The sequence below is a fragment of the Sorangium sp. So ce124 genome, from assembly GCF_051525235.1.
GTDB lineage: Bacteria > Myxococcota_A > Polyangia > Polyangiales > Polyangiaceae > Sorangium > Sorangium atrum.
The window spans coordinates 7008803-7931548 of the sequence record NZ_CP150312.1 but is presented as its reverse complement, the minus strand read 5'-3'; the positions used below and the strand labels follow the sequence as shown (position 1 = coordinate 7931548).

The following is a 922746-nucleotide window of genomic DNA, read 5'->3' as shown; positions in this document are numbered from 1 at the left end:
CTCGTGCTCCAGGTCGCGGGCGAGGAGCCGCGGTTCCAGATGCTCACGATCCTCCGCGAGTACGGCCTCGATCGGCTCGCGGAGGAGGGCGCCGCCGCGGCGTGCAACCGGCGCTTCGTCGAGCTGTCGCTGGAGCTGGCCGACAGGGCGGCCGAGGCGCTCGGCGGGACCGAGCAGGCCGCGTGGCTCGCGGCGCTCGATCTCGAGCACGACAACCTCCGCCTCGCCCTGGAGCTCGCGCTCGCGGGCGCCGACGCGGGCGCCGCGGTGCGCCTCGCCGCCGCGCTCTCGCGGTTCTGGTACATCCACGGGCACTACCAGGAGGGCCGCGCGTGGCTCGGCCGGGCGCTCGCGGGCGCCGCGGGCGTCGCGCCCGAGCACGTGGCCTCGGCGCTCCGGGGCGCGGGGCGGCTCGCGCTCCTCCAGTGCGACTACCGCGAGGCGCGCGCGCTGCTCGAGCGGGGCGCGACGCTCTACCGCGAGCTCGGGGACGAGGGCGGGCTCGCCTCGGTGATCCAGATCCTCGGGAGCGTCGCCCGGGAGCAGGGCGACTACGAGCGCGCGTTCGCGCTGCACGGCGAGAGCCTCGCGCTGGCCACGCGCCGCGGCGACACGCTCGAGGCGGCGCGCGCGCTCGGCTACTCGGGCTTCGCGGCGTGGCTCTCGGGCGACACCGCGCGCGCAGAGGGCGCGTGCCGCCTCGCCCTGCCGGAGCTCCGCCGCGCGGGCGATCGCGAGGGGACCGCGACGGCGCTGCTCTACCTCGGCTGCGCGGCGCTCTACCGCGGGGATCTCGGCGAGGCGGTCCGCCTCTGCGAGGAGAGCGAGGGCCTGTCGCGGCAGGTCAAATTCAAGGAGGGGATCGCCTGGACGAGCAACATCCTGGGCCTCATCGCCATCGAGCGCGGCGATCTCGCCCTCGCGGAGCGGCGCCTGCGGGCGAGCCTGCGGCTGCACCGGGAGCTCGGCGATCTCTGGCGCTCCGCGAGCGTCCTGGAGGCGCTGGCGCGCGCGGCGGTGCGGGCGGGGAAGGCGGAGCGCGGCGCGCGCCTGCTCGGCGGCGCCGCGGCGCTCCGCGAGGACATCGGCACGCCGGTGCCGCCCATCGAGCGGCCGGCGCTCACCGAGTGCGCCGCGGCCGCGCGGGCGGCGCTGGGGGGAGCGGTCCACGAGGCCTGCCTCCTCGAGGGCCGGGGCGCCGGGCTCGACGCGACGATCGCGGCGGCGCTCTCGGAGTGAGCCCGTTCGCGTCGCGTGAGGGAACAGGTCTTCAACGCGGGTGAACGGGGCGGTTCGAGCAGGATTTCGCGCCCTGGAAACAGTGCGGTTCGCTTCCGTCGTCGAGCGCGCCGTGCTCGATGGTGGACATGAAGAGCGCACGATGGTTGTTCGCAGGGTTGATCGGGATGATGTTGGCCTTGCCCGCATGCTCCGATGACACGCAGGAAGGCTCGGGCGGCGGCACGGGAGAGGGCGGCGGCGGCACGGGAGAGGGCGGCGGCGGCACGGGAGAGGGCGGCGGCGGCACGGGAGAGGGCGGCGGCGGGACAGGCGGATTCACGGTCACCGGGCCGATCTCCGGCGAGACGGCTCCAGAGGACGCCGTGGTGGCCGTCGTCTGGGTGGTGAGCTCGTCCAGCCCCGACTACGGCTTCCGCTTCGGCGAAGGGACCGCCTCCGGCGCGACGTTCACCGTCGGCTTGGGGTCGGCGCCGCCGCGCGAGGCGATCAACAGCAACGGTGTCGGCATGGGCTTCGTCATGCTCCTCGCGCCGGGCACCCAGGTGCCCGAGGGCGAGATCGACTCCGATGTGCTCGATACAGCGCTCCTCGGGGCGAGCTCGCGACACGTCATCGTCTGGCACGAGACCTCCGGCCAGGGATTCGGCTGGTCCAAGAGCTTCCCGGCCGGGTTCGGCTGCGGCAAGTGCGTCGCGGCGCCGCCAGGCGAGGGGTTCGACTCCTACGAGCCGGTCGACTGCTCTGAAGTGGAAGTCCAGGTCACATCGGACCCGGATTCGCTCGAGTTCTGCAACTGGACCTGACGTCGCGACCCGCTCACGGCGCGCCTGAGCCCTCTCCGGCCGCCCCGCTCCGCCCCGCGGCCCGGCCGAGGCGCTCGGCCAGGCGGCGGAGCTGGTCGATGAGCTCCTCGGGCTCGTGCACCTCGAACTCGAACCCCATGAACCCGAGGTGGAACGCGAGCGCGTCGAGGCTCCCGCCGCCGGTGTGGACGACGCAGCGGTCCGGCGCCAGGTCCTCGATGCGCCCCGCCACGCCCGAGAGCCGCTCCGAGACGGCCTGCGCGGGCGCGTGCACGGTCACGCGCGCGCGGATCGGGTAGGCGTCCGTGGAGACCGACTTCGACACGTAGGCGGCCACGTCCTCCTCGGGCAGGGGGCGCGGCTTGAAGCGGCCCGCGGTCTTCGGCCTGCCCTGGATGCGATCGACGCGGAACGTCCGCCATGCGCCCCGATCGAGATCGTACGCGAGCAGATACCAGCGGCGGCTCGTGTGCACGAGCCGGTAAGGCTCGACGGCGCGCGTGCTCGCGGCGCCGCTGTGGCTGCTGTAGTCGAAGCGCAGGATCTCGGCGTCGCGGCACGCGTTCGCCATGACGGCGAGCGCGTCCGCGTCGATGGTGGGGCCGCCGTCGCCCAGCCGCACGCTCACGGCGCCCAGCGCGGTCACCTTGCGCCGGAGCCGCTTGGGGAGCACCTGCTCCAGCTTCCCGAGCGCGCGGACCGACGCCTCCTCCAGCCCCCGCACGGTCCCGGTCGCCGCCGCGCGCAGCCCCACCGCGACGGCGACGGCCTCGTCGTCCTCGAGCGGCAGCGGCGGCAGCTCCTTCCCGGCGCCGAGCTGGTATCCGCCGCCGATGCCGGTGGCCGCGTGGACCGGGTACCCGAGGCTCCGGAGCCTGTCCACGTCGCGCCGGACGCTGCGCTCGGTGATCGCGAGCTCGCGGGCCAGCTCGCCGCCCGTCCAGAAGCGCCGGGATTGCAGCAGCGACAGGAGCTTCAGCAGCCGCGCGGAGGTCTGGACCATGTGCCGCCTCTCTCCTTGCGGACCGAATCTGTCCGCAACCCAGTCTAGCTTCCTCTCATCCCGCGGGCGAGGCGCCCGAAGGCGCCCCGCCCCCAATCCCTGGAGCTACCGCCCATGAGCAACGCCGCTTCCGAGCACACGACGACGACCCCCGGCCTCCGGACCTACAAGGGCAGCTGCGTCTGCCGCGCCGTCCGCTTCGAGGCCGACTTCGACCCGAGCGCCGGGACGACGCAGTGCAACTGCACGATCTGCACGAAGACGAGGTGGTGGGGCATCGTCGTGAAGCCGAGCGCCTTCCGCCTGATCGCCGGCGAGGAGGTCCTCGGCGACTACTCGCGGTACGAGGCCGGACATGCCCGGTTCTGCAAGTCCTGCGGCGTCCGCGTCTTCGGGCACGGGAACATCCCGGAGCTCGGCGGCGAGTTCTGCTCCGTGAACCTGAACTGCCTCGACGACGCGGACCTCACCGGCGTCCCGGTTGTGTACCTCGACGGGCTCCACGATACGTGGGCGCCGATCGGCTCCACGACGTACGTCGATCCGTTCTCCGCCGCAAAGGTGGCTTGAGCCGGAGCGCGCCGCGGCTCGGCCTCGCCGCTGCGATGACGACGGCGCTCTCGGCGTGAGCGGCGCTCAGCGCCCGCGGGCGGTCCGGCGCCAGCGCCTCGATGCGCCCCGATCGAGATCGTACGCGAGCAGGTACCAGCGGTGGCAGCCGCGCGGAGGTCTGGACCCTGTGCCGCCTCTCTCCTTGCGGACCGAATCTGTCCGCAACCCAGTCTAGCTTCCTCTCATCCCACGGGCGAGGCGCCCGAAGGCGCCCCGCCCGCCCAATCCCTGGAGCTACCGCCCATGAGCAACGCCGCTTCCGAGCACACAACGACGACCGCCGGCCTCCGGACCTACAAGGGCAGCTGCGCCTGCCGCGCCGTCCGCTTCGAGGCCGACTTCGACCCGAGCGCCGGGACGGGGCAGTGCAATTGCACGATCTGCGCGAAGACGAGGTGGTGGGGCATCATCGTGAAGCCGAGCGCCTTCCGTCTGCTCGCCGGCGAGGAGGTCCTCGGCGACCACTCGCGATCGGAGGCCGGCCATGCCCGGTTCTGCAAGACCTGCGGCATCCGCGTGTTCGGGCACGGGCACCTCCCGATGCTCGGCGGCGATTACTGCACCGTGAACCTGAACTGCCTCGACGACGCGGACCTCACCGGCGTTCCGGTTGTGTACGTCGACGGGCTCCACGACACGTGGGCGCCGATCGGCTCCACGACGTACGTCGATCCGTTCGCCGCCGCGAAGGTGGCTTGAGGCGGCGCGCGCCGCGGCTCGGCCTCGCCGCTGCGATGGCGACGGCGCTCTCGGCCTGAGCGGCGCTCAGCGCCCGCCGGCGTCGTCGGGGAGCCCGTCGAGCAGCGGAACGAGCACCCTGGCGTCGATCGGCTTGACGAGGTGCAGCCGGAAGCCCGCTGCGTCGCTGCTGCGCTTGTCGCTGTCCTGGCCGTAACCGCTGAGGGCGATCAGGATCGGCGGGGCGTCCTGGAGGCGCGTGTGGAGCTCGCGCCCGAGCGTGTAGCCGTCCATCACGGGCAAGCCGATGTCGAGGATGGCGATCTGGGGCCGGAAAGCGTCCACGAGCGACAGCGCGCGTGACGCGTCGTGAGCGATGCGCACCTCGTGCCCGCTCTTGCTCAGCATCTCCGCGATCAGCTCGGCGCCGTCTCGGTTGTCGTCCACGACGAGGACGCGCCGGCGCCGCGCCTGCGGCGGCCTCGATTGCGGCGGGCGAGCCTCGGGCGCCGCCGAGGGTGGGGCGGCCGCCGCCGCCGGAAGACGCACCGTGAACTCGCTGCCTCGACCGACGCCGGCGCTCTTCGCGCTCACGGCGCCCCCGTGCATCATCGTCAGCGTTCGCACGAGGGACAGCCCGAGGCCGAGCCCGCCCAGGGCCCGATCCGAGCCACGTTCGCCTTGCACGAACATCTCGAACACGTGGGGCAGCAGGCTCGAATCGATGCCCTCGCCGTCGTCCCGGACGCGCAGCACGACGTCGCCGCCCTCGCGGCGGGCGGTCACCTCGATGTGGCCTCCGGGCGGGGTGTAGCGCGCGGCGTTCGTGAGGAGGTTGTTGACCACCTGGGTGAGGCGCACCTCGTCGCCCTCGATCGCGAGGCCCTCGGCGGGCACCGACAAGGTGAGCTGGTGCCTTCGCTGCGAGAGGAGCGGCTCGGTCGCCTCGACAGCCTGCTCCACGACCCTCGCCAGCTCGAGCCACTTCTTCGACAGCGTGACCTTGCCGCGCGCCACCCGCGCGACGTCGAGCAGGTCGTCGACGAGCCGTATCAGGTGCTGCGCCTGGCGCGCGATCACCTCGCGTTCGCGGGGCGTCGCGACGTTGCCGCGCAGCTCCATCAGCTGGACCGCCGTGAGGATGGGGGCGAGCGGATTGCGGAGCTCGTGCGACAGGAGCGCCAGGAACTCGTCCTTCTGGCGCGCCACCTCGTGGAGCCGAGCCTCTGTCTCCTTGAGCCGCGTCACGTCGACGAGCGCGCCGATGGCGCCGCGCGGCTCGCCGCTCGGCTCGCGCAGCGTCACCGCCCCGCCGTACAGGTGGATCGCGCGCCCGCCCGGGAACTCGAGCACGATCTCGTGCGGCCTCACCTCGTCGCCGCGCGCCGCCCGCTGGAGCGGAAGCTCCCCCGGGGGCACGTCCACGCCGTCGACAAGCACCTTGAACCCGCGGTCGTCTCCCGCGCCGAGGGCCGTCCGTGCCAGGTTCTGCCCTGGATCGCTCCCGAGGAGCGCGTGCAAGGCGCGGTTGCCGTGCAGCTCCTGGCAGGCAGGGTCGCGGGCGACGAGCACCGCGGCCGGGACGGCATCCATCAGCACCGCGAGCTCGTCTGCCCGCGCTCGCGCGAGCGCCTCGCTCTCTCGCAGCGCGGCCTCGGCGGCCAGCCGCTCGGTCGCGTCGGTCGACACGGTGACGAGGCACGGCTCGCCGCCGACGTCGATCGGCGCGCTGGACAGCACGAGGGTGAGCACGCGCCCGTCCTTGCGGACGCAGGCGACCTCGACCTCCGCGCCGGCGCGCAGGAGCGCCACGGTCGACGCCCGCTGCGGCGCCGTCCAGATGCCGAGGAGCACGGGGTTCTTGCCGAGGACCTCGTCGCGCGAGAAGCCGGTCATCCTGAGGAAAGCGTCGTTGACGCTCAGGAGCATCCCGTCCGACACGCGCGTGATGACCGTCGGCTGGGGATTGAGGCTGAAGACCGCCTCGAACCTTCGCTCGGACGCGCGGAGCGCTTGCTCCGCCTCCTTTCGATCGTGCATGTCGAACACGGCGGCCACCCACCGCATGACCTTGCCGTCGTCGCCCCGGATTGGCACCACCCGGCCGAGGTGGAAGCGATAGACACCCGCCCGGGTGCGGAGCCGGTACTCCATCTCGCAGGTGCTGGAGGTGGAGAGGGCCGCGGCGAAGCACCGCTGCACGTGCTCCCGATCGTCGGGGTGCACGGCGGCGAGCGCGCCCTTGTCCCGGAGCGACTCCTCGAGGCTGAGGCCGGTGAGCTCCGTCCATCGATCGTTGACCCAATCCAGGCGGCCCTCGGCGTCGCACGTCCAGATGATCTGAGGCAGCGCGTTGGCGAGCTTCCTGTAGTCCCCCTGATCGCCGTCGTCAGAGCTCATATCCCCTCGACGCGTGATACCGGCCTTTCACGCCCAGATCACATCCGACCAGGACAATCTCGTTCGTCTCGGGCGGCTTGATCGGCGCACGGACGGGCATGATAAGGCCACTTATCATGTGTGGCGCCCACAGACAATCATTGCATCTCGGGCGCTCGCCCGGGCGAAGGCACGGGCGCGCGGGGGCTCGAATGCGAGCGCGTTGTGCGCGGCGTTACGGAGAGGTCGCTTTGACGACGCCGTTGATGATCGCGTCCAGGTCCACGGCGTTCGCCATCGCCTGGTACCCGGCGTCGTTCGGGTGCAGCTTGTCAGCGTCGTAGGCCGGGAGCAGGCGGCTCGGATCGGCCGGGTCGCGCAGGGCCTTGTCGAAGTCGATCACCCCGTCGAAGGCGCCGCTCGTGCGGATCCAGGTGTTCAGCTTCTGCCGCTCCTGCTCGCCCTTGGCGGTTCCATAATCGCCCTTGTAGGTGCCGGTCGAGCCGGCGAACGGCACCAGGGTGCCGCCGTAGATCTTGAGCCCGGCGGCGCGGGCAGACTGGATGATCTGCTGGATCGCCGGGATCAGATCCGCGGCCTTGGCCGAGCGATCGCCGATGTCGTTGATGCCTGCCAGCAGGATGATCGCGCGCGCTCCGGGCTGGGTCAGCGCGTCGCGTGCGAGGCGGGCAGGGACGGGGTACCCGAACTGGAGCTGGGGACGGACGGTGAGCAGCTCGTTCCCGATGATCCCGGCGTTCACCACGGCGAGGGTCGGCCCCTTCCGGCTGGCGAGGCGCTGCGCGAGGTAATCGGGGTAGCGATGGTTGTCGTTCTTGGTCGACAGATATCCATCCGTGATCGAATCGCCGAGCGTGATCAGCGTGCCGACGACGTCCGGCGAGGCCTTGACGTCGACGCCCGACACGGCCATCCAGCACGAGATCTTCCGCGTGAACTGCTTGTCGGCGCCGTTCCCTGTCTGGTTGCCCGAAGCGAGGAAGTTGTCCTGTGCCGCAAAGTAATGTTGCGTGATCGGCCCTGTCTTGACCGGAAGGTGGACGTTCACCGCCAGCGTCTGCAGCGGCTGGACCTTCAGCGCCACGGGGTCGCTCACCGCCTCGCCGCCCGCGGCGATGAGGATCGATGTCTGGCCTCCGAAGCGCAGCGGTTGTGAGCTCCCCGCGACCGTGGCCGCGCCGCCCGCCGAGAGCGCGACCGACGCAGAGCCCACCTTGAGCGGCTCGCTGCCGCCCGCGTTGGAGATGCGCACGCGCACGGCGCTCCCGCCGGCGCTCACGCGGACGATGTTCCGGACCGTCTGGTCGGCGAGGCCGACATCCGAGGGACAATCCTGCGAGTTGAACGTGCCGCCGGGCGTCGGGCTGCTGTGCCAGGCGGAGACCCATCGCCCCTCTGGCGCCTTGTCCGCGGCCAGCGCGGGGCGCCCCGGCGCGGCGGTCATCAGCGCGATCGCCGCGGCGATGAGGGGACCTCGCGGCGAGGGGCGGCGCTTCGGTCCGGGCAGATCGAGCGAGGAGCGGCGAGCGTCGCGGCGCGCCGAGGTGACTCCGTGGTGTCTCTGTTGATGTCCCATCGGTTCTATCTCGTTGGTTCGCGTGGAGCGCGGAGAGCTCCCCTGGCTCCTCGGGGGCCGCGCGCTCGCTTCGCCCGACGTGATCCTCGAAACTGCGGGAGATGGGCCGAAGCTCGGGCCGTGGCGCGGCCAGGAGGCAGGGTGCCAGCGCGGGGAGGCGGGGAGAAGGAAATGCAAACACTTCGGGGGCGTCAAGCCCGATCTGCCCGGGGGGACAGCGCGCTTTTCTGCGAGCCGATTCGCCCTGGAAAAATGACGTGGTATCGAAACTCGCCCACGCACAGAAGAGGCCGCCGTCAGCGCTCGCGGGCCTCGGTGCTCGGCAGCGGAGTAGCAAGTCGCGAGCCGCGGGTTCGCCGCTCGATGGTGGGAGCGCCGCCTGCTGGGCGCGCCGAGCGTGCGTTGATGAGAGCGGCCGGGGCGAGCCGCTCAGAGCGCCGCGCTGAGCTCCTGTCGCCGGCGAGCGTGAACAGATCGGCATTCGGGGAGGGCATTCCCCATCGGCCTGTCCACGTTGGCGCTGCAGGCAGCGCGGCTCTCGTGCAACAATCGGCCGATCAGGGTGAGGGTCACGGTGTCGCCAGAAGAGATGGAGATCGAGGCGCCGAGCGGCCGCGACGAAGAGATCGGCTGCGTGGCCTCCCCCTACCAGGGCGGGTGCCGCGAGCCTCACCCTGCGCCGGGCGAGCTCGTGGAGCGCGCTGCGCTCCGCATGGCGCGCGCGGCCGATCTCGACGAGCTCTCGGGGCTCCTGCTCGACCAGGCGATGGAGCTCGGCGCGCGCGCCGCCTACCTGCTCCTGACCTCCGAGGACACCGGCGAGCTGGGGCTCCATTCCGATCGCCACCTGCCCGCCGAGTTCCGTCGATCCCTCGCGCGGGTCGCGCGGGGCGCGCCGCTGCTCGATGCATGGGCGGCGAGCTCGGGTCGGATTCAGGTGATGAGCGATGTGCGCTCGCTCGATCGGGGGCCATCCATGACGCGTGATCTCTGCGCGCGGACCGACGCGCAGAGCGCTGTTTCGATGCCCCTCTGCGTCCGCGATCGCTGCCTCGGCGTCCTCTCCTTTTGCCTGCCCTGCCCTCATCCCCACGCCGGCGTCGAGCTCGGCGCGCGCGCCGCGCTCTTCGCGATCGGCCTGGACAGCGCCCTCGCGCGCGAGGGGCGGGCGCGCGCCGAGGCCCAGAGCGAGGCGGTCCGGCGGTCGATGGCCCAGGAGCTCCGACGCACGAGTCACCTGGAGGGGGCGCTCCGGGAGAGAGAGCAGCGCTTTCGGGCGATCTTCGACGGGGCCCTCCAGTTCATCGGCCTGCTCTCGCCGGAGGGCATCGTCCTCGAGAACAACCGCACCGCTCTCGAGTTCTGCAGGGCCACGGAGGCAGAGACGATGGGCCGTCCGTTCTGGGAGCTGACGGGGTGGAGCCCCGGGCACAGGGAGCGAGTCCGCGCCGCCGTCGCCGAGGCCGCGGCGGGCCGGCTCGTGCGGGACGAGATCGAGGTGCTCGGAGCGAGCGGGCGGCGCTGCATCGACTTCTCCATCAAGCCCATCACCGACGACCGTGGCAGGGTCGTGATGCTCATCCCCGAGGGGCGCGACATCACCGAGCGCAACCAGATGGAGCAGGCGCTCCGCGAGAGCGCGGAGCGCTTCCGGCTCACCTTCGAGAACGCGCCCGTCGGCATGGCCATCGTCGGGCTCGATGGGGGGTTCCTCCTCGTCAACCACGTCTACTGCGAGATCGTGGGCTATGGGGCCGACGAGCTCTCGAAGCTCCGCTTCCAGGACATCACCCACCCCGACGACGTGGACATCGACGTGGGCCTGGTCGAGCGGCTGCGCCGCGGTGAGATCCCGCGCTATCAGCTCGCCAAGCGGTACATCCACAAGAGCGGCACGATCATCCACGTCGTCCTGCACACCTCCGTGGTGCGCGACGAGGAGGGCGAGCCGGTTCACTACATCGCCCAGGTGGAGGACGTGACGGCGCGCAAGCAGGCCGAGGAGGAGCGGGAGCGCCTGCTCGCGCAGCTGGACGCCGAGCGGAGGACGCTGCAAACGGTCTTCGACAGCGCGCCCATCCCGCTCCTGCTCATCGATCGAAGCGGCGTGGAGCGCCTGCTCGCCAACCCGCACGGGCGAGATCTCACCGGGGGCGCGGAGGAGCGGGCGCGGTGCGTCGGTCGCGTGCGGCGCCCGGACGGGGCCGCCCTCGATCTGGACGAGCTGCCGTCGAGCCGGGCGTTGCGCGGCGAGACGATCCCCGGCGAAGAGCTCCTCATTACCAAGACGGACGGCTCTGTCGGGACGTTCCTTATCGCCGCCGCGCCGCTCCGCGACAGCGCGGGGAAGATCACGGGCGCCATCGTCGCTGGCGAGGACATCAGCGCGTTGAAGGAGCTCGCGCGCATGCGCGAGGAGTGGACGAGCATCATCGCTCACGATCTGCGTCAGCCGATCACCACGATCGTCCTCAAGGCCTCTCTGCTCGCGGCGGAGCCGCAGTGCAGCGACAGGGCGCAGCACATCCTGGCCAGCGCGATGCAGCTCAACCGGCTGATCGACGATCTGCTCGACGCCTCCCGCCTCGAGTCGCATCGGCTGGATCTCAGGCGCGTCGAGGTCGATCTGCCAGCGCTCATCCGGGCGACGGTGGAGCGGACGGCCGACGCGACGAGGGGACATCGTGTCGACGTCGAGGTGCTGGACGGGGGGCCGCCGCTTTGGGCCGATCCCGGGCGCCTGGAGCAGGTGCTCACCAACCTGCTGTCCAATGCGGCCAAGTACGGCGCGCCAGGGACGCCGATCAGGATCGCGGTGGAACGGCGGAGCGGCGAGGTGTTCGTGGCGGTCGAGAACGAGGGGAAGGGGATCGCTCCGGACGAGCTGCCGAGGCTCTTCACCCGCTATTACCGGACGCGCGAGGCGAAGGCGGGAGGCGCCGCCGGGCTGGGCATCGGGCTCTACATCGTGCGAGGGCTCGTCGAGGCCCACGGGGGGCGGATCTGGGCCGAGAGCGCGCCCGGGAAGACGAGCTTCCAGTTCACGCTGCCCTGTCCTGACTAGGACGACAAACATGTTGAAGATCGTCTAGAGCGACAAACGGGTTGAAACCACGAGAAGAAGCAGGAATTTCACAGGGAGGCGGGGAGCGAGAGACGGTAAGAGGGAGAAGTTCATTTTTTTTTGTGGACGTTCACCGCCAGCGTCTGAAGCGGCTGGACCTTCAGCGCCACGGGGTCGCTCACCGCCTCGCCGCCCGCGGCGATGAGGATCGATGTCTGGCCTCCGAAGCGCAGCGGTTGTGAGCTCCCCGCGACCGTGGCCGCGCCGCCCGCCGAGCGCGCGACCGACGCCGAGCCCACCTTCAGCGGCTCGCTGCTGCCGGCGTTGGAGATGCGCGCGCGCACCGAGCTCCCGCCGGCGCTCACGCGGACGATGTTCCGGACCGTCTGGTCGGCGAGGCCGACATCCGAGGGACAATCCTGCGAGTTGAACGTGCCGCCGGGCGTCGGGCTGCTGTGCCATGCGGACACCCATCGCCCCTCCGGCGCCTTGTCCGCGGCCAGCGCGGGGCGCCCCGGCGCGGCGGTCATCAGCGCGATCGCCGCGGCGAGGAGGGGAGCTCGTCGCGAGCGACCGTGTTTCGGCTCGGGCCGCGCGGACGAGGAGCGCCGGGCGTCGCGGCGCGTCGAGGTGACTGCATTCTATCTCGGTGAATTATCCATCGGTCCTATCCCGCTTGTTCGCTTGGAGCCGTGGAGCGCGGAGAACGCTCACAAAGTCTCAATCCTCACGACCTCAGGGCGTCCATCGTATGTATTTTCGATCCATGGCTCCAACTGTCAGACACTTTGCAGCACCTCAGCGCCCCCGCCGACCCTCTCGCCGGGCGCAGGGGCACCGTGCGAATCCACCCCCTGCTCGACGATGCTTCGCGCTTCAGATTTCCGGGAGCGCCCCGCTCAGGCCGTGCAGCAGAAGGTGGATGGCGCGCTCGCCCGGAGCTCGCCCACGGGCTCGCCACCGTGCGGAGCGCACGCGCCCGGCTCGACATCCGCGATCACGGCCGACTTGCGGTTCAGAACACCGTTGACGCCGCCCTTCCTTGATGAGGGGATAACGCTCTGTGCGGTATGCCAAGAAAATTGTTTGAAGGGTCATGGTTGCAAGTTTGGGCAGTGCTACAAGTGCGGGTTCTATTGAGTATGGCGAGCGTTGTTGATGTTGGCGGGGGTACCCATGTCGCGTTCGATGGGCTGACCACGGAGCAGCTATTGCAAGTTGGTGCGACCAATGTTGTGTGCGCGTCCGATCGCCTTATCGTCGGTTCGAGTCGTCGGGATGCCTTGGAACATGTCCGGGCGCGTCGTGCGTGGTGGAATTCGACCAAAGAATGGGACAAGGCCTATTCGTCAGATGTCCACTGGGAGCCCCCCATCACCTTGTGGGTGTCGGCGAGCCTGCATGAGCGGGTGAACCTCTGGAGGATTTGTAGCTGGCTGCGTCATCTCGGCTTCGCGCATCACGACATATTTGTTGTCGATTTCGAGCCTGTTCCACCATCGAGAGCGGCGAGCCGCGAGGTGTTGGCTCGTCCGTTCACCTGTTCCGAGTCAGTGTCCGATCATGCTGACGAGGTTCTTCTGGACCACCTTGGTAAGGCACGGCCTTGGTCGCGGGAACGCCACGAAAATGCCATTTTCCTCTGGGAGAGCTACGTCGATGAGAACCCCGTGCAATTCGTCGATAGCTGCGTCCGTGGCGTTGAAGGATTCCCGGAGCTTGCCTCCCTCTGGACGCTTCTCTCTTGCTTCTTCCCAAGAAAGACCGCGGAGGGGTCCCTGCACCTAAGCCGATTCGACGAACACACGCTGGCCCTCCTCTCGATAGAGTGGAAAACTCCGTTGGCCTTGGTCGCCAACGAATCGGAGATGCAAATGAACCTCTGGCATCTCCTTTCCTGCACGGGCGATCTGTTCCTACCGCGCCGGCTCGGGCACTGGGCAGACCACGATTCGAGTGCGGCCGTGGAGCGCGCACCTGGTCCAAAGCCGCCTCATGCTGGCTATCCCATGCTCTCGGAGGTGTATCGCCTCACCGAACGTGGTACGCGACTCCGAGACAAGGGGCTCGATCAGCTCACGGATGCGCCAAGCCTGCCCATTGCCGGGACCGAGGCGTACTCAGCCTCAGCCCCCTGGGTGCTGCTCGAAGATGGCCGGCTCGCTCGGCTGTGAGGGGTAGCAGCGGCTCCGGCCAGCGCGCGGTGATAGCACGTCGCCCTCGGCCCAGTCGTGCCCCCTGGGCGCGAAATCCACGTTCAATGGGGCCGCCGCCTTTCAGCGGCGGAGAGGCCCTGGATCGCGCGCATGCTCTCTTGAGCCTGGATTTCGCGCATCCTGCACCTCCGCGCGACGGAGACGATGCTCACCGGCGTGGCGGGGCTGGTCGGCTTCGGTGTCTTCCTCCGTGAGCTCGACGTCGACGCCGAGCTCCGGCGCACGTTCGGTCGACGCAGGCGCGGCCCCGGCGGGCTCCGCCGCAACGTGCACACATCGCACGGCGACGCCATCTAGGAATGCGGCACGAGCAGCGCTTCGACCCCATCCGCCAGCGCTTCGTGCCGCTCGTTGCGGAGGGCCGCGACGAGCGCGGCGGCGAGCGACGCCGCATCGACCATCGGCCTGGCGAGCTCGTGCAACCAGAGCGCCATGATCTCGCAGGGATCGCGGTCGATCGCGGCACCGCGCAGCAGCTGCGCGATCGTATCCGCGAGCTCACCGTCCCCTCGAGCCCGGAGCCGTGCGAGCAGCTCGGCCGCGATCTGGCCTGGATCGACCATCGGTCCGGCGATCTCACGCGCCCAGAACATCATGATCGACGCCGCCAGGGTGTCGCGTCCCTCGGTGCGAAGCCTCGTGACGGCCGCGTGGGCAAGGACATCCGCGGTGTCGGCGCGGGCCACACAGTCGACGAGCGCCCTCTCGGCGCCGTGCGCAGGGTGGGGCTCGCGCGGGACGGCGGCGACGCGATGCTGGGCTTGCGGCGCTTGCTCGACGCGCTCTTGGCGTTCGACCGCCCTGCTCGCCGCGCTCACGGCGCGCGCGAGCTCCTCCCGCCCGTCGGCCTCGAGGCGCCGGACCAAGAGGCTCCTCAAGTAGGTCCATGTGTTGGCGTCGACGTCATCCGCCGGGCGGAGGAGGCCCTGAGCGCGACCCCGCGCGGCCACCTCGCGGTCCATGCGGATGAGCGCGTGGGCCTCGTTCAGCCAGAGCACCGGGTCGACGTCGGAACGACCGCTCAGCGAGGTGACGACCGCGTCGGCGAGCTCGCCGCGCCCCTCGATGCGCAACCGCCCTATCAAGGCGATCGCGAAGAACACCGCGCGCGCCGACGGCCCGCGGGCCTCCGCTTCAGCGCTTCTCAAGATCAGACGCCCCAGGGTGTGTAATCCGTCGAGGTCGAGCCGCGCCGCGAGCGCCGAGAGCAAGACGTGCGCGTCGTGAGCGCGCGCAAGCTCGCCGCCGCGCAGAATCAAGGCGGCGTGTTGGGTGGAGTCCATGCGCCTCGTCATCGGGCCCCCCGTCCAGGCGCAGGAAGTCGAGATGTCGACGTGCCGAGGGTGCTCAGGCCTGGGCACTGAGCAGCGCAGGATGCCTCCAGGCACGCAGCCGCGGGCGCCGCCAGGCCCTCAACAGGCCCGCTGTGTTCGACCGCCGAACAGCTGGGCGCATCGTTGCCTGCGAACAGGCAGTCCATCCAGCGAGCACACGCTGTATCATCCGCGCACGCGCTGAACTCCTCGCAGCACGAAGCTTTCGCGCAGACAGCGCATTCGTCGTCCTCGCGAGCTGCATCGCAGACCGGACGTACGACCAGATCCGGCTCCATTGACTGCGGATAGCGGGTATAGGTATCCGTGCACTGCACCAGACGATAGCTCCGCACGCCCGGGGTGACCATGACCAGCGAATCCGTCCTGTCGGCGGCCATGCTGTAGCTGGTCGCGCAGGCCCATTCAGTCTGCCGCTGCTCGACGAAGCAATCGCAAGCCTCCGCGGTCACCGCGTACTCGCAGAGCCAGACCGTCTCGCCAGGATTATAACACTCGTCCGGCACGAGTTTCATGCATCCAGCGACGATCACGACGAACGGCAGAGAACAAAGAATCGACGAAACACATTGCACAACGAGCCATCGTGCCATGACGAACCTCGCTTGATTCAATGGGGCCGTCGCCTTTCAGCGGCGGAGAGCCGTCTTGTTGAGGTAATCCAGTAGATAAAGGATAGCGCTTCAATGGGGCCGCTACCTTTCAGCGGCGGAGAGAAGGCGGCTCCCGAGGGGGCCGCCAAGGCGCCGGCCAAGCTTCAATGGGGCCGCCGCCTTTCAGCGGCGGAGAGTTCAAGGGGTGCGAGCGCGGCGGCAAGCCACTGATCCTGCTTCAATGGGGCCGCCGCCTTTCAGCGGCGGAGAGGCCTCGGTGCGCTTCTCGTTGATCTCGTCCTCGGTGCTTCAATGGGGCCGCCGCCTTTCAGCGGCGGAGAGGCCGGACGGTCATTACGGCGGGTACGAGCACACCTTCCCGCTTCAATGGGGCCGCCGCCTTTCAGCGGCGGAGAGGAGGCAATCAAGCGGCTGGTGGAGGTCTTTGACGAGGACGAGGCTTCAATGGGGCCGCCGCCTTTCAGCGGCGGAGAGCTCTCCTCTCCCGCGTTCGCGGTCGAGACCGGACGAACGCTTCAATGAGGCCGCCGCCTTTCAGCGGCGGAGAGCTGGGTGAAGACGACGGACGAGGCGTACCCCAACGAGATGCTTCAATGGGGCCGCCGCCTTTCAGCGGCGGAGAGACGTCCAAGCTTGCCTATCGCGTCCAGCGCGGCCGGCTTCAATGGGGCCGCCGCCTTTCAGCGGCGGAGAGACTGGTTTCTCGTGCGATATCAACGGCATGTGCGTAGAGCTTCAATGGGGCCGCCGCCTTTCAGCGGCGGAGAGCATGCGGTGCCGGCGGGGGCGGAACCGGGAGGAGAGCTTCAATGGGGCCGCCGCCTTTCAGCGGCGGAGAGGGGGTGGTGGTGAGCAAAAGCGATGAGGGCCAGTTGCTTCAATGGGGCCGCCGCCTTTCAGCGGCGGAGAGGCCACGGGCGCGACCAGCGCGCGCGCGGCGAGTTTGCTTCAATGGGGCCGCCGCCTTTCAGCGGCGGAGAGCGTGGCCGGGCGATGCATCGAAGGGTTTTGCGTGACGGCTTCAATGGGGCCGCCGCCTTTCAGCGGCGGAGAGAGGCCTCCCATGCCTATCTGACATTTCGCGTACTTACGACCCGGTTTGCGAGAGGTTCCCGTTCCGGCCCCCCGCGCGGGCCGTCCGAGGCCCGTGGCGTGCCCTCGGCCATTCAAAAATTCTTCCTGATTTCAAACACCTGCCCGCCTTGCGAGCGCCCCTCGGGGTTTTCGCATCACGCCACCGCTCGCAGCCGGTGCTCCCGCCCTCGTCATACCACACCCCGTCCTCTCCTCAGGCAGCCCTTCCGCTCTCGCCGGCGGCTGCGCTCATACCCCCCACCTCCGCCGCTCGCTGCCCTGCCTCCGGCGCCGTCTCCCCCGGCTCGCACGACGCATGCCCCAGCTCCGGCCACGTCGCCCCCCGGCTCGCGGACTCATCCGCCGCCTCGCCCGTCTCATCCCCCACCTCTCCCGCCTCATCCCCTGCGGGGCGCTTGCCCTCGGACCCGGGGGAGACGCCTTCCGCCGCGGGGCGCCCGCGCTATCTGCGGGGACCTCGCCTTCCGAGGCCCCGCGTCCATCGCCCACCCCTGGGGGGCCGCTCTGTCGAGGCAGGTGTCCCTTCACCCTGGCCGGAGCGCAAGCTCGCCCGGCGCGCCCTGGGCGCACGTGACGCCTTCACCGTCACCGCGTCGCTGACAGCTCCGCGTCGTCTCCTGCCCGGCGCTCGGCGCTCGGCGCTCGGCTCTCGCCGTCCCACGTGCGGCATGGCCACCGCCCCGCTCGCCCCTGGCGTCACGAGGTGAGGCTCGGAAATCCGCGGGAGCCGGAGCGCGGACGGCACACCTCCGCTCGGCCTCGCCCATCTCGAACAGCCTGTGCGGGAATTGCAGGCGGGCCACGAGCGAGCGCCCTGTCACGACGCGGCGGCGGCGCACTGCCGCGGCGTGGAAGCCCGATCCTTCGATGACGACGGCAGAGCACCTGAGCTGAATGCGCTCCCCTCCGCGAGGATCGCCGCCATCAACTCGCGCACGGGCCCTGAGGGGGCGCCCCGCTCTCGGCGAGGGGCAGCCTCCTATGCCGGCTGCCGCGCACGCAAGTGCGGCCGGCTCCGTTCGGAGGATGAGTGAGCAACCAGGCGAATGCGACCACGCTCGCTGCCGCCGGCAGGAAGGCTGATTCGGCTCGGCGCAACGCGCGGGGCGAGGCAGGCGCCGCGGCCAGCGCAGGCGGCGCGGGGCGGCATCGCGGAATTCGCTGCGGCGCATTTGCGTTGAATTTGCCGCGCCGCAGTGCGGTAATCGCCCGAGGAGCCCCCCGGGTGCTCGGGGGACGCGGCTCGCGGGATCACCATGGACAGGGACGCGTGACGGGAGGACGAGACAGCGGCGGGGACCTTCCGGCGGGCGAGAGCGTCCCGCCCGCGCCCATCGAGGCGAGCGGCCCCGAGGGCGCGCCCGGGGCCGAGCTGCGGTCCGTCGCGGCGGGCGGCGCCACGCTCTGGCTCACGCAGGCGCCCGGGTTCTCGCTGTGGCGCGGCGAGGTGGCCGCGCCGGATCGGCTGCGGATCGAGGGGCGCGACGGCTACCTCCACGAGCTCCGGCTCGAGCCGGTCGGCGTCCTGCGGCTCGGCCGTGTGGAGCGCGTGGGCGACGAGCGCAACGAGCTCGTCTACCCCGACGTGGCGTCGCGGCTCGCGGCCTCGCTGCGCCACGACGGCGTCCGCTGGTGGCTGCGCCGCCGCGACGAGTGCAGCGTGCCCGTGCAGGTCGGCGCGCGGCACCTCGCGCGCGGGGAGGAGTCGCCGCTCGTGCACGGCACCTTCGTCTGCGTCGGCGGCATGCGCGCGACGTTCTTCGACCGCCGCTACGCCGCGCTGTCGGTCCCCGCCGGGGCGGTGGACCCGGCGACGGGCCTGCTCGCGCGCGCCGGGCTGGAGCAGGAGTGCGCGTCGCTCCTCGCGCGGAAGGGCCAGGGCGCGCTCGTCCTGCTGCGGCCGATCGCGGCGGGCGCGCCCTCGCGCGCGGCGGCCGCGCTGGTCGCGGTGCACCGGCTGTGGCCGGATCGGCCGGTCGGCGACGCGGACGGCACGGCGGTGGTGCTCGTGCGGGGCGGCGCCGCGGAGGCGGCCGCCGCGGCCCGGCAGGCCCTGGAGGCCGCCGAGGCCGCGGGGCTCGGGGCGTTCGCGTGTGGCTACTTCACGGTCGCCGGCGAGGCGGACGTCGCCGGCCGCGAGGTCGAGCTCGGGCTGCACGCCATTGCGTCGCTCGCGGCGGAGCGCGAGCGGGGCGCGTCGCCCGTGGCGGAGCGTGAGCGCGGCGCGGCGGGCACGGACGGCGCGTCCACCCCCGTGGTGGAGCTCCGCGACGGCGCGGCCAGCGCGCGCTTCGCCGCGCCGTTCGAGGTGATCGAGGCGTCGCGGAGCGGGCGCCGGGCGACGGTCCTGTTCGGCATCGAGGAGCAGAGCGCGCTCGGCGGCGTCGGGCCGCACGTCATCGGGGCGCTCGCGCAGGAGCTCGCGGCGGTCGTCGCGACCCACGCGGGCGCCGGTGCGCTGATCGCGCCGCTCGCGCACGGCGTGGTCGCCGCGTGTGTGCCCCGCAAGGCGGATCCAGCGGTGATGGCGAGCGCGGTGCAGTGCGACTGGCACGGCCGGCCGCCCATCCTGGACGGGAGGGTCGAGCACGCGCGGACCCTGTCGTGGGAGCTCCTGCACGACGCCGACGCGGGCGCGCGGGCCGCGGAGATCTCGCGCGAGTGCGGCGATCCGCACGGGGTGCTCTCGGCGCTGAGCGGCGGCCTGCCCTATCCCATCGCGGGGCGGGTGCGGGCGGCGATCGGGGCGTCGAGCGCGATCGAGCGGGTGAAGATGCTGTTCGACGTGCTCGAGGGCACGTGGCGCTTCATCGCGACGGTGCTCGTCTCGGCCTTCTTCAGCGGCGGCAGCGCGCCCCCGACCTCGGCGCGCAGCGGCGTCGCGAGCGGTCCGGGCACGGGCGGTCCGGGCGCGAGCGGGGCGGGCGCGGGCGGGGCGCCTCCCGGGTGGAGCGCGCTCCTCGATTTCCACGGCCGCACGCGCACGCGCGACGGCCTGGCGCTCGGCGCGTGGCGCGAACTCGCGCGCACGGCCGCGCGGGCGTTCGGCGATCGCGACGATCCGATCGGCTCGATGGCGAGGGAGGTGCTCGACGTCAAGCTGTCGCACAACCAGACGTTCGAGACGCTCTCGAACCTGATGCAGGCCGAGCGCAACCAGTTCGCGCACGGCCACTATACCGAGGCGCGGGCGGCCGCGGATCTGCCCGACTTCGAGCAGATGACGCGCGCGCTCCTGCGGGCGCAGCGGCCGCTCTGCGCGTGGACGCTTGTGACGGTCGAGAAGACGGAGCCGGACCTCTACGGCGATCTCCAGACGGTCGAGTTCATCGATCACACAGGCCCGTACGCGTCCGGGACGCGGCGGCGCATCGGGCTGAACTCCCCTGTTCGCCTGTCGAACGTGGTCTATCTGGCCCGCTTCCGCGAGGGGCTGATGCTGCCGCTCGAGCCGATGGTGCGGCGGCTCGCGCCGGACGACCGGTTCGATCTCTACTGGATGGACCACCTGCCGCGGCCGGGAACATGCCATATGAGCGCGGTCGTCGCGGGCCGGGCGGTGAAGGCGCCCTGCGATCCGCGGCGCACGCCGCCGCTCCTGCGGGCGATGCTGGACGCCGCGGGCGGCTGAGGGGCACGGTCGCGCGGCGGGCTCGCTTCGTCCCGTCTCCTGTCTCCCGTCCGCGACGTGGACGGAGCATGCCTTTGCCCCTGGCCTGGAGCGAGAGTCCGAGATCCGCGCAGCTCTGCAAGAGGCAGACCTGGATGTACATGGCGTAGGGCGCAGCAGGCCCGAGCATGCGGTCAACCGGCGCATCGACCGGTTCGGGCTCGGCCTCCGCGACGAGTGAGCCCAGGGGTCACTGGAGGTTCGGCGGCGTCCACGTCATCCACCGGCCGAGGTCGGCCTTCGCCCCGTCGCTCTCGAGCAGGTTGGTGTCGTCGGTGCCGCCCCCGACGAGGAACTTCTTCACGTACGCCTCCAGGATCGCCCTCTGCTGCGCGGGGAACTGGCAGTGCTCATGGCCGCCGAGCTGCGAGTAGGCCATCCGGTCGGGCACGCCGAGCCCCTCCCAGATCGCGTGGGCGATGGCCCCGGCCGTGAAGGTGCTGTCGATGCCGAGCCAATCGATCTTGTTGTCAACGACGAGCAGCGCGCGCGGAGCGACGAGGCCCATGACCATGTGATGATCGAACGGGAGGGTCGTCACCTTGTTGCCGAAGTTCGAGCCGAAGCTCTCGCGGAACCACGGCTGCTCACCCGCCGCGCTGGACAGGGTCTGCACGTTCTCCCCGCCGTCCTTCCCTGCCTGTGAGACGCGCCAGCTCGCCGAGCCGCCGGCGCCCGACTCCTGGGGGATGGTCAGCACGATGCGCTCGTCGAACGCTCCCGCCGTGAGAGCACCCTTTCCATCGCGCGAGCAACCCGTCACGGCGATGCGCTTCGGATCGATGTTGGCCGCCGGCGTCTTCTCCAGTGCGTCGATGATCCGGCTGATACCCCAGGCCCACGCGATCATCGAGCTGGCCGGGTGGTCCTTGCCGTAGAGGTCGTAGAAGATCCCCGTCCCACGCGTGCCGCCGCCGCCCTGGGCGCCCATGTCGTTGTTGTTGAAGATGGCCGTCGCGACGCCGTTCTGGCTGAACACGCTCGCGTCCAGGGTCACGCTGCCAAAGCCGTAGAGGCTGATGAGCAGCGGAATCGGCGCGGAAGGCGCCGCGGCAGGCCTGTTGATGTCGATGGAGAAGGAGACGCTCTTCGAGCCCTCGTTGACGCCGACCGTCAGCTTGTTCCCCGAGAACTCCCCCGTCACGTCATCCTTGGACACCGCGGGCTTCGGTCCGGACTCGTACTCCTCGACCTGCGCCTTGATCTCCGCGCGTCGACATGCCCATTCCGACTTCTTCGTGATGCGCGATCCATCCAGCATCGTGAACGGATCGTGATGAGTTTCGTAGACAGGGAGAGATGCCGCGGCAGGCAACGTCGGCTCGGGGCAGCTCGCGCCGCTGTCTTCGACGCCGCCTGGGCCGCCCGTGCCGGTGGATCCACTCCCACCCCCTCCTGAGACCGATGAGCTGCCGGAGGAGCCCGCTCCGCCGCTGTTGTCCCCGCCGCTCGACGTCGTGGTGCTCGACGTCGTGGTGTCGGAAGGGTCATCACCGCAGCCGGGGATAGACAGGAACAGCAGAGTCAGAAGAATTTTTCTCATGGTCCTCCATGCCCGAAAGCTGGTTTGGTCGGCGACCGCTCGAATCGCTCAGCGGCGCAGCGCCGAGAGCGTGTCCGGCCGCTCCTGCACAGGCTTGGTCCGGTTCTCGCGAAGAGCGCATTGGGTCGCGTGGCGCTGTCCGCTGTACGTCGAATCCATGTGAACGTTCACTAATGCCATGCCACTCTCACGCAATAATTTCTGTATCACAAGAGAAGTCGAAATTCTACTCACGCGCCTCGCCCCGGCGCCTTGCAAACCAGGGGATTTGCCGGGCGAAAGCAAACTTGCGCCAAGACGAAAATACGAGAAAACTCGTGATCTGCGACCCACGACAAGGCATCCTGATGTCTGGGCGATGCTCGATGTGAGAGCTCCTCGGACGAGGTGAGTCCTATGAACACGTGGGCGAGACGGTTCATCGTTCCTGTGCTGCTCACGGCGAGTTACGCAGCCATGGGCGGTTGCACCGCGATGATCGGCGGCGGCGATGACCCGGAGGCGAGCAGCGGGTCTGGCGACGGGCCTGGGAGCGGCTCTGGCAACGGGTCTGGTAACGGCTCTGGCAACGGGTCTGGAACCGGAGACGGCGTCGGAGGGGACGGCTCGGCGGGGGGCGGCCCCGGCGTCGAGCCGACGGTGTGCGTGCCGGGCATCCCGCGGACGTCGGCGCTGCCGCGTCTGACGAGGGCGCAGTACGACAACACGATTCGCGATCTCGTCGGCATCGACAACCAGCCGTCGTCGATGCTCGCACCCGACGGCGTCGGGAGCGTCGATCAGCGCGCGTGGGACGGGTACAAGACCGCTGCAGCGACGGTGGCGGCGGCGGTGATGGCAGACCCGAGGGCGCGCGCCAAGACCATCCCGTGCACGCCGTCGGGCGACGGCGCCGCGTGCGCCCACCAGCTCATCGATACGCTGGGACGGCGCGCCTTCCGGCGACCGCTCACCGAGGAGGAGAGAGGGCTCTTCCAGGCCCTCTACGCTCGCCGCCAGGCGCTCACGCCGACCGGCTCGTTCGACGACGGCGCCCAGCTGATCATCGAGGGGTTCTTGCTCTCGCCCTCCTTCCTGATGCGCGCAGAGATCAGCGAGAAGCCCGAGGGCGAGTACTTCGTCCTGAACAGCCACGAAGTGGCGTCGCGCCTCTCGTACCTGATCTGGGGAACCATGCCGGACGACGCGCTGTTCGCAGCGGCGGACGCCGACGCGCTGCAGACGCCGGAGCAGATCCTCGCGCACGCGCAGCGAATGCTGGCGGATCCCAAGAGCCGCGGGATGGTCAAGGCCTTCCACGAGCTCTACCTCCACATGGGCCCCGGCACGCGCTGGTCGGACATCCAGCGTGATCCGGCCGCCTTCCCGGACTTCAAGGCGTCGATGGGCCCGCTCCTGTCGGAGGAGACCGAGCGCTTCATCGAGCACGTCGTCTTCGACCAGGCCGGGACGTTCCAGGATCTGGTCACCACGCCGGTGGGCTTCGTCAACGCCTCGCTGGCGCCGCTCTATGACCTGGATCCTGCGGAGTTCAACGGCGCGGAGCTCGTGCCGGTCGAGCTCGACCCGACGAAGCGCTCTGGCCTCTTCACCCGCCTGGGCTTCCTGGTGTCGCACTCGGGGTACGACCGGACGTCGCCCATCCTGCGCGGGGCGTTCTTGCAGAAGCAGGTCCTCTGCGCGGACATCCCGCCGCCGCCGCCGATGGTGGAGGGAACGCCGCTGCCCACGGACGAGAGCCTGACGACCAACCGTGCTCGGGTCGACGCGCAGACGGCGGGAGACTCCTGCAAGTTCTGCCATCACACGTACATCAACCCGGCGGGCTTCGCCCTCGAGGCGTACGACGCCGTGGGCGCCTACCAGCAGACAGAATCGTTCTCGGGCGCGCCCATCGACACACGGGTGGACGTCGGCGTGGGCGACGACACCGTGGCGGTCGACGGCCCGGTGGCGCTCTCCGAGGCCATCGCGAGCTCCCCGGCAGCGCACAAGTGCTACGTGCGAAAGTGGGTCTCGTTCGCCTACCAGCGCGAGCTGAACAACGAGGACTCCTGCACCGTGGACGAGCTGACCGCCAAGCTCACCCAGGGCGGCTACACGGTGCTCGACCTCATCGCGGACCTCACACAGAGTCAATCGTTCCGAGTTCGTGCCCTGCAGGCGGAGGTGGAGCCGTGAACCGAAGACTGTTCCTGCGTGGACTTGGCGGCGCGGCCCTCGCCGTCCCCTTCTTGAATACGCTCGACCGCTCCGCGCGAGCGCAGGAGGCGCCGTCGCCGCGCCGCCTGGTGATCTTCTACACCAACAACGGTTGCCTGACGAACCGCTGGTTCCCGACGATCGAGAACGGGGTCGGGAGCGTCACCGCGGCGTCCCTGGAGACGGCGCAGGCGGACGGGAAGCCGCGGACCCTCGCCGCGCTCGCGCCCTTCGCGTCGAAGCTGCTCTTCCCGCGCGGGCTCGCGATGCCGCTGAACGGCTTCAACAACAAGGTGGACGGCACGGCGTATTTCGATCCCCACGATCAGGGCATGGGCAGCAAGCTGACCTGCGCGCCCCTCGATCCCGCCGGAGATCACTGGGCGCTGTCGCACTCGCTCGATCACGAGATCGCGCAGCGCTTCAACCAGGGCACCAACAAGGTCCCGCTCGTGCTCTCCGTCGGCAATGCGTTCACGAACGTCAAGGGCATCGTGTCGTACTCGGCGCCGAAGACGCCGTACGCGCCCGTGACCAACGCGCGCACTGTGTACAGCAGCCTGACCGGGCTCTTCACGAGCGGCACCGCGACCGAAGCGGATTATCGCGTGGCTCGCGGCGAGAGCATCATCGATCTGGTGAGCCATGACCTGAACGCCTACAAGGCCCGCAAGATGAGCGGCGGCGATCGGAAGAAGATCGACGACTGGCTCTCCCTGCTCCGCGAGACCGAGCAGCGGGTCGTCCCCTCGGCTTGCACGGCGGAGTCGGCGACCGCTCTCGGCATCACGGACGCCGCCCTCACGCAGGCGGGCTACCCCGCTCGCGGCGGCGGCTTCCCCAACAACGAGACGGTGTACACGCTCGGCAGCGAGATGATGATCCGGCTCATCGCGCTCACGATGATGTGCGACAACAACCGCTCCATCGTGCTCCAGTGGCCGGGCTTCGTGACGTTCAAGTGGGACGGCATCGCGCACACCCACGATCATCACGGGCTGTCGCACCGGAACGGGAGCGCCGCCGTCGGCGGCCAGTGCGTGAGCGGCGTCATCGAGCAGATCCACGAGATCGACCGCTGGTATGCGGGTCGGTACGCCAAGCTGGTCAAGACCATCGACAGCGTCGAGGAGGGGGGAGGCACCATGCTCGACAACTCCGCGGTCATGTGGCTGCCGGAGCTCGCCGACGGCAACGCGCACAACAACAACAACTTGCCCATCGTGATCGCCGGCAGCGCCGGCGGTTACCTCAAGCAGGGCGTCTCGGTGAACGTCGGGAGCGGGAAGCTCGAGGCAGGCAACAGCGAAGCCTCCTGCTCGAGCGGCGCGGAGGGCGAGAGCAACAGCGGCAACACCGGCTCGTCGGGCGGAACCGTCCCGCTGAACAAGCTCTACACGACGTTGATCAACGCGCTCGGCGCCGGGACGCCCAACTGGGTTCCGGTCGATCGCTTCGGCGTCTCCGATGCGGTCGCGGCCGGCTTCGGCGGCAGCGGGCCGGCGTTCACGACCGACGGTGCAGGCAACGTCACCGACGGGCCTGGCATCAGCAATCCGGGGGAGCTCGACGCCATCAAGGCGTGAGGCGGCCGGACGCACGCCGCAGGCCCGGATCCGCACGTACATAGGAGAGCGCCGTCGGCGCTCTCTGACTTTCACGATCGGTTCGAGCGTGACCGCCCGACCCTCACCTCGCCGGCGGGCGCGCGCGGGCTGGACCAGAGGACAGCGGCGCGCCGATCCCGGTCGACTGCCCGGCGCGGCGGAGCGCATAGGCGATGCCGCTCTGAAGGGTGCCCATGGTGACGATGGACTTCAGCTCGATGTCCAGGCTCACCATCGCCTGGGCGACCTCGGCGCGTGTGCCGGTGAGCACGGCCTCCGTGCCGAGCAGCCGCAGCGCATTGGCGGTCCCCACGAGGGTCTGCGCAATCTGGGTATCGATGTGCTTCATCCCCGTGATGTCCAGGATCACGACGCGCGCCTGGTGGCGCTGGGCGCCGTCGAGCGCGACCTCCAGCACCTGGGCCGCCCGCGCGGCATCCATGGTCCCGATGAGCGGCATCACCATGATCCGATCGGTGATCGGGATGAGCGGCGTCGAGAGCTCCGCCAGCCTCGACTGCTGCGCCTCGAACATCTGCCGCTGCAGCGCGGCCCGCTCCCGCTCCGCCTGCTCGCGCTGCGCGAGCTCGATCTTCAGCCGCTCGTTGCTCGCGCTGAGCTGCGTGTTGGAGCGCTGGAGCTCCTCGGTGCGCTGCGCGACCTCGGCCTCGAGCCGCCGGTTGGCGTGCAGGACTTGCTCCTTCACGACCCGCATGCCCGAGAGGAGCAGCGCGTTCTCGATGGATATCGCGGCCTGGGACGACAGGAGGCCGAGCAGCTCCACGCGGCTCGCGTTGAACGCCCTGCTCGCGGCGTTGTTCTCCAGGTAAAGGACGCCGCTCATGCGGCCCTGGTGGATCAGCGGCAGGCACAGGACGGATCGCGTGCCCTGCCGGAGGATGCACGGGTCGTCGGAGAACCGGGCATCGGCGCTGGCGTCGTCGAGGACCAGCGGCTCGCGGGTGCGGGCGACGAACAGCGCGACCTTGTGCGGAAGGTCGGGGCGCACATCGAGCGGCTCGCTCGGCCCGAGCGCGAGCGTCCCGGGCTCGACCCCGAAGGTCGCCTCGACGAAGAGCCGCCCGTCCCGCTCCAGGACAAGCGCCCCCCGCTGCGCGCCGGAGTTCCCGAGCACGAGCGTCACAAGGCGTTCGATCACCCGCTCGAGCTCCGTCTCGCCGGCGATGTTCTGCACGGCGCGCACGATCAGCGCAGCGTCCCGCAGGTTGCCGACCGTCGTCCGGCCGAGGATGGTCCCCGCGTGCGCCGGGCCCGACGTCGCCGAGGGGATGGACGAGATCGGCTCGCTGCCGATCGAAGAGGGCAGGAGCGCGGCGTGATCGCGCGCGAGCGCGTCCGCCTTGGCCGTCGCTCCCCAGTGCCGGTAGCCGAGGTGCGCGTCGATCATGTAGGCGCGCGCCACCTTCGTCCTGCCCTCGTGGAGGTGCAGCATCGCGCACAGCTCGTTCGCGAGCGCCTCGTCGTGAGGAAACTCGTTCTCCCGGGCCAGGGAGATCGCCCTGTCGTAAAGGCCCATGGCCTCGAGCTGATCGCCGGCGACGCGCGCCTCCTCGGCCTGGATGAGCAGCAGCAGGTGCTGGAAGTTCATGGGAGCGCTCGCGGCGAGGCCCGCGATCCGCTCCTTGTGGCGGGCGATGGTCCGCGCGCGGCGCTCCGCCTCGTCGGGCGAGGCCGCGGCGGGCAGCGCGAGGAGCGCCATGCAGGTATAAAAATGCAGCTTTGTCGGCTGATACATGCCGAACATGGCCGCGCTCCTGGCCTCGGCGTCCTCGCCGCTCGCCGCGGCCCCCTCGCGATCGCCGCAGAGATAACGAAGCTGCAGCTTGAGCATCGCGTGAACGAAGAATGCCGGAAAATGGTCCCTCTCGTTGAGCTTCGCGAGGAACTCGCTCTCATCGAAATGGTCGTCGTTCAGGCTGTCGCGGCCCCGCGTCTTTCCTTGCAGGCTCGTGATCGCCTGTCTCACGAGCGTCAGCACGGCAGTGGTGAGCACGTCGCTCGTTCGCCGCGACACGACGAGGCCTCGCCCCACCTCCTCGCGCAGCTCCTCGAGCGGATAGCCCGCGGTGAACATGTTGCAGACCGAGGACATCCATGCGCTGCCGAGATAGGCCAAGTCACCTGACTCCAGCATTCCTTGGCGCGCCTTCAGGAAATAAGTTATCCCGTCACGCACGGATTCGAACAGGTGGGAGCACGCGGCGAAGACGTTGTTCACCCTGGCGGCCAGGCTGGCGTTTCGGAGCTTGTCGCTCAAGGCGAGGCCGAGCCGGCCGAACGCACGGCCCTCCGCGGGCCGCCCGTGCAGGGCGGCGAGCATGAACCCGTAGGCGGCATACCCGAAGGCGGACACGTCCGAGTTCCCGTACCTCAGGGAGGTGTTGACCTGCTTGAGGACGAACAGCGGGTAGAGCTCCGGGCTCATCGTGAAGATCGACCCGCTCATATCGCTGAGGAGCTGCAGCAACGCCGTTTGCTCCGGGTTGTCCATCCTCGGCGCATCGATGAGGTCTTCGATGCGCCGTCCCGTCAGGTTCGCCTGGAGCTCCGCGAGCTCGGCCTCGAAGCACGCCTGCCGCTCCGCCTCGGTGCGCGGCGGCGTGAAGCCGAGCAGGCTTAGGCCCTCGCCGCCCACGCGCACCGCGTCCACGAAGCTCCCCAGCGTCGTGTAGAGCAGCACGCGGAGGGTGTAGACCTGCGCCAGCTCCACGTTCGACCTCGCTCGGGGCAAGAGGGACGTGAAGAGCGCCTCGGCCCGCTCGGGCGCGCCGCTCAGGTATACGCACTCCGCGTTCTCGCGGCTGAGCGTGAAGCAGAGATCCTCGTGGCGCCCCCAGCCCGCGTCCCCGAGCAGCTCGATCCCCGCGCTGAAGTGGCCTGCGGCCACCTGATAGGCTGTCCTGGTCTTGGCCGCCCTGCCGGCTCGCAGGTTGAGCCGGGCGAGGGCGACCCGCTCGGCCTCGTCGGCGATGCCCCGCGCGCCCAGGTTCAGGTGGCGAACGATGTCGAGCAAGTCCTCGTCCGGCGGCGTCTCGCCGGCCCGCGCCCGGAGCAGCCGGCCGATCGCCAGGTGCAGCGCTTCCTTGTGCGAAGGCTCGACGAGCGAGTAGGCCGCATGGCGCACCCGGTCGTGCAGGAACCGATACGATACCTTGACCTCGGAGGGGGCCGAGGGCTCCGTGCCCGCGCTCTCGTCGAAGAAGCGATAATCGCTGTCGAGCGGCACGATCACGCCTCCGCGCAGCGCGTCCCACAGATCGGCGGCCGTCGCGGCGGGCGATTTCTCGTGGACGGCCGCCAGCGTGGTGAGATCGAACGCGTGGCCCAGGCACGCGGCGAGCTTCAGCGCGCGCTGCGTCGCCGGCGGGAGCCGGTGCAGCTTGTCGAGCATGAGGTCGACCACGTTGTCGGCGGCGACCGCCTCCCGGACGCGCGCCACGTCCCATGCCCAGGCCTCCGAGGGCGCATCGAACCACAGCGCCCCCGCGTCGTGGAGCGCGCCGAGGAGCTGGCCCAGGAAGAACGGGTTGCCCTCGGTCTTCTCGAAGACCAGCGCCGCGAGCGGCGCGCTCGCATGCGGCTGCGCGCTCAGCGTGTCGGCGACGATCTGCGCGACCGTGGGCATGTCGAGGGGCTTGAGCGTGAGCTCGGCGATCGCCGCGCCCGCCTTGCGAAGCTCGCCCAGCGTCGCGTGCAGCGGGTGGGCGGCGTCCACCTCGTTGTCCCGGTAGGCGCCGACGATCAGGAGGTGGTTGCCCTCCGCGTCCGTGAGGAGGCGCTCGAGGATCCTGAGCGACGCCGGATCGGCCCACTGCAGATCATCGAGGAAGAGGGTCAGCGGGTGCGTCGAGGCAGCGAAGACCTGCACGAAGCGCTGCACCAGCAGATCGAAGCGGTTCCTGGCCTCGGTCGGCCCGAGCGCCGGTACGTCCGGCTGAGGCCCGAGGATCAGCTCGAGCTCCGGGATCAGCTCCAGGAGGAGCTGCCCGTTCGCGCCGACCGCAGCGAGCAGCTTGCGTTTCCACCCCTCGACGGCCGCCGCCGACTCCGTCAGGATCTGCCGGATGAGCTCACGGAAGGCCTGCGCCACCGACGCGAGCGGGACATCCCTGTTGATCGGATCGAACTTCCCTTTCGCGAAATACCCACCATGACGGGCGATGGGCTTGTGGATCTCGTTCACCAGCGTGGTCTTGCCGACGCCGGAGTAACCCGAGATGAGCACCAGCCCGGCCGCGCCCCGGCGAGCCCGATGAAAGGCGGACAGGAGCACATTCACTTCGTGATCCCGGCCATAGAGCCGCTGCGGAACGCGCAGATCCAGGGGCCGGTCGTGCTGGCCCAGGGGGAACGGATCGGCGCGGCCCGCTGCCTCCCACCGCCGGAGGCACTCCTCGAGGTCGAGCTTGACCCCGCGGGCGCTCTGGTATCGGTCCTCCGGCATCTTGGCCAGGAGCTTCATGATCACCTCCGAGAGCGCGCGGGGCACCCCCGACGCGCGCTCGTGCGGCGGCGTCGGCATCCGCGCCATGTGGCTGTGAATGAGCGCGGTGGGATCGCCCTCCTGGAACGGGAGGGCCCCTGTCAACATCTCGTAGAGCGTGACGCCGAACGAGTAGAGATCGGCGCGCAGATCGACGCTCCGGTTCATGCGGCCAGTCTGCTCCGGGGCGATGTGCGACAAGGTGCCTTCGAGCGCGTCCGGGGGGGCCGTCTCCGGTGTCTCCCTCGAGATGCGCGCCGCGATGCCGAAGTCGACGAGCCGCGGGCTGTGCGTCTTCTCGTCGATCAGGATATTGAGCGGCTTGATGTCCTTGTGAATGATCCGGAGTCCGTGGAGCGCGTCGAGGGTGCCCGAGAGCGCGATGCCGATACGGAGCGCCGCGCCCACGTCGAGCCTGCGCGCCTTCAGCACGGCGTGCAGCGAGGAGGGGCCGAGGTCCTCCATGATGAGCGCGAGGCCCCTGCCGCACTTCTCGATGGCGTGCGCCTTGACGACGCCGGCCACCTCGCCCGCGTCCCGCAGGATCGCGAACTCGCGCCGCAGCCGCGCGAGATCCCTGGCGGTCGGGAACTCGGACCGAGGCATCTTGACCGCGACCGGCGCGCCGTCCTCGTTCCGGCGGCCGCGGTACAGCACGCTCTCGGAGCCTTCGTATACCCTCTCGAACAGCGTGTGACCTGATAGATCGATCATGGCACCAAGGTCCCGTATTCCGCGTCAGCCACCCAAAGGAGCGTGACGCCCCCCACACATCATCTCGAGCCTCCGCCGTCCCCCGGTCGGACAGAGGCTCGCCCGCCGGCAGAATACGCGGCAAGGCATGGAAGTCCAGCCTGGCGGCGCTCAGCGCTCCTCGCGACCTCGGGCGGCGTCCTCGGGGCGCCTCCCCGGGCATTCCGTGCGGGAATGGAGCGAAGTGGCGAATTTGGCGTCATGACAGTCTTCGTCCTGAACCGGGGCGACTCCCCGCTACAGCGCTGGTGGACCGGTTCGATGCGGTGTCGCTGAAACCACAGATTCAGAGGTTGGTGGCAGCGAGCACGCCCCGGTACACGTCGTCCACGCCGATCTCACACCCCACCGATGACAGCGCAGCCCGAGCGCCGGGGCCATGGACCCGGAGCACCCAGCTCCCGTCGGCCTGGCGCGCGAACACCTCGATGCGAGGCGCCTTCTGTGACGCCAGGACGACCTCTCGGATCGACGCCACGGTCTGGTAATGCGCGAACTTGTCGCCGCGATCGTACGCCTCGCTCGAATCGGAGAGCACCTCGATCACGAGGACTGGGTTCAGGAGGGTGTCGCGCCGCTCGTCCTCGAACTCGGGGCGGCCGCAGACGACCGAGCCGTCCGGGTAGACGTAGCGATCCGCGGCGGGGATCTTGATGCGCATGTTGGAGTTGAGCGCCACGCATCCGCGCTCGCCCAGCGCGTTGCCGAGCAGTCGGCCGATGTTCGCGGCGATGGCGCTGTGCTCGAACGTACCGCCGGACATCGCGAAGAGCTCGCCGCCGGCGTACTCGTGCCTCGCCTCCGATGCGCGCTCAAGATCGAGGTATTCTTCCGGCGAGAGCTTCCGTCGCGGCGCCGCTTCTCCCATGTGCGGCAGTGTCGCGCGCCGGGCTTCCGATGTCCACGCAGCCGGGCGGACCGCCGCGGCGTCGGGGGCTGCGGTGAGCGGGACCGTCCACCTCTCGCTGCGCCGGTGATACCGTCGTCCCGCGATGGACCGCACGCTCGTCGACGAGGGGAGCTCCCGCGATCCGGGCCCGGTGCCCATGCCCGCGGGCGGGCTCGCGCGCGCCCCCGGCGACGTGCTCGATCGCCGCTATCGGCTCCGCGTCCGCCTCGGCCGGGGCGGCTTCGGCGACGTGTGGCGCGCCGAGGAGCTCCTGCCCGACGGCGCGCCGTTCCGCGAGGTCGCCCTCAAGCTCCTCGTCTCGGACTTCGCCGACGCAGCCGACTGGGCCGACGAGGCCAAGCTCCTCGCCTCGTTCCGCCACCCGTCGCTCGTCACCATCTACGCCGCCGGCATCCTCCACGGCGCGCCGAAGACCCCGTTCGTCTCGATGGAGCTGCTCGAGGGCCGGAACCTCGCCGACCTGATCCGCTTCCGCCGCCGCATCCCCTGGCGCCGCGTCGTCGCCTGGGCCCGCGACGTCGCCGGCGCGCTCGACGTCATCCACGCGCGCGGCGTCGTCCACCTCGATCTCAAGCCCGCCAACCTGTTCCTCACGCAGGACGGCGCCCTCAAGGTCCTCGACTTCGGCATCTCGCGGCGCGCAGGCGCCCCCGTCTCCCGCGCCTCCGGCGCGCCCCCCGCCGTCGCCGTCGGCGGCGGCCACGACAGCGGCGGGAGCGACCTCGGCACGGCGGCGTTCCTCGCCGAGCGCGACGTCTACGCCTCCACGCGCCGCGCCTTCGCCGGCGCGGACAGCCCCGCCGCCGCGCGCAACGTCATCGGAACACCGGGCTTCATGGCGCCGGAGGTGCTCGAGATGGCCGAGCCGACCGCCGCCACCGACGCCTACGCGCTCGCCGTCTGCATCGCGCAGCTCGCCACCGGGCGCCTCCCGCACGCCGTGCCCGACGAGCCGGACGACTGCTCCGATCCCGCGAGCGTCTCCGCCTGGTGGACCGAGCTCCGCGCCGCGACGTTGCGCGGCACCATGCGCGACCTCGAGCGCGACCCCGCGCGGCTGCCGCGCGGCCTCGTCGCGCTCCTCCAGCGCCTCCTGTCCGTCGACCCCGCGCACCGGCGCGTCACGCCGGGGAAGCTGACGCAGCTGCTCGACGAGGTCTGGGAGCGGCCCCACGGCGTCCCCGACCGGCCGTACAGGGGCCTCGCGCCGCTCTCGTCCACCGACGAGGGGCTCCTGTTCGGGCGCGACGACGACGCCGCGCGCCTCGGGCGCGAGCTCGAGTTCGAGCCGTGCGTCGTGCTCCAGGGGCCGCGCGGATCGGGCAAGACCTCGCTCGCCTCCGCGGGGCTCGTGCCCCACCTGGCGCGCCGCCACGTCGACCAGAAGGACGACTGGATCGAGGCGCGCCTCACCCCCGGCGACGACCCCGACGGCGCCCTCGCCCGCGCGCTCGCGGCCGTCTCGCCGGAGCTCGAGTCCGCGGACCTCGACGCCCTCACCAGGTTCTGCATGGCGTCCGCCGTCGGCGTCGCGCTGATCGTCGACCCCATCGCGCCCCTCGGCGACGGGCGCCTCGCCGCCCTCGTGGGCGCGCTCGCGACCGGCGAGCCGCGGCGAGGCCTCCGGCTCATCGGCGTGCTCGACGAGGCCGACGACCGCACCGCGGCCCTCCTCGCCACCCCGGCCGGCGAGGGCCTCCGGGCCGCGCTGCGCTACGTGGGGCTGCCCGCCGCCGCCGCCGTGAAGGACCTCGTCGCAGGCCCGGCGAAGCTCGCCGGCGCCGAGGTGCGCGGGCTCGCCCAGGTCGCGGCCGAGGCGCAGCGCGAGCTCCGGAGCGGCGGGGCGGCGCTCTCGTTCATCGCGCTCGCCCTCGCCGAATGGTGGGAGCGCGCGCGCGACCCGCGCGGCGCGCTGAGCGGCGAGACCTGGCAGGAGCTCGGCGGCGTGCGCGGCGCCCTCGCGCGGCACGCCGACGCCGCTGTCAAAGCCCTCGCCCCGGAGGACCGCGCGATCGCCGACGAGGCGCTGCTCCGGCTCGGCGCGATGGACGGGTCGCGCGTCCGCTGGGCCGAGGCAGAGCTCGTCGAGGCCGTCGCCGCCCCGCCCGCCGACGTCGACCGCGTCCTCGGCGCCCTCGAGCGCGCGCGCCTCCTCGTCCGCCGCGACAGGTCCGTGGAGCTCGCCCACGAGTCGCTCGTCTCGAGCTGGCCGCACGCCGCCGCCACCCGCGCGCTGCACATGGAGCGGCTCATCCTGCTCGAGCGGCTCCGCGAGGCCGCCGACGTGTGGGATCGCTCCGGCGAGAGCCGCGATCTCCTCCTGCGCCGCGACCTGCTCGATCAGGTGAGCAAGAGCGCGGCCTTCGTCTCGCGGCTGCCGCGGCGCGAGCAGGCGCTCGTGCGCGAGAGCCTCCGGCACGCCCGCGCCCAGCGCGCCAAGAAGATCGGCGCGGCCGTGGCGCTCGGGCTCACGGTCGCCTCGGCGTTCGTGGCCGAGCGGTGGGTCGCGGCGCGCCAGGCGCAGACGGAGGCCAAGGCGCGCGAGGCCGAGGAGCGCGCCGAGCTCGCCGAGCTCATCGGCAAGGCGCGCCGCACGGAGGACCCGTACCACCGCGCCGCGTGGATCGCCGCGGCCCTCGCGCGGCGCGCGGACGACGCGGCGCTGCCGCTCGATCTCGCGTCCGCCGCGGTGGGCCTGCCGCGCGCGCGCTTCCTGACCGTCGACGGCGTGGTGGGGCCGGCGCTGCCTTGGGACGATCGGTGGGTCATCGCCGGCGGCCCCGGGGGCTCGCTGCTCGTCGCCGACCTGCGCCCGCCCGACCCGGAGGTCATCGACGACGTGGCGCTCGACGCCGATCCGGAGAGCGCCCCGCGCGCCAAATCGCCGCGCGTCCTCGCGCTGCGGCCGCACGACGCCCCGCACGTGGAGCGCGTGCCGTTCGCGTTCGACACGGCGCTCGCGACGCGCTCGGTCACCGGCGAGGTCCGCGTCTTCCGGCTGCGGGAGGGCGGTACGGTCGCGCTGGCCGCGGTCGCGCCGGTGCGCTGCAGCAGCGCCGTCCACGCGGCCGAGGCGGCGCCCGTCCTCGCCTGCTCGACCGACGGCGGGATCGCGCGCTGGGACATGCGGCGCGGCGGCGGCGCCGAGGCGGTCGATCGGCACCCGTTCCGCGGCAACGTGCTCGGCGTCTCGCCCGACGGCGCGCACGTGGCGGCGGTGCTCGGGCGCAGGGCGCTGCTCTGGGGGCCCGGCGCCGGCGCGGGCGACGAGATCACCCTGGGCGCGCCCGCCGTGCTCGGCCGGTTCAGCCCGCGCGATCCCGTGATCGCGCTCGTGCAGCAGAGCAGGACGGCGATCTACGCCCTCGACCGGCCCGAGGCGCCGCTCTTCGAGCTCGACACCGATCCGGCGCCCGCGTCGGCGCGCTGGGACGCCGGCGGGCTCGATCTGGGCGTGTGCGGCAGCGGCGGCAGCGTCTGGCACTACCTCCGGAAGGGCGGTCGGGCCGCGGGCGATCCGCCTCCCGAGGGCTCGCCGTGCGAGGCGTCCCCGGGCAAGGGAGCGCCGCGGCCGCTGCGCACGCGCGGCGAGATCGCCGACATCGCCGAGCGCGACGTCGGCCCGCACGCGCTCGTCGGCGGGTGGCGGCTGCCGGACCGGCGCGTGCTCACGCGCGACCTCGTCCTGTTCAGCCCGGGCGCGCCCGCCGCGGAGCGCCTCCTCGGGTTCGAGGGGCTCGACCCGGAGGGGAGCCCCGAGGCGCGCGACGCGGCCGCCTCGGCCGCCGCCGCGCTGCGGCGCGGGGGCGTCGTGGCCTTCGAGATCGGCGGCGAGGTGCGCCTGTACGACGAGGGCTCGCGGCGCCGCACGGCCGCGCGGAAGGGCCACCTGCTGCGCGCCTGCGACGACGGCCGGCTCATGGGGTACCGCCGGGACGAGGGGGTGTGGACGCTGTTCGACGCGGTGACGGGCGCGACCGTGGAGGTGGTGCCGAGGGCGCCGGCGCTCGTGCTCGGCGTCGACGCGGCCTGCCGGACGCTGTTCACGCAGGAGCTCGACGGAAACCTCGTCGCGACGTCGCTCCGCGACCTGTCGTCCCGCACGATCGCGGTGACCGACGGCTACGTCTACGAGGCGCGCCCGAGCGCCGCGCGCGGCGACGTCGGCCCCGGGCTGTGGCTCGCGTTCAGCTCCGGCGCCCTGGCGCGCATCGACGAGGCGCGGGGCGAGGTGCGGGTCCTCGGGTACGCCACGCCGCGCGCGACCGCGATCGCGGACGGCCCCCTGCCGGGCGACGCGGCCTTCGCGGACGCGACGGGCGTCGTCGTGATCCGCCGCGCCGGCCTCACCGAGCGGGTGCTCGAGGGCGTGAGCGGGGCGGAGTGGGAGGACATCGCCGCCGCGCCCGACGGCAAGACGTTGCTGCTCTCGTCGGCGGACCGGATCGCGGCGCTCGACCTGGAGCGCCACGAGCTCGTCGGCGCCATGCCGTCCGACGGCCGCGAGCGGCTCGCGCCGTGGGACGCCGACGGCTCGGTGCTCTCATGGTCGTTCGGCCGCGTCGGCGGGGCGACCGGCCACGTGGTGCCCCGGGGGCTGCCGCTCGCCCAGCGCGTGGGAGAGGCGGTGTCGAACCTGAGGGCCCAGGGGAAGCGGCTCGTCCCGCGGCTGTGAGGCCGCGCCGACGCGGCCGACGCGGCAGGTCAAAGCCAAAGCCCGCCGTCGCGCTGTATTGTAGGGTCTGCCCTCACCCGCGCGCGATCGCGATCGCGATCGCGCTCGCGCGAGAGCAGAAGGCGTTGGCTCCGCTGCGGGAACGACGTAGGCTGTGGCAATCGTGCCCGCGTCCGAACCGAACCTGAATGCATCGCTGTTCCTGTGCATCACGTTCTTCCCGAGCGACCGCCTGGCGACCGCGGTGCTGAGGCTCGTGTCCAGCTTTTGCGGGATGATCCTGGACGACGCGAATGTGAGCTCGCGGTTCTACATGGCCGCGCACGAGCTCGCCGAGAACATCACCAAGTATTCGACGGGCCCCAAGGTCAGCCTGGAGCTCGCGCTGGAGGAGGCCGAGAGCTCCTGTATCCTGAAGATCCGCGCGCGGAACGAGGCCTCTCCCGACCGCCTACGCGAGGTGGAGAGGCGCCTGCTCGAGCTGAAGACGACGAGCGATCCTGTGAAGCACTACGACGAGCTTATCCATGAGACGGCGATGGTAGAAGGGGTGTCGGGGCTCGGCCTCGCGCGGGTGCGCGCGGAGGGCGGGCTCGACGTGGACTACAAGATCGAGGGGAACGAGCTGACGATCATCGCGCACGCGCCGGTTGGGAGATGGAGGGGAGATGAGCAGCTTAAAGGTTGAGTCCGTCGTCACGGACAGCTTCGGGATCGAGCCGGCCCTGAGGGAGGACACCCTCAGCATCAAGCTCACCGGCACGGGCGACATGGCGGCGGCCGCGCCGCTCGGCTCCTACTGCAAGGCCCTCCAGGCGGAGGTGGCGCGCCTCTCCGTGAGCGCGGTGGAGTTCGACGTAAGGTCTCTTTACTTTCTGAACTCGAGCTGCCTGAAGGCGTTCATCAGCTTCATCTGCGGGCTCGCGGGCCAGGGGCTGAAGTGCAGGGTGCAGTTCGTCACGGACGCGAGGCTGGGGTGGCAGCGGCGGAGCCTGACGGCGCTCGAGCGCATGTCCCCCGAGCTGGTCTCCATCGCGGACGCCTGAAGCGCATCGCGGACGCCTGAAGCGAGGACTGCAGGACACGATGAAGAAGCGCCGGACGATCGCCCTCCTCATGGACTACGTACGAGGCGAGTACCAGTCCGAGGTGCGTTTCGGGGTCGAGCGCGCCGCCGAGGCGCACGACGTCAATCTCGTCATCGCCTTCGGCGAGACGCTCGCCCTCCCCGGGGCGGCCAGCACGGCCCAGAACAGCATCTATCACCTCATCGGCGCGGAGACGGTCGACGGCATCATCGTCGCGTCGACGACGCTCTGCCACCACGTCGGCATCGAGGGGATGAAGCGGTTCTGCCGGTCCTACGCGCCGCTGCCGATCTGCAGCCTCGGGATGGCGATCGACGGCATCCCGAGCCTCGTCGTCGACAACGGCCTCGGGCTCGATCTCTCGGTCGGGCACATCGTCGACGACCACGGGCGCCAGCGCGTCGCGTACATCGGCGGCCCGCCGAGCAACGAGGAGGCGGAGGTCCGCGCCGACGCCTACCGGCGGGCGCTCGCGGACCGCTCGCTCCGCGTTGACGAGCGCCTCGTCGCGTTCGGCGGCTTCACGATCGACACCGGGCGCGCCGCGATGCGGGAGATCATCGGGCGCGGGGCCGCGTTCGACGCCGTGGTCGCCGCCAACGACAACATGGCGCTCGGGGCCATCGAGGAGCTCAAGGCGCACGGCCTGAGCGTCCCGAAGGACCTCCCCGTGTGCGGCTTCGACGATGCCGTCATCGCGCGCTTCGCGAAGCCGTCGCTGACCACCATCCGCCAGCCCATCAAGCGCATCGGCGCGCGCGCCGTGGACATGATCGTGCGCATGATCGAGGGCGAGCCGGTCCCCGAGTACAACCTGTTCCCGGTCGAGCTCACGCTGCGCGAGTCCTGCGGCTGCGGCTACCAGGTGGAGCCCGTGGGCGCGCCCTCGAGCAAGGCGTGGAGCGCGTCGCTCCCTTCCGCTGGCCAGCGGGACGACGTGGAGCGCCTGATCGAGAAGAGCGTCGCGATCCCCGCCGGCTCGCTCGACGGCTGGGCCGGTCTGCTCCTGTCGGCGCTGGAGGAGGAGCTCGAGGGGAGCGAGGGCCGCTTCCTGCGCGCGATCGAGTCGCTCCTCGACGCGGCGGGGCGCGAGGGCGCGATCCTCGAGCACTTCCAGAGCATGATCACGCTGCTCCGGGAGCAGTACCGCCGGGGCCACGGGGCCCTCCGGGACGCGGTCCTCGACGAGGCGCTCGAGCGGATCTGGCACGCCTCGCGCATCGTCATCGGGAGCGCGTCCGTGCGCGCCGAGGGGCAGCAGCGGCTCAACGTGGAGCTCGCGTCGCTCTACCTGAGCTGGAGCGCGCGGAGCTTCTCGACCTGTTTGAGCCTTCCCATCCTGCGGCGCATGATGGCGTCGGAGCTGCCGCGGATGCAGTTCTCGCGGGTCGCGGTGTCGCTCTATGACACCGCGCACGACCCGCAGCGCACCACCATGAAGGCGCTCTTCCTGATGGAGGACGGCCGCGAGCTGGAGCCGCCGGCGGAGAGCTTCCCGGCGCGCCGCCTCGCGCCCGAAGGGTTCCTGGGCGGCGGAGAGCGCAGAAGCGTGATCGCGCTCCCGGTCGCGTTCGGCGACGAGGAGAAGTTCGGTGTCGCGGTGCTCAACAGCGGCGCCAACGAGATGGTCTATGACGCCCTCCGCCTCCAGATCGGCTCGGCGGTCAAGGCCGCGGCGCTGCACTGGGAGGTCGTGCGGCAGGTGGAGCTGCGCGAGCGGCTGGAGCAGGAGAAGGTCCGCCAGGAGAGCGTCGTCGCGGCGCGCATCCAGACGACGCTGGTGCCGGCGCAGCTCTCGGTCGAAGGCCTCGAGCTCTCCGCGGTCATGAAGCCGGCCGCCGAGGTCGGCGGCGATTACTACGACGTGCTCGCGACGGACGAGGGCGGTTGGCTCGGGATCGGCGACGTCGCGGGGCACGGGCTCGCTGCAGGGCTCGTGATGCTGATGATCCAGAGCATGATCTCGGCCCTGACGCGCAACGACCCGCGCTCCAGCCCCGGGGACATCCTCTCTGCGGTGAACGGGGCGGTGTACGAGAACGTCCGCAGTCGGCTGAAGCGGGACGAGCACGCGACGCTTCTCCTGCTCCGGTACGAGCGGAGCGGGCGGGTGACGTTCGCCGGGGCGCACGACGACATCATCGTGTGCCGCGCGAAGACGCGCCGTTGCGTGTGCATCCCGAGCTCTGGCGTCTGGATCGGCGCGCTGCCCGCCATTGACGCGATGACGCGAGACGCCGAGTTCGTCCTGGAGGACGGGGATGTCCTCGTGCTCTACAGCGACGGCGTGACGGAGGCGCGCAACGCGCACCATGAGCAGTTCGGCCTCGAGCGGCTCTGCACCACCATCGAGTCCTCCCAGGGCGCGCCCGCCGAGGCGATCCGGGACCGCATCCTCGGCGAGGTCGAGGGCTGGTGCCCGAGCCCCGATGACGACATCACGGTCGTCGTGGCGAGGTACAGCGCGCCTCGATAACTGTAACTGTGGCAACTGTGGCCCGAGGCCGCCCGCTTTCCTACATGAGCGCTATCGTCGGTGTCAGCAGAAGGGATTGGATCCGGGTTGAGAACCACGTACGCTCCGCCAATCGTGTCAGTGTCCGAACCGAGTCAGAACGGGTCACTGTTTCTTTGCATTTCGTTCCACCCGAGCGAGCGTATGGCCAACAGCGTGCTTCGGCTGGTGTCCAGCTTCTGCAGCATGGTGCTGGACGACGCGAACGTGAGCTCGCGGTTCTACATGGCCGCGCACGAGCTCGCCGAGAACATCATCAAGTACTCCTCGGGCCCCAAGGTCAGCCTGGAGCTCGCGCTGGAGGAGCGCGAGAGTTCCTGCGTCATGAAGATCTGCGCGCGGAACGAGGCGTCGCCGGAGCGGCTGCGCGAGGTGGAGAGACGGCTCTTCGAGCTGAAGGCGGCGAGCGATCCTGTGAAGCACTATGACGAGCTCATCTGTGAGACGGCGATGATAGAAGGGGTGTCGGGGCTCGGCCTCGCGCGGGTGCGCGCGGAGGGCGGGCTCGACGTGGACTACAAGATCGAGGGGAACGAGCTGACGATCATCGCGCACGCGCCGGTGGGGAGGTGGAGGGTCGATGAGCAGCTTAAGGGTTGAGCCCGTCGTCACGGACAGCTTCGGGATCGAGCCTGCCCTGAGGGAGGACACCGTCGTCGTCAAGCTCACCGGCACGGGCGACATGGCGGCGGTCGCGCCGCTCGGTCTGCTCCTCAAGGACCTCCACGCCGAGGCGGCGCGCCTCCGCGTGAGCGCCATCGAGTTCGACGTGAGGGCCCTTTACTTCCTGAACTCGAGCTGCCTGAAGGCGTTCATCAGCTTCATCGCCGGCCTCGCGAGCCAGGGGCAGAAGTGCAAGGTGGAGTTCCTCACCGACGCGAGGCTGGGCTGGCAGCGGCGGAGCCTGACGGCCATCGAGCGCATGTCTCCGGAGCTCGTCTCCATCGCCGACGCCTGACGCGAGAGCCGCGGTAGATGAGCGAGAAGCGCCGGACGATCGCCTTCCTGATGGATTACGTCGGGGGAGACTACCAGTCCGAGGTGCGCTTCGGCATCGAGCGCGCCGCGGAGGCCCACGACGTCAATCTCGTGATCGCCTTCGGAGAGACGCTCGCGCTGCCCGGCGAGGGGGGGGCGGCCCAGAACAGCGTTTATCAGCTCATCGGCCCGGAGACGGTCGACGGCATCATCGTCGCGTCGGCGACCCTCTGCCACCACATCGGGATCGAGGGGATGCGGGCGTTCTTCCGGGCTTACGCGCCGCTGCCCGTCTTCAGCATCGGGATGGCGATCGACGGTATCCCGAGCCTCATCGTGAACAACGGCCTCGGGATCGAGCTGTCGGTCGGGCACATGATCGACGTCCACGGGCGCCGGAACATCGCGTATGTCGGCGGACCGGCCAACAACGAGGAGGCCAGGGCGCGCGCCGACGCCTACTGGGGAGCGCTCGCGGCGCGCGGCCTCCCGCTCGACGAGCGCCTCTTCGCGGTGGGCGCGTTCACGATCGACAGCGGCCGTGTCGCGATACGCGACATCCTGGACCGCGGTGTCGAGGTCGACGCCGTTGTCGCCGCCAACGACAAGATGGCCCTCGGGGTGATCGAGCTGCTCGCGGAGCGGGGGCTCCGCGTCCCGCAGGACATCCTCGTATCCGGCTTCGACGACGCCTTCATCGCGCGATTCTCCAAGCCGTCGCTGACCACCGTTCGCCAGCCCATGAAGCGGCTCGGGGCCCAGGCGATGGACACGATGATGCGCATGCTCGACGGCGAGGTCGTCCAGGACATGGCGCTCCTCGACGTCGAGCTCACGTGCCGTGAGTCGTGCGGCTGCCGGGTTCAGGCGAGCGCCTCGCTCTCGCCGTCGGCCTCGGCGGCGCGCGACGGGGCGTCCCTGGTCGCGGCGCGGCGGGAGTCGCTGGAGACCGCGCTCAGGAGGAGCGTGGCCATCCCGACTGGCTCGCTCGACGGCTGGCCTGGCGAGCTCCTGTCGGCGCTGGAGGACGAGCTCGCGGGGCGGGAGGGCCGCTTCCGGCACGCGCTCGAGGCGCTCCTCGACGCGGCGGGGCGGGGGGGCGCGATCCTCGATCACTTCCAGGGCGTGATCGATGTGCTCCGGGAGCGGCTCGGCCGGCCGCCGTCGGGCGGCGGGGGCGTCGCTCTCTACGATGCCCTCGAGCGGCTCTGGCACGTGTCGCGCATCGTCATTTCGAGCGCGTCGATGCGGATCGAGGGGGAGCGGCGGCTGAGCGTGGAGCTCGCGGCGACCTCCCTCAGCTGGAGCGCGCGGAGCTTCTCGACGTGCCTGAGCCTGCCCAGCCTGAAGCGCGTGCTCGCGTCGGAGCTGCCGGTCCTCGGGATATCGCGGGCCGCGGTGTCTCTGTATGACGACGCTCCCGAGGCGCAGCGAGGTGTCATGAGGCCGCTCTTCCTGATGGAGGACGGCCGCGAGGTGGAGCCGTCGGCGGCGAGCTTCCCGGCGCGGCGCCTCGCGCCCGACGGGTTCCTGAGAGGCCGGGAGCGCACGAACATGATCGCGCTCCCCGTCGCGTTCGGCGACGAGGAGAAGTTCGGTGTCGCGGTGTTCAACAGCGGCGCGCACGAGCTGATCTACGACGCGCTCCGCCTCCAGATCGGCTCCGCGGTCAAGGCCGCGGCGCTGCACCGGGAGATGGTCCGTCAGGTGGAGGCGCGCGAGCGGCTGGAGCAGGAGAGGGTCCGCCAGGAGAGCGTCGTCGCGGCGCGCATCCAGACGACGCTGGTCCCGGAGCGGCTGTCGGTCGCGGGGCTCTCGCTCTGCGCCGTCATGAAGCCGGCTGCCGAGGTCGGCGGCGACTACTACGACGTGCTCGCGACCGCCGACGGCGGTTGGCTCGGGATCGGCGACGTCGCGGGGCACGGGCTCGCTGCGGGGCTCGTGATGCTGATGATCCAGAGCATGGTCTCGGCGCTGACGCGCAGGGATCCGAGGGCGAGCCCCGCCAGGGTGATCTCGGCGATCAACGCGGCGCTGTACGAGAACGTCCGCGGCCGCCTGATGCGGGACGAGCACGCGACGCTGCTCCTGCTGCGGTACGAGCGGAGCGGGCGGGTGACGTTCGCCGGGGCGCACGACGACATCCTCGTGTGCCGCGCGAAGACGCGCCGCTGCGTGTGCATCCCGAGCACGGGGGTCTGGATCGGCACGCTGCCATCCATCCACGAGATGACGCGAGACGCCGAGTTCGTCCTGGAGGACGGCGACGTCCTCGTGCTCTACAGCGATGGAGTGACCGAGGCGCGCGACGCCCACCATGAGCAGTTCGGCCTCGAGCGGCTCTGCACCACCATCGAGGCCGTCCAGACCGAATCCGTCGTGGTCATTCGTGACCGGATCCTGAAGGAGGTCGAGGGGTGGTGCCCGAGCCCTGACGACGACATCACGATCGTCGTGGCGAGGTACCGCGCCCCCCGGCAGCCCTGACGCATCGGTCGAGGCGCGGCCGACGCGCTCGGCGGAGCGGCGAGCGCCGGGGTCATGACGGACGACGTGAACGGCGCGCCGGGCGCTCGCGATCGTTCGCTCGCCTACATGAGCACACGGCCGACCAAGGGGGATTGGATCCGGTGCAAGAATTACGTACGCTGCGTGAACCGTGTTAGCTTCCGGACTGAGCCAGGACGCTTCACCGTTCTTGTGCATCACGTTTTTCCCGAGTGAACGGATGGCTAGCGCGGTGTTGCGGCTGGTGTCCAGCTTCTGTGGGATGGTGCTGGACGATGAGAGTGCGAGCTCGCGGTTCTACATGGCCGCGCACGAGCTCGCCGAGAACCTCATCAAGTACTCGTCCGGCCCGGAGGTCAGCCTCGAGCTCGCGCTGGAGGGGGGCGAGGGCGCGCGGGTCCTCGTGATTCGCGCGCGGAACGAGGCGTCGCCGGAGCGGCTGCGCGAGGTGGAGCGGCGGCTCTCCGCGCTGAGGTCGGCGAGCGATCCTGTGAAGCACTATGACGAACTCATCTGTGAGACGGCGATGGTAGAAGGGGTATCCGGGCTCGGCCTCGCGCGGGTGCGCGCGGAGGGCGGGCTCGACGTGGACTACACGATCGAGGGGAGCAGGCTGACGATCATCGCGCAGGCGCCCGTTGCGGGATGGAGGGGAGATGAGCGGTTTACGGGTTGAGCCTGTCGTCACGGAGAGCTTCGGGATCGAGCCGACGCTGAGGGACGACACCCTCGGCGTCAAGCTCACCGGCACGGGCGACATGGCGGCGGCGCCGCCGCTCGGCCTTTGCCTCAAGGCCCTCCAGGCGGAGGTCATGCGCCTCTCCATCAGCGCGGTGCAGTTCGATATAAGGGCTCTTTACTTTCTCAACTCGAGCTGCCTGAAAGCGTTCATCAGCTTCACCTGCGGGCTCGCGGGCCAGGGGCTGAAGTGCAAGGTGCAGTTCCGCACGGACGCGCGGCTGGGATGGCAAAGACGGAGCCTGGCGGCGCTCGAGCGCATGTCTCCGGAGCTGGTCTCGATCGAGGACACCTGACGGAGAGCCGCGGGACAAGATGAAGAAGCGCCGGACGATCGCCCTCGTGATGGATTATGTGCGCGGCGAGTACCAATCCGCGCTGCGGATCGGGGTCGAGCGCGCCGCGGAGGCGCACGACGTCAACCTCGTGATCGCCGTCGGGGAGACGCTCTCCGCCCATGGTCCCTCCGAGGCCGCCCAGAACAGCATCTACCGCCTCGTCAGCGCGGAGGCGGTCGACGGCATCGTGGTCGCGTCGGCGACGCTGTGCAATTTCGTCGGCGCCGAGGGGGTGCAGCGCTTCTGCGAGGACTACGCGCCGATGCCCCTCTGCAGCATCGGGATCCCGCTGGAGGGCATCCCGAGCATCGTCGTGGACAACGGCCTCGGGATCGAGATGGCGGCCGGCCACCTGCTCGACGAGCACGCGTGCCGGCGCGTCGCGTACATCGGCGGGCCGGCCAACAACGAGGAGGCGAGGATCCGCGCCGGCGCGTTCCGCAAGGCGCTCGCCGCGCGCGCGATCCCGTACGACGAGCGCCTCGTCGCGAGCGGCCAGTTCACGATCGACACGGGCCGCGCCGCGATGGCCGAGATCCTGGACCGCGGGGTCGAGCTCGACGCCGTTGTCGCGGCGAACGACAACATGGCCCTCGGCGCGATCGAGCTCTTGAAGGCGCGTGGCCTCCACGTGCCGAGGGACATCCTGGTGTGCGGCTTCGACGACGTGGGCGTGGCGCGCTACGCGAAGCCGTCCTTGACGACGGTTCGCCAGCCGATCAAGCGGCTCGGGGAGATCGCGCTCGAGACGGTCGTGCGCATGCTCGACGGCGAGGCCGTCCCCGATCGGAACATGCAGCAGATCGAGCTCACGCGGCGCGAGTCCTGCGGCTGCGCGTACCAGGCGGTCGCGATGCGGCCGCTCACGAGCCCGCCGCGCCTCGGGGCGATGTCGCTCGGCGGCCGGCGCGACGAGCTGGAGCGCGCGCTCGAGCAGGCCGTGGGGATCCCGGCCGCGTCGCTCGACGGCTGGGCCGGCGGGCTCCTGTCGGCGCTGGAAGAGGAGCTCGAGGGCCACGAGGGGTGCTTCCTGCACGTGCTGGAGCGCGTCCTCGACACGGCCGGGCGCGAGGGGGTGTTCCTCGATCTGTTCCAGGGCGTGGTGACGCTCCTGCGCGCGCGGCTCCGGCGGCCTGTCGAGGACGGGGGCGACGCCGCCGTGAACGAGGCCCTGGAGCAGCTGTGGCATGCGTGCCGCGTCCTCATCGGGAGCGCGTCCGTGCGCGTCGAGGGGCGGCAGCGCCTCGACGTCGAGGTCGCCTCGATCGACCTGAGCTGGAGCGGGCGGTGGTTCTCGACGTGCCTGAGCTTGCCCCTGTTCCAGCGCATGCTGGCCTCGGAGATGCCGAGGCTGCACTTCACGCGCGCCGCCGTCTCGCTCTACGACGACGCCCAGCGAGCCACGCTGAAGACGCTCTTCCTGATGGAGGACGGCCGCGAGGTGGCGCCGCCGACCGAGAGCTTCCCGTCGCGCTCCCTGGCCCCTCCGGGGTTCCTGAGCTCGAGCGAGCGCAGGAGCGTCGTCGTGATGCCGCTCACCTTCGGTGACACGGAGTATTTCGGGGTGATGGCGCTGAACAGCGGCATGAACGAGATGGTCTACGACGCGCTGCGGCTCCAGATCGGCTCTGCGGTGAAGACCGTGGCGCTGCACCGGGAGATGGTGCGGCAGGTGGAGCTGCGCGAGCGGCTGGAGCAGGAGAGCGAGCGGCAGGAGACGGTGCTCGCGGCGCGCCTCCAGACGACGCTGGTGCCGGAGCACCTGCACATCGAGGGGCTGGAGCTCTCCGCGGCCATGACGCCGGCGGCCGAGGTGGGCGGCGACTACTACGATGTCATCGCGACGCCCGAGGGGGGGTGGCTCGGGATCGGCGACGTCGCGGGGCACGGGCTCGCTGCGGGGCTCGTGATGCTGATGATCCAGAGCATGGTGTCGGCGCTGACGAGCAGGGACCCGGGCGCGAGCCCGAGCGAGCTGCTCGCGGCGCTCAACAAGGCGCTCTACAAGAACGTGCGCGGCCGCCTGAAGCGGGACGAGCACGCGACGCTGCTCCTGCTCCGGTACGAGCGGGGCGGGCGGGTGACGTTCGCGGGGGCGCACGACGACATCATCGTGTGCTCGGCGCGCACGCGGCGGTGCGTGTGCATCCCGAGCTCGGGCGTCTGGATCGGCGTGTTGCCCGTCATCGACGAGGTGACGCGGGACGCCCACTTCGTCCTGGAGGACGGGGACATCCTCGTGCTCTACAGCGACGGCGTGACGGAGTCGCGCAACGCGCACCGCGAGCAGTTCGGGCTGGAGCGGCTCTGCACCGCCATCGAGGCCGTGCAGAGCGCGCCGGTCGAGGCGATCCGAGACAGGATCCTGAGGGAGGTCGAGGGGTGGTGCCCGAGCCCGGACGACGACATCACGGTCGTCGTGGCTCGGTACCGGGCGCCGGCGTAGCGCCGGGGGCTACGCTGCCTTGCCGTCGCGTCGTCCGACGCATGGCAGCGCTCGATGACGCTGCTGTGGAGGAACGGAGACGTTCCGTCCTCGCCCGCGCTCTTCCGGCGTGGGGCGCTGGACTGGTCTTGCGCGCGATGCTGGACTCACTGGCGCGGCGCGCGCCGCGCGTCGCGCCGCAGCGGACGTGAGGGTCCGCGCGCCGGAGCCCGGAGATCGCGCCATGGTTTATCCCGACTTGCAGGTTGTCGAGCGCGCCCTCGCCGCCGTCGAGGCGCTGCGTGCGAGCGCCATCGAGCACGAGCAGCGAAACCGGCACCTGATCGACGCGGTGCACCCGAAGCACCGAGCGGGAGCGACGAACCTGCTGCACTACCTCGCCGTCCGGCAGCAGGACATCCGCGAGCTGCAACGGCAGCTCGCGTCGCTCGGACTGAGCTCGCTGGGGCGCCTGGAGCGCTGTGCGCTGGCCTCCCTCGACGCCGTGCGCGGCGCGCTCGACGCGCTCGCGCGGCGCCCGGAGGTGCGGCCTCCCGGCGAGTCGCCCACCACGTTCGCCTCGGGGGGCGCGCTGCTCGAGGAGCACGCGCGGGTGCTGCTCGGGGAGGGGCGCCAGGGGCGAACGACGCGGGTGATGGTGACGCTGCCCGGGGACGCGCGGAAGGGCGAGCTGAAGCGGCTGCTCGAGGGCGGGATGGACGTCGCGCGGATCAACTGCGCGAAGGAGGACGCGGGCGCGTGGGCTGGGCTCATCGAGCGTCTCCGGGAGGCAGGACGGGAGACCGGGATCCGGTGCAAGGTCCTCTGCGACATCGCCGGGCCCAACCCGCGCGTGAGCAAGATCGACGGGGATCCGGCGCGCGTCACGCTGTCCGAGCCGGGTGAGCGGCCGTGGCTCTGGCTCTGCAAGGACGTGAAGCGGGCGCGCCCCTCGGCGGGCAGCACCGGCGCAGGGGAGGTGCTCGCGCTCGGTTGCACCATCCCGGAGGTCGTCGACGACCTCCGGCCCGGGCACCGGGTGTTCTACGACGACGGGCGGCTCGGGGGCACGGTCAAGCTCGTGACCGAGGGGGCCGCGCTCGTGGAGGTGGATTTCGCGCGCCAGGGCTCCGTGAAGCTGAAGCCAGGAAAGGGCCTGAACTTTCCGGACACCGAGCTCGGGATCCCGTCGCTCACGCCGAAGGATCTGGAGGATCTCGGCTTCATCGCGCGCCACGCGGACATGGTGGGGCTCTCGTTCGTTCGGTCTCCTTCCGATGTGGAGCGTATCCAGGCGGAGCTCGGCGCGCGCGAGGCCGCTCACCTGGGGATCGTCCTCAAGATCGAGACGACGCCTGGGTTCGCGCGGTTTCCGAGGCTCCTGCTCACGGCGATGCGCAGCGAGAACGTGGGGGTGATGCTGGCGCGCGGCGATATGGCCGTCGAGATGGGGTTCATGCGGCTGGCGGAGGTCCAGGAGGAGCTCCTGTGGCTCTGCGAGGCCGCGCTGGTCCCCGCGATCTGGGCGACGCAGGTCCTCGAGAGCCTGAACAAGACCGGCGTGCCGACCCGCGGGGAGGTGACGGACGCGGCGATGAGCTCGCGCGCGGAGTGCGTGATGCTCAACCAGGGTGAGAACATCGTCGCGACGGTCGCCTTCGTGGTCGACGTCCTGCGCCGGATGCACGAGCACCAGGACAAGAAGCGGGCGCTCATGCGGTCGCTCGGGGTCTCACGCCTCGACTGAGGCGTCGAGCCGACCCGGGTTGGGCGACCCGGGTTGGGGCGTCGAGCCGACCCGGTGGACCCGACCCGGGTTGGGGCGTCGAGCCGACCCGGGTTGGGGCGTCGAGCCGTCGAGCCGACTCGGGTTGGGGCGTCGATCCGGGTTGGAGGTCTGGGTCAACCCAACCTGGGTGGGCAGCCCGGGTGGGCAGCCGGGCAGCCCGGGTGGGCAGCCCGGTGGAGTGGGTAGCTCGCGGCAGCCAGCCAGCACGCCCGCCGGAGCCGCTCCGGCTCAGTCAACCGAAGGCACGGTGGCGTCGACCCGGGTTGGGAGCCCGCGCGCGCCCGCCGGCGCGCGGAACGCTGCGCCCGACAGCTCCCGCCGCATGCAGGTGGCCGCCTCGTCGTACCGGGGGTCGGACGCACTCCCGATGATCGTCGGCACCACGATATAGCCCTCGGCGTCGACGTTGAACTCCACCCGGATGGCGTCAGGCGGCAGCAGGCTCCCGCCCGGGCCGCGGCAGCGCTGTACGAGGTCCCAGTAGAGCTGCGCCCGCGCCGCCTTCTCGATCGCCGGGCTCGACATGTTGGCCTGCACCATGGGCGCGCCGATCTCGACGCGCGACCGGGGGACAGGGGCGGGGGCGGGCGCCGGCTCGGGCGGGAGCGCCGAGGGCGCTGGCAGGCCTGTGCTGGTGCCGATCTTCTCGACGCTCACGCCATCGGCCGGCCTGGGGGCGGCCTCCCGCGCTGCGGCGAGGATCTCCTCGAGCGCGTCTGGCTCGACGGAGCCCACCGCCGATGCGCTGTCCGTCCGGAGGCGGGCGCCGCGGTCGTCCAGCGACGCGGCGACGCCGCGCGTCCAGGGGGTGAGCACCCCGGCGTCGGTCCCCGCCGGCGGCGCGGGCGGCGGGCGCTCGCAGGCCGCGAGCAGCGGGAGCAGGACCACGACCGCGGTGCGCACGAGGAGAGGGTCGATCGAATGCGCGTCGCGCGCAACGGCGTCGGCAGTGTACCGTGGCGTCGCACGTCGATGCGCGCGCTCCTCGCGATCCTGCGGATCGGTCTTCGTTCGCTGCGCGAGGGGGGCGCGCCGCCCATGTCGTCGTCATCGGGAGGCGTGCGCGGCGCCTCGGCCAGCGCCGCCGCGCGCCTCGCCCTCGTCGTGGCTTTGTCGTCGCTCGCGGGCGCGCTGTCCGGCCTGCTCCCGGCGATCGCCGGCGTGGCCCTCGGCGCCGTCGCAGGGCGCGAGGCGCCGCCCTCGGGCGGCATCGGCGGCGCGCTCGCCCGGCTGCTCGCCGACGCACCGCCGGCGGCCGCGGTCCTCGCCGCGCTCGGCGCCACGCTCGTGTCCGCCTCCCTGGCGGTGCTCCCGGGCCGGAAGAGCTCGGAGCTCGGCGGCGACCTCACCGCCGCGCTCCGCGTCGCGCTCTTCCGGGCGGCGCTCTCCGCCTCGGCCCGCGACGTGGACGCCGCCGGGCGCGCGCTCGTCGCGGCGCAGGCGGCGGGGCCCGCGCCGCGGCCGCCGAGCGCCGGGCCCGCGCCGCCCGTCCGGGGCGCGGAGGTCGTGCGGCTCGCGATCGCGCGGGATGCCGGCCTCGTCGCCGATTTTGCGATCGCCGTCGCGACCGGCATGCCCCAGGCGCTCGCGACGCTCGCGGTCCTCGCCGGGTCGCTGGTCTCGAGCGGCATGGCGCTCGTCCTCGCGGGCGGCGCCGCGCTGTTCGCGGCCTCGCGCCTCGCGGCGGACCGGGCCTCGGGCCGCGTGGCGCGGGCGATGCGGGAGATGCAGCACGCCGACACGGCCGTCTTCGGCGCGGTGGGCGAGGCGCTGGCGGGAGCGGAGGACCTTCGCCTGCTCGGCGCGCGCGCCCAGGCCGAGGGAGAGCTCGCCGTGGCCGCGCGACGGGTCGCGGACGCTCGCCGCCGCTTCGGTCAGGCGCTCGCCGTCTCCGGCCAGATCAAGGGCTCGCTCGCGGCGCTCTCGCCGCTCGTCATCGTCGCCGCGCTCGCGGCCTCCCGCGGGGGCGCCGGCGCGGGCGAGGTCGGAGAGCTCCTGCTCGTGGTGCCGCTGCTGATGGCGCGCCTCGAGGCGCTCGACGCGCTCCGCGCCGGCTTCATCGAGCGCGCCCCCCTGCTGCGCGCGACGCTCGCGCTGCTGCGCCTCCCCGAGCACCCGCCGCGTCCCTCCGGCGGCCTCGCGGTGCACCTCGACGGCGAGGCGAGGCGCCCCCTGTCGATCGCCTTCGAGGGGGTCACGTTCACGCCGCCGGGCGCGAGCCGCCCCGTCCTCGACGGCGTGTCGCTCTCGATCCCGGCCGGAGCGGTGGTCGGCGTCTGCGGTCGCTCCGGCAGCGGCAAGTCGATGCTCCTGCGCCTGCTCCTGCGCCTCGACGATCCGTCGTCGGGCGCGATCGCCGTGGGCGGCGTGGATCTGCGGCAGATCCCGCCCGAGGAGCTCCCGCGGCTGTTCGGCGTGGTGGGGCAATCGACGCGGCTGTTCGAGCGGAGCATCGCGGACAACCTGGCGCTCGGCCTCGATCCCGCGCCCACGGAGGAGCGCATGCGCGAGGCGCTCCGCCGGGTAGAGCTCGACGAGCTCGCAGGCGCGCCGCCGGCGGAGGGCGAGGCGCGGCCCGCGCGCGGCCTCGCGACGGAGGTGCGCGCCTCACCGCCGAGCCTGTCGGGCGGTGAGGCGCGGCGGCTGCTGCTCGCGCGGGTGCTGCTGCGCGAGCCGCGGGTCTTCGTGCTGGACGAGCCGGAGGCGGGCCTGCCGGGCGCCACCGCCGAGGCGGTCCTCCGCACGGCGTGCGAGGTCGCCGCCGGGCGCACGGCCATCGTCGTGACCCACGCGCCGCACCTCCTCAGGTCGACGTTCAACGTGTTGCTCGACGGCGGTCGGGTCGCGGCGGTGGGCACACACGAATCCCTTCGCGAGAGCTCGCCGCTCTATCGGTCGCTTCTGGCCGAGGCGCTGCAGCGGTCCGCGAGCCCGGCGGCAGGCTGATGAAAGCGCGCGCGGTCACCCCGCTCGCGCGCGGAGGTCACGGATCGCAGGGGCCGCCTGCCCGCGCGGCCTGGCGGGCGAGATGCTCGGCGTCGATGGCAGCGCGGCGCGGCTCCTCGGGCACGTCCGCCGAGATTCCCAGCGGGCGGCCCGCGAGCCCTCGCGCGAGGCAAACGAGGATGGATACGGCCCCCCAGGCGAGCGCGAAGGCGACGCCTGCGTCGACGATCGCGCGGTAGGGCGGGGGCATCTGCCGCACGAGCAGGATGAGCGCCACGATGCCTGCGACGAGCGCCCACGTCGCGATCAGCCGACGGCGCGTCGCGTGGAGGAGCGCCATGCAGTAGAGCGGCGCAAGCGCCACGTGGAGGGGCCGCCCGTGCTCGGCGAGGTGGAGCGCGCGCGCGACGACCCGCGGCGAGAAGCGCTGCTGAAAGCCGCGGTACCCCTCGAAGTAGGCGATCGTGACCGTCCAGGCCGCGAGCAGGACGAGCTGTCCCGTCGTGAGCGCATGCACCGTCAGGATGCGCGCCGCCGTCGCGCCGAGACGACAGAGGGCCTCGATCAGGACGGCCACGACACCGAGGACACCCCACAGGACGACGGCGAGGCGACGCCGCCCCTCGCGGACGGGCGGGCTCATCGCGCCCGCGCCGGATCGAGGGGCCTCGCGCCCGTGGATCGCGCTCGAACGGCCGCGCGCGCGGACGAACGCTTCGGACGGTGCGCCGGACAGCCGAATCGCCGCATGTCGCTGCATGCTAGGAGAGGAGCTGGGTACGTCAACCGGATCTCACGGATGTCATGGCGGTTCGCTCCGGCGCGGTCCGGCGGTAGCATCGGTGTCCCATGCCGCTCGCCGACCGCTCCGCGCCGGGTGTCTCGCCCGCCCCGGCGCGGGCCCTCCCGCCCCACCCGCACGCGCTGCGCTCGCCGCTCGCGCCCTTCACGGCGCGCCTCCGCGACCTGCTCTCGACCGTTGAGTCGGCGGCGCTCCTCGGCGCGGTGGAGGCGCGGGTGCGCGGGCTCGGGGAGCACCTGCGCTTCGCGTGCCTCGCGATGCCGTGCTCGGAGGCGCTCGTCGCGCTCGAGATGGAAACGCTCGGGCGGCTCACGGTCCCTGTCGTCGCCGACGCGGTCGGCTTCCGCGCCCCGGGCGCGGAGCTGCCGCCGAGCGGCACCCCGTTCGCGTACCTGCTCGGTGGCGGCGGCGGGCACGCGGTGGAGCTGTCCGACGGCGATCCGATGATCGCGCCGCTCCGGCCGCTCCTGGCCGCCGCGCCGGCGTCCGCGATCTTCGTGCCGATCCGCGTCGGCGACGCGATCGTCGGCGGCGCCGCGCTGCTCTCGCACGAGGCGCCCCTCGGAGGGCGGGAGCTCGACATGGCCGAGCGTCTCGCCGAGGTCCTCGCGCTCACCGTGGAGTCGTTCCGCACCGAGCGTGTCGTCTTCGAGCTCTTCGCGCGCGCGATGCCCGACCTGCTCGCGCAGGCGCCAGGCCAGCCGGCGGCGGGGCCGGGCCGGCGGGGAGCGTCGGGCGCGGAGCCTCCCATCCCGGAAGGAGCGGCACCGCCGCCGACCTCGCTCCGCGCGGCGCTGGAGCGGCACATCCACGCGCTGCGCCTCACGCCCGAGTACCGCCGCCGCCTGGAGCTCGCTGCGGTGGTGGGGAGGCTCGCCGAGCGCGGCGAGGCGGAGGCCCGCCTGGCCCTCGACCTCCTCGCGCGGATCGACGCCTACGCGAGCGGCGCCGGCGATGCAGGGCAGCCGGCCTCCGCAGGGGAGGGGAGCGCCGCGTGACCACGGCTTCTCCGGCAGGACCGGGCGGCGAACTCCACGGTGCGCCACGCCCGAGCTCGCGAAGCGGCGCCGGCGTACGCGTCGCGCTGATCGACTCCGGCGTCGATGCCTCGCACCCCGCGCTGCGCGCAGCGGCGCTGCGGCACGTCGCCCTGGTCCAGCGCGGCGCTGGCGGCGGCGCGTACGGGGTCGCGCCGTGCGCTCCGGGAGATCTCAGCGGGCACGGGACGGCGTGCGCGGGCATCGTCCACCGCATGGCGCCCGCGGCCGAGATCACGAGCGTCCGCGCGCTCGGCGACGACGGGCGGTGCTCGCGTGACGGGCTCGTCGCCGCGCTGCGCTTCTGCGTCCGCGAGCGATTTTCTGTGGTCAACCTGAGCCTCGGCATCGACATCCCGAAGAACGCGCCGCTCCGCCCGGGCGACTACCGCTCGCTGGTCGAGCTCTACGAGGTCGCGGACGCCGCCTACACCGCGGAGGTCGTGCTCGTGGCCGCCGGCCCGAACGCGGCGGCGTTCCGCACCTATCCAGGGCGCTTCAAGTCGTTGATCGGCGTCGGTAGAGGTGCCTTCCAGGACCCAGAGGCGCTCCGGAGCGAGCTCACGCTCGACCACGAGATCCTCGCGCCCGGCGACGACGTGCTCGCGCCCGCGCCCTGCGGCGGCGAGCGGCGCTGGACCGGTACGTCGTTCGCGGCGCCCCACGTGACCGCGCACGTCGCGCGCATCCGCGCCGCCTGGCCGGAGCTCTCGATCGAGGCGGTGAAGGCGGCGCTGCACGGGCTCGCGCGCGGGGCGCGCGGCGAGGGGGCGGAGGAGCGCGGTGCTCCCGCTTGATCCGATCGACAGCGTGTCGCCGCTTTCGCGGCTGCTGCGGAGCGCGCCGGGCGCAGAGGTCCGCGCCGAGCTCGACCGTGTCGAGGCGCTCCTCGGTGTCGGCCGCGATCCTGCGGCGGCGGCGCTTCATGGCGGCCCGCTCGTCGCGGCGGCGCTCGGCTTTGGGCGCGGCGCGCTCGCGTTGCGTGAGGGGGCGCTGGACGCCGCCGTCCTGCACCTCGACGGCGCTGTCGCCGCGTTCGACCGAGAAGGGGCCACGGAGGCCCGTGACCTCGCGCGGTGCGAGGCGGCGCTTGCGCGCTTGCGCCGCGACGTACGATCGGCCTGTGCGTCCGCCATCGCGGAGCTCGACGCCATCGCGGCCGCAGGCGATCCCGGCCGCCGCGCTGCCGTCGTCGCCGCCCACTACCGCGGTACGGCCGAGCGGCTCCTCGGCGACGCGGCGGCTGCGCAGCGCACGCTGCTGTCGGCGCTGCGCCGCTCGGAGCCGTTCCTCGGCGAGCGCGCGCAGATCCTGAACTCGCTCGGCACGCTCTACGTGACCCTCGGCGCTCACGGCGCGGCCGAGGCGCTGCTCGAGCACGCGGCCGAGCTCCACCGCCGCCGCGGCGATTCCGTGGGCGAGGCGATCGCCTGCGGCCAGCTCGGCGCGGCGGCGCTCGGCCTCGGCGCCCTGGAGCGAGCCCGAGCCCCGCTCCAGCGACAGGAGTGGCTGTGCGCGCGCCTCGGCGACGCGTTCGGCCGCGCGCGCGCCCTCACGTTCCTCTCGGAGCTTGCGCTCGAGCTCGGCCGCGCCGACGACGCCCTCGCGCTGGCGACCTCCGCCCGCGACGTTGCCGAGCGCGCCGCGCCGCCGCTCCGAACCTGGGTCGCTTACGCTTCGAGGGCGATCGGGCGCGCGCGGCGGGATCTCGGCGATCCGGGCGCGGCGGCGGCGCTCGACGAGGCGGGCGCGCTCTTCCGCGCGCTCGGCCTTCCGCTCGGAGAGGCGCTCGCCGCCTGGGATCGCGCGTCGGCCGAGGCGCTCGCGCTCGCGGAGCCGGCGGACTGGTTCTCCGCCGCCTGGTCGCTCGGCTCGCTGGGTCTGTCCTCGCGGGTGGCGCAGCTGCTCCGGGAGCATCTGGAAATCGAGGAAGGGCAGCCGCTCCCGGAGACGGGGGGGCCGGCGCCGGATGGCGAGGCCCGCGAGCGGGCGCTCGCCGCGGCGGCGCAGACGTCGCCTCACGTGGCGATGCAGCGCGAGGTCGAGCTCGTTTACGATCGTCCCGACCACCTTGCCGCGATTGCCGCTCGCCGGACGGCGGCTCAGCGCAACCTCGGTCGGCTCGCAGCATTGACGCTCGCCCGGCCGGGGCTCATCGTCGCGGCGATCGCGGCATCGCCCCTCGGCACCCGTGGCCGCGCGCTCCCCCCCGAGCGCGCGATGGCGGTCTGCGTGGCCGACCTGCCCGGCTTCACGGTTTGGATCTGGCCGGCGGCCGCCACGCCAGCCGCCATCGGCAACGATCTAGCCGTGCTGCGCGCGACGCTGGGCGAGCCGCTGCGCGCAGCGCTGGCGCTCGCGCCGGCAGGGCGCGTACTGTGTCCGCCGTTCGCGGGCGACACCGGCGCGGAGCTCGATGCGGTCGAGCTCGTTGGTCTGATGGCGCTGCCCGCCGTGCTCGCGCCGGGCGAGCTTCGCCTGGATCCGCAGCTCGGCTGGGACGGCGACGCCCGCGCCAGCGTGGAGGCGCTGGGGTTTGTCGTCACGAACAACCCGAGCCACCCAGGTTGACCCGCGAGCCGCGTGCTACCTCAAGCTGCGCGCTACCTCACCCAGGTTGTCGCTACCCTTCCCCCTCGAAGCACCTACACCGTGAGCACGACATCGGCCGTGTTGGCGCCGTGAAACGTGCACATCCACCACGTTCCTGCCGGGAATACCACGCTGCGCACTCCGGCACGCCACCGATCGAGCGCCGCGCGGTACAAGGCGCGAAAACCGCGCACAGCGGCACGAGCCACGCGCCATGCGTCGCCCTGCTTGCGGCCGACAGCAAACGTCGGATTGCCAGAGCGCGGCGCCTCGAAGCTCGTGACGCGCTCATGAGGTGAGACCTTGCCGGCTTGCTCCGCGCCAAGGAAGCGGCGCCCTTGCTGCTTCACCTCCGCTTGCGCCTGCAATTCCTGCCTCTCGAGCTCGGCGGCGATGGCATGGCGAAAGTCTTCCGCGCGGTCATGGTCGATGGTCGGCGGCAGCGCGAGTGACAGTGTAGCTTCCTCCGGCCACTGTGGATTTTTCGGGTCGAAGTATGCGGCGGGACGCGCTGCGCACAACACGCCCAGGCCGATCTCGTCCACCTTCACCTTGGCGCCCGGCCACTCATGCGCATGCGGGACGAGTCCAGCGGCCACAGGGTTTGCGAGGACATAGGCGATCTTCTCCACGACCGCCGCGCGTGTCAGTAGCCGCACCACGCTCGTGGCTTCGTGGTCCCATACCGGCCCTTCCCACGCGCGAAGCACCTTCGTGCCCAGCGCGACGATGCGATGGAAGAACTGCAGGAAGCGCGGCAGAACGCCGTTCGCATCGGTCACGACGAGGTGCAGGTGCGTCGACATCGCGCAAAGCGCGTGGACGCTGATGCCGTAGCGACGGGTCGAGACCGCGAGGGCGTAGACCAAGAGCTGAGTGATGGCTGCATCGGGGCGAAAGAGGAGATGCCGGCGCAGGACGCGACGGGTGATCAGGTAGGTTGCGCCGGGCGCGATCTGGCGAGGCTGGCTCATGGTCGTACAGAACTCCAAGAGCCGTGCCGGCGATTGAGGTGAACGATTTCAAGTACTTACCCGTGCCGTCTGGTGGCGGCGCCATGTCGGACTGTGCTCAACCACCCCTGCGGTCGGGTCAATCTGGGTCGCCCTTCCGGTCAACCCCTGCGGTCGGGTCAATCTGGGTCGCCCTTCCGGTCAACCTGGGTCGGGTCAACCTGGTTGGGTCGGGTCCTCGGGTCAACCTGGTTGGGTCGGGTCCTCGCGCCCGCGCGGATCGCCTTGCTGAGCCAGGAGCGCAGCCAGCGATGGCCTGGATCGTCGTGCACGCGCTCGTGCCAGACAGCCGAAGATCGGTCCACGCCGAGCTCGACCGGAGGCCGGACCGCGCGTAGGCCGAAGGGCGTCGACAATGCCGCGACGGTCGCTGGACACGTCACCACGAGGTCCGAGGCCGCGATCAGGAAAGGCACCGTCACGAAGTGCTGGACCTGCGCGACGATTCGCCGGCGCCGCCCACGAGCTTCCAGCGCGCGATCGACCAGGCTGCCCGGCATGCCGTGCGGAGCGATCAGCACGTGCCCGAGCTCCAGATAGCGCTCCAGGGTCAGCCGCTGTGTCCCCGCAGGATGGTCGCTGCGCATCAGCGTCACGAATCGCTCCTCCGGCAAGCGCAGCTGTCGTGACGACGAGGGCACGAGGAACTCCGGGACGAACGCCAGATCCGCCGTTCCCCGCTCGAGCCGCCTCACGAAGTCCGCTTCGGCGCGGTCGACCTGCACCGTGATGTACGGCGCCTCGCGCGCCAGCATGGGCAAGAGCCGCGGCAGCGCAACCGCCTCCAGCAGGTCGTTGCCGAGCAGCACGAAGCGGCGCTCGGACGTCGCAGGGTCGAACGGCGCGCCGGCCTGGACCGCCGCTCGCAGGCTCGCGAGCGCCTGAGCCAGCGGATCGGCGAGCGCCTCGGCGCGCGGCGTGAGGGCGAGCAGCGGCCGCCCCGGAGCGAGCAGCGCATCGCCGAAGAACTCGCGCAGCCGTCCGAGCCGCTGGCTCGCAGCCGACTGCGTGATGCCGAGCCGCTTCGCAGCGCGCGTCACGTGCCGCTCGCGCAGCAGCACGTCAAGCGCGAGCAGGAGATTCAGGTCGTCGGGGAGCGCCTCGATCATTAGATTTGCTAATACATCATAGTAGAGCGATAGCCTGTACTAATCGTTCGAACCGCCTCAATCTCTGGGCAATGGCCGTCGCTCGCGGAGCCCGGCCAGACGTCCTCTGGAGGATGGAGCGCATCATGGAGAGGAAACTCAAGGTCTCGCGGCGGCGCCTGCTGGAAGGCGTCGCGACGCTCGCCGTGGCCGCGGGAGCGGGCTGGTACGCGGCCGGTCGGGGTGTGTTCGACGCTCGGACGGGCGCGCCGTTCGCGCCGTGGACCGCGTTCCGCGGGCAGCGCGGCGGCGAGCTCGCCGAGCTCGTGCGCGCGGCGGTGCTCGCCGCGAGCCCGCACAACACGCAACCCTGGCTGTTCGAGGTCCACCCGGATCGCATCGACGTGTTCTCGGACAGGTCTCGATCGCTCGGCACCATGGATCCGTTCCTGCGCGAGATGCACATAGGGCTTGGTTGCGCGATCGAGAACCTGGCGCTCGCGGCGGGTTCAATGGGATGGGCGCCCCGCGTCGAGCTCGAAGCCGGTCATCTCCGGGGCTCCGACCCGGAGGGGGCGCGCGCTCTCGAGCGCGCGGCGCCGCGGGCGATCCGGGTGGCGAGCGTCCGGATCGAGCCAGGCGCAGCGGAGTCCCCGCTCGCGGAGGTCATCGCACGGCGACACACGAACCGCGGCCCGTACCAGGCGCAGCGTGTGCCGGTATCGGCGCTCCAGGAGCTCTCGCGCCTGAGCGAAGCGGGCTCGGACGGTGAGATCGTCTGGTTGGAGCGCCCCGATCAGCGCGAGAGCTTCGCCGCTCATACGCTGCGCGCCACCGAGACCATCATCCGCGACGCGGCGATGGTGCGGGACAGCGACGCGTGGTTCAGGCTGGCGCCGGAGGCGGTACCGAGCCATCGGGACGGGCTGACCCTCGATGTGATGGGGCTGGGTCCGCTGCTCACCGCGGCGGTCAAGCTGCTGCCGCGTCCGTCGGCGGAGCAGATGCACGACGACTGGCTCCGCGTCACCCGCGAGGTCCATCTCGCCGGCGATCCCGCCATCGGCGTCATCGCGGTCCGCGACCGCTACGACCTGGGCTCGACGCTCCGCGCCGGGCGCCTGTGGCAACGCATGCATCTCTGGGCGACCGCGCGCGGCATCGCGATGCACCCGCTGAACCAGGTGCCGGAGATCATCGACCGGGAGCGTATGCTCGGACGAGCACCGGCAATGGAGCGCTCGTTCACCGAGGCGCTCGGCCTGGGCGACCGGCAGCTCACCTTCGCGTTCCGGCTGGGCTTCCCGGAGCGAGAGGGCGTATGCGGCCCGCGCCGCGCCGCGGAGGAGGTGATCCGCGCCGCGTGAGCGCCGCGCCCCGGTTGGCGTGCTGACCCAGGGCGGCAAACCCTGGACACCGAGGGACGACCGTCACCTCACGGCGATGCCCTGGGCGCCGCCTCCAGGCGTCAATCCACCCGCCTCGCCTCGCGGGATCAGGCCGCCGTCGCGGCTCACCTGGAATGCCGCGATCGTCCCGGCGCCAGCGTTGAGGGTGTACAGAAAGCGGTCGTCGCGCGTCATCGTGAGGTCGATCGGCGCCGTTCCGGTGGGGAACGAGGCGGACACGCCGTCGTCGAGCAGCGTCAGCGCGCCACGCGCGTCGACCTGGAGCCCGGAAAGCGTGTTGCTGCCCGTGTTGGCCGTGAAGACATAGCGGCTCCCAGGGGCGCCGGCGATCCAGCAGGTCGCCTGCTGGAAGGTGTCGACCGTGTCGATTGGACCCCTTGCCCGCCACGACCGGCACCTCGCCGTCGGGAGAGAAGCCGATCTGACCCGGCGTAGCGCCGAGCGACGGCGGTGTCGTGCCGCCGAGGCCGAGATCGCGGCTCGACCCGTCGAGCGGGACGAGGGATCGACGGCGCCTCCGCTGGCGTTGACCGCTCCACCGGCGGTTGGGGCAGCGCGTCGAGCGGGACGAGGGATCGCAGCCCCAACCTGGGGTCGCAGCCCCAACCTCGCAGCCCCAACCTGGGTCGCCGCAGCCCCAACCTGGGTCGCCGCAGCCCCAACCTGGGTCGCAGCCGGGGCAGCGGGTCGCAGCCCCAACCTGGGTCACAGCCCCAACCTGGGTCAGGTCGCCCGCCGGGTCGCCGCGGCGCCGCCTCGTTCTTGCGGAGGAGCGGCACGACCCACGCCGAGCTCGTCCAAGCCTATCGGCGCGCTCGGGTCGCTCGAGCGATCGATTCTCCGGCCGCGGCCGGTCGCATGCCGTCGAAGAGGATGGTCAGCGCGCGCTGCCGGAACGGTTCGCTCCACTCGTCGGTGATCGCCTCCTGGCAGATCGCCGCGAGCAGGGCGACCAGCTCGGCGGGGAGCAAGTCGTCGCGGACGGTGCCCGCCTCCTTGGCGCGTTCGAGCAGCAGATCGACGGCGGGCCGGAGGCGTGTCAGGGCGTCGCCGACACGGACCTGGACCCCGGTCTCGGCGAGTCGGGCGAACACGGCCCTGTTCTGGGCGCCGATCTCCATGACGCGGCCGCAGAACTCGAACAGGGCGGCGACAGCGTCAGGGTCGCCGACCATGGCGTCGGCTTCAGCGATGAGCCGGTCCAGCAGGTTCATCACCACGGCTTTGAGCAGTTCGGGTTTGGTCGGGAAGTGCCTGAACACGGTGCCGATCGCGACGCCGGCGCGCGCGGCCACGGCCTCTGTCGAGGCCGAGGCACCCTGCTCGGCGAACACCGCCTCGGCCGCCTCCAGGATGCGCGCGCGATTGCGGCGGGCGTCGGCGCGAACCGGTCGTTCACCGGCACCGCCGCCGGCGGGCGGCACACCGTCTCGATCCATCGGCACTCCGTTCTTGACAAAGTGAGTCGAACTCACCATGTTGATCATGAGTCAAACTCATCTTACTGTCAAGGAGCCTCCACCATGCCCCAGTCGACGACCGGCGCCGCGGGTCCTCTCACGATCTACCGGCGCATGCAGGAAGCACTCTTCGGGGACAGTCCCACTCTCCTCCCGGCCGAACTGCTGGCCGAGGACATCGTGGTCGAAACCCCGTTCTCCCCTCCTGGCATGCGACGTCACGAAGGCCGCGAGGCGTGGCTGGCGTTCTACGAGGCCAGGAGCGCGGTCCTGCCGGTGTGCTTCGACAGGTTCCGCGAGCTGGCCACCCATCAGACCGACGACCCCGAGGTCATCGTCGTCGAATACGAGCTCGGCGGGACGGTCACCACCACCGGCCTGCGCGCCTCGACGACCCTCATCGGCGTGCTGCGGGTCCGCGACGGCCTGATCAAGAGCTGGCGCGAGTACCAGGACGTCCTGGCGATCACGGAGGCGCTGAAACTGACGCCCGAGGACCTCGGCGGAACCGGCACGCCCGCCCCGTAACGCTCAGGTCTCCTTGGCCGCCTTGCGGCCGGTCTCCTCGGCCTGGTGCCTGCTGCGCCAGTGCGGCGCAGCTGCTTCTCCTCCGCCGGCTGCCTGAAGACGAGGGCGATGCGCACGCCACCGAGACGGCTGTGTCCGATGTCGAGGCTCTCGCCGGTGGTGGCGGACGCGGCGGACGATGTCGAGACCCAGACCGGTCGACCCGGCACCCGACGATCCCCTCGTCAGGGCTGCCCGGGATCCTCGATGCCCGGGCCACCGTCCTCGACGGCCAGGATCCGCCGCCGTTCACCCAACCTGGGTGGGTTGTCCAACCTGGGTCGGGTCGCCAGGTCGCCAGGAACGAGCCTCACCTCACAGCGATCCCCTGGGCGCCGCCTCCAGGCGTCAATCCACCCGCCTCGCCTCGCGGGATCAGGCCGCCGTCGCGGCTCACCTGGAATGCCGCGATCGTCCCGGCGCCGGCGTTGAGGGTGTACAGAAAGCGGCCGTCGCGCGTCATCGTGAGGTCGATCGGCGCCGTTCCGGTGGGGAACGAGGCGGACACGCCGTCGTCGAGCAGCGTCAGCGCGCCACGCGCGTCGACCTGGAGCCCGGAGAGCGTGTTGCTGCCCGTGTTGGCCGTGAAGACATAGCGGCTCCCAGGGGCGCCGGTGATCCAGCAGGTCGCCCGCTGGAAGGTGTCGACCGTATCGCTGATGACAGCGAGGCTCCCGTCGGGCCCGATTTTATACGAGGACACCACGCTCGTGTCGCCGGTCGCGGGCATGCCGTCGCCGCCGACCTCCGCCACGATGAGATGGCCGCGACGATCGAAGGTGAAATCGAACGGGACAAGGCCCCTGGAGATCGTCGTGACCGGCGCGTCGCTGGGCAGCCCGCGGCCGCTCATGGGGAACACCTGGAGCTGATTGGACCCCTTGCCCGCCACGACCAGCACCTCGCCGTCGGGAGAGAAGCCGATCTGACCCGGCGTAGCGCCGAGCGACGGCGGTGTCGTGCCGCCGAGGCCGAGATCGCGGCTCGACCCGTCGAGCGGGACGAGCTCGCCGCACGGGTTCACTTCAAAGCCGGCGATGTTGCCTTCGCCGCCCACGTTGAGGACATAGAGCAGGTCGCCGTGCGAGGCGACGCTCACCGGGAAGTCGCCGCCCGAGTCGACCACGTCGAGCAGCGTCAGGCCGTGCGGGCCGACGCGGAACATCGACACCTCGCTGCTGCCCGCGTTCACGGCGAACAGGAGCTTCCCGTCGTCGCTGAGGACGAGCGAGCCCTGGGATCCGAGCGCGTTGATCGGCCGGGTCGGCGCGCCGAGCCCTCCGGTCGCGTACGTGCCGGCATACGAGAGCGAGCCGTCCGCCGCCCGGTCATATTCCATCACGGAATTGCCGTCTCCGGCGTTGGTCATGACGAAGATCTGGCCGTGCCGGTGGACGCCGCTGCCGTGCGCCATGGCGTCGCCGGGCGCGCCCGCTGCGAAGAGACCGAAGCTCAGGGCCGTGATGCTCATCGTGCTGCGAAACATGAGAAAGCTCCTGGGGAATGGCGCCGCGAACCCAGCGGCGCGGGCTTGTCGGTGCGTCGATCGTCAAGGCGCATCTCCGTCGTGATGACGGGCACGGAGCGCCCGAACTCGCGGGCGCGCGGCTCTGCGCGCTCCGCCGGGCGGGTTCATCGGCTGCTACGCGGCAGCTCCTCCGCGGTTTCGCTGCCGTCGACCGGCCGGCTCCGGCGCGCCTCAGCCGTTCACCTGTGCGTCGAGCCGCCTGCGGCAGCCTGGTCGGCGCGCGTGCGTGACCCTGCCTCGCGTGACGAGGGGTCGACGACGCCTCCGCTGGTGTTGACCGCTCCGCCGGCGGTTGGGGCAGCAGGTCGCCGCCCCGCCCCCTGCCGCCCCAATGAATAGGCGTTTGCGGGACTGCGCCTGAGCAGCAGCGGCGGCGAGGTCCCGGCGCAGTCCCGCAAACGTCGGGTTGGACCGGGCCGGTTCGCGGCCGGGCGAGGCGGTCGCGAGGCCTATGGAGATCCTGCCCGAGAAGGCAGCAGAGGGCGGGCGTGGCGGGGCTCGCACGCGTGGTGCATCCCGCCGCCACGACGTTGGGCGCAGACGTGCCGAGGCAGAGCGCGGCGCCGACGGAGGCCCAGAAGCACGCACGCCGCCGACGTGGACGGCGCAGAAGGCGGATCGATCCCTGACCGCCGCGCAACGGAGGTGGTGTTGTTGCTCCTGCCCAGGCCAGCAATGCTCATGACGTGTCCGGAGGGGCAGCGGAAGAGGCGACGACGCACGACGGCAGCGGGCGGCGAGCCATCGCAGCCTGACCGCAGCGAGGACAGATGGACAGGTCGATCCCCGTGAGCTCGGCGAGCAGCGTGCACCAGTCGACCTTGACGACGTGGCGCGCAGAGGGCTCGTGCTCGTGAGAGCTGGCTTCCCGGTGCTCATCTCCCCCGACAGCGCACTGCCCTGCGTCTCGCGCCGCCAGGATCCTCGTGCGTGCCACCTCGAGCGTGGTGGTGGCGTGACACGCAGCCATCAAGCCGAAGTGTCGGATCTTCACGAAGCGATGAGGCAGCACGTGCAGCAGGAAGCGACGCAGAAACTCCTCTGCGGAGAGCGTCACGGTCTTGTCTCCGCGGGTCCGGAAGCACACGCCGCGCTCATCCATCCACCGCAGCCGGTGATTGGACAGCCCGACACGGTGGGTATAGCGACCGAGGTAAGCAAAGACCTGCTCGGGCCCAGCGAAGGGCGGCTTGGCGTACACCACCCAGGGTTTGCGGTAGAGCGCGCCGAGCAGCGCAGCGAAGGCAGCGGGGTTGGCCAGCGCGGCGGCCTCGCCGGTCAGGTCGAGCTCTCCTTGATCATAGGCCTGCCGGAGCGCGGCGAGCAACTTGCCACGGAAGAGCTTGCCGAGGACCTGCACAGGGAAGAGGTAGCCGCGCCGCCCCTCGATCCAGCGCGAGCCGTCGAGCGAGAGCCCACCGCCCGTGACGATGCAGTGCAGGTGCGGATGGAAGCTGAGATTGCGGCTCCAGGTGTGCAGCACGGCGGTGACACCGATGTCGGCGCCGAGCCGCCTGGGATCGCGGCCGAGCGTGAGCAGGGTCTGCGAGCCGCACTGGAAGAGCAGATCGAAGACCGTCTGCGGGTTGACGAGCGCCAGCGGGCGCAGCTCAGCCGGGAGCGTGAAGACGACGTGGAAGTAGTGCGTCGGCAGGATGCGCTGCTGCCGCTCGGCGATCCACCTGGCCTGGCTGAGGCTCTGGCACTTGGGACAGTGGCGGTTGCGGCAGGAGTTGTACGAGGGCTGCTCGTGGCCGCAGCTCGTGCACACGTCGACATGGCCGCCCAGCACCGCGGTCCTGCACGCGGCGATGTCGCGTAGGACCTTGCGCTGGGCGGCGGAGACGGCGTGGGCGCGCAGGTAGGCCTCGCCGTGGGCGCGGACGATATCCGCGACCTCGAGACGAGGCCTACCCGTCGCCGCGGGCCGCGGCGCCAGGCGATGCGGGTGCACGCGACCTCAGCCGAGCTTCTTCTTGGCCTCCTGGGTGCCGAGCACCTCGACCGGGCTGCGGGTGCGACCGACGTGAGCCTGGCTGACGCGGACGTAGCGGACGGTGGTGCGGATGGAGCGATGGCCGAGCAGGGCCTGGATGACGCGGATGTCGGTGCCGAGCTCGAGCAGGTGGGTGGCGAAGCTGTGCCGCAGCACGTGCGGGGTGACGCGCTTGTGCAGCTTGCAGCGCCTCGCCGCCTCGCGCAGCGCGTTGCGCACCGCCTCGTGCGAGATGACCGAGCCCTGCTTGCGACCCGGGAACAGCTCCGGTCCAGCGGGTCTCTCCGCCCGCCAGTAGATGCGCAGCGCGGTCAGCACGGGGGCGCTGAGCATCACGTACCGATCACGCCCGAGCTTGCCATTGCGGACGTGGATGAGGTTGCGCTTGCTGTCGACGTCCTCGACCCGCAGCGAGCAGACCTCATCGATCCGCAGACCGGCGCCGTACGCCGTCAGGACGATCGTGCGCTGCTTGACCGAGCCGATCGCGTTGAGCAGCGCCTCGACCTCGGTGCCGCTGAGGACCGGCGGCAGCTTCTGGGGTACCTTCGGCCAGGGGATCGCGACGGCGACCTCCGGACGCCCGAGCGTGGTGGCGTAGAGGAACTTGATCGCCGCCACGTACTGGTGCTGGGTCGCCTCCGCGATCTTTCGCTGCTCGGCGAGGTAGAGCAAAAACGCGCGCACCTCGTCGAGACCCATCTGCTGCGGCGGCTTGCGGTGGTAGGCTACGAAGGCCCGTGCGCAGCGGAGGTAATTGTCGCACGTCGACGGCTTGTATCGCCGCAGCTTCAGGTCTTCGGCCATTCGATCGCGGAGCTGTCCCATCGCTGCCCTCCTGGTGGACGCGGCGCCCGGGCAGGGGCGTCGCGAACGGCAGGGTGGGCAGGGAATGAGGCGGCGGGCGGCCAGTCCTGCGCGGCGCCGGGCTCTTTTTTCGCAATAAATACTGGCAAAATCCGCGCTGCGGCAGCAATGCCTGCCGTGACAACCGCAGCGAAGACAAGGATCCGAGCCGCGGCAGGAAACCGCGGCTCGGTATCCGCAATGCTTAACGGAGCAGGGCCCGCAGCAGCTTCTTGAGCCTCACGCCGAGCTCCTGCACCTCGTCCGCATCGCGCTCGCGGTCGCAGCAGTCATCGCGGTCGACCTCAGCAGGCACAGGAGCTGCCGCGAAGCGGCTTGGTCCAACCTGCGCCGGCGCCGCCCCAACCTGGGTCGGGTCGGGTCGGGTCGCCCCACCTGGCCGGGCCGCCCCAACCTGGGTCGCCGCCCCAACCTGGGTCGGGTCGCCGCCCCGCCGCCCCAACCTGGGTCGGCGCCCCGCCAACCTGGGTCGGGTCGCCGCCGGGGTCGCCGCCCCAACCTGGGTCGCCGCCCCAACCTGGGTCGGGTCGCTCCATCCCGGACGGACGTTCCTGGCATTGCCGCTCGCGGGCACCGGCGCTGCTTTTTGCGTACCTGAGCAACCGTTCGCCGGGCGCCACGACACACGGGCGCTCGGCAGCCCGGAGCCGGCGCGAGATGCGGCGGAAACCGTGCTTCTCCGAGGGCGGTGACGCATGGCATCGCCGATGCTTCGGACGCGATCGCGAAAGTCGATCCACTCTCCAACGGGAGTTGAACCATGCCCGTCTCGAACGCCCCTCTCACTGGAACCCCCGAAGCTCGCCGGCCCGCCCGCGCCTGCGAGCCCGACGCGGGCGCCAGTGTTCGGGACGAGTTCCTCACGCTCGCGTCACACGAGCTCCTGACGCCGCTGACCTCGCTCAACCTGCAGGTGCAGCGGATGAAGCGGCTGAGCGAGCAGCGTGCGGACGACGGGTCAACGTGGGTCGCCTCGCTCGAGGTCGTCGGCCGGCAGGTCAACCGGCTCACCCGGCTCTGCGATGACATGCTCCAGGCGATCAGGCTCCGAGCGGGCCCGCTCGATCCCGAGCGCGAGACCGTCGATCTCGGGGCGCTCGTCCGAGAGGTCATCGCGGGGCTCCCGGTGGAGCTCCGCTCCCCGTCCTCCACGATCTCCGTCGACGCGCCGGAGTGCATCGTCGGCCGCTGGGACCGCGAGCTGATGGAACGTCTCGTGTTCCACCTCGTCAAGAACGCCATCCAGTTCGGCGCGGGCCGGCCGATATCCATCGAGGTGAAGGCCTGTCCCGGCGGGGCGGAGCTCCTCGTCCGCGATCAAGGCGCGGGCATCGCGGAGGAGGACCAGGCCCGCATCTTCAGGTGCTTCGAGCGCGTGGGCGGCGTCGTGCACTTCGGCGGCATCGGGCTCGGGCTCTACATCGCGCGCGAGATCGTGCGCGCTCACGGCGGAACCATCGGCGTGGAGAGCTCGCCAGGCTGTGGCTCGACGTTCATGGTCGAGCTCCCCCTCGAGCCCGAGCCCGCCAGTCGGGCCACCCTCGCGCTCGCTCCCTGACATCGTCGCTCCTTCGACGCCCGCCCACGCGCCACGCCGGGAGCCGCCTTCCTCTACGAACAGGGGTTCTGGAGCGCGCTGAGCGACGTCCTCAGCCATGAGGCCGTGCTCGCGGTCCTGGATCACGGCACGTTCTTCCACCTGATTCCGGAGAACCCCAACGCCATGCACTGGATCGTCTCCTGGCTTCGCACGCTGTCCAGCGAGGGAGGGGGACGCGTCGCTCGTCAGCATCGAAGGATCGAAGGCGGCTCCCGGGAAGGAAAGGGCGGAGCGGCCAGCCAGTGCGGCTGGCCGCTCCCCGACCGCGCGCTACGGCTCCCGGGGGGGCGCGTACCCGAGCCGCTTGATGCCGAGCGCCTTGAGCTTGTACACGAGCGTGCGCAGCGGCATGCCGAGCGCGCGCGCCGCCTCCGTCTGGTTCCCGCTCGCCTTGCGGAGCGCCTCGACGATCAGCTCGGCCTCGCAGCGCTGCAGCCGCGTCTTGAGGTAGTCCCCGCCCGCGGGCGCGGCCGTGAGCTCTCCGACCTGGTACGGCGGCTCCCCTTCCGCCGCCGGCTCCGAGGTGGGCGTCGCCCGGGCGCGCTCTGGCAGATCCTGCTCGGCGATCCACTCGCCCTCGGCGATGACCACGGCCCGCTCGATCGCGTTCCGCAGCTCCCGCGCGTTCCCCGGCCAGGAGTACGCCCGGAGCCGCGCGAGCGATCCGGCGTCGAAGCCGCGGACAGACCGGCCGTTCGCCTGGTTCGCCTGGTCGAGGAAGCGCAGCGCGAGCGGCTCGATGTCCTCCGGACGCGCCCGGAGCGGCGGGATCGTCATCGTCATCGTGTTCAGGCGGTAGAGCAGATCGCTGCGGAACGCGCCGGACGCGCACATCGCCTCGACGTCGCGGTGGGTGGCCGCGACGACGCGCGCGTCGACGTCGATCGGCTTGTTCGAGCCGACGCGGGTCACCTGCCGCGTCTCGAGCACGCGCAGGAGCGCGGCCTGCACCACGGCCGGCAGCTCGCCGATCTCGTCGAGGAAGACCGTCCCGCCGTCGGCCGCCTCGAACACCCCTCGCTGCTGCTGCCACGCGCCGGTGAACGCGCCGCGCTCGTGGCCGAAGAGCGTGCTCTCGACGAGCTGCTGCGGGATCGCCCCGCAGTTGACGCACACCATCGGCTTGCCGCTCCGCGGGCCGCTGTCGTGGATCGCCCGCGCCACGACCTCCTTGCCCGTCCCCGTCTCGCCCAGCAGGAGGACCGGGATCGACGAGCGCGCGACCCGCTTGACGATCTCGAAGACGCGGCGCATCGCGGGGCTCACGACGACCGGCTCGGCGTGGCCGGGGCCCGGGCTGCTCTTCCAGGTCCCGCCCGGCGCCGAGCGCACCGGCTGCTCCACCGTCGCGCTGCGCACGGCGCTCCAGCACCGATCGAGCAGCTCCTCCGCCACGGTCCCCGCGTCGGGGAACGTCGCGAAGCCCGCGAGCACGACGGGCGACCCGCCCCCGGGCGGCGCGGCGAGCGCGCGCGCCACGTCGAGCGCCACCTCGGCCCCGGCCTCGAGCAGCAGCGCCGCCACCACGTCCGAGCTGTAGAGCGCGATCCGGTCCACGGGGCGCAGCAGCGCCCGCACGCGCGGGAACAGGTGGCTCACGTGGGCGCCGGGCTGGCGGGCGACCCGGGCCATCACGACGGCGAAGCTCCGCCCGAAGTACCGCGCGCGCTTCACCTCCTCCTCGAGGGCGACGCGGAGCTGCTCGTGGCTCATCAGCCCTGGCAGCTCGTCCTCGGCCGCCGTGATCGAGCGGACGGCGACCACCACCTTCCCGAGGATCACCTCCTCGCCCGGCTTCACCTCGCCTCGCGTGATGCGCTCGCCGCCGAGCCATGTGCCGTTGGTCGAGCGCAGGTCCTCGATGACGACCCTGTCGCCGGACTGGGTGAAGCGGGCGTGCTCGCGCGAGAGGCTGACGTCGCCGATCTGGACCTGCGACGGCGGCGCGCGGCCAATCACGACCGGCACGCCCGGGCTCAGCACGGCGCGCTCGGCGCCGTCGCGGTGGTAGACGAGCAGGGCGACGCGTCGATCGTCCTGCCTGACACCCTGGATCGCATCGATGAAGCTGCTGGACAGCGGCGTTGTCTCCGGGCCGATGTCCGTCTCGCGAATGACTGCCACGCTGCTCACCCCCTTCTCACACGACCTCGCCTCCTGGCTCGCGAGCGGCGCGTCGCGCCCGCCCGCGCGCTGCCGCGGCGCGCGCCGGCGAGCCCGCCCGCCCGCGCTCCGGGCAGGCGCCCGCTGACGCTGAATTGCGCACCAGCACGGGCGTCTCCGGCGGGCGTGACCCACCAGCTTTGTCCATCAGGGTCTGGTGTTCATGAAGCGCATCCCACGCACCCCGCGCCTCCAACGCGTCCAATGCACCCGCAGCACCTTGCAATTCAAGCACCACCTGAACGTCGAGCTCGGTGGTGACAAGGAGACGGTGTTCCTGATCGGCGAGCGTGAGCGCACCATGCTCCGCGGCCGTGTCTATCTCCTCCTGAGGCCGCTCCTCGACGGCCGGCGGACGGCGGGCGAGCTCGTCGCCGCGCTCGACGGCGAGGTCTCCAAGCCCGGCGGGGTCGAGCCGTGGATCGGCCCGGTCTTCCGGCCGGGCGCGCGGCCGTGCTGGGCCGGCGGGGGACGCCCCTGCGTTCGGCGATTTCCACCGGACGAGCGGCGGCAAGGGCCGCCCCCCGCCCAGGCCAGGGCGAGCGCGCTGTGCGAGGCGATCGAGCGCTACAGCGCGACCTACTAGGGCGACGAGCCCCTGCGCCGCGCGCGCCTGGCCGAGCGAAGCCTACCCGTTCCCCGAGCCGCTTGCGCTCGTCGTCGTCGGTTCCGTGGCGCTGGCTTGAGCGATGATAGGCACGGTAAACGAGAAGGTCGACCCATGGCCCACCCTGCTCTCAGCCTCTATGGTGCCATGGTGCGCCTCCACGATCGATTTGGAGATGAAGAGCCCTAGTCCGATTCCCCCGCCGCGCGTGCGCTTCTCGCCGAAGTAACGCTGGAATATTCGGGGCAGCTCGTCGCCGTCGATCCCGACTCCCGTATCCGTCACGCTGAATCGCACGAAGCGCCCCGAGACGCCGGCACGTAGGACCACCTTCCCTCCGGTCGACGTGAACTTCATCGCGTTGATCACGAGGTTGGTGAGCACTTGGTGGATTCGAGCACGGTCACAGAGTATGTGCGGGGTCCCTGCCGGAACATCGTGCTGGAGCTCGATGTTTCTCACCTTTGCGTGGTCGACGTGGGCCTCGACCACTTCGGCGAGCAAAGGCTCCACGGGTTCAGTCGCCATGTCGAGGGAGAACCCTCCAGCGTCGATCCGCGCGACGTCGAGCAGGTTGCGGATGATGCCCTCCATCCGCTGTGCCGTCCGGTGAACGAGCGCCGCGCGCCGCGAGATCTCCGCGTTCCCCTCTGCCGTCGAAGCCCTCGAGATCAGCGCGGCGTTCAGATCGATGACGCCGAGCGGATCGCGCAGGTCATGAGCGACCATCGAGAGCATGTCCTCCCTGGCCTGCGCAGCGGAGCGCTCTGCCTCGGCGACCTTCTCGGCCAGCTCGCGCGAGGTGCGCTCGTAGCGGACTGCTTTGCGTGCGTTCTCGCCGAGAGCGCTGAGCGCCGTCCCGATCAGGAATAACAGGACGAGCGCGACAACGTCGACTGAATGGTGGATCTGGAGCAAGAGCCCGCGCGGCTCGAGCCAGTAACTGGCTCCAACAGTGCAAAACACCGTGGCGACGAGCCCCGGCCAGAATCCGCCAAGCCATGCGCTGGCAATGATGAGCATCGCGTAAAGCTGGATGAGCGGGAGCTTCAGCGGAAGTTCTGAAGGAACACTGATGGCGAGTGTCAATGCGATTGCGCCGGCAATGAGGGGTACGCCATGGCGCACGACGGGTGAGTTTGAGAAGCGCGCTTGCGGGGAGATTGTCACTTTGGACGAATATGGCCCCGCCTGGTGGGCCATGCAAGCAACCGGGCTCGCATTGCGCTGTCACTGCGAGAGGGTGTGGGCGGAATGATCCGCTCGAGAGCGTCGGCGCATTGGACCTCGACCGCGCGCTCGAACCGCCCCGCAGCGGCGCACGGGTCTCCGCAAACGGGGCGGCGAACTCGGGACCGATGAGGGCCGTTGGGTCGAGCCCTTCGCAACCCCCCGTTCCCGGTCTCCTCGGCAGGGCTTTCCAGCATGCCAAACCCCGCGTTGCGACAGGGTATTCCCTCGACGCAGCTCTCCGAGTGATTCGGGTGATTCGTGCAGAATTACCGGCGACGCAGAATCACCGTGCGACGACGCGTCGCTCGCCCATGCGCTGAACGGCCAAGCGCCCGGCGCGGTCTATCAGTCCGTCCGTCCGCAGCGAGCGACACGACGGCTACAGGCGGCGCGTCGGGTCACGCCGGAGACTGGCTCGGCCTTAAACGATATAGAACTATTTGAAATTATTGTAATTTTGTCCGGATTCGCGGCGTCGTCGCAGAAATGCTGACAGGATTTCTGACCGCGGCACCAGGCCAGGTCCAAGGGATTCAGCAGCGGCAGAAGAGGAGATGTCCCGTGCGCGACGGCTATCGCATCCTCGACGCAGATCGTCACGTGATCGAGCCGCTCGATCTGTGGAAGGACCACCTCGATCCGGAGCTCCGCGCTCACGCGCCCTACCTCGCGTACGCAGGCGAGGGCGAGCCCCTGGCCGACCGCGTGGCGCACCTCGGGCCGGAGGGGCTGCTCCGGCTCCCGCCGCAGCCGATGGTGGATGGCCGGCCGGTCCATCACCGGATGAGCGCGCGGACCAGGCGCGTGATCGCCGCTGCCGGCCGCCGGCGGCTCGGGGCGCTCGCGTCGCTCGGGCCGCTCGATCAGCCGCGGGCGCAGCTCGACGACATGGATCGCGAGGGCATCGACGTGGCGTTCCTTTATCCGACGCTCGCGCTGGCGCTGCTCGGCATGACCGGGCTGGAGCCCGCGCTGGGGAGCGCGTTCGCCAGGGCGTACAATACGTGGTTACGGGGCTTCTGCGATCACGACCCCTCGCGCCTCCGGGGCGTGGCCCTGATGAGCCCGCACGATCCGGCGCAGATGGTGCCCGAGCTCTCGCGCGCGGCCGCGCTCGGCTTCCGCGCCGTCGTGCTCCGGCCGAACCCCGTCGCGGGGCGGACGCTGGGCGACCCTGCGTATGAAGCGTTCTGGGCCGAGTGCGAGCGGCGCTCGATCGCTGTCGCCATCCACGAGGGCACGCACTCTTCCTTGCCGGCGGCCGGCGCCGATCGCTTCCGCACACGCTTTGCCCTGCACGCCTGCTCGCATCCCATGGAGCAGATGATGGCCTTGCTCGCGCTGATCGAGGGCGGCGTGCTCGAGCGCCACCCCGGCCTGCGGGTGGCCTTCCTCGAGGCCGGCTGCGGGTGGCTGCCCTACTGGCTCTGGCGCCTCGACGAGATCGAGTACCGGGGCCTCGCCGAGGAGGTCGCGCCGCACGTCCGCCGCGACCCGTCCGCGTATTTCCGCCGCCAGTGCTTCGTCGAGATCGAGCCGGACGAGCCGTGCCTGGAGCAGGCCATCCCGTGGCTCGGCGAGGACAGGGCGATCTTCGGGACGGACTTCCCCCACATCGATCACGACGCAGGCATGGTGGAGCGGGCGCTCGCGCTCCGCCGCAGGCTACCCGGCGAGGGCCTCCGCAAGATCCTCTGGGACAACGCCGCCAGCTTCTATGGCATCGACGGATGACTCAGCAGATGACGCCGACCGACCCGGGGTCGCTCGCGAGCTCGGCCAGCGCGACAGGCTGATCGTCCAGCTCCGGCGACGGTGGGACATAGAGGGTGATGGCGCGCGCCGACGGGTCCCAGCCCTTGCGCTGCTCGCAGAAGCGCAGCGCGTCGCCGCCCGGCGAGCCTGGCTCCCGCGCCTCGCGGATGGTGAGGTCGATCCCCGGCGGCAGCCGATAGCCGCAGCACGCCATCAAGAAGCCCCGTGGGTCGCTCTTCAGCCGATCGAGCTGCGTCGGGTCTTCCCAGCAGATCGCGACGGCGCGCAGCCACGCTCCCTCCAGCTCCAGGAGACCCTCCTCCATCGCGCCTCGCTCGCTCGGGGGGCGCGCCTCCTCGTCGTGATGCGCGGGATCGCCGCCGGTGTTCGGCATCCTGGACGTGTACTTGGATGACTGATGGGAAAACATGGCTCCCTCCACTTGCCGGCGCCGCAGGTCCTGGCGTGGGATATGAGGCTCATGGAACCGGCGCCGCGCGCCGTCGAGCCCTGCGCGCATCCAATGCAGATAAATGCATACGCGATGAGAGCGACCGAGGCGGCGCCGGGGCAGATCAATCGGTCAATTCCTGGAGCAGCGCTCGCGCCTCGGCAAAATCGGGAAGATCGGCGCACTCCGCGGGCCAGTCGGTGATCTCCCCGAGCAGGCGGCGCGCCTCGTCGCGCCGGCCCTGCTGCGCGAGCATCCGGCAGAGCGCCAGCGTCGAGCGCAGCTCGAACGTTCGCGCGCCTTGCTCGCGCGCGACAGCGATCGATCGCCGCAAGCACCGCTCGCGCTCCTGCTCGGCGTCGGCGCCGGAGGCGCGGAGAGACAGCGCCCTCAGGCGGCAGAGCTCCGGGAGGTAGTACACGTCCCCCGACTCCTCGGCGAGCAGAAGGCAGCTCGCCAGCTGCTCGATCGCGGCCTCGTGCTGTCCGCGCTCGGCCTCGAGCTCCGCCACCAGCGAGAGCCAGTACGGCAGGCCTGTCTTCTGGCCGGCGTCCCGGATCACCTCGACGTGCTGCCTCAGCTGCTCGAGATCGCGCTGCGCCCAGCAGCGCAGGGCCCAGCAGTGCACCTTGAACCAGAGCTGATGATGCTCCGTCAGCTGCAGCACGGAGTCGGTCACCGCGGCGACCTGCGCCCGCTCGCGGCCATAGTGGTAGACGCCGGCCAGGTGGAGCAGCGCCATCCCGACGCTGTTCAGGTGATCGAGCTCGCGCGCCCACGCCACCGCGGCCTGCCCGTGGGCGAGCGCCTGGGCTGGAAAGCCCATCAGGTAGAGCACCACAGCGAGCGTGTACTGGCCCCAGACCTTGACATCGACGCCGTAGAAGAATGCGTGCTCCCGATGTGCCCGAGGGTCGTAGAGCGCGATGCCGCCATCGAGCTGCTGGCGGGCCTCTGCGAGCTTTCCTTCGAAGAACGAGCACTGTCCCAGCAGCACCATCGACGAGACCAGCTGCCCGGTGTCCTGCGACCGCCTCGCCAGGTCGAGCCACCGCTCGGCGATCGCCCGCGCCTCGGGGCGATGGTTCCGCATGTGGTGGTACCAGAACATCGCCCACAGCGTCGGCGGGGTCATCGAGCTCTCCCCGAGCTCGTCGCTCAGCTCCTCACAGCGGTGGACCGCCGCCTCCAGCTCCCTCGGCATGTACCCGCGCCGGCCGATGAGCGCGAGGATCAGCAGGCTGTTCAGGCGCAGCTCCGCCAGCGCGCGCTCCCGCGCGTCCGCGATGGCCGACAGCCAGCCGAGCGCCTGCGTCACGTGGACGATCGCCTCGGTGTCGTCGGCGTTCGCGGGCCGCTTCAGCGCGCGCTCGGCCGCGATCTCCGCGTACGCGATCGCCCGCTCCAGCTGCTCGGCGGCCGCGTGGTGGTGCGCGAGCAGGTTGGGCCGCGCCGCGACGATCTCGGGGAAGCGCGCCTCGAGCGTCCGGGCGATGGTGGCGTGCACCTTCCGCCGGCTCCGCTTCGAGAGCGACTCGTAGGCCGCGTCCCGGATGAGCACGTGCTTGAACTGGTACGTCGGGTTGTTCAGCCGCCGCTTCCTGTGGATGAGATCCGCGGCCATCAGCCGCTCGAGGTCCTCCTGGACATGCTCCCCGTCGAGCGTGGACACGGCGCAGAGCACGTCCTGGGAGAACTCCCGGCCGAGCGCCGCGGCGATGCGGGCCGTCTCCTTGGCCCTGCCGAGCCGGTCGAGGCGCGCCACCAGGAGGCCCCGCAGCGTCGTGGGGATCGCGAGCGCCGAGAGCGGCTCGGCGAGGCGGTAGTGGTCCCCCTCCTCCACGAGCGCCCCGGACTCGAGCATCATCCGCGTCAGCTCCTCGACGTAGAGCGGGACGCCGTCGGTCCGGTCGACCACCTGCGCCAGCACCGGCTCAGGCAGGGCGCGGCCGCCGGCGAGGCGCGCCACCAGGTGCTCGACGTCCGACCGATCCAGGCGGCTCAGCTGGATCTGGAGCATGCCCGACATCGACCACGGCGGCGAGAACTCGGGCCGCGCGGTGAAGGCCGCCATCAGCCGCGCCGACGGCACGTCGGCGATCATCACGCCGAGCCACTCGAGGGTCGTCGGATCGGCCCACTGCAGGTCCTCGACCACGAACAGGACGGGCTGCTCCTCGGCCATGTCGAAGAGCATCGTCGCGAGCGCGTTGAGCGTCCGCTCCTTCTGCCGCGGCGGCGGATCCAGCGGGGCGGCGTAGCGCCCCTCCAGGGGGATCGACAGCAGCGCCGCCAGCAGCGGCACCATCTCCGAGAGATCGAAGCCGCGGCGCGAGAGGAGCGCCTCGAGCCGGGCGAGACGGCGCCCCGTCGCGTCGTCCCGGCCTGTGTCGATCAGCCGCTCCAGGAGCTCGATCAACGGGTAGAGGGCGCTGCTCCGCTGATCGGGCACGCAGCGGCACTCGAGGCAGCTGTGCCGCTCGCCGCGGAGCCGCCGGGCGAGCTCCCCGGTGAGGCGCGACTTGCCGATCCCGGGGCCGCCGGTGATGAGGATGCTTTGCCCGATGCCCTGCCGGACCTGGCCCCAGCGCTGGAGCAAGAGATCGAGCTCCTGGCTCCGACCGATGAGCGGCTCAGTGTCGCGGCCGGCGATGTCCTGGTCCTGGGCCGGGGGAGGGATCTCCTGCCCCATGCGGTAGACAGCGAGCGGGCGCGCGACGGACGAGAGATCGGGCGGCGCCATCGGCTCGAGCGCGAACCGGCTCCGGAGGAGCCTGAAGGTCTCGCCGCTGACCACGACCGTGCCCGGCGCCGCGATCGCGCTCAGCCGGGCCGCGATCTGCGGTGTCGTCCCGAGGTGCTGCGTGTGCCGCTGGAGCTGGCCTGCGACCACGAGGCCAGTGTGGAGCCCGATCCGGACCTCGAGCGCCACGCCCCGCGCCGCCGTGAGCCGCGCGCTGCGCGCCTTCACGTCCGCCACGATCTCCAGCGCCCCGCGGGCGGCGCGCCGGGCGTCATCTTCCTGCGCGGAGGGATAGCCGAAGTGCAGCAGGACCTGATCCCCCAGCGCGCCGGCGAAGCGCCCTCGGTGGCGGCGGGCGATCTCGGCGCAGACGTCCTGTTGCTCGTCGAGCAGATCGTCGATCTCCTCGACGTCGGTGGTCTTCAGCCCCGGGCCCGAGGCGGTGAAGGTGCAGCAGACGACCGTGAGGGGCCGCCGTTCGCCGTCGGGTCGCTCCAGCTCCGGTCCCTCGGGCCCCTGCGTGGCCGGCGCCTCCACGCGCCGGGGCGTGGCAGGAGACGGCATCGTCTCGGCCGCCGCGTTGTCGCCGGGCAGCGCCCGGGGCTCCCGCGGGGGCGCGTCGAGCGGCGCCGTCTCGCTGGCGACGCGGCGCCACGGGCTCGCGTCCGCCGCGCCTCGGATCGGGGCTGACGGCGAGCGCGGCGCTCGCGCGGGCTCGGCGAGGTCCTCGCGGCTCAGCGCGTCCACGTCGCAGGCCTCGAGCTCGCGCAGCAGGCCCGAGGCCGTGACGACGCGCGCGGACATGTCCTTGAGGGTCGCGCGCCGGAGGAGGGCGCCGAGCGGGTGCCCGAGGAGCGCCGGGGGGATCGGGATCGGCTCGGGGCTGGCCTGCCGGAAGAGCACCTCTTGCACCGATCTGCCGGTGATCGACGGCCTGCCGGTGAGGCACTCGAGGAAGACGAGCCCCCAGGCGTACAGGTCCGAACGCACGCTCACCGGCTGTCCGAGGAGCTGCTCCGGCGCCGCGTACGCGGGCGTGCAGAGGATCTCGTTGCTCGGGGTGAGCTTGGGATCGACGCCCTCCATGGCCCCGGCGATGACCGCGCCGATGCCGAAGTCGAGCACCAGCGCGTTTCGCCGCGCGCCGGTCGAGACGATCATGATGTTGCTCGGCTTGAGGTCGCGGTGGACGACGTTCTGCGCGTGGGCGCAGCCGAGGGCGTCGAGGACCTGGAGCATCAGGTACCGCGCCTCGCGCGGATCGAGGGCGATCTCTTCGGCCAGCACCTCCGCCAGGTTCTGGCCGGGCACGAACTCGAAGATCGTATAAAGGGTGCCGTCGTCCGCCTGTCCGGCGTCGATGAGCCGGACGATGTTGGGGTGGTGGAGCTGCGCGCAGAACCGCGCCTCCTGGTGGAAGCGGGCGCAGCGCCGCGCGACGTCGGCGGGCTTGCAGCCCCGGATCGGGTGCATGACCTTGATGGCCACCGCCTGTCCGGTGGCGAGCTGACGCCCCTTGTAGACGTCGGCGAAGCCGCTCTCGCGCAGCGCGGAGACGATCTCGTAGCGCTCCTGGAACACGGCGCCCGACGCGATGGCGCTGTGGCTCATCCCATCTCCCTCCATCGGGCGGCCCGGCGCGGCCGGGGGAGCGGGCGTGATCCGGGGAAGGCGGCGCGCTGCGCCGGTCGGCCCGCCTCATCGATGAAGCGTTTGGACAGAGCGGCTGTCGATCTCGTCAGCACAGCTCGTCCGCGGCCGACCTCGCTGCTCACGTTGGTTCATATAGGGTGGTACTCCGTCGACGTCCGTCGATGCCGACCGGGTTCCGGTGCCTCCGGCGAAGAAACCCCGGAAGGCGCTCGCGCCCGGCCGGCTCCGTCGGGCTTGGCTTCGTGGAGGCGGGCCGGCGTGCGCAAGCGCGCCCCTCGCGGGGCGGCGGCCGAGTTCCTCTTGAGTTCGACTCGGCTACAAACTTCTATCGTGGCTGCTGCCGCGGCGACCGGGCAAGTCGCGGCGAACAGCGGCGAATTGACCTCTGGCACGGCCGGTGAGAGGGCAGATCGCGGACTTCGTCGGCGCGCGACGCGCGAGGGGAGCCGCGAGCTTTCCTCGGACGGTGAGCGACGATTCAATGCTTTTCAATCCTTTGCGGAAGGAGCACGAAACATGCTGAGGCAACTGGCGACCCACATCGTTTTGCTCGCGCTGGCGGCGGCTGGTCCGGTCGCGTGCGCGGGCTCGGGTGACAGCCCCGCGGACGCCGGCAGCGTCGCCAGCGGGAGCGGCGGCGCGGCCGCTTCCGGCGGACAGACCTCGGGAGGCGGCGCGACCGGAGGAGACGGCGGAACGGGCGGCAGCGCCGCGGGGAGCGGCGGCGCGGGGGCGGGCGAAGCGGGCACGGGCGGCGCAGGCACCGGCGGTGCGGGCGCAGGCACCGGCGGCACGGGTGGCGCGGGCGAAGCGGGCACCGGCGGCGCGGGCGACGGCGGCGCGGGCGGCGCGGGCACCGGCTGCCCGGGGACGGGGGGAATCACCTACACGCTCGCGAAGGTCGCCTCGCCGACGGCGGAGGAGCAGTCTGCCTACGACAAGATCACGAGCGCGATGGATGAGGCGCTGTCGTACTACAACTGTCACACGAGCATCGAGAAGCGCCTGTCGGTGTCCTACGTGCCGTCGGTCGCGACGGCCGACGGCAACGTCAATGGATCGATCAGGTTCGGCGCGACGAGCTCCATGAACTACATCACCGCCATGCACGAGATCGGTCACACCGTGGGGGTCGGCAGCCGCGAGTTCGGCGCGCTGGTGGTGGACGGCGTCTTCACGGGCGAGGCGGCGACGCGCCAGCTCAGGGCCATCACGGGCAACGAGAGCGACGTCGTGCACGCGGACACGCAGCACTTCTGGCCGTACGGCCTCAATTACACGACCGAGGTCAAGACGACGGACGATCTCGTGAACCACTGCAAGATCGTGGTCGCCATCCGCGAGGACATCGGGTTCTGACGGAGCGATTCACGTCCGAAAATAACGACCGATGGGGCGCTGAAAGGTAACGGATCCGAATAAGATGGGTTCGATGATCCGACAGGTCTTCGGCGCCACCCGCTTCAACGCGCCCGGCAACTTCACTGGTCTCGATTTCTCTCCGGACTCCAAGACGCTCGTCGCGCTCGTGACCGGCGAAAAGCGCACGAAGGTGCATCGCTTCGCCGTCGACGACGGTCGTGCCCTCGACGAGCAGACGGTGACCGGTTGCTTCACTGGCGTCTCCGCGTTGCCTGACGGCGACCTTCTCCTGTGGGCGCGTGGATCCATCGCGCGCCTCGGTCAGGACGGCGAGTTCTCGTGGAAGCTCGGAGAGAAGGCGACGAAGAAGTTCGCCTTCGCCACCGTGAGCACCGACGGCGCGATCGTCGCGACCTACGGCGGAGACTCCGTCGCCAGCGTCTTCGACGCGCGTACCGGCGACCGACTTCACGACCTGAGCGAGCCGGCAGGCGAGATCTTCGCGTTCGCCTTCTCACCCGACGGAGCGACGTTCGCGACCGGCGGACAGAAGGGCATCGTCCGCGTCTTCGATCGCAAGTCGAAGGAGGAGCTCGCCCAGCGAAAGAGCTCCAAGATCCTCGTACTCGCGTTCTCACCCGAGGGTAGCGTGCTCGCCGGCGGCCACGGACAAGGCGACGTCCAGCTCTGGGACGGCGCATCGCTCGAGCCCGTTCGCCTCCTGGGTTCGCATCGCTTCCAGGAAGATTACGGCTCGGGCGAGCAGGACGGGGGGCCGGCCGGTTGTCGCTGGCTCGCGTTCCTGGCCGACGGCAAGACGGTGATCTCGCAAGGCAACGATCGCTACTTTCGCTGGTGGAAGCGCAGCGGCGCGGAGATCCGTCGCGTCCGCACGCCTCGCCACCACGCGTACGGTCAAGGCCCCGCGATGGCGCTCTCGCGCGACGGGAAGTGGCTCGCCGCAGGCTCGACGGCGTCTGGAATCGGCATCTGGACCTCGGACGGTGAGCCGGCTTCGAGCGAGCTCGGGATCGACGCGCCGCACGCGATCGCGCTGAGCCGCGAGCGCATCGTCGTCGCCGGCTCGTCGGGGATCTGGTCCTGGCGAAGGGCCGACGGCACGGTCAGCGAGCGGCGCGCGAGGGGTCCCGCGGCGCTCGCGAACCTCCCGCAGGGAGAGCTGCTCATCGTCGAGCCCGAAAACGCCTTCGTGGTGCGCGAGATCACCGACGAGGCCAAGGCGATCTTCGCGAACGACGCGAGCTCTCCCCAGGGCGTGGTGGCGGTCTCGCGCGACGGAAAGACGGTGATGCTCCCCGTCGCGTCGAACGTCGAGCTCTGGGACCGCGCGCGCGGCGTCCGCGCGGCGGCGCTCTCGCACGACGCCAAGGTGTCGGCGTGCACGTTCGGGTCCGACGACACCTGGGCCGTTTCGGTGTCCGACGCCGTCCGGATCTGGCGGCTCGACGATCCGGAGACACCCGTCCATACGATCGAGCTGGAGAGCGGTGCGCCCGAGTACTGCGGCGGCGTCGCCGTCTCGCGCGTCGGATGGATCGCCGTCAGCATCGATCGTGACATCAGCAATCATTCGTCGGACAGCGCGCTCGTCTTCATCGATCCGCGTTCGGGTGAGGTGACAGCGACCCTCTCCCATCCAGACAAGCGCCTCGGGCAGGTCGCGTTCATCGACGATGCCCGCGCGGTCGTCGTCGACTCCGCGGGCCGTACGAGGACGGCCGACGCCGAGACGGGCAAATGGCTCGACGAGCCCGAGGCTCCGGAAGACGTTGAGTTCCACGGCTTCGAGATCCTCCCGCTCACCGCCTCCGAGGACGGAACCGAGATCGCGCACATCGACGGGCACGGCAACCTCGCCATCCGCGTGATCGAAGGCACGAAGGAGCGTGTCGCTCCCTTCGATCTCGGCTTCACCCCGCTGGCGGAGAAGAAGCCGCAGGGCATGTTCGAGAAGCGCCTCGCCGGGGTATGCATCCTCTACGCAGGCAAATTCCAGAGCTCGGCGATGGATGTGCGCACATCGCGCGAGTTCCGCGAAGACATGCTGATCGAGCTCGGCGGCGCGGTCGCGAAGAAGGCGAAGGAGGCGACGCACTTCGTCGGCGCGCGTATTCCGTACGCGAAGCACGTCCCGTCGAAGGCGGAGACCGAGATCGACGCGCGCATCGCCAAGGGCGACAAGGTCATCACGCTGAGCGAGAAGAAGCTCATCGAGATGCTGCTCCCTACGTTCGAAGAGTCGCGCGCGATGCTGCGAGGTGAGGTCAAAGACGGCATCGAGCGCTGGAACCGCTGGCGGTCGCGCTGGCGCACGTTGAGCGGCGGGTTCGTGCAGCTCTCGGGCATCGACCTCACGGGAGCCGACCTGCGAAAGGCAAACCTCATGGTGATCCCGTTCGAAGAGGCGAAGCTCTCGAACGCGCGCCTCGAGGGGGTCGATCTCTACGACTGCGTCTTCCGCCGCGCCGACCTCCGCGGGGCGGATCTCGAAGGCGCTCGCTGCGGCCGCGTCGTCTTCTCGAACGCCGACCTCCGCGAAGCGAAGCTGGCCGGCGCCGAGTTCACCGGCGCCGAGTTCGACGGCGCCGACCTCCGCGGCGCCGACCTCCGCGACGCGGACCTGCGGTACGCGAAGCTCACTGGCGCCAAGCTCGAAGGCGCCAAGTTCGACGGCGCCAAGCTCCCGCAGTAGAGCTACCCGGGCGTCGAGCTGACGGTCGCCGCCGGCGACAGCGAGGTCAGCCTGTACGATTCGTCAGGTTCCGAGGGGGCCCGCGCCGCGAGGGCGGCGCGGCGTTGGCCGGCGCGCGCCGGCGGGGATCACTCGAGGTACGCAGCCAGGCCGAGCTTCTGATCGCGGACAGCGCCGGCCATGACCTTCGCGATCTGCTCCGCGCCGGAGCGCGAGAAGTGCGTGTGATCATCGCAGAAGAACTCGCCGACGGGGCCGCTGGTCGTCGCGCTCACGTCGCCCCCGGGGACAGGGCAGAAGCCCAGGGTGTTGTAGAGCGCAATGCTGAGCGCGTGCAGGTCGATCACCGGCACGCCGTACTCCTTGCCCGCCTCCTGGGTCGCGGTCACGTAGCCGCCGCGCGTCCCCCGGGCCGTGCTCCCGTTGCAGGAGATCGCGCTCACAGGGGTCACGAACACGGGCTGGGCGCCTCGCTCCTCTGCGGCGCGGGCCATCATCCCGTAGCTCGACTTGAAGGCGTCGAGCCCCACGTGCCGATCGCACGTGCTCGAGCCGTCGTTGATGCCGAACTGGATGAACAGGTAATCGCCCCGCTTCATCCCGTCGAGCATCTGGACCCACCTGCTCTGCAGTACGGGCTCGCCGCTCGAGTCACGCTCGAGCTCGCACTCCCCCGCGCTATCCATGGTGGTCTTCACGTTGTAGAGCCACGTGCGCACGCTGCGGCCCCCGACGGCGCTGTTCACCACGGTGACCCGCTCGTCGAAGAGGGCCGCGAACTGGCCACCCCAGCCGGTCGGGCAGGGGGTCTGCCCGTTGGCGACCGTCGAGTCCCCCGCGATCCAGATCGTGATGTCCTGCAGCGGCCCCGCGCCGCCCGCGCCGCCGTTGCCCGCGCCGCCGCTGCCCGCGCCGCCGCTGCCGCTCGGCCCACCTGAAGATCCCGCCGAGCCTCCCGAGCCGGCGGGCGCGTCGCCCCCGGCCCCCGCGCCGCCCGTGGAGCCGGCCGAGATCGCGGTGCTGCCCGCGCTCGCGCTCGAGCTGCTCGCTTCTGGTTGCGAGCTCCCGCCCGCGCCGCCCGTCCCCCCGCCTCCGCCGGCGCCGCCCGCTGCCGTCTCCGGATCGGCGGAACAGGCGGCGGTGAGCAGCGCGAGACAGGACACCCGGGCAAGCATCCGGCCGCGCGCGCGCGCGGCCGATCGAACGTTCCAGTCCATGAACATGCCTTTCCTCCAGTCACGACACGAGCACCAGCCCCATCCACGCCGGATGGCGCTGGCCCTTCGCCTCCCGGTCCCGCAGGCCGTCACGGCACGTTCTGTCGAGGCGCCAGGCCAGCGGCACGACGAGCGCGCGCCGCTGCGCGCGCAGGGCGCGCCGGGAGCGGCAAGGCAACGCCGACGAGGCGAGCGGCGGGGGCGACGGGGTGCGAGCACGGCTCGCGTCACTGTGTCGGGAACGGCTCCAAACCAATCACGGATAGCCGTTTTTTTTCGGATCTGCTTGCCAGGGCGCGCTCCAGAGCACACCCATCGCAAATCTGAAGCAGTGGCAGAATCGAGGGCCACGCGGGTGCCGGCGCGAGCGGCTGCCGCCTGGAGACGCGGCGCTCGGCGCGCTCCTGGCGGCGTCACCCCGGGACGCGCCGGTGGTCGTGAGTCGGTCGGCACACGGCGCGTCTGCCGGCTGTCGGCCATCGGAGTCTAGGACGCGCCGTCGAGCGCGTCCGCCTGTCCACCCATCGCACCGACGCAACGCTCGTGGAGAGGAGAGCCGCGGCGGTTCGTTCACGACACACGGCGATGTCCAGCGACGAATTGGCCAGTTGTCCGGGCAACCAAGGCAATCACGGTGAGGCAGGGAAATGCAGGTTAAGGCAGCGCAAGGAGCACGAGGGCGGAAGGTGGACGGAAATCCGGTGAACGGAGATGTGCTGTGGAGGGCATTATTATGCCGTTGACTGACACAAACTTTGTCACGTATGTTTATCAAGGGTGACGCTGGTTGAGGGGTGGCGTCGCACCAGACGTGCAGACGTGCAGACGTGAAGACGTGACCGATGGCACGGATCAGCCAGGCGTGCTCTCGTGCGTCCGCGACGCAGCGGCGCGAGGCTCGGGCGCGCGATGGCCCCAGGGAGACGGCGTTTGTGTCAGTGTCTTTAAGAACTCATCCCGAGCTCTCACACGGTCGAGGCGACGGCGGCGTTGGCGCGATGGTGCAGAGAAGGGTTCGAGTGCTCCTCGTCGGCGGCGACACGCGAGCCGCGCCGCTCGCGAGGGCCGAGGAGCGAGGAACGGCATGAACAGCTGGGATCCCCTGGGTGCAGCGGAGCAGGCTGCGGTCGCGGACGAGATCCTGTCCGTGCTGCGTCACGACCTGCGCAACCGCTTTGCGATCGTCCGGAATGCGTCGTTCTATATCAAGCGGAAGGTCGCGCGCGATGCGGCCTACTCGTCGGATCCGAGGATCGAGGAGTTCTTCGGGATCATCGACGAGGAGGTGGTCGCGGCGAGCGCGCGGCTCGAGGAGTCGGTCGACGCCGCGAGGGTCTTCACCCGCAGGAGCGTGCGCGTGAGCGCGGCGGGCTGCGTGCGCCGCGCGGCGGCGTGCGCGCGCATCGGCACGTCCGGGGCCCGCATCGTCCTCTCGGCTCAGGACGGCGACGTCGAGGCGGATCCGATCGAGCTCGCCGTCGCGGTGCGGTGCCTGATCGAGAGCGCCGTGGCGTCGACGCCGGGGGACGGCGTGGTCACGGTTCGGGGCACCGCGAGCGGCGCGCGGTACTGCATCGAGGTCACGGACACGGCGGGTGCCCCGTGCGAGGCGGACAGCGAGGCGATCCTGCGGCCGTTCTACACGACCAAGCCGGGTCACTCCGGCCTCGGGCTGAACATCGCGAGGCGGGTCGCCCGCCGCTACGGCGGGACGCTCGCCGTCGAGCAGCGGGCGCCCGGCACGTCGGTCGTCATCGCGCTGCCGCTCGCCGCCACGCCGGTGCTCGGCGACGTCGGATCGGAGCCGGCCCCGTGAGCGTGGGCGGTCAGCCCGCAGGGCGCGCGCGGCGCCCGCCGGCGGCCCGGGAGCCAGCGGCCAGGACCTCCGCGCGGCGCGCGCGCCCCCGGGCCTCGCTGGTCTCGCTCCTGGTCGCGTCGACGGCGGCCGCGCCCGTGGAGCCGGAGCGGACGGAGCCAGAGGACGAGCCGGTGCGGCCGCCGATCGAGGAGCTGTTCCTCGGCGAGACGGCCTTTCCGCAGGAGGCGCATGAGCTGCAGATCACGAGCGCGCCGAGGTGGGAACGCGACGGGCGCCAGGTCGGCTTCCGCATCCCGCTGCTGTTGGAGCTCGGTATCACCGATCGCTTGCAGCTCGGGGGAGAGCTTCCCCTGGAGCTCGCGCGCGAGGACGGCGGCGTCGTGGCCGGGCTCGGCTCCGTCGAGCTGGAGGCCCTGTACAACCTCGTCAACGAGCGGGGGCTCGGGCTCGCGCTGTCCGCGGGGCTCGGGGCCGGGCTCCCCGCCGGCGCGCGCGGGCTCGGCGCGCCGGGGTACGCGCTGGAGCCGTTCGTGAGCCTCGACAAGGCGATCGGGGGCGTCCACGTGGGCATCTCCGCGTCGGCCGAGATCCGGCTCCCGGCCGCGGGGCGCGACGCCACGGAGCTCAGCCCCGGCGCCTCGCTGGGCGTGATCGTGCCGCTCGGCGGCGTGGTGCCGACCCTGGAGCTCGCCGCCGAGCTCGAGGACACCACGTCGCTGCTCGTCGCGCCCGGCGTGCTCTGGCACCCCGCGCCCGGCCTGGAGCTCGGCGCCGCGCTCGAGCTCGGCCTCGCGGGGGAGACGCCCGACGCCGGGCTCATGCTCCTCTTCACGAGGGAGATCGAGCTCGCGGGCGACGGCGACGACCACGTGAAGCACGCAAGCAGGAGCCGCTCCCCATGAGCATTCGAGCCACACTGGCCGCCATCTTCGGCGTCGCGCTGGCGGCGGTCCTCGTCGCGGGCGGCGCCTTCTACTTCGCCATCGCGGAGATGCTCATCTTCCAGCGGCGCGCCGAGGCGTCTTACGACGACCTGAGGCTGCACGTCACCCTCGCCAGCAACGCCAGCCGCTACATGAACGAGGCGGTCAAGTCGGTGCTCCACGGCAGCCTCAGCGCCGAGCTCACGAGCGCGGGCGAGGCCACGGCGCGGGATCTCGACGCCATCGAGGCGCGCAAGAGGGCGATGAGCGCCGACGAGGAGATCAGGGAGAGCGACGAGGAATCGTCGGAGGAGATCGAGCACATCCACTTCATGCGGGAGAGCTTCGAGCGCATCGCCGAAGGCGTGGCGGCCACGATCCATGTCGAGCGCGAGCGAACGAACGAGCGACACGAGATGTTCGTGAAGCTCTCCGACCGCGAGTACAAGGCGGCGTTCCTCCCGCACATCACCGCGGCCGTGCACGACGCGGAGCGCGACGTGGCCAGGATCCTCGACGACGAGCGTCACCTCCGGGCGCGAATCGCGTTGCTCGGCGCGGCGGCGACCGGCGGCGCGCTGATCGTCCTCGTCGTGCTGCTCGGGCGGCTCCTCCGCTCGGTGGACCGCGGCTTCAACACGCTGATCGACGGCTCCCGGCGGATCGCCCGGGGGGATCTCGAGCTGCGCCTCCCCGAGCTCGATGAGCACGAGTTCGGCCGGATGAGCGCGGCGTTCAACCACATGGCGTCCAGCCTCCGCGCCGCCCAGGAGGCGAGGATGCGCATGGAGAAGCTCGCGGCGGTCGGGCAGCTCGCGGCGAGCGTCGGGCACGACCTGAGGAACCCGCTCGGCGCCGTCCGGAACGCGAACCATTACCTCAAGAAGCGCCTCGCCGGGACCGAGCTCGGCGCGGAGCCCCGCGTGACGCAGTTCCTCTCGATCATCGAGAAAGAGCTCGCGGCGTGCACCAAGATCATCGGCAACCTGCTCGACTTCGCGCGCGAGCGGCGGCCGCGCTTCGCGGCGTGCGCGCTGAGGCCCCTCGTGGACGACGCCATCTCGGTCGTCGAGATCCCGCCGCGCGTGCGCGTCGACAACGACGTGCCGGACACGCTCCCCGTCGTGGAGATCGACAAGGACCAGTTCCGGCAGGTGCTCGTGAACCTGATCCAGAACGCGGCCGAGGCGATCCCGGCCGAGCGCGAGGGGCGCGTGCGCATCGCCGCGGAGCGGACGGGCGACGGGGTGACGCTCTCGGTCGTCGACGATGGGACGGGCATCTCGGAGGAGACGCTCGCGCGGATCTTCGAGCCGCTGTTCAGCACCAAGCTGAAGGGGACGGGCCTCGGCCTGGCGATCAGCGCCGGGATCGTGGAGCGGCACGGCGGCACGATCGCGGCGACGAGCGCGCTCGGCAACGGCACGACCTTCGTCGTGCGGCTGCCGGTGCGCGAGGAGCCGGAGGCCGCGGAGCCATCCCTTTCGCCGACCGGAACTCAGGGCGCATGACGGGGGGGCAAGCCATGCAGGTGCAGGAGGCCGCGCAGCGGGGCAAGCGGGTGCTCGTGATCGACGACGAGGAGGGCATGCGCGTCACGCTCGCCGCCAGCCTCGAGCTCGAGGGCTACGAGGTGGTGGAGGCGAGGGACGGCATCCACGCGCTCGAGCTCGTCCGGCAGCAGGCGTTCACGCTGGTCATCAGCGACATCCGCATGCCCGGGCTCAACGGCGTCGAGACGTTCCGGGAGCTCAAGAGGATCCAGCCGGAGCTCACCGTCGTGCTGATGACGGCGTTCGCGCTCGAGAAGCTCATCGAGGAGGCGATCGCCGAGGGGGTGTACACGGTGATCCACAAGCCGTTCTCGATGGACCACCTCGCGCGCATCGTCGCTCGCGCGGTGGACTCGCCGGCCGTCCTCGTGGTGGACGACATCCCGAAGGTCGCCGACTCGATCGTGGCGGTGCTCCGGGCCGCGGGGCTGTCGGCCCTCGCCGTTCATGATGGGCGGGCCGCCGTCCAGTACGTCAGCGAGCGGGGCATCGATGTCTGCGTGCTCGATCTCGTCATGCCCGATCAGGACGGCGTCACGACGTGCGCGCAGATGCGGGGGCTGAAGAAGCGCGTCACGGTGATCGCCATGACCGGCCACGCGGTCCCGGAGATGGTCAACGCGATCATGAGCAAGGGCGGGTACGCGTGCCTGCACAAGCCGTTCGACGCGCACGAGCTCATCCACACGATCGCCCGCGCGCGCGGGGACGCGGCGCAGGGATGAGCGCGCGCGCCCACCTCATGCGGGCGCGCGCGTGGCCGGCGAGGGGACCTCGCCGAGCCACGCGCGGGCGAGCGCGAGCGTGCGGGCGTTGGCGGAGACGTTCTCCAGGAAGCCTTTCCTGAACGCGGGGTCGCCGATCCGGTCGGCGCGCGCGAGCAGATCGTCGCGCGCCGCGCGGAGGATCTCGCGGGCCTCCTCGACGTCGCCCTTCGCGCGGAGCGCCTGGGCGTAGAGCGCCGGGAGCGCCTCCTGACGAGGCGTGAAGACCGCGCCCGCGCGCCGCTCCGCCGCGAGCGCCTCGCGGGCGAGCGCGGCCGCTTCCTCCGCGCGCCCCTGCCGGAGCCGGATCTCGGCCATCAAGGACAGGTGCGTCGCCTGGAGCGGGGGCATCAGCGCGGACGGGTCCCCCACCGCGCGGAGCTCTTCCTCCGCCTCGACCAGCTCGCCAAGGAGGCAGCGCGCCTCGACGCGGAGCAGGCGCGTCGCCGCGCTGCGCCGCCTGGCGATGGGCGTCGTGGCTTCCCGCTGGAGCGCGGCGCCGGTTTGCTCGAGCGCCTCCGTGAGATTTCGCCGCTCGAGGAGCGTGACGATCCGCAACGTCAGCGCGCGGCTCGAGACGAAGCCGGGCGCGCCCTCGGCGGTGAGCACGCGATCGAGGTGCTGCTCGGCGGCGTCGAAGGCGCCGAGCCACACGCAGTCCATGGCCGCGAGCACCGACGCCACGAGCCCGTAGAGCTGATGGCCGAGCGACTCGAAGTGCCGCACCACGGCGAGGTGCGCGTCGAGCGCCCCCCACGGGTCGCGCGCCGCCTGGCACAGCCAGGCGCCCCGCGCGACCTGGGCGCAGACCTCGGCGCGCGGATCGCTCGCGAGCTCCTTGGCGACGTCGCTCTCGAGTCGGCTCAGGTACCGCTCGGCCAGCGCGGGCATCCCTTCCCACAGCAGGCAGAGGACGATCCGGCAAGCGAGCTCCGCCCCCTGGAGATCGGCGGGGAGATCCGCTGGATCGAGCCGCGGGAGCAGCGCGTCGAGCGCCCCTCGGTCGTCGAAGCTCACGATGTAGCTCAGGGCGCCGATCAGGGCGCGCCGGTAGGTGTGGCTGCCGGGAGCGGAGGCCTCGAGCGCCCGGAGCGCGGCCCTGTAGGCCTCGTCGTGGGCGTCGCTCCAGAGGAGGCCGTCCATCTGGCGGACGTGGAGGGCGGCCAGCGTCTCCCCCGTGGCCCCGCAGTCGAGCCCCTTCTGGACGCGCGTGAGCATCGCGGGCACGTCGGCGCCGCGCAGGGCCAGCTCGGCCGCGCGCAGGTACTGCTCCGCGGCGCGCGCCGGGTCGTCGCCCCGCGCGAAGTGCTCGGCCAGCACCATCGGATCCTGCTCGCCGGCCTCGAGCAGCCACTCGCCGGCGAGCCGGTGGCCGAGCGCCCGGTCGCGATCCGTCAGCATCGCGTAGGCCCCCTCCCGCAAGAGCGGGTGGCAGAAGGCGATCTCCTCCTCGCCCGCGAACCGGGAGCTCGGCCGGCGCTCGATGATCTCGCGCTCGACCAGCTCGGCCCACGCGTCGCGCTCGCTCGTCCCCGACGTCCCGGCGCCGAGCAGCGCGCGCACGCCGCCCACCCAGGCGACCTCCCCGAAGACGCTCGCCGCCCGCAGCTGCCGCCGCGCCTCGGGCCCGAGCGCCGCGAGGCGCGCCTCCGCCATGCCCAGCACCGTCTCCGGCAGCGCGCCGCCGCGCCCTTCCGCCAGGGCCCGGATGAGCTCCTCGAGATAGAAGGCGTTGCCCCCGGCCCGCTGGACGAGCGCGGAGATCTCCCCGGGCGCGAGCTGCCCGCCCGCGCCGCCGAGCGCGCTCCGCACGAGCTGCTCGGCCGCGCGGGCGGGCAGCTCGCGCAACCGGAGCTCCGAGAGGCCCCGCTCGGCCCAGAGCCTCGGGAACACCGCGTGAACCTCGGGCCGGGCGAAGGCGAGCACCGCGTACGGCCGGTCGCCGAGCTCCCGCAGCGCCCGGTCGAAGATTCCCATCGAGGGCGCGTCTCCCCAGTGGAGATCCTCGAGCACGACGAGCACGGGGCGCGCGCCCGTCACGGCCCGCGCGTAGTCGAGGTACGCTCGCTGGATCCCCTCGGCCATCAGCGCCGGGTTGTGCCGAGCGGCCCGCAGCGCCGGCAGATCCTCGTCGGGGAGGGGGGCGACGCCGAGCAGCTCGCCAAGGAACCCGGCCACCCGTAGCCCTTCCTCGCCCGAGAACAGCGGCGCGAGGGCCTGCGCGAGCTTCCGTCGCCGCACGTCCACGGCCTCGCCCGCGGCGATCCCGAGCGCGCCCCGCAGCGATCCGGCGAGCATCGCGAACGCGGCGCCCGTGCCGATGGAGTCGCCGCGGACGACGCTCAGGCTCACGTCGGGGTGGCGCTGGCGCAGCACCTCGACGGCCTCGTGGCGCAGGCGCGATTTGCCCATGCCCGCCGCGGCGGTCACCAGCGCCACCGCGGCGCGCCGCTCGGCGAAGCTCTCGTCGACGAGGTCGAGCAGGTGGCGCAGCTCCCGCTCGCGTCCGACGTGGGGGCTCGGCTTGCCCAGGAGCTTGCGCGGCCCCTCGCCGATCTCGCGCTCCGCCCTGAGCCAGGAGATCCCGCCGCGCTCCACGACCTCGAAGCGCACGTCGAGCAGGGCGCGCGTCACAGCGTCGATCTGGACGCCCTCGCGCCGGCTCTCCGCGCGGCCGGGCGCGGCGGCCTCGTCGAGCAGGGCGGCCGCCCTGTCCAGCACCTCGCTGAGCGGCGATCGACCCGCCGGCTCGCCCCACCCCGTCACCAGCACGACCGCCGCGCTGGGGAGCTGCGCGCAGATCTGCAGCGCGCAGCGCGCCACGAGCGCCGCCTGGTCGGTCGCGCTGCCCGCGCTCACCACGAGCGTCACCACCATCCCGTCGCCGAGCTCCTCCACCTGCGCGCTCAGCGGCGTGGCCGCGCGGCGCACCACGGCGAGCGCGTTCGGCGGCGACGCGTGCAGATCCAGCGACTCTGTCGACTCGAAGAACGAGGCTTGCGCCGGCCGGACCGCAACGATCGAGACAAGGCGCTTCTCGCCCGTGGTGATGACCGCGCTGGGAAGGGGAGCCGAGGACACCTTGCTCGTCTTCCAGGCGCCGAGCGTGTCCAGGGTGCGCGCCACGGCCGCGCCGTCCTCGGGCCGCGCCGAGGGATCCTTGGCCAGCATCTGCGCGACGAGCTCGTCGAGCGCGTGGGGCACCTCGGGCCGCAGCTCCCTCGTCCTCGGCGGCTCCTCCAGGAGCAGCTTCCACACGAGCGCCATCGGGTGTTGCTTGCGGAACGCCGGCTTCCCGGTCAGGCACTCGTACAGCACGCAGCCGAGCGAGAAGATGTCCGCGCGCGCGTCCAGGGTGTCGCGCTCGCCCCGCGCCTGCTCCGGCGCCATGTAGCCCAGCGTGCCCAGCACCGCCTCCGTCCGCGTCAGCCGCTTCGAGGCGTCCGCCAGCTGCGCGATGCCGAAGTCGAGGAGCTTGACCCGATCGAGCGCGCCTTCGACCAAGAAGAGGTTGCTGGGCTTGATGTCGCGGTGCACGATCCCGCGCGCGTGCGCCGCGCCGAGCGCGTCTGCCACCGTCCTCACGAGGGCGATGGACTCGTCGATGCGCAGCTCCTGCCGCGCCAGCCGATCCGAGAGGCTCTCGCCGGAGAGCCACTCCATCGCGAGGTACAGCTCCCCCGTCGGCGCCATGCCGTGCGTCGCGTAGCGCACGATGTGGGGGTGCTCCAGCCGGGAGAGCGTCTCTGCCTCGCGGAGAAAGCGCGCCTGCGCGCGCGCGTCCGCCGCCTTGCGCAGCAGCTTGACGGCGACCACCGTCCCGCTCGAGCGATCGAGGGCCCGGTAAACGGTGCCCATGCCGCCGGATCCGGCGATCTCCGCCAGCTCGAAGCGGCCGTCCAGCAGCCTGCCAGGCAGCATGCGCGTGAAGGATGCACCTTCACTGGAGCGCGAGGCAAGGCGGACGGACGGCGCGACCGTGCCGTGGCGCCCGCGCGATGTGCGAAGGCGAGCTCGGCCGGCGCGGACGCGCATCGTCCGATTCCGAGCTCCGCGAGGACCCTGGCCCGATCACGCTCCCTCGTTCACGCCGCAACCCGCCTGTCGGGAGGCTGAGCCGCCTCGATGCGTCATGATTCCGGGTCGGCGCCCGATCCGCGCCGGAGCTGCTCCAGCAAGAGCGGCATCGCGCCGGTGCCGGCCGCGAGGAGGCGCTCGTCGAGCGTGGCCAGGCCGCAGCGGTACTCATAGACCCTGAGGTGCGCCTCGTTGTGAAAATACCTGAGGTTCAGGCTGGCGCCCGTGGCGGCGTCGATATCCATCGCGACGATGCGGAACCCTGCTTTCAGCTTGGCGATGAGCACCGCGTTGTTGCCGGGGGCGTGCTCGCTGACCACGTAGTCGAAGCCGAGCTCTCGCGTGTACGCGAGGACCCGGCGGACGAACTCCCGGTACACGCCGCGCCGGCGGTAGTCGGGGTGAACGGCCGAGTGCCACATGCGGTAGGTCTCCGCGTCCTTCTGGTGGCCCGAGAACATGGCCACGATCGCCTCGCCGTCGCGCGCCGCCCAGAAGTCTGCGAGGCGGTGGGCTCCCTCCGACGCCGTGAGGCGGGCGCGGGCGCGCTCCCCCTCCTCGCCGGAAAGCGTCCGGAGATTGAAGAAGACCTCGGGCGGGAAATGGCGGAGCAGCTCGGCTTTGTGCAGCGCCCAGTAGGCGTCGCCGTCGGCGAGGCGCTCGAGCGGGTAGAGGCCTGCGAGCGGCTCGCCGAAGTGCTTCTGTCGAATCGGAACGACCCAGTCCCACGCGGTGCTCATGGATCGAGCCCTATCATGGCGGCTCGATCCGCCCCAAGAAGGCTGTCCGCGGACCCGCTCGATCCGTTCAACGGGCCGATCGCGGCGTGGACCGAGTTGGACAGGAATCGTTACGAAGCGCTGTCACCGCGATGGAGGTCGAGCCGCATGGCGCAGCGCTGCGCCGGGTCGAGGCCCAGGCGCGCCTCGTTCCCGAGGATCTCCGTGAGCCGCGGGGGCGTCTCGGCCGGCGACAGCTCGCGGAAGCCCATGGAGGCGTAGAACGGCCCGTTCCAGGGCACGGTCCGGAAGGTGGTCAGGGTCAGCGCCTCCAGCCTCGCGGCCCGCGCCCACGCGATGACGTGGGCGAGCAGGCGTCGCCCCAGCCCTTGCCCCTGGCGGTCGAGGACGACGTCGAGCTCGCGGATGTGGAGCTCCTCGCCGGCCGCCTCGGCGCCCAGGAACGCGACAGGCGTGCCGGTGCCGTCGTCCATCACCCAGAGCGTCCCGGCCCGGAGCGCGCCGCGCCAGCCCTCCGCCGGCGTCGCGTTCGCCAGGGCCTCGACGTCGAGGTCCGTCCCCCGGAATGCGCGGCTCGCCGAGCGCTCGATCTCGGGTAGGTGAGGCAGGTCGGACTCGACGGCAGGTCGAATGAACGTCGATGTCATCGGGGCTGTGCAGGCTAGGCAGCCACGGGCCCACCCGCAACATCGGGGTGCGACGGCGCTCCGGGGGAGGGCGACCCTTGGGGGGGTCGTCGATGCCGCACGCCGCACGCCGCGGCTCCTCGGGGGCCGCCGCGGACGAAAGAGCGGCGTCGATTGAACGTTCCGGGACCGTCCGGGAACTGAGGTCCATCCGATCACGCAGCGGCGCCCCCACGGAGGGAGGCCCGACGCGTGATCGCAAGGAGCCACAGATGACGCTCGTCTCCTCGGCCCGCGCCGCGCGGAGCTCCGCGCCGCGATCCGCCCGGCGCCGGCTCGTGAAGCCGCTCCTCGGCCTCGCGGTCTTCGCGGCGCTCTTCGTCGTGCTCGCGTGGCGACTCGACAGGCCCTCTGTGGCCGCCGGGCCGCTCGACGCGGCGGCCGGCAACCCGCTCGGCCAGCTCTCCCGCGCCGCTGCCGACCGCGCGCCCATCGCCGGCCTCGTCGAGGAGCGGCTCCCGGCCGGCCCGTACACCTATGTCGCCGTGCGCAGCGGCGAGAGCCTCACATGGGCTGTCACCGTCGGCGACGCGCCGCCTCCCGGCACCCCGGTGCAGGTGCGGAGCATGGGTCGCAAGGCGAACTTCCACTCACGCCGCCTCGCGCGGACGTTCCCGGAGCTCGTCTTCGGGATCGTCTCGCGCGCTGACTGAGCCCCGACAACGGACACAGCCTCCGGCAACGGACAGAGCAGAGAGGACCATGACCATGACGACACGTGGATTCGACAAGATGCCGAGCGCGACGATCGATCGCTCCTCGGGCGCGCTCGCCGCCGCCGTCATCGCGGCGCTCGGCGCGATCCTGTCCGGGTGCAGCTCCGATTCCGACGGGAAGACGGCCGACGCTCCCCTCGCCGAGTGCACGGGGGGCGTGCTCGAAGCCGATCTGGAGGCAGACACGCTGAGCGGGCCCGGCGTCGATCCGGAGACGGGGAAGCTCCGGCCGCCTCCGGAGGGGTCGTCGTACACGGTCAGCGCGACGTACGGGGTTCCACGGCGGGGCGAGGCCGTGATGGAGCGATACGGGCAGATCTTCGGGGCGATCCAGGCGGACCTCGCGTCGCAGCCCGGCCTCCTGGCCCTCCAGCTGGGCCTGTCGCCGTCCTGCGGCTCCGGGCGCACGCTGGCCGTGTGGGCCTCGACCGACGCGATGTACGAGTTCGTCATGGGCCAGGCCCACCTCGCGGCGATCGACGCCGCGGACGACCTGCTCGAGCCCACCTATGTGGTCACCCACTGGGAGACGGCCGAGACCGATGGCATCACGATCGCCGACTCGGTCCGTCGCATCCGGGCGCTCGACGCTCGTGCGCCATGAGCCGACGCGGCGGCGGCCGCGCCCTGCGCGCGCCGGCATCGCCTGCGCCGGCGGGGCGAGCCCCCGGGCTCAGCGGGCGGCCGCGCGCTGCCCGCTGAGGCGGCTCATCGCGTAGGCGAGCCCGCTCTGGAGCGTGCCTTGCGTGGTGATCCGGCCGAAGTCGATGCCCAGGCCGACCAGCGTCCTGGCGATCTCCGGGCCGATGCCCACCATCACGCTCCGGCAGCCGAGAAGCTCTGCCGCCTGCACGGCGCGCACCAGGTGGCGCGCCACGGCGGAGTCGATCACCGGCACGCCGGTGATGTCGAGGATCACGAACTCCGCGCGCCGCTGCCCGATGGCCGCGAGCAGGCTCTCCAGCGCCTGGGACGCGCGCCGATCGCTCATCTCGCCGACCAGCGGGATGAGCAGGATCCCCTCCCAGACCTGGATGACCGGCATGGCCACGCGATCGAGCAGCTCCGCCTGCATCTGGATGATCGCGCGCTGCTCCCGGTTCTCGGCCGCGATCCGCTCGGCCTCCATGTGCCGCTGCTTCAGGTCGGTGATGTCCGTGATGAGCCCGCAGAGGCCGACCACCTCCCCTTGCTCGTTCTTCATGGGGAACTTGCGGGTCCAGATCGTGCGCGCCACCCCGTCCGAGCCCGTGGCGCTCTCCTCGTTCTCGCTCGGCTCACCCGAGTTGAAGACGACATCGTCGTAGCTCCAGAAGACCTCGGCCTGCTCCTTCGGCCAGTAGTCCGGGTCGCTGCGACCGATCAGATCCTCGTAGCGCTGCCCGATCAACCTGCAGAAGCCCGGGTTACAGGCGATCCAGCGATGTTGCCGATCTTTGACGAAGATGGGATCCGGGATGGTGTCGATCACGAGCTGGAGCAGCCCGAAGGTCTTCCAGTCCGAGACGTCGATGCAGCGGAGCGTGAACGCCATTCAGCCAAGCCCATCTCCCCCGACCCCGACCAGCCCCTCTTTATCAGCCATCGTGGATGGCCATGCAAGGGCAGAAATGCGGCGGATCACGGCGGAGACCCGCAGACGTGTTGGCGCGCGCCACCGAACGTCCATCGCGCGCGCGTGTGCCTCGCCTTGCTAACTGACGCTACATCACGACGCAGGGGGCAGCTGGACAGCGAGCGGCGGTGAACGCCCCGCCCGGCGCGGCTCCGGCGTGACGGTGCCGCGCCGCAGCGACCTCGGCCGCCCCCCGGAGCCCCCTCTCGCGGCGTCGTCGGCGCGGCGATGGCCTCCGTCCAGATTCGACCGCGAGGTGTGATCACTCTGTCGCGGTCCGGGAATTCATCCGGGCCGTTCGGCAAGTCTACTTCCAAACGAGGCCGCTACGTATATAACTTGCCACATCGCCGATCGGTTCCCTGCGCTCTGCAGACGATCGAGCGATGGCCCGCCGAGGCAGGTGTTCCTGCCCGTCGGGATGCCTCTTGTCGAGGCACGTCGGACCGCTGGGGGCTCCAGGAATCCCGTCCTGCATGAAAATCGTCGATATCCGCGCCACCACCGTCACCGTGCCGCTGGAGGCGCCTCTGCGCCACGCCAACGGCTGTCACTGGGGCCGCTTCGTGCGCACGATCGTCGAGATCGAGGCGGACAACGGGCTGATCGGGCTCGGCGAGATGGGCGGCGGCGGCGAGTCGGCCGAGGCCGTGTTCCGCGCGATGAAGGGCTACCTGGTCGGCCACGACCCCGCCCGCCTCGAGGAGATGCGGTTCAAGATCGCGAACCCGACGGCCTCTCTTTACAACAACCGCACCCAGGTCCTCGCTGCGCTGGAGTTCGCGTGCCTCGACCTGCTCGGACAGGCCTTCGGCGTGCCGGTCCACGATCTCCTCGGCGGCAAGCTGCAGGACGAGGTGCCGTTCGCGTCCTACCTCTTCTTCCGCTACCCGAACGCCGACGGATCAGGCGAGGTGCGGACGCCGGAGCAGCTCGTCGATCAGGCGAAGGAGCTGAAGAAGAACCACGGGTTCACCTCGCACAAGCTCAAGGGCGGCGTGTTCCACCCCGACTACGAGCTCGAGTGTTACCGCGCGGTCGCCGACGCCGTGGGCCGGGATCGCGTCCGCTTCGATCCGAACGCGGTCTGGTCGACGGAGCAGGGCATCCGCTTCGGGCAGGCGATCGAGGACCTCAACAACGACTACCTCGAGGACCCCGTCTTCGGCCTCCACGCGATGCGGCGCACCCGCGAGAAGGTGCGGATGCCGCTCGCGACCAACACCGTGGTCGTGGGCTTCGAGCAGCTCGCCGCGAACGTCCTCGACACGGCGGTGGACGTCATCCTGCTCGACACGACGTTCTGGGGCGGCATCCGGCCGTGCGTGAAGGCGGCGGGGATCTGCGAGACGTTCGGCCTCGGCGTCGCCGTCCACTCCTCGGGCGAGCTCGGCGTGCAGCTCGCGACGATGCTGCACCTCGGCGCCGTCATCCCGAACCTCTCGTTCGCCGCCGACGCGCACTATCACCACCTGCGCGACGACGTGATCCAGGGAGGCCCGCTCCCGTACCGGAATGGCCGCATCCGCGTCCCCGCCGGCCCCGGCCTCGGCGTCCGCCTCGATCGCGAGAAGCTCGCTCACTACGCCGAGGAGTACCGCCGGCTGGGCTCCTATCCCTACGACAAGGACCCGCTGCGGCCGGCCTGGTGCGCGACCGTGCCGAACGACCGCTGGGCCGATCCGAAGGACGACCGAATCCCCGAGGTGCCGAGATGACCCTCGCCGAGCGCGTGGCCACGGCCGTCGACGCCGCGCCCATCATCGATCTTCACACCCACCTCTTCGCGCCCCAGTTCCCCGCGCTGAACCTCTGGGGCGTCGACGAGCTCCTCACGTACCATTACCTCGTCGCCGAGACGCTGCGCGCCGAGCCGAAGGTCACGCCCGAGGCGTTCTTCGCGCTCGACAAGAAGGCGCAGGCCGATCTCGTGTGGGCGTCGCTCTTCGTCCGCCGATCGCCGCTGTCCGAGGCCACCGCGGGCGTCGCGACGGTGCTCGCCGCGTTCGGGCTCGACCCCGCCGCGCCGGATCTGCGCGAGGCCCGCGCCTTCTTCGCCGCGCGCCGGGTCGAGGATCACGTGGAGGACGTGCTGCGGCTCTCGGGCGTGAGCGCGCTCGCGATGACGAACGATCCGACCGACCCGGCGGAGCGCGCGATCTGGGAGTCGGGCGCCACGCCCGATCCGCGGTTTTACACGGCGCTGCGCCTCGATCGGCTCATCCACGCGAGCGATCTCGCGTCCGAGCTCGAGCGGTGGATCGCCCGCATGCGGCCGCGCTACCTGGCGATCTCGGTCAACGAGGTCTCGGCGCCGCCCCGGGCCGTGCTGGACGCGTGCCGCGAGCACGAGCTGCCGTTCGCCATGATGATCGGCGTCCGGCGCGCTGTGAACCCCCGCCTCGGCGTGGCCGGCGACGGCGTGAGCACGGTCGACCTGATCCCGCTCGAGCGGCTCGCCGCGGAGAACCCCGACGTGCGCTTCCTCGTCACGACGCTCGCGCGCGAGAACACGCACCCCCTCTGCGTCGTGGCGCGCAAGTTCGCCAATGTCCTGCCCTTCGGCTGCTGGTGGTTCATGAACAACCCGAGCCTCATCGAGGAGACGACGATGATGCGCCTGGAGATGCTCGGGCCGACCTTCGTGCCGCAGCACTCCGACGCGCGCGTCCTCGATCAGCTCATCTACAAGTGGCGCCACTCGCGGCGGTCGATCGCTTCAGCGCTGACCCGGCGCTACGGGGCGATGCCCGTCCCGCCGACCGACGCGCAGATCGAGCGCGACGCGCGGGCGCTCCTCGGCGGCATCGCGAAGGACTGGCTGGGAGCATGACGAACCGCTTCGACATCTCGGGCCGCACGGCCGTCGTGGTCGGTGGCACCTCCGGCATCGGGCGCGCGATCGCCCTCGGCCTCGCCGAGGCGGGCGCCCACACCGTCGCCACGGGCACCCGCGCGGACCGCGTGCAAACCGTCGCCGCCGAGATCCGCGAGCGGGGCGTCCGCTCGATCGAGGCGGCGTGCGACGTCAGCGATCGCGCGACGCTCGACGCCCTGCGCGACCGCGTGCTCGAGGCGTTCGGCGCCGTCGACATCCTCGTCAACTGCGCCGGTCGGACCTTCCGGAGGCCCACCGCCGATGTTGGAGAGGCCGAGTGGGCCAGCCTGCTCGACACCAACGTCACCGGGATGCTGCGCGCCTGCCAGGCCTTCCATGGCCCTTTGAAGGACAGCGGCCGGGGCCGCATCGTCAACATCGCCTCGCTGTCGAGCTTCGTCGCGTTCCACGAGGTCGCGGCCTATGGAGCGTCGAAGGCGGCGGTGCTGGCGCTCACCCGGAGCCTCGGCGCCGAGTGGGCGAAGCACGGTATCCGGACGAACGCGCTCGTGCCGGGCGTGTTCGTGACGGACCTCAACCGCGCCCTCCTCAACGGCACACCGCGCGGGCAGGAGCTGCTCGCTCGCACGCCCCTCGGCCGCTTCGGCGACACGCAGGAGCTGGTCGGCGCGGCCCTCTTCCTGTGCTCTGACGCGGTGAGCTTCATCACCGGCACGAGCATCACAGTCGACGGTGGATTCCTCGCCTCCGGGGTGAACCAATGACCGCAGCGTCTCCCGTGGCCCCGGCGACCGCCGGCGTCATGACCCGCACGCGCTGGACCATCTGCGCGCTCCTCTTCTTCGCGACGACGATCAACTACCTCGATCGGCAGCTGTTCTCCCTGCTGATCCCGTTCTTCGAGAACGAGCTGCGCCTCGGGCCGACGGACCTCGCGCTCATCAACGTGAGCTTCCTGCTCGCCTACGGCTTCGGCATGGTGTTCGTCGGGCGCTGGATCGACCGTGTCGGCCCGCACAAGGGGCTCAGCGCGACGTTCCTGCTCTGGAACATCGCCTCGGCCGGCCACGCCATCGTCGCCAGCTTCGCCGGCTTCGCCGGGATCCGCTTCCTGCTCGGGGTGGGCGAGGCCGGTAACTTCCCGGCCGCCGTCCGCACCGTGGCCGAGTGGTTCCCCAAGAAGGAGAGGGCGCTCGCGACCGGGCTGTTCAACTGCGGATCGAACGTGGGCGCCATCCTGGCCCCGCTCCTCGCCGTGCGCATCGCCGAGTCGTACGGCTGGCGGACCTGCTTCCTCCTCCTGGGCGGCGTAGGCGTCGTGTGGATCTTCTTCTGGGCGCGCCTCTACCGGCGGCCCGAGGAGCACCCGAAGGTATCGCCCGAGGAGCTCGCGCACATCCGCTCGGACGCGAAGGAGGCGACAGGGTCCCTCGGCGTCGGCGAGGTGTTCGGGATGCGGCCTGTCTATGCGGTCGCGGCGGCGAAGTTCTTCACCGACGCCCCGTGGTGGTTCTACCTCACCTGGCTGCCGAAGTTCCTTGTCAGCGAGTTCAACCTGAAGCCGACCTTCATGGCTTACGCGATCCCCGTCGTGTTCCTCGTGGCCGACGGCGGCGCGATCGGCGGCGGCTGGCTGTCGTCGAGGCTCATCGCGAGCGGCCGATCGGTCGGCACGGCGCGGAAGCTCGCGATGCTCGCGTGTGCGCTCTCCGCGGTGCCGGTGATGTCCGTCGGGCTGCTCGTCGATGTCCCGAGCGTCGCGGGCATCCCCACGATCTACGTCGCGGTCGCGATCCTGTCGCTCGCCGCGGCCGCGCACCAGGGCTGGAGCAGCAACCTCTACACGCTCGTCTCGGACGCCCTCCCGCGCCCCGCGATGGCCACGGTGGTCGGCGTGATGACCGCGTTCGGCGTCGTCGGCGGAGCGCTCTTCCAGATCTTCGTCGGCTGGGCGCTCACGGCCACGGGCTCGTACGTCCTGCCGTTCCTGCTCGCGGGGACGCTGTACCTCGTCGGCCTGCTCGCGCTGCACCTCATCCTGCCGCGCGTCGAGCCGGTCGCGCCGAAGCGGCGCGTGCCGAGCGTGGCAGTCGTCGCCGGCGGCCTGGCGATGCTCGCCAGCATCGCGGGGCTGCAGTTCGCCCTCAACCGCCCTGCGTACACCTCTCTCGACCAGTACCGCGCGGCGCGGCAGGCCCAGCTGAAAGCGACGGGCGCGCCGGTCGAGGGCCCCGCCGCCCACGTGGGCTGGATGGACGCGCGCTGGTACCTCTGGCCGACGGCCGCGGGGACCAAGGCGGAGCTCGTCAAGCTCGACCGGGACGGGCGGCCCATCGTCGAGGGGAAGGGCGCTGCCGCCAAGGGCTACACGGGCCCGTCCGCCGCGGAGGTCGAGTCGTCTCGCGCGCCAGGAGGCGATCGGTGATCACCGCCGTCGGCGCGCCTCATCGCATCTCCGCGATGGCGGCGGCCCCTTGAACCCTGCTTGTCCACCAGCTCTCCGGCCACGCGGCCCGCACCCCTGCAAGTGATCCATGTCCTTCACGCTCCGTGATCCTTCCGCCTGCCGCTGGGATCTCGTCTCCCTCGGCGAGGTCATGCTGCGCCTCGACCCCGGCGACGGGCGGATCTCCACCGCCCGCAGCTTCCACGCCTGGGAGGGAGGCGGCGAGTACAACGTCGCCCGCGGCCTGCGCCGCTGTTTCAAGCTCAGGTCGGCCATCGTGACCGCCCTCGCGGACAACCCCGTAGGCCGCCTGCTCGAGGATCTCATGCTGCAGGGCGGCGTGGATCTCACGCACGTCCGCTGGGCGACGCACGACGGCGTGGGGCGCCTCGTGCGCAACGGCCTGAACTTCACCGAGCGCGGCTTCGGCATCCGCGGGGCGGTCGGCCTCTCGGACCGCGGCCACACGGCCGCGTCTCAGCTGAAGCCCGGCGAGATCGACTGGGATGCGATCTTCGGCGCCCAGGGCGCGCGGTGGTTCCATACCGGCGGTATCTTCGCCGCGCTCTCCGAGACCACGCCTTTCGTGGCGAAGGAGGCGATGGAGGCGGCCAGGCGGCACGGCGTCGTCGTCTCCTACGATCTCAACTACCGTCCTTCGCTCTGGAAGTCGATCGGCGGTCAGGCCCGCGCGCAGGAGGTCAATCGAGCGCTCGCGCCGTACGTCGATGTGATGCTCGGCAACGAGGAGGATTTCACGGCTGCCCTGGGCTTCGAGGTCGAGGGCGTCGACGAGGGGCACGCCACCCTGCGCGTCGGCGCGTTCGAGAGCATGATCGAGCGCGTCATCGGGGTATTTCCGAACATCCAGGCGGTGGCGACGACCCTCCGTGTCGCGACCTCGGCGACGCGCAACGACTGGAGCGCGGTGCTGTACCAGGGCGGCCAGCTCTACAAGGCGCCGGAGCGCAAGGACCTGGAGATCTTCGATCGCGTGGGCGGCGGCGACTCGTTCGCCTCGGGGCTCATCTACGGCTTCCTGATGGGCAAGGGGCCGCAGTGGGCGGTCGATTGCGGCGCGGCGCACGGGGCGCTCGCGATGACGACGCCCGGCGACACGACGATGGCGACCCTCGACGAGGTGCTCAAGGCGATGAAGCTGGGCACGGCCCGGGTGGACCGATGAACAAGCGCTCTGTGCTCGAGTGGATCGCGCGCGGGCGCATCGTCCCTGTGGTGCGCGCCGGCTCGGCCGACGAGGCGCTGCAGGCGGTCGAGGCCCTCCTCGAGGGGGGGATCGACGTGCTCGAGATCACGATGACCGTGCCCGGCGCGGTGGAGGTCGTGCGCGAGGTCGCCGCGCGCCACGGCGAGCGGGCGCTGGTCGGCGCGGGGACGGTCCTCGATGCGCGCACCGCCGAGGCGTGCGTCGAGGCCGGGGCGCGCTTCGTCGTGAGCCCTGCGCTCGACGAGGCGACGGTGAGGGCGTGCGTCGCGATGAACGTCGTCCACGCCCCCGGCGCGCTCACGCCCACCGAGGTCGTGGCGGCGCACCGGGCGGGCGGAGACGTCGTGAAGGTGTTCCCCTGCGACGCCCTCGGCGGCGCCTCGTACCTCAAGGCGCTCAAGGCGCCTTTGCCCCATATCCCGCTCATGCCCACGGGCGGCGTGACGCTGCAGAACGTGGGCACCTTCTTCGCGGCGGGCGCGGTGGCGGTCGGCGTCGGCGGCAACCTCGTGGATCTCAAGCTCCTGCGCGACGGGCGGCGCGACGAGCTCGTCGCCCGCGCCCGTGCGTTCTGCGACGCGGGCCGCGCATCTTGAGGAAGCGCGCAGCAGGCGCGCCCGACGTTCACCCTATCGATTCCAGCGGCTCCCCGGGGGGAGACGGGCGTGGTGCGCGCGCTGCGCGGTGCGACGTAAAACGTAGTTAAAACCAATAGTTACGGCGTTTGTAGGGGATTCCCGGCGCCATGGATAACCCAGGGGCTTCGAACATGGATCAATCGAAGGTTGCGAACCTAGTCGGTGCGTCGATTTTCTTCGTGGCGGCGGTCGCGCACGCCCAGACTCCCCCGCCGGCGCCGGACGCGGCGGCTCCGCAGGCCGCTGCGCCGGCCCAGCCGGCGGACGCGCAGGCGCCGGCCACGCCGCCTGCGGGCGTGGCCGCTCCGGCGGCGCCGCCGGCCGAGGCCGTCAAGCCGGCCTCCAAGGATCCCGTTCCGGTGACCTCCAAGTGGAAGGCCACGATCTACGGGATGGCGGAGTTCGACATCATGCACGACTCCACCCAGAGCTTCGGGGAGTCGGTGGGGGCCACGGTGATCCAGCGCGAGGACACCTACGCCGGCTCGCACGGCCGCACGCACTTCACGGCGCGGAACTCCAGGTTCGGCGTCAAGGTGAGCGCGCCCGAGGTGTCCGGTATCAAGGCCACGGCCATGCTGGAGCTCGACTTCTTCGGCAATCAGCCGCCCACCGTCTCCGAGGCCTCGCTGGTGAGCAGCGGCACCTTCCGTCTGCGTCAGGCCAACATCAAGGTCGAGTCGGACTACGTCGATCTGTTGATTGGACAGGGCTATCACCTGTTCGGGTGGCAGCCGTACTTCTTCCCGGCCACGACGTCCTTCTTCCCGGTGATGAACCAGGTGTTCGGACGGATGCCGCAGCTGCGCGTCGGCCACAACTTCAAGGGGGACGCCGCCAACGTGGAGCTCGCCGCCGCCGTCCTCAAGCCGCCGCAGCGCGACTCCGAGGTGCCGGACATGCAGGCGGGGTTGAAGGTCGGCCTCAACGGCTGGAAGGGAATCCACACGCTCGGCGCCGGCGGGATGCTGCACGACCCGCTGACGCTCGGCGTCTCGGGCATCTTCCGCAAGTTCAGGGTCAACGAGCACGCCGCGGCCCCGGTCGAGTCGAGCTCGGCCAACGGCTACGGGATCTCCGTCGATGCGCTGCTCCCGATCATCCCGGCCAAGTCGCTTGAAGAGTCCGGCAACGCGTTGACGTTGACCGGCTCGTTCTTCACGGGCACGGGCATCTCGGACGTTGTCGGCGTCGCGAGCAACGTGCCGCACCCGGCGCTCCCGGAGGAGGGAGCGACCTATACGCCGAACATCGACAACGGCCTCGCTGTGTACGACGCGAACAACAAGCTGAAGACGATCGGCTGGACGGGGTTCATGGTCGGGCTCCAGTACTATCTGCCACCCTCGGGGCGCTTCTCCGTCTCCGGCAACTACACCCAGGGCTCGAACGACCGGGTGACGGAGGAGAACGGCTACGGCGCGCTCCGCACGGCCTTCCACAAGTCGCGCTACATCGACGGGAACCTGTTCGCCGACATCACGCCGGCGATCCGCGCGGGCCTCTCGTTCCAGTACTCGGAGCAGACGTTCGCGGACGACGTGACCGCGACCAACGAGCGTATCAAGCTGTCCCTCTACAGCTTCTTCTGAGCGACGACGGCGGGCGGGGAGCGTACTATCGCTCCCGACCGACCATGGATGCCGTCACGACCTACGAGGTCTTCTCCGCCGCGCAGTGGGCCGGCCTGCGCGCGGCCACGCCGCTCCCCCTCACCGAGGCCGACCTCGTTGTCCTCCGGAGCCTCAACGATCGGCTCTCGCTCGACGAGGTCGCGACGATCTACTTGCCGCTCTCCCGGCTGCTCAACCTGCACGTCGGCGCGGCGCAGCAGCTCCGCCGCGTGAAGGACACATTCCTCGGCCGCCCCGTCGGGCGGCGGCCTTTCGTGATCGGCATCGCGGGTTCGGTCGCGGTGGGCAAGAGCACGACCGCGCGCGTGCTGCAGGCGCTGCTCGCGCGGTGGCCCGACCACCCGCGGGTGGATCTGGTGACCACCGACGGCTTCCTGTACCCCAACGCGGTGCTCGCCTCGCGCGCCGGCCTGCACCGCAAGGGTTTTCCAGAGAGCTACGATCTGCGGCGGCTCGTGCAGTTCCTCGCCGACCTGGAGGCCGGCGTCGAGGCGATCGACGTGCCGGTGTACTCGCACGCCACCTACGACGTGGTCGTCGGCAAGGCGCAGACCGTGAGGCAGCCCGACATCGTGATCCTCGAGGGGCTGAACGTCCTGCAGGGCCCCGACCGCACCGCGGCGATCGCCGTCAGCGACTTCTTCGACCTCGGGATCTACGTCCACGCGGACGAGGCCGACCTCGAACGATGGTACATCGAACGCTTCCTCGCGCTGCGGGCCACGGCGTTTCGCGACCCGACCTCCTATTTCCACCGCTATGCCGCGATGGACGACGACGAGGCGCGCGCGTTCGCGTTGCAGATCTGGCGCACGATCAACGGCCCCAACCTCACCGAGAACATCCTGCCGACGCGCGCGCGCGCCGACGTCGTGCTCGAGAAGGGGCCTGACCACGCGGTGCGCGCCGTGCAGCTCCGCCGGCTCTGATCCAAGAGGAGGATTGTCGCCATGGATTGGAAAGAGAGTTGTCGCTCCCGCCTCCGCCAGCACCTCGATGCGCACGGTGACATCGCTCCGCCGTGGGAGCGCTTCCCCGACTACGAGCGCTACACGATCGGCTGGCGAATGGGCTCCGGCGAAGACTGGTTGGGGATGTGGGGCGTCTTTCTCGAGCAGCTCGCGCCAAACCGCGAAACACGCATCGCCTACCTGCGGCGCCACCCTCCCGCGCCGATCACCTGGGCAGAGGCCGTTCACAAGGTGTTGCACCCGACGGATGACCGGGCAGCTGACGAGGACGGCGACGAGGAGGACGGCGGCGACGAGGAGGACCCTATCGCGGCGGCCTCGCGTCGCTCGGCGCTCCTGGAGCAGGGGCTCATCGCGAGCGACGTCTCCTTCACCATATGGCTCGGTCAGCAGGACGGCGTGCGTTGGCCCTGGGAATCGTACGAGACGCCCGAGGAGGCGGCCCGTTACAACACCCGCGAACTCTGGTTCTGGTCGCGCCAGGTCGCCGAGCTCCGGAGAGGCGACGGATGGACGCCTCCCGCCGTGCCGGAGGGGTGGCGAGCGTGCGCGACGGCGCTCGCGAGCGGCAACGCAGATCCGATCGAGCCTCGCAACGGGCTCCTTTCGCTGGCTCGGCTGCTCTGCGCCGGATACGTCAAGGCGCCTTGGCAGCTCGGCCTGGAGCCCGCCGACTTCGCCGATTCTTTCGAGGACGACATGGGTTATGTCGACGCGTTCCGCTTGTGGGGAATGTCTGCCATCGATGACGCCCACCAGCTGGGTCGTTACCTCGAGGCCACCCGCGTCCCGCCGGGCTGGGAGGCCTGGATAGCGGAACATTTCTCCGTGGATTGAGCGGCGGCCCCGGTCTGACCCACTCGCCCTGGGTCAGCTGACGCAAGCTGGGTCAGGTCGCCACACCGGCCGACGCAACCGGGGTCAGGTCGCCTCCTGGGCCGGGGGGGCGCCCAACCTGGGTCGGGTCGGCGGACTGCGGCGTGGCCGAGCGGGCCAACAACTTGGCCGTACGGGCAAAGGCCGGCTCCAGCCGCGGCGCGTAGCTTCCCGGCATGCTGCTCGCCGCTCACCGCACCTCGCGCTTCCCTCGGACCCGCGCCCTCGTGGCCGCTGCCCTGCTGGTCGGGCTCGTGGCCGCCGGCAGCTGGCTCGGCTTCCACGCCGCCGCGCATCCTGGGACGCACGCTGACCCGAACGCCGCGGGCGACGCGCCGCCCGGCAGCCCGCTCGGCGATCTATCGAGATCCCTCGGCGACCTCGCGCCCGTTGTCGGCGTCGTCGAGGAGCGGCTCGCAGCGGGGAGTTATACCTACCTCGCCGTGCGGCCGGACGGCGGCAGCCCGATGTGGGCCGTGACCCTCGGCAGCGGACAGCCGGTGGGCGCGCGCGTCTCGGTCAGGCGCTTCGGCCGGCGCACGGAGTTCACGTCTCGCCGCCTGCAGCGGACCTTCCCCGTGCTCGTCTTCGGCGTGGTCTCGCCCGTGCGCGTCGACGAGCGCTGATTTGCACCCGACAACATCACTCACTTACCTGTCATGAGGTCCATCATGTCTCGAATCGATTTTTCCCTCTCTCGCGTCGCGTTTGTCCCGTTCCTCGTCGCGGTCGCAGCCCTCGTCCCGGCGTGCGGCGCGGACGACCAGCAGGGGACAACGGGCAACACGGGCGGCGGCTCGGGCACGCAGACCGCCGCATCCGAGTTCACGTGCACAGATGACGACCTGCAGGGCGCGCCGTTCGGCGGGCCCGGGTTCGCGGACGGCGCGCTCACGGGCGCCGCGCAGGACTCCTATGTCGTCTCGTCGACCCTGCTCTGGATGAAGCCCGACGAGGCGGCCCAGCGGAGGTTCGGCGAGCTGATGGGGCCCATCCTCGCCCAGCTGCCCGCGCAGGAAGGGCTGATCGGCTTCACGCTCGGAACGTCGGCGAAGTGCGGCTATGCGCGGACCATCACGGTGTGGAAGGACGAAGAGGCGATGGGGAAGTTCGTGATGTCGGACGCCCACCTCTCGGCGATGAGCGCGGCGAGCGCGGTCAGCGTCCACGGCGTCGTGACCCAGTGGACCGTCGGCGCGGGTGATCTCCCGCTGTCGTGGGAAGCGGCGAGAGAGAAGGTCGCCGCCGCCGAGATATCGTACTGAGGCCGGGCGCGCTCGACGGCCGCGGCCCGAGGCCCCGCGCCAGGCGGGCCATCGCCCCGGCGGTCAGCCGTCGTCCGCCGCGCGGTCCACGCCCGCTGCGGCGCGGCGCCCCCGGCCGCCGCGCGCGTCCTCACGGAACCGGCCGGGCGTCCTCCCGGACCAGCGCTTGAAGGCCCGCGCGAAGGCCGTCACCTCCGAGAACCCCAGCACAAAGGCGATCTCCGACATCGATGTGTCGCTCTCGCGGAGCAGCTCCTCGGCGGTCTGACGGCGCACCTCGCCGACGAGCTGCCGCAACGTCGTCCCCTCGTCCTCGAGGTGCCGCCGCAGCGTGCGCTCGCTCGTCCCGAGCCGCCGCGCGACGGCGGTCGCCGACGGCTCGCCCGAGGCGAGGAGGTGCGCGATGACGTCACGCACCCGATCGGACATGGGCGACGCGTCTACGACGCGACGGCGGCGGAGCTCCTCCGCGTGCTGGTGGAAGAACGCGCTCAGGGCCGGGTTCGCGTCGCGAGGCACGAGGTCCAGCAACGACGGTGGGAAGGCAAAGCCATCGCGGGGCGCGTCGAACTCGACAGGGCAGCGGAAGAAGTCCCGGTGCGCGGCGAGATCGCGCGGCGCGGCGTGGCGGAAGCAGACCCGGAGCGGCGAGAACTCGACGCCGGCGCACTGGCGGAAGCAACGGATGTACACAGCCAGGCTGCACTCTGTCGCGACGCGCGCGCCCAGCGTGAAGCGGGGCGAGCGGTGCATCTCCGCGAACGGAGCGTCCCGGTCCGTCGTGGTATCGGTCACCCAGCGCGGTGTGTCCTGCAGCAGCACCATGTAGCGGTCGACACGGTCGAGCGCCTCACGGGCGCTCGCGCTCGTCATGACCGCGAAGCCCATGACGTGCATCTCCTCCATGCGCGTCCGCGCGGCGAGGCGGATGGGCGCCCCGGGATCGTCGAGCGCGCGTACCAGGTGCGCCCACAGGGCGTCGAACGACGTCACCGGTATGCGGCTATCCGCGTCGGTCAGCGACTCGGCGGAGACGCCGGCGACCTCCAGAAGATCGCCGTGGCGGAGGCCGCGAGAGGCGGCATACGAGATCACCCGGCCGACGATGGCCATGGACACCGTGGGCCGCGACGGGGAAGACGGCATGGACGAGCGAGTCTATCTCATCGCGTCGCTCAGCCGGGCCGCCTGCGTCGCCAGGTAGTTCTGCTCCGGGACGCTCGTCGTGCGGCTCGCCGCGCGCCTGTAGTGCGCGATCGCCGCCTCGCGATCGCCGGCCCGCTCCAGGAGGTGCGCGCGGGCGGCGTCGAGGCGGTGATGACCCGAGAGGCGCGCGTCGGCGTCGAGCTCCTTCAGCAGATCGAGCCCCGCCTGAGGGCCGTGCACCATCGCGGTCGCGATCGCGTGGCTGAGCGCCACCATGGGATTGTCGGACATCCGCATCAGCACGCCGTACAGCGCCAGGATCTGCGGCCAGTCCGTGTCCTCGGCCCGCGCCGCCTCGTCGTGCACCGCCGCGATCGCGGCTTGCACCTGGTACGCGCCGATCGAGCCCCTGGAAAGCGCCGCCGTGACGAGCGCGACGCCTTCGGCGATCGCGCGCTGATCCCACAGGCCTCGATCCTGCTCCGCGAGCGGGATCAGCTCGCCCAGAGGCCCGGTCCGCGCCGCGCGCCGCGCGTCGGTCAGGAGCATGAGCGCGAGGAGGCCCGCGACCTCGCCGTCGTCCGGGAGGAGCGCGTGCACGGCGCGCGTCAGGCGGATCGCCTCGCCCGACAGATCGTCGCGGTGCAGCGCGGGGCCGGAGCTCGAGGTGTAACCCTCGTTGAAGATCAGGTAGAGCACGTGCAGGACGGCGCCGAGGCGCTCCGCGCGCGCCTCGGGCGTCGGCCGCTCGAACGGCACGCCGGACGCCTTGATCGTCTGCTTGGCCCGGCTGATCCGCTGCGCCATGGTCGCCTCCGGGACGAGGAACGCCCTTGCGATCTCGGCGGTCGTCAGGCCGCCGACGGCGCGCAGGGTCAGCGCGATCGCGGACGGCGTGGACAGCGCCGGGTGGCAGCACATGAACAGCAAGGTGAGGGTGTCGTCCTCGAGCGGCGCCTCGTCGCTGTCGGCGGCGAGGGCGATCTGCAGCTCGGGCGGCACGAGGCTGACCACGATCGCCTCGCGGCGGCGGCGCGCCGCCTCGCTCCGGGCGTGATCGGCGATGCGCCGCGACGCCACGTGGATCAGCCAGGCGCGCGGCTCGTCGGGCACGCCCTCGCGCGGCCACTGCGTGGCCGCCGCGATCAGCGCCTCCTGGACCGCGTCCTCCGCGGCGCCGAAATCTCGGAATCGCCGCATGACGGCGCCGAGCACCTGCGGCGCGAGATCGCGCAGCAGGCGCTCGGCCGTGGGGCCCTGGGACGGAGAGGCCACTAGAGATCGACGGGCGGCGCGCTCATCACCTCTCGCACCTCGATTCCCATGTTGAGCGGCGCGCCGCCGGGGCCGGGCGCGGCGGACGCCTGCGCGGCGATCGCGTACGCGCGCTCGGGGCTCTCGACGTCCACGATCCAGTACCCGGCGAGGAACTCCTTGGTCTCCGGGAACACCCCGTCGGTGATCGGCGCGCCGTCCTTGCCTGCGCGCACGAGCTTGGCCTGGTCGGGCCCCGCCAGGCCCTCGGCCGCCACGAGCTCGCCCGACTCGCTGAGCTTCCTGTGGAAGCTCTTCATGAACGCGATGTGCGCCTGGAAGTCCTTCTGCTGCCAGTTGGCGACCTGGTACGGCCCCCCGCTCGGGGTGTTCATCATCAGGATGTACTTCATGATCGGCTCCTTTTCTTCGCTGCCGCCCCGGGATCGGGCGCGCCTTCGTGGGGATGTCGGAGCCGAGGGCGGTTCCTCGACATCCCGGGCGACGATAGCGAAGAAATCTGGAAGCCGACACAAAGGACGGCCGTGTGTGGATGTGGGTGCGTTGAACGCGCCAGCGGGGGTGTGCAGGTCTGTCGTCGCGAGCGTCTGTCCTCCACGGCGTGATGTGCTCCACGGTCGCAGGTGGTCGGTAGAGGAGGGGTCATGTGCTCTGTCTTCGCAGGGCGCCGACCGCGAGGCGGCCCATCACGGGCGGATTCCGCGGGTGACGTCCGGCGCGCCCCCACGTGACCTCTCCGCTGATGAAGCGCTCGGGCGTGGTGATTCCGCGCGTCACCGGCCGTCGTGATCGGTGAGGCGCGCGCCGGCTGACCGCCCTGCGAGTCGACTCCTTGGCTCGGGCGCGGGACATGCACCTCACGCTCCGATTCTCACGGATGCATCAACCTGGAGGAGCGTCGATGGAGAAGCGTGTTCCGCAAGGGAAACTTGGACGCCGGCGATTCGCCGGCGGCGCGATGGCCACCGCGGGTGCCTCGCTGCTCGCCACACCGAGCCTCGCGCTCCCCGACAAGAGCTACGCGGTCTGCGAGTCGATCGCGCCTCTCGCCCTCCCGGAAGGGGTCGCCTATACGCCCGGCATCTCCGTCGACCGGCGCTCGAGGAAGCCGGTCTTCCTGCCCGCCCCGGGCGCCGGCTATGCAGCGCACGCCGTCTCGGAGGTCCTCTTCTGGACGGACCAGATGATGGAACATGCGTTCTTCATCGCGCTGCTCATGCCCGGCGACCACCTCCGCGGGCCCCGGGACGAGGCGCGGCAGTACCAGAACCTCTTCGCCAGGCACTTCCTCGCGGCGCGCGACCGGGGCTATGGTGATTACGGGATCTCCTCGCTCCTCGCCTCGATGCGGCCGAGCGTCCAGCGGTTCATCGAGTACAAGCGCCGCATGCAGCGCGCGCAGGAGAGCGGCTCGCTCCGGAGCCTCGTCTGGCCGCTCTTCTTCGACCACATCGCGCGGGAGGCCGAGCGCTTCGTCGCCCGGCTCGATCGGCTCGCGTACGGCAACACCGCGCTCGAGAGCGACGAAATCGGGGCGTTCTGGACGACGATCATGGCGGAGCACCTCGAGTTCATCGCGCACCTGCTCGACCCGCAGGAGCGCGCGCTCATCGACCAGGCGACGGCGCGCGCCGGGCAGCTGTACCAGGCGCACGAGTTCCGGGTCGAGAGCGGGCAGCTCGCGACGATGGCCGACGAGGTCATCGACTTCAAGACGGCAGCGGAACAGGGCATCGAGACGGGGCAGATCAAGAGCATCATCGAGCCGACGCTCGCCGATCACGTGCTCCGCGAGGCGGTGAGGTTCTCCGACGAGGTCAGGCGCGCCCAGTGACGCCCGGGGCGCCGCGCGGCGGGGGCGAGCACGGCCCTCGTCCGGGCCGCCGCGCGCTGCCGCCTGTACAGCGGCCGCTCGGTGGGATTACCCTGGTCGCGGGCCGAGCGGAGCTCTCCGCCGAGCCCGCGGCGCAGAGGCGGTGTCGGAGGGGTGCCATGGATCTGGCGGTGGTAAACGAGGGCGGTGTGCAGTTCGTCGAGGGGTCGCCGGACCACGGGCTCATGGCGAGCGTCCGCGACGTCGACCGCGTGATCGAGGCCTGTTTTTCGGGCGGCGTGCGGTGTGCGCTCCTCCACCCGGCGAACCTGACGGCGGCCTTCTTCGACCTCAGCTCAGGGGAGGCAGGGGAGATCCTGCAGAAGCTGAGAAACTACTGGATCCGGCTCGCGGTGGTGTGCCCTCCGGGGGCCGTTGATTTCAGCAGCCGGTTCGGGGAGATGGTGGCCGAGGAGCGCCGCGGCCAGCATTTCGGCGTGTTCGAGGCGCGTCACGCCGCGATCGCGTGGCTCGGCCAGACGTAGCCCTGGCAGTCTGGCAGACAGCGCCTCTTGCGCCATCGCCGCCTCCGGCGCAGCCAGACATCGATCTCGAGCGCTCACCACGCAGGCGGGATCACTGGCCGCGACCGAGGAAGTCCATGAGCCAGGCCATGGCCGGCCGCATCGTGCCGTCCGGGTGCATGAGGCCCGTGCTGTCCCGCCAGGTGGAGCCGACGATGTAACCGTACAAGGTGATGCCTTTGACGGCGCTGTGGTTGTAGAGCATCGTGAATTGCTCCTCCATCACCCTGCGTTGCTCGTCGTCGTCCGCGATGTCCATGTCGAGCTCGGTGATGTACACGGGCAGGCCCATGGCGGCGAACCTGTCGAGGAAGCCCTTCACGGTGCCTGTGTCCTTCTTGTACACGTCGTGGGCCTCCGCGCCGACGGCGTCGATCGGGGCGCCCGCCTCCAGCGCCGCGCTCAGCATCGCGACGAAGCGGTCGTGGTCGCTCTGGTACTCGATGATGTTGTAGTCGTTGAGGATCAGGGTCGCGTCCGGGCAGAACTCGCGAGCCCACTTGAAGGAGTTGACGATCCAGTCGACTCCGCTCTCGCCGTCGCCGCCGATGGCGTTCTTGAAGGAAGGCGTGGTGTGGGGCGGCGGCTCGTTCACGACGACGATGTACTTCGTCTCGGGGTATCGCTGACAGAACGCCTGCATCCAGTCCATCACGGCCTGCCGCTGCTCCTCCGCGGAGAGGCGCCCGAGCCAGCCCTGGCTCGTGGCTCCCCACACGAAGGCTTGCTGCATGAAGGGGATGTCGTTGTCCTGCGCGTACTTGTAGATCGCGTCGAGCCTGCTCCAGTCTCGCTCGCCGCGGGACGGCTCGACGGCGCCCCACTTGCCCTCGACCTCGGGCGTGATCTGGTCCCAGTACCGGACGAAGCCGTCGCGCACGGCGCGGTCCGTCGTGATGTTGCCGACGAACTCGACGGTGCTCGTGCTGCTCGAGCCGCCCGACCCGTCGCTGGAGCCGCCGACCCCGGAGCTGGTGGTTCCAGGACCTCCGGAGCCGCCGTCACCCGAGCCGCCCGCGCTCGACGAGCCGCCCGCACCAGAGCCAGCAGCGCTCGTGCTGCCCGTGCCAGCTCCGCCGACGCCCGTCGTGCCGGCGTTGCCGCCATGGCCGCCCGCGCTCGACGAGCCGCCCGGCGCATCGTCGCCCCGGTCCACCCGGCCAGAGCAGCCGGAGAGGGCCACGATTCCGAGCGCGACGCTGGCTGTGCCGTACAACCATCGAGAAGAACGGTTCTTGTTCATGCCGACCGGAAGATCCCCCCCCGAATTTTCGGGAAAATTCACAGGGAGACGGGGAGAAAAATCCAACCGATCCCCCGTCTCCCTGTTCAATTCCTCTCGCAAGCTGAACGACTGGGGCCGGCGATAGCCATCGAGCCGCCGCCGTTCACCGGCGCTTCCCTCAGCGAGGAGGCGGTGTGCAGGTGAAGCACCCGCCGCACTCGTAGTGCTGCGTCGTGGTGCCCCACGCGATCCGGTTGTTGCAGCAGTCGCGGCCGTACTGGCCGACGACCGTGTCGTGGCTCTCGTCGCTGTAAAAGGTGCAATTCCCCCCGGGCGCCGCCGCGCTCGAGGGGACCAGTAGGGCAGTGGTGCCCAACATCGCTGCGCCTGCCGTCAGGGCAGCGAAGAAGTACCGAATGCGGGCAGCAGGGCTGAGACGACGCATGGACGCTCCTCTTGCAATGGGAGGCCATTTCGGCCTCCGAAGTTATGCGAGAGAGCTTAGACCGATTGTTCGGATCGAGCAAGCGCTCCGCGCCGGAGTGGCCTTTGCGGAGCTCTGTAAATATTCATTCGGCGGCAGGAGGGCCGCGCGTCCGCGCGTGATTTCAGGAGATGGTGATAGCGCGCGCGAGCCTCTGCGAGGGTGCCACGGAGGTGTCCCGCAGGCGGTGGCGTGATTGAGGTGTCAAGGAAATTCAGTCGCCCTGATGGGGCTGGGCCGGCGTATCCACGCGGTACGCATCGCGATGGTCGTCGAGCCGAGCGGGCGACCGTCCCCGGCGTCGCGGCGCCGAGGATGGCTGGACTCGGCTGTGGTAAGAAAGCAGGTGTTCGCCATGGCGAGACGGCGCACCGGCCAGCACGACCGCGTCGAGGAGCGGACCGGCGCGGGGCGCGTCGAGAAAGCGAGCGCCGGGGCTGGGCCGGATCCGGCCGGCGGCGCGCTCGCCGGCGGCGGGGAGACGGGGGCGCTGATACGCTCGATCGACTGGTCGCAGACAGCGCTGGGCCCGGTCGAGGCATGGCCCCAGTCGCTGCGGACAGCGCTGTCCATCCTGCTCTCGTCCGAACACCCCATGTTCCTCTGGTGGGGCCGGGAGCTCATCCAGTTTTACAACGACGGCTACCGCCCGATCCTCGGTTCCAAGAAGCACCCGGCCGCCATGGGTCAGGCGGGCCGCGCGTGCTGGAAGGAGATCTGGGAGATCCTCGAGCCGATGATCGAGAAGGTCTTCGCGGGAGGGGCCACCTACGTCCGCGATGGCCTGCTCGTCCTCGATCGGCACGGCTTCATGGAGGAGTGCTACTTCAGCTACGGTCAGAGCCCCATCCGGGACGAGAGGGGCGCTGTCGCGGGCATCCTCGTCGCGTGCTCCGAGAGCACAGGGTACATCCTCGGACAGCGACGGCTGCAGATCCTCGGGGCGCTGGCGGCGAGGGCGGCGGATGCCAGGAGCATTCAGGACGTCTGTCGGGTGACGATGGAGACCCTGGCAGAGGCCGGGCGCGACGTGGCCTTCGCCCTGCTCTATCTCGTGGACGACGACGGCGCGGCCGCCCGGCTCGCGGGGACCGCCGGGCTCGACCCGGGCCACGCGGCGGCGCCGGCGGAGGTGGAGCTCGGCGCGGCGGCCGGCGCGCCGTGGCCGCTGCACCGCGTGTTGCGCGAGGACGTGGAGGTGGAGCTGTCGGAGCTGCCCGCAGGCGTCGGCTCCCTTCCGGGGGGGCCGTGGCCGGAGGCCGCTCGCCAGGCGGTGGTGCTGCCGCTCCCCCGCGCCGGCAACGGAGGTCGTCCGGCCGGCTTCCTCGTCGCGGGCGCCAGCCCCCGGCTTGTGCTCGACGACGACTACCGCCGCTTCCTGCGGCTCCTGGCCGGCCACGGCGCCGCGGCCCTCCAGAACGCCCGGGCCAGCGAGGAGGAGCGGCGCAGGCTGGACGCGCTCGCCGAGCTCGACCGCGCCAAGACGGTGTTCTTCAGCAACATCAGCCACGAGTTCCGCACGCCGCTCACGCTGATCCTGGGGCCCGTCGAGGACGGCCTCTCGGACGCCGAGCACCCCTTGCCCGCGCCGCAGCGCGACCGCCTCGCGATCGTCTACCGCAACAGCCTCCGGCTCCTCCGGCTCGTCAACACGCTGCTCGATTTCTCGCGCATCGAGGCGGGCCGCATCCAGGCCAGCTACCAGCCTACCGATCTCGGCTCCTTCACCGCGGAGCTGGCGAGCTCGTTCCGCTCGCTCATGGATCGGGCCGGCCTCGCCCTCACGGTGGAGTGCCCGCCCCTCTCCGAGCCGGCCTACGTCGACCGCGAGCTCTGGGAGAAGATCGTGCTCAACCTCATCTCGAACGCCTTCAAATTCACGTTTTCGGGGGGCGTCCGGGTGACGCTGGAGGAGGCCGGGGGGCGGATCGTCCTGTCGGTCGAGGACACGGGCACCGGCATTCCGGAGGAGGAGCTGCCGCGCGTGTTCGATCGGTTCTACCGCGTCGAGGGGGCCAGGGGCCGCAGCTACGAGGGCAGCGGCATCGGCCTCGCGCTGGTGCGAGAGCTCGCGAAGCTCCACGGCGGCAGCGTGGCCGTGGAGAGCCGCCTCGGCGCGGGCAGCCGCTTCTCGGTCGCGATCCCGCTCGGGAAGGCGCACCTGCCCGCGGATCGCATCGACCTCGCCCCCGCGCCGGCCGCGGCGGAGGCGCGCGGCGCGGCGCCCTTCCTCGACGAGGCCGCGCAGTGGGGGCGCGACGAGCGGGCGCTGGGCGCCCTGCCGGCGGAGGAGCGCCCGGCCCCGAAGCGGCCGGGTCACATCCTCGTCGCGGACGACAACGCGGACATGCGCGATTACGTGCAGCGGCTGCTCCTCGCCGAGCGGTGGACGGTGGAGGCCGTGGCCGACGGCCAGGCCGCGCTGGAGAGCGCCCGGGCCCATGTCCCGGACCTCGTGCTCACCGACGTGATGATGCCGCGGCTCGACGGCTTCGGCCTGCTCAAGGCGCTGCGCGCCGACGAGCGCACCCGCGGCGTCGCCTTGATGATGCTCTCCGCGCGCGCGGGCGAGGAGGTGCGCGTCGACAGCCTCGGGGCCGGCGCCGACGACTTCCTCGTGAAGCCGTTCTCCGCGAGGGAGCTGCTTGCGCGCGTGCGCATCCACGTGGAGCTCGCGCGCCGGCGGAGGGAAGCCGAGGGGCAGCGCCAGTACCTGAACGACCTCTTCATGCAGGCCCCGGGGCCCATCGCGATCCTCCGCGGGCCGGAGCACGTCTTCGAGGTGGTCAATCCGCTCTACCAGCAGCTCGTCGGCGGACGAGCGCAGGTGGGCAAGCCCATCCTGGCCGCCCTGCCCGAGCTCGAGGGGCAATCCATCCCGGATCTCCTCCACACCGTGACCCGCACCGGTGAGCCCTTCGTGGGAAGGGAGCTCGCGGTGCGGCTCGATCGCAAGGGCAAGGGCACGACGGAGGAGGGCTTCTTCAACTTCGTCTTCCAGCCGATGCGCGACCGCGACGGGGCGGTCGAGGGCATCTTCGTGTTCGCCTTCGAGGTGACCGACCAGGTGAACGCCCGCCGGCGCGTGGAGGCGCTCGTCGAGGCGCTGAAGCTCGCGGATCAGCGCAAGGACGAGTTCCTCGCGACGCTCGCGCACGAGCTCCGCAACCCGCTGGCCGCCATCAGCCTGTCGCTCACGCTGCTCGGCGATCTGGCGGGCGAGGCGCCCAGGTCGGCGCGCTACCGCGAGATCGCCCGGCGGCAGGTGGGCAACCTCGTGCGCCTGGTGGACGATCTCCTCGACGTGTCGCGCATCACGCGCGGCACGGTGGAGCTGCGCCTGGAGGACGTCGATCTCGCGGCAGCGGTGAGGAGCGCCGCCGCCGCGGTGAGCCCGGCCGTAGAGGCGCGGCGCCACGCGCTCTCGGTCGAGGTCGGGCCGGGGGACTTCGGGATGCGGGCCGACGCCACGCGGCTCGAGCAGGTGGTCACGAACCTCCTGACGAACGCCGCGAAGTACACGCCGCCGGAGGGAGCCATCTCGGTGCGCCTGACCCGTGAGGCGGCGGGCGGCGCGCCCGAGGCCGTGCTGCGGGTGCGCGACACGGGCCGCGGCATCCCGGCGGCGATGCTCGAGCGGGTGTTCGAGCTCTTCACGCAGGTCGATCAGAGCATCGACCGCAGCACGGGCGGGCTCGGCCTCGGGCTCACGCTGGTGCGGCGGCTGGTGGAGATGCACGGCGGCAGCGTCGTCGCGGAGAGCGCCGGACCGGGCCAGGGCAGCGAGTTCATCGTGCGCCTTCCGCTCGGCCGGGGCGCGCCGCTGCCGCCCCCCGTACTGGGCGCCGAGCCGCCCGCCGCCCCGCCGCCGGCGGAGGCCGCCGAGCGGCGCCGGGTGCTCGTCGTGGAGGACGTGGAGGACGTGCGCCGGGTGATGAGCGAGTTCATCGAGGCGCTGGGGCACGAGGTGACGGTCGCGGTGGACGGGCTGGACGGCGTGACGAAGCTCCTGGAGCTGCGCCCGGAGGTGGCCTTCATCGACATCGGCCTGCCGGGCATCGATGGCCACGAGGTCGCCCGCCGCGCGCGGGCCGCGCCCGGGGGCGACGCGCTCTACCTGGTGGCGTTCTCGGGCTACGGTGGACCCGAGGACCAGGCCACGTCGAGGCACGCCGGCTTCGACCTGCACCTCACGAAGCCCGTGGGCGGCGCGACGCTGCGGCAGGTGCTCGCCGAGCGGCGCGGGCGAGCGAGCGCGGGCCGGTAGGGCCGCGCCCGCTCACAGCCGGCCGGTCGGCTCATCGCTGCTGCAGCTGCGCGACCAGATCTTCGAGGCGGTCGTAGCTGATGCCCGCGCCCTTGGGCATCCCGGACGCGAGGACGATGTCGCGCACTTCCGTCGACGGATAACGCACCGTGGCCGTGAGCCGCGTCTTTTCGCCCTCGTCGGTGAAGACCGCCGTCACCACCGTGACGGTGTCCGGAAACTGCTCGAAGATCTCGGTGAACACGAGCCGGCTCGTCGGCGTGATCTCCTGGTTCTCGCCGTGGAAGGCGGCCTCGCCCCCGGGGTGGCGGTTCACGAAGCGCCACTTGCCGCCCGGCCGCAGGTCCATCTCGCAGACGGGCACCGAGTAACCCTCGCCCAGACAGCCCCACCACCGCCTGATGTGCTCGGGCCTCGTCATCGCCTCGAACACGAGGCGCCTCGGCGCGTCGAACAGGCGCGTCATGCGGACCTCGTCCGCCGACGGCGTCGTGACCTGGAAGCTATCGCTGTTCGCTGTTTGGCTCTCGACCATGGCTCTCCTCCTTCTCCTTCGTCGAGGCGCGGCTACGACTGGATCGCCTCGGGGGCCATCCAGACGACCTCCCAGTGGTGACCATCGATGTCGTAGAAGCTCCAGCCGTACATGAAGCCGTGATCCTGCGGATCCATGGCGTGCGATCCGCCCGCCGCGATCGCCTTCTTCACGATCTCGTCGACCTCGGCCCGGCTGCTGCACGAGAGCGCGAACATCCCCTCCGTGTGCGTGCGCGTGTCGCAGATCTCCCGCTTCGTGAAGCCCTTGAAGAACGGCTCCGCGAGGAGCATCACGAAGGCTTCCTGGCTGACGATCATGCAGGCGGCGTTGTTGTCCGTGAACTGCGGGTTGAACTCGAAGCCGAGCTTCGCGAAGAACTCCATCGACCGCTTCAGGTCGCGGACGGCCAGGTTGACGAAGATCTTGCGAGCGCTGTTCGTTGTCATGGTCCTCTTCTCCTGTTCGAGCATGGACGCCGGGTGATGCCGGCCACGATCGCGGCCATGGGGGCCGTCGTGCCGGAGTTCACCCCCACAGACCCCCGCCTGCGCCGGGACTCATCGGTCGACCCGAAAAAAAAGTCGCCGCCCCGATCCGGCCGGGCGCGGGGGCTACGCGGGGAGATCGAGCGGCAGGCCGAACCGCGGGAAGAGCGTCTCGGTGTCGAGGAAGGACGTCATGCTGGCGATGCGGTCCCCCGCGAGCTCGAGCACGATGAGCGCCCAGGCCCGGTGGCCGCCCTCCGGCGCGGGGCGGTACTGGCCGAACGCCGGCGAGCCGCAGGCGGCCGTCGGCACGAGCCGCGAGCCGCGGCAGCCCGCGCCCCGGCCCAGCAGCCACGCGCGGATGGCGTCGGGGCCGCGGAGCCAGAGGGTGAAAGGCGGCATCGACAGGGTCGCGTCCTCGTGCAGCAGCGCCGCGAGCCTGTCCACGTCGTACTGCTCGAAGGCGGTGACGTAGCGGTCGACCAGAGCGGCCTCTGGCTCCGGCAGCGCGGCGCGCACGTCGCCGAGATCGCGGCTCGCGAGCGTCGCCCGCGCGCGCTGGAGCGCGCTGTTGATCGCGGCGACCGAGGTGCTGAGGCTGTCGGCGACCTCGGCGGCGGACCACCCGAGCACCTCCGTGAGCAGCAGCGCGGCCCGCTGCTTCGGCGGCAGGTGCTGGAGCGCCGCGACGAACGCGAGGCGGATGCTCTGGCGGAGCACCACCCGCTCCGCGGCGTCGATGTCCGCCGGGAGGGCGTGCGCGTCGGGGACGGGCTCCAGCCAGTGCGTGCGCGGGCGCGTCTGGAGCTCGTCGTCCACGGTGCCGACAGGGCCTTCCTCGAGCGGGCGCGCCCGGCGCGCGCGATCGGCCCGCGCGTCGAGGCAGACGTTCGTCGCGATGCGGTACAGCCAGGTGCGCAGCGACGATCGCCCGTCGAACTTGTCGAGGCTCCGCCAGGCGCGCACCATGGTCTCCTGCACGGCGTCGTCGGCGTCGACCACGGAACCGAGCATCCGGTAACAGTGCCCTGTGAGCGCCGCGCGGTGTTCCTCGAGCTGATCCACGCTCCCCGACATCGCGGCGACGGTACCATCGGTTTTCGGGCGGATCCACGGTCACGCTCCCTCGTCGCGCGACACGCGTGCCTCGGGCAGGGCGCTGGTCTCGACTCGGGCACTTTGGGTTGGCCTGGTCGGCCTGCGGCTGCGCTCGGTCGTCGACACACCCGGGACGGCACGCCGAGTGTCGCGCGGTCACGACGCCACGGCCAATCGGCTAGGATGGGCGACGGTCAGGGCGGTGCTGGGGCGCCGCGAGGACTCCGTTCGACAAATTAGCAACCCTGAACCCGGATATGGACGACCAGGAACTGCAGCGCAGAGTCGGCACCGTGTTGTGCGGGAAGTGGACGATCGAGCGGTTGTTGGGCTCGGGCGGCATGGCCGCTGTTTACGTCGGCGCGCACAAGATCGGGCGGCGAGATGCCATCAAGATCCTCCACCCCGAGATCGCGCGCATGCCCGAGCTGCGCGCGCGGTTCGATCAGGAAGCGCAAGCCGTCAATCGATTCGTCCATCCCGGCGCGGTGGAAATACGCGATATCGACACGACGGCGGACGGCTGCCCGTTCCTCGTCATGGAGCTGCTCGATGGTGAGTCGCTCGCCGGGTACGCCAGGCGCCTGGGCAGGATGGACATGGCCGAGCTGCTGGCCATGGTGGACGGGCTGCTGGACGTGCTGGCAGCGGCCCATGCGCACGGCATCATCCACCGCGACATCAAGCCAGACAACCTGTTCCGCCTCCGCGACGGGCGCCTGAAAGTGCTCGACTTCGGCGTCGCCCGCGTCAGGCAGGCCGCGGCCGACTACGTCCGGACGCGCACGGGAACGACGCTCGGCACGGTCGCCTACATGCCACCGGAGCAAGTCAGAGGCGACGAGATCGACGCGCGTGCCGATCTGTTCGCGGTCGGAGCGACGATGTTTCGTCTGATCACGAAGCGGCGCCTCCATGACGCGAGCTCTGACACCGATCTGGTCGTCAAGATGGCCACGCTGCCTGCGCCGCCGCTCGCGAGCGTCGCTCCGGAGACCCCGCAGTGGGTGTGCGCCGTCGTCGATCGCGCGCTCGCGTTCGATCGAGGCGAGCGCTACCCGAGCGCGACGGTCATGCAGCAGGACGTGCGCGCGGTCCTCGCCGGTCAACCGCCCGCTTTTGCCCTGCGGTTCGGCGCGGCCGGGGCTCCCGCGGCGGATCCGCTCAGCACCGCCACGACGGTGTGGATGCCGCAGGGGCTCGCCCCCTCCTCGGCCGTCTCGGTGCGCGCCTCGGGCGCCGGTGGCCTGCATCCCGCCTCGCCGCCGGCAGGTGACATGGGGAGCGTCATCCGCGATGTCTCCATCGCCAGCGCCCCGAATAGGTCGAGCGCGCAGGGCGTCCCGGGCGGCGGATCGGCCGTCGCTCCGGCTCGTGCCCCCTCACCGGCGGCGTCGGGGTTCACCCAGGCGACGCCGTGGACCGCGACCACGGTACGTGGACGGAGGCTGCGATGGGCCGTGCTGGCGTTCCCGCTGCTCGCCGCGGGCGTGCTCGCCGCCGTGGTTCTCCGTGCGGTGAACGTCGAGCCCGACGCGAGATCGCCGGGGGCGACCGGCGCGCAGCGACCGGCGGCCTCACCGCCCGCCAAGGTTCCCGGTGGCCCGGCGGCGGATCGCCCCCTGGCAAAGGCTCCGGATCCCGGCCCCGAGAAGAAGGGCGACACGAGAGCTCGCCTCCCTGGCCCATCGAGCCGCGGCCCCGAGGAAGGGCGCGGCGCGTCGCAGCGGACCAGCTGTATGCTGACAAACGACTGCGATCACGTGTGCGATGAACCGTGCCAGATCGCTTGTCAGGACGGGACCGTCTGCGACATCGGGGCGCGCCGAGACGCGCTGGTGAACTGCATGGGAGCGGGGATGCACAAGATCTGGTGCGAAGGTGATTGCTCGGTCAATTGCATGACGAGCGCTCCATGTCTGGTGTACTGCACGCCTGGCTCCGATTGCGTCATCGGCACGTGTCTCGGGCAGATAGAAGCCTGTCCTGGCAACGTCATGGCCTGCGGGGCCCCATGCCCCGACTGATCGTCGCGTCGCGCTCATGCGCTGCTCTCTCGCAGGTCGGATCAAGGGTCCCAGCGTCTACTCTCCGCGCGTGGACCTCGCCCGCGCCGAGGAGCGGCGCAGCTACGTACTCCAGATCGCTCCTGGTGAACGGTATGGTACCATCCGCCCGCTCGATGGACGACGAGGAGCTCGCGGCGCGGCGCATCGGCACCCAGATCGGGACCTGGACGGTGGAGCGCGTGCTCGGTGGCGGCGGGATGGCGAGCGTCTTCCTTGGCCGGCGCGCTGACGGCTGCGTCGCGGCGGTGAAGGTCCTGCACCCGTCGCTGAGCCAGATCGAGGAGCTCCGGAAGCGCTTCCTGCGCGAGGGCCCGATCGGCAGCGCCCTGGCGGCTGTCGGCCCGCTCTGCGAGGGGCTGCCGCTCGTGCTGGAGTCGGGCGTCGCGGACGACGGCGCCGCTTACCTCGCGATGGAGGTGCTCGAGGGCGAGACGGTCTTCGACCGCATGGCCCGGGTGGGGACGCTCGCGGTGGGCGAGGTGCTGGCGCTCGCCGAGCGGGTCCTCGATGTGCTGGTCGTGGCGCACGCGTACGGCGTCGTTCACCGGGACATCAAGCCCGAGAACCTGCATATCGGGAGCGATGGGCGGGTGAAGGTGCTCGATTTCGGGATCGCCCGCGTGCTCGATCCGCTTCCTTTCGGGATGGGGGAGCTGCCGGAGAAGACGGCCACGAAGACGGGCGTGGCGCTCGGCACGTGCGAGTACATGGCGCCAGAGCAGGCGAGGGGGATGGTCCGCGAGATCGACGGCCGGACCGACGTCTTCGGCCTGGGCGCCACGATGTTTCGGCTGCTCTCCGGTCGCGCGATCCACGGCCACGTGGCCGAGGCGCGCCTGCTCATCGCCGCGGCGACGGCGCGGGCGCCGTCGCTCGCGCAGTGCGCGCCGGACGTGCCCTCGGAGGTGTGCGACGTCGTGGACCGTGCCCTCGCGTTCGACAAGGTCGAGCGTTACCCAGACGCGGCGACGATGCGCGCCGACGTCCGCGCGGTGCGGTCGGGCCGCCTGCCGCCCTACGTCGTGGCCGTCGAGGAAGGGCGGATCCCGGCGGGGGCCCCGCTTCCGCGTCGCTGAGGGAGCTCACCTCGCGAAGGGCGCCCTGCGCGGCCGTGGCGCGCGTCAGCGGCGGGGGACCGAGCCGACGGGGCTCATGGAGCTGCCGCCGAGCGACGAGCCTGCTCTCTCGATGTGGCCATTGTGAGTCTCTGTCAGCTGAGCAGGATGGCGATCAAGAGCGCGACGCTGAGCAAGAGCGACACGACGATGGACGCAATGAGCCACGGCCGCATCGCCGGCGAGCTCCACCTGGACGCGAGCGATGTCGCGCTCGTCTGGTGCCCCGGAGCACCGGGCTGCATCGCAACGGTCGGCTCGAGCTGCCTCGGCGCGTTCTCCATCGCCGCAATGGCCCCGTCGATGGCCGCGATCACGTTCGTGGCCGTCGGATAGCGCTGGATTGGGTCTCGCTGGACGAGCCGCATCACGAGCGCCTCCACTTCGGGGCGGATGCCTGATCCCGGAGCACGCTGGCGGAGGGGGGGCGCATCCTCCAGGAGCCGCTTCCGGAAGGAAGATTGGCCGTCGCTCGCGTCGAACGGGCTTCTCCCGGACAGCATTTCGTACAAAATGATTCCAAGTGCATAAAGATCTGCGCGAGCATCGACGGCATCCATGCCGCGCACGGCCTCCGGCGCGAGATAACTGAGCGTGCCGAGGACCTGGTCGGCAGCGGTGAGGTCCTGGCCTTTGCGCGCGGCCTCGCGGCTCTCCGTGGACAGGAGCTCAACGTTCACCTTGGCGAGGCCGAAATCGATGAGCTTCACCTGATCACGGGCGCCGAGAAGGACGTTCTGCGGCTTCACATCGCGGTGCACGATCCCCTTCGCGTGCACCGCCTCCAGAGCAGACGCGATCTGCCGCGCGACGTGGAGCGCGCGCCGCGCGGGGAGCGGTGCCGAGGCGATCACGTCCTGGAGCGGGGTGCCCTCGACATACTCGAGGACGAGAAAATGCGACCGATCCGCGAGCTGACCGAAGTCGCTTGCCGAGACCACGTTCGGATGCTGGATATGCGCCCCCGCGATCGCCTCGCGCTCGAACCGCGCCACGATCTGGGGGAGGTTCCGGGCGCTCGGCTGGAGGACTTTGATCGCGACCTGCTTGCGGAGGTGCACCTGCTCGCCGCGGTACACGGCTCCCATGCCCCCCTCCCCGATGAGCTCGTGGACGCGGTACCGCTCCGAGATCAAGCTCCCGATCAGCGCTGGCGCTCTGTCGTCTGAGCGCACCAACGTGGGTGCGTCGTCCGACCACGGCCGCGCCGCAGTCTCGATTTCTTCCACCAGCGCCGAGCTTGTGAGCTCAACGACGGATGCGTCGCGTTGTCTCCCGAGCATCGGCACCGTGACGTCGTCGGTGCTTGAGGGCCCCTTGGGTGGGATTGTCCCTGGCATGCCGAGGACTGTACACGCACAAAGGCGCTGAGAGCGGAGGAACCGCGCCGCCGTCCGAGTGGACATCCTGCTCAACCCACCCTCCGTACGGAAAATCCGTGCAATTCCGCTATGTTCGCGTATCTGGTTCCGTATGCCGACATCGGCCTACAAGGATGTCCACAGTGCATCGAACTGTAGCTCGCTGGTCGCCGCCCGCATCGCCGGAACCTCCAGCCCCGCCCCGAAGGAGCGATGAAGAGAGCGGGGGCCAGCGATCAAAGAGCTGGGCGGCTGCGTGCTCTTCGGCAAGCCGCCTCGGTGCAAGACGAGGCCGCCGCTCCTCACAAAGCTATTCCCATTGAAGCTCGGAGGGGTGATAGGCTTTGAGGCCTTCAATCGGAATGGGCCCATCGGGGGTGCCGCTGCACACTTTGACGCCCTCGTCATTCGTGCGTACCGGATAGGCGTGTTTCAGTTTCGACGTGACGCAAAATGGATATTTGCCATCTTTGACGAGGAGGCGATACTTGCCATTGGGGGCTGGCCGGCGCGTCGATGGGGGCGCAGCGGTCGAGGATGGCGTGGATGGCGTGCTGGTTGGGGAAGACGTGGCCATCGTGCCAGAGCTGCCGCTCGTCTTGTCCTCTTGCGCTGTCTCGTCGTCCGCGCTCTCACGAGTGCCTTCGGCGGAGTCTCGCGAACGAACAACGAAGAAGACGGCGGCGAGGCAAACGGCGACAGCAAACGAGGTAATCACTGCAATCATCAAGAATGGCGAATTCGAGCTCGCTCGTGGGCTGGTTGCAGCAGAACGAGGCGGCACGGGTACGACCATCGGTGCCTGCATCGCTTGGCCGGGAGCGGGAGCGGCCATCGTCGGGCCATCGACGCTGATGGGAGACGACACGTCGGCTCGGATCGACACTGGGGCTGGCGCGTGAGGGGCAGCATTGGCGCCCAGAACGCGCTCGATGTCTTCGCGCATGGCGCGGGCCGTCGGATAGCGGCGCGATGGATCGAAAGCGAGCGCGCGATCGACGATGGCGCAAACCTCTGGGCTGACAGAGGGGGCAACGGTGCGCAGCGCCGGCGCAGGCTGCGTCGCCATTTTGATGAGGAGCTCGCTTTCCATGGAGCCCTCGTGCACACGGCGTTTTGCTAGGATTCGAAACATCGTCGCGCCAACGGCGAAGACGTCGGCCCGCCCATCGATCTGGCCACCCGTGAGCTGTTCGGGCGACATGTAAGGTATAGTCCCGAGCATCGCGCCGGTGCGTGTATGAACGTTGGAGCCGCCCTGTTGCATTCGAGCGATCCCGAAGTCGAGGACCTTGACGCCGCCTGAAGAGGTCAAAAACAGATTGTCAGGCTTGATGTCTCGATGGACGATGCCGAGCCCGTGCGCGACTTCGAGCACTTCGAGCACGGTCGAGACAACGCGGAGCAGCTCGCGCTCCGTGATGCCGCCGGAGCCGTGGGCGCGCTTGCCGAGCGATTCACCGTCGAGCAACTCCATCACCAGGAACGGCGAGCCATCTTCGCTCGTGTCGATGTCGAGGACATTGACGGCTGCGGGGTGACCGAGCTGGTTTACCGCGAGCGCCTCTTGCTCGAACCTGGCTCGAAGCTCCTTCGAGACCGCGATTTCCGGATGGAGGATTTTGATCGCGCAGCGCCGGCCGATCCTGTGTGTCGCCTCGTAAACCGCAGCCATCCCGCCGACGCCGATAAGCGAATCGATGCGCCATTTGCCCCGGAGGACCGTTCCGATTCGTGCTGTACAGTGTGCCAGCTGGGGATCATCATTCATCGCTGTTCAGGCTCCAATGTATCCCGGATGCGAGGAGCTGAACAACATGCTCGGCGTGGCCACGGGGAGCGCCGGCGCGCGCCCTCGCGGATCCGCGCCGGAGCCGCAAGCGCCCGCGCCGGCGGCTTTCCGCGCCCCGCGGTTCGCGCGAGCATGGGGCCATGAGCATCGACCGCGCCGTGCTGGAGCAGCTCGATCGGGTCGGCGCCCGCCTCTCCGAGGGCAAGGCGCTCCGGCTGCTCGAGGACATCGCCTGGCCTCGCGAGGTCGAGGAGCGCTTCTTCGCCGCCGGCGAGGACCGCCTCCCCGAGATCGAGCACCGCGTGGATCGCGATGGGCTCGCGCGGCGCATCGCCGAGCTGCGCGAGCTGCTCGGATCGATCGACGGCGACGCGCCCGCGCTCGGCTGGCTGCGGGACAACGTCCGCGCGCAGATCCAGGCCGCGGAGCTGCTCGAGGCGGCGGGGACCCGCGAGTTCGCCGAGCGGTCGCGGGCGCTCTACGGCGGCGCGCGCTCGCGGTTCTTCGGCGGCGAGGTCCGCAACATCGACCTCGCCGAGCACCTCACCGCGCGCCTGCGCGTCCACGGCTGGGACGAGGCCAGCGATCCCGAGGAGGAGCCGCTCGACGCGGGCGCGCTCCGGGATCTGCTCGCCGCCCGCGTCGCCGCGCGGACGCCGCCGCTCGACATCGAGATCGTGCTCGACCCGCGGATCACGGCCAAGGTGGTGGCCGGCATGAGCCGCGTCCGCATCCGCCCGGAGGCCACATTCGCGTCCTGGGAGGCCGAGGGGCTGTGGCACCACGAGGTGGAGACGCACGCGCTCACCGCGCACAACGGCGCGGCGCAGCCGCGGTGCGCGTTCCTGCGGTCGGGCGGCCCCCGCACCACGCGCACGCAGGAGGGGCTCGCCATCTTCGCCGAGCTGTACAGCCGCTCGCTCTCCATCGGCCGCCTCACCCGGCTCGCGGAGCGGGTGCGGCTCGTGGACATGGCAGAGCAGGGCGCGAGCTTCCTCGATCTCTACAGGTACCTGCGCGAGCGCGGCGCCGGCCGCCGCGACGCCTATTTCGACGCCCAGCGCGTCTGCCACGGCGGGCTCGTCGAGGGCGGCGCGCCCTTCACGAAGGACGCCTGCTACCTGGCCGGCCTGCTCGAGGTCTATGCCTTCCTGGCCGCGGTCCTGCGCGGCGGCCTGCGCGACGAGGTGGAGCTGCTCGTCTGCGGCCGGATCGCGCTCGACGACATCGCGGTGCTGGCGGAGCTGCGCGCGGCCGGCGTGCTGGAGCGGCCGCGCTACCTGCCGGGCTGGCTGCGCGCCTGGCAGACGCTGCTGCCTTTTTTCGCGTTCACCTCGTTCATGGATGGCATCGATCTCGGCCCGGTGGAGCGGCACTTCCAGGAGCTGCTCCGCGTGGCCGCCGAGGCGCGGCCGGTCGGGGACGGGGAGGGGAGCAAGCGCCGCGGCCGGCCGCGGGAGGGGTGAGCGCGCCGCGATCGCGAGCGTAAGCCGGCGAGCGGGACGCGACGGATGTCGCTGCGCCACCGTTGAGGTATGCCGCTCGCCGATGGGACGAGTCCATTCCCGTTTCGCGCATCCCTCCGCGCCCCCGGCGCGCGTGTCTTCCACTGCCGCGTCGGCGGTGCGCCGCCGCCTCGTCGCGTGGGCGCTCGCCCTTGCCGGCGCGGTGCTCGCGTCGAGCGCGGCCGCGCAGGCGCCGGCGGAGGGCGCGGACCGCACGCCGCCCCCGCAGCTCGCGCCCTCCGCGCCCCCTGCCGCGCCGGCCGTGGAGGGGCTCCCGCCGCAGGCGATGTGGGAGGCGACGGTCGCTGCGTACGAGGCGAGGATCAAGGCGCTCAAGTACGAGGCGGACGCCGTCCACGATTTTGTTGAAGACGAGGACATGCGAGACGCCCACGGGCGCCAGATCGAGCTGGAGATCGAGGCGACGAAGAGAGAGCTCCGCGACTTCGTGGAGCGGACGACCGAGCGGAACAGCACGGTCATGATGGTCTCGGGCATCGTCCTCGCGAGCCTCGGAGCAGCCGCCCTCGTCACCGGCGCGGTGCTGATCACCGCGAACCACGACGAGGCCGCCACGGAGCACCGTGACACGTACACGGTGGCCCTGGCGACGGCGGCCGGGGGCGTGGCTGCGGTTGGCGTCGGCCTGCCGCTCTACGTGATCGGCAAGAAGCGGGTGCTGCGGAAAGGGCTCGATGCGCGCGGGCCGGCCGCCGCGCGCCTCCTCGTCGGTCCGGGCGCCGTCGGCGCGTCGCCTGGAGCGGTCCCCCTCGGCGTGGGGCTGCGCATCGCGTTCTGATCTGCGGCTCGGCGCCCAGGCGCGCCCGCGCGCTCCTGTGGCTCGTGAGGCGGAGAAGAAGCGGAAGCGGAAGTAAAAGAGGACACGAACGCTCCGCGAGCACAGCGCGAGAGCACCACGCGCACAGCTCTTCTCCACAGACGCAGAAAGTGCTGGGCGATCTCTGGCCCTGGTGCTAGCGTTGCTGTCGACGCGTCGCCCGCGTCAATCATGGACACTTTCATCTGATACCATCGCTCCGTCACGCGGCCCCGAAGGGGGAGCGCCTGTTGCCCATGTAGGCACGGCGCCCTTCTGCTGCCGCGCGTGAGCAGCCACGACGGCCGCCCGCAGCCTTCCCGCGCGGGTGTGGGTCGTGTGCTCGTGGGGACGGAGCGTGGCCGAAATGCGAACGAGTCCGATGCGCTGGAGGTCGCTGACCTCGCGGTCGCAGGCCCTCGCTCGCTGGCCGCTCGCGCGAAGCACCGAGCCGGATGGTTCGGGGCGCGGCGGGCCGACTCGCCATCTCCTCTGACGGCGAGGCGCTGAGGCGCCTTGCGAGGGGGCGTGTGGTGATGCGGACCGCCCTGCCCGGGCGATGCGTGGAGGTGCGTCCATCGCGCGAGAGCGCCAGTCGAGCGGCCTTTGGGCGGCGTCCATGGCCAGCGTCCGTCGCGGCATCGGTGTGCCTGCAATCCGGGGTCGTACGATGAATGGAGGGTGTATGAGAGTCAGTTCTTCGAAGGGTTCGTTCAGCCTTGGTGCTCTTTCTGCCGTGGTGATGAGTGATCGAATGGAGGATTCCATGACGGAGCGACCCGCGCATCTCCCCGAGCACACACTGGAGCTCGGCTCGGCCAAGACGCCCGACCGGCGCCCGCCGCAGACGGGGCCTGTCCCCGCGCCGAAGCCCGCACACAGGGAGCCCCGCCCGCCGAGCAAGCTCCCCCACCAGGACCGCTCCCGGCCGGCGCTGAACATCCCGCAGCGCCGGCGCATGGGCGTGCAGCGGTAGATCCGCTGCCGCTCCGGCGCCGGAGCGCCGCCAACGGGCGGTGGCCCGGCCGTGCGCGCCGGCGGCGTGGAGCCGGAAGGCCTAGACTTCCGCGACTCCACGCCGTCCGGCGGCGCCATGACGGCTCCGATCGTGATTGGGCCAGGGCGAGGGCTGCGGTAAGACCTCGCCACCCGCGCGGCCCGGCAGCCTGTGGCCCCGCAGAGGCCCCATCATGATCCAAGCCGAACCGTTCGAAGCCCGCCTCGTCGCCGTCCGGCCTCTCAGCCCCTTCGTGCGAGAGCTCTCGTTCGAGCGCACTGACGGCAGGGCGTTCCTGTTCGAGGCCGGGCAATGGGTCAACCTCGTCCTCCCGCTCCCGGGCGGTGAGGCGAAGCGCGCCTACTCGATCGCCTCTGCGCCCGACGGCTCGCCTCGCTTCGATCTGGCGGTCACCCGGGTGGAGGGCGGGGCCGGCTCGGAGTACCTGCACCGGCTGGAGCCCGGCGCGACGCTCCGCGCCGTCGGCCCGCACGGGCTCTTCACGCGCGATCCCGAGAGCCCAGCGCCCTCGCTGTTCGTCGCCACCGGCACCGGCGTCACGCCGCTCCGGAGCATGCTGCACGCGTCGCTGCGCGCAGGGGCGGCCGCGCACCTGTGGGTCCTGTTCGGCGCGCGCTTCGAGGACGACGTCATCTACCGCGACGAGATCGAGGCGCTCGCGCGCGGCTCGGACCGGATCCGCTACGAGATCACGCTCTCGCGCGGCGGCCCGTCCTGGCCGGGCCGCCGCGGCTACGTGCAAGCGCACGTGCCCGAGCTCTACCGGGAGCTGGCCGGGGTGAGCGGGGATCCGGCCCCGCACGTCTTCATCTGCGGCCTCGATCGGATGGTCTCGCTCGTCCGCGAGCTCGCCCGCGGCGAGCTCGGCGTCCCCCGCAAGCACGTCCACGTCGAGCGCTACGACTGAGCCGCCGCCTCGGCTGGCGCGTCGACGTCGAGCGCTACGACTGAGCCGCCGCTTCGGCGGGCGCGTCCACGCCGAGCGCTACGACGGAGCCGCCGCCTCGGCGGGCGCGTCGAGCGCATCGAGGTCGAGCGCCGCGATGGAGCCGCCGGGCTCTCCAGGATGGAGCCGCCGATCTCGGGCGGACTCGAGCGTGGATCGCCCTCCGGTGACGCGGCGCGCCTTGAGCGTTACCCTGGGTACGACGTAGGATGCGCGCCCCCGCGGGCGGTACCTGCGGGGTCAGTTCTGCAGGTGATCACGTGACGACCAAGAAGACGTTCCGCACCATCGATCCAGCGACGCTCCCGAAGCATTTCGACTCGCCCGTCGCCGAGCAGCGCCTGGCCGACGCGTGGGAGGCCGACGGGACGTACCGTTATGACCCCTCGCGCCCCCGCGAGGAGACCTTCGTGGTCGACACGCCTCCGCCGACCGCCTCGGGCTCGCTGCACATCGGCCACGTCTTCAGCTACACGCACACGGACGTCATCGTCCGGCAGCGCCGGATGCTCGGGTTCAACATCTTCTATCCCATGGGCTGGGACGACAACGGCCTGCCCACCGAGCGGCGCGTGCAGAACTATTTCCACGTCCGCACGGACGTGCGCACGCCGTACGAGCGCGGCCTCTCGCTGCCGCAGGCGGCGCCGGAGGCGCTCAAGAAGGAGCCGCCGCGCATCGTGTCGCGGCCGAACTTCATCGAGCTCTGCCACAAGGTCACGCGCGAGGACGAGCAGGTCTTCAAGGCGCTCTTCCGCCGGGTGGGCCTCTCGGTCGACTGGCAGTACGAGTATGCCACCATCGATGATCACTGCCGCAGGACGGCGCAGCTGTCGTTCCTGGATCTGCACGAGAAGGGCCACCTCTACTCGGTCTTCGCGCCCACGATGTGGGACGTCGATTTCCAGACCGCGGTCGCGCAGGCGGAGGTCGAGGATCGCCCGCAGTCCGGCGCGTTCCACGACATCGCGTTCGCGGTGGAGGGCACGGGCGAGCAGCTCGTCATCGCGACGACGCGCCCGGAGCTGCTCGCGGCCTGCGTCGGCGTGACGGCGCACCCCGAGGATCCGCGGTATCAGCACCTCTTCGGCAAGACGGCGCTCACGCCGATCTTCCGCGCGCCGGTGCCGATCTTCCCGAGCACGCTCGTGGATCGCGAGAAGGGCACGGGCATCCTGATGGTCTGCACCTTCGGGGACGCGACGGACGTGATCTGGTGGCGGGAGCAGAAGCTTCCTCTCCGCCAGATGCTCGGCAAGAACGGCCGTGTCCTCCCGGTGACGTTCGGGGAGGGCGACTGGCAGAGCCGCGATCCGGCCGCCGCGAACGCGGCGTATGCCCCGCTCCAGGGCAAGGGGGTGAAGCAGGCGCGCGCGGCCGTTGTCGAGCTGCTCCGCCGCGACGAGCACGCGGCGGTGGTGGGTACGGGCCCGGCGCTGCGGGGCGAACCGAAGCCGATCGAGCGGGCGGTGAAGTTCTTCGAGAAGGGCGATCAGCCGCTCGAGTTCGTGCCCACGCGGCAGTGGTTCGTGCGGCTCGCGGACAAGAAGGAAAAGCTCCTCGAGTTCGGCGACAAGATCGAGTGGCACCCGGATTTCATGCGCCTCAGGTACCGCAACTGGACCGAGGGGCTCCAGGGCGACTGGTGCATCAGCCGCCAGCGGTATTTCGGCGTGCAGTTCCCGGTCTGGTATCCGCTCGACGCCGAGGGCAACCCGGATCACGGTAGGCCGCTGCTCGCGACGCGCGAGATGCTCCCAGTCGATCCGACGGTCGACGTGCCGCCCGGGTACGACGCGTCCCAGCGGGACAAGCCGGGCGGCTTCACGGCGGAGTCCGACGTGTTCGACACGTGGTTCACGAGCTCGCTCACGCCGCAGATCAGCTCGCACTGGGGCCTCGACGAGGGGCGCCACGCGCGGCTGTTCCCGGCCGATCTGCGCCCGCAGGCGCACGACATCATCCGGACGTGGGCGTTCTACACGATCGCGAAGGCGATGCTGCACGAGGCGTCGGTGCCGTGGCGTCATATCGCGATCTCGGGGTGGATCCTGGACCCCGATCGCAAGAAGATGTCAAAGAGCAAGGGCAATGTCGTGACGCCGATGCACCTGCTCGACAACTACTCGTCGGATGCGGTCCGCTACTGGTCGGCGAGCGCGCGGCTCGGCACGGACACGGCGTTCGACGAGAAGGTGCTGAAGATCGGCAAGCGGCTCGTGACGAAGGTCTGGAATGCGGGCAAGTACGTGCTCAGCCAGTCTGCGGAGGTCCATCCGGTCTCCGAGGAGCTCGACCGGGCGTTCTTGCACAAGCTGTCGGCGGTGGTGGCGGACGCGACGCGCTCGTTCGAGGCGCAGGAGTTCGCGGCGGCGCTCGAGCGGACGGAGGATTTCTTCTGGCGCTGGTTCACCGACGCGTACCTGGAGCTGGCGAAGGCGCGTGCGCGCGGCGAGGGCGGCGCTGGCGACGCGGCGCGGGGCTCGGCGGTGGCTGCGCTGCGGCTCGGGCTCTCGGTGCTGCTGCGGCTGTTCGCGCCGGTGCTTCCGTACATCACCGACGAGGTCTGGGCCTGGGTGTACGCGGAGGAGACGGGGCAGCGGTCGATCCACCGGGCGAAGTGGCCGGCGGCGGGGGATTTCGCGGAGGTCGCGGCGCCTGCGGACGCGGGGCTCCTGGAGCTGGCGGCTGCGGCGATGGCGGCGGTCAACAAGCGGAAGAGCGAGCTGGGCGCGAGCGTGGGGCGCGTGGTGACGCATCTGGCGCTGGGGGCGAACGCGGCGACGCTGGCGCGGCTGAAGCCGGCGCTGGGAGACGTGCTCGCGGCGGTGCGGGCAGGGGCGCACGAGCTCGTGGAGCGGGCGGAGCTGGCGGACGGTGAGGTCCAGGTGGTGCGCTGCGAGCTGGAGGTGGCGGCTGCGGCGGCGGCCGGGGCAGGGGAGGCGGCGGCTACGGAGTAGTACGGTATCGAGATAGGCCCGGCCCTCGCGGAGGGAGCCCGCCGCGGGGCGCGCGCACGGGCTGAACTCGCCTGAGACGTCCTGTGCCCGTCGCGCTGCGCGCGCCGGACACAGGACGTCAAATGGGCTCAGACAACAGCCCGTGCGCGCGCCCCGCGGCGGGCTCCCTCCGCGAGGGCCTACGGCTTTGATGAAGGACGGGAGAGCGTTGCGGCTTGTCGGGGCATGCGGAGCCGGGGCATCGAGGGGAACCCAACGCTCTCAGATGATGGAAGTCACCTTGGTTTTGTGGTGACGTGTGCTGGTCGCGCGCGATACGCAGGCATCCGGGGGATCGCGCGAACTACATAGGAACGGTGATGCGCGCTTCGGACGTGGTCGAGGATCGGTTCGAGATCGAGCGGCTCGCCGGATCGGGTGGGGGGGGCGACGTCTACCGTGCGCGGGACCGGCTGTCGGGGGAGGTGGTCGCGCTGAAGGTGCTGCATAGCACGAACGTACGCGATCTGACCCGGCTCTCGCGGGAGGCTGGGGCGCTCGTCACGCTCCGGCTGCCAGGGGTCGTGCAGTACGTGGCGCACGGAATGACCGCCGCCGGGCGGCCCTACCTTGCCATGGAGTGGCTCGACGGCATCACCCTGGAAGAGAGGCTCGCTCAAGGACCGCTCTCGATTGCCGAGAGCGTGACCCTGGCAGCACGGGTGGCGACGACGCTCGGCGCGGTCCACCAGCTCGGCATCGTTCACCGCGATCTAAAGCCGAGCAACCTGATGCTGGTGGGCGGCGCGGGCGAGCGCGCCACGCTCCTCGACTTCGGCATTGCTCGGGATGTCCGGATCGCACGGAGCCTGACAGCGCCCGGCGCGATCCTCGGCACACCCGGGTACATGGCACCCGAGCAGGCGCGCGGTGAGTCGCCGGTCGACGCCCGCGCCGATGTGTTCGCGCTCGGCTGCATGCTGTTCGAGTGCCTCGCGGGGCGCCCGCCGTTCCTCGGCGACAACGCGCTCTCGCTCCTCGTGAAGGTCGTGCTGGAAGATCCGCCACGGCTCGGGGAGCTCCGCGACGGTCTCCCGGAGCCTCTCGAGCGCCTCGTGGCCCGGATGTTGTCGAAATCGGCGGAGCGCCGGCCGCGCGATGGCGCCGCTGTTGCCGAGGAGCTCGCAACCCTGGCGCGCGCAGCGCTCCCCAGCGGAGAGGGCGAGACGGCGGAGCCGCCCGCGCCGAGCGTGGAGATCACGACGGCGGAGCGCCGGGTTATCTGCGTCATTCTGGCCGCTGATAGCAGCGCGGAGGCGGACGCCACGCTCTCGGAGGCCGAGTGCGCCTCTCGCACAGAGGTGCTGCGTCAGATTGCCGCGCGTCACGGCGGACGCCTCGAGCTGCTTCAGTCGCGGTGGCTGCTCATCGCGCTGTCCGGCGCCGAGGCCCCGACCGATCTCGCCGCGCGTGCGGCCCATTGCGCGTTCGCGCTGCGGGTCGAGCTCGGCGGTGTGCCCATGTCCATCGCCACGGGGATGGCCGAGGTCGCCGGGCGGCTGCCGGTGGGGGCGCTGATCGACCGCGTCGTACAGACCTTCCCGCAGCGCGCTCGGTTGCCAGAGTCGGGCATCCGGCTCGACGGCGCGATGGCAGGCCTGCTCGCCAGGTCCTTCGATATCACGCAGGCGGACGAAGGCGCCTGGCTCCGCGGCTCGAAGGAGGAGCCGGACACCGTCCCTCGACTCCTCGGCAAGCCGACGCCGTGCGTGGGGCGCGAGCGCGAGCTTTTGCAGCTCGCGGCCGAGTGGCGCCATTGCGTGGACGAGCCTGCTGCGAGCGCCGTGGTCGTCGTCGGCGCCCCCGGGCTAGGTAAGTCGCGCCTCGCCTGGGAGTTCCTCCGCGAGCGGAGCGAGGCCGCCGAGGTCTGGATCGGCAGGGCCGATCCGATGGCGGCGGGCTCTGCGTTCGGCCTCCTCGCCCAGGCGCTCCGCCGCGCCATGGGCATCCTCGAGGGCGAGCCGCTGGAGGTGCGGCGGCGCAAGGTGCTCGCCCGGGTGGAGCGGCTCGGCGAGCTCGGGGCCAAGGCCTCACACGTCGCGGCGTTCCTCGGCGAGCTGGTGGGGGCGCCCTTCTCCGACGAGGGCGATGTGCAGCTCCAGGCGGCGCGCCAGAGCCCCGTGCTGATGGGGGATCGCCTCCGCGAGGCGTTCGAGGACTTCATTCAGGCCGAGTGCCAAGAGCAGCCGGTGCTCCTCGTGCTGGAGGATCTGCACTGGGGCGACCTGCCCACTGTGACGATCGTCGACGCCGCGCTCCAGCGCGCCGGCAATCTGCCGTTCTTCGTGCTGGCGCTCGCCCGTCCGGAGGTCCACGAGCTCTTCCCGACGCTCTGGAGCGAGCGTCACGGGCTCCGGATCCGCCTTGCGCCGCTGTCCCGGCGTGAGAGCGAGCGGCTCGTGCGGGAGGTGCTCGGCGATGGCGCAGGGCCAGAGCAGGTGGATGCGCTCGTCGCGCGCGCCGAGGGCAATGCATTCGTGCTGGAGGAGCAGATTCGCGCGGTGGCCGAGGGCAAGGGTGAGGGCATGCCCGAGACGGCGCTCGCGCTGGTGCAGGCGCGGCTCGGGGCGCTAGGCGTCGAGGAGCGCCGCGTGTTGCGCGCGGCGAGCGTCTTTGGCGAGACGTTCTGCAAGGGGGAAACAATTTCCACACGCAGAAACAATACTAAACAGTTTCGAATGGTTGGCGGCTGTGCCCGGCAGGGGCGGCGGCTAGCCGGCAGAGGTCGGGGAGGCCGCGCGCGGGCCATCGGGGCGCGTCTGTGCGGTCCTAGTGGTCGCGGGTCGTCAAGGGCCCGGCTTCGGATCGCTGCGCATGGGGCCCGCGCTCGGGGCTGTGATCGTTCACCATCCAGCAACTCGACGAGGAGGAATTCGGCGCGGCCGCCATCGATCACATGGCGCCGGAGTCGATCGGCGCGGTCCTTCGCCGCGGCGCGGGCGTCGGTCGGGGTGCCGCCCCACGCCTAGCCGGCGTCGAGGTCCTTGGGTACGGACTCGGGGCCGCCGTCGTCCACCTTGCACGACGGGCCGCCTTGGAAAAGCGGAGCCGTCTCGGTACGCTGCTCCAATGACGATGGTCGGGGGTCGCTTCGCTCTGGCAGCGGGGGAGCCACGCGTAGGGGGCATGGCGGAGATCCGCAAAGGCGCCGACGTGCAGGACGGGCTTAAGACCGTCGCGGTGAAGTTCGTGAAGAGCAGCCGCGTCCGCGACGACAGGATCGTGCGGGAGGCCTTCGCCCGCGAGCTCGCTGCCCTCCAAGCGCTGGAGCACCCCAACATCGTCAAGATCATCGACTTCGACCCGCACTACGACCCGCCGTACATGGTCCTCGAGTGGCTCGAAAACGACTTCTCAGGCTGGCTCGCCACCACGCCACCGCGCGACTGGGGCGAGTTCTATGAGCGCATCGGTCGACCCCTGCTTGATGCGCTCCTCTACGCGCTGACCAAAGGCATCGTCCATCGGGACTTCAAGCCGGGGAACATCCTGTTCGACGACCAGGGTACGCCGAAGATCACGGACTTCGGGATCGCGAAGCTCCTGGCGTCGCCTCCGGCTCCAGGCGCGCCAACGCTCGCGCAGTACAAGTCGGAGCCGTACGCGCCGTTCGATGAGGGGAACGCCCACGGCGCGCGCGACGCCTACTCGTTCGCCGTCCTGGCGCTGCGGTGCCTCAGCGGCACCGACTTCACGGCGCATGAGCACGTCGGCAAGGCGCTCGAGGCGTTCGCGGGACCGGCTGAGGTCCGAGACGTCCTGCGCCGCGCCCTCGCCGCCAACCCGGCCGATCGGTTCCGGGACGTCGTCGAGCTGCAGACGGCGCTCGACGCCGTCCGCACTCGAGCGCGCGCGGCAGAAGGCAGCGCGCGCGCCTGCTACGTCTCGGCGCTACCGCAGGCGGTCGCAAAGCTCTGCGAGCGGCTAGATCAGAGCGACGAGCGCCGCGTCAAGGCGCTGCTCGCGCGGGACGTCTGCGAGTCCCTGGTGCTGTTCTTCTGGCGCGAGCGAGAGACTGGGCGGAAAGTCCCGCACCAGTTCCTCGGTCGCACGGCTCAGTTCAAGCTCCACCTTGGTGTCGATAGCCGGTTGGGCGATCACCTCGTCGTCCTGAGCGCTTGGCCGGACGAATCCGTCGAAGGCGAGGCGCACAGCGAGTACGGGTTCCGCCCGCCCTTCCCGTTCGCGTTCGACCGCGTACCAGCGGGCGTCGACGGCGTCGCCATGGTCCGCTGGCTGGTGGACGCGCTCGAGCAGCACGAGATCGACGACGCCGACGCGCGCCGCGACCGCAAGGGCGAGAAACTGCTGAAGGAGTGGTCCAACACGCTCAGGTTTCGTCAGACCGTCGAGGACGGGCGCTACGCGCCCGTCCCCTACAGCTCCTACCGAGTCGAGGGAAATCGTATCTACTTCGCCGTGACCTCGCTGCCGGACGCCGTCGTCATCGAGCAGCCACGAATGGTTCGCCGAGACCAACGGACGCTCGCGTCCGGCGTCGTCGACGAGTTTACCCCATCAATGGTCGCCCTCTGGGTCGAGCGGGGCGTGTCCGAGTCGCTCCCCGATCAGGGGCAAATAGTCTTCGACAACCGGGCGAGCCGCATCGCGCTCGACCGGCAAAAGGGCGCCCTCGACGCGGTTCGCTACGGGCGCTCGGTGCGCCCCGCGCTCCGCGACGTCATCCTCGACCCGTCGCAAGCCCGGCCTCCGAATGTCGGAGGGGACCTAGAGTGGGCTCAGAGCGACTTCGACGACGACAAGAAGACGGCCGTCAAGATGGCCCTGGCGGCGTTCGACGTCCTCGTCGTCCAGGGCCCGCCCGGGACCGGGAAGACGCGCTTCATCACCGAGCTTGTGGTGCAGCTCTTGCGGCAGTCGCCCGAGTGCAAAGTGCTGCTAACCTCGCAAACTCATGTCGCGCTCGACAACGCCCTCGAGCGCCTGCACGTACTCGAGCCGAGCGCGCGGATCCTGCGCGTCGCGCAGCGCGACGATGATCGCGTCTCCCCCAAGGTCCGCGAGCTGACCATCGACCACGTGGCGACGCGATGGCGCGAGGACGTCGCGAAGGCGTCCGAGGCGTTCCTCTCCGCAATCGCCAAGGAGCTCGGCGTCAACCGGCAGGACATTGCGATGGGGATGTCCGCGGGACGCCTACGGGTCGAGTCCGCGGAGCTCGATCGCGTCGAAGCACGGCTCGCCGAGTGCGAGCGGCGCGTCGACGAACTCGAGCGGGGCGTGAAGGTCGCCCAAGCCGGTCACGTGGCCGACGGCTACCACGAGACGACGGAGGCGCTCGAGGAGGTCCGCGACGAGGTACGCAACCTGATCGAGCAGCGGAAGACCGTCGGCGCGCGCCGGCGGGAAGCGGCCCGACGGCTCGCGGCCATCGGGGAGCTAGGCAGCCAGCTCGCGGAGGCGGCGACGGCGGATCTCGCGGAGTGGGAGCAGGGGCTCCTCGCGGGGAGCGACGCGGACCGCAAGGTGCACGCCCTGATCCGCCTCGCTGAAGAGTGGCAGCTGCGGTTCTCGTCTTCTCGCGAGTTCTACGCGGCGATGGTGGCGACTTCGTCGGTGGTCGCGGGCACCTGCCTCGGCTTCGCGCGCGTCCCTGGCATCCTTTCCGCCGAGTTCGACGTGTGCATCGTCGACGAGGCGTCGAAGGCCACCGCCACCGAGTTGCTCGTGCCGCTGTCGCGCGCCAAGCGGTGGATCCTCGTCGGAGACACGCAGCAGCTGCCCCCGTTCGTCGAGGACCTCCTAGAGGATCCGAAGCTGCTCGACGAGTACGGGTTGGACCGCGAGTCGTTCCAGACGACGCTGCTGGACCGGTTCGTGGCGTCCCTCCCGCCCGCCTGCGTCGCGTCGCTCACGACGCAGCACCGGATGGTCCGCCCGATCGGCAACCTGATCAGCACCTGTTTCTATGAGGGGAAGCTCAAGAGCGTGCGCGAGGATGACGGACGCGCGCTCGCGGCCGCGCTCCCAAGCCCGGTCACGTGGTTCACCACCGCGAAGCTGCCGGGCCACCACGAGACGGCGTCGAACGGCTCGATCAAGAACCTGGCCGAGGCCCGCTTCATCGGCCAGTGGCTCCGGCGCCTGAACTTCATCGCGAAAGCGGCGAGCAGGCAGCTGCGCGTCGCCGTCATCACAGGCTACGCCGGCCAGTGCGTCGAGCTGGAACGGGCGCTTGCGCTCCTTCAGAAGGACGTCACTGCCCTCTCACTCGAGTGTAACACCGTCGACGCGTTCCAGGGCCGTGAGGCAGACATCTGCGTCTACTCGGTGACGCGGTCGAACGACCGCGGGCAGATCGGCTTCCTCCGCGATGCGCGGCGAATGAACGTTGCGCTCTCCCGGGGGCGCCAGGGCCTCGTGATCGTCGGCGATCACGTGTTCTGCCGGTCGGCGCGGAGCCCGAACCCCCTCCGTGTCGTGCTCGAGTACATCGACGCCCATCCGGCGGATTGCTCGATCGAGGAGGCTCAGCATGAGGGCCGATGAAATCGCCAAGCGGCTCGACGTCCGGGCCGGATACGAGCTCGTGACCTATCGCGAGGTCGGCCTCCCAATCTTCAGCGTCCACGCCATGGCGCTCGTCCAAGAGCGGCAGGAGCGAAGCTGTATCGAGGAGTTCGTGCTGCGCGCGATGGTCGCGGGCCTGGAGACGGTGGCGCAAATCGAGGGCATCCTCGGCTTGCCCCGTCGAATCGTTGCGACGACACTGGCCGATCTTGTGCGCCAGGAGGCGATTCGGACGAGCGCCGGCGGCGAGCGCCTCTCCGTCACCGACCGCGGGCGCGAGCTCCTGAGCGAGCGAGAACTCGTTTCGCCCGCGGAGCAGACCGTGTGGTTCCCGTACGACGGCCTGCTGCGGCGACCGAAGTGGTTCGGGGACACGCAGCTCCTTCGCCCAAGTGACCTCAGGGAGCAAGGCATCACAGCCATTCGCGCCATCCCTGCGCGCCCACCAGAGGCCGGCGAGCTAGGGGCAGCCGAGGTCTCGGAGGTCGTGCGCTTGGCGGCGAGCGCGGCCCGCTCGGAGCGACAGGTCCTGCGCATCCAGACCGTCGAGAAGCGCTACCGCATGTACCTGCCCGCGCTCGCGCTCTTCTACCGCGCCGTCGAGGGAGACGAGATTCAGGTCGGATTCGCGATCGAGGGCCGCCTCTCGCAGGAGCACGAGCTCGCGTTCGCGCGCGGTGGTGGCCCGGAGCGGCAGGCCATGTTCGACGGGCTTCGAGACAAGTCCAGCATGCCTCGGCTCGACGGTCCCCTCGCGGGGCGCGCGGCCGAGCTGCTCGAGGCCGCGAGCGCGCTGCGCAGGGACGTGGCGCAGATCACGTCGACACGGTCGGCCATCGACAAGGCCGCCGTCGCCCATGCGTTGGCGGGGACGGACGAGGCCAGAGCGGAGGCAGCGAAAAAGGAGGAGGGTGCGCGGAGCACGCTCTCGGCGGTGGAGGCAGGCCTCAACAAGGCCCTCGTTCGGCCGCTCCCGGTCTATGAACACCCAGGAATCCTCGAGGCCGCGGTCAAGGACGCCAAGCAGCGGCTAGTCATCCTCTCGCCCTGGATCCGTCATGCTGTCGTGACCGAAGCGTTCCTTCGGGGGCTTCACAAGGCGTGCGGACGCGGGGTTCGCGTCTCGATCGGCTTTGGGCTCGGGGACGTGGACGAAGGCGAGAAGCCGCGGGACGCCGAAGCGCGCCGGGCGTTGGAGCAGGCCGCCAAGGACCTCCCGAACCTAGTCGTGCGGCGGCTAGGGAACACCCACGCGAAGGTCCTCATCCAAGACAGCGACCTGATGGTGATCACCAGCTTCAACTGGCTCTCGTACCGGGGCGATGCGTCGAGGCCATTCCGTGAGGAGTGGGGCACGCTCGTGCGCGACGCGCGTGTCATCGAGGAGTTCCACTCTGAGGTCATCAAGCGCTTCGCGTAGCGCGGGCCGAAGCGTCGGTGGCCTGCGGCCACCCTTGTGCTCTCCTGCGCGGGTTGCACGGAGGCGGCTACGTCGGGATGCTCGCATCCCGACCTCGCAGCGAGGTCCGAGTCTCGCAAGAATTGCAGACCTCCAGGGGCCGCCATGGCAAGACTCGTTCGGCGGCCAGGTGGATCAACATCGCGCCGCGAACTGGAACACTTGGAAGGCGCCGCTGAAGAACAGCGGCGACGCCCTCGAGCACCGGAGCGGCCTGCGGGATCGTCCGGGCTGCGGGGCCCGCGGAGCCTTGGCGGGTCATCCGTAGCCGGTCTCATGGCTGCCTGCCGATGGGGCCACGACGTGTGACGCTCGCGCCGACACGGACGCGCGAACGACGTCCTGCAGTTCCAGGCGCGTGAGCGCTAGCGCGTCGTCGCCGCCGACCCCGCAGGCCACCGTCAGGCGCCGCGCTCGCGGGCGGCGTGGCAGCGCGAGCGATGTCGTGCCGCGCCACGCACGTAGCCGTCACAGCGCGCGGTCACCGCTGCCTGCGCGCGGCGCCGCGCTGGGGCGGGCTTGCAGCCGACACGCGCATCCCGGGGCGCGTGGCCGGTAGCGCGCTCTCGCGGCGGCATGGGCAGGCAGCTGGCGCCCGTAGGCCGACACGCGCTGGAGCCGCGCAGGTCGCTGCGCGCTGGCGCACGCTCTGGACGGTACGACCCCTGGCCGGTGTAGTGTTCTCGTCTAGATTCCGTTTGACGCCGATCCTGTGATCAGAAGAATGGCCCGCGTCGCCACGCTGCTCGCGTGTTTCGGACGACCGTGAGGGAGACGATGAGGACGACAGACCGGCAGATCTCATCGTCGGCAGTGTTCGCTCTCCTGCTCAGTGTCGTTCCGACGCAGGCAGACGCATCCGAGCTGAGTGCCGGAGTTAGCTTCGGGGGGATCCAGGCTGGCACCGTGACGCACCTGGCGGTGACTCCGCACGCGGGAATATCGTGGCGCATCAACGGCAACATTCTATTAAATGTTCACGATCTTCTGAGCGTCGTGCCTCCAATCCAGATAGGTGGGGTCGGTGTCTACAATAGCACCGTCGCCGCTCTCGGATATGGCTGGAAGAATGGCGATTTTAGCGCTGGCCCATCCGTTGCGCTCTACTTCATGCCGGCTTGCGGAAGTACATTGTGTGGGCACGTTGCCGGGATGGCGGTAGGCGCGCATGCGCAAACCAACGCGTACGTTGCAGGGCCGCTCGGCGTGTCGGTGAGCGCCAATGTGGATTGGGTCGGCGGGAGCAGCCTCGTGCTCCCAGGTTACGTGTCCGTGCTTGTCGTCGTCGGTCCCGTGCTTCGATGGAGTATAAAGTGAACGCAAAAAGAATTCTGTTTCCGATTCTGGCTGTCGCCATCTGCATGCTGGCGGCCTGCAACTGGACGGTAGGAGACTGCTATCCCCGCGAGGAGTGGGTGAAGGGCGAAGGTGCAGGTGGACCAGTCGGGCCGCCCGTTCCTGTCTTCACCTCCGTCTCGTCGGGGGACTTCGGGGCGGAGCCGCCGAGCGGATCGGAGTACGGCAGCGAGCGCAAGATCCAGTGCAACAAAACGGACGACGAAGACGAGGAGGAAAGCCCGAGCGACAGCTCGGAGAGGCCGACAGCTAGCCCGACGAGCCCGCCAGATCCCTGCCAGCAGAGCGGCACTCCGCAGATGGGTTGCAACATCTCGGCGTTCGAGCCGTCGATGTTTCAATTTGTTACGACCTTAGCCTACGACGGGACCGTAGCAGGTGGTTGGCAGGAGGCGACGGCGGGGTTAGTGTTCAGACGAGGCGTCCGAGGCGTCGACGCGTGCACGGTTCACATCGGGATGCCATTGCGAACCCAGACTTGGGGGGCGATCTCGGCGGAGAGGGCGGCGATCATCAGTGCCGATCTGGTGAATCGGATAGCTGCAAAGTTTTACGAAGAAGGGCTTACCGATCTTCCACCTGGTGTATTCTGCGAGAGATTCAAGACCGAGATACGTCAACGGTTTGAGAAAGAGAAAGAGTACGAGGGCCTCGGTGCCAGGCTTATGGGTTGATTCTCCCCGCTTCCCTAGACACCCCCGAAGGCAAAGGGAGGCAGGGATGGGACGGAGAAAGAGGAAGGCGTTTACGCCCGATCTCAAGGCGGAGGCGGTACGGCTATGAAGCACAGTGTTAGAGAGCTGCTGGACGTCGTCTACAGATATTACCCACGTGGGATTGATGTCATCGAGCAGGCCGACATTCAGCGCTACAAGGAAACCGAAGAGTACGGCCGCCTGGTGGTCGCGCGGCGGCGCGCGGCAGCGGACGAACGTTGGCCTGCCTTGCTGCGTCGGATCGAAGAACGATTCCCCTCTAGCATTGTTACGAATAATTCGTTTCACCTGCCTACGGGGGCCCTGGACGCTTCCTACTCCTTTTCGGTTTCTCTGCCAGATACAACCGGCGGCCGAACGCTGTGGTTTCACATTGGCTTCCTGGTTCCTTACTATATCGTCTATGGTTGGCGCCTGATCCAGTTCGTGAGGCAGCCAGAGAGATTTAGAGTTGTCTTTGGTGGTGTGAATTTCTTCATTCCGCGAAGCCCGAATGATTCGGCGCTTGTAGCAAATTCGGATGATGAAACACTAAAGAGTGTCACGTTTGGTGAGTCGTATATCGACTTCGAGCTATCGGACGATGAGCTGCCATACGCAGAGTGGATCGCCCGCGACATCGAAGCGACCTTCGGTTGTGAACGCATGCCGCCGGAGGTCGGTGCCGTGCTCGTGCCGGATGTGGCGGTGAACCCACGGGCTCTCGGAAAAGCTAGACTGTGCGATTGCCTGTTTACGGCCGGTCATGAATGGGTGCCCCCTTCGCCGTCTGAAGTGCGGACGCCAGGGGTAGAGGTCGATGCGAGCAGCCTGACAGGACGATTCGTCGCAGTCCTCAAGGTGCTGGCAGCGCTCTACAACATCTTGTGGAGCCTGATGCCAGAGGCGCGGGGCGTTTTCTTCGGAGGCGTGACAACAGATGGGGTACTGCGCAAAGAAGAAATATTGAGAGTGCTTGCAGAAATTCGGGTGCTCATGGATCCGCCGAAGACTCCCCGCGGCATCGCTTCCAAGCGCGAACTCGAAGTTGCCATCCGCGAAGTCGAAGCGCTGGTCGCTGGGTGGGATGGTGAAGGCGAGCCGCCAGCCTCCATGGTCGCTTGGGCCTCCAGCTTCCTGGCAAGTTGGCTCGTGGACTCGGACCCCAAAGCCTCCTCGTAGCCCTCGCCGAGATCCGCGCCGTCCTCCTGTGACGTGACCGCGGCTATTCGGGAAACCTAAGCGTCTTGTGGGCCTCGCCGCTCTCCCCAACCGTCATGCTGCCATCGTGGTTCCAGCTGGTGCCGCCCTTGCCCGGCTGTCCGGTCTCGATGGTGACGCCCTCGAGCGTGAGCTGGTCCTCGTCGAGGTAGGCGACGCCGATCGAGTCGCCGCCGCGCCCCGGGCCGCCGTATCCGCCGGGCCCTCCTTGGCCGCCTCGGCCGCCGAAGCAGGCGGCGAGTTCATCCCCGAGCGTTCCGCCCGGTGCGCCTCGGCCGCCTATGCCGCCGCGCTGGGGTTCCCCGCCGTCGCCGCCATTGCCGCCAAAGTCCGCCGTGATCTTGGTGTCGCGCACGGTCACCCGGGCGTGAAGCACGAGGATGCCGATGGACGGCGGTGCGTTCGCTCCCCCGCGGCCTCCTCTGCCTCCGCAGCCGCCGGCCCCTCCCGAGCCGCCTGCTGGGCCTCCCTTGGAGGCCACACCGCACACGGCGAGCCCGCCCCAGCGACCGCCGCCGCCGCCGCCGCCCTGGCCCGGCGTGCCCCAGGTCCCCTCGGCCCCCGTGTCGCCCTCCCATCCTGCCTCGGTGAGGCGCCCGATGCCCTTGCCGGGCGCGCCTTGCGTCCCCGGAGCCCCCGGGCCCCCCTCGGATCCGCTGCTGCAACTGACGTTGTCCCGCTCCCCGATACCACCGCGTGCGGGCGGCAAAAGGTCGGCGGGCTCCCCGTCTCCTCCGTCCTCGGCGCTGTCGGGCAGCCCATCGCCTCCCTTGCCACCGATGCTCGTGAGCCCGCTCTCGCACCGGTTCACGACCGCAGGGCCGCCGGCGACGACGACCGCCGAGCAAGCGTCCCCACCGAACATGCCATCCGGTCCAGTGGGTTGCGAGGTCTGCCACTTCTCGCCAGCCTCCCCTCTTAGTCCACCGCGGGCGGAGATCTCGCTCTGCAGGATCTCCATCGCCGTGCTCGACTGAACGAGCACTCCGACCTGGCCCGCCGACCGGACGTAGAGATCGGCGAGCGTCGACACCCCGTCCGCGGCCCCCGTGTCCTCGGGGCCCGCGGGCTCGACGATCACCATGGGGCCGAAGACACTAGCGTGAGAAAACTGGGTCCGCGGGAGCAGGGGGTCGCGCTCCCATTTCCGGCAGTGGAAACCCCCCAGGAGGTCCACGCCGGAGGGCACCCTGATCTGATCCACCACGAATCCCTCGTTGCAGAGGAACACGCGCCCCCGTCCAGCGCGCGCGAGTTCGATCGCGCGCGCGACGGTGTACACCGGCTTCGCCTTCGTGCCGGGGTTCCTGTCGTCGCCGCCACCGACGTTTCCGGCGAGGAAGACGCCGCAGCCGTCGTCGAGGATTCCGGCGGCGACGTGCTCGACGCAGACCGACTCGGGAGGCGGCTCGTTCTCGCACGAGGTGCCTTCACACGGCGTCACGCCAGGGGCGTTCACGCCGGGAGCAGTTCCGCAGCCAGTGGCCCACGGCGACAACAGAAGGACGAAGGTACCAGCGGTGCTCTTCCTCATGGGCGTCTCCTGACGTGCGCCGCCCGCACAGGGCAGTTCATTGAGGCGGCTCCGGGTCTGGCGCATCGAACCGGTACCAGAACTGCGCAGTCCCATCGTTCCCCTTGCCGAGCGGGCGTTCCGGGGTTGAATTGCCGCCAAGCCCCCCGGTGCCGGCTTGTCCGGGCAAGACCGTCGCCTTGTACCCAAGGGTCACGGTGGCGCTCACGGAGCCGATGCCGAGCGAGTGGCCACCGAGGCCGCCGCCGGCATCGCCCCCGCGGCCGCCGTTGCCGCCACCGCCTCCGGCGCAGCCTCGCGACCAGTCGGGCCCAAGACTGTGCCCACCGTGGCCGCCATCGGGGCCTAATCCGCCCCACTGGCCCGTTCCGCCGACCCCACCATTGCCGCCCTTGGCCCCGAGGACCTTGCTGTCCTCGACCGTGAGGTCACTTCCCTGCAAGGCCACAATCCCGATGCTCGCACCGCCGTAGTCGCCACCTTTGCCCCCCTTGCCGCCGCAGCCGCCGCTGCCCCCCGATCCGCCGGCCGCACCGCCCTGGGGCCGACCCGCCGGACACGCGTTCATGGGGTCGCGCCCTTTGCCACCGCCACCCCCGCCGCCGCCCTGACCGACGCCGCCCGGCTTCCCGTCCTTCCCGCGGGCGCCGACCCATCCCTCGACGCCCAGGAGGCCAGCGCTTGCCGCTCCGGCAGCGCGCTCCGCGTCGGAGCCGTCTGCTCCGCGGCCCCCAACCGTGCACGGCATGCTGGACGCGCCGGTGCCAGCCGAGCCGTGATTGTCCGGAATCTCGACCGGCTCCGGCAGTCCTGACGTCCCATCATCGCCCGTCGCGAGGCCTCCATCGCCCCCCTGGCCACCCGTCGACTCGATCCCCTCGCCGCACACGGTCACGACCGGAAGGGCGCCCGGCGCCATGTTCGCCGTACACGCATCCACGCCGTCGTTCCCCAAAGCGCCGGCGTTCGCACGGTAGCTCGGCGCGTCCTCGCCCGGCTCTCCATCCTTACCGTCGCCTGCGAGGATCTCGCTCTCCCGCACGATTGCCCTGGCTCCATAGCTCAGGAGCATCGCGATCGACGACTTGCGGTCGCTCGCGGAGGCGTCGGCCGCCACGGCGCGCACGCCGAAGATCACCGACATCGCGTCGTCCCCTGCGTTGACCGCATCGTCCCCGCCGAGGACCCGCACCGGGATCCCCACGGGCGGAGCGATGACGGTCGACGCATTCGGCCCGATGCCCGACCATTCATACGACCAATCGCCGCCGTCATTACAGAGGCGGCTGCCCCAGAGGTCGACCCCAGAAGGCAGCGAGATCTCCTCCTCGAACGTCCCGCCGCACGCAAGCACGCGCCGGGTCGGCGCCTCGCCGTGGTCTCGTCCGCTCGCGGCGAGCCCGATGGCATGCTGCAGGGACTTCACCGGCGCGCCCTTCGTGCCGGGGTTGCTGTCGTCACCCGACGACGCGCTGACGAACACCCCGCATTCGTCGAGCGCCGGCGCCGTCTTGGGGTCGCCGTCGCAGAGAGACGTCGGCGGCGTGAGGCAGAGGCGTCGGTCGTAGCAGCTATCGTCGTAAGCGCACCCGGAGAGGCCGCCCGCGCCGACCGTGGAGACGGTGCTTACAGCCAACAGCAGCCGCATTCGTCGCGGTTCGAGAAGACGCACGTCCTGGCCCCCTGATCACCACGCGCCGTACGCCACGAGGCCGGCCTGTGTCGGCGCGACCGTCGGCATCAGCGCGACCCGAGCTTTGGTCGGTTCAGCCTGCAGTAAAGAGAAGTCCATGAAGAATGAAGCCAGAGTCGCAGCGCCCACCACACCGCTCGTCACCACCATCGCCGTGCCGAGCCCGGCGAAGAGATCCCGCTCTCGTTGGAGACTCGTCAGCTCGCCGCACGCGGAGGGTTTCGGCGTTCCCCGACATACCCCTTGAGAGACGCCCACGGCGTCGAGCTTCGCGTTCCGCTCGTCCAGGTCTCCGTCGGCGGCACTCGCACGAACCATGAAGACCGCACCGAGCGAGCCTGTTGCCAAGGTCAACCCGATACCGGTGATGCGCAGGGCGCCTGGCCAGGATGTCCAAGCGCTGGACGGCCGGCCCCGCACGGCAGGCGACGAGCTCCTGGTCTTCGGCGTTTCCTTCGGTGAACCCGGCGCGCTCTCCGGAGCTTGGCTCACCGCCATACGCGCCAACGGCATTCTGACGTTGTACGCCGTTGCGGCCACAGCCCCGAACTCATGGAAACCATCCTGGCGGCCCGGTGCGCGGGCCCGCACCATGCGTTGGCCGGGCTCCAAGAACAGCTTGTACGTCCGCGCGACCCGGCCTACCCACTTGCCGTCGACGAGCACCTCGGCATCCGGCGGATCGACCGAGAGCACGAGTGTCGCGACGTGCGATGTTGCCTCGCGCTCTCCTTTCTCGAATCGTAGCTGAAGCGCGAGCGGCAGCGCCGTGCGCTGCTCGAGGCTAAAGGCCAGGTGCTCGGCGGCATCGCGGTACTTGCGCAGCGCGAGCTCGCAGAGACCAAGCTCGCCGGCGAGCTCCGCGCGCTCTCGCTCCGTGCTGGACGCTGGGTCTGCTGCCTCCAAGGCGGCCTTGTAGGCGGCGTATGCCTCAGTCCACTGCCCGGCGTTGCGTGCCCTGCGACCGCGGCGAACATGGTCCTTCACCGTGGCGCCGTCACGTGGTCCTGGCTCCGGATAGGTGTCCTCCGCGCTGGCCGAGCTCGCAGCGCCGGTTGCGGCGAGGAGCGCAGAGAGGAGCAGAACACATGCGGAACATCGCATGGTTGGACGGTACTCGCGCCAGCCGCGCGGCGTCAACGGGAGCGAATCGATGCAAAGTGGCCCTGGCAGTGGCAAATTGCGTTCGGGTGCGGCAATGCGATCGCCTCCTCGCGGCAGCGAGGGCGCGATCGCCTGAACGCATGTATCGGTGCCACCTGGTGCTACCGAAGTTGCCGCTCCTTGCACTTTCCTGCACCGTTTCGAGCGGCTCAGGGATGCTACCTAACCGTGGGCAAGCCAGCGACCCATCTCCTCAGCTTCAACCGCTTCCGGCGCCTGGCCAGGCTCCACGGCGTGCCGGCGCGCGACGCCGAGGACGTCGCGCAGAATGCGCTGCTGCGGGGATTGGAAGTGGCGAGGCGGGTCGAGCTGAGCGGCGATCCGGCGCGGTATTTCGTCACGATCGCCCTCAACGAGGCACGGAAGCACAGACGGAACCAGCGCCGCCGCGGAGAGGTGCTGACGTCGTTCGAGGAGCGCGATCCCCGAGACGAATGCCCCACGCCGGAGGAACTGCTGCGCTTGCGACAGCAGGAGGAGCTGGCCCGGGACTTGCTCGACCGGGTCGGCCCCAAGGACCGGGATCTCTTGGTCAAGCACGAGCTGGAGGGGACACCGCTCTCCACGATCGCCGCCGAGCTGAACGTCCCGTTGGATACGGTGAGGGCGCAGCACCGCCGGGCTTGGGATCGACTCGTTGCGGCTTTCAAGCGGTGGACGGCCCAGCAACCCGCGCACGGTAGGGACGAGAGCGCCTGCGTCCCGCTGGTGCTCGGGCTGGACCGCCGTGCGTCGTGGACGGCCTGGCTGCGCCGGCTGGGCGTGAGGATCGTCGTGCAGGGTGCGTTCGTCGTGTTGACCGGCGCGCTCCTCTCGGCGGTGCCGCCGCTGCCCAGCGCGGAATCGTGGCTGCACCCGGCCGCATTCAGCGCACCGGGGCGCGCGCCCGCACCAGACGACGTCACGGCGCAAGGCTCACGTGACAGCGCGCATTCTGCTGTCGCGCCCGGGAGCGCGTCGCCGGCGGCGACAGGCAGCGCGCGCGCTGAGGCTGTGGCGAGCAGCACGCCCGCGCCCTCCGTGCCGACAGCACCTCGTATCTCGTCCCCGGGGAGCCCCGTGTGGCCAGCGGTCACCGCACGCGAGATGCGCCTGATCAGCCAGGCCCGAAGGGCCATTGAGGACAACGACGGAGAGGGCGATCACGAGGCGCGCCTGCTGCTCGAAGCCCATGCGCGGGAGTTTCCGCGCGGTCGGCTCGCAGCGGAGCGCGAAGCGCTGTTCAGGCACATTCGCTGAATCGTCGGCCGTCGATTGACGGCGAGCTGACGGTGACGCTGATGGTGTCTTCAGACCAGACAGCACAGGGCCGAGATCTGTCTTGCGTAGGAATGCTTACGTCCAGGAGGAGAATCGCTATGGAGGACATGCTGGGTGCGATGTGGCTCGTCTCGCCGCTCGGGCTCGCGATGATAGCCTGTGTCGCGATCGGCTTCGCGGTCACCGCGCGCGAAGCGCTGGGACGCGAGCGCGGCCTTCGCGAGGCGCGCGAGCACGCGCATGACGACGAGGAGGCAGCCCTCATCGATGCGAAGGAGCAGGCAGTGGGGGAGCGGGACCGATGCCGGCGCCTTCTGGACTGTCACGTGGATGCGGCGCTCGCGAAGCTGACAGATGCCCGCGCGCGCCCCGTCCCCTGGCCAGGAAGGGTCCTCGAGTCGTTCTGCGCGACGATGCCTTCGTGGAGGAGGAAGCTGGCCGAGAGCACGGGGTTGGAGCCGAGGGAGGTGGAACGGTTGCTGAGGAGCGACCTCCCGATGACGCCCGGCCTTGCTCGGCAGCTGGAGGCCTTCACCGGCACGCCGGCGCGGTACTGGGAGCGCCTCTGGCAGCTGCACCACGACGACCGGACGGACGCCGAGGAGACCGTGGTGATCCAGGTCGGCGAGCCCGTCACCAAGCGCGAGAGCGCGGCGCGTCCCGCGTCGTCGCCGGCGCAGAGCTCGACGCCGCCGACGCTACCTCCCCGCGCGCTCGACGTTCCTCCGCCTGTGGTGCCGTCGCCCGAGCTCGCGGCCATGAGCCCGCGCGCGAAGCTCCCGCCGCCGCCGCAGCCGCGCCTTAGGTCGCCGCTCCCTGTCCGCGCCGCCACGGGGACTGAGCCCGCCCGGCGCGCTGCCACGCTGACAAGCTTCCCGCTACAGCGTGACGAAGGCGGGCCGGGTTCCGCGAACATTGCCGATTGGGAGGACGTTGAGCGCTCTCCGCTGAACACGACACTTCCGGGAGTAGGGAGCCATGGGTGAGCGCAGCCGTGCCTCGCATTCATCATAGGGTGCGATTTCGCAAGGGGGGTAAAGTCATGGATTGTCCGGATGAAGGAAAGCGCGCTGCGGCGTACGCGCGCTTGTTTTGCCCGATGCTGGTTCGTGCGGTGTTGCTCTGGTTGGAGAGGATGGGGGTCCCTCAGTGCCAGCGTGGCGACGTCGCGGGTCAGGTCTGGCTCAACGCCTGCGAGAGCTGGCCCAGGTTCGATCCGAAACGCGGCAGGCCGGAGCGCTGGTTGAACGCGATCACCGTACACGTTGCCTCCCACTACCACGAGCGTGCGCGAAAGCGCAGGGAGGAATTGGTCAGTTCGATCGAGGTGCTTGATCCAGCGCCAGATGCTGCCGCTGTGATGGAGTCCGACAACGTCAGGGCCAGCACCATGGATGCAGTGAATGAGCTCGATCCGGTGCTGCGACTCGTTCTCGTGGCACACGATTTGGGCGGAGTTTCGATGGCCCAGATCGCCCAAGATGCAGGGCTGCCCCTCTCGACGCTTTACAGGCGACGCGCACGGGCCATCGGTGAGTTGCGTAATATTCTTATGCTTCGGGAAGCCGGCGAGATCTCTTCGCGGGGAGTGGGACTGCAATGAGCGTCAAGGGCCTGGTTGTTCACTTCCGGCGCGACCTGGATGACGACGAGGCGGAGCGAATGATCGACGCTCTGATGATGCTGAAGGGCGTCGCCAAGGTATCATCTGTCAAGGCCGGTTACGAAGACGAACTGAACCGGCAGCGGGTCAAGCGAGAACTGCTAAGCAAGATTGATGGCCTTCTGAGAGATGACGAGGTCCCGATCTAGCTGCCGACGAACCCGCGTCGTCGTGGTGTCGACGCAAAAGGCCCGCGGTGCCGCCATCGGGCCGCGCTCGCGGGCGACGCTGGCGCCCGGACGACGTCGTGCCGCTCCAAGCGTGCGCCTCTGATCACGATGCGCGAGCCGAGCGCGGCGAATCGGCATCGTGTGGGTTCTACGCGCACATGCCAGGGGTCGCGCTGGATTCCATTCCCACAAGAGATGGTGTTTACCGTGCGCAGTTGAAGCCGAGCGGACGCGAGGGAGCTCGGCGAGCCTGCGACGTTGGCCGGCAGCCCCATGGTCTCGTACGCGATCGACGGGTGCAGGGCCCCAACGTGGCGCCCGCGTTCAGCGTCGCCATGCGCGGCCCGGATCGGCGCGCGTGGACGTCCGCGCGCGAGGCGCCCTGGGAGACATTTTCTCGAGAGACAGTCGGAGGCGCCAAGCTGGCCGATCGCGCGCGCCATCGTCCGGTCTGCCCGGTCTGACGTGAAGGGCCGCCGCTGGCGCTTGGCCTCGCGCCCGTCACGGGCGCGGGGAGCGTGGGCGGCGTCACGGAGGCACGCGCCGACCGCCGCGACGCCGGCCCGCTGGCGTGGCGATGACGCCGTCCGTGCGCCACCGTCGTCCGCCTCCCGGCCCGGCGTGGCGCCGTGGGCAGGACGGCGCTCGACGGCGTTGGCGGAGTGTTGGCGACCACGCGGCTGGAGCTACACGACGTCGCCCATGCGTGGCCGTGCCGCGCGCGGGCGGCTCGTCGGAGCGCGCCGTGGGGCAGGTCGCGGTCACCGCACGCTGACGGCCGAACGCCTGGGGCTGCGCACGATGCCGCCCGTGCAGCAGCGTCGCCCGCCAGCGCGGCCCGACGACCGCGCGTCGGGGGCCGCCAGAGCGCGAGGGTAGCTGCTCCTGCCATATACAAACCTCGGTTGTTGTGTGTTTCGGGTTCGGGACGGAGCCTGAACGAGAGCCCGTGAGGAGGCCCGAAATGGTAATTCTGACGATCTGGTATCTCGTCGCGAGTTACCGGGATCTGGTCAGGTGTGGAAACCGCTCTGGTGTCGCGCAGTTAGACCGCTTCGAGGGAGCGCCCGAGGGGCCAATTTGGGGGGGTCGCGAAGGGGTCGTTTTGGTAATTTTGCGCGGGGTCGGCTGAGGGGCTCCGGCGAGCCGCCCACCTCCGTTTTGTTGCGTACGCGTGCCACAGGGCGGCGCGCGACGGGCACGACCGCGGGGCGGCCTGACGCGGGGCGCGAACTCGGCGCACGGGGCCGCGGAGCTCGTCCAGGCGGGAGGCTGGCGCAGGCGCAAGGCGGAGCTCGCCCAGGTGGATGCCAGCGCGGCTCGCGACCGCGGCGCCGGGCGAGCTGGCCCCGCTCGACGGCGACCGCCCGGGGGGGCACCCAGCACACCGAGGTCACGTGATCGGGCCCCAGCGAATGCCAGTCAGGTCACGGTGCCACGTGAGAACCGGCGTCCTCTTGGTCGCACGCTACATCAGACTTTAATGCCGTCGTCCTCCCCAGGAGCCGACTCTGGTACTGTGCTTTAACGCTCTTTAAAGTTGAACGGAAAATGAAGGCTTCGCTCTGGCAGGTTTGTGGTTCGGTGCTTTTGTAGACGCATGAGCTCGCGGCGCTGGTACGAGCTCGCGTGCGGAGTTGTCCGCGCGCCGAGCCACGTCCTGGAAGAGTGTTTCCAGATGAACAAGCAGACCCGGTGCCACCTGCGCGCGATCGCACGGCTGCACCCCGAGATCGGCAACCTGTGTGATCAGCTTGAAGCGCCCTGGAACGCCGTGCGAAGGATCGCGCACGCGCCGGGGGCGGCGGCGCAGTGGGAGCGCGCGGAGCAGGTGCTCGGTGAGCTCGTGGAGAAGCGCCGGGCGACGGCGCCGCGCCGGTCGAGGCTGGAGGCTGTGCGCCTGGAGGCGCTGAAGCGAATGGGACCGCCGATGGAGGGGGGAGGAAAACTTGCAAGCAGCCTGCGAGCCGCGTGGGAGGCGGCGGAGCGCGGGACGCGCGCGGTGCCAAGCCCACGTCCGGGCGATCGGCAGGCTCGCATGCGGTGAAGCGCTGGCCGGCAGGAAGCGCGCCGGTCGAGCACATGAAGCGGCGTCGCGATGGACTTTCGCCGCTTGCATCTCCCGTGCGTGCCTATCGCGGCCGCCTGCCGATCCTATTCAGAGAGCAGGCGACGCTGGCGTTCGGGCGACGTCGTGCAACTCCAGCTGCGTCAAGGAGTGCTGTCACCGCGCCGGTACGGCGCCGCGCTCGGCCCGATGGACGAGGCCGACGGCGCAACGCTCGCCGACGTCCGCCTCGATCTCTGCGACGGCGTCGAGCTCGCCCGGGGTAGGCGATGGTGGCCCCCCGAGCTCGTGCTCGGAAATCTCGATGTTGGCTAGGCGTGGAGCGGCGCCCCGACCGGCGAGCCGCGCCGTCTGCTCCGGCGTCATGAACGACGCCAGCGCGATCGCGGCCTCCCTGGCGTCCATCTCGACGCCGCGGCCGCGTCGCGGTTTGACCAGGCTGCGGCGCCGAGTCCGCGCTCGAGGAGCATGCCGGCGACGTGGTCCCCCTCGACCAGGTGGATGGCGACGGCCCCGAGCTCGCGCGGCGCTTCTACCTCGAGCAGTAGCGAGCGGGCGCAAGGCGTCGCGGAGGCCGCAGAACCCGGGGAATCCAGAGCCGGTCGCGACCGCTCGCGACCGCCGCCACCGTTTCGGCGGCACCTGCCGCCGTCTCGGCAGCCGACGCGGCGGCCCTCTCCGAGGAGATCCGTGGGCTCCTCGCGGCCGGCCAGCTCGTCGCCGCTCGCGGCGTCCACGCCCGCCTCGGCGCCGCCCTGGCGCTGCTCCAGCTCCCGCACCGCTCCGCTACCGCGCCGAGGAGGCCGCCACCATTTCGCGCCCGTCCCCCGTTCCGCGTTCACCTCACCGCCGTGCGCGCCCAGCACGCCGCCGATGTCGCGGCTGGCGCCGGCTGGGTGGCCCTCCCTGACGCCCTGGACCGCAAGTGTCCGAACGCCGGCCGAGATTGGCCGTGGCAATGGGTCCTCCATGCGACGTGCCCCTATCGCGATAGGGAGACAGGTCAGCTCCGGCGGCATCATCTGCACGAGACGGTGCTCCAGCGCGCGGTGCGAGAGGCCGCACCTGCCCCAGGTCTATCGAAGCGCGCGAGCTGCCGCCCCCTGCGTCACTCCTTCGCCACGCACCTGCTGGAAACCGGCTACGACTCCGCACGCTCCAGGAGCTCCTCGGCCACTGCGACGTGAACACGACGATGATCTGCACCCACGTCCTGAACCGCGGCGGCCTGGCCGTCTGCAGCGCGCTCGACGGCCCCATCGGTCCGAGGTCGTGAATGGACCGGTGTGTGTCCGGCAACCTCCCGATGAGGAGGCCGCGCCGTGTCATCCAGGCGCGACGCGGCGCGACGCCTCCGGCTACGCGTCCGCCGCGCCCCCTCCAGGCGCCCCCGGACCCCGAAGAGGCGGCGATTGCCGTTGGTGTTAGATGGATCTACCCGACGGCGCCGGACAGCACCTGGGCCTTGCGGCGCAGAGCCGATCCGGGACATGTTTCGTGGGAGAGGCTACAAAAAGCGAAGATCTAGGCACGCCTGGTCCGGCGGTTTCGGTTGACCAATAGACTGATAGTTGGGCAGGCGGGCGTCTCGCGTGGGGGCCCGCTGGTTGGAGAGGGGTCGCTTTTAGCAAGCAGCGCTTCGGGACGTTCTTTCTGATGTGCAGCTGCCATCCCCGTGGGGCGCGTGATGTGTAGTTGCGCCTGACTTCCCGATAGCGTCCCGCGCAAAAGCATGCTAGGGGCACCTTGATGCCTGGCGACCGACGCGCGTACCAAGTCTCGAAAGCTTCGCCGATTGGCAGGGGTGGATGCGCTACCGTGTACCGTGCGGTTTACAAGCCCGCTGCTCAAATCGTTGCGTTTAAAGAGTCCTTCGCTGACGATTATGCGCGACGTAGGATGGCCCGCGAGATCAAGATCCAGGGTATCCTCAAGCACGCTCACGTCATGCCCGTCCTTGACGCCGACTCCAAGGGAAAGTGGTTCACGATGCCGCTCGCCGACGGCGATCTGAGATTGCTGCCTCCGCGCGGGCACTCGGAGATCGTTGCGATGACGACTGAAGTGAGCCTCGGCCTGCAAGCGGCGCATGAGGCGGGGCACGTGCATCGTGACGTCACCCCCGGAAACATCCTTCGGATTACCGAAGGAAAAGCGTCGCGCCACGTGGTTGCAGACTGGGGACTTGTGCGGCAGCCGCACGGTAAGACTACCGCGCTGCTCACCTCGGAAACCCGATTTATCGGGACGCAGGGATTTGCGGCACCGGAGATGTATGTCGAACCTCACAGCGCTGGAATCACCGCAGACATCTATAGTCTCGGCCGTGTGGTGGCGTGGCTCGTTACCGGTACGCAGCCCGTGACAACCCAGCCACTCCTTCCCGAGGGGCCCTGGCGCCATTTCGTAAGACGAATGACGGAACCGGATCCGAGGGCGCGACCCCAGAGCATGACGGAAGTGCGAGAGTTGTTGGCAACCGTCGTTGAGGAGCAGCCGAACACCGCGGCATCGGCCCCAGATTTGGCTCAGCGTGCCGTGCGTGGCGACACCGCCGCCTCGCGCGCACTCGTTCAACTCGGACTCGACGAGCCGCGCAACTCTGAGCTGTTTCTCGACTACATTACCGCCGTGGACACGGAGTTCCTTGTTCGGGGCTCGGAGGCACACGCGGGGGCGCTCCTCGCGTCCATGGCGTACCATCTCTCTCACGACTGGGGCCACCGATCGTTCGACGACGCGAACCCTAGTATGTCATGGATTCTGCAGCTTGCGCAGGCAGCTGCCTCTGCAAATCGTCAAGGTCTCCTAGAGGACGCTGCCCGCGCATTGTTCGAAGCCGAAGCCCACTGGAAGCGCTTTGATCAGCGAAGGCGGACCCGCGGATGGTTGCTAAGTCTGCGCGGCGTATCCGCACAGACCGTCGCAAGGGCACTTCGCACGCACCCCGCGGCTATGGAGTGGTATGAGGAGGAGAATTGGAGCTCGACCTCGGCCGACATAGCTATCCGTGAGGCATTTAAGGCGGTTCGCTCGCGATGAAATGGCCGCCCAACAAGGGCTTGCTGATCGACGCGTGGGTTCGCCTAGCGCACCCACGGGCGGCACAAGCCCCGGCCGTTAGACATCCGGCGACAATCACATGACCATCTCAGATAAAACGCGAAAGATCCTGTGGGGACACTCGGGCAACCGCTGCGCGTTCTGCCGGACATCTTTGATGGTCGATGCGACACCTGAAGACAATGACTCAGTCGTGGGAGACGAATGCCATATCATCTCCGGGAAGCCCGGTGGCCCGCGCGCCGATCCAGCATTCCATCGAGAACTCTTGGACGAACCTGACAATTTGCTTCTACTGTGTCGTGTGCACCACAAGATGGTTGACGACCAGTCCGAGACCTATACCGCTGACGTGCTGAAGACGATCAGGACGAACCATCAGCGCTGGGTTTCGTCAGTGCTCGCGGAGGACGGTAAGATCCCGCCCGTTCGCATTCGCCGAGTCAAAGACAACATTCCCTCCCACCTTATCCGACTGATGTCGGGTAGCGATGTATTCAAAATCGTGGACCGCGCAAGCGGCTACCTGTTTGACCACGACGACTTGAGGTCCGAAAGCGAAGTGGATCTCGTGGGCGGTTTCCTTCAAGAGGCCAGAGACTGGGGCGAGATCTCTGACGACCTCGAAGCTGCGGATCGGGTCCGCGCGACCTTCGATTTGACGAACTCCCTCCGCATCCTCGACGAAGCCGGCTTCTGGGTTTTCGGTGCCACAGAGACTCGACGTCTGGAGGGAGGCGTGGCGGCACCCAGCTCATTCCCCGTAGCGATCCTCCGTGTTATCCGATCCGATGACCCTTCCATCATAAAGATCGATGTGCATCCTTCGGAGCACTTGGAATCTGCTGAATGTCACCACACCGACACGCCCCGGAGGCAGGATGTCTAACGGTCCCGTGAACCGGACAACTGCCCTCCGGCGTCTCTGGCTCTGTCGGGCGTCCACAGGTGACGGGCGGACCGTCAGGCGGTGCAAGCATTGTCGGAGGATCTTTTCATGATCGTCCTCGCTCACGGCTCCGGCGCCCAGGACTTCTACACTCTGGACCGCGCCTTACCACCGGAATTGTGGCAGCGTGTTCGCATTACCGCTCTCCAGCTATTGCGTAAGCGAGGGCAGACCGAAGCGGCAGATGCGCTGGAATCGATTCCGTTTGAGTTGCTTAATGCCACAAACGGGTTCAACGATGAGTTTGCGGTGCTTCAGGCGACCTTGAACTTGGACGAGTACGTGAACCTCTCCGCGTCCAAGGCAGATTCCTACAGCACATCTACTTACAACCAGGTCAAGGGCGTCTTCTCAGAGTTGGGTTACTATGTCAGATTCATCGCTGCAGAACTGGCGACAAGCACAGCTCCTGTCGTGGCGCCTCCCGTACTCGCGGTCAGCTCTCAAGCGGTCGAGCGATCTCTTCGCGACGCCGACAACCTCACAACTGCATCCGGGGCATCATCCGCCGTCGACCGCGTCCATACGGCCTTCCACGGCTATCTACTCGCTGCCTGCTCTCATTCAAGTATACCAGTACCAGCTAATCCATCCATCACACAGCTGTTTAAGCTACTCCGAACTCAGCATCCTTCCTTTACAACCGGCTCCTCGGTGTCGCCTGAATCGATCCGCATCGTGAACTCCCTGGCCAATATTGTCGACGCGCTCAATCCGATACGAAATAACGCCACTCTCGCGCACCCCAACCCCGCTTTGCTGAGCGAACCCGAAGCCATGCTGGTCATAAACACGGTGCGAACATTGTTTCATTATCTTAATGCCCTCATCGTCTAGTGTCCCGTCCCTGAAGAGCGCGAAATAAATCGCCGCCCATGGGCATTGAAGTCAAACATGCGAACGGGACGGCCGAAGGCAGAGCTGGTCCTCACCGAGAACGCGCACAGCTGGGCACGTTCTCGCGCCGGGGCAAGACGGTGCAACACCTGGCACTGCGCGCGCATCGTGCGGACCTGCGCGGTAATAGAAGGTAGACGTCTGCGCCACCGCGCTCAGCGTCGAGTTCCACGCTCTGCGCTCGCGCTCCGCCATGACAACCGCGCCCACAGCGTGCGCTTCGGGTATGTCCACGCGCTTAGTGATGGCACGACCGCCGTGTTCCAGAATGAGCCGCACTCGCATGCCGCGATGCTACCACGGGCACCGCGCGTCCCGGGAGCGGTCACGCGCCGCCGCGCGAAAACGCACCAAATGGGCTGCAGTTGCAAGTGCTGGCTAGGAGACCGACTGTCCGAGCCTCGCCGCGCTGGACGAGCGGACGGGTCCTTCAGTGTTACCGTAGATCGTGGGGCACCTCGACGGGCCCCGCAGAGGGGGCAGAGGTCAGCGGTGCCCGGACGGCCCCATCGCCATGGGCATGACCGGTCAGCCAGCTCGCCCGGATGCTGAGGACGCCCATCGAAACCGCGTTCTCACGGCTCCGCCTGGGCTGCAAGATACTCGCGTATGTGCTTAAGCTTCGGCGGTAGACTCCGCCTGCTGACGCACCGGTCCATCAAGCAACACCGTGGCAGCATCCGCGTCGAGAGCGATCCCGGCGAGGGCACCACCCTGCGCATGTGCCTGCCTGGGATGCAGGCGGAGCGGGCGGAGTGACAGGGAGGTGTGACAGCTGCGGTCAGCAGGGAGGGGCAGCTCGAGGGATCGTGCGCGCCCCGGGTCGATGAGGCGTCGCCTGTCTTGCGGGCGTGACCTGGAGCGGCGCCGGCTTGCAGGTTCCCGCAAAGGAACGTAGCCTTTGCCCTTACGAGCACCCAGGCCTCGTCTTGGAGCTCATCCGTCCATGGGAACCGTGAATCGACGATATAACTGGAAGCGGTTCTGGTGCCCGCGCGAAGGCCAGAACACGCTGGATTGCGAGGGATATCTCCTCGATCCCGACGGAGAGCACGGCTGGTACGCGAAGCCTTGCGCGGTGGCGTTCGACGACATCGCATCCAGGCCCTGCCTGCTCCTGCTGGGCGAGCCGGGCATCGGGAAGTCGAGCGCCATGGCAAGGCAGCGTGAGATCGCGGCGAGGCAGCTTCCGCCCGGGGAAGAGCTCCTTGACATCGACTTTCGCCTTGACCGCGATCTGAAGAGCGACCTTTTCGAGCACCCGAAGTTCAAAGGATGGCTCGAGGGCAAGCACACGCTCCACCTGTTCCTCGACAGCCTCGACGAGTGTCCCGAGGCCGACGCCGCGTCCCGGATCCTCGGCAAGCTTCGCCGGGGTCCCGTGGAGAAGCTCCGGCTACGCATCGCCTGCCGCACGGCCGAGGTGCCGCTTGTCCTGGAGCAGGGGCTCCAGGAACTCTGGAGCCAGGACGACGGCGGAAAGAGTTTCGTGGGGATCTACGAACTCGCGCCGCTGCGCAAGAAGGACGTCGAGCTCGCGGCGCGCGACGATGGCCTCGACGCCGGCGCGTTCCTCGCGGAGGTCGCGCATCGCGGCGCAGTGGCGCTGGCGACCAAGCCCGTGACCTTGAGCTTCCTGCTGCGCCGCTACCGCGCCCGGGGCGCGCTGCCGAACACCCGCTGGGCGATCTACAAGGAGGGGTGCCAGCTCCTTTGCGAGGAGCGGAGCCTGACCCGGCGCGACCGCGGCGAGACCGGACGGCTGGACGCGCGGCAGCGGATGATGGTCGCCGCTCGCATCGCGGCCGTTTGCCTGCTCGGGAACCGATCCATGATCCATCTCGGTACTGACCCCGGCGATCTCCCGGAAGACGCGCTGCTTGCCGAGGTGCTGAGAGGCCGTAGTGAGCGGGTCGGAGAGCAGGATTTCGAGGTCGACGCCAGGGCGGTGCGGGAGACCCTGACCATGACTGGGCTCTTCACAGATCGTGGGAGAGACCAGTTGCTCGGCTGGGCGCACCAGACGTACGCGGAGTTCCTGGCTGCGTACTTCCTGCGCGAGCGGGGGCTCGAGCTCGAGGCCCTGGAGGGGATCCTGTTCCCTTCCGTGGAGCGCGTGCAGATCGTGCCGGCGTTGCGCGAGGTCGCAGCCTGGATGGCGAGCGCTGATGCGGAGATTTTCACGAAGCTCACGCACGACGATCCACGGACGCTCTTGCGGAGTGACGTGGCCATGGTGGGCGACGTGGAGCGCGAGAGGCTCGTCGGCGCGCTGCTCCAGAGCTTCGCAGACCGAGAGCTGATCGATGTCGACGTGGGAAACAAAGCGGTCTACCGCAAGCTTTCGCACCACCGGCTGCCGGAGCAGCTCGAGCCGTGGATTCGAGGGCGAGATCGGTACTTCATCGCGCGGCGGGGGGCGATCGACATCGCCGAGGCCTGCGAGGAACGGCGACGTCTCCAGGACGCGCTGGCCGATGTCGCGCTCGATCCGGCGGACGACGTGAACCTTCGGACCCGGGCTACGCGGGCCGTCGTGACGATCGCTGACGAGGCCGCGAGGTTGCGCCTCCGGCCGCTTGCTCACGGACAGGCCGGGAAGGATCCATACGACGAGCTCAAGGGGTACGCGCTCACCGCGCTCTGGCCGGGGCACATGCCAGCAAGCGAGCTCTTTAGCTGCCTCACGCGACCCAAGAACAAGGGCCACTTCGGCGCGTACCGCGCCTTCATCGAGCGCGAGCTGGAAAAGGGACTCTCCGATGCGGACCTCGTTGAAGCCCTCGCGTGGGCGGAGCGGCAGCCTCGTACGGACCACCCGATAGACCGGTTCGCAAAGCTCATCGGTCGGCTCACCCGGAGGGCGTGGGACTGCATGGATGACCCAGCCATCCTCGAAGCGCTCGTTCATCTGGCCCATGTCAAGTTCGGTCGGCATGAGCACCTCTTTCCCGAACCTATACGCCACGAGGCGGCAGGGGCCCGCACACCGGACGAGCACCGGAAGCAGCAGCGCTTCATCGAGACGTACCTGCAATTAACGAAGCTGCCTGCTCAGCCCGATCGAGAATACTGGACCTTTGTGTCACAGGGCATGCTCCACCCAGATGACTTGTTCTGGATGCTGTCTCGCCTCGAAGCCGCGGGCGAGCAGGCGTTGAGGCGGCGCTGGGCCAGCCTCGTAAACGCCGCAATCCAGCACCAGGGGTTCACCTACGACTCCGTGAGCGCCGTCATCGACGCGGCGCCTCGGCATCCCGAGCTCCACGAGGCGCTCCGGTGGATGCTGGATCCGGTCCAGCTAGACTCGCCGCTCGCAGAGCAGCAGAAGAGATCATGGCAGGAGGCCCAGCAGCTCGGGGCAGAGCTCCGACTCCAGCGCCGAGAGCGCCTCCTCGCCCCGCCACCCGCGGAGCGCGTCCTTCGGTGCCTCGAGCGCGCCGAGCAAGGAGATCTGGATGCCTTCTGGCAGATGCAGCGCGTGATGTCGCTGCATCCGACGAGCACCCACTATTCAGACCACGGCCAACCGAGCTTGACTAGCTTTCCTGGCTGGAGGGACGCCGACGATCCCACACGTCGCCGCGTCCTGCTGGTGGCGAGGCGATACATCATGGAGCGCGATGCAGCGCCAGGACAGTGGCTGGCACATGGTTCGTTCTATCACCCTGCCATCGCCGGTTACCGGGCGCTGTTGCTGCTGAAGGACCTGGACCCCACAGGGTTCGAGGCGCTTCCGGCGAGCGCATGGCAACGGTGGACCCCGGCCATCATCGGGTACCCCATCTCTTCATCCGACCAGCCGACGGAAGAGGAGTCGCACAGCGAACTCGTGCGCCTTGCCTATCGCCTCGCCCCCGAAGAGACATTGTGGACGCTGGCCATCCTCATCGACAAGGAGATCCGGATCCACGATGATATCTTTATCTACCGCAAGCTGAGCCATTGCTGGGACGATCGGCTGAACGCTCTCCTGTTACTCAAGGCGCAGGACCTCTCGCTCTCGCCGTCCCCCTTCGGCTCCCTGCTGGGCGAGCTACTCGAGCGCGGCGTCGAGGGGGCGCGGGAGTATGCAGCGTCTCTTCTGGCTCTGCCGCTCCCCAGACGGCGAGGCGTCAGGGCACGTGCGCGGGCAGCAGCCCAGGCGCTCTTCGTGCATACGGCTGACGCGGGCTGGCCTGTTCTCAAGCAGGTATTTCGAGCGGCTCGAGGGTTCGGGCGCAAGGTCGTGCTCGGAGCCGTCGCGGACATGCCTCGCCGACAGAGGTCACGCTGGCTGCACCTCTCCGAGGATGAGGTTGCAGAGCTGTTCCTATGGATGGAGGAGCAGTTTCCACGAGCGAAAGATCGCAACCTCTTCACCGGGGAACTCCAAGCGATCGAGCCGCGCGACGAGGCGGCGGAGCTGCGCAATGCGCTGCTCAACAGCCTGTCGGAGCGAGGAACCCGCGCGGCACTCGACGCCATCTTGCGCATCGAGCAGGCGCACCCGGGCAAGGACTGGATCAGCTTCGTGCGCATCCATGCGCAGGAGATTACGCTGCAGGGGACACGCAGGGTCCTCTCACCGATGGAGGTGATCTCGCTCCTTCCCCGCGCAGCGGGCCAGGTCGCGTCCGCAGGCGAGCGCGAAGCGAGGATCACCTACGAACGCCCCGGCGCTGTTCGTCTCCAAGCTAGAGAAGCTGCCACGCAAGGAACTTGGGCCCTGCGGAACCCGCATGAAATGACTGATCTACACCCGAGCCCTATGCAGGAACTTGCCGCCGTGAGAGGGGATCTGGAAATGGAAACAAATGTCATCGCGCCAGCCGACGTGGTCATCGTATGTGCGGTGCCCGACCTCGAACTTGATAAGGTAAAAAGGGTAATCGGCACTTCGTGGGGCGAGCTAGAGCCGGTGCCGCTGGATCCTCAGTCCTATTATCATTCGATATACAAGACGGCGAAGGGAAGGCAAATTCGGGTGGTGGCTGCGGCGCCCAATCATATGGGAATGTCAGCGTCCGCCGTGCTCGCCACTAAGATGATCATTCGCTTTCGGCCAAAGCTTGTAGCCATGGTTGGTATCGCTGCCGGGGTAAAAAAGAAGACCGAGCGTGGGTTCGGCGACATCTTGGCTGCGGAGCACACGTTCGACTATGGCTCCGGAAAGGTCGAGATGACCGGTGATGAGAGCAAGAGAGCGGTAATTTTTCATCCCGACCCAAAGCCGCTCGATGTCGATGGTCGTCTTTTGCAGAGGCTCCGAAATTGGCAGTCGAACAAGGGCCACATCCTCGATGAGATTCGTCGCGCGTGGAATCCGGGGCCGCCGGATTCATCTCTCAAACTGCACGTGGGCCCACTCGCGTCGGGGGCAGCAGTGGTCGACGCCAAGCCACCGATCGACGAAGTCGTCGAGCACTGGCGCAAGCTCATTGGCGTCGAGATGGAGGCATATGCAGTCCACCGCGCATGCAAGGACACCATCGAGCCTCAGCCCAAATTTCTTTGTCTTAAGTCGATTAGTGATTTTGCGCAAGACAAGGAGGATGCGTGGCGAGCATATGCAGCGTTCACCGCAGCGGAGTTCTGCTACCGCTTTCTCGTGGCCGAATGGGAGGGGCTCTTCCCCACGGCGTAGCATTTGGCGACCTGAGGTCGGTGTGACATCTGGCGCCACGACACCTTGTCGACGCGACGTGTCGTTATATATATGGGAGATCCGCTGCGTCGAAAATGCTTCTCATGCTGGGGGATCGCGGCATCCGCTAGGCCCACTCCGCCCTTGTATCCATCGCTTTCTCCTTCGTCGTGATGGGAACAGAAGAGGTCTCCGGCACCGCTCAGACGATCATGGTGCCTTTGGTTGGGTGGTTACCTGGGAACGCTCGTCCGGGGCGACGGCACGTTCCGGCGAGCCGAGGTAATCACGCGCAGACATGGTCGGCGCGGGGAGCACCGCGACGATCGGGGACAGCGAGGCGATGGGCGAGGTGTCGGGAAGCGCAACGACGTTCGGCGCAGGACGGAGCGCTGGCAATTCCTGCGCTCCATGCGCCGCTGATATCTGCGATGGATCGCGCCAGGTGGTCCTGAGCTGCTTATCCTTCGTTGCCTCGATTTTCGACGAGAACGAGCGAATCAGTGCTCGCTGGATGTCTAGCGGCAAAACATCCCACTCGTCGACTACCTGCTGCACATAGGCGTGTGCATGCTTCCGAGTCTCGACGGTATCGTTGCCCGCCGTCTCCTTGAACTCGGCTTCCTTCGCCTCGATCGCTGCAAGCGCGTCGTCGAGGCGATTGAGTTCCATCTTCACATCGTCGACGGTGAAGAGCCCTTTTGCGACAAATTCCACGACTCGCTGTCGCGAGATCTTAATCTCGCGGCGCTGCGCGGCAAAGTCTGGTTTCTCGATTTGACGCGGTGGTCTCGTCAGCGAAGTGAGGAGCGAGCGAGCAAACGTCAAGAATTGCTCGCTTGCGGCGGCGTCCGCATCCGGCTGTCGCAACCATGCGCTGAGCTTGCATCGGACGCCTTTCTCTTTTTGCTCCACATGGCCACGGCAGACGTAGTAGCCCACCTTGTGTCGGCCTCTGCGGTCCACCGGACGGGCAGCGACGCTGCCGCCGCATTCCGCGCAACGGCAGAAGCCGCGCAGCAAGTAGTTCGCTGTCGCAGACGCGTCCTGGGGTTTCCTCCCGCGGCGCCGGCCTCTCAGCGCAAGCTGAGCATTGTTGAATGTCTCATCGTCGATGATCGCCTCATGTGCGGGGATCCATTCGGCCGGAAGTTGCACGACGCCACGCGTGGCGCTCGGCCGCACGCTGGTCTTTGCGACACGGCCCGTGTAGGTTCGGTTGCGCAGCGCGGTAACAACCCAGGCGCGCCCGAACGCCTTGATGCTGCCATACTCCTGACGGAGCCGCTTGGCGGTCTGGAATACGCTATGGCCTTCAAGGCAGAGCGCGAACATGCGACGCACCACCGCGGCGTGCTCCGGAACCACGCGGAGGGGGAGCGGCGTCTTCGTCCCTTTGGGCTTCGGCTGGCGTTCGTAGCCGAACGGAGGATGCCCTTCGACGAAGTGCCCTTGTGCGCGCAGGTGCTTCCGCCCCCCTTCGGTCCGCTCCTTGATCCGACGGCGCTCCTGCTCCGCCCCGACCGCCCAGTTGGCGAGCGTGTCCTCTGCCATCGGCGAGCGCGAATCGAACCCCTTGTCAATGGCGACGAACACGGCGCCCTTGCGCATGATCTGCCGAACGTTCTTGACAATGAAGACCACGTCGCGCCCGAAGCGGTCGATGTCCGTCACGACGACCATGTCGCCCCGGCGGACGTCCGCCAGGAGCGCGGCGACCTTCTTCCGGTTCACCTCGTTCTCCTCGCCGCCGCTCTCTACCTCCGGGAACAGGATCGGCGCCGGCAGCGAATGGAGCCGGCAGTAGTTGCCGATCCTCTCGGCCTGGGCGTCCAGGGAGACGCCTGCGATCTCCTGCTCCCTCGTGCTGACGCGCGGGTAGCCGAGCGTCCGCCGGATCGCGGCGTTGGGGGTTGCGTCTTTCATTTGTTTCACCTGTCCGAAAGGTTGATCATGCTCCAGCCCGCCCGGCTGAGCAAATCGCCGGTTTTGGCCGGAATTTCAGCCTCCTCTGCGTGTACTAAAAGTTTCGCTACTCTGGGAAGGCGGGGTGGTCGCTCTGGTCGGCGGCGCGCCGGTTGCGCGGCAGCTCACCGAGCTCGCCCGCCGAGAGCTCATCCGGCGGCGGCGCGAGGCGCGCGTCGCGGGTGAGGTGGAGTACGAGTTCCGGCACGCGCTGGTGCGGGAGGCCGCTTACAGCATGCTGACCGAGCGCGACCGCCGCGTCGGGCACGGCCTTGCAGGCGACTGGCTGGTGCGGGCCGACGGGGCGGGCGCGATGGTGCTGGCGGAGCACTTCGAGATTGGCGGCGCGCCGGCGCGGGCAGCGGAGGCGTACCTGCGCGCGGCGGAGGAGGCGCTGCGCGGCGGAGATCTCGGCGCGGCGATCGCACGGGCCGACCGGGGTATCGGCTGCGGCGCGGCCGGGGACATCGCCGGCAAGCTCCGCCGGGTCCAGGCGGAGGCTCATATCTGGCGTGGCGACCTGGCGCTCGCCGTGGAGCGGGGGAGCGAGTCGCTGGGCTTGGTGGAACGCGGCTCGGCCACATGGTTCTCGGCGATCACCCCCATAGTGTTCGGCGCTTCCAAGCTCGGTCGACTGGACGATGTCAGCCGCTGGATGACCGAGGCGGTGGACATGGCCGCTTCCGACGGCGCGCAGAGCGCGAAGCTCCGCTGCCTGTCCGTGGGCGGGGGCGCGCTGTCGCTGGGGGGACGGTACGCCGAAGGCGCCGCGCTGCTCGACGCTGCGCAGCGCGCCATCGTGGGCGTGGAAGCGCTCGATCTCGAGGCGGCCGCGCACCTCCATGAGGCGCGCTCGATCCATGCCATCTGCACCGGCGATCTGGGCGCCGGTGCTACCAGCCTGGAGACCGCATTGCTCGCCTTCGAGCAAGCCGGAGATCATCGCAACGCGTGCAGCATCCGGGGGGGCATGGGCTCCGTGTACATCGAGCTCGGCGACTTCGAGACGGCGCAGTCGATGCTGCGGGCAGTCGTGGAGGCGGCCGACCGGATGCACCTGGACGAGGCGAAGCTCCACGCGCAAGTCAACCTTGCGCACGCTCTCGGGTACCGTGGTCAGCTCGCCGAGGGGCGCGTGCTCGCCGAGGCGGCGGTCGCGTCGAGCCAGGGAGCGGGCATGGTGCGCACGGAGCTCCCGGCTCGCTGCTACCTCGCAAAAATCGCCCTCGCCATGGGCGATTTCGAGGCCGCCGAGCGCGAGGCGCGCGCCGCCATCGCGCTCTTCGAGAGCGCGCCGACGGTAGGCGTGCAGGCCTTCTCCGTCCTCGCGCGCACGCTGCTCGGGCTCGGGCGCACCGACGAGGCGATGCGTGCTGCCGCCGAGGCGAGCGCGCGGCTCTCGGAGTTTGGCACGCTGGAAGAGGGCGAGTCGCTCGTCCGCTTGACCTATGCCGAGACGCTCGCCGCGAGCGGGAGGCGCGCCGAGGCCGAGGCCGCGATCGCCTCGGCCAGGACGGCGCTGCTCGCGCGCGCCGAGCAGCTCAGCGACCCGACCTGGCGCGAGCGCTTCCTCCGCGATGTGCCGGACAACGCCCGCACGCTCGACCTCGCGCGGCAGTGGCTCGGCAGCTGAGCGATCGGGTGCTGGCCGAGAGCGATGCACCCTGCACACATGCCATGTCCCGGTGCGCCACGAAGGTCGGTCAGAGTGCCCGCGAGGTACTGCGTTCCAGCGCAGCGGCGGCTCCGTGATCAACGACGCACACCGAGGTGACGGAAGGCGCAGGCAGCCCCTGGCGTGGGATCGCGCATCGCTGAAACGCGGAGAGATCAGGCGCGAATCAGGACGACCTCACGGCCGGCAGGGGTCGACGCGAGCTCGCGGCGCGTGCGCTCGGCGATGGGGGGCTGTCCCGAGCGCTGGTCGAAGAGGATGAGCCATCCGCGCTGGAGCCCCAGCCCGGCGAGGTACTCGTCGATCTGAGCGAGCCCCTCGGCGAGGGGATCCGGCCGGCCGTCGCGCCAGACCTTGAGCTCTATCGCGAGCGTCTCGCCGGCATAACGAACGCAGAGATCCATCCTGCCCCGACCGATGGCGTACTCGCGCTCGATGCTGCCGCCGCCGTTCACGACGCGGTGGAGGAAGGCCATGACGACGAGGTGCGGCGCGATCTCGTGGTAGGGCGCCGCTCTGAGCAGCGGCTCGCCGTGCTGGCGCCAGAAGGAGAGGAAGGCGTCGAGGAGGCGATCGGCGTCGAGGCGGCCGTCGGGCGTGAGCCAGGTGGCCGGGATCTGCGGCAGCGAGTCGCGCACGCCGCTCGCGAGCTCACGGACGATGATCTCGCGGTAGATCGGATTGGCAATGGCGAGACCGCCTTCCGCCGTGCGGCGCACGATGCCCAGGTCGACGGCGAAGCGCCGGTCGTCTTCAGGGACGTCGCCGAGGGTGCTGCCGGCGAGCATGGGCTCGATCACGGCGCGGACGCGTGGCTCGCGCAGGCGCTCTACCAGGCTATCGAGGTGCGTGTCCTGCCGCTCGATCAGGATGTCCCTGGCGCGATCGACGTCCGCGGCCGTGATGGGCTGCGCGCGATCCTTGACCAGGACGTCGACGAGCTGACGGGCGAGCGCGTTGACGAGCCACGGCTGGCCCTGGGTGAGCTCGAAGGCCCGATCCACGGCGCTCGTTTGAAAGCTCTGGCCCGTCTCGGCCGTGTGCTGGGCGTAGAGGGCGGCGATCTCTTCTCGGGTGAAGTTGCGCAGCGTGAGCGACTCGACCTTGATATTGAACGGGCTCGACGTGCCGAGGCGGTCGCTGTTGCCGGATTCGACCTTGTAATCGCGCACATCGCGCAGACCGATGAGGGCGAGCGCGTGCGGGAAGCCATGCGGGCGGCCCGGATATCCGCTCCGGAGCTGACGTAGCACGGAGATCAGCGTCGTATCTCGCAAGGCGTCGATCTCGTCGAGGAAGATGACGAGGGGCCGCGGTGCGGCCTGGGCCCAGGCGCGCAGGGCGGCCCCGATGCGCTGGCCAGGGGGCGCATCCGGGAAAGGCGGCGGCTGCAGATCCTCGGGGAGCTGCGAGCTCGCGTTACCTCGCCACTCGCTCAGCATCGCGAGCTCCGCCGCGCCGGGGTCGTCGGGGAAGGGGGCGCCGACCTCCATCGAGACGAGCACCGCCACATAGCGCCCTTCCCGCGTGAGGGCCTGGGCGAGCGTCAGCAGCGATGTCGTCTTTCCGATCTGCCGCGGCGCGTGCAGGACGAAGTAGGCTTTGCGATCGATGAGGTCGCGCACCCCCGGCAGGCGCTCCTCGGGCGGGAGCATGTAGTGGTCGGCCGGATTGCAGGGGCCTGCAGTGTTGAACCAGCGGTGCATCGCGGCGCGAGTCTAGAGAGCAGCGCGCGGGATGGCCAGCGCGCCGCTGGCGGCGGTGTTCGCTCGCCGGAGCGGCGCCGGTGGGCCAGCGCGGCGACGTCCGCTGCGCTCGCCCGGCGGCCGCGAACCTCGATGAGATAGGATGGGTGGCAATGTCGAACGGGCGATTCGGAGGCGGCGCGGCGGGGCTAGGCGCAATCGCCGTGGTGGTGGCGATCGAGGGCTGCGGAAGCGCGCCGCCGGCGCCGTCGCAGCAAACGCAGCACACGCCGGCCGCCCCTCCGGAGGCCTGGCCGCCGCCGGGGGCGCGGCTGGCGAAGCCCGAGGGGCACCTCGCGAAGGTGAACTGTCTGGCGTTCTCGCCGGACGGTCGGCAGCTCGTGTCCGGGGGCGAGGATCGGGTGCTGCTCGTCTGGGATGTGGCGACCGGCCAGGTCGTCCAGTGGCTGGAGGGGCACGGCGGATGGGTTTGTGGCTGTGCGTTCCTGCCGGACGGGCGCGGGGTGGTGAGCGGCGGCTGGGGCGGCGAGGTCTTCGCCTGGGATCGCAAGAGCGGCGAGCGGCGGCGGCTCGGAGCCCTGAGCCCGACCGATGCTGTCATGTCGCTCAGCGTGCGACCCGATGGAGGCGAGATCCTCGTCGGTACGCTCTCCGGTGTGGCGAGGGCCTGGGAGCTGGGCTCGGGCGCAGCCACCCTCGAACAGGACGCGCTTATCCGCCCTGGTGAGAGCAGCGTCGTGTGGGCGACGGGCTACCTCGACGACGGGCGCGCGTTCGCAGGCGGGAACGCCGGTGTCGTGGTGTGGAATGGGCGACAGGCCGTGACAGCCAGGTACGACGCCGCGAGCGCGGTGGCGTTGCCCGGCGGTCTCCTTGCGCTCGGCGGTGAGGGCGAGGTGACGCTGCTCCAGCCCGGCGGCGCGCTCGAACGCCTCGGCGCGCAGGAGCGCTGGGTGTACGGGCTCGCGCTGAGCCCGCGGCGCGATCTGCTGCTCGCCGGAGACGCCGCCGGCAGCAGCGCCCGCGTCTTCCGCCTCGCCGACAGGTCGCTGCGGTGTGAGCTGAAGCGATCGGCGGGCATCTCCGCCGCTGCGTTCGACCCCACCGGGACCTGGTTCGCGGTGGCCGGCGACGATGGCTCGGTCGCGCTGGCCAGGGTCGCGGACTGCACGGGCGTGGATCGCCAGCTCGCCGTGCGGCAGCTCGGGATCCCGCAGCGGCGGATGCGCAGCGTCGCGGCGGGGCAAGCCGTGCTCGTCGGAGACGGCGCCGGCAACGTCAGCGCGTGGTCGACGGCCACATGGTCGCTCGCGGGCCGGTGGTCCGCCCACGCGGGCGAGGTGACCGCGCTGGCCGCGCTTCCCGATGGCGGCTGGGTCTCTGGGGGTCTCGATCATGCCGTCGTCGCGATGTCCGGCGTCTCCAGCGCTCCCCCTCGTCGGATTGGCCAGCTGCGCAACTTCCCCTGGGCGGTCCGCCCCAGCCCTGACGGCATGTCCGTCCTGTCGGCCGATGCAGCAGGGGATCTGACGCTCCTGCCGCTCGGCGAGGGCGGGGCGCCGGCCACGCTGCTCTCCGAGCGGCGGCCGCTCTATGCCCTCGCCGTGGCTGGCCGATTCACGCCGGCGCCGCCGCAGCGCCGCTCCGCATCGAGGAGCACGCACCGATCCACTCCATCGCCGCCACCCCCGACGGCAAGCACCTCATCGCCGTCCTCGGCGATGGCCGCGCCTCGGTGCGCGCGCTCCCGTCGGGCGACCTCGTCGCCTACCTCGTCCCGCTCGGTGACGGCAGCTGGGCCACGGTGTTCGCCGACGGCCGCTTCGTCTCGTCCGGCAGCGGCGCCGCCCTCGGCCTACGCTTCGAGGACCCCGTCACCCGCAAGGTCACGACGCTCGGCGGCCTCCCCCACGTCGGCGTCAGCCCGCCGTCGGCGACGCGCACGGCCGAGGGGCACCTCCTCGTCCGGGCCACGGTTTTCTCCCCGCGCGGCGTCCCCCGCGTACGCCTCGACGGCCGCTAGGACGTGCGCGGCGTGACCCCGAGCCCGACGGCCGTGTCCGCGTACGAGGTCGAGTTCCTCCTCGGCGATCGGTCCTCGGCGCCCCACCGCCTCGACGTGCTCGGCCCCGGCGGCGAGAGCGCCCGCGCGGACATCCGGCCCGAGCCCGACCTCCGCGCCTGCGCGTTCCGCCCGCGCGCCCTGCTGATCGGCAACGCCGCGTACCGCGCCCCGGGCGTCAAGCGCCTCCCGGGCGCGCTGGTCGCCGTGGACGCGATGCGCGGGGCCCTGCAGCGCAGCGACGGCTGGGCCCTCGACGATGACCGCATCAAGGCCTCCAAGGATCTCGACGCGGCCAACCTGGAGCCGACCGTGACCGGTTTTCTCGCCGGCGCCGCCGAGGGGGAGACGCTTCTCGTCTACTTCTCTGGTCACGGCCTCGACCAGCGCGGCGAGGGCTTCCTCCTGCCCATCGACTACGACCCCGCCGGCCCTGCCGATCCTCGGAACGCGCTGTCCGCCGCGCGCCTCTTCCAGGCCATCGCCGCGTCGAAGGCGGGGCGCGTGCTCGTCCTCCTGGACGCGGGGCGCGCCGGCGGCTTCTCGCTGCCCAAGGATTTCGGCGTGGAGCACGACCACAGCGAGCGCGTCGGCGTCGTCACCGCGGCCAGCTCTGGCAGCGACGCCGCCGAGACGCCGCGCGGGGGCGTGTTCACGCAGGCGCTCGTCGGGGCCTGGACCGACCCGGCGGCCGTGGATCCCGAGCGCGAGGCGGTCACGCTCGGCCTGGCGTTCAACCGGGCGCTGGGCCGCACCCACGCGCAGCGCCCGCGCCTCTTCGGCGGGCTCGATACGCTGCCGCTCGCGTGGCCGCGGCTCCGCGCCGCCGAGGCGCCCGCGGTGATGGCGAGCGACGAGGCCGCCGCTCCAGGCACCACGCTCGCGCGCGTGAAGGGGACGGTCCTCGGGACAAGTCACCTGACGGCGCTCGGGCATCGGATCGACGGGACCCTGGAGGTCGAGATCGCCTTTGGCCACGATACGGAGTCCGTGCGCATCGGCGTGTACGCGATCGACAAGACGCCTCCGGCGGCGCGGCCCGAGGTGTTCGAGCCGGGGCCATGGAAGAGCGGCCAGGTCCAGCGCCTCCGTGTGCCGCTCAAGGACCTCGAGCCCGGCGATTACCGCGTCGAGGTCGAGCCGTGCCGGGCGGCAACGGAGTGCGGCCACGAGCCTGCATCGCCATTCCGGATCCGACTCGGCGGTTGAGATCACGCCGCGCGCTGCCCTGCGCGGCGGGCCAGGACCTCGGTGCCCGGGCACCAGAACGCGCTGGGGTCGCGAATGTCTCCGGACGCCCGGGCACCAGAACGCGTCGTGGTCGCTCTGCGATCCATGTGCCGAGATAGACCACACATCGGGATGATCGTGTTGTAGATCACATGTGGCTCCCGGCGGGGCGCCGTGATCCTGGGGGGAGGGCCGTCGCCAGAGGCCCGTGTGAACGACATCGCAGACGCAATGCGCGATTTGGACGTGGTCGAGGAAAGGTTCGAAATCGAGCGGTTCGCCGGAAGCGGCGGGATGGGGGACGTCTATCGCGCGCGTGACCGGCGGTCGGGGGAGGCGGTCGCGCTGAAGGTGCTGCAAGGCGCGAGCGCGAGCGATCTGCGCCGGTTCGCGCGGGAGGCGGAGGTGCTCGTCGCGCTCCGGCTGCCAGGGGTCGTGCGGTACGTGGCGCACGGGACGACGGCCGCAGGACAGCCGTACCTGGCGATGGAATGGCTCGACGGCGTCACCCTGGAGCAGCGGCTCGCCCAAGGACCGCTCTCGATCGCCGAGGGCGTGACGCTGGCGGCGCAGGTGGCGGCGACGCTCGGCGCGGTCCACCAGCAGGGCATCGTCCACCGCGACCTGAAGCCGAGCAACCTGATGCTGGTGGGCGGCGCGGTGGAGCGAGCCACGCTGCTCGACTTCGGCATCGCGCGCGAGCTCTGGCTCACGCGGAGCCTGACGGCGCCCGGAGCGATCCTCGGAACGCCCGGGTACATGGCCCCCGAGCAGGTGAGCGGCGAGGCGCCGGTGGACGCCCGCGCGGATGTGTTCGCGCTCGGGTGCATCCTGTTCGAGTGCCTCACGGGGCGCCGGCCGTTCCTTGGCGACAACCTGCTGTCGCTCCTCGTGAAGGTCGTGCTGGAAGAGCCACCGCGGCTCGGGGAGCTGCGCGACGGCATCCCCGAGCCGCTCGAGCGCCTCGTGGCCCGGATGCTGGCGAAGTCGGCGGCGCATCGGCCGCGCGACGGCGCCGCCGTCGCGGCGGAGCTCGCCGCCTTCGCCGGCGAAGGGCTCGCCGCAGGAGGGAGCACGATCGCGGCGCCGCGCGCGCCCGGCGAGGAGATCACGACGTCGGAGCGGCGGGTCATGTGCGTCATCCTGGCCGCCCATGGCAGCGAGGAGACCGACGCCACGCTGGCGGAGGCCGATGGGATCGCGCAGGCCCAGGCGCTGCGGGACCTCGCGGCGCGCCACGGTGGGAGCCTCGATTTCCTGCAGTCGAAGTGGCTGCTCATCGCGCTGTCGGGCGCCGAGTCTCCGACGGACCTCGCGGTGCGAGCGGCCCATTGCGCGCTCGCGCTCCGGACGGTGGTCGGCGGCGCACCCGTTGCGGTGGCGACGGGGCTGGCGGAGATCGAGGGGAGGCTGCCTGTCGGCGAGCTCGTCGATCGCGTGGCCCAGCTGATCGTCGGGCGCGATGGCCCGCCGTCCGGGGGAATCCGGCTCGACAGCGCGACGGCGAGCCTGCTCGCGAGCCGCTTCGAGACCGTGCAGGGCCCGGACGGGTGCTGGCTGCGGGGCCGGAAGGAGGAGCCGGACACGGTGCCGAGGCTGCTCGGGAAGCCGACGCCGTGCGTGGGGCGCGAGCGCGAGCTCTCGCAGCTCGCGGCCGAGTGGCGCCATTGCGTGGACGAGCCGACCGCGAGCGCGGTGGTCGTCGTTGGCGCGGCGGGCATGGGCAAGTCGCGCCTCGCCTGGGAGTTCCTGCGCGCCGTCGAGGAGCAGCGCGAGGCCGCCGAGGTCTGGATCGGCAGGGCCGATCCCATGGCGGCCGGCTCGGCGTTCGGCTTGCTCGCCCAGGCGCTCCGCCGCGCCATGGGGCTGCTCGACGGCGAGGCGCTGGAGGTGCGGCGGAGCAAGGTGCTGGCCCGGGTCGAACGGCTCGACGGGCTCGGGAGCAAGGGGCCGCACGTCGCGGCGTTCCTCGGCGAGCTGGTGGGGACGCCCTTTCCTGACGAGGGCGATGTGCAGCTGCAGGCGGCGCGCCAGAGCCCGGTGCTGATGGGCGACCGGATCCGCCAGGCGTTCGAGGACTTCGTCCGGGCCGAGTGCCAGCGGCAGCCGGTGCTGCTGGTGCTGGAGGATCTGCACTGGGGCGACCTGCCGACAGTGCGGCTGATCGAGGCGGCGCTCCAGCACGCGAGGGACCTCCCGCTGCTGGTGCTGGCGCTCGCGCGCCCCGAGGTGGACGAGCTGTTTCCAGAGCTGTGGCGCCAGCGGGTCGGGCTCCGGCTGCGGCTCGCGCCGCTGCCCCGGCGCGCGAGCGAGCGGCTGGTGCGGCAGGTGCTCGGCGACGGCGTGAGCGCTGCGCAGGTGGACGAGCTGCTTGCGCGCGCCGAGGGCAACGCGTTCGTGCTGGAGGAGCACATCCGCGCGGTGGCCGAGGGCCGTGGCGAGGGGATGCCGGAGACGGCGCTGGCGATGGTGCAGGCGCGGCTGGAGGCGCTGGGCGTGGAGGAGCGGCGGGTGCTGCGCGCGGCGAGCGTGTTCGGCGAGACGTCGTGGGAAGGCGCGGTGGCGGCCCTTGTGGGCGGCGCGCCGGTGGCGCAGCCGCTCGCGGAGCTCGGGCGGCGGGAGCTCCTGGTGCGGCGGCGCGAGGCGCGGATCGCGGGCGAGGTGGAGTACGAGTTCCGGCACGCGCTGGTGCGGGAAGCCGCCTACGGCATGCTGACCGAGCGCGACCGCCGCGTCGGGCACGGCCTTGCGGGCGACTGGCTGGCGCGGGCCGGCGGGGCGGACGCCATGGCGCTGGCGGAGCACTTCGAGCTCGGCGGCGCGCCGGCGCGGGCGGCGGAGGCGTACCTGCGCGCGGCGGAGGAGGCGCTCCGGGGCGGCGATCTCGACGCGGCGATCGCGCGGGCCGAGCGGGGTATCGGCTGCGGCGCGGCCGGGGACGCCGCGGGCAGGCTCCGCCAACTCCAGGCGGAAGCCCATGTGTGGCGCGGCGATCTCGCGCTCTCCGCGGAGCGGGGGAGCGAGGCGCTGGCCCTGGTGGAGCGCGGCTCGGCCGCATGGTTCTCGGCCATCATCCCCCTCGTATGGGCCACGTCGAAGCTGGGCCGCCTGGACGTCGTCGGTCGCGTGATGACCGAGGCGGTGGACGTGGCCGCCTCCGGCGACGCGCAGGACGCGAAGCTCCGCTGCCTGTCCGTGGGCGCGAGCGCGCTGGCGCTGGGCGGGCGGTACGCCGAGGGCGCCGCGTTGCTCGATGTGGTCCAGCGCGCCCTCGCGAGCGCGGAGACGAGGGATCTCGAGGTGGTCGCGCACCTCCACGACGCGCGCGCGGCCTATGAGATGTGCAGAGGCGACCTGGGCTCCTGTGCGGGCAGCCAGGAAGCCGCGTTGCTCGCCTTCGAGCAGGCCGGCGATCATCGCAACGCGCTCAGCGCCCGGGCGAGCCTGGGCGCCGTGTGCATGGAGCTCGGCGACTTCGAGACGGCCCAGTCGATGCTGCGGGCCGCCCTGGAGGCCGCCGATCGGATGCACCTGGACGAGCTGAAGGTCTCCGGGCAGGCCAACCTCGCGCAGGTCCTCGGGTACCGTGGTCAGCTCGCCGAAGGGCGGGCGCTCGCCGAGGAGGCGGTCGCGTCGAGCCAGGGGGCGGGCATGGTGCGCACGGAGCTCTTCGCTCGCTGCTACCTGGCGAAGATCGCCCTGGCCATGGGCGATTCCGAGGCCGCCGAGCGCGAGGCGCGCGCCGCCATCGCGCTCTTCGAGAGCGCGCCGACCCTGGGCGTGCAGGCATTTTCCATCCTCGCTCGCGTGCTGCTCGGGCTCGGGCGCACCGACGAGGCGATGCGGGCTGCCGCCGAGGCGAGCGCGCGGCTCTCGGAGTTCGGCACGCTGGAGGAGGGGGAGTCGCTCGTCCGCTTGACCCATGCCGAGGCGCTCGCCGCGAGCGGGCGGCGCGCCGAAGCCGAGGCCGCGATCGCGTCGGCCAGGACGGCGCTGCTCGCGCGCGCCGAGCAGCTCAGCGATCCGACCTGGCGCGAGCGCTTCCTCCGCGACGTGCCGGACAACGCCCGCACGCTCGAGCTCGCGCGGCAGTGGCTCGGCGGCTGAGCCGTCGCGCCGCGCGCGCCGAACGACGCGGGTGAGCCCGTGGCGCACGAAGCGGCACACCGCTGCCGGCGTCACGGGCCCGTCTTTTGCGGGCGCTTACTTCGTGGCGAGCTTCGTCAGATCGAGCATTTCGTCGACGTCCGGCAGCACGATCAGGTCGCACCGGCGGTTCTTCTGCTTGCCGGCCGGCGTGTTGTTGCTCGCGATGGGGTCCGTGTCCGCGAACCCTGCCGCGCTCCAGTGCCTCGTCGGCAGCTGGCCCTCCTTGCCGATCAGGAACAGCAGCACGGCCCGGGCGCGCATCAGCGACAGCCCCCAGTTGTCCTGGAACGGGCCGCTCTTGTACGGCTGGCTGTCGGTGTGCCCGGCGACCTGGTAGTCGCGGTCCACGAGGGACTTGTCGCCCCGGATGACGTCCGAGATCTTCTTCAGGATCTGCTGGCCGTCCTTGCTCAGCGTGTCCTTGCCCGAGTCGAACAGGACGTCTCCGGGCAGCGAGATGACCATCCGGTTCCTGCGGACCTGGACCTCCAGGCCGAGCTTGACGAGCTCCTCGAGCTTCTTCCGGAGCAGGTCGAACCGCGCCTGGATCGCCTCGAGCTGCTTCGCGCGCGCCTTGTACTCGGCCAGCGCCTTCTCGCGGTCCTCCAGCGTCGAGCTCATCTTCGAGATGTCGGCGCCCTGGTCCGCGAGCTTCTTCTCGAGCTCCTCGACGCGCTGCTTCGCGTCGGCGAGCTCCTTCTCGAGCTCGGCCTCCCTCTTCTGGCTCCGGTTCTGGAGCTGGTTGTACTTGTCGAGCTGCGACTTCCACTCCTGCTCGGAGTGGCCGCAGCCCGCGGCGAGCAGCGACGACAGCGCGAGGGGTAGTGCAATGAGTGTCCGGTTCATGAGCGCTTTCTCCATGGCTCCGTCGGCGGGAGCGGGATGCTGCGGGCGAGAGCGTCGCTCAGCTCGGGCGAGAGATCCAGAGGGGAGGACGGCGAGATCCGCCCGTCCGCGTGGCCGTGCGCTGCAGGTGGGGAGGGATCGGGGCTTCGGCGGCGCAGGCGAGAGCGGCGGCGCTGCCGGAGGCGATGGCGCGGTGGCCGCGGGCGTTGCTGGCGTCTGTTGCGGCTCCTTCGGCGAGTGCACGAGGATGAACTCGGCGCGCCGGGTCCTCTGCCGACCCCGACCGAGGTTGCCGACCCCGACCGAGGTTGAGGTTGCCGACCCCGACCGAGGTTGAGGTTGCCGACCCCGACCGAGGTTGAGGTTGCCGACCCCGACCGAGGTTGAGGCTGCCGAGGCGGCCCCGCCGTCCCGACCGAGGTTGAGGCGGCCCCGCCGTCCCGACCGAGGTTGAGGCGGCCCCGCCGGCCGACCGAGGTTGAGGTGGCCCCTGCTTCGATGCGTCCCGGGTGTGTATCCGTGACCCGCTTCCAGGGCTCGGGGCCGAGCGGTGCCTTGACCACACAGGCCGGGCGTGAGACATCGGCCCCCGGCCTCCGGGCCACCGAGAGCTCGGATCTTCAACCTCTTCCTGCGCGCGGGGCGAAAACGCGCGAACGAAACCAAGCAGATGCCCATCTCGTCGCGGTCTCCGGGTACGTCGTGCCGCCCTGGCACCCCTCGCCGTCGCCTCCGGTCGGGCCTCGCGCTCGCGCTCGTGCTGGGCGCGTCTTCCGCGTCCGCCCAGCCGGCACGCCGGCCGGCCCAGCCGCCGGCGGCCCCAGCGCAGCCGCCCGCCGGGCAGGCGGGCGCCCCCGCTGCGCAGCCCGCCGCTCCGGCCCAGCCCGGTGCAGCGCCCGCCGCTCCGGCCCAGCCCGCCGCGCCGGCCCAGCCAGGCGCCGCGCCGGCCGGCGCTGAGACGCTCGAACCCCCGGCGGCGCGCGAGCCGCTCCTGCCGCCGGCCGACACGGCCGCTCCCTCCGCGCCGCAGCCGGCCGCGCCGGCCGCCTCGGAGGGGCCCGCAGCCGCTGCGGCGGCCGAGCAGCCCGAGCGGCAGGCGACCCAGGCCGAGATCGGCGCCCGGCCCAGCGAGGTCTACGCCGAGGACTGGTGGTCCCACGCGCGACCGACGTTCGAGTTCCACGGCTACTACCGGCTCCGCTGGGAGCTCTTCAACAGCTTCGCCCTCGGCCGCATCGACCCGCGCAATCGCGCGCTCTGGCCGCAGCCGGCCGACAACTCCTACAAGGGGAGCGTGCTCTCGCTCTGCAACCCGAGCGAGACCACGAGCGGCGGCACCCGCTCGTTCGACGCGTGCAAGAACGACACCCAGGCCGGCGCGAACATGCGTTTCCGGCTCAACCCCGAGCTGCACATCAGCGACAACCTGCGCATCCTCACGCAGGTCGATCTCCTCGACAACGTGGTGCTCGGCTCGACCCCGGAGGGCTACGCGAACCAGCCGGCGGCGGGCGGCGGCTACCAGGTCGCCCGCCGGGGCGGCTACGCGCCGCTCGGGGCCTTCTCCAGCACCCAGTGGGCGCCCAGCGCCGGCGTCAACTCGACGAAAGACTCGATCTCCGTCAAGCGGATCTGGGGAGAGTACATGACCCCCGTCGGTCTCCTCCGCTTCGGCCGCATGCCGAACCACTGGGGCCTCGGTATGGTGGCGAACAGCGGTGATGGGTACGACTCCGACTACCAGTCGACCGTCGACCGGCTGATGTTCGTCACGGGCATCAAGAAATACGACATCTACTTCGCCGGCGCGTGGGACTGGGCCAACGAGGGCGCGACGAGCGCCTCGCTCCAGGACCTCGAGGGACAGCCGTACGACCTCGCCCAGTCCGATGACGTCGATCAGTACGTGTTCGTCGCCGTCCGCCGCAAGAACCCCGAGCTCCAGAAGCTCGAGCTCGCCCGCGGCAACATGGTCATGAACGGCGGCGTCTACTTCGCTTACCGGCAGCAGACGCTGGCGAACGACGTCACCGCCGGCGACACGAACCCCCAGCTGTCCGCGTCGCTCGGCCAGAGCGCCGACAACGTCGCGGCGGGGTACGTGCACCGGGGTGCGGAGATGGTCATCCCCGACGTGTGGCTCCAGCTCCTTTACAAGAAGTTCCGCTTCGAGCTCGAGGCGGCGATGATCTACGGATCCCTCGACCTGCGCGGGCAGGACGAGAGCGATTATGCGAACGTCCTCTCGCCGAAGGACACCGGCTGGGGCATCCGGCAGTTCGGGCTCGCCACGCAGGCCGAGCTCACCGAGATGGAAGGCCGGCTGCGCGTCCACTTCGGCTTCGGGTACGCGAGCGGCGACGACGACGCGCCCGCCCTCAAGCCGCAGGGGACGCAGCTCGGGGCCATGGATCCCCAGAACTCGACCGATCGTACGTACTCCACTTTCCGCTTCCACCCCGATTACCGGGTCGACCAGATCCTCTTCAGGAACATCCTCTCTCGGGTCCAGGGGGCGTATTATTTCCGCCCTGGCGTCGACTGGGACTTCGCCCGCGACAAGAACGGCCAGCGCGCCGGCCTCGGCGCCGCGGCCATCTGGAGCCGCGCCTCCGAGTTCCTCCAGGCTCCCGGCAACTCCCGGGATCTCGGCATCGAGCTGAACGCGCAGCTGTACTTCCAGTCCAAGGACGGGACGCTCAACGACGACCCCGACAAGATGGGCGGCTTCTACACGGCGGTGCAGTACGGCGTGCTGTTTCCTCTCGGCGGGCTCGGCCAGCTCAAGGGTGAAGACACGGTCCAGAAGATCGATCTCGAGACCGCACAGACGGTGCGCTGGTATCTCGGTATCCTCTTCTGAGCCGAACCCGCCCGGCGCTCAGCCAGCCTCGCGCGTCGCCGCGTGTCTGGAAATGAACGCTCGGGGCGGCGAATCGGTGCGAGACGGCGCGAAACCGTGCGAAACGGCGCGAGACGGCGCGAAACGGCGACGTCGTCGCTCTCGTCATGAGTCCTGCATGAGCCATCCGGGGCCAAACATCCCTTGATCTCGCGACCGTCCTGGCCAAGGATAGGATTGTCTGGACGCCAGCGCGTCGCGATACTTCCGTGGTTCACCGAGGAGAACGGGTGGCGCGAGCCGCCGTTCTCCGGAGGGACGTGATGGTTCGTCGTCTCTTCATTGCGATGTTCTTGGCGGCGTCGATGGTGCTCGGGTCGACCGCCCTGTCCGTCGCCCAGGACGCAGACACGTCCGCTTTCCGCGACATCGCGGTCGGCAAGGACTACCGGCTCCGTGTCGCGGCGGCGCTGTCGCTCAGCAGGTCGAAGAGCCCCGGCGCGCGGCCTGCCCTCGAGAAGGCGCTCAGGGACCCGCACCCGGCGGTGCGCGCGTCGGCAGCGGCGGCGCTCGGCGCCATGGGCAACCCCGCGGCGGTCCCGGCGCTCAAGGCGGCGCTCAACCTCGAGCCTGCCCCGAACCTGAAGCGCCCGATCGAGGCCGCCATCGAGAAGCTGTCGCGCTCGTCGTCCAAGGCGCGCTTCCTTGTCAGCCTCGGCAAGTTCGAGAACCGCTCCGGCGTGAAGGACGCGAAGCTCGGACCGCAGCTGAGGCAGCAGACGCGCAACCGCGTGGCGCAGTTCGCCGACATCGAGATCGTGGCCGACGGCATGGACGTGGCCGCTGAAGGCAAGAGCCGCAAGCTGCCGGCCTTCACGCTGGACGGCTCGGTCACGCACCTAAGCAGGCGCCATGGGGCGGAGGGGGTCGGCTTCGCCGCCAAGGTCGAGTACGTGATCCGCGAGATGCCGAGCCAGACGCTGAAGGGCTCGATGACCGGCTCGGCCCAGGCGCTCGCCGAGGCGAAGCGCGCCCAGGGCCTGAGGGAGCTCGCCCAGCTGCAGAGCGACGCCGTCGCCGGAGCGATCGAGAGCGCGCTCCAGAGGGCGCCGCTCGCCCTCGAGGCTGCCTCGGGCAGCAGCGTCGTCGCCTCCGGCCGCTGACCCGGCGGTCCGGCCTCGCCGGCGTGAGCCAGCGCGCCAGCGTGCCCGGCGCGAGCCGGCTCTCAACCCGGCCCGGCGCACACCGGCCCGGCGCGCGCGTCTTCCGCGGCGGGCGTGGCGGGCGCGCGTCGAGCAGGCGGAAGCCGCTCTCCGGTCGTGCTAGACCGCGCGTCCTCCTATGTCCATCGCAACGCCTGCCAGCTCCGACCTGCTCCGCCGCACATTCCTCGAGTTCTTCGCCCAGCGCGGGCACGAGATCGTCCCGAGCGCGCCGCTCGTGCCCCAGAACGATCCGACGCTGATGTTCGTGAACGCGGGCATGGTGCAGTTCAAGGACGTCTTCACGGGCAAGGACAGGCGCCCGTACCAGCGCGCCACCTCGAGCCAGAAGTGCATCCGGATCAGCGGCAAGCACAACGATCTCGAGAACGTCGGCGTCACCGCGCGCCACCAGACGTTCTTCGAGATGCTCGGCAACTTCAGCTTTGGCGACTACTTCAAGGAAGACGCGATCGCCTTCGCCTGGGAGCTCCTGACGAAGGTCTACGATATCTCGCCGTCGCGGCTCGTGGTCACCATCTACAACGGCGAGGGGGGCTTCCCGGCCGACGATGAGGCCGCGGCGATCTGGCGCAAGGTCACGGGCTTCGGCGACGACCGGATCCTCCGGCTCGGCCTGGCCGACAACTTCTGGACGATGGGCGACGTCGGCCCGTGCGGCCCCTGCTCGGAGATCCACTTCTTCCACGGGAAGGAGCCCGACGTCGCGCGCTTCGGCGAGGAGCCGCGCATCGACGGCACGGGCTGGACCGAGATCTGGAACAACGTGTTCATGCAGTACGAGCGCGTCGAGAAGGACGGCCCGCTCGTGCCGCTGCCGGCGCCGAGCATCGACACCGGCATGGGCCTGGAGCGGCTCGCGAGCGTGCTCCAGGGCGTGACGTCGAACTACGACACGGACCTGCTCCGCGGGCTCGTCGACAAGGCCGCCGAGCTCAGCGGCAAGCCGTACACGGGGGGCAGCGCCGACGACGACGTGTCGATGCGGGTCATCGCGGATCACGCGCGGACGGCCGCGTTCCTGATCGCCGAGGGGGTGATGCCCGAGCGGCAGCGGCGCGAGTACGTGCTCCGCCGGGTGATGCGCCGCGCGATCCGCCACGGGCACCGGCTCGGGATCGATCGGCCGTTCCTGCACGAGGTCGCGCTCGAGGTGGTCCGCCGGATGGGCGAGACGTACCCCGAGCTCCGCGACCGGCGAGAGCTCATCGCCCGCGTCACCGAGGACGAGGAGGTCCGCTTCCGCTCCACGCTGAAGCGCGGGATGAAGATCCTCGACGAGCGCTTCGACGAGATGCGCTCGTCCGGCGAGCGGACGCTCCCGGCCGCCGCCGCGGCCGATCTCTACACCACCTACGGTTTCCCGCTCGATCTGACCCAGGTCATCTGCGCCGAGTCGAACTTCGGCGTCGACGTCCAGGGGGCCGAGGCGATCATCAAGGGCGCCGGCGAGGCGGACGGCCCGATCGATCCGACCGCCGCGGTGGACCCGGCGCACCGCGAGGCCCGCGCCAAGCTCGCGCAGCCGGTGGTGTTCACGGGCTACGAGCACGAGGAGGGCGACAGCGAGATCGTCGCGCTCGTCCGGGTCGACGTCCAGGGCGAAGGCGATCGGGCGCGCAAGGTTCGTGCGCTCGTCGAGCGCGCGGAGGCGGGGGCGACGATCGAGATCGTCGTGCGCGAGACGCCGTTCTACGCCGAATCGGGCGGTCAGGTCGGCGACGTCGGCGAGGTGACGGCGGACGGGGCGCGCGTCGAGGTGAAGGACACGCAGAAGCCGCTCGCCGGGCTGGTCGTGCACGAGGGCGTGGTCCGCGAGGGGGCGATCGCCGTGGGGCAGCGCGTCCACCTGGCGGTGGACCACGCGGCGCGGTCGGCGACGCGGCGCAACCACTCGGCCACGCACGTCCTGCACTGGGCGCTGCGCAAGGTGCTCGGCGAGCACGCGCAGCAGAAGGGCTCGCGGGTCGGCCCGGACGTCCTCCGCTTCGACTTCACGCACAACCGGCCCCTCACCCGCGAGGAGATCTCGCGGATCGAGGATCTGGTGAACGAGAAGGTCCTGACGAACGCGAAGGTGACGACCGAGATCCTGCCGATGGACGAGGCGCGGCGGCGGGGCGCGATGGCGATCTTCGAGGAGAAGTACGGCGACACGGTGCGGATGCTCACGATGACGCCCGAGGTGGTGGAGCTCTGCGGCGGCACGCACGCGTGCGCGCTGGGGGACATCGGGCTGTTCAAGATCACGAGCGAGGGCGGCGTGGCCGCGGGCGTGCGGCGGATCCTCGCGTCGACGGGGCTGAACGCGCTCGCGTACACGCGGGGCGTCGAGGCCGAGCTCGCCCGGGCGCGCCAGGTCGCGAAGGCGCAGGGCGGCGATCTCGCCGAGAAGATCGGGAAGATCGTGGCGCACGAGCGGGAGCTCGAGAAGAAGGTCACCGAGCTCGAGCGGCGGATCCTGGAGGGGGCGGGCCCCGCGCAGGGCGGCGGCGGCGGTGGCATCGACGCGATGCTGGACGGCGCCCGGGAGATCGGCGGGATCAAGGTGCTCGCGCGCCGGGTGCCGGACGGCACCAACCCGGGCGCGCTGCGCGATCTCGCGGAGAAGCTGCGCGACAAGCTCGGTGATCGCTCGGCGGTGCTGCTCGGCGCGGCCGTGGGCGACAAGGCGCAGCTCGCCGTGATGCTCTCGAAGTCGGCCACCGAGCGGCTCAAGGCCGGCGAGCTCATCAAGCCGATCGCCCGCATCGTGGGCGGCTCCGGCGGCGGCCGCCCGGACATGGCGCAGGCCGGCGGGACCGACGTGGCGCAGCTCGACGCGGCGATCGCGGCGCTCTACGCCGAGGTCGAGCGGACTCTCGCCTCGTAGCGCGCGCTGCCCGCGCCCCGCCGGGACGGTCGTTCAGGCGTCACGCCATTTGGTGCGGGCGAGCGGGAGCAGCTTCGGGGCCTTCCCGCCCCGCGCGGGGCGCGCCGGCAGCCGCGCTGGCTCGCCCGGCGCGGCCGCCCGGGGCCGCGCGCCGCGGGCGTGAGCGCCGATGGTCGCGCGCACGATCGGCGGCAAGAACACGGACTCCAGATCGACGCGCGCGAGCGCGCCCGCGACCGTCGCGATGCGATCCGGCAGCGACGCGTTGGCGTCGACCAGGATGATCCGCCGGCCGAGCACCGTGCAGAGCCCGCCCCGCGGATTGCGCGCGTCCGACAGGTGCGGATCGAACGCTTCCATCCTGACGGCGATGCCGACCTTGTCCGCCGCCAGGGTGAGCTCGTCGAGCAGCCGCGAAAGCTCCACCCACCTAGCGTAGCCCTCCTTTCCGGCAGATAGCAAAGCGCAAAAGCGCTGTTGCCCGCGCCGCGCCGCGCCACCGCTGGCCGGGCGAGCCGCGGCCGTGACGACCGCGTGACGACCGTGGCGCGCCGTCCTGGAGCGCCTTTCCACGCCCGGTTACACGCGATTACGCGTGGGGGCGCGCGGTTACACGTGGGTGCGCGCGGTTACGCATGGTCGCGCATGATCATGCATGATTACCCGTGGTGAACTGCGGTGATGCCCGGTCCGTCCGGCGCGCTGCGGCCAATCGCGTCCTCCATCATCGCATAGCGCTCCTCGGTCGCGCGGAGGTGGTGCGGTCGTGCGGCGACGCGGTGAGTTGAGCGAGAGCCTTCGACTCCTGGACTCCCGGACATATCGACGCACTCAGCACCTCGACAGAGCAACGCATCAACTCATCTTCTCCCTCTGTCTTCTCCCGTGCTCCGGACTGGCCGACATCCGCTCACGAGCCATATCGATGCTCATCCAGGAGCCCGCGCGCGCCGTTGACTGCGCGCCGCGCGTTCATCCAGGCTGCCGTCGCCGGCCGCCGCGCGCTCGCCTCGGCGCGGCGCGCGGTCGATCCGGGCCTCGCGCCGCCCGCCCCCCGGTTCCGCGCCCTAGAGGTCGGTCAGCGGCTTCTTCTGAGCCGGATCGTGCGGCCCGTTGACCGCCGTTTCCGAGCATGCTACGAGCACGCCGTTCCGCGCGTCGTGGCCGAGTGGGAGCGAATGTGCGTTTCCCGGCTGCGGTGGGGTATCCCGCGCGCTTCGTCAGCCACTTTGGACGGGGCGGCCGCGATGGGGACGACGAGGGCGCCCGCCGGGCGGCGCGCCCGAAGGGCGAACAAAGATGACGTTCACGGATGCAGCCGCCGAGGTGCTTCGCCTCATCGGTAGACCGCTTCACTATAAAGAGATCACCGATATCGCGATCGAGAAGAACCTCCTTAGCCACGTTGGAAAGAGCCCAGAGGTGACGATGGGCGCCCGCCTGGCGGCGACGTTGAAGAAGGACACGGCGGACAACCCCCTGGTGCGCGTGAAGCCGGGCGTGTTCGCGCTGCGCGAGTGGGACGAGAAGACCATCAAGTCCGGGCTCGACGGCAAGAAGGCGAAGCGCGGCGGCAAGCCCGAGGCGGCCAAGGCGCGCAAGGACGAGGAGCAGCCGACCCTGTTCGATGCGGGCACCGACGACGACGCGGCGGAAGAGAGCGAGCTTGGCGCTCCCGCGGAGCTCGAGGTGGAGAGCGGAGCGGTCGAGGTCGAGGGCGGAGCCGCAAACGAGGCGGCGCAGGCCGCGCCTGCGATCGACGATGAGGACGATGAGGACGAGGACGTCGTGGCCGGCGCGACGAGCGCGGCCGGGCTGAACGGCGTGGACATCGCGGCAGCGCGCGAGCCCGTGCCGCCGCCGACGCCGTCGTCCCCGCGCGCCGCGAGCGCCTACGTCGACGAGGAAGAGGGCGAGCTCGACGACGCGGAGCCGCCGGGCCCGGACGAGGCGATGCGGGCCGAGGCCGTGGCCGGCGCCGCGGAGCTCTTCGACGAAGAGGACGACGACGATCAGCCGATCCTCGGCGGCGAGGACCGCGCGACGCCCGGCTCGTCGGGCGAGCAGGGCGAGGGCCGCCGCCGCCGCCGCCGGCGCCGCCGCGGCCGCGGGACCGCGGAGGCCAACCCGAGCACCGGCGGGCTGCCTTCCTACGTCGCGACGCCTGTGTTCGAGGCGCGGCGCGAGAACGGCCGCGAGCCGCCGCGCTCCGATCGGACCGAGCGCTTCGATCGCCCCGAGCGAGGCGAGCGCACCGATCGGGTCGAGCGCACCGACCGGGCCGAGCGCACCGACCGGGCCGAGCGCATCGACCGAGCGGACCGCCCCGACAGCTTCGGCGCCGAGCCCGTCTACCGCGGCCCGCAGGTCATCGAGCTCACGGGGGGCGAAGGGCACGCGCTCGACGACCTGGCCGGCCGCGATCTCGCCGATGCGGTCGCCGGCATCCTCTCGACCTTCGATCGGAACGCGGGCGCTGTCTCGCTCCGCCAGATCGCGGAGACGGCGCAGCGCCGCGGCCGCCTCGCCGGCGACGTGCAGCTCGTGCAGTCCCAGGTCGCGGCCGCCGTGCGCGCCGACAACGCGCGCCGCACCGCCGCGGGGCAGCGGCCTCGCTTCCGCTTCGCCGGCGGCAGGATCGCGCTGACGGACTGGCTGCTGCCGGGCGACCTCGCGCGGCTGGAGCAGGAGGCGCTCGCCGCGGTGGAGCGCTACCGCGATGCCGCGCGGCGCGCCTTCGTGCGCAAGCTCTCCGAGCTCCCGGGCCATGCCTTCGTCGAGATCTGTGTCCTCGCCCTCGAGCGCATCGGCATCGGCCAGCTGCGCGCGGTGCGCCGCGCCGGGGCGCCGGGCGGCGAGAGCCACTTCTCCGGCGCGCTCCGCACGGCGGGTGACGAGATCAAGCTCGCGCTGGTCATCCGGCGGGACGGCCGCGAGGTCGGCCGCGAGCGGGTCACCGAGCTGCGCGGCTCGCTCCACCACTACGGCCCCGCGACCGCCGGCTGGATCCTGACCGCCGGTCAGATGCTCTCCGGTGCGCGCGAGGAGGCCGCGATCGTGGGGACCGCGCCCATCTCCCTCTTCGACGGGCTCGCGGTGGCTCGCCTCTGCGAGGACAACGACGTCGCCGTGCTCCGCGCCCGCCTCCCGGTCGCGATCCCCGACGTCGATCTGCTCGAGGCGCTCCGGGCGTCCTGATCCTGCTCGCGCGCGTCCGGCCGGGGGCTCGCTCCGGGCCGGACGCGCGGCCCTCCCGCCGCCGTTTCCTGGGCCCCCGGCCCTCCCTCCACACCTCTCCTCCACGGCCACGCCCCTCGCGCCGCTCCGGCGGTGGATGGGCTCGGCGCCGCTTCCGCGGTTGACGGGCTCGGCGATCCTTGCCAGCGTCCGCGCCCATGCGCCATCGCGCGATCGTCTGGGCCGCGCCCCTCGCCGTGCTCGTGACCGGCTGTGCCTCCGTGGCTCCGCCCGCGTCCCGGTTCCCGACCGCCGACGCGGCGCTCGACCGGATGAAGGCCTCCTATGCCTGCGTGAACGGCGTCCAGGGCACCGCCAAGGTCGACCATTTCTCGCGCCAGGGGCGGCTCCGCGGGGACATGTACATCCTCGCGGTCAACCCGGATCGGGTGCGCTTCGACGTGGTGAGCCCGTTCGGCGCGACGCTCTTCACGCTCACGTCGAATGGCACCCAGTTCCAGATGCTCGACGTCCGGGAGAAGCAGTTCCTGCACGGGCCCGCGAGCACGTGCAACCTGGCGCGGCTGACCCAGGTGCCCATCCCCGGGCACGCCCTCGTCTCGCTGCTCCGCGGCGAGGCGCCGGTGCTCGCTCACGAGCCGCACGGCGCCTCGATCGCCTGGGACGGCGACGGGTTCTACCGTGTGCTGATCCAGGGCTCCCGCGACGCGGTGGAGGAGATCCACCTCGAGCCGCACCCCCGCGACTTTCTCGCGCCGTGGAGCCAGCAGCGCCTGCGCGTCCGCGAGGTCCGGGTCGCGCAGCGCGGGACAGACCTCTATCAGGTGGAGCTGAGCCATCACGAGGCCATCCGCACCGCGCCGCCGCGCGTCGATCCGGAGGGGATCGACGATCCGATCCCGCCGAGCGGCGGCGCCTGCCTGGCCGAGATCCCCCGGTCGATCCGCATGCGGGTGCCCAACACCGAGGACGACGTGATCTTTCAGTACAAGGAGGCGAAGTGGAATCCGCCCATCATCTCGGGCGCGTTCACGCAGCCGGTCCCGGGCGGCGTCGTCCGCCGTCATGTCGACTGCCAGGACTAAGGTGCTCTGAGCAGGCGCGCTCAGGCGGCTCCTGAAAGGACAAAGGCCATCTCGGGTGGCGCCGGCTGGCGTATGGCAGCGCTCGCCTGATGGCGTGGACGCCGCTCGCTCGAACGTCTAGACAGACGCCATCTACCTCGCCGTGGCGGGAGGAGTCGGCGATGGACGTCGAGCCGGGAACGATCGTCGGCGATAAATACCGCCTGGAGGGGCCGCTCTCGCGGGGCGGGATGGGCTCGGTGTGGCTGGCCCGGCACCTCCAGCTGGGGGCGCCGGCGGCGATCAAGTTCATGGATCCGGAGCACGCGGCCTCGCCGGAGTTCCGCGCGCGCTTCTACCGCGAGGCGCGGACCGCGGCGAACCTCGACAGCCCGCACGTGGTGAGCGTGCAGGACTACGGCATCTGGGGGACCGTCCCGTACCTCGTCATGGAGCTGCTCCGGGGCGAGGATCTCAGCCGTCGCCTCAGGCGGGTCCGCCGCGTCTCCCTCGCCGAGGCGGCGCGCATCGCGATCCAGACCGGCAAGGCGCTGCGCCGCGCGCACGAGTCCGGGCTCGTCCACCGCGATCTCAAGCCCGGCAACCTGTTCCTCTCGCGCGTCGACGAGGACGAGGAGATCGTCAAGGTCCTCGACTTCGGCATCGCCAAGCAGCTCACCGGCAAGCTCCTCACCGACGAGACGACGAGGACCGGCGAGCTCCTGGGCTCGCCGTTCTACATGAGCCCGGAGCAGGCGCGCGGCGACAGGAACCTCGACGCGCGCAGCGACCTGTGGTCGCTCGGGGTCATCCTCTTCCGCGCGGTCACGGGCAAGCTCCCGTTCGAGGGCGACGTGCTCGGCGCGGTGCTGTCACGGATCCTCGTCGAGCCGATCCCGCTCGCGACACACCTCGCGCCCGACGTGCCGGCCGATCTCGACGGCTTCTTCGTTCGCGCGCTCTCGCGCGACAGGGCCCAGCGGTTCCAGTCGGCGCAGGAGATGGTGCACGCCTTCGTCGCCGCGGCGGGCGACCCGAGCATCCCGCTGCCCGTGCCCTCGGCGCCGCAGCCGGCGCCCGTGACGTCGCGCACGGGGACGCTGCTCGGGCTGTCACCGGGCGGCACCGGCGAGCTGGAGGGCTCAGGGGAGCTCGCCTCCCTCTCCCGGTCCGGGGACCAGGGCCCGCGCCCGCGGCAGGACACGCTCGCCTCGCTGGCCGAGCCGTCCCAGCCCGGCACGCTGACGGCGGCATCGGCCGGTGAGGTGCGCGCGGATCGCAGGCCTCACGCGAGCGCGACGCTCCGCTGGCTCGTGGCGTGCGGCGCGCTGTCCGCGATCAGCGGGACGGTCGCGGTGACGGCGCTGCGGCCCGTCGTCGAGGAGGACGCCGCGCCCTACCACGTGATCGCGCCGATCGAGCCCGAGGGCGTGAGCGCGGCTGCGCCTGCGCCGGCTCTGGAGGTGGTCCGCGCATCGACCGCGGTGGTGGTGCGCCTGCCCGCGGCCGAGGGCGCGCCAGCCGCGGACGCCGCGCTGCCCGCGGCCGAGGGCGCGCCAGCCGCGGACGCCGCGCTGCCCGCGGCCACGGCGGAGCCGGCTGCGTCCGCCGAGCGAAAGGCCCCACGGGCTCCGTCGGCCCCGCGCCGGAGCCCGCGCCGGTCGCGCGAGATCATCGACCCCTGGCAGCGAAGGTAGCGCCCGGCCGCGCCGGACGGCGCTGGCTACTCGAGCGCGTCGCGGATGCGGCGTGGCGCGTCGGTGATGAGCCCGTCGACGCCGAGCGCCGCGAGGTCCTGCGCTTCCCGCGGGTCGTTCACGGTCCACACGTTGATCACGCGGCCCTGCCGCTTCAGGAGCGCGATGCGCTCGGGCGACGCGATCGTCCGCTCGATGTGCGCGGCGAGCGCCCCGAGCGCCGGCGCGAGGCGCACGGCCGCATCGTGGTAGCGGCTCCGGTGCACGAGGAGCGCGCGCGGGACGGCCGGCACCAGGGCGCCGAAGGAGGCGATCATGACCGGATCGAACGACGAGACGAGCAAGGCGTGGCGGGGATCCCAGGCGCGCACGAGCCGCGCGGTCGCGAGCACGACGGCGGTGCGATCGGGCACGTCCCGCTTCATCTCGATGTTCACGGCGAGCCGAAGGCCGCGCGCGAACGCGAGCACCTCGGACAGGAGCGGCACCCGCTCGCCGCGGAGGTCGACCCGCCGGAGCTCGTCCCAGGGGAGCGCCGCCGCGGCGCGCGGGTCCGCGCCCTCGGTCATCCGCGCGAGGTCCGGGTCGTGCAGCGCCACGAGCTCGCCCGAGCCGCACACCCGCACGTCGAGCTCGATCCCGTCCGCCCCCTGCGCCGCGGCTTCCTCGAATGCGGCGAGGGTGTTCTCCGCGGGGGCGCCCTCGCCGCGCACGCCCCGGTGCCCGAAGAGGAGCGGCGCGCGCGTGGCCGCCGCCCCGGCCTGCGCGCGTGATGACGCTGCCCGCCCCGTCTCGCGCGCGCCCCTGCGGAAGCGCTGCTCGGCCCAGGTCACCGCTCGGGCTCCTTGTCGAGCTCCTCGGCGACGGCGCGGGCCGCCTCGCGCGCGCGCTCGAGCGCGGAGAGCGGGAAGGACGCCGCGCCGACCGCCGGGTGCCCGCCCCCGTCGTAGCGGCGGCAGATCGGGGCGATGTCGCGATCGCGGGGGACGCCGCACCAGGGGTTATAGCCGACCGAGAGCTTGTAGTGCTGCTTCTGCCGGGAGAGCGTGACCGAGTACACGCAGTCCGGGTACATCGCGTACGTCATGAACTTGCCGACCGCCTCGAGCGGCGCGTCGGAGAGATCGACGAGCACCACGCGGCCGAGCTTCCGCGCGCCGCGCTCGATGCGCGCGACGAACGTCTGCCGCGAGACGGAGAGGGGACGCCAGAGCTCCTGGATGTCGGCCTCGCGCGCCACCTCGCTCACGGGCCGCTCGACGAGCCGGGGCACCACGGCGGCGAGGAACGGCCCGTCCCCGTGGTGCTCCACCACGGAGGCGAGCTGCATGATCGGCTCCTCCCGGCTGACGGCGGCCTCGGCCGAGGGGAAGCGCGCGGTGTCGATGAGGTCGGCCCACCGGATGAGCTCATCGGCCCCGGACATCTCGACGCCGAAGTGATCGCGGGCGACGTCCGCGATGAGCTTCGTGCACGAGCCGTAGGCGGCGTCGTAGAAGACATGGGGCGCGTCGCCCGCGACCTTCGCGCGCGACGCGCCGGCGAGGGCCGCGTCGCGCTCCTCGTCCGAGCCGAACCCGGTGATGTGGTGGTCGAAGTACCACGTCAGCTTCTTCGTCGGCGTGTAGCGGAAGTCGAGGATCGCGTTCTCGTCGCCGTCGAGCCACGAAGGCGGGATCATCGTCATGCCCGGGCCGTACCCGCAGGAGCGGTACCGCAGCGCGAGCGGCTCGCCAGGGCGGAGCGCCTGCATCAGGCGGGTGAACAGGGCCGCGCTCGCCATGCCGTCGAAGCAGTGACCATGCGTCGCGACGACGATGTCCCTGGGTTTCATCGGGCGAGTGGGTAGCACGACCCACGGCCGGCCGCTCGCAGACCGAGCGCGGCGCGGCGGTTCTGGTAGGCTCCGCGCGGTGCGGCGCGCCCTCGCTCTCATCGAACTGCATCCGTTCGGGCCGGCGCGCCGCCTGCTCGCTGCGTCGCTCGCGCTCGCCGTGTCGGCTTGCGGCGGAGGCGGCGCCGAGGTCCTGCACCCTAGCCCGCCGCCTCCGCCGGCCTCCTCGCCCGCGCCCGACACGCAGCGGAACCCGCCGCCTCCGCGCGATGCGCCCGAGCCGGACCCGGAGGCGTCGCGCCTGTTCCTGAGCCGCGCGGCGCAGCAGCGGCCCGCGGCGAGCGCGCCGGTGCCGCGCGTGACGGCGCTCGCGCTCGCCAACACCGCGCGCGGGGAGGCGAGGGGCATGGCGCCCCTCGGCGACGTCGTGTCGCTCGCGATCGCGGAAGGGGAGAGCGGCGCGATCCCCGCGCGCATCCCGCCGGGGGAGTGCGCGGTGTTCATCGCGCAGGGCGGGCTCGGCGTGATCGAGGTCGATCTCTTCGTCACGAAGGGCGCGCCGCCCGCGCTCGAGATCGTCGCCCAGGACGCGGACCGCGGGCCGGTCGCGGTGATCGGCGGCAGAGGAGCGTGCCTCTCCGCGCCCGCCGCCGCGCCGCTCGCCGTCGAGCTCCACGCGCAGGTGCGGCGCGGCGCGGGCGTCGTGCTCGTCCAGGGCTTCCGGGGCGCGCGTCCAGCCGCGCCGCCCGGCGCCGCGCCGCCCGGCGCGACCCCGCCCAACACGGCGCCGCCGAGCGCGCCGCCTCGCGTGCCGCCCCGGTAGCGCGGCGATCTCGCCCGGAGCGAGCGGCCGCGCGCTCTTCATTTCGCGCAACTCGTCCCGGGCGTCGGTCGACACGCCGCGTATGCCGTCGATCGAGATCCAGCCCGCAGATCCATCCTACCCCGCGCAGCTCTGGGCCCTCGTGACGGAGACCGAGGCCGCGCCGCCGACGCTCTACCTGCGCGGCGCGCTCCCGGCGTGCCCGGGCGTCGCGATCGTCGGGACGCGCGCCGCGAGCGACGAGGCGCTCCGGTTCACCCGCGCGCTCGCCGCGGCGCTCGGCGAGGCGGGCTTCTCGATCTGGTCGGGCGGCGCGCGCGGCGTCGACGCGGCCGCGCACGAGGGCGCGCTCGACGCGGGCGCGCCGACGGTCGTCGTCAGCGGCGGCGGCCACGCGCGCCCGTACCCGCGGGAGCACGCGGCGCTGTTCGAGCGCGTCCTCGACGCGGGCGGCGCGCTGCTCGCGCGCGTCCCCGACGACACGCCGCCGCTGCCGGCGCTGTTCCTCCAACGCAACGCGGTCCTCGCTGCGCTCACGCTCGCGACCGTCGTGGTCGAGGCGGGCGTCGAGAGCGGCGCCCGCTCCGCCGCCGCGGCGGCCCGGCGCCTCGGCCGCCACCTCTGCGTCGTCCCCCACGCCCCGTGGAGCCCGCGCGGCGTGGGCTGCGCGCTGGAGCTCGTCGCCGGCGCGCGCCCCGTCACGCGCGCGGCCGACGTCATCGACGTCCTCGGCGGGCAGGCGCCCCCTCCCCGCCGGCGAGCGCGGCGCTCGGCCCGCAGCAGGTCGCCCGGCGGCGGCACGCTGCCGCTCCCGGAGGCCGCCTTCGGGGCGCCGACGAGCGCTTCGCCCGGGGAAAGCGGGCCATTTCCGTCGATGAGCGCGGCCGAACGCGCGGTCCTCGACGCCCTGGACGCCCGGCCGGCGCACGTGGATGAGGTCTGCGAGAGGACGGGGCTTCCGCCCAGACGCGCCGTGGAGGCACTCTTGACGTTGACGCTCCAGGCCGTAGTAGTAGAGGGGCCCGCCGGGTTGTTTCGGCGGGCTCTTCGTTGAAGGGGCGCGCCGGCTCACCCTGCCCAGTGCGGTTTCGGGTGGCCGCCTCCTCGCGGGGGGGCCTCCCTCGCACCGAAGGGCGCCCCTCAATCCTCACAAGCCCGATCTCGTTGCTCAGAAGGTGGTGATGGCCAAGACGCTCGTCATCGTGGAGTCGCCGGCGAAGGCGAAGACCATCAAGAAATATCTCGGCAACGGGTACGAGGTGTTCGCCTCGAAGGGGCACGTCAAGGACCTGCCCAAGAAGCAGAACGCCGTCGACGTGCAGAACGATTTTGCCGAGACCTACGAGGTCATCGAGGGCAAGGAGAAGGTCCTGGAGGAGCTGAAGTCCGCCGCGAAGAAGGCGGACGAGGTGCTCCTGGCGACCGACCCCGATCGCGAAGGGGAGGCGATCGCGTTCCACATCTCGGAGGAGATCAAGAACCCGAAGCTGAAGGTGGCGCGGGTCGAGTTCCACGAGATCACGAAGAAGGGGGTCGACCACGGCGTCCACAACCCCCGCAAGCTCGACGAGAACCTGTACGACGCGCAGCGGGCGCGGCGCGTGCTCGACCGCATCGTCGGCTACGACGTCTCGGCGCTCGTCTGGTCGAAGCTCGCGTTCGGCCTGTCGGCGGGGCGGGTGCAGTCGGTCGCGCTGCGGCTCATCGTGGACCGCGAGCGCGAGGTCGAGGCGTTCGTCCCGGAGGAGTACTGGAACATCGCGGTCGGCCTGGGCGCGGCGAGCCCGCCGCAGCGCGCCCCGTTCGTCGCGAAGCTCGCCTCCGCCGACGGCAAGAAGCTCGAGGTGACGAACGGCGAGGTCGCCGGGAAGGTGCGCGCCGATCTCGAGACCGCCCGCTACCGGGTGGCGAAGGTCGTGCGGCGCGAGCAGAAGCGCAACCCGCCCGCTCCGTACACCACCTCGAAGCTCCAGCAGGACGCGACGAACTACCTGCACTTCGGCGCTAAGCGGACGATGCAGATCGCGCAGGCGCTCTACGAGGGCATCGACCTCAAGCGCGACGGCGGCCCCGTCGGCCTCATCACGTACATGCGTACCGACTCGACGCGCGTGAGCGACGACGCGATCGCCGAGGTGCGCGGCGTGGTCGCGAAGCGGTACGGCAAGGAGTTCGTCCCCGAGCGCCCGAACGTCTACAAGTCGAAGAAGAACGCGCAGGACGCGCACGAGGCGATCCGGCCGACGAGCGTCGAGATCCACCCGGACTCGATCAAGAAGCACCTCAAGGACGAGCAGTACAAGCTGTACAAGCTCATCTGGAACCGCTTCGTCGCCTCGCAGATGACCCCGGCGGTGTACGACCGCACGACGGTCGAGATCGACGTCGCGCCGACGGTCGCGGTGCCCGCGTACCGGAGCTACCTCGCCCGGGCGACCGGGCGGATCCTGAAGTTCGCCGGCTGGCTGCAGGTGACCGAGGGCCAGCAGGAGTTCGCCGGCGAGGAGGAGAGCGCAGGCGCAGGCGCAGCCGCGGACGGCGGCGCCGCCGCGCCGGCGCCCGAGGCGACCGCCGCCGAGGCGGAGCGCGCGGCGCCGGGGCCCTCGGCCGAGGAGGACTCGGAGGCGCTCCTGCCCGACATGAAGGAGGGCGAGGCGCTCGCCGTGTCGCCCCCTGGGGTCATCACCGACCAGAAGTTCACGCAGCCGCCGCCCCGCTACAACGAGGGCTCGCTCGTGCGCGAGCTGGAGAAGCGCGGCATCGGCCGCCCGTCGACGTACGCGGAGATCATCAGCAAGGTGCAGCAGCGCGCGTACGTCGAGAAGCGGGACGGCGGCGCGTTCCAGCCGACGCTCCTCGGCAAGTTCGTGGTCGACGGCCTCGTCCGGTCGAACCTCGACATCATGGACCCGAACTTCACCGCGCAGATGGAGGAGGAGCTCGACGCGGTCGGCGCCGGCAGCCTGAAGCGCGAGCAGCTGCTCAAGAGCTTCTACAAGAAGTTCAGGGAGCAGCTCGACAAGTCGAAGAAGCTCGCGCCGTGGAAGCCCGAGGCAGAGAAGACCGACATCGTCTGCGACGAGTGCGGGTCGATGATGCTCAAGAAGTGGGGCAAGAACGGCTGGTTCTTGAGCTGCGAGCGCTACCCGAAGTGCAAGGCGACGCGCGACCTGTCCGACGCGCGGGGGACCGCCGCCGTCCGCGAGACCGACATCTCGTGCGACAAGTGCGGGAAGCCGATGATCATCAAGACGGGCCGCTTCGGCGACTTCCTGTCGTGCACCGGGTACCCGGCCTGCAAGAACACGCGCCCGGTGCCGCTCGGCGTCGCGTGCCCGAGCTGCGGCGGCGATCTCATCGAGATCCGGCCGCGCAAGAAGGGCGGGCGCACCTTCTACGGCTGCTCCAACTGGAACGCCGAGCAGAAGTGCGAGTTCAAGCTCTGGCAGAAGCCGGTGCCGGTCCCGTGCCCGCAGTGCGGCGCGAAGTTCGTCACCCGCACCGGCGGCAAGAAGGCGATGCTCGTCTGCGCGACGAAGGACTGCGGCTTCAAGCAGGAGATCGTCGAGGGCGAAGGGGAGGACGGCGCCGCGGATGGCGCCGCCACCCCGGACGCCGCGGCGCTCGTCGCGAGCGCCGCCCCGGCGTCGGCCGCCCGGCCCGCGCCGGCGGAGCCCACGCCGGCCGGCCGGCCCGAGGCGGCGCCGCAGGGCGCTGGCGCGGCCCAGGGAGCCGCCGAAAAGCCCGCGCGGGCCGTGCGCGCCCGCCGCACGGCGAGCTAAGAAGCCCGCGACACCCCCCACCTGGTGAGCTGTATGAACGGAGCGGAGAGCCAGCACGACGTCGTCGTCGTCGGAGGCGGCCTGGCCGGTTGCGAGGCGGCGTACCAGCTCGCGCAGCGCGGGCTGCGCGTGCGCCTCGTCGAGATGAAGCCTCACAAGCGCACGCCTGCGCAGACGAGCGATCGGCTGGCCGAGCTCGTGTGCTCGAACTCGCTGCGCGGCGCCGCGCTGAGCAACGCGGTGGGGCTCCTCAAGGAGGAGCTCCGGCGCGTGGGCTCGCTCGCCCTGCGGTGCGCCGACGAGACCTCGGTGCCGGCCGGCGGCGCGCTGGCGGTCGACCGCGAGCGGTTCGCCGAGGCCATGACGCGTGAGATCGAGGCCCACCCCCGGATCACCGTCGAGCACCGGGAGGTGACCGAGATCCCCGCCGAGCGGCCCGTGATCCTCGCGACGGGGCCGCTCACCTCCGACGCCCTCGCGGCGAGCCTCGCCGCGGCCGTCGGCGCCGAGCACCTCGCCTACTACGACGCGATCGCGCCGATCGTCAGCGCCGACTCGATCGACTGGTCGCGCGTGTGGAAGCAGTCGCGCTACGGCAAGGGGGGCGCGGTCCGCGGCGACCGGGCCGCGCAGCGGGAGCAGACCGCGCAGCCGGAGCGGGCCGCGCAGCTGGAGGACGCGGCCGAGCGCCGCGACGACGCCGAGGCCGGCGACGAGGCATACGTGAACTGCCCCTTCGACGAGGCGCAGTACAAGGCGTTCGTCCAGGCCCTCGTCGCGTCGGACAAGGTGGAGGCCCGCGCCTTCGAGGAGGTGCGCTACTTCGAGGGGTGCCTGCCCTGCGAGGTGATGGCGGCGCGCGGCGAGCAGACGCTCGCGTTCGGGCCGATGAAGCCGGTGGGGCTCACCGATCCGCGCACCGGCCGGCGCCCCTACGCGGTGCTCCAGCTGCGCCCGGAGGACGAGGCGGCGACGGCGTACAACCTGGTCGGCTTCCAGACGCGCATGAAGTACGCCGAGCAGCTGCGGGTGTTCCGGATGGTGCCCGGCCTCGAGGAGGCCGAGTTCCTCCGCATGGGCTCCGTGCACCGGAACACCTTCGTCGACGCTCCCGCGCTCCTCGGCCCCGCGATGGAGCTCCGCGCGATGCCGGGCGTGCACCTGGCCGGCCAGATCTCGGGCGTCGAGGGCTACGTGGAGAGCGCCGCGGCCGGGTTCGTCTGCGCGATCCTCCTCGCGCAGCAGCTGCGGAACGAGCCGCTCCGGCCGCCGCCGCCCACGACGGCGCTCGGCGGCATCCTCACGCACCTCGGCCGGAAGCAGCCCACGTATCAGCCGTCCAACATCACCTGGGCGCACATCGCGCCGCTCGATCCAGCGCACGGCAAGCTGCGCAAGCGCGCCCGCTACGAGGTGATGGCCGAGCGTGCCCTCCGCGATCTCGACGCGTGGTGGGCCGCGGGCTGACCGCGGCTCGCCGGGCGGCAGGCGGCGCGCCGATCGTGCGCGGGCCGACGGCGGCTCGCCGGGCGGCAGGCGGCGCGCCAATCGTGCGCGGGCTGCCCGCCGCGCGCAGGCTTGGATAGCCTGACGGCGGTGCGCCGCGCGCCGCCCGCGCGCTCCGGAGAGCCCGCCCGCGCGGATCCGCGCCCCTGGAGGTAGCCGATGAAACTTCGCTTGTTCGCGCTCCTTGCGCTCGCCGTTCCTTCCGCGACGCTCCTGTCGCCGCGCGAGGCGCTCGCCTGCGGCGGGTGCTTCGCCCCGCCCACCGAGACGACGGTCGTCAACGCGCACCGGATGGTGCTCTCGGTGTCGCCCGTCCAGTCGGTGCTCTGGGATCAGATCCAGTACTCCGGCGATCCGAGCGCGTTCGGGTGGGTGCTCCCGGTGAAGCGCGGAGCGATCCTCGAGGAAGGCTCGGACGCCTGGTTCGAGACGCTCGACGCGGCCACGTCGGTGCGCATCACCGCGCCGAGCTCCACCTGCGCCCGGAGCGGCGGCGGCTGCGGCTCGGCCCTCGGCTCCGCGGAGGCAGCGGGGGACTCGTTCGGCGTCGGCGATCAGGTCACCGTGCTCCACCGCGGCACCGTCGGTCCGTACGACACCGTGACGCTCGCGACGGACACGCCCGGCGCGTTGAACACGTGGCTGGAGAGAAACGACTTCAACGTCGACGAGTCGACGCAGCCGATCATCGATGCCTATGTCGAGGAGGGCTTCGACTTCATCGCCATCAGGCTGCAGCCCGGCAAGGACGTGAAGGAGATGACGCCGGTGCGGGTCGTCACGCCGGGGGCGAACCCCGCGCTCCCGCTCCGGATGGTCGCCGCCGGGACGGGCGCGAACGTCGCGATCACCCTCTTCACCATCAGCGAGGCGCGGCTCGCCCCCGAGGGGTTCGCGGCCGCGGCCGTCCCCATCGACCTCCTCGCGTGGGACTTCGCCTCGCAGGAGTCGAACTACGGCGTGCTCCGCGAGAAGGCGATCGCGGCGGCCGACGGCGGCCGCGCGTTCCTCACCTCCTACGCCCAGCAGGGCTCGCTGTTCTCGCCCGTGTCGAGCCCCGCGGCGCCGTTCGGCGTGCGCTACACAACGAGCGGCTCGACCACCCCGGTCGACACGATCGCCGCCGCGTTCGCCCAGCAGGGGCTCGCCAACGGCGAGACCGGTGAGGTCCAGGACGCCGCGTGCGCCGTGCGCTTCGCCGAGATCGCGACCGAGAGCCGCGCCGTGGCGAACCCGTGCCCGGCCGGCGTCCGGCTGTCCGATCCGAGCTGCGGGGAGGTCGCCTCCGGCCAGATCGACGCGCGCGAGCTCGCGTGCGGGGCGCTCGACGACCTCGCGATCGCGATGGTCGGCCTGCACCCGAAGGACGTCTGGCTGACCCGCCTGGAGGCGAACCTGCCGCGCGCCGCGCTCGACACGGACCTCGTCCTGAGCCCCGCGCCGCAGGAGCGGGTCGACAACTGGCTGCGCGCCCGCGTCAGCGTCCACGCCGACGTGCTCTGCGGCGCGGCGATCCCGGTCCTCGACGGCGACCGCCCCTCGCGGACCCGCGGGCAGGGCACGCTCGTGGGCATGACGCTCGGCGCCCTCGCCCTCGCGGCGGCGATCGCCCGCCGCGGCGCGCGCCGCCTCGCCTCCCGCCCGGCCTGACCGGCGCTCACACGCCTTCGTCCCGCGTCCTGGCCGGGGAGACGGGCAGGCCGTGGCCCTGCTCCGGGACGATGGTGAGAGCGCCGTCCGCCTCCAGGATGGCCCATCGCACCTGGGAGAGGCGCTCCAGCCCGCTCTTGTGCATCTCGGACAGGATCTCCTCCGGCTGGATCCGCTCTCGATTGCACGCCGCCTCCAGGATGCGGCCCTTCGCGACCAGCACCGTGGGCGAGCCGTCGATGACCTCGGACGCCTTCGGGAAGAGGTGCGTCAGGACGGACGTCAGGAACACGAGCACGAGGACGGTGGACACGCCCGCGAGCGCGTTCGCGAGCGACGCCTCGCGGACGAGGGCCTGAGAGACGATCTCGGGGATCAGCATGAGCGTGACGAGCTCGAAGGGCGACATCGAGCTGAGCTCGCGCTTGCCGAGCACGCGGAACGCGGCGGCGAGGAACACATAAACGACGGCGACGCGGGCGACGGTCTCCATGGTGATCTCAGGGGAAGATGAACGTGCGGAGCGGCACGTGGACGCCGCGCTCCCCGCCGCACGACAGGGTCGCGTTGCCCGAGGCGAGCCAGCTGCGCTCGCCGCGGAGCTCGATGTCGATCCGGCGTCGCTCGCCGGGCGCGAGGTCGCCCAGCTCGAAGCGCCCGAACGCCGCCTCTGCCGGCGTGGCGTGGTGCTCCTCGAAGCTGTCCAGGTACGCCTCGTCGAGCGTGAGCGTGGCCGCCCGGCAGGGCTCGCCCGCCGTGTTCTCCACGTCGAACGTGACCCGCTCCATGTCGCGGAAGCGCATCCTCTCGGGATGAGCGACGCGCAGGGTGAGCCCCTGCGCCGTCGCCTCGCGCGTCCCCCGCGCGTGCATGAACAAGGCGCTTGCGGCCACGCAGGCGAGCGCGAACGCGCCGATCGCGTGCAGGGGGTCCAGGGCGAGCCGGCGCCGCAGCGGCGGCGCGGGCGGCGGTTTGGGTTGGGGCTCGGAGGGCGCCCGGCGCGACCTGGCGCGCGTCCGGGCGGGTCGAAGAGCGGAGAGCTCGCGGGCGGCAGGCATCATCGCGCCCACGCCGTTCAAGACTGGTGCCGCGGCCCGCTCGCGCGCGCGCGGCCCGCCTGCGAAGCCCGCGAGGACAGCGATGCGCCGGAGAGACCGGTCGCCTCACCGGCGCCACGCGCGTGGCACTTTGCCACGTGGTGAGCCTTCTCCTGCTGACATCCCTGCGCGCTCGCGCCTTGGCGACGTGGCACACCGGCTGCTTGAGCCACGGTGGTGAGGACGCGCGGGCCGCTGTGGCAATCGAGCTGCAGCCGCCCGGCGTTCGGGACTCGACATGACCTGCTCGGCGCCGACGTTTCCAGGCTCCAGGGCGGACTCCAGCACCGGTCGCGCTGCGGCAGGGGGCGCTCTCCACACGACGCGCCTCCTCCCGGGGATGAAATGGGTGCTCGAGTCGCTCCTCGATGACATTGCGCGTGCCCGGGAGCGGATCTGGATCTCCACGTACATCTACCGCAACGATCTCATGGGCCGTCGCTTCGCCGACGCTTTCGCGAGCGCCGCGCGGCGCGGCGTGGATGTCCGGCTCCTGTACGACGCGCTCGGCAGCCACACGACGCCGGCGGCGTTCTTCGAGGACATGAGGGCCCGCGGCATCCGCGCCCGCGCCTACAGGCCGCTGGGCGCCGTCCTCCGCGGGGGCGCCCTGTTCCCGCGGGAGCACTCGCGCATCGTGGTGATCGACGGCGCCGGGTACGTCGGCGGCGCTGCGTGGGCCGACGAGTGGCTGCCGCGCGACGAGGGCGGCGACGGCTGGCACGAGGTCTGTAGCCGGGTGATGGGGCCCTGCGTGACCGACATGGCGCGGGCGTTCGAGTGCCGCTGGATGCTCGCCGACGAGGCCGCGGGGCGGTCCTTCGATTACTGGACGGGCGGCGTCTACGACGACGTGGAGTTCATCACCGACGCGCCCACGCCGCCCACGGTCATCTACGAGCGCCACCTCGAGCGGGTGCGCGCGGCGCGGCGGCGGGTGTGGATCGAGAACGCGTATTTCTGCCCTCCCCGCGGGCTCGAGCGCGAGCTCATCGACGCCGCGCGCCGCGGGATCGACGTGAAGATCATCGTGCCGCGCGACTCCGACCTCCCGGCCATCCGGCACGCGAGCCTCGCGCGGTACGCGTCATGGCTGGAGAACGGGCTCCAGATCCACGAGTTCCTCCCGTCGATGCTCCACGCGAAGCTCGCGGTGATCGACGACGACTGGGCGACGGTGGGGACCTTCAACGTGAACCCGACGAGCCTGAGGTGGGTGAGCGAGGCGAACCTCATCGTCAAGCAACCCGCCTTCGTGAGGGACGCGGCCCGCCTGTTCGAGCAGGACCTCGGGCGGAGCGAGGCCGTGCGCCTCGACAACCTGCCCAGGCAGGGCCTCTTCGCGCAGGCGCGCAACGCGCTGTGGAGCTTCGGCCTCGACCTGCTGGAGCCTCGCCATGCGGGCGTGCGCCGGGGAGGCGCGCTCCCCGAGGCCGAGTGCGAGGGCGGGTTCCTGCGGGCGCTCGGCGTCTAGCGCTGGCCTCGCCCGCCGGGGCGGCGCCGGGGCGGCGTCGGGCCGCTAAGGCGCCGCTGGAGCGCTCGAAGAGCCCTCCGCTGCGCCGGCATCCGCGGACGGCGGCGCCTCCTCGGTGGGCGCCGCACGGTGGACGGCCGGCTCCTTCTCGGCCGCCCCGGCGTCATCGTAAACCTCCGCGGCGCTCGCCGACGCCTCGGCGGCCGGCGGGCAGGCCGCTTCCCCGCCTTCCCGGCCTCCGCCAGCCGAACAGGCGGCGCTCCCCGGCACGGGCGCCGAGCCGGCGGAGACCGGCTGTGCAGGCGGAGCAGGCGCCTCTGCGCCCGTGGTAGTCCCGGATGACCCGGGCGGCGCGCTCGCCGCCGGCGCCGGCGGCTTCCCTGTCGCGGCCGGCGCGCTCGCCGCCGGCGCGGCGGTCGCAGTCCGCGCTGCCGCGGCCGGCGTCGCAGGCGCGGGTACCGTGGCCTTCAGGGCGCGCGCCGGGCGCGGAACCGTGGGCCCGGCCGGCGGCGCCACGCTCCCGGGCGCCACGCCGGCCGGACGGGAGATCGCCTCTAGCGCTGGCTGCGCCGGAGACGGCGCAGCGGCGATCACCGCCGCGGGCTCGACCAGCGGCGCCAGCGTCGACTCGACCGCGCTACCCGTCGTGCCCAGCGCGACGCTCCACACCCCCGCTCCCGCCAGGGCCACGAGCCCGGCCGCCGCGACGGCGCGGAGCGGAAAGCGCTCCCGCCACGAGGATCGCGGCGACGGAGACGCCGCCCCCGGCAGATTCACCATCGCCGTCGCCTCGGACCACGCGCGCTCTCCGCTCTCCTCGATCCCCTTGCGCTCCGCCGCCCCCGGCGCCCTCTGCGGGGCCGTCAGGGGCAGCTGCAGCTCCAGGGAGTCGTCCGCGCGGCGCGAGTGCAGCGTCGGCGCGGAGCTCACCACCGTCTGTCGCGGCGACGGCGACGGGATCTGGCTGGCCCGCTCCTCCAGCCACTGCGCGCGCAGCGACGCGCCGCTCACGTCCTCCGAGACACCCCTCGATACGAGCCACGCCGCGAGCGCGCCGCCGAGCTCGCGCATGCTCCCCCAGCGCTCCGCCGGATCCTTGCGCAGCCCGCGCTCGATGATCGACCACAGCGCCGGGTCCGAGCCGCACCGCTCGACGAGCGAGCGCACCGGATCCTGGATGATCGCGCGCAGCGTCCCGAACCCGTGCTCCCCCGCATACGGCGTCTCGCCCGCGATCACCTCGTAGAGCATCGTGCAGAGCGCCCAGACGTCCGCGCGATGATCGATGTGGCCCTGCCCCAGCGCCTGCTCCGGCGGCATGTACTGCGGAGTCCCGATCACGGCTGCGCCCGTCGATCCGGACTCGGGCTCGGTCCACGTCACCTTCGCGATCCCGAAATCGACGACCTTGGGCCTTATCCGCCCGTCGCCCTGATTCGCGAGCATGACGTTGTCCGGCTTGAGATCCCGGTGAACGACGCCCCGCTCGTGGGCCGCGTGCATCGCGCTCGCGACCGGCAGCAGGATCGAGACCGCCACCTCGGGAGCGAGCCGGTGCTCGCGGCAGAGCACGTCCCGGAGGGCCTCGCCCTCCAGGAGCTCCATCACGATGTACGGGGTGCCGCCCGCGGTCTTGCCGAGATCGAAGACACGCACGATCCCGGGGTGGCTGAGCTTCGCCGCGGCCCGCGCCTCACGCAGCAGGCGCTCGGCGATCGCGGGAGAGCGCATCTCAGGCCGCAGCACCTTGATGGCCACATTGGCCTCGAGCGCCGTGTTCGTGGCGACCCAGACAGACCCCATCGCGCCCTCTCCCGCTTTGCGGAGGAGCTGATACTTGTCGCCCACCACCGTGCCGACCTCGAAGCATTCCCCTGAGGTGTGATCGAACGCCTGGGTCATGTTGCTCGACATGCGGTCTCCTGCCGTGTGCTCCGGCCATCCGCCGCTCGCCACGCGACGGCACGCGCCGAGTCTGGAGCATCGCCTGTGCCAGGCGATCCGCTCGGGGAGCTCCTGAAACCCTGCACGGGCGCGTCAGCGGCAGCGCGCCTCAGCGAGGCAAGTTGCCACGTGCCTGTCGCTCTCCAGCGAGCGCTCAGATGAAGCTGTCGTAAGGACGCCGCTGCGAGCTCTCGCTCCGGACGTCCTCGGCGCCGGCATACTCGAGGATCAATTCCAGGATCTCTGCATCTCGCTCGGAGGAAGCAATTACGCCCACGAGGATCGCGCCTTGTCGCAGGCCGCTGTCGTAGATGCTCGCCCGGTGCTCCGGGATGCCGGCATCGACGAGCGCGTCGATGAGCCCGCCGGCCGCGCCGCCCGCGCCGGCGCCGGCGAGCGCAGCCTCGATGGGCCCCGCCGCCACGAGCCCCAGGCCAGGGAACGCCGTGCTCGTGCCGAGCACCGCGAGCGCGGCCGAGGCCGACCCCGCCGCCCCGCCGACGTCCGCCGCCGCGCCGGTGCTTCCGCCCACGGCGCGCTGGTCGCGCCCCGCATCGCTCATGACAAGGCTGATGGCGTCACGCGTGTATCCGCAGCTCATCACGCGCTCGACCGACCTCTCGGCGTCCGACCAGGTCCTGACGAGACCGGTCACCAGCTTTGCCGTCACCTACAGCTCCTTTCCCGACGAACGTCCTCTCGCGCGCCTTGCCTGTATTCTGGAATCCCACATCGCTGCATCGCTACAGCAGGCGGCATGCCAAAAGAAAATGCGGAAAATGCTCGGTATTCTGCGCTGTCGACAGCCCGTGTGCCGCGCAAGATCTTGCGCAGGTGCGCCACACTGAGGCGTCGTTGCAGCGCAGACGAAACCGACGGACGTGCTCGGGAGTTGTCTCGGGGCGTTGTGTGGAAGCGGCGGTGACGCGCGGTGAAGCGAGCTCAGCGATGCAGCCAGATGCGGAGCTGCGCCAGCAGCTGCTCCGTGTCGACCGGCTTCGAGGTGTAGTCGGTCGCGCCCGCCTCCAGGCACTTCTCCCGGTCGCCTTTCATCGCCCTCGCCGTGACGGCGATGATCGGTAGCGTCTGGAATGCCGGCTGTTTGCGGATCGCGCGGATCGTGTCGTATCCGTCCATCTCTGGCATCATGATGTCCATGAGCACGACGTCGATCCCGCTCGTGCTCCCCAGGCGCTCGATGGCGGCCTTCCCCGTGTCGGCGGTGAGGGTGGTCATCCCGTAGCTCTCGAGGACGGTCTTCAGCGCATAGATGTTGCGGAAATCGTCGTCGACGATCAGCGCACATTTGCCGGAGAGCGTGGTTGCCGATTCGTGGAGCTGCTCCACGATGAGCCGCGTCTGCTCCGGCAGGTCCGAGAGCCGGCGGTGCAGCGCGAGCGTAAGCTCGTCGAGCAGGCGCTCTCTCGACTGGACAGGCTTCACGGGCAGCGTCTGCGCCAGCCGGGAGAGGCGCGCCTCGTCGTCCCCGGCGACGCCCGCCGGCGCGTACACGATGGCCGTGAGATCGGCGAAGCGCCCCGCGCGATCGAGGCGCTCGATGAGCTCGAGGCCGGGCATGTCCGGCAGGTGCAGATCGATCACGATCGCGTCGAACGCCTCGCGATCGAGCGCGTCGAGCGCCTCCTGGGCCGTCGCCGCGCCGGCGACCGTGACGTCCTCGTACCCGAGCAGCTCGGTCAGCCGGGCGAAGGAAGCCTCGTCCGGGGCCGCGACGAGCAGCCGGCGCCGCGGCGAGTCGATCAGCCCGGCGAGCCGCGCGAACGCCTCGTCGAGCGTCGTCCTGCTGCTGAGCGGCTTGTTGAGCAGGCCCACCGCGCCCATCCGCCGCGCGCGGCTCCGCTCCTCCTCCGTCTCTGTCGTGATCACCTGGACCGGGATGTGCCGCGCCGAGAGGTCGCGCTTCAGGCCGTCGAGCACGCGCCACCCGTCGACGTCGGGCATGTTGATGTCCAGCGTGATCGCCGCGGGCTCGATCTCTCGCACCAGCGAGAGCGCTGTCGCGCTGCGGAGCGCGACGACCGCCTTGAAGCCGTGCTCCCGCGCGACATCCACGAGGAAGCGGGCGAACACCGTGTCGTTCTCCACGATCAGGATCGCGCGGTCGCCAGGGCGGACGCTCTCGCTGTCGTCGATGATCTGGACGTCCGCGCTCGCGGACGTGCGATCCGACGGCCGGCTGCTGTGGACGGCATCATCGACGGACGGCGGCGCGTCGAGGACGTGTGTCGGCTGCCGCCGCGCCGCCCGCACGGGCCGGAAGGCGCGCGGCAGGTAGAGCGTGAACGTGCTGCCGCGCCCCGGCGCGCTGACCAGCGTGAGCTCGCCGCCGAGCATCCCCGCGATCTCCCGGCTGATCGCGAGCCCGAGCCCGGTGCCGCCGTACTTGCGGCTCGTGCTGCCGTCCGCCTGCTGGAACGCCTCGAAGACGATCTGCTGCTTGTCCGGCGCGATCCCGATCCCTGTGTCGTGGACGGAGAGGGCGATCACAGCGTCGGCCCGGTTGAGCACATCGTTCTCACGGCTCCAGCCGCTGCGGGCCACTGTCACCTCCAGGACCACCTTGCCGCGCTCGGTGAACTTGAAGGCGTTGGAGAGCAGGTTCTTGATCACCTGCTGAAGCCGCTTCGCGTCGGTGGACATCGACGTCGGCAGCGTCGACGAGAAGGAGAGCTCGAAATCGAGCTTCTTCGCCTCGGCGACGTGCCGGAACGTGCGGCGCACGTAGTCCGAGAGGTCCGTGAAGCTGATCTCTCCGACGTCGACGACGACGGTGCCCGACTCGATCTTCGTGAGATCCAGGATGTCGTTGATGAGCCCCAGGAGATCGGTGCCTGACGCGTGGATCGTCTTCGCGTACTCGACCTGCCTCGCGGTGAGGTTCTGGTCGTTGTTCCTGGAGAGCTGGTCCGACAGGATGAGCAGGCTGTTCAGCGGGGTCCTGAGCTCATGGGACATGTTGGCCATGAACTCCGACTTGTACTTGGACGTGAGGGCGAGCTGACGCGCCTTCTCCTCGAGGGCCTGGCGGGCCTGCTCCACCTCGTGGTTCTTCCGCTCGACCTCCACGTTCTGCTCCGCCAGGAGCCGCGCCTTCTCGCCGAGCGCGGCGTTCGTCTCCTGGAGCTCCTCCTGCTGGCTCTGGAGCTCGCGGGCCAGCGACTGGGACTGCTTGAGCAGGTCCTCGGTGCGCATGTTGGCCTCGATCGTGTTGAGCACGATGCCGATCGACTCGGTGAGCTGGTCGAGGAACGCCTGGTGGGTGGGGCTGAAGCGCTCGAGCGACGCGAGCTCGATGACGGCCTTCACCTGACCCTCGAAGAGCACGGGCATCACGATGATGTTGACCGGAGGCGCGTCGCCGAGGCCGCTCGTGATCGTGATGTAATCGGGGGGCGCGTTGACGAGGAGGATCTTCTCCTTCTCGAGCGCGCACTGCCCGACGAGCCCCTCGCCCAGCTTGAACTGGTTGTCGACGTGCTTGCGCTCCTTGAACGCGTAGCTCGCGAGCAGCTTCAGGACGGGCTCCTCGCGGGAGGCATCCATGATGTAAAAGACGCCCTGCTGCGCCGTGACGACGGTGGCGAGCTCGGACAGGATCCTCCGGCCGACGGTGAGCAGATCCTTCTGCCCCTGGAGCATGCGCGAGAACTTGGCGAGGTTGCTCTTGAGCCAGTCCGTCTCGCTGTTCTTCAGCGTCGTGTCCTTGAGGTTCCGGATCATCTCATTGATGTTGTCCTTCAGCGCGGCGACCTCGCCCTGCGCCTCGACCTTGATGGACCGGGTGAGATCGCCCTTGGTCACGGCGGTGGCGACCTCGGCGATCGCGCGCACCTGCGTGGTGAGGTTGGCCGCGAGCTGGTTCACGTTGTCGGTGAGGTCCTTCCACGTGCCGGCCGCGCCGGGCACGCTCGCCTGCCCGCCGAGCTTGCCCTCGACGCCGACCTCGCGCGCCACCGTCGTCACCTGATCCGCGAACGTCGCGAGCGTCTCGATCATGCCGTTGATCGTGTCCGCGAGCGCGGCGATCTCCCCCTTGGCGTCGACGACCAGCTTTCGCTTGAGATCGCCGTTGGCGACCGCGGTCACCACCTTGGCGATGCCGCGCACCTGGTTCGTCAGGTTGCCGGCCATCGAGTTCACGTTGTCGGTGAGGTCCTTCCAGGTGCCGGCGACGCCGCGGACGTCGGCCTGCCCGCCGAGCTTTCCCTCGGTGCCGACCTCGCGGGCGACGCGGGTGACCTCGGAGGCGAAGGAGCGGAGCTGATCGACCATCGTGTTGATGGTGTTCTTGAGCTCCAGGATCTCGCCCTTCACGTCGACGGTGATCTTCTCGGAGAGATCGCCGTTGGCGACGGCGGTGGTGACGGCGGCGATGTTGCGCACCTGGGAGGTGAGGTTGCCGGCCATCGAGTTGACGGAGTCGGTGAGGTCCTTCCAGGTGCCGGCGACGCCGCGGACGTCGGCCTGTCCGCCGAGCTTCCCCTCGGTGCCGACCTCGCGGGCGACGCGGGTGACCTCGGAGGCGAAGGAGTTGAGCTGGTCGACCATCGTGTTGATGGTGTTCTTGAGCTCCAGGATCTCGCCCTTCACGTCGACGGTGATCTTCTTCGAGAGATCACCCTTGGCGACGGCGGTGGTGACGGTCGCGATGTTGCGCACCTGGGCCGTGAGGTTCGACGCCATCGAGTTGACGGAGTCGGTGAGGTCCTTCCAGGTGCCGGCGACGCCGCGGACGTCGGCCTGCCCGCCGAGCTTCCCCTCGGTGCCGACCTCGCGGGCGACGCGGGTGACCTCGGAGGCGAAGGAGTTGAGCTGGTCGACCATCGTGTTGATGGTGTTCTTGAGCTCCAGGATCTCGCCCTTCACGTCGACGGTGATCTTCTTCGAGAGATCGCCGTTGGCGACGGCGGTGGTGACGGCGGCGATGTTGCGCACCTGGGAGGTGAGGTTGCCGGCCATCGAGTTGACGGAGTCGGTGAGGTCCTTCCAGGTGCCGGCGACGCCGCGGACGTCGGCCTGCCCGCCGAGCTTCCCCTCGGTGCCTACCTCGCGGGCGACGCGGGTGACCTCGGAGGCGAAGGAGCGGAGCTGATCGACCATCGTGTTGATGGTGTCCTTGAGCTCGAGGATCTCGCCCTTCACGTCGACGGTGATCTTCTTCGAGAGATCGCCCGTGGCGACGGCGGTGGTGACGGCGGCGATGTTGCGCACCTGGGAGGTGAGGTTGCCGGCCATCGAGTTGACGGAGTCGGTGAGGTCCTTCCAGCTGCCGGCGACGCCGCGGACGTCGGCCTGCCCGCCGAGCTTGCCCTCGGTGCCGACCTCGCGGGCGACGCGGATGACCTCGGAGGCGAAGGAGCCGAGCTGCTCGACCATCGTGTTGACCGTCTTGGCGGTCCGGAGGAACTCGCCGTCGAGCGGCCTGCCGTCCACCTCGAGGGCCATCGTCTGCGAGAGATCGCCCTTGGCCACGGCGCCGATGACGCGCGCCGTCTCGGCGGTGGGGTGGACGAGATCGCTGATGAGCGCGTTGATGCACCCGATCTCGTCGGCCCACGCGCCGCTCACCTCGCCGATGAAGGCGCGCTGCGAGAGCTTGCCCTCCTTGCCCACCGCGCGGCTCAGGCGGTCGAGCTCCTTGGCGAGCTTCTCGTTGCGCTCGACGACATCGTTGAACGTGTCGGCGATCTTCCCGTCGAGCCCGAGCCAGTGGACGGGCAGCCGCACCGAGAAATCGCCCTTCTTCAGGCCGGTCAGCGCCATCAGCAGCGTCCGCCGATCGAGCCTGTCGCTCTCGAGCGGCGCGGCGGCGCGGGGGCGCTCGGCCGGGCGGGCCTTCGCCGCGCGCGCGGCGCCGTCCAGCCCGTCCCCGGACGCGGCCTTCTTGCTCTTGCCATTGCCGGCTCTCGCCTTGCGGGCCGCCTTGTCGAGGTCGCTTCGCTGCTCCATGCCGCTGTTCTCCTGGTCCCGCCTGCGGATAGGACCGATCGGTCAAAAAGGGAAATGAGCGCGCGCCCCGGGCGCGGAGGGGCGCCGGAGCGCTCGAGGCCGTCGGACCAGGCGCCCCGGCGTGATCCCACGGCGCCGCGCGAGAGGACGACAGGAGGACAGGCCCTCTCGCCTGGACGGCGGTCTCATCGATGGACGCTGCGCTCGGGCGCCGCGCGACGCTTCCCGCCGCCGAGGAGCGGGGCCCTCGCTGGCCGACCGCGAGGGGGCCGTCGGGGTCCCCTCGGGTTCAGGCTTCATGGCACGTCGGCCATGCGCTTCTGCTCCCACCGCGCAGCAGCATGTGTTCGTATTACACCGCAGGCGCTCAGCCGCGCAAGCTTCGCGCCACGCGCCACGCGCCACGCGCCACGCGCCACGCGCCACGCGCCACGCGCCACGCGCCACGCGCCACGCGCCACGCGCGCGTGTGCAGCGCGCGTGTGCGGCGCGCAAGGCGCGCGTGCTCGCCGCGTTCTATCGGGCCGAGCGCGCGCGTGAAGCCGCGGCGGCACACCGGGGCGGGGGCCCCCGCGCCGGCGCGGCTACCCTCCGAGTCGGCGCCTCAGGCCACGTCGGACTTGGGCGAGCGGCGCTTCGTCGGGAGATCGCTCGGCTTGTTGCGCGGCGTGATGATGCTGTAACGCCCTGCCTCTCCCACCCTCTCATGGACGCCCGATTCCATGGCGTCTCTCCCGGTCCTGAGCGGCGGCAGCCACCGCGACACGTTCGCGAGGCACGAGGTGCGCTCGGGAAAGGGAGAGTGGCGGGGGGGCGGCCTCTCCGTCGCTCCGCGGAGCGGCCGCTCCGATGCCGCGTCGTGCGTCCGCTCCTGGGCGGCCTCATACGGCCGCTCCGGCGACCCGTCATACGGCCGCTCTTGGGCGGCGTCATAAGGCCGCTCCGCGGCGGCGTCGCACGGCCGCTCCGGGGTCGCGTTGTGCGTCCGCTCCAAGGGGGACCCGTGCGGCGGCGTGAACGGGGCGGCGCTCTGCGCAGGGAGCGTGCCGGAGGACGCGCGGCGCTTCGCGGTCGTCGCGGCGATCCGGTGCCGGAGGTCCTCGACGTGCTTCGCGAGCCGCTCCGTCTCCTCGGTGAGCCGCGTGAAATCCTCCTCGGTGAGCCGAGTGAAATCATCGACCTGGCTTCTGCGCTCTGACATAAACGAGTCCTTTTGCCGCGTTTCTTCAGCCGATCTCGACGCCCCGTCGGCTCCGCTGCAGATCCAGGGTGCACACAGCATGCCGCGCCGCTCGGGTCGGTCGCACGCACTGGGCGGGGTCGAGCGGCGCTGGTGCGGATCGCCGCAACGGGGCGCGCGTGCCTCCATCCGTCCTCGCGAGCTCTGCTCGGCGAGCGGCGGAGATCCGGCTGGACACGCGGGGGAGGGTCCGGCGGCACGCCCTGTGCCGTGGGGACGCCGCACACACGATGGATGAGCCCGCCGCGCCTCGCTCGGTCACAGCCCTCTCCGCCGCTCTCCAGAGCGCGGCGGGGAGGGCCGTGTCCCCGGGGCTCCAGATCACGAAGGCGCGCGCGGCGCGGGTGCGCTGGTGAAGGAGTGGATGCATGCAGAACTCGAACTTTGAATCGCTCGGCGCCCGGCTGGGGATCCCGGGTGATGGCGTGTGGCCGTGGGTGATCGTCGCGGCGAGCGTTCCGGTCGGCTTCGGGCTCGCTCGGATCGCCGCGGGCGTCTTCCGGCGCGGCGGTTCGGTCGTCGCGCGACGGACCGCGACGCCGTGGGACGAAAAGACACTCGACGCGGCAATCGGCCCCGTGACCCTTTGTCTCGGGGTCGTCCTGACAGCGGGACTCGCCAAGCTCACGCGGATCGGCCAGGGCCTCGTGACCGATCTGCGGTCGCTCCTCTCGGCGCTGTTCATCGGCGGGGTGGCGTGGCTCCTGATGCGCATCGTGGGGATCCTGACGGAGGTGCTGGATGCGCGCGCCCTGCGTCATCTCAAGGAGGGGAGCGAGTCGTCCCGCGGGCTGCGCACCCAGGCTCGCGTGCTCGAGCGGGTCGCGCGGGTGCTCATCGTGATCGTGGCGGGCGCGCTCGTGCTCATGAACTTCGAGGCGGTGAGGAACGTCGGCGTCTCGCTGCTGGCGTCGGCCGGCATCGCCGGCGTCGTGCTCGGCCTCGCGGCGCAGAAGCCGGTCGGCGCGATCCTGTCGGGCCTCCACATCCTGTTCACCCGCCCCATCGACCTCGGCGACAAGGTCGTGGTGGACGGCGAGTTCGGGACGATCGAGGAGATCCGGCTGACCCACGTGGTCGTGAAGATCTGGGACGAGCGGCGGCTCATCGTCCCGACGGCAAGGCTCCTGGACCAGTCGTTTCAGAACTGGACGAAGCACGGGTCGGAGAAGCTGGGCACCGTCGAGATCTACGTGGATTACCGGACCCCGGTGGACGCCCTGCGGCGGCACTTCGAGTCGATCCTCCCGAGCAGCGAGCTCTGGGACAAGCGCGTGAAGGCGGTTCAAGTCACGAATGTGACAGAGCGCACGATCGAGGTGCGTTTGCTCGTCTCGGCGCGCGATCCTGGGCAGCTGTTCGATCTGCGGTGCTGGCTTCGCGAGGAGATGCTCCGCTGGGTCCAGGAGCTCGAGAGCGGCGCGTACCTGCCGCAGGAGCGTTTGACCCGGACCTCCTCTGTCATGGAAGCGGCGGAGGGTCGTGCTCCGGCCTCGGGCCGCACACGCCGGGCTGGAGCGGGCGACAGGCTGCCCGATGCGGCGCCGTGACGGTATGCGCCCACCATGTCGCGGAACGCCACACCGCGGCGTTCAGGCGAGGTGCGATGAGCCCGGCGCATCCGCTGCGCCCTCGGGTGCGCCGCAGGCCCGTCCAGGCTCTGCCGCACGCGCACCGCCTCGGTTGAGGCGATGTTGACGCGATGATGACCACCAACGCCGCGGAACAGCCCTTCAGGCCAGTCGCGCCCGCTCTGACCGCCAGGAGTGGCTCCGCGTGCCGCTCCCTTGCAAGCGAGGCGCAGGAAACCGGCATGTGATTTGCAGTAAAATCAGAAAGATCTGGGACAAGTGCCCGTCAGCCGAGCCGTCGATCGCGCGACGAGGTGTTCGCCACGCCCCGGGGGAGGAGGCAGTGGCACGTCGGAACTGCGCCTCCCGCCATGTGCAGGTGCCTGCGCGGGAACCCCAGGAGCAAGACACCATGAAGTCGGTCATCAGGATCACGCGGCTCGGCGGTGTTGATGTGTTTGCGCACGCGGCGTTCGGCCTGCTGCTCCCGATCGGGGCGCTCCAGTGGGGGGCGCGGCACGGGTGGAGCGGCGCGCTCTTCGGCTGCGCGCTGGGCGCGGCGCTGCTCGGGTGCGCGGCGCTGCAAGCGCTCGTGCATGGGATCGTGGCGAGGCTGCTCGGGCTGAGGCTGCGGGAGGTCCAGCTCTCGCCGCTCGGCCCGATGGCCCTCCGCTCGCGTCCTGCCGGGGGACGGGCGCAGGGCCGCGCGCTCGGCCTCGCGGCGAACGTGGCCCTCGCGGCGCTCTTCGTGCTGGCCGTCGAGGCCCAGCGCGGGGTGGGCGAGCTCGGGTGGATCTCGGCTCTTCAGGTCGCCGAAGCGCCGTCGCGCGAGGCGGCGATCGTGTGGATCGCCAGCGCGAACCTGGGGATTGCGCTGCTCGGCCTGCTGCCGGCGCTGCCGCTCGAGGGCGGGCGCGCGCTGCGCGAGGCGCTCTCGCCGCTCACCGGCGCCTGGCTCGCGACGTCGATGACGGCGGCGCTCGGGCAAGCGGCAGCGGCGGTGCTGTTCTTCATGGGCCTGTTCGGCGGTCAGCTCGTCGTGGCCGCGGTGTCGGCGCTCCTCTTCGTGGAGGCGCGGCGGGAGTGGAGCGCGGCGCAGGCGGTGATGGCGCCCGTGGCGCCGCCCGAAGAACATCCGAGCGAGGGCAGGGCGGTTCAGCTGTGGCCTGGCGAGCTCGTGGGCGACGCCGCGCGGCGGATCCTCGCGAGCCAGGAGCCGGACTTCCCGGTCGTCTACGAGGACCGCGTGATCGGGATCGTGACGCGCACGGATGTCATGCGCGCGCTGGCCGCCGGCCAGGAAGGGTCGTTCATCGCGTGGATCATGCGCTGCGACCTGCCCCGGGTGGCGGCGGACGTGCCGCTCAACGAGGTGGGGCGGCAGATGATCGAGAAGAACACGCCGGTGGTCGCCGTCTTCGACGGAGAGAGCTACCTCGGGCTCGTCAAGCACTCGGACATCGCGGGCGCGCTCACGCGCGGGCGGGGGGGGCGGCTCGGGAGGATTCACCTGGCTCCTCAGGTTGGATAGTCATAGGCGCTAACCAAGCTTCGCGCCGCGTCCTCCTATATCCGAACGTTTACGTGGTCGTGGTCGCGAACGTTTACGTGGTCGTTCACGGCCTATCGTTGACGACCACGACCACGACCACGTTCACGACCACGTAAACGTTCACGACCACGTAAACGTTCACGTTGGCGACCGATGGTGGGGGGCTCGGCGGGATGCCCGGCCCCCTCCGGGCTCGGGACGTAAGGGGCGAGCGTGTTTCCGGACACAAGGACGCTCAAGCAACGCGCCCCGCCAACCCGGAGAGGGGGGCGGGGCGCTCGTCGGGAATCGAGAGGCGGAGCTCAGGAGCTCAATCGCCTCGAACGAAATTGAGCTTGAAGGAGACAACGAGCACGAGCGCGTCCTGACTGATGCGGCGCTTGCCCCAGGCGACCCCGATGTGCAGCCCCTCGATGGGATCGAGGTTGGAGGGGAGACCCACGGTGTGCGTGAGCGTCTTCGTGAAGTTCCACTCAGGCCGCTTGTTCGCGAGCGCCGCGTTGACCGCCTTCATGACGGTGTGATCGAGGATCGAGGGGATGCCGCGGATGTCGGCCTCCTCGAGCTCTACGTTGAACGCAAGGACGTTCCCCTTGTTCCTCTCGATGATCTCGGGGCAAATCAGCACCTTGAGCTCATCGAGCCGGATGGTGGGGTTGACGCCCGCGATGGACCACTGGAGCTCCGCAGGGCAGGTGACCCGTAAGCCCAGGTCATCGGCCAGGGCAATCTCGGTCGCCTTGCCCAGGTACAGCCAGCGATCGGTCGTCTCATCGTCGTCCAGGTGGATCTTCACAGGGAGGAACTCGCCCAGGAGCTGGGCGAGATCCTCCCGCGTGATGATGGCTTCGAGCCACACGGCAAGCGCCTCAGCTCAGGTGATGGCCGCTCTCGCCGCCGTGGGACAGCCCAGCTCCCTCGATGCCGTAATGCGAGTTCGCAGAGCTCGTCTCGGACGGCGTGACCGCGCCCTTCACCGCGTCGACCGCGTTGCCGACCTTGTCCTGGACCTTGCGCTCGGCCTGCTCGACCCCGCGGGTCGCCTGGCGCTTCAGGCCGTCGAGGCGGGTCAGGAGCTCGCGGCGCAGCGCCTCGCCCGACGTCGGCGAGAGCATCAGGGCCACGCCCGCGCCCACCGCGAGGCCGGCGCCGAAGAGGCCGAGCGCCGTGAGCGGGCTCCGCTTGCGCGCGAGCCCGACCCAGCCGAGCACGTCGTCGAAGCCGAGCGCCCCGACCGTGGCGGCGACGCCGGCGATCGCCTTCGCGACGTCGAACGCCGTCGTCCTGGCCGCCGTCGCGGCGACGCCCGCCCCGGAAGCCGCCGACTCGACCACACCCTTCGCAGTCCCCACCGCGTTGTTCATTCGGTTCGTCATGGCTCTTGTCTCCTCGTGACGGACACGACATCCGCCGGTTCGTGTCAGGAAACCATTGCAGGGCCCGGACCAACCGAGAGCTCGCGTCCAGAGCGCCTATCTCCGAGGCCGCGCACCCTCGGCGTGGCGCGAGCGTGACGAAACGCCACAGCTGTCGTGACGCGCCTCGGGCGCAACGCATGCCATGAGACGAGCGCCCGTGAACCAAGGGCCGTGGCGCGCGGCGCCGTCGCCAACGGAAGAGATGGGATCAGGGGAGGAGAGGGGAGAGCAGGCCCGCGGAGAGCGGGAGATCCAGCGGCTGCGCCGCTGCGGCAGGGGCTCCGAGCCGCGTCCGCCGAGCGGGCGAGCGCGCGCGTCACCGGGGGGCGTGGGCGACGCCGATCAGCGCGACGTCGACCCTGCGATCATAGCCATAGGAGTACATCGGTTGAGCTCCGACGGCCTGGGTGTCGCCCGTCGCGCGCGTCGTGATGCGATCCGCAGGGATGCCCTCCTTCACGAGGATCTCCTTCACCCGCGCGGCGCGGCGGAGCGAGAGATCCTGGTTGTACGCCTGGGTGCCGCGCGGATCGGCGCGGCCGACGAGCTCTATCCTCGCGCCCTGGAGGCCCGATGAGAGCAGGCAGTCGACGAGCGCCCGGAGCTCCACGTGCTCCTGCGGCAGCGGCTCGGCGGAGTCGAAGGCGAAGCTCGTCTTGGGCAGGCGGCAGACGTCGGCGATGTCGGCCCCGAGGGTGAGGCCGATGAACCGATCCTCGCCCTCCCTGAGATCGGGCCATTCGACCTTGTAGACTCCATCCGGGCCGGGGTTGGGCAACCTCGGCTCGGGGTGAGCCTGCTCCGGGGGTGGGGCCGCGGTGCACGCGGTGAACAGCGAGAGCGCAAGCGCGCCAAGGCAGAGCCTGGGCAGGTTGGACGTCGACAGCATGAGAACCCTCCTTTCGAGGTCGGCCGTGATGAGCCGCCTTGTGTTCCGAGGAGGTTGTTCAAGCTCCGTGCCTGTCCAGCGCTCGAGGCGTGTCGCCGCGCGCCACGCCCCGCGCTCGAGGCGGGGTCATCAGGGGGATGAAGGCTCTCTGGCCTCGAGCTTGGGCCAGGTGAACCGGAAGGTGGCGCCGGCGCCGACGGCGGACTCGACCCAGGCGCGCCCGCCCTTGCTCAGGACGATCTTCTGCACGACCGACAGGCCGATGCCGGTGCCCTCGACCTTGTCGCGCGCCTTCAGCGTCTGAAAGATGCCCCAGATGCGGTCGTGGTACTCGGGGGCGATGCCCGCCCCGTTGTCGGAGACCGAGAACTCCCAGAACGGGCCGGCGTCGCGCGCGGTGATCCGGACCTCCGGATCGGTGCCCCCGGCGTGCTTCAGCGCGTTGCTGATCAGGTTCAGGAACGTCTGCTGGAGCGGAGCGCGCTCCGTGACGAGGACGGGCATGTCGGGGACAATCTCGACACGCGTCTCCGGCGGGGGCGCGAGCAGCTCGATGATCTCCCGGAGGAGCTTGCCGACGTCGATCGCCTCGGGCTTCTCGCGGGCGCGGCCCGCCCGTGAGTAGCTCAGGATCCCGTCGATGAGGTTCTCGAGCCGGTGGACGCGCCCGCGGAGCAGATCGAGCTGCTTGCGGCTCTCCGCCGTCATCTTGTCGTTGAGGTCCTCCTCGATCCACTGCGAGAGGTTGGCGATGCCCCTGAGCGGCGCCTTGAGGTCGTGGCTCGTGACGTACGCGAACTGATCGAGCTCCTTGTTGCTGCGCTCCAGCGCCTGGACGAGCCGCTGCCGCTCCTCCTCGGCGCGCTTCTGATCGTCGATGTCCGTGTACGTGCCGAACCAGCGGACGATGCGGCCCGACCCGTCGCGCGCGGCGACCGCCCGGCCGATGAACCAGCGGTACACGCCGTCCGCGCGCCGGAGCCGGCACTGGCTCTCGTACGGCTCGCCCGTGCGGAGCGCCTCCCGGAAGGCCTCGATCGCCCGCTCGTGCTCCTCGGGGTGGATCATCCGGCTCCAGCCCTCGCCGCCGGTGTCCTCCGCGGTGAGCCCCGTGTAGTCGTACCAGCGACGGTTGAAGTACTCGTGGTGGCCGTCCGGGCGGTTCGTCCACACGAGCTGCGGCATGGTCTCGGCGAGCAGCCGGAACTGCGCCTCGCTGTGCTTCAGCTCCTCCGCGAGCGTCTCGACCTCCTTGCGCACGGTGACCTCGCGCTCGAAGAGGAGGGCGTTGTCGACGCTGAGGGCGGCGCGCCGGGCGAGCTCCTCGGCGAACTGCACGTCGGCCTTGGTGTAATTCCGGCCCGACTCGGCGTGCGCGAGCGTGATCGCGCCGAGGACGCGGCCGCGCGCCGCCAGCGGCACCACCAGGTACGACCGGAGGCCGAGCTCGCGCGCCATCCGGAGGTGCTCCTCGTCCCGCGCGTTCTCGACGAGCAGGAAGTCCGGGATCTCGGGGGCCCACTCGGCCTCGCCGGTCCGGAGCACCTTCGGCACACCGCGGCTCGCCGCGGGATCGACAGGATAGATCTGCTCGATCTGGCGGACGAGCTCCACCTTCTGAGGGTCGGTGTGCTGGACGGCGACGCGCTGGATCGCGCCGTCCTGGCCCTGGATGTCCACGGCGCACCAGTCGGCGAGGAGCGGGACGACGAGCCGGGCGAGCTGCCCGAGCGTCTCGCGGAAGTCGAGCGAGGACGAGAGGATCTCGCCCGCGCCGGCGAGGAGGCTGACGTTGGCCTCGGCGCGCTTGCGCTCGCTGATGTCGAGCACGTAGGTGAGGTTGCGCCGCTGCGTCTCGATGCGGGCGGACCCGACGAGGACCGCGACGCGCTTGCCGTCCTTGCGGATGTACTCCTTCTCGAACTGCTTCGTAACGCCGTGGAGGCTCAGCTCGTTGATCGCGTCGTGGTGGACGTGCTCGTACTCCGGAGGGGAGAGCTCCTGCCAGCTGAGCAGCCCCGCCTTGAGGTCCTCGCGGGTGTAGCCGATCATCGACAGGAAGCAGTCGTTCGCCTCGATGACGCGCCCCTCGTAGTCGCTGAAGAGCAGGCCCATCATGCTGGTGTCCATGATGCGCCGGAACACCTCGTCGCTCGCCTGGCGCTCCAGCTGGCGGAGCGCGGCCTCCTGCCGCTTGATCTGCTCGGCCCTCCGGTGCAGCTCGACGAAGACCGCCACCTTGGCGCGGAGGATGTCGGGATTGAACGGCTTGACGACATAATCGACCGCGCCCTCGCGATAGCCGCGATACCGTCGGTCCTCGTCCTCCGGCAGCCCCGAGATGAAGATAATCGGCGTGTGCCTCGCCCGATCGAGCCCCCTCACGCGGGCGGCCGTCTCGAAGCCGTCGATACCGCGCATCTTCACGTCCATGAGGATCAACGCGAACTCCTCGCGGTTGAGGTGCTCGAGCGCCTCCTCGCCGGATTGCGCTGTGACGAGCCGCTGGCGCAGCGGATCGAGCACGGCCTCGAGGGCGAGGAGGTTGGCGCGGTGATCGTCGACGAGCAGAATGCTCGCCACGGGCTCGGAAGGAGCGGACGGGAGGGGAGCGCCCGGCAGGACAGAGGACTTCACCTGAAGCGGGCTCAGCCCTGGCTTTCGGTCGGGCATGACGAAGACGGTTAACGGCGCCCGGACCTTCTGGCAAGCGAAAGCGGCGCTCGGCCGGCGAGGGCCATTCTCCTGCTCGACGCGCTCGAAGCAGTCATCTCCTGCTCGCCGCGGCGTCTCCAGCGCGCGGCGACAAGGCCGCGCGGGATCGGGCCTCCGCGCGCCACGCTGTGGCGATCCGTCACGCGCGGCGAGCGGAGCGGACCGTCCTGGATGGGGCGCCGCGACGGGGGCGGGCGGCCGCGCGTGGCTGGCATGGGGCCTGCTGGATGTGCCGCAGAGGGAGCACGTATGCGATTCGGACTCAAGCTGGCTTCATTCGTGGGGGCGCTCGTGGGCGCGCTGCCGGCTTCGCCGGCGGCGGCGGCCGACGGAGCGGGGCTCTTCGCGCTCCCGCCGGGCCGGCTCGACGCGGCGGACCGCGCGGGGACGCCGACATCCGAGCCGCCTGCGATGTCTGGAGCGACGTTCGTCGAGCTGATGGAGCGCACGATCATGGCCGTGCTGTCGCCGCCTCCGGCGGAGCTCCGCGTGGCGCCCCTCGTGAGCCGAGGTGGCGGCGGAGGGCTCCGCCTCGTCCTGCCCGTGTGCGAGGACGGCTGTTCGCGTTACGCGTCCCGCGCCGTCCTCCTGGTCGCGCAGAGCGCGCCGGACTCGCCGTTCGCGTGGCTCGCCGCGGTGAGCAACCGCGGCGGGCGATCGTCCGAGGGGCCGCCCGGCCTCGCCGCCGTCCGGGAAGAGGCCCGCAGGGCGCGCGCGAAGGTGCCTCAGGAGGAGGCGAGCGCGCTGCCCGAGTAGGCGCGCCGGCGAGCGACGCCGCGAGCGCGCTGCCCGCGTAGGCGCGCCGGCGAGCGACGCCGCGAGCGCGCGCCGGGAGACCGCCTGTCTGTCGGCCATGGCGGCCGCTGAGCTGGCCTGAAGCGGAAGAGCCGAGTCGACGCACGCCGCGCGGGGCGGCGACGGTACGCTGGATCCTGCCTTTCAGGGGATCGACGTCGGCGCGCGTTCGCCGCTCACGGCGAGGCCCCGGTCGACGTGACCGCCTCGTGGAGGGCGCGGAACATCGCCGCGAGCCTGTCCGGCTGATAGCTGGCGTTGAGCCCGCTGGGGTTCGGCAGCACCCAGAGCCGCGTTGCGCCGAGCGTCTCTGTCTGGGGGCCGGGCACGGCGCGAGGCCTGCCGAACGCCCCTCGGTAGGCGCCGATCCCGAGCACGGCCAGGAAGCGAGGGCGGTAGCGTCGCACCGTGGCCTCGAGCCGTCGCCCGCCCGCGGCGAGCTCCTCGGCGGACAGCTCGTCCGCCGACGCGGTCGCGCGCTCGACCACGTTGGTGATCCCGACCCCGAGCTTCAGCAGCTCGCGCTCCTCGAACGGGGAGAGCACGCGATCGGTGAACCCGCCGGCGTGCAGCGCCGGCCAGAACCGGTTGCCGGGGCGGGCGAAGTTGTGCCCGACGGCGGCGGTGTAGAGGCCCGGGTTGATGCCGCAGAAGAGGACATCGAGGTCCGGGGCGATGACGTCCGGCACCGTCTTGCCGGCGGCGGCGAGGAGCTCGTCGCGGGTGGGTCGTCGAGGTCGGGGAGGGGAGTGCACAGGCTTTCCGGGCGGGCGCAGGGCGCCGCGGCTGCAGTTTACGACGGCGCTGCATGAAGGAGCGCGGGAGCCGGGGACGACGGGCGCGGCCGCCGGGGGCGAGGACGTGGATCGACCCTGGACGGGGGCGCGACAACGGATACCGTCGTGCTTTCCCCGGATGCTTGTGCGCTCCCTCGGTCTGATCTCGGCTCTCCTCGCGGCCGCCTGCGCGCGTGCGCCCGAGCCGAGCCCGGCGAGCGGCGCGGGGGCTGCTCGGGCCGCGCGTGCGCCGGGCGCGACCGGCGCCGCCAGCGCTGCCCCGGCGGGGGCGCGCTATTTCCAGGCGCTCTCCGAGGGCGTGTTCCGGGTGACGCACGACGGACCGGCCGCGGCCGTCGCGGCTCGCGTCGTCACGGAGGGCGCGCGGATCGAGCTCGGCGTAGACGGGCGCATCGCCGCGGCGGCGTGGGAGGCCGAGCTGTGGGCGTCCGGCGACCCCGTCGTCGGATCGCTCGCGATCGCGCCCCACCTCGGTGGGGGCTTCCTGCACTGGACCCGGCGCAAGGCGTTCCGCTCGCGCGGCTTCACGGGGCCGCTCGCGGAGGTGGCGCTCGGCGGCGGCGGCGCGGTGCGGGGCGCCCGCAACGGCCTGCGAGGCGTCGTGGTCTTCATGGAGCAGGGGCCGCGGGAGCTCCTGCCGGGCGAGGATCGGGGCCGGGCGCTCGACATGCCGGCCATCCACGATCTGGCCGCGCTGGACGCCTCGCGCGCGGCGCGCCTCGACGTCTTCGGCCGCGCCGCGACGACGGCGGACGGCGGCAGGACGTGGATCGATGCCGGCCAGCGGCTCGGGCTCGCCGTGCGCGCCCTGAGCGTCGCCCCGGACGCGCTCGCGCTCGACACGGCGCTCGGGCGCGTGGCCGTCCTCCCGGACGGCTCGCTCGGTCGGCCCGACGGCGACCTCCGCTCGAGCTGGCCGAGCGGGTCGTTCCAGCTGCTCTTCGCGGGCGCCCAGGCCGCCTCGCGCGACGCCCTCGCCCTCGACGATCTCGCGCCGCTCGCGGCGGCCGTCTCCTCGGGCGCGCTCTTGCCCGACGGGACCGCGCTCGGGGTGTTCGAGGGCGGCGCCGCGCGGATCGACGTGAGCACGGGCGCGGTGCGCGAGCGGTTCTCCGGCTGGCTCCCGGACGGGCTGGGCTGCGCGCCCCTGCCCGCGGAGGACGGGCCGCTCTTCCTCTGCGTGTGGGACGATTACGACGGCTACGGCAGCTACGTCCTGCGCTCCGAGCGCGGCGAGGCGCCGCGGATGGAGCGCTCCTTCAGCGACGAAGGGTTCTTCGTGGCCGACGACGGCGGCGCGCTCGGCTACGTCGGCGGCTGCGCGGCGTCGCCGCGGGTCGCCAGCGACGAGGAGCGGGATCGCCGCTACGGCGAGGTCGTGATCCACCCGAGGATCTGCGTGCGGCGCGGCCCGGGCGACTGGGTCGAGCACGCGGTCGAGCTCGGCGAGTCACAGACGCTGGTCGGCTGGGCGCCGCGCCGGGACGGGAGCGCGATCGCGCTGCTGAGGGGCGAGCGAGACGCGCGGCTGCCAGCGCCGGCCGGGGCGCCGCGGGGCCGCGACGAGGGGGGCGCGCGGGTCGTGGAGCTCCGCGGGCACCTCCCCGGCTGGTACTGGACGCCGCCCCTGCGCGACGGGACACGGGCGCTCGTCGACAGGCGCTTCCGCGCGCGCGAGGACGGCGGGGTCGACGGGTGGCTGTCGTCGGTCGAGTGGCCCGATCCCGTCGGGCAGGCGAGCCTGGGCGTCACGATCGCGGAGGACGGGACGGTCTCGCCGCACGCCCTGCCGCCGGATCCAGCGGGGATGGTGGTGACCGGCGACCGCGGCGTGCTCGTCACGGCCGGCGCGGAGCTCTACGAGACGCTCGATCACGGCCGGACGTGGCGCGCCGCAGGGCGCTCGCCGGTGCCGCCGCCGTCGTTCCAGGGCGGGTGCTCCGCGCTCGGCTGTGCGCTGAGCGGCGTGGTGCGGCTCGGCTGGGGCGCGGGCGAGCTGTCGCCGACCATCGCCGCCGCGCCGGGCCTCGGCTGCGGGGCGGCGGAGGCCAGCCACGCGGGCGCCGCCGGGGCGAACGTGGCGGCTTGCGGGGGCGGCGTCGGCCGGATCGAGGAGCCGCCGGCAGCGCTGCCGTCGCTCTCCTGTGCGCCGATCGAGCTGCCGGCGCTGCGCCCGCGCGCCGCGCCCGAGGCTGGCTCGGAGCGATGGACCGTGCCGACGTCGTATGGCGAGACGCTCGAGCTCGTCGCCGACGCGCCGGCGCCTGGGCGCGCCGCGCGGCCAGCCGAGGAGGCGCCGCCCGCCGAGGAGGCCGCGCCCGAGGAGGCGCCGCCCAACGGCGCGGCGTCGGGCAAGGGCGCCGCGGCGCCGGGAAAGGGAGGCCCGAAGGTCGCGGCGGTCCGGACGCACAGCGTGCTCTACCTCCCGCCGTTCGATCTGCGCGGCGAGGCGCTGCGGCTGAACGCGACCGAGCTCGCGCTGAGCGGCGGTCAACGCGGGAAGCGCAGCGCGTCGATGCCGCTGCTCGCCGCGAGCGGCGAGGTCGGGCTGCTCGTCCTCGCCGAGGCGGGCGAGCTGCTGCTCGGCCCGCAGGGCGCGCGGGCGCTCCCTGCGTTCGAGCCGCGCCGAGGTTATGCGGACACCGCGCCGGGGCGGGCCCCGGGTCTCCTGCTCGGTCCGGGCCGCGCGCTCGTGCTCGGCGAGCTCCGGCGCCGCGTGGCCATCGAGGAGCACACGCCGGAGCCCCGGCGGCCTGCGCGCCTCGTGGCGCTCGACCGCGAGGAGCTCCGGGGCCGGCCGATGACCCTCGCGTGGCGCGACGACGGCGAGGCCGGCGTGCTGGTGCTCGACGGCTCGGCCCTCGAGATCGCGGGCGCGGCGGTGCTGGACCGCATGGGGGGGACCGTGGGCGAGGTGGTCGCGCTCGCGCCCTGGGCGACGCTGACCGCGGCCAGCGACGCGCGCTGCCGCGCCCTGAAAGGCGCGTGGCGCGCGCTCGTTGCGCTCGATCCGGAGCGCGCCCTGCGCCTCGATGGGAGGGCGCTGCCCGCGCTCGCGCTCGGGAACCAGGGCCTCGCGCACGTGCGCTGGGGGCGCGAGCGCGTCTGCCTCGAAGCGCTGCACCTCGCGGCCTCCGACTCGAGGCGGCGCGGTGAGCGCGCGGAGGGCGCGGCGCTTGTCGCGCGGTGGGCGGCCCCGCGCGGGCAGGAGAGGCGCGGCGCCGGCGCCGGCGCAGGACAAGGCGTGCTGCGAGCGCAGGCGACGACCCAGCGCCTCGTGTGCTCCGTGGGCGCGCGGCCCGAGGACGGCTGAGGCGCGGCGCGGATGTGGGTCAGCTCGTGTCAAGACCGCTCCGCGAGCACGATCGGATCGGACGAATGATGCGCCCTGCGGACGGATAGGTTGGTACCATCACCATTGGCAATGCACGGCGACGGGACACAGCGATCAAAGGACATCGATAGTACAGCGACAATGCAAATTCGTGCTCCGTTCTCTCGGCAGGACAGCGCCGGGGCGGGGCTCGTGTTGCTCTACGCCGACAATTACGAGCAATTCCGGCCGGCGTACCCCGTGCTCGAGCAAGGCTCGGTCCTCGGCCGCGATCCGACCGCGGATGTGTCCGTACCGACGCGGAGCGCTTCGCGCCATCATGCCCGGATCGAGCGGCGGGGCGGCGTCTGGGTGCTGACCGACCTCGGCGGCCGCAACGGCACGCTCTGCAACGGCGAGTTCGTCACGGAGGTGCCCATCGCGCACCTCGACCAGGTCCGGGTCGGCGACGCCATCTTCAAGTTCGTCGAGCGCGACGTCGAGAGCTACGCCCGCTACCGCATCGACGGCGCGACCCTCGATGCGCAGGAGGTGCCGGAGGGGCCGCCGCGCTTCTCGATGGGGCGGATCGTGGGCGGGTACCAGACCCGGAGCCTCGCTCGCAGCCTGTACGAGATCGCGCGCAGCGAGCTCTCGGTGCTGATCCGCGGTGAGAGCGGGACTGGAAAGGAGATCTTCGCCCAGCAGCTCCATGACTGGAGCGGCCGGCGCGGCCCGTTCCTGGCCGTCAACTGCGCCGCCATCCCCGCCGCCCTCGTCGAGGGGGAGCTCTTCGGGCACCGGCGCGGCGCGTTCTCGGGCGCCGACCGCGACAGGGCGGGCATCCTCCGCGCGGCCCACGAGGGCACGCTCTTCCTCGACGAGATCGGGGACATGCCGGCGGAGGCCCAGGCGAAGCTCCTCCGGGTGATCCAGTCGAAGGAGTTCACGCCGCTCGGCGGGACGCAGTCCGAGCGGATCGACGTGCGGATCGTCGCCGCCACGCACCGCGATCTCGACAAGCTCCAGCAGACGGGCGCCTTCCGCGCCGATCTGTTCGGTCGTCTGAACGAGCACAGCGTGACCCTGCCCCCCCTCCGCGAGCGCAAGGAAGACATGTTCTTGCTCTGCACCGCGCTCGCGGCGCGCCACGGTCGGTCCGAGATCCGGCCCAGCATGGTGGCCATGACGGCCCTGCTCCACCACGATTTCCCCTACAATGTGCGGGAGCTCGAGGCGCTCCTGAAGCGCTGGGCCGCCGCGGATCGCGGCGCCGAGTTCGGCGTCCAGGATCTCAGCGACAGCATCCGCGATCGGATGAAGACGTACGGGGCCCGGGGCGCTGCCCTCGCGAGCCAGCTCGGGGAGGATTCCCGCGCCACGGTCTACCCGCAGTACGACGAGGAGCCCGCGGAGGACGGGGCGTCCGCGCCGGGCGGGCCGCTGCCGCCGAGGACCACCCCGGAGGAGAGCGTGCTTCGGGATCTCCTCGCGCGGCACCAGGGGAACGTCGCCGCCGTGGCGCGCGTGCTGGGGAGAGATCGAGTGCAGGTGCACCGCTGGATGAGGCGGTACAACCTCAAGGCCGACGCGTTTCGCGGGTAGCATTGCGCTCGGCGCCGCGCAGAGCGGCTGCGCTCGCGTCCGCCGAGGCCGACCTGCACCCGTATGACCGCCGAAAGCCCGCTCACCCGCAAGCTCCAGATCATGCCCGCTCACCGCCTCTTGCAGCGCAGGCGCTGAGCGGTCTGCCCTCGATCGCGCCGAGCACCGCACGGGATGGATCCTGCCCGCCTGAGACTGGACGTCGTGGCCCCTCTCCTCGCCGCGCTCGCGCTCGCGGCGTGCGGTGCGGCCGAGCCGGCGGCCGCGCCGCCCGGCGCACTCGAACCGCCTCCCCGCGCCACCGCGACCGTCGCGCTCGGCCCGGCCCGGTACGTCGCGCAGCCCTACCTCGTCGGCCTGGTCGAACGCGTGGTCATCGGCGGCCGGGAGGTCGACAGGGCGATCGTCAACGGCCAGCGCGTCGAGCTGCACGGCCTCGATCGGCTCGAGCCGCTGGGCGCGGAACGCGTGGTGCTCGCCGGCGGCGCGGCGTTCCCCGCGTGGGCCCGGCCCGGCGCGGCCGCCGTCGACGCCGCGCGCTACCTGTTCTGGAGCGGCGGCGACATCTACGCCGCCGAGAGCTTCGGCGGGGAGCTCCGCAAGCTCGCGACCCTGCCGGGCGACGTCGCCAGCGCGTTCCCATGGCTGGACGGCATCGGGCTGCTCACCGCGGCCGGGAGCTTCGTCGTCCAGGGCGCGAGCGGCGCGCTGCGGCCGCTCGGCTCGCCGTCCCTCGTCGCGGCCGCGGCGGCCAGCGAGCGCCGCGCGCTCGGCCTCACCGTCTTCGGGCGCGCGCTCCTCACGCTGGACGGGGGCGCGTCGTACCGCGACGTCACGGCGGAGCTCGGCGACGCGATCGCGCTCGACGTCCGCGGCGAGGAGATCGTCGCCTCGCTGGCCTTCGGCCTCGAGCGCGCCCTCGAGCCGAGCGGTCGCCTCGGCGAGCCCCGCGCGAGGCGCGCGCCGCCGGCGGCCGGCGTGGATCCCGGGTGGCCCGGCCGCGCGCCCTTCGAGCAGCTCGCGGACGCCGTCGCCTCGGGCCTGCCGCTCGCCGACGGCGGGGCGGCGCTCGCCGTGGGCGGCCTCATCGGCCGCATCGACCTCGCCACCGGCCGCGCCTCGTCCGTCGCGCCGCTCCCGCCCGGCAGCGGCGAGTGCGCGCCGTTCCGCGCGGGCGACGCGCTGCTCGCCGTCTGCGCCGGCCCGGAGCGCGCGAGCGTCGTCGACCTCTCCAGCGACGCGCGCGCGCTCCGCGTCGAGCGCTCGTTCGAGCTCCTGCCCGAGCCGGCGCGGGAGACCGATCGCTTCGTCGGCGTCGACGGCGAGGCGCTCGGTTACGTGGGGCCCTGCGAGGGGCCGCCGAGGCCGCGGATCGATCTCCGCGCGTTCTCTCAAGGGGCGCTCGGCGGCGACTCGACGCAACAGAGCGCGGTGTTCTGCGTGCGGCGCGGGCCGGGAGACTGGGTCGAGCACCGCCTCGACGCGGCGGACGCGACCGACGTCCTCGCCTGGATACCGCGCCGAGGCGGGGGCGCGGTCGCCCTCATCGCGCGCCCCGGCACGTTCCTGCCGGACGGCGAGCGCGTCGAGGTGCGCGGCGCGCTGCGCGTCGTGCGGCTCGCGCGGGGCGAGCCGCCGCTCCTCCTGCCCCCGTACGGCGACGAGCAGGCGGAGCTGCTCTCGCGCGCGCTCGCCGCGCGGGCGGACGGCGCCATCGAGGGCTGGCTCCCCGTGCACGGCTACGCGGCCGACCCCGCGCCGATCACGATCGACCCCGCCGGCCGGCTGCGCCGCCACGCCGTGCCGGCTCGCGCGCGCTCGATCGCGGCGTCGGGCCCCTTCGCGCTCGCCGAGACCGAGGACGGCGGGCTCTTCGAGACGATCGATCGAGGGCAGCGGTGGGTGCCCGTCGCGCCGCCGCCGGGCGGCGGGGCCGCGCGCCTCAACGCCTGCTCGGCGGTGGGCTGCAGCCTCGGCACGCTCCTCCGGCTCGGGTGGGCGTCGGCCCCGCGCTCCGGCGGCGGCGGCGGCGGCGGAGGCCGCGCCGCGTCGCCGCCCGGCGCGGCCCTGGCGGAGCCGCCCCCTGCGCGGCCCCCGCCCGATCGCGACAGGGCGGCGCGGCCTCCGGCGCCGCCGCCCCTCGCGCGGCTCGCCTGCAGCTTCGCGGGGCCGCTCGACGCCGCGCGCGTGCCGGAGTCGTCCGGGTTCGGCGCCGTCGCCGCGCCGCCGTCGCGCATGGCGGGCACGCTGCGGCTCGGCACCCTCGGGATGCTGAGGCTGCCGTCGTTCAACGTTGGCCTGTCGGGCAACGTTGGCCTGTCGGGCAGCGTTGGCCTGTCGGGCAGCGGCGGCCTGCCGGGCCCCTCCTTTGCCGACGCGGAGCTCGCGTGGATCGGGCCGCTCGACCTGCGCGCCGAGATCCACCGCGCCACCGTGCCGCTCGCGAGCGCCGGGCTGCTCCAGCTCGCGTACCGGCCGTACGAGGCGCAGGTCGGGCTCGTCATCGATCGCGACGGTCGCGTGGCCCCGGTCGCGGCCGGCCCCGCGGAGGCGTGCCTCGCCGGCCTTCTGGACGCCGCGCGCGTCACGCGGCCGATCGGCGGCTGCGCCCCCCAGCCCGCGATCGGCGTCGATCTCGGCGAGCGCGCGGTGTTCCTGAGCCCTCGGCACGACGGCCTCGCGGTGAGCTCGGTCGACTTCCGCGGCGCGCGCGGCGGGGCTCCTCTCGCGCGGCCCGGGGGCGGCGGGCCGCCTCCGGCGATCCGGGAGCTCCACGTGCAGCGCACCGCGCGCGCGACGGCGGCGCAGCGGGCGCGCTTCGCCTTCGGCGCAGGCGCGCGCGCGGGCGCGCCCGTCTTCGTGGCGGTGGCGGGAGACGGCGGCGCGGTGCTCTCGCCGGTCGACCCCGTGCTCGGCACCCTGGGCCCCGAGGAAGCCCTCGCCCCGCTCGGCGCGCTCGGCGCGGGCAGCGACCCCGCCTGCGCGCCGCGCCGCGGAGAGGCGCGCGTGGTCCTGTCGTTCGATACGGAGATCGGCCTCGTGCCCGGCGCGCTGCCGGGGATCACCGCGGCCGGGACGGCCGGCGTCGCGGTGATCCGGTGGTCGCGCGAGCGCGCGTGCCTCGACGCCGTGGAGCTCGTCGTGCGCGACGAGCGCTACGAGGGCGGCCTCGGCTTCTACGAGCCGCCCGGCGTCGTGAAGAAGCTCATCGCGCGCTTCGCGGGGCCGACGCCCGCGGCGCCGCTCGGCGCGCACGCGAAGGGAGGGCGTGGCGGGCCGAGCCCCGCGGCGGAGCGGCGGAGCGAGCCGGCGCAGGGCGCCGGCGGCGGCACGCTCGCGCTCGTCCTGTACGGCCAGGAGAGCCGGCAGCCGGTGCAGTGCAAGGCGGTCGTGAGGGGGCGCTGAGGCGCGTGTGCCAGCGGCGAGCGCGCCGAGGTCATCGGCGAAACCTCCGAAGAGCAAGCCGAGGAAGCCGGGGTCCGGCGCTGCGGTATCCGTGAGCATGGAGCGCGCGGCGCACCGCTCGCGCTCGGAAGCGAGCGCCCCGGCCGCGCAGAGCGGTCCGCGCACCAGCCTCGGCACCGGCGTCGCGAGGCCAGTCGGTGCGCGCATCGACTAGGCGAGCCTGCTCCGTAGGGAGTACCTCGAGGACGTGTTGCCCTGCCGGTGTGGCGGGCGGCTGAGGCTCGCGGCCGACATCTCCGAGCGCGAGGTCATCATCGCCATCCTCAAGCATCTCGGACTCCCGAGCGAGGCGCCTCCCATCGCGCGTGCGCGGAGCGCGAACTGCGAAGCGGCGTGAGCGCCGCAGGCGAAGCCCCCTGGCGCCGCAACGCCGGCGTGCGCCCGCGGCGCTGCCCGCCCCACAGGTTCGGGGCAAACGCGCTCGGTCGCGCAGCGCCGACCGGCCCGAGGCGCCCCGACAGCCGGCGACTGGGCGGTAGAAGGGGCATTCGACGTCCTAGCCTCTTTATAGGCATAGGCGGATTAGTGGATCGTACTTTTGGTACGCTATGTGAACTGCCGGTCGTTGGCGGGAATTTCTTGACAGGTCGGAATGGCTTTGCGCGGGCTATCCTCTCACCGCTGTCCGGCATCATGGCGAGGAGCCTGCCGCAGCCTCATGCGCCACCACAGCGGCGTCGATATCGCCTGCCGCCGCCGTGACCTCCCCTTGCACGAGCACGGCCAGAAGGGTCCTGCGTGGGTCGGCTCCGGGGACGCCCATGGCATGGTCGCGTTCTTCTACATGCTTGGTCCGCACGACGTTCCGATCCGGTCGACGACCCTCGCGTCCGGCGCTGCGTTTCGTCGCGTCGCCACGCAGCGCTGCGATAATCGCATGGAGCGCGCGAGTTGCTGCCGCCGAGGCCGGCTGCTCGCCGCGGGGACAGGCTGGCTCGTCTCGACTTTGCGCCCGGCGGTGCCTGCCTCGGGCTCGCCCCGGAGCGACGTGCTGCGACCATGAGTCACTGCGATCCGGACATCGTCCTGGCCGCCCACGCGCACCGCCGCGGTAGGACCCTCCCCCCACCCGCGCTCGCCTACGCCTGCCCGACCGTGAGGGCGAGAATACTCCCGGCGGGGCTAGCGCACTGCGCGCCCGATGCACATACTGATGTGCCCGACTTCCGCCGCGCGGCAGCGTGTCGGTCGCGGCGGGGAAGGATGCGCGCGCTTGGTCGACTTCAAGAAACTCACGAAGAAACGCGTTGAAGAGCAGGTCACAGACCCGATCAAGCTCTACTACGAGAAGCTCGAACCTGCGTCGAACACCGGTCCGCTCCGGCCTGCTCAGGAGGGCATCCTCGTGGAGTGGCGCGACAACCGGCGCAATGTACCTGACCTGGTACTCAAGCTCCACACGGGAGACGGAAAGACGCTCGTCGGATTGCTGATCGGCCAGTCGCAGCTCAACGCCGGTAAGGGACCTGCGCTCTATCTTTGCCCGAACAAGTATCTTGTTGCCCAGACGTGTGATGAGGCGAGCCGCTTCGGCATCAGCATCGTAACCGCCGAGCCGGACCTTCCTCCGGAATTCCTCGAAGGTCAGAAGATCCTCGTCACGACGGTGCAGAAGCTCTTCAGCGGCACCAGATTCGGACGCGGGACGCAGTCGATCAAGGTCGGGACGCTCCTGATGGATGATGCGCACGCGTGCGTCGACGCCATCCGCGACGCGTTCACGATCAACCTAGAAAACGACGCCGCCGCGTATCGATCAATTCGCGACCTGTTCGCGGACGATCTCCGCAAGCAAGGAGCCGGAACTTTCGCGGACATCGAGGCGGGCGACTCAAACGGGGTCCTCATGGTCCCCTACTGGGCCTGGCAGGAGAAGAACGACGAGGTGCTCAAGATCCTCGCGTCTGCGAAAGGGTCGGAAGCGGTCAAGTACGTCTGGCCGCTTCTGAAGGATCGGATTCGCGAGTGCGTCTGCCTCGTCTCGGGCAAGAAGCTCCAGATCACGCCGTACCTGCCACCGCTCGAAGAGTTCGGCACGTACACGAAGGCGTCGTCGCGCATCTTCATGTCAGCCACGACAGCGAACGACGCATTCCTCGTTCGCGGTCTTGGCCTCGCTCCGGACGTCGTCCAGAAGCCGCTCGTTTACGAGAAGCAGAAGTGGCTCGGCGAGAAGATGATCCTGATCCCCTCGCTGATCGACGACTCGCTTGACCGGTCCGAGATCGTCAACCGGTTCGGCAAGCCGCGGCCCGATCGAAAGTACGGTGCCGTGGCACTCGTCCCCGGGTTCGCGCGGACGAAGGACTGGGAGGCGGTCGGCGCCCACGTCGTCGACACAAGCGACATCGAGGAGGTCGTTGCGCGCCTCAGGAAGGGCGAAGGCGAGAAGACGGTCGTCCTGGTGAATCGCTACGACGGCGTCGATCTTCCCGACAAGGCTTGTCGCATTCTGATCATTGACTCCAAGCCCGTCGCCGAGACGCTGCTCGATCGCTACCTGGCCGACTGCGTGGCGGGCAGCGAGACGATCACCGCAGCGATCATGCGGAAGATCGAGCAAGGTCTTGGGCGCAGCGTCCGTGGCGAGAAGGACAGCTCGATCATCCTCCTCATCGGTACCGATCTAGTCGCGCTGGTCCGCACCGCCGAGGGGCGCCGCTTCCTGTCCGCGCAGACGCAACGGCAGATCGAGATCGGCCTGGAGGTAGCCCGTCTCGCGAAGGAAGAGGTTCAAGACGGCAAGGCGACGACGGCGCTGCAGAACGTCATGAAACAGTCGCTCGGCCGCGACGACGGATGGCGTGAATACTACAAGGAGGAGATGAACGCGATGGTGACACCGACGCCGAACCTCGTCGCGCTGTCGACGTTCGAGCTCGAACGTGCCGCAGAGCTGAAGTTCCAGGACGGTGACATCGACGGCGCGATCGCGATCGTCCAGAAGCTCGGGAACGAGGCCGCTGACCCCTCCGTGCAAGGCTGGTACGTGCAGGAGAAGGCCCGCTACGAATACGCGCGTTCGCAGACGGATGCCGACAAGCTGCAAGCTGCTGCGCACAAGAGGAACCGGCGCCTGCTGAAACCGCGCACGGGGATGGATTTCAAGCGCATCACCATCGTGAATCAGAAGCGGCCCGAGCTGATCAAGGCGTGGGTTGTGAAGCATGGCGACGGTGAGCAGCTCCAGGTTCGTGTAGCCGAGCTTCTCGATCGCCTTCAATTCGGAGTGAGCGCCGATCGCTTCGAGGCCGCGTGGAACGAGCTGGGGCACGCGCTCGGCTTCGTCGCGGAGCGGCCCGACAAGGACTGGGGCGAGGGGCCGGATAATCTCTGGGCGCTCCGCGAGAAACAATACCTACTTGCAGAAGCGAAAAGCGAGATCGAGGTGACGCGCGCGGAGATCCACAAGGACGAGTCCCAGCAAATGAACAACTCGTCCGCGTGGTTCACCAAGAACTACGGCGACGTTCCGGTCAAACGGCTCATCATCCACCCCGCGCAGAAGCTCTCGAAGAGCGCCGCATTTCACGACGACGTCGAGATCGTGTCGCAGGCGCGGCTCGATGCGCTGCGGAAGGCCGTCCGTTCCTTCTTCCGCGAGTTCGCCAACGTCGACTTCGCAGCCATCTCGGAGAAGAAGATTGAGGCGGCGCTCGTCGCTCACAAGCTGACGATCGAAGATATTCTCACCCTCTATTCGAAGAAGCCGGTCTCGTTCGGCAAGCCGCGGATCTAGAGCGGGGAGCAGGTCCGACGTGCACGCTGCTTGCATCCCCTTGGCAGGAGGGCAGCAAGGATGCGACCCTGCGGACTCGACCTTCGAGAGCGCATCGTCAAGGCGTACGAGAATGGGGAAGGATCGGTACGCGACCTGGCTGAGCAGTTCGAAGTCGCACCGAAAACTGTGCAGTCCTATCTCACGCTCTACCGGACGACCGGCAGCGTTGCGCCGCGCCCTCGCGCGAACGGGCCGCGGCCGAAGATCAACGGGCAAGCCCTGGATGACCTGAGGTCGCTCGTGGCGACGTCCTCCGACGCGACCCTGGACGATTTGGCTGACCTGCTCGCGCGCCGTGATCACATCGTAGCCAGCCGCCATACCGTCGGCCGGGCGTTGCGACGGCTGAACATCACCCGGAAAAAAAAGCGCTCCACGCAGCCGAGCGCGACACGGAAGATGTGACAGCGGCTCGCCGGGCCTTCGCAAAAGAGCTCGCTCGGCTCGACCCACAAGAGCTGGTTTTTATTGATGAATTTGGGACCAATCTGGGCATGACGCGGAGGCACGCATGGGCGCCACGGGGAGTCCGTGCCCACGGTGCGGTGCCGATCAACACCGACCCCATGATCACGCTCACGATCGGGCTGGCCCTCGATGGTGTCGTCGCTCCCTTCGCGTTCGAGGGCACCATGGACGGCGTAGCCTTCCGCGCGTACGTCGAGGGACAGCTCGTACCGGCGCTGAGGCCAGGCCAAGTCGTCATCGCGGACAACCTCGGGGCGCACCGCACGCTGGGGGTTCGCGAAGCGATCGAAGGCGCTGGCGCGAAGCTGATGTACCTGCCGCCCTACTCCCCGGACTTTTCTCCGGTCGAGAATTGTGGTTCCAAGATCAAAGAGTCGATCCGAGCGGATGCACCTCGATCGCCCTCAGCCGTCTACAAGTCGATGGGGCATGCGATCGGCGCGATCACTCCGGCGGACGCTCGCGGCTGGTTCAACCACTGCGGGTACTGTGTCCCGCGGACCTGCTCCCCGCTCTAGAGCGGCTCAGGGGGGGCTTTGGTACACCGTCGCGCGCGGCGGGCGCGCCGCCAGTCGAGCGTCCCGCAGAGGCAGACGAGACGGCTGGCGTGCGAAGTACCGAGCTCCAGGACATAGCCGAACGCGTGCCGGCCGCTTCGGGACGTAGCCGATGCGGCCAAACCAGCCGCGGGCATCCTGCCGGGTCACCTTCCGCAGCGCATGACCCATGGCCTCGTAGAGCGCCGATACGGTACGAGGCTCTTGCGCTCGAATGAACTGCTTGACCTTCGCGCGGCAGTTCTCCACCGGCGACAGGTCAGGTGAGTAGGGTGGCAGAATCCCGCCGTTCAGCCTGGAGCGCCTCGCTCTGCTGCCCGACGGCCGCATCGCATATCGGCTTCGGAGGCCACGCCGCAACGGCGCCACACACCTTGTGCTCGAGCCCATCGCGTTCATGGCCAGGCTGGCCGCGCTCATCCCTCCACCGCGCTACCCGTTGCTGCGCCTTGTCCGCCGTGCTCGCGCCGCGCTCGTCATGGCGCGCCGCAGTGGTGCCGCGTGTGCCAGCGGCGAGCGCGACGAGGTCATCGGCGAAACCTCCGAAGAGCAAGCCGACGAAGCCGGGTCCGACGCGGCGGTACCCGTGAGCGTGGAGCGCGACGGCGCGCCGCTCGCGCCCCACCTCGGAGGCGAGTGCCCCGGCTGCGCAGAGCGGTCCGCGCACCAGCCTCGGCGCCGGCGTCACGAAGCCAGTCGGTGCGCGCTTCGACTGGGCGAGCCTGCTCCGTAGGGTGTGCCTTGAGGAGGTGTCGGCCTGCCCGTGTGGCGAGGGGCGGAGGCTCGTGGCCGACATCTCCGAGCGCGAGGTCATCGTCGCCATCGTCAAGCATTTCGGGCTCCCGAGCGAGGCGCCTCCCATCGCGTGTGCGCGGGGCGCAAACTGCGACGCGGCGTGAGCGCCGCAAACGAAGTCCCGTGGCGCCCGCAACGCCGGCGTCGGGGCCGCGCGCGAGGCCGAGCTCTTCGGCCACGAGCGCGGCGCGTTCACCGGCGCCCTCGCGAAGCGCGACGGCCGCTTCGTCAAGGCAGCCGGCGGCACGCTGTTCCTCGACGAGATCGGCGAGCTCTCGCCCGCTGTGCAGGTGAAGCTCCTCCGCGGGCTCCAGGAGGGCGAGTACCAGCCCCCCGCCTGGAGGCGCCGCGCTACGTGCTCGCGCGCCTGACCGACTACACGTGGCCGGGCAACGTTCGCGAGCTCGAGAACGTGATCGAGCGCGCCGTGGTCCTCTGCCGCGGCGACCAGCTCTCCGTCGATGACCTGCCCGACTTCATCCACGAGGCCGCCCCCGCCGAGCCGAGCTCGCTCACCTTCTCGGTCGGCACGCCCCTCGACGAGGTCGAGCGAAGGCTCATCCGCGAGACGCTCCGCCACGCCCGCGGGGACAAATCCGTGGCCGCGCAGTTGCTCGGCATCTCGACGCGCACCATCTACCGAAAGCTCGGCGAGCTGGAGTGACGCCGCGCGCTCGGTTTGAATCGGGACGGTTTGCATCGGGACTCCGAGCCCATAGCGAGCACAGGGCGAGATGCCGCGCGTACCGCGCTGCACGCCGAGGTACGGTCTTCGTTGCGGTTGCCCGTGATCGCGTGCTCTCATAGCATGGCCTCTGCGGAGGTACTGATGTCTCCAAATGACGCTTCTATTGCCTGTGCTGCATGGAAGAAATTCTTCCGAGCCAGCGCAGTCGTACTCACGGGCCTCATCGCAAACGTCATGGTGCCCGCCTGTACGATCAAGCTGAACTCGGGAATTGACAACGAAGAGGGCAGCGAACCTGCCGCCGGATACGAACCACCTCCCGATGAAGGACCGAAGACGGATAACGAAGAGGACAGCGAACCTGCCGCCGGATACGAACCTCCTCCCGATGAAGGACCGAAGACGCCGGAGGAACAGGCCGAGGAGACATTTGCTCAGATGGATCCAGAGGAGCTCGCGCTCGCGTCCGCGAAGGCTAGCTTCACCACGTATGCCCTGGCCGGGATGATCGAATCGCTGAACCTGGATCCGGCGACACTCGACGAGGCAGCCATCGCCGAGCTGATGACACAATACATGCCGCTGGCCGTGGCGGAGGCGGACAGATGGCTTTCAACAATTGATACATCGACGCTTCCCCGTGAGAACAACCCGAATTTCGAGTGCAAGAAAAAGTACGGGTGCCCCTACATCACCGGGTGCCAGTACGCCGTTCCAGGCCATTCTCTGCCGACGGTCAGACACGCGTGCATGGTGAACGACTGCGGCGATGCGAGGTGCCGCAATTGCCCGGATTGGGTCGGCGACATCTTATCGCACCTCCTATTTCGCGCATGGTGTTCGTACGTCTGCATCGAGGAAGGCGTGACGAACGCGAAGATCGTCGCAGTCGGAGCGGGGGCGATCTCCTCGTTCGGAGGCTACTTCGTTGGACCCATCTGCAGAGATCCATGAGGAGGTCCCATGCGCGGGCAGAATAAGGATGGCGAATTTCGATCTCGGACACATGCCGAAGAGGAGGAGCTGCGAAGCACCGCCAGGAAAGCACTCGACGAGCTCATCGCCACGGAGCCGGAGAGATACCGAGCCACTCAGGAAGAGCTCGGTAAGGTGATGGGCACGATATGCGGGATGCTCAGCCTCGTAAGCGCTTTCGCAGCGCCACGCTATCTTGCGAAGGGGAATGCGGACAAGCGCCCGACGCCGGAGCAGCTCCTCGGGCTCTTCGATGACTACCTCTTCCTGAGTGAAAACATGAACTGCGCAGACGAGATGGACAACCCGTTTGCGCGAACGAAAGAGCCCACGCGCCGGCTGCGCGCGCTGCTCATGAGATGGGATTTCAGCCTGACAGCGCCCGACGCGATCGTGGAGGTCGCACGGGAGTGGCTTGCGGCCTACGGGATCCCCACGCCCGACGAAGGGTGGGACCGATGGGAAGGGCCAGAAGAGGACGAGGGTCCCGAGTCCCGAGGGTGATCTTCCGACAGCGCCGCTGTCGTGCGAGCTCGCCACCCTCCTGCTCACCGGAATGCCGCTCGGTGAGTTCGAGCGCAGGCTCGCCGGCGAGGCGCTCCAGTACGTCCACCGCGCGGGCGCAGCGCGGGGCCGCGCGTCAGCGCCAAGATCTACTTGTCACTTGACAAGAATGCCGCCCTGTGATCCCGCGGATGGCGGCAACTCCCTGGGCTGGCAGGACACAGTCGTGGGGTGGTCGCGGCAAAGTCGTGAGCCCCTCGTGAGACCGCGATGCGCCGGTCGCGGCGAGGTGGCGGACCTCCGCGAGACCGCCGTGCAGTGGTCCCGGCAAGGTAGTGGACCCTCGCGAGACCGCCGTGCAGTGGTCCCGGCAAGGTGGCGGATCTCCACGAGACCGCCGTGCAGTGGTCCCGGCAAGGTGGTGAATCCTCGCGAGACCGCCGTACAGCAGTCGCCGCCGCGCCGTCCCCCATCGCTCGGCTGCGCCGGGCGATGCCGGTGCGGCGTGCCCACGCGGAAGGCGCGCCCTGGCTGCTCGCACGGAACCTCTTCCCGGCCCCCTCGCCCAGCGCGTACTTTACAGTCGAGGACGCCCACCCAGCGAGGAGATGCAATGCCGAGAGCACCCGCAAAGAAGAAGCCCGCCGGCAAGAACAACGGCAAGATCGAGATCAACCAGAAGACGCCCGCCGCGGCGCCTGACCGCGCCGATGGCGCGCCCGCGCTCCCGGGCTCGGCCGAGGCAGCCGCCGAGTTCATGGAAGAAGCGCGGCGCATCCCCGCGCGCGAGATCCGCCCGCTCCGCGCGGACGTCGCGCTCGTCCATCACAACATCCGCGCGGGGCTCGACGCGGTGGGGCCGCGCGAGGCCGAGCTCGTGAAGCTGCCCGCTCCCTTCGACCTCGGCGCGATGAAGTCGCTCGGCCGGCTCGCCCTCGGCCTGGTCTATGCCGCGGCGCAGGTGGACCGCTCGTCGCCGGGCACCACGAAGAAGCTTCTCCAGCGCGCGCACGAGCTCCGCGACCTCCTGCTCAGCGCGGCGGTGGCCCTCATGAAGGCGGGCGTCCTGCCGGCCCAGCGGGTGAAGAAGATCATGGCGGGCAGCGGCGCGCGCGACATGGTGCAGGACTGCGTGGACCTCGCCCAGCTCTTCCGCGACCACGCCGCGGAGGTCAGAGGCAAGACAGCGATCACCAGGGCCCAGATCGACGAGACCGCGGCGATCGGCGATCAGCTCCTCTCGCTCCTCAAGCCCAAGGGGGCCAAGGCCAAGGCGCCGGAGCCCGTGAAGAGTGCGGTGGACGCGCGCGATCGGCTCTGGACGCTCCTCAGCCGGCGTCACGAAGAGCAGCTCCGCCGCGCCGGCATGTGGCTGTGGATCGGCGAGGTCGACGCGCACGTGCCGCCGCTGCTCGCGCGCACCGCGCGTAAGGCGAAGAAGCCGAACGGCAGCAGCGCGTCCAAAAGCGACCAAGGCGGCGCGCTGGACGAGGGCTGATCCCGGTGCGGGCCAGGAAGTGACGCGCCGCGCGCTCCTCGCTGTCCTCGCCGCCGTCCTCGCCGCGTGCAGCGCTGCCCCGGAGCGCCTCCCGCGGCCTGCGCAGCCTCGGGCCGCCGCGCTCGCCGACCCGCTGCCGCTCTCGCCTGCGCGCTACGTCCTCACCGAGGACATCGGCGTCCTCCTCGACGCCGCCGGGGACGGCGAACGCGCGCCCGCGCCCCGCCCGGAGACCGCGCTCTTCGAGGGGCGCCGCGTGCGCCTCGAGGGCGGTGTCGTGCTCGCCGACGCCCCCGCGGCCGAGCTGCTCCGCGGGTTCCGGTCGATCCCGGCGCGCCTCGGGGGCGGGTTCCTCCTGTGGTCCGAGGGCCGCGTCTACCGCGCCGCCGACTTCCTCGGCGAGCTCGCGCCCATCGCCGACGTCGGCGCTCCCGGCGGCGCGCGGCCGTACCTCGACACGATCCTCCTGCGCAGCGATCGGGGGCTCCTCGAGATCGATCCCTCCACGCTCGCCGTTCGCCGCTTCGGCGCCGCGGGCGTCGTCGACGCGGTGGCCGTCGACGCGCGCCGCGCGGCGCGCCTCGACCTGGTCGGCCGCGCCTCGGTCACCCTCGACGGGGGCGCTACCTGGATCGACGTGCTCGAGACGCGCGGGCTCGCCACGTCGCTCCTCGAGGAGCAGGACGGCGGCGGAGCGATCGCGCTCCTCGGGCCGTCGGGCGGCGCCACGCTCCACGTGAGCGCCGCCGGCCTCGTACCCGCGGTGCCCGCTGCGCCGCGGTCCGGGCCGAGCGCCTCGCTCTCTCTCCCGACTGCGCGGGACCTGCCGCTCGGCACCACCTCGGTCCGCGCGCTCGCTCCGGCGGGGGTCGCGCTGGCCGCGGCCTCCGGCGCTCTCCTCCCTGGCGGGAGGCTGCTCGTCGCTCGCGACGGCGGCCTCGCGGTGCTCGCGGCGGCGACCGCCCAGCCCCTCGCGCAGGCGGAGATCGAGAGCCTCGACCCGAGTTATGCGCGCTGCCAGCCGTTCCGGTCGGGCGACGACGTCTTGCTCGCGTGCGCGCACGAGGCCGCCCAGGTGCTCAGGCTCGAGACGACGCTCTCCGCGCCACGGCTGGAGGCCACGTTCCCGCCCCGCAGCCGAGGCCCCGATCCGATCGCGAGCTCTCCGGGCGCGTTCGTCGGCGACGATCGCGGTCGCCTCGCCTTCATCGGCCGGTGCGGCAGCGTTCCCCCTGGGCTCCACGACTTTCCGGAGAGCCCGGTAGACGGCGTCCCGACGGACGACGAGACGCCATGGCCCCGGCGCTCCGCGCGGCCGGCGCCGGACGAGCCGCAAGAGGACGCCGCGAGCCGCGAGCTCGCAGAGCAAGGCGTTGCGCGCGTGTGCGTGCGCGTCGGCGGCGGCCGCTGGGTCGAGCGCCGGATCGAGGGCGAGGACGCCGACCGCCTCTACCGCTGGATCGTCGGCGAGCGCGGGACCGTCACCGCGCTCCTGCTGGAGGCGCCGAGGGGGCCGCGGCCCTCCGAGGAGGACGAAGAGGAAGGGCGCCGGACCTCCGAGATCGAGGAGGAGGACGGCGCGCCGCGGAGGTCGCCCCTCGGCCCCCCCGTGAGCGGGCGCGAACGTCGTCCTGTGGGTCCACCCGAAGGCGTCCGCGTGGTCCGCGTGCGCGATCGCGACCCGGCGCTCGCGGGCGGCACCTTGCCGGCGCTCGTGGGCGGCGCCTTCCCAGGGACCGGCGATGCCGCATCGCCGCGCCTCATCGACACCGATTTCTGGGAGGACGACGACGGCGCCGTGCGCGGCTGGCTGCACCTGCCCGAGGAGGCCGACGGCGTCTCGCCCGCCCGCGAGGCGCTGCCGGAGGCGGGCTCTCCCGCGCGCGCCCGTCGAGCGGAGCGGCTGCTCTCGCGCCGCCGCGGCGGCCGCATCGCCGGCCTGCGCATCGACGCGCGCGGCGGCGTCACCGTCTTTCCCCTCCCGGCGGGCGTCCAGAACGTCGTCGTCGGCGGGCGGTTCGCGCTCGCCGCCACCGGCGACGACCCGCCGGCCTTCTTCGAGTCGACCGACGGCGGCCGCTCGTGGCGCCCGGCCGAGGGCCCGCCCGCACGCCAGATCGAGCCTCCCTTCGACGAGGGCGCCCCCTTCGCGTGCTCCCCGATCGGCTGCGCGATGGGTGAGCACGGCCTCGTCCGCCTCGGCTGGGGCGGCCCTCCGCCCTCGCCGCGCAGCGCGCCGCCCTTCGCTCCTGCGGCGAACCCAGCCCTCCGCGCCTCCCCGCCGCCGCTCGTTTCCTGCCGCCTCGACGACGACCCGTCCTCCTTCCCACCGCCGTCGGCCGCCCCGGCGCCGCGCCCCTCGGGTCGCCTCCCCGATCGCCGCGTTCCTCGGGGCATGCCCGCGGCAGGCGGCGAGCCCGCGACGGCCCGTCTGACCGGCGGCGAGCTCCCGGTCGTCTCGCTGTCGACCGCCCCGTCCTCTCCCCTGGGCGCGCTCCGCGACGGCACCTTCACCGCGAGCGTGCTCCTGCCGTTCGCGCGCGCCGAAGCGCCGCGCCGCCTGTCGCTCCGCGACGGCTCGCTCGGCGCGGTGTCCGGCGATGCTGTCCCCGTGCTGCTCGCGCCCGGCGCCAGGGCGCCTGCGGATCTCCTGCTGCTGTTCGACGCGAGCGGGCCGCAGGGCCGGCGCGGCCTCCGCGTGCGCGCGGGCGCCGAGCCGCCTGCGCTGCTGCCGTTCGACCACGCCGGCACGATCGCCGCCGCGGTCGAGCTGCCGGGCGGCGAGCTGCTCGCCCTCGACGCCGGAAGGCGCAGCTTCGTCGTCGCGGTGCGGCAGGGCACCTTCCCGGCCTTCGGGCTCGCGCGTGTCCCCGAGCTGGCGGGCGCCCGCCTCACCCTGGGCCGCCGGCTCGACGCTCCTGGCGTGGCCCTCATCGGCTACTCCGTCGCTTCGGGGGAGGTGGTCGCCGGGCCGATCGACGTCGCCCGTGGCCAGGTCGGCCCGCTCGAGCCGCTCGGGACCCTCGCGTCGCTCGCGGAGATGGGCGCCGGCGGCTGCGGCGGCGCGCGACCGTCGCACCGGTTCATCGCCGAGCTGCCCGCCGCGCTGCGGGTGGCCTCGAGGAGCGGGGCGCCGCTGTTCGACGGGGACGCCCCCGGCGCCGCGCTGCTCGCCGGCGGCCCCGGCGCCCTGTGCGTCGAGGCGATCGAGATCCGCGCCGCGGCCCGGGGTGGGCTGGACCTCGGTGTGGTCTTCGGCCCCGGCGGCGCCGCCGCCCTCCGCGGCGGCGGGGGCGCGAGGCTCCGCTGCGAGCTTCTGCCAAACCGGCCATGACGGGCGGTGGGTATCCGGAGATTCCGCGTCGGCGGGGCTCTCGTGCTAGGGTCCGCCCATGCCCGCCCTTCGATCCTTGGCCCTGCCGATCGCGGTGGCTGCGTCGATGCTCGAGCTGAACGCTTGCTCTGAGCGGCCCACCAGCTTCCCCGATCGCGACGGTGTCATCGCAGCCCAGGCCGAGTGGTGCGCCGCGCTCGCCAAGCTCCAGCGCGCCGGCGCGTCCTGGGAGCACCTCAACGCGTGCAAGGCCGCCTACCCGACCGCGTCGCCCACGTACCTCCGCGCGATGACGAGCTGCTTCTCGCGCCGCATGGAGGCCGCCACCGAGAGCTCGCCGGACCGGAGCCAGATCATCCTGGAGTGCAACGACGAGGTGGCCGTCAAGCTCAACCCGGACGAGCCCACGGCGGCGCAGGTCATCGAGTCCCGCTGCGCGCGCATGGCCCGCTGCGAGAGGGTGCCCGTCCCGGCGTGCAAAAGCGCGTTCAGCAAGCTCGAGGGGGCCCAGCGCGCGATGTTCACCACCATCTACAACGCCACCGGCCGTTACGAGATCATCGACTGCCTCGAGAACGCGAGCTGCACCGACAACGAGGAGGCGGGCCGCCAGGCCTGTTACAAGCCCACCTCCGACGCGCTGCTCTGGTTCCCGGACTGAGCCCCGCGCGCTGACGGTCGCCGTCTCGTCCACGCTGGCGGTGATCTTCTCGTCCGCGCCGCCGGCCCTCTGCATCCGCGCCGCCGGCCCTCTCGTCCGCGTCTCGTTGCCGCGAAATCCCTGGTAGCGTGCCGCGTATGCGAACCGCCCGATCTCGAACCGGTCCCCTGTCTCAGCTCGGCGCGCGGCGTCCGCGCGCCGAGCGTCCTCACGCCCGCCCCGCCGCGACCCAGCCCGGCGCGGCGCGCCGCCTCTTCCTCGCCGCGCGCGTGGTCGCCGCCGCGCTCGCGCTGATCGGGGCGTGGCTGCCCGCGAGCGCCGCGCACGCGGCGGGCACCGTCACCATCGTCGACCGCTCGCCCAAGGAGGACGACGGCCGATGGAAGCTCAAGATGACGATGAACTACGGAGCGATGCCGCACCTCGGGCACATCCCGATGCTGTTCTCGTTCACGCCGACGGTGCACTACGAGCGAGCGCTCACCGACAAGTCGCCCGAGACGCCGATCCTCGTCCGCATCCCGCTCCAGAACCAGCAGTCGATCAACGAGAGCATGGACGTCGGCTTCTCCGACAGCAGCGGCAAGGTCTTTGCGATCACCAAGTTCGACTTCGTCATCCGGCGCGATCGGGGCTTCGAGGCCGGCGAGTACGAGCTCGTGATCAAGCGCGCGAGCGACGGCGTGCAGATGGGTCAGAAGCAGAAGATCACCCTCCAGGGCGACAACCCCGTCATCGATCGCCGCGCGATCGTCTTCAGCGGCGAGAAGAAAAAGAAGGACGACAAGGCGGGCAAGGCCGAGGCCGAGAAGAGCGACGAGCCCGCCAAGGAAGAGGCATCCGAGGGCGCGCCCGCGGAAGGCGCCGCCGAGGCGGAGGCGCCCGTCGACGACGCGCCGCCCACCGAGGCGCCGCCGCCGGTGGAGCCCAAGCAGGGCGGCTGCGGCTGCCGGCTCTCGCCCGACGAGGCCGCGACGCCCCTCGCCCTGCCGCTCGTCGCCCTCGGCGCGGCCGCCGCGCTCGCGCGAAGGCGCGGCGAGCGCCGCGCGCGCCGCGCCTGACAGCGCCCGCGCCGCGAGCGCCCGGGATCGAGCGAGGCAGCCTCTGTGCTGGACGTTTCGCGCGCGGCCTCGGCCGGCCGCGCCTGCAGCACATCGTGATCGCCCTTGCAGGGACCACCCGAGCCCGCAGACAATCCTCCGCCGACGTCCGCTGTCCGCGACTCCCTCGCGGGCCCGCCGTCCCCAATCCAATCGATGAGCTCCCTAGTCCCTGCCCACCAGCACCCCCTGCTGTACGCGATCTTCGTGCGCGTCTGGCTCCACGAGCTCTCGCGCGCCGCCAAGGCCAGGGTGACGCTCGCCAGCGTGCCCGACGCGGCGCTCGACCGGCTCGCCGCGCTCGGGGTCGACTACGTGCACCTGATGGGCGTGTGGACGCTCGGCGAGGAGGGCCCGCGCCGCTCGCTCACGGATCCCGATCTGCGCGCCGAGTACGACCGCGTGCTGCCGGACTGGACCGAGGCCGACGTGGCGGGCTCCCCGTTCGCGGTCGCGCGCTACGAGGTGAGCCCCGCGTTCGGTGGCGACGCCGGCCTCGCGGATCTGCGCCGGCGCCTCGCGGCGCGCGGCATCGGGGTCATCCTCGACTTCGTCCCCAACCACGTCGCGCGCGATCACCACTGGGTGGCGGAGAAGCCCGAGCTCTTCATCGCCGGCGACGACGGCGCCCCGCTCAGCGGGCGCGATCCCTACATCCCGCCGTGGCCCGACACGGCCCAGCTCGACTACCGCCTCGCGGCGACGCGCGCCGCGTCCGTCGAGGCGCTCCGCAGCGTCGCGTCGCGCTGCGACGGCGTCCGCTGCGACATGGCGATGCTGGTGCTCGACGACGTCTTCCGGCGCACGTGGTCCAAGCGCCCGCCGGCGGAGCGGAAGGCCGAGGCCACCGGCGAGTTCTGGGCCGAGGCCATCGACGCCGTCCGCCGCGACCACCCGAGCTTCGTCTTCATCGCCGAGGCCTTCTGGGACCTCGAGTGGCGCCTGCAGATGCTCGGGTTCGACTACACCTTCGACAAGAGCCTTTACGATCGGCTGAGCCACGCCTCCGCGTCGTCGGTCCGCGGCCACCTCGCGGCGACGCCCGACTACCAGCGGCGGAGCGTCCGCTTCATCGAGCACCACGACGAGCCGCGCATCGCGGCCGTGCTGCCCCCGGATCGGCGCCGGGCCGCCGAGTTCATCGCGGCGACGGTGCCCGGGATGCGGTTCATCCACCACGGCCAGCTCGAGGGGCGGACGGTGCGCGCCTCGCTGCACCTCGCCCGCGCCCCCGAGGAGCCGGTCGATCAGGCCTGCCTCGCCTTCCACGAGCGGCTGCTCGCGGCCGTGCGCCGCCCCATCCTGCGCACCGGGAGCTTCGCCACGCTCACCGCGCGCGGGCCGGGCGCCGACGCGTTCGTCGCGTACCGGTGGGAGCCGCTCCCGGCCACCGGCGCGCCCAGGAGCGCGGCGCCCCTCGTGGCGGTCATCAACTTCGCCCCGTCGCGCAGCGGGTGCCGCATCCCGCTCGACATCGCCGGCATCGCCGGCCGCAAGGTCCTGCTCGCCGACCTCATGACCGGCAATGAGCACCCGCGCGACGGCGACGAGCTCGTCGATCTGTCGCGCGGCCTCGGCGTCGAGCTCCCCGCGTACGGCATCCACCTCTTCGAGATCCGGCGCTGAAGCGCGTCGCGCCCGGTTCTTCCCATAGCGGGGTGCAGATTCGTGTGATGCGGGCTCAGCCGCTAGGCAGGCGAGTGAGGCGTACGAAAGTACGCCGCAGCGAGCCGAACGACGCGGCTGCGCCCGCAGCGCACGAAGATGCGCCCCGCGATAGCCCTTGGAGATCTGATGTCTGATCCTGGCGCGGGCGCGCCCCTCCGCCTCATCACCATTCCCTGGAGCCACTTCTGCGAGAAGGCGCGGTGGGCGCTCGATCGCGCCGGCGCGCCGTACCGGGAGGACGCCTACCTCCCGCTCGCCCACGCGCTCCCGGCGCTGCGGGCCGGCGGGCGCCGCTCCGTCCCGGTGCTCGTCTCGCCGGCGGGCGTGCTCCACGACTCGACCGACATCCTGCGCTACGCCGACACGCTCGTGCCGCCGGAGCGCGCGCTCTTCTTCCAGGGTTCCCGCGAGCCCGCCGCGGGCCGCGCCGAGGTCGAGGCGCTCGAGGAGCGCTTCGACCTCGACCTCGGCCCCGCGACCCGCCGCGTCGCATACTTTCACCTCCTGCCCGACGCGGAGGGCGCGTTCGCCTTGATGGGCGGGTCGTTCCGCTCGCTCGAGGGCGCCGGCGCGGCGCCGCCCTGGTGGTTCGGGCGCGGCACCTTCCGCGCGTACTACCCGGTCGCGCGGGCGGTCATGAAGCGCGCCATGCGCATCGACGCCGCCGCCGCCGAGCGCTCGCGCGGCAAGGTCCGCGCGGTCTTCGACGCGGTGAACGAGCGCCTGCGCGATGGGCGCCCGTTCCTCGTCGGCGACCGGTTCTCGGCGGCCGATCTCACGTTCGCCGCGCTCGCAGCGCCGCTGCTCGCGCCCGAGCACCACCCGTCGCCGCTCCCGCCGCCCTCCGAGCTGCCGTCCGATCTCCGCGCGCTCGTCGAAGGGCTCCGCGGCGAGCCGGCCGGCGCGTTCGCCCTGCGCATGTACCGCGAGCACCGGCGCGCGAGGCCCGGACCAAGCGCCGGCGGGTGACGCTCGACGCCGCCCGGCCGCGGGACGGCGCCGATGCCGGCCCGCGCGCTCACGCGAGCGGCGCGCTCACGCGGGCGGCGCGCTCACGCGAGCGCCGGCACGCCCGCGATGAGATCGCGCGCCGCCGGCCCTGCCTTCAGCGGGTCGCGGTGCGCGCCGAAGTGCCGCGCGTGATCCCGGACCGCGCCGATCGCCGCCTCGGGGGAGAGGCCGTGCCGGGCGCGCAGCCACGCTGCGAGCACGACGCCCGCGCGGCCCGCGCCGGACGCGCAGTGCACGACGGCGGGCGCGCCGCTGGACTCGGCGCGCCTGAGCGCGTCGAGCGCGCGCTCCAGCGCGTCGGGCGAGGGGAGCGCGCCCCCCTCGAGCGGCACGTGCGTCACCCGGAGGAACTCGCGCTGGTAGCGGCCGAGGAGCGGGATCCGGTGGAGCGCCAGCTCTCCCTCGTCGAGCAGGCAGAGCACCTCGCGCATGCCGTGCCGCGCCATGAAGGCGAGCCACGCCTCGACGGGCGCGTCGCTCGGATCCGGCTGTGAGGCCGAGCTCGGCGCCGCGACCACCGACGAGCGGATCCCGGAAGCCGACCAGAGCGCCATCCCGAAGCCGGGCCGCTCCGCGCCGTGGACGATCCGGTCGAGCGGCGACGCGGGCGCGAAGTTGAAGGGGGCCGGCGTCATCTGCTCGTGCGCGCTCCGGTAGAACAGCTCGAACTCCGCGACCGACACCTCGAGCTCGGGGTCGTCGATGGAGCCCGGCCGCACGCGCCGCACCTCGGCGATGGCCTCGGCCGCCGACCTGCCCAGCGACACGAGGCGGCACGCCAGCACGACGCCGGTGCGCCCGACGCCGCCCTCCCCGTGAACGGCGATCGGCCGCGGCGCCCGGCCGAGGAACGCCACGGCGCGGAGGAGGTCCACGCTCGGGATGCGCGTGAAGTCGGCGAGCGGGCAATGCAGGTGAATGAGCGGGCCCACCGCCGCAGGCGGCGGCGCCCGGCGCGAGAGCGACACCAGGCTGCGGAAGCCGAGCTCCGCGAGCTCCTCGACCGCCTGGGGCGCGTGGGGGTAGGCCATGCCGGCGAGCTCGCCGGGGATCACGAACGAGAAATTTTCGAGCTCACTCATGGCCGTCGCTCGGTGCGCAGGAGGTCGTGGCTTGCGCCTCGGGGTGGGGCGTCGGCCTGCACCTCGCGTCGAGGTCGCAGCTCGTCGCAGCGCTTCGCCGCCTCGCGCTGCGAGGCAACCGGGAGCAGCTGCATCGGGCCGTCGGGCGGCGGCCGCTCGCCCGTCCTGCGGGCGAGCGGGGCGCCGGGCGGGCGGCGGCGGCGAGGCCGAGGACCGCCGAGATCGTGGGCCTGGGCGCGAGGGCATTCCTCATGGTGGGTGCGCATTGTAACGGCAGTTCACCGCCGCATGGCAGCCGTCACCGCGGGGTGGTTCGTCCTGGTCGCGCCGAGCCGTGCGACGGGCGGGTGGTGCAGGTGAACAGCGGACGGTGCGGGTGAATCCCGAGGGGCGGGTGGATCCCGAGGGGCGGCGCGGCGGGGCCGCGCCCCGACGATCGCACGTCGCTCCTGGTTCCCTCGGCACGGTCCGGCGTGTATGAAGGGCCCGTGGTCCGCTTTGCCCTCGCCCGGACGGCCATCGCGCGTCCGCTGATGCTCGTCGCGCTCGGGCTGGGCGCGGCGTGCAGCGGCGCCGCTTCGCCGACGACGGCGCCAGCGCCGCCGCGCCAAGGTGAGGAGGCGCCCGCGACCCCGGCGCCCGCGGGGGCCCGGCCGGAGGCCGCCCCCCAGCAGGCGGCGCCGCCCGGCCCGGCCGAGGCGCAGGCCTTCGTGGCCGCCGTCGACCGGGAGCTGCGCAGGCTGCGGATCCAGTCCGCGCGCGCGTCCTGGGTGAACCAGACCTACCTCACGGACGACACCGACGCGCTCGCCGCCTCTGCCGAGGAGGCGAGCATGGAGTACCTGAGCCGCACGATCAAGGCGGCGGCGCGCTTCGACGGGCTCGCGTTGCCCGCGGATGTCTCCCGCCAGCTGGCGCTCCTCAAGCTCTCGACCTCCCTTCCGGCTCCGAGCGACCCGGCGGAGCGCGCCGAGCTCGCCGCGCTCTCGGTCGAGATGACGAGCCTGTACGGCAAGGGCAAGCACTGCCCGAAGGCCAGGCCAGGGCGGTCGACGACCGCAGCCCGGGGGGCTGCGCCCGCGGGCGCCGGGGCCGAGCCGAAGTGCCTCGCGCTCGACGAGCTCTCCAGCATCCTGAAGACCAGCCGCGACTGGGACGAGCTGCTCGACGCGTGGGCGGGCTGGCATGCGATCGCCCCGCCGCTCCGGCCGAAGTTCGAGCGCTACGTCGCCCTCGGCAACAAGGGGGCCACGGAGCTCGGCCTCCCGGACGTCGGCGCGCTCTGGCGAGCCGGCTACGACATGCCCCCCGACGCGTTCGAGGCCGAGACCGAGCGGCTCTGGGGCAAGGTGAAGCCGCTCTACGACGAGCTGCACTGCTACGTGCGCGCCAGGCTGCGCGCGATCTACGGCAAGGACAGGATCGGCGAGAAGGCCCCGATCCCGGCGCACCTCCTCGGCAACATGTGGGCGCAGGAGTGGTCGAACGTCTACGCGCTCATGGAACCGTACAAGGGCCAGCCCTCGCTCGACGTGACGCGGAAGATCAAGGCGAAGAAGCTCGACGAGAAGAAGATGGTCTCGCTCGGCGAGCGGTTCTTCACCTCGCTCGGGTTCGACCCGCTGCCGGCGACCTTCTGGGAGCGATCGCTGCTCAGGAAGCCGGCCGACCGCGAGGTCGTCTGCCACGCGAACGCCTGGGACGTGGGCGACCGGGACGATCTCCGCCTCAAGATGTGCATCGAGCCGAGCGAGGAGGATCTCATCACGATCCACCACGAGCTCGGGCACGTCTATTACTTCCACCAGTACTACAAGCTCCCGATCCTCTTCCAGTCGGGCGCCAACGAAGGCTTCCACGAGGGGATCGGGGACACGCTGGCCCTCTCCGTGACGCCGAGCTACCTGAGGTCGCTGGGGCTGCTCGACAGGGTGTCCCAGGACGAGAAGGGGGTCATCAACTTCCTCTTCAAGAAGGCGCTCGACAAGATCGCGTTCCTCCCGTTCGGCAAGCTCATCGACCAGTGGCGGTGGGATGTCTTCTCGGGCAGGACGAAGCCGGCCGACTACAACGCGGCGTGGTGGGCGCTGCGGCTGAAGTACCAGGGCGTCGCGCCGCCGGTGCAGCGCAGCGAGGCCGATTTCGACCCGGGGGCGAAGTTCCACGTCGCGGCGGGCGTCTCGTACATGCGCTACTTCCTCGCGCATATCTACCAGTTCCAGTTCCACCGCGCGCTGTGCAAGGCGGCCGGGCACACGGGGCCGCTCCACACGTGCTCGATCTACGGCAGCGCGGCGGCGGGCGAGAAGCTGCGCGCCATGCTCTCGCTCGGCGCGAGCCGCCCGTGGCAGGAGGCGATGCAGGCGGTGACGGGGGAGACCGCCGCCGATCCGGGCGCGATGCTGGAGTACTTCGAGCCGCTCCGGAGGTGGCTCAAGGAGCAGAACAAGGGTGAAGTCTGTGGGTGGTAATTGAGCGTGGGTGAGCGTAGGTGAGCTGTGCGCGTCTTCGTCGCCGTTGATCCGGGAGCCGAGCTCCTCGCCAAGGTCGGAGATCTCCTGCGGGAAATCTCGCCACGGGCTCCGTCCGCCAAGTGGGTGGAGCCTGCTGGGCTGCATATCACGCTCGCCTTCATGGGCGAGATCGGAGAGGAGCGCCTGCCGCTCGTCATCGCTGCCGCCGGGAGCGTCGCCGCATTCCACAGGCCGCTCACGTTGCGCATCGAGAAGGGCGGCGCGTTCGGAACGCGGCGCCGCCCCCGCGTGCTCTGGCTCGGCGTGGGCGGCGCGGTCGGCGCCCTCACCGCGATCCACCGCGACCTGGAGCAGACGCTCTCGATGTCGACGGGCTACGTGCCGGAGGACCGGCCGTTCGAGCCGCACCTCACCCTCGCCCGCTCGCGCGATCCGCGCGGCGATCCGGCGCTCGACGCCTGCGCTCAGGCGGTCGGCAGCGTCGACTTCGGCGAGACGCGGATCGAGGAGATCATCGTCTACCAGAGCGAGCTGACCCCGAAGGGGGCGCGCTACACGGCGCTCGCGCGCGTGCCGCTCGAAGGGATCGGCACCCCCGAGCCGGCGCGCTGAGCGTCGTCCTCCGCCGAGGTGCTCCGCTCCGCCCTTCGAGAGCACGGCGTCTCGCTCGGGCTCCTCAGCGCTTGCGTGGCCCGGCAGGAGGGATGAGCCCGAGGCGCACCGCCTCCTTGTAGGCGAACGATCGGCTCAGCCCGAGCAGCCGCCCGGCCGTCGCCGCGTTGCCGCCTGCTGCCCGGAACGCTCGGGCGAACGCCTCGCGGCGGGCCCTCTCCAGCGCCTCTGCCAGCGGCTCCACGGGCAGCCCTTGCAGCGCGTCCGCGAGCCGCAGCCGCTCCCCGGGGAGCTCGATCCGCGGGGCGGGCGAGCGCTCCGGCGCGTCGCCATCGATCGCGTCGACATCCTCGCGCCGCACGACGATCGCCCTGCCGGCTGCGCTCTTGCCCTCCGAGATCGTCCGGCGAAGCACGGCGCGCTCCACGGCGTTCTTCAGCTCGCGGACGTTGCCCGGCCACGCTCCCTGCGCGAGCGCGCTCAGCGCCGGCTCGGTGAAGTCCACCCGCCCCGCGCCGAGCTCGGCCGCGAGCTCGGCGGCGAAGCGCTCGCAGAGGGCGGGGATGTCCTCGCGCCGCTCGCGCAGGGGCGGCACGCAGATCGGGTAGACCCAGAGCCGATGGAACAGATCGGCGCGAAAGCGCCCCTCGGCGACCTCTCGCCGGAGATCGCGGTTCGTGGCCGCGACGACCCGCGCGTCGACGCGGCGCGCCCGGTCCTCGCCCACGGGCTGGATCTCCCCCTCCTGCAGCGCGCGCAGGAGCTGCGCCTGCGCCGAGAGCGGGAGCTCGCCGATCTCGTCGAGGAAGATCGTCCCGCCGTGCGCCGCCTCGAACCTGCCGGCGCGCGCGGTCGTGGCGCCGGTGAACGCGCCTCTCCTGTGGCCGAAGAGCTCCGATTCGACCAGCTGCGCGGGGATCGCCGCGCAGTTGACGATCACGAGCGCCCGGCTCGCCCGGGGCGATCGCTCGTGCAGCGCGCGGGCGACGAGCTCCTTCCCCACGCCCGTCTCGCCCGTGACGAGCACCGGCACCGACAGCGGGGCGAGCACCGCGATCTCGCGCTCGATCCGCTGCATCGCGGCCGATCGGCTCGCCGGCGCCGGGCCCCTTGACGCCGGGCCGAGCGCGCGGCGCGCCTCCGGGCGGGCGTCAAGCAGCCCGGCGCCGGCGTCGAGCCGCAGCGCGCCGGCGCAGAGCCCCGCGAACACGCGCGCGTCGTCGTCGTGCAGGCCGCGGAGGCCGTGGGGATCGCAGGCGTCCAGCGTCAGCAGCCCGGCGAGGCGGCCCTGCACGTGCAGCGGCACGGCCATGCAGGCGTGGATCGGATGGATCTCTCCGTGACTGCCGAGCAGCCAGCCGCTGTAGGGATCAGGCTCGCTCGGGTCGAGGAACCGGATCGGCCCGACCGCCTGCGTCGCCCTGCGGAGCCGCGGGTGCTCGGCGGGCCGGAAGCTCATCCCCAGGGCGGCCGGCGACAGCCCGATCTGGGCGGCGACACCGACCGAGCCGTCCTCCGCCGCCGTGAGCACCGAGAGCGCGTCCGCCGCCGTCACCCGCGCGAGCGCGCGCAGGATCCGCTGCAGCGCCTCGTCGCGGGCGGGCGCTTCCGACAGGCTGAGCACGGCGTCGAGCAGGGTCACGCGGGTTCCTCGAGGAGACGGGTGCGACGGAGGTTTCCTGTCGGAGACTCCGGCAGGAAACACCGTGAGGTGCAGCGGAGCAAGGCGCGCGGCGGGCCGGCGCGCGGGTGGGCGCCGCCGGAGCGGCCGCTCTCGGCAGCCGGCCGGGTTTCCCATGGGAAACCGCCGCTTGTCGACGGGCGCGCCGAGCCGGCGAGATCGACGCGATCCGCGGAGAAACGCCCCTGGCACAGCCCGTGCGAGCGCGTTCGGCCAGCGCGCGCCGACGGGCGAATCGACCGCCGACGATGGCTAGCACGGGCGCAGCGCCCGGCCTGGAGGTTTGTCATGGGATTGAACGTTGGCTTGCTGCGGGAGAGCTTCGAGCTCGTGATCGAGAGGGAGCCCAACCTCACGCACCGTTTCTACGGGATCCTGTTCTCTCGGTATCCGCAGGTGAAGCCGCTCTTCGGGCGCAATAGCCAGGAGCAGCAGGAGAAGATGCTCACGGAGGCGCTCGCCGCTGTCATCGACCGCCTGGAGGACGCGTCGTGGCTCGAGGAGAAGCTCATGGCGATGGGGGCAAAGCACGTCGACTACGGCGTCACGGACGCGATGTACCCCTGGGTCGCCGACGCGTTGAGCTCCGCGATGGCCGAGGTCGCGGCCGCGGACTGGTCCCCGGCGCACCAGAAGGCCTGGACCGACGCGCTCGGCGCGATCGCCTCGCTCATGCAGCGCGGCGCGAGGGAGTACGGCGCCGCGAGGCCCCACGCGCCGCCGCCCGCCGCGCACGCGGGCGGTTAGGCCGCGCACGCTGGCGGCCAGGGAGGCGAGCCCCCTCGACGTTGTCGCCCGCGGAGCCCGCGCGTCGGCCGGCGCCGTCACTCCCCCATCGCCTTCACGACGACGCGCTTGCGCCGGCCGCCGTCGAACTCCGCGTAGAAGATCTGCTGCCAGGGCCCGAGATCGAGCTTCCCCGCGGTGATGGGCACGATCACCTGGTGGTGCACGAGGATCGATTTGAGGTGGGCGTCGCCGTTGTCCTCGCCGGTCCTGTGGTGCTTGTAGTCGGGCCCCTCGGGGGCGAGCTGCTGGAGCCACGCCCAGATGTCCTCCCAGAGGCCCGGCTCGTGGTCGTTCACGAACACGCCGGCGGTGATGTGCATGGCGCTCACGAGGACCATGCCTTCCCGGATGCCGCTGGCGGCGACGACGGCCGCGACGCGCTCGGTGACGTTGATGAGCTCGCGCCTGGCCTTCGTCTCGAAGTAGAAATAATCGGTCTTCGACTTCATGGCTTCTCCCCCGCGCGGGTCACGGAGCGTGACGGAGCGCGCGTGATCGACGATCGCGCCCCGGCGGCTTGCCGCCGCGGGCGCGCGCCGGCTCCCGGGCTCCATAGCCCACCTCCAGGCCCTTCGCGAACCGCGTGCGGGCGCCGCGCCGTGGGACTACGATCGAGCGCCGTGAAGGCGGCGCGGCGGCGGCTCATCCTCGATATCGTGGCGACCGACGCGACGTTCGAGCGCACCGAGATCCGGGGTCAGGCGGCGTGGGTGGGCAAGTGCATCCATTGCCTGTCGCACGTGGTCGTCGGCCTCGACGGCGAGCCGATCCAGCGCGCGACGATCGAGCACATCGTCCCGCGCGCGCACGGCGGGACGGACGCGCTCGACAACCTGGCGCTCGCGTGCGGCCGGTGCAACGCGCTGAAGGGCATGCGGCTCGACGTCCGGCGCCGCGACGACCCGAGGCTCGTCGCGGTGATCGAGCGGCTCAGGGAGCGCAAGGCGAGCCGCCTCCGCGACGCCGGGACGTAGCGCCGCTCCGCCGTGGCGGTGCGGGCATGGCCCCCGCGCAGGAGGCCCCGTCGGGATCCGGACGCGCGGCCGCGAGGGCTCCCTCCTCGCGGCGCCGCGCTCAGGGGTAGAGCCGCTCGACGCGCCAGCCGTCGCCGTGGCGGACGTACACCACGCGATCGTGCAGGCGGTTCTCCTGGCCGTACCAGAACTCGACGCGCTCCGGCACCACCCGGTAGCCGCCCCAGAACTCCGGCCGAGGCACTGGCCGGCCCTCGAAGCGGAGCTCGATCTCGCGCACCCGATCGAGGAGCGCCTCGCGCGAGGGCAGCGGCGCGCTTTGCCGGGACGCCCACGCGCCGATCTGGCTGCCCCGCGCGCGGGTCTCGAAGTAGGCGTCCGACTCCGCGTCGCTGACCCGCTCGATGCGCCCCTCGACGCGGATCTGCTCGGCGGCCTTCGCCCAGTGGATGCACAGCGCGGCGAACGGGTTCGCCGCGAGATCCATCGACTTGCGGCTCTCGTAGTTGGTGAAGAACACGAACCCGCGATCGTCGATGCCCTTCAGCAGCACCATCCGCGCCGAGGGGCGCCCGGACGCGTCCGCCGTGGCCAGCGTCATGGCGGTCGCGTCGGTCGGTTCGGTGGTTTGCCGCTGCTCGAGGAGCTCGCGCGCGAGGACGAACGGATCGGTCGGCTCGGTGATCATGGTGAAATTGCGTCATGCATATACAAGCAGAGCGCGCCGCTGGCGAACCTGCGATGCGCGCGCGCGACACGCGCGACCTCGGGTGGATAATGGCGGCGCGGCGGCTTCCCTTGCTCCTCGCCGATTTCCGGGAAAGCTCGCGTTGTCGCGCACGCGCTGGTTTGATACTAGCGGAGGGGCAGAGCGAGGGCGTGCATGGTCGTACCGGTGAGCGTGGGGGACGTCCTCGCGGAGAAATACGAGGTCGAGCGCGTCCTCGGTGAAGGCGGGATGGGCGTTGTCGTCGCCGCCCGCCATCTCCTGCTCGGCGAGCGGGTGGCCATCAAGTTCCTGCGGCCCGAGGCCCGCGAGCGCGCGGACCTCGTCGCCCGCTTCCTGCGCGAGGGGCAGGTCGCGGCGCGCATCCGCAGCGAGCACGTGACGCGCGTGTACGACGTCGGCACGCTCGCGCGCGGCGAGCCTTACCTCGTCATGGAGTACCTCGAGGGGACCGATCTGAAGGCCGTCCTGCGCGACCGCGGGCCGCTCCCGGTCGCGCTCGCCTGCGACTACCTGCTCCAGGCGTGCGACGCGCTCGCGGAGGCGCACGCGCTCGGCATCATCCATCGGGACCTGAAGCCGGCCAACCTGTTCCTGACCCAGCGGGCCGACGGCAGCCCGCTCATCAAGGTCATCGACTTCGGCATCTCCAAGATGGCCCTCGCGGCGGAGGCGGCCGCGCCCAAGGCGCACGACATGACCGAGAGCTCGGCGATGCTGGGCTCGCCGTTCTACATGGCGCCCGAGCAGATGGTCTCCTCGAAGAGCGTCGACGTGCGGGCCGACGTCTGGTCGATGGGCGCCATGCTCTATCAGCTGCTCACGGGCGCCGTCCCCTTCCGGGGCGACTCCGCGATGGCCATCTACGACCGCATCCTGGAGGGACCGCCGCGGCTCGACGCGCAGCGGTCCGACGTGCCCGAGCGCCTGGGCTGGGTGGTCCAGCGCTGCCTCCAGAAGAGCCCTGCCGATCGCTTCGGCAACATCGCCGAGCTCGCTGCCGAGCTCGCCCGGTTCGCGCCGCCGCACGCGCAGCACCTGGCTGACCGCGCCGCGCGCGTGCTGCAGATCCGCCTCGACGCGAGCGCCGAGGCGGGCCGCGCGCCCGGGCCGCCCCGGCGCTCGACCTCCACGTCGCCCGGGCCCGCGACGCCCTCGTCCAGCGACTCGGATGGGAAGGGCGTGGCGGCCGGCTCCGCGTGGGATGGCGCGCCCACGGCGCTCCTCTCGGACGGCGCGGCCACGGATCGCTCCTGGGGCGGCACGCGCGCCTCGTCGCGCCAGGGCGGCGGGGCGCGCGCCCTCGGGATCGCGGCGGCCCTCGCGGCGGCGCTCGTGGGCGCCGCGGGGCTCGCGTGGCTCGCGTGGTTCGCGCTCCGCGCCCCCGCGTCGGGTGGGGCGCCGCATGCCGCGTCGGCGTCCTCGCTGGCGCCGGAGGCGCCCCTGGCGCCGGAGGCACCCTCGCGCGACGCGGCGGTGCCCGCGGCAGATCTCGCTGCGGGCAAGGCGGCCGAGCTCCTCGACGGCGGCCCTGCGCCGCCGCCTGAAGCGCCCGTGTCCGAGCTCGCGACCGCGCGGCCGACCGAGAGCGGGTCTGCGGCGCCGCGGCCGATGGCATCGTCGAAGGGCGCGCGGTCGTCGGGGCGGACGCCGCCGCCGACCCGCCCCACATCGACTGCGCCGCAAGACCTCTTTTCCGATCCGCGATGACATTCCGTGAGCCCAGGAGAGGTGCCGTCTTGCTTTGCCATCGTCGTCTCTCGAGCCTCTGTCCGGAGTCCGGCAGCTCTGCGGAGGTCTCCCGCGCGCCGCTGGCCGGGGCCGGTCGCCGTCGAGCGGCAGCGCTCCTGTCGGCGCTCGCTGCGCTCGCCTCGCTCGCGCCGGCCGCGCGCGCCGCCGAGCCGACCCGGGAGGAGCGCGCTGCTGCGGTCGCGCTGTTCGACGAGGGCCGCGCGCTGATGGCCGCAGGGAAGCACGCCGAGGCCTGTCCGAAGTTCGCCGAGAGCCATGCGATCGACCCGGGCATCGGCACCCTCTTCAACCTCTCCGACTGCTACGAGCGCACCGGCAAGATCGCGACGGCGTGGATCGGCTTCCGCGACGTCGCGGCCGCCTCGCTCTCGGCCGGGCAGACGGAGCGGGAGCGGGTGGCGCGCGCCCGGGCCGCCGCGCTCGAGCCGCGGCTCTCCCGCCTGCAGATCGTGGTCCCGCCGGCGGCGGCGATTGCGGGGCTGGGCCTCACGCGGGACGGGGTCGCCGTGGGCAGGGCGCTCTGGGGGACGGCGGTGCCGCTCGACCCGGGTGAGCATCGGATCGCCGCGGCCGCGCCTGGGCATGAGCCCTGGGAGGCGAAGGTCACGATCGACAAGCCGGGCGTGGTGAGCGTCACGGTGCCGGCGCTCGAGCGCGCCACGGAGCCGGCCTCCGCCTCGGGAGCGATCGGCGCGCCGACGCCGGCGGTCGCGTCGCCGCCCCCGGTCCATCCGCCGGCGAGCGACCCGCCCTCGGCGGAGGGGGGGAGCGTCCGCAAGCCGCTCGGCATCGTGGGGGTCGGGCTCGGCGTGGTCGGGCTCGGCGTCGGCACGGCGCTCGGCTTCATGGCGAAATCGACGTTCGACAAGGCCACCGACGGCGGCCATTGCGACGAGGCGGGCCGCTGCGTCGATCAGACGGGCCTCGATCTGCGCGACGACGCGGTCGCGAAGGGCAACATCGGGACGGCCGTGTTCATCGCAGGGGCGGCCCTCGCCGTGGGCGGGGCGATCCTCTGGATCACCGCGCCGTCTGCGCCTGATGCCGCGGCGGCGTCCGTGCGCGGCCGCGGGCCGACGGCCGACGCACCCTGGAGCGCGCGCGTCGGCCTGGGCCCCGGCAGCGTCTGGATCGCGGGCACTCTCTGAGCGGAGCGCCCTGGAGCAGGAGGGGGCGTCGTCGCAGCGGCGGCGCTCGCGGGATGCCCCACGACGTCCGGCATCGAGCCGGGTGAGCCGATTGGCACCGATGACAGCGGAGAGCCGGAGTGAGCGAGGGCGCCCGGAGATACCGGCGTTCGACGCGGCGCCTCGATTGACACGGATCGCCTCTCCGACGTGGCGCCGTGCGGCGAGCTGGATCGATGATGCCGAGTCGGCCGGCATCGTTTGCGGCGCACGCGTGAAACAGAGCACGTCTCTCCGCCGGGGCTCGTCCGGCGCGCCGAGCCAGGCGCCGTAGCGCTATGGCGCGGCGCGGCTGGCTTGCTGGTGACGCTGCGCGCCGGCCAGCGCGCTCCGGTGGCGAGGGTGTGGCGAGCGATGATCCGTCGCAGGCGATGATCAGAAGGGTCCTGGACGGGAATATAGCCCCGGCCCCGAGCGGACCTCGGGGACTCGCACGTACCGCTCTGTTTCAAATATCCACCTCGGCGAGTGAGCAGCGCATCAAAGGCCCACGCCGGCGTGCGCCAGGTGCATTTCATCTGAACGGCTGATCAAAATGTGGGCAATGCTGCTCGACGCCGGTCGAGTGGCGCTGTTCTCCCATTGCCCCATTGCGGCGGCGACCGGGCGAGCAGGCCTGTCGAAGGCCCTTGAGCCCACAGGCCATGGAGAGAGGAGCCCGGCCGGCGTCGCCGAGCTCGCATCGAGCAAACGCACGCCGTCGGCCGGCCAGGCGAGCGGGTGTTGACGTTCTGCAGGCATGATCCGTCACCTGCTCACCCGGGCTCCGATGTCCTGTTCTTTCGTCCGGCAGTAGTTCATGAGTGCGCCACGGCGCTTGTCATGTATAGAATGCGTCCCATGACGAAACAGCGTTCAACCTTGGCTTTGTGGATGACCTTCGCGCTGGGTGGCGGCGCGTGTCTCGCGCTGGGCGCCGGTGCGTGCAGCGACGACGGGGCGACCGGCTCTGGCGATTCCGCGACGAGCGGAGGGAACCAGGGTTCCTCCGGTACGCAGACGGGGACGGGGGCCGGCGCTGGCTCCGCCTCCAGCTCCGGCGCAGGCGCCGGCTCCAGCTCTGGTTCCGACGCCGCCTCCGGCTCTGGTTCCGGCTCCGGCTCCGGCGGTGGCAGCAGCACCACGTCGTCGTCCGGGACCACCGCCGGACAGGGCGGCTCCGGCGCCGGCGGCGGCGACCCGGTGGAGTGCGATGCCAGCGCGGCGCCCGACGTCGGGAAGCTGGCGCTCGCTCCCGTCGTCACCGGCGTGGACAAGCTGGTTTACGCCGCTCAGCCGAAGGGGTCGAGCGACTGGTATCTCGTGCTGCAGACGGGGCAGATCCGCGTGTTCTCCGGCGGTCAGCTGCGCAGCGGGGTCTTCCTCGACGTGAGCAGTCAGATCCAGCTCAGCTCCGGCGCCTTCGACGACGAGCGCGGGGTCATCAGCATGGCGTTCCCGCCCGACTACGCGACGAGCGGCAAGTTCTACATCATGATGACGGCGACCACGGGCACGAACATGAACCGTGACATGGTGGTCGAGTACAAGCGGTCCAGCGATCCTTACGTGGCGGACGCGAACTCGGCGAAGACGATCTTGCGGCTCGACGCGTCCGCGGTGAATCACAACGGCGGCCATATCGTGTTCGGGCCCGACGGCATGCTCTACGTCGGCACGGGCGACGGGGGCGGGTCCTGCAACAGCGACAAGCCTGGCGGGTCGCAGGATCCGGCCTCGCTGTTCGGCAAGATCCTGCGCCTCGATCCGAATGCCGCGGAGCCGTACGCCGCGGCCGGCAATCCCTTCGACGGCACGGCCTCGCGGGTCTGGCACTATGGTCTGCGCAACCCGTATACCTTCACCTTCGACCGGGGGACGGGCGACCTCTTCATCGGCGATGTCGGCCAGGATAGCTACGAGGAGGTCGACTACGTTCCTGCCGGCACCTCGGGGCTGAACTTTGGCTGGCCGAAGTGGGAAGGCACCCACGCGGATACCTGCCAGGGGCGCACCATGCGCGCGGGCGATACGCACACCCCGCCCATCACCGACATGGATCGGCGGCAGAGCGCGACAGGGCCGTACCGCGACTACAAGTCGGTCGTCAGCGGATTCGTGTACCGGGGCAGCCAGGTGCCGCAGCTCCGGGGCGTCTACCTGTTCGGCGACTACACCGGAGGGAAAATGGGCGCGCTCATGCAGTGCGGGGCGCAGACGTCGCCCATCACGGTCATCAACAAGAACCCCGATCCGAACGCGCCGAACGCTCCGGCGTTCACGCGTCAGGGCAACCTGCCGACCTTCAACGCGCTGACCGCGATCGTCGAGGACAACGACGGCGAGCAATACTTCGTCGCGAATCGCAACAGCCTGGTGAAGATCGTTCCCGGGACCTGAGCAGGCCGCCCAGGGCGCGGGCGCCGGATCTCGCGCCCGGCCCTGGATCCTGCGCGCGAGCTCCCGCACGCTCCTGCACGTTCTTGCACGCGGGCGGCCAAGCTCGCCCGCTCCGCCTCCGCCGACGCAGCCAACCCCGCGCAGCCGCCGTCGCGCCGCCTCCGATGGCAGCGGACGGCGCGCCCCCCTTTCGAGCGCCCAGCGGATGTGCTTCGCTTGCCCCGCTCGTTCAGGAGGAGTCCCATGAAGAATGTCTTGACAGTGCTTGTGGCGCTCGGCGCCATGTGTCTCTTCGGCTGCGAGGGCAAGCCCCAGGCGACGCCCGAGGCGAAGCCCGCGGCCACGACCGAGGCGGCGAAGCCCGCGCCCAAGGCCGAGCCGGACAAGGCGGCGCCGGCCGAGACCGCGAAGCCGGCGAGCACCGGCGGCTGGTGATCGGCGCGGCGGCTCGGCCCGCTGCCCCGCGGCGCAGGCGCATGGCCGCGGTCCGCCTCGCGCTCACGCTCTCGCTCGGCCTGACCGCCCTGGCGTGCGATGGCCGCCCTGCGCCGCCGGTCCACGGCGGTGCCCCCGATCCGGACCCGCTCGAGCCGCTGCGGCGCTTCGAGGCGGCGCGCCGAGCGGAGGCCGATTTCTCCCGCGCACCCAGCTCCGACCGGCTGTTCGGGCCCGACCCCATCGCGCTCCGCCCCGTGGATCCGCTGGGCCGCCCCGCCGCGCCGGGCGCGCCCGCGCTGCTCTCTCCGCTCCGTGGCCGCGACGCGCTCGTCCTGCTCGACGGGTCGCTTCGCGAGCTCTCCCGCGCCCCCGCGCCGGCCTCGCCGACAGGGGTCGCGGTCGTGCCCAGCGGCGAGGTCTTCGCGAGCGGCGAGGCGTCGCCCTCGCTCTTCCGCTACGCCGTCCGCGGCGCCTCGCTCGAGCCCGCGGGGCGCATCGAGCTCGCGGGCCTCCACGGCGTCCGGGACCTCGCGGCCGGCCCCGAGGGCCTCCTTTACGCGCTCGACGAGCGCGCCGGCACGCTCGTCACGCTGCGCCCTGGTCACGCCGGCGCGGACGGACGCATCGAGGTCGAGCGCTGGGACGAGCCGATCGGCGCTGGGCCGTTCCGCGTCGTGCGCCTCGCGCATCACCTGATCGTCGATTGCCTCCTCGACCACACGCTCGTCGTGCTCCCGGTCGGCGCCGACGGCCGCCCGCTCCCGGGCGGCGCGGCGCGCGTCCGCCACGACGGCCCGATCTGGAGCTTCGACGCCCTCGAGACGGGCGGCGCCGGGGGCGGGCTCCTGCTCGCGGCTGGCGGGGTCGAAGATCACCCGCTCGACCGGACCGGCGGCTCGTTCGGATACATCGACTCGTTCGTCTTCCTCTACCGCGTCGCTGCCGGCGCCCGGCCCGAGGTGACGCGGCTCTCGGCCGTGAACGTCTCGGAGCTCGGCGTGCTCACCCCGAAGGCGATCGCCCTCTCGGCGATCCCCGGCTCGAGCGGCGTGCGCGTGATCGCGACCGGCTATGGCGGCGATCGCAGGGCCGAGCTCCTGTTTCGCGCCACGGACGCCGGCCTCGGGAGCGCGCCGGAGGTCTCCACCCGCCCGCTCGTCCCCGGCGTGGCCGCCATGGCCGCGCTCGGCGGGGGCGCCTTCGCCTACGCGAACCCGTTGCTCGACGCGTGGCTGCTCGACGCAGGCGACGGCGCGGTCGTGAAGCAGCCGGTCCGGGACGGCGAGGACGCCCGCTCCGACGAGATCCGTATCGGCGAGGCGCTCTTCTTCACCTCGCTGATGGCCCCGTGGAACAAGGCCGACGGCCCGCTCAGCAGGTTCACGTGCGAGACGTGCCACTTCGAGGGCTACGTCGACGGCCGCACGCACCACACGGGCCGCGGCGACGTGCGCGCCACGACCAAGCCGCTGCTCGGTCTGTTCAACAACCGCCCCCACTTCTCCCGCGCCCTCGATCCGGATCTCACCGCGGTGGCGGACAACGAGTTCCGCGTCGCCGGCGCGCTGAGCGGCCACGACCCCTGGTTCTCCATCTCGAGCGAAGGTGCGCCGTGGCTCGCCGAGCTCGGGCTCGTCGACGCCGGGCGCGATGCGCGGTCGCCCGAGGCGCTCCGCCGCGCGCTGATGAGCTTCCTCATGGCGTTCTCGCATCGCGCGAACCCCGCCGTCCTCGGCCGAACGAGCTTCACCCCGCTCGAGCGCGACGGCGCGCGGGTGTTCCGGGACCGCTGCGCTCGCTGCCACGCGCCGGTGCTCTTCAGCGACGATGCCGGGCCCGCGGTGCCGTTCGAGCGCTGGGAGGCCCTCGTGTTCGCGCCCGAGGGCGCGATCGTGTGGGGGAGGGCCGGGTACGAGAAGACCGGCGTCGTCCCGTACGTGCACGAGGACGGCGCGCGGGTGCCGTCGCTCCGGCGGCTCTACAAGAAGCGGCCCTACTTCACGAACGGCTCCGCGAAGACGCTGCGCGAGGTGCTCGAGCGGGCGCGCTTCGAGGACACGGGCGGTCGCGCCGCCGGCGATCGGCGCGGCGCGGCCGCCGGGGCTGTGCCGGGCGCCTTCTTCCACGACGGCGCGCCCGCGGGCGAGGGCCTCGTCGCGCTGGACGCCGGCGCGATCGAGGCGCTCCTCGCCTTCCTCGATCTGCTCTGATCGCGCGGCGCGTCCGCGCGCCCACGGGCAGGCAGACCGAGGGCGCGGCGTGCGGAGCGCGCGTGTCCGCGAACCAGATCCCGGCCGCGGCCAGCCCTGAGGCCGCCCGCGCGGATCCGCCCAGCATCGCCGCGCGATCCGCGGTAAATGGGGGAGATGCGACAGCACCCCACGTTCCCCCGCCCGTCGGCGTCGGCCATCGACAAGGCGCGCCGGCTCCTCGAGCGCGCGCTCGGCCCCTCGAAGGTCATCACGTCGGCCGACGGGTGCGCGGCCTACGCGGGCGACGAGTCGGATCAGCCGCCGGTGAGCCCGGATGCGGTCGTGCTCGCGTCCTCGGCGGCCGACATCGAGAAGGCGGTGCGGGCGGCGAGCGAGGCGGAGGTGCCGGTCGTGCCGCGCGCCGCTGGCAGCGGCAAGTCGGGCGGCGCGGTGCCGGTGGGGGGCGGGATCGTCATCGCCACGATCGGCATGAACTCCATCAAGGAGATCAGCCGTGAGGAGCAGATCGCGGTCGTGGAGCCGGGCGTCATCCTCGCCGACCTGCACGCGGCCGTCGAGGCCGAGGGGCTCTTCTACCCGCCCGATCCGAACTCGCTCAAGATGTGCGCGCTCGGCGGCAACATCGCCGAGAACGCGGCGGGCCCGCGCGCCTTCAAGTACGGCGTCACGCGCGAGTATGTGCTCGGGCTCGACGCGATCCTCATCGATGGCACGCGCCTCCGCACCGGCCGGCGCACGGTGAAGGGCGTGACGGGGTACGACGTCACGGCGCTGCTCGTCGGCAGCGAGGGCACGCTGGCGATCACGACGGAGGCGACGCTCCGGCTCATCGCGAAGCCCCCGTCGGTCATGACGCTGCTCTGCCTGTTCCCGGACGTGCGCGCCAGCGGGCGCGCGGTGAGCGCCCTGGTCGCCGCCGGCGTCGTCCCGCGCTGCCTCGAGCTGCTCGATCGCCCCACGCTCGACGCGGTCCGTGCGCGCGGCGTCGGGGTCGACGAGCGCGCGGGCGCGATGCTGATCATCGAGGTCGACGGCGAGCCCGCGGACTGCGAGGTCCAGGCCGAGCGGGTGGGGGAGGTCTGCATGGATGCCGGGGCGCTCGACGTGCTCGTCGCGCAGGACGAGGCGCAGCGCGAGCGGCTCTGGGAGGCGCGCCGCCAGCTCTCGCCCACGACGCGCGCCATGGCGCGCTACAAGATCTCGGAGGACGTCGTGGTCCCGCGCGACAAGATCCCGGCGCTGCTCGACGAGGTCGCGGAGATCTCGGCGGCGACCGGCGTCCGCATGCTGACGTACGGCCACGCCGGGGACGGCAACCTCCACGTCAACCTGCTCTGGAACGACCCGGACCTCGTCCCCCAGGTGGAGACGGCGCTGTCGCGCCTGTTCCGCGCGGTGATCGGCATGCGCGGCACGCTGAGCGGCGAGCACGGCATCGGGACGTCGAAAGCGGACTTCCTCGCGCTCGAGCAGTCGCCGGAGCTCATCGCGATCGAGCGCAAGATCAAGGCGCTGTTCGACCCGAAGGGCCTGCTCAACCCGCACAAGATCTTCCCGCGGCGGACGCTCGAGGCGGCCGAGCGTGGCGAGCGAGACGGGGGGCCCGAGCGCGCGCCGGGCTTCCCGACCCACGTCGTGGCGCCCTCGCACGGGGCGTGCTGAGCCGATGCGGGTCCTCGGCATCGATCCCGGCTCGCGCCACCTCGGCTGGGGCCTGCTCGTGCGGCAGGGCACGCACATCGAGCACGTCGCGCACGGCGTCATCGACATCGACACGAGCGGGACGTTCGCCGGCCGGCTCGTGGAGATCGACGACGAGCTCGGCAAGGTGATCGCGTCGCTCGCGCCCGACGCGGCCGCGGTGGAGAGCCTGTTCTTCGCCAAGGACGCGCAGAGCGCGGCGAAGCTCGGCCACGCGCGCGGGGTCGTGCTGCTGCGGCTGGCGCGCGCGGGCGTGCCGATCTCGGAGTATCCGCCGGCGCTGGTGAAGCGGACGATCGTCGGCCGGGGCGCGGCCGAGAAGGCGCAGGTCGCGCAGGTGATGACCGCGGTCCTGCGCCTCGCCGCCCCCCCGCGGCCGGACGCGGCCGACGCGCTGGCCATCGCGATGACCCACCTCAGCGCCGCGGGCTTCGCGGCCGCGCTGGCGGCGTCGGGCGCGCCCGTCCCGCGCCGCGCCCGGCCGCGACGGGCGCGCCTCGGTTGAGCGGGCCGACGCGGCTCCCTGGTTGCACGTGGGGACGCCAGGCGCGGCGCCTCGGTTGACTGCGTGGCTCGGGGCCGGCGGGGGCGGTCCGGGCGCACATCCCGTGTGCTATGGAGCCTGCATCGGACGCTCCCGCGCCGCGTCCAACATGAAAATCGTGCGGCGCGCCCCGGCTTCAGCGAGGGTGCGGCGCCAGGGCACGGAGCCGGCGGTGCATCGCCGGCGCCCCCGTCGCCGACGAGCGGGGGCGACACGCCTCTGGACATCAAAGGAGATCGGGAAGGATGACGCGAACCTCACTCAACCGCCTCGCCGCCGCGTGCCTCATCGGGCTGACGGCGCCCCTCACGGTCGTGCTCGCGACGCTCGCGACCGCCGGCGAGTCCCAGGCCGCGGGTCCCACCGCCGAAGAGCTCGGCAGGCGCGTCCAGCAGTTCTACGACTCCACGAAGACCTTCAAGGCGAGCTTCACCCAGACCTACACGATCAAGGTCCAGGACGTGAAGAAGGTCTCCACCGGCAAGGTGACCTTCGAGAAGCCGGGCAAGATGAGCTGGATCTACGACGCGCCGAACGGAAACCGGGTCGTCTCCGACGGCGTCACGATCAAGGTCTACGAGAAGGACAACGAGCAGATGTTCGAGACCCCGGTGAAGGGCTCTCAGTATCCGGCGGCGCTCGCGTTCTTGATGGGCAAGGGGCAGCTCACGAAGGATTTCTCGCTGCGACTGCTCGATCCTGCGCAGATGAAGTTCGAGGGCGGCTATGTCCTCGAGGGCACGCCGAAGGAGGCGACCCCTGCGTATCAGAAGATGCTCCTCTACGTGGATGGGCAGACCAACCAGGTCCGCCGCGTGCTGATCCTCGACGCGCAGGGCAACCGGAACCGGTTCGATTTCTCGTCGCCGGTCGTGAATCAGCCGGTCGGGAAGACCGAGTTCGATTTCACGCCTCCTCCGGGCACGCGCGTCGTCCGCCCCTGACGTTCTCCCGCCCCGTTCCCGGCGCGGAGAGGCTGCTGCCGCGTTACCCGGCCGACCCCGACAGCGCGTGAAACTCGTGGAAGCGGAGCGTCACAGCCTCCGCGCTCCTCGCCGGCAGCGCGCCGTGGCGAAGCTGCTGGGATATATGCCCGGCGCGTCCCTGCCGTGGTAGAAATATTGCGTGATACTTCGATCCCACGGGCGTGAGCGACAGCTCCGAGGCTGGCGTCGCCCACCGCGGATCGTCACCGCTGCTTTCGGCTCCACGCGCGCGGCGGGGATTCGCCTCGGCTGAACGGTCACCCGCTGTCACGAGGCTTTCGCGAGAGCGCTCGATCCATGAACAATCCCCCCGGACATCGTCCCGATTCCCCCGGCGTGCCGCAACAACCCCGGCCGGCGGAGCGGTTGAGCGAGCGCGCGCAGCCTGGTGGTGGGCAGCTCCCTTCGGGGTATCCGGCGCAAGGCGCGGGTCAGAGCTCCACGGGGCAACCGCCCTACGGGCCGCAGGGGCACGCGTACGCGCAGGCGCCGCAGGGGCACGCGTACGCGCAGGGGCCGCAGGGCTACGGGCAGGGGCACGCGTATCCGCAGGGACCGCCAGGACACGCGTACGCGCAGGGACCGCAGGGGTATGCGCAAGGGCCGCAGGGACATGCCTACGCGCAGGGGCCGCAGGGCTATGCGCACGGGCACGCGTACGCGCAGGGGCCGCAGGGTCATGCGCAGGGGCCGCAGGGGCATGCGCACGGGCCGGAGGGGCACGCGTACCCGCAGGCACCCCAGGGCTACGCGCAGCGGCACCAGGGGCACGCGTACGCGCATCACAACGCAGGCTACCCGGCGGCCGTTCGGAGGTTCGATCCGGACCGGCGGCTGCGCATCGCCGGGCTGTGGCTTTGGGCCATCGGCCTCATCGCGGGCGCGATCCTCAACGTGCTCTTCACGCTCCTCGGCGTCATCGAGTCCGGGGGGAGCATGCTGAGCGCCATGCTCGTCGGGGCGCTCTTCGCGTTCCCGCCGCTCGTCCTCTACCTGTTCGTCCCGATGATCATCGATCGGTACGATCCCGAGCCGTGGTGGTGCCTGGTGATGGCGTTCCTGTGGGGCGCGCTCGCGGCGACCGGCTTCTCGATCCTGATCAACACCGGCGTCCACATCGGCGTCTCAAGCAACTTCGGCGAGCCGGCCGGCGAGCTCGTCAGCGCATCGGTCAGCGCGCCGTTCGCAGAGGAGCTCTTCAAGGGGCTCGGCGTGTTCGGCTTCTTCTACTTCCTGCGCCGGGAGTTCGATGGGATCGTCGACGGCATCATCTACGCGACGTTCTGCGCGCTCGGCTTCGCCGCGGTGGAGAACGTGCTCTATTACGCGCGCGCCTCGATGCAGGGCAGCGACGTGCTCGCCGGCACGTTCGTCCTGCGGGGCGTCTTCACGCCCTGGCTCCACCCGCTGTTCACGTCGATGACCGGCATCGGCTTCGGGCTCGCCCGGGAGTCGTCGAGGACGTGGGTGCGCGCGACGGCCCCGATCGGCGGCTACCTGCTCGGCGTCGCGCTTCACGCGGTGTGGAACTTCCTCCCGACCGCGCTGGGGCGCGCGATGGGGGACATCTTCATGCCGTGGCTCCTGCTCTGGCTGTGCTTCGTCGCGTCGTTCTTCGGGATCATCGTGGCGCTCGTGATCCGCAAGGGCTGGGTGATCCGGGATCATCTGCGCGATGAGGTCGCGCTCGGCATGCTCACCCAGGACGAGCTCGAGCTCGTCTGCTCGCCGATCGGCCGGCTCCGGTGCACCCTGGGCTGGCGCGGCGCCACGGGGCGGAGCTTCATCCGCGCTGGAGCGCGGCTCGCGCTCAGCAAGTGGCACACAGCGCGCGCGCTGCAGGCGCGGAACCGCACCCTGAGCGCCGATTTCATCGGCCCGCTCCGGCAGGAGATCGCGCAGCTCAGGCAAGAGCTCCTCACGCGCGCTCCCCGGTAGAGCGCAGCGGTCAGCTCTGCGAGGTGTTCGTCCCGTCCGCGGCTGGGCGCGCGGCGGGCTGGGCGGCTCGGTCCTCGCGCCGCTGCACGGGCTTCGCGGGGATGCCCACGACCGTGGTGTTCGGCGCGACATCGTGCACGACCACGGCGTTGGCGCCGATCCTGGCGCCGTCGCCGACCGTGACCCCGCCGACGATCTTCGCCCCCGCGCCGATGAAGAGGTCGCTCCCGAGCACCGGTGTCTGCCGCCGATCGGCGCCGATGGTCACCTGATGCTCGATGAGCACGTTCGAGCCGCCGCGGACGTTGCCGTTGATGACGACGCCGTTCGAGTGGATGAGCACGAAGCCGGGCCCGAAGTCAGCGCCGCGCCCGATCACGCAGCCGCCGGCCAGGTTGGTCGCCTTGTTGAGCACCATCTCGAGCACCGGCATCCGGTGGGCTCGCGCGGCCTGCGTGAACCTGTAGAGGACCATCGCCGCCGTGCCGTCGGTCGCCAGCGTCTTCAGGATGGTCGGCAGTGGATCGCTGCCGTAGCACCATGTGGCCTTCTGGCGCACGTCGGCCGCGATGAGTCGCAAAGTCCGCAGCATTGGACGAGGCTAGCGCATCTCGCCTCGCCCGTGCGACCTTTCGCCGCGCGCCCGAGGGGCACGTCGTCGCGAGCGCCCGCGCGACATTTCGCCGCGCCTCTGCGCCTGCGCGCCCCTGCTACATCTCGTCGTGCGTGGTCGTGCATGGTCGTGCGTCCGTTGCGCCTGCGTGCCCGCGCGGTCTTTTCGCCGCCGCACCGCCCTGTTGCCATCCGGTCATCGGTCCGTCACATCGCTCGGGTACACGCGCTCTTCACCATGGCGCGGATTTTAGTCATCGAGGACGAGCCGGCGCTCCAGAAGGTGCTCGATTACAACCTCAGGCAAGCCGGGCATGAGGTGCTCCTCGCGGGGCAGGGCGGTGAGGGGGTCCGGCTGGCCATGGACCAGCGGCCCGATCTCGTCCTGCTCGACCTCATGCTGCCGGACATCCCAGGGACCGAGGTGTGCCGTGCTCTACAGCAGAGCGATGGCACCCAGCGGATCCCCGTGATGATCGTGTCGGCCCGCGGGGACGAGGTCGACCGCATCGTCGGCTTCGAGCTTGGCGCCGTCGACTACGTGGTCAAACCGTTCAGCGTGCGGGAGCTCGTGCTGCGCGTGCAAGCCGTGCTCCGCCGCGCGAAATCCTCCGGGGACGGGGAGCGGAGCATCGAGTTCGGGTGCCTGCGGATCGACGAGGGCGCTCACCGCGTGTGGGTCGAGCGCGAGGAGGTCGAGCTGACGCTCCTCGAGTTCAAGCTCCTCGTCGCGCTGTACGAGGCGCGCGAGCGCGTGCAGACGCGCACCGCGCTCCTCGACGGCGTCTGGGGCATCGACGTGAGCATCACGACGAGGACCGTGGACACCCACGTCAAGCGGCTTCGCGACAAGCTGCGCCGCGCTGGCGATTATATACAGACCGTCCGCGGTATCGGCTATCGATTCGCCGCTTCGCCCGATCTCCCCGAGAGCCGCAGCGCCTGAGCGGCCTGCCGGGCGAGCACGACAATCGTTGCCCCACCGTCACCGGGCCGCAACGACAACCAGTGTACCGTGCAGACGGTGATTCACATGCTGGGCGACGTTCTCGAAGACTGCCGGTCCCTCTCATGAGGTCCGGCGGAGCTCCGGTGTCATCGCCAGCGTGTGTCGGGAGCCTCGATGCATCTTGAGACGTGGAGTGCAGGGGAGGCCGATCCTGAGCGGGCGAAGCGGCTCGCGATCGGGGTTGCGGCTGGGCTCCTGCTGTTCGCGGCCATCGCGCTCGCCGCCGCCCGCCTGAGCGGCGCGATCGCGCCCCCTCCGCCCGAGGAGGAGGTCGTCGAGGTCAAGCTCGCCACCCAGCTCCCCGAGGCGCCCCCCGTGGCCCCGGCGCCCGCGCCCCCGCCGCCGGCGGCGGAGGCTCCGGCGCCTCGCCCCGCGGCGCCCCGGCGCCCGGCACTCGTCGCGCCGACCGCGGTGCCCAGCGAGGCGCCGGCGGAGGCGGACCCGAGCCAGGCCAAGGCGAGCAACGACGACACCTACGGTGAGCCGGGAGGCGTACCGGGCGGCGTACCCGGAGGGGTCCCCGGCGGCACGGGGACGGCCGCCGTGGCTGCGCCCGCGCCGCCGCCGCCACCGCCCCCTCCGCCGCAGCCGAAAGGGCCGATTCACCTCCCCGAGAACGCCACGCCGCCTGTCGCGCTCTCCAATTCGCTCCCTCCCATCCCCGAGGCGGCGCGGAGCGCGGGGATAGAGGCCACCGTGGTGGTCCGGTTCGTGGTGACCGAGACCGGCGAGGTCACGAACGTCACCATCGTCCGCGGCCATCCGCTGTTCGACGACGTGGTGCTCGCGACCGTGAAGACGTGGCGCTACCGGCCGGCGATCCACGAGGGCAGGCCGGTGTCGACCTTCAAGACGGTCAGGATCCCGTTCAAGGCGAAGAGATGACGTCGAGCGCGCGGCCGCGGACGCGGCCCCTCGCGCGAGGAGTGAAGGAGGTTAGCCATGATGCAGTTTGATCTCGGGCACATCTGGGCGACCATGGGGCTTTTGAGCAAGCTCGTCGCGTTCGCCCTCGTGCTCATGGCGCTGGCGAGCGTCGCCGTCGTGGTGGAGCGGCTCATCGCGCTCGCGCGTCAGGCGTCGGAGACCCGGCGCTTCGCGAGGGAGGCGCGCCCCGTGATGGAGGCCTGGGACACCACGCGGCTCGTCTCGATCGCCGACGGGTACGGACGCTCCGCGCTCGCCCGGCTCGTCGGCGCGGCCGTCCGCCGCTTCCAGCGCGCCGTCGAGGCCGGGGAGGGCGGCGTGCCGCCGGTGGAGCTCGCGCGCCGCGAGGTGTCGCGCCGCCGGGAGGCGATCTCCGCCGACCTGCGCCGCGGCCTCTCGGTGCTCGCGACGGTCGGCTCGGTGGCCCCGTTCGTCGGGTTGCTCGGCACCGTCATCGGCATCATCACGGCCTTCCAGACGATCGCCTCGACCGGCTCGGGCGGCCTCGGCGCCGTGAGCGCCGGCATCTCCGAGGCGCTCATCGTCACCGCGCTCGGGCTCGCGGTCGCCATCCCGGCGGTGCTTTGCTTCAACTACCTCACCACCCGTATCGCCGCGGTGGAGCTCGCGCTCGAGCGCAGCGCGGGTGAGCTCATCGACGAGATGGAGAACGAACATGGGCGTTCGAGCGGAGAGCAGTCGCTCGGGTCGGCAGCCGCCGCCTGAGCCGGAGATCAACGTCACGCCGCTCGTCGACGTGGTGCTCGTGCTCCTCATCATCTTCATGGTGATCGCGCCCCAGATGGAGCACGGCGAGCGGGTCGAGCTGCCGGCGGTGTTTCAGCCGGATCCGAAGTCGAAATCGAAGCTCGACCCGATCTACGTGACGATCACCGGCGCGGGCACCGTGTTCCTCGAGAAGGAGGCCGTCGCCGACCTCGGCGCGCTCGGCGAGCGGCTGCGGGCCATCCGCGCCGTCGAGCCGGAGCGCCGCGTGGTCATCAAGGGCGACTCCTCGGTGAGGTACGGCCGCGTGCGGGAGGCGTTCGCGCTGTGCCAGGAGGTCGGGTTCGCCGGGATCTCGCTGCAGGTGAGCCAGCGGGGCGGCGGGGCGTCCGCGGAGCCGGAGGAGGGATAGCGCCGTGGGAATGAGCGTTCCGCAGGGCGGGGGCAGGAAGGGCGGTGTCGCGCCGAGCATGAACGTGACGCCGCTCGTCGACGTGGTGCTCGTGCTCCTCATCATCTTCATGGTCGTGACGCCGCTGCTCGCCAAACAGTTCTGGCTGAATCTGCCCAAGAAGGACGACACAGCGAGGCTCGCGCCGCCTCCCGTCGACGCCGACAAGCCCGTGGTGCTCACGGTGGATCAGCGCGGCGTCCTCCGCATCAACCAGGCCGAGGTGCAGCGCGGCGAGCTGAAGGAGCGGCTCGCGCGCATCTTCGCGGCGCGCTCGGACAACGTTCTTTACTTCGACGCGGACGACGATGCCGTCTACGCGGTCGCCGTGGAGGCCATGGACGCCGCGCGCATGGGCGGCGCCAAGACGATCGCCGTCCTGACGGAGAAGCCCGCGCGCTGAGCCAGCGCAGAGGCCCGACGATGTGAAGTCGAGGCGCGCGGGAGCCGCCGCCGCGTCGCTCGAGCGCGCGAGCGCGGCGGGGTGCACGGGAGAGGGCGCGAGCTGGCCCTCCGCTCTCCTCATCAGACGGGCGCGCGTGCGCCCGGCCATCGAATCGAGAGTCGCGCCCGGGTTCGGAGCGCGCGAAGGGACAGGTGCATGAGTCGCAGAAGGATCTCGGGCGTAGTCGCAGCGCTGGTGACACCGCTTTGCTTGGGGGCCACGGCCTTCGCGCAGGGCGACCCCGGAGCCGCTGCGCCGCAGCCGGACGGCGCGGCGCCTCAGGGCGGCGGCCCTGCGGCGGAGGACGTCGCGGGGCTCGATGAGCCGAGCCCGTCGCGCCCGCCGCCCGCGGGGAAAGGCGTCGTGTGGGGCGTCGTCACGGACACCGCCACGAAAGAGCCCTTGCTCGACGCCCAGGTCTCCGTCGTGGGGACGAAGCTCAAGGCGATCGCGGACCTCGACGGGCGGTATCGGCTGGAGCTCCCGCCGGGCGCCCATCAGCTGCGGGTCTGGTACGAGGCGCACAAGCCGCAGCGCGTGCAGGACGTACGTGTGACCGCCGGGCAGGTGGTCCAGGTCGATGTCGGCCTCGATCCCGATCAGCAGACAGAGGAGGTCATCGAGGTCGAGTTCGAGCCGGAGCGGGCGAGCGTCGCGGCGCAGCTGCTCATCCGGAAGAACGCGGCCCACGTGGGCGACGCCATCGGCGCGAAGGAGATCGCGAAGACACCCGATCGCAACGCCGCCGAGGCCGCGAAGCGCATCGTCGGCGCGACCGTGGTCGACAACAGGTACGTCTATGTCCGTGGCCTGGGCGAGCGCTACACGAACGCGCTCCTGAACGGCGCCCCCCTGCCGAGCCCCGAGCCCGACCGGCAGGCCGTCCCGCTGGACCTCTTTCCGTCGCTGGTCCTCAGCGACATCACCGTCGTCAAGACGTTCACGCCCGATCTCCCCGGCGATTTCGTGGGCGGCTCGGTCCAGGTCAACACACGCGAGCTCCCGACCAAATTCCTGTTCCAGGCATCGCTGTCGCTCGGGTTGAACAGCCAGGCGACGTTCCGGGATCGCCTGAGCTACGCCGGCTCGGGCACCGACTGGCTCGGGATCGACGGCGGCGCGCGCGCGCTTCCCCGCGAGATCCCCGACTACAAGGTGGTGCGGCTCGGCTCCAAGCCGGGCGGCGGCACCATCACGAGGGACGAGATGACGGCCTATGGGCGGGCGATCAACTCGTCGATGGTGACGACGCGGTCGTTCACCCCGCCGAACGGGAGCGGCAGCGTGGTCGTCGGCGACACCCTGAAGCTCGGCGGCGAGCAGCGCCTCGGTTACATCGCCACCCTGAGCTATGGCCGGAAGTTCGCTCCGCGCGCTGAAGAGCGCACGAGAGCCTTCCTGCCCGCTCCTCTGGGCGGCGAGCCCGTACCCAACGTCGACACCAGCACCGGAAGCATCCGTGACCAGGTGTCCTGGGGCACCTTCGCCAGCGTCACTTACAACCCGGATCAGAACCACAAGGTGACGATCACCGGACTCCACAGCCGCTCGTCCGAGGACCTGGCCAGCGAGATCAACGGGAACCCTCTGGACGGCGGCAGCGTGTTTCGCGACACGCTGCAGCGGTTCATCTCCCGGGCCCTCACCCTGGGGCAGCTCCAGGGTGAGCACCGCATCGGCGCGCTGGACGGCGGCACCCTCGACTGGAAGGCGTCCATCTCCCACGCGTCCTCGGACGAGCCCGATACGAGGGAGACCGTCTACATCAGGGACGATACGAGCGGAGCCTACTCGTGGGACGAGGGCACGCTGAGCGGCGCCCACTTCTTCAGCAACATGACCGACGTGAACTACGGCGGGCAGCTCTCCTATACCCAGCCTCTCGCCCGTGGGGACACCCCGACCCGGGTGAAGCTGGGCGGTCTGTTCAACCTTCGAGAGCGCGAGTTCAACGCGCGCCGGTTCCGGTTCAAGCAGCGCCCGGGCTCGGACTCGACGATCCTGCGCCAGGAGCCGGGCCAGCTGTTCTCGGACGAGAACATCGGCACGGCGCTCGAGCTGGAGGAGATTACGCGCGAGACCGACTCCTACACGGCGAACAGCGATCTCTACGCCGGTTACGTGATGACGGACGCCGCCATCACACGATGGCTCCGAGCGGTGATCGGCGCGCGGATCGAGGCCTCCACGCTGTCGCTGAGGGCGTTCGACAGGTACTCCCCGGCAAACCCGGAGATCAAGGCCGAGAGCGATAATGTCGATCTCTTGCCTGCGGCCAACGTCATCTTCAAGGCGAGCTCGAACTCGAATGTCAGGCTCGGCGTGTCCAGGACGCTGGCCCGACCCCAGCTCCGCGAGCTCAGCTCGACCTTGTATCAGGAAGGATACAGCGGGATGGAGGCGCAAGGCAATCCGGACCTCGGGCGGACGAGCGTCGTGAACGCCGATCTCCGCTTCGAGATCTTCCCGACGGCCGGTGAAGTGGCCGCGGTCAGCGTCTTTTACAAGCACTTCCAGGATCCGATCGAGGAGGTCATCTTCCCGAACGGCGGCAGGGGCAGGCTCAGCTACGTGAACGCAGAAGCCGGTCACGTCGCCGGGGTCGAGCTCGAGGTCAGGAAGGGCCTGGGCTTCGTCACCCCGCTCCTGAAAGAGGTCACGGCGCTCGGAAACCTCACGTTCGTGCAGTCGGAAGTGACGATCGATCCAGATGATAACGAGGGAGGGGTCACCATCGCGAGCACACCGACGCACCCGCTCCAGGGGCAATCGCCCTTCGTGGTGAACCTGGGGCTCGATTATGCCAGCGAGTCGACCGGCACGAGCGCCCGGCTCCTCTACAACGTGTTCGGCGCCCGGCTCAAGCGGGTGGGTCGCAAGGGGCTGGAGGACGAGTACGAGCAGCCGCGACACCAGATCGACTTGACCCTGGCCCAGCGCCTCGGCGAGCACATCGAGCTGAAGCTGGCCGGCGAGAACCTCATCAATGCGCCCATCCGCGTCACCAAGGGGAGCGACGGCGATGAGGACAAGATCGCCAGCCAGTACAGCGTTGGGACGACTGTGACGTTGAGCGCTGCGTTCACCTACTGAGCACCTGCCATTGAATCGTCACGCGGCGCTCGTCACGAGTTTTCCTACATGCGCCATGTTGGGGCAGGAGGTAGAATAAATTGCGTACATTCAAATTGGGCTTGGTTTGCGCCTCGGCGCTGTCCGTCGCGGCGTTCGCCGCGTGCGGCGATGACGACTCGATCTCCCCGTCCTCGACCAGCACCTCGTCCGCGAGCAGCTCCGCTAGCGGCGGTGACGGTGGCGGCGGCGGCGGCGGCGATGGCGGCGGTGGCGACGGCGGTGGTGGTGGCGACGTCAGCGCCGATTGCTCCTCCCCGGTGGAGGTCAGCGAGGCGATCACCGCCAGCACGAAGTGGACCGCCGACAAGTGCTACCTCATGAAGGGGATCATCTTCGTCGAGCGCGGCGCGACCCTGACCATCGAGCCCGGCACGAAGATCATGGGCGAGAAGGTGAGCCTCGCCACGCTCGTCGTGAAGCCCGGCGCCAAGATCAACGCCAAGGGCACGGCGAGCAAGCCCATCGTGTTCACGAGCCAGGGCGAGGCGGGCGATCGCGCCGCCGGCGACTGGGGCGGCGTCATCCTGCTCGGCGAGGCGCCCGTCAACGTCGAAGGCGGCAAGGCCAACGTCGAGGGCATCACCGGCGAAGGCACGGAGTACGGCGGCGACAAGCCCGCGGACAACAGCGGTGTCCTCGAGTACGTGCGCATCGAGTACAGCGGGATCCTCCTCTCTCAGGACAACGAGGTCAACGGCCTCACCTTCGCCGGCGTCGGCTCCGGGACGACCGTCGATCACGTGATGGTGCACCACACGCTCGACGATTGCTTCGAGTTCTTCGGCGGCACCGTCAACGCGAAGCACCTCATCTGCGCGCAGAACGGCGACGACGGCTTCGACTGGGATCTCGGCTACACCGGCAAGCTCCAGTTCCTCGCGCTCCAGCAGGACCCGTCCGTCGCCGACGAGACGAACGGCTTCGAGGGCGACAACGACGCCGATTCGTCGGCCAACACGCCCCTCAGCGAGCCGACGATCTACAACGCGACCCTGTGCGGCAAGAACAAGGAGGTCGACAAGCAGCAGTACGGCATGCTGCTCCGCCGCTCCACGAAGGCCCACATCTTCAACACCATCGTGACCGGCTTCGAGGCGGGGGTGGATCTGCGTAACGAGCTCACCGAGGTCGAGCTCGCGAGCTCGATCTTCTTCGGCAACATCGAGGAGAACATCGCCTACGAAGAGACGGATACCGAGGCGGCGACCGAGTCGAAGCTCGACGACGACGACGACGCTGGCGCGGACGAGGTCGCGTGGTTCGGGGACGAGGCGACCAACAGCACCGATGATCCTGGGATCGCCGACTGCTTCGCCGCCACGCCCGACTTCCGGCCCGAGGCCACGCTCACCGAGAACGCGGCGACCCCGCCGGATGACGGCTTCTTCGACCCGGAGGCGAAGTACATCGGCGCCTTCAAGGCCGATGACACCTGGGCGACGGGCGCCTGGGTCTCGTTCGACGCGAACTGACGTCGCGCCGTCCGCGCCGGCCCTCCGCGATGCGGCGGGTGGACCGGATCCGTAGCGAGAGAAATGACGAAGGCCGGCTCTTCAGCCGGCCTTTATCGTCTCGAGCGTCACGGCTCCGCCGCAGGCGCTCAGCGCACCCGCGGCGTAAACCCGGACACACTGCTCCGATGCTCGCTGCATACGCCTCGCGCGTCCGCGGTCTCCTTGAATGACACCCTTCCGCACACCTCGCAGATGCACAGGTGTGCGCGATAGAACTCCCGGTCGAGCAGGATGTCGGCGGCGAGCAAGCTGAGCACAATGTCACCGAGGAAGTCGATCTCGCGCGGCGAGGCGACCCAGACGGGACGGCCGCCGACCGCCGCCCGGCGGACCCTGCCCCCGTAGATCGCCGCGTTCAGGAATCGATCGTCGGCGACGGGCGCGATCAGCCCCCGGAGGGCCGTGATGACGCGCCCGCGGGCCTTGTGGATGAGCTCCTCGAGGTTGCTGCTGCCGTCGGCCCGGGGATCGAGCATGACGGGCGTCGCGCCGGGCTCGCGCACGATCTGGGGGCGCTTCATCAGGCCCGGGGTCACCAGGTGGTCCACGAACCAGTCCTGGAGGTCCTTGGGCGTCCACTCGGACGCCGGCCACTCCAGGAACTCGAGCGCGCCGCGGAGGCCGCTGATGCTCTGGAGACCGGGGTGGGTGGGGAGGCTCGGCAGGGTGCGGGATGTGTGCAGACGCCGGGACGAGCGGCGGCTCGCCTCCTCGATGTTGCGGCCGGATCCCATGTTCACCTCGAGGGCAGACCCCCGGTCCCGATGGATGCGAGCTCTTGCAGAGGCCACCATGCCGAGGGAACAAGCACAACTTGTGCCGAACCTGGCGAACGGGGCGACATGGATTTGCTGGGAGTTCTGCCCAGGGAGCCTTCGCAGGCCGTTGGGATGGCCGGCCACTGGCCGGCCAGGTTCTTCAACGGGTAAGATTGTGCCCGATGGACCACTCCACCGTCCGCGTCTCGGTTTCACCGGAGCCCTCGGTCGCCGAGCCCGTTCCCGGCATCGTCCTGATCTTCTCCGGGGATCAGCCGCGCTGCGCTCCCATCCCGCTGGATCGTGGCTCCGTGGTGGTGGGTCGCGGAGGCGTCGGCGGCGTGCCCCTCATGGACGACTCGCTCATGTCGCGACGACACGCCCGCATCGCGTACGACGGCGGCGCTTGGACCGTGGAGGACCTCGGCAGCACCAACGGGACGTCGGTCAACGGCGAGCCGATCCGCGGCGAGGTGCGGAGGGACGCGATCCAGGTCGTCGGCGCGGGGACGTCGGTGTTCCTCGCGCTCAGCGACATCCGGAGCTTCGCGCGCGGGGGCGTGCGCGCCGAAAAAGAGAGCGTCCTCGGGCCGAGGCTGCAGCTGATTTACGACACGATCATCCGCGCCGCGGCCGCGGGAGACAGCCTCCTCGTGACGGGCGAGAGCGGCACGGGCAAGGAGCTCGCGGCGCGCGCCTACCACGAGGCGGGGCCGCAGGCGCGCGGCCCGTTCGTCGCCGTCAACTGCGCGGCCATCCCGGAGGGCCTGGCGGAGCGGCTCCTCTTCGGCGCCAGGCGCGGCGCTTACTCCGGCGCGACGCACGACACCGACGGCTATGTGCAGGCCGCCCACGGAGGCACGCTCTTCCTCGACGAGGTGGCGGAGCTCGACGCGGCGGTCCAGGCGAAGCTGCTGCGGACGATCGACACCCGGCAGGTCCTCGAGCTCGGCGCGGTCGCGCCTCGCCCGGTGCAGATCCGGATCTGCGCGGCGACACACGACCTCCGCGCCCGCGTCGCCCAGGGCCGATTCCGGGAAGATCTCTACTACCGTATCGGCCGGCCCGAGGTCCGGCTCCCGCCCCTTCGCGAGCGGACCGAGGAGATCCCGTGGCTGCTCGCGCAATGCGCAAAGGCGGTCGGCGCGGCCGCTCAGAGCGCGCCGCCGACGATTCACCATTCAATGATCATCGCGTGCGCGATGCGCCGCTGGCCGGGGAATCTGCGCGAGTTCGTCGGCGAGGCGCGGCGCGCCGTGACGCGCGCGCTCGACGAAGGGCGACGCACGGTCGAGGCCAAGGATCTGGACCCGCTCGCCGGCGTCGGGCTGAGCCCGGAGGCGCTCGATCCGCACGCCCGGCCGACGGCGAGCGATGTTCGACCGGCGCGCGCAGGACAGGCGCCGCCCGAAGATGAGATCGCCGAGGCGCTTCGCCTCGAGCGAGGCAATGTGTCTCGCGCCGCCATCAGGCTCGGAGTGCACAGGAATCGAATTCGACGCTGGCTCGAGAAGAATGGCGTCGATCGCTCCCACTTCGCCGAGGGAAGCGACCTGTCCGATAACGACTGAACCGCTGGCGCCCGCCGTCGCATGCACAGGTGCAGGAGTGCGTCAATGGTGCCGCCTCGTTGCTGGAGAGCGCTCGTCGCCCGGCTGCGTTGCGATGACGAAGTCACTCCCGGCGTAGGCTGCTGAGCCCGAGGGGGCGGTCGTTCCGTACATCACCTCCAGCAAACGCTCTGCTCCTTACGAAGGCCTGAAGGACCTCGCGGCGCTGTTTCTCGGGCGAAGGAGCGCCCGATCGTCGCAGGGTTGCCTCCATCTGGCGACGCAACGTGGGATCGATCGACCGAGCGCCCATGTATAGGGACTTTACAGAGCCGATTATGCGGGTTGTAATGTGGTGTGTAAGCCCCGTCCCCGGCGAGGTGCTGTCACGACCACGGTCCACTCGACGAGTCCGGCGCGTGCTCGCCAGGTCGGAGCCCACGATGCGCCCTGAAGAGACCATCAGTGAAGTGTCCCGCGGGCCCGTGCGTCGCGCGCGGCCTGCGTCATCGAGGCCGCGCTCCGCGCGATCCGCGCGCGCCGGGGCCGGCCGGGCTTCCGCCTGCGGCGCGATCACGCTCGCCTCGCGGGACGCCTACGAATGCCTACGTCTGTCGCCAGAAGACAGGCTCGGACGGCGCGCGGAACACGACGACGGGCGCGCGATGCACAATGACGATCTTGGACTTGACCGGGCGGGCGGCTTCATCGATGTACAGAGAGTTGTCTCTCGGGTCTCCGTGCGAGCTCAGGCCCCGTCGCGTCACGGGCGGGCGCTGCGCTTCGCGGCCTTGCCGCGGGCGCGCGGCCGCCGAGCGCCTGCTCCCTGCTCGCCGTCGGGCTCTCCCTCAGCGACATCTGCAAACATTGAAACCCCTGGCTCCTGCGAGGTGGTCGACGTCATGCGTTCGCGCCTGAAATCGGCCGCCCGCGGAGAGCCCAGCCAGGACGGCGGGCTGCCTGGTTGAACAGCCCTGGACACCATGAACGCGATCCGTAGACACGTAGTATCGGCCGAAGAGGCGCCTCTTAGCCTACGAGCGCACATCGAGGGGCCCACCAGCTCGACCGCGTCCAGCCCAGGGCAGCAGCCGAGCTCGGGAACCCGCCAAACCCACTCGCGTCGCCGCCCCTTCCTGAGCCGCCTCCTCGCGGCGGGCGAGGCGATCGACGCGGGGGATGGCGAGCGCGCGAGGGCCCTCATCGAGGGCATCCTGCGGGCCGAACCCGATACGGGGGACGCGTCCGAACGCATTTCTGGCGTGTTTGGCAGGGCGCTGCTCGCCCGCCTGGACGGAGATCGCTCCGGCGATGGGAATCTGTACCTGCGCAGCGCCGGGCCGCGGGACATGCTCGCGGCGTTTCAGCTGCTCGTGCACGCGACGCCGCTCATCCGGTTCGGCTACCTCAGCGCGAACGCGGCCATCGTCGAGGCGTTCCAGGACGAGGGGGAGATCCATGTCATCGACATCGGCGTTGGCGGCGGTACGCAGTGGCCATTCCTGCTACACCGGCTGGCGACGCGGCCCGGCGGCCCGCCGCGGGTCCGGCTGACCGGTATCGATCTGCCGTGCCGGGGCCCCGATCCCGAGCAGCGGCTGCGCTGGGCGGGCGCCTTCATCGGGGGGTGGGCGGAGCGGCTGAAGGTCCCCTTCGAGTTCCACGGCGTCGCGTCCTCGGTGGAGCGCGTCGACTGGAGCCGTATCGCGTCCCGCTCCACGGCGCCCATTGCGGTCAATGCGGCGTTCGCATTGCACCATGTGCCGGATGCCTCGGTGCACGCCACCGCGAACCGCGACACCATCCTCACGAGGATCCGCGCCCTGTCGCCGCGCGTGCTGACGCTCGTCGAGCCGGATGTGGAGCACAACGCGCACCAGTTCCTCCCGCGGCTGTCGGAGGCGATCGGCCACTACTATGCGGTATTCCAGGCGCTCGAGGCGCTGCTCCCGCCGCACATCGCCGCGCGGGAGACCATCGAGCAGGTCTTCTTCGGGCAGGAGGTGATGAATGTGGTGGTGGGCGAGGGGGCCGCGCGGGTCGAGCGGCACGAGCGCCGGGGTGCCTGGCAGCGCCGCCTCCGCATGAACGGCTTCGAGCCGCTCCGCGTCTCGCCGCACGAGTCGCTGGTCCGCGGAGCGCTCCGCCTGAGCCAGGGGTTCGATGTCCGGAGCGACGAGCCCGCGATCCTGCTCATGCGCAACGGCGTGTCCCTCGTCGCCGCGTCGGCGTGGCGTCCACGGCAGCTCCCGCCGCCATCGCGGTTCATGTCCGGGCTGTTCCGCCGCTAGGAGCGCCGAACAGCGCAGGTGAGCCCCTAACGCACGAATCTGCGCCCCTCGATCAACAACCGCTCCCCTGTCCGGATCACATCCGGATGCGAGCGGCTCCTCGCTCTCAGCGCCTCAGGAGGACGAGTGCCACCCAGAGCACCAGCGCGCCGATCGAGAGGCCAGCGAGGGAGATCCACAGGGCGCGGCGCCTGTACGTTGCGATCTTCCAGAGGTCGCGCCGGTACCCCGCCGTGTGACCGCCCTCGACCGCGGACCTGGGGTCGTGGAGCGGAAGAGGGCTCAGCCCTTCGCGCCTGACGAGCTCGAACAGCACCGAGCCGCGCGCCTGGGCCCGTGCGAGCTGCGCCAGCATCTCACGGCGACAGTGAAGGCAAAACGTCGACGCATCCTCCTCGATGCCGACGAGGCCGAGCTCCCGTAGCTGTTGCTGCTCCCAGCTCTCCCTGGCTCGCCGGGCCTCGTTGTGCGCGTCCTCTCGGCGGTCGTCGTGGTGTGGGCTGTCCTTCGCGGTCATCGCAGCTCCTGATCGGGGCCGCGACCTGCGGCTCCCCAGGAGGATCTATTCCGGCCAGGCACGAGAAATTCTCACGCAACCCGCTCGGCGGACATGCCGCGCTGGCCGCGGGGTACCCGGACGAGCAGCTGACAGCCAGCGAGCGGCGAGCTCGCCGAGCTCAGCAGGTGACGAGCACCTTGAGGGCGCCAGGCGCCGCCGCAGCCGCCAGGGCCTCCGCGGCGCGCTCCAGCGGGAGTCGCGCCGACACGAGGGGGCGGACGTCGACGGTCCGGGCCTCTAAGGCGCGCAGCGCTGGCCCGAACAGCCCGCATCGCGACCCGACGACGGTGATCTCGTTGATGACGAGCTCCGCGAGGTGGAGGCTGGAGAGCCCGGCCACCGTGCTCTTGAGCACGAGCGTGCCCCTGGGCCGGGTCGCGCGGACCGCCCTCACGAACCCCTCGGCGGTGCCGGTGGCCTCGACCACCAGCTCGGCCGGATCTCCGGCCCAGGCGCCCTGAGGCGGGGAGGCGCCGGCGCCGGCCTGGCCCGAGGGCTCCGGGCGAACGAGCTCGGTCGCGATGCCCTGCGCGCGCAGCAGGGCGAGCTTCTCCTCGTGCTTGCCGACCGCGAGGACGCGGGCGCCAGCCTGGTGGAGCACCTGCGCGATGAGCAGGCCGAGCTTCCCATCGCCGAACACGAGCGCCGACGTGCCCGGCGACACACGCACCTGCTCCAGGATCGCGAACGCCGCCGCGAGCGGCTCCGCGAAGACCGCCTCCTCGTCGTCGATCCCGTCGGCCACGGCGTGGAGGTTCGCCACGGGCACCGCAACGCGCTCCGCCAGCGCGCCGTCGGCGCCGACGATGCCCATGACGGTGCGCGTCGGGCAGTGCCTGCCCAGCCCGCGCGCGCAGAGCTCGCAGCGGCCGCACGCGAAGTTGATCTCGCCCACCACGCGGCGGCCGAGCCAGGCGGCCGGGCCCTCCACGACGTCGCCGACGAACTCGTGCCCCAGCGTGCCGCGGAAGCCCATGTAACCATTGATAATTTCGAGATCCGTGTTGCAGATCCCGGCGCACCGCACCTCGACCACGGCCATGCCGGCCGTGGTCGAGGGGGGCTCGCGGTCGATGACGCGCGCGGCCGTTCCGTCCCAGACCAGCGCTCGCACGATCGCGCTCTAGCCCGCCGCGAGCGCCAGCCGGCGCTTCGCCGGCTGCATCAGGTAGGCGTCGACCGCGTCCGCGGCCTTGCGCCCCTCGGCGATGGCCCAGACGACGAGGCTCTGGCCGCGCGACATGTCGCCGGCGGCGAAGACGCCCTCCACGCTGGTGCGCCCGCCGTGGGCCTTCACGTTGCCGCGCTGGTCCATCTCGACGCCGAGCTGCTCGATCAGCCCCTCGCGCTCCGAGCCGACGAAGCCCATCGCGAGCAGGACGAGCTCGCACGGGATCTCGAACTCGCTGCCCGGGACCGGCACGAACTTCCCGCCTTCCAGCTTCACCCGCGTCGCCTGGAGCGCGCGGACGTGCCCGTGCTCGTCCCCGAGGAACGCGGTGGTCGACACCGACCAGTCGCGCTCGCCGCCCTCCTCGTGGGAGGACGAGGTGCGGAGGATGAGCGGCCACGCGGGCCACGGGTTCGTCAGCGAGCGCTGCTCGGGGGGGCGGGGGAGGAGCTCGAGCTGCGTCACGTGCGCCGCGCGGTGGCGGTGGCTCGTGCCGACGCAGTCGGAGCCGGTGTCGCCGCCGCCGATGACGACCACCCGCTTGTCCGTCGCGAAGATCGCCTCGCTGTCGGGGATCACGTCGCCGGCGACCCGCTTGTTCTGCTGGGTCAGGAAATCCATCGCGAAATGGACGCCCTTCAGGTCCCGGCCGGGCACCGGCAGGTCGCGCGGCCGGCGCGCCCCGCCGCACAGCACGACCGCGTCGTACTGCTCGCGCAGGGCGTCGCCGGTGATGTCGACGCCGACGTGGACGCCCGTGCGGAAGGTCACCCCCTCGGCCTGCATCTGCTCCATGCGCCGATCGATGAGGTGCTTCTCCATCTTGAAGTCGGGGATGCCGTACCGGAGCAGGCCGCCGATGCGATCGTCGCGCTCGAAGAGCGTCACGTCGTGGCCCTTGCGCGCGAGCTGCTGGGCAGCAGCGAGCCCGGCGGGCCCCGAGCCGACCACCGCGACCTTCTTGCCCGTGCGCTGCTTCGCGATGACCGGCGCCACCAGGTTCCGGTCGAACGCGCGATCCGCGATGGCGCGCTCGACGTTCTTGATGGTGACCGGCTTGCCCTCGATGTTCAGCACGCACCCCGCCTCGCAAGGGGCGGGGCACACGCGCCCGGTGAACTCGGGGAAGTTGTTCGTCGCGTCGAGCGACGCGATCGCCTCGGGGAGGCGCTCGCGGAACATGTGATCGTTCCAGTCGGGGATCAGGTTCCCGAGCGGACATCCGTCGTGACAGAACGGGATGCCGCAGTCCATGCACCGCGCTGCCTGATCGCGCAGCTCGGCGTCGGGGACCGGGAGCTCGAACTCCTGCCAGTCGTTCAAACGCTCGGAGACGGGCCGCTTCTTGATGTCGACCCGCTGGATCTCGAGGAAGCCTCGTACCTTACCCATGGGCGGCCGACCTCTCTCCCGTGCTCAGGGGACCCGCGTTGGCGGGGATGTAACGTCCAGTGGAAACATAGGGGGTGGAAGGAGAAAGGAGAGACACGAGCCTGTCCGACCCGTCCGCCCCGTTCGTCGCGGGCGACGCCGCGGCCTCCAGGGCGCGGCGGTACTCGCTCGGGACGACCTTCACGAACTTCGACAGGACGGCCTGCCAGGAATCGAGCAGCTCGATCGCCTTCCGGCTGCCCGTGCGCCGCACGTGCTCCTCGAGCAGCGCCCGCACCGACTCGGCGTCGGCGGCGGTCATCGTCTCGAGCTGCACCATCTCCTTGTTGCAGCGCGCCTCGAAGAGCGCGTCCTCGTCGAAGACGTAGGCGAGCCCGCCGCTCATGCCGGCCCCGAAGTTGCGGCCGGTGGTGCCGAGGATGATCACGGTGCCGCCCGTCATGTACTCGCAGCCGTGGTCGCCCACGCCCTCGACGACGGTGGTGGCCCCGCTGTTCCTGACCGCGAAGCGCTCGCCCGCGCGGCCGTTGAAGAACGCGCGGCCGTTCGTCGCGCCGTACAGCACGACGTTGCCCACGATGACCTGGTCGTCCGGCCGGAACGGCGCCTCGCGCGGCGGCCGCACCGCGACGACGCCGCCCGAGAGGCCCTTGCCGACGTAGTCGTTCGCGTCGCCTTCGAGCTCGAGCGTCATGCCCCGCGAGGCGAAGGCGCCGAAGCTCTGGCCGGCGCTGCCGGCGCACTTGACCACGATGCTGTCCTCGGGGAGCCCGGCGCTGCCGTGGCGGCGCGCGATCTCGCCGCTCAGCATCGCGCCGAGCGTCCGATCCGAGTTCTTCACGCGGGTCTCGATGACGACGGGCGGCCCGCCGTCGATCGTCGCGCGCGCCTTCTCGATCAGCTTGAGATCGAGCACCCGGTCGAGCTTGTGGTCCTGCAGCTCCACGCAGTGGGTCGGGCTCGTGAGCGCCTCCTTCGGGCGGTACAGCACCTCGGAGCAGTCGATCTTCCTCGCCTTCGGGTGGAGCCCGGTGCTCCGCTGCACGATGCAGTCGGAGCGCCCGACCATCTCGGTCAGCGTGCGGAAGCCCAGGCGCGCCATGATCTGCCGGAGCTCCTCGGCCACGTAGAAGAAGAAGTTGATGACGTGCTCCGGCGCGCCCGTGAACTTCTTGCGAAGCTCGGGGTCCTGCGTGGCGATGCCGACCGGGCAGGTGTTGAGGTGGCACTTGCGCATCATGATGCAGCCGGTCGCGACGAGCGGCGCCGTGGAGAAGCCGAACTCCTCGGCGCCGAGCAGCGCGGCGAACGCGACGTCGCGGCCCGTCATCAGCTTGCCGTCGGTCTGCACGATGGCGCGGCCGCGGAGCCCGTTCATCACGAGCACCTGGTGCGCCTCGGCGAGGCCGAGCTCCCACGCGACGCCCGCGTGGTGGATCGACGTGAGCGGGGAGGCGCCGGTGCCGCCCGAGTCGCCGCTGATCAGCACCACGTCGGCGTGCGCCTTCACGACGCCCGCGGCGATGGTGCCGACGCCCGCCTCGGCGACGAGCTTCACGCTGATGCGCGCCTTCGAGTTGATGTTCTTCAGGTCGAAGATGAGCTGCGCCAGGTCCTCGATCGAGTAGATGTCGTGGTGCGGCGGCGGCGAGATCAGCGTCACGCCGGGCGTCGAGTGGCGCACCTTCGCGATCACCGCGTCGACCTTGTGGCCCGGGAGCTGGCCGCCCTCGCCGGGCTTGGCCCCCTGCGCCATCTTGATCTGCAGCTCGTCGGCGTTCACGAGGTACTCGGCCGTGACGCCGAACCGCGCCGACGCGACCTGCTTCACAGCGCTCCGCTTCGAGTCGCCGTTCGGCAGCCGCAGGAAGCGCACCGGGTCCTCGCCGCCCTCGCCGGTGTTCGACCGCGCGCCGATGCGGTTCATCGCGATCGCGAGCGTCTCGTGCGCCTCCTTCGAGATGCTCCCGAAGGACATGGCGCCCGTGGCGAAGCGCTTCACGATCGAGGCGGCGGGCTCGACCTCCTCGATCGGCACCGGCGGGCCCGCGGGCCTGAAGTCCCACAGGCCGCGGAGCGACATCGGGTGCTCCTGCTGCTCGTTGATGACGGAGGCGTACTCGGCGTAGCTCTTCGCGTCGTCGAGGCGGACCGCCCGCTGGAGCGAGGCGATCGACTGCGGCGTCCAGAGGTGCCGCTCGCCGGACACGCGGAAGTGGTGATGGCCGCCGACGTCGAGGTGCGCGCGCGCCCGCTCGCCGTACGCCGCGTGGTGGCGCGCGAGCGCCTCCTCCGCGATCTCGCGCAGCCCGACGCCGCGGACGCGCGACGCCGTGCCGGTGAAGTACGCGTCGATGACGAGCTGATCGATGCCGATCGCCTCGAAGATCTGCGCGCCCTGGTAGCTGGAGAGCGCGCTGATCCCCATCTTCGACATGATCTTCAGGATGCCCTTCTTGAGCCCCTTCACGTACCGCGAGCCCGCCGCGGTCGGCGAGAGATCGGCCCCGAGGGTCTTGTCGCGGCACATCGCCGCGATCGACTCGAACGCGAGGTACGGGTTCACCGCGCCGGCGCCGTAACCGATGAGCAGCGCCATGTGGCCGACCTCGCGCGCCTCGCCGGTCTCGACGATGATGCCCGCGCGCGTGCGCGCCCCCTCGTTGATGAGGTGGTGGTGCACGGCGCCCACCGCGAGCAGGCTCGGGATGGGGGCGAGCGTCTCGTCGATGCCGCGGTCGCTGAGGATGAGGATGCTCGCGCCGTCGGCGATCGCGCGGCTCGCGTCCTTGCAGAGCTTCGCGAGCGCGGCGCGCAGGTTGTCCTCCGGGTCGCCGTCGACCGGGAAGTACATGGGGAGCGTGGCCGCGCGGAAGTCGGGGAAGACGTTCTTCCGCAGCTTCGACAGGTCGTCCTGCGTGAGGATCGGGTGCGGCAGCTCGAGCATCCGGCACTGGCGGGGCGTCTCCTCGAGGAGGTTGCCCTCGCCGCCGACGCAGCTCACGAGCGACATCACGATCTCCTCACGGAGCGGGTCGATCGGCGGGTTCGTGACCTGCGCGAACAGCTGCTTGAAGTAGCGGAAGAGCAGCTGGGGCTTCTCGGAGAGGACGGCGAGCGGGATGTCGATGCCCATCGAGCCCACCGGCTCCTCGCCGAGGGTGGCCATCGGCCCGAGGATCATCCGCAGGTCCTCCTCGGTGTAGCCGAACGCCTGCTGCAGGCCCCGGAGGTCCGCGTGCGGGATGGTGTAGAGGCTCGGCACGTCCTCGAGGGCGCGCAGATCGATCTTGTTCTCGGCGACCCACGCCGCGTACGGCTTCTGCGTCGCGACGCGGCGCTTGATCTCGTCGTCGCTGACGACGCGGCCCTCGGTCGTGTCGACGAGGAACATCTTGCCCGGCTGGAGGCGCCCCTTCTGGATGACGCGCGCCGGCTCGATGTCGAGCACGCCGAACTCGCTCGCGAGCACGACGAGCCCGTCGCTCGTCACGACGTACTTCGCGGGGCGCAGCCCGTTCCGGTCGAGCGTCGCGCCGATCAGCCGTCCGTCCGTGAAGCACAGCGCCGCGGGGCCGTCCCACGGCTCGATCAGACAGCCGTGGTACTCGTAGAACGCCTTCTTCTCGGCCGACATGTCCGGGTCGAGCGCCCAGGCCTCGGGCACGAGCATCATCATCACGTGGGGCAGCGAGCGGCCGCTCGCGAGCAGGAAGTCGACCACGTTGTCGAGCGCCGACGAGTCGGAGCCGCCCGGGCGGATGATCGGCTTGAAGTCCTCGATCGCGTTCGCGAAGACATCGCTCTTCAGCAGCGCCTCGCGCGCCGACATCCACGCGGTGTTGCCGCGCACGGTGTTGATCTCGCCGTTGTGCGCGATGACCCGGTACGGGTGCGCGCGCTCCCACGTGGGGAAGGTGTTCGTGGAGAAGCGCGAGTGCACCATCGCGAGCCGCGACACGGTGCGCTTGTCGGACAGATCGGGGTAGAACGCCGCGACCTGCTCCGCGAGCATCAGGCCCTTGTAGACGACCGTCCGCGACGAGCAGGACGTGATGTAGAAGTCGTCGGCGTTGGCGGCGCGGCCGGCGCGCTTGCGGATCGCATAGAGGACCTGCTCGAAGGACTGGCGAGGCGCGACCCTGCCGATGAACAGCTGGCGGATCGCGGGGCGCGAGTCGCGCGCGATCGGGCCGAGCGCCGCGTCGTCGATGGGGACGTCGCGCCAGCCGAGGACGCGCTGACCGTGGTGCACGACCGCGGCCTCGAGGATCGCCTCGCACTGGCGGCGCCGCGACGGGAGCTGGGAGAAGAACGCCGTCGCGACGGCGTAGTCGCCGGGAGCAGGCAGCGCGATGCCAAGCGCGGCCAGGGACGTGGCGTACAGCTCGTGCGGGATCTGGAGGAGGACGCCCGCGCCATCGCCGGTGCAGGGGTCGCAGCCAGCGGCGCCGCGGTGGGTTAGATTTTCGAGGATCTCGAGCGCTTGGCAAACGACCTCGTGCGTCGCTTCACGGCGGAGCGTGGCGACGAATCCGAGACCGCATGCGTCGTGTTCGAAAGCCGGATCGTAAAGACCTTGTCGTTGGGGCAGAGGCATGGTGCTGACTTCACACGCGCGTAGCACATGTGGCACAAGGATTGGAGCCCTAGTTTAATGCGGCGCGCCAGGAGCCGCGGAACCGGGCGCAAAATGGGGGGAGAGGTGTCGCCTTGGCCGGGGGCCGCTCCGCCCGGCGGCGGCGCTCGGCAGTGGACGCCCGTCGTCGGCCGTGGTGTGGGTGGTTGCGGCCGGCGTGCCGGCCCGGCCTCCGGCGGCGCGGTATTCGGATGAAGCTCTTCGCACTCAGCGATCTCCACGTCGGGTATGCGGAGAACCGGTGGGCCATCGAGCGCATCACGCCGCGGCCGAGCGACTGGCTCATCCTCGCCGGTGATCTCGGGGAGACGGAGCAGCACCTCATCTACGTCCTCGAGACCCTGGGCCCGCGGTTCAAGCGGCTCGTGTGGACGCCGGGCAACCACGAGCTCTATACGATGCCGAGTGAGCGCGGCGGTCCGCGCGGCCAGGCACGGTACGAGCGGCTGGTCGAGCTGTGTCGGCGCCGCGGCGTGCTCACGCCGGAAGACCCCTACGTGCTCTGGGAAGGCGAGGGCGGACCTCACGTGCTGGCGCCGATGTTCCTGCTCTACGACTACAGCTTCCGGCCGGACGGCGTTCCCGAGCGCGACGCGGTGGCGTGGGCCATGGAGAGCGGCGTCCTCTGCAGCGATGAGGAGCTGCTCGACCCGGCCCCCTACGCGAGCCGGCCCGAGTGGTGCCGGGCCCGCCTCGCCGCGACCGAGGCCCGCCTCGCCGCGATCGGGGGGCGCCCCACGGTGCTCATCAACCACTTCCCGCTGCGCGAAGAGCTCGTGCGGCTGCGGCTCATCCCGCGCTTCTCGATCTGGTGCGGGACGCGTCGCACCCACGACTGGCACACGCGGTTCCGCGCGCGGGTGGTCGTGTCAGGGCACCTCCACATCCCCCGCACCGACTGGATCGACGGTGTTCGTTTCGAGGAGGTGTCGTTCGGATATCCTCGCCAGCGGCCCATCGAGCGCAGCGCCGACAGCTGTCTGCGGGAGATCCTCCCGGGCCCTGCAGGCGCGGCTCCGCCGAGGATGTAGATGCTCACGATCGGCCCCGGCGCCGCGCACCTCTGGTACGTCTTCTGCGACGCAGCTCGCGACGAGGCGTTGCTCGCGGCGTACCACCGGCTGATGGCGCCTGACGAGGCGGCGCAGCAGGCGCGCTTCCTGTTCGCCGAGAACCGGCACGAGTACCTGCTCACCCGCGCCCTCGTGCGCACGGTCCTCTCGAAGTACGCGAACGTCGCGCCCGAGGCGTGGTCGTTCGTCCGGAACGAATTTGGCCGCCCGCAGATCGCCGGACCTCCGGGGGCGCCGCCGATCCGGTTCAACCTGTCGAACACGCGGGGGCTGATCGCCTGCCTGGTCGCGCTGGATCGCGACGTGGGCGTCGACGTCGAGGACACCGAGCGCGCGAGCAGCGCGGTGGACATCGCCGACCGCTTCTTCTCGCCAGGCGAGGTGAGGGCGCTGCGCGCGCTGCCGCCGGAGAGGCAGCGCGCGCGCTTCTTCGAGTACTGGACGCTCAAGGAGTCGTACATCAAGGCGCGCGGGATGGGGCTCGCGATCCCGCTCGATCAGTTCTCGTTCCACCTGGACGACGGGCCGGCGATCGGCATCTCGTTCGATCCGCGGCTCGGCGATGATCGCTCGGCCTGGCAGTTCGCGCTCTACCAGCCCTCGGCGCGGCACACGATGGCCGCCGCGATCCGCAGCGGGGGCGGACCCCCGCTGTCGATCGAGCTGAGGGAGACGGTGCCGCTGCGCGACGGCGGATGAGCGGCGGCTGGGGCCGTCCGCGCGAGCCCGCCGCGCGGCGCGCGAGGTCAGTCAGGCCGCGCGATCCAGAGCTCGACGTTGCGCCACGAGGGCTCTCCGCGGCCGTCGTCGCCGAAGCCGGAGGTGACGTCCACGACGGCCCGGCGGCGCCCTTCGGCGGCGATCGGGTCGTCGTCGACGGCGTAGTCGAGGGCGGCGCCCCGGATGGCGACGGAGCCGTCGTCCTCGTCCCAGATCTCGATGACGCGGACCTGATGGGGGTAGTCGGCGAGCGCGGAGGTCTCGAGCTCCCAGTACGCGCGCCCGCCGGCTGGAGAGACCCGGGTCACCCGGTGCACGTGGGTGTGTCCGGCGAGGTGGAGCAGGACGTTGTCGTAGCCGCCGACGAGCGACTGCCACGCCTCGACGTCGATCGCGCCGGGCACGGCGGGGGTGCCCGTCGCGGCGAAGGAGCCGTCCCCGAGCGAGCGCGAGGCGTGGTGGGACGTGAGGATGACCCACCTGCGCTCGCGCTTCGCGCGGTCGAGCGCGGGCCGGATGAACCGATCGACATCGTCCTGGAGGATCACGCCGTTCGGCCCGCCCGTCTCTGCGGCCGTATCGAGCACGATGACGCGAAGGGGGGTGTCCTCGATGTCGAACTCGTAGAACGCTTTCCCGTACGCGCGCTCGTCGGGCCCGATCCCGTGCCCGTCGCCGGTCGCCGCGACCCGATCGAGCAGATCGGGGCGGCTCAGGAGCGCTCTCCTCGGGTCGGGGACGACGTTGCCTGTGATCACCGGAGCGCCGGGGAGAGACCAGTCGCGCGTCCCGCCGTCCGACCAGCTCCCCGTCGCGAGCTCGGCGCGCGTGTGCACCGGGAAGTTCCCCTGGTGCAGGACATCGTGGTTGCCGGTCACCCACCGCCAGGGCATGAGCAGCCCCTCGGCGAAGAACGGATCCTTGGGATCGTTGTCGGGGCCTGGCACGGGGTCGTCGTCAGCGCCCGAGTCGCACTCGACGCGCTCGGCGCCGTCGAGGATGGCCGAGAACCACGCGATCTCGTTCGTCTGCGCGCTGTCGGCGTTGTCGCCGCCGAGCAGGACGAAGTCGATCGGCGTGCTCCGATGGAGCGCGTTGATCGTGCGGACGGCGGCGTTGAGGATCCGGCACTCGTGCCCTTCCTGCGGGCGGAACGCCGACGCGAACACGCCGGGCGAGTCGAAGAGCGCCAGCCGGGCGGGCGACTCGTCGTCCGCGAGCTGGGTGTCGGCGAGGTGGACGAACCTCGTCAGGAGCCTCGACCGCTTGCCGCGCGGCGGTGGAGGGGTGTCGTCGAGCGTCGCGGGGGCGAGCGGCTGCCCCGGCCCGCTCTCGAGCTCGCCGTAGCCCTCCGCGAGCATCTGCTCGATCTCCGCCGGGACAGCGGGGTTCCTGTCCGGTGGATTGGCCACCGCGGCGCGCGGCGCCCAGGTGCGAGCGGTCGTCAGCGGCGGCGCGCCGCGGAGCGCTGGCTGCGGTAGCGGCGCAGGGAGCGGCGCAGGAGCGATGGATTCCTCCCCCGCGCACGCCGCGAGCGCAAGGGACGCAAGAGACGCAAAAAAGAAGCGCGCCGCGGGGCGACCTCGGCGCGCTCGCGCGCTCCGCCGCCGACCGGGCTCCAGCGTTGTGACGCCCACCGCTCGTGTCTGGCTCATCGCTTCCTTACATGACAACACGACAGCGCCTGATCAAGAAATGTTCACCCACGCGGTAGCGTTGCCGTTGAGGGCCGGTGCCGACCGAGGAAGAGAGGGTTCGGAACGCGCGTAGTACGTCCCACGTCGCTCAGCGCGCCGCCGCGGAGCGTCACGTCGAGGCGCACGAGCGAGCCGAGCCATGGTAGGGCGGAGCCGCGGCCGGCGCGCCGGCGGCTGCTAGGATGCGGCGCGTCCGAGCCGAAGGCGCTCGTCTCGAGGTCATCTATGGTCATTTCGCGATTCCTGGGTTGCGCGCTCGCGGCGGCGATGCTGGTGAGCTGCAGCGATCCCGAGCCCATCATCGAATACCGCTACAGCGCCTACGAGGGCGACGCCTATCCGGACCGACTCCCTGAGATCACGATTCCGGAGGGCGGAATGGGCGTGGTGAGCGATAGCCTCTCCGATACGATCTCTCTTATCTCGCTGGCGACCGGGGAGCGGTTCGGCGTCCACCCCGTGGGCCGCGATCCCGTGACGATCGACGGGCCTCACCACGTGGCCGTGGACGCCGAGGGCGGCGCGCTCTACGTCGCGCTGTCGTACCCTGACGTCGCCGGCGCGATCGGCCCCCACGCGGTGCACGGCGGGAGCGCGGTGGCGGGCTACGTCCAGAAGCTCGCGCTCGACGATCTGCGCATCCTCGGGCAGGTGCGCGTCGAGGCCAACCCGGGCGACATCGTGATCTCGGAGGACGGCCGGCGCGTGGTCGTCTCTCATTTCGATCTGAAACGCGTGCTCGACAACCCCGGCGACGTCGAGGCGGCGCGCTCGTCCCTCGCGGTGATCGATCCCGAGGAGGTCGTGCTCTCGGGATCGTCCGATCCGGTGTTCATCCCGGTCTGCATGGCCGCCCACGGAGTCGCCCTCTCGCGCCCGGACGGCGCCCGCGCCTACGTCGCTTGCTATGGCGAGGACGTGCTCGCGATCGTCGATCTGACCGATCCTTCCGCCGAGGTGAAGCGCGTGCCCGTGGGGTCTACCTCCAACCCCTCGCCCCATGCCAGCAACTACGGACCCTACGCGGCCGTCATGTCGCCCGACGGGAAGACCATCGCCGTGAGCAGCACGGAGAGCAGGGACGTGCGCTTCTTCGATGTCGCATCGGAGACGTTCGACGATTCCCGGAAGATCCTTACGATCGGCGCGCCCTACTTCGCCGCGTGGACCCCCGACGGGAGCGCCATCTACGTGCCGACCCAGGTGCCCGACACCATCGTTCGGATCGGCGTCACCCCGGAGGACAATGAGGTCGTCACCCGGAACATCGCCGAGGAATGCATGCGGCCGCACCTCGCGCAGCTCGACGAGGAGCACGGGCTCTTCCTCGTCTGCGAGGGCGATCGGAGCACGACGCCCGGCAAGGTGCTCCGGCTGGACCCCGAGACGCTGGAGACGCTCAGCGACACGGAGGTGGGGCTCTATCCCGACGGGCTCGTGCGCGTCGCGCCGGAGGCGCCGTGAGGGCGCCCCTTGGCCTTGCCGCCGCGCTCGCGTGCGCGGCGCTCCTCTGCGGCTGTCCGGGCGATCCCGAGACGAAGGTCGTCGACGCGACGGCCGTCGACCACGGCGCGGCGCTCTTCCGGGACCCATCGATCGCGGAGACGCGCTTCAATCACTATGCCTGCTCGACGTGCCATGAAGCTGTCGCCGGGGACGCGGGCGACGCCATGCTCCCGGGCGCCCCGCTGGCCGGCGCCGTCGAGCGCCCGCATTACTGGGGCGGGCAGGAGGTCGAGCTCCTCGGCGCGATCAACCATTGCCTCTATTACTTCATGACGAAGGATCTGCCCTGGACCGCGGACGACGACGCTGCGCAGGCCATCTATGCGTACCTGGAATCGCTGCCCAGCGATGGAGGCGCAGCCGAGGCCGTCCCCTTCACGCCGGTCTACGAGCTGAGCCAGATCCCGGCGGGCGACGCGGCAGCCGGCGAACGCATCCACGAGCGCGCCTGTGCCTCGTGTCACGGGCGCGCCCATTCGGGGGATGGCCGGCTCGTGCCGCGGGCGCCGGCGCTGCCCGAGCAGACGCTCAAGGAGCACCCGCTCGGCGAGTACACGGAGGCCGACCGGCGGCTGGTCTTCATCGAGAAGGTCCGGCACGGCGGGTTCGTCGGCTACGGCGGGCAGATGCCGCCTTTCTCCCGCGAGGTCCTCTCCGATGAGGAGCTCGGCGATCTGCTCTCGTTCTACGGGCTGGCCTGGCCCCCGTGAAGCGCGCCGAGAAAGCCGCGAGGATCGCCGAGATCCTCGACCGATTGTACCCGACCCCGCCCATTCCGCTGGCCCACGACGATCCGTATTCGCTGCTCGTCGCGGTGATGCTCAGCGCCCAGACGACGGACAAGATGGTCAACGCGGTGATGCCGGCGCTCCTCGCGCGCGCCCGGACGCCCGCGGCCATGGCGGCGGTGCCCACCGAGGAGATCGCCCAGCTCATCCGGAGGATCGGGTTCGCGCCCACCAAGGCGCGGCGTCTGAAGGAGCTGAGCGAGCGGATCGCGACCGAGCACGGCGGCGTCGTCCCCGCCTCGTTCGAGGCCCTGGAGGCCCTGCCGGGGGTCGGTCACAAGACGGCCTCGGTGGTCATGGCGCAGGCCTTCGGCCACCCCGCCTTCCCGGTCGATACCCACATTCACCGGCTCGCGTTCCGCTGGGGGCTGTCGTCCGGAAGGAACGTCGTCGAGACCGAGAGCGACCTGAAGCGCACGTTCCCACCCGAGCAGTGGAACAAGCTGCACCTGCAGCTCATCTACTTCGGCCGCGAGCACTGCCCGGCGCTGCGCCACGACATGGCCGGCTGCCCCATCTGCAGCTGGGCCGCACGCCGACGATGATCGCGGCCCCGCGGCCGCCGGCGACGGTGTCCGGGCACAACGCCCCCCGCACAGCGGGGCAGGCTATCGAGGCGGCCGACCTACGTCAAGCACGGTGCAACGTCCCGGCGATCTCATGAGGACGAGCGTCCGCCCGCGCGCTGCGGCGCGAAGCGGCCGGGCGCGGTCGTGTGCGGGGGTGCGGTTCCGGGTCGCCGCCCGCGTGCGGTTCGAGTAAGGCACCTCTGTGACAAAGATTGGATTTGAGATCATCGGGACGGGCCACTACGTGCCCGGAGAACCTGTCACCAACGACGACCTCGCGCGGGTGATCACGACCTCCGACGAGTGGATCTACCAGCGCTCCGGTATCCGCCAGCGGCATTACGCGCCGGATGGCGTGGGGGTGAGCGATCTCGCGTGCGAAGCGGCGAAGCGCGCGATCGAGTCGGCGCGCATCGCGCCGTCGGAGATCGATTACATCCTCTTTGCCACGATGACGCCGGACTATATTTTCCCTGGCTCCGGGGCGCTGCTCGGCGCGAAGCTGGGCATTCCGGGCGTCCCCGCGCTCGACATCCGGCAGCAGTGTGCCGCGATGCTGTTCGGCCTCCAGACGATCGACGGGCTGATCCAGACCGGGGCCGCCAAGACCATCCTGTTCGTCGGCGCAGAGGCGCACGCCGGCTTCATGCCCTGGGAGGACTGGGGGGCGCTCGACCCGAAGAATGGCCGCTCCGCGACGCCTGAGGCGCGGGCGCACGCGGACCGCCACCGGAACCTCGCCGTCCTGTTCGGGGACGGGTCGGGCGCGCTCGTCCTCCGCGCGACCGATCGCGACGCGGGCCTGCGCGGCAACAAGATCTGCTCCGATGGACGCTTCGCCGAGCTCCTCTTCGTGCCGGGCGGCGGCTTCCGCTCGCGCCCGTACTGGAAGCCGACGTCGTTCGACGAGGACCTCCATATCCCCCGCATGGATGGCCGCGAGCTCTTCAAGTTCGCGGTGACCAAGCTCCCGGCGACTGCGCGGGAGCTCTGCGCCTCTCAGGGCCTCTCGATCGAGCAGATCGACGTGTTCCTGGCGCACCAGGCGAACGGTCGGATCAACGAGCACATTCGCAAGGACCTCGGCGTGCCCGTCGAGAAGCTCCCGAGCAACATCGATCGATTCGGCAACACGAGCGGCGCCACCGTGCCCATCCTCGTCGACGAGGAGATGCGCGCCGGAAGGCTGAAGAAAGGGCAACTGGCCATGGTGCTCGCGCTCGGGACCGGCGTCCACTGGGGCTGCGCGCTCTGGAAGCTCTGAGCAGCTGAGCGGCGGCGCCTCGCTCGCAGGCGCCATCCTCCTCGTCATCGTCATCGAGCCGCAGCGGTAGCGCGTGGCGCATTGCGTCCAGTGCGGAACGCTGCAGAAATTTCGTGCGATCGTGTCGCGACGGATTGCGCGTGGCGTATCGCTTGTTACGTTTGTATCAACGCCCGCAGCGGACCCCGTGTTTCCAATGCGATCGACCTGGCGCGGGCGCCACCGGGAAGGGAGCCACCCCAGGGCTCGACTGCACGGCCCCTCCCCGGCCAGCGGCGAATTGCGCACGCAGCACGTAAACCGCAGCGGGTAGCGCGCAGCAGCTAAAGCGCAGCGCGTGACCTACGTGCGCTACGTGCGCTACGTGCGCGGGTGCGGTGCGCGTGAGTGTGCGTGAGTGCGTGAGTGCTTGAGCGCGTGTGTTCGAATGTCGTCTCCCGCCGCTCTTGCTCCTACGGTTGTTGGCCATTCACTTCATTGGGGCATGTTTTCACTTGATGGCGAGGACGCAAACTCTTCGCATTGACTCGGACGCGCAATTGTTGAATTTTGCACACTGAGGTGAGTGTGATCGGAGAACACGGAGCGTCGATCTTGAGAGACACGCCGACCCAGCTTGGGCTCGGTCGGTATCGTCCCATCGCGAAGCTCGGCCGCGGCGGGATGGCAGACGTCTTCCTCGCGATGGCTCACGGGCCCGCCTCGGTGAACAAGCTGGTCGTCGTCAAGCGTCTCCGCAGCTCCGGGGACGAGGAGGATCGCCAGGTCCTCATGTTCATGGACGAGGCCAAGCTCTCGGCCCGCATGAACCACCCGAATGTCGTCCAGACCTACGAGGTCGGCAGCGACCGCGACGGCTACTTCATTGTGATGGAGTACCTGGAGGGCCAGACGCTGAAGCGCGTCATGAAGGCGGCTGTCGAGCGGGAGTCCGGCACGGGTGGGCTCGTCCGCGGCACGTGGATCCGGATCGTGGCCGAGGTGCTGCGCGGGCTCCATTACGCGCATGAGCTCTGTGAGTTCGATGGTCGTCCTCTCGGCATCGTGCATCGCGACGTCTCGCCGCACAACATCTTCATCACGTACGAGGGCGCGGTGAAGCTCGTGGATTTCGGCGTGGCCAAGGCCGTCGTCAACGCCTCCAGCACCGAGAGCGGGACCTTCAAGGGCAAGCTGACGTATATGGCGCCCGAGCAGGTCACGGCGGGCAAGACGGTGGACCGCCGCGCGGACATCTTCGCGGTCGGCGTCGTGCTCTGGGAGCTCCTCGCCGGGCGGCGGCTGTTCGAGGGCGATCAGATCACCGTGATGCACCAGCTCCTGCTGGGGAAGATCCCGCGGCTCTCCACCATCGTGCCGGGGATCCCCATCGCGCTCGATCAGATCGCCGCGAAGGCCCTCGAGCGCGAGCCATCGAAGCGCTTCGCGACGGCGCAGGAGATGTGCGATGTGCTCGAGAACTACCTTCAGTGGTCGGGCGAGGACGTCCGCAGCGAGTTCCTCGGCGCCTGCATGCGGGGGATCTTCGCCGAGAGCCGGGCCTCCATTCGCCAGCAGATCAAGGCGCAGATCGAGCGGGTGGCCAGCGCGTCGCTGCTGGGCGACGCCTCCAGCCAGGTGACGATGAGCGGCATCGGCCTCGCGATGGCCCCCTCGAGCTCCGGCTCGGGCAGCAGGCTCCCCTATGTCGGTGAGTCTAGCCGGTCGGGCATCGAGCGCATGTCGGGCGTCGAGCGGCCGTCGGGCGTCGAGCGGCCGTCGGGCGTCGAGCGGCCCAGGACCCCCGTGAGCGATTCGGTGAGCCTGCGAGCGACCACGTCGGGTCCCGTGTCGGCCTCGAAGCGCGGTTACTTCATCGGCGCGTCCGCCCTGACCGCGCTGGTCGCGCTGGTCGGCGGCGCGGTTCACGTCGCGAACAAGGGCGCGCCCGCCCTCGACGCTCCTGCGGCCGCGGTCGCCTCGCATGGCGCCGACGCCGGGGAGGCCGTCGAGAAGAAGCTCGAGGAGGGCCCCAAGGCGAGCGTGGTGATCTCGAGCGATCCGCCCGACGCGATCGTGAGCTGGAAGGGAAAGACGCTCGGCAAGACGCCGCTCAAGACCGAGCTGCCCGTGGGCACGCAGGTCGTGGTCGTGTCCAGGTCCGACTGCTTCGATGAGACGCTCATGCTGGCGCTCTCACCCGCGGAGGCCGTGGAGCGCTCCGTCAAGCTCCGCCCCAAGGACTTCGCGCATTGATGATCCGGGCGGTGCATCCGCCGTCTGCGACCGGATGCAGCCTGAGACCGCGGCTAGGTTGACGACCTCACGGGGGTCATGAGCCGTGATGGAGGTAGGCGATCACCTTGGTGACGCCGTCGGCGTCCATGGCCTCCTTCACCGCCTCGGTCGCCTCCTTCACGCTGGCGACGTTGCCTTGCAGCGTGACTACGCCGTCGCGCACCGTGACGTGCAGCTTCTTCACCGCGTCGTGTTTGCTGTCCGCGAGCTTGCCGCCGACCGCGTTGCGGAGCGTCTCGTCGGACGGGCGCGCGCCGGTTTGCTTCGCCTCCTTCGTGGCGATGACCGAGCCGTCGCGGCCGAAGGTGACCTGATAGTCGTTGTCCTTCGCCGCCTTCGTCCACTCGTCACGCTCCATCGCGGCGGCATTCGCGTCCTGCTTCTTGGCTCCCTCAGCCTGGCCTTGTTGTGGCGACTGCGGTGCGGCCTTGTCCTTGGGAGCGGCGGGCGGCGCCGACTGCGGGCGCGCGCCCTGGTTGTCCTTGAGCGCACCGGTCTGCGCGCCGACCCTGTTCATCTGGTCGTTGATGTCGCGGCCCGCCTGGTGCCCTCGCTCGGCGAGCTGGTTTGCCTTTTCGCCCACGCGCTCGGCCTTCTCGCGCGTCTCCTGGCCGAGCTGCTGACCCTCCCGGGCGAGCTGCTCTGCCTTGTCACCCGCGCGCCCGGCCTGCTCTTTCGCCTCCTTGCCGAGCTCCTTGCCCTCCTGGGCGAGCTGCTCCGCCTTTTCGCCCACGCGCCCCGCCTGCTCGCGCAGGTCTTTGCTGGGCGCCTGGTTCGGGCCCGGAGGCGGTTCGCCTCTCCTGGCCGTCTGGTTCGCGGGCTCGCGGACCGCTCCTTCAGCTCTCTCGCTCTCGCTCCTGCAGGCCGTGCCGGCGAGCGCGAGCGCGAGGACGGTTGGGCCGGAGAACCAGCGTATTCTGCTCATCGTGCAGCGATAGCTCATGGTGCATCTCCAGGGGCACACCGAGGCAGACGTCGTGCCAGGGACTCGGTCGATCCCGGCCGCCCGGGAACAACGGCGCGCCGCGCGTGTCGATGGATCATGCCGAGACCCTCCCTGGCCACCGCGCGGCGGCGGCACCGGACACCGGACGAGCGCTCCGGCCCCACGCATCGTAGTAGGCTCGCGGTCGTGAGCGCGGCGCCGCCGGAACCCGCCCTGCCTGACGCCCCGCCCGGACAGCGCGCCGCGCCCGATCTCCTCTCGCACCGGCCGGCGCTCCGGGTCGACGCGCGGGCGGTCAAGGAGTCGCTGGCGTTCGCGTTCGCGGGCGGCGCGCCCGCGGGGGCGTTCGATCGGCACGTCGAGTCGGCGTCGCTGCCCGCGTCGACGTGGGATCCAGCCCGCTTCGCGCAGCACGTCTTCCTGCGCGAGCTCATCGTGGGCTGCCTCCATTTCACGAGCGATGGCCGCTCGTACATCCCGAGCCCGGCGCTGCTGGGCCGCGCCCTCTCCCAGCCGCCGAGCGATCGCGACACGGTCGAGCTCCGGCGCGCGATCTTCCGGGAGCTCACCGGGTCGGAGGCGCAGCGCCGCGATCTCGAGCGCGCCTACGCGGCGCTGCGCCGCTGCGTGGCCCAGCTCGAGACGATCCCCATCTCTCGCGGCGAAGGCAGCCGGCGCCGGCTGGACATCCTCGCCGCCGCCAAGGACGCGTTCGACGCGCTCGCGGGTGGGTTCGCGGGCGCTCGCTCGGGCCTGTCGCGGCTCTCGGCGTTCGGCGCGGCCGTGCGCGAGACCGAGGCGTACCGCCGCCTCGCGGATCTGCTCGCGTACGACGAGGAGATCGCGACGCTGGATGTCCGGATCCGCGTCGGCTCCGACGGCCATGTCCGCGATCTGAGCGCCCTGTCGATCCGCGAGAACAGCGAGAACCGCTTCTACCAGTCGCCGCTCGGGCGCTTCGTCACGAAGCTCGTGATGCTGTGGAGGGGGTACCGGTTCAGCGACGACGAGCTGCTCACCCGCCACGTCAACAGCGTCTTCGACGGCATCGAGGACGATCTCGTCGCGCTCGTCCAGCTGCTCGGAGATCTCGAGTTCTACCTCGCCGGCCTCGCGCTGCGCGACCGCGCCCGCGCGGCCGGGCTCGCCGTCTGCCTGCCCGAGCTCGCCTCGCCGGGCTTCTCTGACGGCGCGCACGGCGCGCACGGCGCGCACGGCGAGGGCCCCGGGCGCGAGCTCAAGGGGCTGTTCAACCCGCTCCTCTTGGCGAGCTCGGCGAGCACGGTCCCGTGCGACATCGCGACGGATCTCCACGACGCGACCGTCATCGTGACCGGGCCGAACTCGGGGGGGAAGACCCGGCTGCTCGAGGCGCTCTCGCTGGCCCAGATGATGGGGCAGGCGGGCTTCTTCGTGCCCGCCGCGGAGGCGCGCCTCTCGCCGTGCCACGGGCTCTTCGTGTCGCTGATCGAGCAGGCGCAGGCCGATCAGAGCGAGGGCCGCCTCGGGATGGAGCTGCTCCGCATCAGGTCGCTGTTCGAGGCGATGCAGGTCGGCGACATGGTGGTGCTCGACGAGCTCTGCTCCGGCACGAACCCGTCGGAAGGCGAGGAGATCTTCCAGCTCGTGATCTCGCTCCTCTCGGAGCTCCGCCCTCAGGCCTTCATCACGACGCACTTCCTCGAGCTCGCGGCGCGGCTCGAGCGGGAGCGGCCGGTCGATCGGCTCGTGTTCCTGCAGGTCGAGCTCGACGCGCAGCAGTGGCCGACGTACCAGTTCGTCGATGGGGTCGCCCGGACCTCGCTCGCGCACCGGACGGCGGCGCGGCTCGGGGTCACGCGCGAGGAGCTCGTCGCGCTCGTCGAGCGCAGCAAGCGCGCGCACCGCCGCCGCGGGGTCGAGCCCGCCTGAGCGCGGTCACGCTCGCCGTGCCGGGGGAAATCTGGTTGTATGCGCCGCCATGGAGTATCGACCTCTTGGCAGGACGGGTTTCCGCGTCTCCTCGGTGAGCTTCGGGGCCTGGGCGATCGGGGGTACCTGGGGCGACGTCGACGACAAGGAGTCGCTCGCGGCGTTGCACCGGGCCGCCGATCGCGGCGTGAATTTCTTCGACACCGCGGACGTGTACGGGGACGGCCGGAGCGAGCGGCTGCTCGCGCGCCTCAGGCGCGAGCGGCGCGAGGAGATCGTCGTCGCGACGAAGGCGGGCCGGCGGCTGAGCCCGCACACGGCAGCGAGCTACGACGAGGGGAACCTCACGGCCTTCATCGATCGCAGCCTGAAGAACCTCGAGACGGACGCGCTCGACCTCGTCCAGCTGCACTGCCCGCCGACGGACGTCTACTATCGACCCGAGGTGTTTGACGTCCTCGATCGGCTCGTGAAGGCGGGCAAGATCCGGTTTTACGGCGTCAGCGTCGAGCGGGTGGAAGAGGCGCTCAAGGCCATCGAGTACCCCGGCGTGCAGTCGGTGCAGATCATCTACAACGTCCTCCGGCAGCGCCCGGCCGAGCTCTTCTTCCCCGAGGCGAAGCGCCGGCAGATCGGGATCCTGGCGCGACTGCCGCTCTCCTCGGGGCTGCTCACCGGCAAGATGAGCGCAGCGACCCGGTTCGCGGCCGACGATCACCGTAATTTCAACCGCGAGGGCGCCGCGTTCGACAAGGGCGAGACGTTCTCGGGCGTCGACTACAACCTGGGCCTCGAGGTCGTCGAGGAGCTCCGCCCGCTCGTGCCCGCCGGCGTGAGCATGGGCGCGTGGACGATGCGCTGGATCCTGATGCAGGACGCGGTGACGTGCGTGATCCCCGGCGCGAAGCGGCCCGATCAGGTGGATGAGAACGCGGGCGCCGCGGACCTGCCGCCGGTGCCGCAGGAGACCATGGCGAAGATCCGCGAGATCTACGACCGGCGGCTCCGGCCTCACGTTCACCAGCTATGGTAGACGCCGCCCGGGCGAACGCTCACAGGATGCGCGGCAACAGCCATCCGGCGAACGAGATGAGGGCCGCCGTGCCGAAGAGCGGCCCTAGCCCCCGGATCTCGAAATCGTCGATCAGCTTGTCGGTGGCGTAGAGCAGCACCGAGTTCACGACCAGGCCGAAGAGGAGATACGCGAGGCCCAGCGTGAGGATGGCGGCGGGCAGGAGCGCCACCGCGACCAGGAACTTCACGAGCCAGCCGAGCAGGAGGTTGAGGAGCGTGAACACGGCGGCGACGACGAGCGCCGTCTGGGTCGTGCGGATCCGCACGCCGGGCAGGATCTTCGTTCCGACGAGGACCGCGAGGCCCGCGGCGAGTGCCTGGATGATGAGCGCCTTCATGACCACCTCCCTGGGCCGGCACCGCTCCGGGCGGGCCGGCGTTCGCACCTTCCTCGTGACCCAGGCAGGTGCCGGGCGCAACCTCGTCCGGCGTGTCGCGGGCGGAGCCGGCGCGCGGCCTCCGCTCAGAGACCGCCCCGGCTCATTCCTTCGGCTTGTCGCCGCCGAGCAGCTCGCCGATGGCGGGGGCGCCGCCCGGGCCGAGGGCCTGCGTGCTCTCGATGAGGTGGATCAGGAACTGGCGGTTGTCCGTCACCGACAGGTTCTGGAGCTCGAGCGCGCCGATGCGGTCCTCAGGGGTGAAATAGGCCTCCTCGACCTTCTCCATCGAGAGCTTGTGCGGCGCATAGGCCATATAGTCGGCGCGCGTGCTCAGGATGTTGTAATCGTCGCCGCGGCGCAGCTCGAGCGCCACCTCGCCGGTCACGCCGGGGGCGATCCAGCGCGAGAGCGCGTCCTTCAGCATCATGGCCTCGGGGTCGTACCACTTGCCCTCGTAAAGCAGACGCCCGAGGCGCCTTCCCTGGGTGAAGTACACGTCGAGGGTGTTCTCGTTGTGAATGGCGGACAGGAGCCGCTCGTAGACGGCGTGGAGCAGGGCCATCCCCGGCGCCTCGTAGATGCCGCGGCTCTTCGCGTCGATCACCCGGTTCTCGATCTGGTCGCTCATGCCGAGGCCGTGGCGCCCGCCGATCCGGTTGCACTCGACGAACAGCTCGAACAGGGAGGCGAAGCGCCTGCCGTTGATCGTCGTCGGGACGCCGCGCTCGAACCCGAGCGTCACCGTCTCGGCCTCGATGGCGACCTCCGGCCGGAAGGAGGCCACGCCCATGATGGGCTGGACGATCTTGATCCCGGTGTTCAGGTGCTCGAGGTCCTTCGCCTCGTGCGTCGCGCCGAGCACGTTGGCGTCGGTGCTGTACGCCTTCTCCGTCCCCATGCGGTAGGGCAGCCCGTGGAGCTCGAGGTACTCGCTCATCTCCTTGCGCCCGCCGAGCTCTCCCACGAACCTCGGGTCGAGCCAGGGCTTGTAGATTTTGAGAGAGGGGTCGACGAAGATGCCATAGCGGTAGAACCGCTGGATGTCGTTGCCCTTGTGCGTGCTTCCGTCGCCGAAGACGTGGACATCGTCGTCGCGCATCGCGCGGACGATCGCGGTCGTTGTCACCGCGCGGCCGAGCGGCGTGGTGTTGAAGTACTTCTTGCCGCCCGTCGAGAGGTGGAAGGCGCCGCACTGGATGGCGAGGATGCCCTCGCGGACGAGCGCCTCGCGACAGTCCACCAGCTTGGCGGAGACCGCGCCGTGCTGCAGGGCGATCGGCGGGATGTCGCCGGGGGAGTCCTCGTCCGGCTGCGCCAGATCGGCGGTGTACGCGTGCACCTTGAGCCCGTTGCGCGAGAGCCACGCCACCGCGCAGCGCGTGTCGAGACCGCCCGAGAACGCGATGCCGAGGTGGGTGCCCGGCGGGGGGAGTGAACGGAAGATCCTGCTCATGGCGGCGCAGCATAATCGCAACGCCCGCGAGCACGCGAGCGGAGATCGCGGGGCGGCGGAGGCGCGTGACGGCGCGTGCACGCGCGCGCCGTCAGGCATCTCCGCCATCTCCGCCCGCCCGCTCCGCCGGGACGGCGCGGCCGCGCGATGCGCGATGTCGGTCCGTCCGCCTGTCCGCGCGCGCCGGCAGGCGGACGGCGCCTCCGCCGGAAACGCGCTGGCCTGCATGAAACGGCGCAGACCGGGCCTCATCGGACTAGGATGGAGGACACCGTGCCACGCGAGCCCTGCTCGCCAACGAGGTGCAAATCCATGCCGAAGCTGTCGTACGCCGAGATCGCCCGGATCGAGGAGCGCCGGCTGGCGGTCGGCACCGCCGCCGTTGTCGCTTTCGCGGAGCCCATCGCGGGCGGGTGGATGGCCTTCGATGGAGAGGGCTCCTGGGGTAACTTCGCTGTCGGGCTCGGGCTCGACGGGCCCGTCTCCGGCGAGGATCTCGATCGCCTCGTGCGGTTCTACGCGGCGCGCGGCGCGGAGCCGCAGATACAGGTCTGTCCCTTCGCGCACGGGTCGCTCGTGCGCGGCCTCGCCGATCGAGGGTTCGTGCTGCGCGAGTTCGAGAACGTGCTGGCGCGCGAGCTCGCGCCGGACGAGGACCTCCGCGCGCTGGTGCCGCGTGGTGGCCCCGAGGGGCTGGAGATCGTGCGCATCGATCCGGGCGACGAGGCGCAGGTCCGGGTGTTCATCGAGATCGCGACGAGCGGCTTCCGGCCTGACGACGTGCCGCTGTCGCCGGCGCTCTTCGAGATCACGCGCCGCCTGGTCGCCCACCCCGGATGCGACTCGTACCTGGCGCTCGTGAACGGCGAGCCCGCCGGCGGCGGCAGCGTGGAGATCCACGGCGAGGGCGCCGCGCTCTTCGGCGCCTCGGTGCTCCCCCGGTTCCGCGAGCGCGGCATCCAGCAGGCGCTCATCATCCGCCGCCTGGAGCGGGTGCGCGAGCAGGGTTGCCAGCTGGCGTGCATCAGCGCGAGCCCCGGTATCCCCACGGAGCGCAACGCGATGCGGCTCGGCTTCTTCATGGCGTACAGCAAGGGGATCTTCACGCGGCGGAGCGAGAGCCCAGAGTCGCCTGCCTGAGCCCTTCCCGGGCGCCCCGGGCCTCGCCGGCGGCGCACCTTTCAGGCGTGCAGCGCTGATCGTGCAGAACCGAAATGATCGCCCAGGACATCCATCCGAAATGCCCGACCATGACGGAAGTGCGCCATGGCACGCCTCATGCTGATACTCCGGTTCAGCGTCGCTGGCGTGGCCTTTCCCCCCCGAGGCCCCGGCGGCGCTTTTTCATTTTGTGGCCTGACGCGAATCGATCGGGCCCTCATCGCCTTTCGAAAGATCTGCAATCCTGCAGCCGGGAAGAGCGGACTCCCCTCAACGCCCGCTCCGAGCGAGGGAGTGCTCCCCGCCGCGCCGGTGGGGGTGGATGGTCCGTTGGATCATGAAGCAGACGTGAGGCCCTGAGCGAGGGAGTGCGCCGTCCCGCGCTTACGCGGCGCGGCCGACTCCCTCACCCCGGGGCGGGGCGACCTGGATTTCGCCCCGGCTCCCCGCTTCACCGCTCGACCGTCACCGCCCGCCGCTTCGCTGCAGCTCGGTCACCGCATTCCTCACGAGCCGGAGCCCCACGTTGTCGTCCTGCGACAGGATCGACTCCGGATGGAACTGAACCGCCGCGAGCGGCAGCTCCGTGTGCTCGATCGCCATCACGACCCCATCCTCGGTCTCGGCCGTGACCTTCAGCGACGCAGGGAGCGCGTCGCGCAACGCGTAGAGCGAGTGGTAGCGCCCCGCGCGGAACTCGCGCGGCAGCCCCTCGAAGAGGCGCCCGCCGAGCACGCGCACGTTCGAGGCCTTGCCGTGCATCGGGTAGTCGAGGACGCCGAGCTTGCCGCCGAAGTGCTCGACCATGCCCTGCAGGCCGAGGCAGACGCCGAAGACGGGCAGCCGCCGCTCGAGCAGCGCCGCGAGCGTGCCCGAGAGATCGAAATCGCTCGGCGAGCCAGGGCCGGGCGAGAGCACCACGAGGTCGGGAGCGTAGGCGTCGAGCTCCGCGAGAGGGAAGCCGGCGCGGAGCGTCACCACCTCGGCGCCCGTCTGCCGGAGGTAGTTGGCCAGCGTGTGCACGAAGGAGTCCTGGTGATCCACGAGGAGGACCTTGCGCGTGCCGCCAGGCACCGGGTGGATGGCCGCCGGAGGCGGCGTGGCGACGCCGCGCGGCCTCCGGATCGCGTCGAGGAGCGCCGACGCCTTCACCTGGGTCTCGCGCTCCTCCTCGTCGGGATCGGAGTCGAAGAGCAGCGTCGCGCCGACCCGGACCTGGGCCACGCCGTCCTTGACCCGGATCGTGCGCAGCGTGAGCCCGGTGTTCATGCTGCCGTCGAAGCCGACGATCCCGACCGCCGCCCCGTACCACGCGCGCGGCGAGCGCTCGTGATCCTCGATGAACTGCATGGCCCAGGCCTTCGGCGCCCCCGTGACCGTGACCGCCCACGTGTGCGCGAGGAACGCGTCGAGCGCGTCGTAGCCGTCGCGCAGGCGGCCCTCGATGTGATCGACCGTGTGGATCAGCCGCGAGTACATCTCGATCTGCCGGCGCCCGATCACCCGCACGCTCCCCGGCACGCAGATGCGGGACTTGTCGTTGCGATCGACGTCGGTGCACATGGTGAGCTCCGACTCGTCCTTCGCGGACGCGAGCAGGCGGGCGATCTGCGCGGCGTCGGCGAGCGGGTCGCTGCCGCGCGGGATCGTGCCCGAAATGGGGCAAGTCTCGACGCGATTGCCCTCGACGCGGACGTACATCTCCGGCGAGGCGCCGATCAGGTACTCGGCGTTGCCGAGGTTCATCAGGAAGCCGTAGGGCGCCGGGTTGCGCTCGCGCAGGCGGTAAAACAGCTCGGTGGGCGCGACCGGGCACGGCTCGTAGAGGGTCTGTCCCGGCACGACCTCGAAGAGATCGCCCCGCTTGAAGGACTCGCGCGCCACCCGGACGAGCTCGGCGTACTCGCCCGGCGCGTACTCGTTCTGAGGCGCGCGGTCGGCGCCGACATAGGCGCGCGTCGCGCCCTCGCGCGGCAGCCCGTCGGTCGAGCGATCGCCGAATTTCAGCTCGTAGCGCGTGCGCGTCGCGCGCTCGCGGCGGTGGTCGACGGCGATGATCTCGTCGGGGAGGTAGAGGACGAGATCCCGCTGATCCGCCGGGCGCTCCAGGCGGAGCCGGATGGGCTCGAACTGGAAGGCGAGATCGTACGCGAACGCGCCGTAGAGCCCGAACAGCGGGTCGCCCGGGACCCCGAAGAGCTCGATGAGCCGGCGCAGCACCGAGAAGATGGACGGCTGCCGGCTGCGCAGCTCCTCCGGCACCCGCTCGCCCGGCGGCCGGACCGCGCCGACCACCTCGTCGCTGCGCCGCTCGAGGGCCGCGACAGCGTCGAGATCCCGGAGGGCCTCGTCGATGGCCGGCAGCAGAACGCGCCCGCGCTCGTTCAGCGCGGTGAACCGGAAGTCGCGGCCCCGGGAGACGAGCACGAGCGGCGGATCGATGAAGCCGATGTCCCAGCGCGTGTACCGGCCCGGGACCTCGTAGCTGGACGCCAGGACCACGCCCAGGTGGCTGTCGAGCGCCTCGACGATGGGCTGGATGGCGCCGTCGACGGCGAGGTCCTCGACCGTCCGCCGCACCGCGACGCCTCTCCGCGTAATGTTGCTGTCTCGTTTCACGACCGCGTCTCCTTATGCGATGAGTATACGCGGTGCGGCATGCGCGCCGTACCAGCATCTTTGCCGCGTGCACGTCTCCGTCGTGCGCGTCATCCGCGCTGCGCACTCGTCGCGCGCACTTCTTGCGCGGACGCTCGGCCCCCGTCCGCGGCGCGCTCCGCGAGGTAGATGGCGCGGAGCAGGGGGAAGCTCTTGACGAGGACCTCCTCGTACTCGGCCTCCGCGCTGGACTCCGCGACCACCGCGCCGCCGCTGCCGAAGCTGAGCCCCCGGCCGTCGGCGACGAGGGTCCGTATGGCGATGTTCATGTCCATGGGGCCCTCGTACGCGAGGTACCCGATCGAGCCCGTGTACACGCCCCGCGTGCGCCGCTCCAGGGCGTCGATGATCGAGATCGTCCGGTGCTTCGGCGCGCCGGTGATGGATCCGCCGGGGAAACACGCCTCGAGCGCGTCGAGCGCGCCCTTCCCCTCGCGCAGCGCGCCCGTGACCACCGACGAGAGCTGGAGCAGGGTCGCGTGCTCGGTGATCCGCTGGAGCGCCTCGACGTCGATCGAGCCCATGGCGCAGACGCGGCTGAGGTCGTTGCGGACGAGGTCGGTGATCATGAGGAGCTCGGAGCGGTCCTTGTCGCTGGTCGCGAGATCGCGGCGCAGGGCGAGGGTCTCTTCCTCGGTGGCGCCCTTTGGCCGCGTCCCCTTGATGGGCTCGCTGCGCACCCGACGCTCCCGGTCGACCGCGAGGAACCGCTCCGGCGAGGACGACAGCACCGCGCCCTCCGGCAGCTTGAGGAAGGCCGAGAACTGCGCGGGGTTCGTGCGGCGCAGGACGCGGTAGAGGGCGAACGGATCCAGCGAGGTCGGCACGTGGAACTCGTTCGTCAGGCACACCTCGTACGTCTCGCCCTCGCGGATCTCGCGGAGGATGGCCTCGACGGCGTCGAGGTGCTCCCGGCGCGAGAGGCGCGGCGCGTGCGCGATCCGGTCGGCGAAGCCCTCCGGGACAGGCGGCAGGAGCGGCTCCGAGAGCGCCGGGAGGCCGCGGAGGCGCGCCGCGATCTCGTCCAGCCACGGTGCGGACGAGGGCGGCGCAGGCCTCGCAGGCTCGTCGTCGTCGATCGCGTCGCTTGCGTCGATTGCGTCGATTGCGTCGATTGCGCACGCGTATACAGCGCGCTCGACGTGGTCGAAGGCCAGGATCCGCCGCGCGATCATCATCGCGCTGTCCGGGAGCGCGCGGCGCGGGTGGGCGGACGCGCCGAAGCCGAGGTGCTCCTTGAGCTCGTAGCCGAGGTAGCCCACGAGGCCCCCCGTGAAGTGGAAGGGCAGGCCGCTGGGCTCGAGCGACACCGACGCCAGCTCCCGCCGGAGCGCGGCGAACGGGCTCCCCTCGGACGTGGTCGAGGTAAGGGCGTCTCCGGGGCCGCCGGCGCTCCACCTCGTCACGGCGGCGCCGCGGCTCTCGATGGCCTCGGTCGCGCTCCCCATGAACGAGAAGCGCCCGTCACGGCCTGTCGCGCTCGAGTCGAGCCAGAACGCGTAAGGGGCCGCGGCGAACAGCCCGGCGAAGGCCCGCTCGGGATCGACCCACGGGAGCCGGAGGTGACGCACGCGCCCGCGTCGCTGCGCGCCCGGCGCGCAGCCGCCCAGCGCGCCTGCGGAGAGGCCCGGCGCGCGTGCGCTCCGGTGGAGCGCCGCGCCCCTCCGGTCGCGCGGCGTGTTCAGGGCGATATCTCTGAAATTGCGGAGGATCCTCCTGCCATGCTCGGTGCCGATCGACTCGGGGTGAAACTGCACGCCGTAGAACGGCCGGTCCTTGATCTTGAGGGCCATGATGAGCCGATCGCCGCGCGTCCGCGCCGTCACCTGGATCTCCGCCGGCAGCCCGCCGTCACCGACGATGAGCGAGTGGTAGCGCACCGCTTGGAACGGGCTGGGCACGCCCTCGAAGAGCCCGGCGCCGTCGTGCTCGATCTCCACGATCTTGCCGTGCATGACCCGCGGGGCGTGCTGGACGCGCCCGCCGAAGCGCGCGGCGAGCCCCTGGTGGCCAAGGCAGACGCCGAGGATCGGCGTCCCGGCGAGCGCCTCGATCACCTCGGCGCAGACGCCGAAATCGGCCCGGCGCTCCGGGCGGCCGGGGCCGGGCGAGATGACGATGCCGTCGAGCTCCAGGCCCTCGATCTCGGCGAGCGAGAGGCTGTCGTTCCTGACGATGATCGGCTCCTCGCCGCTCGCCTCCCAGAGGTACTGCCCGAGGATGTGGGTGTACGAGTCGTAGTTGTCGATGAGGAGTGTCTTCACGGCGAAGCTCGCCTTGGGGCCCGCATCGAGGCCGTCAATGCGGGCGAGCCGGCGCGGATCCCGGCTCGGGTGAGGCGCGCCGGCGGCGGGCGCGGCATCAGGGGCGGATGATGGCCGCGAGCATGGCCTGGAGCTTGAGCTGCGTCTCGACCAGCTCGGCGTCCGGGATCGAGCCCGCGACGACCCCGACGCCCGCGACCATCCGCGCGCGCGCGCCGTCGACGGTGGCGCTGCGGATGCCGATGAACCAGTCGCCGTCGCCGCGGGCGTCGACCCAGCCCACGAGCCCCGCGTAGAGCCCGCGCCGGATGCCCTCGTGCGCGCTCAGCCAGGCCTCCGCCGCCTCGCGCGGCGTGCCGCACACGGCGGGCGTCGGGTGCAGCCGCGCGGCGAGCGTGAGGGCGTCCGGCGCCGCCTCCGCGAGCTGGCCGTGGATCGGGGTGCCGAGGTGCATCACGTTGCGGAGGCTCAGGATCGACGGCTCGCTGGGGACCTCGAGCGACGCGCACTCCGGCGCGAGCGCGGCGGCCACGGCGTCGACAACGAAGCGGTGCTCGCGCTGGTCCTTGGCCGAGCGCCGCAGGACCTCGGCGAACCGGCGGTCGGCGTCGACGTCGGCGGAGACCGCGTAGGTGCCGGCGAGGGGGTGCGAGGAGACGGCGCGCCCGCGCCGCGCGAGCAGGAGCTCGGGGCTCGCGCCGAGGAAGCCGCCGACGTGGAAGATCGCGCACGAGGGGTAGAGCGCGGTCAGGCGGCGCAGGACCTCCTCGACGACGATGGGGCGGTTCGCCTCGACGTCGACAGCGCGCGCCAGCACGACCTTGGAGAGGGCCCCCTGCTGGATGTCGGCCACCGCGCGCGCGACGCGCCCGCACCACTCCTCGTGCGGGAGCGCCGAGCGGAGCGTGAAGCTGTCGGGCGAGCGCCGGTGGCCCTCGGCTCGCTCCAGGTGCGGCGCGGGGGCGGCGCCCTCGCCGATGGTGGTGACCCACGCGGTCCCGTCGGAAGCCGCGCCGACGATCTGGGCCGGCACGACGAGCGCGGCCGGCTCCGTCCGGTCGAACGGCAGGGCGCCGAGCGCCACCGGGCCGCAGCCCGGGCGGCCCACGGCGTCGGTGGCCTCGATCGAGGCGAGCGCCTCCTTGATCCACGCCACGCCGCCCTCGATGCCGTGCGGCAGCTCCAGGCGGGCGGCGACCCCGTGCGCGACCAGCTGGGTGCCGGGGTGCAGCCAGACGCGCGCGCCGTCTCCCATGAGCGACGAGACGCCGCCGGGCAGCTTCGCGAGCGTGTCGGCGTCGAGCCGGAAGGTGCGGGCGACGAGCCGCGCCGCCTGGCGGGGGGCGTCGGCCGAGGAGGAGAACGTCAGGGGAGTCATGCACCGCCGTGCGCAGGCCGGTTCGGGCTCGTCCTGCTCGGCAGGACCAGCCTGGAGCCAGCAGGCCACGAGCCCGCGGCACCGTGCCGGATCGCGAGCGCCGGCCACGCAGCATCGGCTCTACCGCCTCCGGAAAGGCTCCGCAAGCGCAAAGCAGCCCACGTTCCGGGCGCGGGCGACGCGCGTTCTGCCGCTGAAATTGCGCTTCGAGGCGAGGTGGCGGCGTCGGCGCGCGGGCGCGCACGCATTGCGCGCGTTGTCTCCGCGCGACGCAGGCGCATCGCGTTTCCTCACCTCATCTCGCCGCCGGCGCGCGTCGTGTTGGGTCTCGCCGCCAGCGCTGGTGTCTCGTCTCACCTCGCCTCGCCGCCAGCGCGCGTCGTGTCCCCGCGCGGCGCATCTCCCTTCGCGCCACGCGCCTTCTCCACGCGTCGTGTGCGGCGCGCCGCGCGACGTCTGCTGTGCTGCGCTCGCTGCCCGCGATCGGCGAGCAGCGAGCAGAGCAGTGCCGAGCAGCGCGCGCTCCGTCCCGTCTGTGATCGACGGCTCTTTCCTGGGTTTTTTACCCATGGAGAGGCGGCGCGAACCCTTGCCCCCGAGCGCGCATCTGGTCGATGCTGCCGCGGGCACTCGCCCTTCGCGGCGCGCGCGTGAGCGGCACGTCTCGATAGCTCTGCCGGCGACCGGGAATGTGGAAAATCTCCAGAACAGAGCTCAGAAAGGATCCTGCGATGGACCCCACTCGGCAGCATGATCGCCGCGCATGGCGAACCGCAGCGCTGTTCCTCTTCGTCGTCGGGCTGTGCGCCTGCCGTGGCGACAAGAGCCCGCCTGCCCGCGAGAACCGCCCTGGCGCCGCTGCCACGACGGCGGCCGCGGTGTCGGAGGCGCCGGGCGAGAAGGCGATCAAGGCGCAGCCCCCCGCCGTGCCGAACGCCGCCGAGGCGAAGCGATACGCCGGCAGCAAGCTCAAGTATTACAGCGAGCCGGTGGGCGTCGGCGCCGAGCTCGACAGGGTGATGATCCAGCAGTTCCAGAAGGACACCGGCATCGAGGTGACGATCATCCCCCGTCCCAAGGACGCGACGGAGACCTACTCCGTCTACCAGCGCCTCTTCCAGGCACAGTCCGGGGACATCGACGTCATGATGCTGGACGTCATCTGGCCCGGCGCCTTCGCGCCGAACCTCGTCGATCTGAGCGAGAAGCTCGGCGAGGCGGCGAAGCAGCACATCGAGAGCATCGTCCAGAACAACACGGTCGACGGCAAGCTCGTGGCGATGCCGTGGTTCACCGACTTCGGGCTGCTCTACTACCGCACCGATCTCCTGGAGAAGTACGGGTATCAGAAGCCGCCGGAGACGTGGGACGAGCTGGAGCAGATGGCGAAGAAGATCCAGGACGGCGAGCGGGCGGCGAGCCCGAACTTCCTCGGCTTCGTCTGGCAGGGCAAGGCCTACGAGGGGCTGACCTGCAACGCGCTGGAGTGGATCGCTTCCCACGGCGGCGGCGCGATCATCGAGGAGGGCAAGATCACCGTGAACAACCCGGAAGCCCAGAAGGCGCTCGCGCGCGCCAGGGGCTGGGTGGGCTCGATCTCCTCCGCCGGCGTGACGAGCTACGAGGAGGAGGACGCGCGCAACGCGTTCCAGGGCGGCAACGCCGCCTTCATGCGCAACTGGCCTTATGCCTACGCTGCGGGCAACGCCGAGCGGTCGCCGATCAAGGGCAAGTTCGCGGCGGGCCCGCTGCCGCACGAGCCCGGACAGAAGAGCGCGGGCACCATCGGCGGATGGCAGCTCGCGGTGTCGAAGTTCTCGCCGAACAAGGACGCGGCGATCGAGCTCGTCCGCTACATGACGAGCCCCGAGGCGCAGCGGTTCCGCGCGACCTCGGGCTCCTTCCTCCCGACGATCCGATCGGTGCAGCAGGACCCCGAGGTGGTGAAGTCGCTGCCCTTCCTGGCGAGCGCGAAGGACATCGCGCTCGTGCCGCGCCCCTCGAACAGCACCGGCGCGCGGTACAACGAGGCGTCGATCGCCTTCTTCCAGGGGGTGAGTCAGGTCCTGCAGGGCAAGGATCCGAAGGAGGCGCTCGGGCAGGTGGAGCAGCGGCTCACGCGCGCGCTTCGCTGACGCCGCACGCCGCACGCCGCCCTCGCGCGCCTCGCCCAGCGGTCGACTGGCGCGCGGCGCGCGGCGCGGTCCACGAGATCTCCCGGCCAGACCACCTCGCGAGAACGGACATCCCATGAGCATGCCGGCGAACCAGGCGGCCACGAGCGCGGCGGCCCCTCTAGACCCCCCATCGCTCGACGCGCGGCGACAGCGGCGCGCCCGGCTGTTCCTCCTGCCGACGCTCGCGGTCGTCGCGTTCATCGCCCTCTACCCGCTCGCGCAGACGTTCTACCTGAGCTTCACGAACGCGCGCCTCGGCACCGGGGAGCCGGCGAGGATCATCGGCGCGCAGAACTACGTCGATCTCGCGCAGGACAGCTACTTCCTCGACGCGGTCCTGCTCACGGTCCTCTTCACGGTCGTCACCGTGCTCGGCGAGCTCGCCCTCGGGCTCGGCGTCGCGCTCGTCGTCAACTCCCGCTTCAAGGGCCGCTCGGCGGTGCGCGCGGCCATGCTCATCCCCTGGGCCATACCGACCGTCATCTCGGCCCAGATGTGGAAGTGGATGTATAACGACGTCTACGGCGTCTTCAACGACCTGCTCGTCAACCAGCTCGGCGTCCTGGATCGCAACGTCGCCTTCATCGCCGATCCTGCGGTGTCGTTCTGGGCCGTGGCGCTCATCGACGTCTGGAAGACGACGCCGTTCATGGCGCTCCTCCTCCTCGCCGGGCTGCAGCTCATCCCGCACGATCTCTACGAGGCCGCGCGGGTCGACGGCGCGACGGCGCTCCAGCAGTTCACCCGGATCACGCTGCCGCTCCTCAGGCCCTCGATGCTGGTCGCGCTCATCTTCCGCACGCTCGACGCGCTCCGGGTGTTCGACGTCTTCTTCGTCATGTTCGGCAACCGGCCGGACATGCAGACCATGGCCACCTACGCCCAGCAGACCCTCGTCAGCGTCTCGAACATCGGCTACGGCTCGGCGATCTCCGTCGCGCTCTTCCTCATCATCGCGGTGTTCATCATGATCTATCTCGCGGTGTTCCGCGCCGAGGAGGCGTGAGATGAGCGGCGCTCCGCGAAGGGCAGCGCGGCGGCGCTCGCCGGGACAGGGCGCCTTGCGGGCCCTGCTCTACGTGCTCGTCGCCGCGGTGCTCGTGTTCACCGTCTTCCCGTTCGTCTGGGCGTTCGTCTCCTCCATCAAGCCCGACGACGAGCTCTTCACGACCCCGGTCCGCTACTGGCCCGGCCGCGCGACGCTCGACAACTACCGCCTCGTGCTGGAGAACGGCGAGTTCCAGACGGCGCTCCTGAACAGCGTGATCGTCGCCGTCTCGGTCACCGCGGTGTCGCTCGCCGTGGGCTCGCTGGCCGCCTACGCGCTGGGGAGGTTCCGCTTCCGCGGGCGCAGCCTCGTGCTGTACGTGGTCCTGGGGATGACCATCTTTCCGCAGATCGCCGTCCTCGGCGCGCTGTTCGAGATGATCAACTTCTTCAAGCTGTACAACCAGCTCACCGCGCTGATCCTGACGTATCTCATCTTCACGCTCCCCTTCACGGTGTGGGTGCTCACCGGCTTCATGAAGGCGATCCCGCGCGAGATCGAGGAGGCGGCTTATGTCGACGGCGCGACGCACTGGCAGGTGTTCACCCGGGTCATGCTGCCGCTGTCGGTGCCCGGGATGGCGACGACGGGCATCCTCGCCTTCATCGCCGCCTGGAACGAGTTCCTGTTCGCGCTCTCCTTCACCCAGACGCCGGACAAGCGCACCGTGACCTACGCGATCCAGGCGTTCTCGACGACGAGCAGCGGGCTTTACGAGATCCCCTGGGGGCAGACCATGGCGGCCTCCATCGTCGTGACCGTGCCGCTCGTGGTGCTGACGCTGGTCTTCCAGCGGCGCATCCTCGCGGGGCTCACCGCGGGCGCGGTGAAGGGCTGAAGGCGCGGCTGAATGCGCGCCGGCGCGGTCGGCGGCTCACGCGCGCCCCCAGGGGAAGCGGAGCCAGCGGGGCCCGTAGGCGGCGCCGAGGTCGCGCAGCCCCGAGAGCAGCACGCCTGCGGCCATGAGCGGCAGGATCACGCGGAGCGAGAGCGGCGCGTCCCAGCGGGAAAAGCCCGTGGGATCATGCGCCCAGCGCCAGATCTCGGGGACGAGGTGGGCGAGCGCGCCGCCGTAAATGATGCCCATCACGGCGTGCATCACCCGCTCTCCCGGGTACACGCCGCCGAGCGGCCTCCGGACCGTGTCCTCGACGACGAAATCGCGGAGCGTGATCGCGATCTCCGCGAGGAGCAGCGCCGCGAGCGCCCACGCGGCGAGCCCCTCCCAGCGCACGAACGGCAAGGAGGCGAAGAGCGCCGCGTACAGGAGATCGCGCGCGCCGTGAAGGACGAGCTCGGGCGCGGTGCCCGGCACGCCGCCGGGCAGGCGCGCCCGCCACTCGTGGTAATAGAGCGTGTCGAAGGCGCCGAGCGCGCCCTGCACGGCGAGGAGCACGAGCGCCGTGATCATGCGCGGGGCTCCGGCGCGCGCGGCTCCGGCGCTGACGGCGCGGTCGACGCCGGCGTGGACGCGCCGGCGCGAGCAGGGGGCGCCTCGCCGCCCGCATCGTAGGCCACGCGCCCCTCGTACGCGACGAGCAGCCCGGCGACCGGCGCGAAGATCCGCACGTCGACGTGGACCTCGTCCCGGAGGGGCCCGGCCCGCCCCTCGACCCGCGGGGCGAGCCACCGGGGCAGCGGCAGCCCGAGGCGGCGGAGCCCGAGCGTCGACCGCACCTGCTCGAACACGAGCGCGCCGCCCTCGGCGCGGAGCCGGAACCAGCACTGGACGAGGCCGAGCCCCTCCACCAGCAGATCACCCGAGCGCCACTGCGAGGAGAAGAGCGGGCGAGCCCCGAAGGTGCGGAGCCACCGCTCCCCGTCGCCCGCCGGCTCGACGGCGAGCGTCACGGCCACGTCCTCGGCAGCCTGCGGCATGCGCAGGAGGCCGGCGACCAGGCGCGCCGCGAGCCCCCGGCCGCGCTGCACGCGGAAGCGGCCGCGAGCGCGCGCGCCGCCCGCGTGGAGACGCTGGACCGGCGGCGCGAGCGCAGCCCACGCGGCGCCGAGGAGGGCAGGGTAGAGAGCAGCCGCCGGAACAGCCCGCGCCGCGCCAGCGCAGGGCGCGCGAGCTCCCGTGGGTCGACTGTCCGGCTCCCCGGCGGAGCCGGGCATCAGGCGTCCTCTGGCAGCATCTCTCGCGGCATCGCAGGGCTCCTCGGGGCGACGGCCGCGTCGGCGAGATCGCGGATCTTGACGATGATCGCGTCGTCGGCGTCGCTCCGCGCCTCCTCGCAGTACGACCGGATCTGCCACAGCAGCTTGCGGGTGCGCCGCAGCTCGAAGACGAGCCATCGGGTCTCCGGCTTCACCTCGTGGGGGTGGCGCTCCAGCTCGACCTCGATCTCGCGGATGCGCTCCTCGATCTGCTCTCCGGTCGGGAGGATGCGGCCGTTCCCTTGGCAGTCCTTGCAAAGATAGGGGCCGGAGTCCGTGTTGATCTCGCCTTCGCCATAACAGCTCGCACACGTCACCAGCTCGTAGGAGTTCATGCGGCGCACTCTATCCGATCCTGCGCCGTGCTCGCGACCGGCGTCGCCGTCGTTGCGTCGGTCGCGCGTCGCGCCACAGGCGGCGTCGTGCTCTCCGGCATGGCAGGCGGTGACGCCTCCGGCATGGAACGCGCGCCGTCGCGATCGGCGTCGCCCGAAGGCGCCGGGGGCCCGGTCGTCCGGCGCTCTCGCCCTCTCGCAGCGATTTCGCCCAAGCCCACGGAGCTCTGCGCGTCCTAATTCCGCTTGCGCCGTTCCTTGCGGTAATGGGAGGCATCCTGTGACCTGCCCTCATCCCTCGCGTCGGGGCGCGCTTTGCGTCCTGGCCGTGTGCGCCTTTTCCCTTGTTTGGCAGAGCGTCGTCGTGGCCGCCCCGCTCCCGCGGCTCGCGGTCCAGCGGGCGCCCTCTGCGGCCGACTGCCCGGATGCGCCCTCGCTCGCCATCGCGGTCGAACGGCTGATGGAGAGGAGGGCTCTCGACCCCGTGAGCACCGCCGGCGCTCCCGCTGGCGCCGGCGTTCCTCCCGGCGATACGCCGGCGAACGCGGGAGGCGCCCTTCCCGGCGATACGCCGGCGAGCGCGGGTGGCGCCCTTCCCGGTGATACGCCTGCGAACGCGGGTGGCGTTCCTCCCGGTGAGGCGCCCGCGAACGCGGGCGGCGCTCTCGCGAGCGCGGACGGGGCGGCCGAGCTCGAGGTCCGCTTTCTCTGCGATGGCGCCACCTACACCGCCGTCCTTCAGGCAGGTGGTCGCACCCGGCAGCTCTCGTCCGAGGTAGGGGCGTCCTGCGGCGAGCTCGTCGAGGCGGTGGCGCTGACCATCGCCATCCTGCTCGACAGCGATCCGCCCGCGCCGGCTCCTGTCGCGCCTGCGCCTGCGCCCGCGCCGGCCCCTGTCGCGCCCGCAGCGGCTCCTGCTCCTGTCGTGCCCGCGCCGCCGCGTCCTCCGCCACGGGCGGCGCGCGGGGACGTCTCGATGGAGCTCGGCGCCGCGCAGACCGTGGGCATGCTGGATCCCTTCCGGGCGGCCGCGATGGCCGACGTCTCCCTGCGGCGCCGCGCGTGGTCCGCAGGCGTCGGCGCTGTGTGGCTGCCTCCCCAGGACACCGAGCTCGCGCCGGGCATCGTCTCCCTCGGGCTCGTCGCCGCCACGGCGCGCGGCTGCGCGACGATCGCAGGCGGCCTCGACGGCCTCCGGCTCTCGGCCTGCGCGGCGGCGGTGCTGGGCGCCGTCTACGGCTCAGGCAAGGGGTTCGTCCCGGATCGCGAGGCCTCCGCGCCCTGGTTCGCCCTCGGCGGCTCGGCCGTCGCGGAAGGAACCCTCCTCGGCTCCAGCGCGCTGGGCTGGTCCGCGCGCGCGACGCTCCTCGCGCCTGTCGCGCGGGCGCGCTTCACGGTCGAGCGCCGCGCGGGCGGCGAGGCCGGCGCGCCCCTGACGCAGGACGTGGCGCTCGACCCCTCCCCGGTGGGGCTGCTCGTCGGCCTGAGCGCCCGCGTGTCGATTTTCTGATGGCGAACCACAAGACCCACCACGGAGGCGTTGGGCATGGCGAGAAGCGGCAGGACAGGATGACCTTCGGAGAGGTCTATGCGCAGCACTTCCGGTTCGTGTGGCGGTCGCTGCGACGCCTCGGCGTGCCCGAGAGCGACGTCGCCGACGCGGTCCAGGACGTGTTCCTGGTCGTCCATCGGCGGTTGTCCGAATTCGAGGGTCGGTCGAAGATTACGACCTGGCTCTACAGCATCTGCTTTCACGCCGCCCGTGACCGGCGCAAGCTCGCGCATATGAGGCGGCGCGCTCACGACGACGAGCCGCTGCTCGACTGCGCCGATGACCGGGCCGACGTCGGCGCGGAGGCGGAGCGGCGGCAGGCGATCACGCTGCTCGAGGCGATCCTCGACGAGCTGCCGCTCGAGCAGCGCGCCGTGTTCACGCTCTTCGAGCTCGACGGCATGGGCGGCGAGGAGGTCGCCGAGCTGCTCGACGTCCCGCTGGGGACCGTCTACTCGCGCCTCCGCCTCGCCCGCGATGCGTTTCGCCGCGCCGTCGCGCGCCTGAAGGCGCGCGACGAGTTCCACGTGGGCGGGGCCCGGGTCACCACGCGGTCGCAGCCCGTATTGAAGGTGGCGGCCGCCGAGCGCGCGCCGGCGCCCGAGGGGCATCCCTCGGTCGTCCTTCCGCTGCCGGAGGTGGAGCGGCAACCCGTCTGGAAGCGCGCGGGAGGGGAGCGATGAGCGATCCGGTGCGCTGGCTCGACGCCGAGGCGAACGCGCTCGAGATGGAGCGCGAGCTCCTGCGCGCAGCTCCCTCGGCGGACCCGCCCGACGGGGCGCAGGAGCGGGTGTGGGCCGCGATGGCCGCGCAGATCGGCCTCGCCGGAGCCGCCGCGCTCGGAGGGGCTCAAGGCGCGGCGGGAGGGGCGCTCCCGGCGAACGTGGGCGGCGCGGCGAGCACAGGTGGCGCGGCGAGCGCGGGCGGTGCGGCGAGCGCGGGCGGCGCGGCGAGCGCGGCCGCGGGCGCTGGCGAGATCGCCGCGGCGGTGTCCGCAGGCAAGGTGGTGTCCGCTGCGGCGGGCGCCGGCGCTTCCGGCGCTGCGGCCACCGGCGGCGTGGCCGCAGCGGCGGGCGCTGCGGGTATCGTGAAGGCGATGCTGTTCGGCGCCGCCTGCGGGGGCCTGATTGTCGCCGGCTATGTCGTCGTGGCCCCGTCGAGCGAGGCGCCGCCGGCTCGGATCGTCGAGGCCGCAGAGGTCGTCGCGGCGCCGGCATCCGGGCCAGTTTCTCTGCTGGAGAGGCGTGGGCCTGCCGCGCAGGCCGAGCCGCCGCCTGTCGAGCCACCGCGGCCTGTCGAGCCGCCGCGGCCTGTCGAGCTGGCGCCGCCTGCCGAGCCGCCGCCGCATGTCGAGGCGCCGCTGCGATCGAGGCCGCTTCCGCCGGCCGAGGCACCACTGCCGGACAAGTCACCCGCGCGGACCGGCCCCCGCGCGGCCGCGACGCCCGCGAGCCCGGGCGCGTCGCTATCGGAGCGCGCCGCGAGCGCGTCGCCCGCGGCCGGGGCGGACGTCCTCGAAGCGGCGTCCGTGCCGGAGGCGACGGGCGCTGCGGTCGGCGCGGAGAGCGCGTCCAGCCCGGCGCTGCGGGAGAGCCGGCTGCGCGAGGAGCTGACGCTCCTCGGCGACGCGCGCGCGGCGCTCCGGCGCGGCGATGCCGCCGGCGCGCTGAGGATCGCAGAGCAGGCGCGGCTCCGCTTCCCCGGCGGCGCGCTGGCGCAGGAGCGCGAGGCGCTCACCATCGAGGCGCTCTGGCAGAGCGGCGATCGCGCGTCGGCCGCGCAGCGCGCGTCGGCGTTCCTCCTCGCCTATCCGTCGAGCCCGCACGTACCCCGTCTCCGCTCCTTCACTCCCTAGCGCGGGGCAGGGTGAGAGATAGGCGTTAACCAAGCGTCGCGTCGCATTCTCCTACATTCGAACGTTTACGTGGTCGTAATCGTGGTCGTGGTCGTGGTCGTGGTCGTGGTCGTGGTCGTCAACGATAGGCCGTGAACGACCACGACCACGACCACGATTACGCTCACGTTCACGTTCACGTTCACGTTCACGTTCACGTTCACGTTCACGTTCACGTTCACGTTCACGTTCACGTTCACGTTGGTGGCCGAGGGGGGAGCGGGCAGGCTTCGTGCCCTGAGCGTGACCGAACGAGCTTGGTTAACGCCCATGGGCGGTGGGAAAGGGGCTGTCCGCGTCGTTTTGGGGCCAGGTGGTTTTTTTGAAATGGGAAGCGGGGCGGGCGTCCCTTCACGTTCGGTCACTGCCGGTGTTGGACGGCGCGTCACGGCACCGCGCAAGGAGGAATTATGTCTTCGAGGCTATCAAGAGCACTGTCTCCCTTTCTCGTCCTGAGCGCCGTCTCGCTCGTTGCATGTAAAGTCGATGTCTCCCTCGGCGGACCCGGCACCAGCTCCACCACCAGCACGGGGATCGGCGGCAGCGACGGTACCGGCGGCAGCGATGGTGCCGGGGTGGGCGGGGGCGACTCCGGCACGGGCACGGGCGGCTGGGTTCCGCCGCAGTTCACGCCGGACAAGGTCGATCTGCTCTTCGTGGTCGACAACTCCGGATCCATGTCGGACAAGCAGGAACTGATGCGCCTGGTGCTCGCCGACTTCGTCGACGGCATGACCAACCCGTTCTGCGTCGATCCGACGGGTGCTGCTCCGCCCTTCCAGCCCTCGAGCGGGTTGAGCGCATGCCCCGCTGGCACCCTGCGCGTGCGCACCCCGGTGCAGGACATGCACATCGGCGTTATCAGCAGCAGCCTCGGCGGCCACGGGTCGGCCGCCTGTCAGGCGACGACGTCCGTTTCGAACGTCGACATGGCCCACCTCCTCGCGCGCTCCAATGAGGCGTCGACCGAGAACGACCTGCCGACCTACCAGGACAAGGGCTTCCTCGTGTGGGACCCGACCGGAAGCCACGTCCCCGCGGGAGACTCCGATCCGGCGGCGCTCGCCGAGAAGCTCAGCGACATCGTGCAAGGGGTCGGGCAAGCCGGGTGCGGCTTCGAGGCGCCGCTGGAGAGCTTCTATCGCTTCCTCGTCGATCCCGAGCCGTATGCGACGATCGGCGTGTCGTCGGCGAGCGAGGACATTGCAGTGACCGGGCTCGACACGACGCTCCTGGCGCAGCGGAAGGCGTTCCTCCGGCCGGACTCGCTCCTGCTCATCGTGATGCTCTCCGACGAGAACGACTGCTCGATCAAGGAGGAAGGCAAGAACTACCTCGTCGCCGAGACGGGAGCGGGCTTCAGGTTGTGGCGGCCGCGGAGCGAGTGCGCGACCGACCCGAACCATCCGTGCTGCACGTCTTGCGCACAGCAGCAGGACGGTTGCCCCGCGGATCCGGCCTGCACCGGCCCCGATGGCAACCCCGCCAGGCTCACCGCGGCGGAAGACCCGGTGAACCTCCGGTGCTGGGACCAGAAGCGCCGCTTCGGGATCGACTTCCTCTACCCGATCGAGCGGTACACCCGGGCGCTCACGGAGCGCATGGTGGTATCGAGGAGCGGAGAGCTCGTGCCGAACCCGATCTTCTCGGATCTGGACCCGAGCGATGACAACACCCGGACCCGAGGGCCGCAGCACGTCGTGTTCACCGGCATCGTCGGCGTGCCTTGGCAGGACCTCGCGCGCCAGAATGCGCTCGGCGAGCCCGATCTCCGGCGCGGCCTGAACCAGCTCGGCCAGTCGGTCGGCGGGCTCAAGAGCGCCGCCGAGCTCCTCGACCCGCCGTACGCCACGACGTTCAGCAGCACGTGGGATGTCTTCCTCGGCGATCCAGCGAACCACGTCGTGGCCGGGGATCCGTTCATGATCGAGTCGACGGCGCCCCGCTCGGGCATGAACCCGATCACCGGTGCCCCGACCATCCACCCGAGCTCCGCGGGCTGGAACGCGATCAACGGCCGCGAATATACGATCCCAGCGGGCAGCGTTGGAGATCTCCAGTACGCCTGCATCTTCCCCCTCGCCGAGGAGCGCGTCTGCGAAGGCATGGCCCAGTCGTGCGATTGCAGGGCGGTCGCCGGCATGAACGTCGACAGCCCGCTGTGCAAGCCCGAAGGCACGAACAACCCCGCGGATCCCGGGGCGCGGTCCACGACGCAGGACCACGCCAAGGCCTACCCCGGCCTCCGCGAGCTGCAGCTGATCCGGAGCCTCGGGGAGCGCGGGGTCGCAGGCTCGATCTGCCCGGCGCAGCTGGCCGACCCCTCAGCGCCCGACTACGGCTATCGGCCGGTCATGAACGCCGTGCTCGACCGGCTCTCCACCGCCCTCTGACGCCCTCGGACGCGTCGACGCCCCCATCGACGCGGCCCGCCCAGGGGCGGCGCGCGGAATGCATAGAATGCAGACGAATGCATACGAATGCATACGCCGCCCCTGGTCTCGCGGAGGAGACGACCTCCGCGCGCGCCCGCGGACCCTCCCGTCAAGCCGTTGGCACAACCGCGACACAGCAAGACACCGCGATCGCGGTGCCCGCGACGAGGATCGCGCGCTCCGCCCGAATTGCGTCCGCCCCCGTTGGCACCGAAGGTGCTTCAATGCGGCGTTCGGACAAACGCAACGCGGAGGTTCTGATGCGCCACAAAGGGCTGGCTCTCTTGCTGATCGTGATCGGGCTCGTGGGCTGCGGCAGGAACGACGGCGACACCGGTGAATCGGTGGATCCGTCCGAATCAGAAACGTGCGGCGGGTTCCTCGGGACCAGCTGTCCCGACGGGCTCGCCTGCGTCGACGACCCGAGCGACGACTGCGACCCCGAGCACGGCGGGGCGGACTGCCCCGGCGTCTGCGTCGAGGAGCCGTCGACGACGATGTGCGGGGGATTCGCGGGTTTCCCGTGCCCCGACGGGCTCGAGTGCGTCGATGATCCGAGCGACGACTGCGACCCGAAGCATGGCGGGGCGGACTGCGGCGGCATCTGCGTGGAGCCGAAGCCCAAGCCGACGATGTGCGGGGGGTTCGCTGGGTTCGCGTGCCCCGAGGGGCTCGAGTGCATCGACGATCCGAGCGACGACTGCGATCCGAGGCATGGCGGGGCGGACTGCGGCGGCATCTGTGTGGTGGCCGAGCCCCGGCCGCCTGCGTGCGGTGGCATCGCGGCGTTCGAGTGCCCCAAGGGGCTCACCTGCATCGACGATCCGGGCGACGACTGCGATCCGGCGATCGGCGCGGACTGCGGCGGCATCTGCGTCGCGCGCTGAGCCGGCGCGCAGCCGCTGCCGAAGGGGATGCGCCGTCCTGACGAGCGGGCGCGCCCGGCGCGCGACGGCGCTCAGTAACGGTGCTTCCAGAGCAGATCGAGGCTCGTCGCCGGGTTCGCGCCGGTGGCCATCGCCGCCCGCACGGACCAGTCCCGGCGGAAGCGCCACTCGAGGCTCACCTCGGTGCGCGCCTGCGCGCCGGTGTTGCCGCCCCCGGACCCTGGCCCCTGTCCTTGCCCCGTCGGCCCCGCCTCGTAGCTCGCGCTCGCGGTCACCTGCTGCCCGAGCTGGTAGCCAACGGTCGTCTTCAGCGCGCCTTCTTCGGTCGTGCCCAGCTTCGTCTCGAAGTTCCGGAGCGGACCGATGCTCTGGAGGATCATGTTGAGCTGCGCGGACGCGAGCCCCGTCCCCACGCTGGCCGCGACCCCGCCGGCGGCGCTGCCGCCGCCCGACGCGGGCTGCCCGGCGGACGTGCCGCCCGCCAGCGTCCCCTCCGCGAACTCCCTGCCGAGCAGGAGCTCGGCGATCACCTCGTTCTCCGGGCGCGGCGGCTCCGAACGGAAGGTGATCTTGTCCTCGGTGATCGGGTTGAGCTGCCCCACATAGTCGATGAAGATGCGCGTCCCCTCCGGCGTGTCGTGGTACGCCCTCACGTTCAGGAACGGATTCGACGGATCCCCCTGCAGGGCGACCACGCCAGGCTCGATCTCGAACTCCTTGCCGAGCACCTCGAGCCTGCCCGACACGATGTTCACGTTGCCCCGGATCTCGGTCTCTCCCGCGATCTTGATGCGGAGCGGGTGCGCCCGATCCCCCGACAGCGAGGCCTGCACCATGTCGCCCTCGACGCCGATCCTGCCCAGGTGGACCTCCATGGCGATCGGCGTGCCGCCCGCGCTCTCCTTCGCCTGCTCCGGCGGCTCGGCCGGCGCTCGCCGCGCCTCGTAGTCCTTCTGGCTGAGCGGCGCCGACGTCGTGATGTCCGGGTTCTCGCCGAGCGGCTGCACGCTCCGCCCGATCGTGGGCGGCAGCGTCAGATCGAGCGAGGGCACGTCGACGCGGACGGCGATCTCCTCGGCCCGCTTCTCCGCCGCGAGCTCCACCCGGCCGCGCACCTCGCCCATCGGGACGCCCTCCAGCGCGATCGGGAGGGCCCGGCCCCTCGGGATGGAGAGCTCGGCGCGGGCGTTCCGGAACGCGAACCCTTCCATCTGGAGGGTCGCTTTCCCGCGGACCTGGCCGTTGCCTGCGTCGGCGCGGAGGTCGTCGATGCGGAGCTCGCCGGAGGGGCTCGCGGCGACGCGGAACGAGGCGTTCTCGAACGGCTGGCCGATCGTGGCCACCTGGACGACGCCGCCCTCGAGGCGCATCTCGCCGGAGAAGCCCGCCTGCGCGCCGAGCCCGAGCCGCACCTCGCCGTCGAGCGTGCCGTCGAGCCGGTTCACCGAGCCCTGCACGAACGGCTCCAGCGCCCTCAGGCGGAAGCGATCGACAGCGAGCGACACCGAGGCGTTCCGATCGTCGGTGGGCGTCGGGATCGCGTTCGCATCCCACACCATGGGCGCCTGGGCCTTGGCCTCGAGCCGGCCGCCGTCGCGCCCGGCGAGCCGCACGCTGGCCACGGCCGCGGTGCGCCCTGCGCCGCCCGGCGGCGCGATGTCGAGCGACGCCTCGGCGGTCTCGTACCGCGCGTCGGGGCCGAGCGTGAGGCCCGGGAACTGAAGGTGCGCCCTGACCTCGGGCGCGGCCTCGAACAGCCCGCGCACGGAGATCTCGCCGCGCGCCTCGCCGCCGATCTGCATGTCGGCGAGGACGGGGACCTCCGCGAGCGGCAGATCCGCGATCTTCGCCTCGAGGCTGCCGTTGCTGAAGCGCCGAGCGGAAGGGGCCCCGCCGAGGAAGGCGGCGGCGTCCGCGCCCAGCTTCGCCTTCGCCGTCAGGTAGGTGATCGGCCCGCGGAACGCGTACGCGTCGAGCGCGGCGTCGCGCCCGTCATAGACCAGCAGCGTGTCGACCCGGAGCTTGCCGAGGAGCGAGGGGCCGGTCGTGCCGCTCACGTTCGCGGCCGTCGCGCGGGCCACGACCCGGGGATCGGCGAGCTTTCCCGCGAAGTACACGTCGAGCCCCGCGGAGCCGGAGAGCACCGGCGTCCGCTTCCCGAAGGCGGCCAGCTCGGTGAGATCGTTGAGCCGGCGGCGCGGCACGCGCAGGTGCGCCGCGATCGCCGTCCGCGGGAGCGCCGCGGCCGGATCGGCCAGGAGCGCCGGCAGATCCGCGTCGAGCGCGGCCGAGAGCTCCGCCACGAGCTGGCGATCGAACACCGACAGCGTGACGTGGGCGTCGCCGGTCTTCGCGTCGAGATCCCCGGCGATCCGCGCGTCCAGCTTCCTCGACACCCACGCCGGCGCGCCCGTCTGCTCGTCGATCGGCCCCGCCGCGCGCAGGCCCTCCGTGCGGACAAGGAGGTCCCGCACGGACGGGAGCCGCTCTCCCGCCTCGCGCGCGACCGCGAGGCGCGCGGTGAGCCGGCCCGCGAGCTCGCTCAGCGCGAGCGGGACCGGCGACGCCTGCGCCAGGCACCCGAGCTGCCACGCGTCGGCGTCCATGCGGGCCGAGCCGGTGACGGTCTGCCAGGTGCGGGCCGAGAGCAGCGGCCCGCGAAGCCTCGCCGCGCTCCCGTCGACCAGCACGCGCGCGATGGCGCCGTGGCACACCGGCGGGGGCGGCGGCCTCTGCTGCGGCGCCGTGTCGAAGGCCGTGGTCCACGCCTCCTCGGGCGTCGCGCCCGGGCGCTGGGCCTCCCGCGCCTGCGTCGGCGGCGGCTCGGGCGGCGCGAGCAGCCGGACCAGGCCGTCCGCCTTCAGCGCCTCCCCGTCGAGGCGCGCCGTCACGTTCATCGAGAGCCGCGGCGCCACGCCCGGGACCGAGCCGTCCTCGAGCTCGATCTGGACGCGCCCCGCGCGGCGCGCCCCCCGGCCGTGCACCGACACGTCGAGGTTGGCGAGGCCTCCTATGCCGAGCGGCGCCCCGGTGATGTCGCCGATGCGCGCGAGGTCGAGCGCGGTGCCGCGGAGGTCGCCCTCGATCTCGTCCCCGGCGAGCGAGAGGCTCCCCTCGAGCTCCCCCACGCCGTCGCCGCGCAGCGCGAGCCCGCGGAGGGCGATCCCGCGGTCCCACGCGACGCGGGCGGCCTGCGCGGTCACCTCGTCCTCCCCGCGCGCCACCTCCACGCGGAGCTGCCGCGCCTCGCTCCGCGGCAGATCGAGGTGGGCCGAGGCCATGATCCGGCGCTCCGCGCTGGCCAGCGACACGCGGACGTGCGGCGCCGTGACGGGCCCCGCGGCGCTCGCCGCCACGCTGCGGAACGCGTACTGCTGGGCGCGTAGGTCCGCTCCGCGGAACGCGCCGCCGATCGTGAGCTTGTCGAGGGGCCCCGTGGCCTTGGCCCGGACCTCGCCGCGCCCGAGCTGCAGATCGGACCCGACGCGGAGCCCGGCGACGCGCACGGTCGCCTTGGCGTCGAGCGCGTCGTCCCTGAGCGCGCCCTCGACGTGGAGCGCGGCGCTGCCGTGGATGCCGCGCGGGACGCGCTGCACCGCGCTGAGCGACGGGATCTCGCTCTGCGCCTCGAACTGGAGCACCCCCTCCTTCGAGCGGGCGACGCTCGCCTCGATGGGCGCGCCGGGCTCGTGGATCGTCGCCGCGGCCCGCAGCGCGCCGCGCTCGAGGGTCGCGCGCGCTTCGGTCGCCGGCACGCGCTGCCCCGCGACGAGGAACGGCTCCGTCCTGGCCTCGGCGATGACGCGCGGCCCGCCCTCCTCGTCGAGGTGGATCTCCCCTCGGGCCTCCGCGCTCACCCGCGCGGCGGGCGCCGTCCCGACGAAGGCGCGCGGGTCGAGCTCGGCGATCCGCACCTCGGCCGTGATGCGCTTCGGGTCGAGCGCGTCCAGCCGGGCGCTGGCGGTGATCTCGCCGGTCACGGCGTCGCCTGCGACGAGCGGATCGAGGACGGCGACGTGCGCCGTGACGGCCAGGTCCGAGAGCGCTCCGTGGGCCGTCACCAGCACCGAGAGCGGCCGGGCGAGCGGCGCGCTCGGATCGATCGCGAGGGCTGCCTCGGGCGTCACGCGCGCGGACGAGACCCGCGCCGTGAGCCGCTCGTCCTTCAGGGTCCCCTCGGCCGTGAGCGGGATCGCCCCGACGCTCCCTTCGAGCTTCGCGGTGAGCTCCATCGGCGCGTCCGCGGGCACGCTGACGCTCCCGGAGATGCTCGTCGCCTCGACCGGGACCGGCAGCAGGCGCCGCTCGGTGATGCGCACGCGCTCGAGCGCGTACCGGCTCCGGTCCGCCACGACGACGCCGCCGGCGAGGTCCTCGATCGTCGCGTCGATGGGGCTCCCTGGCGCGACGGTGCCGTGGACCGCCGCGCGATCGAGCACGACGCGCGACAGCTCGAGGCGGAGCGGCCGCGCAGGCTCGGCGGGCGGCTCCTCCGACGGCGTCGGCGTGAACGCCTCGGCCAGGGTGAGCGCGCCTTGCTCGTCCTGCTCGAGCAGCACGTCCGCGTCCGACACACGGACGAGCGGGATCGTGACGGCGAGATCGCCGTCGCCGAGGAGGAGCTCCGTCGCGATCGACAGCGCATTGAAGTCCGCGTGGACGCCGCTGACGCGCAGGAGCTCGGTTCCGTTCGGGTGGCTCACCGTCACCCTGGAGATGTCGGCGGTGAAGAGGCCGAGGCGGTCGATGTGCTCGATCTCGATCCGTCCCTCGAGGCTGGACCGCAGCGTGTCGTTGACGAGCTGCCTTGTCAGGTTGCGGGTCGACGAGGTGTTCAGGTGAACGACCGCGCCGACCGCCACCGCCGTGACAAAGACGGCGCCCAGGCCGATCACGCTGGCCGACACCGCGGCCGCGCGGGCCAGCGCCCGGCGGAAGCGGCCTTGCCGGCGCGGGGCGCCGGCGCCGGGCGCGGGAGGGAGGGCGGGAGTCTCTGGCATATCGCCTATGGACCGCTCCGAGCGCGCGGGAAATCGTGGCCGGGGACCTCGTGAGGCGGCGGCGCCGGGATCTCCTGCGTGTGCGCGGGCGCTGGCACCTCGGGCTGGTGCCTCGTCCCCGGATCCCCTCCGGGCTGCGCCGTCCCCGGGAGCTGGATCTCGCGGTCCGGCGACTCGCGGCCCGGCGAGCCTGGTGAATCAGGGGTCGCCGGCGATTCGCCGGGGGGGCTCGCCGCCGGCGGCGGCACGCCGGGCTTCCAGGGTTCACCGTTCGGCGCGATGTTCGGCGCGCCGTTCAACGTGCTGTCCAACGTGCTGTCCAACGTACCGTTCCTCTCATTCCGCGGTTGCGACGCGTTCTTCATGGCCTCCACCCTGTCTCCGGATCATGCCGGCATGCGGCGCCCGAGCGCGAGCGAGATCACCGCGAGCACCAGGAACGCGACGAACAGGATCTTTGCGATCGACGCGGCGCTGGCGGCGATCCCGCCGAAGCCGAAGATTGCAGCGATGATCGCGATGATGAAGAAGGTGACAGTCCAGCCGAGCATGATGTCCTCCAAAGGGGTTTCAGGGGTCGATCCGTTGTCTTCGTGGAGACGACCTCAACGTGGTTCCTGATGGCGGCTGTTCGCCGCGGTTCCTTGCGGTTCCTTGCTGTTGGAGCATTGCAGCCCCCGTGCCGACCGGCGGCAGAGGCTGTCGGCCGGCGCGTTCTCGGCAGCGCGAGGCGGGCAGCGTCGAGATCGGCCCCAGCCGCTTCCGTCCGGGCGCGCGTGCAGCGCCTCGCGCCTGGGGCAAGATGCCTCGATCGTGACAGGGTGGATCTGCGCGGAGCGCGGAACGCGGGCGTCGGGCGAGCGCGCGCCCGCGCCTTGCTGCTCCGTGCCGACCGCGCCTGCACGGAGCCTCCACGCGGACGCCCTGCAACTTCCCGGAACGGGCGACTCCGGACGGGCTATAAGGGCCCGGCCATGCCGAAATCGAAGGTCGCTGTGATCCGCACGTCGCCTGCGACGGTGCTCTCGGACTACCACCGGCTGATGAACCTGGCCGGTTACCAGGATGTGGTCGCCAAGGACGCCGACACGGCGCTCAAGGTGAACATCTCCTGGCATTTCTTCTACCCGAGCTCATCCACGACGCCCTGGCAGCTCGAGGGGGTCATCCGGGCGATGACGCAGGACGGGTACTCGAAGGACCTGATCCACGCCTGCCACAACCGCACGGTCGTCATCGACGCCCACCTCGGCGAGCGCGAGAATAAGCAGATCGACGTCGTGCAGGCGCACGGCCTGCGCAACGTCCACCTCTACGAAGGGGAGGAGTGGATCCCGATCGGGGACGCGGTCGGCGATCTGCGGAAGAAGTTCCTCTGTCTGAACGAGGTGTACCCGAAGGGGTTCTCGATCCCGAAGCGCTTCATCGGGGAGAACATCATCCACCTGCCGACGGTGAAGACCCACATCTTCACGACGACGACGGGCGCGATGAAGAACGCGTTCGGCGGCCTCTTGAACGAGCACCGGCACTGGACGCACCCGGTGATCCACGAGACGCTCGTGGATCTCCTGATGATCCAGAAGAAGATCCACCGCGGGGTCTTCGCGGTGATGGACGGGACGTTCGCGGGCGACGGCCCGGGGCCGCGCTGCATGGTGCCGCACGTGAAGAACGTGCTGCTCGCGTCCTCGGACCAGGTGGCGATCGACGCCGTGGCGGCGAAGCTGATGGGGTTCGATCCGCTGCGCGACCTCAAGTTCGTGCGGCTGGCGCACGACCTCGGCCTCGGGACGGGCGACGTGCGCGACATCGAGCTCGTGGGCGACGTGGACGCGGCGAACGAGCAGTGGAACTTCGATGGACCGTTCAAGGAGATGACGTTCGCCTCGCGCAACCAGCACCGCATCTACTGGGGTCCCCTGAAGAAGCCGATCGAGTGGTCGCTCAAGACGTGGCTCGCCCCCTGGGCTTACGTGGCGTCGGTCACGTATCACGACATGTTCTGGTATCCGCGCTACGCGAAGGAGAAGATGGCCCCCGTGCTGGAGAGCCCGTGGGGACGCCTGTTCGCGAACTGGGGCAAGGTGCAGCCCGACGCGGAGGGGCGGGGCTACCCGGAGGTCGGCGAGGCGAGCCACGAGCTCGTCCGGAGCGGCGTGAAGCACTTCCTGGAGGGCATGCGCCTCGTGGGGATGGCGGTCGCGGAGTCCCCGGAGATCATGGTCCGCAAGCGGGCGCGCGCGCAGGCGGCCAGCGGGGGCGGGGCGGCGGCGGTGTAGTCCTGGAGCGGTGGCTCCGCGCTTCGGGCCAAGAGCCGAGCGGAGCCGCTCAACCGCCCGTGGGCGGAGCGAAGACCTTGAGGTAGAGCTCGTCCACTGCCAGGTCGCAGCCGATCGACGCGATCTGGAGTCGCTCGCCCGGGCCGAGCACACGGAGCAGCCAGGTTCCATCCGGCTGGCGGCGGAAGTGCTCGACCTCTACCTGCTTCTGGGACAGCAGGACGTAATCGGCGATCGATGGAATACCTCGATACAGGGCGAATTTGCCCCCGCGGTCGTAGCTCTCCGAGGAGTCGGAGAGCACCTCGAAGACGGCTGTGGGGTTGAGCAGGGTGTCGCGGTGTTCGTCCTCGAACAGGGGCTGGCCGCAGACGACCGAGGCGTCGGGGTAGACGTAGCGGCCGGTCGTCACGTTCTTGATCCGCAGGTCGGACGCGTGCGCCTCACTGGGACGCGCTCTCAGCGAACTGCGAAGCTCACCCACCACATTGGCGGCGATGAGGCTGTGCTCGCGCGTGCCGCCCGACATCGCGAACACCTCGCCGCCAGCGTACTCGTGCTTCACCTCGGAGGAGCGCTCGAGCGCGAGGTACTCCTCCGGCGACAGCTTCGCCTGGGGCGCCTTCTGGGCCATTCCGGATCCTACCATGCCCGCCCGAGCGCAGGCGGCAGGCGGGGGGACGGGGCGGCGGCGGGATACCGCGGGGCGGGCGGCCCCAGGAGCGCCGCCTGGCCGAGGCTCAGCGTGCCGCGCTGGTCGCGTGCGACGGCCGTCGCCCCGACGTCACGGCCGGCGCGGCGCCCGCGACGAACCTGACGCGCACGGGCTTCGGCCGGAGCGGCGGCAACGACCGGGCGAGCCGCTCGTAGGCGTCGCGCCCCACGCGCCGCTCCTCGTAAACGAGCGTCGCCCAGATCTCCGCCTCGCGCGCCTCCGCGTGCTCGGCGGCGCGCGGATCGAAGCGCAGCCCGCGCTCGATGGCGCTGGCTCCGGGGATGCTCTCGTCGGGGCGGCGCGCCGCGCGATCGCGGAAGACGCCGGGGCCGAAGCGGTCGTACTGGAGGATCGTGTGCGCGGTCGACACGGCGCCGGCCCACGGATAGCTGCGCAGGGTCCAGCCGCGCGACAGGTCGGAGAGCCGCGCGTCGACGTCGGCGCGCTCGGCGTCGGTCTTCCACGGCTCCCGCGGGACGAAGAACAGGCCGAGCCCGAGCTCGTCGCCCTCGAGCGCGAACACCTCGTCGATCCCGAAGCGCTCCGGGGTCTGCGCGACGAGCGCGCCGTGCGTCAGCCCGAACTCGCCGACGATGTAGACAGCGAGCGCCTCCCGCCGCGCGCGCAGGAAGTCGAGCGTCTCGACGGCCTCGGCGTGCGTCTCGGTGGGGAAGTCCGTGAAGCACATCGCCTCGGCGGCCACGCCAGCGGACGCGAGGTGGTCGATGACGTCGGAGACGACCTCGACGGGAGCGCCCTTGTCGATGAGGCCGAGGACGCGCGGCGACGCCGACTCGACGCCGAGCGCGCACGCGACGGCGCCCGCGCGGCGCAGCACGTCCGCGCGCTCCCTGGTCAGGTACTTCTCCGGCTTGAGGTCGGTGGCCCACCGCACGTCGAGGCCGGCGTCGAGGATCGCCTGCGCCATCTTCACGAGCGTCTTCGGCGCGACCGAGTCCTGCGACAGGTAGAAGTGGCGTGTGCCGTGCCGCGCGGCGAGGGCCCCGAGGTGCGCCACGATCGCCTCGACGGCGCGCTCGCGGTACGCCGCCGTGCCGACCTCCGCGAGCCCGTAATGGCAGAAGGTGCATTTGCCCCAGTAGCAGCCCCGCGTCGGGTCGTACGGGAGCACGAGCGCCGGCGCGAGGTACGCCTCCAGGGGGAGCCCATCGAAGTCGGGCGGGGGGAGCGCTTTCAGGTCCTCCATGCCGTGGCCGGACGTCCAGCGCGCGCCCATCAGGCGATCGCGCACGACGACGTTCGGCACGTCCCGGAGCGGCCGGCCCTCGTCGAGCGCGCGCGCGAGCGCGAGGAGGGTGTGCTCGCCCTCGAACAGGCACGCCGAGTCGAACGGGCCGAGGGCGCGCGCGAGCCGCTCGCCCGACAGCCGGAGGAGCAGCTGCGTGACGCCGGGGCCGCCGCACGTGACGTGCGCGCCGGGCAGCGCCTCCTTGATCTTGCGCGCGAACGCGTACGCGGGCTGGAGCTGACCCGGGAAGCACACGGAGAGGCCCACGATGTCGGCGCGCGCGTCGCGGAGCCGGGGAACCAGCGTCTGCTGAACCCAGGCGTCGAAGGGGTCGTGCTCCGGCCGGCTCGAACGGGCGATCTCGTCCATCGACGTGAGGCCGAACGGCGTGCGGTAGGCCGTGAAGTCGAGCTTGAGCGGGTGGTGCGTGGCGGACACGACGCCGAGCGCCGCCTCGATCGTCGCGACCGCGCGGGCGTAGGCGTCCGGATCGTAGAAGGCGTCAGGGGAGCGGAGCGTGGCCTTGGCGATGTCCACCGCATCCGGGACGGCGTGCGCGTCGCCGCGCGCGCGGGCGAGGGCGACGTACTCGAGCTGGTCTGTGTGCGGGAGCGCGGGGCGGCGGTCGAGCTCGCCGAGGCGCGCCTCGAGGCGGTCGCGGAGGTCGGCCATGCGCTGCGGCGTGAGGAGCGCGTCGAAGGCCTCGATGTTCGCGTCGATGGGCAGGACCTCCACGCCGTTCGCGCGGAGGAAGCCTGTCAGCATCGGCACCGCGAGGTACGGGGCCGTGGGATCGCAGGTCGGCGGATAGACGAGCGCGATGCGCATTCGGGCGCCGCTCTAGCACAGGGCGGGAGGGGTGTCCGGCCCGTGCGGCCGGCGCGGCGCAGGGCACGGGCGCGCCCGACGGCGCAACTCCGAGCTTCCGACGTAGTATCGTCTCCGACATGACACGCGCTTCGATGTCTGCGCCCAGCCCGCGAGTCGCTGTCACCCCCCTCGGCCCCTCCGCCGCCGCGACGGTCTGCTTCCGCCTTCGCGGCCGGCTCCATGTGACCGTCGTCGTGAAGGCGACGTTCGCGCTCGTCCCCGAGGGGCGCATGTCGCTCGTCGCCCCGGATCCGATCGCGGCGGAGGAGCAGCCGGATCCTTCTGGCCAGCGCCTCCAGGTCGCGAGCGACCTCGCGCCGTACCTCGATCCGTGCGGCGTCGTGGTGACCGGCCACGCAGAGCTGCCTCCGGGCTTCTCGTCGCCGCACGCCATGGTCCGGCTGACGGTCGTGCAGGACGGCCAGCTCCGCATCGACAAGCAAGCTCAGCTCGACGGCTCCGCGCGCGTCGGGCCAGCCCGCTCCCACGTCCGTATCGACGGCTTGGGGCCGCTTCCCCGCACCTCGCCGCTGCGCAGCCGGCTGCTCGGCGCGGTCGACGCGCGCCGCGTCCACGGCGCGCTGCTCGACATCCCCGAGGGGCTCGACTGGAGCTACTTCCAGGCGGCGCCCATGGATCAGCGCATCCCGGCGCTGCGCGGCGACGAGTGGATCGTGCTCGGAGGCATGATGGCGCAGCGTCCGAAGCTCCGGACGCAGCTGCCCGAGGCGCGCGGCGTCGCGCGGCTGTACCGACAGAAGCTTGCCTCGCCGCGCGCCGGGGAGCCGATCTCGCTTCGCGCCGACACGGCGCACATCGACGTGGATCGGCGGCGCTGCTCGGTGGTGTGGCGCGGCCATACGCCCGTCGAGGAGGCGGAGATCGAGTCGCTGCGCGTTCTTGCGGGCGTGGAGCTCCCGGCGCAGCCGATCGCATGGGCCGATCCGTTCGCCGCCGGCGGCGCGTCCGCTGCGCGCGCTGCGCCCTCGGGATCGGCCTCGCAGCAAAACCCCAAGGCCATCACGCTGGACGGCACCAACCAGCTCAGCCCCGAGGACGCTGCCAGGGTGGTTGCGGCGGCGGCGACCCCGTTCAGTGCCACGCGAGGGCTTTCGGAGCCTGCGCGCTCGGTGACGCCGGCGGCGTCGCAGCCGGCCGTCGCCCCGCGCGCTGCTGCGGCCCCTCCCGCGCGGCCCGGTGGCGTCCGCGACCTGCTCGGGGAGACGGACGCGCTCGATCCCGAGGACGCGGCCAGGGCGGTGGCCGCCGGGGCGATGCCGTTCAGCACCACGCGAGAGCCTTCGGAGCCTGCGCGCTCGGCGCCGCTTTCGACGTCGCAGCAGGCCGTCGCCTCGCGCGAGGCAGCCGTCGCACCGGCGCGGCCCGGCGGCGTTCGCGATCTGCTCGGGGAGACGGACGCGCTCGAGCCCGAGGACGCGGCCAGGGTGGTGGCCGCCGGGGCGATGCCGTTCAGCGCAACGCGAGGGCCTTCGGCGCCTGCGCGCCCGGCGACGCCGGCGATATCGCCGCCCTCCGCTGCCCCCGTCGCACCGGCGCGGCCCGGCGGCGTTCGCGATCTGCTCGGAGAGACGACCTCGCTCGAGCCCGAGGACGCGGCGAGGGCGATCGCCTCCGCCGCGACGCCGTTCGATGCGCCCCGAGCTCCGGTCGCCGCGCCGGTCGAGCCTCCGCGCCAGGCAGCGTCATCGAGCGCGCCTCCAGCGCCCCCTTCGCTTCTCTCGCCAGCGCCTCCCGTCGCCGCGCAGGTCCATGTCCCGCCGTCCATCATGTATCCGCCGGGCTCCAGCGAGGCGAGCGCCTTGCCCGAGGGGCTCGGTGCTCAGTTCCTTGCCGCGATGGCAGCCGCAGGGCTGCTTCACAGCTAACACCCCCCAGGAACTGCCGAGCCAGCGTCGCTCCGAGCGGCGTCGCCGATGTCGCGTCGGCTCTCCCGATCAGCTTCGCTGGCATCGGGCTCAGCCGTCCATTGCGGTCGAGCGGTCGCAGCATGTAGGATGGCTCGGGCTGAATGCTGCCCGCGGTCTGCCCGCGCACGCGCTCTGAACAGGGGGAGAGGCCATGCACTCGTTTCAGGTCGACGGACTGGAGCACGAGCTCCGTGTGACGCGGTTCGAGGGGCGCGAGGGCATCTCCGAGCTCTTCCATTTCGACGTGCTCGTCGCTTGTGCGGACAGGGACATCGCGTTCGCCGATGTCGTGGGCAAGACGGCGCTGCTCACCTGGCAGGTCGGCGAGCTGCCTCGGCACCTCCACGGTGTCGTCTCGAGCTTCGAGCAAGGTGAGGAGGGCAAGCGGGTCACGGCCTATCACGCCACGGTCGTACCCGACGTCTCCCGCCTCGAGCATCGCAGGAACAGCCGAATCTTCCAGGCGCTCTCCACCCCGGAGATCATCGAGAAGGTCCTGCGCGCGGCCGGGATCTCGAGCAAGGGTTATCGCTTCGTGCTGAGCGGCGCTTATCGCCCGCGGGAGTACTGCGTGCAGTACCGTGAGAGCGACTTCGCCTTCGTGTCGCGCCTGCTCGAGGAGGAGGGCATCTGTTATTTCTTCGAGCACGACGAGGGCGGCCACGTGCTCGTGTTCTCTGACGGTGCGTCGGGGCACGGGCCGATCGCGGGGGAGAGCACCGTCGTGTTCCGGCCGCCGCTCGGCGCGCTCCACCAGAGCGAGCACGTCTCCCGTTTCCGTTATGTCGAGCGGGTGCGCTCCGGGAAGGTGACGCTGCGCGACTACAACTTCAAGAAGCCCGGCCTGTCGCTCGAGAGCAACGCCCAGGCCGAGGCGGACGACGACCTCGAGGTCTACGACTATCCCGGTGACTACGACGCACCCGGCGCGGGATCGAGCATCGCCAAGATACAGCTCGAGCAGATCCAGAGCTCGCGCAAGACCGGCAGCGGCGAGGGCGTCTGCCCGCGCTTCGTCCCTGGCCAGACCTTCACGCTCGCGGAGCACGCGCGCGACGATTTCAACCGGGAGTATCTGCTGGTGTCCGTGCGCCATGAGGGCCACGAGCCCGCGGTGGACGCTGTCTCCGAGGGCGACGCCGCGGCCTACCGGAACCAGTTCCAGGTCGTGCCGTCCGACGTCCCCTTCCGTCCGCAGTCGGTGACGCCATGGCCGACGATCAAGGGGATCCAGACCGCGATCGTTGTCGGTCCTTCTGGCGAGGAGGTCTATACGGACGAGCACGGCCGCATCAAGGTCCAGTTCCACTGGGATCGGGAGGGCAAGAAGGACGCGCAGAGCTCGTGCTGGATCCGCGTGAGCCAGATCTGGGCGGGCTCTGCGTGGGGCGCGGTGTTCCTGCCGCGGATCGGCCACGAGGTGGTCGTCGACTTCCTGGAGGGCGATCCGGACCGGCCGCTCGTGGTGGGGAGCGTCTATCATGGCACCAACGTGCCGCCGTACTCGCTCCCTGCGGAGAAGACGAAGAGCACCATCAAGTCGAACAGCTCGAAGGGCGGCGGGGGATCCAACGAGCTCCGGTTCGAGGACAAGAAGGGCTCGGAGGAGATCTTCCTGCACGGTCAGAAGGACTGGAACATCGCGATCGAGCACGACAAGAAGCAGTGGATCGGGAACGACGAGGCGCTCGAGGTGGACCACGACCGGAGCAAGGTGGTGGGGAACGACCAGAGCGAGCAGATCGGCGGAAACAAGAGCATCGACGTCGCGAAGAACCACACCGAGAGCATCGGCGAGGACGAGACCCTCTCGGTCGGGGGCAACCGCTCGGTCAGCGTAGCGGGGGATCACACCGAGTCGGTCGCCGGGAGCCAGTCGATCGACGTGGGAAAGAGCCAGAGCGCGTCGATCGGCAAGAACAAGAGCGAGACGGTTGGCGGATCGAGCTCGGAGAGCGTCTCCAAGGGCAAGTCGACGAGCGTGGACGAGGGCTACACCGTGACGGTGGGCAAGGACATGACGGTGACGATCGGGCAGAGCGCGAAGGAGGAGGTGAAGGAGAAGAAGACGATGATCATCGGGGAGAAGCTCTCGATCCAGTGCGGGGACGCCACGATCACGGTCGAGAAGAACGGGAACGTGACGGTGCAGGGGAAGAAGATCACGGTGAAGGGCGAGGGGCCGATCCGGGTCGAGGGGAAGAAGCTCGACGTGAAGAGCGAGGGGGCGGTGAACGTCGAGGCGTCGGGGAACGTGAAGATCAAGGGGAGCAATGTGGGGGTGAACTGAGGTCGATGGGGGGATCGCGGGCGCTTCGGGATGAGGGGGAGCGGAGAGGAGCTGGGTGATGAGAGACGACGGGCGGGCACCGGCGGCGGAGGCGAGCGGCGAGGCGATCCTGATCGAGGAGGGGGAAGGGGAGGCTGCTGCCGCCGGCGGGGAAGCGGCGGACGAGGGTGGGGGAGAAGCGGGAGCGATCGAGGGCGCGGAGGGGCTGCTCGAGCTGGTGGTCGCGGCCCACGAGGAGCGCGTCCGGGCGGAGGCTGAGAAGGCCGGGCCGATCGAGGGCGTCGTGGTGGGGCGGATCGTCGGATTCGCGCAGAACGGCGATCCGCTCGTCGAGGCGGCTGTCCTGGGAGAGGGGGCGCGCGGGGGGATTCCGGCGCGGGCGATGACGGCGCTCGGGCCCGAGGACGAGGGGCGGGAGGTGGCGCTGCTGTTCGAGGGCGGGCGGCGCGACAGGCCGGTGGTGATGGGGCGGATGCACGTGGCGGGGGAGAGCGCCGGTGCGGCGGTGCAGGCTGGGGCGACGGCGACCGCCGATGGTGAGCGGCTTGTGTTCACCGCGGAGAAGGAGATCGTGCTCCAGTGCGGGAAGGCCAGCATCACGCTGACGCGCGCTGGGAAGATCTTGATTCGTGGGGCTTATCTGCTGACCCGGTCGTCCGGCGTGAACCGGATCCAGGGTGGATCGGTGCAGATCAATTGAGCTCGACGATCGAGGCCGAGATCTTCGAGCAGCACGCCCTGGAGGCGGCGTTCCTGTGGTCCTACCGGGATGCTGCGGCCGTGGATCCGCTCTACGATTTGCAGAGCCTCGGTGAGCTGGACGAGCGGCTGGAGGCGCATGTCGACGGTCTGCGGTTGGCTGGCGATGCGGGGTGGGAGATCTGCAAGGGCGCCATCGACGAGGAGGAGCCGGGGAGCTTGTTTGCGCCCATGGTGCTCGCGGTGGAGCGGAGGGATCTGAAGGGCATCGCTCAGGTGCTCGACGTGGGTGGCGGCGTGCCGGCGCTGGCGCGGGCGATCGTGTCGGCGCTGGGGTGGGTGAGTTTTGATAGAGTGCGGGCGATCCTTCCGGGGCTGCTCTCGCACCGGGTCGGGCCGGAGCTGCACCGCATCGGGATCGCGGGGTGCGCGGTCCACAGGCAGGACCCGGGGGCGGCCTTGGGATACGCGGTGATGTCGAGCGACCCGCGCCTGAGGGCGCGAGCGCTGCGCGCCGTGGGGGAGCTCGGGCGGGGGGATCTGCTGGGTGAGGTGCGCGGAGCGCTGGGCAGCGAGGACGAGGCGTGCCGGTTTGCGGCGGCGTGGTCGGCGGCGCTGCTCGGCGATGCGGCGGCGCTGAGGGTGCTCGGGACCATCGCGGATCGTGGAGGGCCGTTCGCGGAGCGGGCTTGCGCGACGGCGATGCGGAAGACGGATCCGGGGACGGCGCCCAGCTGGCTGCGCGCGATCGCCGGGACGATGCGGGGGGCGCGCGTGGCGCTCGCGGGGGCGGCGGCGCTCGGGGATCCGGCGCTGATGCCGTGGATCATCGAGTGCATGGGGACGCCGGAGCTCGCGCGGGCGGCGGGCGGGGCGTTCACGATGATCACCGGGGTGGACCTCGAGGAGGCGAAGCTGCGGGGGGAACGGCTGGCGGGGTTCCAGGGCGGGCCGAGCGACGATCCGGAGGACGAGGACGTGGCGATGGATCCGGACGAGAGCTTGCCTTGGCCGGACAGGGAGAAGATCGCGACGTGGTGGGGGAGTCGGGGGAAGGAGCTGAAGCGGGGGACGCGACACCTGCTCGGCAGGCCGTTGGCAGTGGAGTGGCTCGGGGAGGTGCTGCAGAAGGGGAGCCAGCCGGCGAGGGGTGCGGCGGCGGTGGAGATAGCGATGCGGAGGGGGCGGCGCGAGGTGGTCGAGGTGCGGGGGCCGGTGTTGGGGCACGACGGGGGACCGGCGAGCTGCTGAACGCTGCCCAGGCGGCTGGCGAGCAAGGCCACATCGGCAACCGGGCAGGAATCGAATCTCGTGAGAGGGAGGTTTCGATGGGCGTGACAGTGGGAGTGAACGCGATGTCGGTGGTCCACAAGGACAGCGGTGGGGTTACCCCGAGCTTCCCCGACGTCTGCAAGACCCCGAGCCCGGGCGGGCCGATCCCCATCCCGTACCCCAACATCGCCGTCGCCAGCGACACCGCCAAGGGCACCAAGAAGGTGAAGTGCGACGGCAACCCCGTCTGCGTGGCGGACTCGAACTTCAGCACCAGCACCGGCGATGAGGCGGGGACCGCGGGGGGCGGGGTGGCGTCGAACAAGACGAAGGGGAAGGCGGAGTTCGTGAACTACTCCTTCGACGTGAAGTTCGAGGGGAAGGGCGTGGCGCGAGCCCTCGACATGATGCTTCATAACGACAAGAACACGCCGCCGTTCCCGCTGGTGCAGGGGCCCGTGGTGGTGATCCCGGCGCCGGGGCCCGCCGTGACGAAGCAGTGCGCCTGCTGCTCCGAGTCGCTCGGCTGAGCGGAGGGGCCACGGCGGAGCGGACGGAGATCAAACTATGTCCCAGAAGCAGCACACGGCGGATATCGCACACGACCTCAATCACCATCCCGTCCCGAGGGCGACCGAGGGAGGCCAGTGCTTGAACCGGCATGTCGGGCGGATGGAGGTCTCCTGCAGCCACAGCTGGCAGGGCTTCAAGAAGGCAGAGCTGACGCGCGGGCTCTACGATTGGCCGAAATACGAGGGCATGAAGAAGACGACCTTGGCCGTCCGCTGCGGGACGAGCGGATTCCAGTGGCGAGAGCGCAAGGCGCCTCGTCCGCACGAATGGGACGTCGGGAAGCCGGGGCGGCGTGGAAAGGTCAACCACAAGGACAGCGCGAACGTCCCCTATTATCATGAGGCGCATCACCTGATCCCGAACGGCGTCCTGAACGGTTGCATTCAAGACAAGTTCGGCAGCATCGACGCGGTCCTCTGGGCGGTGCGCGCGGGGCTGCTCGATGAGGGCTACAACATCAACCACAAGGACAACATGATCCTGCTCCCGCTCGACGCCGCGATCGCGCGCCAGCTCGAGCTGCCGCGTCACCGCGAGTTCGGCTCGTACAGCCACCGGACCTACAGCAAGCACGTCAAGACGAAGGTCAATAAGATACTCAGCGCGAACCAGCAGAACATCGACAACTGCGAGCTGACGAAGTACTCGGATATGAAGGACCAGCTCGTGTCGCTGTCGGAGACGCTGTTCGGGCGCGTGGTCACGGCGGGCAAGGAGAAGCTCTCCAGCCTCGACGACATGAGCAGACAAAGGTTCAAATGAGGGCCGCGCGCGGGCCGAGGAGACAGACGCGATGAGCTTTCACTTGCTGTCGACGACGGGCGATCTAGCGGACGAGGATCTGGTCCTGATCGAGGACCCTCCCCGGGGCATGGGCATGAAGAGCTACTGCATGGCCCGCGGTGTCCGCGCCGTGCCGCATTACCCGGAGAACGCCAAGATCGATCTGAGAGAGGAGAACCCGGGCATCAAGCTCTCGTCGCTCCTCGGCAACACGGAGAGCTATCTCATCGTCTCATCGGCGATGAAGGACGTCATCGAGCAGCACTGCCAAGGGGTCGACATCGAGTACCTCACGTTCACGCTGTACGATCATCGCAAGCGGGTGTACTCGAGAGATTACTGGATCGTCAATCCGATCGGAGCGTTCGACTGCCTCGATGAGGGTGCCAGCGGGGTGAAGTACGGCAAGCAGGGGAGTGTCACCAAGATCGAGAAGCTCGTCCTCGACAGGGGCAAGATCGACGCCTTGCCGGCGTTGTTCCGTGTGGACAAGGAAGTGACCGAGTACATCGTGCGCGCCGACCTGGCGCAGGCCCTGAGGGCGGGCGGCTTCACGAACGTGCTGCTCGAAGCGCTGGATGTGGTCGGCTGAGCGCCGGTGAAGCGTTGCTCGTGGAAGTCCTGGGAGAGCGATGGACCTGGTGATTACAGGCTACGGTGCACTTTCCTGTGTCGGCCAGAGCGCCGCGACGACCTGCGCATCGATACGCGCTGGGCTCTGCGTGCCACGGGAGATCCCCTGGTTCAGCGTGCTCGACGAGGAGCAGCAAGTGTCGGTCCCGCTCACCGGTTATCCGATCCGGGGCTACACCGAGGGGTTCGTCGAGCTCGGGAGGCTCATCCGGCTCGCTCAGGGGGCCGTGCACAGCCTGCGGGATGAATCGAGCCTCCCCGCGGCGGTCGACGCGCGAACCTGGGAGCGTACGGGGCTCGCGTTCATCGGGCCTCCCCTCAACGAAGAGCGATTCGAAGACGCCGCGGGCGACGTCGAGGAGCTGAAGGCGTCGCTCTCGGCTCAGCTCGTCCGCGCGCTCGGGCTGCCGATACCCCAGCGTTCGGTGGCGCTCCTCGACATTGGTCCGGCTGGCGCGGCCGAGGCGATCAAGCTGGCTGCTCAGCGCATCACCCAGCGGGAGCTCGATCGCGTCCTCCTCGTCGCGGCGGATTCATGCCTTGACACCATCACCTTGGAGTGGCTGCTGGATCGGGGGTGGCTGAAGTCGCCGCAGAACCCTGTCGGGCTCGTCCCCGGCGAGGCTGCGGCGTGCGTGATGCTCGAGTCGCGCTCGGCCGCGCAGCGGCGGGGCGCGCCGATCGTGGCAGCGGTGCACGCGGCCGTCACCGACCGCGAGGAGGCCCACGTGCTCGCCGGCAAGAGCAGCGCCGGTGCAGGCCTCGCTCGCGCCATCCATCAGGCCGCCTTGCACGGCTCCGCCCCTGCCCGCTTCGAGGGTGACGTCATCCTCGATCTCGACGGTGTGCCTTGGCGCGCCGCGGAGTGGGGCTACGCCCAGGTGCGGTGCGCCGATGTGCTCGGGCCGTACGTGAGGCTGGTGCTCCCCTGCGGTTCGCTCGGGCACGTCGGCGCGGCGAGCGGGGTGCTGGGGCTCTTGATCGCGGCGCGCTCCTTGGAGCGCCGCTACGCCTCGCGCGCGCGGTCGCTCGTGCTCTCCAGCTCCGGCTGGGGCCATGTTGGGGCGGTGCTCGTTGGAGCGGGGAGGTAGAGGTCGCCATGGCATCGAAGTTCCTGCGGGCCTACATGGGGAATGCCCACCACGACTGTGAGCAGATGCTCCCCGCGGCGGTGGCCCACCGGCTGAGCTTCAGGCAGGCGCTCAGTTTCAGCCAGCAGTATCGCGTCATCGCGATCGGGGCGCTGTTCCTGTACATGGATGCCCCTGCATTTCAGATCTACATGTTCAAGAGCGGCCGCTCGTTCGCGCACTACCTTCTGAGGGCGGCCGAGGCCGACCAGGTTCTGAGCCGATGCAAGCCGCTCTTCGACGCGATCGCGGCGCTCGATCTCGATGGGGCACGGGAGATCGCCCTGCGCCTTCGGACCAGCCGGAGCGACGCGGAGTACGAGGAGGATTTTCTCTATTTTGCGTTTCTGAGGTCCTGGCTCCTGAGGCGGGCTCACGAGGAGGGGACAGGCCTGCTGGAGCGCTACGAGTCGGTCCTGGAGGGCGCCGATGATCCACGGCTCGATCTCTGCCGGGCGCTGCTGCGACGAGATGACGCGCTGTTTGACGAGGCCCTCCGGCGCTTTCTGGAGCAGGTCGAGGCCCGTTACCTGCGGCTAGCTCAGGCCGAAGCCATCGCGGACGAGGAGCTGGCGACGGAGGGCAGGCTCTCCGTGGAAGGGCTCGCGCTGGTGACTCTGGCGGAGAGCGCCGGTATGAAGACGTCGAGCGATTACCTTCTGGTCCCGTCCGCGGCGCGCGCGCGGGGCGCGCCCGCGGCGCCGCCCGACGCCTGGCAGGTCGTCGGGAGCTGAGCAGCTCCGCAAAAGCCAGTCTCCGTGCTTGGTCTCGTGGTTCCCTCCAGCGGGGGATCCTCAGAGCGCCTTGCCTACGCCGAGCTCTCTCACGGCGGCGCTCGGGAGCGCGTGTCTTCGTGCCGGGCCCAGATCGTCCTCGAGCGCGATCGTGCGCACGTCGTGCGGCCCGTCCCGCAGCACGACGTGCCCTCGGTACAGCAGCAGCACCCGATCGTCGTCGGTGTCCACGATCACGGTGTCGAGCCGCAGCTCCACCGGGGCATCGTCCTGCAGCACGAGCCCGACGCGGCACCTCGGCGCGCGGAGTCCTGGCAGCCGAAACGAGAGCCTCCCGAACGGCGACGCGTTCTCCACCAGCACCGGCTCATCGCCCCGCAGGTATCCCGGCGCGACGAGCCCCCTCGACGCGGCATTGAAGAAGCGCCGATCGAAGTCTCTCGGCAGGAGCGGCTTCCGCTCCTTCGACCACGCCTCGTCGTACGTCCCGGCCAGCGCGGCCCGGGGTTGCCAGCCTGGCGAGACGAACCCCATGCCCGCCGGCGCGACCGTTTGACCATAATGCTGCAGCGGGTCGTCCGGATCCTCGATGTTTGGCAAGCGGAGGCCCTCTTCGATTGCCGCGTTCGGCGCGCGAAAGCCGATCCCCACCGGGTTCCTCGGCTCGTACGCGTGCTTCGCCGGATCAGGAGGGCTCCGGTCCCAGCCGCCGAAGGCGTGCTCGTAGGTGAGCGGGATGCGATCGAACGGCCGCGGTCTCGACGGGACGAGCCCTCCCGAGCTCCGCACCCACGCCCGATCGCCGAAGACGCGCACGGCTTTCCCGACCGGACCGACGCGGAACACCACCTGGAGCTCCGGGACGGCATGGCGCGGCGCTTGTGCATGGCCGATCAAGACCACGTCCGTGGCGGGCTTGAAGAAGGCGAACGCCGGCTCGATCTTGTAGCTCGACGTGGCGGCGTCGGCCCCCCACAGCTCGCCTGCGATGCTCAGCGGCGGCTGCCGCTCGGCGAGGTCGACGCCGCGCACGGGGTGCAGGTCGAAGGTCGCCTGAACCAGGACGACGAGGAGTGGGCGGCCCTCCTCGTCGGTGAGGAAGACGGGCTCCAGGGCAAACGGCGTCGTGTTGTCGACCGCAGGATGCCCCATGCGTCGAGAGGATCTCCGATCCGCCAGAACGGCGCAACAGCTGCAGCGCGGCGCTCCGAATTCATCGGCTAACTCAGCGCACCGCCCCGAGCGCGCCGCTGCGGCTGCTGGCGAGTCCTTGAGCGCAGGAAGCCCGCCGCTTCGCCGCGCTTTCCCGTCCCGATCGGTGTACAACCGCCGTCGCCGTCTCCGCGGTCTCCGATCCGCGGTGAGGCCACTTCGGCAGAGCAGGTGCCCATGCGCAAGATCGTCGTCCACGAGCCCGGCAGCCACGACAAGCTCCGCGTCGAGGAGCACCCCGATCCGGTCCCCGCGCGCGGCGAGGTGCTCGTCGATGTGCGGGCGGCCGGCGTCAACTATGCCGACTGCGTCGTCCGGATGGGCCTTTACGAGTCGGCGAAGAAGTACGTCGGCTGGCCGATCACGCCCGGCTTCGAGTTCTCCGGCACCGTCGCCGCGCTCGGCGAGGGCGTCTCCGATGATGTCGCGCTCGGGGCGCCCGTCTTCGGCGTGACGCGCTTCGGCGGTTACGCCTCGCGCGTCGCGGTCCCGCGCCACCAGGTCTTCCCGCTACCGGCGCGGCTCACACCGGAGGAGGCAGCCGGCTTCCCGGCGGTGTTCATGACGGCGTACTACGCGCTCTTCGAGCTCGTGCGGCTGCGGCCGGGCATGTCCTTGCTCGTGCACTCGGCCGCCGGCGGCGTCGGCAGCGCGCTCGTGCAGCTCGGCAAGATCGCCGGCTGCCGGGTGATCGGGGTGGTGGGCGCGGCGCACAAGGTCGAGGCGGCGAAGCGCCTCGGCGCGGACGCGGTGATCGACAAGAGCAGCGAGCCGCTCTGGGCGGCGGCGGAGCGGCTCGCGCCCGAGGGATACGACGTGGTCCTCGACGCGAACGGGGTCGAGACGCTGCGGCAGAGCTACCGGCACGTCGCCTCGGCCGGCAAGCTCGTCGTGTACGGCTTCCACACGATGCTTCCGCGGCAGGGCGGCCGGCCGAGCTACCCGAAGCTCGCTGTCGACTTCCTCCGGATGCCGCGCTTCAACCCGCTCGATCTCTGCAATGACAACAAGAGCGTGCTGGCCTTCAACCTCTCGTACCTGTTCAATAAGACGGAGATCCTGCGCGAGGCGATGGAGCGGCTCGTGGGCTGGCTGGACGAGGGGCGCCTCTCGGCGCCGCCGGTGAAGACGTTCCCGCTGGAGAGCGCCGGCGAGGCGCACAGGGCGATCGAGTCGGGCAGCACCGTGGGCAAACTGGTGCTGACGCTGTAGGGCGGCGGCTGCCGGAGGGGGCGAGGGGTTGCCAGCTCCGCCGGCGTCGGATCGACCTCGCGCGCACCTCGAGCGACCGTGGCAGCGCGGCAGCGTGCGGTTGTCGTTGCTTCCCCGCGTGGGACGCTCGGGAGAGGCCCCAAGTGGAGGACGAGAGTACAGGCGCCCGCCCCGCAGGCCATGAGCCATCTCGCCCAGAGCGGCTGTGGCGCGGCTTCGTCCAGGCCGGCGCTGGAGTCGAGTATTTCTGGAGGAGACGGATGCGGACATTCGTTCTCGGAATACTCGATTTGAGAAATAAGGGGCATGGCTGGACAACTATACTTGCCCTGATACCGTAGCGCCGTTGCGACGTGCTGCGGCGTATTCCTCGCCCGCAGCCCCGAGGGGGGAGCGCGTTTGAGCGTCATGGAAGCGCTGATTTGTCCGGGGGCCCTGCTGCTCGGCAAATACCGTGTGGAGGGCGTCCTCGGGAAGGGGGGAATGGGAGTCGTCGTGGCGGCACGCCACGTCGATCTCGACGAGCTCCGCGCGATCAAGCTCCTGCTGCCCCAGACCCTTCGAGACGCGCACGCGAAGGAGCGATTCCTCCGTGAGGCGCGCGCGGCGGTTCGCGTCAGGGGCGAGCACGCGGTGCGTGTCCACGATATCGGGGAGCTGCCGACGGGCGAGCTGTTCATGGTGCTCGAGCTCCTCTCGGGCGCGAATCTGAAGCAGATCGTGCAGGCGCGCGGCCCGCTGCCTGTCGAGGAGGCCGCGACGTACGTGATCCAGGCCTCGAAGGCGCTCGCCGAGGCGCACGCGCTCGGCATCGTCCACCGTGACATCAAGCCGGCCAACCTTTTCCTTACCCAGCGGCCCGACGGCTCACCGTGCGTGAAGGTCCTCGATTTCGGCATCTCGAAGCAGATCGCCTCGGACGACATGGAGCTCACGGCGACCGGCGCCCTGCTCGGCTCGCCGCTCTACATGTCCCCAGAACAGATGGTGCGCACGAAGGAGGTCGACGGGCGGAGCGACATCTGGGCGATGGGAGTGTCTCTGTACGAGCTGGTCACGGGCACGCTGCCTTTCCGGGCGGACACGTTGCCCGAGCTCGTCGGCCGCGTGCTCCAGGAGGACGCCGCTCCGCCGAGCCGGCTTCGCCCTGGCTTGCCCGCGGAGCTCGACGCCATCATCGCGCGCTGTCTGCAGAAGCGCCCGGAGCATCGATACCAGCGCATCGAGGAGCTCTCTTCCGCGCTGGACGCGCTTCGCGGCGGGGCGCAGAGAGGCCTTGTCTCGCGGCCGGGCGTCGCACCGCAGCCCGCGCTCGTGCCGCCGGCGGCCGCCAGGCCGTCGAGCCCGCCGCATACGTCCAATCCGGCGAGCCCGCCGCTGACCGTGCCAGCGAGCGCGCCGCTGGCGCTCGTCCGAACGAGCTCCGCCTGGGGCCATACAGGTGTGCGCAGCGGGCCGACGGCCAGGCATCGGGCGCGCGCCCTCGCCGGCGCGGCGCTGGGCGTGGGCGCGCTCGCGGCCTGCATTTCATGGCGCGCTCTGCGCGCCGCACCGGACAGCGTCGAAGCGCCAGCCGCCGGTGCCTCGACGAGGCGTCCGGATGCTCCACCGCCCGGCGAGCCGCCGTTGCGTTCGGGGGTCGCCCAGGTCGTGTCCTCACCAGGCGATGGCCGCGCGGTACCGTCGTCATCCCCCCCGCCGCCGGTGACGGCTGCGGCGGCACCGTCCGCTGCGGCACCCACCTCGACCAGGCGCCAGGGAGGCGTCTCCGCCGGCCGTCCGAAGCCGGGGCCGGCAGTCCCAGGCAGATTGACCATTCCCACTCCGGAGTCGCCTCGAGCCCCGGGAACGGCGAACGTCCCGCTGCCACGGAAGCGCGAGCCTTTGGACTGACCCGATTCGAGGGAGCAGCTCATGATAAGCCCTGCGTGCCGCGCGCGATGGCCGCGCGCGTTCGTCCTTTCTCTGTGCCTGCTAGCGCCAGCCACGGTGCGCGCGCAGCCGGTCGCTCGACGGATCTCACCCGCCGTCCAGGCGCTCTACGAGCAGGCGAACGACGAGATGGATGCGATGCGCTATGAGAGCGCATGTCCCCGGCTCGAAGAGGTGATTCGCCTCGCCCCCGACGCGCTCGGCGCGAAGCTCACGCTCGGCGCATGTTACGAAGGCTGGGGCAAGCTCGCGAGCGCCTGGTCCCAGTATGTGCTGGTCGAGGGGGCGGCGACCAAGGTCGGGGACCTTGACCGCCGGATGAAGGCCGCCGTCAAGGCAGCCGCGCTGAAGCCGAAGCTGGCGACGCTGACGATCGATGTCCCCGCGTCCGTGCGGCCCATCCCTGGGCTGACGATCACGCGCGATGGGTTACCCGTCCGCGAGGCGCAGTGGTCCGTGCCGCTTCCGCTCGACGTCGGCCGTCATGAGATGGTCGTCAGCGGGAGAGGATACAAGACGCGGAAACAGCCGATCGAGATCGGGGAGGACGGGGATCGGGTCGCCGTGTCCGTACTGCCGCTCGAATCGATGACGAACGCTGGGCCGGGCCCCGAGCGGCCGTGGCAGCGCCCGGCGGCGATCGTCGCGATGGGGCTCGGCGGCGCAGGCCTCGTCGCAGGGGCGGTGCTCGGAGGGATGGCGATCGCGAGAAACCAGGAGAGCAACGACGGCCATTGCAATGCGCAGGAGCGTTGCGACCCGACAGGGCTCGATCTGCGCCGGCAGGCGGTGGGCCTCGGAAAGGGGTCGACGGTGGCGCTGGTCGCGGGCGGGCTCTTGGCGGCGGGAGGCGTGGCGCTGTTCGTGACGGCGCCGTCGCATGCGCAGCGCGACGAGCGCGCACGACCCAGCGGAGCCCAGTGGCGCGCCGAGATCGCGCTGCGTCCAGGCGGCGTGGCGGTTCAGGGGGGGTGGTGATGCGCGCGACGCGAACAGGGATGGCGGGCGCGACCGTGGCGCTCGTCGCGGCGGCGAGCTGCAATCAGGTGGCTAGCATCCGGGGCGGCCTTCCAGGCGATGAGAGGTGTTTCATGGTCGCCGAGGGCACGCCGCTGCCCGAGCAGACAGCCGGAGACTGCGCGCAGTTCGTGTGCGACGGCGCGGGCTCCGTCAAGCAGGTGCCGTTGCTCGCAGATGTGCCTGACGATGGGAGGAGTTGCACGATCGATGGCTGCGACGGGATGACCCCCGTGCATATCCTGGCCGACTCGGCGCCTTGCTACACGGGCCCTCCCGGGACGGAGGGCGTCGGGATCTGCAGCGCAGGGCTCCAGCGGTGTGAGGAGGGCAAGCCGGTGGGAAGCTGCGACGGCGAGGTGACGCCGCAGCTGGAGGTATGCGACGCCCGCAGCGATGACGAGGATTGCGATGGCGAGACAAACGAGGAGGGCGACAACTGCGCGTGCGGTGACGGGTGGGTGTCCGTGGGAGAGGAGTGCGACGACGGCGGCCCCGTCGAGGGGGATGGTTGCACGCCGAGCTGCGTACAGGAGAGGGTCGTCAAGATCGCGGCGGGGTACTACCATACATGCGCGGTGCTGAACACCGGACGAATCAAGTGCTGGGGAGCCAACGACAGCAAGCAGCTGGGGCTCGGTGACATCGTGGCCCGTGGCGTCGAAGCCGGCCAGATGGGCAGCGCGTTGCCGGTGGCGAACCTCGGCGTGGACGCAAAGGTCGAATCGCTCGCCATGGGCGCCAAGCACACCTGCGCGAGGCTGACCAGCCGTGAGGTCAAGTGCTGGGGGCAGCCCGGCCTGCTCGGGTTCAGCTCTCCGGTCGACTGGAGGGCGAACGAGATGGGCGATCGACTCGTGGCGGTGGATCTGGACGGAGTGGTGATTGCGGTGGCCGCTGGAGGTGCTCACACGTGTGCGCTCGTGAGTGGCGATGTGACCCGATGCTGGGGCGGGAATGCGGAGAGGCAACTCGGGTTCGACGATACAGAAAGTCGAGTCGTGACCCCCCGCGCCCCCGTGAACCTTGGAGATGGGATGGTCGCCCTCTCGCTCGCCTTGGGCGAGGCACACTCCTGCGCACGGCTGAAGGATGATATTGTTAAGTGCTGGGGAAGCAACAGATTTGGGCAGCTCGGGTTCGGTGGTGTGTGGGACAATGATTACGAGATGGGCGACAGGCTTCCCATCGTTGATCTAGGGGGTGAGCCGACCCTGATGCTTTCAGCCGGTCATGATCATACCTGCGCTCTGCTCACCGGTGGTCGCGTGAGGTGCTGGGGACACAACGACAATGGCCAGCTTGGTCGTGGCGATACGTCCGATCGCTACGGTGCCTCAAGTCCCACGGACGATGTGGATGTGGGTGAAACCGTCACAGGGCTTGTCGCGGGCGAGGCACATACCTGCGCGTTGCTAGCCGGCGGTCGCGTCAAGTGCTGGGGGCTGAACGACTCCGGCCAGCTTGGCCTGGGCGACACGGTGAACCGCGGTGATGCCCCAGACGGGATGGGCGACACGCTGCCCCCGGTCGATCTCGGCGAGGGGGCGACGGCGGAGGCCATCACCGCCGGCGCGAATCACACCTGCGCGCTGCTGACCGACGGACGTGTCAAGTGCTGGGGGAGCAACGGCTCTGGGCAGCTTGGCCTGGGCGACAGGGAGAACCGTGGAGACAAGTCCGGCACGATGGGGGACGCTCTCGCTGCGGTCGAGCTCTTCAAGAGCCCCTGACCCGTCCATGGATCGCCATCCGCGCGCCCGGCGACCCGGACACGTCGCGCAGGGGGCACCGCGCTGGCTTCACCGGCAGGCGTGCGTCCGGGGCTTCCGGTGCGTCTCGTACCGCTCTCATTCCAGAGGTGGGTAATGGATCCCATCGAGCGCACGAAAGGGTCTTCCTTGATGGTCGCCGCCGCCATCCTCGCTGGCTGCGGATCGCCGGAGCCCCTGGGGACGGCCGCGGAGCGCGCCGTGGCAGGCGAGCAGGGCAGCGCTCGCGAGCCGAGCCCGGCTGGAGACATCTGGATCCACGTGGCGAGCTGGGGCCGCGACCGCGCGGCCCTCCTGCACGTTCCGAGCTCTCTTCAGAACAAGAAGAAACGCGCCCCGCTGGTGCTCGACTTTCATCACTTCAATGGCACGCCCGAGCGCGAAGCGGCGCTCTCCGGCCTCAGCGCGCTCGCGGACGAACGAAGGCTCCTGGTCGCCTATCCCGCCACCTGCGGGGCGTGGTCGATCTGCGCTGACCTGCTGCCGGCTGGAGGGCCGCTGCGCGGTAGCCGGATCGGCCGGTGGATGTAGGATTTGCTGGTGAACGCTGACGCCGAGCGCCGCGAGCTTGCCGCCAGGTACGTCTGGTGGCAGCCGCCCGCGGTCACCCTCGTGCTTCATGGCGGCTTGCGGTGAAGGGCGCCGGGGAGAGCTGAAGCTCTGGGCGGAGGCTGTCGAGAGGCTCCCGGGAGAGCTGAAGCTCTGGGCGGAGGCTGTCGAGAGCTGCCGAGAACCCTGCTGGCCGCTTTTTCTCGTAGTAACGGACCTCCGCGCACGCAGGGCCCGTGCCCGCCGGAGCCGCAAAGAAATCGACCGACCCTGGTCGATTTTCGTGACCCGATCGGGGTCGCGCTCCCGATTGATCTCCTCGACGGGACGGAAGGACGCCGGGCGACGGATCCCCTTCGCGCGACGCGCTCGGTCCCGGTGGCCCTGGTCCATCGTTCGCTCGCGCTGCATGCGCGGCGCGGCGGCGGCTCGGGTCGAACGCAACCAACAGACTCCCTTTCCGAGGAGATTTCAGGAGGAGAGATATGCCTGCTGTGACGAAGTCGAAGAAGCGCTCCGTGACCGCTGCCGCCTCTGGAGAGCCGTCCTACGCTCCGCCCATCTACGATCCCGCGGCTGGCAAGAAGGCGCTCGATGCGCTCGCCCCGGAGCTCGACCGCCTCGCCGAGGCCGAGCTCATCACCGTGAGGATCGATGTCGAGGCGGCCACGTATGCGGCGCTCGGCGTCGTCGGGTTCGTGTCCTCTCCCGACGTGCGCGCGCGCTTCGCGCGGCTGCCCCGGGAGGAGTTCGACGTCACGCACGTCGACGAGCTGGGGCTCGCGTGTTTCGCCGCGCTGCACGCGCTCGCGGAGGCCCGGGCCGCCGGCGCGCTCGAGACGGAGGCGCGGCTGCCGGTCGCCCTGGTCACCGAGGGGCTGGAGGTCGAGGCGCGCATGCAGGCGCTGTGCGAGTACCAGCTCGCGGACGACCCTGCGATCAAGCCGGAGCTCGACCGGCTGCGGCCGGGCACCGGGCACCGCGACCTCGCGAACGATCTGCTCGGCTACGCGCGGATCTACGAGCTGCGCGCCGACGTCGTGAAGGCGGACCCGAAGCACTACCGGGCCGACGACGCGGCGCGCGCGCGGGAGCTGGCCGGGGCGATGATCCAGAAGCTCTCGACGGCGATGACGCCGAGGGCCCGGCAGGCCTTCGACCGGTACGTGCGGGTCTGGACGCTGCTCTGCCTGCGCTACGAGGAGGTGCGGGCGGCAGCGCTGTGGCTGTGGCGGAAGAGCTCGCGCACCCAGGAGCGGTTCCCGTCCCTGTTCGCGGTGGGCAGGCCCAACTCGGCCCGGTCGTCGAGGAAGGAGGCGCCGAAGGGAGGCGAGGGGGACGGGCGCGGTGATGGCGGAGGCGGTGGTGGGAGCGGCAGCGGAGCGGAGCCGGGGGCGACTCCTGTCGTCCCGGAGCTCGTGACGGAGGGCCCTGGCTGAGCTGGCGCCGAGGCGCTGCGCTGCGCGCTCCCGGTTAGCGCGCAGCGCGGCGGCGAAGCGCCCCCGGGCCTCGGCCGAACGGCCGAAGGACGCCCAGGCCTTCACAGGACAGGCTTCACCGGCTCGTCCCACCGGCGTACCTTTCCGCCTGCCCGTGGCGCCTGACGCCGCGGGCGGCCCCGGATGCCGCCGCTCTCCGGCCAGGGGAAGCTCGACCTGCAGGAATTTCCGCATGATCACGTCCGTTCGACTCCAGGAATTCAAGGGCCATCGGGACAGCACCGTCGCGCTCGGCCGGCTCACCGTGCTCGTCGGCCCGAACGGGTCCGGGAAGACGAGCGTGCTCGAGGCGCTCGCGCTTCAGAGCCGCCTCGTGCGCCACGCGCCCCGGGACGTGTTGACGGGTGATTGGTCGCCCGGGGATCTGCTTCGTCGGGGGGCTAAAGGCGGGCCGATCGAGCTGACTTCATGGGGCAGATGGGACGACGGGCCCTGGCGCTTCCGGACCGTGCTCTCGGAATCGTCGGTGCTCGTCGACTGGGAACGGACCGGCGATGCGCGGGAATTCACCGCTCGCGACGACCGCCCTCTCCGCGATCAGCTGCCGCGGCTCGACGCGGCCGTCGCACCCACGACCGTCTACAAGCTCAATGCGGAGCGCATCGCCGCCGCAGCGTACAGCGATGATCTCGCGCCCAACGTCGACTATGACGGGACCAACACCGCTGTCGCGCTCGCCGCGATCAAGCTCGGCTACGACGAAGCGTTCGATCGTATCGAAGAGTCGCTCCGTCGGATCATTCCGAACGTGGAGCGGATCCGCATCCGACAGGCCAGGGTCGGACGCCCGAATCCAGCGGCGCCTCACGCGCCCGAGATCGTCGTCGGGAGCAAGGTATACTTCGATTTTCGCGGCGCCCCTTCCGTCCCCGCGCACGCGGCGAGCGAGGGGACCCTCATCACGCTGGCGCTCCTGACCGTGCTCCACGGCCCGAACCGCCCGAACGTCCTGCTCCTGGATGACTTCGCCGAGTCGCTCCACCCGCACGCGCAGATGGACCTGGTGCGGCTGGTCCGACGCCTGCTCGAGGAGTTCAACGATCTCCAGATCGTCGCCACGACGCACTCTCCCTACATCCTCGACGAGCTCGACCCCTCCGAGATCTACGCCTTCGCGCTCCGCGACGACGGCACCGTCGCCCTCAAGCGCCTCTCCGAGCACCCGCAGGCGAACGAGGTGAAAGGCACGCTCTCGGCGGGCCAGCTCTGGAGCATGGATCCAGAGCGAGACTGGGTGCTCGCTGAGAGCGCGCCGTGAAGCTCCTGGTCTTCTGTGAGGCCCACGCCGACTTCCTGACAGCGAGCGCTCTCGTGGACCGCGTGCTTCACGACGAGGGGTCCGCTTGGGTGAGCGACCTGCTGCGTTCCCACCCGGAGTCCGTCCGTGAATGGGCGAGCGACGGCCACGGCAAGGAGTTCTTCGACCTCCACAAGCTCGAGGCGTACAGGCGAGACCTCGGCAACGTGCGCTTCATGCCGGGGCATTTCGACGGAAAGCCGGGGGCGGCGGGCGCCCAGGCCGCGAGGAACGCGTTCGCGATCGCGCGCGAGGTAGGGAAGCGGGATCCGTCGACCCGCCTGGGAGCGGTCGTCATCGTCTGGGACATGGATGATCAGGGGGAGCTCCGCCGGAAAGGGCTTGCTCAAGCCCGGACCGAGGCCTCGCGGTGGGCGTCTTTTCAAATCGTCCTCGGCTGCCCTGATCCGATGCGCGAGGCCTGGGTGCTCGCCGGGTTCGAGCGAGAGTCGGACGAAGAGCACGCTCGCCTCGGCGAGCTTCGACGCGACCTCGGCTTCTCCCCCTGCGACGAGGCGCACCAGCTCAACGCGAAAGACGAGCAGGCGAAGCGGAACCCGAAGCGGGTGGTCCGCCGGCTCATGGGCGACGATCGTGAGCGTGAGGCGCGCTGCCTGACCGAAGCGCCGCTCGAGCGGTTGCGGGAGCGGGGCGCCGTCTCTGGGCTGCGCGAGTTTCTCGAGGAGGTGAAGGCGCGCGTCGTGCCGCTGATCCAAGGCCCCTCTGCGAGCGCTCGGCATGCTCGACGGCAAGAATAGCGGCAGCGGGGAGACGCTCCGCCTGGTGCTCTACCCGGAGGTCGCTCCGGAGAGCCCCACCCGATCCGGCGCTGCGGCGCCGCCCTGCGCGCGCTCCCGCTCCGCTCGCAGCGCGCCGGCGAACCGCCTCTGGGCCTCCGCGCTGCGCCGCTTCGCGGTCCGCTCCGAGCAGCCGAGCGCCGCGCCGATCGCCTGCCAGGTCCGCTCCTCGACGTGGCGGAGCACGAGGATGCGCCGCTCCTCGTCCGGGAGCCGCGACAGGGCAGCCTCCACCGCGCGGATGGCGCGGTCGTACGTGGCGCGGAGCCGCGGGCCCTCCTCGCCCTGCGCTGTCAGCGTGCGGCCGACGAGGCCGAGCACCGCGGCGGCCGCGACCTGGTCGGCCATCCCGTCGGCCTGCGCGGTCGTCTCGGCGTCGCCGTCGGCGAGCACGTCGCTCGTGTCCTGCGCCGCCTCGGCGGCGTCGTAGCCGTCCTCGCGGGCGGCGCGCCAGTGCTTCGACTCCTGCCGCAGGGCGTCCGACAGCGCGCCGTCGACGCGCCGCCACGCGTAGACCTGGAAGGGGACGCCGCGAGCCGGATCGTAGCCGAGCGCCGCTTCGTGGAGCGCCTGGACCGCGGCGGAGCGGAGATCGTCGGCCACGTAGTGCGCGCGCGTCCGCCGGAGGAAGTGGCCGCAGAGCCTCTCGACGAGCGGCACCGCCTCCGCGACGAGCACCTGCTGGTCGGGGCTCAGGGGCCTCCGCGACCGGTCGCCGTGGCTCATCGGGCGCCGCCTTGCCCTCGCCCCCTGGCGCCCGCCTTCGCTGCGAGCCGCTGCGCGGCCTCGGCCAGCGCCCCGGGCTCGCGCCGGTCGACCTCGCCGCTCGCGGCGGGGGGCGTGCGCGGGCGGAGCCGGTCGACGAGCGGGGCGGCGACGGGGTGCGTCGCGAGGAAGCGCGCGGTCAGCGAGCGCAGCGCCTCGAGATCCTCGGCGGGCAGGAGATCGGCGTACGGCGCGACGGCGTGGGCGACGCGGGCCTCGAGGGTCGGATCGCCGTCATCGGGGTCGGGGCGTGGGCTCGACATCGGGCTCCGGGGGCGCGCTGCCCGCTGGCGCTGCATGCGCTCGGCGCGCTTCGCGCGATGGACACCCGACGCTACCTTTCCCAGGGAGGGTCAACAAGGGCAGAGAAGCGAGGGGGGCGGGGGCGCTCTTTCGCCATCGTCGGCTGCTGCGAGGTAGGGTGTCGCGAGGTGACGAGCGTCGATGAGCCGCTGAGCCCCGGGGCGCTGTTCCAGGGGCGCTTCCTGATCGATCGCCTCCTCGGACGCGGCGGGATGGGCGAGGTCTGGGCCGCCGTCGACACGGCGCTGGAGCGGCCGGTGGCGATCAAGATCATCCACCGCTCCCTCGCGGGGGAGGCGCGTTATGCCGAGCGTTTCCTCCGGGAGACGAAGCTCGCCGCGCGGGTCGCGCACCCGAACATCGTGCGGCTGTACGACGCCGGCAGGGCCGCGGACGGGCGGCTCTTCATGGTGATGGAGCGCGCCTCGGGCGTGCCGCTGCGGGAGATCATGGCGGGCGGCGCGCGGCTCGATGCGGTGCGCGCGCTCCACTACGCGATCCAGATCGCGGACGCGCTCTCGACGGCGCACGAGGCCGACCTCGTGCACCGCGACGTGAAGCCCGAGAACATCCTGGTGAGCGACGGCGTGCGCGCGCGGCTCGTCGACTTCGGCGTGGCGAAGGACGCGCGGGGCGTGGGCCTCGGGCTGACAGCGCAAGGGAGGGCGGTCGGGACGTCGCGCTACATGGCCCCGGAGCAGGTCGCCGGGGGCGCCGTGGACGCGCGCGCGGATCTGTATGCGCTGGGCGCGGTCCTGTACGAGATGCTGGCCGGGGCGCACCCGTACGCGGTGCTCGACGAGGCGTCGGGCATCGGGGAGACGGAGATCCAGGCGGCGCACGTGCACCTGGAAGCGACGCCCCTGCCGGAGGTGCTCCCGGGCTGTCCGGAGGCGCTCTGGACCGCGGTGGCCAGGTGCCTTGCCAAGCGGCCCGAAGCGCGGTTTGCGCGGGCGGCGGAGCTCGCCGCGGCGCTGCGCGAGGTGGCGCGGAACGCGGTGACGGCAGAGAGGGCTGCGGACGACGCGGGCGCGCGGCAGCTCCTGAGCGAGGCGGCGGACGCGGCGAGGGAGCGGGCGATCCGGGAGCGCGGGGGGACACGTCGGGAGGAGAGGGCAGCGAGCACGGTCCAGCTGGCGGCGGCGCTGCCGGGGCAGGGCGTGATGCCGGGACAGGGCGTGATGCCGGGGAGCGCGGCGCCGGGCGCGGATGCGCGGAGCAGGCTGGCGATGGCGCAGCGGTTCAGGGTGGAGCCGGCGTGGGGGCTGCGAGAAGCAAGCGCGGGGACGGGGACCCGGAGCGAGGATGCGGCTGCCGGGCAGCCACTGCCGGGGCCGGTGCTGCCGGCAATAGAGGCTGAAGTGGCGGGGCCGGCGCCAGGGGAGGGCGCGAGCGCGATCGACGCCAGCGCGGGAACCAGCCTGGCGGGGAGCACCGAGCGGTGGGAGGGGGCGGCTGCTCCGGTGACGGGGGCGGGGATGCGGTTGAGCACGGAGCGGTGGGAGGGGGCAGCGGCCATCACGGCGGCGGTGCCAGGAGCAGAAGCAAAGCGGCTGGCGAAGACGGAGCCCTGGGATGCGGCAAGGGGTGGCGCGCGGTCGTCAGGACCGCGCGCGGCATCTCCGTGGACCAAGTGGGGGCTCGTCGTGCTCGGCGTGCTGGCGCTTGGCGTGGCCATGGCGCTGATTGCTGCGGTGATGCTGGGTCTCGCCCCGGCGTGACGCATCGCCGTCGACGGGCTGTGGTTCGAGAGTCCAGGCTCCACATCCGCGATTCCTGGCGTACTCTTCGCCCCCGTCCATGCCCAGCAAGCGCCAGGTGTTCGACCTCCTGTCCCGTGACGAGCTCGCGGACCTCGTCGGCGGCTGCGATCCGCTCGTCCAGGATGGTCGCTCCAAGGCCCAGCTCGCCGACGCGCTCGTCGGCCGCGGGCGCTTCCGTGGCGCGGAGCCCCGGCCCGAAGTCCTCCAGGATGAACCGAGCCGGCGCGGCTTCGAGCGGCTGCACGCCTTGCCCCGCCTTCCGGAGCGGCTCGACCTGCGGACGGAGAATGTCGTGCACGCCCTTCAGGGCAGGCGAGCGGCTGACGCCCACGTGGAGCTGCGATGATTCACACCTTCTACGCTCGGAACTACGGCTGCCTGGTAAATACCGAAGCCTCGCTGACCCCGCTTCATGCGTTCATCGGCCCGAACGATAGCGGCAAGAGCACACTGCTGCACGGCATGCGGACCCTGGTGCAGTTCGCCGGATCCCGCTTTGTGCAGGATGATAAGGGGAGATGGGAGCCCTTCGAACCCTATTTGCCCACGACGTATTCGTCCTCTCAACCACCGAGGAAACCGCACGACATCGTGCTTGAGTGCGGCGTCGACGGGGGCTGGTTCGCCATCGAAACGGGGCTGCACTATCTGGAAGAGCGCGCCGGCGAGCGGCGTAGCAGCGATACGTCTCCAGATCGCGATCGATCGAATGTTCGACGGCGCTGGGAATCTCTCGGCGTACTGTGGAAAACCCAGCACCCATCGGATCAGCAGATCCTGAGCCAGCTCCGTCAGGCGAGGCTTGTTCGCTTCGACCCTGATGCGCTGCGTGAACCAAGCGGTCTGATCCCCGAAACGCAGCCGGTCGGCTTCCTTGACGACCGGGGTCATGGCCTTGCTGGCATCTACTTCGCCATCCGCAACCGCAACGATGATGCTTTTTCCCGCATCGTCGACGACGTTCGCCGCCACTTCCCGACGATCAAAGGCCTTGGTGTCAAGGTCGTGACGAGCAGCGAGGTCGTCCTGGAAGTCGAGCTCGTGAATGGCGCGCGGGTGGACGCCGCTCGGCTCAGCGAGGGCCTCCTCTACTATCTCGCGTTCGCCGCGCTCCGCTACATGGACCCGGTCTCGCTCCTCCTCGTGGAAGAGCCCGAGAACGGCCTGCATCCGGCGCGAATCGCCGAGGTCGTGCGCATCCTCCGTGCCATCGTCGAGGAGAGCGGCACACAGGTCCTCATGGCGACCCATAGCCCGCTCGTCGTGAACGAGCTCAAGCCCGACGAGGTGTCCGTCGTCACCCGCACCGCCGAGGAGGGCACCCGGGTCAAGCGCATCAAGGATACGCCCGATTTCGAAGAGCGCTCCAAGGTCTATGCGCTCGGCGAGCTGTGGATCGCCTATGCCAACGGCGAGGACGAGGCGCCGCTCCTCGAGGGCACCGAGCCTTGATCCGCGTCATTCTCGCCGGTGAGGGAAAGAACGAGCTCGGCGGTTTCGCAGTCGAGCCGAGCTTCCGCGACGACAACCCCGAGCCAGGTGTGGTCGACCGCTGACGCTCACTCGTTGCGGCGATGGATCGAGCGCGCGCGCGCCGGGCGCTCGGCGAGTCTGCTTCGACGCGCGTCGATTCCGCGTGAGCTCGTACGGCCTGCGGTGTCCGGGCTCCGCCGGCTCAACCGGTAGGTCCAGGCACCGATACGGCCCGTGGACCATGCTCCCGAGCAGGGGAGTTCTCTGCGCGGCGCGTACATGGCCGCACCCAGCGCGTCACCTGCTCGCCCACAGGGCAGCGAGCACACTGGCATTCTCTTTGAGCCACCTTCGGGATTTGAACCCGAGACCTACGGTTTACGAAACCGTTGCTCTACCACTGAGCTAAGGTGGCACGCCTCTCGTCGAGGAGGCGCGCAGATTACCCACTCGCCCTGCCGAGTCAAGCTCTTTTATTTCCGTCCTCGAGCGACCCGGTTTCGCTCGCGAAGAACTCGCCCAGCCGCTCCGCCAGCTCCGCCGCCGCCGACCAGTGCATCATGTGCCCGGCGTCCGGCAGCTCGACGTGCTCCGCGCGCTTGAGCCTCGCCACCCGCTGGGCTTCGTCCTCCGGGTGCCACCCCGTCGGCCCGCCGCTCACGAGCAGCGTCGGGCACGCGATGCGGTCCAGGAACGTCATGAACGCCTCCACCTGGAAGAGCAGCGGCGACGTCGTCCGGTGCATCGGATCGTACGCCCACGCGAGCCCGCCGTCCGGCTCCTCCCGCGTGAGCAGCGGCGCGCGCGTCGCCAGCACGTCGCGCGGCACGCGCGGGTGGTTCGCCACGAGCCGCGCGATCGCGTCCTGCATCGACGAGAGCCTCCGCGGCGCGCGATCGAGCTCCGCCATCTGGCGCAGCCACGCCTCGACGCGCGCGACGGCGACCTCGGGACCGCTCGCCGGCGGCCCCATGCCTTCGAGCAGCGCCAGGCGCTCGACACGGCCAGGGAACGCGCCCGCGTAGTACACGGCGACCGCGCCGCCCATCGAGTGGCCCACCACGCCGAGGCGCGCCGGCGCGAGCGCGTCGACGAGCGCCGCGACGTCGGCGATGTAGTCGGGGAAGTAGTAGTAGCTCCCCGCGCCGACGCGGGCGCTCCGACCGAACCCGCGCTGGTCCGGCGCGACGACGTCGTGCCCCGCCCGCGCGAGCGGCTCGGCCACGAGGTCCCACGTGCTCCCGGCGTCGAGGAAGCCGTGGAGCAGCAGCAGCGTGAGGCCCGTCGGCTGCGCGCCGTCGTCGCGGAAGCGATGGACGCAGAGCTCCAACCCGTTGGTGTTCCAAATTTCCGACGACCTACGCACCACGCGCGCGCTCCCGTCTGCAGATCTCCCGTCAGCCCTCCGCGTGGACCGCGCGGTCCACGCGCGACCCGCCGGCGCTCCCGCGCCGGGGGCGCGCGCGGGCGTCACCGCCTCGCCGGCGGGCTTTTCGCCGGGGGCGCCGCGGGGGCCGCCGGGGGCAGTATCGTCCCTGTCGCCACCGGAGCGGCCGTGGCCGGATCCGCAGCTCCCGCAGGCGTCGCCGCGGGCGCCGCCCCGGTCGCGGCCGGCGCCGCGGTGTCCGCCCCGGCCGGCGCTGCGCCGCCCGCCGGCGCTGGCGCGACAGGGAGCGCGGCGCCCGTGAGCTGCGCGGCGTCCTTGAGCACCTCGTCCGCGTGCACCCCGGGATCCACGTCGGGATAGACCTTCGCGATCTTGCCGTCGGGATCGACGAGGAACGTCACGCGCGCCGTCGTCCCGAGCTTCATCGGCACGCCGAACGCGGTGGCCCAGGCGTGATCGGTGTCGACAAGGATCGGGAACGGCAGCTTGTGCTCGATCGAGAACGCCTCGTGCGACTCGCGGGTGTCGGAAGACACGCCGAAGACCTGCACGTTGGCCTGCGTGAAGCGATCCCACGCGTCGCGGAACGCGCACGCCTCCTCGGTGCAGCCCGGCGTCCCGTCCTTCGGATAGAAGTACACGACCACGGCCCGACCCCGCTGGTCGGACAGCCGCTGGATCGCGCCGTGCTGATCCGCGGCGAACACGTCGGGCGCTGTCGCGCCGACCGGGATCAGCCCTTGTCCACCATCGGGTCGCTCGGCCGCGCCACACCCGAGCAGCGAGGCAAAGGCAAAGACGACAGCAAGTACGACAAAAACGACCGCAATCGGGAAGCGTCTCTTCATCAGAGCGCCACGTTAGCACGCACTCGGTAGGATCGATCCGACGCTTCTGGTACGTTCCCGCGCCAGGAGACGAGGCCGATGGCGATCTTCGGAAACGACGGCGGCGCCGCGCCCGGCGTGGTGCGCCAGGGCAGGGAGGTCACCTACCCCGATTTCTCTTCGCCCACCGTGGATAAGGTCATGGTCGAAGAGCGCGCAGCCGGGCTCGGCAAGAGGAGCATCAAAGGCCCCGCCAAGGTCGCCGGCCTCAAGCTCGCCATCTCGATGATGGACCTCACCACCCTCGAGGGGAAAGACTCGCCGGGAAAAGTTGAGCAGCTCTGTCAGAAGGCGCTCCGACCCCACGAGCGCGCGGACATCCCTTCCTGTGCGGCGGTGTGCGTCTATCCCAAGCTCGTCGCCGTGGCGAAGCGAGCGGTCTCGGGCTCGACCGTCAAGGTGGCCAGTGTGGCGACCGCCTTCCCGAGCGGCCTGTCCACGCTCGCCGTCAAGCTCGCCGACGTCCGCCAGGCGGTCGAGCTCGGCGCCGACGAGATCGACATGGTGATCGACCGCGGCGCGATGCTCTCCGGCGAGTACGGCGCGGTGTACGACGAGATCGCCGCGACCAAGCAGGCGTGCGGGCGCGCGCACCTCAAGGTGATCCTGGAGACGGGCGAGCTCGGGACCTACGACCGCGTCCGCAAGGCGAGCCGCATCGCGATGCTCGCGGGCGCCGACTTCATCAAGACCTCGACCGGGAAGATCACGCCGGCGGCGACGCCCCCGGTGACGCTGGTGATGCTGGAGGCGATCCGCGATCACGCGCAGGCGACCGGCCGGCGCGTCGGGATGAAGCCGGCCGGCGGGATCCGCACCGCGAAGCAGGCGCTCCACTACCTCGTGCTCGTCAAGGAGACCCTCGGCGACGCCTGGCTCACGAGCGACCTGTTCCGCTTCGGCGCGTCGACGCTCCTCAACGACGTGCTCATGCAGCTCGAGAAGGAGCGGACGGGCGCCTACCAGAGCGGGGACCATTTCAGCAAGGACTGACCGCGCCGCGGGGCGGGGCCGCGTCGGTGTTCAACGCGCGGCGGCGGGCGTAGAGTGCGCGGCATGAGCGACAACAGCACCGCCGCGGCAGGCGGCGACGGGGGCTCGCCGCGAGACGTGCGGGACGCGAGCGCCGCGCGGGACGCGACCGCGGCGCGCGACGCGGCCGTCGTGTTCGGCGACGCCTGGCGCTACGCGCCGGCGCCCGAGGGGCGCGATCACGTGAAGATCGCGCCGCGGTACGACCTCTTCATCGGCGGCGCGTGGCGCGCGCCGGCCTCGGGCCGCTACCTCGACAGCATCAGCCCGTCGACCGAGGAGAAGCTCTGCGAGTTCGCCGAGGCCTCCGAGCAGGACGTCGATCTCGCCGTGCAGGCGGCGCGGGCCGCGTACGAGAGGCACTGGTCGCGCATGCGCCCGCTCGATCGCGGCAAGTACATCTACCGCATCGCCCGGGCCCTCCAGGAGAAGGCGCGCGAGCTCGCCGTCGTCGAGTCGCTCGACGGGGGCAAGCCCATCAAGGAGTCCCGCGACGTCGATCTCCCGCTCGCGGCCGCGCACTTCTTCTACCACGCGGGCTGGGCGGACAAGCTCGAGCACGCCTTCCCGGGGCGCGACCCCCGGCCGCTCGGCGTCGCGGGCCAGGTGATCCCGTGGAACTTCCCGCTGCTCATGGCGGCGTGGAAGCTCGCCCCGGCGCTCGCGGCGGGCAACACGTGCGTCCTCAAGCCCGCCGAGACGACGCCGCTCACCGCGCTGCTCCTCGCGAAGATCATCGAGGAGGCGGACCTCCCGCCCGGCGTCGTCAACGTGGTCACGGGCGCCGGCGCGACGGGCGCCGCGGTCGTCGGCCACCCCGGCGTCGACAAGGTCGCGTTCACGGGGTCGACCGAGGTCGGCAAGCGCATCCAGCGCGCGCTCGCCGGCACCGGGAAGCGGCTCACCCTCGAGCTCGGCGGCAAGGCCGCGAACATCGTGTTCGAGGACGCGCCGCTCGATCAGGCCGTCGAGGGGATCATCGGCGGCATCTTCTTCAACCAGGGCCACGTCTGCTGCGCGGGCTCGCGCCTCCTCGTCGAGGAGAGCGTGCATGAAGCGCTCCTCTTCAAGCTGCGCGAGCGCATGGCGACCCTGCGCGTCGGCGACCCGCTCGACAAGAACACGGACGTGGGCGCCATCAACTCGAGGGCGCAGCTCGCGAAGATAGAGGAGCTCGTGGCGGCGGGGGAGCGCGAGGGGGCCGCGCGCTTCTCGGTGAGCTGCGCGCTCCCGCAGCGGGGCTACTGGTTCGCGCCGACGCTCTTCACGGGCGTCGCGCAGTCGCACCGGATCGCGCGCGAGGAGATCTTCGGCCCGGTGCTCTCGATCTTGACCTTCCGCACGCCCGAGGAGGCGATCGAGAAGGCGAACAACACGATGTACGGGCTGTCGGCGGGCGTCTGGACCGGCAAGGGATCGAAGAGCTTCTGGGTCGCGCAGCGCCTCCGCGCCGGCGTCGTCTGGGCGAACACCTTCAACAAGTTCGATCCCAGCGCGCCGTTCGGCGGCTACAAGGAGAGCGGCTTCGGCCGCGAGGGCGGACGCCAGGGGCTGCTCGCCTACCTGGAGGTGGACTGATGGCGCTCGGCGACCAGGACAGCGGCGGCGACGAGGGGTGCACGTCGATCGGCGATTGCGCCGGCGCGGCCGCGCTCGACGCTCCTTCGGGCGAGGCGCGCGCGCGGGTCGGCGTGCGCAAGGCGTACAAGATGTTCGTGGGCGGCGCGTTCGTGCGCTCGGAGTCCGGGAGGTACACGCAGGTGCGCGATCAGGGAGGCGCGGGCGCGGTCGAGAACATCCCGCGCGCGTCGCGCAAGGACGGGCGCGACGCGGTGCTCGCGGCGGCCGGCGCGCTCGGCGGCTGGTCGGCGCGCGCCGCGTACAACCGCGGGCAGATCCTCTACCGCCTCGCCGAGATGCTCGAGGCGCGGCGCGCGGAGCTCTCGGCCTCGCTCGCGCGCGGCGGGCAGGGCGCCGGCGCCGCCGAGCGCGAGGTCCTTTCGGCGATCGATCGCGCGGTCGCCTACGCGGGCTGGGCCGACAAGTACCAGAGCCTCTTCGCGAGCCTGAACCCCGTGTCCGGCCCGCACTTCACCTTCACGTTGCCCGAGCCGATGGGGGTCGTCGTCATCGCGGCCCCGCCGCGGCCGGCGCTCCTCGGCCTCGCGGGCGCTCTCCTGCCGGTGATCACCGCCGGCAACACGTGCGTCGTGCTCGCGAGCGAGGCGGATCCGCGCACGGCGTTCGTCTTCGGCGAGGCGCTCGCCACGAGCGATCTCCCGGGCGGCGTCGTCAACATCCTCACCGGCCAGCTCGCGGAGGTGCTGCCGCACCTCGCCGCGCACATGGACGTCGCCGCGCTCGATCTGCACGGCGTCGACGCGGCGCTGGCGAAGCGCCTCGAGGAGGCGGCCGCGGCCAGCGTCAAGCGGGTGCGCGCCCGCTCGCTCAGCGAGGCGGAGTGGTTCGACGACAGGGCCGCGACGTCCCCCCGCTGGATCGAGCGGTTCGTCGAGATGAAGACGATCTGGCACCCGGCCGGGCCGTGACGCGGGCGGCGCTCATCGACCGGGCGCCGTGACGCGGGCGGCGCTCATCGACCGAGCACCATCCCCGTCTGGAGCGTCCGCCCGGCGACGAGGTCCGCCGCCGCGAGCGGCTTCCGCCCCTCGGCCTGGGCCCGCAGGATCTGGATCGCGCCCGCGCCGCACGCGACGATCACGACGCCGCGGCCGGCCATCACCACGGTCCCCGGCGGCGCTCCGGCCTGGTCGGCCTCGCTCTCGACGCGCGCGGCCAGCACCTTGAGCGCCTTGCCGTCGATCGTCGTGAAGGCGCCCGGCCACGAGGTCATCCCCCGGATGTGGTCGTGGATCTGCCGGGCGCTCCGCTCCCACCGGATGCGCCCGTCTTCCTTCTTCAGGAGCGCCGCGTGCGTCGCCGCCTCGTGGTCCTGCGGCGTCAGCGCGAGCGCGCCGTCCACCGCGCGGCGGAGGTCCTCGCGCACGACGCGCGCGGCGAGCGCCCCGAGATCGATCGCGAGCTCGTCGGCGGTCGTGTCCGGGCCGATCGGCGCCCGGTGCACCGCGTAGACGGGGCCCGTGTCCATGCCCTCGTCCATCTGCATCAGCGAGATGCCCGTCTCGGCCTCGCCCCCGACGATTGCCCACGTGATCGGCGCGGCGCCGCGGTAGCGCGGCAGGATCGACGCGTGGAGGTTCATGCAGCCGCGCCGCGGCGCCTCGAGCACCGCCTTCGGCAGGATGCGCCCGTAGGCGATCACCAGCGCGACGTCCGCTCGCGCGTCCGCGACCCACGCGGCGAACTCGGGCGTGCGGACCTTCTCGGGCTGCACGACGGGCAGGCCGAGCTCCAGCGCCTTCACCTTCACCGGCGGCGCCTTCAGCGCGAGCCCGCGGCCGGCCGGCCGATCCGGCTGACAGACGACGCCGACGACGTCAGCGATCGACGCGAGCGCTTCGAGCGACGGCACGGCGATGGCGGGGGTACCGAAGAACAGGGCGCGCACGCCCTGGCTTCTAGCAGGACCTGCGCCCCTCGTGCCGCCTTCTTCGCTCGCGGCGAGCGCCGCCGCGGCGGCCCGACCTCAGGGCCCGGACGCTGGCCGCCCGCCGCGCTCCTCGTCCTCCTCGCGCGCCGCCGCGCCGCGCGAAGGCGAAGGGAGAGCCGAGCGCGGATCGGCGCAGCAGCGGAAGCCGGTCTCGTAGAACACGAACTTCGGCTCGTGCGCGTCGTTCGTCCCGCGGCAGCCCGTCCACGGCTTGGCCCAGAAGCCGCCCATGAGCGCGCCTGGCCACCGGCGGCCGCCGCGCGAGGCGACCCACTCCTCGACGTTGCCCATCATGTCGAAGACGCCGAAGGTCGAGGCGCACCCGGGATGGGAGCCGCTCGGCGCGCCCTGCCAGAGCCGCTCGACCTCGCGCTGCGCCACCTCGCCGGAGGCGCCGAGCTTCCGCTCGTCGACCGGCCGCCAGGCCTTGCCGCTGTTGCAGACCACCTTGTCGACGCGCCAGCCGTAGGCGAGGGGACGCCGCTCCGGGCCCTCGCACGCGAGCTCCCACTCCTGCTCGGCGCACACCCGCTTGCCGCGCGCGGCGCACCACGCGGTCGCCGTCTCGAACGACTGCATGACGAGCGGCTTCGCCCCGCGCTGGTTCGGCGCCTCGAACTGGTCCATGCACACGGAGATCTCGGTCGCCGGCCCCTCCTCGGCCGTGATGTCCTCCCAGTACGCGAAGCAGTGGGTCGCCTTGCCGCTCTTGACCGGCTCGACACAGACGTGCTGCACCTCGTCGCGGTGCGTGCCGGTGACGAGCCGCATGTCCGCCGGACACGCCGGGCTGGGCCCTGGATCGAGCGACGGCGCCGCCGGCAGGCCGAGCATCGCGATCGCGAGCGCGCCGAGGCCGAGCAGGGGATCGATCATCGTTCAGCGAGGGCCAGGGTGTCGCTCCGTGCCGGGCGCAGCCTCGGCCGCGCCGCGCCGCGCCGCGCGGCAAGCGACGGCGCCGAGGATCCTGCGCCGCGTCGCGCGCGCGCCAGGTGGTGATGACGAGCGAGCGCTGCAGGTCGGAGCTGACCCGCAGCGTATCCTCATTCAAAAAAATGGCCAGGGCTGTGGCACGCGGCATGCGCCGTGTCTATGGTGAGTTCCCGTAGCCTCGCGGGCTGTCTTCCACCAAGAGCTGCCAGCAGGGCTCCGCGTTGCACCATCCGCATCCGTCTGGATGCAAGCCAAGATGACCGGGGCGCGCGGTGGCCGCGCGGCCCGGCTGCGTGTTGATGAAGGGGTTTACCTCCCCCGGTCGGGTGCCTAGAGGAGATCGCCATGTCCGAGAAAAAGAACCCGCCGATGCCGCCGCGCTCCGAGGAAGAGGTCGTCTTCGGCGACGAGCTGCCGGTTCTGCCGATCCGCAATGCGGTGCTGTTCCCGGGCGCCGTCGCGCCCTTCGATGTCGGCCGCGAGAAGTCGGTCGCGCTGGTGGAGGATGTCGACAACCTCCCTGGCCCGGTCATCGCGATCTTCGCCCAGCGCGATCCGTCGACCGACGATCCCGGGGCGGAGGACCTGTACCCCATGGGCTGCGCCGCGCGCGTGCTGAAGGCGTTGAAGCACAGCTCGGGCAACTACTCGTTGATCTTGCAGGGCCTCACGCGGATCAGGCTCGACAGCGTCACGGCCCACACGCCGTACCTGCGCGCCAAGATCCGCCGCATGGACGAGCCGGCGACGGAGGACGTCGAGGCGGAGGCGCTGGCGATGAGCCTGCGCGACATCGCGAAGCAGGTCATCCAGCTGATGCCGGAGCTCCCGCGCGAGGCGGGCTCGCTCATCGACTCCATCCAGGCGCCCGGCGCGCTCGCGGATCTCGTCGCGGCGAACCTCGACGCGCCGGTCGAGGAGAAGGCGCAGCTCATCGAGACGATCGACGTCAAGGAGCGCATCCGCAAGGTGCTGCGGCTGCTCACGCGGCAGCTCGAGATCCTGAAGATGCGCGAGCGCATCAACTCCCAGATCAAGGAGGAGATGGGCAAGAACCAGCGCGAGTACGTGCTGCGCCAGCAGCTCAAGGCCATCAAGGAGGAGCTCGGCGAGGACGACGGCGATCAGGGCGATCTCGACGGGCTCGAGGATCGCATCGCGAAGGCGAACCTGCCGACCGAGGCGGAGACCGTCGCGAAGAAGCAGCTGAAGCGGCTGCGCACGATGCAGGTCGGGTCGGCCGAGTACACCGTCGTGCGGACGTACCTCGACTGGATCCTCGACGTGCCCTGGACGCAGTCGACGCAGGACAACCTCGACATCGGCAGCGTCCGCAAGGTGCTCGACGAGGACCACTACGGCCTGGAGAAGGTCAAGAAGCGCATCCTCGAGTACCTGGCGGTCCGCAAGCTGAAGCAGGACAAGAAGGGGCCGATCCTCTGCCTGCTCGGGCCTCCCGGCGTCGGCAAGACGTCGCTCGGCCGGAGCATCGCGCGCGCCCTCGGCCGCAAGTTCCACCGGGTCTCGCTCGGCGGCGTGCACGACGAGGCGGCGATCCGCGGCCACCGGCGCACCTACGTCGGCGCGCTCCCTGGCCAGATCATCCAGGGCATGAAGAAGTCGGGGACGATCAACCCGGTCTTCATGATGGATGAGGTCGACAAGATCGGGCACGACTTCCGCGGCGACCCGTCGGCGGCGCTGCTCGAGGTGCTCGATCCGGAGCAGAACAACACGTTCGCGGATCACTACCTGGAGATCCCGTACGACCTGTCGCACGTGATGTTCGTCGCGACAGCGAACGTGGCGGATCCGATCCCGCCGCCCCTCCGCGACCGCATGGAGATCCTCGAGATCCCCGGCTACACGCGGAAGGAGAAGCTCGCGATCGCGCGGCAGCACCTGCTCCCGAAGCAGCTGTCGGAGCACGGGCTCACGACCGAGCAGCTGGAGGTCACGGACAAGGCGCTGGAGGAGATCATCGATCACTACACGCGCGAGGCCGGCGTCCGGTCGCTCGAGCGGCAGATCGCGGGCGTCATCCGCGGCGTGGCGGTGAAGGTCGCCGAGGGCGACACGCAGAAGCGGCGCGTCGACAACGAGGACGACCTGCACGAGTTCCTCGGCCCGGCGAAGTACACGAGCGAGGTCGCGGAGCGCACCGCCGAGAGCGGCGTCGCGACGGGCCTCGCGTGGACGAGCGTGGGCGGCGAGATCCTCTTCATCGAGGCGACGCGGATGTACGGCACGGGCAAGCTCCAGCTGACCGGCCAGCTCGGCGACGTGATGAAGGAGTCGGCGCAGGCTGCGCTGTCGTTCGTGCGCAGCAACGCGTCGAGGTACAGCATCGCGAAGGACTTCCTCGAGAAGAGCGATCTGCACATCCACATCCCCGCCGGCGCGATGCCCAAGGACGGGCCGAGCGCGGGCGTGACGATGTTCACGGCGCTCGTCTCGCTCCTCACCGGGATCAAGGTCCGCCACGACGTCGCGATGACGGGCGAGATCACGCTCCGCGGCCGCGTGCTCCCGATCGGCGGCCTGAAGGAGAAGGTGCTGGCGGCGCACCGCGCCGGCATCAAGCGCATCATCGTCCCCGAGCGCAACCGGGCGGATCTCGAGGAGGTCCCGAAGGAGGTCGTGGACGAGCTGCAGTTCTTCTTCGTCAGCCGGATGGAGCAGGTCCTGGAGGCCGCGCTCGAGCGGCTGCCCGAGCCCGCGCCCGCGACCGAGGAGTCGAAGGACGGCGAGAAGAAGGAGATCGAGAAGTCGGAGAAGAGCTCGATCGCCAGCAACTGACGAGCGTCGCCAGCGATCGCTGAGCGACCTGTCTCCGAGGCGCCGCGCGGCTTGAACGCGCGGCGCCTTTTTTCGTGCCTCTCTTCGTGCCTCTTTTCGTCAAGAAAGACGCCCCGCGCGGCGGCGACGGACGCCTCTGCCTCACGGCGAGCTTGGCGTGTTCGCTTGGCGCGTGGCAGCGACATCGCGTCGCCTGCGCAGCGCAGGCCGACCTGCGCTGCGGTGCTCGCGCCTGCGGGCGGCTTTCGCCTCGACGGATGTCAAGCGAATCGGTAGCCTCGAGATCGCATGAGGCCGTGTCCGAACTGCGCGTGGATGCTCAAGGAGACCGACGCTGCCTGCTCGATGTGCGGTACGAGCGTGGCGGGCGCAGCGCCTGGAGCCTCCGTTCCGGTCGCGCCTCCGCCGGTGCAGGCGGGGGCTGGCGCCTATGCCCCGCCTGGCCCGCCGGGCTATCCAGGACAGCCAGCCGCCTCGGGTTATGGCGGCGCGGCGCCAGGCTACGCGGCAGGGGGCGCGCAGGGCGCCTATCCGCCTCCTCCTCAGGCGTACGGGGTGGGCGGGGGCGGGCTCTCGGTGCCGGCGTCGCCGGGCGGAGGCGTCGCCTTCTCGACGGGCGCGGAAGCGCCTTTCCCGGTCTCGCCCTGGGCCCGAGCGGCTCCTTCCGCGGGGCTCACGTCGCAGCCGGCGTCTCCGATGAACGCGCCGGGCGTCCCGCCGGCCCAGCCGGCGCTCGGGGCGCCGGGCCCGGGCATGGTGCCTGGCGCGTCCCTGGGTGGCGCGATGGGGCAGCAGCCCGTGGCGCCGGCGCCGGTCTTCGGCGCGCCGCCGCAGATGGTTGCGCCCCCGCCGATGGTGATGCCGACGGGGGCGCCAGGGCTTGTCGCGCCGCCGATGGTGCAGGGGGGTGCGGTCGCGCCGCCGCCGATGGTGCAAGGGGGCGTGGTTGCGCCGCCGCCGATGGTGCAGGGGGGCGCGGTCGCGCCGCCGCCGATGGTGCAGGGCGGGGTGCCGGCGGTCGCTCAGGCCAGGGCGCCTGCGATCGTCGCGCCTCCGATCGTCCAGGGCGCGGTCTCGGGCGCGGTGCCGCAGGTGTCGGCGCAGCCGGCGCGCGTCCTCGTCGGCTTCATCGTGACGTTCCAGAACGATCCCGGAGGGAGCTTCTGGCCGATGTACAGCGGCCGGACGCAGGTGGGGCGCGCGGGGGCGGACGCTACGACGGAGATCGGGCTCGCGGATGCGAGCGCCTCTTCACGGCACGCGTCGATCCACGCGGACCCGACGACGGGCCAGGTCTTCATCGAGGACGACGGCTCGCGCAACGGCACCTTCGTCAACGAGCAGCGCCTCGGACAGGGCGAGCGCCGGCAGCTGCGCGACAACGACCGGCTGCGCCTCGGGAGCACGACGTTCGTGGTGAAGGTGCTGGTCGCCTGAGCGGAGAGCGAGGTTACTGACCGCCGGCGCCGCCCGAGCCGCCAGCCCCATCTGCGCCGCCAGCGCCGGCTGCGCCGCCAGCGCCGGCTCCGCCCGCGGGCGCTGCGCATTTCGAGAAGCCATCCACGATGACGCACTCGAACCCATCCGCGCAATCATTGCCGCCCTTGATACAGGACTGACCATCGCCGCACCGCGCTGTGCAGAGCGTGCCGCCACAGTCGACGTCGGTCTCCGTGCCGTCCTTCACGCCATTGAAGCAGAGGGGGAGGGGCGCCGGGATCTCGCAGTTGAAATACTCCACCACCTCAGCCGAGGGCGCCGCGTCGGAGCCCGCTCCACCATCGCCCCCGCCGCCAGCACCCCCACCCTCCTCAGAACCAACGATGGGTGGGTAGTGGATGCTGAAGGAGATGAAACCATTGTATCCATCGAGATCGTTGGGGTCTGCCTCCGGGGGGGGCTGTTTCCCCAGGCTCGTTTTGAGTATGGCCCTCGGAAGGAGCGTGTCGTAGCCGCCGCACTTCGCTTCGGCTTCGAGCCGGTTGAAGTGGTATTGCGTGCCTTCCGAGCAGCTCACGTCGAGCGTTGCACGGTCTTCCGGTGTGATGACGGTCACTGTACCGCCGTCCACGTCGGCAGAATCGTTGCCGCCCCCGCCAGGCGCGCTACCACCGCTGGCATTTGCGTTCTCGCATTGTGCGATGGCGGTGGCGCCACCGGCGCCACCACCACCACCACCACCACCAGCACCGGTGTCATTTCCGGGCTGGACGCATGGATTGATGGTCACCGAGTAGCTGAACTCCCCCGAGTACGTGAAGGAGCCGCATTCCTCTGCCCGGGCGTCGAGGCGCTTGAATGCGATGCTCTTCGGAGGGAATGCTGTGACGTCGAGCGGCGGGTCGAAGACGACCTGACCTCCCTCCGTGAGGAAACAGATGTCGAGGGTCTCGCGGGCAGCGAACTTGCCTTTGGGCCCGTTCCCCGCGCCAGGCGCACCGCACCGATTCACGACATCGGCATGAAAATCTGCGTAACAGTTGCTCGTGTCTTCGAGGAACGCGCAGACGTCATCGAATTCCTCTGCGCAGCCGGGCACGGAGACGGCTGCGGTCACGGCGAGGATCGGGGCAACGGCGGCGGCGAGCAAGACGTAACGGCGCATGGGCGCAGTCTACGCGTTCTCCCCGAGCGTGGGCCAGCTTCGCAGAGGTCTGCCGACGGCGCGCCGGCGGCGTGCGCCTCCGCCCCGCGCGCCGCCTGCTCCCCTCACAGCTCTGCGTAGGGCCCAGGGACGACGTACGCGTCGTCGTTGGCCGCGTACGTGAAGACCCCCCAGCAGACGAGCTTGTACTTGATGGCGAATGCCATCGCTTCCCTGAGGTTCGCCTTCGGCGCGAGCACGGCGAGGTTCGAGCGGCGGACGCCCCACCAGCCTGGCCCGTGCTGCAGCACGGCGTCGTGGAGATCCTGCGTCGCATGCTTGGAGTCCTCGAGCACCGCAAGGCGCAGCCGGACGAACGACTTGTCGCGCGCGGGGAAGTCGAACCAGTACAGGTTCGACCTCGCCAGCTTCGGGGTGATGCTCCCGGCGCCCTGCGCGGCGAGGAAGCGGCTGAGATCCTCGGGCGAGAGCTTCTGGGTGACCGGGTGCGTGTCGACGCCGCTGCACGTCTCGGGGCCGATCTTGAACTCACCCAGCGCGAGCGGCGCGTCGGGGCCGTTCTCGGGAGTCAAGAGGTACCGATCGATCGCGGGCAGGTCGCCCGGGTACTCCACGCCGGCGTCGATGCCGCTGCACGCCGGGGCCCCCAGCGCAAGCGCGAAGGCCGCCGCGAGCGCGGGGCGCCGCGGCGCGCGCTGGCTCGGCGCCGGACGCTCGTGGCCCTGGCGCGTGCTGGTGGAGGGGGGGCTCGGCGCGCTCGCCGCCTGTGCTCCGGCGGGCTCGCCCTTGCGACTCGGTATGCTTTCGTTGGACATGGCTCTCTCGCGGCACGGGGGTGCCGCCTCGATCGGCGGGCGCAGCGCTGCCCGGGCCGGGCAATCATTCAATGCCGGACACCCCGAGGGCAAACTCCTCGGCGAACATTTGGCTGGCGTGCCCTCGCTGGCCTAGAGTTCCCCCGATGAGGCACCTCGGAATGCCGATGCTCGCGCACGTCCCCGCCTTCCGCGCCCGCCGTCCGCTCGCCGCCGGAGCGGGGCGCGCGGGCGTGGCCTGCGTCGCCGTGGCTGCGATCGCGCTGCTCGCCGGCTGCGGCGGCTCGCCCACCGCCCCCAAGCAGGACGATGTCTTCTACCTCCACGGCGCGGCCGGCACCCTGAGCAAGGACTCGAGCTTCGAGGTGTACTTCCCGCCGCTCGACGCGCCGGCGACGGACCGGGTGCCGCGCCGGATCGGCGTGGGCCTCATGAACGGCGACGTCCGCATGAGCCGCCCGATGGACTGGAACGTCGGCGGCGCCGACTACACGCCCGAGCGCCGCTTCATCACGTACCAGTCCCCGCGGCAGTTCCTGTTCTCGATCTACGAGCGCATCGACAGCCCCGACGAGCCGTGGCCCGACGTGCTCAAGCGCTACGAGGCGGACCTCGAGGAGCAGGGCGCGGAGATCCTCTCCGGCCGCGCGCCCGTGGCCACGGCGAACACGCAGGGGCGCAGCTACCTCGTCAAGGCGAAGATCCCGTCGAAGCCCGTCTCGGATGCCTTCGCCCACGAGATCCTGCTCCGGAGTCCCCGCCGCATCCTGCTCGTGCAGATCGTGCACCACGAGAACGTCGACGCGAACGCCGACGAGATCACCGCCGCGCTGCAGAGCCTCACCGTTTACTGAGCGCAGGGCGGGCCAAGACGGGGCCACGGCGCGAGCGCCTCCCGGCGGCCCGCGGCGGCGGCGCTCGGCCTCGCTCACATCGGCGGGGGCTCGCCCCGATCGTCGTCGTCCTCGTCGTCGCCGCCCGCGAGGTGTTTGTCGTCGAGGGGGATCGTGATCACGAGCCGCTCCGCCGCAGATCCGCCGATCCACGCGGTGCGCTTGAGCGTCGCGGCGCGCGGCGAGCCGAGCTGGAACCGCGGCGCCTCCTCCGTGTCCACGTGGATCTCGAGCATCACGTCGTGGATGCCCGGCGTGAACGTCTCGATGACGCCGCGGACCAGATCCTGCCGCCGGCCCCCGGGCAAGAAGGAGAGGTACTCGTCGTAGCCCACCGGGCCGAGCACGACCTTGTAGCGGCCGGAGCCGTCGAACACATAGCGCCCCAGCGTCAGGCTCTCGCCCAGCTGATGGTTCATCACGCCGAGCTTGTTCCTGAACGGCTTCTCGATCTTCGTCCAGTGGCCGACGAACTGCTCGATCTTCACCCCGATGTTGCCGAGCATCTCGGACAGGACCGTCTCCAGGTTCCTCGCCGAGCGCGACTTCGAGGCGAGGACCGACGCGTAGCGGAGGAAGAAGAAGCGATCGAGCGGCGTCTCGTAGCCGCGGAAGCCGTCGACGCCGACCGCGCAGAGCATCCGGCGCGAGAAGGGATCGGCGCCCTGCTTGCGGTACGTGACGGGCAGGCGGTACTTGGTCCACGCGCGGTAGAGCAGCGACAGGAGCCGGTGGTGGAAGACGTCGAGGAGCTCTCGGATCGGCTGCGGGCCGCCCTGGTAGTCGGCCTGCGCGATCTGCTCGATGAAGTACGCCGGCATCGGCGACACCGAGCCGTACAGGCTGAGGAACGTGGTCGAGACGCGGGCGCGCTCCACGCCGTCAGCCGACTTGACCGGCGCGAGCTCGCTCACGTCGCTCGAGGCGAAGATGAGCGACGGGTCGCCGCGCAGCCGGATGCGCTCGTCCTGCACCGGCCCGAGCTGGCCCACCGGCGGCGCGGCAGGGAAGAGCCGCTCGAGCAGGTAGATGAGGCGGTAGTACGAGAAGCGCGGCGCGGTATCCGCGAAGCGCCGGAGCGTCTCCAGCGCGACGGGGTCGGCGCTCGCGGCGCCTCTCGGCGCAGCCGGCCTCAGATCAGCGTCAGGCTGCCGCTCTTCGGGTCCCATTTGTGCACCACGCGTGTATTCGTGCCGGTGACCGTCAGCTGCGTGAACGAGTTCAGCGAGACGTAGGACCCGAGCATCTCGTTCAGGATGCTCGCGAACAGGTACATCTCTCCCTCGCCGACGAACCCGCCCTCGTCGAGCTCGACGTCGACCGCGACGCCGCGCACCGGCGCCCCTCGGTACAGCCGATCCGTCGGCCGCACCCGGATCGACTTGATCGCGGCCAGGCGGAGCTGGTTCGCGCGCGCCGCCTGACGATCGACGATCGCCTGGAAATTGTAGAGATCGACCGTCGCCCGGAGCACCTCGAGCTCGGTGATCGAGCGGTAGCTCATCGCCATGTGCGCCAGCACGCGCCACTGCAGCTCGCGCCCGAGCGGCGGCGGGAGCGGCGCGGTGACGCCGGTGAGGTTGGTGAAGCTCGCCACGGCGGGCGAGGTCGCCGTCGGCACCCTGAGATCGCCGAGCTTCAGCTGCGCCGGCAGGCGGCGGTTCGTGCTCGTCGCCTCGATGCTGATCACGTCGAACTCGGGGAGGGCCCCGGCGTCCTGCGGGGAGCCGAACGAGAGGTACATGTCGATGCCGTCGCCGATCGCGGCCGGGCGGAGGTGCGCCTGGTAGAAGATCGTCCGCGCGGCGGCCTCGGGATCGAGCTCGTGCTGGAAGCTGAAGAACGAGGGGATCTCGACGCGCTGGCTCGTGCGCCGGGCGATGCCGACGACCTTGTCGATGCTGTGGATCTCGAACGCCGCGGGCGCCGCGCCAGCCGGGCGGCAGAGGTACTCGTGCTTCGTGGCCTCGGGCTTGATCGGATCGCTCGTGTGCTCGAACAGGTTCACGACGGGCGAGCAGAACAGACGGAGGTTCTCCCTGCCGATCCGCGTCCCCGGCGGGAGCCCGTCCCTGAACTGCAGCAGGATCGCGAACCGGTCCGAGATCCGCTCCGCCGAGAGCGCCTGCAGGCCGGTCACCTCGAAGAACGCGAACTTCTGCGGGAGCGTGAAGAACTCCTGCAGGAGCCGGAACCCCGGGTAGACCGTCTTCGGGTACGGGATCAGCGACTCTTCATCGGAGAAGCCGGTGAGCCGCACGGAGCGCGCCGGGAGCGACGCGATCGTCGTGTCGCGCCCCGCGGCGTCCACCGCGGCCAGCGCGACGGTGTCGACGTGCGCCCCGACCCAGAGGCGGAGGTCGTCCTGCAGCCTGCGCTCGCCGTGGATGTAGAAGCGCAGCGAGGAGAGCGACAGGCCCGACAGCGCGGCTCCGCCGGTCAGACGGAGCTCGATGCGGAGCGTCTGCGCGAGCTGCGCGCCCGTGTCGACGCGCACGTCCTCCACCGCGAGCGGGACGAGCTCGACGTCCTGGGTCGTGCGGAACCGGCACGAGACGCCGTCGACCGGCACCGATCCGACCTCCGCGTGCCGAGCGACGACGAGCTTCTCGCGCACCACGTTCGGGAGCGGCGTGAACTCGATGATCGATGTCGCCGGGATCTGGCGGAGGTAGTGCGGAAAGAGCAGCGATGCGACCGAGTGGATCACCTCGGGGAGCTCGTCGTCGAGCTTCTGGCGGATCTTGCCCGTCAGGAACGCGACGCCTTCGAGCAGGCGCTCGACGTCGGGGTCCCCGCCTTTCTCCGCGAGCATGGGCGCGATCCCGGGGTAGGCGGCGGCGAACTCGCGCCCCAGATCCCGCAGGTAGGTGAGCTCGTCCTGGTAGTATTTGTTGAACATCCTCTCGCCACCGCCAGTCGACCGCCGGGGCCGAAGGCTGTCAACCGCCGTGAGCCAGGCTGCCGGGCGGGGGCTACATCACCCGGACGTTGCCGCTCTGGTCCACTGCAGCGCCGAGCCGGAGCGCTTGCCGCCGGCCATCGGGAAAGTGGATCTGCGCGGTGATCTCGAACTCGAGGACCATCGACTGGATCGCGTCCGTGCGCAGGTGCCGGACCTGCACGTTCTTCAGCCGCGGCTCGTAGGTCTGGATGCAGTTCTTGAGCGATCGCTGCACCAGGCCGATCGCCTCGGGGAACTCATGCAGCACCTCGGAGACCTCCATCAGGCCGTAGTCCGGGCAGGTCAGCGAGCTCCCCTGGCGGGTGTTCAGCATGTGCCCGAGGTGCGTCAGGATGGCCGACTCGAGGTCGTGATCCCGGTAGGTGTGCCGCTCCGTCGAGTGCGGGTCGGCCGCGTGCGCGATTCGGGTGAGGAGGGAGGCACCGGCCACGGCGGGATCGTAGATCAGCTCGCGCCTCGAGCGGAAGCCCGCCCGCTCAGCGCGGCGTGAGCCAGTCGTCTTCCGCGGAGACGCCCCCGTCGTTCCAGATCCAGACGACCTTCTGGTACGTGAACGCGACCTCCTCCTGCTCGGGCAAGCGCGATTGCCCCGGGTTCCTCACGTTGTGCATGTGGAACTGGATGCTCGAGATGTTCGCGTTCGTGAGCTGGACCGTGAAGACAGGCTTCTCGACGCCGATCGCGATCGACCTGTAGAACTGGAGCTCCCAGCGAGGGATGCCCTCGTTGTGGCTGAGGATGTTGAGGAGGAGCGGGGTGGACCGATCGAGGTCCTTCGTGACGACGAAGGGCTTGTGCATCCGCTTGCCCGTCGGGCGCCCGGTGACCGGGTCGCGCGGCCCCACAAGCGAGTGGAATACCTCGGTGACGAGGATGCTACCTTCTCGCCCCTTCTGGGTGACGGATCCCCTGATTTCCCCTTGTCTTTCGCCAGTGAGTCTGAGGTAGGCGCTGAGGGGCATGCCAACATTCTGAGCTTGCTGCGCGTGATGGCCATGCCTGATTTTGAGGAACCCCCTGGAGCGGGGCGCAGCTTCGTGCGCTACGGGTTCATCCGCTTCGTTCGGCTCGCTGCGGCGTACTTTCGTACGCCTCACTCGCCTGCCTAAGCGGCTGAGCCCGTGGCGCACGAAGCTGCGCCCCGCTCTGATGCCCCAACGTCAGGACAACAAACGCAACCGGGCGACCCGAAGGCCGCCCGGTGCGACGAGACCTCGACCGCTAGGCGTTACTGGTTCGGCGCCTGCCAGTCGTCGTCCGCCTGGCGCGCGCCGTCGCCGTCATCGTACGACCACTCGATCTTCTGGTAGGTGAAGGAGACCCGCTCGTACTCCGGCCTGTCCTTGCTGCCGTCGTTCAAGCGGGTGTTGTCCATCTGGAAGTCGATGCTCGCGACCGTCGCGTTCGTGAGCTTGACCGTGTAGTGGTTCTGCTCCTTGCCGACGTTCTTCGACGCCGCGGTGCCCGGCGTGTAGAACTTGAGCGTCCACTCCGAGATGCTCTCGTTGTTGACCAGGGCGTTGTAAAGAAGGGGGGTTGACTTGTCGAGCTCCTTCGTGATCACGAAGGGCTTGTGCTGGCGCTTCCCGCTGGGCATCCCGGTCGCCGGGTCACGCGGGCTCACGACCTGATGCTGGACAGCGATGACAGCGATGGTCTTCTCGCGACCCTTCTGGGTGACCGAGCCATCGATGGGGCCCTGGGTAATGCCCTTCAACTGGAGATGAGCTTGCAACGCCATGATCAGATGCCTCTTCCTTCAAGAACTCGCCGCCTGGGCTCAGTCTACGCCCCATTGCGCGCTGGCAGACGGTCCGCCCCGTCGGGACTAGGAGTTAAGAAACATAGAGATAAGACTCTCATCGTATCTCTACCCCTGTTCGTCTCAGGGAGTCCAGAAGGTAACTCCCTCTTTGGGAGCGTCAAGACTTTTGTGTCCCGGGGCAGCGCGGGTTTCTTGGCATTCGGTTCGCTTTCGGTTGGGGTTTGGTTCGTGTCTGGTTCGTGTCTGGTTCCTGAGCGCGCGCAATATTCCGTCGCGAAGCCATCGCTTCCATAAGAGGACGCGGGCGTGTCCATCGGGTTGCGGGCGTGTGGGGAACGTGACGACGCGCGGGATGGCAGCGTGATCTGGCATGCGTGCGGCCGCCGACACCGAGAACGAGGCGGGCTGGCCGGCCAGAGCCGTTGGCCGGCCAGAGCCGTTGGCCGGCCAGCCCCGTTGGCCGGCCAGGGCGTTGGGTCGCGAACTCGCCTTGGCGACGCCTTGCATGATACGAAGAGCGCGTGAGCATCGTTCGCTTCGGCTCCGTCGTCGGCCTGGGGCTCGCCGCCGCCCTCGCGGGCTGCGGATCGTACCCAGAGCAGCCACACGGCGAGCTCCAGACACGCAAGCAGAATCCGATCCCGGTGTGCACGACCCAGCTGCCGCCTGCGAAGCGCGGGGCAGGCGGCAAGGCGGCCGTCCGCACCCTCGACCCAGACCAGTGGCTGAGCGTCGTCATTCCCGGCTACAGCGAGGAACGCGGGATCGGACCGACCGACGTCGACTGTACCGGCCACTACGTGTTCGCCAACGAGACCCTGCGCGGCGGCATCTCCAAGTCCGGCTGGCCGCGCAAGATCGATCCCGACGAGGTCGAGATCCGCTCCGGGCCGGAGGGCCTTCGCGCCGTATGGGTGCGCGTCCTCAAGTTCGAGAACGGCGACGAGGGCGGCCTCGTGGCGCTCGTGCGAGCGGCCGGCGATCGCGCGGACGTCTACGGGGTCGGCAGCTTCCGCGCGCCCGCCAAGGGGACCAAGCTGTCCCCGGTGCGCCTCGGCAACGACAACCTCGTCGTGGCCGAGACGAAGAGCTGCCCTGATCCCGACGACTGCCGACAACGAGCCCACTTCTACCTCGCGCGGAGGGGACGGCTGATCGAGGCGGCGTCCGTCGACCTGGAGCGGACGGCGGTGGTGCCCTCCGTCACCGAGCGCGGGCTCTACGCTCGCTACGTGCTGCGCACCGACGTCTCCTACAAGCCGAACGGCATTCAGCTGCTCGAGCAGGTGCGGGTGAAGATCGTGAAGCACGACGATGGCAACCGCGACAGCGACCGCGAGCTCCGCCGCGTCGAGTTCCAGCGATTCCTCCGGGTGGAGCGAGATACGCTCTTCTCGTCGAACGATCCGCTCTGGGAGCGCGTCGTCGGACAGGACTAGAGCGGCGGTCACCCGCTTCGGATACGGGCCCACCTCGACGTTTTCGGTGCTCAGCGCACGGGAGTGCGCTTGCGCGCCGAAAACGCCGATCTGGGCCCGTCTCCTGTGCGGGGGACCGCCGCTCTGCTCGGCATGGGGCAGAGGGGGGCGGAAACCGCTGTAGAACAGCAGGCGCGGCCAGGGGGTCGTAGAGGGAGCGCGGGGGGCGGGGGCCCGCCGGACGCGCGCCTTGCCCGCGCATGGCGCGGACGCGGCGCGCGCGATCTGCTCGAACCTCGGCCCGCCCCCCTGCGCTCCCCCAGGGCCCCTGGCCGCTCCAGCGAGCGGGGGGAGGCTTGCTAGCGAGGGGAGGAGGGAGGCCTGGCGGAGAGAGGGGGGAGGGGAGCCTGCCGGAGAGGCGGCTACCAGCAGAACAGCGCGTTGCCGTAGCCGCAGTTCGGGCGCTGGAGCATCGCGTAGGCTGTGCCGACGGCGAGGCCGCTCAGGAAGCCGGTGACGCCGCCGATCGCGATCTGACCGGCGTTCTCGTGCGGCCGCGTGTCGCCGGGGGCGACGCTCCGGGCGATGGTGGTGACGACCGAGGCGGTGAGGGGGAAGGCCACATTGCCGATGAAGCCGCCGGCGTTGAAGCGGCCAGACGAGTAGCGGAACGTGTCGACCACGAAGATGCCCGTCCCCGCGCCCGTCGCGCCCCAGGAGGCGAACGCGTGCGTCGACGGGCCGCCGAACGACTCGCAGCCCGAGTCGGACACAGCCGCCTTCGTCTCGTCGATCGAGCAGCCAGGGCGCGTCGACTCGAGCGCGTTCTTGATCGGCAGGTCCACGAGCAGCGTCAGCGCGGTCATCGTCATGGCGGGCGCCATGACCGAGAAATGCCAGCGCCCCTTCCAGCCGACCGTGGCCTCGGGATCGCTGTAATAGACACGCGGCATCAGGAAAACGACGGAGCTTCCCAGCACGAGGCTCACGTCCGAGACCGTGGCCCAGTTCTTATCGCGTTGGACCGTCGTCTGCGCGGCCGCCTCGATCGGGGCGAGGAGGCACGCGGCGACGGCCAGACATCCTGCTGCTACGACTTTCTCCCTGATTCGCATGAACGGCGCCTCGCGTTCGGCCGCGCCTCCGGCGGAAGATCGGCGAGCCCATGACGCGGCTCGCCGCGCGAAGCCCCGCCGTGTTGGGGCGCTAGCGTTTGTTCGGATTCCCAGAGCCGGGGAAGCGGACGATGCTCCGGCCTCCCGACTCGCCGGACGACCCATAGTCCTCTGCGGCGGTCGCAGCGTACGCCCGAGAGAACTGCTCGCCAAATATTTCCCGAAAAGTCTCCTTGTCCTCCCCCGAATAGTCGCCGTGGCGGCGCTCGTAGAGCTTCCAGAGCTCCTCGTACCTGTTCGAGAACAGCCCGCCTTTCTTGCCCGCGCGCTCGAGCTTCTCCTCGAGCGTCTTCGGGGAGAGCTTGACGAGCAGCGACCTCACGCCCCCCATCACGCCGTTCAAGAGCGCGATCTGGTGGCTCATGACATCCACGAAGATCTCGTGGAGGTGCCGCGCGGCGTCCGGGCCCCCGACCGGCGTGAGCAGGACCGTGCCGAGCTCCTTCGCGTCCTGCGCGTTCGCGACCTTGTCCGTCTCCGCGGAGCGATCGCGCGCCAGCACCTCGGCCTCGAACTCCTGATAGCCGTCGCGCAAGCTCACGAAGCACTTCAGGAAGACCTCCATCGTGTCGCGGAGCCGCCGCGCGAAGTTGACGATGCCCGCGACGTCGTCGGGCGGCTTCGTGCCGGGCGCGAGGGCGCCCGCCAGCTCGGAGAGCGCTGCGAACGCCGCGTTCGCCGGGGCCAGCTCGCCGAGCGTGCGGTAGTCCACGCCGTAGTACTGAGAGATCTTCTGGAAATCCCGCTCCGCGAGCACGCTCGGGTGCTCCTCGCCGAGCCGGCGCAGGTAGCTCTGGCGCGCATCGGGCGGGAGGCGCGCGAGGTGATCCCAGATCATCCGGTAGACCGCGGCCCACGCGGTCCGGTACGCCTCCAGGTACGGGACCACCTGCCGCAGGTACGGGTCTTCACCGCCGGGGGCGGCGCGCTTCTGCGGGCTGATCAGCGCGGAGAGGTTGTCTCCGCCCGTGCCGAGCAGCGTGCCGTCGTTCGGGCTCTCGGACTTCAGCGGCGCCTCGATGATCGCGAGCCGGATCTGGATCGGGCCGATCGTGATCTCCGGCTGGCCGCTCACGTCCACCGAGGTGTCGCGCGCCAGCCGGTGCCCCGCGAACATCGTCCCGTTGGTGGAGCCGAGGTCGCGCACGAGGATCCGGCGATCGCGGACGTCCACCGCCGCATGGAACTGGGAGATGTAGGGCCGGTCGATGTGAAGGTCGTTCAGCTGATTCCTGCCGATCCGGACAGGGAAGCGCTCGAACGAAGCGTCGAAGCTTTGGTTGGCCTGGGTGTCGGACACGCGGGCCGAGAGCGCCGCCGGCATGGGTGCAGACTAGCAGACCCGCTCCGCCGGACGGGAGTGCCTGACGTCCATCCGCACCATGCGGCCCGCCAGTCCGCGTGCGGCCCACCCAGAGGCCACGCCGAGGCCGGCCCGCCCAGAGGGCGCCGAGGCAGGCCCGCCCAGCCCCGCCCACCCGGGCCGGCCGGTTTGTTGACCGGTTTGCCTACATGGTGCGACGTTGAACCACACGCAAATGAGCCTCGTCCACAAGATCCCTCCCCTGGTCTCGGCCCTGGCGTTTGGCTACGGGGTCGGGATGGCGGCGCCCCAGTCGGCGATCACGTCGGTCCAGTCGGCGGTGTCGACCTACCAGCTCGGGGCGCCGCGGGCGACGGCGCCGGTCGGGGCGCTCGCCGCGGCGCCGCCGCCGACCGCGGCGCCTGCGCGCGGGCTCGACGGCCCGGCAGCGCCGCCGGGGGGCGAGTCGCGGGAGCTGTGGCGGCTGCGCGAGGCCGCGGGGCGCGACGCGCGGGAGGGCGCCGCGTGCGAGGTCGACCGGCCGAGCTTCTCGCGGCCGCCGCGCGCGTTCTCGGCGGAAGGCAGCTACGCCGACGACGTGGACGACCTCGACTCGGCCGGCGCCGAGGCGCTATCGAAGCTGCAGCTGCCGGACCTCCGGCTCGCCGTGTCGCGCCGCACCCTCAAGTACGTCCGCTTCTTCACGCGCACCGACCGCGGGCGGCAGATGTTCGAGACGTGGCTGAAGCGGAGCGGGCGGTACCAGGAGATGATCCAGGCCGAGCTCAGGGAACGACGGCTTCCGGAGGATCTCCTCTGGGTGGCCATGATCGAGAGCGGCTTCGACCCGCGGGCGAAATCGCCGGTCGGCGCCGTCGGGCTCTGGCAGTTCATGCCCGCCACCGGCGCGGTCTACGGGCTCCAGCAGACGCGGCACCTCGACCAGCGGAAGAACCCGCGCCTCGCCACGCAGGCGGCGGCTCACCACCTGCGCGATCTCTACCTGCGCTTCGGCAGCTGGGATCTCGCGCTCGCGGCCTACAACATGGGCTACGAGCAGCTGCTCGACCGCATCGATCGCTACGGGACGTCGGACTTCAACGAGCTGGCGCGCCAGGAGGCGATCCCCTCGGAGACGGCCGCGTACGTGCCGAAGATCGGGGCGGCGGCGATCGTGGCGAACAACCTGGAGCGGTTCGGGTTCGATGAGGTCCAGGTGAGCCGGCCGATCGACGCCGCCGAGATCGCGGTGTCCCCGGGGACGCCGCTCAAGACGCTGGCGAAGGCCGCCGGCGTCGGGACCTCGACGCTGCGGAAGCTGAACCCCGACATCCTGGGGGACCGCGTGCCGCCCGGACGGGGAGACTTCCTCGTGATGCTCCCGTCGGACACGCTGGCGCGAGCGCAGGCCGCCCTGCCAGCAATGCTCTCCACGGAGCTGCTCTCCACGGACGACGCGTCGATCCTCGATCCGGTCGACCTGCTCGGCGGGCGCGACTTCGCGCCGCGGAAGGGGAGCCGGGACGACGAGAGCCTGCTCTCGCTCCTCCCGAAGCCCGCGCGGAAGCGGACGGCCGAGACGGCGGAGACGGACGTGGACGACGACGGCCGGCCTGCGCTCGGCAAGCGACGCTCGATGCGCGATCCCGTGGCGATGTCGTCGCTCGACGACGGCCAGGAGGGCTCGTCCGACGACGACGCGGCCAGCGCCCCGCTGCGGACGCGCGCCGCGCGCGCGCGGTCGCGGTCCGCGCGCGAGGTGATGCTCTACCGCGTCGCGCCCGGCGATACGCTGATCGGCGTGGCGAGGCAGTTCGTCATAGACGTCGAGGACGTCGCGCGCGATAACCGTATTGAGCCGGACCAAAAGCTCCGCGTCGGCGCCCTGCTCAAGCTGCGGATACGGCCCGACATGGTGGACCGCGTCGCGGCCGGCGAATCGCTCGCCGCGCAGGAGAAGGACGACGGCGCCCGCGACTCTGCGCCGGCGCCGCGCGGCGACGCGACCCGCGGGGGGGCCAAGCCGGCCATGCGGGAGCGCGGAGACGCGAGCGGGGCCGAGGGCCGCGCCCCGGAGGCCGCGGAGAAGAAGCGCAAGGGGCGAGGCTGACGAGGCGCTTTCGGACGAGGGCGCGCCTCGGTTAGCATGCCGCGCATGCAGCTCGTCGACACCAAAGCCATCGTCAAGCGACTCACAAAGAACTGCACCTCTGCCCTCGAGGCGGCGATTGGCCAGTGTGTCAACGCGCGCCACTACGAGGTCACGCTCGAGCACCTGCTCCTCGCGCTGCTCGACGACGCGAACTCCGACATCGCGTTTCTCGTATCCCACTATGATCTCGACCCCTCGCACCTCCGCGCCGCGCTCCAGCGCAGCCTGGAAGAGCTGAGGAAAGGCAACGCCGGGAGGCCCGTGCTCTCGCCGACGATGCTCGAGTGGATGCAGGACGCCTATCTCGTCGGATCCATGGAGTACGGCTACCAGCGGGTCCGGAGCGGCGTGCTCTTCCAGCGCCTCGTCCAGCAGCCGACCCGGTACTCGGTGAGCAGCATCGGCGCGTACCTCGAGGGCATCTCGAAAGACGATCTCAAGAACAACCTCTCCAAGATCGTCTCCGGCTCCAAGGAGGAGGCCGAGGCCGCGGCGGCCTCGGCGGGCGCGGGCGCGCCCGGGGCCGGGAAGCTGCCGGCCGGGATGGCGAGCGCCGGGCCCGATTCGGCGCTGGCGAAGTTCTGCGTCGACTACACGGGGAAGGCGCGCGCGGGGCAGATCGATCCGATCTTCGGCCGCGAGCGGGAGATCCGGCAGGTCATCGATATCCTCGCGCGGCGGCGCAAGAACAACCCGATCATCGTCGGCGACGCGGGCGTCGGGAAGACGGCGCTCGTCGAGGGGCTCGCGCTGCTCATCGTCGAGAGCACGCCGGAGAACCCGAAGGTGCCGCCGCTCCTGCAGGGCGTCGACATCCTCGGGCTCGACATGGGGCTGCTCCAGGCAGGGGCCGGCGTGAAGGGCGAGTTCGAGAACCGGATGAAGCAGGTGATCGCCGAGGTGAAGGGGTCGTCGAAGCCGATCATCCTCTTCATCGACGAGGCGCACACGCTCATCGGCGCGGGCGGCCAGCAAGGCGGCGGCGACGCGGCCAACCTGCTCAAGCCGGCGCTCGCCCGCGGCGAGCTCCGGACGATCGCGGCCACGACGTGGAGCGAGTACAAGAAATATTTCGAGAAGGACGCGGCCCTCGAGCGGCGCTTCCAGCCGGTGAAGGTCGACGAGCCGAGCGAACCGGCGGCCGTCGTCATGCTCCGGGGGCTCCGGCCGAAGTTCGAAGCGGCCCACAACGTCATCATCCAGGATGAGGCGGTGACCGCAGCCGTGCGGCTGTCGGCGCGCTACCTGACCGGAAGGCAGCTGCCGGACAAGGCGGTCGACCTGCTCGACACCTGCGCGGCCCGGGTGAAGGTGGCGCTGCAGCAGCGCCCCTCCGCGGTCGAGGACGCCGAGATCCTCATCGTGAACACCGAGACCGAGCTCAAGGCGCTCGAGCGCGATCGCGACAGGGGCGTGCACATCGATGAAGAGCGGGTCAGCGCGCTGAAGGACAGGCTCGCGAAGGCGAAGGCCGAGCTCGAGTCGGTGCGCGCCGACTACGCGAAGGAGACGGCGGGCACGCAGCGGGTCATCGACGCCCGCAAGAAGATGGACGAGGCCAAGACCAACGAGGAGCGCGACGCCGCGCGCCGCGAGGTGGTCAAGGCCCTCGACGAGCTCAAGAAGAGCCAGGGCGAGGTGCCCCTGGTCCGGCCGGACGTCGACGAGGCCATGGTCGCGAGCGTGGTCGCGGCGTGGACGGGCATCCCCGTCGGCAAGATGGTCCAGGACGACGTGAAGGCGCTCCTCGAGATGGAGGACCGACTGACCCGGCGGATCAAGGGGCAGACGCACGGCATCGTGAGCATCTCGAAGGAGCTCCGGAGCGCGCGCGCGGGCCTGAAGCCGCTGAGCACGCCGCAGGGCGTGTTCCTGCTCGTGGGGCCCAGCGGCGTCGGCAAGACGGAGACCGCGCTCGGGATCGCCGACCTCATGTTCGGCGGCGAGCGGATGATGACGGTCATCAACATGTCCGAGTTCCAGGAGAAGCACACGGTCTCCCGGCTCATCGGCTCGCCCCCCGGCTACGTCGGCTACGGGGAGGGCGGCATGCTCACCGAGGCCGTGCGCCAGCGGCCCTACACGGTGGTGCTCCTCGACGAGGTCGAGAAGGCCGACCCCGACGTGATGAACCTGTTCTACCAGGTGTTCGACAAGGGCATGCTGAGCGACGGCGAGGGGCGGCTCGTCGACTTCAAGAACACGGTCATCATCCTGACGAGCAACCTCGCGACCGACAAGATCACGAACATGACGGTCGCCGCGCGGGAAGAAGACCCGTCGCGCCGCCTCGACGCGGACGGCGAGTTCATCAAGGAGATCGTCGAGGCGATCAAGCCGACGCTCTCCGCGCACTTCAAGCCGGCGCTTCTCGCGCGCATGACGACGGTCCCGTACCTGCCGATCTCGCCCGACGCGCTCGGCGAGATCACGCGGCTCAAGCTCGACGCGCTCGTCGACCGCCTGCGCAAGAGCCAGCGGATCGAGGCGTCGTACTCGGACGCGCTCGTCGACACGATCGCGGCGCGCTGCACCGAGGTCGACACGGGGGCGCGCAACATCGACCATATCCTCCGGGCGTCGCTCCTGCCGCAGCTCTCGGTCGCCGTCCTCGAGAAGATGGCGGAGGGGCCGCTTCCGAAGCGGCTCCAGATCGGGGTCGACGCCGAAAAGAACTTCACGATCTCGTTCTCGGACTGAAACGGACTGAAACGGACTGAATCAGACCGATCGACGCCGCTCGCACACCGAAAGTTGTACTGGCCGCGAGACTCCGCATAAATTGGGCGGAGCATGGTCCCGTTCGCCAAGCTCCTACAGCGTTCGATGTGGATCGGGGAGCCGCGTTCGCCCTCCCCCGCAGGGGAGGGCTCGGCGCGCCGGCCGGGGCCTCGACGTCGGCCGGCGTCGCTCCTCCGCGGGGCGGCCCCGGCGAAGGTAGCGGCGGCCATCGCGGCGGCGACCTTCGCCGTCGGCCTCGGCGCCGCGCTGCCCGCCGCGGTCTCGGGCTGCACGTCCGCCGCGCCGCCGCCCGCGGCCCCCGAGCCGTGCGACGTCCAGATCGTGACGCTCTCGATCTACGCGTCCGACAACATCAACCCCAACGAGAACGGGAACCCCCGGCCCGTGGTCGTGCGGCTCTACCAGCTGAAGAGCAGCGCGCGCATGGAGAACGCGACGTACGACCAGATCCTCCTCAAGGACAAGGAGACGCTCGAGGACGACCTCGCCAAGGTCGACGAGGTCGAGGTCTTCCCGAACGACCTCGTCGAGGTGAAGTTCGAGCGCCTGCCCGACGCCAGCCACCTCGTCGGCGCCGCCCTGTTCCACAGCCCGAAGGGCAACAGCTGGAAGACCTTCTACGAATTCCCGCTCCCGCCCGGAGAGGCCCAGTGCGGCGGCCGCGAGCCCGACGCTGGTCCGCCCGTGGCCGATCCGCGGGTCGCGTTCTTCATCGACTCGACGAAGATCGACAACGGGGTCGAGTTCGACGAGTCGATGTTCCCCAACGCGAGCGCCGTTCGCCGGCTCAGCCTGCCGAAGAAGGTGGCCGCGCCGGAGGCGCCCGCTCGCCCGGGGAAGTGACGGCCGTGGCGCGCGCAGGTCGTCCTCCCAGCTGCAGTCCACGCGACGTGCGCGACGTGACCGCGCGGTCCCCGTCGACGACGAGCGGTCCGATGCGCGCAGCGCAGCGTCGTCGCTCCCCGCGCCCGACCCGCTTTCGCGACGCCGCGCACGGCACATCTGATAAGACTGGACGGGCGACATGATTCACCCGCGCAAGCCGGTCTGGACCGAGGGGCTCTTCATGACCCCTCAGCACCTGCAGCAAACGGACGCCTACCACGAGACGCTGCTCCACGCGCGCCTCCACGCCGTCGTTGGCTATGACTGGGGCATCACGTCCGCCCAGTTCGATGAGCGGGCGCTCTCCGCCGGGCAGTTCAAGGTGGTCAAATGCCACGGCGTCTTCCCCGACGGCACGCCGTTCTTCATCGGCGATCGCGGCGAAGACCAGGTCGAGGCGCGGCCGCTCGAGGGCGCCTTCCCGGCCGCCTTGAAGACGCTCGACGTCTTCCTCGGCATCCCGAACCTGCGCGAGACCGCGGCGAACATCAGCCTGGACCCTGCGAAGGTAGGCCCCGCCCAGCGGTTCGTGGCCGCCCAGACGACGGTCCCGGACGTGAACTCCGGGCGCAACGAGCAGTCGGTCACCTGGGCCCGCACCAACCTGCGGCTCCTCTTCGGCACCGAGCCGCGCGACGCCTACCAGACCGTGCGCATCGCGCAGCTCGTCCGCGACAGCTCCGGCGCGATCGCGCTGCGGAAGAATTTCATCCCGTCGGTCCTCCGCATCAACACGTCGGATCACATCATGTCCGGCCTCCGCCGCGTGCTCTCGGCGCTCGTCGGCAAGCAGAAGTCGCTCGTCGAGGGGCGGCGCATGCGGAGCGCGGCGTCGGTCGACTTCCAGGCCTCCGACCTCACCAAGTTCTGGCTGCTCCATACCCTGAACTCGTACATCCCGATCGTGTCGCACCTCGTCGACCACGGCGGCGCGCACCCGGAGCAGTGTTATGTCGTCCTCGGCTCGCTCATCGGAGAGCTCTGCACCTTTGCAGCGACCGACAGCGATCCGACGACGATCCCCAAGTTCAACTACCTCGAGCTCGATGGCGTCCTCGACCCGATGTTCGACCGGGCCTGGCGGCTCATCAACGAGGTTGTCACGGAGCAGTTCGTCATCGTGCCGCTCGAGAAGCGCGAGGACGGCATGTACCTCGGCAGGTTCGAGGACCCGAAGCTGCCCCGCAGCCACGAGATGTTCCTCGAGGCGAAGGGCACGGACGAGGCCACGCTGCGCGAGCGGCTCCCGCGCCTGCTCAAGATCGGCTCGTGGACGCAGATCGGGCACATCCTGCACTCCGCGACGCCCGGCGTGAACGTCGCCATCGAGTACCGGCCGCCGGGCGCCATCCCGATCAAGCCGGGCCTCGTCTACCTCCGCGTCAACCAGAACGGCGATTACTGGAACGATATCCTCGGCTCTGGCACGATCGCTATCTACCAGCCGATCGAACCGCAAAAGGTCGATCTCCGGCTGATCGCCGTCCCGGCAGGAAAGTGAACGTGTCAGGCCGCCCCCTCCGGGTGAGGAGCCCATGAGCCTCTCGCAGACGATGTACTTTGTGTGCTCCGACGTGCTCTCGCTGATCCTGCAGCTCAGGAACTCGCGCGACCTCCCGGCGCCCGACATCCTCCAGCGGCGCGTCCTCGGCCTGTTCGACACGATGATGCAGAACGGGCGGGAGGCGCGCATCCCCGAGCAGGACATGATCGACGCGAAGTTTGCGCTCGCGGCCTTCGCCGACGAGGTGATCTTCAACTCGAACTGGCCGGGGAGGACGCAGTGGCTCCAGAACCCGCTGCAGTTCCAGTTCTTCCAGCTGAACACGGCCGGCGACGGGTTCTTCACGAACCTCGACAACCTCTACGGCCAGCGCGGCAGGAACCACGTCGCGCAAATCTACTTCCTCTGCTTGGCCCTCGGCTTCCAGGGGAAATATCGTCTGCGGCAGCAGGAGGGCCTCGGCGCCGTGATCGAGGGCGTGGGCAACCACGTCGCTGTCTCCGAGGGCGGCGGTGAGGTCCTCGCGCCGAACGCGGAGCGCAAGGACGGCGGTGCGAACGCGGTGCGCCGCGAGCTGCCCTACCTGGCCATCGCGCTCGGGCTGCTCGTGCTGGCCGTCCTCGTGGTCATCGTGCTCCGGCTCGTCGTGGCCTCGGACGCGGAGGGCGTGGCCGACCAGATCAAGAAGCTGATCAGCACGGGGACCTAGGCGACTCCGCCGTTCTCTGCTGTTCCCGAGGGAGACTTCCGATGTGGCTGTGGATCCTGAGCGCCCTGTTCCTCACCGCCGTGTGGGGAGTGTGGTTCATGCTGCGCCCGGCGGCAGGGGAGGGGGCCGAGGCGTTCCCGATCGAGATCCCGCTCGTGGCGACGGCGATCGTCCTCGCGGTGCTCGTCGGGCTGGCGATCTATAGGCGCATCCGCGCGGCGCGCGCCGCGCGGGCGCTCGAGAAGGCGATCGCGCAGCAGGCGCAGGAGCAGGTGATCAACGCGAAGCCGGAGCGGCGCGCGGAGATCCAGGAGCTCAACCGGCAGATGCAGGAGGGCATCGCCGCGCTCAAGGCCTCGAAGCTCGGCGGGGGCAAGCGGGGCGCCGACGCGCTCTACGTCCTCCCCTGGTACGTGATGGTCGGCCCGCCCGGGGCAGGCAAGACCACCGCCCTCCGGCACTCCGGGCTCGTGTTCCCGTACGTCGACCCCGAGCGCACAGGCGTGCGCGGCGTCGGCGGCACGAGGAACTGCGAGTGGTGGTTCACGAACGAGGCGATCCTCCTCGACACGGCCGGCCGGTACACGACCGAGAGCGACGACCACGACGAGTGGATGGCGTTCCTCGAGACCCTTCTGCAGCACCGCGAGCACAAGCCGCTGAACGGCGTCATCGTCGCGGTGAGCCTGAGCGAGCTGCTCGACGCGAGCGACGAGCAGATCGATCAGACCGGCAAGAAGATCCGCGCGCGCATCGACGAGATGCAGCAGACGCTGCACATGGTCCTGCCGGTCTACGTGCTCTTCACGAAGAGCGACCTGGTGGCGGGCTTCACCGAGTACTTCGGCGACCTGAAGAAGAGCGAGCGCGCCCAGGCGTGGGGCGCCACCGTGCGGCTCGACGAGAACAAGGACGAGCCCGGGAAGATCTTCGACCGCGAGTTCGACGTGCTCGTCGAGAAGCTCCACGCGCGGCTGACGAAGCGGCTCATCGGCGAGCGCAACCGCGAGGTGAAGGAGAAGAGCTACCAGTTCCCGCTCGAGTTCGCGGCGGTGAAGCGCAACCTCTCGGACTTCATCGCGGCGGCGTTCGCGCCCAAGGCGGGCGCGGCGCCCACGCCGATCCTGCGCGGGTTCTATTTCACGAGCGGCGTCCAGGAGGGGCGGCCGCTCGACCGCGTGGTCGGGGCGATGGGGCGCGCGTTCGGGCTCCGCGCGGGGCTCGGCGAGGGCGAGGAGGACGCCGCGGTCCCGAAGGAGTCGAAGAGCTTCTTCCTGCACGACGTCTTCACCAACGTCGTCTTCCCGGATCAGGACCTCGCCGCGCGCTCCGAGGCGGAGCTCCGGCGGCGGCGGATGCAGCGGATCCTGGTCGCGGCGGCCGCGGCGTTCGTGGCGCTGCTGTTCCTGCTGCCGGCGGTGATCTCGTACTTCAACAACAAGGCGCTCGTCGCCGAGACCCGGCGCATCTCGGACGAGATCGCGTTCGTGGACTGGTCCGGGCGGGTCGGCACGCCGCCGAACGTGCGCGCGAACATCGACAAGCTCGATCGGCTGCAGGAGCACGTGGGGAAGCTCGACGGTTACGTCGAGAACACGCCGATCGAGTACGGCTGGTTCATGTTCCAGGGGGACAAGCTGTTCCCGCCGACGATGGGCCAGTACATCATGAGCTTGAAGCAGGGCTTCGTCAGCCCTGCGAAGGCGCAGCTCGAGGCGAAGCTCGAGAAGGTGCGCGAGGGGGAGTTCCTCGACGGCTACAACGCCCTGCGCAGCTACCTCCTGCTCGGCAAGAAGTACCAGAAGCACATGGATGAGCAGGCGGCGCGGTGGCAGACCGGGCGGCTCGTCCAGGTCTGGGCCGACACGCTGAAGCCGTTCACCGATCTGCCCGAGAGCGAGCTCAAGGAGCGGCTCACGCCGCACGTCGCGTACTACATCGACCTCGTGCGGCGGAACAAGCTCGAGGCCGAGGAGCTGAACGAGCCGCTCGTCGCGCGGGCGCAAGCCGATCTGCTGCGGGTCGACCCGACGAAGCGCTACTACGATCAGTTTGTAACGAGCCTGATCGATCAGAAGTACGACGAGTCGGGGCCGAACACGCCGGAGAACCTGAAGTACCCGCCGGTGTCGCTCAACGAGATGTTCGCGGATCGGTCCGAGGTGCTGACCGTCATCCACAGCGCGCAGAAGAACCGGGGCGGGACGTGGTTCGAGGTGCAGGGGCCCTACACGGCCAAGGGGCACGCGCAGGTGCTCGAGTCGCTGAAGGAGGGGAGGAAGAAGCTCGAGCGCGAGCTCTGGGTGCTCCCGCTGTCGAGCGACGAGAAGCGGCAGGGCGACCAGATCCAGAAGGAGCTCGACCGCGTCCGGCAGGACTACGACAACGCGTACATAGCGCAGTGGGAGGCGTTCTTCCGCGACATCCAGGTCGACGTCCCGAAGACGAACCGGGACGCGATCCACGAGTTCAGGGTGCTCTCCACGCCCGACTGGCCCTACCGGCGGCTGCTCCAGCGCCTCTCGGACGAGACGCAGTTCGGGAAGGATGAGAAGCCGAGCCTGCTGACGGCGGACGGCGGCCTGCTCGACAGGGCCAAGGACATGATCGCGCAGAAGGTCGATCGGCGGACGGGCGTGCGGATCGACTCGATGCTCACGGGGAACCAGCGCGAGCACTACGATCCGGTGCCCGACAAGTTCGAGTCGATGGCCAGCTTCGGGGTGCCCCAGCCGCCGGCAGGCGAAGGGCAGCCCCCGCCGCCCCCGCCCAAGCTCGGCCAGTACGTGGGCCACCTCGAGCGGCTGGCAGGGGAGATGAGCGTCGTCGAGGACGGGCCGCCGGACGCGGACACCTCGAAGGCCACGGAGGCGTTCCAGGACGCGGTGAAGGAGACCCAGGGGCTGCTGCTCTCGATGGACCAGAACGGGCAGCGGCTGATGGAGCCGCTCCTCATGAACCCCCTCCGGCAGGCGTACAAAGCCGTCGTGCGGCGCGCAGGCGGCGCGGCGAGCGGGATCTGGGAGGTCGAGGTTTGGCCGCACTACCGCGACAAGATCAAGGACCGCTACCCGTTCAACCTCGCCTCGTCGCGCGACGCGTCGCTCGAGGACGCGATGGCCTTCTTCAAGCCGAAGGACGGGGTGCTCTGGGGCTTCTACGAGACGTACCTCAAGGGCTTCCACTACCAGGTCGGGCACGAGTTCTTCCCGAAGGCGCACCTGTCGGGGCAGCCGCAGGCGGCGAAGCCGTTCACGCCGTTCAGCGCGAACCTGTACAACTGCCTCCGGCGCTCGAACGAGATCTCCGACGCGCTCTTCGGGAGCAGCGGCGGGGCGGAGCCGAAGGTCGTCTTCCACATCAACATGAAGACGGTCAGCCCGATCGTGAGCGAGGTGGTCTTCGAGGTCGACGGCCAGAAGAGGCTCTATCGCAACGAGAAGGAGTTCTGGCACACCTTCAACTGGCCGGGCGAAGGCGCGAAGGGCGCGAGGATCCAGGTGCGCGGCGCGGGCGGGCTCGACGAGGAGCTCGTGCGCGAAGGGCCGTGGGGGATCTTCCGGCTCTTCGAGGCCGGGACGACCACCGCCCAGAAGGACAACGACGAGCTGTTCACGGTGACCTGGCAGATGACCGCGCCGCCTGTGATCGTGACCATGGAGATCCGGCCGACCCGCGGGAACCACCCGTTCCCGACGAGCTTCTTCCGGGCGACCAACTGCCCTGCCAGCATCGGCGATCGCTTCGGCAAAGGGTGAGCTAGGCAGCAACGGAGCCAGCGGGGGAGGGGGTGTCGTGCGGGGGGCCGGCGGGGGCCCCTCCCGCGAACTCGCGCCTTTTGGGAAGCCGTTGCCGTGAGAACGGGGGAGCCGAGACCGGGCGCGAGGCGCTCCGGTGCGGGCCGGCGCTCGGGTTCGCGGGGCCCTACCCCGCCGGCCCCCCGCACGACACCCCCTCCCCCGCTGGCTCTTTGTGAAAAGGGGGAGGCAGCGCGGATCCTTGTCGGGGTGACGGGTCGCGCGGACTGGAACGGAGCGTGCGGGGAGGGGGCCGGGCGCGTGGGGGCGGCGGGGGAGGGCCCCGCGAACCCGAGCGCCGGCCCGCGCCGGAGCGGGACGCGAATGATCTCGGCTCATCCGCGCATGTGGCAATGGCCACCAAAAGGCGCGAGTTCGCGGGAGGGCCCCCCGCCGCCCCCGCGCGCCCGGCCCCCTCCCCGCACGCTCCCGCCGCAACCGGGAAGGTGGTAGCGCTCGGTGAGCGGTTCGTGGTTCACTCCCAGCAGTCATGTTCTGGCGCCGCAAGAAGGGCCCTGCCGCTCCGCCGCAGATCGGCTGCTTCGGCAAGCTGCCCGCCACGGGCGATTTCATCCGGCTGAACGCAGGCGGAGAAGAGCTCGCGGCCTTCGACCGCTGGCTGGGCGCGTCCATCGATTTCGCCCGGCGCGCCATGGGCGCCCATTTCGACGCGCACTACCAGACCGCCCTGGGCCTCTTCGTCTTCCACGGCGAACCGAAAGGCGACGAGCCGCCCACCCGCGGGCTCGTGGGCGCCTGGGCCGCCAGCGGCGATAACGCCGGGCGGCTCTACCCGATGGTGGTGTTCGGGTCCTACGATTACGATCAACTCGTCTCCGCCGGGCCGTCGCTCCCCATCACCCTCTTCCCCCTCCTCGCCGCAGCCCACGACGCCGCGGCGAACGGCAGGACCCTGCCCGTCGACGCCTTCCTCCACCGCGTCTCCCAGATCGCGCCGCCGTCGCTCGACGACCCCGACGCGGCGCACGCCGCCTACCGCGCATGGCTGAAGACCCAGCCGATGAAGGCGCTCTGGGACGCCGGCTTCGGCACCGACGCGAGCCGCTTCTGGGTGCTGCAGAACATCCTCGACTCGGTGATCCCATTCCGCGGTCAGGAGCTCCCTAGGACAGGGCTCGCCCTCAGGCTGCCGCTCGGCGCAGGAGACGCCTACGCCGCCGCCGTGTGGATGGACATGACCCGCCGCCTGTCGAAATGGGGACGCACGCTGATGAACGCGTTCTGGACACCCCAGCGCACCCTGCTGCTCCACCTCGGTCCCCCCCACGTGGGCTCGTTCCGCGAGATGATCGCGCCGACCACCCAGGCCGAACACATCGCCGATCTCTGCGGACCTCCACGGGTCGAGGAGCACGTTTCCCGACATGCGCTCGGGCCGGAGCTCGACGCGCTCGTCGCCCGGACCGACCTGTCGCTCGACAGCTTCCTGGAAGCCCTCGGCTGAGCCGATGGCCGAGCCGAAGGCACCCGCTCCACCCCGCGCGCGGCCGCTCCGGTGCGCCGTCCGGCTCACCGCCGGAGTCGCCATGCAATCGTCGTCTGATTCGCCGTCCACACCCAGGACACCTTGATATCCTGCGCGCCCCATGGCCGCTGAAGACGCCGTCCAACAATCCAAAGAGCGGATCGAGGCGCTGTTCGCGCCCATCAACGGCGGCGTCGGCGCCGACGTCACCTACGACGAGGCGTTCGAGGGCCTCAAGAACGAGGTCGACAAGCTGCAGTCGCTCGCGGGCGGCAAGGTCGACTGGGGGCGCATCGCGAGCGTCGCCGATGAGCTCCTGAGCGAGAAGTCCAAGGACTTCCGCGTCGCGCTCTACTACGCGGCGGCGAAGTCGCAGGTCGACAAGCTGCCCGGCCTGCTCGACGGGCTCGTGCTCGTGCAAGAGCTGAACAACGCGTTCTGGGACACCATGTATCCCGCGATCAAGCGGCCCAAGGCGCGCGGCAACCTGTGCTCCTGGTTCGGAGACCTCGCGGCAGGGACGCTCTCCGGCATCACCGTCTCCGCCGCGGACCGCGACGTTGTGAACGCCATCGACCAGGTGAGCCGCGCCGTGGACGTCGACCTCGCCGACAAGCTCGGCGACGCCTACGGAGGGCTCGGCCCGCTGCGGAACGCGATCCGCAGCCTCGTCGCGAGCCTGCCCGCGGAGGCGCCGCCGCCGCCGCCTCCGCCTCCGCCGCCGCCTCCTCCTCCGCGGGTCGAGCCGCCGAAGGTCGAGGCACAGCGGGCGGTCACGCCGGCGGCCGCCGCGCCGCCGCCCGCGCCCGTGGCCGTGGCTGCCGCGGGCGATCCGGCGCTCAGCCTCGAGGCGATCGTCGACGAGGACTCGGCGCTCGCCGCCCTCGGCAAGTGCTCGCCCCTGATGGCGCGCGCGGGCGACGCGCTCCGGGCGGCGGATCCGAAGCGGGCGTCCGCGTACCGCATCCTGCGGGTCGGGCTCTGGGTCGACCTCCTCGACGATCCGGGCGCGTCGTCTCCGACGGGCAGCACGGCGATCCCGCCGCCGCCCGAGCACGTGCTGCAGACGCTGCCGGCGCTCACGAGCCAGGGGGCGTTCGCCGATCTGCTGCAGGTCGCCGACGAGTACGCGCAGAGCTACCCTCTCTGGCTCGATCCGCACCGGTACGTCGCGAACGCGCTCGAGCAGCTCGGCGACGACTACGCCGACGCCAAGCGGGCGGTGCTCGTCGAGGTGGGCACCCTGCTGCTCCGCGCGCCGCTCCTGCCGACCCTCAAGTTCAGCGACGGTACGCCGTTCGCGGACGGCGAGACGCAGGCCTGGCTCTCGTCCGAGGTCGCGGCCGCGCTCGGCGGCTCGGGTGCGAGCGGCGCGGCAGCCCCGGCGAGGCCGCGGAGCTACCTCGACAAGCCGCTCTCCGAGGCCCGAGGGCTCGTCGCGAACCAGCAGCCCATCGACGCGATGGCGCTCCTCGAGAAGGCCGCGGCCGCGGCTCCGTCGGCGCTGGACCGCTTCCGCGTGAGGCTCGCGATGGCCCAGATCAACATCGAGCTGTCCCAATTCCTCGTGGCGCGGGCGCAGCTCGAGGCGCTGGAGCACCTCGTCGACCACCACCGACTCACCACCTGGCAGCCGGATCTCTGCGCGGAGCTCTACGCCGCGCTCTACACGTGCTACCGGGTCCTGAACCAGGGGTACGAGGCCACGCCCGAGGCCAAGGCGAAGGAAGTGCTCTGCTTCGAGCGCGTCTGCCAGCTCGACGCGGCGCTCGCCTTGAAGCTGTCGCTGGGGGAGTGAGCGGGATGCGCGGGGGTGCGAGGAACGGGGGAGGGCGTACGCGCGTCGCGCGGAGAAGCTTGCCCGAGGGGCGGGGGTTTTGTTCTATGCTCGTTCGGCCTGCGGGCGCTCCGCCCGCTGCTGACGGGGAAAGGAGCCTGCGATGAAAGAGGGATCGGTCGCGCCGAAAGAGCGCGTGAACATCACGTACAAGCCGGCCACCGGGAACGCGAAGGAGGACGTCGAGCTGCCGCTGAAGCTCCTGATGCTCGGCGACTACACGCAGCGGCCGGATCCGCGGCCCCTCGAGGACCGCAAGCCCATCAACGTGGACAAGGACAACTTCCAGAAGGTCATGAGCGAGCAGAAGCTCGCGCTCACCTTCAACGTGAAGGACGTCCTGTCCGAGCAGGAGAACAGCGAGCTCACGGTCAACCTCAAGTTCCGCCGGCTGAGCGACATGGAGCCCGAGGCGATCGCGAACCAGGTGCCGGAGCTCAAGAAGCTGCTCGACCTGCGCGCCGCGCTGACGGCCCTCAAGGGCCCGCTCGGAAACGAGAAGGCGTTCCGCAACAAGATTCAGCAGATCCTGAGCGACCCGGCTCAGCGCAACAAGATCGTGAGCGAGCTCGGGCTCGACAAGGAAGGGGAGTAAGCGATGGCGACGGAGACACAGGCCGCGGGGAGCGCGGGCGTCCAGACCCTCGAGGGCGGGTCGCTGCTCGACGAGATCCTCGCCGAGACGAAGATGACGCCCGGCGACGAGGGGTACGAGATCGCCAAGCGGGGCGTGCAGGCCTTCATCTCGGAGCTCGTCGCCCCGCGGCGCGAGGGGGAGAAGGTCGACAAGGCCTTCGTCGACGCGCTGATCGCGGAGATCGACGTCAAGCTGTCGCGGCAGATCGACGAGATCCTCCACAACCCGAGCTTCCAGAAGCTCGAGTCCGCGTGGCGCGGCCTCAAGTTCGTCATCGACCGGTGTGACTTCCGCGAGAACGTCAAGGTCGAGATGCTCAACTGCTCCAAGGAGGACCTCCTCGCCGATTTCGAGGACGCCCCCGAGGTGCCGAAGAGCGGCCTTTACAAGATCGTCTACTCGGCCGAGTTCGGGCAGTTCGGCGGCAAGCCGGTCGGCGCGATCATCGCGAACTACGATTTCGGCCCGGGCCCCCAGGACATCGCGCTCCTGCAGAAGTGCGCCGCGGTCGCGACGATGTCGCACGCGCCCTTCATCGCGGCGGCCGGACCGCAGTTCTTCGGCCTGAAGGACTTCCAGGGGCTGCCCAACCTGAAGGACCTCAAGGCGCTCTTCGAGGGGCCGCAGTACACGAAGTGGAACGCGTTCCGCGAGACCGAGGACGCGCGCTACGTCGGGCTCGTGATGCCGCGCTTCCTGCTCCGCCTGCCCTTCGGCGCCAACACCGTCCCGGTGAAGGCGTTCAACTACGAGGAGGACGTGGTCGGCCAGCACGACGCGTACTGCTGGGGCAACGCGACGTACGCCTTCGCCACCCGGCTCGCCGACAGCTTCGCCAAGTACCGCTGGTGTCCGAACATCATCGGCCCCCAGGCGGGCGGCTCCGTGGAGAACCTGCCGCTCCACCAGTACGAGGCGATGGGCGAGATCCAGACGAAGGTGCCGACCGAGATCATGCTCACCGAGCGGCGCGAGTTCGAGCTCTCCGAGGAGGGCTTCATCGGGCTCACGTTCCGCAAGGACTCGGACAACGCCTGCTTCTTCTCGGCCAACTCCGCCCAGAAGGCGAAGTTCTTCGGGCAGAGCGACGAGGGCAGGGCGGCCGAGATGAACTACCGGCTCGGCACGCAGCTGCCGTACATGTTCATCATGTGCCGCATCGCGCACTACCTGAAGGTGCTGCAGCGCGAGCAGATCGGTACGTGGAAGGAGCGCGCCGATCTCGAGAAGGAGCTCAACGACTGGATCGGTCAGTACGTCGCCGATCAGGACGTCGTCTCCGCGGCGACGCGCGGGCGCAGGCCGCTCCGCAAGGCGAAGATCATCGTGACCGAGGTGCCGGGGAACGCCGGCTGGTACAAGGTCGACATGCAGGTGCGCCCGCACTTCAAGTACATGGGCGCGTTCTTCACGCTGAGCCTCGTCGGCAAGCTCGACAAGGAGTGAGCCGCCGGCCACGGCACCGCCGCCACGCGGCAGTGCCAGGCCGCGGCGCGGGGGCGCGAGGGCGCGCCGCCGGAGGGAGTGTTACCTCCCACGGCGCGCCGGCCCACCGATCCCCGCTTGGACGAGCTCGCCTGCCGGCGTAGGCTCGCGCCCATGAGAACGCTCTCCAGGATCTGCGTTTACTGCGGGTCGAACCCCGGCGTATCGCCGGCCTACCGCGAGGTGGCCGTGCGGCTCGGTGAGCTCCTGGCGGCGAGAGGGATCGGGCTCGTGTACGGGGGCGGCCGCGTCGGGCTCATGGGCGCGGTCGCCGACGCGGCGCTCGCGCGCGGCGGTGAGGTGATCGGCGTCATCCCGGGGTTCCTCAACCAGCGGGAGATCGAGCACCGCGGGCTGACCGAGCTCCGCGTGGTCGAGACGATGCACCAGCGCAAGGCGGAGATGGCCGCCCTCGCGGACGCGTTCATCGCCCTGCCGGGGGGCGTCGGGACGCTGGAAGAGCTGTTCGAGGTGTGGACTTGGACGCAGCTCGGCTCTCAGGACAAGCCGGTCGGGCTGCTCGACGTGGCGGGGTATTACCGCCCGCTGATCGCGTTTCTCGATCACGTGGTGGCCGAGCAGTTCATGAAGCCGGCTCATCGCGCCGTGCTGCAGGTCGCCGACGATGCGCCGGCCCTCCTGGAGCTGCTGGCCGCGTGGCGCCCGAGCGCCGAGGCCAAGTGGATGACGCCCGGCGAACGGTAAGCCCGTCGCTCGATGTCCGGCTGAACCCTCCTGCCCGCCCTGACTGGCGGCGCCCTGTCGGAGAGTAAGCAGCAAGGAGCGCGCCATGACCGCCGCTGCGGCGCCCGTCGGGCCACGAGCGGCCCTGCTCCGACGGTCGCTCTCGCTGCGAGCGCACGGCGTCAGCAGGAGCGATCTCTGCCGCCGTTGGCCCGTGCGCCGGCCGCTGAAGCTCGGCAGGCGCGCAGCCTCGGCGGCGCCGCGGGGACCAGGAGCGATGTGCATTCCGTCGACTCGAGCCCTCTTCTCTCGCCCCGTGCGCCGACGCGCGGACACGGAACGCGCGGACAGCGCCCTGCCGGAGAGAGCCCCGGCAAGCATCCTGCATCCACAACCGTCCTCGCCTCCTGAGGCGCCTATCAGGGTGCAGCCCAGTTGCGGCTTTTGCGAGGCTCCAGCAGGAAACGCCTGGACGCGGCGCGTTTTGCTCATCCGTGACAAGTTCATCCGTATCGCGCTCACCGAGCACAACGCCGGCGAGAGCACCTCGCTGTTCAGCGCGCCGCGCGGGTCATGTAGCGGATTGGCGCAGTTTTCAAGGCCGTGACCTCGCCCGGTCGCGACGTGACGCGCGACGTGACGGTCGATGGCTCCATCCCGTCGCCGGCGCGTAACTTGCTAAGACCTGGCGCGGTACGATCCCAATTACAGAAATCGGAGACAAGATGAAGCAGGCCGGGCCGGATCTCCTCTGTTTCTCGCACCTGCGCTGGAACTTCGTCTTCCAGCGACCCAACCACTTGATGAGTCGCTTCGCGCAGGAGAGGCGGGTCTATTTCGTCGAAGAGCCTATGTTCGAGGACGGGCCCCCGAGGCTCGACGCGAGGCACGTCGAGGCCAATCTCACCGTCATCGTCCCCCACCTCCGCCGCCGCGCCGAGCCGGAGGAGGCCCTCGCGCAGCAGCGACACCTGCTCAACTCCCTCGTGCGGGAGCAGGATATCCGGCAGCCGATCCTGTGGTTGTACACGCCGATGTCGCTGCCGATCGCCGCCGACGTGGAGCCATCGCTCGTCGTTTACGACTGCATGGATGAACTTTCCGCCTTCCGGGGCGCCCCGCCGCTGCTCCGGGATCGGGAGCGCGAGCTGTTCGCGCGCGCCGATCTCGTGTTCACCGGCGGCCAGAGCCTCTACGAGGCGAAGCGCGCCCACCACCCGTCGGTGTACGCCTTCCCGAGCAGCGTCGACGCGGCCCACTTCGCGAAGGCGCGCGGGCAGGCCTCGGAGCCGGACGACCAGCGCGGCGTCCCGAGGCCGCGCCTCGGGTTCTTCGGCGTCATCGACGAGCGGCTCGACATGGATCTCGTCGCCCGCGTGGCCAAGGAGCGGCCCGACTTCCAGCTCGTGATGCTCGGGCCGGTCGTGAAGATCGACCCCGCCACGCTGCCCCGGCGGCCGAACATCCACTGGCTCGGCCAGAGACCCTATCAGGATCTCCCGGCCTATCTCCGCGGCTGGGACGTCGCCATCATGCCGTTCGCGCTCAACGAGGCGACCCGGTTCATCAGCCCGACGAAGACGCTCGAGTACCTCGCCGCGGGGAAGCCGGTCGTCTCCACCGCCATCCGTGACGTGGTCACGCCGTACGGCGACAAGAGGGCGGTCCACATCGCCGACGCCTCCACCTTCGCGGCCGCGGTCGAGGCGGCGCTCGCTGGGCCCCGGGAGGAGCACGTCGCGATCGCGGACGAGATGGTGAGCGCGACGTCATGGGACAGGACATGGCGCTCGATGTCGACGCTCGTCGCCGACACACTCCAATCCAAGCGTCCATCGGCCGCCCGGACGGGAGGGGACGTACCGTGTTCGACTACCTGATCGTCGGCGCCGGGTTTGCCGGCAGCGTGCTCGCGGAGCGCCTCGCCTCGCAGATGAACCGGTCGGTCCTCCTGTGCGACAAGCGGCCTCACATCGGCGGCAACGCGTACGACTGCTACGACGACGCCGGGATCCTCATCCACAAGTACGGTCCCCACATCTTCCACACGGCGTCGCCGCGCATCTTCCGCTACCTGTCGCAGTTCACCGCCTGGCGCCCGTACGAGCACCACGTGCTCGCGCACGTCGACGGCAAGCTCGTCCCGTTCCCGATCAACGTGGATACGGTCAACGCCCTCTACGGAACCAGCTACTCGCCCGCCGAGGTCGAGGCGTTCTTCGCGCGCGTCGCCGAGCCGATCAAGCACTGCCGCACCTCCGAGGACGCGGTCGTCAGCAAGGTGGGCCGGGAGCTCTATGAGAAGTTCTTTCGCAACTACACGCGGAAGCAGTGGGGCCTCGACCCGTCGGAGCTCGACGCCGCGGTCGCCTCGCGCGTGCCGGCGCGCACGAACCACGATTCCCGGTACTTCACGGACGAGTTCCAGGCGATGCCGCTGCGCGGCTATACGCGGATGTTTGAGAACATGCTCGACCACAAGAATATCCGCGTGCTCCTGAACACCGATTATCGCGAGTTCATGAACGAGGTGAGCTTCAGGGAGATGATCTATACCGGGCCTGTGGACGCGTTCTTCGACTTCCGCTACGGGAAGCTTCCCTACCGATCAATCGAATTCAGGTTCGATACGCACGACAGGGAGGTCTTCCAGCCGAACGCGGTCATCAACTACCCGAATGAGCACGATTACACCCGCATCACGGAGTTCAAGTACCTCACGGGGCAAGAGCACCCGAAGACGAGCGTCGTGTACGAGTTCCCGAGAGGCGAGGGCGACCCCTATTACCCGGTGCCGCGGCCCGAGAACGGGGAGCTGTACCGGAAGTACAAGGCCCTCGCCGAGGCCACGCCGAACGTCCGCTTCGTCGGGAGGCTCGCGACCTACCGGTACTACAACATGGACCAGGTCGTCGGTCAGGCGCTCGCCACCTTCGACCAGATCCGCGAAGCCACGCTCGACGGCGCGGCGGTGACCGTCGCTGCCTGAACAGACCCATGTCTCGACAGCACCTCGCACAGATCGGTATTCCAGGTTCGGTGCCGCCGACGGCCGACGGCGGCGGCCAAGGTTACCCGCGCCCTCTGCTCCGGAGAGAAGACTGGACCTCGCTGAACGGGCCGTGGGAGTTCGCCCTCGACCCCCGGGCGGAGTGGTCCTCCCCGGCCGACGCGCGCTTCGACCGGACGATCGAGGTGCCGTTCGCCCCGGAGACGCCGCGGAGCGGGATCGGCAACGCCGGCTTCTTCAAGGCTTGCTGGTATCGACGGCGGGTCAAGGTGCCGGAGCTGGACGCGTCCGAGCGGCTCATCCTGCACTTCGGCGCCGTGGACTACCTGGCCAGGGTGTGGATCGACGACAGCTTCGCCGGCGACCACGAGGGCGGTTATACGCCGTTCGAGATCGACATCACCGCGCACGCCAAGGGGCGCGAGGGCGTCACGATCGTGGTGCAGGCGTACGACGATCCGAACGAGCTCGCGAAGCCTCGCGGCAAGCAGGACTGGAAGCTCGAGCCTCACTCCATCTGGTACCCGCGGACGACGGGGATCTGGCAGACGGTGTGGCTCGAGCGTGTGCCGCGCATGCACGTCGATTACCTCAGGTGGACCCCGAACCTCGAGCGCTGGGAGATCGCGGTCGAGGTCCACGTGGCCAACGCGCCGGTGGAGGGCGCGCGCGTCGGGGTGCGGCTGCGGATCGGCGACATGACGATCGCGAACGATCAGTACACGGTCGTTGCCGGGGAGGTTCACCGGCGCATCACGCTCTCCGATCCGGGCATCGACGACTTCCGCAACGAGCTCCTGTGGTGCCCCGAGCGCCCGACGCTGATCGACGCCGACATCGTCCTCTACAATCAGGCCGGCATGGTGATCGACCGCGTGAAGAGCTACACGGCGCTGCGCTCGGTGGCCGTCCGCGGCGACCGCTTCCTCCTGAACGGGCGGGCGTACCTGCTCCGGATGGTGCTCGACCAGGGCTACTGGGACGGGACCGGGATGACCGCCCCCGACGACGAGGCGCTGCGCCGCGACGTCGAGCTCACGAAGCAGATGGGCTTCAACGGCGCAAGGAAGCACCAGAAGATCGAGGATCCGCGGTACCTGTACTGGGCCGACAAGCTCGGCCTGCTCGTCTGGGAGGAGATGCCGAGCGCCTACCGCCACACGCGCAGGTCGATCGAGCGGCTCGCGCGGCAGTGGCTGGAGGCGATCCGGCGGGATCTCAGCCACCCGTGCATCGTCGCGTGGGTGCCGATCAACGAGTCGTGGGGCGTCCCGAACCTGCCCGACAACGCGAACGAGAGGCACTACGTGCAGGCGCTCTATCACCTGACGAGATCGATGGACTACACGAGGCCGGTCATCGGCAACGACGGGTGGGAGAGCGTGGCGACCGACATCATCGGGATCCACGACTACGATCCGTCGCCCGAGCGCATCGCTGGCCGCTACTTCGCGCACGACGTGGTGCCCAGGCTGCTGAAGCGGGAGAGGCCCGGGGGCCGCGCCCTCGTGCTCGATCCGTCCGTCAGCCACGAGACAGCGATCGTGCTGTCGGAGTTCGGCGGGATCGCTGTCGCGCCCGTGAGCGGAGAGAGCGGCACGTGGGGGTACTCGGCGTGCAGGACCCCGGAGGAGCTCGCCGAGCGCTACACGGCGCTCATGAAGGTGATCAACTCCCTCGAGCTCCTGGCCGGCTTCTGTTACACGCAGTTCGCCGACACGTACCAGGAGGCGAATGGCCTCCTCTACGCCGACCGCACGCCGAAGTTCCCGCTGCACAGCATCGCGGCGGCGACGCAGGGGATCTCGCTCCTCGGCCAGAACGAGGCGCCCTCGGCGTCGATCGACGGGGGGCTGGCGGACATGCCGGCGCTGGCGGACATGCCCGGGTTCGCGGACATGGGCGCGCCGCGATGAAGGCGCGCGGGCAGGGTGGGGCGGGCCGTCGTGGAGGCCCACGGGCGCGCGCCGGACCGACGGGCGACGGTGCTGGCGGGGGGGCTCGCCTCATGAGAGACGGCGCCGGGATCGCGCTCTGGGGCGGCGTCGAGTGCACGAACAACCGCGTCGGCGACCGGTACTTCGACCAGCTGGAGCGCACGGGCCACCACGAGCGCATCGCCGACCTCGACCTGCTCGCGGGGCTCGGCATGCGGGCCGTCCGGTATCCGGTCCTCTGGGAGCGCACGGCGCCGAGCGGCCTGCGGAGCGCCGATTTTACCTGGGCAGACCAGCGGCTCCACCGGCTGAGGGAGCTCGGCGTCGACGTGATCGTCGGGCTCGTGCACCACGGCAGCGGGCCGCCGTGGACGAGCCTGATGGAGGACAGCTTCGCGAGCGGCCTCGCGGAGTTCGCCGGCGCGGTGGCGGAGCGCTACCCGTGGGTGCGCGATTTCACGCCGGTCAACGAGCCGCTCACGACCGCGCGCTTCAGCGCGCTCTACGGACACTGGTACCCGCACCGCCGGGACTCGGCCTCGTTCCTGCGCGCGCTGCTCGTGGAGACGCGCGCCACCGCGGCCGCGATGCGCGCGATCCGGCGCGCGCGCCCGGACGCGCGGCTCGTGCAGACGGAGGACTTCTGCACGATCGCCAGCACCCCCAGGCTCGCCTACCAGGCCGCGCTGGAGAACCACAGGCGCTGGCTGAGCCTCGATCTCCTGTGCGGCCGCGTGGGCGCCGCGCACCCGCTCTACCAGCGCCTCCGCGACTGGGGCGTGACCGAGGAGGAGCTCGCGCAGCTCGCGGCGGAGCCGTGCCCGCCGGACGTGATCGGCGTCAACTATTACGTGACGAGCGATCGGTTCCTCGATCACCGCCTCGAGCTCTACCCCTCCTGGACGCACGGCGGCAACGGGCGCGACGCGTACGCCGACGTGGAGGCGGTGCGCGTGGAGGAGGGGATCTTCGGGCACCGCGACCTGCTGCGCGAGGCGTGGCAGCGGTACATGAAACCTATCGCGATCACCGAGGTCCACCTCGGGGGCACGCCGGAGGAGCAGATCCGCTGGCTGATCGAGGCCTGGGAGGGCGCGCACGCGGCCCGCGCGGAGGGCGCCGACGTGCGGGCGGTGACGCTGTGGTCGGCCTTCGGGGCGTACGACTGGGACAGCCTGGTCACCCAGGCGCGCGGCCATTACGAGCCGGGGGCCTTCGATGTGCGGGGGCACGCGCCGCGCCCCACGGCGCTCGCGGTGGTCGCCAAGGAGCTCGCGTCCACCGGCCGGACCGAGCACCCGCTCGCCGGGGCTCCGGGCTGGTGGGGCCGCGACGAGCGGCTGCTCTACGGGGCGCCGCGCTCCGCCGCGCGGGGCATCTGCAGGCCGCGCGAGCGCCCGATCCTGATCACGGGCGCGGGCGGGGCGCGCGGCGCGGCGCTGACGCGCGCGTGCGAGGAGCGCGGCATCCATGTCCGGGCCATGGCGCGCGGCGACCTCGACATCGCCGACGCGTCGGCCGTGGATCGCGCGCTCGTGGAGGTCGGCCCGTGGCTCGTGATCAACGCGGCGGGCTACACGCGCGTGCACGAGGCCGAGGACGAGATCGAGGCGTGCCGCCGCGCCAACGTGGTCGGGCCGACCCTGCTGGCGGAGGCGTGCCGGCGCCGCGGCGCGCGGCTGCTGATGTTCTCGTCGGCCTTCGTGTTCGACGGGAGCAAGCCCGAGCCGTACATCGAGGATGACCCGGTCGCGCCCATCAACGCGTACGGCGAGGCGCAGGCGCTGGGGGAGAGGGGCGCGCTCGACGCGCTGCCGGGCGCGCTGGTCGTCCGCACGGGCAGCCTGTTCGGGCCGCTCGAGGCGCGCAGCTTCGCCGCGCTCGCGCTGTCGATCGTGCAGCGCGGAGAGCTCTTCCGCGCGGCGGACGATCTCTTCGTGTCGCCCACCTACCTGCCGCACCTGGCGCACGCGTGCCTGGATCTCGCGATCGACCAGGCCGAGGGCGTATGGCACGTGGCGAACGACGGGGTCCTGAGCTTCGCCTCCTGGGCGAGGATGATGTGCGACGCGCTCGGCCTGCCGTCGCGCGCGGTGCACGCCTGCCCCGCGCGCACCCTCGGGCTCCGGGCCAACCTGCCTCGCCAGGGAGGGCTCCACAGCCGCCGCCGCGCCGCATTGCCGTCCCTGCCCGAGGCCATCGAGCACTATGCCCGGCACCGGGCGGGACCGATGCTGGCGGCCGGATAGCGCTGGCCCGCGAGGCGCAATCGGAGGGGCGGCAGAGGGGCGGCAGAGGGGCGGCGGAGGGGCGGCGTACGCGCTGCTCGCGTGCGCGGCGCTCTCCAGGCGAAGAAGCGCCGACGTCGAGCGCCCTCGTCAGAGCACGCGCGCGAGGACCACGACCGAGTAGCCGACCGCCGGCTGCTTGCCGGGGTTGTTGTACGAGTGGCGCTGATCGCCGCGGAACACGGCGACATCGCCCGCGCCGAGCGTGAACCGCTCGCCCCCGACCACGAGCAGCAGCCCCCCCGACTCGCACGTCAGGTACTCGCGGGTGCCCGGGGTGTGCGGGACGCCCGTCATCCGCCCGCCCGGGGGGATCTCGATGCGATCCATCTCCATGCCCGGGATCGGGTCCGGCAGGAGCTTGCGGACGAACGCCTGCCCGGGAGAGCGCGTGGGGAGCGTGTCGCGCGCGTAGAGCTGGCACGTGGCGCGGGGCGCGGAGAGCATCTCCTCGATGGAGACCTGGAGCGCGGCGGCGGCCCTGTGCAGCACGCCGAGCGTCGGGTTCGCCGCGCCGGACTCGAGGTGCGCCCAGGTCGCCCGGGGCACGCCGGCGAGCTTGGCCAGCTGCTGCTGCGTCAGCCCGCGCGCCTCGCGCAGCTGCTTGATGTTCTTCGCGAGCCGCCCCGAGAGCTCCGTGTCCTGCTCCATGACCGGAGATTAGCACTCTTCCAAGAGATTGGAGAGCGCTCCAACAAGAGGACCGGCGCGGATTAGGCTGGTGTCGAGGAGGAAGGCACCATGAACGACGAATCGACCGGAAGCGAGGCGCTGATCCAGGCCGGAGCGAGCTCCCGTCCGTCGCTCCCCCGCGCCGCGCGGGGCGAGCGGTTCGCGCCGCGGGCGGCGCTGGTCACCGGGGCGAGCCGCGGGCTCGGCGCCGCGCTCGCCCGGGAGCTCGCGCGGCAGGGCGCGAAGGTGGTCCTGGTGGCGCGCGAGCGCGCGGCGCTCGAGGCCGTCGCGGCCGAGATCGCCGCGCAGGGCGGGGAGGCGCACGCGCTCGCGGCGGACATCGGGGACAAGGGCCAGACGCACGCGATCGCCGGCGCGGCGGCGGCGCTGGTCGGGCCGATCGACCTGCTCATCCACAACGCGAGCACGCTCGGCAAGACGCCGCTGCCGATCCTGCTCGACACCGAGTGCGAGGATCTCGGGCGCGTGCTCGAGGTCAACGTGGTCGGCCCGTTCCGCCTGACGAAGGTGATCGCCGGCGCGATGGCGCTGCGGCGGCGGGGGGTCGTCGTCCACATCAGCTCGGATGCGTCGGTGAACGCCTATCCGCGGTGGGGCGCCTACGGCGCCTCGAAGGCGGCGCTCGATCACCTGAGCCGCACCTGGGCCGCCGAGCTCGAGGGCACGGGCATCGCGTTCTACGCGGTGGACCCGGGCGAGATGAACACGCGGATGCACGCCGAGGCCATCCCCGACGCCGACCCGAGCACGCTGGCCGATCCTGCGGACGTGGCGAGGCGCATCGTCGGGCTCGTCGGCCGCGCCGGCGAGGTGCCGAGCGGCGCGCGCGTCGAGGCCGCGCGGCTCCCGGAGGCGCCATGAGCCCCGCCACGTGGCCCCGCGAGAGCCCGCTGGAGGAGCGGCTCCTCCACGTGGACCCGCGAGAGGGGCGCCTGCGCGACGCGCGCATCGCGGATCTGCCCGCGCTCCTCGAGCCGGGCGATCTCCTGGTCGTCAACGACGGCGCCACGCTGCCGGCCTCGCTCCACGGGGCGACCGAGCGCGGTGAGGAGGTGGAGGTCCGCCTCATCGGCGAGCTGTCCGAGGGGCGCTATTCGGCCCTGCTGTTCGGCGCCGGCGACTGGCACACGCGCACCGAGGATCGCCCGGCGCCGCCCGCCCTCGACGCGGGGGACGCGGTGACGTTCGGAGACGATCTGTCGGCCGTGATCGAGCGGAGGACCGCGTCGCGCCTCGTGGAGATCGCCTTTCGGGAGCGGGGCGCCGCGCTCTGGTCGGCGCTCTACCGGAGGGGGCGCCCGATCCAGTATGCGTACGTCGCGGGCCCGCTCGAGATCTGGCATGCGCAGACGCGTTATGCGAGCCGGCCTCTCTGCGCCGAGCTCCCGTCGGCCGGGCGGCCGCTCGTCTGGGGGCTCTTGCTCGAGCTGATCCGCCGCGGCGTCCGGATCGCCTCGCTCACCCATGCCGCAGGGATCTCGTCGACCGGCGATCCGGCGCTCGACGCGCTGCTCCCGCTGCCGGAGCGCTTCGACATCCCGGAAGAGACGGTGGTCGCGGTGCGTGAGGCCAAGGCGCGCGGGCGCCGCGTCATCGCGGTCGGCACGACGGTGACGCGCGCGCTCGAGGGCTGCGCCGCCCAGCACGGGGGTGAGCTGCGGGCCGGGCCGGGGATCACCGATCTGATCCTTCACCACGGCTTCCGGCCGAGGGTGGTCGACGGGCTCCTGACCGGCGTGCACGATCCGACAGAGAGCCACTTCCGGCTCCTCGAGGCCTTCGCGCCGGCCTCGCTGCTCCACCGCGCGAACGCCCACGCGGAGCAGGCAGGGTATCTCTGTCACGAGTTCGGCGACTCCTATCTTGTCCTCAGTTCCACCGCCGGGCTCTCAGCGATCCGTTCGACTTCCTGACCTGGTTCGAGTTCGCCGAGGGCGACGCAGGCGCCTTCGACGAGCTCGTGGGCAGGTTGCGCGAGACGGAGGAGTGGTCCTACGTGGAGCGGGAAGTCGAAGCGCGCCTGTCGCGCGCATCGTATGGAGTCGGCTCGCGCCGGCCGACCCGTCTTTGCGATCGTTCTCGCCCCGAGATCTGCTGAACCCGAGCACGCCGACAAGACGAAGAAGGCGCCCAGGTCGCCCCGGGCGCGCTCCACGCTGTCGCGATCACTCGCAGGCGTTCGTCGTCGTGTTGCACGTGGCGGGCGAGGTGCAGGTCGAGTCGTCGTTGCACTCGACGCACGTGCCAGCCGCGAGCCCGCCGCCGCACACCGTCTTGCCGGGCAGGCCGTCGGCGGTGCAGTCGGTGCCCGCCGGCGCCGTCGTGAAGCTCGGCATGGCCGGCGTGCCCGTGCACGCGGCGTCCATCAAGCAGACGGTCCATGACACCGGGACGTCCGTGACGTCTTCGTCCGTCGTGGTGCCGCCGTCGCCGTTGCACACGCGCTGCTCGCAATCGCCCGATGTCTGCCCGGACGACGGCACCAACGTGCCCGCTGCGTAGCGCTGGCAGGCGCCCGCACCGTCGCAGGACCCGTTGGTCCCGCACGACGCCGCGCCCGTGTCCGGGCACTCGTCGTCCGGATCGCCGCCGGCCGCGATGGTGCCGCAGGCGCCGTCGACGCCGCGGAGCTTCTTGGCCGCGGAGCACGCCTGGCAGGCGCCGGTGCACGCCGTGTCGCAGCAGACGGAGTCGACGCAGCGCGCGTTGGAGCACTCGGCGTTGGTCCCGCAGGGCGCGCCGTCCGGCTTGGCCTCGCAGGTGCCGCCGCTGCAGAAGCCCGTGGTGCAGTCGTCCGCGACGCCGCACTTCTTCCCGACACCGCACTTGTCGCAGGCCGGAGCGCCCTGGAAGGAGTCGCCGCCGCAGTCGACGTCGGTCTCGTTGCCGTTCCGGTCGGTGTCCATGCAGCCGGGCGTCGCGCACTTGCCGGCCGTGTTGCAGTAGCCGCTCGCGCAGTCCGAACCGAGCGTGCACTCCAGGTCGTCGGCGCAGGGCGCGCAGCCGGAGCCGTCGTCGATGCCCCCGCAGTCGACGTCGGTCTCGCCGCCGTTCAGCAGGCCGTCGGTGCACGACACGTTGACGCACGTGTGCGTGCCCCCCGGATCGCAGATCTGGGGCGCGGTGCAGTGGGTGGCTGCGAGGCAGCCGACGCAGGCGCCGCTGCCGTCGCAGACCTTGCCGCCGGTAGTACAGCTCGTACCGGCGTTCTTCGGTGAGCTGCCCGGAGAGCCGCCCGCGCACGTGCCGACGTTGCATTCGTCGTCGGCCGGCTTGTCGGTGTCGTCGCGGATCGACGTCGTGCCGCCGTCGCCGTCGCAGACCTGCTGCTTGCAGTCACCCGCCGTCTGGCCCGCCATCGTGGCGGTGCCGTCGGGCACGTTGGTCGTGCCGCAGCACCGCGCTTCGCACGTGGCCTTCACACACTCCGTGGTCGGGGCCGGGCAGTCGGCGATCGTGTCGCACGGCATTGCGCCGCCGGCGCACGCCATTGAGCCGCCGGTGCCGCCCGAGCCGCCGGTGCCATCCGAGCCGCCGGTGCCATCCGAGCCGCCGGTGCCGCCCGAGCCTCCGGTGCCATCCGAGCCGCCGGTGCCGCCCGAGCCGCCGGTGCCATCCGAGCCGCCGGTGCCTGATGACGAGCTGGCGCTGCTGCTCGTCGTCGTGCCGCCGCCGGAGCCACCGGTCCCGCCGTCGCCGCCGGCGCCGCCCGTGTCGGGGATCCGGCTGCGATCGACCGCGACGATAAGCTCGCAGCCGGTCACGTTCACCGTGAGCGCGCCCGCCGCGAGCACCAATGCAGGGAGGAAAGTCGTTTTCTGGTTCATGCCAACAAGCACATTGGCCAGGGGGTCAGACCTGACCTGGCGGCGAGCCTACAGCAAAAGGCATAAGGAATCGCCGGTTTTCGCCGATGAGTCGAATCGGTGAGGTCCGGCACCGCTCGCGGCTCGATCGCGCGTCGTCCGCGGCGCCGAGTTCCGCGTCGGGTGTGCGCGTTCGGAGGGCGGCCGGCTGCCCCACATCGGGCCACAGCAGACGATGACCCAGCCGCTCGCGGGCATGGATCCAACGCGGGCCCGACCGCCGACGCCCGAGATGGGGGGCCCGCGCCGGGCGCCCTCTTTCGCCGCACGAGGGGGACGCCGCCAGATCGCGCCCTTGACCGCCGCCCGTTCATGAGTAAATAAACATTTACCTGATGTCGCGAGACGAGAAAAAGGAGACGCGGCGGGCGCTCCTCGACGCCGCCGCCGAGGAGTTCGCGCGTCATGGGCCCGACGGGGCCCGCGTGCACGCCATCGTGGGGCGCGCCGGGGTCAACGAGCGCATGATTTACCATCATTTCGGGAGCAAAGATGGCCTCTACCGCGCGGTCCTCGAGGACCAGTGGTCCGGCCTCATCGAGGGGTGGCGGCCGGCGCTCGAGGCGTCGGCGGCGCTCGAGCCGCGCGAGGGGCTCTGGCGCGCGTTCACGATGTTCTTCCGGCTGCTCCTCTCGCGCCCGCTGTGCATGCCGCTCGCGATGCACGAGGCGATGAGCGGCTGGCAGGCCGCGCCGCCCGCGACGCTCGCGATGCTGCCATCGCAGCTGCGCGATCTCTACGAGCGAGGTCAAGCCAGCGGGGTGTTCCGGCGAGACTGCGATTTCGAGCTCCTTTATTGCACCGTCGTCGGGGCGCTGGCCGGGATCGGCATCTTCGGGCCGCGCTTCTCGGACCTTCGGGCGCGCCTCTCGTGCGATGTCGAGCTTGCCGCGCGCCTCGGCGAGCAGACCGTGAGCCTCGTGCTGGATGGCGTGACCACGCCTGGATGGGGCGGCCGCGCGGGCGCCGGAGAGACCACGTGACGTGAGCCTCGTTCATCCGTCATCGCCCGCGGGTCGTCGCTGATCAATCGTTGTCAATCGATCGTTTCTCGACAAGGAGAGCGCGTATGAACGTTGATGTCGTCATCGTGGGCGGCGGTCCGACCGGCCTGATGCTGGCCTGCGAGCTGCGGCTGGCCGGCGTGCGTCCCGTCGTGCTGGAGCGGTTGCCCGAGCCCACGGGGCTCTCCAAGGCGCTCGGCCTCGGCGGGCGTGCCGTGGAGATCCTCGACCACAGGGGCCTTCTCGATCGCTTTCGCGCGGAGCAGAGCGCCGCAGAAATGACGCGCTTCGTGCACTTCGGCGGGATCCCGCTGGCCGTCGGCGGCGAGCACGCGCGCGTCTCCAGGCGCTTCCTGAGCATCCATCAGGCGCGCATAGAGGCGCTGCTGGAGGAGCGTGCGCGCGAGCTGACGACGGAGATCCGTCGAGGTCACGAGCTCATCGGGCTGGAGCAGGACGGGGAGGGCGCGACGGTCGCCGTCCGAGGCCCGGACAGCGACTACGTGCTTCGAGCGCGCTTCGTTGTGGGGTGTGACGGCGGCCGCAGCGCCGTGCGCAAGCTGTCCGGGATCGGCTTTCCTGGTCTCCCGCCCTCTCGGCTCCTGCGCCTCGCCGACGTCACGCTGGCCGAGGGCGCGACGGAGGACGGGCACCTCGTCCTCTCCGGTGGTCGCCGCGTTCGCTTCGGGCTCGGCGGGATCGCCCTGGTTCCCCTGGGAGCGGGCGTGTTTCGCGTGGTCACCTCGGAGCCGTATCCGCAGGACTTCGACCGCGACGCGCCGATGACGCTCGACGAGCTGCAGGCCAGCGTTCGCGCGGCGCTCGGCGAGGATCTGCCCGTCCGCGAGGTGCGGTGGTTGTCTCGGTTCACCGACGCCAGCCGGCAGGCGGATACGTACCGCGCGGGCCGCGTGCTGCTCGTGGGCGACGCGGCGCATATCCATCTCCCCGCCGGCGGGCCAGGCCTCACCACCGGATTGCAGGACGCGGTCAACCTCGGCTGGAAGCTGGCCGCGGAGGTCCGCGGCTGGGCGCCGCCGGGGCTCCTCGACACCTACCACGCGGAGCGGCACCCCGAGGGCAAGCGCGTGATCATGCACACCCGGGCGCAGGGCGCGCTGATGATGCGGGACGAGCGCGTCGCCGCGCTGCGCGAGCTGGTCGGCGAGCTGCTCAAGCACGAGGAGAGCCTGCGGTATGTCGTCGAGATGCTGGACGCGGCCGACGTCCGTTACGAGATGTCGACCGAGCCCGGCGAGCAGCATCCGCTGCTCGGGCGATGGGCGCCGGACGTCCCGCTGACGACGCAGAAGGGGGAGACGCGGGTCGCGCAGCTCATGCACGGGGCCAGGGGCGTGCTGCTGGACATGACCGGCGGCGCCGCGCTCGGCGGCGTGGCTGCGCCCTGGGGCGATCGCGTGGACGTCGTGAGCGCGCGCTGCGCAGCGCTGCCGCGCCCGGCGGAGGCGATGCTGATTCGCCCCGACGGCTACGTGGCCTGGGCGGCCGCGGCAGGCGAGCCCGAGGCCTCTGCCCACCGCCGGCTGCGCCGCGCGCTCACCACGTGGTTCGGCGCGGCCTGCGGCACCTCGGTCGCGGCTTGAGCCAGCGGCGTGCAGCGCCGGCGCAGATCCGGTAGAGGGCATCGCCCATGGCCGAGCCGTCCGAGACCCCTTTCGATCTGCTGGGCGGCGAGCCGGCGGTGCGCCGGCTCGTCGAGCGCTTCTACGACCTCATGGGCCGCGACGAGCCGGCGCTCGCGCGCCTCCACGTCTGCGACGAGGCGGGCCAGGTCGCCCGCGAGAGCCGCGATCGATTCGCGCTCTTCCTGATCGGCTGGCTCGGCGGGCCGCAGGACTACATCGCGGCGCACGGCCACCCGCGGCTGCGGATGCGCCACGCCCGCGTGCCGGTCGACGTGGCGATGCGCGACGCATGGATGCGCTGCATGCGGGCCGCCATGGCCGAGATCGACGTGCCCGCGCCGCTCCGCGCCTTCCTCGACCAGCGCTTCGCCGAGGTGGCGGACTTCATGCGAAACCGTCCTGGCTGACTGGAAGCGCCGGCCGGCGCGGCGCGCAGGGTCGCGCGCGTCTCGACGCCCCCACCGCTCCCCGATTTTCCGTACGATACGTCGTCCGCTCTCGTGAGGTCGCGCGAGACGCCTGCCGCCAGCGCACGGGGATCCGCTGCGCCAGGCAGGCGTGCAGCGCCTGGAACCCGTGCGGGGAACGATGTCCCAACTCGACGAGCACCCGATGACCAAGCCCGCTCCGCCGGACGGAGAGCGCACGCCGCCGCCATCGGGAGCCCTCCCCCGTCACGAGCCGGATCGGCAGGGGCCGGGCAAGGGGGAGCGCAGCCCATGGCCATGGGTGAAGCGCTTCTTTCGCGAGGTGGACTGGCCCAATCGGGTGGTCCTGGGCGTCTCGGGCCTCGTCTTTGGGGCGGTGCCGTTCTTCTGGTCGCCGGAGCGCTTCACTCCGGTCATCGAGGGGCGCGGCGAGCTCGTGGACGCCGCGGTCTCCGCGGTCCCGCTCGCCATGGTCTTCGTCGGGGCCATGGCGCCTCAGGCGTTCGTCGTGGGGCGCTTCCTTCGGCGCCTGTGGCGGGATCTACCCCCAGGGACGGGCTTGATCCGGCTGAAGTCCATGGGCCGCGGCGGCGTCTTGATCGCTGTCGGTCTGCTGGTGAGCACGTTCGTCACGGTATGGGGGGTGGCGTTGTGGTACGCGGTCCACGGGGACCAGCACACGAGCCCGCAGTACAGGGTTGTCTCCTCGGTCATCGCTGCCCTCATGCTGACGCTCGGCACGCTGCTGACGATCCTGCAGTCGTGGGAGTCCGCCGCGAGGCCTTCGAGGGGCGAGTCCGAGTACCGCACCATCGGTGACCTTCGCGCGCTCGAAGCCAGGTGGATCGGGGCGCGGCGCTGCGCGGCCAACCTGAAGCACCCCTCCACGGGCGACGGCGATGATCCGCGCGGCGCGCACCTCATCGGGCTGTCGCTCTCCGGCGGAGGGATTCGCTCGGCGACCCTGTGCCTCGGCTTCCTGAAAGGACTCGCCACGATCCCGACGAAGAGCGGCGAGGTGATCCTCAAGTACGTCGATTACATGAGCTCCGTCTCCGGCGGCGGCTGGGCGGGGGGCGCGCTCACGGCGCTGACGTCCGGCGTTCACCCGAAGGGGGACGCGGAGCCCCGCTTCAAGCCGCTGGAGGCCGACTCATGGAACCGCCTCCTCGACAGGATCCGCCTGCGAGGCGACTACCTCGTCCCCGGCGGGATCGGCCTCACCGCCAACACGCTCCAGCCGCTCCTCATGATCTTGGTCGGCGCGATCGCCAACGCGCTGTCGCTCCTCACGGCCGGGTTCGCGGCGCTCGTCCTCCTCTACCACTCGAGCTCGAGGTCGGGGTTCCTCGCGCGCGCGGTCAAGCGCGGCGTGGCCGAGGTCGTCTCGCGCTTCGATGGAGCGCGATCTCTGTTCTTCACCACGGCTCCCGCGGAGCCGGGCACGCTGCCAGGCGCGATCGCGGCAGAGCTCCCTGTGCTGGACATCCTCGTGTTCGTCCTCGCGTTCGCAGGAGGTGTCCTCCTCTTGGCCTTGCTCGTCATGTACGCCGGGATCCTCCTCTCGCGGCCGTCCGTCCACGAGGCGGGGACCCGGGTCGCCGCTCGCGTGGCGCTGCTCGCGGCGCTCACGTGGTGCTCCCTGCTCGCGCTGCGGGCCGATCCCCTGCTCACCCTCCTCGCCCTGTGCGCTGCACTGGCCCTCGCGCTTGCCGTCCTGCTGAGCCGCCTGAAGCGCGAGCAGCTCCTCGCGGTCATCGGGGTCGCCGTCAGCGGACAGGTGTTCGCGCTCGGCTTCACGGCGCTCTACGATGTCGTGAAGGGCGTCACGTCGGCATGGGCGAACGTCCTCCGGTGGCTGCTCTTCGCGCCGATCCGGCTCACTCAGTCGATCGACGGGCTCGTCCGCGTGCCTGGCCAGCACGACCCGCTGCACGTCGTCGAGCTGATGGTCGTGGCCGCGCTCAGCCTTGTGTTCATCGGGCTCAGCTTCATGACATCGAGGAACCATACGGGCCTTCACCGGTTCTGGGCCAACCAGATCCGCCGTGCGTACCTGTCGCTGCCGGGCGACTCCGACCGGCCGGCCAGCGATTCTCCCTCCGCCTGGCCGCTCGCCGCGTTGAGGCCCTCGAACCAGCCGCGCGTCGAGAGGACGTACGCGGCGGATCCAGCGCCCTGGAACCTGGGCGGGCCGCACCGCGGCGCGCCGCTCCACGTCGTGACCGCCACGGTCAACACCCCGGGGTCGGACGACCCTGTCCTCTACAAACGGGGCACCGCGCGGTTCGAGTTCAGCCCCTATGCCGTCGGCGGGCCCGCGACCGGGTGGGGGCCAGCCGAGGCCTATGGCGACACGCTCACCCTGGCCCATTCGATCGCCATCAGCGCTGCAGCCGTGAACAGCCAGGGCGGCACGCTGATCCCGCGGTGGGCGCGCGTCGTCCTCACGGTGCTCAACTGCGGTCTCGGCCTCTGGGTCCAGAACCCGCGCTTCGCGAGGTCTGCCGGCGATCCGCACGTGCTCTTCCGGAGGTGGGCGCACTTCTGGAGCGCCTATCAGTTCAAAGAGATCTTCGCGCGGAACAAGGAGAGCGACACGCTGGTCTTCGTCTCCGATGGCGGTCACCACGACAACCTGGGACTGACAACGCTCGTCGAGCGGGAGTGCGAGCTCATCCTGTGCATCGACGCCAGCGCCGACCCCGAGTGGACGTGCGACGAGCTCGCGAAGGCGGCGCGGATCCTGCGCGTGGACCGCGGGCTCGACTTCGAGCTGAGGCGCGAGGACCTCGAGCGCGTTCGCCCGAACGATCCGCGAGGCACCTGGGAGCAGCGCACACCGCGCACGCCGATCCTGGTGGGGAAGTTCAAGCTGGATCCGGGCGCGAAGACCGGGGCGACCGAGAAAGATACGGCGACCAAGGAGGTCACGGTCGTCTACGTCAAGGCCGGCCTCTTGCCGGGGCTGCCGCTCGACGTCCAGCGATATGCGGAGTCTTACCCCGAGTTTCCGCACCAGACGACCGCCGATCAGTTCTTCGACGAAGCGCAGTTCGAGGCGTACCGGCTGCTCGGCGAGGCGCTCGCTCGCGAGGTCGTGCGCACGCTGGACGACGCGACGGGGAGCGCGGGCCAGAGTTGGGCGAGCACGGTGAATGATCTTCGCCCCGAGCCCCGCGCCGTCGGACCCGGCGACGTCGCCAGCCGCGTCACTCCGGCTTGAGCGCGGCGAGCGTTGGCCGTGGCCGGCGCGCTCGATAGCCCCTGGAGCTGCGCGGCGTGGACGCGTCGCGTAGGCGTGGATGCGTCGCGCAGGCGTGGACGCATCGCGTAGGCGTCGCTCGGTCGCTTTCTGCGCCACCGGCGCAGCGATTTCGTGAATCCTCCACCCCGCGTCGGGGCTTCTCCGGACGAAGGATGGAGGAGCTCATGAAAAGCAATGTGGGGAAGATGGATCGGTTGCTGCGTGGTCTCGGTGCACTTGCGCTGCTGGTGTGCGCCTGGGCGGCGCCGCTGACGCTCGTGACGCGCCTCACCGTGTTCGGTCTGTCGGCTGTGTACATGATATTTACGGCGCTCTCGGGCACGTGCTTCGGGTACGCTCTGATCGGCAGATCCACATGCCCCCTCCAGCGGAGCTGAGGCGCGGAATGGAAGCATCGAGAGCACACGAGCCGGTCTTCACGGCGGCGGCGCGCGGCGATGACGGCGCGCTGGAGCTGCTCGTCCGCGCTTACCATGACCGCGTGTACCGCTTCGGGCTGCGCGCGTGCCGCGACGCCTTCGACGCCGACGACGCGGTCCAGGAGGCCTTCACGAAGCTCGCGCGCCGCCCCGACGTGGTGCGCGATCCGGGCGTCCTCTCCTGGCTGATGACGGTGGTCCGGAACGCGTGCCTGCGCATGCTTCGCCCCTTCGCGCAAGAGCGCGCGCGGCTGGGAGATCGGGTGGACGACATCGACGCGGTGCCCTCGGGCGATCTCGACCCTCAGGCAGCATTCGAGCGCTGGCGGCTGGTCCGCGCCGTGCATGAGGCCATCGCCGTGCTGGAGCGGCCCTATCGAGAGGTGCTCGTGCTGCGCGACGTCGAGGGGCTGACGGGCGAGGAGGTGTGCCAGATGCTCGGGCTCGGCGAGGCGGCCATGAAGAGCCGTCTGCACCGGGCGCGGCAGCTGGTGCGGCGGGAGGTCCTCCGGCAGGAGGGCGCGCCTTCCGCCTCATGGGTGCGGGGAGGGGAGGAGAGGAGAAATTAGCCATGTTCATGAGCAGGAGCCTTGTGGAGCACCTCGCGCGTGGGGCGATCTGCCTCGCGGCCCTCGTGGCCTCGGTGCTCGTCGCGCGCGCTTCCCTCTGGCTGGCAATGGCGCTGTTGCCAGTCGCGCTCGTGGCGGTGGGCGGATGCCCGATGTGCTGGACGCTGGGGTTGATCCAGATGGTCAGCGCCAGGGCGCGAGGGGAGCACCTCGAAGAGCCGTGCGACGACGGCGGATGCGCCTGGGCGCCGCAGAGCCGCCGGTGAGCTAGCGCGAAGCGCTGGTCCCGGGGGCGCCTTCGGCGTATGGACACGGCCACCATGCATCGGGTGTTCATCGACGGGCAGGAAGGTACGACGGGGCTCCAGATCCGCGAGCGGCTGCAGGGCCGCCGCGACCTCCAGCTGCTCGAGATCGACCCGGACCGCCGCAAGGACCCGGCGGCGCGCCGCGCGCTGATCAACGAGGCGGATGTGCTCATCACGTGCCTGCCCGACGACGCCGCCCGCGAATCCATCGGGTGGATCGAGAACCCGAGGACGCGCGTCATCGATCCGAGCACCGCGCACCGGACGGCCGACGGGTGGGTGTACGGCTTCCCGGAGCTCCGCCCCGGCCAGCGCGAGGCCGTCCGCGGCGCGCGGCGCGTCGCCGTCCCCGGGTGCCACGCGACCGGGTTCCTCGCGCTCGTGGCGCCGCTCGTCGAGCAGGGGCTCCTGCCCAGGGACGCCCGCGTGATCGCGCACTCGCTCACCGGCTACAGCGGCGGCGGGCGCAAGATGATCCAGGCCTACGAGCAGGCCGACGGGGCGCGCCGCGAGCAGCTCCGCGGCCCGCGCCCGTATGGGCTCACCCTGCAGCACAAGCACATTCCGGAGATGCGCGCGATCGCCGGCCTCGACAGGGCGCCGCTGTTCCAGCCGGTCGTGGGTGACTTCTACAAAGGCATGCTCGTCTCGGTGCCCCTGTTCGTGGACGCCCTGGCGCGGCCGGCGACGCCCGCCGCGGTCCACGAGCTCTACGCGTCCTATTACGCCGGCGAGCCGTTCATCCGGGTGATGCCGCTCGGCGGCCAGGGCGCGCTGGAGGACGGCTATCTCGGCGCGCTGGAGTGCAACGACACGAACCGACTCGACGTGTTCGTGTTCGGCAAGCCGGACCAGATCCTGGTCGTGGCGCGCCTCGACAACCTCGGCAAAGGCGCCTCCGGCGCGGCGGTGCAGAACCTGAACCTGATGCTGGGCGCGCCGGAGGCCACCGGCCTCGACTGAGCGCCACCCGGGTCACCCGGGTCACCCGGCGCGCGTGTAGAGCCGCGGCGCCGAGCTCTCGAGGGCGGCGATCAGGCGCTCCGCGGCGTCGGCGAACGCGCGCCGGAACGCGATCCGCCAGGGCCGGCGGAGCGGGCCGGTCGAGAGCCGTTTGACCACGAGGTCGCCGCTGCTGAGATAGGCTTCCGCCACCCATTCCGAGAGGGTCGCGATCCCCATCCCGGCGCGCGCCGCGTCGACCACGGCCTCGGTGAGCGGGAACCGCAGGAGCTCGATCTTGGGCCGCTGCCGCCCGAAGACGGCGCTCATGAACCAGCGCGCCTCGGCCGGCGTCGCGTTCGGCGTGATCAGCGGGCCCTCGCGGAGGTGGTCGCGCGTGAGCGAAGCCCGCCCCGCGAGCGGGTGCGAGGTCGAGATCACGAAGATGATCTCGTCCGAGAAGAGCGGCCGCTCCACGAGCGCGCAGCCCGCCTCGCGGTCGCTCGGCAGGGACGACGTGGTGAGCAGCGCGACGTCGATGTCCCCCCGGACGAGCGCGGCGACCGGATCGTGGGTGTGCTCGACCGCGAGCACGATCTCGAGGCGGGGCAGCCTGCGCCGGAGGCTCGTCATCGCGGAGGGCAGCCAGCGGTACGCCGTGTAGCACTCGCACACGAGGCGGACGCGCGTGGTCGCGGCGACCGGCGCCGCGACCTCTCGCTCGAGCTCCCGGAGCTGCGCGAGGACGAGCCCGGCCCCCGCGATGAGCCGCTCGCCCGCGGCCGTCGGCGTGACCCCGCGCGCGGTGCGCTCGAAGAGGAGCGCGCCGACCCGCTCCTCCGCCTGGGCGAGCGCCCGGCTCACGGCGGACTGCGTGATGTGCATCGCCGAGGCGGCGCCGGCCGTGCTCCCGGCGGCAGCCAGCGAGAGGACGAGCTCCAGATCGCGGATCTCGAGCTGAGGCCGCGGTCCGATCGCAGGAGGCGCAGAGGAGGACGGTATGCGTGACACGCATAGACCCTATCACGACGATGCGTTGGACGCACAGCCCCGCGAGGCGCACGTTGGGCGCCGTCAGGAGGTTTTCATGAAGCTCTATTTCGCTCCGCTCGCATGTTCTCTCGCCACGCGCATCGCCTTGTACGAGGCCGACGCGGAGGCCTCGTATGTGGAGGTCGACCTGAAGACGAAGCGGACCGTGGGGGGCGCCGATTACCATGCGATCCACCCGCTCGGGTTCGTCCCCGCGCTCGAGATCGAAGGAGGCGAGATCCTCGCCGAGAACGCGGCGATCCTTCAGCTCGTGGCGGATCGGTTCCCGAAGGCGGAGCTCGCGCCGCGGGATCCGCTCGGCCGGGCGCGCCTCCAGCAGTGGCTCGGCTTCATCGGGAGCGAGCTCCACAAGGCGGTCTACAGCCCGCTCCTGGACAAGACGGCTGCGCCCGAGGTCAAGGCCTATGCGCTGGGCGGGGCGCCGCGCCGCCTCGGCTGGTTGGCCGAACGGCTCGAAGGGCGGGAGTTCCTGCTCGACCGTTTCTCGGTCGCCGACGCGTACCTCTTCGCGGTGCTCAACTGGTCCGTGGTCACGCCGATCGACCTGAAGTCCTGGCCGGCGCTGGCCGCGTACCATGCGCGCCTCCACGGACGTCCGAGCGTGGCGCGCGCCTTCGCCGAAGAGCGGGAGGGCTACTTCCTGGAGCAAGCGCGGTACGCGAAGGCCGCCGAGGCCGCCGACGCTCCGGCGCCGAACGGTTGACCCGAGCGGATCGCGCCCGGCGCGCCCGGCGGCGGGCGCGCCGGGCGCGGCGCGATCGGCCGATACCCCACGGGCTATGACCAACGGCCGCGCGACGTTATGCAGCGCTCACGAATCCCGCTTCTCACGCGCGACCGGCTCTGATACGAAGGTCATTATGAGACACTTGCGACAACTCTTCGTATGTTCGGTCCTGGCCATTGCTGCGATCCCGGTCGGCTGCACGGCGGACGCGCCGGATGACGCCGAGCAGGAGTCGGATGTCGGCTCGCTCAGCCTGGCCCTCGTCGGGAGCAGCTCCTCGGGCGCGACGTACCGCCTGTCCCAGGCGTGGTTCGATATCCTCGGCCCGACGGCGCGGACCATCTACGGAGGGGGCGACGCGCCGGTGCTCACGGAGGTGCTGCCGGTCGGCGTCTACAACGTGTCGCTCCAGCCGGGCTGGGTCCTCGAGCGGTGGACGGGCGGCAGCTTCCAGCCCGTCTCGGCGTCCCTCACGTCGGCGAATCCGGTGGGGGTCTTCATCGGCGAAGGCACGACGACGACCGTGGCGTTCCAGTTCCGGGCAGACGGCGATGTCATTTCCGTCGGGCATGGAAGGATCGACATCGTCATCGGGGTCGACGACACGCCGCTGTACGAGAACACCGATGTGGCCTGCAGCAACGGCTACGATGACGATCTGGATGGCCGCGCGGATTGCGCCGATCCGGACTGCCAGGGACAGCCATTCTGCTCGCCGGTGCGCGAGGACACCGATGTGGCGTGCAGCAACGGCTACGACGACGACATGGACGGCCTCGCGGATTGCGCCGATCCGGAGTGCCAGGGGCCGCCATTCTGCTCGCCGTGGCGCGAGGACACCGATTGGGCGTGCGCCAACGGCTACGACGACGACGGCGACGGCCTCGCGGATTGCGCCGATCCGGACTGCCTGTGGCAGCCGTACTGCGCACCGGTGCGCGAGGACACCGACTGGACGTGCAGCAACGGCGCCGATGACGACGGGGACGGCTTAGCGGATTGCGCCGATGCGGACTGCCAGTCGCAGCCGTACTGCGTACCGTGGCTCGAGAACTCCGATTGGGCGTGCAGCAACGGCGTCGATGACGACGCGGACGGGCTGGCGGATTGCGCCGATCCCGAGTGCCAGGGGCAGCCCTCGTGCGCGATGTCGGGCCTCGTCATCGAGGACTTCGAGGACGGCGATTTCCTCATCTCCCCGCCGTACGCCAGCCGCATTCCGCCGTTCACGGGGCCCTGGGTGACGTACGACGACGGGACCATCCCGCCGGTCGAGCTGCTTCCCGTTTCCGGGCCGTTCAGCTCGATGGCGCTCGCGGCGTACTCCCTGGGGGTGCCGTCCGCGTCGGGCGCTGGCGTGGTGCTGTCCTTCGACACGTGGCCCGTCGATGTGTCCCCGTTCCAGGGCATTCGCTTCAACATCCGCGGCCAGGGCGCCCTGGTTCGCTTCGACGTCGGCACGCTCCTTACGAGGCCTGAGGGCGGGTTCTGCTCGGTTTGCTACGATGGCCACGGGATCGACCTCTGGATCGGACCGGAGTGGACCACCGTGGAGCTGCGCTGGTGGGATCTTATGCAGCAGGGGTGGGGCACGCCGGCGCCGTTCGAGCCGGGGCGTGTCATGAACCTGAGCTGGCGCGCACCCCCGGGGCAGCCGCTGGGGATCGCGATCGACGACGTCCGGCTGTTCTGAGCTCGGGCGCGCGGGGAGCAGCGCCAGCGCTGGTGCTGCTCCCGAGCGCCTCGTCGCCCAGGATCGTCCCTGGCGCCTTGGCCTCATCGAGGTTCGCTCCCCAGGCCGGCTCCCCGCGGTCGCGTTATGCGACGTCGCGGGTGGGCGGCGCCGGGCGCGCGGTCAAACGCCGCATGCAGTGCGTAAGGCCGGCCCGCAAGTTGGCCTTGGTCACGATGGCGCTGAGATCGAGCCCCAGCGCCACCATCGTCTGCGCCACGGTGGGGCGGATGCCGCAGATGATCCCCTCGGCGCCGAGCAGCTGGATGGCCCGGACGAGCTTGATCAGGTGATCGGCGACCTTCGTGTCCACCATCTGAACGCCGGTGAGGTCCAGGACCGCAAAGCGGGCCCCGCGGCTCGAGATCGCCTCGAGCAAGCTCTCCATCGCGTCGGCCGTCCTCGCGCTGTCGACGACGCCGATCATGGGCAGCGCCAGCACGCCGTCCCACACCTCGATGATCGGCGCCGCGAGCTCGCGGATGACCCGCTGCTGCGCCTCGATCACGTCGAGCTTGGTCTGGAGCGCCTGCTGCGCGCGCTGCGCCTCCGTCACGTCGAGCGAGAACCCGAGGACAGAGCTGACTTGCCCGGTCGTCTCCCCGAGGGGGAGAATCCAGCTCTCCCAGACGCAGCCATGGGCCTCGGCCAGCCCGTGCACATGGTCACCGGCCAGCGCGCGCGTGATGGCGCCCATGGCGTCGCCGTAGAGCTCGAAGATGTTCGCCCCGACGTGCTGCCCAGGCCGATGGCCGCTGGCCTCGAGCCCCTTGCCTTCATGGTAGAGGTACGTTCCGTCGGGATCGACGGCCCACACCGCTATCGGAAGAGCGTGGATCAAGGCGCGGAGCATCCTGTCCCGGGCCCTCAGCTCGGTCAGCTCGTCGAGCGCGCCATCGCCGGTCGGCGCGTCACGGAACGAGCCGTAGACCAGCCCATCCTGGCGCGCGCCGCGCACCACGCACGAGAGCGGTTTGTAGCTGCGCTCCGCGCTCATGACGCGGCCGTGGACATGGACGGGGGCGGTGCTTCCCCGCACTTGCTCCCACCTCGTGGTGAGCGCGCCGCGGTCCTCCGGGTGGAAGAGCTCGGTCAACGGGGTTCCGTGCGCGAGCGCTGGGCCGATCGTCTGGCCCAGCGCGTCGCTCCATCGCAGCAGCGCGCCGTCGCCCCCGGCGACGAACAGCATCTCCGTGGAGTGTGCGATAAAGTCATCCAGCGAGCTCAGTGCTCCGTTTGCGTCAGCCATCGTGTTCCCCTCCGCAACCGGACAGGCATACCGGGATTGCGCATCACAAGGTAGATCGATGACCGCACACGAATAGTAGGGCGCAATCCGCGACGCGCACGAAGGCACGGCCTTAATCCAATCGTCGAAACGCACGAGGGGGACATACAGCCTCGGACCACGCTCGCCGCGCGATCTCCGGTGATCCGTACGACCGGTACGTACCGGTTCGTCCGCGTCGGAGCGGCTCAGCCGCCGGAGCCGGCGTCGCCGGTAGGAATGCCGAGCAGATAGAGCTTCTTCGCCCTCCCGCCGGTCACTCCCTTCTCCCATCGGTAATCTTCACTCCGGAGCCCGCTCAGCAGCTCATCCAGGTCATCGAGCGTGTAGGTCCTCGCGTTCGAGACCGCTCCGTCCCACGCAAAGCACAGCGGGATGATCGGCACGATATAGGTGAAGACGAGCTGCCGCAGCGTCATGGGCCTCGCAAGGGGCGTGATGAGGAGGCACATCACGAAGTTGATCGGGAGGGCGAGCCACCCGAGGAACATCGGATGACTGTTGTCGCTGATCTCGAAGATACAGATCGGCTGCCTGCTCTTCTGGGCCGACTCCAGTATCTTCCTCGCGCCGTCCGGCCTCATGTGATGAAAGCTGCTGACCATAGTCCTGAGACCCCTGAGACCCGCGAGGCCCGCAGAACCAGGCATCTCCCCGCCGATCTTCGTGGCGTCCACCGGGCTCGTCTGGTAGGACACGTTGCTCCCTTCCTGGTTGTTGATGAGCTCCGCCGCCTCCTTGCTCGGGTACAGGTCCGTGAGCGTCAGCTTGATGCCCTCGAACCCGGGCCTCTCGCGCAGGATCCGCACGACGTCGATCATCGGCCCGCCGCTCCCGGAGCAGAGGTCGATGATGTTCGATGTGTTCGACTCCTTCAATGCTCTGGCGATCAGCTCGGCCAGCGCCTCGCTCGTGCCCAGCGCCCTGTGCATGACCACGATCAGGCGAGTCATGCAGGCCCGTAGCCACCCGGGAAACCAGCTGAAATCCTCTATCTCGAACAGGTGTATGCGCTTCATTCGCTCCTCGGGGTCGTGCGGCCTGGCCGCGCGCAGCCGCGCGGGTCGAGCGCTGGCTCCGTCGCGCGGCCGGTCGTCTCTCCGGCTGCCCGCTCGGATCGAGCCTAATCGATTTTGCTCTACCGCGCGATGGCATGGAGGTGCGGCGTGAAGCGCATGATCTTCGAGATGGAGACAGCGGACCCGGATGACTTCATGACGCTGCTCTGGCTCGCCGATCACCCCGACGTCGAGCTGCTCGGCGTGCTCGTCACGCCCGGCTCCGAGGATCAGTGCCGGCTCGTCCGCTGGGGTCTGGATCGCTGCGGGCGGCCGGAGGTCCCGATCGGCGCCCTGCACGGCCCCGCGTGGTGGGCGACGAGCGAGGGCAAGAAGGCGCGGGTCTCCGGCTTCCACCAGGCGTGCTACGGCGCCGGCATCCTGGAGCACCCGGTCGGCGAGGTCGCGGGCGGCCCCGCGCTGCTCGCCGAGCTGCTCCGCGATCCGGACGCCACGGTGCTCGTCGGGGCCGCGCCCAAGAACATCGGCAAGGCGTTCAAGGACGCCCCCGGGCTCCGGCTCGCTCGCTGGGTCCAGCAAGGCGGCTTCGCGGGGGACAACCTGGTCGCCGAGCCGCTCGAGAAGTTCCGCGGGCGCCTCACCTGCCCGAGCTTCAACCCCGGCGGCGCGCCCCGGGAGACGCTCGCGCTGCTCGCCTCACCGCAGATCGGAGAGCGCAGGTTCGTCTCGAAGAACGTCTGTCACGGGGTCGTCTACACCGAGGCCATGCGCGAGGCGCTGAGCCGCCGGGTCTCCGGGCGGCCGCCGCGGAGCGGCCTGACGGGGATGATCGACGCGCTCGATCGGTACCTGGCAGACAAGGGCGTTGGCAAGGCGATGCACGATCTCGTGGCGGCCGCCTGCGCGCTCGACGAGCGCGTCTGCGACTTCGTCGAGGTCGAGATCTACCGCGAGAAGGGCGAATGGGGGGCGCGCGCCATGGAGGGCACGAGCACGCGTATCTCGATCGGGTTCCACGAGGAGCGCTTCCTCGACGTGCTCGCGCGCTGAGCCGCCGTCGGAGCACGCCTCACCGGGCTGCGCAGGCCTTGCGGAGGGCGCGCGCCCTGTCGATGCACGCGGCGAGGGCGTCCTCGGGCGGCTCGTCCGGGCACGCGGCCTCGAAGGCGCGGATGGCGTCGCGGAGCCCCCCTGCGCCGCCGACGCCCAGATCGAGCTTGTGCTTGTGGTCGTCGTCGTCGTCGTCGCCGCCGGCGAGCAGGAGCGTTCCAACGACGGCGCCCACGACGACGACGCCCGTGACGACCCCCGCCACGATCACGCCCGTCTTGCCGTCCACGTCCGGCGGCTCCGCGTCCGGGAGCGACGGCGCGCCCACCGGGGGCGGCTTGGCTTCGAGGCCCGCGGCGAGCGCGGTGGTGGCGATGCCGCCCGCGAGCCCCAGGCCGCCGATGACGAGGCTCGACAGCGTGAGCGCGCTCGGCCCCGCGTCCGCGCGCGCGCTCACGCTGGCGGAGAGGCGCACCTGCGCCGCGTTGCACGCGGCGTAGGCGTCGAGGCGGTGGATCTCGAGCGACGCGCGGGGCGCGGTCTCGGGCGGCAGCTTCGCCGCGAGGATGATGTCGTCCGCCGATCGCCGGAACGTGAGAGGTGCGAGCGGCTCGGGGGCGGCCGCGGGCGGCGTGGAGGCCTTGCCGCAGCCGGCCAGTCCACACGCGATGAGCAAGAGCGTCGTGCAGGAGAGGGCATGATCGCGCCTTTGGGTCATACAGCCACGCTACGCCGATCGAGCGCGGCTTCGTCGAGCGAAATTGGCTCGTCGCAGATCGGAACGACCGCCGGCGAGCGGGCTGAGCCTGGATGACAACGTGGTGGGGTCGACGCGTCGAGGAGCGGAAGGTGCGATATGTGCAGGCCTGTTGCCCGTCTCGAACGTGAGCTCCACCGCGTGTGTTAAGATACCACCCCTGGCGACCGGCCTCGCGTTTCGCGGGGAGATGCCCGGTCACGGCGAGGGTCTTCGCAGGATGGGATTCGAGCGGGCGTCGCGCGAGGTCGGGAGATGAGCACGGCCGATCGCCGGCGGCCGGCGGATGTCCTCGAGGCGCTCCTCCGGGAGCCGCAGCGCCGCGCGCTGTGGCACGCGTCGGCCAGAGCGCTCATGCCGTTCGGCCGCGGTCCGGTGCCCGCCGAGCTCTCGGCCGATCTTCTGGTGCGGGCTCTCGGCCTGCGACGTCCTGCCGAGGGGTACGACGAGAAGCTCTATGCACGTCTGGACGTCGCGCACCTGCGCGGCCACGTCGCGCGCGCGCTCGGGAGGATGGGCCGCCGCGCCGCCGTCGCGGTGCCGGTGCTCGTCGAGACGCTGCGCGAGCCGCTCGGGGAGCGGTGCTCGCCCATGTGCTGCTCGGCCTCGTCCGTGCGTCACGAGCAGATCCTCGCCCGGGTCAGCGTGCTCGATGCGCTGCGCCGGCTGGGCCCGCAGGCGGGGAAGAGCGTGCCGGCCGACGTCGTGGCGGAGCTCCTCGCGCCGGCGTCCCGCAGGATCGCCCTGAGCGCGGCGGAGCTCCTCGCGCGACATCCGGAGAGCGCGCTTCACCACCGCGCGGCGCTGCTCGAGGCGCTCGAGCATCCGTATGCGCCCGTGGTCGAGGCGGCCGCGCGCGGGCTCTCGCGGGCGGCCCCGAGCGCCGCGCGCGAGGCGGTGCGGCCCCTGACGACGCTGCTCCGACACGAGCAGGGCGGCGTGCGGCGCGCCGCGATCCGGGCGCTCGTCGCGATGCGCCCGGGCGCGAAGGGAAGCGAGATCGCGCGGGCGGAGGAGCGCTTCGTGTGGCTCGCCGAGCGCGATCCGGACGCCGCCGTGCGGGCGGTGGCCCGCCGCGCTCTCGGGTCGCTCGAGGGCCCGTCGGGGGTCGACGGTGGCTAGGACTTCCGCTCGCCGCTGTCGCCGAGCATCCCCTCGGGCTTGAGCCCGATCACGAACTTCCCTCCGGCCTTCGCCGCGGGGGGCGTCGGCCCATCACGGGGTGAATGCCCGCAGCAGCCGATCGCGCTGCGTCTGCAAATAGCGGATGTCCTCTTCGTACAAAGCGGGGTGGCCGGCCGCGATGTGCGCCTGGGATGCGACGTCGCCGGCCGCGGCCCGCGCGCGCATGGAGGCGAGCAGCGCCGCCAGCCGGTCGGCCACGGTGTCGAGCAACAGGGGCCCGGGCGCGAAGCCATAAGCGCTGCAGAACCGAGCTGCGTGCCGCGCCTGGTCCTCGGGGCTGCCGGCGCTGTCCGGGTTGCTCGGCGCGTGCAGCGGCGCGAAACGATAGACAGCGTACGCCACGTCCCACACGCGCGGGCCCGGATGAGCTGTATCGAAATCGATGAAGCCGACGACCCGGCCGTCGCGGACGACACAGTTGTATGGCGCGAGGTCGCCGTGACAGATCACCTCGGCCGGTGGGCGGGGAGGGAGCTGCCACCGGTCGTCCGGTCCCGACACGAATGTCGCGCTGGCGTCGTGGAACCGGCGCAGCAGGGTGGCGGCGGACGCGAGGAGCTCGGGAGTGCGCAGCTCGGCCGGGAGCGGGTTGTGTACCGCGCCATCGAGGTACGACAGCACCTCGTTCCCCTCGTCGTCGCACCCGAGCGGCTCCGGCGCCGCGTCGAAGCCGGCCGCGCGGAGGTGCCGCAGCAGCCGGTGGATGGCAGGCGTGGCCGCCGTCGCGGGCCGGTGGACCCTGTCGCCGCGCCGGCGCACGGTGTTCACGCCGCCCTTGAATACCTGCTCGTCGACCATCCAGCCTCGGCGCGCTACGGCGGGAGGAGGAGCTCCTCGAGGACGGTGGTCAGCTCGTCGACCCTCACCGGCTTGGTCAGGTACCGGTAGAACCCGGCCTGCTCGGCGCGGCGGGTATCCCGGGCCATCGCCGCCGCGCTGAGCGCTATCACGGGGATATCGCGCGTCTCCGGCCACTCCTCGAGCTTGCGCATGGCCTCGTAGCCGCTCATCCCGGGGAGGTTGATGTCCATGATGACGACCTCGGGTTGACGCGAGCGCGCGAGCTCGATGCCGATCTCGGCGTTCGGCGCGGTGATCAGGTGGACGCGGTCGAACTCGGAGATGAGCTCCTCCATGAACGCGATGTTCGACGGGTTGTCTTCGACGTACAGGACCGAATGACGGACGCTGCCGGGCCCGGCGAGCGGCGACGCCTCCAGGCGCGCGCCCGCCTGCGCCGGGGCGGCGACCGCCGGCGGCTCCTGGTGCGCCGGGAGCTCGATCCAGAACTCGGACCCTTCGCCCGGGATGCTCGCGAAGCCGACGCCGCCGCCCATGAGCTCCGCGAGCCGCTTCGTGATGGCGAGGCCGATCCCGGTCCCCTCGATCGGCCCCGTTTCCTGACCGGCGCGCTGGAAGGGCTGGAAGAGCTTCGCGTGCTGCTCCTGGGGGATGCCGATGCCGTTGTCGATCACGCAGATCTTCACGACCCCGTCCTCCGGCATCGACACCGCGATCGTGGCGCGGCCCCCCCTGCGGCCGTACTTGATCGCGTTCGAGCCGTAGTTCATGAGGATCTGCGCGAAGCGCGTGCGATCCGCCGTGATCTTCGGGAGCTCCGCGGGGAGGGGCGCTAGCGCGATCTCGATCCCGGCGCGCTGGGCCATGGGGTCGAGCGTCGTCTTCACCTCGGCCAGCACCTCGGGGACGTTCACCGGCTCGATCGACACAGTGACGCGGCCCGCCTCGATGCGCGAGAGGTCCAGGATGTCGTCGATGAGCTTGAGCAGGTGCTCGCCGCCCTTGAGGACGTGCTCTATCCGCTCCTTCTGGCGATCGGTGAGCGGCGTCTTCCTGTCGCGGTGCAAGAGCTGGGCGAAGCCGAGGATCGCGTTGAGCGGCGTGCGGAGCTCGTGGCTCATCGAGGCGAGGAACTCGCTCTTCGCGGAGCTCGCGGCCTCGGCGATGCCGCGCGCCTTGCGGAGCTCCTCCTCGCGCTGCACGTCGCCGGTCATGTCCCAGAGGGTGCACACGGTCCCGCCCTCGGCCGTGCGGCGCTCGGTCGCGCGCACGCTGCGCCCGTCGCTCGTGCAGAGATCCAGCGTGCCATTCGGCTCCGCGTGGTAGGCGAGCATCCTCTCGCGGAAGGCGGCCGGAGGCTCGCCGCCGAGGGCGAACAGCCCCGCGGCGAGGCTCTCGCCGAGGATCTCATCATAGCTCCGCCCGACCATGGGGCCGTCCACCCGCGCGCCGAGCCAGTGCCGGTACACGCTGTTGCAGAGCGCGAGCCGATCCTGCGCGTCGAACACGGCGAACGCGCCCTGGAAGCTCTCCACCGCGCTCCGCAGGAGGTCGCTCGTGCGTTGCGCCACGGCCTCCAGGCGCTTGCGGTCGCCGATGTCGCGGATGGCGCTCGAGAAGAGGGGGCCCCCCTCGGTCGCCAGCGGGCTGAGGCTGATCTCGACCGGGAGCTCGCTGCCGTCCCTCCGGCGGCCGAACAGCTCCAGCCCCGACCCCATGGGGCGCGCCTTGGGCGCGGCGATGAACGCCGAGCGGTTCGCGACGTGAGACCGCTGGAACCGCTCCGGGAGCAGGATCTCGATCGCCTGCCCGATGAGCTCGCCGCGCGTGTAGCCGAACATTCGCTCGGTCTGGACGTTGACGAACACGATACGTCCCTGTTCGTCGACGACCACCATGGCGTCGGGCGCCGCGTCGATGAGCAGGCGGAACGTGCCGTCGTCGAGCTGGCGAGCGCCAGGTCCATGGAGCGCCGGCTCGGGTGCAGGCAGGCGCTCGGCGGAGGAGATTTCATGGGTCATCGGGGAGCCTCACACAGAACACGGCGCCAGGCGCGTTGTCCTCGATCCGGATGGTCCCGCCGTGCGCCTCGACGGCCATCTTGCAGAACGCGAGCCCGAGGCCGCGGCCGGCGCGGTGGAGGGCTGGAGCGTCGCCTCCGAGCTGGACGAAGCGATCGAACACCTGCTCGCGCAGCTCGGCGGGGATGCCCGGCCCCGCGTCCGCGACGCGGATCTCCACCTCGGCGCCGCGCTTCACGGCGCTCACGGTCACCGCCGTCCCGGGCGGGGCGTGGACGATCGCGTTCTCCAGGAGGTTCTCGATCGTGCGGCGGAGCAGGTCCGGGTCGGCCCGGACGGCGGGCGCCTCGACGGCCTCGCGCAGCGAGATCGAGCGGGAGCTCGCGCGCAGGTCGAGCGCGGCGAACACCTCGAGGACGAGCGCGCGGAGATCGACGCTCGCTCGCTCGGGGGCGAGCCTCCCCTCCTCGCTCTTGCTGATGTCGAGCAGGTTGTAGATGAGCCGCAGCAGGGCGCGCGCCTGGTCGCGGATGTGCCGCGCGGAGTCGCGCGCCTCCTCCGGGAGCGCGCGGTCCCGGAGCAGGAACTGCGCGTGCAGGTCCATGCTGCTGACGGGGTTCTTCAGATCGTGCACGACGAACGCCGTGAGCCGCTCTTTCTGGAGCTGGAGGCGCATCAGCGCGTCGCGCTGCTGCCGGACGAGCTCGACGTGGTCGCGCAGCTCCGCGCCGAGCCGCCGCAGCCGCAGGGCGGCCTGCACCCGCACGAGCAGCTCCGACGGGCGGATCGGCTTCGTCAGGAAGTCGTCGCCCCCGGCGCGCAGCGCGCTGTCGAACGTGTCGACGTCGCGGAGCGCCGTCAAGAACACGATCGGCGTGCTCGCGCCCTCGGGCAGGCTGCGGAGCCGGGAGCACACGGCGAACCCGTCCATCCCCGGCATCCGCACGTCGAGGAGCACGCAATCCGGCTTGTGGCGCTCGAATTGCTCGAGGGCCTCCTCTCCCGTGACGGCGAGCACGACCTCGTAGCCGTCGTCCTCGAGCGTGGCCTGGGCGAGCGCGCGGTTCTGTTCGTTGTCATCGACGACCAGCACCCTGGATCTCGGCTCGTGCTGTTCCATGCGCCCTCGGCTACGGGCGCAACCTTACATGAGCGGCAACGGCCCTACCATAGCGTTCAGGTCACGGTCGTCCGCTGGACGGCGCCCCGATGCTGTCGTGACAGCGCCAAGATTGCCGTATTTGCCCGTTCTCCGCGCTGCGAGGCGCTACGTCAGCGTCCCGTTACATCGTTTCCATTTGTGGCTTCTGGTCGCGCCGGCTCCGCGAGGGAGTGGGGCGCAACGCACCGAAAGGAGGCTGTCATGAACATCATTCGTCGTCAGGAGAACAAACTGGCTTTGTCGGGAGCCTCCTTGGATTCGAGTCCCTGGAACCTCATGATGTCGACGTGTCGTTCTCGGACAACCGCCTCACCGTGAGCGGGAAGCGCGAGGAGAGACGTGAGGAGAAGGAGGCTTATTGCTCGTTCGAGCGGGCGCCGCGCGGAAGGCGCCTCACCCGTCCGGGGCCACCGGGTGGCCCTTGCGGCGACCTCCTGCGCGCGGGGCGCCTAGGTCGGGCCTCGACGCAGCGACGCGCCATGCGACGCCGGTAAGGACACTCCACGCTGCGCCCGCCGCCGGAGCGCAGGGCTCTCGCCGGTTTGCGACGCTCGGGGCCCTGGGCTGCGCCGGGCTCCCCGTGTACGCTCTCCGTGGATTTCTCATGTCGACATGCCCTACGTGCCGAACCGAGCATGCGGACGGCGTCGCTGCCTGCGCGACGGACGGTGAGACGCTCGCGGCGGAGCCCGCGCCGCCCGGCGCCGATCCGGAGCTCGCGCCGGGCACGCCGGTCGGCGAGTACCGCGTCGAGGCGAAGATCGGGGCGGGGGGCTTCGGCACGGTCTACCGCGCGATCCACCCCGTCATCGGCAAGGCGGCGGCCATCAAGGTCCTGAGCCGCCAGTGCTCCGCGAACCCGCAGCTCGTCTCCCGCTTCGTCGCGGAGGCGCGGGCCGTGAACCAGATCAGGCACCGCAACATCATCGACATCTTCTCGTTCGGCGCCCTCGAGGACGGCCGGCACTACTACGTGATGGAGCTGCTCGAGGGGATGACCCTCGACGCCTACCGCCGCAAGCGCGGGCGCCTCCCGCCCGCAGAGGCGCTGCCCATCCTCGTCAAGATCGCGCGCGCGCTCGACGCCGCGCACGCCGCGGGCATCGCGCACCGCGATCTCAAGCCCGAGAACGTGTTCCTGGTCTTCGACGAGGACGGCGCGATCTTCCCGAAGCTGCTCGACTTCGGCATCGCCAAGCTGCTCGGCGAGTCCTCGGGCGCGGTGCACAAGACGCGGACGGGGCACCTGATCGGGACGCCGCTCTACATGTCCCCCGAGCAGTGCCGCGGAAAGAACGTCGATCACCGGACGGACATCTACTCGTTCGGGATCCTCGCGCACGAGCTGCTCGCCGGCGCGCCGCCGTTCGACGCCGAGAACGCGTTCGACCTCCTGATCAAGCACACGTCGGAGGCGGCGCCCCCCGTGTCGACCGTGGCGACGCACCTCTCGCCGGCGCTCGACGCGCCGCTGCTGCGGATGCTCGAGAAGGACCCCGCGAGCCGCCCGGCGTCGCTGCTCGAGGCGACCGTGGCGCTCGTGGAGGCCGCGCGCGGCGCGGGGTACGAGCTGCCCGGGGGCCTGCTGCGGGCGAGCGACGCAGCCGTCGGGCGCGGCGCCGGCGAGGCCGCCGCGGGGCGCCGCGCGCGCGCCGCGGCCGCGGCGCCGCTGGACGCTGGGCTCGCACCGACGCAGCGCGGTCCCGTCGCGGAAGCGAGCTCGGGGCTGCACGGGAACGAGACGCTGCTGCAGGGATCGCTGCCGGGCAAGCTGGAGAGCACGCCGGCTGCGGCGCCGCGGCGGAGGGCGGCGCTCGCCGCGGCCGCCGTCCTCGGCGTCGCCGCGGCCGCGGCGCTCACGCTGCACCTCGGGCACATGCACCTCGGGCACGGCGAGCCGGCGGCCGATGCGCCGCGCGCGCGCGCGTCGGCCGCAGCGGAGTCGGCCGCGCTGGTCGCCCCGGTCCTGCCGGCTTCCGCCGTCGCCGCGGCCGCGCCCGAGCCGGCCGCGCCGCCTCCGTCGCTGGAGGCGACCGCCGCGGCCGCGCACGCGGCGAGCGCCGACGCGGCGCCGCCCGACGTCGAGCTGCGGATCCAGGCGACGCCGAAGGAGCTCGAGGTGTGGAGCGAGGGCAAGCTCGTCGGCAAGGCGCCGGGGCCGCTGCGCCTGCCGCGCGGGAGCGCCGTGAAGCTCACCTTCAAGGCGCCCGGGTACCAGGACCAGGCGCAGGAGGTCCCGGCCGAAGCGGACGGCGCGATCACCGTGGCGTTGAAGAGGGCGGCGTCGACCGCGCGGGGCGCCGTCAGGAAGGGCGACCTGGAAAACCCGTTCCAGTGAGCATGCGCGCGCGGCCCAGCTTCAGGCGACGACGACAGGTCCGGGCGATCGGGGGTGCCGCGGCGCTGCTCGTCGCGGCTGCCGGCTCGTCCGGGTGCGAGGAGCTCGGCGAGATCTCCCCGGGCGTGTGCGGCAACGGCGTCATCGAGCCGTCGCGCAACGAGGACTGCGACTGCTTCGAGGCCAGCGAGCCCTGCGAGGTGACGACGCGGGATGCGCAGGGCGCGACCTCGAAGACCATGTGCAACCCGGCCGGAAGCGAGAACGAGTGCCGCTTCGCGTGCGACGACGTGGACCACGAGTGCCCGAGCGGGTGGGGCTGCGGGGTCGACCGCGTGTGCCGCGTCTCCACGGGCAATTTCAAGCCGCTCGGCGCCGCGCTGCCGCTCGGCGCGCAGCGGCTGATCACCGGTGATCTCGACGGCGACGGCCGCGGCGACCTCGTGGGCGTCGGCTCGACGAGCCTCGAGGCGCTCTATTTCGATGCGAACAGCACGGTGGGGACCCGGGTGTCGATCCCCTCCGCGGGAGACACGCCCGCGCTCGCGCGCCTGACCGACGACGGGACGACGGACATCGCGCTCAGCGTGGGGCCCGGCGTGGCGATCCTGAGCGGCGAGCCGGGCCGCACGTTCGCGCCGGTCCCCGTGCTCGCGTCGGTGTTTCGCCTGGGTTCGCTGCTCGGCGCGGCGTCCGAGACGACGACCCTCCGCAGCGCGCGGCTCTTGCCCGTCGGAAGCACGCGCGAGGACGGACAGACGTGGATCGCCCTGGTCGTCGGGACCGACACGGGCGGCGCGGCGCCGGAGGACGTCATCGCCGTCGTGCAGGGGTCGGAGAGCGGCCGGCTCTCGCTCATCGATCGGCAGCGCGGGCGGCGCGACGTCGCCGGTCCGCTCGTGAGCGCGGAGCTCGGCGGCGGCCCGCTCCACGAGGTGATCGTCGCCCTCGCGGACGACTCGGCCGTGCACATCTACTCGCCGGACGACGTCGCGCACACCGCGGTGGAGCTCCCGGCCGGCGCGCGGATCGCGGGCGCGGCCTTCCTCCGGGACGTGACCGGCGACGGCGTCCTCGATCTGCTCGTGGGCGCCACGTGCGCGCAGCCTGACCCCCGCTTGCCCGCGGACGCGCCTTGCTACGAGCTCGACGTCGCGGAGGGCGCAGGCGGCGGCGCGTTCGGCGACCTGGCGCCGTACGGCGATCTCTCGTACCCGGCGGGCGACATGAGCTCCGGGCGCTTGCCCGGCTTCGGGGCCCCCGTCGCGATCGGCGATCTCAACGGCGACGGGGTGATCGACATCGTGGACCCCGACGCCGTGAGGCTCGGAGAGGCCCGGCCGTCTCCTCCCTACCAGGTCGAGTTCGGCCGGCTCGCGCCGGCGAACGGCCGGCGCTGGACCAGCGCGGTGATCGCAGACCTGACCGGCAACGGCGCGCCCGACGTCGTCGCCGGCTCCGCGGACGCGACGGATCTGACGTTCTTCAACGGCGTCCCCGGCGCGCAGGCCTCCGACTTCAGGCTCAACGAGCTCAAGATCCCGACGCTGGGCAACGTCTCGAGCTTCGTCGTGGGCGACTTCGACGGCGATCTCCTGCCGGACCTCTCGTTCGCCGAGAGCGCCGGGAGCTCGCTGTCGAGCGCGGATCACCCGACGCTGGCCGTCTGCTTCGGCCGGTACATGAAGGCGCCGGAGCCGCCGGTGCGGCTCGGCGCCTTCGAGGGGCTCCTCGACATCGCGGCGGTGCGGCTCCCCGAGCCGGACGACGCCGTGGACGACATCAGCGTGCTCTTCTCGCACGGCGGGGACGTCGCGTTCAGCCTCATCGAGGGCAGCAGCTCGCGGTCGCTGCTGCCGCCGCTGCCGCTCGTCCGCTCGGGCGACGTGCGGCAGGCAGGCGAGCTGCGCGCCGTGAGGAGCATCGCCGGCCGCTTCGGGGGCGATCGGGCGGAGGTCGCCTCGCTGACGATCGCTCCTCCGAGCCCTGGCTCCTCCCGGGGCTCGGCCGAGCTCTGGCTCTTGCCGGCGGTCGACTCCGGCGCGATCGCCATGGTCGACGAGGCCAAGCACCGCGTCTCGCTCCCCGCGGAGCTCGTTCCCTCCCGGGAGCCCGCGTGGGCGCTGGATGGGGTCGCCGTCGATCTCGACAGCGATGGAACCGATGAGCTCGTCCTCTCGCTGCCGATCGAGGTCGCGGAGGAGGACGCGGCGGCGGAGGCCGGGACGCCGGCCCTGGCCGGCGCGATCGCCCTCGTGCGCCGTGGCGCGAGCGGCGCCTTCGAGGCGCCGGAGGCGGCCTTCGCGCCCGCGCCTCACAGGCTGTACGGGGGGCTCCGCGCCGGCGACATGGACGGCGACGGGCACGCGGACGTCGTGGGCATCGCGTATGAGCTGGCGCCAGGGACCCGCGCGATCACCGCGAGCCGGCTCGCCGTCTTCTGGAACACGGGCGATGGCGCGCTCGAGGCGCCGATCGAGCTCGAGGCGCCCGACCCCAGCCTCGAGGACCTGGCGAGCGAGGTCACAAGCGCCGACTTCGCCCGCGTGGACGCGGGGGCGGGGAGGTCGCTCGTCGTGCTCACGCGCCGCGCGGCCTACGCGCTCGACGTGTGCAGCGAGGGCGCGGCGGACTGCCATGACCTCGGCCAGCGCGAGCTCCGCGAGCTCGACGGCCTCCCCGGCGGCTCCGCGATCGCGACGTGCGACGTCCTCGGCGATGGGGTCGACGATCTCGCGGTGCTCAGCGACGGCGCGCTCCGCGTCCACGAAGGAGTCCCGATCCGCCGATGAAGACCTCGCTATGCGTCGTGCTCATGGCCTTCGCGGCGACCGCGCTCGCGCCGAGCGCGGCCTCGGCGGAGGAGGACATCGAGCAGGCGAAGGCGCTCTACAACGCCGGCGCCCAGGCCTACGCCGCGACGCGGTACCGCGACGCGGTGCAGTCGTTCGAGGCGGCGTACAGGAAGGCGCCGCGCCCCGCCCTCCTGTTCTCGCTGGCCCAGGCCTACCGGCGCCTGTACGTGGTCGAGCAGAGCCCCGAGGCGCTGAGGGCGGCCATCGCGAACTACCGGCGCTACCTGGAGCAGGTCCCGCAGGGCGGGCGCCGAGCGGACGCGACCGAGGCCCTGAGCGAGCTCGGGGTGATGGCCGCGCGCCTCGAGGCGAGCGCTCCGTCGTCGCCCGCCGCGTCCGCCGCGCCGGAGGCGGCGCCGGCCGACGTCAGGCCGCGGACCCGCATCAACGTCACCTCGCCGACCGCGGGGGCCCGCGTGTCCATCGACGGCGGCGCGCTGGCCGACGTGCCACTGATGGCCGAGGTGCAGCCGGGCAAGCACCGGATCAAGATCACGGCCGACGGCCACGTCGACGAGGAGCGCGAGGTGGTCGCGATCGAGGGGGACATCCTCGGGATCGACCGGGAGCTGCGCGAGCGGCCGGCGCTCCTCCAGGTGAAGGCCCCCGTCGGCGCGCAGGTCACGCTGGACGGGCGCCTCGTCGGCACGACGCCGCTGCCGCCCCTCCAGGTCGCCCCCGGCAAGCGGTTCTTCGTCGCCACGAAGAACGGCCACACGCCGTTCTCGCGCGAGCTGACGCTCCGCCGCGGCGAGCGCCGTGTCATCGAGGTGAGCCTCTCGAGCTCCTTCCAGCGGAAGATGTCCTATGGCCTCGTCGCGGTGGGGGTCCTGTCCGCCGGCGTCGGCGTGCTGACGCTGGCCTCGGGCCTCGAGGAAGAGGAGCAGGCGCGCGAGATCGCGGACAAGCGCGCGGCGCAGGGGATCTCCGAGAAGGAGCTGGGCGACTACCAGGCTCACCTCGACACGCGCGACGAGCTCGCGAACGCGACCATGGGCCTGTTCGGCACGGCCGCGGCGTTCGCCCTCGGCGGCTTCGTGTTCTACGCGTTCGACACGCCGAACCTGCCGCCGCTGCCCGCGCGCACGGACCCCGCGCCCGCGCGCACCGGCGGCCCGATGCTCGAGCTCTCGGCCGTGCCGATCCTCGGGCCGGGGCTCGGCGGGGCGGGGCTCGTCGGCCGGTTCTGGTGAAGGCACCGCGGCGCGGGCCGCTGAGGGCGGCCGCCGCGGGCGAGCGGCGGCGATCGATCGCGAGCTAGCGGCTGTATCTGCTGAGAGGAGGTCGACCCGAGCGACGCGCGGTGCTCGGGCGTCGCGGGCCCGCGGGGGAGGCGTCGAACGACGCCTTCGCCCCGCGCGCCCGCCGTCGCTCGATCAGTTGGGGAAACCGTCGAACTGGCAGGTCAGGCTGCAGCCGTCGCCGCCCGTGCGGTTGCCGTCGTCGCACGCCTCGTAGGGTTTCTGCACCTTGCCGTCGCCGCAGTACGGGCCGTAGACGCAGCCCGGCGCGCACTTGCCGTAGCCGCCGGTGTTCTTGCCGTCGCCGTCGTCGCACTGCTCCGGGCCGTTGCGGATGCCGTCGCCGCAGCGCGGGCCGAGCTGGCAGCGCGGGCCGCACTGGCCGTAGCCGCCGTCGTTCTTGCCGTCGTCGCACTGCTCGCCGGGCTGGACAACGCCGTCGCCGCACTGCCCGCCGAGGCGGCAGTTGTTGCTGCAGCCCGTGGCCTCGTTCGGGGGATCGCACTGCTCGCCCCACTCCTCGTCGACGCGGCGGTCACCGCACTTCGCCGCCGGGCTGCAGTCGGGCATGCAGCTCCCGTAGAAGCCGTCGTTCACGCCGTCGTCGCAGGTCTCCGTGCCGTTGACGCGGCCGTCGCCGCAGTACGGCCCGTACTGGCAGAGGGCGTCGCACCCGTTGTATTCGCCGCTGTTCTTGCCCTCGCCGAGATCGCAGTCCTCCTCCGCGGGCTGGACGATGCCGTCTCCGCAGCGCGGCCCGAAGATGCACGAGGGACCGCACTTGCCGTACTCGCCGTCGTTGATCCCGTCGTCGCACTCCTCGCCGAACTGCGGCTGGATCACCCCGTCGCCGCAGTGCGCGCCGAGCCGGCAGCTCACGCAGTTCGGGTCGGTCGCGCTGTCGCACTCCTCGCCCCAGTCCGCGTCGACGCGGTTGTCGCCGCACCTCGGCGCCGGCGTGCAGCCCGGAGCGCAGGTGCCGTAGGTGCCGTCGTTCACGCCGTCGTCGCACGCCTCGGCGCCGTTCCTGATGCCGTCGCCGCAGTACGGCCCGTAGTCGCAGGTCGCGGTGCACCCGCCGTAGCCGCCGGTGTTCTGCGCGCTGCCGAGATCGCAGTCCTCCTCGCCGGGCTGGACGATGCCGTCGCCGCAGCGCGGCCCGTAGAGGCACGCGGGGCCGCACTGGCCGTACCCGCCGTCGTTGACGCCGTCGTCGCACTCCTCGCCGAGGTTCGGCTGCGTGATCCCGTTGCCGCACTGCTTGGGGAGCCGGCAGCTCACGCAGTTCGGGTCGGCCGCGTTGTCGCACTCCTCGCCCCACTCGGTGTCGACGCGGTTGTCACCGCACCTCGGCGCCGGCGTGCAGCTCGGGTTGCAGGTGCCGTAAGCGCCGTCGTTCTTGCCGTCGTCGCACGCCTCGGCGCCGTTCCTGATGCCGTCGCCGCAGTACGGACCGTAGTTGCAGGAGGCGGTGCACCCGCCGTACCCGCCGGTGTTCTGCGCGCTGCCGAGGTCGCACTGCTCTTCCTCGGACTGGACGATGCCGTCGCCGCAGCGCGGCCCGTAGAGGCACGAGCGCCCGCATTCGCCGTACCCGCCGTCGTTGACGCCGTCGTCGCACTCCTCGCCGAGGGCCGGCTGCGTGATCCCGTTGCCGCACTGCGGGGGGAGCTGGCAGTTCAGGCAGTTCGGGTCGGCCGCGTTGTCGCACTCCTCGCCCCACTCGGTGTCGACGTGGTTGTCGCCGCACCTCGGGGCCGCCGTGCAGTTCGCGTTGCAGGTGCCGTAAGCGCCGTCGTTCACGCCGTCGTCGCACCCCTCGGCGCCGTTCCTGATGCCGTCGCCGCAGTACGGGCCGTAGTTGCAGGTCGCGGTGCAACCGCCGTACCCGCCGGTGTTCTGGGCGCTGCCGAGGTCGCAGCGCTCTTCCTCGGACTGGACGATGCCGTCGCCGCAGCGAGGCCCGTAGAGGCACGAGCGCCCGCACTGGCCGTAGCCGCCGTCGTTGACGCCGTCGTCGCAGTCCTCGCCGAGGTCCCGCTGCGTGATCCCGTCGCCGCAGTGCTCGCCGCGCTGGCAGCGCACGCAGCTCGGGTCGGTCGTGCTGTCGCACTCCTCGCCCCAGTCGGCGTCGACGTGGTTGTCGCCGCACATCGGCGCCGGCGTGCAGTTCGGGTTGCAGGTGCCGTAGAAGCCGTCGTTGACGCCGTCATCGCACCCCTCGGTGCCGTTCCTCTTGCCGTCGCCGCAGTACGGCCCGATCTGGCACTCGCGCGTGCAGCCGCCGTAGCCGTTCGCCGTGTTGCCGGAGCCGAGGTCGCACGCCTCGTACGGCGCGTTGACCGCGCCGTCGCCGCACCGGGGCGGGGCCACGCACCCCGGCGCGCAGGCGTTCGAGGCGTTGGCGTACGTGCTGTTGTTGACCCCGTTGTCGCAGGTCTCCATGCCGTTCCTGATGCCATCGCCGCAGTACGGACCGAGCTGGCAGTTGTTGCACTGGCCGTAGCCCGTCCCGTTCTTGGTGCCGTCGTCGCACTCCTCGCCCGGCGTCACGACCGGCGGGTCGACCCCGCACTGCGGCGTGCACACCGACGTGCCGGCGCTGAAGCCCGACAGCGTGAGCTGGTAGTTCGACCCGGTGACGTGGCGCTCGGCCTGGAACACCGCGATCTCGTAGACCTTGCCCGGCTCGAGGTTCAGGTCGACGTCGTAGGGCGCGCGGGCGTCCGCTGGGCAGACGTTCTGGGTGCAGGGGGTCACGCGGGCGTCGCCGTTGTCCAGGATGGTCACGCTCTCCTGGAGCTGCCCGTGGATGCCGCCGATGTCCGCGGTCAGCGTGTTCTTGATGAACACCCAGACGTCGTCGTCACCGAAGAACGTGAGCACCGGATCGGCCGCGGCGCCGTTCGGCGTGAACTGGAACCAGTACCGGACCTCGCTCGTGAAGTAGTAGTTGTGCGAGGGGTTGCTCTGCTGCGCCTTCTCCAGCCCGGCGGAGACCAGGTTGTTGAGCCTGGGATCGCCATTCGGCGGGGTGGGGTCCACCGGCCAGAACGGGTTCCGCTGGTACACGTACCTGCCGGCCTGCGGGGTCAGCTCGATGGTGGTGACGAGCGTCCTGTTGTACGTCGCGTTGTCCCGGTACCACCACTGGAAGTTGTTCTGCCCCGTGGTCCACCCGTTCGCGTCGCTCGGCGTGACGAAGCCGGGGCCGAATCTGCTGACGGGCTTGCCGGCGGAGTCGAGCGTCGGCTGGACCATCTTGTCGATCTGATTGCCGCTGGGGTCGATCTCGAAATCGAAGTGCCCGACGAGGGTGTCGTTCAGGTTGTTGTCGCACGCGCTGTTGCTGACGGTGCGGTCGTACGAGGTCGGGCACCAGCCGATGAAGTCGCGGATGACCATCGGCAGCCGCATCTCGCTGGGCTGAACGGCGCAGGTGTAGCCCGGCTCGATCGTGCACGTGGCGGAGCAGCCGTCGCCGCTCACGGTGTTGCCGTCGTCGCACGCCTCGGTGGCGTCGCCGGGCAGGAGCATGCCGTCGCCGCACTTCGAGATGCACGCGCCGCCGCTGCAGTTCGGCTCGCCCTTGCAGTCCGGCGTGCAGCCGTCGCGCCAGTTGCCGTTGCCGTCGTCGCAGGCCTCGGTGCCCTCGCGAATGCCGTTGCCGCAGACGGAGAAGCCCGTGCAATCCTGGGGCTCTCCGTTGTCGCAGACGCTCCCGGGCTCGATCCGGCAGGTCTCGTCGCAGCCGTCGTCCGAGAAGGGATTGCCGTCGTCGCACTGCTCGGCGCCGTTCTTGACGCCGTCGCCGCAGACGGTCTTGCAGGGGAACCCGACGCGCGAGCAGTCCCACCCGTCCTCGATCGTCTTGCAATCGGCGCTGCATCCGTCGCCGCTCGCCGGGGGCTGCTTCCCGTCGTCGCACACCTCGGTTCCGCTGATCTTGCCGTCGCCGCACACGGGCGGCGGCGGCGGGGTGCAGCGTCCGCCGCCCGGCGGGCACGTCCAGCCGACCTCGATCTTGCACTGCGCTGTGCAGCCGTCGCCGCCGACAGGGTTTTCCCCGCCGCCGTCATCGCACTGCTCGCCGAGCTGCACCGTGCCGTCGCCGCAATAGGTCCTCACGGTGCAGGGCTGGCCGGGCTTGCAGATCCAGCCCTGTTCGAGCCGGCAATCCGCCGTGCAGCCGTCGCCCGACGCGGGCGGTTTGCGGCCGTCGTCGCACTCTTCGCCGTTGTTCACCCGGCCATCGCCGCACTGGAAGACGAGGACGCAGGCCTTGCCGGGCTCGGGGCACACGTACGCCGGGTCCACCGTCTTGCAATCCGCGCTGCAGCCGTCGCCGCCCGCGGTGTTGCCGTCGTCGCAGATCTCGCCGGGGTTCACGGTGCCATCGCCGCACCGGAACAAGAGCACGCAGGGCTGCCCCGGGGTCGGGCAGCTGTAGAAGGACTCCTGCCGGCACAGGCTAGAGCAGCCGTCGCCGCCCGCGGTGTTGCCGTCATCGCACTGCTCGCCGGTCTCCTTGAGGCCGTTGCCGCAGACCGGCAGCCGCGTGCACGGCTGGCCCGGCAGGCTGCACTGATACCCCTGCTCGCGCATGCAGTCCGCGCTGCAGCCGTCGCCGCTCCGGGTGTTGCCGTCCTCGCACTGCTCGCCGTCGTTCACGCGGCCGTCGCCGCACCAGTAGTTGAGGGTGCAGGGCTGGCCCGGCGTGGTGCACGTGTAGATCGGGTCCACCCCGCTGCAGTCGGCGCTGCAGCCGTCGCCGCCCACGGTGTTGCCGTCGTCGCAGACCTCGCCCGGGCTGAGCACGCCGTCGCCGCACCGGATCAAGAACTCGCAGGGTTGCCCCGGCGTCCTGCAGTTGTAGAAGGCCTCCTGCCGGCACAGGCTCGAGCAGCCGTCGCCGCTCGCCGTGTTGCCGTCGTCGCACTGCTCGCCGGTCTCCTTGAGGCCGTTGCCGCAGGCCGGCAGCCGGGTGCACGGCTGACCGGGGCGGCTGCACTGATACCCCTCCTCGCGCATGCAGGTGGCGCTGCAGCCGTCGCCGCTCCGGGTGTTGCCATCCTCGCACTGCTCGCCGTCGTTCACGCGGCCGTCGCCGCACCAGTAGAGGCGGGTGCAGGGCTCACCCGGCTTGGGGCACGTGTAGATCGGGTCGACCGCCTTGCAATCCGCGCTGCAGCCGTCGCCGCCCACGGTGTTGCCGTCGTCGCAGACCTCGCCGGGGTTGATCGCGCCGTCGCCGCACCAGTAGAGGAGGGTGCAGGGCCGACCCGGGGTCGGGCAGGTGTAGAAGGCCTCCTGCCGGCACAGGCTCGAGCAGCCGTCGCCGCTCGCGGTGTTGCCGTCATCGCACTGCTCGCCGCTCTCCAAGGCGCCGTTGCCGCAGACCGGGAGCCGCGTGCAGGGCTGCCCGGGCCGCGAGCACACGAAGCCGGGCTCGCGCGTGCAGGTGGCGCTGCAGCCGTCTCCGGACGCGGGCGGGTCGTCGCCGTCCTCGCACTGCTCGCCGTTGTTCACGCGCCCGTCGCCGCAGCGATAGAGGAGGATGCAGGGCTTCCCCGGCTCGGAGCACGCGTAAAGCGGGTCCAGCGTCTTGCAGTCGGCGCTACAGCCGTCGCCGTCATGGGTGTTGCCGTCGTCGCAGATCTCGCCCGGATCCACCGCGCCGTCGCCGCACCGGATCAGGAGCTCGCAGGGCTGCCCCGGCGTCGTGCAGACGTAGAAGGACTCCTGTCGGCAGAGGCTCGAGCAGCCGTCGCCGCTCGCGGAGTTGCCGTCGTCGCAGAGCTCGCCGGCCTCCTTGATCCCGTTGCCGCAGACCGGCAGGCGCTCGCACGGTTGCCCGGGCTTCGGGCACACGAAGCCCGCCTCCCGCTTGCAGTCCGCGCCGCAGCCGTCGCCGGACGTCTCGTTGCGGTCGTCGCACTCCTCGGAGCCGTTCACGCGGCCATCGCCGCAGTCGTAGAGCAGCGTGCACGGCTCGCCCGGCCTCGGACAGACGTACGAGGGATCGACGAAGATGCAGTCTGCGCTGCAGCCGTCGCCGTCCGCGGTATTGCCGTCGTCGCAGAACTCGCCGGGATCGACCACGCCATCGCCGCACGCGATGGTCAGCACGCACGGCTCGCCGGGCGTCGGACACGCGCAGTAAGGCTCGATCTCGCACAGACCGGAACAGCAATCGCCGGGCAGGCTGTTGCCGTCGTCGCACGCCTCGCTGGCCTGGTTGATCTCGCCGTCGCCGCAGGCGGGCTCCTGGGGCAAGAGGCACTCGGGGGGCGGGTCGTCGACGGCGCAGGGATCGGGCCCGCCGCCGCTTCCGCCGCCGCCGGAGGCGACGCCCGAGCCGAAGTCATTGCCGCCGTCGCCGGAGCCGCTGGAGGTCACGCTCCCCGCGCCGCCTGTGCCAGGCTCGCCCGTGGAGGGCGCGCCCCCACCACAGGCGGCGACTATTTGCAGCAATCCAACGGCCAAAGCCAGATAAGACGTTCTCAAACTCACGACACACCTCGACGAACACGAGCGGCTGCGCTCGGGCAGGACCAGGACGAACACGAGCGGCTGCGCTCGGGCAGAAAGGCCGACGACCCGTTTCCAGGGTAGCCCGGCCGCCCTTCGCACCTCTAGGCGAAAATCACTTCATCCTGCGCCACTCGGCCACTCCCGCACGGGTTCCCGTTCGCAGCGGAGTCTGCGGAGCGCCGCTGACGAATGACGCGCGTTGCGCGACGCAGCGACGGATGGACACGGTGTTTCATTTCAGCTGCTGGTGCACGGGCGCGCGGGCCAGGCTGGCAGCTCGGTTCGGTCTTGACATTCGCTCTGCGACGGGACGTCGGAGATGGTTTGCGTCCCAAGAGGGCGCGGAGATCTCCGCGCCCCGCGGATCCCGCGGCGGCGCGCTATCCGCCTGCTCGCCCCAGCACGCCGCCGAGGCCCATCCACGCGATGTACGCCCGCTGCACGTCCGCTGTCTTTCGGTTGATCTCCTCCACGGCGCCGTTGCCCAGCGGGTCGAGCACGGTGCGCAGCGGCCGCTCCCCGGCCGGCAGCGCCGTGAGCCTCAGGATCGCGTCCGCGACCTGCTGCGGGTCTGGCGGGCCTTGGCGCTTCATCGTCTCGATCACCGGCTTCCACAGCTCTGTGGCGAGCGCGAACAGGGGGCCATACTCCGCCGCTCGGGCCTCGTCGGCCTGCATCGCGTTGGCCATCACGCCGGTCGTCGGGAACGCGCCCGGCTCGACGATGGCGACGTCGATCCCGAGCGGCGCGAGCTCGTAGCTGATGCACTCGGCCATCGCCTCGAGCGCGAACTTGCTCGCGCTGTAGTGGCCGAAGAGCGGCGTCACGACCCGCCCCACGGCGCTGCTCACGTGAACGAGGAGGCCGCTCTTCTGCCGCCGCATCGCGGGCAGCACGGCGCGGTTGACGCGCACGGCGCCGAGGTAGTTCACCTGGAACGTGGCCTCGGCCTGCGCCACGGTGAACGCCTCGAGCGGCCCCTGGGACAGGACGCCCGCGTTGTTGATCACGACGTCGACGCCGCCCGCCTCGTCGAGCACGCGCGCCACGGCCGCGTCGACCGAGGCGTCGCTCGTCACGTCGAGCTCGATCACGCGCAGCGCGAGCCCCTCGCGCGCGGCGAGCTCCGCGAGCTCGGACGCCGGCCCCGCGTTCTTCGACGTGATCGCGCGCATCGCGGCGAAGACGCGGTGTCCCGCGCGGGCGAGGGTGACCGCGGTCGCGCGGCCGAAGCCGCTGCTGGAACCTGTGATGAGGGAACGGAGCTCTCGGGTCATTCTCACGCTCGCTTTCGAAAGGGGGAGCAGGGAGCGTATCGCGCGGGATCTCCCCGGTGGAACCGGCGAACCGCGCTCGTCGTGCTTCTGCGCGCCGAGATAGTTCCATTGGGCCTGGACCGACCGACTCGGTAGATGGCTGGGCGGCGCGATACACCTGCGGATTGCCCTCCTTGACCCCTTTGGGTTGAACCGTATAGTCAGCCAGACGGTCGGGCTGCTCACAAAGCGTGTCTGCCGGACCGTCGAGCCCACGACCGCAGCCCCGCGCGGGTTGCGGACGTGTGCGCCGTGGTTGCATCGTCCACCATCACATCATCGGAGGTTCGAATGGAACACTTGATTCGCCAGATCGCCCAGGATCGTCTCTGGAAGCAGTGGATCGCGGCCAACTCGTCCGGTGGGCCGACCCTCGACGCCGGCTGCATCTCGCGGAAGGAAGGGTGCATCTCGAAGAAGGCCGGCTGCATCTCGCGGAAGGAAGGGTGCATCTCGAAGAAGGCCGGCTGCATCTCGCGGAAGGAAGGCTGTATCTCGAAGAAGGCCGGCTGTATCAGCTGACGGGGCTCCGGGGGCGCGGGCGAGGCGGCAGGACCATGTTCTTCTTCCCGTGGTCTTCTGCCTCGCTCGCGCGCGTCCGGAAGGATGGGTGCTGCGCTTCTCGATGGCCGTTCAACCTTCTTCCTGGAGTCGACCGATGGACACCCACGGACCGACGCTCGCAGCGATGATCGATCAGGTCAGGGACATCCCTATCTACCGCCAGTCGATCGAGGAGGGCTCCTTCCCGATCCTGGAGAAGCCGGAGATCGCAAGAGGCTTTCCGGACAACTGGATGACCCCGAGGCTCGCCGAGGCGCTGAAGGTCGGCGAGGCAGAGCTCGTGCTCTCGACAGGGACCAACCACGCACGGATGCAGATCATCCGCCCGCCGTTCTTCCTCCTGAAGTCGTACTACCGGCTGTGGAGCGATCACCCCGACATCGCGGTCACCTGGCATGAGGGCTGCCAGCGCGCCTCGATCACCACGGTGCTGGCGACCGAGCACGTGGCGCGGCTCGCCGCGAGGCGGCGCGGCGCCGAGGTGCCGGCGCTCCCCAGCCTCGAGGATCGCCGGCTCGACGCGCGGACGCTCTATATCAACCTGCGGCTCGACCCGGCGCTCTGGGATCGCGGCGACGTCGAGCGCATGCTCGCCGAGATGACCGCCGTTCGGGAGGCGCACCCGCGACGCCTTTACCACGTCGACTGCGACGGCTATCACCTGGCTCACCTGGTGAAGAAGGCGCTCGACCTCGGAGCGTGGGAGCGCTTTCCGAGGCCGGCCAGCATCGTTCACGCCTACGAGCTCACGCCGAGGAACGTGCGGCGGTTCCTGGCGCAGCACTTCGAGTGCCCTATCGTCGACCTGTTCGGCAGCACGGAGCTCGGATATCTGTATTACAGCGATCGTCACGGCCGCTACTGGCCTCACCTCGACCAGATGCACCTGGAGCTGATCCCTGTCGAGGAGGGCAGCGCGATCTACAGCCTCATCGTCTCGAGCGTCCGCAACCCTTGCATGCCGCTCATCCGCTATCGCTCGGGCGACTGCGCCGAGACGGTCGACGGCTCCCCCGATCCGCTCCGGATCCGCCGGTTCTGCGGGCGCGAGCGGGAGCTCCTCTGGGCGCAGCAGAGGGGCCCGATCTCGCAGGCCGATCTCGATGACTGGATCGCCGTCTCCGCGCCGTCCATCTTCGTCTATCAGCTCCACGCGGAGGGACAGCGGCGGGGCCGATTGCTCTATACAACCTTCGACGGCGCGCCCGTCGCCCCGGCCGCGGCGCGCGCGCTGCGAGAGCGGATCTGGGAGGGCGCCGGCCTCGACTGCCTCCTCGATCACCGCGCCCACATCGCGATCGGCAAGTCCGGGAAGTACGCATGGCTGGTGCAGGGCGGCGAGGCCGCGGAGCGAGGTGGCTCGTGACGATGGAACGACCCAGGGCGACGGCCGCCGCGCTGAAGGCGCTGCTCGACGGCGCGTTCTTCTCCGGCGTGGTGCGCCATTTCGTGCGGACGACCGGAGAGGAGCCCGCGACCGTCGAGCGCCAGGTGCTCGAATGCCTGCGGTACCTCTACCTGATATCGCGCTACCCGGAGCCGCTGGCCGGGCTGTTCTTGCCCGTGGAGCAGGCGATCGACGAGGTCTGGCATTACCTGATCTTGCAGACGCGGGAGTACCGTGAGCTGTGCGAGGAGCGCCTCCCGGGCCGCTTCTTCATCCATCACCGCAGCCTGCCCTACGAGGACTATCAGGAGGCGCAGGCCAGCCGGGAGCAGGCGATCGAGGAGGCGCTGCGCTGGCTGCCGCTCTACCGCGACGAGTTCGGCCCCTTCGACGAGGGCGCGCTGCCTCACTGGACGATGGTGCGCTTTCTCCACCAGCGCCTGGGCCTCTCCCTCGAGGCGATCGCGGCGCTCGACGCGGGAGACGGGGCCGCCCTGCCTGGCGTGGAGCGCGTCCCTTGAGCTGTCAGGCTGTTGTCGCCTCGCCCTCGCCCTCGCCCTCGCCCGCGCCCGCCACGTCCGTCAACACGCTGGTCCTGCTGCTTTGCCAGGTCCTGGGGATCGCTTCTGTGGTGTCGGTCCAGTTCGCCGGCAGCGTGGTCGGTGAGCGGCTCGCGAGGGACATGCGGCTCGCGACGCTCCCGGTGGCCGTGCTCGTGCTGTCCTCGGCCCTGGGCACCTGGCCGGCCAGCCAGCTGATGCGCCGCTTCGGGCGCAGGCCCTGCTTCATCGCCGCGGCGCTCCTGTCCGCCGGCTGCCTCGCGCTCGCGGCGCGCGCGGTGGACCGCTCCGATCTCCCGCTGTTCTGCGCGGCGGTCTCCGGCGTCGGCCTGCACGGCGCCTTCGTGCAGCAGTACCGCTTCGCGATCCTCGAAGGGCAGGAGAGCCACCGGGCGCCGCGCCTCCTGACCATGATCCAGCTCGCCAGCGCGCTCGGCATCGTCCCCGGGATCTCGCTCTTCGGCCTGCTGGAAGGGCGGACGTCCAGCGAGCTGCCCTCTGCCCTGCTCGTCCTTTCGGCGCTCCAGGTCGTCGCGGCGCTCGCGTTCGTCTCGTACCGGCCGCAGGAAGCGCGGGTCGCGGAGGCCTCCGCCGCGCCCGAGGCGGGGGCTCGCGCGCTGTACTGGCCCATGGTGGCGATGGGCGCCGGCGCTTTCCTGGTGATGAGCCTGATCATGGTGCCGACGCCGCTCCAGATGTGCGGCGTCGAGCAGAGCTCGATCCGGCAGGCGGGCTGGGTGATCGAGGTGCACCTCCTGAGCATGTACCTGCCTTCGCTCTCGGTCGGCGCCCTCCTGAAGCGGATGTCGATCGCGGCGCTCCAGGGGCTCGGGCTGCTGTTCCTGCTCGCGGGGTTCGTGATCAGCCTGGCTCCAGGGCTCGAAGGGCACCTGGTCGGGCTCTCGCTGGTCGGGGTCGGATGGTGTTATGTGTTCCTGACCGCGACGACCCTTGTCGCGCGCAGCCGCTCCGGTCCCGAGCGTTTCCGGGCGCAGGGCGTCAATGATCTGTGCGTGTTCGCCGCCAGCGGCGCGGCGTCGCTCTCGTCCGGCGCGCTGCTGGCGGCGCTGGGGTGGAGCGGCCTCGTGCACCTCGGGGTGGCGCTGGTCCTGGGCTTGATGGCGCTCGCGCTTCGCGTCCATCGCGCCTCGCGCCCGGCGCCGGCGCAGGGCGGCGTGCGTCTCTGAAGCGATCGCGCGGGGCCGCGATCGACGTTTCGCGCATTGGGCGCATTTTGCACCTTTCGCGCGCCGATGTCCGGAGAGGGAGGTGAACATCATGTCTGACATGCAGTCGAATCGTTCAGGAGGCGACCCGGCGCCCGTCGGCCCGCTCGACGCCGTCGTCGTCGGCGCCGGGTTCGCGGGCCTGTACATGCTCTACCGCCTGCGCCGGCTCGGCCTCTCGGTCCGCGTCTACGAGGCGGGCGGCGGGGTGGGCGGCACCTGGTACTGGAACCGCTACCCCGGCGCGCGCTGCGACATCGCCAGCATGGACTACTCCTATTCGTTCTCTCCGGAGCTCCAGCAGGAATGGACGTGGACCGAGCGATACGCCACGCAGCCGGAGATCCTGCGTTATCTCGAGCACGTCGCGGACAGGTTCGAGCTCCGCGCGCACATCCAGCTCCGGACGCGGGTGACCGCGGCTGCCTTCGACGAGGCGACGGATCGGTGGGCGATCCGGACCGACGACGGCGCCAGCGTGTCCGCCCGGTTCTTGATCATGGCGACCGGCTGCCTGTCCGCCGCGAAGGCGCCCGATCTCAAGGGGCTCGAGGCGTTCCGGGGCGAGCGATACCACACGAGCCACTGGCCGCACGGCGGCGTCGACTTCACCGGCAAGCGCGTCGGCGTCATCGGCACGGGCTCGTCCGGCGTCCAGGTCATCCCCGCCATCGCCGAGCAGGCGGCGCGCCTCTTCGTCTTCCAGCGGACGCCGTGCTTCAGCGTGCCCGCGCGCAACGCGCCCCTGGAGGCCGCTCACGAGTCGTGGATGAAGGCGAACTACGCGGAGCACCGGCAGAGGGCCCGCGAGACGCGCGCCGGGGTCATCATGGATGTCGACCCGCGGTCGGCGCTGGAGGTGTCGCCCGAGGAGCGGGAGCGCGCGTACCAGGCTCGCTGGGAGCAGGGCGGCACCGGCTTCCTCGCCACGTTCTCGGACGTGATGCGGTCCCGGGAAGCCAACGAGACCGCAGCCGAGTTCGTCCGATCCCGGATCCGCGCGGCGGTCCGCGACCCGGACGTCGCCGAGGCGCTCTCGCCGAGGGGGTATCCGCTGGGGACCCGGCGGCTCTGCGTCGACACCGGCTATTACGAGACCTTCAATCGGGAGAACGTCACGCTGGTCGACGTCAAGGCGTCGCCGATCGAGGAGATCACGAAGGCGGGGCTCCGGACGCGCAGCGCCGAGTACGCGCTCGACAGCCTCGTGCTCGCCACGGGCTTCGATGCCATGACGGGCGCCTTGACCCGGATCGAGCTCCGCGGGAGGGGCGGCGAGCCGCTCAAGGCGAGGTGGGCCGACGGCCCGCGTACGTACCTCGGCGTCGCCATCGCCGGCTTCCCGAACCTGTTCACGATCACCGGCCCTGGGAGCCCGTCCGTGTTCAGCAACGCGATCGTCTCCATCGAGCAGCACGTGGAATGGATCGCGGACTGCATCGCCTACCTGCGAGAGCGCGGCTTCGCGCGCATCGAGGCCACGGCCGAGGCGGAGGACGGGTGGGTCGCGCACGCCAGAGAGGTGGCCGACGGCACGCTGTATCCGCTGGCCAGCTCCTGGTACGTCGGGGCGAACATCCCTGGCAAGCCGCGCGTCCTCATGCCCTATGCCGGGGGCGTCGGCGCCTACAGAAAGCGGTGCGAGGCGGTCGCGGCTCGGGGATACGAGGGGTTTTGCCTGTCGAGAGCAGGATAGCCGCGTCCAACCGGGGAGGGCGCTCGTGATGGGCGCGATCGGCGCGGAGGCCGAGCACGTCGGCTCCCGCTTGCCCGGCCCCACCGGCGCCGTTCGCTGGCTCGAAGGAAGACGCGCGAGGGGGCCATCGGCAGCGCGCGGCCGCCGGCTGCCCATCGCCTGGCGATCGTGGTAGCTGACCGCGGTGCCAGCCACACACGAACCGTCGTATCTGGTCCCGGAGGCCGTCGTCGCCTTCGATGAGGGCGCGCGGCAGGCGGTCTACGACGTCATCGCCCTGCGGCGCGACGTGCGGCAGTTCGAGCCGGGGCGCGCGCTCGACCGGGCTGTCCTGCGGCGCATCCTCGAGGCCGCGCACCTGGCGCCCAGCGTGGGATTCTCCCAGCCCTGGGGCTTCGTCGTCGTGCGTGACGAGGCGCAGCGCGCGCGCATCCGCGAGAGCTTCCTTCGCTGCCGTCAGGCGGAGGCTGCCCGTTTTCCGGCGGGCCGGCGCGAGCAGTACCTCTCCTACCGTCTCGAGGGCATCCTCGAGGCGTCGCTCAACGTGTGCGTCGCGGTCGACCTGAGGCCTCGGGGGGAGGCGATCCTGGGCACCATCGTCCAGCCGGAGGCGGTGCGCGCGAGCGCGTGCTGCGCGGTGCAGAACCTCTGGCTCGCCGCGCGCGCCGAGGGCGTCGGCGTCGGCTGGGTCAGCATCGTGGAGCCCGCCGTCCTCCGCGCCGAGCTGCGCCTCCCGCCGGGCGTGGAGCCGGTAGCGTACCTCTGCCTGGGCCACCCGGTCGCCTTCCGGCGGCGGCCGATGCTGGAAGAGAGCGGCTGGCGAGAGCGGCGCGCGCTCGATGAGGTCGTCCACGAACATGGCATCTGGCGAGACCGCGAGGACGCCGCCACGCCGGCGGCGGGCCGCGCGGGCGAGGCGCCGCGCTCATCGCTCCGGACGACGGCGATCCCACCGCTGGACGCCGCCGCCGTGGAGGCCTCTCGCGCGCACCAGGCCACGCTCGGCCTGCCGGCGGGCAGCCTGGGGCGAATCGAGCAGCTCGCGGCGTGGTGGGCCGGCGTGCGTGGCGAGCTCCCGCTCCCGTTGCCCGCGCCGGGGCTGGCCGTGTTCTGCGCGGACCACGGCGTCGTCGCCGAGGGCGTGAGCGCTCACCCCTCGTCGGCGACGACGGCGAGGCTCGCGGACGTGATGGCCGGGGGCGCGGCGGTCTCGGCGCTGGCGGCGCGCCACGGCGTGCGGCTCGTGGCGGTGGATGTCGGCCTCACGGGCGATCTCTCGGCGCTGCCGTGTGCGCCGGTCGTCCCGCTGGTGCCGCGGGTGGTTCGGCGCGGCACCGGAAACCTGCGGCGCGAGCCGGTGATGACGCGCGGCGAGGCGGCTCGCGCGATGGAGGCGGGCGCCGAGACCGCCCGCGCGCTCGCCGCGGAGGGCGTCACGCTGGCGGGCATCGGCGACATCGGGATCGGCAACACGACGGCGGCGACAGCGATCCTGTGTGCCCTCACGGGCGCGCCGCCGGCGAGCCTCGCGGGACCGGGCGCCGGCCTCGACGCGGAGGGCGTCGCGCGCAAGGCCGGCGTCGTCGCCGACGCGCTCGCGCTTCACGCGCCCGATCCCGCGGACCCTCTCGACGTGCTCGCGAAGGTCGGCGGGCTGGAGATCGCCGCGATGGCCGGCTTCGCGCTGGAGGCCGCGCGGCTGCGCGTGGGCGTCGTCGTCGATGGGCTGACGGCGTGCGCCGCGGCCCTCTGCGCCGTCAGGACGGCCCCGACGCTCCGGCCATGGCTCCTCGCGGCGCACCGCTCGGCCGAGCCGGCGGCGGCCCTCGCGCTCACCGAGCTCGGGCTCGATCCGCTCTTCGATCTCGGACTAGGGGTGGGCGAGGGGATCGGCGCCGTGCTCGGGTTGCACCTCGTCGGCGCCTGCGTCTCGACGTTGAGCGGGCTCGACCCTCGTCGCGAGCTCGCGCGCGGCTCCGGCGCTCACGGGGTCGTGGTCTCCGTCTCCGCCTCGGGCGCCGGATCCTTGTAGAACGCCACGTCGTCGATCCACACGCTGAATTGACGGCTCGCTGCGAAGCGGAACTGGACGGCCCAGATCTTCGTCAGGTCGATCGCGTCGAACGCCTGGCCCCAGCCGGACTGCTTGAGGCTGGCGAAGGGCACCTTGATTTGAGTCCAGCAATTCGTCAGCGTGACGGTCTTGGTGAAGTGATCGCTGCATCCGCCGTCAGCAGAGGTGCAGACGCCGCCATCTTGCCAGGTCTGCGTGTCGACGACGTCCACGAGCACCTTGTTGTAGGAGCCTTTGTCGGCGTAGGCAAAGAAGGTGACGCCGCTGAACTCGGAGGCGTTGTAGAGGCCCAGCTGGGACGACGAAGCGCTGTTCAGCTGGAAGCCGAAGAGGGCTCCCCAGCTCTCGAACAGGTCGTCGGCCACGACGTGCGCTGCCAACGTGCTGTCTCCGCGCGGCGCTTCGAGGAGGCTCATCGCGAACTGCTCGCCGACTCCGGGCGTCTGCGTCCCCTTGCCATCGTTCGCTACGAACCAGAGCCCTTGCCGTGGGTTCGTCTCATCTTCCACGTCGATGATGAAATGGTCGTCATCTTCCATGTCGTCGATCAACGACAGTTCCAGCGTGGGGTCGCCCAGCGGCGGCGCCGGGCATCCGCCCCCTGCTCCTCCACCGCCCGCCTCCCCGCCAGCGCCGCCTTCGCCGCCAGCGCCCCCGCCTCCCGCGTCCGTGCCGCCGGTGCCGCCTTCACCGCCAGCGCCCCCGCCTCCCGCGTCCGCACCGCCGGTGCCGCCTTCGCCGCCGGCGCCCCCGCCTCCGGCGCCGCCCTTCCCTACCTCGTATAACTTATCGAAGCCGAAGATCTGGGCACATCCAACCCCGAGCACCGCAATGAGGCACCCGCTGGTCCACCGCGCAAAAGCCAGCTTGCTGTTCATGGTCATGGAAGGGATCTCCGAGAAGCTTCGGCCAATCACGATAGGACGCTGCGTGCCAGAATGGAAGCGCGTCGGTCGCGACGCGAGCCGCCGCGGCGCGGGCGCGAGACAGCGGCTTTCGGCCCCTCGCCGGCCCAGCGCTGCTCAGCCTGTCGAATCAAGGCAGCTCGGCAGCGCGCGGCGACCGTTCCCTACATGATATATCGGCGTGAGGAAGCCTCCGCCATCGCCTGTTGGCGACTCGGCAGCTCTGGCGAGCTCCCTGGCGACAGCCCTGTGACGTCAACCGTGTCACGGCGCTGGGGGCGCGCTCTTCCTCGACCGTGCATCGCAATACCGTAGGTGCCGAGTTGCGCGGACGCACGGCGCGGAGCGTTCGAGCGAAGTCGATGAGCTGACCGCGTTACCGATCGTGGCGTGGCATCACCGGGTGTTACCGATCGTGGCGCGGCGTCCGTCAACACGCGCCCTCGGCGCGGCGCCGGCGGGGCGCGCCGGCGAGCGCGAGCCCGAGCAGCGCCGCCTGGACGAGGCATGTCTCCACCGCAGGGTAGATGCCGAGCGCGGTGAATCGAGGGAGCGGCAGCCGGTGGAGCGGTAACAACCCGCAGAGCTGGAAGGCGGCCACGGCGCGGCCGGCGAGCGGGACGCACAGCAGACAGGCGAGCCAGGCTGGAGGGCTTCCCCAGCGGCGCGCGGTCGCCCGGCTCGCGCGGGTGACCAGCGCCGCGCCGGCGGCGAGCAGCGCGAGCGTGATCGACACGCCGGCCACGGCGGGCGGCGCGACGGGGAGCGTCACCCCGAGCGCGGCATCGAGCCCCGAGAACGCCGCACCGAAGCCGGCCAGCAGCGCGGCCGCGAACACGGCCGTTCGGCCGCCTCGCGACAGGCCGTCACGCGAAGGATCGTGCGAGCGCATCTGCCGCGCGTCGCGCCGCCAGGCGAGCGCCGCCGCACCGGCGAGCGCCAGCGCGAGCGCGATCGTCGCGCCTGCCGTGAGCGTTCGCCAGAAGCCGCTCATGTGCCCGAGCGCCGCCGCGACCCAGGCGGCGAGCGCGAGCAGCAGCGCCGCGCCCGACGCGACGTGGACGACACGCCGGCTCCGCGACGAAGCGACGGCGGCGAGCGCGGCCAGGAAGAGGGCGGCAGCGGCGAGCTCGCGCAGCAACGAGCGGCTCGAGACCTGGGCCACGAGCCGACCTGGCGCGCCCCCGGACCGCGCGAGCGCCACCTCGGCGTACGTCGCGTCGCGCAGGAGCGTGGCCATGCCCGCGTCGAGCGCCTCCGTCGTCGCGCCTGCCGAGAGCTCCGCTCGCAGGGCAAAGGCGCCGTCGCCGAGATCGTTCGCGAGCGCCTCGTTCACGGTGCGGACGCTCGCCTCGGCCGCGTCGATGCCGTCGAGCTGGGCCGTGCTGAGCGCCTCGCGCGCATCGGCGAGCCTGCCCTCGCGCAGCGCGGCGCGCCCCCTGTCGAGCGCCGCGCGCGCGGCGGAGAGGGGATGTGACGCGGCCTCGCGGCCATAGGCGACGCGCCGCCGGAGCTCCGCGAGGAGCGCCGCGTGCCGCTCGGCGGGGATCCCGCGCGCGGAGAGCTCGGCGCGCAGGTCCGCGTCGGAGCGGACCGCGAGCTCGACCATGGAGTAGTCCGGCAGATCGCGCGGCCTCGGGCTCTCGCCGGGCTGCGGGTGGTGGAGGCCGGCGACGTGGAAGGCGAGGTCCCAGCGGTCGCGGGCGGAGAGGAAGGTGAACGGGACCATGGCCGTGCCGCTGACGCCGAATCGAACCGCGGACTCGATACCCACGGGCGCGAGCTGCTCGGCGATGATCGCGTCGTGGAAGTTCGCCGGGTGCGGGACCAGGCTCGCCGCGCGCCGGGTATCGGCGTATCCCGTCGGGCCGTGGCAGGTGGCGCAGTTCTCCTGGTAGAGGGCCGCGCCGCGCTCCGCGTCGGGCCGCGAGAGCGGCGCTTCCGCCAGCCGGAAGGCGGCCGCGACCCGGTCGCGCGCGCCCCTGGACGCGATGGCCACCTGATCCGGAGCGACCTTCGCCTCGACGAGCTCACGCACGCCGACGATGCCCTGCGCGAGGTCGCCCGCCTCGCTCTCGAGCGCGGACGGCTGGATGCGGGTGGCGACCTGGATCGCCTCGCCGAGCAGCGCCAGCTGCTCGTCATACTCGATGACGCTGGTGACGGCGCCGTTCGCAACGCACCCGCCATAATCCATGGCGACGTAGCCGAGCACATGGACGAGGCGGCGCGCCTCGACCTCGGCCGGCTCCCCCGGGTCCGCCAGCGCAGGGCGCTCGCCCAGGAGCAGGACGGCGGCCATGGCGGCCGCGCTGACCGTCGCCATGGCGGTGAGCCCGGCCGTCGCTGCTCGCGGGAGACGGGGGAGACGTGGAAGACGCGAGGTGGAGCCGGCCCGCGTCGGCGATCCAGCGCACAGTCCCGTCGCGATCATGCGCCCAGGTCGCGCGCGTGGAAGTGGAACCAGAAATCGCGATGACACATATCCCTCATACAATCGAAAAAGACTTCATGCTAGCTTCCCTCGATCGTGCAGCCACCTCGCTGCTCGACGACAATGCTTTGAGGTCCTCCTGATGATGATCATGCTGCGTGGCGCTCCGTGGCGCTGCGCCAGCTGGCCAGGGAGCAGAAAGGTTTTGCAAGACTGACCCATCGCTGTCGCACGGGGCGGCTACGGGCGAAGGCCCCGGCGTCTGTCCTCCGTACGAGCCTACGTACGAGAGCGAGCGGACGCGGCAGGGTGCTGGGGCCACGAGCGCCAAGCGCCAAGCGCCGGGCGCCCATTCAGTGAGGCGCAGTGATGGTGAACGCGCGCTCGTTCGACAGTGACGACGGAATTCCATTGTGCTTTGAGCGCGCCCCGGCAATCGCTGCGCTCCGGCGTCGCTCAGAGACGGGAGGGCGCTGCGCGATGCGCGCTGCCATCGACGCAAGGCTCTCCGATTTAAGATGATCTCTCATATCTATTTTCGGTAAGATGGTAGCAGCGCATTCACGTCCGATGCGCTGATCGCGCCGGGTATCAGGCGCGATGCGATCGCTGGCGTGACCGCGCCGGGAAGGCGTCCTGCTCGCCGCATGGCGAGCGTTTGTCGGAGGCAAGGCGGGATGAATCAGGAAGCACGGAGGGTGAAGCAATGAAAATGAACCCCGGACATCTGGCCGCAGCGTCGGTGGCAGTGACGATGGCGTGGGCCGGCCAGGCGGCCGCCCAGTCGGTGATGAGGCAGCCCTATCTGCAGTCGTTGACGCCCAGCTCGGTCTACGTGGTGTGGACGACCGACGTGGGCACGAACAGCCGCGTGCGCTACGGCACCGATCCAGCGAACCTGACGCAGACGGTGGATCTCGGCGCGATCGCGACCCAGCACGAGGTGCTCGTCGGCGGGCTCACGCCGAACACCCGCTACTATTACAGCGTCGGTACATCGAGCGCGGTGCTGGCCGGCGGCTCCTCCTCCTTCTACTTCGAGACGGCGCCGCCCGTATCCACGCCGAAGAAGTTCCGGGCGTGGATCATCGGCGACACCGGCTACGGCGGCACAGCGCCCTGGGCGACGCGAGACGCGATGCTGAGCGTCGTCGGCGCGTACCGCCCCAACCTGTTCCTGCACATGGGGGACATGGCGTACAACTTCGGCACCACCGAGGAGTTCACCAACGGCTTCTTCAATCAGTACGCAGCGATCCTTCGCAACACGGTCGTGTGGCCGACGTTCGGCAACCACGAGGGCCTGAGCTCCGACTCGGCGACGCAGACCGGTCCTTATTACACCGCCTACGTGCTCCCCACCGCCGGGGAGGCCGGAGGGGTCCCCTCCGGTACGGAGGCTTACTACTCGTACGACTATGCGAACGTCCACTTCGTCGTGCTCGACGGCTATGGCTCCTCGCGTTATTCGACCGGCGCGATGGCGGACTGGCTCGCCGCCGATCTCGCCGCGACGGAACAGGACTGGATCGTCGCGTACATGCACTTTCCGATGTACACGAAGGGCACCCACGACTCGGACGAGGACTGGCTGACCATCGAGCACCGGGAGTACCTCCTGCCCATCCTCGACGCGGGAGGGGTCGACCTGGTGCTCTCGGGCCATTCGCACAACTACGAGCGCTCGTTCCTCGTGGACGGCGCCTACGATACGCCGACCACGGCGGCCGGGCACATCGTCGACGGGCGCGACGGCAAGCCGCTCGGCGACGGCCCCTACGTGAAGCTCCCTGGCAAGGGGAGCCACGAAGGCGCGGTCCATGTCGTCGCCGGCCACGGCACGTACGTGGGCGGCTCCGGAGGCCACCCGCTCATGTACTTCAGCGAGGCGCAGAGCGGCTCGTGCCTCCTCGACGTCGAGGACAACCGGCTCACGGTGTCCAACGTTCGTTACGATGGCGTGATCACCGATCGCTTCGCGATGGTGAAGGGAACGGCCATCGACGTTGCGGCGCCCGACGGCGGGGAGCGCCTGTCGCCGGGCGGCATCTTCCCGATCCGCTGGGCGACTGTCGGGAACATCCCCTCCGTGCGGATCGAGTACACGACCGACGACGGCGCGACCTGGAACACGATCACGAGCAGCGCGGCCAACACGGGCCGCTACAACTGGGTGGTTCCCTCCATCGACACGACGACGGCCCTCGTGCGCGTCTCCGACGCCGAGCACCCGCTGCTCTCCGACGAGAGCAACGCCGGGTTCACGATCCAGAGCCTCCCCCGCACGCCGGTCTACTTCGGCGATTACTGGGTTTACGACGACCTGGGCGTCGACCGGGGTACGGCCTGGCGAAACCTCACGTACGACGACTCCTCGTGGAAGGGCGGCTGGGGGCAGCTCGGCTACGGCGACGGCGGGGAGGGCACGACCCTCTACCGGGCCACGCCGTCGTATCCCACGGCCTACTTCCGGAAGATCATCCCGATCGACGGGCCGGTCGCGCAGGCGACCATGAAGCTCATCCACGACGACGGTGTCGTCGTCTGGCTCAACGGCACCCAGGTGGCCTCGAAGCGCGTGACCGGCACGGCCTACGGTGACTATGCGTCCGCGGAGTCGCGCGACGACGAGCTCACCACGGTGACGGTCCCCCCGAGCTCTTTCGTGGTCGGAAGCAACATCCTCGCCGTGATGGTCAAGCAAGCGGCCCCCAATTCGACCGATCTGTCCTTCGACATGGAGCTGACGCTCACCTATGCGCCGCCTGGCAGCGGGAGCAGCAGCAGCTCGAGCTCGTCCAGCAGCTCGAGCTCATCCAGCAGCTCGAGCTCGTCCAGCAGCTCGAGCTCGTCCAGCAGCTCGAGCTCATCCAGCACGAGCTCGTCCAGCAGCACGAGCGGTTCGAGCACGAGCAGCAGCTCGAGCGCGTCCAGCACGAGCACAGGCAGCGTCATGATGACCAGCGCGATGAGCGTGGGCAGCAGCGGATCGGGCGGGGCCGGCGGCGCCGGCTCCGGAGGCACGCCCGTGTGCAGGACCGTGCAGCGCGACACTTTCGGCACGGTCTGGGACGCGACGCTCTGGTCGGGCTCGGCGACCTACAAGGAGGGGTCGTACCCGTCGATCTACACGGGCGGAGTCGGCACCGGAGGTTTCCGTGCAGCGCTCGTCTGGTTCGACCTCTCGTTCATCCCCGCGGGCGCGCCGGTCTACTCGGCTACCTTCACGATCAATCAGGTGTACAAGGCGGCGGTCACCACCGTTCGTCTCCACGAGGCCCTCGCGCCCTGGGGCGAGACGACAGTGAGCTGGAACAGCTACAACCAGAGCTGGGAGCAGCTCAGCTTCGCGTCGATCGTCACCATCAACGGCACAGGCGATCGGACCGCCGACCTCACCGACCTGGTGCAGGACTGGGTGAGCGGCGTCCTCCCGAATTACGGGTTCGTGATGGAAGAGGACGCGGCGGGGGCGACGCAGTGGCGGGCCAGCGAAGACACAACGGCGTCGCGCCGCCCGCGCCTCGAGGTCTGCTACGCACAGTGACAGCGCAGGGCGACGCCCCGGCGGGCAGCGCCGGCCGGCCTCGTCGCCCCCTGCGCGTCCAGGATCTCCGATCCATCCCTGTTGAGCGCTGAGCGCCGCGCTGGCCAGCTTGGTTGCGCGGCCCAGCCGCACTGTCTACGCTCGTCCGCCGAACAGCGAGCGATCCGCGAGCGCCGCGGCGGGCTGTCGAGGCCCGCCGCTGGCGCGCGGCGGCGCTGAGAAGGAGGGGAGCGTCCATGTGCGGCATTGCTGGATGGGTGGACTACGAGCGCGATCTGACGCTGGAGCGCGACGTCCTGCAGACGATGACAGCGACGATGAAGCTCCGCGGCCCGGACGACGAAGGAATATGGCTCGCTCCGCGCGCGGGCCTCGGGCACCGCCGCCTCGCCATCATCGATCTCGAGGGGGGCCGCCAGCCGATGATCGCCGACGAGGACGGCGCGCCGGTGGCCGTGCTCATCTACACGGGCGAGGTCTACAATTTCCGCGAGCTGCGCGGCGAGCTCGAGGCCCGGGGCCACCGCTTCAAGACCCACAGCGACACCGAGGTCGTGCTCCATGCGTATCTCGAGTGGGGCGCGGGCTTCCCCCGGCGGCTGAACGGGATGTTCGCCTTCGCCCTCTGGGACGTCCGCGCGGAGGAGCTCCTGCTCGTCCGGGATCGGCTGGGCATCAAGCCGCTGTTCTACCAGCAGATCGGCTCGGCGGTGCTCTTCGGCTCGGAGCCCAAGGCCATCCTCGCGAACCCGCTCGCGTCGCCGGTCGTGGACGTGGGCGGCCTGCGCGAGCTCCTCGCCTTCGTCAAGACGCCGGGGGCCTCCGTGTTCCGCGACATGCGAGAGGTCCGCCCAGGCCATGTCGTGCACGTGCGGAGGGATGGGATCTCCGAGCGCCGCTACTGGGCGCTCGAGTCGAGGCCCCACGAGGACGACCTGCAGGCCACGATCCGCGCGGTCCGCGGGCTGCTCGAGGACACCGTGGCGCGACAGCTCATCTCCGATGTGCCCCTTTGCTCGCTCCTGTCCGGAGGGCTCGACTCGAGCGCCGTGACCGCCCTCGCGCAGAGGGCGCTCAGGGCGGAGGGCGCCGGGCCCGTGCGCTCCTTCTCGGTCGAGTTCGCGGGGCACGCCGAGCACTTCACGCCGGACGCGCTGCGCAGCACGCAGGACACGCCGTACGTCGCCGAGGTCGCGCGGCACGTCGGGTCGGACCACGCGGGGATCGTGCTCTCCGCAGCGCAGCTGGCCGACCCCGGGGTCCGCGCCGCGGTGCTCCGCGCCCGGGATGTCCCGATCGCGTTCGGCGACATGGATGCTTCGCTGTACCTCCTCTTCCGCGCCATCCGGGAGCGCTCCACGGTGGCGCTGTCCGGCGAGTCGGCCGACGAGGTCTTCGGCGGATACCTCTGGTTCCACGACCCGGAGACGGTGGCGGCGGAGACGTTCCCCTGGATCGCCATGCGCAGGAAGATCCGGGGCGCGAGCGCCGCCTCTCAGCTGCTCGCCCCCGCGCTCCTCGCGCAGATCGACCTTCCGGGCCACGTCGCCGCGCGCTACCGGGAAGCCCTCGCCGAGGTCCCGCGCCTGCCAGGCGAGGACGGAGCGGAGCGGCGCATGCGGGAGATAAGTTATCTGCACCTGACGCGGTTCCTGCCGATCCTGCTCGACCGCAAGGATCGCATGAGCATGGCGACCGGCCTGGAGGTCCGTGTCCCGTTCTGCGACCACCGGCTCGTGGAGTACGTCTTCAACGCGCCCTGGTCGATGAAGACCTTCGATGGGCGCGAGAAGAGCCTGCTGCGCGCCGCGTCCGAGGATCTCCTGCCGCGCTCGGTGCTCGACCGGCGCAAGAGCCCGTATCCGTCGACGCAGGATCCGGCCTATTCGGAGCGGCTCCGAGGCCAGCTCGCCGGGCTCCTCGCCCGGAAGGACGCGCCGGTGCTGCCGCTCCTCGACATGGCCCGCGCCCGCGCCGTCGCCTCGGAGTCGGGAGGGGCGGTCGATGAGATCCTCCGGTCGAGCATGCATCAGGTGCTCCTGCTCGACGACTGGCTGACGCGTTATCGGATCAACCTCGCGCTCTGAGCCGCCGCGGCTGGCGCCGGCGGCGAGCGCGACAGCGGCCGTGCCCGGAGGGCAGGGGCGCGCCGCCGAGCCGCCGGCGGGCTCATGTGTCAACCGCCGGTTGACGTCGTTGACGACGGCCCATGACAGCGGCGAGCGTGCCTGTTCGCCGAGGCGGATGAAACCCTGTCTTCCAGCGGAAAAGTGCAATCATGGTGCCCTGAGCGGCGGCCGCGGTCGATGGCGCGCTATGGCCCGGGCATTGCTCTCACGTCATGACAAGACATCACGAAGACACGGCGAGGACATGACGACCCGCGGGGGAGGGGTGCGGAGAGGGAGTGAAGGGTGGGAGTCGTCGGTCGCGCGCAACGTCAACGATTGAGGAATAAACTCATGAGCTTGAGATTGACCTATGCTTTCGGTGCCCTGTTGTCGTTCGGTATCGTCGGCTGCCTCGCGGCAGACGGCGCCGACCTGGATGTGGACGTGGACTCGGCGAGCGACGCGCTCAGCGCCGTCAGGATCGAGGCCGAGAACCAGAACTGGTCCATCTCGTCGGGCGACAAGATCGAAGACAACGCGGACAACGTGAAGCTCCGCGCCAACCAGAGCGGCGATACCTTCAAGTTCTCCGCGTCGGTCGCGTCCGGCACGTACAAGATCGTCCTTCGTTACGCCAAGCGGAACGTGTACGGCAAATACGAGCTCGCCGTGAAGGGATCGTCGGTGAAGTCCTTCGACGCGTATGGCTCCTCCACCGGCGACAGCTGGACGACCGCGACGCTCGGGGAGAAATCGCTCTCTGGCAACGTCGAGTTCGCGCTCACGTGCAAGGGCAAGAGCTCCTCGTCGTCCGGGTACGACCTGAAGGTCGACTACATCGAGCTCGTGCCGGTGGCCGGCGGCGACTCTGGCGGCAGCTCGGGCGGCAGCAGCTCTGGCGGCACCACGACGGCGGGGAGCGGCGGCGTCGTCAGCTCGACGATCATCGTGAAGGCGGGCGAGGCGTTCGACGGCGGCGGCAAGCGGTACATCGCCGACAAGAACACGCTCGGGGACGGCAGCCAGGCCGAGGACCAGAAGCCTGTGTTCAAGCTCGAGGACGGCGCGAAGCTGAAGAACGTGGTCCTCGGCGCGCCGGCGGCCGACGGCATCCACACGTACGGCAACGTCACGCTCGAGAACATCGTCTGGGAGGACATCGGCGAAGACGCCCTGACGGTCAAGAAGTCCGGCACCGTGGTGCTGAACGGCGGCTCCGCGAAGAACGGCGACGACAAGGTGTTCCAGATCAACGCGGCCAGCACGTTCAAGGTGTCGAATTTCACGGCGCAGAACGCCGGCAAGTTCATCCGGCAGAACGGCGGGACCGACTTCAAGGTCGATGTCTTCATCGACCGGTGCGACATCTCGAAGATGAAGGAGTCCATCTTCAGGACGGACAGCAGCAGCAGCAGCGTGACGATGACGAACACCCGCTACAGCGGCATCGGCAAGGAGCTCTTCATGGGCGTGAGCTCCTCGAAGATCACGACGTCCAACAACACGCAATACTGACCCGGCAGACGTCTGGCCTGTCCATGGCCAGACGTCGCGCCACGGCGAGGGGACGATCCGCGGCGTGCTCCCGATGGACGAGCGCTGGCCGGCCGAGCTCTCGCCGCATCACCAGGGCCGGCGCGTCCTCGCGGGCGCGCCCGAGCGCTCTGGCGCGGTGTCAAGGGTCAAGGAGACTCCGCTCCGGATCCATCGCTCCGGCGGAGTGGCGAGCCGCTCGGAGCGGTGCGTCGTCATGAGAACGTTCACATCCAGTTAGCGACTGCCTCCATCGCTCACCACTCCGGAAATATACCGCAATATTGCGGATCTTTGTCACGAGGGGAAGCGACTGCCATCGCGGTTGGAACGCCGACGTGGCATCATGCGCCAATGCGTACCATTACGGATAGGCTCACACGTAGCGCTCGATACCTGGCCTTCGTGGCCATGCCATTCGCCATCCTGAACTGCTCCAGCAGCGATCCCGATGAGTCCGGGAACGGCGGGGGCACGACGACGAGCACCAGCTCCCAGAGCGCCAGCAGCGGCAACAGTAGCAGCAGCAGCAGCGCCAGCAGCTCGAGCTCGAGCGGAGGCGAGCCCGCGACCTCCACGACGTCGGGGGCCGGGGGCAGCGGAGAGGGCGGCTCGGCGGGACAGGGCGGGAGCGGAGAGGGCGGCTCGACGGGAGACGGCGGCAGCGCGCCCTCCGAGGACTTCGCGCTCGCGAGCACCAATCACGCGGAAGGCGCCAAGTTCGCCGACAAGTACACCTGCCAGACCGCCGGCTTCCAGAACAGCGTCATGCCGGAGCTCCACTGGACCCCAGGGCCTGCGGGCACGAAGAGCTACGCCATCACCTTCATCGATGTCACCCTGGCGCACGGGACACCGTCGCAGGCCAACGGCTATCACTGGGTCCTGTACAACATTCCTGCCACCACCACCTCGCTGCCCGAGGGGTTCAAGCAGGCGGACGCGGCGCAGCTCGGCGCCAAGCAGAACTCGAACTACCTCGGGCCCTGCCCCAATTTCGGCAGCACCACCGGCACGAAGACCGACACCTACGAGTTCACGATCTACGCGCTCGCCGAGGACTCGATCACGATCACGGGCACCGGCACGGCTGCAGTGAAGGACGCGGAGACCAAGCTCGAGGCGAAGCACCTGGACAGCGCGAAGCTCACCGGCACGTCCAACGCCGCCTCGACGCGATGAATCGGTAGCGGGCGCCGACGCCCGCGGGGCCTTGCGGACGCAGGACGGCGCGAGGCACCCGCGCTCGCCGCGCGATATCGCACGCTCCTTCGTTCACGGTTTGCTGCGGTTGCGCTCCGGACGCCTGGTGGCCTGTTGCGCCGAAGACAGGCTCTCTGCCAGCCTGCCGTTCTCCGTGTCGATCAGCTTCTTCTCGTACCACGGCCGTGTGGCGTGCGCGCGAATGAGATACGCGAGCGCGATGACGCCGAGCAGCGGCAAGGCGGCGTAAGCCACGGAGTGGGCCGTCACGTCGGGGCCGATCGCGCTGGCCGCGCTCCACGAGGGGACGTGGCGCGCCTTCACCGTCTCGCCCTCGCGGAGCCGCGCGAATGCGCCTTGGGACACCTCGTCGGAGAAGGCGGCGCCGTCTTCGCCCCGCATCGTGACCTCGAAGCGGGTGTGGTCGCCGTCCTCGCTCTCTCGGAGCTGCGTCACGCGGGCGTCCACCGTCTCCCCCAGCCAGCGGCGCGCGTGGAAGGCCGCGAACGCCATGTTGAACGCGAGCGACGCGACGGCCGCGGCGACGGCCCACCGCCGGTGGAACGCCGCCCTGCGCGCGAACCGCTCGCCGAGCGGCTCGGACGAGAGGAGCATGCGCCCCCCGCGCGGGGGCACGAGCAGGTATCCCTGCGCCTGCTCGCGGTACCCTCGGGCTTGCGCCTCGGGATCGGGCGCGCGCCGTAGCTCGCCGATCGCGAAGACCCTCTCGCCTGGCATGAGCTCGGCCACGCGGACGCGCCGGGTGAGATCGACCCGGATCATGCCGTCGAGCGCGTCGACGAGCTGCACGTCCTCGCCCGGCTCGACCCGGACGCGCGCGCCGGACGCGTGGCGGAGATAGAAGGGGTGGACACGGACCTTGCGGCCGGTCTCGGCCCACTGGTGGGTCCAGACCCCGGAGGTCTCGGACTCGGACCCCTCTTGCTCGACCTCGACGCGCACCGCCACGTCCGCGCCTTGCTCCCGCTCGACGGTGCCCACGACGACGGCCTCGCCCGGCGCGAGCGCGGCGCCGGGCCTGAACGAGGCCTCGGCCTGCGCGGCGGCGCGGCGCTGCCGGCGCGAGCGCCCGAGCGCGAGCGCCGCGAGGGCGAGCAAGCCGGCCGTCGCGACGCCGTCCACCAGGAGCGACGACAGCCCGGCGTCGAGGTGATATCGGCTCACGAGCAGCCAGATCCGGGGTTCCATGGCCCGCCATGAGAGCGCAAACCGGCGCGCCCGTGCGAAAAACCCGGCGCCACCTTCCGGAGGAACGATGCCCGTGCCGCCGTCTCCTTTCCGCGTTCACGAGCCCGAAACGCCGGGGCCGATCGTCGTCGAGGTCCCGCACGCGAGCCTCGCCGTGGACGAGCTCGCGGCGCGCTTCACGCGCGTGCCGGAGCGCGCCCTCGCGGCCGACGCGGACGTCGCGGCGGATGCGCTCTTCGGCGACGTCACGCTCGAGGGGGCCGCGCTCGTCGTCGCGACGGCGAGCCGCTTCGTCATCGATCTCAACACGGCCCCGCGCGTGCCCACGCCCTACGAGGACAAGCTCCCGTACGGGCTGCGGGAGGTGCGGCGGCGCTCCGCGAGCGGCGAGCACTGGCTCGAGAGCCCACCACCCCGCGCGGAGGTCGAGCGCCGCGTCCGCGACGTGTTCGAGCCGTACCACGCGGAGGTCGCCGCGCGCCTCGCCGACGCGCGCGCGCGCCACGGCGTCGCGATCCTCGTCTCCGGGCACACGTACCCCGACGTGATGTTCCCGGGCGCGGCCGACGTCGTGCTCGGGACCCGGCGCGGCGAGACCGCGGCGAGCTGGGCGCGCGACGCGGTCGCCGAGGTCGCGCGCGCGCACGGCCTCTCGCTCGCGCTCGAGGATCCGTTCCCCGGCGGCCACGCGCTCGAGCGGCACGCGCGCCGCGACGAAGGGGTCCACGGGCTCCAGATCGAGATCGCCCGCAGGCTCTACTGCGACGCGCGCACCCTCGCCCTCCGCCCCGACGATGTCGCGCGCCTCCGGGGCTTCACCCGCAGCGTCATCGCCGCGCTCACGAGTGCAGCAGCGCGATAACGCGGCACGCACACGGTACGGTTGCAGCGCGCACACGGTACGCGCGCAGGGCGCACACGGTGCGCGCGCAGGGCGTACAAGGGCGCGGAGCGCGCGCGGTGAGGGCGCGGCGCACGGGCGCAACGAGCTCGGCAGGCGCGCGCGATCGAAGCCCGCGCTGCTCGGCGAACGTCGCACAGGTGCGCGCTCGTCCCACCACCGGATCCGCTGTTCCACAGCACTCTCGTGGCGCATCCGGACGTTGACACCGCGACGCGATGCACCGAGATTCCGCCCTCAACACCAGGCCAGGGATGGGGAGGCTCTCCATGCGCCCAGATGGTTTCTCGCTCTCGTGCTCGGCGCTCGCCAGCGTCGCTTTCATCGGCTTCCGCGGTACCGAGCACGTCTCGCAGCCGTACGAGTTCGAGCTCTTCTTCTCCGTCCCGACGAGCACCGACGTGCGCAAGGCGGTGGGGGAGCGCGCGACGGTGCGCGCGAGCCGCGGCGACGGGAAGGACCCGCTCGTCGTGCACGGCGTCATCGCGAGCGTCCGCCTCTTGCACCAGAACGCGGATCGGGCGCTGTACCAGGCGCTGCTCGTGCCGAAGCTCTGGTTCCTGCGCCATTTCTGGCGCAGCCACGTCTTCACGAACCAGCCCGTCAAGGAGTTCCTCTCGGCGACGCTCCAGAACGGCGGGCTCGCGGGCAGCGACTTCCGCTTCTCGATCAACGACGGCGACTACCCGGTCGAGGAGTTCGTCGCGCAGTACCGCGAGACGCACCTGGCGTTCTTTCACCGGTGGCTCGAGCGCGAGGGCCTCTACTACTTCTTCGAGCACCCGGAGGACGGGCCCGGCGAGGTGCTCGTCATCGTCGACGACCGCGGGCTGCACGACGATTTCCCGGGCGGCGGGGTGGTGCGCTACGTCCCGCTCTTCGGCGACGACGTGACCGCGCCGCCGGGCCTGCACCAGATCGAGCAGAACGTGCAGTGGCTCCCGAAGACGGTCACCATCGCCGACTACAACTACGCGAACCCGTCCGCGTCGGTGAAGGGCGAGAGCAGCATCACCGCGAACGGGGTGGGCGCGATCCGCGAGTACGGCTTCCGCGTCTTCGTGCAGAGCGACGCCGAGCGCCTCGCGCAGGTGCGCGCGCAGTCGATCGGCTGCCGCGAGGTGACCCTGCGCGGGAGCGGCGACGCGCTCGGGCCGCGGGCCGGGTACCGGTTCTCGCTGGACGACCAGCCCGCCGACATCGTCGACCAGTGGCTCGCGCTCGAGGTGCAGCACAGCGCGTCGATCGCCGGGATCACGCCCGAGATCGCGCGGCTGACGGGGCTCTCGGGCAAGGACATCTACGCGATCAAGCTGCTCGCGATCCCGGCCGACGCGCAGTTCCGCGCGCCGCAGGCGACGCCGTGGCCGCGCATCTACGGGTTCGAGAACGCGATCGTCTGCGGCCCCGCCGACAGCCAGTACGCGCAGATCGACGCCGACGGCCGCTACCTCGTGCGCTTCGAGTTCGACACGAGCGGCCTGCCCGACGCGCGCATCTCGACGCGGGTGCGCATGATGCAGCCCCACGGCGGGACGACGGAGGGCTTCCATTTCCCGCTGCGCAAGGGCACCGAGGTGATGATCGCCTTCCTCGGCGGCGACCCGGACCGGCCCTTCATCGCCGGCGTCGTGCCCAACGCGCACCGGCCGAGCGTCGTCGCGGAGCGCAACCTCAGCCAGAACATCATCCGGACCGGGAGCGGCAACCAGCTCGTGCTCGAGGACGAGCAGGGCAAGGAGTTCATCTTCCTCCACACGCCGAACAACCGCACCGGCATCTACATGGGGACGCCGAGCGGCAACCACGGGTCGGTCTACACGGGCGACGGCGACACGAAGACCGGCACGTTCCTGTCCCCCGAGAACGCCGACCCGGCCATCGCCGGCAGCAGCCTCGTCGACATCACGTTCAGCTACCTGGAGACCACCGCGGGCGACGGCGGCTCATGGATCGGCGGCGACTCCTGGGAGAACGTCAGCGGCAACAAGTTCAGCATGGTGGTCTGCAACCTCTGGGCGGGCGTCGGCGGGACGTACACGTACCAGGTCACCGGCGCGGCGACGGAGACGTACTACGCGACGCGCACGACCACGATCAAGACGGGCCGCGTGGACACGGTCGAAGCCGGCGGCATGAAGCAGACGATCACCGACGGGCTGACGCTGACCATCACGAGCGGCGGCATGAAGCACGACGTCCACGGCAAGTTCGAGCAGACGATCGAGCCGGAGGGCTCGTCGACGGTGACCGGGCCGTGGAAGCACAAGGTCACGGCCGAGAACTTCGACGACTACAAGAGCTGGAAGACGGAGGTCGCCACCACCTGGAAAGGCCACTTCGGAGGCGACGTCGACCTGAAGTCCGACACGAACTTCCTGATCAAGGCGCCCAACGCGAAGATCACGGCCACCAACCTGAAGTGGGAGGTCCTCGGGCTGACGTTCGACCTCACGCCGAACAAGCACGAGCTCTACTTCTACAAGGGGGCGAGCGGCGTCATCAAGACGGACCACGCCGTGCTCGCCCAGCAGGCCTACTTGCTCAAGCTCGAGACGTCGTTGATCAAGCTCGACTATTACGCGTTCGATAAGAAGGCCGTCGGCGCCAAGATGGATCAGTTCGGCACCTACCTGAAGCAGCAGGCGATCGCCCTGACCCTCGCGGGGGTCATCGCGTGGAACAGCGCCTTCACGAAGATCTGAGCGCGGATGCGAGTCGTCAAACCCCTCAAGGTCCCGGCGCTCACGCGCGTCGTCGAGGTCGCGCGGCGCACCAGGTTCCACGTGGGCGCCATGCTGGCGTTCCCCCTCGACGCGCCGCGCGCGCTCGTCGACGAGATGACGTTCTGGCAGGCCGCGACCGCGCAGCTCGGGAGCCTCCCGCTCGACGACGGCATCACGAAGGCGCGCGGCGAGCTGCTCGTGGCGGGCCGGTGCTACGCCCCGGAGGGCCGCCGCGTCGGCGCGTCGTTCGTCCGCGCGCGGCTCGGCTCCGTCGACAAGCGCCTGGCCGTGCTGGGCGACCGGTACTGGAGCGGCCACGGCTTCACGGAGCCGGAGCCGTTCTCCGAGATGCCCATCGACTGGGCGCGCGCGCTCGGCGGGCCGAAGGACGCGGCGAACCCCTACGGGAAGGGGATCGAGGAGGTCGAGCGCGGCGGGCAGCGCGTCCGGCCGCTGCCGAACGTGGAGCACTATGGCGCGCTGATCCGCTCGCCCGGCGACAGGCCGGGCCCGGCGTCCTTCCTCGCGATGGACGTGACGTTCGGCCAGCGCCGCGCCCGCGCGGGGACGTACACCGCGGACTACGCCGAGAAGTGGGCGCCCGGCCTGCCGCCCGACGTCGATCCCGCCTTCTTCAACGTCGCGCCGAACGATCAGTGGTTCGCCGAGCCGCTCCGCGGAGACGAGGCGTTCCTCGTCGAGAACATGCACCCGACGCGCCCGCGCATCGAGGGCGCGCTCCCCGGCCTCACCGCGCGCGTGCTCGTCACCCGCCGCGACGCGAGCGGGGAGGCGTTCCAGGAGCTGCCCGTCCGCTGCGACACGGTGTGGCTCTTCCCGTCGGCCAACCTCGGCGTGGTGATCTTCCACGGCTCGACGCCCGTGGCCGACGACGACGCCGGGGAGATCGTCGACCTCGTCGTCGCCTGCGAGGAGATCGGCCGCCCCCGGCCGATCGAGCATTACCGCGAGGCGCTCGCCCGGCGGATCGACAAGGACCGGGGCTCGATCGCGTCCCTCAGCGACAGCGATCTCATGCCGCCGCGCGAGTCGGGCGTCGCCGCGAACGTCGCCGGGATCGAGATGGTGCAGTGGCTCAAGAGCGAGAACCTCGCCGCGCAGAACCTGCGGCGCGGCGCGGAGCGGGAGCGAGAGCGCCGCCGCGAGGAGCTCCTCGCGGACGGCATCGACCCGGCGCGCTTCGGCCTCGACGCGCCGCTGGCGGAGGAGGAAGCGCCTCCGCCGGTCGACGACCTCGACGCGCTGGTGACGTACCTCGACGCGGCGTCGCGGAAGATGGAGGAGGAGAAGGCGAGGGCCGAGCGCCTGAAGAAGGAGGCCGAAGAGCGCATGAAGGCGCAGGCCGCCGAGATGGACGTGTCCGAGGAGGCGCTCCGGCGCGGCCAGACAGGGGAGGAGCCGCCCGGCGGCCCGCCGCGCTTCTCGGCCAAGGCGCAGCTCCAGCAGTACGCGGAGCTCGCCGAGGCGGCGCGCCTCGGCGGCGTGCCGAACCTGGAGCTGGAGGCGATGCTCGCGGATCCAGGGTTCCCCGAGCAGCTGCTGCGCCTCGAGCAGGCGGCGCGCGAGGGCTACCGCGGCTCGGCGCACCTGAGGACGGCGGCCCTGCCGATGACCGCCGAGGCCGCGGAGATGGCGCGCGTCGTCGTCGATGCGGCGCGCGAGGCGGGCGAGCCGCTCGACGAGCGCGACCTCACCGGCGCCGACTTCCGCGGGGTCGACCTGCGGGGGATGCGCTTCGCGCGCGCGTTCCTCGAGGGGGCCGACCTGCGCGGCTGCGACCTCTCGGGCGCTGTGCTCGAGGGCGCGGTGCTCGCGAAGGCCGACCTCTCGGGCGCGAACCTCACGGGCACGCGGCTCCGGGGCGCGAACCTTGGCAAGGCGAACCTCGAAGGCGCGGTGTTCGACGACGCCGATCTGACCGAGGCCGTCCTGATGGGCGCGAAGCTCGCCGGGGCGAGCCTGAAGCGGGCGCGGCTCGAGCGCGCCGACGCCCTCCAGGTGAGCTGGGCCGGCGTGGATCTCTCGGGCGCGGATCTCTCGCTCTGCTCGTTCCTCCAGACGAGCTTCGCCGGGGCGAACCTCGCCGGGGCGAACCTCGAGCGGGCGACGCTTCTCGAGTGCTCGCTCGACGAGACGGATTTCTCCGGCGCGCGGCTGCACAAGACGTCGCTGATGAGCTGCACGGGGGCGAAGGCGCGCTTCGCGGGCGCGCGCTTCTCCGAGGGGGTCGCCGTCCACAAGAGCGGCCTGCCGGAGGCCGACTTCCGCGACGCCGTGCTCGACAAGACCTGCTTCCGGACGACGGACCTGCGCGGCGCGCGCTTCGATCGAGCCCAGATGACGATGACCGATCTCTCCGAGGCCGACGCGACGGGCGCGAGCTTCGACCGCGCCGTCATGAAGAACGCCCTCCTGATCCGGACGAACCTCGACCGCGCGTCGCTCCGCGGGTGCAACCTGACGGAGGCGATCCTCTCGAAATCGCGCCTGGCGGGGGCCGACTTCACGGGCGCGCAGCTCTGCCGGGCCGATTTCAGCCGCGCGCGCGGTGACAACCGGACGACGTTCGCCGAGGCGAGCGTCGAGTTCACCCGGTTCGACCGGCAGGCGGCGCCGGCTCCTGGAGGCGCGACATGAACCGCGACGAGGTGCTCGACAAGGTCCGCCACGGGGACCCGATCCAGACCGTGGACATCTCCGGGCTCGACCTGACGGGCGCGGATCTCTCGGGCGCGGTCTTCGACCGGGTCCGGATGCCGCGCGCGATGCGGGGCGCGCTCGTCAAGGAGTCGACGTTCTCGGAGTGCGATCTGTCGGGCGTGGACGCGGCGGGCGTGGACCTGCACCTGACGACGTTCTTCCGGAGCCGCCTCGACGGGGCGACGCTCTCGGGGGCGAGGCTCGTGGGCGCGAGCTTCATCGAGTCGACGTTCGAGGGAGCGGCGCTGTCGGGCGCGGAGGCGCCCATCGCGACCTGGACGACGTGCTCGCTCGAGCGCGCCTCGTTCGAGGGGGCGAACCTCGACCGGGCGAACCTGGTCGAGGTCAAGGCCGGCGGCGCGAACTTCTCTCGGGCGAACCTCGAGAAGGCGACGTTGTACAAGCTCGACCTGCGCACCGCGCTGCTCGACGGCGCGAACCTGACGCTCACGACGCTGGTCGAGGCGGCGCTGGGCGCGCGGGCGTTCCAGGGAACAAAGCTGTTCCGCACGCAGTTCATGCGCGGCAGCGTCGCTGGCTCGAGCTTCGCGGGCTGCGACGCCACGCAATGCAACTTCACCGGGGTCGACGTGTCCGACTGCGACTTCTCCGATGCGGTCCTGACGCAGGCGCTCTTCTGCGAGGCGAGCGCGGCGAAGGCGCGGTTCTCGCGGGCGAAGCTGCAGAACGCCATCTTCGAGCGGGCCGTGCTCGCGGAGGCCGACTTCTCGGGGGCGGAGCTCGTCGAGGCGTACCTCGCCTTCGCGTCGTGCCCGGGCGCTCGCTTCGTCGGCGCGAAGCTCTCGTACGCGGACTTCTCGCACTGCGATCTCTCGGGCGCGGACTTCACGCAGGCAGGGATGTTCCGCGCCAAGCTGCACCGCGCTCGCCGCGACGGGGCGCGGGTGCCGGCGGGCGCGGGCTGGCTCGGCGACGACGAGAAGCTCGCCGCGATCGAGGACTGGAAGCCGCGCCGCGGCGGCGAGCGCGACGGGCAGCGCGCGTGACCGGGCATGCTGCGCGCATCGTGCGTAGTCACGAGACTCGCGAGACTCACGAGACCGAGCGCACGACCGCGACCCATGAGACTCCGATGCGAGGCCGCGTTCCACGAACTCCGTTGATTTCTGCCTTGAAATCATTGAAACTAGCGTTGCGGCGCGCACGTCCTTACCGGGCGGATCCAGGCCGAGGAGACCCGAGATGCAGAGCATGGCGGCCCGCGAGCCCCTGACGGTGGCACACGACGACAGCGCGCAGGACGACCTCCTGGCCGCTGTGGATCTGCCGGCGATCGAGCGCTCGCCCTCACCGCGACGCGTGCCGTCGCTGGAGACGGGCGTCGTCCGGGGCGCGGCGTCGGGGCTCGTTGTCGAGCTCGGCGGCGGCCCGGTCGCGGCGCGGCGCGCGAAGAGCTGCCTCGTCGCGCCGGACGCGGGGGATCGGGTGCTCTGCGCGGTGGACGGCGATCAGATCTTCGTCCTCGCGGTGCTGGAGGGCGAGGCGGGCGCGACGACGCGGATCGTCGCCGAGGGCGACATGAAGGTGCAGGCGACGGGGCGGCTCGGGCTCGGCGCCGGCGACCAGATCGAGATCGCCGCCGCCAGGGAGGTCGGGCTGTTCGCGGGCAAGCTCCAGGTCCGCGCGCAGGCGGCGGCGGCGGCGATCGAGGAGATCGGGCTCGTCGGCCGGTCGCTCGAGGCGCACATCCAGAAGGCCGTCGTCGTCGCCGAGCGCATGGAGACGCGCGCGGACCGGCTCGTCCAGCGCGCGAAGCAGGCGTTCCGCTTCGTCGAGGCGCTCGAGCAGGTGCGCGCGGGCGTCTTCGATCTCCGCGCGGAGGGCCTCGCGGCGGTCCGTGGGGAGAACACGATCGTCGCCGCGCGGACGCTCGCGAAGCTCGACGGCGAGCAGGTCAAGATCGGCTGAAGGGGCGCGCGGCGCGGGGCCGCGGGCGCCAGCAACGACGAGGGGTGAAGCGATGCTCGCGAAGACGACCGCAGGGGGGATGTGCCTGGCGTTCCCGGACGTGTGCCTGACCCCGACGCCGGCCCCGGTGCCGATCCCGTACCCGAACATCTCGCTCCATCCGATGAGCGTGCTCTTCGTGCCGAACGTGCTCGTGACGTGCGCGCCGGCGCACAACATGCTGACGGTCGCGCCGCTCACGATGGGGGACAACCCCGGCGTCGCGCTCGGCGTCGCGTCCGGGATGGTGATGGGCCCGTCGCGCAACGTGACCGCGGCCTTCACGGTGATCGTCGGCTGCGCGCCCATGACGCGCCTGACGAGCATCTCGATCCAGAACAGCACGAACGCGCCGGGCATGGCCATCGTGCCGAGCGTCACAACCGTCCTCGTGCTCGCGCCGTGAGGGGCGAGAGCAAGGGGTCCGCCACGGAGGCTGCGACGGCGCCGGAGAAGAGCTCGCTGACCGAGGCGCTCGCGAAGCTCGACGCCGCGATGCGCAGGCCGACGGGCAGCAGCGCCGATCCGGATCGGCGCCGCGTGGCGGCCCGGCTCGCGGATCTCGTTCGATGCGAGGACGACGAGCTCACGGCGTTCGCCAGGCGGCACCTGCCCGGCCGCGCGGCGGACGAGGCGGCGCTGCGCGCCGCGCGAGCGATGCTCCTGGCGATCGGCGGCGTCCTCGGTCCGGAGGGCGAGAGCGCCGAGGCGCTGGTCGTGCTGAAGGACACGCACGGGACGCTCGACGAGCGGCTGGCGGAGGCGAAGCGGGCCGCGGCGCAGCGCGCGGCGGACGAGGCGGCGGCGAAGCGCGCGGCGGAGGAGGCCGCCGCGACGACGGGCGCGCCGGCGCTGGTCGAGGCGCAGGGGCCGCTGTCTCGCCTGGGCGGAGGGCTGCCCTTCGTGCCGGCGGCCGCGGCGAGGCGTGAAGCGGAGGAGGCCGCCGCGACGACGAGCGCGCCGGCGCTGGTCGAGGCGCAGGGGCCGCTGTCTCGCCTGGACGGGGGGTTGCCCTTCGTGCCGGCGGTCGCGGCGAAGCGTGAAGCGGAGGAGGCCACCGCAACGACGAGCGCGCCAGCGCTGGTCGAGGCGCAGGGGCCGCTGTCTCGCCTGGACGGGGGGTTGCCCTTCGTGCCGGGGGCGGCGCCGATGGCAGTACCGGCGGCGGCGATGGCGGTGCCGGCGGCGCCGATGCCCGCGCCGATGGCGGTGCTGGCGTCAACGGCGGTGCCTGGGCTGACGCCGCTCGGTGTGCCCGCGCCGGCGCCGCTCGGTGTGCCCGCGCCGATCGCAGTAGCCGCGCCGGCACCGATGGCAGTGCCGGGTGCCGTGCCCGCATCGGTGGCCCCGCCCGCACCGGTGGACGAGCCTGAGCCCGCCCCGGCGCCTGCGTCCACACCCGCACCCCAATCCGTCACCCAGCCCGCGATCGTGCCTGTTCCCGCGCCTGCGTCGGTTCCTCGGACGGACCCGCCGGTGAGCGGCGCGGAGTCGAAGCCTCTGAGCAAGACGCTCCCAGATACGCCGCGGGTCATCGATTCCGCGCTGCCCTTCATCCCGGTGGCCTCCGAAGAGCGCCCTCGGCCGTCCGTCGCTCGTTTCGACTCGGCACTGCCATTTCAGCCCGTCGCCAGCCCCGATGGACAGCCGGTGCGCGAGCCTGGTCCGGCGCCCGCGCACCACTCCCCGGCGGTGCCGCTCCACGAAGAGCGTCACTCCGTTGTGGCCACGCCGAGCGCGCAGGCCGCTGCCACGGCGAGCCCGCTGCCGGTCGCCGCGTCGAGTGCGCAGGCCGCTGCCACGGCGAGCCCGCTACCGGTCGCCGCGTCGAGCGTGCCGCCGGTCGCCACGCCGAGCGCGCCGCTGGTCGCCGCGCCGAGCGTGCCGCCGGCATCCGCATCGGGCGCGCCGCTGGTCGCCGCGCCGAGCGTGCCGCCGGCATCCGCGTCGGGCGCGCTGCCGGTCGCCACGCCGAGTGTCCCGCCCGCCTCCACACCGGCTCCCGCGAGCGTGGGCGACCCGCTCAGCGCGCGCCCGCCACCCTCTCTCACGCTCAACCAGTACGCCGGCCTCGTCGTCGCGTGCGAGCTGTACCCCGCCTACGTGGAGAGCACGAACGCACGCTACGGGGTACCGACCGCCGCTGCGCGCGCCGCCCTCGACGCCTTCTGGGCAGGCCGATTCGCAGCAGATCCCGGGCTTGCCCAGCGCTGGCCCGAACTCTGCGAGGCCGCGCGCAGGTACTTCCTGCAACCGCGCTGAACGCCGGCACCGCACGCGCAGCGCCTCGCAGGAGCACCTCGTGGAGCAGCAGGCGCATCGGAACGCTGAAGCCGGTCGGGACTCGAGACCACAAGGCGCCGGATGCCAGGAAGAGATCCAGAGTTCGGCGTCGTCGACGCCCTGGCAGATCATTCCTTCGTTGAACGGTGTGCCGGCGTGCTCGGCGTCCGACCAGCCCAGCACACGGCGCGCGTACTCGATGATCGCGTGCTGGAAGCCCCCGCAGGTCCCGAGGGACGGGCGCCGATGCTCGCGGGCGAAGCGGATCGCGCGCAGCGCGCCATCCGTGCTTCGGTATGGGCTCGCCGGCACGCACCACAGGACGTCATAACGAGCCACCCGCGAGGCGTCGGTCACCTCCTCGGTCGGCACCCATTCGAAGGAGAGCGGCGTGGATAGCGCCTCTCCCGCCAGCCGCAGCGCGACCGGGATGGCCTGTGGGCCGTCACGGCGTCGTCGCGGTCACCGATGGGCCCAACATGAAGCATCGGCTGCATCGTGGCATCAACGCCGCCAGGTGTACGGCGGTGCGACCGTCACCTCGGTGACCGTCGAGACGCCCGCCCAGTCGTCGGGGACGAACCCATAGAACGTGCTGCTCGACTTCGACGTGGCGACGAACTCGACATCTCCGAGCAGCTGTGCTGTTCCGGAGACAGACTGGCGATCGCCGAACCAGCCGAGCGGATAGAAGGTGGTCTGCACGTTCGCCGAGCCGCTCACGTTGAACCCGCGCGCCTGGATGCCCGAGCCGCGTTGCCCGACCAGGCTGAGCGCACCGACGCGGCCGCCGGAGATGACGCCGTTGACGATGGTCGCGTGATCCTCGACGCGGACGTCGCCGCTCACCTCTCCGCCGAGGATGGTCGCGTAAGGACCGACGTAGACGCTCGCCGGCGTGCCCTCGGGCGCGCAGCCGCCGCCGTTCGCGTGCCTGGCCGTGCCCCGCGGACACGCGTCGAGCTGGCCGTCCTGGAACCCTGCGGGCCACGCTCCGTCGATCTCCACCATGTACGGATAGCGATAGATCGACGGGTACGCTGGGCCGTCCGAGGGGTTCGTCCAGATCAGCTTCTGGTATTCGGTCGGCGTCGCGACCACGACCAGGTAGACGTTCTCGCCGGGGCTGATGCAGAAGTCCATCTCGCCGTCGCTCCCCCGCTGCAGCGGGCTGTAGCGCGATGTGGTCAGCTCCGGGTCCGTCGCCACGAGGCCCCAGCGCCAGCCGGGGTCGGCGCCGGCCTGGGTCACGCCCCGGAACACGACGCGCACGCTGGTCGCGTCCGGCTTCGGGTGCAGGCGCACGATGTTGTAACCCCAGCGCTGCGGTGCCCAGTGATACGGCGAGACGAAGCGGCGACTCTGCGCCCAGTCCGCGTCGAGCGCCTCGAGCCGCGTGAGACGAAGCCGCCGATCCGTGCGGCCGTTCGACGTCATGTCGGCCTCGATCGAGCCGTATTTCTGTCGATACACGCTGGATGGATCGCCTCCGTCCGTGGGCGGCGGGTCCTTGTAGTCCCAGGTGACGTTGTGCATCGCCCACTCGCCGAACTCGTCGTTGAGCCGCTCGATGTCCCAGCCACGGCTCAGCATGAGCTTCTGCCATGGGTCGCCCTGGCCGCGTGGCGCCTCGTAGGCCCACATGTCATTGACGGCGCTGTAGCAGTGTTTGTCCTTCAGGAACTCGAAGAACTGCCAGTTGCAATAGCGGTTCCGGGTGTTGCCGTAGTAGAGGTGCGGCATGTTCGGCAGCATGTCCGAGCAGTGCACGTTGTCCCGCCATATCTGATGCGGCATCCAGTTCGCGTGGCTCTCGAAGATCCAGCAGCCGGTGCCGCCGCAATCGGGGAATGCCTGCGTCATCGACTGGACGCCGTGCATGAACTCATGGGCGAGCCCCCACGGGTCGCGGGCGGCGCCGGGGCCGATCCACATCCCCATGTAGTTGACGCCGTTGCGGCTCCACCCGCCACCCCAGAGCGGGAAACTGTTGTCGAAGTGGACCGCGGCCTTCCACTTGTCCGCCGACTTGCAGTACGGCTCGGGGAAGAAGATGGGGCTGCCGAAGTACGCGCTCCAGATGGTCTCGAGCGTGTCCGCGGCCTCCTCCGCCTGGCTCAGGTCGATGTCCGTCCCATCGGGCCAGTAGAAGGCGAAGTGCGCCGACTCGTGGCGCAGCGGCGCGCGCGTCTCGCCGCCGTCGCGCGGTGCCTTCCAGGCGCCTGCTGTGCAACTGGCCCCCGTGGTCTGGCAGATCGTCGCCCACTCCGTGCTCGTCGTGCCCTGCTCGCAGGCGCCGGGGTTGGCGCCCGTGGCCCCCGTCGAGCCGCCTGTTCCGGCCGCGTCGCCGGTCGATTCACCGGTGCCGGCGGTGCTGCCGGTGGTGCCGGCGCCGGCGGTGCCTGAGGTCGCCGTCGTGCCGCCGCCGGACCCCGATGCCGGAGCAGGTTCCTCCGACGCCTGACCGCACGCAGCGAGGAGCGCGGCAACAGCGAGCGTCCAGCCGTTCGCGAGAGGCTGCTGGAATGATGTGCGGGTCGCGCGACGAACGCCCGCGGGTGTCCGGAATGTGTAAGTGAAGCTCTCACGGGCTGCGCGTTTGTGCATCGCCGATGAGCCATAAGTTTGGTCGAGCATGCTGTATTCTCGTTCGGAGCGCGCTCGCCGTGCAAAAGAAAACAAAGCTTGCCGAGGTCCCTGCTGCTCCATGCCTTGACCGGCGCGACCCGCGACCCGACCCAGGTTAGGTCCCTGCTGCTCCATGCCTTGACCGGCGCGACCCGCGCGACCCGACCCAGGTTGGACCCATCCAGACCAGACCCGCTTGAGACCCGACCCAGGTTGCATAGATCCGACCCAGGTTGAGACTCGGCGGCGGCGGCGGCGCAGGTCGCCCCAAGACCCGACTTCACCAAATCTCAACCCGGGTTGGGTTGTTGGCCAAATCTCAACCTGGGTTGGGTTGTTTGGCCAAATCTCAACCCGGGTTGGGTTGTTGCGGGTTGGGTTGTTGGAAGGTGGTGATGTGCCATCCGATGTGGCGGGTGGCATGGCGGCCGCCACCTCTGCCGCTATGATCGTCACCTGTGGTGCGTGGCAAGTGCTTGAAATGATTGACTGCAATCTCTGGCACAGCGTTTGTTGGTGTGGACGGGCCATGAGCCACCCCCGCGAGATCTCGCCCGGCGCTACCTATATGATCACCCGTCGCGTCTTGCGCCGGCATCTGCTCCTGCGCCCTGACGCAGCCATCACCCAGCTCTTGGTTTACGCCCTCGCGGTCTCGGCCGGTCGCTTCGGGATCGAGGTTCACGCGTTCTGCGCGATGTCAACGCATCTCCATCTGGTGGTGACGGACGTGAATGGAGTGCTGCCGCGCTTCTTGCAGTTCTTTCATCGCATTGTGGCACTCGGAACCAAGGTGCTTCGCGCGTGGGAAGGACCGGTATGGGACCACGAGGCTACGAGCGTTGTGCGCCTCCTGACGCGCGCTGCCGTGGTGGAGAAGATCGCCTACGTGCTCGCGAACCCTGTGGCCGCTGGCCTTGTTCGGCATGCGTGTGAGTGGCCGGGGGCGAAAGTCGATGTGAGCGAGCTCGGCTGCGGCGTGCTGCGCGCGGCGCGTCCTGTTGCGTATCTTGACCCGGAAAACCCACAGTGGCCAGAGGAAGTGACGCTGCCTATCGCGTTGCCACCGGCGGTCGAGAAGGATAGCATCGATGACTTTCGCCACTCGGTCGCCGCCTCGCTCCGGGAACACGAGGCGCAGGCCCATGCGGCGCTGCAGCAGCAAGGGCGTCGCTTTCTTGGTGCTGAGCGAGTCAGCAAGATCTCCCCGTACGAGCGCGTCACGAGCTTCGAGGCGCTGGGCGAACGTAATCCGACCTTTGCGGTTGGTCGCGAGCAGGGTGATGCACGGCGAATCGCTGGCGCTGCGGTGCGGGCGTTTCGTGCGTCGTACCGCGGTGCGCTTGAGCGGTGGCGCGCCGGGGTACGCAGTGTGGTGTTCCCGGCGGGAACTTGGTGGATGCGCACGTTTCACGGCGCCAGCGTGACGGCCTTCGGACTTCTGGTGTAGATACCGCGTGGCGCTGTTCACAGCGATACGAATAACGCGGGATCGACTTCGATCTGGTGTTGCCGTGTTTCGGGAACGTCCGCCTGGAGCGGCCGGAGCGGGCGCGAAGAGCGTGTGTCTGGCACTACGCGCACGCCGACGAACGGGGGGCCGGGTCGAGTGTGTACGCAACGATTGGACCTGTGGCTTCAGATAAATTCTGATTGACAGAACGGGACGGTTATGGGCCGGCAGGAGTGCCGAGTCGATTGAATCAATCCGGAACGAACCATGGATTGGGGCGCCCAGATCCGGTGGCGGTCAACCCGGGTCGAGTTTCCTCTTGCGTACGCTTTTGTGCGATCGCTCAACCCAGGTCGGGTCGGGGTCGCACCTGTACATCCGGTCGATCCGCTCTTCGGGGGCGTGCTGATCGAGCAGCAGGAGCGTCAGATAGAACGCCCACTCCAGCGGCTTCATCGCGAGATAGACGAGATCGGCAGCCCACGCGGCGCCGATGTACCGGCTCACGGGCAGCCCCATCCGGTCGTAGAGCTGCCGCGCCGCGCGGCCGAAGCGCGGCCAGTGCTCGTGCAGCAGATCCTCGAAGGCGTTTGCGATGGCGAGCTGACGGTTGACGAGGATGGGCGTGTCTCCCCGCCGTCCGAGCCGGATTGGGCGCACAAGCCAGGTGTGGCCGCGCGCAGCGACGGTGCACAGGTAGTGGCAGTCGCCGGGCAACTCCACGATCGGGAGCTGCGACAGTGTGTATCCGCACGTGCGGGTGAAGACCTGGAGGGCGGCTGCCGGATGTCCCAGCCAGGCCGCGTGGAGGACGGCGTGAACCCCGAGCAGCAGCGGGGAAGCCGCGAGGGCGCGCCACAACGTGGGTCGGTGAATCGCGGGCGGCGGCGGAAGCGGGACTTGCGTCGGCCCCGCGCGATAGGCGGGGTCGGCAGCGGCCAACGGAGCGGGCGCGCTGGCCTCGACGCCCCGCCGCACGAGGCGAGCGCGCAGCTCGGCGGAATAGAAGACGACGGTGAACACCGGCGCGACGCATGGCAGGAGCAGCGGCGGCACGAGCAGGCCGGCCCCGACCCAGGGGCCGAAGTGCACCGCGAGCAGGACGTGGAGCGCAATTCCGACGATCAGCGCCGCATGGACGACGAGCTCTGCTGGGCCAGGCAGCGCTTCTTTCCGGCGTCGTGACACGACATAGGCGAGCGCGGTGAAGGCGTGCAGCGCGATCAGACCGTGGACTTCCGGTTCGGCGAGCGGCCGGAACGCCGTCGTGCCGGCGTCGCATGCCGGGACAGCGCACGTCCCTGGGGCATCGTGGCTGTATGCCATGCCCCAGGCGGGCAGGAGGATCAGCGTGAGCACCTCGGCCGCCACCTGGAAGGGGGCGCGCCCCCGGCGCCGTATCGCGCGGTAGGTCCATACGGTCAGGCCGATCCAACCGGCCAGCCCGAGCGCTCCGGCGACGAAGATCGCGCCGTCGACTCGGACCAGCATCGCCGCGCCGAAGAGCAGCGCCGCGAGCGCCGGAACGCCGTAGCCGGTGGCGACCAAGGCGGCGAGGGCACCGCCTGTCAGCGAGAACGGCGGCTCGGTCGGCGATTGCTGCGGCTCGGTCGGCGACTGCTGCGGCTCGGTCGGCGACTGCTGCGGCTCGGTCGGCGACTGCTGCGGCTCGGTCGGCGACTGCTGCGGCTCGGGCGGTGGCTGCTGCGGCATGCGTCCACCATGCTAACGGCTCCCGTCGCAGGAGATCCATCCTGCGAGGTGGAGGGCGCGTTCTTTGCGAGCCGCGTCGCACGTCGGAGAGCGAGCCGTGCCGGCTGCTCGCGCAGCGAACCCAGCGTCGAGCGGATGCTGATAGGGTCCATGGGATCTGGCATGAGCCCGGACCGAAAGCGCCCTCCGCGCCCCGCAACCTCCGCCGAAGAGCGGCCGCTCCGGCGGCGGGCGCATGCGATGGTCGAGGATCTCCTTACGTCGGCCATGAGCCACGAGGAGCAGGTGAGGCTCGCGCGCGTCGTGCTCAGGTCCGGTTCCCGCGAGGCGATCAACCGGCTCTTCGAGTATTTCCAGCGCTGCCAGGCCGAGACCCGGTGGGGAAGAGACAACCCCCTGCACGAGATCGCCGGGGCGATGCGCGTCCAGGCGATCAGGGCCCTCCGGGGTCCGCCCGGGCAACATGGCCGCAATCACAGGAGCGCGCTCCTCGTTTTATGGGTAGCCGGTCGCCCAGGCGATGTTCCGCTCCTCGTGTCGCTCCTGGCAGCGCAGGACCCGGACGGCCTGGATAGCGACATCTTGCCGGTGCTTCAGCACGTCATTTCGGGCTACGAACCCAGCGATCCCCACCTCATCGCCGTGATCGAGCGGTTCATCGAGCGGGCGGCTTCGCTGCAGAACATCCACGCCGCGTCGCTCGTCCTCCGCGAGTACCGCGTTCCGGAGGCCGAGTCGGCGCTCCAGCGGGCCCTCGCCTCTCCGGATCCGTGGCGGCGCGCTCCCGTGATGGCGGCCCTGGTCGTCAGGAATCCAGGACAGCACTGGCACGCCGGCGAGGCGTTGCTGGCCGCGCTGAAGCTCGAAGCGCGGGCGGCGGAGGCCTGGGACAAGGATTCGGTCCAGAGGGCGCTCGCCGAGGCGCTCGACGGGGCCAAGGAAGCGTCCGAGTCCGGGGAGGAGGCCAGACTCCCCCCGGTTCCCGAGGCGCGGATCGAGGAGCTCGACCGCATGCCCGACGAGGACTGCGCCGCGTTCCTCGACACGCTTGGACGGGAGTTCTCCCTGGATCAGGGGCTCCTGCTCCCCCGCCTCCAGACCGCGTCCCTCGCCCGGAAAAAGGTGCTGCTTCGCGCCCTCGGGGCCGTGGCGACCGGCGGAACCCCGTTCTTCCATGCGGTGTGGCCTTTCACCTCCGATCCCGACGAGGAGATCGCGGCGCTGGCCATCGCCGCGTGCGGGGCCACCCGCTCGGATCAGGCGAGGTTGCGGCTGACGGCGAGGCTCAGGGGCGCGATCGCGAGGGACGACGCTGCCGCCGCAAGGCCGCTTCTGACCGGCCTGCGCGGCTGTCTTCACGACGGCGCGGTGTGGAGCGCGGCGCTGTCCCTGAGCTGCGAGATCGCCCGGAGGTTGGCGATCGAAGGGCTCGAGCACGGCGCCTTCCTGCGCGGACCGGCGATCGAGCTGCTGAACGAGGCTGCGAGGCGGGAGAGCAACCAGGGGCTTCGTCGGCGGATGGACCGCCTTCTCCGGGAGCGCTGACCCCGGTGACGGCGGCGGGGGCGTCTACGGCTATCGCCATCGCCCGTGACGTGGTTGGGTCCCGCCAGCGGAGTCCCGCGACGGCCCATCGCCCGTGACGTGGTTGAGTCCCGCCAGCGGAGTCCCGCGACGGCCCATCGCCCGTGACGTGGTTGAGTCCCGCGATGCGAGGGACCGAGCGGACGCGGCGCTAGCGCCCCGCGGGGCCGAACAAGCGCCCGTCAGCCGGCGGCGTCGGCCCGGAGGGCGTCTCCAGCACGAGCTCGCCGCCGTGGGTCAGCACGTGCCAACGTGTGTCCGGCGGCGCGGGCGGCGGGGGTCCCAGCCCTCCCTGGACGTCCGGTGCGGGCTTTGGACGCACACGGAACCGCACCTGCCCGTCCCACAGCTCCATCAGCGTCAGGTCCTGGTCGACATCCACGTCGCGCGCCAGGGTAAGCGCCGGCTGACCTGGGCGATCCAGCGTCACATCGAGGCGTCTGCCCGCCGAGGCCGTGGGCGAGCTCGCGACGAGCGCCGCGCCCCCGGGAGCGGGAAGCGCCGCGACGCCGTCCGGCGCCGTGATCCGGCGCCACGCCTGCGGTGCGCCGAGCGGCAGCGGGCTGCGCACGAGCGCCTGCAGCGGCTCGCGCTGCCGGGCGCTCGCGGGCGGCGTCGGCTCGAGCAGGAGCAGCGTGCCATCCGGCGCCGCGGCGATCCACTTGAGCGCCTCGGCCGGGGTCGCCTGGCTCCCCTCCGCATGCCATGCACCTTGCGCGCCCCGCACGAAGAGGACCGCGCCCCCGCTGCCTCCGCGGCAGACAAGCACGCCGATGCCGGCGGCATTGTGCAGCGCGACCGGCTGCGGGCACCCCTCGGGCGCCGCGACAGGCGTCACGGTGCTCGCGATGTGGTCGACGACCGCGAACGTCGGTGGCCGCGTGAGGTGCGCGGCGCAGGCGCTGCCGGGCGGTCGCGCGCTCGTCGGTTCGCAGATCCCGTCGCCGAACGTCGCGATCCGTGTGCGCGTCGGCTGTGGCCGCGGCGCGGCGCTTTCGAGCAGGCAGAGCGCGCCTCCGCACGAGACGCCAGCATCGCCGATGAGTCCGATTCCGCCCACGACGCCATCGTCGTCGCTTTTGCAAGGCGGCTCCCGCCCGACCGCGGTGTCGCCGCGCCGGGGCGGCTCGGGCGCCGGCGGGGCGACGGCCGAGCGGAACGAGCCGGCCGCGGTGGCGCGGATCGCGGGGGAGAGGTGCAGCGCGACGCCGAACGAGGGTCGGGTGTAAAGGCCAGCAGCCGCCCTGGTCCATGCCTGGCCGTCGCGGCTCAGCACGGCGGGGCAGCTCGCATTGCCGTTCCAGATCCAGGATCCTTCGCGCTCGATCGATCGCGGCTGGAACGCAGATCGCTTCCAGGTCTTCCCGCGATCCAGCGAGAGGAACGTGTCGGGCGCCGCCGGCTGCTGGCCGCGCGCCGGCGCCTGGACCACGGCCGCGAGCACGCCGTCGGGTCGCACGAGCACCGCGCGCACCGTCTTGCCGGGCGCGACCACGGCCGAGGTGAAGCTGCGGCCCTCGTCGGCGGAGACGCTGACGCGCTCTCCTGCCGCGGCCGCGATGAGGGCGCCGGCGGCGTCCCAGGCCGTCGCGCCAGGCACGCTGCTACGCGGCACGAAGCCGCCGTCCGGCCTCAGGGCATCGCGGACGCCGGCGGCGCGGTGGAGCACGCCGTCCGGCGTGGCCCCATAGAGCGCGTCGATCTGCGGGCCGGCGACGCCAACCCAGGTGAAGCGAGCGGGCAGCTTCAGGGGGCCGACGACGCCGAGCTTCTCGTCGACCGCGAACGCTCCGCCCGCGGGGTCGGCGCCGCCTCCCTTCGCCGCGAAGATCGCGACGCGCTCGCCGAGGGCGATCTCGGTGTGCTCGCGGAACGGGTCCCGACCGGCCTTCGCCCGCTCCTGCTCGCCGAGGGGCGGCTCGACCCAGGTTGCCGGCGGGATCGCGGCGATCGGCAACGTCAGTGGGGCCGAGGGATCCACGGCCGGCGCGCCAGCGGCGCGCGCGGGCGCTTCCAGCGGGGCGGGGGGGATGGCGACCGAAGCCGGCGCGAGCGCCGCGGGGGCCGATCCGGCGGCGGGACCACACGAAGCGACGAGGAGCGGGAGGGGGAGGAGCGCGAGCCGCGAAGCCATCATGCAGGGAGGATCTCCTGGTCCCCCTTACCAGGCTCTCCGACGAGGATCACCAGGCGGCGCGCTCGGGGGCGCCGCGCTGGCCATCGCCTCGGCCATCTGCTGATCTGGACTCGTGCGCACGCCGCGAACGCCGAGCCCCGCGAGCCGATGCGGCAAACGAGCTGCAGGCGACGCCCGCTCCTCGCCAAGGCGCGCAGACGTTCGGCACGCAGGCGACGTGACGGGCGCGTGGGCTCCACGGACCGCGGTGGAGCGAAGGCGCGTTGCCATCCTGGTCGCGGCAGCGTGCGTCGCGGCGTGCACGCCAGAGCGCTCGTCCGGAGCGCCTGCCCAGACATCGATCCCCGTCCAATCGTCGAGCTCCGCCCCGCACCCCTACGCGACGCCGCCGTCTGCGCCCGAGCCGAGCGCGACCGCCGATGCGTCGTCGTGCACGCCGCACGACCGACCCACGAAGCTGTACTGGACGGAGGGGGGTTGCACGCCGGTCGTCGCCAAGGACGTGGTCGCGTGCCTCTCGGAGGCTGAGCGCGCGGCCGTCGGTTATGTGTCGGCCGAGCTCGTGAGCCACTGCGAGTGGGCCGAGCTGCCGACCGACGATGCGAGAGGTCACCTGGACTGCCCGTATACCTCGGCCCTGGGCTTTGGCTATCAGTGCGAGGACAAACACCGGGAATTCCTGCGCCGCTGGTTCCAGGAGGACATGCCGAGCAGGTGTTCGCAGAAGCCGGATACAGCCTATCAGCAGGAGGTCCTTGTCGAGCTCACGTTCGCTACCGTGGGCACGCGCACGACCGTCGACTACACGGCTGCCGGCACGACGGGGCCTGGCGGCAAGTCCTGGGGTTGGACCGAGACGCTCGTGTTCGAGCCCCGGGGAGCCGATCGGATGAAGCTCGTGCGCCGAACGACCAAGGGAAACCGGCCGAAGGCATACTGACCCTTCGCACCTCTGTGCAAACCGCCAAGGAACACCGCTGCGCCTCGCTCGGTGACTACCCGAACGTCGTGCGATGGATCGAGCCTGCGGCGCCGGAGCGAGGCATCCAGTCAATGACGAGCGATCCCGAGGCCGGCGGGGGCCAAGAGGGCCGTGGGATGCCGGGCGGCGTCCTCGCGCGGGGCGCGCCGTGACAGCGATCCTTCTTCCGGAGATCTCCTGAAGATCGCGTCGAGGAGCACGCCGGCGAGGCGGCCGACCTCCGGCACCTCTCTGGCCCGGGGGCGCGGCAGATCCACAGCGACGCTCTCCACGACGCGCCCCTCGTCGAACACCAGCACGCGATCTCCGAGCAGGACCGCCTCCTCCACGTCGTGCGTCACCAGGATGGCCGTGAAGCGGCGCTGCGCCCACAGCGACTCGACGAGGCGTTGCGCCCCGATCCGCGTCAGGGCGTCGAGCGCGCCGAACGGCTCGTCGAGCAGCAGCACCTTCGGGTCGTGCACGAGCGCGCGCGCGAGGGCGACCCGCTGTCGCTGACCTCCCGAGAGCACGCCCGGGTAGTCGTTCAGCCGATCTCCGAGCCCGACCCGGTCGAGCACGTCGCGCGCGCGCGCGTCGCGCCCTCTCGGCCCGCCGATGCACGTGTTCTCCAGCACCGTGCGCCAGGGCAGCAGCCGGGGCTCCTGGAAGACGACGCGCACGGCCTCCCGCCCCGCGACCTCCCTCGAGGCCAGGACGCGCGCCGCGCCGCGCGTCGGCTGCTCGAGGCCGCACAGGAGGCGGAGCAGCGTGCTCTTGCCCGAGCCGCTCCGCCCGACGATCGTCACGAACTCGCCAGGGCGGATGTCGAGCTCGATGCCCGAGAGCGCGAGCCGGTCACCGTACCGCTTGTCGACCTGCTCCAGCACGACCCGCGCGCCGGCGGTCTGATCGCCCGAACCGCTCATTCGCTCACCTCGCCTCGAGCCGCTGCAGCGGCGGCTGCCACGGTAGGAGTCGGCGCTCGAGCCACCGCGCCAGGGAGTCGGCCAGCTTGCCGAGCAGGGCCCAGAGCACGATCGTGAGCACCAGGAGATCCATCTGCATGAACTCGCGGGCGTTCATCGCGACATAGCCCAGGCCCTGGCTCGCGCCGAGGGTCTCCGCGACGATGAGCACGAGCCACGAGAGCCCGAGCGCGAAGCGCAGACCCACGAGGATCGAGGGGAGCGCGCCCGGGAAGATGACCTCCCGGTAGAGCGCGAACCCCCGCACGTCGTAGACCTGCGCCATCTCGATGAGCTGCGGATCCACGCTGCGCACGCCGTGGAACGTGTTCAGGTAGACGGGGAACAGCACCGTGATCGCGACGATGAAGAGCTTCGCGGTTTCGCCGAGCCCGAACCACAGGATCACGAGCGGCACGAGCGCCAGCGCGGGGATCGCCCGGAGCATCTGCAGCGGCCCGTCGATGACCAGCTGGAGCGGGCGCGAGAGCCCCGTGCCGAGGCCGAGCACGAGCCCGATGACGGCGCCGACGACGAGGCCGCCGACGGCCCGCAGCGCGCTCACGCCGAGGTGCGCGGGCAGCTCGCCGCTCCTCGTTGCGCCCGCCGCGGCGACCAGCACCTCCACGGGCGACGGCAGCAGGGTCTTCGGGATGATCTGCAGCCGCGACAGCACCTCCCAGAGGAGCACGAGCGCCAGCGGCGCCAGCCAGGGCGCGATGCGCACGCCGAGCCCGCGCACCGCGCCGCCGCTGCCCCGCGCCTCGCCGGCCGTCATCGCGCGCCCCCGCCCGCGGACGCCGGCAGGAGCGCCTCCTCGACGCGGATGTCGCGCGGGATGATCGCGAGCTTGTGGAACGTATCGGCGATGGCCTGCTGCTTTTGCACGATCTCGGGCGTGATCGGCAGTATCTGGAACGCGCGCCGGTGCTCGGACCGCAGGAATGCCTCGTACGAGATCCCCGAAGATTTCGCGAGGAGCTGCGAGGCTTCCTCGCGGTGCCCGTCCTCCCAGGCGCTCAGCGCGCGGTACTCGTCGAACACGATCTGCAAGAGCGCCGGCTGCGCTTCCGCGAACTCTCGCCGGACGACGTAGAAGAGGCGGTTGTCGACGAGCCCCTCGCCGTCCTGGAGGACACGGGCACCGGCTAGCTCGGCCGCTGCCAGGAACGGATCCCAGATCACCCAGGCATCGACATTGCCACCCTCGAACGCGGTTCGCGCGTCGGCGGGGGCGAGGAAGACGACCTGGATGTCGTCGAGCGTCAGCCCGGCGCTCTCGAGGGCTCGAACCAGCAGGTAATGGACGTTGGAGCCGCGGTTGGGGGCGACGCGCTTGCCTTTCAAGGCCGCGAGCGTGCGGATCGGAGAGTCCTTCTTGACGACGATCGCCTCGGCCTTGGGCGCCGGCGCGTCGGTGGCGGCATAGACGAAGGGCACGCCGCCCGCCTGCGCGAACACCGGCGGCGTCTCGCCGACGTGGCCGACGTCCACGGCGCCCGCGCGCATCGCCTCGAGCAGCGGAGGACCGGCTTGAAACTCGACCCACTCGGCGCGGGCGTTCCTCGCCTCGAGCGCCTTCGTCAGGGGCTCCGCGCGCTCCTTGAGGAGAAACGGCGTGCCGATCTTCTGGTACCCCAGCCGGACCACAACCGCAGCCCGCGTGTCCTCGGCCGTCTCCCCGGCGCTCACCGCCTTCTCGCCCGTGGCGCCCGCCTCGCCGCCGTCGCGGCCGCACCCGAGCAGCAACCAGCTCGAGAGAGCTGCGCAGCCCAGCAGCGCGGAGCGGACCGTCGTGAACGAGATGTACCTGCTCATGAGGGCTCTTTCGCCTCCTCTACAACCCACGTCAGCACGTAAGGATGATATTGATGATGTAAAATTGCATCTGCGACGGATTCACGGAGTAAACCTCGGTCCAGCAGTCGCTGTGCCAGGTCCACGCGTGGCGCTCCGCCGGGGGGGACCCGTGGAGGAGCGGCTGACTGCTGCTTCAGCAGCAATCGATCAGCAGTTGGTGTTGCTTGGGCAGCAGCGGCGGCACCGCGGCCTGCCCGGCGAGGTTCGCTGGCGCCGTGGGCCCCAGCGCGCCGCGGCGCGCGGTGCGGATCGTGCTCTCGCGCGCCTGACCCGGCGAAGCACGGGCGAGGAGCTTCTCCATCGATGAACGTCTTCTGGTTTCTCCCGACGCACGGGGACGGCCGCTACCTTGGCACCGCCGAGGGCGCGCGCCCCGTCACGCTCCCTTATCTCCGTCAGATTGCGCAGGCCGCCGACGACCTCGGCTATCACGGCGTGCTGATCCCCACCGGGCGATCGTGCGAGGACGCCTGGGCGGTCGCGTCGGCCATGATCCCATTGACGCAGAGGCTCCGCTTCCTCGTCGCCGTGCGGCCGGGCGTCGTGTCGCCCACGTGGGCCGCCCGGATGGCGTCCACGGTCGATCGCCTGTCCGACGGCCGCCTGCTCGTCAACGTCGTGACCGGCGGCGATCCGGCGGAGTCCGAGGGGGATGGCGTCTTCCTGAAGCACGACGAGCGCTACGTCGTCACCGACGAGTTCCTCGGCATCTGGCGGCGCGTCATGGCCGGCGAGACGGTCGACTTCACGGGGCAGCACCTGCGCGTGAAGGGCGCGAAGATCCTCTTCCCACCGCTCCAGGCGCCGCACCCGCCGCTCTACTTCGGGGGGTCGTCGCCCGCGGCGCACGCGCTCGCGGCGCGCCACATCGACGTCTACCTGACCTGGGGAGAGCCTCCGGCCGCCGTGGCCGAGAAGATCGCGGACATACGCCGCCGCGCGGCCGCGGAGCAGCGCACGGTGCGCTTCGGGATCCGCCTTCACGTCATCGTCCGCGAGACGGCCGAGGCGGCGTGGGCCGCCGCGAACGGCCTGATCCGGCACCTCGACGACAGCACCATCGCCGCGGCGCAGCAGGCCTTCGGGCGCCTCGACTCCGAGGGGCAACGGCGCATGGCGGCGCTGCACAAGGGGCGGCGCGACGCGCTCGAGGTGAGCCCGAACCTCTGGGCCGGCGTCGGGCTCGTGCGCGGCGGGGCCGGGACGGCGCTCGTGGGCGACGCGGAGACGGTCGCGCTCCGCATGCAGGAGTATGCGGAGCTCGGGATCGACACGTTCATCCTGTCGGGGTATCCGCACCTTGAAGAGGCCTACCGGGTCGCCGAGCTGCTCTTCCCGCGGCTCCCCGTCGAGCGGAGGGCTGCAGGCCTCCGCCCGAACCTCACGGGGCCGTTCGGCGAGATCATCGCCAACGACATCGTCCCGCACCGATCGCAGAGCTGAGGCGGCCGATCCCGCCCCGAGACGATCACCTCGTCAGATAGGCCTCCCAGGTTCCAGGCTCGGGAGCGGACGGCCGATCCTGCTCCAGGCCCCTCGCGCCGTCGGTGTGCGCCTCGCCGCTGACGCTCTCGTCGCCCTCGTCGGAGCGTGGCTCCAGGCCAACCCATGAGGGTTTCTGGATCCTGAGCTTGAACACCGGGAGGGCGCCGATGAAGCTGCGCGTGGCCCTGCGGTAGATCGCCCGGACCACCTCGGCGGCGATCAGATCGGGCTCGTCGACCAGGATCTCGGCCGCCACGTGAGCGACGATGGGCGCGGCCATCGATGTCCCGCTCATCCTCTCCAGGAAGAACGATTTCCCGCACCGCGCCTCCGCGGCCTCGGCCAGGGCCCTCAGCTCGTCGTCGCTGGGACTTTCCTTTTTCAGGACGTCGGTCTCCTTCACGGGGCAGATGCCGCTCGGGACCGTGGAGAGCACGTCCTCGCCCAGGGTGAACACCACGTCCAGGCCGCTCAGAGGGATGTTGCTGAACGCCGCCAGGTCGCCATTCTCGCGCAGCGCGCCCACGCAGAGCACGTTGGAGGCGTCGATCCCGCAGGGGTAGTGCACGCGCGTGCGGCCGTCCACCCAGACCCTGGAGTTGCCCGCCGCGACGACGAAGAGCACGCGCGGGTGCCGGAGCACGGTCGTCCGGAGGCGCTTCGCCAGGGTCCTGAGCCTCTCCTGTTGCTCGGGCGTGTCGTTGCTCGGAACCTCCCACGACATGTTGATCACGCGCGCCCCGTCCTCCACGGCGGCCTCGATGACGGCGGAGGTCTCCCGCGCCAGTTTGTCGACGGCATCTCCGGGCGGCTTCTCGTCCTTCGGGACCCTGTTGCTGGGCATCACCCGATAGGCCAGAAGCCCGATATCGGGCCGGTCATAGACCATCAGCCCGGCCACGTGCGTCCCGTGCTTGACGTTCCTGTTCAGCTCCTGCTCGACGTTGCGCGACGGATGGTAGAAGCGCGCCATCTCTGGAAAGGCATCGACGAGCCGTGTGGCCGTCTTCCACGCGGCTATGGACGCGGCGCGCGTGCGCTCGTCGAGCCGCTCGTCGTAGCGCGAGGTGCGCGCCACATAGGGAGCCGGCCACACGTCGTCGCCGATGAGGTCGCGCCCCAGCGCCACCGGCATCCCCCCCGCGTCCAGCGCGAAGTGCATGTTCTGCAGGAGCAGAGGATGGTTGTAGTCGACGCCGGCGTCCAGCACGGCGACCAGGACCTTGTGCCGCGCGTTCTGGCCGCGGAAGTCGCGCGGCGTCGGCGTTGGATCGACGACGGCGCGATCCTCGGGCGTGGCGATCCGCTGATCGTCGATCCCCGTCACGCAACCGCTCGCCAGGAGGAGCGCGTTCATGGCTGCCAGGACGCCGATTTTTCCGGTGAATCGCGCGTGGGAGAATGCCGGTAATCCCGGGCTCATCGCGTGGCTCATGGCAGCACCATCCTCGGCTCGCAGGGTGTACGTAATGCCCTGTCGCACGATGAACAAGGTTGTGCCGAGACGGATCATTGTATCGACTCTCCCGGATGCGGGGCCGGTGGAATCACGATCTCGGAGGGGGCGATCCGGCTGGAGACGCAGGAGACGCAGGGGGAGGGGTAGGCGGCGGAGAGCTCGCCGGGCCCCATCCCCGCAGACGTGCAGCGTCATGAAAATTCAATGTCATGACAATTGCGCGCCAGCGGTTCGAGCTGGGCATGCGCCGCCCCCAGTGCGGCGAGTTCGTCCTGAGGTCGACGAGGAACGTTACGATTTTCTGAAGGGCGACAGGGGCTAGCGGCATCCAGTGACCAGGAGAGGGTTCAATGAACCTGGTCCGCGGGGTGCCGCGGCTGGGGCTTGACGTCTCCGAAGCGTCTCGACTTTCCCCGGGCTCGCTGCCTTCCAAGGCGGCCTGGTCGATCGTCACGTCGTGAGCTCCGAGCCTGCGCGTGGGCTCGAGGTCTGGAGCCCGTGACTCCACACACGCTCGCGTCCGGCACTGCCACGCGCTCTCTTCGACACCACAGAGGTACAATGCGCAACGTTCCGTTCACCCATCGCAGCGGGTTTCTTCTCCTCTGCCTCGCGCTCTCCGCTTGCGGTGCTGCGACGGAGGGTGAGGCGGACGGGGACGAGACGATCTCCGCCGTCCAGCAGCCTGCTGTCATCGGCGATCGCAAGGTCGCGGCGATCTTCATCCGGTTCAATACGAGCCCGGCTCCGACCTACACCGTCAATGACGTGCGGGACCGCCTCTTCACCAACGCGGATTCGACCAGCAAATTCTTCCATGAAGCCTCCTACGGGAAGATGAACCTGACCGGCCACGTCAACCCCGACGGGGACTATTTCGGCTGGTACACGATCAACGCGGCGCCCACGAGCTGCTCGCTGCGACCCACCTACGCGGCGATGGGCAGGGCGATCGCCGCGACGGCGGACGGCTACGTGGAGTCCAATTACCAGCACACGATGTACTTTTTCTCCGAGAGGCCGGCGGGTTGTACCGACGGCGCTGCAGCCGTGGGCTCCAGTACCTATTTTTACAGCCCCGCCGACTCTGGCACCTTCGCACACGAGCTGGGGCACAACCTGGGGCTGGGACACTCCGATCTGCTGAATTGCGCCGACGCTTCTGGGAACTGGGCGTCGATGAGCTCGAGCTGCGCGCAACCCAACCTGCCTGCGTGCGCAAACAGCGGCCAGCTCAACCCGGGGAACACGAGCTGTGTGCAAGGGTACGGCGACTCGTTCAGCACGATGGGGGCGCAGTTCCTGCACTACAATGCTCCGGAGAAGGCGCTGCTCGGCTGGTTCGATCCGGAGAACACGGCGACCGTGAGCGCGAGCGGCGCCTCCATCGTCAGCGTCGAGCCGATCGAGGAGGCTTCGGATGGCGTGCAGCGGCTCGTCGTCCCCATCCCCGGCGGGGATGAGACGTACCAGGTCGAGTATCGCCAGCCGATCGGCATCTTCGACTCCCTGCGGTTCACGGCGGGTTCGCCGGTCGCTCGCGGAATCCTCGTGCACCGGGGCACGCTGGAGGGGACCCCGACGCGCATCGTCAACATGACACCCTCCGTGCCGATCGACGTCCCTCATTATCCCGCGAACGTCTCGCGCGAGGCGCTCCCCTGGGGTCATACGTTCGTCGATCGCGACGCGAACCTGGCCATCTCGTTGCTCGGGGTCTCGCCGTCGGAGGCGACGGTCAAGGTGACCCGCGGCACGGCGGCCGCGCCGATCCCCGCCTGCGCCGACGCGCCCAGTCACTGGTACCTGAAGTGCGGCGCGACGGGTGTGACCTCGATGAACACAGCGACAGAGCTCACGGCGGTCGGCGATGCCCTCGCGCTCACGTACCAGGTCAGCCAGGCCATCGCGACCCAGAATGGCGGAGACGTCTGCATGCTCGTCCAGACGCACACCGCCGGGCAGTCGGATCCGTGCACGCAGTACTGGGTGCCGGCCGGCGGCACGCAGGCGTCGGGCGAGACGAAGACCCTCTCGCCCAACCTCGCCGGGTTCCGCATCACCTACCCTGCGTCCGGGAGCTACAAGGCGTCCCTCAGCGCCGCGGGCGCACTCAGCGTCACGCCCGCTCCCTGATCCACTCGCCGCCGGAGCGGCCCGCCTCAGGAGGTCAGCGAGGCCGAGCGCTCCCCGGGCTGGCCGATGGCAACCCGCGCTCCTGCCGGCCGCTGCGTCGCGGCGAACACCCCGAGCCCGACCACGAGCGTGGCGGCGACCCCGATCACCGGGAAGTACTCCATCCACGTCGCCTCGGCGTCGTCGGGTCGCGGCCAGGCGATGTTCGCGATGAGCGCGACCCCCCAGGCCACGGCCGCGGCGTTCAGCGCGAGCCCGGCCCGGCCCAGGGAGAACACCCCGGCCGGCGCCCCCGCGAGGCCCGGCCACCGGCGCAGCCGGCGGAGGAGCATCCCCGCCGTCACGACCAGGTACGAGAGGTTCACGAGCAGCACGGCCGTCTCCGTGATGAGCACGAACAGCTGCGCCTCGCCGTAGTTCACGACGAGCATGCCGCACGCGAGCGCGCCGACGACGATCGCCGGGGCGACGGGCGTCTTCGTGCGCGGCGACACATGCGACAGCGCCGGCGCGCACGGCAGCGCGCCGTCCCGCGCCATCGAGAAGGCCAGGCGCGAGGCGCCGGTCTGGATCGCCAGCGTGCAGACGCACACGGCCAGCGCCACGTCGACGAGGAAGACCTTGCCCAGGGTCGGGCCGAGCGCGCCGACGACCACGTAGGCGAGGCCCTCCGTGGCGAGGCGGCCGTCGGTCAGGCTCGGCGCCGCCATCAGCGCCGCGAGGAGGAGCAGCGCGCCGCCCACCCCGGAGGCCACGACGGCCTTCAGGATCGCCCTTGGCACGATCCGCCGCGGGTTCTGGGTCTCCTCGGCCAGCGAGCCGGCCGAGTCGAAGCCGTACAGCACGTACGCCGGCATCAGCGCGGCCGCGAGCAGGCCCGCCGCCCCCGTCCCCAGCGACGACGGCGGCCCGTAGATGGGCTCCAGCACCACGCCCGGGCCGCGCACCGCGCTCAGGAACAGCGCCACGAGCAGCAGCGCGACGCCGCCGAGCTCCGCCATCACGCCGACGTCGTTGACCCAGGCCATCACCTTCACCCCGGCCATGTTGATCGCGGTCGTCAGCACGATGAGGCCCGCGCCGAGCAGCACCGCGTTCGCGGCGCCGTCGCGCGACGTCAGCGATGGGTCGCCTCCAACGAGCTGGAACCCGCTCCAAACGCTTGGCAAGATCGCCTGCAGCGCGATGGCCGCCGCGGCGACGCTCACGACGTCGCCGACGAGCTTCAGCCAGCCTGCGAGCCACCCCGGAGCGCCGGCCCAGACGCGGCGCCCCCACGGGTACACCGAGCCGGCCACGGGGTAGCGCGAGCCCATCTCGGCGAGGTTGAGCGCGACGGCGAGCTGGCCGAGGAAGACGACCGGCCACGTCCAGAAGAACCGGGTCCCGCCGAAGGCGTACCCGATCACGAAGAGCTGGAAGACCGTCGTGAGGATCGAGACGTACGAGAAGCCCGCTGCGAAGGCGGACAGGCTGCCCAGGTCCCTCCGGAGCTCCTGGCGGTAGCCGAGGCGGGCGAGGTCCTCGGCGTCGCCGCGGTCCTCCGCGACGGACGCCGATGCCGGTGCGGCGGTCGAGATCGGGTCACGCATCGGCCGACACCCCCACGAGCGGCTGGCCCGCGCTGACCATCTGGCCCGGGCGGCAGCCGATCCAGCCGACCGCTCCGGCCACGTCGGCCACCACGGGGAACTCCATCTTCATCGCCTCGAGCACGGCCACGCGCTGGCCCGCCTCGACGCGCTGCCCTTCGGCCACGTCGACCTTCCACACGCACGCGGTGAGCGGCGCCGTGACCGGCTGCACCCCGGCCGGGAGGGCGTCCTCGGCGGCGGTCGGCGCGCCCTCGAGCCGGGCGCCCGCGCGGCGCACGCGGTCGAACTCGCCGTCCGCCTCCCAGCGGGCGCGCTCGGCGTCGAACGCCGCCCGCTGCCGCGCCTGCGCCGCGCGGATGGCCCCGGCGTTCTCGGCGAGGAAGCGGTGGTGCTCGCCCAGGTCGAACGTGGTCTCCTCGATGCGCACCTCGCCGCGCCCGGCCACCATGTCGGCGCGGAGGTCGAGCAGCTCGTCCGCCGACACGAGGTGGAAGCGGAGCTGGTCGAAGAAGCGCAGGAGCCAGGGCCGCTCGCGCGTGGTCTGCCGGAACGGCCGGTGGCGGCTCCAGACCGGCACCGTGCGGCCGAGGAACTGGTACCCGCCCGGCCCCTCCATGCCGTAGATGCACAGGTACGCGCCGCCGATGCCGACGGCGTTCTCGGGCGTCCACGTGCGCGCCGGGTTGTACTTGGTCGTGACCATCCGGTGGCGCGGATCGATCGGCGTCGCGACCGGCGCGCCGAGGTACACGTCGCCGAGGCCGAGCACGAGGTAGCTCGCCGCGAGGAAGATCTCCTGGACCGCCGCGATGTCCGGCAGCCCGTTGACCCGGCGGATGAACTCCAGGTTGCTCGGGCACCAGGGCGCGTCGTCGCGGACCGCGCGCATGTAGCGCTCGATCGCCTCGCGCGTCGCCGGGTCGTCCCAGCTGAGGGGCATGTGGACGACGCGGCTCGGGATCCGGACCTCGTCCTGGGCGGGCAGGTCGGCCTCGACCTCGCGGAGCAGGTCGAGGGCCTTGGCCACGGTGAGGCGCGCGCCGTCGACGTGCACCTGGAGCGAGCGGATGCCGGGCGTCAGGTCGATGACGCCGGGGATGCGCAGCTCCTCGAGCCGCGCCATGAGCAGGTGCGCGCGCACGCGCAGGTCGATGTCGAGCACCGGCGGGCCGAACTCGACGAGCACGTAGCGGTCGCCGCTCTGGCGGAAGACCACCGCGGGGCGGTCGTCGCGCGCCGGCACGCGGCCCAGCACGGGCTCGCCGCGCGGCCGCCGCGGCGCGGCCGGTGCGGGAGCCGCGAGCGGCGCGGGCGCCGGCGCAGCCCTCGCCGCGACCGTGGTTGCGCCGTTCGCGACCGTGGTTGCGCCGTTCCCGCCGTTCGCGACCGTGGTTGCGCCGTTCGCTCTGGCCGCGAGCGGCGCTGGCGCCTCCTTCGAGGCTCCGCCGCGCAGCGCCACGAGCGCGTCGCACCGCTGCGCCAGCGCGTCGGCCTCCGCGGGCACGATCGAGCGGAACCGCACCTTGTCCCCGGCGCTCAGCTGGCCGAGCTTCCACCGCTCGGCCGCGGCGACCGTGAGCGGACACACGAACCCGCCCAGGCTCGGGCCGTCGGGGCCGAGGAGGACGGGCATGTCGCCGGTGAGGTCGACAGCGCCGATCCCGTAGGCGTTGTCGTGGAGGTTCGAGGGGTGCAGCCCGGCCTCGCCGCCGTCGGTGCGCGCCCATCTCGGCGCGGGCCCGACGAGGCGGACGCCGGTGCGGGCCGAGTGGTAGTGGACCTCCCACTCGGCCTCGTAGAGCTGCTCGATCCCGTCGCGCGTGAGGAAGTCCGGCGCGCCGTGCGGACCGTCGAGCACGGCGAGCTCCCAGGACCTGCCGATCTCCGGCCGGGCCTCGGGCGGCAGCGCGCCGGGGTCGAGGGAGGGGTCGACCTCCTCGCCGAGGCGCAGCACGTCGCCGGGGCGGAGCGGCCTGCCGGCGTGGCCACCAAAGCCGCCGAGGGTGAACGTGGCGCGGCTGCCGAGGTGCGCCGGCACGTCGATGCCGCCGCGGACGAGCAGGTAGGCGCGCGCGCCCGGCCCCCGCACCGGCCCGCAGGCCACGGTGGCGCCCGGCGCGACCTCGACCGGCGTCCACGGCGCAACCTCGGTGCCGTCGACGAGCACGCGCATCGCGGCGCCCGCGGCGCACACGACGGCGCGCCGGTGGAACACCAGCGTGGGCCCGTGCACCTCGCACTCCAGCCCCGCGGCGCCGCCGGGGTTGCCCACGACGCGGTTGCCGAGCCGGAACGACAGATCGTCCATCGGCCCGCTCGGCGGGACGCCGACCGACCACAGGCCGAGGCGCCCGGGCCAGTCCTGCACCGTCACCGCGCCCGGCGAGGCGGTCACCTCGATCGTCGGCGGGCGGAACGGCAGCGCCGCGAACGTGCCCGTGTGGTGCCGGACCCCGCGGAAATCGGGGTGATCGAGCGCGACCGCGACCCACTCCCGGTTGGTCTCGATCCCGCCGATGCGGGTCTCCTCGACGGCGCCGCGCAGCGCCGCGACGGCCGCGGCCCGGTCCGCGCGGTGCACGAGGAGCTTGGCCAGCAGCGGATCGTAGAGCGCGGAGACCTCGGTGCCGGTCTCGACCCACCCGTCGACGCGCACGCCGCCGCCCTCGGGGGTGCGCACCTCGGTGAGCAGGCCTGCGCTCGGCAGGAAGCCCCGCGCCGGGTCCTCGGCGTAGAGGCGGGCCTCGATCGCGTGGCCCCGGAGCGCCGGGTCGCCGCCCGCGAAGAACGCTGTGTCGCCCGCGGCGATGCGCAGCATCCACTCCACCAGGTCGACGCCGGTGCAGAGCTCGGTCACGCCGTGCTCGACCTGGAGGCGCGTGTTGACCTCGAGGAAGTAGTGCTCGGCGCGGGCCGGATCGACGAGGAACTCGACCGTACCCACGTTGCGGTAGGCGACCTTCGCGGCGAGGGCGCGGGCCGACTCCGCGAGGGCGGAGCGCAGCCGCGGCGGCAGGTCGGGCGCGGGCGCCTCCTCGAGGACCTTCTGGTTGCGGCGCTGGACCGAGCAGTCGCGATCGCCGAGGACGAGCACGTTCCCGCGGCCGTCGCCGGCGATCTGGACCTCGACGTGCCGGGGCGCCGCGAGGAAGCGCTCGAGGAACACCTCGCCCGAGCCGAAGTTCGAGCGGGCGAGGCGCTGGACCCGCTCGAACGCCGCGGGGAGCTCCGCCGGCCCGTCGCAGCGGGCCATGCCGATGCCGCCGCCCCCGGCGCTCGCCTTGAGCAGCACGGGGTAGCCGATGGCCGCGGCCTCTGCGGCGGCGTGGTCCGCGTCCCGGAGGACGCCGGTCCCCGGCAGGAGCGGCACGCCCGCCTCGACGGCGATCTCCCGCGCCCGGTGCTTGCTCCCGAAGGCCTCCATCTGGCCCGACGTCGGGCCGATGAAGACGATGCCCGCGTCCTCGACGGCGCGCGCGAAATTGTCGGATTCACTCAGGAATCCGTAACCCGGGTGGATCGCGTCGGCGCCGGCGCGGCGGGCCGCGTCGAGCACGGCGTCGACGCGGAGGTAGCTCTCGGCGGGGGTCTGGCCGCCGAGGCGGACGGCGTGGTCGGCGAGCCGCACGTGGAGGGCGGCGCGGTCGGCGTCGGAGAACACGGCGACCGACGCGACGCCGAGGCGCTTCAGGGTGCGGAGGAGCCGGCACGCGATCTCGCCGCGGTTGGCGACGAGGACGCGGCGGAAGGGCGGGGTCATGGCGCTCATGGCCGCACCACCACCGCGCGGATCGGGGTCGGGTTGAACGCGTTGCAGGGGTTGTTGATCTGCGGGCAGTTCGAGACGAGCAGCAGCAGGTCGAGCTCGGCCCGGAGGTCGACGTGCTTGCCGGGCGCGGAGAGGCCGTCGACGATGCCGAGGGTGCCGTCGGCCTCGACGGGCACGTTCATGAACCAGTTGATGTTGCCGACGAGGTCGCGCTTGCCGAGGCCGTGGGGCGCGGCGGCGAGGAGGAAGTTCTCGACGCAGGCGTGCTGGTGCTTTGTGTGGTGGCCGTAGCGGACGGTGTTCGACTCGCACGAGCAGGCGCCGCCCGAGGTGTCGTGGCGGCCGCAGCTGTCGTCGGTGACGGTCATCATCACGCGGCCGCGGTTGGAGCGGAGCCGGGCGCCGGTGGTGAGGAAGATGTTGCGCTGGGCGACGATGGTGTCGGCGGCGCTGTAGCGCTCGGCGGTGTCGGCGAGGACGTAGGCGAGGAAGTCGACGGCCTGGTTGCCCTCGAGGTCGATGACGCGGAGGATCTCGCCGGCGCGGACGATCCTGGCCCACGGCGCGCGCGCCGGGACGATCTCGTCGGAAACGAGGGCGCCGGACAGCCCGGCGAGGGCGGGGTCGCGCAGGGCGGCGACCGGCTTCCCGGGGGTGGCGGCGGGGCTCATCGCGCGCCTCCTGCCCGGAGGCCGAGCGCGAGCTCCTCGGCGGTGTTCTCGAAGGCGCGGCGCGCCTCGGGGGTGGCGTTGCGCAGGGGGTCGTCGTCGGCGGTGGGGCGGCCGCGCCATGCGGTCAGGCGGACCTTGCCGGCGCGGTAGGTCGGGCGCGGGTCGAGGCGGTGCGGCACGACGGCGACGCTGACGAGGACGTCCTGCTCGGCGCGGAGCAGCACGTGGGCGCCCGGCCGGGAGGAGTCGGGCAGGAAGGTGATGGCGCCGTCGGCCTCGATGCGGACGCCCTTGAAGAGGTTGATGGCCGTGGGCAGGTCCCGCTCGGCGAGGCCGTGCTTGGCGAGGGCGAGGAGGAGCCGCTCGCGGCCGGAGCGGAGGGCGCCGCCGTGGGCGTCGCTGCCGTGGCGGGACTCGATCTCGGCCGGGAGCGAGGTGCCGCAGAAGGTGTCGTGGCGGCCCGCGGTGTCCTCGAGGAGGGAGGCGAGCACGCGCCCCATGTCCGACAGGAGCAGGTAGCCGGGGCCGGGATAGGCCTGCCACTGGAGCTTCACGGTGTCGGGGAGGCAGAGCCGCTCGATGGGGCGGTCCGCGCGGTGGAGCACGAGGGCGACGCAGGTGTCGCCCTCGAGGTCGACGAGCCGGAGCCGGCTGCCGACGGGGAGCGTGCGCGCCGCGTAACCGCCGGCGCCGAGGGTCTCCTCCCAGAGGACGTCGCGCGCTTCGACGCCCGCCGGCGGATCGCCGATCGACGTGCTCGGCACCGTGGGTTGCGTCTCGACGACGCTGCCTTCCTGGGCGCGCGCGTGCTCGCGCGCGGCGTACGTTGTGGCCGTTTCAGACATCGCCCGCCTCACTTTCGATAGAGAATCGAAACTACGGGTCGACTATCCGGGGCCGGGGTTTCCTGGCTGTTTCGCGGGGGTAAAATGCAGGGCGTGGGCGCTTTTTCCTGTAAGCGGTGAATTTTCTTGGTGGCGGTGTGGGTGGTGGATTGGATGAAGAGCGGATGGCGCAGAGGGGCGAGCGCGGAGCCGATTGACGCGCGGGAGGGCGAGGCGGCATGAGGGCGCGGTGGCGATTGCGCGGCTGCGCGATGGCCACCTCCGACGATGATGACGAAGACAGAGATGGCTCCTCTCCCGAAGACCGACGCCGGGCACAGCGTCGAAGAAAGGCAGCCGGCGGAGGAGGGGCGGAACGCCGGAGGCGAGCAGAAGGCCGAGGGGAGCCCGCGCCGCATGGGCCGGCCGCGCAAGGCGCCGCAGCGGAGCGATCTCGCGCCGCGGGAGCAGATCCTGCAGGTGGCGGGCCGGCTGTTCGCCGAGCGGGGGGTCGCCGAGGTGTCGATGCTGGAGGTCGCGCAGGCGGCGGGGCTCCGGCAGTCGTCGCTGTACTACTGGTTCCGGCGCAAGGAGCTGATCGTCGCGGAGATCCTGCAGCAGGTGAACAGGCTGCCGCTGTCGTACGCGCGGAGCCTCGAGGCGGCCGGTGAGACGGCGGACGTGCAGCTATGGCGCTTCGTGCGCTTCGACGTACAGACGGTGTGCGGCTTTCCCCTGGAGATCACGGAGATCCACCGGTTCAGCGAGCGGGATCCGACGGCATTCGCGACGTACTGGGCCGAGCGGCGCGCGCTGACCGAGGCGGTGGCCGCGATGGTGGGGCGCGGGATGGGGGAGGGGAGGTTCCGCGAGGTGGACGCCTACCTGTGCGCGCTGACGGTGCTGGCCCAGGACGAGAGCGTGCAGAACTGGTGCCGGCCGGAGGGAGGAGGGCGCGTGCATCCGCTCGCTGCCAGCGATCCGGCGGCGGTGGGCTACGCGCCGGAGCAGATCGCGGAGCTCGTCGCGGATCAGACGGTCGGCGGGCTGCTGGTGCGGCCGTCGAGGCTCGCGGCGCTCCGGAGGAAGGCAGGGGGAGCGGAGGGAGCCGACCGTCGGAGGGAGCCGACGGAGGGAGCCGACCGTGGTTGAGGCGGCCCGACCCAGGTTGAGGGGGAGGGGGGCCGACCCGAGGGGGGAGCCGACCCGGGTTGAGGCGACCAGGGGACTTGACCCAGGTTGAGGCGGCCAGGCGGCCCGACCCAGGTTGAGGCGGACCCGACCGAGGTTGAGGCGACCCGACCCGGCGGACCCGACCGAGGTTGAGGCGACCCGACCCAGGTTGAGGCTACCCGACCCAGGTTGAGGCTGCCCGCAGGCGACCCGACCCAGGTTGGGCTCTCCAAGGCTGCCCGCAGGCGACCCGACCCAGGTTGGGCTCTCCACAGGCGACCCGACCCAGGTTGGGATCGCCGACCCAGGTTGGGATCGCCGACCCAGGTTGGGATCGCCGACCCAGGTTGGGATCGCCGACCCAGGTTGGGATCGCCGCCGCGGGGATCGCCGCGCCAGGGCGCTCAGAGCGGGTTGAAAGGCGCAAGCCCAGGGAGGTCCTTCGGCTTGCGCCCTGCGGCGCCGACCGCCGGGACCTCCTTGACCTTCTCGCGAGCACGCCCCGTGCCGTCATCCACCACGGTCCATTCATTCCAGAAGTGACCGTCGACGACGAACAGCTGCGGGTGATCGAACGGCGCCTCTTCGAACCGGACCCGCTCGTCCGTGAGCGTCGCCAGGAACGCCACGAGCGCCTTCTTCTCCTCTTCCGTCAGCCCGAGCGGCTGAATGTTCGGAGCGAGGTTCGTCCCGTTGGGCCCGAACCCGGTCGTGTCGCCGCCCTCCCGTTCTCGCCGGCCGCCGCCAGCGTTGTAAAATTCGACGACTTGCCGCAGCGTCAGCGCGCTTCCGTTGTGAAAATAGGGGCCCGTCAGCTCGACGTTCCGGAGCGTCGGGACCTTGAAGGCGCCGTCGATCGTATCGCGCTCGCCCGGCGCGATCGGCACCCCTGGATCGACCTCGAACGACGCCGGCTCGATGCGGAAACCATCCGGGGCGCCCTCGCCCTCGGCCAGCAGCTTCCCTTGCCGCGTGAACGAGAACGGATGACCGAAGGGGTCGACCCCTCCGACGCCGATGTCCTCCTCGGTCGGCCGAACGCCAATGTTGTAGTAGCCCCTGTCGTAGAGCGCGGCGCCGCCGTTCCCGACCCGCATCCGCGAGATCAAACCGCCCACCTGCGCCTCGCGCTGCAGGCGGGTCGCGGCGCTGGTGAACTCGGGGCCATGGTGGCAGTTGATGCACCTGCCCTTGCCCTGGAAGATCGCGAGCCCCGCGCGCTCCTCGTCGCTCAGGGCGGCGCTGTCCCCTTCGGCAAAACGATCGAACCGGCTGTTGTCGGACACGAGCGTGGCCTCGTAGAGCTGGATGGCGAGACCCCAGAAGAGCGAGAAGTTCGCTTCCACGAGCGACCGATCGCCGACGCGCTGGTCCGACCGCCAGTACGCGTCCACGAACGCCCCTTCGACGAGCTCCCCATAGGAAGGAGCGAGCCCTTTCCCGCTCGGATCGCGGAGCTCGCCGAGGATGCTGTCCGTGGGGTCCACGATCTGGTCAGCGAGCGGCCTGCGCGGCAAGAGCTTCGCGGCGACGTCAGCGTACGTCCTCCCCTCACACGACATCTCGAAGGGGTTGATCGGCGGGCCCACGGCCTGAGATGCGAGGCTCGAGTTCTCCAGGTCGACCTTCTCGGGGACCAGGATGCCGTCGCGCACGGCGTGGACGGCGGCGTCCGGATCCCGCTTGCCGAACGGGTTCACTCCGTTGAAATGGTTGCTCGCGCGTCCGTCCCAGAAGTTGCGGAAGTTGAACACCGCGTTGATGACGGTCGGCGTCTGCCGCGGCTCGACGCGCCGCACGTTCACCCCTTGCACCTGGAAGATGTCCGGCAGCAGCGTGCAGTCGTCCTTCGCGCTCCCGGGTACGATGCCGTTGAATCGAGCGTGGAACACGCCCTGCGAAGAGATGACGTCGTCGGCATCTGCGGGGAAGTCGCGGCGGAAGGTCCAGTCGCTCGCCACGAGCGCGTAGTTCGGTCCGCCCTTCCCGTCCGATCGCGTGGCCTCGAACCGCGTGCGCCGCTCGGGATCCTGGTTGTTGAGCCCGGGGTTGATCTGGTTTCTCTTGCGGTGGTCTGCGCCGGCGTGGAAGTGGCATGTCGCGCACGCCACGCCGTCGCTGCCGACCTGCATGTCCCAGAACAGCGCCTTTCCGAGGGCGACGGCCATCTCCCTGCTCTTGACGTACCGGGACAGCTCGCTCGGCTCGGGGATGGGGACGCCTCGGAGCGAGCCGAGGGACGGCGGCGGAGCGGCCGGCGCGGGCGTCGCGCCGTCGTCCGGCGGATCCGACGGCGGCGAGTCACCGCTCCCTGGCGCGACCGGCGACGAAGACCCCCCGTCCCCGAGCGACGAAGACCCGCCGCCCCCGAGCGACGATGAGCCGCCGTCCCCGAGCGACGAAGGCCCACCGCCCCCGAGCGACGAAGACGGTCCGGGTCTTCCGCATCCCGAGCACGGAAGCTCGTGTCCCTGGGGCAAGCAGCCGGCGGTTGACGATAGACCCATCAGGACGCTGACGATCCACGCCCCGATCCCGCCCGTGCGCGGGTCTTCAGAACGAGCTCTAACCATCACGAGGAAGCCTCCTTCGCTGCTGCGCGAGTGAATGACAGGCGGCGCGCACCAGCGTCCTCGCGGGGCACCGCGGGTCGCCGGCATGTTCGTCCGTCCTGCGATGAGCGGATGTCGCGAGCGCCGACGCTCGACGGGGTTCCGCCCGGCATCGTTCGAGTCTCTTCAAGCCATCCGATCTTCAGAAAGACAGCGCGTGTCCTGGGCGCGCATCGACGTCTCGTCCTGCCTCGCCTCGGCCGGGCGTCTCCTCGTGTCGCGAGCGCACCGGCTCGCGCGGGGGATTCGAGGGAGAAGACGGCCTCTGTCGAGGACCGGACGAAGTGGGATGAAGGGACAGGACATATCCCTTCATCGCGCCGTCACCGCGCCGAACAGGCGCGGCCGTGTGCGTCGCCGAAACCCTGACTCATCGACCGAGTTCGGGCAATGTCGTCGATGAGGAAGCGCAGGAGTGAGCCGATCGAGCCCGGATCGCCTGGTGATCGAGGCGAAGGCGAGAGGGCTAGACTCTGGTCTTCGAGGAGGCCTCGAAGGAATGGGAAGCGCGCCGCGGGAGCTTCGCTGTCCGTGCCCGAGGCGACGTGTCGCCGCGCGATCGACCCGGGCGGAGCGCCCCCGTCCTCGACGGCGCCCCTCGGCCGGCCTCCCGCGTCAAGGCGCCTGGATCTTCTGCTTCACCCACCGCCCCGACTCGGTCAGCTGGCCATCCGACCACGGGCCGCCGGAGCTCGCTCCGGGCCTGAGCGCGGCGCAGGACTCGGCCTTATCGACGACGGACCAGTTGAGCCAGCTGATGCTGTTGCTGGCCAGGAAGTCGAGCCACCGCTGCGACTCGGCGAGATCGAGCGCGCCGTTGCCGCTGGAAGCGCAGGTGCCCCACTCGGTGACGAACAGCGCGAGGCCCGCGGACAGCGCGGTCCTCGCCTTGGTGCGCAGCGCATCCTTGTGCGTCGCGGCATAGAAGTGGAGCGTGTAGGCGATGTTGTCGTAGCTCGTGATCGGGTTCCTGGAGGCGACGTCCACGTCCTGCGACCAGTTCGGCGACCCGACGATCACGAGGTTGTCGGAGCCGGCGCCGCGGATCTCCCGGATCACCTCCTCGGCATACGACTTCACCTGCTCCCAGGTCTCGGTGTCGGGCTCGTTGAACACCTCGAAGATCACGGCGGGCTCATCGCCGTACTCGATCGCCATCTCCCGGAAGAAGCGCTTCGCGGCCTCCTTGTTCTGGATCGCGTCGTGATCGTGCCAGTCGATGAGCACGTAAATGCCTCTCGCGATGGCGGCGTCGACGATCGCCTTGACCTTCCGCTTCTCCGCGTCCGGGTTGTTGACGTAGCCGAGCCCCGATGTGTTGGCGGTCATCGCGGCGCGGATGACGGTCACATCCCAGTCGTTCACGAGCGTGCCGACGGCGGACGCGTTGTAGAACTTCTCGCCCTCCCACACGCTCCAGAACATGCTCATGCCCTTGAGCTGGAGCTCTTCCCCGTGCTCGTCGACGACGCGGTTGCGCATCACCTTCAGGCGGCCGTGCCGCTCCACCGGCGTCCTCGCGAGGGGGCCCGTGCCGGTCGAGGTGGTCGAGCTCGAGGTGGTGGTCACGCTCGACGTCGAGGCATCGCCGCCACCCATGCCGCCGGCGCCGCTCGAGGAGGCCGACGAGGAGGTCACGGCCGACGTCGAGGCATCGCCGCCACCCGCGCCGCCGCTGGCCGAGGAGGCCGACGAAGAGGTCACGGCCGACGTCGAGGCATCGCCGCCGCCCGCGCCGCCGGCACCGCTCGAGGAGGCCGACGAGGAGGCCACGGCCGACGTCGAGGCATCGCCGCCGCCCGCGCCGCCGGCGCTGCTCGAGGAGGCCGACGAGGAGGCCACGGCCGACGTCGAGGCATCGCCGCCGCCCGCGCCGCCGGCGCTGCTCGAGGAGGCCGACGAGGAGGCCACGGCCGACGTCGAGGCATCGCCGCCGCTGGCCGAGGAGGCCGACGAGGAGGCCACGGTCGACGCATCGTCGCCGCCCGAGCCGCCGTTGCCGCCTGAGCCGCCATTGCCGCCCGAGCCGCCATTGCCGCCCGAGCCGCCGTTGCCGCCCGAGGAGGCCGACGCCGTCGCATCGACGCCGCCACTCGAGGAGGTCGACGCCGACGCCACGGTCGATGCGTCGCCGCCCCCTGATGTCGAGTCTCCCGACGGGCTTCCGCAAGCGAGCAGCACCATCGCGGGCAAGGCGAGCTGCAGAAGGCCGCGCGTCCACTTCGGCCCGGTGAACAGTCCAGGGGTCAAGTCATGGCTCATCGTAATTCTCCAAGGAAGGCGCCTCGAACGGCGCGCCCGGCCGCTACGCGGGCGTCAAGCAAGGACATCGGCAAAAAAGGCGATCCGCTGCATAGCAGGCCCGGCGCGACGGGTGAAGGTGAAAGTGGGAGAGTCACCGCGTCCTGCACGCCTGGATGCACGACCCGCACGATGCGCGATCCGCACGCTCCTTCGCGGGACCACGCTGCACCCCTCTCGTGGGCGTCTCTCTCGGAGCCTGCCGGCGCGAGGGACCGACGGCCCCTCTTCCGCCCCCCTCTGCACCATGCACAGCAGAGCGGCGGTCTCCCGCACAGGAGACGGGCCCAGATCGGCGTTTTCGGCGCGCAAGCGCACTCCTGTGCGCTGAGCACCGAAAACGTCGAGGTGGGCCCGTATCCGAAGCGGGTGACCGTCGCTCTAGGCGCGGCGGAGGATGTCTTGCAGCGCGCCCTCCAGCCGGCGCTCGACGTCGGGGTCGTCGAGCGTCGGCGTGATCTCCTCGGGCACGACCCGCGCGCGCATGATGACCCGCGCATAGATGAACGCGTCGCGCGCGTTCGGAGGGTCCTTGTCGCCGATACAGGAGCGGAGCAGCTGGTACGCTCGGCCTTTCACCACGCCTCCGCTGTCCGCGTCCGCTCGACGGTGGTGATGATCCGGCGCACCGCGGCGGTCGCGGTCTCGTGCGCCGCGAACGCGTCCCGCACGACGTGCGCCGCCCTCGCGGCGATGCCCTCGTCGAGCGTGCCCCCGAGCACGCTCTCGGCGAGCCGGACGAGCGGGCTGATCTCGACCATGTCCCGCGTGAGGGACCGCGTCGCCTGCGCGAGCTCGGACGCGGCCTCGGCCGGAGCGGAGCGCGAGAGGGCCACGGCGTCGTCGGCCAGCTCGGCCGCGATCCCGAACATGTCCCGGTAGCAGTCGACCGCCGCGCGCAGATCGTCCGGGCTCGGCGCGATCTGCGGCGCCTCCGGCAGCGTCGCCGCCGCGCGCTGCGCCTCGGCGATCACGGGAGCGATGGCCATGAGCGCGCGCTCCAGCGCACGCGCGGTCTGCCCGAACCGGGCGAGGCGCTCCCTCGCGGTGCGGCTCGGCGGCGGCGTGTCGCTCTCCAGCGCCTCGAGCCGCGCGCCGGCCTCGGTGGCGAGCCGCTTGAGGCCCTCGATGACGCCCGGCTCGAAGGTGCGCGGGACGAGGTCGAGCACGCAGAGCGAACCGACCACATGCCGGCGCACCCGCACCGGCACACCCGCGTACGCGCGGATGCCGTAACGCTCCACCAGCTCCTTGGGCACGCGCTCGTCGTGAACGGCGTCCTCGACGACGAGCGGCTCCTCGTGGCGCACCACGAGCTGGCAGAACGAGCTGCTCCGTGAGGTCGCGCAGCTGACGCCCAGGTCGGGTGGCAAGCCGCGGTGCGCGCGGAACAGCTGGATGTGTCGGACCACCAGGCTCACCAGCGCTATCGGCGCCCGGGCGAGCTCGGCCGCCCGCTCGACGCAGGCGTCCAGGATGGCATCCGCGTCGTCGCGCAGCAGCACGTGGTGCAGCTCGGCGAGGCGCGCGGGATCGTTCAAATCGGCCATGGGGGTGCTCTTGCCGGGGCGACATGGCGGGCTCGACCGCGAGCGCCGCCATGCCCGCGCCCGGCCCACGATCTTACCGCAACCCGGCGCCTCGAGGTGCCCCCGCGGGCGCTTCATCGGCTCGGTGCTCCAGGAAACACGACCCCACCGGCGTCCACCTGCGGGCCGGCGGCTTCGCTGTCCCGGCCTGGCGCGGATCGCGATCGATCCTCTGTCGGGTCTTTCCATGGACGCTCAACCCCATCACGATCGTGACCGAATAGCAGGAGCGGCGCGCTCCGGCTGACTCGGTCGAAACGTCACTCCATCAAACGTGTCCTCGATCCAGCGGGCGGCCTCGATCGTCCCCTGCCTCGTCGTGCTCCCGCGGCTCAGAGGCCGAGCTCGGATCTCGGGCCTGCGCACCTGGTGAGCACCGCTTCGACCTCGTCGGCGGGATCGAGGGAGTACTCGTAGAATTCGCTCGGATCGAAGAAGGAATACGTGGATCCGGTCGACTCCTTGGTCCCCGTCGTGGAACGGTAGATGTTTCCCGCGGCGACCAGCGTGCCCTCGTCGTAATAATGAGGGCTCTTCACGGTGTCGAATACGCTGTTCTCGAGCACCATGTTGGTGCGGTTGCGCGCGTAGTTGCCGTAGGAGCCGATGCGCTGGAGCCAGTTGTTATAGAGGTGGGCGCGGAGCACGTTGTCCGTGCTGGGATTGCGCTGGTTCAGGTCGCGGAACCAGTTGTGATGGATGGTCATCTGCGCGGTCAGGTTCTCCGTCCAGCCGATCCCGAACGCCTTGTTGTGGTCGCTCAAGATGCTCCAGGACACGGTCAGATACGAGGTGTCCTTGCGGCTGTCGATCATGCCGTCGCCGATGTGGTGGAGATGGCAGTGATCGATCCAGACGTGGTGGGCGGTGTCCAGCTGGATCCCGTCGAAGTCCTGCGTCTTTCCTTCCCAGTCTCCTTCGACGAAGGTGTCGCCGATCGTCAGGTTCCGCAGGATGACATTGTGCACTCCGCCTCCCAGGAAGAACCCACCCTGGGAGATCTCCGCCGTCGCGCCGGCGCCCACGATGGTCTTGTTCGATGCGACCGAGATCTCCTTTCCCTTGGGGGACATCGTGATCTTTCCCTGGATCCGGATCACATAGGGCTCGGGCGCGCCGGCGTAGTGTTCGAGATCGGCCTGGGTCGTCACGGTGACCGCCGCGCCGCCTCGTCCGCCATAGGTCCCGTCCTGGCCCTCGCCGCTCACGCTGGCAAAGCCCTCCAGCGTCAGGGGACACCCCGCGCTGTCGACCGTGCCGTCCGCTCCTCCGGTACCGCCGTCCGTGCCACCCGAACCGGCGCTTGATTCGCCGCCGCCCGAACCCCCGGAGCCGGTCGCCGAGCCGCCGCCACCCACGCCATCAGGGCCCAGGTTTCCACCCGTCGCCGAGCCGCCTCCGCTCGCTTCACCTCCCGTCGTCGCGCTCGTGCTCCCGGTTCCTCCGGCCAGCGGGCCAGCGCTTCCCGCGCCGCTGGACCCTGAAGTCCCGCAGGCAAAGGCGAAGCCGAGAGGAGAGACAGCAAGGAGGAAGGAGGCGACGCGGTTCCGCGTCATGGCGCCATGACCTTTCTTTGGTCGCAATCGATGAGGGGTGACGAGAGGTGCTCTCAGTCCGCAAACGTGGGTTTCCAGGGCGCGAGCATGTTCTCGACCGTGTAGCGCGCCGCCTCGGCCGCGCTGAGCTGGCTGGACTCGGGGGCTCGCTGGCTCGGCTTCGCGCCGGGTCCCGTGGTCATGTGCTCGGCGAAGCGCGCCGTCGCGAGCGTGTTGTCGCCCATGCGGACCCAGCCGACGGGCGCGATGTGCGCGCCGAGCTCGGTCCCGAGGTAGGTGGCCGCGCCGTAGGGGCGCCAGTTGCGACCCAGGGCGACCGAGCCGGACCTGACGGAGCTGGCCGCCGTGGCCTGTCCTCCCAGGAACACGATGCCGAAAGGAGTCGATTGGTCTGTGCTCGGCGCTGTGATCGCTGACCCGCCCGCGGCGTTATGCATCGTGCAGTCCTCGAACACGGCGGTGGCGCCGCCGAAGATGAAGTCGACGCTGCCCTCGATGGTGCAGTCCCTGAAGTACTGGGTTCCGCCCTTCACATAGAGGGTGTCCTGGTAACCCAGGGCCCGACAGCGGCGGAATTGCACGCGGCTGCCGGTGACGAGGAGGGCCACGGCCTGCACGCCCGGGCCCGTGCTGTTGGCGAAGGTGATGTTCTCGGCGGAGACGTCGCTCGCGGAGATATTGACGCTGAAGCTCCCCGACGTGCCCAGCGTGCCTCCCGCGCCGTTCGAGGTGTTCGCGTTGTCACCGTAGGTGAGCACCGTCGTCTCCGCCCGACCTGTCTGGCCGCAGAGCGTCACGTGGGGACGGTCGACGACGAGCTTCTCGGAGTAGGTCCCGGGGGCGATGCGAATAATGGCGGGCGTCGTGTTCGACCTGGCGACGCTGTTGATCGCGGCCTGCACCGAGGTGAAATCGCCCGATCCATCGCGATTCACCTCGATGAGGGCTCCCACCGTAACGTTGTTGCAGTCGGACGTATCGCCGCCCTCCGAGCCACCTTCCCCTGAACCACCTGTACCCGAACCGCCGTCGCCGCCTGAACCACCTTCCCCTGAACCGCCGCCGCCGTCGTCGCCGCCGGTTCCGCCGGTCCCCGCGCCGGCGCCAGCGCCTCCCGAGCCGCCGGACGACGCCGCGCTGCCGCTGCCCGTCGTGCCGTTCGATTGCCCGCTGGATGCGGCGGACGAGCCACCTCCGGCGGAGGAGGCCGGATCATCGGCGCCCTGCTCGCTCGAACACGCGAGGGAGAAAGAGAGTGCGAGAAGGGAAGGGAGCGCCAGGTAGAAGCAAGGACGCGGCATAGGAAAGTTCTCCGGAACAGAAGCAGGTGCGCATCACGTGCACCTCAGGAGAGCGAGTTGCTCGAGGAAGGTCAGACCCGCCAAAAAAAGGGACGGTCCTCGCGGAGCCGCCCTCGGGCCTCGCGCCCGAGGCGTGGAGCGGAGCGCTCTCGGCGCCGCGCGGCGATGCCTGAGCGGGCTGCGCTTCCCGGGGCGGCCAGCTCCCGCCCCCGCCCCTTTACTCGCGTGCGAGCGGCAGGGCCCAGGGCCCTCCGGCTCCGGCGCGAGAGATCACCTGGGGCAACGCGTCGCTCGCCCGCTCGGGCGCGTAGTCGTAGGGGGGCTCGAAGACGTCATCGGCTGGCTCCCCGTTCCCGCCCAGGTGAACGTCGCTCTCGTCGCGGTAGAGGTTCGAATCAGGGACGGCCAGCAGGCGCCCGCGGCCCGTCCCGTCGCTGCAGTCCGAGCGCCGCGTCGCTGCCTCGGCGTTCTCGAACACGCTCGCCTCGAGCAGCAGCTGCCCTTCACAGGAAGCTCCGACCGCCCAGTCCGAGATGTTCGAGAACACATTGTTGAAGAGGTGGACGCGCGCCAGGGAGCCGGTGGCGAGGGGGGCGCGCGTGCTCACTTCATCGAAGCGACAGTGGTGCATCGTCACCTCGGCGTCGGTGATCGTGCAGGCCCAGCGCTCTCGGCCGCTGCACTCGGCGCCGTTGCTGCCGTCGAAGTGGGCGTAGGAGAAGGTGACCCCGCTCGTGCCCGCGAGGACGTCGGCGAAGGCGTCGCTGATCCACCTGGCGGTCGTGTGATCGATCCAGACCCTGGAAGGGTGCGTCAGCGTGAACGCGTCGCCCGCTTCGTGCAGGTGCGCGTTCACATCGTAGAGGGCGAGGTTGCGGAGGATCACGTTCTGGCTCTCGCCGAGGGCCATGCTCACGCCCGGCAGCGCCGCGCCGCGCCCGAGCCCGACCAGGGTCTTGTTGGAGCCGAAGTGCAGGACGCGATCGTTCCGCGTCGCCCCGACGAGCGCGCGCTCGCAGGTCGTATCCCCGGTGAGGACCCGATAGACCGTCTTCTCGGGATCTTCCGAACAGGTGCTTGGACAGACCTCGATGTCCTCGACCTCCGAGCCTGTGCGGCGGAAATCGTGGATGCCTTCGGCGAGCAGGAGCACGGCCGGCTCGTCCGAACGGGCGAGCCTGTCGAGCTCGGTCCAGCTGGAGACCAGCACGGGCGTCGCCCGTGCGCCGCCCGTGGTGCCCTCGCCAAAGCCGATCGCGTCGATCCGTATCACCTTCCGGAGGGCGATGGGCCCCCTCGTCCCGGGCGCGGGCCCGATCCAGCGAGCCTCCGTGCTCGCGGGGAAGGCAGCCTCTGGATCGCAGCCCGGCAGATCTCCAGCGCTCCCCAGCTCGCGCGCCGCCGTCCAGCCGCTGTCGTCGTAGCCGGGAGCGGCCCAGTCGCCTTCCGGCGCGGTGCTCAGCTTCCAGTCGCTGCCGCTCCCATGGCTGCGCTCGAGCTCGTCGAGGTGGACGAGCGCCGCCGGGGTCCCCGCTGCAGCGTGAACGCTCACGGCGATCACGTTCTCTCCCGGGAGCAGGGAGACGGGCACGAAGATCGGAGCGCGCGCCGACTCGCTCGCGGCGATGAGATCCCCGTTCACATAGACGCGGAATGTGTCGCGCGCCGTGATGGAGAGACCGGGGCCCTCGAGCGCGCCGTAGCTCGTGCCGACGAGCGGCGAACTCGCGAGCTCCTCTCCCTCTCCGAAGGCGGCCCCGGGAGGGAGCTCCGCTGCGGGCGGCTCGCCGTCGCAGGCGAGCTCCGAGAGGGAAGGAGAGCCGCCGCCGACACCCGCGCTCCCCGCAGGTCGGGTGGCCGTCTGGATGAGCTGGTCCTCACAGGAGAGCGCACAGGCCAAGGCCGAGAGCGCGGCGACTCGGAGGAGCCAGGTGCGGCAGGAGAGGCGCATGGCGAACAGGGCAAAGCTGGGGGGCGATGTCCGAGAGCGCAACCCAAATGCTCCGAGTCGCCCGCTCCGATCCAGCGTCCTGGCGGCGGCCGAATTTTTCTGGAGGCTCGGGACGCCCCCAAGTAACTAGGAGAGAGTGGCTCAACCCACGCGCTCCGCCCCGCCGCCCGGACCCACCTTGGCCCGCTTCCCCGCCGACAAGCGGTCGGACGCGAGCCTGGTCGCCGGCGCTGCCGCCGGAGAGCGCGAGGCCCTCGCCGTCATCTGGGACAGGTATTCGGGTCTCGTGCGAGGTGTGCTCTACGGCGCGCTCGGTCCCGACACGAGCCTCGAAGACCTGGTCCAGGAGGTCTTCCTGGGCCTGATCCAGGGCGCCGCGCGCATCCAGGACGGGGGGGCCCTTCGCGGCTATCTCGCGTCCATGGCCGCGCGGCAGGCGGCGCTCGAGATCCGGAAGCGCAAGATACGCCGCTGGGTGGGCCTTTCCCCGAGCGGAGAGCTCCCCGAGCGCGCCCTCGCGCGCGTCGACTTCGAGCATCGCGAGGTGCTCAGCGCCCTCCACCGTGTGCTCGACAAGCTGAGCACGCGACGGCGCATGGCCTTCGTGCTGCGCCACGTGCAAGGACTGGACATGCTCGAGACGGCGGCGGCGCTCGGCGTGTCCGAGTCGACGGTGCGCCGTGAGCTCGAGAGCGCGCGCGCGTTCTTGCTCAAGGCGCGCGAGCCAGCCCTCCAGGAGTTCCTGTCCCGGTGTGAAGGACTTTGGCCATGAGCGAACCCGAACGACAGCTCGATCCCGTCGCGGCCCTCCTGCAGAGAGCCGCTCAGCTGAGCGAGCCGGAGCGCCGCGAGGCGCGCGCCGCCTTCCTGCGCCGCGTCGACGAGGAGCAGGCCCGCGCGAGCAAGGCGCGGGTGGTCGTTCGCTGGGTGGCTCCGCTCGCCTTCGCCGCGAGCGTGCTGATGGCCGTCGTCTTCTTCTGGCGAACGGAGCGAGGTCTCGATTACGTCGTCGAGGGCGCGGTGAACGAGAGCGGTTATGTGCGTGCGCCCGTCGATCACCCGGCCGCCATCACCTTCTCCGATCAGACGCGGATCCGGGCCGCGGCAGGGACGCGGCTTCGCATCGACGAGATCAAGAACGAGCGCGGCGCCCGCATCTCGGTCGAGCGCGGCCGGGTAGAAGCCGAGGTCACGCACACCGGGCACAGCGATTGGCGCTTCGTCGCGGGTCCCTTCGTGGTCCGCGTGGTGGGCACGCGCTTCGAGCTGCTCTGGGACGCCGATCGCGAGCGGCTCGAGGTGATCCTGCGCGAGGGCGCGGTCGAGGTGGAAGGCTACTCCGGCTCTGGGGTCGTGAGCGTGCGCGCGGGGCAGCGCTTCGTGGGGGACGCTCAGGCGAGGACCCTGCACGTCAGCGACACGACGGCGCAAGGCCCCGACACGGCGCCGCAAGGCTCCGACACGGCGCCGCAAGGCCCCGACACGGCGCCGCAAGGCCCCGACACGGCGCCGCAAGGCTCCGAGCCCGCGCCTCCTGCAGCGCAGGGACAGCACGCCGAGGTCGCGGCGCCGCCGCCGGAGTCCGCTGCTCCCCCGGCGCCGAGCGCCGCTGAAACCCCGGCGCCCCTCATCGCCCCGCCGAGCGCCAGACCGCCCTGGAGCAAGCTCGTTTCCCAGGGCGAGTTCCGGCGCGTCGTCCAGGAGGCCGCGGCGCGGGGCACGCAGAGCTGCCTCACCTCCTGTGATGCCGCCGATCTGAACGCTCTGGCCGACGCCGCTCGCTACGTGGGGCAGAGCGAGCTCGCCGAGCAGGCCCTGCTCGCCCTGCGCGCGCGCTACGCATCGACCGCGGGGAGCCGTGCAGCCTTCTTGCTCGGGCGCCTTCACGAGAGCCGCGGCGCCGCCGCGCGCGCCAGGACCTGGTACGAGACCGCGCTCCGCGAGGCGCCGGGCGGCGCCTTCGCCGCCGAAGCGCTCGCGGGAAAGATGCGCACGGTCCAGAGCCTCGAAGGACCGGCCGCCGCGCGCGCGGTGGCGCAAGAATACCTGCGCCTCTATCCGAGCGGGGTCCACGCCAAGACGGCTCGACAGCTCGCCGCTCAGCCCTGATCGATGGTCCGGCGGGCACGAACGCTTTTCGTCCTGCTCCTGCTGCTCGTCTGCCCTCGAGCGGCGTGGGCGCAGCGCGTGCTCGTCGTCCGACCGGATCCGCGCGATTCCACGCTCTTCGAGGCCTTCGGACGGCTCTCTGCCGAGCTGGAGCTGCAGTCCTTCGAGGTCATCGTGCTCGGGAGCGCTGCGCGCTCGCCCGGAGCCGAGGAGCTCGAGCAAGAGGCGCAGGAGAGCGATGCTTTTGCGGCTGTCGCGCTTCGGCGCGACGGAAGCGGCACGGCCGCCGAGGTGTGCATCGTGGACCGCGTGACCGGCAAGACGACCACACGTAAGCTCCTCATCGATCCCTCCAGCGATGGCCCGATGCTCCTCGCCGTGCGCGCCGTCGATCTCCTGCGCGCGAGCCTCCTCGAGCTTGGCTCGGGCCAGGCGCCTGCTCGGGACGTGCTCGGCGTCGAGGCCCAGCCGCCCGCCCCCGAGGTGCTCCGCTTCTCCCGGGAGCCGCCCCGCTTTCACGTGCGCACGGGAGGGCTCGTCCTCTTCACCCCTTCGGTGGGCGGCGGCGTCGGCGCGCAGATCGGGGCGCACACCCGCCTCGACGAGCGTTTCCGTCTCGGCCTGCTCCTGGGAGGTCCCCTCTTTGGCGCCGAGTTCCGTGCAGCAGGCGGCGCCGCCCGGGTGCGCCAGGAGCTCGCGCTCCTCCGGGCCAGCTGGAACCTCGGGCAAGCAGCTGGCGATCTCCACTGGGAATGGGGGCCGCTCCTCGGCATCGGCGCCTACCACCTCCAGGCCACCGGTGATGTCGAGCCGCCGCTCGTGGGGCGCAGCGAGGAATTCTTCAGCTTCGCCGCGGACGCGGGGCTCGGCGTCCAGTACTTCTTTCATCCGAGCGTGAGCCTCGGCCTCGAGCTCACGTGTCTCACGCTCCTGCCGCGCCCCGTCATCGCCGTCGAAGAGGAGCGCTCCGCTCCGCTCATCGCTCAAGCCCTGGGCACGCTCAGCCTGGGGGTCTCGTTCTGACGACGCGTGGCGAGCCGCCCTCGAGGCGTCACGGGACGAGGGAGTTGATGTACTCCTCGAGGTTCGTCCAGCCGTCGCCGTTGCGGTCTCCATTGCGATCCTCCGGGTCGCCGGGGTCGAGCGCCGCGGAGACCTCCCACGCATCGGGCATCCCGTCCTGATCCGTGTCCCTGGGCGCAGAGCCCCCCGGGATGTCTCCAACGGCGTTGGGGAGGCCGAGGCTCTTCTCGTCGCTGATCGTGGCGCCGTCGGTCCCTAGGGACGCGAGCTCTTCCATCACGAAATCGTCGACCGGGTCACGCCAGAGAGACGCCCCGGCGTGATTCATCACGTGGTCGAAGGCGTCCTCTGCGCTCATCGCGGGCACGTCGGGGACCTCCACGCTCGGCGCCGTCTCCCAGGTCACCGAGCCGAAGTCCCCTTGGCCGAGCAGGCGGCCGTTCAGGACACCGTCCTTGTTGCTGTCGTACCAGTTGTCGACGGCATAGAGGTGGTAGTCGGGCGTGGGGCTGTCCAGGGTACCGCCCTTCGTCTCCGGGCCGGTGATCAGGTAGTTTCCGACCATCGCCCCGTCCGAGCGTCCGCTCGTGTCGCCCAGGATGTAGCCCGAGGCGACCCAGTTGTAGACGACGTTGTTGACGAACTGCAGCGTCCCGCGGGCCTTGGGATTGCGGGAGTTGTTGTCGATGTACAAGGACCGGATGATCGACGTGGCGCTCGTGTTGACGATGCCGCCCGTGCTGTGGGTCTGGAGCCCCTGAGCGACGATCGAGTCTTGCAGCGTGATGTTGTAGAGCTCCGCCCCGCTCTCCCGGTTCAGATCGAAGGTGCCGTCGCGCCCCCAGCTCAGGGAGCAATGGTCCCAGATCACATCGTGACCGTTGGCCATGGTGACGGTGTCCTTGCCGGAGTCGCCGATCTTGCCCATGCGAAACCGCACGTAGCGAACGATCGTGTGCGAGGCGCCGGAGAACGATGTGCCGTTCCCGTAAATGGTGATGCCGCCGCCAGGCGCGGTTTGCCCGGCGATCGTCTGGTTGTTCTTGAACACAAGGCGGGAGTCGATCTTGATGACGCCGCCGACGTCGAAGACCACGGTGCGATGCGGCTGGCTGATGGCGTCCCGCAGGGATCCAGGTCCCGAATCGTTCAGGTTGGTGACATGGTAGACGTCGCCGCCGCGGGCGCCGGTGGCCATCCGACCGAATCCCTCCGCGCCGGGGAAGGCCCCGAACTCGACGGCGCCCGACCCGCCCGTCCCAGCGCCGCCGCCCACACCCGGGCTCGGTTCGCCGCCGCCCGCACCCGGGCTCGGCGCGCCGCCGGCCCCTCCGGTTCCGGTCGTCACCCCGGAGGAGGCGTCGCTGCTCGATGCCTCGCTGCCCGGCGTCGCTCCGCCTTCGCCAACAGGATCCATCGAGGGAGCTCCGCCGCTCCCGGAGCCGTCGTGCGGTGTCTCGGAACACGCCCACGCGGCCGCGCCCAGAGCAAAAAGTGCCAGCCGAGAAATGCTCGCCCGGCCTGGCAGGCATCGTGCCCAGGTCTCCATGCTCCCGGAGTTGATCGAGCTCCCGCTCACCTTTCAGAAATCGTCACCCGCGGCGCAGCATGGCGTGCTGCGTCGCACGCGATACAGCCAAGGTCCACGCAGTGTTGCCAGTGGGCTCAGCCGACGCGGGCGCGTCGACCTCAGCGCGGCTGGCTCAACGCAAACGCGATGCCGCTCTGGAGCGAGCCCATCGTGACGATGCTGCCCAGATCGACGCCGAGCGCCACGAGGATCTGCGCGACCTCGGGGCGAATACCGGTGAGGACCATCTGCGCGCCGAGAAGGCGCACGGCCTTCGCCGTCCGGATGAGCGCGTCGGCGACGTGTGAGTCCACGTTCGATACGCCCGTGATGTCGAGGATCACCACCCTGGACTGCTCGGCGCTGACGCCCTGGAGCAGCCGCTCGAGGACCGCCGCGGCGCGGCTCGAGTCCACCGCGCCGATGAGCGGCATGATGACGGCCCGATCGCTGATGCGGAGCAGGGGGGTCGACAGCTCGCGGAGCGTGGCGGCCTGGACCCGGATCATCTCGTCCTTCAGGCGGACGCGCTCCTCCTCGGCGCGCTTGCGCTCGGTGAGGTCCGCCGTCACGGTCGCCAGCGCCATGGGCTCCCCGGTCTCTGGGTCCCTGATCAGGAAGGAGTTGTAAAGGACCGGAATCGCAGCCCCGGTCTTGAAGTGCCTGAACCTGAACTCCCCGACCCAGCGGCCGTGCTCCATCGTCGCGGGCATGATGTGCTGCTCGATGTAGGGGAGATCGTCGGGGAAGAAGAAGCTGCCGATCGTCACCCGCGGCAGCTCGCTCGCTTCGAGGCCGACGAGCTGCCGCCCTGCCTCGTTGAGGTACTGGGCGACCCCTTCCATCGAGGCGATGCCGATGAAATCCGAGCTGTTCTCCGTCACGGCGGCGAGCCGCTTCTGCTCCGCCTCGATCTCGAGGAGCTGCGCCTCGCGCTCGTGCAGCGCCCCGATCTCGCGCCTGTGCTCGGCCAGCTCCCGCTCGCGCTGGGCCAGCTCCTGCTCCAGGCGGACGACGCGCTCCCGCAGCGCCGAGGCGTCGCTCGGATCGAGTCGGCCATCCATGCTCATGGCGCTCCCCTCATGCCAGCTTGTTCACACACGCTCGCCCCTGCGCGGCGCCCAGCACCACAAAACGTGTTCCTGCGAACCGCCGTGTGTCCGAGGCGTTGTGAACTTATAGGCGAGAGGAACGCCTACGATCTACTGGAAAGCCAGGCTGGATGGATTTGATGCAGTCGTGGCTTGCCCACGTTGGGGCCCAGCCATCCACATTGCAGGTTTTCCGCGCGGCGGCCGGGCGCTGCCGGCATGGTGCGCGCATGACCGTCCGCGCGGGGCACCGTGAGTCACCGCGCTACCGCAGGATCTCCTCGAGGAGCGCGTTCTTCGCGCCGCGGCGATCCTCGCCGAACGACGTGACGCCCAGGCCGTAGTACTGGTTCATGATGGTGAACCACAGATCGCGGAGCTGGCGATCGTTGCCGAGGGCGTCGTAGGCGACGTGCGCGTCGTTCAAGAAGACGCCGTCTCCGCCGAGGAGCACGATGGGCAGGTCGTACCCGTCGTGGTCGTGCGAGCGCATCTCGCTCATGTGCACCATGACGCAGTGATCGAGCACCGTGCCGTCGCCCTCGGGGATCGCGTCGAGCCGCTGCGCGAGCTGCGCGCTCTTCTGGTTGAGCCAGCAGTTGATCGCCGCGTAGTCGAGGTTGCTCTGCGTGACGATCTTGTACTGGCCGTTCTGGGTCGCGCGGTCCAGGTTGCCGGCGGCGTGCTGGGAGGAGTGGTAGTGCAGGCTGGCCTCTCTCCTGTACGCGAGTCCCACCTTGGCGCGGACGTCCTCCGGGATGCACCGGTACTCGAACTCGGAGCGCATGTCGTCGTGCATGTGGGTGATCACGCGCGTCACGTCGCATTGAATCGCCATGACGATGAGGTCGATCATGACCTTCGCGTGATCTTCGTGCTTGTACGGGCCGGCTCCCGTGTTGTCGTTCTCGTTGAGCCCCTCCGCCTGGCCCGGCGGCTCGGGGACCACGCCGGGCTGGCTGATCGGGCTGCAGCCAAGGCCCATCGAGGGGGTCATCGTCGACTGGACGCGGGTCGCGTTCTTCTCGATCTCGCGCAGCGAGTCCAGGTATTGCTGGACGATCTTGCGATCGTCGGAGCCGACCCGGTTCATGAGCGAGTTCGCGTCCGCGAGCACGCCGTCGATGACGCTCTTCTCGGTCGCCGCGCGGCGCTCCGCCTCGATCCTCGCCTGCTCGTCGGTCTGCCCTGGCACGGACCCCGCCGCGCCCGCGCCGACGAGCGCGTCGAACACCGCCTTCGGGTTGACCGAGCGCTTCAGCGGCTCGCTCGGGCTCTTCCAGGAGAGGACCTGATTGTAGGCGTAGCTGCGCTGGTCGAAGAAGCCGGGCTTGACGCCGAGCCCCGTCTGCAGCGACGGGATGCGGGTCGCCTGCTCCGGGCCTGCCTTCTGGACGATGAGCTGGTCGACCGAGACGCCGTTCCCCACCCACTCGCCGAGGTCCCGGCGCGCCTCCCTCCCCAGCTGATCGGCGTCCACGCAGGTCGAGAGCGCCGCGCCGAGGCGCGAGTGCGAAGGCTCGATGTAGGGGTGCTGCTCCGTGCTCCACGTGTAGTTGCCGAGGCGGCTGATCATGAGCATCTTCGACTTCACCGGCGCGAAGTGCTCGAGCACCCTCGGCAGCTTGAAGTCGGCGCCCTTCAGCGTCTTTCCGAACGCCGGCGCCGTCTCCCACCAGTGATGGGGCGCCCCGTTCGGAAAGGTGCAGAGCACGAACCGCTTCGGGGTGCCGGGTTCCCCGCCGCGCGCGCTGCGCGGCGCGAGGCTCTCGAGAAACGGCAGCGCCAGGCAGACGCCCGCGCCGCGCAACAAGTTTCTGCGTGTCATCAAGCGTTTCATGTGCGCATCGCTCCTTGGTGCCTCGTCGTGTGCAGAAACAACGCGTGCGGCCTCACCGCGCCTTGTCCTTCGCCCGAAGGCGGAACGCATCGCTGGTCACCACCTGCTTCGCCAGATCCGCGATCGTGCCGCCGGCCCAACGCCCGGCGATCTCCTTGATCCTCGTCCTGTCCCCGGCGCTCGGGCGCCGGCGCAGGGCATAGCTGAAGAGCTGCTCGGAGGGGCACGTCCCCGAGCGGGCGGCCTCCACGAGCGCCGGCACGAGGCCGGAGATGTCCTCGAACGGCGCGCCCTCGTACACCCCCGTCGCGTCGATCGGGTCGCCGTTCGGGTACTGGGTCCTGTAGGCGCCGATCGGGTCGAAGTTCTCCAGGCTCAGCCCGATCGGGTCGAGCACGTCGTGGCAGCCCGCGCAGTCGGGCGACGCGCGGTGCTTCTCGAGCTCCTTGCGCACGTTGGTGACACCGCCCGTGTCCCCGCTCGCGGCGCCGAGCTCCGGGATATCCACGTTGGCGGGCGGCGCCATGGGCGCGCAGAAGAGCTGCTCCAGGATCGTCTTCGCGCGGGACGTGGGAGAGGTCCGGTCGGCGCGGGACGACAGCGTCAGGAACGCCGGGAGCGTGAGGAACCCCTCGCGCAGGCCCTCGGGGTCGTTCGCATAGAGCGGCTCGATCAGCCGGCTCTCCGGGTGGGGCGCCGTGAGGAACTCGGACCACGGCCGCCCGCCGGTCGTGAAGCTGGCGAAGTACTCGTTGACCTGGTCGAGCATCGCGCCCTTCATCTCATCGTTCCAGTTCGGGAACTGGCTCGTGTCGGCGTTGTGGCTGGGGAGCGTGCGCGTGCCGAGCCACTGCCCGAAGAAGTTCTGGAAGAAGGCGGCGCTCTTCGGGTCGTCCAGCATGCGGTCCACCTGCTGCTCGAGCTCGCCCGCGGTGGCCAGCTCATCGCTCTCCGCGGCGTCGAAGAGCTCCTCGTCCGGGAGCGAGCTCCAGAGCAGGTACGAGAGGCGCGACGCGACCTCGTAGCCGTTGAGGGCGCCCGGCGATCTCGCCGAGTCGGGGCCCAGCTCGATCCGGAGGATGAAATGCGGCGACGTGAGCACCGTCCGGACGACGTGCTGCACCGCCTCGACCGGGGACATCTCGAGGGTGGTCCGCGCGTCATCGTACTGCGCCGCGTACCTGTCGACCTCCGCCGCCTCGAGCGGGCGCCGGAACGCGCGCAGCCCGAAGCGCTGGATGATCTCGCGTGCGCACCGGTCGTCCGTGCCCTCTGCCGGGTCGCACACGAGGATCTTGGCGCGCTGCTCCTCGTGCGAGAAGGCGTCCTCGGCGAGCGTCCTGGCGGCGTCGTAATACCCCTGGACCAGGACCTGCGAGAGGTTCGAGAGCGCGTTGACGTTTGCGTCGAAGCCCTTCGCGCCGAAGGCCGGGAATCCGTCCGCGGGCCTCAGGCTCGTTCCCAGGAGGTGGGCGACGGTGGAGTTGTACTCCGACGCTGTCATGTGGTGCAGAGGCATCCTGTCTACAGCGATGGCGGTACCCTGGTCCGGGGTCTGCCCCGGACTCTGCTCCGAAGAGTCATCACCCCCGAGGGTGCCAGTGCACGAGATGCTCAGGAGGCATCCCCCGGCAGCGATCCAGGGACTCGCGAACACTCGGTCCAGTCTGAATGTCATCGTCGGCTCCCGCGTGTGGAATCGGCAGTTCCGTCTTGTGACCGGAGCGCGCTGTTTTCGTGATCAAATCGACCGGGTGCGGGCATAAGCGCGAAGATCGCGGCGGGTCGTATGAATCCAGGCTCGGCGGCAAGCGGCATCGGGCAAGCGCCTGCTCGACCTGCGCGCTCGGCCCGAGCGCGCCCTCCACGGCCGCGCGCATCGACCGCCTGTCCTCGTCGGTCGGCTCGTCCGCGTCGCGAAGGGGCGCTCAAGAGCGCCCGCTCGCCAGCCCTCAGCTCATCCATGGCGGCCTCCTCGGATCTTGGCGTGGTGACGGTGCACCGCGTCGGAAAACGCCTGTCGAGCGGCCCTCAGCCGCGCATACACGGTGTTGACGTTGACCCCGATCCCCTGCGCGATCTCCGACGCCGGGAGCTCTTCCAGCTCGGCGAGGAGGAGCACCACGCGCTTCTCCTCGTCGAGCGACGCCAGGAGGTCGTGCACCACGCGCGCGGCCTCCGCCCTCTTCATGGCCTCGTAGGGGCTGAGGTCGCTCGGCCCCGCGAGCTGCTCGGGATCCACGATCTCTCCTGTCCCGCGGTGGGCCGGGCTCTGCCGGCGCTGCGCTCTCCGGTGCGCCTGTACGACGTTGACCACGATCCCGAAGACCCACGTCTTCAGCGACGAGCGGCCCCGGAACTCCGGGAGCCGCCGGTGCACGACGGCGAACACCTCCTGGCATACGTCCTCGTGCGCGGAGGCGTCCGCGACGAGGCGGCGCACGGTCCGCCAGACCAAGGGGAAGATCTCCTCGTACACCTCCGCGAAGTCGAGCGGCGCGGCCTGTACGCCGGCCGCGGAGACCGCGTCGGCGGGCGGAGGCGTCGACGGAGCGATCGCCGCGCGGGCGGTCACGGGCTGCACCTCGCCGCCGGTAGCATCGGAGCTCGCCAAGACACGCTACCACACCTGGAGGCCGGCCAGCCGCAAGGATGCCAATGCGCCGCGATGAGATCGACGCGGCTGCCGTCGCAGGCGTCGAGGTACGCGAACGGATCGGTCTTTCGGCCGCCGCCGTAGAAATCCATCCTATGCGAGCCTCCCGGATACCAGAACCTAGCCATGCACCGAAGGGTGCCGCTTTCACCTTGCGAGGCTCGCTCGTCCGAATCTACTGCTCCGAGCTCGCCCTTCGAGAGGGGTTGTAATCCACATGGAACATCTCCCCCTGTTCCTGGCTCAACCTCTCGAGATCGCGGCATGGACGGCCCTCTCGTGCGGGCCGGGTTTCAACAGGACAGCGCCGCGCGTCAGGGGCGGGGAGAGGGAGACATTGATGATAAAGCGATGCTATTCAACAGATGAACCGCCGCTGTAATCGCTGCTGCACAAAGGATGATACCGGCCAGGACTGCGATTCCAGCCGCGGCAATTGATTGAGCTCACCGTGACTCGCATCCGCGACGACCGAGCGAATCCATGGCGATGTCGTTCGGGACATGAAGGTCTCGGTGCGCATACCGACCCCTTCAGCGGGGAAGCAAAAGGATACCCGCTGGGGCCGATTGTGAACGCTCACACGCGCAGTGTCAACTCCTATCGGTGGGACCGCGGAGTTCCTCGATCCCGGGGGAGGACACGCCTGGCGGGGCTCCTCCGGAGCGCCGTGTCAAGAGCAGCGGGCGGCGGACGTCAGGGCACAGGATAGCGTCGCTTCCCGGCGAGCAGGCTGGGCTCGGCGATCTTCTGGGCTCACACACGGGACGATGGGCGCTGGCTGCAATACAGTCGGCTCGGAGACCTCGGCTCGGAGCCATGCTCGCCCTCGTCCTGAGAGCCCCGAAGAGTCCGCTCGTGCTGGAGGATCGGCCCGCTCCGCGGCCTGGTCCCGGTGAGGTGCTGCTCCGCGTGCGCGCCTGCGCCGTGTGCCGCACCGATCTGCACGTGGTCGACGGCGAGCTGCCGGACGCCAGGCTGCCGCTCGTGCCGGGGCACCAGATCGTGGGCGAGGTCCTCGAGGAGGTGCCCGCGGTGGGCGAAGGGCCGCGGTTCGCGCTGGGCGTGCGCGTGGGTGTGCCCTGGCTCGGCTGGACCTGCGGCGTGTGCGCGCATTGCCGCGCAGGGCGGGAGAACCTCTGCGACCGAGCGCGCTTCACCGGGTACCAGATCGACGGCGGGTATGCGGAGCTCGCGGTCGCGGACGCGCGCTTCTGCTTTCCGATCCCCGACGGCTTCCCGGACCTCTCGGCCGCGCCGCTGCTCTGCGCCGGGCTCATCGGGTACAGGACGCTGCGTCTGGCGGGGGACGCCGAGCGGATTGGCATCTACGGGTTTGGCGCCGCCGCCCACCTCGTGGCGCAGGTGGCCCGCTTCGAGGGCCGACGCGTCTTCGGCTTCGTCCGGCCGGGCGACGACGCGGCGCGCGCGTTCGCGCTGTCGATGGGGGCCGAGTGGGCAGGCTCTTCCTTCGACGCGCCGCCCGAGGAGCTCGACGCGGCGCTGATCTTCGCCCCGGCCGGCGAGCTCGTGCCGGCCGCGCTGCGCGCCGTACGCAAGGGCGGCGCCGTGGTCTGCGGGGGAATCCACATGAGCGACATCCCCTCGTTCCCTTATTCGATCCTGTGGGGCGAGCGGGTGCTGCGGTCGGTGGCGAACCTGACGCGCAGGGACGGCGAGGAGTTCCTCGCGCTCGCGCCGCGGGTGCCCGTGCGGACGCAGGTGAACGTCTACCCGCTGCTGGCGGCCAACGAGGCGCTCGACGATCTGCGGAACGGCCGCTTTTCGGGGGCAGCGGTGCTCGTGCCGACGTGAACCCAGCTCCCCGAGCGCCGCGCCGATCAGCCGTAGGAGGTGTGCTGTCTGGGACGTGTCGGCGATGCGCTCGCGACGCGTGACTCAGGCGCAGCCTGGTATTCGTTCCAACTTTGTCCGGATACGTAGTTGGTCCAACAAGTCAATTCCACGGAGGCGCCTAAGGACATGAGCTGGCCGAGGGGGGTGCTGCTCATGATGGTTCGAGGCGTCCTGGCTCCGGCGGCTCGGCGAGACCGTCATGGATCCAACGAGGAGATGTCCTCGTCGAACGCCGCCTCGGCCTCGCCGAGCGCGACGTCTTCGATGTCGCTCGGGAGCAGCGCGGGCACCTGGACGTGGCGGGTAGGCACGGGCGCCGCAGGGAGGTTGAGCCCCAGCGACTGTTTCATCTCTGTGAGCGTCCTCAGGAACATCGTGAATAGCTCTTTCATGAGGACCTGGTATACTGGCGAGCGCGCCGCGCTCGTATACCCGACGGCCAGCGATGCTCCATGGTATAAAAACGGCGCAGGCGCCGTGACCTCGTAGCCCGGGCTGTCGGCGAGCACCATCCTCAGATCTTTCAGCGGGCATGATCGCACCACGAGGTTATGCCCCGGGGGGATGCGATCCTTGATGGAGGCCCATGTCGTGCACGCTTGCGTCAACCACTGGCCTTGGTCCGAGGCCTGCCTGAGTTTGTCGCCGATATAGTTCGCGCCCGCGAGCAATCGTCCATATTCGATGCCGCCGCCGAGGTCGCCGAAGAGGTCCGCCATGGTGAGCTCGCCGTCGACGACCTCCTGGAGCTGGACCAGGGTGACGGGGATCATGGCGCGCGCGTGCCGCGGCTCCGCGACGAAGAGGATCGCGGCCATGGAACACAGGAATTCCATCATGGAGAGCTTGACGTCGATCTTCTTGGCATAGTTCGAGAGCCACCATTTCTCGCTGAACTGCAGCGCGCTGGTGCTCTGGTCGAGCCTGACCCCGCGCAGGAACCGCGCCTTGACGTCCGTGAGCGGCACGACCTGTCGTTGCACGTCCAGGGACGGCATCTCTCCCTCCACGAGGCCGATGAGCACGCGAGCGATTATTTGCTGGTCTTGCGGAGAAAAGCGCGCGAGCCCTTGCCAGATCTCGTTGTATGACAGGTCGAGCACGCGCACCTGCCAGCGCGCATCCGTGGCGCCGACGCAGGGCGTGACGATGCGCGTGGTGCCCTTGCCCGAGGAGTCCTTCTGGTTGATGGCCAGCACGGAGCAGAACGGCCAGTTCAGGATGGTCGCGTGGTGTATCGTGCGGTCGGGGTGCTTCGCGTGCACCGCGTTCAGGGCCTTTCGGACCGCGATCAGCTCCTCCGTGGCGCCGAGCAGGCCGCTCTTGCCGACGTCGATGACGTGGCATCGTTTTACTTGCAACAGCGGGGTCTCTCCCCTGTCCGTGAGGCGCGTGAACTTCTTGACGAGGCGAATCTCCCAGGGCTTCGTGTCGGCCTCCTCGATCCAGTCCATCGAAAAGAGGTCCATCTTGTGGACGTGGAGGCTGTCCTTGACGTGGAGGATCTGTGAATTGAGCATCTGGCAGCAGGCGAACTTCATCTGGGGCGAGCTCCGGAAGGCGTCGTAGAGCTCGCGCCAGTGCTTGGCCTCCTTCAACGCGAGGAGCATCGCGAGGAGGTCATTGGGGGACGAGGCGCCCAGGGTAGAGCCGAACAGATTGGTGACCATCTCTTGAAGCGCCGCCGGTGGCGGAGCCCCGTTGATCCTCATCATGCCGTGGATGTATTCGGATCGGAGCAGGGGCTCGAAGTCGTCGGGTGGCTCGACGAATTGAGGCGATTGGAGGTGGCCACCCGCGTACTGGAACGTCCAGATGGGGAACCGGCCGACGGCCTGCAATTGCTCGACCACGGCGAGGTCGCATCCATGGGCGCCCAGGTGGTTCTTTTCCTTGCCGATCTTTGCGCGCTTGCAGCAGAACCATCGCTTGCATTTCGCGCATTGCGCGACGGCAGGGTTCGTGCACGGCCGGCTGCTGGCGCCCAGCACGAAAGCGCATCTTCCGCAGGGGTGCGCGGCCTCGTCGCGGTGGTCGCCGCAGACGAGGGCCTTGCAGGTAGTGCATTTGAGGGGGGTGCGCTCGCGGCATGTCAAGACCGAGCATTGTCCCCTGTTGACGCAATCGTGCGATGCGGTGCTTTTGTGGCGTCGACATAGGGGCTCGTGGCAGCGATCGCAGGAGAGCGCCGTGAGCGCTTCGCAATGGACGCACTGCTTCACGTCGTCCGGCGCGTGTGCGTTCGCGTGGTCGCCGGCGTGGGGCGCGCAATGAATCTGGCCGCAGAGGCGGCACGAGCTCGTCGCCGTCGTGGGACAGCGCGGCTGTGCGCAGTGCGGGGAATCGATGTGATTATGATGGTTGATGCAAAGGAAGTGGCTGCACTTGGGACATGGAGCCGCGGCGGCCCCGTCGCAGAAAATACAAGTCTGGCCACACGCGCCGCTGTTTTGGTGCCGGCGCAAGTGCTGGCTGCAATAGCTTTCCCCGCAAGAGCAGGGGGCTCCTGCCTTCCCGCAGGCGCTGCACGGGGTGTGGTTGTATTTGTTGTGCGGGATGGAGCAGGGATGGCAAAGGAACAAGGTGCACGCAGGGCATTTCTGCACGACCAGGTTATCCCGCCTGCATGTGCCGCAGGTTCTTTTGCAATTGTGATTGTGAATGTGCGCCAGCGCCGTGCAAAATTTCTTCTCGCAGGCGTCGCACTTCCTCAGGGTGGAGGTGGCGATGCAGTCGGGAAATTGACATTTGGGCATGACGACCTCGTCCTTGTGCCACGAATAGGCTACGACTCCGCGAGCGGGATGCCTGGCCCGACGATCGCGGCCTCGTGAAAATCCAGCTCGGTCGCCTCCGCGAGGACGTGATCGATACGCGCTTCGGGCGGCACGCGCGGATCCGCGAGGAGCGCGCGTAGGCGTGGGTGCTCGTGAAAGCGGGGGTGGATGAGGACGCGCATGGCGGCCAGCCATACAACCGACCGGTGGTCGGAGAGGCCGAAGGCGAGGCCGATCTCCATCGACTCGCGGCAATGCTCGAACAACGCGTCGTCGCCGAGGTCCGCGACGAGGTCCCGGAGCTCGGCGCGCAGGTAGTCGCGCGCGAGGTCGCACTGCGCCCGGCGCTGCCGCTCGGCCAGCGCGCTCTTTTGCTCACGACGGATGATCATACCGTTCCGCAACGCATCATGGTCAGGAGAAGGCGTCAATCGGCGGGGTAGGGGCCATCTCGTGGCGCGCACTGCCGATGTCCTTGGTGATGGTCATGACGCGGATTGCCCGTGGCGCGCAAAGGTCACCTGAAGCCCACAGGCTGCGTGGGTGACCCCTTCGATTCCCGCAGGACCTCACGCTCACGCGCGACCACGGGACAGGCGACAGCGCGCTGGTCGAAGAGGAGCGGGTTCGTCGCGAGCGCGCGCTCCACGGGCTCGCCCGTGATCACGGCGAGCGCCCGGTGAAGGAGCGTCGCGACGCACTGCACCTTTACCACGTGGCCGATCGGCCGGTTCGCCGCGCTCCTCGAGAGCGAAGCCGCGGCCCGCCTGGAGCCCCGCGGCGAGCGCCGCCTCCCACGGGCGGGGCTGCTCGCCGCGCATGTCGCGGAGCAACGGCCGTCGGCGGCCTCTGTTGCCTGACAGCGTCTCGCCTCCAGGCATAGGCGGGTATGCCTATGCCTCGATCCAGAGGGCTCGGGTACGACGTCGTTGCAGTCACCTGCATCGTGTGATGCGAGGACGGACGGCGAACTCGGACCAGAACGCTCAATCACCGCATCTGTTCGGCTGCGGCCAGCTGCAACCATCCCGGGCAACGGGAAGGAAACGGGAGGTTTCCCCATGGGCGCATCGCCCCCTCACGCGCCGCGCGGCGCCGTCACGCTGTCGCTGTGCTTCTTGATCGCGCTGCTGGAAGGGTTCGACATCCAGGCCATCGGCGTGGCCGCCCCCCTGCTGATCCCCGCCCTGGGCCTGACGCCCGGGCAGGCGGGCGTCGTGTTCGGGGCCGGCATGGTCGGGCTGGTCTGCGGCGCGCTGGCCGGCGGCTGGATGGCGGACCGCATGGGCCGCAAGCCGCTGCTGATGATGGCCGTCGGCGTGTTCGGCCTGTTCACGCTGGCCACCGTCGTGGCGGGTGGACCTCTGTCGCTCGGCATCTACCGGCTCCTGGCCGGGGCAGGCCTGGGGGCGGCGATGCCCACCCTGGTGGCCGTCGCCCTGGAAATCGCCCCGCCCGATCGGCGGACTCGCACCACCACCTTGATGTTCAGCGGCATGCCGGCCGGCGGCGCGCTGGCGGCGCTGTTCGCGGCCGGCTTCCTGGCACGGTTCGGCTGGCACAGCATCTTCCTGGCCGGCGGCGTGCTGCCGCTGCTGCTGCTGCCCGCCATCGCGCTTCTGATGCCCGACAGCCGCACGGCAGCGGCCGGCGGCGCCCAGCAGCAGGGCGGGGGGCAGGCGCTGTTCGGCCATGGCCGGCTGCTGGTCACGCTGCTGGCCTGGTTCACCTTCGGCCTGACGCTGCTCGTGCTGTATCTGCTGCTCAACTGGCTGCCATCGCTGGTGGCGGCCAAGGGCCTGGGCGGAAAGGGGGGTGCTGGCGCCGCCTTCGCGTTCAATGCCGGCAGCGTCGTCGGCTGCTGGGTCATCGGATTGCTGGTGGACCGGTTCGGGCCGCGCGTTCCCATCATCGCGGCCTATCCCGCCCTGGCCCTGTCGCTGTTCGGGCTGGCGGGGGCCAACAGCCTGCTTCCGGTGCTGGCGCTGGCCGGCCTGGCGGGGTTCTTCTTGCTGGGCGCGCAATATTCGCTCTATGGCGTCATCCCGCTCTATTACCCGGCGCGGGCGCGCGGGCTGGCCACCGGCGCCTCCATCGCCGCCGGCCGGCTGGGCTCCATCGGCGGGCCGCTGGTGGCGGGCCACCTGCTGGGCCAGGGCTGGGGCCCTGCCGGCGTGGCCATGGCCATGGTGCCGGTGGTGCTGTCGGCCGGGGTGGCCGCGGCGGTGATGACCATTCGCGGACGCTACGCAGGTGATTGAGGGAATGGCGGGGGCGATCGGCGCCCGGCCGCGCGCCGGGCGTCCTCCGGGAGGCGGGGCCTTCGGCCTGCGCGGTCCCGAGGGGCGCCGCCCGCCGGATCGTTCGAGAGGACTGGCTGCTGCTGGCGCTGGCGGTGCTGTTCGTCGCGCGCTTCGCCCGCGCGGAGGCAGCTTCAACGAGGGGCGGCGTCGAGCCGCATGTCTGCGGGAGGACTCATGCAGGTAATCGTCGCGGGCGCCGGGATCGGCGGCCTGGCCGCAGCTCTGGCGTTACACGCCGCGGGCCATGAGGTGACGGTGTTCGAGGCCGTGCCTACCATCCTGCCGCTCGGGGTCGGCATCAACCTCCTGCCACACGCCGGCGAGGTGCTGGACGAGCTGGGCCTGGTCGAGGCCTTGATGGCCCACGGGGTGGCGACCCGCGAGCTCGTCTATTTCAACCGCTTCGGCCAGCGCATCTGGGGCGAGCCGCGCGGCCGCTTCGCCGGTCACGCCGCGCCGCAGATCTCCCTGCACCGCGGCGCTCTGCAGGGCGTGCTGTTCGACGCCACCGTCGAGCGGCTGGGCCCCGACCGGGTGATCTGCGACCGGCGCCTCCTGGACCACGACGAGGGCGAGGGCCGCATCGCGGCGCGCTTCGTCAACCGCGAGGGCGTGGCCTGCAAGGTGTCCGCCGATCTCCTGATCTGCGCCGACGGCATCCATTCGGCGGCGCGCGCGGGCCTCTATCCGGACGAGGGGCCGCCGGTCTACGGCGGTCGCATCCTGTGGCGGGCGACCAGCATCGCGGCGCCCTTCCTCACCGGCGCCAGCATGATCATGGCCGGACATCAGGACCAGAAGTTCGTCGCTTATCCCATCTCCCCACCGGGGCCGGACGGCCGCCAGACGATCAACTGGATCGCCGAGCTCACCGTCGCCGAGAGCCTGCGACGGGAGGACTGGAACCGGCGGGGCGATCCTGCCGACTTCCTGCCCAGGTTCGAGGCCTGGCGCTTCGACTGGCTGGATGTGCCCGGCCTGATCCGGGGCGCCGAGGCGATCTACGAGTTCCCGCTGGTCGACCGCGATCCGCTGCCGCGCTGGAGCCATGGGCGCATGACGCTGCTGGGGGACGCCGCCCATCCCATGTACCCGATCGGCTCGAACGGGGCGAGTCAGGCCATCCTGGACGCCCGCGCGCTGGTCCGCGCGCTCGCCGCCCACGCCGATCCGGTGGAAGCGCTGGCCGCGTACGAGGCGGAGCGCCTGCCCGCCACCGCCGCCATCGTCGCGGCCAATCGCGGCAATGGTCCGGAGCAGTGCATGCAGATGGCCCAGGACCGCGCGCCCGACGGATTCGACCGTATCGAGGACGTCTTCGCCCCCGGCGAGCTGGAGGCCATCGCCGCCCGCTACAAGGTGCTGACCGGCCTGAAGCGCGCCTCGGAGCCCCGCGCGTGAGCCCTCCCCTCGTCCCCCTGATGACGCTCGAGGTGGCTGTGGCCCCGCCGGTCACCGTCAATCCGAGCTCGCCCGGCCGGCGCTTCATCCCGATCGTCGGCGGCACGGTGGCCGGCGGCCTCGAGGGGCGGGTGCTGCCGGGCGGCGACTGGCAGACGATCTGGGCCGACGGGCGGATGGACATCTCCGCCCATTACATCCTCGACATCGCCGGCCATGGAACGGTGGAGATCGTCTCCGAGGGCGTCCGCGCCGGGCCGCCGGAGGTGCTGGCGGCGCTCGGGCGCGGCGAGGCGGTGGACCCCGGGCTCTACTACTTCCGCACCGCCATCCGTATGCGCACCTCGGCGCCAGGGCTTCTGCGGCTGAACGCCGTGCTGGCCCTGTCCGTGGGCGAGCGGCTGGCCGACCGGGTGCGGCTCACGGTGTACGAGATCGGCTAGGGGGCGCGAGCGTGGCCGAGATCTTCGAGATCTCGGATGGCCTGACACGGAGAACGCATGAGCAAACAGACGAGAGCGGCGACACGCCGGGGCGATGTCGGCGCAGGGTTCTTGGCCGTCATCCTCGGCATCACTTCCTTCCATCGCTCGGCAGGGGCACAACCGCCGCCCGAGGCGCCGCCGGCGCCCACGGGCGAAGGTCCGACGAGCGCGGCCCCCGCGACCGAACCCGCGGGCCCTCCTGCGGATGCGAGCGCGGCGCCAGCGCCGTCTGCGGAAGCCCACGCCGGCGCGCCGGCGCCGCAGAGCGCCGCCGGGCCCGGTGCAGCTTCGACGGCACCGCCGGCGGACAAGGAGCCATGGAAGAAGCCGGTCAGCGTCGCGGCCTGGGCCCGCGTCGGAGGTCGCCTACAGAACCCCGGCGCGCGCGAGAAGATGGACCGGCTGCTCGGGGACGGAGAGCTGGATCTGTCGTTTTCAGGCGAAATCAACCGATTCATCGGCCTGCAGGGCGCGATCGTCGCTCAGTTCGGGCCGACCCCGACCGGGGGCAACATCACGGGCAGCGTGACCATCCGTGACGTCATCGCCAAGTTCCAGTTCCATGATCTGCTGAACGTCTGGATCGGTCGAATGATCGTGCCGTCGGATCGCTCCGCCTTCTCCGGGCCGTGGTCGATGGGGCCGTGGAACTATCCCGGATTCTTCGAGCCCTATGCGCCGCCGATCGGGCCGAGGCAGGGGCCTTTCGGGCGCAACGATGGGGTAACCGCCTGGGGCAAGGCGGCAGGCGGCCTGTTCAAGTACTACGTGGGGGCCTTCAACCTGCATGACTCTTCGGTGAGCCCGCTCTACACGGCGAGGCTCAACCTGAGCTTGCTCGACCCGGAGCCGGCCTATTACCAGAAAGCCACGTACCTCGGCGAGAAGAGCATCCTCGCGCTCGGTGTGGCGGGTGAGGTGCAGAAGGAAGGTTCGGTCGAGCCTTTGCCGCCCCCTGCGGCGGGCGAGCCCCCAGGCACCCCGCGCAAGGACACCTATGGCGAGGTCAACGCCGACCTCCTGTTCGAGAAGAACCTCGGGACGGCGGGCACCATCACGCTCGAGGGCGCATTTTACAAGTACTTCGGCGACTTCGAGAGGTTCGACCATTCTTATTTTGCGCTCGCGAGCTACCTCACGCCGAGCAACATCGGCGTCGGGAAGCTGCAGCCTCTGGTCCGATTGCAACAAGCGAAGCCGAAGAACGCCGACTCCTATCTGCTCATCGATGCCCAGCTGGGCTACATCATCGAGGGGCACGCTGCGCGTGTCGCGCTCGGCTATCAAAGAAGCGATCTGTCGGGGGCGAAGGGGAACGCCCTGTTCCTGGGCGTCCAGCTGCAGAAGTGATCCCCGGGACGGTGAGGTTCCGCGCCCACGATCCGCGGCATAGGTGAGTATGCCTATGCCGCGAGTCAGAGGGATCGGGTAAGAGATCGTTGCAATCACCTCCATGGCGCGCTGCGCGAGATCGTGGGGCGTCGTGAAAACATCCAATCCGGTGTTCATGCGGATCCGTTCAACCGGTTACTCGGTGCACAGCACGCAAACGAGGACGAGCCCTGGCAGGCGCGACGGGGCTCCTGCTCGTCCAGCGGAGGCGAAGAGACTGCCGGGGCGCCGAGAGGAGCTCGCACCCGCATGAAGCTCGCCTCTCTCCGCGGCCCCGGCCGTGATGGCACGCTCGTCGTCGTCCGCCGCGACGGCCTCGCCTACGCGCCCGCCGGCGCGGCCTTCCCCACGCTCCAGGCCGCGCTGGACGACTGGGAGCGCGCCGAGCCCGCGCTCCGCCGCATCGCCGACGATATCGAGCGCGGCGGCGCGGCGGTGACCCCGCTCGCCGTGGAAGCGCTCGCCGCGCCGCTTCCCCGCGCCTACGAATGGATCGACGGCTCGGCGTACATCCACCACATCGTGCTCGTGCGCAAGGCGCGCGGCGCCGAGCCCCCCGAGACGCTGACGACCGATCCGCTTGTGTACCAGGGCGGCTCCGGCGTCCTCCTCGGCCCGACCGACGACATCGTCCTGCGCGACGAGGCGTGGGGCCTGGATTTCGAGGCCGAGGTCTGCGTCGTCCTCGGCGACACGCCGCAAGGCACGCGCCGCGAAGAGGCCCACCGGCACATCCGCCTGTTCCTGCTGGCCAACGACGTGACGCTGCGCAACCTCGTGCCCGCCGAGCTCGCGAAGGGGTTCGGGTTCTTCTGCTCCAAGCCCGCCACCGCGTTCTCGCCGTTCGCGATCACGCCCGACGAGCTCGGCGGCGCGTTCGATGACGGGCGCGTCCACCTGCGGCTCCGCTCGACCTACAACGGCGCGCTCATCGGCGATCCCGAGGCCGGCCCGGAGATGCATTTCTCGTTCTTCGAGCTCATCGAGCATGTCACCAGGACCCGCAGCCTCACGGCGGGGACCCTCCTCGGCAGCGGCACCGTCTCGAACCGGGATCCGGCGCGCGGCGTGTCGTGCCTCGCCGAGAAGCGCATGCTCGAGATCCTGTCGGACGGGGCGGCCAGGACGCCGTTCATGAAGCCAGGAGACACGATCATGATCGAGATGCTGAATCACGCGGGAGAGAGCCTGTTCGGGCGCATCGCGCAGCGGGTGGTATCCGGATGAGCGCCTGCGAGGTCGATCTCGCGCCGCTCTCGACCCTGCTGCGGATCGAGGCGGAGCGCATGGCGCTGCCCGCCTTCCAGGCGGCCCACGCCGATCGCCAGGTCGATCCGGTCGCCTAGCTCGCCCTGCGTTACCCCCTCGCGACGGAGGATTCGAATGGCCAAGGTGGAGTCGATCGGCATCAAGCGGGTAGAGGCGCTGCACTACTACGTGCGCGACCTGGAGCGGAGCCGCAAGTTTTACACGGAGAAGCTCGATTTTCAGGAGACCGCCGCGAGCTCGCCGGAGCTCACGGCGGCGGCGGCGCAGCAGTCGGTCGTCTTCCAGGCCGGCGAGTGCGTCGTCGTGTGCTCGCAGCCGATCGGCGAGGGCGGGCGGGCGTGGCGCTACCTGCGCAAGCACCCGGACGGCGTGGGCACGGTCATCTTCGAGGTGGAGGACATCGACCGCGCCTTCCGGCTGCTCGACGGCCGCGGGGGCACGCCGATCGACGAGATCCACAGAGCGACGGACGAGGGCGGCGCGTTCGCGTCGTTCTCGATCACGACGCCGTTCGGCGACACCACCTTTCGCTTCGTGGAGCGGCGCGGATATCGGGCGCTGTTCCCCGGCTGCGTGGCCTACGACGCGCCGCGCGGCGGCGCGAACCGCTTCGGGATCACCCGGTTCGATCACATCACCTCGAACTTCCAGACCATGGCGCCTGCCCTGCTCTGGATGGAGCAGGTGCTCGGGCTCGAGCCGTTCTGGAAGATCGCGTTCCACACGAACGACGTCGCGAAGGGCGCCGATCACGGCTCGGGCCTGCGCTCGGCCGTGATGTGGGACCCGGCCTCGGGCGTGAAGTTCGCGAACAACGAGCCTTACCGGCCCTACTTCAAGAGCTCGCAGATCAACGTCTTCAACGAGGAGCACCGCGGCGACGGGGTGCAGCACGTGGCGCTCGCCGTGGAGGACATCCTCGCCGCGGTGCGCGCGATGCGCGGCCGGGGCGTGGAGTTCATGCCGACCCCGGCCGCCTATTACGACATGCTGCCCGAGCGCTTGCGCGAGCTCGGCATCGGGCAGATCGACGAGGACGCGGCGGCGCTGCGGGAGCTCGAGGTGCTCGTCGACGGTGACGGCGCGAGGTCCTATCTCCTCCAGATCTTTCTGAAGGAGTCGTCAGGCACGCACCGCGATCCCGACGCGGGGCCGTTCTTCTTCGAGCTCATCCAGCGGAAGGGGGATCGCGGCTTCGGCGCCGGCAATTTCCGGGCGCTGTTCGAGAGCATCGAGCGGCAGCAAAGAGCGGACGGGAGCGGCTGATGCTCGATCGCGTCGTCGTCGGGGCCGTCCCGCCCAAGCACCACATCGCCCTCCGGAGCGAGGCGGGGGATCTCCGCTACGAGGAGTGCCTGACGCGGGCGGGCTTCGACGGCCCCTACACGATCGCCTACCACGAGCGCCGGCCGCACGAGCACCGGGTCGCGGAGGCCGCGCACGGCTTCACGCTGCCGGTCGCCGCGGCGGCGCGGCCGCTCGCCAAGCGGCACTACAGGTCGCAGGATCTGCCGCGGCGGGGCGGGCCCGCTGTCGACTGCCGCGTGCCGCTGCTCTTCAACGACGACGTGGTGATCGGGCTCGTCCAGCCGGACGCGGCCGATCCTGTGTACTTCGCGAACGCCGACGCCGACGAGCTGTTCTTCATCTTCCACGGGAGCGGCGTCCTGCGCACGATGCTCGGCGATCTGCGCTTCGAGCAGGACGACTACGTCGTCATCCCGAAGGGGCTCTTCTATCGTTTCCTCCCGGACGCCGCGCCCCAGCGCTGGCTCTCGATCGAGGCCGAGGACATCCACCTCCCGCGCAAGTGGCGCAACGAGGTCGGCCAGCTGCGGATGGACGCGCCGTACTCGCACCGCGATTTCCGGCGGCCCACGTTCGTCGGCCCCCTCGACGAGGGCATCCGCGCGCTCGTCGTGAAGCGCGGCGGCGCCTTCCACGGCTTCGCCCTCGAGCGCTCGCTGCTCGACGTCGTCGGCTGGGATGGGGCGGTGTACCCGTTCGCGTTCCCGATCCTGCGCTTCCAGGCGCGCGTCGGGCTCGTGCACCTGCCTCCGGACTGGCACGGGACGTTCGCCGCGCGGGGCGCCCTCGTCTGCAGCTTCGTCCCGCGCCCGACCGACTTCCACCCCGAGGCGATCCCGTGCCCGTACCCGCACTCGTCGGTCGATTGCGACGAGTTCCTGTTCTACTGCCGCGGCAACTTCACCTCACGCCGCGGCGTCGGCCCCGGCAGCATCTCGCACCACCCCGCCGGCGTCCCGCACGGGCCGCACCCCGGCGCGTACGAGGCGAGCCTCGGGGCCCGCGAGACGAGCGAGCTCGCGGTCATGCTCGACACGATCCGCCCGCTCTCGGCCACCGCGGCCGCGCTCGCGGTGGAGGATCCGGGCTATCAGGACAGCTTCATCGCGGGCCCATGATCGGGGTCACGCGCTCGGCCGACGACCTTCTCGTTGGATTCCAGCGCGAGCCGGACGCCGTGAGTCGACAGGAACAGGCGACAACGCGCTACTCGCGGTGCCACACCACGATGGCGAGCGTCAGCGAGCCCAGCACGCCCGTGACGTAGATCGCGGCGGCGTGCTCCGGGAAGACCGCGGCGGCCGCCGAGCACGCCGCGCAGAGGGCGGCGGCTATCCAGCTCGCCCTCGGCAGGCTCGGCGCGGCCGTCGCGTGGACGGCCGCGAAGAGGAGCAGGTTCGTCGCGAGCGCGCGCTCCACCGGCTCGTCCGTGATCACGGCGAGCGCCCGGTGAAGGAGCATCGCGACGAGCAGCACCTTCACCACGTGGCCGATCCGCCGGTTCACCGCGCTCTTCGAGAGAGGGCGGCGGAACACCCGGAGCAGCGTGAGCCCCGCGAGCGCCGTGACGCAGCCCATCGCGAACAGGTCCACGGGGCGGACCACCGGGACGACGCGGCCGATGCCCACCGTCGCCATCACGACGCCGAGGGCGCCGATCAGGAGGCCGAAGCGGATGCGCTCGCGCCTGGAGACCGTGAGATCGAACTCGGAGCTCCTCGCCAGCTCATCGGCGAGGACGCTCAGCAGATCGTCGAGCCTCGGCCACCGCTCCTCGGGCCGGGCGCGGAGCCCGCGCGCGAGCGCGCCCCGGACCCGCGCGGGCACCTTCGAGCCGGCCGGCGCCGGCCTCAGGAGATCGCGCCGCGCCCCGTCGAGCCGCGCTCGGACGTCCTCACCCTCGAACGGCGGCTCCCCGTAGAGCGCCTCGTAGAGCGTCGCGCAGAAGCTCCACTGATCGCTCCTCGCCGTCGCCGGCCTCCGCTCGGCCTGCTCGGGGGCCATGTACGCGGGCGTCCCCATGAACGCGCTCCTGGCCGTGAGCGGCGCGCAGAGCGCGTCCTCCCCGGGGATCTCGGCGCCGGAGACCCCGCCGGAGAGGGGCCGGTCCTCCTCGACATGGAGGCGCGCGAGCCCGAAATCGGCGATGCGCGCCCGGCCGTCCTTGCCGATCAGGATGTTGTCCGGCTTGACGTCGCGGTGGACGAGCCCCTCCTGGTGCGCCGCCGCGAGGCCGCGACCGGCCTGGATCCCCGCGGCGAGCGCGGCCTCCCACGCGCGGGGCTGCTCGCCGCGCAGGTCGCGGAGCGTCCGGCCGTCGACGAACTCCATCGCCACGAACACGCCCCGCTCGTGCTCGCCGATCTCGTAGATGGGGACGACGTTCGGGTGCGAGAGCCTGGCCATCACCTGCGCCTCGCGCACGAGGCGGGCCCGATCGTCGGGATCGAACCTCCCCGGCGCGATGAGCTTGAGGGCGACGCGGCGGTCGAGCTCCGCGTCGTAGGCCGAATAGACGACGCCCATCCCGCCCTGGCCGGCCTTGGCGAGCACCGTGAACCGCCCGACGCGCGCGCCGGGGCTCAGCGATTCGTCGCGGTCAGGGAGGGCGACCGCGGCGCCTTTCAAGAACCCCTCCGGCTGCGCGCCGTCGCTCCGGAGCAGGCTCCACACCTCCCGGAGGAGCTCAGGGCGGCCCGCGCACCGGGCCTCCAGGAACGCCCGGCGGTGCTCGTGGCGCTCGTCGAGCGCCGCCTCGAAGAGCGCCTCTACCTCGCTCGGATCAAGGAGCGGGCTCATCTCCGCCGTGGAGCGCCCGGTAGAGCCACGCCTTGGCGAAGCGCCAGTCGCGCTCGACCGTGCGCGTCGTCACGCCCGAGAGCTCGGCGATCTCGTCCTCGGTCAGGCCCGCGAAGTAGCGCAGCATCACGATCTCGGCCTTGCGCGGGTGCTCCTGGCTCATCTTGCGCAGGGCCTCGTCGAGGGCGAGGAGGTCCTCGACGGGGAGATCGAGCGCGAGGGGCAGCTCGTGGATGTCCTCCTCGGGGGCGCGCTCCCGATCGCCGCCCCGCTTCCGGGCGGCCTTGTGACGCGCGTAATCGACGAGGAGGTCGCGCATGGCCTGGGAGGCGGCGCCGAAGAAATGAGCGCGGCTCTGGAAGCGGGCCTCGCCGTCCCGGAAGAGCTTCTCGTACGCCTCGTGCACGAGCGCGGTGGGTCCGAGGGTCTGCCCGGCGCGGAGGTGGCGGACGCGGGCCAGGGCGATCGTCTTGAGCTCGGCATAGACGGCGCGGAGGAGGGCGTCCGCGGCGTCCTTCTGGCCCTCCTGGGCGGCGTGCAGGAGGCCCGTGATGGCCTCGCCGGCGCTCGGTCCGGGGGCGCGTCGATCGCTTGCGTTCATGGGGGTGCGCCTCGCTCAGGCCGGAGCGTACACCATACGGCCGGACCGACGAGCCCGCCCGCGCGCCACGCCGTGACAACAGCCCGGGGCGGGACGCCGGCGCGCCGCGCCGTCCCACCGGTCGACCGGCGGCAGCCGTCGAGGACCATGCCCGCCGCCGAGCCCCGCCCCAGCGGTCAAACCGGGCGACGCCGCGGCGGTCGCCTTGACGTCGCGGTCACCTCGACGCTGGAGGTGCTCGCAGGCGCAGCGTCGATGAGCCGGTGCGACGAGATCTTCAGTCCGTTCATCCCTGCGCAGCGACCCTCCAGCAGCGTCCGCGCTTCAGCGAGTGTCCGAATCGAAGATGGATATCGCGTGTTTTGTGAGTTGCGCGACTCCGCCGTGCGGAGTAGTAAGCAGGGCTTTCCGCGAGCTCGCGATCGCTCGGCCGGGCGAGGCGCCGTCGCCGAGCGCAGATTGCCGCGGAACGCTCTATTGGCGGCAGCTCCGCGTTGCCGCTTCGACGCGGGCGATGAGCGCGATCGCGAGCGTGTGCTCGACGGAGCGCCCAGCCCAAGGAGGTAGGATGCGTTCCTTACGAGCGAACATCGTTTATATTGCACCGCTCTTCGCTGCCCTGACCGCGCTCCCGGCGTGCTCGCAAGGACCGGAGCTCGACCTGGCGCCGCTCGCCGAGGGCCACGATCGCGCGCTCGGGGGCGTGGTGAAGAGCGGAGTCGCGCTGTCGACTCGCGCCGCGGGCCTCGGCGCGCCCGCGACGCTCGAAGACCGCGCGCGGGCGACGATCGCCGAGCGACCGATGGCCCTCTGGTCGGAATATACGCCGCCGATCCGGACGATCGGAGAGAACGTTCAGGTCAACGATCCGGCGCTCGACAAGATTTATGAGTTCTCCACGGACCCGCCGACACGCCCCTTCGTCCTCGTGACCCAGAGCGAGACCTCGATCGCCGCGCATGACCGCAACATCGTAGTTGCCTACAACACATCCGCGGGCGTGACGCCTGTTCTGGTCGACAACACCATCGTGCCCAAAACCTTTTTTGGCTCCGGCTTCTCGACCTCCAACGACGGCGGTGTGACCTGGAAGAGCGGCTTCATTCCTCCGCTGCCCGGGAGCACGACCACCCTCGGTGATCCGGTCGTGCGCGAGGATCGCCGTGGGGTCTTCCATTTCGCAGGGCTCACCGCGGACGCGGAGGGCCGGCTGGGCGTGCAGGCCAACAGGTCGACCGACGGCGGCCGAACATGGAGCGAGGCGGTGCTCGTGGCCCAGGACGATGGCGCGGACAAGAGCTGGCTGGCCGTGGGCCCCGACCCGGTGCGCCGGCGCCGGGACAACCTCTACGTGACCTGGACCAGCTACCAGCCGCCGGAGGCGCCCGTCCGGACCGAGCTCCGCTTCGCGCGCTCGACCGACGGCGGTGAGACCTGGACATCCAAGGTCGTCTTCGCCCCCGAAGCGAACCCGGATCCTACGCTGCCGCAGAACGCGATCCAGTTCACGAACCCCGTCGTGGATCCCCACGACGGCACGCTCTACCTACCATTCCTTCAGTACAGCGGTTCGGACGCCGATTTCATCCGGATGCTGGTGTCCCGTGACGCCGGCGAGACGTTCGAGTTTGTGGAGTTCAATCTCGCGGGAGCCCCGGACCCGACCCTCCTGCCCGTGGTCCAGCCAGGCGAGCTCATCGATTGCGGCAACGCCGGCGGTCCACGCCTGGCCATCACCGACGGGCCGCGCCGCAGGGGGCGGTTCGGTCTGCCCACCTACGTGCACGCCTCGCGCCTCATCGTTCAGCCGACGCTCGCGGTGCGCCGCGGTATCGTCTACCTGGCCTGGTCGGCCTCCACCAGCGAGATCTTCGGCGAAGCGGGATCGGGCTCGAACGTCTTCCTCATTCGCTCGGACGACCGCGGGCGGACGTGGACGTCGCCGATTCCTGTCACCTCCACGGCCGGTGAGAACATCCATCACGTGCTCCCGGCCGTGACCATCGGCAAGCGCCGGAGCGACGTGAACATCGTTTACTACACGCAGAACCGCGACAGGTCCGTTGACGTGGAGATGGCGAGCTCGTTCGAATACGGGGAATCCTTCGGCGACGGCGACAGGCAACAGGTCACGGACACCTCCTTCCGCCTCTCGCCGACGAACATCCCGCTGGACGTGCCTGTCGGTGACAACTACCCGACGACGAACTTCGATCGGGTCGTCGTGCCCTGTTACAACCTCGGCGAGTATCTCGACGTCACGTCGGAGCGGCGGAGGCTCTATTCGGCCTGGGGAGACCTGCGCAATCTCATCACGGAGCCCAGGAGCCCCGCGGACCCGATCTCGGGTCAGACGCACTCGCAGGCCGACGTCTTCTTCCAGGCTTTCAAGGCGCGCTGAGCGCGCGTCGTACGGCGCACGGCGCTCCGCCGGCGCCTCGCCGCGCTCAGCGCGCCTCTGGCGATTTCACTTCGCCTTGCGCTTGCCCGGCCGCGACTTTTGCTCGGTCCGCTCGTGCGCTGGCGCCTTCTCGGGCCGCGTGGCCAGGGCCACGACGCGGCCGAGCTCCTCGCGGAGCGCGTCGGCCCTGCCCTCGCCGAGCTGCTCGCGGACGTGCTTCTGCGTCCGCTCCCACAGCGGGAACGCGGCCTCGATGGCGCGCTCGCCCTGGCGCGTCAGGCAGATGATCCGGACGCGCGCGTCGTCGGGCGCCCGTGCCACGCGCAGCAGGCCCGCCTTCTCGAGCGGCACGAGGTTCCTCGTGAGCGTCGTGCGATCCATGACGAGCCCGTCCGCGAGCGCGCTGAGCTGCACGCCCTCGTCGCCGCACGTCGCGACAGCGGCGAGCATCGTGAGCTGCGTCGACTGGAGCCCCACCGCGCGCAGGCTGTCGTCGTAGAGCCGCGTCAGCGCGCGCGACGCGCGGCGGACACGCACGAGGGCGCACTGGCTCGCGATGATCTGGGCGGCGCGGGCAAAATCAGTCACCAGTGTATCTACACCATTTCGACCGGGTCCGTCAAATCACGGCCAGGATAGCCGCTTGACATCCGTTCAGGTGTAGCTACACCTATCTCGTCCTCGACGACGTGGATCCGCCTCGTCTGCTCGACCGCCTGCTCGGCGTCGGCGGTCCTGGCGGCCCCGGCGCGCGCTGGCCGATCCATCGATCGATCGGTCGGCAGTCGCCTGGGCCATGGCGGCGTTGAGGCGAGCATCGCGGCATCACCCGCGCGGACGGGGGCCATGGGCCTGCGGCGCGCTCTGCGCATTTACGTGTAGGTACACTTATTCGAACAGCCCGAGCGGCGCAACGGTGAGGAGCGCACGGAGCATCGGCTGGCACGCGGTGCCAGGCGTGCGTCGACGCCGCGCGTGGGCGGGCTGCGTGGAGAGGATCTATGGGCGAGTTCTTCGTCGTTCCGTACTGCGTGAAGTTCGAGGACAGCATGGCCTATGGCAGCCATCACTACCTCACCAACTTCCGCTTCCAGTGCATCGCGCGCGAGACGCTCTACTTCGCCGAGGCCGCGGACGGCACGCTCCCGCACGAGGAGGATCGCGCCGCGATCCGGCTGCTCACCACCGAGGGGTACAGCAGGAACCTCGCGCCGGTGCGCGTGGGCGAGCGCGTCGCGATCTTCATGACCCTCGGCGCCGTGACGCGCTCGAGCGCGTACGGCTACTTCCGCACGGTCCGCTTCGACGGCGAGCCCGTGGCGTGCGGCTACCAGCGCATCGTCGCCGTCTCCTCGGCGAGCGACGAGCTCGCGCCGCTGCCCAGATCGGTGACGGCGCACGTCGGGGCCCTCGACGAGCGCGTGCCGCACCAGCGCTTCGTCGAGCTCTGCCTGCGCGGCGGCTCCGCGCTGCGCGAGCTCTTCCCCGAGCGCCTGCTCCGGCACGCCGCCGAGGTCGCGCGGGGGCCGCTCCACGAGGCGCGCCCGCACCGGGCGCGGTGGGGCGCGGAGGACGCGGCGACCGCGGCGGGGCGCTCGGAGGAGGCCGCGCCGGGGCGCTCCGGGGAGGCCGCGGCGGGGCGCTCCGGGGAGGCCGCGGCGGGTGTGGACGGCGCCGGCGTCGCCCGCAAGATCGCGCTCCTCCTGCCGGGCCAAGGCTCGTTCGACCTCCGGCTCCTGCGAGCGCTCCACGCGCGCTTTGACGCCGCGCGCGAGGCCGTCGCCGCGGCCGAGCCCGCGGCGCGCGAGCTGCTCGGCGCCTCGCTCGTGGCGCTCGTGACCGCGGGCGAGGCGGAGGCGCGGGCCGCCCTGGAGGCGTGCGTCGATCTCGATCAGCTCGGGATCCTCGTCCAGGACCACGTCGCGGTCGCGCTGCTCCGGTCCGCCGGGCTCGAGCCGGACGTCGTGGCGGGGCACAGCCTCGGGGAGATCGCCGCGCTGGCCGCGGGCGGCGCGTTTCCCCTCGCGACGGCCGCCGAGGTCGTGTGCCGCCGGGTGCTCGCCCTCCGCGGCGCTCCGCCCGGCCGCATGCTCGCTGCCCACACCGGCGCGGAGCGCCTGCGCGACGAGGTGCATGCGCTCGGCCGGGACGACGTGTTCGTGGCGGTGGTCAACGCGGCCGATCAGGCGGTCGCATCGGGCACGGCGGACGGCATCGCGGCGCTCGAGCGGCGGCTCACCGGCGCCGGCGTTCGCGCGACGGTGCTCGCGAGCCGCTACGCCTTCCACTCGCCGCTGCTCGCGCCGGCGGTCGGTCCGTTCGCGAGCGCCCTCCGGGGCGCCGGCGTGGCGCGGCCCGCGGTGGCCACGTACTCGCCGATCGATCGCGTCCACTACGGCGACGGCCCGCTCGCGCCCGCGCGCCTGCTCCCCATGCACCTCGTGACGCCGCTCGACTTCGAGGCGGCCGTGCGGGACCTCCACGCGGCGGGGGTCCGCACCTTCGTCGAGTGCGGCGGCGGCGGCGCCCTGACCGCGCTCGCGCGGCGGAGCGCGCCGCCCGGGCCCGATCTGCGCGTGATTTCGACGTTCCGCGCCGGAGAGGACGTCGTGGCCGAGCACCGGCGCGTGATCGACGCGCTGCGCGCCGCGGGGCGCGCGCTCACGGCGGTCGCGCCGCTCCCGGAGGAGGCGGTGGACGGCCGCCGCCCGCGCGAGGCCGCGAGCCCCGCCGCCGCGAGCTCCGCGAACCCCGCCGCCGCGAGCCCGCGCGAGGACGACGCCGCCGCTGCGGGTGCCACGCCGATCGCGATCGTGGGCATGGGCGCGGTGCTGCCGGGGGCCGGCGGCGTCGACGCCTACCTCGCGCAGCTGCTCGCGGGCACGTGCGGGATCGCCGACACCGGCGAGCGGCACCCGGAGCTCGCGACCGACTTCCTGAGCCGCGGCCGCGCCGCTGACAAGACGTACAGCCTGCTGGTCGGCACGGTCGACGCCCTGGGCCCGTACGCCGAGCAGACGGGTTACGACGCGCGCACGCTCGAGCGGCTGCCCAAGACGGCCCGGATGCTGGCGTGCGCGCTCGCCGAGGCCCGATCACACGCGGCCGTGCTCCGGGACGGCGCGCCCCCGCGGATCGTGTGCCTCCTCGGGTCCACCGCCGACGGCTCGATCGAGCACGACGAGGCCACGCTGCTGCTCGGCGTCGAGCGCGCGCTCGACCGCGCCGCCGCGGACGAGGCGGCCCGCGCCGCCGCGGCGGACGCGCTGGCGGCCGAGCTCGGGCTCGACGCCGGGCGGCGCGCGGCGTGCCGCGGCCACCTCGAGCCGCTCGCGCGCGTCGTGCGCGACGTGGTGGGGGAGGGCGCGCGCACCGTCGTCGTCGACGCGGCCTGCGCCTCGTCGATGCACGCGGTCCACCTGGGCGCCGCCATGCTTCGCCGCGGCCTCGCCGACGTCGTGATCGCCGGCGGCGCCTACCAGCCCGGCCCGACGAACGCGTGCCAGTTCTCGCAGTTCGGCGGGCTCTCCGCGACAGGCAGCCGCCCCTTCGACGCGTCCGCGGACGGCGTCGTGTTCGGCGAGGGCGCCGCGGTCGTCGTGCTCGAGCGGCTCGACGACGCGCGATCGCGGGGCGATCGCGTCGACGCCGTGCTCCTGGGCAGCGGCCTGTCGAGCGACGGCCCGAGCCCGTCGGTCACGGTGCCGCAGCGCCGCGGGCAGGCGCTGGCGATGCGGCGCGCCCACGCGCGGGCCGGCGTCGAGGCGCGGAGCGTTCAGTACGTCGAGGCGCACGCCACGGCGACGCCGGTCGGCGACGCCACCGAGTTCCAGGCGCTCGCCGAGGTGTTCGCGAGCGACGCGGGCGCCCCGCGCATCACGCTGGGCAGCGTCAAGTCGCTGCTCGGCCACACCGGCTGGACCGCGGGCGTCGCGTCGCTCATCAAGGTCGTGCTCGCGATCCGCGAGCGCACGCTCTTCCCGCAGCACGGGTTCCAGGCGCCGAGCGCGCGCATCGATCTGGCGCGCTCGCCGTTCGCCATCCCGACGGCGGCCGCCCCCTGGATCGCCGAGGGCGGAGCCCCGCTGCGCGCCGCGCTCGACAGCTTCGGCTTCGGCGGCACCAACGCCCACCTCGTCGTCGAGGAGCACCGCCCCGACCGCCACCCCGCGCGTCCGCGCCCGCGCGGAGGATGCCGCGCGCTGTGTGTCGTCGGGCTCGGGACCGTGTTCCCCGGCAGCGGCGGCGCGCCGACAGGCGCCCCCTCGGACGTGCTCGCCTTCGACGAGGGCGCGCTCCGGCTGCCGGCCCGCGCGCCGGTCCTCCCTGACGCCCTCGAGGCGATGGACCCGGCTCAGCTGCTCGCGGCGATGGCCGCGGAGGAGGCGCTCGCGGCGCTGCCCGCGCGCGATCTCTGCGAGCGCATCGGCGTCGTCGTCGGCCACGAGGGCAAGACGCGCCGCGGCGCCCGCGCCAACGAGCGCATCTTCGCCGATCGCGTGGCGCGGGCGCTCCGCGCGCGCGGCGTCAGCCCCGCGCTGGCCTCCGCGACGGCCGACGCGCTCCGCGCGGGCTCGCCCGCGACGGGGCCGTACACGCAGCCGGGCAACATGCCCAACGTCATCTCCGGGCGCGTCGCCAACGTCTTCGGCCTGCGCGGGCCGAACTTCGTCGTCGACACCTCGGCGACCTCGCTGCTCGACGCCCTCGCGGCCGCCGATCTCGTGCTCGACGACGACTGCGACGTCGTGCTCGCGGGGGCCGTCAACGCCTTCAGCGATGACGTCGCGCGGGGCGCGTCCGCTACCTACGACCCGCGGCCGGTCGGCGAGGCGGCGCTGCTGGTCGCGCTGTGCACCGAGGACACCGCCGCGCGTCACGCCTGGCCTGTGCTCGCTCGCCTGCACCTCGTCGCCGGCGCGGCGGAGGGCGTCGCCGGCGCGGCGGGGCGCGGCCCCTCCGCCCGCGAGCTCGCGGTCGGCGGATCGGGCGCACGTCTGCGCGGGGCCGAGGGCGCCGTCGAGCTCCACGCGGCCATCCGCGGCGCGCGCGCGCACGGCGCCGCGCTGGTGCGCTGGCCGTCCGATCCCCGCGCCGTCCAGGTCACGCCCCCCGAGACCGCGTCCGTCGCGCCGGCGCGAGCGGCCTCGGGCTTCGCGACGGGCACGCCGATCCACGGCTTCGTCCCCGAGATCGCCCCCGCGCCGGCGGCGGGGCCGGCGGCGCGCGTCCCGTCCCGCGTCCTCTACGTCTGCACCGACGCGGCGCTCGCCGCGGAGGTGCGGCGCGCCGCTCGCTCCGACGAGGAGCGCGCGCGCATCCTCGCGCTCGCCGTCGAGGATGCGCCCGGCACGGCCGAGCCCGGTAGCCCGCGCGGCCTCGCGGCGCCGGGGGCCGAGGCGTCCGGCGGTGCGCCCTCGCTCGACGCCCGCGATGAAGCGCGGCTCGGCGCGTCGTTCGCGGCCCTGGCCCCCGAGGACGTCGACGCTGTCGTCGTGCTCACCCGCGCCACCGACGCGCTCGCGTTCGTCGACGGCGCGCCGGGCTCGTACAGGCCCGTGCTGCGCGCGCTGTTCGGCGCTGCGCGCCGCTACCACGACGCCATCGCGCGCGGCGAGGTGGCCTTCGCCGCCGTCGTCGCCTCCGCCGTGGACCTCCACGGGCGGCTCGCGCCCGTGAGCGGCGCGGTCGGCGGCTTCGTGAAGTCCCTGGCGCGCGAGCTCCCGGGCGGCGACGTGCGCGTCGTCCACACCGACGCGCGCGACGTCGCGGCCGCGCTCGCCGCGCTCTCCGAGGAGTGGCGGCGCGCCAGGCCGGCCGTTCCCGAGGAGGTGGTCGATCTCGGCGGCGCGCGGCACACCGTGCAGCTCGCCCGCGCCTCCGCGAGGCCGCGCGCGCGCGCCGTGCCGCAGCTCGGCGCCGATTCGGTCGTGCTCGTGACGGGCGGCGCGCGCGGCATCACGGCGGAGCTCGTCGAGGGCCTGCTCGACCGCTTCGGCTGCCGCGCCGTGCTCCTCGGCCGCTCGCGGCTGGAGGACGCTTCGGCCCGCGCGCTCGCGATGACCGACGCGGAGTTCGACGCGTACGAGCGGGACTTCTACGCCGAGGCCCTGCGCGAGACCCCCGGCCTGCGGATGGGCGTCCTGCGCGACCGCTACGCGCGCCTCCGCGCGGCGCGCGAGGCGCACCGGGTCCTCGCCCAGCTGCGCGCCGGGGGCGCGGGCGGCCGCGTCGTCGACTACCACGCCGTCGACGTGACGCGCGGCGCGGACGTCGACCGCGCCGTCGCGGCGGTCGCGGCGGCGTACGGCCGGGTCGATCTGGTCGTGCATGGCGCCGGCATCCAGGTGTCGAGCCGGCTCACGTCGAAGTCGCTGGAGCTGTTCGAGCGGATCGTCGACACGAAGCTCGCCGGCCTCGCCCACCTCCGCCGCGCCCTCGCGCGCCACCTGCCCGCGGCGCGCCCGCACGTCCACCTCGTCACGTCGGCGTTCAGCGTCCTCGGCAATGACGGGCAACCGGACTATGGCGCGGCCAACGAGGCGATGAACCGCGCCGCGGCGTACTTCGCCGCCGAGGCGGGCGCGGGCCCGTGGTCGAGCATCGCGTGGCTCGGCTGGAACGGCGTCGGCATGACCGCCGGGTCCGAGTACAGCGCGCTCGGCGCGGCGCGCGGGCTCCGGGGCGTCGAGCCGGAGGAGGGGAGGCGGATCTTCCTCGACCTCGTCGCCGAGCCGCCCGCCGGCGCGGCCCAGGTCCTGCTCAGCGACGGCGAGATCGAGCGCTTCGCCCCGCGCATCGTCGCGGCGGACGCGGCGGACGGCGCGCCGGGGAGCGCGCCCGCGAGCGTGTGGACGCTCGATCCGCGCGTCGATCCGTGGCTCTCCGACCACCGGGCGCGCTCGAGCGCCGTCGCGGCCGGGGCGTTCCTCGTCGACCTGGCCGTCCGGCACGCGCTCGCGACCTCCGGCGGCGAGGCGCTCGTCCGCGAGGTCCGCGACGTGCGCTTCCTCGAGTTCCTGCGCCTCGCCGACGACGCGCCGCGCGCCGTGCGCGCGGTGACGACCCGCAGCGAGCGGCTCCCCGGCGGCCGCGTCGCGTGCGCCGTCGAGGTGCGCGGCGACTTCGTCCACCGGTCGGGCGTGACCCTCCGCGCCGGCGTGGTCTTTGCGACGTGCGTGGTCGAGCTCGGCCCGAGCCACGTCCGCCGTGACGGCCTCGCTCCGCGGCACGCCGGGCGGGTCGACGGGCCCCTGGTGCGCGACCCGTACGCGAGCCCTGGCTCGCCGGTCCGGCACGCGGGCTGGTTCGATCACCTCGGCACCTTCGTGCTCGGGGCCACGCTCAAAGAGGCCCGGTTCCGCCTCCCGACCGACGGCGCCCTCGCGCGGCAGCGCGCGGCCGCCACGCCGTTCCTCCTGCTCGACGCGCTCCTGTCGCTGGGCACGCTGCGCCGCGACGAGGCGGGCGCGTTCCCTGTGTGCGCCGCCGGCGGCGTCGACCGGATCCGCTTCGGGACGGCGGCCAACGACCTCGCGCTCCGCGACGCGGGCGTCCCCATCCGGCTCGTCGCTGCGGTCCCGGCCGCGGCGGGCGACCGCGTCCTCGGCGCGTGGGCGCAGGCGCTCGACCCCTCGGGCGGCGTGCTTCTGGAGGTCGAGGGGCTCGAGGGTCGCGTCATGGGGCGCGTGGCCGCGGACGCCCGCACGGCGACGCTGACGCTGGGGGCGCCGTGACGCCGCCGCTCGCGATCGCGGTCGCGCGGGCGGACGCCGAGGCCGCGGCGCGCCTCGAGCCCTACCTGACGGCCAGCGAGCGCCGCGCGTGCGCCGCGCAGCGCGTCGCGGCCCGGCGGGCGCAGTCCGCGTGCGCGCGCGTCGCGGCGAAGTGGCTTCGCCTCGAGCTCGCCGCCGGCCGCGGCGCGCCGCTCGTCGCGCTGGACGCGGCCGCGCTCGAGGCGCACCCGAGCGCGGACTACCTCGCCTGCGCGGTGACGGGGCCGTGCGGCCGCCGCCCGCGCTTCGAGGACGGCGCGTTCGCGCTGTCGCTCTCGCACGCGGGCGAGCTCGCGGCGGCCGCGGTCACCACGGCGCGCGCGGTAGGCGTCGACGTGGAGCGGGTCGAGGCGCGCGCGGCGGCCTTCGCCGACGAGCACTTCACCCCGCGCGAGCGCGAGGGCCTCGAGCGCGGCGCCGCGGCGGGCGCCCCGCGCGCCGCGCTCGAGACGTTGCTCTGGAGCGCCAAGGAGGCGCTCTACAAGACGGGGGCGCTCGCGCTGCCGGCGCGGTTCTCGTTCCGGGACATCGACGTCGCGTTCCCGCCGGGGGGCGCGCGCCTGGCGCCGCCCTCGGTCCGCTCCTTCGCGCTGGGCGCGCGGGGCGGGCAGTTCTTTGGCCGGGCCGTGCTGACCGGTGCGTTCGCGCTCGTCGCGGCCGTCCCCGTCTCGCCGGTCGCGGCTCTCGGATGAATGGAACTCACCAAACACGAGGTTTCGACGATGCAATCTCATGATCTTCTCGACCATGTCCGCTCCGTCTTCGTGCGTATGACGCGCTACCCTGACGAGGTCGTCGTCGCCGACGCCGATCTGGAGCAGGACCTCGGTATCGACTCCGTGAAGCGCGGCGAGATCCTCGCGACGCTGCGCGCGGATTTCGGTCTCCCGAACGCCCTCAAGGCGGCGCCCGACGAGCTGCGCACGGTGGCCCGCGTCAGCGAGTTCCTGTCGCGAACGATCGCGGCCAGCGCGGAGGCCGGAGAGCCCGCCGATGGCCACGTGGAGATCGGAAACCACGCCAATGGTCATGCGGAGGCGGCGAAGCACGCCAATGGTCACGTGGAGACCGGAAGCAACGCCAATGGCCATGCGGAGGCGGCGAAGCACGCCAATGGCCATGTGGAAGCCGGAGGGCATGCCAATGGCCATAGGGAGGCCGGAAGGTACGCCAATGGCCACGTCGAGGCCGGAAGGTACGCCAATGGCCACGCCGGCGAGGCGCTCCATGTCGTGGTCCAGGCGCTCGCGGACGCGACCCGCCACCCGGTCGATCTGCTCGTCCCCGACGCGCGGCTCGAGGAGGACCTCGGGATCGACCGCCGCCGGCGCGACGAGCTCCGCGCGCTCCTCTGGCAGCGCGGCGCCCAGCCGACCGTTCTCGAGGCGGCGCTCGACGAGGCCCGCACGGTCGGCGATCTCGCGCGCCTCGTCGAGTCCGCGCCGCCCGCGCAGGTCGTCGCGGCGCGCGCGCCCGCGGCCCGTGCGGCGCAGCGGGCGCTCCCTGCCCCCGGGGTGGCGCTCGCGGGCAAGACGGTCCTGGTGACCGGATCGAGCCGCGGGCTGGGCCGCGCCATCGCCGCGAAGCTCGGGCGCGCCGGCGCGCGGGTCGTCGTCAACAGCTTCCACTCGCGGGACGACGGCGAGGCGGTCGCCGACGAGATCCGCGGGGCCGGCGGCGACGCGGTGCACGTCTGGGGCTCGGTCGCCAACCCCGCGCACATCGACAGGCTCTTCGATTCGATCGCGCGCGAGGTCGGCGAGCTGCACCACTTCGTCAGCAACGCGTCGAACGGCCGGTTCGGCCCCCTCGAGCAGACGACCCCGGAGCACTGGGAGCTCGCCTTCCGCACGAACGTCATCGGCTACCACCTGTGCGCCATGCGCGCGGCGCGCCTGATGGAGCGCCACGGCGGCGGGCGGATCGTCGCGCTCTCGTCGAACGGCTCGTCGAGGTACCTCGAGCACTTCGGCGCCATGGGCGCCGTGAAGGCCGCGGTGGAGTCGCTGACGCGCGCGCTCGCCGTCGAGCTCGCCCCGCGCAATGTGCAGGTCAACTGCGTCTCCGCCGGGCCGATCTACGGCCACGTGACGAGCAACTACCCCGATCACGAGCGGATCCTCCCGTACTGGGAGTCGCGCACGCCGGGCGGCCGGCTCTGCACCGAGGACGACGTCGCCGAGGCCGTCCTGCTGCTGCTCTCGGACGGTGCGCGGAGGATCAACGGCGCGACCCTCACCGTCGACGGCGGAGGCTCGCTGTGCATCTGACCGCGGCGATCGGCGGCGTCGGGGTGCGCTCGGCGCAGGCCCGCGCTGACCAGCTCACGTCAGCTTCCCTGGAGCTCGCGAAGAAGGAGGAATCATGAGTGCCACGCTCGATCGGCAGCCCCCGGGCCCTGGCCCGCTCGCCAGCCTGCGGTACCTGGCGAATTTCAGGACCGGTAACATGCGTCATTACGAGGACCTCTTCGCGCGGTACGGCGACGTCGTGCGCCTGCGGGCGCCCGGGGCCGAGGACTTCGTCATGGCGTTTCACCCGAACGACATCGCGCACGTCCTTCGCACGAATGTCCGGAACTACCCCAAGGGGAAGCGCTACCACGAGCTCGCCCCCGTGCTCGGCTGGGGCCTCGTGAACAGCGAGGGCGAGCTCTGGCGGCGCCAGCGAAGGCACGTCCAGCCCCAGTTCAACCACGCCAACACGCTCAAGTTCGTCCCCATCATCGTCGAACACATGGAAGCGGTGCTGCGGCGCTGGGACGCCCAGCCGGGCGAGTTCGAGCGCGACATCAACGACGACATGATGGACGTGACGTTCGGTATCGCGGGCGAGGCGTTCTTCGGCGCGGCGCTGGAGGCTCACACGGATACCGTCCGCGAGGCGTTCAAATATGCGCTGTCGATCGCGCTCAAGCGGATGTACTCCCTGGTCAACCCGCCCCTTTCCTGGCCGCTGCCCAGCCACCTGCGCTTCCGCCGGGCCATGGACCGCGTGCACACCGTGATCGACGGCATCATCGACGGCTACCAGCGCGGCGCCGGCGGCGAGGACAACGTGCTCGTCCGCCTCATGAACTCGGTCGATCCCGAGACCGGCGCCAAGATGGACCGCGCGCAGCTGCGGGACGAGATCAAGACCATCCTGATGGTCGGCCACGAGACATCGAGCGTCACCGCCTCGTGGGCGCTGTACCAGGTCGCGCAGCACCCCGAGGTGTACGCCCGCCTCACCGACGAGATCGACCGCGTCCTCGGCGGCCGGTCTCCGACGGCGAAGGACATCGAGTCGATGCCTTACCTCACCATGGTCTTCAACGAGTGCCTCCGGCTCCTGCCGTCCGTGCCGTTCATCCTCCGCAGCCCGCTCGAGGACGACGTCATCGGTGGTTGCCAGGTCGCCTCGGGGTCGACGGTGGCCATCGTCCCGTGGGTCACGCACCGGCACCCGGAGTTCTGGAGCGATCCGCTGGAGTTCAAGCCCGAGCGCTTCGCGAACCACCGGCGGAGCGCGGACGACAAGCTCGCCTTCATCCCCTTCGGCGCCGGCCAGCGGATCTGCCTGGGCGAGTTCATGGGGCAGCTCGAGGGCAAGATCATGGTCGCGATGGCGCTGCAGCGCTATCGCCTCCGGCTGGTCCCCGGCTTCGACCCGCGTTGCCGCGGCTTCATCTCGCTGCAGCCGGTGAACGGGATGCGCATGATCCTGAAGCGGCGCGATCCGTCGAGCGCCGTACGCGCGGCGCCGGCGGGGCGGGGGGCGCCCGCTGCGGACCCCGTGGTGACGGAGCCCGCGGCGGCCGCCGTGAGAGCTCACGGCTGCCCGTACAGCGCCCGGGCCTGAGGGCCGGGGCTCGGCGCACCTGGCCGGCGGCGCGACCGCCCGGCCTCTCCTCCCGGGCGGAGCCCCGCCATCATTTTTTTCTCGGCCCATGTCAGACCCCGACGAGCCGCGGCGAAGTAACAGGCAGGCAGGCGGACGGCTCGGGACGAACCCCTGAGCGCTGCCTTCTTCCACGGCACTGGCACGGCCGGCGCGCTGCGCATTCCGACGAGGAGCGCGCGCCAGGCGAGAAAGGCATCCATTTACATGCGGACTCCCATGCACACGGTATCTCGATCGATCGTCCTCACCCTGGCGGCGAGCCTCGCGGGCTGCGTCGCGGCCGGCCCTGCGGACGAACCTGAAGACGAGGCGATCGCCGCGGCGTCTGGCCCGCTCGTGGCGGACCGGGCCAGCCTGCCGACGCCGGCGGCCTACTGGAGCTTCGACACCTGCGCGGCCGGCGCGATCACGCGCGTTCGCGAGGACTCGGGCCGGGGGGCGTTCGGCGTGATGTCCGGCCGCCGCCTTTGCAGCCCCGGATGGTCCCTGTCGGCCGGCGACTTCGACGGGGCAGGGGATCGGGTCGAGATCAGCAGCGAGGGGAGGAGCTACCTCCACTTCCAGGACCGGATCACGGCGGCGGCCTGGGTCAACCCGCGGAGCGTGACGGGGAGCCGCACCATCGTCAACCAGTGGTACGCCGCGGACTCGTTCCTGCTCGGCATCGACAACGGCAAGTACTTCTTCTCTGTCGCCTTCCCCGACGGAGGCGCCGGCCGGCGCGCGATCGTCCAGGCCCCGGCCGTCGCCAACGCGTGGGCGCACGTCGCCGGCGTGTACGACGGCGCTGCGCTCAAGCTCTACGTCAACGGCGTGCTCCGCGCGTCGACGCCCGCGTCGGGCGCGCTTCAGCAATCGACGCGGCCGATCGTCATCGGCGGACACCCCAGCTGGAACGCGTACGATGGCCTGATCGACGAGGTCCGCCTCTACCAGCAGTCCCTGAGCGACGCGCAGGTGGCGCAGCTCGCGGCGGGCGAGGTCTACCCGGTGAAGGCGTATTACGTCTATCCGAGCGACCAGCCGTATCACCAGGAGTACGTCGACGCCATCAACACGTACCTCGACGAGCTGCGCGGCTGGTACCGCGAGGAGTCGGGCGGCTCGTTCCACCTGGTGGGCTTCGTCCAGCCGGTGCGCTCGTCGCAGAGCTACCTGACCATGCGCTGCGGCCCGACGCCGACGAGCGCCTGCCAGAGCAACCCGCAGGAGCTCCCGAACTGGCTCAACGCGGTGTCACAGGCCGTCGGCGGCTTCCCTGCGCGGCAGTCCACGCTGGTCTTCGGGCAGGGCGGCGGCGGCTGGGCGGGCGCCAACCTCCAGGGCGACTACACCGGATATGCCCTCGTGGGCGACTGGGTGCTTGAGCCCCTCTCCGGCGTGCGGGAGCCGCTCGCGCTCCACTGCGGATACGCCACGTGGCAGTGCAGCGGCGGCGTGCCGAAGGGGACCGTCGCCCACGAGCTCGGGCACTCGTTCGGCCTGCACCACCCGGACGGCTACTCGGGCACGACGATCATGGCGTGGCACGGCGACTATCCGACGACCGACTTCCTCGATCACGAGCAGATGATCCTCCAGGAGAGCCCGATGCTCTCGTCCGGCGTGTTCGTGCGCGGCGGGCTCTGGCTCGACTTCAACAACGCCGACGTCATGCACTGGGGCACGACGGTGAGCCTGACCGGCTCGGGCTTCGGGCCCGGCGCGCAGGTGGAGTTCGTTGGCGCCAACAACGCCAACATCCGTAACCCGATCAGCATCAGCGCGACGAGCCTCACGGTGCAGGTCCCGCACGGCCTCGGCCCGGGGTACATCCGCGTGCGCGACGGGGGCGGCGCGAGCAACAAGGTGCCGGTGAACTTCTATCCCTGAAGGGTGAGGTCCTCGAGGTGACGCCGCCGCGGTGACGAGCGGCGTCATCGCTGGCCGCCCCGAGCGACGGCGCCCGCCAACCGTGGCAGGCGCCGTCGCCGTCTCTCGCGCAGCGCCGATGCGGCGCCGGCCGTCGGTCGTCGCTCCGACGGCCCTGCGCCCGCCCTCTCTTCAGCCTCCGACCGTCATTGCTGGCCCAGGACGGCCCACCCGCTCCACGTCGTCTGCACGCCTGCGCGGAGCTCCTGCGTTGCGCCCTGGTCCATCCATCGCACGCTGGCCCATCCCACGTCTTTGGCGAGCCCCTGGTCCAAGGTGTAGATGGCCTTCGCGGAGCCGTCGGGCTTCGGAGCGACCTTGTAGGTCGCGAGCGGTACGCCCCTCGTCGAGTAGAGCGTCATCGAGACGTTGGGCATCGACTCCCTCTGAGCGATGAACAGGTACAGCGTCCGAGTGCTCAGGACGTACGCCGCGCACGCGCCGCACTGAGGATCTGCCGGTTGCATGGGCTCGTCCTTGATCCGGCGTTGCGGCCGCGGCCGCGCACCGGATGACAGCGCCTGCGCCGCCTGGCCGGTCTCCATGGCCGACTCGACAGGCGTGGCATCCATCGATGGACCGCACGCGGTGAGGACAAGGGCGCTCAGACCAAGAATCGAGGTACGCATCGTTCAGATCCTCCGTATGCCGTTTCCGGGGTCGATCTTCTCTTCGCCGTCGCCTTCCGGCCTCTGACAGACAGAGCTCGATCCCTCGCCCGATCTGTCAGGGGACGAGCGCCCGGAAGCTCGCCCAGTCGCTCGACGGATCCGCGCGCAGCGCCGCGAGGGTCGCCTCGCGGAGCTGCTCGCCCGGCTCTCCTCGCTCGCCGGCGTAGAGCGCGGCCATCACCCGCTCTGCCAGCGCGTCGTCGACCGGGCGCGTCGCCGCGATCACCGAGCGCGCGCCGGCGATCAGCAGCGCCTGCGCCAGGCCGAGCCCGAGCCCCCGCGCCCCGGACGCGGCCTCCGTGCGCGCCGTGTCGCAGCCGGACAGGACCGCCCGCGCGGGCGCCCGGCGCAGCGCCAGGAGGTCGCCCACGGCGAGCTCGCTCCCGCCGGAGAGCGCGAGGCTGCTGTCCCAGCCGTCGAGGCCCCCGAAGACGCCGTGGCCCGCGTAGTGGAAGAGCGCGAGCCCGGGCTCCTCCAGCGCGTCGGCCACCGCTCGGCGCGTGGCGAGCCCGCCCGACAGCCGCTCGACGCGCAGCCCCTTCCCGGAGAGCGCCGCCGCGACAGCGTCCGCCTCGCGGCGCGCGGCCGGCAGATCGCGCCGCGGATCCGCGACGACGAGCGCGCGCTCCGGCGCTTGCCCCGCGCCGGCGCCCTCCGCGGGCCGCGCGCCGCGCCGGGGGAGATCCAGGCCATACGTCACCGGCATGCGCGCGACGAGCGGCGCGCCGTCCCAGGGCAGGGCGTGGAAGTCGACGCGAGCGAGCTCGCCATGGGCGGCGACGCGGAGTCGCGTCGCGGCGCGCAGCTGCGCATCGAACGGCGCGAGCAGCCGCGGGGCCAGCGCCGCGGCCGGGGCGGAGGCGTCGAGCGCCGGCAGCCGCTGGGCCACGACGCCGTCGCGGGTGATTGCGAAGCCGGCCCATCCTTCGGGGATCGGATGGAGCACGAGCATCAGCTCGCCCTCTTCCAGCGCCGGCGCCGCCTCGACCTCCACCGCCGCGGGCTCCCCCTGTCGCACAAGGAGCAGCGCCTCCTCCAGCCGCGCGCGGATCGCCCGCCCGCGCGACGCCCGGGCCACCCGGACCGCCTCGAGCTCGTCGGACGAGAGCCGCCAGTCGTCGCGCCCCTCCTCGTCGAAGGCCGCCCGCGCGTCGTGGTATGCCGCGAGGGCGCGCTCCCAGCGCGCCCGCTCCTCGCCGCCGAGCGCCTCGATGCGGTCGATCCAGCGGAGCGTCGCGAGCGCCCGCGCGCGCGACCGCCGGGCGGCGCGCACGGCGCGGCGCGGATCGCGCCGGAGCAGGAGGTCGACGAGCCGCCGCGCGCTCTCCTCGAGGCGGCCGAGGTAACCGCCCCGGCCCTGCCCGAGGGGCACGAGCGCGCCGAGATCGCCCCGCAGCTCCTCCGCTTGCTCGTAGGCCAGGGCGGCCGCGTCGAGCCGCCCCATCGCCTCGAGCGCCCGCCCGCGGCCGAGCGCCGCGCGGTAGCGGCCTTCCGGCAGCTCGCTCGCGTCCGCGAGCCGCGCGAGCCGGCCGTAGATCTGGAGCGCTCTCGCGGGATCGCCGCTGCCCAGCGCGACGCGCCCCTCGATCTCGAGCCAGTACATCGCCACGCCGGCGTCGGGGCGCGCGTCCGTGCGCCGGGCCTCGTCGAGGAGGGCGCGCGCCGCGTCCGCCTGGCCGGCTTCCAGCTTGGCGAGGGCCAGGTTCGTCAGCGCGTTCGCGCGCTTCGCCGGCTTCGGGCACGCGGCCCCGTACAGCTCGAGCGCGGCCGTGAGCGGCGATTCGGCGTCCGCGAGGGCTCGAGGCCGCTCGGCGCCCGCACGCGGCTCGCTGGACCCGCCGCTCGCCCACGCGACCTGCAGGGCGTTCCAGCCGAGGTCGTTCAGCAGGGAGGCTCGCTCGCACGGGGCCCTCCCGGCGGGGGAGGACGCCTGCACGTCGCGCAGCAGCGCCCGCGCCTCCAGCGGTCGCCCCAGGGTCTGGAGCACGTCGGCGCGCTCCTGGAGCACGTGCAGCCGGTGGTCGCTCAGGCCGAGGCGCTCCGCGCCCGCCGCCGACGCGTCCAGCTGCCGGAGCGCCGCGCGCAGATCGCCCGCCTCGGACGAGAGCAGCGCCGCGTAGTACGGCTTCACCGCGCGCCCCTCGGGGTAGCTCGCCTCGAGCGGCCCGAGCGCGTCGAGCGCCGCCCGCGCCTCCGCGAACCTGCGCCCGTTGAAGAGGAGCGCGTACGAGAGCGCGAAGCGGTCGAGGAACTCGTCGGAGATCCGCCCCGCCTCCCGGTGCGCCCGGATCGACGCCTCGAAGCTCGCGATCGCCTCCGGGATCCTGCCGCGCGCGAGGTCCACGCGCGCGCGCTTGCCGATCGCCAGGGCCTGCACGGCGGGGTCCGCGTCGGACGCCAGCGCGTCGAGCGCCGAGGACGCCGCGTCGAGATCGCCGCGCCGGCGCAGCGCCTCGGCCTCCTTCAGCCGGGGCGCGTCGACGGCCGGGCGGAGCTCCAGGCGGAACGACGCGCGCCCGCCGCCCCGCTCGGCGGTCACGGAGAGGGCGTGGGCGCCCTCGGCGACGGGGACGCGCGCCAGCACGCCTCCCTGGACGCGCGCTCCATCGAGCGAGGCGAGCGGGGCGTCCGCGACGACGGCCGCGTCGACGGCGATCGCGACGCGGGCGTCCGCGGGGGCCTTCACCCAGATGCGGAGGGTCCGGTCGTCCGGCAGCGCGCAGGCGGGGCCGGCGTGCACGGCGCTGCAGCCGGCGAACTCCACCTCGAGGGGCGGCGCGGGCGCCGCGGCGGTCGCCGGGGCCACGGACGCCCCCGAGGTCGCCGGGGTTGAGGTCCCCGTCGGGCGTCGCGCGTCGCATCCCGGCGCCAGCGCCGCCGCGCCGAGGATCGCTGCGCCCAGCGCGGGCCGGAGCGCTCGCCAGCGCGTCACGGGTCCTTGGAGGGCGCTGCGGGTCGGGCGGTGGGGAGGGGGAGCGGCGCTGCGCGCGGCAGGAGGAGCACTTTGAAGCGTAAGATTCGGAATGGTTTATCTTTTTTCTCAGACGGCCGTGGGTCCCGGACCTCGGCTGCGCTGTCTGGCAGCGCCGCTGGCCGTCCGATCGCGATCGCGATCTCCCACTCGCCCTCGGGCACTCCGGGGAAGAGCGTCTCCGTGTCGCCCTCGATGCGGGCCGCGCCCTGCTCCGAGAGGTCGGCGTGCACGTCCCAGGGGCGCGCCGTTTCGCCCTGGATCAGGAAGGCGCGCACCGCGACGGGGCCGTCGACCCGGGTTGCGGGCCGCAGGGTGATCTCGAGCCTCGATCCGGGCCCGAGCCGCGCGGTCGCGTCGGCGCCGCTGGAGGCGGAGCGCTCGCTGACCTCGCCGCCGGCGAGCGTCATGGCGTAGGCGGGCACCGGGAGCATGGCCACCGCGCCCGGATCGTCGAGCAGGCCGCGCGGGTGATGTTTGTCGCCCTCCAGCGAGAGCCGCACGACGAGGACCGCTGCGGCGGCCGCGGCCAGGGCCGTCGCTGCGGTCCGCCAGGGCGCCCTGCCCGGCTTTCGCGGGAGCGGGAGCACCTCGCCGCCGCGCGCCGCCGCCGTGTGCTGTCCCGGAGGTGGCGGGCCTGCCGCCTCCGCGCTTGCCGCCGCGGTGCCAGCCGCCGCGGCGGCGCCTGCCGTCCCCGCGCCTGTCGCCGCGGCGGCGCCCGCCGTCTCCGCGTCAGTCGCCGCGGCGCCTGCCGTCTCCGCGCCTCGCTCGCCCGCGCTCGCCTGCAGGCCGGTCAGGATCCGGTCCGCGATCCGCGCTCGCGCCTCGCCGTCCAGCGGGCGTGACGCCTCCCACGCCTCGCGGTCCTCCGGGGTGCGCTGCGCCTCCGCCTCCAGCGCATCGCGCTCGCCGGCCGCGAGCGTCCCCAGCGCCCTCGCTGACCAGCGCGGATCGCTCGCCCGGTCCTGCTCGCGCGCGACGCGCGCCAGCGCCTTCAGCAGATCGTCGTCGTTCATCGTCCCCCTCCGGGGCTCGCAGCGCTCTTCATCGTCCCCCTCCCGGGCTCGCGGCGCTCGGCGAGGCGCCGTGCCCTCTCGGCTCCGCCTCGGCCGCGAGCTCCGCGGCGATCTGCCGGACGAGCCGGGCGATGCGGCTCCGCCACGCGTACACGGCGTCCGCGGTCATGCCGGTGATGGTGCAGGCTTCCTCGGTGGATCGCTCGTCGACGAGCAGCAGATAGAAGAGCTCCACCCCGCGCTCGCTCAGGCGATCGCGGAGCTTCCTGGCGATCGCCGCGAGCAGCTCGCGCGAGATCGCCGCGGGCTCCGGCGACACGGAGGCGCCGTCCACGCGCTCGAGCGCGTCGTCCTCGGTGGGCTGCTCGGTCCAGGGGTTCCGGCGGCGGCTGCGCAGGATCGAGCACGCCTCACGCTCCGCCACGAGCCCCACGAAGCTCGCGAGCGGCAGCCCCCGGCCGGCGTCCCACTGGCGCAGCGTGCGCCCGCGGTCCGCGAAGAGCGCGAGGAACACGCTCTGGGTCAGGTCCTCGACCTCCTGCCGGACGTCGCGGTGCCCCGCCGCGCGCCGCCGGCGGAGCAGCGGCCGCATCACCCGCTCCTGGATGGTGGGCGTCAGCAGATCGACGAGCGCCCTCACCGCGGCCGGCTCCCCGGCCACGGCCCGCGCGATGAGCGCGGCCTCCGGGCCCGGGGCGGCGGCGCCCGCCGATCCCCGCCGCGCGTCCTCATCGATCGTCCGCGGCTGCGCGGGCAAGGGAAAGCTCGGGGCCATCAGGGCACGGATAAACGCGCGCCACACGCCCGTCAATCCGGCCACGTCTTCGCCGCGCCGGCTGTCATCCGGGTTCGAAATCCAATCGATGCCGTGGCGGCGGCCGGGGGGCGCGGCATGGAGCTCGCCCTGAACGGCACGAACCTCCTGGGCCTTCAGTAGTACGACGCGGAGCCGGAGCCGGCCTATTGGCCGGCTGCCGGAGCGGGGTGCAGGTTCGTTGGATACCGGCTCAGCCGCCGGTTCAGCGCGAGGCTGCTGCCGTCTGCTTGTTCGGGCGTCAACCGATCTCGCGGTAGTCGAACCAATCGAAGTCGGCGTGCAGGCGTGTTCCGGCCAGGTCCTGGCACGCCATCCCGACGAAATTGCCCGTGAACCCACAGGGCACCGCGTGCTCGTCCGACAGGATCGACGCGTCGTGCTCCCACCCCACCGCGTGGAAGGTGACGCCATCCCGGGAGTAGAAGAACGATATCCGATCGTCCTTGATCTCGAGCCGCAGGAAGATGTTCTCGGCCCCGTCCAGCACGTACTCCTTCTCGATCGGGAACGTCAGGTTCCCCCGCTCGCACTTCATGAGCGCCAGGGCCTTCTCGGCGTGGTCCGCCCGTGAGACGTAGAGATAGTAGAACGAGTCCGTGCTGTAGAACGCAACGATGCCCGCCATCTGCTGGAAGTGCTGAGGGGCGAACTGCATGCACGTCGTCGCTTGCACATGTTTGGCCTGCTGGCGCCGCGCGACGAGGCTCTGCTCGAAATTCGAGGTGATGCTCTCGCGTCCGATCAGGCGCAGGTACCCGGGTCGGGCGGCGAGGCTGCTCACGTCGGCCGGCAGCACGCGCGGCGACTGCCACTCGATGCCCAGCGTCGGCTTGTCGAAATCGTCGCGCTCGGGCGTCTTCGGCCATTCGTGGCGAGCCAGGTTCGGCCCCTCGTAAACGTCCAGCGGAACCTGCCCGCCCGAAGTCAGCCGCGGCCACCCCTCGACCCACGTGATCCCCTGCAGCGCCGTCTCACGCCCCAGCGTCGATCGGCCATTCTGCAACGGGCGACGGCACAGGTGCGCGAACGCCCACGAGCCGTCCTTGTTCTCCACGAAGCTACCGTGGCCGGCGCTCTGGAGCCGCACATCGGGGCGGGACGCGCTGGAGATGAGCGGATTGTTCGGCATGACCTCGTAGGGGCCGTGAATCGAGCGAGAGCGGGCCACCGTCGCGGCGTGCGTGATGAACGTGCCCCCCTCGGCGGTCAGCAGGTAGTAGTAGCCATCTCGCTTGTAGAGGTGCGGCCCTTCCACGAGCCCGAGCGCGGTGCCTCGGAAGATGTTCTCCACCGGCCCCACGAGCTTCTTCTCCTTGGGGCTGTACTCCTGGAGCAAGATCCCACCGAACGGGTTGTTGCCCGGCCGGTGATCCCACACCATGTTCACGAGCCACTTGCGGCCGTCGTCGTCGTGGAACAGCGAAGGATCGAACCCCGAGCCGTTCAGGTAGATGGGCTCCGACCACGGACCGGTGATGGAAGGCGCGGTGACCAGGTAGTTGTATACGTCCTTGAACGCCCCCGCCCAGCGTCGCGAGTTGGTGTAAATGAGGTGAAACAAGCCGTCTGCGTAGGTCAGGCACGGCGCCCAGATCCCGCCGGAATTCGGGTTGCCGCGCATGTCCAGCTGCGAGTACCGCTCCAGCGGCCGCGCGACCACCCGCCAGTTGACGAGGTCTTTCGAATGGGAGATCTGGACGCCCGGGAACCACTCGAACGTCGAGGTCGCGATGTAGTAGTCGTCCCCCACGCGCACGATCGACGGATCGGGGTTGAACCCTCTCAGTGCCGGATTTTCAACCTTGCTCATTCACTCACCTTGATTGTCTCGTTGTGTTCCAGCGCAGCCAGTCCTGCTTCCAGCGCTCGACGGATACGCTCGGCATCGTGGGGACGCGCCCCGCCCATGCCCCACCGCTCGCGCGTCGGCGTGAGGCACCGGAGGTGCGTGGCCACAGGCAGCTCGGGGTGCAGCGCGAGCTCGGGATGCGGCGTGGGGGGAGAAGGCATCATAGGGGAACGTGGCGTCTGCAACGTCGCCCCTGCTGGTTCCCGCATCTGCGGTCCGTGGCCGCGCAGCGGGACCCGCCGGAGGAGCTCCGCCGTCGGCGCGCGAGGGTAGCACCGTGCGCGCCCACGTCCAGACGCTTCGTCCTGCTGCGCGGGCGCCTCCGGTGGGGTCGAGCGCGTTGAGCGCGTCGAGCGACCGCGCGCCAGCTCACTCCGCTGCCGTCGCGAGCTGCGCCGCGTCCGCCGGCCGCGCGCGGTTCCACGCGGACGCGACGGCGGCGAGCGACGCCATGTCGGCGTCCCCGTGCGTCCCCGCCCCGAAGCTGCGCTTGCGCCCGACCGAGATGGCCACATACGCCGCCGTCTCGTCGCCGGCGCTCCTCGGGAGCGCGTGCGCCGCGTGCTCGTCCACCGCGATCGCGATCCCCGCGTGGCGCGAGAGCGCGCTCGCGAACGCCTCGACCGGGCTGCCGCCGGCGGCGCTCAGCGCGTGGGCGACGCCCCGGATCTGCACATGGAACTCGTGTCGTTCGTCTGCGCCCTGGCCGACGCGCCGGTGCCGGGTGACGCGGAGCGGCCCCGCGCGGTTCACGTACTCCCGCTCGAAGATCGCCAGGATCTCGGCCTTCTGCACCTCGCCCTCGGTCCGCTCCGCCCTGCGCTGCACGGCCTGGCTCACCTCGACGGCGAGCCCCCTCGGCAGCGTGTAGCCGTGGTCGTGCTCGAGCACGTAGGCCACGCCGCCCTTGCCCGACTGGCTGTTCACGCGGATCACCGCCTCGTAGCTGCGCCCGACGTCCTGCGGATCGATGGGCAGGTACGGCACCTCCCAGAGCGGGCTCCCGCCCTCGCGCAGCGCCTTGAACCCCTTCTTGATCGCGTCCTGGTGCGACCCGGAGAAGGCGGTGTACACGAGCTCGCCGACGTACGGGTGGCGCGGGTGGACCGGCAGGCGGTTGCAGTGCTCGACCGTCTCCTTGATCGACTGGACATCATGGATCTCGAGCTCGGGATCCACGCCCTGGGACATCAGGTTGAGCGCCAGCGTCACGACGTCGACGTTGCCCGTGCGCTCGCCGTTGCCGAACAGCGTGCCCTCGACGCGATCGGCGCCCGCCATCACGGCCAGCTCCGCCGCGGCCACGGCGGTGCCGCGGTCGTTGTGCGGGTGCACGCTCAGCACGATGCTGTCGCGCTGCTTCAGGTTCCTGTGCATCCACTCGATCTGATCCGCGTAGACGTTGGGCGTCGACATCTCGACGGTGGCGGGCAGGTTCAGGATGATCTTCCGTGATGGGGTGGGCTCCCAGACGTCCATCACGGCCTCGCAGATCTCCTTCGCGAAATCGAGCTCGGTGCCCGTGAAGCTCTCGGGGGAGTACTCCAGCGCGACCTCGGTCTCGGGCAACCGCGCCGCGAGCTCCTTCACCAGCCGGGCCCCCCGCACGGCGATCTCGGCGATGCCCGCGCGATCCAGGCCGAACACCACGCGCCGCTGGAGCGTGGAGGTGGAGTTGTAGAGGTGGACGATGGCGCGGCGCGCCCCGCGGATGGCCTCGAACGTGCGCTCGATCAGCTCGGCGCGCGCCTGGGTGAGCACCTGGATCGTCACGTCGTCAGGGATGAGCCCTTGATCGATGATCCAGCGCACGAAGTCGAAGTCGGGCTGAGACGCGCTGGGGAAGCCCACCTCGATCTCCTTGAACCCCATGCGCAGCAGCTCGTGCCACATACGGAGCTTGCGCTCGAGGCCCATGGGCTCGACCAGGGCCTGGTTGCCGTCGCGCAGGTCCACGCTGCACCAGCGCGGCGCTCTCTCGATCACGCGGCCGGGCCAGCGGCGATCGGGCAGATGGATGGGCTGAAAGGGCTTGTACTTGTGGACAGGCATCGTGGACATGACAGGACTCCCTGAAAGCTAGCGATGGGAGTCGTCACGACACGACGACGATGCGGGGGACCCCCATCGGGACCAAGAAAACCGAGGGGGCCGTACTGCGAGGAGCGACGTCGTCAGCAGCGCGCGCAAAGGCCCCCGGGCCGTAGGCCTAGGCAGGGGCGTAGGGAGCGCGCGCGAGGGACGGACATCGAGGTGCAGCCTAGCGAACATTCGCGCGCCTGTCCAGCATCGCGGTGGGTGTGGCGTTCAACACCGCCGGCGCGACGCTCGGCGCCTGCTCGGACCTGACCCGTCTCGTGTAGGCTCGTCTGTCGGGCGCTGCCGGCGCGAGGTCACGGAGCATGCGAGAGCGGGGGGGCTGAAATGTGGAATCGACGATCGGTTGAACGATGGTCGCTCGCCGTGGCGAGCGGGCTTGTTGCCTCCTTCTCTGGCGCGGAGCACGCACGGGCGGACGACGGGGAACCGCCTGCTCCGCCGCTGGTGCAGGGACAACCCCCGCTCACGCCACGGCAGCCGCTGCCCGCGGATATCCGGGGCGGCCACGGCGCCCCGCCCGCGGGCCCGAAGGTGCTCCCCTGGAGGGAGGGCGAGCCGGTGCTGCCCGGCTATCACCCGGAGACGCGCGTCCGGAAGGGGCTCGTGATCAGCGGCGCGATCGTCTTCGGAACCGTCTACCTGTTCACCGCGATCGGCGGCGGCGACGCGGTGTACCGCGGATCCCCGGGGTATGCGGCGCTGTTCGTGCCGTGCGCGGGCCCCTTCCTCACGCTGGCCACGACCCGGCAGGACGACCTCGAGACCATGGCGCTCGTCCTCGACGGGCTCGTCCAGATCACGGGAGCCGCCCTGCTCGTCCCGGGTCTCCTCGTGCCGCGAAGCGTGCTGGTCCGCGATGACGTCAGCCAGCCGTTCGTGCTCCCGGCGCCGGTGGCGCTCGGCCCGAGCAGCGCCGGGCTCGGCCTCGTCGGTCGATTTTGATCGCGCGACCTTCCCTATTCCGCTCGACCGTGACAGCGGCGGATCTGTAGCCCCTTGCCGTCGTCAGGGGTGCGCGTGGCAGGCGCCCGACGCCTTCCCGAACACCGCGTTGAACTTGGAGCCGCCGCTGTACACCTGCACGCTTTGCAGCTTGTAGCCGAGCGAGGCCTCCTGGGCGGCGTACACCGGGTATACGAGGGTCGACGTGTCGACGTACGCGTGCGGCGCGCAGCCCGCGGCGGGGACCGCGAGCATGCTGAACTTCGCCGGGCTCCACGTGGTGTCGGCGACCACCTGGCCGACCTGCAGGCCCGCGGGGATGCCCGCGATGTCGCTCTGGACCAGCGCCGCCGACCGGCCGTACGTCAGCCAGTTCGATGTGCTCGCGCTCGTCGTGAACAGCACGGCATAGTACTGCACGCCGGCCACGCGGTACGGGAAGAAGTCGCCGATGCCATAGCCGCCGTTGACGACATAGACGTTGTACAGGCTGTCGAGCTGGGCCTGGGTGAGCTGGTGCCAGAACGCCGTCTGCTCGCCGGACTGCCTGGGCGTGGCGGTGAAGTCGTAGACGGGGTTTCCGCTGCCGTCGATCCGGATCCGGGTCTCGCGCGGCACCCACGCCTCGTTCGCGCCGTCGTTCTCGGCGATCTTGGAGCCGCCGACGCCGACCTGCAGGAAAAAGCCGGTCGTCGAGTACTGGTAGGAGCCCGTCACCTTGAAGCCGCCCTCGTTGTAGAAGCTGAGCGTCGCCGGGGCATAGCCCATCCCGCTCAGGTAATCGGGGTAGTCGGTGAACGGCTTCCAGCCGAGGTCGTGGAAGTCGGGCAGGAACGGCGCGAACAGCCGCGAGTAGTACGTCGGCTGATCGGTCTCCGTGAGAGGATCCTCGACATAGCAGCTGTTGGCCTTCTGGTACGCGCCGAAGGCGTCCACTTCTACAGCGATCTTGTCGTTCGGCGCCGTGGTGCCCTTGGGGACGGCGATGTAGACGTGCAAGTGCATGTTGCCCCAGTCGGCCGAGGAGACGCCGTTCGCGTCCAGGGTGTCCATGACCGTCATGCTGCTCCCCGCCCGCGCGATCTTGGTCCCCCGCTTGACGAGCTGGCCGGGCTTCACCGGGATCGTGTCCGACTCCTTGCCCCACCATTTCGCCAGGGGAGACTTGTTCGCGGCCAGCTGATAGCGCTGGCACGCCACCGAGGCGCCGCAGCTGATGTTCTTCACGGCGTTTGCGTCGTTCGTCGCTCCGTTCCGCAGGTGCATGTAAAGCGAGTAGATCTTCTTCCCGTTCTCGCCCGTGTGCTCGAGGATGACGGTGTTGCCGCCGCCGCCGGGAGGTCCGTCGAAGTACACGCCGATGACCTTGCCGTCCGCCACGGCCAGGACATCGAAGCTCGGATCCTCCGAGCCCGAGGCGGCGCGCCCGATGTCCAGGCCCCGGTGGCTGCCGCCGCCGCCGTAGATCCAGCCCTGCCCCAGGCTGACCTGGTTCCCTGTGCTCTGGGGCCCGTAGGGCAGGCTCATGGGCAGCGGCGCGCGCACGTTGCGCAGGAACGTCTCCCGGGCCGCGGCGTCGGGGAACGCCGTGGCCGGCCCCTGGATGTTCGTCAGCAGCCGGTTCAAGAGGTCGGTCTTGGTGGCCGAGCTCGGCATGGCTTGGATGCTGTCCGTCCACTCCTGGAGCTCGGCGTTCGCTCCGCTCGTATTCAGGTCTTCGCCGAGGTTGGTGTTCGGCGTCCCGCAGGCCAGGGCGGCGTCGTTCACACGGTAGGCTTCACTCACGCTCTCGACGCTCTCCGTCGTGGGCTCGTCATAGGCGCAGCCCGAGAGGATCGTCGTCGCGGTGAGGATTCGATAGAAGAGGGGGCGCGTGTTCATGCCGTGGGCGCATTGCACCTCACGTGCCGCCGCCTCGCTCCCACGCCTCTCCGCGCAGCGCGCGCGCCGGATGCCCCCGCAGGGCAGCCCCTGGAGGCTGCTGCCTTCAGCCCCTGGAGGCTGCGGCCTACGCCCCTGCCGGCGCGCGCCTCTTGCCGTGGAATCCGACGATCTTCGACCTGGTTGCCGTTCTACTCGAACTCGGGGATGAGCTTGCCGATCTGGCGGATGCTGCTCATGACCTGCTCGTGCGTCAGGCGCCCGACCTGCTGGAAGCTCAGCAGGCGATCGATGCCGAGGTCCTGGTAGAACTTTATCTTCTGCCGGCACGTCTCCGGGCTGCCGACGATGAGCGAGTTCTGCTCCTTCAGGGCGTCGAACACCTCCTCGTTCGGGACGTCTTCGTTCTGCATGATGCGGGCGAGGACCGCGTTGGCCTTGGTCTCGGCCGGCGTCTTCCCCGCGCGGTCGCGCAGGAGCTGGCCCACGAGGCCGCCGCCCGCCGGGTCCTTGGCCAGCGCCTGCTCCTCGGCGTGGGTCCGCAGGAAGTGCTCCTTCGCCTCGAAGAACGTGAAGGACCCGTTCGTGTACCACGCGGCCGCGGAGGCGGCGCCGTTCTCCATGGCCTGCTGGTCCGTCTCGGCACAGTGAGCGAACGTGAAGAACCCGACCTGGTTGTTGATGAAGGCGCCCACGGGCCGCTCGCACCGGCGGATGGCCTCGCGGTAGATGCCGATCCACTCCTTCACCTGGTCGGGCGGCGCCCACAGCGTGACGCCGAGCGCGCCGACCCCGTTGCGCCCGGCCTGCTCGAACGAGGCCAGGCTCGAGCAGGCCTGCCAGAGGGGCGGGTGGGGCTTCTGGTACGGCTTCGGGATGATGGGAACGTTGTTGATCTCGGCGTCCTCGCTCTTCCAGGAGAACCGCTCCTGCGTCCACATCTTCGGGATCATCTCGAACGCCTGCTGCATCTGATCGCGCGTCCGGTCCGGTGGGATGTTGAACGTGCGCCACTCCGGGATGGTCGAGCGGGCCAGGCCGAGCTCCAGGCGCCCGCCGCTCAGGTGATCGAGCATCGCCGCGCGCTCGGCGACGCGGATGGGGTGGTTGAACCGGAACGGCGACAGCACCGAGGCGTGCCCGAGCCGCATCGACGTCGTGTGCTGCGAGATCGCCGCGAGCATCACCTCCGGCGCCGACGAGTAGCTGAACTCCTCGGCCGTATGGTGCTCGACCTGCCACCAGCAGCCGTACCCGAGCCGATCGGCGAGCTTCGCCTGCTCGAGGGTGTTCATGATGATCCGGTGCTCGTGATCCTCCGACCACGGACGGGGACTCTGCATCTCTGTGAACAGGTCGATCTTCATTACTTCCTCCCTCGCGAGTGCCGCGCGCCAAGCATCGATCCGTCGCGTACAAAACGGCAATGTGTGGTTTGCCGCACACCGATGTACATGTCGATGGATGGCCGGAGTCGGGCGCCCAGGAGCTGTGATGTGCGTGTGGACCGTCGCGGGAGACCTCCTGTTGAGGGCTCCTCGGGGGCCGGCGAACCGGGCCGCGGGGCGCTCCGGAGGCCGCGGGCGACCGCCACATCTTCGCCACAACCTCTCCGTGTTTGTTCCTCGTCGGGCGCGCGGGGGCGCCTCACCCGGGGGGTACGCCCATGGAGGTCTGCGGCGGCCGTGACCAGGCCGCGCAGCGCTCACCCCGATGGAGGTCCTCGTGCAGGCGCAAGCTACCTGTCTCCCCGTAACGTCATCGCCCGAGGCCGGCACGGACGCCGGCGCAGAAGAGCCCGCGGCGCGTCGAGACGACGCCCCCGCGGCCCCCGTGCCCGGCCCCGCCGCGGAGCCCACCGGAGGCGCCGGACACCGCAGCTGGACGGCTGCCCTCCTGGCGGAGCGGCCTTCGGTCTCGTTCCGTGAGGAGCTGTCCCGGTTCGGCGTCGGCCTCGGCCTCGCCTCGCTGTACGGCCTCTCGCTCGGCGCGCGGCAGGGCGGCGTGTCGTTCGTCCGCCACGCGGCCGGCGTCCCTGCGGCGATGATCGCCGTCGCCTGCGTCGGCGTTCCGGCGCTCACGATCGTGCTGACGCTCTTCGACGCGCCGCTCGACCCGCCGCGCGCGCTGTCGGCGACGGCGCGCGCCGCCGCCGCGACGGGCCTCGTGCTCGGCGGCCTCGCGCCCGCCTCGGCGCTCTTCGTCGTGACGAGCGGGGCGGACGCGACCGCGGCGCTCATGGGGCTGCTCGGCCTCGCGGTGGGCGGCGCCGTCGGCATCTGCATCCTGCTGCGCGACCTCGGCGCGGTGCTCCAGCGCGAGGGCGGTCTCGCCGGCGTGTCCCGGTCGACCGCGGCGCTCGTCGTGTTCGCGGCGTTCGCCGTGGTGCTCGCGCTGCGCGTGTGGTGGGGGATGCTCCCGATCCTGAAGGGGGGTGCCCTGTGAGCGCCTCCGTCCTGAGCCGTCTCCTCCGGGCGCCCTCCGAGGTGGCCGCGAGCTGCCGAGAAGACAGGGACATCCGCGCCATCGCGCTCGCGTCGCTCGGCGCGATTGCCCTCGGCTCGGCCGTGTTCGGCGGCGTGATCGGGAGCTTCCGCGGCAGCGAGCAGATCGTCTTTGCGGCCGTCAAGGTGCCGCTGGCGATGCTGATCACGCTCGCGCTGTCGGTCCCGGCGCTCCACGCGTTCTCGGCCGTGCTCGGGCGCCCGTGGCCCATGCGGTCCGTCATCGCGCTCGCGCTCGCGTCGGCGGGCCGCTCATCGCTGGTGCTGCTCGCGTTCGCGCCGGTGCTCTGGCTGGCCATCGACGTGGGGCTCGGCTACCACGCGTCGTCGGTCGCCGCCTGGCTCGCCTACGCCGTCGCGGGCCTCGCGGCGCTCGGCGTGCTCGTGCGGGGCATCGGCGCGGGCCGGGGCCGCTGGCTCACCGCGGTCGCTTTCATGGCGGTCTTCTTCGCCGTCGGCGGCCAGGCCGCCTGGATCCTCCGGCCCTACCTCGGGCGGCCGAGCGAGAAGGAGGTCCCGTTCCTGCGCGCCCGCGAGGGGAGCTTCTCCGACGCGCTCGTGAAGAGCTTCCGCTCCGCGCTCACCTACGACGACGATCTGCGCTCGCACGGCGGGCTGCGCCCATGGGAGGGACCCTGGCGCGACGGCGTGGCTCCGGTCGATGACCCTCAGGCGGACGGCGCGACCGTACGGGAGGTCCCGCCGGCGGACGGCGCGACCCGGCGGGAGATCCCGCCGGCGGACGGTGCGACCCGGCGGGAGATCCCGCCGGCGGACGGCGCGACCCGGCGGGAGATCCCGTCGGTGGACGGCGCGACCCGGCGGGAGATCCCGTCGGTGGACGGCGCGGGCCTGGACGGCCTCGATCGGGGCGCCGAGCGCGGCGACCGGGTGAAGGAGGCGCAATGAGCCTCCGCGATCTCTCGGTGCTGTACCTGATCGCGGGGCTCGCGTGCGCCGTCGCGGTGTACCGCGCTTCCCCCGAGGGGCGCCGCCGCGCCGCCCTCTCCGCGGCGCTCTGCGTGCCGCTCTGGCCCATCTGGGCGCCCGTCGCGCTCACGGCGGGCCGCGGGGAGGGGGGCGAGCGCCCGGCCGGCGCCGCGGGCGAGGCCGCCGCGCGCGTCCAGGGCGCGCTGCGCGAGGGGGTCAGCGCCTGCGCCGGCACCTCGTTTGAGGCGCTCCTGTCGCGCGAGGCCGCCTCGCGGATCGAGGCCGAGGTGGCGCGCGCCGCCGCCCGCCACGCGGAGCTCGACGCGCTGCTGCGCCAGAGCGGCTTCGACGAGGGCGCCGCCGCGGCGCGCGTCGCGGAGATCGAGCGGAGCGGCGGCGGCGCGGGCGCGCGGTCGCTGGCGACGGCGCACCTCCACCTCGAGAACATCCGGCGCCTGCGGGCCATGCGCGACCGCGATGCCCGCGCCCTCGAGGAGCTCGCGGATCTCGTCCAGGCGCTGCGCACGCAGCTCGTTCTGGCGCGCTTCGCCGGATCCTCGGTCGAGGGCGTCGGTGGTATCGTGTCCGAGGTCTGGGCGCGCGTGGAGGGCCTCGGCGCGGCGATCGACGCGCACGGCGCCGGAACAGAGGGACCGATCGCGACGTGAGCAAGCACATCCTGGTCGTCGACGATGAGGCGCGCATCCGCGAGGTGCTGCTCTACGCCCTGCAAAAGGAGGGGTACGCCGTGACGGCGGTGGCCGACGGGCGCGCCGCCGTCGAGGCGGCGGGGGCGGGCACGGTGGACCTCGTGGTGCTCGACGTGATGCTCCCTGAGCTCGACGGCATCGAGGTGTGCCGGCGGCTGCGCGCCGGGAGCAGGACGCCGATCCTGTTCCTGTCGGCGCGCGCCGACGAGGTCGACAGGATCGTCGGCCTGGAGCTCGGCGGCGACGACTACCTCACGAAGCCGTTCTCGCCGCGCGAGCTCGTGGCGCGGGTGCGCGCGCTGCTCCGGCGGACCGAGGCGCCCCCGCCCGCGCCGGCGCCCACCGGCGCGCGCGCCGCCGTCCTCCGCCACGGCCCGATCGAGGTCGACACCGAGCGTCACGAGGCGCGGTACCTCGGCCAGCCGGTGTTGCTCACGGCGACGGAGCTCGGCGTGCTCGGCGCGCTGCTCGAGCGGCCCGGGGTGGTGCTCTCGCGCGGGCAGCTCATGCAGCGGGCCTACCGCTACGACAACCTGATCACGGAGCGCACCATCGACACGCACGTTCGCCGGATTCGCGCGAAGTTCCGCGTGCTTGGCGGCGATCCGATCGCGACCGTCCACGGCGTCGGCTACAAGCTGCAGGGGGCGTAGCCGGGTCTCGCCATGATCGAGCGCCTGCGCTGGGAGCTCGGCCGGATCCGCGTCCGGCTGCTGGTCGTGAACCTGGTGGTGCTGCTCGTGCCGGTGGCGGGGCTTGAGTTCGCGCGCCTCTACGAGCGGCAGCTCCTCGGCTCGCTGGAGCGCGACATGGCGAACCAGGCGGTCCTGGTCGCGGCGATGCTCGGGTCGGATCTCGACCGGGGTGTCGAGCTCGGCGCGCTCGATCACCGCTACGTCTTGACCCAGGCTGCGACGCACACGCGCACGCGCGTCCGGATCCTCGACAGGGCGGGCGCGGTCGTCGTGGACTCGCACGAGAACGGCCCGCCCGAGGGGCCCGAGCCGGCGGCCCCCGCGCTCATGCCGACGGCGGGCCGTCGCCCGAGCTCGGCGGACTTCCGGGAGCTCGCCGACAACGTGCAGCCGATCGGAAAGGGCGCGCGCGAGCGCTGGTCCGCGATCCCGGATCGTCCGGAGGTGCGCGAGGCGCTCGCCGGGCGCCGCGCGGCGCGGACGCGTGTCCGGCAGCAGGAGCTGGCGGTGTTCCTGTTCCTGGCCGAGCCGATCCGGTGGGGCGGCCAGGTGGTCGGCGCGGTCTACGTGGTCCGCTCGACGCAGCCGGTGCTGGTCGAGCTGTACCGGATCCGCTCGGGGCTCACCAAGGTCCTCGTGGTCGCGAGCCTGTTCACCGGCCTCGTCACGCTGGCGCTCGCGTGGTCGATCTCGAGGCCGCTCGGCAAGCTGTCGCGCGCGGCGAAGCGCATCGCGGCCGGCGAGCGCGACGTCGTGGTGCCCGTGTCGGGGACCGGCGAGATCCGCGAGCTAGGCGAGTCGTTCGCCGCGATGAACGAGCGGCTGGGGGCGAGGCTGCGGTACATCTCGGATTTCGCGGCCGACGTGGCGCACGAGTTCAAGTCGCCGCTGACGTCGATCCGGGGCGCCGCCGAGCTGCTCGACGAGGGGGCGGCGGACGATCTCGAGGCGCGGCGGCGCTTCCTGCGGAACATCGAGCTCGACGTGGCGCGGCTCGACCGGCTCGTGTCGCGGCTGCTGGAGCTGAGCCGGATCGAGGCCTCGAGCGAGGCGATGACGGTGCTCGATCTCGAGGCGCTCGTGGCGCGCGTCGTGGAGCGGCGCGCGAGCCCCGGGCAGCCGGTCGTGCTGCGCTACGAGATGCCGACGCGGCTGCTCCGGGCGCGGCAGACGGACCTGGAGACGGCGCTCTTGAACCTCGTGGACAACGCGGTGAAGTTCTCGCCGCCGGGGGAGCCGGTGGTGGTGACCGTCGAGGGCGGGGAGGGGCGCGAAGGGGAGAGGACGGCGAGGATCTCGGTGCGCGACCGGGGGCCGGGGGTGCCGCCGCAGCACCTGCCGAGGATCTTCGACAGGTTCTTCACGACCGACGAGGGCCGCGACGGGACGGGGCTGGGGCTGGCGATCGTGAAGAGCGTCGTCGAGGCGCACGGCGGGGCGGTGACCGTGGAGAGCGCGCCGGGGGAGGGGGCGAGCTTCGTGGTGGAGCTGCCGGTGAGGCAGTAGGAGGGGGCGGGGAAGGGATGCACGGCAAGCTCGAAGAGGCCGTCTCGCGGGCGCGACGGTCTAGCGCCGACAGGACGAGGGCAGGCGTTTCCCCTTCTACGCTGATGCGTCTGGCGCGACGACCCGGAGGCCTCTGGCCACAACCCGTACTATGGTGATCAGGGCAACTACATCGGCCAGCGCGACAAGCACAGAAAGACGTACCCGGGTGGGACGGCATCGCTGATGGAGACCTCGCCTGGAAAAGACGTGCTGGCACGCTTGCTCGACGAGTGGCGTCTCGCGGATGTGTCATTCGAAGAGGCCGACTCCGAGCGCGCGCGCGCCGAGGCGATGCTGCGGCAGCTACGGGCGAGGGAGATCGTGGAGCGCACGTACTGGGCTGAGAACGATATCCCCTTCAGCCTGCGCGTGAAAGCGGTGGAAACCGGGCTGTGGAGCGCGGAGGAGGCGATCGACGGGCTCCGACGCATCGACTTCGTGAGCCGTCACGTGTTCGTCTTTCACCACCTTCGGCTGTTTCCCGATGCCTCGCTTCGCGCCGTGCTCGCGCTCGTACGGCAGCCGCAGCCCGGCGATGGCGCGGAATGGTTCGCCGACGAGGCGGCGCTGGTCGCGGTCGCGGTGCGCCTCGCGCGCGCCGGGCAGCACGACGCGGCGCTCGACGCGATCTGCGCGTTGAGCGCGCGCCGCGGCGAGGCGCTGCGCTCGTGCGCGCCGTATCTATCCGAGGCGGCGATGGCGCGCGCCATCTCGGAGCTCGAGGCGTGGCTCCCCGGGGCGGAGCCGGTCGTGGCGTTCCTCGTAGGGTGCGATTCCCTGCCGCTCGTGCCGGCCCGAGATCGCGAGCGGGCGCGCGGCGAGATCGTCCGGCTGCGCGCGGCCCTGGAGGCCAAGGAGGCGGAAGACGGGCCGCGCTGGGGGTTCTCGGCGCGCAAGCGCGCCGCGGAGGCGTTCGCGGTCGCCGGAATGTTCGAGGCGTCGGAGGCCGAGTGCCGGGGGCTCGACAACGTCGATGATCTGCTGTCCGTGGCGCGCGCGCATCCGGGCGAGTCGCGCGCGCGGATCGCGCGGCTGGCGCTAGAGCGCGCTCGAACGAGCCGGTACCTGGCTGCGGCGCTCGCGGACACGGTGGCGGTGTGCCCTGCGCTCGCGGACGAGGCGATCGCGTGCGCGCGCGGCGAGACCGACCCGGTCACGGCGGCAGGCGCCCTCTTGCGCATCGCGGCGCACCTCGGAGAGCCGCGCGCGTCGGCGCTGTTCCACGAAGCGTTTCGCCGGATCGAGCCGCTCGGCGACGCCGCTTCGGACGCGCTCGAGTGGATCGCGGACTGGGCCGCGGATCACCGACCGTCGCTGGCCGAGCGCGAGCGCGCGGTGCTGGGCGAGCGGGTGGCGCAGGCGGCGAGGGAGGCCGAGGCGCGTGGGGCGCCCGCCCCCGTCGAAGCGGCGGAGTCGCGGCTCGGAGAGCTGCTCTTCGGCCCGAAGCACGCCGACAGGATCTGCACGGACAGAGGCTTCGAATCGGTGCTGGACTTCGCCGAGCACCACGCCGCCGGCGACCACCTGGCGCTCGTGATGGAGTTCGCGCGCTCGCTCCAGGGCGAGCGACGCGCCCGGCTCGCCCGGGCGCTGCTCCAGAGCGGCGAGGAGCTCTATGACTCCCCTGCATTCGCCGAGCTCTTCTTCCCCGAGGAGCAGCGCGGGCACCTGCGGGAGGTGCTTGTGCGCCGTGAGCGGCTCGCCGACGTGGAGATCCTTTACACGCTCGAGCGCGCTGCCCGGCTCGCCACCGGAGCGCCTCGCGGCGTCCTCCTCTCGCTCTACCTCGACGAGGTGCGGGAACGCGGCGGGTGCGTGCGCCTAAGGGGGCTCTTCACCGCGGCGTCGCTCGCCGAGGGTGACCAGCGCGCGGCGCTTGTGGACGAGGTGCTGGCGGAGGTGGAGACGTGCGAGCACCTCAGCGAGGAGGACCGCGTCGAGGCGATCGCCGCGGTGATGCCGCTGGTTCCCGCGGCGCGCGCCGTGGATCTCACCGGGCGGGTACTCGATGCCGTCGCGGAGGGGCAGATCGGCAGGACGCAGGCAGGCGATCGGCTGATGGCCATCCAGGATCCGGTGTGGGCCGTCCTACCGGCGTCCAGGTGGGAACCGGCCTTGCGCTGGGCGCTGGAGGAAGGGGCCGAGTTCTTCGATTGGACATCCTGGCGGCAGAAGACCTTGCCACACGAGGTCCGCGCCTTGCTCGAGGTGCACGCCAGCGCGTCTTCGCCCGCGAGTGAGGGCGGAGACGACGCCTCGCCGAGCGCCGCCGAGCCCGATGCCGGGGGCGCGGGAGGAGAGCTGTCGCCCGCGCAGCGGCTCCGCAGGTGGGTCAGCGAGGCGGCGTCGTTGTCCGAGGCCGAGCGCACCGCCCTCGCGCCGGAGATCGATGCTGCGGTGCGTGCAGTTCTCGCGCAACCGGACGTGAAGGACGGCGTGCTCTGCGACACCATGGCGAACCTGCCCGACGCCTCGCTCCGGGCGATCTGGTCGACGCGCGCACGCGCCGACGCGTGGCGACGCACCATCGACATCAGCGATCCCGCCCTCTTCACCTACCTGCCGTCGGAGCACTACCTCCACGCCGACGCCGTCCTCCAGCTCATCCTGCGGCTCGGCGGCTCCTCAGCGCTCTGCGACTTCGGGCGCATGCTCGTCGGCCTTCGACACGAGTCCGCTGCTTGATGCCCCCGATCCAGAGGTCACGTCAAGGCGCGGGCGGCCCACGCACGCTCATGATCAGATCGATCGAGCTCTGCACCTGCGCCAGCCGCTCCGTGGGGGACAGGCTGAGCATCCAGCGGACGAGGGAGCGGTCCACGCCGTTCTCGTCGTAGGGGCTGTCGTCCCGCTCCTCGGCGGGAGGGTCCAGAGGCTCGGGCATGCTCCGAGCCTAGCATGCGGGGCCCGGCGAGCCGCGGGTACCCTGCTTCGGGTCGACCTCGCCTCGGGCATCCAGCCGCTAGCGATCGGCGGGGTCGGCCCGCAGATCATTCCGGACAATCCGAAGGTCGTCCACCCCTCGATCGTAAGAGCTTCACCAGGTCGTCTGTCCCGTCGATGAGGAGCTCCCGGCCGCTCGTCCACGAGGAGGTCTGGATCGTTGCGCTCGACGTGCACGACCGCGCCCGCGGCGCCCGCATGATCAGCCGCGGCGGCCTCCTCTCCGCGTCCGTGCGCCCCGCCGATGTCCTCCGCGTAGCCCTCGAGCTCGGCGCCGTCACGTTCGTGATGGCCCACAACCACCCGGGCGGCGACCCCGCGCCGTCAGCCGACGACCTGCTGCTCACCCACGAGATCGAGCACGCCGCGCACCTGATCGACGTACCCCTTCGCGACCACGTCATCGTGACGCCTGCCGGGCGCTTCTCCTCCGTCTTCCGGGCTGGCTCACCCCGCTGAAACCACGGCTGCTGGCCGCTGGGCATCGCGACCCCACGCCGGCGTCCCGTGGTGGTCAGGTCACCTTCCAGCCAAGGGAGCCCATACGACTCGTCTCCGCCACGGCAGACGCCGCAGCGCCTGCTGAACATCCGCCGGATTGATGGCGCGCGGCCGTAGCGTCGAGTGTTTCCTGGGTTGCTCCAGGTGGAGCACGACCCGCAGCCTCTTCGCACCGAGCACCGACGCGGCCATCTTCGCTTCCTGGGCGTCGCTCGCGTTGAGCTTCGCCGGGAGCATCGCGGCGAGCGTGTCGAAGACCTTGCGAGCGATCTCGTCGTCCAGTTCGGACGGCTTCGTACGCTCGTGGGCTCGGTAGTCCTTGACCTCGACGAGCCACGCGGTCCGATCGGGGTCGACAGCGAGCAGATCGATCGCCTTGATCCCGTTCCACATCACGGCGAACTTCTTCCGGTAAAACTCCCAGTCGTCGTACTTGCTTGCGTTCCAGGAGCTCGGGAAATCGAACTCCAGGCCATCGATGCGAACCGCCGGCATCGTTCAGTCTCCAGGGCTCAGGAAGCGGTCGGACTGCTCGAGCTCCTCGTCGAGCGCAGCGATGGCGCCCATGTCGTCCACGGACGGGCCTTGCTGGACGGCGACGCCGGCGTCGGACAAGTGCAGACCGAAGAAGCGCGCGTCGATCTCCCGGCCCCGAGCGGCGAGCAGCATCTCGATCTCGCGCAGCAAGAACAGGCTGTGCGTCGCGATGAACACCTGGATCCCGCCGAGGCTCAGGTCGACGATGCTGCTGGCGACCTTCTTGATGATGCGCGGGTTGAGGTTCGCCTCCGGCTCGTCCCAGAACAGGCAACCCTTGTCGAGCAGCGCTCCGGTCGCGATGAGGCGGGCGAGCATGCCGAGCTTTCGGAGACCCTCCGCCACGAGCGGCATCTCCGTGCGGCCGCTCCCGTCGCGGAAGTAGAATCGACCGTTCTTGTCGAGCTCGATCGACCCGCCCATCGCCTCCTCCAGCGGTCCAAGGAGCTCTCGGACGCGCTTCTCCTTGCTGCCCTTCTTCAGCGGCGCGCCGAGCAGAAGGCAGGTGTCGCGCCAGGTCTCATCGAACTCGAGGTAGTGGTTCTCGTACACGGACACGAAGCCCGGGTAGATCGTGAGAAGCTCCCGGGTCGGCAGGTACACGGGCGTGGTGTCGACCCATTCCGTAGGGAGCGCGTCGATCGTCAGGTCCGACTTGCTCTGCGCCGAGAACCCGAACGAGATATTCCATCCCTCGTTGGCACAGGTCATCCGCACGTCGCACCGCTCTCGCCCTTGCTGACGCCTCGTGAGGCGCCCCAGCGCCTCGGGACGGAAGACGCTCACGAGCTTGTCCGCGAGCCGCACCTGCAAGGCCGCCTCGGTGGGGGTGGCGGGGGCGGCGAGCCGCCTGCGCCCCTCCTCCCAGCTCGTTGCGAGGAGGGAGTAGGCGAGCTTCAGGGCGTGGGTCTTGCCGGTGCCGTTCTCCCCCACGAACACGTTCAGGTGCTCTCCGAAGGCGAGCTCCGCTTCGCTGAAGACGGTGAAGTCCTTGACGTGAAGTGACCTGATCATGGCTTGCTTTCGAGCTGGTCGAGCTGGTCCTGCGCTTCAGCCACCGCGCCGGTGGTCGGCTCGATGGCGACCCAGGAGGTGATGAGCTCGGCGCAGGCGCGCATGACGAGCGGCGACACGGTAGCGGTACCCGGGTCGCCCAACAAGGGCCGGTCCCGCGTCGATAGGCTGATCAGCTCGACCGGCGCCGGTCGTGACGTCCGTCGCCCCGGTGCCCGTGCGCCTCGTGGCGCGTGCTCGAGCAACCGCGCACCCGTCCGCCCGTCGATGCGCGCCCCGGCGAGATATCCGCGACGGCCGAGGTGAAGGTCCGGTCGTCCAGGAGCATCGGTCACCCTGGACGCCGCGAGCTACCGGAGCGCCGTGCACGACTCGAGCAACCACGACACCCGGGCTGGCCGCCCCGCCGAAGCCGCCTCCTCGCCCTGGCCCCCGCCTCGGGCTGGGCGTGCCTTGTCGCGCTCTTGCCGAGGGGTGCGCGTTGCCAGAACAGTGCCAACCCCGCTATCCCCGCAACATCCCTCGACCTTATCATCAATCCTCCCCCCGCTATCGCCCCCGGACAGCAGGAATTCGACACCGCACCTTCTTCTGCAAATCGCCATCTCATCAAAATATCACTGGACAGCCCTCTTCATTTCATCGATAGCTCACGATGGCCCGTCTGGCATTCCGGCGCAATCCCGCGCTCCTGCCACGGACGAGGGTGATCTCATGAGCAAGTACACTGCATCGGAAGTGATCCAGCTCCCCCGCTTCACGGCCGTGGGGGCGATGGCGCTCGGCGAGCAGCTGATCACGGCGGCAAAGCCGGCGAAGAAACAGCTCGTGAAGGGTGTCGCGCGGGTGCTCGCCGCGCTGGCCTTGCGCCACGACGAGCTCGCGTCGGCGCTGCGCGATCAGGTGTCGCTCTCCGAGGGAGGGGAGGCGAGCGAGGATGCTGTCCAGTGCGATCGCGTCCTCGACAATTGCTGGAGCGGTCTCCACGACTTCCTGACCGCGTACACCAAGCTCCCGCCTGGCGCGCCCGAGGCCGCCGAGGCGAGCGCGCTGAAGGCGGCGCTCTTCACCGGAGGGCTCAAGTTCCTCCAGCTCACGTATGTCCTGGAGTGGTCCGAGAGCGAGCTCCGGATGCAGCGCATCCGCAAGAGCGGCCTCGACGCGCGCATCGAGGCGCTCGGCGGCAAGCGCTTCCTCTCCGCCCTGGAGGCCGCGCACGCCGCGTACGGCAAGGCGCTCGGCGTCACCGCGCCCGCGGCCACGGCCGCGGCGGCGCCGCCCAGCGTGCGCGACGCGCTCGCCGCATTCACCGAGGCGCTGCGCGCCTACGTGATCAAGGTGATGGGCTCCGTCGAGCCCGACGAGCCGGAGACGCAGGAGCTCGCCGACAGGCTGCTCGCGCCGCTCGCGAGCTGGAGCGTCGGGTCGAGCGGCCGCGGCGCACCCCGGAAGAACGACAAGCCCGAGGGCGACACCGCGGCGCCCGCCCCGCCCGGTATTCCCCTCCAGCCCGGCGCGCCGACGGCGGCGCCGGCGCCGGCCGATAGCTGATCCCGGCTGCCTGACGCGCACCGCCGGCGCCGCGATCTCCTCCCGCCTCGTTCGCTCCTCGTGACCCTTTTCCAGGGCCAAGCCCCCGCAGACCCCTCTGTACGCTCCGGACGGCGTGGCCCTCGCCGCCTCCCGCCGGTGCCCATCCCCGTCCTCAGGCCCATCCCGGAGCGACCAGCGCCGCATCCTGTGCCGCCTCGGCCTCGATCTGTGCCAGATCAGGGGGTCCGACACTGGCTCAACCGCAATGCATTGCGACACACCGGGGTCCGGACCCCTCCGAGGCGCTCCGCAGAGCGTCTCACCGGGGTCAAGTTGTGTCAAAAATCGCTGTCCATCTCGTTTTTCTGTGCCATCGACCCCCGGATCCGCAGCCGATTGTGCCAGATGGAGGGGTCCGGACCCCTCCGGACCGCAATGAAGAGCGCTTGCCGGGGTGCCGGACCCCCTCCGGACCGCAACGCAGAGAGCCCGCGGGGGGCGCCGGACCCCTCCGGATCGCGACGCAGAGCGGCCGCTGGCCGACCGCCCATCGCCTCGGATGTTGAGGCCCGACCCAGGTTGAGGCGCCGCAGGTTGAGGCGCCGCCACCGCCACCGCCCTCCGAGGTTGCGGTTCCAGCCACAGGTTCCGGCCCACTGAGGTTGAGGTTCCGCCCCATCGTGGTGCGGTCGGGGGTGTCCGCGGAAGCGGGGGAGCACCAGACCGATCGAGCCTCAAGGCCCGCGCTCCCTCCGTGCGCGCTCCTTGAGAGCCGCAGCCACTATCTCGCCCACGCGCTCCGTTTCATCATCTACGAGCTTTTCCAGTCTGCGCTGAAACCAGAGCCCAAACGGACCATCTATAGGAAGCGGCAGCCCGATATCTCCGGGCTCCTGACCCAGCCATGTGATCGGCAGCCCGCAGTTGTCCAGCGCGTGTCGCGCATACCGCATGGCACTTTGGATCGCCTGGACGGCGTCGACCCCTTCAGCGTACTGGATGTCGGACTCCAGCCCATCAAGAAAAACAGGGCACGTCCACGAGCCACTGGGTGAGGCCGGCTGTATTGGTTCGCCGATCTTCAGAACGATCTCGCGGCCTGGTTCACCTTCGACGCCATACCGACGAACGGCGATGACCTTGTAATTTTGTCGAGCCACCCGCGCAGGGTAGCTAAAATTCGTCGTTGAGCCCGACCCAGGTTGAGGCACCGCCGCTGCCGCTCACCGGGGTCGAGGTTCCCGATCTCAGCGCCGCCCGCCCGGCAACGCTCGCGCGCCGAGCTGGCTTGCTCACCCCCTCGCCGAGCGAGCGCGCGCGGCGCCCTCCTCCTCGACCGGCACGCCGGCACGCCGGCGCGTCGACGTCTCGCGGGACGTTGCCAGGTCGCGATCCCTTCGCTATCTTCTCGCTCGCCGAAAGAGGTAGGCCGGTTCAGGCGAGCCCCGGCCACTCCCATGACGGGAGCCCATGTCCCCTCCACCACGGAGTGAGGTCCCACGGCACCTGGACGCACGTGCGTCCTCCGTGGAGGCTCCCATGCAGCTCAATCACATCGATCTCCAGGTCCCCGACGTCGTCGAAACGGCCGCGTTCTTCGAGCGGCACTTCCAGTTCGAGGTCCACGGCAACCGGCACTCGCCGGCGATCGCCATCCTCACGGGGCCCGGCGACTTCACGCTCGTCCTCCAGCGCCGGCGCGAGGCGGACGGCCCTTATCCCGAGGGCTTCCACATCGGCTTCATCGTCGGCGACGTGGCCACCGTGTACGACAAGCACGCGGCGATCGTCGCGGCGGGCATCGACAGCGGCCCCGTGAGCGAGAACGGCCGCGGCGTGATGTTCTATTTCAAGGCGCCCGGCGACCTCCTCGTCGAGGTGAGCTGCCGGCGCCGCCCGCTCCCCGCGGCGCGCGCCGACGGTTGACGGCGGTGCGCCGCCGGGGCGCGCCGAGACCCGACCCAGGTTGAGGCACCGCCACCGCCCACCGAGGTTGAGGTTCCGGTTCCGCCGAGGCGGAGGCACCACCACCGCCGCCCACCGAGGTTGAGGTTCCGGCCCACCGAGGTTGAGGTTCCGTCGGAGGTTCGGGCCCACCGAGGTTGAGGTTCCGACCACGCCCCGCCTGGACTATCGTGCTCGACCATGCGCCCGCTTGCCCTGCTCGTTGGCTCGTGCACCGTCCTGCTTCCCCTGGCTTGCGGCCCTGCCCAGCCTCAGGGGGGCCCGGCAGTACCCCTGAAGCCGCCGGGCTCCTCGACGGAGGCGGGCGCAGCGACACCCCCGAGCGCGACGCCTCCGCTCGCCGTGAAGCCGCGGGGCAACGTCACCGTCACGCTGCTCTACACGTCGGACGAGCACGGCTGGATCGAGAGTCTGTCCAACGACGGCGTGAGCCGCGGAGGCGCTGCCGAGCTGCTCGGGAGGCTCGTGAAGTACGAAGGGCATTGCCCAGGGCCCGTTCCCCCGGGCATCGAGGCGGCAGGAGCGCTCACGCCCGCCGCGCCCGAGGACTGCACCTCGCCGCGCACGCTCCTCCTCTCGGGCGGCGATAATTTCACCGGCCCCGCCATCTCGACGTATTTCAACGGCGAGTCCATGGCGAGCGCGATGGGTCGCATGGGTTATGCCGCCTCGGCGTTCGGCAATCACGAGTTCGATTTCGGTGTGCCTCAATTCACGAAGCTCCGTGATCTCGCGCGACTGCATTACCTCGCGGCGAACGTGAAGATCGACGACGCGAAGCTCGCGGGCGAGCTCGCCATCCGGCAGTACGAGGTCTTCGAGCGCAAGGGCGTGAAGATCGGCGTCGTGGGCCTCGCCGCGGCAGATACGCTGAAGGCCGCGATGGCCGAGCGCTTCAAAGGGATCACGTTCGAGCCCACCGAGGCCTCGCTCGACAAAGCGATCCACGAAGCGCGGGAGAAGGGAGCGGCCGACGTCGTCGTCGTGACCGCGCACGAATGCCCCGACAACCTCGTGCCCATCGTGGAGAAACACCCGGAGTGGCGGCTCGCGTTCGTCGGAGGGGGCCATTGCCACAGGAAAATCGACACGCGCGCGGGCGACACGCCCGTCATCGGCCCCGGCTGGCGCCTGCACCAGTACGCCCGCGTCGCCATCACCATCAACCCCGACAATCCTCCGCAGGCCCGCCTGGTCACCGTCAGCCATTCCATCGTCGACGTGGCGACCGATCCGCAAGTGCCAGCGGATCCTCCGCTCGCGCGGCTCGTCACGGCGTGGAAAACGAAGGTCGACAGCGCGCTCGGGAAGGTCATCGGCTATTCGGAGGGCGGGATCGGGCCGGAGGAGGCCGTCGGCAAGATCGTGAGCGACGCCTGGCTCCACGAGCTGGGCGGCGACGTGGCGATCATGAACCGAGGCGGCGTGCGACAAACCATCCCGCGGGGGCCGATCACGCTCGCGACGATCTGGAGCGTGCTCCCGTTCGACAACCGCCTGGTGAAGGTATCCATCGACGGCGCGTCGCTCGCGCAGGACCTCGAGGCGAAGTCGTTCATCGTCTCCGGCGCGAAGAAGGCGCCCAACGGAAGCTGGTCCGTGGGCGGCAAGCCGATGGATCCGAAGAAGCGCTACACGGTCATCATCACCGATTTCATGTACGGGGGCGGTGACGGCGCCGTCTTCGCGGCGCAGGATCCGAAGCCCGTGGGGACGGGGCTCTCGTGGCGAGACGCGGTGATCGCCTGGATCGAAAAGAAAAAGAGCGCGGAGGGGGCGCCGCTCGAGAAGAAGCTCGGCGAGAAGCCGGCGCCGGCGCGCACACAGAGATGATCGATCGGGCCCAGGGATCATGCCTTCGGTTTCGAGGCGACCCTGACGAGCTGCTACCGGCCCCTCTTCGCCAGCGCCGCGCCGAGCTTGACGAGCTTTTTCTCTTCGGCAAACGCCGCGCTCGCGAGCGCCGGGGACCACCCGCCAGGGCTGCGCGCACCAGACGGCGGCCGCTCGGCTGCGTTCGTCATCGCTACGCTCGCTCGCGAGGAACCAATCGGGGTCGAAGCTCTCCGGGATCGCGCCGCCGTTCTCCTTGCCTGAACGCTCGAGGCGCCGGATGTCCTCTCCGTGGAGATCGCCTTGCCATGAGAGCCCGGCGGCGGTGGCGAGCGTCCGCGCCCGGCGATAATCGTCGAGCGCGCCGGCGGTGTCTCCCGATCCTTCGCGGACCAAGGCCCGCGCGGCGAAGATGCGCGCCTCGAAGCCGCGATCCGTGACCGCCTGGCCGGCGCGGGCGCGCGCCTCGTCGCCTCGAGCGCGCTCGTCGACGAGGGCGACCGCCTCCTCGGCGAGCACGCGCGCCGTCGCGAGGAGCGACGAACGCTCTGTCTCGGAGATGGCCTTGGCTTTTCGATGTGTACGGTTGCGCGGAGCCGGCCCTCGATCACGGAGCGCAGACATGGCGGGCTCCTTCCGTCGCACCAGCTCCGGGCCGGCGAGGCGGGAGAAGGTGAGCGCCTGCTTGGTCATCGCCGCCGCGCCGTGGACCTCGCGGGCGGCGAGCCGATGGGGTCGGGGCCGGGTGAGACCCGAACCTGGTCGAGGTTTCGAGGCTCCGGCGTGAGGCCCGTGAGACCCGACCGAGGTTGACGCCCCGAGCTCGACGCCCCGGCGGAGCTTCCGACCGAGGTTGAGGTCCCATCAACTGAATCGGTTCAGTTTTTCTGCGCCTCCGTGGTATGGCCGGTCCTGGTTTCCTCCACGCGGCCTGGCGAGCAACGTTCCGGGCTGCGCAATCACCCGGCCCGCTCGTGCAGCGGCAAGGAGCCAACATGCGACAATCTTCGTTCTTGAGCCTTGGTTCGTCAGGCACTCTCGCTCTCCTCCTCGCGGCGTTCGGATGCGACTCGTCGGACGGGTCGTCCTCCGGCGCCGGCGGTCAGGGCGCCGGCGGTCAGGGCGCGACGAGCAGCGCGAGCGGCTCCGGCGGCGCGGGCGGTCAGGGCGCGACGAGCAGCGCGAGCGGCTCCGGCGGCGCGCCGGGCACCGGCGGCGCAGGCGAAGGGGGCGGCGGCGCGCCGGGCACCGGCGGCGCAGGCGAAGGGGGCGGCGGCGCGCCGCCGGCGCCGCTCTGGGACTGGACCGGCATCGTCGGCACGGGACAGAGCCTCTCGGTCGGCGCGGAGGGCACGCCCCCTCGCACCACGACGCAGCGCTTTCACAACCTGAAGCTGTCCCTCGGGGATGCGAGCGTGCCCCCCTTCGACGCGGCGAAGACGTCCCTCACCCTGGTGCCGCTCGTCGAGCCGATCCGCGCGTTCGCGACGACCTACCCCAGCGCTTACCCGAAGAACATCTATGGCGAGACGCCCCACACGGCGATGGCCGACCAGATCTCGTCCCTCGCGGAGGCCGCCGCGGGCGGCGATCACATCACTGTGCACACCGTCGTCGGGGAGAGCGGGCAGCCGATGAGCGTCCTCCGGAAGGGCGCCACCCAGACGGCCTCGGGCGACACGTCGATGGGCCGCGCCTACGCCGCGACGCTGTTCGAGGCGGAGGCCATCGCGCGGCTCGCCAGGGAGGCCGGCAAGACGTACGGCGTCGGCGCCATCGTGATCACGCACGGCGAGGCCGACGCCGGCAGCGCGACCTACGGGGATGAGCTCGTAAAGCTGTGGTCCGACTACAACCAGGATGTCCTCCGGATCACCGGCCAGTCGCGGAGCATCCCCCTGCTCGTGTCCCAGCAGAACTCGGTGCACACCGACGCTGGCACGCGGTCGACGTCGACGCAGGCGCAGTGGCGCGTTGGCGTGGACCACCCGGGCGATATCGTCTGCTCGGGTCCGAAGTACCAGTACCCGTATGCGAACGATCACATCCACCTGAACGCGAACGGGTACCAGCAGCTCGGCGAGAAATTCGGCCAGATCTACTTCGAGAAGGTCGTCCTCGGGAAGGACTGGCAGCCGCTCCAGCCGACGCGCGTCGAGCGCAGCGGCAACGTCGTCACCGTGCACTTCCATGTCCCGGTGCCGCCGCTCGCCTGGGACAGCGCGCTGCCGTCTCCTCACCAGACCGCGTTCACGGAGTGGGCGCAAGGCCGCGGCTTCGAGCTCTGGAGCGGCAACACCCGGATCCAGATCAGCGGCGTGGAGATCTCCGGCGATTCGGTGCAGATCACCGCGCGGAACCTCCCCGCGTCCGGCGTGATGGTCGGCTATGCGATGACGACCGACGGGACGTCGATGACGGGCGGCACGATCCGCTGGGGTCAGCTGCGCGACTCCGATCCGTTCGTCGGCTCGACGACGGGCAAGGCTCAGCCGAACTACAGCGTCGCGTTCGAGATGAGCGTCCCCTGACGGCGCGGCGCCGGTGTGAGGGGGTTGTCCGCCGCGCACCGGCGCTCGGCCGCGCCGGGTGCTCGCCGCACAGGGCCAGAGCTGAGGCGCCGAGGACGCCGGAAGAAGAAGCAATAGAGTCCTCCTCTTCTCTCGGTGCCTCGGCGGTACAACCTCTCCTCGTCCGAGCGTTGCTGTCGATCGCATTCGAGCGGGGCTGCCGACGAGGCGCTCGTCGCGGTGGTCGGCCGCGCCCGTCCGGATCCGGCCTATCGCCTGAACCGCACGCTCGTGGAGACCGTGCCGGAGGGCTGGTTGGTGCCTTCCGGCGGCGCCTCAGGGCAGCACCTCGGGCGCGCGTCGCCGGCCTTCTCGGCGGACCGCGCGCCGGCAGCCCTTGACAAGACAGACCTGTCTGTCTAAAGCAGGGTCGTGCGGGACGCGCGTAGCCATATCCTCGAGGTCGCGGAGCGCCTCTTCTACGCCGAGGGGTATCGCGCCGTCGGCGTCGATCGGTTGATCGCCGAGGCGGACGTCGCCAAGGCCACCTTCTACCGCCACTTTCCGACGAAGGACGACCTGCTCGTGGCGGTGCTCGACGCGCGCGACGCGCGCTTTCGCGCGTGGCTGGCCGGGCGCGTCGAGGCGCTCGCGGGCGATCCGCGGGACCGGCCGCTCGCGGTCTTCGACGCGCTCGCCGAGCTGTTCGCCGCGGACGACTTTCGCGGCTGCGCGTTCCTCAACACGATGGTCGAGGTCGCGAGCCGGAGCCACCCCGCGCACGAGGCCGCGCAGCGCCACAAGCTGCGGCTCATCGACTATTTCGAGCGGCTCTTGCGCGAGGCCGGCGTGCCGGCCGCCGACGCGCTTTCGCCGCAGCTCCTCTTGCTGATCGACGGCGCGATCGTGACCGCCGTCCGCGAAGGGGGACCGGGCGCCGCCGCGCGCGCGCGGTCCCTCGCCGAGAACCTCATTGCAACAGCGCGGCCAGGAAGGCGACGACGATGAACCGGATCACGCGTGTCCCGAGCAGGTGGAATGGAGGTGCCGAGCAGCTCCCGCAGCCCGCCGGGGCGGAGGCCGGCGCAGGCGCGCCCTCGACGGGTCGCCCGCGCACGCCGCTGGCGCCCGTCGGGTCGATCGTCGCCGCGCTGGTCGCGCTCTCCCTGACGGCCTGTGCTTCGCCGGACCGCGGCGGAGCCAGCGCGCCGCCGGCCGGCTCGGCGGCCGCGATCACGCCGCCGGCCCCCGCGGCCGAGGCCTCGAGCGGGCGCTTCCAGTGGCGCGGCGGCCCGACGGCGATCCTCGAGCGCGACGGCCTCCGGCTGCTCACCGATCCCGTCCTTGGCCCGCGCGGGCCAGCGGCGTTCGTGCTCCCCAAACACCCGTCGACAGGCGTCGAGAACGCGCCGATCGCCCGCTACACCGATCCTCCGGCGGAGCCGCTCGGGCACCTCGACGTCATCCTCCTCAGCCATAACCATGCTGACCATTTCGACGCCGTCGCGAAGGAGACGCTCCCGAAGGACGTCACCTTCGTCCTCCCCCCCGACGCTGTCGAGGCGGCGCGCGCCGCCGGATTCACGAAGCTCACGCCGCTCGATTGGGACCAGGAGACCGTCCTCCCGACCCGCGCCGGGCGCCTGCGGATCCTCGCCGTCCCGGCGAACCACACCCACGACGCTGCGCTCGACGCGACGCTCGGCAAGGGCAACGGGTATGTGCTCCGCTGGGAGGGCGCGACGCCCTATTCGATCTACTGGACCGGCGATTCGGTCTTCACCGAGCCGATGCGCGCGGTGGCGGCTCGCTTTGCGCCCATCGATCTCTGGCTGCCGCACCTCGGCGCGGTCGGCGTCGACGGCGCGCGCGGCCTCCGTACGATGGACGCGGAGGAGGCGGTCGCCGCGGCGGCGCTGCTCCGCGCCCGCCATGTGATCCCTATCCACCACACCACGTTCGCCCATTACCGCGAGCCGGTGACGGCGTTCACCCAGCGCGCCGCGGCGAAGAACCTGCCCGCGCAGATCCACGTCCCGACGGACGGCGCGTGGATGCCCCTGCCGCGCTGAGCCTGCCGCGGCGTACCCGCCGCGCCGCCGCTGCGCCGTTCAGACCAGCCACTTCAGGAGGAAGAGGCCCACGGTGGCGGCGAAGCTGATGATCCAGACCGCGGTCCGGGCAGACGCCTTGTCGGCGAGGTACATGACGAGATAGAGCGCGCGCGCGGCGACGTGGGTGACGGCGAGGATGGCGCTCCAGCGAGCGTCGGCGCCCGCGAGGTGGGCCGTGAAGACGCCGGCGGCGAAGGGCGCAAACGCCTCGAAGCCGTTCTGGTGGGCGGCGAGGGCGCGGCGCCCGACGCCGGTGAGCTTGGCCTGCTGGTCGCGCGGGTTGCGGTTGTCCAGGCCCTCGGGCTGCTGTGACTGCGCCTTGGCGACGAACAGGCGGGCCACGTAGATCAAGAGAAGTGAGATGAAGACGCAAGTCATCGGAATGGTCATCGGATCCCTCTCGAGCGCACAGGCTCCTCGGAGCGTGGAGCGACTCTAACGAGCTCTCGCCGCCGGGGCGAGCGCCAAGCCTCGCGGCGGCTCCCACGGCGCGTGCGCCGGAGCGGCCAGGCGGCCCCGCGGGGGCGGCGCGCTCGAGCGACGGACGCGCGCCGGTGGCAGGACGGGGGCGGCCGGTCCGCGGTACGGCCCTGAGGAGCTCCGCGTGGAAAGGGGTTGCCGGGGACGGGGGATTCGAGGAAGGTTCGTTCAGGTGCACCTTGAGCGAAGATCCTGTCGTGTCGCGCCCGCCGCTGCCGCCCTTCACCGCAGAGACCGCCGCCCGGAAAGCGCGGCTGGCGGAGGATGCCTGGAACAGTCGGGATCCCGCGCGCGTGGCTCAGGCATACACCGTCGATAGCCGCTGGCGGAACCGGGCCGAGTTCTTCCAGGGGCGGGCGGCGATCGAGGCGTTTCTGCACCGCAAATGGCAGCGGGAGCTGGACTACCGCCTGATCAAGGAGGTCTGGGCGTTCACCGGTGACCGGATCGCGGTGCGCTTCGCTTATGAATGGCGCGACGACAGCGGGAGCTGGTACCGGTCCCACGGCAACGAGCAGTGGGAGTTCGATGGGCAGGGGCTGATGCGGCGGCGCGAGGCGAGCATCAATGACGTGCGGATCGCGGCAGAGGAGCGGAAGTTCCACTGGCCGCTCGGGCGGCGGCCCGACGAGCATCCTGGGCTCAGCGAGCTCGGCTTGTAGGGCTGTCGCTGCGCCGGTCCGAGAGCGCCTCTGCGGTGGGTCTCGCCACTGGAATGCTCGGGTGATGTGCTGTTGACATGGCCGCCGCCCCCCCGATAGACTCCCCGGCGTCTAGGGCGTTCGGCAGACCGGGAGGCCTTCGCGATCCTGGTTGACGGCGTATCCTTGGGCGGGTGAACGACACAGGAGTCCGAGCGAGCTCATGTCCAGCTCTCCAGACAAGCCCGAGATCGCCACGGCCTACGATCGCTGGGCCGCGACGTACGATGACGATTTCAACCGGACCCGCGAGCTGGCGGCCGAGGTCCTCCGGCAGCGCGGCCTGGCGCTGGCCGGCCGGGACGTGCTCGAGATCGGCTGCGGCACCGGGCGCAACACGCAGTGGCTCGACGAGCACGCGAGGAGCGTCCTCGCGCTCGATTTCTCCGAGGGGATGTTGCGTCGCGCGAGGGCCCGCGTGCATTCTCCCCGCGTCCGCTTCGTGCAGCACGACATCCGCGATTCCTGGCCCCTCGCGGAGGGCTCGTCCGACGTCGTGATTGCCATGCTCGTGCTGGAGCACATCGAGCACATCGACGCGGTCTTCGCCGAGGCCGCCCGCGTCTTGCGCGCGGGAGGCGAGCTCTTCCTGTGCGAGCTGCACCCCGTGCGACAGATGCGCGGGGGGCAGGCCAATTTCGTCAACCCGGAGACGGGCCAGCCAGAGCGCGTGACAGCGTTCCTGCACGACGTCTCCGAGTACGTCAACGCGGGCCTGGGGGCCGGGTTCGCGCTCGTTCGCCTGGGCGAGTGGCGCGATGCGGAGGCGGTCAGGAGCGACCCGCCGCGGCTCCTTTCCTTGCAGCTCAGGCTCACGCCTCGATCGCCTGGCTAGCGGCTGAGTCCGTAGCACACAAATCTGCACTCCGCTGTAGAACCCATCGTTGCGTTCTGCCATGCTCCGGGCCGTCCCATCAAACCTGCGAGGGAGATTGCGATGAAGCTCTACTACAACCCCAAGAGCCGTGCAGCGATCACCAAGTGGATGCTGGATGAGTGCGGTGCCACGTACGACCTCGTCCCCATCAGCCTCGAGAAGCGGGAGCACAAGGCGCCGGAGTTCCTGAAGATCAACCCGGCTGGCAAGCTGCCCGCGCTTGTGGACGGCGACACCAGGCTCTTCGAGAACGCGGCGATCTGTCTCTATCTGGCGGACAAGTTTCCCGAAGCCAGGCTGGCGCCGCGGATCGGCGAGCCGCAGCGGGGGCGTTATCTGTCGTTGATGGTCTACTCGACGTCGCAGCTCGAGCCGTCGATGGGCGACCACCTGATGAAGCTCGAGACGGGACCTCAGCGGGGCTGGACGGATTTCGCCACGGCCATGGACGTGATCGAAGGCGAGGTCGGGGATGGGCCTTATCTGTTCGGCGACCGGTTCACCGCGGCCGATGTGATGATCGGCTCGATGTTCATGTGGGCGCGCCTGTGGGGAAACGCGACGGGGCGGCCCAGGCTGGAGGCCTACATCGATCGCTTGCAGGCGCGTCCGCACGCGATGAAGATGGGGAAATGAGCGCAGCGCCTGGCCGCGGCGCTCGAGGTTGACCAGGTTGACGACCTCGCCGCGCACGGCGGCGCTGCGACCCGTCGCGCGCGGAGCGCGCCGCAGCGATCGCCGTTCGGGTGACGTGGGTTGGTCCGTGGGCCTAGGATGGTCGCCATGAAGCTCTCGCCGCGCCGGCGCCGCCGTGTGCTCGCGTCCTCGTTCGTCGTCACGGTGGCCGGCAGCGCAGCGGCTTGTGGTGCGGCTCAACCGCCGCCCGATCCGCCGGAGCTGATCGCCAACCCGCCGGAGCTGTTCTCCAACCTGCCGCGCCCGGATCGCCCGCAAACGTATTCATCTGGCGCGGGGGATGCGGCCATGCCCAGCGACGCCGGGACGACGGAGATGCAGGACGCGGCGGCACCGGAGACGTCGCAGGACGCCGGGACGACGTCGGCGCCGGCCGCGTCGGGTGCGTCCCAAGGCGGGGGGGCGGCGGCGGCCCAGGGCGAGGAGGGACCGCTTCCGCACCCCGCGCAGGGGGCGAGGGTGGTCCGGGACCCGGACGGCACATGCAGGCAGTTTCTCCCGAACACCTGCCCGCGGCTTCCGCCCTCTCGCGACGGAGGCCCTCCCGTGGTCATCATGTGCAACCCGCCGCCGCCCCAGAGGGTCGCGTGCCCGCCGGAAGGCAGTCAGCCCTGAGCGCGGGGCCGCCTTCTGGAGCGGATGATACGACTCCCGTAGAACCGGCCCTCCTCGATCGCGCTCTTGCGCTCGATGGGCTCGATCCGGCCACCTGCCGGCCCATCGGCGGCTTCGAGAGCCGGGTCTGCTCACCTCGGGAACGTGTTCAAGGACGGCTCGCGGGCGGCCGCGGCGCGAGCATCGGGTGCAGCTCGGCGATCCCGAGCCGCGCGCGCCCCGCGAACTCGTAGGCGTCGTCGGTCGCGGCGATGTGCTGCGTCGCCGCGTGGATGTCCCGGAAGCACCGCTGCAGCGGGCTCGCCGCGTAGAGCGCGCCCCCGCCGCCGGCCCGGTAGGCGAAGCTCGCGACCTCCGCGGCGACGTCGGTCGCATACGTCTGGACGAGCCGGATCGCCGCCCAGTCCTCGACCGAGAGCGCCTCTCCAGCGCGCGCCTGGTCCCACATCCGCCCGAGCGCGTCGAACGCATAGGCCCGCGCCGCCGCGAGCTTCGCCTCCGCGCGCCCGAGGTCCATGTGGAAGGCCGCGTGGCTGCCCAGCGCGAGCTGCGGCCAGGCCTTCACGCGGCGCGGGGCGACCGCGGCGATCTCGTCGAGCGCGCGCCGCCCGACGCCGAGCGCGAAGCCGACGTGGCCGGCCGCGAGCAGGGCAATCAGCGGCAGCGAATGCAGCGCGCCGCCGCGCCGCTGAGGAGCCGCCGGGAAGGGGCACGTCCGCGCCTCGGGCACGAGCGCGCCCTCGATCCGGTAGTGGTCGCTCCCGGTGCCGCGCAGGCCGGCCACGTCCCACGTGTCCTCGATCACCACCTGCTCGCGCGGGACGGCGAGGCTGATCATCTCGGGCGGCCCCGCCGGAGGGGCCCCGCCCTCCGGCGCCGCGATGGCGCAGGTGAACACCCACGACGCGTGCCGCACGCCGCTGCCGAAGGCCCAGCGGCCCTCGAGCACGTACCCCCCGGAGACGCGCCGCGCGAGGCCGGTCGGCACCTGGAGCCCTGCGAACGTCGGGAACGGCCCTGAGAACACCTGGCGGGCCCCCTCGTCCGGCAGGGTACCCCCGGCGAGCGCGGCGAGCAGCGCGCTGATCATCAGCGACCACCCCGCCGATGCGTCCGCGCGCGCCATCGCCTCGAAGACCTCGACCTGCGTCAGCGGGTCGCTCTCGACGCCGCCGAGCGCGCGCGGCGCGGCCATCGCGAGCAGGCCGCTCGACTGCAGGGCGTCGACGACCGCAGGCGCGAGCGTGCGCAGCCGCTCGGAGGCCTCGGCGTGGGCGGCGGCGACGCCGCGGACGCGCTCCACGGCGGCGAGGAGGCGTTCGCGCTCGGGGGATCGACGGGGCTCGGACATACGGGGCTCCTTTCCTGGATCGGGTGCAGCGCGCCGGCCCCACCGGGCCGCCCGCGCGCCCGATGATGACACTGACAACATGAGAAAGTTTCCGCTGACTACATTTTCTTCGCGACCGCCTGCGGCTCGTGAGCTCGCAGCCCTGCCCCCGCCGCCCTGCGCTCCGCGGCTCGGTGCACAGCGGCTCGGTGCACAGCGGCCTTCGTGGTATCGTGCGGCTGGCTGTGGCTTCCCCCGCAAGGCGCCGCCGTCCGCGCGCGCGCACCTCACCCGCACCCGCGTCGCGCCCTTCACCCGCGCCAGCGTCGCCCCCCGTCGACCGGCCCTACCACCACGGCGACCTGCGGCGCGCCGTGCTGGAGGAGGCGCTCTCGCTCATCGAGGAGCAAGGGAACGCGAGCTTCACGCTGCGCGAGGTCGCGCGGCGCATCGGCGTCTCGCACGCCGCGCCTTACCGCCACTTCGCGGACAAGCGCGCCCTGATGACCGAGCTCGCCGTCCAGGCGAGCGCGGCGCTCGGCGCGCGGATCTCGGCCGCCCTCGAGGGCGCCGGGGGCGACCTCCGGGCGCGCTTCCTGGCGGCCGGCTTCGCCTACGTCGCCTTCGCGCTGGAGCACCCCGCGCCCTTCCACGTGATGTACTCCGGCGAGGTGGACGTGGACGACCCACGGGTCACGGCGGCCACCGCGCAGAACCTGGGTGTGCTCCTCGGGTTCATCGAGGAGGCGCAGCGCGCCGGCGCGTTCCCGCCCGGCGATCCGCGGGCGCTCGCGATCCCGATCTGGGCGATGCACCACGGCCTCGCGACCCTCGCCGCGTCGGGGGCCCTGGCCAAGGCCGGGCCGGCGGCGCTCCGGGACCTGGTCGACGACGCCCACGCGCGCCTGCTCGACGGGCTGCTCCTCGCCGCGCCGGGGCCGTCGCGCGTCTGACGTCCGCGACGGATTCCCGTGCCCCTCGGCCCCGGCTACGCTCGCGCCCCTCATGCGTGCCCCCGCCGCGCTCGCTCTGCCTGCCTTCCTCGTCGCCGTCTCGTCGTCGCCATCCGCCGCCGCCGACCCGTCTCCCGAGCTCACGTACCAGCCCGAGATCGATCTGCCGATCACCGTCGTCGTCGGCGCCTCATGGATCGCGTCCGAGCTCGCGAAGAAGGGCCTCGCCCCCGCGTCGTGCCGCTGGTGCCAGGCCAACGCGCTCGACACGTCGATCCGCGACGCGCTGGTCTGGAGAGGCGACCCGAACACCGCTCATGATGTCAGCAACGTGATGGTCCTCGGCGTCGCGCCCGCCGCAGCGCTGGGCCTCACCGCGCTCGCCGCGTGGTACGACGGCCGCTCCGACAACATCGCCGCCGATCTCGTGATCGTCACAGAGGCGATGGTGGTGGCGATGGACCTGAACCAGATCACCAAATACATCGTCGGCCGCCAGCGGCCCTATTCCCATTACGACAACCTGGATGTGCTCCGCGCGGGCGAGGGGGCCTCGGGCCCCGTCCCGAACGACGACGATCTCTCGTTCTTCTCCGGCCACTCGACGGCCGTCTTCTCTCTCGCCGCCGCGAGCGGCACCGTGGCGTCGATGCGCGGCTATCGCGCGGCGCCGTGGGTATGGGCGAACGGAATGGCGCTCGCCGCGCTCTCCGGCTACCTGCGCATCGCCGGCGATCGCCATTATTTCACCGACGTGCTCACGGGCGCCGTATTCGGCGCCGCCTCCGGCGTGCTGATCCCGGCTCTGTTTCATGCCCCGCGCCCGGGCGTTGCCGGTCCTGGCACGCCGCGTTTTCGCGTCTCGCTCGCGCCGGCGGGCGGCGGCGCAGGCGTGGGCGTCGCCGGCGCCTTCTGAGCCGAGTAGGGCGAATTCGGCCATCGGCAAGTGGCAGCGCTGCTTTCGGACGGCGTAAGTAAGCAGTGTTGACAAACCGATAGTTCATTTTTACACTATCCCTGTCAGCTAGGAATGCTTGCGCTCGAGCCGTCGTTGCTGGAGCGCGAGCCCACTACGTCGAATACGCCGTGCCGCTCTGGCGGCCATGGCGACGGCGAGCTGCGGTCCCGCAATGGGCACGCGCGCTTTCGCGCGCCCGTCTCGACGGGGGTCCGCCAGCTCGGCCCCATGAAGGAGTCGACGACATGCATGTCGTTCACCATTCGTCACACATCCGGTGGATCGCGGGAGGCCTGGCCGCCCCGCTCCTCGCCCTCCTCGCAGGTTGCAGCGATCAAGCGCTCGGGGCGCCCGTGCCGGCGCCCGGCGTCGAGCTGCCGCCTCGGTCCGCGCCCGGCGTGGGCCGGGAGCTGCCCCAGGGGAGCGCCGGTCAGGGCGAGCCCACGCTTCGGCCCGCCGCGACGGCGGCCGCGCTGCTGGGGCGCGACGAGCTGCTCCGGGAGGCCGGGCGGCTCGCGGAGATCAGGGCGGTGTTCGCGCGATCGCCGGAGGCGCCGCTCGCCCTGCTCGACGAGCACCAGGCCGAGTTCCCTGAGGGGCGCCTCGCGGCCGAGCGGGAGATCGTCGCGATCGACGCGCTGCTGCGCAGCGGGCGCGCCGACCAGGCGCGCACCCGCGCCGGGGCGTTCCTCTCGCATTTCCCGGCGAGCCCCCACGCGGACCGGGTGCGCCGCCTGACCGGCGCCGCGCCATGAGACGATCTCGACAGCGCCGCGCGGCGCCCCCGTAGCGCCGGACGGGCATCGATCGGAGGCTCGCGGCCGCAAAGGCTGCCGAGCCTGGGCCCCCGCGCCCGCGGGGGCCTCAGCCCGCGGGCGCCGGCTCGGCCGGCTCGGATTCCGGCGGCGACATCCCGTCGACCACGACGGGATCGCTCTGCTCGACCAGGTGCGGCTTGCCCCACGTATCGATGAAATGCCCCGAGCGCTTCGCCTTGGTCTCCAGGTAGAAGCGGTTGTGATCGTTCGGCGGTATCACGTGCGGGACGCGCCCGACCACGGAGACTCCGTATTGCGTCAGCTGCTGGACCTTGTTGGGGTTGTTCGTGATGAGCTCGATCGATCTCACGTTCAGGCTGCGCAGCATGTGCGCCGCGACGGCGTAGTCGCGCTCATCGTCCCTGAAGCCGAGCGCCAGGTTCGCCTCGACCGTGTCGAGCCCCTGGTCCTGCAGCGCGTACGCCCGGATCTTGTTGATGAGCCCGATCCCTCGTCCCTCCTGGCGCAGATAGAGCAGGATGCCCCGATCCATGCTCTTGATCTTCTTCAACCCTTCGAGGAGCTGATCGCGGCAGTCGCAGCGCAGCGAGCCCATGACGTCGCCTGTCACGCACTCGGAGTGCAGCCGCGTCGGCACGTTCGAGGCGCCGATGACGTCGCCGTGCACCATCGCGATGTGCTCCTTGGCGTCTCGGTTGTTCCAGAACGCGACGATGCGGAAGTGGCCGGCGCGCGTCGGCAGCTCGGCGACGCCGACCACCCGCACGCAGACGTTCACGTGGCCAACCCCGTCGCAGTCGTGCTCTCGATCGCGGGCGACGAGCTCCAGCAGCGGGTTCATCGAGTCGGTCATGTCCTGCCTCCGCGAGAGCCGCCTCGCTAGCCGATCCGTCGTGGGTAAAGGCGCGCACTTCTTACCAGAACACGACGACCAGGCAACGCCCCGCCGCCGCGCCGGGCGGCCTTCCGCCGGAGGAGGCCTGTCGACACGGCATCACGGCGCGTTCGTCCTGCCGACACCGGCCCTCGCGCGGCGCGAAGCCGTCGCCGTCGTCGCGCGCCGGAGCGAAGCGGCGGGCTCAGCCGTTCAGGTGTCTTCGGGCCGCCGTCGGTGGGCCGCGCCGGCCGGGGCCACCTCGGGCAGCGACGCGGACCGCCCCGCGCGCAGCACGCGCAGGATCAGGCGAGGATCCAGGAGCGCCTCCGGCCCGTCGAGCATGTGCAACGCGCGCACGAAGCGCACGTAGACCTCGCGATCGACCTGCGCGGCCCGGTGCAGCATCCCGGTGTACCAGCGCATGATCGGCTGGAGGAACGGCCGCCGGCCCCTGGTCTCGGGGTAGGCGAGGTCTTCCCCCGTGGACATCCGCCACGGCAGGTCGACCGCCTTCGCCGCGGCCGCGTGGTAACGGCGGCCGAGGCCCGCCATCGCGCCGCGCCCCGCGCGGCGGCGCTGCTCCTTGAGCGCGGCGTCGAGCGCCAGCGCCTGGAGGCAGGCCGACGTCATCCCCTGGCCGTAAACGGGGTTGAAGCTGGCGAGCGCGTCGCCAAGCACGGCGAGCCCCTCGGGCATCCGCGCCATGCGCTCGTAGTGCCGCCGGAGGTGCGCCGGGAACTTGGAGACGGCGACGTCCGTCACCGGCTCGGCCCCGAGCAGCGCCCTGTAGAGCGCGTCGTTGGGCAGGCCCCGGGCGAACTCCAGGAAGCCCTCGGGATCGGCGGGCGGGTGATCGCCGAACAGGCCCGCCAGCACCACGATCCAGCGCCCACCCTCGATCGGCGCAATGCAACCGAACCGCCGGCTGTCGGACGGCGAGCCGAGGACGTACAGCGACTTCCACGGGAGCTGCGCCGGATCCCGCGGCCGGTACTGCCGGCTGGCATACCCCACCCGGACCTGGATTGTCGACTCGTCGGGCCGCCGGTAGCCGAGCGCCTCGAGCCACGCCGGCGCCCGCGAGCCGCGCCCGCTGGCGTCCACCACGAGCTCCGCCGCCAGCCGCTCGATCCGGCCGCCCTCGTCGCGTGGCCGGACCACGACGCCCGTGATCCGGGAGCGATCGGGAGACGCCGAGAGCTCCACCACCTCGCGCTGGTCGAGGCGCCGCACCCTGGGCAGCGCGAACGCGCGGCGGCGCACGTGCGCCTCCAGCAGCGGACGGGTCATGCACACGGTCCGCACCCCCGTCTCGAAGCGCGGCTTCCAGGCGCCGTGGTGGTGCCAGGCCAGGCCGAGCCCGAAGTCGTACGCGACGGCTCCGTCCTGGAGCAACTCCCCGGTGAAGCCGGGGAACAGGTCGTTCAGGATGCGCTCTCCCTGGGCGAGCAGCCCGTGGAGCTGGCGAGCCTGGGGCACGCCCTTGCGGGCCTCGCGGAGGTCATCCGGGATGGCGTCGCGCTCGACGACGGCCACCTCGCCGAAATGGTCGGCGAGCACGCGGGCTGCCACCAGGCCCCCGATGCTCCCACCGATCACCACCGCCCTGCGGCCGGCGAACGGGCGACTCGAGCGGATGTCCTCCTGGGTGCAAGGCTTCATGAAGCCGCCAGGATTGCAATCCTCGGGCCGCCCCTGAGGATTGCAACGCCGGCGCAATGCTCGCTTCGTGATGAGGCGGTCAACGCGCGTTGCGCGCGCTGCGCACATCGCGCGCGACGCGCCACTGCCCGACTGAGCAGCTGCGCAACTACGCAACTCGCCGCGCTCCGTCGAGATGAAAGCGACGATCACTCCTGCGCTCTTCGTCGCCATCAAAGCAGGACCTCCGATGCGGCCGGCTCGGAGAGGCCGTATCGAGGCGCCGCCCCCCGCTGGCGGGTGGCCGCTCCGTGGCGCGTGTGAGAGAGGGCACCGCTCACGCACCGGTCCTCGCGTCTTCGCGAGACGCGCTCGACGCGCATCACAATGCCGTGCGCCCGGAGCCGCGCGACGTGGCCCGCCGTCGCCGCGATGGGCGGCGGGCTACTTCTTGCGACAGCCGCAGTCGGACGTCGGCGCCTGCGGGGCCGCCGGCCGCTGGCACGTGGTCACGAGGGTGCTCAGGACTGCGAGGAGGATCGCAACGCGGAGCCGCATGCCGGCGATCCTCCCCCGCGCGCCGGGCGGCGTCAATCCGGCGCAGCGGGCTCAGCCGAGCGGCATCTCGAGCGACACCTCGTCGAGCCCGACGCCGAGGAAGCGGCGCGGGCGCACCGTGACCGCGATCTGCGCGCCGCCCTCGCCGCGGGCGGCCTTCACGGTGAGCTCGACGCTGGCGGGCGGCGCGTTCTCGAACAGCGCCCAGAGGGCGCCCTCGACGACCGGCTGGACCTCCGCCGGGTCGCTCTCCGGGGGCAGCTTCGAGCAGAGTGCGCGCAGGAACTGGACGACGCGCGCGACGAAGAGCTGATCGACGAGCGAGACGCGCTCGAGGCGCTCCTCCGGCTCGGCCGTGGGGCTGTCGTACGTGAGCTTCTCCGGCGGGACGTAGGCCGTCGGCGCGGCGAGGACGTACACCGCGTCGCTGTTCGGGGCCGACGCGAGCAGGAGCACGCCGCTCTTCGAGAGCTCGCGCTGGGTGTCCGTCGACACGAACGCCTCGGTCGGGATCGCGACGCCCTCGTCGCCCTCGTACGCGCCCTTGACCTCGTGCACCGGCAGGTCCCCGAGCGTTCCGCCGCCCTTCGCGCCCGTCACGCGGCAGGGCCACGCGGTCTCGCGGAAGCTCCCAGCGATCAGCGCGCCCACGACGTACGCCGGCGAGATCCAGACGCGGCCGCCCTCATCGCCGGGCTGCTCGGCGATCGCCGCTTCCCGGATCCGGGAGGTCGACCGGTCGTACGGCGCCCGGCCGAGCACGCGGTTCATCGCGATCGCGACCCACCGCGCGCAATGCCGCGCTGCAGCGGAGCGCCACGGCGCGCGGTGCGGCGCCCGGAACAGCGCGGCCTTGTTGTCGAGCCGCTCGACGCCGCCGAGATCGTCGACCCCGAGCAGGCGCGCGTCGCCGTTCACCACGGCGGGGAGCGCGTGCGCCTCGGCGACGCGCGCGATCTCCTCGAGCCGCGCGAGCGACGCGGCGCTGCCGTCGATCGCGACGTCCACGATGGCGACCGACGCCGGCGGCTCGGAGCTCGCCGTCTGCGCGAGCACCCGCGCGAGCGCGGAAGCCGCCTCGTCGGGCCGCGCGCTCACGACGTCGAACCGGACGCCCTCCGCCCCCTTCGCGCGCTCCACGAGCAGGCTCAGCCCGCGCCACGCCTCCTCGAGGCGCCGCACCTCGGGGTGCTGCAGGATCGCGCCGAGCTGCGCGCCGATCGCGCGCTCGATCTGCGCGATCGCCTCCGCGGGCCGAGCGGGCTGGCCCGCGCGCGGGCGGGCGCTCGCCGCCACGGTCGCGATGAGCTCCGAGAACCGCCCTCCCTCCGCCGGCTTCTCATCGAGGCTGCCCGGCGTCGCCGGTGGGGGCGCCGCCTCGGCGCCCTCGCCCCCGCCGAGGTCGACCATCGAGAGCAGCGCGTCCACGTCCGAGCCGGGCGCGGGCGCCGGCGCCGCGGGCCGATCCGCGACGGGCGCCGCGGACCGGCCGGGCGACGCGTCCCGGCGCTCCGGGAGGAGGCCCAGGATGTCGCGCACCAGCGGGGAGCCGCCCCAGAGCCGATCGAGCTCGGCGCGCGCCTGGTCGAGCGTGGCCGAGCCGTCGCGCAGCCGATCCAGGACCCGGCGGCCGTCGAGCAGCGAGCGCAGCAGCGGCACCTCGGCGCACAGCGCGTCGGGCCGGAAGCTCTTCAGCCCGGCGGGCGCGAGGTCGACGCGCACCGCCCGGCCCGCCGCGAGCACGCTCGGCACCTCGATCGCGAGCCGTGGCCGGAGCATCGTGAAGAGGTTATCGAAGCGGCTCGCGTCGACGCGGATCGCGCCCGAGGGCGGGCTCGCGCCGGCGTTGTGCGGATCGCGCGGGGTGAGATCGGCGACGACGAGCACGCGCAGCGGGAGCAGCGGCCCCCGTTCCGTGGCGCCCCCGTCCTCGCCGACGTGGAACCTGAACTCGTCGCCCAGAACGCCCTTTTCCGTCATGGCCAGCGCAGCATAGGCGTCACCTCTCGGCGCGAGAAGCGCTAAGCTCCGCGCGCATGAAGACGGAAGGCGGTCCGCCCTTGAACTTGAACCCTGAACCCCACGCCGCCAGCGATCGCAGGCGCCTTCGCGGGGGCGCCCCGATCCAGATCGGGCTCCTCGGCTGCGGGACGGTCGGCGGCGGCGTCCTGCGCCTCCTGGCCGAGAACTCCGGTTACCTGGCGGAGCGCGCAGGCGTCCCCCTCGTCGTGAAGCGCGTGGTCGTGCGCGACCTCGAGAAGGAGCGCGTCGCCGCCCTGGATCGCGGCCTGCTCACCACGAACCCCGAGGAGGTGGTCGACGACCCCACGATCGACGTCGTCGTCGAGGTGATGGGCGGCGAGACGCCCGCGCGCGCGCTGATCGAGCGCGCCATCGACCGCGGCAAGGGCGTGGTCACCGCGAACAAGCTGCTGCTCGCCGCCCACGGCCCCGCGCTCCTCGCGCGCGCCTCGGCGCGCCAGGTCGATCTCGCGTTCGAGGGGGCGGTCGGCGGCGGCATCCCGATCATCCGGACGCTCCGGGACGCGTTCGCCAGCGACTGGGTCGAGCGCGTCACCGCGATCCTGAACGGTACCTGCAACTACATCCTCACGCGCATGCGCGACACGGGCGCGTCGTTCGACGCCGCGCTGCGCGAGGCGCAGACGCTCGGCTACGCCGAGGCCGACCCGTCGCTCGACGTCGATGGCCACGACGCGGCGCACAAGCTGATCGTCCTGGCGATGCTCGCCTTCGGGGCGCAGGTCGACAGCGCCGACGTCCACACCTCCGGGATCCGGAGCATCGAGGAGGCCGACCACCGCTACGCCGATCGGTTCGGCTACACCATCAAGCACCTCGCGATCGGCCGCGATCTCGGCGATTCCATCGAGCTGCGCGTGCACCCCACGCTGATCCCGAAGGAGAGCGTGCTCGCCAACGTCTCCGGCGTGCTCAACGCCGTGCTGCTCGAGGGGCGCGCCGTCGGCCCGTCGCTCGTCTACGGCCGCGGCGCCGGCGACCTGCCGACGGCGGTCAGCGTCGTCTCCGACATCCTCGACGTCGCGCGCTCGATCGCGTCGGGCGTCGCGGGCATGCAGGGCCGCGGCATGTCGATCAAGCCCCGCGCGGTCCGCCCGCTCGGCGAGATCGTCTCCCGGTACTACCTGCGCTTCGCCGTCGAGGACCGGCCGGGGGTCATGGGGCGCCTCGCCGGCGCGCTCGGCGACGCGGGCGTCAGCATCGAGCAGATCGTGCAGCAGGGGCCGACGAACTCGAGCTCGGGCGCGGCGCCCGCTCCTCAGCCCGCGGTGGACGTCGTGCTCATCACGCACGACGCGCGGGAGGGGCTCGTGCGGAACGCGCTCGACGCGATCGCGCGCGAGCAGTTCCTCCGCGAGCCGGTGCACCTGTTCCGCATCGAGGAGCCGTGACGTCCCACAGCGACGCGCCGCTCGGCGTGTTCGACTCGGGCCTCGGCGGCCTCACGGTCGTGCGCGCGCTGCGCAGGCGCTGCCCGGCGGAGGACATCGTCTACCTGGGCGACACGGCCCGCGTCCCGTACGGCACGCGGTCGCCGGAGACGGTGGTCCGCTACGCGCTCGGCTGCGCGCGCGTGCTCATCGGCCGCGGCGTCAAGGCGATCGTTGTCGCGTGCAACACGGTGAGCGCCGTCGCGATCGACATGCTCCGGGTCGAGCTGGATCTGCCCGTCCTCGGGGTCATCCTGCCCGGCGCCCGCGCCGGCGTCGCCGCGTCGCGCGGCGCGACGATCGGCGTGCTCGGGACGGCCGGGACGATCGCGTCCGGCGCCTATCCCCGCGCCGTGGCGTCGCTCAGCACCCGCACCGAGGTCGCCGGCCAGGCGGCCCCGCTGCTCGTCTCGCTGGCGGAGGAGGGGTGGATCGAGGGCGAGGTCCCGCGCCTCGTCGCGCGGCGGTACCTGGAGCCGCTCATCGGCGCGGGCGCCCGGTCGATCGTGCTCGGGTGCACGCACTTCCCGCTGCTCCGCGCCGCGATCGAGGCCGAGACGGCGTCGCTCGCCGGCGGCCCCCTCCCGATCGTGGACAGCGCATCGGCGACCGCGGAGGAGGTGGCCTCGTTCCTCGCCGAGCGGGGGCTCGCGACCTCCCGGAGCACGCCGGGCGCTCTCTCGCTCCTCGTCACGGATCTACCGAAGAGCTTCGCCACAGTGGCGGCCAGGTTCCTCGGGGAGCCGGTCGTCGCGGACGGCGCCGCCAGCTCCTCGACCCAGGTTGGCGCTGCTGTCCGCTCCCCGACCCAGGTTGGCGGGGACGCCGCTGGCCATTCTTCCAATTTTTCCGCCCAAAGCGTCGACGTGGAGCAGATCGACCTGTAATACGCAGCAAGCTTCGCTCGGGGCTCCGGGCGCAGAGGAGGTTTTCCACACGATGACGCAGCTCAGGTGGCTTTCGGCCGGCGAGTCGCACGGGCCGGAGCTCGTGGCGACCGTCGAGGGTATTCCGGCGGGCATGCCGCTCCTTGCCGAGGACATCGACGAGGATCTGGCGCGGCGGCAGCGCGGCTACGGGCGCGGTGGGCGGATGAAGATCGAGACCGATCGCGTCCGCCTCGTCGCCGGCGTGCGCGGCGGCGAGACGCTCGGCGGCCCCATCGCCATGGTGATCGAGAACCGCGATCACGCGAGCTGGGCCGGGCGGATGGGCCCCGAGCCGTTCCCCGAGCCGCCCGAGGCGCTGACCCGCCCGCGCCCCGGCCACGCGGATCTGGCCGGCGGCCTGAAGTACGCCCGGCGGGACCTGCGCGACGTGCTCGAGCGGGCGAGCGCGCGCGAGACCGCGGCGCGCGTCGCGGTGGGCGGCGTCTGCCGCAAGCTCCTCCGGTCCGTCGGCGTCGAGGTCTTCGCCCACGTCCTGTCGATCGGCCCGGTGGCGTCGCCGACCTCCGCCGCCTCGGGCGGGGGTGAGCTCCCGCTCGCCGAGCTCCGGGAGCGCGCCCGCGCCTCGGATCTCGCGTGCGTCGACGCCGCTGCCGCGCAGGCGATGCGCGACGCCATCCGCGAGGCGGCGCACCGGGGCGACACGCTCGGCGGCGTCTTCGAGGTGATCGCCACGGGCCTGCCGCCCGGGCTCGGGAGCCACGTGCAGTGGGACCGCAAGCTCGACGGCCGGCTCGCGCAGGCGCTGATGAGCATCCAGGCGATCAAGGGCGTCGAGATCGGCATCGGCTTCGAGGCCGCGCGCATCTCGGGCTCCGAGGTGCACGACCCGATCGCCTACGATCAGGGGGCGCACGCCTTCACCCGCCCGTCGAACCGCGCCGGCGGCCTCGAGGGCGGCATCACGAACGGCATGCCGCTCATCTGCCGCGCCGCCATGAAGCCGATCGCGACGCTCAAGCGCGCGCTCCCCTCCGTCGACGTGCGCACCAAGGAGCAGTTCGACGCCGCCTTCGAGCGCAGCGACGTCTGCGCTGTCGCGGCCGCCTCCGTCGTCGGCGAGGCGATGGTCGCGATCACGCTCGCCGCCGCCCTGCTCGAGAAATTCGGCGGCGACAGCCTCACGGAGCTCTCGCGCAACGTCGACAGCTACCTCCAGCAGGTCCGCGCTTACTGAAGGCCATGGAATTCCCTCCCGACGCACCTCCGCTCCTGCTCACCGGCTTCATGGGGGCGGGCAAGTCCACCGTGGGCCGCATCGCCGCCGCGCGCACGAGGCTCCCGTTCCTCGATCTCGACGACGCCATCGTCGAGGAGGCCGGCGAGAGCGTCCCGTCGCTCTTCGCCACGCGCGGCGAGGCTGGCTTCCGCGCGCTGGAGGCGGCGACCCTGCGCCGGCTCCTCGCGGCGCGCGGCCCGCGCATCATCGCCCTCGGCGGCGGCGCCCTCGTCGATCCCGCGCTCCGCGCCGAGGCGCTCGAGCGCGGCTGCGTCGTCGCGCTCACCGCCACCCCGCGCACGATCGCCGCGCGCACGCCGAACGGCAACCGCCCGCTCCTCGACGGCGCGCCGGACCGCGAGGCGCGCATCCGCGAGCTCCTGGACGCGCGCGCCCCCGTCTATGCCGATGCCCACGCGCGCGTCGTGACCGACGGCGTCTCCCCCGCGGACGTCGCGGCGCGGGTCCTCCGCGCCTACGCGGATCGCCCGCTCTTCGTGCCGCTCGGCGACAAGAGCTACGCGGTGCGCATCGCCTCCGACGGGGCGGCGTCCACGGCGGACGCCGTCGCCGCGCTCGCGCCGACGTCCGTCTTCGTCGTCACGGACGAGAACGTGAGCCGCCTCTGGGGCGCGCCGCTGCTCGCCGCGCTCGCGGCGCAGGGGACGCCGGCCGCGGCCGTCACGGTGCTCAAGCCCGGCGAGGAGCACAAGCGGCTCGCGGCCGTCGAGGCGGCGCTGACGGCGATGATCGACGCCGGCGCCGACCGCGGCGCGGTGGTGCTCGCGCACGGCGGGGGCGTGGTGACCGACATCGGCGGCTTCGCTGCGTCCACGCTGCTCCGGGGCGTCCGCTGGGTCGCGGCGCCGACCACGCTCCTCTCGATGGTCGACGCCTCGGTCGGCGGCAAAACCGGGGTCGACCTCGGGCCCGCGAAGAACGCCGTCGGAACGTTCCACCAGCCGTCCGCGGTCGTCGCGAGCCCGGCGGCGCTCGCCACCGAGACCGACCGCGCTTACCGGAGCGGGTTCGCGGAGGTGGTGAAGTCGGCCTGCATCGGCGATCCGGAGCTGCTCACGCTGCTCGAGCGCGAGGCCGACCGCGTCCTCGCGCGCGACCTCGGCGTGCTCGCCGAGGTCATCCGCCGCTCGATCGCCGTGAAGGCGGCCATCGTTTCCCGCGATGAGCGCGAGTCGGGCGACCGCGCCCTCCTGAACCTCGGCCACACGCTCGGGCACGCCCTCGAGGCCGAGGGCGGGTTCGTCCGGCTGGCCCACGGCGAGGCGGTGGCGCTCGGCATGGTGGCCATGTTCCGCGTCGGCTGCGCGCTCGGCGTGACCGACCGCGGGGCGGCCGACCGGGCGACCCGCCTGCTCGCGCGGCTCGGCCTGCCCACCCGGATCGAGGACGAGCCGGTCTCCGCCGCGCTGCGCTTCCTGTCGCTCGACAAGAAGCGCCGGGGCTCGTCGGTCCGGACGGTGCTGATGCGGGACATCGGCAGCACGTTCGTGGAGCCGATGCCGCTCGATCGCCTCGCCTCGCTCCTCGAGCGCGCCGCCGCCGGCGCGACCTGATCCCTTCACGCCACGTCCGCCTCCCGCCTCCGGACGCGCGACCTCGTTTGGTCCCGGGCGTTCTCTCCCGAGATGCTTTCGGGGCTGCGTGCGTCGAAGTCCCTCGTCGCTGAGCGCCTCCGGCGCAGACGGCGCTTGCGCTGTCGGTGAATAAATCGATGTATTTCCAACGTTCTTCGGAAAAAAATCCCGGCACACCGCCCGCCCCGTCCGCTCCGCGCTATCTTTCCCGGCGCCGATGGTGACCGCGACGAAGAAGAGAATCCTGGTGGTGGAGGACGAGCAGGACACGGCGGCGATGATCGCCCGGTTCCTCGGCGACGAGTTCGACACCGTGGTCGCGACGAACGGGCTCGATGGGCTCGCGCTGGCCCAGCAGGAGCCGCGTCCCGATCTGGTGATCGTGGACATCATGATGCCGAAGCTCGACGGAGTGAGCATGACGAAGCGGCTCCGCGAGCACGAGCCGACGCGCCGGGTGCCGATCATCTTCCTGACCGCCAAGTCGGATCCGATGGACGTCATCGCCGGCATCCAGGCGGGCGCTCGCCATTACATCACGAAGCCCTTCGTGCTCGACGATCTCAAAAAGAAGGTCCGCAAAGCCGTCTACGGCCGCTGAGCGGCGGTCACCCGCTGCGGATACGGGCCCATCTCGACGTTTTCGGTGCTCAGCGCACCGGAGTCTCAGGATCCTACAGATCTCGCTTGATGTGTGTTGGGCGACGTGATCAAAGCTGCGGATGGGTTCACCTGCAGCAGAGCACGCAGCGGCACTCGCCGAGGAGATGAGCGACGCGCACTTCGGCGATGCGCGGCTTTCGAAGCGCCAGACCAAGCTGGTGCAGAAGCTGGCGCAGGCGCCGGACAAGAGCTTCCCCTCGCTGCTGTCCGACAGCGAGCTGGAGGCGGCGTACCGTTTTTTCGGCAACGACGCCGTCACGCCCGCGGCGATCCTGGCTCCGCATGTGCACGCCACCCTCGCGCGCATGGAGGCCGAGCCGGTGGTGCTCGCCATCCATGACACCACGACCCTCTCCTTCCGCTCGGACGGCCAGCGGCAGGGGCTCGGACGGCTGCGCTCCTCGGGGCAGACGTTCTTCGCCCACTTCACGCTGGCGGTCAGCGGCGATGGAACGCGCCGCCCGCTCGGCGTGCTCGATCTGAGCACGCACGTGCGCGACGACGGCACGATGGACAACGAGCACGACCGCTGGGGAGAGCAGGTGGAGCGCGTCGCGGCCTTGGGCGCAGCTCCGCACGACGTGGTGCATGTCATGGACCGCGAAGGCGACGACTACGGCCTGTTCGCGCAGCTGTTGAGCGCAGGGCATCGGTTCGTGATTCGGCTCGCGCACAATCGCCTCGTCGAGGCCGACGCCCTCGGAGAGCAGGCCAAGCTCGAGCAGGCGCTCGCGCATGTTCAAGCGGTGGCCGTACGCGAGGTAGAGCTTTCGCCGCGGCCGGCAGCCAATCGCAGCCCTCAACAGAAACGGCTGCATCCTCCGCGCGCAGGACGCTTGGCCAAGCTCGCCCTTGGAAGCACGCGCGTGACCCTGCGGCGACCGAGATCCCAGCCGCGCGAGCTGCCGGCGACGCTCTCGCTTCAGGTCGTGCGTGTCTGGGAGCTCGAGCCGCCGCCGGGCGAAGCGCCGGTCGAGTGGGTGCTGCTCACGAGCGAGCCGGTCGAGTCCGTCGAGCAGTTGACGCAGCTGGTTGACTGGTACCGGGCGCGGTGGATGGTGGAGGAGTTCTTCAAGGCCCTGAAGACCGGATGCGCCTACGAGAAGCGCCAGATTGAGGACCTGCACGGCTTGCGCAACGTGCTGGCGCTCTTCGCGCCCATCGCCTGGCAGCTATTGCTGCTGCGCAGCGAGGCTCGGCGCGCTCCGGAGCAGCCCGCGACCGCCGTGCTCACGCCCACCCAGCTCGCGGTGCTGCGGGTCTTCGCGCGCAAGCCCCTGCCCGAGAACGCCACGGCCCGCGATGCCTTCCTGGCCATCGCCGGGCTCGGCGGACACCTCCGGCGAAACGGCGAGCCCGGCTGGCAGACCTTGGGCCGTGGCTACGAGCAGCTCCTCACCCTCGTCCAGGGCTGGAGCGCCGCGAGGGAGGTGGGGAAATTATGATCAATCCTGAGACCGGAGTGCGCCTGCGCGCCGAAAACGCCGATCTGGGCCCGTCTCCTGTGCGGGTGACCGCCGCTCTGCCCCGGGGGACTGAAGAGGTCAAGAGAAGGGGAGGAGATAGACTGGCGATCTCGGCATCTCCGAGGTTTCTTTGCTCGCGCCAGTCCGTTTCTCGCGTGCTGCGTGGTGCTGCTGGGTAGGAATCCCGGCGGTTTTCGCCGCCGTCACGCGCCGTCGCCGTGTGGCGCTCGCCTTGGGGTCTATGAGGTTTCTTCGGAGATCTCGTATCTCCGTCGGGGCCCGGCGCAGCGGCGGGGGCGCTGGCGCGGGGGGGCACGTCAGCTGCCGCCGCGGCTCGGGACGCTGACGGCCTTGAAGGCGCGCTCGAACAGCTCGAGGGAGCGGCTGATGCTCGACTGCACCCGGCGCATCTCCTCGCCAGAGGTGGTCGCGAGCTTGACGATCTCGAGCGCCTCGCGCGGGTGCGCGTCATCGTAGTTCGCGTGCGCCGCGAGCCACGTCAGCGACTTGCTCCCCTCGCCATAGAGCTTCGTGAAGGCCGGCAGCACCACGCGAGACCACTCGCCGGTGATCCCCTCGATCGCGTAGTTCACGGCGCCGACCGCCTCCGCGAGCGAGCCGCGGTAGGAGATCGACCAGAGCCAGTCGAAGAGCGACGCCACCTCCGGGCTCGGGCGGTGGCTCGTGATCTCCGCGGTGCTGATCCCGTGCCCCGCCGCCCAGTCGAGGTACCAGCGCACGTGCAACGCCTCGACCCGGATGTTGCCGATGAGCCAGTCGCGCACCAGGAAGTCGCGCGGTGACTGGCCGTACGTCGTCTTGGCAAGGCTGAGCCCCATGTACTTCGGGAACGCCTCGACCACACAGAAGAACTCCCGGAGGAGCACGCTCCATGTCTCGTGATCGATCGGCTCCGTCAGCGTTCGCGCGATCGGCGGCGTGTAGACCGCGGCCTTCCACTGGTCGGCCAGGGACTCGAGCATGTCGTCGATCCAGACCGGGTGCGGCGTCGCCTTGAGGCTGTCCTTGACTTCCTTGTGCCGCTGCGAGCGAGGTGACAGCATGAAATTACCTGGAGGGTTTCTGAGTCAATCTCCCTCGTGGCTGCCCGCCGGTCTCTACCCCACCGAATCACCTCAAGCTGACCGGCCAGCGGCCGTCAGGAGACAATCCGCGGCGCAGGCACGATGCTGACCCCCGAGCACGAGAGAAGAGAGGGCCAGCACGACGACCTCACGATGAGAGGCTTCGTGTACATGTGTCCCGCCTGCATCCAGTCTGGATCAGGGGGAAGGAGCAAGTCAATAGACAAACGCGGGCGCCGCCGCAACGACAAGAGGGCCGATCTCGCTCAGGTCGCTCACCATACGACCTCGGAGAGGCACTCGGTCGCGCCGCGGAACCGGCACCGCTGGTGGGTTACCTTTGGGGTGGACGCGCCGCACAGGAGGAGCGCCTGCTCCACCCAGCCGCAGACACCTTCTCCGCAGTTCATCGCGGAGGGCCCCTCGTCGTCGCCGGTCGGGCCTGTGATGGTCAGCACCCATTCCCGCGGCTTCACCATGCGCGGGAAGACCTTCCCGGAGTCGAAGTAGCGCGACCAGAACATTCCAGTCCGGGCGACGATCGTGTCGGGCATCGCGATCGAGAGCGCGAACTTCAACACCGTATTGAGGTCGCGATCCGCGACGTAGCGGGCAAACCGCTTGATCTCGGCGGCCTGGTCGGTCGCAGTCCGCACGTGCGTTCGCAGGGCCCGGTTCCAGACGCCGATCGGATACCAGCTGCTCACCAGCAGCGGCTGATAGAGTACGTCCCGGTCTGACTTGGGCAGCGACGTCACCAGGCGCTCCCACGCACCGGCGTCGCGGTTCGTCGTGACGAACGACCGGAGGTTGACCAGCAACGTTCCTTTGCATCTGCCGGCGGGGATCGAGGTCTTGGTCTTCGTCTCGTGCGTCTTCATCGCGGCGAACCTGCGGCGGGAAGGCCCTGGCGAAGCTGAGCCCGATCGCGGGCGTGGCGCACGTGCCCTCGGGCGGGCAACCCTGCCCAGGAGCACATCGTCGGGGCAACTTCAGGAGTCGTGGTTGTACCTCGCAGGGGAGCGTGAGTCGGGCTCGATGGCAAGAGATGATTACGTGGGAGCAGCCGTACGACACGAGCCGACGTGGCCCTGCGCAAGATCACGCCGGTTGTCCAGCTCTCCTTTCGACCCGAGACGCCAGACCCCAGGCGACCGCCGCAGGCGTCAACGTGCGCAATCGTGTAATGCGCATTACGTGATTTCGTGTCGCGCTCGTCGTCGTCGTGGCGTCGTGGCCGTCGACGGGCGCTCGTGGCGGTGATGGGGGCTCGCAGCGGCGACGGGCGCGGCGGGGGCTGCGCGTCGCCTGCGGAGGTGCTGCGCCTGGCAGTTGCCGTCCTCCGCGAACCTCGGTACCCCTACGCCCATGAGCGAACCCACCACGGGCCGGCCCGCCGCCGGCCACGCGGAGCCCGAGCTGCCGCACATCGACGTCGCCGAGCGGGGGGCGCCGCGCGACGGCCAGCCGCAGGTCATCGACCGCCGGCTGTTCATGCAGCTGCTCGTGTTCCGTTGCCGCGACGACGCCGATCCGGCGGAGCTGATCCGCGCAGCCGGCCAGGCGCTCTCGTCCCAGCGCGTCGGCGCCGTCATCTACGAGGACATCAACGATCCGCGCGGGATCGCTGTGCTCACATGGGCGGAGGACCCCGCCTTCTTCGTCCAGACCGTCCGCCCGGCGCTCAACCGCAACGAGCTCCGGGCCCTGGAGCTTCGCCCCGATTTCACGATGCTGGGGCGCACGTACTCCACCGGCTACGAGCAGGACCTCGACTTCTGGCTGCTCCGGCGCCCGGCGGAGACCGTCTCGAACCCCGCCTGGCCGTGGGCCGTTTGGTATCCGCTCCGCCGCAGCGGCGCGTTCTCCAAGCTCGAGGGGCGCGAGCAAGGGAGCATCCTGCGCGAGCACGGCACCATCGGCAGGGCCTATGGCGCCCAGGACCTCGCCCACGACATCCGCCTCGCGTGCCACGGCCTCGACGCCCGCGACAACGAGTTCGTGATCGGGCTCGTCGGCAAGGAGCTCCACCCGCTCTCCCACATCGTGCAGACGATGCGGAAGACCCGCCAGACCTCGGAGTTCATCAGCCAGATGGGCCCGTTCTTCGTCGGCCGCGCCGCCTTCCGCAGCCCGGGCGGCTGACGGGACCGCTCCCCCTCAGCCGATGCCGGCGAGGCCCGAGAACGCCCGCGCCAGGGCGTCGAGCCGCGCCGCCGCGCGGGCCTCGGCGTCGCCCAGCGGCTCGTCCGCGGCGACCTCCTCGCGCACGTCGAAGTAGAACTTGATCTTCGGCTCCGTGCCGCTCGGGCGGGCGATGAGCCGGCTCCCGCCGTCGAGCTCGTACACGAGCACGTTGCTCGGAGGCAGCACGAGCGGCTCGACAAGGCCGTCGCTCGTTGTGCGCGTGCGCGCCTCGAAATCGCGCCACGCCACCACGGGGACGCCGCCGATCGCGGCCGGCGGGCTCTTCCTCAGCGCGGCCATGATCGCGGCGATCTTCTCGAGGCCGTCGACGCCGCGCAGGGTGTACGAGCGCTGCCCGCTCATGTAGAGGCCGTACTTGCGGGTGATCGCCTGGAGCTCGTCGAGCAGCGTCCTGCCCTCGGCCTTGCGCACCGCCGCGAGCTCGGCGACCAGCGCCGCGGCGCTGATGCCGTCCTTGTCGCGCACGACCGGGCCGACGGTGTAGCCGAGCGCCTCCTCGAAGCCGAACACGAAGCGGGCGCCGGTCGAGCGCTCGATGTCCATCGCCCGGTTGGCGATCCACTTGAACCCGGTCAGCGTCTCCTCGTAATGAACCCCGAGCGCCGCGGCGATCACGCCGAGCATCGGGGTCGAGACGCAGGAGGCCAGCACGAGCCGGCGCTCGTCCGCGCCCTGCGCCCGCCCCTCGGTGAGCAGGTAATGGCCGAGGAGCACCCCGACCTGGTTGCCCGTGAGCTGCTCGTACTCGCCGTCTGGGCGCCTCACCGCCACGGCGAGCCGGTCGACGTCGGGATCGTTGGCGAGGACGAGATCGGCGCCCTCCTGCTTCGCGAGGGCGAACGCCAGGTCCATGGCGCCCTTCTCCTCGGGGTTCGGGAACGCGACCGTGGGGAACGCGCCGTCCGGCTCGGCCTGCTCGGGCACGCTCGCCACGCGCGTGAAGCCGGCCTCGCCGAGCGCCCGGTGGACCAGGCGGTCGCCGACGCCGTGAAGCGGCGTGTAGACGATGCAGAGGTCGCGATCCCCGTCGCTCCGCACCGCGAGGCCGCGGATCGCGCCGAGGTAGCTCCGCTCCAGGTCCTCGGGGAAGTCGCGCACGAGCCCGAGCCTCCTCGCCTCGTCGAGGGGCATGCGGGGGACCTGATCCGCCGGCGGCGAGGCGTCGATCGCCGTCGCGATGCTTGTGTCGTGCGGTGGGATGATCTGCGCGCCGTTGTCCCAGTACACCTTGAAGCCGTTGTACTCGGGCGGGTTGTGGCTCGCCGTCACCATCACGCCCGCGGCCGCGCCGAGGTGGCCGACAGCGAACGCGGCGATCGGCGTGGGGCAGGGGACGGGCGAGAGGTGGCTCGGGATGCCCGCGGCGGCGAGGGCGCAGGCGGTGTCCTCCGCGAACTCGCGGCTCATCCGGCGGCCGTCGTAGCCGATGACGACGCCGGCGCTCCGCGCCTTGTCGCCGATCGCTTCGAGGAGGTGACGGGCGAGGCCCGCGGTCGTGCGGAGGATGACGGCGCGGTTCATCCGGCTCTCGCCGGCCCCGAGCACGCCGCGGATGCCCGCGGTGCCGAACTCCAGAGGACCGGCGAAGCGCTCGGCGAGCTCGGCGCGGACGCCGTCCTCGCCCGCCCTGGCCGCGTCGATGAGCCGGCGCAGCTCGCTCTGGGTCTCCGGATCGGGGTCGTGGGCAAGCCAGCGTTCGGCGGGCTCGAGGACGAAGTCGTGGCTCACGCCTGGTATTTAGTTCATGCCGGCCGTGGTTTGCACCACGACCACGCGCGATTCGGCGCGGCGGCAGCGCGGGCGGCGAACGACGCGCGGTGGCCCGCCCCGGACCGGCGCCGACGTAACGGGTGGCTCCCGGCAGCTCGAACCGCTCAGCCCGCTCTGGCCGGCGGCTCCCGGCCAGCTCGGACCGCTCAGCCCGCTCGGCCGGGCGTCAGCCGGGCTTCTTGCCGGCGGCGAGCGCCTCGGCGAAGCGCGTGTCGTACTGCCCGCCGCGGAAATCGCCGTCCTGCAGGATCTGGCGGAGGAACGCGAGGTTGGTCGCGGCGGGCCCGGCCGGACCGGTGAGCTCGATCGTCGTCTCGGCGAGCGCCCGGTCGAGGCGGGCGATCGCCTCGTCGCGGGTCGGGCCGTGAGCGACGATCTTGGCGAGCAGCGGGTCGTAGAACGGCGTCACCTCGAGCCCCTCGGCGACGCCGGTCTCGATCCGCAGGTCGTCGCCCGCGGCCGGCCAGCGGAGCGCCGTGATGCGGCCGGGCTGGGGGGCGAACTTCTTCGCCGGATCCTCCGCGTAGAGGCGCGCCTCGATGGCGTGGCCGCGGTAGGTGTGGCCCAGGACCTCCGGCGCGAGCGGCTCGCCCGACGCGATGCGGATCTGGTGCTCGACAAGGTCGAGCCCGGTGCACATCTCCGTGACACAGTGCTCGACCTGGAGCCGCGCGTTGACCTCCAGGAAGAAGAGCTCGCCGCTCTCCGCCGCGACGAACTCGACGGTGCCAGCGCCGACGTAGCCGGCGGCGGTCACGACCCGGAGGGCGCTCTCGTGGAGCTCTTTCCGCCGGGCCTCGCCCGCTGCTCCCTGGAAGAACGCGGCCGGCGACGGGGACTCCTCGACGATCTTCTGGTGCCGGCGCTGCGCGCTGCACTCGCGCTCGCCGAGCGCGACGGCGCCGCCCCGGCCGTCGCAGAGCACCTGCACCTCGATGTGGCGCGGGCGCTCGATGTACCGCTCCATGTACACGCGCGGGTCCCCGAACGCCGCGCGGCCGCGGTCGGAGCACGCGGTGAGGGCGCGCGACAGCTTGCCCGGATCGGTGACGATCTGCATGCCGATGCCGCCGCCGCCGCCCGCGGCCTTGACGAGCAGCGGGAAGCCGATGCTCTCGGCGGCGCGCTGGGCGGCCTCGACGTCGGCGGGGTCGACCGGTCCGCCCGTGCCCGGCGGCGGGAACACGCCGGCCCCGCGCGCGTGATCCCGCGCGAGGATCTTGTCGCCGAAGGCGTGGAGCACCGCGGGCGGCGGCCCGATGAACGTGACGCCTGCCTCGACGACGGCCTCGGCGAACGCCTGGTTCTCGCTGAGCAGCCCGTACCCGGGATGGATGCCGTCGGCGCCCGTCGCGCGGGCCGCCTCGACGATCGCATGGATGACCAGGTAGCTGTCCCGGACCGGCGGCGGCCCGATGCGCACCGCCTCGTCGGCCATCGCGACGTGCGGCGCGCTCGCGTCCGCGTCGGAGTACACGGCGACCGTCGCGATCCCGAGCCGTTTGCAGGTCCGGAGGACGCGGCAGGCGATCTCTCCACGGTTGGCGACGAGGATCTTCTTCAACACGGCCGACAGCTACGCCCCCGCGCGCCGGCGCGTCAAGACGCCCGCTGCAGGCGGAGCTCGCTCGCGCGCTCCCGGGAGGCTGCGCGCGCGATCAGCCCAGCGCCCGCCGCACCTTCGGCTTGGCCCCGAGCAGCACGAGCTGCCCGCAGGCCGCCGAGACGTCATCGCCGCGCCGGCGCCGAACGAAGCAGGAGTATCCCGCCTGGGTGAGCACCTCCTGGAACGCCGCCACGCGCTCCTGGGCCGGCGGACCCAGCGAGGAGGCCTCGATCGGGTTCATCGGGATGAGGTTGATCTTCACCGGGAGCCCGCGCAGCAGCTTCGCCAGCCGCCGCGCCTCGGCGGGATCGTCGTTCTGCCCGGCGACGAGCGTGTATTCGATGGTGATGCGCCGGCGCCGCGGCAGCGGGTAAGCGCGCAGCGCCGCGAGCAGCTCGTCGAGCGGGTGCTTGCGGTTGATGGGCATCAGCGCCGAGCGGGTCTCGTCGTCCGCGGCGTGCAGCGATATCGCGAGCGCGATCTGTCCGCCAAAATCCGCGCCGAGCCGCGCGATCTCGGGCACGAGGCCCGACGTGGACACCGTGACCCGCCGCGTCGAGAGGTTGATCCCTTCCGGGTGCGTGAGCAGGCGCAGCGAGCGAGCGGTCGCTTCGTAGTTGTGGAGCGGCTCGCCCATGCCCATGTACACGACGTTGCGGAGCTCCTCGCCCTCGTCGAGCATCGCCCGCCCGAGGAGCACCTGGCCCGCGATCTCCTCGGCCCCGAGGTGGCGCTTGAGCCCCGCCACGCCGCTCGCGCAGAAGCTGCACCCCATGGCGCAGCCGACCTGCGTCGAGATGCACTGGGTGACGCGGACGCGCGGCGCGGCGTCCGCCTCGGCGGCCGCATCGTCGTCCTCGTCGTCGGCAGCCGCCGCGTCGGCGTCGAGCTGCGCCTGCGAGCCGGGGCCCGACACCGACGGGAGCAAAACCGTCTCGATGGTCGCGCCGTCGCGCAGGCGCAGGAGCAGCTTGCGCGTGCCGTCCTCGGAGCGATGAACCCGCTCGGGCGTCAGCACCTCGCCCAGCCCCTCCGCGGCGAGGTGCTCGCGCAGCCGCGCCGGGAGGTTCGTCATCGCGGCCGGATCGAGGACGCCGCGGCGATGGATCCAGTGGAACACCTGCTTCGCCGTGAACGACCGCTCTCCGCGGGAAGCCAGCGAGGCCGACCACTCTTCAGGCAGCCGGGCGACGGGGTGAAGCGGCGTGGAGCGCACCTGCCTGGCCTACTGCGCGCCGCCCCCAGCGGCAAGGGGAGCAGGCGGGCGGCCAGGCCAGAGCGTCAGCCGCTCTGGCTGTCGACCTGCGCGGCCGTGAGCTGCCCGTCGCGCTCGCGGCGCGCGCGCGTCCGGCTGGCGGCCTCGAGCACCTCGCGGGTGTAGCGCTCGAACGCCTCGGCCCGGTGCATCGCTGTGTGCTCGGCGAAGACGCGCTGCCTCGCCCGCTGGCCCACCGTCAGGCGCTTGTCCTCCTTCATCTCCCTCAGCTTCCGGAGCACGTCCTCCGGCGAGCGCACGAGCAGGATCTCCTCGCCGGGCTGGAAGAACGTCTCGATACCAGGCCAGGTGTCGCTCAGCACAGGGGTCCCGCACGCGGCCGCCTCGAACAGGCGCGCGCTCGGCGACCACCCGGACTCCACCATCGCACGGCGGGTCAGGTTCAGCGTGAAGCGCTGGGAGTTGTAGAAGATGCGGTGCTCGTCCGGCGGGAGGTGCTCCGTCCGGGAGACGTTCTCCGGCCACGCGAGCGACGTCGGGTACTGCGCGCCCGCCACCCCGAAGCGCCCGCGGCGCATGCGCCGCGCCGGCTCGAGGAGGAGCCGCTCGACGGCCGCCTGCCGGTCGTCGCTGTAGGTCCCGAGGTAGCCGAGATCCCAGCGCATCGGCGCCGGCTGGGGATGGTACACGTCCGTGTCCGCCGAGCAGTAGAGCGCCCGCGCGCGCACCGCGCCGTGGCTGCGCTCCAGCCGCTCCAGCGTCGGGCCCCCCGTCGCCGACAGATAGAGATCATACCGCGGGATCAGCGCCGGCGTCAGGTACGCGTGATCCCCGTGCGCCAGCCGGCCGAGCGTGACAGGCGTGTCCAGATCGTAGAAAGCGGCCTTTCCGCGGGCCTCTTCGGTGATCCACGCCCCGACCGTCGCCCCTTCCGGTACGAAGGAGCCGACGATCACGAGATCGGCTTCGCGCACGGCGCGTGAGAATCTATCGCGGAGCTCGGTAATGCTCGAGTACTGCTCGGTCGTGCCGTAAGGCGGGTTGGGCAGGTCACGGTGCTGATCGTAGATGGGGAGGTTCCGCTCCAGAAAGAGCACCCGGTGGCCGCGCGACGCGAGCGCACGGAGGAGCGCTCTGTACGTCGTGGCGTGGCCGTTGCCCCACGAAGACGTGATGGAGAGCCCCAGGAAGACATAGCGGTAGGTAGTTGTCGTCATAGCGTGGTGGCGGCAAGGGTTGAGAGATCCCAGACGGCGTGCCGGCCCGGAATGAGCCGGCCCCGAGGTACACCGCGGCGGCCCCGGAGAGGCGAAAGACGCCTCGCGGACGCACGCGCAACATGCGCAACATGTGCAACGTGCGCAGGACGAGCGGCACGCCGATCCAGTTGCCCTGGCGCCGCGCGAGAGGGCGCGGCGACGAGCGCACCCGGGATTAACATGCGTGCTCACCCTCTGCAATGCTGTGAGATGCAGTTTCTCGATCGAAGGTGCGTATTCCTCGTCAGACGCCAGGCGGTAAGGCCCGCCCTTTTCTCGTGACGACGAAGTGCGCGGAATCGCCGCTTGCTCGGGGATAACGCGGCTCGTTCGGGTAAAGCACCCGACGGCAACCGTCCTCGCATCGCAGAGGAACCGGCCTGTGCGGTAAACGCTGTTGGGAAGCGATGATGATGAGAAAAAGAGGGACGTTGTCGCAATGGTCGGTGACGGCTGCTGGTCGAACGGAGCGTCGACGGGGGAGCCCTGCTCCGGAACGCCGGGGCAGCGCTGGCGAAGCGCCGCCCAGGCCGGCGCGCGCTGTCGGACGCGTACGCCGCGGTGAGCGGGCGCGGCTTTCGGCTGGGGATTCTGCCTTCCAGCTGAGCTCGCCGACGAACCGGCGGCCTCGGCCGGGCAGGGGCGCCTGGCGTCGCGGAGAAATCGGGCGGGGGAGCAGGAAGGCAGGAAGCGCGCGGCGCTGTCCGGGTGCCTTCCCGTCGATGCGGGGGTGCTGCGGTGGAATCGGCAGGCCGGGTGTCCAGCCTTCAGCGGTGGTGCGGCCGCGCGAGGGCCGTCGAGACGTTCAGGTGGCGGGGCTCAGCGCCTGCCAGCCCTGGATCACCTCGGCGATGTTCGCGAAGCGGCGGTCCGGGCTGTGCGCCAGGCCCCTGTTCACGAACACCTCGATCTCCCGGTCGACCGGCGGAGGCATCAGGCTGCCCAGGCGGCGCGGCGGCGTCCTCGTCTTGAGATCGGCGAGCATCAGCAGATTGCGCGCGGCGTAGGGGAGCTCGCCGGTGAGCGCGTGAAAGATCACCGTCATGGCCGCATAGAGATCGGCCCGGTGATCCACCGTCTTCCCCTTGGTGAGCTGCTCGGGAGGCGCGAACCTGAAATCGCCGAGACACCGGCTCGGTAACGTCGGCTCCGCGTCGGAGAGCCCGGGAGGGAGCTTGCACGAGCCGAGATCCAGGAGCGTCAGCCGCTCGCCGTCAGGACCCTGGTCGAGGAGCACGTTCGTGGAGCTGATGTCGCGGTGGATGATGCCAATCTCGTGCAGCTCGGCGATCGCCGACCAGAGCTGCTCGCCCAGCCGGTGAACGGCGCTGAACGGGAGTGGCCCCTGCCGGGCGATGCGCTCGCTGAGGGGCTCCCCCTCGCGCAGCTCGAACACGAGGAGAGGACCGTGCACCAGGTCCTTGCCGCCGTCGAGCGAGGGCAGTGTGTGTGGGCCCCGCAGCCGCTCGCACGCCGCCGCCTCGCGCCGGAAGCGCGCCTCGGCCTCCTGCTGGGGCATGCGCTCTGGCGTGTTGAGCACGCCTCCCGGCTCCTGGCGCACCGGGGGCTCACCGAGCACCTTGACCGCGACGCGCCGGCCGGTGCTCGCGTCCTCGGCGCTGAACACCTCACCGAGGCCTTCGCGGCGGAGATGACGTACCACGCGGTAGCGCTGGAGCAGAACGGTTCCGGGCACGATTGACAAGAGCGGCCTCCTTCGCTTGACAAAGGGGGTCCAGCGCGTTCCGGTCGCCTCCCCCCTCTCCCCAGACAAGCTCATTTATCACGCAGACGCGACAGAGGAAGCGCCGCGCGCAACGTCACACGACGAACGGCCCCCACGCCTCGTTTTTGTTTGGGTCCCGGGGCGCGCCGCTTCACATCGGCCGCCCGCCGCCCCCGAGGTCGCCTGGACGAAAAAGCCGCGGGGCACGGGAAAATGTGCGTGGGCCACGCGTGGGCCACGCGTGGCCCACGCGTGGCCCGCAGGACAACGGGGCGAAGGCGGTCCCGGGGGAGCCGGAGCGCGGGCCGCCGGCCGAGGCGCGTCGCGGCGGCGGGAGCGGCCAGCGACCGATCCACGGGTCCGCCTAGGAGGGCCGCACCGGTCTCATCGGCTGGGCCGCCACGGCCGCGCCGGTGTGCCGCATTGCCATCGTCACGCGCCGCCGGAGGGCCGAGCGGGTGCCTCGTCCGACCGCGCTCCAGTGGACGGCGGCGGAGCACCGGACTGCCCTCGTGGCGCCGGACCGGAGACCGCCGGGCGCTTCGACGCTGCAGAGTTGCCCCTGGCCGCGCTCTCTGGTGACGATGCGCAGCTGAGCGCGGCAATCGGTGGTGATTGCATGACGGCGGCGGCGCCTCGCGACGCCCGCTTCCGGTGACACGCCCGTAACCCCGAACCGCTGGCCATCCAGGTGAACTTCGCGTAGCTCCCACACAGGGCGGACGATCCGGAGCGACGGCAGGCAATGCGAGCGGGAGACGTCATCGACGGCCGGTTCGAGATCATGGAGCTCGCGGGCGCCGGCGGCATGGGCCACGTCTTCCGGTCGCGCGATCTCAAGACCGGCGAGACCATCGCCCTCAAGGTCCTCCAGAACGCCGCCTCCCAGGACTCGAACCGCCTCGCGCGCGAGGCGCAGGCGCTCGCCACGCTGCGGGTGCCGGGGGTGGTGCGGTACATCTCGCACGGCCGCACGGAGCACGGCCACCCTTACCTCGCCATGGAGTGGCTCACCGGCGAGACCCTCTCCCAGCGCCTCGCCCGGCAGGCGTTCACCCTGGAGGAGAGCCTCAAGCTCGCCCGGCGCGTCGCGACCACCCTCGGCTCCGTGCACCGGCTCGGCGTCGTCCACCGCGACCTCAAGCCGAGCAACCTGCTCCTCGTCGGCGGCACCATCGACCGCATCACGCTCATCGATTTCGGCGTCGTCCGGATGTCCGGCATCGATCAGCAGCTCACCATGCCCGGCGCCATCCTCGGCACCCCCGGCTACATGGCGCCGGAGCAGGCCCGCGGCGAGGCGCACGTCGACGCCCGCGCCGACGTCTTCGCGCTCGGCTGCCTGCTCTACAAGTGCATCTCGGGGCGCGCCCCGTTCCGCGGCGCGCGCGGGCTCGCCGTGCTCGTCAAGGTGCTGATCGAGGAGCCGCCGTCGCTCCGCTGGCTCCGCGACGACGTGCCCGAGGCGCTCGACGAGCTGGTCCAGCGGATGCTGTCGAAATCGCCCGAGGGGCGGCCGAGCGACGGCAACGCGGTCGCGATCGAGCTCGCCGGGCTCATGGATCCCGCGGCGATCTCCGTCCGCCCGCCCGCGATGTCCGTCCGCCCGCCGGAGCTCACGACCGGCGAGCGCAAGGTGATGTGCCTCGTCCTCGCGCGCGACGGCCTCTCCACCGCCGATCCGCCTCTCCCCGAGGTCGACGAGCAGGCGCGCGCGCAGGCGCTCTCGACCACGGCGGCGCGCTACAAGGGCCAGCTCGAGCTCGTCGATGCGCGGCTGCCGCTCGTCGTGCTGGCCGGCGCCGGCGCGACGACCGACCTCGCGGCCCGGGCCGCCCGCTGCGCGCTCGCCGTCCAGGCGCTCCTCGGCGGCGCGCCGGTCGCGGTCGTCACGGGCAGGGCGGAGATCGCCTCGCGCATGCCGATCGGCGACCTCATCGATCGCGTGGTCCAGCTGCTCCCCGAGGGCCGCGCGGCGTCCCGCGCGCCGGCGATCCGCATCGACGAGGTGACAGCGGGCCTGCTCGGCGCGCGGTTCGAGATCACGTCCGACGCGGGCGGCCCGTGGCTCCACGGCGCGCGCGAGGAGCCCGAGGCGCCGCCCCACGTGCTCGGCAAGGCGACGTCGTGCGTCGGGCGCGAGCGGGAGCTCGCGCTGATCCGGGACGAGCTCGCCCGCTGCATCGAGGAGTCGACCCCGAGCGTCGTGCTCGTCACGGGGCCGGCGGGCATCGGCAAGTCGCGGCTCCGCCACGAGCTCGTCCGCGCGATCCGGGAGGACGGCGAGCCGGTCGAGGTGTGGCTCGGCCAGGTGGATCCGATGAGCGCCGGGTCGGCCTTCGGCCTGCTCGCGCACGCGCTCCGCCGGGCGATCGGCCTCACCGACGCCGATCCCGTCGAGGAGCGGCGGCGCAAGGTGCGGGCGCGGGTCGAGCGGCACGCGGCGCTCGACGCCGCGCGGGTCGCGCCGTTCCTCGGCGAGCTCGTCGGCGCGCCGTTCCCGGACGACGACGTGCAGCTCCGGGCGGCGCGGCGCAACCCGATGCTCATGGGCGATCAGCTGCGCCTCGCCTGGGAGGACTTCCTGCGCGCCGAGTGCGCGGTGCAGCCGGTCCTCCTCCTGCTCGAGGACCTGCACTGGGGCGACCTGCCCACGGTCACGATGGTCGACGCCGCGCTCCGGAACCTGAAGGACCGGCCGTTCATGGTCATGGCGCTCGGCCGGCCCGAGGTGCACGAGCTCTTCCCGAAGCTGTGGGACGAGCGGCGCGGGCACAAGCTCCGCCTCGCGGGGATCTCGCGCCGGTCGAGCGAGCGCCTCGTGCGCCAGGTGCTCGGCGAACGCGAGAGCCCGGCGCTCGTGGCGACGCTCGTCGAGCGCGCGGACGGCAACGCCTTCTACCTGGAGGAGCAAATCCGCGCGGCGGCGGCGGGCAAGGGCGTGGACCTGCCGGAGACGGTGCTGGCGATGGTGCAGGCGGAGCTCGACGCGCTCGACGTGGGCGCGCGGCGGGCGCTGCGGGCCGGGGCGATCTTCGGCGAGACCTTCTCGCGGAGCGGGGTCGCCGCGCTGGTCGGCCGGGCGGAGGTCGAGCCGCTGCTCGCCGAGCTCGAGGTGCGGGAGCTCATCGTCCGGCGCTCCGTGGAGGGCGCGCCGGAGGCGGCCGAGTACCGGTTCCGGCACGCGCTCGTGCGCGAGGCGGCGTACGGGATGCTGACCGATCACGATCGCCGGCTCGGCCACCGGCTCGCCGGCGAGTGGCTCGAGCGGACGGGCGTGGCGGATCCGATGGCCCTGGCCGAGCACTTCGAGCGCGGCGGCGAGCCGGCGCGGGCCGCGGCGGCGACCCTGCGCGCGGCCGAGCAGGCGCTGCTCGGGAGCGACCTGGGCGCGGCGATCGAGCGCGTCGAGCGCGGCATCGCGCGCGGCGCCTCGAAGGCGACGGCCGGGGCGCTGCGGCTCTGCCAGGCGGAGGCGCACCTCTGGCGCGGCGAGTTCGCGCTGGCGGAGCGGCGGGGGACCGAGGCCCTCGAGCGGCTAGCGCCCGGATCGGGGCCGTGGTTCTCCGCGCTCACGCAGGTGATCCTCGCGGCCTCGAAGCGCGGCAACCACGACCAGGTCGAGAGCCTGCTGCGCCTGGCGCAGGGCACCGAGGCGCGGCGGTCCGCGCGCCCCGCGCGCAGCGTGTGCCTCTGCGCGGGCGCCGGGCGGCTCGTGTTCGGGGGGCGGTACCAGCTCGCGGACGAGCTGCTCGACGGGATCGAGCAGGACGCCGAGGAGACCGAGCAGGAGGTCGAGGTGCTGGCGCGGCTCCACGAGGCGCGCGCGTACCGGGCGATGGCGATCGGCGATCCCGGCGCGTGCCTCGCGGGCTTCGAGGCGGCGCTCGCGGCGTTCGAGCACGCGGGCGATCGGCGCAACGCCTGCTGGGCGAGGAACAACCTGGGCTCCTGCTACGCGGAGCTCGGCGATTTCGAGGGCGCCGAGGCGGCGCTGCGCGCGTCGCTCGCGGACGCGGAGCGGATGGGGCTCTCGGACGCCCGGCTGGGCGCGCTCCTCAACCTCGGTCCGGTGCTCGCGCAGCGGGGCCTCGTCGAGGAGGCGCAGCGGACGGCGGAGGAGGCGATCGCGACCTCCCAGCGCCTCGGCGACGCGCGCGGGGAGGGCGCCGGGCGGGCGTGCCTCGCGAGGATCGTGCTCCAGGCGGGCGATCTCGGGGGCGCCGAGCGCGAGGCGCGCGCCGCGGTCGCGATCCTGTACGGCGCGCCGCCGTTGCGGGCCTTCGCGTACGCGGTGCTCGGGCGGACGCTGCTCGACGCGGGGCAGGCGGTGGACGCGCTCGCGGCGACGACCGAGGCGCTCTGCCTGCTGGAGTCGATGGGGGCCGAGGTGGGCGAGTCGCTGGTGCGCCTCTCGCACGCCGAGGCGCTCTCGGCCTGCGGCCACGGGCGGGAGGCGATGATGGCGATCGCCTCGGCGCGGGAGCGCCTGCTCGAGCGAGCGCGGAAGATCGGCGATCCGGTGTGGCGCGGGAAGTTCCTCGGCAATGTGCCGGACAACGTGGCCACGCTGGAGCTAGAGCGGCGCTGGCTCGATGAGGCCTAGGTCGCCGGCGCGCTCAGAGGAACTCGCAGAAGTAGCCGGTGGGCTGCGTGGCCCTGACGTCGAAGCCGCTCTTGCCCGCCACCTCGAACGACGTCCCTGCCGGATAGGCGCGCCACTCCGTGGAGCCGTCGATGCGGATCGCGAGCTCGCCGGCGACGACCGTCATCCGCTCCGGCGCCTCGGTCGAGAAGTGGAACTCGCCCGTGTCGATGACACCCACCGTCTGCCGGCGCCCGTGGCGCTCGAAGCCGACGCTCTGGACGTTGCCGTTGAAGTAGCTGTTGTGCTTGAGCATGGCGCCCTCCTACCGCGTCCCGCCGCGAGAGACCAGCCCGGACAGGCGGGCTCGCCGCAGGGCGCGACAGGCGCGCTCGGCGTCTCCTTCCATGCTTCCGTGCCTCCGTGCATCAGCGCCTCGTGCTCTTTTGCCCGGCGAGCGGAGCTGCGGCGGTCAGCCGCGCGCGTCGTCATGGGCCTTAGACCAGCGCTCGGCGGTGACATCGAGGCTCGCCTTGAGCCAGTCGTCGAGCGCGCGCAGGTCGAGGTCCGCGAACGAAGCGGCGTGCTGCCGGGCGAGGATGCTCACCTGCACCTCGAGCACCGCCCGGAGGTCGCGCTTGCCGAGATGTTCGAGGTCGAACGAGGCCCGGCCGAGGCGATCGCGGAGCAGGTACACGGTCCGGCCCACCTGCACCTCGACGTGGTAGGGGGCCGTGAGCCCCCGCCATATCGACGCCTTGGCGTGATCGAGGCGCCCCTCTTCCTCGTGCAGGAAGTTGCTCCAGCTCGTGGCGGCGTGGGTGGTCTCCTTGAGCTCGAGCAGGCGCAGGCCCTCGCGCCGTTCCTCGCGCGCGAGGACGTAGTAACGGTCGAGGCCGCCCGAGCCGCCGCCCTCCCGCGCCCGGCGGGCGACCTCGATCGCCTGGAGATGGGCGTTCGACGCGAGCCCGCGGACGGCCCCGATGAGCCGCTGGCCGGTGTCCGCGTGCACGCGGGAGAGCTTGAGCCCGGGCTCGTCGAACCGGAACGCCTCGCCGTCCGTCCATTTCGCGAGCTCGCGCGCGTCGCTGGCCGCGATGTCGGGGATCATCGCCGCGGAGAGCTCGCGCGGCGGCTCGTTCCCCTGAACGATGTCCTCGTAGAGCTCCACGAGGCCTTCGGTGACCTTGGCGGCGTCGAGGAGGAGCCGGAGCGTCGTGAAGTACCGGAGCGCGTCCAGCGCGGCGAGGCCGGTGCCCGCGTCGTCGAGATCGTTGAAGACGTAGCGTGGACCCTCCTCGAACGTGACGAAGCCGAAGTTCTCGGGGTGCGCGTCGCCGAAGCAGAGGCAGCGGCCGCCGGGCACCTTGCTCCGCGGCACGTCGAGGAGATCGACGTGCCACGCCTGAGGAAAGCTCCGCATGAAGCGGAGGGGCGACTTCATGGCTGCCCGCCACTTCTCCTCGAACTCGTCGGCATCGAGGTGCGGGTTCACCGCCCGGAAGAACGACTTGGTGAGTGTCTTGACGGGGCGGAGATCGCCCTCCTGGATGGGTTGCATCGGTCTCCCTCCTCGCGCGGCGCGCGCCCCGAGCGAGTCTGGTGTCCACGAGAGAGGCGGAACGGTCTCCCGGTCAGATCTTCGCATGATTCCAGGCGGACCTGGGGGCTGCCGCGCTCGGACGGACAAGCGGCCCCGCGCGTGGGCGGAGCAGGAGCAAGGGGTCGAGTCCCGCCCCTACGAACCATCTCGTGATGGAGTGTCGATGGCCGGGCAGCCCGGCGTGGTTGCTGTCGCGCCGGGCAGCGGGCTATCCGGGCAGCGCGCTCGCGTCGCCGCGCTTGCCTTCGTCCGACGCACCGGGCGGGGCTCCGCTCGGCTCGGTTGCGGGGATGCCCGCCTCGTCCTCCTCCTGCGGAGCCTGCGCCGGCTTGCTGTTCGCGTAGCGCTTGCCCGCGCGGCTCGAGGCCCGGAGCACGGGCCCGCGGATGATCTCGATATCGCGCGCCGGAGCGCGGGAGAGCTCGAGGTTGGAGAGCACGAGCGCCACGATCTTGAACCACTGGCTGCGCGCGGCCTGGATCGTGGTCTTGCTGGCGGGGGTGGTGGTCTCGGTGGCCTCGAGCTCTGCGCGGGCGCGCTCGAGCGTCTGGAGCTCCCGGCCCTTGGCGAGCCAGCGCTTCACGACATCGAGCAGCGACGCCTTGCCGTGGGTGGGGACGGACTTGAGGAAGTTGCTGACGGCAGGCTCGTCCTCGAGGAGGCGGGCGATGCGCGTGGTGTTGCCCGCCTCGGCGAGCGTCGAGGCGTTGACGATGGACAGGCCGCCCGGGAAGAGCTGTCTCTGGACGGCATCACACTGCGCGGCACGGACTGCGTCGGAGGGCTCCTCGGCGAGGCAGAGCTCGCGGTGCGCATCGATTCCGTACGATACGGCCCGCGCGAGGTGGTCGTGGCGCCTGTCGACCTCGCTGGTCTCGTCGACGATGGCGCGCAGCTTCGACGACATCCGGCCCCCGCGGCTGCTCGGCTGGACCGCGAGCACTGCGTCGTGGGCCTCCACGACCCGCGGGTGGAGCGCCGCGATCTCGGGGATCGCCAGGAACAGCCGGCGTTGCTCCCGGTCCTCGACCCACGGGGAGAGGAGCGCGACCATCTCGTCGATATTCAGATGCTTCATCATGAAAGACACCTCCTGATGGGGTGATAAGGGCAATGCCTGAGGGCGCATTGCCGACGGACAGACAAGGGAAGTCCTGCCGTGTCGTCCGTCAAGGGCAGTGCTGCGCCGGTTTCGTGCGGCGCTCGCGCCGGAGCTGGGCTCTTTCACGCGATTTGAATCGTTCTGGATCGGGGGAGCGTAGGGGCGGTGAGCCTGGAGTGGGTGTCTCGGGCTGGAGATCGCCTTGGGACGCGGGCGGGTCGGTGCGGGACCGAGAGAGGTTGCCTCGAAAGGCGGCCGGCAGCGGTCGCGACGTGACGGTGTCGCCTCGGGATGGGGGGTGGGCTGGTGCAGGACCGAGAGAGGCGGCCTCGGAAGGCGGCGCGGAGGGGTCGCGACGTGGCGGGACCGGCTCGGAACGGGGGCGGATCGGTGTGGGACCGAGGTGGGGTGGCCTCGGAAGGCCGCGCGGAGCGGTCGCGACGTGGCGGGGCTGGCTCGGGGGGCGGCGGGTCGATCTGGGATCGAAACGGATGGCCTCGAGAGGGGGGGCCGGTCGATCCTGCCCGCCGGCCCCCGCTCAGCCCCCCGCGCCGACCGGCAGCCGCAGCGCGACCTCGAGGCCGCCGCCGTCCGCGTTCCTCGCCTCGACCTCGCCGCCGTGGATCCGCACCGCCCGGTGCGTGATGGCCAGCCCGATCCCCGTGCCGCCCGCGCCGCGCGCCCTGTGGTCGTCGACCCGGTAGAACGGCCTCCAGATGTCCCCGAGCGCGCCCTCCGGGATGCCCGGGCCGCGATCGCGGACGCGCACCTCGGCCGTCCCGCCGGAGCACTCGAGATCGATGCGGACCGCCGTGCCCGGCTCGGTGAAGCGCACCGCGTTGCGCACGACGTTCTCGATGGCGCGCCGCAGGAGCTCCTCGTTCCCGTCCAGCGAGCACGCGTCGCGCGCCCCGAGCTCGACCGAGCAACCCCGCTGCTCGGCCTCGAACGCGGCGTCCTCGACCAGCTGCTCCAGGAGCGCCGTGAGATCGACCCGCTCGGTGCGCTCCATGCCCCGGCCCGACTCCAGGCGGCTCAGCGTGAGCAGCTCGCCGATCATCCCGTTGAGCCGCTCCGTCTCCCGCTCGATCCTGTCGAACGCCGGCTCCACGTCCGGCGGCGAGCGCCGGCGGACGAGCTCGAGCGCGATGTTGAGCCGCGCGAGCGGCGACCGGAGCTCGTGCGAGACGTCGCGCAGGAGCCGGCGCTGCGTCTCCAGGAGCTCGTCGATGCGCTCGGCCATCCGGTCCATGTCGCTCCCGAGCGCCAGCGTCTCGCCGTCGGCGCCCGCGAGCTTCTGCGAGACGCGCACCGAGAGATCGCCCGCGGCCATCCGCTGCGTGGCGCCGCGCAGGATGCGGATCGGACGGGACAGGTACCGCGCGAGGAGCACCGCGACGAGCCCTGTGACGGCGACGATCGCGAGGAGCCGCTGCGGCAACGTCTCCGGCACGATGAAGAACATCCACGGCGACCGGACCGGACCGGCCGCGACCGCGGCGAGGGCAGGGTCGCGGCGCAGGACGACGGCGACGAGCTCCCGCTCCTCGCCGAGCTCGATGGCGATGCCGTCGCCCGAGCGCCTCGCCTTGTCCTCCACGAGCGGCGCGCCCTCGATGGGGTCGCCCATCACGAGCGCGCCGGCCCGGTACACAGCGACGCGCTGATCCCTTGGATCGAGCGGCGCGAGGCGCTGCTCGCAGCCGGGGAGCCCTTCCCGCGCGCAGGCGAGCGCGCTCTCCGCCCGGAGCTCGACGCTGCGCGTGTTGAGGCGGCGGCGCAGCCCGCTCGGCTCGGCGGAGAACGCCCAGCCGTGGATCACCGCGAGCAGGCCGACGAGCAGCGCCATGGCGAGCCACAGCGAGACGAGGAGGCGCAGGAAGAGGCTCTTCACGGACGCCCTCCGGGGAGGAAGCGCTTCACGCGCGCTCCCTCGCGAGGATGTAGCCCGCGTTGCGGACCGTCTTGATGCGCTCGCCGCCGCCCGGCCCAGGCCCGAGCTTGCGGCGGAGGTTCGAGACGTGCATGTCGATGCCGCGGTCGTACGCCGCGAGCCGGCGGCCGAGGACGCGCCGCGCGAGATCTTCGCGCGAGACCACCGTCCCGGCCTGCCGCGCCAGGACCTCGAGCAGGTCGAACTCGGCCGTCGTGAGCCGGACCTCCTCGCCGCGGACACGGACGCGCCGCGCGGCGGGGAGCACCTCGAGATCGTCGACCGTCAGCGCGCCCTGCGCCTCCGCGGCGGAAGCGCCGGCCGCCGCGCCCGGCCCTGCCGCCGCGCCGGCGTGAGAGGCGCGCCGGTGGAGCGCGCGCACGCGGGCGACCAGCTCGCGCGGGTTGAACGGCTTCGGCAGGTAGTCGTCGGCGCCCATCTCGAGGCCGACGATGCGGTCGACGTCCTCGCCCCGCGCGGTGAGCATCAGGACAGGGACGCGCGAGGTCTGCCGCAGCCGCGTGAGGACCTCGAACCCGTTGAGCCCAGGCAGCATCACGTCGAGCACCACGAGCGTGAACGGCCTCTCCTTCTCCTCCTGCGCTCGCGCGAGGCCGGAGATCGCGTCGCGCGCGCTCTCCACCGCGTAACCCTCCTGACCGAGCAGCTCGGCCAGGAGCTCGCAGAGCTCGGCGTCGTCGTCGATGACCAGGATCTGGGGCGGATCCGTCATGTCGCGACTGTAGCGCGGCTGTCGCACCGCCGTGTAAGGCCTGGTCAAGAGGCGTCTTGACGAATCTTTACACGACCAGGACACCTCTTGAGACACTGCCCTCTAGGTTGCGGTGCATGACGTTGACTCGCTCCGTTCCCTTGCCGTGGCTGGCGTCTCTCGCCCTCGCCGCCACGTGCTCGCTGAGCGTCGCGGCGCGCGCCGAGACGCTCACCGCCGAGGAGGCGGTCCGCCGCGCAGCCTCCCAGAACCCGTCCCTCCGCGCGGCGCTGCTCGAGGCCACCGCGGCGCGGCAAGCCGTCGCCGCCGAGGAGGGCGCCCGCAAGCCCACGCTCTCGGCCTCGGTGACCGGACAGTACCAGGAGTCCTACGGCAGAATCGCGGACGCCAACGGCAGCGCCCCGGGCAACGGCGCCGGCGCGCTCCAGCGCTCGAGCGGCACGTCCGTCGCGTCGAACGTGGCGCTGCGGTACACGACCGACGTCGGGACGAGCCTCGAGGTGGGCGCGTCGGGGCGCTCGCCCGCGGACGGGACCCCGGGGCCGAACTACGGCGCCCAGGCGTACGTCTCCGCGCGGCAGCCGCTCCTGCGGGGGGCCGGGACCGACGCGGTCCTCGCGCCGTACGCGCAGGCGCAGGCGTCGGCCGTCGCCGCGGAGCAGGAGCGCGAGCTCGCGGCGAGCCAGACCGCGCTCGACGTGCTCGGGGCCTACTGGGAGCTCTGGTACGCGGAGCAGGCGATCCTCGTGCAGGAGCAGGCGCTCGCGGCCGCGCAGCGGCTGCTCGCCGACGCGAAGGCGCGCGCCGAGACCCTCGGCACCGGCACGAAGGTGGACGTCCTGCGCTTCTCGACCTCGGCCGCGTCGATCGCGGACGCGCTGTCGCAGGCGCGGGCGACGCGCGCGGCGCGGGCCATCGCGCTCGGGCGCGCGCTCGGCATGGCCCCGGCGAGCGCCGCGTCGCTCGCCCCGACCGGCGCGCCGCCGTCCCTCGGGGCGCTGCCGTCGGCCGACGCGCTCGTGCGCGCGGCGAGCGAGCGGTCCCTGGAGCTCGCGGCCCTGCGCGCCGACCTCGACGCGCAGCGCGCGCGGGTGAGCGCGGCCGAGGACGCGGACCAGATCCGCCTCGACCTGTTCGCGACGGCCTCGATGGACGGGCAGTGGGTGCGCGACGGCCTGCCGGGGCTCTCGCTGCCCGGCGGCCGGCCCGCGTTCGGGGTGCTGGGCGGGATCGAGGTCGAGCTGCCGCTCGGCGGCGGCCGGGCCTCCGCCGACGCGGCCCGCGCGCGCACGCAGCTCGCGGCCGCGGAGGCGCGGTACCAGGCGCGCGCCGAGGCGATCGCGGCCGACGTGAGCTCGCTGCGCGCGAGCCTCGAGGCCGCGGCCGAGCAGGTCGCGCTGGCCACCGAGACGGCGCGCATGGCGGGCGAGCTGGCCGAGGCGGAGCGGCAGCGGCTCTCGCTCGGGACCGCGACGTCGGCGGACGTGGTGCAGGCAGAGCAGACGCGGAGGGAGGCGGAGCTCCGCAGGCTGCGGGCCGCGGTGACGGAGCTGACGTCGCGCCTCCAGCTCGATCACGAGACGGGCGCGCTGCTCGTCCGCTTCGCGTCGGTGCTCCCCAGGAGGTCGTCATGAACAGGAACAAGAAGCGCTACCTGATGTCCGGCGTGGCCGCGTTGGCCGTGGCGAGCTTCGCGATCGGCGGGTACGCCTGGTACAAGCAGCCCGAGAAGACCCCCGCCGGCCCCACCGTCGAGATCCGCCGCGGGAGCCTGACCGAGACCGCCGCCGCGTCCGGCAAGATCGAGCCCGACGTGCAGGTCGAGGTGAAGTCGCGCGCGCCGGGCCAGGTCATCGAGGTGCTCGTCAAGGAGGGCGACACGGTCGAGGCGGGGCAGCTCCTCGTGCGCCTGGACCCGACGGACGCGGAGCGCGACCTCGCCGCGGCGCGCGTGGCGCGCGACCGCGTGAAGGCCGATCTCGCCGCGGCGAGCGCGTCGGTCGCGGTCGCCGAGCTCGAGCGCAAGAACAGCCAGACGAGCCAGGAGGTCGCCGAGAAGAGCGCCGAGATGGGCCTCGGGTCGACCGACGCGGCCCGCACGGCGGCGCACTCGACGAAGGTCGCGGGCGCCAACATCACGCTGCGGCGGGCGCAGCTGAGCTCGACGCAGGCGCAGCTCAAGGCGGCCGAGCTGGCGGTGCAGGACGCCGAGACGCGCCTGAAGGAGACGCAGATCTACGCGCCGATCGCGGGGACGGTGCTCGACGTGGCCGTGGAGAAGGGGACGCTCGTCTCGTCGGCGCTCACCAACGTGAGCGGCGGCAGCTCCGTGATGACGCTCGCCGATCTGTCGAACCTGCGCATCATCGGCGCGATCGACGAGGCGCAGATCGGGCGCGTCGCGCCGGGCCAGCGGGTCGACATCCGCGTCGACGCCTACGGGGACCGGGTGTTCCAGGGCGTTGTCGACCGCGTGAGCCCGCTCGGCAAGGAGGTGTCGAGCGTCGTGACCTTCGACGTCGAGATCGTCGTCAAGGACAAGGACGCGTCGCTGCTCCGGTCGGGGATGAGCGCGGACGTGGAGATCGTGACAGCGGAGCAGAAGGACGTGCTGCTCGTGCCGCTCCTGGCCGTGCAGTCGCAGGGCAAGCGGCGGTTCGTGCGGCTGGCGAGCGGCGAGGAGCGGCCGATCCAGACCGGGGCGACGGACGGCTCGCAGATGGTCGTGACCGCGGGGCTGAGCGAGGGCGACGACGTGCTCGCGAGCGCGCCCGTCTCGAGCCCGGCGGGGCCGCAGGGGCAAGGCCAGGGGCAGCGGCAGGGCGGCGGCCAGAACCCGATGCGGGGGATGGGCATGGGGATGGGCGCCGGCGCCAGCCGAGGAGGGCGCTGAGATGGACGTCCCGGTCCTCGTGAGCGGGCTCTCGAAGGTGTACCACGCGGATCGCGAGGACCTCGCGGTGCGGGCGGTCGACCGGATCGGCTTCGAGGTGCGCCGGGGCGAGTCGGTCGCGATCATCGGGCCCTCCGGCTGCGGGAAGTCGAGCCTGCTGAACATCCTCGGGTGCCTGGATCGGCCGACGGAGGGCACGTACCGGCTCGGGGGGCGCAACGTGGCGGAGCTCGACGACGACGAGCTCGCGGCGCTCAGGAACCGCCACATCGGGTTCGTGTTCCAGAGCTTCAACCTGCTGCCGCGGATGACGGCGGCGGAGAACGTCGAGCTGCCGCTGCTCTACGGGGCGGTGAAGAACAGCCGCGCGCTCGCGGAGGGCGCGCTCGAGCGCGTGGGGCTCGCGGCGCGCGCGCGGCACCTGCCGTCGGAGCTCTCCGGCGGGCAGCGGCAGCGCGTGGCGATCGCGCGGGCGATCGTGACGCGGCCGTCGATCCTGCTGTGCGACGAGCCGACGGGCGCGCTCGACAGCAAGACCGGGCGCGACGTGCTGGAGCTGCTCCTGTCGCTGAACGCGGACGGGACGACGCTGATCATGGTGACCCACGACCTCGGCGTGGCGCGGTCGCTCTCGCGCGCCATCCACATGAGGGACGGGCACATCGTGGCCGACGGCCCCTCGGGCGACGTGGTGTCGGCGTTCCACGCGGGCGAGATGGAGGCGGCATGCTGATCAAGGAGACGGCGAAGAGCGCGTGGCGCTCGCTCGCCTCGAACCGCCTGCGCACGCTGCTGACGATGCTCGGCATGATCATCGGGACCGCGGCGGTCGTGGCGGTGCTCGGGATCGGGGAGGGCGCGCGCAGCAGCGTCGAGGGGCGGATCCGGTCGCTCGGCGCGAACCTGCTGATGGTGCGCCCGGGGTCCGCGTCGGCGAGCGGGGTGCGGTCGGGCACGGTGAAGACGCTGACCGAGGGCGACGCCGAGGCGCTCAAGGGGCTCGCCGGCGTGGCGGCGGTCGCCCCGGAGCGGAGCGGCAGCGCGCAGCTGCGGTACATGGCGAGCAACCTGAACGCTTCCGTGACGGGGATCACGCCGGCGTACCTCGAGGTCCGCTCGCTGTCGGTGGCGAGCGGCGTCTCGTTCTCCGACCTCGACGAGCAGCAGCGGGCGCGCGTGGTCGTGCTCGGGGCCAATGTCGCGCGGCAGCTCTACCCGGGGGCCTCGCCGCTCGGGACGCGGCTCCAGATCAACGGGAACGCGTTCCGGGTGGTCGGGGTGCTGACCGAGAAGGGGTCGGGCATGGGCTCGCCGGACGACGGGGTGTTCGTGCCGATGTCGACGCACCGGTCGGTGCTGTTCGGGCAGGATCACCTGTCGACGATCTCGCTGCAGCTGGCGAGCGAGGATCGGTCCGAGGTGGTGATCGCGCAGCTCGAGCAGCTGCTCCGCCTGCGCCACCGGCTGCGCGCGGATCAGGCGAGCGATTTCGAGGTGCGGTCGCAGGCCGAGATGCTGGCGACGATGGGGCAGATCACGGGGACCTTCACGATGCTGCTCGGCAGCGTGGCGGCGGTGTCGCTGATCGTGGGGGGCATCGGGATCATGAACATCATGCTGGTCTCGGTGCGGGAGCGGACGCGCGAGATCGGCGTGCGGATGGCGGTCGGGGCGCGGCGCGGGGACATCCTGCGGCAGTTCCTCGTCGAGGCGGTCGTCGTGTCGCTCGCGGGCGGCGTGGCCGGGGTGGGCCTCGGGTACGGGGCGGCGGTGCTGCTGTCGCGGTTCGGGGAGTGGGCCACCATCGTGCCGACGTACGCGGTCGGGCTGGCGCTCGGGGTGTCGATCCTCATCGGGATCACGTTCGGCGTGGGGCCGGCGAGGCGCGCGTCGAGGCTCGATCCGGTGGAGGCGCTGCGGTTCGAGTGAGCGGGCGATGGGAAAGGTACGGGTTGAAGGGGGGAGTCTCGGGCGTGCTGGACGATAGAGAAGCATGACCAGGACACATGACCGCTGGTCGTCGTCCCGAGAATCATATCCCTGGTCTGAAGCAGACTCATTCCCGCTGCCTGCGCCCGTCGCGAGGGAACGCAGACACCGCTCGTTCTGGGCTGCTCATCGCTCCACGCACACCCGGACCCACGCCTGTGCGCGGCGGTCCGTTCTGGCCGATCACGCAGTGTTTGCCGGTGTAGCGCTGAGCTCGCCATTGCTTTTCAGTGCCGGCGCGCCGCCGGCTCGCTATCCTGTGGTGGGATGGATGTCCTGCTGCAGAACGATCATCTGACGGTCACCCTCGATCAGGAGATGTCGATCGTCCGCAGCACCCGCTCCGAGCTTCCCTATCCGTCTCCCGACGATTTCATCCGGGTCCACTCCGAAGCGCTCAAGGTCTACGAGTCGCTGGATCGCTGGAGCCTCGGCCACCTGATCGACCTCCGCCGGGCGCCCATGAACAACGATCCGGCGTTCGAGGCCGCGACGATGCGCACGCGCAGCATGCTCGTCAGCGAGTTCGCCTGCGTCGCCATCGTCGTGCGGACGGCGGTCGGCGCCCTCCAGGTGAACCGGCTCCTGCGTGAGGAGAGCAACGACCATGTCGTCGTGCTTCAGGACGACGACGCCGCCGTGGGAGTTCTCCTCGAGGAGCTCGGAAAGCAGGCGCGCCGGTCCAGCGCGCCGCCGCACAGCCGCGCCCGGAGCTCCCATCCCAATCCCTTCATGCGCCCCGCCAGGCAGCGCTGAGCCCGAGAGGCGCGGCGACGTGAAGGCCCCCCCGGCGCCCGGGGCGAGGGCGCCTGTCTCGGCGCTTCTCGTGAGCGCTCCGGGCGTCTAGACTCCGGGGGGTGCGCGCCGATCGCAGCACGTGCCCGAGCTGCGGCCTCCTGATCAACGCGGAGGGGCTCTGTTACCCCGGCTGCCAGCGGCCGCTCGCCACCGTGCGCTGCGGCGGCTGCTACCAGCTGAACCTCCCCGACGCGGAGCGCTGCGACGGCTGCGGGCACGAGCTCGGCCTGGAGCCCATCCCCGAGCCCGACGCGCTCCTCTGCTCCGATTGCGGCGTGTCCTTCTCGGCGTTCCGCGCCGCGGCCGGCCTCCTGCGCGACTGCAGCCGGTGCGGCGGCCAGCTCGTCGACCACGCGCTCCTGCGGGACCTCCTGGAGCGCCGGGAGAGCTATGGGACGAGCGCGCCGAGGCCGCCGCCGCAGCGCCCGGAGCACGTCGACGTCCGCGTGCGCTACGTCCGGTGCCCGGCGTGCGGCCAGCGGATGAACCGCAAGAACTTCGCCGGCAAGAGCGGCATCATCGTCGACATCTGCAGGGAACACGGCACCTGGTTCGACCGGGGCGAGCTCCCGCAGCTCCTCGCCTTCGCCGCGTCGGGCGGCACCGCGAGGGCGCGGCAGCAGCAGATCGAGGAAGAAGCGAGGTCGCGCCGGGAGGCCGAGATCGCCAGGGAGACGGCGCGCCGGGCGAGCGCCGTCGTGGCAGCCTCGTCCTGGGAATCCCGCTGGGAACACCGGCGAGCCGCCGTGGCGGAGCTGCTCGAGCTGTTGTGGCGAATCACCCGCTGAGCGTCCGCGCGCGCCGGCCGCGCCGGTGAAGAGACGTCAAGGGGCGTGCAGGACGGACGGGGGCGTCGTATGACGTGCCGCCACGACATGACGTCCCTCGACCAGCGCCTGTCGGCTCTCGATCTTTCCGTCCTGCCGACCTGGGTCTACGACCACGGCCGGCACCGGTTCCCCTGGGCGAACGCGAAGGCCATCGAGTTCTGGCGCGCGACGGATCGCGCCGAGCTGCTCTCCCGCGACCTCTCGGACCTGTCGCCGGCCGTCCGCGCGCGGCTCGACGGCTACCTCCGCGTCCTTGCGGAAGGGGGCACAGTCCTGGAGGACTGGACGCTCTACCCGCGCGGGGCGCCCGCGACGGTGACGCTCCACGGGCAGCCGATCGACCTCGATGACGGGCGGCTCGCGATCCTGTTCCAGGCCCTCCCTCAGGCCGCCAGCGTCGGCGCGTCGATGGTGCGCGGCGTGGAGGCGGTCCGCCACTCGTCGGTGCTGGTCAGCCTCGTCGAGCGGGAGGGGAAGGTGCTCTTCCACAACCCCGCGGCCCTGCGCGCCTTCGGCGACGCGCCGACGATCGGCGCGGCGTTCCCGGACGAGGGCGTGAGCGCGGCGGTCCGCGGTGCGATCGACGCCGAGGCGCCGTGGGCAGGGGAGGTGCGGGTCGTCACGACCGACGGCGAGCGGTGGCACCAGGTGGAGGCGCGCCCGACGACCGATCCCGTGACCGGCGCGCGCGCGGTGCTCGTGCAGCAGCTCGACGTCACGGCGCAGCGGCGCGCCGAGGGGCAGGTCGAGGAGCAGGGCCGGCTCATCGACCAGCTGAACCGCTCGCTCGCCCTCGTGGAGGAGCAACGGCGGCAGATCCTCAACCTCTCCGCGCCGATCCTCGACGTCGGCCGGGGCACGCTCGCGGTGCCGCTCATCGGGCGCCTCGACGCGGAGCGCGGCAGCGAGCTGGGAGAGCGGCTCCTCCCCGCGATCGTGACGCATCGGGCGTCCCACGTGGTCCTCGACGTCACCGGCGCGGAGGCGCTCGATCCGGACGGCGCCGCGGCCCTGGAGCGGCTGGCGCACGCGATCCAGCTGCTCGGCTCCAGGCCGATCCTCACCGGCGTCCGCCCGGAGGTCGCGCGCGCGCTCGTCGACGTCGACCTCGGCGAGGATCTGCTCGTCCTGCGCAGCCTCGGCCGCGGCCTGGAGGTCAGCCGGAAGCGCGCGCGCGGAGACGCGCTGCGGCGGGCGTAGGCGCCGGCGCGCGCGGCGCCATCGAGAGCGGCGTCCGGCGACGCCTGCGCCCGCCGCAGCGCTTTTCGAGCTGCCAGATCGGACGGCCTCTGCCATAAGGGCCGTCATGACGCTTAACATTCGTGGAAAGTGGGCGCTGGTCACCGGCGCGAGCAGGGGTATCGGAAAGCGGATCGCGCGCGGCCTGGCGGACCTCGGCTGCAACGTCGTCCTGCACAGCCGCGACGCGGCGCACACGCGCGAGCTCGAAGGGGAGCTCGCTGGCAAGGGGATCCGGGTGAGCGCCGTCTCGGGCGAGCTGTCGGATCAGGCGGCGGTCGATCGCATGCTGGACGACGCCATCGCGGCGTCGGGCGGGATCGACCTCCTGTTCAACAACGCCGCCATCATGACGCCGTTCCGCGCGTCGTACCTGCAGACGCCGGCGGACGATTACCGGCTCAGCTTCGAGGTGAACGTCATCAGCCCGATACGGATCACGCACCGGTTGCTGCCGACGATGCTGGAGCGCCGCTTCGGGCGCATCGTCCAGGTGACCTCCGGGATCCAGGATCAGCCCGAGCTGATGGCCTACGCGGCGTCGAAGGCCGCGCTCGACAAGTTCGTGCGCGACATGGCGCCTTCGCTCCGTGGCACGGGCGTGCTGATGAACCTCCTCGACCCGGGGTGGCTGCGGACCGATCTCGGCGGGCCGAAGGCGCCGAACGACGTCGAGTCGGTGCTTCCTGGGGCGCTCGTCCCGGCGCTGCTCGACGGTGAGGTCCACGGGGTGCTCTTCCGCGCGCAGGATTACGCGCGTCCCGCCGCGAGCTGAAGCGCGCGGGGCGTGCCCCTGACGTCCGCGCGCCCCGCGTGAATCGCGCCGGCTCGGCAACTTGTGCCGCGCCGGCGGTGCGCGTCTTGCTAGCGTCGTGGGAGATGAACGAGATCTCGGGACCTGGGGCGGACACGAGACCTCGCGCGGGCCGCAGCGCGGGGGAGGCTCCCACGGCGCTCGCGGCGGCGACCGTCGCGCGCGCAGCGCGACGGGGGCGCTGGGGGGCGCTCTTGCCGGTGCTGGCCTGCGCGTGCTCGCTGGAGGGGTTGTCTGCCGAGTGGGACGCGTCGCCGGCGCCCACGGGAGGGGGGAGCAGCCTGTCCAGGATCAGGATCGAGGCCGAGGACTGCGAGCTCTCCGGCCGCTTCGAGCGTGTGGACGACCCGCTGGCGAGCGGCGGGACGTACGTGGCTGTCCCCGAGGAGGCGAATTGCGAGAGCGACCGGGTCGACTGCTCGTTCGAGATCGGCGAGGCCGGCACGTACCAGATCAGGGCCAGGGTCGCCACGGGGCCCGACGAGAGCACGGACAACTCGTTCCTGGTCCGCGTGGACCATGAGCCGGAGCTCGGGACCAGGTACGATTTCAACGGGACCGAGTTCCACGAAGATTACGTTCACGACTCGAAGGACGCGACAGGGCTGCTGCTCAAGTTCGCGCTCGGGCCCGGGATGCACATCGTCTCGTTCGGGTGCCGCGAGGACGCGGCAAGGCTCGACTGGGTCGAGCTCGTTCGAATCGGCCCCTGATCCCCGGGAGGAGCCGCGGCGCCGAGCCCGGGGCCACGCCGCGGCGCTCGATATCGCGGGCCTCGGACATCGTCAGGGCTGATGACGCGGCGTCGCACGTGTCCACCGTGTCAACCCATGGTTGACAGCCTCGGTCGTGACGCCGCCCCGGAGCCTCCGGAGGAGAGGCGCGGCGCTGCAGAGATCCCTGCGGGAAATGCGGTGGAACCGTGCGATCGAGACAGGGCCGGTTCGTCCTGAACTGATGGCATGTGCGTTGCTGTGGAGCTCCAGCGAACGGCTTGTGTGCTGTCCGGCGTCTCCGCCCGCGTCGCGCGAGCTGCTTGGCCTTGGTTCATCACGGAAAGGTGACTTGCTCATGAAGTGCGAATCTCGAGTCGCTTGGGCTGCGCTGATCGCGCTCGGCGTTTCGGTGGTCGGGTGCGGCTCGGAGACGTCAGAGCCGGAAGACGATGCGGGTCAGCCGACGAGCAGCGGGAGCGCAGGCTCCACGGCGAGCGTCGGCGCCGCCGGCACCGGCGGGACCGGCGCGGGCAGCGGCACTGGCAGCGCCAGCGGCGGGACCGGGGGCTCCGGCAGCGGTGAGGGCGGCGCCGGCAGCGGTGAGGGCGGCGCCGGCAGCGGTGAGGGCGGCTCGGACGAAGGCACCGGAAGCTCCAGCAGCGGTGAGGGCGGCTCCGGCAGCGGCGCCGGCGGCGGCGACCCCGGCGCCGTCGACTTCAGGCTCTACGGCTATGCCACGACCGGCGACGGCACCACCGGCGGCAAGGGCGGGCAGGTCGTGTCCGTGAGCTCGCTCGACGCCCTGAGGGGGGAGGCCGCGAGGGACGGCGCCTTGATCATCCAGATCACCGGCAAGATCAGCGGCAGCGGCGACGACGTGGACGTCGCCTCCGACAAGACCCTCGTGGGGGTCGGGTCGAGCGGAGAGCTGGAGGGGATCGGGCTCAATCTAAGGAGGTCCTCCAACATCATCGTCCGCAACCTGAAGATCCACCACGTGCTGGCCAGCAGCGGCAACGGCGACGGCATCCACATGGACGAGAGCCACAACGTCTGGATCGACCACTGCGAGCTCTGGGCCGAGTCTCCCGCCGTGAACTCCGACAAGGACAAGTACGACGGCCTCATCGACGCGACCCACGAGTCCTCGAACATCACGATCTCGTGGAGCTACCTGCACGACCACTGGAAGGGCATGCTGGTCGGCTCGTCGGACAAGGACGACAGCGACCGCCGCATCACCTTCCATCACAACCGCTTCCGCAACGTGAACTCCCGCGTCCCGAGCTACCGCGGCGGCAACGGGCACATCTTCAACAACTACTTCGAGGACGTCCCCACGTCGGGGGTGAACTCGCGGGTCGGCGCCTGCCTGAGGGTGGAGGGCAATCACTTCTACAAGGTGAAGAACCCCATCACCACCCTGGACAGCCCGGCCGGCGGCACGCACCGCATCGACAACCTGTTCGAGGAGACCACCGGGACGCAGGCGTCGGGTGAAGACTGCTCCTGGACCGCGCCGTACGAGTACCCGCTCGACCGCACGGCCGCCGTGAAGGCCCTCGTCCTGCAGCACGCGGGCGTCGGCAAGACGGATCCGCTGGCGAACCTGCCCTGAAGCCCCGCTGCCGGCGCGCCCGTCGTCCCGCGCGTCTCGGCGGCCGGCGCCGCGCGCGGAGCTGCCCGCGCGGGAGCCGAGTATGGCGAGCGCCGACGATGTAGTCAGCTCAGCGCCGTAGGTCGTCTCGACGGTGTCTCGTGGCGTCCGGTGATTCCGTCGCCTCCTGATGTATAAGGGCCTATCAGGCCCCGCCGGAGTGGGCGATCGCCGCTCGGGGAGCTCGGCTCTCTCGAACGGCCCGGAACCTGGGGGAAGATCTCGTCATGTTGACCTTCGCGGCGCTTTGTGCTCAGACCCGGGCGATTTCACGGATGGCGTTCGATCGGAAGTACCCGCACGCCTGGCTGCTCCGGGAGCTCGGCCCCGATGACCAGCCCCCTCCGTCGTTCAAGACCCTCGTCGCCGGGACCTCGCCTGGCATGAGCGGCCAGCCGACCACGTCCCGCCACCGGATCTCGTCAGGGATGATCGCCACGTCGCACGGCTGCGAGCTCCTGCCGGTGGCGAAGCGCCCCGAGAGCCCCTGGCAGGATCGCATCCTCATCGGGCGGGCGCTGAACAGCGATATCGTGCTCCGCGACGCGTCCGTCTCGAAGGTCCACGCCCACATCTCGGTGCTGGTCGCGGACACCCCGATGCTCCACGCGAGAAAGAGCACCAACGGGACCTTCCTGAACGACCGGCTCCTGACGCCGTCCGGGGACGGCGTGCCCCTCCGCAGCGGCGACATGATCCAGCTCGGCAACGTCGTCTGCGAGTTCATCGTGAACGCCGATCTCTACCGGCTCGCCGCTCGCTGAGGACGGGGCTTCGCCGCTGCTCCGCTCGCTCGTCGGATCGCCCGAGCCTTCACAGGTTCGCCGGCGCCCGCCGCCGGGATCAGCTCCGCTCCGGGTGGGGCGCGCGGAAGAGCACCTCCACCGGGCCCGCGTGCGTCTCCACGACGTAGCTCGCGTCCACCGGGGGGCCGCCGCGGAACGCCTTCGTGATCTCCTTGCGCCGCTTCATCAGCTCGACGAGGCCGAGCGCGAGCGCCTCGGAGGCGGTGAGCTCCTTCGGCGTCGGCTTGCGGCCGATGAGGTCCTCGTCGACCATCGCGAGCGTGGGGTAGGCGTCCGGGTCGGCCAGCTCCCAGCGCTGCTCGGCGACCTCGGCGCGCAGCGCTGGGTGCAGGTCGCTCGCGCGATCGAAGCTCAGCGAGAAGAAGCTCGCCGGCAGCGACGCGGGCGGCGCGTCCGGCAGCTTGGCGGTCTCGGCCAGGTAGAGCTCGAACCCGCGCGCGCTCTCGAACAGGAGGACGCCGTGGCTCTGGCCAGCCTGCCCGACGACGCACAGCGCGAGATCGCGCGCGCCGAGCGACGGGATCGACAGCGCCATGATGTCGGCGTCGCTGGGCACCGCCTTCCAGGGCGTCGCGCGGTAGAGCGCGGCCGCCGCGCGGAAGAACGAGGCCATCGCCGGCGCCTCGATGCCGCCCCCGAGGAAGCTCGGCGTCAGGCGGCCGTCCCGCGCGCCGAGGTGGGCCTCCAGGTCCTCGGCCACGACGTCGATCTCGGGCGTGGGCGCGACGCGGACCTCGACCTCCGGGCCGAGCCGCGCCCGCAGGGCCTCCGCGAGCGCCGGCGAGGCCACGCGCACGCGCTCGGGCTGGCGCGGCTTGCCCTCCAGAGGATCCCTGGCGGCGGCCTCGAAGCTGTCGACCGCGCCCGTCACGACGTCGCCGGGGCGCAGCGCGGCGCAGCTCAGGACGAAGCCTCGCTCGGTCATCCAGACGACCGCCTCGGGGCGGTACGCGTCGTCGCCCTCGTGCACGAACGCGCGCAGGGAGAAGAAGCCGCCGATCCACTCCTCGTCCCTGCGAGGGAGCGAGCGCGCGTTCTTCTTGGACCGCTTCTTCTTGGGGGCTGGCACGGAGGGCATCAGGGCACCTGTTCGCGAGGGCGCTCCAGCCGGTACGCTCGACGACCTGGGGAGCGAGGGGCGAGACCGGAACCGAGAGAAACCGAGAGGAACCGCGAGCGGAACGCTAGCGCAAAGGCCGCGTGCGTCGAAGCGGGAACACGGCGCGAGGGGCGCGACGGGCGCAGCGGGCGCAGCGGGCGGCAACATGAGCGCAAGGGAGTGGCGTCGTGGCTGGCGCGGGGGTCTTTCGTCTGGCGCTCGTCGCGGTGCCCTGTTATCGGTCGTCGTGGTCCAGCGCGGGGACCTGAAGCAGGTGTCGCTCGCCGACCTTCCAGGGGACTCGATGCCTGAAGCGATCAGCAGAGGCTCCCGGCGCTCCGCAAAGGGTGTGGGGCGCGCGGGGCGAAGGGGGCTCGGTCGCCCCGCGCTCTGGCTCCTCGTGACGCTGGCCGCCTGGGCGCAGGCGGGCGCGGCCCACGCCGAGCCGACCGCCGCAGAGCGCGCGCAGACCGAGCCGACCGCCGCAGAGCGCGCGCAGGCCGAGGGGTCGCCCGCGAAAGGGGCCGGCGCGGCCCGCCCTGTCGAGCCGGGGAAGCACGAGGTCATCGCGGCCGCGCCCGGGCGGTACGCCCGCGCGCGGGAGGTCGAGGCGACGCGGCCCGGAGAGGGCGTCGAGGTCCCCGGGAGGGCGCTCGCGCCCAGCGCAGCAGCGCAGGATCCCGCGCCTTCCGCCGGCGACATCGAGCCGCGCAGGCCGACGCCCTACGGCGTAAGGCCGGATCCGATCCACCGGAGCCTGATGTGGGTGACGGGCGGGCTCACGCTGGCGGGCATCGCGCTCGGAAGCACCTTCGGTGGCCTGGCGATCGCCACGTGGGACAAGGTCGATGAGGAGGCGAAGACGGCGTGCGCGAATCCGAGGCGCTATCGGGACTGCGCGCAGCCGGTGCCCGATCTGGCCAGCAAGGCGATGTCGTATGCGACCGTGTCCGATTTCTCCTTCATCGCCGCGAGCGTGGCGCTCGCCGGCACGGCCGTCCTCTGGCTGACGCTGCCCTCGGACGGGCCGCGCGCGGCCGCCAGCGTCCAGCTCGCTCCGGGCGTCGTCGGTGGCTCCGTCGTCGGGGTGTTCTGATGACGATGAGGCTCGAACGGCGCGCCCGGCTGTGGCTGGCGAGCTCTCTCCTGGCGGCGAGCAGCGCGGGATGCGCGGAGATCGTCGGCATTCAGCTCATCGACGAGCAGGGCGTCGGGGGCGGCTCGTTCAGCGAGCCCGGCTATACGTGCCAGTGGGCGATGTCCTTCGGTGACGCCGAGACCACGCTCGGCGGGATCGCGGCCGACGAGGACGGCACCCTGTGGCTGGCGGGCGGCTTCAAGGGGGATCTCACCGTCGCCGGCGGCGCGCCGCTCACGGCGGGAGGCGCCGGCAAGGACGTCTTCGTGGCGCACCTCGCGAGGGACGGGAACCACATGTGGAGCGGGCGCTTCGGGAACGCGGAGAACGACACCGCGACCCACGTCCATCAGGCGACCGCGATCACGCTGGGCGGCGGCAGCGTCTACGTGGCGGGCGGCTTCACGGGCAGCCTGTCGTTCGGCGCGGACTGCGGGCTGCCCGAGGGCGCCGGCGACGGCGACGCGTTCGTGGCGCGGCTCGACACGAGCGATCCCGACGGGGTCGCTGTGTGCGTGACGCACGGGTCCAGCGATCTTGACGAGGCGAGGGCGGTCGCGGCGGAGGGCGACCGCGTCTTCGTCCTGACGTCGCTCCATGGCGGGTCGGACATCGGGTTCTCCAGCTACGATGGACAGACCCTCTTGAACCCGTGCAGCGGCGTCTTTACGGGCCGTGAGGGAGCGCGTTACTGGCCTCGCGACCTCCGTGTGGCCTCCGGCGACGCCTTCGTGGCCTCCGATTTCGAGGGACGGGTGAACGTGGGCTTCCCTGGCTTCGAGAGCGCGCTGCCGCCCGGCGGCGCGGCCTCGGACGGGATCGACGCTTTCCTGGCGTCGTTTCCGGCGTCGTGGATCTGCGATGGATGGAGCGCCGACGGAGCGGACGTCTGGTATCGACACTACTCCGCCCTCCGCGGCGATCAGCGCACCAGCGCCGTGGCGTTGCACGAGGCCGGCGTCGTCCTGACCGGCTCGTTCGAGGGGCAGATCGATCTCACCGGAGCGATCGCCTCCACCGGAGAGGACGGCTTCGCCGCGCACCTCGACCGGAACGGCGTCGCCACGTGGGCCAAGCAGCTCGGGGGCAGCGGGGCTCAATCGGCGCAGGTCGTCGGGGTCGACGAGCTCGGAAAGCTCGTCGTGGCCGGGCAGTTCGAGCAGCAGATGAAGATCGATGACGTCGAGATCGGCGGGGAGGCCGGCGAGGGAGACGCCTTCCTCGCGCGGCTCCGGGCCACGGACGGCGAGGTCGAGTGGCTGGGCGCGCTCGGCGGCCCTGCGCTCCAGCGGATCCTGGCGCTCGCCGTCTCCGGAACGGACGTGTTCCTCGCGGGCACGTCCGGCGCCGACTTCGCGCTCCTGAACTGCCCTGTCGAGGCCGCGGACGGTCAGCTGTTCGTCGCCAAGCTGTCGGTCTCCTCGCGCTGACGGCCGTGCGGCGGGCGCGGGCGGCTGCGCTCGATGCCGTCGCCGCCGCGCGAGAGCAGCGCCCGCGCGCAGGGCGCGATGACCTGAGCGAGCGCACGCTCCCGGACCGCGCGCCGGTGCTGCGGGGAGAGCACGCCGAAGCCGAGCAGCGGGCCGCTGTGGCTCGCCTCGCTCGGGGCGGGGAGCTCCGAGGAAGCCGTGGCGAGCTCGTCGACGACGGCGCTCGCCAGGGAGGGATCGCGGTCGAGGGCCCAGGCCGCGAACCGGAAGGCGAGCTCGGCGTGCCGCGTCTCGTCCTCGGCGATCTTCTCGAGCGCGCGCCGGACCGCGGGATCGGTCGCGTGGAGGGCGGCCTCTGCCGCCTCGATCGCGGCGATGGTCTCGCCGATGCACCCCTCGCGGAGGGTCGTCACGAGGATCTCGCGGGCGCCTTCGCCGCCGAGGGCGCCGTCGATGGCGAGGGGCCCCGGGCCGACGCCGCGGCCGGCGAACGCGCTGGCCAGCTCGAAGCACGCGCGCGCGTGGTCGGCCTCGTCGCCCATGGCCGCCTGCGCGGCGCCGACGAGCTCCGGCGGAGCGCCGAGCGACAGGAGCTGCAGCGCGAAGCGCGCGAACGCGGCGATGGACGCGTGCTCGAGGAGGGCGGCGCGGGTCCAGTGCTCGGCGAGGGCCGCCCGTTGCTCGGAGGACAGCTCCTCCAGGCGAGGCGGCGCGTCCGGAGCTGTGGTCCGCCAGTCGTCGCGCGCGGCGGGCCGTGCGGTGCGCACGACGCCTTCCACGAGGAACGGCCTGCCGATCACGCAGTTCTGCTCCGTGCAGGCGTGCCGCAGGGCCTCTAGGGAGCATTGCGTGTCCCCTGAGCAGTCCTGGTCGCTGGCGCACTCGTCGGCGGGCGTCTGGCACGCGAAGGCGGTCCCGCCGCATCCGGGGTGCAGGACGTAGCTGGAGCAGAGCAACAGTCCACAGTCCTGGTCGCTGGTGCACCGCGAGGGCACGCACCGCCCGACCGGATCGCCGCACAGGCAGATCTGCGCCTCGCCGCAGTCGGCGTCGGTCGTGCATCCGTACTGGCAGAAGCACCCTGGCGCCACCTCGCCTCCGGTCATGACGTCGCAGTACCCGTGTGGCTGCTCGGTGCAGTCGGCGTCGGATTTGCAGTTCCCCGTCGCGCCGCTCGGGTCCGCGCAGGCCTTGGCGCGCGGGAGCGGGCTCGGACAGGTGACGACCTCCGCGCGGTGGATCCAGCCGCCGGCGCAGCGCACGTACCCGGTGTTCTGGTCCGCGACGACGATGGGCTCCGGATCGTCGCAAGCGAACGGAAACCCCTCCGGTGGCAGGCCTCCTGTGCTGCTGGAGGTGCCTTCACCCGAGCTGCTGGCGGTGTCTTCGCCTGTGGCGCTGGAGGTGCCTTCACCTGAGCTGCTGGAGGTGCCTCCGCCCGAGCCTTCACCGGGCGTGACGGTTCCACCGCAGCTCAGCGCAGGCGCGATCGCCAGCACCGACAGCAGCCTCGCACCCCAAGAGTCCATCGAGACGAGCAATCGCATGGTATGTCCCTCTTTCGAGGATCTTACCCGGGTTCGGCGCCGCGGTGGCGGGCGCCATGCGCGCCGTTGCCGCGTCCGGCGCGCCGTGCGAGCGTCGCGCGATGCGGGTGTTGATCGCGGGCGGCGGCATCGGCGGGCTGACGGCGGCCCTGAGCCTGCACGCGGCCGGCATCGATGCGTGCGTCGTGGAGGCCGCGCGAGAGATCAGGCCGCTCGGTGTCGGCATCAACCTCCTCCCTCACGCCGTGCGAGAGCTGACGGAGCTTGGCCTCGCTGATGCGCTGCTGGCGACAGGGATCCCGACCGCCGAGGTCGTGCACCACGATCGGTTCGGGGGCCGGATCTGGGGCCAGCCGCGGGGGATCTCCGCCGGGTATCGCTGGCCACAGGTGTCGATCCACCGCGGTGAGCTCCAGTTGATGCTGCTCGCGGCGGTGCAGCGGCGCCTGGGGGCCTCCAGCGTGCGCGTCGGGTCGGCGGTGGAGGGGTTCGAGCAGACGCCATCCGAGGTGCAGGTCACGGTGCGGGATCGGCGGACCGGTGAGCGCGACGTTGTCCCTGCGGACGTGCTCGTCGGGGCCGACGGCATCCACTCCGTGGTTCGCGCGCAGCTCCACCCGGCGGAGGGGCCGCCCCGGTGGAACGGGATTCACATGTGGCGTGGCGTGACCGAGGGCGAGCCCTTCCTCTCGGGGCGCACCATGATCATGGCCGGCAGCAACGTGGCCGCCAAGTTCGTCGCTTACCCGATCTCCCGCCGCGCGGAGCTCCGCGGGCGGGCCGCGATCAACTGGGTGGCGGAGGTGCGGCTGCACGAGGGGGCGGCGGTCGCGCCGGGGAGCTGGGACCGGCAAGGACGCGTGGAGGACGTGCTGCCCCACTTCGCGGCGTGGCGCTTCTCCTGGCTCGACATTCCGGCGCTCATCGCCGCGGCGCCCGTCATCTTCGAGTATCCCATGATCGATCGCGATCCGCTGCCGTCGTGGGGCGCTGGCCGGGTCACCCTGCTCGGCGACGCGGCACACCCCATGTACCCTGTCGGTTCCAACGGCGCCTCCCAGGCGATCCTCGACGCTCGCGTGCTGGCCTGGCACCTCGCCCAGACGAGCGCCCCCGAAGAGGCGCTCGCCGCCTATGAAGCCGCGCGCCGTCCGCCGACGAGCTCCCTCGTCCTCGCGAACCGTGCGATGGGCGCCGACCGGGTCCTCTCGATGGTGGAGCAGCGAGCGCCGGCGGGCTTCGCCCGGATCGAGGACGTGCTGAGCGGTGAAGAGCTGGAGGAGATGGGCCGCAGCTACACGAAGATGATTGGAACCGACGTCGAGGAGCTCAACGCCCGGCCGTCGTGGAGCGCGCGCTCTCTCGAAGCAGGCGATGGAATCCATCCATCCTCTCGGTGATCGGCGCGACGAACGGCGGGCTTCGCTGCCGCCATCGGGGAACGGCGCATCCGGTCCGCGACACTCGCCGCCTTCATCCCGGGTCGAGCAGAGCTCCCGAGTCGAGCAGCTTTTCGACGTCGCCAGGGATTCGACGAATCACCATGGACGGATCTCGGCTCGTCCGGGGGCCTCACCCACAGTGCCCGCGCTCGAAGCCAACGTGGGAGGAGCGTCCGCAATACCGGCTCTTCCCCACCTACGTCCCAGTCGAGGTCACGGCAAAGCGGCTTGATTCGCGTTTCGATATGGAATACTAATTTTTATGTATGCTGCCTCGTAAGAATCTATTTTCTTTCACCTCGAAAGACCCTTCGGCGTTCGCGATCCACCTCGCCGCTGCGGCGAGGGAGCACTCCGTCTATTTCGACGAGGGACTCGGCGTGCCAGTCGTACTCCGCGGCGCCGACGTGACCGCGGTGCTGCGCGACAGCGAGACATTCAGCACCCGGGCCTACGACAACGGGATCATGAAAGGGACGCTCGTGACGCTCGGCGGTGAGTCGCACACGCGCATGCGGCGGCTCTTCAACGCGATCCTCTCCCCACGCGTGATCTCCCGCTACGAGGAGGCGATCGTGACCCCGGTGGCGCGCAGGGTCGTGGAGCGGCTCGCGCGGAAGGAGCAGGCGGATCTCTTTGATGATTTTGCGATGTCGATGCCCATGGGCGTGACGAGCGCCCTCTTCGGGCTCCCGGAGGAGCGGATCGCCGAGAACGACGTGCTGATCCGCAAGATGATCCGCAGCGTCGTGATGCCGCAGGATCCCGTCGTCATGGCCGAGGGGCGGAGCGCTCACGCCGCGATGGAGGCGCAGCTCCGGGAGATCGCTGAGCGCGAGGTGGCGCACCCGAGCGATACGCTGCTCGGCGAGATCGCGCGGGCGATCGTCGCGGAGGGGCTGGGCGGTGTGGAGGCGTGCGAGGGGGTCGTGCTCACGTTGATCCTCGCCAGCTACGAGACGACCAGCTGGATGCTGGCCAACCTGCTCGTGGCGCTGCTCGCCCACCCCGACGCGATGAACCAGCTGCGTCAGCAACCTTCGCTCCTGCCGCAGGCCATCGAGGAGTCGACCCGCTGGTGCAGCAGCGTGGCGGGCATCGTGCGGTTCGTCGAGCGTGAGGCGACGATCGGCGGCGAAACGCTGGCTGCGGGGACGATCCTCTACCTGTCGCTGATGGCTCGCCATTACGACGAGGAGATCTACCCCCGCCCGGAGATCTTCGACATCCATCGACGACCCGTGGGAATGCTGAACTTCGGCGGCGGTCTGCACTACTGTGTCGGGGCGCCGCTCGCGCGGATGGAGGCGAGGATCGGCGTGTCGCTCCTGCTCGAGCGGTTTCCGGCGCTCCGGGCCGATCCGACCCTGCGGCCGACGTTCTCGACGGCGCCGCGCGGCGCGGCCGCGTTCGGACCCGACCAGATTCCGGCGTTGCTCGTGTAGTTTTCGCGACCCCGCGCGGCGCGGCGCGCGACCCGACCTCGCGACCCGAGCCAGCCACAGCGGTGCGGATGCGATCAACCCGGGTCGCGTGTCTGACCTGTTCCGACGGTGAGCCCCGCGAAGGCCGCCGCGAAGCGGCGCCGGAGATCTGTGTCCACGACCAGCTTGTCGCGCAGCGTTCGGGACAGCTCAACATGGTAGAACGGCGCGCCCATCTGGCGCGACCAGCGTGCTTGCACGTTCGTGGCACCGCCCAGCCTGTCGATCTCCGTGGGGTAGGCGAGGACCTTTCCCTCGTTGACGATCGCCCGTAGAGGCGTGAGCAGCCGCTCCAGCGCGGCGCCATGCCCCACCGCGCTGGCGATGACGGCGGCGTTCGGAGCCGAGCGGTCTTGAAAGCCGTGCAGCTGCACCGTGGGCGTGCCGGGGAAGGTCTGGAGCAGCGCCCTGTGCACCGAAAGGAAGAACGAGCGCTCGGCGTGGGCGACGTCTGCGAAGGCGAGCGACGCAATCAGCCGCTCTCGGGAAGCACGGTCCTCTCCACGAGCGCTGCCGCCAATGCCCTGGGAGCCGTCCTGCGTGGGTTTGCCGTCACCGCCGTCCTTGCCACCTGCGCCTTCCAAGCTCTCGTCATCCTCCGCGGTGTGACCCGGGCTGCGCCCGCCCCCGACAGCGGTACCCAGGTCTGCGCGCCCGCCGTCTGCGCCCTCATCGTCCACGCTGGCGTTGCGTGGGTTGGGACGCCCGCCGTACCGGTGCGACGTATTCACGATCAGCGCGCGCGCCCGTTGCGCCTCGAAGATGGCCAGCGCGACGGGCAGCGTCCCCCGATCGAAGAACGTGTGCGGCGCCTCGACGATCAGCGGCAGGGCCGGTCCTACGCGCAGCACGACGGCGGCTGCCCCGCGGCGGCGCGTGCCGTCCTCGGAGAGCACCCAGAGGTCGCGCCCGGGGACGGCCCGCAGCGCGAACCCCGGTGGAGCAGCCGGAGGCGGCCGCCTGTTCTGCGCGGCGAGCCCTACCGCCGCGATCCACGCGGCGTATGTCACCTCCTCCGCGCCGTCCGGCGGCTCCGCGACGAGGTTGCGCCCGCCCTTGCGCAGCGGGGCGATCTCCTCGTCCAGGGCCTCCTGCTCGCCGCTGTTGTCCAGGACCGCGGTCACGGGGTCCTCGGCAGCTGCTCCCGGGCTCGGCGCCGCGCCCGGCGCGCTCCCGATGCTCCGACACACCCCCTGCGAGCAGCCGGCGATCGCGAACAGCACCACATAGCCTGCGCTCCTCATGGTCATCCTCGTCGTCGGAGCCTCGATGCCCTCCGTATTTTTCTCATGCTACGGCCTTGGAAGCCAGGATGACGCTCTGCGATAGCGCGCCCTGCATCAGCTCCTCTTCCTCATGCTCATGCTTCCGGAGCGGGGGTGGTTTGCGCTAGTAGCACGGCATGCCTCGTTCCTTCGAGCCCGTGGAGGCTCCGCCGCTCCCCGAGCAGGCCGGTCGTACGTTTCCGCGCATGGTCGAGCTGATGCAGCGGCTCCTCGCGCCCGACGGATGTCCTTGGGATCGCGAGCAGAGCTTCGCGACGCTCCGGCGCTACGTGCTCGAGGAGGCGTGCGAGGTCATCGACGCCATCGACGGCGGCGACCGCAAGGAGCTGTGCGCCGAGCTCGGCGATCTCTTGCTCCAGGTCGTCTTCCAGGCCGAGCTCGCCCGGGCCGAGGGGGCGTTCGGGCCGGACGACGTGATCGCAGCGATCTGCGAGAAGCTCGTGCGGCGCCACCCGCACGTGTTCGCGGACGAGAGCGCCGAGAACGCCGACGAGGTGCTCCAGAACTGGGAGCGCATCAAGGCGGCCGAGCGGGCGAGCCAGGGCAAGGACCGCGGCGTGCTCGGCGGCGTTCCCCGCAGCCTGCCGGCGCTGACCCGGGCGCAGCGGGTAGGCGAGAAGGTCGCGCGCGTGGGCTTCGATTGGCCGGACGCGCGGGGTTCGCGCGCGAAGGTGGACGAGGAGATCGGAGAGCTCGATCGGGCCCTCGATAGCGGCGATCCCGCCGCGATCGAGGAGGAGCTCGGCGACGTGCTCTTCGCGCTCGGAAACCTGGCGCGCCACGCCGGCGTCGACGCGGAGGGGGCGCTGCGCCGGACGATCGACAAGTTCACCCGGCGCTTCGAGCATGTCGAGCGGCGGGTCGTCGAGCGGCACGGGGGCTGGCCCGTCAAGGCGTCGCGCGACACCCTCACGCTGGAGGAGCTCGACGGCTACTGGGACGAGGCCAAGCGCGGCGAGCGGCGGACCTGACCGCGGCGCGAAGCAGGGACCCCCGGATCGGACGCCCTCAGCAAGCGGCCAACCCCGGGCGAGCGGCGCGCTCCGACGGCGTCGAGCTCGGCGTGACGATTCCTCCGCTGGCTGGCCTTCGGAGCGTCAAGTAGCCGCCATCGCATCAAAAGGCGACCTGCCCATGACGAAAGTCACGGCAGATGTCGCTGTTTCCTGCGTCAATCTGTCGTTTTGTGGCGCTGCCCTCCGAAAGGGTCGTCGGCGCTCCCGTCCCATCAGGCGCGTACTCGAGGTTTTTGCGCCTTTCACGAGGCGGCCCCCGGCTTGCTACACGCCCGGGCAGCCATGGCAAACCGCCCCTCCGCCGGGTCGCTCCACGTCGCCGTCGTCGCGGACAATCCCGAGACGATCGACGCGCTTCATGCCTACTTCAGCCAGGCCGGGATTGCGTCGAACGGCACGAGGACATTGAACGACGCGGACAGGATGGTGCCCGCGACCACCGCTCTGGTCCTGTTTCCCGACGACTTCGATCCCGGCGACATCGTGACGTTCATCACGTCGCTGCGGAGCGCGCGACCGAAGCTCCTCGTCCTCCTCGTGACGGGCACACCACAGTCCTTTCGCTCCGCGCTGGGGCCGGACGGCCACTCCTTGCCACCCATGGTGCTGCCGAAGCCGGCGTTTGGCTGGAACATCCTCGACGCTCTTCGCGCCCACGCTCATCCGAGGTCCACATGACCGCTTCAACGACTCGCCGGCATTCATCTCCTCCTGGCGCAGCGCGACGCGCCATCGGACGTCGCGGGAGGACAGCAAGGTGACGGGATCCCTGCTTCTCAGCGTGCCCGTGCTCCTCGTCGGGGCGGCGCTCTCGCTGGTCCTGCGCTCGAACGGCGCGCGAAGCGCTGCGGCGATCGCCTCGCAAGCGATCGCCGCAGCGCTCGTGCTCGCGAGGGTCGCCCCCGTCCTTCGAGGCGGAGAGGCTCTGGAGATCGTGTGGCCCTGGCCGACGCCCATCGACAGCATGGCGTTTCGCGTCGACGCGCTCGGAGCGTTCTTCCTCGCGTGGTCCCTCCCGATGACGCTGCTCGGCACGATCTACGCCGTCGGATACCTCCGCCCCTACTTCGATCGAGGGAGGAACGGCGGCTCGCACTTCGCTCTCTTGAACACGGTCGCCCTGTCCTTCGTGCTGATCTACTCGGTGCAGAACGCCCTCGTGTTCTTGCTGGGATGGGAGATCGCCGCCCTCGCAGCGTGGCTGCTCGTCATCTGGGACTACCGCAACCAGAAGATCCGCTTTGCCGGCTTCAACTATCTCATTTCAACCCATGTCGGGCTCTTCGTCCTCGTCGCTGCGTTCATGCTGCTCCACAGCAAGACCGACTCCATGGACTTCGCCGTGTTCGGCAAATTCCTGTCGAGCCAGGGGCCGGCGCGGGGGACGCTCTTCCTGCTCCTCGGGGCGTCGTTCGCGCTGAAATCCGCGTTTTTCCCGTTTCATACGTGGCTTCCCCGAGCCCACTCCGCGGCGCCGGCGCACATCTCGGCGCTCATGTCCGGCGTGATTCACAAGGCCGGTCTCTTTGCCTTTCTCCGCTTCACGCTGCTCATGGGACGACCCGACGAGTGGATGGGATGGAGCGTGCTCGGCTTCGGCGCGCTCTCCGCGTTCTTCGGCGTCCTCTCCACGTCCGCCGAACGCGATCTGAAGCGCCTGCTCGGGTACTCGTCGACAGAGAACGTCGGCATCGCAGCGATGGGCTTCGGGGTGGGATACCTGGGATGGGCCTGGGGAGTCCCTGCGCTGACCGTGTGCGGCTTCGGCGGCGGCCTCCTGCACGTCCTGAATCACGCGCTGTTCAAGTGCCTTCTGTTCTACGCCGCCGGAGCGATCTACCGCGCTGCGCACACCGTCGATCTCGAGCGGCTCGGCGGGCTCGCGAGGCGTCTCCCGCGGACATCCATCCTCTTCCTCATCGGATCCCTGGCCATCTCCGCGCTCCCGCCGCTCAACGGCTTCGTCAGCGAGTTCCTGATCTACGCCGGGCTCCTCGCAGGGCGCGCGCCTTCCAGTCAAGGCAGCGTGGTGACCATCGCAGCGGCGGCAGCCCTGGCGTTCGTCGGCGCGGTGAGCGCGCTGTCGATGACGAGGGCCTTCGGGCTCACATTCCTCGGCATGCCTCGGGAGCCAGGGCTCCACGTCGGCGAGGACGCGCCGGGTTCGATGCTCTGGCCCATGGTGATCCACGCCGCGCTCGTGGTCGCCATCGGCGTGGCTCCAGACCTGGGCCTCGCAGCGATAGGCGCCGCGCTGAGGCTTTTTCCCATCGAGTCCAGCGCGAGCACGCTGCCGGCCCTGCTCGCTCCGCTCGCATGGGCGAGCCGCGCGCTCGCCGGCGCTTTGCTCGTCGCCGGCGTGATCGGCTGGCGTCGAGGGCTAGCGGCGCGGCGAAGCGTCACGTGGGGGTGTGGAACCACCGCCACCTCCTCTCGCATGCAGTACACGGGGAGCTCGTTCTCCGAGCAGTTCACGCGGGTCTTCGCATCCTTCTTGCCGTCGCTTCGAAGGGAGCGGCTGCCCGAGGGGCCGTTCCCGCAGCAGCCCGGCCATCTGTCGACACACCATGTCGACGCCGTCGAGCGACGCATGTTCGAGGTGCTCGGGCACGGAGAGAACTTCATCGCTCAAGCCTTTGACCGCATCCCGGAGCAGCCGCGCTTCGCGTTCGCCGCAGGGCTCGTGGCGCTCGTCCTCATCGGAGCGATGGTCGTCGGAGGGGTCGGCCGATGATGCTCACCCGCCTCGCGAACGTCGCCGTGCTCGTCGTCATGCCGTTCGTCCTCACCGGCGTGATCAACCGCGTGAAGTCGCTCTGGTCCGGGCGCAAGGGACCGCCGGTCCTTCAGCTCGCCCATGACGTGAGGCGACTCTTTCGGAAATCGTCTGTCTACAGCACGACGACGACACCGCTGTTCCGGGTCGCGCCGTACGTGTTCCTCGCAACCGCGGTGGGCTCCGCCCTCATCACGCCTCTCCTCGGTTCGACGCCCCTCGCGTCGTTTCAGCTCGATTTCGTGTGGTTCGCGTACGTGTGGGGGCTGGGCCGCGTCGCCATCATGCTCGCCGCGCTCGATACGGGGAGCTCCTTCGAGGGGATGGGCGCAGCGCGGGAGGCCGTCTTCTCGTCGCTCCTCGAGCCGGCGCTGTTCCTCGTCACCGGCGCGCTGAGCTTCGCCGGGGGCCGACGCACCCTGCACGAGGCGCTGGCGCCGCACCTCCACGCCGGCGCGCCCGCGCTCGTCTGGGGCGCCGCGGTCGTGGCGATGCTCATCGTGCTTCAGGTCGAGGCGGCGCGCATGCCCGTCGACGACCCGACGACCCACCTCGAGCTCACGATGGTGCATGAGGTCATGATCCTCGACCACAGCGGCCCGGATCTCGCGTGCATCCACCTCGGCTCCGCGATCAAGCTCTTCGTCGGCGCGTCCATCGTCGCGACGCTCCTCAATCCGTGGGCCGGCTCCGGCGGCGCGGCCTGCGCCGCCGCGAACCTCGCCTTGACCCTCGCGGCCGGCGTCGTGATCGGCACGATCGAATCCCTGGTAGCCCGGCTGAAGCTACGCTCGGTTCCTCAGTACATCGTCATCGCGCTCGCCGCTGGCTCGGTCGCGCTCCTCGCGACCGTGTGGCGGGCGGGGGGCCCCGAATGAGCCCTCTCTTGAATACGCTGCTCGGCGTGCTGCTCATCCCCCTGTTCGTCGCGACGTGGCGGACGAGCCTGCTCGGCCTGTCCTGCCAAGGGTTCTTGATGGCCTGGGTGGCGTACCGACTGAATCCGGAGCTCGACGCCGTGAGTGACTGGGTCACCCTGGGCGATCTGGTCCTCCTGCGCGGGCTCGCCGCGCCGATCGCGCTCTACCGCGTGCTTCGGTCCCAGAACGCGCCCAGGCGCAACGACGTCATCTCGCCGAACCTCCTCTCCTGGACGATCGCCCTCGGCATCGTCCTCCTCGCCTTCAACTTCTCCGAGTCGCTCGTCCCCGAGCACGGAGAGCAGCGAACGCTCGTCGCGGTGGCTGCAGCGGGGGTGCTGCTCGGCTTCCTCGTGCTGTCGACGCAATCCGGTCCGTTCAGCCAGATGGTGGGTGTTCTTCGCGTCGAGAACGCGATCGCTCTGTTCGAGCTCGGCGGCGCGCATGAGCACGACGTGCTCGCCGTTCAGCTCGGTCAGGTCGCCGTCGTCGCGGTGACGATCGCGCTCCATCGCTGGTATCTCAAGATGCTCGGCGCGAGCACCGTCGCGCTGCCCGAGGGCGCCGTGGAGGGGCCCACGTTATGAGCATCGCCCTCGTCCTATTTCCAGCGCTGGCATCCGTGGCGCTCATCGCGCGCGCCGCCCGCGAACGAGCCACGCTGGTCCTTGTCGGCGCCTCTGCGATAACGACGGCCCTCGCGATCATGGGCGCCGCGATGCCCCCCGACGTCGCGGGCTCTCTCGGCGGATTCTTTCGCGTGGACGCGACTTCACGGCTCTTCATGACCGTCGTGGACTCGATCTTCCTCGGCATCTCCTTGTACGTGATGCATCGGGTGTACACGACCCCGGCGCTCCGCCAGGACATCGCGCGGTTCGTGTGGCTGGCTCTGTTGTTCCTGGCTGCAGCCAACACGGTGCTGATCGCGAATCACCTGGTGTTGCTCTGGATCGCGCTCGAGGCGACCACCCTCGCGGCCGCGCCCCTCATCGCGCGGCCCGGCGTACCGGCGTCTCATCGAGCGTCATGGCGCTATTTGCTCTTCTCGTCCGTCGGGCTCGGCGTGCTCCTCGTCGGCTTCATCTGCCTGGGGCGCGGGCTCGAAGCCGGCGGCCAGGCTCCGACGTTCTTCCTCGATCGCCTCCTCGAGCCTTCCGCGATCCCTGTGAACCACTGGACGAAGCTCGGGGCCGCGCTGGCGCTCCTCGGGCTGGGCACCAAGCTGGGCCTCGCGCCGATGTACAGCTGGCTCCCGGAGGCCTACGACGAGGCCCCGCCGGCCGTCGCGGCGCTCCTCGGCGCCGTCCAGTTCAACTGCGTTCTCGTCGCGCTCTTCCGCGTCGTTCAGGTGGTCCGACCGACCCACGCGGCGCTCTTGGAAGGCGAGCTCCTCACGATGGGCATCGTCTCGGTGGTCGTGTCGACGGTCGGCATCATAGCGACCCGCAACCTGAAGCGCCTCATCGCTTATGCGTCGATCAACCATGCCGGCGTGATCGCGATCGGCCTCGGCGTCGGCAAGTCGGCGTCCTACGGACTCCTGCTCTACGTCCTGAGCAACGCCTTCATCAAGGCGATCCTCTTCCTCACGGCGGGCACGATCAAGGCTCATTATCGTACCAAGGACACACGCGCGATATCGGGCCTCATCGAGGACCTCCCGTACAGCGGCGGGTTCTTGATGGTCGGCACCTTCGCTCTGCTCGGCTTTCCGCCGTTCGGCAGCTTTCTGGGAGAGCTCCTGATCCTGTCTGCCCTCGTCGGCTCAGGGCAGATGCTCGTCTTCGCCGCCTTCTGCGTGCTGATCACGATGACGTTCGTGGCGACGGGACGAGCGGTATTTCCGATGATCTGGGGTGAACCCACGAGGCAGCGCAGCTGGCCTCGGCAGACGCTGCCGGTCGCTCTGCCGAAGCTCGGGTTCCTCGTCGCGCTGGTCGTGCTGGGCGTCTACATCCCGCCGCCCATCAACTCGCTGCTCGCCCAGGTGGCTGGTTGCTTGGAGGGGCCGTGAAGGCATCGATGACCGCCCACCAGGTCGCCGTCGGCGCGATCCCGAGGCTCGAGCCGGGACCGTGGCGCGACGAGCTCTTGAAGCAGCTCCGCGCGGACATGCGTGTGGTCACGCTGTATGGCACGCGCGACGTCGACCGCGTGGCGATCACGGCGGTCCTTCAGGCGTCGGACCGTTCCCTGCGCGTCTCCAGGACCGAGGTGGCCGCGGAGCGCGGGTACCACGAGATGACGACAGAGCATGCCGCGCTTCACTGCTTCGAACGCGAGCTCCACGAGCAGACCGGCGTGCGAATCGCCGGACATCCGTGGCTCAAGCCGATCCGCTACGAGGGGCAGGAACAATCGGCGATGCGCTTGCACCCATTCTACAAGATTGAAGGGAAGGAGGTGCACGAGGTCGCTGTCGGCCCCATCCATGCCGGGGTGATCGAGCCCGGCTCCTTTCGTTTCATGTGCCTCGGGGAGCAGGTGCATCACTTGGAGATCCATCTCGGTTATCAGCACCGTGGCGTCGAACGTCGGCTCCTCGAGCGTGATCCGCGGAGCCTGACCCCGCTCATCGAGACCATCGCGGGAGACACCAGCGTCGCTCACGCATGGGCGTACTGTTCCGTCCTCGAGAGCCTCGCGGGATGCCAGCTGGACGGCGAAATCGAGCTCGCCAGGGCGGTCGCTCTCGAGCTCGAGCGGGTCGCGATGCACCTCTCGGGGCTCGCCGGGATGGCGGCGGATGTCGGATTTCTGCAGGGAGCGACGACCTACGGCCGGCTCCGAACCACGGCGATCAACACGATCATGCGGCTGTGTGGCAGCCGCTTCGGCAAAGGAGCGCTACGTCCCGGTGGAGTCCGGATGCGGCTGCCGCCGGAGACGCTGCGTGACATTCGCGCGAACCTCGAGCTGCTTGAAGCAGATCTGCCGATCATCAACGATTGCTTTCTCATGGCACGAACGGTTCAGCACCGGCTGCGTTCCACGGGAACGCTGACGACCGCGCAAGCGCGGGAGCTCGGGCTCGTCGGACTGGCCGCGCGCGCCTCGGGGATCGGGCTCGACGCGCGCCACCTCATGGAGCACGGGGCGTACAGCGTGGTGCCCATCCAGCCCGCCGTCTTGCCGGACGGCGACTGCTGGGCACGCGCACGTATCCGCATCGCGGAGATCGAAGCGTCCCTGTCGTGGATATCGACCGTTATCGCGCTCTACCCGAACTGGGAGCATCCGCCGCTGTCGATCGGCGAGCTCGCGCCGAACCAGCTCGCCATTTCGCTCGTGGAGGGCTTTCGGGGAGAGGTCGTCCACTGCATCGAGACCGGCGAGCGCGGCGAGGTGGTCCATTACAAAGTCCAGGACCCGTCGCTCCGCAACTGGATGGGGCTCGCCCTCGCGGTGCGCGGCAACGAGATCTCGGACTTCCCGATCTGCAACAAGAGCTTCGACCTCTCCTACTGCGGGAACGATCTATGAGCATGTTCTTGTCGCTCCGTGTACGTGCCTCCCAGGGCACGCAAGCCATCGCGGATCTCCGCAAGGCAGCGCCAACCGGGTTTCGCGGTCGCCCGACGATCCGCCGCGACCCCTGCGCGGCCGCTTGCAGCGCGTGCCGCGACGCGTGTCCGACCCAGGCCATCCGGCTGGCTCCGGTGGCGCTCGATCTGGGCCGCTGCGTCTTCTGCAACGCTTGCGCGGAGGTCTGTCCCGAGACGAAGATCGAGTTCAGGCCGGAGCCCAGGATGGGCGGGAACGAGCCCTTTGACCTCACGGTTCGAGAGGGCGACGAGGAGATCGTGCGGGTCCGCGCTTCCGCGGCGTTCTCGAAGTTGTTCGGGCGGTCTCTGAAGATGCGCCAGGTCTCGGCCGGCGGCTGCAACGCCTGTGAGCTCGAGCTGAACGCCGTCACCAACGTCAACTTCGATGTGCAGCGGTTCGGGATCGAGTGGGTGGCTTCTCCGCGGCACGCGGATGCGCTCGTCCTGACAGGTCCGCTCACGCGCAACATGAAGGAGGCGGTTCGACTGGCCTGGGATGCGATGCCCGAGCCGCGGTTCGTCGTTGCCGTGGGGGCCTGCGCCATCTCCGGGGGGCTCTACGACGGCGCCGGGGGCGTCGACCGCGGCTTCCTGGAGAGCGTCGGCCCTTCACTCTACGTCCCTGGATGTCCCCCGCACCCGCTCACCTTCGTGAACGCGATACTCGATCTGCTCGGGATCGCGTGATGTGCGACGGCGCATCACGCGTCATCGTGGTGATCAGAGCTCATCCGGCACTAGACCCGGACCGGTAGCCACAAGGCGCGCCTTTCGCTAGGCTCACTCGCGTGCCGCGATCAGCACGAAGCGCTCGCGTACGCGCGCCTCGTTCGACTCGTGACGAACGTGGATCTCATAGCGGCCCGGCTGGGCGACGGCCACGCTGAGCGGCGCGTCGCCGCGACGGTAGCGCGTCAGCCAGTGCGAGCAGCGCTGCTGCTGGCAGTGCTGCTCCAGCGCTCCACCGTCGCCGTCAGGTAGCCGCACGCGCACGTGCTCGGGCACCTCGAGGTGAACCACCGCCGGCTCGTCCGCGTGGCGGTCGGTCCACAGATCGAGGTGCATCCACGCGTCCCCTTTCTCGGGCAAGGCGATGGCACGCTCCTCCAGGCGCTCGATCGCCGGAGATCTCGCGCCCCTGTCGCCCGCCACGACGACGGCGATCGCCAACGCCGCGAGCGCTGGGGCTGCAAGCAAGGCCCTCCACCCCCAAGGGCAGCTCGCCCGCTGCGACCGCGCGCCGCCTGTCGCCGCCGGGCGCTCCGACCGCTCGGGGAGCTTGCTCAGCGCGCGCTCGACGAGCGCATCGGATGGGCTCATCGAGCGCAGCGCCCGCACGCTCGCCTCGAGATCCTGCGGAATCGAAGGCAGATCGTGGTCGCGCCCGCTCACGTCGAACCCTCACGCGCCGCGACGACGCGTGGCGCCGCCAGACGCTCGTAGGGATCGCGCAGCCGCGCGCGCCCGCGGGCATGGCGGCTCTTCACCGTCCTCCTGGGGATCCCGAGGAGCTCGGCCACGTTGTTATAACCCACTTCCTCGATGTCGCAGAGCACCACCACGGTGCGAAACTCCTCCGGCACCTCCTGGAGACATCGATGCAGGAATGAACGAGGGTGGGTCTGCGGATCCAGCTCGATGAACGAACCGGAGAGCGCCATGTCGCGCTCGAGGGGGGGTCCGCTCCTCCTCGCTGCCGTCGCACCAACGGATGCGCGCGGGTCGCGTGTGTTCGGCGATCGCCTGGACCCAGGCGCGCAGCGCGCGGTTCGTCGTGGGACCTTCGTTCATGGCTTTCGCCACAGCAGAATCCGTGCCGGAACACGGCCTGGCCGTGAGCCGTGCCTGGAGCGCTCGAAGCGGCGTGCTTTCTTGGCATTTCCAAGCCAAACAGCCGACGGCTTTCGCCAGTCGAGGGGCGACGTGGATCGCTGGCGCCGATTTCGTCGTCGGGCTTGCAGGTTGCGACCAGATCGCTCACTATTTCTCGCGTGCGAGAGCGAAAACGACGACCTGACGTCGTGTTCGAGCCGATCATGCGCTCTCACGCCATGAAAAATGCGGACCAGATCCTCCGCGCCGTCGCGGCGAAGGACGTCACCCTGACGCTGATCGGCGAGAGCGGCTCTGGCAAGGAGGTGCTGGCGAGGCGCGCGCACGAGCTCTCGGAGCGTCGGCGGGGGCCGTTCGTGCCCATCAATTGCGCGGCCATCCCCGACGCGCTCTTCGAAAGCGAGCTCTTCGGTCACGAGCGCGGCGCGTTCACCGGGGCGAGCGAGCGAGCGAAGGGCAAAGTCGAAGCGGCCGAGCGGGGCACGCTCTTGCTCGATGAGATCGGTGAGATGCCGATGCCGATGCAGGCGAAGCTCCTGCGATTCCTCGAGAACCGCCGGTACATGCGCGTCGGCGGCGCGACCAAGATCGAGGCGGATGTCCGGTTGATGTTTGCCACGCTGCGACCGCTCGATCAGGAGGTGCGCGCGGGTCGCTTTCGCGCCGACCTGTTCTATCGAATCCAGGGCATCACGCTCAATGTCCCCGCTTTGCGGGAGCGACGCGCCGACATCGCGCCCCTGCTGAACCAGTTCACCGCGCAGCACTCGGCGCGACACGGGGTTCGCCCGCCGAGGTTCAGCCGGCAGGCCAAGGCGCTGCTGCTCCGTTACGACTGGCCTGGCAACGTGCGCGAGCTCCGGAACGTCGTGGAGACGCTCTGCTTGCTCCGGGATGGGCGGCAGGTGCGCGTGGCCGATCTGCCCGAGGGCGTCCGTTCGCAGGGCATGCCCGAAGAAGCCGCCGCGGGCGTGTCGCGCGCCAGCACCTCGCTCGTGCTCGACCTCGACGACGGATTGGAGTCGCTCATCCAGCAGATCGTCGAGGCGGCGCTGGAGCGCGACGGGGGCGACAAGATCAAGGCGGCGGCGCGGCTTCGGATCAGCCTGAGGACGGTGCAACGCTACGTCGCAGCGGGGCGCGTGCGGGTGCCAAGTGGGCGTGTTCGTGGAGAGCAGACGGCGGCGAAGAAGTGAACCGGAGCGCCTTCCGCAAGGCGCTTCCTACCAACCTGGAAGGCTCACCCGGAAGCGGTCGAGCGCCCGCGAGGAGTACCCCTCGAAGAGGAGGTCGTCTTCACGCCCCCTGGGCTCAATCGCGCGCCGCTATCAGAATGAAGCGCTCGCGCACGCGCGCCTCGTTCGACTCGTGGCGGACGTGGATCTCGTACCGGCCCGGCTGAGCGACGGCCACGCTGAGCGGCGCGTCGCCGCGGTAGCGCGTCAGCCTGTGCGAGCAGCGCTCCTGCTGGCAGTGCTGCTCCAGCGATCCTCCTTCGCCGTCAGGCAACCTCACGCGCACGTGCTCGGGCACCTCGAGCTGGACCACCGCCGGCTCGTCCGCGTGGCGGTGGGTCCACAGATCGAGGTACATCCACGCGTCCCCTTCTTCAGGCAAGGCGATGGCAAGCTCCTCGGAGCGCTCGAACGCCGGGGATATCGCGCCCATGTCGCCCGCCACGAAGGCGGCGCTCGCCAACGCCGCGAGCGCCGGGGCCGCGAGGAAGGCCTTCCACCCCCAGAGGCTGCTCGACCGCTGCGACCCTTCTGCCGCCGCCGGGCGCTTCGGCCGCTCGGGGAGCTTGCTCAGCGCGCGCTCGACGAGCGCATCGGGGGGGGTCATCGAGCGCAGCGCCCGCATGCTCGCCTCGAGATCCTGCGGAATCGGAGGCAGTTCGCGGTCGTGCCCGCTCATGTCGAACCCTCCCGCGCCGCGACGACGCGCGGCGCCGCCAGGCGCTCATAGGCGTCGCGCAGCCGCGCGCGCCCGCGAGCGTGGCGGCTCTTCACCGTCCCCTTGGGGATCCCGAGGATCTCGGCCACGTTATCGTAACCCACTTCTTCGATGTCGCATAGCACCACCACGGTGCGAAACTCCTCCGGCAGCTCCTGGAGGCACGCAAGGAGCACTCCGGTGTCCTCGTTCAAGATCGCGGCCGCCTCCGGGCTCGAGACCTCGGCGCGAGGCAGGATGCCGAGCGCCTCGCTGCACACCTCGACGAGCCGATCGAGCAGGCCGCGGCGCCGCGCCTCGGTCCGGTAGGCCTCCAGGTACTCGTGCCGAGCGATCCCGCACAGCCAGACGCCGAGGTCCGAGCGCCCTTCGAAGGACGCCGCGTGCAGGTATGCCTTGAGCAACGCGTTCTGGAAAAGATCGTCCGCCTGGTCTCGCGCGCCGCAGAGCGAGGCGCAGAATCGATAGAGCCGGGGGAGCACCGGGCGCACCGCCGACTCGAACGCCGCACGCGATTCGCCGAGGGAGGGTCGCGATTCGGTCATGAGGGCCGTTCGAGCATCTAGAGCGTCGAAGGCCGGAACTCTAGCGTGGAATGGACGGAAGGGTAGCGCCCGCTGCTCGCGCCACGGGGGGGCGAGCAGCGGCGCCCCTAAGGAGGGGGAAATGTGCATCGGCCGCCCTGGGACGGAACGGAGCCGCGCCGAGGTTCCTGGGCGCCGCACGAAATTGTCACCTCGATCGGGAACCTCGGGCTGAGTGGTCCCGTCCTGGGCCGTGTTCTAACGAACAGCGGGCCCACATGGTGCCCCAACTCCAAGGCGAGCACCGCATGTCCAATCCGAAGATTTCTAGGACGTCGACGTCCGCGGCGTCCACATGGAGGAACGACCTGGTTTCAGGGTTCCTCGTTTTCTTGATCGCCCTACCGCTCTGCCTGGGCATCGCCATGGCGAGCGGGTTCCCCCCCATCGCGGGCGTGCTCACCGCCGTCGTCGGTGGCATGGTCGCCACCTGGCTCGGCAGCGCGCCGCTGACCATCAAGGGGCCCGCCGCGGGCCTCATCGTCATTGCGCTCGGCGCCGTCCAGGAGCTCGGCGGTGGGGACAACGCCGTGGGCTACCGCCGCGCGCTCGCCTGCATCGCCATCGCCGCGGTGACGCAGATCGCCTTCGCCCTGGCGCGCGCGGGCACGCTCGGCGACTTTTTCCCCTCCTCGGTGGTCCACGGCATGCTGGCGGCCATCGGGATCATCATCTGCTCGAAGCAGGTCCACACGCTCGTCGGCGTCACGCCTTCGGCGAAAGATCCGCTCCACCTGATCCTCGAGATCCCGCGCAGCCTGTCGCGCCTGAACCCCGAGATCGCCTCGATCGGCATCCTCTCGATGATCCTCCTCTTCGGCTATCCACTGCTCGCCAAGAGAGCTAGCTGGATGCAGAAGATCCCCGCGCCGATGCTGGTGCTCGCGCTGTCCGTGCCGCTCGCTTATGTCTTCGATCTCGAGCACGAGCACACGTACACGCTCGCGGCGACCCAGGCGACGTACGCGATCGGGCCGAGCTTCCTCGTCAACCTGCCGGGCAACCTCGTCCAGGCGATCGTCTTCCCGGACTTCAGCCACGTCGGCACGCCCGCGTCCGTCAAATATATCGTCATGTTCTCGCTGGTGGGCAGCATCGAGTCGCTCCTCTCCGCGAAGGCCGTCGACTCGCTCGATCCCGCGAAGAGCCGCTCCAACCTCGACAAGGATCTGCTTGCCACGGGCGTGGGCAACCTCATCGCGGGCCTGCTCGGCGGGCTGCCGATGATCTCCGAGATCGTTCGCAGCTCCGCGAACATCGGCTACGGCGCGAAGAGCCGGTTGTCCAACTTCTTTCACGGGACCTTCCTCCTCCTCTTCGTGGCCTTCGCGCCGGGCCTCATCCACCGGATCCCCCTCGCCGCGCTCGCCGCCATGCTCACCTTCACGGGCACCCGCCTCGCGTCGCCCAAGGAGTTCGCGAAGACGCTCCGCATCGGCAGGGAGCAGCTCGTCATCTTCGCGACCACGGCTGTCATGTGCATCGTCTCCGATCTGCTCGTCGGCGTCGCGGCCGGCATCGCCGTGAAGCTGCTCATTCACCTCACGAACGGCGCGCCGCTGCGCGTCGTCTTCCGCCCCGATGTGGACGAGCGCGTCGAGGAGGGGCGGGTCGTGCTGCGCGTCAAGCACGCCGCCATCTTCAGCAATTACCTCAGCATCCAGCGGAAGATCGAGAACCACGCGCAGGTTGCGAACATCGAGATCAACTTCGCGGATGCCCGCCTGGTCGATCACACGGTCATGTCCAATCTGCATGAGCTCCAGGGCGTGATGGAACGAAATGGGCGGACCTTGACCCTCGCCGGCCTCGGCGATCATTTCCAGATGTCATCCCACCCGCTCTCGGCGAGGAAGCGGCCCGTCATCAGCCCCGTCGCCGAGCGTTGAATCGAGTCGAGACGCCATGGCGCGGGAGGGGGAAGCGCGCGTGGGGCTCTCCATGAACAACCGCCACTCGGGAACCCCATGAACAGCGAGCTCTCTCAGGATCTTCGCTCGAGCGCCGCCCGGCAGAAGCACCTGTGCGACGTGGTCGAGCACGCCGGACACCTCCTGCCGGCGCAGGGGCCGATCGGCGTGTTCGTCCACCACAACACGTTGCACGCGTTCCAGCACCTGCCGTTCCACGACGCGCTCGCCGCGGCGAGCGCCGTCTTCGAGGCCGAGCCGTATCTCTCCGAGGCAGATTACCGCGCGCACATCGCGTCGGGTCGCATCGGCGACGAGGACCTCGAGGCCGCGCTCGCGGGGCGGTTCGCCGCGCGGCCGGACGAGCGCCGAGGCCCGCTGTCCCGGCACGAGATCGAGCGGCTCGCGCTGCGCCACCCGATCGACGCCGAGACCGCGGCGGGCCTCCTGTGGCGTATCTCCGAGGCGGGGGAGACGCGCAGGCTCCGGGCCGACGTCCCCGACGAGCGACGCCGGCGCATCGTCCAGAACACGGAGCGCTGGCTCGAGGCGCACCCGGAGATCGCGGCGCGCCTCCTCGACCGGGGGAGCCGCGATCCGGAGTCGCGCGCGGCCCTCGCGCTCTGGGACGCGTGCCGCGCCGTTCCGCTGCCGCCCGCCCCTCCCGTGGAGCCGCCGCTCGTCGAGCGCGTGGGCGCCGACCGGTCGCACCGCGATCTGCTGATCGAGCTCGCAGGCGAGGACCCGGCCGAGCTCGTCGATCCGCTCGTGATCCGCTTCCTTGGCGCTTACCTTGACGAGGGCATCGCGCACTGGGCGATGCCCGATCGAGCGCAGGGGCTCTGGCGCTGCTTTCGCGACATGGCGCTCGAGGGCTCCTGGCTGGCCGCTCCGGCGTTCGTCGGGCTCGACGTGGAGCTCCGCCGGCTCGACGCGGAGGCGCTGTCGCCGCCCGCCATCGCGCTGCGCGCCCTCGAGGAGCTCTCCGTCGCGGAGGATCACTGGGACGTGTACGTGACGCGCGTGCTGCTCGAGCTTCCGGGCTGGGCCGGCATGATCCACCGCCTCGAGCACACCCCGAGCGACCGGCCTCCGGGATCGCCGCCCGTGTCGCTGGTCGAGTACCTCGCCGTGCGCCTGACGCTCGCCCGGTACGCGCTGCGCGACGTCGCGCGCCGGCGGCTCGGGTACCGGGGGCCCCTCGCTGGCCTCGTCGAGCATGCCCGGCGCGCTGCACGGCCGCCTGCGCCGCCGTCGAGCTCTCCCGACCACGCCAGGCCGTTCCGCCTGTTCCAGCTCGCTCAGCTCGCCGGACTCTCGGCCGCCGAGATCGAGCCGCTGTCTACGGCGGAGCGCGTCTGGGCGCTCGAGGCGCTCGAGGCGTTCGACGAGATCGCGCGGCGCCGCGTCCTGCACGAGGCCTACGAGCACCACCACCGGACCGAGGTGCTGCACGGGATCGCCGCGAACCTCCGGCGCCCGGAGGAGGAGCGCTCCGTGGAGGCGCCGCGCTTCCAGGTCGCGTTCTGCATCGACGACCGCTGCGAGGGCCTCCGGAGGCATTTCGAGGAGCTGTCGCCGCGGCACGAGACCTTCGGCGTGGCCGGGTTCTTCGGCGTGCCGATCCGCTACCGCGGGCTCGACGACGCCGGCCACGTGAGCCTCTGCCCGGTCGGCGTGGAGCCGGCGCACGAGATCGTCGAGCGGCCGCACGAGGAGGAGGCGGGCTGGCGCCGAAAGGCTCGCCGCAAGCGCTGGGCGCGGCTCCTGCACGCGCTGGGGCGCGGTACCCGCACCATGGCGCGCGGCGTGCTGCTCACCCCGACCCTGGGCCTCCTGTCCACCGTGCCGCTCGTGGGACGCACCCTGTTTCCGCGGGCCGTGGCGAGGCTGCGCCGCGCCCTCGAGCGGCGCCTGCTCCCGCCGGTGCTGACGCGGCTCCACAGCCCGCACGACGAGGGCTCCGCCGCGGGCGGCGAGGGGCAGCCGTTCACCGCCGCGGCCAAGGCGGCCCGCGTGGCTGCCACGCTGGAGAACATGGGGCTCACGCGCATCTTTGCGCCGATCGTGGTCGTGCTCGGCCACGGGGCGACCAGCGTGAACAACCCGCACCAGTCGGCGTACGACTGCGGCGCGTGCGGCGGCCGCCACGGCGGCCCGAACGCGCGGCTGTTCGCGGCCATGGCGAACGATCCCGAGGTCCGCGTGCTGCTCGCCGCGCGCGGGATCGACATCCCGGACGGGACCTTCTTCCTCGGCGGCATGAACAACACGACGACGGACGAGATCGTCCTCTACGACCAGAACCTCGTGCCGGCGTCCCACCGCGGCGAGCTCGCGGCGCTGGTCGGGGCGCTCGACGCTGCGCGCCAGCAGCACGCGCACGAGCGCTGCCGGAGGTTCGCGTCGGCGCCGCGCGAGGGCGACGCCGCGCGGGCGCTCGCGCACGTCGAGGCGCGCGCCGCGGATCTCAGCGAGGCGCGGCCCGAGCTGGGACACGTCACCAACGCGGTCTGCGTCGTCGGCCGCCGGTCGCTCACCCGCGGGCTGTTCCTCGACCGTAGGGCGTTCCTCGTCTCGTACGACCCGACCCAGGACCAGGGCGGGACGATCCTCGAGCGCATCCTGCTCGCGGTCGGCCCGGTCGGGGCAGGGATCAACCTCGAGTACTACTTCTCCTGCGTCGACAACCGCCGTTATGGCGCCGGCACCAAGCTCCCGCACAACCTCGCCTCGCTGCTCGGGGTCATGGAGGGATCGCTGAGCGACCTGCGCACCGGGCTGCCGAAGCAGATGATCGAGATCCACGAGCCGGTGCGCCTGCTCGTCATCGTCGAGGCGAGCACGGAGACGGCAGGCGCGCTCTATGCGCGGCAGCCGGCCCTCCGCGAGCTCATCGGCAACGGCTGGATCCAGCTCGCCTGCGTCGATCCGGCGACGGGCCGGATCGCGTGCTTTACGGGCGACGGCTTCGCGCCGTTCTCTCCACCGCATCAACCCCTGCCTGCGGTCCAGCGCTCCGCCGACTGGTACGCCGGGAGGTCCGGCTTCGTTCCGCCTGCGCTCATCCGAGCCGCGTCCACGCGGCCACGTGAGGTCGTCGACCATGCTGTCTGATGTGCTCCTCGGCAAGCTCGCGGCGCTCGCCGTGCTCTCTCCGGCGGCGGCGTTCGCCGCGCTCGGCGCCTACCTGCTGCTCGTTCGCACGCCGAGCGAGCGCGTCGTGTCGCGCGTCGTGCTCTCCACGCTCGCGCTCTCGCTCGCGGCCTCGCTGGCGATATGGCTCTCGGCCATCGCGGCGCCCTACGCGTTCGTCCCGGTGGCGCTCGGCCACTGGTTCGAGCTCGGCGATTATGCGTTCGAGGTCGTCCTGCTCGTCGATCGGCTGTCGGCGACGATGATGCTCCTCGTCTCGCTGATCGCGCTCCTGGTCGGCAGGTTCTCGGTGGCCTACCTGCACCGCGAGGCGGGCTTCGCGCGCTTCTTCCTGCTCCTCGCGCTGTTCTCGACCGGGATGCTGGGGCTCGTGTCGGCGGGCACCGTCGACCTCCTCTTCGCCGGCTGGGAGCTCGTCGGCGCGACGAGCGTGCTGCTCGTGGCCTTCTTCCACGAGCGCGAGGCGCCGCCGCGGGCCGCGGTGCGCGTGTACATCACCTACCGGCTCTGCGACATCGGGTTGCTCGGGGGCGCGGTGCTCATGCACGACGTCGCCCGCTCCTCGCAGTGGGGCGAGGTGTTCGGCGGCTCGCCCTGGCCCGGGACCGCCGCGTCGCTCGGGCCCGGCGCGGCCACGGCGCTCGCGCTGTGCCTGTTCCTCGCCGCGATGGGCAAGAGCGCGCAGTTTCCCATGGGCAGCTGGCTGCCGCGGGCCATGGAGGGGCCGACGCCGTCGAGCGCGCTCTTCTACGGCGCCATCTCGGTGCACGCCGGGGTGTACCTCATGCTCCGCGCGGCTCCGCTGCTCCAGCGCTCGCTCGCCGCGAGCGTGGTGGTCGCCTGCGTCGGGGCGGCGACGGCCGTCTACGGCACGATGGTGGGGCGCGTGCAGGCGGACGTGAAGGGCGCGCTCGCGCACGCGACGATGACGCAGGTGGGGCTCATGTTCGTGGAGATCGGGCTCGGGCTCTACTGGCTCGCGCTCGTCCACCTGTTCGCCCACGCCTGCCTGCGCTGCCTCCAGCTGCTGCGCGCCCCCTCGGCGCTCCGCGACGCGCAGGACATCCGGGCCGCGCACGCCGGCGAGCCGCTGCCGCACCTCGGGCTCGCTGGCCGGCTCCTGCCGGCGGCGCTCGTGCGGCGCGCGTACTGGCTGTCCCTCGACCGCTTCCACCTCGAGGGGCTGCAGGAGCGGCTCGTCGCCGCGCCGCTGATGCGCCTCGGGCGCCTGCTCGACCAGAGCGAGCGCCGCTGGGTGGCGGCGCTGAGCGGCTGGCCTGAGCGCACCCCCGCAGCGCCCGGCGACGAGGACGCCCGCGACGCGACAGAGGGCGCGGCGGCCTTTCAGCCCCGCGCGCGCGACACGAAGAGGGCTCGCACATGAACGCCTTTCCGCTCCTCGGGACGCTCATCCTCACGCCCGCGATCGCGGCGCTGTTCGCCGCCCGGGCGCGCAGCGACGAGCGCGCGCGCCGCGTCGCCCTCATCGGCGCGGCGCTCACCCTGCTCCTCTCGCTGCTGCCGCTCGCGCTCTCGCACGCCGGCGTCGCGCTCACCGCCGGGGGGCCCGCCCTGCCGCTCCTCGGGGCGCGCCTCCGCCTCGGCCTCGACGGCTTCACCATCACCCTGCTCCCGCTGCTCGGCTTCGTCCTGCTCGCCCTGCTCGCCGCGAGCCCGCGCGCCGCGATCGATCCGCCCGGCGCCGCCGCGCTGCTCGCCACCGGCAGCGCCATCCTCGGCGTGTTCTGCTCCGTCGATCTCGCGGTGCTCGCGGCGGCGTGGGTCGCTGCCCTCGTGCCGGTGGATCGCCTGGTCGCCAGGAAGGGCGCCCAGGACCCGCTCCTCCGGCGCACCTGCCGCATCTTCCTGCTGGGGGGCACGGCGCCGCTCGTCGTGGCGATCGGCGCCATCGCCGTGCTCGCCGCGCGCCAGGGCGCCTCCCTGCCGTTCGACGTCGAGGAGATCGCCCGCGTCGGCGTCCCCGAAGCGTGGCAGTCGCCGCTGTTCGCGCTCGTCGGCATCGCGGTGCTGATGCGCATGGCCGCCGTGCCGTTCCACGGCTGGCTGCCGGTGCTGCTGGAGCGGGGGCCGCTCGGCGTGACCATCCTGCTCGCCCAGATGCAGGTCGGCGTCTGCGTGCTCGTTCGCGTGGGGGCGACGCTCCTGCCCGTGGGCTGCGCCGACGGCATGCCCATCCTCGCCGTCCTCGGCCTGATCAGCGCGCTGCACGGCGCGGTGCTCGCGCTGGTCCAGACCGATCTGCGCCGGCTGCTCGGCTACCTCGTGGCGAGCCAGAAGGGGCTCGTGCTCCTGGGGGTCGCCTCGCTGAGCCCGCAGAGCGTGAGCGGCGCGCTCCTGCAGAGCGTCGCCTTGTCGATCGCGATCACGGGGCTCACGATGGTCGTCGGCGCGATCGAGGCGCGCGCCGGTACGGCGGACACGCGCGAACTCGGCGGCCTCGTCGCCCGGACGCCCCGCATGGCCGCATTCTTCTTCCTGCTCGCGTGCGCCATGATCGGGATGCCAGGAGCGCTCTCGTTCGTGAGCGAGGACCTGCTCCTGCATGGAATCTTGCACGCCCATCCCGTGCTCGCGGTGCTGGCGTTGACGGCGGCGGCGCTCAACGGGATCACGCTGTTCCGGGCGTTCCAGCGGACCTTCCTGGGGCCGCTCCGGCGCCACCTGAAGGGCGCCGCGCTGGAGGCGCTCGTGCTTCGCGAGCGCGCGTTCCTGCTCGCGCTCGTCGCGCTCACCGTCGTCCTGGGGGTGGCCCCGGCGCGGCTGATCGCGATCCATGAGCCGGTGGTCGAGCGGGTCCTCCACGACGTGGCGCACGGCGCACAGGCGCGCCTCGCGGCAGCGGCGAACCGCCGCTTCACCGACGCGGACGGCCGAGCGCCCCGTCGTGACGGACGGCCGTAGCCATGTGCCGCGTCCGGCGGCTGGCGCGCGCTGCGCGCCGCCGCTGCCGGATGTGCCTCAGAGCAGGTAGCGCTCTCCCGAGTCGGGCAGCACGGTCACGATCGTCCCGCGCACCCTGCGCGCGATCTCCACGGCCGCGTGGACGTTGGCGCCGGAGCTCGGCCCGACGAGGAGCCCCTCCTCGCGGGCGAGGCGCCGCGCCATGCGCGAGGCGCCCGCTTCGGTCACCGTGAGGATCTCGTCGATGAGCGATCGCTCGAGGATCGCCGGGACGAAGCCGGGGCCGAGGCCCTGGATGCCGTGGGGGCCGGGGCCTCGCCCGGAGAGCACGGCGCTCTTCGTCGGTTCGACGGCGCAGATGCGGACCGCGCTGCCGAGCTGATCCCGGAGCACGCGACCGCAGCCGGTCAGCGTGCCGCCCGTGCCCACGCCGGCGACGAAGGCCGCGATGTCGCCGCCGGTCTGCGCGAGGATCTCGAGGCCGGTGGCGCGCGCGTGGGCGCCGGGGTTCGCCGGGTTCTGGAACTGCTGGCTCATCCACCCGCCGGGGGTCGCCTCGCAGATCTCGATCGCGCGGGCGACCGCGCCGGCCATGCCCTGGCCCTCGGGCGTGAGGACGATCTCGGCGCCGTACGCGCGGAGGACGTGCCGGCGCTCGACGCTCATGTCCTCGGGCATGACCACCACGCAGCGGTAGCCGCGCACGGCGGCGATCATCGCGAGGCTGATCCCCGTGTTGCCGCTCGTCGCCTCGACGATGGTCGACCCTCTCCTGAGGATCCCTTCGCGCTCGGCGCAGAGCACCATGCCGAGCGCCGCCCTGTCCTTGACGCTGCCGCCCGGGTTCATCGACTCGAGCTTGCCGTAGACGACGCCTCCGCCCTCGGGCGAGATCCGGGCGAGGCGGACGAGCGGCGTGCCGCCGATGAGCGCCAGGGCGTCCGGCACGACCGGACCAACGCGGACCGCTACAGCAGGCGGAGGAGGCGAGCTATCGCCGGGTGCGTCGGGCGGGCTCGGCGGTTCGCCGCCCGGCGCTCGAGGGGACGACATGCCGCCAGTGTACACGTGAACACGGCACCCCCGGGCACGCGCCGGAGCGCGCGCCCCCCCGGGGGCGCCGGCCCGCTTTACATCGAGATCTCCGAGAGAACCCCGTAATGATCCGAAGCGGCGACGCCGTTGCGGATCTCCTCGAAGACGACCCTCGACGAGAGGGGCTTGCCTCGCCCCTGCGCGTCCGGGCCGCGGACGAAGACGTAATCGATGCGGCGCGGGTACTCGTTCGTGATGGCCGCGAACGGGTTCCGCGCGGGATCGAAGGTGAACCCGGGGCCCTTGCCCGCCTGGTCGAAGGTGTCGGCGAAGTACACGCTCTTCTGGTTCAGGGCGTGCAGCCCCTTCATGAACCGGATCTCCGTGGCCTCGGGCTGCGCGTTGAAGTCGCCGACGACGATGGGCGGCAGGCCCTCCATGGGCGCCTCGCGCATGACGATGTCGGCCACGGCCGCGACCTGCGCCTCGCGCACGGCGCCGTGGTGGAACTTCCAGTTGAGGTGGGTGACGAAGAACGGGATCGCGCCGTGGGGCGACCCGAGCTCGGCGAGAAGGATCGAGCGCTTCTCGTCGGTCTCGCCCGTGGGCAGGGGGAACGCCTGGCTCCGCGCGATCGGCCAGCGCGACAGCACGGCGTTGCCGAAGAGCACGCCGCCGCCGAGGTCGTGCGCGGCGCCGAACGCGGCCTCGTAGCCGAGCCCGTCCGCGATGCTGTCGGCCAGCGATCGGCCCTCGTACGACAGGACCTCCTGGAGGCCGACAACGTCGGGATCGAGCTCGCGGAGCCCCTCCCGGATGAGCTCGAGGCGCGCCTCCCACGGGTCGTGGCGGTTCCAGATGTTCAGGGTGAGCACCCGGAGGGAGCTGCGAACACGGATGCCGGATCCGCCGTGCGGGGCGCCGCTGACCCCGGAGCCTTCTCGAGGACGTTCCATGTCGACGGGCTACGCCAGCTGCGCGCCCGGATCCAGCCGTGATACGAAGGGCCCGGCGCAGGCCGCTGCCCCTCCGGCGCGGAAGGGCGGCCTTGACCGGGAGAACCCTGAATGATCACATGTGCTCGTCGACGCGGGCGGCCAGGATCGGCCTCCTTCCGACCTCGGACCTCGCTCTGCATGACCGCGAGCTTCCTCCTGCTCGCGCTGGCCGCCGGTTGCGAGAGCAAGATGGATCCCAAGGAGTGCGACAAAGTCCGCGGCGACGCCTTCGAGCTGGTGAACAAGGCGCAGCACTGCAACACGGACGCCGACTGCCGTCAGAGCGAGTGGCCGGGCTGTGCGAAGCCCATCAGCAACGCGACCTTCGACAAGATCAAGCCCATGTCGGAGAGCTACAAGACGGGCAAGTGCGAGGAGCCCAACGTGGACTGCAAGCCCCCGCCGGAGTCGTACTGCAAGCAGGGGCTCTGCGTTCACCGCGAGCTCGGCACGGCGGAGGGGGCGGGCAACACGCCCACCGACCAGATCCAGATCCAGTGATCCCCGCGACGCCGTCCGCCAGCGCGCCCCGCGGGCCGCTGCGCGGCGGCGCTGCCCGCGCGTGGCGCGCGCCGGCCCGCCCCACGCGCGGGACAGCGCCGCCGGGCGCAAACGGGCGCGCCGCCTCGGTACGCGCTTGACGCGCGAACCGGCAGAGGCCACGGACGCGGCCGTGAGCGAAGGCTTCTATCGCGGCAAGCGCGTCGTGGTGACCGGCGCCGGCGGGTTCATCGGCAGCCACCTCGTCGAGGCGCTGATCCGGGAGGGCGCGCGCGTGAGGGCGCTCGTCCGGTACACCTCGGGCTCGCGGCGCGGGCACCTCGACCGGCTCCCCGAGGACGTCCTCGCGGAGGTCGAGGTCGTCCCAGGCAACGTGGAGGACGCGGGCGCGGTCCGGTCGATCGTGCGCGGCGCCGACGTCGTGTTCCACCTCGCGGCCCTGATCGGGATCCCGTACTCGTACGTGGCCCCGCAGCAGTACGTGGCGACGAACGTGCAGGGCACGCTGAACGTCCTCGAGGCGGCGCGCGAGCACGGCGCGCGCGTGGTCCACACGTCGACGAGCGAGACCTACGGCACCGCACGCTACACGCCCATCGACGAGGCGCACCCCCTGACCGGCCAGTCCCCGTACTCGGCCACGAAGATCGGCGCCGACAAGCTCGCCGAGAGCTATCACCTCTCGTTCGGCCTCGAGGTGGCGACCATCCGGCCGTTCAACACCTACGGCCCGCGGCAGTCGTCGCGCGCGATCATCCCGAGCGTGATGCAGCAGCTCGCGGCCGGCAGCGCCGCGCTCCGCATCGGGAGCACCACGCCGGTGCGGGACCTCAACTTCGTGACCGACACCGTCGCCGGCTTCCTCCTCGTCGGATCGAGCGCGCGGGCCGTGGGGCAGACGCTCAACGTCGGGAGCGGGCGCGCCATCTCGATCGGCGATCTGATCCGGCTCATCTTCGAGGTGACGGGCAAGCGCGCGGAGCTCGTGACGGACGAGGCCCGGGTGCGCCCTGACGCGAGCGAGGTCATGGTGCTGCTCGCCGACTTCCGTCGCGCCGCGGAGCTCGTCGGCTACGCGCCCCGCGTGCCGCTCGAGGAGGGGCTCGCGCGGACGTACGCCTATGTCGAGCGTCACCTCACCGATTACCGGCCGCGCGAGTACGCGATCTGACGCGCGTCGCCGCGCGGCCGGGGGCCAGCGCCTCGCGCGCCCTCTCCGCGAGGCGCCGGCTGGATGGATGGAAGGCCATGTGGAAGATACCTCTCAGCGATCTCTCGTTCGGGCCTGAAGAAGCCGAGGCCGCGCGGCAGGTCGTCGCGTCGGGCTGGTTGACGATGGGGGAGCGGACGGCGCAGTTCGAGCGGGAGCTCGGCGAGGCGCTCGGCACCCCGAGGGTGCTCGCCGTGACGAACTGCACCGCGGCGCTGCACCTCGCGTACACCGCGCTCTCCGTAGGCCCCGGCGACGAGGTGATCTGCCCGAGCCTCACGTTCGTGGCGACCGCCAACGCCGCGCTCCTGTGCGGCGCCAACGTGGTGCTTGCCGACATCGTCGGCGACGACGACCTCGGCGTCGATCCCGCCGACATCGTCCGCAAGATCACCCCGCGGACGCGGGCGATCGCGGTCGTCCATTACGCCGGCTACCCCTGCGACATGGACGCGATCTCCGCGATCGCGGCCGAGCGGGGGCTCGCGGTGGTCGAGGATGCGGCGCACGCGCCGCTCGCGAGCTACCGGGGCAGGGCGCTCGGGACGCTGGGGGACGTCGGCTGCCTGAGCTTCTTCTCGAACAAGAACCTCGCGGTGGGCGAGGGGGGCGCCGTGATCGCGAGGGACGACGCGCTCCACGCGCGCATGCGGCTCCTCCGCGCGCACGGGATGACGACGCTCACCCTCGATCGGCACAAGGGGCACGCGTTCACCTACGACGTCGTGGAGGCGGGCATGAACTACCGCATCGACGAGATCCGCAGCGCCATCGGCCTCGTGCAGCTCGGCCGGCTCGCGGCGGGCAACGCGCGTCGGCGCGCGCTCGCGGCGCGCTACCACGAGCGCCTCGCCGGGGTGCGGGGCCTCGGGCTGCCGTACCGCGACTTCTACGCGCGCGGGCTGGGGGAGAGCGCGCACCACCTCATGCCGGTGCTCCTGCCCGAGGGCACCTCGCGCGAGGCCGTGATGGAGGCCATGAAGGCGCGCGGGATCCAGACGAGCGTGCACTACACGCCGATCCACCGCTTCTCGCACCACGGCGCCTCCGACCGGGTGCGCAAGGAGGGGCTCTCGCGGACGGACGCGATCGCGGGCCGCGAGCTCACGCTGCCGCTCCACCCGCGCATGGCCGACGCCGACGTCGACGCCGTGTGCGAGGCGCTCGCCGCGTCACTCGGGTAGGTACCGCTGCCGGTTCTTCTCGAACTCGTCCTGCGCCTCGGCGAAGTCGTCGCTCCTTCCGATGTCGAGCCAGTGGCCCCGGAAGGGGAAGGTGGCCACCGGCTCGCCGGCGCCGAGCAGCGCGTGCATCAGGTCGTCGAACCCGAACGGCCGGCCCTCGGGGATGAAGCGCAGCACGCCGCGGCTCATCGCGTAGATGCCCATGCTGACCCAGAACGTGTACGTCGGCTTCTCGCGGAAGCTGACGACGCGCCCGTCGGGGCCGAGGTCGAGCACGCCCAGGTCGATCTTCGAGGCGCGCTCGCAGACGGCGACGGTGAGGGGCGATCCGGTCGACTCGCCCGTGCGGTGGAGCGCCGTGAAGTCGAGATCGCTGAGGATGTCGCCGTTCATCACGAGGAAGCGCTCCGGCAGGTCCCGCTCGATGACCCGGAGCGGACCCACGGTCCCGAGCGGCGTGTCCTCGCGCTGGTAGGAGATGCGCAGCCCGTATCGGCTCCCCTCGCCGACGACCGCCTCGATGAGCGCGGCCTGGTGGCCGACGCACATCACGACGTCGGTGACCCCCGCCCGGGCCAGCTGCCGGAGGAGGATCTCGACGATCGTGTGATCCCCGATCGGCATCAACGGCTTCGGGATAAGCGCGGTGTAGGGGCGGAGCCGGGAGCCTTTGCCGCCGGCAAGCACGACTGCCTTCATGCGGTGACGTATACCCACGCGCTGCCCCGACGGGGGACCATTCCGCAGAATTTCACGCTCGCCCGGCCTGCAGCGTCCTCTCCGATTGACTCTCTTCGGGCTGCTCTATTACTGGTTGGAGAGCGTCCCGCGGCAGGTCAGCCCCGGCGTGGGGCGATTCACCCTTCACAGGCGACTTGGGCAGCAATCATGACGATGGTACCTCCCTCCCGTACCCCCGCCAGGAAGCGCCGGAAGCTCGGATATCGAGGCAGCGGCACCTTCGCCATGTGCAGCGCCGGCCCGCACCCGGGCGGTCCGCTCTTCCGGCAGCTGTGCACGCTCGCTGACCGCTTCAACGCCTGCGAGGACGATCCGGCCGCGGCGCAGATCGGGAGCGTGCTCTCGCTGCTCGCCCTCTACGCGACCAAGCCGAACGACCGGGATTTCCGGTTGCCGTTCGGCTCCTTCGTCATGGATCTCGCCCTCGCCGACGAGGCGCGCGCTCGGGCGCCGGGCGCCGGGCCCATCCCGTACGGACGCCTGCTGCTCGCTCGCTGACCTGGGCTTCATGAGCACGCGAGAGCTACCGACACGCCCGGCGGGGCGCAGCAAGCGGACGGCATCGGCCTCGGTGGTGCTCATCGTGAGCGCCAGCGAGCAGCTCGCGGAGCGTTGCCGGCGGCTGGTCTTCGTCGAGGGCGCCGACCTGCTCGCGTGCGATCTCGTGTCGCTGCGCGGCAGCGCGGCATGGCTGAACCCGCTGGCCATCGTGATGACCCAGGACGTGCGGGCGTTCGACCCGGAAGGGTTCATCGAGCTGTCGCGGCGCATCGGCGCCGAGCTCGTGGTGCTCCCCTCCGAGAGCGTGCCGGATACACAGCTCGCCGCGATGATCACGGCGGCGCTGGACATCGCCCAGCGCCGCCGGACCGACTGACGGCGACGAGCCGCGGTCGAGGGCGCTTCAGTCGCGCGGCGGGAGGACGTCGCCGGACCGGCTCGCCCGCAGGCACCCCTCGTCGAGGCCGAGCTTGCACGCCTTCGTGAACAGCTCGACCGCCTTCCGGTCGTCGCGCTGCACGCCCTCACCCTCCGCGTGGAGGTGTCCGAGCTCGACGCACGCGTGGGCGTTCCCGCGCTCGCAGACGCGCTGGAACAGCGCGGCCGCGCGACCGGGATCGGCGCTCGCGCCCTGGCCGTGGAGGTAGGCCCTGCCTGCCGCGAGGCACCCGAGGTTCGCGCCCGCGTGGCACGCGCGCGCGTGCCAGTAGAGCGCCGCCTCGTCCGCCCCGCTCGCCCCGCTCGCCCCGCCGGCGCCGTCCGCGCGCGCGAGCCGATCGTGGTAGGCGTCGCCGAGCCGCAAGCAGCCGCGCGCGCTCCCCTCCGCGCACGCCTTCTCGAACAGCGTCATCGCTCGCTCCACATCGATCGAGACGATCGCGCCGCCCAGGTACATCGCTCCCAGCGTCACGCAGTCCTCGATCTGGTGGTCGGCGCAGCCGTTCGTGCAGCCGACGAGATCGTCCGCCTCGCAGGGCAGCCGCAGCGGCGGCGGGGCCGCCTCGGCGCTCGCCGCGGCCCGCGGGGTCGCCGCGCGCCCCTCGGGTGCAGGTCGACCCGGCTCGGCCGGGCGCCGCGCCGCGGTCGCGCTGCTGCAGCCGCAGAGGAAGAGCGCGCCGAGGAGCGGCGGGGCGAGTTCGCGCACGTGCATGCTCGAACTCATGACACACAGGGAGCGCTCTCCCAATGCCGCCCATCGGGCGCGTTCAGCGCCGCCGCGTTTGCCCCGGGCGCGCGCGTTTGCCCCGGGCGCGCGGGGTAAGGGGACGCTCCAGGGCTGGTCCCGCGCCGGGCCTCGGTGTACACGGGGCCGATGCCCCAGATGAGCCCTCCTCCGCTGCAAACGCTTGATGAGCCGAACCTCGAGGCGCTCGTCGAGCTGATGTTCCTCGCGGCGTTCGCCGACGGCGAGTTCAGCCTGGAGGAGAAGATCCATTTCGCCCGGAGCGTAGAGTCGCTCACGGATCGACGGATCCCGCAGAGCACCATGGACACGCTCCTCCAGAGCGTGGTGGAGCAGCTCCACAAGGAGGGCCGCGCGGCCCGGCTCGCGTCGCTCAAGGAGCGGCTGGCCAGCCCGCAGGCCCGGAAGGTCGCCTTCTTCCTGGCCGCTCAGGTCGTGGTCGCCGACGGGATCGTCAGGAGCAGCGAGCGCGAGCTCTTGCTCGACGTGGCCGCGGCGCTCGAGCTCGATCAGGCCGAGGCCGCGGAGATCGTGCGGAAGCTCGCCGCTTCATGAGCGGCCGGCCGCCCTCGGCGCTCCGCGTCCGGGGCGCCATGGACGCCCCCTGCGCCGCGAAGGCGGGCTGCTGCGCGGGGCGAGCGTGGCGGGGTGAACGGACGCCGGCGTTTTCGGTTACGATGGCCTCGCCGTGACCTGGTCCTCGACTGGCAGTTTCCTGATCCCGTTTCCGGTGCCGGGCTCAGCGCTGACCTCCACCCGGGGGACGTACGTGATCGGGGCGCTCATCGGCGACGGGCAGTATGGCTCGGTGTACGAGTGCAGCGGGCCGTTCGATCAGGTGTACGCCCTGAAGATGCTGCGGCCGGCGAACAAGCCCTACCAGGTCGTCAAGGAAGAGTGGTCGCGCGAGATGCTCCGCCTGGAGAGCTTCCGCCACCCGAACATCGTCTACATCCACGACGCGTTCGAGGTGAACTACCTGTTCTACCTGGCGCTCGAGCGGTGCGACACGAGCCTCCGGGCGCTGCTCGGCGCCCCGTTCCAGCCGCCGCTGCTCCTGGAGCTCTCGCGCCAGCTGCTGATGACGCTGCAGTACCTGCACGACAACGGCGTCGTGCACGCCGACCTGCACGCGGGCAACGTGCTCATCTCGCAGCTCGACCACAGGCCGCTCGTCAAGCTCACCGACTTCGGCGTGGCGCACCAGCTCGACGGCGTCACCCGCTGGTTCCGCCCGCAGGTCGCGAACCCGAAGATCCTCGTGCCGGAGCTCGTGACGGCGGGCTACACGACGACGCAGAGCGACCTCTACCAGCTCGGCCTGCTCATGTACCAGATGCACACCGGGCAACCGGCCATCGACGTGAACGTCGCCTACGAGGAGATCACGCGGCAGATCGCCGAGGGCACCCCCCGGCAGAAGGCCGAGGCGCTCTGCACGCCGCTCAGCCAGGTGATCGCCAAGCTGCTGCGCCGCCGCGACGCCTACCGCTACCACTCCGCGCGCGATGTCTGGGACGATCTGCGCCAGCTCCGCTGGGCGTAGCGCAATCTCCGCTGCGTCCCGCGCGCGTTCCGGGCTAGATCTCGCGGCATGATCGCCGCCGCAACGCCACGCGTCGTCTCGCTCACGCCCGCGGTCTTCCACCTGCCGGACGCGGTGAACCAGGTCTCCCGCACCTACGGGGAGAGCCCGATCGTCCCGCGTGGCCCCCGGCTCCGGCCGCTGCTCGACAGGGCCCGGCACGGCATCGTCGAGGCCCTCGGCGCGCCCAGCTACGAGGCCATCCTGCTCACGGGCTCGGGATCGACCTCCATGGCCGCCGTGCTCGGCTCCTGCTTGCGGCGCGACGAGCGGCTCCTCGTCGTCCGGAACGGCGCCTACGGCGACCGGATCTTCGAGTACGCCGCCACGCTCGGCCAGCCGTCGGTCGACATGTGCCTGCCCTACGGCGAGAGGCCGGACCTCGCGAAGATCGAGGCCATCCTGGCGGCGGACCAGGTCGACGCGGTGGCCATGGTCTACGGGGGCACGTCGACGTGCACGTTGAACCCCTTGCCCGAGGTCGGCGCGCTCGCCCGGAAGTACGGCAAGAAGCTCCTCGTCGACGGCATCAGCGCGCTCTTCGTCGAGCCGCTGGCCCTCGAGGGCTCAGGCATCGCCGCCGTCATGGGCTCGTGCAACAAGGGCCTCCACAGCCACCCCAACCTGACGGTGGCGCTGGTCCGCAAGGACCTGCTCGTCGAGATGGAGCGGATCCCCGCCCGCGTCCCGAGCCTGGAGCTCCACAAGATGTGGCGCGCCCAGCAGGGCGGCGCGCACCCGTACACGATCGATCCGATGAGCCTCTGCCAGGTGATCGCGGCGCTGGATCACCTCGCCGCGACCGGCGGCGTCGCCGGGCGTCACGCCGTGTACCAGGCGCGCTGCGCGATCCTACGCCCCGGCTACGAGCGCCTCGGGCTGACGATCGCGCGCTGGGAGAACATGCCGCTCCAGTCGATCGGGACGGCGCTGCACATCCCGGCCGGGCGGACGTATGACGAGATGGCGAGCCGGCTCGCCAGCGAGCCGGTCGATGGGCACGTGTTCGAGATCTACGCGGCCCAGGGGAAGCTCTCGGACCGGCTGTTCCGGATCTTCCACATGGGCGAGTACCCGCTCGAGGCCTACGAGATCTTCCTCAAGGCGCTCGCGCGCGTCGTCTGAGCGCGGCGCCCGCGGCTTGCTCCGCGCGGCGCCAGCGGCTTACTTCGCGCGGCGCCCGCGGCTCACTTCGTCTCCTTGGGCGCCTCCTTCTTCTCGGCCGGCGCCGCGGGCTTGTTGCCCTTGGCCGCCTTGTCGCCCGCGGGCTTGGCCGCCTTGTCGGCCGTGGTCTTCCCGGCCTTGTCCTCCCCGGCCGCGTCCTTCGCCGCGTCGCCGACCCCGAGCAGCTCGATGTCGAAGACCAGCGTCGCCTTGGCCGGGATCTTCGGCGGGCTGCCCGCGTCGCCGTAGGCGAGGCGGGAGGGGATCGTGAGCTTGCGCTTGCCGCCCACCTTCATCCCGGCCACGCCCTGGTCCCAGCCCTTGATGACCTCCGACGCGCCGAGCGTGAACTCGAACGGCTCGCGGCCGACGGAGGAGTCGAACTCGGCGTTGTTCTTCAGCAGGCGCCCCGTGTAGTGGACGCGGACTTTGTCGCCGTCCTTCGCCTCCGGGCCGGTGCCCACGACGGTGTCTTCCTTGATGAGATCGGCGGGCTCCGGCTCGGCGGGCTTCACCGCCGGCACGGCGCTGCCCGGCGGCAGATCCGGCTCGGGGACCTTCTCCTCGCAGCCCGCGACCGGGCCGAGGAGGACAGCGCAGGAGATGGCGATGACGATCTGGAGAGGCTTCATGGCGCCACGTATTACGCACCCGGCGCGGGGCGATCAACGGTCACCCGACGCGCCCGGGGCCTCCTGGCCGTCCGGGTTTCCGTTGCAGCGCTCCGGCCCGCGCGGTTAGGGTGCGGCCACCTTGGCTCGCGCGTTCTCCGTCGCTGCCCTGGCGATCGCCGAGGGGGGCGCCAATGCCGTTGGCGCGGTGCGCTTCACCTGCGCCGAGGCGGAGCTCGAGGTCGAGCTGGTCCGCGTCGCCGGCTACGCCGAGGGGTTCGCCCTGGGCGCCGTGGCGGCGCCGGTCCGCTTCGGGGTGCCTTACACAGCGATCCGCGGCCTCTTCCGGCGCGGCAAGGCGCTCTGCGTGGCGCTCGATCCGTCCGCGTGCTCGCCGCACAACTGCTTCGTCCTCGCGCGCTTCGAGGGCGATCTGCCCGGCGTGCCCGGCGTGACCTCGCCGGCGGCGATGGAGGCGATGGAGAGCGCCTACCGCGCGCGCCTCAACGCCCGCATGGCGAGCTGGATCGCGCCGGCGCCGCTCGGCGTGCTCGCGGCCGCTCTGTCCCCCGACTATCTCGCGAGCGGCCCGCTCGGGACCGCGTCGCTCGCGTGCCTCGTCGCGCTCGCGACCTGGCTCGCGCTGCGCTTCGTCGCGCGGCTCGCGACCTGGGGAGGGCCGCCCTCGGACCGCCTGCGCGACGCGCTGGTGGCGGAGATGTCGAGCCGCATGGGCTTCGCGTCGGAGCGGCTCGCGGCCTCCTCCCCCGGCTCGCCGGCTGCGCCCGTGTTCGCGCCCCGCCCGACGCCGCTCGGCGAGCGGCCGGGGCGCGAACAGAGGCGCGGCGTCGAGGAGGGGATCGACGCGCTCCCGCTCCGGGCCCGCGTGCTCGTGCCCGCGGCGCTCGCGGTGATCGGCATCGTGGCGACGATGGCGTTCGTGCAGCGGTTCGCGGCGCCCCGCGATCAGCCGCCGGCCGAGCGACAGGCGGCGCGCGGCGTCGGGCAGGTGACCCGCGGAGCCACCGCCGCGCTCCTCGCGGGCGAGGTCCGGGAGCGCGCCGAGCCGTCGTTCCCGCACTGCCTCTGCGATCGCGCCGACTCGCCGCTCTGGCGGGCGGGGGTGCCGATCCTCAGCCTGCTCGGATCGACAGGGCCGGACGACGGCGCCGGGGTGATCGCGCCGATCCTGCGGCAGGAACGCGCGGACGACGACGCGGAGAGCGAGGCCGGCGCGGGGCAGGGCGACGCCGCCGGGGAGCCGGGCGACGCCGGGGTGGACGCGGGCCGGGACGGCGGCGCGACGCGGCCGGCGCGCGGCCGCTACGACTTCGAGCTCGCGGTCGTGAACAACAGCGGCGCGCCCGTCAGCGACTTCCGCGTGCTGCTCACGTTCGCGCGGCGCGATCGCCGCGGCGAGCGCGCCGGCATCACCGAGCGCGGGCTGTTCTGGGAAGGCGCGCTCGGGCCGGGGCGCGCGGTGAAGTGGCACGTCGAGGCGCCCGGTACGGAGGTGAAAATCGAGCCGGGCGTGACGGGCATGCTCGACGGCGAGACCGGCGTGGCGTCGCCCGACGCCTTCTTCCAGCTGACGCGCGCGCGCTACCGCGTGGTGCGCATCCACGCGGCGATGATGCTCGCCTGGCTCCGCGACCCGCGCGCCCGCGACGCGCTCGTGTCGCTCCTGCCCGCCGCGCCCGCGGAGGAGGCGATGCTCGGCCGGATCCGGCGCGCGACGGCCGATGTCATCCCGTGCTCTGCCGCGGTCGTCGAGGGGCGGCTTCGCGCGTGCCTCTTCAACGGCGGCGTGAATCCGGTGCGCGGCGTCGCGCTGCGCGAGGTCGCGGCAGGCGAGGGCAGCGCGCCGCGCTCCTGGCCCGTCGCGGCGACCTTGCCGGTGCACGAGGGGGTGGAGGTGACGCTGCCCCTCGAGGGGAGCGCGGCGCCCGAGGAGCTCGAGGTGGTCCCGCAGGACCGATGAGCCGATGATGGGGGGATGAAGAGAGGCTTCAGGGCCGCGGTCGCCCTGGGCACCCCGCTCGCCGCCGCGCTGGCGCTGCTCGCGGGGGCCCGCGAGGCCGCCGCGTGGGCGCCGCTCGATCTCGAGGTCGTCCCCCGCTGGCGCGAGCTGCCGGTCGGCTACCACATCAACGGGGGGACGATCCCGGGGCCGCTCTCCAGCTTCGCTGCCGCCAGCATCGAGGCCGGCTTCGCGGCGTGGTCGAGCCCCGGATGCACGGCGTGGGAGGCCGAGCTCCTCGGCGACACGGACGACGGCTACGACTTCGACGACGGCAAGAGCGTGTTCCTCTGGATCAGCGACAGCTGGCCTGGCGAGCTCGGGCAAGCCGACTCGGTCATCGCGGTCACGATGCCGGTCTGGGATCCCGACGGCGTCATCGGCGAGGCCGACATGATCTTCAACAACGTCGGCTTCTGCTGGGACGACACGGGCGAAGGAGACTGCATCGATGTGCGGTCGATCGCGACGCACGAAGAAGGGCACTTCCTTGGCCTCGGCCACTCGAACGTGCGCGGCGCGACGATGCTGGGGTTCTACCCGGGCGGCACGTCGGCGCGGACGATCGAGGACGACGACATCGAAGGGGTCTGCGCGCTCTACCCGATCGCCGGGACGGGCGCCGCGAGCTCGGGCGGCGGCGGCTTCGGCGCGGGCGCGACGGCGACCTCGGGCGCATCGGGCGGAGCGGCGTCGGGGAGCGAGGACGGGCCGAAGAGCGGCAATGTGGACGAGGCCGAGGGCGACGCCGGCTGCTCCTGTTCGGGCGCTGGCCAGCCGCCGAGCGCTCCCGGCGCCCTGCCGATGACGGCGCTCGGCGCGCTGCTGGCCCTCTGGCGCAGGCGGCCGCGCCAGACCCTGCACGAGCGGCAGCAATCGGGCCGGGCAGGAGGGCGGGCCGCCCGCGTTGTCGCGCGGACGGGTGCGCTTTACAACCCAGCGCAGCCGGGGCAAACGTGCCGCCATGCCCGAGCCGAGCACCGCAGCGTTCGAGGCGGAGGTCGCGTGTGCCCTCCGCTCCCTTGAGGCCGAAAGCACCGTACCCGCCCTCGATCCGCTCGGCGATCCGGCCGGGGCGGCGTGCGCGCTCTCGGCGGAGGGCGCCGGCGCGCCGCTGATCCTCCGGGTGGCGCCCGAGCTTGGCGCGCTGCGGCGGGAGCAGGATACGGGCTTCGGCCCGGCGCCGCGGGACCCCGTGTGGCTCCGGATCGAGCGCGGCGCGAGCGTCGTCCGGCTCGCGCCGCTGAGGCTCGCGGGCGCCCGCCACGCGCGGCCCCAGGCAGGCGGCGGGGAGGCCAGCGCGGGCGCGGCCGGGGAGGGGACGGCCGAGCCTCGCGACGCGGTGGGCGTCCAGGTGATCTCGGAGCGGCGCCCGTGCTGCGGTGCACCCACGTGCGCGCGCGAGCGGACCTACGTCGCCGCCTGGCTCGCGCTTGCCGGGCCCGCGCGCGCCACGGAGGCGCGGCGCCTGCTCGTCGCCGAGGCGCAGGATCTCGAGGCCGAGCGGGCGGAGGCGCTCGTCGAGGCGGTGGCGGCGCCGCTCGCGGCCGCGCTGGGCGTCCCGCTGGAGACGGCGCGGGGGACCGAGCCGCCCGGCGCCATCGCGCCGCGGCCCCTCCCGGAGCCTGCGCCGACGCCGCTGCCAGCGCTACCGGCCGCCGCGCTGTCGCGGTTCGCGATCCGGAGCGAGGGCGAGCTCCTCGTCTTGCGGGACCACGCGAGCCACGGCCCGCGCAGCTCCGCGGCCCGCAACGCGCTCATCGGGGCCGCGCTGCTGCTCGCCGCGCTCGCGCTCTGGATCCAGGTCATGCGGAGCGTCTCCGCGGGGGACAGCGGCATCGCCATCGGCGTCGGCAGCGCCGCCGCGCTGCTCTCGCTCGCGGGCTACGCCTTCCTGGGCGTCGCCAGGTTCTCGTCCCGTTATGCGGCGCGCTCCGCCCCGGTCGTGTCGTTCGGCCCGGGCCGCTTCGTCGTCGCCCCCTGGGTGAGCCGCACCGGCGCGATCGACCTGCGTCCCGAGGGCCGGCTCGGAGCGGCCATCTCCGCCGGGGAGGTCCGCGACATCCGCGTGCTCCCGCGCGGCGACCGGTTCGCGATCGAGATCGACACCGACCACGGGCCCATCGACGCCCTCCTCACCCAGCGCGAGGACGTCGCGCGCTACTGGCGGGACGCGATGGATCGCGCCGTCGCCTCGGTGCGCCACGCCGGCGGCCCCTCCGCCAAGCAGCGCCTCCGGGCGCGCGCCCAGGCGCAGCAGGCCTCCGCGGCGGGCTGAGCCTTACCGGCGCTCGTCGCCTGCGCGGGGCGGAACGAGCGGAACGAGCGGAACGAGCGGAACGAAGAAAAATGTCCGGCGCGGCGCCGCTCGAACGGACGCTCTCAACCTCGGACGCCCTGAACCTCGGTCGCAACCTCGGTCGGACGCCGGACGCCCCTCAACCTGGGTCGGACGCCGGACGGACGCCCTGAACCTCAGACGCCCTGAACCGTCGTCGGACGCACCGGACGTACGACGACGCCCTCAACCTCGGTCGGGCACCCTCGGGCACCCTCAACCTGGGTCGGACGCCCACCATTGCGCGCTGGACTCATCAATTCCCCCTTGTGCGCCGCTCCTTTTCGTATAATGAACAAGTTCAGTGAACGCGTTCATTCAAAAGCCCGGCCGGCGCGATGCCCAGAAGGACGCGACGCGCGCCCGGATCCTCGAGGCCGCGCGCGACCACTTCGAGCGCCACGGTTTCGAGGCCGCCAACGTCCGCGCCATCGCCGCGGACGCCGGCGTGGCCGCCGGCACGGTCCTCCTCCACTTCGCCGACAAGCGCGACCTGCTCCACGCCGCGCTGTTCGATGACCTCGCCGCCACCGCGGCCGAGGCCATCCTCGACGACGAGCCCGGCCCCCTCGAGCAGCGGCTCCACCGCCTCGGGGCCGCCTTCTTCGCGTACTACGCCCGCCGGCCGGCCCTCTCGAAGACGCTGCTCCGCGACGCGCTGTTCGCCGACCCGCCTTGGCAGGCCCGCTTCACCGAGCAGGTCGCCGCCGTGCACGGCCGCGTCGTCGAGCTCTTCAACGCCGCCCGCGCGCAGGGAGAGGTCGCCGACGACGCCGACCCCGCGCTCTTCGGCGTCGCCTTCTTCTCCTTCTACTACTTCGCGCTGATCGCCTGGGCCCAGGGCGCGCACCCGTCGCCCATCGCCCTGCTCGATCGGCTCGTCGCTCAGCACCTCTGCGGCCTCCGCCCCGCAGCCAACGTCAGGAGGGCTCGATGACGTCATCCATCATGTTCCGCAGTCCAGAGGCGCGCGCGCGCATCGCGGCGTGGTTCGACAGGTTCCACGAGAAGCTCCCGGTCCCGGCCCGATCGCGCGAGGTCTCGACCCGCTTCGGCGCCACGCACGTCCTCGTCGCCGGCCCCGAGGACGCCCCGCCGCTCGTCTGCTTGCACGGCGCGCTCGCCAGCTCCGCGCACCTCATGCCCGAGCTCGGCCCGCTCCTCGCGCGCTACCGCGTCCACGTCGTCGACGTCATCGGCCAGTCCGTCAAGAGCGCCGACGTCCGCCTGCCGATCGACGGGCCCGCCTACGCCGAGTGGCTCACCGACGTCCTCGACGCGCTCGGCCTCGCGCGCACCCACCTCCTCGGCGTGAGCTGGGGCGGCTTCGCGGCCCTGCGCATGGCCCAGGCCGCGCCCGCCCGCATCGACCGGCTCGTCCTGATCGTGCCGGCGGCCGTGGTGTCGGGCTCGGCGTGGCAAGGCCTCACCCGCATCGCGATCCCGATGGCCCTCTACCGCGCCTTCCCCTCGGAAGAGCGCCTCGTGCGCCTCGTCTCCGGGCTGTTCTCCACGCACGACGACATGTGGTGCTCCTACTTCGGCGACGCCGTGCGCAGCTACCGGCTCGATTTCCGCCCGCCCCCGCTCGCAACCCCCGCGTCCCTCGCCGGCTTCACGCGGCCTGCGCTCGTGTTCGGCGCCGACGACGACGTGAGCTTCCCCGGCGCGAAGCTGCTGGCGCGCGCGAAGGAGCTCCTGCCGCGCGCCGAGACCGAGCTGCTCGAGGGGTGCCGCCACTCGCCCCCCACCGACGACGCCTTCCGCGCGCGGCTCTGCGAGCGGATCTCGCGCTTCCTCGGGAGCGACGCCGCGCGTGACGCCGCCGACGTCGCGCCGCCCCCCGCGCCGCCCGGGCTCGCCGCGCCGGTCGCGTGACCCCGCGCCGCGCTCCCGCCCGCGAGCGCCCCTCAGTGCCCCGACACGTCGTCGACCTGCGCAAAGGCCTGGATGAGGCGCTCGCGCGCCCGCGCCGACAGCGGCGGCGCCTCGATCGATCGCACGTTCTCCAGGAGGTGCTCCACGCTGCTCGTCCCCGACAGGATCACGTGCGCCCCGGGCTCGTCCCTGCAGAAGCGGTACGCCGCGTCCGGGAGCGACGAGGCGCCCTCTCCTTCCAGGAGCCGGTCCAGCCCCTCGTCGCCGAGCTCGGGCGACACCTTGCCCCGCGCCGCCAGGTCGGCGAGCAGCTCCCGCAGCCGCTCGGGCCGGCTCAGCGCGCGCCGGACCGCGAACATGATGAGCGTCCCGATGTCCTTCGCCCGCGTCAGCGGGAACACCCTCGCTCGCGCCGACTGGTTCAGGAGGTTGAACCCGACCATCACGACGTCCCACACATCGTCGCGGAGCGCCTGCTCGAGCATCGCGTGCGTCGGATCGGCGGCGAACGCCTCCGTGATGCCGAGGAAGCGGATCTTGCCCTGCTCGCGCAGACGCAGCAGCACGGGCACGATCCGCTCGCGCAGATCGGCGTACTGATTCGGCAACACGCCGTGCAGATGGTAGACGTCGACGTGATCCGTGCCGAGCCGATCGAGGCTCGCATGCAGCGACGACACCACGTCTTCCTGCCGGAGCGGCGCCTCGAGGCGCGTCGTCTTCTTCGTCGAGAGCACCACGCTGTCGCGCGGCACCTCGCGGAGCGCCTTCCCGACGAGCCCCTCGGTCCCGTACGCCTCCGCCGTGTCGATGAAGCTCACGCCGCGCTCGATGGCCGCACGGACGAGCCGGAGCGACTCGGCCTCCGCGATGCGCCCGGACCCGAGCCGGCTGTCGCCGCCCGCGCCCAGGCCGAGCACGCTGACCTCGAGGCCGGTCCGGCCCAGGATGATTCGATTCACGGTCGTCATCTCCCTCGATGAACGGTGACCTTCATGGAGCCCACGCCGGGCGCGGGCTCACTCCTTCGGGGCGACCTTCCACGACGTGAACCGCCGCTCGACGCGCATGAGCAGGTGATTGAACGTCAGCCCGAGCGCCGTGATCGTCAAGATGCCGACATACATGCTCGGGATCTGGAAATTGTATTGCGCGTAGATGATCAGGTATCCGAGCCCCGCCTTGGCCCCGATCATCTCCGCCGCCACGAGGACGAGCAGCGAGTACGCGCCCGCCAGGCGGATACCCACGAAGATCGTCGGGACGGCGGCCGGCAGGATGACCTTGCGGAACAGCTGGAGGGGCGACAGCCCCATCGTGCGCGCCGACTTGATGAGCAGCGGATCGACCCCCCGCACCCCGCTGATCGTGTTGAGCAGGATCGGCCAGGTGCACGAGTAGATGACGAGCGCGATCTTGGAGGCCTCCCCGATCCCGAGCAGCAGCAGGAACACGGGCAGGAGCGCGAGCGCGGCCGTGTTGCGCAGCACCTCGAGCAGCGGATTGAGCGCGTCCGCCACGCCCTTGTACCACCCGATCGCGAGCCCGAGCGGCACGCCCACCGAGATCGCCAGCGTGAAGCCGACGAGAGAGCGCGACAGGCTCGCCTTGATATGGCTCAGGAGCTGCCCGCTCTGGAGGAGCTGCCACCCGGTCCCCAGCACCTCGGACAGCGGCGGCAGGAACGCCGCCTCCACGAGGCCCACCCGCGGCGCCGTCTCCCACAGGGCGGCGACCGCGAGGAGGATCCCCGAGCGCGCGACGGCGCGGCCGAACCACCGCGCCGCGTCGCCCACGAGCTGCCCTTGCTGCGACTCCTCGGGCAGCGGAATCGATTGCTCCAGGCTAGCCATTGACCGCCACCACGCCCGCCACGGGGCGGCTCTCCGCCGCGCGCTTCTGCCGCTTGCTCCGCTCCTGCTCCTCGGCCTTCAGCACCTCCTCGCGCAGGAGCGTCCAGATCTCGTGCCGCAGCCTGCCGAACTCCGGAGTCGACCGCGCGTCCTCATAACCCCGGATCTCCTCCGGGATATCGATCACGCGCTTCACGCGGCCGGGCCGGGACGTCATGATCGCGACCCGCTGCCCGAGGAACACCGCCTCGTCGATGCTGTGCGTGATGAACAGGATCGTCTTGCGCGACTTCTCCCAGATCCGGAGCAGCTCGGCCTGCAGCGACTCGCGCGTCTGCGCGTCCAGCGCCGCGAACGGCTCGTCCATCATCAGCACCTCCGGGTCGTAGGCGAGGCTCCTCGCGATGGCGACCCGCTGCTTCATGCCGCCCGACAGCTCGTGCGGATACCGATCCTCGAAGCCGGAGAGGCTGACCAGATCCAGGTAATCCTGGGCGATCTCCTTGCGCCGGCTCTCCGGGATGCCCTTGGCCTCGAGCCCGAACTCGACGTTCTCGCGCGCCGTCCGCCACGGGAACAGCGCGTACTGCTGGAACACGATCCCTCGATCGAGGGCCGGGCCCGTGATCGGCTTGCCGTCGAGCAGGAGCTTGCCGCTGGATGGCTTCGACAGGCCGCCGAGCAGATCGATGAGCGTCGACTTGCCGCACCCGCTCGGCCCGACGAGGACCATCAGCTCGCCGGCCCTCACGTCGAGGTTGAGGTCCTCGATGGCCGTGAACCGCGCGCCCTCCTTGGTCCCCGCCGGCCCCTTGACGGCGAATGTCTTGCTCACGTTGTGGAACTGGATCTTGTTGCTCATGGCTCCTCCTGCTCCCGAACCTCGACGAGGGTGGGCCCCTTCACGGACCGCCCTTCCAAAACGGGTCGAACTCGCTGGTGTACGGCTCGTCAAATCCCGCCATCCGGTGCGCACCGTCGCACCGCCATGAGGCCCATTCAGGCGCGGTCGTGGAGCGCCATCCTCGACCGTTCCGGTGGCGTTGAGCACGCCGCGTACCAAGTGTGAGCCCGCTCCGCAGACGCAAATCCGCTATAACAGATGGCGGCCTGCTGCTGGAGCAGCAGGCGCTTGCTCGCAGAGTGCTGCTACAGCAACAGTGGATCCGTCCTTACGAACCAGGGCGGTCTGCGGACGGTCCGATGGGGACGCATGACAGTTATTTCGACGAGCGGGGAACGCCCGGGGTAAATTTCCACCCATGACCGCCGCCACCACTTCATGGGGAGAAGTCGACGCTGAGAAACTCGCGGGCAAACGCGCACGCCTCTTCGAGCGGGCGCCGGTCGCGATCGTCCAGTACGGCAAGGAGCTCACGATCGAGGACTGGAACGGCGCGGCCGAGCGCCTGCTCGGCCACGCGCGGAACGAGGCGCTCGGCCAGCGCGTGGACGAGCTCCTGCCGGCGTCCGGCAGCCCCGACGCGTGGCGGCGGCTCCTCGCGGAGGACGGGGCGGCCCCCCGGGTGTGGAGCCACGTCAGGAAGGGCGGCGCCGTGGTGAGCGTCGAGTGGCACCACGAGCGCATCCTCGACGAGCACGGAGAGGTCGTCGGCGTCGGCGTGTTCGGGCAGGACGTGACGGAGCGGATCGAGCAGACCCGTCGCCACCATCAGAGAGAGGTGATCCTGAAGGCCATCACGCAGTCGCTCCCGATCATCGTCTGGGCCATCGACCGCGAGGGGAACTTCACGTGCCACGAGGGCAAGGCGCTCGAGGGCATCGGGCTCCAGCAGGGCGCGCACATCGGCAAGAACTTGTTCGACCTCTACGCGAGCAACCCGCACGGGTGCGAGATGGTGCGGCGGGCGCTCGCGGGCGAAGCGAGCCACTCGGAGTCCCTGACGCACGGGGTGTACTGGGACAACTGGGAGATCCCCATGCGCGACGATCAGGGCGAGGTGTCCTCGGTCGTCGGCTTCACCCTCGATATCAGCAAGCCAAAGAACACCGAGCAGGAGCTCCGGGCCAGGCTGGAGCTCATCGAGCGGCAACAGCGGGTCATCCGCGATCTGTCGACTCCCATCATCCAGGTGTGGGAGGGCGTGCTGACCCTGCCGATGATCGGCGTGCTCGACAGCGCCAGGACAGCGGAGGTGATGGATACCCTGCTCGAGGCGATCGTCCGCACGGGCTCGCGCTTCGCCATCCTCGATCTCACCGGCGTCGAGCTGGTCGACACGAAGACCGCGAGCTACCTCCTCGATCTCGTCGGCGCGATCCGGCTGCTCGGCGCCGAGGGCATCGTCACGGGCATCCGGTCGAACGTCGCCCAGACCATCGTCAGCCTCGGGCTCGATCTGGCCAACATCACCACCCTCGGGAACCTCCGGGCGGCGCTCCAGTACTGCATCCGTCAGATGAGCAAGGAGCGCGCGGCCGGCGCGGCGCACGCCTCGCACCAGGGCGCTGCTCCGCGGCCCGCGTGACAGCGCCGCGCGGACGACCGCTCCGGCGCGGCGCTCCCTCGGCCTCCCTGCGATCCCTCACGATCGCCGCGCTGGCTCAGGGCTTCGCCGTCCCCGCTGCCCCCATGGCCTTTGCCAGCGCATCGACGACGACGCGGACCGCGGCGCGCGCGGGCGCCGCATAGACCGCGAAGCTCGCGCGCTGCGAGGCGCCGTACTCTGGCAGCACGCGCCGCAGCGCGCCGCTCTCTAGCTGATCCTGGACGACGTAGTCGGGGAGGTTCGCCAGGCCGAGGCCGGCGACCGCGGCGTCGCGCAGCGTGATCGTGTCGCTGGTGCGGAACGTGCCGCTCACCGGGACGACGCGCTCGCCCTCGGGGCCCACGAGCGTCCACCGGGCGACAGGCTCGAGGTTGAGCGTGATGCAGTCGTGGGCGGCCAGGTCCTCGAGGCAGCGCGGCGTCCCGTGGCGCCGCAGGTACCGCGGGCTCGCGCAGAGCACGCGCAGGTCGCCGGCGAGCCGCCGCGCGACGAGCGAAGCAGGGGAGATCTCGGCGGCCAGGCGCACCGCCACGTCGACGCGCTCGGCCACCAGATCGACGATGCGGTCGGTGAGGTCGAGATCGATGCGGAGCTCCGGGTACCTCGCGCGACACGCCAGCACCGCGGGCGCGACGCGGATCGAGCCGAGGACGGTGGGCGCCGAGATGCGCAGCGTCCCGCGCGGCGTCCCGTCGAGATCGGCGACCGCCCGCCGCGCCTCCTCGATGTCCGAGAGGATCCGGTCTGCGCGCTCGGCGTACAGGTTCCCCGCCTCCGTGAGGCTCACGCGGCGCGTGGTGCGCCGGAGGAGCTGCGCGCCGAGGCGCTCCTCCAGCCGCGCGACCTGCTTGCTGACCGACGACGACGTGAGCCCGAGCGCCCTCGCCGCCGCCGAGAAGCTCTGCCGCCGCGCGACCTCGAGGAACGCCCTCATCTCGTCCAGGTGACCGCCCAGCGGATCCATCCCATTCGTTCCTTCCGCGACGCAATCCTCGTCGGCCGACCAGGATTATCACGCGCCTGCTCCAGATCTAGTTTTCCTGGAGGACGAGGCGATCGCCTCGCCGTGAAGGAGGATCCATGCTCACCCAGGCTCGCGGGCACACGGGCGTCGCGCTGCTGCTCTTCATCCTGGCCGCCGCGCTGGTCGGAGATCGGCTCGCGGCGACGCCCCCGGCGCAGGGCGGGTCGACCCCGCCGAGCGCGCGGTACGACCTCGCGCAGATCGACCCGCAGGGCCGCGCGAACGGCGGGCCGCGCGCCGCCGGCGCCCTGGCGGCGGCTCAGGCCACCCGATCGATCGCCCCCTCCACGCCCTCCTGCTTGGAACAGTGCGCACAGCAGTAGAACGCCCCGCCGGCCTCGATGCCGTGCCCCACGATCCTGCAGGCGCAGTGGGCGCACACGGGCGCGAGCTTGTGAATCGCGCACTCGAAGCAATCGAACGTGTAGCTCGTGCCGCCCACCATGATCTGGAAGGCCTTGTCGTAGCTGTTGCCGCAGCAGTCACACGTGTTCATGGAAACCTCTCGACGGTTGGGTGATGACGTCACACCGCCGGCCGAGCGCGGCCGGCTCTCGCGAACGCGCCGGGCGGCTCGGTCGGTCGGTCCGACGCCGGAGGATCCTTGATCTCCGGAGGCCGCTCTCCGGGCTCGGGAGGAGCGGGCGGGGGATCCCGGCGCGCCGGTTCGCCCGGATCGGGATCCCCTCGGGGAGGTTCGGGCGGCGCTGGATCCCGCGCCGGCGGGCCCTGCTCGGGCTCGCCGACCGGCGCGGGGCGGGGTGTGCCCCGGGACGGGGGCGGGTTCACTGGCATCGATGTTCTCTCCCTCGCGCGTCCTCTCCTGAGCTCGTGTTGACGCGGTGCAAACAGGGCTGCACGAAGCGCGCCAGATGCGCTTGCGAGCAGAGCGGCTCGGCAGGGCGACGCGCCGCGCCCGTTGCGGCTCGCCGAGGGGCGCGAGGGCGCGCATTCCTGTCACAGTGAGGCGTCCCTGGTTCGTCCCGCGACGGCGAGAGGCCCCGCGATCGGCGGGGCGGGCGCTCGTCGCAGGGACGCGCGCTCGCAGCGGGGCCCGTCCCGAACACGCGAGCGCGGGGCGAGCGCGTCGAGCGAGCGTGAGAAGAACCGATGGGCCCGCCCGTCGACCGTCAGCGCTTCACTTCGGGAGGAAATCGAGGATCTGCCCGAGCGCCTTGGTGAAGCTCGCCGCTTCCAGCACGTCGGGCAGCACCAGCACGCCGAGCACGCTGAGGCCGATGCCCATCAACGAGCCTCCGGCGATCACGCCCGCGCAGATGGCCTCGGTGTTGTCCGCGGCGAGCGCGTACCAGGGCCGCGCGGGCGGCGCGTCCGCGCGCCCGCCGGGCGCCGTCTCGCTGAGCCGCGTCTCCTGCTCGCGCTTCTTGTGCCAGAGCGCGGCGCGCCGCTCGAGCAGCCAGAAGAGGAACGAGCCGAGGAACATCGACCAGATATCGGTGAAGTTGAGGATGAACGCGAGCCCCAGCGCGACAGCGGAGAGGGGGAATCGGTTCTTCGTGACCTGCCTCGTGATCTCGACGAGGATCCCGACGATCGCCCCGACCACCACCGCGGACTTGGCGGTCGGGTGGAGGAAGTCGAGCCCCTTCATCAGCACCTCGGCGACGGCCTTCCACGTGAGCGCGCTCGGGACCGGCAGCCGCTCCGTCCCGTAGCGGCCGATGTCGCCCTGGATCAGCACGAGGTACCAGATGGGCACCGAGAGCACGAGCCCCGAGACCGTCCCGAGCACGTGCCCCATCGCCTGGTGGCGGGGCTTGCCGCCGAGCATGTAGCCCGGCTTGATATCCATCAGCAGGTTCGCTGTGTTGCTCGCGACCTCGGCGGTGACCCCGGCCGTCATCAGGTTCGTCGTGATGTTCTTCGGTGCGAGGGCCCCGTAGGTGAGCTGCGTCAGCTTGCCGAGCGCCCCGGTCGGGGTGATCGCGGTGATGGCCGTCGAGTTGACCGCGATGAGCGAGAAGATGAAGACGAGCGGGATCGCGAGCGCCCCGAGCCACCAGGAGATCCCGAACCAGAGCTGCCCGAGCACCACGATCACCGCGCCGACGACGGGTATGCCGATGATCGACAGCTTCACCGGAAGCTCGATGTCCGCGAGCACGTCGGTCGCTCCGCCCTTCTTGGTGAGGCCCTTGAACGCGTCGAGGATCACCTTCGGCTTGGAGAAGAAGGCGTAGAGAGACGACGTTGTCATGCACGCGACGCCGCCCCACAGCGCCCAGAGGGTGATCGCCCCGAACCCGAAATGCCCGTTCTTCGGCAGGATGATCCCGCGCTGGATCAGGATCGGCGCGAGGACCCAGTAGTTGAGGATCCCGCCGAGGAGGAGCGACACGCCGGTCCGGATGCCCATCAGGCCGCCCGTGGCGACGAAGATGATGCTCGTGTCGAACCGGATGGTGAGCTCGTTCAGGGGGGTGCCGCGGATGGCCGGCGCGATGCCCCAGCGCTTGAGCAGATCGGCGAAGCGCCCGCCATAGAGGAATTCGTCGTAGTAATGCGGGATGTTCCTTAGCGCGAAGAGCGCGCGCATCACCTTGTCGTCGCGGAGGAGCTCGAGCGCGGCGCTCAGGAGGCCGCCGCCGAGGAGGAGCTTCGCCTTGAAGAGGCCCTCCTTCTCGTCGCTCTCGTGCAGCGCGTCCATGACGACGCCGGCGGCCATCCCCTCGGGGAAGGGCTGCTGCTCGTCGTTGATGAAGCGCTTCTTCATCGGGAAGGCGAAGAGCACGCCGAGGATGGCGAGGACGAACATCCAGATCATCGCCCGGCCCATGGGGATGATCGTCGTCGTGACCATCGAATAGGCCGCGAGGCTCGTGAAGAGCGGCGCGTTCATGTAGCCGGCCGACGTCGCGATGGACTGCATCGCGTTGTTCTCGAGCACGGTCATGTCGCTGCCGAGGCCGAGCCTGGAGAGCACCTTGAAGAGCCCGAAGGCTAGGATCACGCTCGTGATCCCGACGCCGAGCGACCAGCCTGTGCGCGCGCCGATGTACAGGTTCGTGAGCGACAGGAACGCGCCGAGGAGCATGCCCGTGACGGCCGAGCGCCACGTGAGCTGGGGCATGTCGCCGCGGTAGACGTTCTTCAGCCACCATGCGTCCTTCTCTTCGAGCGACATGGTGTGAACCTGCTCTGGCGTGAGCTGTTTGATGGCCATTGCGCGGCGACCTCCTCGCACCTTGTACCATGGTGGGCGACGCGCCGTGCAGCTCTTCCGCGAGGGCTGGCGGCGCAGATCTCGCCGATCCCCTCTCGAACCGTCGCCCGCGCGCCCGCGGCAGATCCCGGCGAATCCACGCTGCGACGGAATTGCTGGCCCCGTGTCACGAGGCTCTCCCTGCAAGCCGGGTGGGTGATACCGTATCAACCACCTATCCATGCGTCGAAGAGGCCGCGCTCACCCCACGGCCTGCGGGCGTCGTGGCGACGATGACGGTGCTTCGCTGGATGGGTACGAAGAAGCCAGAGGATGCGACCGACTGCCGATCACGCCGAGCGGCGCTCTAGCGGCGCTGCCGCTGCTCGGCGATCGCCGCCGCGGCCTCCGCCTCCGCCTCCGCCTCCGCCTGGACGGCGACGTCGTCCGGCTGCGGCAGCGCCTGAACCGCAGGGAACCGCACGCCGAACACGCCGGCGCCCACGTCGACCGGCTCCATGCGCTCGCTCGTTGTCCGCGCGTCGAGCTCGACGATCCGGTTCACCGTGCGCTGCATGGCGATGGCGACGAACAGCCAGGTGATCGGGCCGGCCAGGAGCTGGATGTACGGGATGACGGTCGCCACACACGCCGCGATGACCAGGCCCCGCGGCACGCCGTCGGGCATGCCCCGCAGGCGGCACTGCAGGTTCACGCGATCACAGAGCCGGAGGCCGTTCCAGAAGATCCAGTAGTAGTTGAAGTACGGGGCGAAGTGCAGGCCGATGGCCTTCCCCACGGAGGGATCGTCGCGCTCGGCCTGGGGCAGCTGGGCGTGCATCGCGTTGAAGCGGACGAACGACACGATCCCGAACGTCACGACGTGCAGCAGCGCCGTGGCCCACACAGGAAACGCCTCGAGCCGATGCCGCGCGAGCGCGACCCGCTCGCCGGCGCCCAGCCCGGCCACGCCGCCGCGATACGTGTTCGAGGCAACAGGATGCCCGCCGACGCGCTGCGCCAGCAGGGCGTGACGCATGGCCTCGTTCTGCAGGCGCAGGCGCTCGTTCTCGGCCTGCACGTCGTCGAGCTTGTCCGCGAGGGCGTCTCGATCGGAACGGAACACGCGGGTAAGTATAGCGCCGCGCCCCCGCCCGGCAGGCCGAAGGTGCGGGCCGAGCGATCAGACCCCCATCGCGCGCGCGAGATCGAGAGCCGTGGCGCTCTCGGCGCAGGTCAGGTGGGGTGTCAGTCGCTGTCTCGGCCGCTGCCGGCGAACCCGTCTTCCCGGCGCGCGAAGAGGACGTTGAACGTCGTGAGCGTCCCGTAACAGCCCGTGATGTACGCCTGGAGCTGGACCTTCTCCGCGTCGCTCAGCCCCTCGTGCGCGTTGATCTTCTGCTCCAGCACGCGCAGCTTGTCGCGGAGCATCACGATCTTGTGGAAGAACACGTCGAGCGGGATGCGCTTCTCGGCCGTGCCCTCCTTCCCCGGCCGGAGCACGATCTCCCCGCCTTCCCAGCGGCCGCCCAGCTCCGCGCGGCCGACGCCGAGCTCCTCGGACAGCACCTCGCGCAGCACACGGCGGAACTCGTCGATATCCATGTCGATGTCGATCTCCCTTGGCAGCGGCGAACGGAAGGGCTGCGGCGCCGCGCTCTGCGGCGCCGCGCTCTGCGGCGCCGCGCTCGGCCGGCGCTCCGGCGACGGGGCGCGCTCGGGCGCCCGCGGCCTGACGCCGGTGCCGCGCGGCTGGCCCGCCGCCCGGGGTGGTGGCGGCGGCGGCGGCGCGCCCTTGGCGCGGTAGCGGGCGCACGTCGCTGTCGCCTTGATCGGCGGCGGGTACACCTCGAGGGCGCACTCGCCGACGCGGCCGCGCGCTGGATCCTCGTGCACCCTGGTAAATGCCGCGCAGCTTCCGCACCGGCCCGCGTAATCGTTCACCGCGGCCGGACTGTACCAGCTTTGCGCGCGACCGGCAGCGCAATCTGGGCGCGAGCTGGCCAGGCGACCCGCGCGCGACGTCCGGCTCCGGCTCGCCCGCCTTCCGGCTCCGGCCGGCGAACCGGCGCTGCTCGTCCGGCGGGGGGACCTGTCGGTCGCGGCCGCGAGCCCCGTGCCGGCGAGCCTCCCGGGATCGTCCGGCCGACGTCGAGCCAGGACAAGCGATCTCTTCGCAGGTCCGCCTCCCGACCCTTGCTCACCCGTGTTGCGCAGTCGCGCAAGCGCTCGTCCGAAGCCCGCTGATGGCCTCGACCGCCGCCCGGGCCGCGCCAGCGCGATCCGGGGCCGGAGAGGGGCGATGGCCGGATGGACCGTGGGTTGCAATCGGCCGCCGCGTTCCTGTCGCCATGTAGGGCTCGATCCCATCGAAAGAATGTTCTTCAGGCGGTTCAACGTCTCTTGGATCGAGCGACGAGCGGAGCCAGGCCGTCGACCGGGGCCGCCAGAAGCACCGGCGCCTCTTCGGCGCCGAGGTGAGGCCCAATCCGGATTGCTTCATCGACTGCGCCGCGGATCACGGCCTGGGCGCGGTTCATGGCGGATGTCCACATGGCTGAGGTTTCGTGTGTGCGCCGCAGACCGGCGGACACCCATCGGTACATAGAAGGAGATATCGAACGTGACGCAGACGACTCCCGTCAGTTCTCGCAATCAACGCAACGTCCTCGTGAAGGCAGCAGCGGATTTTGTCACCAAGGCCATGGTGGACGGCAGCTACCGGACGTTCCTGCCGCTCCGCCGCATCGCCGACGACTACCCGAACGCCTATTTCGACAGGCGCGGCGCGCAGCACAAGGCGAGCGTGTTCTGCAGCAACGACTACCTCGGGATGAGCAACCACGAGCGCGTCGTCGCTGCAGCCCGGAACGTGCTCGACGAGCAAGGCCTCGGCTCCGGCGGCTCGCGCAACATCTCCGGCACCTCCCACTACCACGTGGAGCTGGAAGCCGAGCTCGCAGCCTTGCATGGCAAGGAGTCCGCTCTGCTCTTCAACAGCGGCTACGTGGCGAACGAGGAGACGCTGGGCGTCATCGGCAAGCTGATGCCCGAGATCACCGTGCTCTCGGACAGCAAGAACCACCGGTCGCTCATCGAAGGCATCCGCAAGAGCGGGCTCAAGAGGGTCATCTTCGAGCACAACTCGGCCTCGGATCTCGAGGCCAAGCTCAAGGCCTTGCCGGCGGACGCGCCGAAGCTGATCGTCCTCGAGTCGATCTACTCGATGGACGGCCATTTCGGGCTGCTCGAAGAGGTGTGTCGCCTCAAGCACCGTCACAACGCCATGATCTTCCTCGACGAGACCCACGGCGTCGGGGTCTACGGTCGTACCGGGGCCGGCGTCGCGGACTCCCTGGGCCTGGCACACGAGATCGACATGTTCCAGGGCGGCTTCGGCAAGGCCCACGGGGCGACCGGCGGCTACGTGGTGGGGGACCGCTTCGTCGTCGACGCCGTCCGGCTCATGGCGCCGGGCTTCATCTTCACGACCTCGCTCCCGCCGCTCGTCCTGGCCGCCGCGCTGGCGTCGGTGCGGCACCTGAAGCAGAGCAACGTCGAGCGGGAGCGGCTCTTCGCCAACGTGAGCCTGCTCAAGGACGAGCTCCGACGCCACGGTCTCCCGGTCATGGACAGCCCGAGCCATATCGTGCCGGTGATGATCGGCGACTCCTTCAGGTGCAAGAGCATCTCGGATACCTTGCTCAGAGAGCACGGCTTCTACGTGCAACCCATCAATTTCCCGAGCGTGCCGCGCGGGCAGGAGCGGCTCCGCGTGATCGTGTCCTCGTCGCACACAGAGCGTGAGATTCGCGCTTTCGTCATCGCGCTGGCGCACATCATCGCCGCGACCAGCTGAAGCCACTGAGCAGATCCGCGGCGCATTTTTGACGCGAAGGACGCGGGGAGCGCGGCATTCCCCGAGCATCTCGCGCGGGTATGTCGAGTTAATATTTTTTTTTTGAGGGCCTGCTTGGCCATTGGAGAACTGCGTATGAGCTATGAATCGAGGCCTCTTTCAAAGTACTTCGGCGCCGAGCTGGTCGGCTTCGACGTGAGACGCAACGGGGGGGCGCTGCTCGACCTCCTGCTCCGGCACCAGCTCCTCCTGCTCCGCGATCAGGAGCTGATGCCCGCCGAGCTCGTCGCCACGGGCCGGCGCATGGGGCCGATCTTGCCGTTCCTCCTCTCGAACTACCGCCACCCGGAGTTCGACGAGATCCTCGTCACGTCGAACGAGAAGGTCGACGGGAAGCCGCTCGGCGTCGCGCGCGTGGGCAACTTCTGGCACTCGGACTCCTCGTACATCGCGAACCCCGCGAACACGACGCTCCTCTATTCCCTCAAGGTGCCGCCGGCGGGGGGGGACACGCTGTTCGCCTCCATGTACCTCGCCCTCGACGAGCTCTCGCCGGAGCTCCGCGCGACGCTGGAGGGACGCACGGCCGTCCACACGATCCGCAAGCGATACAAGGTGACGGCCCAGGACGTGGGTCAGTCGCTCCGGGAGATCGACGATCGCTTGCGGCACACCATCCCCGATGTCACCCACCCCGTCGTCCGCAAGCACCCGCTCACCGGGCGGCCCGCGCTCTATATCAGCGACGGATACACCCTGAGCTTCGAGGGGATGGGGTGGGAGCAGAGCCAGCAGACGCTCGAGGAGCTGCACGCGCACGCGACGCGCGAGCACACCATCTACCGCCACCACTGGCGCGTCGGCGACCTCTTGATCTGGGACAACCCGTCGCTGATCCACGCCGCGATGGCCTCCGACCCCGAGATCCCGCGCACGATGTACCGCCTGTCCATCGAGTCCGGCGTGACGCGCTGACCGCGGAGAAGGAAGCATGTTTGGCATCGTTGAACTGGGGCTCTGCGTCCCGCCGGCGCGCATGAGCGCCTCTTCGATCAGCGCGGCGTCCGGGGTGCCGATCGAGTTCTTCACGGACAAGATGCAGCTCGCCTCCAAGCCGGTGGCGCAAGGGCGGCGGTGCGTCGAGCTCGCGCTGGAGGCGATCGACGATCTGAGGGCGCGCCACCCCTTCGCATCGGACAGCATCGATCTCCTGGTCTACGCCTCGACCGGCCTCACCGACCACGCGCTCTGGTCACCGGCAGGCAAGATCCAGGCGGCCATCGGCGCGAAGGGCGCGTTCTGCTTCGAGCTGAGCAACGGCTGCAACTCGCTGAACGCGGCGCTCCACGTGATCAAGGGGCTGATGCTGGCGACCTCTTCCTACAGGCGGGCGCTCCTGATCTGCGCCGACACGCTGTCGAGCTACGTCGATCACACGGATCCCGGGTCGAAGAGCCTGTTCAACTTCGCCGACGCCGCCTCGGCGCTCCTGTGCGACCGGTACGCGCCGTCGCTCCACGTCCTGTCGAGCGCGTTCGCGACGGACGGCACGTACGTGGATCTGTACAAGCTCCCCCGGGGCGCGTCCACGATCGTCACGGAGCCGTGCACAGCGGAGGTGAGCCTTCATGATCAGTATTTGCACTACATCACCAGGCTGGTGGGGCAGGTACTGGACGAGGCCAACCTGCGGGCGCGGGACATCGATTACCTGTTCATGAACCAGGGCGATCAGCGGGTGCTGCGCGAGGTCCTCGCGCGCTTCGGCCTCAGCGAGTCGCAGTCGTATCTGAGCTTCCGCGACTACGGTCACCTCGGCTCCACGGACACGGCCCTCGCGCTCGCCGACGGCCTCAGGACGAACAGGCTCCGTCCCGGTCAGCGGGTCGTCGTCGTGTCGAGCGGCGTGGGCTTCTCTTGGGGAGCGAGCCTCATTCAGGTCTGAAAGGTCCCAGGTATGAAAATCCTCATCATGCACACCGTGCCTTATCGAAAAATGGAGTATCATCGCGCGCTCGATCACGGCGCGCACGACGTCACGTACGTGGGTACAGCGGCGCGCATCGCGGATCTGCCGGCCGGCCTGCGCTGCGAGAGGCTCGTGATCCCAGGCGTGGCGAAGCGTCACGTGGAGATCAACGCGATCGTCTCGGCGGCGGACGGCTACGAGATGGTCATGGCCCTGTCGGAGTTCGACCTGCACGAGGCGGGCGAGGTGCGCGAGCACCTCGGGATCCCGGGTCCTCGCTACGACGAGCTGCTGAAGTTCAAGGACAAGATCCTCATGAAGCGGCTCGTGGCGGCGGCCGGCCTGAGGAGCCCGCGCAACATCGACCTCCGGACGGTGGAGAAGGGCGCCCCGGTCGCGTCCGTGCCGTGGGAGGGGCGCACCATCCTGAAGCCGACGCTGGGCGCCAGCAGCATCGGCGTGCACGTCTTCGGCTCACCGCGCGAGGCGCTCGCCTTCGTCGTCCGGCCGGAGAACGACGAGTATTACGCGGACGGAGAGATCGAGGAGTTCGTCGAGGGGCCCATCCTCCATGTCGACGGCGTGATGGATGGGGGCGCCCCGCGCCTCATCGTGGCGAGCCGCTACGTCAACACGCCGCTCGAGTACGCGTGGGGCAGCAAGCCGCTCGGCTCGGCGCAGTTCAGGATGTCGGACCAGTACCGGGCGTTCTTCCTCGATTGCTTGCGCGCGGTCGGCATCGTCGACGGCGCCTTCCACCTCGAGGTGATCGAGGGGCCGGAGGAACTCGTGTTCCTGGAGGTCGCCAACCGCGCGGGCGGCGCCGATGTCATCCCGGCGACGGAGGCCTCGACAGGCGTCCACATACCGACCGAGGAGATCGACGTCCTCATCCGGGCTCAGGCGCGGCGGCTCGGTCGCCCGTTGCCCGGGGGGCCCGTCCGGGAGGTCACGAAGACAGAGGGGCCGTGGTTCGGCTGGCTGGTCGTGCCGGGCCATCATTTCCCCGAGGCCTCGTGCCGTGTGACGACGCCTGACTGGCTCCCGGGCTCGGGCGCTGTCGTGAAGCTCCGTGTCGCGCAGCCCCCCGACCGGCTGAAGAAGTCGGTGACGCACCAGTACTGGGAAGTCCCCGCGGCGGCAATCCTGCGCGGCGGGGACAGCGCCGAGGTCGCCGAGGTCGTGCGGCGGCTCAGCGAGGAGATCCGGGTCGTCCCGCACGCGACGGAGGTGGTCAGTTGAAGCGGCGCCTCCTGACCGCGACGCTCCTCACCAACGTCGCCGATGGAATGCACACGCTGGCGCTGGGCAAGTTCCTGTTCGACCGGACAGGAGCGGTGTCGTCCTTCGCGTTCGTGCTCGGCTTCGACTACCTGATCGGCGTGCTGAGCCAGATCTACGCGGGGCCGATCGTCGACAGGCTCAATCCCAAGCTCGTCGCCTCGGCTGCCGGGATCAACCGCGCGCTCATCATGGTGATGCTGGCCGCGCTGGCGCTCCATCCAGGGTACGAGGCCACGCTCGCCGTCGTGGCCCTCTCGGCGCTGCTCAAGGTCGGCTCCCATTTCTACAAGACCGCCGCCTTCGCGCTGGTGCCGGGGGTGGTCGCGAAGGAGGAGCAGGTCCGCTACTCGTCGCTCGCGATGCTGCTGCTCCAGCTCGGTCAGCTGCTCGGCGTCGGGGCCGTCGGCGTGCTGCTCGCGCGCCTCAGCTACTCCGTCGTGTTCCTCATCGATGCTGGGTTGTTCCTGGCCACGAGCCTGATCCTCTGGAGGCTGGAGGTCTCCGGCGATCCGGCGCGGCGCGCCGCGCTCGTCTCGCTCTCGCAGGTGATCAAGGACTGGAAGGAGCTGGCGCAAGGGATGCGGCGCACGCCGTCGCTCTTCGTCCACGTGGCGATCTCGACAGGCGATCTCGCCGTCATGGCGTGCTTGAACCTGATCCTCGTGCCGCTCGTCAACAGCCGGTTCGGCGGCGATCCGGTGTGGCTCTCGGGGCTGGACGGTGCGTTCGCGGCCGGGGCGGTCATCACGTTCCTGCTCGCGAGGAAGGGGGGGAGCCCGCGGCACCTCGTCGGGTTTCAGCTGCTCCAGGTCCTGTTCCTCACGGTCATCACGGTCGCGCGGAGCAGGGCGGCGACGACCGCGTCGTTCCTGGGCCTCGGCGCCGCGATCGGCTTCACCAACGCGCTGCTCACGTCGAAGCTCTACCAGCGGATGCCGCCGGCGCAGAAGGGCCGCATATCGAGCTTCCGCTTTCTGCTTGTGTCCATCGTCACCGTCATCGGCATCGGCGGCACGACCAAGCTGCTGAGCTGGAGCGCGCCGTGGGGCGTCGGCTTCGTCGCGGGCATGGCCACCCTGTTCTGCCTCGTCACCCTAGCAGTCGGCCGTCAGGCCTTTTCGGAGGAAATGTCATGAGCATGAGACACGAGAGCGCGCCGGCGGCGCGCACGACACGGGAGCTCCGTAGGGAGGTCGCGGGACGCCTGGACCGGGTGCTCACCGCCGCGCGCCGCGCCGAGTACTACGCGGGGGTCCTCCCGCGGGACGCGACCGGCCTCGACGCGCTGGCGCTGGCCCCGGTCACCACGCAGAAGGCCTACAGCGACACGATGATGACGGCCCCCGAGAGCCTGAAGAGCGGCGAGGAGCACGGCGGCGTCGTCCTCCAGACGGGCGGGACCTCCGGAGAGCCGAAGTTCTCGATCTACTCGGGCGCCGAGATCAGGGAGATGATCCGCTCCGGCGTCAGGATGCTGAGCCTGATGGGGGTGCGCAAGGAGCACAATGTCGCCAATTGCCTCGCCATCGGCGAGCTCTATGGCGGGCTGATCACGCTGGAGCACGAGCTGCTCGAGCTCGGGGCGCGCAGCTTGCCCTTTGGCCCCCACGTCGAGCCGGCCTTCTTCCTCAACGCCGCCCGCCGGATGCGCATCGACGTGCTGTTCGCCAATCCGCTCTCCTTCATGCACAAGCTGCGCAAGATCCACGAGGTCGAGCCGTCCTTCGGCTTCGAGCTGCTCCTCTACGGCGGCGCTGGGCTGTCGCCGGTGGACGCCGACTGGCTCAGGACGCACATGGGGGTGAGGCGCATCGCCTCCGTGATCGCGTCGGTCGACGCCCTGCAGTTCGGCTTCCAGTGCTCGCATTGCACGGGGAACGAGCACCACACCCTCGACGATTTCAACCACGTCGAGATCATCGGCGACGACGGCAGGCCGGTGGAGGAGGGCGAGGAGGGGCGCATCGTCCTCACGTCGCTCTACCGGACGCTCTATCCGCTGGTCCGTTACGACATCGGCGATCGAGGCCGCTTCATCGACCAGGCATGCGCGTGCGGGCTGCCCTATCGAAAGATCGAGTTCCTCGGCCGCGGGGGCGAGTTCCTGAAGCTCTCCAGCGACGCCACGGTCTGGGTGCACCAGCTCGTCAAGGCCTTCTCCGACGAGGGCCCCTCGGCCATGCAGATCGTGCTCGAGCGCTACAAGCACAACGCCCACCTGGTGGTCCGCCTCGAGGGCGCTCACCTGGACGAGCGCGAGATACGCCGGAAGATCCTGGATCGCCTGCCGGTCCTCGGGAAGTCCGTCGAGCGGGGCTCGATCCTGGTGTCGGTCGACGTCCTCGCGGAGGGCGCGCTGCTGCGGAGCGAGCGCACGGGGAAGGTCCCGCTCGTGATCGACCAGCGCTTCAAGGCCGCGAGAGAGGCGTCGCCGCTCCGGGAGGCTGGCGCGCGGCCACATGCAGGCGAGGACGGCGCGGCAGCGCTCGGGGGCGCCAGATAGGATGGTCACGGCTCATGACGCCGACGCTCCTTGTTCGTTGAGCCGTTCGACGGCGCCTCGCGCGCGTCGCGATTGTCGCGGCGCTGCTACCCGGCTGCGGGCTGGCGGCTGCGACCCTCCGGGTGAACCCCTGTCGTGGCCGCCGCGCTCGGGCTACCATGGCGGCGTGCGTCCCACGGCGTCGCTCCCCGTCCTCCTGTCCGCGACCGCGCTCTGCACGCTCGCCGCCTGTGCTGCCTCGCCGCCGCCGCGCGCGCCCGCGCCGCCGGCTGCCGCGGCGCCCGCGGCCGCGGCTGCGGAGCCCGCCGAGAGGCCGGAGCCGGCCGAGACGCCGGAGCCGGCCGCGGCGAGGCCGCCGCTCGAGTTCATCCACGACGATGTGCCCAGGGCGCGCGAGAAGGCTCGGACCGAGGGCAAGGCGCTGTTCGTCGATGCGTGGGCGCCGTGGTGCCACACGTGCCTGAGCATGAAGCACTATGTGCTGACGGATCCGTCGCTGCGCCCGCTCGCCGATCGGGTGGTGTTCGCGGACGTCGACACGGATCGACCGGAGAGCGCGCCGTTCCTGGAGCGTCACGAGGTGACGGTGTGGCCGACGTTCTTCGTCCTCGAGCCGGCGGCCGGCGAGGTGATCGGGCTCTGGCGGGGCGCCGCCTCGGTCGAGGAGCTGCGCGAGCTGATCCGCGACGCGCTGCTCGCGATGGATTCCAAGGCTGCGTCGGCGCTGCCGGCGGACGATCCGAACCGCCTGCTTGTCGAGGCGAAGCGGGCCCACAGCGCCGGTGACCACGCCGCGGCGGTGTCCGCCTACCGGCGCGCCCTGGCCCGGGGCGGAGAGGCGTGGCCGCGGCGCAGCGAGGCGCTGCTCGGCCTCCTGGCGGCGCTCTACCGCAAGAAGGACGCCGCGGCGTGCGTGGAGCTCGGCAGCGCGCACGTCGGCGAGGTGAAGGGCGCGGCGCTGCCCGCCGATTTCGCGAGCGTCCTGCTCTCCTGCGCGGCCGCGCTCCCGGGCGGCAAGGCCCAGCGGGCCGCGCGCGAGGCGGCGGTCGCTCGGCTGCGGTCGATCGTCGCGAGCCCGCCTGCGGACGCGAGCGCGGACGACAGGGCCGACGCGTGGGGCCTGCTCGCCGAGGGGCTCGAGGCGCTCGGCGACGCGGGCGGAGCCCGCGCAGCGAACGAGTCGAAGCTCGCCGTGCTGGAGCGGGCCGCGAAGGAGGCGAAGACGCCCGAGGCGGCCGCCGCGTACGACTACGGGCGCGCCATGGCGTACGTCGCGCTCGGCCGCGGCGAGGAGGCGATCGCGATGCTCTCGCAGCGTGAGGCGCAGATGCCCGCGTCGTACGAGCCGCCCGCGCGGCTCGCGCAGGTGCTCCACGCGATGGGCCGCGAGGCGGAGGCGCTCGCCGCGGTGGAGCGCGCCATCGGGCGCGCCTATGGCCCGCGCCGGCTTCGCTACCTGAAGCTCCGCGCGGAGATCCAGCAGCGGCTCGGGCGGGGCGCGGAGCAGATCGCCACGCTGCGCGAGGAGGTGGCCGGCTACGAGGCGCTCCCGAAGGGCCACGCCAGCCAGGCGGCCCTGGACGACGCGCGGCGGCGGCTCGACGAGGCGCAGAAGGCCCAGCGCGGCGGCGGCGTGAAGAAGCGCTGACGGCGGCTCCCAGGGGCCGCTAGTTCTCCCCGGTGCCCACGACCAGGCCCGTCGCGCGGAGGCGGTCGGTCGTGGGCTCCTCCGGGAAGACCACGGTGATGTCCACGTCGATGGTGGATGGGAAAGAAGTGCTCCCCGAGGTCTGCACCGTCAGGCTCCCGGTCGCGCTGGTCGCGCTCACGGCGGCGCCAGCTGAGCCCTGGGCGTCCGGCGTGCAGCTGGCCGCCCCCTTGCTCATCAGGATGCGCGACACACTCCACACCTCCGGGACCGTGACGATGTCGAAGCCCTCGGGCGACTGCCTGCTCGGCGCCTCGGCGTAGAGCACCACGCAGAGGTCCGCCTCGGGTCGGGCCTTGTAGATCGTGAGGTGATCGTACCCGCCGGGCCAGTAAGAGACGGTGTAGCGGTCGATCTCGGGCTCGACGCAGGACGCATTCGCCGAGACGTCCACGCCGGCCTGCTGCGCGGCGCACGCATTGCAGTAGAACTGGTTGTCGCACCCGCAGACGCCCGGGCAGTCCTCCGGGCACCCCCCGGGCCGGGGGGTGCACCTGCCGATGGTGTCGAACGTTCCGCACGAGTCGTCGGGGAAGTCGCAGTACTCCTCCGCGCTGCAGACCCCGCCGCTTCGCCCTCCGCAGGCGAGAGGTGTCCCGCCGCTCGAGGTCGAGCTGGCGGAGCCGCCAGCGCCGCCGGTGCCGCCGCCGTCGCCCGTGTCGCCAGTGCTGGCCGTGCCGCCGCTGTCGTCGGCGCCGCCGCTGCCGGACGGCATGTCGACCGTGCCGCCGCAGAGATTGCGAAAATCATCGGCGCCACCGTCGCTCGACGGGATCTCGACCGTGCCGCTGCAGGCGGCGAGAGAAAGCCCGAAGAGAAGCGAGGATAGGCGTGCGTGGCTCATGTGCGCAGTATGCCACGCTCGGCCGCCCGCCAAGAGGGCCCTCGCCGTCCGGCGAAACGAAGCCGAGCTCGTGAAGAAAAGACACGCCAAGGTGCCAGAAGGCGCCAGGCGGAAATTCCAATCTTGGTGGCTTCTGGCGTCCTCACGGTTCCTCTGTTCGCCGCCCGCTTTACAGCGTCGGCAGCACGCCGCGATCCCGCCCGAGCGGAAAGGCCGTCTCGAGGCGGGCGATGTCCTCGCTGCTGAGGCGCAGATCGCCCGCGGCCGCGTTGTCGAGCGCGTGCGCGGCGTTCGCGGCCTTGGGGATCACGAAGATCGGCTGGCGGCGGAGCAGGAAGCGCAGCGCGACCTGCCACGGCGTCGCGCGGTGGGCGGCGGCGACGGACGCGAGCACCCTGCCCGCCGTGCTGTCCGGCGCCGGGAAGCGGTCCGAGCCGAACGGGCTGTAGGCGACGACCGCGATGCCGTGCCGCTCGCAGAGCGGCAGCACGCGGTGCTCGATCGACCGCTCGAGCAGGTGATAGAGCACCTGGTTGCAGGCGATCTCGCGCGCTCCGGCGATGGCGATCGCCTTCGAGAGCTCCGCCTGGTCGAAGTTGCTGACGCCGAAATACCGGATCTTGCCCCGGTCCCTCAGGTCCTTGAAGGCGCGGAACGTCTCCTCGAGCGGGTGCGGCCCGGGCCAGTGGAGGAGGTAGAGGTCGAGCCGGTCGGTGCGGAGCTGCTCCAGGCTGCGCTCGCACGCGGCGATCGTGCCGGAGTAGCTCGCGTTGCTCGGCAGCACCTTGGAGGCAAGGAACACCTCGTCGCGGCGGCCGGCGATCGCCTTGCCGACGAGCGCCTCGACAGCGCCCGAGCCGTACATCTCCGCCGTGTCGATGTGCGTCATGCCCGCGTCGATCCCCCGCCGGATGGCGTCGATGCAGGCGGCCTCATCGCCTATCTCCATCTGCCAGGTGCCCTGTCCGACGACCGGGATCTTGACGCCAGTAGAACCGAGTTCGCGCTGCTCCATGATGATGAACCTCCGCTTTTGTCACCGGGGGCGGCACGCGCCGCCCCCGCCCCGCCGGCAGAGCCGGCAGGGGCCCCACCCCCACGCGGTCCGTGCTGGCCTCCTTCCACGGGGACCCGCAAGGACACAGCATTTCTACCTGATAGGCGTTCCAGAGGCGCCCCTCCGCCCCGGGTGGGATCGCTGAATTCACCACGAAAAGCAAGCCCGAGCGCCTTCACCGGGCTGAGCCCGGCGGTTCGCGGCGTCGGTCGCTGGCGCCTTGTCCATAGAAAATTCCTTGCTTGAGGATGTCGCAGACAGACGATGAGCCGCTGTGTAGATTGCGCTGCCCGCGAGCTCTGAGGAGGTGGATCGATGCGTTGCATGCTGATGGGATCGTTCGTACTGGCCGCCGTGATGTCGTTCGCTGGCGTGAGCAGCGCGCACATCGACCTCACGTCCCCCGCGCCGAGGCACGCGGACGACCAGCAGAAGGTGTCGCCTTGCGGTGCTCGCGGCGATGCGCGGGGCGAGACCGTCACCGTGTTCGAGCCGGGCGAGACCATCACGGTGACGTGGAACGAGACGATCGATCACCCCGGGCATTTCCGGATCATGTTCGACGACGACGGCTTCGACGATTTCCCGGAGCCGGCGAACGAGAACGATCTCTGCGAGCCCGGGGTGGACAAGGGCTGCCTGCTCGACGGCATCGCCGACAAGAAGGGAGGGTCGTATTCGGCGGAGGTCACGCTCCCGGACGTGGAGTGTGACAACTGCACGCTTCAGCTCATCCAGGTCATGACGGACAGGAGGCCGGCCACCCTGTACTACCGCTGTGCGGATCTGGTGCTCAAGTCCTCCGACCCTGCCGCCGCGACGAGCGCCGCGAGCTCCAGCGCCAGCGCCGGCGCGGGCGGCGGCGCGACGGGCGCGGGCGGGGGCGCAACGACGAGCGCGAGCAGCAGCGCCACGGTGGGCGCAGGCGGGGATGCGACGACTGGCGCGGGCACGGGCGGGGGCGCAACGACGGGCGCTGGCGCGGGCACGGGCGCAACGACGGGCGCTGGCGTTGACGAGGGATCTGGCGCAGCGGAGGACGACGGCGGGTGCAGCTTCGGCGGCGCGGCGGGCGGGGCTCCGATCTCGGCGGGGCTCGGCGCGCTCGCCGCCCTCGCGCTCGCGGCGCGCGGGCGGAGGCGAGGCCGGCTGGCGCCGCGGCGGGACGCTGCCGGGCGCGGGTCGCGGCGCTCGTGATCGCGGGGCCGGTGCGCCGTCAGGAGCGGCGCGTCGGCCCTTCGGAGAACCTGGCGATCTCGAGGATCTCCGCGGCGCGGTCGCTGGCCGGCGGAGCGAGCCAGGGGCCGTCGAACCGCGTGACCAGCGCGGTCACGTTGTCGCGGCCTCCGGCGGCGAGCGCGGCGTCGATCAGGGCGCTGGCGGCTGCCGCCGGGTCGGGGTGGGCGTCGAGCGTGGCGGCGATGTGCCGATCGTCGATGAGGTCGCTCAGCCCGTCGGTGCAGAGCAGCAGGGTGTCCTCGCGGCGGAGCTCGACGGCGGAGAGCGCGATCCTGAGGTGTTCGCGGAGCCCGAGCGCCTGGAGCATCACGCCCCTGTGCTCGAAGGTGGCGGCCTCTTCGGGCCGCAGCTTGCCGCTCTCGAGCAGCGACTGGAGGAGGGTCTGGTCGCGGGTGAGCTGGGTGAGGACGCCGCTGCGGAGGAGGTAGGCGCGGCTGTCGCCGACCTGCGCGAGCAGGAGGCGCTCATCGCAGAGCGCGGCCACGGTCGCCGTGGTGCCGCTGTTCCGGTGCTGTGAGCTCCGGCGGGCGTTCTCGCGGACCGCGCGCCCGGCCTCGCCGATCGCCTCGAGGAGGCTCTGCTCGAGGGCGTCGCTCGATCGGGGCGCGGAGCGGGTGAGGATGGCGTGGACCATGCGCGCCGCGAGCCGGCTCGCCGCGTCGGGGGACGACGCGCCGCCCGAGCCGTCGTAGACGCCCAGCGACAGGGCGAGCGGCGGCTCGATGGACGCCTGGGCGGCTGGGGGCCCATGGGCGAGCCCGCGCGCGAGATCGCTGATCAGGAAGGTATCCTCGTTGTGCTCGCGGCTGTGGCCCACGTCGGTCCGGGCCGCCACGGCGACCGCCGCGGCGTGTTCGACGGCGGACGTGCGGTACACGGGCATGCGCGCATCGTACCGCGGGGGCGCTGTCCGAGGGAGGGCGCTCGACGCGCCGCTCGTCGAGATCGCCACGGCGGGCGTGGAGCTGCCGCGTGCGGCGACCGCGGCGGCCACGCCCGGCGGAGCCCTCGCCGAGGCGACGCGGGCGCTCGACGCGCGGCGCGCCTCGTACCTGAAATGAAGAAGAGACCGCATGAGACTGCTCCCCAACCCCGAGCGCGCGTGGGAGCGCGCCACGCACGTCCAGACCCTCGCGCGCGCCGAGATCGAGCGGCGCGTCCTGCCGTTCTCCGGCGAAGTGGAGGTGCTCTCCGGCGGGCACGCCAGGCGAGGGATGAGGTGGCTTGAAGCGTCGACCCCGGCGTGGCTCGATAGCGCCTATTGGCGGGCGCCGCAGCTCAGAGAGTCGTTTTCGTGATGAGCACAGAGCTCCTCGCGTAAGCATGCTTGCCGCTCATATTCCGCTCTATCTTGTGGGCCGTTCTCCGTGATGCGGTTAGGGTGCGCCGCCGATGCACAACGGCGCTGACCAGTTCGCGAAGAACATTCTGCGCGAGGCGCTGAGCCGAGCCTCGTCTCCGGAGACGGAGGTGGAGGTGCTCGCGGCGACGCAGAAGATCGATGTGTACAGCGTGCCCGATCCGGCGCGGGACGCTGAGCGCGCCGGCATGGGCTTGCTGGGCGAGCTCTCCGCGGAGCCGAGTCTGTTCGAGCCGTTTCACCGCACGCCCGGCCTTCGGCAGGTCCGCTCGTGTTTGCGCAAGCAGCTCACCTGGTATCACGAGCTCGAACGCCGGGCCCGCGCGTCTGCGTCTCCAGTTGGCGCGTCGTCGAACGATGCGGAACCCGACGCATCGACCCAGCCGGCCGTGGCTTTCCCTGCGCTCGTGGTCATCAGCTCGGGCCGGCCGGAGAGCGTGCTCGCAGCGTACGAGTGCCACAAGGTGAAGCCCGGCGTGTACCACGCGGCGCCGGGGCTCGCGCTTCGCCTCGTCGTGCTGTCCGAGCTGCCCCGGACACAGGAGACGCTGCTCTTGCGCCTGCTCGGATCCGGGCGCGTGCTGCGCGAGGCGCTCGCCGATCTGGCGGCGATGCCGGAGGACGCCTGGGAGAGGAGCGTCGCCACGCCTCTCCTGGTACATTTCCAGCTCGGGCTGGATGAGCAGGCGACGAGCGAGGAGGACGACGTGAGCGCAGAGATCCGGGCGTGGTTCGAGGACTACCAGCAAAAGCTGCGCAACGAAGGGCTGAAGGAAGGGGGGCGCAACCTCCTGCTGCGGCAGCTCCGGGCCCGCTTCGGCGAGCTGCCCGCGGCCGTAGTCGCTCGCATCGACGCAGCCGACGTGGCCGAGCTCGAGCGGTGGGGCGAGCGGGTGCTCGGCGCTCGGACGCTCGACGAGGTGCTCGGCGCCCCGAGCTGAAGGGCCGAGGAAGGCCCGCCGCGCCTGGCCGTCCGGCAGCATGGCCGCGCAGGAGCGGCAGCGATGCTCCGGCGTCCCAGGCGTCGCCGATCCCCCGTCGCTTTCTGCGCAGAAGACGCCCGCTCAGGGCAGGCCGGCAGGCGTCAGGACGACACCTTCACCCAGGCGGGGCGCGCGCTGATCCGCTTCCACCACGCCGCGACGTTCGGCCGATCGGTGATGAGCTCCCCGACGTTCGACACCACGAGACACTGGAGGTACGGCATCCACGAGATGTCGGCCAGCGAGTAGCTCGAACCCGCGAGGTACTCGTGGCCCGCCAGCGCCTTCTCGATCACGTCGAGCGCCCTCGAGACCTCGGCCTTGGACGCATCGACGATGGACTCGTCGCCCGGCTTGCCCTGCATCGGCAGGAAGACCCGCTGGAAGGCGATCTTGACCGCCGGGGTGGCGAAGTACGATTGCTCCACGCTGAGCCACTGATCCATGAGCGCCCTCGCCCTGAGCTCGGTCGGCGTCAGCGAAGCTCCCGGAAGCTTGTGATCGAGGTAACGCATGATCGCCCTCGACTCGTAGAGCGTGAAGTCCTCGTCCTCGAGCACCGGGATCACGCCGAAGGGGTGGCGCGCGAGGTGCTCGGGCTGCTTGTGCGCGCCCTTCGTCAGGTCGACGAGCACGAACTGCGCCTCCTGGCCCTTCTCGGCGAGCACCGTCAGGACCTTGCGCGTACACGTGCTCATGGGATGTCCGTAGATCTTCATCGCGTCTCCTTAGACCTGTGTTCCGTCGCGAGGCGCCGACCGGCGGCGGCCTCCGCGGCGCGCTAGCCTAAACGGATTTCTCCTACCGCGAGCGCCCAGATGACGCGGGCCGACCTCGGCGCGCGCTCATCCCTCGCGCCGCCGGTCCTCCTGCCACTCGGCGTCGCGGGCCGCGGCGAAGACCGGGAGGCGCCTGAGCCACCGCTCGCCGGCGTTCGGGCGCTCGAGCGCGATGCGCAGGGCGGCGATGAGCTCGAGCGGCGCGGCGTCGAGGCCCTGCTCCTTCGCAGCCCATCCCAGCCCGGCGAGGACGGCGTTGGCGACCTCGTAGCCCGGGCGGTGCATCGGCGCCGTGGGCACGGACGCGGGCGCGGCGAAGTGGCGCTCGCACGCGGCGGCGTCGAGGGAGCCCCAGGCCGCGCACACGATCGGGCGGACGGCGTGGATCGAGCAGGCGCCGCGCTCGTCGAGCAGCGGGCAGGGGACGCCGGCCTCGGCGCGCTCCAGGCGGGAGAGCCCGCGCGTCGCCGCGTCGGCGGCGCGGACGCGCTCCTCCAGCGCGGCGAGCTCCGCCTGGCTCCGCGTGGCGCGCAGGTGGGCTGCGATGCGGAGCACCTCCGGCGCCAGCACGAGCACCTTGCTGACACAGCAGGTCGAGCAGCCTGCCCTGCAGGCGATGGGCCGATCGGGCGGCTCGGCGCCCACCGAGGCCCGTTGCAGCGCCTCGGCCCGCGCGAGCGCCGAGGCCGCGGCCGACACCGCGCCGGCCTCGGTGCGCGCGGCGAGCGACGGCGCGAGCGCGGCGCGCTCCCCGTCGGCGATCCCCTCGAGGACGGCGGGGGTGTACCGCGTCCCCGGGGAGAGCGGCAGGGAGCGCTTCCGCGGCGTCATCGCGGCGTTACGCGGTCTCCGGGAGCCGCCAGTCGATCTCCTCGGCGCCGCGGGCGCGGAGGGCGGTGTTGATGGTCGAGAACGGCTTGCTGCCGAAGAACCCGCTCCTCGCCGACAGCGGCGAGGGGTGAGCCGCCTTGATGACCGTGTGGCGCTTCGCGTCGATGAGCTTCGCCTTCTTCTGCGCGTGGCCGCCCCAGAGCACGAACACCACCCCCTCGGGCCTGTCGTTGACCTTCTTGATGACCGCGTCGGTGAACGACTCCCAGCCCTGGTTCTTGTGGGAGTTCGGCGTGTGCGCCCGGACGGTGAGCACGGTGTTCAGCAGCAGCACCCCCTGGGTAGCCCACGTGGTGAGGCAGCCGTGGCTCGGGATCGTGAAGCCCGGCAGATCCGAGACCGCCTCCTTGTACATGTTGGCCAGCGACGGCGGCGGCGTGACGCCCGGGCGCACGGAGAAGCACAGCCCGTGGGCCTGCCCGTCGTCGTGGTACGGGTCCTGGCCGAGGAGCAGCACGCGGACGCTCTCGTACGGCGTGAGCTTGAACGCGGCGAAGACGTCCTCCTCCGCAGGAAACACCTGGTGCGCCTTCCGCTCGTCCTCGACGAAGCGCGCCAGCTTCTTGAAGTACGGCTGTTCGAGCTCTCCGGCGAGCACGCGCTCCCACGAGGCAGGTAGATCGATCTTCATCTCTCGCTCAGACCCCTTCCTTCGGACAGAACTCGCTCATCCGGCACTCCCCGCATTTCGGCTTCCTGGCGACGCAGGTGTAGCGGCCGTGCAGCACCAGCGCGGGGCCGAAGAACGTCCATTGATCCTTCGGCACGATCTTCATCAGATCCTCCTCGATCTGCTCGGGCTTCTCGCGCTTCGAGAGGCCGATGCGCCCGCTGAGGCGGGCGACGTGGGTGTCGACGATGATCCCCGAGGCGATGTCGAACGCCGTGTTGAGCACGACGTTCGCCGTCTTCCTGGCCACGCCGGGCAGCGTGGTGAGATCGGCCATGGTCGCGGGCACCTCGCCGCCGAAGCGCGCGACGAGCTCCCTGCACATGGCCTGCACCATCTTCGTCTTCTGGCGGTAGAAGCCGGTCGGCTTGAGCTCTTCCTCGAGCTCCGCCGTGGGCGCGTCGGCGTACGCCTGCGCCGTCGGGTACTTCGGGAAGAGCGTGGCGGTCACCCGGTTGACGCGCTCGTCCGTGCACTGCGCGGCCAGGATGGTCGCGACGAGCAGATCGAGCGGCGTCTTCCAGTCGAGCTCGTAACGCGCGTCGGGGTACTCCTCGCGCAGTTGATCGAGGAGGAGGGGGATGCGGTCTCGGGCGTTCATGGGGGTCATCGCAGCGTAACCCAGCCCCGGGCCGCCCGTCAGCGGGGCTCGGCCCCTCAGCGACGCCGGGCCACGGGCCCCGGGCGCCTCCGGCCGAAGTAGATCTCGAGCAGCTCGCGTCCCACGAGGTTCGCCTTGGTGCGCCACGCGATGTCGTTGGCCAGCATCACGGAGACCGCGATCTCCGGGCGATCCGACGGCGCGAACGAGGCGAACCACGAGAACATCCGCGACGGGCTGCCGCCGACGAGCGTGCCGGTCTTGGCGGCCACGGGCATGGTGCCGAGGGCGCGGGTGCCGTCGGGCTTGCGGAACGCCTTGGCGCAGGTCCCCCGCCGCGTGGTGATCTCGAGCATCGACCGGAGGGTGCGCGCGACGTCGGTCCGGAGGCCGCGGCCGTCGGTGCTCCGCTGCGTGACGGCGCCCGCGTCCTCGCGGTCCTGCGCGCCCGGCGGCGCGAGCAGCGAGAGGCGGACGCGCTCGCCGTCGTTGGCGATCGTCTGCATCGCGAACAGGGCGCCGAGCGGGCTGAGCCGCCCGCTCCAGAAGCCCGCGGCGGCGCGGGCGAAACCGAGCCCGCCGGCGGGGATGTTGGCGGTGCTCGGCGCGACGGGGATGTCGATGGGGACCTCGCCGTCGAAGCCCAGGTCGCGGGCCTTGTTGCGCAGGTCGTCGGCCGTGAGGTGCCGGCCTGCGAGGCGGGCGAAGACGCCGTTGATGCTGCGGCCGAGCGCCTCGCCGAAGACGGTGCAGGTGGCGCCGCGGCCCTCCAGATCGGCCGCGGTGATCGCGCTCATGCCGCCCGTGTAGCAGACGGGCGTGGCGATGTTCACCTTGCGGCCCTCGAGCAGCGCCGCCGCGGTGACGATCTTGAAGAGGCTCGCGCTCGGGGCGAGCGGGGTCGCGACGTAGTCCCGGTCTCCGCGGCTCGCCCACACGAGGATGCGGCCGGTGCGGACGTCGGAGGCGACGATGGCGCCCTCGGGGGCGCCGGAGCGGGCGAGGAGGCGCTCGGCGGCGCGCTGGAGCTCGGGATCGAGCGTGAGGCGCACCTGCTTGCCCGACGCGCCGACCGTGGCGTGGACCGCCCCGGCCTCTACGTGGAGCTTTCGGACGCCCGGCGGCGCCGGAGATGCTGTCGCCGGCGCGATCCCGACGGCGATCGCGGCGGCGAGCGCGAGGAAGAGACGCGATCGCACCGCGCGGAGATGCCAGGCGGCGCGCCGGAGGGCCAAGTTCCGCGCGCTGTTCGCGCCAGGTATCTCGTCGCCCGAGGAGGACGGACGGGAGCGGCTCGTGAGGTGCTGCGCTCGCTCCTCTGCTTTGCCCTGGAGCGGCTCAGCGTTCTTGTTCCAGGGCGATCCGGTGACCGTCGGGATCGATGACCGTCACGGGCGAGCTGCCTTCGGAGCCGACGGCGCCGACGACCGCGCCCAATGCTCTGAGCGACTCCAGGACCCGTTCGAGGTCGGAGACGACGAGCCCCAGGCGGAGACCGGAGGTCGGCTTGTCCGAGAGCGGATAGAGCTCGAGGATCATTCCTCCCACATCGCACGCGTAGTGCTTTGCTCCGCTGCCGTGCTGCTCTGGGGACAAGCGCAGGCCAAGGCCCTCGTAGAACCGCCGCGAGCGCTCGACGTCCGCGCATCGGAGAACCATGTAGGCAACACGTTGCACGCTCATTGGAGTGGAGCCGCGCGCGCCGACGGAGGTCAGCGCCGCCCTTCCGGCACGATGGTCTCACCGCGCGCCAGCATCGCCACCAGCGTCTCGATCTTCTTCGCGCGCCCGGCGGGTGTCTTCACGTTGTTCATGCGAAACGCCAGCGCGAAGAGGTTTTGGCGCCCGAGGGTCTGGAACGTCTTGCGCGCCCGCGGGTTCGCCTCGATGGCCGCGCGCAGGTCCGCAGGAAGGGTGTCTTCGGTCGCGCTGCGGATGGGGGCGTAGGCGGCCTCCCAGCGACCATCCGCCTTCGCGGCGTCGACCTGCCGCTGGCCGTGCGGGGTCATGCGGCCGGCCGCCGTGAGCCGAGCGATGTGCTCCCTGTTGATCTGGCTCCAGACGCTCCGCGCCTTGCGAGGGGTGTACCGCTGCAGAAACGAGATCTCGTCGAAGGACTTCCGGATGCCGTCGATCCACCCCCAGCACAGGGCCACGTCCAGCGCCTGCGCGCAGGTCACCGTCGGCACGCCCGAGTCCTTCTTGTGAACCTTCAGCCACAGCTCGGTCTCGCGGGCGTGGTTCGCGGCCAGCCAGGCTTCGAAGGCCGCCTCGGTGGGAAAGCTCTTGATTTTGTCTGGATTCGGAATGATCGGTGCCATGAAAAAGGTCCCGGTTAAAGCCTATCAATCAAGGAGTCAAGGAAGCTGGCACGCCGGGTTCTCTGCACGTACCGGAGCTTTGGATCGAGCGAAAGCTCATCGAACGTTGCCCATGGTGACCCGAGCAGCACCAGTGTTCCCCACTTGTCTTCAATAATTTCAGAATTTGAACGACATCCACGCCAGTCGCCAGCGGCTGCCGGTCTGCCGCGGCGCAGCGCCGCCGGCAGCAGCGGCTGATTGGCGGCCTCATGGTTCAATCTTGCTCACGCAGCGCCCTCCCGATGTAGCTACGGCTCATGTCCTTGGCGAAGCCCCGAAACGTCATGACCTCGCTGTTTGAGCAGCGCGGCAGATCGGGAGCGAACAAGCATGAACCGCGTGTACTCCTTCATGAGCGTCGCGAGCTCCTCGATGTCCGATGCGGAGAGCCGTTCGCTCTGGCGCTTGATGTGCAGATCCTCGAGGTCTGCTGCCTTCTCCGGGGCGAGGCTCTGCCTGGCGGCCCGCCAGAGATCCTCGTCACCGAGCAGGTGCAGCGCGGCGATGGCATCCGCCGTGTCGACCGGCAGCTCGTCGGGTTCGTCAGAGAGGGAAGTTGCCACCGCGTCGACGAGCTCGGCCTCGACGGTTCGTTGTGTCTTCTGAGCGCGGCGAGCCAGGCGCTCGTACAGCGGCTCGGGCAGGTTCACGGTAACGGCTCGAACGGCCATACCCTGGTTTACGATGGGCCGTCGAGGACAGCAAGCTCGGCGGTACGAGGCGCAGCGACGCGCCGCCGGCCGTTCTCCTTTGCCGCGCCATGATCGGTATCATCGTCGGCCCAACACCGAGCCACTGATGGTGAGGGAGGTCTCCGCGCGGCTAGGGTTCCCGCTGGAAGCTCCGGAATGCCGAGCGCGCGAGCCCACGGAAGGGACGGCCTGGTCCGACGGATCCGCGTGCGGGAGGCTCGCCGCCGCCGCGGCGGTCGTCGCCGAGCGTCGGGTCTGGTAGGGTGCGCGCAGAGGTGCCTGTGCTCAAGCTGCCGAAAGATCTCGTCGCCGATCCGCGCCATGACGCGGTGTCCGATCTCCTCACCAAGCACGCGGGTCTCTTGTGGGAGAGCGGCCGAAACCAGGTGGCGACGCTCCCGATGACCGACGCGCTGGCCGCGGAGCTCCGCGGCGCGCTCGCGGCCGAGCACGCCTGCCACGGCCTCGAGCTCATCGCCGAGAAGCTCGCCGGCGAGCAGAAGGGGCTGGACGCCGCGGCCAGGAGGGCCCCGGAGAGCCCGCAGAACGCCCGCGCGTCGCGCATCCTCTTCCTCGCGAGCGACGGCAGCACCCGCTTCTATCGCGACTGCGACGCGCTCCTCTCCCGCTACCCCCAGCGCCTCCTGGCCTGCCGGCTCGAGATCGCGGGCGAGGCGCTGGGTGAGAAGCTCACGGGGAGCGCAAGGCTGATCCGGAGCGTGCTTGTCCTCGACAAGAAGGTTGCCGCCAGAGCGCTGCTCGCCCTGCTCCCGCCGGGCTGACGCCTGACGGCGCCACGGCACGCTCCACCGCAGCGCGTCCTCCATCCACCCGGCGCTCGCGCACAGCACGCGGCGCTCGCGTGCAGGCAGCACCATCGGCGCGGCCTCCTGGAGGGGCGCGCCTCCGCGCCTGAAGGTCATGGCCTCCAGGCCACAGCCTCCACACAGGCACCCAGCATTTTAGCAGGACTGTCGCCGTGCTCCCGTACCGGCGCTCGCTCCACGAGCGCCCCCCTCGAGGTCGCCGGAAATCCGCGCCCGCCGGACCGGCACGCTGCGTGCTCAGCGTGCTCAGGAGGAAGGATCGTCAGTCGAACAATCGATCCCCGACCGGAGAGAACCCGTCATGAAATCTACCGCATTCATCCTCAGCAGCCTCGTTGTCCCCTTCGCCCTCGTCGGTTGCGTCTCGGACTCCGAACCTCTCGACGAGGGGCCCATGGACGTCGAGGAGGTCGCCGCCTTCCCCGAGGCAGCCCGCGCCCCGGCGGAGGTGCAGCCGTCCGAGGGCATCGGCGCGCAGAACACGGCGCCGGCCGCGGATGCGCTCGTCCAGCAGACGCTGACCCCCGTCGCGAAGTCTGGCGCAGAGATCGCGGTCAGCTCCGGCAGCGCGCAGTCCCTCGTCCTCCTCCAGCTCCCGATCGTCAACCTGCTTTACAACCCCGGCTTCGAGAACGCGCAGGCCGGCATCCCGTCGGGCTTCATCGATCATGGCAACGCCAACGCCTCATGGTTCGCCGGCTGGGGCACCGCGGCGGACTCCTGGCCTGCCACGAGCAATGATCTGAACTACGGCGCCATCGCGACATGGCTCAAGACCGACGTCGTGCACACGGCCAACAGGCGCAGCCTCCTCGTGTCCGCGACGACGACCAACGGCGGCATCGCCCAGCAGTACTGGACATCCGCCAGCCCGCCGCCCAACAACCCCTACCTGCGGTTCAGCGTCTGGGTCTATACAGTGACCGGGCAGGTGACGATAGGGCTCGGCAGCGGCGGGACCGGTTATAACACCAGGACCTCGACCCAGACCGGAAAGTGGGAGTACCTCCAGACCTGCGGCACGTCGTTCAACAACGAGGTCTACATCTACACGATCGGCGGGCCGGCCGTGTACTACGTGGACGACGCCAACGTGTCGGCGACGCCTTCGCCCCTCCTCGACCAGTACTGCTCGCCCGGCGGCGTCGTCTTCTGATCCACGCCGCCGCCGCCCGGCGCGCAAGTCGGGAGAACCCGCGCCGGGCGCACCGAACATGGGCTCCGCGCTGCATCGCTCAGTCGGTGCAGCACGGCGCCCCGCCGGGGGCGCCGCAGGTCGCCGGATCGTCGCTGCATGGCAGCCCCCAGGCCACGGCGGCGCCGAGGACAACCTCCACCTGCGCCGTGTGCTTCGTCGAGCCGTCGTCGTTGCGCGCCTCCGCCGCGAGGAGCACGTGGGTCCCCTCCTTGAGCGCAGCGGCCGGATCCCACACTCTTCCGGGGAGGAACGCAATGAGCCCGTACGCGTGTGGGAACTCCCCGGGGAGGAGCTCGATCATCCCCTCCTGCGGCACGCCCGGTGGGAACAGGTCCCCTGTCGCAGGGTCCTTGACGCTGTACCGAACGCGGACCCTCTCCCCGCAGTCGCTGCAGCCGACGGCGAACCAGAGGTGATATCCCCCCTGGGGCCCGGCCATCACCGGGAGCGTGGCGCCCTCCTCGATGCTCTCGAAGCAGGTCTCGCCGGTCCCGATCTCGAACACCGCGGGGTCGTCCGGCAGGCGGCACCCGCCGCCACCGCCCGCCCCCGTGGAGCCTCCGCCGCCACCTTCCCCCGTGGAGCCGCCGCCTTCCCCCGTGGAGCCGCCAGCGCCCGCTCCATTCGAGCTCCCGCCGCCTCCCTCGCCGGTCGAGGCGCTGCCGACGCTCCCCTCGCCGGTGGAACTACCGCTGTCACCCTCGCCGGCGGAGCCGCCCATCGAGTCCGCCTCGACGCTCGAGCTGCAGTGGAGACACAGCAGCGCGAGGGGGAACACGGGAGTTGCTTGCCAGCGGGTCAATGCGCGAAGAAAGGACCTCATTCTCATGGGGAGCACCTGGAACACGCGAGAGCGCTGTAGAGGGGACGACCGGAGCGCTTTACCTTCAGGCGCGATGTCCCGGAGGGCCGCGGCGGACTCGACGTCAGCGTCGGCCCTGGCAGACTTGGCAGCAACCGTTCCATCGCCGCTCCGCGCGATCCGGGCGTTTTTCCGAGCGCGCCCGCTGGCGCGCTGCGCCATGTGTGCCAGGCGCAGACAGCGCTGGCACAGGGACCAGGCGCCCACGGCCCGGCGGGCGTAGGCGTGCGCGCTGGAGAAGAGCGGCGGCGGCGCGCCCGGCCCGGCCGGCGTCTTCGAGACCCACGCCGTGCCTTGGCGCGCTATGGTGTCGTCTCCCGGCCGGGCCGGGGGTTCCTTGCCGCCCATGCCGACGACCCGCCTGTTGCACAGCGCCGAGATCCCCCAGGCCGACAACCTCGCGAACGTGCGGCGCGTGCTGGAGGCGCTCTCGGGCGGGGTGACCGAGAAGGAGCGGATCTCGGAGCAGACGGGCATCTCCTTGCGGCACGTCGGCTATGCGCTCGCCGCTGCCCGCGTCCTCGGCTGGCTCGGCGACGACGGCGCCTCGATCACGCCCGCGGCACGCGAGCTGCTCGCCACCTCGTCCGGCTCTGCCGACGAGCGGACGCACCTGCGGCGCGCGATCTTCGCCTGCGAGGTCGTGAAGGAGGTCGCGCCGGATCTCTTCGAGCCCTCGGCGCCAACGCGGGAGGCGCTCGCGCGGCGCATCTTCCGCTTCACCGCGGGCATCGGGAAGGAAACCGCGCGCCGGCGCGCGCAGACCCTGCTCGCCTGGCGGAGCCAGGTGCTGGAGCGGCAGCTCCCGCTCTTCCCGAAGCGTCCGAAAAAGCGCGCCGCCACGGCGGCGGCGGGCGCTGGCGAGGAGACAGCGCCCGCCGAGGAGACAGCGTCCGGCGAGGCGACGGCGCCGCGGCGCTGACCTCGCTGCTCTACCGCGCTGCCGGGGCCTTGCGGGCGCCGCGCGCCGCGCGCAGCTCGTCGGGGCTCAGCTTGCCGTCGCGGTTCGCGTCCGCCGCCTTCACCCGCTCCCAGCGCTTCTCACCCACCTCGTCCCTGGTGAGGAAGCCGTCGCCGTTCTTGTCCTTCTTGGCGAAGCGCGCCTTCTGCTTCGCCTGCCGCTCCTTCATGCGCTGCTCGGCGTGCGCCTTGAGCTCCTCGGCCGACAGGTTGCCGTCCTTGTTCGTGTCCGCCTTGCCGAGCCGCTTCTGCGCCTTCTCGGGGAGCTCCGCGACGGTCAGCTTGCCGTCGCCGTTCTTATCGAAGCGCTTGATGAGGCGGGCCGGGTCCTTCGGGCCGTGCTGGCGGCGGGCGTCCTTGCCCTGGCCCTGGTGCGGCGCCGGCTTGTCCCCCGTGCCGCCCGCGCCGTTCGCCGCGTAGGCCGCTCCGCCGCCGGCGAGGACGGCCGCGGCAAGGAAGGTGCCGAGGACGAAGCGACGGATCGCGCTGTGGGTCTTGTTGGAGGAGAGGGCGAGGGTCATTGGGTCGTGCTCCTTGGTGCAAGGGCCAGCCTGTTCTTGCCGGCTTCTGTTCCTGGGACGCTCCCCGGGCCGCCCTCCCTACGCGCCCCTCGATCTTTTTTCCGGGCGCGGGCGCGACCCCCGGCGCCTCCGGGTTCACGGCGGGGTGCCCGAGGTCGAGGACGCCTCTGCCCGCAGGTATCCTGTGCAAATCCTGCTATTCGCGTCGGGGAAGGCGCATAACGTGGGATCCTCACCGCGCGGCGCCCGGCGAGACCGCGCCGGAACGCGCGCCGAGAAGGAAGAACGCATGAACCCTTATGCACCTCCGACCGCATCCATCGAGCCTCACGACGCGGGCGCCGAGCCGATCAGCCCGGAGCGGCGCCTCGAGATCCAGAAGAAGCTGAGTCGCTTCAGCAGATTGAGCTTCCTCTTCGGGGTGCCGGGGTTCCTCCTGCAATCGGCGGGTCGCGCGATGGACAGCGCTCCCCTCTCGCTCCTCGGCGTCGTCCTGTTCATCATCGCCCTCGTGTATTACGCGAAGATGCGCGGCCGGAGCGGCGCGTGGGGCATCGTGGGGCTGGCCACCTGCATCGGGCTGGCGCTCCTCTACTTCCTGCCGAAGCACTGCCTGAACTGCGCGGCGAAGCACTCGTACCGATCGAAGGATTGCAATCGCTGCGGCGCTCCGCTCGGCTCCTGAGCGGGCGGATCGCGCCTCGCCACGTCGCGCGCTCGCCTCGGAGTTACCGCGTTGCCGGCGCCTTGTGCGCGGCGTGCGCCGCGCGCAGCTCATCGGGGCTGAGCTTGCCGTCGCGGTTCGCGTCCGCCGCCTTCATCTGCTCCCAGCGCTTTTCACCCACCTCGTCCCTGGTGAGGAAGCCGTCGCCGTTCTTGTCGTTCTGGGCGAAGCGCGCGTTCTGCTTCGCTTGCCGCTCCTTCACCTGCTGCTCGGCGTTCGCCTTGAGCTCCTCGGCCGACAGGGTGCCGTCCTTGTTCGTGTCGGCCTGGCCGAGCTGCTTCTGCATCTTCTCGGGGAGCTCTGCGACGGTCAGCTTGCCGTCGCCGTTCTTATCGAAGCGCTTGATGAGGCGGGCCGGGTCCTTCTGGCCGTGCTCGCGGTGGGCGTTCTTGCTCTGGCCCTGGTGCGGCGCCGGCTTGTCCCCCGTGCCGCCCGCGCCGTCCGCCGCGTAGGCCGCTCCGCCGCCGGCGAGGAGGGCCGCTGCGAGAAAGCTGCCGAGGACGAAGCGACGGATCGCGCTGTGGGTCTTGTTGGAGAAGAGAGCGAGGGTCATTGGGTCGTGCTCCTTGGTGCACGGGAGAGCGTCTTCGTATCGGCTTTTGTTCCTGGGACCCTCCCCGGGCCGCCCTCCCTCCGCGCCCCTCGATTCTTTTTCTTTTGTGAGCGGTGACGAGGCGGACCCCCGGCGCGCTCGCGATGGGCTTCGTGCCGGCTGGGCTCGCCAAGACGCATGCCGCGCGGACGGAGGGCAGGGGGCCGCGAAGGACCAAAGGATCAGGCTTCGCCCGAGGTAACCTGCCTCGATGGATATCTCCTCGATCCCCGCAGCCAACCCCCCTCCCAGCGAGATGGAGTTGCGCCTGGAGAAGCACCGGCAGGAGCTGACCGGCCACTGTTACCGGATGCTCGGCTCCGCGTTCGACGCGGACGACGCCGTGCAGGAGACGATGGTGCGGGCGTGGCGGAGCTTCGATCAGCTCGAGGGCAGCGCGGCGATGCGATCGTGGCTGTACCGCATCGCCACCAACGTGTGCCTCGACATGCTGCGGGGCCGGTCGAGGCGGGCGCGACCGATGGATCTCGGCCCGGCGGGCTCGGCCGAGAACCCGGTCCTCGACACGCTGGCGGAGACGACGTGGGTGCTGCCGATCCCCGACGGTCGGGTGCTGGCGGCGTCCTGCGACCCGGCGGAGCTGGTCTCGTCGCGGCAGACGATCCGGCTCGCGTTCGTGGCGGCGCTCCAGCGGCTCCCGCCCCGGCAGCGCGCGGCGCTGCTGCTGAAGGAGGTCCTGTCCTGGGAGGCCGCGGAGATCGCGGAGCTGCTCGGGATGACCGTCGCCTCGGTCAACAGCGCGCTGCAGCGCGCCCGGGCGACGATGGGCCAGGACGAGAAGACCGACCTCCATGAGCCGATGAACGAGGCGCAGCGGTCCCTGCTCGGCCGCTACGTCGCGGCCTTCGAGCGGCAGGACGTCGACGCGCTGGTCTCGCTGCTCCGGGAGGACGCGACCTGGTCGATGCCGCCCTACCGGCTGTGGCTCCGGGGGCGTCCCTCGGTGCACGCCTGGCTCCTCAAGGTGGGCGAGGGGTGCAGAGGCTCGCGGCTCCTGCCGGTGGCGGCGAACGGATCCTTCGCGCTGGGGCAGTACCGGCCGAGCGGCCCTGGCGGCGCCTTCGTCCCGTGGGCGATCCAGGTCATCGAGGTGTCCGCCGGGGAGATCGTCGGGGTGTGCTCGTTCCTCGACGCCGAGCGGCTCTTCCCGCTCTTCGGCCTGCCCCTCCGGCCCGAGGCGTAGCTCCGAAAAAAATCTTCCCGACGACCGATGAATCGGGCGCGGTCGCGCGGTCCTAGGGATCGAATCGGCCGCGCCGCGCCACCGTGACCCCGGGGCGGGCGGACCGATCTGTCCAGAACGACCCGGAGGAGACGATGGAGATGAGCGCCTTGATGTCGGAGAAGCACGTGGAGCCGGTGGTGGTGTCGAACAAGAAGGTCTGGGCCGGGCGTGTCCTTAGCGGCCTCTCGGTGGCGTTCCTGCTCTTCGACAGCATCGGGAAGCTGATGATGGTGCCCCAGGTGCTGGAGGGGTCCGAGCAGCTCGGCTATCCCGTGAGCTCGGTCCGCGGCATCGGGCTCGTCCTGCTGGCGAGCGTCGTCACGTACGTGATCCCGCGCACCTCCGTGCTCGGCGCGGTCCTGCTGACGGGCTTCCTGGGCGGCGCCATCGCCACGCACGTGCGCGTCGACAACCCGCTGTTCAGCCACGTCCTGTTCCCTGTGTACGTCGCCGCGATGATCTGGGGCGGGCTGCTCCTGCGCGACGAGCGGCTGCGCGCGCTGTTTCCGCTCCGGAAGTAGCGGGGGTCGGGGGATCGTCGCGCGACCGAGGCGTCCGAGCGGCTCGCGCGGCCTGTGATCGAGGAACGCCCGCCGTGCCGGGCGAGCACCCAAGGAGAGACGACGATGCGATTCTTGATGCTGTATCGGCCTGACAAAAGCCAGCAGGAGCTCTGTGCTCCCGATCCCGAGCACATGGCGCAGATGGGGAAGCTCGTCGACGAGATGACGAGAGAGGGCGTGCTCCTCGGCACCGACGCGCTCCTCCCCGCCGCGATGGGCGCGCGCGTCCGGAGAGCAGGCGCCGAGCTCACCGTGAGCGACGGGGCGCTCCCGGACATGAAGGATCCGATGGTCGGCTACGCGCTGATCCGGGCGGCCTCGAAGGAGGAGGCGATCGCGGGGGCGAAGCGCTTCCTCCAGGTCGCAGGGGAGGGCACCTGCGAGGTGCTGCCGCTGATGGACGGGCCTCCGCCCTCCTGAGCGCGCCAGCCGTGCGCTGTTGCACTGTCGTCTGAATTGTACAGTGTGACGGCTGTCTGAAGCCTCCGGTTTGAGTTTCATCTCTCCCGGGAGGGTGTCGACAGCCTCCGGCCAGAGTTTCATCTCTCCCGGAGGGTGTCGACAGCCTCCGGTTTGAGTTTCATCTCTCCCGGGAGGGTGTCGACAGCCTCCGGCCAGAGCTTCATCTCTCCCGGAGGGTGTCGACAGCCTCCGGCCAGAGTTTCATCTCTCCGGGAGGGTGTCGACAGCCTCCAAGGGGGCGAACCGGCCCTTGACTCCGTGCGCGCGCTCACTTTTACGTGGTGTGCGTCGCCATCGCCTCTCCGCGGCGCCAAGGAGCCCCACCATGCACACTCGCAAGCTCGGAACTCTGCAGGTCTCCGCCCTCGGCCTCGGCTGCATGGGCATGAGCGATTTCTACGGCGAGCGCGACGAGGCCGAGTCGATCGCCACGATCCACCGCGCCATCGAGCTCGGCGTCACGCTGCTCGACACAGCGGACATGTATGGTCCCTTCACGAACGAGGAGCTCGTCGGCCGGGCCATCGCGGGCCGGCGCGATCGCGTCGTCCTCGCGACAAAGTGCGGCATCGTCCGCGACCCGAACGACGTCACGGTCCGCGGCATCAACGGCGCGCCGGCGTACATCCGCTCGGCCTGCGAAGCGAGCCTGCGGCGCCTGCGCGTCGACGTCATCGATCTGTACCAGCTGCACCGCGTCGATCCGAAGACGCCAATCGAGGACAGCGTCGGCGCGATGGCCGACCTCGTGAAGGCCGGCAAGGTGCGCGCGATCGGCCTCTCGGAGGCGAGCTCGTCGACGCTCCGGCGCGCCCACGCGGTGCACCCGCTCGCGTCGGTGCAGACCGAATACTCGCTCTGGTCGCGCGATCCCGAGGACGACGTGCTCGCCACGTGCCGCGAGCTCGGCATTGGCTTCCTCGCGTACAGCCCCCTCGGCCGCGGCTTCCTCACGGGGCAGATCCGGCGCTTCGAGGATCTCGCGCCGGACGACTACCGGCGCATCTCGCCGCGATTCCAGGGCGAGAACTTCCAGCGGAACCTGGATCTCGTGGCGAAGGTCGAGGGCATCGCGCGGGAGAAGGGCGTGAAGGCGTCGCAGCTCGCGCTCGCCTGGGTGCTCGCGCAGGGGGACTTCATCGTCCCGATCCCCGGCACGAAGCGCCGCAGCTACCTCGAGGAGAACGTCGCCGCGGAGGCGCTCGAGCTGACCGAGGGCGATCTGCGGCGCCTCGACGCGGTGGTGCCGAAGGGCGCGGCCGTCGGCCTCCGCTACCCGGAGCCGGGCATGCAGCTCGTGAACCAGTGAGCGACGCGGCCTGAGGACCGCGCGCACGCCGATCCGGCGCGCGGCATCATGTGTCTTCGGGCGCGGGGTCAGCCCTGTCTTTCGGGCGCGCGGCGACCCTCGCCTCTTCGGGCACCCCGGGCAGCCGGAAGACATGCAGGGGGCCCTCGGACGAGAGCAGTCCGGCGAGCGCCGGATCGGTCATCACCTCGAGGAGATCGCGCTCCGTGTCGTCGACCGTGCACCGTCGCCGCACGAGGCGGACGACCTGCGAGTAGTCCACGTGATCCGGATCGTGCGCGAGCCCGAGGGGTTGCCACAGCGTGTGCTGGCCGTACCTGTGGGCCGCGCCCGGGTCGAACCAGCCGTAGTTGGCGGCCCGGTCGGGGCGATCCGCGAGGCGGTTGGTGAGTACCCAGTGCTTGCCCACGTTCTCGATGAGCCCGGTGCGCCCCGCGACGTGCTCCTCGACGCGGCGGTGGTGCTCCAGCATGCGGGAGGTGCTGGCCATCGTGGCATCCGGGGCGCCGATGCACGGCGGGATCCGCACGCTGGCCTGCTCCCACACGAGGTCGCAGAGGCGCGTCGTCAGCAACGCGCACTCGAGCAGATCCGCGATTCGCTGGGTCGTCCGCGCGGAGGCATTCACGCGGACGGAGTCCTCCGCGTCGCCGATGCGGAGCGCGTCGGCGCTCACGAGGAACGTCGCGCGGCGCTCCTCGAGCTGGCTGTACACAGGGACCCACGAGATCGGCGCCAGGTAGCCGGCCTGCACCGCTTCCAGGATGGCCTCCTCGCGCGCCGCGCACGCGTGCTCTGGAAGGCCTGCGACGAAATCGGTGCCTCTCAGGACGTCTGTCATGCTCCCCCTCCCGCGAGCGCGACCGCGGCGCTCGAGGTGAAAGCGTGAGCGGAAGCGGGCGCGGCAGGAAGATGTTTCGCTCTCTCGTCCACGGCGTGCCCACGGCCGCGCGCTCCCGTGCCGCTTTGCGCTGTCCGTCCGCTCGCCCTAAGCTCCGCCCCATGTCGCCCCCGGCGAGCCGTCTCTCCCTGCGTCCGTCCCGCGCGCCCCGCGCACCCCGCTTCCTCCTCGCCGCCTGCGCCGCCGTCCTCGCCGCGCAGGCGGCCGGCTGCGGCTCGAGCGCTTCCCGGGGGCCCGACGCAGGCGCCGCGATCTCGTCGATCGACGCGCGCTTGCGCGGCAGCTTCAGGCTCGTCCGGTTCGAGCCCGAGGTCCCGCTCGAACCGATGCTCGCGTCGATGCTCGAGTTCCAGTACGCGCACCTGGTCGTCCGCTTCGATGGGAAGCGCATCCTCGCGGACTCGCCCGGCCTCCACGTGGACCGCGCCTACGAGATCCGCGACCCCGCGTGGGATCGGTTCAAGATCGTCTCCTACGACGAGGCAGGGGTCGCCTACGAGGCGCTGTGCGAGTTCTCGGGCCAGGAAGAGCTCGTCGTGCACGCGCAGACGCCGCCCTGGAAGGGCGTCGCCACGCTCCGGCGGGCACAGTAGCGAGCGGCCGGCCCTCTCGCGTCGACGCCCGTCAGCGGCGGAGCGGGAGCAGATCCGCGCGTGATGCGCCTGCCATGCTCCCTTGATGAGACGAAGAGACGCATGCTCGTGCAGGCGTGCTCTGGTGCGTTCCGGTGCGTCGATGGGAGGACAGGGCGTGCGCTGTAGGATGCGCTGCACGCGCCTCCGGCACGCTCGAAGTTCACCCGGCGCTATCGTCCTCTGGTAAGATAGCTAGGACGGACGTAACTGTCCACGCGGCGCGCCAAGGAATCATCGGATCATGAACGACGGCGAAGCGGATGTTGTCGCTACCATGCGAGCGGAACTGGAGATGCTCCGCTGGCGCAACGCCGAGCTCGAGCGGGAGCTCGCCGAGAAGCAGCGCGTCGAGAACGCGCTGCGGGAGAGCGAGGCGCGCTACCGGGGCATCGTCGAGGACCAGACCGAGCTCATCTGCCGCTTCCGGATGGATGGCACGCTGACCTTCGTCAACGACATCTACTGCCGGTACTTCGAGAAGACGCGGGAGGAGCTGGTCGGCTACCGCTTCATGCCGATGGTCCCCGACGAGGACGGGCCGCACCTCGCTCGGCAGTTCGCGAAGCTCGGCCCCGAGGACCCGATCGTCCACACCGAGCACCGCGTCATCCTCCCGAACGGCTCGATCCGCTGGTTGCACTGGACCAACCGCGCCCCGCTCGGCGAGGGGGGGCCGCTCGCCGAGTTCCAGGCGATCGGCGTCGACGTCACCGAGCGACGGCACGCGGAGGACGAGGTGAAGCGCCTCAACGCCGAGCTCGAGGTGCGCGTGGCGGACAAGACGAAGCGGCTCGAGCAGATGGTCCGCGAGCTGTCGACCCCGCTGATGCCGGTGGCGGATCAGGTCATCGCGGTGCCGCTGATCGGCTTCCTCGACAGCGACCGCGCCGCGGCGACGCTCGAGACCGTGCTCAACGGGGTCGTCACGCACAGCGCCAGGACGGTGGTCCTCGACATCACCGGCGTGGGGGTCATCGACTCCCAGGTAGCCGACTCGCTCATCCGGCTGGCCAAGGCGGTGAACCTCCTCGGCTCCCAGGTGGTGCTCACCGGCATCCAGCCGCGGATCGCGCAGACGCTGGTCGCGCAGGGCGTCGGCGTGGGCGGCGTCGTGACGCTCCGGACCCTGAAAGAGGGTATCGCGTTCGCCCTGCGGCGCGGGCTCACCGCCTCTCGACCTCCGGCCCTCCAGGGCAGCTAGCTCCGAGCCTCGCCGCGCGCCGGAGAGGGCGCGCCTGCCCACTACCCAGTCTCACGTCCGATCGTGTAGCCTCATCGACGATGGCGCACACGCAAACGACTGCTCAACCCGACGTGCATTCGGCTGCTCACGGTGCGAAAGCCGGAGAGGGCTTTCAGGGCTTAGGAGGGGACATCGACTCGCGCTACATCAACGAAGATATCGCGCCCGTGCGCTCGGACCAGCGCAAATGGGGGATGAAGGACATCGCTGCGCTCTGGGTCTCCATGTGCGCCTGCACCCCGACGTACATGCTCGCCTCGGGGCTGATCGCCGAGGGGATGAGCTGGGGGCAGGCTGTCCTCACGATCCTCCTCGGCAACGTCATCGTGCTCATGCCCATGATCCTCAACGCGCACGCGGGCACGAAGTACGGTATCCCGTTCCCCGTCTACTGCCGGAGCGCCTTCGGCGTCCGAGGGGCGAACGTGCCCGCGGTGCTGCGCGCCCTCGTGGCCTGCGGCTGGTTCGGGATCGGGACGTGGCTCGGGGGGTGGGCCATCTACAAGATCGTGGCCGTCTTCGTCCCGTCGATAGAGCAGATGCCTCCGACGCCGCTGGGGATCAACGTCCCGCAGCTCGTCTGCTTCCTGTTCTTCTGGGGCATCAACATCTGGATCATTCGCATGGGCATCGAGTCGATCCGGATCCTGCTGAACATCAAGGCGCCTCTCCTGATCGGCCTCGGCCTGGCGCTGCTCCTCTGGGCCTATAGCCGCGCCGGCGGGTTCGGCCCGATGCTCGAGAAGCCCTCGTCCTTCGGGGTGGGGCAGCCCAAGGAAGGCCAGTTCTGGGTCTTCTTCTTCCCGGCGCTCACGGCGATGGTCGGCTTCTGGGCCACCCTGGCCCTCAACATCCCGGACTTCACTCGCTACGCGCATTCGCAGCGCGATCAGGTCATCGGACAGGCGATCGGCCTGCCGCCCACGATGGCGTTCTTCTCGTTCATCGGCGTCGCCGTCACCTCCGCCACGGTCGTCATCTATGGCGAGACCCTCTGGGATCCGGTCGTCGTCATCACCCGCTTCGAGAACCCGGTCGTCTTGATCATCTCGCTCGCGGCCCTCTGCATCGCCAACCTGGCGACCAACATCGCCGCGAACGTGGTGAGCCCGGCCAACGATTTCTCGAACCTCTGGCCGTCGCGGATCTCCTTCCGCACCGGCGGCCTCATCACAGGCATCATCGGGATCCTGATGCAGCCGTGGCGGCTCGTCAGCGACCCGACGGGTTATATCTTCACATGGCTCGTCGGCTACTCCGCGCTGCTCGGGCCCCTCGGCGCGATCCTGATCGCGGAGTACTACGTCGTCCGCAGGACCAACCTCGATCTCGCCCAGCTCTACAAGCGGGGGGGGATCTACTGGTACGCGGGCGGGTGGAACCCCGTCGCGATCGTCGCCCTCGTCCTCGGCATCCTGCCCAACTTGCCTGGCTTCTTCGGCACCATCAAGGTCGCGACGGTCTCCAGCGCATGGATGGATCTCTATAGCTACGCCTGGTTCTCGGGCTTCGCCATCTCGTTCGTCGTCTACGTCGCCCTCTCGCTGATTCGCCGCCCGGCCAAGCTCGCCGCGGCCTGATCCCCATCGCCTCGCGGCGAGGCGCGCGACCCCACCGCCCATCCAACTCAGCATCAGCGCGGTCAGCCGCGAACGCCGCGTCTTACCCGCGGCGCGCGCTCCCGAGGACGCCCTCTGCCTCGGGAGCGCCGCCGGCTCCTCGCCGGCGCGCGCCGGCGAGGAGCCGACGGGCTGCGTCTTTTTTTTTGTACGCGGGCATTCATCTCGTGATCAACGACGAGACTCCCCCAAGACAACAACGTTGTTGTGGGGCGGGGCCCCACCGTGGGAGACCTGTGGTGTGTTGTGGAGCGCTCCCGCCGCCGAGGCACTCCGCAAAGTGTCTTGCCAAACAACGTGGGTTGATTCCATTCGTCTGTCTCTTGCTCCGTGGGCGCCTTTCGATGAATCATAAAATGTCGCTCATCTCCCGCCTTCGAGGTGCCCATGAAGAAGCTCGTCCTCTGGTCGCTCCCGGCTCTCGCCCTGGCCGCATGCGCTGATAACGGCACGCCCGTCGACGAAACACCGACCGTCGCGGGCGCCCCGATCACGGTCGCCGCCGCCCGGCCCTACTCCCTCTTCGAGAGCGGTCAGGTCCGCCCTCTCGCCCTCTCGCCCGATGGCTCGATGCTCTTCGCCGTCAACACGCCTGACAACCGGCTCGAGATCTTCAAGGTCCGGAGCGGCGGGCTCGAGCACCGCGGCTCCGTCGCCGTGGGCCTGGAGCCCGTCGCCGTCGCGGCCCGCAGCGATGACGAGGTCTGGGTCGTCAACCACCTCTCCGACAGTGTGAGCGTCGTCGACGTCTCGAAGCCGCGGAAGCCCCGCGTCGTGCGCACCCTGCTCGTCGGCGATGAGCCTCGGGACATCGTGTTCGCCGGCGCTGGCAAGAGCCGCGCCTTCATCACCACGGCGCACCGCGGGCAGAATAGCCCTGTGGATCCGGCGCTCACCACGCCGGGCGTGGGCCGCGCCGACGTCTGGGTCTTCTCGGCGGCGAGCCCGAGCCCCGCGCCGCTCAACATCATCACCCTCTTCAGCGACACGCCGCGCGCGCTCGCCGCCACGCCCGACGGCTCACGCGTCTATGCGGCGGCCTTCCACTCGGGAAACCGCACCACGGTGATCGAGACCAACGTGGTGAACCTGGGCCTCGGCCTGCCTCCGCCGACCACCAACGCCGCCGGGGTCGCGCAGCCCTCGGCGCCCCTCATCGTCAAATTCAACGGGACGCACTGGGTGGACGAGCTGAATCGATCCTGGGACGACAAGGTGAACTTCTCGCTGCCCGACAAGGACGTCTTCGTCATCGACGCCCTGGCCAACCCGCCCGCGCCCGTCGCGGGGGCCGGGGGCGTGTTCCGGGGAGTCGGCACGGTCCTCTACAACATGGCCGTCAACCCGGTGAGCGGGCGCGTCTACGTGGCCAACACGGAGGCGTTCAACGAGAATCGCTTCGAGGGCCCCGGCGTCTTCGCCGGCCACACCGTGCGCGGCCGGTTCAACCACAACAACATCACGGTGATCGATCCAGCGACGGGCAGCGTCGCCCCGCGGCACCTGAACAAACACATCAATTACAGCGCGTGCTGCGCCCCGGTCCCGAACGCCGAGAACCGGAAGAGCCTCGCGCTGCCCACGGGCATGGCCGTCTCCAGCAACGGGAAGAAGCTCTACGTCGCCGCGCTCGGCTCGGACAAGATCGGCATCTTCAACACGGCGGCGCTCGAGGCCGACACCTTCGTGCCGAGGCTCGCGCGCCAGATCCCGGTCTCCGGCGGCGGGCCCACCGGCGTGGTGCTGGACGAGGCGCGCGGGCAGCTCTACGCCCTCACGCGCTTCGACAACTCCATCTCGATCATCGACGTCGATGACAAGGCCGAGGTCGCGCACGTGCCCATGTACAGCCCCGAGCCGGAGAGCGTGGTCCGCGGCCGCCGCTTCCTCTACGACGCGTCGTTCACGTCGAGCCACGGCGACTCGGCGTGCGCGAGCTGCCATGTCTTCGGCGATCTCGACAGCCTGGCGTGGGACCTCGGCGACCCCGACGCGGTGAACAGGCCGATGCCAGGCCCCTTCGTGCTCGATCCGACGATCTTCGGCGCGCCCGCCGAGTTCGCCGCGCTCAAGGGGCCGATGACGACGCAGAGCCTGCGCGGGATGGCCAACCACGGCCCGATGCACTGGCGCGGAGACCGCACCGGCGGGGAGGACGCGCCGAGCGCGCAGCCGGACAGCGGCACGTTCGACGAGGAGGCCGCGTTCAAGAAGTTCAGCGTCGCCTTCGTCGGCCTGCTCGGGCGAAACGCGCCCATCCCCGCGGCGGACATGCAGGCCTTCACCGACTTCGCCATGCAGGTGATGTATCCGCCCAACCCCATCCGCCACCTGGACAACTCGCTCACCGCCGATCAGGCGGCGGGCAAGGCCTTCTTCACCCTGCCGCCCAGCGAGGGCGGCGCGTGCGCCTCGTGCCACGTGCTCGATCCCACCGCCAACGCCGAGTACGGGGTCGAGTTCCCCGGCTTCTTCGGGACCGACGGGCGCTACACGTTCGATTTCATCTTCCAGAGCTTCAAGGTCGCCCAGCTCCGCAACGTCTATCAGAAGGTGGGGATGTTCGGCATGGTGCAGAACCCCCGCTTCAACGACCGGAACTTCGAGTTCCAGGGCGACCAGATCCGCGGGTTCGGCTTTGGCCACGACGGGACGATGGATACGGTCTTCCGCTTCCACGATCAGAACGGCTTCAACGAGGCGCCGGGGGTCGCCGGCTTCCCGCCGGGGGCGGCGGGCGAGGTGCTGCGCCATCAGGTGACCAAGTATCTTCACGCCTTCGACAGCAACCTGGCGCCCATCGTGGGCCAGCAAGCGACGCTCGCCGGCGCGGGCGACACGGCCGCCGAGCTGCGCGTGGATCTCCTGATCGCGCGCGCCGACGTGGGGGAGTGCGATCTCGTGGCCAAGGTCCGCCTCCACGGGGATGAGCAGGGCTTCCTCTATCAACAGGGCGCTGGCACGTTCCTGCCCGACAGGGCGGCGAGCCCGGCGATCAGCGCGGCGGCGCTGCGCGCGATCGCGGGGCCGAACAAGGCGCTGACCTTCACCTGCGCGCCGCCCGGCTCGGGGACGCGGATGGCGCTCGACCGCGACGGCGATGGGGCGCTCGACGGCGACGAGGAGGACGCGGGGAGCGACCCGGCGGACCCGGCGAGCACGCCCTGAGGCCCCGAGTCCGAGCCCGCGCGGCGATCCCACGCCGCGCGGGCGTCTTCGCGCCCTCGCGCGCCGCCTTCACATCACCTGGGCCGAGGCTTCCTCGCGAGCCACGCGCGCTCGCCCCACGGGCACGCGAAATCCTGCGGCTTCGTCAGGATCCAGAGCACCGGGAGCGGCGGCGGCGCCGGGGGCGTGGGCCCCGCGCCGTCCGTGAAATAGATGACGCCGGAGACCTTCCGCGCCGCCAGGAACTCCGGGGCGAACACCGGCCGCAGATCGGTCCCGCCGCGGCCGCCGACCTCGTCGAGCCGCCCGTCGAACGCGTACACGCGCCCGATCTCCACGTCGCACTCGACGACGGTGATGCGCGCCGACTCGCTCATCACCTGCAGCTGCCGGGCGATCTCCGAGAGCTCCTCGCGCCGCATGCTCATCGACGTGTCGATCGCGACGAGCACCGACGGCTTGGTGATCGCGCGGGGCGCGTACGTCCTGCCGGGGACCTCGCCGACGCGGCCCGGGAAGCGCCGGTTCGGCCGCGCGTACGTGTGCACGGGCGCGCGCTCCCTCGCCACGAACATCCTGAGCGCGGTCTTCCAGTCGAGCGGGTGCGCGGGCGGGCCCAGCGCGTCCGTCAGCTCCTCGATGAGCCGCCCCGGGGTCTTGCCAGCGAGCAGCAGGCCGGGCACGTCCGCCGGATCGCCGTCCTCCGCGAGCGCGTCCGCCTCCTCGGCGGCGCGCAGCAGGAGCTGCCGCGTCTGCTCCACAGCGCCCGGCTCCCGCGAGGGGCGCCGGAGCACGCGGTGGTCGTCGACGGCCTCGCCGCCGCGCTGCGGGAGCTTGCCCTCGCGCGCCGCGCTCACGAGCAGCTCGTAGCGCTCGAGCGTGCTCTGGCCGCCGCGCAGGCCGATCGCGGCGTAGGGCTGCCAGCGGATCGGGTCGGGGAGCGGCTCCTCGATGTACTCGTTGGCCGACATCTCCAGGGCGAGGTCCATGAGCTCCGGCTCGTCCGCGCCAGCGAACTTGGGGTGGCACAGGTGCCCGAGCGCGACGTGGTGCACCTCGTGGAGGAGCACGCCCCGCAGGAACACGGGCTCGTTCATGAACGACTCCACGTTGACGTGGAGGAAGAAGCGGCCATCGAACAGCGAGACGGCCATGCGCTTGACCGAGGGGTCCGCGACAGGCGCGAGCCGCGCGAGGATCGCCGCGTAGCAGGGGTACTTCTCCAGGAAGCCGGGATCGCGCACGAAGGCGTCGAGCCACGCGGCGAGCGCGTCCTCGGGCACCTCGCCGCGCCCGCCGCGCCCCGCCGCCTCGCTCATTGCGGCCGGACCGGCGTGACGCCGTGCTTCTTCAGCGCCCCCGCGAGCCGGAGGGCCCAGCGCTCCGGGAGCTGCGCGAGCAGCTGGCCAAGGCACACGCGCGCGACGTTGCTCCGCCGCACGTCGACGAGCTTCGCCTGCTGCGCGAGGTGCGCCGACAGCGCGGTCACGACGAGCCCCACGCGGTGCTGCCGCAGCGGATCGGCGCGCCACGCCAGCACCTTCTGCTCGGCGGCGCTGCCCGCGTAGTTCTGGAGCAGCTCCTCGGGGCGGACGTCGATGAGCTGCGTGGCCGTCGCGTTGCCGCCGAGCGCGTCCTGGAGGCGCTCGCGGTGGTCGCCGGGCAGGTCGGCGAGCAGCGCCTCGAACGCGCCCAGCGACAGCTTGCGCTGCGCCGCGAGCACGCCGACCTCGGGCCCCTCGAGCAGCGGCGCGAGCCGCGTCGTCACCTCGTCGAACCGGTCGGTCTCCCCGCGCTCGCGCGCCCCGCGCAGCACCTTGCCCGCCGGCGAGCTCGGCCCGTAATCGGCGAGCAGCGCGCGCAGATCGAAAGGCAGCCGCGTCGACCAGGTGTCCTTCGACGCGAGCAGGAGCTCGACCCAGCTCGGGGGCAGGTACCCGCCCAGCGTGTCGCGCAGGAGCACGCCGTCCGCGAGCTCCTCGGGGCGGAGCGCGCTCAGCACGTGCGATGCATAGGTCCAGGTGCGCGGGGGGACATCCTCCAGGACGCGCTCGTGCGCCTGCGCGAGGGCGATCACGCCCGGGTGGAGCCCGTTCACCTGCGCCCAGGCGAGCCAGGACGCCCGGTCCGCGCGGACGTTCAGGTGAAGGAACCGCGCGCGGAGCGCGCGATCGAGGGGGGTCACCTGGTAATCGGCCGACTCGGGGTTGACGGCTGCGAAGCACACCCACCCCGTGGGCAGCTCGTACTCGTGCAGCCGCCGGGCGCTGAGCAGCTGGAGCGCCGGCTGCTGGATGTACCGCTCCGCGCGGTTGAGCTCTTCGAGCATCAGGATGCCGGCGCCGTCCTGGGGAAGCACCGACGGCGCCGCGTAGGTGGTCCGGCCGTCCCGGATGACCGGCAGGCCCACGAGGTCGGGCGGCTCGAGAAGGCTCAGATCGAGCACGACGGTGGCGATGCCGAGCCGCTCGGCGAGCTGACGGACGAGCTCGCTCTTGCCGATCCCCGTGGGCCCCTCGAGCAGCACCGCGCGGCGCGCGCGGTAGGCGAGCTCGAGCACGGCCTCGAGGCGCGGCCCGACCGGGATGGGCGCGGAGCGTCCCTCGAGGAGGTTCGGTGAGGTCGCCGGGGCCGGCCTGCCCGGCGCGTTGCCATCGGATCTGGGCTTCGTCACGGATGAAGAGGGGGTGCCGCGCGAGGGCGAAGAAAGGACCGCCGAGGCCCGGGGCCCGGGGCCCGGGGCCCGGGAGGTTCGGCCCTTCCGTACCCGACGGGCTTCCGGCGCGCTTCGTCTTTCTTGCCGGGTCGCCCCGAGCTCTAGCAGCCGCTGCGCGGCCTGTCATTCACCACCGCCCACGCGACGGGGCGACCCGCGGCGCGCTCAGGCGCCAAGGAGCAGCCCGAGGCTGGCGGCGAGCGCGGCGTCGCTCCACGAGGACAGCCCGCGGGGCAGGAGGACGGTCGCGTGATGCGGCCGGCCTTCGCAGCTCCGCGACCCCTCGTAGGTGCGCCCCGTCCGTGTGAGCTCGTAGCTGCAGCGCCCGATCGTGCCCGTGAGCTGCCGCTCGTCCAGCCGGTAGTCGGAGAGGGCGCCGGCCAGGAGGCCCCGCGCGCGGAGCCCTGCCTCCGCCCGGGTCACCGAGAGCTCCAGCGGCATGGCGCCGACGGTGCCGGCCGCGCGCTGCCCCGTCGCGGTGACGTTCACGGCCTGGTCGAACGCCACGCCCCGGACCGTCTGCCCCTCGCGCCCCCTGTCGGCGGCGTACACGCCGAGGTTCACGTCCGGGCCGATGACGCGCCCCGGCTCGATGTCGGCGCTCACGAGCTCGCCCCGGGCGGTCAGCAGGATGAACTCGTTCGGCCCCGCGGCGCGAAAGATGTCGTCGCGCGCAGGGGATTCGGCGGCCGGCGCCGTCCCGCACGCCGCCGTGAGCGACAGCGCGAGTAGCCAGACAGCGCGCCCGGGGACCAGGTTCATCCGCATCGCAACACCTCGACGCCCGACCGGGTGTGCCCGATCGGCCACGCGCAACGTGATGCCGGCGATGCCCGACCGGTAGATGGCTATCCCGCCGGGAGCGCGCTTCACCGATCCGTTCCCGATGACATCACGGACAACCCCGGCTCCTCCGTCCCGATGGCTCCTCCGCCCTACACCGGCCCCTCTGCACCATGCACGGCAGAGCGGCGGTCACCCGCACAGGAGACGGGCCCAGATCGGCGTTTTCGGCGCGCAAGCGCACTCCGGTGCGCTGAGCACCGAAAACGTCGAGGTGGGCCCGTATCCGAAGCGGGTGACCGTCGCTCGCTTTAGCGAGGGAGCTCGAGGGGGGCGCAGGTCGAGACGCCGGCGCCGACGATGCGGAAGCCGATGTCCGTCATGTAGTCCGTGTCGATCGAGCCGTCCGACGGGCGATAGCGGCTCACGTTGGTGGTCCGCGACGGGGAGCCGAGCTCGCTCGGGGCGGTGTAGAAATAGAAGTCGCCGCCCCAGAACGAGAACGCCCAGGAGCTGGGGGTCTCGATGCCCGGCAGGTCCGTGGCCTCGATGATCTCGCCGGTGTCCTTGTCGATCTCGGCGAGCTGCACCGGGGTGGTCGTGAAGAAGCCGAAGAGGCGTCCATCCCCCGTGCCCGTGAGCTCCGCCGAGATGTCGCGCATCGAGCCGCTGAACTCGCCGACCGGCGTCACCGACGCGCCCTCGATCCTCCCCAGCCCGATGCCCGGCGTGCCCGTGGCGCCCGCCACGAAGAGCTCCTCGGTGTCCGGGCGCGAGAGGTCGCTCGAGAAGCCCATGCCGAGCCGGGCCCATCCGTCGGAGAGCGTGGCCCCGGAGGGCTCGCAGCTCGCGTCCTCGGTGCTGACCTTGAACAACGTCCCCTCGCTGTCGTCGGCCTCCACATAGTTGACCCACGCCACCGCGTTGCGATCGACCGCCATCGAGTTGGGATCCATGCCGGTCCGGCACCCCAGGACACCAATCTTCGTGAACTCCTTACGATCGGGCCTGAAGCTGTAGAGCTCGTTGTCCTGTGAGAGCACATACACGAGGGAGGCCCGCTCGACGCACCCGTTGTTCGGGGCCCCACTCCCGTTGTCCCCACTCCCGATGTCTCCGCTGTTCCCGCCGATCCCGGCCCCGGAGCCAAACGGATCGTCCTGGCCGCCCGCGCCGCTCGCTACGCCGCTATTTTCGGCACCCGAAGACGGGTCGGTCTCCGTCGCGGACGTGCCGCTGTTGGACGCGCTGCAGCCGGCCGCCGCGAGCGCGATCCAGAAGCACCCTCGTGCGATTCGCATATCCGCTCTCCCTTTCGCGTGATTCGCTCTTATAGCCGCGAAGCGCGCGCACGGGTACACGAACTCGCACCCTCGCTCAAAGGGGCGTCCGGGTCGAACAGCTCGAACAGCCCTTGGCGGGCGGGGTCATCAGTAGATAGGGATGACCTCGTCCGACTGGCAGCAATAGTAGTCCGGGCTCTCCGGTGTCACCTGGCCCATGGCGACTCCGCCTGTCGGGGCGCACCTGCCCGGGTCTTCCCTGATCCATCGGGCAGCCATGCTCTCGAGCCGCAGATCCGGCCCCGCGACGCACTTCGGCCCGGCCATCGTCACCATCTCTGCGCCGAGGAGCTCGCGACAGCCGCCGTCCTCGTAGACCGAGACCAGCGCGGAGCACGTGGCGTCCTCGAGCTCCTCGCACGCGCACGGCGTGCAGCTGCGCGTGTCGTCGAAGCGCTCGGCGACGGCCAGCAGATCGGGATACTGCTCAGGGCACTCCGGCGTGCGCTGGTGGAGATAGCGGATGCACATCGTGAAGCCCCCTGACCGCTGCCTGGGGGCCGCGACACACATCCTCGAGGGATCTCTGCACTTGTCCTTGTCGGCCGTGCCCGTGCACGCGCGCACCCGGGTGCGCGCGGGGGCGGCCAGCCCGGGCGGCGCTCCTCCGGGATCGTGCGTCGGGACGCACGCGCTCACTGTCGGCGCCGGGATGAGGAACGAGCCGATCTCGCCCGAGGTCGCCGCGTCCGGCGCCGTACACGCGCCGCTCCACCCCTCGGGGGCGGCGAACGACGTGGACGCCGTCCCGTCGCACGTCGCCGAGGCGCTCCCCACAAGGCCTGACGGCAGCTCGCAGGAGGGCTTCGTGCAAAGGCACGTCGGACACGTGTGCTCGCCGTCGAAGCCGCTGTAACCGTCGAACACGAGATCCGGCGCCTCCGCCGGGCACTCCGGTGGGGACGTCCCGCCTGTCGCGTCGCCCCTCCAGAGCAGGATGGGATCGTCGAACCCGGGGGCCGGCGGCGGCACGCACGCGCCGTCGCACACGGGGCACGGATCATTGCACTCGTGAGCATCCAGGCTGAAGCACGGCTCGTTGCACGAATAGATCTGGACAGCGCCGCCTTCCCAGCAGCCCGCGAAGCTGCCGGCGCCGGCGAGCGCGAGCGCGAGCGCGAGCGCGATGCCGAACGGGTCCTTCCTTCTCCTCATCGTGATGGTCCTTCTCGCGTGTCGCGTTTCGGCTCTTCGGCAGGGGCACCGCGACGATCGCTCGGCGCAGCCCCAAGCCTCTCTCTTCCTGCTCCTTCACGCCGGCGAGGCGAGCCGGCCGGGGGCGCGCGGCGGCCTTGTCACTCCGGAGCCAAGGAGAGCTCGCATGCGTATTTCATACTTGGGTCGGCGGGGCCAAGGAAGCTGAATCTTGTCGTTAAGGCACGATGAATTGAGTATATTTCGATAGGCCCCGAGAAATTATCAGCAATTGTTGGTCGTGCGCTTTTCGTGAGAATCTCACCTTGGATGGTGGAAGGCACGGTGGCGCTGCCGCGCTGCCGGCGGGATCAGGCCGCGCCGGGCGTCGCTCCTGGCCAAGGAAGAGCGCGTCGCGCGTCCGCCGGGCGCGGCGCGACACGGAGGCGGCGAGCGACGTGAGGCCTGGCGGCGCGGGCGCGCGCCTATCGCTGCGACCGATCCAGCGCGTCCACGGCGTCGAGCTGGGGCTGGAGCTGGGCGCGCTCCTCGCCGGAGAGCGGCGCCGCGTCGATCTCGTCGCGCAGGGCGCGGGCGCGCGCCTGTTCGCCCAGGGCGACAGCGAGCTCGAGCCGCGCGGCGAGGGCGCGGGCGCGCTCGAGCGGGTCGTCCGCCCCCTTCCGGGCGAGCGCCACGTCGAGGACCTTGGCGGCCGCGGCGTCGTCGTTCTTGAAGTCGCGCAGCCGCGCCGCCGCGCGCAGGGCCTTGCCCAGCCTCGAGTCCGAGCGCGATCCGGCGGCCCCCTCGTCGTCGTCGTCCGGCGCGTCCCGCCGGATGAAGATCACCGAGTTGCCCGCGACGTCGACCACCGTGAAGCGGCTCTGCCCCTTCTTCATGCGCGAGATCCGGGGCAGGCCGGAGATCGGCAGCTTGCCGTACGCCCGCCGCAGCCCCTCCGCGAAGGTCTCGTGGAGCCGCTCGACCTCGGGGACGATCACCAGGCACGTGCTGTACGCCTGCCTGGGATCCAGCCCCTTGAGGCCCATGAAGTGCAGGTGGACCTCCCCGCGGCGCGTCGCCGCATACACGTTCGGCGCTGTCTGCCGGTGGGTGACCTCGAAGCCCAATGCGTCGTAGAACGCCAGGGTCTCGGGCAGCGACACGCACGGGAGCACGGGAATCGTCATCGCTCCGCTCATGGGATCACTCCTTTCGAGCGGGTCGCGCTGGCGACGCCGCGTCCTCTTCGAGCACACGTCGGGCCTGTCTCAGCGCATCGATGGTCGCGTGCAAGCTCGACAGATCGAGCCGCTTGCCTATCCGGTCTGCCCACGCGGCGTGGCGCGCCTCGATCTGCCGCAGGGCCTCGCGCCCTGCCGCCGTCATCGCGATGAGCTTGGCCGTGCGGTGGTGCGGGTTCTCGACATACTCGACGAACCCCTCGCGCTCGAGGGCGTCCGCTATCTGCTGCACGCCCTGGCGGGTCAGCCCCATCGTTCGAGCGACGTTCGAGACCGGCGCCGGGCCATGGTCCACGACGCCGAGCACCTGCCAGCGCGCGCTCGTGAGCCCCGCCGGCCTGGCCAGGGTGTCCCCGGCCTCGAGCGCCAGACCATTCAAGCGGAACACCTCGATCACCAGCTCGCTGAGCGCGGTCGCCTCCGCGGTGAGCTTCGTCATGGACATCAAGCTGTCATGTTGACAAGTGCTTGTCAAAAGAAACGCCGCGCCGGCCTTCGCCATGGAGCTGGTTTGCGTCCCGGGGAGCTCGGCGCGGCAGGAGGCCCGGCGGGATGTTCCAAGGCGCTGATCTCATGCCAGGTTTGAAAGCAGAGATCTCAGAATCGAAAGGTGTCGGGGCTATCCTTAAGGGTAACCCCAGGAACAGAGAAGGGGAGAGCCTTGGCTCGACTCCTGCTAAACACGGAGGCCAGAGCGCCCGTGACGGCTTCCCCCCCGCCGTCGAATGGGCGCTCTGTTTTTTGTGCCCCGGATCGGGGCAAGGGGACGCGCAGCCCGGCGATACGGCTGATCGGCGCCTTGCACGCGGGATGCGCGTCCAGGGCACGTCGATGGCTGGGCGTGCATGGACTCCCTGGCTTCCGTCGAGCCCCTGGATTTGCTACTTCCGGGGCACCACGGGGGAGGTTCTCCCGGCTGCCCGGCGGCGCATTAACGACATCCGCGTGAGATCCCCAGGCGCACTCTTCTCCCTCGCGCTAGCGGCCGCCGCCACCTTTCATGCTGGCGAGGCGCGCCCTCAGCCTGCAGGCCGCCCGGCCGGTGAATCGGCAGGAACCGGAGGGACGCCGGCGCCCGGCGCAGCCCCGGCCGAGCCGCCGGCGTCCGAGGTTCCCGTCGGGTCGGCCGCGGCGCCCGCGGGGATCGAGGTCACCGTCGAGGGCAACCGGGCTCCGCCGGGCTCCGTCTCGCTCACGCGGCGCGACGTCCGCGAGCTGCCCGGCGCCCTCGGCGACCCCTACCGCGCGATCGAGATCCAGCCCGGCGTGACCTCCATCGCGAGCGGCATGCCGTACTACTACATCCGCGGCGCGCCGCCGGGGAACATCGGCTACTTCTTCAACGGCATCCAGGTCCCGCTCCTCTTTCACGTGGGCGCCGGCCCCAGCGTCATCCCTGCCGCGATGGTCCAGCGCGTCGAGATGCACCTCGGCCCCTATCCCGCGGACATCGGGCGGCTCGCGGGCGCGGCGATCGAGGCCGAGAGCGCGCCGCCGTCCGACGTCTGGCGCGGGGAGGGGAGCCTCCGGTTCGTCGACCTCGGCGGCGTCGTGGAAGGGCCGATGGACAGGGACACCCACGTCCTCGTGGGAGGGCATTACGCCGCCGGCGCGGCGCTCACGTCGGCGCTCGTCCCGAGCGTCGATGTGGGCTACGCCGACTACCAGGGGCGGATGACGTACCGGCTCGGGCCGGAGGAGCGTTTCACCGTCTTCGCCTTCGGCGCGTACGACTACCTCGCCAGCATCGGCAAGGAGCACGGCGCCGAGGTGACCGACGTCCTCCTCGACAGCGACTTTCATCGCCTGGACCTGCGCTACGACCGCGACGACGCCGCCTCGGGCGCGCGCGTCAGGTCGGCGCTCACCCTCGGGCTCGATCGGTCGCGCGGGGTGGGCGTGAAGAGCGCCGAGGCCTGGAAGCTCAACGCGAGGATAAGCCTGGCCCGGCCCATCCTCGCGGGGCGCGCGCTCCTGCGGGCGGGCGTCGACGCGGCGGTCGACCGCTACGTGGTGACGCCGCGCCCCAGCACGTCGGACGGCGAGGCCGAAGGCGGCGAGTCCACCGAGGAGGACTCGCCCGCCGAGGGGACGGCCCAGCTCGACGAGAGCTTCCCAGAGCTCTTCCGCAGCCGGCTCGACCTGGCGCTGGGCGCGTGGGCGGACGCGCTGATCGTGCTCGACGAGCGGTCGACCCTCACGCCCGGCGTGCGCGTGGACCACTACACATCGCTCGGCAAGAGCGCGCTCGCCGTCGACCCGAGGATCGTCGGCCGCTTCGGCGTCGGCGACCACGTGCGGCTCATCCCGGCGCTCGGCCTCGCCTCGCAGCTGCCCGGCCTCGCCCCGCTGCCGGCGCTCCAGATCGGCGGCATCCCGGGGGGGCTGCAGCGCAGCCTGCAGTCGAGCTTCGGCGTCGAGGCCGACGCGGGTCCGGTCAACTTCAGCGCCACGGTGTTTCGACAGGTGACCCTCGGCCTGAGCGATCCGATCGGGACGGGCCGCGGCACGAACCTCAGCACGGAGCGCTTCCTCACGCGGAGCCTCGGCGACACGTACGGTCTGGAGCTCGGGGCGCGCGGGGCGCTCCGCCGCGACATGTTCTTCCTGGCGTCGTACACGCTGTCGCGCTCCACGCGCACGCGGGGCAAGTCGACGATCCCCTCCGCCTACGACCGGACGCACGTGGCGCACGTCGCGCTGCTCTATGATCTCGGCGCGGGCTGGCGCGCCGGGATCCGCCACGTCTTCTACACAGGCTTTCCCGCCGACGAGGCCGCCCCGGGCCGCCCCCCGCGCGAGCACCCGGATCGCATCGCGCCGTTCTACCGGCTCGACATGCGCCTGTCGAAGCGCTGGGCGCTGGGCGCGCGGAGCTACCTCGGGCTCGTGATCGACGTGCAGAACGCGACGCTGGCGAAGGAGGTGTTCGACGTGAGCTGCGATGACAACGGGTGCACGCCGCGGAAGCTCGGGCCCATCACGATGCCTGGGCTCGCGATCGAGGGCGGTTTCTGAGGGGATAGGGGAAAAAGACGCCGACGACGCCGACGACGCCGACGACGCCGGCGACGTCGCGGCAGGCCGGCTGATCCGACGGCCGCGCGAGCTACCGGTGGAGCACCTCGAAGAGCTGCTTCAGCATGAGGTACGTCAGCCCCCAGACGACCCGCTCGTCCACGAGCAGGCACGGGAGCTGGAGGACGTTTCCCTCGTGCGTGTACGCGTAACGCGAGGTGCGCTCGCCGCGCGCGAGCGGCCCGAGCGGCGTCCAGAGCGCCTCGGCCACCTCGTCGCTCAGGGTGAGCTCCGGCGTGGAGCGCAGCGCGAAGACGAACGGGGCGACGATCATCCCGGCGCGCCGCCCGCGCGCGACCGCCGGGACCTCGGGCAGGCGCGCGAGCAGGGTCCCGTGCGCCGCGAGGTCGATCCCCACCTCCTCCCGGGTCTCGCGGATCGCCGTGGCGAGCAGGCTCTCGTCCGCCGGTTCGCGCCGCCCGCCCGGGAGCGCCATGTGCCCCGACCAGGGATCGGCCGGGTGCTCGGCCCGGCGGATCAGGAGGAGCTCGGCCTCCCCGGGCTCCCTGCCCCCCGCAGGATCGAGCGCCGTGCCCAGAGGCCCCGCCGGCGCCCGCAAGATCGCGGCGACAGCGGCCTGGCGCTCCTGCGTGAGCAGGTCGAGCGCGGCCTCGCGCCCGTCGAGGCGGGCCATGATGGCGGCGAGATCGTAGGAGGAGAGCACCGTGGTCAGGATAGCATAATATCTATCGCTATTTAGAGCGCGGCGGCTGCGCTCGGGGATCCGTCGCGCGGCGGGCCCCGATGCAAGGCGCGCAGGCCGCACGCCGTGCCCCGGCCATGGCGCGACGCGCCGCGGCCCTCCGTGCGAGCGCCGTCAGGGAGCCGCCGTGGCGAAGGTGTCCCACGCGTCGCAGAGCTCTCTCTTCAGGCCGGTCTGCGGAGCGATCTCGAGATCGAGGGCGAGGCTCTCGTCCCCCTCCGCTTCATACCTCGGCCACGCGACGGCGCCCTCGCCGTTGGGGTCCCCGCTCGCCGCGAGGCGCGACCAGTACCCCATGATTTCCTGCGACATCCCGAGCTCGCCCGCGGTCAGCGGCTCCGGCAACACCGATGTCGGGTTGCCGAACACGAACTTGATCTCGGAAGAATGGAAGGCGCCGAGATCGCCGAGCAGCGAGCTCTCGGGCGCATAGGTGAAATGATAGAGATACGTCGCCGCGCCGCCGCCCGCGAGCGCGCGCGCTGCCCGCCGCGTCGGGCACACGAACATCGAATCACCCAGCGCGGCGATCGCCGCCGCCTGCGCCGAGCCGTAGGTCTGGCTCGGGTAGAGCGCCACCACCTCCTCGCCGTGGCCTGGGGCGAGCGTCTCGGCGAACGTCTCGAACGCGGCGTCGTCGGCGACCGCCGCGGACTCGCCCCAGAGCGTGACGAAGAGCGTGCCCTCGTCCGCGTTGCTGCCGAGGATCGTCGGCACCTTCTCGAAGCTCCCTGCCTCGAGGAGCTTGCCCGGCCTGTCGGGGAGGTTCCATCCGTCGACGACCGGGAACCACGTCGGGCCGGCGCCCTCGAGGAAGGCCGCGCCCCGCGGCAGCGCGCTCATGACCTCCTCGGCCGACTTGCCGCGCAGGCACTCGAGGACGGACGGCGCGTCGGTGCAGCCCAGCGCCTCGACGAGCTCTTGCCCTTGCGCGCTGGCCGCCGCCTCGTCCGCGGCGGAGTCGCACGGTCCGCTCTCGATGATGGCGCGCTGGAACAGGCCTTTGCTCCTGGGCGACACCAGGTGCATGCAGACGCTGATGCCGCCCGCGGACTCGCCGAACAGGGTGACCTTGCCCGGATCCCCGCCGAACGCGGCGATGTTGGCCTTGACCCATTCGAGCGCGGCGCGCTGGTCCTCGAGGCCGTACGCGCCCGTCGAGGGGTGATCGGGATCCTCCGACTTGAGCTCCGGGAGGGCGAGGAACCCGAGCGGGCCAAGGCGGTAGTTGAAGGTGACCACCACCGCCCCGGTCGCCTCGGAGAGCGCCCGGCCGTCGTAATCGGCCTCCCCGCCGCTGCCGAGCTCGAAGCCGCCGCCGTGAATCCACACGAGGACGGGCAGGGGAGAGGACGCCGGGCGCTCGGGCGTCCAGACGTTCAGGGTGAGGCAGTCCTCTCCCGAGCTCTCATTGAAGCCCGGGGTGAGCAGGTCCATCTGCGGGCAAGGGACGCCGACCTCGACGGCAGCCCGCGGCTCGGTCCACGGCTCGTGCCGCGCGGGCGATCTCCAGCGCAGGTCCCCGACAGGCGGCGCGGCGTACGGGATGCCCAGGAAGCTGCGCGTCGCGCCGACGCGCGCGCCCTCCACCGGACCCGCCTCCGTCTCGACGAGCGGCGCAGCCGCGTCGCTGCCGCCGGACCCACCGGCGCCGCCCGAGCCGCCGGCGCCGCCCGAGCCGCCGGCGCCGCCCGAGCCGCCGGAGCCCTCCAGAGCCGGCTCGCTCGAGCTGCAGGCGGCAGCGAGCAGGCCAAGAAGAATGGTGTGCGACAATGAAGGTCGAATAGGCATGATCGTCTCCGTCAAGAGCAAATCGTGAATGCAGGACCGTGGGAAGAGGCGAGCGCGGCGCCGAGGACGCAGGTGGCGATGAAGGCCGCCAGTCGGCGGAGCGACGTTCTGCGCACGCGGAATTCAACCATGAAGCGCGAGCGGTGGTGCTGGAATTTGACGTGGTTGTCTGAGAAGCTCCCACTGTGACAGCTTCGTGCTGCGGCGCAGGCCGCCTTGACATGGCGGATGGCGCGAACGCCTTCTGTGCGCATGGCAACTCATCGCAACGACGGGATCGCGGGCGGCGCCGGGCGTCGAGAGGCTCCGGCGCATAGGTACCAGGGTCGCGCGGCCCGGATCGGGAGATCAGGCTGGTCCTGGCTGCTGTCGTGCATGGTCATGGCCGGCGCCCTGACCGAGAGCGCGTGCAGCTCGGATCCTGGCCCTGGAGGACCTGGGGGAAGCGGCGGCATGGCGGCGTCCAGCGGGGGCGCGGGCGGCGAGGGCGCAACCGCGGCGAGCGGCGCGGGGGGAGAGGGGGGCGGAGGCGAGATCACGCCGGTCATGCCCGATATCCACCCCGAGGTGTTCGGCACGTTCGACACGTCGGAGCTGACGGTGTTCGCGTTCAGCCAGGTGGAGGTGAACGAGGCGGATCCCCAGGTGCTAGAGCTCGCCCCGGACATGGTGCCGAGAGCGTGGCAGCGCTGGCGCGACACAGGGATCGAGGCCGACGATTATGACGCCGAGTACCTGGCGAGCTGCCGCGAGCGCGGCGTCCGCTTCGTCGCGGGCAGCACCGCATCCATCATCTTCGACGACGAGGTCGACAGCGACGAGCAGTTTCGGGAGCAGACAACGCGCAACGCCGCGGGCGAGCTCGTCGCCCACGACCAGATCGTGCCAGGCGCCCACCGGTCGAGCATGGCGTCCCCGAGCTACCGGGCGCGGCTCGTCGAGATCGGCAAGCTCCAGATCGACCTCGGCGTCGACGGGCTGAACTTCGACGAGATCAACGGCGGCTACGGGGGCGCGGAGTACGACGGCAACGAGGGGTTCGACGACCGCCATGTCGCGGACTTCGGCAACTACCTCTGTCGCAAGCACGGCGGCCGTCCGGACGGCTGGCAGCAGGGGTTCGATCTCCTCCCCGAGGACGGGCTCGACTGCGGAGGAGCGCCCGAGACGGCCGGGAGAGGCTTCGATTTCCGCGGCTACCTCCAGCGCGTGAACGCCACGGCGAAGCCCTTCGACAGCGGGAACGAGCTGCTCGTCGAGGAGTGGGGCCGGACCGTCGGGAACCGCCCAGACCCGCAGCTCGGGACCTTCGTCGAGGTCTATCCGGCGCTCGTCTACTGGCAGGAGGTGGTGCTCGAGCTCCGCCGCTACGCGCGCGAGCAGCACGGCCGCGAGATCTTCATCTCGTCGAACGGCGTCGTGCCGTTCGTCGACATGCAGAGCGTGGGCCTGTACGACTGGAACATCGACGGCGACGGGCCGCGCGGCATGAACTGGGTGCCTGTGGTGGAGGGGCACCTCGACGGGACCGTGTCGTTCCAGACCGCCCTGCGGGGGCTCAAGGCGCGCTCGAAGCGCGTTCAAGACCTCGTCGGCGGCAAGGAAGTCCCCCTGATGCTGTTCCTGGACTGGCCCAACGACATGATGAACCGCTACTACGGGCTCCCGCTGGAGGAGCGGAAGGACTATTTCCGCGTCTTCGCCGCGGAGGCCTACGCGAACGGCCTGTACTTCGCGCTGCCGCTGCACACGACAACGGACGAGAGCACGGCGACCGCGCTCGAAATGATGGAGTTCTTCGCGCGCTTCCGCGACTTCTACAAGTCCCACGAGGGCCTGTACCACGGAGCGACCGATCTCGCAGGGCCCGTGACCCTCTCCTTCGAGGAGTGCGCGTCCGCCGAGCAGCCCGAGGCGTGCGCTGGCGAGAAGAAGATGAGCCATAACCTCGTGCGGCTCGCGGACGGCCGCACGGTGCTCCATGTGATCAACCACGAGTACAGCGCAGGCGTGGTGGAGCAAGAGGGGGTGACGGTGAGCTTCCCCGTGGACGCGAGCCCGACGCAGGTCACCGCCGCGTCGATCGACTTCGAGGAAGATCGCGTGGTGCCCTTCTCGTACGAGGACGGCGTGGTCACCGCGGAGATCGGGGCGCTCCCGGCCTCCGTCGCGATAGTCGCCGAGTGAGCTGGGCAGCGCCGCGGGTCAAGCTGTCCACCCGGGGCGCATCGCCGATCTTCTCCGGGTCAGGCCCGCAGCCCAGCGCCACGAGCCCTCGAAGCTCTGGCCGATCACCCGGAGGAGCAAGCGCGGGTAGGTGATGGCGTGCGGAACAACCAGATCCCGCTGCCTCCCTTGCAAAAGGCGGTGCTCGACGAGGCGACCCTCGATCAGCTCTTCTTCGACCTCGCCGAGGCCACGGAGCTCGTCTCGGTGTTGCTCAAAGCCGGTGCGACTGCCCGCGCAGGGGATCTCCAGCGGGCTGGCAGCGCGGGCGGCGAGCTCGCCCTCGCACGCCGCGCGCTCGGCGATGGGACGGCGCTCGGACCTGCCTTGGCGCGCGCCCAGCACGCCTCGTGGCTTCTGCGCAGCGATCCTTCGCGCCCCCGGCGCGGGGGCCGCCGAGCGGAACTCGGCACGGGCCATGGTCGCCATAGACGGCTTCATCGAGGCAGCAGTCGGTGCCCTCCGCATCGCAGCCCCCGCCGGCCGGCGCGTAGCAAGTCCGCATGGGTCCTCAATGGCCGAACGGCGACCACCCACGCTTGCTTGGAGACCAGCGCGTCATCCGGGCGACTGCATGACTCTACAGTGCCCACGCGATCTGCCGACGGCTCACCTTTCGTGACTGGCCGAAGCCGATCCACGTCGTGGACGAATGAACACGCCAACTCAACCGGCGCGCTCGGCCAATCTGCGTCCGGCGAGCGCCGCTCGCGAGGCGCGCAGCCGCCTGGACACCGGGCAGAACACCTCGGTTCGGAGCGGCGGTCCACGTCCTTATCCTGGTCGTGCAGCCTTGTACCTTGGCTTTCCATTGGTTGCGTGATTCCCTTGTCAGCCAGCAAATTCACCGTATACTGATTGTGAGTCGCGCTCCTGCCGTCCGCCATGTCGTCCTGAGGCGTGTCGCAGCGCTCGTGTCGATCCGCCGGATCGAGGCTCCGACCATTCCAGGTCCGTTCCGGCGATGCCCTGGACGGCGGGCTCGCCGCCGGCGCTCGCGAGCTGAGCGGAGGCCAGAGCGCTGCCGCCACCGATCTTCGCTGCGGTCAAAGGCTCTCGAAGGGGAGGACTCATGTCAAACGTGGTGATCGTGGACGGACAGGACATCGATGTTGCCCGCTTCTCCCCCGAGCGGCCCCCGGCGCTCGTGCTAGGAGACATCACCCTGGTCCGCCCCCACGCGATGGCCGGGATCCCGGTCATCGTGGTGACCAAGGACCCGACCGACGCGGTCCTGTGCTCGCGCCACGTGAGCGCCGCGTGCCTCGTGCCCGGCTTTGACGAGGCGAGCCGGGCCGCGTCGGCAGCGACCCTGCTGCGCCTCGGGGCGCGGCTCCACGCCGCCCTCGGACGCAGGATCCCGCTGGCCTACGGCACCGACCCGCAGCTCGATCTCGTCTACCGCCACCGGAGAGCGCTGGCGCAGCACTTCCTGTTCCTCCTCAACGAGGAGGACGTGTGCTGGTCTCTCCTCGACAAGGAGGGTTTCTACGGCCTCTGCGAGGCGAGAGGCGTCCTCGCGCCGCGCACGCTGCGGCCCGGCGGCGATCCCGCGAGCCTGCGCGAGCCGCTCCTCGTGAAGCCGCGCCGCAAGTCGGCCTGGGCCGAGATCCAGCGCGATCTGCTCGGCGGCGCTGGCAAGGCGCGCCTCTTCAACACGCGGGCCGAGCTCCTTGCGCACCCGCATTTCGCGCGCCTCAAGCAGGACCTGATCGTCCAGGAGCACATCCCGGGCGGCGTCGTCGATCTCGTGTCGTTCCACGGGTTCGCGGACGAGGAGGGGGAGCTGCTCGCGTGGTTCTGCGGCCGCAAGCTCCGCACCTACCCGGCCTTCGCCGGCGAGAGCGCGGTCGTCGAGATCACGGGCGACGAGGCGGTCGCCGCGGCCGGGCGCGACGTCGCCGCGAAGCTTGGGCTCAAGGGGCCCTTCAAGATCGACCTCGTCCGCGACGCAAGGAGCGGCGCGCTCTACACCCTCGAGGTCAATGCCCGGTACACCCTCTGGAACCACGTGGGCGCCGCGGCGGGCGTCAACCTGCCGCGCGTCGCGTACGACTACCTGGTCGAGGGCCGGCGCCCGCCTGCGCCGCCGCGCGCCGCCCCCAGCTACCGCTGGCTCGACCTCTACCGTGTCTACCGCGCGTTCCGGGAGCAGCGCAGCAGCGCATCCCTCGCGGGCTGGCTGGGCACGGTCGCCGGGGCGCGCACCGTCTATGACGCGTTCGCCTGGGACGACCCGAAGCCGTTCGCGCGATGGGCCAGCTCATTCCTCACACGAAAGGTGGCGCGCCATGCTCTACGGGATCATCGCGGACATTCACGGTAACCTCGAGGCCCTCTCGGCCGTGCAGGCGTTCCTCGCGGAGCGGGGGGTGGAGCGCCTGCTCTGCCTCGGGGATATCGTCGGGTACAACGCGGACTCCGACGTGTGCGTGCGCCTGCTCGCGCGGCCGCCGACCCTCGCGATCGCGGGCAACCACGACCTCATCGCGATCGGTCGGATCGGCACCGAGCGTTGCGGCACCAAGGCGGCGTTCGCGCTCCGGCGCACGCGCGTCGCGCTCTCCGCGGACAGCAAGCGGGCCCTCGCCCTGCTACCCAGGCGGCGCCTCATCGAGGGCGAGATCGTCCTCATCCACGGCGGCGTCGCCGACGCCTGCGAGTACATGGTGAGCCCCGCGCACATCGAGGCGAACGCGCTGCTCCTCAGGGAGCATGAGCCGAGCGGGCGCATCTGCTTCTTCGGGCACACCCACGTCCAGGCGCTCTACGAGGTCGATGCGGGGGTCGCGACGCCGCGGCCGACGGGCGAGCGGATCTCGCTCGGCCGCGGGGGCCGGTGCTTCTTCATCAACCCCGGCTCGGTCGACGCGGCCCGGAGGCGCGAGAAGCTCGCCGAGCTCGCCCTCTTCGACTCGTCGCGACAGGAGATCTCGTTTCATCGGGTCCCTTATGAACACGAGCGCGCCGAGCGGCGCGCCGCCGAGGGGGGGTATCGAATGACATGGCTGGACAAGCGCGTCGTGGCGGCGCGGGCGGCGCTTGCCCACCTGCGGCCACGATGGCGCTGAGGGGAGCGCCGCCGCCGCCGCGCCGCTGCGAGGCCCGGCGGAGCGGCGGCGGACGGCGTGCGGGGTTGTGCGTAAGGAGGGGGAGATGCTGCGGTTTCACCTGGTGACCGATGTCGCCGAGCTCGCCGCGATGCGTGGGGCTTGGGAAGAACTGATGGGGCGGAGCGGCATGAACGAGCCGATGCTCACGCCGGACTGGATGCTCGCCTGGTGGCGCGTGTTCGGCGCGCAGGGCCGCTCGCTGCGCGCCGCGCTCTTCTTCGATGGGTCCCGCCTGGTCGGCCTCGCGCCGCTGCTGGAGCGCCGCTGCCGGCACCGCAGCGGCATCCCCTTTCGCCGGCTGGAGCTCATCGCCTCAGGGGAGGATCAGGCCGACGAGGTCTGCTCTTGCAACCTCGGTGTCATCGCCGAGCGGGGCGCCGAGGCCGACGTCGCGCACGCGCTCGCCGGCGCGCTTGCGGGCGCGGCGCTCGGGGCCTGGGACGAGCTGGTGATGCCGGCCATGCGCCCCGACGGCGCGCTCGCCGTGATCCTCTCGCGCGAGCTCCGGAAGCACGGCATCGACGCGCGGATCGAGGTCACGGACGCCTCGCCCTACATCCCGCTGCCGTCCAGCTGGGAGAAGTACCTGAGCGCGCTCTCCGCGTCGCGCCGCTACCTCGTGCGCCGCTCGACGCGCGATCTCGAGGCGTGGGCGGGCGGCACGCTGAGGTTCGAGCGGGCGAGGACGCGCGCGGAGCTCGAGCGCGCGCGCGAGATCCTGCTCCGCTTGCACGCCGAGCGCTGGTCGGCCGACGGGCGCGCGGGCGTGTTCGCCTCGCAGCGCTTTCGCGAGTTCCACGACGAGGTGATGCCCGCGATGTTCGAGCGCGGCGCCCTCGATCTCGCGTGGCTCTCGGCGCGCGGCGAGCCCATCGCGGCGCTCTATAACCTTGTGTGGGACAACAAGATCTACTTCTACCAGTGCGGGCGCAGGGTCGACTTGCCGAAGGGGCTCCGGCCGGGGACCGTGATCCACGCCTTTGCCATCCGCGCTGCGATCGCGGAGGGGCGGCGCGAATACGATTTTCTGGACAGCCCTTGCCAGTACAAGCTGGCCCTCTCGCTATCGGCGCGGCCGCTCATCGAGCTCCGGGCCGCGCGTCCCTCCGTGAACGACAGCGCCCGCCGCGCCGCGGAGCTCGCCGCGCACGAGCTCCGCGCGCTGAAGCGGCGCGTCCTCGCGACGTGGCGCTCCGCCGCCGTGTCGCTCGCGCGCGGGCCCGCGGACGGGCAGGAGACCCCGCGCGGCGAGCCCGCGGTCGCCCAGGCAGATCGCGCCAGCCCCCCGCGCGCTGTGCGGGAGCGAGCCGCCTCGGAGCGAGCCGTTCGCCAAGAACAGAAATCCTAGGCTCCTGTCCCGTGCTCTGTGGCCCCCTGTTCCTCTTCTGCGGGCAGAGGCCAGGGGACCGGAATCGGAGGGTGGTCGGATTTGAATAGCAAGGCGGGAAGATGGGAAGAACCGCTCAATGTCTCCCCATCTTCATGGGCGCTCTCGACGGGGAAATGCGACCGCTGCCCGGCGTCGCGGTGCGTCTCTCGAGGTGGCCTCAGAGGCCGACGGTAGCCCGGAAGAACTGGCCATGTCCCTCGATGACGTAGCTCCCCGACGAGAACGGGACGAAGATCGAGCCGCCCTGGCCGAGCTCGCGGGCTGCGCCGCGCGCGTCGACCAGCGAGGCCTGTCCCCGGGTGCAGAGGACGATCTCGGGGCCTCGGCGGTCATCGGTCCTCCAGGGGGCCGCGGCGTCGAGCTCGATGCGGGAGAGCCGGAACTCCGGCGCCGGGGTGTCATAGAAGGACTCCACGCCCACCTGGCGCGGCGCGATGGGCTCGACACGCCACGGCGCGAAATCGAGGACGCGAATCAGCTCGTCGACGTTGACGCGCTTCGGCGTGAGCCCGCCGCGCAGCACATTGTCGGAGCTCGCCATGATCTCGATCCCGACGCCCTGCACATAGGCGTGCAGCCTGCGCGGCGGCAGGTACAGCGCCTCGCCCGGCTCGAGGTGCACGTCGTTGAGCAGGAGCGCGATCACGACGCCGACGTCGCCCGGGTAGAGCTCGTGCAGGCGGAGCGCCCAGCCAGCGGCCCGCGCGAGCCATCCGCCCGCCTGGGCGCGCGCCCGGCACGCCTCGACCACCGAGGACACGAGCTCGCGCCGGGCGGCCGGCTCGAGCGCGAGCAGGCCCTGGACGAGCCGCGCGACCGCGGCCGCGTCGATCGCATCCGCGCTGCGCGGGACGAGCGCGTCCCCTGGCCCTCCGGCGAGGAGCTCGAAGACCTCCGGCAGGGCCGTGGCCGGCCGGAACCCGCAGAGGGCGTCGAACGGGGTGAGCGCGCAGATGAGCTCGGGTTTGTGGTGCGGGTCGCGGTAGGTCCGCTCGGGGGCGTCGATCGGGACGCCGGCGGCGTTCTCCGCGTCGAACCCGCGCCGCGCCTGCGCCTCGTCCGGGTGTGCCTGGAGCGACAGCGGCTGGTCGGCCGCGAGCACCTTGAGGAGAAAGGGGAGCCGAGCGCCGAAGCGATCGCGCGCGGGTCCGCCGAGGAATGCGTCCGCGTGCCTGGAGATGGCGTCGATCAGGCGCTCGCGGCCCCCGTCGAGCTCGATGCACGAGGAGGCCGCCGGGTGCGCTCCCATCCAGAGCTCGGCCTGCGGTTTGTCGGAGGGGCGCTGTCCGAGCAGCGTCGCGATGGCGTCCCGGGAGCCCCAGGCGTACTCCTGAACACGGTTCTCGAGCGAAAACATGGGGATAACGTGCTCCTGCAAGGCGCAACCCTACCTCATGGCACCCGAGAAATCAGCTCTCGATCGGGCTGTGAGCGGCCGCCGTTCCGGCTTTACGAGGTCGTGCGAGCGCTCTACGCTCGCCGGATGACGATGCGCCAGGACGACGCGAGGTTCACGCCGATCCTCGCGAGGCTGCGCGACGCCGCGCTGGCCTATCCCGAGGCCGTGGAGGAGTTCCCCTGGGGCGACCGTGTCGCCAAGGTGCGCGGGAAGATCTTCGTCTTCCTCAACACCCACGAAGGGAAGCTGCATGTCACGGCCAAGCTCCCGCAGTCCGGCGAGGCCGCGCTCATGCTGCCGTTCGCGGAGCCGACGGGGTACAACCTCGGCAAGAGCGGCTGGGTGACGGCGCGCTTCGGGCCGAAGGATCGCGTGCCCGAGGCGATGATGCTCGAGTGGATCGAGGAGAGCTATCGCGCGGTGGCGCCGAAGCGGACTTTGCAGTCGCTGGAGGGGGCGGCGCCGCGGGAGTCCGGGACGAAAAGGGCTCCTGGAGAGCGTGCGGCGGCGAGCCAGCGAGAGGCGCGGACGACGGCCGTTGCAGCGGGGAAGGCCGCGGCGGAGAGGGGGACTCCGGGGAAGAAGGCGGCGGCGACGAAGGGGTCTCCCACCAAGAAGGTGGTATCGGGAAAGGGGACTCCGGAGAAGAAGGTGACGGCGACGAAGGGATCTCCCGCCAAGAAGGTAACGGCGGAGAAGGGGGCTCCCGCTCAGAAGACGGCGGACAGAGCGGCTCTCGCCAAGAAGGCGGCGGAGAAGGAGAGCCGGCGAAGCCCGTAACGCTTGTGAACGAGGCGGCGCCAGCGAAGGCGGCCAGCGCGCCCGGCCGGTCAGGTTGAGTGCGTTCCTGGCCGCCCCCGCGCGTCGAGATGGACTCTACACGCCGACGGAGGAACATCGATGCGCCACCGCGAGCCATCCAGGGATGCGCCGTCCGAGCCGCAACCGCATGCTGGCAGGCTTCCTTCGTCCCCACCACGCTGGCGCCGGCTGCGGTTCTTCGTGCTCGCCGTCGCCGTGCTCTACCTCCTCGCGGTCGCGTCGATCTGGCTCGCCCTGCCCATCGTGGGCGACCGGTGGTGGCCAGGGACGCTCTTTCTCTTCGGCCCGCGCCAGATCGTCGCCCTCCCTCTGCTCGTGATCGTGCCCGCCGCGCTCCTCGTGCAGCGCCGCGCTCTCGTCCCGGCGGCGCTGGCCTCGGCGATCGTGGCCGGGCCGATCCTGGGTTTCACGTTCTCGCTCCGGGCCCTTTCCGGAGACGCCGACAGCGCCGATCTGCGCGTCGCCTCCTTCAACACGGGGAGCCGCGCCATGAACGTCGATCGACTCAAGGGCTTCGTGGCCGAGACCCGGCCCGACGTGCTCGCCCTGCAGGAGTGCTCGGCGCAGGAGCCGGAGCTGAGCGCTGCATTCCCGGGGTGGTCCGTCCACGTAGAGCAGGGGATGTGCCTTGTGAGCCGGCACCCTCTCCTCGAGGTCGAGTCCAGGGATCGCCGCGACGTCTGGAATCGAGGCGGCCACGGCGCGATCCTCCGCTACGCGATCGCGCTGCCGGACGCGCCACGGTCGGGCGCCCATGAGCCGCCCGGCATCCGCACCTTCAGCCTGCTCAACCTGCACCTGGAGACGCCCCGCGAGGCGATCGAGGCGCTGATGCACGGCCTGTGGAAGCAGGCGGAGGAGCACGACCGCGTCATCGCATTGCGTGTCTGGGAGTCCGAGCTCGCGCGGCAGTGGGTCGACGAGGCGCCCTATCCGGTCGTCGTCGCCGGCGACTTCAACATGCCGGTCGACAGCGCCATCTACCGGCGCTTCTGGGCGGGCTTCGAGAACGCGTTCTCGCGCGCCGGCCTGGGGTTCGGCGCGACGAAGCGCACGCGCTGGTTTGGCGTCCGTATCGACCACGTGCTCGCCGGGCCTGGCTGGACGACCGAGCGCGCGTGGGTCGGCCCGGATCTCGGCTCGGATCACCTCCCCATCGTCGCCGACCTGCGCTGGAGGGGCACTCCGCGCGAAGGGCGTGGGGAGCGCTAGCGCGGCGTCGCCGCGAGGACGAGCCGGGGAAGCTCGAGCCGGCCCGTCATGCGCGCGCCGGACGCGGGCCGCACAGCGGGCGCAGCGCCTCGCGCTCGGCCGCGGACAGCACCGTGATGGGGTACTTCGGACTCCCGGTCGCGCGATCGAAGAACGGATGCGGCCACGCCTTGCCGCGGAGCGTCCAGCCAAGCAGCTTCCGGGCGGCGTGCGCGAGAAAGCGCACGCTCGGCCTCACCGACCCGGGCGGCGGCTCGCCGATCGCAAACTTGCCCATGATGGCGCCGCGCGGCGCGCCGAAGACCTCGTCGCACGGGAGCGCGCTCGGGGCTTGCTGGAACAGCTCGGTGACGATGCCGACGAACGGCAGCCGCGGCGTCAACGTGTTGCCCAGCGGCGTCTTGCAGCAGCTCGCGTACCAGCGATAGAGGCCCTTGGGCGTCAGGCGCGCCGCGACGACGAGCTCGCTGCCGCGGTCGAACGAGACAGCCGAAGGCGCCACCTGCACGATGTCCGTGCCGCCGTGCTCGTCGAGCAGGTCGGCGCGGCCGAGATGGTGCGCGAACGCCTGACAATCGTCGCAGTAGCAGACCGCGCGGTTCACCGCGTCCGGCGATGCACCGCGCAGCCATCCGTGGACCTTTCCGCAGCGACACTGGAGCTCGACGTCTCTGGACATCCGGCTCGCATAGCACGGCTCGACGCGCGCCGTGCGCGCTTCCGGTCGTCAGCGGTCGAGGAAGTCCATCAGCCAGGTCATGGCCGGCCGCATGGTGCCGTTCGGCTGCTGGAGGCCCGTGTTGGCCCTCCAGGTGGAGCCCACGATGTAACCCCACAGCGTGATGCCGGGGACGGAAGGGTGGTTCCAGAACATCGTGAACTGTTCCTGCATCACCCGGCGCTGCTCCTCGTCGCTCGCGATGCCGATATCGTACTCGGTGATGTACACGGGCTTGCCCAGCGACGCGAGCTTGTCGATGTATCCCTTCACCGTGTTGGTGTTGAGCTTGTAGGCGTCGTGGGCCTGCGCGCCGAGCGCGTCGACAGGGGCGCCTGCGTTGATCACCGCCCTCGCGATCTTCATGAAGTTCTGGTGATCGCCCTCGTACTCGATGTTGTTGTAGTCGTTGAGGATCAGCTTCGCGTTCGGGCAGAACTCGCGAGCCCACTTGAAGGAGTTGACGATCCAGTCATAGCCGCTCGCCCCGTCGCCGCCGATGCCGTTCTTGTAAGAGGGCGTCGTGTGGGGCGGCGGCTCGTTGACGACGTCGATGTACTTCGTATCCGGGTAGCGCGTGCAGAACGACCGCATCCAGTCCCTCACGGCCGCCTGCTGCTCCGACCCGGAGAGCCCCGCGAGCCAGTCGGGCTGCTGGCTGCCCCAGACGAACGTGTGCTGTTTGAACGCGATGCGGTTGTCCTTCGCGTACTTGTAAATCGCGTCGAGCTTGCTCCAGTCCTTCTGGCCGCGGGTCCTCTCGACGGAGCCCCACTTGCCCTCGTTCTCGGGCGTGATCTGGTTCCAGTAGTTCGCGAAGCCGGTGCGCACGGCGCCGTTCGTCGTGATGTTGCCCACGAACTTCGCGCCAGTCGGGGTGCCGCCACCCGAGCCGCCGGAGCCGCCCGAGCCGCCGGAGCCGCCGGAGCCACCCGCGCCGCCCCCGCCGCCCGCCCCGCCCGCGCCGCTGCTCGTCGAGGAGCTCGATGAGGAGCTTGAACTGCTGCTCGACGAGGAGCTCGAGCTGCTGCTGCTCGATGAGGAAGTGCTCGTGCTGGTGCTCGAGCCTCCATTGCCCTTGACCGAGACGATCGTGGGGCTCCCGGTGCCGTTCGCGCAGAACCCCCATGACGTCGAGCGGCCCGCGGCCAGCGAGCCATTGTAGCTCTCGTTGGTGACGTTCAGCTGCCCGCCCGACGTCGTGGAGCGCGCGTTCCACAGGTTGGCCAGCGTGGCGCCGTTGAGCCCGACGACCAGACCCCACGACGTGGCCGCGCTGTTGCTCGTGTTCGTCACCGTCACGTTCGCGCAGTACCCGCCGGTCCATTGCGACTGGAACGAGAGCTCGGCCTTCATCGTGTTGTCCGGGCTGCTCAACCCCGACTCTAGGGCGTCGCTGTCTTCCAGGTCAGCGGGCTCCATGGCGCAGGCGACCAGGCAGCACGCGAACGAAAAGGAGATAGGGCCAAATAAGCGATCGAACCGCATAAGGTCCTCCATGATCCGGCCGGCGGAGCCGCAAGAGTGCGTTCAAGGCGAATAAGTAAAACAGAGTTGCGCCTGCGAGCCCTGCCGCCCATCGGGTCGAATTTGTAAGATTGTGGCCAGAGCGATATGCGATCGACAATGGCCGTTGCACGATCACACCGTGACTGTCGAAGAAAGATTTACGACGCCATACCCGGCGCGAGACGAGGCCGAGCATGACACCTGACTTAAGCATGCACATGGGATGCGATGTCAAGCGCTTCGCGCGATCGGCTCTCTGATACAGTCCCGTTGCATTCACTGGCCCGCGACGGAACGACGTGCGCTCCGTCCGCCGTTCTGGTCTGGAACTGCAACTGCAACGATGGTTCGATCGCCGAGCCGTGCGCTCGGGGGGATACCGTTGCTCCCGCGGCGTGCGGGCGCGAGGTGAGAAGCACGGGTGGATGCGTGGCCCGCGGGCCGCGCTCACCCCGCGGGGTGTGTCTCGGCGTCCGCGCAGCAGCGGAAGCCGACCTCGTAGCCGTAGTCGTCTTCCTTGTGAAAGGTCGTCATCGGGCGGCATGCGCTCCGGATCGGACCCCACCATCCGCCCTTGAGTCCGCTGCGGTAAGGGGCCTTCTGATCGGTGCGCACCACCCACTCGTTGACGTTGCCGTTCAGGTCGAAGACGCCCGCCCACGAGGCGCACTCCGCGCGCCCGCCGGCGGGCTCGCGGCCGTCCAGGCGCGCGAGCTCTGCGGCGCATCGCGCGTTCTGCTTGCACGCTTCGTAGTGGAGCAGCCGCTGGGAGTGGTCGGGAAAGCGGTAGTCTCGGTCCTGATTGCACGTCTCGGCATTCCGCTCGTAGCCGTAGACGTAAGGCAGCGACTCGGGACCTTCGCAGGCGAAATTGAACTCGGCCTCGGTGCAGAGCCGCTTGCCCTGCTCCGCGCAGAGCCCGGCGGCTTGCTCCCACGAGGTCAGCGTGCGCGGCAGCGCGCCCGGTACGTTCGGGTACTCGTACCGGTCCATGCAGAACGAGAGATGCTCGGTCTTCCCGGCGACGCACCGCGACGGCTCGCGGAATCGCAAGCATCGGGCGGCGACCCCCGGCTCGCCGTGGCGCTTTGTCCATTCGGGATGGTGCTCGAGGCATTCCTGCACCACGGCGCTGCAATACTCGCCCTCCACCCGCACCATCCCGTCGGGGCAGCCCTGGGTCGAGCCGGGCAGCGCGATCGGCACCTCGATCATCGTCGGCTGGCCCGGCGGCTCGTCGCTCTCTGCGGCTGGAGGCTCGACCGGCAGGGGGTCCGAGTTCTCCACCTCTGCCGCCGGCATCTCGACCGGCAGCGGGTCGGTCATCTCCGCCTTCGTCGCGGGCGTCTCGACCGGCAGCGGGTCGGACATCTCCGCCGACTTCTCGGGAATCTCGGCGTGCCGGGCGTCGCCTCCACCTCCGCCCCCGCTCCCGTCGCTGTACGAGGGACCGGTGCAGCTCAAGGTCGCAACGCCAAGCAGTGTCAGTACCGTGAAGCCCAGGATACGCACGTTAACCTCTTCCCACGTTTGGCTACATCAGCCTACAGACGTGGGCCAAAATTGATGCTGACCCGGGCTCGCCTCGATTTCTCCGCGAGCGTCGGGAGCCATTGGGAGGCATTGCAAAATCTCGGCCTGCTGCCTTACCCCGGAAAAGCCGGGTTACAGGGCTGTTGGCCGTTGCTTTGTCCCGTGGCGTGGCCGCCCGGTGGTCCAGGATGGCCGGCCAGCGCGGCCACCCCGGCACACCGGCCCGCGCGCGATATGCGCGCCCTGCCTCTGCTTCTTGCGCGGGTGGCTGGCTGGCCGCCGGCCTTTGCGCGCGTGCCGGCCGAGCTGTCCTGGCCGGCGGCCGCGCCGTCGGGCGAGGGCGTCGCGCGCCGTCACGTCGCGACCGGAGGGCTCAGGCGGGGATCCGGGCCTCTCCCCTCTGTCGCGCCGGCACGCCGAGGCCACAGGCGGGCCACGTCAGGAGGTCAGCGCGCGTCCAGTATCCGCGGAACTGCATGGCTACTTGCAGGTCTGGAAGCCGCGGTGTGCACCGCGAGCGCCGGCGCAGGCCTCCTGGTGGCCAGCGAGCTTGAGGGGCGCGGGGCGAGGGTGCTCCGCGAGATCAAGGACATGGTGTTTCGAGCTCATGGAGTCCTCGAATCACCCAATGGAGCGGCTCGGAGAGCTCGTCGGGATCGCCTCTCCGATCGCCTCGAATGCGCGACGTCCGTGTGGAGCTCCCGAGGTGGGGTCTTGGCCTGTTCATCGCACGACGCTTCGTCGCAGCGCATGGCGGCATGCGGAGCGCGGCGGGCGGATGCGCGACGCTCACCGTCGAATTGCCCAACGGCGGGCGTCGGGGCCAGGGCCGCCGCTTCTACGCGGGGTTCCCCTCGTCGTCCCACGTGGAGAAGCCGGGCGAGTCCGGGTGAGCGGTCCTCACCACGCAGAAGCGCTGGCCGGTCGGCGCCTCGAGCACCCACCACGTCGAGGCCTGCGTGACCCGCTTGGCGCCGAGCCGCTCGAGGCGGCGCACCTCGGCTTCGACGTCGTCGGTCTCGATGTCGAGGTGAACGCGGCTCCCGTGCTTCACGCTCTGCACCTCGACCGAAAGATCGCGCGCAGACGCGTCCAGGCGGACGTACGCCTCGCCGTCCCGGCCGCGCGATCGCATCCCGAGCGCCGCGCTCCAGAAACGCGCGGCGCTATCGAGATCGTCGGTTCGGCAGTCGATGATGAACCCGGCCAGGCGACTCTTGTGCATGCGCTCTGTTACCACGGCTACCACGGTGTGGCCGCCACGTGATGCGCCCAGGGGAGTGAGATTGCTGCCTGCGCATCAGCGGATAGGGTGCGTCGCCGTGGTCAGAGGTCCAGCGTCGGCTCCTGGAGCATCAGGCTCACGTCCGCCACGCCGGGCAACGCCTGCAGGCTCGTCACGAGGCCGGCCCGCAGGTCGGGGTGGCGAACGCGGATCTGGTAGGCGTGCTCCATGACGGTACCCTGCGCCGCCTCGCGCAGGGTGACGAGCGAGAAGGTGCCGCAGTGCTCGCGGAGGATGCCCGCGATCGCGCCGGCGATCTCCGTGCCGGCCTGGCCGGCCGGCGCCACGAACCGGAGCAGCCCGTCCGGCTGCCGGCGCGACCCGTAGCCGGTGACGTGGAGCAAGAGCGTCGCGACGCCGAACATCGCCGCCCCCGCGATCGCCGCGCCGTAGGCCCGCGCGCCGCTCGCCATGCCGATGGTGAGCGACGCGAAGACGAACACGACGTCGCGCGGATCGCGCATCGTGGTGCGGAACCGGATCGCGGAGACGCCCCCCGCGATCCCGATGCCGGCCGCGATGTTGTTGCCGACGGCGAGCATGAGCGTGCACGTGATGATGCTGCCGAGCGCCATGCTCTGGACGACCGTCCGGGAGTACGAGAGGCCGCGGAACGTGAGCATGTAGACGCCGGCGATGCCCTGCGTGAGCCCGAAGGCGACGAGCAGGGAGACGAGCGCCTCGCGCCACTCGACGGCCGCGCCGTGCGAGAGCGCCGCGAGCCAGTCCATCATTGCCACCCTGCGACCCGGGCCGACCGCGCCTCCGGCAGCGTCAGCTGCGCGGTGACGCCGTAGCAGTACTTGGAGAACGAGTGCCGGACGAGGTCGAGGCGTCGCACGAGCGCCACCATCCACGGCGGCGGCCTGCGCTCGAATTTGAGCTCGAGCACGCAGACGGGCTCGGGCGTCTGCGTCTGGACGGGGTGGTCGACCGGGCGCCACCCCCCTTCGGAGGCGTCGAGATCCATCGTTTCCCTGCGCTGACAGACGATCTTCCGGTCGAACGTCAGGCGCGCGTAGGTGTCGATGGTGCTCTCGTAGGCCTCGCGCTCGTAGTCGACGAGGAGCGCCGGCCTGAGGTCGTGGCGGTGGAACGCGCCGATGAACTTCTCCGCGGCCTTCCGCGCGCCCGGCGAGAGCCGATCGAGCGAGGGGGGGCGGCCGGGCGCGAGCAGATCGCGCCAATCGCTCGCCGGCACCGCCGCGCGCGACTTGATGATCACATCCTGGACGCGCCGCTTCACCTCCAGGAAGGCCGGGCTGGTCTTCCCAGGATAGTTGCGCACCCGCAGCTTGAAGCGGTCGCGCTGCTCGCGGGCGTTGGCCCAGTAGAGGTCGAACCCGCGCGTGTCGAGGTAGAGCGACCGGATGCGGTACACGCCGTCCGGGCCGGCGTACCGGTCAATCCGGCCGACCGAGCAGGCCGTGGCCCGGATATCCGGGACGAGGCGCTCCGGCACCAGGTACTTGAACTCGTATCGTTCGATGACGTCCAGGACTCTCGCCTCCTCGGTCGTCAAGGGCAAGAGCGCCGCGCTGCCGCGCGTCGCGAAATTGTTACGGTAGCCACGCAATAATGACACAAATTTTACCCGCGTCCGCAAGCGGAATTCATCTCTGGTCCACGAGATCTTTGTGCTTTCCCTGCAACGTGCGCGCCTGCGGCAGCGCTGCTAGGGGGAGCGCCCGCCGCGGCGCGGCGCGGCGCGGGGCCTGGCGCTGTTCCTCGCCCTGGGCTGCCAGGGGCTCGGGGGCGGTGCCGGCGGGGCGAACTTTCGGCTGCCGGGGTGACGCGGGCCGGCGCGCTCCTCGGCGCCGGCGCGTGCTCCGGCGTGGTCGCTGGTAGGGGGCCCGCGGACGTGTTGTCGCTGCCTGTCTGTGCCACGAGCGCCCGGCTCATGATCGCGTCGTCATGAGTCGATCTCGTGAGCCGTTCCTCGCGGGCGGCGAAGCCGTCGCGACGCGCCACGCTCGCGCTCCTCGACGCGCGGTGTCGGCGCGTGGTTGCTCGCCTTGTGGGCGTATCGCGCCTCCAGTACCCTCCGCGCGATGCGGAGCTCTTTTCCCTGGGGTATTGCGCTCGCAACCCTCTTCCTCGGGTGCGCCGATCTCCTCGGGATCAGGGACGTGACCCGCGACCCGGCATCGGGCGGTGGCGGTGGCGCGAGCGCCGGCAGCGGCGGCGGCGGGAGCGCCGGCAGCGGCGGCGGCGGCGGGAGCGCCGGCAGCGGCGGCGGCGGCGGGAGCGCCGGCAGCGGCGGCGGCGGAGAGCCGCATGCTCCCACGACGCCGGTCCCGAGGCTGCCGATCCAGGACAGCCCGGTCGGCTCGATGCTCGTGCCCGACACCCGGCGGCCCACCTTCGCCTGGGAGCCGTCGGTGTCGCCTGCGGGCGACCCGATCGAATACACGGTCGAGCTCGGTCAGGACCCGACGTTTGCCGCTGTGATCACCTCCGAGACGACGACGGCGACGCGCTGGCAGCCGGCCGCGGATCTCGAGGGCTCCGCGGCTCCTCCCGTGGGCGCCCGCGTCTACTGGCGGGTCCGCGCGTGCTCGGGGAGCGCCTGCTCCGCTCCCTCTGCGGTCCGGTGGATCAACGTGGGACGGGGGCACCACGATCTCAACGGCGACGCCTTCGACGACATCCTCGTGGGGGCGCTCGAGTATCAGATCCCGGAGTACATCCCTTGCGGAGCCGCCTACGTCTTCCTGGGCGGCGCGGGCGACGGCTTCGATCCGGCGCCGGATGGGACCCTCGTCGGGATCAACAACCGCACCGGCGGCGCCATCGAGGGGGCCGGCTACGGGGGCAACGTGGCGACCGCGGACCTGAACGGCGACGGCTTCGCCGAGGCGGTGGTCGCGGGCACGACCTTCGCGGACCTCAAGGGCATGGTCCGCGTGCTCCAGGGGAGCTCGAAGGAGCCCGGGACGTGGGCCGCGAGCGCGGATTTCTCCGGGAACCTCGCTGGCGATGAGCGCAGGTTCGGCAGCGCGCTGGCCTCCGGGGACATCGACGCAGACGGCTACGCCGACCTCGTGGTCGGCGCGCCGGGAGGCGGCCCCAACTTCGACGAGCCGGGCAACGCCTACGTCTATCGGGGCGGGCCAGAGGCGTTCGATACGGTCGCCGACACGATGTTCTCGGGGGTGCAGAGCGGCAGCAAGTTCGGCACCTCGGTCGCATCGGCGGACTTCAACGGCGATGGCTTCTCGGACATCGCCGTCGGGGCGCCCGGCAGCCAGCGCGTCTACATCTATTTCGGCTCGGCCGGCGCGCTCGACACAACGCCTGACGGCCTGCTGGTCGGCGAGGGCGAGGGCGAGCTCGGACGAGCGGTGGGCGCGGGCGACGTCAACGGAGACGGGTTCGCGGACTTGCTCGTGGGAGATCCGGGGAAGAGCATGGCCTTCCTGTACCTCGGCGGGCCAGGAGGGGAGTTCGACACGACCGCCGATCTGGAGCTCCACGGCGAGGCGCCGGTCGATCGCTTCGGTCAGACCGTGTCATCGAGCGGTGACCTCGACGGGGATGGCTTCGTGGAGATGGTGGTGGGCGCGCCGGAGGCCGGCCTCAACGGCAAGGCGTACGTATACCGCGGCGGCGCGGACCTCGACGGGGAGCCCGACGCCTCGATGAGCGGACAGCGCAGCGGCACACGCGAGACGAAGATCTCGCGCGCCGGCGACTTCAACCGCGACGGGCTCGGGGATCTCGTTATCGCGTTCGGGGGCGGCAAGGAAGTCCTCGTGTACCTCGGCGGCGACCTCGGCGACCGCTCGCAGGCATCTCTCGCAGGGGCGGGAGGCATGAGCAACGAGCGGTTCGGGTCCGCGGTATCGCCGTAGCGGCGCGCGCCGCGCCTGCGCTCGGCAGCGCGGTTTTTCCGACCCGCGATCGACCCGATTGACCCATTACGCGTGAATTTGTTGAAGGCCGCCTGGATCCAGGCGAGATCGTCGAGCGACCCGAATGCGTCCGGTACCCGACCTCCTCGCCATCCTCCAGCAGATCGTGCGGCGGGCCATGGCCGTTCTCCCGCACGCGCCGCGCGGCAGCCTGCTGATCCGCGAGGGCGACCGCTTCGTGGCCAGAGCGCTGGTCGGGTTCGACACGCCACCTGGGTTTTCCTCGCGCGTTCCGGTTGGCGCGGAGCTCGCCGACGGGGGGGCCGCGCTCGGCGCTGCGGCGCCTCTCGACGCCGCGCACGCGAGCCGCATCGTCGATGCGCGGGCCTGGTACCGGACGTACCTGCCTTTCGCGATCGAGGCGGGCAGCGGCGTCCCCGAAGGCGCCGGGCTCCTGGTCGCGCCCATCCAGCTCTGCGGCGAACCGGCCGGCTATCTCGCCGTCGAGCAGGCCACCATGGCGTCTCCGGGCGAGGAGCGCTGCGCCACGATCGACGTCCTGGCGGGCACGGCCGGAGACGCGCTGGAGCGGCACAGGCTCTACGACGACAAGGCGAGCGCTGCGCAGGAGATCCGCCTGTTCGAGCGGCTTCTCCACGCGGTGGGCACGACGCCCGCGCTGCACGACCTCATCGAGACCATCGCTCACGGCATCAAGAGCGTGCAGCTCGACCCGAGCTGGAACACGGTGGAGATCTGGCTGCTCGAGGAGGACCGCGTCGGGGACGGCCCCGGGCTCGCGCGAGGCGACCTCTGCGCCCGTGTCTACCGGGCTCCGGCGTCGGAGCCGACGACCTACTTCCAGAACATCCGCGCCGGCGCGGACAGCGCCGCGCGGCCCCTCGGCGTCTCCATCGACTGGCGGTCCGGCCACGGCGGCGACGGCGAGGGCTCTCAGCGCGCCCTGCTCGACGAGGCGATCAGCCGCCGCATGTCCGGCATCATCATCGCGCCCAGCAACCCCGAGAGCGCGGAGGAGGTGTTCCGGCAGGCGGCCGAGATGGACATCCCGGTCGTCGTGATCGACACGCCTCCGTTGCCGGGCAGCCGGGCGCCGCTCTACATCGGCACGGACAACGTGGCGTCGGGCAGGTTGGCGGCCGAGGTGATGAAGCGGCTGCTCCCGGGCGGCGGCGTCGTCGCGTCCCTCGGCGCCATGGGGCTCGCGCTGAACGTCCGCGAGCGCGTCGATGGCTTTTGGGAGGCGGCGCTCGGGTCGAACCTCACGGTGCTGCCGACGATCCCGTGCGACTGGGATCAGGAGGCCGGGACGAGGCTCGCCACGGTGGCGCTCGAGGGGCGGTCCGACATCGCGGGCGCCTTCGGCGCCGCCGCGGACAACGGGCCGTCCTGGGGCCGAGCGGCGCAAGCCCTCGGCCGGGCCGGAGATCTCAAGATCGTCGGCTTCGATCTCGTCGCCCGCACGGTCGCCCTGCTCCGGCAGGGGGCGATCCACGCGACGATCGTCCAGCGCGAGGACGACATGGGCTTCCGCGCCGTCGAGACGATCCACCGGATGATCACGCGCGGCGTCGGGCCGACCCTCGCCGAGCTGCCGCCTTCCCGGGTCCTCCACACCCGCGTCGATTGCGTCACCCTCGAGCAGACGCCTTGGTCCACGGCGCTGAGCGATTACCTCTCTCTCGAGGCCGCCCGCCGGGCCGCGGCCGGGAGCGGCGGGCGGATCGCGCCCGTCGCCCCTGCGATCGAGGTCATGATGATCGGGCTCTCGTCCCCGTCGAGCTCCGTCGTCGAGGGCCAGGTCTCGATCCCGACGCGCTCGCTCGTGCGCCGCGCGATCGAGTCGGGCCGCTCGGTCGTGATCGACCCCGCCGAGGGGGGAGCGGACGCCGCCCTGCCCGCCGCGCACGACGGCGCGCGCACGGCCATCGCCGTGCCGCTGCAAGGCCGCGGCAACGTCCTCGGCGCCCTCGTCCTGAGCAGCGCTCGCAGGGAGGCGTGCGGCGCGGGCGACGTGGCGTTCCTCGTCCGCGTCGCCGGCACGGTGGCGATCGGCGTCGAGAACGCCCGGCTGCTCCGCCGCATCTCCGCGCGGAGCGAGGAGCTCGAGCGCGCCAACCTGCAGCAAGCGGCGATGCTCCAGACCATCCGCGAGCTCTCGAGCCCCGTGGTGCCCATCGCGGACGGCATCCTCGTGATGCCCGTCGTGGGCGTCATGGATGCCCAGCGCTCAGGCGACTTCATCGCGTCGATGCTCCGCGAGATCAACGCGAAGCGCGCGCGCGTCGTGCTGATCGACGTCACCGGCATGGCGTTCGTCGATGCGACGGCGGCGTCCCGGCTCGTCGAGGCGGCGCAGGCTGCCGCGCTGCTCGGCGCCGAGGCGGTGCTCGTCGGCATCCGGCCGGAGGCCGCGCAGATGATGGTCCGGCAAGGCCTGGACGTCGGCGCGACGGCGACGCACGCCAACCTGGCGAGCGGCTTCCGCTATGCGCTCTCGAGGGTGCGCCGCCGCGCGGCGAAGCGCCGCTGACCGCGCGGCGGCTACTCCGCCCCGGCGGGCGGCGCCTCGATGGCGTTGCACGACCAGAGGCCGGTCGCGGCGTTGAGGTCCGGGTGGGCGTTGATGATGTCCTCGACGTTCGCGCGCGCCTCGGCGCGATCGGCGTTGTCCTCGCGCTTGTCCACGAACTGGATGTCGTGGGTGGTGACCACGTCCTGGATGCCCTCAAGGCCCTGTGTCGCGTTGTCGACCGCGAACATGCCGACGAAGACGGGCATCTTCCCGCCGTTTCGCAGGATCTTCACGATCTCGTTGCGGAGCAACGGCTATTGCGAGCAGAGCTGGGGATCCGATTTGCATTGGCACTGATTTCTACGCTCGGTGTCATTCCATTCGCAATAGCCGCACGACGCGTGCCTTTGACTCTTGCAGTACTGGTCGCACGCCGCACCCCCGAGGAAGCCGAAGTCGCAGACGTGAGGAGCCTCAGACCAGGACACTGGCCTGGCGAGGCCCTCCAGGGGCGCGTGGCTGAGGGCGCTCTGGGCCGGCGTAGTCTCTGACGGATCGCCGTCTTGTGGTGTCTCGTGATAAGGTGAGCTGTCGACGACACAACCGGCGAACCATCGCGCGCCAAGAGCGACGCATGTCCACAGCGCGGCATTCTTGAAGATGATCTTGCTCGTCATGTTTGGGCCCTGTCCTCCCCTGATGCTTCGCTGATTCCGTGTTTCCACACGAACGCCGTCATCACCTGCACGAGGTGCTTGCGCCGGCGCTGGCCGTGTCCATGCGGCGCCGTGGCCGCGCGAGGCAAGCGGGAGCGCCCTGATCGACGGCAGCGCGTTGGTGGGGGTTGACCGGCGTCGGGCCCTGACAGGTCCCGGTGGGAGACGCGCGGCGGATGTCGTGGACTGCGGGCGATGGTGACCGCGCCACCGCCGACGATGGCTCTTATCGCCTCGCGGACCCGAGGCGCGTCGCCTTGCCATGCACCTCGCGGAACACCGCGAGCTCGAAGGCCCACTCGTGGAGGCGTCCGCCGCCGATCCGGAGCCGGTCCTGGGCGCTCTCATCGGGGCCGGCGACAAAGCCGTCGAGCGATATCGAGATCTCGAAACGCAGCTTGCTCATGTCGTGCTCTCCTCGAAGCTCATGGCTGTCAGCGGCGTCCAGCCCGCCGTGCGATCACTCGGGGCACGCCGCGGCGCACCCCTCGCCGCCGCAGTCGACGCCGGCCTCGTCGCCGTTCTTCACGCCGTCGGTGCAGGTGGGCGCCTGGCAGGTGCCGCTCCAGCACACGCTGCTGAGGCAGTCCGCGCCGGTCTCGCAGCCCCCGCCCACCGGGCAGCGCGGGCACCATAGCTTGCCGCAGTCGACGCCGGCCTCGAGGCCGTTCTTTATCCCATCGCTGCACGTCGGGATCATGCAGCTCCCGTTCGTGCACACGCCGCTCTCGCAGTCCGTGGCGGCCTTGCAGCGCTCGCTCGATGGGCAGGGGCGGCACGGGCCGCCGCAATCGAATCCGGTCTCTCCGAGCCCAGGGTCGCTCACGCCGTTCTCGCAGTGCGATGGTACACACCACACGCCGTAGCACACGAGCCCCGCAGGGCACTGCAGTGTTGGGTCTTCGGAGACACACTGCACGCAGACGCCTTCATGGCATCGGCCGGAGCCCGAGGCGGGACATACGACGCCATCCAAGATGAGATGTCGCGGCCCGTCGAGCTCGCAGACGTCGAGGGTGCACTGGTTGCCGTCGTCGTAGGCGTCGACGGCCGCCATGCTCACCACGCGGCCGTCGGCCGTGCACTCTTCGACCTTGCAGTCGCCGCGGAGCTGCGAGGCGATCGGCCCTCGTTCGATCTCCACGACGCAGGCGCCGTCCACGCACCTCCCCACACCGCACCGCGGGTCCGGCGGGCCGGGGCACTCCGCGTCGCCCTCGCAGCCACCGGGCGGAACCGACACCCCCGAGCACTCCTCCGTGCCCTCGGCGCACTCGTCGCAGGTCCGGCACTCCTCGAAGCAGTTCGGCGTGTCATCACCGCGCGCGCAGCAGATGACCTTCCCCGGCTCGCCACACTCGCAGTGCTCAGCGATGCAGATCGTGCCCGGCACGTTCTGCTGGTCCGATTGGCAGTGGTCCGTTGTCGCGCACCTTCCACCCACGTAGGGCCCATCGCCGCACGCAAAGAAGGTCGCCGAGATGATCAGAAAGAGGAGAGCAGCAGCACAACGCGCGATGGGTTTACCCATGCGTCCAGTCCTCCGGCACGAGGCTGTGGCGCCGGCACCCAGGCGGCCCCAATCCGCCGGGGTGTCGTCTGCCAGGTCGTCTCGGGGCGCAGTATGCCGCGGTCAGGCGGCCGCCGTCACGCAAGTTTTCGCAAGAGCGCGCAGCGTGCGAAGCGGCCTTCGATCAGCGCAGGCGCAAGGTCGAAGCGCACATCAAAACGTGCTCGTCAACGTAAGCCCCTTGGCCGACACCGTGATCTCTGCCTGTTCGCGCGGATAGAACGTGTAGCCGAGCGTGGCGGCCAGGACGGCCCCTCCCGCGATGAGGCCGGCGATGCCCACGCCCCGGTAGGTGATCGCGTCGTCGTAGGCCGACGCCGACTGCTGGCAGATCGGCTGGGTCAGCCGGAAGCAACGGTTCGGCCCTGCGGAGAGCGCGGCGGTGTCGCCCGCCTCGTCCTTCTTCCCGGCGCCGACGAGCATCACGCCGCCGATCGCCGCCAGCGTGGCGGAGAGCCCGAAGCCGCCGGCGACGAGCTCCGGCCGCGGCCCGGGCCGGGGAGGCGGGGGGGCGAGCGGGGAGGCGCGGGGGCCGGGAGGCGGCGCTGTCGCGTCCGCGGGCGCGGCCGGCAGGCCCGGGAGCGGCGCAGGGACGCCGGCGGGCCGGGCAGTGAAGGTGAGCACGACTTCCCGCGCCTCGCCGCGCGGCACGTCGATCTCGGTCGTCGCGACGTCGCCGTCCAGCATGGCGCGCACCACGTGGTGGCCGGGGGCGACGGGGACGGGCTTGCCGTCCTCGATCTCGGCGGGCGCGCCGTCGATCGTGATCTTCGAGCCCGCGGGGGCGACCACGTGGAGCTCGCCGGCGAGCTGCCGCGCGCGGGCCAGGTCGCTGAGCCGCGACGCGACGAGCGCGCGCTCCGCGGGCGTCCTTGGCGCGCGCATGATCTCCTGGCAGAGCGACAGCCAGCGCACGGCGGCCGGCGCGTCGCCGAGCCGGAGCGACAGCGCCCCGATGTTGCACGCGGCGACCTGGACGCGCTCCAGCCGCCAGACCGCCATCCACAGGTCGCGCGAGTCGGCGAGCCGATCCTCGCGAGCGGCCGCGTTCGCCTGCGCCATGAGCCGGGCGACCGCCTCCGGCGGGGCCTCGGCGCGACCCTCCGCCGCGCCGGCCAGCAGGGCGATGCACAGCGGGAGCGCGGCGACGCGGCGTGTGTTCCTTGGCACGGGGGCGGTTCTCCTCGGATTTGTCATGGAGGCTGTCAAGAGCGGAATCAACATCCCGAGAACGCGTCTCGGAACCGGCGCCGTCGCAGCCCTCCTGGAGCCGAGGCGGCCACGCCGTCCCGATCGCGTCGAGCGCCGGCCGGGCGCTGGAAACGTTATGCGGATCTGGCAGACGCCGGGTATCCCTGACTACCGCCCTTTCATCGCTCCCGCGTTCACCCCACCGCCGGCCCGGCCTTCCGCTGCGCGCTGTCGCAGACCCACCGGACCACCCCAGGAATGACCCCCTGCGCGATCGCGCTCACCCGCGAGCCCACGTCGGGGTAGATCTCGAACCGCCCGCGCGCCATGCCGTCGGCCATGCTGCGCGCCACGGCGTCCGGCTCGAGCGTCTTCACGTTGCCCGCGATGGCCTTCGTCTCGGCCGGCTTGTACTGGTTCTCGAACGCCAGCTGCGGTGTGTCGGTGTCGGGCGGCATGCACACGCTCACCCGCACGCCGTGCGGCCACATCTCCGCGCGCAGCGCCTGCGAGAAGCCGATCAGCGCGAACTTGCTCGCCGCGTACGGCGTGTAACCGTAGATGCCGATCACGCCCGCGAGCGAAGAGACGTTGAGCACATGGCCGCTGCCGCGCGCCGCCATCGCCGGGAGCACCGCCTTGCACAGGTGCACGGCGCCAAAGAAGTTCACGTCCATCATGCTCCGGAACTGATCCACCGGCAGCTCGAGGAAGCGCCCCGGCATCACCACGCCCGCGTTGTTCACGAGGTGATCGATCGGCCGCTCGGCGAGCCGCGACTCCATCGCCCGCGCGACATCGTCCGGCCGGCTGACGTCCAGCTCCAGGACGTCGACCCGCGCGGACGGGTGCTCGCGCCGGATGCCCACGGCGGCCTCGTCGAGGAGGGCCCGGCGGCGCGCCACAAGCGTCACCGCGGCGCCGTACCCCGCGACGAGCCTCGCGAACGACAGCCCGATGCCGCTCGAACCGCCGGTGATGAGAACGCTCTTGCCCTGGAAATAAGTTCGGGTGTCCATCGGCGGCCGAAGCTACCCCAGGACCGCCCGAGGCGCGAGGCGCTCGTGCAGGCCCGCGGCGCCGCCCCTCAGCGGTCGCGCCGCCGCTTCTTCAGCGCGTCCTTCAGCAGGCTGCCCGCGGCGGAGCCGAGCGTCTCGACCGCGATCATCGCGGCCGCCGCCGACACCGCCTCGACCGCCTTCCGGAGCGCACGGCGGGTCTTCTTCTTCATCGGCTTCATGACGGCTGCGCCAGCTCCACGTCGGGGTGAGCTCTCCCCGATACGCCATTGGCCAGCTTCAAGCCGCCCAGCGCGCTCGCCCACGCCCTCACCTTCCGGCTCACGGCGGTCCTCGCGTTGCTCAGATAGTTTCTCGCCTCACCGCTGTACAGGCCGGCCGCGAACACCGCTGCGACGCTCGTCGCCGCGGCCACCGGCCGGAGGGCCCTCCGGCCGAGCTTGCTGAGCTTCCTCTTTTGCTTCTTGGAGAGCTTCATCTTCATGATCCCATCAGCCCAGCAGGGGTCGTGCCATGGCGTCCGCCGAGCTGCGGTGACGAGCGCAATGCGCCCCCGTGACTCGCGCCCCGGAGACAGGACAGGACGTTTTGCCTCGGTGGGGTGAAATGCGCCTCCCCACACCGGCGCTCAGGCGCGCAAGCGCGCTCGGGGCGCAAGCCCCCATCCAGGGAGATCAGGTCTTTCTGTTTCCCACGCTACCCGACGCCGACCGGTGCTTCCGCTGCGCCGGCGTGGCATCACGGCTGCCCTCCGCGCGGGGCATACAGGGGTACGCCGCCCGCGCCACGATGAGTGATGTTGGGTAGCTCACAACCTGGAGGGGCTCGCAGCCGCCGGCGAACCGCCGCGCCCGGCCGCTGCGGGCGGAGTCGCTGGCGATCGGAGCCGAGTTCGTTTACTCCGTTGTAAGCAGGCTCATGCGAGGTCTCAGGTAAGGCGGGGACGAGATGCGCGTGGGAGACGTCATCGACCGTCGCTTCCTGATCGAGCGCCTCGCCAGCTCGGGCGGGATGGGGGACGTCTACCGCGCCTGCGATCTGGTCACGAACGAGCCGGTGGCGCTGAAGGTCCTGCAGCGGCGAGGGCTCCAGGAGGCGATCCGGTTCGCGCGCGAGGTCGAGGCGCTCGAGGCGCTCACCGCGCTGCGGCACCCGGGCATCGTGCGGTACATCGCGCACGGCGCGACCGACGCCGGGCAGCCCTACCTCGCGATGGAGTGGCTCGCCGGCGAGACGCTGACCGAGCGGCTCAACCGCAGGTCGCTCACGATCGCCGAGAGCGTCGCGCTCGCGTCGCGCATCGCGTCGACGCTCGGCGTCGTGCACCGCGCCGGCATCGTCCACCGCGACCTCAAGCCGAGCAACCTGCTCCTCGTGGGCGGCGCGATCGAGGGGGTCACGCTCATCGACTTCGGCGTGGTGCGCCTCGGCGCCATGGACCGGCACCTCACCATGCCCGGCACGATGCTCGGCACCCCGGGCTACATGGCGCCTGAGCAGGCCCGCAGCGAGCCGAACATCGACCCCCGCGCCGACGTCTTCTCGCTCGGCTGCGTGCTCTTCAAGTGCCTCACCGGGCGCTCGGCGTTCCAGGGCGCGGACGGGCTCTCGGTGCTCATCAAGGTCATCCTCGAGGATCCGCCGCGGCTCCGGGAGCTGCGCGGGGACGTGCCCGAGGCGCTCGACGACCTCGTCGCGCGCATGCTCGCGAAGCCGCCGAAGGACCGGCCCCGCGACGGCGACGCGGTGGCGGCGGAGCTCCTCGCGCTCGACGACGCGGGCGTCGGCGCCGCGAGCAGCCGCCCGTCGAACACGCTGCGCGGGGGCGAGATCACCACGAACGAGCGCAAGATGATGTGCCTCGTGCTCGCGCGCGACGCGAGCGGCGACGCCGAGGCGACGCGCTCCCAGGAGGAGGACCTGGAGCGCAGCAAGGCGCTCATCGCCGTCGCCGAGCGCTACCAGGGCGAGCTCGAGATCCTGGAGTCCCGCTCGCCGCTCATCGTGCTCACCGCGGGCGGCGCCCCGACCGACCTCGCGGCGCAATCCGCCCGCTGCGCGCTCGCGCTGAACGCGCTGCTCGGCAGCGTGCCGGTCGCGCTCGTCACGGGCCGCGCCGAGATGTCCGCGCGCCTGCCGGTCGGCGAGCTCATCGACCGCGCGGTCCACCTGCTGCCGCCCGCGCACGCGCCGGCCGGCGCGGACGCCGTCCGCATGGACGAGGTGACCGCGGGGCTGCTCGGCGCCCGGTTCGACGTGACCCGCGAGGCGGGCGCCCTCCGCCTGCACGGCGAGCGCGAGGAGCTCGCCTCCACGCCGCCCCTGCTCGGCAAGCCGACGCCGTGCGTCGGGCGCGACCGCGAGCTCGCGCTGCTGGAGGCGGCGTTCTCGCACTGCGTCGAGGAGTCGACGCCGAGCGCCGTGCTCGTGACGGCGCCCGCGGGCGCGGGCAAATCCCGCCTGCGCTCCGAGCTGATCCGGCGGCTCCGCGACCGCGGCGAGGACCTGGAGGTGTGGATCGGGCGCGGCGACCCGATGAGCGCCGGCTCGGCCTTCGCGCTGCTCGCCCCGGCGCTGCGGCGCGCGATCGGTCTCTTCGAGGGCGAGCCCATCGAGGCGCGGCAGCGCAAGCTCCGCGCGCGCGTCGCGCGGTACGGCCACGCCGAATCGGCGCGCACGGCGGCGTTCCTCGGGGAGCTCATCGGCGTGCCGTTCCCCGACGGCGACAGCGTGCAGCTGATGGCGGCGCGGCGCAGCCCCGTGCTGATGAGCGACCAGATCCGCGTCGCCTGGGAGGAGCTCCTCAGGGCCGAGTGCTCGGCGAGGCCCGTGCTCCTCGTGCTGGAGGACCTGCACTGGGGCGATCTGCCGAGCGTGCTGCTCGTCGACTCGGCGCTCCGCAACCTCGGCGATCAGCGGCTGATGGTGCTCGCGCTGGGCCGGCCGGAGGTGCGGGAGCTCTTCCCGAAGCTCTGGGCGGGGCGCGGCGTCCACGAGGTGCAGCTGTCGGGGCTGCCGCGCCGCGCGAGCGAGCGGCTTGTGCGCCAGGTGCTCGGCGAGGACGTCGCGCCGGAGCTCCTCGCGATGATCGTCGACCGCGCCGACGGCAACGCGTTCTACCTGGAGGAGCAGCTCCGCGCGGTGGCCGACGGCAAGGGCGCCGACCTGCCGGAGACGGTGGTGGCGATGGTGCAGGCGCGCATCGAGGCGCTCGACATCGAGGCGCGGCGCGCGCTGCGGGCGGCGAGCGTCTTCGGGCAGACGTTCTGGCAGGGCGGGGTGTCGGCGCTCGTGGGCGGGGCGCAGGTCGCGCCGAAGCTTGTCGAGCTGGAGCAGCGCGAGGTGATCTCCCGGCGCGGCGAGGGAAGCCTCCCCGGCGAGGTGGAGTACAGCTTCCAGCACGCGATCGTGCGGGAGGCGGCGTACGGGATGCTGACGGAGGGCGACCGGCGGCTCGGGCACCGGCTCGCCGGCGAGTGGCTGTCGCGCGCGGGCGCGGGCGCTGTGGACGCGATGGCGCTCGGCGAGCACTTCGAGCGCGGCGGCGAGCTCTCGCGCGCCGCCGCCGCGTACTGCCGCGCGGCGGAGCAGGCGCTGCGGGCGCAGGACCTCGCCGCCGCGATCGAGCGCGCCGAGCGCGGCGTCGCGTGCGGCCCGAACGCGCAGGCGCTCGGCGCGCTTCGCCTCGTGGAGGCCGAGGCGCACGTCTGGCGCGGGGAGCTCGCGCTCGCGGAGCAGCGCGGGACCGAGGCCGTGGACCGGCTGCCCGCCGGCTCCGCGGCGTGGTTCTCGGCGATCAAGCAGGTCGCCATGGCCGCGGGCAAGCTGGGCGGCTTCGAGCGTGTGGAGCGCTGGATGAGCGCGGCGCAGGCCGCCGCGGCGGACGCGGAGGGGGCGCTCGTGGCGAAGCACATGTGCCTCGGCGAGGGCGCGCTGCTGCTCGTATTCGGGGGGCGCTACGCGTTCGCGGACGCGCTGATCGAGGCGATCGAGGGCGACGGGACGGACCTCGCGGAGCGGGAGGTCGAGGTGGTGGCGCGGCTGCACGCGGCGCGGTCGGCCCGGGCGCTCGGGAACGGCGATCCAAGCGCGTGCCTCGCGGGGCTGTCCGCGGCGCTCGCGGCGTTCGAGCGCGCGGGCGACCGCGGCAACGCCTGCGCGTTCCGCATGAACGTCGGGTACATGCACGCGGAGCTCGGGGATTTCGCGGGCGCGGAGGAGGTGCTGCGCAGCGCGCTCTCGGGCGCGGAGCGGATGGGGCTGCACGATCTCGCGGTGGCGACGCTCAGCAACCTGGGGCACGTCCTCGGCTACCGGGGGCGGATCGAGGAGGCGGAGCGGACCGAGCGCGAGGCGATCGCGCTGTCGCAGCGGCTCGGGGATCCGCGCACGGAGGGGAGCGCGCGGACGTACCTCGCGCGGATCGCGCTGCTCGCGCGGGACTTCGAGGGGGCGGAGCAGGAGGCGAGGGCGGCGGCGGAGATCCTGCAGAGCGCGCCGCCGCTGCGCGCGGCGGCGCTTGCGGCGAGGGCGAGGGCGCTGCTCGGGCTGGGGAGGTTCGACGAGGCGCTGTCGGCGGCGGGGGAGGCGTTCTCGATGCTGAACGCGATCGGGGCGATCGAGGAGGGGGAGTCCGCGGTGAGGAACGTCTACGCGGAGGCGCTGGCGGCGAACGGGATGGAGGCGGACTGCGCGGCGGCGATCGCGGCGGCGAGGGAGAGGTTGATGGAGAGGGCGGGGAAGATCAGCGATCCGGTGTGGAGGGAGCGGTTCCTCACGATACCGGAGAACCAGCGGACGCTGGAGATGGCGGCGAGGTGGGGAGGGCCCTCGGCGTGAAGCAAGCTCGTTCGGTCACAACGCCTCCTCCCCACCATCGGTCACCAACGTAAACGTTTACGTAGTCGTCATCGTGGTCGTGGTCGTGGTCGTGGTCGTGGTCGTTCACGGCCTATCGTTGACGACCACGACCACGTAAACGACCACGACCACGACCACGTAAACGATCGGATGTAGGAGAACGCGGCGCGAACTTTGGTTAACGGCTACGGGCCGGGAGGATCAGCCGTCGCGGGGCTCGGCGGGCAGGCCGGCGTTCTTGCGGAGGGTGGCGATCAGGCGGTCCATCGCCTCGCGGTAGGTCTTCTGGGCCGCGGCGATGCGCTCCTCCATCGTCTCGTCGATCTGCTTCGCCTGGGTCGCGGCCGAGTCGAGCATCGCCTTGCTGCGCCCGAGCTCCTCGATGCGCGCCTCCGACGCCTTCTTCTCCTCGTCGGTGCGTTTGCCCGAGGACTGGAATGCTCGCTCCGCCTCGACCGCCTCGTCGATCGACTTCTTGATGGTCTCGATCTCCTCGAGCATCCGGCGGAGCCGGAGCTTGTGCTCGACCATGTCGATGTGGACGACGTAGCTCACGAAGCTCACGGCGTCGGCCTGCTTCTCGAGCGTCGCGGCGTTCTCCTTGCCGAGCGAGGCGCGGTAGCGCTCGATGCGGCGGTGCGCCTCGCTGCGCTCGCGGACGTACTTCTCGAGCTGGCGCTCGACGCCCTCCTCGAGAGCGTGCGCCGTGGCGCCGGTGACGTCGACGTCGCACCCCTTCTGCTTGACGACGTACTGCGCGGCGCCGCTCACCTTGCGGGTGAGGTCCTCCTTGTTGTCGTTGAAGAACGCCACAGCGCCGTCGACGGCGCGCACGCGCTCCACGTAGTCGTAGCTCCGGCCCGCCGCGTCCGCCTGCTCGATGACGTCGAGGACCTGCTTCCAGTCCGGCTTCTTGAGCTGGTCGGGATAGGCCGCGAACTGCTCTGTGGCGCGCTTCGAGAGGTCCTCGCGCTCGCCGAACGACGTGGCCGTCGCCTGGAGCTCGGCCGGGTAGCGCCCCGCATAGCCGCTCTGCGAGGCCGAGGACGCGATCTCGGGCTCCGGCTTGGGGGCGCTGCAGCCGAGCGCGAAGAGCTGGCCGGCCAGGAAGAGCGCCCCGGCGATGAGGTACGGTCGGTTCATGGACGCCGGCCTATAGCCCAACTCCGCCCCGGCCGCGCGCGCTCCGCGCCGACGCCACCTCGGTCAGGGTGACGCGACCCACATCCGCGCAGCCCGGCGCAACCAGGGCGACGCACGCGCGACACCTCGGCACAAGGAGCCCTGTCGCGCGTCTCGTGCGCGTCGCGTTAGGGCGCGGAGAGCGCCGGAATCGCTTCCCTTTCGTACTCGCCCTTGGCATCGTCTCGGGCCCGCTCTGCGCGCTCGGTTTGCGTTCCAGACGGTCGAAGACGGTTGTTCCTTACTCGGCGTTTCACGAGCACCGGCGCCTGTCACGGAGGCGCCGGCCACCTTCGGGAGGGATGTGAAGCATGGGAGCTCTGAAAGACAAGGTCGTCATCGTCACGGGCGCGAGCTCGGGCATCGGCAGGGCGACGGCGGTCGCGCTGGCCGCCGAGGGCGCCAAGGTCGTCGCGAGCGCGCGGCGCGAGGCGCAGGGGCGTGAGCTCGTCGCGGCCGTCAAGGATCGCGGCGGGGAGATCACCTGGGTCACCGCCGACATGCGGGTCGAGGGCGACGTCGAGGCGCTCGTGAAGGCCGCGGTGTCCACCTATGGTCGCCTCGACTGCAGCTTCAACAACGCCGGAGCCGGCTTCTTGGTGCCGCTCGCCGACCTGTCCAACGCCGACTACGACCTGGTCATGGACACGAACCTCCGCGGCGTCTTCTGGTGCATGAAGTACCAGATCAAAGCCATGCTCGCGAGCGGCGGGGGCTCGATCGTCAACTGCGCGTCGGTGGCCACGTCGCGCTTCTTCCCCGGGCTCTCGATCTACGCTGCCTCCAAGGCCGGCCTCGTCGCGCTCACGCGCACCGCCGCGGTCGAGTACGCGCAGAAGGGTATCCGCATCAACGCGGTGAGCCCCGGCGTCGTCGAGTCGGAGATGGCGACGGCCGGCTGGCGCCTCGACGATCCCCAGGGCCGCGCCTTCGCCGCGTCGCTCCACGCCATGAACCGCGTCGGCGAGCCCCACGAGGTAGCCGCGCTCGTCGCCTTCCTCTTCAGCGACAAGGCCTCGTTCATCACCGGCCAGGAGGTCGCCGTCGACGGCGGCCTCCTCTCGGCGGCGTGGCCCGCCAACTACGCAGGCGGAGGCTGAGCCGCGCCGCGGCGGAGCCCGGCCGGAGGCCGCGCGCCTGACCCCGCTGCGCTCGGATCCTTCGGATCCCAGGTTCCCGAGCCTCCGGCGTCCCCATACTGCGACCATGGGTCAGCCTGAAGCGGAGCCGCTCCCCGCGGCGGGTCGTGGTGAGCGCCCGGCGGGCTCCGGCGCGTCGCTCTTGCGCGCGCTCCGCCACCGGAACTACCAGCTCTTCTTCGCCGGCCAGCTCGTCTCGCTGGTCGGCACCTGGATGCAGTCGGTCGCCCAGTCGTGGCTCGTGTACCGGCTGACGGGCTCGTCGCTGCTGCTCGGCACCGTCGGGTTCGCGACGCAGATCCCCGTCTTCCTGCTCGCCCCGATCGGCGGCACCGTGGCCGACCGGCGGAGCCGCCACCGCATCCTGCTCGCCACGCAGTCGGCCGCGATGGCGCTCGCCTTCGGGCTCGGCGCGCTCACGCTGAGCGGGCACATCCAGGTCCCGCACATCCTCGGGTTTAGCGTGCTCCTCGGCGTCGTGAACGCGTTCGACATCCCGACGCGGCAGGCGTTCGTCGTCGAGATGGTGGGCCGGGAGGACCTCGCCAACGCCATCGCGCTCAACTCCTCGATGTTCAACGGCGCGCGCATCATCGGGCCGGCGGTGGCGGGCATCCTGGTCGGCGCGATCGGCGAGGCGTGGTGCTTCGTCGCGAACGGGGTGAGCTTCTTCGCCGTGCTCGCGAGCCTCCTGGCGATGCGCGTACCGCCCCGTCCGGCCGCCGCCCGGCGCGGCTCCGCGTTCTCCCACACGGTCGAGGGCTTCCAGTTCGTCGCGCGCACGAGGGCCATCCGCGCGCTCCTGCTCCTGCTCGGGGTCGTGAGCGTCACCGCGATGCCGTACGCGGTGCTGATGCCGATCTTCGCCGATCGGATCCTGCGCGGTGGGGCGCAGGGGCTCGGCATCCTGATGGGCGCGTCGGGCATCGGGGCGCTGCTCGGCGCGCTCGTCCTCGCCGGCCGGAGGCGGCTCCGGGGCCTCGGCCGCTGGGTCGCCGCGGCCTGCGCGGGGTTCGGGGTGGCGCTCGGGCTGTTCGCGCTGTCGCGGTCGTTCTGGCTCTCGGCGCTCCTGCTCGTGCCCGTCGGCTTCTCGATGATGGTGCAGATGGCGGGGTCGAACACGCTCGTGCAGGCGATGGTGCCGGACGCGCTCCGCGGGCGCGTCATGGCGGTCTACGCGATGATGTTCATGGGGATGGCCCCGCTCGGCGCGCTGCTCGCCGGCTGGCTCGCGGGCAAGATCGGCGCGCCAGCGACCGTCGCCTCGGGCGGCGCGTGCTGCGTCGTCGCGGCGGCGGTGTTCGCCGCGAGGCTCCCCAAGCTGCGGCGGCAGGCGCGGGAGCTGATCATCGCCCAGCAGATGGCCGCCGGGACGCCGCCGGAGCAGCTCACCCAGCCGGTCGCGGTGGAGGCAGCCCCGGAGGAGCAGGGCGCGGCGCGGCCGGCGTGAGCGGGCGGGGCCGGCGCGCTCCGGCACCTCGCATGCACGCGGCGGGTCGAGGCGGGCGTGTGTGCGGTGGACGCACTGCGCGCCGGGCGAGGGAGGGGATCATGGGGCAAAAGGCCAAGCAGCGGTCCGAGGTGCAGGCGCAGGAGAACGGGCGTATCGACGAGGTCGATCAATCGAAGGGGATCTTCCGGCTCGACGGGCCGCACCCCAAGGACGCCGAGCTCCGCGCGCCGGGCTCGCTCGGCGGCGGGCCGTACGATGAATCGGGTCGCGGCGGTCCCGCGGGCTCGCTCGAGCTGCGGGAGACCAGCGCCGAGGCCACGGGCGCGGGCGCGGCGTCCCCGTCCGAGGAGGAGCCGCCGCCAGAGAGCGGCGCGACCGAACAGGCGCAGCCGAAAGGCGCGTTGCCCCAGCACGAGGAGCCGAGCGCGAAGGACCTCAAGGCCGCCGGGCAGGGATAGCGGGGCGCTGTGCCACGGCGGCGCTCGCGCCGGCGCGAGGTGTCTCGCCGCGCCGGCGGCGATAGCGCGCGCCCCGCGCGCTCACCGCGAGGCGACGGCGCTCGCCACGCCGAGAGCGACGTATTTGCCGACGGTGCCGGCCACGCCCATCGTGTCTCGGAGGCCCTTCATCAGCCGGCCGGGCAAGACCAGGTCGTCGAGCAGGAAGCCGCCGAGCGCCGACAGCGCGCCCGTGAGCGCGCCGCTGCGCTGCCCCGCCGCGTCGAGCGCCTTCTCGTAGCCGATGCCCCACACGAGCAGGCCCCCGGCGAGCGCCGCGATCCCTGCGGGCGTGGCGACCGGGTCGAACCGGCGCTTCGGGCGGCGACCCCCGAGGCCGACCATCGCCGCCATGGCGTTCATGGCGGCCCAGGGCGATCCGCGCTTGAGGGTGGACGCTGCCATCATCGTGCACATCGTCGCTGCCGTCAGCACGGCGCCGGTCCGCAGCCCGCGCGTGACGATCTCGCTCGTCCGGCTCGCCCGCTGAGGGCGCTGGGCCGCTGCGCGAGGCGTCGCCCAGGGAGACTGGGGCATCGCCGCGGGCGGCAGCCCCGTCGCCTCGGGCGGCAGCGCCGTCGGTTCGGGCGGCGAGGCGATCGGCGCGGCGGCCACCGACGCGGATTCGGGCGGCGGGGACGTCGCCTGGACAGGTGAAGTGACCCCCTCGGCAGGCGGGACCAGCGCCTCGGGCTGATCCGGCTCCGCGCCCTCCCGGCGGCCGACGTGGAGGTAATCCTCGCGGCCGTCATGGTACGTGTAGGGGACCGGCCTGGGACCCTGGTGTTCCGGCTCGGCCGTTCCGGCGGCGCGTTCCGGGTTCATTCGATTGTCCATCTGGCACCTTTCAGCGATTTCTGCGGATACGTGGGCTCCTCTCCTCAAGCATGTGCCAACTCCGTGCCAGGTCCGAGCTGGCCAGTCCATGGAGTCGGGCGCCGTCGGTTCGTGGCCGGCCAAGGCGCCGCGGTCCGGCGTGGCGAACCGGTCGCCCCGCCGGCCCGCGCGATCCGTCCTGCGCCGCCCGACGGCTGTGGTTTGCCGCTCGCATGGGGGCGCGCTCAGGAGGATTTCATGAGCACAGCCCGCCCGTTCGAGATCACGACCGCCACGAGGACCTCACGCGCCGTGAAGACGGCGGGGGTGATCTTCGGTATGGGCGCAGGAGGCCTGATCGACGGCATCCTGTTCCATCAGATCCTGCAGTGGCATCATCTGATCTGCTTCAGCTGCCATCCAGGCGCGACCATCGACGATGTGAGGCGGAACATCTTCGCCGACGGCCTGTTCGGCGTTGTCGCATTGAGCCTCACCGTGGCAGGCGTCATCAAGCTCTGGAGCGCCATGCGCGCGGGCGGAGCCGCGCTCCCCGGACGGATGCTCCCGGGCGCCGCCGCCATGGGCTGGGGGCTGTTCAACCTGGTCGAGGGGGTGATCGACCATCACCTCCTGCAGATCCACCATGTCCGTCCAGGTCCGGGGCAGCTCGGCTGGGACCTGGCCTTCCTCACGTCCGGCGTCCTGCTCGTGCTGGGCGGCCGGCGCCTGACGCGCGAGGCGCGCCCGTCAGTGGCCGCGCCGGCTCGGACCTGACTCGTCGCGCCAGGCCAGCTGGACCAGGCGGTGCAGCAGCGACAGCGAGGGCGCGTGAGGGCCCGCCTCGAGCGACGGAAACGCGCTTGTCAGCTGGGCCACGGCGAACGGCGTTCTCCTGGCGATGAGTAGCTCGCAGCGGCCGCTGAACGCCGCGGGGTTCTGGGGCGAAGCGGGGGTGTCCAGCGAGAGCCCCTCCGGGAGCTCTGCGACGGCCCGCCTCAGGTCGTCGAGCTCCTCGGGCGTGAGGCGCCTCCCGTGCGGCGCTTCTGCGCCGTCGCCGTCCGCGCGCAGCAGCGCGTGCCCGCTGGCCTGCGAGCGGAACGGGCCGTCCGAGGAGGGGGACAGCGAGAGCTCGACCTTGACCCAGCGGCGCCCTCCGCCGGCCGGCGCGATGCCCTCGAGGACGAGCAGCCAGTCGGGGGCCGCGGGCCGGCGCGCCAGCGCGCGCCTGGCCCAGCGACGCTGCGCTGCCGGCCCGACCCACGGCGAGAGCCCGGCGTGCCAGGCGCGGAACGCGAGCTCATCGCGGTACGCCGCGCCCGGCAGCCACCCCCTGGCCACCCCGATCGACTCCCAGACCGCGAGCCCCGCCGCGAGCGCCGGGCCCACGCTGATGCACTGGACCAGCCCCGGAATGCACGCGCCGGCCGCCGCGAGCACGGCGCCTCCGGCCGCCGCCGAGGCAGCCAGCTGGACCGCGCCGAGCCCGAGCTCCCACGGCTTGCAGCCCCGGCACCGCTGCCGCAGCTCGGAGGTGCTCAGCTCGCTCGGGTCGCGCACGTCGCAGGCCGCTCTGGTCATATCCCTCGTCGCCGCCCGGCGCCGGACCGGAGGCGAGCTCTGCCAGCATACCGCGGATCCGGCGGCGCGAGCGTCCAATCCGCGTCGCTGCCTGGCGAGCGTTCGTTCAGTCCGCGTCGCCGCCTGGCGAGCGTTCGTTCAGTCCGCGTCGCCGCCTGGCGAGCGTTCAGTCCGCGTCGCCGCCTGGCGACGCGATGGCGCCGACCTTCGCCCTGGTCGCGCGCAGATAATCGCCGGGAGCGACGAGGATCTGCGTGCCGCGCACGCCGGCCGAGATGGAGACGACCTCGAAGAGCTCGATCGTCTCGTCCGCATAGACGGGATAGGCCTTCTTCGCGCCGAGCGCCGTGACCCCGCCGCGCACGTAACCGGTGAGCGGCTGGACCTCCTTCAGCGGCACCGTGTCGACCTTCCGGTCGCCGGTGAGCCTGGCCATCGCCTTGAGATCGAGCTGGGCGTTGCCGGGCACCACCGCGAAGCAGACGCCGTGGCGATCGCCGCGCGCCACCAGCGTCTTCCACACCTGCTCCGGCGGCAGGCCGATCTTCCTGGCCACGGTGCCCGCGGTCAGGTCGCTCGGGTCGACCTCGTAGGTGCGCAGCTCGTACGGGATGCCGAGGCTGTCGAGGATGCGCGCGGCGTTGGTCTTCATGGGGATGGGCCGGGCCCAACCTATACGCGCCGGCTGCGCCGATGACGACCGTGAAGAAGCGCCCCGAGGCCGGCCGAACCGCTTCGTCCGCCGCGCGGGCGTTGCGAGGGCGCGCGGCGCCGGCTCAGCGCGGGCGCCGGTCGTGGAAGAGGAGCATCTCGATGGTGCCGGCCTCGCGGAGCCAGGGCTGGTCGTGCGGGCCCGGCAGGACGCGGAGGGTGTGGGGGATGGACCGCTTCGCGAGCTGCGAGGCGAGGGCGGTGTTCGCGTCGCGGAACGGGTCTCCCTCGCTGGTGAGCAGGTGGAGATCGCGCGGCCCGGCCGCGGCGACGGCCCTGGCGAGCCGGTCGGCATAGGAAGCGGCGCGGTGGGCGGTGATGGCGGACTGCACGCCGCCGAGGGCGCCGAAGAGCTCGGGCCTGCGGAGGAACACCTCGACGCCGACGTAGCCGCCGAGGGAGCAGCCGTCGAGCGAGGTGCGGGCCGCGTCGTCGAACGCCGGCGCCTCGGCGCGGGCGCGGGGCAGGACCACCTCGGCGAGCCAGCGCGCGTAGCCGTCGAGCGCCGCGGAGGGGTTCGGGGCCTTGTGGACGTTGGGCGTGAAGGGGCACGCGATGGCCAGGCCGCGGAACGGCCGCGCCGCGAGCGCGGCGTTCACCTCGGCGAGCCGCGCGTCGGTCCAGTCCATGCGGCGCGAGGTGCGCTCGAGCGGCGGGCGGCGCAGCCGCTCGTAGGCCGACCCGAGGCCGTACCGCGAGAGCCACGCGAAGGCGCCGAGGCGCTCGTCGCCGGTCTCGCCGAGGCCGTGGAGGAGCACGAGCAGCGGCACGCGCTCGCCCGGGGCGAGGTGCTTCGGGACGAGCAGCGTGAACCGCCGGCCGAGGGCGCGCTCGCCGGGGACCTGGAGGTCGCGGACGTCGAAGGCGGGCGGGGAAGCGGCGGGGGTCGGCGAGGGCGGCGCGGCGCCGGCGCGGTCGGCGAGGGCGGCGCGCGGGGCGAGCGCTGCGGCGCAGAGGGCCAGGAACGGGCGCCGGTGGAGGACCATGCGCGGAGTGTCGCAGCTCGGCGGCCGTCAGCCAGCCCGCGCTCGCGCTCGCGCTCCGCGTCGCGGCCCGCGGCGCGCGGCGTCTACGAGCGCCGTCCGGGAGCGGCGCTGCGCGGGCGGTGGCCTTTCGGGATCTGACGTCAGGTCATCGAGCCCCAGAGTTCCTGGGAAGACGCTCTTCCAACGCACGTCCAAAACACCGAAGCACCGGAGTCGCCCCCTTCGTTGCCCGCGGCTTGACTCGGCTTTGTGCGGTCGTAGGCTCCCTGCGACGGTGTCGCGCCGCTGCGCGCTGTTCCGGGTGGATCGCGGCGGCGCGCGGATGGATCCGTATCGTGCTCGACAGAGCCGATCAGGGAAAACGAGCTATCGACATATTCTGACATGCGGTGTTGGCGACCGCGGGCGTCGCCGGGGCTTGTCGAAGGGGGGACGGTCATGTGGATCCAGATGGGGGCGATCGCGCTCGCGGCGGTCGCGGCGGTCGGCTGCGCGCACGCGAAGGGCGGCCGGGGCGCGGGCGATGTCGTGTACCTCGACCAGGGATGGGGCGAAGCGGAGCGCCGGATCTTCTACCGTGCCTCCCAGGGCGCCAGGCTGGTCCCGCTCGGGTGGTTCCTTGCGCTCGAGCGGGAAGACGGCGCCGAGCGGTTCGCCGCGAGCGACTATGTGGCGCGCTATCGCTTCATCGAAGATCCGGACGCGAAGAACAACCCGGAGCGCCTCCCCGTGGGGTTCGCCAGGGACGTCGATCCCGCGACGGGCGAGGTGTACGTCGGGTTCACTTGCGGGACCTGCCACACCCGCCAGATCTCCTATCGTGGCGCGAGGATCCGGATTGACGGCGGCCCCGCGGCGATCGACGTGGTCGCCTTCACCGATGCGCTCTTCGGCGCGCTCGACCGTACGCTGAAGACGCCGGAGAAGCTGGATCGCTTCGCCAGGGAGGTCCTCAAGGACCGTTACGGTGAGGACTCCACGCGCGCCTTGCGAGCGCAGATGGAGAAGATGGTGGAGGCGGCCCGGCTGCAAGCGTTCACCGGGGGCGCGGCGGGGCCCCACGCCGCCGTTGCAGGGTTTGGCAGGCTGGACGCGCTCGGGCGCGCCGGCAACCTGCTGTTCGGTCAGCTCAATCCGGAGAACCTCCGCGCGGTCGACGCGCCCGTCGACTATCCCCACCTCTGGGATGCGCCGAGCTATGACTGGGTCCAATGGAACGGATCCATCATGCAGCCGATGGGGCGCAACATCGGGGAGGCCCTGGGGGTCGGCACGCACACGCGGCTCGACCCCGCGCCACAAGGGGCGGGGATGCACCTCCAGTCGAGCATCCGGGTGGACAACCTGCACCTGATCGAGCAGCAGGTCGAGAAGCTCCGCGCGCCGCGCTGGCCGGAGCACCTGCTCGGCAGCATCGACCGCGAGCGGGCGGCGCGCGGCGAGCGTCTTTACCGCGCGCACTGCGCGAGCTGCCACGACCCGGGGCTGACTCCCCCGGATGAGCACGGCAAGCGCTTCCGGGTAGCGACGATGTCCCCGCTCGAGCTGATCGGCACCGATCCGACCCACGCCGTGAATTTCAACGAGCGCACGGCGGATCTCGGGGCGCTCGGGCTCGGGAAGATGGGGATGGCGCAGGCGCTGGAGCTCGGAACGTCGGCGATCCGCGAGTTGAAGTACGACGAGTACGGCCTGTCGTCGGAGCAACGGCTCGCGTGGGACGGGTATCGCCCGAACCGGTGGCGCGCGCCGCGCGCGTACAAGGCGCGCGAGCTCAACGGGATCTGGGCGACGGCGCCGTACCTGCACAATGGCTCTGTCCCGAGCCTGTACGAGCTCCTCCTGCCGGCGGACCAGCGTTCGAAGAGGTTCTATCTCGGCAGTACGGAGTTCGACCCGAAGCACGTCGGCCTCCAGGTGAAGCCCTTCCAGGGAGGGTTCGAGCTCGTGACGGACATCCCCGGCAACTCGAATGCCGGGCACGAATACCGCGACGGGCCGCGCGGAAACGGCGTCATCGGGCCCACGCTGACCGAGCAGGAGCGCTGGGATCTGGTCGAGTACCTGAAGACGCTGTGACGGGCGCGCCTGGCGAGGCGCGCCGAGCGACGGCGGCGCGGGGGGAGCGCCGCCTGCTGGCCTGCCGGAGGGGGCTCGACGGTCGCCGCGGAGGAGGTCCAGGGCTGCCAGGTGCTGACAGGAAATGCCCGAGGCGTGCGCGGCGGGGTGGACGCGCCGGGCGCGCAGCGAGTACACCGAGGCGCCCATGGACACGACGCACGACGCGACGGACGCGACGGACGACGAGGTCGGGCAGACGCGCCCGATCCGCCCTGAAGATCAGGACCCGAAGCTGTGGAAGGGGAACGGGTGGACGGCGCGGGTCATCAAGAACGAGGACGACGACGGGTGGGCGGTCGAGATGACGTGCGACGGCCAGAGCGAGCCCGCGCTGGTGGGGCCGTGGACGATGGGGCGCGACAAGAAGAACCCGAAGCCGCTCGACGCGAGCGCCTTCGCCACCCTGGTGAAGACGGCGAACGAGGTCCTTTCGCGGCACGCCCAGCAACGCCGGGCGCAACTGCACCGGAGCGTGACGACGGTGGTCGAGGGCGGCGCCCGGATGCGGGTGGACCTCGACATCGTGCCCGACGAGGACGATCCGCACGCCATCCTCACGGGGCGAGACGCGGCAGGAGAGACCGTGAGGCGGTCGAGGGTGCCCCCGGACTTCAAGCTCACCGCCGAGAGCGCGCGGACGTGGCTCGAAGAGGGCGTTCCCGAGCCGTGACGGACCGCAGCCGGCCGTGGGTCCGGTGATCTGGCGATGAGCCAGGCCGAGCTCCGCCCGTTCCAGCTCAGGGGCGGGCGCCGGCTCCGCCGCAAGGAGCCGCAGCGCAGCGGGGTCCAGGCTCAGCCCGGGTGGATCGGCGTCCAGGCCGGCGGGTCGCTCGCCGGGAACGACTCGTCCGACGCCTCGTCCACCGGCTCCCACGCCTCGCGCTGCGAGCGCGCCCCGCCGCGATCGAGCGGCGTCTGCGGGCTCCGCTCGTTGCGCATCTTCGCCCTCGTCGCCTCGGGTCCGGCCGCGGCGCCTTCAGGTGCTTCCGGCTGTCGCTCCGTCGCCTTCTCCTCGCTCGTTCCCATGCGTCACATCCTCCGGCGCTCCCGTGCCCGACACGACAGGTGGAGCCGGCGAGGCGTGCCGCAAGGGGACCCCGCGCCGGATCGAGACAGCCTTCGCTCGCTCCTCCTCGCTCAGCGCTCCGGCTGAGCCTCGACGAACCGCTCGAACACGGCCTTGCGCAGCAGCTTCGGCGGCAGGATCCCCTGGGCGAGCACGAAATCGTGAAATCGCTGCGCATCGAAGCGAGGGCCCATCATGGACTCGACCTCTGCCCGGAGCTCCATCAGCCGGGTGAACCCGTAGAAATACGACGTCGCCTGTCCCGGCGCGCGGAACGTGTAGCGCTCCACCTCGGACTGAGCGAACGGCGCCGACAGCACCACTTCCTGCTCCAGGAAGGCGCGCGCGGCCGCAGGCGTGATCTTGCCGGCCTGGAGCTCCGGGTCCAGGAAGGCGCGCGCGGCCCGCAGCAGGCGGTATTGCAGCGAGACGAGCTGACCGTCGGGCGGCATGAACGGGAACACGAGGGCCTCGGAGTACAGCCCCCAGCCCTCGACGTTGGCGCTGTTCATCGCGAACACCGCCCGGGCGATCGAGACGCCGCGCTCGACGAGCGAGGCGAACTGGAGCTCGTGTCCGGGGCGCACCTCGTGGGCGGTGAGCGTCCACGACGCCGCTGCGTGGGTGAAGTCGTCGACCTTCTGCAGCTCGTCCGCGGCGCCGGGGGGGCCCGGGAGGCTGAGCGGCAACACGAACTCCCCCTCTTCCCCCTGGTTGCCGATCAGCCGCGGCGGCCGCATGTGGGGCGCCGGCGACTCGGCGCTCTCGGCGGCGGTGCCGAGCCGGATGCGCGCAGGCCGGTCGGGCAGCGTGACGAGGCGCTCTTTCCTGATGATGTCCTCTATCTGCGCGAGCCGCGCCTCGTAGTGCGGCAAGATGGCCTCGCCCACCAGCTGCTCTTTCTTCAGGGCGCGGAGCACGTCGCGGTAGTCCGCGCCTGGCAGCTTGCGTTCCCTGGCGACCGATACCGAGAGCTCTTGCATCTGCGCCGTCAGATCCTCGAAGGCGGCGTGGGCCAGGGATGCGAGCTCGGCGGGCGGCAGGTCGACGCCGTGCGACTCGAGCGCGAACGCATAGATCGGCCGCGGCAGCGCGAAGTCGGTCCGCGCCCGGGGGAGCACGTCGTCGCGCAGCGCCGCGTCGTACGCCTCGAGCTGGCGATCCAGCGCCGCGAGCGGCTCGTCATGGCCGCTGATGCCGTATTTCCTGAAGAGCTCGCCGATGCCCTCGCGGACGCGGGCGTTCGTGGCGAGGTGCCGCTCGATCTCCATCCTGGGCGGGGCGAGCAATCCGGGCTTCTCGAGGTCCTGGAGGAGCCTGGACATGGCCTGCTCGGCGATCGGCACGTAGCCCGCCTCCATGCCGGCATAGCGCCGGAGGCGCGTGCGGGCCGCAGCCCGCCGCGCCGGCGGCACCCGGTCGTCCAGCAGGTTCGAGATGCCCTCGAACACGAGCCCCGTGACGTTCACGTAGGTGACGCTGTGCTTCTCCTCGAGCTCCGAGCTGCGAACGGCCCGGCCCGCGGCGTCCAGCATGATCTGCAGATCCTCGGCGACCGCCGGGTCCTTCTCGGTCTCTCGTCGTCTCTGGAGCTCCACGATGGCCGCGCGGTAGGCCGCGCGTTTCTGCGCCTCGACCCCGGGCGAGAGGTCCGAGATCTCCCGGTCCGCGCGCTCGAGCCCAAGGTAGCCGGCGCGCTCCGGCGAGAACCGGACGAGCACGTCGAGGAGGACCTTCGCGTGCTCGTTGCTGCGCTCGACCCAGGCCGGGAGCCGCTGGGCCGTTGCAGGTGCCGAGCGCGCGGCGGGCGCCGTGCTCGCGGTCGCCGAGGGCGCCGGCGAGGGCAGGGGAGCCGGCGCGGCCGCGTGAGGCGGGGCGCTGCGGGCGCAGGAAGCGGCGAGCAGGGGAACGAGGAGGAAGGTGCGGAGCGCGCGCAGGTCCATGCCGCACACCTTGTGACGGCGGCGCCGCGCGCCAACCGCAGCGCGGTGCAAACCGAGGCGCGCGCCGCGCTCGGCGGCACCCCACCAGCGCCTCGCGCGACGCCTGGAGGTTCTCTATCGAGCAGCTCAGCTGTGCTCGAGCGGAAGCCCCGCCTTGACCCAACCGCTCGTGCCGCCATCCAGGTTGTAGAGCTGGTTGAACCCGAGCCGCTCGGCGAGCTTCGCCGCCGTCAGGCTGCGGGCGCCCTTCGCGCACACGAACACCACCCGATCGCGCGGCAGGGCCCGCTGCGGATCCGCTCTCAGTTGATCGAGGGGCACCAGCCGCGCGTGCGGCACGTGTCCGACCGACCACTCGCGTGGCTCGCGTACATCCACAACGTCCACCTCCCCGCTCTTGATCAGCTCGTCCGCGTCCCTGGGCGATATCGTCTGGATCATGCGTCCATTATAACGGACGCGTACGACAGTGGCAACCCGAGGGACACAAGTTCGCCGTCGAGACGAAATCCTTCGAAATCCCGTGTGTTCAGCCTAATTTGGAGATCCAACCCAGGGATTGGGCGGCGAAATCGGTCGGAAGGGAGCCCGGCGGTGTCCGTCTCAACGGACAGCCGCCGGGCGTCACGTCAGCGAGACCTGCCGATCTGGATCCGATGCAGCGCGTCAACCAGCGCGTCGATGTCCTCGCAAGTGTTGTAGGGGGCGAGCGACGCGCGCACGGTGCTCTCCAGGCCGAAGCGGCGCAGGATGGGCTGGGCGCAGTGGTGGCCCGAGCGCACCGCGATGCCCTCCCGGTCGAGCGCCCCGCCCACGTCCTCGGTGCGCTGCCCATCGAGGACGAAGGAGAGCACGCCCGCCTTGTCGGCCGCAGCGCCGATGAGCCGCAGCCCGGGGACGGTCGCGAGGGCGTGCGTCGCGTAGTGGAGCAGCTCGTGCTCGTAGCGGCCGATGTTCTCGATCCCGATCCGCGTCACGTAGTCGAGCGCGGCGCCGAGGCCGACCGCGTCCGCTATGTTGCCGGTGCCGGCCTCGAAGCGCGCGGGCGGCGGATGGTAGATCGTCCGCTCGAAGGTGACGTCCGCGATCATGTTGCCGCCGCCCTGCCAGGGCGGCATCGCGTCGAGCACCTCGCTCTTGCCGAAGACGGCGCCGATGCCCGTGGGACCGAACACCTTGTGGCCCGAGAACACGTAGAAGTCGCAGTCGAGGAGCTGCACGTCCGCGCGCATGTGGGACACCGCTTGCGCGCCGTCCACGACCACGCGCGCGCCGTGCCGGTGCGCCATCGCCACCATCTCGCGGGCGGGCGTGATGGTGCCGAGCGCGTTCGACACCTGCGTGATCGAGACGATGCGCGTCCGCGGGCCGAGCAGCTTCTCGTACTCCTCGAGGATCACCTGGCCCCTGTCGTCCACGGGAGCGACACGGAGCCTGGCGCCCTTCTCGGAGCAGAGCTGCTGCCACGGCACGATGTTGGCGTGGTGCTCGAGCCACGTGATGACGATCTCGTCGCCCGGGCCCACGTTCCTCCGGCCCCAGCTCTGGGCGATCAGGTTGATCCCCTCGGTGGTGCCGCGCACGAACACGATCTCGCGCGTGGACGGGGCGTTGATGAAGCGGCGCGTCGCCTCGCGCGCCGCCTCGTACGCGTCCGTCGCGCGGGCCGCGAGCGCGTGCGCCGCGCGGTGGATGTTCGAGTTCTCGTGCTCGTAGAAGTACGAGAGACGATCGATGACGGCCCTGGGCTTCTGGGTCGTCGCCGCGTTGTCGAGCCAGACGAGGCGCTTGTTGTGGACCCGCTCCTCGAGGATGGGGAAGTCCCGGCGGATCGCGTGGGGGTCCAGGATGCCGGCGGAGCGGCTGAGGTCGCGGACCAGCGCCGGATCCACAGCGCGGATCTCGTGGGCTTCGACCTGGGGAGGGCCGACGGGCGACTCGATGCCCAGCGCGGGCGCGCCGGGCACGAAGTAGGCGTCGGCGTCGCGGTCCGCGAGATCGCCCAGCACCGGGATGCGGAGGACCTCGTCGGCCGCTCCCAGGCTCAGCGGATCGGAGCCCACGAGCGGGACGCGGACGAACCCGGCGCGCACCGCCGAGTCCGGCAGCGACACCTCGCCGGGGAAGGCGGGCGTCGCGCCGGAATAAGCGGGGACCGAGCCGGGAGCGGGCGGCGCCGCGCCGGAAGAGGCGGGGGCTGACCCGGGATAGACCGGGGCCGCCGCCGCGGAGGGCCCAGCGGCAGCCGACGGCGTCGCGCCAGACGCCTGCACGGGCGGGGCGGGCGACAGCGACGGCGCGACACCCGACGGCGTCGCGCCAGGCGCCTGCACGGGCGGGGCGGGCGACAGCGACGGCGAGACACCGGGCAGCGACACCTCGCCGGGGGAGGCGGGCGCGGCGCCAGAAGAAGCGAGGACCGAGCCGGCACCCGGCAGCGCCGCGCCGGAGTAGGCGGGGGCCGAGCCGGAGTAGGCCGGGACCGAGCTGGAATAGGCGGGGGCCGACCCGGGATAGACCGGGGCCGCCGCCGCGGACGGCCCCGGAACAGGTGACGGCGTCGCGCCAGCCGCCGCCAGGTGCGGGACGGGTGACTGCGACGGCGCCGCGCCGGGCAGCGGCGCAGCCGGCGGCGCCGGCGGAGCCGCTGGCGCCGCCGCCGCCCCCTGCTTGAACGGCGCGCCGAGCATCTCGTTGGCGAGCTGCGCGATCACCGCGGCCAGGGAGGCGGGGTCGAAGCCAGGGATCTCCGGTGCCGACGCGGGCGCGACGCCCGGCGCCGAGAGCGGCACGTTCAACGGCGCGATCCCAGAGCTCCCCACGACGCGAGTCACCTGCGGCAGAGCACCCTGGAGATCCGCTGTCTGGATCTCACTTGTACTCATAGTAGCTGTCCACCTGAACGCCCTCGAGCACGCCGAGCGCATCTTCGGTCAGAACCGCCGCCGAGCAGTAGAGGGACGCGAGGTACGAGGCAGCCCCGAGCTGGTTGATGCCCATGAAGCGGATCGACAGGCTCGGGCTCACCTCGCCCTGGATCCCCGGCTGGAACAGGCCCACGACACCGCGCTTCTTCTCGCCGGTGCGGACCAGCAGGATATCGGTCTTGTTGCCCGCGAGGTGCAGCTTGTCGGTGGGGATGAGCGGCAGGCCGCGCCACGTGAGGAACGGCGAGCCAAACAGGGTCACCGTGGGCGGCGGAACGCCGCGCTTCGTGCATTCGCGACCGAACGCCGCGATGGCGCGCGGGTGCGCCAGGAAAAAGGCGGGCTCCTTCCACACGCGCGCGATCAGCTCGTCGAGATCGTCCGGCGTGGGGCCAGCGCCGCGCGGCTTGACCCGCATGCTCTCATGCACGCTGTTGAGCAGGCCGTAATTGCCGTTGTTGATCAGCTCGTCCTCTTGCTTCTCCTTGAGCTTCTCGACGAGGACGGTGAGCTGCTCCTTCACCTGATCCATGGGGCTGCGGAACAGGTCGGAGATCCGGGTGTGCACCTGGATCGTCGTGGTCACCGTGTTGAGCACGAACTCACGCGGCTGCTCTTCATAGTGGATGCGCGCCGTGGGCAGCTCGGCGGCGTCCTCCGGGCTGCAATCGACCGCGAAATCGGTATCGGTGACCCGGTTGAGGCGGTACACGCCTGCTTCGACGGGCGTCCAGGGGAGCAGCTGCACGAGCCAACGCGGGGTGGCACCGGCCCACTGGGGCGGAGTCTTGCTCGTGTTGGCGTGTTGCCTTGCGGCGCGCTCGCCAAGCAAATGGCTTTCGTGGTTCGTCATGGCAGGGCTCTTCCTCGATCTCTGGCGTGTGGGGGGATTATCTCCGCCAAAGCTGGCCCATTACTACAATTTCTACTCGGGTTGGCGCAATGGCGCTCATGATGCCCAGGACGCTTTCCTCCTGTAAAGCAGATGTGGTTTCCACCATGCTGGACTCCTTTAAAACGGATGGTTTTCCATGATCGTGGAGTAAAGCCGCGCGCGCCGTGGTGGATGGTGACGCGGGCGGACCTCAGCTGAGCTCAAGGCCCAAGAGGGTTGCGGCTGCGTTGCCGCATCGTGGCGGCGGCGTTGCGGTGTTGAGGACAGAAGCCAGGCGATGGAGTGACAGCCTCGAGCCACCGGCGCGCCACGACCCCGGAGACCGCATCGGCGGGGCACAAAGTGCTTGGCGGATTCTGTCCGTTATGTTAGATGAACATCCGCTGGTAATCAAGCGCGGCGTTCGCTGCCCGCTCGACGTCCTCGGACCTCGAGGACGCGGAGGCATGCCGTCGCACCCCAGAGGGCCCATGTCGAACGTCACACGCGGCTGGTTCGAAGACAACGCAGAATCCATCGGCCGCACGCCGCTCGTGCGCCTCCGTCGCGTCGTCGAGGGCGCGGGCGCGCTCGTGCTCGCGAAGATCGAGGGACGCAACCCGGCGTATTCCGTGAAGTGCCGCCTCGGCGCGGCGCTCGTGTGGGACGCCGAGAAGCGGGGGCTCCTCGGTCCGGGCAAGGAGATCGTCGAGCCGACGAGCGGCAACACGGGCATCGCGCTGGCCTTCGTCGCGGCGGCGCGCGGCTATCCGCTCACGCTGACCATGCCCGAGACGATGAGCATCGAGCGCCGCAAGCTCCTCGTGGGTTATGGCGCGAAGCTGGTGCTCACCGAGGGGTCGAGGGGGATGAGCGGCGCCATCGCGAAGGCGGAGGAGATCGTCGCGTCGAACCCGAGCCGGTACGTGCTCCTGCAGCAGTTCAAGAACCCGGCGAACGCCGCGATCCACGAGCGGACGACGGGCCCGGAGATCTGGGACGACACGGCCGGGAAGGTCGACATCCTCGTGTCCGGCGTGGGGACCGGCGGCACGATCACGGGGGTCTCGCGCTTCATCAAGCACCAGAAGGGCAAGGCGATCACCTCCGTCGCGGTCGAGCCCACGCACAGCCCGGTGCTCACGCAGACGCGCGCCGGGGAGCCGCTCAGGCCGGGGCCGCACAAGATCCAGGGGATCGGCGCGGGCTTCGTGCCCGACGTGCTCGATCTGTCGATCGTCGATCAGATCGAGCAGGTGACCAACGAGGAGGCGATCGCCTACGCGCGGCGGCTGACGCGCGAGGAGGGCATCCTCTCGGGGATCTCGTCCGGCGCGGCGGTGGCGGTCGCGGCGCGGATCGCGAAGCGCAAGGAGAATGAGGGCAAGACGATCGTGGTCATCCTCCCCGACTCGGGCGAGCGCTACCTGAGCACGGCCCTCTTCGAGGGGCTCTTCGACGAGAAGGGGCTCGCGACATGAGCGAGGCCGATCACGGGGTTTTCCGCGCGCCCGCCGCGCCCGCCGTGTCCGGCGCGTCCTGGGCGCTCGGCTCGGTGGTCGCGGAGCTGCGCGCCGCCGGCCGGGGGATCGACAGCGCGCGCCAGAAACTCGGGCGGCAGGCGCTGCCGTCGCGCGAGGTGCTCGTCGGCATCGCGCGCGATCTGCGCGCGGTGTTCTTCCCGGCGCACTTCGGGCCCGCCGATCTCACCGAGGAGGGGACCGACTACTTCGTCGGGCACACGCTCGACGCGGCCCTGCTCGCGCTCCACGAGCAGGTCCGGAGGGGCCTTGGCTTCCCGAGGGAGCTCGACGCCCGCGAGGCCGCCCGCCGCGAGGGCCGCGCGGCCGAGATCGTGCGCGACTTCGCGAAGGGCCTCCCCGCGGTGCAGGAGCTGCTCGAGACCGACGTGCGCGCGGCGTTCGAGGGGGATCCGGCGGCGACGAGCATCGACGAGGCGGTGTTCTGCTATCCGGGCATCACCGCGATCATGCACCACCGGATCGCGCACCTGCTCTACACGCTCGGCGTGCCGCTCATCCCGCGGATCCTCTCGGAGATCGCGCACGCCGACACCGGCATCGACATCCACCCAGGCGCCGAGATCGGGGCGAGCTTCTTCATCGATCACGGGACGGGCGTCGTCATCGGGGAGACGTGCCGTATCGGCGAGCGCGTGCGCCTGTACCAGGGCGTCACCCTCGGCGCGAAGAGCTTCCCGCGCGACGCGAGCGGGAACCCCATCAAGGGGATCGACCGCCACCCCATCGTCGAGGACCACGTGGTGGTGTACGCCGGCGCGACGATCCTCGGGCGCATCACCATCGGCCGCGGATCGAGCATCGGCGGCAACGTGTGGCTCACGCGCAGCGTCCCGGCGAACAGCCGTATCAGCCAGGCCCAGGTGCGGAGCGACGTCTTCGAGGACGGCGGCGGCATCTGAGAGGTCCGAGCGCGTCATCACGGCGCGCTCGGCACGGGCGAGATCCGGCTCGTCCCCGGCGTCGACGCGGTGTATGAGCGCCGGGCGTCCGCCGAGGTCGCCCCGCGATGATCCCCCGCCGCCGCCTGCACCGCGCCGTCTTCGCGCTGGCTGCCCTCTACAACGCTTGCTGGGGGCTCTATGCCGCCGTCGACCCGCAATGGCTCTTCCGCTTCGCGGGCATGGAACCCCTCAATCACCCGCCGATCTTCGCCTGTCTGGGGATGGTCGTCGGGGTGTACGCCCTCCTCTACGCGGAGGTCGCTCGCGCGCCCGAGCGCGGCTTCCTCCTTGCGGGCGTCGGTCTGCTCGGCAAGGTGCTCGGGCCGATCGGCCTCGCGGCGCTGCTCGCCACCGGGCAGTGGCCGCCTCGGTCCGCCGTGCTCTGCTTGACGAACGATCTCGTCTGGTGGATCCCCTTCGGCCTGTACCTCCACGACGCGTGGCCGTTCTTCGTGCGGCAGTGGAGGGATGCGCCGGGGCCCCGTAGCTCTTCGGAGGGCTGACCTGCGGAGCGAGCCGGGCGAGATCCCGGATCCATCTCGCGGAGCCCGGGGTAGAATCGTGGTGAGCTGGCCGTGGCGCCCGTCAGCGAGCGAGCGTCCGCGGAAGCGGGCGCGCCCAGGCGCAGCCAGCGCGCAAGGAACGAAGGATGGCAGAGAGAGACAGGCAATCGACCCCCGCGGCGGCGGAGCCGTGGGGAAACGGGCGCGGTTACGGTCCGATCTCGCCGCGGCACCCGCTCGGCGGCGAGATGACGGACGTCGTGCGCGGCATCTTCGCGCGCCTCCGGCTCCCGTGGCTCCTCCAGCGCTACTCCAAGATACCGGTGCTCGCGGTCTTCAGCTGCGTGAACGGGTTCGTGAGCATCGGCCTGATGGCAGCCCTCGCCGTGGTGACGAAGTCGCCCTTCGTCTTTCCGTCGCTCGGGCCAACGGCCTTCTTGTTCTTTTACACTCCAACGGCGGCGTCGGCCGCGCCGCGCACCACCATCCTCGGGCACAGCATCGGCATCGCGGTCGCGTACATGAGCCTGCTCATCACCGGGCTCACGCACGCAGGTCCGGCGACCGCGACCGGCGTGACCCTCGCGCGCGCCATCGCCGCGGCGCTCTCGCTGGGGCTCACGGCCGGCCTCATGGTGCTCGCCCGCGCGCCACACCCTCCCGCGGGCGCGACGACCCTCATCGTCTCGCTGGGCATCCTGTCCCGGCCTCCGATGCTCCTCGTGCTCCTCGGCGGGGTCGTCCTGCTCACGCTCCAGGCCATCGTCATCAATCGCCTCGCCGGCGTCGACTACCCGCTGTGGGCCCCGCGGCAGGCGCGCCCGGAGCAGGATCCGCCGCCTCCTCCTTGATCCAAGGACCTCCCGTCGCCGGGCGGCCGAGGACGGGCGACTCGCGTCGTCGCTCCATGCCATCAGGGCACCTCGCCGCGCGTCGCGCCGCGCCTGTCCGCGGTGTCACGGTCGCGGCGTGACATGTCACGGTCGCCCATCGGAGATGCGGTTGGGCTCCGCGCTCCACTGCGTCGGACGAATGGGCCCGATTCGGCAGGATCCGCCGCCCGCTCGGGCCACGGAGATCCACATCGAGCCGCCGCAGCAGCGGGGCCGTGGTTTCCCGGGCGCTGGCGTGCCGGTTGCTGAGGCGGCTCCGCGAGAGGCCCTGAGGCCAGGCCCGGCGGCGATCGTCGCCTTGGTCGTCGCTTCGGGGCGCCGCTCGTCCTGTGTGGAGTCCAGCGACGGAGGTTTTATGAAACAATCATGTGTGATGGTCGGGACACTGCTGCTCGCAAGCCTGGGAACCGCGGGCTGCGTGGTGGAGAGCCTCGAGAACGAGGGAGGAGAAGACACCCTCGGCGAGGCAGAGCAGGCGCTGGCGTCCAGCCCGGCGCTCCGGGACTTCGGGCAAGTCCAGGCGCAGACGACGGCCTGGCGTACGGTCACCGTGGACAGCCAAGGGGTGACCCTGACGGGTTGCCAGTGCAGCGTCTCGAGCCAGCACTTCGGCGTCTCGAGCTGCCCGGCCTCCTTCAAAGGTCAGCGGAACGTCAGCGTGTCCTTCACCGCGCCAGGGTCGCCGGGGACGTACACCGCGACGTTCGGCATCACGTGCGGCGGGTCGTCCTCACCGTCGGCCACCAGCGATCTGAGCGCCGTCGTCCCCATCGGCGTCAACCACAACGGCACGCTCCTCCGGGCCGGCGGCGCGAAGCCAAGGGCAGGGCGCAAGGCGACGCGGCAGGCGCGGACCACGGGCACCGCGCGCTCGACGCGGCGCCCGCGGTGACCCACGGCGCGCGGCGCCGCGGGCCGGAGCCAGCCACGCGCCACGCTTCGATCCGCGGCGACCGCGCGGCGTGGTGCCTCCTCAGGCCACGATCGAGCCGGCATGACCCGCCTCCGCCAGGTTCTCCCGGCAGGCGGCGATCGTCGGGTGGCCCGGGCCGAGCGTCGCCATGTAGATGGAGAGCGCCCGCTCCAGCAGCCGGCGCGCCGACGCCCGCTTGCCCTGCCGGAGGCGCAGCACACCGAGGTTGTTGAGCGCCATCGCCAGGTCGGGGTGGGTCGGGCCGAGGAGCCCCTCCATCGTCCCGATCGCCTTGCGGAACAGGCGCGCTGCGGCGTCGAGCTCGCCCTCGGCGTAGAGCAGGGCGGCGAGGTTGCTCGTGGTGAAGGCGACCTCGTGGTGCGCGGGGCCGTACGCGCGCTCGAAGATGGCGAGCGCGCGCCGGTAGAGCGCCGCCGCCTCGCCGCGCTTGCCCTGCGCGTCGAGGATGGCCGCGAGCGCGGCCGCGTCCTCGGCGACGAGCGGGTGCTCGGGCCCGAGCGCCGCCTCCCGCAGCGCCACCGAGCGGCGCGCGAACGGCTCTCCGCGGGCCGCCCGGCCGCGAGCGTGCTCGAGCCCGCCGAGGTTGTGGAGCAGGGGCGCGAGATCGGGGTGATCCTGTCCGTGGACCCGCTCGAGGACGCGGATCGCCCGGCGGTAGAGCCGCGCCCCCTCGGCGAAGCGCGCGCGGTACTTGCAGCTCATCGCCAGCTCGTTGAGGCAGGCGGCGACCTCGACGTCGCGGGCGCCGAAGGCGGCCTCGGCCAGCCGGAGCGCGCGGCGGGCGCGCGCCGCCGCGTCTGCGTAGCGGCCCTGGAGCCGCGCGGTCGCGGCCAGGGCGAGCCATGCGTGGACGCGGAGCCGCTTGACCTCGCCGCCCCGCCGCGCCCGCGCGAGCACGAGGACGGCGCGGCGCGCGTGCGCCTCGGCGGCGGGAGGGTCGCCGGACGCCGCCGCGATCCGCCAGAGCACGAGCAGCGCGCCTGCTGCCTCCGGGTCGGCGGGCCCGAGCTCCCGCTCGACGAGCGCGAGCGCCTCGCCCGCATCCGAGCGGGCCTCGCCGAGCATGCCCATGGAGAGATGACGGAGGGCGCGCTCGCGGAGGGCGCGGGCGCCCGCAGCGGCCTGGTCCTGGCCCCGCGCCGGCCGCGCCGCTCGGGGGGCGGACGCGGGGGAGGCGCTCACGAGCCCTCGTCGGACCCCTGGGCGTCGTGAAGGTAGAACCCGGGGCTCTCCGGCACGCCGCCAGCGACGAACGCCGGGACGACGGGCGCCCGCGCGTTCACGACGTGGAGCAACGTGGTGCTGTCGGCGCCGCCGGTCAGAAGGACGATCGTGGGGGCTGGCATGGGGCAGGGAGGATCGGCGATCCGGCGCGCGCGCGCCAGGGGGCGGCGAGCGCGTGAGCGACGAGCGGATTGCAACGCTCCGCCGGGCGGCGCCCCCGGCGCCCCGGCGTCACTCCGCGAGCGCAGCGTCACCCAGCGTGTTGACGTATCCGGACTCGATGATCCTCTTGAGGAGCATCAGGAAAACGCCCGCGTCGCGCCAGCACTCCGCCGGCAAGCTCGCCACGCCGCCGCGCACGACGTCGACGAATCGCTCGACGACGCGGCCATCCCCGGCGCTGTCGTCGGCGGCGAGGTCGCGCAGCGTCGCCTCGATGACGTCCTCGTCATCGACGCCGACGAACCGCATCGTTGCCTCGACGAGCCTTCTGTTCGGATGGTTGAAGAGGTTGAGATCGAACCGGCCCCGGGAGCCCGAGCGTCGATCGACGTCCTGATCTCCCACGTCGTCGAACATGCGCGAAGCCGCGTCGGCGAATCGCTCGCACACACGCCTGACCGCCGGGGCGGCCAGCACCTGTCCGATCGTGGGGAGCTCGGGGCTCGCGCTCCGGTAGAGGCTATAGACGACGGCGACCGTCCCGGCCGACTGAATGCTCCCGATCGCATGCGCGACGAAATCGTCGGCGTGATCGTCCCAGAACGCGCCCTCTTCGCGCTCGAGATATCGCTGGCTGAGCTGCCGCATGGCGGAGCCATGGCTCAGAAAGCCGGCGACAGGCGACTCGATGAGCGCGCCTGCGTCCTCCGGAGAGCTCAGGCGACGCAGCAGGCGCGCCACCTCCTCCAGGGGTCGAGCGCGCGCAGCGACGAGGACAGGATCGGGGCGCGGCGCCCTGGCCGCCTCGAGCTCGCTCAGGAGTACGGCGGACGCCAGCTGCTTCGTGTCGTTCGCTGCAGCAATGTGCAGGCGCGGCGCGTGAACCTCGATGAACCGGTGCGTTGCGACGACCATCGCCAGGTCCCCGTCATCCATCAGGCCATCGAGCAGGTAAAGGAGTCCAAATACGATGGAGACCGCGGCGAGGTGCTCGACATCCTCGATTTCGATCGCGATCGCGGCGCAGAACGCGGTCGCCTTGGGGCCGATCTGGCGCACGATGCGCTCGACGTGCTCCGGATCCAGGTCGGGTAAGGCATCCTGGACGATCGGGCGGAACCTCTCGATAAAACACGAATAAACGGCCCGCATCCTCTCGGAGAGCGCGCGAGGGCCGACGGCGGTCGGGTAGGAATCGCCGAAGACATGGCTCTGCCACGTCTTGTCGATCAGATAGTCTAGCTTTCCCATGGCGGTTGCGACACGAGGAGCGCGCCGAGGACCCACGCGCGGTCCACCCGGGCCGGGCAATACAGCTCCTTCCCGATCCAGCGGAGATCTTCCTGGCCGGCGCCGATGTCATGGTTCGACATCAGCCAGTCGCACCCCCGTCGCCAGGCGCTCCGCGCCATGGATTCAAGCTCGCGGTTCCTTCGAGCGGCGCGGAGCGCGAGCACGGCGTACGCCGTCTCTGCCGCGGTGGGCGCGCCGCCGGCTCCCCAGCCGCCATCGTCGCGCTGGGCGCGCAGCAGCGCCTCCATGCCGCGCTTCACCGCGGGCACGTGCCCCTCGTGCGAGAGGGCCAAGATGACCTGGCTGGTCGTGTAGAGCCAGGAGCTGTGCCATTTGTCGCCAACCCACCGCCCGTCCGGCTGCTGGCGCTCGAGGAGGTACCGCGCTGGCGTCGACGCCTTCTCCCCACAGGACGCGAGGGCGTGGATCGCGTGTGCATTGGTGGTGAGCGAGGGCTGCAGCTCGTTCGCGTACGTGATGAACATCCCGCCTCGCTCGAAGCGCCGCAGCGTCTCGACGGCGCGAGGCGCCGCGAGCTCTCCCAGGGTGGCGATGACCGTCGATGTGATGTCGCCATCGTGAGTGAACGCGTCGCTCATGCCGATTCCCTCGGGGCGAAGCGCGGCGCCGAGGTCGAGCAGCTGCGGCCGCGCCACGTCGCCCAGCCGGGGATGGTCGAGCAGATCGAGGACCCGCAGCGCGTACAGGACCCAGGCCTGTTCGAACCGGTGGATGGGCCACACCGTGGGGACGACGCCGGGAATTCCGACCTCGGTAGCGCCGCTCGCTCGAAGCAGGTACTCGCGCGCGGCCGCCCGTGCTCCATCGAGGCCGACCTTGTCCCGAGATGCGTGAAGCCAGGCCGCTGTAGCCGCGGGGCTGTGCCCGACGCCGCCGCTCACGTCGATGAGGTCAGGCGAGGGGCCGCCCCCCCAGCCCTCCCACGAATGCGACGCCGCGCTGCCGGCCGCCGGCCGGGCCTTGCCGATCAAGGCCCGGCGCCGCTCGCCGAGCGCAATGAGCGCCCTGTACGGGTCCCAATCGACGCCGAGGCCGAGCGAGGAGGCCCGGTCGAGGAGCCTGGGCATGAGCAGCTCCAGCCCGACAGGGATGTCGTCCGGCAAGGACGTGCCCCAATGAGCTGCCTGGTCGCGCAGGAACTCCAGGCCCCCCTCGCAGGCGCTGCGTACCTGCGGCATGAGCTCGCGGTAGGCATGGAGGGCCACGATCGACGCCAGCGTCGGGAGATCGCGCGCGCGCGGCACCGACGAGAGCCCCCAGCCCGCGTCCGGCCGCTGCTGATCGAGAAGCCATCGGATGATGCTCGCCCTGGCTTCGGGAAAGATATCGAACATCAGCACGGTGGCGGTGTCGTACACCGAGGGACTGACGGAACCTCCGCCTCGCCCGAGCTCCGCCACCAGCTCGCGAAGGCCGGCCAGAGCGCGATCGGAAGGACTCGAATGCGGCGAGGTGTTCATGCGCTGATCCACCCGGTAAGGGCCGGCTGCCGCCGGCGACCGTGTTGATGGTGAACAGAGTCGTCCCGTCGGAGATCGTGGTCGACGGCTCGATGCGCTGGGGCGCTCGAGCTCTGCCCGTTCAGCACGGGCGAAAGGCGACCCGTGTCGCGGCCGCCGGATGCCCGGTCGGGAAGTACACGTGCTTCGGCGAAGCGCCCTCCAAGTGTGGAACGAGCCCGGCGCGGCGCAACGCCCGGACGAGGATGAACTGAAGCTGGAGCGCCTCGATGCAAGCGACGTTGTATCCAAGACAGAAGTGCGGCCCCCCGCCGAACGCGGCCAGCTCCAGCGGGCCCGGTGGGCTCGAGCGATCTCTCCAGCGGCTCAGATCGAAGCGGTCGGGGTCCGGGAACAGCGATGGATCATACCCGAATTGCGCGGGGCTGAGGGCCAGCGGCGTATTTCGAGGGATGCGTCTGCCGTTCAGCGTGATCGTCTCGGTGACCGTCCGGAAGATGAACCAGACCGGCGTGTACATCCGCAGGACCTCCCGGAAGATGGCGTTGGCGACAGGGAACCGGTCCGCCTCTCTCGCGGCCATGGGCACGGACGCGTCCGGCGCGGCCGTGTGCTCGTCGCAGAGCGCGCTCCACACCTCGCTCCGGCGCGACAGGACGATGACGATCCAGGCCAGGATGGAGGCGCTGGTCTCGTGCCCGGCGAGCAATATCGCGCGAAGGTTGTCGACGATGTCTTGGTCCGACAGGGCCTCGCCCTCGTCGTCGCGAGCCTTCGAGAGCATTTCGACGAGAGAGCCCGCGGCGCCGCCCCCGCGAGCGAGCGCGAGGAGCCGCCGCAGGCGGTCGTCTATCCAGGCGCGCGCACGATCCGAGCGGTACGCGGGCATGCCTGGCAGACGACCCGGGATCGGGTAAACACCCAAGAACAGCTCGCGATAGGCCCGGCTCCAGGCGCGCACATCCTCTGTCGGGACCCCGCAGATTCGAAAAATGATCTCGAGGGTAAGATCCCGTATGGCGGGATGGACCGCGAAGCTCTCTTGCTGGAGCCAGCCATCGATCTTCGCAGCGAACGTGGAGGCGATGGTGGCGGATGCCTCCTTGGCGAACCCCTGCGGTGAGAACGAGGGGTTGATGGCCGAGCGCATGCGCCGGTGCAGCGGCCCGTCCTGCCCAGCCATCGAGCGGCCCACGATCCCCTTGAGGTGCTCCGGATGGTCCATGACCACCTCGGGCGCGCGCAGGAGATCGAGCGCGTCGGCTCCCACATAGAAGAGCCGACGGTGCGCGAACCCGAGGTTGACCCAGAAGAGCGGCCCCAGCGCGCTCCTGCTGCGGCGCAGAAGGCCGACTGCGTCCCGGTAAAGGACGGGCAGGTGACCGAGCACCGGCAGCTCTCCGGCCGCGGTGGGGATGCTGTCTTGGTCGGTTCGACCCGGGGAGAGCATGACGAGCCTCGTTTTCGCTTCTCGCTCCGACCGCACCTGCGGAGCCTGTCTCATCGTCGGCACGAGCTCGAGCGCGGTGCTGGGGGGGCTTGCCGGATCGACGATGCCGAACGCCAGCGCCGCGCGAGCAGCGCAAGCAGAAGGGCAGGCGCCGCGGGTCAGCGGCCCGAAGAGCCGTTCGTCGCCGGCGTCGTCGCGGGCTGGCGCATCTGGTTGATGCAGAACATGATTCCAGCCCGCAGGTTCGACCGCGTGACCATGCTGTTCAGATCGAGGCCCAGCTCGACGATCGTCTGCGCGACCGACGGCCTGATGCCGCAGATGATCCCGCCCGCGCCGAGGAGCCGGATGGCGTTCACGAGCTTGATCAGGTGATTCGCGACCTGCGTGTCCACCATCTCGACGCCCGTGAGATCCAGGATGGCATACCGCGCGCTGGTGCGGACGATCTCGTCGAGCAGGTTCTGCATGACGTCGGCCGTCCTCGCGCTGTCGACGACGCCGACCATGGGCAGCGCGACCACCCCGTCCCAGACCTGGATGATGGGCGTCGAGAGCTTGCCGATGACCTCCTGCTGCTTCTGGATCTGCAACAGCCGTAGTCGGAGCTCCTCTTCCGCTCTCTTCGCCTCCGAGACGTCGAGCGAGAGCCCGATCACGGACTCGACGTTTCCGAGCGGGCTCTGGATCGGCACCATCCAGTTCTCCCAGAACGAATTGTTGGCCGGGACGTGGCTCATCGAATGGGAGGGAGACCCGCGGAGCGCCCTCCTCACGTTCTCCGTGCCTTCGGGAGCGCTGGCAAAGACGTCGAAGAGGTTCGTCCCGACGAGCTGCCCCCGCTTGAGGCCGAGCCCCGCCAGGCCCCTCCCGTCGTGGCGGGTGATGACCCCCGCCGCGTCGCATGACCAGACGATGACAGGGAGGTTGTCGGAGAGGGCGCGGAGCATGTTCGCGTCCTCTCCCTTCCCGGGCTCGGCGGCGGGGAGATCGACGGCGCCGGACGTCGGGTGCAGCGAGCCGTAGACCGCCTGGCCGTGCGGCGCTCTGCGCAGCACGCAGGAGAAGGACGCATACACGTTCCCGGCGGTCATCACCCGCCCGCGGAGCTCGACGGCCCCGGGCGTCTCCAGAAGCACAGACCACTTCGCCCGGGCCGCCTCGCGATCGTCGTCGTGGAAGAGCTGGAAGAACGCCGTCCCCGGCGTGGCCGCGTGCCCGACCGTGTGGCCGAATGACTCGCTCCAGTGCGACAGCGTGCCGTCGATGTCCGCTACGAACAGCGCCTCGGGGGAGTAGAGATAGGCCGCCTCCCACGGGTCGCGTGAACTCATATAATGCTGTGTCATGACGAATGTTGCCCTCCCCCAAGCCCGATTCAGGCCTCCTACCCGTGCGCACCTCGTTCGTAGGGGCCGTGGATCGCGCGTGTCATTGACCAAGAATCGGCATCGGCAGACTCACCCCCTCTCAGGACCCGCGAGAGCGATGACGAGCGCCCGGAGATGTGCAAAAACGCTTCGATACCAGCGAGGGTTCCAGCTTGCATTGCGAGATTACAAGCCGCACATCTCCGGCTGAGGCCGGGTAGATCCGGAACTCGTGCTAAGGCCATTCCCGATATGTGATCGGGGCCGGCGTCCAGGATGCTGTTCAATCCGTTCGGCCCGGAAGCGCCGCGATGCAGGGGGTCAGACGAGATGGGAAGACCCGAGCTCCTCACGTCCGCCGCCGCGCCGTGAGGGCGCCGGCGACATCGGAGGAGCTCCGCGTATTCCCCACCGGTTCGCGATCATCGCTCCCTCGGCGATGCCGCCCGGTGACCGTCGCGTGACGGTGCCTCATCGCGGTGCCCCATGGCGGTGCCTCATCGCGGTGCCTCATCGCGGTGATCAAGCGGACACCGCCCGGAGATCCACGCGGTCACCTATGCTGTCGTCCCACCAGGGGAAAGGACTTGACTTCCACGAACCGCTTGGATCTCCTGTCCGGTAGAGCGGCTGCGCCGCTGTGACCTTGACATGGAAACCGAGACCGCCGCGAGCCCCTCGCCCGAGCACATCGACCTCTCCGCGCCTTCGGTGATAGCCGATCCTTACCCCGCGTACCACGCGCTCCGAGGGCGATCTCCGGTGCTCTATGCGCGCGTGCCCGCGGGCGGCGCCGCGGGCCTCGGCGAGCCAATCCGTGCCTACGCGCTCCTGCGCCACGCGGAGGTGCTCTCCGCGCTGCGGGATCCCCAGACGTTCTCGTCGAACGTCACGGACAGGATCCGTGTCCTGCCGCGGATCACGCTGCTGCACGACGATCCGCCCCGGCACACCCACCTCCGCAGGCTCGTCAGCCGATCGTTCACGCCGCGGCGCATCGCAGAGCTCGAGCCGTGGATTGGCCGCCTCGCCGCCTCGCTGCTCGAAGCGACGGGCGACGGGCCGTCAGACCTCATGGACGCCTACGCGATGCCCCTGCCGATGATGGTGATCGCCACCCTGCTCGGCATCCCGGCGGAGCGCTATGCGCAATTTCGGAGCTGGTCCGAGTCCGTGATGTCTTACAGCGGTATACCGGCGGAGGAGCGCGCGAGCCGCGGTAAGGCGATGGTCGACTTCTTCGCGGCGGAGCTCGAGGCGGGACGGCGCGCGCCGTCAGGCGATCTCATCTCGGCGCTCGTGGAGGCCGAGATCGACGGCGCGCGCCTCGACACGCCCGAGGCGGTCGGCTTCTGCGTCGGCCTGCTCGTCGCCGGCAACGACACCACGACGAACCTCATCGGCAACATGGCGCACCTCCTGTCCGAGCGGCCCGAGCTCTACCGGCGCGCGCAGCAGGACCGGAGTCTCGTGGAGCCCATCATCGAGGAGACGCTGCGCCATTCGAGCCCGGTGCAGCGCCTCTTGCGCGTCGCCACGCGGCCGGTGGACGTGAGCGGCGTGATGATACCGGCCGGGCACCTGGTCGACGTCGTGTTCGGCGCGGCGAACCGGGATCCGGCCGTCTTCGAGGAGCCGGACGCGTTCCGGCTCGACCGGCCTCCGGTGGAGCACCTGGCGTTCGGGCAGGGGACCCATTTCTGCATCGGCGCGGCCCTGGCGCGGATGGAGGCGCGGATCGCCCTGAACGCGCTCCTCGACTGCTATGAGTCCATCACGCCCGGCGAGGCGCCTCCGCTGCGGCAGACGCGGGCGATGATGCCGCTCGGGTTCGAGTCGCTCCCCCTCGTGCTGCGCCGGAGGCGCTGAGCGACGGTCACCCGCTTCGGATACGGGCCCATCTCGACGTTTTCGGTGCTCAGCGCACTGGAGTGCGCTTCCGCGCCGAAAACGCCGATCTGGGCCCGTCTCCTGTGCGGGTGACCGCCGCTCTGCTCGGCATGGCGCAGAGGCGGGGGCGGGCGGAGACCGCTGTAGAGCGTGAGCCCTTTCTCGATCTCCGCCGGCGTGATTTGCCATCGCCAGGTTGGGCCGCGCGCGGTCGAGGGCCACGTAGAAGAAGAGCGATTGCTTGCTCTGCAGTGGCCTTATCAGGTGAACTTGCTTGGAGAGCGAGATCAGGATGTCTTTGATCTCGTGACGAGGCGCGCCGGCTCGTCACGGGCGCGGGAGGAATGTCACCTTGCCGGTCTCCAGGGCGTACTCGGCGCCCACGATCAGCATGCCTTCCTCGGCGCACAGGCGCTCTAGCAGCCGGCTGCCGTGCCGGAGGTGATCGCACGAGTTGCGCACGTTGGCGCGCACCGCCTCGCGCAGGAGAACGTCTCTGTCGGCGTGGCGGCCCGCGGCGCTCACCACCGTCTCGACGGGCGCTCGGCAGCGCTCGACGATATCGCGGATGTTGTCGGTGAGGGGGCCGCGGCGGTCCTCGTGGAGCAGCTCGCTCAGCGTGGCGTCGATGGCGCCGCAACGCGAGTGGCCCATCACCACGGCAAGGCGGGTCCCGAAGGCGGCGGCGGCGAACTCCACGCTGCCGACGAGCGAGGGCGCCACCACGTTGCCCGCGACCCGGATGACGAACAGGTCCCCGAGCCCCTGGTCGAAGATGAGCTCCGACGGCGCCCGCGAGTCCGAGCAGCTGAGGACGATGGCGAAGGGCTGCTGCCCCTCCACGAGGGCGGCCCGGGCCCGCGGTCCCATCAGGACGTGCTCGCCGCGGATGTTGTCGACAAAGCGCCGGTTGCCCTCGATCAGGCGCTCCAGCGCTTGGTCGGCGGGCACGACGGGAAAGGCGGGCGGTGCGTTGCTGAGTCCCATGCTGATCGGCCACCGTGGGGGACCGGGCCGCGGGCGTCAATGGGTGAATATTCCGCCTCAGATGTTACCGGACTCACGGGGCTCACGGGGCCTCACGGTTCACCTCGCCGCGCCGCCGCCGCGCCGCCGCCGCACAGCGAATGCCGCGAGGACCGCGGCGGCCCCGAGCGCGCTCAGCGGTCCGCGCGGCGCGCCCCCCGGGATCGCGCACCCGCACCCTTCAGCCTCCGGCTCCTTCGCCAGATCGACCACCACGCTGACCTGGTCGGTCGCCTCCAGGATCCCGTCGCTGACCGTCACCTCGAACGCCAGGGTCGTCGCCTCGGTCACCTCAGGCGCCACGAAGATCGCCCGCGCGCCCTCGCCGCTCAGCTCGACCGCGGGCCCCGCCGTCTGCACCCAGGCGAACGTCAGCTCGTCCTCCTCGGGGTCCGAGCTCCCCGAGGCGTCGAGCGTCACGAGCTCGCCGATCGCGACCACCTGGTCCGCCCCTGCGTCGGCCTCGGGCCCGCCCTGGCAGGAGGCCGTGTCCTCGACCACCGTCGCGAACGGCTTGTTCTTCAGGCCCGCGAACCCGATGTCGTCGAGCTCCCAGCCGGTGTCGCCCGCGGCCGCGTCCGTGCCGACGCGGAACCGCACCTGCACCGTCTTCCCGGCGAACGCGGTCCCCAGGTCGATCGCGACGTGGTCGACGTCGGGCCACGAGGGGCTCTGGCCGACGAACGCCCTCCGCCTGCCCAGCGGATTGCCGGACTCGACGGTGACCTTCCCGTTGTAGCCGGGCTGCGCGCGCCTCCCGATGTCCTGCCATGTCGCGCCGCCGTCGGCGCTGAGCTCGACCACCGCGCCGTCCCAGAACGTCTCGTCGCTCGTCTCGAACTGGTGCCGGTGCGCGAACGTCAGCACGAAGCGCTCGGTCTCGCTGACCTCCAGGGCCGGCGACACCAGCGCCGTGTCGGACACGCTCCCGAGGTTGACGCCGCGCCACACGCGGTTCGGCGCGGTCCCCTCGGCGCGCGACCAGACGGCCTCGCTGGAGAGCCCCTCGACGCTCCAGGTCGTGCTCTGCGCCTCGACGTCGTCGACCGCCGAGGACCCCGGCACCTCGTCGTAGTTCACGCGGCGCACCAGGGCCTCCACCCGCGCCGGCGTGCACGCCGCGGCGCTCTTCAGCGTCAAGCTGAGCTCGAGGTCCTCGGCGGGCGCCACGGTCCGGTCGAGCTTCACCGCCACGGTCGCGGTCCCGGTCGCGAACGGCGCGATGTCGCCGAACGACGCGCGCGCGCCGTCCGGGAACGTCACCCCGGCGGAAGGCACATCGATGGACGCCACCGCCCCGGTCAGGGGCGCCGCGCCGCGATTGACGATCTCGATCGCGATCGTGCCCGACTCCTCCGCGTCGAGCAGCCCATCGCGGTCGCAGGAGCCGGCGCTGTCGTCGAGCTCCGCCCGGACCAGCGAGATCTCGGGCTGGACGCTGAAGCTCTCAACGACGCCGGAGAAATCGTGCGAGTCGGCGCGCGGGGACACGGCGCACGTGCCGGCGCCGCGCCGGGCGAACGCCCCTGCCAGCGCGAGGAAGTCGCCCTGATCGCTGGCGAGCGCGGCGGCGAGGAGCGCGTCGCGCTGCTCGGTGTACGTCGGGCTCACCGGCGCGAGCTGCATGCCGGCCACCACGTAATCGCTCATCCGCCGCCGGGTCTGCTCGAACGCGCGCGTCGGGGTCAGGCCGCTGCCATGCCGGATCAGCCCGACGTAGGCCTCGAACAGCATGCTCGCCCAGACCTCTCCCGCGTTGTGCTCCTCGGAGTTGTCGGAGGCCGAGGAGTTGAGCGGGTGGTCGGGGAGGCGGGCGCCCTCGGAGATGTGCTTGAACGTCAGCCCGTTCTTGGTGAAGTCGACGGAGTAGGGGGCGCGGCGGATGCCGAAGTAGCTGTCGCCGAGCGCCGCGCTCCCGTAGCTCGAGAGCGGGAAGGCGCCGTCGAGGTCGTCGCCGTCGCGCAGCGCCATGTGCAGGGCGATGAAGTCGCCCCACCCCTCGCTCTGCGCGCCGCACATCTTGGTGCCGCACGCGACCTGACGCAGGTGGATGTAATGGCCCCACTCGTGCGCCACGATGGTGTTGTCGATCGTGCCGTCGCGCTCGACGCTGGGCTCGCGGGTCATGGTGACCGTGATCGGCGCGTCCGAGGCGGCGAGCGCCGCCTTCAGCGCGCTGCCGTCCGCCTGCGAGATGCTCTGGGCGGGGGTCGTCACCTCGGGGGCCTCGCCGAACAGCCGCGGGGCGCCGTCGCTCTCGCGGTTGTTGGCGATGAGCACGCCGACGGCGCCCGCCGCCTGCGCGCTCTGCGCCTTCTCGGCGAAGGTGCACCCGCCCCGGTCGACGAGGGCGATCTTGCCGGCCACGTCGCTCGTGATCGGCCCGCACGCGTCGCCGCGCGGCTCGGCGCCGTCCAGGGCGAGGGCCAGCTCGCCGGTCACCTCGTAGCGCTGGGGCCCGAACAGGGCGGTGTTCGACGCGTAGCTGGCGTTCTGCGGTGTGACGCTCAGCGAGCGCTGGTCCGGCCCGGACCACAGGTACATCTGCATCCGGGGCGACGCGCCGTCGTACGTCGCGTCCATGTTCGCGTTGTCGCGGCTGCCGCCGATCGCGTCGTCCTGCGCCTCCGCGAGGAGCGGATCGCCGTCGAGGCCGCCCCGACCGAGGTTGTCGCGCTGGGCGTTGCCCGCGGCCTCGGTGAAGCCGGAGTCGTAGTACCAGTCATGGAGCCAGTTCGTGACGTAGAAGATCTGGGTGACGGCCGCCATGGTCTGCTCGGGCGTGGCGAGCGGCTCGGCGAGCGGGTCATAGATGTGGTCGAACGAGCCGGGCCCCGAGAGCTCCGCGCGCGTATCGCCGCTGGAGAACCCGTCGGGCGCGTTGTGGTCCGCGTAGGCGTCGACGTTGTTGCCGCGGGTCGAGGTCGCGTCGGCCGGCAGCCAAGGATCGGCCCCGCCGTCGAGGTTCGTGTTGAAGCCATCGATGGAGATGAGGCTCGGCGCGATGAACCGAGCGACCTGGCCGTCGGGCCGCCCGGTCGGGTGCGGCGAGAGATCCGCGAGGGGGCCGTCGAGCGGCCTGTGATCGCCCCCTTCCTCTGCCCAGACCCGGTAATCGAACGCGGCGTGGGAGAGGTTCTCCCGGTAGAGCATCTGCCCGTCGCCGGCCCCGAACACCCAGGCGTACGCCGCGGAGCTCGTGCCGCCGGCGTCGCCCGAGACGAGCTCGACGAAGTAGCCGGCGACGAGCCGATCGGGCAGCGGAAAGAGCACCTTCCTCACCCGCGCCGGCTGCGTGAAGCGCAGGCCCCCGGCGCGCTGGCGCGCATGAACGGTGTCCGCGATGTCGAAGAGCCGATACCCGCCCTTCGCCCCGCCGAGCTCGCGGAGGTCGGCCGTCTTGACGTCGATGCGGTGCGCGTCGCGCAGGGCGCGGACGACCGCCTGCGCCGGCGAGCCGGAGAACGCCCGGCCGCGGAGCGAGCCGGCCATCGGCGAGGCGGCGCCGGGCGGCAGCGGGACGGCCGACGCGTGGAGGTTGCCCGCGAGGGCGACGAGCTCGAGGTCGCGCTTCATGAGCACCTTGAGCCCGCTCCGGAAGACCGGGATCCCGTCGACGTCCTGGCCGAGCGTCACGACGATGCCGCCGCGCCCGGTGTCGTGGACGTGGCGCACCACGGCCGTATCGAGCGCGGCCTGCGGAATACCGTAGAGCCGCGCGTACCGCTGCGCGTACCATCGGGCCGCGGCCTCGGGCGTCCCGTGGGTCGCGGCCGGCGGGCGGTGGCCGGGGGACGTCGCCCACGCGAAGGTGGGCACCCCGCGCTGCGGATCGGTCGACGCGACGACGGCGCCCGGCGCGCGCTCGTCGACGTCGACGACGCTCCCCGCGCGGGCGGGCAGCGCGGGTGGGGCCTTGAAGTATGCGTCGTAGTTCGGGCGCTCCCGCGCGTGCGCGGCGGGGCCTGCGAGCAGAGCGAGCGATAGCGCGGTGTACCGAACTGAGACCTTCATGTTCCTCGATTCTCCGACTCCGAGGGGACGACGCATGACCGGCCGCGCGCGGGCAGGTCGCGCGCTGCCTCCCCGGGCGCCTCGCGCCCACCCGTCGAATCCGCGGCGCGACGCAACCTAGCCGCAGCGCGCGCGCAGGGAAAGCGCGACGGCTATCGCTCTGTCCGGCGTCGTAAGGCGCCTCTCATGCGATCTCGTCAGGACGCTCTGCAGAGCGCGAGTCACGCCGAGCCGAGGCGGGAATGGAATAGCGAAGCAATCCTTGTTGGCAGATTGCACGAATCCATGAATTGCCGTGTCATGCGTCCTCGCGAGGCGAGCCGAGCGTATGCCGCGGTCGCCGCGGGGTGGGGCAGGAGGGTGGTTGTCGCGCCCGCGATCTCCTCCGGGCCCTGGTCGGGCGTTTGGGTCGGCTCGCGCGGCGCGTCGTGCAGCGCCGGCCCGTCGTGGGGACTCGCGCGGTGCGTCGTGCAGCGCCGGCTCGTGGGCGCGGGCTCATGCAGGGTTGGCCCCGCGAGCCAGCTCACGCGCGGGGTGCTGGTATGACGAAGCGCTGACATGGCGCCCGACCCCCGGCGATTATCTTCGCAAAACCCAACGTGATCCACGCCTTGCACGTCGAGACCAAGCTCGTCTCCGAAGAGCTCTGCGTACTGTTGCGTCAGGTCGATCCTGCCGTGTTCGTCTTCCACGACGAGCCCGAGGTCCGCGCCCGGGTCGAGCGGGTGGCGTCGCGGCTCCGCGAGCTCGTCGTGGCCGCCGAGCGTGACGACGCCGGGGGCAGGCTCGAGCGGCTCCGCGAGCGGCTCCGCGTGTTGCTCGCGGCGGTCGAGCGGGCGACCCCGACCGGTACGCCCTCGCCCAAGGCGGCGTGGATCGCGTTTCAGCGGGAGGTGCAGCCTGCCTACGAGTCGCTGCTGCTGACGCTGCGCGGCGTGGTCGCCGCGCCGCCGAGCGTCAGGCCGACGAACCATGTGCGCAGCCTGTGGCACGTGGGCTCGGGGCTCTCGGTGCTCGGGCTGATCCAGCTCTTGCCGGGGCGCGGCTGGCTCGTGGCCGCGAGCGGCGCGTTCGTGGTGGCGGTGTGGTCGATGGAGATCGCCCGCCGGGTCAGCGAGCGGGTCAATGAGCGGCTGATGGGGGTCTTCCGGCTCGTGGCGCACCCGCACGAGCGCTACAGGGTGAACTCGTCGACCTGGTATGTGACAGCGCTCTTCCTGCTGGCGCTGTTCGGGACGCGGCTGAGCCAGTCGCTCGCGGTGGTGGTGCTGGCGGTGGCCGACCCGGCGGCGGCGCTCATCGGCCGCCGCTTCGGCCGCACGCGGCTGCGCGACGGCCGCTCGCTGGAGGGCACGCTCGCCTTCTTCGCGGCGGGCGCGCTGAGCGCCCTCGCCGTGATGTGGGCGCTCGGCCCGGCGTCGCTCTCCTCGCGGCTCCTCCTGGCCGCCGTCGCCGGCCTGGCCGGGGCGGCGACCGAGCTGTTTTCCACGCGGATGGACGACAACTTCACCATCCCGGTCGCCGTGGCGGCCGCGGTGACGTTCGCCGGCGCGGGCTGACGCGCTGACGCGCTGACGCTGGCCGACGTCAGCTGACGTCAGAGGCCATCTCGCCGCCGATCTCCAGCGCGAGGCGAGCGAGGTACTGTCTCATGAACTCCGCCCGCCGCGCGCCCTCGCGGCGCCCTGCGGCCGTCTTGAGGCTCTCGGCGGTCTTGAACAGCTTCACGTGGAAGTGGTCGATCGCGTTCACCCGGTCGTCCCAGGGCCTCCGCTCGGCGAACGGATCCCCGGGATCGTAGAACCGCACGCCGAGCAGGCCGCCCACGGCGAAGCAGCGGGCGATGCCGATCGCCCCCAGGCCGTCGAGGCGGTCGGCGTCCTGGACCACCCTCGCCTCGAGGGTCGTCGGCTCGATCCCCGCGCTGTAGCTGTGGCACTCGATGGCGTGGGCGATATCGGGGAGGAACGCCTCGGGGTACTCCACGCTCCGCAGGAAGCGCAGCGCCTCCTCCGCGGAGAGCCGGGACGCTTGGGAGCGCCTGGGGTCGTTCTTGGGGACGTTGACGAGATCGTGCAGCCACGCCGCGGGGACGACGATCTCGAGCCTCGCCCCTTCGTCCGCCGCGAGCGCCTTGGCCGTGGCGACCACCCGCGTGAAATGCGCCAGATCATGGGCCGGATCATTGCCGAGGTCGGTCTCCTCGAGCTTCTTTGTGAAGAGCGCTTCCCAGTCCTTCATGGCCGCCTCATAGACGCGGAAGCCGACCCGCGCAACGGCTCGGTCTTCTTCGCTCGGTCACCGGCACACCTCGAATTGCCCGAGGGGGTGCGCCACGCCGTTGACCATCACGTCGATGCTGTGGCGACCGGGATAGTGACGGCGGGTCGTCATCTCCTCGAAGGAGACCTTGCCGGCTATCTCGGCGCGACCCGACGGCGGCAAGACGAGCTTCCGCAGCTTGAAGACCTTTGGCCGCGTCGAGCCGTTCGCCTTCACGAAGTGCACGGCGCAGTCGACGATTAGCTCCTGGTCGCGCGGGGCCGTCGACGTGAGCTCGAACGAGAACCGGAGCTCTCCGCCGAGCTTCACCGATCGCGGGGACAGCGACGCCTTGGCGATCGCGACGCTCGGCGCCGCGCCGAAGCCGAGCGCGTCGAGCGCGCCGCGATCCCCCTTCTTGACGAGCGACCGCAGCGCGTGGCGCACGATCCATTGCCGCCCGGGCGGCGCGCCGTCGAGCCAACGCCGGCAGAGGCTCGCCGCGACGCTCGGGTGGTCCTTGCCGATGTCATTGATGTTGTTCGCGACGGAGCGCTGCACGTAGCGCTCCGGATCGTCCTTCAGGAGCTCGAGAAGAGCGATGACCGGGCCTGGATCCTGCTGGAAAGCGCGGAGCCGCGGGGCCCACGGCAGCCGCGGACGGGTCCCCTCGGAGACGAGCCGGCGGACATGGACGTTCGGGTCGGCGGCCCACGCGCGGAGCCGGCGGAGCGTCGCGTCGGGGTACCTCGTCAGGAACGCGCGGATGCTGAACTCGGCGGAGAACCGCTTCGTCAGCTCGTATTGCGCGGTCATCGCGTCCTCGAAGTGATCGAGGCCGCGCTTTGCCACATAGAACACGTGCGGCATGTACTGCAGCGGCTCGAGGCCGAACGCGTCGCTCCGACCCAGCTCGGGCCCGAGGGAGGCCACGATCACCCGAGCTGCCTCCGGAAAGGGCTGCGGCAGGTGGTTGTGCATGACGTCCGCGATGTGGGAGGCGCGGCCCGTCAGCTCCAGATCGGAGAGGCCCGCCAGGCAGTCACGGGCGAAGCCGCGCTCGTCGATGCCAGGATGCGCCGAGCGGAGGTCGCGAGCGATCGAGCGGACGCACCGCTCGTCGAAGAGGTCCTTCAACCTGTCAGCCATGGGCATCTGTCGGTGTGAGGACGCCGAGGCCGATTGGCCAGGTCTTCTCTGGGTTGGACATGGGCGTTGACTAGCGCGAGACCCTGACAGATTCTGTCACCATATGTCGCGCACCCTCCGCGTCATGGAGCTCTCCGACCTGCTTCGCGCGCGGGGAGCGACGACCGTCGGCGAGCTCGCTGCCACGCTCGGGGTCAGCGCCCGCACCGTGCGCAGGGACCTCGCGACGCTGAGGGAGCGCGGCGTCAACATCGAGGGCGAGGCCGGCCCCGGCGGGGGGATCCGGCTCGATGCAGGCCGGGGCGTCACCGCCGTGCACCTCTCGGTCGCCGAGATCGTCACGCTCTGGCTCTCCGCCCATCTTTCTCAGGCCGCGAGCGACCTCCCGTGGAGCAACGCCGCCAGCTCCGCGCTGGCCAAGCTGCTCAGCAGCCTTCCTCCTGAACGAGCGCGAGAGCTGCGCGCCCTCTGCCGCAGGGTCATCGTCGGCGATCCGGCGAGCGGGCCAGTGCGCGCCGGAGCCGGGACGCCGCCAGCTGAGCTGGTAAGGCTCTTCGAGGAGTCGTTCTCCTCCGGCGTCGGCCTCGGGTTCGACTACAGCGACCGCGAGGGGAGGACGTCGAGGCGGCGCGTGGAGCCGCACGGCCTCCTGATCCAGAGCCCCGTCTGGTACGTGCTCGCCCTGGACACGGGAAAGAACGAGCCGCGGATGTTCAGGATGGATCGCATCTCGACGCCTCGCGTCCTGCGGGAGATCGCGTTTCGTCCGAACGCCGACGTCATCTGGGCGCTCTTGCCGAACGAATGCGCGTGGGGACCGCTCCTCGGCGACCGACCGTGAATGTCGGCCAAGGCGGACGGACACCGTTCACGCTCCGATCTTGTGCCCACCACGGTTCGACCGAGCGGAGCCTGGGACGCACGGTGTCGTATGGTTGCGCGTATCGGCTCTGCCTGATAGCTTAGGTTTGATACAACACACGACATCTTGGCGAGTGACCAGAACGAAGAGCGACGTCCGGTACACGGGGTGACTGCTCGATTCCGGGTGATTGCACAGAGAGCTCCCGCCGAGGAGTGACCAGCGCTCGATGGCGCACGGCCGACCTGCCCCCTGAAGCCGTGCTCGCCTGCGTGCGTTGGCCGGCGTCGCGCGGGTAGATACGGCTTCGAGCTCGCCGAGGGTGTCGATGCATGCCTCTCGTCCCTGGGTGGCCATCCATCCATCCATCCATCCATTCGACGATCAAGGGGCCATTGTGTGTGGTGGCCATTCTTGAGGGGTCGATCAAAGGAGCGTGAATGAACCGTTCAGCCGCGAGATGGGCGTCCATCTCCTTCGCTGTCATGACTGCCTCTCTGCTCGGAGGCCCAGCGTCCGCGCACGTGCCGGAAGCGCCGGGAGATCCGCCGGACAGGGACGCGGTCCTCGACTGGAACGCCGTCGCTCTGGACGCGGTCGCAGGAGACACCTCCCGCGCGCGCGGGCGGGACCAGCGCGGGCCGACGCGCGTCTCACGGGCTCTCGCGATCGTTCATGCGGCGATCTTCGACGCCGTGAACTCGATCGTCCCGAGGTACGAGCCGTACTCCGTCCTCCTCGACACGCCGGATGCATCCATCGATGCGGCGGTGGCCACGGCAGCTCACCGCACGCTGACGGCGTTGTTCCCGAGGCAGAGGGCGCTGCTCGACGGGAGGCTCGACGAGTACCTGGCGGAGATCCCCGACGGCGACGCCAAGGAGGACGGTCGTGCGCTGGGCGGCGCTGTCGCCGACGAGATCCTCGCGGAGCGGGAGAACGACGGGTCGGACGCCCCGATGCGTTACACCCCAGACATCGCCCCCGGCCGGCATCGCGTCGATCCGCTCTATCCCGATCAGGGGTACTTGACCCCGAGATGGGGGAGGGTACGGCCGTTCGCCATCGAGAGCGGCGCCGAGTTCCGGTCGCCGCCGCCGCCCCCGCTGTGGAGCCTGGAGTATGCGTTGAGCTTCTATGAGCTCTTTCTGCTAGGAGGCGACGGCGAGATCACCCCGACCGCGCGCACCCGGGAACAGACCGTCATCGGGATCTTCTGGTCGTATGACTCCGCCCCGCGCCTCGGGGAGCCGCCCCGGCTCTACAACCAGATCGCGCGGGTCCTCGCGGTCGAGGAGTGCAACTCGGAGATCGAGAACGCCCGTTACTTTGCGTTGGTCAACATCGCGCTGGCCGACGCCGCCATCGCCACGTGGGAGACGAAATACCACTACGAATTCTGGCGGCCCATTGTCGCGATTCGTCGGGCCGACAGGGACAACAACTCGCTCACGATAGCTGACAGGAGGTGGACGCCCCTCGGATCCCCCGGCAGCAACCAGGGCCCGCCGCGCATGACCCCGGCGTTCCCGGCGTACACCTCCGGGCACGCGAGCTTCGGGGCTGCCATGTTCCAGGTGTTGACCCGGTATTACGGGACGGATCGCGTCCCCTTCTGCTTCATGTCCGACGAGTACAACGGGGTAACGACGGACGAGCGGGGCAACGTTCGACCCGAGATCACGCGCTGCTATTCCAGCTTCGAGGAGGCGTCCTGGGAGAACGCGGTCAGCCGCATCTACCTGGGTGTCCACTGGAGGTTCGATGGAGTGCGCGGGATCCGTCAGGGCAAGCACGTCGGAGACGCCGTCTTCGACAGGGTCCTCCAGCCGCTTCCTTGACGAGCTGGCCAGCGAGCCGCTCGATTTATCGAGCGGAGACTCGTGGCCTCATGGCGGGTCGCCCCGGCCCCGGCCAGCCTCTCAGTTCATGAGCCGGGAGCGAGCGGGCGCCCACCGCTCGGGCCGCGGCGCGGAGAGCGGACCGGCGTGGTGGTGGACCATCTTCCATTGCCCGTCTTCGAGGACGAACACGTTGGTTGCGCACAGGTGTGCGGGCTCGTCGCCGTTCGCCTCGTAGCACGTGACGAAGGCGAACTCCCCGAAGAGGTGCGCCGAGGCGCCCTGGCAGCGCATGCGCAGGGGCGAGGTCTGGCGCAGGAGCTGGCTCCAGCTCTCGAGCACGCTGGCGCGCCCCGAGAGCGCCTCCATGCCGGGATGGGCGCAGGCCACGGGCGCCCGCTCGGCCCACACCCGGCACATCGCCTGGTAGTCCCCGGCGCGGAACGCCTCGTAAAAGGCCTCGTTTGCGGCCAGGACAAGCCGTTCCGCCGCGACGCGCTCCTCGACGCTCATGCAGCGACCATGCTCCCCGGCCAGCGCGGGCGCAAGAGCCTCGACGGCGTCGTCTCGCCCGCTCGACCATGCGCCTGGGCGCAGCCTGACTAGGACGGGCCCTTGCTCCGCTGATGGAGGACGAGCTGCGTCCGGTTCATCCGCTTGACGCCGGCCGCGTCGAGCTCCTCGAGCGCCGCGACGCGGAGGATTTGCTCGCGAGACCACCCGCCTGCCCGGCTGTGCGCGCGGGCAGGCCGACCCGCGGTCGACGGAGCGTCAGGCCGTCGGGTGAATCTCCGAGCTCGCGGCGCGATGGGGAGGCGCCGCCGCGAGCTGGTTGATGTGCACGTGCTGGCTCGGGACGGGGAGCCCCATCTTGCCGAGCTCCTCGCGGATGATCTTGGTCGTGGCGAAGTAGACGTCCCAGTAGTGATCGGTGTGGCAGAAGGGCCGGACGGCCAGCACGGGCCCGGCGAGGGTGAAATCCAGGATCTCGACGCTGGGCGCAGGGGTCTTCGCGACGTTGGGGATGAGCGCGAGGTGCGTCTTGAGCCGGGCGATCGCCGCCTCGTGATCCGCGCCGTGGGCGAGCTGCGCGGTGCAGTCGACGCGGCGGACCGGGTTCGTGCTGAAGTTCTGGATCGTGTCGCTGAAGATCTTGTTGTTGCCCACGATGGTGCGGACGTTGTCGGGCGTGTCGAGGGTCGTCGCGAACAGGCCGATCGAGTGGACGGTGCCCGTCACGCCGCCGGCCGTCACGTAATCCCCGGTCTTGAAGGGGCGCAGGAGGATCATGAAGATGCCGGCCGCGAGGTTCGACAGGAGGCCGGACCATGCCATGCCGACGGCGATGCCGATCGCGGCGAGCAGGCTGGCGAAGGTGGTCGTCTCGACGCCGAAGACGCTGAGCACGGCGATGACGAGCAGGATGTTCAGCAGCACGGACGCCGCCGACTCCAGGTAATGAGCCAGCGTCGTGTCGAGCTTCTTCAGCGCGGAGCTGCGCTGCAGCATCGACAGGAGCCCCCGGACGATCATGCGGCCGATGACCCAGACGAGGATCGCGCCCACGATCTTCCCGCCGACGCTCACCCCGAGCGCTACCCCCATGTCCACGTACCGCTGAACCCTCTCGTCCATCTCAAGCCTCCTGGCGACGTGTGCGTCGCTCGCGGGGGGCCCCGTGCAAGGCGCATGCGCGCCGCGCCTTGCTGGATTCGCCCCCTGGCGGCCAGCTTTATCACACCGGCGGGTCGCTCCGCGAGGGGCGTGACCGAGATTTTCGAGCCTCAGCGCTGCGGCCTGCGGACATCAGGCGGCCGCGGAGCGGATACCTCGTTGTAGCGAAGGAGCAACCGGCGGCGGGGACGCACGCGGCGTGCGGCGTGCGGCGTGCGGCGTGCGACGTGCGACGTGCGACGTGCGACGTGCGACGTGCGACGTCGAACGAGCGGCCGACGTGAAGGGGCACAGGAGCAAGCCCATCGCCTGGCGAGTGGCCGCCGAGGTGATGGTCGAGGAGGGGAGAGCGGACGCGGGCCAGCTGCATAGGTGGAGAATGGCGTGGCTTGCGTACGGGGCTGTGAACCGGCTCAGTGAAGACTATGTCCAAAGGCTCTCGGGTTGATCGGGAACTTCAGGCCGATGACCAACCCGTACTCCGTGCCGTAGGAGGGCACCGTCGCGCCATTTCCCTCGTTGAACGGAAGGGCGAGCCGAAAGCCCGCGTAGGCGATGGGGAGCCCGATGAAGGGGACGATCTGCGCCCCATACGTCCGGGCGTTCGACGTGCCCGAGCCCTCGGTGTACATCGAGAGCTCGGCGCCGATCGGGCCGAACCCACCCTGGAAACCGAGCGCCAACCTCTCGTGGACCGGTCGGTCGGCGACGAGCTGCGCCTGCGCAACGGCGCCTATCCAGACGAACGAGCCTTGTCCATACCACGCGAAGCTGCCCTCGACGCCGGCGCCCACGGCGTCATCGGCGTTCTCGCGGCCAGTATAGCTGAAGAGGCCGCCCACGCTCACGACCGGATCGCCAGGGCGCCCCACGTTGGGCCAGCCTTCCGCGGGATACACCACGGGGGGAGGGCTCCCCGCGGGGGGCGAGCCTTCCGCCTGCGCCGATGCAGCGCCAACGAGGAGGCAAGAGGCGACAAGAACCGCTGTGGCTGCAGAGTGCTTCATGCATGTGTGATCTAGCCCGTCCAACTCGGCGAGTCACGATGAAGGCGTATGCGGACGGGAGACGCGCTGTGCTAGGCTCGCCGTCGATGGTGCAGCTCTCGCGCGCGGAACAGATCGCGGCGCTCGCGCGCATGATCGCCGCGCTCGACGCCCGGCCGGCGCCGCGCTTCGACGCCTTCGCGGCCCTGTTTTACGGGAAGAGCCTGCGGGCGGGCGAGGCGTTCGTGCGGGCGGGCGAGGCGAGCGACTCGGTGGCGCTCGTCAGCTCCGGCATCGCGAGGATGTTTTACACGCGGAGCGATGGGAAGGAGTTCAACAAGGGGTTCATCTCCGCGCCGGACTTCATGTCGGTGCTGGAGGCGCTGATCACCGGAGAACCCGCCCGGCTGACGATCCAGGCGCTGACCCCGATGCAGCTCTTCGTCGCGCCCTACTCGCGGCTGAGCGAGTTCTGTGAGCACGACATCTACTGGGAGCGGGTGAGCCGGCGGATCGTCGAGCGGGTGTACCTGAAGAAGGTGCGCCGCGAGGCGTCGCTGCTGATGGAACCGGCGGCCGAGCGCTATCGCGCGTTCCTCGCAGAGCACGGGGCCGTGGCGCGCCCCGGGGCGCCGCGGAGCGCCGCAGCGCGCGGCCCGAAGGACGGCGCGGATAGCGGGCCTCGCGGTCCTGCTTGCCGGCTCGGCGCTTGTCGCGTGCGGCGCGGCGGCGCCCAGGCTCCACCCCGTGTTCCTCGAGCGCCCGGTGGCAGAAAAACCCAGAGGGAAGATCCTCTTCGTCCTCAGCGCCGCGCGAGAGCAGACGCTCGCGGACAGCTCGAAGCGCGCGACCGGCACCTTCCTCGGCGAGCTCTACGAGCCGTACCTGGCGCTCACCGGCGCGGGGCACGAGGTCGTGTTCGCGACCGACGGAGGCGCCGCCCCGGCGATCGACCCGGAGAGCCACGATGCGCGGTACTGGGGAGACGGAGCGCGGCGCGCGCAAGCGCAGCGCTTCGTCGAGCGCGCCCCGGAGGTCCGCGCGCCGCTCAGCCTGAAGGCGGCGCGCGCCGCGGCCGACTCGTTCGACGGCATCGTCGTTCCCGGTGGTCAGGGCGTGATGGTCGACCTGCTCGACAACGCGGATCTGCACGCGCTGCTCGCTCACTTTGGCGCGAAACACCAGCCCGTGGGGCTCATCTGCCATGCGCCGGCGGTGCTCACCCGCATGCGGCAGCCGAACCCGCTCAGCGGTCGGACGGTGACGTCGGTCTCGTCATTCGAGGAGGTTTATATCGAGACCTTCGTGATGGGGGCCGACGCCCAGGTCCGGGGCATCGGCGAGCAGCTCGAGGACCACGGCTACGAGCACGAGGCCGCATTCCCGGGGAGCGCCTATGCGCAGCGGGATTGCAACCTCGTGACCAGCCAGAATCCCTTCTCCACCGATCGGTTCAGCGCGCTTTACCTGGAGGCCCTGGCCGACTATCGACGCGGCGCCCGCTGCGCCGAGGATGCCCGCGATGGCCGTCGATAGACCTGCTCGGCGTAGCTCCGGCCATGGCGTCTCCCTGGCCTGTTCGGCCCCCGAGTGATGCGGCGGCTCGCGGCCGAGACCGGCACGCCACGCTCACGAGCAGCAGCAGAGAAGCTAACCGACCAGGTTATCCGAGGGGCTTCGTTTCTCGCCCCTCAACGAACGCGCTCAGGATGGCGCCCGGGGACCTCCATCTCGCTGGTGCTGCTCAACGGTCCGTGATAAGCTCGCTGCGGTCGTTGGGTCGCCAAGCTGGTTCAGACGGCAAGCGAGGCGCGCCGCTCGGGCACACGCCGATATTCAGGAGGAGCAACGTGACCTGCGCTGAACGCCTCGCAGCGGTCCTCTCCGTGTCTCTGCTCGCTGCCTGCGCTCCCACGGCTCCTGATGATGTCGTGGGCGGCGGTGTGCCGAAGCTCGAGCCCTCGGAGCGTGGCGACCTGTTGCGCCATGAGAAGGCAGCCACCCTCACCGGGGAGCAGATCGCGGCCAACGTGCCGGAGTACGAGCTCGCCGAGCTCGTGCGATACGATGTGGACGTCTATCGTGTCTATTACTCGTCGGTCTACAAGGGCACCCCGGAGGTGCTCTCCGGCCTCGTGATGGTGCCCAGAGCGGCGGGGCCCCTCTCGCACTACCAGTACCACCACGGCACGATGCTGCCGTTTCCGTCGTCGGACGGCGAGGGCAGCCTCGACGCTCCGTCGCTCTACGATGGCTCAGGACCGAAGGACGACGCCAATCAGCTGGAGACCCGCTTCCTCGTCGCGGTTCCGGCGTCTCATGGTTACTTCGTCTCGGCTCCCGACTATGCAGGCTACAATATCACGAGCGATCTGGAGCACACCTATGCGTATCATCCGGAGCTGGCTGCCGTCTCGGTGGACATGATCCTGGCGGCTCAGACGCTCGCCGAACAGCTCGACGTGACGCTGAATGACCGGCTGTTCCTCGCCGGCTGGTCCGAGGGCGGCGGCGCTACGCTCGCGACCCACAAGCTCATCACGGAGGAGCACAGCGACCGCCTGGCGGTGACGGCCAGCGCTCCCTTCGCGGGCCCGTACCACATGAGCCGGTTCTACCGCGAGATCATGACCGCCGAGGGCGAGCTCGACTCTCTCGCCATCTACAACTGGGCCGTTTATAGCGCCAACACGCTCTCCGGGCTGAACATCCCCGCGGAGGAGATCTGGCGCTATCCGGTCGCAGGCGCGCTCGACGCGCTCTCCGTCCCGTCGCAGCGGCCCACGGAGGTGTATCAACGGGGGTTCCTCGACGGGTTCGCCGAGGGGGTGGAGGGCGATTTCCTCGCAATGGTCGCGGAGCGCCAGGATCTTCATGAAGGCTGGACGCCCCGCGGCAAGGTGTTCCTGCACTCCGGAGAGCAGGACGATATCGTGCCGTACTACAACAGCGTGGATACCTACACCGCGCTGCTGGCGGCCGACGCCGACGTCGTGCTGCGCACGTACGCAGGGGACCATTACTCGCCTGCGGAGAGCTACTTTCGCACGATGATGAGCGACTTCGAGGAGCTCCTCGGCCCGCCGCCTTGATCGGGCGCGCTCGCCCGGCTCAGGGTCGTCAGGAGGGGAGCGGAGGCCGCGCAGGAGAGTCCCGGACCCGCGCGGCCTGCGCTTTTCGCTACGTCGTGAGCGATAGCCCGCGCACATACTCGGCGAGCGCCCGCTCGGCGCTGGCCACCGCCTCGCGCGCGCCCGGGAGCTTCGCCGACACGGCCGCGATCCGGTCTTCCTGCTCGCCCAGCGTCTTGAGGTAGCGCTCGTGGAGCGCGTTCCCCGCGGGCACGGCCTTGAGGTTGTTGCGCACGCGCTCCTGCTCCACGCGCAGCGCCGCGAGCTCGGACTCGAGGACCGAGAGCGCCCGCTGCCTCTCGGCGACCGCGGCCCTGAGCTCCGCGAGCCGCGCGAGCGCCGCGCGCAGCGCCTCGGGGATCTCGCGCGACGACAGGTAGACCTCGATCTGCTCGCTCGAGAGGCTCGTGAGCGCGACCGCGTGCGAGATGGGCTGCTCCAGCGACACGGCCACGCGCGCCGTCTCGCCCGCGGCGACCTCGCGCCGGATCCGGTAGCGGTCGCTGGTCGTCTCGACGCCTTCCCTGGGCTCGGCGAGGTCCCAGCCGGCGATGCGCGGGTGCTCGATGAGCACGACGCGCGGCTCGCGCGCCGCGCCCACGATCGTGTAGACCGTCACCTTGCGGGCGGTCCTGACGATCTCGAGCACGCCGCCCTGGATCTTGGCGCGCGAGAACACCTCCTCGCCGCGCTCCTCGCGGTCGATCCGCACCTTCCGGTCCACGGCGAAGCTCACGAGCCGCGATTCGCCCGGCGGCAGCGGCGCGAGGCGCGCGTCGCCGACATAGGTGACGACCCCCCGGCTCGAGCGCTCGTAGACCGTCATCGCTCCGGCCGGGAGCGTCGTGTCTTCGTCGTTCCTCAGGCGGACCGAGGCGAGCGGGCTGCGCGCGCTCGCCTCCGGCTGATAGAGCCACAGCCGCTCTGCGGGGATATCGCGCTGGACGATCGGGAGGAGCGCCGTCTGCCCGCTTGCGATCGTGAGCGGCGCCGGGAAGCGGAACACGACCTGCGTCGCCGCCTCCTCGGCCTCCGGCTCCACCTTCGCGATGGGCGCGGCGGTCCCCACGGCGGGCGCGGGGGCCCCATCGGCGCCGCCGGCGCGGTAACCCATGCGCGGCGCAGCCCTGGCCGCGAGCTCGGCGGCGCCCCTGTCGAGCAGCGGCAGCACCCGCTCGGCGACGTCGACCGGCACCTCCGGGCGAGCCACGTAGTAGATCTCGTAGAGCGCCTGGCGGAACGTCACCGGGTCGCCCGACACCAGGGTGAAGTCCACGTTCTGCCAGTCGCCGCCGCTCTGGTTCTCGACGACGGCCCACCCGGTCAGCGCCGCTGTCTTCGTCTGCGCGTCCTCGGGCACCGTGAGCCGATACGTGGTCTTCCAGAGCGGCACCTCGATGACGTAGGCCACCCGGACCACCCGCTCGCCCTCGCCGGACGTCCGCACGACGAGCTCGCGGCGGTTGCGCTCCCGCCCGCTCGAGAGCCCGACCAGCGCCGCGCCGACCTGCTGGCGCAGCCGCTCCTCGACGAGCTCCACGCTCTCGAGCTCCTCCAGGACGACCTGCTTCAGCGCGCCCTCCGACATCAGCGCGAGCCGGTGCCGCTCCTCCGATCCGCCGTGCGGCAGCGCCGCCTGCGCCGTGGTGACCGCGAGGATCCGCCCGGCGACGGCGCCTTGCAGGCCCCGCGTCCGCACCTCGGCGCCGCGCAGGGCGTTCAGCAGGGCGGGCGCGGACTCGAGCGCGCCCTCGTCGAACGGGAGCTCGCGGAACAGGTCGCGCAGCGGCTCTCTCCCGGGAAGCGTGATATTCCGCGTCACCCCGTGAAGGTCGTAGACGACGATGCTCTTCAATACGTCGTCGACCTGATCGAGCCGCACCTCGAGCCGGAGCTCGGCGTCGCCGCGCACCCGCGCCTCGTACTCGAAATATCCGACTCCGCCCGTCGAGAGCACCACCCGGCGGAGCAGCAGCGTGTCCGACACGGCCCCGGATCGGGCCGGATCCATCGCGGCGGCCCTCAGCGTCGCCGTGGTCCTCAATCCATGGTTCATCGTCGCCTCCCCCTGCGGAGGCGTGCTGTGGCCCCGCCCCGGGGGTGTCCATAACGCCCCTCCGGAGGGCGTCAACGACGGTGGCTGGCCGGGAGATCGGGCGCGGCGCCGCGCGTCAGCCGCGCCCCGAGGCCTCGAGCTGCTTCACGACCGCGAGCGCCTCGTCGACGTGGCGGGTCGCGCGGAGCTGGGAGGAGAAGGCATGTCGAACGATGCCGTCGCGATCGATGACGAACGTCACGCGGCCCGGGAGGAGGCCAAAGAGCGACTTGACGCCGTAGCGCGCGGCGGTCTCTCCGCCAGGGTCGCTGAGCAGCGTCATGGGCAGGCGGTATTTGTCGGCGAATTGCTTGTGAGACCCCGCCGAGTCGGCGCTCACGCCGATGACCTCGGCGCCGGCCTCCGCGAACGCATCGTAATGGTCGCGGAACGCGCACGACTCCGCGGTGCACCCCGGGGTGTCGTCCTTGGGATAGAAGAAGAGGACAACGGTCTTCTTGCCACGGAAGTCGGAGAGCTTCACCGACTCCTGCTTCTGCGATTGCAGGCTGAAATCAGGGGCGGTCTCACCGACGGACAGGGTGGATTTACCGAGCATGGTGTGTCCTCTACCCGATGCGCCGCGCCGCGTCCAAGGCGCCCGGCGGAGCGCGGCGGCTCTCCGTCGGACGGGGGCGCGGCGAGCCGGGCTCTCGGCGGGTTCCTTCGCGATTTCCTGCCGTGGCGGCGCCCGCGCGCCGGACCAGGGAGAACTTGAGTAAGCGGTTATGAAGGCGCGCCGCGCGCGTCGGACGCCGGCCGCGGGCCGGCGATCGGGTTACGATGAGCGCCCCATGGCCACCACGTTCGCTGCGTTGATCTTTCGACCCGCCGAGATCCCGGACCGCGCGCTGTCCCAGGGCTTTGCCGTGGCGCTCGGTGGCTGGGGCGTCGCCTCGCCGCGCCTGTTCATCGCGCCGCTCCCCGGCGTGCCCGGGTACTCGGCGGCATTTTACTCGAGCGGCGAGGCGGCCGGCGGCGGGGACGACGAGCTCGACCACCTCTCCGAGCTCTTCGAGGACGAGCTCTCTCCTCCCGTCGCCGTGCTCGACGCGGCCGCCGAGCTCGGCCACCCCGGCGCGACGCTCTTTGCGCTCGTGTTCTCGGAGGACGTCGTCCACGACGACGGCTGGCGCTTCGAGGCGAGCGGGTTCGTCCGCCATTTCGTGAGGGAAGGGGAGGAGGGCCTCGAGGCGGGCGTGGAGGCGCCCGACCGGAGCGATGTCGTCGAGCTCGACGTCGACCTGCCCGAGGGCGCGACGGCGGCCGAAGAGCGCGATGCCACCGACCGGGCGATCCGGCCGCACCGCGGCTCGACGTTCCTTGCGGCCGAGCTGGGCGCCCCGGTGCTGGGCGCGCTCATGGGGGCCCTGTTCGCGCCCGAGCGCCGCGTCGCCGTGCGCCTCGTCGAGCCGGGGCCGGGGTCGATCGCCGACGAGGTGGCGCGGCTCAACCGGGTGCTCCGGCGCGACAGCGGCCGCGGCGCGCCCGCGTCGTCGCCGCCCGTCCGCGGCGTCGCCCCGCCGGCGACGTATGCGGCGTTCGTGCGCGCGTACGACTGGGCCGATCCGGCGGATCCAGAGGACCTCTACCGGGAGCTCGCGATCGGCGCCATCGAGGGCACGCTGCGCTTCCTGCGCGAGGACGAGCTCCTCGGCCACGAGCGCGAGCCGGGCTGGGAGGCGGCGGCGGCGCGGCAGCTCTACCCGATCGCGCGGCTCTCGGGCTCGGCGCTCGGCGGCGGCGCGGCGGCGCCCCACCGCGCGATCGTCGCGCTGGGGGCCGACGGCGAGCAGCTCTGGGTCGTCCGCGGCGGCACGAGCGCGGCGCCGGCCGGACCGACGTTCGGCGAGCTCCTGCGCTACCTGTCGCTCGGCTGGTCGCGCCGGAGCGACGCGGAGGAGGACCTCATCGGGGCCCTGATGCTGCGCGCGCGGCTCAGGTCGCTGGGAGGCTGAGCCCGAGCGCCGCTCGCCCTGCTGGCGCGATCAGCAAAAGATATCGTACGCCTCGCGTTCGGCGGCGTGCCGGATCGCGTAGAGGCCGTTGTCGTCCAGGACCAGATGGAGCAGGCCGACGTCTCGCTCGCTGCGGGCGAACACGCTCACGAGGATCCCGCCCTGCCGGACGCCGGCTTCGTAGCGTTCCGCCCAGTGCCTCGGGACGCCCGCGGTCATGAGGATCTCGCGCAGGCCGCCCGTGATCCCGGCGCCGACCGCGCTGGCCACGACCGCGGCCAGCGGGCCGGCGACAACGAACCCGAGGTCGGGGACCACGACGCTCATCGCGACCGCCGCGCCGAACGTCTGTGACGACGGCGCTCCGTCCGGGCTCCGGAAGCACCTGTGGCGTGTCGCGTCGGTCATCAGCAGGCTGACCTCCTGTCGGGTGTAGCCGCAGTCGATGATGCGTTCCGCCGCGGCTTCCGCCTCGTCGTGCGTCTGCACCAGGCCAATTACCAGCTTCTCCATGAAAGAGACCTCCTTCGCGTCGAGCGCGTCCTCGCTCAGGGCCCCGGCGACGGATACCGCACGCTCTGTGCCAATCCGAAATTCTCGCGCCTCGGTGCGTTTGCGCCGATTTCTGTGCCCCTTCCGCTGGAGGAGTGAGGCGGGATGTCGCAGTGCGCCCCCCGGGCCTCACCTTCCGATGTCGACCTCGCCCGTGCCAGCGCGGTTGATTCCATATTTTGCAGTCGATCGGCGCGAGCGCCCCATTTCGGGGGCTCCGTCTGACCAGGTCGTCCGAAGGCCGTGTCCACGGGCGCCCGGGGCGGCCGGAGCAGGACGGGGCCGGAGGCCGCGTCAGAAGCCGATCGTGTCCTCGACCTGCGCGGGCGGCTTCGTCCCCGTCGTGCGGCCCGTCGACGCCTCCCGCGGCGTGGCGCGGCCGCGCCCCTCCGAGGTGCCGCGCGGCGCCGCCGTCGCGCCCGGCCTCCCCGCTGCGCCGGTCCGGACAGCGCCTGCCGGCTGCGCGGTCGCCGCCGTGGCCGCCGGCTGCGCCGTCTCGGCCGCGGGCGTCGCGCTCGCGGGCTCTGCCGGCACCGGCGCGGCGGCGCTCGCTGGCGCCGGCACCACCGGCTGCGCCGGGACGGGCGCGGCCTGTCGGGCCGGAGCCTCCGACGAGGGGGTCACCTCGGCCGTGGGCGACCGTCTCGTTGCCAGGAAGACGACCGCCGCCACGAGCGCTCCGAACGCGAGCGCGGCCGCCAGGATGGCCGGCGCCCACCTCCGGGCCCCGTCCGTCCCCGAGGTCGCCATGCCGGCGAGCGTCCGCCCCGGCGCGCCGTCCGTCGAGAGCCGCGCGCCCGGCGCCGACGACGGCGGCGTGCCGGTCGTCGAGAGCCGCGCGCCCGGCGCCGGCGGCAGCGGCGTCGGCTCCCCGAACAGCACCGGCTGCGACGCGCTGCCGTGGTGGGAGCGCTCCCCCGCGGACGAGGGCTCGGTCGTGAACGCCGTGCGCCCGATCCCGAGGACCGCGCGCTCCAGCGCCTCCGCCATCTGCCGCGCCGACGCGAAGCGCGCCGCGGGATCGTGCGCCAGCGCCTTCTTCATCCAGGCGTCGATCGCCGGAGAGAGCTCCGGCCTCACCTCGCTCGGCGGCGTGAAGATCCCGGTGTGCAGCACCACCGAAAGCGCGCCCAGCGTCTCGCCCCGGAACGGGACCTGCTCGGTGAGCGCGTGGTAGGCGACCACCGCGAGCCCCCAGAGATCCGCGCGGAAGTCGACGTGCTTCGCGCTGAGCAGCTGCTCGGGGCTCATGTAGAGCGGCGTGCCCAGCACGCTCCCGGTCGACGTCATGCCGAGCTCGCCGTGGACCCGCTTGGCCACCCCGAAGTCGAGCACCTTCACGAACAGCTCGCCCTCGACGTCGAGCAGGAAGATGTTGTCCGGCTTGATGTCGCGGTGGACGATCCCGACCTGGTGCGCCCGGCCGAGCGCCTTGGCCGTCTGCGACACGATCGTCGTGACCTCGACGGGCGGCAGCGCGCCAAGCCGCTGCATGCGGCTCTTGAGGTCCTCACCCTCGAGCAGCTCCATCACGATGAACGGCACCCCGTCCGTCGTGACGCCGTGGTCGAAGACCTGCGCGACGTGCGGGCTCTTGATCTGCGCGGCCGCCATCGCCTCCCGCCGGAAGCGCTCCACGAAGCCGGTCTGGTCCGCGTAGGCCGGCGCCATGAACTTCACCGCCACCTGCGTCCCGAGCGCGAGGTGATCGGCCACCCACACGCTCCCCATCGCCCCCTTCCCGAGCTCGCGCGCCAGCCTGAGCGTGCTCGTCACCTGCTGTCCGGGGTTCATCGGGGGGTCCCTCTTCGAATCGGCCGGGCCGACGACCCTGGGGAGGCGTCCTGTGCGGGCGGCGCGGCGCTCTGGGTGTTGGCGCGTGTTGGCGCGTGTTGGCGCGTGTCGGAGCGTGTCGGCGCGCACAGCGTACAACAAACACCCCGGACCGTCACCACCGAGCGCTCGCGCCGCGCACCTGACGGGAGGTCTCGGATAAGCTGGCACCATGCGCGAGGGCACGCTGGTCGCAGGCCGGTTCGAGGTGCACCGCCTTGCCGGCGCCGGCGGGATGGGCACGGTCTACCGGGCGATCGACCAGCTGACCGGGCGCCCCGTCGCGCTCAAGGTCGCGCCCCCGGAGCTCGCCGCCCGCTTCCGGCGCGAGGCGCGCATGCTCGAGGCCGTGCAGCACCCGCTCATCGTGCAGCACATCGCGCACGGCACGGGCGACGACGGCGCCCTGTGGCTCGCGATGGAGTGGCTCGAGGGCGTCACGCTCGACGCGCGCCTGGAGGAGGGGGCGCTCCCCGTGGCCGACGCGCTGCTCGTCGCGCACCAGATCGCGGAGGCGCTCGCCGCGATCCACGCCATCGGGATCACGCACCGCGATCTCAAGCCGAGCAACGTGCTCCTGCGCGAAGGCAGGGTCGACGGCGTCGTCCTGCTCGACTTCGGCGTCGCCCGGGCGGCGGCGTCGACCTCGCTCGTCACGGAGGCCAGCTCGCTCGTCGGGTCGCTCGGCTACGTGGCGCCCGAGCAGGCCCGCGGCGACGCCGAGGTCGACGCGCGCGCCGACGTCTTCGGGCTCGGCGTCGTGCTCTTCGAGTGTCTCGCCGGCCAGCGCCCCTTCGCGGCCGACGACCCGCTCGCCGAGGTGTGCCGCATCCTCCTCGAGGAGGCGCCGCGCCTCGTCGAGCGGCGCCCGGACGTGCCGCCCTTCCTCGACGAGCTCGTCGCGCGCCTCCTGGCGAAGGACCCGGCGGCGCGCCCCGCGGACGGCCGCGCGGCGGCCGCCGCCCTCGCGGAGGCGCGCGCCCTGCTCGCGCGCGCGTCCAGCGTGGGCGCGGACGGCGCGCCGGCGTCGGTCACCGACGACGAGCGGCGGCTCGTCAGCGTCGTCCTCGTCGATCTGGGCGCCGCGGACCCGGAGCCGGCGAGCGATCGCGGCGTCGAGCGGATCGTCGCGGACCTCGCCGAGGCGTTCGGCGGCGAGCGCGTGCGGCTCCCGGGCGGCACGCGCATGGTGCTCCTGTCCTCGCAGACCGACGAGGTGTTCTCCGGCCGCGGCGGCGCCGGCACGATGGCCGCCTTCGACCTCGCGGCGCGCGCCGCGCAGTGCGCGCTCGCGCTGAAGGCGCGCCTGCCCGGGCGCCCTGTCGCGCTCGCCACGGGCCGCGCGCAGGTGGGCGAGCGCCTGCCCGCGGGCGACGTGATCGACCGCGCGGTCGCCCGCCTCCGTGAGGCCGAGGGCGACGTGCGCATCGACGAGGTCACGGCCGGGCTCGCGGCGCCGCGCTTCGAGGTGACCGGCGACGGCCCCTCGTTCCTGCTGAAGGGCGAGCGCGACGGCACCGAGCCCGAGCGCACGCTCTTCGGCCGCGTCACCTCGTTCGTCGGGCGCGACCGCGAGCTCGCGACGCTGCGCGGCCTCTTCGAGCAGAGCGCCGACGAGCCCGTGGCGCGCGCCGCGCTGGTCCTCGGCGAGGCGGGCATCGGCAAGACGCGCCTGCGCTGCGAGCTCGTCCGCGCCGTGCGCGAGCGCGACGCGCGCGCGTCGGTATACGTGGCGCGGGGCGACCCCCTCGGCGCGGGCGCGCCGTTCGGCATGCTGGGCGAGATCGTCCTCGCGGCCGCCGGCTGCCTGCCCGGCGAGGCGCTCGAGGCGCGCCGCGTCAAGATCCGCGAGCACGTCGCGCGGGCCCTGCCCGCGCCAGCCGACGACGCCCCGCGCGTCGCCTGGTACCTCGGCGAGATCGCGGGCACGCCGTTCGACGACCCCGACGTGGAGCTGCGCGCCGCCCGCGGGGACGCTGTCGCCGTGAGCGAGCAGGCCCGCCGCGCCGTGCTCGAATGGCTCGCGGCGCGCTGCGGCGAGGGGCCGGTCGTGGTGGTGCTCGAGGACATGCACTGGAGCGATCACGCCTCGGTCTCGCTGCTGGACGAGGCGCTCCAGGTGCTCTCGGATCGCCCGCTCCTCGTGCTCGGCTTCGCGCGCCACAGCGTGATGGAGACGTTCCCCGGCCTCTGGGGCTCGCGCGGGGTGCAGCACATCAAGCTCGGCGCGCTCAGCCAGCGGGCGGCCGAGCGGCTCGTCCGCAGCGTGTTCGGCGAGGAGCTCGCGCTGCCCGAGGTGGCGCGGCTCGTCGAGCACGCGGACGGCCATCCCTTCTTCCTCGAGGAGCTCATGCGCGCGCGCGCCGAGGGCCGGAGCGACATGCCGCCCACGGTCGTGGCCCTGATGCACGCGCGCATCGAGGCGCTGCCGGCCGAGGCGCGGCGCACGCTGCGGGCGGCGAGCCTGTTCGGCGGCAGCTTCTGGCCCGAGGGCGTGCGGCAGCTGCTCGGCGCCGGCACCTCGGCCGAGTCGCTCGACCGCTGGCTCAAGAGCCTGCTCTCGGAGGAGCTCGTCGCCCGGCGCGGCGTGTCGCGCTACCCGGGGCACGACGAGCTCACGTTCCGCCACGCATTGGTGCGCGACGCCGCCTACGGGATGCTCACGGACGGCGATCGCGCCGCCGGCCACCGGGCTGCGGCGCGCTGGCTGCGCTCGGTGGGCGAGACCGACGAGCGGGTGCTGGCCGAGCACGCCGAGCGGGGCGGCGACGCCCCCACGGACGGCGAGGGCCTCGTCGCCCGCGGCCCCGCGCAGGACCGCGCGCGCGAAGGCAGCGGAGGCGGAGGCGGAGCCGGACAAGGGCGCCCCCCGGAGCGCAAATCAGAGCGTGAACGGAACGAAGCGCAAGGGGGCCAAGGTTGATGAAGTTACATTGACGTGATAACCCGCCGCCCAGAGCAGTGAGCATGGATTCGTCTGATCTGGGCACCGTCGGTCCCTACGAGCTGCTGTTGCAGCTGGCCAAGGGCGGCATGGCCGAGGTCTTCATCGCGCGTCGCGCCTGCGCTGCAGGCCGAGGGGACGCGGGCGGCGCGGCGGGTGCGGGCTGCGCGGGTCTGGAGCGCGAGTCGCTCGTGGCGGTGAAGCGGATCCGGGCCGATCTGCGGTACGAGTCGAGCTATTCGTGCATGCTCTTCGACGAGGCGGGCATCGCGTCGCGCGTCGCGAGCCCCCATTTCGTGCCCGTCCTCGATTACGGTCTCGACGACGGGGCGCCGTACATCGTCATGGAGCTCGTCGTGGGGGTCACCCTCAAGCACCTCACCCGGGCTCCCGAGGCGCTCGGGGTCGGCGACGCGATCGAGCTCATCGCGCAGGCCGCCGAGGGGCTCCACGCGGCGCACGAGGCGCGCGACAGCTCGGGGGAGCTGCTCCAGGTGATCCACCGGGACATCTCGCCATCCAACGTCCTTGTCGGGGTCGACGGCCGGGCGTCCATCTGCGATCTCGGGCTCGCGTATGCCCTGCGCCGCACGACGCGGACGAAGACCGGGATGGTGAAGGGGAAGCTGAGCTATTTCTCGCCGGAGCAGGCGAATGCGCGGCCGCTGGATCGGCGCTCGGACGTGTTCTCGCTCGGGGTCGTGGCGTGGGAGGTGCTGGCGGGCAGGCGGCTGTTCGCCGGCAGCAACATGGTCTCGACCCTCCACGCCGTCCTGGAGCGCGAGGTGCCGCCGCTCTCGAGCGAGCGCGAGGGCGTGAGCCAGGCCGTCACGGCCGCCGTCGCGCGGGCGATCGAGCGCGATCGCGACGCGCGCTGGCCCACGGCGGCCGATTTCGCGCGGGCGCTCCGGGCCGCGGCCGAGGAGGAGGGGCACGCGCCGTCGCGCGACGCCATCGGCGCGCGGGTCGCCGAGGTGCTCCCGGTGCCGCTGAAGCCGCTCGCGCCGTCCTACGCCCCGGGCGGGCCGCGGGTCACGAAGGAGATCATCGCCGCCTTGCAGTCGATGCGCGCGGCGGCGTCCGTGGGCGAGGGGGAATCGGGCGGGCTCCTGGAACAGCGGCGGCCCTCGCGCGGCTGAGCGCGCCGCTGCGGTTCCGGCGTCCGCGGGGAAGCCCGGAGCGTCGGTATGCGCTCAACACCATAATCTCGTTCAGCTGCACGACCGTGGTTCCGCGCCTGCTCGTGTTGACGCGGCGCTCCGGAGGAGCTCCGCCGGCCTTGTCCTCCCTCGGGTCGACGGACGCGCGCAAGACGGTCGATAGGCGTTGACATCCGGTATGTGAGCGTTCACATTGCAGAGGAATCCTTTCGCTTTGCTCCGGGTGGGTCGCCATGCGCATTGCGAGCTTCGTGGTCGGGTATCGGGTCGATCCTGGTGCCAATTGCGTTCGGTCGTTGCGCAGATGACTGTCGCACGATGGCGATCGGCGTTTCGCCAGGAGTGGACCACCGGAGAACGCGACAGACCGCGGTTGTTCCACGATTGTCGTGAAAAATCATGGATGCTGCTCACCGGTAGCATAGGTGCGCAGGGGGTGGTCCGCGTGAGCGTAGCTACCTCGATGATCGTGCCACCGCAGGCCACAACCATCTTGTCATCGTCGTCGCTGATGCCTGCGTTGTGAGTCGTTTCCTTACCATCCCGACAGGATGGCCAGCCGCGCCCCGCCATGGAGTGGTTGATGGATTTTTCGGCAGGTAGCAGAAATATCTTCAGGCCGAACTGGCCACGAGCTGTCGCGACACGGGCGAGGGTGAACACCAGATCCCGCCTGCGCTCCACTTTAGCGTGCCCACAGCGGGCGAGGAGAGAGAACCATGGTTAGGCCCTCAGATCATGAGAAGGCGCGTCCTCTCCTGGGCTCTCGGTCAGCTGTCTCGATCGCGTTGATCGTGGCCAGCGGCTGCACGGGAGACCTGGGCGGGTTTCGCTCCGAGGATTCCACACCGACACAGAACGACCCGCCGTCCACCTCGACGGGCACGGGCACGGGCCCGACGGACCCGGCCGCTTGCGAGGACGGCGCGGTGTACCCCGGGCGAGCGCCGCTGCGGCGGTTGACGCGCTTCGAGTACAACAAGACCGTCCGCGACCTCCTGGGCGACACGACCGACCCGGCCTATTCACTGCCGAGCGAGGAGGTCGGGAACGGCTTTGGAAATGACGCGGACGTGCTGTCGGTCTCGAGCCTGCTCGCCGAGCAGCTGGGCACCGTCGCGGAGGGCATCGCCAAGCGCGCGACCGGCACCCCGGAGGCGCTCGCGAAGCTCCACCCTTGCGCGAGCAACGTGAGGGCGGAGGACGAGGAGGCGTGCGCGCGCTCGATCATCGAGCGACTCGCGCCGCTCGCTTACCGGAGGCCGCTCGCCGACGGCGAGGCGAACGAGCTCCTCGCGCTGTACACCGCCGGCCGGACGGACGCCACGTTCGACGCCGGCGTCGCGACGGTGATCGAGGGGCTGCTCCAATCGCCGGATTTCCTCTACCGCATCGAGTTCGGCACGCCCGACCCGCAGCGCCCCGAGCTCCGCCGGCCCACGGGCGACGAGATGGCGACGCGCCTATCGTACCTGCTCTGGGGCACGATGCCCGACGAGGATCTGCGCATCGCGGCGCAAGCGGGTGAGCTCTCGACCAAGGAAGGCGTGCGCCGTCATGCCGAGCGCATGCTCGAGGATCCTCGGTCCCGGGTCACCGTCCGGTACTTCTTCGACAACCTGCTCCCCATCAGCAGCCTCGCGGATCTCGAGCGAAACGCGGAGACGTTCCCGACGTTCTCGCGGACGATCGGCTCGCTCCTGCACGAAGAGACGCAGCGATTCCTCGCGCACGAGATCTTCGAGGAGAACGGCACCTGGGCGTCCATCTTGACGGCCCCGTACACGTTCATGAATGGACCTCTCGCGGCGTTCTACGGCGTCTCCGGCGTGACGGGCGACGAGTTCCAGCAGGTGCAGCTCGACACGACCCAGCGCCTCGGGCTCCTCACCCAGGCCGGGATGATGGCCGGGACGACGCACTCGAACAACACGAACCCCGTGGTTCGCGGCGGCTTCGTGCTCGACAAGCTGATGTGCCAGAAGATCCCGCTCCCCACCGGCGACATCCTGGCGAGGGTGAAGCCGCCGGAGCCGTACACCGGCAAGACGGCGCGGGAGCGCTTCAGCCAGCACAGCAAGGACCCGGTCTGCGCTACCTGCCACCAGTACCTGGATCCGGTCGGGTTCGCGCTCGAGAACTACGACGCGGTCGGGCTGTACCGCACGACGGAGAACGACGTCCCGATCGACGCGAGCGGCGGAGTCCCGGGCACGGACATCAAGGTGAACGGGCCGATCGAGCTGGTGCAGGGGCTCGCCCAGACCGATGCGGTGCAGAACTGCTTCGCGACGCACTGGGCCGAGTACGGCTATGGTCTCACGCTCCGCGCCGGGGACGCTTGCACCAAGAAGGCTGTCACGGACGCCTTCAAGGCGTCCGGATACAATGTGAAGCAGCTCCTGATCGAGCTCACGCAGACGGACGCTTTCCACTACATGGCTGCTCAGGAGGAGTGAGGGTTATGTCGAACTTTCGTATGAGCCGACGTGCCGTGCTGCGCGGCGCTGGCGCCATCGCCATCGCGCTCCCCTGGCTGGAGATCATGGGCACCGAACGCACGGCGAGCGCGGCACCCGCCCCCGCCAAGCGTTTCCTCTCCGTCTACACGCCGGGCGGGACGGTGATGAACCGCTGGCGGCCGACCGGCACCGAGACGAACTTCACCTTGGGGCCCATCCTGTCGCCGCTCGCGCCGGTGCAGGACAAGCTGCTCGTCGTCGACGGCCTCGACATGAAGAGCGCGGTCGGTGAGCAGCACCAGGCCGGGATCATCGCCTGGCTCTCGGGCACGACCCAGGCACCGAACGGCGGCTACGGGGGCGGACCGTCCATCGATCAGGTGATCGCCTCCCGGATCTCCGCCGGTCAAAAGGCGAAGGCGAGCATCGAGATCGCGGTGCGCTGGGCGACGGGAAAGTCCCACGGCCTTCTGTCACCCATGAACGCCGCGAATTTCGAGAGCACCGCGCCGTTCAGGCCGATCGCGCCGCGCCTCGATCCGACGGAGATCTTCACCGACCTCTTCGGCACGCTGGATCCCAGCGCCGGCAACGACGCCGCCCGCCGGCTCGCGCGAAAGAAGTCGATCCTCGACTTCCTCGACGGGCGCTACTCCGCCCTGTCCTCGCGGCTCGGCGCCGCCGACGCGCAGAAGATCGACCAGCACCTGACGAAGATCCGCGAGATCGAGAAGAGCCTCGACACCGCGGCGCCGGTCGAGACGAGCGCGTGCAAGGCGCCGACGAAGGTCGACACGTCCGACTACAACCCGCGCACGGGGCTCAGCGCGGACAACGACGGCAAGGTCAAGGACACCTCGACCGACGCTGCGATCCCGAAGGTCGGCAAGCTGATGATGGACATGCTGGTGATGTCGCTCGCCTGCGACATCACCGCGGTCGGCACGCTGCAGTGGAGCGACACCGAGGCGAAGCACACCTTCCCCTGGCTCAACCTGAGCGAGCACCACCATTTCTACCAGCACGACGGCGGCTTCAGGGCGGCCGAGTGCGAGCTCATCTGCAACTGGTATTCGAAGCAGCACCTCTATCTCCTTCAGGAGATGGCGAAGATCGACATGGGTGGACACTCGCTGCTCGACGAGAGCGTCGTCTTCTTCGGGTCCGAGCTCTCGGATCCGCCGAGCCACAACAAATCGAACATGCCGTTCTTGCTGGCCGGCGGCGGCGGAGGCCTGCGCACTGGACGCTGGGTCCGGTACCCCAACCTCTCGCACAACAACCTGCTCGTCTCGATCTTGAACCTGTTCGGCGACAACCGGAACACGTTCGGCGACCCGAAATTCTGCACTGGGCCGCTCACGAACCTGACGTAGCCTTCGCAAGGACAGAGCGCCGGCCGGCGCAAGTTCAACGACGCTGGCCGGCGCGAGTTCAACGACGCCGGCCGGCGCGAGTTCAACGACGCCGGCCGGCGGTCCTCGACGTACAGGCTGGCGCCGTCACGCGACGCGGCGCGAGCAGGATGGTCGCACCGGGAAGGCGCGACCGCGACGTCACCTCACCGCAGCAGATCGCCGATCGCCCCGTACCAGACGTTCGCCATGCGAACGTAGCCGGACTCGTTCGGGTGTATCCTGTCCGGGAGCTCCGCTGTCGGAAACCCGGTGTGCATGTCCACCAGCCTCCGTACCACGCACACCGAAGTGGAGGGCCGCGGGGATGCGAGCTCCGCTGGCGCCGTCGAAGTGATCGATCGACAGCCTCCGAAGAGACACGAGACCTCTCGCCCAGCGCGCTACGGCGCGAGCGGCGCCCCTGCGACCTCGCCGTCGCTCGCGTCTGCGACGATCAGGCGAATGGAATCGGCGCAGGGAGCGAGCCCGATCCCAGGGACGAAGAGCCAGCGCATGACGGCCTCGTCAGGGGAAGGCGAAAGGAGACCCCGAGACGGACTGTGAGCGCTCACATTGTGGGTGTCAACGAGAATGGGCCCGCGCGCGGCCTCTCATGGGCGAGCTCGTCCCCGGATCGCGCGCTCCAGTCGGCGCGCAGGGGAGGGGCCTCGGTCTCTTTGCCGTGCAGGCCAGGGCGCGCTTCACCGGGCAGCGCGCGGGCGGCGCGCTTCACCGGGCAGCGCGCGGGCGGCGCGCTTCACCGGGCAGCGCGCGGGCGCTCCGTGGGCCGCAGCGCGTACGCGATGCCGCTCTGCAAGGTGCCCATCGTGACGATGCCGGTGAGGTCCGCGCCGAGCTCGATCAGGGCGCGCGCCACCTCGGGGCGGATGCCCGTGAGCACCACGCGTGCGCCGAGCATCTGGGCGGCGCGCGCGGTCCGCGTCAGCGCATCAGCGACGAGCGTGTCGACAGCGCGCACGCCGGTGATGTCGAGGATCGCGGTGTGGGCGCGCTGGCCGCTGATCCCGGTGAGCAGCGTTTCCATGATCTGCCCCGCGCGCGCGCTGTCCACCGTCCCGACGAGCGGCATGACCAGGACGCCGTCGGCGAGCGGGATGAGCGGTGTCGACAGCTCCCGGAGCGCCTCCTGCTGCGCGGCGATGATCTGCTCCTGCAGCGCGGCCCGCTCCGCCTCCGCGCGCCTCAGGTCGGTGTCCTCTCTCACGACGCCGCCGACGCCTACCAGCTCGCCGCGCTCGTTGCGCACCGGGAACTTGACCGTGAAGAAATAGAAATTCTGGCTGCCGTAGTCCAGGACCTCCTGGTACCGCATGGCCTGGCCGCTCGCGAACACCTCCCGTTCCTTCTCCACGATCCGGTCGGCGACGCCGGGCGGCGTGGCGCCGAACTCATGCTCGTCCTTGCCGAGGAACTCGATGACGTGCCGCCCGAGGGCCCGCGCATAATGGCGGTTGAGGAACACGTAGCGCCCCTCCGCGTCCTTGATGAACATGACGTTCGGCGAGTTGTCCACGAGCTGCAGGAGCATCTGATAGCGCTCGTGCATCAGGCGCTCTCTCTGCCGCGGATCGTCGCCTTCATCCACGATGGCCGCGATCTCCCGGACGTCGCCTCGCTCGTCGCGCAGCACGGCGTAGGTCCACCGGCAGGTGATCGCGTCTCCCTCTCTCGTCCTGCCCGCGCTCGTCGTCGTCGCGAAGAGGCTCTCGCCAGGATCGTGGTTGAACGCCTGCACCTCCTCGGGCGACACCGGATCTGCGGCCACGAGCTCGGAGAGCCGGCGGCCAACGGCCTCGCCCTCGCTCCAGCCGAAGAGGCACCTGGCGGCGTCGTTCCAGCGCGTCACGGTGCCATCCACGCGCCAGTGGATCAGCGCCGGCACCTGCGTGGCGCCCAGCGGGAACGGCGCGTCGAGGTACGCCGCCGCCGCGCTGACCAACCCTCTCTCGCGCGCGAGCTCGCCGCGCCGACTGGCCAGCTCATTCTCGAGCTCCTCGACGCGCGCGCGCAGCGCCGCGCACTCGGCCTTGTAGTCAATCTCGTCATCGCCGCGCGCGGACACCCCGCCCGGCGCGGGGATCCCGCCAAGCTGGCAGGGCCCGCCCGCCGGGCTCCCTGCTTCCGAGTCGTGGTCCCCTCCGGACGCCCCGTTCGCGTCCGCGTGTCCGAACGGTCCGGATGTCCGCTCGCCCCTGTCCCGACCCATGCTCGCTCCTCCCCGCGCTGATCCGCAAGCGCGCCGCCCGTCGTGCCGTAGTGTAACGGTTCCGCACGTCGATCTCGCCAGAAAGTCGACAAGGCCCTCCGCGACGCGCGCCTGCCGTCCCCCGCGGTGGCGATGGCCAGTGACGAGCGCTGCACCACCTCGCTGGGCCTATCGTCGAGCCGCCGGATCGCGTCAAGGCGCGCGCAGTCGATGGGACCGGAGATTAACTGTGTGAGTGCTCACTTTTTTGGGGGGCCAGGCGAGGCTGCATCCCGTCGGCGTCTGGCACAGGGGCGGTGGCGCACCTTCCAGCTCCGCCTCGGATTCCGCAGGAGCTCCTGCGCTCGCGCTCGCCGGGAGCGCCGGTCGTGCGCCGTAGACTCAGTTCACGTTCTTCGACTCGATGGTCCATGCCCGGTCGGTGCACAGGCCGCAGCTCGCGCCGACGAACATGCCCTTGCCGGTCGCCCCCATGTCACCCTTCAGCTGCCAGCCTAGCCAGGCGACGCCGACCTTGCCGAAGACTCCGCCGTTGTCTTGGCCGTACGTGCCGCCGTGGCCCACGTTGGTGCTCGCAAGGACCGCGGGCACCCGGCTGGTGTTCCGGTAGTCCCGGGTCCCGTTCGGGTAAGCGACGTCATCGGGGCCGCCGAGGATGTACGCGATCGGCGCGTGGAGGGCATCGAGGATCTTCTGATCGGGGTTGATCATCCCGCTGCTCCAGATCACTGCGGTCGTCACGCGCGGGTCGCCGGCAGCACCCTCCGCCATCAGTCCGCCGCAGGACCAACCCATGACCGCGGTCTTGTCGGCAGCCAGGCTCTGGTAGTACTGGCTGCACGCTCGCCCGTTCTCCTCGATCGCCCAATCCAGGGATTCGATCAGGGGCTTTCCCATGGCCTTGTAGTCGTCGACCATGGGCCTCGAGTCGGAGCCGCTCGGTTCACCATCGGAGATCACCAGGTACCCGTGCGACGCGAGCTCGCCCAGAAAATCTGGGTTGGTGGTGCCGTTCAAGGAACAGCCGCCCTGCCCCCAGGCAACGATCGGGTACTTGTTGGCTCCGCCCAGGTCCTTCGGCCTGAAGATCGTGCGACCAGACAATCCGGGGTCCTTTTCGACCACGACCTCGTGTGAGCCGGTAAACGCGGCTCCCATGCCCCTCACGTTGACCGGCGTCGGATCGGCGGTCTCGTCCGCGGGGTCACACGTCGCCGCGCCGCCCGCGCCTGCGCCACCGGCGCCTGCGCCCGTGCCACCGGCGCCAGCGCCAGCGGCGCCAGCGCCTGCGCTGCCATGGCCCGCCGCTCCGCTGGAGCCACCCGCCGCTCCGTCGGAGGCGCCCCCACCCGCCGTGCCACCGGTCGCGCTCACATCGCCGCCGCCGCTGCCCGCGGGCGCAGCGCCTGTGGTCGCAGAGCCGGCAGAGCCCGCGGCTCCGCTCGAGCCCGCCGGAGTGCCAGCAGCCTCCGAGGGCAGCGAGTCGTCAGCACCGCAGCCGAACAGGAGGAGGGCGACGGCTGCTGCCGTTACGTGCGTCAATGCTTGCATGGAGGTCTCCTCTCGCGCGAAGGGTACGCGCGCGACTTGCTCTTCGTCCGCTCACTGGGTTCTTTCGCAGTCGATGTGAGCGTTGGCGATTCTGGTATCGAGTCCAGCGCCGCTCACCGCCCGGCGATGCCGCTCAGGCGAGCATGCCGTCGATGGGCCCGGAGCCCTTGCCCTCGCCGAAGTTCTCCGTCCACTCGGTCTTGTCCCGAACGGCGGCGGCGATGAGGCCGTTGAAGAGCCGGTTGTTCGTGACGTCTCCGGCGTCGATGTAAGCTCCCTGCTTCAGGTAGCCGCCGCCGCTTCCGGCGATGATCGTCGGCACGTTGCGGAAGCTGTGCGACGGGCCGTCCGATACGTGGTTCGTCCACATGATGATGGACTTGTCGAACAGGTCGCGGGCCTTGAACTGATCGAGGCCGTGGAGCAGCGTCTGCATGCGGAGCACGTCGATCTCGGCGTGTGCTTGCTCGGCCGTCGGGTTGTTGCCCGTAGCGGCGTCCGATTGCACACGATGGCTGATGTGGTGGAAGGGCCACCCGAGCGTCGCGTTCGCCGGTACCGCATACTTCGTCCCATCCGTGCCGTCGCCGTGCTGCAGCGTCGCCACGCGGTTGAAGTTGCAGGCGAACGCCAGCGCCACGAGCTCGAGGTGGAGCTTCGCGACGTCCTCTATCATGCCGTTCGTCTTGAACGCGAAGCCGCTCTTGAGCGCATCGAGCTCCGTCGTCGAGAGGCCCGCCTGGCTGCAGGAGCTGGCCATCTCGCCCATCGTGACCTCGGCGTCGCGGATGGCGTCGAAATGCTGCTGGAGGCGCTTCTTGTCGGCGGAGCTCAGCGCCGACATGCGCATCAGGCTGTTCAGCTCCTCGCGCACGAAGTCGTTCGCGCTCTTGCGGCTTCGGATGAGCTCGTCGGCGACCTGCCCGCCGTTGCCGCCGCTGCTGCCGCCGCCGCTTTCCGCCAGGCCGACGAGCTTGGCGTAGAGCGTGTACGGGTTGTCGTCCGCAGAACGCACCTGCCCGGCGCCGGCGCCCTTGAAAGAGATGCGCTCGGCGATGTACCCGTTCCTGCGGTTGCCGGCGTAGAGCGTGAGCGGCTCGGCGCCGCCCTCGTTCACCAGCTTGGCGACGACCACGTCCGCGGACACGCCGCCCGAGGACGCGGTGCTGCCACCACCCTGCGCCGGGCGCGCGGTGAGCGACTGACACAGGCCCTGCGCGTGGCCGCAGTTGGTGGGGCCCCCCATGGGGAAGTTGATCCCGCGGATGAACAGCAGGTTCGGGGCGTGAGGCGCGAGCACGTGCGTCGCCTTGTCCGTCATGGCGGCGAGCCCGTCGGTGGTGAGCTGGCCAGTCTGGTCCGGGAAGAACTTCTTACCCACCACGCCGCACGCCGCCACGATGTAGAGGCTGAACACGGGCGCGCTGTCCGCGGCCCAGGCGGAGCGCGACGGCAAACCCTCGAGGAACGGAAGGGCGATGGCGACGCCGCCCGCGCGCAGGAACGCGCGTCGATTCATGCCGCGCCGGTGTGCTGTGCTCGGAGGAGCGAGGTTCATTGCGATCTTCGGGTTCACAGCGTACCTCCCATGTGAGTCCGGAATGCGTCGTTCTTCACGAGCTCGAGCATGATCTCTTTCACCGAGCCGCTGGCGCCGCGGCTCACCTCGGCGAGCGTCTCGACGAGCGGCAAGTCCGACGGGACGACGTCGCGCTGGAGCGCGAAGCTCGCGAGCTTCTTGGCGTAGCAGAGGTGAGCCTGCTCGCCCTCCGCCATGTAGTGCATCAGCTCGCCGGCGTCCCCGAACGACTTGGTCCCTTCGGAGAACGCGTAGACACCGCTGCTGTCGATCGGCAGACCTCCGTTCTCCTCGTCCCGATATTGCCCCATGCCGTCGAAGTGCTCGAAGGCGAAGCCGACGGGGTTGATGAGCTGGTTGTGGCACGTGCCGCCGCAGCCGGAGGTGAGCCGCGTGATGCGTTGACGGTTCGTCTGCCCGGGCTCGAGCGGCGGGACCGGCGGAATGTTGGGGGCCGGCGCGCCGAGCGGCGCGCACAGCATGTCGAGGTTGATGCTGACGCCGCGGTGGATCGAGTCCGACTCATCGTTCAGGGCGTTCAGCGTCAGGTAGGGGAGCTGCGAGAAGAAGCCGACGCGATCGGGACCGAGGTCTTGCTCCACCATGCGGCTCCCGCTCGGCGCCAGGCCGTAGAGGCTCGCCATCCCCGGCCCCACGAAGCCCTTGGTGGACGTGAGGATCTCCTTGACCCCGAGACCCTCGGTGAAGATCTTGTCGAAGAACAGGTACGCGCTCTCCTCGTACTCCGCGTTCAACGATTCATTGTAGCTCGGCACGCCGAGCTTGCTGATCGTGGAGTAGCGATCGAAGTGGAGCAGCTCGCTGTGGAAGTACCGCATGCCCTTGACCGCGGTGGGCTCCTCCAGCATGGTCTTGGCGACCGCGGCGATCGCCTCCGGCGTCGTGAGCGTGGGCGCCTCGTCGAGCAGCTCGTCGCTCGGCGCGGCGTCGCGCAGCCAGAGCGAGAGCTTCGCCGCGACCTCGTAACCATCGAGCGGCTTGCGATCTTCGCCGAGCTCCGTGCGGTAGAGGAAGTGCGGCGACTGGAGCATCGTCCGGATCACGAGCTGCGCGCCCTTGGCAAACGTGCTCTTCGTGCCGGACATCGCCGCGCCGGTCTCGAAGAGCTCCGAGTACCTGGCGATCTCGTCGTCCGTCAGCGGACGGCGATACGCACGGCGCCCCACGGTTTCGATGAAGCCGGTCTCGTCCTTATCCGGGTAGACCCTGGCGAGCGCCGCATCCGAATCCGTCACCTCCTCGGCGAGCGCCTCCGCCGCCGATTGGTAGTCGCTCCACGAGCGCTGGTTCACGCTCAGCAGGTGCTCGTTGTTCGTGAAGTCCGTGATGCCCGAGACAGGCTTCTCGAACCCGTCGGACAGCGACGAAGGATCGGCGAGATTCAGAACCACCTGCACGCTGCGCGCCCACTGCGAGTTCGTGAGGCGCACGAACCGGTGGAACTGCGGCGCCCCCGGCATGTCGATGCCGCGCGCCACCCCGCCGGTGGGTGGGTCGCTGCCGTCCGGCGCGGGGCCGCCGCCCCCATCTGAATCGCCCAGGGAGCCCGTGCATCCCGCGAGCAGGAGCGCGGTGACGCAGAGCCCCGCACTTAGCGCCCGCCTGCGGCGCGGCAAGGCGGTCATCGAAAAAGACGGTGGGGTCATCATTGCCTCCTGACCAAGCTCGGGTGACAAGTTAGCTATTTCAGAGCCGTTACAACGCAACCATCATCCAGTAACTGTCTTGTTCATCTGAAGATCGAGGAATCCATGCATCGAAGGGACCCCGTTCACTCCACGGCCTGCGAGGCTCACTTGAGCGACTGGAAGAAGCGCCAGGCTCGCCCGCCCGCGCCGGACGGTACGGAGTGACCGCCGGGGTGCGTGCAGTACACGAGCGGCTGGCCCTCCTTGCAGCCCTGATACTCGACGCACGAGTCGCCGAAGCTCGACCGCATCGTGGTCGCCTGGCAGCCGTTCCGGCCCCGCCAGAAGTCGCGGGTCGACTGCCCCAGCTGGGGGGACACGGTCGTGTCGGTGTCGCCTTGCGTTTGAATCAGCGCGTGCGCGGCGCTGGCGTCGCTGCACGTGGGCTGCGATGCATTGGGACCCCATCCGGCGACCGGGGCGAGACCGCGGAACACGGACGACCGCTCACAGCCGAGCGTGTTCGTCATGAAGCCACCTTGGCTGAACCCGACCGCGAAGACGCGCTTCGTATCCACGCAGTAGCTCGCCTTGGCATGCTCGAGCATGGCGTCGAAGAACGCCAGGTCGGCGTCCAGGCGCGCCCTGTTGGCGCTGGGCGGCGGACCGCCCCAGTTGGAGTCTGCAGTACCCCACTGCGACTGGGTGCTCGGAGGCCTGGATTGCCCGTCCGCCGGCAAGCCCTGCGGGTAGATGAGCAGCGCCTGGTTGTTGGTCTCCTGGATGAGCTGAAATCCGCTGTTGTCGTGCGCAGCCCACACGTTGTTCATGTTCAGGCCATGGATACCGAAGACCAGCGGCAGCGGCTTGCTCGGGTCGTAGTTCTCCGGGACGTGAATCAGGAAGTAGCGCGTCACCCCACCGACCGTCAGCGTCTGCTGCGCGCGAGGGTCGGGGCGCGTCACGGCTTTGCCGCAGCCCACCGAGCCGCCGCCGCCAGGGTCCATCGAGCCGCCGTCGCCAGCGCCCGTCGAGCCGCCGTCGCCGGTGCCCGTCGAGCCGCCGTCGCCGGTGCCCGTCGAGCCGCCGTCGCCAGCGCCCGTCGAGCCGGCGGCACCGACGCCGGCCGAGTCGCCGCCCGTGCCGCCGGAGCTGCTCGCGCTCGTGCTCGCGGCCGTGCCCGCGCCGCCGCTCCCGACGGCTCCTCCGCCCGACGTCGCGCTCGAGGTGGTGGGGCCGCTGCTCGTGGATGCGCCGGAAGAACTACCAGCACCCGGGTCGACGGGCTCCGCGTCTGACGAGCAAGCGGCCAGCGCCGTCGCCACGCCCACGGTGAAAAGAACGCTCAGCCCGGAACCAGATCTACGCATAGGGAAACCACCTCGCCAACTGCTGCTCGTCGGTGGCACGGGCGATCGCGGGTCATCCGCCACGCTATCCCGGCCGGTTGATGCGGGCATCATGCGCCGGGCGTCGCCGGGCCGATCAGTCCTCAATAGGTCGAGAACAGGTTCCAGAGGAACTTGGGCGCGAACGCGGGCCAGCCATGATTGGTGTTGCTGTAGTTCGGGTCTCCGTGCTGGCACCAATAGACCGGATAGCCCTCGTCACAGCCCTGAGCCATGACGCAGTTCGAGAGATCGTCCGTGTACCCGTCAACCGGCGTCGTGCTCGCCTCGCAGTGGTTCAGATTGGTGTAGAAGTCGCGCGTCTTCGGGCCGTTGTCCGTCCCGACCACCGAGTCGCGCTTTCCGTGGATGACGACCGCCGTGACCTGCCCGGTACACTTTCGGGTGTCGGCGTTGAGCGGATACTGCTGTACGTTCTTGGTAGCGCACGGGCCGATCGCGCGCAGCTTGTCCGCGTGCTCGCAGCCGAGGATGCTCGAGAAGTCGCCGCCCGAGCTCTCGCCCGCCGCGAACACGCGGGCCTTGTCGATGCAGAGGTTGGCCGTGATCTGATCGTAGAGCGGCTGGAAGAAGGAGACGTCGTTCGCCCCCCAGCCGGAGCTGGGGTTGGCCGGGTGAGGGTAGACGCGGATCCAGGCTTCCTTGGGGCCGGTTGCCTCGAAGCCCGCGTTCTGCTCTGCCCAGTTGATCGGGTTGTTCGTCGGGTTGAACATGATCATCACCGGGTACGGCTTGCTGGCGTCGTAGCCGGTCGGCAGCTTCACGTAGTACTGGTGACCCGACACGGTGAGCGGGCTCTGCGCGCTGCCCGTCTGCGGATTGGCCTTGCCGCAACCCGTGCTCGGCTCCGGGGGCACCTTGCCTCCCATCGATCCGCCCGAACCACCGGCTCCTGGCGAACCACCGCTTCCGCTCGTTCCTCCTTCACCGCCCGCTCCACCCGCGGACGCGCCGCCGTCGCCGGTCGTTGTGCCGCCGCTGGTCGTTGTGCCGCCGCTGGTCGTGGTGCTGCCGCTGCTGACTGAGACAGCGGCCCCGCCCGTCCCGGGGTTGGGGTCGTCGCCTGACGAGCTCGCGCCGCCATCGACGCTACCTCCGCAAGCCGAGAGGGCGCAAGAGCCGGCCAGCGCTGCGAACAATGTGGCTCGAACGAGTATAGGTTGGTTCGTCATTCGAATACCCAGGCGCGATTTTTCCCTCACCGGCGGTGTTCTACGAGGCGCGCCCGCAGGGTGAGGTTGTTTCCAGTTGATTGAAGGATTCGAGTCCGACGGCAGAGCCAGGATTCAGCGAGCTTGCGCGACTTTGATGTAAACAAGCCGTCTCGCTGGATTTTCGCTCGCCGCGCTCGCGGCAAGGTGTTCATTGTGATCGTTCACATCATCGATGTCAACTCCTGTCGACAGGACCGCGGGTATCCTCGAGCCCAAGGGAGGACATGGCTAGCGTGGCTCCTCCGACGAAGCGGCGCGTCAAACGGGGGCACCGGCCGCGGACCAGTGGAGGGCGTCAATTTTGTTTGACGCCCAGAATGTGATCGTTCACGGTGCGCGCTCGGGGGTCCTGCTGTTTTGCCTTGGCCGTACTGCGGACCGTGCCATTCGTCCCGGGCTCATCATCGGGCCTCTGCACTGGCTCTTTTCGCTCGGTCGCCGCGGGCGCGAGGAAGGATGAGGTCGCGGCGGCACCGCTCGTTTCGCGCCGGGCGCGAGGCCTCACCTGCGACCTGCGCGCGCACCGCGCTCCGCATCGCGTGATCGCGCAAGACTGCTGACGTCGTATTTGAGCAGGCACACGGGCCCTATGCGCGAACCGGTGGCCCAGTAACCTGGCTCACGGCGTCGCGCTGGGGGCTGCGGGGCTCTGTGGGCGCCGGCAGCTCGCTCGTGACGTGGACTTGGTTGATATCAGTGCATTTTTCTGCGGCCTGTGAACAAGCCATCGAGTCGCGCACCAAGAGGCCTCGGAGAACCACGAACGCTGAGCAGCCCGCCCAGAACGGGCTGATCTCGTCCCCGGAGTGAGCATGACGACACGTCGATTCCTTTCGTCACTGGCCTGCATCGGTTGCGCGCTGTCGCTCGCCGCTTGCGGGAGCGATGATGCCGGCAGCGGCGCCGCCTCCACCGGCCAAGGTGGCGGCGGCGCCAGCGCGCCGGACGCGGCCTCTGGCGGTCCCGGCGGGGGGGCTCCTGGGGACGCCTCGGCCAGCGCGGGAGGCCAAGCGGGCGCCGGCACGGGCGGCGAGGCGCCCAGCGGCGGGACGACGGCGGCCGGCGGCGAAGGCGGCGCCGCAGGGACGGGCGGGGCGGGCGGGGCGGGCGGTTCAGACGAATTCGAGCCGGTGACCATCTCGTTCGGGACCACGCTCGATCCGCGCACTCAGGTGCTCGAGGCGCGAGCGCTCGCCGAGTCCGTCGCCGATCCCAGCTCTCCGCAGTGGCGCGCCAAGGGCGACCAGCGCAGGACGTACCGCTTTCCAGAGGCGGGCGCCGACGTTCCTTACCGCGTCTGCGTCCCGAATCGCTGGGACGGCACGTCGAAGTTGCCCCTCGTGATGTTCTTGCACGGCGCTTCGAACGACGAGAGCTCGTACCTGGATCAGAACAACAAGCAGATGGTGAATCTGGCCGACCAGCATGGCGTGCTCCTGGTCTCGCCGCTCGGCTATCAGGGCGCCTACGGCAACTTCCTGCGGCTGCCGGCCGTGTTCGGGCAGCCCGAGGAGGCGGAGAAGCTCCTGGCCATGCGTACGCCCGAGCGAGAACGCGACCAGGAGCTCAGCGAGAAGGACGTCATCAATGTCCTGGAGCTGGTGCTGCACGAGTACCCGATCGATCGCAGCTCGATGTTCCTCACCGGACACTCGATGGGGAGCGGCGGCACCTGGTACATCGGCGCGAAGTACGCCGACTACTGGAAGGCGCTGGCGCCTATGTCCGGACCCTTCGTCCAGGAGTCGGGCTATCCGTGGGACCGGCTGCGCAATGTGCCCATCTTCGTGACGGAGGGGACCCGCGGCACGCCTTCCCTCACAGGGAGCCACGCGCTGCGCGACTGGATGATGGCTGGCGGTTACACGATCACGTACAAGGAAGTCGACGCCGACCATCCAGGGATGGTTCCGCTCGTGTTGCCCGACGTCTTCGACTTCTTCGACCGTCAGTAGCTTTCGCGCTCCTCGCGCGCCTTCACGTCGCTCGGAGTAAGCGGCGGCGCTCTCCGCATGCGCGCCGCCGCCGGAAAGTTCCAGTTCTCACGGTCCCACATCCGTGCCAGCGTCCTCCCTCGGGCCGGAGGACAGCCGCGGGCGGGTCGATTGGGTTTGACATCGATCATGTGATCGCTCACATTGCCCCGGAGCAGTATCCTTTTCCTTCGCCTTGGGTGGGTCGTCGTGCGGACCGAGACCTTCGTCCTTCGATGGATCTCGGCGCCTGTGCTGTTCGCTCGGCGGCGCGCCGCGGGCGGCGGATCGGCGCACCGCAGGTCGCCGGCTGTCGGGCTGCCCCCTCGAGACCGCGCGATCTCTCGTGATCATGTTCGTGTGTCAGCTCACGAGTTCTCGTCGTGGTTGAATCGTCCAGCGTTGAACGGTTGCGGACCGCATGCAACAGGCAAGATCGACCCGCGCTCGATGACGGAGTGAACAGGACGATTTCCGTTGGATGGTAGGCGCACTGACAGCCACGCTGAGCTGGCCGCTCGGTCGCCAGCGCTTGACCAGGAGAGGGAGAGAGAGATGACCCGACCGTCTTTTTCGATGACCCTCCTGTCACGCTGGAGGCGGGCGCTGTGCGGTGCGGCGCTCCTGCTCGCGGGGTGCACGGGCTCCCTGGGCGCCCAGGACGAGGGCGACGGCCCCTCGCCGGGCGGCGCGGCGGCGTCGCAGGTCGCCGAGCGGAGCATGTTCCCGCGGCTGAGCCACGCGCAGTGGGAGAACACGGTGCGCGACCTCCTGCGCCTCGACGACAGGCCCGGTCTCTCGGCGTCCTTCACGAGCGATCCGCTCGGCGGCGTGTTCGACAACAACGAGGCTGCGCTGCTGGTGACACCCGGCCTCTGGAGCGACTACCAGCGCGCCGCGGAGGAGCTCGCGGCGATGGTGACCGCCGACGAGGGCAAGCTCGGAAGGCTCGTGCCCGCGGACCTGCCGGCCGAGCCGGAGGCGCGGGCGCAGGCGTTCGTCGAGCGGTTCGGCGAGCGGGCTTTCCGGCGCCCCATCACGGACGACGAGCGGGGTGCGTACCTCGCGCTGTTCCACCGCGGCAAGGAGCTCTTCGAGGGCGAGGAGCCGTTTGCCGCCGGCGTGCGCGCGGCGCTCGAGGCGTTTCTGCAGTCGCCCCATTTCGTCTACCGGGTCGAGCGCGGCGCCGGGCCGGCGAGGGGCGGGCTCATCCCGCTGAGCGGCCACGAGATCGTGGCCAAGCTCTCGTACCTCTTCTGGAACACGATGCCCTCCGACGAGCTCCTCGAGGCGGCGAAGGCGGGCGAGCTCTCGACGCGCGAGGCCGTCCGCGCCTACGCCGGGGGGATGCTCGAGGATCCGCGCGCCCGCGAGGTCGTCCGCGCGTTCCACCGGCAGCTCTACGACTACGAGCAGTACCACGACCTCAACAAGGACCAGGCGCTCTACCCCGAGTTCGTCCCCCAGATGGGCGACGACATGCAGCGCGAGGCAGAGCTCTTCGTGGATCATGTCGTCTTCGAGAGGGAGGGTGGCCTCACGGAGCTGCTCACCTCGCGCACTGCGTTCGTGAACGACCACCTCGCGGCGGTCTACGGCGTCGAGGGCGACTTCTCGGACGAGTTCGAGCAGGTGGAGCTCGACGACGCCGAGCGCTCGGGGCTGCTCACGCGCCTCGGCTTCCTCGCGGCCAAGGCGACGGCGCGGCAGCCGGACTCGATCCACCGCGGCGTGTTCGTGAACCTCAGGATCCTCTGCGCGGCGCTGCCGCCGCCGCCCGACAACGCGACCTCGCTGCCGCCGGGCGAGCTCGCGACCAACCGCGAGCGCGTCGAGGCGCACACGGGCAAGGGGACGTGCGGCGCGTCGTGCCACGGGGTGCTCATCAACCCCGCAGGGTTCGCCTTCGAGCACTACGACGCGATCGGCAAGTACCGCACGACCGACAATGGCGCGCCCGTCGACTCCGCGGACGTCTACACGCTCGGCGGCCAGCCGAGGAGCTACGCGGATGCGGTCGAGTTCAGCCAGCTCCTCGCCGAGAGCAGCGAGGCGCACGCGTGCTACGCGCAGCGCTGGATCGAGTTCTCCCACGGCCGCGGCGTGCGCGCGGAGGACCGGGCGCTCGTCAAGGAGCTCGGCGAGGCGTCGCGCGGCGGCGCCGCGACCAAGGAGCTCCTCCTCCAGATCGTCTCTTCGACTCCGTTCCTCGCTCGCGTTCCCGCGGAGGCGCCATGATCACCCGACGACGTGTGCTTCGAGGACTGTTCGGCGTCACGGTGGCGCTCCCGTTCCTGGAGACCTTCGCCTCGCGGCGCGCCTCGGCTGGCACGGGCGACGTGCCGCCCTTCGCGATCTTCATGCGCCAGGCGAACGGCGTGGCGCAGGCGACGAACGACGAGCCCGAGATGTTCTGGCCCAGCGAGACGGGCGCGCTGACCGCCGCGTCGATGGAGAAGGACAGCGACCGCGCGGTCAGCGAGCTCAAGGACCACGCGAGCAAGCTCATCATGCTGCGCGGCGTGGATTTCGCGTTCAAGGGCAACGGCTGCGGCCACTCCGGCGGCGGCAACCAGTGCCTCACGGCCGCGCGCGTGTCGGACCAGCCGGCGGGCAACGAGTCGCTGGCGATGGGCGAGTCGATCGACAACCGCATCGCGACCGAGCTCAACCCGGCGGGCGTCGAGCCGCTGACGCTCTACGCGGGCAGGATGGCCGGCTACATCAACGAGGTGCTCTCGTACCGCGGGCCGAAGCAGCTGCGCGCCGCCGAGCGCAACCCGGCCAACGCGTACCAGAAGCTCTTCGGCCTCGCCGACGTGGACACCGAGGTGCAGCAGTCGCTGGTCGAGCGCCGCACCAGCGTGAACGACCTGGTGCGCGGGGAGATGAAGGCGCTCATGGGCCGGAAGGACATCAGCAAGAGCGATCGCGAGCGGCTACAGCTCCATTTCGACAGCATCCGCGACCTCGAGGTCGCGCTCGCGTGCAAGCTCCCGGAGATGCAGGTCGACGAGATGGAGGCGATCTCGCCGAACGTCGGCAAATCCGAGAACGTGGAGGCCGTCACGCGGATGCAGATGGACATCATCGCGCTCGCGATGGCGTGCGGCGTCACGCGCGTGGCGACGCTCCAGGTGGGTGACGGCAACGACGGGACCGAGTACACGATCCACGGCGTCCGGCAGAAGAGCTACCACAAGATCTCCCACCGCATCGACAGCGACGGCACCTCGGGCCCGCCGATCGAGGGCGCTCAGGAGCTGCACCACCAGATCGACCGGATCCACGCGCGGCTCTTCAAGTACCTGCTCGATCGGCTCTCGTCGTACGAGCTCGGCTCGGGGACGCTCCTCGATCACGGCGTGGCGGTGTGGTTCAATGACAACGCCGACAAGTACCACGGGTACCGGAAGGTCCCGTACATCCTCGCCGGCGGCGCCGCGGGCTACCTGAAGACCGGCCAGTTCGTCGACGTCAAGATCACCAACAACAAGCTGCTCAACACGATCGGCGCGGCCGTCGGCTGCACCAACGGCCAGGGGGGCCCGCTCGACGACTTCGGCGATGAGAGCCTCGAAGGTGGGCTCGTCGCCCCGATCCTCGCCTGAAGAAGCAAAGAATCCAGACGTTTCGGAGCTCAAGCCGCTGCCTGTCGGCTCTCTGCTCAAAGCATCCCCATCTTCAATCGTTCAACTTGCGGAAATCCAACATGAATAAGAACCGTTCTTCTCGATGGCTGCGCGGTACGACGTGGATCGCGCTCGGGCTCGCGACGCTCGCTGGATGCTCCGATGGGGGCGAAGGCGACGGCACGGGCGGCGCGGGAGGAGCTGGCAGCACGACCAGCGCCGGCACGACCAGCAACGGCACGACGAGCGGCGCCACGACGAGCGGCGCCACGACGAGCGGCGCCACGACGAGCGGCGTCACGACGAGCACCGCCACGACCAGCGCCAGCACCGGCGGATCAAACGAAGGTGGCGGCGGTGCGGACGCCTCGACCAGCGTGTCCACCAGCGCGTCCACCGGAGCCGGCGGCTCCGAGCCCACGGGGAAGTTCGTCGGCAACATCACGACGCGCGGCGCCGTGCGCGACGGCTTCGCGAAGTACTGGAACCAGATCACGCCTGAGAACGAGGGGAAGTGGGGCGAGGTCGAGAAGAGCCGCGGGAACAAGGACTGGAGCAAGCTCGACAGGATCTACAAGTACGCGCAGGACAACAACATCATCTTCAAGCACCACGTCTTCGTGTGGGGCTCCCAGCAGCCCAGCTGGGTCGGGAGCCTCCCCGGCAACGAGCAGCAGGCGGCCGTGCGGGACTGGATGAAGTCGTTCTGCGAGCGCTACCCCAAGACGAAGTACATCGACGTTGTCAATGAGCCGCCGCCCCACACCACGCCGTCCTACAAGAACGGCATCGGCGGAGACGGCGCCAGCGGCTGGGACTGGATCGTCAACTCCTTCAAGTGGGCCCGCGAGTTCTGCCCGAACGCGAAGCTGATCCTCAACGACTACAACAACATCGAGTATCAGAACGACCACAACAACTTCATGAAGATCGCGAGGGCGGTCATCGCAGCGGGCGCCCCGGTCGACGCCATCGGCGCGCAGGCCCACGACGCGTACAAGATCAACACCAACACCGTCAAGGGCTTCATTGACCAGCTCGCCTCGCTGGGCAAGCCTGTGTACATCACCGAGTACGACATCGGCGAGGCGAACGACAACAGGCAGAAGCAGATCATGGAGGAGCAGTTCACGATGTACTGGAACCACCCCTCGGTCCAGGGCATCACCCTGTGGGGTTACATCGTCGGCACCACCTGGCGGGACAACACCGGCATCCAGTATGACGACGGCAGGATGCGGCCGGCCATGCAGTGGCTCATGGACTTCCTGGATCGCGGGTGATTGATGTCACGCTCGAGCGTTGATCCCCGCTCGTACAACGGACTCGATCAGGCCGACGCCAGCCTGTGCGTCGGCAAATCGCGGATCTTCGCGATCATGACCTGGAATCCTCACGACGTCTGGGATTTCCTTACGCAGTTCTGAGCTGAGGGTTCAACGACGGCGCTCGGTGCGCGTCGTCGGAGAGTAGCCGGGCTGGAGAGCTGGAGCGTCGTCTGCCGCCGATGTTCACCTTCCGCGGGAGACGATCGCTGCCAGCTCGCCCAGCCGGCTGTCTCTACGACGAACCACTCGGCGGGAGGCGCCGGGGCGCCATGAACCGAGCGACCCACGACATCGGCAATGCCTGACATCCTTCAGGAGAGCAGCAAGGATTCAAGAATGGCAACGAACACGATACCCTTCCAACGTAAGCTCTTCGGGGCGGCGTTATTCCTTTGCGGCGCGACCGCGCTTCCGTCCGTCTCCCTGGCGGACAATCCCGTCGTACAGACCAATTATACCGCGGATCCGGCTCCCATGGTCCACGGTGACACGGTGTACCTCTACACCGGACACGACGAAGACAGCGCCACCGACTGGTTCGGGATGAACGAATGGAGGGTGTATTCCTCCAAGGATATGGTGAACTGGACGGATCACGGGTCGCCGCTGAAATTCAGCGATTTCAGCTGGGCAAAGGGAGACGCGTGGGCAGGCCAGGCCATCCACAGGAACGGGAAGTTCTACTATTACGTTCCTGTCACGAGCCGCTCGCTGAACAGGATGACCATCGGCGTGGCCGTGTCCGACAGTCCCACCGGCCCGTTCAAAGACGCCCTGGGAAAGCCGTTGATCACGGCCGATTGCGGAGACATCGATCCGACGCCGTTCATCGACGACGACGGCCAGGCTTATCTGTACTGGGGAAACCCGAGCGTGTGCTACGTGAAGCTGAACCAGGACATGATCTCCTACCAGGGAGACGTCGTGCGCGTGCCCATGACGGCGGAGAGCTTCGGGCAGCGCACCGGGAATGACGATGGTCGCCACAAGACCAAGTACGAAGAAGGTCCGTGGCTCTACAAGCGCGATGGGCTGTACTACCTGGTGTACGCGGGGGGCCCTATCTCGGAGTACATCGCCTACTCGACGAGCAGCAAGCCCACCGGCCCATGGACTTACCGGGGGGTCATCATGCCCACGGAGGGCAGCAGCTTCACCAACCACGCGGGCGTCATCGACTTCAAGGGGAGCTCCTACTTCTTCTATCACAACGGCGCCTTGCCGGGCGGTGGCGGGTATCACCGCTCTGCCGCCGTCGAGCGGTTCACGTTCAACGCCGACGGTACATTCCCGACGATCAAGATGAGCAAGGAGGGCCCGCCCGGCGTCGGCAACCTGAATCCGTATGTCATGACGGAAGCGGAGACCATCGCCTGGGAATCCGGGGTCGAGACCGAGGTATGCGGCGAGGGGGGAATGAACGTCGGGTCGATTGAAAACGGCGACTACATCAAGGTGAAGGGCGTCGATTTTGGCACCGGCGCGGTGTCCTTCGACGCGAGGGTGGCCTCGGCGAACGCTGGCGGCAGCATCGAGCTGCGCCTCGACAGCGCGACCGGCACGCTGGTGGGGACCTGCATGGTCGAGGGTACCGGCGGCTGGCAGACCTGGGTCACCACGTCCTGTGCGGTCGACGGCGCGACAGGGATACACGATCTGTTCCTGAAGTTCACCGGTGGGAGCGGTTTCCTGTTCAACGTCAACTGGTGGAAATTCACTCCGCTCGACGCCCCGGATCCCGATCCGACGGGCGCCGGTGGCGCTGGCGCCGGGGGCGCTCCGGACGTGGGTGAAGGCGGAGCGACCGGCAGCGGCGGAGCGGGCGGGGGTGTGAGCAGCGGCAGCGCAGCGACCACCGGCAGCGGAGCCACGGCGGGCAGCGGAGCCACGGCGGGCAGCGGAGCCACGGCGGGGAGCGGTACGGGCGGCGCTGGCGGTACGACCGCTGGCGGCGCCAGCGGCGATGAGGGCGGGTGCGCCTTCCGGGTCCAATCCGGGCCCAGCTCCCCCGCGGGCGCGCTCGCAGCCTTGATCGCGCTGGGCGCGGTCGCCGCGCGGCGGCGTCGTGCCCGAGAAACCGGGCGGAGCGGGGCCGCCGCGAATTGACGGTCTGGTGCAATCATTGGAGGTTTGATCATGTTCACGAGAGTTCGCTCAGGTTCAATGCTCGCCGCCGCCTCGCTGGCGCTCGCTTTCAGCTCGACCGCGGCCGCGAAGCCCTACAAGGGCGCAGAGGTCTACTCGTCCCAGAGCTATCTTCAGGGTCGCATCGAGATGCGCATGCGCATGTCGCGCGGGAGCGGCATCCTGTCGACCTTCTTCACCTACAAGAACGGCTCCGAGATGTCCGGCGCGTTCTGGGAGGAGATCGACATCGAGGTCTTCGGGAAGGACAACGCCCGGAGCTGGCAGTCCAACATCATCACCGGGATGGGCACGAGGACGACGTCGGAGCAGGTACACAACGCGGGCGTCTCCCTCGCGGACGCCTATCACACCTACGCGCTGGAGTGGACGCCGGACTACGTGGCGTGGAGCATCGACGGGCGAGAGATCAAGAGAACGACGGGGGCGCAGGTGACCGCCCTGAAGAATCCCCAGTCTTTTCGCTTCAACACGTGGTCCTCCGACGCCACCGAATGGGTCGGAGCGTTCGACGATTCCGCCCTCCCGCAGCACCAGTTCGTCAACTGGATCAAGTACTATCGTTACAACAACGGGAACTTCGAGCTCGCGTGGCAGGACGACTTCAACTCCCTGGACAGCACGCGATGGAGCAAAGGGGACTGGACGTTCGACGGGAACCGCGTGGACTTCGACCCGCAGAACGTGACGGTGAAGGACGGCACGCTGGTGCTGTCGCTGACACGGGAGGGGCAGACCGGGTTCACCGGAGCCGTGCCCCGCGATGAGGACACCGGAGCGGGCACCGGCGCGGGCGCGGGCGGGGCAGGGGCGACAGCCAGCTCCTCCAGCAGCGGCGCGGGCGGGGCGGAGGCGACGGCGAGCTCCTCCGGCAGCGGCGAGGGCGGGGCCGCGACGACGGCGAGCTCCTCCGGCAGCGGCGCGGGCGGGGCAGGGGCGACAGCCAGCTCCTCCGGCAGCGGCGAGGTCGGGGCCACGACGGGGGCCAGCGCCTCCGTGGGCGCCGGCGCGACGGGCGAGGGAGGTGGGAGCGACGGAACGATGCCGGACGACGAGTCCTCCGACGGAGGCTGCGGGTGCGTCGTCGCCGGAGCCAGCGCCACGACGAGCTCGTGGGCCGCAGCGCTCGCCCTGGGGCTCTCCGCCCTGGCGATGCGACGGCGCCGGCCCCGCGGCTGACCTCGCAAGACGCTCGAAGGCGCCGCGGCCGTGACGAGGCCGCGCGCCGCGGGGCGCGGCGAGTCCCACCCTCCAGGCGTCCGGCCGGGGATCCGGAGCGAGAGTTCAACGCGGCGGACCCTTCTCTGGTTTTCCATTCTTCCCGGCAAGGCACGGGCGGACCCGGTGAACGCACATCGGGTGTGTAGTTGACCGAAGCTGGCGGATCCTTCTGATGGTGGCCACGCCTGGTCGCCCGCAGGTTGTTCGGCAAGAAGCGCGGCAGAACGCCGCGGAGCTGAATAGCCGATCCTGACATGCCGACAGGTGGAATCTAGCCGGCCTGAAGAACATCGGCCCGAGGGCACAGGTCCTGTGCCCGGCCGGGCGCTAGGCCGAAGACTCCCTCCGGGCTCGGCGCCACACGAAGGAGAGAGGACCGTGAAGAACGAGATCGCTGGCATCCGCATCCCTGACAGCCACCTGGCCGCGGAAGCGACCGAGCTCGCGCGGGACATGTCGGCGCCCTTCCTCTTCAACCACGTCATGCGCACGTACATCTTCGGCGCGCTGCTCGCGAAGCGGCGCGGGCTCGAGCTCGATCTCGAGCTGTTCTACCTCGGGGCGGCGCTCCATGACCTCGGCCTGGCCGAGAGGTTCCGGGGCCCGGAGCGGTACGAGGTCGAAGGCGCAAACGCGGCGAGCGAGTTCCTCAAGCAGCATGGCGTGCCCGAGGAGGCGATCGGCGTCGTGTGGGACGCGATTGCGCTGCACACCGTGAGGGGGGTCCCGGCGTACAAGCGGCCCGAGGTGGCGCTGCTCCACGTCGGAACCATCATGGACATCACTGGCAAGGACCTGAAGGAGCTCTCTGCGGACGAGGTGGATGAGGTGCTCCAGGCTTACCCGCGCCTCGATTTCAAGCGCGCATTTCCGCAGGCGATCGCTGACATGCTCGCCAGCAAGCCCGAGACGGCCTTCTACAACTTCACGGCCGACATCGCCGAGCGCCTGATCCCGGGCTTCCATGCCCCCAATTTCTACGACGTGATCCTGGCGGCGCCGTTCAAGGAGTGACCGGACCCAGCGCGTTGAGATCTGCAGTCAGTCAATCACACCCTCGGCGGCCCGCTCGTCATCGATCGCTGTCTCCGGCGGGATTTCTGGCGCGCGGAGCTAGATCTTCTCCCAGCGCCTGCTCTCGGCGGAACGGAAGAGCGCGTCGATGACCCGCATGTTGCCGACCGCGACCTCGATCGAATTCTCGACGGGGCCGCCCGTGCGGATGGCGCGCGAGAACGCCTCGCTCTGCAGGTGGTACTGGTCGACGACGGGGAACGAGGTGACCTTGGCCGAGCTGCAGTTCAGCGTCGAGCCGTCATCGAGGAAGATCTTGCACGGCTGGTCGGCGGGGGCGTTGAACGGGATCTCGATCTCGATGCGACCCTTGGTCCCGAGCGCGTTCACGCGCTGGTAGGCCACCGCCTGCGTGCTGCACGTGAAGGTCAGGTGCGCGCCGCCGTAGTCGAGCAGGCCCGAGGTCAAGCGATCGGTGCCGAACTCGGGATCGCGCTCGACGAGCACCATCGCCCGCAGGGGCTCGCGCCCGAAAAGCAAGCGCGACGTGTTCACCGCGTAGCAGCCGATGTCGTAGAGCGCGCCGCCCCCGACTTGTTCCCTGTTGCGGATGTTGGTGGCGTCGCGGTTGAAATACGAGAACGCCGCCTGGACGCTGACCAGCTCGCCGATCCGGCCGCTCCGCACCCACTCCCTGGCCTGCTGCCACTGCGGGTGGTAGCGGATCATGAACGCTTCGGCGATCCGCTTGCCCGTCTCGTGCTGCACGTCGACCAGCGCCGCGGCGTCCTTGGCGCTGAGCGCTATCGGCTTCTCGCACAGGACGTGCTTGCCGGCGCGGGCGGCGCGCGCCGACCACTTCACGTGCAGGTGGTTGGGCAGCGGGTTGTAGACGGCCTCGATCTCCGGATCGTCGAGCAGCTCATCGTAGCTGCCGTACGCCTTCGGGATCCCGAGAGACTGCGCGGCGGCGCGCGCCTTGTCGACGTCGCGCGATGCCAGCGCAGCGATCTCGGTCAGGGGCCCCCGCTTCATGCTGGGCAGGCTGACCTTCAACGCGAAGTTGCTCGCCCCGAGGACGCCCCAGCGCACGGGGGTGATGGATTCGCTCGACTTCGGATCTTGTGCAGATGTGGACATGGGCACCTTGCAGCGCGCGACGCGGGTGGCCGACGGCGCGTCTATAAACGCTCGACGTGAATCGACCCGACGGGTAGGGCCAGGGCCTCGAAGCTGGAAGGAGCGCGCGCGCCCCGCGCGAGGAGCGGAGAGGGCGAGAAGAGGGGGCGGCGCCTCGGAGGAGGTGTCACCGTGTTTCGCGGCGTACTCTGCCTTGTACAGAACCGCCTTGATCCAGCCCCTGCATCGGACAGGCTTGCTGTCCTTTGGCGCCGCAGCCGAAATCCTTCCCGTCGGCAACCGATGCAGGGACGTCCGCCGTCTCGCCCGCGGCCCACGCTGCGCCCGCAAAGCCGCCTGCAAACCCGCATGCAAAGCCAGTGCCGACGCTCACCATCACGGCACCTATCAGCTTCACGCTCATCCACATCCGACGTCTCCTGGTCAGGGAGGGGGCAAGCTCGGCCGCATGATCGCAGCTCGGACACAGATTGTGATCGTTCACATGGCTGGGTCAATCAAAAATTGACCGACGCGCAGCCACGCTCGGCCTCGAGCGACGCGGGCGGCGACGCGTGGCGGTGGCCGGCCGCCGCCACGCGTGAGCTGTCCTACGAGCCTGGCTTCTGCGAGGCTGTAGGTTTCACGGAGCCTGGATGGTGCTGTTGCGCAGCACCGGCTCGGCCTCGACCAGGATGCGTGCGGCTCTGGAGGGCCCCGCCAGCGTCGTCCCAGCTCGGGATGAGGGGGCCCGGGTGCCGGTCGATTGGCGTTGACTCCTGAAATGTGATCGTTCACATTCGGCTCAGGGGTATCCTTTCGCTTCGCCCTCGGTGGGCGTCATGCGCGCCGAGACCTTCGTCTTCTGATCGGTTCCGGTGTCGATTCCATTCGTTCGGCAGTCGCGGAAGCGATTGTCGATCGATGGTGCTTGGCGTTTCGCCAGAGGCGATTCACCAGAGGCCACGACAAGCTTTGCTGATTCGACGGCTGTCGTGAAGCCCTAGGTGCTGTCAGCTGGAATTTTCTCGGGAGCCCGGCGAGGCGGCCGGATGGCAACTTCGGGGGCGGCGTAACCTAGGTTGCGGCGGGCCATGCCTCAGCCCCTCCTCGGGCGCAGCAGTGTCATCACAGCGGCCTGGTCCGGTATCAGGTGCTCCAGGTTCCCGTCATGCCGGGCGAGCTTGGCTCGGCGATACGAGCACCTGTTCCGAGGCATGGTCGCGAGATGTGGGTTACCGCGCGTCGTCATCCCCTTGCATTGTCGGAGAGCAAGATGAAGAAGCCGTCGTGGCACGAGCTCCGTTCCTCAAAAGAGATCGCCGCCGTTTGCGCGCTCGCGTTCGCGGCCGCGTGCACGGGCGCGCTGGGTGACCCGACGGAGGGCGCTGGGGCATCCTCCAGCGGGGGAGATGGAACGTCGCCGGACTCGGACCCGCCGCCGTTCCAGCCCGCGGCAGGGATGCTGCGCCGCTTGACGAGAACGCAGTTCCGGAACGCCGTGCGCGACATGCTGGGCGTCGAGGTCGATATCAATCAGCTCGACGCCGACAGCTGGAACGGGAATTTTGCGGTCATCGGCGCATCGACCGTCGTGACCTCGGAGCGAGGCGTCGAGCAGTACCACGCGGCCATCGAGAGCGCCGTCGACGCGGTGTTCGCGGATCGCGCGAAGCGGGACCAGTTCATCGGCTGCGCGCCCAGCGGCGCGGAGAACGACGCTTGCGTGCGTGGCTTCCTCCAGACGCAGGGGCTTCGAGCGTGGCGGCGCCCGCTCGAGACCGCCGAGCTCGACCGGCTCGCGGCCGTCGCCGCGAAGGCCGCGACCGAGCTCGAGAGCGCCGTCGAGGGGGCCCGCTGGGCGACCGTGGCCCTCTTCACCTCTCCGAACTTCCTGTATCGCCCGGAGCTCGGGGCGCCGAGCGCCGACGGGTCGCTTCGCTTGACGGGCTACGAGATGGCGTCCCGGCTCGCGTTCCTGTTGTGGAACAGCCTGCCGGACCAGGAGCTGCTCGACGAGGCCGCGAGCGGGGCGCTCGGAACGGTGGAGGGGATACGCGCGGCGGCGACGCGGCTGCTCGAGACGCCTGCCGGGCGCGAGGCGGTCGGCGCCTTCGCCGAGGAGTACATGCGGCTCGATCGGATCGGCACCCAGGCAAAGGACTCGGGGCTCTTTCCGGAGTACAACCCGGCGCTGCAAGCGGCGATGGTCCGCGACATGCGAGGCACCTGGGAGGTCCTCGCGTTCGACGATCAAGCGAGCGCGCTCGACCTGTTCTCGACCACGAAGGTCGTCGTCAACAGCGACCTCGCCCAGCTCTACGGTCTCGACACCGCCGGCCTCGGCTCGGGCGCCTTCGAGATCCGCTCGTTGCCCGCGGACGGCCCGCGCATCGGGATCCTCAGCAAAGCGGGCTTCCTCTCGCAGTTCGCGAACCAGAAGGAAGGCTCTCCCACCTTGCGCGGCAAGTTCATGCGCGACGCCCTCATGTGCACGCCCATCCCGCCGCCGCCCGGCGACGTCGCTCTCGAGCTCCCGGAGCCGCCTGCGGACAAACCCCTCACGAAGCGTCAGCGGCTCGAGAACCACCGGACCAAGCCCGCCTGCGCCGGCTGCCACTCGTACATGGACCCGCTGGGGCTGCCGCTCGAGACCTTCGACGCGATCGGCCGCTTCCGCACCACCGACCACGGCCTGCCGATCGACCCGAGCGGCGAGTTCGACGGGCAGCCGGTCGCCGACGCGCGCGCGCTCGGCCTGACCCTCAGCGCGGACGCCTCCGTCGCGGAATGCCTCGTCCGCAAGTACTACACGTATGCAGCGGGTCACGAGGAGAGGAAGGTGGACGCGAGCGTGCTGAACGCGCTGACCGCCTCGTTCGAAGGGTCGGGGTACAAGCTGCGCGAGCTGGTCCTCGACGTTGTGACCAACGACGCTTTCTCGTCCGTCGCCCCCCAACCCTGATCGCAGGTACCCCAATGACGAACAAAGCCTTGAACCGACGAACTGTTCTCCGGGGCATTCTGGCGACGGGCGCCGCCGTCACGATCCCGCTCCCCTTGCTCGAGATCATGCTGAACGAGAGCGGCACGGCGCTCGCGCAGACGAAGACCCCGGTCTCGCCGCTCTACGTCACGTGGTTCTTCGGGAACGGCACGCTTCCCGGTCGCTGGAAGCCGACGCGCACGGGCTCCGGTCAGGCCTGGGACCTCAGCCCCGAGCTCGAGCCCCTCGCGGATCTCAAGTCGTATCTCACGGTGATCAGCGGCCTCGAGAACAAGCTCGTGGTCTCTGGCTCAGAGCACCCCACGGGGTCGGCGGGGGCCACGACCGGCGCGCCGCTCAGCGGGAACGCCGTGCGGGCCGCGTCCATCGATCAGGTCGTCGCGAACGCCATCTCGGCGGGGGCGCCATACCGCTCTCTCGAGGTGGGATTGACGCCGGCGACGCCGGGCGGCGCTCCGGACTCGCTGCATACCGTCTCGCACAAGGGGCCCAACGCGCGCAACAACCCGGAGTTCGATCCGAAGGCCGTGTTCAATCGATTGTTCATGAGCGGCTTGCCCGAGCCCAGCGACGACGGCGCGGCTCAGGCCGCGAAGATCGCGAACGTGCGGAAGAGCGTGCTCGACTCCATCCAGCAGGACGGCGCGAGCCTGAAGCAGCGGCTCGGGGCGGCCGACAGGCATCGTATCGACGAGCACCTCGAGTCGATCCGCGCCATCGAGCAGCGCCTCGAGACCATGTCGTCCGGCGGCGGTGCGGCCGCAGCGTGCAAGAGCCCGACGGCCCCCACCGTCGGCAAGGATTCGCAGAGCGAGGCGCCCCCTGCGGTGAACGCCGCCATGGTCGAGCTCTCGGCGCTCGCGCTCGCGTGCGAGAGGACCCGCGTGCTCTCGTTCATGTTCTCGCTGCCCGCCGCGCACGTCTACTACCGGCACCTCGCGCAGGACATGAACGACGACTTCCACGACACCATCTGCCACGGAGATGCCGGGGATCAATCGAGTCAGCCTCGCGTCGACAAGGGTGTGATCTACACGATGCGCTGCCTGAACGAGTTCTTGACGAAGCTCAAGAACACGCCGCACGGCAGCTCGAACCTGCTCGACAGCTCGCTCGTGTACGTCACGTCCGACACCGCGTGGGGCAAGGTGCACACGAGGACGGAATGGCCGGTGCTCTTCGCCGGGAAAGCCGGAGGGCGGCTGCGCGGCGACGAGCATCGCAACTTCCCCGGCGACAACCTGAGCAAGGCGCTCCTGACGGTCGCCCAGGTCATGGGCGTGAACGTGACGGAGATCGGCATCGACGCGGGGCGGGTCACGTCACCGCTCGCGGGCATCCAGGTCTGAGCGCGGCGTCGCGGCGCCTGGAAGAGGCGCTCGCCGACCTGCCCGCGCCGACGTATCGTCCCCAACGTTATCATCCCCAACGTAGGATACTGGTTCTATGAACTCGATTTCATCGTTCGCTACAGCGCGGCTCGTCTGCGCGAACCGCACCGCCATCGATGACCCCGGTCCGAGTCCCGATACCGTGGGGATGCGGAGTATATGCGCAACGCCGGCGATGGCTCTGCTTGCGCTGCTGCTTACGGTCGCCGGATGCAGCAGCACCGAGACGGGCGGCGCGGGGGGAGCCGGGGGAACCGGGGGAGCAGCGCCGGGCGATTCCGGTACGCATGACGCCGCGTCGGGCTCGGGCGGCGGCGGCGGCTCGGGTGGCGACGGTGGCTCCGGCGGCAGCGGTGGCTCGGGCGGCGGCGACTCGGGCGGCGGCGGCTCGGGCGGCGGCGGTGGCTCGGGTGGCGGCGACGCCGCTCCCGATCTCGCAAGTTATGCGAGCGGGTTGGACAAGCTGTTCGTCGATGCCCCGTGTGACCCGTCGACGCCCTTGCCGCTGGCCTCCATGGCGACGTGCAATCATCTGCCCAACACCCAGCGCATCGAGAAGCAGGTGATCTTCGGCGGCGATCCGGGCACAACGTACTCGGTCAAGCTGCGGGTGCGCGGGATCTGGGAGCCGACGGACATCCAGGGAGGGGAGATGCCCATGAAGCCGTTCATGATCGGCGGCAGAGTCGGCCCCAACGACGCCATCAACTACCAGCAATATTCGATCGAGGTGAGCGAGCCGCGCCAGACGTACTGGCTGAACAATTACCAGTACCGCGCTCACGACATTCACAAAGAGGACTACGAGGCGACGATCCAGGTCAACGGCGGCGCCATGGTCAAGGTGGTGATGAACGACGGCAACGAGCGCCAGATCGCCAACTGGACCAAAGACTATTTCGAAGGGCTGCCGCCGTACGATACGGCGCCGACCACCGGCCAGATGCTGCGCCTGGACGTGGTGTCGGTGAGCAAGTAGGGCGCGCCGGGGCCCGACGGCCTCGCTCGGCCCATGATCTCGTCGGCGTCCTGAGGTGCAGTGCGGCCCGGGACGCGCCGTGCTCCGGCTGCGGACAGCTTTTGAGCACGCGCTCGCCCACACCGCGTCGCGGAGAGGGCACCGCGCGCACCATGGGCGCCAGGAGAGACCTGTTCGACGCCCGGCGCGCAGCGGCGAGCCAGAGCCTCGAGGCGGCCCAGCAAGCTGATCGAGGAGGCGGAGCAACCTGTTGGAGCTCGATGAGCTCCAACAGGTTCGGCCCGCTAGCGAACTGCCTTCAACAGGCCGAGGCGGTACGGGAGCTGCGAGTATTCGCCGCCCGAGCTCGGGTTGCGTCCTTGATACAGGAACTGCAGATTGCAGGTGTCGAGCGTCGCGGTTTCGTCGTTGCCGTCGCGCACCAGCTCGCCATGGCTGACGTCGTCGGTCCAGTCAGCCACGCCTGACGCGTAGGTGACGTTGTTTTGACCTGCGAACGGCGCGTTCCAGGTATGCGCGAGCGGGGTCCACGCGCCGTCGAGGCGATCCGCGGTGAACGAGCGATAGAACCTGGCGCCCGTCGGGCCGATGGCCTCGATCACGGTCAAGTACTTGTTCATGCCCTTGATCTTGTACGTGGAGCTCCCCTCGAACAGATTGTTGCGATTCGAGTCCTGAAGGGCGACCGAGACCGGGCCGAATCCGTTCGGGAAGTTCTGCAGGGTGGTCTGGCTGCGGTACATCCGACCGTCGTCGCCGGTGAAGAAGAGGTAACAATTGGCGCTGTCGCAGATCGCCCAGTAATCGATGGGCAGGCTGGGCATGCCAGCGGGCGTGGACGCGAAGAAGTTCTGGGGTCTGGTCCAGGTGTCCGGGCGGCTCGGGTCGCTGGTCGTGGAGAACTGCGGCGGCTGCGATTGATAGATGAGGTACCACTTGTTCTGAGGCCTGAAGAAGAACATCTGCGGCGCGCACCGATAGCCGCTGAAGCCGGGCGTGCGATCCATGTAGTATTGCGACGCGGACGAGGCCTGGGACCAATCGGTGAAGTTCAGGTAGGTCATCTGCCAGTTCCCGGCGGTGTTCGCCGTGGTGGCGTAGATGTGCCATCGGTCGTTGAAGAAGGAGACCGTCGGATCTTTGATGGACACGATATTGTGAGTCGAGTCGGACTTCGGGCTTACCAGCATGCCGCTCGACTGCCAGCGGAAGGTGGTGGGCAAGCCGCAACCTTCGCCGCCGCCGCCGCCGCCGCTGCCGCCGCTGCCGGCGCTGCCGCCGCTGCCGCCGGTTCCGCCGCTGCCGCCGGTTCCGCCGCTGCCGCCGGCTCCGCCGGCTCCGCCGGCTCCGCCGGTGCTGCTGCTGCTGCTGCTGCTGCTGCCCGAGCTCACGGGTGTGATCCGGAACTGCTGGTTGGTCCCGCCGTTCGACGCCCATTGAACCAAGGCGGTGCCGTCGGCGGTGCCGCGTCCGTAGACGTCCAGGGACTTGCCGCTGTTGCGTGCGGCGAGGCGCACGACGCCGCTGGAGACGTCGGTGAACGACCACTGCTGGTTTTCGCCGGTCCAGCAGGAGTATTGCTGGATGCGGGCGCCATCGCTGGTGGAGGCGCCGGCGACGTCCATGCAACGGTTGCTGTTGACGTTGCGGATGCGATAGTAGCCGCCGCCTGCCGACTCCATGCGGAACTGCTGGCGCGTCGAGCCGTTGCAGCTGGCGATCTGCAGGGCCGCTGCGTCCGCGGTGCTGCCTCCAGCCACTTCGACGCATTTCCCGCTCTGGACGCCGACGAGCGTGTAGGTCGCCGCGGTATCGATGGTGACGCCTTCGGCCAGCGCATCGAACTCGTGACCGTCCTCATCGAGCTGCTCGGCGGAGACGCACCCAGCCGTGGCGGCGAACGTCGCGAGCAGCGACCATCGCCTGAATCGGATTTTCATCATCATCCCCTCTGTTCAAAGGTATACGAAGCGGGAGGTAAGGCACATTGGAAGGCGCCCGGGATCGGCTGCGCAAGCTCGGCCCTACGGGGAGACTCCGTGGAGCCGCGACCGAGCGGACGAGCCTGCGCAGCGATCACCTGACGCGCGGATCTCCGTGGACCGCGCGTCAGCGCGTTCAGCGTCCCAGGTAGCTCATCAGCCAGGACATGGCGGGCCGCATCTGGCCGCTGCTGCTCATGAGCCCTGAGTTGGTCACCCACGTCTGGCCGCTGATGTACCCCCACAGCGTGATGCCTTTCACGCTCGGATGGTCGTAGAACATGGGGAACTGGCTCTGCATCACGTTGAGCTGCTGCGTGTCGTTCGCCAGGTTGATGTCGTACTCGGTGATGTAGACCGGTAGACCGGTGCCGGCGAGTTTGTCGAGGAAGCCCTTGACGGTGCTGGTGTTGAGCTTGTACGCGTCGTGAGCTTGAGCTCCGATGCCATCGATGGGAGCCCCTGCCGCCCGGATCCGATTGACGATGTTGATCGTGTTCTGATTGTCACCGCTGTACTCGATGTTGTTGTAGTCGTTGAGCAGCAGCTTGGCGTTCGGGCAGTACTGCCGCGCCCACTTGAACGCTTGCACGATCCAGTCGTAGCCGCTCGAGCCCGCGCCGCCGAGGGCGTTCATGTACGCCGGGGTGGTGTGCGGGGGCGGCTCGTTCACGACGTCGATGATGGCGACGTCCGGGTAGCGCTGGCAGAACGCCTGGATCCACTCTTCCACCTCGGCGCGCTGCTCGCTCTGCGACAGACCGCCAATCCAGCTCGGCTGCTGGGCGCCCCAGATCAGGGTGTGGCCCTTGTAGGGAATGCCCTTCTGGCGAGCGTAATCCCGGACTCGGTCCATGCCGGCCCAGTTCATGACGTCCCGCGTGGGCTCGACGGAGCCCCACTTGCCCTCGTTCTCCGGGCTGATCTGGTTCCAGTACCGGGACAGATCCGATCGCACCTGCCCGCCGGTGGTGATGTTACCGACGAACTTGCCGCCGCCGCTGCTGCCTCCGGCTCCGCCGCTGCCGCCGGCGCCCCCGCTGCCGCCGGTGCCGCCGCTGCCGCCGGTGCCGCTGCTGCTGCTGCTGCTGCTGCCCGAGCCCACGGGTGTGATCCGGAACTGCTGGTTGGTGCCGCCGTTCGACGCCCATTGAACCAAGGCGGTGCCGTCGGCGGTGCCGCGTCCGTAGACGTCCAGGGACTTGCCGCTGTTGCGTGCGGTGATGCGCGCGACGCCGCTGGAGACGTCGGCGAACGACCACTGCTGGTTTTCCCCCGTCCAGCAGGAGTATTGCTGGATGCGGGCGCCGTCGCTTGTGGAGGCGCCGGCGACGTCCATGCAACGGTTGCTGTTGACGTTGCGGATGCGATAGTAGCCGCCGCCTGCCGATTCCATGCGGAACTGTTGGCGCGTCGAGCCGTTGCAGCTGGCGATCTGCAGGGCCGCTGCGTCCGCGGTGCTGCCTCCAGCCACTTCGACGCATTTCCCGCTCTGGACGCCGGCGATCGTGTAGGTCGCCGCGGTATCGATGGTGACGCCTTCGGCGAGATCATCGAACTCGTAGCCGTCTTCATCGATCTGCTCGGCGGAGATGCAGGCGCCGAGCGCGAGCGTGGCTAGCAGGGGCCATCGTTCAAATCGCATTCTCATGAGGTTCTCCTGTACCCAAGGGCGCATGTCGTAGGCCGTGGCGTGAAGCGGCCCCTTGGGCGCATACATAAGTTGTTACTATGACGTCGCTTCTTCATGGGGCGGGCGTGCGGGTCGCCGTGGAGACGAGACCTCGCGCCCAGCGCTGCTGAGGCGCGACCGCGACGTTCGCGGGCTCACCATCACGATGGCCGAGCGAACCCAGCCGATGCCGAGATCGATCGGCTGGCGAAGGTCTCGGTGCGCATGACCGCCCTTCCGAAGCGAAGCAAAAGAATACCGACGGGCGTCAATGTGAACGCTCACAACCAGGATGTCAATCCAAGAAGGCTGTTGAGCGAAGGCGGCCCTGTCGATTCATGGGTAAGTTGTTGATACGGTGTCGCTTTTTCAGAGAGGCCGGATTGCATGGCAAAATGTTCTGTCAGCACAGGTCAACTCTCGCAGTTGGGACTTGACATCTCCGAAGGGGTTGGACTTTCCTCTCCCTCTCTACACTGGACCTCCTTGTCCCACACCGGACCTCCTCTCCCTCCTACATTGGGCTTCCCTCTCCCCCAACAAGCGCGAGCTGCGCCGCGCGCTCCGGTGGGGGACAGCCGCGCTGTCGGCGGCTCTGCTCGCCGCCACGCATGGGCGCGCCCGCGGCGGGAGGGTAGGATCGCGGAGGATGGAGCCCGTCGTTGCACTGATGATCCTCCTGGGAATCACGGGGCTCGCGGGGGGCTTCGGGGAGGCGCGGCATCAGGCGAGGCGGGCCGCCGAGGCCCGCTGGCGGCTCGCCCGGCCGATCTGGCAGCGCGCCGCGGGCCTGGTCGGCGGCAAGTTCAAGTCAGGGCCGGATGCATGGGGAGACCCCCGAATGCAGATCTCCGTGGTGTGCGAGAACGTCTCGCTGCTCGTCGACCACGACATCGATCACGACGACGTGTCCGTCGCGCGGTACCACACCCGCATCACCGGCACGGCGCGGAACCCGTCGGGCCTCAGGCTCCGCGTCCACGAGCAGCGGCTCCGCAGGTCGAGCGGCGGGCCTTTCCGGGCGCGGCGGGTGGACGTCGGCGATCCGGCGCTGGACGGCGCCTTCGTCGTCAGGGCCAGCATCCCGGCGCTCGCGCGCTGGTGGCTCACGCCGCCGCTGCGCGAGGCGCTCCGCGCGGCCGCCGGCTACCAGCTCACGCTCGAGTCGCACCGGCTCACCGCCGTCCGCGCCGGGCTGGAGGACGACGCCGAGAAGCTCGCGAGCGCCATCCGCGCCGCCGCGCTCGTCGCGGACCGCGGCCGCGCGCTCGCCAAGGAGCTGCGGGCGCTCTCGCAGGGGCTCGGCGGGCGCCTCCTGTCCGGCGCGGGCACCGCCTCGTCCGAGGGCGGGATGACCATCGAGCTCGAGCACCGCTCCAGGCTCTTCACCGTCGAGTTCGGCCGGGTAGGGGAGAAGGGCGCGTTCGGCACCCGCGTCCGCGCGGCCCGCGCCGCGTCGCCCTCGGAACGATTCACCCTGAGGCGCCGGCCCGGGCGCGGCCCGCCCCGGGGCGCGCTCGATCCGTCCGGCGACGACGCCCTGCCGCGGGCCTACGAGCTCCTGGCGGAAGCGCCAGACCGGGTGGCTCAGCGCCTCGGCGACGAGCTGCGGCGCGAGATCGCCGCGCTCCGCCCGGCGTCGGTCACGGGCGATGACGCCGCGGTCACGCTGGTCTTCGGCCACCTCGAGACGGGGCGCGAGCGGATCGAGCGCGCGATCGCGATCGTCTCCGCGCTCGCGGCGCCCGAGCCGCGCGGGCCCTATCGCTGATCGCCGCGCGACGCGCTCGAGGTCGGCGGGCGTGATAGATCGTACGCCCGCAGCATGAAGGCCCAGCTCGACATCCCGGCGCCTCCTTCGCGCGCGTCCGCCCGGGGGCGGAGAGGGGCAGAAGGATGAGCGCCGCGCGGGAGGATCCGACGACGCTGGTCCGCACCCGGCGGCGCGCCGACGCTGGCCACGCGCCGCGGCCGTTCCTCTTCCTCGTCCTGCAGTGCCAGCGGCCGATGGATCCGCCCGCACGGCTCCCGCTCGACGGCGTCGACGAGGTCGGGTTCGGGCGGGGCCCGGCGCGCTCGATCGGCCGGCGGATCGAGGGTGATAGGGCGATCCTCGACGTGCGCCTCGAGGACGGCTGGGTGTCGTCGCGGCACGCGCGGATCACGCGCGAGGGCGGCCGGCTCCGCCTGGAGGACCTCGGCTCGACGAACGGCACGTTCGTGAACGGCGTGCCGCAGCGGAGCGCGCTCCTGGCCGAAGGGGACCTGATCGAGCTCGGGCACACGTTCTTCCTGTTCCGCGAGGCCGCCGCGCCCGACGAGCCTGCGGGCGGCGCGACCCAGGCGGCCGATCAGCCGTTCGGCCTCGCCACCTTCTCACCCGAGCTGTCCGAGCGCTTCGCCTCCCTCCGGGCCGTCGCGCCCGCGCCCATCCCCGTCGTCCTCCAAGGCGAGAGCGGCACCGGCAAGGAGGTCGTCGCGCGCGCCGTCCACGCGCTTTCGGGGCGGCCCGGCCCGTTCGTCGCCATCAACTGCGGCGCGCTGCCCGAGAGCCTCATCGAGTCCGAGCTGTTCGGCCACAAGAAGGGCGCCTTCTCCGGCGCGGCCGAGGACCGGCCCGGGCTCATCCGCGCGGCCGACCGCGGCACGCTCTTCCTCGACGAGATCGGCGACCTGCCCGCGGCGTCGCAGACGGCGTTCCTGCGCGTGCTGCAGGAGTCGGAGGTCGTCGCGGTGGGCGCGACGCGCCCCGTGAAGGTCGACCTCCGCGTGGTCGTGGCCACGCACCGGGACCTCCCGGCGATGGTGGAGCGCGGCGACTTCCGGGGCGATCTCTTCGCGCGCCTCTCGGGCTTCGTGCTCGAGCTGCCCCCCCTGCGCAGGCGCCGGGAGGACCTCGGCCTGCTCATCGCCGCGCTGCTCCGCCGCGCCGCCCCGGACCGGGCCGCGTCGATCTCGCTCGGCTGCGAGGCGGCGCGCGCGCTCCTCCTGCGCGAGTGGCGGCTCAACGTCCGCGAGCTGGAGAAGTGCCTGGCGACCGCGATCGTGCTCGCGGGCGGCGGCCGGGTGGAGCTCGATCACCTGCCGCCTCCTGCGGTCCTCCCGCGCAGCGGCCCTGCGCCCGAGGCCCCGAAGCCCGAGGCCCCCCAGCCCGGCGAGCCGCAGCGCTCCGACGAGGAGGACCGCCGGCGGGAGGCGCTGATCCGCCTCTTCCGCGAGCACCGCGGGAACGTCAGCGCGGTGGCGCGGGCGATGGGCAAGGGACGGACGCAGATCCACCGGTGGATCGCCCGCTATGGCATCGAGCCAGGCGACTACAGGGACGGGTGAGCGCGCGGCCGGGCGGCCTCGGTGCAGCCGCCGCTCAGGGACAGAGCGCCGCGTCGCCGGACAACACGCCGCCGGGCAACAACGGCGCGAACGGAGAGAACGGAGAGTTCCGGACGACATCCGACGGGTGGTTGAGGAACACCGTGATCGGGTGGGGCCATGTGCCCCCGCCTCCATCGCACTGCTGGAAGTCCCTGTCGCCGTCCACGAGCCCCCCGTCGTCGACGGAGCATTGGTGGAGCGGCGGACAGCTCGTGACAGCGTACGATTCGCCGCAGGCGCCGACCGAGGTCGCGACGCAGTCCATCTCGCCCTCGGCGCCGGCGCAGAGGCGTTCCGCCACGTACGCGGCGTGATCGGTCCAGTATTCACCCGTGCAGGCGAAGGCGTGCCGATAGATGGCCTGCCCGGAGAACTCCTCGGGGGTCGGAGCAGGGTTGAATTCGCCGTTCTCTTTCACCTCGTTCATCCCCACCTTGAGACGGGGATGGAGGGGCTCATTGCCCCAAAGATTCCCGTAGAACGCGCCCTCGCGCCAGCCGAAGACGTCGGCCTCCGCCGCCGGATACACAGCGGCGCGGAACGTCGCCTCGACAACGGAGATGGCGCCGGGCGGCGGCGGGGGGCTCGGTCGCGGGCGGCTCCCCACGCTGAAGTGCCGGTTCTTCTGGAGCGCCGCGGCGCCGCTCCCGGCCGGCGCGGGGAGGCCGGCGCGGCCGCTCGTCCGCGGGCCGCTCATGAGGCTGAAGTAGGCGCTGGAAGGGCAGACGAAGCGGAGCGCGGGCTCGGCGCGCCCGCCGCAGCGCACCTCGCTCGAGTCGATTCGATCGGGTGAGCCGGCCTCGCAGCCGCGGATACCGCTGCAGACGCGAAGCACCGTATCGCTGACGGGCAGCCCGACGGCGCTCGCTGCGTCGTCGGCGCAGTCGGTCACGGGCGCCTCGCCGGTCGCGATGAACACGGTCGATCCCGGGGTGCAGGAGCCCACGTGCTCGGCCGTCCATCCACAGCTGCGCGACGCGCCCTGGGAATCGATCATGCACCGCCTGAAGCTCGGAATGGTGTCCCCGTCCTCCGTGCTCGTCACCACGCGGACGGAGGGCGCCGGCGTGAGGAGCCCCGGCCGGTGCTCCGGGAACGCCTGGCCCCGCATCGAGACGGTGATCGAGCGGCCCATGGCGTTCACGAGCGAGAGCATGCACGCCGAGACGAGCTGCTGGCACTTCACCCCCACCGGGCCCGCGGCCCAGGCAGGGCAGATCCCGATCTTGCCGTCGAACGTGAATTCCTCGCCTGTCGACGTGTCGGTGTACGACACGCTCTGGCCCACCTCGAGGGCGCAGGCGACGAGATAGCCCATCACCTCGCGCGTGGGCTCGTGGCGGAGCTGGCGTTGGAGCACGGGATAGGGGCCTGCGTCCGCGTAGCTCTCGGTCGCGAGCGGGACGGACACCATGACGGGATTGGCACGCGGGTTCGTGATCAGCGCGTTGCGGGTGAGCGCCTCGGCGGAGAGGCCGTTGCCCCAGACGCCCTGCACCGCGTCCGCGAACGCCGCCACCGCAGCGCTGGTGCCGGCCGACCCGCCGCTGGCCGACCCGCCGCTGGCCGGCCCGGCGGCCGACGCGCTCGACGAGCTGCCGCTCCCCGCCGGCGCTGCGCGCGGCGGCCCGTCGAGCGGCGAGGCGTCGTCGCCGACGCCGACGCCGGCGCAGCCCGCGCCGGCGCAAGAGAGCCCGAGACAGAACACAAGCAGCCCAGGGATCCGGTAGATCATCACGCGGTCAGGTTCCTTTCTCTTCCTGGCGAGCCGGATCATCGGTTCACGCTTCGCCGCTCGATCCAGGCGAGAGGCCCGGCGGGAGGAGCGCGCGCTCGATCTCGTCGAACCGCTGCTCCCAGAAGCCCGCCGAGTCCGCCCTTGCGTCCCGCACGAGCGCCAGCGCCTCGCCGGCGGCGCCCGCCCGGAGGGCCGAGAGGGCCGCGCTGTGCAGCGCCTCGGCGTGCTCATGAAGGATCGCGGTATGCCGCGCCTCCTCCACGAGCGCGCGCCATGCCGCAGCGTCGAACCGACCGGCTGCCCGGTCGTCCAGCGCCTGTTGCACCAGGCGTGCCAGCGTCCGGGCGCAGGGGGTGAGGTTGGGTTCGGGGAGGCTCGCGCGGGCCTCGGCCAGGTGGCGGGCCGCCTCGTCGTGCTCGCCGCGGGCGATGTGGATCCGGGCGAGGAGGAGGACATCGTCCGGCGAAGGGCGCTTGTTGAAATAGCGCCGCTGGAGCTCGAGGCTGCGGCGCGCGAGCGGGAGGGCCTCGTCGGGCGCGCCCAGCCAGTACCGCAGCTCCGCCAGGTTCAGCGTGGCCCAGCGCTCGAGCTGGGCGTGGCCGAGCTCGCGGGCGAGGCGGACGGCCTCCCGCTGGTCCGCGACAGCGCGCCCTTCCTCCCGCCGCTTCACCCACATGAAGACGCGGTTGATGTACGCGGTGCACAGGTGGAAGACGTCGCTGGCGCGCAGGCAGGCCTCGACGACGGCCTCGGCGTGGCGCTCGGCCTCGTCGAGCCGGCGGGCCATCGAGAGCGACGCGACGAGCACCAGCCGGGCGATGACGTGCGCCTCGTGGTCGCCGACGGCGAGCGCGCCGCGGGCGGCCCGCTCCAGCTTGGGGATCCCCTCGTCGACGCGCTGGTCGCGGCAGTCCGAGCGGCCGCCCGCGAGCAGGCAGCGCGCGTCGAGGCGCGCGTCGCCGAGGCCGGCGCACAGCTCGGCGGCGCGCGCCGCGATCGCCGCGGAGGCGGGGAAGTCCTCGAGCCAGTCGAGCGCTGTCGCCTCCTCGAGGAGGAGCTCGGCCGCGCGGGCCCTGTCGCCTGCGGCCTCGGCCAGCGCGCGGGCCGCGCGCAGATCGGCGAGCGACTCCTCGAAGCGCTGCAGGCGGTAGCGCGCCCGGCCTCGGCCCGCGAGCGCGCGGCCGCGGGCCTCGGGGTCGTCGCGCTCGAGGAGGCCGACGAGGCGCAGGGCCGCGGTGAAGCGCTGCTCGGCCTCGACGACGTCGTGCCGGGCGAGCGCCTCGTCCGCGAGCTCGGCGTGCGCCGCCGCCGCCGCGGCCAGGTCTCCCGCGGCGGCCGCGTGCCGCGCGATGCGGGCGCGCGCCCTGGCGGCGCGCGGCGCGCCGAGGAGGCCCTGGAGCACGGCGGCGTGCAGCGCGCGGCGGCGGGCGGGCGGGATGCGCGCCTCGACGGCCTCGCGCAGGAGCGGGTGCCGGAAGGCGTAGCGCGGCGGCGACGCCGAGAGCGCGACGAGCACGCCGGCCCGGGCGAGGCGCGCGAGGCCGACGCCGGGGTCCAGCGCGCCGGCGCCGGCCGGCGGCGCGTCGGCGGCGCGATCCAGCGCGCGCAGGGCGGCCTCGATCTCGGCCGGGGAGAGGTCGTCGCCGAGGATCGCCGCGCGCTCGAGCAGGTCCACGAGCGGCGGCGGCAGGGCCGCGAGCGCGCGCGCGGCGAGGCGCTCGCCGAGCGGCGCGGCCGACAGGGAGAGCAGCTCGTCCGGAGCGAGCGTCCAGCCCTCGCCGCCCCGGGCGCGCTGGATCGCGCCGCCGACGCGCAGCGCGCACGCCACCTCCACCAGGTCGCGCGGGACGCCGCGCGCCAGCGCGTGGAGGCGATCGAGCACGGCGCGGGGGACGAACTCGACGGGGCGGAGGTGATCCTGGAGCAGCGCGCCCGCGGCCTCGGCGTCGAGCGGGCCGAGGTCGAGGGTCACCCGGCGGGCGGCGCGCTCCCCGAGCCCCGGACGGAGCGACGCGATCGAGGGCCGCGCGGCGAGCACGATCGCGAGGCCCGCCGCGCTGCCCTCGGCCGTGGCGAGCTCGATCGCGTCGAGCGCGGACGCGTCGGCGCGGTCGGCGTCGTCGAGCAGCAGCGCGATCGGCGCGGCGGCCGCGAGGGCGGCCGCGAGCGCGCGGGCCTCGGCGTGGCGGCGCGCGCCCGGCGCCTCCAGGAGCGGCGCGGCGGCCGGGTCTGCTGGGGCGAGCTGCCCAAGGGCGAGCCCGACGGCTGGCCAGGCGCGCGCGGCCTCCGTCGCGCCGAGCCGCTGGACGAGCGCCTCCCGGGCGCTCGCGTCGCGCTCGCCGCTGGCCGGCAGATCCAGGGCCGCGCGCAGGAGCGCGACGAACGTCGCGCCGTGCTCGGCCGCCTCTGGCCGGAGCGCCGCGGCGGCGTGCACGGCCGCGCCGCCGGCGTGGAGCGCCGCCGCGAGCGCGGCGAGGAACCGGCTCTTGCCGTGCCCTTCCGCCCCGAGCGCCGTGACGAGCGCCGGCCCTCCACAGGCGAGCGCCTCCTGCGCGGCGGCGAGGGCTGCGGAGAGCGCCGCATCGCGGCCGCGCAGGGAGGTCTCGCCGGGCTCGTCGGGGGGCGCGTTGCGCGGCTCGGGGGCCACATCGCGCGGAGGGGGCGGGGTAACGTGCGGGCTGTCGGCGAGCGCGCGCCGCGCTTCGGCCGTGAGGATCGCCGGCGGCAAGGCGTCCGCGTCGCCCGGGCCGGCCCCCCAGGCCTCCGCGTTCTCTAGCGCGGCGCCCGCGAGCGTGACGCCGTGCGTGCCCGCGCGCACCCGGAGCGGAGCCAGGTGGACCGCGAGGGGCGGCTCCGCTGCGCCGGCCTCGGCGAGGCGCCGGGCGACCCGCGCCGCCGCGCGCACGCCGTCGCCTGGCGCTTCGGCGGCGGGGAAGGCGAGCACCATGCGCTCCCCGCGAAAGCGCGCCAGGATGCCGCCTTCGGCGCGGGCGATGTCGACGAGCGCGTCCGCGCGCTCCCGCGTGCGCAGGGCGAGCAGCGCCACCGCCCGGCGCAGGCCGGGTATGGGAGCGGGCGCGTCGGATCGGCCTTCGGCGATGTCCGATCGGCCCTCGGGGATGTCGGATCGGCCTTGGGACGTGTCGGATCGACCTGAGGACGCGTCGGATCGGCGTCTGGGCGCGTCGAATCGGCCTTTGGCGATGTCGGATTGGCCTTGGGACGTGTCGGATCGGCCTTTGGCGATGTCGGATTGGCCTTGGGACGTGTCGGATCGGCCTTTGGCGATGTCGGATTGGCCTTGGGACGTGTCGGATCGGCCTTTGGCGATGTCGGATTGGCCTTGGGACGTGTCGGATCGGCCCGCGGGCGCGCCGGAGCAAGCCGCGCGCTCCCAGGACGGGGCGACGCGCGCTTCGAGCGACGCCGCGAGCGCGCGCGCCACGTCGCTCGCGCGGGCCGGGCGGGCCTCTGGATCCTTCGCGAGGCAGCGGAGGACGGCCTCGTCGGCGCCCTCCGGCAGCGGCGCGAGCGACGAGGGCGGGTCGGGGCGGCGCGCCACGTGGGCCTGCCGCACCTCGGCCGCCTCGCCGACGAACGGTGGCCGCCCGGTGAGCAGCTCGAAGATCATCGCGCCGAGCGCGTAGATGTCGGCGCGCGCGTCGACGGCGCGCGCGCCGAGGCACTGCTCCGGCGCCATGTACGCCGCCGTCCCAAGGACCGCCCCGGTGCGCGTCAGCTCGGGGCCGAGCGCCGCGGGCGCGGCGCCGTCGGCGCGCGCCCGCGTCGCCAGGCCGAAGTCGATCAGCGCGACGTCCCCGCCCGGCCGCAGCCACACGTTCTCGGGCTTGAGATCGCGGTGCACAAGCCCGCCGTCGTGCACCGCGTCCAGCGCGGTCGAGAGCGCGCGCACGATCGCCGACGCCTGCGCGATCGGCATCGCGCCGGCGCCCGGCAGGTCCGCGAGGAGCCGCGCGAGCGAGCAGCCCTCGAGCCGCTCCAGCACGAGGAACGGGCCGAGCTCTCCCGAGCGCCCGCGGCCGAGCAGCGCGGGGACCAGCGGCGGATCGAGGCGGGCGAGCGCCGCCGCCTCGCGCGCGATCCGGCCGTCGTCCTGCCGGCGCGCCACCTTGAGCGCCACGGCGCGGCCGTCGCCCTCGCGCGTCGCCGCGTAGACGCGCGCGAACCCCCCTTGCCCGAGCAGCCGCTCGATACGGAACCCTTCGATGCGGAGCTTGGGCACCGGCGGCGACGGATCCCGCTCGAGCGCCTCGTGCTCGCGCTCGTCGGCGCTCGTCACCGACCATGGGGCCAGGGGGTGCGCCGGGCACGCGGCGCCGGCCCGCCCTGGGAGGCGGCGATGGCACTCGGAGCAGCGCATGGGGCGCGAGTATACTGGGGTAGGGTGCCATGCGGCCGCCTGCCGAGCTCAACCAGGACGAGACAGCCGTCATCTCGGGCCGACCGCTGGAGCTCGAGGCGAGCGCCGCCGGCGACGCGCTCCCCGCCGGCGCGGTGGTCGGTGGTTACGTGCTCGACGACGTGCGGCTCGGGGGCGGCTTCGGCGTCGTGCACCGCGCCGTCCCGGTCGGGGGCGGCGCGCCGGTCGCCCTGAAGGTCCTCCGCCGCGGTCTGTCGCTCCTGCCGGCGATCCTCCGGCGCTTCCAGCGGGAGGCGGAGGTGCTCGCGCGGCTCAGGCACCCGGCGATCGTCGAGGTCCGCGGCGTGGGCGCCCTGGACGACGGCCGGCCATACATCGCGATGGAGTGGGTCGAGGGCCGGAGCCTCGCGGCCGAGCTGCGCGCGCGAGGCGCCTTCTCGCCGTCCGAGGCGGCCGCCCTGCTCGAGGAGGTCGGCGGCGCGCTCGCCGCCGCGCACGCGATCGGCGTCGTGCACCGCGACGTGAAGGCCCAGAACGTCATGGTCTGCCCTGGTGAGCGCGGGCCCGGCGCGCCGGGCGTGAAGCTCGTCGACTTCGGCATCGCCAAGCTCCTCCGCCCGCGCGACGTCGATCGCGCGCGCGGCGGCAACAGCAGCAGCCTGATCGTCGGCACGCCGCTCACGATGGCCCCGGAGCAGATCCTCGGCGGCGCGGTGGACGCGCGCACGGACATCTACGCGGTGGGCCTGCTCGCCTACCAGCTCGTGACGGGGGAGCTGCCGTTCCAGGGCGCCGATGCGGTCGAGACCGAGGAGATGCACCTGCGTTCGCCGCCGCCCTGCCCGAGCGACCGCGCGCCCGTGTCGGCGGCGTTCGACGCGGTGGTGCGCCGCTGCCTCGCCAAGGAGCCGGCGGACCGGTACGCGGGCGTGCCCGAGCTGCTCGCCGCCCTGCGCCGGGCGGTCGGCGCGCCGGGCCGAAAGAGCGCGGCGCCCGCGGCGCGCTCGCCGGCCGACGCTCGCCTCGCGGGCGCGTGCGGGCAGGGGCAACGCGCGCCCGAGGGGCCATGCGCCGCGCTGCTCGTCGAGGCCCGGCTCTCGGCGCCGGACGACGCCGACGACGAGGCGCTCGCCGACGTGGAGCGCCTGGTGCAGGCGGCGCGCGCGGCGCTCGTCCGGCTCGGGGCGACGCTCGTGGTCGAGAGCGCCGACGCGCTGCTGGCGGCGCTGCCCGCGCCGTACGATCGCGCGCCGGAGCGGGCGCTCGGCTGGGCCCTCGAGCTCTGGGCGGAGCTCGGCGCGCGGGCCGGCGCGAGCCCCGAGGTCCTCCCGCGCCTCGCGCTGCACGCGGCCGAGCCCGAGGCGCTGCGCGGCTGGGCGCCCGCCGCGACCGGGGCGGGCGTGTTCGTGACCGGCGCGTTCGCCGAGGGGCTCGCCGGGGAGGGCGGGGAGGGCGGGGAGGGGGAGGGGGAAAGCGAGCGTGCGCCGCTCCGGGGCGAGGGCGGTGCGCTGCGCCGGGTGGCGCCGTGAGCGCCGCGGCCTGATACGGGCGCGCGCTGACACGGCCCCTGCCAGGTGCTGGTCAAATTTGAACAGGGAGACGGGAGGCAGGGAGAAAAATCTTAGTAAATCTCCCTGTCCCCCCCGTCTCCCTGTGATCTTTCTCGGGCAAAGTTGACCACCACCCCCTGCCACAGGGGTGCCACAGGGCGATGTGACAGGGGACAGCCGCTGTGGCAGGCAGGCCGCCTGCGCGGCGCGGAGCCGTCCTGCCGCCAGCATGGCGACGGCCGCGAGGAGCGCGTCGCCTGCGCGTCGCTCCCAGGCGATCGGTGGGAATGGCCCTCGGCGGGCGCCGCGAGGCCGCCGGCGCCGCGCGCTGGCAAGGCGCTTGCGATGGGGCTCCGCCGCGAGGCGCCGCCGCGGCCGCGCCGCTCCAGGCGGGCTGCGCGGCTGGCTGCCTCCGGTTCGACAACAAGACAGCTCAAGAGAGCTGAGGAGATCTCGTCATGCGCATCGTTCGCTCTGCGTTCCCCCTCGTCGCCCTGTTCGCCGCCGGCTGCGCCGTCGAGGCGGCCGACCCTGAGCTCATGGAGGACGCCCCGTCCCTCTCGGAGACCTGGACCGTCAGCAACGCCGCGGTCAACGTGCGCTGGGACTCGGGCCTGAACGCCAACCTCTCGGCCTGGGAGTACATTCACTGCCACCTCGATGATGGCGCTGGGTTCATGTTGACCGACCTCAGCGCGTTCCAGGAGCCCCTCACCGAGCCTGACGAGTTCATCGCCAGGATGTCCGGCGTGTGCCGGGAGTTCGACCTCCTGCTGCCAAACCTCCCGCGGACCGGCGCGATCGACCCGGAGACCATCTTCTCGTGGCCGGGCGGCTTCCGCGCCGGCGCGCTCGGCACCGCCATCCCGGTCGCCAACTACCCCACGGGTCTGCAGCTCAAGGTGGACGGCGCCAGCACCTATGTGAAGGACGTCCGCATCAACTACGCTCCCAGGAACGCGGCCAATACGGCCCTCGACCTCGCCTCGTCCTCCCACACGAGCTATGCGATCGGGTATGCCGGGAACAACGTGACCCTGAGCTGCCCGGCCCAGCAGGTGCTGACGGGGCTGGATCTCAGGTACGACACCGTCGAGGGGAAGATCCGGGTCCTGGAGATTCACTGCAGAGCGCTGCAGCCCTGAGGGGGCCAGCGCTGTCGCGGCGAGTCGCACCGGGGCCTCTCCACCGGCTGATCCCGATCGCCGCCGCGCGCCCTTCCGCCCGCGGCGTTCCAGGAGGCTGAGGGAACACCCGTTGACGACGGCGTGGCGCGACCATCGCAGCCTTCATCCCCAGGGTATTTCACGAGGGCCCCGGGGTTCCGTCGAAGGCGGCGCAGCCGGCGACATTCATGATCGCCGCCTTGACCGACGTGTCGTCGTCATGGACGATACCGCGCTTGCGGTCGACCGTAGTCACGAGAGATGGTTGAAGGGCTCCTGGAGCACGCGGTTGATGCCTGACTCGTAGGACTGTCCCCTCTCGAAGTCGCGTTCTTTCACGCTGGTCATCTCTGTGTCGCCGGGAGGCGACCAGCGACACTGGCGCTTGACGGGCTCAACGTCGAGCACCAGAGCGGACCGATGATGGGTATTCGAACGCGAGAGTGGCTTGGTCGAATGGGACAGTGGGTTGGTCGAATGCGACCATGGGTGGGCGTCGGGCTCCTCGCGGCGCTCATCGTCCTCGGCACGCAGCTCCTCAAGCGGCGCGCAGGCGCTGGATCCCGCTCCGTCGCCACGGTGACGTATGCCTGGATGCAGCGGCCCGGGCCTGATGGGCCGAACGTCAGCGTCGATCTCTACGCGCCGCCGCGCGCGAGCAAGCGCGGCCCGCTGGTCGTTCTCTTGCAGGGGAACGAGCCCTCGCAGCCCGACGAGCGACTCGCCTTCGCTGCGAACGTCGGCGATTCCCTACAACGAAACGGGGTCGCCGCCGCGGCCGTCTCGTTCAACATCCACCAGGGCTACACGCTGCGCGCGAGCGCGGCGGACGTCGCCCGGGTCTTGCGAGAGGTGACCGACGCGCGCAACCCGACGCGCCTGGTCCTCGCCGGTCGCGGCCTCGGGGCGTGGATGGCGTCCATGCTCGCGCTCGATGGGCGGCTCCTCGAGGGGGCCGGCATGGATCCCAAGCGCGTCGATGGGGTCATCCTGTTGCGTGGGACCTACGACCTCGGCGAGGCGGCGCTCGAGGGGCACCCCGACGCGGCGTTCTTCGCGGGCTCGGTCGAAGATCGCAGGGAGTCCTCGCCCATCACGTACGCGCGGGCCGATGCGCCGCCGTTCTTGATGCTGTTCGGCGGGGAGGACGACATCGGCTGGGCGCGCCTCGCTCGCCCCTTCGCGCGCGCGCTCCAGAACGCGGGCGCGCCCGACGTCGACTGCTTCGTCGTCCCGAGGCGCGATGCGCACAGCATCGTGCACTGGGGCGGACGGGGAGACATGGTCGGCGATCTGGTGTTCCCCTTCGTCGCCTCGGGCCTGAAGGACCTCTCCATCGACAACCCCTTCGGCGTGCTCCGCCGCTGGGGCGCACGGCCGCCGTTCGACCTGTCGGCGCTCCGCAAGGATCCCCGGGCCATCACCACCTACCCGGTCGACGCCGCGCTGCGGGAGACGATAAGCGGCCTCCTCGGCAAGGGGGGGCTCGAGCGCTACCCCTTGCCCGGCAAGACGTATCAGGCCATCGATCTGCTCGCCTACCTGGACGGGCGGCCGAAGTCCGAGGTGGGCGAAGGGGACTGGCTGGTGGTCTCGAACCTTCGGGGCGAGCAACAGTACTTCTCGCGCGAGGTGCTGAAGAAGGCGCAGGCGGTCATCGTGGTCGGGCTCGACGATGAGGACAATCTCTACCGCATCGTCGACTTCTACCGGCTGAAGCGCGCCTACTCGTGGATCAAGGGCGAGGAGCCAATGCCCATGATGATCCGGCCGCTCGGCGCGTTCCTGCACTTCCGGGCGCCGCTGCCCGCGGACCTGGGGAACAAGACCTACGCGGCATTCGGGCTCGATGCGGCGAGCTTTCACTGGGTAGCGAGCGATCCGCTCGCGCCGTTGCGCTCGCTCCCCGGCGGACTGCGCGAGGCGATGATCGGCGAACAAGGGTGCGTCAAGTGCCACAGCTTCGGCGGCGTCGACGCGCGGGCGCACCACGCGCTGGCGCTCGACGGCAAGCCGTACGGCGCGTTCGCGCTGCCGCTCGAGGAGTATCCGAGCGAGGTGCTGCGGCGCTTCTTGTTCGAGCAGGACGCGGTGGCAGCGAGCTTCGGGGTCGTGCCGATCCGGGTGGAGGAGACCGTCGCGCGGCAGCTCATCGACCTGGTGAACCACGAGAAGAGCGAGAAGAAGTAGCGGCCCGGAACCTCAGGGTTCTATCTGTTCATAGAGCGCCTCCGCCCACTCGGCGTGCGAGCGCGCCGAGGGGTGCAGGCCGTCGCCGGCGAGCATCTGCGCCTCCGCCTGCCTGTGCATGAGCGGATACAGGTCCACGTAGCGCGCGCCGGAGGCTCGTGCCTCGTCGCGCAGGACGGTGTTGAAGGCGACGATATCCGCGCCGATCTGCCGCGGATCTCCGAACGAAGCGGCGGCCGGAGAGAGCGACCAGTCGGGCTGCGGGAGCGCCACGATCCGATTCGGCCCGACGCCGGCGTCGATGATCGCTCGGAGGAGCACCCGCACGCGCGATCGGTAGACGTCCGCGCTCCAGCCACGCACGTAGTCGTTGGCGCCCACGGCGAGCGTCACCAACGTGGGGCGAAATGGTGCCACCTCCGGGATCTCCCGCTCTTGCACGTCTTCCGTGGTGTAGCCGTTGACCGCGACGTTCTTGAGGGTTACCCGGCGGCCCTGCGCGCGCCAGAGCTCGGCGAGACGCGAGGGGAACGCGTCGCCCGGCTGGTTCCCGGTCCCTGCCGTGAAGGAGTCGCCGAGCGCCAGATAGCGGATCTCCGCGAGCCCGCCCGTGGGTGCGGCATCCTCGCTGACACCGGTGGGAGCGCTCCGTGAAGAGCTGCCGAGGAGAGTCAAGGCGAGCAGGAGAATCCCACCGAACAGGAGCAGAACCGGCAGGGGGAGCGGGCGGAGAGAGCGCATCAAGAAGGATAGCATCGCTTCATTGCCCGGCTAGATATCCTTCGAATCGCTCCTCGCGGGCTGACCAAGGGCTCAGTCAAGGGGCATGGTGACGTGGACGATCCGTTGATTCACAGCGCGCCACCGGTCCGAGCTCCGGCTCAGCAGGTGATGAGGGGGAGCGAGCTCCGGTTCGACACGGTCGAGGGGAAGCTCAGCGTCCGCGAGATCCACAGCAGAGCGCTGCAGCCCTGAGCGGACCCGTGCCGGCGCGGGAGTATCCTTCCACGGCGGGATCGTGCATCGTCGAACGAGGGTGCCTCGGGGATGCGCCGCGATCCCGCGGCGGTATTCGACGGAGGACTTGGCTGGAGGACATGAGCACATGACGACCCCTCTCCGCGCCCAGGAAGCGCTCGCGAGCCTGCGCCGCGCGGGGCTCGCGACCCAGATCGACTCCGCGGCCTTCGCGGCGGCGTGCGACGAGGAGCGAGGCGGCGCGCCGCTCGACGCCGAGATCGCGCTCTCGGCGCTGGCGTCGGCCTATGGCGTGCGCGGCCCCTCCGAGGCGAGCGCCGCGGACCGCGCGTTCGTGGTGGACGAGGACGCCGCGGCCGATCCGGCGGTCCTCGGGGCCGTGTGGCTCGCGCTCGAGCGATGGCTGGAGCACCCGATCCCCGTCGCGGTGGCGACGGACCTCGACGAGCTCGTCTCGTACGCGGGCGACCTGTGCTTTCTTCGCCCACACGCCGGCGCCGCGGGCGAGGCGCCGTATCTCTTCTCCATCGACAGGTGGCGCACGCGCGATGACACGCCCTATTCGCTCTACGTGCTGCGGGGCGACGGCGCGCCCCTCTACGCGCTCGGCGTGCCCGTCCAGCTCCACGTCCACCCGGACACGGAGGCCGCCGCTGCCGGCATCTTCCGCACGGATGGCCTCACGCCGAGCTACCGCGAGCACGCGCCGGCGTGCGCCGCTTGCCGCGACGCGCTCCGCGGCGCCGCGGAGCGAGGCGTGCTGCCCGACGTGTTCCAGCCGCTCCTCGGGTAGGGAGGAGCTCGGAGACGGCGAGGCGTTGCTCGATCACGTGAGGTGGCCGTCAGGCAACGAGCCCGCCGGGGTCCTGGCGGCCGGCCGTCTTGTGGTGTGGCGAGCACCCGTTGTAGCTTGATCCGATAACGGGAGGTGTGCCGTGATGCGTACATGCCGGAATGGCCTCGTGATGGGTGCTTCGATCGTGCTGACGGCGGTGGTCCTCGGAGCGTGCGGCGACGACGGCGACGGCGGAAGCGGCGGCGGGACGAGCGCTCAGTCTTCTTCCACCGGAGGGAGCCTCAGCTGTCCCATGTCGCAGCCGACGGCGTGTCCGCCGGTCGAGAGCACCTACTGCGCCGACACGACGAGCGACGTGAACAACTGCGGAGAGTGTGGGATGAAGTGCGGCGATGACCAGACGTGCTCGGAGAGCGCGTGTGTGTGCCCGCCGACGAACCCGGACGCGTGCTCCCAGGGAGGCACGACGATCTGCACGGACCTCGCGACCGATCCTGAGCATTGCGGCACCTGCGACAACGCGTGCGCGACGTCGCAGGTGTGCGCCGAGGGCACCTGTGACGTCGTCTGCGAACCGCAGCAGACGAAGTGCCCCGCCAGCGGCGGGCAGCCCGCCTACTGCGCGTCGCTGGACACGGCCAAGGACTGCGGGGCGTGCGGAAACGCCTGCGCGCTGGACCACGACTGCTCCGGCGCGGACGGGAGCGTGGAATGCGCCGTATGCGTTCCCAGCGTCGCGAGCGCGACAGACGAGTTGCCCACGCCGCCCGCGGGCTGGAAGATCACCTGCCTCACCACGCCGTGCCCGATCGTGCGCTGCGGGGAGCTCACCTTCTGGGTGTACTCGGACGTCGAGAACGAGAGCTTCTTCGGCGTGACCGGGTACGACGCGCAGAACAACCTGGTCAAGGGCCCGGTGATGGTCACGGGGGATCGCTACATCTCGTCGATCACGCTGGACCCCGGAACGGAGACCGCGAACCTGATCGGCCAGAACGGTGGTACCGGCGTCCAGGTGCCCTGGTCGATGTTCCGTCTCCCCTGACGCGGGGGGCCGCGCCGCTGGCTCGGTGAACGGCCCCGACGTGTCATCCTGGTGAGGGGAGGCCGACGCTGGCAAGGTAGGCTTCCAGGGCCGGTGCATGATCGGACGACACGATGGCGCCGATGTATCCGTCCGGCCGGACGAGCACCCAGTCGCCGAGCGACACGCCATAAGCAGCGCGGAGATGGCCGCCCTCATCGACGATGTCGCCGCGCGGCCCGACGGCGTGGATGTGGAGTCCGGGGCGCGGCTCGACGGCCGAGAGCCGGTCCACGCCGTAACCCAGCAAGGTCCAATGCGGACCCTGGAAGAGCTTGAAGAGCCGTGTCGGCATCCCCGCCGCGCCGCGGACGGGCGCGTCCGGCGCTCGGTTGCCCGCGAGGATGCCGCCGCCGCGTTTCGGCTTTTCCATGGCCAGCGACGATTCCGGATATCCGAGATCGAGCTGATGCACCTCGCGACCGCGGCGCATGTCGCCTCGCTTGGCCGCCTCCAGGAGCTTCGTCGACAGGCCGAGCACCTCCGCGGCGATCGGCCGCCGCTCCTCCTCGTAGGTCGCGAGCAGCGCCTCCGGCGCACCTGCCAGGACGGCGGCGAGCTTCCAGCCGAGGTTGTAGGCATCCTGCACGCTCGTATTGAGTCCCTGCCCACCCGTCGGCGGGTGGATATGCGCGGCATCGCCGGTAAGGAAGACGCGCCCGTCCCGGTAGCGGTCGGCGAGGCGCGCGTTCATGGTGTAGGCGGAGGCCCAGGAGACCGAGCGGATCACGATGTCGCCTCGGCCCGTGCGGCCCGTGACCATCGCTGTGAGGCCTTCCGCGGAGAGATCCACATCGCCCTCCAGCGGGATCGGCGCCTGCAACTGGAACATGTCGGTGCCGGCGAGCGGGCACAGCGACATCTGCTTTTCCATCGACCCATGGTTGAAGCGATGCCAGGCGGCCCTGCTGAGCCCATCCAGGACGACATCGGCGACGACCGCGCGCACCCCCATCGTCTTGCCGGGAAAGCCGATCGCGAGCGCGTGCCGTACGACGCTGCGGCCGCCGTCCGCTCCGACGAGATAGCGGACGCGGACGGTCTCCTCGCCCGTCGGGCCGGCGATGCGGGCGCCGACGCCCTCGCCATCCTGCTCGAAGCTCTTCAGCTCGCGGCCGAACTCCGGGTACTTTCCGAGCTCCGCCAGACGCTCGCGCATCGCGGCTTCGGTCAGGAATTGAGGCACAAGGAGCGCCAGGCGATAGGGCTCGCCAGGCGTCGGGTCCTGAGGATCCATGATCTGCGACTCCTCGTAGCCTCCGTCATCGCGGTACTCCCGCGGGGGTGGGTACAGGCCGCCGATGGCGACGACGCGGTCGAGGATGCCCAGATCCTCGAACACCTCCTGGCTGCGCGGCTGGATCCCTTTGCCCCGCGAGCCGGGAAATGGCCCGTCCAGGCTGTCGATGAGCCGGAACGCGACGCCCCGACGGGCGAGCTCGATGGCGAGGGTCAACCCAGCAGCACCTGCGCCGACGATCAGGACATCCGTCGAAAAATTAGACTCCACTGAGACCTCCGTTTTTGTTGGACTGCGTCTCGGATATGTGTACTATGCATATAGTCGCGCCTCCCGAAGCGTCAAGGGAATTTGTGCAAAATACACGAATTGTGAAAAAGAAGCTCCGCGAGCTCCACGGAGCCATGGTCGATCTGACCGCGCTCATGAATCAGCCGCAGCGCGATCAGGCGCTGCTCGCGGAGGCAGGCATCTCCCTGGATCGAGCCCTCTTTCCGCTGCTGGTGGGGATCGAGCGCTTCGGGCCGATCGGCGTGGTCGACCTTTCGGACCGAGCCGGGCGGGATTACACGACCGTCAGCCGTCAGGTCGCAAAGCTCGAGAGCCTGGGGCTGATCGAACGTCGACCGAGCCCGGCCGATCGTCGCATCCATGAGGCGGTGATCACCGACAAGGGGCGGCAGATGACGGACGCCTTGGACGCCGCCCGTCAGAGGATCGCGGCCCCTATCCTCGCCAAGTGGAGTGAGGAGGACTTCAGCGACCTGGTGCGCCTGATGCGCCGGTTCGTGGACGACTTGATGGATCCGTCAAGCGGAACGGACAAGACCTGAGGTGGTGGCAGGCCTCCTGCGGCGCCGTCGTGGTGCTCGCAGGCTGTGGGGTCGATTTCCTGGCCCCAAGCCCGGTGACCAGGTTCGGTAAAGGAGTGGGCACCTGGAACGCGTGACAGCCACCGCCTTGCACAATGCGCACATCGAGTGCCCGTTTACAGCGGGAAGCATCCAGCTGGAAGGCATGAGCCTTTGCGACAACTGCTTCTCGCGGCTTCCGTTCGGTGCGCGCAAGGGGGTCCACGGTTGGCGACCTCCCACGGCGTGCGACGCTTGTGGCCTGCCGCTGGCATCGCTCCTCGGTAAGCCGGTGCGGTTGGACGATGGGCGGTGGACGATTCGTTGCGACTGTGGGGGGCTCCTGCGAGGCTCCCACCGTCGCGGCGCACTGTTCGGCACCTGGGCTTTCGTGGGGGTGCTGCCGTCGGTGGAGCTCGACGTGGGTGACGGGCTCGTGCCCGAGGCCGTCAGGAGCTCGAGTGACCTGGGAGCGACCTGGCGCTCGACCGTGATGAGCGGGCTCGACATGGTTGACCTGGTCACCTGGCGATCAGGCACGATCAATAGCCTGGAATTCTCTGACGGCTCGGCTCACGGGTTTCTGCTCCAGTTCAGGCGGGAGAATCCCGCCAGCTGGGTCGCCTACGGTGGCGCAGGTGTCGACGGCGCAGGCATGCGTCTCTGGGCGCCGCTCATGAGGGATCCCGAGCTCGAGCGGAGGATTGCAGCCATTCTCGACAGAGCGATTCGCTGGAGGCAATCGGCTCTGGCGGGCGGCAAGCAGGAAGTGGTCGAGCCGCTTCGCGCCCTCGGGAATTTCTACGCATATCTCTGCTGACAGGTGCGCTGCGCCAGGGCGGCTATCGCGGCTGCTCCCGAACCGCTGCGTGCGCCTCGTCGATGAGCTGGAATGTCTGCCCGGCCATATTGCGATGCTTGTCCAGGGCACGCTTCTTCAAACTCGAGCAGGCCCTCTCGCTCACCCTGCTCCAGCTTCGCCCCGGCCGGCGCGCCGCCGGACCGCTGCTCGTCGCCGCCTTGCCGCGCCGCGCGTCCCCGGGCAGGCTTCCGCCATGGGCCAGCCCGCCGCCAAGCAGCGCCGCGCGACGTACGCCGACCTCGAAGCCGTCCCGCCGAACAAGGTGGCGGAGCTCATCGCGGGCACCTTGCACGTGTTCCCCAGGCCGGCGCCGCCTCATGCCCGCGCATCGTCCCGCCTCGGCATCGAGCTCGGCGGTCCGTTCGATGCAGGGAAGGGTGGTCCTGGCGGCTCGTGGATCCTGGACGAGCCCGAGCTGCGCTTCCCGGACCCAGCGCAGCCGGGCGAGGTGGAGGCGGTCGTACCGGACATCGCTGGCTGGCGTCGAGAACGCATGCCCGAGCTGCCCACGACGGCGTTCTTCCCGCTCGCCCCGGATTGGGTGTGCGAGGTGCTGAGCCCTTCGACCGAGGACGTGGACCGCGACGAGAAGATGCCGATCTACGCGCGCGAGGGCGTGCGGCACGCGTGGCTTGTCGACCCGATCGCGCGGACGTTGGAGGTCTTCTCGCTCGCCTCGGGTCGGGGTTGGGGGCCCGCCGTCGTCCACCGCGACGCCGCTCGCGTCCGCGTCGAACCCTTCGAGGCGATCGAGCTCGATCTCTCCGTCCTCTGGGCGCGCTAGAGTTCCTGGACGGCGCGCCAGAGTTCCTCGACGGCCCCGCCCGCCCTGACGCGCCAGCGCCGCCCCCGCGCCGCTGCCGGCGGCGCCACCGGCACCCCTGCCGCGGCCTCGAAGGCGGAGATCATCGGAAAGTCGCCGCGTCGGTTTGCCAAGCGAGCTCGATGTCGATGTCCCGATAATCGTCGAACGTGAGTACTCGCACACCGCCGGGGGCGTCGCGCTCAGGGCGCCTTCACCTCGACGGGGACCGCGGAGCTCGTCGCGGCGCCGTCGCCGAGCTGACCCAGGGTGCCTTTGCCCCAGCACAGGACCTGGCCAGGGCCCGTGGGGCCGCACGCCCCCTCGACGATCGCGCACGTGTGGAAGAAGCCGGCGCTCACCGCGACGACCTTGGCGAGCGCCGAGCCGTCGCCGTGCACGACGGGTTCCATCCGCGTGTTATCGGCCCTCGTCGGCGTGCTGCGACCGAGCTGCCCTTGGTCGTTGCTGCCACGGCAGCGGAGCTGCCTTTGGTCGTCGATCGCGCAGACGAAGACGTAGCCGGTGGACATCGGACCCCAGACACCAGGGATCGCAGCCGCCGTCCCGGCCGGGGGAGCCTCGGCGCCGTGCTGACCTGAGCTGTTGTTCGTCCCCCAGCAGAAGAGGCCTCCCACGTCATCGCGCGCACAGCCGAAGTTCGTGCCGTAGGAGATCTCGGAGAAGGGCAGCGTCGCTCCCGCCGCGATGAGCGGCGTGTGCGCGCTGTAGTTCGCGCCGCCCTCGGAGCCGGCCGGGGTGTTCGTGAGGATATATCCGCCGCCCATCGCGCCCCAGCAACGCAGCCCGTCTTCCGCGGCCCCGGTCGAGAAGCAGCTGCCTATCGAGCCGATGCCCCGCGCGAGGATGGCCCTCGGACCGGCCGTCGCGGTGAAGTTGAACGCTTTCACCGGGACGAGGCTCTCCTCACCGGTCGCCTCCGGTCCGAGGCTCGAGAACAGGTTGGCCCCCCAGCAGTAAATGCTGCTGGTCGAGGTGAGCGCGCACGCCGAGTACCACTCGGGCGCGATCTTGCGCACGAGCAACGGGGCCGTACCGTCATTGACGATCGCCGGGGCGTCGTGGGCCATCGCGTCCTTGGAGCCATTCGCGAGGATGCCGGTCTCGTTGTTTCCCCAGGCCCAGAGTCGGAGCTGGCTGTCGATGGCGAAGGTCGCCTGCTCGGTCAACGCGATCTGCGTGATCGTCGCCGTGCCGAGCGACGCGGGAAACTGCACTCTCACCGGCGTGCTCGAGGAGACCGCCATCGCCTGCGGAACACCCAGCTGGCCGAACGAGTTGTCCCCCCAGCAGGTGAGAGAGCCGTCATGCCGGATCGCGCACGTATGGCTGCCGCCCGCAGCCACCATGATGGCGTCGGCGAGCGTGGGGCTGTCTGCTGGGATCTGGCATCCAGGATCACCCCCGCCGCCCCCGCCCACGCTGCCGGACGTCCCACCGCCGGACGCGCCCCCGCCGCCCCCGCCGGAGGCGTCCCCGCCGCCCCCGCCGGACGCGCCATCACCCCCGCCGCCCTGTGCATCGCTCGGACCGCCCCCCGTTCCGCCACCCGCGCCGCTGTCCGAGAAATGCCGCTCGGGAGCGGCGCATCCTGCCCCCGCAGCGAGGGTGGCGGCGACGACGAGAAAGGAGCAGAAGTTCGGTCGCGTGTGGGGGTTCCTCTTCATCTCAAGCATTCGGTTACACTCCTGGCGTCTTTTTGCACACCCTTACCGCACGGGAGACAAGAAGTCCAGTTGAGGCCCGATCATCGATGTCCCCGCTTTCCCTGAGGCCTCAGGGGCGCTTCGGCGCGCACCTATCGAGCGTGGGTGATCTCAGCAGAGCCTGCGGGCGCCGGCGAGCGGCACGGCTCCGGGCATCAGGGGCAGCTGCAACAGCTGTGCGAGCGGCAGCTGCCCGTAAGTGCGCTCCCTCGCCGTTTCAACGGCGATCACCATCGGTGCAAGATTGGCTCGAGCATCTTGCGCAGCGCGCGCGGCGCGTGGCAAGCACGGAGGGAGGGGGGCCGCGGAGGGGGCGGTGCAACCGCGACTGGAGAGGCTTCAACCGCGGTGCTTCACGCGGCGTTGCTTCTCGCGGTGAGCACCGACGACCGGGTCATCACCTGGCTCACGCCGTCCGTTTCGGGGTCGGCCACGGTGGCGCCCGCGGGGTGCGCGAGGGCATAGGCCAAGAGCTCGTGGGTCCACGGCTCGAATATCGTGAACACCTCGTCCGCGAGCGCGATGTACCGCGCGCGCGTCTCCGCGTCGAGCGGGATGCGCGCGAGCTCGGCGTGGTCGGCGTTCACGGCGTGGCCCGACTCGCGCTCGAAATGGAACGAGCCGCAGTAGCGCAGCTGCGTGCCGAGGCGCTTCTCCAGGGCCTCCGCCAGGGGGAGCATCGCACCGAAGAGCACGTTGCCGGTCTCCTCGATCGCCTCGATGATGACGAGCCGCTCGAGGCCCGTCGTGCCCTTGATGAGCGCGGTGAGCCGCGCGGTGAGGACCCGATTCTGTATCGTCTCCTCGCCCCAGAGGAAGTGCAGCAGGTCCGTGGCCCGGCCCTCGACGTCGTAGCCGAGCTTTGACAGATCCTCCAGGTACCAGGGCCAGTGATGGTCGTCCTCGCGCGTGTGGGCGTTGACCATCTCTTGGTAATCGTCCGCCGGGTGCTCCTCCCGTAGTACGAATTTGTTCAGATCACCGAAGCTCAGGATGAAGTACGCCATGCATGGATAGAAGGCGAGCCGCTCGCTCGGATCGAGCCGTTCGTCTCGCATGCGCTCGAACAGGGGTAGACGAGCGTATGCCTGCTTCTTCTCGAAGATGTGCCGCAAGACCTGCCGCATGAGCGATCTCCTTTTCGGCTGCGTGTCAGTTGGTTGAACAATCCCTCTGTTTACGTGAACCAAGCGCCGTGAGCGCCTCGAGAGGCCTCAAGACAAGATCACGGCGCACCGAGCATGCACGCTGCTGCTGGACCTCACCTCGGTTGAAATCCTGCGCATCCCCCTCGCGCTGCATTCCGAGCTTAGTTATTGGAATTTTCCACCAACCACCTCAGACGTTTCTGCAACGCTGCGGGGTGCGTCCAGCCGGTGCATCCACTGTAGCGCACGCCCGGCGTAAGTTGCACCCACTATCTTTGGATCACCATTCAAATTTGAAACGGCGGCCGGTGGGCGAACCGGCGTTGGGGTGCGATACGGCTTGCGACGTCATCGATTGGCTGACGATTGATCCTTCGGGGCGCCCGAGAGCGCGCGGTGACTCAATGGACCGAATGCGGTAGCGGGCGGCTGTCATTGCCTCGTCCCACGTCTCCCCGGCCTTCATTGGACCCATGCCGCAGCCCCCAATGTTCTGGTGGGGGGCTGGCTGGTCCCACACACGCGTACCTGAACGATGGCGAGCCGGTCACGATGGCGAGCCGGTACCGACGGCGCTGACCGGGGACGGCCGGCGCGAAGGTGCAGCCAAACAGCTTGAATGCCGGCGGTCGAGGCATGTAACTTGCCATTGTGCCGTGAAAGACCAACTCGACTCAGCGCTGATGGTGGAGCCCGAGAGCCGCGCGGTTCCGAAGAGCGCGCCCATGCGGGCGGAGATTGTGCGGCTGGTCCGTGAGAAGCGCTACGAGGAGGCGCTGGCGGTGCTGTATCGGGCGCGCGCGGAGTCGCCCGGCGATCGCGAGCTGCAGGCGAGCATCGAGCGGATCAAAGAGTTCCTCGCCGGCGCCTACGCCAAGCGGCTCGGCGGCCTCGATCAGGTGGCGGGGCCCATCCCGGTGTCGGCGGGTCGCTCGCCCGACGCGCTCTTGGTGGCGCGGTACATCGACGGCTCCTCGACCTTCGACGACATCATTCAAATGTGCCCGCTCGGGCGGCTCCGTACGCTGCAGGTGCTGGTCGGCCTCTACACGGGGAGGGAGGTGGCGTCGCCGTTCAGCGACCGGCCGTCGGTCTCCTTCCGGCCGCAGCTGGACACGCTGCCGTCCGAGGCCGGCGCCGATCCGGGGCCGCCGACCATGCCGGAGCGCGGCCTGGAGCGGCGATCGCCGGAGGCTCCCCCCGCGAGCGCGCCGACTCCCCCCGCGAGCGCGCCGTTCACGCCACGGGTTTACGAGACCGAGGAGGATCGGCTCTACCGCGAGGCGTTCGCCCGCGGCACCGCCGCGTTCGTCCAGCGCCGCTACGACGCTGCGGTCGAGGCGTTCGAGGCGTGCGCGCGCATGCGCCCGGGCGATACGGCGTCGTCGGTCATGCTGCGCCGAGTGCGGCGCGACACCGGAGGCTGATGGCCATCGTCGTGGTCGCTGTTCCCGATCTGCGCGAGCGCATGCGGTGCATCCGCGTCATCGCCGGGCAGGCGCCGGTGAGCGCCCTCGGCGCCGCGACCTGGGAGGAGCTCGATCAAGCCCTCGACGGCGTGCAGAGCGCGGAGCTGATCATCTACGCGCCGTCGCTCCCGGGTGGGCCGGAGGACGCCGTCGCGCAGCTCCTCCGCCGCACGGCGCGGCTGGTGCTCGCCGTCAACGATGGCGTGGAGGTCCCGGGAGCGGTGGGCACCACGCGGGTGACGTGGCCCATCGCCGAGGAGACGCTCATCCTCATGGCGCACGCCGCGGGCGCCCAGTCGGCGCCGATCGGGATGAACTTCGTGCCCGTCGACTTCTTGCAGATGATCTGCATGTCCGGCGAGTCGCACGTCCTCGTGGTCAGCAACGCCAGCGCCGACGTGGGTCTGATCGAGGTGCGGCGCGGCCAGGTGTGGACGGCGTTCGACGGCCTCGGCGTGGGCGAGGAGGCGTTCGCGCGGCTCATCCGCCCTGAGATGCGGGTGCGCGTCACCCCCGCCGTCGGCTCGACGAAGGAGCGCACCATCTTCAAGGATCTGGCGGAGCTGGTGCTCGACTCGTTGCGCCGGATCGACGAAGGTAGCGTGGAGGCGCCGCCGCCGATCTCGTCGAGGCGGATCGAGATCGCGCTCATCTCGCCGGAGCAGCGCGCGGCCCGCATCAAGCAGCTCAACGCCGACGCGCGGCGCCTCTTGATGGAACGCAGCTACAGCGAGGCGGCCTGCGTCCTCATCGACCTCTCGACGCTCGACCCCGCATCCAGCCTCGTGCGCGCTAACCTGGAACAGCTACGCAAGCTCGGATACCCAAGATGACCCGATCCATCGCATTCGCCAGCCTCAAGGGCGGAGTCGGAAAGACCACCGTGGCGCTCAACTGCGCCTTCGCCTTCGCGCGCCGCGGCGCGCGGACCCTGCTCGTCGACACGGATCTGCAGGGCGCCATCGGCATGTCGCTCGACGGCGTCAGCGACCGCCCCGGCCTGGCCGCGAGCCTCGCGCGCGGCGGCCCCCCGCTCGAGGGTCTGGTGAAGACCCGGCTCCCGGAGCTCTGTCTTTTGCCCATGGGCCCCGTCGACGCGCTCGATGAGGATCGCTTCGCCATCAACGCGCGCGAGGCGAACATCGTGGGGCGCATCCTGGAGCAGAGCCAGCGCGACTTCGACCTCGTCCTCTTCGACACGCCGGCCGGGCTCGGCGGGATGTCGCGCCTCACGCTGGAGGAGGTGGACAGCGTCATCGCCGTCGCGCAGTGCGAGCCGCTCGCGCTGCGGGCCATGCCCCGGTTGCTCGAGCTCCTGGCGCGGCTCCGCGACATCGGCTCCGCCTGCTCCCTCCTCGGCGTGGTCGGCACCATGAGCTCGTTCCGCGAGCCGGTGATGCTGGCCTCGCTGGAGGAGCTGTGGTCCCTCTACCGCGATCAGGTCTTCGACACCGCGGTCCCGCGCGACAGCACGTTCCTCCAGGCGAGCCGCGCGGGCGTGCCGCTCGGCCTGCTGAGCCGCCGCGCGCCCGCGGTCTCGGCGGTGTTCGACAAGCTGGTGGCCGAGATCGAGGAGCGCCTGGGCTCCAACGCAGGAGGCGAGGATGACGGTCCGATCCGTCTCGTGGACTGACGCGCAGCGGGTGAGCTCGCTCCTCGCGCGGGTGAGCGCGACGCGGTCGCGAGAGCCCGCGGCGCTCGTGAGCGCCATGGGGGCACCGCGCGCCGGCGCGCCGGTGAAGGCGGCGCCCGTCCCGGCGAAGGCCGCGCCCAAGGACGTGCCCAAGGAGGTGAAGGAGGTGCCGCGCCTCGTTCAGACCTCCGACAACCCGGCCGATCGGCTCGACGCGCTCGTCGCCTGGACGCTCGATCACCACGCGTGCGTGGGCGCCTTCGTGGCCGACGACAACGGCCTCACGCTGGCGGCGCACGGCATCTCCGAGGCGCACGTGTCCCTCGTGGGGCCGCTGCTCTCGGCGCTGGTCGGCGTCCGCAGCATCCCCGGCGTCGACGCCACGGCGGGCGCGCTCTGGCTGGGCGCGCAGATGATGTCCTGGGTCGAGGCGCGCACGGCGCGCGGCGGCTTCTGCCTCGGCACCGTGGGCGACGAGGCTCTCTCCACGCGGTCGTTCGAGCAGCTGAAGGAGGCGCTCGCGACGACCTTGCGCGGGCTGTAGTACATCCGGGTTTTCAATGCGGGCGCGCGCGCCCAGGAGCGACGGAAGCACGATGATCGATACCAAAGTCCTCGAGGCCGCAGTCCATGATCTCCGCAACATCCTCCGCGACGGGCTGCTGGCCACCGACATCTGGGAACGTTCGGCGGGCCTGTCGCTCGCCGGCTTCAACCAGCAACCGGTGGCGGTGGCCCTCTTCACCCGCATCACCGAGGAGCTGGACAGCTCGCTGCGCGACTCGAACTTCCCTCCGTTAGGGCGGTATTACCTGCTCGACATGGCGGGCAACCACACCGTGGTGGTGCTCAACCACGGGAATCTGCTCCAGGGCATGCTGGTGGACAACAAGCGGGCGAACCTGGGGATCCTCATCTCCGTGGCCATCCCACGCATGATCGAGACCATCGCGCACGCGAGCGAGCGCTGAGCTGCTCGGCCGCCCGATCACCACCACCGCGCGACGTCTGGGTCGGCCTGTTCATCGCGGGCCCCCATCGAGCCTGGGCTTGACTTAGTTCCTGGACGGCCCCGCCCGCGTCCTGACGAGGCGGACACGGCGCGAAATCCGCGATCAGGGCGCTGTGCGCTGGCGTTCCAGGAGGCGCGCTGTCATTGCCTGCGCGGCGTCGGCGACGCGGGCGGCAGCGCGCGCCGCGTCGCGGACCGCCTCGTCCGCGCGGCGCGCGCCGTCGCTCCCGGACCGCTCCCAGAGCAGCGCCGCGGGCACCGCGAGACCGAGCGCCACCGCGACCCCGGCCGCCGCGGCGCGCCAGCGCCGCCCCCGCGCTGCGGCCGGCGGCGGCGGCGCCACCGCTACCCCTGCCGCGGCCTCGAAGGCGGCGATCATGGCCTGGACGCTGGGGAACCGCTCCGATGGGCTGATGGCGAAGGCGCGCGCGAACCACGCCTCCAGGGCGGGCGGCGCTCCCGGGCACAACGTGGCCAGCGGGGGGCGCCCGCTGACAAGGATGGCCGCGAGCACCGCGGCCAGGTTGCCGCCCGGGAACGGCTGCCGCCCGGTCAGCGCCTCGTGCGCGACGACAGCGAGCGACCACATGTCGAGCTGCGGGCCGCCAAGACCATCACACGTGTGCTCCGGGCTCAGGTAGGCCGGCGTGCCCAGCACAACGCCGTCCGCGGTGCGGCGGCGGAAATCGGCCGGTCGATCCTGGCCGACCCACTTGGCGATCCCGAAGTCGGTGATCTTGGCGCAGAGATGGCCGTCGCTCCCCTCGACGAGCAGGATGTTCGACGGCTTGATGTCCCGGTGCACGACGCCGAGGCCGTGCGCCGTCGACAGCGCCTCTCCGAGCTGACGGAGCAACGACGCGAGCTCGACGGCGGGGATCGTGCCTCGCTCCTCCAGCAGCTGACGCAGCGACCTGCCGCGCACATGCTCCATCACGATGTACGGGCCCGCCGCGGGGTCCTCGCCGGCGTCGAGCACGGCGACGACGCCGCGGGTCTTCTGTCCGAGCTGCGCCGCGACCCGCGCCTCCAGGCGGAACCGCTCGATCGCGTCGACGTTGCGCCCGCCGCGCGCCACCGTGAGGAACTTCAGCGCGACATCGGCGCGCCGGACGCCGTCGTGCGCGCGCCAGACCTCGCCCATCGCGCCGCGCCCGAGCAGCTGATCGACCTGGTAACGCCCGTCGATGAGGCGGCCTCGCAGCCGTACGGAGCGGCGCGACGAGGCGGGGCGGGAGTCTGCCGGTCGATCAGCGAGCGCTCCTTTCGCGCGCGCGCTGTCTCTCCTCTGGGAGTCAGGTTGTGAATCGAACGGGGAAGGATGGAACACGATCGAGCACCTCCGTGCCGCCTCTGCGTCCCAGCCACGTCGGTGTCCCTCTCGGGCGACGCGCTGGGGTCAGGGACCGGGGCATCCCCAGAGCGTATCGCGAACATGGGACCCTGGGAATCCCGGACAGCGCACCTCCAGCAGAGTGCCAGTCGCCGATATGCGCTCACAACGTCGTACGGCCGCGCTGGATGTCGGGCCGGGCGCGCAGGGCGGCGCAGAGCCGGCGCGTCGCCTCGCGCAGCTCGCCTTCATCGAGCGACGCGAACCCGAGCCGCGCGGCGCGCGCTTCACTCCCGCGGAAGCTGAAGCGCGCGCCGGGGTAGAACCCCACCCCGTGCCGGGGGGCGGCGCGCGCCGCGACCTCGGCGTCCACGCCCTCGGGGAACGAGACCCAGAGGCTCATCCCGCCGGCCGGGACGGCGAGCTCCGCGGCGCCGCCCAGCTCGGCCCGGAGCGCCTCCGCGAGCGCATTCCGCCGCGCCTCGTACACGCGCCGCATCTTGCGCGCGTGGCGCGAGAGGAGCCCGTCCTCGATCAGCGCGGCGACGGCCCGCTCGAGCGCCGGGCTGCCGTGCCGGTCGGCGCGCATGCGCTGCGCCGCGAGCGCCTCGACGAGCGGCCGCGGCCCGGCCACCCACCCGAGGCGCAGCCCGGGCGCGAGGATCTTCGACAGCGTGCCGACGTAGATCACCGCGCCCATGTCCGCGGCCGCGAGCGGCAGGACCGGGCGGCCGTCGTAGTGGAACTCGAAATCGTAGTCGTCCTCGAGGACGGCGATCCGCCGCCCGCGCGCGACGTCGAGCAGCTGGAGCCGCCGCGCCGTCGACAGCGTGACCGTGGTCGGGAACTGGTGGTGGGGCGTCAGGTACAGGAGCCGCACCCGCCGCCGCGCGGCGAGCGCCTCCAGCGCGTCGACGCGCAATCCATCGCCGTCGACGCCGACGGGCAGGAGCTCGGCGCCGGTCGACGCCAGCGCGTCCCAGGCCGGCGGGTAGCCAGGGTCCTCGACGGCGACCGCGTCGCCCGGCCCGAGGAGGCGGCGCGCGACGAGGTCGATCGCGCCCTGGCTGCCCGCCGTGACGAGGAGGTGGTCCTCGTCGCACGCGAGCCCGCGCGTCTCCCGCAGCAGCGCAGCGAGCGCGCGCCGGAGGTGCACGTCGCCCCGGGGATCGCTGTACCCGAGCGCGGTCCGGCCGCCTGCCCGCGCGGCCGCCCGGTACGCCCTGGCCAGCTCGTCGGCGGGCGCCAGGCGGAGGTCGGGCAGCCCCGCCCCGAAGTGGAGCACGCCCCGGCGCGCCGGATCCGGCGCGAAGGTGCGCCACGCCGGGCGGGCAGGGAGGTCGTAGCCGAGCTCGCCCCGGGGCGCTGCCACCCCGCGCGGGCGCGGCGGCAGCGCCGCGGAGACGCGCGTGCTGCGCTCGGCGGAGCTGAGCCAGCCCTCGGCCTCGAGCTCGTCGTACGCGGCTAGCACGGTGTTGCGGTGCACCCCGAGCGTCTTCGCCAGCGTGCGCGACCCGGGCAGGACCGCGCCGGGCCGGAGCCTCCCGCGGCCGATGTCCGCGGCGATCCGCCGGGCGATCTGCAGGAACAGCGGCTCCGCCGAGCCCGGGTCGAGCGAGACGGGGAAGGTCCACGGGCGCATGGTCCAGCCATCATGCCAGAAATGGACCTCCTCGCTGGACCACCCCGGAGCCAGCTTCCGGGGCGAAAGAGGAGCCATGACGATCTCGCATTCCGCCCCGCGCCCCGCCGACCCTGCAGCCGACGCTTTCGCCGCCGCCCACCGGCTAGGCCTCGCCCCGCCGTGGGCTTCGCCGCGCTTCGCCTGGGCGAGCGCGCTGCTGCTCCGGCTGGGCCTCGCCGCCGCGTTCCTGTCGGCGGTCGCCGACCGCTTCGGCCTGTGGGGCCCGCCGGGCACCGGCAACGTGGCCTGGGGCGAGTGGGGCCGCTTCGTCGCGTACACCGGCGCGATCAACCCGTGGGCGCCGGCCTGGATGGTCCCGGCGCTCGCCTGGTCGGCGACCGCGCTGGAGACGGCGCTCGGGGTCGGCCTGCTCGCGGGCGTGTGGACGCGGGCGCTCGCGTTCGCGAGCGGGATGCTGCTGCTCGCGTTCGCGCTGGCGATGACCTTCTCGGGGCGCGGCGTCGAGGCGGTGCTCTCCTACTCGGTTTACACGGCCGCGGGCGGGGCGCTGCTGCTCGCGGCCGCGCCCGCCGTGCCCTACGGCGCGCTCGCCCGCGGGGGCGAGCGCGCCAGAACCCCTTGAACCGCGCCCTCGCACCGACGACGTTACGCCGCCTGTCATGCCAGGCGACACCCAGGCCGTCCCTCCCGCAGCGCCGGCGGCGCCCTTCGAGACCCGCGCGGCCCTCTTCGCGTGGCTCGCGCAGCACGGCGTCGCGCACCTGGCCCGGCTGAGCCTCGAGGCGGTCGCGCCGCGCGTCGACCCCACGCTCTGGCCCGAGCTGCAGCTCCTCGGCGCGCGGCGGCGCCTCATCGACCTCGCGAGCGCCGAGGAGCTCGCGAGCGCGCTCGTGTGGCTCGCGCCCTCGCGCCTCGGCCATGTCCTGCCGCCCCTCGTGGCGCGCTTCCTGGAGGACGAGCGCGACGACGCCGCGCTCGCGCGCGCCGCGGCGCCGTCGCTGCTGCGGGCGCCCGAGGAGCCGCGGGCCCTGTCGGCGCACGAGCGGCTCTGCGAGCTGCGCGCGCGCGTGCCGGACGCGGCGGCCCCGCGCCCCGAGCGGGCGCTCCGGGCCGCCGCGCTGCGCTTCGACGCCGCGCTCCCCGGCTTTCGCCTCGACGATCCGCGGCCCTTCGAGGCGCACCGCGCGGGCGCCGGCTTCGTCAGGCCGGAGGCGCGGCTGATCCTCGCGCCCGGCGCCCTCCGCGCCGAGTGCGACTGCGGCGCGGGCGGCTGCGTCCACGTGCTCGCGGCCATCGACGCCGCGCTGCTCTGGCTCCGCCAGCCCCCGAGCGAGGCCTTCTTCCAGGCGCTCGACGAGCTCGGCCGTCCCGCCTGGGAGCGGGCCTTGCAGGCGCTCGACAGGGCCCTCGACGAGGGCCCCGGGGCGCGCGGCGGCGTCGAGCTCGCCTTCCGGCTCGACGTCGTCGAGGCGGCCGGCGTCGTGGTCGCGCCCTGGATTCACCGGCTGGGCAAGAAGGGGCAGCGCGGCGCCGGGGCGCGGCTCGGCAAGAAGCGCCTGCTCCTGGAGCACGGCGGCAAGCTCTCCCCCGAGGACGCCCGCATCGCGTCGCTCCTGCCCGAGGGCAACGCCTTCGCCTCGCGGGCGCTGCTCGACGCGCTCATCGGCCACCCGCGCCTCTTCCTCGACGAGGCGCCCGACGTGGCCGTGAGGATCGAGCGCGCGCCGGTGGGCGTCGTGGCCGAGGAGCGCCACGGCGCCGTTCGGGTGAGCGCCGGCGTCGAGGGCACGGCGCTGCCTCCCGCGCTGCTCGAGCGGGCGCGCCGGGCCCGGCCCGAGGAGGTGCTGTTCCTCTGGGACTGGGACAAGGGCGCGCGGCGGCTCACGCTGCTCGACGTCAAGGCCGAGATCCGGGCGCTGCTCGACGTGCTCGCGCGCGAGGGCGACGTCTTCCCGCCAGAGAGCCACGGCGCGCTGCTCGCCGCGCTCTCGCGGTGGGCGCTGCGCGTGCCCGTGGCCATGCCGCGCAGCGTGATGGGCGAGTCGGTCCCGCCGGAGCTGCTCCCGGTGCTGCGGCTCACGGCCCAGCCCCGCGGCGCGGTGGAGGTCGAGCTGCGCGTGCGGCCGCTCGCCGACGCCGCGCCGCTGGTGCCGGGCGCGGGCGCGCGCGACGTCCACGTGCGGCGCGGCGACCGGGCCCTGCACACGGTGCGCGACCTGCGCCGGGAAGAGGACTTCGCCGCCGCGCTCGCCGCCGAGCTCCCGCTCGCCGGGGCCGAGCCGTTCGAGGACCGCCCGTTCCACTACCGCTTCGCCAGCGCGCAGGGCGCGCTCGATCTGCTCGCGGCCTGCGCGCGGCGCGAGCCGCCCCCGGAGCTCGAGTGGGTCAGCGAGCCCCTGCGGGTCGTGGGCGACGGCGGCCCCCGCGCGCTCAAGGTCGTCCTCGAGAAGCGGCGCGAGTGGTTCGGCGCCCTCGGCGGGCTGAGCGTCGCGGGAGAGCGCGTGGAGCTGGCCCGGCTCCTCGATTCAGCGCGCCGCCACGAGCGCTACGTGCAGGTCGAGGCCACCACCTACGTGGAGCTGGGCGAGGCCCTGCGCGCCCACCTGGAGCGCCTGGCCGATCACGTCCACGACGCCCGGCACGGCCTCTCGGTGGGCCCCTCGGCCGCCATGGTGCTGTGGGAGCTCGAGCGGGCCGGCGCCGCGCTCGAGGCGGACGGCGCGTTCCGGGGGCTCATCGAGCGGGTCGTGGCCGCCGGCGAGCTCTGCCCCGTCGCGCCGGCGGCGCTCGTGGCCCAGCTCCGCCCTTACCAGCTCGATGGGTACCGCTGGCTCGTGCGGCTCGCGGCCTGGGGCGCGGGGGGCGTGCTCGCCGACGACATGGGCCTCGGCAAGACGGTGCAGGCGCTCGCCGTCCTGCTCGAGCGCGGCGAGCGCGGGCCGGCGCTCGTCGTCGCGCCGACCTCGGTGGCCTTCAACTGGCAGGACGAGGCGCGGCGCTTCGCGCCCTCCCTCCGCCTCACGGTCTACGCGGACGAGGCCGATCGCGACGGCGCGCTCGCGCGGCTCGGCCCGGGCGACGTGATGGTGCTCAGCTACGGCCTGCTCGTGCGCGACGCCGCGCGCCTCGCGGCGCGGCGCTTCGCCACGGTCGTCTTCGACGAGGCGCAGAGCCTGAAGAACGCGACCACCCAGCGCTTCCGCGCCGCGAGGGCGCTCCAGGCGGACTTCAGGTTCGCGCTCTCGGGCACGCCGATCGAGAACCACCTCGGCGAGCTCTGGAGCCTCTTCGCGCTCGTCTTCCCCGGCCTCCTCGGCGGATGGGACGCGTTCCGCGACCGCTACGCCATGCCGATCGAGCGGCAGATCGACCCCGCCGCGGGGCCCGCGCTCGCGCGCGTGCTCGCCCCGTTCCTCCTCCGGCGGACCAAGGCGCAGGTGGAGGCCGAGCTGCCGGCGCGCACCGAGGTGCGCGTGCCGGTCGTGCTCTCGGGCGCCGAGTGGCAGCTGTACGAGGACGCGCGCCTCGCGGCGCTGTCCGACCTCGAGACGAGCCGGGCGGTCCGGCGCGAGCAGGAGCGGCGCGTCGAGGTGCTGGCGGCGCTCACGCGCCTCAGGCTGCTCGCCTCGCACCCGCGCCTCTACGACGCGCGCTCGGCGCTCGACTCGTCCAAGCTCGCGCGCTTCCTCGGGCTCGTCGACGAGCTGTGCGCGGAGGGGCAGCGCGCGCTCGTGTTCAGCCAGTTCACGTCGCACCTCGCGCTGGTGCGCGAGGCGCTCGAGGCGCGCGGCGTCGCGTACGTCTACCTCGACGGCGAGACGCCCCGGAAGGCCCGGGCCGAGCGGGTGCGCGAGTTCCAGGAGGGGTCGGCGCCGCTCTTTCTGATCTCGCTCAAGGCGGGGGGCTTCGGCATCAACCTCACGGCGGCCACCAACGTGATCCACCTCGACCCGTGGTGGAACCCCGCTGTCGAGGATCAGGCCTCGGACCGGGCGCACCGCCTGGGCCAGCGGCGGCCGGTCACCATCTATCGCCTGGTGGCGCTCGGGACGATCGAGGAGAAGATGCTGTCGCTGCACGCGGAGAAGCGCTCGCTCGTGGCCCAGGTGCTCGGCGGCAAGGACGCCGCTGGCAAGCTCTCGACGCAGGAGCTCGTCGGTCTGCTCTCGGCGCAGCTCCGGGGGCCGGACGGCGGCGAGGGCGGGGACGGCGAGCTCTCGGACTCAAGCCCTCCGAGTCGGTGACGGGGTGCTTTGGCTGAAGGTGGGGTCGTTTGAACCGCCAAGCCGCCAAGAAAACACAAAATCTTGGCGGGATGGGGGGATTCCCCCCATCGGCCACCAACGTGAACGTTTACGTGGTCGTGGTCGTGGTCGTGGTCGTTCACGGCCTACCGTTGACGACCACGACCACGACCACGTAAACGTTCGGATGTAGGAGAACGCGGTGCGAAGCTTGGTTAACGCCTATGGGGATTCCCCCATTACCCCGAGTTGCGCTCTCTGACTCGCGCTCTTCCTCACCGGAGCGAGATCTGGTGCGCGAACTGCGACTCCTCGAAGGAGTAGGCCCAGAGCGAGGTGTCGCGCTCGTCGTAGAGCCAGGCGTGGACGCGCGGCCCGCCTCCCTGCGCCAGGAGCGGGTAGGTGAGCAGGTGATCGAGCTGGGTCAGCACGTTCTCCTGGGCCGTCACCTCGCGGAGGGCGTCGCGGTGGAGGCCGCCGTAGTTGTGGCGCACGAGGTCGATCGTCGCGCGCGCCGCGGGCACCTGCGACAGGAGCCCGAAGGCCTGCCGATCGCGTTCCCCGTCGAGGAGCACCTCGAGCGCCGCGCACCGGACGTGGCCGCAGATCACGACGTCGTGTGTCTCCCGCATCGAGAGCGACAGCAGGAGCGAAGCATTCTCGCTCTCGGCGTTGTCCTTCCAGGGCGCCACCAGGTGCGCCGGCGATCGGACCTGCGCGCAGGGCACCCCGTCGGCAGCGAGCCCCATCCGTCCGAGGGGGAGCGCGGCGTCGAAGCATGAGATCAGCAGCGTGTGGCGGGGATCCAGCGCTGCGGTTGCGCGCCGCCGCCGCGTCGAGGCGGGGGCCTCGGGTGACCTGCTGTTCGAGAGCTGCATCGGTTCTCCTCGCGGACCAGGAGCGGTCCCCGCATGAGTCGGAACGGGGGCGCGTCCGGTTCCCGAGCTCTGCGCGTCGTCAGGCGAGGGGACGCGGCGCGGGGCGAAGCGGGCGAACAGGACGAGGGAAACCGGGCGCGCGGCGCGAGAGAGGCCGGAGCAGGCGCCGGCCGGAGCGCGCGCGAGCACACGGCGCGAGCCGGCCTAGCGGCGGCGTTCACGGATCCGTGGGGGCAGGGGCGCCTCGCGCTCGCCGTGGACTGAACGTGAGCGCTACGTCGCCCAGAGCACGGCGAGATCGAGCTCGATGGCCTGGAAGGGCGTGGCGCGGACGCTCGCGGTGTCGCGGTGGGTGGCGATCGGTGCCCAGCTGCGGTCCGCGGCGAGCGTGAAGATCTCCAGGGTCCGCTGGAGGGGCGCGATCAGCCAGACGTGCCGTACGCCCTCGCGCGCGTAGACGGGCAATTTCTCCTTGCGATCGTGCTGCTCGGTCGAGGGGCTCAGGACCTCGCAGATCCAGTCCGGAGCGAGCGAGAAGTAGGGCGTGTCGGGGAGCTCGGGCATGCGCTCCCGGCGCCACCCCGCGAGGTCCGGCACGACGACATCCACGTCGCCTGGCGAGGCCGGATCGGGGAAGTGGATCTCGGGCTCGTCCAGGATCCACCAGCCGCCCGGGCCGTTCTTGCCGTGATCGAAGGGACCGCCGAGCTCGATGCCCAGGCTCGATGCGGCGCGCGCGTGCCGCGGCGCTGGTCGGGGGAAGAGGTGAAGCTCGCCGCCGAGGAGCTCTGCCACCTTGTTCGGCGGCGCCGCCTCGAGGTCGGCGTACGTCGCGCGTCGACGCTTTTCGGCGGGATGGCCCATGGGTCCAGCGTGCACTGGGGGGGACGGCGAAGCAAGCTGCGAGCCCCAGGCCTCCGCGTCGGGCGGCCGGTCCGCGCGGGCGCTTCCGCCGCCCTCACGCCTCTCCGACCTCGCTCGCAAACGCCTGCGCGGGGTCGGCCTGCCTCGCCGCGCCGCCCGGAGGCGCCTTCTGGACGAGGGCCCGCTTCCATCGTCCCGAGGCGTAGTACGCGGTGCCGGTGATCATCGACACGACGAAGCTCGCCGCGATGGCGTACCAGACGCCCTTCACGTTGCGCATCTCGCGCGAGAGCCAGTACGCGAGCGGGGCGCGGACGACCCAGAGGCTGAGCAGCGTCGTCGCGGTCGTGACCATGGTCGCGCCGGCGCCGTTGATGATGCCGTTGCTCACGAAGGTGAGGCCGAAGAACACGTAGCACGCGCCGACCGTGTGCAGGTACGACACGCCGAGCTCGATGACGGCCGGATCGGTGATGAACACCCTGAGGAGCGCCTCGGGGAACGCGACCGCCACCGCCGAGATGAGGAGCGTCATCCCGCCGCTGAACAGGCAACCCCACGCGAAGATCTCGCGCACGCGGCCGTGGTGCCCCGCCCCCAGGTTCTGCCCGGCGAGCGTCGATATCGCCATCCCCATGTTGATCGCCGGCAGGAAGGCGATCTGGTCGATGCGCGAGGCCGCGCCGAACGCTGCGGTCGCGATCTCCCCGAACCCGTTCACGATCCCCGTCACGACGACCATGCCCAGCGCCACCACCGACTGCTGGACGGCCGCCGGCACGCCGATACGGAGCGTCTTTCGGATCGTCGGTCCGAGCTGGCCGAAGCGCGGCCAGCTCGGTGCGATCGGCGACCTGCGGGCGTGGAGGTACAGGTTGAGCGCCACGAGCGCGATGGCCTGAGAGACGAGCGTGGCCCAGGCCGTCCCGTTCAGGCCGAGCTCCGGCAGCCCCAGCCGCCCGAAGATGAGGAGCGGGTCGAGGACGGTCGTCAGCGCGACCGAGCCGAGCAGGAAATAGAGCGGCGTCTTGGAGTCGCCGGTGCCTTGCAGCATGCTCCGGAGCGCGAACATGCCGAAGCTGAACGGCAGCGAGAGCAGGTAGATGCGGAGATAGCTGACCGACGGCGCGAAGACGTCGGCCGGCGTGTCCATCGCGCGGAGGATCTGGGGCGCGAAGAGCTCTCCTAGGGCGGTCAGCAGGAGGCCCAGGCCGTAGATCAGCACGGTGGAGCCGTCGACCACGCGCCGCAGCTCATCGAACCGCCTGGCGCCGAAGCTCTGCGAGACGAGGATGTTCGTTGCCAGGGTCATCCCCATCCCGACGCCGAAGATGGTGAAGATGATCGGGAAGCTCACGGTGACCGCCGCCAGGGCCCCCGTGCCCAGGAACTGACCGACCCAGATGGCGTTGATGAAGCTGTAGGTCGTCTGAAGGAAGCCCCCGATCAGCATCGGGAGGGAGAACGTCACGATATGTCTCGGGATACTGCCTGTCGTCAGGTCGGTTCCAAACTTCGATTGCATCAGGTTCCTCGCCTGGGAGCGGGTGGAGAGCGGCCTCGTGGTGGCCTGTTCAGTCGCGGCGTAACGTAGCGAACGCGCGGCGACAGTCCACCGTCCACCCCGCTGGCGCGCAGCTTGCAGTCGGCCGACGCCGCTGAGCGCTCGAGCCCAGTCCAGGCGCGCCAGCGAGGAGAAACGACATGTCGAAAGCGAAGTCCGCGAGCGCTTCCCGGAATCCGGGAGCGCGGCCCGCGTCGTCCGGGCCTTCCGAGGCGTCCCTGCCGCTGGCGCTCACCGCGGCCGAGCAGGACCTCCTGGGTCGCGCTCTCCGGTTCCTCGTCAACGTCCAGGCGGCGCCGTTCATCGCGCGGGCGCGTCGCGAGGGCTACGCGGCGAACGAGCACCGCGAGGGGTGGCGGTTGTTCAAGCTCGCCGCGGGCGAGCAGCGCCCGCTCGAGCACCTCTTCGCGGAGGCCGCGAGCGGCGGGGGCGTCGAGGGGGCCGAGCGGATGCAGCTGCTCCGGGAGGTCGACGTCTTCGAGAACACGTGGTTCCCGCGCACGCGCGCGATCATCCGCCGCGTCGTGGCGCGCGAGCGGCGCGAGGGCTTCGAGGCCGCGTTCTTCAAGCACCTGGAGCCGCAGACGCTCGGGTCGACGGTGACCACGTCGGTCGGGACGTACCTCCGCCGCCTCGAGGGGCTCGCCAGGAACAGCGATGGTGACGCGAAGAAGGTCCACAGGACCCTCGCGGCGCGCGGGCTGACCGAGGCGAAGGTGCAGCAGGTGCGCGATCTGCTCGCGAGGCTCGAGGCCGGCGCCGGCGCGCAGGCGCAGCCGCCTCGGGTGCCGGCGGCCGAGCTGGCGAGGGCCTGGCGGGAGCAACGGGAGGGGCTCGAGGGCCTGCGGGACTGGTTCAACGACTGGGCGACGACGCTCCGGCAGGTCTTCCCGGTGAAGGCGCAGATCCAGCTCGGCCTCACGGCCGTGAGGCGCACGGCGGCCGCCGGAGAGGTGATCGAGGAGGACGTGCCGCTCGACGAGGACGAGGGCGCCGAGGGCGAGGCCGCCGGCGCGGAGCCGCTGCTCGGCTGACGCTCTTCGGCCGCCGCGGTGCCGGACCGGCGCCCGCGGCGCCCACGCCGCCAGCGCAGATCCCGCGCGCACGCGCACAGACCACACAGGGGGCGGACGACGGGAGCCCGGGCGGCGCCAGGCCGCGGAGGCGGTACGCAACCGCTTGCTCTCTTCCGCAATGGTTTGCGGCATCCGGCAACAGGTCGCGCTCCGAGGGCCCCGGCGGGACGTCCCGCACGGCACGAGCACGGCTGCGCGCAGGTGGCCGCGCTGCGGGCGGGACTCCTCGCCCCGTCCACTGGGCTCGTCGTCCGAGCCACGACCGGGGTCGTCGCCTGAGCCGCGGTTCGAGATTGTCGCCTGAGCCATGACTGGGCACGTCGCCTGAGCCACAGCCCGGCTCCTCGCCTGACCCTGAGCCATGACTGGACTCGTCACCGAGCCATGACTGGACACGTCGCCTGAGCCACAGCCCGGCTCCTCGCCTGTGCCACGACTCGGCGCCTGGGAATTGCCGCAATACTGAGCGGCCTGAAATGGCGGAAGAAAAGGAGGAGAGCGACGGGAGCGCTGGTATCAACCGGTGTGCAAGGAGAGGGGCTGACGCATCGGAGGCGCCGACACCGGACGATGTGGGGAGGTATGCTATAGAAGCTTCGACAGGCAGCGACGGTCGGCTGCTTGAGCATCGGTCCGGGTAGGCCGTCGGGTTCTCTCGCCAGAGCGGCGCGACGAATTCGACATTCAGGAGCGTTGCGTGTCGACAGGGGGTGGGGACGTTTCGTCCGGAGCCGCCGCGCGGGCGTGGCAGCGATCGGAGGGGCCAGGATGAGCCGCGAGACCCTCGCGCCAGGGACGGTGTTCCAGGGTCGCTATGAGATCCTGTCCTGCTGCCGAGCGAGCGGCCGAACGGTCGTTTACAGGGGCCGGCGCATCCGGGGCGGTCGGCCGATCGTCCTCCAGATTCTCCGCCTGCCTCGGGATGGAGACGGCGGGCACCATTCGCGGCGCTCCGTCTCGCGGTTCCTGCGGGAGATGCGCTCTGGCACACGGCTCCAGCACTCCCCGATCATCCGGCCCGTCGACTGGGGGCACGCCGGCGGGGGGCAGCTCTATACCGTCTTCGAGCTCATGCCGGGACACACCCTGCGGGAGGTGATGCCCGCGCCGGACGACCCGCGGCAGCCCGCGCTCGGCGCGACCCTGCCGCAGGCGACGCTCGAGCTCGAGGAGGTGCCGCACCGCGACGCCGAGGACCAGGAGCAGAGACAGCCGGACCGACCGGGATCGAGCGGAATGCGTGGCGAGCCGACCGAGACGACGCTCGCGCTCGCCGGCCTGGCACCCACGGAGGCGTCGGC

General features: G+C 71.1%; 690 protein-coding genes, 1 tRNA gene, 6 pseudogenes and 1 CRISPR repeat array (2 of these 698 only partly in view). Of the genes and pseudogenes, 411 read left to right on the top strand and 286 right to left on the bottom strand.

Features of this window, described 5'->3' with window-relative positions; all coding sequences use genetic code 11:
* On the top strand, window positions 1–1239 hold the 3' portion of the coding sequence (locus WMF19_RS29635; RefSeq protein ID WP_437893428.1) for a protein kinase domain-containing protein. It extends 2187 nt beyond the left edge of the window; only the last 1239 of its 3426 coding nucleotides appear in the window; its start codon lies beyond the left edge, outside the window; it ends in the stop codon at window positions 1237–1239.
* A 179-nt stretch (window positions 1240–1418) separates the two neighbouring features.
* Window positions 1419–2045 (top strand): hypothetical protein, encoded by a 627-nt coding sequence (locus tag WMF19_RS29630; protein ID WP_437893427.1) that lies wholly within the window; start codon window positions 1419–1421, stop codon window positions 2043–2045.
* Between the two features lie 13 nt (window positions 2046–2058).
* Here WMF19_RS29630 and WMF19_RS29625 read toward each other — a convergent pair whose 3' ends face one another.
* Complete coding sequence (locus WMF19_RS29625; protein WP_437893426.1) at window positions 2059–3048, bottom strand: helix-turn-helix transcriptional regulator; 990 nt, start codon at window positions 3046–3048, stop codon at window positions 2059–2061.
* 114 nt (window positions 3049–3162) lie between these two features.
* On the opposite strand from WMF19_RS29625, the gene WMF19_RS29620 reads away from it, so the two are divergent.
* Window positions 3163–3618, top strand: coding sequence for a GFA family protein (locus WMF19_RS29620; RefSeq protein WP_437893425.1), 456 nt, complete (start codon window positions 3163–3165; stop codon window positions 3616–3618).
* Window positions 3619–3903: 285 nt separating this feature from the next.
* Window positions 3904–4359, top strand: coding sequence for a GFA family protein (locus WMF19_RS29615; RefSeq protein WP_437893424.1), 456 nt, complete (start codon window positions 3904–3906; stop codon window positions 4357–4359).
* Between the two features lie 66 nt (window positions 4360–4425).
* Here WMF19_RS29615 and WMF19_RS29610 read toward each other — a convergent pair whose 3' ends face one another.
* Window positions 4426–6738 carry a PAS domain S-box protein gene (locus WMF19_RS29610; RefSeq protein ID WP_437893423.1) on the bottom strand — a complete coding sequence of 771 codons (2313 nt, stop codon included), beginning with the start codon at window positions 6736–6738 and terminating at the stop codon, window positions 4426–4428.
* A 214-nt stretch (window positions 6739–6952) separates the two neighbouring features.
* Entirely contained in the window at window positions 6953–8314 is a 1362-nt protein-coding gene (locus tag WMF19_RS29605) for an SGNH/GDSL hydrolase family protein (protein ID WP_437893421.1), read from the bottom strand.
* A gap of 562 nt (window positions 8315–8876) precedes the next feature.
* Here WMF19_RS29605 and WMF19_RS29600 point away from each other — a divergent pair.
* Complete coding sequence (locus WMF19_RS29600; protein ID WP_437893420.1) at window positions 8877–11378, top strand: PAS domain S-box protein; 2502 nt, start codon at window positions 8877–8879, stop codon at window positions 11376–11378.
* A gap of 110 nt (window positions 11379–11488) precedes the next feature.
* Here WMF19_RS29600 and WMF19_RS29595 read toward each other — a convergent pair whose 3' ends face one another.
* Window positions 11489–11908: a hypothetical protein gene (locus WMF19_RS29595; protein ID WP_437893419.1), complete on the bottom strand. Its 420-nt coding sequence runs from the start codon at window positions 11906–11908 to the stop codon at window positions 11489–11491.
* 612 nt (window positions 11909–12520) lie between these two features.
* Here WMF19_RS29595 and WMF19_RS29590 point away from each other — a divergent pair.
* Window positions 12521–13552 carry a hypothetical protein gene (locus tag WMF19_RS29590; protein WP_437893418.1) on the top strand — a complete coding sequence of 344 codons (1032 nt, stop codon included), beginning with the start codon at window positions 12521–12523 and terminating at the stop codon, window positions 13550–13552.
* Between the two features lie 186 nt (window positions 13553–13738).
* The gene (locus tag WMF19_RS29585) at window positions 13739–13891 is read left to right on the top strand and encodes a hypothetical protein (RefSeq protein ID WP_437893417.1); all 153 of its coding nucleotides are present in this window, start codon (window positions 13739–13741) and stop codon (window positions 13889–13891) included.
* On the opposite strand, the gene WMF19_RS29580 is transcribed toward WMF19_RS29585, so the two are convergent.
* The gene (locus tag WMF19_RS29580) at window positions 13888–14877 is read right to left on the bottom strand and encodes a hypothetical protein (RefSeq protein ID WP_437893416.1); all 990 of its coding nucleotides are present in this window, start codon (window positions 14875–14877) and stop codon (window positions 13888–13890) included. The genes WMF19_RS29585 and WMF19_RS29580 overlap by 4 nt on opposite strands.
* 8 nt (window positions 14878–14885) lie before the next feature.
* Window positions 14886–15521: a hypothetical protein gene (locus WMF19_RS29575; RefSeq protein ID WP_437893415.1), complete on the bottom strand. Its 636-nt coding sequence runs from the start codon at window positions 15519–15521 to the stop codon at window positions 14886–14888.
* Window positions 15522–15535: 14 nt separating this feature from the next.
* Window positions 15536–16596: a CRISPR direct-repeat array (repeat unit 36 nt; unit sequence GCTTCAATGGGGCCGCCGCCTTTCAGCGGCGGAGAG).
* A gap of 1311 nt (window positions 16597–17907) precedes the next feature.
* Here WMF19_RS29575 and WMF19_RS29570 point away from each other — a divergent pair.
* Window positions 17908–20268, top strand: a complete 2361-nt coding sequence (locus WMF19_RS29570; protein WP_437893414.1) for a hypothetical protein — start codon at window positions 17908–17910, stop codon at window positions 20266–20268.
* 229 nt (window positions 20269–20497) lie between these two features.
* Here the strand turns inward: WMF19_RS29570 and WMF19_RS29565 are convergent, their stop codons facing one another.
* Entirely contained in the window at window positions 20498–21850 is a 1353-nt protein-coding gene (locus WMF19_RS29565) for a glucuronyl esterase domain-containing protein (protein ID WP_437893412.1), read from the bottom strand.
* Between the two features lie 396 nt (window positions 21851–22246).
* On the opposite strand from WMF19_RS29565, the gene WMF19_RS29560 reads away from it, so the two are divergent.
* Window positions 22247–24031 carry a DUF1592 domain-containing protein gene (locus tag WMF19_RS29560; RefSeq protein ID WP_437893411.1) on the top strand — a complete coding sequence of 595 codons (1785 nt, stop codon included), beginning with the start codon at window positions 22247–22249 and terminating at the stop codon, window positions 24029–24031.
* Entirely contained in the window at window positions 24028–25638 is a 1611-nt protein-coding gene (locus tag WMF19_RS29555) for a DUF1552 domain-containing protein (protein WP_437893410.1), read from the top strand. The genes WMF19_RS29560 and WMF19_RS29555 overlap by 4 nt, the downstream gene beginning before the upstream one ends.
* A gap of 103 nt (window positions 25639–25741) precedes the next feature.
* Here WMF19_RS29555 and WMF19_RS29550 read toward each other — a convergent pair whose 3' ends face one another.
* Window positions 25742–30877 carry an AAA family ATPase gene (locus tag WMF19_RS29550; RefSeq protein ID WP_437893409.1) on the bottom strand — a complete coding sequence of 1712 codons (5136 nt, stop codon included), beginning with the start codon at window positions 30875–30877 and terminating at the stop codon, window positions 25742–25744.
* A gap of 325 nt (window positions 30878–31202) precedes the next feature.
* Window positions 31203–31784, bottom strand: coding sequence for a Uma2 family endonuclease (locus tag WMF19_RS29545; RefSeq protein ID WP_437893408.1), 582 nt, complete (start codon window positions 31782–31784; stop codon window positions 31203–31205).
* 124 nt (window positions 31785–31908) lie between these two features.
* On the opposite strand from WMF19_RS29545, the gene WMF19_RS29540 reads away from it, so the two are divergent.
* From WMF19_RS29540 to WMF19_RS29490, 11 genes are all read left to right on the top strand, one after another.
* Window positions 31909–36501 carry an nSTAND1 domain-containing NTPase gene (locus WMF19_RS29540; protein WP_437893407.1) on the top strand — a complete coding sequence of 1531 codons (4593 nt, stop codon included), beginning with the start codon at window positions 31909–31911 and terminating at the stop codon, window positions 36499–36501.
* Between the two features lie 154 nt (window positions 36502–36655).
* A complete protein-coding gene (locus WMF19_RS29535) occupies window positions 36656–37189 on the top strand; it encodes a hypothetical protein (protein WP_373372160.1) in 534 nt (177 codons plus the stop codon).
* Window positions 37170–37547 carry a hypothetical protein gene (locus WMF19_RS29530; protein WP_437323200.1) on the top strand — a complete coding sequence of 126 codons (378 nt, stop codon included), beginning with the start codon at window positions 37170–37172 and terminating at the stop codon, window positions 37545–37547. Before WMF19_RS29535 ends, WMF19_RS29530 begins: the two co-directional genes overlap by 20 nt.
* A gap of 40 nt (window positions 37548–37587) precedes the next feature.
* Window positions 37588–40065: a SpoIIE family protein phosphatase gene (locus WMF19_RS29525; RefSeq protein ID WP_437893406.1), complete on the top strand. Its 2478-nt coding sequence runs from the start codon at window positions 37588–37590 to the stop codon at window positions 40063–40065.
* Window positions 40066–40248: 183 nt separating this feature from the next.
* Entirely contained in the window at window positions 40249–40704 is a 456-nt protein-coding gene (locus tag WMF19_RS29520; protein ID WP_272094116.1) for a hypothetical protein, read from the top strand.
* Window positions 40685–41062 (top strand): hypothetical protein, encoded by a 378-nt coding sequence (locus WMF19_RS29515; RefSeq protein ID WP_437893404.1) that lies wholly within the window; start codon window positions 40685–40687, stop codon window positions 41060–41062. Before WMF19_RS29520 ends, WMF19_RS29515 begins: the two co-directional genes overlap by 20 nt.
* Before the next feature lie 17 nt (window positions 41063–41079).
* Window positions 41080–43569, top strand: coding sequence for a SpoIIE family protein phosphatase (locus WMF19_RS29510; RefSeq protein ID WP_437893402.1), 2490 nt, complete (start codon window positions 41080–41082; stop codon window positions 43567–43569).
* Window positions 43570–43852: 283 nt separating this feature from the next.
* Window positions 43853–44266 carry a hypothetical protein gene (locus WMF19_RS29505; RefSeq protein ID WP_437893401.1) on the top strand — a complete coding sequence of 138 codons (414 nt, stop codon included), beginning with the start codon at window positions 43853–43855 and terminating at the stop codon, window positions 44264–44266.
* The gene (locus tag WMF19_RS29500) at window positions 44247–44624 is read left to right on the top strand and encodes a hypothetical protein (protein ID WP_437323195.1); all 378 of its coding nucleotides are present in this window, start codon (window positions 44247–44249) and stop codon (window positions 44622–44624) included. Before WMF19_RS29505 ends, WMF19_RS29500 begins: the two co-directional genes overlap by 20 nt.
* Window positions 44625–44643: 19 nt before the next feature.
* The gene (locus WMF19_RS29495; protein WP_437893400.1) at window positions 44644–47112 is read left to right on the top strand and encodes a SpoIIE family protein phosphatase; all 2469 of its coding nucleotides are present in this window, start codon (window positions 44644–44646) and stop codon (window positions 47110–47112) included.
* Between the two features lie 223 nt (window positions 47113–47335).
* Entirely contained in the window at window positions 47336–48838 is a 1503-nt protein-coding gene (locus WMF19_RS29490) for a pyruvate kinase (protein WP_437893399.1), read from the top strand.
* A gap of 270 nt (window positions 48839–49108) precedes the next feature.
* On the opposite strand, the gene WMF19_RS29485 is transcribed toward WMF19_RS29490, so the two are convergent.
* On the bottom strand, window positions 49109–49783 hold the full coding sequence (locus WMF19_RS29485) for a hypothetical protein (protein ID WP_437893398.1): 675 nt from the start codon (window positions 49781–49783) through the stop codon (window positions 49109–49111).
* An 18-nt stretch (window positions 49784–49801) separates the two neighbouring features.
* Between WMF19_RS29485 and WMF19_RS29480 the strand changes: the two genes are divergently transcribed.
* Complete coding sequence (locus tag WMF19_RS29480) at window positions 49802–51826, top strand: ATP-binding cassette domain-containing protein (RefSeq protein ID WP_437893397.1); 2025 nt, start codon at window positions 49802–49804, stop codon at window positions 51824–51826.
* A 37-nt stretch (window positions 51827–51863) separates the two neighbouring features.
* Here the strand turns inward: WMF19_RS29480 and WMF19_RS29475 are convergent, their stop codons facing one another.
* Window positions 51864–52469: a hypothetical protein gene (locus tag WMF19_RS29475; protein ID WP_437893395.1), complete on the bottom strand. Its 606-nt coding sequence runs from the start codon at window positions 52467–52469 to the stop codon at window positions 51864–51866.
* A gap of 206 nt (window positions 52470–52675) precedes the next feature.
* Between WMF19_RS29475 and WMF19_RS29470 the strand changes: the two genes are divergently transcribed.
* Genes WMF19_RS29470 through WMF19_RS29460 form a run of 3 tightly spaced genes read left to right on the top strand, consistent with a single transcriptional unit; the run spans window position 52676 to window position 56236 of the window.
* Entirely contained in the window at window positions 52676–53626 is a 951-nt protein-coding gene (locus tag WMF19_RS29470) for a hypothetical protein (protein WP_437893394.1), read from the top strand.
* The gene (locus WMF19_RS29465) at window positions 53623–54462 is read left to right on the top strand and encodes a S8 family peptidase (RefSeq protein ID WP_437893393.1); all 840 of its coding nucleotides are present in this window, start codon (window positions 53623–53625) and stop codon (window positions 54460–54462) included. The genes WMF19_RS29470 and WMF19_RS29465 overlap by 4 nt, the downstream gene beginning before the upstream one ends.
* On the top strand, window positions 54449–56236 hold the full coding sequence (locus WMF19_RS29460) for a hypothetical protein (RefSeq protein ID WP_437893391.1): 1788 nt from the start codon (window positions 54449–54451) through the stop codon (window positions 56234–56236). The genes WMF19_RS29465 and WMF19_RS29460 overlap by 14 nt, the downstream gene beginning before the upstream one ends.
* Before the next feature lie 74 nt (window positions 56237–56310).
* Here the strand turns inward: WMF19_RS29460 and WMF19_RS29455 are convergent, their stop codons facing one another.
* Complete coding sequence (locus WMF19_RS29455; RefSeq protein ID WP_437893390.1) at window positions 56311–57231, bottom strand: transposase; 921 nt, start codon at window positions 57229–57231, stop codon at window positions 56311–56313.
* Window positions 57232–57389: 158 nt separating this feature from the next.
* A complete protein-coding gene (locus WMF19_RS29450) occupies window positions 57390–58379 on the bottom strand; it encodes a LysR family transcriptional regulator (RefSeq protein ID WP_437893389.1) in 990 nt (329 codons plus the stop codon).
* 5 nt (window positions 58380–58384) lie between these two features.
* On the opposite strand from WMF19_RS29450, the gene WMF19_RS29445 reads away from it, so the two are divergent.
* Window positions 58385–59725, top strand: a complete 1341-nt coding sequence (locus WMF19_RS29445) for an Acg family FMN-binding oxidoreductase (RefSeq protein WP_437893387.1) — start codon at window positions 58385–58387, stop codon at window positions 59723–59725.
* Window positions 59726–59788: 63 nt separating this feature from the next.
* Here WMF19_RS29445 and WMF19_RS29440 read toward each other — a convergent pair whose 3' ends face one another.
* Window positions 59789–59986, bottom strand: coding sequence for a hypothetical protein (locus WMF19_RS29440; RefSeq protein ID WP_437893386.1), 198 nt, complete (start codon window positions 59984–59986; stop codon window positions 59789–59791).
* A 584-nt stretch (window positions 59987–60570) separates the two neighbouring features.
* The gene (locus tag WMF19_RS29435) at window positions 60571–61254 is read right to left on the bottom strand and encodes a TetR/AcrR family transcriptional regulator (RefSeq protein ID WP_437893385.1); all 684 of its coding nucleotides are present in this window, start codon (window positions 61252–61254) and stop codon (window positions 60571–60573) included.
* Between the two features lie 36 nt (window positions 61255–61290).
* Between WMF19_RS29435 and WMF19_RS29430 the strand changes: the two genes are divergently transcribed.
* Entirely contained in the window at window positions 61291–61755 is a 465-nt protein-coding gene (locus tag WMF19_RS29430) for a nuclear transport factor 2 family protein (RefSeq protein WP_437791107.1), read from the top strand.
* A gap of 98 nt (window positions 61756–61853) precedes the next feature.
* Here WMF19_RS29430 and WMF19_RS29425 read toward each other — a convergent pair.
* The 4 genes and pseudogenes from WMF19_RS29425 to WMF19_RS29410 form a co-directional block, all read right to left on the bottom strand.
* Window positions 61854–62030 (bottom strand): annotated as a pseudogene (locus WMF19_RS29425) (two-component sensor histidine kinase); the annotation flags it as partial.
* A gap of 74 nt (window positions 62031–62104) precedes the next feature.
* The gene (locus WMF19_RS29420) at window positions 62105–63280 is read right to left on the bottom strand and encodes a lactonase family protein (protein WP_437893384.1); all 1176 of its coding nucleotides are present in this window, start codon (window positions 63278–63280) and stop codon (window positions 62105–62107) included.
* Between the two features lie 721 nt (window positions 63281–64001).
* Window positions 64002–65276 carry an IS91 family transposase gene (locus WMF19_RS29415; RefSeq protein ID WP_437893383.1) on the bottom strand — a complete coding sequence of 425 codons (1275 nt, stop codon included), beginning with the start codon at window positions 65274–65276 and terminating at the stop codon, window positions 64002–64004.
* Window positions 65277–65282: 6 nt separating this feature from the next.
* Complete coding sequence (locus WMF19_RS29410; protein WP_437893382.1) at window positions 65283–66146, bottom strand: tyrosine-type recombinase/integrase; 864 nt, start codon at window positions 66144–66146, stop codon at window positions 65283–65285.
* Window positions 66147–66945: 799 nt separating this feature from the next.
* Here WMF19_RS29410 and WMF19_RS29405 point away from each other — a divergent pair.
* Window positions 66946–67743: a sensor histidine kinase gene (locus tag WMF19_RS29405; protein WP_437893381.1), complete on the top strand. Its 798-nt coding sequence runs from the start codon at window positions 66946–66948 to the stop codon at window positions 67741–67743.
* A gap of 312 nt (window positions 67744–68055) precedes the next feature.
* Here WMF19_RS29405 and WMF19_RS29400 read toward each other — a convergent pair whose 3' ends face one another.
* Complete coding sequence (locus WMF19_RS29400; protein WP_437893380.1) at window positions 68056–69909, bottom strand: sigma 54-interacting transcriptional regulator; 1854 nt, start codon at window positions 69907–69909, stop codon at window positions 68056–68058.
* Between the two features lie 259 nt (window positions 69910–70168).
* Between WMF19_RS29400 and WMF19_RS29395 the strand changes: the two genes are divergently transcribed.
* Complete coding sequence (locus tag WMF19_RS29395; protein ID WP_437893379.1) at window positions 70169–70534, top strand: hypothetical protein; 366 nt, start codon at window positions 70169–70171, stop codon at window positions 70532–70534.
* A 42-nt stretch (window positions 70535–70576) separates the two neighbouring features.
* On the opposite strand, the gene WMF19_RS29390 is transcribed toward WMF19_RS29395, so the two are convergent.
* Entirely contained in the window at window positions 70577–71758 is a 1182-nt protein-coding gene (locus WMF19_RS29390; RefSeq protein WP_437893378.1) for a sensor histidine kinase, read from the bottom strand.
* A gap of 591 nt (window positions 71759–72349) precedes the next feature.
* Here WMF19_RS29390 and WMF19_RS29385 point away from each other — a divergent pair.
* Window positions 72350–73522, top strand: coding sequence for an amidohydrolase family protein (locus tag WMF19_RS29385; RefSeq protein WP_437893377.1), 1173 nt, complete (start codon window positions 72350–72352; stop codon window positions 73520–73522).
* Window position 73523: 1 nt separating this feature from the next.
* On the opposite strand, the gene WMF19_RS29380 is transcribed toward WMF19_RS29385, so the two are convergent.
* Both WMF19_RS29380 and WMF19_RS29375 read right to left on the bottom strand, forming a co-directional pair.
* The gene (locus WMF19_RS29380) at window positions 73524–73973 is read right to left on the bottom strand and encodes a BMA_0021/BMA_0022 family TOMM bacteriocin (RefSeq protein ID WP_437893376.1); all 450 of its coding nucleotides are present in this window, start codon (window positions 73971–73973) and stop codon (window positions 73524–73526) included.
* Between the two features lie 145 nt (window positions 73974–74118).
* A complete protein-coding gene (locus WMF19_RS29375) occupies window positions 74119–78348 on the bottom strand; it encodes a TOMM system kinase/cyclase fusion protein (RefSeq protein ID WP_437893375.1) in 4230 nt (1409 codons plus the stop codon).
* 558 nt (window positions 78349–78906) lie between these two features.
* On the opposite strand from WMF19_RS29375, the gene WMF19_RS29370 reads away from it, so the two are divergent.
* Together WMF19_RS29370 and WMF19_RS29365 are read left to right on the top strand one after the other, a co-directional pair.
* Window positions 78907–79749: a hypothetical protein gene (locus WMF19_RS29370; protein ID WP_437893374.1), complete on the top strand. Its 843-nt coding sequence runs from the start codon at window positions 78907–78909 to the stop codon at window positions 79747–79749.
* Window positions 79750–79822: 73 nt separating this feature from the next.
* A complete protein-coding gene (locus WMF19_RS29365) occupies window positions 79823–82465 on the top strand; it encodes a pentapeptide repeat-containing protein (protein WP_437893373.1) in 2643 nt (880 codons plus the stop codon).
* 128 nt (window positions 82466–82593) lie between these two features.
* On the opposite strand, the gene WMF19_RS29360 is transcribed toward WMF19_RS29365, so the two are convergent.
* Window positions 82594–83682, bottom strand: a complete 1089-nt coding sequence (locus WMF19_RS29360; protein ID WP_437893372.1) for a GDSL-type esterase/lipase family protein — start codon at window positions 83680–83682, stop codon at window positions 82594–82596.
* 1084 nt (window positions 83683–84766) lie between these two features.
* Here WMF19_RS29360 and WMF19_RS29355 point away from each other — a divergent pair.
* Genes WMF19_RS29355 through WMF19_RS29340 form a run of 4 tightly spaced genes read left to right on the top strand, consistent with a single transcriptional unit; the run spans window position 84767 to window position 88702 of the window.
* Window positions 84767–85498, top strand: coding sequence for a sensor histidine kinase (locus tag WMF19_RS29355; protein WP_437893371.1), 732 nt, complete (start codon window positions 84767–84769; stop codon window positions 85496–85498).
* Window positions 85495–86403 (top strand): hypothetical protein, encoded by a 909-nt coding sequence (locus WMF19_RS29350; protein ID WP_437893370.1) that lies wholly within the window; start codon window positions 85495–85497, stop codon window positions 86401–86403. Before WMF19_RS29355 ends, WMF19_RS29350 begins: the two co-directional genes overlap by 4 nt.
* Window positions 86400–87935 (top strand): sensor histidine kinase, encoded by a 1536-nt coding sequence (locus WMF19_RS29345; RefSeq protein WP_437893369.1) that lies wholly within the window; start codon window positions 86400–86402, stop codon window positions 87933–87935. Before WMF19_RS29350 ends, WMF19_RS29345 begins: the two co-directional genes overlap by 4 nt.
* Window positions 87932–88702 (top strand): response regulator, encoded by a 771-nt coding sequence (locus tag WMF19_RS29340; RefSeq protein ID WP_437893368.1) that lies wholly within the window; start codon window positions 87932–87934, stop codon window positions 88700–88702. Before WMF19_RS29345 ends, WMF19_RS29340 begins: the two co-directional genes overlap by 4 nt.
* Window positions 88703–88717: 15 nt before the next feature.
* Here WMF19_RS29340 and WMF19_RS29335 read toward each other — a convergent pair whose 3' ends face one another.
* The 3 genes from WMF19_RS29335 to WMF19_RS29325 form a co-directional block, all read right to left on the bottom strand.
* The gene (locus WMF19_RS29335) at window positions 88718–92662 is read right to left on the bottom strand and encodes a protein kinase domain-containing protein (RefSeq protein WP_437893367.1); all 3945 of its coding nucleotides are present in this window, start codon (window positions 92660–92662) and stop codon (window positions 88718–88720) included.
* A 209-nt stretch (window positions 92663–92871) separates the two neighbouring features.
* On the bottom strand, window positions 92872–93558 hold the full coding sequence (locus WMF19_RS29330) for a GNAT family N-acetyltransferase (RefSeq protein ID WP_437893366.1): 687 nt from the start codon (window positions 93556–93558) through the stop codon (window positions 92872–92874).
* A 110-nt stretch (window positions 93559–93668) separates the two neighbouring features.
* Window positions 93669–94205 carry a GNAT family N-acetyltransferase gene (locus WMF19_RS29325; RefSeq protein WP_437893365.1) on the bottom strand — a complete coding sequence of 179 codons (537 nt, stop codon included), beginning with the start codon at window positions 94203–94205 and terminating at the stop codon, window positions 93669–93671.
* A 251-nt stretch (window positions 94206–94456) separates the two neighbouring features.
* Between WMF19_RS29325 and WMF19_RS29320 the strand changes: the two genes are divergently transcribed.
* Both WMF19_RS29320 and WMF19_RS29315 read left to right on the top strand, forming a co-directional pair.
* Window positions 94457–94897, top strand: coding sequence for a hypothetical protein (locus tag WMF19_RS29320; protein WP_437791058.1), 441 nt, complete (start codon window positions 94457–94459; stop codon window positions 94895–94897).
* Between the two features lie 55 nt (window positions 94898–94952).
* The gene (locus WMF19_RS29315) at window positions 94953–95564 is read left to right on the top strand and encodes an antibiotic biosynthesis monooxygenase family protein (protein WP_437893364.1); all 612 of its coding nucleotides are present in this window, start codon (window positions 94953–94955) and stop codon (window positions 95562–95564) included.
* Between the two features lie 69 nt (window positions 95565–95633).
* Here the strand turns inward: WMF19_RS29315 and WMF19_RS29310 are convergent, their stop codons facing one another.
* Window positions 95634–96494: a PAS domain-containing protein gene (locus tag WMF19_RS29310; RefSeq protein WP_437893363.1), complete on the bottom strand. Its 861-nt coding sequence runs from the start codon at window positions 96492–96494 to the stop codon at window positions 95634–95636.
* Window positions 96495–97051: 557 nt separating this feature from the next.
* Here WMF19_RS29310 and WMF19_RS29305 point away from each other — a divergent pair.
* From WMF19_RS29305 to WMF19_RS29255, 11 genes are all read left to right on the top strand, one after another.
* Window positions 97052–98293 (top strand): enolase C-terminal domain-like protein, encoded by a 1242-nt coding sequence (locus WMF19_RS29305; RefSeq protein WP_437893362.1) that lies wholly within the window; start codon window positions 97052–97054, stop codon window positions 98291–98293.
* Window positions 98290–99408: a hypothetical protein gene (locus WMF19_RS29300; protein ID WP_437893361.1), complete on the top strand. Its 1119-nt coding sequence runs from the start codon at window positions 98290–98292 to the stop codon at window positions 99406–99408. Before WMF19_RS29305 ends, WMF19_RS29300 begins: the two co-directional genes overlap by 4 nt.
* Window positions 99405–100178: an SDR family NAD(P)-dependent oxidoreductase gene (locus tag WMF19_RS29295; protein ID WP_437893360.1), complete on the top strand. Its 774-nt coding sequence runs from the start codon at window positions 99405–99407 to the stop codon at window positions 100176–100178. Before WMF19_RS29300 ends, WMF19_RS29295 begins: the two co-directional genes overlap by 4 nt.
* A complete protein-coding gene (locus tag WMF19_RS29290; RefSeq protein WP_437893359.1) occupies window positions 100175–101839 on the top strand; it encodes an MFS transporter in 1665 nt (554 codons plus the stop codon). Before WMF19_RS29295 ends, WMF19_RS29290 begins: the two co-directional genes overlap by 4 nt.
* A gap of 109 nt (window positions 101840–101948) precedes the next feature.
* On the top strand, window positions 101949–103046 hold the full coding sequence (locus tag WMF19_RS29285) for a PfkB family carbohydrate kinase (protein WP_437893358.1): 1098 nt from the start codon (window positions 101949–101951) through the stop codon (window positions 103044–103046).
* On the top strand, window positions 103043–103684 hold the full coding sequence (locus WMF19_RS29280) for a bifunctional 4-hydroxy-2-oxoglutarate aldolase/2-dehydro-3-deoxy-phosphogluconate aldolase (protein WP_272094071.1): 642 nt from the start codon (window positions 103043–103045) through the stop codon (window positions 103682–103684). The genes WMF19_RS29285 and WMF19_RS29280 overlap by 4 nt, the downstream gene beginning before the upstream one ends.
* Window positions 103685–103857: 173 nt before the next feature.
* Window positions 103858–105318: a hypothetical protein gene (locus WMF19_RS29275; RefSeq protein ID WP_437893357.1), complete on the top strand. Its 1461-nt coding sequence runs from the start codon at window positions 103858–103860 to the stop codon at window positions 105316–105318.
* Between the two features lie 44 nt (window positions 105319–105362).
* On the top strand, window positions 105363–106289 hold the full coding sequence (gene coaA / locus WMF19_RS29270) for a type I pantothenate kinase (RefSeq protein ID WP_437791046.1): 927 nt from the start codon (window positions 105363–105365) through the stop codon (window positions 106287–106289).
* A gap of 21 nt (window positions 106290–106310) precedes the next feature.
* Complete coding sequence (locus WMF19_RS29265) at window positions 106311–107168, top strand: hypothetical protein (RefSeq protein WP_437893356.1); 858 nt, start codon at window positions 106311–106313, stop codon at window positions 107166–107168.
* Window positions 107169–107383: 215 nt separating this feature from the next.
* Window positions 107384–107833, top strand: a complete 450-nt coding sequence (locus WMF19_RS29260; RefSeq protein WP_437893355.1) for a hypothetical protein — start codon at window positions 107384–107386, stop codon at window positions 107831–107833.
* Window positions 107834–107878: 45 nt separating this feature from the next.
* Window positions 107879–108472: a hypothetical protein gene (locus tag WMF19_RS29255; protein ID WP_437893354.1), complete on the top strand. Its 594-nt coding sequence runs from the start codon at window positions 107879–107881 to the stop codon at window positions 108470–108472.
* A 63-nt stretch (window positions 108473–108535) separates the two neighbouring features.
* Here WMF19_RS29255 and WMF19_RS29250 read toward each other — a convergent pair whose 3' ends face one another.
* The 3 genes from WMF19_RS29250 to WMF19_RS29240 are packed head-to-tail and all read right to left on the bottom strand — an operon-like array spanning window position 108536 to window position 111285.
* Window positions 108536–109618 carry an AraC family transcriptional regulator gene (locus WMF19_RS29250; protein WP_437893353.1) on the bottom strand — a complete coding sequence of 361 codons (1083 nt, stop codon included), beginning with the start codon at window positions 109616–109618 and terminating at the stop codon, window positions 108536–108538.
* Between the two features lie 12 nt (window positions 109619–109630).
* Window positions 109631–110893, bottom strand: coding sequence for an RNA polymerase sigma factor (locus WMF19_RS29245; protein ID WP_437893352.1), 1263 nt, complete (start codon window positions 110891–110893; stop codon window positions 109631–109633).
* A complete protein-coding gene (locus WMF19_RS29240; protein ID WP_437893351.1) occupies window positions 110893–111285 on the bottom strand; it encodes a YciI family protein in 393 nt (130 codons plus the stop codon). Before WMF19_RS29240 ends, WMF19_RS29245 begins: the two co-directional genes overlap by 1 nt.
* A gap of 509 nt (window positions 111286–111794) precedes the next feature.
* Here WMF19_RS29240 and WMF19_RS29235 point away from each other — a divergent pair.
* On the top strand, window positions 111795–112727 hold the full coding sequence (locus tag WMF19_RS29235; protein WP_272094062.1) for a DUF2935 domain-containing protein: 933 nt from the start codon (window positions 111795–111797) through the stop codon (window positions 112725–112727).
* A 158-nt stretch (window positions 112728–112885) separates the two neighbouring features.
* The gene (locus tag WMF19_RS29230; protein WP_437893350.1) at window positions 112886–113251 is read left to right on the top strand and encodes a DUF4180 domain-containing protein; all 366 of its coding nucleotides are present in this window, start codon (window positions 112886–112888) and stop codon (window positions 113249–113251) included.
* A 91-nt stretch (window positions 113252–113342) separates the two neighbouring features.
* On the opposite strand, the gene WMF19_RS29225 is transcribed toward WMF19_RS29230, so the two are convergent.
* Entirely contained in the window at window positions 113343–114533 is a 1191-nt protein-coding gene (locus tag WMF19_RS29225; RefSeq protein ID WP_437893349.1) for an endo-1,4-beta-xylanase, read from the bottom strand.
* A gap of 160 nt (window positions 114534–114693) precedes the next feature.
* Entirely contained in the window at window positions 114694–114960 is a 267-nt protein-coding gene (locus WMF19_RS29220; RefSeq protein WP_272094059.1) for a DUF6289 family protein, read from the bottom strand.
* A 394-nt stretch (window positions 114961–115354) separates the two neighbouring features.
* Here WMF19_RS29220 and WMF19_RS29215 point away from each other — a divergent pair, with 394 nt between their 5' ends.
* Window positions 115355–119266, top strand: a complete 3912-nt coding sequence (locus WMF19_RS29215) for an ATP-binding protein (protein WP_437893348.1) — start codon at window positions 115355–115357, stop codon at window positions 119264–119266.
* A 31-nt stretch (window positions 119267–119297) separates the two neighbouring features.
* Here the strand turns inward: WMF19_RS29215 and WMF19_RS29210 are convergent, their stop codons facing one another.
* The 3 genes from WMF19_RS29210 to WMF19_RS29200 form a co-directional block, all read right to left on the bottom strand.
* Complete coding sequence (locus WMF19_RS29210) at window positions 119298–119801, bottom strand: SRPBCC family protein (protein WP_272094057.1); 504 nt, start codon at window positions 119799–119801, stop codon at window positions 119298–119300.
* 32 nt (window positions 119802–119833) lie between these two features.
* Window positions 119834–120250 (bottom strand): VOC family protein, encoded by a 417-nt coding sequence (locus WMF19_RS29205; protein WP_437893347.1) that lies wholly within the window; start codon window positions 120248–120250, stop codon window positions 119834–119836.
* 165 nt (window positions 120251–120415) lie between these two features.
* Window positions 120416–121366 (bottom strand): sigma-70 family RNA polymerase sigma factor, encoded by a 951-nt coding sequence (locus WMF19_RS29200; RefSeq protein ID WP_437893346.1) that lies wholly within the window; start codon window positions 121364–121366, stop codon window positions 120416–120418.
* A gap of 314 nt (window positions 121367–121680) precedes the next feature.
* Between WMF19_RS29200 and WMF19_RS29195 the strand changes: the two genes are divergently transcribed.
* A complete protein-coding gene (locus WMF19_RS29195) occupies window positions 121681–123414 on the top strand; it encodes a serine/threonine protein kinase (RefSeq protein ID WP_437893345.1) in 1734 nt (577 codons plus the stop codon).
* 134 nt (window positions 123415–123548) lie between these two features.
* Window positions 123549–124532: a serine/threonine-protein kinase gene (locus WMF19_RS29190; RefSeq protein WP_437893344.1), complete on the top strand. Its 984-nt coding sequence runs from the start codon at window positions 123549–123551 to the stop codon at window positions 124530–124532.
* 134 nt (window positions 124533–124666) lie between these two features.
* Here the strand turns inward: WMF19_RS29190 and WMF19_RS29185 are convergent, their stop codons facing one another.
* Together WMF19_RS29185 and WMF19_RS29180 are read right to left on the bottom strand one after the other, a co-directional pair.
* Complete coding sequence (locus WMF19_RS29185; protein ID WP_437893343.1) at window positions 124667–125707, bottom strand: serine/threonine-protein kinase; 1041 nt, start codon at window positions 125705–125707, stop codon at window positions 124667–124669.
* Window positions 125708–126242: 535 nt separating this feature from the next.
* On the bottom strand, window positions 126243–127703 hold the full coding sequence (locus WMF19_RS29180; RefSeq protein ID WP_437893342.1) for a serine/threonine protein kinase: 1461 nt from the start codon (window positions 127701–127703) through the stop codon (window positions 126243–126245).
* Between the two features lie 161 nt (window positions 127704–127864).
* On the opposite strand from WMF19_RS29180, the gene WMF19_RS29175 reads away from it, so the two are divergent.
* The 10 genes and pseudogenes from WMF19_RS29175 to WMF19_RS29130 all read left to right on the top strand — a co-directional run bounded on the left by WMF19_RS29175 (window position 127865) and on the right by WMF19_RS29130 (window position 146232).
* Entirely contained in the window at window positions 127865–129190 is a 1326-nt protein-coding gene (locus WMF19_RS29175) for a flavohemoglobin expression-modulating QEGLA motif protein (protein ID WP_437893341.1), read from the top strand.
* 133 nt (window positions 129191–129323) lie between these two features.
* Window positions 129324–130028, top strand: coding sequence for a hypothetical protein (locus WMF19_RS29170; RefSeq protein WP_437893340.1), 705 nt, complete (start codon window positions 129324–129326; stop codon window positions 130026–130028).
* Between the two features lie 784 nt (window positions 130029–130812).
* Entirely contained in the window at window positions 130813–131022 is a 210-nt protein-coding gene (locus WMF19_RS29165; protein ID WP_437893339.1) for a hypothetical protein, read from the top strand.
* Window positions 131023–131236: 214 nt separating this feature from the next.
* Window positions 131237–131971 (top strand): ferredoxin--NADP reductase, encoded by a 735-nt coding sequence (locus WMF19_RS29160; RefSeq protein ID WP_437893338.1) that lies wholly within the window; start codon window positions 131237–131239, stop codon window positions 131969–131971.
* A 299-nt stretch (window positions 131972–132270) separates the two neighbouring features.
* A complete protein-coding gene (valS, locus tag WMF19_RS29155) occupies window positions 132271–134970 on the top strand; it encodes a valine--tRNA ligase (RefSeq protein WP_437893337.1) in 2700 nt (899 codons plus the stop codon).
* A 359-nt stretch (window positions 134971–135329) separates the two neighbouring features.
* Window positions 135330–137645 (top strand): annotated as a pseudogene (locus WMF19_RS29150) (protein kinase domain-containing protein); the annotation flags it as partial.
* 490 nt (window positions 137646–138135) lie between these two features.
* A complete protein-coding gene (locus tag WMF19_RS29145; RefSeq protein ID WP_437893336.1) occupies window positions 138136–141519 on the top strand; it encodes an AAA domain-containing protein in 3384 nt (1127 codons plus the stop codon).
* The gene (locus WMF19_RS29140) at window positions 141506–142960 is read left to right on the top strand and encodes a hypothetical protein (RefSeq protein ID WP_437893335.1); all 1455 of its coding nucleotides are present in this window, start codon (window positions 141506–141508) and stop codon (window positions 142958–142960) included. The genes WMF19_RS29145 and WMF19_RS29140 overlap by 14 nt, the downstream gene beginning before the upstream one ends.
* 1352 nt (window positions 142961–144312) lie before the next feature.
* Window positions 144313–145029, top strand: coding sequence for a hypothetical protein (locus tag WMF19_RS29135; RefSeq protein ID WP_437893334.1), 717 nt, complete (start codon window positions 144313–144315; stop codon window positions 145027–145029).
* Between the two features lie 105 nt (window positions 145030–145134).
* Window positions 145135–146232: a hypothetical protein gene (locus WMF19_RS29130; protein WP_437893333.1), complete on the top strand. Its 1098-nt coding sequence runs from the start codon at window positions 145135–145137 to the stop codon at window positions 146230–146232.
* A 43-nt stretch (window positions 146233–146275) separates the two neighbouring features.
* Here WMF19_RS29130 and WMF19_RS29125 read toward each other — a convergent pair whose 3' ends face one another.
* From WMF19_RS29125 to WMF19_RS29115, 3 genes are read right to left on the bottom strand one after another with little or no spacing between them, the layout of a single operon-like run.
* Window positions 146276–147805 (bottom strand): hypothetical protein, encoded by a 1530-nt coding sequence (locus WMF19_RS29125; protein ID WP_437893332.1) that lies wholly within the window; start codon window positions 147803–147805, stop codon window positions 146276–146278.
* Between the two features lie 37 nt (window positions 147806–147842).
* Entirely contained in the window at window positions 147843–149453 is a 1611-nt protein-coding gene (locus WMF19_RS29120) for a hypothetical protein (protein WP_437893331.1), read from the bottom strand.
* A 39-nt stretch (window positions 149454–149492) separates the two neighbouring features.
* The gene (locus WMF19_RS29115; RefSeq protein ID WP_437893330.1) at window positions 149493–150485 is read right to left on the bottom strand and encodes a PEGA domain-containing protein; all 993 of its coding nucleotides are present in this window, start codon (window positions 150483–150485) and stop codon (window positions 149493–149495) included.
* A gap of 345 nt (window positions 150486–150830) precedes the next feature.
* On the opposite strand from WMF19_RS29115, the gene WMF19_RS29110 reads away from it, so the two are divergent.
* From WMF19_RS29110 to WMF19_RS29090, 5 genes are all read left to right on the top strand, one after another.
* Entirely contained in the window at window positions 150831–151901 is a 1071-nt protein-coding gene (locus WMF19_RS29110; RefSeq protein ID WP_437893329.1) for a sigma-70 family RNA polymerase sigma factor, read from the top strand.
* A 119-nt stretch (window positions 151902–152020) separates the two neighbouring features.
* The gene (locus tag WMF19_RS29105) at window positions 152021–152908 is read left to right on the top strand and encodes a helix-turn-helix transcriptional regulator (RefSeq protein ID WP_437893328.1); all 888 of its coding nucleotides are present in this window, start codon (window positions 152021–152023) and stop codon (window positions 152906–152908) included.
* Between the two features lie 56 nt (window positions 152909–152964).
* Complete coding sequence (locus WMF19_RS29100) at window positions 152965–153525, top strand: sigma-70 family RNA polymerase sigma factor (RefSeq protein WP_437893327.1); 561 nt, start codon at window positions 152965–152967, stop codon at window positions 153523–153525.
* Window positions 153522–153734 carry a hypothetical protein gene (locus tag WMF19_RS29095; RefSeq protein ID WP_437299416.1) on the top strand — a complete coding sequence of 71 codons (213 nt, stop codon included), beginning with the start codon at window positions 153522–153524 and terminating at the stop codon, window positions 153732–153734. Before WMF19_RS29100 ends, WMF19_RS29095 begins: the two co-directional genes overlap by 4 nt.
* 1699 nt (window positions 153735–155433) lie before the next feature.
* Window positions 155434–155802, top strand: coding sequence for a hypothetical protein (locus tag WMF19_RS29090; protein ID WP_437893326.1), 369 nt, complete (start codon window positions 155434–155436; stop codon window positions 155800–155802).
* Between the two features lie 177 nt (window positions 155803–155979).
* Here the strand turns inward: WMF19_RS29090 and WMF19_RS29085 are convergent, their stop codons facing one another.
* Window positions 155980–156228 (bottom strand): hypothetical protein, encoded by a 249-nt coding sequence (locus WMF19_RS29085; protein WP_437893325.1) that lies wholly within the window; start codon window positions 156226–156228, stop codon window positions 155980–155982.
* Window positions 156229–157572: 1344 nt separating this feature from the next.
* On the opposite strand from WMF19_RS29085, the gene WMF19_RS29080 reads away from it, so the two are divergent.
* From WMF19_RS29080 to WMF19_RS29060, 5 genes are all read left to right on the top strand, one after another.
* Window positions 157573–158865, top strand: a complete 1293-nt coding sequence (locus tag WMF19_RS29080) for a protein kinase domain-containing protein (protein WP_437893324.1) — start codon at window positions 157573–157575, stop codon at window positions 158863–158865.
* A 100-nt stretch (window positions 158866–158965) separates the two neighbouring features.
* Window positions 158966–159775 carry an HNH endonuclease gene (locus WMF19_RS29075; protein WP_437893323.1) on the top strand — a complete coding sequence of 270 codons (810 nt, stop codon included), beginning with the start codon at window positions 158966–158968 and terminating at the stop codon, window positions 159773–159775.
* Between the two features lie 108 nt (window positions 159776–159883).
* The gene (locus WMF19_RS29070; RefSeq protein WP_437893322.1) at window positions 159884–160672 is read left to right on the top strand and encodes an abortive infection family protein; all 789 of its coding nucleotides are present in this window, start codon (window positions 159884–159886) and stop codon (window positions 160670–160672) included.
* A gap of 669 nt (window positions 160673–161341) precedes the next feature.
* A complete protein-coding gene (locus WMF19_RS29065; RefSeq protein ID WP_437893321.1) occupies window positions 161342–161491 on the top strand; it encodes a hypothetical protein in 150 nt (49 codons plus the stop codon).
* A 187-nt stretch (window positions 161492–161678) separates the two neighbouring features.
* Complete coding sequence (locus WMF19_RS29060; protein WP_437893320.1) at window positions 161679–166358, top strand: phosphorylase family protein; 4680 nt, start codon at window positions 161679–161681, stop codon at window positions 166356–166358.
* A 210-nt stretch (window positions 166359–166568) separates the two neighbouring features.
* Here the strand turns inward: WMF19_RS29060 and WMF19_RS29055 are convergent, their stop codons facing one another.
* A complete protein-coding gene (locus tag WMF19_RS29055) occupies window positions 166569–168284 on the bottom strand; it encodes a recombinase family protein (RefSeq protein ID WP_437893319.1) in 1716 nt (571 codons plus the stop codon).
* Between the two features lie 124 nt (window positions 168285–168408).
* On the opposite strand from WMF19_RS29055, the gene WMF19_RS29050 reads away from it, so the two are divergent.
* The gene (locus WMF19_RS29050; RefSeq protein WP_437893318.1) at window positions 168409–169956 is read left to right on the top strand and encodes a hypothetical protein; all 1548 of its coding nucleotides are present in this window, start codon (window positions 168409–168411) and stop codon (window positions 169954–169956) included.
* Window positions 169957–170153: 197 nt separating this feature from the next.
* Here WMF19_RS29050 and WMF19_RS29045 read toward each other — a convergent pair whose 3' ends face one another.
* Window positions 170154–171704, bottom strand: coding sequence for an ATP-binding protein (locus WMF19_RS29045; protein ID WP_437893317.1), 1551 nt, complete (start codon window positions 171702–171704; stop codon window positions 170154–170156).
* Window positions 171705–171856: 152 nt separating this feature from the next.
* Between WMF19_RS29045 and WMF19_RS29040 the strand changes: the two genes are divergently transcribed.
* The 3 genes from WMF19_RS29040 to WMF19_RS29030 all read left to right on the top strand — a co-directional run bounded on the left by WMF19_RS29040 (window position 171857) and on the right by WMF19_RS29030 (window position 179103).
* Window positions 171857–173743 carry a WD40 repeat domain-containing protein gene (locus tag WMF19_RS29040; RefSeq protein ID WP_437893316.1) on the top strand — a complete coding sequence of 629 codons (1887 nt, stop codon included), beginning with the start codon at window positions 171857–171859 and terminating at the stop codon, window positions 173741–173743.
* The gene (locus tag WMF19_RS29035) at window positions 173740–174975 is read left to right on the top strand and encodes a caspase family protein (RefSeq protein WP_437893315.1); all 1236 of its coding nucleotides are present in this window, start codon (window positions 173740–173742) and stop codon (window positions 174973–174975) included. The genes WMF19_RS29040 and WMF19_RS29035 overlap by 4 nt, the downstream gene beginning before the upstream one ends.
* A 252-nt stretch (window positions 174976–175227) precedes the next feature.
* On the top strand, window positions 175228–179103 hold the full coding sequence (locus WMF19_RS29030; protein ID WP_437893314.1) for a protein kinase domain-containing protein: 3876 nt from the start codon (window positions 175228–175230) through the stop codon (window positions 179101–179103).
* A gap of 96 nt (window positions 179104–179199) precedes the next feature.
* On the opposite strand, the gene WMF19_RS29025 is transcribed toward WMF19_RS29030, so the two are convergent.
* Entirely contained in the window at window positions 179200–179991 is a 792-nt protein-coding gene (locus WMF19_RS29025) for an OmpA family protein (RefSeq protein ID WP_012237759.1), read from the bottom strand.
* 670 nt (window positions 179992–180661) lie between these two features.
* Here WMF19_RS29025 and WMF19_RS29020 point away from each other — a divergent pair.
* The 3 genes from WMF19_RS29020 to alaS all read left to right on the top strand — a co-directional run bounded on the left by WMF19_RS29020 (window position 180662) and on the right by alaS (window position 186928).
* Entirely contained in the window at window positions 180662–182854 is a 2193-nt protein-coding gene (locus WMF19_RS29020) for a TIGR04551 family protein (RefSeq protein WP_437893313.1), read from the top strand.
* A 302-nt stretch (window positions 182855–183156) separates the two neighbouring features.
* Entirely contained in the window at window positions 183157–183996 is an 840-nt protein-coding gene (locus WMF19_RS29015; RefSeq protein ID WP_437323124.1) for a HEAT repeat domain-containing protein, read from the top strand.
* Window positions 183997–184174: 178 nt separating this feature from the next.
* Window positions 184175–186928 (top strand): alanine--tRNA ligase, encoded by a 2754-nt coding sequence (alaS, locus tag WMF19_RS29010; protein ID WP_437893312.1) that lies wholly within the window; start codon window positions 184175–184177, stop codon window positions 186926–186928.
* 33 nt (window positions 186929–186961) lie between these two features.
* Here alaS and WMF19_RS29005 read toward each other — a convergent pair whose 3' ends face one another.
* Window positions 186962–187354 (bottom strand): hypothetical protein, encoded by a 393-nt coding sequence (locus tag WMF19_RS29005; protein ID WP_272094039.1) that lies wholly within the window; start codon window positions 187352–187354, stop codon window positions 186962–186964.
* 873 nt (window positions 187355–188227) lie between these two features.
* On the opposite strand from WMF19_RS29005, the gene WMF19_RS29000 reads away from it, so the two are divergent.
* The 3 genes from WMF19_RS29000 to WMF19_RS28990 all read left to right on the top strand — a co-directional run bounded on the left by WMF19_RS29000 (window position 188228) and on the right by WMF19_RS28990 (window position 192887).
* Entirely contained in the window at window positions 188228–190126 is a 1899-nt protein-coding gene (locus tag WMF19_RS29000) for an HTH domain-containing protein (RefSeq protein WP_437893311.1), read from the top strand.
* A 197-nt stretch (window positions 190127–190323) separates the two neighbouring features.
* Window positions 190324–191211: a LolA family protein gene (locus WMF19_RS28995; RefSeq protein WP_437323120.1), complete on the top strand. Its 888-nt coding sequence runs from the start codon at window positions 190324–190326 to the stop codon at window positions 191209–191211.
* Window positions 191212–191372: 161 nt separating this feature from the next.
* On the top strand, window positions 191373–192887 hold the full coding sequence (locus tag WMF19_RS28990) for a serine/threonine-protein kinase (RefSeq protein WP_437893310.1): 1515 nt from the start codon (window positions 191373–191375) through the stop codon (window positions 192885–192887).
* Between the two features lie 26 nt (window positions 192888–192913).
* On the opposite strand, the gene WMF19_RS28985 is transcribed toward WMF19_RS28990, so the two are convergent.
* Both WMF19_RS28985 and WMF19_RS28980 read right to left on the bottom strand, forming a co-directional pair.
* The gene (locus WMF19_RS28985) at window positions 192914–193720 is read right to left on the bottom strand and encodes a glycerophosphodiester phosphodiesterase (RefSeq protein WP_437893309.1); all 807 of its coding nucleotides are present in this window, start codon (window positions 193718–193720) and stop codon (window positions 192914–192916) included.
* Window positions 193717–194721 carry a hypothetical protein gene (locus WMF19_RS28980; RefSeq protein ID WP_437893308.1) on the bottom strand — a complete coding sequence of 335 codons (1005 nt, stop codon included), beginning with the start codon at window positions 194719–194721 and terminating at the stop codon, window positions 193717–193719. Before WMF19_RS28980 ends, WMF19_RS28985 begins: the two co-directional genes overlap by 4 nt.
* Before the next feature lie 79 nt (window positions 194722–194800).
* Here WMF19_RS28980 and WMF19_RS28975 point away from each other — a divergent pair, with 79 nt between their 5' ends.
* From WMF19_RS28975 to WMF19_RS28955, 5 genes are all read left to right on the top strand, one after another.
* Window positions 194801–195544, top strand: coding sequence for a hypothetical protein (locus WMF19_RS28975; RefSeq protein ID WP_437893307.1), 744 nt, complete (start codon window positions 194801–194803; stop codon window positions 195542–195544).
* A gap of 82 nt (window positions 195545–195626) precedes the next feature.
* Window positions 195627–196598, top strand: a complete 972-nt coding sequence (locus WMF19_RS28970) for a DNA-processing protein DprA (RefSeq protein WP_437893306.1) — start codon at window positions 195627–195629, stop codon at window positions 196596–196598.
* Window positions 196599–196725: 127 nt separating this feature from the next.
* Window positions 196726–199326 carry a type I DNA topoisomerase gene (topA, locus tag WMF19_RS28965; protein ID WP_437893305.1) on the top strand — a complete coding sequence of 867 codons (2601 nt, stop codon included), beginning with the start codon at window positions 196726–196728 and terminating at the stop codon, window positions 199324–199326.
* A 33-nt stretch (window positions 199327–199359) separates the two neighbouring features.
* Window positions 199360–200793, top strand: a complete 1434-nt coding sequence (trmFO, locus tag WMF19_RS28960) for a methylenetetrahydrofolate--tRNA-(uracil(54)-C(5))-methyltransferase (FADH(2)-oxidizing) TrmFO (protein WP_437893304.1) — start codon at window positions 199360–199362, stop codon at window positions 200791–200793.
* Between the two features lie 198 nt (window positions 200794–200991).
* Entirely contained in the window at window positions 200992–202482 is a 1491-nt protein-coding gene (locus tag WMF19_RS28955) for a DUF2330 domain-containing protein (RefSeq protein WP_437893303.1), read from the top strand.
* A 7-nt stretch (window positions 202483–202489) separates the two neighbouring features.
* Here the strand turns inward: WMF19_RS28955 and WMF19_RS28950 are convergent, their stop codons facing one another.
* Together WMF19_RS28950 and WMF19_RS28945 are read right to left on the bottom strand one after the other, a co-directional pair.
* Window positions 202490–202975 carry a DUF421 domain-containing protein gene (locus WMF19_RS28950; protein ID WP_437893302.1) on the bottom strand — a complete coding sequence of 162 codons (486 nt, stop codon included), beginning with the start codon at window positions 202973–202975 and terminating at the stop codon, window positions 202490–202492.
* 7 nt (window positions 202976–202982) lie between these two features.
* Window positions 202983–203543 (bottom strand): hypothetical protein, encoded by a 561-nt coding sequence (locus WMF19_RS28945; protein WP_437893301.1) that lies wholly within the window; start codon window positions 203541–203543, stop codon window positions 202983–202985.
* 376 nt (window positions 203544–203919) lie between these two features.
* Here WMF19_RS28945 and WMF19_RS28940 point away from each other — a divergent pair, with 376 nt between their 5' ends.
* Window positions 203920–205053 (top strand): phospholipase D-like domain-containing protein, encoded by a 1134-nt coding sequence (locus WMF19_RS28940; RefSeq protein ID WP_437893300.1) that lies wholly within the window; start codon window positions 203920–203922, stop codon window positions 205051–205053.
* A gap of 45 nt (window positions 205054–205098) precedes the next feature.
* Here WMF19_RS28940 and WMF19_RS28935 read toward each other — a convergent pair whose 3' ends face one another.
* The 4 genes from WMF19_RS28935 to WMF19_RS28920 form a co-directional block, all read right to left on the bottom strand.
* Window positions 205099–206967: a serine/threonine-protein kinase gene (locus tag WMF19_RS28935; RefSeq protein ID WP_437893299.1), complete on the bottom strand. Its 1869-nt coding sequence runs from the start codon at window positions 206965–206967 to the stop codon at window positions 205099–205101.
* A 184-nt stretch (window positions 206968–207151) separates the two neighbouring features.
* Window positions 207152–207667 (bottom strand): hypothetical protein, encoded by a 516-nt coding sequence (locus tag WMF19_RS28930; RefSeq protein WP_437893298.1) that lies wholly within the window; start codon window positions 207665–207667, stop codon window positions 207152–207154.
* A 272-nt stretch (window positions 207668–207939) separates the two neighbouring features.
* Window positions 207940–212967 carry a HAMP domain-containing protein gene (locus tag WMF19_RS28925; RefSeq protein ID WP_437893297.1) on the bottom strand — a complete coding sequence of 1676 codons (5028 nt, stop codon included), beginning with the start codon at window positions 212965–212967 and terminating at the stop codon, window positions 207940–207942.
* A 604-nt stretch (window positions 212968–213571) separates the two neighbouring features.
* Complete coding sequence (locus WMF19_RS28920) at window positions 213572–214168, bottom strand: hypothetical protein (protein ID WP_437893296.1); 597 nt, start codon at window positions 214166–214168, stop codon at window positions 213572–213574.
* Between the two features lie 407 nt (window positions 214169–214575).
* Between WMF19_RS28920 and WMF19_RS28915 the strand changes: the two genes are divergently transcribed.
* Window positions 214576–215757 (top strand): mechanosensitive ion channel family protein, encoded by a 1182-nt coding sequence (locus tag WMF19_RS28915; protein ID WP_437893295.1) that lies wholly within the window; start codon window positions 214576–214578, stop codon window positions 215755–215757.
* A gap of 433 nt (window positions 215758–216190) precedes the next feature.
* The gene (locus tag WMF19_RS28910) at window positions 216191–217309 is read left to right on the top strand and encodes a CBS domain-containing protein (protein WP_437893294.1); all 1119 of its coding nucleotides are present in this window, start codon (window positions 216191–216193) and stop codon (window positions 217307–217309) included.
* A 331-nt stretch (window positions 217310–217640) separates the two neighbouring features.
* Here WMF19_RS28910 and WMF19_RS28905 read toward each other — a convergent pair whose 3' ends face one another.
* The 4 genes from WMF19_RS28905 to WMF19_RS28890 form a co-directional block, all read right to left on the bottom strand.
* Window positions 217641–218189, bottom strand: coding sequence for a hypothetical protein (locus WMF19_RS28905; RefSeq protein WP_437893293.1), 549 nt, complete (start codon window positions 218187–218189; stop codon window positions 217641–217643).
* 10 nt (window positions 218190–218199) lie between these two features.
* Entirely contained in the window at window positions 218200–218706 is a 507-nt protein-coding gene (locus tag WMF19_RS28900; protein WP_437893292.1) for a YtxH domain-containing protein, read from the bottom strand.
* Between the two features lie 358 nt (window positions 218707–219064).
* The gene (locus tag WMF19_RS28895; RefSeq protein ID WP_437893291.1) at window positions 219065–219637 is read right to left on the bottom strand and encodes an OmpA family protein; all 573 of its coding nucleotides are present in this window, start codon (window positions 219635–219637) and stop codon (window positions 219065–219067) included.
* Between the two features lie 129 nt (window positions 219638–219766).
* Window positions 219767–222310: a PAS domain S-box protein gene (locus tag WMF19_RS28890; RefSeq protein ID WP_437893290.1), complete on the bottom strand. Its 2544-nt coding sequence runs from the start codon at window positions 222308–222310 to the stop codon at window positions 219767–219769.
* A 291-nt stretch (window positions 222311–222601) separates the two neighbouring features.
* On the opposite strand from WMF19_RS28890, the gene WMF19_RS28885 reads away from it, so the two are divergent.
* Complete coding sequence (locus WMF19_RS28885; protein WP_437893289.1) at window positions 222602–223108, top strand: hypothetical protein; 507 nt, start codon at window positions 222602–222604, stop codon at window positions 223106–223108.
* A 215-nt stretch (window positions 223109–223323) separates the two neighbouring features.
* Here the strand turns inward: WMF19_RS28885 and mug are convergent, their stop codons facing one another.
* Complete coding sequence (mug, locus tag WMF19_RS28880; RefSeq protein WP_437331175.1) at window positions 223324–223836, bottom strand: G/U mismatch-specific DNA glycosylase; 513 nt, start codon at window positions 223834–223836, stop codon at window positions 223324–223326.
* A gap of 226 nt (window positions 223837–224062) precedes the next feature.
* On the opposite strand from mug, the gene WMF19_RS28875 reads away from it, so the two are divergent.
* The 17 genes and pseudogenes from WMF19_RS28875 (at window position 224063) to WMF19_RS28795 (ending at window position 249325) form a co-directional block, all read left to right on the top strand.
* The gene (locus WMF19_RS28875) at window positions 224063–227257 is read left to right on the top strand and encodes a hypothetical protein (protein ID WP_437893288.1); all 3195 of its coding nucleotides are present in this window, start codon (window positions 224063–224065) and stop codon (window positions 227255–227257) included.
* A gap of 162 nt (window positions 227258–227419) precedes the next feature.
* Window positions 227420–228862: a sigma 54-interacting transcriptional regulator gene (locus tag WMF19_RS28870; RefSeq protein WP_437893287.1), complete on the top strand. Its 1443-nt coding sequence runs from the start codon at window positions 227420–227422 to the stop codon at window positions 228860–228862.
* A 204-nt stretch (window positions 228863–229066) separates the two neighbouring features.
* Window positions 229067–232267: a hypothetical protein gene (locus tag WMF19_RS28865; protein WP_437893286.1), complete on the top strand. Its 3201-nt coding sequence runs from the start codon at window positions 229067–229069 to the stop codon at window positions 232265–232267.
* A gap of 1273 nt (window positions 232268–233540) precedes the next feature.
* The gene (locus WMF19_RS28860) at window positions 233541–236066 is read left to right on the top strand and encodes a DEAD/DEAH box helicase (RefSeq protein WP_437893285.1); all 2526 of its coding nucleotides are present in this window, start codon (window positions 233541–233543) and stop codon (window positions 236064–236066) included.
* Window positions 236067–236126: 60 nt separating this feature from the next.
* Window positions 236127–236513 (top strand): helix-turn-helix domain-containing protein, encoded by a 387-nt coding sequence (locus tag WMF19_RS28855; protein ID WP_437580039.1) that lies wholly within the window; start codon window positions 236127–236129, stop codon window positions 236511–236513.
* Entirely contained in the window at window positions 236510–237094 is a 585-nt protein-coding gene (locus WMF19_RS28850) for a transposase (protein ID WP_437893284.1), read from the top strand. Before WMF19_RS28855 ends, WMF19_RS28850 begins: the two co-directional genes overlap by 4 nt.
* A gap of 319 nt (window positions 237095–237413) precedes the next feature.
* Complete coding sequence (locus WMF19_RS28845; RefSeq protein ID WP_437901692.1) at window positions 237414–237866, top strand: transposase; 453 nt, start codon at window positions 237414–237416, stop codon at window positions 237864–237866.
* A 280-nt stretch (window positions 237867–238146) separates the two neighbouring features.
* Window positions 238147–238299: pseudogene (locus WMF19_RS28840) on the top strand (sigma 54-interacting transcriptional regulator); the annotation flags it as partial.
* Window positions 238284–238592 carry a helix-turn-helix domain-containing protein gene (locus WMF19_RS28835; RefSeq protein ID WP_437893283.1) on the top strand — a complete coding sequence of 103 codons (309 nt, stop codon included), beginning with the start codon at window positions 238284–238286 and terminating at the stop codon, window positions 238590–238592. The pseudogene WMF19_RS28840 and the gene WMF19_RS28835, both read left to right, overlap by 16 nt.
* Before the next feature lie 165 nt (window positions 238593–238757).
* The gene (locus tag WMF19_RS28830; RefSeq protein WP_437893282.1) at window positions 238758–239570 is read left to right on the top strand and encodes a hypothetical protein; all 813 of its coding nucleotides are present in this window, start codon (window positions 238758–238760) and stop codon (window positions 239568–239570) included.
* Between the two features lie 9 nt (window positions 239571–239579).
* Window positions 239580–240095, top strand: coding sequence for a hypothetical protein (locus WMF19_RS28825; protein WP_437893281.1), 516 nt, complete (start codon window positions 239580–239582; stop codon window positions 240093–240095).
* A 613-nt stretch (window positions 240096–240708) separates the two neighbouring features.
* Window positions 240709–241593, top strand: a complete 885-nt coding sequence (locus WMF19_RS28820) for a hypothetical protein (protein ID WP_437893280.1) — start codon at window positions 240709–240711, stop codon at window positions 241591–241593.
* Between the two features lie 19 nt (window positions 241594–241612).
* Window positions 241613–244927: a hypothetical protein gene (locus WMF19_RS28815; RefSeq protein ID WP_437893279.1), complete on the top strand. Its 3315-nt coding sequence runs from the start codon at window positions 241613–241615 to the stop codon at window positions 244925–244927.
* A 58-nt stretch (window positions 244928–244985) separates the two neighbouring features.
* Window positions 244986–245588, top strand: coding sequence for a hypothetical protein (locus WMF19_RS28810; protein WP_272094010.1), 603 nt, complete (start codon window positions 244986–244988; stop codon window positions 245586–245588).
* A 137-nt stretch (window positions 245589–245725) separates the two neighbouring features.
* Entirely contained in the window at window positions 245726–246649 is a 924-nt protein-coding gene (locus tag WMF19_RS28805; protein ID WP_437893278.1) for an MYXO-CTERM sorting domain-containing protein, read from the top strand.
* Between the two features lie 195 nt (window positions 246650–246844).
* Entirely contained in the window at window positions 246845–248314 is a 1470-nt protein-coding gene (locus WMF19_RS28800; RefSeq protein WP_437323094.1) for an alpha-amylase family glycosyl hydrolase, read from the top strand.
* Between the two features lie 168 nt (window positions 248315–248482).
* Complete coding sequence (locus WMF19_RS28795) at window positions 248483–249325, top strand: glutathione S-transferase family protein (protein WP_437893277.1); 843 nt, start codon at window positions 248483–248485, stop codon at window positions 249323–249325.
* An 83-nt stretch (window positions 249326–249408) separates the two neighbouring features.
* Here the strand turns inward: WMF19_RS28795 and WMF19_RS28790 are convergent, their stop codons facing one another.
* Complete coding sequence (locus tag WMF19_RS28790) at window positions 249409–250449, bottom strand: phosphatase domain-containing protein (protein WP_437323092.1); 1041 nt, start codon at window positions 250447–250449, stop codon at window positions 249409–249411.
* Window positions 250450–250982: 533 nt separating this feature from the next.
* Here WMF19_RS28790 and WMF19_RS28785 point away from each other — a divergent pair.
* Both WMF19_RS28785 and thpR read left to right on the top strand, forming a co-directional pair.
* Window positions 250983–252920 (top strand): M2 family metallopeptidase, encoded by a 1938-nt coding sequence (locus tag WMF19_RS28785; protein ID WP_437901691.1) that lies wholly within the window; start codon window positions 250983–250985, stop codon window positions 252918–252920.
* A 27-nt stretch (window positions 252921–252947) separates the two neighbouring features.
* Complete coding sequence (gene thpR, locus WMF19_RS28780; RefSeq protein ID WP_012237718.1) at window positions 252948–253535, top strand: RNA 2',3'-cyclic phosphodiesterase; 588 nt, start codon at window positions 252948–252950, stop codon at window positions 253533–253535.
* A gap of 64 nt (window positions 253536–253599) precedes the next feature.
* Here the strand turns inward: thpR and norR are convergent, their stop codons facing one another.
* Window positions 253600–255177: a nitric oxide reductase transcriptional regulator NorR gene (gene norR / locus WMF19_RS28775; RefSeq protein ID WP_437893276.1), complete on the bottom strand. Its 1578-nt coding sequence runs from the start codon at window positions 255175–255177 to the stop codon at window positions 253600–253602.
* Between the two features lie 327 nt (window positions 255178–255504).
* On the opposite strand from norR, the gene WMF19_RS28770 reads away from it, so the two are divergent.
* Window positions 255505–255963 carry a globin domain-containing protein gene (locus WMF19_RS28770; RefSeq protein WP_437893275.1) on the top strand — a complete coding sequence of 153 codons (459 nt, stop codon included), beginning with the start codon at window positions 255505–255507 and terminating at the stop codon, window positions 255961–255963.
* A gap of 77 nt (window positions 255964–256040) precedes the next feature.
* Here WMF19_RS28770 and WMF19_RS28765 read toward each other — a convergent pair whose 3' ends face one another.
* Window positions 256041–256454: a secondary thiamine-phosphate synthase enzyme YjbQ gene (locus WMF19_RS28765; RefSeq protein WP_437893274.1), complete on the bottom strand. Its 414-nt coding sequence runs from the start codon at window positions 256452–256454 to the stop codon at window positions 256041–256043.
* A 171-nt stretch (window positions 256455–256625) separates the two neighbouring features.
* On the opposite strand from WMF19_RS28765, the gene WMF19_RS28760 reads away from it, so the two are divergent.
* Window positions 256626–256979, top strand: coding sequence for an HNH endonuclease (locus WMF19_RS28760; protein WP_437893273.1), 354 nt, complete (start codon window positions 256626–256628; stop codon window positions 256977–256979).
* 100 nt (window positions 256980–257079) lie between these two features.
* On the opposite strand, the gene pdxH is transcribed toward WMF19_RS28760, so the two are convergent.
* Window positions 257080–257667 (bottom strand): pyridoxamine 5'-phosphate oxidase, encoded by a 588-nt coding sequence (pdxH, locus tag WMF19_RS28755; RefSeq protein ID WP_437893272.1) that lies wholly within the window; start codon window positions 257665–257667, stop codon window positions 257080–257082.
* A gap of 195 nt (window positions 257668–257862) precedes the next feature.
* Here pdxH and WMF19_RS28750 point away from each other — a divergent pair, with 195 nt between their 5' ends.
* The 9 genes from WMF19_RS28750 to WMF19_RS28710 all read left to right on the top strand — a co-directional run bounded on the left by WMF19_RS28750 (window position 257863) and on the right by WMF19_RS28710 (window position 270844).
* The gene (locus tag WMF19_RS28750) at window positions 257863–259416 is read left to right on the top strand and encodes a serine/threonine-protein kinase (protein ID WP_437893271.1); all 1554 of its coding nucleotides are present in this window, start codon (window positions 257863–257865) and stop codon (window positions 259414–259416) included.
* Between the two features lie 29 nt (window positions 259417–259445).
* Entirely contained in the window at window positions 259446–260606 is a 1161-nt protein-coding gene (locus WMF19_RS28745; RefSeq protein ID WP_437893270.1) for a hypothetical protein, read from the top strand.
* A gap of 879 nt (window positions 260607–261485) precedes the next feature.
* Window positions 261486–263024, top strand: a complete 1539-nt coding sequence (locus tag WMF19_RS28740) for a PQQ-dependent sugar dehydrogenase (RefSeq protein ID WP_437893269.1) — start codon at window positions 261486–261488, stop codon at window positions 263022–263024.
* 243 nt (window positions 263025–263267) lie between these two features.
* The gene (locus WMF19_RS28735; protein ID WP_272093998.1) at window positions 263268–263459 is read left to right on the top strand and encodes a hypothetical protein; all 192 of its coding nucleotides are present in this window, start codon (window positions 263268–263270) and stop codon (window positions 263457–263459) included.
* 41 nt (window positions 263460–263500) lie between these two features.
* Window positions 263501–265672, top strand: a complete 2172-nt coding sequence (locus WMF19_RS28730; RefSeq protein ID WP_437893268.1) for a hypothetical protein — start codon at window positions 263501–263503, stop codon at window positions 265670–265672.
* Window positions 265673–265828: 156 nt separating this feature from the next.
* Window positions 265829–267337: an FAD-binding oxidoreductase gene (locus WMF19_RS28725; RefSeq protein ID WP_437893267.1), complete on the top strand. Its 1509-nt coding sequence runs from the start codon at window positions 265829–265831 to the stop codon at window positions 267335–267337.
* 4 nt (window positions 267338–267341) lie between these two features.
* Window positions 267342–267881, top strand: coding sequence for a crossover junction endodeoxyribonuclease RuvC (gene ruvC / locus WMF19_RS28720; RefSeq protein ID WP_437893266.1), 540 nt, complete (start codon window positions 267342–267344; stop codon window positions 267879–267881).
* A gap of 284 nt (window positions 267882–268165) precedes the next feature.
* Window positions 268166–268864: a LolA family protein gene (locus WMF19_RS28715; protein ID WP_012237707.1), complete on the top strand. Its 699-nt coding sequence runs from the start codon at window positions 268166–268168 to the stop codon at window positions 268862–268864.
* A gap of 378 nt (window positions 268865–269242) precedes the next feature.
* Window positions 269243–270844, top strand: a complete 1602-nt coding sequence (locus WMF19_RS28710) for a PrsW family glutamic-type intramembrane protease (RefSeq protein WP_437893265.1) — start codon at window positions 269243–269245, stop codon at window positions 270842–270844.
* A gap of 10 nt (window positions 270845–270854) precedes the next feature.
* Here the strand turns inward: WMF19_RS28710 and WMF19_RS28705 are convergent, their stop codons facing one another.
* Window positions 270855–271436: a serine O-acetyltransferase gene (locus tag WMF19_RS28705; protein ID WP_272093992.1), complete on the bottom strand. Its 582-nt coding sequence runs from the start codon at window positions 271434–271436 to the stop codon at window positions 270855–270857.
* Window positions 271437–271694: 258 nt separating this feature from the next.
* Between WMF19_RS28705 and WMF19_RS28700 the strand changes: the two genes are divergently transcribed.
* From WMF19_RS28700 to WMF19_RS28670, 7 genes are all read left to right on the top strand, one after another.
* Complete coding sequence (locus WMF19_RS28700; protein WP_272093991.1) at window positions 271695–272402, top strand: response regulator; 708 nt, start codon at window positions 271695–271697, stop codon at window positions 272400–272402.
* Between the two features lie 177 nt (window positions 272403–272579).
* Window positions 272580–273350, top strand: a complete 771-nt coding sequence (locus WMF19_RS28695; protein ID WP_437893264.1) for an energy transducer TonB — start codon at window positions 272580–272582, stop codon at window positions 273348–273350.
* Between the two features lie 57 nt (window positions 273351–273407).
* Window positions 273408–274118, top strand: a complete 711-nt coding sequence (locus WMF19_RS28690) for a MotA/TolQ/ExbB proton channel family protein (protein WP_437893263.1) — start codon at window positions 273408–273410, stop codon at window positions 274116–274118.
* A complete protein-coding gene (locus WMF19_RS28685; RefSeq protein ID WP_437323077.1) occupies window positions 274069–274530 on the top strand; it encodes an ExbD/TolR family protein in 462 nt (153 codons plus the stop codon). Before WMF19_RS28690 ends, WMF19_RS28685 begins: the two co-directional genes overlap by 50 nt.
* 10 nt (window positions 274531–274540) lie before the next feature.
* A complete protein-coding gene (locus WMF19_RS28680; RefSeq protein ID WP_437901690.1) occupies window positions 274541–274972 on the top strand; it encodes an ExbD/TolR family protein in 432 nt (143 codons plus the stop codon).
* A 198-nt stretch (window positions 274973–275170) separates the two neighbouring features.
* The gene (locus WMF19_RS28675) at window positions 275171–278107 is read left to right on the top strand and encodes a TonB-dependent receptor domain-containing protein (protein WP_437893262.1); all 2937 of its coding nucleotides are present in this window, start codon (window positions 275171–275173) and stop codon (window positions 278105–278107) included.
* Between the two features lie 101 nt (window positions 278108–278208).
* On the top strand, window positions 278209–279621 hold the full coding sequence (locus WMF19_RS28670; protein ID WP_437893261.1) for a hypothetical protein: 1413 nt from the start codon (window positions 278209–278211) through the stop codon (window positions 279619–279621).
* Window positions 279622–279749: 128 nt separating this feature from the next.
* Here WMF19_RS28670 and WMF19_RS28665 read toward each other — a convergent pair whose 3' ends face one another.
* Window positions 279750–280397 (bottom strand): hypothetical protein, encoded by a 648-nt coding sequence (locus tag WMF19_RS28665; protein WP_437323073.1) that lies wholly within the window; start codon window positions 280395–280397, stop codon window positions 279750–279752.
* Between the two features lie 206 nt (window positions 280398–280603).
* Here WMF19_RS28665 and WMF19_RS28660 point away from each other — a divergent pair, with 206 nt between their 5' ends.
* Together WMF19_RS28660 and WMF19_RS28655 are read left to right on the top strand one after the other, a co-directional pair.
* A complete protein-coding gene (locus tag WMF19_RS28660; protein ID WP_437893260.1) occupies window positions 280604–281992 on the top strand; it encodes a sigma 54-interacting transcriptional regulator in 1389 nt (462 codons plus the stop codon).
* A 962-nt stretch (window positions 281993–282954) separates the two neighbouring features.
* The gene (locus WMF19_RS28655) at window positions 282955–284262 is read left to right on the top strand and encodes a GRAS family protein (RefSeq protein WP_437323071.1); all 1308 of its coding nucleotides are present in this window, start codon (window positions 282955–282957) and stop codon (window positions 284260–284262) included.
* A gap of 106 nt (window positions 284263–284368) precedes the next feature.
* Here the strand turns inward: WMF19_RS28655 and WMF19_RS28650 are convergent, their stop codons facing one another.
* The 4 genes from WMF19_RS28650 to gltB all read right to left on the bottom strand — a co-directional run bounded on the left by WMF19_RS28650 (window position 284369) and on the right by gltB (window position 291984).
* Window positions 284369–284779, bottom strand: coding sequence for a hypothetical protein (locus tag WMF19_RS28650; protein WP_437893259.1), 411 nt, complete (start codon window positions 284777–284779; stop codon window positions 284369–284371).
* Window positions 284780–284939: 160 nt separating this feature from the next.
* Window positions 284940–285935, bottom strand: a complete 996-nt coding sequence (locus WMF19_RS28645) for an MDR/zinc-dependent alcohol dehydrogenase-like family protein (protein WP_437893258.1) — start codon at window positions 285933–285935, stop codon at window positions 284940–284942.
* A 9-nt stretch (window positions 285936–285944) separates the two neighbouring features.
* On the bottom strand, window positions 285945–287384 hold the full coding sequence (locus WMF19_RS28640) for a glutamate synthase subunit beta (RefSeq protein WP_272093979.1): 1440 nt from the start codon (window positions 287382–287384) through the stop codon (window positions 285945–285947).
* Entirely contained in the window at window positions 287377–291984 is a 4608-nt protein-coding gene (gltB, locus tag WMF19_RS28635; RefSeq protein ID WP_437893257.1) for a glutamate synthase large subunit, read from the bottom strand. The genes WMF19_RS28640 and gltB overlap by 8 nt, the downstream gene beginning before the upstream one ends.
* Window positions 291985–292214: 230 nt before the next feature.
* Here gltB and WMF19_RS28630 point away from each other — a divergent pair, with 230 nt between their 5' ends.
* Window positions 292215–293054: a metallophosphoesterase family protein gene (locus tag WMF19_RS28630; RefSeq protein WP_437893256.1), complete on the top strand. Its 840-nt coding sequence runs from the start codon at window positions 292215–292217 to the stop codon at window positions 293052–293054.
* Window positions 293055–293795 (top strand): 4'-phosphopantetheinyl transferase family protein, encoded by a 741-nt coding sequence (locus WMF19_RS28625; RefSeq protein ID WP_437893255.1) that lies wholly within the window; start codon window positions 293055–293057, stop codon window positions 293793–293795. It begins immediately after the preceding gene.
* Between the two features lie 47 nt (window positions 293796–293842).
* On the opposite strand, the gene WMF19_RS28620 is transcribed toward WMF19_RS28625, so the two are convergent.
* Window positions 293843–295471 (bottom strand): metallophosphoesterase, encoded by a 1629-nt coding sequence (locus WMF19_RS28620; protein ID WP_437893254.1) that lies wholly within the window; start codon window positions 295469–295471, stop codon window positions 293843–293845.
* A 267-nt stretch (window positions 295472–295738) separates the two neighbouring features.
* On the opposite strand from WMF19_RS28620, the gene WMF19_RS28615 reads away from it, so the two are divergent.
* From WMF19_RS28615 to WMF19_RS28595, 5 genes are all read left to right on the top strand, one after another.
* Window positions 295739–296977: a YncE family protein gene (locus tag WMF19_RS28615; protein WP_437893253.1), complete on the top strand. Its 1239-nt coding sequence runs from the start codon at window positions 295739–295741 to the stop codon at window positions 296975–296977.
* Window positions 296974–297729, top strand: a complete 756-nt coding sequence (locus WMF19_RS28610; RefSeq protein ID WP_437893252.1) for a c-type cytochrome — start codon at window positions 296974–296976, stop codon at window positions 297727–297729. Before WMF19_RS28615 ends, WMF19_RS28610 begins: the two co-directional genes overlap by 4 nt.
* Window positions 297726–298352 carry an endonuclease III domain-containing protein gene (locus WMF19_RS28605; RefSeq protein ID WP_437893251.1) on the top strand — a complete coding sequence of 209 codons (627 nt, stop codon included), beginning with the start codon at window positions 297726–297728 and terminating at the stop codon, window positions 298350–298352. The genes WMF19_RS28610 and WMF19_RS28605 overlap by 4 nt, the downstream gene beginning before the upstream one ends.
* A gap of 226 nt (window positions 298353–298578) precedes the next feature.
* Window positions 298579–299640 carry a 3-oxoacyl-ACP synthase III family protein gene (locus tag WMF19_RS28600; protein WP_437323060.1) on the top strand — a complete coding sequence of 354 codons (1062 nt, stop codon included), beginning with the start codon at window positions 298579–298581 and terminating at the stop codon, window positions 299638–299640.
* Between the two features lie 561 nt (window positions 299641–300201).
* A complete protein-coding gene (locus WMF19_RS28595) occupies window positions 300202–301875 on the top strand; it encodes a protein kinase domain-containing protein (protein ID WP_437893250.1) in 1674 nt (557 codons plus the stop codon).
* Between the two features lie 76 nt (window positions 301876–301951).
* On the opposite strand, the gene WMF19_RS28590 is transcribed toward WMF19_RS28595, so the two are convergent.
* Window positions 301952–302860: a BON domain-containing protein gene (locus WMF19_RS28590; protein WP_437893249.1), complete on the bottom strand. Its 909-nt coding sequence runs from the start codon at window positions 302858–302860 to the stop codon at window positions 301952–301954.
* Window positions 302861–302959: 99 nt separating this feature from the next.
* On the opposite strand from WMF19_RS28590, the gene WMF19_RS28585 reads away from it, so the two are divergent.
* The gene (locus tag WMF19_RS28585) at window positions 302960–304774 is read left to right on the top strand and encodes a MutS-related protein (protein ID WP_437893248.1); all 1815 of its coding nucleotides are present in this window, start codon (window positions 302960–302962) and stop codon (window positions 304772–304774) included.
* A gap of 49 nt (window positions 304775–304823) precedes the next feature.
* Complete coding sequence (locus WMF19_RS28580; protein ID WP_437893247.1) at window positions 304824–305807, top strand: aldo/keto reductase; 984 nt, start codon at window positions 304824–304826, stop codon at window positions 305805–305807.
* 19 nt (window positions 305808–305826) lie between these two features.
* On the opposite strand, the gene WMF19_RS28575 is transcribed toward WMF19_RS28580, so the two are convergent.
* Together WMF19_RS28575 and argG are read right to left on the bottom strand one after the other, a co-directional pair.
* Entirely contained in the window at window positions 305827–306186 is a 360-nt protein-coding gene (locus WMF19_RS28575; RefSeq protein WP_437893246.1) for a phage holin family protein, read from the bottom strand.
* 142 nt (window positions 306187–306328) lie between these two features.
* Window positions 306329–307681 (bottom strand): argininosuccinate synthase, encoded by a 1353-nt coding sequence (gene argG, locus WMF19_RS28570; RefSeq protein WP_437893245.1) that lies wholly within the window; start codon window positions 307679–307681, stop codon window positions 306329–306331.
* 312 nt (window positions 307682–307993) lie between these two features.
* On the opposite strand from argG, the gene WMF19_RS28565 reads away from it, so the two are divergent.
* Window positions 307994–308821, top strand: a complete 828-nt coding sequence (locus tag WMF19_RS28565) for a GNAT family N-acetyltransferase (protein ID WP_437893244.1) — start codon at window positions 307994–307996, stop codon at window positions 308819–308821.
* Between the two features lie 486 nt (window positions 308822–309307).
* On the opposite strand, the gene WMF19_RS28560 is transcribed toward WMF19_RS28565, so the two are convergent.
* The 3 genes from WMF19_RS28560 to WMF19_RS28550 form a co-directional block, all read right to left on the bottom strand.
* On the bottom strand, window positions 309308–311461 hold the full coding sequence (locus tag WMF19_RS28560) for an anthranilate synthase component I (protein WP_437323052.1): 2154 nt from the start codon (window positions 311459–311461) through the stop codon (window positions 309308–309310).
* Between the two features lie 89 nt (window positions 311462–311550).
* A complete protein-coding gene (locus WMF19_RS28555; RefSeq protein ID WP_437893243.1) occupies window positions 311551–313764 on the bottom strand; it encodes a chorismate-binding protein in 2214 nt (737 codons plus the stop codon).
* 97 nt (window positions 313765–313861) lie between these two features.
* Window positions 313862–315142 carry an isochorismate synthase gene (locus WMF19_RS28550; RefSeq protein WP_437893242.1) on the bottom strand — a complete coding sequence of 427 codons (1281 nt, stop codon included), beginning with the start codon at window positions 315140–315142 and terminating at the stop codon, window positions 313862–313864.
* A gap of 731 nt (window positions 315143–315873) precedes the next feature.
* Here WMF19_RS28550 and WMF19_RS28545 point away from each other — a divergent pair.
* From WMF19_RS28545 to WMF19_RS28535, 3 genes are all read left to right on the top strand, one after another.
* On the top strand, window positions 315874–317277 hold the full coding sequence (locus WMF19_RS28545; protein WP_437323049.1) for an ABC transporter substrate-binding protein: 1404 nt from the start codon (window positions 315874–315876) through the stop codon (window positions 317275–317277).
* A 115-nt stretch (window positions 317278–317392) separates the two neighbouring features.
* A complete protein-coding gene (locus WMF19_RS28540) occupies window positions 317393–318325 on the top strand; it encodes a carbohydrate ABC transporter permease (protein ID WP_437893241.1) in 933 nt (310 codons plus the stop codon).
* A gap of 1 nt (window position 318326) precedes the next feature.
* Window positions 318327–319205, top strand: coding sequence for a carbohydrate ABC transporter permease (locus WMF19_RS28535; RefSeq protein ID WP_437893240.1), 879 nt, complete (start codon window positions 318327–318329; stop codon window positions 319203–319205).
* 36 nt (window positions 319206–319241) lie between these two features.
* Here WMF19_RS28535 and WMF19_RS28530 read toward each other — a convergent pair whose 3' ends face one another.
* The 3 genes from WMF19_RS28530 to WMF19_RS28520 are packed head-to-tail and all read right to left on the bottom strand — an operon-like array spanning window position 319242 to window position 320859.
* Window positions 319242–319778, bottom strand: a complete 537-nt coding sequence (locus WMF19_RS28530) for a hypothetical protein (protein WP_437790892.1) — start codon at window positions 319776–319778, stop codon at window positions 319242–319244.
* On the bottom strand, window positions 319775–320482 hold the full coding sequence (locus WMF19_RS28525; protein ID WP_437893239.1) for a DUF4166 domain-containing protein: 708 nt from the start codon (window positions 320480–320482) through the stop codon (window positions 319775–319777). Before WMF19_RS28525 ends, WMF19_RS28530 begins: the two co-directional genes overlap by 4 nt.
* Window positions 320482–320859, bottom strand: a complete 378-nt coding sequence (locus tag WMF19_RS28520) for a hypothetical protein (protein ID WP_272093955.1) — start codon at window positions 320857–320859, stop codon at window positions 320482–320484. The genes WMF19_RS28525 and WMF19_RS28520 overlap by 1 nt, the downstream gene beginning before the upstream one ends.
* A 364-nt stretch (window positions 320860–321223) precedes the next feature.
* Between WMF19_RS28520 and WMF19_RS28515 the strand changes: the two genes are divergently transcribed.
* The 3 genes from WMF19_RS28515 to WMF19_RS28505 are packed head-to-tail and all read left to right on the top strand — an operon-like array spanning window position 321224 to window position 324266.
* Window positions 321224–322369, top strand: coding sequence for a hypothetical protein (locus WMF19_RS28515; protein WP_437893238.1), 1146 nt, complete (start codon window positions 321224–321226; stop codon window positions 322367–322369).
* On the top strand, window positions 322369–323094 hold the full coding sequence (locus WMF19_RS28510; protein ID WP_437893237.1) for an RNA polymerase sigma factor: 726 nt from the start codon (window positions 322369–322371) through the stop codon (window positions 323092–323094). Before WMF19_RS28515 ends, WMF19_RS28510 begins: the two co-directional genes overlap by 1 nt.
* On the top strand, window positions 323091–324266 hold the full coding sequence (locus WMF19_RS28505; RefSeq protein ID WP_437893236.1) for a hypothetical protein: 1176 nt from the start codon (window positions 323091–323093) through the stop codon (window positions 324264–324266). Before WMF19_RS28510 ends, WMF19_RS28505 begins: the two co-directional genes overlap by 4 nt.
* 65 nt (window positions 324267–324331) lie before the next feature.
* Here WMF19_RS28505 and WMF19_RS28500 read toward each other — a convergent pair whose 3' ends face one another.
* Complete coding sequence (locus WMF19_RS28500; protein WP_437893235.1) at window positions 324332–324499, bottom strand: hypothetical protein; 168 nt, start codon at window positions 324497–324499, stop codon at window positions 324332–324334.
* A 216-nt stretch (window positions 324500–324715) separates the two neighbouring features.
* On the opposite strand from WMF19_RS28500, the gene WMF19_RS28495 reads away from it, so the two are divergent.
* A complete protein-coding gene (locus tag WMF19_RS28495; protein ID WP_437893234.1) occupies window positions 324716–326698 on the top strand; it encodes a hypothetical protein in 1983 nt (660 codons plus the stop codon).
* Window positions 326699–327000: 302 nt separating this feature from the next.
* On the top strand, window positions 327001–327627 hold the full coding sequence (locus WMF19_RS28490) for a hypothetical protein (RefSeq protein WP_437893233.1): 627 nt from the start codon (window positions 327001–327003) through the stop codon (window positions 327625–327627).
* Window positions 327628–327698: 71 nt separating this feature from the next.
* Here the strand turns inward: WMF19_RS28490 and WMF19_RS28485 are convergent, their stop codons facing one another.
* From WMF19_RS28485 to WMF19_RS28475, 3 genes are all read right to left on the bottom strand, one after another.
* Complete coding sequence (locus WMF19_RS28485) at window positions 327699–332627, bottom strand: translocation/assembly module TamB domain-containing protein (protein ID WP_437893232.1); 4929 nt, start codon at window positions 332625–332627, stop codon at window positions 327699–327701.
* A 5-nt stretch (window positions 332628–332632) separates the two neighbouring features.
* Entirely contained in the window at window positions 332633–332950 is a 318-nt protein-coding gene (locus WMF19_RS28480) for a hypothetical protein (RefSeq protein ID WP_437893231.1), read from the bottom strand.
* 63 nt (window positions 332951–333013) lie between these two features.
* A complete protein-coding gene (locus WMF19_RS28475) occupies window positions 333014–333178 on the bottom strand; it encodes a DUF1328 family protein (RefSeq protein WP_012237660.1) in 165 nt (54 codons plus the stop codon).
* Window positions 333179–333601: 423 nt separating this feature from the next.
* On the opposite strand from WMF19_RS28475, the gene WMF19_RS28470 reads away from it, so the two are divergent.
* Window positions 333602–334909 carry a DUF362 domain-containing protein gene (locus WMF19_RS28470; RefSeq protein WP_272093945.1) on the top strand — a complete coding sequence of 436 codons (1308 nt, stop codon included), beginning with the start codon at window positions 333602–333604 and terminating at the stop codon, window positions 334907–334909.
* 49 nt (window positions 334910–334958) lie between these two features.
* On the opposite strand, the gene WMF19_RS28465 is transcribed toward WMF19_RS28470, so the two are convergent.
* Together WMF19_RS28465 and WMF19_RS28460 are read right to left on the bottom strand one after the other, a co-directional pair.
* Complete coding sequence (locus WMF19_RS28465; protein WP_437893230.1) at window positions 334959–335543, bottom strand: Uma2 family endonuclease; 585 nt, start codon at window positions 335541–335543, stop codon at window positions 334959–334961.
* Between the two features lie 106 nt (window positions 335544–335649).
* Complete coding sequence (locus WMF19_RS28460) at window positions 335650–337701, bottom strand: B12-binding domain-containing radical SAM protein (protein WP_437893229.1); 2052 nt, start codon at window positions 337699–337701, stop codon at window positions 335650–335652.
* 119 nt (window positions 337702–337820) lie between these two features.
* On the opposite strand from WMF19_RS28460, the gene WMF19_RS28455 reads away from it, so the two are divergent.
* The 9 genes from WMF19_RS28455 (at window position 337821) to WMF19_RS28415 (ending at window position 347785) form a co-directional block, all read left to right on the top strand.
* The gene (locus tag WMF19_RS28455; protein ID WP_437893228.1) at window positions 337821–339629 is read left to right on the top strand and encodes a DUF2169 domain-containing protein; all 1809 of its coding nucleotides are present in this window, start codon (window positions 337821–337823) and stop codon (window positions 339627–339629) included.
* Window positions 339630–339822: 193 nt separating this feature from the next.
* A complete protein-coding gene (locus tag WMF19_RS28450) occupies window positions 339823–341961 on the top strand; it encodes a type VI secretion system Vgr family protein (protein WP_437893227.1) in 2139 nt (712 codons plus the stop codon).
* Window positions 341962–342178: 217 nt separating this feature from the next.
* Window positions 342179–342661 (top strand): DUF6484 domain-containing protein, encoded by a 483-nt coding sequence (locus tag WMF19_RS28445; protein WP_437901689.1) that lies wholly within the window; start codon window positions 342179–342181, stop codon window positions 342659–342661.
* Window positions 342658–343911: a TIGR02270 family protein gene (locus WMF19_RS28440; protein WP_437893226.1), complete on the top strand. Its 1254-nt coding sequence runs from the start codon at window positions 342658–342660 to the stop codon at window positions 343909–343911. Before WMF19_RS28445 ends, WMF19_RS28440 begins: the two co-directional genes overlap by 4 nt.
* A 77-nt stretch (window positions 343912–343988) precedes the next feature.
* Window positions 343989–344462 (top strand): DUF4150 domain-containing protein, encoded by a 474-nt coding sequence (locus tag WMF19_RS28435; RefSeq protein WP_437893225.1) that lies wholly within the window; start codon window positions 343989–343991, stop codon window positions 344460–344462.
* A 37-nt stretch (window positions 344463–344499) separates the two neighbouring features.
* The gene (locus WMF19_RS28430; RefSeq protein ID WP_437893224.1) at window positions 344500–345267 is read left to right on the top strand and encodes an AHH domain-containing protein; all 768 of its coding nucleotides are present in this window, start codon (window positions 344500–344502) and stop codon (window positions 345265–345267) included.
* Window positions 345268–345298: 31 nt separating this feature from the next.
* Window positions 345299–345880 carry an imm11 family protein gene (locus tag WMF19_RS28425; protein WP_437323029.1) on the top strand — a complete coding sequence of 194 codons (582 nt, stop codon included), beginning with the start codon at window positions 345299–345301 and terminating at the stop codon, window positions 345878–345880.
* A 130-nt stretch (window positions 345881–346010) separates the two neighbouring features.
* Entirely contained in the window at window positions 346011–347012 is a 1002-nt protein-coding gene (locus WMF19_RS28420) for a hypothetical protein (RefSeq protein ID WP_437893223.1), read from the top strand.
* A gap of 8 nt (window positions 347013–347020) precedes the next feature.
* Window positions 347021–347785, top strand: a complete 765-nt coding sequence (locus tag WMF19_RS28415; RefSeq protein ID WP_437893222.1) for an Imm49 family immunity protein — start codon at window positions 347021–347023, stop codon at window positions 347783–347785.
* Between the two features lie 60 nt (window positions 347786–347845).
* Here WMF19_RS28415 and WMF19_RS28410 read toward each other — a convergent pair whose 3' ends face one another.
* Window positions 347846–348937, bottom strand: coding sequence for a DUF2169 family type VI secretion system accessory protein (locus WMF19_RS28410; protein WP_437893221.1), 1092 nt, complete (start codon window positions 348935–348937; stop codon window positions 347846–347848).
* Between the two features lie 237 nt (window positions 348938–349174).
* Between WMF19_RS28410 and WMF19_RS28405 the strand changes: the two genes are divergently transcribed.
* The 8 genes from WMF19_RS28405 (at window position 349175) to WMF19_RS28370 (ending at window position 359033) form a co-directional block, all read left to right on the top strand.
* Complete coding sequence (locus tag WMF19_RS28405) at window positions 349175–350209, top strand: synaptic vesicle VAT-1 family membrane protein (RefSeq protein WP_437893220.1); 1035 nt, start codon at window positions 349175–349177, stop codon at window positions 350207–350209.
* A gap of 408 nt (window positions 350210–350617) precedes the next feature.
* On the top strand, window positions 350618–352102 hold the full coding sequence (locus tag WMF19_RS28400; protein ID WP_437893219.1) for a protein kinase domain-containing protein: 1485 nt from the start codon (window positions 350618–350620) through the stop codon (window positions 352100–352102).
* Window positions 352103–352123: 21 nt separating this feature from the next.
* On the top strand, window positions 352124–353119 hold the full coding sequence (locus WMF19_RS28395; protein WP_437893218.1) for a hypothetical protein: 996 nt from the start codon (window positions 352124–352126) through the stop codon (window positions 353117–353119).
* A gap of 20 nt (window positions 353120–353139) precedes the next feature.
* On the top strand, window positions 353140–354891 hold the full coding sequence (locus WMF19_RS28390) for a hypothetical protein (RefSeq protein WP_437893217.1): 1752 nt from the start codon (window positions 353140–353142) through the stop codon (window positions 354889–354891).
* 135 nt (window positions 354892–355026) lie between these two features.
* Window positions 355027–355461, top strand: coding sequence for a hypothetical protein (locus tag WMF19_RS28385; protein ID WP_437893216.1), 435 nt, complete (start codon window positions 355027–355029; stop codon window positions 355459–355461).
* 503 nt (window positions 355462–355964) lie between these two features.
* Window positions 355965–356918 carry a hypothetical protein gene (locus WMF19_RS28380; RefSeq protein ID WP_437893215.1) on the top strand — a complete coding sequence of 318 codons (954 nt, stop codon included), beginning with the start codon at window positions 355965–355967 and terminating at the stop codon, window positions 356916–356918.
* A gap of 232 nt (window positions 356919–357150) precedes the next feature.
* Window positions 357151–358236, top strand: coding sequence for an AAA family ATPase (locus tag WMF19_RS28375; protein WP_437893214.1), 1086 nt, complete (start codon window positions 357151–357153; stop codon window positions 358234–358236).
* The gene (locus tag WMF19_RS28370) at window positions 358233–359033 is read left to right on the top strand and encodes a hypothetical protein (protein WP_437893213.1); all 801 of its coding nucleotides are present in this window, start codon (window positions 358233–358235) and stop codon (window positions 359031–359033) included. Before WMF19_RS28375 ends, WMF19_RS28370 begins: the two co-directional genes overlap by 4 nt.
* A 30-nt stretch (window positions 359034–359063) precedes the next feature.
* On the opposite strand, the gene WMF19_RS28365 is transcribed toward WMF19_RS28370, so the two are convergent.
* Complete coding sequence (locus tag WMF19_RS28365; protein WP_437893212.1) at window positions 359064–359798, bottom strand: sigma-70 family RNA polymerase sigma factor; 735 nt, start codon at window positions 359796–359798, stop codon at window positions 359064–359066.
* Entirely contained in the window at window positions 359795–360100 is a 306-nt protein-coding gene (locus tag WMF19_RS28360) for a hypothetical protein (protein ID WP_437893211.1), read from the bottom strand. The genes WMF19_RS28365 and WMF19_RS28360 overlap by 4 nt, the downstream gene beginning before the upstream one ends.
* A gap of 168 nt (window positions 360101–360268) precedes the next feature.
* Between WMF19_RS28360 and WMF19_RS28355 the strand changes: the two genes are divergently transcribed.
* From WMF19_RS28355 to WMF19_RS28345, 3 genes are all read left to right on the top strand, one after another.
* Complete coding sequence (locus WMF19_RS28355; protein ID WP_437893210.1) at window positions 360269–361861, top strand: protein kinase domain-containing protein; 1593 nt, start codon at window positions 360269–360271, stop codon at window positions 361859–361861.
* 79 nt (window positions 361862–361940) lie between these two features.
* Window positions 361941–362249 carry a hypothetical protein gene (locus tag WMF19_RS28350; RefSeq protein ID WP_437893209.1) on the top strand — a complete coding sequence of 103 codons (309 nt, stop codon included), beginning with the start codon at window positions 361941–361943 and terminating at the stop codon, window positions 362247–362249.
* Entirely contained in the window at window positions 362246–363355 is a 1110-nt protein-coding gene (locus tag WMF19_RS28345; RefSeq protein WP_437893208.1) for an AAA family ATPase, read from the top strand. The genes WMF19_RS28350 and WMF19_RS28345 overlap by 4 nt, the downstream gene beginning before the upstream one ends.
* Window positions 363356–363719: 364 nt before the next feature.
* On the opposite strand, the gene WMF19_RS28340 is transcribed toward WMF19_RS28345, so the two are convergent.
* The 3 genes from WMF19_RS28340 to WMF19_RS28330 form a co-directional block, all read right to left on the bottom strand.
* Window positions 363720–363791 (bottom strand) — tRNA-Thr (locus WMF19_RS28340).
* Between the two features lie 48 nt (window positions 363792–363839).
* A complete protein-coding gene (locus tag WMF19_RS28335) occupies window positions 363840–364706 on the bottom strand; it encodes an alpha/beta fold hydrolase (protein WP_437893207.1) in 867 nt (288 codons plus the stop codon).
* A gap of 140 nt (window positions 364707–364846) precedes the next feature.
* Window positions 364847–365611 (bottom strand): peroxiredoxin, encoded by a 765-nt coding sequence (locus tag WMF19_RS28330; RefSeq protein WP_437893206.1) that lies wholly within the window; start codon window positions 365609–365611, stop codon window positions 364847–364849.
* 78 nt (window positions 365612–365689) lie between these two features.
* Here WMF19_RS28330 and deoC point away from each other — a divergent pair, with 78 nt between their 5' ends.
* From deoC to WMF19_RS28315, 3 genes are all read left to right on the top strand, one after another.
* Window positions 365690–366643, top strand: coding sequence for a deoxyribose-phosphate aldolase (gene deoC / locus WMF19_RS28325; RefSeq protein ID WP_437323010.1), 954 nt, complete (start codon window positions 365690–365692; stop codon window positions 366641–366643).
* A gap of 63 nt (window positions 366644–366706) precedes the next feature.
* Window positions 366707–368260 (top strand): aldehyde dehydrogenase family protein, encoded by a 1554-nt coding sequence (locus tag WMF19_RS28320; protein WP_437893205.1) that lies wholly within the window; start codon window positions 366707–366709, stop codon window positions 368258–368260.
* A 131-nt stretch (window positions 368261–368391) separates the two neighbouring features.
* A complete protein-coding gene (locus WMF19_RS28315) occupies window positions 368392–369231 on the top strand; it encodes an aldehyde dehydrogenase family protein (RefSeq protein WP_437901688.1) in 840 nt (279 codons plus the stop codon).
* Window positions 369232–369275: 44 nt separating this feature from the next.
* Here WMF19_RS28315 and fmt read toward each other — a convergent pair whose 3' ends face one another.
* Entirely contained in the window at window positions 369276–370211 is a 936-nt protein-coding gene (gene fmt / locus WMF19_RS28310) for a methionyl-tRNA formyltransferase (RefSeq protein ID WP_437893204.1), read from the bottom strand.
* 78 nt (window positions 370212–370289) lie between these two features.
* The gene (locus tag WMF19_RS28305) at window positions 370290–371129 is read right to left on the bottom strand and encodes a formylglycine-generating enzyme family protein (RefSeq protein ID WP_437893203.1); all 840 of its coding nucleotides are present in this window, start codon (window positions 371127–371129) and stop codon (window positions 370290–370292) included.
* 402 nt (window positions 371130–371531) lie between these two features.
* Between WMF19_RS28305 and lon the strand changes: the two genes are divergently transcribed.
* Together lon and WMF19_RS28295 are read left to right on the top strand one after the other, a co-directional pair.
* A complete protein-coding gene (gene lon / locus WMF19_RS28300; RefSeq protein WP_012237635.1) occupies window positions 371532–373985 on the top strand; it encodes an endopeptidase La in 2454 nt (817 codons plus the stop codon).
* Window positions 373986–374273: 288 nt separating this feature from the next.
* Window positions 374274–375422: an FHA domain-containing protein gene (locus tag WMF19_RS28295; RefSeq protein ID WP_437893202.1), complete on the top strand. Its 1149-nt coding sequence runs from the start codon at window positions 374274–374276 to the stop codon at window positions 375420–375422.
* Between the two features lie 13 nt (window positions 375423–375435).
* On the opposite strand, the gene WMF19_RS28290 is transcribed toward WMF19_RS28295, so the two are convergent.
* Window positions 375436–376542, bottom strand: coding sequence for a hypothetical protein (locus tag WMF19_RS28290; RefSeq protein ID WP_437893201.1), 1107 nt, complete (start codon window positions 376540–376542; stop codon window positions 375436–375438).
* 152 nt (window positions 376543–376694) lie between these two features.
* Window positions 376695–377405, bottom strand: a complete 711-nt coding sequence (locus WMF19_RS28285) for a hypothetical protein (RefSeq protein WP_437893200.1) — start codon at window positions 377403–377405, stop codon at window positions 376695–376697.
* 146 nt (window positions 377406–377551) lie between these two features.
* Here WMF19_RS28285 and WMF19_RS28280 point away from each other — a divergent pair, with 146 nt between their 5' ends.
* On the top strand, window positions 377552–378259 hold the full coding sequence (locus WMF19_RS28280) for a hypothetical protein (RefSeq protein WP_437893199.1): 708 nt from the start codon (window positions 377552–377554) through the stop codon (window positions 378257–378259).
* A 74-nt stretch (window positions 378260–378333) separates the two neighbouring features.
* Here the strand turns inward: WMF19_RS28280 and tssG are convergent, their stop codons facing one another.
* The 5 genes from tssG to WMF19_RS28255 form a co-directional block, all read right to left on the bottom strand.
* A complete protein-coding gene (tssG, locus tag WMF19_RS28275) occupies window positions 378334–379467 on the bottom strand; it encodes a type VI secretion system baseplate subunit TssG (RefSeq protein ID WP_437323001.1) in 1134 nt (377 codons plus the stop codon).
* The gene (gene tssF, locus WMF19_RS28270) at window positions 379431–381200 is read right to left on the bottom strand and encodes a type VI secretion system baseplate subunit TssF (RefSeq protein WP_437893198.1); all 1770 of its coding nucleotides are present in this window, start codon (window positions 381198–381200) and stop codon (window positions 379431–379433) included. Before tssF ends, tssG begins: the two co-directional genes overlap by 37 nt.
* A 73-nt stretch (window positions 381201–381273) precedes the next feature.
* Window positions 381274–381693: a type VI secretion system baseplate subunit TssE gene (gene tssE / locus WMF19_RS28265; RefSeq protein WP_437322999.1), complete on the bottom strand. Its 420-nt coding sequence runs from the start codon at window positions 381691–381693 to the stop codon at window positions 381274–381276.
* Window positions 381694–381739: 46 nt separating this feature from the next.
* Window positions 381740–382225, bottom strand: a complete 486-nt coding sequence (gene tssD, locus WMF19_RS28260) for a type VI secretion system tube protein TssD (RefSeq protein WP_437893197.1) — start codon at window positions 382223–382225, stop codon at window positions 381740–381742.
* Window positions 382226–382491: 266 nt separating this feature from the next.
* Window positions 382492–383004, bottom strand: coding sequence for an Hcp family type VI secretion system effector (locus WMF19_RS28255; protein WP_437322997.1), 513 nt, complete (start codon window positions 383002–383004; stop codon window positions 382492–382494).
* Window positions 383005–383549: 545 nt separating this feature from the next.
* On the opposite strand from WMF19_RS28255, the gene WMF19_RS28250 reads away from it, so the two are divergent.
* A complete protein-coding gene (locus WMF19_RS28250) occupies window positions 383550–384467 on the top strand; it encodes a hypothetical protein (RefSeq protein ID WP_272093897.1) in 918 nt (305 codons plus the stop codon).
* A 401-nt stretch (window positions 384468–384868) separates the two neighbouring features.
* On the opposite strand, the gene WMF19_RS28245 is transcribed toward WMF19_RS28250, so the two are convergent.
* Together WMF19_RS28245 and WMF19_RS28240 are read right to left on the bottom strand one after the other, a co-directional pair.
* Complete coding sequence (locus WMF19_RS28245) at window positions 384869–385561, bottom strand: hypothetical protein (RefSeq protein ID WP_437322996.1); 693 nt, start codon at window positions 385559–385561, stop codon at window positions 384869–384871.
* A gap of 91 nt (window positions 385562–385652) precedes the next feature.
* Window positions 385653–386945, bottom strand: coding sequence for a type VI secretion system-associated FHA domain protein (locus WMF19_RS28240; protein ID WP_272093895.1), 1293 nt, complete (start codon window positions 386943–386945; stop codon window positions 385653–385655).
* Between the two features lie 199 nt (window positions 386946–387144).
* Here WMF19_RS28240 and WMF19_RS28235 point away from each other — a divergent pair, with 199 nt between their 5' ends.
* The 15 genes from WMF19_RS28235 to WMF19_RS28165 all read left to right on the top strand — a co-directional run bounded on the left by WMF19_RS28235 (window position 387145) and on the right by WMF19_RS28165 (window position 412038).
* Entirely contained in the window at window positions 387145–389034 is a 1890-nt protein-coding gene (locus tag WMF19_RS28235) for a transglycosylase SLT domain-containing protein (protein ID WP_437893196.1), read from the top strand.
* 36 nt (window positions 389035–389070) lie between these two features.
* A complete protein-coding gene (tssH, locus tag WMF19_RS28230) occupies window positions 389071–391776 on the top strand; it encodes a type VI secretion system ATPase TssH (protein ID WP_437322993.1) in 2706 nt (901 codons plus the stop codon).
* A 93-nt stretch (window positions 391777–391869) separates the two neighbouring features.
* Window positions 391870–392661, top strand: a complete 792-nt coding sequence (gene tssJ, locus WMF19_RS28225) for a type VI secretion system lipoprotein TssJ (protein ID WP_437790812.1) — start codon at window positions 391870–391872, stop codon at window positions 392659–392661.
* Window positions 392662–392842: 181 nt separating this feature from the next.
* Window positions 392843–394204, top strand: a complete 1362-nt coding sequence (gene tssK / locus WMF19_RS28220) for a type VI secretion system baseplate subunit TssK (protein ID WP_437322991.1) — start codon at window positions 392843–392845, stop codon at window positions 394202–394204.
* Between the two features lie 34 nt (window positions 394205–394238).
* Window positions 394239–394916 carry a DotU family type IV/VI secretion system protein gene (locus WMF19_RS28215; RefSeq protein WP_272093890.1) on the top strand — a complete coding sequence of 226 codons (678 nt, stop codon included), beginning with the start codon at window positions 394239–394241 and terminating at the stop codon, window positions 394914–394916.
* A gap of 41 nt (window positions 394917–394957) precedes the next feature.
* Window positions 394958–398674 carry a type VI secretion system membrane subunit TssM gene (gene tssM / locus WMF19_RS28210; RefSeq protein WP_437893195.1) on the top strand — a complete coding sequence of 1239 codons (3717 nt, stop codon included), beginning with the start codon at window positions 394958–394960 and terminating at the stop codon, window positions 398672–398674.
* Window positions 398675–399203: 529 nt separating this feature from the next.
* Window positions 399204–400178: a type VI secretion system-associated protein TagF gene (gene tagF / locus WMF19_RS28205; protein WP_437893194.1), complete on the top strand. Its 975-nt coding sequence runs from the start codon at window positions 399204–399206 to the stop codon at window positions 400176–400178.
* A gap of 142 nt (window positions 400179–400320) precedes the next feature.
* Window positions 400321–401997, top strand: a complete 1677-nt coding sequence (gene tssA, locus WMF19_RS28200) for a type VI secretion system protein TssA (protein WP_437893193.1) — start codon at window positions 400321–400323, stop codon at window positions 401995–401997.
* Between the two features lie 142 nt (window positions 401998–402139).
* On the top strand, window positions 402140–402631 hold the full coding sequence (gene tssB, locus WMF19_RS28195) for a type VI secretion system contractile sheath small subunit (protein WP_012237614.1): 492 nt from the start codon (window positions 402140–402142) through the stop codon (window positions 402629–402631).
* Window positions 402632–402634: 3 nt separating this feature from the next.
* The gene (gene tssC, locus WMF19_RS28190) at window positions 402635–404119 is read left to right on the top strand and encodes a type VI secretion system contractile sheath large subunit (RefSeq protein WP_437322987.1); all 1485 of its coding nucleotides are present in this window, start codon (window positions 402635–402637) and stop codon (window positions 404117–404119) included.
* A 153-nt stretch (window positions 404120–404272) separates the two neighbouring features.
* Window positions 404273–404863, top strand: coding sequence for a TIGR00730 family Rossman fold protein (locus WMF19_RS28185; RefSeq protein WP_437893192.1), 591 nt, complete (start codon window positions 404273–404275; stop codon window positions 404861–404863).
* Between the two features lie 704 nt (window positions 404864–405567).
* Entirely contained in the window at window positions 405568–406722 is a 1155-nt protein-coding gene (locus WMF19_RS28180; protein ID WP_437893191.1) for a glycosyltransferase family 1 protein, read from the top strand.
* Window positions 406707–407831 (top strand): UDP-galactopyranose mutase, encoded by a 1125-nt coding sequence (gene glf, locus WMF19_RS28175; protein WP_437893190.1) that lies wholly within the window; start codon window positions 406707–406709, stop codon window positions 407829–407831. Before WMF19_RS28180 ends, glf begins: the two co-directional genes overlap by 16 nt.
* An 8-nt stretch (window positions 407832–407839) precedes the next feature.
* On the top strand, window positions 407840–409768 hold the full coding sequence (locus tag WMF19_RS28170) for a glycoside hydrolase family 2 protein (RefSeq protein ID WP_437893189.1): 1929 nt from the start codon (window positions 407840–407842) through the stop codon (window positions 409766–409768).
* A gap of 92 nt (window positions 409769–409860) precedes the next feature.
* Complete coding sequence (locus WMF19_RS28165; RefSeq protein ID WP_437893188.1) at window positions 409861–412038, top strand: family 1 glycosylhydrolase; 2178 nt, start codon at window positions 409861–409863, stop codon at window positions 412036–412038.
* 129 nt (window positions 412039–412167) lie between these two features.
* Here WMF19_RS28165 and WMF19_RS28160 read toward each other — a convergent pair whose 3' ends face one another.
* A complete protein-coding gene (locus tag WMF19_RS28160; protein ID WP_437893187.1) occupies window positions 412168–412728 on the bottom strand; it encodes a helix-turn-helix domain-containing protein in 561 nt (186 codons plus the stop codon).
* A 90-nt stretch (window positions 412729–412818) separates the two neighbouring features.
* Here WMF19_RS28160 and WMF19_RS28155 point away from each other — a divergent pair, with 90 nt between their 5' ends.
* From WMF19_RS28155 to WMF19_RS28145, 3 genes and pseudogenes are all read left to right on the top strand, one after another.
* Window positions 412819–413631 (top strand): SDR family NAD(P)-dependent oxidoreductase, encoded by an 813-nt coding sequence (locus WMF19_RS28155; RefSeq protein ID WP_437893186.1) that lies wholly within the window; start codon window positions 412819–412821, stop codon window positions 413629–413631.
* Window positions 413628–414683 carry an S-adenosylmethionine:tRNA ribosyltransferase-isomerase gene (locus WMF19_RS28150; RefSeq protein WP_437893185.1) on the top strand — a complete coding sequence of 352 codons (1056 nt, stop codon included), beginning with the start codon at window positions 413628–413630 and terminating at the stop codon, window positions 414681–414683. The genes WMF19_RS28155 and WMF19_RS28150 overlap by 4 nt, the downstream gene beginning before the upstream one ends.
* A pseudogene (locus WMF19_RS28145) lies at window positions 414644–414868 on the top strand (hypothetical protein); the annotation flags it as partial. The gene WMF19_RS28150 and the pseudogene WMF19_RS28145, both read left to right, overlap by 40 nt.
* A 67-nt stretch (window positions 414869–414935) precedes the next feature.
* Here the strand turns inward: WMF19_RS28145 and WMF19_RS28140 are convergent.
* A complete protein-coding gene (locus WMF19_RS28140) occupies window positions 414936–416597 on the bottom strand; it encodes a hypothetical protein (protein WP_437893184.1) in 1662 nt (553 codons plus the stop codon).
* Between the two features lie 374 nt (window positions 416598–416971).
* Between WMF19_RS28140 and WMF19_RS28135 the strand changes: the two genes are divergently transcribed.
* The 8 genes from WMF19_RS28135 (at window position 416972) to argC (ending at window position 425241) form a co-directional block, all read left to right on the top strand.
* The gene (locus WMF19_RS28135) at window positions 416972–417619 is read left to right on the top strand and encodes a TetR/AcrR family transcriptional regulator (protein WP_437893183.1); all 648 of its coding nucleotides are present in this window, start codon (window positions 416972–416974) and stop codon (window positions 417617–417619) included.
* A gap of 86 nt (window positions 417620–417705) precedes the next feature.
* Window positions 417706–419244, top strand: coding sequence for an FAD-dependent monooxygenase (locus WMF19_RS28130; protein WP_437893182.1), 1539 nt, complete (start codon window positions 417706–417708; stop codon window positions 419242–419244).
* Window positions 419245–419291: 47 nt separating this feature from the next.
* Window positions 419292–419693 carry a group II truncated hemoglobin gene (locus tag WMF19_RS28125; RefSeq protein ID WP_437893181.1) on the top strand — a complete coding sequence of 134 codons (402 nt, stop codon included), beginning with the start codon at window positions 419292–419294 and terminating at the stop codon, window positions 419691–419693.
* A gap of 205 nt (window positions 419694–419898) precedes the next feature.
* A complete protein-coding gene (locus WMF19_RS28120; RefSeq protein ID WP_437893180.1) occupies window positions 419899–422940 on the top strand; it encodes a hypothetical protein in 3042 nt (1013 codons plus the stop codon).
* Window positions 422941–423146: 206 nt separating this feature from the next.
* The gene (locus WMF19_RS28115) at window positions 423147–423359 is read left to right on the top strand and encodes a YgaP-like transmembrane domain (RefSeq protein ID WP_437322974.1); all 213 of its coding nucleotides are present in this window, start codon (window positions 423147–423149) and stop codon (window positions 423357–423359) included.
* 8 nt (window positions 423360–423367) lie between these two features.
* On the top strand, window positions 423368–423970 hold the full coding sequence (locus tag WMF19_RS28110; protein ID WP_437893179.1) for an RNA polymerase sigma factor: 603 nt from the start codon (window positions 423368–423370) through the stop codon (window positions 423968–423970).
* 8 nt (window positions 423971–423978) lie between these two features.
* Window positions 423979–424236 (top strand): hypothetical protein, encoded by a 258-nt coding sequence (locus WMF19_RS28105; RefSeq protein ID WP_437893178.1) that lies wholly within the window; start codon window positions 423979–423981, stop codon window positions 424234–424236.
* 54 nt (window positions 424237–424290) lie between these two features.
* Entirely contained in the window at window positions 424291–425241 is a 951-nt protein-coding gene (gene argC / locus WMF19_RS28100) for an N-acetyl-gamma-glutamyl-phosphate reductase (RefSeq protein ID WP_437893177.1), read from the top strand.
* Window positions 425242–425262: 21 nt separating this feature from the next.
* Here the strand turns inward: argC and WMF19_RS28095 are convergent, their stop codons facing one another.
* A complete protein-coding gene (locus tag WMF19_RS28095) occupies window positions 425263–426231 on the bottom strand; it encodes a LysR family transcriptional regulator (RefSeq protein ID WP_437893176.1) in 969 nt (322 codons plus the stop codon).
* A 76-nt stretch (window positions 426232–426307) separates the two neighbouring features.
* On the opposite strand from WMF19_RS28095, the gene WMF19_RS28090 reads away from it, so the two are divergent.
* Both WMF19_RS28090 and WMF19_RS28085 read left to right on the top strand, forming a co-directional pair.
* Window positions 426308–426976: a glutathione binding-like protein gene (locus WMF19_RS28090; protein WP_437893175.1), complete on the top strand. Its 669-nt coding sequence runs from the start codon at window positions 426308–426310 to the stop codon at window positions 426974–426976.
* A gap of 166 nt (window positions 426977–427142) precedes the next feature.
* Window positions 427143–428693: a hypothetical protein gene (locus tag WMF19_RS28085; protein WP_437893174.1), complete on the top strand. Its 1551-nt coding sequence runs from the start codon at window positions 427143–427145 to the stop codon at window positions 428691–428693.
* Window positions 428694–428817: 124 nt separating this feature from the next.
* Here WMF19_RS28085 and WMF19_RS28080 read toward each other — a convergent pair whose 3' ends face one another.
* Together WMF19_RS28080 and WMF19_RS28075 are read right to left on the bottom strand one after the other, a co-directional pair.
* Entirely contained in the window at window positions 428818–429981 is a 1164-nt protein-coding gene (locus WMF19_RS28080; protein WP_437893173.1) for an STAS domain-containing protein, read from the bottom strand.
* A 227-nt stretch (window positions 429982–430208) separates the two neighbouring features.
* On the bottom strand, window positions 430209–431039 hold the full coding sequence (locus tag WMF19_RS28075; protein ID WP_437893172.1) for a hypothetical protein: 831 nt from the start codon (window positions 431037–431039) through the stop codon (window positions 430209–430211).
* 147 nt (window positions 431040–431186) lie between these two features.
* On the opposite strand from WMF19_RS28075, the gene WMF19_RS28070 reads away from it, so the two are divergent.
* Entirely contained in the window at window positions 431187–432089 is a 903-nt protein-coding gene (locus WMF19_RS28070; RefSeq protein WP_437893171.1) for a nucleoside hydrolase, read from the top strand.
* Window positions 432090–432108: 19 nt separating this feature from the next.
* Here WMF19_RS28070 and WMF19_RS28065 read toward each other — a convergent pair whose 3' ends face one another.
* Window positions 432109–432807: a transcriptional regulator gene (locus tag WMF19_RS28065; protein WP_437893170.1), complete on the bottom strand. Its 699-nt coding sequence runs from the start codon at window positions 432805–432807 to the stop codon at window positions 432109–432111.
* 294 nt (window positions 432808–433101) lie between these two features.
* Between WMF19_RS28065 and WMF19_RS28060 the strand changes: the two genes are divergently transcribed.
* Window positions 433102–433968 carry a HEAT repeat domain-containing protein gene (locus tag WMF19_RS28060; protein ID WP_437893169.1) on the top strand — a complete coding sequence of 289 codons (867 nt, stop codon included), beginning with the start codon at window positions 433102–433104 and terminating at the stop codon, window positions 433966–433968.
* A gap of 93 nt (window positions 433969–434061) precedes the next feature.
* On the opposite strand, the gene WMF19_RS28055 is transcribed toward WMF19_RS28060, so the two are convergent.
* Genes WMF19_RS28055 through WMF19_RS28045 form a run of 3 tightly spaced genes read right to left on the bottom strand, consistent with a single transcriptional unit; the run spans window position 434062 to window position 437973 of the window.
* On the bottom strand, window positions 434062–434829 hold the full coding sequence (locus WMF19_RS28055; RefSeq protein WP_437893168.1) for a phosphotransferase enzyme family protein: 768 nt from the start codon (window positions 434827–434829) through the stop codon (window positions 434062–434064).
* Window positions 434830–434843: 14 nt separating this feature from the next.
* On the bottom strand, window positions 434844–436853 hold the full coding sequence (locus WMF19_RS28050) for a PAS domain-containing hybrid sensor histidine kinase/response regulator (RefSeq protein ID WP_437893167.1): 2010 nt from the start codon (window positions 436851–436853) through the stop codon (window positions 434844–434846).
* Window positions 436843–437973, bottom strand: coding sequence for a hybrid sensor histidine kinase/response regulator (locus WMF19_RS28045; RefSeq protein ID WP_437893166.1), 1131 nt, complete (start codon window positions 437971–437973; stop codon window positions 436843–436845). Before WMF19_RS28045 ends, WMF19_RS28050 begins: the two co-directional genes overlap by 11 nt.
* Window positions 437974–438619: 646 nt before the next feature.
* Between WMF19_RS28045 and WMF19_RS28040 the strand changes: the two genes are divergently transcribed.
* The 3 genes from WMF19_RS28040 to WMF19_RS28030 are packed head-to-tail and all read left to right on the top strand — an operon-like array spanning window position 438620 to window position 444401.
* Window positions 438620–440353 carry a serine/threonine-protein kinase gene (locus WMF19_RS28040; protein WP_437893165.1) on the top strand — a complete coding sequence of 578 codons (1734 nt, stop codon included), beginning with the start codon at window positions 438620–438622 and terminating at the stop codon, window positions 440351–440353.
* 2 nt (window positions 440354–440355) lie between these two features.
* The gene (locus tag WMF19_RS28035) at window positions 440356–443145 is read left to right on the top strand and encodes an FG-GAP repeat domain-containing protein (protein ID WP_437893164.1); all 2790 of its coding nucleotides are present in this window, start codon (window positions 440356–440358) and stop codon (window positions 443143–443145) included.
* Window positions 443142–444401, top strand: a complete 1260-nt coding sequence (locus tag WMF19_RS28030) for a PEGA domain-containing protein (protein ID WP_437893163.1) — start codon at window positions 443142–443144, stop codon at window positions 444399–444401. Before WMF19_RS28035 ends, WMF19_RS28030 begins: the two co-directional genes overlap by 4 nt.
* Window positions 444402–444584: 183 nt before the next feature.
* On the opposite strand, the gene WMF19_RS28025 is transcribed toward WMF19_RS28030, so the two are convergent.
* Both WMF19_RS28025 and WMF19_RS28020 read right to left on the bottom strand, forming a co-directional pair.
* Complete coding sequence (locus WMF19_RS28025) at window positions 444585–450923, bottom strand: DUF4215 domain-containing protein (protein WP_437893162.1); 6339 nt, start codon at window positions 450921–450923, stop codon at window positions 444585–444587.
* 440 nt (window positions 450924–451363) lie between these two features.
* Window positions 451364–452260 carry an SDR family oxidoreductase gene (locus tag WMF19_RS28020; RefSeq protein ID WP_437901687.1) on the bottom strand — a complete coding sequence of 299 codons (897 nt, stop codon included), beginning with the start codon at window positions 452258–452260 and terminating at the stop codon, window positions 451364–451366.
* Window positions 452261–452590: 330 nt separating this feature from the next.
* On the opposite strand from WMF19_RS28020, the gene WMF19_RS28015 reads away from it, so the two are divergent.
* The 6 genes from WMF19_RS28015 to cobT all read left to right on the top strand — a co-directional run bounded on the left by WMF19_RS28015 (window position 452591) and on the right by cobT (window position 459764).
* Complete coding sequence (locus WMF19_RS28015; protein ID WP_437322954.1) at window positions 452591–452821, top strand: hypothetical protein; 231 nt, start codon at window positions 452591–452593, stop codon at window positions 452819–452821.
* A 136-nt stretch (window positions 452822–452957) separates the two neighbouring features.
* Window positions 452958–454229 carry a hypothetical protein gene (locus WMF19_RS28010; RefSeq protein WP_437893161.1) on the top strand — a complete coding sequence of 424 codons (1272 nt, stop codon included), beginning with the start codon at window positions 452958–452960 and terminating at the stop codon, window positions 454227–454229.
* A 2-nt stretch (window positions 454230–454231) separates the two neighbouring features.
* Complete coding sequence (locus WMF19_RS28005) at window positions 454232–454771, top strand: glycine-rich domain-containing protein (RefSeq protein ID WP_437322952.1); 540 nt, start codon at window positions 454232–454234, stop codon at window positions 454769–454771.
* A complete protein-coding gene (locus WMF19_RS28000; protein WP_437893160.1) occupies window positions 454768–455997 on the top strand; it encodes an MFS transporter in 1230 nt (409 codons plus the stop codon). The genes WMF19_RS28005 and WMF19_RS28000 overlap by 4 nt, the downstream gene beginning before the upstream one ends.
* 91 nt (window positions 455998–456088) lie before the next feature.
* Window positions 456089–457732 (top strand): flavin-containing monooxygenase, encoded by a 1644-nt coding sequence (locus WMF19_RS27995; RefSeq protein WP_437893159.1) that lies wholly within the window; start codon window positions 456089–456091, stop codon window positions 457730–457732.
* Window positions 457733–457916: 184 nt separating this feature from the next.
* The gene (gene cobT / locus WMF19_RS27990; protein WP_437893158.1) at window positions 457917–459764 is read left to right on the top strand and encodes a nicotinate-nucleotide--dimethylbenzimidazole phosphoribosyltransferase; all 1848 of its coding nucleotides are present in this window, start codon (window positions 457917–457919) and stop codon (window positions 459762–459764) included.
* Here cobT and WMF19_RS27985 read toward each other — a convergent pair.
* Both WMF19_RS27985 and WMF19_RS27980 read right to left on the bottom strand, forming a co-directional pair.
* The gene (locus tag WMF19_RS27985) at window positions 459716–460690 is read right to left on the bottom strand and encodes a hypothetical protein (RefSeq protein ID WP_437893157.1); all 975 of its coding nucleotides are present in this window, start codon (window positions 460688–460690) and stop codon (window positions 459716–459718) included. The genes cobT and WMF19_RS27985 overlap by 49 nt on opposite strands.
* A gap of 451 nt (window positions 460691–461141) precedes the next feature.
* A complete protein-coding gene (locus WMF19_RS27980) occupies window positions 461142–463037 on the bottom strand; it encodes a c-type cytochrome (RefSeq protein ID WP_437893156.1) in 1896 nt (631 codons plus the stop codon).
* Window positions 463038–463857: 820 nt separating this feature from the next.
* Between WMF19_RS27980 and WMF19_RS27975 the strand changes: the two genes are divergently transcribed.
* The 4 genes from WMF19_RS27975 to WMF19_RS27960 all read left to right on the top strand — a co-directional run bounded on the left by WMF19_RS27975 (window position 463858) and on the right by WMF19_RS27960 (window position 471518).
* A complete protein-coding gene (locus tag WMF19_RS27975; protein WP_437893155.1) occupies window positions 463858–466692 on the top strand; it encodes a DNRLRE domain-containing protein in 2835 nt (944 codons plus the stop codon).
* 236 nt (window positions 466693–466928) lie between these two features.
* Window positions 466929–468779 carry an asparagine synthase (glutamine-hydrolyzing) gene (gene asnB / locus WMF19_RS27970; protein ID WP_437893154.1) on the top strand — a complete coding sequence of 617 codons (1851 nt, stop codon included), beginning with the start codon at window positions 466929–466931 and terminating at the stop codon, window positions 468777–468779.
* A gap of 870 nt (window positions 468780–469649) precedes the next feature.
* A complete protein-coding gene (locus WMF19_RS27965) occupies window positions 469650–470318 on the top strand; it encodes a pectate lyase (protein WP_437901686.1) in 669 nt (222 codons plus the stop codon).
* 429 nt (window positions 470319–470747) lie between these two features.
* Window positions 470748–471518 carry a YbhB/YbcL family Raf kinase inhibitor-like protein gene (locus tag WMF19_RS27960; protein ID WP_437901685.1) on the top strand — a complete coding sequence of 257 codons (771 nt, stop codon included), beginning with the start codon at window positions 470748–470750 and terminating at the stop codon, window positions 471516–471518.
* A gap of 93 nt (window positions 471519–471611) precedes the next feature.
* On the opposite strand, the gene WMF19_RS27955 is transcribed toward WMF19_RS27960, so the two are convergent.
* Window positions 471612–472748 (bottom strand): hypothetical protein, encoded by a 1137-nt coding sequence (locus WMF19_RS27955; protein WP_437893153.1) that lies wholly within the window; start codon window positions 472746–472748, stop codon window positions 471612–471614.
* A 67-nt stretch (window positions 472749–472815) separates the two neighbouring features.
* On the opposite strand from WMF19_RS27955, the gene WMF19_RS27950 reads away from it, so the two are divergent.
* The 7 genes from WMF19_RS27950 (at window position 472816) to WMF19_RS27920 (ending at window position 483326) form a co-directional block, all read left to right on the top strand.
* Complete coding sequence (locus WMF19_RS27950) at window positions 472816–473610, top strand: N-formylglutamate amidohydrolase (RefSeq protein ID WP_437893152.1); 795 nt, start codon at window positions 472816–472818, stop codon at window positions 473608–473610.
* Window positions 473611–473918: 308 nt separating this feature from the next.
* On the top strand, window positions 473919–476354 hold the full coding sequence (locus WMF19_RS27945; protein ID WP_437893151.1) for a type VI secretion system Vgr family protein: 2436 nt from the start codon (window positions 473919–473921) through the stop codon (window positions 476352–476354).
* Window positions 476355–476360: 6 nt separating this feature from the next.
* Window positions 476361–479033 carry a DUF2169 domain-containing protein gene (locus tag WMF19_RS27940; RefSeq protein WP_437893150.1) on the top strand — a complete coding sequence of 891 codons (2673 nt, stop codon included), beginning with the start codon at window positions 476361–476363 and terminating at the stop codon, window positions 479031–479033.
* A complete protein-coding gene (locus tag WMF19_RS27935; RefSeq protein ID WP_437893149.1) occupies window positions 479030–480103 on the top strand; it encodes a pentapeptide repeat-containing protein in 1074 nt (357 codons plus the stop codon). The genes WMF19_RS27940 and WMF19_RS27935 overlap by 4 nt, the downstream gene beginning before the upstream one ends.
* Before the next feature lie 196 nt (window positions 480104–480299).
* Window positions 480300–481025: a DUF3540 domain-containing protein gene (locus WMF19_RS27930; protein ID WP_437893148.1), complete on the top strand. Its 726-nt coding sequence runs from the start codon at window positions 480300–480302 to the stop codon at window positions 481023–481025.
* A 52-nt stretch (window positions 481026–481077) separates the two neighbouring features.
* Window positions 481078–481470, top strand: a complete 393-nt coding sequence (locus WMF19_RS27925) for a DUF4150 domain-containing protein (protein ID WP_012237562.1) — start codon at window positions 481078–481080, stop codon at window positions 481468–481470.
* Window positions 481467–483326 carry a hypothetical protein gene (locus tag WMF19_RS27920; protein WP_437893147.1) on the top strand — a complete coding sequence of 620 codons (1860 nt, stop codon included), beginning with the start codon at window positions 481467–481469 and terminating at the stop codon, window positions 483324–483326. Before WMF19_RS27925 ends, WMF19_RS27920 begins: the two co-directional genes overlap by 4 nt.
* Window positions 483327–483494: 168 nt before the next feature.
* On the opposite strand, the pseudogene WMF19_RS27915 reads toward WMF19_RS27920, so the two are convergent.
* Both WMF19_RS27915 and WMF19_RS27910 read right to left on the bottom strand, forming a co-directional pair.
* Window positions 483495–483844 (bottom strand): annotated as a pseudogene (locus WMF19_RS27915) (hypothetical protein); the annotation flags it as partial.
* Between the two features lie 7 nt (window positions 483845–483851).
* Window positions 483852–485954, bottom strand: a complete 2103-nt coding sequence (locus WMF19_RS27910; protein WP_437893146.1) for a DUF6055 domain-containing protein — start codon at window positions 485952–485954, stop codon at window positions 483852–483854.
* A 550-nt stretch (window positions 485955–486504) separates the two neighbouring features.
* Here WMF19_RS27910 and WMF19_RS27905 point away from each other — a divergent pair.
* Entirely contained in the window at window positions 486505–487425 is a 921-nt protein-coding gene (locus WMF19_RS27905; protein ID WP_437893145.1) for a transposase, read from the top strand.
* Between the two features lie 300 nt (window positions 487426–487725).
* On the opposite strand, the gene WMF19_RS27900 is transcribed toward WMF19_RS27905, so the two are convergent.
* Entirely contained in the window at window positions 487726–489141 is a 1416-nt protein-coding gene (locus WMF19_RS27900; RefSeq protein ID WP_437893144.1) for a DUF6688 family protein, read from the bottom strand.
* Between the two features lie 162 nt (window positions 489142–489303).
* Here WMF19_RS27900 and WMF19_RS27895 point away from each other — a divergent pair, with 162 nt between their 5' ends.
* Complete coding sequence (locus tag WMF19_RS27895; RefSeq protein WP_437893143.1) at window positions 489304–490686, top strand: hypothetical protein; 1383 nt, start codon at window positions 489304–489306, stop codon at window positions 490684–490686.
* 190 nt (window positions 490687–490876) lie between these two features.
* On the opposite strand, the gene WMF19_RS27890 is transcribed toward WMF19_RS27895, so the two are convergent.
* Window positions 490877–492862 (bottom strand): hypothetical protein, encoded by a 1986-nt coding sequence (locus WMF19_RS27890; RefSeq protein ID WP_437893142.1) that lies wholly within the window; start codon window positions 492860–492862, stop codon window positions 490877–490879.
* 247 nt (window positions 492863–493109) lie between these two features.
* Here WMF19_RS27890 and WMF19_RS27885 point away from each other — a divergent pair, with 247 nt between their 5' ends.
* Entirely contained in the window at window positions 493110–493802 is a 693-nt protein-coding gene (locus WMF19_RS27885) for a hypothetical protein (protein WP_437893141.1), read from the top strand.
* 110 nt (window positions 493803–493912) lie between these two features.
* On the opposite strand, the gene WMF19_RS27880 is transcribed toward WMF19_RS27885, so the two are convergent.
* The 4 genes from WMF19_RS27880 to WMF19_RS27865 form a co-directional block, all read right to left on the bottom strand.
* Window positions 493913–494752 (bottom strand): ABC transporter ATP-binding protein, encoded by an 840-nt coding sequence (locus tag WMF19_RS27880; RefSeq protein WP_437893140.1) that lies wholly within the window; start codon window positions 494750–494752, stop codon window positions 493913–493915.
* Between the two features lie 4 nt (window positions 494753–494756).
* Complete coding sequence (locus WMF19_RS27875; RefSeq protein WP_437893139.1) at window positions 494757–495569, bottom strand: ABC transporter permease subunit; 813 nt, start codon at window positions 495567–495569, stop codon at window positions 494757–494759.
* The gene (locus WMF19_RS27870) at window positions 495566–496609 is read right to left on the bottom strand and encodes a sulfonate ABC transporter substrate-binding protein (protein ID WP_437893138.1); all 1044 of its coding nucleotides are present in this window, start codon (window positions 496607–496609) and stop codon (window positions 495566–495568) included. Before WMF19_RS27870 ends, WMF19_RS27875 begins: the two co-directional genes overlap by 4 nt.
* A gap of 175 nt (window positions 496610–496784) precedes the next feature.
* A complete protein-coding gene (locus tag WMF19_RS27865; protein WP_437893137.1) occupies window positions 496785–496952 on the bottom strand; it encodes a hypothetical protein in 168 nt (55 codons plus the stop codon).
* A 2-nt stretch (window positions 496953–496954) separates the two neighbouring features.
* Here WMF19_RS27865 and ssuD point away from each other — a divergent pair, with 2 nt between their 5' ends.
* The gene (ssuD, locus tag WMF19_RS27860; RefSeq protein ID WP_437893136.1) at window positions 496955–498094 is read left to right on the top strand and encodes an FMNH2-dependent alkanesulfonate monooxygenase; all 1140 of its coding nucleotides are present in this window, start codon (window positions 496955–496957) and stop codon (window positions 498092–498094) included.
* Between the two features lie 25 nt (window positions 498095–498119).
* On the opposite strand, the gene WMF19_RS27855 is transcribed toward ssuD, so the two are convergent.
* Window positions 498120–499571 carry a S8 family serine peptidase gene (locus WMF19_RS27855; RefSeq protein ID WP_437893135.1) on the bottom strand — a complete coding sequence of 484 codons (1452 nt, stop codon included), beginning with the start codon at window positions 499569–499571 and terminating at the stop codon, window positions 498120–498122.
* Window positions 499572–500156: 585 nt separating this feature from the next.
* Here WMF19_RS27855 and WMF19_RS27850 point away from each other — a divergent pair.
* Entirely contained in the window at window positions 500157–501731 is a 1575-nt protein-coding gene (locus WMF19_RS27850; RefSeq protein WP_437893134.1) for a hypothetical protein, read from the top strand.
* Between the two features lie 26 nt (window positions 501732–501757).
* On the opposite strand, the gene WMF19_RS27845 is transcribed toward WMF19_RS27850, so the two are convergent.
* The 4 genes from WMF19_RS27845 to WMF19_RS27830 are packed head-to-tail and all read right to left on the bottom strand — an operon-like array spanning window position 501758 to window position 508611.
* A complete protein-coding gene (locus WMF19_RS27845) occupies window positions 501758–503323 on the bottom strand; it encodes an APC family permease (protein ID WP_437893133.1) in 1566 nt (521 codons plus the stop codon).
* Window positions 503316–507095 (bottom strand): 5-oxoprolinase/urea amidolyase family protein, encoded by a 3780-nt coding sequence (locus tag WMF19_RS27840; protein WP_437893132.1) that lies wholly within the window; start codon window positions 507093–507095, stop codon window positions 503316–503318. The genes WMF19_RS27845 and WMF19_RS27840 overlap by 8 nt, the downstream gene beginning before the upstream one ends.
* Window positions 507092–507766, bottom strand: coding sequence for an urea amidolyase associated protein UAAP2 (locus tag WMF19_RS27835; RefSeq protein WP_437893131.1), 675 nt, complete (start codon window positions 507764–507766; stop codon window positions 507092–507094). The genes WMF19_RS27840 and WMF19_RS27835 overlap by 4 nt, the downstream gene beginning before the upstream one ends.
* On the bottom strand, window positions 507763–508611 hold the full coding sequence (locus WMF19_RS27830; protein ID WP_272093816.1) for an urea amidolyase associated protein UAAP1: 849 nt from the start codon (window positions 508609–508611) through the stop codon (window positions 507763–507765). Before WMF19_RS27830 ends, WMF19_RS27835 begins: the two co-directional genes overlap by 4 nt.
* Window positions 508612–508896: 285 nt before the next feature.
* On the opposite strand from WMF19_RS27830, the gene WMF19_RS27825 reads away from it, so the two are divergent.
* Window positions 508897–509742 (top strand): TetR/AcrR family transcriptional regulator, encoded by an 846-nt coding sequence (locus WMF19_RS27825; protein ID WP_437893130.1) that lies wholly within the window; start codon window positions 508897–508899, stop codon window positions 509740–509742.
* Window positions 509743–510167: 425 nt separating this feature from the next.
* On the opposite strand, the gene WMF19_RS27820 is transcribed toward WMF19_RS27825, so the two are convergent.
* Together WMF19_RS27820 and WMF19_RS27815 are read right to left on the bottom strand one after the other, a co-directional pair.
* Complete coding sequence (locus WMF19_RS27820) at window positions 510168–511931, bottom strand: cytochrome-c peroxidase (RefSeq protein ID WP_437893129.1); 1764 nt, start codon at window positions 511929–511931, stop codon at window positions 510168–510170.
* 1059 nt (window positions 511932–512990) lie between these two features.
* Window positions 512991–513944 (bottom strand): glycoside hydrolase family 5 protein, encoded by a 954-nt coding sequence (locus WMF19_RS27815; protein ID WP_437893128.1) that lies wholly within the window; start codon window positions 513942–513944, stop codon window positions 512991–512993.
* Between WMF19_RS27815 and WMF19_RS27810 the strand changes: the two genes are divergently transcribed.
* A complete protein-coding gene (locus WMF19_RS27810) occupies window positions 513907–515007 on the top strand; it encodes a hypothetical protein (protein WP_437893127.1) in 1101 nt (366 codons plus the stop codon). The two genes, WMF19_RS27815 and WMF19_RS27810, sit on opposite strands and share 38 nt — an antisense overlap.
* Window positions 515008–515057: 50 nt before the next feature.
* On the opposite strand, the gene WMF19_RS27805 is transcribed toward WMF19_RS27810, so the two are convergent.
* The 5 genes from WMF19_RS27805 to WMF19_RS27785 form a co-directional block, all read right to left on the bottom strand.
* On the bottom strand, window positions 515058–515255 hold the full coding sequence (locus WMF19_RS27805; protein WP_272093812.1) for a hypothetical protein: 198 nt from the start codon (window positions 515253–515255) through the stop codon (window positions 515058–515060).
* Window positions 515252–516226, bottom strand: a complete 975-nt coding sequence (locus WMF19_RS27800; protein WP_437893126.1) for a GAF domain-containing protein — start codon at window positions 516224–516226, stop codon at window positions 515252–515254. The genes WMF19_RS27805 and WMF19_RS27800 overlap by 4 nt, the downstream gene beginning before the upstream one ends.
* A 371-nt stretch (window positions 516227–516597) precedes the next feature.
* Window positions 516598–517821 (bottom strand): pectate lyase family protein, encoded by a 1224-nt coding sequence (locus WMF19_RS27795; protein ID WP_437893125.1) that lies wholly within the window; start codon window positions 517819–517821, stop codon window positions 516598–516600.
* A 53-nt stretch (window positions 517822–517874) separates the two neighbouring features.
* A complete protein-coding gene (locus tag WMF19_RS27790) occupies window positions 517875–519122 on the bottom strand; it encodes a pectinesterase family protein (RefSeq protein ID WP_437893124.1) in 1248 nt (415 codons plus the stop codon).
* A gap of 217 nt (window positions 519123–519339) precedes the next feature.
* On the bottom strand, window positions 519340–521073 hold the full coding sequence (locus WMF19_RS27785; RefSeq protein WP_437893123.1) for a pectate lyase family protein: 1734 nt from the start codon (window positions 521071–521073) through the stop codon (window positions 519340–519342).
* A gap of 136 nt (window positions 521074–521209) precedes the next feature.
* Here WMF19_RS27785 and WMF19_RS27780 point away from each other — a divergent pair, with 136 nt between their 5' ends.
* The 3 genes from WMF19_RS27780 to WMF19_RS27770 all read left to right on the top strand — a co-directional run bounded on the left by WMF19_RS27780 (window position 521210) and on the right by WMF19_RS27770 (window position 524205).
* Window positions 521210–521845, top strand: a complete 636-nt coding sequence (locus tag WMF19_RS27780) for an RNA polymerase sigma factor (protein ID WP_437893122.1) — start codon at window positions 521210–521212, stop codon at window positions 521843–521845.
* Entirely contained in the window at window positions 521842–523182 is a 1341-nt protein-coding gene (locus WMF19_RS27775; RefSeq protein WP_437893121.1) for a FecR domain-containing protein, read from the top strand. The genes WMF19_RS27780 and WMF19_RS27775 overlap by 4 nt, the downstream gene beginning before the upstream one ends.
* A 78-nt stretch (window positions 523183–523260) precedes the next feature.
* On the top strand, window positions 523261–524205 hold the full coding sequence (locus WMF19_RS27770; RefSeq protein WP_437893120.1) for a hypothetical protein: 945 nt from the start codon (window positions 523261–523263) through the stop codon (window positions 524203–524205).
* A gap of 28 nt (window positions 524206–524233) precedes the next feature.
* On the opposite strand, the gene WMF19_RS27765 is transcribed toward WMF19_RS27770, so the two are convergent.
* From WMF19_RS27765 to WMF19_RS27745, 5 genes are all read right to left on the bottom strand, one after another.
* Complete coding sequence (locus tag WMF19_RS27765) at window positions 524234–525622, bottom strand: pectate lyase family protein (protein ID WP_437893119.1); 1389 nt, start codon at window positions 525620–525622, stop codon at window positions 524234–524236.
* Window positions 525623–525894: 272 nt separating this feature from the next.
* Window positions 525895–526845: an STAS domain-containing protein gene (locus WMF19_RS27760; RefSeq protein ID WP_437893118.1), complete on the bottom strand. Its 951-nt coding sequence runs from the start codon at window positions 526843–526845 to the stop codon at window positions 525895–525897.
* A 286-nt stretch (window positions 526846–527131) separates the two neighbouring features.
* A complete protein-coding gene (locus WMF19_RS27755) occupies window positions 527132–528694 on the bottom strand; it encodes a DUF1552 domain-containing protein (protein WP_437893117.1) in 1563 nt (520 codons plus the stop codon).
* A 64-nt stretch (window positions 528695–528758) separates the two neighbouring features.
* A complete protein-coding gene (locus WMF19_RS27750) occupies window positions 528759–530210 on the bottom strand; it encodes a DUF1592 domain-containing protein (protein WP_437893116.1) in 1452 nt (483 codons plus the stop codon).
* Window positions 530211–530663: 453 nt separating this feature from the next.
* The gene (locus WMF19_RS27745; protein ID WP_437893115.1) at window positions 530664–531320 is read right to left on the bottom strand and encodes an RNA polymerase sigma factor; all 657 of its coding nucleotides are present in this window, start codon (window positions 531318–531320) and stop codon (window positions 530664–530666) included.
* 861 nt (window positions 531321–532181) lie between these two features.
* Between WMF19_RS27745 and WMF19_RS27740 the strand changes: the two genes are divergently transcribed.
* Window positions 532182–533177: a zinc-dependent alcohol dehydrogenase family protein gene (locus WMF19_RS27740; RefSeq protein ID WP_437893114.1), complete on the top strand. Its 996-nt coding sequence runs from the start codon at window positions 532182–532184 to the stop codon at window positions 533175–533177.
* Between the two features lie 239 nt (window positions 533178–533416).
* Here the strand turns inward: WMF19_RS27740 and WMF19_RS27735 are convergent, their stop codons facing one another.
* From WMF19_RS27735 to WMF19_RS27725, 3 genes are all read right to left on the bottom strand, one after another.
* Entirely contained in the window at window positions 533417–535210 is a 1794-nt protein-coding gene (locus WMF19_RS27735; RefSeq protein ID WP_437893113.1) for a hypothetical protein, read from the bottom strand.
* Between the two features lie 794 nt (window positions 535211–536004).
* Window positions 536005–536388: a hypothetical protein gene (locus WMF19_RS27730; protein ID WP_437893112.1), complete on the bottom strand. Its 384-nt coding sequence runs from the start codon at window positions 536386–536388 to the stop codon at window positions 536005–536007.
* Window positions 536389–536513: 125 nt separating this feature from the next.
* On the bottom strand, window positions 536514–536711 hold the full coding sequence (locus WMF19_RS27725) for a hypothetical protein (protein WP_437893111.1): 198 nt from the start codon (window positions 536709–536711) through the stop codon (window positions 536514–536516).
* Between the two features lie 346 nt (window positions 536712–537057).
* Between WMF19_RS27725 and WMF19_RS27720 the strand changes: the two genes are divergently transcribed.
* The 8 genes from WMF19_RS27720 to WMF19_RS27685 all read left to right on the top strand — a co-directional run bounded on the left by WMF19_RS27720 (window position 537058) and on the right by WMF19_RS27685 (window position 545272).
* Window positions 537058–538257 carry an MFS transporter gene (locus WMF19_RS27720; RefSeq protein WP_437893110.1) on the top strand — a complete coding sequence of 400 codons (1200 nt, stop codon included), beginning with the start codon at window positions 537058–537060 and terminating at the stop codon, window positions 538255–538257.
* Window positions 538258–538473: 216 nt separating this feature from the next.
* The gene (locus WMF19_RS27715) at window positions 538474–539700 is read left to right on the top strand and encodes a flavin-dependent oxidoreductase (RefSeq protein ID WP_437893109.1); all 1227 of its coding nucleotides are present in this window, start codon (window positions 538474–538476) and stop codon (window positions 539698–539700) included.
* Window positions 539697–540143: a DUF3237 family protein gene (locus tag WMF19_RS27710; protein ID WP_437790676.1), complete on the top strand. Its 447-nt coding sequence runs from the start codon at window positions 539697–539699 to the stop codon at window positions 540141–540143. The genes WMF19_RS27715 and WMF19_RS27710 overlap by 4 nt, the downstream gene beginning before the upstream one ends.
* Window positions 540144–540200: 57 nt before the next feature.
* Window positions 540201–541535, top strand: a complete 1335-nt coding sequence (locus WMF19_RS27705; RefSeq protein WP_437893108.1) for a hypothetical protein — start codon at window positions 540201–540203, stop codon at window positions 541533–541535.
* A 291-nt stretch (window positions 541536–541826) separates the two neighbouring features.
* Window positions 541827–542804 (top strand): fumarylacetoacetate hydrolase family protein, encoded by a 978-nt coding sequence (locus tag WMF19_RS27700; protein ID WP_437893107.1) that lies wholly within the window; start codon window positions 541827–541829, stop codon window positions 542802–542804.
* Window positions 542801–542923 (top strand): hypothetical protein, encoded by a 123-nt coding sequence (locus tag WMF19_RS27695; protein WP_437893106.1) that lies wholly within the window; start codon window positions 542801–542803, stop codon window positions 542921–542923. Before WMF19_RS27700 ends, WMF19_RS27695 begins: the two co-directional genes overlap by 4 nt.
* Window positions 542924–542960: 37 nt before the next feature.
* Window positions 542961–544112, top strand: a complete 1152-nt coding sequence (locus tag WMF19_RS27690) for a 4-hydroxyphenylpyruvate dioxygenase family protein (protein WP_437893105.1) — start codon at window positions 542961–542963, stop codon at window positions 544110–544112.
* Window positions 544112–545272, top strand: a complete 1161-nt coding sequence (locus WMF19_RS27685; RefSeq protein ID WP_437893104.1) for a homogentisate 1,2-dioxygenase — start codon at window positions 544112–544114, stop codon at window positions 545270–545272. Before WMF19_RS27690 ends, WMF19_RS27685 begins: the two co-directional genes overlap by 1 nt.
* Before the next feature lie 88 nt (window positions 545273–545360).
* Here the strand turns inward: WMF19_RS27685 and WMF19_RS27680 are convergent, their stop codons facing one another.
* Together WMF19_RS27680 and WMF19_RS27675 are read right to left on the bottom strand one after the other, a co-directional pair.
* Window positions 545361–546953, bottom strand: a complete 1593-nt coding sequence (locus WMF19_RS27680; RefSeq protein WP_437893103.1) for a serine/threonine-protein kinase — start codon at window positions 546951–546953, stop codon at window positions 545361–545363.
* Window positions 546937–547554, bottom strand: a complete 618-nt coding sequence (locus WMF19_RS27675) for an ECF-type sigma factor (protein ID WP_272093784.1) — start codon at window positions 547552–547554, stop codon at window positions 546937–546939. The genes WMF19_RS27680 and WMF19_RS27675 overlap by 17 nt, the downstream gene beginning before the upstream one ends.
* 568 nt (window positions 547555–548122) lie before the next feature.
* On the opposite strand from WMF19_RS27675, the gene WMF19_RS27670 reads away from it, so the two are divergent.
* On the top strand, window positions 548123–549955 hold the full coding sequence (locus WMF19_RS27670) for a hypothetical protein (protein ID WP_437893102.1): 1833 nt from the start codon (window positions 548123–548125) through the stop codon (window positions 549953–549955).
* Between the two features lie 66 nt (window positions 549956–550021).
* Here WMF19_RS27670 and WMF19_RS27665 read toward each other — a convergent pair whose 3' ends face one another.
* A complete protein-coding gene (locus tag WMF19_RS27665) occupies window positions 550022–550543 on the bottom strand; it encodes a MarR family winged helix-turn-helix transcriptional regulator (protein WP_437893101.1) in 522 nt (173 codons plus the stop codon).
* 413 nt (window positions 550544–550956) lie between these two features.
* Here WMF19_RS27665 and WMF19_RS27660 point away from each other — a divergent pair, with 413 nt between their 5' ends.
* The 5 genes from WMF19_RS27660 (at window position 550957) to WMF19_RS27640 (ending at window position 563487) form a co-directional block, all read left to right on the top strand.
* A complete protein-coding gene (locus tag WMF19_RS27660; protein ID WP_437893100.1) occupies window positions 550957–557691 on the top strand; it encodes an SDR family NAD(P)-dependent oxidoreductase in 6735 nt (2244 codons plus the stop codon).
* On the top strand, window positions 557688–558422 hold the full coding sequence (locus WMF19_RS27655) for a 4'-phosphopantetheinyl transferase superfamily protein (protein WP_437893099.1): 735 nt from the start codon (window positions 557688–557690) through the stop codon (window positions 558420–558422). The genes WMF19_RS27660 and WMF19_RS27655 overlap by 4 nt, the downstream gene beginning before the upstream one ends.
* A gap of 30 nt (window positions 558423–558452) precedes the next feature.
* Entirely contained in the window at window positions 558453–560000 is a 1548-nt protein-coding gene (locus WMF19_RS27650) for an SDR family oxidoreductase (protein ID WP_437893098.1), read from the top strand.
* Window positions 560001–560094: 94 nt separating this feature from the next.
* On the top strand, window positions 560095–561573 hold the full coding sequence (locus WMF19_RS27645) for a cytochrome P450 (protein WP_437893097.1): 1479 nt from the start codon (window positions 560095–560097) through the stop codon (window positions 561571–561573).
* 258 nt (window positions 561574–561831) lie between these two features.
* Window positions 561832–563487, top strand: coding sequence for a LamG-like jellyroll fold domain-containing protein (locus WMF19_RS27640; RefSeq protein ID WP_437893096.1), 1656 nt, complete (start codon window positions 561832–561834; stop codon window positions 563485–563487).
* 185 nt (window positions 563488–563672) lie between these two features.
* Here WMF19_RS27640 and WMF19_RS27635 read toward each other — a convergent pair whose 3' ends face one another.
* The 6 genes from WMF19_RS27635 to leuA all read right to left on the bottom strand — a co-directional run bounded on the left by WMF19_RS27635 (window position 563673) and on the right by leuA (window position 572911).
* Window positions 563673–564155 carry a hypothetical protein gene (locus WMF19_RS27635; protein WP_437893095.1) on the bottom strand — a complete coding sequence of 161 codons (483 nt, stop codon included), beginning with the start codon at window positions 564153–564155 and terminating at the stop codon, window positions 563673–563675.
* A gap of 97 nt (window positions 564156–564252) precedes the next feature.
* Entirely contained in the window at window positions 564253–567129 is a 2877-nt protein-coding gene (locus tag WMF19_RS27630) for a CHAT domain-containing protein (protein ID WP_437893094.1), read from the bottom strand.
* Window positions 567126–568184 (bottom strand): hypothetical protein, encoded by a 1059-nt coding sequence (locus WMF19_RS27625; protein ID WP_437893093.1) that lies wholly within the window; start codon window positions 568182–568184, stop codon window positions 567126–567128. Before WMF19_RS27625 ends, WMF19_RS27630 begins: the two co-directional genes overlap by 4 nt.
* 28 nt (window positions 568185–568212) lie before the next feature.
* Window positions 568213–568959 (bottom strand): RNA polymerase sigma factor, encoded by a 747-nt coding sequence (locus WMF19_RS27620; RefSeq protein WP_437893092.1) that lies wholly within the window; start codon window positions 568957–568959, stop codon window positions 568213–568215.
* A gap of 280 nt (window positions 568960–569239) precedes the next feature.
* Window positions 569240–570811: a glycoside hydrolase family 43 protein gene (locus WMF19_RS27615; RefSeq protein WP_437893091.1), complete on the bottom strand. Its 1572-nt coding sequence runs from the start codon at window positions 570809–570811 to the stop codon at window positions 569240–569242.
* Window positions 570812–571219: 408 nt separating this feature from the next.
* Window positions 571220–572911: a 2-isopropylmalate synthase gene (gene leuA, locus WMF19_RS27610; RefSeq protein WP_437893090.1), complete on the bottom strand. Its 1692-nt coding sequence runs from the start codon at window positions 572909–572911 to the stop codon at window positions 571220–571222.
* A gap of 402 nt (window positions 572912–573313) precedes the next feature.
* Here leuA and WMF19_RS27605 point away from each other — a divergent pair, with 402 nt between their 5' ends.
* Window positions 573314–573892 carry a hypothetical protein gene (locus WMF19_RS27605; RefSeq protein ID WP_437893089.1) on the top strand — a complete coding sequence of 193 codons (579 nt, stop codon included), beginning with the start codon at window positions 573314–573316 and terminating at the stop codon, window positions 573890–573892.
* 63 nt (window positions 573893–573955) lie between these two features.
* Here the strand turns inward: WMF19_RS27605 and WMF19_RS27600 are convergent, their stop codons facing one another.
* Both WMF19_RS27600 and WMF19_RS27595 read right to left on the bottom strand, forming a co-directional pair.
* On the bottom strand, window positions 573956–575773 hold the full coding sequence (locus WMF19_RS27600; RefSeq protein ID WP_437893088.1) for a M23 family metallopeptidase: 1818 nt from the start codon (window positions 575771–575773) through the stop codon (window positions 573956–573958).
* Between the two features lie 191 nt (window positions 575774–575964).
* Window positions 575965–577140 carry an LLM class flavin-dependent oxidoreductase gene (locus tag WMF19_RS27595; protein ID WP_437893087.1) on the bottom strand — a complete coding sequence of 392 codons (1176 nt, stop codon included), beginning with the start codon at window positions 577138–577140 and terminating at the stop codon, window positions 575965–575967.
* 358 nt (window positions 577141–577498) lie between these two features.
* Here WMF19_RS27595 and WMF19_RS27590 point away from each other — a divergent pair, with 358 nt between their 5' ends.
* From WMF19_RS27590 to WMF19_RS27565, 6 genes are all read left to right on the top strand, one after another.
* Window positions 577499–578218, top strand: a complete 720-nt coding sequence (locus WMF19_RS27590) for a hypothetical protein (protein ID WP_437893086.1) — start codon at window positions 577499–577501, stop codon at window positions 578216–578218.
* Window positions 578215–579186, top strand: a complete 972-nt coding sequence (locus WMF19_RS27585) for a hypothetical protein (RefSeq protein WP_437893085.1) — start codon at window positions 578215–578217, stop codon at window positions 579184–579186. The genes WMF19_RS27590 and WMF19_RS27585 overlap by 4 nt, the downstream gene beginning before the upstream one ends.
* Entirely contained in the window at window positions 579183–579875 is a 693-nt protein-coding gene (locus tag WMF19_RS27580; protein ID WP_437893084.1) for a hypothetical protein, read from the top strand. The genes WMF19_RS27585 and WMF19_RS27580 overlap by 4 nt, the downstream gene beginning before the upstream one ends.
* Entirely contained in the window at window positions 579872–580570 is a 699-nt protein-coding gene (locus tag WMF19_RS27575; RefSeq protein ID WP_437893083.1) for a response regulator, read from the top strand. The genes WMF19_RS27580 and WMF19_RS27575 overlap by 4 nt, the downstream gene beginning before the upstream one ends.
* 12 nt (window positions 580571–580582) lie before the next feature.
* Window positions 580583–582118 carry a sensor histidine kinase gene (locus WMF19_RS27570; RefSeq protein WP_437893082.1) on the top strand — a complete coding sequence of 512 codons (1536 nt, stop codon included), beginning with the start codon at window positions 580583–580585 and terminating at the stop codon, window positions 582116–582118.
* 249 nt (window positions 582119–582367) lie between these two features.
* Window positions 582368–584845, top strand: coding sequence for a hypothetical protein (locus tag WMF19_RS27565; RefSeq protein ID WP_437893081.1), 2478 nt, complete (start codon window positions 582368–582370; stop codon window positions 584843–584845).
* A gap of 22 nt (window positions 584846–584867) precedes the next feature.
* On the opposite strand, the gene WMF19_RS27560 is transcribed toward WMF19_RS27565, so the two are convergent.
* A complete protein-coding gene (locus tag WMF19_RS27560; protein WP_437893080.1) occupies window positions 584868–585044 on the bottom strand; it encodes a hypothetical protein in 177 nt (58 codons plus the stop codon).
* Between the two features lie 176 nt (window positions 585045–585220).
* On the opposite strand from WMF19_RS27560, the gene WMF19_RS27555 reads away from it, so the two are divergent.
* Window positions 585221–585562 carry a JAB domain-containing protein gene (locus WMF19_RS27555; RefSeq protein ID WP_437893079.1) on the top strand — a complete coding sequence of 114 codons (342 nt, stop codon included), beginning with the start codon at window positions 585221–585223 and terminating at the stop codon, window positions 585560–585562.
* 60 nt (window positions 585563–585622) lie between these two features.
* On the opposite strand, the gene WMF19_RS27550 is transcribed toward WMF19_RS27555, so the two are convergent.
* The 3 genes from WMF19_RS27550 to WMF19_RS27540 are packed head-to-tail and all read right to left on the bottom strand — an operon-like array spanning window position 585623 to window position 587274.
* A complete protein-coding gene (locus tag WMF19_RS27550; protein WP_437893078.1) occupies window positions 585623–586099 on the bottom strand; it encodes a hypothetical protein in 477 nt (158 codons plus the stop codon).
* Window positions 586100–586102: 3 nt separating this feature from the next.
* Window positions 586103–587155, bottom strand: a complete 1053-nt coding sequence (locus tag WMF19_RS27545; protein WP_437893077.1) for an AAA family ATPase — start codon at window positions 587153–587155, stop codon at window positions 586103–586105.
* Window positions 587152–587274 (bottom strand): hypothetical protein, encoded by a 123-nt coding sequence (locus WMF19_RS27540; protein ID WP_437893076.1) that lies wholly within the window; start codon window positions 587272–587274, stop codon window positions 587152–587154. Before WMF19_RS27540 ends, WMF19_RS27545 begins: the two co-directional genes overlap by 4 nt.
* 595 nt (window positions 587275–587869) lie before the next feature.
* On the opposite strand from WMF19_RS27540, the gene WMF19_RS27535 reads away from it, so the two are divergent.
* A complete protein-coding gene (locus tag WMF19_RS27535; protein WP_437893075.1) occupies window positions 587870–588706 on the top strand; it encodes a hypothetical protein in 837 nt (278 codons plus the stop codon).
* Between the two features lie 716 nt (window positions 588707–589422).
* Here the strand turns inward: WMF19_RS27535 and WMF19_RS27530 are convergent.
* Window positions 589423–589848, bottom strand: a complete 426-nt coding sequence (locus tag WMF19_RS27530; protein WP_437893074.1) for a DUF6968 family protein — start codon at window positions 589846–589848, stop codon at window positions 589423–589425.
* 379 nt (window positions 589849–590227) lie between these two features.
* Between WMF19_RS27530 and WMF19_RS27525 the strand changes: the two genes are divergently transcribed.
* The 5 genes from WMF19_RS27525 to WMF19_RS27505 all read left to right on the top strand — a co-directional run bounded on the left by WMF19_RS27525 (window position 590228) and on the right by WMF19_RS27505 (window position 597068).
* Window positions 590228–590614, top strand: coding sequence for a VOC family protein (locus tag WMF19_RS27525; protein ID WP_437893073.1), 387 nt, complete (start codon window positions 590228–590230; stop codon window positions 590612–590614).
* Between the two features lie 219 nt (window positions 590615–590833).
* Window positions 590834–592486, top strand: a complete 1653-nt coding sequence (locus WMF19_RS27520; protein ID WP_437893072.1) for a bifunctional metallophosphatase/5'-nucleotidase — start codon at window positions 590834–590836, stop codon at window positions 592484–592486.
* Window positions 592487–593481: 995 nt separating this feature from the next.
* On the top strand, window positions 593482–595017 hold the full coding sequence (locus WMF19_RS27515; RefSeq protein WP_437893071.1) for a dockerin: 1536 nt from the start codon (window positions 593482–593484) through the stop codon (window positions 595015–595017).
* A gap of 411 nt (window positions 595018–595428) precedes the next feature.
* Entirely contained in the window at window positions 595429–596004 is a 576-nt protein-coding gene (locus WMF19_RS27510) for a TetR/AcrR family transcriptional regulator (RefSeq protein ID WP_437893070.1), read from the top strand.
* Window positions 596001–597068: an MBL fold metallo-hydrolase gene (locus WMF19_RS27505; RefSeq protein ID WP_437893069.1), complete on the top strand. Its 1068-nt coding sequence runs from the start codon at window positions 596001–596003 to the stop codon at window positions 597066–597068. Before WMF19_RS27510 ends, WMF19_RS27505 begins: the two co-directional genes overlap by 4 nt.
* A gap of 39 nt (window positions 597069–597107) precedes the next feature.
* Here WMF19_RS27505 and WMF19_RS27500 read toward each other — a convergent pair whose 3' ends face one another.
* Complete coding sequence (locus WMF19_RS27500; RefSeq protein ID WP_437893068.1) at window positions 597108–597488, bottom strand: MAPEG family protein; 381 nt, start codon at window positions 597486–597488, stop codon at window positions 597108–597110.
* A gap of 299 nt (window positions 597489–597787) precedes the next feature.
* Between WMF19_RS27500 and WMF19_RS27495 the strand changes: the two genes are divergently transcribed.
* The 4 genes from WMF19_RS27495 (at window position 597788) to WMF19_RS27480 (ending at window position 600479) form a co-directional block, all read left to right on the top strand.
* A complete protein-coding gene (locus WMF19_RS27495) occupies window positions 597788–598252 on the top strand; it encodes a DUF1348 family protein (protein WP_437901684.1) in 465 nt (154 codons plus the stop codon).
* 202 nt (window positions 598253–598454) lie between these two features.
* On the top strand, window positions 598455–599126 hold the full coding sequence (locus WMF19_RS27490) for a class I SAM-dependent methyltransferase (protein WP_437893067.1): 672 nt from the start codon (window positions 598455–598457) through the stop codon (window positions 599124–599126).
* A gap of 102 nt (window positions 599127–599228) precedes the next feature.
* Window positions 599229–599804 carry a glutathione S-transferase family protein gene (locus WMF19_RS27485; protein WP_272093746.1) on the top strand — a complete coding sequence of 192 codons (576 nt, stop codon included), beginning with the start codon at window positions 599229–599231 and terminating at the stop codon, window positions 599802–599804.
* A 147-nt stretch (window positions 599805–599951) separates the two neighbouring features.
* Window positions 599952–600479: a hypothetical protein gene (locus WMF19_RS27480; protein ID WP_437893066.1), complete on the top strand. Its 528-nt coding sequence runs from the start codon at window positions 599952–599954 to the stop codon at window positions 600477–600479.
* 148 nt (window positions 600480–600627) lie between these two features.
* On the opposite strand, the gene WMF19_RS27475 is transcribed toward WMF19_RS27480, so the two are convergent.
* Window positions 600628–601830 (bottom strand): acyl-CoA dehydrogenase family protein, encoded by a 1203-nt coding sequence (locus WMF19_RS27475; RefSeq protein WP_437893065.1) that lies wholly within the window; start codon window positions 601828–601830, stop codon window positions 600628–600630.
* A 353-nt stretch (window positions 601831–602183) separates the two neighbouring features.
* Between WMF19_RS27475 and WMF19_RS27470 the strand changes: the two genes are divergently transcribed.
* The 3 genes from WMF19_RS27470 to WMF19_RS27460 all read left to right on the top strand — a co-directional run bounded on the left by WMF19_RS27470 (window position 602184) and on the right by WMF19_RS27460 (window position 604475).
* Complete coding sequence (locus WMF19_RS27470; RefSeq protein ID WP_437893064.1) at window positions 602184–602762, top strand: TetR/AcrR family transcriptional regulator; 579 nt, start codon at window positions 602184–602186, stop codon at window positions 602760–602762.
* 52 nt (window positions 602763–602814) lie between these two features.
* Window positions 602815–603678 carry a phosphatase PAP2 family protein gene (locus WMF19_RS27465; protein ID WP_437893063.1) on the top strand — a complete coding sequence of 288 codons (864 nt, stop codon included), beginning with the start codon at window positions 602815–602817 and terminating at the stop codon, window positions 603676–603678.
* A 287-nt stretch (window positions 603679–603965) separates the two neighbouring features.
* Window positions 603966–604475, top strand: coding sequence for a hypothetical protein (locus tag WMF19_RS27460; RefSeq protein WP_437893062.1), 510 nt, complete (start codon window positions 603966–603968; stop codon window positions 604473–604475).
* 109 nt (window positions 604476–604584) lie between these two features.
* Here the strand turns inward: WMF19_RS27460 and ribA are convergent, their stop codons facing one another.
* From ribA to WMF19_RS27445, 3 genes are all read right to left on the bottom strand, one after another.
* Window positions 604585–605352, bottom strand: a complete 768-nt coding sequence (gene ribA, locus WMF19_RS27455) for a GTP cyclohydrolase II (RefSeq protein WP_272093740.1) — start codon at window positions 605350–605352, stop codon at window positions 604585–604587.
* A gap of 234 nt (window positions 605353–605586) precedes the next feature.
* Window positions 605587–607038, bottom strand: coding sequence for an NAD(P)/FAD-dependent oxidoreductase (locus tag WMF19_RS27450; RefSeq protein WP_437893061.1), 1452 nt, complete (start codon window positions 607036–607038; stop codon window positions 605587–605589).
* A 588-nt stretch (window positions 607039–607626) separates the two neighbouring features.
* Window positions 607627–609555, bottom strand: a complete 1929-nt coding sequence (locus WMF19_RS27445) for a type VI secretion system contractile sheath domain-containing protein (protein ID WP_437893060.1) — start codon at window positions 609553–609555, stop codon at window positions 607627–607629.
* Between the two features lie 56 nt (window positions 609556–609611).
* Between WMF19_RS27445 and WMF19_RS27440 the strand changes: the two genes are divergently transcribed.
* The 6 genes from WMF19_RS27440 (at window position 609612) to WMF19_RS27415 (ending at window position 616917) form a co-directional block, all read left to right on the top strand.
* A complete protein-coding gene (locus WMF19_RS27440) occupies window positions 609612–611009 on the top strand; it encodes a homoserine dehydrogenase (protein ID WP_437893059.1) in 1398 nt (465 codons plus the stop codon).
* Window positions 611006–611935, top strand: a complete 930-nt coding sequence (murI, locus tag WMF19_RS27435) for a glutamate racemase (protein WP_437893058.1) — start codon at window positions 611006–611008, stop codon at window positions 611933–611935. Before WMF19_RS27440 ends, murI begins: the two co-directional genes overlap by 4 nt.
* Window positions 611936–611987: 52 nt before the next feature.
* Window positions 611988–613172: a chorismate synthase gene (gene aroC / locus WMF19_RS27430; protein ID WP_437893057.1), complete on the top strand. Its 1185-nt coding sequence runs from the start codon at window positions 611988–611990 to the stop codon at window positions 613170–613172.
* A gap of 5 nt (window positions 613173–613177) precedes the next feature.
* Window positions 613178–614788: a 3-dehydroquinate synthase gene (aroB, locus tag WMF19_RS27425; protein WP_437893056.1), complete on the top strand. Its 1611-nt coding sequence runs from the start codon at window positions 613178–613180 to the stop codon at window positions 614786–614788.
* 238 nt (window positions 614789–615026) lie between these two features.
* The gene (locus WMF19_RS27420) at window positions 615027–615410 is read left to right on the top strand and encodes a response regulator transcription factor (protein WP_272093733.1); all 384 of its coding nucleotides are present in this window, start codon (window positions 615027–615029) and stop codon (window positions 615408–615410) included.
* Window positions 615411–615576: 166 nt separating this feature from the next.
* The gene (locus WMF19_RS27415) at window positions 615577–616917 is read left to right on the top strand and encodes an IS4 family transposase (RefSeq protein WP_437893055.1); all 1341 of its coding nucleotides are present in this window, start codon (window positions 615577–615579) and stop codon (window positions 616915–616917) included.
* Window positions 616918–617255: 338 nt separating this feature from the next.
* Here WMF19_RS27415 and WMF19_RS27410 read toward each other — a convergent pair whose 3' ends face one another.
* Both WMF19_RS27410 and WMF19_RS27405 read right to left on the bottom strand, forming a co-directional pair.
* Window positions 617256–618002, bottom strand: a complete 747-nt coding sequence (locus tag WMF19_RS27410; protein ID WP_272093732.1) for a TenA family transcriptional regulator — start codon at window positions 618000–618002, stop codon at window positions 617256–617258.
* A 296-nt stretch (window positions 618003–618298) separates the two neighbouring features.
* Complete coding sequence (locus WMF19_RS27405; RefSeq protein WP_437893054.1) at window positions 618299–618904, bottom strand: hypothetical protein; 606 nt, start codon at window positions 618902–618904, stop codon at window positions 618299–618301.
* Window positions 618905–619391: 487 nt separating this feature from the next.
* On the opposite strand from WMF19_RS27405, the gene WMF19_RS27400 reads away from it, so the two are divergent.
* The gene (locus tag WMF19_RS27400) at window positions 619392–620168 is read left to right on the top strand and encodes a chlorite dismutase family protein (RefSeq protein ID WP_437893053.1); all 777 of its coding nucleotides are present in this window, start codon (window positions 619392–619394) and stop codon (window positions 620166–620168) included.
* Between the two features lie 15 nt (window positions 620169–620183).
* On the opposite strand, the gene WMF19_RS27395 is transcribed toward WMF19_RS27400, so the two are convergent.
* The 5 genes from WMF19_RS27395 to WMF19_RS27375 form a co-directional block, all read right to left on the bottom strand.
* On the bottom strand, window positions 620184–621959 hold the full coding sequence (locus WMF19_RS27395; protein WP_437893052.1) for a phospho-sugar mutase: 1776 nt from the start codon (window positions 621957–621959) through the stop codon (window positions 620184–620186).
* Between the two features lie 208 nt (window positions 621960–622167).
* Window positions 622168–623568 carry an acetyl-CoA carboxylase biotin carboxylase subunit gene (locus tag WMF19_RS27390; protein WP_437893051.1) on the bottom strand — a complete coding sequence of 467 codons (1401 nt, stop codon included), beginning with the start codon at window positions 623566–623568 and terminating at the stop codon, window positions 622168–622170.
* A gap of 91 nt (window positions 623569–623659) precedes the next feature.
* Window positions 623660–624823 carry a 23S rRNA (adenine(2503)-C(2))-methyltransferase RlmN gene (gene rlmN, locus WMF19_RS27385; RefSeq protein WP_437893050.1) on the bottom strand — a complete coding sequence of 388 codons (1164 nt, stop codon included), beginning with the start codon at window positions 624821–624823 and terminating at the stop codon, window positions 623660–623662.
* A gap of 65 nt (window positions 624824–624888) precedes the next feature.
* Window positions 624889–626040 carry a CgeB family protein gene (locus WMF19_RS27380; protein WP_272093726.1) on the bottom strand — a complete coding sequence of 384 codons (1152 nt, stop codon included), beginning with the start codon at window positions 626038–626040 and terminating at the stop codon, window positions 624889–624891.
* Window positions 626041–626887: 847 nt separating this feature from the next.
* A complete protein-coding gene (locus WMF19_RS27375) occupies window positions 626888–627778 on the bottom strand; it encodes a serine/threonine-protein kinase (protein ID WP_437901683.1) in 891 nt (296 codons plus the stop codon).
* Window positions 627779–628553: 775 nt separating this feature from the next.
* Here WMF19_RS27375 and WMF19_RS27370 point away from each other — a divergent pair.
* Entirely contained in the window at window positions 628554–632414 is a 3861-nt protein-coding gene (locus tag WMF19_RS27370; protein WP_437893049.1) for a serine/threonine-protein kinase, read from the top strand.
* Window positions 632415–632427: 13 nt separating this feature from the next.
* Here the strand turns inward: WMF19_RS27370 and WMF19_RS27365 are convergent, their stop codons facing one another.
* The 5 genes from WMF19_RS27365 to WMF19_RS27345 form a co-directional block, all read right to left on the bottom strand.
* Window positions 632428–632709, bottom strand: coding sequence for a pyrimidine/purine nucleoside phosphorylase (locus WMF19_RS27365; protein ID WP_272093724.1), 282 nt, complete (start codon window positions 632707–632709; stop codon window positions 632428–632430).
* Window positions 632710–632865: 156 nt separating this feature from the next.
* The gene (locus tag WMF19_RS27360; RefSeq protein WP_437893048.1) at window positions 632866–633954 is read right to left on the bottom strand and encodes a DUF2252 family protein; all 1089 of its coding nucleotides are present in this window, start codon (window positions 633952–633954) and stop codon (window positions 632866–632868) included.
* 250 nt (window positions 633955–634204) lie between these two features.
* Window positions 634205–635077, bottom strand: coding sequence for a hypothetical protein (locus WMF19_RS27355; protein WP_437893047.1), 873 nt, complete (start codon window positions 635075–635077; stop codon window positions 634205–634207).
* Between the two features lie 559 nt (window positions 635078–635636).
* A complete protein-coding gene (locus tag WMF19_RS27350; protein ID WP_437790571.1) occupies window positions 635637–636992 on the bottom strand; it encodes an ATP-binding protein in 1356 nt (451 codons plus the stop codon).
* 25 nt (window positions 636993–637017) lie between these two features.
* Window positions 637018–637764 (bottom strand): response regulator transcription factor, encoded by a 747-nt coding sequence (locus tag WMF19_RS27345; RefSeq protein ID WP_272093720.1) that lies wholly within the window; start codon window positions 637762–637764, stop codon window positions 637018–637020.
* Window positions 637765–637880: 116 nt separating this feature from the next.
* Here WMF19_RS27345 and WMF19_RS27340 point away from each other — a divergent pair, with 116 nt between their 5' ends.
* The 11 genes from WMF19_RS27340 (at window position 637881) to WMF19_RS27290 (ending at window position 649464) form a co-directional block, all read left to right on the top strand.
* Window positions 637881–639398, top strand: a complete 1518-nt coding sequence (locus WMF19_RS27340) for a TolC family protein (protein ID WP_437893046.1) — start codon at window positions 637881–637883, stop codon at window positions 639396–639398.
* Window positions 639395–640657, top strand: coding sequence for an efflux RND transporter periplasmic adaptor subunit (locus WMF19_RS27335; RefSeq protein WP_437893045.1), 1263 nt, complete (start codon window positions 639395–639397; stop codon window positions 640655–640657). Before WMF19_RS27340 ends, WMF19_RS27335 begins: the two co-directional genes overlap by 4 nt.
* Before the next feature lies 1 nt (window position 640658).
* Entirely contained in the window at window positions 640659–641390 is a 732-nt protein-coding gene (locus WMF19_RS27330; RefSeq protein WP_272093717.1) for an ABC transporter ATP-binding protein, read from the top strand.
* A complete protein-coding gene (locus WMF19_RS27325) occupies window positions 641384–642586 on the top strand; it encodes an ABC transporter permease (RefSeq protein ID WP_437893044.1) in 1203 nt (400 codons plus the stop codon). Before WMF19_RS27330 ends, WMF19_RS27325 begins: the two co-directional genes overlap by 7 nt.
* Window positions 642587–642913: 327 nt before the next feature.
* Window positions 642914–643402 (top strand): hypothetical protein, encoded by a 489-nt coding sequence (locus WMF19_RS27320; RefSeq protein WP_437893043.1) that lies wholly within the window; start codon window positions 642914–642916, stop codon window positions 643400–643402.
* A 101-nt stretch (window positions 643403–643503) separates the two neighbouring features.
* Window positions 643504–644232, top strand: coding sequence for a zf-TFIIB domain-containing protein (locus WMF19_RS27315; RefSeq protein ID WP_437893042.1), 729 nt, complete (start codon window positions 643504–643506; stop codon window positions 644230–644232).
* An 87-nt stretch (window positions 644233–644319) separates the two neighbouring features.
* Window positions 644320–645474 (top strand): PAS domain-containing protein, encoded by a 1155-nt coding sequence (locus tag WMF19_RS27310; RefSeq protein ID WP_437893041.1) that lies wholly within the window; start codon window positions 644320–644322, stop codon window positions 645472–645474.
* Between the two features lie 106 nt (window positions 645475–645580).
* Window positions 645581–646288, top strand: a complete 708-nt coding sequence (locus WMF19_RS27305) for an SDR family NAD(P)-dependent oxidoreductase (RefSeq protein ID WP_437322824.1) — start codon at window positions 645581–645583, stop codon at window positions 646286–646288.
* 104 nt (window positions 646289–646392) lie between these two features.
* Entirely contained in the window at window positions 646393–647040 is a 648-nt protein-coding gene (locus tag WMF19_RS27300; protein ID WP_437893040.1) for a hypothetical protein, read from the top strand.
* A gap of 358 nt (window positions 647041–647398) precedes the next feature.
* Window positions 647399–648661 (top strand): pectate lyase family protein, encoded by a 1263-nt coding sequence (locus WMF19_RS27295; protein ID WP_437893039.1) that lies wholly within the window; start codon window positions 647399–647401, stop codon window positions 648659–648661.
* A 314-nt stretch (window positions 648662–648975) separates the two neighbouring features.
* Window positions 648976–649464, top strand: coding sequence for an FHA domain-containing protein (locus WMF19_RS27290; protein WP_437790549.1), 489 nt, complete (start codon window positions 648976–648978; stop codon window positions 649462–649464).
* 79 nt (window positions 649465–649543) lie between these two features.
* Here the strand turns inward: WMF19_RS27290 and WMF19_RS27285 are convergent, their stop codons facing one another.
* Complete coding sequence (locus WMF19_RS27285; RefSeq protein WP_437893038.1) at window positions 649544–650584, bottom strand: hypothetical protein; 1041 nt, start codon at window positions 650582–650584, stop codon at window positions 649544–649546.
* A 325-nt stretch (window positions 650585–650909) separates the two neighbouring features.
* Here WMF19_RS27285 and WMF19_RS27280 point away from each other — a divergent pair, with 325 nt between their 5' ends.
* On the top strand, window positions 650910–651701 hold the full coding sequence (locus WMF19_RS27280; protein WP_437893037.1) for a hypothetical protein: 792 nt from the start codon (window positions 650910–650912) through the stop codon (window positions 651699–651701).
* The gene (locus WMF19_RS27275) at window positions 651701–653173 is read left to right on the top strand and encodes a hypothetical protein (protein WP_437893036.1); all 1473 of its coding nucleotides are present in this window, start codon (window positions 651701–651703) and stop codon (window positions 653171–653173) included. Before WMF19_RS27280 ends, WMF19_RS27275 begins: the two co-directional genes overlap by 1 nt.
* On the opposite strand, the gene WMF19_RS27270 is transcribed toward WMF19_RS27275, so the two are convergent.
* A complete protein-coding gene (locus tag WMF19_RS27270; RefSeq protein ID WP_437893035.1) occupies window positions 653134–654720 on the bottom strand; it encodes a ferritin-like domain-containing protein in 1587 nt (528 codons plus the stop codon). The two genes, WMF19_RS27275 and WMF19_RS27270, sit on opposite strands and share 40 nt — an antisense overlap.
* A gap of 101 nt (window positions 654721–654821) precedes the next feature.
* On the opposite strand from WMF19_RS27270, the gene WMF19_RS27265 reads away from it, so the two are divergent.
* Entirely contained in the window at window positions 654822–656120 is a 1299-nt protein-coding gene (locus WMF19_RS27265; protein WP_437901682.1) for a flavin-dependent oxidoreductase, read from the top strand.
* 308 nt (window positions 656121–656428) lie between these two features.
* The gene (locus tag WMF19_RS27260; protein WP_437893034.1) at window positions 656429–657607 is read left to right on the top strand and encodes a cytochrome P450; all 1179 of its coding nucleotides are present in this window, start codon (window positions 656429–656431) and stop codon (window positions 657605–657607) included.
* A gap of 74 nt (window positions 657608–657681) precedes the next feature.
* Here WMF19_RS27260 and WMF19_RS27255 read toward each other — a convergent pair whose 3' ends face one another.
* Entirely contained in the window at window positions 657682–658890 is a 1209-nt protein-coding gene (locus WMF19_RS27255) for a hypothetical protein (protein WP_437893033.1), read from the bottom strand.
* Window positions 658891–659048: 158 nt separating this feature from the next.
* Between WMF19_RS27255 and mazG the strand changes: the two genes are divergently transcribed.
* The 8 genes from mazG to WMF19_RS27215 all read left to right on the top strand — a co-directional run bounded on the left by mazG (window position 659049) and on the right by WMF19_RS27215 (window position 667879).
* Complete coding sequence (gene mazG / locus WMF19_RS27250) at window positions 659049–659903, top strand: nucleoside triphosphate pyrophosphohydrolase (RefSeq protein WP_272093701.1); 855 nt, start codon at window positions 659049–659051, stop codon at window positions 659901–659903.
* Window positions 659904–660230: 327 nt separating this feature from the next.
* Window positions 660231–660626 (top strand): hypothetical protein, encoded by a 396-nt coding sequence (locus WMF19_RS27245; protein WP_437893032.1) that lies wholly within the window; start codon window positions 660231–660233, stop codon window positions 660624–660626.
* Window positions 660627–660705: 79 nt separating this feature from the next.
* Window positions 660706–662682, top strand: a complete 1977-nt coding sequence (locus WMF19_RS27240) for a proton-conducting transporter transmembrane domain-containing protein (protein WP_437893031.1) — start codon at window positions 660706–660708, stop codon at window positions 662680–662682.
* Entirely contained in the window at window positions 662679–663602 is a 924-nt protein-coding gene (locus WMF19_RS27235; RefSeq protein ID WP_437893030.1) for a respiratory chain complex I subunit 1 family protein, read from the top strand. The genes WMF19_RS27240 and WMF19_RS27235 overlap by 4 nt, the downstream gene beginning before the upstream one ends.
* 8 nt (window positions 663603–663610) lie before the next feature.
* Complete coding sequence (locus tag WMF19_RS27230) at window positions 663611–664231, top strand: hypothetical protein (protein ID WP_437893029.1); 621 nt, start codon at window positions 663611–663613, stop codon at window positions 664229–664231.
* Window positions 664228–665661 (top strand): proton-conducting transporter transmembrane domain-containing protein, encoded by a 1434-nt coding sequence (locus WMF19_RS27225; RefSeq protein WP_437893028.1) that lies wholly within the window; start codon window positions 664228–664230, stop codon window positions 665659–665661. The genes WMF19_RS27230 and WMF19_RS27225 overlap by 4 nt, the downstream gene beginning before the upstream one ends.
* Complete coding sequence (locus tag WMF19_RS27220; protein WP_437893027.1) at window positions 665658–667130, top strand: hydrogenase; 1473 nt, start codon at window positions 665658–665660, stop codon at window positions 667128–667130. The genes WMF19_RS27225 and WMF19_RS27220 overlap by 4 nt, the downstream gene beginning before the upstream one ends.
* 2 nt (window positions 667131–667132) lie before the next feature.
* The gene (locus WMF19_RS27215) at window positions 667133–667879 is read left to right on the top strand and encodes a 4Fe-4S binding protein (RefSeq protein WP_437893026.1); all 747 of its coding nucleotides are present in this window, start codon (window positions 667133–667135) and stop codon (window positions 667877–667879) included.
* Between the two features lie 93 nt (window positions 667880–667972).
* Here WMF19_RS27215 and WMF19_RS27210 read toward each other — a convergent pair whose 3' ends face one another.
* Complete coding sequence (locus tag WMF19_RS27210; RefSeq protein WP_437893025.1) at window positions 667973–668584, bottom strand: hypothetical protein; 612 nt, start codon at window positions 668582–668584, stop codon at window positions 667973–667975.
* Complete coding sequence (locus WMF19_RS27205) at window positions 668581–668853, bottom strand: sigma factor-like helix-turn-helix DNA-binding protein (RefSeq protein WP_437893024.1); 273 nt, start codon at window positions 668851–668853, stop codon at window positions 668581–668583. The genes WMF19_RS27210 and WMF19_RS27205 overlap by 4 nt, the downstream gene beginning before the upstream one ends.
* Before the next feature lie 180 nt (window positions 668854–669033).
* Between WMF19_RS27205 and WMF19_RS27200 the strand changes: the two genes are divergently transcribed.
* On the top strand, window positions 669034–670221 hold the full coding sequence (locus tag WMF19_RS27200; protein ID WP_437893023.1) for a sigma-54 interaction domain-containing protein: 1188 nt from the start codon (window positions 669034–669036) through the stop codon (window positions 670219–670221).
* Between the two features lie 115 nt (window positions 670222–670336).
* Here WMF19_RS27200 and WMF19_RS27195 read toward each other — a convergent pair whose 3' ends face one another.
* Both WMF19_RS27195 and WMF19_RS27190 read right to left on the bottom strand, forming a co-directional pair.
* Window positions 670337–670939, bottom strand: coding sequence for a hypothetical protein (locus WMF19_RS27195; RefSeq protein WP_437893022.1), 603 nt, complete (start codon window positions 670937–670939; stop codon window positions 670337–670339).
* Window positions 670936–671523, bottom strand: a complete 588-nt coding sequence (locus WMF19_RS27190; protein WP_437893021.1) for an RNA polymerase sigma factor — start codon at window positions 671521–671523, stop codon at window positions 670936–670938. Before WMF19_RS27190 ends, WMF19_RS27195 begins: the two co-directional genes overlap by 4 nt.
* A gap of 287 nt (window positions 671524–671810) precedes the next feature.
* Here WMF19_RS27190 and WMF19_RS27185 point away from each other — a divergent pair, with 287 nt between their 5' ends.
* From WMF19_RS27185 to WMF19_RS27170, 4 genes are all read left to right on the top strand, one after another.
* Window positions 671811–673451, top strand: a complete 1641-nt coding sequence (locus WMF19_RS27185) for a SulP family inorganic anion transporter (RefSeq protein ID WP_437893020.1) — start codon at window positions 671811–671813, stop codon at window positions 673449–673451.
* 78 nt (window positions 673452–673529) lie between these two features.
* On the top strand, window positions 673530–676589 hold the full coding sequence (locus WMF19_RS27180) for a YbcC family protein (RefSeq protein WP_437893019.1): 3060 nt from the start codon (window positions 673530–673532) through the stop codon (window positions 676587–676589).
* Window positions 676579–678012: a proton-conducting transporter transmembrane domain-containing protein gene (locus WMF19_RS27175; RefSeq protein ID WP_437893018.1), complete on the top strand. Its 1434-nt coding sequence runs from the start codon at window positions 676579–676581 to the stop codon at window positions 678010–678012. The genes WMF19_RS27180 and WMF19_RS27175 overlap by 11 nt, the downstream gene beginning before the upstream one ends.
* Window positions 678009–679550, top strand: a complete 1542-nt coding sequence (locus tag WMF19_RS27170; protein WP_437893017.1) for a complex I subunit 4 family protein — start codon at window positions 678009–678011, stop codon at window positions 679548–679550. Before WMF19_RS27175 ends, WMF19_RS27170 begins: the two co-directional genes overlap by 4 nt.
* A gap of 57 nt (window positions 679551–679607) precedes the next feature.
* Here the strand turns inward: WMF19_RS27170 and cysK (WMF19_RS27165) are convergent, their stop codons facing one another.
* Both cysK (WMF19_RS27165) and WMF19_RS27160 read right to left on the bottom strand, forming a co-directional pair.
* A complete protein-coding gene (cysK, locus tag WMF19_RS27165) occupies window positions 679608–680498 on the bottom strand; it encodes a cysteine synthase A (RefSeq protein ID WP_437893016.1) in 891 nt (296 codons plus the stop codon).
* 182 nt (window positions 680499–680680) lie between these two features.
* Complete coding sequence (locus WMF19_RS27160) at window positions 680681–681541, bottom strand: endonuclease/exonuclease/phosphatase family protein (RefSeq protein WP_437322798.1); 861 nt, start codon at window positions 681539–681541, stop codon at window positions 680681–680683.
* A gap of 180 nt (window positions 681542–681721) precedes the next feature.
* Here WMF19_RS27160 and WMF19_RS27155 point away from each other — a divergent pair, with 180 nt between their 5' ends.
* The 3 genes from WMF19_RS27155 to WMF19_RS27145 all read left to right on the top strand — a co-directional run bounded on the left by WMF19_RS27155 (window position 681722) and on the right by WMF19_RS27145 (window position 684478).
* Entirely contained in the window at window positions 681722–682084 is a 363-nt protein-coding gene (locus WMF19_RS27155) for a hypothetical protein (protein WP_272093682.1), read from the top strand.
* 172 nt (window positions 682085–682256) lie between these two features.
* Window positions 682257–683255, top strand: coding sequence for an SDR family NAD(P)-dependent oxidoreductase (locus WMF19_RS27150; protein WP_437893015.1), 999 nt, complete (start codon window positions 682257–682259; stop codon window positions 683253–683255).
* A gap of 77 nt (window positions 683256–683332) precedes the next feature.
* Entirely contained in the window at window positions 683333–684478 is a 1146-nt protein-coding gene (locus tag WMF19_RS27145) for a DegT/DnrJ/EryC1/StrS family aminotransferase (RefSeq protein ID WP_437322795.1), read from the top strand.
* Here the strand turns inward: WMF19_RS27145 and WMF19_RS27140 are convergent.
* A complete protein-coding gene (locus tag WMF19_RS27140) occupies window positions 684467–685177 on the bottom strand; it encodes a nucleotidyltransferase family protein (protein WP_272093679.1) in 711 nt (236 codons plus the stop codon). The two genes, WMF19_RS27145 and WMF19_RS27140, sit on opposite strands and share 12 nt — an antisense overlap.
* A 189-nt stretch (window positions 685178–685366) precedes the next feature.
* Between WMF19_RS27140 and WMF19_RS27135 the strand changes: the two genes are divergently transcribed.
* The gene (locus WMF19_RS27135; protein ID WP_272093678.1) at window positions 685367–685717 is read left to right on the top strand and encodes a hypothetical protein; all 351 of its coding nucleotides are present in this window, start codon (window positions 685367–685369) and stop codon (window positions 685715–685717) included.
* 10 nt (window positions 685718–685727) lie between these two features.
* Complete coding sequence (locus WMF19_RS27130) at window positions 685728–686096, top strand: hypothetical protein (RefSeq protein WP_272093677.1); 369 nt, start codon at window positions 685728–685730, stop codon at window positions 686094–686096.
* 27 nt (window positions 686097–686123) lie between these two features.
* On the opposite strand, the gene WMF19_RS27125 is transcribed toward WMF19_RS27130, so the two are convergent.
* On the bottom strand, window positions 686124–686870 hold the full coding sequence (locus WMF19_RS27125) for a tetratricopeptide repeat protein (RefSeq protein WP_437893014.1): 747 nt from the start codon (window positions 686868–686870) through the stop codon (window positions 686124–686126).
* A 171-nt stretch (window positions 686871–687041) separates the two neighbouring features.
* On the opposite strand from WMF19_RS27125, the gene WMF19_RS27120 reads away from it, so the two are divergent.
* The 3 genes from WMF19_RS27120 to WMF19_RS27110 all read left to right on the top strand — a co-directional run bounded on the left by WMF19_RS27120 (window position 687042) and on the right by WMF19_RS27110 (window position 689613).
* Entirely contained in the window at window positions 687042–687458 is a 417-nt protein-coding gene (locus WMF19_RS27120; protein ID WP_437893013.1) for a tellurite resistance TerB family protein, read from the top strand.
* Window positions 687459–687591: 133 nt separating this feature from the next.
* The gene (locus WMF19_RS27115; RefSeq protein WP_437322790.1) at window positions 687592–688449 is read left to right on the top strand and encodes a serine/threonine protein kinase; all 858 of its coding nucleotides are present in this window, start codon (window positions 687592–687594) and stop codon (window positions 688447–688449) included.
* Window positions 688450–688497: 48 nt separating this feature from the next.
* Window positions 688498–689613 (top strand): pyridoxal-phosphate-dependent aminotransferase family protein, encoded by a 1116-nt coding sequence (locus WMF19_RS27110; protein WP_437893012.1) that lies wholly within the window; start codon window positions 688498–688500, stop codon window positions 689611–689613.
* A gap of 62 nt (window positions 689614–689675) precedes the next feature.
* Here WMF19_RS27110 and WMF19_RS27105 read toward each other — a convergent pair whose 3' ends face one another.
* Window positions 689676–690284: an FKBP-type peptidyl-prolyl cis-trans isomerase gene (locus WMF19_RS27105; RefSeq protein ID WP_437893011.1), complete on the bottom strand. Its 609-nt coding sequence runs from the start codon at window positions 690282–690284 to the stop codon at window positions 689676–689678.
* Between the two features lie 121 nt (window positions 690285–690405).
* Here WMF19_RS27105 and WMF19_RS27100 point away from each other — a divergent pair, with 121 nt between their 5' ends.
* The 5 genes from WMF19_RS27100 (at window position 690406) to WMF19_RS27080 (ending at window position 696499) form a co-directional block, all read left to right on the top strand.
* Window positions 690406–692244, top strand: a complete 1839-nt coding sequence (locus WMF19_RS27100; RefSeq protein ID WP_437893010.1) for a hypothetical protein — start codon at window positions 690406–690408, stop codon at window positions 692242–692244.
* Window positions 692245–692259: 15 nt separating this feature from the next.
* Window positions 692260–693309 carry a matrixin family metalloprotease gene (locus WMF19_RS27095; RefSeq protein WP_437893009.1) on the top strand — a complete coding sequence of 350 codons (1050 nt, stop codon included), beginning with the start codon at window positions 692260–692262 and terminating at the stop codon, window positions 693307–693309.
* The gene (locus WMF19_RS27090; protein ID WP_437893008.1) at window positions 693248–694561 is read left to right on the top strand and encodes a hypothetical protein; all 1314 of its coding nucleotides are present in this window, start codon (window positions 693248–693250) and stop codon (window positions 694559–694561) included. The genes WMF19_RS27095 and WMF19_RS27090 overlap by 62 nt, the downstream gene beginning before the upstream one ends.
* A 364-nt stretch (window positions 694562–694925) precedes the next feature.
* Complete coding sequence (locus tag WMF19_RS27085) at window positions 694926–695558, top strand: TetR/AcrR family transcriptional regulator (RefSeq protein ID WP_437893007.1); 633 nt, start codon at window positions 694926–694928, stop codon at window positions 695556–695558.
* Complete coding sequence (locus WMF19_RS27080; RefSeq protein WP_437893006.1) at window positions 695555–696499, top strand: alpha/beta fold hydrolase; 945 nt, start codon at window positions 695555–695557, stop codon at window positions 696497–696499. The genes WMF19_RS27085 and WMF19_RS27080 overlap by 4 nt, the downstream gene beginning before the upstream one ends.
* A 32-nt stretch (window positions 696500–696531) precedes the next feature.
* Here the strand turns inward: WMF19_RS27080 and WMF19_RS27075 are convergent, their stop codons facing one another.
* Genes WMF19_RS27075 through WMF19_RS27065 form a run of 3 tightly spaced genes read right to left on the bottom strand, consistent with a single transcriptional unit; the run spans window position 696532 to window position 699214 of the window.
* The gene (locus WMF19_RS27075; protein WP_437893005.1) at window positions 696532–697470 is read right to left on the bottom strand and encodes an aldo/keto reductase; all 939 of its coding nucleotides are present in this window, start codon (window positions 697468–697470) and stop codon (window positions 696532–696534) included.
* Between the two features lie 48 nt (window positions 697471–697518).
* The gene (locus WMF19_RS27070) at window positions 697519–698352 is read right to left on the bottom strand and encodes an ABC transporter permease (protein WP_437893004.1); all 834 of its coding nucleotides are present in this window, start codon (window positions 698350–698352) and stop codon (window positions 697519–697521) included.
* Window positions 698345–699214: an ABC transporter ATP-binding protein gene (locus WMF19_RS27065; RefSeq protein ID WP_437322781.1), complete on the bottom strand. Its 870-nt coding sequence runs from the start codon at window positions 699212–699214 to the stop codon at window positions 698345–698347. The genes WMF19_RS27070 and WMF19_RS27065 overlap by 8 nt, the downstream gene beginning before the upstream one ends.
* Before the next feature lie 400 nt (window positions 699215–699614).
* On the opposite strand from WMF19_RS27065, the gene WMF19_RS27060 reads away from it, so the two are divergent.
* Complete coding sequence (locus WMF19_RS27060; protein WP_437893003.1) at window positions 699615–700841, top strand: PAS domain S-box protein; 1227 nt, start codon at window positions 699615–699617, stop codon at window positions 700839–700841.
* 76 nt (window positions 700842–700917) lie between these two features.
* On the opposite strand, the gene WMF19_RS27055 is transcribed toward WMF19_RS27060, so the two are convergent.
* The gene (locus WMF19_RS27055; RefSeq protein WP_437893002.1) at window positions 700918–701826 is read right to left on the bottom strand and encodes a LysR substrate-binding domain-containing protein; all 909 of its coding nucleotides are present in this window, start codon (window positions 701824–701826) and stop codon (window positions 700918–700920) included.
* Window positions 701827–701942: 116 nt separating this feature from the next.
* Between WMF19_RS27055 and WMF19_RS27050 the strand changes: the two genes are divergently transcribed.
* On the top strand, window positions 701943–702209 hold the full coding sequence (locus WMF19_RS27050; RefSeq protein ID WP_437893001.1) for a hypothetical protein: 267 nt from the start codon (window positions 701943–701945) through the stop codon (window positions 702207–702209).
* On the opposite strand, the gene WMF19_RS27045 is transcribed toward WMF19_RS27050, so the two are convergent.
* From WMF19_RS27045 to WMF19_RS27030, 4 genes are all read right to left on the bottom strand, one after another.
* A complete protein-coding gene (locus WMF19_RS27045; protein ID WP_272093661.1) occupies window positions 702146–702382 on the bottom strand; it encodes a hypothetical protein in 237 nt (78 codons plus the stop codon). The genes WMF19_RS27050 and WMF19_RS27045 overlap by 64 nt on opposite strands.
* 642 nt (window positions 702383–703024) lie before the next feature.
* On the bottom strand, window positions 703025–705070 hold the full coding sequence (locus tag WMF19_RS27040; protein WP_437893000.1) for an OPT family oligopeptide transporter: 2046 nt from the start codon (window positions 705068–705070) through the stop codon (window positions 703025–703027).
* A gap of 346 nt (window positions 705071–705416) precedes the next feature.
* A complete protein-coding gene (locus WMF19_RS27035) occupies window positions 705417–706175 on the bottom strand; it encodes a hypothetical protein (protein ID WP_437892999.1) in 759 nt (252 codons plus the stop codon).
* Between the two features lie 122 nt (window positions 706176–706297).
* Window positions 706298–706945 carry a hypothetical protein gene (locus WMF19_RS27030; RefSeq protein ID WP_437892998.1) on the bottom strand — a complete coding sequence of 216 codons (648 nt, stop codon included), beginning with the start codon at window positions 706943–706945 and terminating at the stop codon, window positions 706298–706300.
* A gap of 775 nt (window positions 706946–707720) precedes the next feature.
* Here WMF19_RS27030 and hemA point away from each other — a divergent pair.
* From hemA to WMF19_RS26995, 7 genes are all read left to right on the top strand, one after another.
* Window positions 707721–708908, top strand: coding sequence for a 5-aminolevulinate synthase (gene hemA, locus WMF19_RS27025; RefSeq protein WP_437901681.1), 1188 nt, complete (start codon window positions 707721–707723; stop codon window positions 708906–708908).
* Window positions 708909–709043: 135 nt separating this feature from the next.
* Complete coding sequence (locus tag WMF19_RS27020; RefSeq protein ID WP_437892997.1) at window positions 709044–709883, top strand: TauD/TfdA dioxygenase family protein; 840 nt, start codon at window positions 709044–709046, stop codon at window positions 709881–709883.
* A 16-nt stretch (window positions 709884–709899) separates the two neighbouring features.
* Window positions 709900–710853, top strand: a complete 954-nt coding sequence (locus WMF19_RS27015; RefSeq protein ID WP_437790476.1) for a 3-oxoacyl-ACP synthase III family protein — start codon at window positions 709900–709902, stop codon at window positions 710851–710853.
* Between the two features lie 12 nt (window positions 710854–710865).
* Window positions 710866–712119, top strand: coding sequence for an ATP-grasp domain-containing protein (locus tag WMF19_RS27010; RefSeq protein ID WP_437892996.1), 1254 nt, complete (start codon window positions 710866–710868; stop codon window positions 712117–712119).
* Entirely contained in the window at window positions 712116–713297 is a 1182-nt protein-coding gene (locus tag WMF19_RS27005; RefSeq protein WP_437892995.1) for an MFS transporter, read from the top strand. The genes WMF19_RS27010 and WMF19_RS27005 overlap by 4 nt, the downstream gene beginning before the upstream one ends.
* Window positions 713294–714664, top strand: coding sequence for a phenylacetate--CoA ligase family protein (locus WMF19_RS27000; protein WP_437892994.1), 1371 nt, complete (start codon window positions 713294–713296; stop codon window positions 714662–714664). Before WMF19_RS27005 ends, WMF19_RS27000 begins: the two co-directional genes overlap by 4 nt.
* Window positions 714665–714830: 166 nt before the next feature.
* Window positions 714831–716312 carry a thioredoxin family protein gene (locus WMF19_RS26995; protein WP_437892993.1) on the top strand — a complete coding sequence of 494 codons (1482 nt, stop codon included), beginning with the start codon at window positions 714831–714833 and terminating at the stop codon, window positions 716310–716312.
* Window positions 716313–716331: 19 nt separating this feature from the next.
* Here the strand turns inward: WMF19_RS26995 and WMF19_RS26990 are convergent, their stop codons facing one another.
* On the bottom strand, window positions 716332–717216 hold the full coding sequence (locus WMF19_RS26990) for a hypothetical protein (protein WP_437892992.1): 885 nt from the start codon (window positions 717214–717216) through the stop codon (window positions 716332–716334).
* A 169-nt stretch (window positions 717217–717385) separates the two neighbouring features.
* The gene (locus tag WMF19_RS26985; protein WP_437892991.1) at window positions 717386–718231 is read right to left on the bottom strand and encodes an aldo/keto reductase; all 846 of its coding nucleotides are present in this window, start codon (window positions 718229–718231) and stop codon (window positions 717386–717388) included.
* Between the two features lie 357 nt (window positions 718232–718588).
* Between WMF19_RS26985 and WMF19_RS26980 the strand changes: the two genes are divergently transcribed.
* Window positions 718589–719470 (top strand): SCE4755 family polysaccharide monooxygenase-like protein, encoded by an 882-nt coding sequence (locus tag WMF19_RS26980; protein ID WP_437892990.1) that lies wholly within the window; start codon window positions 718589–718591, stop codon window positions 719468–719470.
* 19 nt (window positions 719471–719489) lie between these two features.
* Here the strand turns inward: WMF19_RS26980 and WMF19_RS26975 are convergent, their stop codons facing one another.
* Window positions 719490–720395 (bottom strand): PP2C family protein-serine/threonine phosphatase, encoded by a 906-nt coding sequence (locus tag WMF19_RS26975; protein ID WP_437892989.1) that lies wholly within the window; start codon window positions 720393–720395, stop codon window positions 719490–719492.
* On the opposite strand from WMF19_RS26975, the gene WMF19_RS26970 reads away from it, so the two are divergent.
* The 3 genes from WMF19_RS26970 to WMF19_RS26960 all read left to right on the top strand — a co-directional run bounded on the left by WMF19_RS26970 (window position 720394) and on the right by WMF19_RS26960 (window position 721813).
* Window positions 720394–720573: a hypothetical protein gene (locus WMF19_RS26970; RefSeq protein WP_437790460.1), complete on the top strand. Its 180-nt coding sequence runs from the start codon at window positions 720394–720396 to the stop codon at window positions 720571–720573. The genes WMF19_RS26975 and WMF19_RS26970 overlap by 2 nt on opposite strands.
* Window positions 720574–720585: 12 nt before the next feature.
* Window positions 720586–720810 (top strand): hypothetical protein, encoded by a 225-nt coding sequence (locus tag WMF19_RS26965; RefSeq protein ID WP_437892988.1) that lies wholly within the window; start codon window positions 720586–720588, stop codon window positions 720808–720810.
* Window positions 720811–720904: 94 nt separating this feature from the next.
* Window positions 720905–721813: a DUF4351 domain-containing protein gene (locus WMF19_RS26960; protein WP_437790456.1), complete on the top strand. Its 909-nt coding sequence runs from the start codon at window positions 720905–720907 to the stop codon at window positions 721811–721813.
* A 143-nt stretch (window positions 721814–721956) separates the two neighbouring features.
* On the opposite strand, the gene WMF19_RS26955 is transcribed toward WMF19_RS26960, so the two are convergent.
* The 8 genes from WMF19_RS26955 to WMF19_RS26920 form a co-directional block, all read right to left on the bottom strand.
* Window positions 721957–722574: a glutathione S-transferase family protein gene (locus tag WMF19_RS26955; protein ID WP_437892987.1), complete on the bottom strand. Its 618-nt coding sequence runs from the start codon at window positions 722572–722574 to the stop codon at window positions 721957–721959.
* A gap of 126 nt (window positions 722575–722700) precedes the next feature.
* Entirely contained in the window at window positions 722701–723465 is a 765-nt protein-coding gene (locus tag WMF19_RS26950) for a YkgJ family cysteine cluster protein (protein ID WP_437892986.1), read from the bottom strand.
* 7 nt (window positions 723466–723472) lie between these two features.
* Window positions 723473–724156 (bottom strand): uracil-DNA glycosylase, encoded by a 684-nt coding sequence (ung, locus tag WMF19_RS26945; RefSeq protein ID WP_437892985.1) that lies wholly within the window; start codon window positions 724154–724156, stop codon window positions 723473–723475.
* 7 nt (window positions 724157–724163) lie between these two features.
* Window positions 724164–724796, bottom strand: coding sequence for an endonuclease III (gene nth, locus WMF19_RS26940; protein WP_437892984.1), 633 nt, complete (start codon window positions 724794–724796; stop codon window positions 724164–724166).
* A gap of 56 nt (window positions 724797–724852) precedes the next feature.
* Window positions 724853–725995 carry a penicillin-binding transpeptidase domain-containing protein gene (locus WMF19_RS26935; protein ID WP_437892983.1) on the bottom strand — a complete coding sequence of 381 codons (1143 nt, stop codon included), beginning with the start codon at window positions 725993–725995 and terminating at the stop codon, window positions 724853–724855.
* Window positions 725996–726134: 139 nt separating this feature from the next.
* Window positions 726135–726455, bottom strand: a complete 321-nt coding sequence (locus tag WMF19_RS26930) for a VOC family protein (RefSeq protein WP_437901680.1) — start codon at window positions 726453–726455, stop codon at window positions 726135–726137.
* 53 nt (window positions 726456–726508) lie between these two features.
* Window positions 726509–727117, bottom strand: a complete 609-nt coding sequence (locus WMF19_RS26925) for a YdeI/OmpD-associated family protein (RefSeq protein WP_437892982.1) — start codon at window positions 727115–727117, stop codon at window positions 726509–726511.
* A gap of 290 nt (window positions 727118–727407) precedes the next feature.
* The gene (locus WMF19_RS26920; protein ID WP_437892981.1) at window positions 727408–727809 is read right to left on the bottom strand and encodes a hypothetical protein; all 402 of its coding nucleotides are present in this window, start codon (window positions 727807–727809) and stop codon (window positions 727408–727410) included.
* Between the two features lie 317 nt (window positions 727810–728126).
* On the opposite strand from WMF19_RS26920, the gene WMF19_RS26915 reads away from it, so the two are divergent.
* A complete protein-coding gene (locus tag WMF19_RS26915; RefSeq protein WP_437892980.1) occupies window positions 728127–728633 on the top strand; it encodes a hypothetical protein in 507 nt (168 codons plus the stop codon).
* 346 nt (window positions 728634–728979) lie between these two features.
* Entirely contained in the window at window positions 728980–729834 is an 855-nt protein-coding gene (locus WMF19_RS26910) for a hypothetical protein (protein ID WP_437892979.1), read from the top strand.
* A 79-nt stretch (window positions 729835–729913) separates the two neighbouring features.
* Here WMF19_RS26910 and WMF19_RS26905 read toward each other — a convergent pair whose 3' ends face one another.
* Window positions 729914–730654 carry a hypothetical protein gene (locus WMF19_RS26905; protein ID WP_437892978.1) on the bottom strand — a complete coding sequence of 247 codons (741 nt, stop codon included), beginning with the start codon at window positions 730652–730654 and terminating at the stop codon, window positions 729914–729916.
* Between the two features lie 430 nt (window positions 730655–731084).
* Between WMF19_RS26905 and WMF19_RS26900 the strand changes: the two genes are divergently transcribed.
* Window positions 731085–731660 (top strand): hypothetical protein, encoded by a 576-nt coding sequence (locus WMF19_RS26900; RefSeq protein WP_437892977.1) that lies wholly within the window; start codon window positions 731085–731087, stop codon window positions 731658–731660.
* Between the two features lie 10 nt (window positions 731661–731670).
* Here WMF19_RS26900 and WMF19_RS26895 read toward each other — a convergent pair whose 3' ends face one another.
* Complete coding sequence (locus WMF19_RS26895; protein WP_437892976.1) at window positions 731671–732219, bottom strand: EF-hand domain-containing protein; 549 nt, start codon at window positions 732217–732219, stop codon at window positions 731671–731673.
* Between the two features lie 289 nt (window positions 732220–732508).
* Between WMF19_RS26895 and WMF19_RS26890 the strand changes: the two genes are divergently transcribed.
* The gene (locus WMF19_RS26890; protein WP_437892975.1) at window positions 732509–732904 is read left to right on the top strand and encodes a hypothetical protein; all 396 of its coding nucleotides are present in this window, start codon (window positions 732509–732511) and stop codon (window positions 732902–732904) included.
* Between the two features lie 43 nt (window positions 732905–732947).
* On the opposite strand, the gene WMF19_RS26885 is transcribed toward WMF19_RS26890, so the two are convergent.
* On the bottom strand, window positions 732948–733496 hold the full coding sequence (locus tag WMF19_RS26885) for an EF-hand domain-containing protein (protein WP_437892974.1): 549 nt from the start codon (window positions 733494–733496) through the stop codon (window positions 732948–732950).
* Window positions 733497–733746: 250 nt separating this feature from the next.
* Between WMF19_RS26885 and WMF19_RS26880 the strand changes: the two genes are divergently transcribed.
* The 4 genes from WMF19_RS26880 (at window position 733747) to WMF19_RS26865 (ending at window position 737115) form a co-directional block, all read left to right on the top strand.
* Window positions 733747–734739, top strand: coding sequence for a sigma-70 family RNA polymerase sigma factor (locus WMF19_RS26880; RefSeq protein WP_437892973.1), 993 nt, complete (start codon window positions 733747–733749; stop codon window positions 734737–734739).
* A gap of 134 nt (window positions 734740–734873) precedes the next feature.
* Window positions 734874–735302 carry a DoxX family protein gene (locus WMF19_RS26875; protein WP_373372156.1) on the top strand — a complete coding sequence of 143 codons (429 nt, stop codon included), beginning with the start codon at window positions 734874–734876 and terminating at the stop codon, window positions 735300–735302.
* Window positions 735303–735407: 105 nt separating this feature from the next.
* On the top strand, window positions 735408–735764 hold the full coding sequence (locus WMF19_RS26870; RefSeq protein ID WP_437892972.1) for a YciI family protein: 357 nt from the start codon (window positions 735408–735410) through the stop codon (window positions 735762–735764).
* A gap of 367 nt (window positions 735765–736131) precedes the next feature.
* On the top strand, window positions 736132–737115 hold the full coding sequence (locus tag WMF19_RS26865; protein WP_437892971.1) for an aldo/keto reductase: 984 nt from the start codon (window positions 736132–736134) through the stop codon (window positions 737113–737115).
* Window positions 737116–737161: 46 nt separating this feature from the next.
* Here WMF19_RS26865 and WMF19_RS26860 read toward each other — a convergent pair whose 3' ends face one another.
* Window positions 737162–737956, bottom strand: coding sequence for a hypothetical protein (locus WMF19_RS26860; protein WP_437790424.1), 795 nt, complete (start codon window positions 737954–737956; stop codon window positions 737162–737164).
* A gap of 161 nt (window positions 737957–738117) precedes the next feature.
* On the opposite strand from WMF19_RS26860, the gene WMF19_RS26855 reads away from it, so the two are divergent.
* From WMF19_RS26855 to WMF19_RS26840, 4 genes are all read left to right on the top strand, one after another.
* The gene (locus tag WMF19_RS26855; RefSeq protein ID WP_437892970.1) at window positions 738118–738609 is read left to right on the top strand and encodes a hypothetical protein; all 492 of its coding nucleotides are present in this window, start codon (window positions 738118–738120) and stop codon (window positions 738607–738609) included.
* A gap of 316 nt (window positions 738610–738925) precedes the next feature.
* Complete coding sequence (locus tag WMF19_RS26850) at window positions 738926–739852, top strand: PAS domain S-box protein (protein WP_437892969.1); 927 nt, start codon at window positions 738926–738928, stop codon at window positions 739850–739852.
* Between the two features lie 80 nt (window positions 739853–739932).
* The gene (locus WMF19_RS26845; protein ID WP_437892968.1) at window positions 739933–741474 is read left to right on the top strand and encodes an NCS1 family nucleobase:cation symporter-1; all 1542 of its coding nucleotides are present in this window, start codon (window positions 739933–739935) and stop codon (window positions 741472–741474) included.
* A gap of 426 nt (window positions 741475–741900) precedes the next feature.
* The gene (locus WMF19_RS26840; protein ID WP_437892967.1) at window positions 741901–744681 is read left to right on the top strand and encodes a hypothetical protein; all 2781 of its coding nucleotides are present in this window, start codon (window positions 741901–741903) and stop codon (window positions 744679–744681) included.
* A 74-nt stretch (window positions 744682–744755) separates the two neighbouring features.
* On the opposite strand, the gene WMF19_RS26835 is transcribed toward WMF19_RS26840, so the two are convergent.
* The 7 genes from WMF19_RS26835 to WMF19_RS26805 all read right to left on the bottom strand — a co-directional run bounded on the left by WMF19_RS26835 (window position 744756) and on the right by WMF19_RS26805 (window position 752337).
* Window positions 744756–746000 carry a vWA domain-containing protein gene (locus tag WMF19_RS26835; protein ID WP_437892966.1) on the bottom strand — a complete coding sequence of 415 codons (1245 nt, stop codon included), beginning with the start codon at window positions 745998–746000 and terminating at the stop codon, window positions 744756–744758.
* Window positions 745997–747355, bottom strand: a complete 1359-nt coding sequence (locus WMF19_RS26830) for an AAA family ATPase (RefSeq protein WP_437892965.1) — start codon at window positions 747353–747355, stop codon at window positions 745997–745999. Before WMF19_RS26830 ends, WMF19_RS26835 begins: the two co-directional genes overlap by 4 nt.
* 207 nt (window positions 747356–747562) lie before the next feature.
* Entirely contained in the window at window positions 747563–748270 is a 708-nt protein-coding gene (locus WMF19_RS26825) for a hypothetical protein (RefSeq protein ID WP_437892964.1), read from the bottom strand.
* 221 nt (window positions 748271–748491) lie between these two features.
* Window positions 748492–749481: a hypothetical protein gene (locus tag WMF19_RS26820; RefSeq protein WP_437892963.1), complete on the bottom strand. Its 990-nt coding sequence runs from the start codon at window positions 749479–749481 to the stop codon at window positions 748492–748494.
* Window positions 749482–749610: 129 nt separating this feature from the next.
* The gene (locus tag WMF19_RS26815) at window positions 749611–750678 is read right to left on the bottom strand and encodes a hypothetical protein (protein ID WP_437892962.1); all 1068 of its coding nucleotides are present in this window, start codon (window positions 750676–750678) and stop codon (window positions 749611–749613) included.
* Window positions 750679–751142: 464 nt separating this feature from the next.
* Window positions 751143–751856, bottom strand: a complete 714-nt coding sequence (locus WMF19_RS26810; protein WP_437892961.1) for a hypothetical protein — start codon at window positions 751854–751856, stop codon at window positions 751143–751145.
* 4 nt (window positions 751857–751860) lie between these two features.
* Window positions 751861–752337, bottom strand: a complete 477-nt coding sequence (locus WMF19_RS26805; RefSeq protein WP_437892960.1) for a MarR family winged helix-turn-helix transcriptional regulator — start codon at window positions 752335–752337, stop codon at window positions 751861–751863.
* 506 nt (window positions 752338–752843) lie between these two features.
* Here WMF19_RS26805 and WMF19_RS26800 point away from each other — a divergent pair.
* Entirely contained in the window at window positions 752844–754916 is a 2073-nt protein-coding gene (locus tag WMF19_RS26800) for a TonB-dependent receptor plug domain-containing protein (RefSeq protein ID WP_437892959.1), read from the top strand.
* Between the two features lie 91 nt (window positions 754917–755007).
* On the opposite strand, the gene WMF19_RS26795 is transcribed toward WMF19_RS26800, so the two are convergent.
* The 3 genes from WMF19_RS26795 to WMF19_RS26785 form a co-directional block, all read right to left on the bottom strand.
* On the bottom strand, window positions 755008–755640 hold the full coding sequence (locus tag WMF19_RS26795; RefSeq protein WP_272093605.1) for an NUDIX hydrolase: 633 nt from the start codon (window positions 755638–755640) through the stop codon (window positions 755008–755010).
* A gap of 153 nt (window positions 755641–755793) precedes the next feature.
* Window positions 755794–757470 (bottom strand): carboxylesterase/lipase family protein, encoded by a 1677-nt coding sequence (locus WMF19_RS26790; RefSeq protein WP_437892958.1) that lies wholly within the window; start codon window positions 757468–757470, stop codon window positions 755794–755796.
* A gap of 11 nt (window positions 757471–757481) precedes the next feature.
* Complete coding sequence (locus WMF19_RS26785) at window positions 757482–757724, bottom strand: hypothetical protein (RefSeq protein ID WP_437892957.1); 243 nt, start codon at window positions 757722–757724, stop codon at window positions 757482–757484.
* Window positions 757725–757923: 199 nt separating this feature from the next.
* Here WMF19_RS26785 and WMF19_RS26780 point away from each other — a divergent pair, with 199 nt between their 5' ends.
* The gene (locus WMF19_RS26780) at window positions 757924–759657 is read left to right on the top strand and encodes a hypothetical protein (RefSeq protein ID WP_437892956.1); all 1734 of its coding nucleotides are present in this window, start codon (window positions 757924–757926) and stop codon (window positions 759655–759657) included.
* An 18-nt stretch (window positions 759658–759675) separates the two neighbouring features.
* On the opposite strand, the gene WMF19_RS26775 is transcribed toward WMF19_RS26780, so the two are convergent.
* Window positions 759676–760125, bottom strand: a complete 450-nt coding sequence (locus tag WMF19_RS26775; RefSeq protein WP_437892955.1) for a hypothetical protein — start codon at window positions 760123–760125, stop codon at window positions 759676–759678.
* Window positions 760126–760768: 643 nt separating this feature from the next.
* Here WMF19_RS26775 and WMF19_RS26770 point away from each other — a divergent pair.
* The 3 genes from WMF19_RS26770 (at window position 760769) to WMF19_RS26760 (ending at window position 764157) form a co-directional block, all read left to right on the top strand.
* Window positions 760769–762022 carry a carboxylate--amine ligase gene (locus tag WMF19_RS26770; RefSeq protein ID WP_437790389.1) on the top strand — a complete coding sequence of 418 codons (1254 nt, stop codon included), beginning with the start codon at window positions 760769–760771 and terminating at the stop codon, window positions 762020–762022.
* Window positions 761988–762767, top strand: a complete 780-nt coding sequence (locus tag WMF19_RS26765; RefSeq protein ID WP_437892954.1) for a metallophosphoesterase family protein — start codon at window positions 761988–761990, stop codon at window positions 762765–762767. Before WMF19_RS26770 ends, WMF19_RS26765 begins: the two co-directional genes overlap by 35 nt.
* 85 nt (window positions 762768–762852) lie before the next feature.
* The gene (locus WMF19_RS26760) at window positions 762853–764157 is read left to right on the top strand and encodes a GNAT family N-acetyltransferase (RefSeq protein WP_437892953.1); all 1305 of its coding nucleotides are present in this window, start codon (window positions 762853–762855) and stop codon (window positions 764155–764157) included.
* Window positions 764158–764356: 199 nt separating this feature from the next.
* On the opposite strand, the gene manA is transcribed toward WMF19_RS26760, so the two are convergent.
* Entirely contained in the window at window positions 764357–765556 is a 1200-nt protein-coding gene (gene manA, locus WMF19_RS26755) for a mannose-6-phosphate isomerase, class I (protein ID WP_437892952.1), read from the bottom strand.
* Between the two features lie 126 nt (window positions 765557–765682).
* On the opposite strand from manA, the gene WMF19_RS26750 reads away from it, so the two are divergent.
* Together WMF19_RS26750 and WMF19_RS26745 are read left to right on the top strand one after the other, a co-directional pair.
* Entirely contained in the window at window positions 765683–766378 is a 696-nt protein-coding gene (locus WMF19_RS26750; protein ID WP_437892951.1) for an MmcQ/YjbR family DNA-binding protein, read from the top strand.
* A 222-nt stretch (window positions 766379–766600) separates the two neighbouring features.
* A complete protein-coding gene (locus tag WMF19_RS26745) occupies window positions 766601–767632 on the top strand; it encodes an endonuclease/exonuclease/phosphatase family protein (protein WP_437892950.1) in 1032 nt (343 codons plus the stop codon).
* Between the two features lie 46 nt (window positions 767633–767678).
* Here WMF19_RS26745 and WMF19_RS26740 read toward each other — a convergent pair whose 3' ends face one another.
* The 6 genes from WMF19_RS26740 to WMF19_RS26715 all read right to left on the bottom strand — a co-directional run bounded on the left by WMF19_RS26740 (window position 767679) and on the right by WMF19_RS26715 (window position 774253).
* Window positions 767679–768311 (bottom strand): DUF6151 family protein, encoded by a 633-nt coding sequence (locus WMF19_RS26740; protein ID WP_437892949.1) that lies wholly within the window; start codon window positions 768309–768311, stop codon window positions 767679–767681.
* Window positions 768312–768359: 48 nt separating this feature from the next.
* The gene (locus WMF19_RS26735) at window positions 768360–769772 is read right to left on the bottom strand and encodes an endo-1,4-beta-xylanase (RefSeq protein ID WP_437892948.1); all 1413 of its coding nucleotides are present in this window, start codon (window positions 769770–769772) and stop codon (window positions 768360–768362) included.
* A 534-nt stretch (window positions 769773–770306) separates the two neighbouring features.
* Complete coding sequence (locus WMF19_RS26730) at window positions 770307–771323, bottom strand: SUMF1/EgtB/PvdO family nonheme iron enzyme (protein ID WP_437892947.1); 1017 nt, start codon at window positions 771321–771323, stop codon at window positions 770307–770309.
* Between the two features lie 907 nt (window positions 771324–772230).
* Window positions 772231–772617 carry a VOC family protein gene (locus tag WMF19_RS26725; RefSeq protein ID WP_437892946.1) on the bottom strand — a complete coding sequence of 129 codons (387 nt, stop codon included), beginning with the start codon at window positions 772615–772617 and terminating at the stop codon, window positions 772231–772233.
* Between the two features lie 101 nt (window positions 772618–772718).
* Window positions 772719–773411 (bottom strand): DUF4956 domain-containing protein, encoded by a 693-nt coding sequence (locus WMF19_RS26720; RefSeq protein WP_437892945.1) that lies wholly within the window; start codon window positions 773409–773411, stop codon window positions 772719–772721.
* Window positions 773408–774253, bottom strand: coding sequence for a polyphosphate polymerase domain-containing protein (locus WMF19_RS26715; protein WP_276596518.1), 846 nt, complete (start codon window positions 774251–774253; stop codon window positions 773408–773410). The genes WMF19_RS26720 and WMF19_RS26715 overlap by 4 nt, the downstream gene beginning before the upstream one ends.
* 475 nt (window positions 774254–774728) lie before the next feature.
* On the opposite strand from WMF19_RS26715, the gene WMF19_RS26710 reads away from it, so the two are divergent.
* Together WMF19_RS26710 and WMF19_RS26705 are read left to right on the top strand one after the other, a co-directional pair.
* Window positions 774729–776531: an FG-GAP-like repeat-containing protein gene (locus WMF19_RS26710; protein ID WP_437892944.1), complete on the top strand. Its 1803-nt coding sequence runs from the start codon at window positions 774729–774731 to the stop codon at window positions 776529–776531.
* Between the two features lie 124 nt (window positions 776532–776655).
* A complete protein-coding gene (locus WMF19_RS26705) occupies window positions 776656–779085 on the top strand; it encodes a substrate-binding domain-containing protein (protein WP_437892943.1) in 2430 nt (809 codons plus the stop codon).
* Between the two features lie 11 nt (window positions 779086–779096).
* Here the strand turns inward: WMF19_RS26705 and WMF19_RS26700 are convergent, their stop codons facing one another.
* The 7 genes from WMF19_RS26700 to WMF19_RS26670 all read right to left on the bottom strand — a co-directional run bounded on the left by WMF19_RS26700 (window position 779097) and on the right by WMF19_RS26670 (window position 784047).
* Entirely contained in the window at window positions 779097–779360 is a 264-nt protein-coding gene (locus WMF19_RS26700) for a hypothetical protein (protein ID WP_437892942.1), read from the bottom strand.
* 649 nt (window positions 779361–780009) lie between these two features.
* Window positions 780010–780189, bottom strand: coding sequence for a hypothetical protein (locus tag WMF19_RS26695; RefSeq protein ID WP_437892941.1), 180 nt, complete (start codon window positions 780187–780189; stop codon window positions 780010–780012).
* 54 nt (window positions 780190–780243) lie between these two features.
* On the bottom strand, window positions 780244–781314 hold the full coding sequence (locus tag WMF19_RS26690; RefSeq protein ID WP_437892940.1) for a hypothetical protein: 1071 nt from the start codon (window positions 781312–781314) through the stop codon (window positions 780244–780246).
* A 192-nt stretch (window positions 781315–781506) separates the two neighbouring features.
* Complete coding sequence (locus WMF19_RS26685; protein WP_437892939.1) at window positions 781507–782523, bottom strand: hypothetical protein; 1017 nt, start codon at window positions 782521–782523, stop codon at window positions 781507–781509.
* 215 nt (window positions 782524–782738) lie between these two features.
* Entirely contained in the window at window positions 782739–783563 is an 825-nt protein-coding gene (locus tag WMF19_RS26680; RefSeq protein ID WP_272093576.1) for an SDR family oxidoreductase, read from the bottom strand.
* Window positions 783564–783631: 68 nt separating this feature from the next.
* On the bottom strand, window positions 783632–783784 hold the full coding sequence (locus WMF19_RS26675; protein WP_437322708.1) for a hypothetical protein: 153 nt from the start codon (window positions 783782–783784) through the stop codon (window positions 783632–783634).
* The gene (locus WMF19_RS26670) at window positions 783781–784047 is read right to left on the bottom strand and encodes a hypothetical protein (RefSeq protein ID WP_437892938.1); all 267 of its coding nucleotides are present in this window, start codon (window positions 784045–784047) and stop codon (window positions 783781–783783) included. The genes WMF19_RS26675 and WMF19_RS26670 overlap by 4 nt, the downstream gene beginning before the upstream one ends.
* Before the next feature lie 464 nt (window positions 784048–784511).
* Here WMF19_RS26670 and WMF19_RS26665 point away from each other — a divergent pair, with 464 nt between their 5' ends.
* Window positions 784512–788402: a protein kinase domain-containing protein gene (locus WMF19_RS26665; protein WP_437892937.1), complete on the top strand. Its 3891-nt coding sequence runs from the start codon at window positions 784512–784514 to the stop codon at window positions 788400–788402.
* A gap of 222 nt (window positions 788403–788624) precedes the next feature.
* On the opposite strand, the gene WMF19_RS26660 is transcribed toward WMF19_RS26665, so the two are convergent.
* The gene (locus WMF19_RS26660; RefSeq protein WP_437892936.1) at window positions 788625–789566 is read right to left on the bottom strand and encodes a hypothetical protein; all 942 of its coding nucleotides are present in this window, start codon (window positions 789564–789566) and stop codon (window positions 788625–788627) included.
* Between the two features lie 350 nt (window positions 789567–789916).
* Here WMF19_RS26660 and WMF19_RS26655 point away from each other — a divergent pair, with 350 nt between their 5' ends.
* From WMF19_RS26655 to WMF19_RS26645, 3 genes are all read left to right on the top strand, one after another.
* A complete protein-coding gene (locus WMF19_RS26655) occupies window positions 789917–790705 on the top strand; it encodes an SDR family NAD(P)-dependent oxidoreductase (protein ID WP_437892935.1) in 789 nt (262 codons plus the stop codon).
* 106 nt (window positions 790706–790811) lie between these two features.
* The gene (locus WMF19_RS26650; RefSeq protein ID WP_437892934.1) at window positions 790812–792194 is read left to right on the top strand and encodes an MFS transporter; all 1383 of its coding nucleotides are present in this window, start codon (window positions 790812–790814) and stop codon (window positions 792192–792194) included.
* Window positions 792195–792295: 101 nt separating this feature from the next.
* Window positions 792296–792655, top strand: coding sequence for a hypothetical protein (locus WMF19_RS26645; RefSeq protein WP_437892933.1), 360 nt, complete (start codon window positions 792296–792298; stop codon window positions 792653–792655).
* A gap of 81 nt (window positions 792656–792736) precedes the next feature.
* Here WMF19_RS26645 and WMF19_RS26640 read toward each other — a convergent pair whose 3' ends face one another.
* Window positions 792737–793519 carry a hypothetical protein gene (locus WMF19_RS26640; RefSeq protein ID WP_437892932.1) on the bottom strand — a complete coding sequence of 261 codons (783 nt, stop codon included), beginning with the start codon at window positions 793517–793519 and terminating at the stop codon, window positions 792737–792739.
* A gap of 249 nt (window positions 793520–793768) precedes the next feature.
* On the opposite strand from WMF19_RS26640, the gene WMF19_RS26635 reads away from it, so the two are divergent.
* Window positions 793769–794287, top strand: a complete 519-nt coding sequence (locus WMF19_RS26635; RefSeq protein ID WP_437892931.1) for a DUF2243 domain-containing protein — start codon at window positions 793769–793771, stop codon at window positions 794285–794287.
* On the opposite strand, the gene WMF19_RS26630 is transcribed toward WMF19_RS26635, so the two are convergent.
* The 3 genes from WMF19_RS26630 to WMF19_RS26620 form a co-directional block, all read right to left on the bottom strand.
* The gene (locus WMF19_RS26630) at window positions 794261–795091 is read right to left on the bottom strand and encodes a hypothetical protein (protein ID WP_437322700.1); all 831 of its coding nucleotides are present in this window, start codon (window positions 795089–795091) and stop codon (window positions 794261–794263) included. The two genes, WMF19_RS26635 and WMF19_RS26630, sit on opposite strands and share 27 nt — an antisense overlap.
* A gap of 166 nt (window positions 795092–795257) precedes the next feature.
* Window positions 795258–795743 carry a Cys-tRNA(Pro) deacylase gene (ybaK, locus tag WMF19_RS26625; protein WP_437322699.1) on the bottom strand — a complete coding sequence of 162 codons (486 nt, stop codon included), beginning with the start codon at window positions 795741–795743 and terminating at the stop codon, window positions 795258–795260.
* Window positions 795744–795867: 124 nt separating this feature from the next.
* On the bottom strand, window positions 795868–796788 hold the full coding sequence (locus tag WMF19_RS26620; RefSeq protein WP_437892930.1) for an alpha/beta hydrolase: 921 nt from the start codon (window positions 796786–796788) through the stop codon (window positions 795868–795870).
* Between the two features lie 438 nt (window positions 796789–797226).
* Here WMF19_RS26620 and WMF19_RS26615 point away from each other — a divergent pair, with 438 nt between their 5' ends.
* Window positions 797227–798867: a di-heme-cytochrome C peroxidase gene (locus WMF19_RS26615; RefSeq protein WP_437892929.1), complete on the top strand. Its 1641-nt coding sequence runs from the start codon at window positions 797227–797229 to the stop codon at window positions 798865–798867.
* A 124-nt stretch (window positions 798868–798991) separates the two neighbouring features.
* Window positions 798992–799579: a hypothetical protein gene (locus tag WMF19_RS26610; protein WP_437322696.1), complete on the top strand. Its 588-nt coding sequence runs from the start codon at window positions 798992–798994 to the stop codon at window positions 799577–799579.
* A 122-nt stretch (window positions 799580–799701) separates the two neighbouring features.
* On the opposite strand, the gene WMF19_RS26605 is transcribed toward WMF19_RS26610, so the two are convergent.
* The 5 genes from WMF19_RS26605 to WMF19_RS26585 all read right to left on the bottom strand — a co-directional run bounded on the left by WMF19_RS26605 (window position 799702) and on the right by WMF19_RS26585 (window position 805698).
* A complete protein-coding gene (locus tag WMF19_RS26605; protein WP_437892928.1) occupies window positions 799702–799935 on the bottom strand; it encodes a hypothetical protein in 234 nt (77 codons plus the stop codon).
* Window positions 799936–800046: 111 nt separating this feature from the next.
* Window positions 800047–801918 (bottom strand): DUF885 domain-containing protein, encoded by a 1872-nt coding sequence (locus WMF19_RS26600; RefSeq protein WP_437892927.1) that lies wholly within the window; start codon window positions 801916–801918, stop codon window positions 800047–800049.
* 126 nt (window positions 801919–802044) lie between these two features.
* Window positions 802045–802359 carry a rhodanese-like domain-containing protein gene (locus tag WMF19_RS26595; protein WP_272093559.1) on the bottom strand — a complete coding sequence of 105 codons (315 nt, stop codon included), beginning with the start codon at window positions 802357–802359 and terminating at the stop codon, window positions 802045–802047.
* A 188-nt stretch (window positions 802360–802547) separates the two neighbouring features.
* A complete protein-coding gene (locus WMF19_RS26590) occupies window positions 802548–804803 on the bottom strand; it encodes a family 2A encapsulin nanocompartment cargo protein cysteine desulfurase (RefSeq protein ID WP_437892926.1) in 2256 nt (751 codons plus the stop codon).
* On the bottom strand, window positions 804790–805698 hold the full coding sequence (locus WMF19_RS26585) for a family 2A encapsulin nanocompartment shell protein (RefSeq protein ID WP_272093557.1): 909 nt from the start codon (window positions 805696–805698) through the stop codon (window positions 804790–804792). Before WMF19_RS26585 ends, WMF19_RS26590 begins: the two co-directional genes overlap by 14 nt.
* Before the next feature lie 512 nt (window positions 805699–806210).
* Here WMF19_RS26585 and cysK (WMF19_RS26580) point away from each other — a divergent pair.
* The 5 genes from cysK (WMF19_RS26580) to WMF19_RS26560 all read left to right on the top strand — a co-directional run bounded on the left by cysK (WMF19_RS26580) (window position 806211) and on the right by WMF19_RS26560 (window position 810492).
* Entirely contained in the window at window positions 806211–807200 is a 990-nt protein-coding gene (cysK, locus tag WMF19_RS26580; protein ID WP_437892925.1) for a cysteine synthase A, read from the top strand.
* A complete protein-coding gene (gene epsC / locus WMF19_RS26575) occupies window positions 807197–808162 on the top strand; it encodes a serine O-acetyltransferase EpsC (RefSeq protein ID WP_437892924.1) in 966 nt (321 codons plus the stop codon). The genes cysK (WMF19_RS26580) and epsC overlap by 4 nt, the downstream gene beginning before the upstream one ends.
* A 107-nt stretch (window positions 808163–808269) precedes the next feature.
* A complete protein-coding gene (locus tag WMF19_RS26570; RefSeq protein WP_437892923.1) occupies window positions 808270–808707 on the top strand; it encodes a hypothetical protein in 438 nt (145 codons plus the stop codon).
* A 146-nt stretch (window positions 808708–808853) separates the two neighbouring features.
* On the top strand, window positions 808854–809558 hold the full coding sequence (locus WMF19_RS26565; protein ID WP_437892922.1) for an HPP family protein: 705 nt from the start codon (window positions 808854–808856) through the stop codon (window positions 809556–809558).
* 397 nt (window positions 809559–809955) lie between these two features.
* Window positions 809956–810492 carry a hypothetical protein gene (locus WMF19_RS26560; RefSeq protein WP_437892921.1) on the top strand — a complete coding sequence of 179 codons (537 nt, stop codon included), beginning with the start codon at window positions 809956–809958 and terminating at the stop codon, window positions 810490–810492.
* An 81-nt stretch (window positions 810493–810573) separates the two neighbouring features.
* Here WMF19_RS26560 and WMF19_RS26555 read toward each other — a convergent pair whose 3' ends face one another.
* The 6 genes from WMF19_RS26555 to WMF19_RS26530 form a co-directional block, all read right to left on the bottom strand.
* A complete protein-coding gene (locus tag WMF19_RS26555; RefSeq protein WP_437892920.1) occupies window positions 810574–811716 on the bottom strand; it encodes a tetratricopeptide repeat protein in 1143 nt (380 codons plus the stop codon).
* Window positions 811713–811880: a hypothetical protein gene (locus WMF19_RS26550; RefSeq protein WP_437892919.1), complete on the bottom strand. Its 168-nt coding sequence runs from the start codon at window positions 811878–811880 to the stop codon at window positions 811713–811715. Before WMF19_RS26550 ends, WMF19_RS26555 begins: the two co-directional genes overlap by 4 nt.
* A 109-nt stretch (window positions 811881–811989) precedes the next feature.
* Window positions 811990–813171 carry a hypothetical protein gene (locus WMF19_RS26545; RefSeq protein ID WP_437892918.1) on the bottom strand — a complete coding sequence of 394 codons (1182 nt, stop codon included), beginning with the start codon at window positions 813169–813171 and terminating at the stop codon, window positions 811990–811992.
* Window positions 813159–814592 (bottom strand): hypothetical protein, encoded by a 1434-nt coding sequence (locus tag WMF19_RS26540; RefSeq protein ID WP_437892917.1) that lies wholly within the window; start codon window positions 814590–814592, stop codon window positions 813159–813161. Before WMF19_RS26540 ends, WMF19_RS26545 begins: the two co-directional genes overlap by 13 nt.
* Before the next feature lie 223 nt (window positions 814593–814815).
* Window positions 814816–816144 (bottom strand): cytochrome P450, encoded by a 1329-nt coding sequence (locus tag WMF19_RS26535; protein WP_437892916.1) that lies wholly within the window; start codon window positions 816142–816144, stop codon window positions 814816–814818.
* Between the two features lie 158 nt (window positions 816145–816302).
* Window positions 816303–817478, bottom strand: a complete 1176-nt coding sequence (locus tag WMF19_RS26530; protein WP_437892915.1) for an STAS domain-containing protein — start codon at window positions 817476–817478, stop codon at window positions 816303–816305.
* Window positions 817479–818165: 687 nt separating this feature from the next.
* Here WMF19_RS26530 and WMF19_RS26525 point away from each other — a divergent pair.
* Window positions 818166–819383, top strand: coding sequence for a cytochrome P450 (locus WMF19_RS26525; protein WP_437892914.1), 1218 nt, complete (start codon window positions 818166–818168; stop codon window positions 819381–819383).
* Between the two features lie 348 nt (window positions 819384–819731).
* Here WMF19_RS26525 and WMF19_RS26520 read toward each other — a convergent pair whose 3' ends face one another.
* Both WMF19_RS26520 and WMF19_RS26515 read right to left on the bottom strand, forming a co-directional pair.
* Window positions 819732–820391 carry a carbonic anhydrase gene (locus WMF19_RS26520; protein WP_437892913.1) on the bottom strand — a complete coding sequence of 220 codons (660 nt, stop codon included), beginning with the start codon at window positions 820389–820391 and terminating at the stop codon, window positions 819732–819734.
* A 99-nt stretch (window positions 820392–820490) separates the two neighbouring features.
* On the bottom strand, window positions 820491–824444 hold the full coding sequence (locus WMF19_RS26515; RefSeq protein ID WP_437892912.1) for a M36 family metallopeptidase: 3954 nt from the start codon (window positions 824442–824444) through the stop codon (window positions 820491–820493).
* Between the two features lie 599 nt (window positions 824445–825043).
* Here WMF19_RS26515 and WMF19_RS26510 point away from each other — a divergent pair.
* Window positions 825044–826003: a diacylglycerol/polyprenol kinase family protein gene (locus tag WMF19_RS26510; RefSeq protein WP_437892911.1), complete on the top strand. Its 960-nt coding sequence runs from the start codon at window positions 825044–825046 to the stop codon at window positions 826001–826003.
* Between the two features lie 28 nt (window positions 826004–826031).
* On the opposite strand, the gene WMF19_RS26505 is transcribed toward WMF19_RS26510, so the two are convergent.
* On the bottom strand, window positions 826032–826685 hold the full coding sequence (locus WMF19_RS26505) for an HD domain-containing protein (RefSeq protein ID WP_437892910.1): 654 nt from the start codon (window positions 826683–826685) through the stop codon (window positions 826032–826034).
* 57 nt (window positions 826686–826742) lie between these two features.
* A complete protein-coding gene (locus tag WMF19_RS26500) occupies window positions 826743–827855 on the bottom strand; it encodes a DNA alkylation repair protein (RefSeq protein WP_437892909.1) in 1113 nt (370 codons plus the stop codon).
* Between the two features lie 103 nt (window positions 827856–827958).
* Here WMF19_RS26500 and WMF19_RS26495 point away from each other — a divergent pair, with 103 nt between their 5' ends.
* Both WMF19_RS26495 and WMF19_RS26490 read left to right on the top strand, forming a co-directional pair.
* Entirely contained in the window at window positions 827959–828696 is a 738-nt protein-coding gene (locus WMF19_RS26495) for a helix-turn-helix transcriptional regulator (protein ID WP_437892908.1), read from the top strand.
* A 461-nt stretch (window positions 828697–829157) separates the two neighbouring features.
* Entirely contained in the window at window positions 829158–830558 is a 1401-nt protein-coding gene (locus WMF19_RS26490; RefSeq protein ID WP_437892907.1) for a phosphatase PAP2 family protein, read from the top strand.
* An 81-nt stretch (window positions 830559–830639) separates the two neighbouring features.
* Here the strand turns inward: WMF19_RS26490 and WMF19_RS26485 are convergent, their stop codons facing one another.
* The 3 genes from WMF19_RS26485 to WMF19_RS26475 form a co-directional block, all read right to left on the bottom strand.
* Window positions 830640–831071, bottom strand: coding sequence for a nuclear transport factor 2 family protein (locus WMF19_RS26485; RefSeq protein ID WP_437322672.1), 432 nt, complete (start codon window positions 831069–831071; stop codon window positions 830640–830642).
* A 258-nt stretch (window positions 831072–831329) separates the two neighbouring features.
* Window positions 831330–832193: a mechanosensitive ion channel family protein gene (locus tag WMF19_RS26480; protein WP_272093535.1), complete on the bottom strand. Its 864-nt coding sequence runs from the start codon at window positions 832191–832193 to the stop codon at window positions 831330–831332.
* Between the two features lie 452 nt (window positions 832194–832645).
* Window positions 832646–833134, bottom strand: coding sequence for a hypothetical protein (locus tag WMF19_RS26475; protein WP_437892906.1), 489 nt, complete (start codon window positions 833132–833134; stop codon window positions 832646–832648).
* Between the two features lie 44 nt (window positions 833135–833178).
* Between WMF19_RS26475 and WMF19_RS26470 the strand changes: the two are divergent.
* From WMF19_RS26470 to WMF19_RS26460, 3 genes and pseudogenes are all read left to right on the top strand, one after another.
* Window positions 833179–833688: pseudogene (locus WMF19_RS26470) on the top strand (Crp/Fnr family transcriptional regulator); the annotation flags it as partial.
* 277 nt (window positions 833689–833965) lie between these two features.
* Window positions 833966–834754, top strand: coding sequence for a type 1 glutamine amidotransferase domain-containing protein (locus WMF19_RS26465; RefSeq protein WP_437892905.1), 789 nt, complete (start codon window positions 833966–833968; stop codon window positions 834752–834754).
* Window positions 834755–835068: 314 nt separating this feature from the next.
* On the top strand, window positions 835069–836310 hold the full coding sequence (locus WMF19_RS26460) for an alpha/beta hydrolase family protein (protein ID WP_437901782.1): 1242 nt from the start codon (window positions 835069–835071) through the stop codon (window positions 836308–836310).
* An 88-nt stretch (window positions 836311–836398) separates the two neighbouring features.
* On the opposite strand, the gene WMF19_RS26455 is transcribed toward WMF19_RS26460, so the two are convergent.
* Together WMF19_RS26455 and WMF19_RS26450 are read right to left on the bottom strand one after the other, a co-directional pair.
* Window positions 836399–838405, bottom strand: coding sequence for a DUF4139 domain-containing protein (locus WMF19_RS26455; protein ID WP_437892904.1), 2007 nt, complete (start codon window positions 838403–838405; stop codon window positions 836399–836401).
* A gap of 115 nt (window positions 838406–838520) precedes the next feature.
* The gene (locus WMF19_RS26450) at window positions 838521–839003 is read right to left on the bottom strand and encodes a peroxiredoxin (RefSeq protein ID WP_437892903.1); all 483 of its coding nucleotides are present in this window, start codon (window positions 839001–839003) and stop codon (window positions 838521–838523) included.
* Window positions 839004–839238: 235 nt separating this feature from the next.
* On the opposite strand from WMF19_RS26450, the gene WMF19_RS26445 reads away from it, so the two are divergent.
* Window positions 839239–840402, top strand: coding sequence for a hypothetical protein (locus WMF19_RS26445; RefSeq protein WP_437892902.1), 1164 nt, complete (start codon window positions 839239–839241; stop codon window positions 840400–840402).
* 30 nt (window positions 840403–840432) lie between these two features.
* Here the strand turns inward: WMF19_RS26445 and WMF19_RS26440 are convergent, their stop codons facing one another.
* Both WMF19_RS26440 and WMF19_RS26435 read right to left on the bottom strand, forming a co-directional pair.
* Window positions 840433–840915, bottom strand: a complete 483-nt coding sequence (locus WMF19_RS26440) for a hypothetical protein (protein ID WP_272093527.1) — start codon at window positions 840913–840915, stop codon at window positions 840433–840435.
* 333 nt (window positions 840916–841248) lie between these two features.
* Window positions 841249–842748, bottom strand: a complete 1500-nt coding sequence (locus tag WMF19_RS26435) for a serine/threonine-protein kinase (protein ID WP_437892901.1) — start codon at window positions 842746–842748, stop codon at window positions 841249–841251.
* Between the two features lie 211 nt (window positions 842749–842959).
* Between WMF19_RS26435 and WMF19_RS26430 the strand changes: the two genes are divergently transcribed.
* The 4 genes from WMF19_RS26430 to WMF19_RS26415 all read left to right on the top strand — a co-directional run bounded on the left by WMF19_RS26430 (window position 842960) and on the right by WMF19_RS26415 (window position 850729).
* The gene (locus tag WMF19_RS26430; RefSeq protein WP_437892900.1) at window positions 842960–845710 is read left to right on the top strand and encodes a protein kinase domain-containing protein; all 2751 of its coding nucleotides are present in this window, start codon (window positions 842960–842962) and stop codon (window positions 845708–845710) included.
* 44 nt (window positions 845711–845754) lie between these two features.
* Window positions 845755–846870, top strand: a complete 1116-nt coding sequence (locus WMF19_RS26425; RefSeq protein ID WP_437892899.1) for a serine/threonine-protein kinase — start codon at window positions 845755–845757, stop codon at window positions 846868–846870.
* A gap of 740 nt (window positions 846871–847610) precedes the next feature.
* Complete coding sequence (locus WMF19_RS26420; RefSeq protein WP_437892898.1) at window positions 847611–849350, top strand: DUF1592 domain-containing protein; 1740 nt, start codon at window positions 847611–847613, stop codon at window positions 849348–849350.
* A 35-nt stretch (window positions 849351–849385) separates the two neighbouring features.
* The gene (locus WMF19_RS26415; RefSeq protein WP_437901679.1) at window positions 849386–850729 is read left to right on the top strand and encodes a DUF1552 domain-containing protein; all 1344 of its coding nucleotides are present in this window, start codon (window positions 849386–849388) and stop codon (window positions 850727–850729) included.
* Window positions 850730–851507: 778 nt separating this feature from the next.
* On the opposite strand, the gene WMF19_RS26410 is transcribed toward WMF19_RS26415, so the two are convergent.
* The 6 genes from WMF19_RS26410 to WMF19_RS26385 all read right to left on the bottom strand — a co-directional run bounded on the left by WMF19_RS26410 (window position 851508) and on the right by WMF19_RS26385 (window position 860034).
* Window positions 851508–852977, bottom strand: coding sequence for a PAS domain-containing protein (locus tag WMF19_RS26410; protein WP_437892897.1), 1470 nt, complete (start codon window positions 852975–852977; stop codon window positions 851508–851510).
* A gap of 381 nt (window positions 852978–853358) precedes the next feature.
* On the bottom strand, window positions 853359–854528 hold the full coding sequence (locus tag WMF19_RS26405; protein WP_437892896.1) for an alpha/beta hydrolase family protein: 1170 nt from the start codon (window positions 854526–854528) through the stop codon (window positions 853359–853361).
* A 133-nt stretch (window positions 854529–854661) separates the two neighbouring features.
* On the bottom strand, window positions 854662–856047 hold the full coding sequence (locus tag WMF19_RS26400; protein ID WP_437892895.1) for a DUF1552 domain-containing protein: 1386 nt from the start codon (window positions 856045–856047) through the stop codon (window positions 854662–854664).
* Window positions 856048–856100: 53 nt separating this feature from the next.
* Entirely contained in the window at window positions 856101–857606 is a 1506-nt protein-coding gene (locus WMF19_RS26395; RefSeq protein ID WP_437892894.1) for a DUF1592 domain-containing protein, read from the bottom strand.
* 314 nt (window positions 857607–857920) lie between these two features.
* Entirely contained in the window at window positions 857921–859126 is a 1206-nt protein-coding gene (locus WMF19_RS26390; protein ID WP_437892893.1) for an alpha/beta hydrolase family esterase, read from the bottom strand.
* Window positions 859127–859248: 122 nt separating this feature from the next.
* Entirely contained in the window at window positions 859249–860034 is a 786-nt protein-coding gene (locus WMF19_RS26385; protein WP_437892892.1) for an alpha/beta hydrolase family esterase, read from the bottom strand.
* A 1157-nt stretch (window positions 860035–861191) separates the two neighbouring features.
* Between WMF19_RS26385 and WMF19_RS26380 the strand changes: the two genes are divergently transcribed.
* From WMF19_RS26380 to WMF19_RS26370, 3 genes are all read left to right on the top strand, one after another.
* Complete coding sequence (locus WMF19_RS26380) at window positions 861192–862334, top strand: hypothetical protein (RefSeq protein ID WP_437322648.1); 1143 nt, start codon at window positions 861192–861194, stop codon at window positions 862332–862334.
* A 573-nt stretch (window positions 862335–862907) separates the two neighbouring features.
* Window positions 862908–864590, top strand: coding sequence for a DUF1592 domain-containing protein (locus WMF19_RS26375; RefSeq protein ID WP_437892891.1), 1683 nt, complete (start codon window positions 862908–862910; stop codon window positions 864588–864590).
* Window positions 864587–865963 (top strand): DUF1552 domain-containing protein, encoded by a 1377-nt coding sequence (locus tag WMF19_RS26370; protein WP_437892890.1) that lies wholly within the window; start codon window positions 864587–864589, stop codon window positions 865961–865963. The genes WMF19_RS26375 and WMF19_RS26370 overlap by 4 nt, the downstream gene beginning before the upstream one ends.
* Before the next feature lie 73 nt (window positions 865964–866036).
* Here WMF19_RS26370 and WMF19_RS26365 read toward each other — a convergent pair whose 3' ends face one another.
* The gene (locus WMF19_RS26365; RefSeq protein ID WP_437892889.1) at window positions 866037–866369 is read right to left on the bottom strand and encodes a hypothetical protein; all 333 of its coding nucleotides are present in this window, start codon (window positions 866367–866369) and stop codon (window positions 866037–866039) included.
* Between WMF19_RS26365 and WMF19_RS26360 the strand changes: the two genes are divergently transcribed.
* The 5 genes from WMF19_RS26360 (at window position 866362) to WMF19_RS26340 (ending at window position 871692) form a co-directional block, all read left to right on the top strand.
* A complete protein-coding gene (locus WMF19_RS26360) occupies window positions 866362–867267 on the top strand; it encodes an endo-1,4-beta-xylanase (RefSeq protein WP_437892888.1) in 906 nt (301 codons plus the stop codon). The genes WMF19_RS26365 and WMF19_RS26360 overlap by 8 nt on opposite strands.
* A 3-nt stretch (window positions 867268–867270) precedes the next feature.
* Entirely contained in the window at window positions 867271–867411 is a 141-nt protein-coding gene (locus WMF19_RS26355; protein WP_437892887.1) for a hypothetical protein, read from the top strand.
* 237 nt (window positions 867412–867648) lie between these two features.
* The gene (locus WMF19_RS26350) at window positions 867649–869418 is read left to right on the top strand and encodes a glycoside hydrolase family 43 protein (RefSeq protein WP_437892886.1); all 1770 of its coding nucleotides are present in this window, start codon (window positions 867649–867651) and stop codon (window positions 869416–869418) included.
* A gap of 30 nt (window positions 869419–869448) precedes the next feature.
* On the top strand, window positions 869449–870636 hold the full coding sequence (locus WMF19_RS26345) for a family 16 glycosylhydrolase (RefSeq protein ID WP_437892885.1): 1188 nt from the start codon (window positions 869449–869451) through the stop codon (window positions 870634–870636).
* 420 nt (window positions 870637–871056) lie between these two features.
* The gene (locus tag WMF19_RS26340; protein ID WP_437892884.1) at window positions 871057–871692 is read left to right on the top strand and encodes an HD domain-containing protein; all 636 of its coding nucleotides are present in this window, start codon (window positions 871057–871059) and stop codon (window positions 871690–871692) included.
* A gap of 99 nt (window positions 871693–871791) precedes the next feature.
* On the opposite strand, the gene WMF19_RS26335 is transcribed toward WMF19_RS26340, so the two are convergent.
* Both WMF19_RS26335 and WMF19_RS26330 read right to left on the bottom strand, forming a co-directional pair.
* Window positions 871792–872832, bottom strand: a complete 1041-nt coding sequence (locus WMF19_RS26335; protein WP_437892883.1) for a Gfo/Idh/MocA family protein — start codon at window positions 872830–872832, stop codon at window positions 871792–871794.
* A gap of 166 nt (window positions 872833–872998) precedes the next feature.
* Window positions 872999–873235 (bottom strand): hypothetical protein, encoded by a 237-nt coding sequence (locus tag WMF19_RS26330; RefSeq protein ID WP_437892882.1) that lies wholly within the window; start codon window positions 873233–873235, stop codon window positions 872999–873001.
* Window positions 873236–874087: 852 nt separating this feature from the next.
* Between WMF19_RS26330 and WMF19_RS26325 the strand changes: the two genes are divergently transcribed.
* The 3 genes from WMF19_RS26325 to WMF19_RS26315 all read left to right on the top strand — a co-directional run bounded on the left by WMF19_RS26325 (window position 874088) and on the right by WMF19_RS26315 (window position 878188).
* Entirely contained in the window at window positions 874088–875776 is a 1689-nt protein-coding gene (locus WMF19_RS26325) for a DUF1592 domain-containing protein (RefSeq protein WP_437892881.1), read from the top strand.
* A gap of 29 nt (window positions 875777–875805) precedes the next feature.
* Window positions 875806–877167: a DUF1552 domain-containing protein gene (locus WMF19_RS26320; RefSeq protein ID WP_437892880.1), complete on the top strand. Its 1362-nt coding sequence runs from the start codon at window positions 875806–875808 to the stop codon at window positions 877165–877167.
* Between the two features lie 97 nt (window positions 877168–877264).
* The gene (locus WMF19_RS26315; protein ID WP_437892878.1) at window positions 877265–878188 is read left to right on the top strand and encodes a hypothetical protein; all 924 of its coding nucleotides are present in this window, start codon (window positions 877265–877267) and stop codon (window positions 878186–878188) included.
* Between the two features lie 284 nt (window positions 878189–878472).
* Here the strand turns inward: WMF19_RS26315 and WMF19_RS26310 are convergent, their stop codons facing one another.
* Both WMF19_RS26310 and WMF19_RS26305 read right to left on the bottom strand, forming a co-directional pair.
* On the bottom strand, window positions 878473–880134 hold the full coding sequence (locus WMF19_RS26310; protein WP_437892876.1) for a non-reducing end alpha-L-arabinofuranosidase family hydrolase: 1662 nt from the start codon (window positions 880132–880134) through the stop codon (window positions 878473–878475).
* A gap of 172 nt (window positions 880135–880306) precedes the next feature.
* Window positions 880307–881890, bottom strand: coding sequence for an endo-1,4-beta-xylanase (locus WMF19_RS26305; protein WP_437892874.1), 1584 nt, complete (start codon window positions 881888–881890; stop codon window positions 880307–880309).
* Between the two features lie 601 nt (window positions 881891–882491).
* Here WMF19_RS26305 and WMF19_RS26300 point away from each other — a divergent pair.
* Window positions 882492–883613: a hypothetical protein gene (locus WMF19_RS26300; protein WP_437892872.1), complete on the top strand. Its 1122-nt coding sequence runs from the start codon at window positions 882492–882494 to the stop codon at window positions 883611–883613.
* Between the two features lie 125 nt (window positions 883614–883738).
* Window positions 883739–885172: a sigma 54-interacting transcriptional regulator gene (locus WMF19_RS26295; RefSeq protein WP_437892870.1), complete on the top strand. Its 1434-nt coding sequence runs from the start codon at window positions 883739–883741 to the stop codon at window positions 885170–885172.
* A 34-nt stretch (window positions 885173–885206) separates the two neighbouring features.
* Here the strand turns inward: WMF19_RS26295 and WMF19_RS26290 are convergent, their stop codons facing one another.
* Together WMF19_RS26290 and WMF19_RS26285 are read right to left on the bottom strand one after the other, a co-directional pair.
* The gene (locus WMF19_RS26290) at window positions 885207–886952 is read right to left on the bottom strand and encodes a hypothetical protein (RefSeq protein ID WP_437892868.1); all 1746 of its coding nucleotides are present in this window, start codon (window positions 886950–886952) and stop codon (window positions 885207–885209) included.
* 43 nt (window positions 886953–886995) lie between these two features.
* The gene (locus tag WMF19_RS26285) at window positions 886996–891333 is read right to left on the bottom strand and encodes a protein kinase domain-containing protein (protein WP_437892866.1); all 4338 of its coding nucleotides are present in this window, start codon (window positions 891331–891333) and stop codon (window positions 886996–886998) included.
* Between the two features lie 29 nt (window positions 891334–891362).
* Between WMF19_RS26285 and WMF19_RS26280 the strand changes: the two genes are divergently transcribed.
* The 3 genes from WMF19_RS26280 to WMF19_RS26270 all read left to right on the top strand — a co-directional run bounded on the left by WMF19_RS26280 (window position 891363) and on the right by WMF19_RS26270 (window position 896239).
* The gene (locus tag WMF19_RS26280; protein WP_437892864.1) at window positions 891363–892862 is read left to right on the top strand and encodes a serine/threonine-protein kinase; all 1500 of its coding nucleotides are present in this window, start codon (window positions 891363–891365) and stop codon (window positions 892860–892862) included.
* Window positions 892863–893341: 479 nt separating this feature from the next.
* On the top strand, window positions 893342–894028 hold the full coding sequence (locus WMF19_RS26275) for a hypothetical protein (RefSeq protein ID WP_437322630.1): 687 nt from the start codon (window positions 893342–893344) through the stop codon (window positions 894026–894028).
* A gap of 498 nt (window positions 894029–894526) precedes the next feature.
* Window positions 894527–896239: an alpha/beta hydrolase family protein gene (locus WMF19_RS26270; RefSeq protein ID WP_437892862.1), complete on the top strand. Its 1713-nt coding sequence runs from the start codon at window positions 894527–894529 to the stop codon at window positions 896237–896239.
* A 12-nt stretch (window positions 896240–896251) separates the two neighbouring features.
* On the opposite strand, the gene WMF19_RS26265 is transcribed toward WMF19_RS26270, so the two are convergent.
* On the bottom strand, window positions 896252–896980 hold the full coding sequence (locus WMF19_RS26265) for an SGNH/GDSL hydrolase family protein (protein WP_437892860.1): 729 nt from the start codon (window positions 896978–896980) through the stop codon (window positions 896252–896254).
* A gap of 364 nt (window positions 896981–897344) precedes the next feature.
* Here WMF19_RS26265 and WMF19_RS26260 point away from each other — a divergent pair, with 364 nt between their 5' ends.
* Window positions 897345–898010, top strand: coding sequence for a hypothetical protein (locus WMF19_RS26260; RefSeq protein ID WP_437892858.1), 666 nt, complete (start codon window positions 897345–897347; stop codon window positions 898008–898010).
* A 145-nt stretch (window positions 898011–898155) separates the two neighbouring features.
* Window positions 898156–899058, top strand: a complete 903-nt coding sequence (locus tag WMF19_RS26255) for a hypothetical protein (protein WP_437892856.1) — start codon at window positions 898156–898158, stop codon at window positions 899056–899058.
* 43 nt (window positions 899059–899101) lie between these two features.
* Here WMF19_RS26255 and WMF19_RS26250 read toward each other — a convergent pair whose 3' ends face one another.
* Window positions 899102–900607, bottom strand: coding sequence for an FAD-dependent oxidoreductase (locus tag WMF19_RS26250; protein ID WP_437892854.1), 1506 nt, complete (start codon window positions 900605–900607; stop codon window positions 899102–899104).
* A gap of 44 nt (window positions 900608–900651) precedes the next feature.
* On the opposite strand from WMF19_RS26250, the gene WMF19_RS26245 reads away from it, so the two are divergent.
* The 3 genes from WMF19_RS26245 to WMF19_RS26235 all read left to right on the top strand — a co-directional run bounded on the left by WMF19_RS26245 (window position 900652) and on the right by WMF19_RS26235 (window position 902834).
* A complete protein-coding gene (locus tag WMF19_RS26245; RefSeq protein WP_437322622.1) occupies window positions 900652–901170 on the top strand; it encodes a MarR family winged helix-turn-helix transcriptional regulator in 519 nt (172 codons plus the stop codon).
* A 439-nt stretch (window positions 901171–901609) separates the two neighbouring features.
* Window positions 901610–902008, top strand: coding sequence for a hypothetical protein (locus tag WMF19_RS26240; RefSeq protein WP_437892851.1), 399 nt, complete (start codon window positions 901610–901612; stop codon window positions 902006–902008).
* Between the two features lie 235 nt (window positions 902009–902243).
* Window positions 902244–902834: a Uma2 family endonuclease gene (locus tag WMF19_RS26235; RefSeq protein WP_437892849.1), complete on the top strand. Its 591-nt coding sequence runs from the start codon at window positions 902244–902246 to the stop codon at window positions 902832–902834.
* 221 nt (window positions 902835–903055) lie between these two features.
* Here WMF19_RS26235 and WMF19_RS26230 read toward each other — a convergent pair whose 3' ends face one another.
* A complete protein-coding gene (locus WMF19_RS26230) occupies window positions 903056–904549 on the bottom strand; it encodes an RCC1 domain-containing protein (RefSeq protein WP_437892847.1) in 1494 nt (497 codons plus the stop codon).
* A gap of 383 nt (window positions 904550–904932) precedes the next feature.
* Window positions 904933–905706 (bottom strand): hypothetical protein, encoded by a 774-nt coding sequence (locus tag WMF19_RS26225; RefSeq protein ID WP_437892845.1) that lies wholly within the window; start codon window positions 905704–905706, stop codon window positions 904933–904935.
* A 746-nt stretch (window positions 905707–906452) separates the two neighbouring features.
* On the opposite strand from WMF19_RS26225, the gene WMF19_RS26220 reads away from it, so the two are divergent.
* From WMF19_RS26220 to WMF19_RS26200, 5 genes are read left to right on the top strand one after another with little or no spacing between them, the layout of a single operon-like run.
* Entirely contained in the window at window positions 906453–907154 is a 702-nt protein-coding gene (locus WMF19_RS26220; protein ID WP_437892843.1) for a TRP-like protein, read from the top strand.
* Window positions 907154–908029, top strand: coding sequence for a DUF4388 domain-containing protein (locus WMF19_RS26215; RefSeq protein WP_437892841.1), 876 nt, complete (start codon window positions 907154–907156; stop codon window positions 908027–908029). Before WMF19_RS26220 ends, WMF19_RS26215 begins: the two co-directional genes overlap by 1 nt.
* Window positions 908026–908829, top strand: a complete 804-nt coding sequence (locus tag WMF19_RS26210; RefSeq protein WP_437322614.1) for a ParA family protein — start codon at window positions 908026–908028, stop codon at window positions 908827–908829. The genes WMF19_RS26215 and WMF19_RS26210 overlap by 4 nt, the downstream gene beginning before the upstream one ends.
* A complete protein-coding gene (locus WMF19_RS26205; RefSeq protein WP_437892838.1) occupies window positions 908801–909373 on the top strand; it encodes a hypothetical protein in 573 nt (190 codons plus the stop codon). The genes WMF19_RS26210 and WMF19_RS26205 overlap by 29 nt, the downstream gene beginning before the upstream one ends.
* A gap of 52 nt (window positions 909374–909425) precedes the next feature.
* Window positions 909426–909800: a hypothetical protein gene (locus tag WMF19_RS26200; RefSeq protein ID WP_272093476.1), complete on the top strand. Its 375-nt coding sequence runs from the start codon at window positions 909426–909428 to the stop codon at window positions 909798–909800.
* Window positions 909801–909944: 144 nt separating this feature from the next.
* Here WMF19_RS26200 and WMF19_RS26195 read toward each other — a convergent pair whose 3' ends face one another.
* Together WMF19_RS26195 and WMF19_RS26190 are read right to left on the bottom strand one after the other, a co-directional pair.
* A complete protein-coding gene (locus WMF19_RS26195; RefSeq protein WP_437892836.1) occupies window positions 909945–911171 on the bottom strand; it encodes a serine/threonine-protein kinase in 1227 nt (408 codons plus the stop codon).
* Between the two features lie 166 nt (window positions 911172–911337).
* The gene (locus WMF19_RS26190) at window positions 911338–912816 is read right to left on the bottom strand and encodes a PLP-dependent aminotransferase family protein (protein WP_437892834.1); all 1479 of its coding nucleotides are present in this window, start codon (window positions 912814–912816) and stop codon (window positions 911338–911340) included.
* 76 nt (window positions 912817–912892) lie between these two features.
* Here WMF19_RS26190 and WMF19_RS26185 point away from each other — a divergent pair, with 76 nt between their 5' ends.
* Window positions 912893–913441, top strand: a complete 549-nt coding sequence (locus WMF19_RS26185; RefSeq protein WP_437892832.1) for a DoxX family protein — start codon at window positions 912893–912895, stop codon at window positions 913439–913441.
* Between the two features lie 37 nt (window positions 913442–913478).
* On the top strand, window positions 913479–917063 hold the full coding sequence (locus WMF19_RS26180) for an SNF2-related protein (RefSeq protein ID WP_437892830.1): 3585 nt from the start codon (window positions 913479–913481) through the stop codon (window positions 917061–917063).
* 275 nt (window positions 917064–917338) lie between these two features.
* Here the strand turns inward: WMF19_RS26180 and WMF19_RS26175 are convergent, their stop codons facing one another.
* From WMF19_RS26175 to WMF19_RS26165, 3 genes are all read right to left on the bottom strand, one after another.
* The gene (locus WMF19_RS26175) at window positions 917339–917941 is read right to left on the bottom strand and encodes a carbonic anhydrase (RefSeq protein ID WP_437322608.1); all 603 of its coding nucleotides are present in this window, start codon (window positions 917939–917941) and stop codon (window positions 917339–917341) included.
* 273 nt (window positions 917942–918214) lie between these two features.
* A complete protein-coding gene (locus WMF19_RS26170; protein WP_437892828.1) occupies window positions 918215–918805 on the bottom strand; it encodes a Uma2 family endonuclease in 591 nt (196 codons plus the stop codon).
* 94 nt (window positions 918806–918899) lie between these two features.
* A complete protein-coding gene (locus WMF19_RS26165) occupies window positions 918900–920330 on the bottom strand; it encodes an MATE family efflux transporter (protein WP_437892826.1) in 1431 nt (476 codons plus the stop codon).
* 179 nt (window positions 920331–920509) lie between these two features.
* On the opposite strand from WMF19_RS26165, the gene WMF19_RS26160 reads away from it, so the two are divergent.
* On the top strand, window positions 920510–921403 hold the full coding sequence (locus WMF19_RS26160; RefSeq protein WP_437892824.1) for a hypothetical protein: 894 nt from the start codon (window positions 920510–920512) through the stop codon (window positions 921401–921403).
* A gap of 810 nt (window positions 921404–922213) precedes the next feature.
* Window positions 922214–922746 carry the 5' portion of an nSTAND1 domain-containing NTPase gene (locus WMF19_RS26155; RefSeq protein WP_437892822.1) on the top strand. It continues 4657 nt past the right edge of the window, so only the first 533 of its 5190 coding nucleotides appear in the window; its start codon is at window positions 922214–922216; its stop codon lies beyond the right edge, outside the window.

Coding starts and splice junctions, on each gene's coding strand:
- WMF19_RS29625 (WP_437893426.1), bottom strand. CDS start 3,048: ATGGTCCAGACCTCCGCGCGGCTGCTGAAGCTCCTGTCGCTGCTGCAA.
- WMF19_RS29620 (WP_437893425.1), top strand. CDS start 3,163: ATGAGCAACGCCGCTTCCGAGCACACGACGACGACCCCCGGCCTCCGG.
- WMF19_RS29615 (WP_437893424.1), top strand. CDS start 3,904: ATGAGCAACGCCGCTTCCGAGCACACAACGACGACCGCCGGCCTCCGG.
- WMF19_RS29610 (WP_437893423.1), bottom strand. CDS start 6,738: ATGAGCTCTGACGACGGCGATCAGGGGGACTACAGGAAGCTCGCCAAC.
- WMF19_RS29605 (WP_437893421.1), bottom strand. CDS start 8,314: ATGGGACATCAACAGAGACACCACGGAGTCACCTCGGCGCGCCGCGAC.
- WMF19_RS29595 (WP_437893419.1), bottom strand. CDS start 11,908: ATGACCGCCGCGCCGGGGCGCCCCGCGCTGGCCGCGGACAAGGCGCCG.
- WMF19_RS29590 (WP_437893418.1), top strand. CDS start 12,521: ATGGCGAGCGTTGTTGATGTTGGCGGGGGTACCCATGTCGCGTTCGAT.
- WMF19_RS29585 (WP_437893417.1), top strand. CDS start 13,739: ATGCTCACCGGCGTGGCGGGGCTGGTCGGCTTCGGTGTCTTCCTCCGT.
- WMF19_RS29580 (WP_437893416.1), bottom strand. CDS start 14,877: ATGGACTCCACCCAACACGCCGCCTTGATTCTGCGCGGCGGCGAGCTT.
- WMF19_RS29575 (WP_437893415.1), bottom strand. CDS start 15,521: ATGGCACGATGGCTCGTTGTGCAATGTGTTTCGTCGATTCTTTGTTCT.
- WMF19_RS29565 (WP_437893412.1), bottom strand. CDS start 21,850: ATGAGAAAAATTCTTCTGACTCTGCTGTTCCTGTCTATCCCCGGCTGC.
- WMF19_RS29560 (WP_437893411.1), top strand. CDS start 22,247: ATGAACACGTGGGCGAGACGGTTCATCGTTCCTGTGCTGCTCACGGCG.
- WMF19_RS29550 (WP_437893409.1), bottom strand. CDS start 30,877: ATGATCGATCTATCAGGTCACACGCTGTTCGAGAGGGTATACGAAGGC.
- WMF19_RS29545 (WP_437893408.1), bottom strand. CDS start 31,784: ATGGGAGAAGCGGCGCCGCGACGGAAGCTCTCGCCGGAAGAATACCTC.
- WMF19_RS29540 (WP_437893407.1), top strand. CDS start 31,909: ATGGACCGCACGCTCGTCGACGAGGGGAGCTCCCGCGATCCGGGCCCG.
- WMF19_RS29530 (WP_437323200.1), top strand. CDS start 37,170: ATGAGCAGCTTAAAGGTTGAGTCCGTCGTCACGGACAGCTTCGGGATC.
- WMF19_RS29525 (WP_437893406.1), top strand. CDS start 37,588: ATGAAGAAGCGCCGGACGATCGCCCTCCTCATGGACTACGTACGAGGC.
- WMF19_RS29520 (WP_272094116.1), top strand. CDS start 40,249: ATGGCCAACAGCGTGCTTCGGCTGGTGTCCAGCTTCTGCAGCATGGTG.
- WMF19_RS29515 (WP_437893404.1), top strand. CDS start 40,685: ATGAGCAGCTTAAGGGTTGAGCCCGTCGTCACGGACAGCTTCGGGATC.
- WMF19_RS29510 (WP_437893402.1), top strand. CDS start 41,080: ATGAGCGAGAAGCGCCGGACGATCGCCTTCCTGATGGATTACGTCGGG.
- WMF19_RS29505 (WP_437893401.1), top strand. CDS start 43,853: ATGGTGCTGGACGATGAGAGTGCGAGCTCGCGGTTCTACATGGCCGCG.
- WMF19_RS29500 (WP_437323195.1), top strand. CDS start 44,247: ATGAGCGGTTTACGGGTTGAGCCTGTCGTCACGGAGAGCTTCGGGATC.
- WMF19_RS29495 (WP_437893400.1), top strand. CDS start 44,644: ATGAAGAAGCGCCGGACGATCGCCCTCGTGATGGATTATGTGCGCGGC.
- WMF19_RS29490 (WP_437893399.1), top strand. CDS start 47,336: ATGGTTTATCCCGACTTGCAGGTTGTCGAGCGCGCCCTCGCCGCCGTC.
- WMF19_RS29480 (WP_437893397.1), top strand. CDS start 49,802: ATGCGCGTCGCGCGCAACGGCGTCGGCAGTGTACCGTGGCGTCGCACG.
- WMF19_RS29475 (WP_437893395.1), bottom strand. CDS start 52,469: ATGAGCCCGCCCGTCCGCGAGGGGCGGCGTCGCCTCGCCGTCGTCCTG.
- WMF19_RS29470 (WP_437893394.1), top strand. CDS start 52,676: ATGCCGCTCGCCGACCGCTCCGCGCCGGGTGTCTCGCCCGCCCCGGCG.
- WMF19_RS29455 (WP_437893390.1), bottom strand. CDS start 57,231: ATGAGCCAGCCTCGCCAGATCGCGCCCGGCGCAACCTACCTGATCACC.
- WMF19_RS29450 (WP_437893389.1), bottom strand. CDS start 58,379: ATGATCGAGGCGCTCCCCGACGACCTGAATCTCCTGCTCGCGCTTGAC.
- WMF19_RS29435 (WP_437893385.1), bottom strand. CDS start 61,254: ATGATCAACATGGTGAGTTCGACTCACTTTGTCAAGAACGGAGTGCCG.
- WMF19_RS29430 (WP_437791107.1), top strand. CDS start 61,291: ATGCCCCAGTCGACGACCGGCGCCGCGGGTCCTCTCACGATCTACCGG.
- WMF19_RS29420 (WP_437893384.1), bottom strand. CDS start 63,280: ATGTTTCGCAGCACGATGAGCATCACGGCCCTGAGCTTCGGTCTCTTC.
- WMF19_RS29410 (WP_437893382.1), bottom strand. CDS start 66,146: ATGGGACAGCTCCGCGATCGAATGGCCGAAGACCTGAAGCTGCGGCGA.
- WMF19_RS29405 (WP_437893381.1), top strand. CDS start 66,946: ATGCCCGTCTCGAACGCCCCTCTCACTGGAACCCCCGAAGCTCGCCGG.
- WMF19_RS29390 (WP_437893378.1), bottom strand. CDS start 71,758: ATGGCCCACCAGGCGGGGCCATATTCGTCCAAAGTGACAATCTCCCCG.
- WMF19_RS29380 (WP_437893376.1), bottom strand. CDS start 73,973: ATGTTTTCCCATCAGTCATCCAAGTACACGTCCAGGATGCCGAACACC.
- WMF19_RS29375 (WP_437893375.1), bottom strand. CDS start 78,348: ATGAGCCACAGCGCCATCGCGTCGGGCGCCGTGTTCCAGGAGCGCTAC.
- WMF19_RS29370 (WP_437893374.1), top strand. CDS start 78,907: ATGCTGAGGCAACTGGCGACCCACATCGTTTTGCTCGCGCTGGCGGCG.
- WMF19_RS29365 (WP_437893373.1), top strand. CDS start 79,823: ATGATCCGACAGGTCTTCGGCGCCACCCGCTTCAACGCGCCCGGCAAC.
- WMF19_RS29360 (WP_437893372.1), bottom strand. CDS start 83,682: ATGGACTGGAACGTTCGATCGGCCGCGCGCGCGCGCGGCCGGATGCTT.
- WMF19_RS29355 (WP_437893371.1), top strand. CDS start 84,767: ATGAACAGCTGGGATCCCCTGGGTGCAGCGGAGCAGGCTGCGGTCGCG.
- WMF19_RS29345 (WP_437893369.1), top strand. CDS start 86,400: ATGAGCATTCGAGCCACACTGGCCGCCATCTTCGGCGTCGCGCTGGCG.
- WMF19_RS29340 (WP_437893368.1), top strand. CDS start 87,932: ATGACGGGGGGGCAAGCCATGCAGGTGCAGGAGGCCGCGCAGCGGGGC.
- WMF19_RS29335 (WP_437893367.1), bottom strand. CDS start 92,662: ATGCTGCCTGGCAGGCTGCTGGACGGCCGCTTCGAGCTGGCGGAGATC.
- WMF19_RS29330 (WP_437893366.1), bottom strand. CDS start 93,558: ATGAGCACCGCGTGGGACTGGGTCGTTCCGATTCGACAGAAGCACTTC.
- WMF19_RS29325 (WP_437893365.1), bottom strand. CDS start 94,205: ATGACATCGACGTTCATTCGACCTGCCGTCGAGTCCGACCTGCCTCAC.
- WMF19_RS29320 (WP_437791058.1), top strand. CDS start 94,457: ATGACGCTCGTCTCCTCGGCCCGCGCCGCGCGGAGCTCCGCGCCGCGA.
- WMF19_RS29315 (WP_437893364.1), top strand. CDS start 94,953: ATGACGACACGTGGATTCGACAAGATGCCGAGCGCGACGATCGATCGC.
- WMF19_RS29310 (WP_437893363.1), bottom strand. CDS start 96,494: ATGGCGTTCACGCTCCGCTGCATCGACGTCTCGGACTGGAAGACCTTC.
- WMF19_RS29305 (WP_437893362.1), top strand. CDS start 97,052: ATGAAAATCGTCGATATCCGCGCCACCACCGTCACCGTGCCGCTGGAG.
- WMF19_RS29300 (WP_437893361.1), top strand. CDS start 98,290: ATGACCCTCGCCGAGCGCGTGGCCACGGCCGTCGACGCCGCGCCCATC.
- WMF19_RS29295 (WP_437893360.1), top strand. CDS start 99,405: ATGACGAACCGCTTCGACATCTCGGGCCGCACGGCCGTCGTGGTCGGT.
- WMF19_RS29290 (WP_437893359.1), top strand. CDS start 100,175: ATGACCGCAGCGTCTCCCGTGGCCCCGGCGACCGCCGGCGTCATGACC.
- WMF19_RS29285 (WP_437893358.1), top strand. CDS start 101,949: ATGTCCTTCACGCTCCGTGATCCTTCCGCCTGCCGCTGGGATCTCGTC.
- WMF19_RS29280 (WP_272094071.1), top strand. CDS start 103,043: ATGAACAAGCGCTCTGTGCTCGAGTGGATCGCGCGCGGGCGCATCGTC.
- WMF19_RS29275 (WP_437893357.1), top strand. CDS start 103,858: ATGGATCAATCGAAGGTTGCGAACCTAGTCGGTGCGTCGATTTTCTTC.
- coaA (WP_437791046.1), top strand. CDS start 105,363: ATGGATGCCGTCACGACCTACGAGGTCTTCTCCGCCGCGCAGTGGGCC.
- WMF19_RS29265 (WP_437893356.1), top strand. CDS start 106,311: ATGGATTGGAAAGAGAGTTGTCGCTCCCGCCTCCGCCAGCACCTCGAT.
- WMF19_RS29260 (WP_437893355.1), top strand. CDS start 107,384: ATGCTGCTCGCCGCTCACCGCACCTCGCGCTTCCCTCGGACCCGCGCC.
- WMF19_RS29255 (WP_437893354.1), top strand. CDS start 107,879: ATGTCTCGAATCGATTTTTCCCTCTCTCGCGTCGCGTTTGTCCCGTTC.
- WMF19_RS29250 (WP_437893353.1), bottom strand. CDS start 109,618: ATGCCGTCTTCCCCGTCGCGGCCCACGGTGTCCATGGCCATCGTCGGC.
- WMF19_RS29240 (WP_437893351.1), bottom strand. CDS start 111,285: ATGAAGTACATCCTGATGATGAACACCCCGAGCGGGGGGCCGTACCAG.
- WMF19_RS29235 (WP_272094062.1), top strand. CDS start 111,795: ATGGAGAAGCGTGTTCCGCAAGGGAAACTTGGACGCCGGCGATTCGCC.
- WMF19_RS29230 (WP_437893350.1), top strand. CDS start 112,886: ATGGATCTGGCGGTGGTAAACGAGGGCGGTGTGCAGTTCGTCGAGGGG.
- WMF19_RS29225 (WP_437893349.1), bottom strand. CDS start 114,533: ATGAACAAGAACCGTTCTTCTCGATGGTTGTACGGCACAGCCAGCGTC.
- WMF19_RS29220 (WP_272094059.1), bottom strand. CDS start 114,960: ATGCGTCGTCTCAGCCCTGCTGCCCGCATTCGGTACTTCTTCGCTGCC.
- WMF19_RS29215 (WP_437893348.1), top strand. CDS start 115,355: ATGGCGAGACGGCGCACCGGCCAGCACGACCGCGTCGAGGAGCGGACC.
- WMF19_RS29210 (WP_272094057.1), bottom strand. CDS start 119,801: ATGGTCGAGAGCCAAACAGCGAACAGCGATAGCTTCCAGGTCACGACG.
- WMF19_RS29205 (WP_437893347.1), bottom strand. CDS start 120,250: ATGACAACGAACAGCGCTCGCAAGATCTTCGTCAACCTGGCCGTCCGC.
- WMF19_RS29200 (WP_437893346.1), bottom strand. CDS start 121,366: ATGTCGGGGAGCGTGGATCAGCTCGAGGAACACCGCGCGGCGCTCACA.
- WMF19_RS29190 (WP_437893344.1), top strand. CDS start 123,549: ATGGTACCATCCGCCCGCTCGATGGACGACGAGGAGCTCGCGGCGCGG.
- WMF19_RS29180 (WP_437893342.1), bottom strand. CDS start 127,703: ATGAATGATGATCCCCAGCTGGCACACTGTACAGCACGAATCGGAACG.
- WMF19_RS29175 (WP_437893341.1), top strand. CDS start 127,865: ATGAGCATCGACCGCGCCGTGCTGGAGCAGCTCGATCGGGTCGGCGCC.
- WMF19_RS29165 (WP_437893339.1), top strand. CDS start 130,813: ATGACGGAGCGACCCGCGCATCTCCCCGAGCACACACTGGAGCTCGGC.
- WMF19_RS29160 (WP_437893338.1), top strand. CDS start 131,237: ATGATCCAAGCCGAACCGTTCGAAGCCCGCCTCGTCGCCGTCCGGCCT.
- WMF19_RS29145 (WP_437893336.1), top strand. CDS start 138,136: ATGGCGGAGATCCGCAAAGGCGCCGACGTGCAGGACGGGCTTAAGACC.
- WMF19_RS29140 (WP_437893335.1), top strand. CDS start 141,506: ATGAGGGCCGATGAAATCGCCAAGCGGCTCGACGTCCGGGCCGGATAC.
- WMF19_RS29130 (WP_437893333.1), top strand. CDS start 145,135: ATGAAGCACAGTGTTAGAGAGCTGCTGGACGTCGTCTACAGATATTAC.
- WMF19_RS29125 (WP_437893332.1), bottom strand. CDS start 147,805: ATGAGGAAGAGCACCGCTGGTACCTTCGTCCTTCTGTTGTCGCCGTGG.
- WMF19_RS29120 (WP_437893331.1), bottom strand. CDS start 149,453: ATGCGGCTGCTGTTGGCTGTAAGCACCGTCTCCACGGTCGGCGCGGGC.
- WMF19_RS29105 (WP_437893328.1), top strand. CDS start 152,021: ATGGAGGACATGCTGGGTGCGATGTGGCTCGTCTCGCCGCTCGGGCTC.
- WMF19_RS29100 (WP_437893327.1), top strand. CDS start 152,965: ATGGATTGTCCGGATGAAGGAAAGCGCGCTGCGGCGTACGCGCGCTTG.
- WMF19_RS29095 (WP_437299416.1), top strand. CDS start 153,522: ATGAGCGTCAAGGGCCTGGTTGTTCACTTCCGGCGCGACCTGGATGAC.
- WMF19_RS29090 (WP_437893326.1), top strand. CDS start 155,434: ATGAACAAGCAGACCCGGTGCCACCTGCGCGCGATCGCACGGCTGCAC.
- WMF19_RS29085 (WP_437893325.1), bottom strand. CDS start 156,228: ATGGACGCCAGGGAGGCCGCGATCGCGCTGGCGTCGTTCATGACGCCG.
- WMF19_RS29080 (WP_437893324.1), top strand. CDS start 157,573: ATGCCTGGCGACCGACGCGCGTACCAAGTCTCGAAAGCTTCGCCGATT.
- WMF19_RS29075 (WP_437893323.1), top strand. CDS start 158,966: ATGACCATCTCAGATAAAACGCGAAAGATCCTGTGGGGACACTCGGGC.
- WMF19_RS29070 (WP_437893322.1), top strand. CDS start 159,884: ATGATCGTCCTCGCTCACGGCTCCGGCGCCCAGGACTTCTACACTCTG.
- WMF19_RS29065 (WP_437893321.1), top strand. CDS start 161,342: ATGTGCTTAAGCTTCGGCGGTAGACTCCGCCTGCTGACGCACCGGTCC.
- WMF19_RS29060 (WP_437893320.1), top strand. CDS start 161,679: ATGGGAACCGTGAATCGACGATATAACTGGAAGCGGTTCTGGTGCCCG.
- WMF19_RS29055 (WP_437893319.1), bottom strand. CDS start 168,284: ATGAAAGACGCAACCCCCAACGCCGCGATCCGGCGGACGCTCGGCTAC.
- WMF19_RS29045 (WP_437893317.1), bottom strand. CDS start 171,704: ATGCACCGCTGGTTCAACACTGCAGGCCCCTGCAATCCGGCCGACCAC.
- WMF19_RS29040 (WP_437893316.1), top strand. CDS start 171,857: ATGTCGAACGGGCGATTCGGAGGCGGCGCGGCGGGGCTAGGCGCAATC.
- WMF19_RS29030 (WP_437893314.1), top strand. CDS start 175,228: ATGCGCGATTTGGACGTGGTCGAGGAAAGGTTCGAAATCGAGCGGTTC.
- WMF19_RS29025 (WP_012237759.1), bottom strand. CDS start 179,991: ATGAACCGGACACTCATTGCACTACCCCTCGCGCTGTCGTCGCTGCTC.
- WMF19_RS29020 (WP_437893313.1), top strand. CDS start 180,662: ATGCCCATCTCGTCGCGGTCTCCGGGTACGTCGTGCCGCCCTGGCACC.
- WMF19_RS29015 (WP_437323124.1), top strand. CDS start 183,157: ATGGTTCGTCGTCTCTTCATTGCGATGTTCTTGGCGGCGTCGATGGTG.
- alaS (WP_437893312.1), top strand. CDS start 184,175: ATGTCCATCGCAACGCCTGCCAGCTCCGACCTGCTCCGCCGCACATTC.
- WMF19_RS29000 (WP_437893311.1), top strand. CDS start 188,228: ATGACGTTCACGGATGCAGCCGCCGAGGTGCTTCGCCTCATCGGTAGA.
- WMF19_RS28995 (WP_437323120.1), top strand. CDS start 190,324: ATGCGCCATCGCGCGATCGTCTGGGCCGCGCCCCTCGCCGTGCTCGTG.
- WMF19_RS28990 (WP_437893310.1), top strand. CDS start 191,373: ATGGACGTCGAGCCGGGAACGATCGTCGGCGATAAATACCGCCTGGAG.
- WMF19_RS28980 (WP_437893308.1), bottom strand. CDS start 194,721: ATGAAACCCAGGGACATCGTCGTCGCGACGCATGGTCACTGCTTCGAC.
- WMF19_RS28970 (WP_437893306.1), top strand. CDS start 195,627: ATGCCGTCGATCGAGATCCAGCCCGCAGATCCATCCTACCCCGCGCAG.
- topA (WP_437893305.1), top strand. CDS start 196,726: ATGGCCAAGACGCTCGTCATCGTGGAGTCGCCGGCGAAGGCGAAGACC.
- trmFO (WP_437893304.1), top strand. CDS start 199,360: ATGAACGGAGCGGAGAGCCAGCACGACGTCGTCGTCGTCGGAGGCGGC.
- WMF19_RS28955 (WP_437893303.1), top strand. CDS start 200,992: ATGAAACTTCGCTTGTTCGCGCTCCTTGCGCTCGCCGTTCCTTCCGCG.
- WMF19_RS28950 (WP_437893302.1), bottom strand. CDS start 202,975: ATGGAGACCGTCGCCCGCGTCGCCGTCGTTTATGTGTTCCTCGCCGCC.
- WMF19_RS28945 (WP_437893301.1), bottom strand. CDS start 203,543: ATGATGCCTGCCGCCCGCGAGCTCTCCGCTCTTCGACCCGCCCGGACG.
- WMF19_RS28940 (WP_437893300.1), top strand. CDS start 203,920: ATGAAATGGGTGCTCGAGTCGCTCCTCGATGACATTGCGCGTGCCCGG.
- WMF19_RS28935 (WP_437893299.1), bottom strand. CDS start 206,967: ATGTCGAGCAACATGACCCAGGCGTTCGATCACACCTCAGGGGAATGC.
- WMF19_RS28925 (WP_437893297.1), bottom strand. CDS start 212,967: ATGGAGCAGCGAAGCGACCTCGACAAGGCGGCCCGCAAGGCGAGAGCC.
- WMF19_RS28920 (WP_437893296.1), bottom strand. CDS start 214,168: ATGTCAGAGCGCAGAAGCCAGGTCGATGATTTCACTCGGCTCACCGAG.
- WMF19_RS28915 (WP_437893295.1), top strand. CDS start 214,576: ATGCAGAACTCGAACTTTGAATCGCTCGGCGCCCGGCTGGGGATCCCG.
- WMF19_RS28910 (WP_437893294.1), top strand. CDS start 216,191: ATGAAGTCGGTCATCAGGATCACGCGGCTCGGCGGTGTTGATGTGTTT.
- WMF19_RS28900 (WP_437893292.1), bottom strand. CDS start 218,706: ATGACGAACCGAATGAACAACGCGGTGGGGACTGCGAAGGGTGTGGTC.
- WMF19_RS28895 (WP_437893291.1), bottom strand. CDS start 219,637: ATGCTGTCGACGTCCAACCTGCCCAGGCTCTGCCTTGGCGCGCTTGCG.
- WMF19_RS28890 (WP_437893290.1), bottom strand. CDS start 222,310: ATGCCCGACCGAAAGCCAGGGCTGAGCCCGCTTCAGGTGAAGTCCTCT.
- WMF19_RS28885 (WP_437893289.1), top strand. CDS start 222,602: ATGCGATTCGGACTCAAGCTGGCTTCATTCGTGGGGGCGCTCGTGGGC.
- WMF19_RS28875 (WP_437893288.1), top strand. CDS start 224,063: ATGCTTGTGCGCTCCCTCGGTCTGATCTCGGCTCTCCTCGCGGCCGCC.
- WMF19_RS28870 (WP_437893287.1), top strand. CDS start 227,420: ATGCAAATTCGTGCTCCGTTCTCTCGGCAGGACAGCGCCGGGGCGGGG.
- WMF19_RS28855 (WP_437580039.1), top strand. CDS start 236,127: ATGCGACCCTGCGGACTCGACCTTCGAGAGCGCATCGTCAAGGCGTAC.
- WMF19_RS28830 (WP_437893282.1), top strand. CDS start 238,758: ATGTCTCCAAATGACGCTTCTATTGCCTGTGCTGCATGGAAGAAATTC.
- WMF19_RS28825 (WP_437893281.1), top strand. CDS start 239,580: ATGCGCGGGCAGAATAAGGATGGCGAATTTCGATCTCGGACACATGCC.
- WMF19_RS28820 (WP_437893280.1), top strand. CDS start 240,709: ATGCCGAGAGCACCCGCAAAGAAGAAGCCCGCCGGCAAGAACAACGGC.
- WMF19_RS28810 (WP_272094010.1), top strand. CDS start 244,986: ATGCCCGCCCTTCGATCCTTGGCCCTGCCGATCGCGGTGGCTGCGTCG.
- WMF19_RS28805 (WP_437893278.1), top strand. CDS start 245,726: ATGCGAACCGCCCGATCTCGAACCGGTCCCCTGTCTCAGCTCGGCGCG.
- WMF19_RS28800 (WP_437323094.1), top strand. CDS start 246,845: ATGAGCTCCCTAGTCCCTGCCCACCAGCACCCCCTGCTGTACGCGATC.
- WMF19_RS28795 (WP_437893277.1), top strand. CDS start 248,483: ATGTCTGATCCTGGCGCGGGCGCGCCCCTCCGCCTCATCACCATTCCC.
- WMF19_RS28790 (WP_437323092.1), bottom strand. CDS start 250,449: ATGAGTGAGCTCGAAAATTTCTCGTTCGTGATCCCCGGCGAGCTCGCC.
- WMF19_RS28785 (WP_437901691.1), top strand. CDS start 250,983: ATGCTCGTCGCGCTCGGGCTGGGCGCGGCGTGCAGCGGCGCCGCTTCG.
- WMF19_RS28770 (WP_437893275.1), top strand. CDS start 255,505: ATGGGATTGAACGTTGGCTTGCTGCGGGAGAGCTTCGAGCTCGTGATC.
- WMF19_RS28765 (WP_437893274.1), bottom strand. CDS start 256,454: ATGAAGTCGAAGACCGATTATTTCTACTTCGAGACGAAGGCCAGGCGC.
- pdxH (WP_437893272.1), bottom strand. CDS start 257,667: ATGATCACCGAGCCGACCGATCCGTTCGTCCTCGCGCGCGAGCTCCTC.
- WMF19_RS28750 (WP_437893271.1), top strand. CDS start 257,863: ATGGTCGTACCGGTGAGCGTGGGGGACGTCCTCGCGGAGAAATACGAG.
- WMF19_RS28740 (WP_437893269.1), top strand. CDS start 261,486: ATGACGAAACAGCGTTCAACCTTGGCTTTGTGGATGACCTTCGCGCTG.
- WMF19_RS28735 (WP_272093998.1), top strand. CDS start 263,268: ATGAAGAATGTCTTGACAGTGCTTGTGGCGCTCGGCGCCATGTGTCTC.
- WMF19_RS28730 (WP_437893268.1), top strand. CDS start 263,501: ATGGCCGCGGTCCGCCTCGCGCTCACGCTCTCGCTCGGCCTGACCGCC.
- WMF19_RS28725 (WP_437893267.1), top strand. CDS start 265,829: ATGCGACAGCACCCCACGTTCCCCCGCCCGTCGGCGTCGGCCATCGAC.
- ruvC (WP_437893266.1), top strand. CDS start 267,342: ATGCGGGTCCTCGGCATCGATCCCGGCTCGCGCCACCTCGGCTGGGGC.
- WMF19_RS28715 (WP_012237707.1), top strand. CDS start 268,166: ATGACGCGAACCTCACTCAACCGCCTCGCCGCCGCGTGCCTCATCGGG.
- WMF19_RS28705 (WP_272093992.1), bottom strand. CDS start 271,436: ATGCTGCGGACTTTGCGACTCATCGCGGCCGACGTGCGCCAGAAGGCC.
- WMF19_RS28700 (WP_272093991.1), top strand. CDS start 271,695: ATGGCGCGGATTTTAGTCATCGAGGACGAGCCGGCGCTCCAGAAGGTG.
- WMF19_RS28695 (WP_437893264.1), top strand. CDS start 272,580: ATGCATCTTGAGACGTGGAGTGCAGGGGAGGCCGATCCTGAGCGGGCG.
- WMF19_RS28690 (WP_437893263.1), top strand. CDS start 273,408: ATGATGCAGTTTGATCTCGGGCACATCTGGGCGACCATGGGGCTTTTG.
- WMF19_RS28685 (WP_437323077.1), top strand. CDS start 274,069: ATGGGCGTTCGAGCGGAGAGCAGTCGCTCGGGTCGGCAGCCGCCGCCT.
- WMF19_RS28680 (WP_437901690.1), top strand. CDS start 274,541: ATGAGCGTTCCGCAGGGCGGGGGCAGGAAGGGCGGTGTCGCGCCGAGC.
- WMF19_RS28675 (WP_437893262.1), top strand. CDS start 275,171: ATGAGTCGCAGAAGGATCTCGGGCGTAGTCGCAGCGCTGGTGACACCG.
- WMF19_RS28665 (WP_437323073.1), bottom strand. CDS start 280,397: ATGGGATCCGGCCGCAACATCGAGGAGGCGAGCCGCCGCTCGTCCCGG.
- WMF19_RS28660 (WP_437893260.1), top strand. CDS start 280,604: ATGGACCACTCCACCGTCCGCGTCTCGGTTTCACCGGAGCCCTCGGTC.
- WMF19_RS28655 (WP_437323071.1), top strand. CDS start 282,955: ATGAACGCGATCCGTAGACACGTAGTATCGGCCGAAGAGGCGCCTCTT.
- WMF19_RS28650 (WP_437893259.1), bottom strand. CDS start 284,779: ATGACCGCGAAGGACAGCCCACACCACGACGACCGCCGAGAGGACGCG.
- WMF19_RS28640 (WP_272093979.1), bottom strand. CDS start 287,384: ATGGGTAAGGTACGAGGCTTCCTCGAGATCCAGCGGGTCGACATCAAG.
- gltB (WP_437893257.1), bottom strand. CDS start 291,984: ATGCCTCTGCCCCAACGACAAGGTCTTTACGATCCGGCTTTCGAACAC.
- WMF19_RS28630 (WP_437893256.1), top strand. CDS start 292,215: ATGAAGCTCTTCGCACTCAGCGATCTCCACGTCGGGTATGCGGAGAAC.
- WMF19_RS28625 (WP_437893255.1), top strand. CDS start 293,055: ATGCTCACGATCGGCCCCGGCGCCGCGCACCTCTGGTACGTCTTCTGC.
- WMF19_RS28620 (WP_437893254.1), bottom strand. CDS start 295,471: ATGAGCCAGACACGAGCGGTGGGCGTCACAACGCTGGAGCCCGGTCGG.
- WMF19_RS28615 (WP_437893253.1), top strand. CDS start 295,739: ATGGTCATTTCGCGATTCCTGGGTTGCGCGCTCGCGGCGGCGATGCTG.
- WMF19_RS28590 (WP_437893249.1), bottom strand. CDS start 302,860: ATGAGCTATCGCTGCACGATGAGCAGAATACGCTGGTTCTCCGGCCCA.
- WMF19_RS28585 (WP_437893248.1), top strand. CDS start 302,960: ATGCCGAGACCCTCCCTGGCCACCGCGCGGCGGCGGCACCGGACACCG.
- WMF19_RS28580 (WP_437893247.1), top strand. CDS start 304,824: ATGGAGTATCGACCTCTTGGCAGGACGGGTTTCCGCGTCTCCTCGGTG.
- WMF19_RS28575 (WP_437893246.1), bottom strand. CDS start 306,186: ATGAAGGCGCTCATCATCCAGGCACTCGCCGCGGGCCTCGCGGTCCTC.
- argG (WP_437893245.1), bottom strand. CDS start 307,681: ATGAGCAGGATCTTCCGTTCACTCCCCCCGCCGGGCACCCACCTCGGC.
- WMF19_RS28565 (WP_437893244.1), top strand. CDS start 307,994: ATGCCGAAGCTGTCGTACGCCGAGATCGCCCGGATCGAGGAGCGCCGG.
- WMF19_RS28550 (WP_437893242.1), bottom strand. CDS start 315,142: ATGACTCCCCTGACGTTCTCCTCCTCGGCCGACGCCCCCCGCCAGGCG.
- WMF19_RS28545 (WP_437323049.1), top strand. CDS start 315,874: ATGGACCCCACTCGGCAGCATGATCGCCGCGCATGGCGAACCGCAGCG.
- WMF19_RS28540 (WP_437893241.1), top strand. CDS start 317,393: ATGAGCATGCCGGCGAACCAGGCGGCCACGAGCGCGGCGGCCCCTCTA.
- WMF19_RS28535 (WP_437893240.1), top strand. CDS start 318,327: ATGAGCGGCGCTCCGCGAAGGGCAGCGCGGCGGCGCTCGCCGGGACAG.
- WMF19_RS28530 (WP_437790892.1), bottom strand. CDS start 319,778: ATGATCACGGCGCTCGTGCTCCTCGCCGTGCAGGGCGCGCTCGGCGCC.
- WMF19_RS28525 (WP_437893239.1), bottom strand. CDS start 320,482: ATGCCCGGCTCCGCCGGGGAGCCGGACAGTCGACCCACGGGAGCTCGC.
- WMF19_RS28520 (WP_272093955.1), bottom strand. CDS start 320,859: ATGAACTCCTACGAGCTGGTGACGTGTGCGAGCTGTTATGGCGAAGGC.
- WMF19_RS28510 (WP_437893237.1), top strand. CDS start 322,369: ATGGCGAACCACAAGACCCACCACGGAGGCGTTGGGCATGGCGAGAAG.
- WMF19_RS28505 (WP_437893236.1), top strand. CDS start 323,091: ATGAGCGATCCGGTGCGCTGGCTCGACGCCGAGGCGAACGCGCTCGAG.
- WMF19_RS28495 (WP_437893234.1), top strand. CDS start 324,716: ATGTCTTCGAGGCTATCAAGAGCACTGTCTCCCTTTCTCGTCCTGAGC.
- WMF19_RS28490 (WP_437893233.1), top strand. CDS start 327,001: ATGCGCCACAAAGGGCTGGCTCTCTTGCTGATCGTGATCGGGCTCGTG.
- WMF19_RS28485 (WP_437893232.1), bottom strand. CDS start 332,627: ATGCCAGAGACTCCCGCCCTCCCTCCCGCGCCCGGCGCCGGCGCCCCG.
- WMF19_RS28475 (WP_012237660.1), bottom strand. CDS start 333,178: ATGCTCGGCTGGACTGTCACCTTCTTCATCATCGCGATCATCGCTGCA.
- WMF19_RS28470 (WP_272093945.1), top strand. CDS start 333,602: ATGCCGAAATCGAAGGTCGCTGTGATCCGCACGTCGCCTGCGACGGTG.
- WMF19_RS28465 (WP_437893230.1), bottom strand. CDS start 335,543: ATGGCCCAGAAGGCGCCCCAGGCGAAGCTGTCGCCGGAGGAGTACCTC.
- WMF19_RS28460 (WP_437893229.1), bottom strand. CDS start 337,701: ATGCGCATCGCGCTCGTCTATCCGCCGACCTGCGATCCCACGGCCCCG.
- WMF19_RS28455 (WP_437893228.1), top strand. CDS start 337,821: ATGACACGCGCTTCGATGTCTGCGCCCAGCCCGCGAGTCGCTGTCACC.
- WMF19_RS28450 (WP_437893227.1), top strand. CDS start 339,823: ATGCACTCGTTTCAGGTCGACGGACTGGAGCACGAGCTCCGTGTGACG.
- WMF19_RS28435 (WP_437893225.1), top strand. CDS start 343,989: ATGGGCGTGACAGTGGGAGTGAACGCGATGTCGGTGGTCCACAAGGAC.
- WMF19_RS28430 (WP_437893224.1), top strand. CDS start 344,500: ATGTCCCAGAAGCAGCACACGGCGGATATCGCACACGACCTCAATCAC.
- WMF19_RS28425 (WP_437323029.1), top strand. CDS start 345,299: ATGAGCTTTCACTTGCTGTCGACGACGGGCGATCTAGCGGACGAGGAT.
- WMF19_RS28415 (WP_437893222.1), top strand. CDS start 347,021: ATGGCATCGAAGTTCCTGCGGGCCTACATGGGGAATGCCCACCACGAC.
- WMF19_RS28410 (WP_437893221.1), bottom strand. CDS start 348,937: ATGGGGCATCCTGCGGTCGACAACACGACGCCGTTTGCCCTGGAGCCC.
- WMF19_RS28405 (WP_437893220.1), top strand. CDS start 349,175: ATGCGCAAGATCGTCGTCCACGAGCCCGGCAGCCACGACAAGCTCCGC.
- WMF19_RS28400 (WP_437893219.1), top strand. CDS start 350,618: ATGGAAGCGCTGATTTGTCCGGGGGCCCTGCTGCTCGGCAAATACCGT.
- WMF19_RS28395 (WP_437893218.1), top strand. CDS start 352,124: ATGATAAGCCCTGCGTGCCGCGCGCGATGGCCGCGCGCGTTCGTCCTT.
- WMF19_RS28390 (WP_437893217.1), top strand. CDS start 353,140: ATGGCGGGCGCGACCGTGGCGCTCGTCGCGGCGGCGAGCTGCAATCAG.
- WMF19_RS28385 (WP_437893216.1), top strand. CDS start 355,027: ATGGATCCCATCGAGCGCACGAAAGGGTCTTCCTTGATGGTCGCCGCC.
- WMF19_RS28380 (WP_437893215.1), top strand. CDS start 355,965: ATGCCTGCTGTGACGAAGTCGAAGAAGCGCTCCGTGACCGCTGCCGCC.
- WMF19_RS28375 (WP_437893214.1), top strand. CDS start 357,151: ATGATCACGTCCGTTCGACTCCAGGAATTCAAGGGCCATCGGGACAGC.
- WMF19_RS28365 (WP_437893212.1), bottom strand. CDS start 359,798: ATGAGCCACGGCGACCGGTCGCGGAGGCCCCTGAGCCCCGACCAGCAG.
- WMF19_RS28360 (WP_437893211.1), bottom strand. CDS start 360,100: ATGTCGAGCCCACGCCCCGACCCCGATGACGGCGATCCGACCCTCGAG.
- WMF19_RS28350 (WP_437893209.1), top strand. CDS start 361,941: ATGCCCAGCAAGCGCCAGGTGTTCGACCTCCTGTCCCGTGACGAGCTC.
- WMF19_RS28345 (WP_437893208.1), top strand. CDS start 362,246: ATGATTCACACCTTCTACGCTCGGAACTACGGCTGCCTGGTAAATACC.
- WMF19_RS28330 (WP_437893206.1), bottom strand. CDS start 365,611: ATGAAGAGACGCTTCCCGATTGCGGTCGTTTTTGTCGTACTTGCTGTC.
- deoC (WP_437323010.1), top strand. CDS start 365,690: ATGGCGATCTTCGGAAACGACGGCGGCGCCGCGCCCGGCGTGGTGCGC.
- WMF19_RS28320 (WP_437893205.1), top strand. CDS start 366,707: ATGAGCGACAACAGCACCGCCGCGGCAGGCGGCGACGGGGGCTCGCCG.
- WMF19_RS28315 (WP_437901688.1), top strand. CDS start 368,392: ATGTTCGTGGGCGGCGCGTTCGTGCGCTCGGAGTCCGGGAGGTACACG.
- WMF19_RS28305 (WP_437893203.1), bottom strand. CDS start 371,129: ATGATCGATCCCCTGCTCGGCCTCGGCGCGCTCGCGATCGCGATGCTC.
- lon (WP_012237635.1), top strand. CDS start 371,532: ATGTCCGAGAAAAAGAACCCGCCGATGCCGCCGCGCTCCGAGGAAGAG.
- WMF19_RS28295 (WP_437893202.1), top strand. CDS start 374,274: ATGAGGCCGTGTCCGAACTGCGCGTGGATGCTCAAGGAGACCGACGCT.
- WMF19_RS28285 (WP_437893200.1), bottom strand. CDS start 377,405: ATGTCCAACGAAAGCATACCGAGTCGCAAGGGCGAGCCCGCCGGAGCA.
- WMF19_RS28280 (WP_437893199.1), top strand. CDS start 377,552: ATGAGGCACCTCGGAATGCCGATGCTCGCGCACGTCCCCGCCTTCCGC.
- tssG (WP_437323001.1), bottom strand. CDS start 379,467: ATGGGACCCGAAGAGCGGCAGCCTGACGCTGATCTGAGGCCGGCTGCG.
- tssF (WP_437893198.1), bottom strand. CDS start 381,200: ATGTTCAACAAATACTACCAGGACGAGCTCACCTACCTGCGGGATCTG.
- tssD (WP_437893197.1), bottom strand. CDS start 382,225: ATGCCCCTCAGCGCCTACCTCAGACTCACTGGCGAAAGACAAGGGGAA.
- WMF19_RS28255 (WP_437322997.1), bottom strand. CDS start 383,004: ATGGCGTTGCAAGCTCATCTCCAGTTGAAGGGCATTACCCAGGGCCCC.
- WMF19_RS28245 (WP_437322996.1), bottom strand. CDS start 385,561: ATGCGAATCAGGGAGAAAGTCGTAGCAGCAGGATGTCTGGCCGTCGCC.
- WMF19_RS28240 (WP_272093895.1), bottom strand. CDS start 386,945: ATGCCGGCGGCGCTCTCGGCCCGCGTGTCCGACACCCAGGCCAACCAA.
- tssH (WP_437322993.1), top strand. CDS start 389,071: ATGCCGCGCATGCAGCTCGTCGACACCAAAGCCATCGTCAAGCGACTC.
- tssJ (WP_437790812.1), top strand. CDS start 391,870: ATGGTCCCGTTCGCCAAGCTCCTACAGCGTTCGATGTGGATCGGGGAG.
- tssK (WP_437322991.1), top strand. CDS start 392,843: ATGATTCACCCGCGCAAGCCGGTCTGGACCGAGGGGCTCTTCATGACC.
- WMF19_RS28215 (WP_272093890.1), top strand. CDS start 394,239: ATGAGCCTCTCGCAGACGATGTACTTTGTGTGCTCCGACGTGCTCTCG.
- tssM (WP_437893195.1), top strand. CDS start 394,958: ATGTGGCTGTGGATCCTGAGCGCCCTGTTCCTCACCGCCGTGTGGGGA.
- tagF (WP_437893194.1), top strand. CDS start 399,204: ATGTTCTGGCGCCGCAAGAAGGGCCCTGCCGCTCCGCCGCAGATCGGC.
- tssA (WP_437893193.1), top strand. CDS start 400,321: ATGGCCGCTGAAGACGCCGTCCAACAATCCAAAGAGCGGATCGAGGCG.
- tssB (WP_012237614.1), top strand. CDS start 402,140: ATGAAAGAGGGATCGGTCGCGCCGAAAGAGCGCGTGAACATCACGTAC.
- tssC (WP_437322987.1), top strand. CDS start 402,635: ATGGCGACGGAGACACAGGCCGCGGGGAGCGCGGGCGTCCAGACCCTC.
- WMF19_RS28185 (WP_437893192.1), top strand. CDS start 404,273: ATGAGAACGCTCTCCAGGATCTGCGTTTACTGCGGGTCGAACCCCGGC.
- WMF19_RS28180 (WP_437893191.1), top strand. CDS start 405,568: ATGAAGCAGGCCGGGCCGGATCTCCTCTGTTTCTCGCACCTGCGCTGG.
- WMF19_RS28170 (WP_437893189.1), top strand. CDS start 407,840: ATGTCTCGACAGCACCTCGCACAGATCGGTATTCCAGGTTCGGTGCCG.
- WMF19_RS28165 (WP_437893188.1), top strand. CDS start 409,861: ATGAGAGACGGCGCCGGGATCGCGCTCTGGGGCGGCGTCGAGTGCACG.
- WMF19_RS28160 (WP_437893187.1), bottom strand. CDS start 412,728: ATGGAGCAGGACACGGAGCTCTCGGGGCGGCTCGCGAAGAACATCAAG.
- WMF19_RS28155 (WP_437893186.1), top strand. CDS start 412,819: ATGAACGACGAATCGACCGGAAGCGAGGCGCTGATCCAGGCCGGAGCG.
- WMF19_RS28150 (WP_437893185.1), top strand. CDS start 413,628: ATGAGCCCCGCCACGTGGCCCCGCGAGAGCCCGCTGGAGGAGCGGCTC.
- WMF19_RS28140 (WP_437893184.1), bottom strand. CDS start 416,597: ATGAACCAGAAAACGACTTTCCTCCCTGCATTGGTGCTCGCGGCGGGC.
- WMF19_RS28135 (WP_437893183.1), top strand. CDS start 416,972: ATGTCGCGAGACGAGAAAAAGGAGACGCGGCGGGCGCTCCTCGACGCC.
- WMF19_RS28130 (WP_437893182.1), top strand. CDS start 417,706: ATGAACGTTGATGTCGTCATCGTGGGCGGCGGTCCGACCGGCCTGATG.
- WMF19_RS28125 (WP_437893181.1), top strand. CDS start 419,292: ATGGCCGAGCCGTCCGAGACCCCTTTCGATCTGCTGGGCGGCGAGCCG.
- WMF19_RS28120 (WP_437893180.1), top strand. CDS start 419,899: ATGACCAAGCCCGCTCCGCCGGACGGAGAGCGCACGCCGCCGCCATCG.
- WMF19_RS28115 (WP_437322974.1), top strand. CDS start 423,147: ATGAAAAGCAATGTGGGGAAGATGGATCGGTTGCTGCGTGGTCTCGGT.
- WMF19_RS28110 (WP_437893179.1), top strand. CDS start 423,368: ATGGAAGCATCGAGAGCACACGAGCCGGTCTTCACGGCGGCGGCGCGC.
- WMF19_RS28105 (WP_437893178.1), top strand. CDS start 423,979: ATGAGCAGGAGCCTTGTGGAGCACCTCGCGCGTGGGGCGATCTGCCTC.
- argC (WP_437893177.1), top strand. CDS start 424,291: ATGCATCGGGTGTTCATCGACGGGCAGGAAGGTACGACGGGGCTCCAG.
- WMF19_RS28090 (WP_437893175.1), top strand. CDS start 426,308: ATGAAGCTCTATTTCGCTCCGCTCGCATGTTCTCTCGCCACGCGCATC.
- WMF19_RS28080 (WP_437893173.1), bottom strand. CDS start 429,981: ATGGCTGACGCAAACGGAGCACTGAGCTCGCTGGATGACTTTATCGCA.
- WMF19_RS28075 (WP_437893172.1), bottom strand. CDS start 431,039: ATGAAGCGCATACACCTGTTCGAGATAGAGGATTTCAGCTGGTTTCCC.
- WMF19_RS28065 (WP_437893170.1), bottom strand. CDS start 432,807: ATGACCCAAAGGCGCGATCATGCCCTCTCCTGCACGACGCTCTTGCTC.
- WMF19_RS28060 (WP_437893169.1), top strand. CDS start 433,102: ATGAGCACGGCCGATCGCCGGCGGCCGGCGGATGTCCTCGAGGCGCTC.
- WMF19_RS28055 (WP_437893168.1), bottom strand. CDS start 434,829: ATGGTCGACGAGCAGGTATTCAAGGGCGGCGTGAACACCGTGCGCCGG.
- WMF19_RS28050 (WP_437893167.1), bottom strand. CDS start 436,853: ATGACCCATGAAATCTCCTCCGCCGAGCGCCTGCCTGCACCCGAGCCG.
- WMF19_RS28045 (WP_437893166.1), bottom strand. CDS start 437,973: ATGGAACAGCACGAGCCGAGATCCAGGGTGCTGGTCGTCGATGACAAC.
- WMF19_RS28040 (WP_437893165.1), top strand. CDS start 438,620: ATGTCGACATGCCCTACGTGCCGAACCGAGCATGCGGACGGCGTCGCT.
- WMF19_RS28035 (WP_437893164.1), top strand. CDS start 440,356: ATGCGCGCGCGGCCCAGCTTCAGGCGACGACGACAGGTCCGGGCGATC.
- WMF19_RS28030 (WP_437893163.1), top strand. CDS start 443,142: ATGAAGACCTCGCTATGCGTCGTGCTCATGGCCTTCGCGGCGACCGCG.
- WMF19_RS28020 (WP_437901687.1), bottom strand. CDS start 452,260: ATGACCCGAGAGCTCCGTTCCCTCATCACAGGTTCCAGCAGCGGCTTC.
- WMF19_RS28015 (WP_437322954.1), top strand. CDS start 452,591: ATGGAACACTTGATTCGCCAGATCGCCCAGGATCGTCTCTGGAAGCAG.
- WMF19_RS28010 (WP_437893161.1), top strand. CDS start 452,958: ATGGACACCCACGGACCGACGCTCGCAGCGATGATCGATCAGGTCAGG.
- WMF19_RS28005 (WP_437322952.1), top strand. CDS start 454,232: ATGGAACGACCCAGGGCGACGGCCGCCGCGCTGAAGGCGCTGCTCGAC.
- WMF19_RS27995 (WP_437893159.1), top strand. CDS start 456,089: ATGTCTGACATGCAGTCGAATCGTTCAGGAGGCGACCCGGCGCCCGTC.
- WMF19_RS27985 (WP_437893157.1), bottom strand. CDS start 460,690: ATGACCATGAACAGCAAGCTGGCTTTTGCGCGGTGGACCAGCGGGTGC.
- WMF19_RS27980 (WP_437893156.1), bottom strand. CDS start 463,037: ATGGCGACGGTCAGCGCGGCCGCCATGGCCGCCGTCCTGCTCCTGGGC.
- WMF19_RS27975 (WP_437893155.1), top strand. CDS start 463,858: ATGAACCCCGGACATCTGGCCGCAGCGTCGGTGGCAGTGACGATGGCG.
- asnB (WP_437893154.1), top strand. CDS start 466,929: ATGTGCGGCATTGCTGGATGGGTGGACTACGAGCGCGATCTGACGCTG.
- WMF19_RS27960 (WP_437901685.1), top strand. CDS start 470,748: ATGCCATTCGCCATCCTGAACTGCTCCAGCAGCGATCCCGATGAGTCC.
- WMF19_RS27955 (WP_437893153.1), bottom strand. CDS start 472,748: ATGGAACCCCGGATCTGGCTGCTCGTGAGCCGATATCACCTCGACGCC.
- WMF19_RS27950 (WP_437893152.1), top strand. CDS start 472,816: ATGCCCGTGCCGCCGTCTCCTTTCCGCGTTCACGAGCCCGAAACGCCG.
- WMF19_RS27945 (WP_437893151.1), top strand. CDS start 473,919: ATGCGCCCAGATGGTTTCTCGCTCTCGTGCTCGGCGCTCGCCAGCGTC.
- WMF19_RS27940 (WP_437893150.1), top strand. CDS start 476,361: ATGCGAGTCGTCAAACCCCTCAAGGTCCCGGCGCTCACGCGCGTCGTC.
- WMF19_RS27935 (WP_437893149.1), top strand. CDS start 479,030: ATGAACCGCGACGAGGTGCTCGACAAGGTCCGCCACGGGGACCCGATC.
- WMF19_RS27930 (WP_437893148.1), top strand. CDS start 480,300: ATGCAGAGCATGGCGGCCCGCGAGCCCCTGACGGTGGCACACGACGAC.
- WMF19_RS27925 (WP_012237562.1), top strand. CDS start 481,078: ATGCTCGCGAAGACGACCGCAGGGGGGATGTGCCTGGCGTTCCCGGAC.
- WMF19_RS27910 (WP_437893146.1), bottom strand. CDS start 485,954: ATGCACAAACGCGCAGCCCGTGAGAGCTTCACTTACACATTCCGGACA.
- WMF19_RS27905 (WP_437893145.1), top strand. CDS start 486,505: ATGAGCCACCCCCGCGAGATCTCGCCCGGCGCTACCTATATGATCACC.
- WMF19_RS27900 (WP_437893144.1), bottom strand. CDS start 489,141: ATGCCGCAGCAGCCACCGCCCGAGCCGCAGCAGTCGCCGACCGAGCCG.
- WMF19_RS27895 (WP_437893143.1), top strand. CDS start 489,304: ATGAGCCCGGACCGAAAGCGCCCTCCGCGCCCCGCAACCTCCGCCGAA.
- WMF19_RS27890 (WP_437893142.1), bottom strand. CDS start 492,862: ATGATGGCTTCGCGGCTCGCGCTCCTCCCCCTCCCGCTCCTCGTCGCT.
- WMF19_RS27880 (WP_437893140.1), bottom strand. CDS start 494,752: ATGAGCGGTTCGGGCGATCAGACCGCCGGCGCGCGGGTCGTGCTGGAG.
- WMF19_RS27875 (WP_437893139.1), bottom strand. CDS start 495,569: ATGACGGCCGGCGAGGCGCGGGGCAGCGGCGGCGCGGTGCGCGGGCTC.
- WMF19_RS27870 (WP_437893138.1), bottom strand. CDS start 496,609: ATGAGCAGGTACATCTCGTTCACGACGGTCCGCTCCGCGCTGCTGGGC.
- WMF19_RS27865 (WP_437893137.1), bottom strand. CDS start 496,952: ATGGAGAAGCTCCTCGCCCGTGCTTCGCCGGGTCAGGCGCGCGAGAGC.
- ssuD (WP_437893136.1), top strand. CDS start 496,955: ATGAACGTCTTCTGGTTTCTCCCGACGCACGGGGACGGCCGCTACCTT.
- WMF19_RS27855 (WP_437893135.1), bottom strand. CDS start 499,571: ATGAGCCACGCGATGAGCCCGGGATTACCGGCATTCTCCCACGCGCGA.
- WMF19_RS27850 (WP_437893134.1), top strand. CDS start 500,157: ATGCGCAACGTTCCGTTCACCCATCGCAGCGGGTTTCTTCTCCTCTGC.
- WMF19_RS27845 (WP_437893133.1), bottom strand. CDS start 503,323: ATGCGTGACCCGATCTCGACCGCCGCACCGGCATCGGCGTCCGTCGCG.
- WMF19_RS27840 (WP_437893132.1), bottom strand. CDS start 507,095: ATGAGCGCCATGACCCCGCCCTTCCGCCGCGTCCTCGTCGCCAACCGC.
- WMF19_RS27835 (WP_437893131.1), bottom strand. CDS start 507,766: ATGAGCCCCGCCGCCACCCCCGGGAAGCCGGTCGCCGCCCTGCGCGAC.
- WMF19_RS27830 (WP_272093816.1), bottom strand. CDS start 508,611: ATGTCTGAAACGGCCACAACGTACGCCGCGCGCGAGCACGCGCGCGCC.
- WMF19_RS27825 (WP_437893130.1), top strand. CDS start 508,897: ATGGCTCCTCTCCCGAAGACCGACGCCGGGCACAGCGTCGAAGAAAGG.
- WMF19_RS27820 (WP_437893129.1), bottom strand. CDS start 511,931: ATGGCCGTCGCCCTCGGAAAGGCGCTGTTCTGGGACATGCAGGTCGGC.
- WMF19_RS27800 (WP_437893126.1), bottom strand. CDS start 516,226: ATGGCCGATTTGAACGATCCCGCGCGCCTCGCCGAGCTGCACCACGTG.
- WMF19_RS27795 (WP_437893125.1), bottom strand. CDS start 517,821: ATGACGCGGAACCGCGTCGCCTCCTTCCTCCTTGCTGTCTCTCCTCTC.
- WMF19_RS27790 (WP_437893124.1), bottom strand. CDS start 519,122: ATGCCGCGTCCTTGCTTCTACCTGGCGCTCCCTTCCCTTCTCGCACTC.
- WMF19_RS27785 (WP_437893123.1), bottom strand. CDS start 521,073: ATGCGCCTCTCCTGCCGCACCTGGCTCCTCCGAGTCGCCGCGCTCTCG.
- WMF19_RS27775 (WP_437893121.1), top strand. CDS start 521,842: ATGAGCGAACCCGAACGACAGCTCGATCCCGTCGCGGCCCTCCTGCAG.
- WMF19_RS27765 (WP_437893119.1), bottom strand. CDS start 525,622: ATGGATCCTGTTGGCGAAGGCGGAGCGACGCCGGGCAGCGAGGCATCG.
- WMF19_RS27760 (WP_437893118.1), bottom strand. CDS start 526,845: ATGAGCATGGATGGCCGACTCGATCCGAGCGACGCCTCGGCGCTGCGG.
- WMF19_RS27755 (WP_437893117.1), bottom strand. CDS start 528,694: ATGACACGCAGAAACTTGTTGCGCGGCGCGGGCGTCTGCCTGGCGCTG.
- WMF19_RS27750 (WP_437893116.1), bottom strand. CDS start 530,210: ATGACAGCGTCGGAGTACAACTCCACCGTCGCCCACCTCCTGGGAACG.
- WMF19_RS27740 (WP_437893114.1), top strand. CDS start 532,182: ATGCTCGCCCTCGTCCTGAGAGCCCCGAAGAGTCCGCTCGTGCTGGAG.
- WMF19_RS27730 (WP_437893112.1), bottom strand. CDS start 536,388: ATGATCATCCGTCGTGAGCAAAAGAGCGCGCTGGCCGAGCGGCAGCGC.
- WMF19_RS27720 (WP_437893110.1), top strand. CDS start 537,058: ATGGGCGCATCGCCCCCTCACGCGCCGCGCGGCGCCGTCACGCTGTCG.
- WMF19_RS27715 (WP_437893109.1), top strand. CDS start 538,474: ATGCAGGTAATCGTCGCGGGCGCCGGGATCGGCGGCCTGGCCGCAGCT.
- WMF19_RS27705 (WP_437893108.1), top strand. CDS start 540,201: ATGAGCAAACAGACGAGAGCGGCGACACGCCGGGGCGATGTCGGCGCA.
- WMF19_RS27700 (WP_437893107.1), top strand. CDS start 541,827: ATGAAGCTCGCCTCTCTCCGCGGCCCCGGCCGTGATGGCACGCTCGTC.
- WMF19_RS27695 (WP_437893106.1), top strand. CDS start 542,801: ATGAGCGCCTGCGAGGTCGATCTCGCGCCGCTCTCGACCCTGCTGCGG.
- WMF19_RS27690 (WP_437893105.1), top strand. CDS start 542,961: ATGGCCAAGGTGGAGTCGATCGGCATCAAGCGGGTAGAGGCGCTGCAC.
- WMF19_RS27685 (WP_437893104.1), top strand. CDS start 544,112: ATGCTCGATCGCGTCGTCGTCGGGGCCGTCCCGCCCAAGCACCACATC.
- WMF19_RS27680 (WP_437893103.1), bottom strand. CDS start 546,953: ATGAGCCCGCTCCTTGATCCGAGCGAGGTAGAGGCGCTCTTCGAGGCG.
- WMF19_RS27675 (WP_272093784.1), bottom strand. CDS start 547,554: ATGAACGCAAGCGATCGACGCGCCCCCGGACCGAGCGCCGGCGAGGCC.
- WMF19_RS27670 (WP_437893102.1), top strand. CDS start 548,123: ATGCGTTCCTTACGAGCGAACATCGTTTATATTGCACCGCTCTTCGCT.
- WMF19_RS27660 (WP_437893100.1), top strand. CDS start 550,957: ATGGGCGAGTTCTTCGTCGTTCCGTACTGCGTGAAGTTCGAGGACAGC.
- WMF19_RS27650 (WP_437893098.1), top strand. CDS start 558,453: ATGCAATCTCATGATCTTCTCGACCATGTCCGCTCCGTCTTCGTGCGT.
- WMF19_RS27645 (WP_437893097.1), top strand. CDS start 560,095: ATGAGTGCCACGCTCGATCGGCAGCCCCCGGGCCCTGGCCCGCTCGCC.
- WMF19_RS27640 (WP_437893096.1), top strand. CDS start 561,832: ATGCACACGGTATCTCGATCGATCGTCCTCACCCTGGCGGCGAGCCTC.
- WMF19_RS27635 (WP_437893095.1), bottom strand. CDS start 564,155: ATGCGTACCTCGATTCTTGGTCTGAGCGCCCTTGTCCTCACCGCGTGC.
- WMF19_RS27625 (WP_437893093.1), bottom strand. CDS start 568,184: ATGAACGACGACGATCTGCTGAAGGCGCTGGCGCGCGTCGCGCGCGAG.
- WMF19_RS27620 (WP_437893092.1), bottom strand. CDS start 568,959: ATGGCCCCGAGCTTTCCCTTGCCCGCGCAGCCGCGGACGATCGATGAG.
- WMF19_RS27615 (WP_437893091.1), bottom strand. CDS start 570,811: ATGAGCAAGGTTGAAAATCCGGCACTGAGAGGGTTCAACCCCGATCCG.
- leuA (WP_437893090.1), bottom strand. CDS start 572,911: ATGTCCACGATGCCTGTCCACAAGTACAAGCCCTTTCAGCCCATCCAT.
- WMF19_RS27600 (WP_437893088.1), bottom strand. CDS start 575,773: ATGAACACGCGCCCCCTCTTCTATCGAATCCTCACCGCGACGACGATC.
- WMF19_RS27595 (WP_437893087.1), bottom strand. CDS start 577,140: ATGAAGATCGACCTGTTCACAGAGATGCAGAGTCCCCGTCCGTGGTCG.
- WMF19_RS27580 (WP_437893084.1), top strand. CDS start 579,183: ATGAGCCTCCGCGATCTCTCGGTGCTGTACCTGATCGCGGGGCTCGCG.
- WMF19_RS27570 (WP_437893082.1), top strand. CDS start 580,583: ATGATCGAGCGCCTGCGCTGGGAGCTCGGCCGGATCCGCGTCCGGCTG.
- WMF19_RS27560 (WP_437893080.1), bottom strand. CDS start 585,044: ATGCCCGAGCCTCTGGACCCTCCCGCCGAGGAGCGGGACGACAGCCCC.
- WMF19_RS27555 (WP_437893079.1), top strand. CDS start 585,221: ATGAGGAGCTCCCGGCCGCTCGTCCACGAGGAGGTCTGGATCGTTGCG.
- WMF19_RS27550 (WP_437893078.1), bottom strand. CDS start 586,099: ATGCCGGCGGTTCGCATCGATGGCCTGGAGTTCGATTTCCCGAGCTCC.
- WMF19_RS27545 (WP_437893077.1), bottom strand. CDS start 587,155: ATGATCAGGTCACTTCACGTCAAGGACTTCACCGTCTTCAGCGAAGCG.
- WMF19_RS27535 (WP_437893075.1), top strand. CDS start 587,870: ATGAGCAAGTACACTGCATCGGAAGTGATCCAGCTCCCCCGCTTCACG.
- WMF19_RS27525 (WP_437893073.1), top strand. CDS start 590,228: ATGCAGCTCAATCACATCGATCTCCAGGTCCCCGACGTCGTCGAAACG.
- WMF19_RS27520 (WP_437893072.1), top strand. CDS start 590,834: ATGCGCCCGCTTGCCCTGCTCGTTGGCTCGTGCACCGTCCTGCTTCCC.
- WMF19_RS27515 (WP_437893071.1), top strand. CDS start 593,482: ATGCGACAATCTTCGTTCTTGAGCCTTGGTTCGTCAGGCACTCTCGCT.
- WMF19_RS27505 (WP_437893069.1), top strand. CDS start 596,001: ATGAACCGGATCACGCGTGTCCCGAGCAGGTGGAATGGAGGTGCCGAG.
- WMF19_RS27500 (WP_437893068.1), bottom strand. CDS start 597,488: ATGACTTGCGTCTTCATCTCACTTCTCTTGATCTACGTGGCCCGCCTG.
- WMF19_RS27490 (WP_437893067.1), top strand. CDS start 598,455: ATGTCCAGCTCTCCAGACAAGCCCGAGATCGCCACGGCCTACGATCGC.
- WMF19_RS27485 (WP_272093746.1), top strand. CDS start 599,229: ATGAAGCTCTACTACAACCCCAAGAGCCGTGCAGCGATCACCAAGTGG.
- WMF19_RS27480 (WP_437893066.1), top strand. CDS start 599,952: ATGAAGCTCTCGCCGCGCCGGCGCCGCCGTGTGCTCGCGTCCTCGTTC.
- WMF19_RS27475 (WP_437893065.1), bottom strand. CDS start 601,830: ATGTCCGAGCCCCGTCGATCCCCCGAGCGCGAACGCCTCCTCGCCGCC.
- WMF19_RS27465 (WP_437893063.1), top strand. CDS start 602,815: ATGCGTGCCCCCGCCGCGCTCGCTCTGCCTGCCTTCCTCGTCGCCGTC.
- WMF19_RS27460 (WP_437893062.1), top strand. CDS start 603,966: ATGCATGTCGTTCACCATTCGTCACACATCCGGTGGATCGCGGGAGGC.
- ribA (WP_272093740.1), bottom strand. CDS start 605,352: ATGACCGACTCGATGAACCCGCTGCTGGAGCTCGTCGCCCGCGATCGA.
- WMF19_RS27450 (WP_437893061.1), bottom strand. CDS start 607,038: ATGAAGCCTTGCACCCAGGAGGACATCCGCTCGAGTCGCCCGTTCGCC.
- WMF19_RS27445 (WP_437893060.1), bottom strand. CDS start 609,555: ATGACGGAAAAGGGCGTTCTGGGCGACGAGTTCAGGTTCCACGTCGGC.
- WMF19_RS27440 (WP_437893059.1), top strand. CDS start 609,612: ATGAAGACGGAAGGCGGTCCGCCCTTGAACTTGAACCCTGAACCCCAC.
- aroC (WP_437893057.1), top strand. CDS start 611,988: ATGACGCAGCTCAGGTGGCTTTCGGCCGGCGAGTCGCACGGGCCGGAG.
- aroB (WP_437893056.1), top strand. CDS start 613,178: ATGGAATTCCCTCCCGACGCACCTCCGCTCCTGCTCACCGGCTTCATG.
- WMF19_RS27420 (WP_272093733.1), top strand. CDS start 615,027: ATGGTGACCGCGACGAAGAAGAGAATCCTGGTGGTGGAGGACGAGCAG.
- WMF19_RS27415 (WP_437893055.1), top strand. CDS start 615,577: ATGAGCGACGCGCACTTCGGCGATGCGCGGCTTTCGAAGCGCCAGACC.
- WMF19_RS27410 (WP_272093732.1), bottom strand. CDS start 618,002: ATGCTGTCACCTCGCTCGCAGCGGCACAAGGAAGTCAAGGACAGCCTC.
- WMF19_RS27405 (WP_437893054.1), bottom strand. CDS start 618,904: ATGAAGACGCACGAGACGAAGACCAAGACCTCGATCCCCGCCGGCAGA.
- WMF19_RS27400 (WP_437893053.1), top strand. CDS start 619,392: ATGAGCGAACCCACCACGGGCCGGCCCGCCGCCGGCCACGCGGAGCCC.
- WMF19_RS27380 (WP_272093726.1), bottom strand. CDS start 626,040: ATGACGACAACTACCTACCGCTATGTCTTCCTGGGGCTCTCCATCACG.
- WMF19_RS27370 (WP_437893049.1), top strand. CDS start 628,554: ATGCGAGCGGGAGACGTCATCGACGGCCGGTTCGAGATCATGGAGCTC.
- WMF19_RS27365 (WP_272093724.1), bottom strand. CDS start 632,709: ATGCTCAAGCACAACAGCTACTTCAACGGCAACGTCCAGAGCGTCGGC.
- WMF19_RS27360 (WP_437893048.1), bottom strand. CDS start 633,954: ATGCAACCCATCCAGGAGGGCGATCTCCGCCCCGTCAAGACACTCACC.
- WMF19_RS27355 (WP_437893047.1), bottom strand. CDS start 635,077: ATGATGAAGCATCTGAATATCGACGAGATGGTCGCGCTCCTCTCCCCG.
- WMF19_RS27345 (WP_272093720.1), bottom strand. CDS start 637,764: ATGACGGATCCGCCCCAGATCCTGGTCATCGACGACGACGCCGAGCTC.
- WMF19_RS27340 (WP_437893046.1), top strand. CDS start 637,881: ATGACGTTGACTCGCTCCGTTCCCTTGCCGTGGCTGGCGTCTCTCGCC.
- WMF19_RS27335 (WP_437893045.1), top strand. CDS start 639,395: ATGAACAGGAACAAGAAGCGCTACCTGATGTCCGGCGTGGCCGCGTTG.
- WMF19_RS27330 (WP_272093717.1), top strand. CDS start 640,659: ATGGACGTCCCGGTCCTCGTGAGCGGGCTCTCGAAGGTGTACCACGCG.
- WMF19_RS27325 (WP_437893044.1), top strand. CDS start 641,384: ATGCTGATCAAGGAGACGGCGAAGAGCGCGTGGCGCTCGCTCGCCTCG.
- WMF19_RS27320 (WP_437893043.1), top strand. CDS start 642,914: ATGGATGTCCTGCTGCAGAACGATCATCTGACGGTCACCCTCGATCAG.
- WMF19_RS27310 (WP_437893041.1), top strand. CDS start 644,320: ATGACGTCCCTCGACCAGCGCCTGTCGGCTCTCGATCTTTCCGTCCTG.
- WMF19_RS27305 (WP_437322824.1), top strand. CDS start 645,581: ATGACGCTTAACATTCGTGGAAAGTGGGCGCTGGTCACCGGCGCGAGC.
- WMF19_RS27300 (WP_437893040.1), top strand. CDS start 646,393: ATGAACGAGATCTCGGGACCTGGGGCGGACACGAGACCTCGCGCGGGC.
- WMF19_RS27295 (WP_437893039.1), top strand. CDS start 647,399: ATGAAGTGCGAATCTCGAGTCGCTTGGGCTGCGCTGATCGCGCTCGGC.
- WMF19_RS27290 (WP_437790549.1), top strand. CDS start 648,976: ATGGCGTTCGATCGGAAGTACCCGCACGCCTGGCTGCTCCGGGAGCTC.
- WMF19_RS27285 (WP_437893038.1), bottom strand. CDS start 650,584: ATGCCCTCCGTGCCAGCCCCCAAGAAGAAGCGGTCCAAGAAGAACGCG.
- WMF19_RS27280 (WP_437893037.1), top strand. CDS start 650,910: ATGCCTGAAGCGATCAGCAGAGGCTCCCGGCGCTCCGCAAAGGGTGTG.
- WMF19_RS27275 (WP_437893036.1), top strand. CDS start 651,701: ATGACGATGAGGCTCGAACGGCGCGCCCGGCTGTGGCTGGCGAGCTCT.
- WMF19_RS27270 (WP_437893035.1), bottom strand. CDS start 654,720: ATGCGATTGCTCGTCTCGATGGACTCTTGGGGTGCGAGGCTGCTGTCG.
- WMF19_RS27265 (WP_437901682.1), top strand. CDS start 654,822: ATGCGGGTGTTGATCGCGGGCGGCGGCATCGGCGGGCTGACGGCGGCC.
- WMF19_RS27260 (WP_437893034.1), top strand. CDS start 656,429: ATGCTGCCTCGTAAGAATCTATTTTCTTTCACCTCGAAAGACCCTTCG.
- WMF19_RS27255 (WP_437893033.1), bottom strand. CDS start 658,890: ATGAGGAGCGCAGGCTATGTGGTGCTGTTCGCGATCGCCGGCTGCTCG.
- mazG (WP_272093701.1), top strand. CDS start 659,049: ATGCCTCGTTCCTTCGAGCCCGTGGAGGCTCCGCCGCTCCCCGAGCAG.
- WMF19_RS27245 (WP_437893032.1), top strand. CDS start 660,231: ATGGCAAACCGCCCCTCCGCCGGGTCGCTCCACGTCGCCGTCGTCGCG.
- WMF19_RS27235 (WP_437893030.1), top strand. CDS start 662,679: ATGATGCTCACCCGCCTCGCGAACGTCGCCGTGCTCGTCGTCATGCCG.
- WMF19_RS27225 (WP_437893028.1), top strand. CDS start 664,228: ATGAGCATCGCCCTCGTCCTATTTCCAGCGCTGGCATCCGTGGCGCTC.
- WMF19_RS27215 (WP_437893026.1), top strand. CDS start 667,133: ATGTTCTTGTCGCTCCGTGTACGTGCCTCCCAGGGCACGCAAGCCATC.
- WMF19_RS27205 (WP_437893024.1), bottom strand. CDS start 668,853: ATGGCGCTCTCCGGTTCGTTCATCGAGCTGGATCCGCAGACCCACCCT.
- WMF19_RS27195 (WP_437893022.1), bottom strand. CDS start 670,939: ATGAGCGGGCACGACCGCGAACTGCCTCCGATTCCGCAGGATCTCGAG.
- WMF19_RS27190 (WP_437893021.1), bottom strand. CDS start 671,523: ATGACCGAATCGCGACCCTCCCTCGGCGAATCGCGTGCGGCGTTCGAG.
- WMF19_RS27185 (WP_437893020.1), top strand. CDS start 671,811: ATGTCCAATCCGAAGATTTCTAGGACGTCGACGTCCGCGGCGTCCACA.
- WMF19_RS27180 (WP_437893019.1), top strand. CDS start 673,530: ATGAACAGCGAGCTCTCTCAGGATCTTCGCTCGAGCGCCGCCCGGCAG.
- WMF19_RS27175 (WP_437893018.1), top strand. CDS start 676,579: ATGCTGTCTGATGTGCTCCTCGGCAAGCTCGCGGCGCTCGCCGTGCTC.
- WMF19_RS27170 (WP_437893017.1), top strand. CDS start 678,009: ATGAACGCCTTTCCGCTCCTCGGGACGCTCATCCTCACGCCCGCGATC.
- WMF19_RS27160 (WP_437322798.1), bottom strand. CDS start 681,541: ATGGAACGTCCTCGAGAAGGCTCCGGGGTCAGCGGCGCCCCGCACGGC.
- WMF19_RS27155 (WP_272093682.1), top strand. CDS start 681,722: ATGACCGCGAGCTTCCTCCTGCTCGCGCTGGCCGCCGGTTGCGAGAGC.
- WMF19_RS27145 (WP_437322795.1), top strand. CDS start 683,333: ATGTGGAAGATACCTCTCAGCGATCTCTCGTTCGGGCCTGAAGAAGCC.
- WMF19_RS27140 (WP_272093679.1), bottom strand. CDS start 685,177: ATGAAGGCAGTCGTGCTTGCCGGCGGCAAAGGCTCCCGGCTCCGCCCC.
- WMF19_RS27135 (WP_272093678.1), top strand. CDS start 685,367: ATGACGATGGTACCTCCCTCCCGTACCCCCGCCAGGAAGCGCCGGAAG.
- WMF19_RS27130 (WP_272093677.1), top strand. CDS start 685,728: ATGAGCACGCGAGAGCTACCGACACGCCCGGCGGGGCGCAGCAAGCGG.
- WMF19_RS27125 (WP_437893014.1), bottom strand. CDS start 686,870: ATGCACGTGCGCGAACTCGCCCCGCCGCTCCTCGGCGCGCTCTTCCTC.
- WMF19_RS27120 (WP_437893013.1), top strand. CDS start 687,042: ATGAGCCCTCCTCCGCTGCAAACGCTTGATGAGCCGAACCTCGAGGCG.
- WMF19_RS27110 (WP_437893012.1), top strand. CDS start 688,498: ATGATCGCCGCCGCAACGCCACGCGTCGTCTCGCTCACGCCCGCGGTC.
- WMF19_RS27105 (WP_437893011.1), bottom strand. CDS start 690,284: ATGAAGCCTCTCCAGATCGTCATCGCCATCTCCTGCGCTGTCCTCCTC.
- WMF19_RS27095 (WP_437893009.1), top strand. CDS start 692,260: ATGAAGAGAGGCTTCAGGGCCGCGGTCGCCCTGGGCACCCCGCTCGCC.
- WMF19_RS27090 (WP_437893008.1), top strand. CDS start 693,248: ATGCCCGAGCCGAGCACCGCAGCGTTCGAGGCGGAGGTCGCGTGTGCC.
- WMF19_RS27080 (WP_437893006.1), top strand. CDS start 695,555: ATGACGTCATCCATCATGTTCCGCAGTCCAGAGGCGCGCGCGCGCATC.
- WMF19_RS27075 (WP_437893005.1), bottom strand. CDS start 697,470: ATGACGACCGTGAATCGAATCATCCTGGGCCGGACCGGCCTCGAGGTC.
- WMF19_RS27070 (WP_437893004.1), bottom strand. CDS start 698,352: ATGGCTAGCCTGGAGCAATCGATTCCGCTGCCCGAGGAGTCGCAGCAA.
- WMF19_RS27065 (WP_437322781.1), bottom strand. CDS start 699,214: ATGAGCAACAAGATCCAGTTCCACAACGTGAGCAAGACATTCGCCGTC.
- WMF19_RS27060 (WP_437893003.1), top strand. CDS start 699,615: ATGACCGCCGCCACCACTTCATGGGGAGAAGTCGACGCTGAGAAACTC.
- WMF19_RS27055 (WP_437893002.1), bottom strand. CDS start 701,826: ATGGATCCGCTGGGCGGTCACCTGGACGAGATGAGGGCGTTCCTCGAG.
- WMF19_RS27050 (WP_437893001.1), top strand. CDS start 701,943: ATGCTCACCCAGGCTCGCGGGCACACGGGCGTCGCGCTGCTGCTCTTC.
- WMF19_RS27045 (WP_272093661.1), bottom strand. CDS start 702,382: ATGAACACGTGTGACTGCTGCGGCAACAGCTACGACAAGGCCTTCCAG.
- WMF19_RS27040 (WP_437893000.1), bottom strand. CDS start 705,070: ATGGCCATCAAACAGCTCACGCCAGAGCAGGTTCACACCATGTCGCTC.
- WMF19_RS27020 (WP_437892997.1), top strand. CDS start 709,044: ATGAGCTATGAATCGAGGCCTCTTTCAAAGTACTTCGGCGCCGAGCTG.
- WMF19_RS27015 (WP_437790476.1), top strand. CDS start 709,900: ATGTTTGGCATCGTTGAACTGGGGCTCTGCGTCCCGCCGGCGCGCATG.
- WMF19_RS27010 (WP_437892996.1), top strand. CDS start 710,866: ATGAAAATCCTCATCATGCACACCGTGCCTTATCGAAAAATGGAGTAT.
- WMF19_RS27000 (WP_437892994.1), top strand. CDS start 713,294: ATGAGCATGAGACACGAGAGCGCGCCGGCGGCGCGCACGACACGGGAG.
- WMF19_RS26990 (WP_437892992.1), bottom strand. CDS start 717,216: ATGAGCCACGCACGCCTATCCTCGCTTCTCTTCGGGCTTTCTCTCGCC.
- WMF19_RS26985 (WP_437892991.1), bottom strand. CDS start 718,231: ATGGAGCAGCGCGAACTCGGTTCTACTGGCGTCAAGATCCCGGTCGTC.
- WMF19_RS26980 (WP_437892990.1), top strand. CDS start 718,589: ATGCGTTGCATGCTGATGGGATCGTTCGTACTGGCCGCCGTGATGTCG.
- WMF19_RS26970 (WP_437790460.1), top strand. CDS start 720,394: ATGCGCGCATCGTACCGCGGGGGCGCTGTCCGAGGGAGGGCGCTCGAC.
- WMF19_RS26975 (WP_437892989.1), bottom strand. CDS start 720,395: ATGCCCGTGTACCGCACGTCCGCCGTCGAACACGCCGCGGCGGTCGCC.
- WMF19_RS26965 (WP_437892988.1), top strand. CDS start 720,586: ATGAGACTGCTCCCCAACCCCGAGCGCGCGTGGGAGCGCGCCACGCAC.
- WMF19_RS26960 (WP_437790456.1), top strand. CDS start 720,905: ATGCACAACGGCGCTGACCAGTTCGCGAAGAACATTCTGCGCGAGGCG.
- WMF19_RS26955 (WP_437892987.1), bottom strand. CDS start 722,574: ATGAAGATCTACGGACATCCCATGAGCACGTGTACGCGCAAGGTCCTG.
- WMF19_RS26950 (WP_437892986.1), bottom strand. CDS start 723,465: ATGACGCCGCGGAAGCGCTCCCTGCCGCTCTCCCCGGGGACGCGGTAC.
- ung (WP_437892985.1), bottom strand. CDS start 724,156: ATGAAGATCGATCTACCTGCCTCGTGGGAGCGCGTGCTCGCCGGAGAG.
- nth (WP_437892984.1), bottom strand. CDS start 724,796: ATGAACGCCCGAGACCGCATCCCCCTCCTCCTCGATCAACTGCGCGAG.
- WMF19_RS26930 (WP_437901680.1), bottom strand. CDS start 726,455: ATGGTTCTCCGATGCGCGGACGTCGAGCGCTCGCGGCGGTTCTACGAG.
- WMF19_RS26925 (WP_437892982.1), bottom strand. CDS start 727,117: ATGGCACCGATCATTCCGAATCCAGACAAAATCAAGAGCTTTCCCACC.
- WMF19_RS26910 (WP_437892979.1), top strand. CDS start 728,980: ATGAAATCTACCGCATTCATCCTCAGCAGCCTCGTTGTCCCCTTCGCC.
- WMF19_RS26900 (WP_437892977.1), top strand. CDS start 731,085: ATGCCGACGACCCGCCTGTTGCACAGCGCCGAGATCCCCCAGGCCGAC.
- WMF19_RS26895 (WP_437892976.1), bottom strand. CDS start 732,219: ATGACCCTCGCCCTCTCCTCCAACAAGACCCACAGCGCGATCCGTCGC.
- WMF19_RS26890 (WP_437892975.1), top strand. CDS start 732,509: ATGAACCCTTATGCACCTCCGACCGCATCCATCGAGCCTCACGACGCG.
- WMF19_RS26885 (WP_437892974.1), bottom strand. CDS start 733,496: ATGACCCTCGCTCTCTTCTCCAACAAGACCCACAGCGCGATCCGTCGC.
- WMF19_RS26880 (WP_437892973.1), top strand. CDS start 733,747: ATGGATATCTCCTCGATCCCCGCAGCCAACCCCCCTCCCAGCGAGATG.
- WMF19_RS26875 (WP_373372156.1), top strand. CDS start 734,874: ATGGAGATGAGCGCCTTGATGTCGGAGAAGCACGTGGAGCCGGTGGTG.
- WMF19_RS26870 (WP_437892972.1), top strand. CDS start 735,408: ATGCGATTCTTGATGCTGTATCGGCCTGACAAAAGCCAGCAGGAGCTC.
- WMF19_RS26865 (WP_437892971.1), top strand. CDS start 736,132: ATGCACACTCGCAAGCTCGGAACTCTGCAGGTCTCCGCCCTCGGCCTC.
- WMF19_RS26860 (WP_437790424.1), bottom strand. CDS start 737,956: ATGACAGACGTCCTGAGAGGCACCGATTTCGTCGCAGGCCTTCCAGAG.
- WMF19_RS26855 (WP_437892970.1), top strand. CDS start 738,118: ATGTCGCCCCCGGCGAGCCGTCTCTCCCTGCGTCCGTCCCGCGCGCCC.
- WMF19_RS26850 (WP_437892969.1), top strand. CDS start 738,926: ATGCGAGCGGAACTGGAGATGCTCCGCTGGCGCAACGCCGAGCTCGAG.
- WMF19_RS26845 (WP_437892968.1), top strand. CDS start 739,933: ATGGCGCACACGCAAACGACTGCTCAACCCGACGTGCATTCGGCTGCT.
- WMF19_RS26840 (WP_437892967.1), top strand. CDS start 741,901: ATGAAGAAGCTCGTCCTCTGGTCGCTCCCGGCTCTCGCCCTGGCCGCA.
- WMF19_RS26835 (WP_437892966.1), bottom strand. CDS start 746,000: ATGAGCGAGGCGGCGGGGCGCGGCGGGCGCGGCGAGGTGCCCGAGGAC.
- WMF19_RS26820 (WP_437892963.1), bottom strand. CDS start 749,481: ATGCGAATCGCACGAGGGTGCTTCTGGATCGCGCTCGCGGCGGCCGGC.
- WMF19_RS26815 (WP_437892962.1), bottom strand. CDS start 750,678: ATGAGGAGAAGGAAGGACCCGTTCGGCATCGCGCTCGCGCTCGCGCTC.
- WMF19_RS26810 (WP_437892961.1), bottom strand. CDS start 751,856: ATGAGCGGAGCGATGACGATTCCCGTGCTCCCGTGCGTGTCGCTGCCC.
- WMF19_RS26805 (WP_437892960.1), bottom strand. CDS start 752,337: ATGACGAAGCTCACCGCGGAGGCGACCGCGCTCAGCGAGCTGGTGATC.
- WMF19_RS26790 (WP_437892958.1), bottom strand. CDS start 757,470: ATGCCTATTCGACCTTCATTGTCGCACACCATTCTTCTTGGCCTGCTC.
- WMF19_RS26785 (WP_437892957.1), bottom strand. CDS start 757,724: ATGCGCACAGAAGGCGTTCGCGCCATCCGCCATGTCAAGGCGGCCTGC.
- WMF19_RS26780 (WP_437892956.1), top strand. CDS start 757,924: ATGGCGGCGTCCAGCGGGGGCGCGGGCGGCGAGGGCGCAACCGCGGCG.
- WMF19_RS26775 (WP_437892955.1), bottom strand. CDS start 760,125: ATGGCGACCATGGCCCGTGCCGAGTTCCGCTCGGCGGCCCCCGCGCCG.
- WMF19_RS26770 (WP_437790389.1), top strand. CDS start 760,769: ATGTCAAACGTGGTGATCGTGGACGGACAGGACATCGATGTTGCCCGC.
- WMF19_RS26765 (WP_437892954.1), top strand. CDS start 761,988: ATGCTCTACGGGATCATCGCGGACATTCACGGTAACCTCGAGGCCCTC.
- WMF19_RS26760 (WP_437892953.1), top strand. CDS start 762,853: ATGCTGCGGTTTCACCTGGTGACCGATGTCGCCGAGCTCGCCGCGATG.
- manA (WP_437892952.1), bottom strand. CDS start 765,556: ATGTTTTCGCTCGAGAACCGTGTTCAGGAGTACGCCTGGGGCTCCCGG.
- WMF19_RS26750 (WP_437892951.1), top strand. CDS start 765,683: ATGACGATGCGCCAGGACGACGCGAGGTTCACGCCGATCCTCGCGAGG.
- WMF19_RS26740 (WP_437892949.1), bottom strand. CDS start 768,311: ATGTCCAGAGACGTCGAGCTCCAGTGTCGCTGCGGAAAGGTCCACGGA.
- WMF19_RS26735 (WP_437892948.1), bottom strand. CDS start 769,772: ATGGAGCCCGCTGACCTGGAAGACAGCGACGCCCTAGAGTCGGGGTTG.
- WMF19_RS26725 (WP_437892946.1), bottom strand. CDS start 772,617: ATGCACAAGAGTCGCCTGGCCGGGTTCATCATCGACTGCCGAACCGAC.
- WMF19_RS26720 (WP_437892945.1), bottom strand. CDS start 773,411: ATGATGGACTGGCTCGCGGCGCTCTCGCACGGCGCGGCCGTCGAGTGG.
- WMF19_RS26710 (WP_437892944.1), top strand. CDS start 774,729: ATGCGGAGCTCTTTTCCCTGGGGTATTGCGCTCGCAACCCTCTTCCTC.
- WMF19_RS26705 (WP_437892943.1), top strand. CDS start 776,656: ATGCGTCCGGTACCCGACCTCCTCGCCATCCTCCAGCAGATCGTGCGG.
- WMF19_RS26695 (WP_437892941.1), bottom strand. CDS start 780,189: ATGAGCAAGCTGCGTTTCGAGATCTCGATATCGCTCGACGGCTTTGTC.
- WMF19_RS26690 (WP_437892940.1), bottom strand. CDS start 781,314: ATGGGTAAACCCATCGCGCGTTGTGCTGCTGCTCTCCTCTTTCTGATC.
- WMF19_RS26680 (WP_272093576.1), bottom strand. CDS start 783,563: ATGGACACCCGAACTTATTTCCAGGGCAAGAGCGTTCTCATCACCGGC.
- WMF19_RS26675 (WP_437322708.1), bottom strand. CDS start 783,784: ATGAAGCCGATGAAGAAGAAGACCCGCCGTGCGCTCCGGAAGGCGGTC.
- WMF19_RS26670 (WP_437892938.1), bottom strand. CDS start 784,047: ATGAAGATGAAGCTCTCCAAGAAGCAAAAGAGGAAGCTCAGCAAGCTC.
- WMF19_RS26665 (WP_437892937.1), top strand. CDS start 784,512: ATGCGCGTGGGAGACGTCATCGACCGTCGCTTCCTGATCGAGCGCCTC.
- WMF19_RS26660 (WP_437892936.1), bottom strand. CDS start 789,566: ATGAACCGACCGTACCTCATCGCCGGGGCGCTCTTCCTGGCCGGCCAG.
- WMF19_RS26655 (WP_437892935.1), top strand. CDS start 789,917: ATGGGAGCTCTGAAAGACAAGGTCGTCATCGTCACGGGCGCGAGCTCG.
- WMF19_RS26650 (WP_437892934.1), top strand. CDS start 790,812: ATGGGTCAGCCTGAAGCGGAGCCGCTCCCCGCGGCGGGTCGTGGTGAG.
- WMF19_RS26645 (WP_437892933.1), top strand. CDS start 792,296: ATGGGGCAAAAGGCCAAGCAGCGGTCCGAGGTGCAGGCGCAGGAGAAC.
- WMF19_RS26640 (WP_437892932.1), bottom strand. CDS start 793,519: ATGAACCCGGAACGCGCCGCCGGAACGGCCGAGCCGGAACACCAGGGT.
- WMF19_RS26635 (WP_437892931.1), top strand. CDS start 793,769: ATGAGCACAGCCCGCCCGTTCGAGATCACGACCGCCACGAGGACCTCA.
- WMF19_RS26630 (WP_437322700.1), bottom strand. CDS start 795,091: ATGACCAGAGCGGCCTGCGACGTGCGCGACCCGAGCGAGCTGAGCACC.
- ybaK (WP_437322699.1), bottom strand. CDS start 795,743: ATGAAGACCAACGCCGCGCGCATCCTCGACAGCCTCGGCATCCCGTAC.
- WMF19_RS26620 (WP_437892930.1), bottom strand. CDS start 796,788: ATGGTCCTCCACCGGCGCCCGTTCCTGGCCCTCTGCGCCGCAGCGCTC.
- WMF19_RS26615 (WP_437892929.1), top strand. CDS start 797,227: ATGTGGATCCAGATGGGGGCGATCGCGCTCGCGGCGGTCGCGGCGGTC.
- WMF19_RS26610 (WP_437322696.1), top strand. CDS start 798,992: ATGCCCGAGGCGTGCGCGGCGGGGTGGACGCGCCGGGCGCGCAGCGAG.
- WMF19_RS26605 (WP_437892928.1), bottom strand. CDS start 799,935: ATGGGAACGAGCGAGGAGAAGGCGACGGAGCGACAGCCGGAAGCACCT.
- WMF19_RS26600 (WP_437892927.1), bottom strand. CDS start 801,918: ATGGACCTGCGCGCGCTCCGCACCTTCCTCCTCGTTCCCCTGCTCGCC.
- WMF19_RS26595 (WP_272093559.1), bottom strand. CDS start 802,359: ATGATCCAGACGATATCGCCCAGGGACGCGGACGAGCTGATCAAGAGC.
- WMF19_RS26590 (WP_437892926.1), bottom strand. CDS start 804,803: ATGAGTACAAGTGAGATCCAGACAGCGGATCTCCAGGGTGCTCTGCCG.
- WMF19_RS26585 (WP_272093557.1), bottom strand. CDS start 805,698: ATGACGAACCACGAAAGCCATTTGCTTGGCGAGCGCGCCGCAAGGCAA.
- cysK (WP_437892925.1), top strand. CDS start 806,211: ATGTCGAACGTCACACGCGGCTGGTTCGAAGACAACGCAGAATCCATC.
- epsC (WP_437892924.1), top strand. CDS start 807,197: ATGAGCGAGGCCGATCACGGGGTTTTCCGCGCGCCCGCCGCGCCCGCC.
- WMF19_RS26570 (WP_437892923.1), top strand. CDS start 808,270: ATGATCCCCCGCCGCCGCCTGCACCGCGCCGTCTTCGCGCTGGCTGCC.
- WMF19_RS26565 (WP_437892922.1), top strand. CDS start 808,854: ATGGCAGAGAGAGACAGGCAATCGACCCCCGCGGCGGCGGAGCCGTGG.
- WMF19_RS26560 (WP_437892921.1), top strand. CDS start 809,956: ATGAAACAATCATGTGTGATGGTCGGGACACTGCTGCTCGCAAGCCTG.
- WMF19_RS26550 (WP_437892919.1), bottom strand. CDS start 811,880: ATGCCAGCCCCCACGATCGTCCTTCTGACCGGCGGCGCCGACAGCACC.
- WMF19_RS26545 (WP_437892918.1), bottom strand. CDS start 813,171: ATGGGAAAGCTAGACTATCTGATCGACAAGACGTGGCAGAGCCATGTC.
- WMF19_RS26535 (WP_437892916.1), bottom strand. CDS start 816,144: ATGCTCTCCCCGGGTCGAACCGACCAAGACAGCATCCCCACCGCGGCC.
- WMF19_RS26530 (WP_437892915.1), bottom strand. CDS start 817,478: ATGAGTTCACGCGACCCGTGGGAGGCGGCCTATCTCTACTCCCCCGAG.
- WMF19_RS26525 (WP_437892914.1), top strand. CDS start 818,166: ATGGAAACCGAGACCGCCGCGAGCCCCTCGCCCGAGCACATCGACCTC.
- WMF19_RS26520 (WP_437892913.1), bottom strand. CDS start 820,391: ATGGGACTCAGCAACGCACCGCCCGCCTTTCCCGTCGTGCCCGCCGAC.
- WMF19_RS26515 (WP_437892912.1), bottom strand. CDS start 824,444: ATGAAGGTCTCAGTTCGGTACACCGCGCTATCGCTCGCTCTGCTCGCA.
- WMF19_RS26505 (WP_437892910.1), bottom strand. CDS start 826,685: ATGAAGGACTGGGAAGCGCTCTTCACAAAGAAGCTCGAGGAGACCGAC.
- WMF19_RS26500 (WP_437892909.1), bottom strand. CDS start 827,855: ATGGCTGACAGGTTGAAGGACCTCTTCGACGAGCGGTGCGTCCGCTCG.
- WMF19_RS26495 (WP_437892908.1), top strand. CDS start 827,959: ATGTCGCGCACCCTCCGCGTCATGGAGCTCTCCGACCTGCTTCGCGCG.
- WMF19_RS26490 (WP_437892907.1), top strand. CDS start 829,158: ATGAACCGTTCAGCCGCGAGATGGGCGTCCATCTCCTTCGCTGTCATG.
- WMF19_RS26485 (WP_437322672.1), bottom strand. CDS start 831,071: ATGAGCGTCGAGGAGCGCGTCGCGGCGGAACGGCTTGTCCTGGCCGCA.
- WMF19_RS26480 (WP_272093535.1), bottom strand. CDS start 832,193: ATGGACGAGAGGGTTCAGCGGTACGTGGACATGGGGGTAGCGCTCGGG.
- WMF19_RS26455 (WP_437892904.1), bottom strand. CDS start 838,405: ATGAACCATGGATTGAGGACCACGGCGACGCTGAGGGCCGCCGCGATG.
- WMF19_RS26450 (WP_437892903.1), bottom strand. CDS start 839,003: ATGCTCGGTAAATCCACCCTGTCCGTCGGTGAGACCGCCCCTGATTTC.
- WMF19_RS26445 (WP_437892902.1), top strand. CDS start 839,239: ATGGCCACCACGTTCGCTGCGTTGATCTTTCGACCCGCCGAGATCCCG.
- WMF19_RS26440 (WP_272093527.1), bottom strand. CDS start 840,915: ATGGAGAAGCTGGTAATTGGCCTGGTGCAGACGCACGACGAGGCGGAA.
- WMF19_RS26435 (WP_437892901.1), bottom strand. CDS start 842,748: ATGAACCCCGGACAGCAGGTGACGAGCACGCTCAGGCTGGCGCGCGAG.
- WMF19_RS26430 (WP_437892900.1), top strand. CDS start 842,960: ATGCGCGAGGGCACGCTGGTCGCAGGCCGGTTCGAGGTGCACCGCCTT.
- WMF19_RS26425 (WP_437892899.1), top strand. CDS start 845,755: ATGGATTCGTCTGATCTGGGCACCGTCGGTCCCTACGAGCTGCTGTTG.
- WMF19_RS26420 (WP_437892898.1), top strand. CDS start 847,611: ATGGTTAGGCCCTCAGATCATGAGAAGGCGCGTCCTCTCCTGGGCTCT.
- WMF19_RS26410 (WP_437892897.1), bottom strand. CDS start 852,977: ATGGGTCGGGACAGGGGCGAGCGGACATCCGGACCGTTCGGACACGCG.
- WMF19_RS26405 (WP_437892896.1), bottom strand. CDS start 854,528: ATGCAAGCATTGACGCACGTAACGGCAGCAGCCGTCGCCCTCCTCCTG.
- WMF19_RS26400 (WP_437892895.1), bottom strand. CDS start 856,047: ATGAATCGACGCGCGTTCCTGCGCGCGGGCGGCGTCGCCATCGCCCTT.
- WMF19_RS26390 (WP_437892893.1), bottom strand. CDS start 859,126: ATGCGTAGATCTGGTTCCGGGCTGAGCGTTCTTTTCACCGTGGGCGTG.
- WMF19_RS26385 (WP_437892892.1), bottom strand. CDS start 860,034: ATGGGAGGCAAGGTGCCCCCGGAGCCGAGCACGGGTTGCGGCAAGGCC.
- WMF19_RS26380 (WP_437322648.1), top strand. CDS start 861,192: ATGACGACACGTCGATTCCTTTCGTCACTGGCCTGCATCGGTTGCGCG.
- WMF19_RS26375 (WP_437892891.1), top strand. CDS start 862,908: ATGACCCGACCGTCTTTTTCGATGACCCTCCTGTCACGCTGGAGGCGG.
- WMF19_RS26370 (WP_437892890.1), top strand. CDS start 864,587: ATGATCACCCGACGACGTGTGCTTCGAGGACTGTTCGGCGTCACGGTG.
- WMF19_RS26355 (WP_437892887.1), top strand. CDS start 867,271: ATGTCACGCTCGAGCGTTGATCCCCGCTCGTACAACGGACTCGATCAG.
- WMF19_RS26350 (WP_437892886.1), top strand. CDS start 867,649: ATGGCAACGAACACGATACCCTTCCAACGTAAGCTCTTCGGGGCGGCG.
- WMF19_RS26345 (WP_437892885.1), top strand. CDS start 869,449: ATGTTCACGAGAGTTCGCTCAGGTTCAATGCTCGCCGCCGCCTCGCTG.
- WMF19_RS26335 (WP_437892883.1), bottom strand. CDS start 872,832: ATGTCCACATCTGCACAAGATCCGAAGTCGAGCGAATCCATCACCCCC.
- WMF19_RS26330 (WP_437892882.1), bottom strand. CDS start 873,235: ATGAGCGTGAAGCTGATAGGTGCCGTGATGGTGAGCGTCGGCACTGGC.
- WMF19_RS26325 (WP_437892881.1), top strand. CDS start 874,088: ATGAAGAAGCCGTCGTGGCACGAGCTCCGTTCCTCAAAAGAGATCGCC.
- WMF19_RS26315 (WP_437892878.1), top strand. CDS start 877,265: ATGAACTCGATTTCATCGTTCGCTACAGCGCGGCTCGTCTGCGCGAAC.
- WMF19_RS26310 (WP_437892876.1), bottom strand. CDS start 880,134: ATGATGATGAAAATCCGATTCAGGCGATGGTCGCTGCTCGCGACGTTC.
- WMF19_RS26305 (WP_437892874.1), bottom strand. CDS start 881,890: ATGTATGCGCCCAAGGGGCCGCTTCACGCCACGGCCTACGACATGCGC.
- WMF19_RS26300 (WP_437892872.1), top strand. CDS start 882,492: ATGGAGCCCGTCGTTGCACTGATGATCCTCCTGGGAATCACGGGGCTC.
- WMF19_RS26295 (WP_437892870.1), top strand. CDS start 883,739: ATGAGCGCCGCGCGGGAGGATCCGACGACGCTGGTCCGCACCCGGCGG.
- WMF19_RS26285 (WP_437892866.1), bottom strand. CDS start 891,333: ATGCGCTGCTCCGAGTGCCATCGCCGCCTCCCAGGGCGGGCCGGCGCC.
- WMF19_RS26280 (WP_437892864.1), top strand. CDS start 891,363: ATGCGGCCGCCTGCCGAGCTCAACCAGGACGAGACAGCCGTCATCTCG.
- WMF19_RS26275 (WP_437322630.1), top strand. CDS start 893,342: ATGCGCATCGTTCGCTCTGCGTTCCCCCTCGTCGCCCTGTTCGCCGCC.
- WMF19_RS26270 (WP_437892862.1), top strand. CDS start 894,527: ATGCGACCATGGGTGGGCGTCGGGCTCCTCGCGGCGCTCATCGTCCTC.
- WMF19_RS26265 (WP_437892860.1), bottom strand. CDS start 896,980: ATGCGCTCTCTCCGCCCGCTCCCCCTGCCGGTTCTGCTCCTGTTCGGT.
- WMF19_RS26260 (WP_437892858.1), top strand. CDS start 897,345: ATGACGACCCCTCTCCGCGCCCAGGAAGCGCTCGCGAGCCTGCGCCGC.
- WMF19_RS26255 (WP_437892856.1), top strand. CDS start 898,156: ATGCGTACATGCCGGAATGGCCTCGTGATGGGTGCTTCGATCGTGCTG.
- WMF19_RS26245 (WP_437322622.1), top strand. CDS start 900,652: ATGCATATAGTCGCGCCTCCCGAAGCGTCAAGGGAATTTGTGCAAAAT.
- WMF19_RS26235 (WP_437892849.1), top strand. CDS start 902,244: ATGGGCCAGCCCGCCGCCAAGCAGCGCCGCGCGACGTACGCCGACCTC.
- WMF19_RS26230 (WP_437892847.1), bottom strand. CDS start 904,549: ATGCTTGAGATGAAGAGGAACCCCCACACGCGACCGAACTTCTGCTCC.
- WMF19_RS26225 (WP_437892845.1), bottom strand. CDS start 905,706: ATGCGGCAGGTCTTGCGGCACATCTTCGAGAAGAAGCAGGCATACGCT.
- WMF19_RS26220 (WP_437892843.1), top strand. CDS start 906,453: ATGCGGGCGGAGATTGTGCGGCTGGTCCGTGAGAAGCGCTACGAGGAG.
- WMF19_RS26215 (WP_437892841.1), top strand. CDS start 907,154: ATGGCCATCGTCGTGGTCGCTGTTCCCGATCTGCGCGAGCGCATGCGG.
- WMF19_RS26210 (WP_437322614.1), top strand. CDS start 908,026: ATGACCCGATCCATCGCATTCGCCAGCCTCAAGGGCGGAGTCGGAAAG.
- WMF19_RS26205 (WP_437892838.1), top strand. CDS start 908,801: ATGACGGTCCGATCCGTCTCGTGGACTGACGCGCAGCGGGTGAGCTCG.
- WMF19_RS26200 (WP_272093476.1), top strand. CDS start 909,426: ATGATCGATACCAAAGTCCTCGAGGCCGCAGTCCATGATCTCCGCAAC.
- WMF19_RS26190 (WP_437892834.1), bottom strand. CDS start 912,816: ATGCGCCCGTGGACCTTCCCCGTCTCGCTCGACCCGGGCTCGGCGGAG.
- WMF19_RS26185 (WP_437892832.1), top strand. CDS start 912,893: ATGACGATCTCGCATTCCGCCCCGCGCCCCGCCGACCCTGCAGCCGAC.
- WMF19_RS26180 (WP_437892830.1), top strand. CDS start 913,479: ATGCCAGGCGACACCCAGGCCGTCCCTCCCGCAGCGCCGGCGGCGCCC.
- WMF19_RS26175 (WP_437322608.1), bottom strand. CDS start 917,941: ATGCAGCTCTCGAACAGCAGGTCACCCGAGGCCCCCGCCTCGACGCGG.
- WMF19_RS26170 (WP_437892828.1), bottom strand. CDS start 918,805: ATGGGCCATCCCGCCGAAAAGCGTCGACGCGCGACGTACGCCGACCTC.
- WMF19_RS26165 (WP_437892826.1), bottom strand. CDS start 920,330: ATGCAATCGAAGTTTGGAACCGACCTGACGACAGGCAGTATCCCGAGA.
- WMF19_RS26160 (WP_437892824.1), top strand. CDS start 920,510: ATGTCGAAAGCGAAGTCCGCGAGCGCTTCCCGGAATCCGGGAGCGCGG.